We start from the raw sequence: 922,746 nt of genomic DNA, 5'->3' as shown, positions 1-922,746 counted from the left end.
ATCGGAACTGTTGAAGATGTGAAAGATGATTACTTTACAGCTATCTCTGCATTAACTGGCACAACCTATCATATTCAGCGTGAAAGCCACAAATCAATCCCTCTAGGAATGCGTGTGTTCGCCTTTTTATTACCGGATGGTTCAAACAAGGAAAACCACGTATTAGCTGTCTCTACACTAATCTTCTTCCATAAAGAACATGCGATTTCTTTTGAACAGTTTACAGAAGCTTACAAAGCAAGCCGTTTACCTGTTGAGCAGTTCACAAAAGAAAACCATTTATTATTATGGGAAGGCCTAGTTGAAAACGGCTATGAAGGGGAAGAGTTTACACCTTTCGAGCAGGAAGTCGTGGAACAGTTAAAAGCATTTATGGCGGAAAAAGCGATCAATAACGAGAGCTTCGTAGCAATGGTTGAAGACTACTTAGTCGAAAAACAGCCTACAGCACGTAAAGCAGGCGCTATTGCTGCAGGTGCAGTAAGATTCGGTCAGGATAATGATTTATTCGATCAAAAATTCACTGTAAAAGAAATCGGCGAAAGCTTCAGTGTTTCCCCATCTTCTTTAAATAAATATTATCAAGAATTAAATGCTTTCTATAATGAAAAGCAACTTGTTAATAGTTAACAAAAGAATAAAAGCTACTTTCGAGACGTCGAAAGTAGCTTTTTCATTTGTGCTGATTTTAAATAAGACCATAAAAAAACAACTTGTAATATAGTAGTTATGCGCTACACATAACAAGTTGTCTCTCCCTTTTCAGCTATAAAAAGGTTATAAAATGAAGAAATTTTTCAACGGTAACCACTCCGCTGAAGTCATTTACCTGTTAGAAATAAATCTGTACCAGAGATTTAAACTAGGTAAATAAGAAATACTTAATTATTATATCAAAAAAACATTATTATTCAATAGTAAGATGAATGTTCTAAAATTATTATTTTTCGGAAACTTTCATTATTTCTTTACCAAGAAACTGAAGCTGTTCCCCTACTGTACAAGATTCAATGCAGAAACGGTGTGCACCATGTTTACCGCGTTCTTTGCGAAGGTCCTGAATGACTAGACAATCAGCGCAGTACATATCCATTAATTCATCAATATCTTTCATAACATCTACTTTATTCAAGTCATGTACCTCCCGATAATTTGTTTTACTATTGTACGCTATTTTTTTATTTTCTCCAACTTACATGTATTTGTTATACTTAAACGAACAGAACATTAAAGGAGCGAAATTATGTTAGAAGTCTATATAGATGGCGCCAGTGCCGGCAATCCCGGTCCTAGCGGGATTGGCATATTTATTAAAGGTGAAGGACAGCATGTAAAAATCAGTGAACCAATCGGCATTACAAACAACCATCAGGCCGAATTTATTGCGCTTTTACGCGGTTTGGAAGAAGCTTTGAAAATCGGTTCATCGTTTGTTTCAATGCGCTCCGATTCAAAAATTGTCGTAAGCTCAATCGACAAAGCATATGTGAAAAACGAGGAATTCAAACCTTATTTAGAGCAGGCACTCTCTTTAATCGAACAATTTGACCTATTTTTCATAAAGTGGATTCCCGATAAAGAAAACAAAGCAGCGGATGTACTTGCCCGTGAGGCGATTTTAAAAAATAGTTAGATATTTGCACTTCACTGGAAAGACAGGAATAGCACCTTTCAACCCATTTCCCATACCGAAAACTCCTAAAACTAATTGTGGCAAAAAACGATCCATCTATCCCACTAATGGAACGATGAATCGTTTTTCTTATTGTTCTGTTTTATGTTTTTGACGATTGAGTAACAGCATATACAGTGCGAATACGACAACTATTATGAATGCCGCAATGTAATACACATATTCATAGCCAAGACTCACCGCTACCATCCCCAGTAAGTACGATCCAATAGCAATCCCTATGTCAAACAGCGTAAAATAAGTGGCCGTAGCGTATCCGCTGCGCTGGATTGTCGTTGCTTGGATACAAAGTGACTGGAAACTTGTTGTTAACGTACCGTACCCTGCACCAATAAAGATCGCCGATAATAAGAACGGAATTTCCTGATCTGCATTACCAAGAATAATCAATCCTAATGCAAAAATAAAGAACGACGGAATAATAACAAATTTTGCGCCCATTGTATCATAGATTTTCCCTGTGAATGGACGAACGAAAATCATCGCAACAGCAAATACCGCAAAGAAATAGCTGGCAACACTCAGTAAATCTTTCTGTTCCGCATAAAGTGATAAGAACGATAAAACACTCGCATAAGAAAATGCGACTAAGCTAGCGAGTGCAGCAAGCGGTAATGCACTTCGTTCAAATAAATCATTGAATGAAAATTTAAAGCTTCGGTCTGCCACGACTGGTTTTGGCAAATCATTCGTCTGAATAGTTAGTGCCAGCAAACTGCCTATTGCCACAAAGACAGATAAGGCGATAAACAACACATCAAAACCTGAATATTGAATAATAAGCAACCCGATAAAAGGACCGAATACAACAGCTAAATTTGTGGACATCGCAAAATAGCCCAATCCTGCTCCTTTACGTCTTTTCGGTACAATATCGGCCGCTAAAGAGCCTGATGCTGTTGTTGCAATACTAAACCAGATGCCTTGAAAAAAACGAAGTGCCAGTAAAAGCAGAAATGGTTTAAAAAATAAATATAATACCGTACATGCAAAATATAGTATAAGACTGATAATCAGCAAACGCTTCTTGCCAAAAAGATCCAACAGTTTTCCACTGAAAGGACGAACGATAATCGCCGAAATTAAAAATACAGTTACGAGCAGGCCCGAATCGTCATCCGATTTTCCTAATTCACCGATTGCATATAACGGCAACGTTGTGATCAACCCGTAAAACACAAGAAATATCGACATATTCGTAAAGAATAGACTTATAAATCGTTTTGTAAAAATTTTATTTGTTTGTTCTTGTAGCTCCATTTATTCTAACCTTCCATCTTTTTTAGTAATTGAATAAGGAGCACCTGTTCTTCCTCTGTTAGATGCTCAGCCATTTTTCGCTCAAATGAAACGACGGATACTTCTATTTGAGGAAATTGTTCCATTGCTTTGGTCGTTAAATCAATCATTTTTTCCCGTTTATCCGTTCCTTGAACCCTTTCCACCCAGCCTAGCGTCTCCAGACGAGTGACAGTTCGCGTAACAGTCGGCGCTTCAACATCCAGGTATTTCCATATCGCTGTAAGTGTCATCGGCCCGTTTTGATGCAATAAAAAAAGAACCGTCCATTGTGAGCTGAATAGTCCGTGTTGTTTTAAAACATCATTTAACTGTTTTACTAAATAACGATTTTGCTGAAAAAGTATATGAAATAACGGATTCATCGCAATCTCTCCTTATTTACCTAACTAAATAATTTACTTTCACTATTTTACGCCTCATAAAAATCTATGTAAAGTAATTGAGATAAAAAAGGCAAAAAAGAAGCATTTAAACTATGATGCTAGCCTAAATGCTGTCCTTTATCTTATGCTGTGCTCACGGATATTCAGCAATGCACCAATCGCACCGGAAAATCCGCAATCCTTTAAGAAAATAGGTTTATGTTTTTTCAATATAGTATAATGTTCAATCACCTTTACAAGCTGTTCATTGTCGATTAGCGTTGAGCCGATATATACGATATGATCTGTCTTATATTGTACGGCTAGCTGGATACTTAACGTGGATATTACTTCACCGATCAGCCCTTGTGTTGTGGCCAGTACATTATTCTGTTCAAATTCACGTTGATCGGTAATACCGACCTTCCCAAAATTACTTGCAGTTAAATTGCCGTCAATCGGCGTATCCATACCTTGATAAATATCTTTTACAAGCAAATCAATGCCTTCTCGCTTCCCTTTGAAAGCGTTTGCTTTAATTTCATCAAAATCTGAAATTCCGGTCATAATTGTCGAAAGTCCGATTAAAGTACCTCCGCCAACTCCTGTACCGCCAACTCTGGCATGTGTATAGCCATCCATATAGTGAATCGATGTGCCTGTACCGATATTAGTAATAATACTTTGATCAATTGTGTGGCCTTCTTTCTCCAGCAAATAGCGCACACCTTTTAATGTTGCTTCAAATTCAACAATATATTCAATCGACTTCATTGTTTTTAAGACGTCCAGTAATTGCTCTGTGCGTCCTCCAGTTAAGCCGATTTCTTCAACTTGAGGATGATTTTCCAACCATTCTTTTACTAAATGCATTTCGTTAGATGGAAAGACCGTTAATTTAAGCTCCTGATGTTCATCTAAATAGGCAAGCTTTGTTAACGTACCCCCTGTATCAATTCCAATCCATGCTGACATAAATTAATCTCCTTTATTATCCCACGAGTGATTCGTACCCCCCTATCATAACGTAATAGGAGTCGGCATTAAAGAAAAAATTCTCCTAAAAATGGAGAATTTATTATACTTGTATTATATTTTTCTCGATTAATGCACGTTTATAAAACTCAGCAACAAACATATGCTCATACTTATTAAGCAAACGCAAAACCCTTGCCTCATATGTATTGGTTGGTTCATCATCCAAATTAAATCTTGCAATAATCTCTTCTTTTTTCAATAAATTTACTAATGTCATTACTTCAGTTTTCGGTAAAGTTACTTGATGTAATTTCAATATTTTTGACATTGAACGTAATGCCGTGCGTGAAATTAAAATTTTACCGTGCATATTCTCGGAAATTTGCTGCAAGAACTGTTTCGCCTGCGCATTCGGTTTTATCGAAATCTTTTCCATTGTTGTTGTTTCCCCGTCTTCTCCTTGACGTTCAATCATTTGAACAGTAAAAGGAAGCTCCTCACGGAAAGTCTTCATTGATTCAATCGTTATCCGATCATCCTCGATTTTGCAATTCGTTGCTGAAATGACAAGTTCGTATGTCGTTTCCAGCATCCGGAAATTTGTCAGTAATAAAATAAAATCATTCGTTTGCTGCTGTTCAATTAACTGATCTCCATCAACTTTTACAAAGATTGAGAGCAGGCTTGCCGCATCGGCTAATGCACGGTGCTGTGTTTCGTTTTCCAATCCAAGCTGCGCCATTAACCCACCTAATGAAGGCTGCTCTTTTAACCCATTGGCAATCATATATTTTTGCTGAAAGTCGATCATCGGATATAAGCAATCATTTTTTATGTAATTGCGCGACAGCTCTTCTTCAAGCACTTTCCGATCAAATTCACCAAATGTCAAAAATACATAATCCTGCTTACACCAGCGTTTAAACTTATTAAAAGCTTCTTTAAAAGAAGGCGCATCAACCAGCTGTTCTGTAGTGATACCTGTCAGTTTTTGAATATGCGCATTCAGCTTTTTGAATTTATATGGCTGAATTAGCTGAGTAAACGTTTCTGTCGTACCATCCGGTAACCATTTAACCGCACCAATTTCAATAATATACTGCTTACCGCGTATAAGGGCGGCTTCTATATCTATACTTATATATGTTTTCGTTCGTCCCAAATTTTTCACCTACACCGAATCTATCTAAATTTAACAGGATATGATCTTCCTATTAAAGATTAACCTCTCTCATTGTATATGAAAATATGGGATATGACACGATAATGTTCGTTTATTCCACACAATTCGTGTTAAAAGGCTTGAAAAAATGTGATTTTCTTATAAATTCTTATCAATGCTATTAATTCACCTGCAAATTTTCAATAAATTAATAGACGATCGATGAACATAGCTTTAAGTTTTTCCCAATCTTCCAAAATTACACTATACATAACGGTATGACGAATGATTCCTTCTTTTCGAATCATATGATTACGCAAAATTCCTTCTTTCACTGCGCCAATACGTTCAATGGCTTTTTGTGAACGGTAGTTTTCGTGTCCTGTTTTAATTTGAATACGATTTAATTTAAGTACTTCAAAACAATATTGGAACAATAGAAACTTGCAATTTGTATTAATCGCAGAACGCCAAAGACTCGGATTATACCAAGTCGCCCCTATCTCAAGCCGTTTATGGGGAAACGAAATATCAAGAAAAGATGTACAGCCTACAATTTCATCTGTTTTTTTATCGACAATCGCAAACATATACGAAATACCTTTTTCACGCTCTTTAATCGCATTTTCGATATAGTTTTGTACCGCTTCTTGTGAAAGCAATGTTACCGACATATGCTCCCAAATCCGCTCATCATTCGCGGCATTTGTGATTGCTTCGATATCACTTAATTGGACTGGCCTTAGTTTGATGATTTCATTTTCTAATATTATTTCTTCCATATAATTCTCCCTTTTCACTAAATCAAATTGGATGTTTCCCTTATGAACGTAAAGAATGAACTTGAGACAGATTCCGCACAAATTCCGAGAATTTTTCTTCTTCCTCAATAACCGGATGATGATTACTTTCTGCAAATGTCGTCAATGTCGCATTCGCCAACAAATCCGCCGCTTCCACTGCAAATTCATACGGACATTGGGCATCGTATAACCCGCCATATATATAGGCTTTCGTTTTCACTGTTGGTAATTGCGGTCGCAAATCGAATTCTGGCAGCTCTTTATACGAAAAATAGTCCAGTCTTTTCGAAACGGTTTTCCCGCTGTTCGGACGGCTTATCATATTTTCATAGCTTTGTTCTTTATATAACGACATAAGCGCCCATTCTTTAGAGCCAGCTCTTCTTTGCTCGATTGTAGATGATGGATCAGCCAGCATCGCTAAAATCTCAAGAATCCTTTTATTGTTAGGATTTTCCTTGCAGTAAATGCTCGCAGGATGATGCATATATTCTGCAGAAGCACAGAGTCCGCCAGCTACGATAAACTCCACGCTTTCCGGATGCAAAATAGCATAATCTAATGCAAGCATCCCTCCTGTTGAATGCCCCGCAAAGCCCCATGCATCATAACCCAATGCTGTACGGAGGGCCTCCAGATCCGCTACACTATCCTTCATGCCATAATTAAAGACAGACACATCATCCGTTGAATTTCCACAGCCACGCAAATTCACTAAATGCACTTTATAATACGGGACAAACATTTCCGCAAATCGATTTCCATTTGCATTATATTCACTGTATAAATGCGTCACACAGAGCGGTTTCCCCTCCCCTTTTGTAAAAACTTCGAATATTCCTCGCGTTGTTTCAATTAGCTGCTGTTCCCACATAGTACCACTCCTTATTTTTCCAATATTCTAATAAATTTTCGCATAGTTAATGAGTGGACACAATGAGTATTTATATCTTTAGAGAACCTTTAAAGCATTCAAGTCACCACTAAGTTCGTTATAATTACATACTTTCAGGAGATTGGATTCCTAGTAACTTCAAACCATCCTTTAATACAGTTGCCACTGCAAAACATAGCTGTAAACGGCTTTCCCGCTGTTCATCTTCTACTAAAATTTTTGTATTTGCATAATATTTGTTGAACATCCGTGCTAATTGCAATACATATTTCGCAATTAAGGACGGATCCACTTGTTCAAAACTATCTGTGATCACTTGTGGATAATGTTGCAACAGCTGAATTACCGCCCAAGCCGATTCTTCTAATTCTTTTACGGGTATTTCCTTGTTAGCTTTAAATTTTGCCTTTTGTAAAATTGAATGGATACGGGCATGAGTGTATTGTACATATGGTCCTGTTTCACCTTCGAAATTCAACATTTGAGGTAATGAAAATTCAATATCGTTTAATCGGAAGTTTTTTAAATCATTAAATATAACCGCGCCAATTCCTACTTGCTCAGCAACAGTTTGTTTATTATTTAACGTTGGATTTTTCTCCTCTATATTTCTGGTTGCCGTTTCCACTGCTTCTTTTAATACGTCCTTCAATAAAATGACTCTACCTTTACGAGTCGACATCTTTTTCCCGTCTTTCAGCATCATTCCAAATGGTACATGCTTCAGATTTTCCGACCAAGGATACCCCATTTTCGAAATCACTTGAAACACTTGTTTAAAATGCAGTGTTTGCTCATTTCCTACTACATAGAAAACTTTAGAAGGTTCATAATGCTTCTGTCTGTAAAAAGCTGCGGCTAAATCACGGGTTGCATATAATGTTGCACCGTCCTGTTTTGTTATTAAACAAGGTGGCATGTCTTCAAGCTCCACAACATTTGCGCCATCCGACTCTGTAAGTATTTGCTTCTTATTTAATTCATCAACAACAGACTGCATTCTGTCATTATAAAAAGCTTCTCCCTCATACATATCAAACTCAATATGAAGCTGATCATAAATCTGATTAAATTCTTGTAAAGAGGCACTTTTAAACCAGGTCCATAATTCCATTGATTGAGGGTCCTTATCTTCGAGCGCTTTAAAAGCTGATCTAGCTTCCTCATTTAGTGTTTCATCTGTTTCTGCTTCATCATGGAACTTCACGTATAGCTTTAAAAGTTCTTCAATAGGTGCTTGTTCAACACGTTCTTTATCTCCCCACAATCGGAATGCGACAATCAATTTTCCAAATTGGGTGCCCCAGTCGCCAAGATGATTTACCCGAACGACACTGTATCCGTTTTTTTCTGCAATATTTGCAAGGGCATTGCCAATAACAGTAGAACGTAGATGTCCCATGGAGAATGGCTTTGCAATATTCGGTAATGAAAAATCGATTACGATGTTTTTCTGCTGGGTTTCTTGTTGACCGTATGCTTCTGGGGCTTTCATAATTTGAGTAATGACGTCTCTCGTTACTTGTAGCTTATTTAAAAATAAATTAATATAGCCTCCAACAACTTGTATTTCCTGAACGAGCTCACTTTTAATACTGTTGCTTATTTCCTGAGCGATAACGTTCGGGGCTTTCTTTAAAGTTTTAGCAAGCGTAAAGCATGGAAAAGCTACATCCCCTAAATGCTCATATTTCGGCTTCTCCAGTAGTCGTTCAATTTCATTATTAGTTATTATTTTTTGCGACAAAGCCTCATAAATAATTGATGCAATACTTTTATACATGTTATCCCCTCCCAAAATAAAAAAGCCCCCGTCTCAAATAATAGAGACGAGAGCTTTGAATTCCCGTGGTACCACTCTAGTTGCCACAAATCGTGACCACTTTCCATTAGTAACGGGGTGACTCCCCGGCAGATCCTACTCATGTTCAGACCGCTTCTCCAAAGTGCGCTTCATTTACATATTTTGCACCAGGCTTACACCAATCCCCGGCTCGCTTTCCAAAACATCTGTAAATTACTGTCTTTTTCATCGAATTTAAATTTATTGAATTATATCCATTAAAGGTGATTATTGTCAATGTTATTTCTGTAGTTATTAGATAATCTCGGACGGATATTAGACAATAGCGACTTAATTTTAGAAAATCACTTGATATAAATGCATGCTGCTCAGTTATTTCCTTACTAAGGGGGCTTTTAGAGACGTCGAATAGCCTTTATTAGAACATTTGATACGTTTATTAGATGATGCTTGTGACATATTAGAATAACCGGAAGCTTTATTAGAAAATCTCAACCACTTATTTGAACAACCGGCAAATATATTAGAAGATAAGGATTTTATTAGAACTTTTTAAAATATATTAGAACAATCTGCCAGTTTATTAGAAAATCCAATCCCCCCAGCACGCCCGAACGGCAAGCATAAAAAAACTACTGAAATCATCGTCTCAGTAGTTTTAATTCAGTAAGCCTTTAGCAGCGGCATAACTTGCATTTATTCATTTCCCTTAGTTTCAGGAACGTTTGAGAAAAATTTGCGTCCAATGAAGGTTTGGACAATTAAGAATAACCCTCCGACTGCCCAGTACAGTGGAAGTGCAGCCATCGAAGACAATGAAATAATGACAATCATAATTGGAGATACGTAAATCATCAGTTTCATTTGGTTCTTCTGAGCTTCTGGTACGGTTTGAAGCGATACTTTTGCTTGTACAAAATAAACGACACCTGCAATGGCAGTCATCCAAATATCTGTAGAGCCAAGGTCAAACCATAGGAATGAATGTGTTTTAATTTCAGTCGAATATAATATCGCATAGTATAAGCCCATAATAATCGGCATTTGTATAAGCGCTGGTAGGCAGCCCATATTTAACGGATTAATATTATGTTCTTTGTAAAGCGACATCATTTCCTGCTGAACCGTCATTCTTTCTTCCGGAGTTTTTGCTGCTTTTAAACGTGTCTGGATATCCTCCATTTGCGGACGGACTAAATCCATTTTCACTTTCATTGTAGCTTGACTGCGGTAAGTTTTAAGCATAAACGGCATTAGTACGAGACGAATAATTAAAATAATCGCAATAATAGCTAAACCATAGCTGCCGTTAAATAATTCACCAAATGTGTTTAACGTCCAATCCATCGGACGTACAAATGTTGAATAGAAGAAGCCTTCTTTGTTTTCAACACTTTCACAGCCTGCCAGTAAAAGTGGAACGGTTAGAAGGAAAACACTAAGTTTTAAGTTTTTCATAGTTCACCTGCTCAACAATCTTGTAATTCGTTTATATCTTAAAATATTTTTCAAAAAAAGAACAGTAATTACTCTTATAAATGTTAAGTTTTTTTAATATGAACGTAATAAAACTTAATATTTTTTATATATTTCAATCTATTTTCTGCTTCAGCAAGTTACCCTTCCCTATGATTTCTTTACCAGATCCCCCAATATTTCTTCATTATGTTTCCCTGCTTTAACCCCGATTGTCCCATAAGAAGCCTTGAAAAGATTGGACTTAATCGGACATGCAATCTGTTTTTGTGTAGTTCCGTCCGGCTTTGCTATTTCCACAAACATTTCCCTTTCCTTGAAAAGTGGATGTGCAACCGTTTCTTCAAAGGTCAATACCGGCTCCACACAAGCATCTACTTCGGAGAAAATAGATTGCCATTCTTCCAATGTCTTTTGCTTAAAAGTACTTTGCAGCTGTTCTTTCAGCAATGCTGTATCATCCGGTTTATTACTCATTGCTAATCGAAGTAAATCCGGGGATCCGATCGCCTGACATAAATGCTGCCTGAATTTCGGTTCCAGACTGCCGACAGAAAGGTACCGACCATTCAACGTTTCATAATAACCGTACAATGATCCCCCGTTTAAGACGAGCTCTTCACGCACAAGCGGTTTTCCTTCCGCTAAATAATCATGGGCAAATAAGGCGTTTAACGTTAAAGCACAATCCGTCATACTAATATCTAGATGCTGTCCTATCCCTGTCTTTTCACGATAAATGACTGCCGATAAAATACCGATTACCGCATGCATTGATCCTCCAACCAAATCAGCCACCTGAAACCCGATATTAGCCGGGCCATTTTCTTTTGTGCCTGAATAACCTTGCAGCCCGGACAAAGCTACATAGTTAATATCATGCCCGCCGCGTTCACTGTACGGGCCTGTCTGACCATAGCCAGTAATGGAACAGTAAATTAAGCCAGGATTGATCGCTCTTAATGTTTCATAATCGAGACCAAGCCGCGCCATCACGCCAGGGCGGAACTGTTCAACAACAATATCGTATTCCTGTTCCTTTAAGAGCTCCTTTAAAGATGCGACAACTTCCGGTGATTTCAAATCAACCGCCAGCGATTTTTTAGAGCGCTGCAAGTACTCGTCCGGTCCCCATTGCCTGCCTTCTTCTACCGGTTTTGTGACATGGACCACTTCCGCTCCGAGATCCGCCAGCATCATCGTCGCAAACGGACCTGGCAATAATGTAGAGAAATCCAATACTTTTAATCCTTTTAACAACATTACCTCTTCATCCTTTCATAATAAATTAAGGCCGTACTGAAAGCTGAACTTTCAACACGGCCCCCAATTGTCCTGTTTATTGATTTGTAACGGGCTTTAAAAAATTCGGAGGGCGTTTCTCAAAGAACGCGCGGATGCCTTCATTTACTTCCCCTGTAGTAAATGTTTTCGCAAAGGCTTCCCGTTCAACTAATAACCCTTGTTCTAACGGCAATTCTTCTGCGGCCAAAATACTCTCTTTAATAAGCCCGATTGCTCCTACCGCACTTTGGGCAAGCTTATTTGCGAATGCAATTGCTTTTTCTTCCAACTCTTCCGGAGCTACCGCTTCTGTAACTAAGCCGATTGCTGCCGCTTCTTCAGCTTTTAAACGTTTGCAAAAATACATCAATTCGCGTGCTTTTGCTCCGCCTACTAACCTTGTCATTCGCTGTGTGCCGCCAGCACCAGGCAATAAGCCCAATGATGCTTCCGTTAATCCAATTGTGCCGGCACCCATAATCCGGAAATCGCATGCAAGTACGAATTCACAACCGCCACCTAATGCATGGCCATTAATTGCAGCAATTGTAGGTACCCTTAATGCTTCCAGCCGATTGAAAATATCCTGCACATGTTTTGAGCTTTCGGCAAAATCCACGTTTTCATCAGAACTGCCCATTGCACCCAGGTCAGCACCTGCTATGAAGATTTTCGGGTTGGCCGATTTGAACACAATGGAACGGATTTCCGGAGTTTTCTCAACTTCTTCAATCAGCTGCAATAAGTCCTGTTGAATTCCCGCATTTAATGTATTGGCTGGCGGGTTATTAATTGTTACAACGTGTACTCCGTAATCTAATTTTTCTATCGTCATTGTTTCAAGATTCATCCGTTATCCTCCTTATCGTGGGGCCATGCGAATCGCACCATCGAGTCGAATTGTTTCACCGTTTAACATTGGATTTTCAAAAATGGCCTTTACTAAATGTGCATATTCATCCGCTTCACCTAAACGGGATGGGAATGGAATTTGTTTTCCTAACGCTTCCTTAAGCGCTTCAGGTGCACTGTTCATTAAAGGTGTATCAAAAATTCCCGGTGCAATCGTCATAACCCGGATGCCATAGCTTGCCAGGTCCCTTGCGATCGGCAATGTCATTCCTACAATTCCACTTTTAGATGCAGAATAGGCAGCCTGGCCGATTTGTCCATCGAATGCCGCTACAGAAGCTGTATTTACAATAACCCCGCGTTCCCCGTGTTCATTCGGTTCATTTGTCATCATGGCAGCTGCCGCTAAACGGATGACATTAAATGTACCGACTAAATTAACTTGAATAATAAAGTTAAATTCATCTAATGGAAATATACCTTTTCTGCCTACTACACGTGTAGAAGTACCAAGACCGGCACAGTTTACGACACCCTGGATCGAACCGTACTTTTCTACGGCACCGTTAATCGCTGCCTGTACATCTTCTTCCTTCACAACATTCGTTTTATAAAATAGGCCATTTATTTCTTCAGCAACCGCTTGACCCTTTTCTTCATTTAAATCCAAAATGATCGGATAGCCTCCAGCAGCTGCAATCTTTCTTGCAGTCGCTTCACCTAACCCTGATCCTCCACCCGTAACGATAATTGCCTTTTGGTCAAAATTCATTATTAATCCCTCCTTATTCGTGTTCAATCTTTAACCTATTTGCCATTTCTGGACATATACAATTCGCGACTCGTCCATAACCGCATGATCTGCGTTCTAGTTCATGTACTGAAGTTTAAGAACTCCGACCAACCGACCGCTTTTTATTTAGGCAGTGCATTCTTATCCAAGTTTTTCAGTGCTGTCTTTAAAATCTTACCTGTTCCCGACTTCGGAATTTCTTCGATAAAACTTACATAATCCGGTACTTTGTATTCGGCAAGTTTTACTTTGCAGTAGTCTCGAATATCTTCTTCTGTAAGATCGGTGTCTTTCGATACAACATACGCAACCGTCTTTTCACCAAAAAACGGGTCCGGCCTTCCGATCACAGAGCATTCTACGATAGCCGTATGCTGATACAGCAGTTCCTCTATTTCCCTTGGGTAAATATTAAATCCGCCCCGAATGATAATGTCTTTTTTACGGTCAACGATAAAGTGATAGCCTTCTTCATCGCGGTACGCCATGTCCCCTGTATACAACCAGCCATCCCTAATTGTATTTGCGGTTTCGTCCGGCTTTTTGTAGTAGCCTTTCATCATGTTCGGTCCTCTAAATAAAATCTCGCCTACTTCATGATTGGCCACTTCATTGCCTTCCGGATCGATTAGTTTCAAATCGATCCCCGGTAACGGCATGCCGACAGAATTGACTTTTTTCGGTAAACTTCGATGTGTTGTCAGCCACCAGAACCGGCTGTGCGTAATTTCGAGAAGTCCAGCTGTTCTACTAAATGAGGAACTTGGGCAAAAAAGGCATACATTGTCGGAACACCTAAAAATATTGTAATTTCATGTTCGGCAATCGCTTTTAATGTTTCTACCGGGTGGAACCGTTCCTCTAAATAAATCGCACAGCCGTGAGCAATCGGTGCAAGGAAGCCTTGAAGTTTTGCATAGGCATGGAACAATGGTAATACACATAGTACACGGTCACTCGGAACTAACTGATTGTAGACGGCTGCTGTAATCGCCATCCAGTTTAAATTTCCGTGTGTAATCATGGCGCCTTTCGGATTTCCGGTCGTTCCGGAAGTGTAGATAATTTGTGCGACGTCAGATTCATGTAGGGGGACAATTTCTGTAATAGAAGCGGATGTATCCAGTTGATGCCATGATAAAAATTGTTCATCAGGTGTATCACTGTAATTAATAATTGCTTTGACTGTTTTCATTTGAGCCATTGCGTTTTCAATAACCGGTTTACACGCATCTTCGATAATTAATAATTCAACTTCAGCATCGTTAACGATATACGTAACTTCCTGCTCTTTAAATGTCGGGTTGATCGGAACGACCGTACCTCCATTTGCTAAAACAGCAAAATACGTAATAATATATTCCGGACGATTGGTCATCATTAACGCCACATTTGTACCTTTTGTGACACCTTGTTCTTTTAATCCTGCAGCGATATTGTAAACTTTGTCTTGCAATTCTTTATAAGTAAGTTGAGCCCTTTTGAAGTGGATGACAGGTTGATCTGGCAAACGAGAAGTTGTTGAAGTAAGCAATTCAACAATGTTCATAATGTAACCTCCTACTATCAAATTATCGTCAAAGGAAAGGAGGATTCCCCCCTCCTCAAGAGCGCTTTCTTTAAATTAAATACTTACTTTAGAACTGATTACTTCTTTAGAAACGTTTACAATGATGTCATCCGGAATACGGAAACTTAAAGACGACGGATCGTTTTGAACAGCAGGCACAAGTTGCGGAATATCTGCCGCATCAATATTAAACTCGTCAAAGCTTGGCGGCAGATTTACTGCATTTCTCAAGTCAACTATTACATTGATGCACTCATCCAATGTTTCTTGCGGATTTTCTGCATTCGGAATGACCCCTAATGCAGAAGCAAATGCATTAACTTTCGGTAAATACATGTTGGGCATGTTTTTCATGACACTTGGCATGAGAACTGCATTTGCCAATCCATGCGGAATGCCGTATTTTGCACCATACGTATGGGCTATATTGTGGATTGGTATATTGGCCATCGCCGCCTGGAAGCTTGTGATAGCCATTGCACTCGCCTGAAGCATATTTGCACGCGCCGCAACATTCTTCCCATCATGCACTGCTGTAGTTAAATTTTCGACGATGATTTTTGCAGCATGCAGCGCAAATGCATCCGAGAAATTCGTGGATTTTGTTGAGAAAAATCCTTCTACAGCATGTGTCAGTGCATCCATACCGGTAAATGCTGTTACTCTTGGTGGTAAACCGACCGTTAAATCAGGATCTAAAACCGCAATGTCCGAACATAAATACGGATTCATTAAGTTGCATTTCAAATTCAGCATTTCATTGAACACAACGGAAATACTTGAAATTTCAGCACCTGTTCCAGCAGTTGTCGGTATCGAAATATGTGGAATACCGAATGGATTTGCATCCGGCCATACTTCCAAAACATTCCCGGTTAGGATATATTCAACTTGATTCACTCCATTATAAAGGGCCCATTTAATTGTTTTAGCCGTATCTAAAACACTGCCTCCGCCAATAGCAATAATGGAGTCGCCATTGCATTCTTTAAAATACTTCAGACCTCTGTTAATATTGCTTGATTTCGCATCTTGCTGAATATCATCAAATACACCAGCAAGCTTTATGCCGGGTACCATATCAAATAAGCTTTTGATTTTTTGCGTTAATCCGGCATCTGTTAGTCCTTTGTCCGAAAAAAGAACAGGGCGCTTTCCGCCTAACCCTTGAATTAAATCCGGCACTAAAATATGTGAACCTGCACCACTTCGGATTTCAGGGCGATGCGTGAATTCAAAATAGGAAGTCGTTTTCATCGTATCTCTCCATTCTTTTTTCGATTAAAAGATTAAACCTAATGCTGGGCGCTGCGCATTTTCCGTCGTTAAGGACGTGCAAATATTTTTAAGCTCTGTGTAGTCATCAAACACTTGAGCCCCCTGTTCACGACCTAAACCGCTTTGTTTATAGCCGCCGAATGGAGCATCTGTACGGAAAATGTGCCAGTCATTGATCCAAACTGTTCCTGCATTTATTTTCGTAGCAATTTCATTTGCTTTCGTCACATCACGACCCCAGACACCACCTGATAATCCGTATTCTGTATCATTTGCGATGGCGATAGCTTCTTCTTCTGTAGAATATTTAATGACGCATAATACCGGACCAAAGATTTCTTCTCTCGCAATCTTCATATCATTTGTTACATCTGCGAAGATTGTCGGCTCGATGAAATACCCGTAATCCAGCCCTGGACCTGTTGCCCGTTTACCACCGCATACTAGCCTTGCACCTTCATCAATGCCCGACTGAATATAATCGAGGATTTTATTCATCTGTGATTCAGAGATAACCGGCCCCATTCCAGTCGTCATATCAAGCGGCTGGCCTAGTTTAATTTTCTTCGTTGTTTCAACGAGTTGTTGCACGACGATATCATAAATGGATTCATGGACGATGAGACGTGTACTCGCTTCACATACTTGCCCGGAATGGAAAAATACACCGAGCAGAATTCCCGGAATCGCCACTTCGAGATCTACATCCGGAAGTACGATTGCAGGTGCTTTCCCTCCAAGCTCAAGCGTCACTTTCTTTACAGTACCTGCAGCTTGCGCCATAATTTTTCTGCCTACTTCGGTAGATCCAGTAAACGCCACTTTCGATACATCCGGATGTGTGACAAGTGCATCACCAACTTCAGCTCCAGGACCAGTAATGACATTGATTACCCCTGGTGGAATACCTGCTTCAACTGCTAATTGTGCAAGCTTCAATGTACCTAATGGTGTATTTGAAGCCGGCTTAATAATGATGGAGTTCCCCATCGCAATTGCCGGTGCGATTTTCCACATCGCTAAAACTAACGGGAAATTAAATGGTGTGATCGCAGCTACTACACCGAGTGGTTCGCGAACGAGTAAGCTTCGGTTGGGACCGAGCTGCTCATTAACAGGAAGCGCTGTCACGGCTTCATATTTCAACGATAAATCCGCTGTTTGAGTAAGAGAAAGTATTAACTGTCGGATATCCGCGCCACCCAGTTTACGAAGTGTCGCACCCGTACTAATACCCTCCAAAAATATTATCTCCTGGGCATGCTCTCTGATTTTCCCCGCAAATTGCAGCATGATTTGTGCACGCTCCGCCTGCGTTTTCCCTGACCAGACACCCGATTCAAAAACTTCTTTCGCATTTTGAACCGCCTTATTCACATCTTCCTGGTTTCCTTTTGATACTTTCGCCACGACTTCTGATGTAGCCGGATTGATTACATCAAAAAATTCACCTGAAGCTGGTGGTGTCCACTCCCCATTGATAAACTGCGGAAAGATTTTTACCTGTACGTCTGTCGTCATCTTTCATCCCCCTTTAAATAGCAAACCGTTTAGTTACAGCATCTGAATGTTTACTTCCTATACTTCCTCTAAAGCAATGTCCGTATTATAGATTTCTTCTAAAGTCTTTCCTTTTGCTCGGGAAAGAACTGTCAGACGTGCCTGCAATTGCTTCATTGCAAATTCCATCGATTTCCCTCGTTCGATGCCAAGGCTTGTTACTACTTCGCCTTCTTTTCTTTCCGTTAACATCATCGCAATTGGTAACAGCTCCTGCAGCCTTTGTTGTACGCGTTCAAACAGCTCCAGTTCCGGATTTTCACTAATTAAGCGCTGAATGAGGAATGTACCGAAACCAATATGACGTCCTTCGTCACGCTTTACGTTTCTAATTCCTGAAATAAACCCCGGGAACAGATTTGCTCTTGATAGAGCTTCATGGAAGAACCAGTAACCTGTTTCGGCCAAAACACCTTCCGCGAAAATGTTGTAAGTAACCGCAGCATCGATCATCGCTTCCGGTGATTGATCTTCAAGCAATCTGCCCATCACTGCCGGCAATGTTTCATCAAATAACTTCCGGTAGCCTGGTGAAAGTAAATGAGTCAAATCTTCCGTTACGCCGATTTCTTCCAGGAACAGACTGAAAAACTCCGCATGCTTCGCTTCTTCAAAAAGGAATGTTGTTAAATACGATTCCTCTTCGAACCATCCCTTTTTCGAAACCGCCATAATCATTGGCAGGATATCTTGCGTTACTGCTTCTTCGCCACCAATGAATTGAGCAAATTGAGTCAGTACCTCTAATTGTTGCTCCTCATTTAATTTCTTCCAGTCTTCTTTATCTTGGGTAAAGTCGATATCTACCGGATTCCAGATTCCGAATTTTTTCGCTTTCTGGTACAGATTATACGGTAGTGAATTTTTGTTGATTTCCTGTTTAGTCGTTACATATTCTCTCATTGCTAATTCCCCCTTTAATGTTGTACGGTTCATCCATAACTGCGTGATTATTAAAGAGATCCTCCTGTAAAATAGCAATCAACATCACAAATTTTACGTAGCGAGTCCTCTCTGTAGAACAACCGTAAAAGTAATTATTTTTTTATTTCAAAAAATGCTTTTACCTTTACTTCAGCAGCTTCATTAACTGCTTCCGCCTCACAAATCCAGCAAATTTCATTTTCATCGACAACCCGGCCTTGTACCGTTATTCTTTCTCCTGGCCTTGTCATAGCTTTAAATCTCGTTGTGAATCTCTTCAGATCCTTTACTTCGAACCATTGTCCAATTGCCTGACCGACAAATCCCATAACCAGCATGCCATGAGCAATGACCCCACCTAAACCTGCTGCTTCCGCGAATGGAACAACGGTGTGGATTGGGTTGAAATCTCCGGATGCACCTGCATAACGAACAAGCTGTGTATGCGTTATTTCTTCCTTCTGTAAAGGTTCCAGTGTCTGACCGATTTCCATAAAATGACCCCCTAATGCCTTTCGATAATCGTCGAACGACTGATTAAAACCGTTTCACCTTGTTTGTCCAAATAATCCTTGCGTATGACAAAAAAGTTCATCGCCGCTTTTGTATATGCTTTTTCAATGACACCATGCACTGTAATCTCTTCATCGGGAACAATCTCCCTGAAATATTCATACTCCTGCTCACCGTGGAGGACCTTTTTCATATTTAAATTCAATAACTCGGACGAGGAGGCGCCTCCACCCCAAAAGTCAATCACTGTCGGGAATGTAGGTGGAACCGCTTCTCCGTTTAAATACTCCTCCTTCAGATCGCCAATCGCTTGTGCCAATTCTTTGATTTTTACTTTTTCAACTCTAAAGGTATAGGATTCTAATTTCAGGCCAACTTTTTCCTTAAGCCCAGTATTCAAAAAATCACCTCCCTTAACTTCATTTATCATTATTTTCAGATTATTTAACTCAAATTACTTCGTTGTTGCCGGCGGTACTTTCCTCAAATAGTCTTTATGAATTTGAGCTGCAATAATGTTTTTTTGAATTTCGGACGTACCTTCATATATTTTTGTAATTCGGGCATCCCGGTAATATCTTTCCACAGGAAAATCCTTCATATAGCCGAGACCACCGTGAATTTGAACAGCTTTATCCGCTATGCGATTATAAATTTCCGAACCTAAAAGTTTTGCCATCGCGGCCTCTTTCATGACGTTCATCCCCTGGTCTACCATCCATGCTACTCTGTACGTAAAGGATCTCAACGTTTCGATATCCAACGCCATTTCCGCCAAGTAATGTTGAATGATTTGCTGTTCGAAAATTGGTTTACCGAACTGTTCACGCTCATGCGCATATTTCACGGATAGCTCAAAAAGCTTTTGCGATGAACCTAAATTTCTTGCTGCGAGCCCAGCACGCCCATTTGCCAAAATGGTTAAAGCATTGACATATCCTAACCCTTCTTCACCGAGCACATTTTCGGCCGGAACTTCACAATCCTCGAAAAAAATTTCGGACGAATGGGAACCGCGAAGCCCCATTTTTTCTTCTGTTTTCCCGACGATAAAACCTGGAGCGCTTTTATCTACGAGAAATGAAGTTATTCCTTTTGCCCCTTTAGTTGGATCGGTTGCAGCCATCACTGTAAAAACGCCTGCAATCGGGGCATTCGTAATGTATTGCTTTGCACCATTCAAAATATATTTGTCCCCTTTACAAATGGCAGTAGTTTTTAAACCAGCTGCATGGGAACCTGCAGTCGTTTCAGTTAAAGCAAACGCGCCAATAATGTCACCTGAAGCCATGCGTGGTAAATATTTTCGCTTTTGCTCTTCTGTCCCCAATTCCACAATCCCGACAGATCCAATTCCTGTGTGGGCACCGATTACCGTCATATATCCGTTCGATGTACGGCCGATTTCTTCAAAAAGACTACATTTCCCGACCATATCAATGCCTGTACCGCCATATTCTGCAGGGATGCTTAAACCGAATAAACCCATCTCTTTTGACATTCTCATAATATGTTCGGGTATTCGGTCTTCACGGTCAATCTGATCTGCAACTGGGTCCACTTCATTATCTATAAAATTCCGAATTGATTTTTTCATCTCAACTAAATCGGGTGGCAGCTAAAAGTCCATTTTTCTCTCCCTTCCATTTAGCAGTCCAAACAATTACACTAACGGAGCATACGGGAAGACTTGTGCACTACCTTCAAGCGGTGTAAAACTTGATTGAAGCGACCCTTTAATTGCACTTAAGCTATCAACTGACCAGCCTTTTGCATTGAATACAGAGCGAATCGGGCGCGGCTGAGAAAACACCATAATTTCCTTTCCGCGTACACCAAATATTTGACCGGAAATATCGGCAGCTTCATTCGATGCCAAAAAGGCAACTAATGGTGCAATATGAGCCGGTGAAAGCTGTTTCAATCTTTCTACGCGCTCTTTTTCATCCTCTGTTTCTGCAGGGATTGTCCCGATTAATCGACTCCATGCAAACGGGGCAATCGCATTCGATGTGACATTATACCTTGCCATATCCAATGCTGTACTTTTACTTAACCCGACAATTCCTAATTTGGCAGCGGAATAATTGGCTTGCCCAACATTACCGATTAACCCTGAAGTGGAAGTGAAATGAATAAAGCGCCCACTTTTTTGCTCCTTAAAAATCGTTGATGCTGCTCGCGTCATATTGAATGAACCCTTTAAATGAACCGCAATAACTGCATCCCATTCTTCCTCGCTCATTTTAAATAACATACGGTCACGTAAAATACCTGCATTATTCACGACGATATCCAGGCGTCCGAATCTTGATAATGCTGTGTCTACAATATTGGAAGCAGATTCATAGTCCGCAACGGAATCATAGTTGGCTACAGCTTCTCCGCCAAGTTCCTGTATTTCCCGCACTACTTCATCTGCAATTTTTGTATCATTTCCTTGCCCGTCAGATCCTCCTCCTAAATCATTGACAACAACTTTTGCTCCTTCTTTCGCTAGAAGTAAGGCAATATCTCGTCCAATGCCTCGACCGGAACCTGTAACGATTGCAACTTTATCTTTTAAATTCGACATAGTGAACACCCTTTCTTATTTGGCTAATTTTCTCTTTATACGAATTGTTTAAATTCATTTAGAGCAACACGGAATTTCGGATGTGGCTGGTTGACTTTTTGGTATCGTGGTTACCGGACGGTCGGACGGAACAAAACAGTCAATCAGTGATGCATGGACGAGTGTTTCACCGGATGTACATGGGAGATTGCTGTTTACTTCCGCGATTACGACCGTCGCTTCCTTTATCAATGTCTGTACAACATCTACCGAGAGACCGAGATTACAAAAACCATCTGCATTTGGCTTTGAAACCTGTATAAGTGCAACATCGATTCCCTCTTCTTTGATCCACCGGGGGATATCCGAGAAATTCAAAGGAACTTAATCACAATGATTATTTTTTTATGCTTTTTTCAATAAGAATGAATTTAAAAATGTTCGGATTATAAAGTGTGGTTGACATGATATATCCGCATATTTACACGGACTACCTAAAACGATGGTATATGATAAAATCTCTTGTAACCGTGACTTTTTCTTCTACAAGTACTTGAGGTTCATTACACATCGGTGCCAAAAATATTGTTTGAGAGGATTCAATAAGCTGGATTGCTTTTTCAGCAGTGGTACATTTTTTTGTATAGTGGGATCTGCTCCGGCCCGTATTTACAACTGCAGATTTTCAACAATCGTTGTAATACCAAGTCCGCCGCCGATACAGAAAGTAACTAAACCGTATTTTTCTCCGCGTCTTTCCATTTCATGAAGCAGCTTTGTCATTAGTACACCGCCTGTACCTCCAATTGGATGACCTAGCGCGATTGCACCACCATTGACATTGACTCGGTTTATGTCCATGCCGAGTTCTTTAATGACGGCTAAAGATTGAGCTGCAAAGGCTTCGTTTAGTTCAATTAACCCGATTTGATCGAGTGTTAAATTCGCCATTTTCAATGCTTTTCTAGTTGCCGGCGCAGGGCCAATTCCCATAATTTCAGGCGAAACCCCTGCAACAGCCTGCGCAATGATTTTCGCTTTAGGTTTTTTATCATACTGTGCAGCCGCTTCTTCCGACATTAGCATGATTACACCTGCCCCATCATTACGACCACTAGTATTTCCAGCAGTTACTGTGCCATTTTCTTTAAAAACAGGTTTTAGCTGTGATAGTTTTTCAAATGTTGTTTTCCTTGGATGCTCGTCTACTTTAAATTCGACGGTTCCCTTTTTCATCTTCACTTCAAATGGGACAATTTGATCCATGAACGATCCCAATTCGATCGCTCTTTTCGCATTTTCCTGGCTTCTTAAGGCGAACTCATCTTGTTCACTTCGGGAAATCGAATATTTCACAGCCAAGTTCTCAGCAGTCATCCCCATTGTTAATGCGCCATATGTTTCAATCGGCTGGGCACGGGGCTGACTTTCCGTATTAGAATCAAGAATTTCACCGTTTCCTGCTCCGTAACCGTAACGAACATTACGCAAATAATACGGTGCTGTGCTCATGCTTTCAGCTCCGCCAGCAATAATAATATCGGACAGTCCACACATAATTTGCTGGGCGCCGCTATTCATCGCCTGCAGACCTGATCCGCACTGTCGGTGAACGGTATAGCCAGTAATTTCAATCGGAAAACCTGCACGTAAAAGGGCTAAGCGGGCCAGATTAGGCGAATCTGTACTTTGCTTCGCTTGTCCAATAATGACTTCATCGATCTTACTCTTATCGATTCCGGTACGGACGGTAATTTCATCCAACACTTTTGCCGCAAGATAATCTACCTCCACATCTTTTAATGTCTCGCCCATGCGACCGACTGCTGTACGTACAGAGTCTATTATTACGGCATTTTTCATTTCATCTCACCTCATAAATTCATAGTACATATCATGTGCTTAAACTTGATGAAGTAGTTTCGGATCCATTACAGTCCTAAATTTTTGGCAATAATGACTTTCATAATTTCATTGGAGCCGGCGAAAATTGGTGTAACTGCAATATCGCGGAATCGTCTCGCAATCTTGTATTCTTCCATATAGCCGTAGCCGCCATGTAATTGCATACATTCTACCGAAATTTTCCGTGCCATATCCGTTATCCACCATTTGGCCATTGATACTTCCGTCACAATATCCTGTCCTTCTAAATGACGAATGATCAAATCATCGACAAATGTTTGGCCGATTTGTACTTGTGTGGCAATTTCAGCAAGTGTAAATTGTGTATTTTGGAATTTACCAATCGGTTTACCAAACGCTTCCCGCTCTTTAACATATTGCAGCGTTAAGTCGAGCATATCTTTTGCAGCGGTAATTGCCCCTACTGCTGTCAGAAGGCGTTCTTGCTGCAATTTTTGCATTAAATACAAGAAACCTTTTCCTTCTTCACCAAGGAGGTTTTCTGCCGGAACTCGTACATTTTCAAAAATAAGTTCTGCTGTATCTTGGCTATGCATGCCAACCTTGTCTAATTTTCTGCCGCGGGAGAAACCTTCCATCCCTCTTTCAATAATCAGTAAGCTTACCCCGTTATGTGCAGGTACAGCTTTAGGATCTGTTTTACAAGCAATGATAATGACATCGGAAAGAATCCCATTCGTAATGAAGGTTTTTTGACCGTTTACTATATAGTCGGAGCCATCTTTAATTGCAGTCGTCGTCATTTTCTGTAAATCAGACCCTGCACCCGGTTCTGTCATTGCAATGGCTGAAATCCATTCACCGCTTACAAACTTCGGAAGATACTTCATCTTCTGCTCTTCTGTTCCAAAAGAAGTGATATACGGCGTTACGACATTACTATGCAGTCCAATTCCACTTAAACCGCCACCGACTTTTGATAATTCTTCAGATAAAACAATATCAAAAATAAAGTCCAAGCCCATTCCGCCGTACTTTTCCTCTACACTCGGACATAAAAATCCCTGACTGCCTAACTTTGTCCATAATTCACGCGGAACGATGCGATCGTGCTCCCATTGTGTAAAATAAGGTTCAATCTCTTTTTCCACAAATTTTCTAAGAGATTCCCGGAACATAATATGATCATTATTAAAAAATGTACGAGACTCTTTTCTAGATTTCGCTAATGTTTTATTCATTTATTTCACTCTCTCTTCGTCATATTTTTAATACCTTACATATTGAAAGCGATTACATATCTTTTCGTAATTTTATAAAATATGAATAGAGTTTTATTTAAAGTCTCTCAATAATTGTTGCATTGGCCATGCCCATTCCTTCACAAATCGCAAGTAAGCCATAGCGTTGGTTATTACGCTCCATGCGGTAAAGCATCGTAGTTAATAATTTAGTTCCTGTTGCGCCAAGTGGATGACCTAACGCAATCGCACCACCGTCGGGATTCAGCTTTTCCAAATCTGCACCAAGCTCTTTTGCCCAAACAATCGGTACAGGTGCAAAAGCTTCGTTCACTTCATACGTATCCATATCATCAATTGTTAAGTTTGCTTTTTCAAGGACACGTTTTGTCGCTTCAATTGGACCTGTCAACATAAGTGTCGGGTCAGAACCTACGACAGTACGCGAGATGATTTTCGCCATCGGTTTCACACCGAGTTCCTGCGCTTTTTCACTCGACATAATGAGTACTGCAGATGCACCATCGCTCATTTGTGATGAAGTTCCTGCAGAAATAAATCCGTCTTCTTTAAACAACTTTCGTAAACCTTGCAAAACTTTGACGGTCGTTCCCGGTCTTGGACCTTCATCTGTCTCAACATCACCGATCGCTACAATCTCTTCATCAAAATAACCTGATTCAATTGCCTGAATGGCGCGCTGCTGGCTCAGCACAGAATATTCATTGATTTCCTGCTCTGTTAGCTGCCATTGTTCAGCAATACGCTCTGCGGATAATCCTTGGTGAATCAGTTCATATTTTTTGATACGGTCACTTTTGCGCGTGCCCTCCATATTTGATCCCATCGGTACACGGCTCATGCTTTCGATACCACCTGCGATTACAATATCCATATCGCCTGCAATAATCGCTTGTGCCGCAAAATGAACCGCCTGTAAACTTGAGCCGCATTGCCGGTCAATCGTTACACCGGGCACTTCGATCGGAAAGCCTGCCATCAATGCAGCAATTCTTGCGATATTTCCGCCTTGCTCCAATGTTTGGGTAACACAGCCAAAAATAACATCCTCCACAAGGGCCTTTTCTATTCCCGCACGTTTTACTACATCCTCCAGTACATCTGCAGCTAAATCATCTGCCCGTACTTCTGCTAATACACCATTTCTTCTTCCTACCGGTGTTCGTGTAGCAGCGACGATTACGGCTTCTCTCATTCACTCATTCCCCCTTAATATATTGGGTGTTGGCGAATCATTTAGATCGCCTTCTAAAATCTCTAAACCATTTCGCTTTCCCAAAAAACACTATATGTTGCTTATACAAAAAGATTACAACCTATTAAGCATTTAATGATCTGTCTCTTAATTTATATAAATTGTGCATTGAAAATATTCTCACCAAATTAGTACTTTTAAATAGTAAAATTCACACTTACTACGTTAATTGTTATTGCTTTAATAACAATTTACGATTTCATTTAAAATTTCAGAATAAGTTAATACTTCATCTCAGAAGGTAATTAACAGAAGAAAAGCATGGTTTTATATGTAAATCGAACTTCATACCTGATAGTGACTTATTATGAAAGTGATAGAGTTTCATGACTATTTCAATGTATTTTGAAAAGTATTTTTTTCAATAGAATCTTTGTTAATTATTTTTTAAGTCATAATAAAAAGGCATCATCCATTTGAATTAATCAAATTAGATGATGCCTGAGAAAAATTTTAAACTGTTCTACTTACTCTTTTATGCTTCCGTCTTTGGAATGGAAGCGCAATAAATCTCCATTTACAACTTTATCGGAATAGTGAAGTTTTTCTTCTACCATCGCTTTTAATTTATCTGCTGTTTCCACTTTTGATTCATCGAGCTCTTCGCCTGTTTTTGAATCATAGTATTTGCCATCCAATGAATAGATCGTAGGGCTGACAAAATTACCGTTTCTAAACGGAACAATTTCGCTATGCTCTTCAGAAAGTAGGTCTGTCCCAAAATGGATGTTGTTTTTCGTTTCAACACCTAGTAAATGCAGTACTGTCGGAAGAAGGTCTATTTGTCCACCATACGTATGGTTAACGCCGCCTTCCATTCCCGGCACATGAATAAATAACGGTACACGCTGTAAATCTGCATTTACAACAGGTGTAACTTCTTCACCAATAATTTGTTCCATCGCTTTATTGTGGTTATCGGAAATTCCGTAATGGTCTCCGTACATTACAATCATTGTATTTTCATAAAGACCGGATTCTTTTAAATACGCAAAGAACTGTTCAATCGCTTCGTCGGCATAACGAGCTGTCTGGAAATAATTATCGACACTCGCATCACCTGTTGTCGCCTTACCGATCGTCGCTAAATCCTGGTCGATCTTGTAGGGGAAGTGATGGGCAACCGTAATGAATTTTGTATAGAATGGCTGCGGCAATGTTTCAAGCATGCTTTCCGACTGCTCGAAAAATGGTTTATCCATTAAGCCGTACTCGGCCATGTTTTTCGGATCGGAAGTATCATATGAACTTTCGTCAAAAAATTCGTCATAGCCAAATTGGTTGTAAATAATATTTCTGTTCCAGAAGCTGCCGTTATTTCCGTGGAACACGGCTGATGTATAGCCATAGTCTTTCAATAACGATGGTGCGGCTTCAAACGTATTTTGACCTTTCGTAATAAAGGCTGAACCTTGTGGCAATCCGAATAATGAATTCTCTAACATAAATTCAGCATCGGAAGTTTTCCCCTGCGCTGTTTGATGATAAAAGTTATCGAAATACATTGTGTTTTCATTTTTAACTAATGAATTTAAAAACGGTGTTACTTGTTCGCCCTCAAGCTCATAATCGATTAAAAATGACTGCATGGATTCCAGATGCAAATAAATCACATTCATATCTTTCGCTTTACCAAAGTACTTCTCGTTTGGCTGGGCTGAAAATGAATTTGTAAAGTTAATAATTTCCGCAATATCACTGCTGTCTGCTGAAGCACGTTCTGAAGATGCTTCAAATGTTTTAACAGAATCATAAATTGTATAATTGTACATACCTAAATATTTCACGATATAACTGCGGTCAAAGCCACGGCTCAATAAATCCGGGCGGTCAGCTTCCGCTAATTGCAAGTTGACAATTGATAATACGATTGCCGCTGCTATAACAGCTGCAGGCATTTTGAATCCGACTTTGCCGGATTGGAAATTAATTCTCTTTGAAAAACGAATATATATCAATACGAAAATATCCACAAAAAATAATAAATCAGTCGGTTTTAATAATGTTAAAACACTGCCGCCTAAATCTCCGAAATTTTGTGTTTGTGAGATTGTTGGAAGCGTAATAAAATCGCTGAAGAAACGATAATATACAGCATTTGCAAATAATAAAAATGTCATCAATGAATAAATGATGATCAATGCAGTCAATCTTCTTTTTCTTTTAAACAGAAAAGCAACTGCTAAAAATAGTACCGCAGAGCCTAATGGGTTAATTAATAAAAGAAACTGTTGAAGTGGTCCCTCTACACCCAATTTAAACTGGGACACTTGTGTAATATAAGTTTTCGCCCAGAGCATTAAAACAGCAAGAACGAAAATCCCTGGAAAATTGTTTAATAAGCTTTTATTTTTTACTAAGTTTTTCACCTTGTAATCACTCTTTCTATTCAAGACGTTTTCCTTTTTTTATTTAGAAAAACAAGAATCAATATATCAAAAAAACATTAACCTATGCAACTATTATGTAACGATTTTTGATAGCAATTGTTGCCAAGAAGTATTGATTTTGAACGAAAGCAGTGAAAAAATGGAGGATTGCGTAAGCAAATTCCTCCATTTTGTATAAGTTTAGCTATTAATATTGCAGCTTTCTAATCTTTATTTAGGAAAAACTTTTTTAAAGCGATCACAAACTGTCAGCATTTCTTCGGTAAATGCCAGGCCCTGTTTGGAAAGTTCTCTGCTGAAAAACGCGACATGCGCTTCCTTCCATTCCTCATAGGTACCTTCTCCTTCTGCCAAGGCAAAATCAACCGGTACTTCATGGAATGGGTAAATTTCAATAGAATAAGATTGTATGATCGCAACCGGTTCATCCAGACTGTTTAAAACAATCTGGTAATCCCCCACTTCAGGCAAACTTTCCCCTTCTAGTTCATACAACGGAAAGCTTGAACAAGTTGCTGCTTTAATGCCATCCACTACAAGTCCTGCAAGCAAATCTGCTTTTTCACCAAATTGAAATGCTTCTTTATAATGAATATTTTGTATACCTTCCGAATCACAAAAATGCCCCCAATATGCTTCGATTTGATTCATTTGCCTAACCCCCTTTGTTTCGACTGTGCCCATTCAAATGGACCTTCATGAACGGTAAGCTGCTGATTTTCCAGCCATGCCGTTCTCGTAAATAGCTTTTGCAGAAAATAACGGTCATGGCTAATCGCGAGAATAGTTCCTTCAAAGTTCTCCAATGCTTCTTCAAGCGCTTCTCTCGATTCAATATCAAGATGGTTCGTCGGTTCATCCAACACGAGAACATTGCATTTTTGAACCATTAATTGAGCTAGTCGGAGTCTCATTTTTTCTCCGCCGCTTAGTTGATCCACTTTTTTAAATACATCATGACCATAGAATAAAAATTTGGCGAGCATATGCCGCGCATCATTTTCCGTTAATGACACCTGCTCCCGGAATGCATCAATAAGACGCTGCTTGCCGTTAAATTGATCAAACTGCTGTGCCAGATAACCAATTTTTAAATTGCTTCCTTGCTTTGCATCCCCATCAACCGGCGTCATTTCCCCTAGTAGAATTTTTAATAACGTGGATTTTCCCGTTCCGTTATTCCCAACAATCGCTATCCGATCTTGATAATGTACCGATAACTGAACATCCATAAATAAAAAGTCCTGGTCATACCCGTGGGAAATGTTTTTCAGCATAAATACTTCTTTTCCGGTCCGGTCTTCAGCCTTGAGCTGTAAATTCATCTGACGCTCGGTTTTTGGCTTTTTGACAACTTCCATTCGAGCGAGCATTTTCTCCATTACTTTCGCTTTGCGGTATAGATCGGGATTCGGAGGAGATGCCTCATTCGCCCATTGTCGTAATCGACGAATTGCCTCTTTCATCTTCTGAATCTTTTTTTGCTGTTCTTCATATGCCGCAAACTGCTGCGCTATTTTTGCTTCTTTGTTTTTAATGTACTGATCATAGTTCCCCTTGCTCATCCAAATCTGCCCGTCTTCAATTTCTGCCACATACTGAACAATTTTATTTAAAAACATCCGGTCATGCGAGATTACAACAACAGTACCTTTAAAGTATTGCAAATAATCTTCAAGCCATTGTGTTGCAGCAAGATCCAAATGATTTGTCGGTTCATCCAACAGCAAAATATCCGGCTGCTGCAGTAATATTTGAGCGAGCATTACCTTTGTTTTTTCCCCGCCGCTGAGCGCATGAAAAGATTGTTCCAATAGTTTTGTAATCGCGAGTCCATTGGCAATCGATGCAATTTTTGCTTCAATTTCGTAGCCACCCTTTGCTAAATAGTGCTCTTGCAGCTTTCCATACTGATTTAAAATCTTCTCGGATAAATCAGTTGCCATCCTCATTTCCAACTGAGACAGACGATCTTTAATATCATGTAATTCAGCAAATGCTTTTGACAATACATCAAAAACTGATAGATCCGTGTATTGAGGAATTTGATGCAAGTAGCCGATTGTTTGACCTTTCGATTTTATGATCCGCCCTTCATCCGGCTGTTCAATACTTGCCAGCACTTTAAATAATGTTGTTTTCCCGCTGCCGTTTCGACCGACGATTGCGATACGTTCACCGGCATTCACCTCAAAAGAAAGTTCCTTAAAAATAGTGTTGCCACCGATAATTTTCGTTATGTTTTCTGCTTTCAACTGCATATTTCTACGCCTCCACTGGCGCAGCTAAAAAAAACAAAAAGACTGCTCATTAACAAGAGCAGCCTTTTCAGTATTGGTGAAAAGAATGAAGTTAATTAGCTACGCATTATTTTTAAATTGTCTAAAAAAGGGCACACCTATCCCGTCAGACCCAAATTTAAAAGTAATGACACGTGCAAAATACATAGCTGTATCCACTTTCACACCTGTCTCGATCGCTAACTTCTTCATTCCGTTCACCTCCGTCCATTTGAATTGTTCTAATATTACCATATTTCAATTAATATGTACATACTGGAAATGCGTATGTTTTTTGGGTGGCGTTCTGCTTTTCGCATTGTTCCACTTTTGATACTCGATGCTCTATTTCTCCACGCACTTTCTACTTTATTATGAATTCGTTCTACTTTCCGGGTGCAATATTCCACTTTCACACTCGAACATTCTACTTTTCGTTCCACCTGTTCCACTTTTTAGCCCAGGTATTCTAATACCCCTCTCTTCCTGCTTTTCATTCCCCACCTCAAATCCTCAAAAGCCGGAACTTTTATTTTCCCTTTTTACAAATTTGCGTTACGATAAGAGGTGGATGCAATTTAGAATGGAGGAAGTTTTCCTTATGTCGAATAAAGCTTTACAAAAAGATGCGATGCGCGTTTTAAAAGAGACGAGCCGTACATTTTATATCCCCATTACTTTTTTAGATAAAGAATTAAAATTAACGGTTGCTGCTGCATATTTAGCGATGCGGGCAATTGATGAAATTGAAGATCATGAAGATGTTTCCAATGAAATGAAAAATGCGACATTATTAAAAGTGGCGGACTTATTGAAAGCCCCTACCTTTGATAATGATGCTTATCTTGATGCACTGGCTCCTGTAAAGAATAAAATGCCTGAAGTGACACTGCGTCTTGCTGATTGGCTGGAAGTTTGTCCTCAAGGAGCATTCCCGATTGTCACTTCTGCTACGAGCGAAATGGCAGAAGGAATGGCAAAATGGGCACTTGCAAACTGGCAGGTGCATACGAAAGAAGACTTGGACGACTATACATATTATGTGGCTGGTTTAGTCGGTGTCATGCTTTCGGAGCTTTGGGAATGGAGCGCCGGTACGAAAACGGACCGCGAGCTGGCAATTGGCTATGGTCGAGGCTTACAGGCAGTAAACATTTTACGAAATGAGCAGGAAGATTTGGATGAGCGCGGTGTAAGCTTCGTTCCGGATGGCTGGACGCGGGCTGAACTATTTGCTTATGCCGAGGAAAACTTGGCTAAGGCTGACCTTTACATGAAGGATTTAGATAAGCGTTCAATCAAACTGTTCTGCAGACTGCCTTTAGCATTGGCTCATAAAACATTACAGGCGATGAGAGAAGGACGAGAAAAAATGTCCCGCTCAGAAGTTGAAGCAACAGTAGAAGAAATCCAGGTAGACTAAAAAGAAGTGTGTTGAGGGATACCCCACAACACACTTCTTTCTTACATAATAATGGCAATTGCGATACTGCAAATTGCACAAAGCACTACATAAGTAAATGAAATTATATGACGACGCTTTTCTTTTCTAAACCAAAACTCCAATAGCCCACGGATTATAAATAAAATCATAATGAACGCAAACAATACTGAATATAATGTTTTTTCGTCAAATTGATTAATAGTTACATACGATAAAAACATGAGGCATAGGAGGACTTCCAAGACGAAATGCCAAATCCCCACATACTGATCCATAAATTTCTCGTTTTTTGGGATGTTATATTTTTTGCGTAAGTTTAAATCGAGTAAACCTGCTCCAAAAAATGCAATGATGACTACTACAATTAACACAAGCGACTTCCCTTCTATATCTCTGATTGTAAATATTGCTGTCTTAATTCTTCAGGCACTAGATCGCCGCCTGTTGACCAAATAATATGTGTGGCGTTTTCCATTTTGTCTGTAAGCCCATGCTTTTGAATGTACGAAGTCCCCTGCATCATTAATTCAATCGGACCATACACACCTGCATGTGCTGAAGGTTCCATAAAAATGTTTTCCGTCTCAAACATACCTTTTAAACTTCTAAATAAAAAGCTGTCATCCACAGTATAACATCCGCTAATTACGGATTCCATCAATGTTCCGACAAATCTTGAAGGACGCCCTACCGCCAATCCGTCAGCTTCTGTCTTGTTGGACAAACCAATATCATTCACACTGATTTTGTCATGCATGCCTGTCATCAAGCCTAGAAGCATACATGGTGATGCAAATGGTTCTGCAAAGAAAATATGAATATGTTCGCCGTATATTTGTTTTAATGAGTAGGCAATTCCTCCGGGCGCTCCCCCAACCCCACAAGGCAAATAAACAAATAACGGGTGTTTCGCATCGACTTTAATTTTCGCTTGCTGAAGCTGGTCTTTCAGGCGAGATCCCGCTACCGAGTATCCCAGAAACAGATCGATTGAATTCTCATCATCAACGAAGTGACAAGCAGGATCTTCTTCTGCTACTTGGCGGCCGTTTTCCACGGCAGAAGTGTAATCGGATTCGTATTCGATTACTTCCACCCCTTTTTCACGCAACAGTTCTTTTTTCCACTCTTTTGCCTCAATCGACATATGCACAGTCACCTGGAAACCGAGCTGTGCGCTAATAATACCGATACTCAGACCCAAATTCCCCGTTGACCCGACGGCTATTTTATACTTGCTAAAAAACTCCCTGAATTCTTCACTATGGAATTTTGCATAATCATCTTGTTCTGTTATCAAACCTGCATCGATTGCCAGCTTTTCAGCATGGCTTAACACTTCGTATATACCGCCACGCGCTTTAATCGAACCGGCGATCGGTAATGCATGATCACATTTAAGCATTAATTTGCCGGGAATATTAAAACCGCGACGCCCTTCTATAAGTTTTTTCATCGCAGCAATTTCTCTTAATTCCGATTCAATAATGCCGTCTGAAAATTTCGTGATTGGAAATGCGACCTTTATATAAGAAGAAAAACGCTTCAATCTATTTTCTGCGTCTTGAATCATATCAGGTGTCACTCGGTCAGATACTTGCCTTTCTTTAGCTATATTTTCATTTTCCCAAAATACATATTGTTCAGAGTGCAGCTTTTCAATTAACGGAAAGCGCTCTTTTAATTCATCTAAATTTAAGATTTGCTGATTCATTTATGATTCCTCCTTCTCAAAAATCGCACGTTCACAAATTTGTCGAAATTTCGTTTCAAAAGCCAAATTATTTTCTTCCGTGCGCTTTTTGGGACCTTTCGTACGACCCCCTGCACGTCTTATTTTCGCACTTTCAAATCGAAAAGCCAACAGTTGATCTATGTTGTCAGACGTCAGTTCTTTCCCGTTATGATTGACCACAATTCCACCTTTTGCTATACACATTGCGGCAAGGCCATAATCACCTGTTATGACAATATCTCCTCGCTTTAAGACACTTAGAAGCTTAAAATCAACTGAATCTGGTCCCTTGTCGACAATAATTGTTTTTGCACCTTCTCGTTCGATTCGATGTGATGTATCGCAGAACAAGATTGGTCTTATCTCATAACGAGATGAAATAAACAGCGCTAAATCAACAACCGGGCATGCATCTGCATCAATTAATAGTTGTAAAATAGTTCATCATCCTTTCCAAAAGCAACTCCAAATTATTATATCGATATAATACTTGAAAACGTTTTCTCTTTTTTAACATCGATTTCACACAGTGGTGTTACATAAAATATAATTGAATTGTTAGATAATTCATACTAATGTATACGTATTAATCCATTTGGGGGTATTAACATGACGACAATGACAACAACGAGCAACGCACAGCAATATGTTGATGGAGTGTTTGAAAAATTAAAAACTAAGAACGTACATCAGTCAGAATTCTTACAAGCAGCGGAAGAAATTTTCATTTCTTTAGTGCCTGTATTCGAACAACATCCTGAATACATTCAACATAATATTTTAGAACGTATCGTTGAGCCGGACAGAATCATCTCTTTCCGTGTAGCTTGGCAAGATGATCAAAACCAAGTTCAAGTAAACCGTGGGTACCGTGTTCAATATAATAACGTTATCGGGCCATATAAAGGTGGTTTACGCTTCCATCCTACTGTAAACGAATCAATTATGAAATTTTTAGCCTTTGAACAAATTTTCAAAAACGCTTTAACTGGTCAACCGATCGGCGGCGGTAAAGGCGGTTCCGACTTTAATCCAAAAGGTAAATCAAATGCAGAAATTATGCGCTTCTGCCAAGCATTCATGACAGAATTATACCGTTATGTCGGTCCGGATGTCGATGTTCCGGCCGGAGATATTGGTGTAGGTTCACGTGAAGTCGGCTTTTTATGGGGTCAATATAAGCGAATCCGAGGTGCATATGAAGCAGGTGTATTAACAGGTAAAAAACCTGGCTACGGCGGTTCACTGGCGCGTACAGAAGCAACAGGATACGGTTTAGTATACTTTGTAGAAGAAATGTTGCGTGACGCAAAACTTTCAATTAACGAAAAAACGGTAGTCGTTTCAGGATCTGGTAATGTAGCAATTTATGCAATTGAAAAAGCTCAGCATTTTGGAGCAAAAGTAGTTGCCTGCTCCGATTCTGCAGGTTACATTTACGATCCGGAAGGCATTGATTTAAAGATTGTTAAACAGTTAAAAGAAGTTGAAGGGAAGCGTATTAAAGAATATGTAAATTATCGTCCAAATGCGCTTTATACAGAAGGCTGTGACGGTATCTGGACAATTCCATGTGATATCGCTCTTCCATGTGCAACTCAAAATGAAATTAACGGTGAACAGGCCCGGACTTTAATTGCTAATGGCGTAAAAGTTGTTGCAGAGGGTGCAAATATGCCATCGAATTTAGATGCAATCAATGAGTTTTTAGCAAGCGATGTATTATTTGGCCCTGGTAAAGCAGCAAATGCAGGCGGTGTTGCCGTATCTGCACTTGAAATGGCTCAAAATTCCGGCCGTAACTACTGGTCTTTCCAAGAAGTTGATGAAAAACTTCACGGTATTATGAAATCAATTTTCAAAGAAAGTTCGGATGCAGCGAAGAAATATGGCTATGAAGGCAATTTAGTTGTCGGCTCTAACATTGCCGGTTTCATTAAAGTTGCGAACGGTATGCTTGTAGAAGGCGTATATTAATTAACAAAACCCGCAATTTCCTTCGAATAAGGAGCATTGCGGGTTTATTTTTTTAACGTACTACGAGAACATCACAATTGGCGCTGCGAACAACATTCTCCGATACTGAACCGAGCAGGAAGCGTTCCGCACGGTTTAAACCAGTTGCTCCGATAATGATTAAATCGGCTTCTGTCAAGTTCGTCAATACTGCTTTCGGCGACCCTTCTTCTACGGATACTTGTACATTTTTAACGCCGGCCTGTTCAGCGATAACCTTGTATTCCTTTAACTGATCGTAAGTTTTTTCCTTTAGAGCTTTTGCATACTTTAAATCATATGCTTCCACTGATCCGAATGAATGTGTATCAATTACACTCACTAAATTCAATGTCGCATCCGTCAATCGAGCAACGTTCATACCGCGTTCAAAAGCAATTTTTGCTTTTTCTGAAAAGTCTATTGCTACAACAATATTATTATACGTTTTTAGCATCTAAATCACTCCTTGTCTAAAATTAGTATAACAAATGTTACCATTACACTGGTAACAAAGGGCATAACATATTAAAGGTTAGACGTCTTTCTTCAAAATACGAACATTTTTATATTATTATCATAAAATTATTCGTGTTATAATAAATTTGAAATTACTTTTGGAGGTATCTCACATGGAATTAATGTATACAGGTAAAACAAAAGATGTATTTAAACTTGAAAACGAACTATATTTACTGAAATTTAAAGATGACGTAACTGGAGAAAACGGGGTTTTTGATCCAGGTGCAAACACAGTCGGTTTAACAATTGATGGTGCTGGCCTTGCCGGATTGAAACTAACTTCTTTCTTTTATTCTAAATTAAACGCATTAAATGTACCGACACATTATGTTGAGGCAAATTTTGATGAAGCGACAATGACGGTTAAACCAGCAACTGTTTTCGGTAAAGGTTTGGAAGTTATTTGCCGTTTTAAAGCAGTCGGATCTTTTTTACGCCGCTATGGTGCTTATGCAACAGAAGGTCAGGATTTGGATTCATTTGTTGAAGTAACGATTAAGGATGATGAACGCCTGGATCCTCCTATTTCAGAAGATGCGCTTTCAATGCTTGGTATTTTAACTCATGAGGAATATGCAATTTTGAAACAACGCACAATCGAAATTTCAAAGTTCGTTGCCGCAGAGTTAGAGAAAAAAGGATTAACGCTTTATGATATTAAATTGGAATTTGGCCGCGATGCAAAAACAGGCGAAATTTTACTCATTGATGAAATTTCAGGCGGTAATATGCGTGCATACAAAGGCGATACATATATTGAACCATTACATTTAGAAAAGATTATGCTTGCTGAATAATTTCAATTTCTAAATGCCTTTCATCAACTATTACAGGGACATTCCGGACTATCCGGTATGTCCTTTTATTTTACCCCCTTCCCTTTTTTTAAATAAAATGCTACACTTACTTTTGTACTTCAACGCGTTGAAGCGTGAAACTAAATAGCGAGGTCTAGTCATCATGAATGCAAAACAACATTTAAAACCACATTTTATTGAAGCTCTTATTTTAATTTTATTTATTATTGCACTTATCTCCTATAGCATTATGAAACTAGGCAGTGTGCCACATATTCCGATTTTCATAGCTATAATTGTCCTGTTCATGTATGGTGTTCTGCGAAAAGTACCGTACCGAATCATGGAGCAAAGTATGATCGCTTCTGTTTCAACAAGTATCGGCGCAGTTTATATTTTTCTGTTGATCGGTGTTTTAATCAGCAGTTGGTTAATAAGCGGGACAATACCTACACTACTGTATATAGGTCTCTCAATCATTACTGCGAGCTTTTTTTATGCGGTTGTCTTCCTTATTACAAGCATTATCGGCACAGCGATCGGCAGCTCGCTTACTACCGTTGCAACAGTTGGTGTTGCGATGCTGGGGGTTGCGAGTTCTATAGATGCTTCACTTGCAATTACAGCAGGAGCAATTGTTTCCGGTGCCTTTTTTGGGGATAAAATGTCCCCGTTGTCCGATACGACAAACTTGGCTGCGACCGTTGCCGGCATCGATTTATTTACGCATATTAGAAATATGATGTACACTACAATACCTGCATTCATCATTTCACTCATTGTCTATGCTATAATTTCTCCAAGCAGTCAGAAAATGGACACGGAGCTTATTACAAGCTTTAAAGAAACACTGCTTGCGACGAATTTAATTCATTGGTATGCGGTTATTCCACTCATCGTTCTGATTGTCTGCACGATTTTTAAATTGCCAAGCCTTGCTACATTGGCGATTAGTGCTATTTCAGGTATTGTGCTATCGTACTTCCACAGCTCAATTCCATTGAACGAACTGTTCAGTATTTTATATAACGGCTATTCAATGGAGACCGGAGTCGAAGCAATTGATTCATTGCTGTCACGAGGTGGAATGAACAGTATGCTGTTTACGATTATTTTGATTGTCCTGTCCCTTTCAATGGGCGGATTGCTCTTTACACTCGGCATTATCCAGACATTGCTGCAGGCGCTTCAAAACCAGCTGAAATCAATCGGTTCGGTAATTACGGGAACCGCTTTTACCGCAATCGGTATTAATGTAACGATTGGTGAGCAGTATTTATCGCTGTTATTAACAGGAGAAGCGTTTAAAGAAAAATTCAAAGCATTACAACTTCATCCGAAAAATTTGGCCCGTACAATTGAAGATGCAGGTACTGTCATCAACCCGATCGTTCCTTGGAGTGTATGCGGTCTGTTCATTGCTTCAACATTGAATGTTCCTGTCATTGACTATTTACCATTCGCTTTCTTTTGTCTGTTAAGTCCTGTCATCACAATTATTTTTGGGTGGTTGAATATTACAATTACAAAACTTAACAATAAATAGAATTATTCGCCTGCTCAGTTTTAAATTGAGCAGGTTTTTTATTTTCGCGTCTTATTTTCCTCGCTGAATTATTCGATAATTCAGTTTACATGTATATCACAAAGTGATATATTGTTTTTAGACATATATATCACTTAATGATATATCAGGAGGTGACATAGTGAAAAACAATGAACAATTGACCGATTCCATGTTTCATATTATGGCAGCATTAACGACGCCTCAACACGGATACGCCATTATGAATTTAATTGAAGAAACATCAAACGGCATTATTTCAATCGGTCCGGCTTCCATGTATACGATTATAAAAAAGCTTTTACAAAACGAATGGATTTATTTATACGACGATTCCGATTCAAGGCGCAAAGTGTACTTACTGACGCAAAAAGGCAAAAATGTTTTAGCAGAAGATTTAAAAATTCGAAAGCTGATGATTCAGTTAGCTGAAAAAGGACTGGGGGAAAAAGGATGAGTAAAACGAAGTATATGATGTCTGGTGGATTAGCCTTTTCAGAACAAAGAGATATGGAGAAACTGCGAAAACTTTCATCTGAAGGTTGGCACGTCCGTAAATTTTCATTTTTAGGCTATACGCTCGAGCAAGGCGAAAGTGCCGATTATATATACAGTATTGATTATCGTACACTGGATAATGATTCTGAAGAATACTTTGAGCTCTTTAAAGATGTCGGCTGGTCACTTGTGGATTCCTCAGGTGATATCCATCTTTTTCGTGCTGCATCCGATACGAAGCCAATTTACACGGATCGCCATACAACAATTGAAAAATATAAAAACCAAACAAAGCCACTGAAACTTGCTATGATGGCACTTGTTCCAGGTACAATCATTTCTTGGTTGATTTCAGTACAAACAACTGGCAGCATACACACACTCTTCTTTAGTTTAGCCCTTTTACTGACAGTACTTACGATACCGTTACTGTGGACTGCACTGACTTCATACGGGAACCAATGGAAAGCCGAAAATAAAAATGGGCTTGTAATACTTACAAAGCTGCTGCCCGCTGTTGCAGTCGTTGTCGCATTTTTCGCAATAATGGAATCCGATTTAAAAGCAGTACAAATTGCAGCCGCTGCAGTTATTGGTGCAACCGTCTTTGTAACTTTCATTACATTGTTTATGTCTCTATACCATCGGATTAAAGTAAAAAAAGCGTAAGAAAAGATAGGCTCATGAAAATGCGCCTATCTTTTCTAATCTAAATCATTCAATTTAAACGACTATTCTCTTCCCGAAAATTGCTTTTAACAGAGGCGGTGTCACAATTGTTGTTACAATAATTACGATAATAATCGACGTATAATAATTACCCGGAAGAAGCCCTCCTTCAAGTCCCATTGCAGCTAATATTAGTGCAACCTCGCCTCGGGAGACCATTCCAGCACCGACGCCCATTGATGATTTCGTATTGAAACCAGCTAATTTCGCACCTAACCCTGAACCAATGAATTTGGATACAACCGCAATAATTGAAAATACGATTATAAACCCAATTTGATCTCCAATTCCATCGAATGAAACGGCTAATCCGATACTGACAAAGAAGAATGGAACAAAAATCCCATATGCAATCGGCTCAACCTTATGCTCAATTTCATCTTTAAATTCTGTTTGTGCAATCGCAATCCCGGCAAAGAAAGCACCAATAATACCGGCGATACCTAGAAATTCCGCAAAATATGATAAACCAAAACAAATAATCAAGCCCGCACTCAATATTGATTCAGTAACTCTAAATTTCTTAAATATTCTTATAAAGTGTGGAATAAACCATTTAGCAAGCACAATCAGTATAGCGAAGAATAATACTTTCTTACCGATTAATACTCCGATATTCGTGTCTGAACCGGCAAAGAAACTCATCGCAATCGCGATTAAAATTACTACTACAATATCATCCAATACCGCAGCTCCAAGTAATGTTGACCCTTCTTTACTATTCAGCCAACCAAGCTCCCTTAATGCCTGTACCGAAATACTGACAGATGTAGCAGAAAGTAATAATCCAATAAAAATGGATTCCCCTACAGATAATCCGTAATATTGCGACCCTGCATAACCTAAAATAATAGGCAGGAGAATACCACCTAACGCAACATAGATTGCCGCTTTTTTGTTTCTATTCATTTCCTGCAGGTCGGTTTCAAGACCCGCTAAAAACATTAACAGTAAAACACCTATTTGACTGAATACGGTTAAAAGTTCAGTATCGTGAACCCAACCGAGCAGCGCAGGCCCTAGAATAATACCTACGATTATTTTTCCAAGTACAGATGGTTGCCCAATTCTCGCAGCAAGATGTCCGGCGAGTTTTGTTGCAAATAATACTAGCACAATTTGTAAAATAAACATAAATTTCCCCTTTCAATGCAAAAAAGACAAGGCGGTGCCATAGTTGACTATGGCTCCACCTTGTCTTGCACTTTTTATTTAATTTAATGTTCTTAGCTTTATTTTAATATAATTCCACTCGTTTTTGCAAGTATATTCTATATTAAACTATCGCAGTATTATGCTTTATCTTTATATAATGCCCAAAAATGCCTTCAACTCAGGCATTTGCTTTTGTGCCTGTTCATAGCCGACCTCATAATTGGCTTTCATTTGATCGACTTTGCTTTCAAAACTTTTTATTGCACGGTCCGGTTTAAAAATAAACGCTTCCTGATCTATCTCTTTTTGAGCAATATATTGCATTGTTTCATTATACATATCCGCACGATGTCTCATTGCAGCCGCGAGTCTTGGATAGCGTTTTTGAAAAAGCTTCGTCGCCCACTGATTCGTTTTTGAGGCACTTTTTATATAGCCCGGTTCCCTCGTCAAAATCAGTAAATGCTTATTATATCCTTTTTCAATCGCACGTTTAATTGGAATCGAATCGGATAATCCCCCATCATAATATGGAACATTGTCAATTTTAATCTCAGGGAACAGTACAGGAATTGCACATGTTGCCTGCAAAATATCACATGTTTTTGTCATCGTATGCGCACTTTTATACTCCACTTTTCCGGTATATGCATTCGTTAACCCGAACTCCACCTCACCCGGGTAATTATAATACGCATCCCAATCAAATAAATCCAGCTGATTTGGCACAATATTATAGGCAAAATCCAATCCGAACAGGCTTTTTTCCTTTAAAAAATTCCGCATTCCCATATAGCGCGGATCATTGCGGTATGTCGTTAAAACACGCATCGTTCGTTCAGGCTGATTTGACATATAGGATACCGCGTTGATGGCACCTGCCGAAATCGCCGCAATATACGGCATCTTTATTTGTTCTTCCATTAGAGCATCCAAAACTCCAGCTGTAAAAACTGTTCGAAATGTCCCGCCTTCAAGTATTAGACTACAATCCTTAACTTCTTGCATATCATCACACTCTTTCTCTATTTCCATCGCTTCTCTATTTTACTATATGTCTTCTATATAATATTAAAAATATTTGTCAACCAAATTTTCACTACTTCCTAAATTTTCAGAAATATGGTATTATTTATTTCGAATATCGTAATATTAGGAGGCTACTTATGTCAATGTTGAATCGTAGTGATGTACCGGTTGAAGAAACTTGGAATTTGGAAGATTTATTTGCTACAGAACAAGCCTACACAGCTGCAATCGAAGAAGTAAGACAACTTGTAGAGGAAACTGCAGAGGGGCTTGCGGGGACAATTACTGATGTACAAGGCGCGATTAATGCAATTGAAGCAACGGAAAAGATTCAGGAGAAAATGGTTGTAATCGGCACATATGCGAGCCTTTCACATAGCGTTGACCAAACGAGCACTGAAAATCAGATGCGTGCCGCAAGCTTTGGTTCATTTGCAGCAAAACTTGCTACAAAGCTATCCTTTGTTAAAAGTGATTTACTAGCATTGGACGAAGCTGTTTTAAAAGAAGCACAAAAAGCTAAACCGGAATACGCTAATTTTATTGATAAACTGCTTGTACAAAAACCGCATCAATTACATCCTGAGGCGGAAAAAGCGCTGGCAGCATTCGGTGCAACATTTAACGCGCCATATGAACTGTACAATACGACAAAATTGGTAGATATGCAGTTCCCTAACTTTGAAGTAGATGGTGAATCATTCCCGCTTAGCTACAACTTGTTTGAAGGCGATTGGGAGCTTGAAACGGACACGAATAAACGTCGCGCTGCATTTGAAGCTTTTTCAAAAAAACTACGTGACTATCAGCATACGACTGCCAAAACATATAATTCACACTTGGCGATTGAAAAAACGGATGCAGACCTTCGCGGCTACGACAATATCTTCGATTCATTATTAGAATCACAGCAAGTTGACCGCTCAATGTATAACCGCCAAATTGATTTAATTATGAATGAACTTGCACCACATATGCGTCGCTATGCAAAACTGCTGCAAAAAACACATCAGTTAGACAAAATGACGTTTGCGGACCTTAAAATTTCGCTGGACCCTTCATATGAGCCAACTATTACGGTGGAAGAATCTCGCCAATATATGAAAGACGGATTATCTATTATGGGCGAGCATTATACGAATATGATCGATCGTTCTTTTGACGAGCGATGGATTGATTTTGCACAAAATGCAGGAAAATCAACTGGCGCATTCTGTTCAAGCCCATATGGTGTGCACCCGTATGTATTGATTTCATGGACGAGCCGAATGAATGAAGTATTCGTTTTAGCCCATGAACTTGGCCATGCAGGTCATTTCTATTTGGCAAATGATGAGCAAAACATTTTCAACGCTAGACCATCACTTTACTTCATTGAAGCTCCATCGACAATGAATGAAATGCTTATGGCAAACCACTTATTAAAAAATTCTACGGATGCGCGCTTTAAACGTTGGGTCATCTCAACTATCATTAGCCGTACGTACTACCATAATTTTGTAACACATTTACTTGAGGCAGCTTACCAACGCAAAGTGTACGAAATTATCGATGCAGGCGGAAGCGTCAACGCACCGAAACTGAATGAGTTAAAACGTGAAGTGCTTGAGCAATTCTGGGGAGATGCAGTTGAAGTAACTGAAGGTGCAGAATTGACTTGGATGCGTCAGCCGCATTACTATATGGGCTTATATCCATATACGTACTCTGCAGGTTTAACTATTTCAACACAAGTTTCACAACGTATTTTAAACGGTGACGAAGCAGCTGTTGAACAATGGATCGATGTATTAAAAGCAGGCGGTACGAAAACACCTGTAGAACTTGCACAAATGGCAGGTGTCGACATTACGACTGAACAGCCATTGCGTGACACAATCGCATTTATCGGTGATTTAATTACACAATTGGAGCAACTGACTGCAGAGCTTCAAACAGTTTAAGTGACACTGCAATCAGTGGAGGTTTTTGATTCCCACTGATTGGTTGTCTTCACTCTTTTTAGAGGATGTGCTGAATTTACTTTCAGGCACATCCTTTTTAAATGGCTACCGAAGTATTAATTAGATCTACTTGCTGGAACAATTCAGAAACTCCTGATGCGATGGCTGCGGATCCGACTGCTTTCGCAACTACACCTGCAACACGTTCATCCATCGAGCTTGGTATAATAAAATCTTCATTCAGCTCTTCTTCTGTTACAAGCGATGCAATAGCTTCAACCGCTGCCAGCTTCATCGATTCGTTGATATCTGTCGCTCTTACATCAAGTGCACCACGGAAAATTCCAGGGAAGGCAAGCATATTATTCACTTGATTCTTATAGTCTGAACGACCGGTACCAATAATTTTTACGCCCCACTTTTTTGCATTTTCCGGCGTTATTTCAGGATCTGGATTTGCCAAAGCAAAGACAATTGGATCTATAGCCATTGATTTAATATGTTTTTCCATTAAAATATTTGCTGCAGACACCCCGATAAACACATCTGCCCCTACTAATGCATCATCCAAAGTACCGCGTAATTGCTCCGGATTCGATAAATGAGCAACCTGTTCTTTTACCGGATTCATCCCTTCAGGACGCCCTTCATAAATAATGCCCTTCGTGTCACACATTACGACATTTGTGTAACCCATTTGAACTAAAATACGGAGAATTGCAATACCTGCAGCCCCAGCTCCGTTAATAACAACCTTCATTTTCGCCACATCTTTTTTCACCAGTTTCACCGCATTGATTAAACCTGCTCCAACGACAATTGCCGTCCCATGCTGGTCATCATGAAATACCGGGATTGAACATTCAGCACGCAGTCGATCTTCAATTTCAAAACAGCGCGGCGCTGAAATATCTTCCAAATTGATTGCCCCATAGGTTGGTGAAATTGCTTTTACGATGTTGACAATTTCATCAACGTCTTTAGTGTTTAAGCATACAGGTACGGCGTCGACATTTGCAAAGCGCTTTAATAATAAAGCTTTCCCTTCCATTACCGGTAAGGCAGCTTCCGGACCAATATCCCCTAACCCTAAAACCGCGGTTCCGTCTGTAATAACCGCTACTAGATTCCCTTTCATCGTATAGTCATAAACTGTTGAAGGATTCTGTTCAATTGCAAGACAAGGGGCAGCAACACCCGGAGAATAAGCTAAACTTAAATCATATTTATCCTGTACCGGAACCTTTGCACGAATTTCCATTTTCCCGCCAAAGTGTTCGTGCATTTCAAACGACTTTTTCATCAAATCCATAATTACCATCCCCTTCTAATTTTTCAATTACTTTGTAATTACGAATGTTAACCGTTAACTTTTACTTTGTCAACGATAGCATTAAAAAAACATTTAAATCGCTCGATATAAGACAAAAACGTTGATATAACAATGTTCATAGCATTTACCTACCGCTTGTTCCTTTTGTGATTTTAAACACAATCTATTATTTTTAGATAATAAATGTAAGGGCTGTCATTTTTAAAACCCCACTTTATCAAGGTAAAGTATGTGATGGATTGCACGAAGTATTTTCAATTTAGTAATATGAAACATTTCACAAACTTCCAAAAAAAATTTTGAACTAGCACTTTTTGTCTCAAATTTCGTGTACTTTTGTTACACTTATACTTATCGGAGGGAACACAATGACAGAGAAAACGAATACTGAGGAACTGACAGAAGAAGAATTTTTGGAACTTGTTTTGGAAGAACAGGAAAAGGCGCTTGCAAAAGAGCGAGAAGAACGTTTAAATCCACAGCCGAAAAAAACGAAAAAGCAAAAACCATTTGTTCGAATAGTAGTATGGCTGATGGCATTAACATTAGCTTTTAGCACGTTTGCCGTAATTTTCAATGTGTATTCCATTCCTGCCATCGAATTTTTAAAAGTATCGACACAACTATCAAATCAGGAAAATATTCAAACATATAAACAATCTGTTGTCACAATTAATACTGACTCAGGAAAAGGGACAGGATTTGCAGTATCAGAAAATGGCTACATAATAACCAATGATCATGTAATTGAGGATGCGTTAACAATTACCGTTGTTTTTCCGGATGACACGCTTTATAAAGCAGAGGTTATGGAATCATATGAGGAATATGATTTGGCACTGTTAAAAGTGGATGTGGAAAACTTGCCGTTCCTGCCACTTGCCCGGGCGAGCGATTTCCGTAAAAACGAGCCCGTCTATTTTATCGGAAATCCGCTTGCATTTAGCGGAATTGCCAATAAAGGAACGATTATCGGCTATACGACTGCCGCTGACATTCAGCCGGATATCATTATGATGGATGCACCTGTTTATCGCGGGAATAGTGGTAGCCCGGTCATTAATGAAAATGGACATGTAATCGGTGTTGTGTTTGCAACAGGAACTCGTGAGGGGCACGGGAAAGTCGGATTATTTATCCCTGTAGAAAATGTGCATGAGCTGTTCCAGACTTATTTGAATTGATCTGGAGAGTGTAAAACTCGTGTTACGGTTTTTGTGGCGACTGTGCGGCGTAGTATATTAGAACATTTATGACTGATATTAGAAGAGTTGAATGCTATTTTAGAACTTTCATACAGTTTATTTGAAGATCGGGCGCTCATATTAGAACAATCGTGCACTTTATTAGAAGTTCCGCGATATATTAGAAATTTTCAAGTTATATTAGAACTTCCCAAGTTTTATTAGAACAACCCGTAACTTTATTAGAAAGTCCCATCCTATCCCACCCCGCCCCATCTCAAACAACAAAAAAACGGCTGCTCAATATTAATTATTGAGCGCCGTTTTAAAATTAGAAAATAAGGCTAATTAAGAAGTAGAATAATCCGGCCATTAATGCGGAAATTGGCAATGTGATAAACCACGTAATCACAATTTTACGCGCCATGCCCCATTTAACACCTTTGACACGTTGTGCTGCACCAACACCCATAATTGCAGAAGAAATTACATGTGTTGTCGAAACCGGTAGTGCGATGACTGTTGCGCCAAAAATGATTGAAGCTGAAGTTAAGTCAGCCGCTACCCCGTTGACCGGACGGATTTTCATGATTTTACCGCCGACTGTTTTAATGATTTTATATCCGCCTACTGATGTCCCAAGACCCATCGCCAGCGCACACGCAAAACGTACCCAATCTTGTACTTCATCCGTTGATTGCCAGTTTGCTGCGATTAAAGCCATTGTTATAATACCCATCGCTTTTTGGGCATCGTTCGTACCATGTGTAAACGATTGTAATGCCGCTGTACCGATTTGCGTCAAACGGAACGCTTTCGTTGTTCCATACAATGGTGAGCGGTGGAAAATAAATTTGAATAATTTCATTACGATAAAACCAAGAGTTAATGCTAAGATCGGCGAAATAATTAACGCCTGTAAAATTTTAAAGAAACCTTCATAGTTTAAAATATTCATACCTGCAGATGCAACTGCTGCACCAGCAATTGAACCGATTAATGTATGTGAAGAACTTGATGGAATACCGAAATACCAAGTTAATAAGTTCCATGTGATGGCAGAACATAATGCCGCCAAAATTACTACAGATCCTGTTGTATCCCCTTCAAATGCGTTTAAAGAGAACGGATCCACAATTCCAGATGCTACAGCTTTTGCTACACCGACGAACGTCATTGCACCTATAAAGTTCATAAATGCCGCTAACAGAACAGCAACTCGAGGTTTTAATGCACGCGTCGAAACAGATGTGGCGATCGCATTCGCTGTATCATGGAAACCGTTAATAAAATCGAATGCCAGCGCAAAGATGACAACGAGTACGGTAATGATTAATAACGTATCCATAATTTACTCCTTCTTCATTATGCATTTCGCATAATAATTGATTCAATTGTATTCGCTACATTTTGGCAGTAGTCCGCAATTTCTTCTAACTGCTCATATAAATCTTTAAAGATGATTAAGCGAATTGGATCTTTTTCAGTCTGGAATAGTTCAGTAATGGATTTACGGAAAATTTCATCACATTCACGCTCATAATCTTTGATCAGAATCGCATGTTGACGCATTCCGATTAAATCTTTTTTATTCAATAACTCCATTGCCTTTACTGCTTCATCAGATGATTTGGCAATATAGTCTACGAAGTCACGCATGTACTGATTTACTTCTGTAAATGAATACATTTCAAAGTGGGCAATTGTATTTTCAATGCCATCCAGAATATCGTCCAGTTTGATGGCTAATGATAGAATATCTTCACGTTCAATTGGGGTCATAAATGAATCGTTTAATTTCACGATTAATTCATGGATCAGCTTGTCCCCTGCTGTTTCATAGGATTTCATTTTAATTTGAATTTGTTTTAGTTCTGATACTGTAGTAATTGTCGATTCTTTTGCATAGTTGGCACCTTGTTGTACATTTTTTGCAATATTTAATAATCCTTCAAAAAATGGATCCGGTTTTTTAGAGTTAAACATCGAATAAAATCCTCCTAAAAATGAAGTTTGTAAATTAAAACCTAGGTAATCATAACACCGATTTTTCAATATCTTCAACATTAATTTATGTTATTTACAAAAGCTTTACAATTGTGAAACATAGCTTTATGAACATATCCTGTTAATTTTAGCCGTTTTTTGATGAAATATTCTGAAATCAACCGATATTTGTTGATTTCATGCTTTTAATCAGCCTTTTTGTCAGCATTCCCTACAAATATTAACTTTTCTTCTTCCATACCCATTATTAAGCAATGTTAATTGTAAAGCTAATGTAAATTTTAAGTTTCGTAATAGTTATTTTTTCTGTTTCAATTTTAAATAAAAAAAGACTAGTAAGTTCCTACTTACTAGACGGAAAATATATTAGTTACTTGTTTAAGACAGAAGATACGATATGCGCTGCATCCCATTCACCTAAAGACAGTTTTGTAATCGGATACTTTTTATTAAAAAGCTGCGCTGTAATTTCGTCAGTTGTTAAACCCTCTTCGTTCATCATTTCTATTTTATAGCTAAGCTCTTTTAAGTAATGAAGTTTTCGCATTAAAGCTTCTCTACCGTTTTCGATATATCCCGCATGATTACAATATATTTCAAGAAAATCATACGTTAATACTTTCTCCAGCGATCGGATAATTTGAGGAATACTTTCTTCACGCAAGACGACCTTTGTTTTCGGTGTCACGTAAAGATCACCTGTAAAAAGCTGACCTGTCGATTCATTTAAATACGCTACATGGTCTTCCGTATGTCCGGGCGTTTCAATTACTTTCCAGTCAGCTGTTCTTGATGAAAAAGCATCTCCGACTGGCTGTGCAAGAAACGGCAGCCTTGCTCCCCAGAACAGTTTGCGATATAAAGGATAGCTTGCCTTCTTAGCACATTCTTCAATGTTGATCGGGTGCATAAATATCGGCAAGTTATATGTTTTCTGCAAAAAATGCGCTCCTCCGGAGTGATCTTCATGATAATGGGTCAACATAATCTGATCAACGTCCATCTGTTCAAAAAAAGGCTTAAACTGCTTAAGAAGTGAGGCAGAACCTGTATCAATTAGTATACCGTCCACTTCAAAACAATGAACATTTAAATAAACGGCTTGAAATTGAACAGATCCATTAATCATTTTCACTCCATTCTTTTCACTCAGCTCTATTTTTTTCTTAAATAACACATTTCTCACTCCTTTGGCCGTTATTTTTCTACAATACCACTTTATCACAAATATTGGAAATCAGATCTATACTTACGTTAAATTTCTGTACGAAAAAAGCCGCTATGTAAAATTAATTTTACATAACGGCCTGTTCAGCAGTTCCAATCTATTTTTCGACAGAGTGATGATTTACCCAATCACTATAGCCTGCCATATAGATTTTTATATTTTGATAGCCTGCTTCTTTTAATACTGTATAGACCGGTGTAGCAGTAACACCTGATCCGCAATAGACAACTACTTCCTCGTCTTTTGGAACTTGCTCGAGAAGAGAAGACGTAATCACCAGTTCTGAGCCATTACGCAACTGCTCCCAATCATAGTTTTTAGCTGTCGGAATATGTCCTGCCACTTTATCAAACGGTTCCGTTTCACCACGGTAACGTTCCGGTGCGCGGGCATCAATTATTGTCGCTTTTCGCTTACCTTCAATAATATGCATAATATCCTGACGTTTTATTAAAATATCATCATTCCACTGTAAATCAAGCTTGCTCTCCTTAAATACAGGTAATTCTGTCGTTACAGGGAAACCAGCTTCCTTAAGTGCCTCAAAACCGCCATTTACAACATAGGCATGCTTGAAGCCAGCATAATGCAATATCCACCATGCACGAGTTGCGAAAGCTGCAGCACCTTGATCATAAATATAGATGGCATCATTGTAATTTAAACCATGCTTTTCAAACAAAGCCTGAAGCTGCTTCTTTTCCGGAAGCGGATGTCTGCCCTCTTCTTTCGTTAAATCCGACAGGTCGGTATTTAAATCCCAGTATACGGCTCCTTCAATATGGCCCTCTTCATACATCTTTCTGCCTGACTCTAAATTGTTCATATCAAATCTTGTATCGATCAAACGACCTGTTCTTTCCATTCGATTTGCGGTCACAAAAATATTCGTCATTAAAAAGATCCTCCTTACGCTTGTAGTTGCGCGTAAATATCTTTCCAAACAGCTAAGCGACTTTCTTCTTGAAGTAATAAACGTTCTGTTTCAATCTGCTCGACTGCCTGTTCAAGCATATGCTGGCGCAATCCTTCTGCCTCAATGGCGATGTAGCTTCCCGCCCACTCCATAATTTTGGCTTTTTCCGCATCCAGATAGTTTTGTGCATTTGGTTTTGTTAATTGCTCCAATGCATCGCGCAATTGCTCTTTTTCATTCTTTTCAAAGAATGCTTTCACATTTTTAAAGTAGGATTTCACCCCTTCATATGGCGCCGAATCTGTAAATGGACCTGTAAAATCTAAAATTTCCGGCTCTTTTGATTCATAGCTTAAAAATGCAAAGCTTGGGTTCAGTTCTTTTAATTCACGTGACTCATCTTTAAACAGTTCCTTCATTTTCTTCTCAACAAATTGCGCTAAACGGAAATTCGTTACACGCAATTCCTGGGCGAAGTCAAAGCTTAACGCCTGCAGCACTTCTTTTAATGCTGTTTGCAATGCTTGCTGTGCAGGCATTTGCGCGAATGTGGACGGATTATAGCTTTCACGGTAGAAGTCCGGATAGCGGTAGTACACACGTTGCAGTACATAGTATAACAGCTCATCCAGTTCTTGCTTTGTTTCACTTTCAAGCATGGCTGTCTGAGTTGTCTGGAACTTGGAACGCACTAGCTTTTCCAAATGAGCCAATTCTTCAAGACGCTCATCTTTACGTTTCAGGTTTTCTTCAGTTTGTATAATTAAATCATTCAGACGTGCTTCTGTTTTATCCACTTCTTCTTGCAGTGCCTGTACCGCAATTCCCATCAGTTCATCATTCAGGAAGTGATGGAACGCATCTTCGAATGGTGCCATACCTGACTGATGCTCAAGCTGATCCTGCTTTTCTTTTAAGGCCAGTAAACTCGATACTCCGTACAGTCTTGGGAAACGGATACCGAAGCGTTGTAGCTCTGAACGAACATAGCCTTTTACCTCTTCCTCTTCTTCCATTGTAGAAGCCAAGTCAATCGCATTTACGATAAAGAACATTTTATCCAGTTCAAACGCATCTTTTACACGTCCTAGCTGGATTAAGAACTCACGGTCCGCTTTTGCAAATGCATGGTTGAAGTACGTAATGAAAAGAATGGCATCAGCATTACGAATGTAATCGAACGCTACACCAGTATGACGTGCGTTGATCGAATCGGCACCCGGCGTATCTACTAATGTTACACCCATACGCGTTAGTGGTGAATCAAAGTAGAAATCGATATTGTCCACGAAACAAGAACGGTTTTCCTGCGCTACGTATTTTTCAAAATCATGGCGGTTAACACGTAATGTCGTTCCCAGTTTTGTGATGAATGTTTCATAACCTTCCGAATACGCACGGATAAATGATTTATGAACATTCAGGCGCTCATCTGTTAATGGAACAGCCAGCCCTTCCTCTGCACGATCATACGCTTCTTTTAGTGATGATACTTGAAGGCCAATCGCTGCATACGAACCTTGAATATCTTCAAGTAGCTGCGCTTCATTTTTCAGGTGAACATCGGCTGTTTCATGCGGATGTTCCGGTGTGACAGGACGGATTTTATTGATCGCTGCTGTCGTAGGGTTTGGTGATACCGGTAATACGCGCTCACCCATCAATGCATTTGAAAAACTTGATTTACCCGCACTGAATGCACCGAATAAGGCAATCGTAAAGTCGCGCTTTTGCAGACGTTCCACTTTTTTCGTCAAGAAGCTGGACACTTCTTTGAAGCCTTGAACATCTTTAATAATATGCGCCGTCTTCAATGCTTTTTCAGTTACTTTATCAACATTCAAACCTGAACCCACTTTTTCTTGCGTTTGTTCAGCAGCAATTTCTGTTTCTTGATCCTTTAACTGAAGCATCGATTCATCAAATGGACGAATATCTTTCAATGCCTGCTCATGTTCACGCTTCCAGTTTTCCAAATAAATTTTGGATTCCGCGCGAATTTCATTGGAAACTTGTTTCATTAATGTATTGCTGAAAGCCTGGAATTTCTCAATTTGCAGTATATGCTGAAGCGCATGCACTTTTTCGGACATTGCATTAATTTTAAGCTTAACAGGTGCTGCCGCTTCACTCGCAACCTGTTCCAATGTATCTTTTTGCTCTAGCTTCCATGCATCCGTAGTTTGAATAAAGTAACGTTTTGTCGCATCCGAAACACGATTCGCAAAGTTTAATACCGCATCTCCTGTTATTAACGCGCTCTTTTGCACCTGATCTTCAATAATCGAGAACGGGAAATTAAATTCCTTCTTGTCGATGCTTGCGGCACGTTCGTCATTCAATGCACCGACATCTTTTAACGCTTGCTTCATCAATGCTTTTATATGACCGGTAATTTGAGATTGGACAACATGGTTAAAGCTTGCATATGCTTCTTCCTGACGTCGCGCTTTCTCTTCTGCAGTTTTCTTTTTCGCAGTAAACAGTCCGCCAACTTTAAAGTCCTCTTGCTGACTTTCTAAATAGGCACGTAGTTTATCACGAACATCCGCCGGCATAATCGCAGCATTTGCAAGTAAGTCTTTACGTTTTTCATCGAACTGCTTATCAAATACATCAAATGAGAATAATTCTGTTTGACGCGTCAGTTTTTCATATTGTTCTAAAATATCATCACGATGCTGCCAGTCATCTTCAGAAACGAGTTCAGCATACGTATTAAAGCGATCTTGCTTCTCTTCCTCCAAATACGCTTCATGCTCATGCTGAAGCTTCGTCAATGTATTTTCTGCTGTTGAAATCAATTGTTCCTGCCAGTCGTTCATCGAATCCATAACGATTTTCTTCACTTGATCAAAATCGTTGTTCGGAAGCTCTTTTTCACGTAATGATGTGAAGAAAATATTTTTCGGGTAAACACCCCAAGCCGCAAATGAGTTATGAACTGATTGCTTAAAATCTTCAAATGACAGTTCAGCTTCACGGTGCTTGTCGATTTGATTGACGATTAAATATACATTCGGATTGTATTTCATCAATTGCTTCGTAAATTGGAAATTCAGTTCTGACTGTACATGGTTGTAGTCCATTGTGTAGAACACCATATCGGCAATATGCAGCGCTGATTCCGTACTCATCGCATGCGCATCGTCTGTTGAGTCAACACCCGGAGTATCCATCACCGTTACCCCTTCAGGTAAGCTTGATGTACTATGTCCAATTTCAATTTGTGATACCAATTCACCGTTCTTACTCAATTCTTTTACTTGTTTAATATCATAGCCAGCTTCAAATTTTACCGGCTTTTCATTGTGCAAATATAGAATGGCAAAATCTTCATCCGATTTATGCACCTTAACAATGTTCGCACTTGTCGGAATTGGACTTGTCGCTAAAATGTTTTCCCCCGACAGTGCATTGATCATACTCGATTTACCTGCAGAAAAGTGACCGGCAAACCCGATAACAAATTCCTTTTGCAAAAGCTTGCGTGCAAATAAATGGAGCTTTTCAATTCGTTCTGTATCTTCATTTTCTTTATAAATTATGTATTGTAATGCCGATTGCTGTAACAATCCCTGAATTTTCTCGTCAAACATCGTCATATTACTACCCCTTTATATCAATTTATATCTTTTCGCCTTAAATTCGTCACATTTCTATAGTACCATGCTTAGTCCAGAAAATCGGCTAGTATTTTTTTAAAATTATTGTTTTCCGCATATTGCCATTAAAGATCAACTTTTTTCTTATGAAATTGCTATTTCGGAATAACCAGGTTATTATGCGCATTTAAAAGCATTTTTATGTTTCCAGTGTAAAAATTTATAAAATCTCATCATTACCCAACATAATATCAGTATAATGAGAAAATAAAAAGATTGGAGCAGCAAATGGACAATTTAATTAAAAGATTGAATAGAAAAAACATGAAATTTACAGAGAATCTTCACTGGGGTATATATTTTAGAAAGCGTTGGGAAAACGCGTTCGCCTACCATTTACATCAGGAAGAAAAAGAAAGAATTTCCCTTATTGGAGACCGTCATTTTCGCGGATACTTATGGCATCTGTTCAGCTACAAAAAGATTTCCCATCTGAGCCAGATTGAAGCCGAAGAAGCATTTAATTCACTAAAAAAAACCGAGTGCTATATTTTTTATGAACATTTGCCTAGAGTAGTTTATGTTGAACACGCAGAATCATTAAAAGCTGATCATTTATTAGAGGAAGAAGATATTTATATAGTAGATAAAAACTTCACATGGACATATGTCGTTACTCATGAGGAAAGCTACGGTCCTTATTTTACAAGTAAAGTACTGGAGGAGTGGGTGAAGCGATGAGAGGGTTATCCTTTGAAATACCGAACGAATACGGCCGTTATTTATATGACATTTTAGAAGATATCAACATTAAAAAATACTTTTGGAAATCAGGTGACGGAGAGGCATATTATATTGAAAATAACGAGCTAGGAGCAGCATTGTTCCCGCAACCTTATACATGTACAGGTGAAGATCTCTACAACCAAATCGCTGCAAATGACTACTATGTTATTTTTGCAGACTTAAAAGCATTTAAAGAAAAAACGCATGTGCAGGACATTGCTACATATGATGATTTCCTTAATAGCCAGTGTGAAATCGCCCTTTTGATTGTTGATAGCACCTATGTAACGATTTATATAAAAGATCAACATGTAACTGAACGTCTTTATAGAAAAGCAGTTCACATTGGGTACGAAAATATAGCTTTTATTACGGATGAGAATGACCTTCGTACAGCAGTGTCTTTATTTGAATAAAAAAGTGAAGCAATAATGTGTTTGCTTCACCTCTAATAAGTTAACTATGCTCCCCCTTTGCTCAATTATCTATTGAGTGTTTCGGATGAAACTTGTCAAAGGAATAATTTTAGTAGAATTTCTTAAGTGGCTCATATAAAGATCAACTGGATTAATAGTCCCAATCGGACCTATATCCACCACCCTTAATAGACCCGCTTCAATTTCCTGTGAAATCAAACTTTCAGGCAATAGCCCGATACCTAACCCTTCCTTAATCAATTTTATAGCAAAAATAACATCATTTATTTTGTTGAATTTCTTTATATTGTACTCATTATTTAACCATTCAACTACCGGGGTATGTTCATTTAAATAACCTATATAAAGCGGATGCTCATTAAATAGCGCCTTAAGCTGTAAATCCAGCTCCTTTTCCGCAAGCTGAAATTTAGAAGAATATACTAGTCTCAACGGAGAACGGTCAATTTGCTCCGAATGAAATTCTTTAGAAATGAATTTATGCAAACCTAGTGCCAAATCTATTCGCTGTTCTTTTATTGCACTCTCTAACTGCATCTGATCTTCCATTACAATTTCCACATTGTATTGTTGATGTACTTCAATAAAATTATGTATTCGCTCTAATAGATTCGTATAAAGCAAAGCGGGTGAAACTGAAATTATTAATGGAACAGCCGGATGTAGAGATTCCAGGTGAATTTCTTTCGTACTTGCTTCTATTTCAGCCACAAGTTTTTTGGCCATAGGATAATATTTTTCACCTATTGCAGATACCTTCACCTTTGTATGTTCCCGGTCAAACAATTGAACCTGTAAATGTTCCTCTAATAACTTCATATGTACAGTAATACTCGGCTGGGAAATATACAGTTTTTCTGCCGCCGCTCGAAAGCTCCCTTCTTCAACAACCGCTATAAATGATTTCAGCCATTTTATATCCATGTTCATCACCTTCTTATTAATATTATTAATCAATTATATTAAAATTCATTAATTTAATTAATATTAAATCCATTATACACTGAAAGTAATACAAGAAATGAGGTGTTTCAAATGGAACAACTAGTCGCAGCTTTTAGACGTTTTGCCAAACAGGAAGCGAAAAACAATAGTCCGCTTTACGAATATTGGTGTGAAAAGATTATGACGAATGACCAGCTATTAAATCTCATTATGCATATTCCGGAGATTCAGCCAAAGCCTAATTTATTTTTTGGATCTGTGCAGTATTTAGCAGCCAAAAAAGAAACCCCTCTCCAACAAATATTCGAAAATCCTTTTGAAATAAATCTGGAAGAAAGCTTTCAATTACTCATCGGCTTCTGTACACAGCATTCCGATGAACTGTTGCCGTTGTTTCAGACAAAATCCGTTCAAACAAATGAAGTACAGCGGGCCAGCTATCTTTACCCGATATTCTCGATCATCGCCGAAGAAGCGAAACTTCCATTAACCTTATTGGAAATCGGTACAAGTGCAGGACTTTTGCTTAATTTGGACGGGTATCGATATGAAATTGAACAAGAACCGCCGATTTCATTTGGCACTGAAATTAGCCCCCTCACTCTTATTGCGAAAAACTATGGTACTCCTATAACTTCTGTGAAAAGGTTGAACATTTTACACCGCATTGGAATTGATCTAAATATCATTGATTTACAAGATTCGGATGAATATTTATGGCTGAAAAGTTTAATTTGGCCTGAACAAATTATACGGAAAGAAAATTTAGAGAAAGCAATGGCGATTCACCGGCAATATTCAAAGCTTTTACTGACCGGGGATTTCAGAAGTCTTATTCCCCCTCTATTTGAAACTCATGAACTTAAAAATAGCCAGATTATTATTTTCCACACACATGTCGCAAATCAGTTTTCCGCTACATTAAAAAAGGACTTATTGGAAATGCTTCAGCAACTAAGCCATATTCAAAGCATTTATCATGTCTACAACAATATGTATGATAAGAATTTGCATGTGGATTGCATTGATACTGGTATAACTAAGACCATTAAAATACTAGAAAATACTGACGGGCACGGGAAGTTTTTCAGTTGGAATTAACTCTACAAATAGTAATAATTACGATTTGTGTTGACAAGCAATGCTCAACTATATAATATTATAAATCGTAACAGTTACTATTTAGGAGGTAAGTTATGAAAAGGAAATTAAATTGGATAAGTATGTTAGCATTTGGCTTTATCCTCGTTGGTTGTGCTGAAAATTCTAAAGAAGAGGTCAATGCAACTGCGGATGATGTAACAGAAGAAAAGGCTCATGAGCATGATCATCAACATGAACCTAATGAGAAACAGGAAAAAATTTATAACGGTTATTTTGAAGACGAAGAAGTACAGGACAGACCATTAAGCGATTGGAGCGGCGACTGGCAATCGGTCTACCCTTATTTGCAAGATGGTACTTTGGATGAAGTATTTGAACATAAGGCTTCCCAAGATGATAGCCAAACATCTGAGGATATTAGATCTTATTATGAGACTGGCTATAAGACAACTACGGACCGTATTGTCATTGAAGATCGCTTTATTACATTTTATGATCATGGTCACGCGCATAAAGGAGAATACGCATATGATGGTTATGAAATTTTAACCTACGAAAAAGGTAATCGTGGGGTCCGGTTTATTTTCAAACATATCGGCGATGAAACAGGCGTCCCGGCTTATGTTCAGTTCAGTGACCATATTATCGCACCTCAAAAATCAGGGCATTACCACATCTACTGGGGGGATGATCGTGAAGCCTTATTAAAAGAAGTATCGAATTGGCCAACCTATTACCCTTCAAATATGGATGGCCATGAGATTGCACACGAGATGATAGCACATTAAAAAATGTACAAAAAAACAACCATTTGCTCTTGAGGAAATGGTTGTTCTTCAACAATTTTGATATTATTTTTCTAAATAAAGGTGAATAGTACCATCTAATTCTAATACACTTTCCGGCTCCGGCAACTGCGCTTTTACTGTCTCGCCTTCTCCATGAACTTCAATTTGATAAGGATATTCCATCTCCATAATTTCATTAACAGATACACCTACTAAATCAGGTACGCGCTCCGTCAATTCATCACCCCAGCGATATTGCTTTTCCAGTTGGCCTTCACGATCTTTTTCAAACCCCAAAATAGGTGCAATATCTTCAATAATCTGCCCAACAATCGGCGCTACAATTGTACTGCCGAACACTGTTTCCCCTTTTGGACTGTCAACCGCTACATATACGACAACTTCAGGATCATTTGCTGGTGCAAAACCTATAAATGATACGATATAGTCCCCATCCTTATAGCGTCCGTTTTCTACTTTTTGGGCAGTACCCGTTTTCCCGCCAATGCGAAGTCCATCCCGATATGCAGCCCGCCCAGACCCATTTGCTACAACAGACTCCAGCGCATCTCTTACTATCTTAGAAGTTTCCTCACTGATTACATTGCGTTTTAATGTTGGCTTATTTTCTATAACCACTTCTCCACTTTCCGGGTTGTATACTTTTGAAACAACATATGGCGTATAAAGTTTTCCACCATTTACAGCTGCAGAAACTGCTTGAACTTGTTGAATAGGCGTCACAGATATACCTTGCCCAAAAGATGTGGTGGCATGTTCGACCGGTCCAAATGCCTCTTCGGAAAATAAAATACCTGACGCTTCTCCGGCAATATTAGAACCGGTTGTTTTACCAAATCCAAAATCCTTAATGTACTTCATTAACTTTTCAGCACCTACTCGCTGTCCTAGTTCGATAAATCCTGGGTTACAGGAATTTTCCACCACTTGTAAAAACGTTTCCTCTCCATGACCCTCACGTTTCCAACAGCGAAGTCTTACTCCTTCCACCATCGTATAACCTTTATCAAAAAAAGTATCTTTTTCCAGATCCACTACCTTTTCTTCAACGGCAGCACTCAGTGTAATAATTTTAAAGGTTGACCCCGGCTCATATGTCATCCACACCGGCAAGTTCCGGTTATAAATAGATGATTCTACTTCTTCAAACTTAGAAGGATCGTATGTAGGATATGAAGAAAGAGCTAAAATCTCCCCTGTTTTAGGATTCATCGCAATTGCCAGTGCCTGTTTAGCATTATATTTTGTCATAGCTTGAGACAGTTCTCGTTCAATTACTTTCTGTACTTCCACATCAATTGTTAAGCCTACCGTTGCTCCTTGCTTCCCTTCACGCCATTCATCATTCACATGAGGTAATGCCTTCCCCTTTGCATCAGTAAACAACTTGATCGCTGCATCTTTAGAAGTCAAAAGTTTATCATATTGATATTCAATTCCTGCAAGGCCCTGCGAATCATACCCTGTAAATCCGACTAGTCGAGATAGCAAATTTCCGTACGGATAACTCCTGTCATAGTCCACACCACTATATAGTCCGTCAATTTTCAATTCCTGAATTTTAACGGCTTGTTCGTATGAAATATTTTTCGCTTCCGGTGCAAGTTTGACGAGATAACTTTTTGAATTCATTTTTTCGTATAATTTTTTCGCATCCAAATTAAGTACCGCTGCAATCTGATTGGCAGCATCTTCAATATTATCATTCTGTGTTGGCATAAAATAAAGTGTTGGCGCTAATTCATTCGTAACAATAAGTTTACCGTTTCGATCCGTAATTTCTCCGCGCTCTGAAGTAAACGGAATTTCCCGATCCCAATTCGTTTTGGCAAGTTCCGTGAGTTTATCATGCTGAATAATTTGCACATAAAACAGTCTTAAAAAAACAATGACTCCGAAAAGAATAAAAGCAGTAAAGATTAGCCTCAATCTTTTTTTGGAAATAGTTGAAATCCACTTCAAAAAATTCACCTCAATATTCACGTTATGAATAAAAGGGAATTTCTATTCGAGCAGCTGTGAGTCGAACAGAGAAATTACACCCCCTTTCTATTTATATTGTTCTACCTTACAATAGATATTAATTATATAAACAGTACATATAATAGTTTATAACTATAAAAGTGAGGCGTTTTCTATGGAGTTACGACAGTTAGAATACTTTTTAATGTTATGTGAGGAAATGCAATTTACTCGAGCGGCTGAACGACTTAATATTGCACAGCCAACTTTAAGCCAGCAAATAAAAGTGCTTGAAAATGAAGTGAATACTCCTTTGTTTAACCGGATTGGTAAGAAAATCACCCTTACGGAAGCCGGTCAAATCCTCTATCGCCAAGCACAAACGATATTTCAAACATTGCATACAACTAAAATGCAAATGCAGCAATTGGCTTCACTTGAAAAAGGGATTCTCCGTGTCGGCGCATTGCCTGGTGAACTGACTAATATTGTGTCAGATTTAGTATTAAAGTTCATGCATAAATATCCGCATATACAAGTAACGGTTACTTCCGGTGAAGATATTCATTCATTATTAAAGAACAATTCAATCGATTTCGGTTTTTCGTTTTCACCACTGATCGAAAACTACGATGAACAGTTTGTTGAGATTCCTTTATATACTGAAAAGTTCTGTTATGTAGAAAGAAAAGATACTACTACTCATTTTGAAGAGCCTGTCCAATTGCGCCACATTTTAAATGAACCACTTGTTTTGTTTTCAAATGCTCATCTTTGCCGGCGGATATTAAATGCAGCAGCAAAATTGGATAAGTTAACGGTCGAACCTAAGTTTGAAACATCAAGCATTCCTGCTATTTTTCAGTTTGTCGAGCAAGGCCTTGGCGGAACGATAGTAGCAAAAACATTGTTTGATTTACATGCGTCCGACAAACTGCAGGCTCATATCATTCAGCACCCTATTCTTGAAAGAGAAACGTTGCTGATCTATCAGAAGGAGCGCCAGCAATCACCTGCTTTTAAAGCGTTTCTTGATTTATTAAAGCCTGCGCTGACAAATTATCAGTTGGCTTTGTCTGCTAATTCATTGTAAGGGGCTATCCATTAGTCCCTTTTGTCTTTTATTAAGAGATGAAGGGTTGTGTCGTGGGGAGATTTTCTAATATAATTGGAAATCTTCTAATATAATTTTATTTGTTCAAATAAAATTGCGATTTTCTAATATATCTCCCAGTTCTTCCAATAAGTAGGGGGAATGTTCTAATATCATCGCGGGATCTTCTAATATTACTCTGACTTTTTCTAATAAACCACTGAATTGTTCTAATAAATGCCGAAGCTAAGTACTTCCCTAACAATTCCTTAGTCATCGGCACGCTATATTCTAATTTCTTTGTTCAATCTTCTAATATCCTTCCGAGCTTTCTAATAACTCCCTCGAATATTCTAATAAAAGCCCTGGCATTTTCTATAAAATCTTAATTTGCCTTAATAGCTTATTAAAATAAGATCTCACAATCAATAGTGTCGGGTAATATGTAACGCTCCTATCTAGCCTATCACCCCAATAAAAAAACAGCACCTCAAAAATCGAGATGCTGTCTGTAACTCAGAAATTATTTTTTCTTGATTGTAATTGTCCAAGAAGCTTCGCCTAATTGCTCATAGTTCGTTACTTCATGGCCGTCTTCTGCTGCCCAGCGTGGAATTGATTCCGTACCTTGAGTACAGTCGAATTGTACTTCCAGCTCATCGCCTGTGTTTAACTCTTTAATTGCTTCTTTTGCTTCGATTAACGGAAACGGACAAACCATACCTAATACTTCTAATGTTTTTTTCATTTAAATTCTCTCCTTAAGCACGCGCTGTTGCACGTTTTTTTGATGGACGCACAAATACGAAATACGATGCTGTCCAAGTACCCAAAATCATAAATAGTAAAGCTACCCAACCTGACCAAGTCATCATTGATGTCATTACAAGACCGTTCCCGATTGAACAGCCGCCTGCAAGACTTGCGCCGAATCCCATTAAGATACCGCCTGCAGAGCTTCTTACAACTGTTTTTGTATCTGGTGTACGTAAACGGAATTCACCGCTCATTTTAGCAGCGAAGTAAGAACCGAATAAAATACCCATTACAAGGAATACACCCCAGTTAATGATATCTAAATCCCCAGTTACTAAAAACTGAAGAATATTTGCTGAAGGAGTTGTAATCCCTAAACCGAAAATACGTCCTGATGCAGCACTTAACGGCCAAGCCAATGTTGCGATTAAACCGATTAAAGTTGCTGTCACATATGGATTCCAGCGTTTTTCGAATAAAATATGTGCCAAGCCTGTTTTCTTAGGTTTCAAGCCTGGAATTTTCACACGTGGTTTGCGTAATTCACGGTAAACAATGAATGCCACCAATGCTACAAACGGAATGACTAAAAACCAAACATTAATGCCAAATGTATCGGCAATTGAATCAGTACCTACTACCGGTGTACGTGCATCAACTGTAAATTGTGCTAATGGACCTGATTTCATAACAGCTGCCATTAACATGTAAAATGCCAATGCGATCCAGCTACCGATTAAGCCTTCACCTGCACGATACCAAGTACCTGTCGCACAGCCACCTGCAAAAATAATCCCGATACCGAAAATAAATGCGCCTGCAATCGTTGCCCATAATGGGAACTGACCTGCTGTATATTCAAACGCCCCTGCCTCAATTAGTAGGAATACACCTACCGCTTGAACTGCAATGGCTACTAGTAAAGCATAAAACATACGATTATCTTTTGCGATGTACATATCACGGAAACCGCCTGTTAAACAGAAACGTCCACGTTGCATCACAAAACCTAAAAGAGCACCACAAAGGATACCCGTAATTGCCATTTGCAACAAAATAATTCCTCCTATTATTAAAACCAAGTTTATCAATAGGGATATAATATAATATTTTAGTACTATAATACAAGTATTTTGTTTAAGATTAAGATAATCGTATAAATTTAGTTGGTTTTCTCGTTTAAAGGACGAAAATGAATGTATTTTATTAAATACTATCAAAATAGAATATAGTTTTCAGAAAATTAATTTTCCTAACATTACGGTTTCATTAATAATTCATACTCGCCCGCACTTTTTCAGGAATCATTACAGCTTCTGTTTTCAGATCAATGGAACTAAAACTTTCATCGATGCATTCATCCCAGTATTCCAGATGTTTTTTATCAATCCAATGGGTAGAATCATCTACATCCACCCCACCGTTTCCTTGCACCGAATACCAGTATAAATATTCTTCACCATTCAAATTTTCGTGAAAAATCGTTTCCACATACATCTTCTCTCCCTCAAGTGTTACGAGAACTTCTTCCATATAATCATTTAAAAATTCCATCCACTCTTTTACTTTAGAAGTTTTCCCGGCTTTTACACGATATCTTGTCAGCTCCACCTTCATTGAATGACCTACTTATCATTTCACCCAGTACTCGGAACCATCGTCGCTCCGCTCCATAAAGCCGTACTCAATCAGATGACGGCGCAGTGATACAAAATCATCATGGACAGTCTTTAAAATTTCATTTACTTCTTTTTCATGGTAGTGCTTCCCTGCTTCAAAACGTTTTAAAATATGCTGAAGGATAATAAGCTTTTTCTTTTCCTTACTTGGAATCGTTTCAATCCCCGCATCCAACCCGTTTTTAAAATAGGTAGTCAGAACTTTTTCCCGTTCGTTCTGTTCAATACTATAACGTTCGTCCACTTGTCTCGCCCCTTTATGTATTTGATAGTGTTCAGGGTTTTTCATTAGCTGCATAAGAGCAACAAAAATTTTCGCCTGTTTTTCCTTTTCGCGAAGTTTAAAGCGATGCTGGCGAACTGTTGATACACTCGACACATTGCTGTCATTTACAATTTCCTGGTCGGTTTTGCCTTCGAAAAAATGCTGCATCATTTCAATTTGAACATCTGATAATCCGCTTACTTTTTTATCTAAAGCAAGCAAAGCGTGAAATGGTGAAATATGTGCAAGCTCAATATGTTTTTTAATCATGCCTTCTGCTGTCAGAAAACGATTGTCATATGGAAAGACTTCATCTAAATGATAGGACTGTTTACAAAACAAACATTGATAACATTCCTGTTTCATTTCATAACCTTTTATAATTACTTCCGTTGAAATATTTTGAATTTCCAAAAATATCACCTCCATAACATTTATAATATATGTTATGTTATTTGTAAACATTTTTATTATTTGTTTATTAAAATGAGATGTACTCATTTTACGATTTCCTTTACGAGATGTTTGATCAATTAAGAAAAGGTTGAATTCCCAAAAAATCTATGGCATACTACTAGTAATTTACTGGAAAGGAAGATGAATGGCTGATGGATAAATAATTCTATTTTACACGTAAAAATGTATACGCATTTTCACATAAAATAGGATTAGTCTGCCCATTTATACTCCTTTAGCGAACTTAAAGGCTTATTTACGTATGATTACTAATCCTTCTGACTTTTTCAGAAGGATTTTTTATATATAAATATTCTTTGTGAATGCGTATACTTTCAAATCGAAATTTGGAGGTATGCATTATGCCAATAGAAATGAAAAATGTATCATTTAGCTATGATTTACTCGAAGAACCATTATTTAAAAACATTAACATGACGATCGATAATACTTGGAAACTTGGTCTAATCGGCCGTAATGGTCGTGGAAAAACAACTTTGCTTCATTTGCTGCAAAACAAATTACCATATAACGGAACAGTAACAAGTGATGAAGGATTTCATTATTTCCCCCTTGCTATTCGTGAACCGAAAGTTAGTACGTATTATGCGATTGACGAAGTAATGCCAGTTGAGTTATGGAAGCTCGAGCGGGAATGCCAGCTTTTGTCGCTCGATCCATCGTTGATATGGATGCCCTTTGAGCAATTGTCAGGCGGCGAACAAACAAAAGTAATGCTTGCTGCTGTCTTCTGTGAGGATAACCGTTTTCTGCTTCTCGACGAACCGACGAATCACCTCGATATGAAAGGCCGATCCATCGTTGCGAACTATTTGAAAAAGAAAAAAGGCTTTATCGTCGTCAGTCATGACCGACAATTTATCGATGAAGTGGTTACACATATTTTGGCGATTGAAAAAAGCCAGCTTAGCCTATACAAAGGAAATTTTTCAATCTATGAACAGCAGAAGAAGCTGCAGGACGAATTTGAACTCGAACAAAATCGCTCATTAAACACTGAAATCAACCGACTGCAAAAAACGGCTCGCGAAAAGTCTAACTGGGCCGCGCAGCGTGAAAAGCCTTCAGGTAATGATCCGTTCGGAAATGCCATTGCAAAGCGTATGAATAAACGTGCAAAAGCAATCGAAAAACGCACACAGGAAAAAATTGAGGATAAAACGAAGTTGCTGAAAAATATTGAAACAATAAACGATTTGACGATTAACTGTCATTTTAAACATCGGAACCCTGTACTTCGCGTGAAAAACCTTACGTTGAGCTACAATGATCAACCGCTGTTCCAACCCATTTCATTTGAAATTTTTCAAGGGGAGCAAGTTGCCATTGTCGGACCGAATGGCAGTGGTAAATCATCACTTCTTCAATATTTACAAGGTACATTTCCCGGTACTGTAGACGGCGAAATGATTATGCCACAAGGGTTGACCACAAGTGTTATCCGCCAAAATTATGAGGATAATCGGGGGATGTTAAAAGACTTTGCCTTTGAGCAGCAAATCAACTACACATTGTTTTTGAACAATTTACGTATTTTAGGATTTAACCGTGATGTTTTTCAAGTACCAATCGAAAAGATGAGCATGGGTCAGCAAAAGAAAGTCGAATTTTCAAAGTCGCTCGGACTCGAAGCAGAATTTTATATTTGGGATGAACCGCTCAACTATTTGGATGTTTTTAACCAGCAACAGATCGAAAAAATGATCGCTCAATTTAAACCAACTTTGTTATTTGTGGAGCATGACGCAACATTCGTAAAAAACACAGCAACGAAAGTTATTAAGCTTCTTCCTTATCGTTAAACATCTGAAAAAGGAACATTCCTTAATTTTTTTGAGAGAATGCTCCTTTTTCCTATTTATAAACAAAACAAATCATATTCCTTTGACAGGTGCATCAAAAAATCGATGCCTGCTACACTATTGCCGACTTGATCAATTGCTGGTCCATAAATGCCGATTCCAATCGGACCTTGCAGTTGTTCAATTTCACCATTCCGTACAACGGCAATGATTGCACCGGATACACCGCTTTTTGCCGGCAACCCTACAAACGCTGCAAACTTTCCGGATGCATTGTACATTCCGCATGTGAGCATTAAAGCTTTTGCAATATTAATTACCTCTTTATTGCAGCAAGCTTCACTATCTTTTCCATTAGTCGCAAAATAATAGGCCATTTTTGCTAAATCGGACACGTCTACTGAAATCGAGCAAAGCTGTAAATAGACTTGAAGTGCTTCCTCTACATCAGATTTCAGGAAACCGTTTGCCTGTAATATATAGGCAATTGCACGGTTATAATCAGCTGACTGGTATTCCGAAAAATAGATTTCATTATTAATATGCACTTTCTTTCCGATCATCCGTTCTAAATAAGTTGTTACAGATTTTACTTTTTCGAACATTGTCTCACCCGGAAGTAACGAAGCAATCGTTATCGCCCCTGCATTGATCATCGGATTGAATGGCTTATTATTATGGCTTTCCAATCGGACAATGGAGTTAAATGAGTCTCCTGTCGGCTCCACATCAACATAATGCATGATCTCCTCGATACCATGATGATTTGCAGCAACCATAAAACTGATTACTTTCACGACACTTTGAAGCGTAAAAGTTTCTGTACAATCTCCTAATTCGATTTCCTGATCTGCGCTCAGTAAACTTACCGCAAACAAATCACTATTTGCTGCAGCAAGTGCTGGTATATATGAGGCGACCTGACCATTTGCTGTCATTTGTTTCGCCTGTTCATAAATTTTTTGTAATTTGTTCATTGGACACTAGTTGCCGTAACTAGCTGCTCACCTCCTTATTTTCTATCATGTACCCTACTCCGCATTTATTATTTCCTTTTTTCCGCTTGAATATATTGTATAATTTTAACATATAGCCAAAACTATAAATTAGCAAAGATAGGTGATTATATGTTTCATCCATTGCAACGTGGAGATAAGATCGGCATTTTTTCATCTTCTGCACCGGCAACTGCTACCGCAAAGTTGCGCTACAGTCGCGGTAAGGAATTTTTGGAAGGGAAAGGGTTTCAAATTATCGAGGGAAATCTTACTGGTAAACAGGATGGCTATCGGTCAGGAACCCCAAAAGAACGCGCTGAAGAATTCAACCAGCTACTAAGAGATCCATTGATTAAAATGATTATGTCCACAATTGGGGGGACGAATTCGAATAGCCTGCTCCCCTATTTAGATTACGAAGCATTTAAAAGTAACCCGAAAATTGTGATCGGCTATTCTGATACTACTGCAATATTACTGGCTCTTTTTGCCAAGACTAATATTCCTACATATTACGGTCCGGCACTTATCCCCTCGTTCGGCGAATTTGAGCCGCTTGTCCACGAAACCTACAATTATTTCGAACGCTATTTTTGTCAACCAAGCGTTCCGTACTCGATTCCAATGCCACATGTTTGGTCAGATGAAATGATTAACTGGCTAAATTATGAAAAGCCAAAAACACTGTATTCAAATAAATGGATTGGTGTTCATAAAGGTGTAGTTGAGGGGCGTTTAATTGGCGGTAATAATAATACAATGTATGGCTTCATCGGAACACCATATTTTCCTGTTATTAATACGGGAGATATTTTACTGATTGAGGATTCATTAAAGAGCGCAGCAACCGTAGAAAAGAATTTTGCGATGTTGAAATTGCACGGGATTTTCGACAAAGTTGACGGTATTCTCCTTGGGAAACATGAGCTCTTTGATGATGAAGGGACAGGCAAGCAACCGCTTGATCTGTTGTTGGAACAGCTGGATGGAAAAAACATTCCTATACTTGCCAATGTCGACTGTGCCCACACCCACCCGATGTTCCCTTTGGCAATCGGCAAAAAAATCCGTTTGGACACGATCAATCAGTCGATTACGTGTATTGAACATTGGCTTTAACAGATATTCTAAAGGCTATTGAACTCGTTAATTCAATAGCCTTTTCATTGTTTAAAAATAAAAATCGCATTGTCAATGTGACAATGCGATGAATAATCTTCAATATTTTATTTTCTAATTTGCTACATTTTTTAACACATAGTTTCCAATTGCCACATAAACGATCACTGTTGCCCCAATAAAAGCATACAACATTTTAAACACCGCCCCATTTACTGATAATAATTATCATTTTCATTATATATGCTCCTAAATTTTCTGTCAATACAGTCTCTTTTAATTTTCTTCTATACATATACCGAAGTAACATGTTAATATGAATTAAAAGTCTAGGAAGGAGAAATTATTATTGAGTAATTCGACGCATATTCAAACTATTTTAAACGGGACAATCCATTCACTAAAAACTATACTACCTATGATTATAGATGTGAAATCTCCTTCCATTATAAATGAACCGTATGAACAATGTGAGATGGGTGTGCTTATAGGATTAGTTGGTGATATTAAAGGACGCATTATCATTGATGGCACACCGGAAAGTTTTAGTGCAATCGGCTCTGCAATGTTCGGAATGCCTTTAGAAGGTGCTATGCTTGAGTCCTTTACAGGCGAACTCGGGAATATGATTGCCTGTAATTTATGTACATACACGGTACAACATGATTTGGAGCTTGATATTACGCCACCTACCGTAATGGTTGGCCATACGAAGTTATACGGCTTTAAGCAAGCATTTAAAATACCAGCTACATTAGAAGGTATCGGGGATTTAATTATTTTATATACAATTGATATGGAAGAAGACGAGTAATTTATTATTGCCTTTTATTGATTATTTCAATGAAAGGTTTTTTTATTTGAAGAAATTTACGGATATTAGAGTAACCCTATTCATTATTAGAATAATTCACTCCAATATTTGAACTTCTCAACTCCATTTTAGAAGAATTGATTCACTTATTAGAAGATCAGCATTTTATTAGACAATTTTTTATTATATTAGAACACCCCCTACTACATATTAGAATATCCGGCCGCCCGACGAAATAAATCCCAAATAAAAACCCCGTTCGATACTCTCGAACGGGGTTGAACATTATTGCGGGTTCACTGCTAAAATATCTGTGAAGTACGATTTCACGCTTGCTTCTTCATTATTTAATAAAATATGAATGTCACCATGGTCATTCGATGTACGAATTAAACGGCCCATTCCTTGTTGAAGACGAAGCTGCATGAATGGTAACTCAACTTCTTCAAACGGATTTTGTGCAAATGAACGTTTTGCATCGAACAATGGATCATGTGGCGGGAATGGCAAGTCGAAAATAATGACGCGCGTTAACGCTTCTTCCGGTAAATCCAAGCCTTCCCATAAGTGATACGAACATAATGTCTTCACTTCACCGTTTTGGAACTCACGGACAATTGCCGAAAGCTCACGGTCGCCTTCAAATGCGATATTCAAGCGTTCCATTAAACCTACATTTGATTTAAAGTGATTCATTGCCTGTTTTGATTTAAATAAAATCAACGTTTGTTTACCATCTTTCAAAAGCTGCTCAACTTTTGCAGTTTTTTCGGATTGCGATAGTTCATGTAAATAAATTTTCATTACTTCTTCATAATCAAACGGTGATGGTACACTGAAGCTTTGGTATTGTTCAATGCCTAAACTTGATGCGATATAGCTGAAATCCTTATTTACCGAAAGTGTAGCTGATGAGAACACGATTGGCATTTTTTTCGAGAATAACGTTTCGGAAAGAACATCTGTAATCAGGCGCGGCATAATTACGAGCGTCTCTTCTCCATCTGTATCTTCGAGCCAATCAACAGCATCGCCTTGTGCAACAAAAATACGCATTGCCGCAACATAATGTTCTAAAAACTCTTCTGCCATATTCAGCTCATATTCCGGAATCATGTAAAGCTCCGATTCGAAAACGAATTCTTCCAGCAACTGATCGACATATGCAATGACGCGCTCGCCTAATTGGATCAGTCGCTCTGATTTTACAATACGTTTACGGTCTTCTTCTGACTGAATGACATCTTCACGCAACTGGTCAAAAAACAGTTCATGGTGATCTTGTAAATGTTCCATTGCGTATAAAGTACGCTCACGGACACCGTCTACCATTAGTCGTTCCAATAACTCTACAATTGTATAAGCCTGAACTTTGTATGTTAATGCTTTTTGGGCTGCATATTCAAGTAAATGTCCTTCATCAAGGACCATCATTGAAACTTCCGGTAATAGCGGTAATTGCCCTTCACGTTCACGTGATTCCTTTGTCGCCAAATGCTCCATTAAAAAGTCTTGTGAACAAATGATCAGGTCCGTCGATTTACGATAATGTGCACGGTGTAATGTTTGGCCGCAACGATTACGTAAATCGCAAACCGCACATTGCATGATTGAATTGTAGTTTACTTTCTCCCAGTCTTCATCCGTCACTAACGAATAATCCGAGCGCTCCCCATATGGTTGCACGGCAATCATACTGCCCTGTGCATATACGCCATCCGGAATTGAAAATGCAATATCATCAATCCACTCTTCTGTTTCCGTTTTTTCCGCTTCTTCAAAACGTTTTAAACATAAATATTGGTCACGTGATTTTGCAAGGCGGACATCAATATCCAGACCTAATACATCACGAAGTTTATGAATATCGCCGCCCTCTTTTACGAGCTGATCGATTAAAGTTTCATCTGCACAGGCAATAAGTGCCGGTTTTCCTGTATAACGTGCATAGGATACAGCCGGTAATAAGTAGGCGATCGTTTTTCCTGTTCCTACCCCAGCTTCCGCAAATAACACGTTCTTTTCTTTTAAAGCTTGCTCTATTTGGTAAGCCATGAAAATTTGTTCGTCACGGCATTCAAATCCTCGTTCTGGTAGCTCATCATATAATACGTCACCGAGCCAATCACCTAACGAATCAAAGAAAGTTTTTTCTCTTGAAAGTTCAAAAGGTAAAGATTTTCTCAAATGGATGTTCCCCCTCAATATGAGGCGGAAGGAATTGTTGTTTACAATCCCTTCCGCAAATACTAACTATTTACAAATTTAAATAAAAAATTCCGTACTCATCATTATACAACGATTTACATAAAAAAGACTAATAATATGCAACAAAAAGAGCGTTCTCCGGAATGTCTTCTCGGTCACGCTCTTCATTATTAATTTTCGCGCTTAGATTTTTGTCCCCAATACTGGTAAAAGTCTGTGCGGATGAATCCGTTGAATAATTTACGCTTTTTCGTCGCTTTTTTACCGTAATGCACTTCTAAGTCTTCCATTGAAGACAGCATGTACACTGACCAAGTCGGATAGTTTTGCATTACTTGACCAAACTGGCGCAGCATTTTCTCGATTTCTTCCACTTCACCAATACGCTCACCATATGGCGGGTTTGTAACAATAACTCCGTCTGTCAGCTTTGATGTGAAATCCGTTGCCTGCATTTGCTTGAATGTCAATAGATCGCCAAAGCCTGCTTCAAGTGCATTTTCTTGCGCGATAGCAACCATTTTATGATCGATATCCGAACCGATGATCGTTAATTCCTGATCATAATTTGCTAAAGAATCTGCCTCGTCACGCGCTTTATCCCAAATATCCTGCTTCATCCATGGCCATGATTCGGAAATAAATTCGCGGTTATAGCCTGGTGCGATATTTTGACCAATCATTGCCGCTTCCAATGCAATCGTTCCCGAACCACAGAAAGGATCTACGAACGGACGGCTTGGTGACCATTTTGAAATTTTCACTAATGCTGCTGCAAGTGTTTCTTTTAATGGTGCTTCACCTTGTGTCGTGCGGTATCCACGTTTATGCAAGCCTACGCCCGATGTATCGATCGTTAATGTTGCCATATCTTTTAAAATCGAAATTTCAATTTTAAATGTAGGACCTGACTCATCTAAAAATCCTAAACGTTTATATGCAAGTTTCATTCGTTCAACAATAGCTTTTTTTGTGATTGCCTGACAATCCGGTACACTGAATAAAGTCGATTTGACCGATTTACCTGACACAGGGAAATTTGCATCCACCGGTAAGTATTTTTCCCATTGAACTGCCTTTACGCCTTCAAATAGCTGATCAAATGTTCTGGCAGGGAATTGGGCAACGACGATTTTCACCCGGTCCGCTACACGTAACCAAAGATTTGTGCGAGCAATCGCCATCTCATCGCCTTCAAAATATACTTTGCCGTTATCTACACGTGTTTCGTATCCTAGATCACGTACTTCTTCTGCTACAATTGCCTCTAGGCCCATCGCAGCTGTTGCTACTAAATTAAATTTTGTCATGCGTTTAAATCCTTCCTTGATGCTCGACTTCCCAAAATTGGATGAAGTCGATTAATTCTTCCATAGGCAAAGGTTTACTGTAGTAATACCCTTGTATATAATCACAGCCCATCGATTTAAGCAAATCGACTTGCTGGCTTGTTTCCACACCTTCAGCTACTACTTTCATTTGCAGGCGATGTGCCATTTGAATAATCGCATCGACAATTGCCTGCTTATCATCAAGCGAGCAAATATGCTGAATGAAGCTGCGGTCAATTTTGAGCACATCGAGCGGGAATCGCACTAAGTAACTTAACGAAGAATACCCTGTCCCGAAGTCGTCGATTGAAAGTTTAAAACCTAATTGCCTCAGTTTTACTAGTTTACTCACTGTTTCTTGCGCGCTGTTCATCACTGTCCGCTCTGTTACTTCGATTTCAAAACTTTGAGCAGAAGCATTATTCCGCTCTAAAATTTTCTGAACCGAATCCAGGAAGCTTTGCTGTTGGAAGTGAATGCTCGATACATTTACTGCGATCGGTACATTCGGATACCCGGCAGAAACAAGCTGATGGTAGCCTTCACATGCAAGCTCGAAAATCATCTCGCTCAGCGGGATAATTAAACCTGATTCTTCGGCATGTTCGACAAATTCAGCAGGTGATACAAAGCCAAGTTTCTCACTGTTCCAACGTACTAATGCTTCGATACCGACAATTTCGTTGTTTTCGGTACTAATTTTCGGCTGATAGGCCAGCGTAAATTCCATATTTTCAATTGCTTTACGAAGCTCACTATCAAGTGTCAGCACTCGATTCGAATCAGTTTCCAACTCGTCAAAGTAGAACGAGTAGCAATTACGCCCATTATCTTTCGAAAATGACATGGCACGATCGGCACGATTCAATAGATGTTCTGTTGTCGTACCGTCCGCCGGGTAAATACTGATTCCCATACTTGTTGATATATAGACATCCTGATCATGAACTTTAATCGGCGCTTCAAAAACCCGGAGCACCTGCTCAGCAAATTTTGCAGCTTCTCTTGGATGTTGGATATTTGCTAATGTAATGACAAATTCATCCCCACCAAAGCGCGCTAAAATATCCTTGTTTCTCACTAAAGTTTTGACACGTTTTGAGACTTCAACCAATAACTGATCACCAATGGCATGTCCGAGCAGATCATTCACTTGCTTAAAGCGGTCTAAATCCATAAAAATAACGGCATGCTGTATCGGCATTACCTTGTTTTCTGTTACTTCCAAAAGTGCATTCATACGTTCAATATAGGCAAAACGATTGCACACTTCTGTTAATGAATCATGAAGAGCCCTTTTTTCAAGTTCGTCTTCCACGATTTTACGTTCAGACAAATCTGTAAAAATGCCGCAGTAATTTGTAATTTTACCTGCTTCATCTTTAATTGCTAGTATTGTCAGCCATTCGGGGTATAATTCACCCGTCTTGCGTCTATTCCAAATTTCGCCTTGCCACATGCCTGCCTTGCCAATTTGTTTCCACATATCAATATAAAAAGCTCTGTCATGCACGCCAGACTGCAAAATAGACGGTTTTTTTCCTTGTACCTCTTCTAATTTAAAGCCTGTTACAAACTCAAAAGCAACATTAATCGATAAAATTCTTCTATATCGGTCGGTAATCATAATACCTTCCGCAATATTTTCAAAAACTCTTTCGATTAATTCTTTTGGAAACTGAGACAATGCCAGTTCTTGCATGATGGATTTATTAGACTTCAATTCGCTCAAGACTTATCACCCTTATATAAAGAACAGTTTTTATATATTCACTCCGACAGAAGCAGGTGTCGTTTTATTGATTTAGTTCCCTAATTCCCCGTCATGAACCTTTATTTTTATATTTAAAATAATTTTTTCTACTAAGAAAGGCTCTCCACAAAAGAATGGAGAGCCCTTTTATTTGTTCAAAAAAGCATCAATAATCAATAAGCCATGTTTTGTTCCTAAGTACTCAAGCAGCTTGCGCCTCGTACGACTAGGTAGTAATCATCTATCTACGGCCAAACTGACCGTCCCTCCATCCGTTCAATTCCTTCAGGAGAGTGCCCCTACCATAATTTGGGTTTCTCACTCATGGGGTTTACCTCGTTCCACCTCATAGTTTTCACTATAAGCTCCGTCACTGTGGCACTTTCAGGAAGTTTCGTCCATATCTAAAAGACTTAGGAGTTCCTTCCGCCGTCAAGAGAAATTCTCTTGCCTTACCTTATTTTTTCAGTAAGCACGAACACTACGGGCATCGCAGCACCGTGTGAGCATGGACTTTCCTCTACGACCTTAAAGTCGCAGCGATTACTCGAATATTGATGTATGAATAAAGTATACTGCAATAATAGAAAAAAAACAATATTCCTATGAATAGTTTAACTATTCGTAAAGCTTACTCCCGAAAACATGCTTCTCCAAGTTTGAAAGTCGCTTTAAAATATCGAAGTTTGTACTATTTGCTGTTGGAGCAGGAGCAACCGCCGATTTGCGGCTTGAGTTTGCCAGCTCCTGCTTTAAGCGCTCGTTTTCCTCTTCCAAGGAAGCAATTTTTGCAGTAAATGTGTCATAATCTTCACGAATCAGATCCAAAAATTGATCCACTTCGTCAATGTTATAACCTTTCATGCTCTTTTTAAATTCTTTTTCCAATATATGATCAGCTGTTAATTTAATATCCATTATTCCTCGTCCTTCCATCACGCTACTTCTTTGATTTATTATAGCATAGGTCAGACAAATGAAACGACTACATATCTTCTAGATGTCGAAAAATTTTTCATTATTTGTCGAAAAAATTTTTATTTCTTTTATTGTCTAAACGACTAAGTCTTTTCTGCCAACTTATTTGCTGATTTTGAAGCTGTGTTTCTTTTTGAAACGGTATTTCAGGAAGTAAATTATTCCCTATTTTCGTATAAATGTATGCCTGCTCGTAGTCCTTTACTTTATGTTCATATAGCATGGCCAGTTGTTCGTATGCCTGCAGCTGTTTTCTTACAGGAATAGCTGGTAGCGCTGTTTGGAATGATTGGATCGCTAAATCCGTTTCTCCAATTCGCTTTAATTCATATGCTAAATAAAAATGTGCATAACCGGTATCTTTTGTTTCGAAATGTGCCGTCACTGCCTGCAGTATTTCCGTACTTGTTTGCCGCTTTTTCAAATCGCCAAACCATTTACCGATATTTGTATACGTTGTCGCGGATTCCGTTGATATATCATCGAACAATAAATTCGTTGAATGAATATACAATGTGATCAGCGACAGTAAATCCCATTCATTATGCAATAGTACTTTCATCAGCGTTTCCGCATTTCCGCTCTTAACCGCATCAAAGTATATAATCGGTGCTAAATGACCAGGTATATCCCCGATTCGGTAAAAGCCAAGCTTATCCTGTTCTACTTGGGTAAGCTTCATGCGCGATAAATCATCTTTCCAAAGTCGTTTCGTACTATGCAGCAAATCGATTTGCCGCTGTGATTTCAGCGGCGGCAAAAATTGCTGGTTTAATGTCCATCGCACTTGAAGCTGCGGCCAGTCGAAACTTTTTCCGTTATAGGAAACAATCGTTACATTTCGCTGCCATAGCTTTGATTCGAAAAGAAGGGCCGCTTCATTAGAAGGGTCCGCCAATACATATTGTGTAAGCGTAAAACCTTCATCATCCGCTTCCAAAAAACCGAGTAAAAAAATATGGGTACCCGCGCCTTTTAAACCGGTTGTTTCTGTATCAAAAAACACGATCGTTTCATCACCGCTAATGGCAAACGGATGATCTTCGGCTTGGGACTTCCAGCGCTTTAAGGAAGGAAACAATTCCCCGAGCTTGTAGTCACCATGCTGATAATCAAATGGATAATGCACTTCCCGTTTAAAAAGTATGCCGAATTCATTTTCTACCAGTTCAAGCCCTGCCTGTTGCCATTGTTCGCTATATAAAGGCGGTTCAGGTTTAAGGAATTTCGGTTTTTCTTTTTTTTGCTCCGTTTTTTTGCCGAGCAATTTTTTCATTTGCAATAGCTTATTTTCATACGACATGTTCTCACATCATTTCGTTAATTAAAATATTTAACACTTTCATAACTTGTTTTTTGTTTTCTCCTAAACTATCCTGCGCACCAATGCATGAGGGACAACCTTGCTGACATGGACAGTTCTCCACATGCTGTGCTGTTCTTTCAAGCAGCGACAGTAATACATCGTACACACGTTCACTCAAACCGATACCACCAGGATAACTGTCATAAATAAACAATGTCGGTTTTTCATTATGAACCGCTTTTACTTGTGGGACAACCGACACATCCGACCGGTCACAGTGAATGAATAATGGGATAAAGCTTCCCATTGCATAGGCAGCCCCTGTCAGCGCATCGGTCAGTTGTTCTTCCGTCCAGTTATTCGGCAACTCAAAGCTCATCCATGTCGCATTTGTATGCATTTCCATTGGAGGAATCGAAATCGGACCAGAACCGATATTATCATGTGTATTAAAACGGATCTTCTTAAAGATGGTCGGAATAGCCAAAATGCTTACATCTCCGTAACTTACTGTCGAGTTTTTAAATGGTGCCGATTTATCTTCACTTAGCACTTTCAGCTCGACCGCCAAATTCGCATCTGTAAAGTAGTCGACATCCACTTCCCGAACGAATGCCTTTTTCTCTTCCCAATCGAGCTTTTCAACCTGGAACTGAATACCTTGATGCAAATAGATGGCTTCTTCATGTAAAAGAGTCATCGCACTGTAAGTATCCATTTCACCGATTACTTTCGTATTGGCAGGTGTTGAAATATCGATAATGACAACATTTTCCTGTGCAGCTGAGCGCAAGGAAATTTCATGCGCCGGGAATCTGTCGCTCATCCAATGCCATTTCGTACTTGTTCGGACAAGCACACCCTCTTCTTCTAAATAGGCTAATAGTTCCTGAACTTCATATTCCCCATACGTATCTTCCATCGAAAATGGCAGTTCAAATGCCGCGCATTTTAAATGCTCCATTAAAATTAACAGGTTTTCCGGATTAATACGCGCTTCTTCTGGTGAACTTCCTAATAGATAACTAGGATTTTGGACAACATATTGATCCAACGCCGTCGATTGCGCAACATATACAATGAGCGCCTCATCCTGACGTCTTCCTGCCCTTCCTGCCTGCTGCCACGCACTCGCGATATTCCCTGGGTAGCCGGTCATAATACATGCCTGTAATTGGCCGATATCAACACCCAATTCAAGTGCATTCGTACTGACGACCATCTGTATCGAGCCTGTTCGTAAACCTTTTTCGATTTCTCGCCGTTCACTCGGCAAATACCCGCCACGATAGCCTTGAATCGATTCGTCCATAATTTTTTTCGCTGTTAACGACTTTAAATACGTCACGAGCATTTCCACACGAACTCTTGATTTTGCAAAAATAATTGTTTGAATGCCTGCTTCAAACAAACGCTTCGAAATATCTCGTACTTCGAGCACGGCGCTCCGTCTTACACCAAATGTCGGGTGGACAATCGGCGGGTTGTAAAAAATAAATGTCTTCTTCCCGACAGGCGCACCTGATTGCTCGATCAGCTCATGCTTACTATTTGTCAGGCTTTCCGCCAGTTCTTTAGGGTTTTTGATTGTGGCACTCGTACAAATAAAAATCGGATTGCTTCCATAAAATTCGCAAATACGCTGAAGTCTTCTTATAACATGTGCGACATGTGAACCGAACACGCCTTTATACGTATGTAACTCATCAATGACAATGTACTTCAAGTTTTCAAAAAGGGATACCCATTTCGTATGGTGCGGTAAAATGCCTGAATGCAGCATATCGGGATTTGTCATGACGATATGACCGGCTTTCCGGATTTTTTGGCGAATACCTGGTGCAGTATCTCCATCATATGTGTAACTCAAAATATCCTCATCCATCAGTTCAATCAATTCATTAAGATCTGATTTCTGGTCCTGTGCAAGCGCCTTTGTAGGAAACAAATAAATAGCGCGACTTGAGCGGTCTTCTAAAATTTGCTGTAAAACCGGCAAATGGTAGCAATACGATTTTCCCGAAGCAGTCGGTGTAATCGCAGTAAAATGCTTTTTCTGTTGTGCATAGTCAAACGCTTGGCGCTGATGGATATAAAGCTGTTCAATACCGCGTCCATGCAATGCTTTAATGATCGATGGGTGTAAATTAGAAGGAAAATCTGCGTACTGGGCCTGCTTTTCATCGATCGTATGCATGGCGACAATATTTTGCTTCATTTCCTCATCATATTGCCACTCGTCGACAAGCTGCGAAATGGTTCTTTTCTTGCTAAGCATCGTCTTCACCTTCCTCAATCTTTGTTGCGAGTAGCTTCAATGTGTATTGGGCAGATTGGATCGATTGAATAAACCGTTTTTTGCTCGTTCCTTTAAAGAAAGACTGTACAACAAATTGCTCCATTGCATCGGCTGCGTGGTCAATTTGTTGTACGTATAAATTTTTGGGGTGCTGGCTTTTTATCCAATTTGTCGCATGCTGCTGCCATTCGTGAATACGTGTATGGACTTCATCGACATGTGGCTTGACCTCATTAAAGAAATCCGGCTCCTTGTCTAAACGTCGCATTTCCTGAAAACGGTGTAAACACGCATCACATTCTTCTATTAATTGGTATGTTTCATCTATTAATTGCATAAAGAGCACCTCGAGTAATTTCATCTTTATTAACGTTGTAGCGTAAATTATCGTAGTTCGCTGCAACAGCTACTTTTTTATTAATCTTTGCCCATTCAGGCTAAAGTATATTTGTTCTTAAGTGTATCAAATTCTCTTCGTTTGTACTACTCATATGCGAACAGGCATTCTTTACTTGACTCTTTGTTTCTGCTAAGCTAACTTTTTGATAAACAGTGAGTAGATTGGTTAAATGCTCCACTTTCATTCTTAATTGCTCACGTTCCATTTGCAATGATAATAATGTTTGTGCCATTTCAACTTGTTCGATTAAGCGTGATAATTTCGACATATAATGCCCCCTTTTCACAATGATTCTTTCTTTTTCCACGGAATCCTTGTCATGTGGCAAAAATAGTGTCCATTCGCTAAAAGAAGTTATATTTTGCATAGCTTTTACAAAATTATTAACGGGTACATTGTTTGTGATACACTATTAAAGTATTATTTCTTCCAGGAAAGAAGGTGATTCCATGGTGATTCGGTATCCAAACGGTAAACTCTATGAAAATGCGCCAAAGATTGAGAAAAAAAAGGAAGCCGCTAAATCTCAATCAGTTGCTAAAGAAAAAAATAAAAGAGCCGTCAATTACAGTAACCGTGGAAAAAGCTTAGAAGATGACCTAAATGAAACAAATATGTTTTATTTGCATAGGAATATGGCAAATATACACAAGAAACCTGTTCCTATACAAATCGTCAAAGTAGATTATCCGGCTAGAAGTGCTGCTGTTATTAAAGAGGCTTATTTCCGCACACCTTCAACGACGGATTATAATGGCGTATGGAATGGATATTACATTGACTTTGAAGCAAAAGAAACGGATAGTAAAACATCCTTTCCATTAAAAAACATTCACTCTCACCAAATGGATCATATGCATTCCGTGACAAATCAACGAGGAGTTGCGTTTTTCATTGTACGATTCAGCACGTTAAACCGTAATTTTGTCATTTCGTATCATGTTGTGGCAAAATGGTTTTCAGCAATGGATGAAGGGGGAAGAAAATCTATACCAATCGCTGTTTTTGAGCAGGATGCCATCGAAATTTCCGAAGGCTATTTACCAAGGCTCGACTATTTGCAGGCGGTAAAAAAGTTAATCGCAAACAATAATGTTTGTGAAAGTGAGGAGAAACATCGTGACGGAAAATAGAAAAACACGCGAACAGATTAAGCGCGAACGTCAACAAAAGAACAAAAAATCCAGAAAACCGAAAACTTCTGCAGGGAAATGGATTAAGCGCATTGTTTTAGCAATCGTTTTAATTGGGGTAATTGGTTTCTTAAGTGGTGCCGCATTATTTGGCTACTATGTAAGCAAAGCACCTGAACTGGATGAGGATGCATTAAAGGATCCGATCTCATCGGAGTTTTATGATATAAATGGAGAACTATTTGCAACAATCGGTGCAGAAAAACGAAATTATGTAAAATATGAAGATATACCTCAGCAAATGATTGACGCAATTATCGCAACAGAAGATGCTCGATTCTTTGATCACTTCGGTGTTGACCTGTGGCGTCTTGGCGGTGCTGTACTGGCCAACTTCCGTGATGGATTTGGTGCACAAGGTGCGAGTACAATTACACAGCAGGTTGTAAAAAACTCATTCTTTACTAATGAGAAAAAGCTGGAGCGTAAAGCGCAGGAAGCTTGGCTCGCTATTAAGCTGGAACGCCAATATAGTAAAGAAGAAATTTTCGAAATGTACTTTAATAAAATCCTAATGTCAGGTAGAATCCATGGCTTTGGTACAGCAGCAAAAGAATTTTATGGAAAAGAATTGAGCGAACTGTCATTGGCAGAATATGCTCAATTAGCAGGGATGCCGCAAAGTCCGAACAATTATAACCCATATAAAAAGCCGGACCGTGCAAAAAAACGTCGTAATATCGTTTTAGGCTTAATGGTTCAGCACGGAAAAATTACCGAAGCTGAAGCGGAAAAAGCGAAAAAGGAACCTATTACAGGCGGGCTTATTCCTGAAGAAGAGCGTGTAGCAAACAGTACAACGAAATATCCAGCCTTTTTGGATGTCGTTTTAGCTGAACTCGAAAAAAATGGTGATAGCGAACTGACTTCCGAAGGGATCAAAGTTTATACAACGCTAGATCCGAAAGCACAGACGATTGTAGAAGATTTAATGAACAATGACAGCAACTTCCCTACTGAAGAAATTCAGGCTGGTGTTGCGGTTATCGATACACCAACAGGTGAAATTCGTGCGATTGGCGGCGGACGAAACTATACAGGTGAATTTAACTATAACTTCGCCTACGATATGACAACACGCCAGCCTGGTTCGACATTAAAACCTTTAATCGATTATGGTCCAGCATTTGAATATTTAAAATGGTCGACTGGTCAAACTACAGTCGATGAAAAAATTACGTATTCTGGTTCAGATCAAGTTATCGGAAACTGGGACGGCCGCTATTTAGGTACGATGACAGTGCGTGAAGCGCTTTATACATCACGAAATATTCCGGCTGTGAAAACTTTCCGTGAAGTTGGTCCGGAACGCGCTAAAGAGTTTTTAGGAAACTTAGGTATTGAATCAAGCGGATTAACAGAATCTGAAGCACTCGGCGGAGGACGCGTCAATATTTCTCCTGTCCAAATGGCTGCTTCATATGCAGCATTCGGCAACAACGGTACTTATAATAGTCCGCATGCCATTACTAAAATTGTTTTCCGTGACGGTAAAACTTCGAAATCGTTTAAACCGGAATCCAAAAAAGCGATGAGTGATTATACTGCTTATATGGTAACGGATATTTTACGTGATGTAGTTAGTAACAAACGCAATGCCTCTGCGCCACGAGCTGCTGTTGCAGGCGTTGATATCGCAGGGAAAACAGGTACAACAAACTATGGATCTGATGAATTTGAAAAGTTCAATTTAAAGAGCGGCTCAGTACCAGATACTTGGTTTACCGGCTATACAACAAACTACTCAATCGCTATTTGGGGCGGATATTCACAGCGAAAAGATCCCATTACAACATGGGAAGAGCGCTGGTTGCCACAAACATTGTTCAAATCGATCATGACGGATTTAAATCAGCATAACCCGTCGTCATCATTTAAACAGCCAAGCAGCGTTGTATCGGCTTCGATTGTAGTCGGATCGAATCCATTAAAACTGGCTAATGAATATACACCAGCTACACAAAAGGCAACTGAGCTGTTCGTTAAAGGAACAGAGCCAACTGAGTATACACAGGAATTTGTCCCTCAAAATCTAGATTCGCCTACTAGTTTACAAGCGTCTTACAATGAGGCAGCACAACTAGCAGATGTTTCCTGGTCACATTCTTCACTTGACGGTTCCGGTGAAGATACCGATCCTGTTACATTTGAAGTTTCGATGAAAGTAGACGGCGGTCCGGCAACGGTCATTTCTACGACAAGCGCTACCGCAATTCAAGTACCTAACATCGAACGAGGAAGAGAATATACATTTACAGTTACAGCCATTTCAGGTGATTTAAGAAGTGATCCGGCAAGTGTTGCATTATTCGTCGAAGGAGATGCGGCAACAGAGCCTGAAGATCCGAATGATTCCATTGAAGATCCGAATGAAGCAGAACAACCGGAACAGCCGGGTAACGGGAACAACAATGGGAATAACGGAAATGGCAATGGCAACAACGGTAACGGGAATGGTAACAATGGAAACGGCAATGGGAATGGAAATAACGGGAATGGCAATGGCAACGGTAATACTGTAGAGCCGGATGAGCCCGACCCTGATCCATCAGCACCGAACCAGCCAAGCCCACCGACTTCAGGAGGCGAAACAAGGCCTGAAGACTCAGAAGAAGATTAAACTAAAAAACATCAAGCTTCCCACAAAGGGAAACTTGATGTTTTTTCTTTTTGATTGTTTGGATTTTACTTTTTCATTCTTAGTCTTGCACAGCGCTTTTTCGTCTCTTTATAAAGTTCATCCAATTGACGATAGCATGCATATTGCCCTGGACGCGCTTTTATGAACTGCAGACGTTCCATTCCATTGATCGGCATGAGTTCATAGTCGCTTTGCACCGAAAACGGTGTATCTGTAATAGAACCGCTGACAATAAACTGTTCAAAATGTTCGATTCCTTCTACCATGAATTGCTCTGCTGATCCGTCACGTCTTTCATGGGCTGCATGAATTGCTTCACGCATTATTTCCCATTTACCGTACCAAACGTCCACCACTTCTTTTGAAATTGCCTGTTGTTGAACTGAAATCATCATATTTTTACCAAACCTTTTTTCAAACGTTTTTGCCCTTCCCGACAGTCATCCAATAACGGACATGACCCGCAGCCGGGATTTTGCGCTTTACAATGATAACGACCAAAGAAAATAATTTGATGGTGTGCACGGCTCCATCGTTCAATCGGCGTTTTTTTCATGATTGTTTCTTCTACTTCCAGCACACTGTCTTTCCAACGACAAAGCCCTAATCGCTTCGAGACACGCTCTACATGCGTATCGACAGCCATCGCAGGAATATTAAATGCAACCGACAAGACAACATTTGCTGTTTTACGGCCGACACCAGGCAATGTGACAAGCTCTTCACGAGATGCCGGAACTTCCCCGCCATATTCATTTAACAGACGTGCACATAATAATTGAATATTTTTCGCTTTGTTTCGGTAAAGCCCAATTGAACGAATATCATTTTGCAGTTCCTCAAGGGAAACGTTTAAATAGTCCTGCGGTGTTTTATATTTTTGAAATAATTGTTTCGTCACTTTGTTGACGAGGACATCCGTACATTGCGCAGATAATAATGTCGCAATCGTCAACTCAAACGGATTGTCATGCACTAATTCACAATGTGCATCCGGAAACATGCGATCCATCTCATCTAAAAAGTGATTCCATTTTGCTTTTGTTAACATAAAAGTTTTGGTGTCCTCCTATTCTCGCTCCTCTAACCAATTATAGAAAGAAACTTTTTCCGTTTTCTGAACGGTTTCTTGCTGTTGTACCGGTTGAATCGGTGCTGCGGCCATCGTATTTTTCCGGTATTGCTCACTATGTTTTTCAATTTGTGCGAGTGTTTTTATGTTGCGTTTCTTCCACTCGATCAAAATCCGGTCGATGTAGCGTAAATTTACTTTATCAGCTAGTACCGCTTCTTTTAATGCAGCTTTTATAATTTCAGGACTATGCTGATCCAAGTCCATCCACATACCGATTGTTTCAATTTCCATTGGGGAAAGCAGGCGTCCCAGCTCCTGTTCAAACAGCTGGAAAATTTTCGCCTCGTCCAATTTGTTCGCAGTTGAAACTTGTTGTTGGGCTTTTGATTGCAGCAGATCCAGCAGTCTTTCCCATAACGGATAGATCGAATATTTCTCGGCAAGGCGTCCAGTCTCATCAGTGCTTTGAGAAATTTCGACAAATCCTTTTTGCATTAAGCGTTGTATTATTTGAGAAATAGCCGTCAATTGGAAATTTGTCCGCTGCATTAAATCATTTGGTGTCGGAAAGTCGATTCCTTCCTGTTCGAACGTTAATAAATGTAGAATGATTAAAGCTTCGTCATCTTGTATGTTCAGTTCGCTATAATGTTTAAAAAATAATTGTGGAATAGTAATTTGTAATTGCTCCGTCCAAACGCGGATTCGATTAAAATTTTTAGACATAGTTGAATCCCCCTTTGTGCGCTCGTAACGAGAAAACGCCCGGCAAAATTCCGGACGTTTTCTCGTTGTATAAATTAAGTTCTTCATCGTAGTATTATGTTGATTTCCATTACGGGTCGGACGCTTTCCAGGGGCACGAGGCCAACAGGATGTTGGTCACAAAAGCATTGCCACAGGACGTGGCGTTTTTAGCTTTTGTTCCTAGTCTCAGGCAACGTGCTTGTCCCTTAGGAGTCGCCTCCCCTTCATTCCAATCAACGTTTGATGAATAGCCATAAATTATGGATATAAACGGTTTAATAAACGTGGGAATGGGATGGATTCGCGGATATGTTCTGTTCCGGAAATCCATGCAACTGTACGCTCTAATCCTAAGCCGAAGCCTGAGTGAGGTACTGCACCTTGTTTACATAAATCTAAATACCATGCATATGCATCCATCGATAAGTTATGTTGCTCTAAACGAGATTTCATTAATTCATAATCGTAAATACGTTCAGAACCACCGATAATTTCACCATAGCCTTCAGGAGCGATTAAGTCTGCACATAAAACAACATCATCGCGCTCTGGGTGTGGCTGCATGTAGAACGGCTTAATACCGATCGGGTAGCATGTGATAAATACTGGTTTGTCGAAATGGTTGGCAATTGCCGTTTCGTGTGGTGCACCGAAATCATCACCCCACTGAATATCATCAAAGCCTTGCTCATGTAAAAACTCGATCGCTTCATCATATGAAATACGTGGGAATGGTGCTTTCACATTTTCAAGTTTTGATGTATCACGGCCTAGACGCTCTAGATCAAGCTTACAGTTTTTCAGAACAGATTGTACGATATGTGATACGTATTGTTCCTGTACTTCCAAGCTTTCATCATGCTCAACAAATGCCATTTCAGGCTCGATCATCCAGAATTCGATTAAGTGACGACGTGTTTTAGATTTTTCAGCTCGGAATGTAGGACCGAATGAGAATACTTTTCCTAATGCCATTGCAGCAGCTTCCATGTAAAGCTGACCTGATTGAGATAGGAATGCGTCTTCATCGAAATATTTTGTATGGAAAAGCTCTGACGTACCTTCAGGTGAAGAACCTGTTAAGATTGGCGGATCCATTTTTGTAAAACCATTTTCATTGAAGAATTCATATGTTGCACGAATAATTTCATTACGTACTTTCATGATTGCATGTTGTTTACGAGAACGTAACCATAAGTGACGGTTATCCATTAAAAATTCTGTACCATGCTCTTTTGGTGTAATTGGATAGTCTTTAGCAGGACTGATTACTTCGATACCTGTAACATTTAACTCAGCACCGAAAGAAGAACGCTCGTCCGCTTTAACTTCACCAATAACATACATCGATGTTTCCTGTGTCATGCCTTTAGCTACTGCGAATAGTTCTTCGCCCACTTCTGCTTTCACGACAACACCTTGCGCGAAGCCTGAGCCATCACGTAACTGAAGGAAAGCTAATTTACCGCTAGAACGTTTGTTAGCTAACCATGTACCAATTTTTACTGTTTCGCCAATATGATTTGGCATATCTTTAATCATAATTTTTTTCATAAAGTCCTCCAAAGCTTATGTTGCAAGGACGCTTAATCTTGCCATTTTGCTTTAACAAAGGCATCGATTCGGCGAACTGCTTCTTCTAATAATTCTAAAGATGTCGCATACGATAAACGTATAGTCGCTGGTGCACCAAATCCTGAACCTGGAATGACCGCAACATTTGCTTCTGTTAATAGTGCAGATACAAAATCATCCACTGAAGTATAGCCTGTTTTCTCGGCTGTTTCCGAAACATCCGGTAATAAGTAGAAAGCACCTTGTGGTTTTAATACTTTTACACCGGGGATTGCTGCTAATTTCGGGAAAATCGCTTCTAAACGTGATTCAAACGCTTGCCTCATCTTTTCTACTGTATCCTGTGAGCCGTTATATGCTTCAATCGTTGCATATTGCGCTGTTGTTGTTGCATTTGAAGTAGAGTGAGAAGCTAAATCCGTCATCGCTTTAATGATTGTCGCGTCACCAGCTGCATAGCCAATGCGCCATCCTGTCATAGAGTGAGATTTTGCAACACCGTTCACAACAATTGTACGTGCTTTCACTGCGTCTGAAACTTCCGCAATTGAATAATGCTCTATTCCATTGTAAACAAGCTTTTCATAAATTTCATCTGAAACGATTAAAATATCCTTTTCTTCTGCCACTTGTGCAAGCTCAGCCAATTCTTCCTTCGAATAAATCATACCAGAAGGGTTGGACGGCGAGTTAATAATCACCGCTTTTGTTTTCTCTGTAATGGCATTACGTAATTGCTGTGCTGTAATTTTAAAGTTCTGTTCTTGTGTTCCTTCCACATATACTGGAACACCGCCAGCAAGCTTCACTTGTTCAGGGTAAGATACCCAGTAAGGAATTGGGATAATTACTTCATCGCCCTCATTTAAAATAACTTGGAACAATGTATACAGAACGTGTTTTGCTCCGACACCAACGATTATCTCATTTGCTTTGTATGTAAGATTATTGTCACGAGCCAATTTATCAATAATTGCTTTCTTTAAAGCAGGTAAACCCCCAGCCGGCGTATATTTTGTCAGACCAGCATCCATCGATTGTTTTGCTGCATTTAAAATATTGTCCGGTGTATTAAAGTCCGGCTCCCCTGCACCTAAACCAATTACATCAATACCTTGCTCCTTTAACTCTTTCGCTTTAGCTGTGATTGCTAAAGTTGAAGATGGTGTTAAAGTCTTTACACGATTTGCCAACAATTGTTTCATGTTGCTCTCTCCTCTACAAATTCAATATGCGTTTCCACCATTGCCCGTCTTCAAATAGAAGATAGACATAATTCAAGCTGCCGGATTCACTTTTATAGGTAATTTCCCATACCGGACCCGGCTCCTCGAATCCTAACTTCATATGAAGAATCTCTTTCGCAGCAGTATCTTCCTGAAAAACAGACAACGCCTGATCTTCGGTGATGCCATCTGCTAAAAATACTTCCTGCATTGAATTCTCATCTAAACTCATCGGGACGAAGACTGCCTTTTCCTTCCCATATTCATCCACTCCGAAAACAGTGACATATGGCTTATTCCCATTGTAAACATAGGAATCATCAACAACAGCAAGTGCTTTCGTATCAAGCGCAAAACTTTCCGCCTTTTGTTCTATTTCACTAAACGGTGCATTGGCCTTCCAAAATACGAACACTGAAATAACAAGCGACAAAGATAAAATAAAGACAACCGAAAAGATAATCCAGTTTTTCATAACTGCACCTTACAATTCGATGTATTTGATTGTTGTTTAAAGTATTGTTTCATTTTTGTCAACCTGCTTTCCTTCCTCATCGTTTTTCATTATACCAATTTCCTAAGCTTTGCACCATACTGTGTAGAGGCAGTTTTTGTATAGAAATTGGCGGTAATGACTCGATAAACTGCTGTCCGTATGATTTCGTTTCAATCCGTCGATCCAAAACGATAAATACCCCTTTATCATGGCTCGAACGGATCAATCGGCCGAATCCTTGTTTGAACCGGATAATGGCATCCGGCAGCGCGAGTTCCGTAAAGGAATTGCGCCCTTGCTGAGTTATATAATTGGCCCGCGCTTTAAACGCAGGTTCTTCCGGTGAAGAAAACGGCAACCGCACAACAATGACCGCAGACAGACCGTCTCCCGGTACATCGACCCCTTCCCAGAAACTGTTCGTTCCGAATAATACGGAATGATTAAACTTCTGGAAAGACTTTAATAATCGCATACGGCTTCCGGAAGTCACACCTTGTGCAAAAATCATATAGTCACTTAACAGTTCACTTTCTTGTATAAGGTTGACTGTTTTACGCAGCATGTCCTGCGATGTGAATAAAACAAAACATCTCCCATTCGTCATGCGCACCGTATTTGTAACGGCATGTGCGACCTCTTCAATATATTCGGACTGTGAAACGGCCTGAATATCAGGCATGTCATTGACAATATACACTTCTGCTCCATCATAATAACTCGGGTCCGCATGCAGCTTTTCAATTGGAATCGACGGATTGATCCCAAGCTGGTTTGTAATAAAACGCTCATTACTTGGCACTGTTAACGTTCCCGATGTCCAGACAATGCCGCTTTTTTCACGAATCGGATCAAAAAGCTTCCTGATCGTTGATGTCACTTCAATCGGTTTTTTATACAGCTGAATACTGCCTGGAACACTGCGCTGGTCCAACTCAAGCCAGCATGAATAGTCAGGATTTTCACTTAGAAACACATCATCCCACTCTGCCAGTTTTATCGTAAACTCATTGACGATATACTGCCATTGCTCAATTAAATATTCATGCTCCGGTGCAAGCTCTTCCACACTAGAAGTGAACTTCCGGATTAGCTCGGTCGCCTCATCCACCCATTGCTGAACAGTAAGCGAAACTTTCGATAAAACTTCACGGCCTAATTGCAATTCAGAAATGAAGACTTCGATTTTCTGAAGTTGCTTTGTCTGGTGATGCTGCGCTGCTTTCACTCCTCGAAGCAATGCCGCCATTGCCGTATCAAATGCATTGACCATTTGAATATAACGCTTTTCCAGCTGATCGAGTGTTTGATAATTCAACAGCTGTTTTTTAATTGCTACCCGACGAATTTTATAAAACAGCTGTTCATCTTCCTGTATACCAATTTGTCCAAATAAATATTTCCAATTCATATAAGTGAATATTTTTTCGTGCTGATTTATTGCAGCCTGAATAAACTGATGGGCCTCATCAATTACCCAGCCGCCTAATGAATTAAAAATCTGTTCATTGCGTACGAGATCACTTAGCAGCATCGCATGGTTCGTCACAATAATGTCTGCCTGGCGACTATTTTGAATGGCACGTGAATAAAAATCATAAAGTGGCATTGTCGTTTTCGGCAATGCGGTCTTTCGGAATTTATCAATGAGCAGCTGGCCTCCGCCCGATACATTCAGTTCACTTAAATCACCCGTCTCCGTTTTCGCAAGCCAAATAAGTGTTTGCAGAACTGTAAATGTCTGATCATAGGAAACATCCTGTGTCTTTAGCTCTTTCTCGAATTTTTCAACGTCGATATAATGATTCATCCCTTTTAATAAAGCCATTTTGATCGGCTGGCCAAGCGCCTGTTCCAATATAGGAATGTCATTTTGCATTAGCTGATCCAGCAAATGGGACGTATACGTACTAATTCCTATTTTCTGATTCGTTTTCTTAGCATAATAAATCGAGGGCACTAAATAACCCATCGTTTTACCGATTCCCGTTGATGCTTCAATGACATGTTCCGCCTTGGCGTTGAATGCATGCCATATGCTGTCCATCATTTGAAACTGCTGCGGGCGCTCTTCAAAATCGGGTATCCCTTTTAATAATAAGGCCATTTTTTCATCTTTCGTTTGCGGGTAAACAAGTTTATCCCCATCACTTTTTGGTGTCGGTGCCATTTTGCGAATGGCGATTTTGCGGTAAAAGACATGCCCTTCATCCGTTAATGCTTTATTGCGTTTTATGACAAGCGCATCAAAAAACAGCTGGGACAAGTCTGTTCTCAAACGGAAAGAACGTTTATGCAATTGTTCCAAAGTTACAAGTGGCAATGTTAACAGTTCTTCCCAACAATGTTTAAGCAAGTACGCTGTCGCGAGTGCATCATCATCCGCTCGGTGTGCACTTTGCAGCTCAATATGAAATTCATTCGCTAAATCCGCTAATTTGTAGCTTAACGACATCGGGAACAATATTTTCGTCAGTTCAACCGTGTCGATTTTCTTTCCGTGCCATTTCGATATGCCGGCACGGTTAAACTCCGCCTGTAAAAAGTTCAAGTCAAAATCTGTATTATGGGCAACGAATACGGCTCCTTCCAGCAGCTCATAAATATAATCCGCATGCGCTTCAAATGGCAACGCATCTTTTACATCTTCATCTGTAATATTAGTTAAATCCTGTATAAATAACGGAATCGGTTTTCCCGGATTAATAAATGTAGAATATTTTTTAACGATTTCCCAGCCCTGCATAATGACAATGGCGATTTGAATCATGCGGTCACCGCTTGCAGGAGAATGTCCTGTTGTTTCTATGTCGACAATCGCATATTTTTGAGTTTCCTTCATTTTTCTTCAACTCACAGTTCAAGTAATATAACGGCATTTTATCATACTGGAGGTAATGAGGTCATGTAATTGGATAGAACTGCTTAAACGTGGCGTTGGAATGATGAGTTCGCATATATAGAGTCATAGCCGGTATGTAAGCGTTCTTAAAGTTCTAATATATTTTCATATCATCTAATAAAATTTTATTTGTTCTAATAAAATCCCGATTTTCCAATATAACCGCTAACTGTTCTAATATAAGTCTAAATTGTTCTAATATCCTATCCAGTTCTTCAAATATCCACCACAAGTTTTCTAATATAATCCTAAATGTTCTAATAAAATTTAAGCGCAAATTTGACGACAAAAAAACCTAGTGCCGCCTCAAGGACAACACTAGGTTAATATACTATGTATAGGTGTGCAGGGGCTCATCTCCCTGCACAATTCAAAAGCTTCCCAGCAAATCCGTGCTGTTGGTGGAGGCTTTTGTTGTGAAGACTAAATCTTCACCGAGGTTTTGGCACCTAAAACATAGAATACAACAATTTAAGGAATCATTCAACTAGATTAATCGATTAAATTTGAACGATTTCCGAAAATTCCTTTTAACATTGGTGGTGTAACCAACGTTGTAATTATAATCACGATTACCATTGGTGTATAATCTTCCGCCGGCAGCAAACCGCTTGATAATCCCATTGCTGCAAGAATCAGTGCTACTTCACCACGAGATACCATTCCTGCACCAATCCCTGTAGAAGATCTCCAGCTGAAGCCTGCCAATTTCGCACCAAGACCAGATCCGATAAGTTTCGATAAAATTGCCACGATCGAGAAGATTACTAAGAACCAAATATTTTCTGTAATTCCCGCAAATGTAACGGACAATCCGATACTAACGAAGAAGAAAGGAACGAAAATCCCGTTCGCTATTGGTTCAACTTTATGCTCGACAGTCTCTTTAAACGGTGTTTGTCCAATCGCAATACCGATAAAGAATGCACCAATAATTGTAGCGATGCCAAAGTAATGTTCACCTATGTATGCTAATGCAAAACATGCAATAAGTGCACCGCTTAATATTGCTTCCGTAACTTTCAAGCGACTAAACAAGCGCAAGAACGGTGGAATTACCCATTTCATTACAACGAATAATATAACGAAGAATAATACTTTACCGCCAATTAATACAGGAATCGATACATCGTCCCCTACTAGGAAACTCATAGCTATTGCAAGTAATACAACGACGATAATGTCATCCAATACTGCAGCACCTAATAATGTAGAACCTTCCTTACTTTTCAGCCAGCCAATCTCGCTTAATGTCTGAACTGAAATACTAACGGATGTAGCGGCTAATGTAAGTCCGACAAAAATTGCCTGACCTTGCGTTAAACCAAATGCCAATGCTAACGGATAACTCATTGCAATCGGTAAAATAACACCGCCAATTGCAACAAAAACGGCCCCCTTCATATTGGCATTCAAGTCTTCTAAATCGGTTTCTAAACCGGCTAAAAACATTAATAAAATAACCCCTATTTGACTGAATGTTTGCATAACTTCACTGTCAGTAATCCAGCCAAGCATTGCAGGTCCGATAATAATACCGATCAGGATTTTCCCAAGTACTGAAGGTTGACCTAAACGTACCGTTAAATGCCCTGCTATTTTTGTTGCCAATAGTACGATAACTATTTGAAAAATAAACATAATATCCCCCTTTTACTATACAAAAAGGCATGGTGACGCCAGTTTGACTGACTCCACCATGCCTACTACGTATTGGACTATTTTTATTTTAAGTCTAAAAAAATAAAAATGCAATGATATTCTAATATTATCTGAATATTTTTCTTTCATTGCTAGAAAAACCCCGGCAAAACTTCTCGCTGAAAATACTGATTTTTTCTCAGCCATACATTTAAAATGTGCCGATGTGTCAGCAGTTTTCTCCGTGAAGCATGCCTTCTTTGGGCTTCTTGCAGACTTTCGAGCAATATCCTCGTTTCTGTCAGACACTGTTCCGGGTCAGTAATCACTTTTAAAGCCGGACTAATAAGACCGTGTTCCTGCAGTAGTGCGAGCACTTTAGCAAACTCTTGTCCCATCGCAATATAGTTTTCTTCTATATTAAAATCAATACATTGATATAACGTGTTTTCCACTTCTTTTTCTACAAGCTCCATTGACTGATTTTCCATATGTCACCTCATGTTGGAATTGTATACAACAAGTATAGTAGAATTCAGCACAATAAAAAAGAAATTGGATTGAAAAAAAGCTACGGAGCATCTCATCTGCACCGTAGCAACAAGGTTATTTTGCATGGATCGCTTTTCCGAAAACAGAACGTGCAGCATCGCCAACGTGCTCGCTGACTGTCGGATGCGGGAAAATGAGCCTTGCCAAATCTTTTACTGATCCGCCTAATACTTTTGCTGTCAGCATGGAGTTAATCATTTCCGTCGCCCCGTCACCAACGACACATGCCCCGTAAATATCGCCTTCAGGACTCGCTACAAACTTCATAAAGCCTTGTGTATTTCCTTCAAGCAAAGCTTTAGGGTTCGTAGGTAAGTACATCTTCGTTACAATACTATCTGCAGGTGCTTCGTGTTCCAGCATGCCAAATGTCGCAATTTCAGGATGTGTATATACACATCGCGGGATTTCCTGCTGATTGATTACTTTCGGGTGCTTCCCTAAAATATAGTCGACTGCATGTACTCCTTCTGCACTTGCAGAGTGGGCAAGCTGGAATCCGCCGACTAAATCACCTATCGCATAAATGCCGGGTATACTCGTTTCATAGTGGTTATTTACCTTGATTAAACGGCCATCCATCTGCATCTCCAGCGCTTCCGCAATTTCAGTATTCGGACGGCGCCCTGTCGCAAACAGTAAACTTTCAAACGGGAAGTTGCCGATTGAAGTTTGTACATGGTCGGCATGGATTTCTTCGAACGTAAAGTCTGTCACAAGGTCGATTCCCAGTTGTTTCATTTTCTCTTTAATAATCGGTCGTGCATCCGGTTCTTCTGTTTGTAGTATATCTTTACTATGGTTTAATACGGTTACTTTTGTTCCCATTGGCGCTAAAGCAAATGCCATTTCAATTGCAATTACCCCGCCTCCAATAATCGTTAATTGTTTCGGCAGCTCCTGTATCGAAAAAAATGTATCCGTTGTATGATAATTTGCGTTTTCAAGCCCTTTAAATGGCGGTACGAACGGACGGCTGCCTGTTGCTAAAATGACATGACCTGCTGTAAACGCCTCATTACCGATGATCACTTTTCGTTCTGCGGTTACTGTCGCCTTTCCCCGAAACATTGTAATCTGTGCATTTTCGATAAATGTTTCAATATTTGATAACAGTTCATCAACCACTTGATCTTTACGCTGCATTAACTTCGGAAAATCAATATTAATCGTCGGTACCGTTACACCCCAATCAGTTCCGCGCCGAATTTCCTGTACCAGCTTACTATGCTCAAGCATAATTTTTGAAGGAATACAGCCGACATTATAGCAGGCACCACCAACTTTATTTTTTTCGACAAGCGCTACTTTCAACCCGCTTTTTGCTGCATGGATTGCCGCTACATATCCTCCAGGTCCTGCACCAATGACGGCTAAATCAAATTTTTCCATATATACCACCTCATTTTTCACATTAGCATTACAGGGTGGTGAATGCAACAAATCGGGCATCAATTATCTATTAATTCTTAATATTTAATCAAATAAAAAAGCAGCGAAATGCCAATCGCATTCGCCGCCCACTTACTGATTACTTTAATACTTTAATTTCTACATTTTTACGTCCCCAATTGAGTGCGGTTTTTTTTGTTTTAACAAAAACATCAATCCGGTTTCCTTTAATCGAACCGCCTGTATCACCGGCAACCGCAATTCCGTAACCTTCCACCCATACTTTCGTTCCAAGCGGAATAATCTTTGGGTCAACCGCAATTAGTTTAATATCCGGATTTTTCTTTAAGTCTATTCCGGAAGCCGTTTTTCCCGAACACCCTTTACAGTATGCTGTAAAAGCGCTTGCTTCAACTGTTAAAGTTTTGACAACTTCAAAGTCATCAATTGTTTCCTTTTTCTCCTTTTTTTCAACCGGTGCTTTCTTATTCTTAATATGATCCGGTAATTTCAGTACAAAGCCTTCCGTTACTTCTTCTATGTCGTTAACTTCATTTAATTCAAGCAATGTATATACTGATGTGTCATAACGTTCTGCAATTTCATCTAACTCTTCACCTTTCTTCACAGTGTGCGTCGCTGCAATTGTCGCGTTTGCGAAGAATAAGGTAGTGACCACAAAGAAGGCAAAGCTAAATAATAGTTTATTTTGAAACATATTAATTATTTCCCCCTGTATCTTTTGTCTATTTTGTAAAATAAAGCTAAATCCAAGTCTACACATTTAATATTTCAAAAAGATTACAAGGAGATGATATAAAAATTACAAAATTATCCTTTAGTAACCAAAAATGTAATATAAAAAAAGCTGTCATATAGGAATAATCCTGAATGACAGCTTTTCATATTTACTTTTACATAATTGTTGCTTCCGGTTCGTATGCGATTATTTCTTTAATTGTATTGTTTTCCCCCATAATCGCCACAGTCGGAGTATGTTCGGCAACTTCTTTATTATCCACATACACGTAAGAAATAATGATGACAATATCACCTTTTTGAACAAGGCGTGCCGCTGCTCCATTTACGCAAATAACTCCCGAACCGCGCTCCCCGGCAATAATATAAGTTTCAAAGCGTGCTCCGTTGTTGTTGTTGACTATGTGAACTTTTTCATTCGGCAGCATTCCAACCGCATCCAATATATCTTCATCAATTGTAATGGAACCTACATAATTCAAATCTGCCTGTGTTACTTGGGCACGGTGGATTTTACTGTTCATCATCATTCTAAACATGGATTACTTCCCCTTTTAATGAAAAAATTAAATTATCGATTAAACGTGTTTTACCAATTTGAACGGCAGCTGCAACAACGATTTGCTCTGTCCGATCATCGACTTCCTGTAAATCCGGGTAAGATAAAATCATTAAATATTCAACGTGGCCATCTGTATTGTCACGGATGATTTTTTTTGCAAGTGCAATTGCCGATTCCACACTTCCTGATTCCAACAGCTCTCTTTTCGCCAATTGAAGCCCTTGCTGAATTGCTGGTGCCTGTGAACGTTCTTCAGAAGACAAATAAACGTTGCGGCTTGATTTTGCCAAACCATCCTCTTCGCGTACAACCGGAACAACACGGATTGTCACCGGGAAATTGTAATCGCGTACCATTGTCTGAATGATCGCCACTTGCTGGGCATCCTTTTGTCCGAAATAAGCACGATCCGGCTGCACTAAATTAAATAGCTTCGCCACGACTTGCAAAACCCCGTCAAAATGACCAGGTCGGCTCGCCCCGCATAAAATATGCGCCTGTCGCCCTGCACGAATGGAAATCCCTCCATTGTGCGGATACATTTCCTCTACAGATGGTGCAAATATATAATCTACCCCTACCGATTTTGCCAATTCTGTATCACGTGGTAAATCTCTTGGGTATGATTCGAAATCTTCATTTGGACCAAATTGTGTTGGGTTGACGAATATACTCATGATCACAAGTTCATTTTCGCTGCGTGCGTTTGCAGCCAATGTTAAATGCCCTTCATGTAAATAGCCCATTGTCGGGACAAGACCGATTGACTGCCGGTTGTATTTTGCCATTTGAACTACTTCACGCAACTCGGCTATAGTTGTTAATACGTTCATTATTTTACGCCTCCGTAGAGCTCGATTAGCTCTGTCTCTTTCATTGTAAAACTTTGTTGTAATGTCGGGAATGTACCTAATTTTACAGCATTTGTATAATTCGTAATCCCCTTCTCTACCTCTTCACCGACTTGTGCGAATGCTTCAACAAATTTTGGTATATGATGCTTTCCGTATTGTAATAAGTCGTGGTATACGAGCACTTGCCCATCCGCTTTTACACCAGCACCGATACCAATTGTCGGAATCGTCAAGTTATGCGAGACAACTTCCGTCAACTGATGTGGAATACATTCCAGCACAACGGCACATGCACCTGCTTGTTCAACAAGTAGGGCATCTTTTATTAATTTTTCCGCTTGCTCGGCTGTTTTTCCTTGCACTTTATAGCCTCCAAGTACTCCTGCCGATTGAGGCAGCAATCCTAAATGTGCCACTACCGGAATACCGGCATCGGTTAACTTCTTAATTACAGGTACAATATCATCTGCCCCTTCTACTTTTACGGCATTTGCATTCGTTTCCTGCATCATTTTCACAGCGATTTTCAATGTTTCGTTCACATCTCCGTGATAGGAACCAAATGGCATATCGACAACAATGAACGTATCCGGTGCACCTCGGCGCACCGCTTTACTATGGTGAATCATATCTTCCACCGTTACACGCATTGTCGATTCATAGCCCAGTACGACCATCCCGAGGGAATCCCCAACAAGTATCATATCAACACCTGCCGCTTCGGAAAATTTCGCTGCCGGATAATCATAAGCGGTAATCATGACAATTTTTTCGCCTTGCTCTTTCATTTTTAAAAACTGTGCAGTTGTTTTCATATTCTTCCTCCTTAAGTGGAAAGAAAACAAAAATACCCTTCTATCTAAAATTAGACAGAAGGGTAGTACCATACGTAAATTCAACACATTTCATACTTTTAGTGGAAATAGAATCGAATTACAAGTATAAAATGAATTAATTTATGCGCGTTTTCTTCCGTCTCTGTCTTGTGTAGATCAAAGCAGATTTTTTTAATGTTGACTAGCAGTTGCAGGTACAGTTCTATTAAGATACTGTCCTAGAGCTACTATAACAAGTTTGGAAGAAAACGTACAGAATAAATAATTACTGTAAAAACTTTTTTTAACGAGGCCTTTACGCTTTATGATAAAAGTTCAATATCAGCAGAATAAATGCCAACAATTTCCCCGTTCGCTTGACGAATTTCCAGGACTCCACTCTCAGTAATACTGACAGCTTCCCCTTCAACGACTTCACGGAGTGTTGTTGCTTTGACCTGTTTTCCGATCGTCCCCGAAGACTGTTCCCATAGTTGTTTAATTTGTCCGAAACCGTTTTTTACGTATTCGTCACTGTATTTCTCCAATGATTCAAGCACATTGGCGACGAAATGCACACGTTCAATCGGTTCTCCTTCTTCAATCGCAAGCGAAGTTGCAATCGATTGCAACTGTTCAGGAAAATCACCCTTCTGCTGATTGACATTAATCCCTATACCAATCAGCAATGCCTGGATGCGATCAGCCTCAGCAACCATTTCAGTCAAAATTCCTGTTGTTTTTTTGCCGTTGATTAATATATCATTCGGCCATTTGATTTCAGGTGTGAAATTTTTAAAACTCGACTTCATCGCTTCAACAATGGCCACAGCAGTAACTAAAGTAAATTGAGGGGCCTGATGCGGGGCAACAGCCGGGCGTATGATGACAGTCATCCAAATCCCTTGTCCTTCTGTCGATTCCCATTCACGCATCATGCGCCCTCGCCCTGCCGTCTGATGCTCAGCGATAACAACCGTGCCATCCGGTGCACCAGCTCTTACAAGTTCATGCGCAACAAGCTGTGTCGACTCAACCGTTTCATAATAATGAACTTGTCGGCCATAGCGTTCCGTCGTCAAAAATTGCTGCAATTGACCCATATCCACTTTATCCGGTACAGATAACAGTTTATAGCCGCGTTTTTTTACTGTTTCAAACTCATAGCCTTCCTGCTTCAATGTTTGCATATGCTTCCATATTGCTGTCCGGGAGACGTTGAGCTCATCCGCCAGCACTTGGCCGGAAATCGGTTCTCCATCCGCAGTCAAAAACCGTTTCAAAATTTCATCCTTCATCGTGAAATGCATAAAACCATTCCTTTAATTGTTGTTTATCATTTTGTACTTTCCCGTTTAAGACCGCTTCTACTGCTGCATCAAGTGTCTGTTTAATCCAGCTGCCGCGTTTTTTGGGGGACCATTCCAACAAGTCTTTTCCTGTAATCGCAAGCTCATTCAAATGCTGAATCGGTAATGTGTTTTTTCGTGCCACTAATTGTTCATAGCTCGATTCAAGTTTATGATTTTGCCAAATAGAAAATTGGTATGCTGTTTTAAGAATCATTGGATCAAAGCGCATTAAATCAGCAAGGCTTATCCCGCTGAGTAGGCTTTCATAAGCATCCAACACCGTTTTTACGAAGAGCTTCTCCTTATTCGAACAGCGATACTTCGTAAGGAGCGTCAAATCACTGCCGTTTACTAAACAGAAATATGCCCAGCCAACTTGGCGGTCTTCTGAATAAAACCGCGTCCAATCAGAAGAAGTAAAATCGCCATTCAGAAAATTACTCAATGTCGTTTTTTCCATATATTCAATGCCGAATGCAGCATGAGCAGAAATAAAAATTTTTGATAATTCTACTTGAATGCGCTCGATTGCAACATATTCAATCGACGCTGCTTTTTGCCTGATTGCATCGAAAGTGTTTTCCTCGATGGAGAAGTGAAGCTGTGCAGCAAATCGAACAGCCCGCAGCATTCGGAGCGCATCTTCTTCAAAACGCTGATCCGGCTCCCCTACAGCACAAATAACTTTGCTGTCGATATGTTGGCGGCCATCGTAATAATCGATGTACTCTCCCGTTTGACTAAGCGCCATCGCATTCATTGTAAAATCCCGGCGTTTTAAATCCTCTTGTAAATTTCGAACGAATTCGACTGTATCCGGACGACGATGATCACTGTATGTAGACTCTGTCCGGTAAGTTGTTACTTCGATTGGTTCTCCACAGTCCAGAACAATGACCGTCCCGTGAGCGATACCTACATCAATTGTTTGGGAAAAAATTGTTTGAATTTCTTCTGGCAATGCACTCGTTGCGATATCGACATCATTATTTTCTTTTTGCAAATAATGATCCCGCACCGCTCCTCCTACAATAAAAGCTTCAAAACCGGCATGTTCAATCTTTTTAATGACTTCCTTTGCCGCTTGCCATTGTTGCGGAATCATTCTTTTTTTCAACCACACTTTCATATATACGTTCATATTGTTCAACCATTTTTGATTCATGGAACTGTTCGCGTACCGATTTTAGTGCAGCTTCTTTGAAAGCTTGATGTTTTTCCTCATCCTGCAGCAGTTCGACCGCATAATCCGCGACAGCTTGCGTATCTCCAAGCGGAACCAAATAGCCGTTCACCCCATGATCAATCACTTCAGGAATCCCGCCGATCGCTGAACCGATACCAGGTACTCCGCATGCCATAGCTTCCAGTAATACAAGTCCGAACGATTCTTTTTCTGAAAGCAATAACTTTAAATCACTGATAGCAAAAAGTTCTGTAATGTTTTCCTGCTTACCTAAAAACAATACATCATCCGTATACGGTGAATCTTTAACGATATCTGTGACACGATGCTTTTCCGGTCCGTCGCCGACTAATAATAATTTGGCCGGCATACGCTCACGGATCTTCAGGAATGAATCGACCACGTCCGGCAGATTTTTTATTTTACGGAAATTCGAGACATGGATAATTACTTTTTCATGCGGCAAAATACCAAATTGCTCTTTTAAATTGCCGGGATCCACAGGCTTAAATACATCCTCATCAACGAAATTATAAATAGTCTCAATCGGTTTTTTCGTATCGATTAAAGCATATGTCTGCTGTTTTAACGATTCCGAAACAGTCGTTACTGCATCGGAACAATCAATGCCATATTTGATTGCCTGCGCCAGCGTAGAATCTTCGCCTAAAACAGAAATATCTGTTCCGTGAAGTGTTGTGACAATGCCAAAGTTCTCGCCGCTCATATGGCGGGCCAAAACCGCACAAACCGCATGAGGAATCGCATAATGAACATGTAATAAATCAAGTTTCTCCTCTTTAATAACATCAGCCATTTTACTTGCTAATGCAATATCGTATGGTGGGTATTGAAATACCGAATAATTATTCACTTCCACCTCGTGGAAAAAAACGTTTGAATAAATTTTATTAAGTCGAAATGGCACACTTGAAGTAATAAAGTGAATTTCATGTCCTCGTTCTGCCAACATTTTACCTAACTCTGTTGCAATTACACCCGAACCTCCTACTGTCGGGTAACATGTTATACCAATTTTTAATTTTTTCATTCGGCTCCCCATCCTTTCAACAATACGATTTTAACTTTCTTTAAAATGATCAAACACATTTATAAAGTAAAATTGACTGACTTTTTATTTTCTGCGCTCTTCTAAAATGCGCCAGTCAACAAAACCTTCCTGAAGCCCTTTTAATAATATTTCCGCTGTTCCCATATTTGTCGCAAGCGGTATATGATACAAGTCGCATAACCGCACTAATGCCATGACATCCGGCTCATGAGGCTGTGCAGTCAATGGATCCCGGAAGAAAAATACCATATCCATATCATTATTGGCGATCATCGCACCGATTTGCTGGTCTCCCCCTAATGGACCCGAGCGAAACTTCGTGATAGGAAGTCCTGTTTCCGCTTCGATCATCGTGCCCGTAGTGCCTGTTGCATATAGATCATGCTCTTTTAAAATATCGCGATACGCAATCGCAAATTGAATTAAATTATCTTTTTTCCGGTCATGTGCTATTAAAGCTATTTTCATAATTATCAACCCATTTCTAAATGATGTTCTCTAATCCGTAGATTAATGTATTGGTTTTCATTACTTCTTCAATACTAAATGTAACACCGCTCATAAAGCTTCCGCGATTTAATGAATCATGACGAATCGTTAATAATTCACCTGTGCTGCCAAACAGTACTTGCTGATGCGCAACTAAACCTGGAAGTCTTACTGAATGGATATGCATGCCGTCAAAGTTTGCGCCTCTTGCACCAGTATGTGTTTCTTTTTCCTCCGGATGCCCCTGCTTTTTCGCTTTTCGAACTTCACTGATCATTTGTGCTGTTTTAATACCGGTACCAGATGGCGCATCAAGCTTTTGATCATGATGCATTTCGATAATTTCCACATCCGGGAAATATTTTGCGGCATCTTTGGCGAACTTCATCATTAGTATTGCACCAATCGCGAAGTTTGGCGCAATAATACAGCCTAATTGTTTTTCTGTTGCCAATTGCTGCAGTTCTTCAAGTTGTTCGTCGGTAAAACCGGTCGTCCCAACAACTGGACGTATGTTATGTATTAATGCCTGTTTTGTTCGTTCATAAACACAAAGCGGATTTGTTAAATCTAATAGTACATCCGGCTTTGTCTCACGTACAAGCTCAACAAAATTTGTATAAATCGGAACTTCATAAGATTTTGGAAACTCTTCAAGCAAGGCTAGTGATGTACCGACTTCTTTATAATCAAGTGCTGATACAAGTTCCATTCCGTCATTATTCATGATTGTATGTACTGCTTCTGTTCCCATTTTGCCTCGTGCACCGGCAATTGCTACTCTGATTGTCATACTAAAAAAACTCCTTTTTACTGTTAGTTGCTTTTTATCCTTGTTTAATTAATTTTGAGTAATAAGATGCGACATTTTTGCGTTCATCCATATTGTTGTCAAATACGACAAAATCAAACATAATAAACAATGTAACCTTTTTTCTGCTCCAACACATATATTTTTACTCAACCGATTTTAGGAGGTTTACTATGCAAGGAATAAAAATACAGAATATCATCGGAATTCTTATCGGTTCCGCAATATTCAGTTTCGGTTTTGTCCACTTCAATATGCAAAACCAACTGGGTGAAGGTGGATTTAGTGGTATTACACTTATTTTATATTTTACACTAAATTGGGACCCAGCATTAATGAATTTGTTATTAAATATTCCAATGTTTATTCTAGGATGGCGTTTACTAGGGAAAAAATCATTTATCTACACAATCATCGGTACACTCAGCGTATCGGTATTTTTAAAAATCTTCCAAATTTACGAAGTCGATATGAACTTGCAGGATGATCTATTCCTTGTATCATTATTTGCAGGGGTATTTGTCGGGATTGGTTTAGGGATTGTGTTCCGATTCGGTGGGACAACCGGCGGGGTCGATATTTTAGCCCGACTTGGAAATAAATATCTTGGTTGGAGTATGGGTAAAACGATGTTCGGCTTTGATTTCTTTGTCATTATCCTTTCCTGGATGACGTTTTTGGATGCCCGTTCGATGATGTATACATTAGTAGCCGTTTATGTTGGCGGCCGTGTCATCGATTTAGTGCAGGAAGGCGCCTATTCAGCAAAAGGTGCATTTATAATTTCAGTGAAGTCCGATGAAATCGCAAACTTAATTACGAATAACATGGACCGTGGCGTAACCGTTTTTGATGGTCATGGTCATTTTACAAAAGAACACCGGGATGTTCTGTACTGTGTAATCGGACGAAACGAACTTGTCCGTCTAAAAAATATTGTCCATGGCATCGATCCGCATGCATTCGTATCCGTCATGGATGTCCGCGATGTAACGGGAGAAGGCTTCACACTCGACGATAAAAAACAGCCTCTTCATTAGGATAAATAAGTTCTAATCAAAGCGGACACAACTTAATAAGATCGATAAATGCTTAAATAATGTTCAAAACAAAAAAGTCATTTTCCCTAATGAGAAAATGACTTTTTAAATTTCTATTAGTTTAAAAATTAATCTTCCGAAGACATGCCTGTGTAAATCAGGATTAAACGTAATAGTTCCATTATTGCTACAGCTGCTGCTGCCACGTATGTCATTGCCGCTGCATTTAATACTTTACGCGCTGAGCGTTCTTCAGTATTGTTGATAATCCCTAAAGATACGACTTCATTCATCGCACGTTTGGATGCATCGAACTCTACCGGTAATGTTACAACTTGGAACACCACACCCGCTAATAATAAAGCAATACCTAGCAACAGGAAACCTGAAGATGAAGCTAAAATACCGATTATTACAAAAATCCAAGACATATTCGATGAAATATTAGCTACCGGCACTAATTTCGAACGTAATGTTAAGAACGAATAAGCCTCCGCATGCTGTATCGCATGACCGACTTCGTGCGCTGCTACAGATGTACCGGCGATTGAAGAATTGTAGTAGTTGTCTTCAGACAAAGCAACCGTTTTAGTTGCAGGATTATAGTGGTCAGCTAAAAAACCTTGAGTCGGTACAACACGAACATCTGTTAAACCATGTTGGTCTAAAATATAACGTGCTACTTGAGCACCTGTCATTCCTTTTTCAGCTGGAACTTTAGCAAACTTTTTGTAAGTACTCTTTACCTTCATTTGTGCATATATAGGTAACAGTAAAATGATGATAAAGTAAATAATATACATCACTATTATCAAACTCCCTTTCTATCTCTTTCTATGCTTTAATTTTAAAGGCTTTCTAGTCTTGTTGCAAATATTCACGCTTACGACTTTCAAGAAAAGCAAAGACTATACATGCCACCGAAAGCCAAAAAGTGAAGTAGCCAATCTCGCTTGGATACTGGTAAATGACTCTGTAAAATGGCATTTGTCCAAATAAATAGTCGATTATATCGTTATGCAATGTCCAAATAGCCGCAACCATCACGTGCCACATTTTAAATCGGTAATTCGGTAAATACAGAACAGCCTGTACTGCCATTAAAAAATGTGAAGCAACGAGCATCCACCCGTCCGCTCCCAACTCTCCATTCTCCACAAATGTTAGAAGATTCATCGCAACTGCCCATAATCCATATTTAATTAACGTGATAAAGGCAAGCACTTCCATTAATTTGAAGTTTCTGCCGATCAGCCAACCAATAATGGCAAAACAGAAAAATAAGCTTGCAGTGGGCGAATCCGGTACGAATATATAGTAAATCGGGTCTGTTACTGCCAACTGCCCTCGATACCAGTAATAGCCGTAAACTGTACCAAGCAAGTTAATAATAAGCAGTAATGTTAAAAAGGCACGATGGTTTAATACGTACCATAATTGCATCATATATGCTTTCATTTGTTCACCTTTTTCTTCCTCATTCTTCATTATTCCGTATTATGTAGTGTGTGCAACTAAACCAAATATTGTACGTCTTTAATTATATATGTTCTTATTTGTTACGCAAGCTTTCGTTAAAAAATACAAATAAATGAAAATTAAAAAGAGAGTCAATATTCTGACTCTCCAGTGTAAAAAATTATTCAGCTTCTTTTAATCCTGCGATAAATTCAGCTAAAACTTGAAGTTCTTCCTCTGTACCTGTAAATGCTCCAGCTGGCATACCGCCTCGGCCATTCACAATTACTTCTTGAACTTCTTCAGCTGATAACTCATTGCCAAGAAGCATTGGTCCTGATACCCCAGCTAAGTCTCCACCATGACAGCCGATACATGAAGCTTGGGCCTGATAGATTTCATAACCTTCGGACGTTTCATCTACTTCAACATCCGGAAGTAAACCTAAATGTTTATCCGTAATTTCACCTTGAGCATGAACTGCTTCCCAGTTAGTAGCCTGAACAGATTCCCATGTTGTATAAATAAGTGCTGCTATTGCCAACAACATAAATGCTGTAGGTAATGGTCGTTTAAATGGTCGACGTTCAGGTGTTCTATCTAAAAATGGTACCAATGCTAATGAACCAAATGCAATACCTGGAATAACCATTGCGCCAATAACGTTATATGGACCAGACGCATAAGAGTATTTTAATAGTTGGTACATTGATAGGAAGTACCAGTCCGGTAACGGTATATACGATGCATTTGTTGGATCTGCCGGGCCTTCAAGTGGTGAAGGATGTGCGACAGTTAATAATAAATAACCGATTAAGAAAACTGCACCAACCATCCATTCTTTTAATAAGAAGTCAGGCCAGAAAGCTTCTGTTTTCCCTGGATACTCGGAATAATCTTTTGGCACGTTCGGCATACGGTTACTCGCTTTTACACGTGAATCACCTACGAACTTCATACCTTTTCCGCGTTGCATAGTGTCCCCTCCTTAAAAAATAGTACAATTAGTTTCGGATCATAGAGGTCCTGAAATACCTTGGCGGCGGATCATAATAAAGTGAACTGCCAATAAAGCAAATAGTGCTGCTGGTAAGAAGAATACATGAATAGCAAAGAAACGAGTTAAAGTTTGCGCCCCGATAATCGTAGAATCCCCAGCTAATAATATTTTTATCGTTTCACCTAAAAACGGAACAGATGCAGCAATCTCGATACCTACTTTAGTCGCGAATAACGCTTTCATATCCCATGGTAATAAATAACCTGTGAAACCTAAACCTAACATAATGGCAAAGATACCTACACCAACTAACCAGTTTAATTCACGCGGTTTTTTATATGAACCTGTGAAGAATACACGAAGTGTATGTAAGAACATCATAACAATTACTAAAGATGCCCCCCAATGGTGCATACCACGAACGATTTCACCGAATGCTACTTCGTTTTGTAAATAGTAAACTGATTTCCAAGCATTCTCTACATCTGGTACGTAGTACATCGTTAAGAACATACCTGATAGAATTTGAATTACTGTAATAAAGAATGTTAATCCCCCGAAACAGTAAACGAATGCTGAAAAGTGATGGGCAGGGTTAACGTGCTCTGGCACTTCATGGTCGGCAATATCACGCCAAATAGGAGTAATATCTAAACGTTCATCGACCCAATCATAAATTTTATTTAGCACTGTGTCGTACCCCCTAACTTATTTAGTTACTGTGTGTGTTAGCGATTTTTTTTCCAAGCAATAAGAAACCATCATTTTCTGACACTTCATACATATCCAGTGGTCCAAGAGGCGGTGTACCTTTTACGTTTACACCTGTTTTTTCATAACGTCCCGCATGACATGCACAGAAGAATTGATTTGCGTGTTCTGGATTACCTTCCCAGTTTACAGTACACCCTAAATGCTTACATACAGGTGAGATTGCGATGATTTCGTCACCTTCTTTGTAAACCCAAGCAGCATCAGCTACTTCTGATTTGTACCAACCATCCGTCTGTTCATACGAGAAGTCCACTTTTACTGGAACTTCTGTAATTTCGGCAATTTTTTTGCTAGTTTGTACAAAATCACCATCTTCTTTTGACTGAAGAATTGGGTCAATAGCAAAACGTACCATTGGCATTAACATTCCTGCCGCCATAAATCCACCTACACCAGTAATTGTATAAGTTAAAAATTGACGTCTTGTAACTCGATTCCTACTCATCCTTTTCCCCCCTCTTACTAAAAGGTCAGTCCAACGGACATATACTTTTAAAAATAGTAAATAACTAGGACATATCTATGATATATCAACTGAATAAGTTGGTCAATATAGCATTCATTTCCAAAAGTGTAGTTTGTGAACATTTAATGAAACAAATGTCGCACATATATGCTCGTTAAACCCAAATTTTCGTAAAAGTTGGGATGACTTGTTTTAACTGGTCTTCCAAAATTCTCTGTTTTACACCCTGGTCCATAGACTCAAGCGGGATAGCCGGAAGCCAAATAATATTTAAATATTCTTTAAATTCAGTCCATGAATGGTCACAGGTAATAAAGACCACTGCTTTAAAACCTGCTTCCTTCAATTCTTTTTCCATTGTTGCTGGCATATTATCTGACTTGGTTCCCGTCGTATATGAAAAGGGGGGCAATAATAAAAGACGACCTTTAAACTGCTGTTCTATAAAATTGGTCAACGTCATTAAATATTCAGAAGCAGAACTGCTCTGCTTTATTCCTTGATCAGAAAAATCCAATTGCACGAGCGGGACAATTGCCGTATCTATAAACTGCTTTTGTGCCTGGAACTGGTCTACATCTTTTACAACAAAGTTCATATTCTTTCCTCCTAGTACCTTTAAACTTCTGAAAATAGGAAAGAAGTAATTTTTTTAATAAAGTTCAAAATTACTTCGTATGCTTTAATGCTTGCAATAAATTAGATAACTCGAAAAAACGATCTTTATCTCCACTATCCAGCGCTTCATCTATTTCTTTTAACAGTTGCTGTTCCTGGAATTCTAGTACACTATTTTCCAGTAATCGCTCTGCTGCTAGACGGTCTTTTTCACTAATAAAGATATCAGCAGGTACATAAGGGTTTTCCTCCAGTACCGCCAAATACAGAGGATCAGGCGGTACACTCGGGAAATTCAGCTGAAAGTAAATTGCTTCATGTGCATTGATTCGCAAATCATGAAATGCTTTTTCAGCATCGGATGTCATAATATTTTCTTTATAAAATCGGAATGGGATACTCGTTGTCTCAATTGTCGACATTACAATGGAACGCGGGCAATAATGTGCTTCATCAACGAAATGAACGTTTTGCAACAAGTCGTCATTACTTAATAAGTAATTTAAAATCCATACACCTTCACGTCTTTTTAACTGGAAATTTTTTAAAAACCACCTGATAAACAACTTTTTGTCATTCAGTGGTACGGAATATGTCAACATGCAATCCTCCCTTTACTCAAAGCGTTCTAATAAATCAGTCCATTGCTGTTCAGAAGGCTGTAATTGGACAAGTCGCTCGGCAATTTGTTTTGCTTCATCACGCTTGCCGTCCTCAACTAAAAACAGGAAATATTTCTCTAAAAACTCAACATCATCGTTAAATTCATTATATGCCTCTTTATAAATTTCGTATGCTTTTTCGAACAGTTCTTCTTCATTATAAGCATTGGCTACAAATGGATATAATGCGACCCATTCGAATTCATTTTGATGCAATTGTTCATATAGTGAAATAATTTCTTCATAACGTTGTTCCGTATTGTAGACAGACATCAATACTAAAATTGCTTCCATATATTCCGGATCCAACGCAATGGCTTCACTCAAAAATTCTATCGCTTCCTGTTGCTTGCCATTTTTTATCGCCATTTTCCCCGCAAATAAATAGAGGGATTTATCGTATTCGTCTCGTTTAAGACCTTCTTTAATAACTTTTAAAGCACGCTCATTATCCTCGAGCATTGCATAACTTTCAGCCAGCAGTAAATAAGCTGAGAAATAATCAGGGTCCAACTCTTTTAAATCTTCCAACTGTTTTATAGCTAGTTCATATTTTTCCGTCTGGAATGCAGCATAGGCCGAGCCAAACAGCAAGTCTGCTGTAACTTCTTCTTCAAGTGCTTCCATATAATAATCCAGGGCAGTTTCATAGCCTGCACCTGCACGGTAAACTTCCGCAAGACGTTGGGCTAAAATTATACCAGCAAACTTTTTATCGATTGCATAAAGCTCTTCATAAATTCGAACAGCCTCTGTAAAACGTCCTGTTTCAAATAATAATTCTGCTTTGGCAAATTGTAGTAAAGGCTCATGCGGTAAAATTTGCAATGCATCATTAATTCGTTGTTCCGCCACTTCAAATAATCCTTGCATTTGATAATAGTCCGCCAATACTAACAGTGCTTGAGGATATTCTGGTGCATCATCGGCAATCCCCATTAAGAAATCAAGGGCATTATCCTCTTCACCTAGCTCAATTAATACACTTGCACGATCAATTGAAATTTGTGCTTCCTCAGGAAATAAAAATTGCAGATGTTCAAATACACGGTCTGCTTCATTTAAAAATCCGTAATGCATAAGTGCTTCAGCTACTTCATATTGTGCTGCGGGTTCAGCATCCATTAAAAAAGATTCAAGAAGTCGGTTAATCTCCTCTAAGTTTCCTTCTTGAATCGCTTGTAGTAATAGTTCCATGTGTATTTCACCTTTTTCTTTTGTTCTCAATATTATGCTACATGACGAAGCAATGCATCACAAGAAAAAGAATCCGGATGTTTTATAAAAATCATCCGGCAAAGTAAAAAAGAGATATAAAAAGTAAATTCTTTTTACATCTCCGTAAATCATTATTTCATTATACTATTAACATGTTCAAAAAAAGTTGGGTAGGAAACGGCGATGCAATCCGGATCATCCAATTCCACTTCCCCATCCGCAACAAGAGCAGCGATCGCACCCATCATTCCAATACGGTGATCACCATATGTTTTCAAGCTTCCACCATGTAAAGATGTCGGACCTTCGATCACCATACCGTCATCTGTTGCTTCAATTTTTGCACCTAGCTTCTTTAACTCATTTACAACCGCATCGATACGGTTTGTTTCTTTCACTTTAAGTTCTTCCGCATCTTTAATGACTGTTTTACCAGCTGCCTGTGTAGCAAGCAGCGCAATAATCGGAATTTCATCGATTAGGCGAGGAATTATAGCGCCCTCCACTGTCGTTCCTTTTAGTTCGGAAGTTTCAATTGTAATAGTAGCAGTTGGTTCTGCCGCATTCTCGTCATCGATTGCAACCGACATTTTCGCACCCATGTTTTGAAGCACTTCCAAAATGCCGTCACGCGTCTCATTGACCCCCACGTTTTTAAGAACAATTTTGCTGTTTTTCGCAATGGCACCAGCAACAAGGAAAAATGCAGCCGAGGAAATATCACCGGGTACATTTACATGTGTTCCTGTCAGTGTTTGGCCGCCTTCCAATGACACGACACCATCTTCAACAGTTACCGTTGCCCCGAACTGTCGCAGCATACGTTCTGTATGATCACGTGAAATCTCTCCCTCACGCACAACCGTTGTACCTTCCGCACGTATACCGGCAAGTAGAATAGCTGATTTCACTTGTGCACTTGCTACAGGCATTTTGTAGTCGATCGATTTTAACGGTCCACCTTGAATCGCGAGCGGCGTATATTGTCCATTGTCTCGTCCGGCTATTTGCGCACCCATTAAACGTAAAGGATCTGCAACACGACGCATTGGACGCTTACCAATCGATGCGTCACCTGTCATGATTGTATGTAGTTTCGTGCCGGATAATAGCCCTAGCATTAAACGCGTTGTCGTACCCGAATTTCCTGTGTATAGCACTTCTTTCGGTTCTGTCCAACCGTCGATTCCTGGGCTGTTTATTGTTACATCTGTCCCGTCAACTTCTATGTCTACCCCCAGCTTTTGGAAGCAGTCAATTGTACGCAGACAGTCTTCCCCTAATAAGAAGCCGCTGACAGTCGTTCTTCCTTTTGCAATGGAGCCGAACATCACCGAGCGATGCGATACCGATTTGTCACCTGGTACCGTAATATCTCCTTGTAATGACGGTTGACTGTATTGCAATGTTGTACTCATATATGAACCCCCTTTTAAGAAAATACCATTGCCTTTATGAAATATAAGTATCAAACTTTGCCTTGTGTGCAATGCATTGCGCGGCACGTTCACGGTCTTCGTTTGTCTGGAAACTAATGACCAAAATACCGAATACATCGACACGTGTTTCAACGATACGTATATTTGTAATACTTATATTATTTTCCGCCAATAAGCCTGTTACTTCTGAAATGACCCCTGGATAATCCGGTATATCGACATAAAGATCATACGGTATATACAAGGCACCATTTGCAACCGGCAAACTGTCCCGGACATCCCGCGCTTCACTGAAGTAGTTCTCGATTGCCTTCGCATCACCTTCAGCCAATAGATTACGGACACGCTGCATTTCTGTAAGCCAGTTATCAAGCTGTCCGACTAATTCCTGCTTGTTTTGCATAGTAATATCACGCCATAAAGCAGGGTTTGAGGAAGCAATACGTGTGATATCACGGAAACCGCCGGCAGCTAATGAGGAGGTCATTGGATATGTCTGTTTTTCACTATTAAGCTGATGTACTAAAGATGCCGCAATAATATGCGGGAAATGGCTGACAACAGCTGTCATATGATCGTGTACCTTTGCATCGACAACGACCATTTTCCCGAGCGTAAATTTCAGCAGATCGTCCAGTGCAGCAAGTTTTTCTAGTTCTTCCCCTTCATGGGGTGTCAGCATATAGTAGGCATTTTCCAGTAAATATGGCTTTGCTGCTGTAATACCGCTTTTATGGGAACCCGCCATTGGGTGCCCGCCGATAAATGTAATACCCAGTTGCCGCAGCTCTAATGCTTTTTCCATTATTTTCGCTTTTGTACTGCCTGTATCTGTAATAATGACATTGCGTTTTAATTCCCACGACTTCAACTGTTCCATAAAGTCGAGTGTGACATTTACCGGTGTACCAAAAATAATTACGTCCGCCTCTTTTGCAAACTCAGCAGGATTCTTAACTACTTCATGAACGACTTGTAATGTGTCCGCTAATTGTCGCGTATGTTCATGAGCATCATAGCCGAACACTTTTGTATGTGGTGCCTTCTGCAAAGCCATCGCTACAGAGCCACCAATTAACCCTAGTCCGATTACGAAGACATTTCTTGTCATGCAAGTACTCCTTGCTCATTTAAGACTTCTGCAAGTAGTTGTAAAAATCTCGCATTTTGAGCTTCTGTACCGATCGTCACCCGAATATAGCCTTCCAATCCTAATGCTGCTCCGCTTCGGATAATAAATCCGCGCTTCATCATTTCTTCAAATACAACATTACTTGGAGCTTTCACTTCAAACATGACAAAGTTCGTTTGTGAAGGGAAATAATTTAAACCATGCTGCTCGCAAAATTCTACAAATTGCTTTTTGCCGATTTCATTTGCTTCACGGCAGCTCGCAATGTATTCCTGGTCCTGTAGAGCGACCTGCGCAACTTGTTGGCTTAGGATCGTATTGTTGAATGGTGCACGTACTGGGTCAAGCTTCGCAATAACGTCTGCTTGGGCAATTCCGTAGCCGACACGGAAAGAAGCCAGTCCATACGCTTTTGAGAATGTACGCAATAAAATTAAGTTCGGGTAGTCACGGAAATAATGCAATGTATCTTTATAAGAGGCATCGTTAATGTATTCCACATATGCTTCATCCAATACAACGAAAACATCTTTAGGCACTTTAGCCAAGAAAGCACTCAATGTTTCATCGGATACGATCGTACCTGTCGGATTGTTCGGATTACATACCCAAACAACCGATGTATTTTCATCAATTGCCTCCAACATTGCTTCTAAATCATGGACACCATTTTTCAATGACACTTTACGCACTTCTGCTCCTTCAATCTCTGCATTATGCCAGTATTGAGAAAATGACAAATCTGCCATGACTGTGTTCACACCTGGATATAATAATGCACGGGTAATGATTGCGATTAAATCATCCGAACCATTCCCTAAAATAAGTTCATTCTCGGCAACACCGTAGAAATTCGCCAATGATGTTCGTAAGCTTTGAGCATAACCGTCCGGATATATTGCATGATTGGATTCATCTTTTTGTAAAAATTGTTTTACTTTTGGTGAGCTGCCAAAGGGATTTTCATTTGAAGCAAGCTTCACGACTTCATCTAATCCGAAAAGCTTCTTAACTTCTTCGATTGGTTTTCCCGGTTGGTAAGCTTTCATTCCAAATAACTGTTGTTTCCACTTCATCCTCAACGTCTCCTCTAACTCGCAATTATTTCACTAAATCTGGTCTTAATTTTACCGCATCTTCTAAATATACATGTTGGATTTCATGCTGGGGTGTATCCGTATTTACATGTAATAATACGCGGATACATAATGGCAGTGCACCAGGCACATCCATCTCATGCATGCACATAATCGGCACATACTGCCATCCTGGCATCGACCGTACCGATTTGGCAGGAAAGGCGGAATGAATATCCGGTGTTGTAGAAATTGTCACAGAGGCAATATCTTCCGGATCAATTTTATTTTGTTTCGCAACTTCTTTCACTAGTCTTGCCGTTTCACCCCATACGTACTCGGCTTTATCTTCAGCAATCGTAATTGCACCGCGAATTCCACGAATCATTGCTACACCTCCGCTAATAATGCTCTAAGTTGACGATCAATTTCTCTGCATTGTTCAAGTTCAACTTTTTGGACAAATGGTTGTCCGATCGTTTCAAGCAGAACGAACTGCAATTGTCCGTAGTCGGCTTTTTTATCTTTAAGTAAATATTCAATCAGTTGATCAAATGTAAACTCATGAACCGCTTTAAACGGATAGCCGTTTTCCATTGCAAAATGTAAAAAGCGCTTTGTAAACTGGTGATTAACTTTACCGTACTTTTCGCTTAACAGAAGTGAATAAATAAGGCCAATCATCACTGCTTCACCATGTGCTACACGTCCATACCCTGCAGCTGCTTCAATCGCATGCCCGTATGTATGGCCTAAGTTAAGATACTTTCTGACGGACTGTTCTGTTTCATCCTTCTCAACAATCGTTGCTTTTACTTGAATGCCATGCGCCAAATAATTTGCCAACAGATCTTCCGGAAGTTCCGTTACATGATCTCCTTCGAGCAGTTCTTCCACCCATTGTGCATCGGAAATTAAAGCATGCTTAATCACTTCCGCCATCCCTGAACGCACTTCTTTTTCGGATAAACTATGTAAAAATGCTGTATCGAAAATTACGGCTTCCGGCTGGTAAAAAGCACCAATCATATTTTTTCCTAGTTCATGATTGATGGCCGTCTTTCCGCCAACAGCTGAATCATGCGCCAAAATTGTTGTCGGCACTTGAATGAACGGAATGCCCCGCATATAAGTGGCAGCAACAAAACCGGCCAAATCACCGACTGCACCACCGCCAAATGCGATAATGAGCGATTTTCTTGTACACTTTTGCTTAAGTAAATATGTTTGCACGTCATTATAGTTTTCAAAGCTTTTGCACTTTTCCCCTGCCGGCATAACATGTACTTCGAATGTATATGGGAAGTTCGCTTCAAAATAGCTTTGCTGTGCTGTCCAAACATTTTCATCTGTCAATACGATGATTTTATCTGCTTTTGTAAGCAAGTCATTCTGTGCTGTTAATGCATCACGTAATATACCTTTCCCAATCGTTACAGCATACGAGTGTGAAGGAGTTCGAACCGGAATCTCCATATTAATACTCCTTCGTGTACTGACGCATTTCATCTAACTGCGCCTTTAATTGTGGTAATTGATCACTATGGAACTGCTCAACAATTGCGTTTGCGATTTCCCAGGCAATAACATGTTCGGCAACGATTGATGCTGCAGGTACTGCACAGCTGTCAGAACGCTCCACGCTTGCTTTAAACGGCTCCTTTGTTTCAATGTCAACACTTTGTAACGGTTTATATAATGTTGGAATTGGCTTCATCACACCGCGAACGACAATTGGCATTCCTGTCGTCATACCGCCTTCCAAACCGCCTAAACGATTTGTTGCGCGCGTATAGCCCTTTTCTTCATCCCATAAAATTTCGTCATGTACTTCTGAACCTTTTTTGCGTGCCATTTCAAAACCGATTCCAAACTCAACGCCTTTAAATGCATTGATGCTCAGCATTGCAGATGCCAGTTTCGCATCCAGTTTGCGGTCGTAATGCACATAAGATCCGATACCCGCTGGCAAACCTTCTACGATGACTTCTACGACACCGCCGATTGAGTCCCCAGCTTGCTTTGCTTCATCAATTGCTGTAACCATTTTTGCCGAAGCTTCAGGATCGATACAGTAACATGGATCGTTTTCAATAATTGCACGGATTTCATCTGCTGTTTTACCTTCCAACAAACTGCTGTCTGCTTTGATCCCTACAATTTCCGTAACATGGGAAACAATCGAAATTCCAAGCTCGTTTAACAATGCTTTTGCAACAGATCCAACTGCCACACGCACTGTAGTTTCACGTGCACTTGAACGTTCCAGTACGTTACGCAAATCACGGTGACCGTATTTCATCCCTCCGACTAAATCGGCATGACCTGGACGTGGACGCGAGATTTGACGTTTAATTTCAGATGGATCGATATCTTCCGGCAACTCTGCCGCACCCATAATTTTTGTCCAATGTTTCCAGTCATCATTTGTAACGACTAATGCGACCGGTGAGCCTAATGTTTTCCCGTGACGAACTCCTGATACAATTTCCACTGTATCTGTTTCGATCTGCATGCGACGACCACGACCGTGACCACCTTGACGACGTTTTAAATCATAATTTATTTTTTCTGCTGTTACTGGAAGTAATGAAGGCAACCCCTCGATAATTGTTGTTAATTGTGGTCCGTGTGACTCACCTGCTGTTAAATAACGCATTAAACACTTTCTCCCTTCAACTCGCTAAAGTATGTATTTTTCACTATAACATATTTCAAATTAAATAACAGTACTGTTTCCGCCATCTGATAATCTATTTTAGAATATTCTGAACGTTCCAACTAGAAAACGACACATTTATCAGCAAAAAGAAACAAAAATACGCTTTTCGCTCTATTATCCGAAAAGCGCATTCATATATAGCTTTTTAAAGTATATCTCAACTTAAGCTTCTACGTTCTACAGAGCATCTAATATTGTACTATTATTTTTTACGGTAAAAAAATGTATCTTCGACTTCAAAATCATATTTTGCAGGATTAAATATCTGCTCAGTTGATCCTACGAACAAAATGCCGCCTGGACGCAATGCTTTACTGAAATTTGCATAGATCTGATCTTTCGCTTCTTCGGTAAAATAAATCATGACATTCCGGCAAACAATCAGATCAAAATTCGATTCATAAGGATCCCTTAGTAAATTATGTTTTTTAAAATTAACCGTGCGCTTAATCTCATCTTTTACTTTATAAAATTGGCCTTCTTGAACGAAGTACTTTGACTGAACTGGTTTTGGCACTTCTGCAAGAGACCGTTCCGGATATAGGCCCAACTTCGCTTTTTGGAGAACATTTTCATCCAAATCTGTTGCCAGTATATTTACTTGAGATAAAGGTAAATGATGGGACAATACCATTGCTAAACTGTAAGGCTCTTCTCCAGTTGAACAAGCCGCACTCCATATTTTCGGGCGTTTGTTAGATTGAAGGAGCAGAGGGAAAATTTTATTTTGTAATACTTCCCACCGTTTTCCGTTCCGGTAAAACTCAGAAACGTTTATCGTCATGCGATCCAAAAATTCATTCATCAGTTCTCGGTCTTTCTCCAATGCACTATAAAAATCTACAAAGTTCCGATATCCCTTTTTCTCATATAATGATGTTAACCGACGTTTCATTTGCGCTTCTTTATATAGAGCTAAATCAATGCCCGTTTTGCGCTTAATGCCATCAATAAATTGTACATAATCTGACATTATTCATCTTTCCCCTCATCTAACGTATGCCTATTATAGCTGAAAATTTCAGAACCCGAAACAGATTTCGTCCATAAACGTTAATCAATGTGTCTTTCCAACAAAAGTTGTTTCGATTGTTCAAGTTCAAGCTTCATCTTTTCCGTTTCGGAATTGTAGCTCTGCAAGCGAATCTGTTCTAGCTCGGCCTCTTTCTCCAACATTCTGATTTGCAGCTTCATACTCGATCTTCTGTGTGCTGTCAGTATTGCGGTTAATGCGATCGTAGCACCTGAACCAAAAATAATGCACAAAATAATAATATCTTCCATACGTTTCATTACGCTCCTCTAATTATTATTTTACTTGTCTGATCGATCTGTTAATTGTGTTTCAAGCAGTAATTGCTTTGTCTGTTCCAATTCAAGCTGCATCTTCGCTGTTTCTTTATCATAAGTTTCGAGTCTTAGTTTTTCCAGTTTGATTTCTTTATCAAGACGTTTTAGTTCAATATTTTTATTTTTCGTGTACGTATCCGTTAAAATCCCTACTACAGCGACTATTGTAATCATTACCCAGAACATGGATGTCACCCTTTCTACTAGTTTCAATCGTTACTTTTAATACGTATGTATTCTAAAAATAGTTTCATTATTCCGATTTATTATACCATTAATAGTCCATGTTTTTCCTGTTCCATATAAAAAAAGCTACCACTTAAAAGTGATAGCTTTTCTGTAAGTTTAATTATTCAGCGATTCCTTCTGGGAACCATAAACCGATTTCACGCTCAGCAGAAGCTAAAGAGTCAGAACCGTGGATTACGTTGTGTGATAAAGTTACAGCGTAGTCACCGCGGATTGTACCAGGAGCTGATTCTTCTGGCTTTGTAGCACCCATCATGATACGAGATAATTGGATAACGTTTTCGCCTTCCCAAACCATACCGAATACTGGGCCTGAAGTGATGAAGTCTACTAATTCACCGAAGAAAGGACGCTCAGCGTGTTCTGCATAGTGTTTTTCAGCTAAATCACGAGTTGGTACCATTAATTTTGCTCCGCGCATTACGAAACCGCGACGCTCAAAACGATCAACGATATCTCCGATTACTTGACGTTCTACGCCATCTGGTTTAACCATTAAAAATGTTTTTTCGATTGCCATTATAAACACTCCTTAAATTTGAGTAAAAGGTTTTACACCTACCGATAAATATTACCAAAATCCTACTCATACTGCAACAAATATTAGATTTGCCCATAAATTGGCTAGATTATTTTAAGATTTTCTCTTACCCATAAACAGCGCAATATCACGCAGTTTTTTCTTCATTGGGTGCTTTGGCAATGCTTCGATCTCTTTTAATGCTTTTTTTAAATACAAATTACTAATATGGGTTGCTTCTTTTATTGCTTCCGAATTCCGAACTAGTGCCAGCATACTTTGACGCTCTTCTTCCGTTAATCCTGCTTCTGCCACTTTCGTCAAATAAGGGGCAAGCTGCGGATCATCTTTCATCAACAATATCGGCAATGTGACATTACCGTTCATTAAATCACTGCCAGCCGGTTTCCCGAGCTGTTTGTCTGTCGCTGTAAAATCTAATATATCATCTACTATTTGAAAGCTCATCCCAACAAAATAACCGTAGCGCTTTAAGTGCCTTGCTGTTTTTTCATCGGCACCACTTACGACTGCTCCAAGTTCACAACTCGATTCAATCAGTAAAGCTGTTTTACGTTTAATACGTCGGAAGTAATCTTTCAAACTTTGATCTAAACGAAACTTATCCTCAATTTGAATGACTTCACCATTTACTAGCTCAACCATTGTTTTCGCTAATATTTGATGGGCTCTTGGATTTTCTATGCTTGTTACATATTGTAATGCACGTGCAAATATAAAATTACCTGTATACATTGCCACACGGTTGTTCCACTGTGCTTTCACTGTCTCCCGTCCACGGCGCATATCCGAATTGTCAATTACATCATCATGCACCAATGAACCCATATGAATTAATTCCAGGGGGACGGCAATGTTTTTCATTCGGTCAATATTATAGTCACCAAACTTGGCACTTAGTAACGTAAATACTGGTCGAATACGTTTTCCACCAGCTTGCAGTAAATGGACTGAGGCATCATTCAATAAGTGTGAAGATGAATTCAACGCTTGTTCCAATTCGTTTTCGATGACTTCTATATCTGATTTAATATCGGCATATAGCATTTTGATTTTCATCTTTTCCACGCGTCAAAACCTACTCCCACTTTTATTTCTTCTTAAAACCCATGTGCATAGCTGCTGCCCCACCGCTATATGGTTTATATGTGACATTCTCATATCCGGCTTCCCGGAACATTTGCGCTAATTTTTTCATGCCAGGAAAATCATTCGCGGACTTTTGCAGCCAAGAATACTCTTTATAGCTTTTCGCAAAAATCTTTCCGAACAGCGGCATAATATGATTAAAGTAAAAACGGAAAAGTTGGCGGTATACCGGAATTTCGGACTGAGAAGTTTCCAGACATACAACCATTCCGCCTGGTTTAACGACACGATTCATTTCGCGCAAAACTTGCATATAATCCGGTACATTTCGTAAGCCAAAGCCAATTGTTACATAATCAAATGTATTATCTTCAAATGGTAGTTCCATTGCATTTCCGTGAATCAGTTCAACATTCGGGATATTCTCGGTTTTCTGCTTACCTACTTTCAGCATATTTTCACTGAAATCTAGCCCTTTTACTTCCCCTTCTTCACCGACTGCCTTCGATAAAGCGATCGTCCAATCAGCTGTACCGCAGCATACGTCAAGGCATTTCGAACCTTTTTTTACTGCCATACGTTTCATCGTATCTTCACGCCATCCAACATGCATTTGGAAACTAATGACCGAGTTCATTTTATCGTAGCTCTCTGAAATGCTTTCAAACACTTCATGAACATGTTGTTCTTTCGATTTCGCCATTTTTTTCAAGACCTTTCTAAATTCACTAAAGAGTGATGTATTGCTCAATGGAATGTTTTAATTCATCTGTTAAATCAATATTCGTCAAGTTCTCTTTCAATTGTCGCTCCATGTCATATAAATGATCCTGGAAGGCTTCAATAATAGAATCCAGCATAGTCTCAGCCGCAAACGCCTTATTTAAAAAACTTGGCTGCCCCTTTTTCAATAAATCCAGCTCTTTTTTCAAACGAATATATGTTAACGTTTGCTGCATCAGTTCTGTATAGGATGTGAAACCGTATACATCATAATATTGGGCAATCAATTCACTTTCAATCGTCATTAAACTCTCAATCCACTGTTCAAGTGACCGTTTTTGATCCTCGTAAATACGGATTTGATGCTCACAGCGCTTTACGATTCCTTCCGATAACTTATGGATTAAGAAAATATTGCCCGTTTTTGCGAGTAACTGATAATACCGACCACTGTAATAATCACCGGAAAGGACAAGCAGCTGCTGTTCTTTACTCGTCGCTTCCACTTCCTTCACTTTTTCGTGCTCTGTCAGTGAAGCATGTACAATCCCGACTGTGACCGCACTTATTTGATGTTCATCAGTCATAAGAGCGCCATTTAAAAAAGGGAGCTGAATAAAAAACAGCTGTTCTTCCTGTAAGGTCGGTTGTCCAACATTTTGAAGTAATGCTCTATGATGAACATGCTGAAGAATATTAGATTTTAGCGTCTGAACCGATTGTGTAATAGATGTTGCATTCATAGAAATTACTCCATTTCAATGTTATAAAGCATAAGTACGATTTTATATTTATGTGAGAATTACGATATACTACTTTTTACTTTGTACCGTACCATGTGCAGAATGAATTTTAGCTTTTCCGCGAATTTTCATTGCCGAAGTATGTTCAGTAAATTGGGCGATCATAACTTCACCAGCATCCAGCTTTTCTGAATGGTGAAATTTTGTATCTGTCCCGCGTGTTAAACCAATAACATGTACACCATCTTCTTCTGCTTCGATAATAATATACTCTGATTGTCCCATTATACAATCTCCCCACGTGTTAATTTCTTTGTCTATAATACCATAATTGTTATTATTATTTCATTTGGATGAATGTATTCACTTCATTGCGCTTTACATCATCCTGTTCATAAATACCGCGCGCAACAGCTGTAACTGTTTTAGAACCCGGTTTTTTTAATCCGCGCATTGTCATACACATATGTTCCGCCTCCACGACAACATATACTCCTTTAGGATTCAGCATTTCCATAATTGTATCCGCTACAGTTGATGTAATGCGTTCCTGAAGTTGAGGGCGGCGTGCTACTGATTCGAGGCAGCGTCCAAGTTTGCTTAATCCGGCAACTTTTCCGTCTTTAGGTATGTAGGCGATATGGGCTGTTCCGTAAAAAGGAACTAAGTGATGTTCACACATTGAATAAAATGGAATATCTTTCACTAAAACTAGTTCTTCGTGATCTTCATGGAATACCGTACTGAAATAATCACGCGGATCTTCTTGTAAGCCGCTGAACATTTCCGCATACATTTTTGAAACACGTTTTGGTGTATCCAGTAATCCTTCACGCTCAACATCTTCCCCAACTGCTTCCAAAATCATCTTTACTGCTTCTTCTATCTTTTTTAAATCGACATTTGACATGAAACAAATTCCTCCTACAAACCAAAACGTTTATTATATATAAATCTATATCTAATTAATTTTTATTCTATATTAAATTTTTCGCTAGTTGATAATACCTTAGCAAAAAAGGTTAAATACACTCTTGAATCGTAGCACATAAAGCTCATAAGTTCAAAACAGTTATACTATTTTCAGCATAGTTGGGTAAAAACAACTGAAATGAACAAAAGCGCATAAGCGCCCGTTCAGCTCCGAGTGGGCAAAACGCCACTTCCTTGTGGCATGCCCCCAATGACTCACTTCGTGTGAGCCGCAAAACTAGGAAGGCCCGACGCAAAAGTAAACGCTTCACCACTTTGCACGAGGGACCTAATGGTGCGGAGGAGCTTGCGCTTGAGCATAGACGTAAAAAAGAGCAGCTCTCAGTTAAACTGAGAGCTGCTCTATGTACCTCGAGAAACTGAATTATTTTACAGCGTCCTTAAGTGCTTTACCTGGCTTGAAAGCAGGTACTTTAGAAGCAGCAATTTCGATTTCCTTACCCGTTTGTGGGTTACGACCTTTACGTGCTGCACGCTCACGAACTTCAAAGTTACCAAAACCGATTAATTGTACTTTGTCACCCTTTGCAAGAGCATCTTGAATTGTATCAAATACAGCTTCAACTGCTTTAGAAGCGTCTTTTTTAGAAAGACCTGCAGCTTCAGCAACAGAGTTTACTAATTCTGTTTTATTCACACCATTCACCTCCTCTCAAAGGGTCATGAATCTAAATCCTGTAAAAAGATTAACATACAGAAAACCGCGACGCAACTGAATTCCTTCATGTTTTGTATATATTTCAACATTTTTTGAAAAAAACCTAAAATAACAGGACAATTCACCTATAAAAGTGAACAGCCCTGTAATCGTAGGTACTTCCTATTCAATTAGTATGTTAGATAATAAACGTGATTAAACCTCTTTCGCCTTCGTTTATTAATCTTTCAAGCATAAGGCGCATTCTGTTTTTCGCATGTGTCGGAACACTTTTCATTTTGAAACGGATACTTTCCGTCAGCACTTCATGAAGCGGTGTTCCAAACAATTGCGTTTGCCATAATGCCTGCCGGTCAAATTCATACGCATGCTGTAAGTCTTTCAGCAAGTGCTGACTATGGAATTCAGATCCGATCAATGGCGAGAATTCCGCTTCCATATCAATTCGGATAATATGATAAGAAGGGGCTTTCGCCTTCATACGCACACCATAGAAATTGTTTTGCTCGATCAGCTCCGGCTCGCTCGGATCAAATTCATCCATCGCAGGCAGTGTGACGCCATAGCCGTGTTCCTTCGCTTGTTCAATCGCATCGCGGAATCTTCGCTGTGCCGCTTTTGCCTCTGAAGCTTCCTTAATAAATAGGAGCCACTCTTTTTTTGTATCGATTGGTTTTTCAAGAAACTCGGTACACGTTTCCTTATAGTAATCGTTGTGAATGTTGACACGTAATGTCGCAATCCCCTGTCCAGCATCAATATTTTCAACGGTGCAACTTTCTACAAAATCTATTTCGCGAAGCAGTTGACTTGCTGCTTCCACATCACGGATTTTCATTGCATCATCTTGTAATTGCGCCGTCGCAAATGCCAATGTTTCATTTAAATGGTGAGTATCATCTAAAACATCCAACCATTCCGGTTTTTCCACTTGAATTTCATTTACATTAAATTCAAATAACGCTTCTTGCAAAATAAGCATCACATCATTCAACTGCATATGTTGAATGGCTGTCGGAATAACAGGAACATCATATTTTTGTGCCAAGGCATTCTGTAAATGCAATGTTTCAGCTGAATGCGGTGTCGTACTATTGAGCACAATGACGAAAGGCTTTCCAATCTCTGTAAGCTGATCAATAATTTGCTGTTCCGCTTTTTCTACCGCTGCTCGCGACATACCATTTACTGTCCCGTCTGTTGTTACAACGATTCCGATATTGGCATGGTCCCGAATTACTTTGTCGGTACCGATTTTAGCAGCCTCCTGAAAAGCTATCGCTTCATTATGCCAAGGTGTTTGCACAAACTTCGGTCCTGACTCATCCTCATAGCCTTTTGCACCATCAATCACATAGCCTACACAATCTACTAATCTAACTCGAAACGGTATTGCACTTTCCCCAAAGGCAACCGTAGTTCCCTGTGCTGGGACAAACTTTGGCTCAGCCGTCATAATTGTAGGTCCAGGTGAGCTTTGTGGAAGTTCATCCATCGCCCGCATACGGTCCTCGGCATTTTCGATATTAGGTAAAATCACGCCTTCCATTACCTTCTTAACAAACGTGGATTTCCCTACCCTAACAGGTCCTACAACGCCGATATAAAGATCACCATTCGTACGTTCTGCCAATTGCTGAAAAATATGCTCGCTAATTGTATTGCCTCCTTTATATACCGTAATCTTCTCCAATTAGAAGTATTCATTATCAAAACACTATATGTACTGACATTTTTAAATATGAAAAAGGTGTGCAGAAAGATTTAACTTTTTACACACCTTTTTAATTTAATTTTCTTTTTTGGTTGGATCATACATAATGACAGGCTCATTGTTTTCATCTACCGTGTACGGCAATGAGTAAGCAGGAACAACCGGGAAGTTCTCCACCAAAATTTCTCGAATGTCATCACCCGGTTTTGCTGTAATATTATTGTCTTTCATATACGTATATAAATCGATTGAATAATCGACATACAGATCCCCTTCAGCAGATACGATAATCGGCAGCTGATTGTTCGAATAAGGACTTTGTACAGTTAAATCTTCCTTATAGCCAATATTCTCAAAATTTATCGTGTAAACATGCTCAACTATTTTATCTTTGAATTGCGGATATGTTGTTCCTTTGAAGCGGATATTAATTTCGCGAATACGCTCCGGTGTTCGTAAATCGACGAGCTTTACAGTTGGATTTTCTTCCGGATCCCAAATAATATATTGGAAAATGCCGCCCTTCTCATAGGAATTTGCCGGCGGTGAGCCGATATATTTCGGGACAAGCTTTTCAAAATCGATTAAGTATTTAATGAAGATATCTGTATCCTGGTCACGTGTTTTAATCGGAAGGACCCCTGTATCTTCACGAAATTCATTGACCGCACGCTGTACACCGGCAAGCATATCGACATCCGGCCTTAAACTGGACTGGTCAAAATTTGTTGTTGATCCGCAGCCGGTCAGCACTAAAACGACCAACGATAAAAGAACAAACCACTTTGATGATGATTTCATGCTATGTATTTCCCCCTATATTAGTTCGGCCATGTAAGTACGACAAGCACCATTAACAATGTGCCGATAAAAAACATGACATAAGCTACTAATTTTAATATAAATGACAAAAACATATTATGTACCCACTTACGGACCGCTGTAATAATGAGAATTGATACTAACAGTAAACCAATCGAATAAAAAGAAATCCACATAACATCTAACGCATGCATGCTCGCTAATGGGCCACGTGCAGAATTTAAGAGTAAATTTGATAGTGGATGCATGAGCTGCAAAGTAAGTTGCACTATTAAAACCGCCTTTCTATTTATTGTTGATACCGCTAATAATTATAGCCTTTTCAGGTAAAAAAAAACAGGAGGCATACAAGTATCCCTCCTTATTTGTGACAAATTATTAAATTAATTGGAAATCCCGCAAAATATACTAGTTCAGCTCATCTCATCAATTTCGCTCTTTTTCGTACGCAGCATTAATGATTCGACTAACGCTCTCGGTTCCATATTATTAAACAGCACATCATACAACGCTGATGTTATCGGCATCGAAACATCGTATTTTTTTGAGAGCTGGTATGTAGCCTTTGTTGTACGTACACCTTCGACAACCATTCCCATCTCATCCAATACTTGTTCAAGCTTCATTCCTTTGCCGAGCAAATTGCCTGCTCGCCAGTTTCGGGAATGGACACTCGTACATGTAACGATTAAATCACCCATACCTGTCAGTCCCGCAAATGTAAATGGATTCCCACCCATTTTTACACCGAGACGTGTAATTTCAGCGAGACCGCGTGTTATCAAGGCAGCCTTTGCATTATCACCGAAATCCAGACCATCCGTCATCCCTGCAGCAAGCGCGATGACGTTTTTAAGTGCCCCGCCAATTTCAACGCCAATTACATCATCATTCGTGTAAACACGCAAATACTGATTCATAAATAAATCCTGCACTTTTTCCGCAGCCTCTAAATTTTCGCAAGCAGCCGTTACGGTTGTCGGATGTTTTAAAACAACTTCTTCCGCGTGAGAAGGACCTGATAAAACTACGATATCACTTACTGCATTGTCAGCAAGGCTTTCTTTCATCAGCTCTGAAATACGCATTAATGTATCCGGTTCAATTCCTTTAGAAACATGGACAAATAATGCTTTTTCAGTTAAATAGTCCGAAATCTTGCCGCAAACTTCCCGAATCCCTTTTGTCGGAACTGCCATAACAATAGTAGAACCGTGTTTTGCAGCCTCTTCCAAATTTGAAGTCGCTTTTAAATTGCTTGGCAAAATCGTATTCGGCAAATATTTTTTATTTGTATGCTGTTCATTAATTTCAGCTGCCTGATCTTCGCGATGCGACCAAATAAGCGTATTATGACCATTTTCAGCCAAAACAATGGCAAGTGCCGTTCCCCAGGAACCTGCTCCTAAAACTACTACATTTTCCATTAAAAAACCCCCAATTTCACTTAAAGTCTGTTGAAAATTTATCCTTCAAGTCAAATCCTATTATGAACAAAAACGCTAGTTCATTTGCATAAACTAGCGCTCTTTTTATTGATTTAGTCACGAGCACGTGTAATTAGGCGTATTGGAGTTCCTTCAAAGTCGAAAGTCTCTCGAATACGGTTTTCTAAAAAGCGCTCGTATGAGAAGTGCATCATTTCTGGTTCGTTTACGAATACAACAAATGTCGGCGGTTTAATCGCCACTTGTGTTGCATAGTAAATACGTAATCGCTTGCCTTTATCTGTTGGTGCCGGATTACGTGCGATTGAATCTTCAATTACTTCATTTAAAATTGATGATTGAATACGCATCGCGTGGTTTTCACTAACACGCTTAATAACCGGTAAAATATTGTGGACACGCTGTTTCGTTTTTGCTGAAACGAAAATGATCGGTGCGTAATCTAAAAACAGGAAATGTTCACGAATTTGTTCTGTAAAGATATTCATCGTTTTCTCGTCTTTTTCAATCGCATCCCATTTGTTTACAACAATAATGACAGCTTTACCCGCTTCATGTGCGTAGCCAGCGATTTTTTTATCCTGTTCCTGGATGCCTTCATCAGCATTCAGAACGACTAAAACAACGTCTGAGCGTTCAATTGCGCGCAGTGCACGGAGTACCGAATACTTTTCTGTTGATTCATATACTTTCCCTTTTTTACGCATACCCGCAGTATCAATGATGACATAATCTTGTCCATCATATGAGTACGGAGAGTCAATTGCATCACGTGTCGTCCCTTGGATTTCACTAACAATAACCCGTTCCTGACCTAAAAAGGCATTCACAAGTGAAGATTTCCCAACATTCGGACGCCCGATTAACGAGAATTTAATCGTATCATCATCATATTGTTCTTCATCCGGCTGCGGGAAATGTTTGGCACATTCATCCAATAAATCCCCTAAACCTAAACCGTGTGAACCTGAAATCGGCCAAGGCTCACCGAAACCTAATGAATAGAAGTCATAAATCATATGACGCATATCCGGGTTATCGATTTTATTAATTGCTAAGACAACCGGTTTTTTTGTTTTATATAAAATTCTTGCTACTTGCTCATCTGCAGCTGTAACACCTTCACGTCCATTAGTCATGAAAATAATAACGTCCGCCTCATCAATTGCGATTTCCGCTTGCTGGCGAATCTGTTCTAAAAACGGCTCGTCCCCAATTTCAATACCACCAGTGTCGATAATATTAAATTCATGTGCTAGCCAATCAGCCGAACTATAAATACGGTCACGTGTTACACCTGGGATATCTTCCACGATCGATACACGCTCTCCAACAATTCGGTTAAAAATTGTCGATTTACCTACGTTCGGACGTCCTACGATGGCGATTACTGGTTTTGTCATCTGTACTTCATCCTTCCAAACTCTTGTCTTTCCGTATTATACACGAATTTGACTATTATATCATTTTTTCACAACATTCAAAATCGATTTCGTTTTTTATCGGCAAGGATTTTCAATTTTGCTGGTGAATAGTCGCTGTTTGGCTAAATTTAAGTCGGCGCTGACTAAAAACCCCTGATTATTGACTAAATTCCAATTAACTTTGACTAAATCCCAACCAAATTTGACTAAATCCGTCCGGTCTACTCCAAAAGCAAAAAATTGCCCATATAAGCAATGCTTACATGGGCGGTTTTCGTACTATTATTTTTTGAATCCTTTTAGCTGATCACCGATAACATCGCTGAATGAGAAGCCTTTATTTTCTTCAGGCAGCTCATAATCGAAATCCTCGTCGCTCGCTGAATCTTCCTGCAATGCTTTAATGCTTAGTGCAAGGCGTTTTTCCGCTTCATTCACCTCAAGTACTTTTACTTCCACCTCTTGTCCGTCTTTTAAGACTTCATGCGGTGTGGTAATATGCTTGTGGGAAATTTGAGAAATATGGACAAGACCTTCTACACCAGGGAATACTTCTACAAACGCACCGAATGTAACAAGACGTTTTACAGTACCCGTTAAAATTGCGCCTTTAGAAGCCTTTTCTTCGATGTCTGTCCACGGACCAGGCAGCGTATCTTTGATCGATAATGAAACACGCTCATTCGGAATATCGACTGAAAGCACTTTTACAGTTACAGATTGTCCTTCCTGTAATACCGTTGAAATATCTTCAACATGTTCATGCGCTACTTGTGAAATGTGGACTAATCCATCGATGCCGCCCAAATCAATGAACGCACCGAATTTCGCCAAGCGCTGAACAGTACCTTCCAGCATATCACCCTGATGGATGTTTTGAATCACTTGTTGCTTTTTCGACGCCTTTTCTTCATCTAGTACTGCACGATGAGATAAAATAAGTCGGCCTTTTTCTTTATCTAACTCTGTAATTTTTAAACGTAAAGTTTTGCCTTTGTAATCCTCAAAATCTTCAACAAAATAATCTTCAACGAGTGAAGCCGGAACGAAACCGCGCACGCCTAAATCGACGACAAGTCCGCCTTTCACAACATCTTTCACTTCTGCTTCGAATACTTCACCAGATTCGAATTTTGCTTTTAATTCATCCCACGCGTGCAGTGCATCTACTTTGCGTTTTGATAATACAAAATTCTCTTCTTCAACTTTCGTAATCATAAGCTCTAGCTGATCGCCAACTGAAACTATATCAGAAGCTTTTTCAATGTGTAAGCTTGAAAGTTCGCTAATAGGTATAATCCCGTCGAAAGGTGCCCCCTCGATCGAAACCGTTACTGACTTCTCTTCAACCTGTTCAGCAACACCTTTCACAATATCTCCTTCTTGAAATTTTTGGTTTGACCCTAAATTCATTTCCTCAGACATATGTAGCCCTCCTTCGCGTATTCCACTTTTATTTTATTCGATAAGTTCTACAAAGACAAAAAATAACCCTTTATTTTCAGAAATTTCGTACGTTAGCTTCATTTTTTAATAGCGTTTACTGCATTTTTTGCTGCGCTAATTTCAAAATTTCCTGCGCTGCTTCATCAATTGATAAATGCGTCGTATCTAAAAATAAAGCATCTTCTGCTTGGATGAGCGGTGAAGCTTCACGTTCACTATCAAGCTTGTCCCGCAGTGCAATTTCCTTCTGTAATGATTCGATTGTTGAAGGAATACCGCGGCGTTCATTATCCAGGAAGCGTCGATGTGCACGTTCTTCAACTGTTGCAGACATGTAGATTTTAAGCTCTGCATCTTTTAATACATGTGTTGCAATATCACGTCCATCCATGACAACCCCGCCGTCCGCAGCCAGCTTTTGCTGCATCGCTACTAGGATTTCACGAATATTTGCATGTGCTGCAACTTCTGAAACATTTGCCGTAACTTCATTTGAACGTATAGCCTGTGACACATCTTGTCCATCCACAAAAACGAGTTGTCCCTGCTCCGACGGTTTTAATGTAATCGCCGTTTCTTGCAGCATTTTTTCAATCGCTTCTGCGTCATGTAATTGTATGTTTTCTTTCATCGCTTTATACGTCACTGCCCGATACATTGCACCTGTGTCGATATATGTAAATCGAAGTGCTTCGGCTACAATTTTTGCAATGGTACTTTTCCCCGCACCTGCAGGACCATCAATTGCAATTTGAATTTTTTTCATCATAATTAACTCCCTACTTTCCGTTGCTATTGTATCATAACCGAAAAAAATATTACCTTCTTTACGCTATATTTTTTTGAAAAAAAGCTGCCCCTCCATACAATCCGGACCGTCTTCCAACACATTCGTATTAGTTATTTAAAACAGGCTGGCACATAATGCAAAAATGCCATTTTTCTCGGGGAAAAATGGCATTTTTTTCTGTGTGTAAAAATATCCGTTTTCTATTTAAGCATTCTTTCTAATCAAAGTTCTAGCCAATCTCGCTTATAATTCATTCATTTCTTTTTTGCGGATCATTACTTGTCGTTCGAAGCAGAAACGGACAATTTGCTGCTTATCATAATCATCCGTATCCGTGAAGTTCAATGATGCCATCGTCATTTCATTACGTTCGAACATGTTCACGACTCTCGCATCTGTTTCGACATAGCGAATTTCACCATTTACAAATGGCAGGACGACAAAAGCCTTAACAGTATCACCGTCAGTAAAATTGACGGGTGACTTGATATGAATTAATGTTCCCCCAGCGCTAATGTCTTCGGCCGCAAACTGAAATTTCCGTCCGTCATGTTCAATGGCAATATCTACAGGTGTTTCTACACGAACATATTCGCGTCGCTGGATTTTAATAAATTCTACAGCAGGTGGACACGCAAGCAGTATCATCTGAACATTGCCGCCTTTACGTCCTAAAACTTCTGTATTAAAGCAGAAACTTTCTCTTTTTTCCGTACTGAATGTTGCACGGAATTGTGCGCCATCTATTAAAAAAGCGATTTTTTTAGTTGCCGTATTAATTGGATAATCGATAAAAATCATATTGTCTTGTCGATCGACAACACGACATTTAAATTTTTCGACCCTTTCCGTATAGGTTGGCTCCAGCGTTAGTTGCGTTCCAATTTTTAGTTCCATTTGCCTCTCCCCATAAGAAATTATTGATACTTTATTATCTCATAGGAATGTGAATATAGCTATATTTTTACAATTAATTTTGCTGGACGTTGTACCTGATACATGGCACTAAAACACTTTTTCGTTTTTAATTACTTCATGTGTTTCTGCATCAATTACAACACGATACGTATCCTGCGTCTTATTGTCGAGCCTTGCAATAACTTCATAGCATTTACGAAGTTCCAGATTTCCATTGCCCGTATAAATTTTTTGCACTTGTTCAACACCTACATGATCAGCAAAAAATTTATCCCAATCGATCGGCACTTCGCTTTGCTCTTTAATTTTTTCTTCCTGAATATATTCCATTGCGTTGACACCTAAAATCTCCGCATTATCCTTCGCAATTTTCACTTGAATACTATCCGGGTAAATTAAAGCTTCATCATCTCCATGCACTCTCGTAAACACAAGATGCCATGCTTCGTGATTTTCTCGTGATTCTGAAAGCTTCACATCCGTGTATCCCACTTTATTCATAAAGCTTTTTGCAGTGTTTAAAATTTCTTCATGTGAACGAGCATCTTTTTTAACCGGCCGTTCTAACAGGAACGAAAGAAGATGACCGCCATTTTCTGTTATGTCGGCATAACCGATTTTTGAACCGTGGATAAATTGAATATGATAGAACGGATATGGTGCATCATCACTGCTTTTCGTAACCGTTACAATCGAATCATCAATATTCGGGAAAAAGTTTTTAAATTTTTGAATGGCTTCGTTCTTCGTAATTTTTTTATCTTTTAAATGCTGTAATTCCCGCTTTTTCTCATAGTCCGATTCACTCGCTGTTAATGGAAAATCGGTTTCGTTATATGTTTTTAATTGTTTCGATACGTTCATAAATGGCGAATCTTTAAGATTTGTCGTATGATTCGTTGACCATTTTTTTAAATTGCCATCGTTTTCATAAAATGCAACAGTCGCAATATTCCATTCCTCAGCGAATGCATGTAAATTGGAAGCAACCGTTCCCATTTTATTTTGCCAATTTTCATAGTCTCCTGTAGCGGCCGCTTGTTTTGCATTATCACCGATTTTTCCTAAATAACGCATCCATTCATTTTGTACTTCTGCCTGGATCGGTAAATTCGCGACAGTTTTTCTTAAATCACTGCTCATCCTCCAGATTGAGTCCAATTCATTATTTAAAGCTTTTTCATCCTGAAAAAGTAAAGATTGTTCCACCGCTGTATGCAATGTCGATAATTTTTCAGTCGCTGCCGAAAGGTCCCTTGACTGGGTAGCATATACAGCTCGCTCCAAATCCTTATTTTGTGTAAATAGATCAAAGGAAACAAAGGCTAATATGACGACAAATAAACCTAATAAATATGCAAATTTTTTCATGTTTTACCCCCGCCTATAAGCAGAAAATATGCTCACCAATTTGTTTGATTTGAGGTCTAGACCAAATCCAATCACTTGTCGCTGTAACAGGATTAAAATAATACAAAGCATTCTCGGATGGGTCCCAGCCGTTAATCGCATCTAATACAGCCTGTTTGGCACGTTCATTTGGTGTAAGCCAAATCTGGCCGTCCGCAACCGCTGTGAAAGCTAATGGCTGGAAAATAATTTCCGAAATCGTATCCGGAAATTCCGGGGATTCCAGACGATTCAAAATTACTGCTGCAACAGCAACTTGTCCTTCATACGGCTCGCCTCGTGCTTCCCCGTATACTGCATTCGCTAAAATTTGCAAGTCCTGATCTGTGTAGCCTGGCGGAAGCTGCATGGAGGTTGTATCATTTGCACTTTTACCGCCATTCCCGCTTTTTTTCACCTGATTTTCCAACGCTATTCCGCCATAATACGTAAAGCTGTTCCCTGCATTGATTTGTTTATGAACCCATGCTTTATCAAAATCCGAATTATTCTCTAGCTTTTCCTTTGTCGACCTTCCGGCAATCCCGTCTACAGGTAGTCCGTACTGCTCCTGGAAATTACGAAGTGCCCAATACGTTCCGTAACCAAATTTCCCGTCAATTTTTCCATTATAGAAACTTAAATATTGAAGTCGTGCCTGTAACTCAATTACATCGTCACCAAATGCACCTCGCTGCACATCCTGACCTGAAAATGCAAATGTATGACTTACAAAACTACTTGATATAATGAATACGAACAAGACGATTTTTTTCACTGCCATTTCCACTCCTTTTTCAGTAGGATGGAGAAAATTGAAAAGTTTATACATTGTAAAGTTGCTTTTTTATGTCTATAGAAAATATTTTCTTCACTTATTTTGAGTTTGCTAATCCGTTTTTTACATAGAAAAAGGTTTGCTACAAAAATATTTGTAACAAACCTTTTATAAATGATTGCTGCGGGATAAATGTTCAATTAGATGTTCGTGTGCCTGCTTTACTTTGCGCAATGCAAAAGTCCATAAAAACAACATAAACGGCAGCATCGCATACATAAAGTATTCTTCTAACATTAAAATTGAATTATACATAATATGAAGTCCTATAGGAGCAAAGAGGGCAAGCGCAATGTATTTCTTCTGTATTTCGTCACTTGAAAACTTCCCTTTTCCGTAATAGTAACCCATTACTACACCGAACAGTGCATGACTCGATACCGGCAATAACGCTCGCATAAAAGCTTGATCAATTCCGAATGATAATAAATAGAGGACGTTTTCCACAGTAGCAAAGCCCAATGAAACTGCTGCACCATACAAAATACCGTCATACGGATCGTCAAACTCAAAATGACGTAAAATTACCGCTAAAATAATGAGCCATTTTACGAATTCTTCTATCGAACTGGTAAATACAGCATTGATAAAAAAGGGATTCGAAAATGTCTGTTCTTCTTTAATTACGAACTGTATAAATAAAACGGGGAATGTAATAACCCCGCCATATATGAAAGAATGCATAAGTGTACGCCGTGGCTCGGTATCCATCTCATTGCGTAAATAAAAGTAGCTTAAAAGGGCTAAACCCGGCGCAATCGCTGCTGATAAAAGTATAAACATCATGCCGGCTCCTTTCGATTCTCGACTCTTAATTAGTATAGCACTATTTTTTTCATAGCAGTGTAGCATACCCAATATTTGTCTAGAAAATATAAAAACTCGGCTAATTTACTGCCGAGTTTTTATAATTAATGCATAAATGTATCAAAATCCGTATTACCGTTTGCAATCATCAACAGGAGCTTCAGACGTGCTTTCTTCGGATCAAAGTCCCCGCCCATAATGACACCGGTATCTTTCAAGTAATTTGCACTACTGTAATAATCGTATGTCGGGAAAACACGTCCCTCTTCAGTCGAAGTGGTTAATACAACTTTCGTTCCTTTTTGACAAAGCTTTTCGATCGCATCCATCATTTTCGGGGCAACTTGTCCTCGGCCGGCACCGACTAGCACCACACCTTCAACATTTGCTTCGTAGAGGGCGTCCAAAATAATAGAGCTTGCCCCTAAATAGGCAAATACAATTTCAACAGCAGGATAGCTTTCTTTTTTTTCGTATACTTCTTTATGGGTTGGCTTCTGATAAATGATGACCTCATCATTATCGATAAAACCCAGCATCCCGTAGCCGATTGAACCAAAACCGTTAATGCTTGATGAGTGCATTTTTTTTACGTATTTGGAATGAATGATTTTTTCATTAAAGACAACGCACACCCCAATATTTTTTGCCTCTTCATTTGAAGCAACCAATAAGGAGTTACGCAGATTGGAATAAACATCTGTACCAATATCGCCAGGTGATTTTTGTGAACCTGTTACAATTACCGGACGTTCGTCATGAATTGTCAGCTCTAAAAAGTAGGCCGTCTCCTCTAAACTGTCCGTACCATGTGTAATGACAATTCCGCTCACCGTTTGATCTTTAAATACATTTTTGACCGTTTGATTCAGTAGATTTAAATTTTCGAATGTCATATGCATCGATGGAATCTGATATAAATCAATCAATTCAATATCCATCTCATTTTCAAGCTGGCACATCGATAAAATGGCTTGGCCATCGAGCTTACCGGACTCCAGTTTGTTTTTCTTATTGCGTGTACTCGCAATCGTTCCACCTGTCGTAATCAGCACTACTTTTTTCTTCACAACATTCACCCCTTATGTAGTTTGACGAGATATTTTTTGAGCGATCATATTCCCATGAAAGCGGCCGTTTTCTATAAAGATTTCATTAGCATTATTTCCTGCAGCAATGACACCGGCAATAAATAAATTTTCTACATTTGTTTCCATAGTTTCAGGATCAAATGTCGGTCTTCCTGTCTGTTCATCAATCTCGACGCCCATTTCACGGATAAAGCGATGATCAGGATGATAACCGGTCATTGCAAATACGACATCATTAGCGATTGTTTGTGTTTGTCCCTCAATTTCGACAATGACTTCGTTTTCTTTAATTTCTTTTACTTCTGTATTAAAGTGCATTGTAATTTCGCCTTCTCGGACAAGACCTAAAAATTCCGGCAATACCCAAGGCTTAATGCTTGGGGAATAATCATTGCCCCGATAAATGACTGTCACATGTGCACCTGCCTTATTGAGCTCCAATGCTGCATCGATTGCAGAGTTTTTACCGCCGATTACAAGCACATTCAAATCGAAAAACGGGTGTCCTTCTTTAAAATAATGATGGACTTTAGGCAAGTTTTCCCCCGGTATATTCAAATAGTTCGGATGATCGTAATAGCCGGTTGCAATGACTACGTACGGTGTTTCATAGCTTTCTTTATCTGTCTGCACATGAAATAAACCGTCCGTCTTTTTAACACTTTTTACTGATTCAAAACGATTAACATGAAGTTTTTTTGCCTTCACCACTTCGCGATAATAGACAAGTGCCTGATTGCGTTTCGGTTTTCGTTGCTCAATAATAAATGGCACATCACCGATTGCCAGCTTTTCACTCGTACTAAAAAAAGTCTGATGTGTCGGATAATTGTAAATCGCATTGACAATATTACCTTTTTCGATAATGATTGGCGACAATCCGATATTTTGTAGTTCAATCGCTGCAGCTAATCCACAAGGACCTCCACCAACAATGATTGCTTCTACCTTTTGCATACTAACATCTCCTTATTCCAATTCCTATAAATCCTATTTCCTCATTTCAATACATCTTGCTCAAATTTTATTGTAATAATATGACTTTCAGGCTTAGCGCAGAGGCGCAACGGGACAAGAGTCGTACCATACCCGTTACTGACAAGTTCATAGCGGTTTTTGATTTTTTTAAAATATCCGTGTGGCTGCAGTCCAAATTTCCCAAGGCGAATTTGTCCGCCATGTAAATGTGCCCCAATACTGAGCAGTGGCTGAAACTCCCTATGCACTTTGCCGAACAACTCCGGATTGTGTGCAATGAAAACTGTGTTCTTTTCTTCGCATTGCACGATTGCACGCTGGATATTCTGATCCCCGGGACGATATGAAACCGCGCTGACTGACATATTATTTTTGCCTTCGAGCTTGATTGACCCATTCTCTATAATTTGAATATGATGGTCTTCCAGCAGTTGACGCAGCTTTCGTTCACCGAATTCAATATCATTATTCCCCCATATAAAATAGGTAGGACCAAGTTTTTTGAGCATACGTATATTATGAAGCAATGTTTCTTCAGAAGTCCGACAATCGACAAAATCTCCCCCTATGAGGACAGCCTGTATATTTTGATCAATCGAATCAATCATCGCCTCATTAATTTTGCGCGCATGCGTATCCGATATAAAAAATAGTCGGATTGTTTCACTATCGCCATTTGCTTTCACTTCATGTGACCGGATATTATTTTCATGGGCTTCTTTATACATATAGAGAAGCACTGAAATACAGGCGATTCCGATAATACTTATTATGACCATACACGGTCCTCCAATTCAAAAAAGACTAATTATACAATAGCCTGAATTAATGTTTTGATAACCACTATTTTACGCAGTATTATTAAGTTTGCTAAAATAATAAATTTCTTTCATAAAGAAAAAGACGAGAGCCGGAACGGTTCGTCTTTTTACTAGTCGTTATACAAGTTAGAAAAAATTATGGAACAATTACTAAAACCTGCCCTGTTGAAATACTGTCGGATGATAAATTGTTGGCAGCTTTTATTTTATTAACATATTCAGGACTACCATTACCGTAGTACTTTAATGCAATGCGGTATAAATTGTCAGTCGATTGTACAGTATGTGTTTTTTGCTGTGCTTTAGCCGCTTCCTGAGCAGCTTTTTTCTTCGCTTCCTGCTCTTTAGCTTTAGCCGCTGCTGCCTTCTGTGCTTCTTCCGCCTTTTTTATTTCCGCTGCTTCTTTTTCAGCTTTTTCTTTTGCGATTCGTGCTTCCGCTTTTTTCGCTTCTTCAGCAGCTAGTTTTTCTTTTTCTGCTTTAGCTTTAGCCTCATCCACTTCGTCCGTATTGTCATCATTTGTTTCTTCTTTTTCTTCGTCATCGTCAGTAGCAGATGGCTGTGTTTTTGGATCCTGTTTTTGAATCTCCACTACTAAGTCGTCCTTCTTATCCACATTTACGTTTTCACTTGCAGATGTGTTCGGTTCATAGATCAGCCACACATAAGCTAAAATAACTAATGGAATAAAAATTAAGACAACTGTTAAAACCGTCATAATTGGACTTGTTTGTTTTTTTCCGTTTTTCTTTCGATGTCGGCTAACACGTGACATTTTTGTACCTGACTCGTTATGTAGGTCAATCTCTTGACGATGCTCCTCTACCTTCTCCCGGTAATCTTCTTTTGTCATGGCCTGCACCCCTCCAACTACTAAAAATTATAACTTTATTATGACCAATTTCTACATAAAAGTAAACGGTTCGATAGTAGATTAAGAGTTTATTAACAATATTTTCTTGAGACGGTGTTGCCAATTTGTCATTTTAATCATAGTTTTTGAAAGATCTCTCTCTTCAACAAGCTGAGACAGGTCGATTCCACAGTTGGAACAGCAATTTTCCTGCTGCTTCGTTAATTGCTGACCAAAGTACCGAACGACTTGTTTTCGCATACAATCCGAATGTTCAATAAGCTTTAATACAAGCTGAACTTCTTCAAATTTCTTAATCTGTAAATTCAGCATCCGGTTCTTTACTTCCTCGGCTGATTCGCGCGCCAGCCAATAACTTAAAACACGGAAAACCACTTCCGACATTTCACCGTTTGCAAGTAATGACTGCGGCTGTTCCCCGGCAGCTATCACTTCTGTGAAGCGGTCCACATGTATATTTTTAGGCAAATCTTCTGACGCGATAAATTTTGCAAATTGCTCATCACCATCACAATATAACAAAAACGCAACTGCTTTTTTGCCATCGCGACCTGCCCGCCCAATTTCCTGCATATAATTAGACAACGTTGCAGGCATTGTTTCATGAATGACTTGACGGACGTTCTCTTTGTGGACACCCATACCAAATGCATTTGTCGCAACAATCCATTCAAGCTGACCGGCTAAAAATTGCTGCTGTATAAACTGACGGTCCTGCGCTTCCTTCCCTGCATGATAAGCTGCCGCCGAAATATTTTGCTGTAGAAGCTGTAAACTGATCGTCTCTGCTTTTGACCGGGATTGCGTATAAATTATGCCCGGGCCGGCAGTATTTTTAACATGCTCAATAATCCATTCAATCTTTTCCTCACGCTCTGAGAACAGCTTTTTAACTAGATGAATATTTCCCCTGTTTACAGCGTGCATATAGTGAAAAGGTGAATTCATTTTTAAATAGGATTGGATATCCGCCAAAACCGTATCTGTTGCTGTCGCTGATAACGCAAGTATAGGCGGACGCTTCGATTCCGATAATATTTCGCCAATCCTTAAATAGTCCGGACGAAAATCAAATCCCCACTGTGAAATACAATGTGCTTCATCCGCAACAATTAACGAAAGTTCCATTCCCTGGATTCTCGCCTTTACTTGAGGCTGCAACAGCATTTCAGGAGATACGAAAATAAACCGGTACTCTTCCAAATAGTGAAGGGCATATCTTTTCTGGTCTGGAGTTAAAAAGGAATTCAATGCCACAACCCGTTTTTCTCCCATTTGCTTTAATTGATCGACCTGGTCTTGCATAAGCGATAAAAGCGGCGACACAATAAGAACCGGTTTTTGAAATAAATAGCCCGGCAGCTGGTAACAAAGGGATTTCCCCATGCCGGTCGGTAAAATGGCAACAACATCCTTGCCAGCCATTATATTTTTAATGATCTCTTCTTGCCCTGGCCGGAATGCATCATATCCAAAATGTTGCTTTAAGGCACTTTGTAAATTCATGTAGGGGTCGCTCCTTTCGCCAACGTTAGCCGAAGTTGGAAATAGCTTAGCTGCGGCATTAATTCCTTCAATGTTTTTAATCGTTTTGTATCATAGTCTTCAACTGCATCCAGAATTTGTTTTTGTTCTTCACTTGTTACAAATGGCTCAATCGAAAAGTTTGGTTCATTCATAGCCAGTTCGACAATATGATCTTCAATCGTACTCATTTTCAATCGACGAATATGGCTGATTTCTTCCAATGTTCTCCCCGCTCTGTATAACTGGGCGGTTGAGTTTGCCGAAGCAGTCAACACTACTTCCACACGAATATTTTGCATAATTTCATTTAATATCGGGTATTTTGTTTTTTCACGGTACAATTCGTTCAACCAAGTATGCAATGCGCTTATATAGTGCAGTTGAACATCCATTTCCTGCATATTATAGCCAAATGCAAGTTGCTGCCACGTAAATCCCGGTTCATTATAGCCGGTTAATCGATACATGAGTATATCTTTCATGTTTTCTTCGATTGCAATTTCGGATAAACTTGCCGTCATTTCAGTGTAAATTGCTTGTTGCAGCAAGCCGTTCTGATAATGGTGACGCACTAAAAATTGACGTACCCATTGCTGTGTCTGTTCATTTTTTTCAATCGGTATAAACGCTTTTTTATGATGGAGCTGATGTGACAGACTTTGGATAATAAGCGAAAGCCTGCCGTAAAACACGTGCTCATTGCCACGGTAATGCCAGCCATCAAAAGAAAGAGGCACAGGTTGTGAAGCAAGTTGTTTTCCTTGTTCGGTCATTGTATAAAAACCGTTTTCCTCTATTATAATAATATTCTTGGCAAACATGAGATCAATTTGCTCATCAAATTTATGACGAGCTAGTTTTGGGAGCAGCCCAAAGTAGGAATATAAATTAAAGAGTCCCACATCATGAATTGTCTGCCCTGACCGCTTTCCTTTCAATAAATGATAGGCGGCTGAAACTGTCCGTTCCTGCTGAAAAGTATGTAAAATTTTTAAAAGAATTTGTTGGATTAGCATATCAAATCCCTCATTTTCGTAGTATTAGGTTGAAAAGTGCCGAAAACACCATTAGAATAAGTAAGAGCTTTATGGAAACGAACGGATAAAGGAGAGGTAACAATGCCAAAATATACTATCGTAGATAAAGATACTTGTATCGCTTGTGGCGCTTGTGGCGCTGCTGCACCGGATATTTATGATTATGATGATGAAGGAATCGCTTTCGTTATTTTAGATGATAACATGGGTACTGCTGAAGTTCCAGAAGATCTACTAGAAGATATGCAAGATGCATTTGAAGGCTGTCCAACAGACTCTATTAAAGTTGCAGATGAAACATTTGACGGCGACTCATTAAAATTCGAATAGTATACAAACATACGAAACGATTCCTTTCAAAGGGTCGTTTTTTATTTTGCTCTTTTTTCTCATTGCGAATCTATAATCGAGATGTTATAGTTAATATTAGTAGTAGGTACTAATATTAACTAATCATTTTAGGGGTGTCGTTATGGATTTATTGCAATTAAAAGGGAAAAATATTGTCGTAATGGGTGTTGCCAATGAGCGCAGTATTGCTTGGGGCATCGCAAAACGACTATTTGATGTCGGAGCAAATGTTATTTTCACATATCGCAAAGAACGTTCAAAAGGGAAAATCGAAAAGCTTTTAACAAATTACGAAGAGCACAATGCAACAGTTATTGAATGTGACGTAAACAGTGACGAAAGCATTGAAAAAGCCTTCAATCAAATCGGTGAGCAATTTAAAGTAATTCATGGCATTATCCACTCTGTTGCCTTCGCACATGCCGAAGACCTGCACAATCGATTCGTCGAAACAACACGCGATGGCTATGCCTTTGCACAAGATACAAGTGCCTATTCGCTGATTGCTGTAACAAAAGCTGCAAAACCTTATATGACTGAAGGTGGTTCTATCGTTACGATGTCTTATTTAGGTGCACAGCGTGTTCTTGATGGTTACAATGTAATGGGCGTTGCGAAAGCCGCATTGGAAGCATCAATGCGCTATTTAGCAGCAGATGTCGGTGCGGATAATATTCGTGTAAATGCCATTTCTGCTGGTGCGATCCGTACATTGGCAGCAAAAGGTGTTCCAAGCTTCAACCAGATCCTGCATAAAATCGAAGAAACTTCTCCGTTAAAACGCAACACAAATCAGGAAGAAGTAGCTGACATGACAATTGTGATGTTAAGCCATCTATCCCGCGGTGTGACAGGCGAAACGATTTATATCGATAGCGGTTATAATATTATGGGTTAGTCCAAAGCGAATTCACTACCTCCCTTGTGAATTCGCTTTTTTTTATGGTAAAATACTGGAAAATACTGTTTGTGGAGGTTTTTTTCAGTGAAAAAGTATATTTCGGGATTATTAATGGGAGCTGTTTTAATTAGCGGTTTCTCGTTTACGGCAATAGAAGCAGAGGCAGCTACAAAAACAAAAGCAGTCGCTTATAAAAACTGCACAGAATTAAATAAGAATTATAAGGGCGGCGTTGCGAAAGACGCAAAAACAACGAATAAAGGCGGCAAAACAAAATTTAAACCTTTTGTATCAGCAGAGCTTTACAAATTAAATGAAAAAAGTGATCGCGATAAAGGCGGGATTGCTTGCGAAAAATAGGAGAAGTGAATGAAATGAAGATTCTCGCTCACCGTGGTTACAGTGCCAAGTACCCCGAAAATACGATGATCGCTTTTCAGGAAGCTGCAAAGATGGATATTTGGGGAGTTGAATTTGATGTCCATTTAACAAAGGACAACCAGTTAGTCGTTATTCATGATGAATCGATTGACCGTACATCTACAGGTAAAGGCTATGTGAAGGATATGACACTGGAAGAGCTGCGAGCATTCGATTATGGCTCCTGGTTTACTCCGGAGTTTGCAGGTCAAAAAATACCTACATTGGCGGAAACTTTGGCTGTTTTTAAATCAACCCCCTTTCAAATTAATATCGAGATAAAGTCTGATATTTTTGAATACCCCGGGATTGAACCACTCATTGCAAATGAAATTCATGCTTTTAATTTAGAAGACCGTGTTATTATTTCTTCATTCAATCATGAAAGCATTGCGCGTTTCCAGCAAATCATGCCAAATGTGAAAACCGCACTGCTATTCGCTTCGCTTATCGTAAATTTAGAAGAATATGTAGAGAAGCTAGGTGCTGATGCGATACATATCCCCTATTACTACGGGATGCGCTCAATTGTTCAGCAAGCAATTAAAAACGGAATGGTCGTCAGAACTTATACAGTAAATGATGCAGCAATAGCCCGGCAAATGGAATCACTTGGTATGGATGCCGTGTTTTCCGATGTAATAAACCTATAGATGTTAAAAAACTGTTTCAGAAGAACTCTTTTGAAACAGTTTTTTATGTAATATTTAGATAATTATTAGAAAAACGCTTTCAAAGAGCTAAAATTTGTTGAGTTCATTTTATCGTCAAACTTTAAAAGTTTTACCCTTTTTCACCCCCATCCCCTTTGAAGTCAGACGTCTGTTTACTGTATATTAAGAGTAACAACAAACAGATTCGGAGATGAAATGATGAATACAGAAATTTTATCATATGTAGAAAAAATGGAAGCTGCAGTACTAAACGATTTAGTTACAACAGACTCCTCTGACTTATATGAAATTGCAGTTGAAATGATTGCTGAGCATAAAGATGCTTACAAAAATATTTGCCAAGCTTATGAAGTAGTCAAACATAACTTAGTCGGCTAAACTTTAAAAAATAAGCAAAATTAATAGCAGTTCAAATTTTACTTCCCCATAAATTTGAACTGCTTTATTTTTTGTCTAAAATATAATTAAAAAAGAGGGATCCTAATGAAAGGATCCCTCTTATATCGTTACATCATTAAAATTAAAGTTTTACGATGTTTGTAGCTTGTGGTCCACGTTGACCGTCTTCTACTGAAAACTCAACTTTTTGACCTTCTTCAAGAGTTTTGAAACCTTCACCTTGAATAGCTGAGAAGTGAGCGAATACGTCAGAACCGCCTTCAACTTCGATGAAACCGAAACCTTTTTCTGAGTTAAACCATTTTACTGTACCTTGTGTCATTTAAATGACCTCCAATTAATTAAATTTAATAAGATCGCAATTCTTCAAAAAGAAAAAAATTCACATATTACAAAAAGTACCAACTAAACCACGAAATACTTTTTGTAATAGGTGAATTTAATGTCTTATAACTATCTCATTGACCTTAGTATATAGCAAAAAAACGTATTTGTCTACTATAAACTCAATTTTATCTGCTTCATCAATTATTTATGGATAGACGCATATTTTTGCTATTTATCCACATTAACTAACCAAAAATCATTTACTTACTTTTTGTAAGCATTTTGTTTGCAATTATATTTTAGTGTTGGTTAATATAGGAGATGTATTACATAGAACTAGGAGGATTTATTTCATGGTATTACAAGCAAAAGAATTTCGAACAGCGGAACACGACATTTCTGAAGTATTTTTAAATCGTTGGTCACCACGCGCCTATGCAGACACACCTGTTGCCGAAGATGTATTAAACCGTCTATTCGAAGCAGCGCGATGGGCCCCTTCAGCAGGCAACAACCAACCTTGGCGTTTTATCGTAGCGAAAACAGAAGAGGATTTAGCAAAATTCCATCCCGTATTAGTGGAAGGTAACTTAGTATGGGCAAAACGTGCACCTGTTTTAGTATTAGTCGTTTCTGACAATACAAAGGGCTCACATGAGTTTGATGCAGGGACAGCATGGGGCTTCCTGTCACTTCAGGCAGCGAAGGAAGGTTTAATCACACACCCAATGAGCGGTATTCATAAAGATGTAGCAAAAGAAGCATTTAACATTCCGGATACGTTTGATGTGCATTTAGCAATAGCAATTGGCTACAAAGGTGATAAAGAAATGCTGTCTCCTGAATTACAGGCACGTGAAACACCATCAGGTCGACGTCCCTTAAACGAAATTGTATTTGAAGGTTCTTTTAAATAAGATTTAAAACATATTAAAGTAACCGCATGAAGGAAATATTCTTTCGTGCGGTTTTTCAGTTGTCTTCAGTTTGAAATAATCGGAATTAAACTTTAAGGAGCGGCTTTTTGAGCATTTCCAGCAGCAGTTCATATTCTTTATCCCCGATCGTATTCCTTACCATCTTTTCTATTTCAAGCTCCATCTTTTTACTTTCATTAAAAATAACGACACCCTTTTCGGTCAAATGAGCCATCTTTTGTACTTTCGAGCCTTTTATTAATTCGGTCGTAATTAATTCTTTTTCTTGTAAGGAAGTCACAAATTTATGAACCCCTTGCTTTGAAATGTCTAACTGTTTCACTAATTCGGGTACCGTTACATAGCCCTCATATATGTTTTTCAGTACAAACCATTCCGAACTCGTTATATGAAGGTCATTATTTTCATTCCACATAATTTCTGCCTTTTGGCGTAACTGTTTATGTTGGCGATACAATAATTCTATAAAGTCAATCATTGCTTCTCCCCCTTCTTTCTATCAACATAATTCTTAAATAGTCTCAAGCATCATACTAAAGCTAATATATTAATTCAAGTTCATGATACTAATAGGGCATTTAAGTCAACTTAGTTGACTTAAATGGTAGAATACTTTATTATAAAAAGTATAACTTTGTCCGGAGGCGTATATATGTATAAAATTGGTGACTTAACGTTTTATAAATCCCATGGAATTTGCCAGATTGATGGTATTGTAGAACAAAACTTCACAGGTGAACCTATGCTTTACTATGTTATGCAATCTAAAATTAGACCTGGAGTAACACTGTATCATCCTGTTGAGAGTAAAAACTCACAACTTGAAAAAATATTGAGCTATGATGAAGCTGTTCAAATTATGGATTGTTTTTCGAATGAACCAAGCGAATGGAATGACCGTAGTACAAACCGTCAAAGAAATCACGCAGAAATCTTAAGTGCGAATAATCATCTAGAAGCTGCCCAGTTAATGAATACACTCCTACGAAAAGATTTGGAATTACAAAAAGACGAGAAAAAAATTACATCTCAAGACTCCCAAATTTTACAGCAACTCTCAACTATTATATTAGATGTGTTGGAAATTGCGCTTAAAAAGCCAAAAGAAGAGATCGAAAAAGATATTTTTAAACGAGTTCAAGGTCCTACTAACTGATTTATAAAATTAGCTTTATATCATTAACGAGTTGAAGTAAATCCTGTTTACTTCAACACTATTCGTTACTGATTGAATTACCACTTTATACATAAAAATCAATTCAAGTAAGGCGTTTGCTATTTTATTCATTAGCAAGCGTCTTACTTTTTTGTCATTTATAAATTAAGCGGATCTATTCAATCTATTAGTGAATTGTTCGCTTCACCATTCAAAATCAGGTAACGTGCATTATTTTTTTCTCATTTATTAATGAATTAAAACACTTTAATTGCTCATACTACCGTTGTATGAAATCCACCTAATTTTGAAAGGAAGTGTAATGATGGGAATTTTAACGGGTAACCCAAAAGATGAACCGTTACATTATGGAGAAGTTTTTAACATTTGGTCAAGTTTAGCAGCAGGTTACAGTATGATTGCCGGGTATCAGACTTTTTATAATCATGCCGGTGACCACGACTTGAAAAAAATAATTGAAGACTTTGTTCAATTTGCTCGAGAAGAAGTTAAACAATTAGAAAAAATCCTTAAATTAAATGGAGTTGGACTTCCTCCTGCACCACCAGAACGTCCTGAAGCACGAATTGAAAACATCCCGCCAGGAGCAAGATTCAATGATCCTGAAATAAGTGCAGCATTATCTGTAGATGTCGCTGCCGGTTTAGTTGCTTGCAGTCAGGCTATGGGTATGACAATGCGAGAAGATATCGGAATGATGTATGGTCAATTCCATACAGCTAAGGCACAGCTTGGGGCAAAATTATTACGCCTAAACAAATCAAAAGGCTGGCTCATCCCTCCACCATTGCATCTGCACCACCCATTGCATTAATAAAAGTATCAAATACACTTTACTTTGATACAAAATCCCCTTATTCATACGATAAAAACGCCATTCCCTAAATAAGAATGGCGTTTTCGTTAGTTTTCTATACAACTTCATGATAGTAAAGGGCATACAAATCATTCAATGTCACTTTACCAAACGCAAAATCCATTACATTGTTATCCACCAAAAATTCAGTTAGATCGCTTAACAGCATCGGTTCCGAACTAGGAAGATGCAGCAGTGTCATATCTGTAACGAGTGTTTGCTGCTCAATTAGCGGATATTTCTCCTTAAGCAGCGCTTTAACGGATTCTTCCATATTTTTTACCCGTACTGTTTTGATCTTCGCCTGGCTGAACCCTTCAATAATTTCATTCGTATCGACCAGTTTGCCTCCATTGAACAGGAAAATACGGTCGGCGTACTTTTCCAGATTATCGAGCAAGTGCGATGCGATAATGATCATTTTTCCCTCGGCTTTTTTCTTCATTAAAATCTTTGAAATGATTTCAATATTATTCGGGTCGAGCCCGTTCATTACTTCGTCCATCATCATTATTTCTGTGTTCGCTACAATCTGCATTGCAAAACATAGACGCTGACGCATGCCGAGTGAGTATGTACCGGTTTTTTTATTTACATAATGGCCCATATTCAGCGCTTCAATTGTTTCGTCGATCAGTTTCGGATCGGACTTCCACATCGTTGCGAACATTTTTAAATGGGCACGACCGCTTAAATGGTTATATAAATCACTTTGATCCGGCATCATCGACACAAACTCGTGAATTTTCACCTCGTTTGATTTACTCGAATAGCTAAGATTGCCGTTAAACGAAACTTTCCCGCTTGTTGGCGGCAAATAGTTCATAATGACATTCATCAAAGTAGATTTCCCGGTTCCATTTGGTGCCACTAGACCGATCATTTCGCCTTGTTCAAACTTGATCGAAATATCGTTGAGCACTTTTTTATCTGCAAACTGAACGGTAATATTTTCAATAGCAATCATTCGTTATCCCCCCTATTTTATAAGCTTGAAACGTTTAATAAGTGAAATGAGCAGCGTAATCACCAATATTACGGCAGCGCATAATGACAATAACAGCAGACCAAGTTGATAATCTACATTCTCACTTCCTAAATAATAGTTCTGATAACTGGACACAACTTTTCCGACATGGATATACGTCGCAGGAACTTTTTCCACTTCCCAAAAATATCCGATACCGCGGTTCATATAAAACTTTTCGCCAAAAATGACGAATAGTCCCGCCGCCAAGTTCACCATTTCTTGTCGGAACAGTACACTGCTTAAAACCATAACATTGATAATGACGATGAACCATAAAATCAGCAACGATAAAGAGCGGCCCAAAAACATGCCCAATGTCATCATATTAGCTAAACTCTCATTCCCCCATTGCAAGAAATTAAAAGCATACTCGGGTGATGGCAGTTTAAGATGGCCGAAACCTGATTGAACTCCGATTATCATAAAACCAATAAGTAAAGGAACGAATAAAGTGATACTGCCGATAAAAGCAACACCTGTTTTCACGAGCAGCTTCTTCCAGTCGGCAATCGGAAAACCTTTCAGCAAAGAAGGGTGACGACGATCCTTTGTCACAATATCGATCGCCAGTAATAAGGTACAAATAATTAATATTAAAGGAAGCGGGCCTTTCAGAAGTCGCTCAAGCGTCTGCAATGCCGTACGTTGTTCAAAAACACCAATCGACAACTCGTAATTCGCCTTATTAAAAGCACCGTACCGGTAATGTTGATCCATCGCATTTAAAGCACCTTCAACATTTGCAAATTCCCTGTCTGCCACATAATATCGGTCATTATAGAAAAGGTGTTCATTATAAAAAGTCAAATAGTTCATTTGAACATACCAGGCGCTTGTTACTTCCGCATACTTTTTCAGATCATTTGCATCAAGAGCATCCATTCTTGCCTTATCCAGCGGGTTGATATCAGCAAAATCATAATATGCTCTAACTGATGTCGGATGTATTTCCCTTAAATCCCTCTGACTCAAATCATCAATAAATTCCTGACGCGTTAAATAGCGGGCTTCAATTTCCTCCCGATCGACCTTTTCAATAGGATCATAGGCAGGTGCAATCTTAAACGCATAAAATATTGCAGCAAATGCCAAGAGAAAATAGATCGCCAAGTTTTTCTTATTCGTAAAAAACTGTTTCAGTTCAAATTTAAAATATCCGTACATTTCTTTCCCCCCTAGGCCCTTTTAATTTTTCCTGTAGAGAAGAATGTTTTAATGACGAATAACATGATTAAAATACACATACTCATAATCAGTAAACCGATATTCATCGTTACATCCACAGGACGCACTAAATCCAACGGCATTCCATTTAAAATTTCATTGAAGTTCATGAAATGGAACGGATTGTACGGGAACACACTAATAATTGAAGGGAAAATAATAGGTAAAAAGAATAGAATAAAATGGACGAACAATGTCAAATACATATTTTTCAGCAGTACATTTAAAATAATCGATAAGAGCATGACAAATATCGAAATGACCAGCATGTAGACAATACATAGCACAATATAGTGCATACTTGAAATTAATGCCGGCTCCCCCAAGTAAACGGCCACTTTTTCGGAACTATCTCCTAACCCATTGAATAACAAAGGTGCCGCACTGATAAAGATGAGCACAATAAACGCGATAACATACAAAAAGGCGATGATACATTTGGATATCACATATTGGTCAAATCTCACCGGGTAGCCTTTAATAATGCTTGAATGCTCAAAATCATCCAGTAAAATCGAACTCGTATAGAAACTCATAAATATGTACCAGCCAACACCTACTAAACTAAAGAAATACAACAAAAACGGTATGTAATGGGAGATATCGCTAATCGTATTTTTGCCCGATTCGTGCATCGTTTTAAAATATAAGTAATTCATTGAATTTTGAAACTTGGTAGGCAGCAAGTCCTTCACTTTTTCGTACTCATCCATATCAAATGCTTGTTGCCGCAGCTCAGCAATTCGATAGGAAGCCTCATAATACATCGGATAGTTTTCTACCGTTAGCGAGGCAATTTGTAAAGCAACAGCACTTTTCTGCTGGGTCAGATTTTTAAATAAATCACTGCCATCCCCGTCCCTTGAGGCATCCTGAACTTGGAACTTGGATAATACAGCACGCGAACTGTAGTAGTCACCCTTTTTTTCATTGAGCTGATCACCTACTGACTGCGCCTTAATAAAAAACATACATCCGAATACAATAACAATCACTGCTAGTAACGCAACAATATTTTTTAGATTGGAGCGTTCGATTAGCAATCCAACCTTTAATGCCTGCAACATGTGTAATCCCCTCCCCCTTCTATATATCGACATTGAAAACGGTTACAAACCTAAATTTCGATTTATCGGGTACTTTATTAGAATAATCTATCAATTAATAATTTACAAACTAAAAGGTAATTTTTCAAAAAACAGGAAAATAATCATTTCTAAATCAATATCTTTTTTAACTATTTCGTTTCATAATTGAAGTCAATATGAGATGAAATTATTTTTGTATAATACCCCTATTTTTTACAAATTTATGAACTTTTTATTTTTACCACGATTCGACACTTAATTATTTTTTAATAAGTTACGATGAATTAACGTTGTTTTATTTAACTAAGAAATAATAAAACATCGTAATACTTCAGAAAGGAACATAAATTTAGCAATGAAATTTTTATTTTTCAAAAAAATATTTAGGCTAAGATTGAGAATAAGAATTGAATCTAAAAGAAAAGACATGTACAAAAAAGCAAATGATCTAGGATACACACACCCTGAAGTAGTACATTGCAGCCAAGAATTAGATGAATTACTTAATAAGTATTCGGATACTGCTGCGTAAAACAGAGAGAATACATAAATAATGTTGTCCAGGTTCGTAACATGGAACTGCCATATTTATGTTTTATTAATGAAAAGCGTTGGAGCATACAGCCCCAACGCTTTCTTTTTTATACATTTTCATTTATTGGCGCGTCCTCGCTATGTAACGATAGTGCTGGTTTTGTTTCTATATATACTGTTTACCATATATTAAATTCCCTCTGTGTTCATCAATACTATACGCCAGCCATCCGGGTCCTCAATCGTCACACCTTTTTCTTTCCAATATGGATTTTCAGGCGGAACCTCGGGGTATCCCATACTAGCAAGTCGAGACTGTACTGCTTGAATTTGTTCAGCATCAGGCATATAAAATACGAGCAAATTATCTTCCGTTGGTGCAGGACATGGACTTCCGTCAATATGTTCAGTAAACTCCAGGTGATATGATGCATCCGGTAAGCCAATCATAATACCAGTGTATCCACGATGCCCTTTAAATCCGCCAAGTCTTTTAAGACCAAGACCTTACCAAACATTGCTGAAAAAAGTAGCCAATTTGCGGACATCGTTTCTTTGAATGAAACCCAGCCATGTAGAGCAATCGAAAAAGCTACAAAAATGCTGCCTGTTTCAAGTATTCCATGGATAGCTCCATGGTTGGCTCGAAACGGCTCATATAGAGCTGAAAAGAAATCGTATTGAAAGTTCAACAAAACGAAAAAGACGATGGAAGCAAGCGCAAGCAACCTTGAAGGCAGTGCTATCCGTCGAATAAAAGCAATCATTGCTATCCTCCCCATTTCCACCTTAGGCAAACCTTTATGTCCAGCAATTTCAACTGTGAATGTAGTAATTTTTCTTTTTACGTTTTATGTATTTAAAAAAGTTGAATGGCGTTCTTTTCCATTTCAATAATTATACAATGTTTTCTGCATAATATCGAATTAATAAAAAATATAATCGACTTTCTATCTTTCTAGCTGATTCTAGAAGTTCCATTTTATTTATGATTCATTATCTGGAGAAATTGGGGCAATAAAAAAGTTTATAGGCAAAATGTGGACAAGAAAAAATCAGCTTGTGGAAAGTAAAAATGAAAAAGCGTCGGAACGCCCCAACGCTTTCTTTTTTATACATTTTCATTTATCGAGGCATTCCCATAGCTTACCTAATGCATCTTCCATTCATATGTATTACATAAAAATGGGCAAATCAGACTTTCTCTTTTAGCCCTAAAAAATTGCAGTACCCGTACGGAGACCCTATTCTTTTTTCGAAGGTTATAACGGGTCATCTCCTTACTAGGATATTTTATTGCATAATCAGCAGTTATTCTTTAAAACTTTTTTTCCCCGTACAATGTAGTTTGCACGAAGAATTTTTTCCTTTACCATATTAATAAAACGCTCGATAAGTTGCGTCGTTGGCTATAATACTTATTATTTATAAACTTATTTTCCGGTAGTACAATAATCAATAAGCCCTTCTTCTTTTAATATCTCTTCTAGAGCGAGTACAACCTCTTGATCATAATGAGTACCTGCCAGATTCTTAAGTTCATCTATCGCAAATTGTGCTCCAAACGCTTTTCTATAAGCTCGGTCTTCTGTCATCGCATCAAATGTATCACTTACAGCTATAATCCTCGCTTCCAACAGAATTTCATCTCCCCTTAAACCGTTCGGGTAGCCGGTGCCATTCAGCCTTTCATGATGCTGTTCAATTATAGGAACAAGTTCCTTATAGTAGGATTCCTTAATCATGGCTGCACCGTCAGCAGGGTGTTTCTTGATAATGTCAAATTCTTCATCCGTTAATTTACCTGGTTTATTTAAGATCTCAGATGGCACATGAATTTTGCCTATATCATGCAATACAGATGCTATTGCCAGATTTTCTAGCTTCTCTTTATTTAGCTTTAGTTTTTTAGCAATTTTAACGGAATAATTCGCAACTCGATCACTGTGTTTTTGAGTATAGATATCTTTCAGTTCCACTTGTTTTTTAATTTCAATAAGAGAGGATATGTCCTTACTGATATGAACGAATGTTTGTTCGGTAAATACACATAATAAGGATACCTTGGATAAAGCAGTAAAGTGTATCGGATCACTGAGCTCTCTTGCAATAAAATAGTCTTTTGGACTTAATATATATTTTTTATTTTCCACTTCACATTCAACTTCACCTGATACTATAAAATAAAATTCTAAGGCATTAACATTTCCACTCGGATATACATAGAATAATTTGCCTTCTCCAATAGTCTGCTGGATAATTTCTACACCATCTCCACGGGTAAATAAACTGATTTCTAAGTTATCGTCAAAATGAACCGTCTCAAGAAAAGTGCCTTGCTTACCGATTGTAAAACCTGCCATGCTATCCCCCCTACATAAACAAAAACGAGCTCTATTAGAACTCGTTTAAATTATACTACAGCTATGTTCAGAAATGTTAGATAATATTACATTACCAACCAACTACTCTGATCGGATCTATCCAAACCCACTGATCAGCAAATCGGACAAGCTTCCAGCTGCATTCAGCCTGAACCCCTTTTTCAGCTGCTTTTTTAATTGTTTCTTCTGACATTTTCAGAGTTTTGTTAAAAATGTCTGTAATAACCTGATTCAATTCTTTTGTATATTTTTCTGTTTTTTCTTCAGCCTTCAATGATTTTTTATCCAATTTTTCCTCTAATTTATCAATCTTACCTTGTATCTTGCTTGCTTCTTTACCATCCGCTATTTCCAGCTGTCCTGTAGCTTCCTCTATGTCCTGATGAATTTCTGCGATTTTTTGATTAATTTTCTTTTGTTCTATTTCAATTTTCTCATTAATTTCCAATAATTTTTTCGCAAGTTTTTCCTGTTTTTCTATATCTTTTTGAGATTCTGCCAAATCAGATAATACCTTTTCTCTTTCATCTTTCAATTTTACTACAGAATCTTCTTCTTCTATTTTACGAATATCTAAAAGGTATTTCGCTTGTAACTCGTCGGCTTTTTTTACAGCCTTCCCGATTTCCTCATCAATTTCCTTATTCTTCTTTTCAATTAACTCAAGTGCGCTTTGAACATCCTTATTTACGGAGGCAAAAGCAGCTGGTGATCCTGCACCTAAAAATAACCCAACCGAAAACAAAATTAAGAATAGCTTTTTCATATAATTCTCCTCCTAACCTTATTCATAATTGAGACAATAAAAAAGGCCCTTTTTGTCCGGGGCCCTTTCATTCCGCAACTGGCTGGCGTTGTATTTTCATCTACTTTAGCCCCTATAGTTTTGCGTCCATATCTTTTCAGATAGGTTGCCCTTAAGTCTTTATTATGTTCAACCTCTATTATAATAGATATACATAGCTAAATCTATATCAAATTGTATGATTTTTCGGCATTTTCAATATATTTAAATTTATAGCGGAAAGTAAAAATGAAAAAGCGTTGGAACCATAGCCCCAACGTTTTCCTCTTAGTACATCTTCATATATTGATCGCGTTCCCACTGTGTAACGGTAGTGCGGAACATATCAAACTCCACTTCTTTCGCTTCTTTGAAGTTTGCATAAATATGGTCGCCTAAAGCATCAATGATTACTTCATCTTTCGCTAAAGTAGCCAATGCTGCATCCAATGAACCTGGTAAACTTGCAATACCATACGCTGCACGCTCTTCCGCATTCATCACATAAATGTTACGGTCAACCGGTGCTGGTGGCTCGATTTCATTTTTCACGCCATCCAATCCTGCTGCCAAAATAACAGCCATTGCTAAGTAAGGGTTTGCAGATGGGTCAACTGAGCGTAATTCAATACGAGTGGATAGACCACGTGATTCCGGAATACGTACTAATGGCGAACGGTTTTTAGGTGACCATGCCACATAACAAGGTGCTTCATAGCCCGGTACTAAACGTTTGTATGAGTTGACAGTCGGATTTGTCACCGCTGTAAATCCTTGCACATGCTTTAAAACACCTGCTAAGAAATGTTTCGCTGTTTTTGATAACTGCAAGTCTTCCCCTTCATCCCAAAACGCATTTTTGCTGCCTTGGAATAATGATAAGTTGAAGTGCATTCCTGAACCGTTCACACCGAATAAAGGTTTTGGCATAAATGTCGCATGTAAGCCATGTTTTCGCGCAATTGTTTTTACTACCAATTTAAACGTTTGAATGTTATCGCACGCTTCCACCGCGTTGGCATATTTGAAGTCAATTTCGTGTTGACCCGGAGCTACTTCATGGTGTGATGCTTCAATTTCAAAGCCCATTTCCTCAAGTTCCAATACGATATCACGGCGGCAGTTTTCCCCTAAATCTGTCGGTGCCAAGTCGAAGTAGCCACCATCATCATTTAATTCTAATGTTGGATTGCCTTTTTCATCTAATTTAAATAAGAAGAATTCTGGTTCAGGTCCTAAGTTAAAGCTTGTAAAACCTAAGTCTTCCATTTCTTTTAACATTCTTTTTAAGTTTGAGCGCGGATCCCCTTCAAAAGGAGAGCCGTCCGGACGTGCGATGTCACAAATCAGCCGCGCAACTTTCCCTTTTTCTGCAGTCCATGGGAAAATCATGAAAGTATCTAAATCCGGACGCAAATACATGTCAGATTCTTCTATACGCACGAAACCTTCAATTGAAGAACCGTCAAACATCATTTTGTTATCCAGCGCTTTATCTAACTGACTTACCGGAATTTCAACGTTTTTGATTGTTCCTAAAATATCGGTAAATTGCAGACGAATAAACTTTACATTTTTATCTGCTACAATTTTTTTAATGCTTTCTTTCGTCGCTTTGCTTGTTCCATTCACCATTACATTTGCCATACTTCAACACTCTCCTTTTTAGTTGGTCCTACTCAGTTTTATATTGAAAGAAACGCGATAAATCGCCTTGACGTAGTGATGTCTTTTGCATGCGCTGTGCTTGCTGCATTTCTTCACGCAATATTGCCCGCAATTCTGTATCTGTCACGCGTACTACGTCAGGTTTCTTTACATACTATTTCGATCTTATTGCAAATACCTTTTTGACACCCGCCATATTAATGCCCTGGTCGAGCAGCTCTCTTATTTCCAGCAATGCATCAATATCATCAAGGGAAAACATCCTTCGATTCCCTTCTGATCTGGCAGGGACGATTAATTCATGTTCTTCATAATAACGAATTTGTCTAGCCGTTAACTCCGTCAATTGCATAACCATGCTAATCGGCAGTAACGGCATCGCTCTTCGAAACTCTCGACTCATTATCTCGCCTCCCTCTTCTTACCATTTACTTTAAACTAATGTAACATCCGTTGTCAATCTAATGTAATAAAAACTAACATACGTTTTTTAGAACGATTTTATCGCATAATTCGAACATTCTCTTAAATGGTTTTTTAATCCATGTAATCTTTCTGGACATATTTCATAATGAAATGACGTAAAATTTCCTTATCAAAAAAATCACTACACTACCTATTTATTTTTTTGCAAGAAAATTGGTTAATTTACTCGTTGAAAAGTCATCAAGCCAAAATTCATGTATAATTATTACCATGCAAGTTGAGGGGGAATTTTATGACGAAGCAATACATCGCAAAGTCAATCGGACAAAAAATAATCGTTATTATTGGCGGTTTAATCGCCGCTTACGGATTAGAAGCAGTATTAATACCAAATAATGTATCGGATGGTGGAATCACGGGGATTAGTATCGTAATTTCTCAGCTAACGCCAATATCATTAGGCCTGCTGATTGCCTTGCTAAACATCCCGTTTATTTATTTAGGATATAAACAAATCGGAAAAACCTTCGCAATCAACTCCGTTATTGGTATTGCATCATTAGCAATCGGTACTTCGCTTATGCACCATGTTCCAACAATCATTACTGGCGACGCATTGCTTATTACCGTTGTAGGCGGGATTATTTTAGGTATTGGTATGGGGTTAGCACTTCGTAATGGTGGTGCTCTTGACGGGATAGACATGCTTGCAGTATTACTATCTAGAAAATTGCCCTTTGGTACAAGTGATCTCATTCTATTTTTAAACTTTTTTGTTTTCATCGTCGTATCGTTTGTATTCGGCTTTAAGGGTGCTTTGTTATCAGCAATTGCTTATTACATCGCATCAAAAGTTATCTTAATTGTTGAAGAAGGACTTAGTGGTTCTAAAACATATAAAATTATTACTAAAGAACCGATTAAAATGGTTGAAACAATACGGGATCGTCTAGGTCGAAGCGCGACTTTCAGCACAGTATACGGTGCCTACTCCCATCAGGAATTCCAGGAAATCACATGTGTAATCAACCGGATGGAAGAAAGTAAAATAAAGGGAATTATTCGTGAAATCGATCCGAATGCCTTTGTGACAGTATACGAAGTGGTCGAAGTTAAAGGTGGAAGCTTCAAAAAGCAAGATATCCACTAAAAAAGAAAATGGTTGTGTAAAAGGACATTTTTCCTTTTACACAACCATTTTTAATTTGAATTGATCTCATTCCTGCGATTCGGAATACATACTCCAATAACCGCTCCTGCTATCGCCGGTACTATCCAGCCTAGACCAATGGAGTAAAGCGGCAGGTAATCCGCATAGACAGCTGAAATAGAAGACAGCACACCCACTTCAAATGCCGGTACACTTCCGATCAACGCATTATACCCATCAATAATACTAATAAAGAAGACGAGTAAAATTGACCCTGCAAATACAGGTTTTTTATAATGAAATAGCGGACCTAAAAGTGCCAGTATAATTAATACAATTGCCAGCGGGTAAAGGAACATCAATACTGGAATTGCATATGTAATAATATTCGTCAACCCAAAGTTCGCAATGATAAATGAAACTGCACATAGCATTACTACAAATGTTTTATAACTGATTTTCGGAAACACTTCATGGAAAAACTCACTGCACGAAGTAATTAGCCCAATACTCGTTTTTAAGCATGCAAGTACAATAATAATCGCCAGCAGAATTGCGCCGTATGAGCCGAAGTAATGATCGGCAACCGCAGCAAAAATTTGCCCGCCATTATCAAAAGTACCAATTGCCGTTATACTTGATGCCCCCATATAAGCAATCAGACCGTAAATTAGCATCATTAATGCCATTGCAAAAATACCTGATTTCCAAGTCGCTTTTGCAATCTCTTTCTTATCTGTAATACCTGTCCGCTTTATAGCATTGATGACAACAATACCGAATGCAAGCGAAGCAAGCGCATCCATCGTATTATAACCTTCTTTAAAACCTGTCATAAACGCCTCGTTAATATAGGTTCCCGCAGGCTCAACAAATTTCCCCATTGGAGAAAACAGACTAATTCCGATTAATACAAATAAAAAGATTAAAAACGCCGGCGTTAAGTACTTCCCTATAATGTCCATTATCTTTGCCGGATTTAATGAAAAATAAAAAACGATCGCGAAGAAAATAAAACTGAATACCGCAAGCCACAATGCCGCCTGTGAAGGATCGATAAACGGTTCAAATCCAACGACAAACGGTACTGTTGCTGTACGCGGAATTGCAAAAAACGGCCCGATCGTTAAGTATAAAGCCAATGCAAAAAACAATCCAAACATCGGATGTACTTTGCTTGCCAAATCACGCAACCCATTACTTCCCGACAATCCGATTGCCAAAATTCCTAAAAACGGCAAACCAATTGCCGTAATTAAAAAGCCAATTAGCGCAAACCAATAGTTCGTCCCTGCCAATTGCCCCATTTGAATCGGAAATATTAAATTTCCTGCTCCAAAAAACATCCCAAACAGCATCGTTCCGATCACTGCATAGGTTGAAAATGGTATTTTCTTGTCCATCATATTCTCTCCTAAGATGTCATTTCATGGTGTTATAATGAAACGTCCAAATTTTCTTTACAATGTACAATATCATATCAGCACAATAACCGAATGACAATAGTAATAGTAAATATAAAAGGAGCGATGTCATAAAGTTAACACTTTTATGACATCGCTCCATAATTTATTATTTAATTAAGCTAAATATTGTCTGCGCTGATTTTCAATCCATACACGCATTGTACGGTAAAGCATTGTCACAACCACAAACATCATAATCCCTTTAACAATATTAAACGGTAAAATACCTAACACGATCGTTTCGTACATATTATATTCGAAGCCTAGTAAATACGTATAAAGCGGTAAGAACGCCACGTAGTTTAATGCCGCCATTCCAAGTGACATTACAACTGTAGAAACAACTAAGCCTGTCATTAACCCTTTTGCAGAAGGGAATTTTTTATAAATATAGTAAGCTGGTAAAATGAATAATACACCTGTAGCGAAGTTAGCCATATGACCTACCGGAATTCCTTCAGGAGCCCCTGTGTAAATCCAGTCAAGCACATTTTTAACAAGTTCTACTAGGATACCTGCAACAGGTCCCATCGTAATTGCCGCAATCAATGCTGGCACATCACTGAAATCAATTTGTAAGAAAACCGGGAACCATGGTAGTGGGAAATTTAACAACATAAGTACAAATGAAACCCCACTCAGCATTGCAATTGTTACGAATGATCGTAACTTTAAACTTCTTTTTTGCATATAAATCTCTCCTCTTTGCTGATTCCATCCCGCAAGAAGAAAGGACGTATCAAATCATTTCATGAAAAAACCCTTATGCTATACTAGAGCATAAGGGAGAAATAGGCACACTTAAATAAAGGGTCTATCTGTGCATTTGCAGCTATTCCTGTTTTTTGTATACGAAAAGTATTCCGTTAACAAATAAGGAATTAGAAATCAGTACTGCAAAGCACGGCATTTTCAAAAAATGACGACCGTACCTTCACCTTCTCCCATCCAGACTATACTGTCGGCTTTGGAATTGCACCAAATCCTGCACACAAAAAGTGGCTCGCGGGCTCGAAAAGTTCGACATAACATCCTCCAAGTAAATGGTCAGAAGTTATAACTTTTATTACCGCCGGTCGGGAGTTACACCCTGCCCCGAAGATGAATCAATATGAAATTATGTAGCAATTACCTTGCTATAACTATTATTATATATAAAAAAAAGGAATTGTAAAGCCCATTGCTTACAATTCCTAGTAAAATTATTTGAATTATTGAAATTCATAATAGATACGGTTCGCCGCAACCGGCTTCTCTATTGGTTTTGTGAAATCAAAACCGCCCCATTGTTCCTGTACGATATTTTCAAATTTAACCTGTTTATCAAAACTTGCAGCTGTCATTATTAACCCTTCGATCATGCGCATCGCTTGAGCAGGTTCATAATTCTCCAAGTTCAAAGGTTCTTCAAACGTAATCGTAACGACGGACTCAGCGTCTTCAACTTTCAAATAGACGCCCGGCAATATTACCGTTCTGTATATATCATTCGCTTCCACCGTCATATTTTTGATTGCTTCTTGCACATCTTTAAAGCTCATTCGGAAATTCGGACTTAAATATACCGCCCCATTGCGCATCTGATACATAAAATAATTATATTGAGAGTTCTCATCATTTAATAAAAACGGCTCATTTACATCGCCAACGTGGTCAAAATAAATTGGTTTTCCGGCCGTATTTTCTATTTCTACTTCCATATATGCCTCACTGAAAGTATCAACAAGGGAGCCGAGATAATTCGATAAGGAAGCTGTTCCCGCATCGTATTGGTGATCTTCCGGCAGCGTATGGACAAGCCTGTTCCCTTCCTCACGCAATTCACCCTTGTAAGGATGGTATTCATTAAAACCTAGCGACTGTTCGTCAAGCAGCGGACTAAATGTGTTATAAAGTTCCAGCTTCGTCGGATTTTCTGTACCCGTTTTTTCGGCAACAATTTCATTTGGAATCAATATACTCACAGGTACACTTTCTGCATCATCACCTGCAAGACCAATTGCAAATAATGTATTGTCCTCTAGCTCGTTTTCATAAACCAATGTTTGCTCAGGTTGCGCTTCCGTCGAGAAACTATTAATCATGGAGCGTTGTGTTGATGCATCTTCTTTCGCACTCATAGTCGCATTTTCTTCCGACTCCGGAGTGGCAAGATCGAATGCTTCATTCTGCAAAGTAACCGACTCATTATTGCCTATAAATTGCGCACTGATTAAAACTATAATAAATATTGATGCAATCGAAACGAATAATGGTGCCCAGCGTATGCCTTTTTGATTGTTTTGCTGTATGGTAGGCGGATCTTCATTAAATGCTCCTTCATCCATTAAACGATTAAATACCTCATCTTTTGAACGATGATCGGTTACTTTCGGTGCTTTTTTCAGAAAAAGTTCAATCTCTTTTTCATCCCAATGCTCCTTTTTCATAATGGATTCGCCTCCCTTCCTTCTTGCGCTTCCAATAGCAGCCGCAGATTCTTTAAAGCACGGTGCTGTGTCGTTTTAACCTTTCCGGTCGTCCATCCTAATATTTCCGCTGTTTCCTGAATTGAAAGTTCTTGAATAAACCGCATAATAATAACCATTTTCTGATCACCTGAACATTCCTCCAATGCAACGAGTAATTGATGGAGCTGATCATTTAATTCGGTAAATTGTTCAGGTGAAGGGACTGGGCTTACAAGTTGCTCTGTCTCCCAATCAAAAGCTGTAAATGCATGTTTATCTCGAACTTGTTTTTTTCTAAAATAGTCAATCGCCACATTTTTTGCTATAGAGAACAGCCAAGTTTTTTCTGAACTTTTCCCTTCGAATCGGTCGTATGATTTTAATACACGAACGTATACTTCATGGGCAAGATCCTCAGCTGCGGTACGATTTTTCACTAAGTAAAATAAGAAATTAAAAACATCCTGATGATACGTATCGTATAATCGATGGAAAATGGATTGTTGCACCCATCCCACCTCCATTCACGTAATTTGTCGTTTTCGAAACAAAAAAGTTACACTAATCATCCGTTACGAACGAACTGGTTCATTAAAAAGAAAAGTTTATCACTTTGAACGATTCAAAATGATAAACTTTTTCAAACTCATAATTCCATTACCCCACTATATTAAGACAATGGCAAGTAAAATGTAAAGGTTGTTCCTTGCTGTTCCACACTATCAACAGAGATTCTGCCGTTATGTGCTTCCACAATGTTTTTCGTAATGGCCAAGCCTAAGCCCGTTCCGCCTTTCGAACGTGTACGTGCTTTATCTGCTTTGTAGAACCGTTCAAATACATATGGCAAATCATCTTGAGGAATGCCTTGCCCTGTATCCCTAACTTGAATTTTTGCATAGTTTTGCTCATTTGCCATTGAAACAGTTACCGATCCATCTGCTGGTGTATGGCGAATCGCATTGTCAATCAAGTTTGTTAATACTTGTTCGATACGGTCTTCATCAATCGAAATAAGCGTTTCATCTGAAAAGTCGGTTTCAATCAGCAATTGCACATGCTTTTCTTTCGCTGTTTGGTCAAATTTATGTGTCATTCGTTCAATAACCGCAACTAATGGCACGTCTTCCTTATACAGACTCATATGTCCTGATTCCATCCGCGCCAAGTCAAGTAAATCTGTTACGAGACGACTCATACGCTGCGATTCATCGTATATTACCCGGATCATATCAATACGTTCTTCCTCAGTTGTGACAACTCCATCAATAATCGCTTCAGAATAGCCTTGGAGCATCGCGATTGGCGTGCGCAGTTCATGTGATACATTGGCGATGAAATCCGATTTCAGTTTTTCCAGTTTCGTTTCTTCCGTTTTATCACGTATAACAGCAACTGCACCACGAATGGAATCTCTGCTGTACAGAGGACTAATCGTAATACTGTAATAGGATTTACCCATTTCAAACTCTTCGTCCAGCTGATCCTCAAAATTCAACACATGATCAAGCATGTGATAAAGTTCATCCGGTATCGGCTTTGAGCTATCCAATCCTTTTTCGACGAACCATTTTTGCAGTAGTCGCTCTGCTGGAGGATTGCTCACTAAAATCGTTTTATCGCGATTAAATGTAATAACGGAATCGGTCATCGATGTTAAAATGCTCGATAATTGTTCTTTTTCTTGGTTAATCACTTCCAAATGATGCTTCAATTGACGGCCCATCTGGTTAAAGGCAACGGCAAGCTGACCAATTTCATCATTTTGCTTCGTTTCAATTTTCGAATCGAAACGTCCCTTTGCCAATTCAAATGCATGCTCTCTCATTTTACGCAATGGAAGCGTTATTTTAGAAGATAGGAAAAATGCAAAAATTGTCGTCAATATAAATGCAATAGCTGCAGCTAATACAACAATTTTCGTTGTTTCACTACTTGTCTGGTGTAAAGCATCGGGATTTTTGTAAATAAAGACCGCCCCATGTAAATCTTCAACACTTTTCAGCGGGAAACCTAATACAATATAATTGGAATTGCTCGCTTCTTCCCGATTTGAAGGCAGCGTCAGTTCCTTTACTATCGGCTCTGATGATGCATATACTTCTTCAAATGCTTTACTGCTTATTATTTTTTGCTGAATTTCTTCTTTATTGATGCCTTCTTGTCTTGCATACAATATTTCATCTGAACTTTTGGCGATAAGTACGTTTGTCGTTTCCGTCAATAACTCCGAAATGATCGCAAACTGCTTATCATCGATCTCTTCCTCATCGATAATACTCGCAATGGCTGCGGCCGTTTGCCTTAATGAAGCCTCGGATTGCTCGTTATGATAATTTTCAAGAAACTCCAACATGAAAATTGTGAAAATAAACAGGACAAATGAAACGAGAAGCAAAATGGTTACCCATAGCTTCCCGACAATACTTGTTGCTATTCTAATCATTTACGACCTCGAACTTATAGCCTACTCCCCAAACCGTAACGATCATTTTCGCTGCATTTTCAGAGACACGGTTCAGCTTTTCACGCAGGCGCTTAACATGTGTATCAACTGTGCGCAGATCGCCAAAGAAATCATAATGCCAAACTTCTTTTAATAATTGCTCACGGTCGAATACTTTATCGGGTGCCTTCGCCAAAAAGTATAATAATTCGTATTCTTTCGGTGTTAAATTTACTTCCGTTCCATCCGCTGTCACACGATGTGCATCATGGTCGATCGTTAAATGCGGGAACACAACTAAATCTTTAGAAGATGAAGCATTTGAAACAGGTGAAAATACTGCTGAACGTCTTAATATTGCTTTAACACGCAATACAACTTCTCGCGGACTAAATGGTTTCACAATATAATCATCCGCACCAAGCTCAAATCCTTGTACACGGTTTGCTTCTTCACCTTTTGCCGTCAACAATATAATAGGCGTTGTTTTCTTTTCGCGCAGTTCAGCACAAACTTCCAAACCATCTTTTTCAGGCATCATAATATCCAACAAAATACAATGATAATCTTTCTCAAGTGCCATCGAAAGTGCTTGTTCTCCATTTTCCGCTTCTTCTACTGTATAGCCCTCACGCTCTAAATACATTTTTAACAAACGACGAATTCGATCCTCGTCATCCACTATCAACACAGAAATATTTTCAGACACTGGTGTTGCCCCTTTCAAAAACTCTATTTCTCTTCTCTATTGTACCTTTTTAACGAACGATTGAAAAGAAAAGCCCAATCATTCAGATTGAACTTTTCTAACTTTATGACAGTTTATTAATTATTTTGCATAGAATTGGAAACTATCAAAATAGCTTTAATAATAGTGTGAAAAGGAACTTCTTGTCACATTATGCATAAGAGTGTAATCCAGCGATAACTAGATTAACTACGACTAAATTGAATAAAATAATAAGGAAACCAATTACCGTTAGCCATGCACTCTTTCTTCCTTCCCAACCTTTTGACAGGCGAAGGTGTAAAAATGCTGCATAAAACAGCCATGTAATAAGTGCCCATACTTCTTTTGGGTCCCAGCCCCAGAATCGGCCCCATGCTTCCTGTGCCCAGATCATCGCAAAAATAAGCGCGCCTAATGTAAAGATCGGGAAAGCAATCAAAATTGAACGGTAGGCGATTTCGTCCATCAGCGTCGAGTTCACCCGTTTCACTAATGGCTGGAACATTTTCGCTATCTTTCTTCTAAAGATGAGTCGAATCAGTATATAAATGATTGTACCGAATAGAACAGACCAGAAAACAGTTGTAAGTTTCCGCGCATCGATCAATGCCGGCAACTCAAATAATGGTGTCATACGGTCTTCAGTCAGTTCCACATATTCATTCATACCGAATACAGCCGGCATCAAATACGTAGATGTATTGACTTGATCCAATGTATCAACGTATTCATACTTCGCTTCATAACCCACCGCGTTGAAAGTAACTGTTGCCGCAACAAATCCTACAACTAGTACACAGCAGAACATGACTGTTTCCAGCCAAAAACTTTCTTTTGAGCGCTCATCCATATTCACATTTCTCAGCAAGTATATAAGTCCGGCTACCGCACTAATCCCAAAAATCGATTGCCCTAATGCTGCAGTCGTAACATGAATTGTCAGCCAATGACTTTGCAGTGAAGGTACTAAAGGACTTACTTCTGTCGGGAACATAGAGGCATAGGCAATGATCAATAATGCAATTGGTAATGCAACAACGCCTAATGCCGCAACTTTATACGTAAAGTAAATGACGATAAATGATAGTACGATGAACATACCGAATGCTGTCGTAAATTCAAACATATTACTAACCGGTGCATGTCCTGTATACACCCAACGCGTAATGAAATAACCTAACTGTGCAACAAAACCGATAATTGTAACAACAAGGGCAATTTTACCGTATTTATCTGCCCGTGCTGCTGCCGTGTCATTTTTCACTTTTATTGCGCCTGCAAATAAAAATGTACCAACTAAGTAAGAAATGAATGCAGCATACAGTAAATAACCGCTTAAATCGATTAAACTCATAAGGTTTTACCATCCTTTTCTGTTTCAACATGTTCATTGTTTTCTATTTCCTGTTGATCTACGTATTGCGGTAAATGAGCATTCTTCGTTAATGCATCTAAATCTTTTTTCATACTAAACCAGTTTTTATTCGTATGTGCTGCCAGACGTATTGTTCCATCCGCCATCTGTTCAATCCATATACGGCGATGATTCCAGTAGGAACCGATCGCAACACCAATCATAAAGATAATCCCCCCTACGATTAGAATAGGGATTGTCCGATCATAACGGATTGTTAAACCCGACATATGGCGTGTTTCCACATTCGAAAACTTCATTTTGTAAATGTTGTCACCTTCAGGCTCCAGTGTTTGCTGGATCGCAACAAAGCTTGTCTCTCCTTCCGGTGTTTCAGGAGTAATCATTTTAAAAATAAATGCCGGATTATTCGGTGTTTGGGTCGCAGTTTGCGGTACACCTTCTTTAAAACCTGAAAAGTCCGGATAAAAACCCATTAATTCGACTTGTGCGCCATTTTCGAGCATATACACTTCCTGCGGGTTAGTTAAATCAATGCTAATTTGACCAAGCGATTCTTCCGTTTCCTTATTCGTCAAATCAAATACCATTGTTTTAATCTCATTTAAACGGAAATCCATCTGATAAAATGCATAGCCTTCATGCTTGAGCGGATGGTTTACCTGAATTCCGTATTTCTTTACTTCTTCCAGGTTTTCAGCCTGTCCCGGCACACTGTTTTCTTTCTGTTTATACAATGTCACGTCCGTCTGGAAATTTTTCGCGACTACATTGACCCCTTGCTTGATCTGCTCACCTTGAGGAACATTGTCGTATGTTTCAAGAATAAATTTGTCATTCTTCAGGAAGTACCCGTCCATTCCCGGTACAGCTCGTGTTTCGCCTTCTCGGAGCCACATCGATTCATCCACGTACATGCCCGGTACTAAATGGAGCATGACCCCAATTAAAAAGACGATTAATCCAACATGGTTTATGTAGGCACCGTAGCGTGAAAAACGCCCGCGTTCCGCTAAAATGGAATCATCTTCACGTCGGATATTGTATTTTAAATTTTTTAAAGATTGTTCAACGAGCTGGAGCGTTTGTTCAGGCGTTTCAGTTGGTTTCCCTTCACCAATAATTCGCTGACGCTTCATAAAGTTTGTATGTCGTTTAACTCGTTGATTTTTTAAAGATTTATGTAATGGAATACCTCTATCTATACTTGCAATAATAATGGACACACCTAACATTAATACAAGTAATTGGAACCATAGGGATGAATAAAGATCCGATAAACCTAACGCGTAGTATATTTCACCGAACCATCCATAAACATCTGAATAGTACTTTTCCTTCTCCGCGTCTGTCGCTACACTTATGTAAAACTCCTGAGGCAGGATTGTACCAATTGATGCTGCTATTAAATTGATAATAATGAGCGTAATTCCGACTTTCACACTTGAGAAAAAATTCCAAACCTTATCAATAATTGACTTGTTATAAGTTTTTGAACGTATGGCTGTCCCTTCGTACCGCATATCTGCAATTTTTTTGCTTTTTTCCTCTGCGGATAATGGAGAACCGCATTTTTGGCAGAGTGTTGTACCTTCAGGATTTTCATGCCCGCATTCACAAAGTAGTTTATTCATTGCGTAAAAACTCCTATTCCGGCTTTATTGACTCCATATATTGCACAATTTCTCCTTCGGTCATTTCTCCAGTAATAATACGGTCTATTGTACCGTCGGGTTTAATGAAAATTGATGTAGGCAGGGGTCCAATATTATAGGCAGTGAAAACACTTTTCGTTTTATCGATCGCAACAGGGAATGTCATCCCCATATTCGCCACATATTTTTTTACTTCGAATTCAGACTGTGCAAAGTTAACGGCAATAATTTGAACATTCTGGTTCTTAAATTCCGCATATTGACGAGTCATTGCAGGGAATTCGCGTTCACACGGTTCACACCATGTACCCCAAAAATTCAGAACGACACCCTTTCCCTCGTAGTCTTTCAATCTATGCTTTTCACCATGCAAATCTACTACTTCAAAATCAGGCGCCTGTGCCCCGGCCTGTACAATATTAATTTTATCTTTCGTTACGGCAGCGTAAACTGTATATCCGATTGCGATTGCTAAAATGGTTAAAATGATACCGCGAGTCACAGAACGTTGTTTCTTTTTTTCCAAATAAAAAACCCCCTTCCACTTCAGCAACTACTGTTGCCTATTATAGCAAATTATTACAAAATTTAAATTCTTTTCTTTCAGAATGATTTATGAATATCTTAAACTACTAATTGTTATAATCAATTTTTCCTGTTTCAGCTAATACACGTAGTAGCTTTACTTCATGTTTTGTCAGCTGACGGTATTCGCCCGGGCTAAGTCCTGTTAAATCCAGAAATGCAAAGCGCTCACGTTTTAATTTCACGACAGGTGTACCGATTGCTTCAAACATACGGCGGACTTGACGATTTCGCCCTTCATGGATTGTAATCTCACAAATCGCTTTACCAGCCTTTTCATCAAAGCTGGTCATGCTTACTTTTGCTGGAGCCGTTTTTCCGTCTTCCAGCTTAATACCGCTTTGAAGCTTCATTAAACCTTGTTTTGTTGGGATCCCTTTAACACGCGCAATATATGTTTTGTCGATTTTGAATTTCGGATGTGTCATTAAGTTTGAAAACTCTCCGTCATTCGTTAAAAGCAATAACCCAGTCGTATCATAATCTAAACGTCCTACAGGGAAAATACGCTGGTGAACATGCTTTTTAAAAATATCAGTTACTGTTTTTCGCCCTTTATCATCAGTTACTGCTGAAATATAGCCGCGTGGTTTATATAGCAGGAAATACACTTTATCTTCTTTTTCAAGTTTTACGCCTTCTACTTCAATCGTGTCCGAGTTGGATACTTTTGTACCAAGCTCTTTAACTACGACTCCATTCACTTTTACTTTACCTTCTACGATTAATTGCTCTGCTTTACGTCGTGATGCAACGCCTGCATAGGCAATCACTTTTTGTAATCTTTCCATAAGTTCACCTCATTGATTGATAAACTGCAAAGACGCATACTTCTTCAGCATTCGTCCCTGCACTTTTCATTTACTGCTCTGTTAATTATTAAATATTATTGCTGTAATCCACAAATACGAGCGAAAATAAATCCTTAACGAATAAAAATTATGTCATACTTTTAGAACTTAATCAATTACGCCAGGGCGTAATTGCGTCTGGATTCGGCTTTGAGGCCCACAGGATGTGGGTAAGTCAGCTGTTGTCGCATGATGCGACGTATTTAAGCTGACTACCTTGTTTAGTACTCCCTTTCGAATCCATGACATCCCCGGGGCCTTACCTTCAATCCGGAAGTTAAAGATATTTCACATTTTGGATTATTTTACTGTCACAAGCTTTGAGGATACGAGCGCTTCATCTGCATATAAAAGCCAAACCCCTCGATCCGAGCCTTTCAGCCGTGACACTTTAACAATATGCTCAAAATTCGGTCGTTCTTTTTTATGGAGCAGCATTTGGAACGGTTCATCCAACTCGATTGCCAGTCCGTTCGCATTATATTTCCCTTTTTTCACAATCGTTTGTTTTTCAAAATTGTTGTCGATAAAATTCGCCAAGTTACGGTGGATATTCCAATCATTTCCTTCGTTAATAGTAACGACAACAAATGATTTTTGTTCCCGTTCAAAATACGTTGCCAATGTTCGTCCAGCCACTTTTGTATAACCTGTTTTTCCTGCAATGGCCCCTATCTTCTCATGCATAAGTCGGTGCTTATTTCTCCACTGCCTGCCATCCGAAAAATTTTGTGTCGAAGCAATTTTTCTGAATTCGGGATTCATCATCGCTATTTGCAGCATTTTTGCCGTATCGTAGGCAGAGGATAGATGGGCTTCATTGTGCAGCCCTGTAGGATTTGTAAAAGTTGTTTCATTTAATTGATAAAGCTCTGCCTTTTCGTTCATTAGCTGAACAAAACCTTCTACAGATCCTCCAACATGCTCTGCCAGCGCAGTAGCGGCATCATTTCCTGATTGCATCATTAAACCATGAAGCAAGTAATCAATCGTATACGTCTCGTTTTCCAGTAAATAAATTGATGAGCCTTCAACAAGCGAGGCTTCCCTCGAAATGACAACTTCATCGGTAAGCTCACTATTTTCCAAAACAACCAGTGCCGTCCAGATTTTTGTCAGGCTGGCGATCGGAAGACGTGCATGTTCATTCACACCCATTAATGTCCGCCCATTTTCGGCATCAATAACAACATAGCTATTATAAGCCGCCTGAATTTGTGACGAACTACTCAAAAATACGAACAATACAACAATAGAAACAAACCACTTTTTCAACAGGCCACTCCTTTAATTTTGGTTAAATGTTTCCTGGAACTTCGTTAAAAATAAATCAGTCGGCTGATCATCTTCCTGATCGACTTCTTCCGGTAACGGCGGCAATTCTTTAATATTTTTTAAGCCAAAATAATTTAGGAACTCTTTTGTCGTCCCATATAAAATTGCCCGTCCTGTTCCTTCCGCCCTGCCAACTTCCTGTACAAGCGCCCTTGAAACGAGTGTCGCAATCGGGCGTTCGCTTTTCACCCCTCGCAGATCTTCCACTTCCGCGCGCGTGATCGGCTGCTTATACGCTATAATTGCCAGAACCTCTAATGAAGCTGCGGTTAATACTTGGTTTGTCGGGTTTTCAATTAATTTTTTCAATGTGTCGGTCACTTCCGGTTTTGTTGTTAATTGATATGTACCGGCAAGCTGTTTTAATGTAATTCCCCGCATTTCCTCCTCATTGTAATGAGACAGGAGTTCGCTTAATCCCGCTTCAATATCCATAGGTTCTACTTCTATATATTGTGCAAGTTGTTTAATAGTCATACCTTCATCACCAGCTACGAATAATAGTGCCTCAATTCGGCTCAGTAAGTTGTTCGAATTCATCATTGATCTCCTCTTTTGTCAATAATACAGATAAATCATCGAAGTTATTTTGCTGTTCCACAAAAATCACTTGGCGCTTCATTAATTCCAGTAATGTTAAAAACGTCAATACAAGCATTGGCTTATCCTCTGCTTCAAACAATTGCGAGAACATAACTCTTCCGCCTGCATTTTTTAGAATGTTTACAACGGAGCGCATTTGTTCCTTCACTGAAATTTCCTGTCTTGCGATGCGCGTTGACAATGGTTTTTTCAACTGTTTACGACGCATTAGTTTTTGGAACGCACTTAACATATCGTAAACATTTACATTTTGATCAAAAAGCGCTAATTGTTCTTCCGGCATAAATTCCGACAAGTCTGCCGGTGCTTTCGTGAACACTTGCCCACGCTCTGTTTCCAATTCCTGAAGTTGGACAGCTGCTTCTTTATACTTTTTATATTCGATTAAACGTGCAACAAGCTCTTCCCGTGGATCGACTTCATCTACTTCGAGTTCCTCTGCATCGATTTCGTTTTCATTAATCGGAATGAGCATACGGCTTTTAATCGCTAATAATGTTGCGGCCATTACTAAATATTCGCTTGCTTCATTCAATTCCAATGTTTGCATCGCATGGATGTGATCAATATACTGTTCCGTTAATTCCGCCATTGGAATATCATATATATCAATTTCCAAACGATGAATTAAATGCAATAATAAATCTAGCGGCCCGCTAAAGGCGTCTAGTTTCACTTCGTAAGACATAAAATACCACCTATCGTTATTCGGAAATTATCATTAGCATCTAATTCACGCTATGATTAATTTTACGTTTTGCTAGTTAGTTTATTCGTCAAAATTCAACCAAATATAGCAGAACCTATCTAATTAGTATAGAGGAAAGGAGAAAACAATGCATCCTTTGTTTCATCCACTATTTATCGATTATTGCGCTTATTTTAATGGCAATAATGACTATTTTGAATGCCATGAAGTTTTAGAAGAATATTGGAAGGAAATCGCACCAAGAGAAAAGTTTCATCCGTTAGTAGGCTATGTCCAGCTTGCGACAGGTATGTACCACTTTCGGCGGGCAAATATTACTGGTGCTGCACGCATAATGGAAAAAGCCATTGTTAACTTTGAGCTGAATCACAATAGTGAATTTTTCGAGTATATAGATGTAAGACAATTGCTTCTCCTGATGAAAAACCAGCTTCGAAAAATACAGGAAAATCAACCATTCGCACACTTTACACTGCCTATTACAGATCGACAGCTGCAAGAATTGGTACATGAAAGAATAAAGTCGATTCCTCCTATGGATTCACACTTTATTTTCAATAAACATATGCTTCGGGACCGGTCAGAAATACTGGAAGCTAGAGAATTTAAAAAAAGAAGTCGACAATAAGTTAGTCGACTTCTTTTAATATAGGTATACATTTTTGGACAAATGCACTTGTATCTTCATTCGCTTGAATATGTTCATAGCCCATATTCCGCAGTTCATGTAACATTTCTAATGCGACACCTTCACCACGATACGACGGGATGACTGTAATATGTTGAACGACTGCAGCATCATTTTCTTCTGCAATCCCTATAGCCCCTACATATTCTTCGCCATTTTTCCATAAGAAGAGTGTCCAATTTTCATTTTGTTCATATTGTTGAATGGTTTCCATTAAGCGTTTAATGTCTTTTTCTTGTGGCATTAACGAAATTAATCCCATTGCAATTTTTTCAAGTGCTTTTTTATATCGAACTAACATTTTACATTCCCTCAATTCTACCATTGCACATCCTATCAAAAGATCGACCGAAATGCAATAACACAATTTTCCAACGTTCAGTTTGAAAATTTGTAAATTAGCGGACTAATAATGTAAATGAACAAGAGCGACCAAATCACAATTCCAATTAATAGACCGATACCCCATTTAGCTTGCTTGGATAATTTCAACGGCTATTCACCCTTTGTAAATGTTAACGGCAAATCATTTGCCACTAAATCTTCATAGCTTTCACGTTTAATCGCTAATTGGTGCTCTCCGTTTTCAACGAATACAACTGCCGGTCTTGGTACACGGTTATAGTTTGATGCCATTGAATAACCGTATGCCCCTGTACAGAACATCGCTAAAATATCACCGGTATGTGCATTTTGTAATGACGCATCAATAATTAACTTATCTCCTGACTCACATAGCTTACCTGCAACAGTGTATGTACTTGTTTTTGGATCATTTGCTTTATTGGCAATAATCGCTTCATATTTTGCATCGTAAAGTGCTGGACGGATATTATCGCTCATCCCGCCATCAACAGCAATATATTCACGCACATTTGGTACTGTTTTCTGAGAACCGATTGTGTACAGTGATGTACCTGCATCACCAACTAAAGAACGGCCTGGCTCAATCCAAATTTCAGGCATTGTCAAATTAAGTTTTTTACTTTCATCCTGCACTGTTCGAATCATGTCCGCAACATATTCATGAGGTTCTAAAGGCTTGTCCTCTTCTGTATAACGGATACCGAAGCCACCGCCAAGATTCAGCACTTGTGCAACAAAACCGTGCTGTTCTTTCCATGCACCCATTTTTTGCATTACTTTACCTGCTGCCAAACTAAAGCCTTCTGTTTCAAAAATTTGAGAGCCGATGTGGCAATGTAAACCTAATAGTTCGATATGTTGATCGTTCACTACTTGCTTAAATGCCTCATCAGCTTGTCCATTATTTAAGTCAAAGCCAAATTTAGAATCTGCTTGACCTGTTGTAATAAAATCATGAGTATGTGCTTCAACACCTGGTGTCACACGTAATAAAATTTTCATTTGCTGATTTTTCTGCTGTGCGATTTCTTTAATTAACGAAATCTCGTAAAAGTTATCGACTACAATACAACCGATTCCCGTTTCAAATGCCAATTCAAGTTCGGCAACCGATTTATTATTGCCATGGAAATGAATGCGATCTGCCGGGAATCCAGCTTTAATCGCTGTATAAAGTTCTCCGCCTGATACAACATCCAGCGACAGGTTTTCCTGCGCAGCTAACTGATATGCCGCAACACAGGCGAATGCTTTAGATGCATAAGCAACTTGCGCTTTTACACCTAATTGTTCAAATGTATCGATAAAGCCGCGTGAACGTTTACGAATTAACGCTGTATCATAAACGAATAACGGTGTCCCGTATTGTTTTGCCAATTCAATTGTATCTACCCCGCCAATTGTTAAATGACCGAGCTCATTAATTTGCTGTGTTCCATATAAATGCATCGTATTCTCCCCTGACTTAGCTAATCCTCGCTAATATTCTCAAAAATCACAAAATATTATATGAGAACTTTAACATAGGTGTCAAAGTGATGCAATTCATGTTTATACACGTTTTCGCTTTTTTGCGTTCACGATAAATGGCCTCGGTGCATCTTCCGACATCGGTGTTCGAATAACAACACGAGCGAATGCCTTCGGGAAAAACGGCACAAGCGGCCATAAATACGGCACATTCATCGGTTTCAATGAACATAAATAAGTGAAAATCAAGAACGCCCCAATAAAGAATCCGTTAATGCCAAATAACGCGGTCGCGCTTAATAGAATCAAACGGAACACTTTCACCGAAATACTCAATTCGTAGTTCGGAATCGCAAATGTAAAAATGGCGGTAATCGCAGTATATAGTACAATTTCACTTGAAAATAGTCCAACGTCGATCGCAATTTGCCCGATGATAATACCGGCGATTAATCCCATTGCGGTCGATAACGGTGTTGGTGTATGAATCGCTGCAATTCGCAAATATTCAATCCCGATATCCGCAATTAATATTTGCAGGAATATAGGAATTTCACCTTTTTCATTTATCCCGATAAATGCTAACTTATCGGGGAGTAACTCGGGATGTGTAACGAGTAAATACCAGTAAGGAAGTAAAAGAAAGCTTAAAATAACCGCTCCAAAACGAAGGAACCGCATCATCGTACCGACTAACGGCGCCTGGCGATATTCTTCCGCATGCTGCAGCAAATGGAACATGGTGACAGGGATAAGCATTACAGAAGGCGATGTATCGACCATAATCGCAATATGCCCCTCTAAAATATGGGCAGCTACAATATCTGGCCGCTCCGTATAGCGCACAAATGGCAAAGGGTGATATTTTTGCTTAAACAGCCATTCCTCCAACGATTTGTCACTCATCGTTAACCCATCATGTTTAATTTGCCCAAGCCGTTCAATGATCCATTGTAAATGGTTCTCATTTACTAGATCATCCATATACGAAAGAACGATATCCGTTTGGCTATAGGTCGTTACGTGATGCATATGAAATCGCAGCTTTTCACTTCGTATGCGTCGACGAATCAATGCCGTATTCAAAATAATATTTTCGGCAAAACCGTCTCTTGAACCACGAATAACTTTTTCATTGTCAGGTTCTTCTGGATTACGTCCCGGATAATTCCGGAATTCCGCCAAATAGCAGTAACCGCTTTTCGTAACAAACCCTACTCGCCCACTTAAAACTCCGAGCATAAAGTCATCAATCGACGACGCTAAATCTACCCCGAAGAAGTTGAAGTGGGCGTGAAAATAGTCCTGTTCATCCAGTATTTCTTCATCATCGTTGTCCCGCTGTAGATCAGACAGTATTTCCGTCAAGCTGTCTCCATTGATGAGACCGCTCACATATACCGTTAATGTCGGTAAATTTTTGATCGTAATTTCTTTAATACATAAATCAAAGTTCTTCTCTGGCTCAAATTTTGAATTGAAGAAGCCTTCTGCAATTTTCATTGATGTAAAAAGCTGATTTGTCATTTTTTCACCGCTTATTCATATTTAGTCTAATACACCATGGAGTAATTGCGGGTCACTTAACTTATCTGCTTAATGTAGACTGATCCATCCATGATTTCAACTGGGCTAGTATTTTCTTTTCCAATCGTGATACTTGTACTTGTGAGATACCGAGACGATCGGCAATTTCCGTCTGGGTTAAATCCAGATAATAGCGGAAATAAATGATCGATTGTTCCCGTTTCCCTAGTCTCTTCAACATGTCTTTTAATGGAACGTAGTCAAATGCAAGCTCAGACTTATCGTCCCGCATCTGATCCATTAATGTAATGGAATCTCCATCATTTTCAAAGAGCTGATCATGCAAACTAGCCGGATCACGCATCGCATCAGTTGCCAATAAAATATCTTCTTGTGAAACTTGCAATATTTCAGCCAGCTCTGCAACAGATGGAGGTTTTTCATTCGTTTTTAAATAGTCATCAGTCGCATGACGAATTTTGTAATTCAATTCCCGAATAGAACGACTTACCTTTACCATACCGTCATCTCTTAAAAAACGTTGAATCTCCCCAATAATCATCGGCACTGCATATGTGGAAAATTTCACTTCATAGGACAAGTCGAATTTATCAACCGATTTCATTAAGCCAATACAGCCAATTTGAAACAAATCTTCCAGTTCAACACCCCTTGATGCGAAGCGTTGAACGATAGACCAAACAAGTCTAGTATTTCCTTCAATCATCGTTTTTCTCGCAACTTGATCGCCTTGTTGTGACTTTGCGATTAGTTCACGCATATAAGCTTGCGTTAATAACGTTTCAGATGACTGCTCGATGTTCCCCATCCCCTTATTTCGTTATGTCACGAGTGTCCCTATTGGCAAAATTTGTTTTGTGAATGTTACGACTGTGCCTTTTCCTAGTACGGATTCTACTTGCAGGAAATCCGAAAAACTTTCCATAATTGTAAAGCCCATTCCGGAACGTTCAAGCTCCGGCTTCGTTGTAAATAATGGCTCACGTGCTTGTTCGATATCTTCAATTCCGCAACCTTCATCTTTAATTGTCACACTTACTTCCGAACCGTAACGAACCGCATAAACCGTAATAATGCCATGCGGATTATCGGCATAACCATGGATAATGGCGTTCGATACAGCCTCTGATACGATTGTTTTACATTCCGATAGCTCTTCAATTGTCGGATCGAGTTGTGCCATAAAGCTTGTAACGGCAATACGTGCCAACCCTTCATTTTCACTGCGCGCCAAAAAAGTTAGCGTCATTTCGTTATCCATTGACAATCCCCCTCGCTGTGTGAAATAACTTGCTGTTCAGATGCAAATTGTATTAGATTTCCTAAACCGGAATACTGGAATATTTTCTGCATCGTTTTTGACGGATTTAACAAGATTGTTTGTCCATCGACAGCTCGGAGTTCTCGCATCCTGCCAAGCACTAATCCAATTCCGGAACTGTCCATAAAATGCAAATGCTCTAAATTCCAAACGAGTAATTTTACATTTCCTTGTAAAATAGCTTTCGATATATGTGTTCTCACTTTTTCTGTCTCATGATGATCCAGTTCGCCAAATAGTTGGACAATCAATACATCATTTGGATACATCGTTAAATTAAAGTTCACCTACATCGCCTCCTTCTTGCATGCAAATTCGGCAAGTTCAGGAATAATCCTATCTAGCTGACAAAACTAGTGTTCATTCGTTAAAAGTAGTGCTCCTGCGACAACTAAAATCAGTATAGGTAACGCGGTCTATTTTTAATCATCCTTAACATGAAAAAAGAGACTGAACAGAAAGTTTTACCTTTCCATTCAGTCTCTTATTCTTTGTTCTTTTTCAGAATTTTATACATGTTATATTGTTGCTTCGGTCAATTTATTCTGTGCCTGCACTTCATGCTCTGATAGCGGGATGCCATTTGCTAGCAATTGGCATTCTTTAAACGCATAATGTGTGCATCCAATACAATTATTTACCTCGATATACTGGCATGCCGCTGATATGGCGTCACTTGTCGTATTATAAAAATGTTCCGCTTCCATTAAATCATACAACCCGCTTCGCTTTAGCATTTGCTCTAATCCAGGCTGTACATTTGTTACGAAAACTTTACCACCATAAGAGTTTATATTTTGAAGGATATTGCGGAAATATTCTTCCCCTGTCGAATCGATATACGGCACTTTACGCATACGAAGGATAAACACTTTCGGACGTTCCTGTATTGTCAGCATTGTCTGTTCAAACTTTTCAGCAGCACCAAAAAATAGAGGACCTTCTATTGTATAAATACTGATTTGCGGACAATCATGAAAATCTGATACAATCTGAGGCTGCAACTTTCCGTTCTCCCTGTCCAAATTCGGCAGTACTTTGGAAACAGTAAGGCTATCGCCCATGCTTTTCGCAAATAGGATCACCGCTAAAATGAGTCCCGCCATTACAGCAACCGTTAAGCTCATAAATACTGTCAGTAAAAATGTAATACATAGAACAAGCGAATCTCCGGATTTCAATTTTAGAATGTGCGCGAAATGGTGACGTTCGCTCATATTCCATGCGACCATCATGAGTACAGGTGCTAAACTCGCAAGTGGTATATGTACCGCTAATGGCGCGAGCAATAATAGCGTGACTAAAACGAAGATTCCATGGATTACCCCTGACATTGGCGAAACAGCACCGGATTTAATATTAGTAGCCGTTCGTGCAATTGCCCCGGTAGCAGGTATTCCTCCAAAAAACGGTGTCACAATATTGGCAACCCCTTGCCCGATCAGTTCCCGGTTACTGTTATGTTTGCTGTTCGTCATGCCGTCTGCAACAACCGCCGATAGCAGCGATTCAATCCCGCCGAGCATCGCAATGACAAACGCTGGACCGATGAGCATGTAAATACGTTCAAATGTTATTTCCGGTATGTGGAACTGAGGAAGTGTATTCGGTATTGCACCATATGTGGAGCCAATTGTGGCAACATGCCCCTGTAAAAAAAGTACCGTTACAAAAGAGGACACAATTATGCCAATTAGGGCACCCGGCACTTTCGGTAAAACTTTTGGGGCCATAAGTATTAATGCGAAGCTTATAATTGCAACGAGTAAACTATAAAAATTAACGGTTTCAATATTGGAAGCAATTTCAAGAACATTCATATGAAACTTCTCATGCTGCTCCATATTTGTTAACCCTAAAAAATTTCCTATTTGTCCGGTAAAAATAATGACGGCAATTCCTGCTGTAAAGCCTACTGTAACGGGCCTCGGGATAAATTTGATCAGTGACCCCAGCCTGAAAATTCCCATCAGCAGCAGCATAATTCCCGCCATTAAACCTGCGATGAGCAAGTTTTCATACCCGTAAACGAGCACAACTCCAAGCAAAATCGGAACGAAAGCACCTGTCGGACCGCCGATTTGGAATTTTGAACCTCCTAATAAGGAAATTAAAATACCTGCGATAATTGCTGTGTAAATTCCGTATTCCGGTTTGACCCCTGAGGCAATGGCAAAACTCATCGCCAACGGTACAGCAATAATCCCGACAATCGTCCCGGATAACAAATCCTTTTTGAAATGGGCGAATGAATAGCCTTCAAATCTTCCCGACCACTTAACTTTCATAGTATCCCTTCTTCTTATAAATATTCATAAAACAGAATTTTTATTACTTTAAGCAGTAATATACTTCTTAGTTTAACATATTTGTAAAATATTTAAAGCACAAAAAAAGTCTTCCGCAACCCATTCCAGATTGCGAAAGACTTCTAATTTTATTATTGTGTAATAATTGCTTCGATTAATTTTGGTGATTCGACTTTTTCTGCAGAAATGTATACATGTGCATAAATCTTTTCTAATACTGCGTCGATATTTTCCGTATTAGCATGGATTGTCATAAGCGATTCGCCTACTTCGACTTGATCGCCTACTTTTTTATGAAGGACAAGCCCTACCGCTAAGTCAATTTCAGATTCCTTCGTTGCACGACCTGCACCAAGAAGCATTGCAGCTGTTCCGATATCATCCGCTTCAATTTTTGAGACATAGCCTGACTGTTTTGCAGGAACATCAAATTTGAATTTAGCCTGAGGTAAACGAGATGGGTCATCAACGACTGAAGCATCTCCGCCTTGTGCAGCGATGAATTTTTTCAGTACTTCCAATGCTGCCCCGTTAGCTACAACTTCCTCCAGCATTTTTCGAGCTTCTTCGATTGTTTTTGCTTTGCCGCCAACAACAACCATTTGTGATCCTAATGTATAGCAAAGTTCATTTAAATCAGCCGGACCTTTACCTTTTAATGTATCGATCGCTTCTTGTACTTCAAGAGCATTGCCGATTGCATATCCTAAAGGCTGACTCATATCCGAAATAATCGCCATTGTTTTACGGCCAACGTTATTTCCGATTTTCACCATAGCTTCAGCAAGTTTAATTGAATCTTCAACCGTTTTCATAAATGCGCCGTCACCTGTTTTAACATCAAGAACAATTGCATCTGCACCTGCAGCAATTTTCTTCGACATAATTGAGCCGGCAATTAGAGGAATGCTTGAAACCGTTCCTGTAACATCACGTAGCGCATACAGCTTCTTATCCGCTGGTGTTAAGTTGCCTGATTGACCGATAACAGCCATGCCGATTTCATTTACTTGTTTTGAAAACTCTTCACTTGTTAATTCAACGTGGAAACCTTCAATCGCTTCAAGCTTGTCGATCGTACCGCCTGTGTGACCTAATCCACGACCACTCATTTTTGCTACCGGAACACCGACAGCAGCTACCATTGCAGCTAATGGCAATGTCGTTGTATCGCCAACTCCGCCTGTTGAGTGTTTGTCTACTTTTACGCCTGCAATTGAAGAAAGGTCGATTTGGTCACCTGACTCCACCATTGCCATTGTTAAATCCGCGCGTTCGCGATCTGTCATATCCTGAAAGTAAATTGCCATACATAACGCACTTGCCTGATAATCAGGAATCGTGCCATCTGTATATCCTTCAACAAAGAAACGAATTTCAGCTGTTGTCAATTCTTCGCCGTTACGTTTTTTTTCAATAATATCTACCATTCTCATGTGGAAAATCCCCCTTATTTCAGCTCTGATAAAAAGCTTTTTCCGAACTGCGGTGCTGCAATGTTAAAATTATCTGCAATTGTTGCTGCAATATCCGCAAATGTCTCACGTAACTCCAATTCTGCACCAGCTGTAAAGCGCGGTGAGTAAACAATTAACGGTACATATTCACGTGTATGGTCTGTACCAGGGAATGTCGGGTCGTTTCCGTGGTCTGCCGTAATAATCAGCAGATCATCCGCTGATAACGCTTCCATAACTTCCGGTAAACGACGGTCAAATTCTTCCAATGCCTGACCATAGCCGATCGGATCGCGTCGGTGTCCAAAGTTCGCATCAAAGTCCACTAAGTTCAGGAAGCTGATACCATGGAAATCACGACGAACAACTTCCGCCATTTTGTCCATTCCATCCGTGTTGTCTTTCGTACGAATTGCTTCTGTTACCCCGTCACCATTAAAGATGTCGGAAATTTTACCGATTGCAATGACATCAAGTTTCGCGTCCTTCATTTCAGCCATTGTCGTGCGTCCAAATGGCGTCAATGCATAGTCATGACGGTTTGATGTACGTGTAAAGTTACCTGGTTCGCCAACGAACGGACGGGCAATTACACGACCTACTAAAAATTCAGCATCCAATGTTAATTCACGTGCAATTTCACAAATTTTATAAAGTTCTTCTACTGGAATAACTTCTTCATGTGCTGCGATTTGCATAACCGGGTCTGCCGATGTATACACAATAATTGCACCTGTTTCCATATGTTCCGGACCGTAATCGTCAATGACAGCGGTTCCACTGTAAGGTAAATTACAAAGTACTTTGCGGCCAGTTGCTTCTTCCAGCTTAGAAATCAGTTCCGCGGGAAAGCCTTCTGGATATACTTTAAACGGAGTATCGATGTTCAGACCCATGATCTCCCAGTGACCTGTCATTGTATCTTTACCAACAGATGCTTCTTGCATCATGCCGTAAAATGCAGCAGGTTTTTCAGTTTTATTAATGCCTTTAAGTTCACGAATATTCGATAAACCCAACTTCTCCATATTCGGCATATTTAAGCCATTCATTTTTTCTGCGATATGTCCTAATGTATTTGAGCCAGCATCGCCAAATTTATCGGCATCCGGTGCTTCACCGATACCAACAGAATCCATTACAATTACATGTACTTTCTTAAACGGTTGCATAATGCTTTCAACTCCTCTTCTTCCATTCTATTTTACATAAAACGTCTAAACAAAGTAAAGGTCAGACATCCGATTTCAAAAAGATTTATTTTTAATAGAAAAAAGCTAAGCTCCCCATTAGTCTAACGCGATTATGCCGTTTTTAAGCACGAGGATGGAATTGTTTATATACTTCCGATAAACGGGTTTTACTTACATGTGTATAAATTTGTGTCGTTGATATATCTGCATGGCCTAAAAGCTCCTGTACCGCACGCAAATCGGCACCATTTTCAATGAGATGTGTCGCAAAGGAATGGCGCAGAACATGCGGTGTAATTTCTTTGGAAATACCTGCTGCTGACGCATGTTCCTTAATGATTTTCCAGCAGCCTTGTCTCGTGAATCTTTTCCCTCTCTGCGTAATGAAAAACGCATCATTTTTAGGTGCATCACCTAAAAGCTGAGGTCTCGCCTGCTCCAAATAATTTACACACGCAGAAATCGCACTTCGCCCAAGCGGTATAATACGTTCTTTTCCACCCTTACCAAATACACGGACGAAGCCCATTGTCATATGAACATCTTCCAAGTTCAGTTCAATCAGTTCACTGATACGCATTCCGGAACCGTACATCATTTCCAAAATGGCAATATCCCGAGTGCCCTGTGGTTTTTCAACGGACGGTGCTGTCAAAAGTGCATCAATTTCTTCTATTGATAATACTTTTGGTAAAGACAGTTCTTTTTTAGGCATTTCCAAATGAACGGTAGGATCTTGATTCGTCACCTTTTCCCTCAATAAAAACTGATGAAAAGAACGAATCGATGAAATTTGTCTCGATATCGTCTTCGATGATTTTCCTACAGACCGTAAGCTGTCCAAATAAAGCAAAATATGTTCGCGCATAACTTTATCAAATTCCATGATCTGCTGTTCATGATGGATGTGACGGGCATATGCGACTAAATCACGCTTATAGGATTGTAATGTATTATCAGATAGCTGACGTTCGACTTTAATAAAATGTAGATAATCTTCTATTGAATCTTTTAAAGCTTGCATATTCATCGCCCCTCTTGCATTCTATACATTTATATTACCATTTTCGTACAATTGAAGTGACGTTTTATCCTTCATTCATCCATTTTTTCAGTGCATCACAGTATTCCAGTAAGATAGCATCCCATTTACAAAATGTACTATTTACGGTATTCTTGAAAGTAAAACGTGACAGATTGAGGTGATAATTTGGGATCGACAAACTAAAAATCGGAGAGCTTGCAGCAGCAACTGGCGTGACAAAACGAACTATTGATTATTATACGAATTTGGGCCTTCTAAAAGTTGAACGTTCGGCATCCAATTATCGCTATTATGATAAAGAGATGATTGAACGTATACACTGGATTGAAGAGCAGAAGAAGCTTGGCAAGTGCCTCGAAGAAATTCACCGCTCACTTGGCCCTTCAAAAGAAGAACCCGAAGAAATCGATGTTCAGGATATTCGACTGCAAATGCGCAAGCTAGAACATGATGTAACGGTATTAATGGAGCATTTAGATGACAAAGAGCGGCAGAAACTCCGTAAAAAAGTTTCGCCTGAAAGTGTTGCACTCATGCAATCACTATTATTAATTTTAAATAACTAGGAGGTGAACGTTCTACTTCGTGAGTAGAACGCTCGTTTGACCACAATCATTAACTTAATTATTTTCGCGGTTTTAATCGCTTTTACGGCCTTTTTCGTTGCAACGGAATTTGCGATCGTAAAAGTACGTCAATCTCGTATTGACCAACTTGTAGCTGAGGGTAAAGCCGGTTCCATTTCAGCTAAAAATGTAACATCCCACCTTGATGAATATTTATCGGCATGTCAATTAGGTATTACGGTTACTGCGCTAGGAATCGGTATGGTCGGTGAATCCACATTTGAGTTTATACTTCACCCATTCTTTGAATCGATTGGAATTGACACAGAATATATTCATTGGTTTACATTAGGTGGCGCATTCTTTTTAGCGACATTCTTCCACGTAGTAGTAGGTGAACTTGCACCTAAAACGATTGCCATCCAAAAAGCGGAAGCGATTACACTGGCATTCGCAAAGCCTATACAATTATTCTATAAACTTATGTTCCCGTTAATCTGGCTTTTAAATGGTTCAGCACGTTTATTATTAAAATTGTTCGGGATGCGACCAGCGAGCGAACATGAACTCTCTCATACGGAAGAGGAATTGCGCCTGCTTCTATCGGAGAGCTATAAATCCGGCGAGATCAATGTAAACGAATTAAAATATGTAAACAATGTATTTGAATTCGATGATAAAATCGCACGTGAAATTATGGTTCCCCGTACTGATATTGTCGGCTTTGATGTAACTGCAACGTTCGAAGAAGTTTTAACACAAGTTTCAGAGGAACGCTATACACGCTACCCGGTTTATGATGGGGACCGCGACAATATATTAGGTTTTTTAAACATTAAAGACTTTTTAACACTCGGTATGAATAATCGGATCAATCCGGCGACATTTAAATTGGAAGACTATATTAATCCGGTCGTTCGCACAATTGAAACAACACCGATTCAAAGTTTGCTTCAGATAATGCAGAAAAAGCGTATTCACATTGCGATCCTGCTTGATGAATATGGCGGAACGAGCGGTATGATTACCGTTGAAGACATTTTGGAAGAGCTTGTCGGTGAAATTCGCGATGAGTTTGATGATGATGAAGTTTCAGATATTCGTAAAATTGGTGATGATCATTATTTAGTCTATTCTAAGGTATTGCTTGAAGATATTTCTAAACTGCTGTTTCTTGATATTGAAGACCCGAATGTTGATACAATCGGGGGCTGGTACTTCACAAACATGCCAGATTTAAATATTGAAGATACATTTATTTTCGAAAACTATGCATTTAAAATCCATGAAATTGATGGCCATCAGCTGCAGTTTTTAGAAATAAAGAAAATGCATGATCTCATAGAACAGTAGCCGTTTAAACAAGATGATTTCCAGCTGTATGCATGTTCTCCCGAAAGTTAAAATACGACTTTATGAATCTTAACGTTTTAATTGTAAGAGTTCGGGAATAACATAAGTATTCATACAAAGGAGAGTGTATATATATGGCAATTATCAAATCAGTAGAAAACGGTGTGCAAGCAAAATCAGTAATCGAATCATTTATTACAGAGGGCTATGATCGCGATCATATTCATGTTTTCGCAAACAGTAATAAACGTGCGGAAGATATTGCCGACTTTTTCGATGTTGATGCAAACAAAACTCCAGGAACAACGGAAAATGAAAAAGGCTTCTTGGCATCGATTAAAAACTTCTTCCAAAGTACTCCGGAAGATCTGCACCATCAGCTTGCTGATATCGGTGTAGGCGAAAATGAACATGCTTCTGCAAAGAATGATCTGGATGCAGGTAAGATTCTAATTGTTGCCCATCATCCGGGGAAATAGATAAAAATAATAAAACTCTATTTCTCTCATTTGAGGGAAATAGAGTTTTTTTTTGCGGCAATAGCAAAATCGCGCACAAAAAAAGAACAGCAAAATATGCTGCCCCTTCTTTGATTATAGATTATGCATTGCTGTCTCCAGAGTTGTCATTATTATCATGACAACGCCAGCAGATGCCATGGAATGTCAGACGGTGATCTTTGATTATAAAGTTCCAACGTTTCTCCACAATTTCTTCTACATCTTCTAGTAAATCTTCTTGAATTTCATCTACTGCGCCACATTCGATACAAACTAGATGATGATGGAAATGCTTTGCGCCCTCTTGACGTAAATCATAACGGGACACTCCATCACCAAAATTAATTTTATCGACAATTTTCAGCTCTGTTAAAAGCTCCAATGTACGGTATACAGTAGCTAGTCCAATCTCTGGTGCTTTTTCTTTTACTAATAAGTAAACATCTTCAGCACTTAAATGATCTTCCTCATGCTCCAGTAAAACCGCTACTGTTGCTTCTCGCTGTGGCGTCAGCTTATAGCTCGCACTATGCAGTTGCTTTTTAATTCGATCAATACGGCTCTCCATATGTGACGCCCTCCTAAACTCTTTTCATTATACCAAATGAGTAAATCTCATTACAAGACAATGATTATTTAAATAAATAAGTAATTGCTAAAATTTCGACTGCAAAAACAATTAACATCACGACTATCAGGAAAATGATCTTATTCCATGGCATTACCGTTTTCAAGGCTCGTCTACTCGTAGTTTTAGTAGTTATTTGATAGAGCATAATTAAAAGTACACAATATATTAACTGAAATGGAAACCACCAAAATGCATAGAGTTTAATAGATTCATGCTGTACAAGTAAATACACCGAGCTAAAGCCTAAAAACGTTACTTTTATGGCAATAAAAATAAGGCCTATACGCGGCAAATATTTATGTGTCGAAAAGAATAATACAATACTTAAGGCAACTATGAAAGGAACTACACTCCAAAGCAATTCAGGTTTTTCCATTTGGAGCAGTCTACGATCACTATATTTAATAATTTGCTGCACTTGTCCAATATCGAATAACTGATAACAAACTACACCACAAATGAAACATACGACGATCATCGAAGTATATTGAATATATAGATATTTACGCATTTGGACGCCTCCTTGTCCATACAACTTATGCACATAAATTGTCCTTATGCGTAAACAATTATTGATTTAATTTCATTTTTAATTTCAGCCATAAAATCGCAAAAGCCGTTTTGGCATCGTAAATACGGCCGTCCGCAACCATCGCTTCAGCTTCTTCCAGTGATACTTCCATTAACTCTACAAATTCATCTTCGTCTAATTCAGCGGGAATGTCTAATTTTTTCAACTTTTCTGCTACGTAAATATGAATAATTTCATCCGCAAACCCGGGTGAAGTAGCGAAAGCCTGAATAAATTCGAAATGATCAGACGTATACCCTGTCTCTTCCTCCAATTCGCGGCGGGCCGTTACAATAGGCTCCTCCCCTTTTTCCAGCTTACCGGCAGGAATTTCCACAATGGAACGTTCAAGAGCTTTACGGTATTGCTCAACAAGTAAAATTTTATTGTTTTCCGTGATGGCAATTACTGCAACTGCTCCTGGATGATTAATAATTTCACGCTTCCCTGTTTCACCATTCGGAAGCGATACATCGTCTACTTTTAATGAAATAACCTTCCCGGAATAGATTGGTTGGGATTGAATTGTTTTTTCTTCAAATTTTTTCATGACCATGCCTCCACTTGTTCTCTTGCTTATATTCATTGTACCATTAGTAAGAGCTTTTCTAAAATATTGAACCAGGGAGGAATTAACATGAAAAAACGACAATTAGGTACAAGCAATCTTCGTATTTCTGAAATTAGTTTAGGCTGTATGTCATTACCTCCAAATCCAGCAGAAGCAGAAGAGGTCATTCATGCTGCAATTGATGCAGGCATTAATTACTTTGATACCGCCGATCTGTATAATCAGGGAGAAAACGAAAAAGTTGTTGGGGCGGCACTGAAGCCTCACCGCCAAAATATTTACCTGGCATCTAAAGTCGGAAATCGTTGGGAAGAAGGCAAGGAAGGTTGGAGCTGGGATACATCCGCAAATTATATTAATAAAGCGGTACGTGACAGCCTACAACGACTACAGACAGATTACTTGGACCTTTACCAGTTACATGGCGGTACGACCGAAGATAATTGGGAAGAAATTACCGACACATTTGAAAATTTGAAAAAAGAAGGACTTATTCGCGAATACGGCATTTCCTCCATCAGACCGAATGTTTTCATGCCATTTCTGCAAAACAGTGATGCCATCAGCAATATGATGCAGTTTAATATTTTTGATGAACGTGCAAGCGAATTTTTCGATCAGATTCAACAGACAGGTGCTTCTGTCGTAACACGCGGATCGATTGCAAAAGGGTTGCTGACGAACGAATGGCGCACACGCTTAAAGTCTTATATGAGCTATGATGAAGCGGCAGCAAAAGATGTGCTGCAAAAAATTGAACAGCAATGCGATGATGTACATGCAGCTGCCCTCGCTTTCAATTTACAATACCCAACGGTTGCTTCTACAGTAATTGGAGCGCGTACACTCACACAACTGCAGCAAAATCTGCATGCTTATGAAAAAGCGCAAATAATGCAAAATATTTCGGAGATCGACAGCTGGACAAAAACCGACCGTTACACTGAGCATAGATGAAAAAATGGATTGTTCTCGTCATCATCGGAGTAATCGTTGTCATGGTAATGTCCAATATGAGCTATGAACAGCAAACGATAGTTCCGGCGTTAAAAGATCTATTAAAAGACAAACCTTTTGAAGCATGGTTAAGTCAGTTTGAAATTCCATATTGGGGACAAATTATATCGGTTGAAACACGAGGGTATTTTCAATTTCTTGAGTTTCTGATCCGGAAAGCTACCCATTTCTTCGGATACGGTTTATTAGCGGTTATATTCTATACTTTATACCGTAAGCTAAAATGGCGCTTTCCGATCGTTCTTGCCTTTTTTACAGTCGTAGTAATCGCAAGCCTCGATGAATACCGCCAAAGTATGATTCCGGGTCGCAGCGGCCTCGTAGAAGATGTCGTGCTCGATGCATGTGGTGCGTTTACATTGTTAGTGCTCGCAAAACTTATTATTGTTGTATTTAAAAAAGATAGCACACAAAAATAGTGTGCTATCTTTTCATATTTAGAAAGCTTCTTTATAAATTATTCTGGGTTACCGTTAAAATTTCGAACCTTTGTCGCCGTATTGATTTAACAGTTCTTCAAAGCTCATATTTTTTTCGCGTTGTTTGCGTTCGAATGCCGCTTTTGCCAGACGCTCTTCTTCTTTCGCCTTTTCGTCTGCCACCATTTCCTGCTTCGCTGCCTTCAGCTTGGCTAATACATCGCCGCCTAACTGATCGGCCAATGTTGCTGCCTTATCTTTTGGAAGCTCGAATTCATTCGTCGTTCTTTGCTGTTTCTTTTTTGCCATCATTTTCACCTACAATTAATTTTAGCGTTGTACAATTGTTGCAACACCTTGTCCGCCACCAATACATAATGTTGCAAGACCTAATTTTGCATCCCGTTTTTGCATTTCATGTAATAATGTAACCAAAATTCGTGTTCCGCTTGCCCCGATTGGGTGACCAAGTGCAATTGCCCCGCCATTTACATTTAGTTTATCATGATTGAACGCCAATTCGCGATCAACTGCAATCGCCTGAGCGGCAAATGCTTCATTCGCTTCGATTAAGTCCATATCATCCAATGTTACATTCGCTTTCGACAAAGCTTTTTTCACCGCAGTTACCGGTCCGATTCCCATTACAGAAGGATCAACCCCTGCGCTCGCATTTGCGACGATCGTAGCAAGTGGTGTAAGGCCTAATTCAAAAGCGCGCTGCTTTGACATCACGACAACTGCTGCAGCTCCGTCATTAATGCCGGAAGCGTTCCCTGCAGTAACCGAACCGTCTTTCTTGAAAGCAGGACGTAACCCGTTCAATTTTTCTGCCGTTGTTCCATGTTTTACATATTCATCTTGTGAAAAAATAACCGGCTCCCCTTTACGCTGAGGAATTTCTACAGGGACAATTTCTTCAGCGAATTTATTTGCGGAAATTGCTTCAGAAGCACGGGCTTGAGAGCGCGCTGCAAATTCATCCTGCTCCTGACGTGAAATGTCATATTGATCACATAAGTTTTCAGCAGTTACCCCCATATGATAGTCATTAAATGCACACCATAAGCCATCCTGAATTAATGTATCGATAATTTTTTGATCTCCCATGCGGAAACCTTCTCTTGCATTTCGCATAATATATGGTGCTTGACTCATATTTTCAAAGCCTCCAGCGACAACAACTTCCGCATCCCCGGCAATGATTGCCTGTGCTGCTAAATGAACGGCCTTTAAGCCTGAACCACATACTTTATTAATTGTCATCGCTGGAACTGTGTATGGTAAACCAGCTTGAATACTTGCCTGTCTTGCCGGGTTTTGACCTAAACCTGCTGCAAGAACATTCCCCATAATAACTTCATCAACTGTTGATGGATCTAATTGAACACGATTCAATGCTTCTTTTATTACGATACTCCCTAAAGTCGGAGCCGAAATATCTTTTAATGCCCCCTGAAAAGCACCAATTGGCGTACGTACTGCACTTACTATTACAACTTCTGTCATGAATATATCCCCCTTTATTGTGAATGGTCCCTTTGTGAGCAAATTTGAACTTGCTTAACTAAATTTTATCAAATATTTCGCATTTTTCACACAAAAGTTTCCAATAATAAATAGATACATATTAGTTGATTTATCCCAATAACTCATCGAATATTAAATTAATTAAGGAGTGATTTTCATGAAAAAACGTACACTGTTTTTATCTGGCAGTATTGTAACAACGCTGCTGGCAGCTGCTACAACAATCACTGGTGTCGTGATGACAAATCACATTATGTATATAAAGAAAAAGGACGATGCTTTCATCCGCGAACGCGAAATTGCGGCAAAACGCTTTGATGAAGCATGGTATGAAGGCTGTCCGAAAGAAATATTATTGATCGATTCTCCAAATGGCTATAAAATAAGCGGCATCTATTTAAAACCTTTGGAAACGAAAAATACAGTCATCATCTGTCATGGCGTCACTGAAAATAAAATTAACTCGATGCGCTATGCCCGAATGTTTGAACGGCTTGGTTTTAATGCTTTTGTATACGATCATCGCCGTCACGGAGAATCTCAAGGAAAAACAACAAGTTACGGCCATTATGAAAAATACGATTTACAGGCAGTAGTTGATACGATCCGAGCTATTACCGGGGAAGATGCCCTGCTCGGTATTCACGGTGAATCAATGGGCGCGGCAACAACACTGCTCTATGCAGGCACGTTATCAGATAATGCGGATTTCTATGTTTCCGACTGCGCTTTTTCAAACTTCCCTGAGCTTCTAAAACGAATTTTTGAAAGTGTTGTACCGATCGATTCGAAATATACCCTCCCTTTCGCAGACTTTTTCATGCGAATCCGCGATGGCTATTCCGTAAAAGAAGTAATGCCGATTGTTGCTGTAAAACAAATTCAAAAGCCCGTCCTCTTTATTCACAGTACGCCGGATGATTTCATTCCTTCCACAATGGCCGAAGAACTGTTCGAACAAAAACCCGAACCTAAAATGCTGAAACTGTTTGAAAAAGGAGAGCATGCGAAATCATTCAACGATAACCCGGGTGACTATGAGCAAACGGTAGCCAAGTTCCTGCATGACTATGTACCGGCATACCGCAATACAACGGATTCTTTAATCTAAAAGAAATAAGCACTTTCTGTTCGTTTCATTGAACAGGAAGTGCTTTTTGGTTTGGAGGCGGGAACAAAAAAAGCCCCCAATTAAATGGAGGCACTATACATTTCCTATTAATCATTAAAAACGATATGCCATTCACCGCGCTTGGCTAAAAATTCTTTTGCCATCTGTTGCGCACCTTCTAAACTATGGCTTGCCGCCCAACCACATTGAACTTCATTGCAGGCAGGAACAGAAGTCGCCGCCAAAACATCCTGAACGGTCTTTTCTAAAATCGCCAACACGCCTTCGTAGTCATCATAGTTCATAAATGAGACATAAAAGCCTGTTTGACAGCCCATTGGCGAGATATCGACAACCGCGTCACTATGATTGCGGATACGGTCTGCCATTAAATGTTCCAGTGAATGAAGTGCCGGCATTTCCATATGCTCTTTGTTCGGCTGCTTAAAGCGGATATCAAATTTTGTCACGACATCGCCCTTCGCCCCTTCTTTTGTGCCCGCTAAACGTACATACGGTGCGACCACTATCGTATGGTCTAAATCAAAGCTCTCTACATTCGTTTTCTCTGTTGCCATTTTCTCTTCCCTCCAATACTTACAATCTATATAAGGATAGACTAGATTATTGTTCTTTTCAACGAAATATTCTGAATTTTGTTTTGCAGAAAATAAAAACTACCTTCTTCACTCAATAGAATGCGAAAGGTAGTCCAACTTTTCATTATTTATCTTGGAATTTGTTCATTTGTGCCATCATTTGACGCACTTGTTTTTCAGACGGTTTACGTCCCATTTGTGCCATCATCACGCGAATCATTTGTTCATTAATTGGCGGGTTTTCTTTTAAATACTTCATCATATATTGACGAGCTGCGTAGAACCCAATTGCCACGCCCCCGATTAAAGCTACGACGATAAGTGTAATTCCTAACCATAAAGCCATTTTGTCCAACCTCCTCCACTACTTATGTACCGAGAAAAACTCTCCAACAAGCATTATACAATAAAAGTTATTACGTTTCTATATATTTTAACTCTCCCGGCAGAAGTTAACTCATGCAAATAACTGTCTGAGTCCGTCTCAGTCTCGAGACCTAGATGAAAATACGGTAACAGGTCGTTATCGGTTTTTTGAATTCACGGTAACATGAATATATCAACGACAAGGAGGAACACATAATGAAAAAGTTTTTCTTATATTCAGTGGCTTTTATCACAGCGATCATTGCACTTTGCCTGCTCGCACCGGTAGCCGGCTTATTAATCTCAGGAGCACTTCTGGCAGCAGGTCTGCACTATTACACAGAAAGTAAATCTACTTTCGGAAAAGTAATGAGCCTAGTTGTCGCTTTAGCCGGTTTAGTAAGTGCATTATCAAACATCCCAGGCTTTATCGGTTTAGCTGCAATCGGTGTATTGTTTTATCTTTATAAAGCACGTAAAAATGAAAAGATTGAATTTTTACCAGGCAAAAAAGAGGAAGAAGATCCATTTACAAACTTTGAACGCGAATGGGCAAATTTAAACAAATAGGAGCGATGGACAATGAGAAATTTATTTACAAAATTTAAATATTCAATTCAGGCGGATTTACATGATATGTTTGATAAGAAGGTCGATAAAAACCCAATTAAAATGCTGAACCACTATATTCGTGAAGCAGAAAAACAAACTGAAGAAACAGGAAAATTGCTTGCACGTCAAGCACAGCTGAAAAAAGAGCTGGAAGTCCAACTTTCACAAACAATCGAAATGCTTGAGAAGCGTGAAAAACAGCTTTTATTGGCTCAGTCAACTGAAGAAGCTGAACTGATTGCGTTTGCACAGGAAGAAATAACGGCTTACACTGCCAGAAAACATGCTCTTCTTTCAAGCATTGATGCTGCGAATACAGAATACTTTGCACTGGAACGCAAATTCGAAACGATGAAACATAAAATTAAAGATATGAAAGTGCGCCAACTACAGCTGATGGGCAAAGAAAATGTCGTGCGTGCCAACCACCAGATGGATAAAGTTCTAACTTCGGACAATGCTGATAATTTCGATGAACTATCAACGTATATTGATGAATTATCTCAAAATATCGAGCGTAAATATGAAGTAACCTCTTTTGAAGCTCGATTGGCACAGCTTGAAAAAGAACAAAAGCTCATAGAACAACCAAAATAATGATATAATGCGTAAAAGGAGAAGGCAAAGTGCTTTCTCCATTTTGCACGTTATAGGGGGAGGCACTATGCCGAAAATTACATCTGATCAGCTTGCAATTATAGCGATTAGTATGGCTCTTGTCGTATTAATCGAACTGACACTTTTCAATAATGGCACCGTGTTTTTGCTGATTTTGGGTGCACTGTTTCTATTTTTCAGCTTTAAAAAGAAGAAGCGTTACTTATTATGGACGGGACTCGTTCTATTATTCTTTGCTATTATTAATATTTGGACACTGCGCCTTTTAATCATTGGTGTGCTTGTCTTTCTTTTATACCAATACTTAACGAAAAAAGAGCAAGTGATGGAAATCAAAAGCCACTTTGCCAATACATCAAATCAGAATCAATTAATCGGAACAACAGGTGCTCCGACAGAAAGCTATCATTGGAAAGATGTTCATATTCAACGCTTTATCGGCGATATTACGATTGATACGACCGAAACCATTTTACCAAACGGGAAATCGATTATCGTGATCCATCAATCTCTTGGAAAAGTACGGGTTATTGTGCCTTATGAAGTGACGATTCAGCTTCATTACTCCACTTTATACGGTGAAGCAACATACCTGAACTATGCGCCAAAGCAGTGTATTAATGAACAGCTCCATTTTGAAGATGGAGAAATGGATGCAAAACGTGTCCTTGTCGTTTATGTAACATCTTGGATTGGCGATGTGGAGGTGCAGCGCGGATGATTGCATTTATTATACGCTTTTTTATACTCATGATGGTTTTTGCGACATTTGTTATGAATATTTTCGTTTTCCTGCTCGGCCAGCCTGAGGAAGAGACTTGGCGTTTTTTATGGGAAAACGATGATTACTCAATTCCGCTTGTCGCTGTTATCGCCATTATCGCAACAACGACGAGCTTCTTTATTTCATTATGGATTTCAATTGCACTGAAAATGAAAGAAAATCAGATGACACGCATTGTGAAAAAAGTTGCGGAGCCTGATTTTGCACAAAAATTCAAGAAAGCGAATGGCTCTTTGAAAAAGGCATTGCGTGAGACAAATGAATTAATTGAAACACAGCGAACATCTTTACAGCGACTTTCCAATGAAAAAGTTGAAACAAATGACGCCATCGTCCAGGAGCGGCTCCTCGCTGAACGTCAGCGGCTTGCTCGCGAACTGCATGATTCTGTATCCCAGCAGCTGTTTGCAGCATCCATGCTTCTCTCCGCGCTTACAGAACAGCGTCAAGATGATACTGCACAAAAACAGCTTAAACAGGTGGAGAAAATCGTCCAGCAGGCACAGCTTGAAATGCGTGCACTTCTCCTTCACTTGCGCCCTGTTGCCCTGCACAATAAAAGCTTGGCGGAAGGTTTAGAAGATCTAATTGTAGAATTACAGGAAAAAGTATATTTCAATATTGATTACCAAATCGAAGAAATCGGATTATCCAAAGCAGAGGAGGATCATTTATTCCGTATTGCTCAGGAAGCTTTATCGAATACATTACGGCATGCAAAAGCAACAGAAGTCGAACTGTTATTAATTGCTCGCGACCATCTGGCGATTTTGCGCATTCAGGATAACGGCCTCGGATTTAATATGGAGGGCGATAAAACGACTTCTTACGGGCTGCGCAATATTGCCGAACGCGCTGTCGAGATTGGCTGCACGTATAAAATTGTCTCTGTACCGGATGAAGGAACGATTGTAGAAGTAAAAGTTTCGCTAAAAAAGGAGGGGCAAATGAATGATTAAAGTTGTTATAGTAGATGATCACGAGATGGTTCGAATCGGGGTTTCTGCCTATTTATCGGCACAGCCCGATATCGAAGTCATCGGTGAAGCGACAAACGGTGAGGAAGCAATTGAAACAGTACTGTCGCTAAAGCCGGATATTGTGCTGATGGATAATGTAATGCCGATCAAGACAGGTGCTGAAGCGACTGCCGAAATTCTGGCACAATGGCCGCAAGCAAAAGTAATGATTGTCACAAGCTTTATCGATGACGATAAATTGTACCCGGCACTTGAAGCAGGTGCTGTCAGCTATATACTGAAAACGAGCAATGCCAAACAAATTGCCGACGCGATCCGGAAAACGATGGCCGGGGAAACCGTACTTGAGCCGGAAGCAACAACACGGGTAATGGCCCGTATGCGCGGAACAGCCCCCGCCCTGCATAACCATTTAACAGACCGGGAATTGGAAGTACTGTTATGTATGGCTCGCGGCCTTGCCAATCAGGAAATAGCAGAAGAACTGTTTATCGCATTAAAAACGGTGAAAACCCATGTCAGCAATATTTTAAGTAAACTCGAAGTGCAGGACCGCACACAGGCTGTCGTCTATGCATTTCAAAATGGCTTAGTAAAGTAAGGAGAATTTTTCATGACATTTACGTACGAAAACTTTGCAAAGGACGGGACACTCACATTACTGGATCCCCTCTTCACCCTGTTGCTGATTTTCTCAGCTTTATTCATTATAGTGCTGCTGCGCTTTAATATTGATTCTAAGATCATGTTATTTATTGGTGCATTGATTATTTTATTAAGTGCACAATTGCAGTCGATATCAGGGATTTTAGCGGATGAGTTGAGTTTATCCAGCTCATCTAAAAACTTTTATATTTTTATAGCGATCGTTGTGATTTGGGTTGCGATGATTGTGTTTGCGTTTGTGAAGGATAAAAAGAAGAAAAAGTAATGAATGTGAGTGGCTGAGGCTGTCCTGAAGTTGGTAGAGAACTTTGGGATGGCTTTTTTTGGGGTTGGGGTGTGTTTGGCTTGAATATGTATATATAATTATGTAAAAGTGAAAAGTCATATTAATTCCTGGGTAAATGTATTGTGCGACCAAAACATTAGGAGGAATTAATATGACTCAATTTAATCTTAACCTAAACTTAGAAGAAATTGAAGCAGCGTACTTTGATTTATTAGAACTTTTTTCTGTTTATTAGAAGATCTGAGGGGCTTATTAGAACTTTTGGCAGGGATATTAGAAGTTCGGGCGTTTTTGGCCGAAGAAATTGGCTTAATAAGGTTTCAAGGTGGCTATCGTGTCCACCTAAATTGTTTTATTAGAACTTTTTCTAGTTTATTAGAAAACCTGAGAGACTTATTAGAACTTCTGACAGCGATATTCGAAAGTCGGAGCTACTTATTAGAAGATCCGCGAAATATATTAGAAGACCAGTGATATATTAGAACTTTTTCGGTTTTATTAGAACTTCCGGCACGGATATTAGAACATCTCCACCCGCAGCGGCTCCACCCCACAAAAAAGCCCACGCCCCGCTTCCACCAAAGCGTTCGTGAGCCCACATGCTATTTCAGGTCATGCAATATCGTAAACAGCGATTGTTTTGCATCGAGCAACTGCTCATGTGCCTGCCCTTGCTGTTCCGCACTTTCTGCTTCGTAAAATGCTGCCAATGCCTCATCGATTTGTTTATAGGAGTCAAATAGGTTCTCTTCTCCCACTTTTTTATTGCCGAAAATATCAATGAACATGCTTAGCTGATATTGAAAGTTTTTTTCGTACATCGTCAGCACATGCTTATTCTCGTCGATCTGCACTTCATCGTTCAAAATATATGTTTGAAAATCAACCAGATCCGTATACGCTTTTTCCAGCTCTACTGCATATTGACCCTCTTTGTCTTTCCCTTTATTCCAGTCCAGAATCTGAATAAAAATAAGTAAAAATAAAATGATCGTTAAGTATATTGAAATACCTTTCCAAGATAAAAACTTCATGCTTGTTCCTCCATCTACCGGTGCTTCGTTAATTGAAAAGATATTCTTTCAAATTTTCCAATGTTGAATCAATGCCTGAACGCAGTGATACTTGATCTTCGCGGCTCGTCTCGATTGCTTTTTCAATTGAAATTAAAGCATTTTCCAAAAACGGCTCGGCATTTAAATCTTTGTACAACTGTGTTAAAACGAGCGCCTTATTCCAGTACCATCTTGCGTTTTCCGGATCCAGATCGATGGCCCGCTCAATATAGACCATCACATCAAACGGCGACCAGTTAAAGCGGTTCATCGTCTGCCCTGCAATCCCGTAATACAATGCCTTATTCGGATGATGTTTCACCGCTTCCATAAAGCAGTGCACACTTTCATCATAATGATGCGCCATTAAAAAAAGATGGCCCTGTACATAAAACGACTGAGCTTTCCGTTCAGCATCCGCTGTCCGTGCATCGTGTTCAAGCTGTTTCACTTTTTCCGAAAACTGCTGCTCATCTTTTATTGCCCGCAGTTGTTCAACCTCATCATTTTCAGGATAGCTTTCATTGGCACGTTCAACACTTTGCGCAATCTTCTGTGCTGCTGGCTTCGGAAATTTTTCATACTCGTATTTTTCAAAGATTTTTAAAAATTGCGTTGCCTGTTCTTCATTTTCGCCGCCTTGTAATTGGCGTTTTGCTTCTTCATAGCATTTCAAAAACTGTCCGTCATAAAAATACTGCACCATGTTCGACATTAAAAACACCTTTCTGTTTCCATTCACTATTTGTTAAAGCATAAGCTCTATGTAATTCAATAAATAGTATGTATAGCATAAAGGTGTCCTAATAAAACATTAGGACACCCCTTAACATTATTTTGAGATTGTGCCTGCTACTTCAGCGATTACGATTTGTGAACCTAGCATTGGTGATTCACCTTGGTGACCTTCGCCTTGGCCTTCAGATGGACGTTTGTGAGATTGTTTGAATGCATCACTTTCACGCCATACAGCAAAACTCTCTTTTGAATCCCAGTACATAACAACGCTCATTTCATCATATTCTTCAAACTGCGTTGAAACTAATACTTCTACTTTTTGGAAACCTTCAAATTCTTGTAATGGTCCTGGTTGTACAAATTTTGGCGCCATTTTTTCGGCAAAGCCTTTTTTTACTTGGATACGGTTCGTTACTGTAATCATGATTACCAACTCCTAATATTTAACGTAAACTGCTTCATCTATTTATTTAATCATTTTCAGAACAGTTGCGCAATAATTCGCGCTATAATAAGGAAAAATGAAATATTAAAGGAAGTTTTCTCAATGAAATTTACTATTATTGCGACGAGCGATATTCATGGACATACCGAACGTTTTTCACAGCTTGCTCAAATGATTTCCGCTATACAGCCCGCCCTGTTAATTGATAACGGCGATTTTTTGCAGGGCAGTCATTTAAGTTATTATTACGATTATATTATCCAAGAACAGCATCCGCAAATTGTACTTGCGAACACAATTGGCTATGATGTTGCAGTTTTCGGAAATCATGAATTCAATTATTTTCCCGAAAAAATTCAAGCGATCCGCAACACCTCCAATTTCCCTTGGATCGCTGCCAATATTCCAGGGTTTGCCGAACCATATTTTATTAAAGAAATAAACGGGTTGCGCATTGCTGTTATAGGGGTCGTGACACATTTCACAAAAAACTGGGATGAATGTGAGTCGACAAAGCATCTGTATTTCGAAAACGCATTTGAAAGTGCAAAAAATACTGTAAAGCATGTCCGCGATGTTGAACAGGCACAGCTTGTCATTTTAAGCTACCACGGCGGTTTTGAAAGGGATCTTGATAGCGGTCACCTAATAGATCTGGAACAAGGCGAAAATGAAGGCTATCGTATGCTTCATGAAATAGATGGCATTGACATATTCATTACCGGGCATCAGCATTTGGAAATTGCCACAGTACAAAACGGTGTTGCTGTCGTGCAACCCGGGGCAAATGCTCATTGCTTTGCGCAAATTGATGTCACAGTGGAACACAATACATTTTCTTTTGAACCATCTATCGTCCAGGTGGATTCCAAATTAAAAATGCAGTCTTTCCCCGAATTTAATGCGTGGAAAAAACAACAAATTGGAACAGCGGATGAAGTACTGACTTATACAGACTTTTTTACGCCCCGGACAAAAATGACACCCTATACACAGTTGCTTCATGATATGCAGCTCCATTACACGGGTGCCCAAATTTCGGTCATTGAACTGCCCTACCATGAACAAGGCGGTTTTCAAAAAAAAATAACCCGTGAACAAGTTTTACATAATCTTCCGCGATCTAACCGACTGCTCGTCGTTCAAATGACCGGAAAGGAAATCCGACGTGCGATTGAACAAAGTGCAGCTGTCTTTGCGCTAAATGATAAAGGAGAAATCGATTTTAGTATGGCAGTATACTATCCGGAACCTCAGCCGTATATTTATGATTTGTGGGGCGGCATTGATTACGGAATTGATTTGCGTCAACAAACTGGGCAACGTGTCACGAAGCTAACTTTTGAAGGAAAACCCATTCAGGATAAAGAGATTTTTGAAGTTGCCGTCAATAGCTACCGTGCAACAGGTGCGCACCAAATGCAGATGTTTAAAAAATTGCCTGTTCGTGAAGCAGATAAATTCATCCCCGACTTAATGATGGAATACATAGAACAAAATAGTCCGCTTACTGTTCAAGTTAAAAATAATTTCCAAATGAAATAAGCTCCCTCTCTCCCTTGATGTATGTCATTCACTAGAATTGGCATACATTTTATGTTTTTTCGGAAAATAATAATTTTTTTGAAACTTTTTACCATTTCATCCGTAAATTTATTAAATAGCATTAAGGAGGTGGCAACTTGTTTGGTTATTCCATTGAAACCATTTATTTAATCATCTTAATCGTTATTGGGTGTTGCACTGTTCTTTACTTATTTTTTGCAGATGTTGCGGATGTGTCCGTCGATGGAACACCATTTTTTGACCCAGCTGTAATCCTTTCGTTTATTACGTTCACTTCGGCTGCGGGTTATTTGCTGGAACAGTTTACCGGCTTAACAAGTTTCATCATATTCATCATTGCTCTTATAATTGCGAGTTTATTGACAGCACTTCTCTATTTTTTCCTGCTCGTTCCTTTACGATCAGCGGAAGTATCGCTTGCCTATACAGAAGAATCGCTTGAAGGTCAGGTCGGAAAAGTGATTGTACCCGTTCCTCTTGAAGGTTTTGGGGAAATGGTGATTGAAACGGCAAACGGCATTATATCTAAGCGTGCAGCAAGTTTTCATAAAGTAGAGATTCCATATGACACGCAAGTTTTAATTATTGAGATGCGTAATGGTACAGCAATGGTCGCGATTTATGAGAAAGAAGAACTTCAATTTTAGAAACAGGGAGGAATTTGTATGTCAGGTTTGGAAGGTATATCAGGAATTTTATTAACAGTCGGAGTAGTCGTATTTCTAATTGTCGCTCTTGTAGCCGTCTATATTATGAAATATCGCACAGCCGGTCCGGATGAAGCATTAATCGTAACAGGTAGTTATTTAGGAAGCAAAAATGTACATACCGATGATTCAGGAAACCGCATTAAAATTATTCGCGGTGGTGGTACATTTGTATTCCCGGTTTTTCAACAGGCAAAACCACTTAGTCTACTTTCAAGCAAACTGGAAGTAACAACTCCGGAAGTTTATACAGAGCAAGGTGTTCCAGTTATGGCTGACGGAACAGCAATCATCAAAATCGGCGGTTCAATTTCAGAAATTGCAACTGCTGCCGAGCAATTCTTAGGGAAAGATAAACAGGAACGCGAAAGTGAAGCACGCGAAGTACTGGAAGGTCACTTACGTTCGATTTTAGGATCGATGACAGTAGAAGAAATTTATAAAAACCGTGATAAGTTCTCACAGGAAGTACAACGTGTCGCATCCCAGGATTTAGCGAAAATGGGCTTGATCATTGTATCATTTACAATTAAAGATGTTCGTGATAAAAACGGCTATTTGGATTCTCTAGGTAAGCCACGAATCGCTCAAGTGAAACGTGATGCCGATATCGCAACTGCTGAAGCAGATAAAGAAACACGTATTAAACGTGCTCAAGCAGCTCAGGAAGCGCAACAGGCTGAATTAGAGCGTGCTACTGAAATTGCGGAAGCCGAGAAAAATAATCAGTTAAAAGTGGCTGAATACCGCCGTGAGCAGGACATCGCAAAAGCCCGTGCCGACCAGGCGTACGAATTGGAATCTGCACGTGCTAAACAGGAAGTAACTGAACAGGAAATGCAAGTACGAATCATTGAACGTCAAAAGCAAATCGAGTTAGAAGAAAAAGAAATTCTACGTCGTGAAAAGCAATATGATTCAGAAGTAAAGAAAAAGGCAGATGCGGATCGTTATGCGATCGAACAAAACGCAGAAGCGCAAAAACGTAAAGAGCTTGCACAGGCAGATGCGGAGAAATACCGTATTGAAGCACAGGCACAAGCTGAAGCAGAACGCATTCGTTTAGATGGTCTTGCAAAAGCAGATGCAGAGCGTGCACAAGGTACAGCTGAGGCAGAAATTATCCGTCTGCGCGGTCTTGCAGAAGCAGAAGCGAAAGAGAAAATTGCAGAAGCGTTTGAACAATACGGTCAGGCTGCTGTCCTTGATATGATTGTTAAAATGTTACCGGAATACGCAAAACAAGTTGCCAGCCCACTTTCAAATATCGACAAGATTACAGTTGTTGATACAGGTGGCGGTGCAAACGGCGGTGCTGGTAAAGTAACGGGTTATGCGACTGATTTAATGGCCGGCTTACAAGAAACATTAAAAGCCTCTTCCGGTATTGATGTTAAAGAATTAATTGAAACATATGTCGGAAAAAATACATTTGAAAAATCAGCAATACTCCCTCGCGAAGACTTTTCACGAGTTGAAGAAGTCCTTGAAAAATAATTAGGAAAATAAAAAATACAGCATCTTCCATAACGGAAAATGCTGTATTTTCTTTTTATTAAATTATAACTGTCCAACCGAATGGATCTTCAACTTTACCGTATTGGATGCCTGTTAATGTATCGTAAAGCATTTGCGTTACTTCACCGATTTGGCCGTTGTTGACAGAAATGACTTCATCCAGCCATTTCAGCTCCCCTACCGGCGAAATGACAGCTGCAGTTCCTGTACCGAATGCCTCTTCCAATGTGCCGTTTTTAGCCGCTTCTATAACTTCCTCAAAAGCAACTGCACGCTCTTCAATCGGAATATTTTTTGATTTTAATACTTGAATCATCGAATCACGGGTAATCCCCGGTAAAATACTGCCGTTTAATGCAGGTGTAATTACTTTTCCTGAAATTTTAAAGAAGATGTTCATACTGCCGACTTCTTCTACGTATTTATTTTCCTTACCATCCAGCCATAATGTTTGAGAATAGCCTTGTTGCGCAGCAATTTCTGAACCTTTTAAGCTCGACGCATAGTTGCCGGCTGTTTTCGCTTCACCTGTACCGCCAACTACGGCACGCACATATTGCTGTTCTACTAAAATTTTGACCGGGTTAATGCCTTCTTTATAATAAGAGCCAACCGGTGACATAATAATCATAAATTTATAGCTTTTCGCAGGATTTACACCTAAATAGCTTTCGGTCGCAATAATAAATGGTCGAATATAAAGTGACGTACCTGGAGCTGTCGGAACCCATTCGCGGTCTACTCGAAGTAATTCTTTTAATGCTTCCAATGCAAAATCCTCATCAATCGGCGGAATGCAAAGGCGTGCATTGGAAGAATTTAATCGCTGGAAGTTACGGTCCGGGCGGAATAGCTGGACTTCACCATCTTCTGTCATATATGCTTTCAGACCTTCAAATACTGCTTGTCCATAGTGGAATACCATCGCAGCAGGACTTAATGTAATTGGAGCATATGGTGTAATTGTCGCATTATGCCATCCTTTTCCATCTTCATAATCCATAACAAACATATGGTCAGTAAAAATCTTACCAAAACCAAGCTGTTCTGCAGGTGTTTTTTGTTTTCTATTTGTTGATAACTCAGTTGTAATTTGGTATGTTGTCATAATTTCAGGCTCCTTAACTAATTTAAGTTGATACACTCTATCATACCACTTTATTTTTAGAAAATTTAGTATTTTTTAATTTCCGTCAAAAAATATTTTTTTCTAGAAGTTCCATTAGTTTTCGAGCAAATTTCTTAATAATCATTCTTTAACTTTACAAGTTTTCTAACCGGTGCTGTCATTTTAGTTTTGAATATTTCTTCAAGCTCTCTTTTTACAGCAACTAACACCGCACATGATGGACCTGCCGAACCGGTTAAATCAACATCTGCTGTATATTTTTCTCCGACAAAACGTATTATTTCTGTGCCAATTCCTTTAGAACCTGTTGGCCATACTGCTTGGATCATTCCGTTGACCAGCCCTTCATACAGCTCATTTAACCGGGCTATTTTGTGGGGATTTTCTATCACATCATTTCCGACAAGCGGTTCGCCGACAACATAAAACTCGCAATGGTTCGTATTTCGTCCGAATTGCTTTTTCCCTAGCATAGTGAGAGAGACAGCCGACTGAAGCGACTGGAAATTCGTTTCACTCGAGCCCATTAAAGGAGGCATCTCCATTCCCATTTCGGAAAATGCCTTTTTAAAACCTTGTTCATATTCAGCCCACACATCATCGCCCGAAAAATTGGCCATTAATAACTGAACCGGTACGGCACCCGCGCAAAGTTGCTCTAAAATAGCGGTACGAGCTGTAAAATAAGCGGTAACTTCATTTGGTACGTGTACAATATCATGCTCTTTTGTGCCGATACAACCCGAATTATCAATTGATACGACTAACCCGTTAACTTCTATCGCATTTCTCATACATTAACCCCTACTCGCTGCACGACCGTCTTCAATACAGGCATGACAAGTATTGCGATAAGACAGTTCACAGCTGTCGCAATTGTTAAAGAGGCAATTGAGCCGATGTAAAATGCCTGAGAAATAATGAAATAAAACGGAATCGGTGCAATAACACCATTAGCGATAATTACAAATATCCATTTAAAAATATGAAGTCCTTTTTGATGCATAATTGCAAAAACCACAACGATAATAAACATTTCCGTTGCAATTAGAAGATGTAAAATGCCTAGCGGAAAACCGGATGTAAGACCTGTTGCGATATGACCGAGTGCCCCAGCAGCCCCTGCAAAAACTGGCGGTAGAAATATTGTGCTAATAAGAGCCGGGGCAGAATCGAGTGCTGCTGTTCCGACGATCCCTACCGGCACTTTAATAAAACTCCCAATCACACAAATTGCCGCAATTAATGCTGTTAAAATAATTAAACGTAATTTAGTTTTGTCCATGAGAATCTCCTTTTAAAATTTGTGGAATACCGTACCATACACGAACAACTGTCTGTGCTTCATTACAAAGCTTCTGATATAGCCGGCCGCACGTATCTCTTAATTGCCGTGCTTCTTTTTCAAGCGGTACAACGCCGCGGCTTGTATCTGTACAAATACAAAACAGTTCTGCCCGCTCGGCAATTTGTAAAATATGTTCGAAAATTTGCTGTGCAGCCTTTTCTTCCGGTTCATGAAGATACGGTAAAATCATTTGTTCAAAATTACTTATTATGTAGCGCTCATTTTCATTTATATTTTCTACTTTTGGCAAGTGCCCATCACAAACAATCAGTTCTTTTGCCGGTAACTGTGCAATCAGTTTTTTTGCATGTTTTCGTTTACCGTTATGTGCGCCTCCGAGTATAATGTACATCTTGCACCTCCTATGAGTTCATCTACCGAATCCCAGCCAAGTGTATAAATCGTACGATGATTGGCCACTGTTTGCTGAAAGGTTTGCTCCTTCTTTCCGTATATGGCAAGTAATAATCGAATTACTCCTCCATGAACGATGAATGTATATTCCTTCTTTTCATTTGCAATCCTATGAAAGCCATCCAATACGCGCTGCTTGAATCGGGTAAAGGTTTCTCCGTTTGGAATCGGATTTCCAAGTGGGTCGGCAATCCAAGCCCGGTATGTTTCACTATGCTGTAATTGTTCATATGTACACATTTCAAAATCCCCAAAATGCAGTTCACGCAATTCCCGCGAAGCGATAAATTCGGCATTTGGAAAATAACATTGTGCAGTTTCGCGGCATCTGCGCAAATCGCTTCCATAAACGATGCTAGGCTTTAGATTGATCTCGGCTTCCACTTTTTTCAGTATCGGTTCATCTGTCCAGCCAATATATTTGCGCTCCACATTTGCTTTCGTTTTTTCGTGCCTGATTAAATGCACAGTAATATCGTTAGCCATAGCACCACCTCCAACCCTTCACCAAGTGCACCGAGTAAATCACCTGTTACACCGCCAAAATGTTTCTTTGACCAATTCCGGTAAATAACAACAGCGATCAGCATTACTACGACCAAAATAAATAAGCTGAAAACGCCCATATAAAGCCAGAATACAAATGCCAGGATACTTTGAACGCCGATTAAAACAGCAAGCTTATTTTGAATGACAATCCCTTTAAAATAGGCAGCGAGTCCCTTTTCCTTTGCAGGCTGCATCGTTACAAAATATAGCAGCATCCCCATTCTCGCTATAAAAGGAATGAAGATTAAAAACGGCACAATCGCCAATTGACCAAAGAGCAGCATTTCATAAATTACGCCGATTTTTAATACGAGTAAACAAAAAACACTTATTACCCCAAAAGCGCCTGTACGCGGATCATCCAATATCTCCAACCGTTTCTCCTTTTCTCCATAGGAAAAGAACGCATCGCTCATATCGATCCATCCGTCTAAATGCAGACCCCCTGTCAGGACGATCATCCCGATCACAATCAAAATCGCCAACAACAGGTCCGAAATGTCACTATAGCGAGAAAGTATAAATACGCCACTACTAATTATGGATCCCATCAGCAATCCGACAATTGGCAAAAAGCCATACATCCATGTAACCGACTTGGCATTCATATCCAGTTGTTTTTTAATCGGTACTGCAGAAAAGAATTGCCACGCTAATAAAAAACCGCTCCAACTATTTTTCAACTTGTTTCCCCCTTATTTCCACCGCTGTACAAGCTGAAATTGTACTTCATATGCTTCATCACTGTTTTGGACAATCCATTGATGAAGCTCTCCCAACAATTTACGATATAAATTTACTTCCTCATATTGTGAAGGCAGTTCATCCAGCACTTCATTTGATACTACTATTATTGTAGCACCTTGCTTCCGCCAAGTTAGCAATTGCTTGTGCATCGATTCGATACAATTATCGATATATTCGCTATTTTCATTTTTTTGTTCATATGTATACAGTACATTCGAAAGCCATGTTGTCACACATTCAAAAAGCACAACTGCCTCGTTAGAAAGCTGCCTGATTGCTAACGGAACTTCGACTTGCATTTCCACTGTGTTCCAGTTGGCATTCTGATTTTCACGGTCCTGCTGATGGCGGATAATCCTTTTTTTCATTTCATCATCAAAGGATACGCCTGTCGCGACATAGTAGAGCGTCTTCTCTTCCCCTAATTGCCTCGCGTACTTCTCTGCAAAAGCACTTTTGCCGCTCCTTACACCACCCGTTATAAAAATCATTCGTATCCCCTCCTCATTCATTATAAAAGAAGAACATACCTAAACAAGGCATGTCCTTCTATTTTATACTTATTTAAATAGTTCCGGGTATACTGATTGTGCCATAATTTCAACGGCTTCACCAATACGCGGTCCAGGACGTGACATAATATCCCCATCCACTAAATAAACTGCCTTTTCTGTGACTGCCTGTATTTTGTCCCAGCCTGTGCGTCCCAGAATTTCTTCAACTGCATTTTCCATATACGTTGCCGGTGTAATAATAATTTCAGGATTACGAGTAATGACATCTTCTTCCGTCACACTAATCCAGCTCGTCTGATCAGCAAAAATATTTTCAACATTGGCGTGATTCATTATTTCCTGCTGGAACGTACTGCTGCCGGTAGTCCAAAGATCCGGAGCTGGTGATACTTCATAATAGGCTTTTTTCTTCGTATCAATTGTCGCTGTTTTTTCCTGTACTGTTTCGATTTGCGCCTTAATGTCGGCTACAACTTCTTCCCCTTTATGTTCGACACCCATTACTTCAGAAAGCTGGATAATATCCGAATAAACATCATCAAATGTCGCCGCCGAAGCAATTACAAACACTTTCAAACCTGCATCTTCCAATTGGGCAATTTGTGCTTCCTCCCCAATTGTATAGGCAACAACGACATCCGGATCCAATTCCAGAATTCGCTCTGCATTGATGACAGTAGAAGTCGACACACGTTCAATTTCTTGTGCGGCTTCCGGATATGTATCAAAGTCTGTTGCACCGATAATTTGCTCACCGACACCCAATTCAAACAAAATTTCTGTATTGCTTGGCTGCAGAGAAACAATCGTCTCCGGTACTTCATCGAATGTTACTTCAACACCACGGTCATCTACAACTGTATACGGTGCACCATCATTTTTCGATGTAGCCTGCTCTTCTTTTTCTGCTTTGCCACCTGTTTTTTCCTCATCTGAACTACATGCTGCCAGTAATAATGTTGCCGCCAAAGCAACCATCCATTTGTTATTAAATTTCATTTGTTGCAACCCCTTTTTTCTTTTTCGTCGGATAAGATTTTGAGATAAATGGAATTTCCTCTTGTTGATGCTGCTGATTCATATAGACCGCCATGACAAAAAACACATTGGCAAGCAGCCCGAGAAAATCAAACAAAATTTCATCCACTTCTCTTTCCTCGCTCACTTTATGTAATGCCCTGTAAGACTTTTTCGCCTCACTGCGGCAAATATGCAGTCTTGCTGCACTTTCGATTCCTTGTGGCAGTACAAACTGCTGAATCGCTTCTCCAACTTCACTTACATAAAAATCGTATCGATCGCTTAGCCATTGCAAATCCTCAGATGTAATGGCCAATTTGCCGCGTACCGAACCATTGGCATGATAGGCTAACGGTTGAATCGCTCTTAAGTCCTCCAAAACGACTTGACCGGCCGCATCATCGACTAACGTCGGAAACACCGTACCGATTCGTGTTGTTAAAGAATCGGTGCGGATTTCATAATCAACACAGCTTGATTTTTCCCGCATAAACGGATAGCAGGAAAAACGGATATCCTTTTTCATAAAATTCTCCTCACTTCAAGTAGTGCCTCACGAAATTACGAGTGTACGAAAAAAAGCCACCCAAGAAAATGGATGGCTTCAAAAATCAAAAAAGTGTGCTGCAAAAGGATGCTCATTCGATCAGTGACTGCCGTACATTCTCTTTAATTCCGAAGAGGGATGTTACGATAAGAAAAAGATTGGTCTCCTGGCTCTGCGTTTCACTTTACTCATAAGTACCTTCCCGCTATATTAGCAGTGGTCTCACACTTATTTTCATCAACGCTTACAGTTACGGAAATAGCTTCGGATTTACACCGAATTCCCATTTATGCATAATGCATCTTTTTCCTGCAAATTTATTCAATTTGTCTTAATCACTTTAGCATATTAACAGAAATATGCAATGGAAATTTACAAACAATCCGGACATTTGCCATAAATCTCAAATTTGTGTGCTTCTACAGCATAACCCGGCAGCTTTTCACCGAGCATTTCCATCGGACAAACAGACAGTTCCTTAACATTCCCGCAATCACGGCAAATAAAATGGTGGTGATGGTGATCCGACTCACAATGCATACGGAAATTACGCTCACCGTTTAATTCTGTCTCTTCTAAAATATCAAGCTCCACAAAAGTAGCCAAGTTACGGTAAATTGTATCAAAACTCATCCCAGGGAAATCTTTTTTCAATACTGATAACAAATCACGGGCAGTCAAATATTTGTCTGTAGCTGCAAACATACCCAAAATCAACTCTCGTTTATCCGTCTTTTTATAGCCATTATCCTTTAATATTTCCCACGCGCGCGCTGCATTCACAGTACTTCTTCCCCTTCCGATTTAATTGTGAATTTCAAAACAAGTTTTTTAATTAAAATTACTAATAGCAAGATCAAAATCGAAGTTACAACAATTGTTCCACCCGGTGCCAAGTTCAGGTAAAATGCAGAAACGAGTCCAATTACTACGGCCAGCTCTCCAAATACAATCGCTAAAATGATCGCTTCTTTAAAGCCGCGAGCTAATCGCATCGCTGCAGCTACCGGTAATGTCATTAAGCTTGAAACAAGCAAAATTCCGACAATACGCATACTTGCTGCGATTACAAGTGCGACAACAATCATAAAGATTAAATGAATCCATTTCGCGGGTAAACCGCTCGCTTTCGCATATTCTTCATCAAACGACAATACGAAAAGCTCTTTAAAAAACAGAATTAAAAATAAAACAACTACGACTGCAATCGCCAGTACAACATATAAATCCTGACGCGATACAGCAGATACAGAGCCGAATAAATAACTCATTAAATCCGCATTAAATCCGCTTGCAAGTGAAATTAAAATGGCACTTACACCGATACCGCCCGACATAATAATCGGAATCGCAAGTTCTTCATAATGTTTATACAGTCTGCGTAATCGTTCAATTAAAATCGACCCACTTACAGATGCGAAAATCCCCAGATAAATCGGGTTCAGCAATGCCAGCGCTGCAAATGATTGGCTCAGATACAAGCTTCCCGCAATCCCCGCAAGAGTGACATGCGACAGTGCATCTGCAATAAGCGATAATCGTCTCACTACGATAAATACACCAAGTAATGGCGCTATTACTCCAATAATAAGCCCTGAGAAAAAGGCATTTTGTAAAAATTCATAGTTTAATATAGCTTCAATCATAACGGCCTGCTCCTCTTAATGAATCTTTCGAACAGAGTGGCCGTTCCAGCTAGCAATCTGTTCTTCCGAAATCGTATCAAAATCATTTTTGTATCCGTGGAAATGGATCGACTGATTTAAGCATGCGACATGACTGACACGATCCGAAACCGTATCCACATCGTGTGTAACTAAAATCATTGTCATATTGTGATGCTTATTCAAATGTGCGAGCATATCATAGAATGCCTGCACATTTTCGCGGTCAATTCCGACTGTCGGTTCATCCAAAATAAGGAGCTTCGGATCGGACACTAATGCACGTGCGATGAACACACGCTGCTGCTGCCCACCTGAAAGCTGACCAATATTCCGATTTAGAAATTTCTCCATGCCGACATCTTTTAGAGCACCTTTTACTAAAAAGTCCGCATCTTTTGGATAGCGTTTAAAGAGTCCGACTTTTTGCGATAAACCGCTTTTCACGACTTCTTCGACCGTTGCAGGAAACCCCGAGTTAAAGGCATTGGATTTTTGCGAAACATAGCCAATCCACTCACGGTGTTTAAAATGGTTTGCTTGTTCGCCAAATAATTTAATTTCCCCTGACATAGGCTTTAACAGTCCTAAAATTAATTTCAAAAGTGTCGATTTTCCGGAACCGTTTTGGCCGATTAACGCCAAAAAGTCGCCTTCATTGACACGTAGCGAAATATTTTTCAATGCTTGTGTGTATTCATATTGAAAGGAAACATCCTTCAATTCAATCAATGGTTTTTTCATTTCGTTCGCTTCTTTCTAATTCAAAATCATTACGATTTACATCATGTTAGTATAATGCAGTTTTTTGTTCATGTAAAGGGAATAAACTTGAAAGGATGAAGACAATTCAAATGCTACAATGGTTAGATAACTTAAAAGGAATGAATGACAGGCAATTGCAGGATTTTGCAAAACAGCAGGGACTTGAATTGAGCATTGAAGAAGTTCAGAAGCTGCAAAAAATCTTGAAGCATGCCAATATAAGCTGGGCACTTACCGGCGTTCCAAAAGAGGTTTTACAAAAAATCCATAAGCTGCTCGGGGATAAACGCTATAAAAAATTGATGAAGCTAGTGGGATTGTAAAATTTATATAATGTGAAAAGAGATTGGGACATAACCCAAAAATGCTATTTTTCTCTGAGAGAAAAATAGCATTCTTTTGCTGAGCAGCCTCAATATTTGATAATGAATTTAACTTAAAGCACTTTGCCCGCCAACTCCACGTTTTCAACACATACTTCGAGTGCCAGTTCAATGGCGGCTGTCAAATCGCGCATTGACCAGCCGGGAATTCGACCGTGCTTGATCGCCAGTTCGAATGATGCAGGGATGTGGATAAAACCTGCAGCTCGAATCTCTTCATTCTTAGCAGCATAGTACAAGCCTTCATACATAATATTATTGCATAAGTACGTTCCTGCTGAATTCGATATTGCTGTCGGATAACCTGCAAAATTTAAGCGGTTGACAATTTTACGAATCGGCAATGTCGACAAATACGCTACATCCCCGTCTTCTTTTATCGGTGCATCTTCAAGTGCATTTCCCGCATTGTCCTTTTCCCCATCTTTTACATTCAATGCAACTCGTTCCGGAGAAATTTTCGTAATGCCTGCAGCTAATCCCAATGAAACAATGATCGTCGGCTTTACTTCTTCAACCAGTGCCATAAACTGTTCTGGTGCTTTTGCAAAGTCCACAGATAATACATGGCCAACAATTTCAAACTGACCTATAGACTTTCCGTTCAGTGCCTGCACGACTTCCATTGTAGGGTTGATCGGATTTGATAAAAATGGTTCAAATCCTGTTAATAGTAATTTTTCCATCTGTTTTGCCCCTCTATAAGTTTTTTACAAGCGCTGCCATTGTACGGTCAATATATACAGTGCCATTCGATTTGTTTTCCAGTAAAATTGAGAAAATATATTGTTTGCCGCTTTGGCCTTTCATATATCCAGATAAAGTATATACATTCGGGATATAGCCCGTTTTTGCGTAAATTCTATTTTTCAACGCACTGCTTGTTAAACGACTTTTTAATGTCCCGCCTACCATGCGATCTTTATTGCCGGCGATTGGCAACGAATCAAAAAATGTATTGAAATACGGTTCTTTTTGAACTTTGTAAAGTAGCTGTGAAAGACCGTTTGATGTTACACGGTTTGAATTAGATAGCCCCGAACCATCTGCAAAACGCCAGTTGTTCACAGGAATATTCAATGATGCACTGTATTTCTTCAGTAACGTGATACCTTTATTTGTACTGCCTTCCCCTAGCTGCTGCTTGCCCACCGCTTTGACAAGAATATCGGCAATACTGTTATTGCTCAGCTTCATAAATGCCGGAAAAATGGCTGCCAATGTACGTGATTCATTTGTATGGAGCAACGTAGCTTTTTTCGGAACTTTCCCTAATTCCACTTTCGAACTCTTCACAAATTTTAAACCTGTTCCTTGCAGCGTTTGCTTAATTGCCTGCATCGTATTTTTCGACGGGTCCTGCAATGTTACCCATTCCTTCTTGCTGCTCCCTTGTGGAAGATTCCCGGAAATAATGATGCGGTTCGTGTTGTAGGCACGCTTGATTGCAATCGTATTTCGACTTCCTTTACTCACTGTTTTCGCCTGATTGGAAATGACCATACCGCTTAAATTCGGTTCAATCGAATAGCTCGGTTTGGCCCCGACTTTACCAGGCTTTGCAGTAATGATTACTGTACTCGCATCAAAGTCATTGTTTTGTGACATTGTGATTGCGGAAGTACGTGCCCCGAAGTAATACGTCTCATCTGATTTCAAGACACCCGGTGGTAATGTACTGCCGGAAAATGCGGTATCATCCCCGATTAAGTGACCATTTATTGTACGAATGCCATTGCGCTTCAATACTTTGGCAAACTCCAGAAAGTCATCTTTTTTCAATGTTGGATCGCCACTGCCCTTTATGTACACATTTCCATTTAACGTATCGTTGACAATAATGCCGTCGATATATAAATTTGTTTTAAAACGATAGTCTTCACCTAAAATCGACAATGCGGCAGCACCTGACACTAATTTCATATTCGATGCCGGTCGCATCAGCTTGTCCCCGTTTTGCGAATAAACGATTTTTCCGCTCTCCGCATCACGGATTGTCACCGCTGCATTACTTTTCCCTAAATGCGTTGTAACCGCACCATTGACCGATGCGAAACTTTGAATAGGCAATGAAAAGAATAATGCGAATAAAATGACGAGCTGAAATATTTTTTTCATCAACTGGTTCCTCCTTTTGAATATTGCTAATTTACAGTTAACTTATTATAACAAATTATGTCATAAAAAACGCAAAAAAACATACTTTGCATCAAATTTGTGCCAAGTATGTTTTTCTTATTCTTATTATTCACGCATTGCATCAATCAATGCTGGTTGGAATTCACTATTGCGAAGCATCGCAATTTCGTGTAAATACGGCGCTTTTTTGTTTTTAGAATCCGGACCGACAAATGGTGTTTCCAATATTTTCGGTAAGTGCATTAACTGTGGGTGATGTACAATATAGTGCATTGCCTCAAAACCGATTTCGCCAAAACCGATATTTTCATGACGGTCTTTTGCAGCACCGCGCACATTTTTCGAATCATTGATGTGCAATACTTTTAAACGGTCCAACCCGATAATTTTGTCGAATTCATCTAATACACCGTCAAAGTCATTAATAACGTCGTAGCCCGCATCATGAATATGGCAAGTGTCCATACAAATTGACAGGCGCTCATTATTTGTCACGCCATCGATAATCCGTGCCAACTCTTCAAATGTACGGCCGATTTCCGTACCTTTGCCCGCCATTGTTTCGAGTGCGATCTGTACCGGGTAATCCTGTGTCAGCACTTCATTTAGACCTTCTACAATGCGCTCAATCCCCGCATCAACGCCAGCACCGACATGGGCACCCGGATGCAGCACAATTTGTGTTGCTTCCAATGCAGCGGTACGTTTAATTTCTTCCTGCAAAAAGTTTACGCCAAGCTCAAAAGTTTCCGGCTTTGTCGTATTCCCTAAATTAATAATATAAGGTGCATGAACAACAATATTTGAAAGGCCATTTTCTTTCATATGGAGAAGACCCTTCATAATATTCAGCTCTTCAATCGGCTTTCTGCGCGTATTTTGAGGTGCGCCTGTATAGATCATAAAAGTATTGGCACCATAGCTTAATGCTTCTTCACTGGCACCTAGCAGCATTTTCTTTCCGCTCATTGAAACATGTGAACCTAATAACATTTTACTTTCCTCCATTTAACGAACAAACAGGCTGCGTAGAAATATCTTCCTAGCAGCCCCTTGCAAAATTATCTATTGTTGCGGCGCGCTTTAATACGGCGCTCGCGTTTTTTCACTTTTTCCATTTCCCACTTCATATTACGTTTATAGCCTGGTTTTACTTTCTTCGGCTTACGTACTAGGGCTTTGGCTTTTGCATCGATTTCATCTTCTTTACGTTCACCTTTACGGCTTGCACGCTGATGACGGTCTTTTAAATCAGACCATTCGCCATTTTTAATATCTTTTTGCACAAATGGAATTCCCATTTTTTCGATGCGTACAACTGCATCCTCATCTTCCGGCTGGTATAACGTAATCGCTGTACCTTTTGTACCGGCACGTGCTGTACGACCAACACGATGAATGAAGAACTCAAGATCTTCCGGGATTTCGTAGTTGATGACATGCGAAATTCCTTGAATATCAATACCACGCGCAGCTAAATCTGTTGCTACGATATATTGGAACTCAAGATCACGTACTTGCTTCATCATTTTTTTACGGTCACGAGGACTTAAATCACCGTGGATTTGTCCTGCACGGACACCTTGTTCTGCTAAAAAGCTTGCTACAGCTTCTGCATTTTTACGTGTGTTACAGAAAATAACAGCAAGGAATGGATTGATTCCTTTAATTACTTCAAGTAAACGTGTATTGCGCGATTTCGAACGAACAGGCACTAATACAAAATCAATACCTTCCGCTACCGGTCGTTTGTCATTCATATGAATATGGACCGGTGAATCCATGTATTTCTTTAAGAATGGTTTTAATTTTTCTGGAATTGTTGCTGAGAACACGAACATTTCAAGTTTTTCAGGCATATGCGATGCAAAGCCGTCGATATCTTCAATGAAGCCCATGTCAAATGCCAGGTCGGCTTCATCGACAACTAAAATCGGTGCCGTATGAACAAGCAATGCATTTTCTTTTACTAAATCTTTAATACGACCAGGCGTACCTACAACGATTTGCGGCTGTGTTTTTAAACGGTCGATTGTACGTTGTTTGTCCGTACCACCGATAAATAGTTTAGTTGAAATTTCTGTTCCTTCAACTAGCTGGTTTAATGCATCAAAAATCTGTTGTGCCAGCTCACGTGTCGGCGAAGTAATTACCGCCTGTACTTCTTGTTTTTCTTCTACGATACGCTCCACGATAGGCAATAAAAAACTATGTGTTTTCCCTGTACCTGTATGAGCTTGTCCGATTGCACTCTTTCCTTTTAATACGAGTGGAATCATTTCTTTTTGAATGGGTGTCGGTTCTGTAAATCCAAGCTTTGCAATGGCGTCCTGCAAAAATGGCTTGAATTGATAATCAGTATATTTTGACATTCACGTACCTCCTTACATCTTTCCTATTGTACTATAATTCGTACATTTAAGTGACCATCTGCATATCATAACGGTAAATAGTTTCAACGTCAAACAGTTGGGACGAATTTATGAAAGAAAATTGTAATATCATGTCGATTTTTAGAAAGGAGTTTAATATGCGCCAACCTTATTACTTTCAACCTCAAGGAATGATGAATCAAATGCCGGTTGCACCACGCTTTCCAATGTATGCACCATACATGATGCGAGGTCCGGCACCAGGGGCAGGTCAATTTCCTGGAGCAGGTTCGTTTTCTGGTGCTGGCCAGTTTATGAACCAAATGCCAATTCCGCCTCAAGCACCTATTCCAGGAGCGGGGGCCGGAAACGTACCAAAACTTGAAGGTTTTTTATCAGGAGCAAACTCTTTATTTAATAATGCCCAAAAATTCACGCCTTATATTCAGCAGGCAGCCCCAATGTTTAAAAATCTGCCCGCTTTATGGCGTTTATACAAAGGATTTAAAGATACATCGGACCCGCTAGAGTCTTCTACTGTTTCGATGCCGCAACAACAAGAGCGACCAAGGGAAAGAATGAGAGAAAGAATGAATCCGCGAGGCAACCGGCGAGAACAAGAGCCAGTTGAAGAGAAAATTACAACAAAACCGTCTTTACCGAAAATATTTCAGCCGCCTTTTGAATAATAACACCATAAAAAGCTACCCCATGCAAATGAGTGCAGATTCGTCATTTCTTATACGAATCTTCTCTTATGCATAATGGAGTAGCTTTCTATTTATTGACCTTTTATGCTTTACCGGTCAGATCAATTCATTTCATAACGCTCTTTTAAGAACTCATAATGCTGCCGCCATTTACATGGATGCATTGGCCGGTAATATATGTTCCGTCCTGGGAAGCCAACAGCACATATGCCCCTGCAAGCTCACTTGGCTGACCTGGACGTTTTAATGGTGTTTCTGTACCGAATTCCGCTACTTGATCCGCATCAAATGTAGAAGGAATTAACGGTGTCCAAATCGGTCCTGGTGCGACCATATTCACACGGATACCTTTATCGGCTACGTTTTGCGCTAAACTTCTGACAAAGCCTACAATGGCCCCTTTCGTTGATGTATAGTCAATTAAAATCGAATGGCCGCGGTAGGCATTGACAGATGTTGTACATATAATGGAATCTCCTTGTCCCAAATGCGGAACGGCTTCCTTACATAAATAGAAAATACCGTCCATATTTGTACGGAATGTTTTGTCCCATTGTTCGACCGTAATATCTAAAAATGAATCGACAGGATATTGGACCGCTGCATTATTAACGACAATATTAATTTGCTGGAAATGGTCAAGTGCTGTCTTTACAAGTTTTTTACTTGTTTCATAATCACCGATATCCCCTTCAACCAGAACCGCCTGAACACCCTCTTTTTCAACCAGTTGTTTCGTTTCTTCTGCATCCGATTGCTCTTTTTCCAAATAGTTTATGACAAGATTTGCCCCTTCTTTTGCGTAGGCAATGGCAACGGCTCGGCCAATTCCCGAATCGCCACCTGTAATAATTGCTACTTTACCTTTTAACTTACCGCTTCCCGTATATTCATAAGGCTGTGTTGGTAATGGATTCATTTTACTTTCGATTCCGGGTTGTGATGGCTGAGTTTGTGCGGGTGTACCACCAACTTGTTTATTTTCAACGTTTGTCATGAAAGAACACTCCTCTATTGAAATATTGTTATAAAGTTTTAGTGAAAAGTTTTCAATTGTCCGTTCACGTAAAACTATTTTTCAACGTATGTAATGTTTTTCCCCGGAAAGTCTTTTTAAAACAAGACTGAATTTTCTTCCAGCTCAGTTTCAACATATTGTAATAGTTTTTCCGAATTTTCCGCTTTGATAAGTTCACCATTTACAATCGCAAATAAATGACATTCGCAAATCTCACAGTTTGAAGTACAGCCGGATTCCGTTATTTCTATATCTTCGCGCTCTAACAGCACATCATACACATCCGCTGCGCCGAGCGATAAATTCGTCATACAAAACTCCACCTGATTTTTTAACGCTACCGTTTTATTCCTCTTGAAAAAAGAAAACGCCATCCCATTTCCCCACTTTACGTTTTATTTATTTCTGCTATTATAGCAAACGTTCGCAAAATTCTGTACTTGGGCTATCATTTCGCTATATACTGCCATTTCCGTCGAATTTAATAGAGATTTCAGTAAGCGAACTTTGAATAAAGCATACACGTCCTATATAATGAAATTACAGGGCTTTGAAAGGAGTTACGTATAAATGAAAGTTGTAAAAATTAATCCGCGTGGATACTGCTATGGGGTAGTAGACGCGATGGTCATTGCACGCAATGCCGCACTTGATCCGACTTTACCAAGACCAATCTACATTTTAGGTATGATTGTACACAATAAACATGTTACAGATGCTTTTGAACAAGATGGCATCATTACGCTTGATGGCGAAAACCGCAAAGAAATAATCGAACAGGTAGAGCAAGGCACAGTGATTTTCACAGCACACGGTGTATCGCCTGAAATTCGTGAAATCGCAAAACGTAAAGGACTTGTATCAATTGATGCGACTTGTCCAGACGTTACGGTAACACATGACTTAATCCGCGAAAAAACAGCAGAAGGCTACGATATTATTTATATCGGTAAAAAAGGACATCCTGAACCAGAAGGCGCAATCGGTGTTGCACCGGATCACGTTCACTTAGTTCAATCGATGAAAGATATTGATAATCTTTCTTTTGAAAACGAAAAAATTCTCGTAACTAACCAAACGACGATGAGCCAATGGGATGTTGCTTTCCTGATGGATAGTTTAAAAGAAAAATTCCCGCATGTCGAAGTGCATAAAGAAATTTGCCTTGCGACACAAGTTCGTCAAGAAGCCGTTGCTGAACAGGCCGGTGCTTCCGACTTATTAATCGTAGTCGGCGATCCAAAATCGAATAACTCGAACCGTTTAACACAAGTATCGGTAGAAATTGCCGGAACACCATCTTACCGCATCTCGGATATTTCAGAGCTGCAAATTGAATGGCTTGAAAACGTTGAAACAGTAGCAGTAACTGCAGGTGCTTCAACACCGACACCAATCGTTAAGGAAGTCATTTCATTTTTAGAGAAGTTTGATAAAAACGATCCAGCAACACATGAAATCGTACGTTCCGTAACATTGGATAAAATTTTACCGAAAATTAAAGCACCAAAACCTGTTGAAAAAATTATGCCTTACTAACCGAAAAAATCATCATTTCCACTAGGGGAATGATGATTTTTTTAATAAATTCCGGGCTGGGCTTACCTATTCCTTAATAAAATATTGATTGATCGGCCTCCCGACACTGCCATATTGGATATCTACCCGGATTAAATGATTTTTCTCCATAAAATCTAAATAGCGCCTTGCTGTTACACGAGCTACACCGATACCTGTTGCAACATCATCTGCTGAGGCACCGCCTGAAGACTGTTTTAAATAAACCAACACTTTATCCATTGTGGCGCGATTAAAGCCTTTAGGGAGCTCTTGTGCTATCATGTAATTTGGATTATGCTCTTCCTTTTGGACTTTAACTTGACCGATTATTTCATCTAACTCCGCCTGCGTTACATCGCCCGCTGCATGCATTTTTTCTTTAAATTGACGATAATGAATTAACGTTTGCTCAATCCGTTCAAATGTAAAAGGCTTCATAATATAATCAAAAACGCCTAAATGCAATATTTGCTGAATTGTTTGAACATCATTTGCCGCAGTTACCGAAATACAATCTACATTTATATTTTGCTGACGAATTTGGCGCAATGTTTCAATGCCATCTTGTTCCGGCATAAATATATCCATTACAACTAAATCCGGCATAAGTTCCAATATTTTTTCGATTCCTTTGATCCCGTTTGATGCCATATCGATGACTTTAAATCCTTCCACCCGTTCGATAAATTGCCGATTTACTTCACGCACCATTGGGTCATCTTCTACTAATAATACTTGAATGGTCTTCACTAGAAAGCCCCTTTCTTAATACTCGAATGTCAGGATGAATGTTGTGCCTTTATTTACTTCACTCGATATTTCAATTGTGCCATTCCCTTTTTTCACAATTTCATTGACCAAATATAAACCAATGCCCCTGTTTTCATTGTCCTTCGTTGAAAATCCACTTTCGAAAATCTGTTCTAAATTTTCTTCTGAAATTCCGATTCCATTATCTGTAACCATAATCGCCAGTATACCATCGTTATCATCAATGGAAATTAATACCTCTTTATGACTTCGTTCTACCACCGTAAGCGCATCAAAAGCATTCTCGATTAAATTACCGAATAACAATACAAAATCATGATGGTCCAACAGTTCCGGAAACCTTGTCAGCTGGCTCTCCTCATCAATCGTCACTTCAATCCCGAGTTCATTTCCCCGACTTATTTTACTAAGCAATAAACCTGAAATATTTTCATTATAAATTCGCTCATTCAAAAATTTCGTCACTTGATCATGCTGCATTTTCACCTGAGATAAGTAATCGAGCGCCTGCTTATTATGACCAAGCTGCAAAAGTCCTGCGATTGTATGTAGCTTATTTTTATACTCATGCGTCTGAATACGTAAAGCTTGTACAAATGCTTTAACGCCTGTTAATTCTTCAGCAAGTTGTTTAAACTCCGTTAAATCCTTAAAAACGGCTACCGCCCCGACTGTTTTTCCTTTTACAAAAATTGGGATACGATTACTTAATATACTATGATTGTTCACGTAAATTTCCTGATTGTATACAGCAAGCCCACTTTCGACAATTTCAGGTAACCTTGTATCGGGCAGTACATCAAAAATATTTTTTCCAATATATTTTTCAGGATTACCACCTACACCTAAGATACTGCCTGCCTTTTGATTGAAAATCGTAATCACCATATTGTTATCTACGGCAATAATTCCTTCATGCATGGCATTAAACGTTTCAGTCCGTTCGACATACACTTTTGCAATTTCAATAGGTTCCAGTCCGAACATTTGACGCTTAATATGCCGCCCTAATAAATGTGCACCCCAAATACTAAAAAGGAATGATAGCAGCACAGCCAAAATAATTTCATTTGTATTTTCGGCAAGAATATTCCAAAATGTCGGCAATGCAAATCCTACGACGACAACTCCAAACTGTTTTTTCTGCTCGTTTAAAATTGGTACAAATGCCCGAATTGTCTTACCTTGTTCTCCAATTGCTTTTGAAATATAATAATTTTCATTAAATGCAGCATGCATATCCGATGAGTTACTTTTTTTGCCTAGTTGGTTTGGAGATGGATGCGATAATTTTATACGATCCATATTCATAACAACAATATATTCCGCTTTATTAATAATTTTGATGTCGTGAACAATTTGGGTAATCTTCGTTTGTGCCAATTGTATATCCTGCTCTTCAAGCTGCTTTTGAATTTCCGGCAAATCGGAAACGGTCCGGGCAATCAACATAGCTCGGCTACCTACCGTTTCTTCATGTTCCCGTGTTAGATTGCTTAACAATAATATTCCTGCTACGAAAAAGGAGAAAGCAATAATGAAAAAGGTAAGCAGTACAATCTTTCCGTTCATTGTTAATTGTTTAATTTTCATTTTGTCCCTCCTTTTTTGCTATATAATATAACAAACTTCGAAGTGTGTGGAGATTTTCTACAACATTCAAAAAATTTCAATGTAAATGAGGGAATCCTATTGCGCCTTTATATCATAACTGCTATTGTCGTTGCTTTACTGTTAATCGTTACTATCTCTTACCGTTTCGACGTGTGGAATACAAAAGACCTGCCTTACGACGACGAGCAAGTTGGGCTAGATGACCAAATTGTAATTAACTTTAGTCACGTTGTAGCTGAAAATACTCCAAAAGGGCTTGCAGTTAATAAGTTTGCCGAACTAGTTAAAGAAAAATCAGATGGCGAAATCATTGTGCAAACTTATCCTAACGGCATTTTATACAATGATGAAAACGAATTAGCCGCATTACAAAAAGGTGATATTCAAATGATTGCACCTTCCGTTTCCAAAATGTCAGAAGCACTCCCTTCTTGGCAAGTTCTTGACCTGCCGTTTATTTTTGAAAACGACGAACAGGTATATGAAATACTGCACGGCGATCTTAGTGATTCCTTACTGCAAGAGCTGGACAGCATTAATGTACATGGTTTGACATTCTGGCATAACGGCTTTAAACAGATGGCTTCCAATACTACACCACTCCTTGAGATTGATCAGTTTAAAGATCTAAAAATCCGTATCATGCCGAGTGATATACTAAAAGAACAGTTTTTATTATTAAAAGCAAAGCCGATTTTAAAAACTTTCAATGATTTATACATTGCGATTCAAAATAACGAAATCATTGCCCAAGAAAATACACTTTCAAATTTATATTCAAAGGGCTATTATTCAATGCAACCGAATATTACGTTATCAAATCACGGCATACTCGCCTACAGTGTAATGATGAACGCCGACTTTTGGAAATCGCTTTCTGACGGCCAGCAAAAAATAATTCAAGATTCACTTGATGAAATGCAGCGCTGGCAACATGATCAAGCAGTCGCATTGAATGCAGAAAACTACCAGCAGCTTCAAGCAGACGAGAATGTTCAGTTTTACACTATTTCAGATCAGCAACGTAAACAATGGTTGGAAGCATTACAGCCCATATATAACTCCTATGAAAAAATAAGTAATAAAGATTTCTTAACACAGCTTCGTAAAGAAATTCAAGATAATAATTGACCAAAATAAACAATATTCGACTACTTATGAAAATAAGTAGTTTTTCTTTTTGTTATAGTACAAAAACTCTAATTATTACAACAGTATTATAACAAAGCAACCCCTTGCTATATCAAGGTTTCATATCATTGCCGTAAAAAAAAGACCAAAATGAACGATATGTTTTTTATCAACAAAATAAATATTCCGAATAATCCTACGTTATTATTGCAAATGTAAACGTTACCAAAGATAAATCAGAGGGGGAAGCAAAATTGAAATTACTAAAAAATCTAACAGTCCAAGTAATTATCGCCATCATTCTTGGCGTTATCGTCGGTGCATTTTGGCCAGAGTTCGGCGCAAGCCTTAAAATTTTAGCTGACTTATTTATTAAATTAATTAAAATGTTAATCGCTCCAATTATCTTCTTAACGGTTGTTATTGGTATTGGTGGCATGGGTGATATGAAAAAGGTTGGTAAAATCGGCGGTAAGGCATTACTTTACTTCGAAATTGTATCTACAATCGCTCTTGCAATTGGTATTATGGTAGCTGTTGTCATAAATGCAGGTGCTGGAATCGATACGTCTAAAGCTGGAGAAACGGATATTTCGAAATATACAACTGCTGCTGAAGAAAATAGTGAAGCTGGTTTAAGCGGGTTCATTTACGATATTATTCCTGAAAACTTTGTCGGTGCATTAGCTGAAGGTGCTTTACTTCCTACTTTATTTGCTGCTGTACTATTCGGTATTGCTACGGCATCTTTAGGCGAAAAAACGCGTCCTGTCATAACATTTTTTGAACAAGTATCTGAAATTTTCTTCAAAATCGTTGGGATTGTAATGAAATTCTCGCCTATCGGTGCGTTCGGTGCAATGGCTTACACAATTGGTAATTTCGGTTTAGGTTCTTTAAAATCCCTTGGTCTTTTAATGGCCGCAGTATATATTACAATGTTTCTGTTTGTTATAGTCGTGCTAGGCTTAATTGCGAAATACTTTAACTTCAACATTTTCCGCTTCATTGCCTATATTAAAGAAGAAATTTTTATCGTAATCGGTACATCTTCTTCTGAATCGGCTTTACCGGCGATGATGCGAAAGTTAGAAAACTACGGTTGCGGAAAGCAAGTAGTAGGTTTAGTAGTACCTACCGGGTATTCCTTTAACTTGGACGGAACATCTATTTACTTATCGATGGCAGCATTATTTATCGCACAAGCATATGGTGTTGATTTATCTTGGTTGGAAATTATCACACTTCTTGGGGTATTAATGATTACTTCAAAAGGGGCTGCCGGTGTAACGGGTTCAGGATTCATTACATTAGCTGCAACATTAGCTGCATTCCCGATGGTACCACTTGAAGGAATTGCATTATTAATCGGGGTTGACCGTTTTATGTCTGAAGCTCGTGCTGTAACAAACATTATTGGTAATGGTGTAGCATGTGTCGTAGTGGCAAAATCGGAAAATGACTTTGACGAGGAAATGGCTGCAAAGGCGATTCCTGTACGTAATTAGAAATTTCAATTATAAGGCGAAAACTCTTAAGTAAAAGCCCATTTCTCACTCGAGAAAAATGGGCTTTTTGTTGTTCATATTAAATAAACTTGAAAGGTTCTGTATTGATTTTTGACTGTATAAATTCAACAGGTAATTTTTGATCTGCACATAAAGAAGTCATTTTTTCTGCCACGCCTTTAATCATGACCTTTTCAACATGATGACCCGGATCAATAATGCTTAAGCCATCCACTTCTGCATCCTGTGCCATATGGAAGCCGATATCTCCTGTTACAAATACATCTGCCCCTGCATATTTTGCAGTGCGAATATATTTATTGCCGTCTCCCCCGACAACTGCAACCTTCTGGACAATACGATCCAAAGGTCCAACTGCGCGCAGACAAGGCACATCCAGCTGCACTTTCACAAACCCGGCAAATTCCTGTAATGTCATCGGCTCTTTTAGCTTACCGATTCGGCCAAGTCCTTGTGCATTCGTATCAACATCCATCGTAAACAGATCATAGGCAGGCTCTTCATACGGATGATTGTTTAGCATAGCCTTTAATATTTTATTTTTCATCGATTGCGGGAATACGACTTCCACCTTTTCCTCTTCTTCGATGTGAAGCTCACCGATTTCCCCTACAGCCGGATCTGCTCCTTCTGTGGCGCGGAAACGACCTTTACCTTGCAATGTATAGCTGCACGCCTCATAGTGGCCTAAACGACCTGCTCCGGCTTTAGCCAGCACATCACGTAACGCATCTGCGTCATCGACAGGAACGAATACGGCTAGCTTCATCATTTTTTCTTCGAAGGTAACCTCCAGAATTTTGCGATCTTCCAGTTTTAGTGCATCTGCCAATAAATCATTGACTCCGCCCGGTGCTACATCGAGATTCGTGTGCGCTGCATACACTGCAATATCATTTTTCAGGCACTTTTCATACAGTGCCCCTTTTGGATTATCTGTACGCAAGTTTGAAAGCTTCATGAAGATCGGCGGATGGTGTGCAATAATAAGCTCACAGCCGTTCTCAATTGCCTCATCAACGACTTCATTTGTCACGTCCAGTGTGACAAGCACTTTTGTTACTGTCTTATTTAATGTACCAATGGCCAATCCGATCGGGTCATTCGGCATGCATGCATATTTTTTAGGTGACCATGATTCAAATAGTTGGATAATCTCATTGCCATTTACGGATTTCACGCAATCGCCTCCTGTACCATTTTAATGTAATGTGTCAGTTGTTCATACTTTTCCTGATTTTCAGGTGTTTTTTCCGCTTCTGAAATCGCTTGCTGAACACGCTGCCAATTTGCGATTTCACGTGACCATTTTTCAATGAAAACAGGTACTTTCGTTTCCATCAGCTTTGGCCCAAGCAGAGTTTGCGCTTCATTTAATTTCATTTCTCCACGCTGTAATACAAGGACCTCATAAATTTTTCCGTCCTCTTCTAAAATGACCTCATCCTGGATTGCCCAGCCATTTGCCATTGCCCATTCACGGATCGCTTTTGCATGAATATTCGGCTGCAAAATTAAACGGGTTACCGTTTTTAAAGCTTGTGGATGCTTTTCCAAAATGGACACGATCAATGGTCCGCCCATCCCTGCAATTGTAACAGCTGTAATTTCATCCGCTTCTTCAACAGCAGCCAGTCCATCTGCCATGCGTACTGTAATTTTATCTGTTAAGCCTTCAGTGCGAACTTGTTTTACGGCTGATTCATAAGGTCCTTTTACAACCTCGCCCGCTACTGCACGCGCAGCAATTCCTTTATGCACTAAATAACATGGTAAATAGGCATGGTCACTTCCGATGTCCGCTACAATTGCTCCTGTCGGGACAAATGAAGCGACCGTTTCAAGTCGTTTTGAAAGTTTTTGTGCGTTCATATTTATATATCCTCTTTTCTATATCACAAACTACCCCTATTATATAGAACTTTTACATAAACGTCTCTTTCCAGAATACAAAAAAGTGCAGAACAGGATCACTCCGTTTCTGCACTTGGCTATTCATTATAAACCTGAAATATATTCAGCTACAGCATCTGCTTCCGCTTCATTTTTAAGAATTGGTGGCATAGCGCCGTTTTCCGAACCATTTAATGCGTAATCTTTAATATGCTCAGCATCTAATCCAACGATTGAAGGACCTCCACCACCAGTTAAATCACCACCGTGGCACGAAATACAGTTCTTTTGAGCAATATCTTCACCATTTAATTCAGCAGTTTCCCCTGAATGTTCGCCGTCCGCACTGTTTTTATCAGCTGCACCCTCAAATGACATGAAGAAAATTAGTCCGATACCGAATGCCATGATAAGTACGTAAGGAATAAGTGGATTGTTTCTCATTGCGTTCCCCTCCCTCATTAAATATTCTATTTCATGCTAGACTTTTGCCTAGTAAACAATTTAATTGTACTTGATTCTATAGAAAACTGAAAGAGTTTATGAACAAGTTTTACTAGCTTTGTAACAATTTTACCAATTTGCAATTTCTATCATAATATATGTCTTGCAATTACCATTTTCTGTACTTCTGATGTGCCTTCACCGATTTCCAAAAGTTTTGCATCACGTAAAAAGCGCTCTACTTCATACTCTTTCATATAGCCGTAGCCGCCATGAATTTGAATTGCTTCATCACAAACTTCCATTGCCATCTCAGAAGCATAGTATTTTGCGATAGCAGCTTCTTTTCCAAATGGACGTCCCTGATCTTTCAGCCACGCCGCTTTATAGACAAATGTCCGTGCTAATTGTATTTTTACCTCCATATCAGCCAGTTTAAACTGAGTTGCCTGAAACTCCGCCAGCGCCTTTCCGAATTGCTTGCGTTCTTTTGCATATTGAACGGCTTTATTTAATGCGCCCTGTGCGATACCAACAGCCATTGCCGCAATACCGATCCGGCCGCCGTCCAGTGTTGTTAAAAACTGTTTGAAGCCATTCCCCCGTACCCCAAGCAAGTTCTCTTCCGGGACCTGGACATTTTCTAAAATCAATTCTGTTGTATTCGAAGCATTTAAGCCCATCTTTTCGTATTCCGACTTGATCGTAAATCCTTTTGCATCTGTCGGGACAATAATGGCGCTAATTTCTTTTTTGTTTCCATCCCGATTTGTAATTGCTGTTAATGCTAAATGTTTGGCATAACTTGCATTTGTAATAAAAACTTTCGACCCGTTAATGACAAATTCCCCATTATTCAACACAGCGGTAGTTTCTGTGCCGCCTGCATCAGAACCGGCATTAGGCTCTGTTAGACCGAATGCACCGAATGATTCACCCGTACAGATTGGCGTTAAGTATTTTTCCTTCTGCGCTTCCGTACCGAATAAATAGAGTGGCGCACCGCCTAATGAAATATGAGCCGAATATGTAATACCTGTCGAAGCACATGTACGGCTCAACTCTTCTGTAACGATGGCAAAGCTGATTGTATCTGCACCTGCCCCGCCATATTGTTCAGGAAACGGCAGACCCATAATTCCCATATTGGAAAGTTCTTTAAAAATTTCTACTGGGAAGGCTTTCGTTTTATCACGCTCGACTGCTCCTGGTGCCACTACTTCATCCGAAAACTCACGTATCATCTTTTGTAACATCGCTTGCTCTGTTGTTAAATCAAAATGCATACCATTCATCCTCTCAGCCTATTTCATTTCAACTCTATTGTAATCTAAAAATATGTATTTTTACAGAAAATATATGCATTTTACAGAGTATTTTGTAAAACAGATACAAAAAAGCTATGCATAAAAGTTCCGAGACTTCCGCATAGCTTCAAAGAATAGTATAAGGTATATGTATTATTTTGAACTTCCTATAGAAAATAAATCCATGCACTAATGATGGCAATTAACCCAAGAATGCCTGAAATCGTAAAATAAATAATCTTCAGCATGATGCCGCTTAACAGCCAAAATACACAGTTTACAATAAGGATGATATAAAGCATTTCATTGTTGCCGCCGAAATAGGTTGTACTCACTTTCAAAGTAACACCTAAAATGGATAAAGCAGTCGCCAGCTGCAGCATTACTGCCATCAGATGATTTCTTTTTGCAAAATAGATAGCCCCGATCAGAGAGCCTGCTGAGAATACAGCGGCAACTGCAATGACAACCCATTCGAACTGCATTGTAAACAGCAGCAGCAAAATAACAATTGCACTAATCGGGAAGAACAATGATACATTGCGATTTCTGCGTTTTTCGACATTAATGACGGCATTTTTTGATTTTCCTGCAATTTCTTCCTGTTGGTTTCCTTCCGAATAGAGGGTCATCAAAAAATCGCAATAATGCTCCGGCAACATTTTGTTTTGTTTCCAGAACGTAATTTCATTCATAATAATTTGTTTTTTAGGATTTGACATCGTTTCGCTCCAAATCTGATTTATATGCTCTATCATATTGTAAATAATTCCTGAATGAACAACATCGGTAAAAAGCAATACCATTATTCTCGGAAAATAGTAATTACCTGCTATAGTTACACAAAAAAAGATGAAGAGTAAAATACTCCTTCATCTTTTCTCTGTTTAGCTTATTCTAAGAAATCTTTTAAGCGTTTTGAGCGAGATGGATGACGCAGTTTACGTAATGCTTTCGCCTCAATTTGACGAATACGTTCACGTGTAACGCCAAACACTTTACCTACTTCTTCCAAAGTGCGCGTACGGCCATCATCTAAACCGAAACGTAAACGCAATACGTTTTCTTCACGGTCTGTTAATGTATCCAGCACGTCTTCTAACTGCTCCTTCAATAACTCATATGCTGCGTGATCAGAAGGAGATTGTGCTTCCGAGTCTTCAATGAAGTCACCTAAATGTGAATCGTCTTCTTCACCAATTGGTGTTTCCAATGATACTGGCTCTTGGGCAATTTTAAGAATTTCACGAACTTTTTCAGGTGTTAAATCCATTTCCTCCCCGATTTCCTCCGGAGAAGGTTCACGGCCTAAATCCTGAAGAAGCTGACGTTGTACACGGATTAATTTGTTGATTGTTTCAACCATGTGTACCGGAATTCGGATTGTACGAGCCTGGTCGGCAATCGCACGTGTAATCGCTTGACGAATCCACCAAGTAGCATAAGTCGAGAACTTGAACCCTTTACGGTGGTCAAATTTTTCAACTGCTTTAATCAGACCCATGTTTCCTTCCTGAATAAGATCCAGGAACAGCATCCCACGGCCTACATAGCGTTTCGCAATCGAAACTACAAGACGTAAATTCGCTTCTGCCAGACGTTTACGTGCTTCTTCATCACCTTGTTCGATACGTTCCGCTAAACGGATTTCCTGATCAGCAGAAAGTAAATCCACACGTCCGATTTCTTTTAAATACATACGTACCGGGTCATTAATTTTAACGCCAGGAGGAACACTTAAATCATTTAAGTCGAAAGCTTCTTCGCTTGATTCTTGCTTAGATAGCGCTTCTTCTTCAAATTCTTCTTTTCCTTCAACTGTTATATCATTTTTTTCGATTTCATCGGCAAAGTTGAAAATCTCTTCATTCTCCAGTTCAAAAAATGCTAATGTTTCAGAGATTTCCTTCATTGACATTTCGCCAACCTGTTTTGCTTTAGCTAAAAGTTGCTTTTTTACCTGCTCTAATGAAACCCCGTTTACTACCGTATCTTTTGAATGTTTTGACTTGTCCGCCATAAACCTTCCTCCTTCTAAAAACAAATCGCGTTAAACGCCCATTTTTATCTTTCTATTTAATGCAATTATCTGTTGGGCAATCTCAAGTGCTCGTCTATGCTCATGCATTTTTTCTGCTTCTTTTTGATCGTGCTTTAATTGTTCAATCTTTAGTTCTAATCGGCGTTTTTCGATTTGCTTTAAACAATCAATTATTTCCGCTTCACCATTATCAGGGTCACGTTCAAGTAACGCAGCATCCATCACGATTTTTCTTAAATCATGATCATCCAACACTTCGACGAATCGATGGAAATCAGCCATTTCATATTCTTCGTAAAAACCAATTAAACGTACAAATACGGATAAATATTCCTCATGGATGAAAGGTTCGTTATTTCCCTCTCTGAGAACTTTATTCACAATATTTACATCATGCAACATATGCGCTAAAAGTATACTTTCCGCACGGTCTGTTGCATCTTTTTTACGCTCCCTTTGGAGAAGAGGCGTTGGTTCTTCCACCATTTTTTGATCGCGTTTCTGCTCTTTTACATTATCCGCGACCATTTTTCTTAATTGGGTACTAATCGCCTCTTGGGAAATATTTGTTTCATTTGCCAATTGACGAATGTATAAATCACGTTCAGTTGGAGAAGTATTATTTTTTAATGTTTCCAGAACTTCTTGAATGTATTGAAGTGTGTCATTTTCAAATTGAAAATTTTTGCCGCGTTTCGCATGCATCATCATAAATGCAATATAAGCGTGCGGCTTTTCTATTATTTGATTTTTAAATGCCTCTTGTCCGTGTGTACGAATGTATTCGTCCGGATCAAGTTTATCTGGTAAAACAGCGACCTCAACTTTAATCTGTTCTTGATGAAGCATTTGTGCAGCACGCTTGGCGGCCTCAAAACCAGCATTATCACCATCATAGCAAATCGTAATTTGCTGAACTAAGCGTTTGAGCTTTGTAATATGCTGGGGCGTAAGAGACGTACCCATCGTTGCTACAGCATTGTATATACCTGCTTGGTTTGCTGCTAAAACATCAATAAAGCCTTCCATTAAAATTACTTGTCTTGATTTACGGATAGATGCCCGCGCCTTATCCAAATTATAAAGTACTTGACTTTTATGGAAGATCGGCGTTTCAGGACTATTTAAGTACTTAGCATCTTCGCCATCGGAATTTAAAATCCTGCCTGAAAAAGCAATCGTTTTTCCATTTTCATCTCGGATCGGAAACATAATCCGTCCTCGGAAACGGTCAAAGTAGCTGTCTTCACTTTCTTTACGAATGATCAGACCGCTTTCGGCCATTTCTTCAAGATCATATCCTTTGCGCTCCAGTAAGATTGACAGCGTGTCCCAATTCGGCAACGCCCATCCTATCTGATGTGTTTCGATTTGCTCACGTGTAAATCCTCTTTCAAGCAAATAATTTAATGCAGGTTCGCCATCTTCTGTATTCATTAAAATATGATGATAAAACTCCACTGCAAACGTATGAGCCTCTCGCATTTGCTGCTCTTTTTTTGAAATGGGCGAATTCGACATCGATTGCTCAGTCGACAATTCCATTTCAAGCGGGATTCCCGCACGTTGACTTAGTTTAATGAGTGCATCCGGAAACGACAGATGTTCCATATCCATTACAAAAGTAATGGCGTTTCCTCCTGCCCCACAGCCAAAACAGTGAAATATCTGTTTATCGCTGGATACTGAAAAAGAGGGTGTTTGCTCACCATGGAATGGACATAATCCAAAATAGTTGCGCCCTCTTTTCGTTAACTGCATATAATCGCTAATGACATCGACTATATCGGACTGCGAGCGAATTTGTTCAATCACATGTTCGGGTATTTTTCCAGCCACATTATCACCATCTACAGTATTCGAGATAAATTACAAATATCCTCTAAAATACGACAAAATTTCTTATACAAATTTGTAATTACCCTATAATAATTATTTTTACCACAATTTTATTATTATAAAACAAAAAGACTATAGTTGCTATATAATTTCAAAAAAATAATCAGAATATAACTAAAAATGTCGAAATTCAGCGATATATGCAAGATTATTCTGTAACAAAAGTATCGTTCACTTAGTTTCTTAAAAATCTTAAATATTATTCCACCAAAAAAACCTCCTCTTCCTTTTTGAAGAGGCGGCTATGGTTGCTATCTACAATCAAGCTCTAGCATATCAATAATTTTGTGCGCTGTTTCTTCGACAGCACGATTTGTAACATCTATCGTTCGACAACCTATTTTATCAACAATACTATAAAAATAGCTAATTTCCTGCTCAATTCTAGTATGTTGTGCATAAAATGCATTTTCCGTTAAACCCAATGTTATTAAACGCTCTTTTCGAATATTGTTGAGCTTTTCCGGTGTAATGACCAATCCAAAACATTTTTTCGGATCGATTTGCATTAATTCCACTGGGGGTTCCACTTCCGGAACGAGCGGCACATTCGCCACTTTATACCGTTTATGAGCTAAATATTGCGATAATGGGGTTTTAGACGTTCTTGATACACCGACTAAAACAATGTCGGCCAGCAAAATACCGCGCGGGTCCTGCCCGTCATCATATTTAACAGCAAATTCGATCGCTTCAATTTTTTTGAAATAATCATCATCCAATTGATGGACAAGCCCCGGCTTTTGCAACGGCATTTCATCAAATGAAGTTTCGATCAAGTCAAGCATCGATCCCAATAAGTCGATTGCATGAACCTTATATTCACTTGCGATTTTTTGAAGTGCTTGTCTCATCTGCTTTTCAACAAGTGTAAAGACAATCGTTGCCTCATTTGCGATAGCAATTTGGACAATTTTCTCCAACACATCCACATTGGCAATATGCGGAAACTTTCGAATCCTTACTTTTTCGAAATTTGGCCGAAACTGGCTTACTACCGCTTTCACAGCCGCTTCTCCAGTTTCACCGACCGAATCTGACACAACAAATATAGTCAATTTTTTCATGAGATCACCTATAAATCATGCGTTTCTGCTAACGAAATAAACGCACGTGTAATATTCGTCTTCGTTAACCGTCCGGTAATGACCAATCCCCGCTCTGTTTCTTCAACAACCGGCATTGAATCGATCTCTCGTTCTATTAACTTTTTGGCCGCCACGATTAATGAATCCGAATTAACACAATAGGCAATATTCGGCATTCTCGTCATAATTATATGCACAGGCATCTTATTTAAATCCTGTGTTCCTATACTCGAACGCAGTAAATCTTTTCGAGACAGCACACCTTGTAATATTTCATCTTTATCAATAACGAAAAGTGTTCCGACATCCTCGGAAAACATATGGATAATCGCATCATAGACTGTCATATCATCCGGAACGACTACCGGGATCGACTGAAAATCCTTTACTTTTAAATTCAGCATTGATTCCGTAAAGGCAGCCGTTGTTTTTTTACCTGCATAGAAGTAGCCGACACGTGGGCGCGCATCTAAAAATCCAGCCATTGTTAGTATAGCTAGATCAGGTCTCAATGTAGCGCGCGTTAATCCAAGGCGCTCAGCGATATGTTCGCCCGTAATAGGGCCATTTTCTTTTACAATTTGCAAGATTACATCTTGACGTTTATTGAGTTCGATTGGACTCACCCGCTTCAAATAATGTTATACTTTATCCTTAATTATTATATACTATTCCCTTCTATATTGCGAAGAAAACAAACCCATGCTACAATATTAGCGAACAACTCACTTGTTGTTTTGATTATTAATATGTAAGCGATGAAGGGATTAATAAGTATCAATTCTAACATAAGCGAGTAGGGATAGTGCAAGCCTACAATGAATTGAGAAACGGCGCCCCTGAGCTATTTTTATAAAAGAGGTTTTTATTTATTTAAAAACAAGCGGGGTGGAACCGCGGGTACATCGTCTTGATGCACTCGTCCCCGGGCAGAGCTTTTGTGCCCGGAGACGGGTGCTTTTATTTTTTTCATTAACGAACAGGAGGTTTTTTTCATGGCAGAAAAATCAATGGAGACAATTGTATCATTAGCAAAACACCGCGGATTCGTATTTCCTGGATCTGATATTTACGGTGGTTTAGCAAACACTTGGGATTACGGTCCACTTGGTGTAGAACTTAAAAACAACGTAAAAAAAGCTTGGTGGCTGAAATTCGTTCAGGAATCTGAACACAACGTAGGTTTGGATGCTGCGATTTTAATGAATCCAAAAGCATGGGTTGCATCTGGTCACGTAGGTAACTTTAATGACCCGATGATCGACTGTAAATCATGTAAAGCGCGTCACCGTGCAGATAAATTGATTGAAGATGCTTCTTTAACAAAAACAGGCAAAGAAATTATCGTTGACGGTATGACTTTCGATCAAATGAAAGAAAAAATGGAAGAGCTTGAAGTAGCTTGTCCAGACTGCGGAAAAATCGATTTCACAGATATCCGCCAGTTCAACTTAATGTTCAAAACGCACCAAGGTGTAACTGAATCTTCATCAAATGAAATTTACCTGCGCCCAGAAACTGCACAAGGTATTTTCGTAAACTTTAAAAATGTTCAGCGTTCAATGCGTAAAAAGACACCATTCGGTATCGCACAGATCGGTAAATCTTTCCGTAACGAAATCACACCTGGTAACTTTACATTCCGTACACGTGAATTCGAACAAATGGAACTAGAATTCTTCTGTAAACCAGGTGAAGACCTTGAGTGGCACTCATACTGGAAAGAGTTCTGCAAAAACTGGCTTCTTGCATTAGGTATGAAAGAAGATTCAATGCGTTTACGCGACCATGAAGATGATGAGCTTTCACACTATTCAAATGCGACAACGGATATCGAATTCCGCTTCCCATTCGGCTGGGGCGAACTATGGGGTATCGCAGACCGTACAGATTATGACTTAAAGCAGCATATGGAACATTCAGGTGAAGATTTCACTTACATCGATCCTGTCTCAAATGAGCGCTATGTACCATACTGCATCGAGCCATCATTAGGTGCAGACCGTGTAACATTGGCATTCTTATGCGATGCTTATGAAGAAGAGCAATTAGAAGGCGACGATACTCGTACAGTATTACGCTTCCACCCTGCTCTAGCTCCATTCAAAGCAGCTGTATTGCCACTATCTAAAAAATTATCAGAAGAAGCTGGCGACGTATGGGCTGATTTACGTAAAGCATTCCCGGTTGATTACGATGAGTCACAATCTATCGGTAAACGTTACCGCCGCCAGGACGAAATCGGTACACCATTCTGTATCACGTACGATTTCGATTCAAAAGAAGACGGTCAAGTAACAGTACGTCACCGTGATTCAATGGAACAGATCCGTATGCCAATCGCGGAAGTAAAAGCTTACATCGAGAAGCATTTACAATTCTAAAATCTGTAAGACACTTTCTGTTCGATTTGAGCAGAAAGTGTTTTTTCTTTTTACAGGATGAAATATAAAATCTTATCTACAGTTATTTATCCGCTAGCCCCCTCTCTCAAGCATTGAATAATCCAAAGATTCATTCACTAAAGTTTACGCACCTTTTTTCACATTACCTTGTATTAAAAAAAGCCCTATAATTTTTAGATTATTCAAATAATTAAATTAAAATAAGTTATAATCAAAGATAGTAATAGATGGAGGGGATTTTATGTTTTTTCAGGTAAAGGACAAAACCGAAACACCTTTAGACACATTTGATAAAATTTCACATCTTGTAAAAGCTATACTTCAATTTGAATGCCCGGAACACCGCGCACAACACCACATCCTCTACACGGCGAATATGAAACTTGAAACTTACCGTGAAGCACAGTTATTTTACAGAAAGTTTGACGATCCGAGCAACGCGCTTGGTCGTTTAAGCCGTGAAGCTTATGAGCTGGCAAATAAAAAATACAATCAATTGTTTACAATCATCCGTGGCTATATGCATTTAAGCGACGATAATAAACGTAGCCATTTTAATCATCACTTCCGCTTTTCCAAAGAAAAAATAGAGAATATGTTCACTCTTTTTGAACACATGCACCATCATCAATACTTAAAGCTTGAAGAAGAGTTTTATGAACGGTTAAAAGAAGATATCATCCCATTACTGACACAATTCGAGTGACTTGCTGAAACCTTTTCCGTTATGAAACGTAAAATAAGGAGCTTGTCCATTGGGAGGATGATTTATGGAAACTCAACAGCAGCTAGAAAATCATTTATTAACAATCCAGCTTTGGGAAAAAGATCAAAGCGGTTTATGGTTTTGGGAAAAAATCGGCCGCATCCCTTTTAAAATACTCGATAAATTAACACCGAAATTCATTCAAGAGAAAATTTCCGTCTTGATCGACGAATTGGTAAGCTATGTCCAAACAGGCGGAAAATATTTAGTAAGCGAAAAATCGATGATGCGTCATATTCAAAAGCATACGCTGCATTCAGTTTCCACCTTGGAGGATATTGGACAAATGCCGATTGAAGATATGGTGGAACTGAGTGAAAAACTACAGAAAAACCGTGCAAAGGTTGCAACCGTACAAGGGGCATCTACCGGCTTTGGCGGTGTTTTTACATTGGCACTCGATATCCCCGTCATTCTAGGAATTGCGCTAAAAACATTGCAGGAAATCGCAATGATCCATGGCTATGATCCAAATGAAAAAGTCGAGCGTATATTCATCGTAAAATGTCTGCAGTTTGCTTCTTCAGATGTTGTCGGCAAAGAAGCGATATTAAATGAACTGGCACAACATTATGAAAAGCCGAACGCTGCAGAAAATATGGTGTCCCAGTTACAGGGCTGGCAGGAAGTCTTCTTTACGTACCGCGATAACTTCGGTATGAAAAAGCTCTTTCAAATGATTCCTGTAGCAGGTATGATTTTCGGTGCCTTTATTAATAAATCGATGATTGAAGATATTGCCGAGGCAGGTATGATGCTATATCGCAAGCGAAGAGTGCTGGAACGGATGAATGAACTAGCAAACAGCTAAATGCACAAAAATAGCCCAGGATTTTAGTATTACCTAAATCCTGCGGCTATTTTTATTTGTGTACGGCTTTTTTATTTAATTCGTGCATTTCTTGTAAACCTTTATAAAACGGATAAAGCTTTCGCAATTGTGATTCGTCAATACTATCGTTCGCTAAATTATTTAAATATAATAATGACTCGTCAATTCGTTTTTGAATTTCATCGAGGTTATTCGTCGTTGTCCCATGTCCTGGCACCATAACTTCAATTTCTTTATCCGATATAATCGTTTGCACTTTTTGGATCGTTGCAAAATATGCTTCATAATCCTCAATAAAAGGAAACTCAACATTCGATAAATAATCCCCCGCCAGTAAAATACCGAACGGCTCCACCACTGTAAATAACCCATCTCCCGTATGCCCTGGCGATAAGTAAAAGCTACACGTTATATCCTGCAGCTCAAGTGTTTGGCCATCTTCTTTAATAATAATGTCTATGTGAGGATAAATAATAGGATAACCTCTTTCAATATAGTACTGAGCATCAAACTGACGGATTTGCTCCAATACCTCTTCTTTATTTATTCGCTTAACAAAAGCTTCACTGGCAATTGTTGTAGCATTCGGAAAAGCACCTGCAGCAATAATATGATCATAATCACTATGTGTATAAATAATATATAATCTCCGATCTTCAATAATCGACTCGATATAGCCTTTTATTTCAGCAATTTCGTTCGGCAGCCAGTTAGGGTCGGTTACGATTAAGGCCTCTTTTGTTTTGATTACCGCTGATGTTGTTTGATACAACACACTTTGAAAAACGGTCAGTTGCTCATTTTCAAATTGGCGCACTATTTCCCCTCCTCAATAAAAGAAAGCGAGTCTGCGCGATTCTACGCAATTTCAACTCGCTTTATTTCCTAGGCAATAATTTTATTCTTCTTCCTTCTTTTCACGCTGCAGTAACGGTGTACGCTCCAGCTGTTCGATGAAGTTGCGTGATTTCAGACGGATCCCTGTTTGCTCTTCATAAATTGTCGTCACAATCTTTTTAATAAATTGCTTCGTTTGCGGTTTTAATTCCAGCTTGCCGACCTGCTCAATCGGCACCGTATAAAACATGCGAATCAGCTTGAGCTGCGTTGGTGACAACCGAATAATATACGGGTCCAAATGGAAGCATCGATGACATATAAATCCGCCTTGTGTAAATGAAAATGCAAATTCCCCATCAACAGCCCCACACCCTGCACATGCATGCAAAATCGGCTGGATACCTGCAAACGGGAGCATTTTCCAATCCACAAACAATGTAATTGCTTCAGGGTCATACCCTTCTTCAATTGCATTCAATGCCTGAATTAATATATCAAAAGCATATGGTTCCGGTCTGCCTTCTTCAACAAGGCGATCCACAATTTCCACGATGTAGCTTGCATAAGCAGTCGCCATAATATCTGTTTGAATATGACGCATCGAATTGAAATGTTCCCCTTGCTGCAATGTACCCATACCCGATGTTCGCTGGACTAAAAACGAGCCATGCATAAATGTTTGTGTTACACCTGCTAAACGACTCGTCGGTTTTTTCGCTCCACGTGCCATACACGCGACTTTACCGGCTTCACGTGTCATAAGTGTCACGATTTTATTGGATTCACCATAAGCACGCGCCTTTAAAACGATGCCTTCCCATTTATGTAGCATCTGTTGCACATCCTCCTATTTCTTTCGTAACTCTATTATACCGCACTATTGCTAGAAAAGTTTAATAAACGGTTACAGATTGTCCCATGATTTTCTTTACCCATTGCAGATTTTTTACAGAGCGCTGTTCCACATCTTTTAATGGATAGACCCGATAAATCCCGTCTGCATCTTTTAATACAGAAATGGCATAAAGCTCAGGTTCATCTATAGTAATCCGGTCGCCTTCCTTTGTAATTTCAAGGCTCGCAATTCCGCCAATCATCGTATTCGGTACCGTTATAATTGTCGATAAGAAATTACCGAGCGAATAAAAAATATGCGTCTCCTGACCCTGTTCATTGATCAGTTTGTCATATGGCTGCAGTACATGCGGATGGGTCCCGAAAATAATATCGACTCCCGCTTTATTTAGTATATCAACATAATGTTTTTGATTATCATTCGCTTCATAAACATATTCAGATCCCCAATGCATCGAAACAGCTACTACATCGACCGATTGTTTTAATTCCTCGACATCCGCTTTTATTTTCGCTTCCTCGATATAATTAATAATAAACGGTGATTCCTTTGGTAAATAAAGTCCATTCGTACCATACGTATAGGCAAGCAGTCCAATTTTTATCGATCCGATTTCCATAATGCGTTGTGCAGACTTGTCCTCTTCATTTTTATAAGCTCCCACATATGGCATGTGATAGTCTTCCAGATTATTAAAAACCGTACGCATACCATTTTCTCCTTGATCGACTATATGGTTATTGGCAATCGTCACCAAATCAACGCCTGCATGCTGGATATCCCGAATAATATGGGGTGGACTCGAAAATAGCGGATAGCCGCTTAATGGATACTCGTTGCCGACAGGCGGAGATTCCTGATTGGCGATCAGAAAGTCATAGCTTTGCATCTTCGGCATCACCGCTGCAAAAGATGAAGTATAATCATCATATTTCGCAAGTCTTAAATGCAGCAAAATATCCCCCGTCATTGCTAAACGAATTGATTCTTTAGTGATTTGTTGTTTTGGTTCACTAATCGGTTCGTTTTTTTCATTTATATCATTCTCTATTTTTATTTGTGATGGGTTTGGCTCTTCGTTATTCATTTGACCTTCTGCAACCAAAATTGTTTGATTCCGGTCGACGGTCGCAATGACAATAAATAATAAAGCGAGCGATATCGCCCAAAGTGCCAGTAAAAATTTATTTAAATTATTCAATATGTTCACCTTCTAACTCCTGTTAAATATTCCCTTACTAAATGGTAGCAGAACCTTGGCCATAATCAAGAATAAAATCATTTTCGTCCTGAGAGGCGGGATTTATTCGCCAGGTTTTGGGGAAATGTAGAACATTTTGAGGGGAAAGTAGAAAGTTTTAGGCCGAATACGAACATTTTTAATGAAATGTGGAACAAAGCTGTTGTAATGTAGAACCTATTTATTTTATTCGCCAATTTAGGTGAGTATGTAGAAAGTTTCGTCGGAAAAGTAGAATACTTCCAGATGAATGTAGAACTTTTCATCGATAATGTGGAACAAAGCTGCGAAAATGTAGAATCCATTCACTTTATTCGCCAATTCATCAGAGTATTCAGAACGTTTTGAGGGCAAAGTAGAAAGTTTTGGCCCGAATGTAGAACTTTTCACCGTCAATGAGAACAAAACGCCTGAAAAGTAGAATTCCATATAAAAACACACCGATTTTTCATCGGTGTGTCTGCTGCTATCTATTAATATTCGTCTTCTCTAAATCCGAAATCGCGTAAATGTGTTTGCTTGTTACGCCAATCTTTTTGAACTTTTACCCAAAGTTCTAAGTATACTTTTGAACCTAATAGCATTTCAATATCCTGGCGGGCACGAGAGCCGACTTCTTTTAAAAGGGCGCCGCGTTTACCGATAACAATTCCTTTTTGTGAATCGCGTTCTACCATGATAGTCGCCTGAACATGAATCATGTTCTCTTTTTCTTCATGTGGCTTAATTCGCTCAATAACAACCGCAATGGAATGAGGAATTTCTTCACGTGTTAAGTGCAATACTTTTTCACGGATTAATTCAGAAATAATGAAGCGTTCCGGGTGGTCCGTTACTTGATCTGCCGGGTAATATTGAGGCCCCTCAGGTAAATACTTTTCGATTGTTGTTAATAAGTTTTCTACGTTGTTGCCTTGTAATGCTGAAATTGGAATAATTTCCGCAAAGTCGAACTTATCTTTATACGAATCAATGATCTTTACCAGTTCATCCGGATGTACTAAATCGATTTTATTAATGATTAAAAATACCGGTGTTTGATTACCTTGCAACAACTCGATGATGAATTCGTCACCTTTGCCGATCGCTTGTTCAGCGTTAACCATAAACATGATTACATCGACTTCGCGCAATGCGTTGCGTGAAGTTTTCAGCATAAATTCGCCTAATTTATGTTTCGGCTTATGAATACCCGGTGTATCGATGAAAATCGTTTGAGAGTTTGGTTGTGTTAAAACACCTTGTACTTTATTACGTGTCGTTTGTGGTTTGTCAGACATAATCGCAATTTTCTGACCGATCACTCGGTTTAAAAATGTTGATTTGCCCACATTAGGACGACCTACAATCGAGACGAAGCCCGATTTGTATCCTTTATTTTCCTGCATTTTTCATATCCTCCGTATTAAATGCACCCGGGATCAGCTCACCTACTGTTGTTTGTTGAACGTCACCATTCATATTTGTTAAGTAGACGGGCATATCCGGAGCACAAAATTCACTCATTACTTGTCGACAAGCTCCGCATGGGGAACATGGACCCGGTGTGTCTGCTACGACCGCCAGCGCTTTAAACTTCATATTGCCTTCTGACACTGCTTTGAAAAACGCCGTACGTTCAGCGCAGTTTGTCATGCTGTAACCTGCATTCTCGATATTGCAGCCATTGTACACTGTACCATCCTCAGCTAATAAAGCCGCACCTACTTTAAATTTCGAATAAGGTACATAAGCAAATTCACGTGCAATTTTAGATTGTTCCATTAATTGTTCCATGTTCATCTTTGGTTCCCCCAAAACATTATTTTTAAAACCATTTTGGTAAAAATATGAGTAGTCCGATTATAACACTTGCGAGCGCAAAAACAAGTACGGCACCTGCCGCAACATCCTTAGCCTGCTTGGCGAGCGGATGAATTTCCGGTGATGCCAAATCCACTACACGCTCGATTGCCGTGTTGATCAGCTCGGTTCCTATGACAAAAGCTATGACTAAAATGATGATACACCATTCGACGATCGATAGCCCCGTCAAGAAGCCTGCCATAATGACAACGATGGCACTCACTAAGTGAAATCTGAAATTTTGTTCATGTACAGCCGTAACGATTCCTTCCATTGCATAACGAAAAGAACGAAAAAATTTACGGACGTTCATTCATATCACGACCTAGGCCGTATGACTGTAAAATCTCATCTTGTTTCCCGAACATCACTTTTTCATCTTCCGGTGTCATATGATCATAGCCTAGCAAGTGCAAAAACCCATGGACAGCCAAGAAGCCAAGCTCACGTTCAAACGTATGGCCATATTCAGCTGCCTGTTCACGTGTACGGTCTGTCGAGATGATAATATCTCCTAAAACGCGCGGAATCCCTTCACCGATAATTTGCAGTTCCCCTTCACCCATTTCTTCCAATGCAAAAGAAATAACATCAGTAGGCTGGTCCTTATCACGGTATTCACGGTTAATTTCATGGATCGCTTCATTAGTCACAAACGTAACTGACACTTCCGAGCCATCCTCGATACCTTCCTGCTCCGCTGCATGCTGGAGTAATTTTTCCACTAATTCTAAGTGGGATTGTTGCACTTCATTTGTTTCATCTAAAAAATCAATTAATAACATGTTGTTCCCTCCTACTATTCCTTTGGATATTCAATACGCGAGTGGAACGTTCCATTCAATGTTTCACATAATACGTCTTCTATCTTTTTCAGTTCTTTTAGCGAAATATCACATTCATCAAACTGGTCATCCTGTACACGATCCTGGATAATCGATTGTACAAGCTTCTGTATTTTCTCTGCATTTGGCTGCTGCATCGAACGGACTGCCGCTTCCACACTGTCCGCAATACTGATTATCGCGGCCTCTTTCGTCTGTGGCTTTGGACCCGGGTATCTGAATATACTTTCGTCCAATTCTTTCCCTTCTTCCTTAGCCTTAAACAAAAAGTATTTCAATGTGCTTGTCCCGTGATGCTGTAGACAAATATCTATGATTTCCTGAGGCATTTTATGCTTTCGCAAGAGCTCTGCCCCATCTGTAGTATGCGCAATAATTATTTCCGCACTACTTTCGGGTGCCATCGTATCATGAGGATTTGTCCCCATTTGGTTTTCAATGAAAAATAAAGGTCTTCGTGTTTTCCCTACATCATGATAATAGCAACCGACTCTTGCCAGCAAGCCATCAGCACCGATTGCTTCACATGCCGCTTCAGCCAGATTCGCAACCATTATACTATGGTGATACGTACCAGGTGTTTCCGTCAAAATTTTCTTTAACAGCGGGTGATTCGGATTCGATAATTCAATTAGACGCACAACTGATAAAAGGCCGAAAGCCGATTCGAAATACGGTAGAAGCCCCATCATTAAAGCACCGGATAATAATCCCGAAATAATGGCTGCAGCAACGTAAAATGCAACTTCCTTCATTCCGTAACCTGACTGTCCCATTAGTATATAAAATGCGATAAATACAATGTTGACAAGCGTTACGATACCAACCGCCTGCAAAATGTCTGTCCGTTTTTCCAGGCTGCGCATGAAGATAATTGATGCGAACCCCCCAAATAAAATGTAAAGCGCTGTATCCATCTGTAAAATACCTGATAATCCTTCATGAAAGATGATCCCTGCAGATGCAGCCGTAATGATTGTCACAATACTTGCAGTGCGGTCATTAGCCAACACGCGGACAAGCATTGTCGCTAACGCTGACGGGAAAATAAAGGCAATCATCAGATCGAAATTCGTAGAAATGAGCGCGATCAGTTTCATCATAATTAACGCAATTGCATAAACGATGATCGTAACGAGCAGTTCATTACGTTTTGAAGCAATGTCTTTTTCCGACCGATCAAACAGGACGAAAAGGAAAGACATTTGCAGTAATATCATAATAATCAGCCCGGCAATCGGTTTAATCGATTCCTCACTGTCCAGCATCCCTAACAATTCAAGCTGGCGGTAAATTTCGCGTGTAATGACTTCGCCTTCCTGGACAATAATCTGTCCTTGCAAAATACGTGTCGGCTCAACCGCTTCCTTTGCCTGCTGTTTGGCAATCTCCGTTTTTTCATCATCGAGTACTTCAGTTTCAACGATCGCTGCACGACCAATAACGATTGCCAAACTCATTAACCCTTCAGAAATTGAAGGCTGCTGACGAATCTTACTTTCCAGTTCATTTCGGTATGGCAGCAAGCTATCTTTACGAAGCGGATAATTTAAGTTCACTTCGACCAATGTCGCTAATGCATCACGTGTAGATTCAAGATTTGCTTGTGATGCACTCAATACATTAAGCAACTGTGCATCTGATAAAATCAGGTTTTGCTGGTTCTCAAAAATATCTTTTAACGCTGAACGCAGCATTTTTATTTGTTCAGCCTGAGGTATTTCTTCCTCTGCCTTTGCAATATCTTTCTTCACTTCTAATGCAATATCAAAAATGGTTGTCACAAAAGTTGCACGCTGACTTGGTACCTCATCTTTATATATGTATACAGGATCTACGGCTTTCTCCGCATTTCCCCTTTCTATTTCTGTCTTTACCGTATCTTCCACTGTCTTAGATGAACGAATGGTTTCCGGTGATAATTCAGTTAGCTGGATATCATATGTAACGCCACGAACATTATCAATCATCAGGAAAAACTGCAGAAGTGCAGTAGCCGCGAGTACGATGATTAACAGTGCGCGAAAGCTGATTAGTTGGATGAGCTTGTTAAATCTTTCTATGATCATGCACCTCCCTTTGTTTCTATGTTCATTTTATCAAATTTATATGTTTGGTGTTATGAAAAGTACGTATGTTTTTCAAATAAATGTCTTTCTACCGATTAACGATGACATCAATTCCTCCTTTTAGTTTATATACGTAAATTTTTCCAATAAGTTTCATGCTATTATTCCCAATAAAAAAACTTTCAACCTTACAATAAAAGTTGAAAGTTTCTATTTTATAATTCCTGCTCTGTGTAAGCCTGGATGACTCTCGCTACTAATGGGTGACGGACTACATCACCTTGTGCCTGACGCTTCGCTTTCGGCACAGAGGATTACTACCCTTTATAATTCCTGCTCCGTGTAAGCCTGTATTACTCTCGCTACTAATGGGTGACGGACTACATCGCCTTGCTCAAGTATTTGGAAGTGGATGTCTTTTACATAGCGTAATGTACGCTCTGCAATAATTAGACCGGATTCCGTGTTTTTAGGTAAATCAATCTGTGTTTTATCGCCTGTAATGACCATTTTCGAGCCAAAACCTAAACGCGTTAAAAACATTTTCATTTGCTGATGTGTTGTATTTTGAGCTTCGTCTAAAATGACGAACGCATCATCCAATGTACGGCCACGCATATATGCTAACGGCGCGATTTCAATCGTCCCACGCTCAATTAGGCGCTGCGTCTGTTCCTGTCCATAAATATCATGTAAGGCGTCATAAAGCGGACGTAAATACGGATCGACTTTTTCCTTCAAATCCCCCGGTAAAAATCCTAATGACTCTCCCGCTTCAACGGCAGGACGTGTTAAGATTATACGTTTTACATGACCATTTTTTAATGCCTGTGTGGCCATCACAACCGCTAAATACGTTTTACCGGTTCCGGCTGGTCCAATTCCGAAAATCAGGTCTTTATGACGGATTGCACGGATGTATTCGCGCTGTCCGATAGTTTTTGCACGTATCGGCTTGCCTTTTGTATTACGCGCAATTTCTTCATCATATAACTCCGCATAATATTCAATTGTGCCTTTACTGGCCATTTCAATTGCTGTTGATACATCACGCTGATCGATATTAATATTTTTTCGAATAACTTTCAATAACGCTTCCAAAACTGCATATGCTTGATTTTTCTTTTCTAAATCATCGCCTGCAATTTGTATGACTTCCCCACGCGTAATAATTTGTACGCTATAAGTTTCTTCAATCAATGTTATATTTGCATCTGACATTCCTAAAAGCATTACAGCTTCATTCGGATTGTCGATTTGGAGCTCAACATATTTTTCTGACATACTCATTCTCCTTGGTGAATTGGATGTGGTTGTGCGATATTTTCATTAATTAAATACAAGACTTTCCCCTTAACTGTATCATCATCACTGTTGACGTGCAAAAGTTTTTCTGCTTTTATAGCGGTTTCAAGCGGTAATGAAGAAATCATCTTTTCATGCAATAATGGCAAGATAATTGTTTCTACATCCTTTTCACTTATCTTTTCCTTTTTTTTATGAAACATTCGATAAGGCTTATACGTCACAACAGACTTCAACGGTTCAATAGACATCTGTTCGATCGCTGTCCCGATTTTCTCCCAGTTCACGTCATACTTCCAGCCATGGTCATCCAATACTTCAATTTCGATTGTTTTAGGAACGGTAAACGATGTTTCAAGCCAGTAATCAACAAACACTTCGCCTTCAGCACCAATAACGATTTCTTTTTCACCATGCTGCAGCACACCTGAAACGAGAATATCGCCCTTGTGTACTGTCATATTTTGTTCAACTTGACGAACACCGCGTTCAATTTGGAAATGAGTGACGACCCCGCTGTTGTTCGCAACTAAATGCTGGTTCTTGTTCACTTTTGGAACCGGCTCAATCTTTGGCGCCAATTGCGGATTAATCGTAATTTTACTTCCATTTTTCATAATATGTACCCATGAAAACTCCCGAAACTCCTTCATCATCGTCTGTCGGATTTCATTATCGGATAAAAACGTTTTTTTCGGTACAGGAAACTTCACACCCATTTCCTTTTGCAAATAGAGTGCCACTTCATCTTCCAGTTCGATCGTGGCGGCATCAACTTCGACTTGCCATACAAACCGGGATAGTATAATCGGCAGGATGATTAACATGATGATACCAATATACGTAACCATATCTTTTTGCAGAATTCTTTCCGGCTCGCTGTAACGGATTGTAATTTTTACTTTCGCTTTTTTTCTTAGTTTGCGCAGTAAAGACAAATTACTATGCGCTACTTGGAAAGTTATTTCGCTCTGTTTAAAAGTTAAATGAAAAACTCGGATTTTATGCTCTTTCAGCAGCATAATAAAAGTGCTTGCTTCTTTAGATTGCTTTAGTTTAATCGTTATTAGCTTTTTATAGGATTTACTCATTTTGCATTCCGCTCAATCGTAAGCTTCTGCAGGTTTTTGCATTGAATTAAAAAACCTTCTTCGAATAAATGCTGGACTTCCACTTCCCCCGCATGAACGTACATCGTAAAATCTTTCGTCGTACAGTTATACTCGGTCGGGGTTACATCACCTATCGTATAGGAACCATCATAGCGGATATCCATAAAAGAGGTGATTTGCAATTTATTGTTTTTAGGAAATAAATTTTTCAATAAAAGCCTCCTTTTTACGTCACTATATGCTTAGAAAAAAGAAGGCATGTATAGATTATTTAATTGGTATTTCCCAGTTCGCAAAGTCGCCTAAAGCATCACCGGAACTTTCGCTTTTCGGCTCCTTAAATGCAGCAGGAACTTTTAAATTCAGAGATTTATTTTCATCGTATACATTCTGAGGAATTAAATAAGTCACTTTAAAAGTCGTTTCCATTTGAGGGTTCACCATAATTTGTTCGTTCTCAACAGAAGACGACAGCTGCTCTATATCTTCCTGCTCTGGTGTTTGAATTGTAAAATCTGGCGTGTAGTAAACGATTTGGCTGTATTCATTTTCAATATTGCCGTTAATTTCAAGCATTAATTCTCCTGGCTCTGCGGAAACCTTTTGAATTTTATAGTCAAGCTTTAAAGTGACACCTTCCATATAATGTGTCAATGACTCCTCGCTCTCGTATACAGTTGCGGTTTCATTTGCCTCCGAAGTTGATTCTTCCACTTCCTTACCGCATGCAGCCAGTACTAAAATAAGCATAAAAAATAACATCCATCTTTTTTTCATGTCTGTTTCCCCCTCTCATAATAGATATACCCGTTTCCGCAAAGATTTAGTTAAAAAAATACCCATCGAATAAATCCGTTATTCCTACTACTTTATTTTATATCCTATGTAAAAAAACTACCTATTCCCACATTACGTTGAAATAGGTAGTCTCGTATTATTTTCTTCTTGCCTTAGGTGGGCCCAGAACTTCTGTCATAATAATGGCCTGCATTAAATCGCGTTTGTTCGATGGAACGACCTGGAAGGCTTCTGCTTCTTTTTTGGCCATTGCAACAATTGGACGCTCCTTTAAAGAACGAGCATTATTGATCTTGTCAGTTACTGGTTCCACTATAGAGCGAGCAGCTTCAACAGGTTTTTCAACTTGTTTAGGAAGCTCTCGTTCTACTTTTTGACTGAATGGTTTTGCTTTTTCATTCAGCTGGCCGAATACTTCATTCGCAAAGTCCTCCAATGATTTTGGTCGTCTTTGCTCTGTTCGGCGCTCAACTTCCTGTTTTCGAGGAGCAGGTTGACTGCTAAATGGCGGCATCTGTTTTGATTCTTTTTTTTGCTGTTGTTCTTTACCTTTACCGAATAAAGAACTGACAATAAAGACAATCACCATAATGATAAGTCCTTCCATTTAGTGCTCACTCCTTTCCTCGATTATTTGTTTTTCGGATCTTTGTTGTTGTCGTCATTCGAAACTTTTGAGATCGAATCACGCATTGATGTATCCGCCTGAATATTTTTGTAGTTCATGTAATCCATAATACCGAAGTTGCCAGAACGTAGCGCTTCTGCAAGAGCCATTGGAACTTCTGCCTCTGCTTCTACTACTTTCGCTTTCATTTCCTGAACTTTTGCAATCATCTCTTGCTCGCTTGCTACGGCCATTGCACGACGCTCTTCGGCTTTAGCCTGAGCGATGTTTTTATCAGCCTGTGCTTGCTCGATTTGAAGCTCAGCACCGATGTTTTTACCGATATCAACGTCCGCAATATCAATCGATAGAATTTCAAATGCTGTACCAGAGTCTAAACCTTTAGATAAAACCGTTTGAGAAATTAAGTCCGGATTTTCCAGTACTTTTGAATGTGATTCACTAGAACCTAGTGTCGATACGATACCTTCACCTACACGGGCAACGATTGTTTCTTCACCAGCACCACCGACTAAGCGGTCCAGGTTTGCACGTACTGTAATACGCGCTTTCGCTTTTACTTCAATCCCGTTCATCGCAACACCGGCAATAAATGGTGTTTCGATAACTTTCGGGTTAACCGACATTTGTACCGCTTCTAATACGTCACGACCAGCTAAATCGATTGCTGCTGCACGTTCGAATGTTAACTCGATATTTGCTCGGTGTGCCGCGATTAATGCGTTGACAACGCGGTCTACGTTACCACCTGCTAAATAGTGTGATTCCAATTGGTTAATTGATACTTCTAAACCGGCTTTATGAGCCTTAATTAACGGATTCACGATACGTGACGGAATTACTCGACGTAAACGCATTCCGACTAATGTGAAAATACTTACTCTTACACCTGCTGCTAGTGCACTAATCCATAGTGCAACCGGAACAAATGTGAAAAATACTGCCAGGATAATAAATGCAATGACTAATCCGACAATTAATGTAATTGTTCCTGCATCTGCCAACATATTCATACTTATTCTCCACCTCTTCCAATAAATTCTCTTACGACAATACGAGAGCCTTCTACTTTGACTACTTCAACTGTTTTACCAGCATCAATATAGCCGCCTTGTGTTACAACATCCAGACGGTCCTGATCAACAATAACAGTCCCCGATGGTCGCAACGGCGTAATAGCCTGCCCTGTTTTGCCTATTAATTCAATTCGGTTTTTGTTTGAAACATAGCCTTCTTCCGTCGTCGTTGCATCTCTCAGCACGAGACGGTTGAACATATGCAACTTTTTCCCGAAGAATTTCATAAGTATCACCATTCCTATACCCGCAATTATCATTGCAATTAAAATCGAATAAGCCATATGAACAAAGCTTTCCCCTGCAAAAAGCAAACTTCCAATCATTAATGCTCCGCCGATAATACCTATTATGCCACCTGGTACAAATAGCTCGGCAATGAGTAAAATAAGTCCGATTACAAAAATGATGACTGTTTCATATCCGGCAAAACCTGCAATCGTATGTCCAAAGAAGAACATACCTAACGAAGCAAGCCCCATTGTCCCTGCAACACCAAAGCCTGGTGAATACAGCTCAACAACCAATCCGATACTTGCAATCGACAGTAAAATCGGAACGATAATCGGATTTGTAATAAATCGCGCCAGCTTTTCAGCAAATGTTTGCTCAATTTTTACTACATCACTGCCGTCAAGGTTGGTAATTTTCAGCAGTTCCGTTATCGAAGCAACAGTGCCTTCCGAGTACTTAACTTTTTCCGCATCTTTCGCAGTTAGTGTTAGGAGCTTTCCTTTCGGGGCTCTTAGCTCAGGCAGATCATAATCGTTTCTGACCATTGCCCGCGCATACTTAGAATTCCTGCCGGAGTTTTCTGCTGCAGATGTCATTTTAGCAAGCCAGTCACTTTCCGCCTTTTCTCCTGCTGTGTTACCGGAAGAATCGATGACCGCCGCAGCACCCATTGTTGCATTCGGTGTCATATAAATTTCATCTGCATGTAAAGCGATGTATGCACCAGCAGACAGCGCATCCGAATTGATGAATGCAATAATCGGTATATCAATCTCATCCATCAGCTTGCCGATTTCCGAAGCAGCAGTAACAAATCCGCCCGGTGTATGCATATTTAAAATAATCGCTTCTGCATTATTGCTTTTCGCTTCATCGAATCCACGCTTTAGATGCTCCACCAAACCTTTTTCAATTTCATTATTGATGGATATTTCATACACTTTACCATCTGCAAATGCCGTTAAAGAAGGAAACATTAATACGAATGACATGACCATCAGAAAAATCCAACTAATCCCTTTCGTTCGTCTCAATTTTATCACCCCTTTAGCTAAGTTATGTACAGTTAATTCTACGGATGAGATGAAGAAAAGTTTCAAATTTTTTTAAAAACCTTTAAAAACTTACTTCACTATTATTTGCTAACATATACCAAGTATACGGTACTAGTTGCAGATTATTAAAACTTTCTCGAAAACGCTTTCTTTTACTTCTCTATTATGGTTGATTTTGAGAATAAATACAAATACCCCGCAGTTATATAAATAACAGCGGGGTATATCATTTGTCTGCTCAGTTAAATCTGAAAATTGCGTGTTATGAACGTAGGGTTTTTACAGGGAAAATTACCACTTACGTTTACGTGCAGCTTCTGATTTCTTTTTACGTTTAACGCTAGGTTTTTCGTAGAACTCGCGCTTTCTAACTTCCTGAATTGTACCTGATTTTGATACAGTACGTTTGAAGCGACGAAGAGCATCTTCAAGCGATTCGTTTTTGCGAACGACAGTTTTTGACATCTCTCTTTCCCTCCCTCCGAACACACGTCATACATGCATTAACTGTTAGTTAATGTGTACTAAAGTAGTATAGCGTATCATTAAAAAAGAGTCAACAAAAACTATCGAATTAGTAATTAGAATCTGATTTTAGACCATTCATGATAGCAACACCTGAAGAAGCACCAATTCGAGTAGCGCCATTTTCGATCATACGTTGCATATCTTCTAAGCTACGAACACCGCCAGAAGCTTTTACGCCAAGATCAGGACCGACTGTTTTACGCATTAATGCGATATCTTCCGCTGTCGCTCCGCCTGTCGAAAATCCAGTAGAAGTTTTAACGAAATCTGCACCTGCTTCAACAGAAAGTTCACAAGCTTTTACTTTTTCTTCATCCGTTAACAGGCAAGTTTCAATAATTACTTTAACTAATGTACCATTTGCAGCATCTACTACTGCCTTGATGTCATCACGAACTAAATCGTAATTACCGTCTTTTAGAGCACCAATATTAATCACCATATCAATTTCGCCGGCACCGTTTGCAATCGCGTCTTTTGTTTCGAATGCTTTTACGGCAGATGTTGTAGCACCTAACGGGAAGCCGATTACTGTACATACTTTTACGTCTGTACCAGCCAATTGCTCTGCACTGAACTTCACCCATGTAGGGTTTACACATACTGAAGCAAATCCGTATTGCTTCGCTTCTGCACAAATTTTTTCTACTTGATCTTTTGTAGATTCAGCTTTTAATAAAGTATGATCAATCATTACTGCATAATTTTGAGTCATTTCTCATTACTCCTTTTACTAAACATTAGTTGTCCGTACATCTATAGTTTAGCATGTATTTTCATTGTCGCAAATTATCAGACAACTTAAATTATTCGTCTGAATAGGCGAATTTTGTACGAATAATTTTTCTGTCCAAAGGTTCACCGGCATCTGTGACATACTGAATATTTAACTCAGGGTCATGACGATGGACTAACTGGTACGTTAAAATATTTTTAATTAAATGCTCCTGTGCCAAATCAAACGCTTCTTGTCCTAAAAGAGAATCGTCCGATAACACAATTTTCCAATTCGAATAGTTTTCATTTGCATCGATATGCGTAATTCCATCTTCTGTACTTTTCTCACTCGTTACTTTGTACTGCTCCAGGAATTGTTCTGTTTGTTGCGCAATTTCAGTTAGCTGTTGCTTGTTCATTTCCAAAGAAACGACACCATTTGGCTGAATTGTTTTATATACATCCGATGCTTTGTACTCGATATTAAGCGAGCCGTAATGTCTAGCTACTTCTGTAGGGATATTGACTTCCACCATTGCCGATTCACTTTCTACTGTTGGTTCTTCTTTTTTCTCCGTGCAACCATATAAAATAAATAGAATTGCAGCAAACATCCATATTTTCTTCATATAAATTGCTCACCTTCTTTGCTTGTAATCGGGTTAAACACAATGTTTCCGAATAATAGTGTTGGCTTGTCTTCCTCATAATATACTTAAACTTCCATTAGTTTACGACTAACTTTTTGTAAATTAATATGCTGCATAAAAGTACATGATGTTTAGCCCGATTATTAAAACTTGCGCACACTATTTTCTCTACCCCATTTTATTGGAAGTAAAAAAGAGCCGGCTAATTTAGTGCCCGCTTCTTAGCCGTTGTTCTTCGTTACGGCGGACGCTTTCCTGGGGCACGAGGCTAACACGAAGTTGGTCACAAAAGCGTTGCCACAGGTCGTGGCGTTCTTAGCATTTGTTCCTTTTCTCAGGCGTCGTGCTTATCCCCAAGGAGTTGCCTTCATTCCGAACAACTAGTTAACCTTTTATATCAAGTAAATTCGTCTAAAAAAAAAGAAGGATTGCAAAGTGCAATCCCTCTTTTTTTTGTAAAACATACTATTAAATTGCCTGACCTTCCAATACGCGAACGAATTGTCCTTCGTTGTAAGGATAACCTGCTTTCGTAATTTTAACTTTTACAAGTTGGCCGACCATTTCTTCTGTACCTTCAAAAATTACTTTCAAGTAGTTCGTAGTATAGCCGACATATAGGTTTTCATTGTCGCCATCCTTAAAGCGTTCTTCTGGAATAACTTCCAGTACTTCTCCTTCAAAACGGGAAGCATATTCTTTTGCAAGCTGATCATTCAGTGCAATTAGACGGTGAACGCGTTCATTTTTAATTTCTTCATCAATTTGATCTTCCATTCTCGCTGCAGGTGTACCTGTACGTTGAGAGTACGGGAATACATGAAGCTCAGAGAATTTGTGGTCGCGGATAAAGTTGTATGTTTCCATAAACTCTTCTTCCGTTTCACCCGGGAAACCTACAATTACGTCAGAAGTTACCGCCAAGTCAGGTAAAGCGATTTTCAGCTTTTCCAGACGCTCTGCGAAAAACTCCATCGTATATTTACGACGCATACGTTTTAAAACCGTATCTGAACCCGATTGAATCGGAATGTGTAAGTGGTTTACTACAATTTCAGAGTTTTGCAGTACTTCAATCACTTCATCTGTTAATTGAGATGCTTCGATTGAAGAAATACGTAAACGTTTCAAGCCTTTAACCTGCGCTTCCAAGTCACGTAACAGCTGCGCTAAGTTATAGTCTTTGAAGTCTTGTCCGTATCCGCCTGTGTGAATACCTGTTAGGACGATTTCCAAATAACCCGCATCAACAAGTTGCTGAGCCTGACGAATAACTTCTTCCGGATCACGTGAACGCATTAAGCCGCGCGCCCAAGGAATGATACAGAACGTACAGAAGTTATTACAGCCTTCCTGAATTTTCAATGAGGCACGAGTACGGTCTGTAAATGCCGGTACATCCAATTCTTCATAAACACGGTTTTTCATAATGTTACGTACCGCATTGATCGGCTGGCGCTCATTGCGGTATTGATCGATATATCCAAGCATTTTCTCGCGGTCCTGAGTACCAACAACGATATCTACACCTGGAATTGCCATAATTTCAGCCGGTGATGTTTGTGCATAACAGCCCGTTACACAAATAACCGCATCCGGATTTTGACGGATAGCACGGCGAATCACTTGGCGTGATTTTTTATCACCTGTGTTCGTTACTGTACAAGTATTAATAACATAAACATCCGCTTGATGATCGAACTCAGTACGCTCGTATCCTTGCTCTTTAAATAGCTGCCAAATTGCTTCTGTTTCATAGTGGTTTACTTTACACCCTAATGTATGTAGAGATACGGTTTTCGTACGTTCGTAGCTCATAATTTATATCATCCTTTCAAGGTTAGCACTTATCTACTTCGCTCCGGTGAAATTGCCTCTTTTAAATCGGCCGGTAGCATGCTCTTCATTCACATAATGAAGAAAAATATCAACGTGTTTTATAATAGCATAAATCGCTATACAAAGCCTATACTTTTGATTTTCTAAATATTCCACGTATTGTTTAATATGTTTTCTCGTCCATTACACCTATTCATGAAAATAATCCCCTGTAAATAAATTTACAAGTGCACGTTTTTTAATTCCATCAGTATAATAGTTGTATAGATAACTGGAAACGGAAATCCATCAACTCATTATAGGTATAATGATTCATATTTTTTCTGAACGAGGAATGAATAGGAAATTAAAATCATTTATTTTACTATGTACTTCTATTTTCGCTTTATCAATTTCCCAAAATTTACCTAAATATCTCCCTATTAATTGGAGACACCATTTTTGTTTATGAAGGAACTTCGTCATCAACTGCTGCAACCGCATTAAGCCTCCAAGGAGAGGAGTTTCTATAATATGATGGTTCTTATTACTGGCGGGTATGGTTTTATCGGTTCTCATGTAGCGGAACAGTTCTATAAAGAAGGCTATGAGGTATACATTTTAGATGATTTGTCGACAGGTAAAGTCGGCAATATTTCTTTTAAGCATAAATCCGCAATTTTATCGATCGACGATGTGAAATGCAAAGAAATATTTAAATCCTACAATTTTGATATTGTCGTTCATCTCGCTGCTCAAGTAAACGTTACAAAATCTATCATAAATCCAGTACAGGATGCGCAATCCAATATTGTCGGTCTATTAAACATCCTACAATTATCGATCGAAAATAAGGTGAAAAAATTTATCTTTGCTTCTTCAGCTGCTGTATATGGCGACAATCCGAATATACCTCTTTCTGAAAATGAACTGCCGGACCCGATTTCGCCATACGGTATGAGCAAATGGATGGGTGAACAATATTGCACTGCATGGGGAAAACAACACGATATAGAGATCATCTGTTTTCGCTTTTCCAACGTGTATGGTCCTAGGCAAACAAATGAAGGCGAAGGTGGCGTCGTGTCAATCTTCACTTCGAACATCTTAAACAATATACCGTTGGAAATACATGGTGACGGCAACCAAACAAGAGATTTTATCTACGTAAAGGACGTCGCATTTGCTATTTACAGAGCCTCCCAGTCATTCATATCAGGGATCTATAACCTATCTACGAACAGCAAAACGAGCATTAATCAGCTGATCGGCATATTAAAGGATATCAACCCGCATGTTGAAGTGACCAAAACCGCACCAAGAGATGGCGATATTTACCACTCTTCACTAAACAATGCAAAAGTAACCGAAATGCTTGACTGGACACCATTCTATTCAATCGAGGACGGATTAAGAAAAACGTATGAATGGGCAACCAATGCGTTTCATCAACAAATCGAACACCAGATAAAAGAAAAAAGAAAGAACGTATTTAAATTTCCCGAACACCTTAATGTGATCAGGCCCTATACCGAAAATATTATCCTCTTCACCATTTTAAGCATGATATTATTACAATTTAATCTATCTATTATCCCCGTATTTTTCTTTGGTGTATTTTATATCATGACGATTGGCGCAATCTATGGCAATACGCAGGCTTTCACAGGAGTCGTTCTCACATTCCTCCTGCTAGTATACACTTATTCCTCGCTCGGCCGTGATTTAGTATCGCTATTATATGACACTACATTTTTATTTCAAATTGTAACTATTTTATTCATTGGTCTTGTAATCGGATACTCTACACAACGCAAAAACATCAAAATTCAGGAACAAAAAGAGCAGCTGGAAGACTTAGAAAAACGGTATCATTACTTACAGGAAATCTATACAGAAGTTCGAAATGTAAAAAACGAGCTACAGTTCCGGGTAAAAAATAACGAACACAGCTTCGGTAAAATTTATTCAATTATTAAAGAGTTAGATTATTTAGAGCCTGAAAAAATTTTTACAAACAGTGTAAAAGTGACCGAAAAGATTATGCATTGTAATGGAGTAGCCGTTTATCAATTGAATACATCTCAAACATTTTTACGCCTTGTTGCACATTCGGACTTTACGAACAATAATACTGTTCCTGCTTCATTAAAAGTTGAGGATACAGCGTATATTCAACAAATGATGAATACAGGCAAGCCATTTATTAACCGGTCCTTGTCGCTGAATACTCCGCTCATGGCGGCTCCGATCTATTATAACGGACAGATGTGTGCCGTCATTGCGATCAATAACCTGCCGTTTGAAAGTTTCTCACGCTATCATGAGAACCTGTTTACAATAGTGAAAGAGCTCATCCAAAGATCTTTGTCCCGTGCTTATGATTTCATCGAGCTTTCCGAAGACCAGCGTTATATAAAAAATACAACCGTATTATATATGGAGAAATTTAAAGAAATTGTGCAGGCAAAAGAAGATGCCAGAACGAAATACAACATCCCCTACAAAGTATTAACACTCACTGTACCACTTGAACAACTAATAGAAACTTCAACTAACTTCCGAAAAATTTTAAGAGAAACAGATTATCTCGGCTATGAAAATAATCTGCTTTATATTTTGCTTCCCTATACTCAAAACCGTGATTTACCGATGATCTTAAAACGATTTGAAACTGCCGGCTATGCCAACGATTTCGATGAAAAGGTGTTTTAATGATGAGTTATTATTTTGTTTACGTTGTTTTTTCAGGGGTTTTGCTTCTTATCATTACGAAAGGAAATTGGAGTGAATGGCGCTTTAAAATGTGCGTTGTTACATTCATTCCAGTAATCGGCTGGCTCACCCCTTCCATCTGGCCAAAAAAATGGATAAAAAAAGACGAACTTTTTTTATCTACCTATTTAGCTGATCAATCCAGTGATATTCGAATTGAACTGCTGGCATCGCAAAGTAAAGTATTACGCGATCAGGAACTGAATATTATTTCGATTGAAGAAGCCTTAATAGTGAATGACTATTCGACAAGAAGAAAAATTCTGATTGACATGCTAAAGGAAGATGATCCGCAGTTTATTGATGTTTTAAAAATAGCTGTCCTAAATGAAGATTCTGAAACATCACATTATGCAGTTACCGCTGTTATCGAGATGAAGCGTAAACTTACGAATTTAATGCAGAAATTTGCAGCGGAGTACAGTAAACATCCGCAAAATATAGAAGTAGCAAAAGCTTACAAGGCGGTTATTAAAGAATATTTGCGAAGCGGCTTTTTAGACTATCAATCGACGAAAAAATACCAGTTCATGTATATAGAACTATTGCAGCGATTGATAGAAAGTAAACAAGCATCAGAAGAAAACTATATAGAAAAAATTCATCTGGAACTCGCTATTAAAGATACCGTTGCAGCAGAGAAAACAGTCATTTTATACAAGGAACGCTTTCCCCTCAGTGAACAGGCTTATATTTGCGCAATGAAAATTTATTTTGAGGAATATGCAATCAATAAATTAAAGCAGGAATTACTATTATTAAAATCGGCTCCTATTACACTGTCAAAAGAAGCATTGAATTACGTACGTTACTGGTCTGGAGAGATAACTTAAATGAAGGAGATTTTTCAAAACCGGAAAACACTTTCCATCATGGCCCTTATTTTCATAAGCGGCGTCCTGTTACATTTCTCACGTTCCGAGACCGTTTTAAATACAGTTACAAATGAAGTAGAGTTAACTGTCAAACAGCAATCGATTCAGCCAACCCCTAAAAAAACGCCCACAATTCACAATCCTGACTATTGTATTGTTTATACTGAAGAAACCGTTAAGCTAAAGGAAAATATCGAAATGACCTTGCATTATTTACAAAAAACTTATAAAAGTTTTGATGCCGATTTAGGCAAAGTCGATTTATACAATTGCCCAAATCTATTATTGGCTTCACCGTATTTGAATCATATCGGGACCGTAGAGGAAATTGAACTGTTTGTTGCTGACGGGGGCAATTTATTTTTAATGCAAACGCTAGAACCGAACAGTCATTTCAACTCCCTGTATCGGCACTTCGGGATTATCGAATACTACGACTTCACAAATACAAGCAAAATAGTAATGATGTCAAACGTATTAATCGGTGCTAAGCAGCAAACCTTCTGGGAATCGGATCTCTTAGACAGCAGTTTGAATATTACGATCGAAAAATCAATCCAACCCGACATCGTCAATCAAAACAACATCCCTTTACTTTGGAAAAGCGATTACGGGGAAGGTTCATTTATTATACTGAATTGCAATATGGCTACAGAAAAATATTCTCGCGGACTGATTGCCGGAATGTTGAGTCTGCAAGACGAACCTTTCATCTACCCGATTTTCAATGCTAAAACATTTTTTATCGATGATTTTCCTGCACCGATCGCCAAAGAAAGAAATGACATTATTTATAAGGAGTTTAAACAAGATTTACCATCCTTTTATCGAAATATTTGGTGGCCAAATATGATTCGAGCGGCTAATAAGTACAACATTGTTTACACAGGCGCTCTCATTGAATCGTATGAAAATAATGTTACCCCGCCATTCGATAACTCGTCAGATATCGAATTAACCTTTCTGATCGGGTTTGGACGCGAGTTAATTAACGGTGGCGGTGAACTTGGCTACCATGGCTATAATCATCAATCCTTAACAATGGATGAAAGCATCTCAAACTTTTTCGGTTATCATTCATGGAAATCGATTGAACATATGAAAAAATCTTTATTGGAGCTAAAAAGCTATACAAGTAAAGCATTCCCGAAATATACCGTGACAACTTATGTACCTCCATCCAATGTTCTGTCCCAGGATGGGCGTTCCGTTTTAAAAGATACACTTCCAGAACTACTGACAATTAGTTCCCTTTATTCAGAAGACTTGACACAGCATGCGTACGTTCAAGAATTTGAAGTGGCACAAGATTCAATCGTCGAAATGCCGCGAATTTCTTCAGGTTACTTCCCTTCTGTTTCAAGTAAATGGGAAATTGCCAATGCGATTACAAGTCACGGTTATTTCTCACATTTTATCCATCCGGATGATGTCATTAGTGAAGATCGCAGTAAAGGTGGCTGGACAAATATGTATGAAGAGTTCCAGCAGTTTATAGGGGATGTGCATACACGCTACCCTTGGCTTGAGGCGTTAACCGCTACCGATTCAGCACTTAAAGTAGCCAATACACTGAACTCAGCGACTCAATTCGAACAAACAGATCAAAAAATAACAGGCACAATAGAACACTTCAACAAGAAACTTGAGTTTTTCTTGCGCACCGAAAAAAAAGTGAAACAAGTAAAAAATTGTTCCTATGAAGAAATCGATGAAAATACGTATATCATTTATGCACATCAGGCTAATTTTGAAATTTTGTTTAAATGAGGGAATCGAAATGAGAGTTTGTTTAATAGCAGAAGGCGCGTACCCTTATGTTACAGGAGGTGTATCCAGTTGGATTCATTCTTTGATCACCTCTATGCCTGAGACCGAATTTATAATTTTCGCAATCGCTGCCGAGCGGAAACAGCAAGGAAAATTTAATTATAAGCTGCCTTCGAATTTACTTGCTGTACACGAAGTTTTTTTGGATACACATTTGGAAAAGCAGGCAAAATGGGGGAAACGTTTTCATCTTACCCCATCTCAAAAACAGGATTTATTTGCTTTAGTCAGCGATGATGAACCCGTCAATTGGGAAAGCTTATTCAATTTAATCCGCAGTAAACAGTTTCAAAATGTGGACGAATTTTTATCCAGTAAGGATTATTACGATATCGTGCAGCACTTGGCTATAACGAAGTATCGAAATGTGCCGTATACGGAGCTTTTTTGGACAGTGAACTCGATGATTTTACCATTGTTCACGATTATTCGAGAAGATATTCCTAAAGCCGATGTCTATCACGCCGTTTCCACCGGGTATGCCGGGATCGTCGGGACTCTCGCTAAAATCATCCATCAAAAACCACTCTTATTGACCGAACACGGCATCTATTCTCGTGAACGTGAAGAAGAAATCATTAAAGCTAACTGGGTAAAAGGCTGTTTTAAAGATTTGTGGATCAATTACTTCTATACTTTATCCAGCTCCATTTACAGCTTAGCGGATGAAGTGATTACATTATTCAGGAAAAACAAAGAAATTCAAATAGAACTTGGCTGCCGTGAAGAAAAAATCCGCATCATCCCAAATGGCATTGAGGTCAGCGATTATCAGAATGTAATACGCACATTACCGGAGGACCGGATACGTATCGGTGCTATTGTCCGGGTTGTACCGATCAAAGATATAAAGATGATGATACAAATGTTCGCTTTAGTTGAGCAAAAGCTCCCTACCGCCGAACTATTTATCATGGGACCGGCAGAAGAAGACTCCGATTACTATGATGAATGCATTCAACTTGTAGAGGTATTAGGTATTCAGAACATTCACTTTACCGGTATGGTCCAAATTAAAGACTATATCGGGAATCTCGATTTTTTAATATTGACCAGCATTAGCGAAGGTCAGCCTTTAGCCATATTAGAGGGATTTGCCTGCTCCAAACCTTACGTATGTACCAATGTCGGTGGATGCCAAGAGCTGATTGCGGGTAACGAAGATCCATACGGCCCGGCTGGATATATCGTTCCCGTCCTGGATTATGAAGAAATGGCGAGTTATGTGCTAAAACTATGTGAAAATGAACAATTGCGAAAACAGCTGGGACAAAACGGTTTTAACCGTGTTAACGAACTATACAAACGTTCTGCATTCATAAAAAGCTATAAACAGATTTATGCGAGATTGGGAGGTGAGACAATTGGCAGGAATCGGATTCGAACTACGTAAACTGTACCGTAAAGAAGGATTAGCAAATAATATTCAAGCTTATGCTTATTCCACCATGACGACGATTGGTCCGGTCATTTTATGTTTAGTACTCCTTTTCACCCAACAATATTTAATGGCACAAAATAATATTTCCTATTTGCAAAAAGAGCTGTTTATCGCCACTCTTGCCTATTGTTTTGTTTTCTCGATCATTCTGACTTCCGGTTTGTCGATTGTTGTGACCCGATATATTGCCGACCGGATTTATGAAAAGCAGTACAGTGAAGTCATCAGTGCCTATTATGGAAGTTTAATCGTAGTCCTTCCTATTGGAGCAATTATTGCATTTAGTTTCTTATATTTTGTAGAAGCAAGTTTCCTCTATAAAGCTCTAGCCTACTTTTACTTTATTGAGCTGACTGTTATTTGGCTGCAAAATGTGTTTATGTCTGCGTTAAAAGATTACAAACGTATTTTCCGCAGCTTTGTCATGGCTGTTTTTATATCTATAATCGCCAGCTTTTTATTATTTCAATACACGCTACTTGAACCTGTCATTATAGCGTTGCTCGGAATGACGATCGGTTTTGCCAGTATTTTAATCTCATCATCCTATCATTTCGAAAAAGTTTTTCCCTATAACTCGAAAAAGAATCATTATGCATTTATTACCATCGTAAAACAATTTCCAGCAATTCTTTTTAACGGGGTTTTTGTCTATTCAGGTGTCTATATTCATAATCTAGTCTATTGGTTCTTTTCAAATGAAAATATAGAGATTTCCGGCTACTATTTGTTAGCTTCATTTTATGATGTCCCTGTATTTTTTGCCTATCTGTCCGTAATGCCTTCATTAATCTTTTTTGTAGTCATTATTGAAACCGATTTTTATGAACGTTATTTAAACTACTACAGAAATGTTACGGAAGGCGGTACATACGAAAGCCTTCAGTTCGCAAAAAAGAAAATGCAGAATACACTCATTTATCGCATCGGATTTTTAGCAGAAATTCAACTTCTATTTTCCACATTAGCCATCGCGCTGGGTATATTACTCTTACCGAAAATCGGCTTCACAATGGATCAGATTGACCTTTTTATCACATTATGCCTCGCTTACTTTTTCTTTATATTAATGTTTGTCCTACTTCATATACTAATGTACTTTGATGACCGAAAGGGGATTTTACTTTTGTCGGGGGCTTTCACGGTGCTGAGCATTATTTTAACTTTCGTCACAATGAAGCTGAATTTACACGGAATGGGTATGTTTATCGCTTCATTTACCGGTTTAGTTTGCGTGTTTATGCGCTTATTGTATATTTTAAAAAATATCGATTACTATACGTATTGCCCTCAAGTTCTCGTTACAATTAAAGCGATCAGGAAGAAGAAAAAGAAACCGTTAAAGAGATCCGGTATTTTTACAATATTATTATTATCGATCTTTCTAGTCGGCTGTACAGATTCCTCCAACTTAACTGATGATATTATCGAACCCGGTCCGCAGCCTGCTACGGGAATTGCCACTTTGATGACGATTGATGATAAACGAATTTACGAACGCGATGAAGACGGTTCCATTACAACGTTTTACGTAACGATTTTACCGGATGCAAATAAACCTGAACTCGACTGGTATGGCCTTAACCGCATTGTTGAACGGTACAGTGAGGAAAATTTATCAGTTATTTTAGCTGAAGGTTCGGATGATGGTACAGGACCTAAAAAAGGAATGTTTGGTTCAGATACAACCATCGCAAATGCAAAAATAAGTTTACGCGGAAACTCATCACGAAACCAAGCGCAGAAATCATATAAAATTAATCTTCTTGAAAGTGCCGGGACATGGAATGAGCAAACAACCATCAATTTAAATAAACATACAGCTGATGGCATTCGACTACGGAATAAACTAAGCTTCGATTTAATGGAGCAAATCCCGAATATATCGAGCTTAAGAACACAATTTGTACACCTTTATGTCAAAGACTTAACGAGCGGCTCGACCACCTATGAAGATTACGGTTTTTATACACATGTCGAGCAACCGAACAAAAAGTTCCTCCGCAATCATTTATTCGACCCGAACGGCTATTTGTATAAAGTAACGTTTTTCGAATTTTTCCGTTACCCGGAACAAATTAAATCCCATACAGACCCGACTTATGATAAAAAGACGTTCGAAACAATATTGGAAATAAAAGGACGTGAAGAACATGATAAACTCATCCAAATGCTGAATGATATTAATACAAACGAGATTCCCATTAACGATATAGTTGATCATTATTTTGTTGAAGACAACTTGCTTACATGGGTAGCTGTCAATATTTTAATGGATAATATGGATACCGATGCAAATAACTTTTTCATCTATTCCCCACTCAATATCGATAAATGGCTCATCCTCCCGTGGGACTATGATGATGGTTGGAACGTCGGTCGCAAATCGGTCAATTTCCATCCATATCGTTCAGGCATCAGTAACTTCTGGGGCAATAAATTATTAAATCGATATTTTAAATACCAGGAAAATGTAGATAAACTGACTGCGAAAATAGAAGAGTTATATGAAAACTATATCAATGAGCAAAAGGTAGCGGCACAAATCGAAAAATATAATGAATTACCGAAACAATTTATCACACGCTTCCCCGATATTCAGTATTTGCCTTCCCATTATTCAGGGTTTGATCAAGAAATACAGGAAATTATCGATACCCCGCGACTAGCATTGGAACGATATTATGCAGATTTAGAAAAACCAAAGCCATTTTATCAATCCGATATTGCACTATTCGATAATGGGGAGCACGTCTTTTCATGGAATCCATCATTCGATTTACAAGGAGACAACATTTACTATACAGCGGTCGTTGCAAAAGATCCGGATATGAAACAAGTGATTAAAAAAGCCGAAAAAATCCGCGAAACAGAAATACGTACCGAAAAATTACCGGCAGGAACTTATTATTTTAAAGTGACTGTGGAAGATGAACACGGGCATACAAATGGCTCGTTTGATTTATATCAGGATGATGAAAAGGATATCAATTATTTTGGCGTAATCGAAGTTGAGGTGACAGAATGAATTTTTCGAATAAAGTATTCCGGCATGAACTAAAATATTATATTAACTATTTAGAAATGCCCCCTCTTCTTTCCCGCATTTCGACCATTATGGAATTGGATAAGAACTCTTTAGACAATGCAGGCTATAATATTCGAAGTCTTTATTTTGACGGAGTACATGATCATGCTATTCATGATAAAAACGATGGAATTTTCGGACGGGAAAAATACAGAATCCGCATCTATAATAGATCGGATAATATCATGAACTTGGAAAGAAAAAGTAAATACGGCGATTTTATCTCTAAAGAGTCGGCCCGTATTTCGAGGAATGAATATGAAGCGATTCTTCTGGGACAGTACACCTGTCTGCTCCACCGCCATGAGCCATTAATACGGGATTTTTACAGGGCGCTGCAATACCGGCTTTTCAAACCGCGTGTAATCGTGGATTATATCCGCGCCGCCTATACGTACAAATCAGGGAATGTGCGTGTGACATTTGATAAAGAGTTAAAAGCAGGCATTAACGGAATCGATTTATTTGATAACCGTAATATTTATGAAAATATCCTATACCCGGAACAACTGATACTTGAAGTTAAATTCGATAAGTTCCTGCCAGATCCTATACGTCAGCTCGTTCAACCTGAAAGACTGGTTCGCTCAACGATTTCAAAATATGTTTTATGCAGGGAACGGACAATCAAATATTTTAAGTAAGGGGAAATGAATATGGACGGGTCGTTAGGTTTTCAGGATATTATTAAAAAAAGCGCACTCTCTTTAGAATCTTTTACTACCGTATCCTATTTTGAAATATTATTAGGATTGTTCTGTTCCTTTGCTGTTGGCATGTTCATTTATACGGTTTACAGAACGTGTTTTCGCGGTGTTGTTTACAGCTATAACTACAACGTTTCTTTTGTTTTGATGACGATGATCACGACCGTCATCATTATGACAATCAGTACAAATATCGTCCTGTCACTGGGGATGGTAGGAGCACTCAGTATTGTCCGTTTTCGTACGGCTGTTAAAGACCCGCTTGATATTGTCTATATGTTCTGGGCAATTTCTGCGGGGATAGCGATTGGAGCGGGTATGTATCCACTCGCTCTAATCGGGTCTGCTGCTTTCGGAGCAACGTTGGCCTGGCTATCGAAAAAGAAAATTCGGGGAGAAACCTATTTGCTTGTCGTACATTATCAGCATGAGGCACACGAGCAAGTGAAAAAAGTGCTGAATAAAAAAAACTCGAAATTAAAATCGAAATCTGTACGTAATGGACTCATCGAAATGACCGTAGAAATACGTTTAGTTGATGACAATACATATTTCGTTAATTTAATCGAAAGTATTGAGGGTGTCCATGCTTGTTCACTCGTGAATTATACAGGAGATTATGCTCAGTAGAATGTTAATAGCCGGTATGAGTTCAGTTTTTTACCAAGCTCATACCGGCTAAATTTTTATACTGGATTAGTTAACTTTTACATTTCTGATTTCCTCAGCTCACCTTACTTTTTCATTCTAGCCGGAAAATTACCATTAAAGGACGGAACCAGAATCTATTATTCCTTGTAAAATTGCTTTTCCATTTGGTACATCCATCAGTGATAATGCCGCCTGCTTCCGGACATTGCTGTTTGAATCTTGCAATAACTTTTCAAGATACAGATAAGATTCCTCTTCTGTAACGAACCTCAATATTTCCGCTACTAAAAGACGTTCCTCCCAATGCGAGGAATGAACAAAGTTTTCATAATGCTTTAGATGTGATATTTCCCCAAACGAAGAAACAGCTCTTAATGCCCGGAGACGAATTTCATTACACTCGGATACCAATAAACCTTCAAAGAAAGTAAGGTAGGTAGCATGTAAGTTTTCCTTTAGACATAACGTTTCCAAAAACGCTAATTTCAGCTGAATCGGCAACTCTTCAAAATGATCTTTAAAGTAGTCACAATAACTGTCCTCAATATTCGACAGCAACAAATGGTACTCATTATCATAAAAAGTCAATCTAGGCTTATACATATGCGCCAAGAATAAATTTCTATTATATTTCGCTGCAACCTTTAACATTAACAAATATTCTTCCATTGACCCGGTACGATTCTCTTTTAGCCGGCGTTCGATTAACGGCACTAAAAATTCCAAATCCAAAATCAATGTGCGCTGCAAAGCATGAAGACGGACAGCTTCATCACGACTTGTCAATTGCTTTACATAATAGTTTTTCATATTTAACGCAGCATATGTTGAAGCTCTCTCCAGGATCTCCTCTTTATTCATCGTTGTTACATATGAAACAAAAATAGTATCAATTGCCTCCAGCTCATCCTTTGTAGTTGAATGATTCCGAAGTGGCTTGTTTAAAACTAAATAGTTATACCAATCCCGATCATTTTGCTGGATATAGTGATTTATTTTATTGAAAGAACGAGTCTTCCTGTGCTTTCGATAAATTGCAAAAAAATAAATACACAATAGAATAAATAGCATTACACTACAGATAATTAAGATCCCTGTTAAAATTTCTTCAATTTTCATTATTATCGCGACCCTTTCAATCTGTTTTCCATGTTAGTAACTAATATATCACCTTTTTCCTTTCGGTTTACACACCCAATTTATTATCATGTCACCATAATGTCCCAGTTTCATCTTTCACAGAAAATAAACAGACAAGTATGGTCTCCATATAAATAAAAATATTGTCTCTCTCTTATTATGTACAAAAATAAAGCATACGACAAATATCGCATGCTTCATCTATTAATTATTAATATATTTCTCAAACACATCGCCGAAATCTTTTTTCACAAACGCTTTCTTCTGCTCGAGCAGCCAGCTATGTGAAAATGCTGTGATTTCCTTAAATGCATCAGCTGGTGATACCCCTTCATTGCCGGCACGGCCGATTGCAGATGCAGCCAAATTCAGACTTTGTTTTGCAGCATCCATGCTGAATGTATTGGCTTTTTGTTCAAGTGAAATCGCATGAAGTGCTTTGTATAAATCTTTAATTTCCGTTAAGTGTTTTTTATGAATATCAATACTTAACGGCACATTTCCGATCACAAATTTGATCTCTACATCCAGATCGATTGTTCCGGCAGTTTCCAGCAGTACTTCTTCAATCGCAAAATGTTCGTAGTCATAGCGGCGCAGCATACGTTTTTTACTGATGGCATTTGCGCCATCTACATGGATTAATGCGTAGTTTGTGAAGCAATACTCATCCGCTTTTGTTTTGATCAGGAAATAAATTTTTTCATCCACTTCATTAAAAATAAAATCATCGGAATCTGTTTTGTCAAAGTCCTGTCTTGAAATCACTACCCCAATATCTGATAGACCTAATGCATCTGATGCTAGTTTTTTGAACATTGTATTGCCTCCTTTAATTGAATAGTTATTATACGTTTCCATTCAGATAAAAGTTTCATACAATGAAACCACTCTTTAAGCATTTGTTTGAATGGCTGCAGGCTGATGCTGTAATTGTCGTTGTTTCTTTTTATACAGTTCCACTTTCGGCAATGGTTGAACAGGAAGCAATGTCTGTTTATCCTGCTGTAAGATGCCGTTTGCTGTAATTCGGGCGGATTCCAGAATAATCGGCAAGCCACTGCCCGGGTGTGTACCACCACCGACCAGCCAGCAATGATCGAGCTCTTCAAATTTGTTGCGCGGACGGAATACAAGCATTTGCGATAATTGGTGACCTAAGTTGAACGTCGCACCCTTATATACATGAATATCGCGCTCCCAGTCAGCAGGTGTAATCATTCGCTCTTCTTCGATATATTCCCAAATGTCCTTAACACCAAGTTTATCCGCTACCATATTTAAAACCATATCCCGGAAAGGTCCTGCCTTTTCCGACCAGTCAATTCCGCTCATATTATTCGGTACCGGTACTAAAATGTATAAGGTCGATTTTCCTTTCGGTGCAACCGTTTCATCCGTTACGACGGCATTTTGAATGTAAATCGATGGATCTTCGGACATCAGTTTTGTCTTTGTGATTTCCTCTACATTTTTCCGGTAATCTTTCGCAAACCAGATCGTATGGTGCGGTAAATCAAATCGTTTATTGACACCTAAATACAGCATGAACGTTGAACATGAGTACTGCTTTTTCTCGAGTTTTTCCGGTGTATATTTTTTTAATAGTACCGGCTCAACAAGATTTGTCATCGCATGTGCAAAATCTCCGTTAATGATTACTTCATCCGCTTCGATTTCCTGACCATCTTCCAGCAGTAGACCCATCACTTTTCTGCCGTTCGTTTTCAATTTTTTTACGCCGTTATTAAGAAGGATTTTCCCGCCCGATTCCAGCACAACTCTGCCCATTGCTTCCGTCAGCTTATTGATACCGCCTTTAATGTGATAGACACCGTACGCATGTTCAATATACGAAAGAATCGAAAACGCGCCAGGACTTTCCCATGGAGACATCCCTAAATATTTTGCCTGGAATGTGAAAGCGAGCTGTAATTCCTCTTCGTTATAAAACTTCGACAGTGTGTCAATAAGTGAATTTCCTACTTCCAGTTCTTTAAACGCTTTCATTACTTTCGGGTTGAATAAATCTGTCAGCTTATTCATCGGAGCCTGCAGCACCGGAGCAAGCACTTCAAGTTTCTTTTGCGTCTGCTCCATATAACGCTCATAGCTTCCCTCATTCCCAGGGAAAAGCTCATTGATTTGACGGATCATCTCATCTGCATCACGTGTCATATTCATCTTTTTATTATGATAGATTAATTGATACATCGGATTTAAATCGATCAGATCCACATAATCGTGAATATCGCGACCTGTTAATTCAAAAATTTCTTCTGCAATGTACAACATATTAAAAAAAGTCGGACCCATATCAAATTTATAGTCACCAAGCTTAATTTCGCTTGTTCGCCCGCCAACATAAGCCTGCTTTTCATAAATCGTTACTTCATAACCTTTATGCGCCAATAACATGGCGACTGCTAATCCGCCAGGTCCTGCCCCTACCACTGCAATTTTTTTCATGTATTGTTCCTCCCTGTTTCGATTGGATATTGTACAATGTTTCACTTGTAAAGTTTAATTTGTATAATGTTTAGAGGTTTTCTTTATTCTTTTCACCGTTAATATTAATAAAACTTCATAATATAGCTGTTTTCAATAATAATTTGTTCTGAGACACTGTCATATGTTATACAAACATTATACTTATGTATTTTTCATTATACAAGGAGGAAATACATTAAATAATTTGAGATTTTTTTAAAAACAAAAAGCCTTAATTTCTCACATGAAGAGAAATTAAGGCTTTCTGCTTTTTATAGGTCTGTTAATTCAAACGCATTTAATTATTCGAATTCATAAGAAATCGCAGCCAGCGCATACAATGGTGCTGTCTCTGCTCGTAAAATACGCGGCCCAAGTGACATTGTCTGTGCACCGGCTTCAAGCAAGACGGCTGATTCATTGCGGGAAATTCCGCCTTCAGGACCGAAAATGCATAAGATGCGCGGCGTTTTATCAGCATTTAACGATTGCAGCTTTTGTTTAAATGTCGTACGTGTCGCCAACTTCGCATCTTCTTCATCCGCAATATAGACCGCATCATAGTTAGAGAATGTTTGTACAAGCTGTTTGAAACTGATTGGTTGTACAACATTCGGCACATATGTACGATGCGATTGCTCAGCTGCTTCCTGAGCGATTTTCTGCAGGCGTTCCTGGTTTTTCTTCGCCTTTTTATCATCCCATTTTACAATCGAACGTTCTGCAGCAAACGGGATTAATGCGTGCATACCGAGCTCTGTCGCTTTTTGTGCAATCAGTTCCAGTTTATCGCCTTTTGGCAGGCCACATGCAATATCTACTTTAACCGGCATTTCCGGCGAAGGGATTGTCGTACCAGTTTTCTTCGCATGTACATCCTGGTCCAGCTCGGTAATTTCACAAACATATGCTACATTGTCATGTACAACAATGATTTCTTCCCCAACCGTCATACGCATTACTTTTGAAATATGGCGCGCGTTTTCTCCGGCAATAATAAAGAGATCCAAATCATTTTCCACTGTATCTACAAAATATCTCTGCATTGTCTTCACTCCTTGTTGATAACGTAAAAATCGAACATTTTGCACAATAGCAAAATGTTCGATTTTCGATTAAACGATTTAATTAAGGACGACGTGAAATAATCGCTACCCAGTCTTCCATCATCAATACTTCTTCAATAACAAATCCGGCTGTTTCCAGCGCTGCTTTTACATCATCTTTCTTCGCTCCGATTATGCCCGATGTAACATACATACCGCCTGGTTTTACAATTGAAAATGCATCATCCGTAAATGACATAATGATTTCCGCTAAAATATTCGCTACGACAATATCAGCCGGTTCTTTTACTGTGTCCAATAAATTGCCGTGGAATACTTCAACAATATCATTCATTTTATTCAATTCAACATTTTCACGCGCTGCATTTACTGCCACTTCATCCAGGTCCAGTGCATGAACGCTTTTCGCGCCAAGCATGGCAGCACCAATTGACAGTACGCCAGATCCTGTACCAACATCAACTACTGTGTGGTCATGTTGTACAACTTTTTCAAGTGCCTGTAAACACATAACTGTTGTAGGGTGTGTCCCTGTTCCGAACGCCATTCCCGGATCCAACTCAATGATCAGCTCATCCGTTGATACTGGTTTGTAGTCTTCCCAAGTCGGTACAATTGTGAAGCGTTCCGAAATTTTTACCGGATGGTAGTACTGCTTCCACGCCGTTGACCAATCTTCTTCATCAACTTCACAAAGTGTTAATACATTTTCGCCAATATTAATATCAAAGTTTACAAGGTTTGCGATTGCAAGCTTAATTTCTTCGATTGTTTCCGCTAAAAAACTTGAAGCCGATAAATATGCTTTTACAATGACACCTGTTTTCGGAAAATCTTCAGGATTCAGTGCGTAAATTTCACCAAATTTATCGATTCTCTCTTTGTCTAATTCCTTTGAATCTTCAATTACTACACCGCTTGCCCCAGCTTCGTGTAAAATGTTCGTCACTGCATCAACAGCTTCATGCGTTGTTAAAATCGAAAGTTCTGTCCATTTCACTTGCAATACACTCCTTAGTCGCCTTTAATTTTTTTCTTAATTTTGTCGAACAGGGAGCTTCCGTGTTCTTCCGGAATGTCTCCGCTAATTTCTGCAAATTCACGTAACAATTGCTTTTGCTTTTCTGTTAATTTCGTCGGTGTTACGACGTTTACGATGACATACTGGTTCCCCATGCCATAACCGTGTACATTTTTTACGCCTTTATCTTTCAGGCGGAATTGTGCACCGGATTGTGTGCCTGCAGGAATTTTCAGCTTCACTTTCCCGTGAATTGTCGGTACTTCGATTTCATCACCTAACGCCGCTTGCGGGAATGTTAGTTTTAATTCATATAAAATATCGTCGCCGTCACGTTCGAAATACTCGTGCTTGCGAACATTGAAGATAATGTATAGATCGCCTGCCGGACCATTGTTGAATCCTGCTTCACCTTGACCAGCTACGCGTAGTTGTTGACCATCATCCACACCTGCTGGGATTGTGATCTTGATTTTTTTCTTTTTCGTAATCGTACCAGTACCGCGACATGGTGTACATTTTTCCACAATGATTTTACCTTGACCACGACATGATGGACAAGAACGTTTGTTTACCATACGGCCAAACGGTGTGTCGACTGCCTGGTTAATTTGGCCCGCGCCATTACATTGTGAACATGTTTGTGGGTGCGTACCTGGTTTTGCGCCAGAGCCGTGACATGTATCACATGTTTCTTCTTTTGGAATTTCGATTTCTGTTTCTTTCCCGAATACTGCTTCTTCAAAAGAAATGTTCATACGGAACTGAAGATCGTCGCCTTTACGTGGGGCGTTTGGATCTTGGCGTCGGCCGCCACCGAAGAACGAACTGAAGATGTCCTCGAAACCGCCGAAGCCAGCGCCGCCTCCGAAGCCGCCGCCACCAAAGCCGGCATTTGGATCTTCATGGCCGAACTGGTCATAGCGTGCACGTTTTTGGTCGTCTGACAGCACTTCATAGGCTTCTGCGACTTCTTTGAACTTTTCGTCCGCGCCCTCTTCTTTGTTTAAATCCGGGTGATACTGTTTTGATAATTTACGATACGCTTTTTTTATTTCGTCTTTGCTTGCACCTTTGCTCAGGCCAAGTATTTCATAGTAATCGCGCTTACTCATTGTTCACTCTCCGCTCTTTTTACATAACGTCTATTTTAACATGTTGAAAAATTGATGTATAGCTTTTGCTTTGGTACTTTTTTATAGGAATATAAAGTGGGGGCCATCTAATATAGTCCCGTTCTTTTTATTACGTGAAAGTTATAAGATGCCTTTTCCTTCATAAGCCCGTTGTGCTGCATTACGGGGCACGCTTTCCTGGGGGCGTGGCTCCAACTAACTTGATGTATGCCTCTACGGCGGCATACATCAAGTGGATTTTCCGCGCACGCTTAATCCCCAAGGAGTCGGCCCCTTCACTCCGCACAACTAAGGTTTTGATATGGGTTTTGGACTACTTATTTAATTTAAGTCAAGGTTCGCTGTATTTTATTATCCGTTTTTTCATTAAGTACTTCCTTATGGGCGAGACTTCAACTTTTCTATGAATAGCTTCCACATTAGCCCCTGAACTTTCTACTTTCACTTCCAAAAGTTCTGCTTTCTCAAGCGAATCTTCTAATAAAATTCGAAGTTCTACTTTCAAGGTGAAATGTTCTACTTTTAATCGAAAACTTCCACTTTAGTCGCTGAACTTTCTACTTTCGCTTCCGTAAGTTCTACTTTTCCAGCTAAATCTTCTAATAAAATTTAAAGTTCTACTTTCCGGGTGAATTGTTCTACTTTTCATCGAAGAACTTCTACTTTAGCCCCTGAACTTTCTACTTTCGCTTCAGTAAGTTCTACTTCTTCAGCTGAATCTTCTAATAAATTTCAAACTTCTACTTTCCGGGTGAATTGTTCTACTTTTCATTGAAGAACTTCCACTTTAGCCCCTGAACTTTCTACTTTCGCTTCAGTAAGTTCTACTTTCTCAGCTGAATCTTCTACTTTCTCACCTAAATCTTCTAATAAAACCCAACTTCCGCGAACCATGGGCGATACTTCCTAAAACGGATTAAAATCGCCGCTTTACTTCGCCTTCCCTCGCCCACTCTCCTGAATAAAATGGGGCTTATGACAAGCATAAAAGCCAAAGCCGCAAGCGGTCTTTGGCTTTTATGTGGAAATCAGAAAGAATTATTTATTGTCTTTGTCGTCTTTTACTTCTTCAAAGTCAGCGTCTACGATACCGTCGTCTTTTTGACCAGCGTCTGCTGCGCCTTCGAAACCTTCAGCGCCGCCTTGTGCTGCTTGAGCTGCTGCTGCCGCTTGCTCGTAAACTTTCATTACTAATGGCTGTAGTACGCCTTCTAATTTTTCTTTAGAAGCTTTGATGCCTTCAAGCTCGCCTTTTTCTAAAGCTGCTTTTAACTCGTCGCGTGCATCTTCAACAGATTTCTTTTCGTCTTCTGTGATTTGCTCACCTAAGTCTGTGATTGTTTTATCCACTTGGAATACTAATTGGTCTGCTTCGTTGCGAAGATCTGCTTCTTCTTTACGTTTCGCATCTGCTTCAGCGTTTGCTTCTGCATCTTTCACCATACGCTCGATTTCTTCTTCTGATAAACCTGAATCAGATTGGATCACGATTGTTTGTTCTTTTTGTGTTCCTAAGTCTTTCGCTTTAACTGATACGATACCGTTCGCATCAATATCGAATGTTACTTCGATTTGTGGAATACCACGTGGTGCTGGCGGAATATCAGATAATTGGAAGCGGCCCAATGTTTTGTTGTCTGCTGCCATTGAACGTTCACCTTGTAATACGTGAATGTCTACTGCTGGCTGGTTGTCTGCAGCTGTTGAGAACACTTGAGATTTAGATGTTGGGATTGTTGTGTTACGATCGATTAGTTTCGTCATAACACCACCCATTGTTTCGATACCTAATGATAATGGTGTTACGTCTAATAATAATACGCCTTGTACGTCACCAGCTAATACGCCGCCTTGTACAGCAGCACCCATTGCTACTACTTCATCCGGGTTTACGCCTTTGTGTGGCTCATGACCAGTTGCTTTTTTGATTGCTTCTACAACTGCAGGAATACGAGTAGAACCACCAACTAAGATGACTTTATCTAATTCTGAAGCAGAAAGACCTGCATCTGATAATGCTTGACGAGTTGGAACGATTGTACGCTCAACTAAATCTTTTGTTAAATCATCGAATTTCGCACGTGATAATGACATTTCCAAGTGAAGCGGGCCATCAGCACCTGCTGTGATGAATGGTAATGAAATTTGAGTAGAAGTTACACCTGATAAGTCTTTTTTCGCTTTTTCAGCTGCATCTTTTAAACGTTGCATTGCCATTTTGTCTTTTGATAAATCTACTGAGTTTTCTTTTTTGAACTCTTCTACTAAATAAGCGATGATTTTGTCGTCGAAGTCGTCACCACCAAGTTTGTTGTCACCCGCTGTTGCTAATACTTCAAATACGCCGTCAGCTAATTCAAGGATTGATACGTCGAATGTACCGCCACCTAAGTCGAATACTAGAATTTTTTGGTCAACGTCTTGTTGATCTAAACCGTAAGCTAAAGCTGCAGCTGTTGGTTCGTTGATGATACGCTCTACTTCTAAACCAGCGATTTTACCAGCGTCTTTAGTTGCTTGACGTTGAGCATCGTTGAAGTAAGCAGGAACTGTAATAACAGCTTTTGTTACTTTTTCGCCTAAGTAGTCTTCAGCATAGCCTTTTAAGTATTGTAAAATCATTGCAGATACTTCTTGTGGAGTGTACTCTGTATCTTCCACTTTCACTTTTTCGTTCGTACCCATTTTTGATTTAATTGAAATAATTGTGTTCGGGTTTGTTACAGCTTGGCGTTTTGCTACTTCACCAACTTGTTTTTCTCCATTTTTGAATGCTACTACAGATGGAGATGTACGGTTACCTTCTGGGTTTGGAATTACTTTTGGTTCTCCGCCTTCTAATACAGATACACAAGAGTTTGTTGTTCCTAAGTCAATACCGATAATTTTACTCATAATTTAATTTTCCTCCTAATAGTAAAAAACAAAATGTGTTTGATATGAAAATCTAAATTTTAAATATATAGATAGCACCGAAAAGCACTAAATTACTCGTTTACAGATACCATTGATGGACGCAGTACACGGTCCTTTAGCTGATACCCTTTTTGCAGTTCGCGTAAAATGATGCCTGTTTCCTTTTCACTGTCCTGCTCTTGCATTACAGCTTGGTGGAAGTTCGGATCAAAGCTTTCGCCTTCTGCAGGAATGATTGTAAGACCTTCTTTTTGCGTTGCAGCAAGTAACTGGTCATATACCATTTGTACACCTTTGTATAATGAAGCCGCTTCTTCTGTCGTCACTTCTACTTGCAGTGCGCGGTCTAAATTGTCCAGCACCGGTAAAAGTTCTGTTAATAAGCTTTGTGCACGGTATTTCTCAGCCGCTTCACGATCTAAACGGTTGCGGCGAGTTAAGTTATCGTAGTCAGCACGTAAACGCAGGTAACGTGCATCCTCTTCAGCAAGTTTCGCTTCAAGTTCAGCGATTTTCTGATCTTTTTCATCTACTGCATTTTCTTCTGTTTCAGTAGTTTCAGCTGTTTCAGCTGTTTCCACTACTTCTTCCGTAGTTTCTTCTTGCTGCAATTCTTCATTGTTTTTTGATTCTGACACTTCTTTTCCTCCTCGAGTATCAATCATTTATGAATTCAGCGGCTATGTATAACATTACGACCGCTGAATCAATGGCCTTTACTGCTTTTTATCGAAAAACGCTCTGGACAGACTGTTTGTCATGACATCCAATAATGTAACAACACGTCGGTAATCCATGCGCGTCGGACCGATAATGGCGATCGCCCCCTGCTGTTCTTCCCCTACAAGGAAGGAAGCGGTGATGACACTGCAGTTTTCCATTGCTAAATGATTGTTTTCTGAACCTATTCGTATTTGAATACCATTTTTCTGTTCATTGAATAAAGTTTGAACTTGGCTTTCCTTGTCGATCAGATCCATCAGCATTCGCATTTTTTCTAAATCATGGAACTCCGGCTGATTCAACATGTTGGATTTACCACCGTAATAAACTTTATTTTCGTGATGGTTTGAAGTAATGGATAACAATGACCGGATAATCGAATCGGATGCATGAATATGAGACTTCAATACCGATATCGCCTCAGTTTGAAGCTTTATCGGAAGTTCATATAGCGGCACACCGACTAGGCGGTCATTCAAAATATTAACCATTTTTTCAATATCATGCGGGTTAAAACCCGGTGGTAACGTTAGTGTGCGATTTTCTACATGACCGTTATCTGTGATGATAATAGCCACCGCTGTCTGTTCTGTTAACGGTACAATCTGGAATTTCTTGACACGATGTTTTTGAACATCCGGACCGAGTAAAATCGTCGTGTATGTCGTCAATTCAGATAATATATTTGCGGATTCTTTTATAATTTGTTCTGCTTCAACAATCTGCTTTTTAAAGAGCGACTGGATTTGCGCTACTTCGCCACTCGAAATGATTTGAGGCTGAAGTAAATGGTCGACATAAAAGCGATACCCTTTTTCAGAAGGGACCCTTCCTGAAGAAGTATGCGTTTTTTCTAAAAAACCCAGCTCCTCCAAATCTGCCATTTCATTACGTATTGTAGCAGCACTATACGTAATACCTTCTTTTTTGGATAGTTGACGCGAACCAACAGGCTGTGCTGACATCACAAATTCGTCTACGATTACTTGCAATAGTTGTAACTGCCGATTTGTTAACATCTTTCTCACCTCTGTTAGCACTCGATTAAGAGGAGTGCTAATATATTTATAAATTAGCAAATCTCTAAATTGATGTCAATGAATTCGTCCGTTTTTTTTAACTTTTTTCAAGTACCGCTGCAAAAAGATTATTCCCCTACTAAAAACCGCTGAAATACTTCATTGCCGATAAAACGGCCTTTTCTAGTTAAACGAATCCCTTCAGAGTCAATTTCAATCAGTTGCTCTTCCTGTAATTGATCGATTATTTCCTTATATATAGAAAGCATCGGCTGACCGAATTTCTTCTCAAATTCTTCATGTGTCACGCCGGCAGATTTTCTTAACCCTAAAAACATCTGCTCTTCCAGCTTCTCATCACCTGTCACTTCATGCTCATGCAATAAAGGACGCTCTCCTGCCATCACTGTTTCAATATACTTTTTGATCGGTGCGACATTGGAATAGCGTATTCCTTCCAAGTAACCGTGAGCACCAGCGCCAAATCCTGCGTATTCGTCATTATCCCAATAGATTTTATTATGTGTTGACTCATAGCCTTCATTCGCAAAATTACTAATTTCGTACTGCCGGAGTCCGTGTGCTTCCATCGTGTCCATCAAAACACCATACATGTCCGCTTCAAGATCCTCTGTCGGCAAATGGAGCTTCCCTTTTGCATACTGGATATAAAAGATCGTTTTAGGCTCTACGATAAGCGAGTACGCCGAATAATGCGGCAGATTCAATGCTAAAGCCTTTTCTAGCGTTTCTTGCCATTGTTCCATCGTCTGGCCAGGCAGACCATACATTAAATCAATGCTTATATTTTTAAATCCAACATTTTTTGCGTTTTGGATTGTTTCATATACATGTTCATTCGAATGAGTACGTCCGATTTTCTTTAAGAGTGACTGGTCGAATGATTGGACGCCCATACTTAAACGATTAACGCCGCCATTGTAAAGTGCCTGCAATTTATCGATAGTCAGTTCATCCGGATTTGCTTCACTACTAAACTCTTTTACGGATGACATCGGAATATGTTTCGTAATGAGCGATAATAATTTTTCGATTTGCTCTGCAGATAATGCAGTCGGGGTACCGCCACCAAGGAAAATCGTTTCGATATTTATGAACGCTTCCGGCATCCCGGCAACCGTCATTTCCATTTCCCGTCCAAGCGCTTCTATATATTCATCAACTGGCTGATTTTTAAAAAATACTTTATTAAAATCGCAGTAGTTACAAATTTGATGACAAAAAGGAATGTGAATATATACACCTCTAGCCATTTAAATCACTTCCTTATTCTAGTTGTTCTCCTTTTATTGTAGCCTTTCTCCACTAAAATACAAATACGGACCCTCAGAAAGAGAACAACAAAAAAAGCTTTGCTAAATGAAGATTCATTCAACAAAGCTGGATTCATCTATTAAATAGAAAATACAGGCTCTTCCTTATTCATTAACATAACCAAATCAATCGCCGTCATTTCAGGCAGCTTTGCGCAAAATTGTTTAGCTTCTTCAGCAGTATCGAACTGGAAGGCATCCAATTCTTTTGTGATTTCATATTGATCATCCAATAGTTGGATCATATAAAGGCGTACAGTTGGATGGCATCGTTTTGTTGCATCAAAGTTTTCTCCGGCAATGACAATACCAGTATCCGCTGACGTTTTGCTAACGATCGTTTCGATAATATGTAGCTCATCCTGGACAAACCACTTCGGTACGATTAGTTGAATTTGACTGTTCATAAAAAATACATCCCCTTATTTAATATATTTATCTAATGACAATACTAATTGATCACAGCAATTATTAAGTATTTGCCAAGTTGAACATAACACTCTGCCCTTTTACAAACATTCAGAAAATTGAAGTCCGCATGAAATGAAATGGTACGATACAAATATTTTCTACTAACTATTCTCTCTATATAATTTCATATTAACCAATAAAATACGCTATTTTTATACCACTATTCTACTACAGTCAAGAATTTATTAAAAGCTACATTATTAAAAATATTCTTAATATTAAATTAATGACTTTAGGTGTATTGCATTATGGAATAATTTTACATATCATTCATTAATATGACTTCTTGATTAAAGATACCAGTTTTCATGATAAATTTCATCAGTTTTCAGAAAATAATTACAAATTTTATCGTATTTTTATCTTTTCTTGTAAATTACTTATAAATATTACAGTAATATAACAAAAATTAAAATGCTTTCGACAAAAACTGTCAAAATCAGCGTAATCAGATTTGAAACCGTTTGACTGCATGTGTTAACGAACGCATATTTTTTGCGATGCTTTGAATTTCTTCATAAATTTCTGACGTTGAATTTTTCTGTATGTCAATTTGCTCCTGAATCAGGTGCATCGAGACGAGATTTCCTTCGGAGCGGTTGCTTAACTCCATCGAACTTTGCGCAACATCATGGGTATGACTGGAAATTTCATTCATAATAGTAGAAACTTGCTCCATTTGCGGACCGATCTGTTGTACTTGCATCGTAATTTCCCTGAATTTGGCCGCACTTTGTTCCGTTGTCGTGACCCCCGTATCAACACTTCTCATCGCATTTTCCATATTGTTCGTCGCTTCCAAAGTTCCTTGCTGAATTTTTGTGACGATTGTTGCAATGGATTTTGTGAACTCCTGCGATTGTTCCGCAAGTTTACGCACTTCCTGGGCCACAACGGCAAAACCTCGTCCATGTTCCCCTGCTCTTGCTGCTTCAATGGAGGCATTCAGCGCAAGCAGATTCGTCTGGTCGGCAATCGAGTGAATCATCGTCACTGCTCTTGAAACATGCTGTGTCTGTTCATTCAGCTGGGTAATTGTATTGTTCGCTGTTTGCATCGCACGTTCCACATCATGCATTTGTGCTATATTTTGCCCGACGATCGCTGCACCGTCTTCAGCCTGTGCAATTGTTTCTTTTATATAATGGTCAACATGATGCATGCGCTCGGTTATTTCATCAATCCCGGCTGCCACCTGCTGTACCGATGCTGCGTTATCCGCTAATCGGGTTGCTGCATATTGAAGTGAACCGGTCATGTCATCCGAGCTTGAGGCAATACGCACTGCCCCAGTTGTAATCTGCTCGGCATTTGTTTGAAGCTCGTTATTCGCTTCTGACGCCGATTCTGTATTTTTCCGGACTGTTTTTAAAAGCTCCTTCATATCACCAATCATTAAATTGTAGTATTTCGTTGTTTCCCCTAGCTCATCGCGCGCAGAGTATGTCGCGTACTTCGTTAAATCCCCTTGCTGCACGAGTTTAAATAGCTGTTTCAACTCGCGGGTCGGCTTATTGATCGAGCGAATTGCCTGAATACCAAAAAACAGTACAAGCAGCATTAAAAGGATGGAAATCGATAATAGAAGACTGTATCCGAATTTTATATCATTTTCATGACTGGCTAATTGTGCGGATGCCCGCTCGATTATGTATGCATCGATTTCCTCAAATAGTGTGGCGGAGGGGTTGCTCGCGAGCTGCTTCATATAAAACTCCATTTTGGAATCGAAAGCAACTAATTGCCCCATGGATTGCGCTGGGATTTCTTTTGTCTTGAGATACTGCTGTTCAATATCCTGCACTGTATGAAGTGTCATGAGTTTTTCTTCATATAAAGCCTGCGCTTCCCTTTCCATTTTTCGCAAATAATCCATACTGAATACGGTTAAAATGATGTTTGAACAGATACATATGATCATTAATACTGCAAGCCGGTCTTTAAATTTAATCGCATTACGAAAGCGCATGTTACACTACCTCATTTATCTATGTATTTTGGTTTAGTATAAAGGGCCTGTGTAAATAGATTTATGTAAATATGTTAATTTGTTGTAAAGGTGGGGGTTTTCATTTCTGTTACCTTAGAAAACTTAATGAAATTCATTGGAAGAATGGTAATTTGAGTCGGATAATCTGTTAGGGAATTATAATTGCTGCCGTCATAGCAGACAAGTCAGCGATTAAGACGAAATTTGAACCAATTAGTGTCCCCACTAGATTTCATTTTGTCGAGTAAGGTCTAGTTCATTTTTTAATTAGGAAGGTTGGAGATGTTTCTAATATATTTATAAATGTTCTAATATAATTTTATTTGTTCTAATAAAATGCGGATTTGCTAATATAGTCCCCTGTTGTGCTAATAAGTCTTCGGGATGTTCTAATATCACCTCTTGATTTGCTAATATCACGGTGACTTTTTCTAATAAACCTTTGAATTGTTCTAATAAAAACCCAATCCAAGTCCTTCCCTATCGCATCTGCATTCAAAAATAGCTCTAAAGAAGCTTTATTCAAATTTTGTTGTTCGATTTTCTAATAAGACACCAACTTTTTCTAATAAACTAATATTATTGTCTAATAAACCACTACGATGGTCTAATAAAAATGCTACTTCAACGGTGCATCTGCCATCTATAATTTCAGTAACAACAAAAAAACTATACAAGCCGGAAACCCCAGCCTGTATAGCCCTATAAACTAATTACATAAATTCCTTCGTCAGCTGATCAAATTGTTCTTCTGACAAGCTAATATCGATATCTGTTAATGGCAGCTCTGAATAGCCTTTGATTTTCTCCTGATACGAAGTTGTTTCAGTATCCTGATAAATAATGCCTGTTACAAGACCTTCATGGCGCATTACTGTTTGCATCGCCTCTTCGCGGTTAGATGAATCATAGCCTTCGATGTCAGCAAGCTTTGTTAAGTTCTCTTTGAACCAGTCGTACGTATTTACTTTGTTGTACGTTACACATGGTGAGAATACGTTGATGAACGAGAAGCCTTTATGGTTTAGGCCGGCTTCGATCATTGCTGTCAGTTCTTTAATGTCCGTTGAGAAGCCTTGTGCTACAAATGTCGCACCTGCTGTTAATGCAACTTCCAATGGTTTTAATGATGGCTCGATTGCTCCGCCTGGTGTTGATTTCGTAATGAAACCAGCAGCAGAACGTGGAGATGTTTGCCCTTTTGTTAATCCGTAAATTTGGTTATCCATTACTACATACGTAATGTCGATGTTACGGCGGATCGCATGGATTGTGTGACCCATACCGATCGCGAAGCCGTCACCGTCACCGCCTGAAGCGATAACTTTCAGGTCTTTGTTCGCCATTTTAAGGCCTTGTGCGATCGGTAATGCACGACCGTGAATACCGTGGAAACCGTATGAATTAATATAGCCTGAAATACGACCAGAACAGCCGATTCCTGAAATAACTGCCAATTCGCTTGGTTCATAGCCTACGTTTGCTGCTGCACGTTGAATCGCCGCTTGTACGGAGAAGTCACCACAGCCTGGACACCAGTTAGGTTTTACGGAATTTCGGAAATCTTTAAATGTTGCCATGATTAAATTTCCTCCTTCACTAAGTTTGTTAATTCACGTGGTAGGAATGGTGTACCATCGTATTTTAAAATCGATTTAGTCTTCGCGTGACCACCGATATTCATTTTCATAATATTTGCTAGCTGACCTGTCGCATTGTTTTCAACGACAATCACTTTTTTCGCTTTATCCATTAATGCACTCATTTCTTCTGCAGGGAATGGATGGATCAGCTTAATATGTGCGTGGTTTACTTTTACGCCTTCAGAGTTCAGCTTTTCCTGAACTTCTTCTATTGCTCCGCGCGTTGAGTTAAAGCCTACAAGCAATACGTCCGCATCTTCATGAGGTGCGTTCACGTATACCGGATTTTCAAAGCGGACATGCTGTAATTTACGCATACGCTTATCCATTTGCGTGCGACGGTTGCCCGTTGCTTCAGATGGCTTACCTGTTTCATCGTGCTCTACACCTGTTACGTGGTGAATACCGCCTTTTGTACCTGGCAGCACACGTGGAGAAACGCCGTCTTCTGTATTTTCATAACGCTTGAAGTAGTCTTTCGTTTCTTCGTCTTCAACCGCTTCGATAATTTTACCGCGGCGAATTTCTATTTTGCTGTAATCAAACGGATCAACCGACTGTTTACCTAATGATAACTGCAAATCTGTCATAACGATTACAGGTAATTGTAATTCTTCGGCAATGTTAAACGCCTGGATCGTATCGTAAAACGCTTCTTCCATTGTAGAAGGCGCAATAACTACTTTCGGGATTTCACCATGTGTACCGTAAAGCATTGCCATTAAATCCGATTGCTCCTGCTTTGTCGGTAAACCTGTTGATGGACCACCACGCTGTGTATCAAAAATTACAAGTGGCTGCTCCGTCATACCTGAAAGACCAATTGCTTCCATCATTAATGAAAGACCAGGACCAGCTGATGCCGTGAATGCACGCACACCGCCGTAGTTTGCACCGATCGCCATTGTTGCCGCAGCAATTTCGTCTTCTGTTTGAATAACCGCTCCACCTACTAATGGAAGCTTTTTAATCATGTATTCCATAATTTCAGATGCCGGTGTAATCGGATATGCTGCCATGAAACGAGAGCCGGCTGCCAAGGCACCTAATGCCGCTGCATCGTTACCGATCATGAACATACGGCGTTTTCCGTCTGCAGGCGCAATTTCCCATGTACCTACACGGTCACCGATCTGCTCTGAAATTGCCTGACGTCCGCGTTCAATCGCTTCAATGTTTTTCGCTACGACTTCTTCACCTTTACGTCCGAAAATTTCATTAACAACACTTTGGAAAACCGATTCATCCAAGTTTAAAAGTGCTGCCGTTGCACCAATCGCAACCATGTTTTTCATTAGAGACGTACCAAGTTCAGCCGCAATTTCCGTAAACGGTACCGCGTATAATGGCGCGACACTGTCTTCCGGATTTTTCGGATCAAATTTCGCATCCGCTAAAATGATACTGCTTGGTGTTAATTCTTTATAGTTCACGTCGATCGTTTCCTGGTCAAACGCCACTAGTATATCTAAGTCGTCCGCAATTGCGCGTACTTCTGTCGGACGAACCGTAATTTTATTATTCGTATGGCCACCTTTAATACGAGAAGAGAAATGACGGTAACCGTATAGGAAATACCCTAGACGATTCATTGCCATTGAGAAAATTTCACCTGTACTCTCAATCCCTTCACCTTGCTGCCCACCGACTTTCCATGAAAGCTGATGTAACATTTCAACATCTCCTTAAGATTTCTGTATTATTTAAAATAAAGCGATTAGGATGCTTTATCGAGCAGCTGCCGTATTGTGCAGCCGAATATAGTTTTTTCCTACATTAGTTTAACATGAAGTTTTCGTCTCTTCTATTGCAAATGTCATATCGAGTCAAAAAATCAGACCTTTGACGGAAAGTTCTGTACATAATTTGTTTTGAATTAAAACAAGATTTCTATTCCCTCAAATTTATATGGGAAATCTTTTATTGGAGGACGATTGATTATGTAAAAGAGTTGCAAGTGAATTGCGGATTTCAGTTTACGGAGTGATAATTTCATTTCCCTGCAAAAGTGGCGAATATAAAATAAAATTGACGATTAAAAACTAAAGTGGCGATTATCCGGTCTTGATTGACGATTATCTCTTGCAAAGTGGCGATTAAGTAAGCGAAACTGACGATTAAATGAACAGAATTGACGATTATTCTTCCAAAAGTGGCGGAGAATATTTTACCCGTTAATAATTGGCGAATATATAAATTCTATTGACGATTAACCCATCATAAGTGACGAATAACTGAACGAAATTGGCGATTAATTTAAACCGTTCTACTTTTGCCCTAAAAGTGGCGATAAAGTTCGGACAATTTATTCCCTATTTAAATTCCTTCTATTTAAATATACCCGCAAAACAAAAATACACCCGCTTAGCCCAGTTTGGGTGCTAAGCAGGTGTATGGGTCTTCATGGATTAACGATTTCTTTTTTCAACGAGTAGTTTTAATGCCGTACGATCTTCTCCTGCAATGATGATGTCCGCGAAAGCTGGCGCACAAATTAAATCTGTGCCGCTTGGGGCTACAAACCCTCGAGCGATTGCTACTGCTTTAATTGCCTGGTTTAACGCACCTGCACCTACCGCCTGCATTTCAGCAAACCCTTGCTCTCGTATAACCGCAACGAGTGCTCCTGCAACAGAATTAGGATTAGAACGAGATGATACTTTTAATGAATCCACAGCTATTTCCTCCTCATCTAGTACTGCTTTATCTTTTTTTAGGCAATTTTTATTGCCTGTACGTCATTGTATGCGCCTTCTGAAGCAATTAGAATCCGTTTTTTGCAACTACTGTAAGAAATTATTCAGATTATTCAGCATAACGGTAACCATCATAATAATTATAATGATTCTTTGTTTTGTAGTTGTTCAACACAACACCCAAAATCTTTGTGTGGGAAGCCGCCAACAGCATCTGTGCTTTTTTCGCGGCACGTTTGTCGATCACGCCCGTATTTAAAATCATGATCGCCCCGTCACATTTATTCGCCAGGATCTGCGCGTCAGTCACCGATAATAATGGCGGAGAATCAATAATAATGATGTCATATTGATTTTTCACTTCCTGAAATAAAGCTTCCAACCCTTGGGATGAAAGCAGTTCGGCAGGATTCGGCGGAATCGGACCGCTTGTAATGACATCGAGCCCCACGATAAAAGTCTCCTGGATCGCCTCATGCAACGCGGATCTTCTTGCAAGAATGTTAGACAAGCCAACTTTATTAAACGTTTTAAATGTATGATGCAGCGTCGGTTTCCGCATATCCGCATCAATAAGGAGCACCTTTTTGTCTTCCTGTGCAAACACGACACCGAGATTCGCCACGTTCGTCGATTTCCCTTCACCCGGTGTGGAAGAAGTAATTAAAATCGTCTTTAACGGCTCATCCGGCATGGAAAACTTAATATTTGTACGGATAGTGCGAAACTGCTCGATAATATGGGATTTCGTTTCAGTAAATGTCACGAGTTTCCTTGCGACATTCGAATTTTGCAACATATTTTTCTTTTTTCTCAGACTCAGCCTCACCATTTAACTTCTCCCCACTTTCTGCGCACGAAAAGAAAATCTTTTTTCCTTTTCTTCTTTAATCAAATCAACCATGCCGATCACCGGTAATTCCAGATAATCTTCCACATCGCGCTCGCTCTTAATCGACATATCCAAAAACTCAATGAGGAATGTCACTCCTAATCCGAGCATGACCCCAATGACAGCACCAATTGCGATGTTCATCATCTTATTCGGTTTTACCGGTGACGGATTTTCGCTCAATTTAGCAGCGGACAAAATCGAAATATTATCGATACTCATTAACTGTGGAATGTTCTCCTTAAATACTTCCGCTACCATATTCGATATGTCCACAGCTACTGCCGGATTCGGGTCCTCCACACGGATATTGACCACTTTGGAATCCGTTTTACTGAACACCGATATTTGCTGTGCCAGCTGTCCTGCCGTTTTATCCAAATCAAGACTTTCCAGTACCGGATTCAAGATGACCGGGCTTGTAATAATGACCTGATACGTATTAATTAAACTTAAATCGGTATTGGTACTTTGCAAAGAATACACTTGATCGGCATTGCCTTTTTGATTCACCAGAATTTGTGTTTGTGCCTCATAAATCGGGGTAATCGCATAAAAACTGATGCCTGCTGCTACTGCACAGCCGATTACTGTAAAAGCGATAATGAGTACGAGCCGTTTTTTTATGATTTTTATAAGTTCCTGTAGACTGATTGTTTCTCCCAATTGGATTCCCCCTATACTGCTTCTTTTTATATTTCAGGCAATCGTTTCATGCACACTGATTTCATCCCGATTCCAATTCGCATTTGAAATTTTAATCAGTTTCGCTTTTAAATCAGACGAATGACACGCATCGATATCTCTTAGTAAATCGGACAGCAGCTGCCCTTCAATCCGGCTCGCTTTCCCGACATGAATTTTCGGGTAAATATGCTCTTCCTGAATTTCTTCCGCATTCAATAATTCCTCGAACATCTTTTCACCCGGACGAATACCCGTAAATTCAATCTCGATTTCCTCTTCCGAAAAACCGGATAGACGAATAAGATTTTTGGCAAGGTCGACTATTTTCATCGGTTCTCCCATATCAAGGACGAATACTTCCCCACCTCGGGCAAGTGCTCCTGCCTGTAGTACAAGTCTGGATGCTTCGGGAATCGTCATAAAATAGCGGGTCATATCAGGATGTGTCACTGTTACAGGTCCGCCTGCCGCAATTTGCGCTTTAAATCTTGGAATAACACTGCCTCTTGATCCAAGTACATTTCCAAAACGAACAGCAGCAAAGTTTGTCCCGCTGTACGTGGCAAGGTTTTGAATGATCATTTCGGCGATCCGCTTTGTCGCACCCATCACATTCGGAGGGTTGACCGCTTTATCGGTTGAAATCATAACAAAATTTGAAACACCAAATGTATGTGCCGCCTCCGCAATATTTTTAGTGCCGAAAACATTGTTTTTTACCGATTCCCGTGGGTTGCTTTCCATCATCGGTACATGCTTATGTGCTGCCGCATGGTAAATGACATCCGGCTCAAACTGCTGGACGACTTCAAAAATCCGTTCCCTGTCCTGCACATCCGCAATGACCGGAACAAATTCGATATCCTTGTATTCAGTCTTTTCAGATAATTCTAGGTGGATTTTATAAATCGAGTTTTCGCCATGCCCAAGCATGATAATCTGTTTCGGATGAAACTGGGCGGTTTGCCGGCAAATTTCCGAACCAATCGATCCCCCGGCACCTGTGATGAGAATCTTTTTATTCGCTAACTTTTTCGAGAGGGCCACCATATCCAGTTTGACTTCTTCCCGTCCAAGCAAGTCTTCGATTTTGATTTCCTGCATATCATTCACGGAAACTTTCCCGGTCATCACATCTTCAATTTTCGGCATGATTTTGATCGTTGCTTTCGTTTCACCTAAGCGGTTATAAATTTCGCGTATTTCTTTTTTGCTCAAAGAAGGAATGGCTAAAATAATTTCCTGGATTCCCTTTGTCTGTACAAGATGCGGAATGTCCTTCGTTGTTCCGCATACATTGACGTCCAGCAGTTTTAAATGCTGTTTGTTCAGGTCATCGTCGACAATGGCGACTACCTGATATTCTGACGGATTCCGTTTCAGACTACGGAGCAGCATTGTTCCCGCCTCACCGGCACCGACAATCAATACACGGTTTCCATCAGCAACCGGTTTGCGGGAAGACCAGTCATGCGCAACCCTAAGAAAGAAACGCGATCCCCCGATCAATAAAATATGCAGCAGCCATGTCACTGCCATTAGACGAAAATAAATATCCTGCTTGATAACAAACTGGATGGCACTTGCTGCTAAAACAGATGTCGTCACCGCATAGCCGATAATGAGCAGCTCTTTAACAGATGCCAGACTCCACAGCCGGTTGTACAGGTGGAAAAAGTGCGCTGATATATGATGACTGACGAGCAGTGTAACAGCACTTAAAAAAATGACTGTATCCGAATAGACTGTTAACGACGGATGCAGTAAAAAATAACTGATAAAAATGGCTGACACGACAATCATTGAATCCAAAATAGAAAATGTCGTGTATCTAGCGGTATAACTCAATCAAAATCCTCCCCCGACTTGACAATACAAAGTTTGATAATTTCGTCCGGAACGCCAGGTATCTTTTGACGTTACATATGAAAACCTACATATATTTCAGAAATTCCTACAAACGCTCTCTTATGCTCTTAAATCCTTACATTATCCCCTTCCCCGTTTAAATTACGTAAAAAAGAACCATATAAACTCTATTATATTTTCATTTTTTACAGCATTACCCAAATGTATAGTTATTTTATCACAAATTATTCCAATCTATTCATTTTCTCCAAAAAAAGAGAGTAAAACCTTGTATTCGACAAAGTTTTACTCTCTTATATTGTTATACTGGCAACTAGGCCCAGTATAGATTGTTTTTAGCTATGCCTATTAACTATTCAGCGAGATGATCAGCGATACAATGCAAAACATAATCACGATGCTAATCCCCCATTTCCATCGCTCTTTCATCATGGGCTCCCTTCGTTCTATTGTTCATGTACGTTTATACATATTCATAAAATCAGGGAGCTATTCATGTTTCTAGTATCTAACTGTCAATAGTTACAAAGTAGTTAACGTTCGCTTACTTTGTAACCAGCGTTGGATTTTCTGTTTTCTGAACGAGCCTTGCCGGATTTTCCGATTAAACCAAGAAGTGTCGCCACAGTAATTCCCGTTGCAGCCCCAGCCCAATCAATAAAAATATCCTTTATTTGAGCCCCTCTGCCTTCAACAAACAGCTGATGATATTCATCGGTAACCGCGTAGATCATACATAGTACTAAGGCAATGATCGCACTAAGAGCATGCTTTAATCCAGTTAGTTTTAATGCCAGCAGTGCAAAAATGCCGAGGAAAAAGTAAATCGTGAAATGTGCGTTTTTTCGGACGAGGTGATGCACCTGGCTTTCCTGCACATTTTCAAGCGGTGTCACCTTTTCGGCAATCTCTATGAGTTGTTTTGTAATGTTTGAACTTAAATCTCTTGAATCGAATACTGGTTGTTGTGAAAAGTAAAAAATGAGCATCATCCACAATACAACAATCAGCCAAGCAAGTATTTTTCTCATTTTTGTTTTTCCACCTCTTATGGGAAGTCGGTTTTGGTTCGACGTTTCATCGCTACAATTATTTCCATATGTTTTCCATTTTATTCTATTTTCAATTTGATTGCCATTGTCTATTGTTGAATATTCAACCGATTTTACAGGTTTGTGAAATGGGATGCAAATATAATCCTTACTACGTGGGATTTTATCCTCAATCTGCACCCGCTAATCCTCAATTTCAAAAAAGCTGCGGTCAATTTGCGCTAATGAAAATATATTCCTCAGTTCTCACCGGATAATCCTCAATCTGAGCTTATATTCCTCAATTACCCTTACTTAATCCTCACTTCATCTTTGATAATCCTCAACAGCAAGCATATAATCCTCAACTCTTATTTTTAATCCTCACTTCTTATAAACTCCGTTGATTTCCATTGCGGGCGGACGCTTTCCGCGGGCACGGCTCCAACTAACTTTTATCGGGACTCATCCCGATAAAAGTGGATTTTCCGCTCGATGCTCCTGTCGCTTCGCTTTCGTCGCAAAATAAATTTTGCTGTTCCCGCAGGAGTCTGCCGCCCTCCATTCCAATCAACTCCCGTTTAGTAAAAGTAAAGTTCATCAAATTTTTATCGATATGAAATTTAAAGGACAAAAAACACCTATCACAAAATAAAAAAGGCAACTGCCTCTCCTGTTCAGTAATAGGTGTCATTATTTACTTATGCTTGAAACGGGTTGTCCTCATTAATAAGTACACGTTCCTGGCGAATGGCTTTCCCTGTTTTATCCTCAATTTCAACGAAGAAGGCACTTAATACAGCGCGGCCTTTTTTTGGTACTTCATAGCGTGCTGGCATATTTGTCAGGAATTTATAAATGACATTATCTTTCCCCATACCTAACACTTCATCATAAGGACCTGTCATGCCAACGTCTGTAATATATGCTGTGCCGCCCGGATAAATGCGGTTGTCCGCTGTTTGGACATGTGTATGTGTTCCGACAACAACGGATGCTTTGCCGTCCAGATGCCAACTTAATGCAATTTTTTCGCTCGTTGCTTCAGCGTGGAAATCAACAAAAACGATTGGTGATGTTTTTTTCGCTTCTTCGACCATTTCGACTGCCATCGCAAATGGATCTTCGTGCGGCGGTAAAAATACGCGTCCGTGCAGATTGATGACTGAAATTGTCACACCGTTTTTCGATACTTGTGTCATGCCGCGTCCTGGTGCATCTTTCGAAAAGTTTGCCGGACGTACTAAGTAATCGGCATCATCGATAAAATCAAAAATATCTTTGTTATCCCACGTATGGTTACCCATCGTAATGACATCTACACCCATTTGCAGTAAATCATTATAAATCGCACGTGTAATACCGCGTCCTGCTGCAGCATTTTCACCATTTGCAATAACAACATCTAAATTATATTTTTTCTTTAAGCGAGGCAAATACTGCTCTACTGCATCGCGACCAATAGAACCAACAATATCGCCAATAAATAATACTTTCATTTTTAAAAACCACTCTTTCTGTTCTTCAACATCTAATTATTCTATCACTTTTTCCACACATGACGCAAAAAAACTGCTACAAAATGAATTGTAACAGAGTAAGTCGCTAACATTTTGAGTTTTCATGCCAATTCCAGGCATCTTCAATCATTTCATGTACATTTCGTTCTGCCTGCCAGTCAAGCTCCTGTTGTGTATTTTTTGAGCTAACCGCCGATAAATCGTACATTTTAAAAGCCAATTCGCCCCGCTCCAACGCTTCAAGTGCCGATACATGGGCATTTGCTACTTCGGCTACATTTTTCAAACCCTGGTTGCCTGTACTTTCAGAAACCACAGCTTCCGGATTTCCACTAACCGAAGCTTGTACACAGGTGCTCTTACAATAACGGAGAACGGTTCCATTCATATCATAGGCTTTCGTATAAGCTTCAAGCATCTGTTCGATCATACACTTCTGCCCTTGTAATAGCTCATTCTTTTCCGAACTTGCCATAACGGCGGAAGAGAGCATGATATTTTTCACTCTGCATGCCCGCATGACTTTCAATAATGCCAATGTGCCGCCGACATTATTTTCATAGTAATATTCAGGATTCCCCATTGCCTCGTTCACTGAGTCCGATGCTGCAAAATGAATGACAGCATGAACCGGAAACAATGTAAATATTTGCGTTAACCGTTGCTGGTCCGATAATTCGCCTTCAATAAAAATAGCACGCTCATCGACTGCTCCGCGGTGTCCTGTGGATAAATTATCATACACAACGACCGGCCCTTTTTCCAGTAATAAATTTACGACATGGCTTCCAACAAAGCCTGCTCCACCAACGACTAATATCACGAATATTCCCCCTTATCGAGCTTCGAATTTTACTTTTACAGTAGCAAGTTTGTTTTAAGCCTTTACTTTATGAACCAAACGGAAAAATGTCGGATAGACCCTCATTTTCACTAACGGTTTCATCATGCGCAGATTCCAAGGGAGCTGAGAAAAGTTTTTGCTTTCCCGGATAATTTGACGCTCCAGCGATTTCACTTGTCGTGTGTTTGACGTCGTTAACAACACATGATGATAACGATGAATATATAGACGTAAATTTAATCCCTCAATCACATTGCGGTACTGCCTTTTATCAAAAAACTGTTTTAATTGGGCATACGTTTGTGCATGTGAATGGGCAATCGACGGACTATAGTTTTTCATCAGCATATCCTCATATTGCACAAAGTTGTACTGCGGTTCATTTACAATGGCAATCTTTTTCGCAAAAGATAAGTACTGCGCGATAAACCCGACGTCCTCAAAAAACGGATGATTATCAAAATATAATCGCTCCCCCATAATGATGGAACGTAAAAAAAGTTTATTCCACGGCACGATATACGCTTCATTGTGCTTTGTCAGATAATAATTAACAGGGTTCGGTTTTGTTAGTAAGGCTTCATTCACTTTCACCTGTTTTTTGCGCTCGGTTTCCGGCCAGTATTTCGTATACCCGCACAGTACGAGATCCGCATGCTTCTGCTCAGCACGCTGCACGAGCTTCTCATACATCGTGCTTTCCACAAAATCATGCCCATCAACAAAGGCAATATACTTCCCTGTTGCTTCCTGCATACCATAATTGCGCGCTTCGCTTAATGTCAGGTTTTGTGCATTAAATATACTAAAACGGTCATCCTCACTGACGTATTCCTCACAAATAAGAGCCGTTCCTTTAGAAGAACCATTGTTCATAATCAGTACTTCAATCGCTTGCAATGTTTGCTGCTGCAGGCTTTTCAGACATTCTCTTATCGAATATTCAACATTATGTGTTGCCACAATAATAGACACAATGTATATCATGTTAAGTCCTCCTAAACGATTAAGGTGATTAATATTTTGAACGGGCTACAGAAACCGGATGCCTCGACTTTTCAATATCCAAATCAAGCCATTGCCCAAGCTTCAGACTGTCATCTTCTTGAATCTGGCTATTTAAACAAGCGTCCGGCGTGAATGTAAAGTTGTTAAAGTAAACTTTTTCATCTGCTACCTTTAAATCGATCCGTACATACGTAAACGGCTTGCTCAACTTTTTCGCAATGGCGAGCAGTTCGTCAAGCTGCGCAGGCCTAGCTTTTCCCTCATCAAACGGATACTTTTTCTTTATATAATTCGAATTAAACCAATCCGGTGTTAACATGAGTGTTTGCTCTTTCGGTGTAAAACGGTGGAAAGTCGTTTCGATAATCTTCGGCACCCCATGAAAACAATGGATATTGTATTCTTGTACATCATTGCCATCTGATGATTCAATTAACCGTTCGATAATAATTCGAGGCTGAAGGAATGCATAGTGTGGCTCCGCATATTTTAGCGAGTAATCCGTTGCCATCATTTCCGCTAACTGGTGCCTTGTTTCATGGTAATCCATTTCACGTTTGTTCTCGCAAACAATCGTCATGCCGGAGCCGTGCGAGCATTTCAACACAAATTTTCTCGGCAGCTGCTCGAAAATAATATCCTCCACTTCATCAAAAATACCGATCAGCGGCGGCAGCAAATAGTTGTAGCCGACTGTGATCATATATTCGCGCGCCTTTACTTTATCTGTAAATCTTCTTTTAAATTCAACATCTTCGAATAGTTTGAGCCACATTAGTTTTTCATTGAAGGTTTTTGGGTTTTCCAGGTTTAAACGAGTTTTGAATCTGTTCCAATACAATAATTTGCTTGCGGCAATCGGGGATAGCTTTACGACTTGTGTGAATGCATAGCGCTTTGCATGTAAAGGGATTTGCATAAATGAATCACAGCTCCTTCTATTTATTTTTTCACATTACTAACTTGTTATGGGTAAGGTAAATTAGTGAAGTTTGCTGTGATTAATAGAGTGGAGTTTGTATTAGATATGCTATTTGTAGGGTCGTTAATTTTAAATGCATTAAAATAGAATCTATAAATATCTTTCTAATAGTATAGTCTCGAAACTTCTAATATATACCTACTATTCGAGTTTTTGTTCTATTAAAATGCAAAAAGGCATTTAGATTATTTGCATTCTAAATACCTTTTCATTGACTATATAAAACTCAGCTTTAATTGTTCCAATTGTTCTAAAGCTTGACTAGCACTTTCACCCTTTACACCAAAATAGTATTTACATTTCGGCTCTGTTCCTGATGGTCGGATGGCGATCCATGATTCGTCTTCCAGTATAAACTTCAATACATTTTCTTTCGGTAAATCGATCGGTAGCTTGTCACCCGTAATCGCAGTTGCCGTTGCTGTTAAATAATCCTCGTATAGAACAACTTTTTTGCCTGCAATTTCAGCTGGCGGATTTTGGCGAACTGTGTCTAACAGTGCAGCCATTTCTTCTTGACCAGATTTACCTTCAAAAACTTTTGAAATGAGTGCTTCTTTGTAATAACCAAATTTCTTGTACACATCTTCCAAAGCATCAAGCAATGTCTTACCTTGTGACTCATAGAAGCTTGCCATTTCCGCTACTTTTAACGCCACTTGTACTGCGTCTTTATCGCGTACGAATGGTTCGATTAAATAGCCGTAGCTTTCCTCATAGCCGAACAAATATTTATACGCACCTGACTGTTCATATTCTGCGATTTTTTCAGCGATGTATTTGAATCCTGTTAATGTATTAACTGTCTCCACACCGTAACGAGCAGCAATCTTGGCACCTAATTCCGATGTGACAATCGTTTTAATCATGACGCCATTTCCAGGGAGTGTTCCGTTTCTTTGCTTTGTCTGTAAAATATAGTTTAACAGTAATGCCCCTAACTGATTACCAGTTAAAAGTTCATAAGATTGCCCGTTTCTAACGGCAACGCCTAGACGGTCTGCATCCGGGTCCGTTGCGAGCAGTAAGTCCGCGCCTACTTGATGACCTAGCTCCATCGCCAGTTCAAAAGCAGCTGCTTCTTCCGGATTCGGATAAGGAACTGTCGGAAACGCTCCGTCCTGAATAGCCTGTGCTTCAACGACATGCACTTCATCAAAACCAAACGCTTTCAATCCTTCAATTACAGGCACTAATCCCGCTCCGTGAAGTGGTGTGTAAACAAGCTTCATATTGCTTTTCACAGGCTGTTCTTTTAACTGAAGCAGACTGGACTGATAAGCCTGATCAATCTTTTCTAAAATATATTGACCATACTGTTCTAATTCCACTGTTTCAATCGCAAAAATATCTTGAATTTTATCCATATAAGAAACAATCGTATCTGCTCCAGCAGGTACAAGCTGTGCTCCATCTGCACCGTATACTTTAAAACCATTATACTGTTTCGGATTATGGCTTGCCGTAATGACAACACCCGCGTAGGCGTATAAATAACGTACTGCAAACGAAAGCTCCGGTGTAGGGCGCGATTCACTAAACACATAGCTATGCACACCATATGCTCCTAAAACTTTTGCAGTTTCAACAGCGAATTCTTTTGAAAAATGACGTGTATCATAAGCGATTACTACACCTCGTATTTTCGCTTCTTCGCCGCCTTCACAAACATACTGTGCAAGACCTGCCGCTGCACGGCGCACTGTATAGATGTTCATACGGTTCGTACCAACACCTAGTATACCGCGCATACCGCCCGTACCGAACTTTACATTTTGATAAAAATGATCTTCTACTAAACGTTTATCAGCACGAATCTCATCTAATTCTTTTTTTAAATAATCTGGTAGATTGGCTGCTGCCCATTGTTCAAACTGAGTTTTTACTGTGATCACTTCGACACCTTCTCTTGCTTTAAAAGTTCCATTATTTTTTTCTTATAAGCTTCTACACCTGGCTGGTCAAATGGATTGACCTCCAGTAAAAGCGCACTCATCGCACAGGCTTTCATAAAGAAATATATTAAATAGCCAAGATGGTACTCATCTAATCTATCAAGTTCCAACTGTATTACAGGCACGCCACCTTCTGAGTGGGCAAGCGCAGTCCCTTGCTTGGAAATGGCATTGATTTCATTAAATGTACGACCGGCTAAATAATTCAGTCCATCTTCATCACGTGGATCAAACGGAACTTTATAATCGACATTAATTTCTTTAAAATGAAGCAATGTCTCGAATAAAATCGGACTTCCTTCTTGAATAAACTGACCAATCGAATGCAAATCAGTCGAAAAATTAGCTGATGTCGGGAAAAGCCCCTTCGCCTCTTTCCCTTCACTTTCACCAAAAAGCTGCATCCACCATTCATGGAAACGTTTCAAGGCAGGCTCAAATGAAGCAAGCAATTCGATTTTATAGCCTTGTGTGTGCAACGCATGACGTAACACGGCATAACGATACGCCTCATTATCCTCTAAATGAGACTCCGAAAATTCTGTTGCAGCAGATTTTGCGCCTAGCATCAACGCGTCAATATCAATTCCCGCAACTGCAAGCGGCAATAACCCAACAGGCGTTAATACCGAGTAGCGTCCACCGACATTTGAAGGGATTTCAAACTGACGGTAACCTGAGATAGACGCAATCTCACGTAATATACCAGTCTCTGCATCCGTTGTGACAATAATTCTATTTTTTGCATCTACACCATACTTGTCCTCCATGTACTGACGGAAAACACGGAAAGCTAGCGCAGGCTCCATCGTGCCGCCTGATTTTGAAATCACATTTACATAGACACGCTTATCCTTTATATAATCGATTAGCCCTTGTACATACGCACCACTTATATTTTGTCCTACATAGACCACTTCAATGCCGGATTTCCGTTCAATAAAATGGGGAGTTAATGCATTCTGCACTGCACGCGCACCAAGATATGATCCGCCAATCCCTACGACTATAAGCACGTCCGCCTTCAACTTAATTTCTGTTGCCACTTCATGAATTTGTTTAAACAGTGCGGACTGATCTTCAAGCGGTGATTGCATCCAGCCGGTTGTATGATGAATTGGTTGTTGTAAGTACTCATGAAGCAATTCCACTCTTTTTGTATAGTGCTGCCAGTCAATATTTGTTAAATCATAATTTAAGATATGCGTTTTCAGCAACTGTAGCTGCAATAAAATTCCTCCATTCTATTTTATTGGTACTTGTTATATAAATTATTTATTCTCTACTAATATCAATCTATTATACGGTAAATAGTACTCGCTTACTAGGGAAAACGCAGTTATGCTAGAGAATCATTTCGACAATTTACTACATTTTTTTACTTTATACATTTTTTTGACCTGGTGGTGTAAAAAAATTATTTAAACCTTCTTTCCTGCAAAATGGCCATTTTCGGGACACAGGGACAGGCACACTGTCCCCCTTTCTTTATAAAAACAGTGACAGGTTCCGTTCACTTACCTGATCCGACCAATCACACTCTTGGATATTCCAGTAATTCTAGACAACTGTCGAATGCTAACACCGTTTAGCGATTTGACTTTTGCTAATATTTCGTCTCGATGACTCCTGTTCAATTGTTGCAGTTGACTTGTATTCGCTATGCCTAATGTATTTAAATATTTCCTTATTTCTTGGTCCGTTTTTTTCACGTTCATGGAGACTTCTAAACATTGATCATCATTTTGCTGTTGCATGTATTCCATATATAATTTAATGGCTTTTCTGCGTTCTGATGAAAACAAATCAAGTCCATAGTCAATATCCACAATGGTTCTTCTTTGAATATATTCATTTATACTTGACCACTGACTTTCAAACACATTGTTTACTAACCCTGCTTTCAAAGGGTTTTGATGGATATAACGAAGTACGGTTAAAAAATAAACTGTATTCTCCACATTTTCACTTTTAAATCGTTCCTGAAATAAATGCCCAACCCGTCCATATTTCCAATTATACCAATAAACATAGCTTGAACTAATTCGCTTGATGATAATGGAGATTTCTTCTTGAGTTACCTTTAATAATAAGTGAATATGATTGTCCATCAAACAGTAGCTATACAGTTCATATTGGCTAATCCCTTTATACTTTTTTAATATCTCTAAAAATCTCTTTTTGTCTTCATCTTCTTCAAAGATGGTTTGTCTATTAACACCTCTCATGATGATATGGTAAATTCCGGTGCGACTTAGTTTCCTCGCTTCCCTTGGCATATAGAATCACCTCAAGAAAAATTTAGTTATGTCTAACTATTAATACGGAAGTCTGGATTCCCTATCACGACATGTCATTTACATACAGTTCTAGTCCTTACCTACTTAATCAACATATCTTTTTGCAAATGGAGATTTTGTGTACGTCTCATCGTAACGGCTTCCCAAATAGCCTCATTTGTAATGTGTTCACTGCCATTTAAGTCACAAATTGTTCGAGCAAGCCTTCTGATTTTCATTTGTACCCGCGTACTCCAGTTGTATTTACTTCCCCACATGCGCAACATGTTTTCCTGTTCATCGCTCAGCCTCGACTATTCCATTAACAGCTCATTTGAAGCGTGAGCATTTAATAGTTGCCCGCCATATCTTGCATTTTGTCGATCATGAGCTTGAACAACTCTCGCCCGGATTATTTCCGATGTTTCATTATCTATGGAAGATTCCTTGTCGAGTGAAACCGTTTCCAATTTTAATAAAATGTCCATTCGGTCATGAATGGGACCAGAAATTCGATTATTGTAGGCGGTAATTTGTTTGGGGGTACATGTACAATAGCGCGTTCTCGATCCAAAATAGCCGCAAGGGTAAGGATTCATCGCACCTAACAGTATAAATTGGGCCGGATACGTCACTGTGGAAGCAGCTCGACTAATGGTAACGACGCCTGTTTCCATCGGCTGACGCAACATATCTAACGTTCGTTTGGGGAATTCAGCCATTTCATCTAAGAAAAGTACCCCTCTATGCGCTAAAGACGCCGTGAGGCTGGATGGATAAAAATACGCAAAATATAGATTAAAATATCCGAGTTTCTACTATTATATAGAGATAATATTTTCACTCCTTTTCCTTACTAGCTTCTAATTTCATTTGAATTACTACTTTCACTCCATAAAACAAAAAAATGGCCCACCCCCATAATGGAGATGAGCCTGATTGATCGTTATTCTTCTTAATGATTACGATGGTTATATCTATGCACAGGAACCACCCTATTTAAATCTGTTTTCTTTTTCTAATATGTCATAAATTTCTTCACCTATATAAATAATTTCATTTATAAATTTTTTCTTTATCTTTTCTATTTCATCTGGAACCTTTACATATTTTATTTTGCTAAGGTCATTTACGGTTGAATTAATCATTCTATTTGAGGCATTAAAACCGTTAGCCTCTAAAAAGCTTTTTACTTCTTCACGATCAACTTCAGTCTTACCAAAGTGCTTACTTACATTAATTAAACAATAATTTTCACCATTAAGGTCAAAATCAAAACAGTAATTATGCTTCTCTCTATTTGTAATAAAACTTACCTGTTTCCACTCAATTGAATTGGTAAGATCCTTTAATTTGTCTATTAGCCCACTATACTTTTCTTTATCTACTTCTTCCAATTTACCCAGTATGGTACCAAGGTAGCAATTATCACCAAAGCTATAACCTAAACCTAGGCTTACATTTATCATCTTCCCTAAAATATCACCTAAGAAATGAATATTTTGAAATGCAGATATGGCATCAGCTTGAAGTGCCTTTTCTGTTGATGATTCTACATCACGTTCCTTAGCAACTTCAATCACTTTATCAATATTCTGACTAACTTGCCTTTGATAGTAATTAACTCTCTCTACTTTCTTTTCTAATGAACTAGAATAAATTTCTATATGTTCTGGATTAATAAAATCCGTTATTGAAGTAGTCCATGAAAAATCCACTAAATCTTCCCCTTTTCTAGATAATGATATAAAAATAAATACCCCGTTATATTTTACCATTTTTTTATCAAACAAAAGAATATATAGTCTATTAATCTGTTAGAACCATAATTTAACGCAAAAAAACGGCCCACCTCCCTAAATGGAAATGAGCCTTAATCTATTACTCTATTAATTTATATTTTTCCAAACCCAGTATCTTTGATAACCTGATAATGAAACACTTCTCTTGTTCCACCCTTTTCCGGTGCCTTGAATCTTTCCATTTTTCCTAGCTTCATTAATGGTCTTAAAATAACCTGGAAGATGTGCGAATCAGAAATGACCATCCTCTCATTCATAAAACTTACAATCTCTTTTAGATCCTTTGGCTCCTCGCAAAATACTAACAGCTCTTCCACCTCAGGCCCTTTGAGTAATGCCTCATGCTTTTCCTTCGTTTTCTGTTTCTTTTGCTGACTTTTTAACTCTACATAATCAGCATAGGTTTCTGGCATTTCTTGTTTTAGTTCAAATATTAAATGGTAGGTGACCTTTCCATCTTTACACACCTCTGCACTACTAATAAATTCTTGAAACAATTCTTCAGGAAAGTCCTCGCTTGCTCCTTCCACATACTTTTTCACCTTTTTCATGATTTCCTTAAACAGTTTTCTTTCATGTTCTACACGTCTTTCTCGTTCATTAAAGTGTTTCAGTCGGTTATGCAACTCCACCAATTCTTCCGTCAGCTTATCCACCAGCTGAGTGTTTTGGCCGTTTTCATGGATACCCTCTTCTACAGCTTTATACAAAGCTTGATTTTGCGTTTCCACTTTGTCCTGCAAATCTATTTTTTCCTGCTTCTCTTCCTCTGTTAATTCCAATCTATTAATCCAATGCAAGACGTCATTTTTAAAATTAGGATCCGTATGAATTTGTTTCAAAAAGTGAATGAAGTTCCACTCTAAATAATCCTGGCGAATACGCTTTGTATCGCATCGTTCAGTTCTATATCTCTGATCATGGCGACAGCACACCCAGAAGTGCGTTTCAGAAGGGGTTTTCCATCGTCTCTCTACATGCCGTCTATGCCCCATCAAATATCCACATTCACCACAATACAGTTTTTCAATAAAAGCTTCATTTTTCAGTTCGTCTTTTTCATACTTCCGGTGTCCATCTTTGATAAATCCCTTTTTCCGTTCTTCTAAAATATCCTGAACCCGGTCCCAGTCCTTTGGCTTAATGATTGGTTCATGGTGATTTTCAATATAATACTGTGGTTCCTCTCCTTGATTACGAATGACCTTGGATTGTAGTGTATCAACGGTCACGTGTTTTTGAAATAAATAATCACCCTTATACACTTCATTTGTTAACATTGCCATCACTGATTTTGGGTTCCAATAGTCTTTTCCTGTAGCTGTTTTAATACCATCACTGGCTAAGTCTTCACAAATTTTATTTACTGTCTTACCTTTTATCACTTCCCTAAAAATACGCTTGATGATTTTGGCTTGCTCTGGCTGGATATGCCACCGATATTCATCGTCCACCCAATAACCATACGTAGCCTTTTTCCACCGGATAATTCCTCGCTTGGCCTGACTACGATGTCCCCAAGCAATGCTCCTCCCAACATTCATGACTTCTTCTTGTGCGATGGCACCGTAGATGGACATCATCAACTCTGATTGGGGGTCTGACGTCCAGATATTCTCCTTCTCAAAATAAATATACACAGGGGTTGGGAGTTGTTTCAGGTGTCGTGCAATGGAAAGGGTATCTAATGCATTTCGGCTAAAGCGAGAAATGGACTTTGTGATGATGACCGCCGTGAGGCTGGATGGATAAAAATACGCAAAATATAGATTAAAATATCCGAGTTTCTACTATATAATAGACGGTTAATTTCACTCCTCTTTCCTTCTAATTCCTCAGTTCATTTTTAATGCGAATTTCACCCCATAAAACGCAAAAAAATGGCCCACCTCCCTTAATGGAGATGAGCCTGATTGTCGCTTTTTTTCTATATAAAGTGCAGTTGTGCCCCAGATTTGCAATGCATTCTTTCTAATCATCAAATCCCATTTCTGGCTTGCTTTTAATTTTAGAAGCTGGTTTAAGCATGCCAGATGCATTAACTCTTTCAAACCTAATATCCTTATCATATTCTTTGCTAAGGTCAGCGGCAGTTTCATATAATATATTGGGCTTTTCATATTGTTCCTCTGTATAACAAATAAGCACAAACACTCCGAAGTCAGCATCTTCTGCTTTTAGGTAAGTAGGTAATTGATAGTTAATTCCATCAGTATATCTTTTGTGGTTGCCAAGCTTTAATTCAATTAATGCCCTATGCCCTTTTCCTATAGAAAAGTAAAAATCAACACTTCCCCTTCCTGTATCGACCTCCGAATTTACTAATACATTAGTATTTTTAAGATATAAATTTGCAATGATATTAAATAGGGCCTGTACACCTTTCTCATTAACAGTACCATCTGGTGTATTAAGAATTGCATGTCCTTTTTTATGCTCAATTGCATTTTTAAACTCTTGTACCATATCAATTACTACTCTTTTGAATTTGCTTGCTGTTGAGTCTTCTTCATTTTGAACAACCTTAGAAGCACTACTAATACTTTGTTTTATATACTCATATTCCTCACTTATATCATCAGGCATAAGTTCTTTGTAATAATCTAAGTCAACATGGAAAAAATCAGTAACTACACCAGGATGATTCCTATAAATACCAAATAACTTTCCTACTTCAAGGAAATCAACATCTTCAAAAATAATACCTATTACATCATAGGGTGTATGAGTATTTCTGAGAAGTTTCACAGCGTCAGGGTCAACGTGCTCTATCTTTTTCACAACTTCGTCAGTTAACTGTTTTGAAATAATGTCATCTAAATTAAAACCATCGTCCGATGAATCATACACAAAATAAAGAACGTGATATAAAACATATTCATCTAATGGAGTTAATTGATGTGGAAAATCATCACGTATATTCCTATGTAAGGTTTTAAGCTTATTCATCCCATAAACATGATCATCCTGTTTATGTATTGGAAAAACAGTTGCATATATTTCGTCATAGTGAAGATTGCTACCAACTTCCATAAAAAAGTCGAAAATTTCATCTAGGATGTTATTAATTATTATTTTAAATTCTTTTGAATACCCATCACTAAAATCTATCATTCGGACGCCCCCAATAAACATTTGTTTCGATTATCTAAAAGAATAAATAGACCCACCAAGTCTAGTATAGCAAAATACATTAACTCGGTGGGTTGCTTTAAACTTCTATTTATCTTTATCAGCTTACAGATTGATAGATTAATAGATTGCTAAATTATTTTCCCTTTACTCGATACACATACTCCCTAATATTCTTCCGTCGTTCCTGCACTTTGAAGCGTTCAAACGTACCTTCTTTAAACAAAGGCATAACCACTCGATCGACAAGGGTTGTTTTACCCATTTGTTTTCTTTCCAGCATAAATGCCAACATCTCTTTCACCGTTCTCGGTTCATGGCAATACTCAATGAGCGCAGCCACTTCTGGCCCTCTCAAAAATGCTTCGTGTTTTGCTTTTACCTTCGCCCACCGCTCCCTTTCACATTGTTCCTGAAAAGTAGAATACACCTCGTCAGTTGCCCATTCCAATCCAAAGCGTAATTGATACACAATGCTGCCATCTTTATATACAGCGGCATGGTCTACAACATCTGTATAAATCTCGTCAGGAAAGGCTTTTGATTCACTTTTTATATAAGCCTTCAAGTTTTTCATAAAACGCTTAAGTGCCTTTCGTTCCTCTTCCGCTTTTTCTTTCCGGTCTCGGAAGGACGCAAGTCTCTCATACATAGCACATAGCTTTTCAGTCATTTGGTCAACTCGTTCTGTATCTCTCCCCTGACCATGAAGGCTTTCATCGACCACCTCGTAAAGTTCTTGGTTTAATAGTTTTACTTCCCATTCTAACTGCTCTTCCTTAATTTTCTCTTCAGGGGACAAGTCCATCTGTTCAATCGCCTGCTCCGCCTTCTGATAGAATGTACAATCCTCATAAATATTCATTAACAGGTGACGAAAATGTTGTTCATAATACCCCTGTTTAAAGGCCATGGAGTCGCAAGTATCATGAACATGGTAGTGTGGATAGCCTGCGCGATAACAGACCCAATAGTGTGAATAATAGTCACCATCTTTTCGTGGTCTTTTATTCACATAATGAACCACTTGTTTGGAACATTCCCCACAAATCATCTTTTCTAAGAATACTTCGTTTTTATTTTCATTGATTTCTGGTAAGGGAGCTGAACGTTTCTTCTTTACCTCTTCCGCTCGCTCATCTAATATCTTCTGTACTTCCTCCCATTTTTTCTTTGGTATGATCGGTTCATGATGTTGTTCAATATAATACTGTGGTTCTTGACCTTCATTGGGAACGTTTTTCTTTTGACCGTTTTGAAGGGCTATTGTTTGCTGGAATAAAATATCCCCTTTATAAACCACATTTCTTAAGATGTTTGTAACCGTTCTGGCTCCCCAGGTTAAATTACCAGTCGGACTGGGAATCTTTTTCTCACTAAGATCAACTGCGATTTGAGCCACAGTGACTCCTTTTCGTACCTCTCTAAAGATACGCCTGACCACGCTCGCTTCTTCTTTCACTATATGCCAACGGTAGTTATCATCAATGGTATAACCATAGTTCGGTCTTTTCCGATGGATAATTCCACGCTTGGCCATGCTGCGGATGCCCCATGACATGGACCTACCCATACCGATACTTTCCTCTTGTGCAATGCTTCCGAAAATGGATAACATAAGGTCTGCTTGAGGGTCCGAAGTCCATATATTTTCACGTTCAAAGTAAATGTAGGTTGGATTTGGAAGCTGACGAAGATATCTCGTGATTTCCAGTGTGTCTTGGATATCCCTACTTAGTCTGGAAACGGACTTGACCAAGATGACATCAATTCGTCCTCGTTCGCACTCTCGAATGAGCCGATTCAATTCATCTCGATTTTTCATGGAACGCCCCGATATCCCTTCGTCCGCATAGATGCCTGCAAATTGATAGTTTTGATTTTTCCAAATCAAATAAGTATAGTATGCAACCTGTGTTTTCAGGCTCGCCGTGAGGACGTATGGATAAAAATACGCAAAATATAGATTAAAATATCCGAGTTCCTACTTTATAATAGGCGGTTATTTTCACTCCTCTTCTCTTCAAAATCCTCGGTTCATTTTTACTTAGAATTTCACCCAATAAAACGCAAAAAATGGCCCACCTCCTTGTTTGGAGATGAGCCTGATTTGTCGTGTTTCTACTATATAAACCAAGTTTTAATTATTGAGATACGGCATTTGCTCTTTGATTTTTTCCTCTGCTAATTTCTTAGCTTCTTTAATATCTTTAAACCTTCCGTAATATGTTCCTTTTACATTTACAATCCAATCCTGATTGGTTTCGTCCCAAGAAACTCCTCTGATGCCACTTTTACTTCCTTTTCTTGCTCCTTGCCTATTTTGCTGATTTTCACTTATAGTAGCATTCACTAGGTTCCTCTTTCTATTGTCCAGCGTATTATGATTTCGGTGGTCTGTAACCATATCCTCAGGAGTATCCATTATAAATCTGTGTAAATATATTCGGCCTTCCGGAGTATTGGCAACTGCATAAGGATCCCCATTCCCTTTGAAATAGAACCATGTATATCCATTAGCTTTTACCCGCTCCAGGTCTTCTCTATCAATAAATGTTCTAGCTTTTTCTTTGCCATGCTTATCCCTTAGAATAATAGCAACCGCATCATCTTCTACCTCTTCATAATCATTAATCATTTCTTTACTGTAGACCTTCAAGTTTGATTTACAATTATTCAAAGTGTCTTTATCCGCGTGCCTAATTGGCTCCTTGTTATCCACTCCCATGATAAAGGAATGTAACGTGATTTTCTTCCGGTTCTTCTTACCCTCAACATAATAATAACTAGCATTATGAACAAGATAGTTTTCAAAGTCAGAATGCCACTCTGCAAACCAAGTTCCTTTCTCTAATACTCTTTGGAGATCCTCAGCATCAATTTGAGTAGTTAATAAAGTGCCATCCCGTCTCTTTAACTTAAGATAAGCCTTATCATCCATTACCTCATACTCATTACCTTTTACAATTTGAACCTCTTCGTATCCAACAGTTAAATTACTTTTCCTATGATCTAGCTGGTCACCATTTATAAATCTTACTGGAGAATTATCAATAGCATCTAAAACAAAACGGCTTAACGTAATATTTTTCTTAACTTTATTTTCACGATATGTACCCTTTATAACCCATCTCTTTCCTTGTACTTTAGTCGCTCCCCAAGAGTTAGGAAAGCTATTTACTTTTTCTAAATCTTCTGTATCAATGATAACTTCTAGTATTTCTCCATCTGGTCTATTAATAAAAACAATCGTTTGATCACCTTGTATTTCATAATTGTTTTTCATATAATCACCACCCGTTATATTTTACCATTTTATCAAAGTACAGAATATAATCTATTAAACTAAAAAATGGCCCACCCCCAAACTGGGGATGAGCCTAGTAAATCGTATTCTTCTATAGTAATGCTGCTTAAATTTCCCCGTCCTTTTTCATCCGATAATGATTTTGTTCTAAATGATAATCGTCCCGCTTTGCTTTGAACGTTTCCATTCTACCTGACTCCAGTAAAGGCTTGATAACCACATCCATTAAATGAGGTTTTGAAATAAACATCCTTTCATTTATAAATGCCAACATTTCTTTCATGACACGTGGTTCTTCGCAATACTTGAGCAACTCCGCTATCTCGGGCCTGTTTCGTAAAGCTTCGTGTCGTTGTCTGGATTTCTCCTTTCTCTCTTCTGCCATTTGCTCTAGGAATGAATCATACCTTTCATCAGTCGTCCATGCGAACCCGAAGTTAAAATGATAAATGACTTTTCCGCTTTTATACACGGTTGCCTTCTCAATAAATTCTTTGTGTAGCTCCTCTGAAAATGTTGTTTGTTTTTCGATCATGTGTAGTTTCAAGTTTTTCATAAATTGCTTTAAATTCTTTCTGTACTGTATTGCACTTTCTCTTCGATTGCTATAAATCTTTAGCTGGTCATACATTCCACACAACTCTTCTGTTATTCGGTCTACCTTCCTGGAATCCTGCCCCTGCTCTTTTAAGCCTTCACTCACCGCATCATATAAGACTTGGTTTAATTCATGCAGTTCATTTTGTACCCTTTTCTCTGCATCTAAATCTTCATTAGTTAGTTCAACTTGTGAAATGGCATCGAGAGCATCTTGATAGAACGTGGGGGATGTACTTATTGCTTCTAACAAATGAATAAAATGCTGTTCAATATATCTTTGTCGAAAATACCTTGTATCACATGGATCATTCACATATTGATGGGGTCTATTAAAATGGCGACATGACCAATATTGATTATGATAATAATTTTTTGAGTTCTTCACTTGTGTTCTCGAATGAACCAATGCTTGACCACATTCCCCACAATACATTTTATTCGTTAGTATCTCATTTTTATATTCACCCACATCTTCATGCGGTGCACTTTTTTCCATAGCTACTCTTGCCCGTTCATCTAGAATCCCTTGGACTTCTTCCCATTCTTTCGGTTTAATAATCGCTTCGTGGTGTCCTTCAATATAATATTGAGGCGCTTCCCCCTGATTTAGAATAGGCCGCTTATCTGCAGTATTTACGGTTACATATTGTTGAAAAAGATAATCACCACGATATTTTTCGCTTCTCAAAATTCTATCGACGGTGGATTTATTCCAATTATCCTTCCCTGTCGGTGATTTAATATCTTCTTTACTCAAATCCTGTGAAATCTGATAAACTGTTTTTCCCTTTCGAATATCTTTGTAAATCCGTCGAATCACTTTAGCTTCTTCTTCAACAATGTGCCATCGAAAATGCTTATCTGCTCTGTAGCCATAATTTGTTTGCTTTCGGTGAATCACACCTCTTTTAGCTTGCGTTCTTAGGCCCCAAGAAATACTGCTACCCAAATTCACACTTTCCTCTTGAGCAATACCTCCGAAAATGGAAAGGATGAGATCGGACTGAGGATCGTTTGTCCATAGGTTCTCTTTTTCAAAATATACATACACCGGATTCGGTAATGTTTTCAATTTTCTTGTGATATTCAATGTGTCGAGAACGTTTCTGCTAAAGCGTGAAATACTTTTCGTCACAATTAAATCGATACGCGATTTTTCACATTCTCGAAGAAGCTTATGAAACTCTGTACGGTCTTTCATCGATAGCCCAGAGATACCTTCATCTGCAAATATTCCTGCAAATTCAAATTTGGGGTCCTTTAAAATGAAATACGTATAGTATGCAATTTGATTCTTAATGCTGCCAGTCTGCTCTAAATGGTCCGATGAAACCCGGCAGTAGGCTGCTGTTCTAAGACGCTTCGTTTCTAGCATTCCAGGTTTTTGATAGTCCATTTTGGATTTTTCAATGGATTCTAGAATACTTTGTCCTTTATTTGGTTCAATCACTTCAACTTCTCTTGTTATTGTTTTTCCAGCCATTTCACCCTCATCCTTATCTTTAAAATCACCGTTTTCATTGAGGAGGGTCAGTTCTTGCTTCACCTCCTCTCCTGTTACATTTTCTTTCGTTTTATTAATTTTTGTATGTTCGTACTGTGTAGGATTCCCTATTGTCGTAGTGGTTTTATCTAGCCATACCACCTCATAATCCTTTTCAGATGCTACAGTTATATCTAAAACCCAACCTCTTAGTTCATCCAATGTGACCTTTCCACAGAAGTCCTCCAACGACTTTACACTTTCAAGCCATTGGAGGGTTTTCATCCGGAATGGTCGATCTTCTTCAATTTTTCCAATCTCTTTTTCAAATTCTCGATAATCTTTTTCTAACTGCATGATTTCCTTATCGGATAGGGTTTCTCTTGCGATTTCCATCTCAGATAACCATTTCAATCTATGAAACTCAAAATGATCTTGTTGGTTAGTTTTCTGGAGTATTCTTTTTAAGGTTAATAGAGTGCTAGAGTCATCCATATTAAATCTCATATTTAGTGCCTTCAAAATAATTTCATATAGGCGATCATCTGTAAGCATTGGATTTTCACATTCACCCACCCTACTTGCGTGACACTGCCAGTAACTCGCTGAAACTCTCCTGGTATAAGTTAATCGGTAATTACAGCGGTAACAACAGATTCGATTTCTGAATGATGGCGGTTCCTTCTTTTTTGGCTTTTTTGCTTTTTGAATATTTTGGTTCAAGCGCTCTTGAGCCTGTTCAAAAACTTCAAGACTAATAATGGGTGGGTGAGTATTTTTTATCATGACTTGATCCTGAGTTCCTTGCGAATATTTATTCGTAAACAACTCTTTTGAATGAATTCTTGATACCTTATTTCCTGTATAGGTAGGTCTTTTCAACATCCCTTTCACTGTTTGGGATTGCCATACATCTTTCCCTTTAGCTGTTTTGATTCCTCGTTTCGTCAGCTCTTTTGCAATTCCTGTTAGGGTCCACCCTTGTAAATACCAATCAAATATCTGTTGAACCACCTTTGCTTCTTCTTGATGAACTTCTAATGTGGCCTGTCCATTTTTGGTAGCCTTTCTATATCCAAAGATGTGATTGAATGGAGGCTTACCCTTTTGCAATCGCTTTTCATACCCCCATTTCACAGAGTTCGAAACTGCCTGAACTTCTTCCTGAGCAAGAGCTGCATACGTGCTCAAAAGAAATTGATTATATTCTATAGAAGTGTCTAGTTTCTGCTCTTCAAAATAGATGCCTACGCCTCTTTCTTTTAATTGTTCGACTATAGTGATAAGGTGTTCCGCATTCCTACTTAGCCTTGATACATTCTTGGTCAGAATAAACGCCGTGAGGACGTGTGGATAAAAATACGCAAAATATAGATTAAAATATCCGAGTTTCTACTATTATATAGACCAGTTATTCTTCCTCCTTTCCCTGTTATTTTCTCGTTTCATTTTTAGAGCGATTTTCACCCCATAAAACGAAAAAAAATGGCCCACCTCCCTGAATGGAGATGAGCCTGATTGGTCGTTTTTCTTCTATTGTAATACAACGTTTTTAACCATAATAATTAATCTTACTTAATCTGGACTGATCGTTAGTGAGCTGCAACGGTTCCTCATTATGAAAATTCACTTCATCATCAAACATCCAAAATAGCATTTTATATTTGTCTGGTAGAATATCGTCTATTTGACGAATAAAATCATAACAGTACTGAAGAAACTCAATGGTTTTATTTTTCGTCACCTGTAGCAAAGGCTGCAGCTGAGATATATGTTTCGATTCATCCATAAAGGGCGATGCATGAACATACCTATCTCTGTAATTTAAAACTTCCTTGTAATTGGCATAATGTGGCTTTACCTTTTCCACTTCTTCCGGATATAGTTTATAAATGATATTTTCAACAATTTGTTTATCATTTATTTTCTTTTCTTTTAATACATCTTTCACTGCTTCCGTTTCCTCATGGTTTCCTAGTTTTATATTATAGAAGAAATCGTATAAACACGCTTCAACAAAGGTTACAGCCAAGAAGACTAAGTTCCTTTGCATGCCTCCAATTTTGTTTCGTAATTCTCTAGATTTTACATCTGTTATCATTTCAAATCGTTCTTGATGGCTTAGCTGTTTATTTTTCTCATCTTGTTCTGCTAAAAGCTCCAGGTATAAATTCCAATGAACTTTTAAGTCATTAAAAATAATCATTTCTGGTATAGTTGGATACACACCTTTATAAATATTTAATTCAAACCAATGATTATCATTAAACGCAGGCTGTCCGGTGAATTTTTTATAGTCTAAAATATCTTTGATTTGCTTTGTTTGAAAAAGGCTAACTTCCTCTTTTTCTATATCACTTAGCCTTTCTCGTGTAAAAGCAATGATTCGATTTACCAACTCATTATCGTATGGCTTTTTGAAATTGCTTTTATGTAAACTATCCTGTACCGTTTTCCAAATATTGTTTCCCCAAATTACATATTGCTCTTTTTTTAATCTAGATTCTTTTATTTCATAAGCTAATTGAATATTCCCCACTTGTCCTTGTGTGGCTTGTCGACCACTAATTAAATTTATGAATATAGCAGTTAAGGTGTATTGAAATGCTTTTTTCTTTGCTCCAGACATTGTATTTAAAGTGGCCCGAGAAAAGAGTTCCTTTAATACCATTAAATCATCCACTAATGATTCCTCCCCCTTTAATGAAATGAAATTCAAATTCTATTATAACACGCAGCATGTCCCTCTCTCTTTCTTCCTTCTAAAACAAAAAAACGGCCCATCCCCTGAATGGAGATGAGCCCAAATGGTCGTGAATTTTTTATAATAAACTATTTTGGTAGATTAATAGTTTGCCAGATTACACTTATTTCTCCGCTTCTTTTACATAATACAAATACTCCCTAAAGTTCTCTCTTTTTCTCAAGAAGCGCTCAAACGTCCCTTCCTTCCACAATGGCATAACTACTCGATCAACAAGTTTTGTTTTTCCGATTTTTACCCTTTGCTGCATAAATGCCAACATCTCTTTCACCGTTCTCGGTTCCCGGCAGTAGTCAATAAGGGCAGCCACTTCTGGCCCTCTAAGAAATGCTTCGTGTTTTGCTTTTACCTTCGCCCACCGTTGTGCTTCACATTGTTCCTTAAAAGTAGAATACACCTCGTTGGTCGTCCATTCCAATCCGAAGCGCAAATGATACACAACGCTGCCATCTTTATATACAGCCGCATGTTTCAAAACGTCTGTGTAGATTTCACTTGGGAAGGCTTTTGATTCATTTTTTATATAAGCTTTCAAATTTTTCATAAAACGCTTGAGTGCCTTTCGTTCCTCTTCCACTTTCTCCTTCCGATCTCGAAAAGCCGCAAGTCTCTCATACATGGCACAAAGCTTTTCAGTCATTTGGTCAACTCGTTCTGTATCTCTCCCCTGACCATGAAGGCTTTCATCGACCACCTCATAAAGTTCTTGATTTAATAGTTTCACTTCCCTTTCTAACTGCTCTTCCTCAATTTTCTCTTCTGGTGTCAAGTCCATCTGTTCAATCGCCCGCTCTGCCTTCTGATAGAATGTAGAATCCTCATAAATGTTAGTTAATAGGTGTTTAAAATCTTGTTCAAAATAGTCCTGTTTAAAACCCTTAGAATCACATGGGTCATGAACATGATAATGCGGAAAGCCTGCTCGATAACAGACCCAAAAATGTTGATAATAGTCACCATTTTTTTTCGGCCTCTTATTCACATAATGGACTACTTGTTTTGAACATTCCCCACAAATCATCTTCTCTAAGAATGTTTCATTTTTATTTTCATTGATTTCTGGCAAGGGAGCTGAACGTTTCTTCTTTACCTCTTCCGCTCGCTCATCTAATATCTTCTGTACTTCATCCCATTTTTTCTTTGGTATGATCGGTTCGTGATGCGCCTCTATATAATACTGAGGTTCTTGACCTTCATTAGGAATGTTTTTCTTTCGACCATTTTGCACCGCTATCGTTTGTTGGAATAAAATATCGCCTTTATAAACCACATTTCTTAAGATGTTTTTGATAGTACCCGTTCCCCAGTTTGTTGAATTACCGGTTGGAGTGGAAATCTTTTTTTCACTTAGATCCACTGCGATTTGAGCCACAGTGACTCCTTTTCGTACTTCTCTAAAGATGCGCCGGACCACGCTCGCTTCTTCTTTCACTATATGCCAACGGTAGTTATCATCAATGGTATAACCATAGTTCGGTCTTTTCCGATGGATAATGCCCCGCTTGGCCATGCTGCGGATACCCCATGCCATGGACCTACCCATACCGATACTTTCCTCTTGTGCAATGCTTCCGAAAATGGATAACATAAGGTCTGCTTGAGGGTCCGAAGTCCATATATTTTCACGTTCAAAGTAAATGTAGGTTGGATTTGGAAGCTGACGAAGATATCTCGTTATTTCCAGTGTGTCTTGAATATCCCGGCTAAGTCTGGAAACGGACTTGACCAAGATGACGTCAATTCGTCCTCGTTCACACTCTCGAATGAGCCGATTCAATTCATCTCGATTTTTCATGGAACGCCCCGATATCCCTTCGTCTGCATAGATGCCTGCAAATTGATAGTTTTGGTTTTTCAAAATCAAATAAGTATAGTATGCTACCTGTGTTTTCAGGCTTGATTGCTGCTCTAAACGGTCCGTTGAAACACGGCAATAAGCAGCTGTTTGCAGGGCGGTTTTAGTATTTAAATGGGAAGAAGGTTGTTTATTCACCCCCTCCATCGAGGCTTCAATCGTCTGCAAGATCGCTTTACTGTTGTTTGGTTCAATCTTCTGCACTTCTCTTTTAGGAATGGATGATTTCTTAATTTCCTTTTCCTCTATCATTAATTCGCCTTTGACATTCAGTAATTTCAATTCAGAAGTCACCTCCTTTGTTGTCTGGCTTTTTTCTGCTGATGGTGAATCTATTTCCTTTATTAAAGGAGTTCCAATGGTCGTCACCGTTCCATCCAACCATTTCACCTCATAGTCTCTTTCAGTCGTTACCGATGTGCTTAAAACCCATGCCCTGAAATGTTCTAGAGTGACTTGTTCATAAAAAGTTTCCATATCCTCAATGGAATCCAACCATTGAATCGTATTTGTGCGATAAGGTCGTCCATCTTCTACACCTTCAATATGTTCTTCAAATGCTCGATACGCTTCTTCTTTTTTCTTCAGCTCTTCATCGGTATCCGTAGTTCGAGCCATCTCCATTTCTGTCAGCCACTTTAACCGATGGAATTCGAAATGGTCTTGTTGATTGGCAACGGTCAGTATTTTCTTCAAAGTACCGATTTGAACATTTTCATCTTCTAAGAACTTTTTCTCGAACGCCTCTAGTATCATGGTTCGTAATTGATGTTCTTGTAATTCTGGTCCCTCACAAACACCCGCATTTCTTGCATTACACCGCCAGATATTACCGCTCTTCCTTTTATGAATTCTTATGAGTTTTCCACAATGCTGGCAGATGATTTGTTTCTGAAAAGCATGTGGTTCTGCGGGAGTGGTTCGCTTACGTGGAGATTTATTATCCAAACTAAACTTCTCTTGAGCCCGATCAAAAACATCAATACTGATAATGGCTGGATGGGTATTTTCAATCGTAATGTGGTCATCCTTGTTAATCGTTTTTTGCTTGGTAAACAAATCAGTAGAATGAAGTCTGGCCACTTTATTACCGGTATAGGTAGGATTCTGCAACATATATTTAATGTTTTTTGTCCCCCATACTTTCCCGCCTTTCATGGTTGGAATCTCTTTGCGTATGAGTTCTCGTTTGATATCTGGGATGGACCAATCTTGTAGAAACCAATCGTATATCAAGCGAACTACCCTTGCTTGTTCCTCATTGATTTCAAGGGTGGGCTGTCCATCTTTTGTGATTTTTCGATAGCCGTAGGTCGCTACAAACTTTGGCTTTCCTTTTTGCAAACTTTTTTCATAACCCCATTTGGTAGAGGCCGAGATTGTTTCAATTTCTTCTTGTGCCAAAGCTGCATAGGTACTTAACAGAAATTGATTGTATTCTACCGAGGTATCTACCTTCTGCTCTTCAAAATACACGCCAACCCCAATCCCTTTTAACTCCACCACAATCTTAATCAGGTGCTCGGCATTCCGGGTAAAGCGAGATACATTTTTAGTCAAGATAAAATCGACACGCCCTTCATGGCAATGGCGGATTAGACGTTGTAACCCTTTCTGTTTGGTGGCATTCCTTCCACTCGTGCCGTTATCAAAATACACACCAACGAACTTCCAGTTTGGTTTACTTCGAATCAGATGGGTATAATGTTGCACTTGGTTCTCAAGCGAATGCAATTGCTTTTCTATATCTGTACTCACTCGACAATAAGCAGCTACCTTCACTTCATGGTTTCCGATTAACGGACTTTCTTCTCTTGCCTTGACTGGATCCCACAACGTACGGACCCACATCCCTTTTTGAATTTCATCCAATACAAAAACCCCTTTCCTATAAGTGATAATGGTTCGTGTCCATCTATCACTCACATCCCGAGAACTTTCAAGTTCTTTTTCCGGGTGGAAAGAGGTTCATATTTATTAAATTTGTTTAAGCTTATTTCTTCTTAGGAGTCTTACGTTCTCTTACACAGAGTGTCCGTTTCACCCCGCATTTAAATTGAAATTCAACTATTCGTTCCTTATAAATAATGCCCCGTTCGATTGTCTTTTTGAAAAGCGTTACATCAAAGTCCTCTAGTTTCTCAGTTTCTTCTAATAAGACTAGGAGCGATTGGAATTGCTTTTCTAAATAAAGTTGCTCTTGCATGTTTTCCTCTAGGCTGTCCCGCTCCTGTTGAAGAATCTCTTGTTCATAAATCAGATGCCTTAATGTCGCATCGTAAATGGCATCGCTGGTGGCTGACTCTCTTGCAGCCAATTCACTAATGCGGTCGGTTATCGCTTCAATTTGCGTGTTCAACTCCTCCAGCCGTTGTTGTTCCGGTGGCGAGAGGGATGATTTTGCAATGGCTTGTTTCGCTTCTTCTATTACTTCATCGAGGTTTTCTTTCATTTCCCTCATAATTTTCATAAAGGCATTTTCAAGGTCTGTCTCATGAACATAGCTTGTTTTACAATCTTTATAGTCTGGATCTCGTCCTGCGGTCACTCGGCATTGCCATGCAGAAATGTAATACTTCTCCCCCTTTCTGCTTGAAGTCATCCGTCTGCGTATCACCGGCCTTCCACATTCTCCGCAATAGTACTGATTGGAAAATGGGCTGTGCCCACTAAAGTGCTGCCGGTATTTGTTATCCGGGTCCCGCATCATCAAACTTCGTCTTTTCATTTCTTGTTGAACGGCTTCAAAGGTTTCTTCGCTGATAATGGCTGGGTGGGTATTCTTCACAAAATATTGTGGCTGAATATCTCTGTTGCGAACGCGTTTATGCGATAAAAAATCAATCGTAACGGTCTTCTGCGCTAAGCAGTGTCCTTGGTACTTCTCTTGTTTCAAGATTTTATAAACCGCATCTGACGTCCACGTTTTGTTCCCTTTCCCTGTCTTTAATCCGTCTCTTGTTAAGCCTTTTGCAATTCTTGGACACCCTTTACCTTCTAGGAATTCTCGAAATATTCTCCTTACCACTTCTGCCTGTTCTTCGTTGATGACTATTTCCCCATCTTCAGTTGTGTCATAACCCAGGAAAAACGTGGTCGGCATATGAACTATTCCTTGCTGGAATCTCTTCTGCACTCCCCATTTCGTGTTTTCACTTACGCTACGGCTTTCTTCCTGTGCCATCGAGGATAAAATCGTTAGGAAAAGCTCTGACTTCGAATCCAATGTGTCAATATTTTCCTTTTCGAAGAAAACCCCATGATACTAGTTAGATAAGAAAACTAAATATAGAATTATATCTAACCTAAAACACTATATATTGTATCTAAACCCTCTTTTTTATCTTTATATAATGATGTTTTTGCAAAAATAGATACTATGCGGTTTAGATAGTAATGAGCAAATAAAAAAAGCCCATCCCCCCAATATGGAGATGAGCTCTAAAGTTATATTAGGAAGCATGAACAGTAAACGAGTTTCTGAGTTCACTATTAATGGTTCCATTATCTAATTCGATTTTAAAGTTTTGCTGCCCAACATTATTAATTTGGATAAAAAAACTATATTTAATAAATTTATCATCAATCTGTGTTATAAGTGGATTATTTAATATATATTCAATTTTACCAGCATAGTTTCTCTTCTGTTGAACTTGATTAGAAATCTTTATATCCCATTCAATATCTGTAACTATTTTTAAATCTGGCACATTACTTACTGGAGTAGCAAATGTAGCATAGACATCTACTTTTGTTTCCCTACCCGCAATAATTTTACCATTGGGAATTACAGACATTTGAACTATGTTACCGCCATTTCCTTTTAGCATAGTTAATGTTGAAACTTTATCTTTATATGTGCCTAACTGATCTCTTGTGTTATTAAGAGTGGTTGTAATAAATTCAGAATAAATAATTAAAAATGCAGAAGAAGATAACCACAGTAAATAGAGATTATTTTTATATCCATCCCCTAGGATTGAACCAATAACTAATAATATTACTGATAAAATTATTCTAATTAATCGCATTCAATATCCTCTTTGTAAAAGTCACAAGAAATTGCTCTTCACTGTTGTCAACAGAGACTCTGCCATTTTTATTAATAGTAATAAATTGATTTTCCACTAGCACTGTTAATTCTTCAATAATATTTGAGTTAATTATCCCTAGGAATTTTTCGTTTGTGACGAAATCTAAATCAAAGAACTCATCTTCTTCATTTGTATATTTCAACTTTTTTATCGTCCCGTTTAAATCATTATAAATTAATTTAAAAAGACTATTATTAATTTCAATTTTACTAAGAGAAGCTTTTGTTCTTTTATTTACATCTGTTAATACTTCTTCTAAATATTCTTTATTTATATATTCCATAAAAGCATATTTATTTTCAGGTAAAAAGAAAAAATTGATTAATGATGAATATATGTAGTTATGTTGATTCCCCAATTTTTTAGTGCTAACCTGATATTCATCACTAATGTTGAATACCGCATGATATAAGTCATTATCAATTTTATTAAAGTGAAACAAAGAAACGTCTTCTTGTTTTTTAAAGAAGTTAATTTTGTTTCTTGATAAAGATTTTAATTTATTGGGATTATCAACTTTAAGTAATGAGAAATTCATAGTTAGCACTCCTTTCTAAAGGGATTTCAACCTATTCATTAAGTAAACAACGAAATCATTGGCTTGAGCACCGCCAAGTTCATCTTCCTCAAAAAAAGCTCTATGCCCGTTGTTGTATAAACTTACTGTAACTTTATTTGGGGCTCCTGTAGCATCGTAAGGAATTTGAAATTTAATATGAGACATTTGCCCATGTTCTCTATAAGCATCATCAACTTGCGAGGGATGAACATCGTTTGCAAGATCAATCTCATAAGAAACCTTTGTGGTTTTATCGCCTTCCTTGTCGATACGATCAATTTTTGCAGCAGACCATACAAAGGATTCTTCAGCCTGAATTTTTCTTAACAAAGCATCATCTAATTTAAAAAGTGTTGTCTCAAACCCCAAACCTTCAATTAATGCTTTTACTTTACCTTTTGCTTTTTCTTCAGTGCTATTATCAAACTTTAAAATTAAATCACTATCTTCCGTAATAATAATTCGTGTCTTTGAATAAAAAGTGTATTGAGTTTCTGTGGTGGTTACACTTCCATTATGGAAAGTGGTAGCAAAGTAATTACCTAGGTTAACAAGATCTGTACCGTAGGCTTCAAGTACATTTACACCGTTGCGATTTTCAAATCTGGGGTGTAGGAAACCTTCTCCTGTTATCTTACCCTCAGTATCAAGTGTTGCAACCTTTTGTCCCATTGCTCTTCTTATTTCTTCTAAATTCAATTTACCTTCTTGGTTATAAAATAGGTCCAATTGTTCCGCTGTGTTTAATTTATAATAAGTAAATGACGACACGATTAAAAACCTCTCATAATTATAATTACCTTTAATTATGAATTAATTTTTTTGTTTGTCAATTAATATCCTTAATCCTCTATTCTATGCATAAAAAGTATTATTGATACATAAAAATGCCCTACATTGGTTACTAATAATTAAATAAACCCACCAAGTAACCGCATCACTAGAATACGCTAACTCAGTGGGTTGCTTATTTTCGCATATTCACTTTTTCTTTTTACGAGGCTTGCCTTTCTTCCTCAACCGCCATGCCATCTTTTCATTTCCAGTAGCGGTCATCTGCATGCCAAACTTCAAATCGTAGACAATCCTTCCGTCAGGATGAATTACCCCTTTTTCAACAATTCGGCTGAAAATATCTGGCCGGAATTCAATCTGCTCCTTATCTGGCTTAAAATCCTGAATGCCTTCTAATTCCTCCAGAAACCACGCTAGGTCTTTTTCCGCTTCATGCCCCTTTTGTTCTCTGTCCTCAAATTCATAAATCTGATTTTGCAACTCCACAATCTGGTCCGTTATAGCCTTTATCTGGTTTGGATCGCCACCATGCTTTTCACCTTCCTCTACCGTATCATAGAGCTGATAATATAATTGCTGCATCTCTTCCTTAACTTGTTCTATCCTATTGCGTTCGTTGTCATCAGGGGCATGGTCTTTGAGAGCTTGCCTAATTTCATCCTTAATCCCTTCATCCTTTTTCATTTCTTGTAACAGTGCCATGAAAGTATGTTCTATTGATATTTCTCTAAATCCTCGGACCTCACAGGTTTCTTCGACGTACTTTTTCTCGGCAGTTCTGCACCGCCAATAATGAACCCCACCTCTTGAACTTCTTACATGAATTACCGGTGCACCACATTCTGAGCAATGAAATATGTTAAAGAACTCTTGGCGGTCGTGAGGCCTTTTTTTACTTCCTCTTCTATTCTCACTCCGATTGTTCATAATTTGTTGAGCCGCTTCCCAATCTGCCCTACTTACGATTGCGGGGTGGTGATCCCTTATTGTGTATTGAGGAAGTTCACCTCTGTTTTCAGCCTGTTTTCCCGCTAATGTGTCTGTTACGTAATATCGTTGGTACACAAAGTCCCCACAGTATATCGGGTTAGTAATCATGCTATCCATCGAGGTACTATGCCACTTCTTTCTTCCTCTGGCTGTTTCAATACCGTCTTCAGTCAATTCAATACATATTTGATTTGTCGTTTTCCCTGCTAAAAGCTCACGATAAATGCGGCGAATCACCTCAGCCTGTTCTGGATTGATTACCAGGTTCTCATCTTCATCATAATCATATCCGTACCTTGCATACTTTGTTTTAAACTGCCCTCGCTCTGCTAACCTGCGCTTTCCCCAAGCTACTGACTCTGCAAGGCTTCTACTTTCTTCCTGGGCCAGTCCACTATAAACCGTCAGCATCACTTCGCCGTCTTCATCTAAAGTTCGTATGTTCTCTTTTTGAAACACCACCTCGACTGGAGGCTTCAGTGCCTTTAACATACGCACCGTCTCAAGAACCGCCGTGAGGACGTATGGATAAAAATACGCAAAATATATCCCCCCTATAACAAATAAAAAAATGCCCACCACGTATAGTGATGAGCAAAATTTGCCGAGTTCTTACTATTATATATAAATAATTTTAAAGGCCTATTCCTGAATGGTAAGTTCGATTTTTTTCTTTAGTTCTGCTTTTACCGTCTTCCCATAAAACGCGAGAAATTCTTTTATTGGGTACTTAGCCAGTTTATCATTTTGATTAAAGGAAATCCCTGAACTTCTCATATGACCGATAACCTTCTCTAATGAAACAACTAGCGAATCACCTGATTGATTTTCGTTAATCCACTTCAATATTACAATCCGCCAAGCTCTTTTATCCCCATCAATATAGAGTTCACCTTTAATAGGTTGCGATAGCAGTATATCTCTAACCTTCTCTTTTTTCTTTTTATCTGCAGGATCCTCTGTTTTCGTATAACTAGATTCCGGTGGACTTTGTTGATAGGTATAGTTTCCATATCGGTTTGGTCTTTTGGACCTTTGATCCCAACCGTCCGGATGAACCTCGATTGGCCTTAAAGCCGCTCTTCTCATCCTTTCTTGCATTTCTCTTTCGGCTTCTTCATCTTCTAGCTCTTTGGCTTTTTGTCTTTGTTTTTGCCATTCCAATTCTCGAGCCCTTAATCGTGCCCTTTGCTTTTCTTCCTCTTGTTTAATTCTCTCTTCTTCTGCTCTAATTCTTTCTTGTTCTTCTCTTAACCTTTGTTGTTCTAACTCAAATTGTTGTTTCCTTTCAATTAGTTCCTTTAGAAAACCATTTCTCCTCTCATCCTCATTTTCCTTTGAAAGTACAAAATGATTTTGATCAGCATTCACTGACAACGCTCGTGCCAGGGGTACTTCAGAAGATGATAGTTTATAAAAAGTTATATTCCGATCCTGTTGTGATATTGGTATGAAACGAAAGATTGTACATAGCCGATTAAATACATCTACATACGCGATGTTTCTAGTATTAAATTCGTCTATGGTCGCTACTGTATCTTTCATAAAAAAGTCTAATAATTCACCTTGTAAATTTCCCTCAAGAAATGTATCCCACAGACTATCTTCATGAGTTTTACTAGTTACATAAGTTTCAGCAGTAAGTAAGGTTCCTTTATTCGTCTCTTCTAAAAAAGAAAGCCAACTATAGTCCACGAATGAAAAGGGCCTAAAACCTTCTTCTTTATAGGTTTTCATTCGCTTGGATAAATGGCGAGCATAGCTACCTGAGGTTAACCCCTGATCGATTGCCGTAAAATAATCAATCGCCCATCGTTCCTCGGAGTTCGGAAACTTAATGATAAAATCCGGAATAAATGAAAGTTTCTTTTTGTAATGATACCCTCGCTCAATCTCAACGTCATAGGGTTTCAGCTCACCTTCTAATATCTCTTTAAAAATGGTGAGACCAATATCTTTCTTAGATTTAACCTCATGTTTAGAAACATGCTTATCATACGTTGTGGTATTTTCAGAGTAAGAACATTCACTTTCATCATTATGGCGAAAATAAAAAGGTCTTCCCTCATCCTTGGTTAAATTCATATTTACTGGTTTGTTGCAGCATAAACAAGTAAACGCACTCTTCTTTGAAAAAACACGATAATTATCTTCGAACCAACGTTTAACCTCAGATCGTGATAAGTTTTGTTGTTCTAACTCTCTTCTTTTCAGTTCAATGTTAAAAACAGAATTATGTAGGTAGGCTGAATCCAAGCTGTACACCATCCCTTCTAATCCAAAAGTTTCTAAGACTATTATACCATCATGTGAAATTATGGAAATGTAAGAATTTAAAAGAGTTATTCTCATATACGATTTTTATAGGTGCTATAATTGATTAAAAAGGTGTTAGTAGGAGGAACCGTAAATGGGGATTGCAATTCTATTTAGAAAGAATCTTGAAGGTACTAGCCCTTTCTATCGTGAATTAAATAAGTTAGTATCCAGTTCTGGAGAGGGGCTAATACTAAGTAGCGGCTACACAGGAGCCCAGGATTTTGATTTACGTAATAATATTAACCTAGGTTTCCAAGGTTATAATAATTCGCAACTCATTACGCTTTCAGGAAACTTTGGATCACGTTGCACTTGTAAAAGCAATAACTCTAAATGTCACTACGATCGTTATATTGATTTTGTTCATTATATGAATCGAGGTTGTCACTGTAATCAAAAACGATTCTTAATCGATACTTACGGAAACTGGCATGCAAAAATTTCTATGAAAACACGTGATAATGTTCCATTTGCAATGATTGTTGGTAGTAGTAATTTAAGTAACTCAGCTCTAGGCTTAAACGGTTCTGGAAAACACGAATCTGACGTTCTAATATGGAGAGATGATTATTTTCCAAATCCAAACTTTCTTGAGGGATTAGATAAGCATGAATACTGGAGGCTATCACCATATTATCAAGGACAGGAAGCCGATCTCCTAAACAGACAACATATTGATTTACTAGAATACATAAACAACTATAATAAAGTACAGAATGTTCTATTATAATAAAAAAGAACCCACCAAGCAGCTGCATCAGCCTACTCAGTGGGTTCTCATTACTTCTTCACCATATAATATTTTCGCTTACTTTGACTGCCTGGTATAAAATCCTTGTGTAACTTCCCTTTCTCCATCAATGGCAGTACAATGCTCTTCCTGAAATAGGATTCTGAGATCGTCATCATCGTGTTCATAAAGGCCAGGATTTCCCCCCATCTCCGTGGCTCCTCACAATATTCCAGTAAGGCAGTAACCTCTGGCCCTCTTAAAAATGCTGCCTGTTTTTCTTTTCGTTTGGCGAGCCTTTCAGCTTTTCTTTCCATGGCAATCTGCTGTTTGTAATCTTCATATCTTTCATCCGTTGACCACTCTAGGCCCAGGCTTAGTTGGTACACAATCCTACCATCTTTATAGACCTTAGCCTGTTCCACGAACTGTTCAAAAAGGTCCGCAGGGAATGCCAGATTCTTTTCATCCCCCAGCTTTTTGATTCCCTTCTTCAGCTCTTTGAATTCATTTCTATAATGCTCTGCTAGCTTTTTACGGTCAGAGAAGTCTTTCAACTGCTGGTGCAGTTTTACTATCTTTTCACTTAGGGCATCCACCCTTTGATGATCTTGTCCGTCTTTATGCAGTTCTTCATCTACTGCCTCATATAGCTCTTGATTCAAGTGTTCCATCCTTCTTTGAGCCTCTTCCTCTTGCTTCAGCTCCTGAGCACTTAACACTGTTTGAGCAATGACTCTTTCTACTTCTTGTTGAAATGTCTCGTCTTGTTCAAACTCTTTTAATAGATTAATAAAGTGCTTTTCAAGATAGTCTTGATGAAATCGTTGGGATGAACAGCCGTTCACAGCGTAATATTTCTCTGCCAGCCTACAAACCCAACGATTGATTTCTTTGGTTCCGTTGGATCCTCGTCTCTCCAAGCTTCGTTCATACCCTAGTACATTACCGCATTCTCCGCAATACAAGTTCTCTGTAAAAGAAGAATTTTTATGCTGGTCTTTAGAATACTTTTGGTAGTTCAGCTGCTTGAAGGCTTCGCTGCGTTTTTGGATAATGCTTTGTACCTTCTCCCATTCTTCCGGAGCAATAATAGGCTCATGGTGGCCCTCAATATAATACTGGGGTAACTCCCCTTCATTAGGAGCAGTCTTTTCTTCTAATGTATCCACGGTGATATATTTTTGATAAAGATAATCTCCTTTATAGACCACATTCTGCAGGATACCCTTCACCGTGCTAAGACTCCAGACATCTTTTCCTTTTGGGCTTGGAATGCGATCTTTAGTTAATCCGGTTATGATTTGGGTGTAATTTTTCCCTGCTTGCAATTCCGCATAAATACGACGAACAACTTTAGCTTCTTCTTCATGGATAATCCATTGATGCTTCTCTCCAATCCGATAACCATAGTTGGCGTTTCCTACTTTAATTATGCCGCGCTTGGCCATACTTCTTTTTCCCCATGCGATGGAGTTTCCGATATTTATACTTTCCTCCTGAGCAATGCTACCGAAAATTGTAATTAGCAATTCGCTATCAGCATCTTCTGTATGAATGTTCTCTTTCTCGAAATATATGTGCACCGGTCGAGGGAGAGACTTCAATAACCGGACAGCTTTTAACGTTTCTAATGTATTCCGACTAAATCTTGAAATGCTCTTACAAAGGATTAAATCGATATTCCCACGAGTACATTCATCCATCAGCTTTTTGAAATCTGTTCGATTTTTAAGGGATTTTCCGGATATCCCCTCATCCGCAAATATCCCGGCAAATTTGTATCGAGGATCTTTGAGGATTAAATACGTATAGTAAGCTACCTGTGTTTTATAACTGGTTAGCTGCTCTTCACGGTCCGTTGATACCCTACAATAGGCAGCAGTTCTAAGTGGTTTTGTAACCGGCTGGTTTGTTGTTGAGGAGGGATGGTCACGCAAGTTCATTTCTATCGTCTTCAACATGCTTTGCCCTTTTTTCGGTTCAATTTTGATGATTTCTCGTTCCATATGTGCTTGCATGCTTTCCTCACTCCTTTCTTTCAAATGTCCTTCTGCATCAATGATCTGATACAGTGGTTCATGCTCTTGTTGTTTTTGAAACTTCTTGTTTGATTGACTTTCAAGAATCTCTTCTTTCTGTAGACTATCAGGCATCTCCCCTACGATGGTTTCTGTCCCATCGACCCACTCAATGCGATAATCATCGGGAGAATAAATGACCGCTCCCATCAACCAAGCCCTAAGCTGTTCAATCGTAATGGTTTCTAGAAACTCCTCTATATTTTGGACCGTCTCAAGCCAGCTCAATGTTTGGTTCCGAAAGATTCGATCATCTTCAATCCTGGCGATGTGTTGTTCAAACTCTTTATAGGCTTGTTCTACTTTAGCCAGCTCACCCTTCCCTTCTTTTGCTAACTCCAGTTCAGCCATCCACCTTAATCGGTGAAACTCGAAATGGTCCTTCTGATTAATCTCTAAAAGCACCTTCTTGGCCGTATCGAAAACGGAATCACTCGTCATATCAAATTTCTGTTTGAAGCCCTCAAGCAAAATCTCTCTCAAACGATCTTCTCTAATCGATGTAAAATCACATGCGCCGATATCACTCGCTTGGCACTTCCAATAGTTCACCCTTCTCGTGGGATAGTTGTTCAACCGATAGCCACAGCGGTGACAGGTCATTCTTCCTGAAAGAGAATGTTTATTCCCTTTTGGTCCTGTGGACTTCCTCTTAGGTTTAATTTCTTCTAAGCGTTTCTGTGTTTGTTCAAATACTTGCATACTAATGATTGGAGGGTGGCAATTTTCAATCGCAATTTCATCTCTCATATGTTTGGTGGTTTTATTGGTGAAAAGGTCTTTTGTTCGAACCCTCGTCAGTTTGTTACCGGTATAGGTCACGTTCGTTAGAATATGTTTTACAGTTGATCCTCTCCACAGGTCTTTGCCTACTGATGTTTTTATCCCTTGGTTTATTAGTTCTCGTGCTATTTCAGCCATGGTCATCCCCTGTAAAAACCAGTCAAAGATACGGCGAACAATTACTGCCCCTTCTTCGCTAATTTGAAGGGTATTTCGTCCATCTACTTTCACCACATCATAACCAAGCATCTTATTGTACCGAGGGATGCCTTTCTTGAAGTTCTTTTCAAATCCCCACCTGGTTGATGTTGAAATGGTCTCGATTTCTTCTTGAGCAAGGGCTGCATACGTACTTAGAAGAAATTTATTATATTGGACGGATGTATCAATATGCTCTTTTTCAAAGAAAATCCCAACTTTCATTGCATTTAGCTTTTCAACGATGGTCAGCAATTCTTCTGCATTTCGTGACAGACGAGATACATTTTTGGTCAAGATAAAATCGACTCTTCCTTCTTCGCAGTGGCGAAGCAGCCGTTGTAGTCCCCGCTGTCCCTTGGCGCTGGTTCCACTCGTTCCGTTATCGACATACACTCCAACAAACTTCCAATTTGGCTTTTCGCGAATCAGATGGGTATAGTGGCTCACCTGATTTTCAAGAGAGCGCAATTGTACGTCTAAAGAAGAACTGACCCGGCAATAAGCAGCGACTTTTACTTGTTTTTCTCCTATTAACGGACTTTCTTCCCTCGCTTTGACTGGGTTCCAAAGTGTGCGGACCCACAATCCTTTCTGTAATTCATCCAATACAAAAACCCCTTTCCTATAAGTGATAATGGTTCGTGTCCATCTATCACTCACATCCCGAGAACATTCAAGTTCTTTTTCCGGGTGGAAAGAGGTTTATGTTTATTCAATTAGATTTAGCTTATTTTTTCTTAGGAGTCTTACGTTCTCTTACACAGAGGGTCCGTTTCACCCCGCATTTAAATTGAAATTCAACTATTCGCTCCTTATAAATAATGCCCCGTTCGATAGTGTTTTTGAAAAGCGTCACATCAAAGTCCTCTAGTTCTTCCGTAGTTTCTAGTAAGTCTAGGAGGAATCGAAACTGCTTTTCTAGGTAGAGTTGCTCTTGCATGTTTTCCTCTAGGCTGTCCCGCTCCTGTTGAAGGATTTCTTGTTCATAAATCAAGTGCCTTAATGTCGCATCGTAGATAGCATCTCTTGTAGCCGATTCCTTGGCAGCCAAGTCACTGATGCGATCTGTTATGGTTTCAATTTGCTTGTTTAACTCTTCCAGTCGCTGTTGTTCCGGTGGTGAGAGGGATACCTTTTCGATAGCTTGGTTAGCTTCTTCTATTACTTCATCGGGGTTTTCTTTCATTTCCCTCATAATTTTCATAAATGCATTTTCAAGGTCTGTCTCATGAACATAGCTTGTTTTACAATCTTTATAGTCTGGATCTCGTCCTGCGGTCACTCTGCATTGCCAAGCAGAAATGTAATACTTCTCCCCCTTCCTGCTTGAAGTCATCCGCCTTCGTATAACGGGCCTTCCGCATTCTCCACAAAAGTATTGGTTAGAAAATGGACTGTGTCCACTAAAGTGTTGTCGATATTTTTTATCCGGGTCCCTCATCATCAAGCTTCGCCTTTTCATTTCTTGTTGAACAGCCTCAAAGGTTTCTTCGCTAATAATTGCTGGATGGGTGTTCTTCACATAATATTGTGGCTGAATATCATGGTTGCGAACGCGTTTATGAGTTAAAAAATCGATCGTAACGGTTTTCTGTGCTAAACAGTGGCCTTGGTACTTCTCTTGTTTCAAGATTTTATAAACTGCATCTGACGTCCATGTTTTATTCCCTTTTCCTGTCTTTAATCCGTCTCTTGTTAAGCCTTTTGCAATTCTTGGGCACCCTTTACCTTCTAAGAATTCTCGAAAAATACGCCTTACCACCGTTGCTTGTTCTTCGTTAATCACTATTTCTCCATCTTCAGTTGTGTCGTAACCCAGGAAAAACGTGGTCGGCATATGGACTATTCCTTGTTGGAATCTCTTCTGCACTCCCCATTTTGTGTTTTCACTTACGCTCCGACTTTCTTCCTGTGCCATCGAGGATAAAATGGTTAGGAAAAGCTCTGACTTCGAATCTAATGTGTCAATATTTTCCTTTTCGAAGAAAACGCCCACGGCAGGTCGTAGATTCTTGAGCATCCTTATTCGGGATATGCAATCAAGAGTGTTACGTGCGAAGCGACTGATTGACTTGGTCAAAATATAGTCAATCCGCCCTTCTTCACAGTCTTGAATCATTCTATTAAATTCTGTACGGTTCTTTGTTGAGGTTCCTGATATCCCTTCATCTGCATACACATCAACCAGAGTCCAAGCAGGGTTTTTACTTACATAATCTTTGTAATGTGCCACTTGGAGTTCATAACTGCTTGCCTGCATTTCTGAGTCAGTGGATACTCGGGCATACACTGCAATCCGTTTCTTTTGTCCACCAGGATTTGCTTCCGTTCGGCCCGTTCTAGCTTTTGCAGGAATTATCCGAACCCTTGATGAACTTTGATGGCTACTCATTTTTTCCTACTCCTTTCTTAAATCAACTATTGTTTCCTTATCGTCAATCCAATGCATACAGAAGGACATTGGTGTTATCGCTTTTACACGTACTACCCATGCCCTTAAGAATGAAATATTTTGAAGTTCTTTTTGTAATTGTTTAGATGGATCCCTTACTGCATCTAGTTCCTTGAGCTTTGTATTGGCTTCTTCTCTAAAAGCAAAATCTTGATCCAGAAGCTCCCACCAATCCTCTCTTATCTTTAGTTCTTTTTCAACAGATGCTCTTTTCGATGCCAGCTCCTCAAGTTTCTCATCTGTACTATCCGCTTCAGACCGATTGGCATTAATAAGTGCAATATTCTCTTCTAATAAAATTTGTTCTAAATCCAAGCGAAGTCTGTTGTAAGAAAAGTCCCTTGCAGCAACAGCTCTTGTAAGATCCTTTTTCATTCTCTCCATGTCATACATGAACCGTGCCAGCCTGTATTGCTCGAGAAATGCATCTTGCATGGCTTCCCTAATCACTTCTTCCTTAATGCTTCCCATGGTACACAGCTCTTTACTTCTTACGTTATTCTCACAGCGCCATCTAACAACCCCTTTGCAAATGAATCGATGTAGATTTCCTCCGCATTTCCCACATTGAATCCGGCTGGAAAGCGGGTAGCGATTTACCTTTTTATTTTTATTTGGCTTTTTACGCCTCTCTAGTTCCCGCTGGACTGCTTCAAATGTTTCTCGGCTCACAATCGGTTCATGGTGGTTCTCGATAAAATACTGATTTCGTTCTCCATTATTAGCCACTCTCTTATGGGAAAGGTAACTTTCCGTATAATATTTCTGGCAAATGACATCTCCTGTGTAGTCCCGATTGAGTAGCATCAATCGAACTGTGGTGGAAGTCCAATCTGTTCGTCCGTTAATTTTCTTATATCTCTTTTTTATGAATTGTTTAGCAATTTGAGCAGGTGTCTTTCCATTAAATGCTTCTTCAAATGCTTCTCGAACAATGTGCGCTTCTTCTTCTATGATGATCCATTCTTTTTGTTCGTTCTTTTGGTAGCCCAGCTTTCTAACAAAGACTGGTTCGCCTCTTTCATACCGCTTTTCTAATGCCCAATTTATATTCTCTGAAATACTTCGGCTCTCTTCCTGTGCTGTCGCAGATAGCATGGTGAGGATAAACTCACTTGCCATATCACCTGTATCTATATTTTCTTTGTCAAAAATAATTCGAACTCCCAACTCAGTCAGTTCTCGAATCGTGTTAATAGCGTCAAGTACATTCCTCGCAAATCTGGACACCGACTTGCAAAGGATGATATCAATTTTCTTTTCATAAGCGTGTCGAATCATTCGATTAAAGCCTGGTCGCTTCGCCATCGAAGTCCCAGACCTTCCTTGGTCTGTATAAATGTCAACCATCTTCCAACCCGGTGTGGAGCGAATTAATTGAGTGTAATGTGTCTTTTGGTTATCAAAAGATCCTTCTTGTTCATCTAAGAGGCTGCTGACTCGTACATATGCAGCCACTCTTAATTTCTTAGGTTGTTCTGCTGGTGGATCCATTAATGAAGGGCCACCTGCACTTTGCCCAAATGAACCAAATAATGCTTCTGCCATGTTTTTGCCTCCTTTCAATTTTTAGCCCTATTCCTTAACACCTGGCTCCGTCTATTCAATCATGGCTCCCCAAAAGAAACTGCTGAATCCGCTCTGTATCAAGGTTCATCAGCTTTTTTGGTTATTGTATATATCACTTAATTCCATCCTAATAGCAAGTAATTAAATGGATAAAAAGCAGAAAAAAGAGCTGACATCCTGAGAATTATCAGCCCTTGTAATCCCGCTTTAACCCTTCTTAATAAAGCCATCAAACCCAGCTTTCTTTATTTTTTCTAGCAATACTTCTGCATTTTTCTTATTTGAAAATGCGCCAACTTGTACTCGATATAAAGTCTTTCCATCAGGCGGCTTTTTGGTTGGACTAGAAGATTTCAATACAATCAAGGAACCTGTCTCGATCCAGCTCATAATCCCTTCCGATTCTTTTCCTGTCTTCTTATCTACTTTTTTGCCAAGTAACACACATTGTCTACCGCCTTTTACGACTGCCTTTCCACTGGATACAATCTGTGTAACTTTATGATAAGAGCCTGTCTTTACCCATTCTGGAATCCCAGGCCCACCAGGATAATACCTAAGAGCAGAATCTTTTATAGCAACCACATCGCCTACCTGAATACCCGGCGCTCCTGCTGCATGACTATTTTCTTTATTTAATGCTACTCTAACTGCCGTCCGGAAGGAGTTCATACTTTCACCATGCTTCGGAAACCAATGCATCACATCTGCATGATTGCTTGCGATTCTTTTATTGGCTCCTTCAGAGTGGCAAATGATATCCTCTTCTGTTAAATCATATTGTCGGCACAGCATCACACAAAGCTCCACCGCATTCTGCCAAGCCTTTCTAAAGTAAGCTTCATTCTTTGAAACGTTATAGCCTACCATCGCCGATCCTTTCCCATAAGAAAACCCACCGGGCTCACAAATCTCAAAACCAATGTGCGTATTATTCGCCGCTCCACCAGCATGCCAACCACGGTGATTCCAAGGCAAGTACTGCCACACCCCTCTATCATCAACAAACGCATGAACAGCAACCTGTCGATTGGTTTCACCCGCTTTGTAGGATTTATTCCAACGACTAAACCAATCTGCTGCCATGACACCCGGTGTTGCAGTGGAATGGACCATGATCCCTTTAGGAGTAATCTTCCTTCCAGCAGTAAAACAATCATTTCTGGTTATATACTTAACGTTTAGTTCCATTCTCATCTTCTCCCTTCGATTTTCCATGCAACTGAGCTAAAACATCTTTCAGTTTTTGTGGTACCGGAAGTCCAATTCTTGTGGAATTTTCGATAATGCTAATTCCTTCATTAGAAAGATAAAAAAAGATGACGGCTGTGCGGATGACACTTCCCTCACCAATCAGTCGGCTGTCAATGATATGAGCAATCCCGACAAGTATAAAAATAAGGATCTTTTTGAAAATCCCTCGTGCACCAATTTCACTTGAAAGCTCTTTATTGATGATCGCCACCATAATGCCGGTAATGTAATCCACAATGATAAAAATAATGAGTGCATATAAAAATCCATCAAGTCCCCCAAGGAACCAGCCCAACCAACCTCCCATTGCAGCAATTACTGTTTGTACAACTATCCAAAACTCTTTTATTGCCATGTTTCTCCCCTCGCTCTCCAACCTGTTTTAATCTATATAAAAAGACGCCTGTGACAAGAGAGCCACAAAGCGCCTGTATTTTCGTTATTTAATAGGGTGCATAATACACATAACCACTAGCTTTCACATAAAACCCGTCACCTGGTACATAGATAGCCCCGCCAAACGTATCAGAATTGGTGGTAGTAAATCCCGGTTGTTCGACTCCTTCCCAAGTCAATCCATCCGCTGATACATAAAGCATGCTCTCATTAAATAAAGCATATTTTCCCCAATCTTCCATCCAGATAATGTTTTCGGGATTCGGAATGTTATTATTGGCGAGATCCCCGACATGTGATAGATTGGTCTCCGTAAGCTCGGTTGCACTGTCATTCATTACACAAAGGTTCACATGAAAGATTCCGCTAACATAGCGATATTTCATTACAAAAAGCTTATCGTTTACCGAACGGATATACATATAATATGTATTTAAATCCTCTGGAATGGTAGTGGACCAAGAACCAGGGCTTGAGGTGCTTGCTATTGCAATAGAACGATCTCCACCTACAACTCCAACGAATCTTCCTTTATGAGTGGTCATGTAACTAAAAATAGGAACCGATGAACCATCCGCTCCTACCAATGTCCAAGCCGTTCTTTCTGTTAACGAATCAAAACTGTAATACACCGGCGACTTATAATACCACCAGCTAACGACTCCAGAACCAATACTAGAATCATAGGCCCCTGTGGTCATGGAGTTTTGTGCCCCTTGGCAGTACCCAGCGTTATGCCAAGTGATGCCATCAAAAGAAGCAATGATATTAGCAAGCCCTACGATCTTTGCTAAAAACACTCCACCACCAGCATACAAAATTTCTGGTTGACCATAACTCCACCAAGGAACATCGACTACTGTCCATTCTCCAGTACTTTTATTGAAATAAGACATGTACGGTGTTTTAGCATAATACACCGCAACCTGTGCATTTCCATTATCGTACACATTAATTTGTCTTTCACTTCCATACTGGGTGTAACCAAAGTCGTTATAATACTTTCTTTGCCAACTTAATGTGGGAATTGGAAGAATGAGTTCACCTCTACCACCGAAAGCGGCCCAAATCGCTAATGTATTGTTAAAATTCCTGTGATAACTCATCCTTCCACCACCTTTTCAATTCCGGTAATTCTTCCACTGCTATCTGTTGAATAGTTGTAGCTTGCCGTCTCTCCATCAGCATAGACAATATCAAATCTCGCAGCATCCACTGTCAAGGTCGATACTTCTTTTAACAACAACTCTGAAAAAATATCTTGTAAAGTAATGCTTGTGATTCGTCCGCTACTATCAGATGTATAACTATAATCAGCAAAGTATTGATGTGTATCCCCTTTTTCAACTTCATAGGTTACATGAATCATAGTTTCATCAATCGTCAAATTCTTTACTATCGTGTAAGAAACGCCAAGCTGATCCATTTGGTACTGTAGTCCATTCACAGAACTGCCCACATCATTCAGCGAACTTTCCACCTTATTCATTGAGTTTTCAATGCGGTAGAAGGTATCAGAAATACTTGGTTTATACCTTCCTACTTCCACTCGAATGTCATAGCGATAAAAAGGATTGTACTCCAAAGATATAATCCTTGTTTTCACATCAATGCCGAGTGGTTTGAACACAATATGCACATTATCTCCAACAGCTAGATTTAGTAATTTAAAGAAAGAAATATTGTAGGATGAGGCATTTTCCCTTGAATCATGGGAAACAGATACATCGGTGACGTTTTTCGAACCCATAACCGGCTGATACTCGCTACTTCCTCGATGCTGTCGAATATTAATGAAATAACTATTGTATTCAATTTCGCCACCCAAGATGGCAATGTACTGCATAAGAGCAGCCCTTCTGGTTACTTCCTGATTGATTTTCATTGTACAGCTTTCAGTAAAATCTACCGTTCCTGCTGAAAAAGGAGTTCCTGATAATAGCTGATTCAATCCAGCTGCAGGATTTCCCGTAAAGTCAAAAACATCTATATTAAAAATCTCATCGTTTAAAATGTAGGATACATGTTCACACGTGACAGAACAAACTGGCAAACTACCTTGTAATGACTTGGTAATCTGCACAATCTCAAAATACTGATCATTTAACTTGGCCAGCTGTTTCGTTTTTAAAGCAAGGGCAGACTTGGCTAGGACGGTAAACGATAAAGTAAATTCTCCTTCAAGTGTTTCTCTTATATTTGCCGACATCACTTTTCGGATCGTCTGTATTAATGTGCTTCCTGCATAGATTTCAATCACCAATCTGCCCTCCTTTTATGAACCAGCGACTCCTAGGTTTCTAACGGTTACTGTATTTTGGTTCCACTGAAGTTGAGCAATGACCCGAGTTAATACATTCCCGTCAATCGTTAGCGGAATCGTGACATCAAATGATGCACCACTCTTTCCACCTTCCACTCCAGTAACCACACTATCCATATTTAAATCAAAATCAGTAGGAATAGCGCCTTCCATTACTTTTTCTACGTTGCCCATGGCATCAGAGAATCCTACCCCAATCCCTTCACCCATGTTCTCCCCAATCCCAGCAAATACTTTCGAAGGAGAGCGGATTCCGAGAACCCCTTTTACACTACTAACAATGCCACCTACAAAATTACTAACCTTGCTTTTGATCCATCCAATCATGGAAGAAATCCCGTTCCAAAGCCCACGAACGATATTCACCCCAACTTCTCCAATGGAGAGTGCCGCTTTTCCTATTCCAACTATGATTGCAGAAACAATCTGTGGTAACTGGCCCACAAGTTGAGGAATCGCTCTGATTAGCCCCGCTGCTAATTGAATGATTAAGGTAATTCCCATCTCGACTATTTTTGGTAGATTTCCAGTTATAAAATTAATGATGGATGTAATAATTGCTGGCAGTGCTTCGATTAATCTAGGTAAAGCATTGATAATTCCTACAGCTAAACCTTCGATAATTTTAAAAGCAGCTTCCAAAATCATGTCGAGATTATTTATGATTGTTTCAACGATTAAAAGAATTGCAGAGACAATAGAGGGAATAAGGTTAGGTAAAGCCTCGCCTATTCCGGTTGCAAGCGTGACAATCATTGTTAAAGCCGCTTCGATTAAGGCAGGAAGATTAGCAATGATGCCATCTACCAAACTGAGAACCAGGTAGAGCGCTCCTTCTGTGATTTGAGGTAGAGCCTCGATAAGTCCCTGAAGTAGAGTCGTCACAATTTGCATGGCTGAATCAATAATCATTGGGAGGTTTTCTACGATCGCACCAACAAGTGACATAATGATTTGAAGCCCTAACGTAACGAATTGAGGCAACTGCTCTGTGATTAATTCGGTGATTCCAGCAACAGTCTCCCCGATTACTTCTGCAATTTTTTCAAAATCCCCGTCCGCTTCATTAATCCCATTGGATAAACCCGAGAATAAGTCTGTGATACCACCCGACACTTCACTTACTGCAGGCAAGAACACACCTTGCAGTGACCGCTTTACTCCCTCAATTCCATCAGTTAAGTTGTCGTATTTTACTTCGGTTATTTGGGATAAAGCATCTCCGCTAGCAACGGTACTGTCTTTTATTCCAGCAAGAACCGGCAATACACTGGCTTCCAAATCCTCAAACTGTGTACCAAATAACTGCACACCTATCGTATTTTTAAGAAGCGGATCTTCTATCTCCTGTAACTTTTGAACGACACTAAAAAAGGCTTCATTGGCTGTTTCGCCACCTTGAGCAAACTTATTCATCATTTCTTCTGCATTCAGACCCAAAGCAGTAAAAGCTTCTATACTCGTATTACTGCCGTCTTTTGCTCGGATATTGAATTCCTTAACGGCATCCCCAACCTTATCAATACTAAAGGCTCCACTTTCTGCACCTGCTATTAAACTAGCAATAAACTCATCTGCGCTAAGACCAAGGGAAGCATATTGAACAGAGTATTCATTAAGGGTATCTAATAGGTCACCATTCTGGTCCGCTCCATTTTGTGCACCTGTAGCGATAATGTTATAGGCTTCATCTGCGGAAATGCCGAAGTTTTTCATAAGGGCACTTGCTGCTCTGGTAGACTCTTGCATATCCATTCCAAAAGTATCCCTCAAAGCAAAACCAGACTCAGTGGCTTTTTCTAGTTCTTCGCCCATGAGTCCGGTCATTTTTTGGACTTCTGAAATTCCTGTTGCTACATCTTCTAAGCTGTCACCAAAATTATGCTTGTACACATTTTGAGCAACTTCACCTAATTCCTCAAGCTCCGCACCTGTTGCACCAGTGGAGGCAGAAATCTGATTAACGGCCATATTGTACTCATCGCCAAGTTTAATCAGGCTGGCCCCTGTAGCGACTGCAGCGGTTCCAATCGCAGCTACTGCTGCCCCGATGGTTGCTCCGATTCCTTTTAAGACACCACCCAATTTTTCAAAGCGACCAGAAGCATCTTCAGTTTGATCCGCTGCATTCTGTACTTCATCAGCAAACTCCTCAACTTCTCCCTCAGCATCATTGAATCCCTCGTTTAAATCTTGAATGGCTTGATTGTTATTATCAAGTTCCCGCTCCATCATCATCAGTTCAGACTTGGCGTTATTCAGCTGAATTTGCCAATTTTGCGTTCGTCTGTCAGTTTCACCAAATGATTCAGCGGCATTTCTGAGGGCAGCTTCTAATGTACTGATTTTATCCTTTTGGGCATCTACTGACTTAGTGAGTGTTCCATTTCTAGCAGTTAGTGCTTCAATCGATTGATCCTGTCGATCAAATTGGGCAGTAACGAGTTTCATTTCACTACCTAGCACCTTGAAATTTCGATTAATATCTCTCAAGGCATTTTTGAAATCCTTTTCGCCTTCCACACCGATTCGAAGCCCAAAGTTATCAGCCACGACTCCACCTCCCCTCTATTTGTGCATAAAAAAATACACCCGTTTTTGAGTGCATTAAATCCCCACAGGAATCACATCATCAATCGATACTTCCATCAACGGCTTAGCAATTCCGGTAAACTGCTTATGGCATTCCCATAAATCCATTAAATAGCCCATTGGCATCAACCATACTTCTTCTTCAATTCGATTTAACTGAGCGGTGCCATAATAAATAAGTCGGATAAACAACTCTTCATCGCTTACCCGACTTCCACGTTTTTTGTTGGTTCACTCTGTATATGTCGCTTTGTACCTTTCATCATGCTGGCCATGATGGCATTTTTGTACTCTGCTAGTTCAAAAGGAGTTGTCAATAATTCAACTTCATCCTCAGCCAGCAGCTCTTTCTTATCCTGTTTATTTTTCAGATTGTGAATTAAGATCGACTGATTTGCCAACAAAGTAATCAGCCAAACAATCTCATCCAGCGCCAGTTCAAAGTCCTTTGTGTTCATTAACTTAGCACCAAGGTTTTCAAGGCCACCATATCGTTTTGCAATTTCTTTTGTCGCCTTGGTTGTTAAAATCAACTTGTATTCCACATCTCCAATTTCAATCACAGCACTTCTTTCCTCAGCTGCAAAATCAACATCTACAGTTGAAGATTCCACTTTGTCATTCGCCAATGTACCTCATCCTCCTTTACGATACGGTTACTGTAGCCACATTCGTTTTTACATCACTTGCCCCAACAGAGCTTAATACACAGTAGTAATAATAGGATCCTGCAAGTAAATCTGTTGGTATGTCAAAGCTAGCAGAAGTTTCACCATTAATGACCGTACCACCTGTTGTGCTGTCGATTGTATTTTCATACCACTGATAAGTGACTGGGTAGCTTGTATTCGTGCTCGCAACCACTGATAAACTACCAGAAATGCTACCTTCCACTACTTCTGTTAAATCAGCGGGCTGGGTAGTAACCGTAATAGTTGGAGTTACTGGTGTAAAGTCAGGCTCATATACAGAACTAAACCAATTCGTTATAGTCTCCTGGGCCACACCATTGTCCCCTTCTGTTACTTCTGCCTTCCATGGATGTTTATTTTCTCCGTCCAGCTTATTTCGTCTAAAAACGGTACCTTCTATGGTGGGACTACTAAACGTAATCGATTCACCTTTTGTCGTAAGATTGGTTGTAGGTATGCTAAAAATAACCCGATAGAGCCAAAAGTATCGATACTTTCCATTTGCCTTCTTAGCACGAAACCCAACTGCGACAGGGCTCCCTCCATCCTCACTTCTCGACACCACGACATTGTTGCTATCAATTTTACTTCCTGTTAAATCTTGCGCTGCGATGGAACCAATATCATCAATTCCAAGGGTTAATGTACCACTGTTAAATTCCTTTACAATTTCTGATGCTCCATCATCCGCATAAAGAATGGCTTCAATGAGCTCAACACTGAGTTCTGCGGTCATGGCTTTTGCTAGTATTTTGGGAGTTTCGTATGTTTCTATACCATTTTCATCTTCATTAATTTTGGCATAGAATAAACGGTCCAATCCGATCGTTGCCATTTAACTTTCCTCCATTTCATATTCTTTCATAACATCAATGGCGTAATGATGATATTTCGTGTCATCCTCAAACCCGATATATTGCCTGTCCGTAATGGTTATATCCGCTTTTAGCAGGATCTTTGTAAGCTGTTTTTTAATTGGCTGGTAATTCTTTTTCGTAAAAAGCGATAGCCGTGCTTCCTCGATAACAGAGTGGGCTTGATTATCAGCAAAGAAGTCCAACCTGTCTGACATCGGTGTAATGACGATATACTCATTAGGTGGTTTTCCTGAGAAAATACCGGTTTCAATGGGAATGCCTATAGGTTCAAGTAGGCTATTCAAGTCTTTTAATAGACTCATAGTTTTTCAATCTCCCTATCCAGCGCTTTCTCCATCGCATCCGTACAGGCTTTTCTTGTAGCAGACTTTGTAGGTTTTAGCCAAGGTCTAGGAGGTTGGCCAGATTTCCCATACTCCAATACAGCTGCCTTCAAAGCGTTCGAAACCCCTTTGCTGTCCCTGGTTGTAGGAACGCCTACTCTTAAGTTCCAGTCACCTTTTGCATCTTGGACCGCCTTTGTCGTTTCAAGTGATGCTAATAATTCACCAGAAGATTGAGAAGGTACTTTTGTTTCCTGCCCAATTCTGGCAGCTAGATTACTTTTTGCTTTCTGAATAACTGGTTCGGCTCCCTTTTCTAATACTCTCGGAACAATGTCATCAAAGTGACTGTTTAATTTAGCGATTCTTTCTAGAAAGTCATCCGGCATTTTTACTGCTGCTCTTGCCATAACCTCACCCCTTTGAGCCTGTTATTTTTTCAGCTAACACTTCTACATACATGCCTCGCTCTTTGATATCTTCTACACTTAATATGTTGTAACGTTCACCCTTACAGCCAATGACTAAATCCGTGGTTAGCTCGAATCCCCGAGGTCTTCTAAAACGAAAAAGAGAGCTAGCCTCAGAGAAACTAGCTCGGTTTTTCCAAGCTTCACTCCCATGACGATTTTCTTTATAGGCCCTCATGGAAGCTAAAAGTTGTTCCTCCTCGGCGGCAAACCCCTCGTCATCTTTAACAGATACAGTGCTGAAGATTTCAATCAGGACATTCATTTTTCCCAAACTCATATGATCACGTCCTTATTCAATCGAAGGAGCATATTGACCACATTCCAAACCTGTTTACTCGCCTCTACATTGTCAGAAAAAAAGCCACCAGTACTACCATCTCGACTTTCATAAAAGTGAGACGACAGCATGATGACAGCTTGTTCAGTAGTTGGATGCATGGGATTTTCATTGTAAAAGCCATCGGGTTTCTTTTGATAGCTTTCTGCATAGGAAACAGCAGCAGTGATGAATCCAGAAAGCAGAACATCGTCTTCATCATGGTTTAGAATTAGGTTTTGTTTTACCTTTGATAACAATTTATCCATCACTGCTTCCTCCCTTTATTATTCAGCATCCATCAGACCAGCTGCTTTTAGTTTTGCTAACAGAGCGTTAAAATCGGTAACCAGGCTGGCTACATCTGCAGCTGTACTATCAGCTTGATTCACGACTGGCTTTGCTTCTGCGCCATTAAACAACAACTTACCGCCCTCAACAATATCTAGTGAACCGCCAATGACTGTTTTTTCTCCGCCTTGCTCGGTATAGTTCTTAACATTACTCATTCACTATCACCTACGCTTTCTGTTGAAGTACTTTGATTGCTTCAGGAAGAATTAACTTTCCGTCCACCCGTTGTGTTGCCTTAAAACCAACTTGGCCTGTTGCCGCATACAGTTCATTTAATCGCTGGAAAGAACGCCCCTGGCGATCAGCAACCCAGTAGTATCCAAAGTCGCCGAAAGCAATTGTCTTCGCACCAGCTTCAACCGTTGGTACATAGGCTGAGGTTTTTACTGGACGATTTAGGATTGTATCAGGTTGACCTGCTTGGATGGAAGGCTGCCATAGGTACTGACCATTCCCATCTTTCAACTTTCGCATCAATTTAACAGTCGCATCATTCATGACAAAAATGGCCTTTTTGCGATAAGGCGATTTTAAGGAATAGAATAGGTCCATAATCTCATCCACTGAAACAGCGGTTGCTGAAGTTCCAGTCACGCCAAGTTCTGCTCCACCAGTGGCATTAAAAATGCCAGTCGGTTTTCCGGTACCATCTCCAACAAAGAAAGCTTCTTCTTCTTTGGCACCAATCCGTCTGGCAAATTCTTTTGCAATATACGCTTCAAGATTAAACACACTATCATTTAAAAGTTCCTCGGACACCTTAATCATGGTGGCTAATTTATAAGCTCCAATTGAAACTTGTCCAAAGCTATCATCTGATTCAGGAATCAATCCTTCTTCATCTACCCATGAAGCGGTTCCTTTTGAAGCAACCACCGGGATTTTACGATCTCCTGAGGAAGTAGTAATGACCTTGGCTAATGACCGGAAGATATTTTCCTCTTCCAACGATTCAATGAGAGTTCTTTCAAACTCATCTGGAGCAAGATATCCACCCTCAGAATCCGTTCCAACCTTTAGGGCATTCTGTACTTCATAATTACTTTTGTTTCTCATTGATTTCCAGAACGCTTCCCTGTACTCATCTGTAGCTCGCCCTGTTTTTTGACCTTCAGCACCCGTTGGCTTTGAAGTAATCGGCTGAGTAATCGGCTTGGAAAGTTCTATATCGATGGCTTGCTGTCTTTCCAAGCGGTCAATCTCCTTCCCAAGATTTACAACTTCTGCCTCCATCTTTTCATATGTAGAAGTATCCTCGGCAGAAAGGATCCCATCTTCTCCACGTTTTGAATCAAGGAATGCTTTTGTTTGTTCCCATGCTTTTGCTCGCTTTTCACGCAGTTCTAATACTTTACTCATCCAAATCTCCTCCTTAATATTTCAAGAGGTCTAGCCTCTTGTCTAATACGGTGATATCAGTTCCTGTTTTCTTCTGTGGCAGTTTGTGTAAAAAGGAATTCACAACCGCCATTTTGTTATAAATAATCCCTTCATCCGATGAGTCTTGATTACTTTCTTCTTGGAACATAATCGCATCTGCAAAACCAAGCTCCACCGCCTTTTTGGAATTAAACCAACTTTCATCATCCATCATGTGCGAGAGCTTAGTCCTTGAAAGACCTGTCTTCAGTTCGTAAGCATTGATAATGCTTTCTTTGACCTCACTCAGCATCTGAATCGCTTTTTTCATTTCAGCTGTATCTCCAAATGCGATGGTCATTGGATTATGAATCATCATCATGGAGACGGGTGACATGTAAACCTCCCCGCCCGCCATCGCGATGACCGAGGCAGCACTAGCGGCAATTCCGTCAATCTTTACTGTTACGTCCCCTTTGTAATCCATGAGCATGTTGTAAATTTGACTCGCTGCAAAAACATCGCCACCTGGTGAATTGATCCAAACAGTGATATTCCCACCATCATTGTTTAGTTCTGATTTAAACTGCTTCGGAGTTACTTCATCCCCAAACCATGATTCTTCAGCAATGACTCCATCCAGATGAAGTGTCCTACCGTCTTCATTCTTGACCCAATTCCAAAACTTCTTCATGGCTTATCCCTCCTCATACTTTTCTGTCCATGCTCCCGCTTTTGACATATCAACAAAATTCCCGTTCACTAAATATTTCGATCCACCCTGCTCTTCAGGGATTAAGTTCATCTCTTCTAGCTCACGGATGTCATTCGCCGACATTACCCCATTTTGCCGCATGATCTGATAGAATTGAGCTCTTGAACCTGCATCTCCTCGGAGCCGTCCATTCAGATTAAACTTAATAAAGAATTCTTTTTTATCGGTTTCACTTAACAAAGCCTTCTTCATGGACTGTTCAATTCTTGTCACCCAGGGCATGATGGTGTTATCAATGAAACTAATAGACTGGTGTTCTATATTACTGAAAGTTGCTTTATCTAAATTGGCGACAAGGTGCGGCGGGACCCGAAAGATTCTACAAATCTCTTCCGTTTGGAATTTTCTTGTTTCCAAGAACTGTGCTTGTTCTGGCGGAATGCCGATGCTTTGAAATTTCATCCCTTCTTCAAGGACTGCAATCCGATGTGCATTGCTACTACCTTGATAAACCGCATTCCAGCTTTCTCGGATTTTTGAAGGATCCTTTACAACTCCCGGATGCTCTAATACACCACCTGGGTTTGCTCCATTAGCGAAGAACTTTGCTCCATATTCTTCAGTGGCTAGGGCCATTCCAATTGCATTTTTAGCCATTGCAATCGGTGAATAACCAACCAGCCCATCAAAGCCAAGCCCAGGAATATGAAGCACTTCTTCCCTTCGAAGGATGACCGAACCCGTGTCTTTCCGATATTCATAGAAAAGTTCCCCGGTAGAAGTTCTGTCCACTACCATCCTGTCTGGAAGTAGAGGATAGAGCGAAAGTACATTGCCCCTGCCATCTCGAATGATCTGTGCATAGGCATTTCCCCATAATAAAAGATGACTCATCAGTGTTTCCCTAAACACAAACGAAGTCATCTCGGCATTCGGCTCATCGTGGAGCTTGTAATATAAACTGTTTTCTACTGCTTTTTCTTTCCCATTGTCAGTGTACCTGTATAGATGTAGCGGAAGACTTGCGATGGTCTCCGCTAGAATCCGCACACAAGCATAAACGGCAGTAGTCTGCATCGCAGTTCTTTCATTAACTGTTTTTCCACTTGTGGTACCACCAAAGAAAAAGCTGTAAGTACTTCCTAAAAAGTTATTTTTTGGACCATCTCTTGATTGAAATAGTCTAGATAAAAGTGGTATTTTCATTCACAAACCTCCTCAAATGGCTGTGATTTATAAGATTAAAATCCCTCGACCATCATAAACACTTTCTCTATTTTCATTCCTAATCGCTCGGTCCAGTGCCATAATCAAAGCAACAGCACCATCAATACGTTCTGTACTTTTCTCTTTATCGGGCTTTATGTTTCCTGCAGGATCGGTTTTAACAAAGATGTTATCCATCATCCATCTTAAGACTGGATTTCCACCGTGGACGATTCTTTTCTCAAGGGTTATTTTCATCAATTCTTTTGATGCCGGGGACATATCTTTATAACCTTGTCCAAATGGAACAACAGTAAAGCCCATGCCTTCAAGGTTCTGTACCATCTGTACAGCGCCCCATCTGTCAAAGGCAATTTCTTTAATGTTGTACTTCATTCCTAGTTCTTCAATGAAAGCCTCAATGAATCCGTAATGAACAACATTTCCTTCTGTCGTCTTGATATATCCTTGCTGTTCCCAAATGTCATAAGGGACATGGTCACGCCTTACCCTTACTTTCAAGTTTTCATCTGGTATCCAAAAGTAAGGCAGAACAATGAATTTTTCATCATCTGTCCTTGGTGGAAAAACCAACACAAAAGCCGTAATATCAGTTGTGCTTGAAAGGTCCAGACCAGCAAAACATTCTCTTCCACGGAGACTATCAAGATCGACTGAATCATCACAAGCATCCCATTTCTCCATTTGCATCCAGCGGGTGGATTGCTTCACCCATTGATTCAACCGCAGTTGCCTGAAGATGTTTTCTTCCGCTGGATTTTCTTTTGCACTAATAAACGCATTTCTTACTTTCTCTATATCAATGGTATGGTCCAATGATGGATTGGCCTTATACCAGTTCTTTTCATTAGTCCAATCATCGTCGTCTTTGATACCGTAAATAACTGGATAAAAAGTAGGATCAATCTTTCTTCCCTCAATGATGTCTACCGCTTTTTGATGGACTTCATAACAAATAGAATTTCGATCAGTACCTGCAGTCGTGATTAAAAAGAACAGCGGCTGCAGTCGAGCATCCCCAGAACCTTTTGTCATAACATCAAACAACTCTCGGTTTGGCTGAGCATGCAATTCGTCAAAGACAACCGAGTGAACATTCAGACCATGTTTTGTATAAGCTTCAGCCGATAACACCTGATAGAAACTATTCGTAGGTTTATAGACTAGCCGTTTCATTGACATAACAGGCTTAAATCTTTTCCTAAGAGCTGGTGACTGATCCACCATCTCTACTGCAACATCAAAAACAATTGAGGCCTGTTGCCGGTCAGAAGCACATCCATAAACCTCCGCACCCCACTCATTGTCAGCACAAGTCATTAATAAAGCTACGGCAGCAGCAATTTCACTTTTTCCATTTTTCTTGGGTATCTCGATATAAGCGGTATTATATTGGCGGTAGCCATTCTCCTTAACTGTTCCAAATACATCTCGGATGATTTTGTCCTGCCAAGGTAGGAGGTCAAAAGGAACCCCACGCCACTGACCTTTCGTATGTTTTAAGCAGTTGATAAAGTTAACGGCATGCTTTGCCTTTTCCTCGTCATACACCCTTACCACCACCTTGAAAGAGCATAAATTCCATTGGGTCTTCTGCATCGCTTGGTTTATCCGCCACAATTCTAGTACGTGATGAAGGAGTTAATCCAAACTGCTCACAGAACCTATTCATGATTTTTAAATAGCTCTGGGCAATGGAAACCTGCGGCACCTGTTGCCAATATCCTGAAGGGGTTTTGACAATGGTTCCATGCTTGGTGATAAACTCTTCTGCCTCTTTCCACCTTGCATAAGCTTGACAATATCCCGCAAAGGCAGCCATATCCACTTCAGTCAGGATCCCTAATTGCTCTAGTTGTTTGACCATTCTTCGCCACTCTTTCTTGGCTTCTGGTTCCAGCCAAGATGGGCATCTTGGTGCTTTCTTTTCAGGTTTCGGTTCTTTCTGATTCAGGTCACGCTTCCCTGGGTTGCCTTCTAATGCTTTCAGTGCAGTAGGCTTTGGTTTCCTTCCACGTTGAGCCACAGGCGCCACCTCCTTTCAAATTTGGCATAAGAAAAGAGCCTACCTCCTGATAGACTCCGATTGATACATCCCCTTATTTCTTCCATACTTCCATCTTGAATTCTCCTTCAAAAGCCTTCCAACGTACTTCTCCATCTTCAAGTTGTAGGACTAGCATTCCCGGCAAAAGATACATTTCATTTTCTTGATACCCCGCTGCTTCTAGATCCCGCTTTTGCTGAAGTAAAAGTTCCATCCCTTTCACTGCATCAACGTTCCCTTGCAACATCTGAACCATATCTCTGGTCATTCAAACAACCTCCCTGTGTTTTTGTATGTCTATACATCACTCTAAACACAGGGATTATCAAGTTAATTCTCGCCTTTAATGCCCTTATAATTGTAGTTGCCCTTCTTAATCTCATTATGTTCGGCTTCGACCGCCTTACCATAATCAGTCCGCCTGGATTCCTTATCTTTGCAGTTTAAGCAAATGCAATCGGTATTGTACATGGACATAATCCGTCCACTTTTTAAGCTGCCGCCACAGCGATCACAATGTGTTTGTGAGAAAAATTTATCCATCTTGCTTCACCTCAGAACTGTACTTCTTTCTAGTTTCCTGAATGAATATTTCAAGAGCCCTTGCGTTTGGATCCAAATCCTCTTCACTGTTCCAAAACTGGTCCAGATCCTCTAGCAAGTCGAGAATGGTAAGGACTCCTTCTTTAGCATCCGCTTCGCCAAGGACGACCTCTTTTTCAATGATGGTTGCCTTAAGTCCCTGAATCATTGCTTGGTAGATTTGCTCATTCATTCGGTTCACTCACCTTTCTAAAGGCTCCGCTTCCTTCAAGGTTTTGTAGTAGCACCTTTCTAGTTGTTTTGTACTCGGGGCCATTCATTCCGAGTCTTATCAGCCAAGTCCTAAAGGCATATTTCGGATTGTCATCCTGAGCTCGTTTGAAAGTCGCTCGCTTTTGCTTCTTGGCATTTTTGTTGATGAATGCGGTGAGGTCTTGAAAGGCTGCAATTTTCTCTGAATCCAAGTTTTGCGCTGCTAGTTTGATAGTGAATGTTTCTTTTTCAAAATCAAAAGCTACGCCTGGGACCCTCTCAACTCCAAGTTCATCAAGTGCCTTCTTAAACTCCTCAAATGTACTCATTTCTTTTCCACTCAAATCCTCTGGGAAGGTTTCATCCATCAGCTGCTGGGTTGTTTCAAATGCTTTCAAGATTAGGTGCTGTTTGCTATAAAGCATGTTTACTAGATTTCTTAATGTGTTTCCGGTGTGACCCTCAAGCGGGAGCGTTACATCAATCCCATCCAAATCAAGAACCGCTGGCTGTTCCTCACCTGTTTCTTCTTCAGGCTCTGGCGGATTAGTTATTTCTTCAAAGGTTTTTACTTCTCCAGCTGAGTTTGTAATCGTGCCCTGCCTATCGATATTGTAGGTTTCATCCTCAGTTACAATTTCATAGGCAAAGGTTGGAACGTTTAGGTACTTGGGTTTCACTCCTAAGAATTCTCCTAGCTTTTTGACCATTACTTTTCGATCCATCTTTACTACCTCCTGTGTTTTGGTGTAGTACATATATCACTCTAAACACAAGTAATAGCAAGTCATTCCTGATCAAAATGCGTATATTTATAGACCAATAGAAAAAGGCCCAAGAAGGCCCCAGTCTAATCGTTTTCAATTGCTGTGTATCTTGGATAACTATAACCTTCGCTGTTCACTAAAACTTTTTCACCCGTATCTTTATTCACTACTCTAATGCAGCAGGCCTCTCGATTCTGATTCACTCCACCGTCTTCCTCAGTGATCCAAGGCTGATCGTCAAAGAAGTCGTTTGCAAAGTTATGAAAATCCTTATCCTCTAACTCCACTTCTTTGGTTACGATGTATGTTTGACCTCGTTGTCCTTGCTTAATGGCTTCTTCCGTGATTTCCTTCAACTCCGCTAGATTACTAACTTTCCTTCCAAACAATGCTTTCATTCCTCATCACTCCACCTCAACATATTCCATGATGATTTGGAGGGCTTCACCGTAGGAGCTGGATGCCATCACCCGCTCACTGACTTCTTTAACTTGTTCTTCTTTTCCAGCTTCTTTTAGCGCCCTACTCACTCGCCCAAGGATGGAAAAGATATTGCCGTCCTCACCAATAAGTTTGACTGATGGTTTATGGTTTACTTCCATCACTCTGCCTCCAATCTCTTCAAGGTAGTTGCATATTGCCATACATGACTGAGGTATAGCAACTTTGTTCGTCTATAATATTTCGTCAAATACAGGTTTAGGAACATCCTGATATGATAGCTTCTCTCCATCCCTTTCCAGGAAAACATTCGCATCCGTTCCCATGTGTTCGATATACCTTTTGACAATCGCATCTGCGTATTTTTCATCCAATTCGATCGTATAGCAAATCCGATTAGTCTGTTCACAAGCCATGAGAGTAGAACCACTCCCGCCAAAAGGATCCAGGACGATGCAATTGCTCATGCTACTGTTTTGAATCGGATAGGCACACAAGTTAACCGGCTTCATCGTTGGATGAAGAGCATTCTTCGACGGTCTATCGAAGTTCCAGATAGTGCTCTGCTTTCGATCGGCATACCAGTTATGCTTACCATCCTTTAACCAGCCAAATAAAATCGGTTCATGTTTCCATTGGTATGGACTTCTTCCAAGAACCAGACTCTGCTTGGCCCAGATGCAAACACCTGATAAGTAAAAGCCTGCATCCTTGAAAGCCTTTCTAAAGTTGTAACCTTCCGTATCCGCATGGAACACATAGATGGATGCATCCTTTTCCATACTAGCAGCCATATTTTTATAGGCTTTGAGTAAGAAGTTATAAAACTCTTCATCTTTCATGTTATCGTTCTGGATACTGCCTGCTTGTGAAGAGTAATTTACGTTGTACGGTGGGTCCGTTACTACAAGATTTGCCTTCTGACCATTCATAAGAACTTGATAAACCTCTAGATCAGTACTGTCTCCACAAACTAAACGATGCCTACCAAGTAACCACACGTCACCTTTTTGGGTAATAGCTGGTTCAGCTAATTCCTTTTCGACATCAAAATCATCTTCCGTAATATCTTTATCATGTACCTCATTAAAAAGCTGATCGATTTCTGGTGGGTCAAAACCCGTAAATGAAACATCGTAATCCAAGGACTGCAAATCCTGAATAAGGTCTGCTAACAATTCTTTGTTCCATTCACCGCTGATTTTATTTAAAGCAATATTCAGCGCTTTTTCTTTTGTCTTATCAACATCGATAACGACACAATCGATTTCTGTAAAACCTAATGTCTTTAAAACTGTGATTCTTTGATGCCCGCCAATCACTGTCATATCCTGATTGACAATGACAGGCTCTACATAACCAAACTGTTCAATACTATTTTTAATCTTTTCAAATTCACTGTCACCCGGTTTCAATTTCTTCCTGGGGTTATAGCTTGCAGGAATTAAATTATCAATTGGCAGTTTTTTAAACTCCATCTTCTTCCCTCCAAAATCTATATTTGATATAGCAATCATGGCTACAGAACTTCCGTTTCTTGTTCCCGTAGCAACTGTACGTTTTCCCGCATTGTGGACAGGTATAGTTATAAATGGCTTTTTCTCTTTTCTTTCTTGCTTGGGGATTTTCATTCCACCATTTCCGGCGGCATTCATCAGAACAAAACTTCCGAATCCTCCCTCGTCCCTTTTGTTTAAGGAGTTTACCGCAGGAGGAGCAGAGTACATGGTTCTTCATTTGTTCCTTAACATTTAATGCAACAACTTTTGCATCCCCATCTAGACCATTTTGTTTACAAAAGATACGTACAGTATCACGGGATTTTCCCAATACCGCAGCGATTGCTTTATAGCCAACTCCTTTAAGCCGCAAGTTATAAATTTGTTGCCTCTCGGATTCGGTCATCACTCCTACTCCTTTCTGCGTAAACAGTATTTAAAAGGGCAATAAAAAAACGCATTAATCAGCTATTAAGCAAGCTAAAATATGCGTTTCATCCGCTTTTTTTGTTTTTTGGTTAAAACTGTTGAAACCCAGTCCTATCAAGGGCTGGACACCACCTTTATCATTTCCTCAATCGAACCTTTTTGCAAAATCTAAAAGTGCCTAAACCCTTATCGCTATTGGGGTTGGACTCATATTCAAGCCCGCCAGAGTAACCCCCCTTGCTTAATTCCGCGAAAATTCGCGTGAAGGGGGCGCGCGGTCGCCATATAAAAGGTTGTAGAGATTTAATACCCCCTAGGGGGTCGGTTAGAAATTGTAAACTGGATACTGATCTTCTGTTCTTGTCTTTCGATCGTGACACCTCTTACACAAAGGTTGCCAGTTGCTTTCATCCCAGAACAGTTTCTGGTCTCCTCGGTGAGGTTTGATGTGGTCCACCACTGTTGCTTGGGTAAGCTTCCCTTTCTGCTCACAGTGTTTACAAAGAGGATGGGCGTTTAAGAAACGTTTGCTCGCTTTCTTCCAACGGTTATCATACCCACGTTCGCTTGCGTTTGCTCTATCATCTACATGAAGCTTTGCATGGAACTCACAGTACTTGTCGTCCGTTAACAAAGGACAACCGTTGTGTTTGCATGGCTTCTTTGGTTTCATTGGCATTGCTCTCAACTCCGTTTAATCCTATTAAAAAAGCCCCGAAGGTTTGTCCTTCAAGGGCTGTTGTTTCTATTCTATTTCTACAGCTTATACTCTATCACATGGTGAGGGTGGCTTATAATGGCTTTTAATGGCGTGTTTCTAAATCCCAACAAAACACCCTTAAAGGAACGTTATCCTCTAAGGGTGTTGTAGGTATTCTATCTTATTCATATGCATTCAACCGAGTTGTTTTCTAACCGTTCCGTCGCTTCTTTCAACGCTTTCCGATGCAAGCGATAAACCCATCGTACATCATACCCCATGATGGCAGCGACTTCTTCCCATGTACTACCACTAAGATAACGAAGCTCAAGAAGCAATCGGTAGGAGGGATTCTGTATTTCAGAAACGAGGGTAGCCAACTCACGTTTTAAATCAATCAATTGATCAATGTCGTCATTGATTTCCTCCTCAAGGCTCATTAACTTAACGAGGGCACTCTCCATCGGTGATTGCTGTTTCGTACTTTGGACTTTATCATCCTGAAGGACGGACGTTGTTTTTAAAGCAAGGTCTCGTAACATCGAAACTTGTACAAGTTTACTGTTTATTCTTTGATCAAGCAGAAGAGCCTGGGATAAATATTCTTTTGCGTTCACCGGCAATTCCTCCCGTCTTTACAATCCATGTGGCATACCCTCTTTGTATTCGTTCATTCTTGCCTTGACTGCTTCAATCAGTGCAGCTTGGCTCACATCTTTATCTTCTAATGCTTTCATCACTCGTTCATCAATCGTGTCTTTTGCAATGATGTGATGAATCACGACCGTTTGTTTCTGACCTTGTCGCCAAAGTCTAGCGTTTGCTTGCTGGTAAAGTTCTAAGCTCCAAGTTAAGCCAAACCAAATGATAATATTTCCACCTGTTTGAAGGTTCAGCCCATGACCAGCTGATGCTGGGTGGGCTAGAAGAACCTGAACCTTTCCTTGATTCCAGTCCTTAATGTCTTGGTCTGTTTGAATGAGCCTCGGCTTTAGTTTCTTTAAATGATGTAAAAGCCTGTCCTTATCGTGTTGGTACCCATAAAACACAAGTACTGGTTTTCCACTTGCAGCTTCTATCAATTCATCCAATGCTTTTAGCTTTTCATCATGAACATGCTTTACTTCTCCATCTTCATCGTACACAGCACCGTTAGCTACTTGTAATAACTTATTCGCCAGTACTGCTGCGGATCCAGCTAAGACATCGGCTTCTTCAATCGATAAAATCAATTCTTTTTCTAATCGATCATATTGATCTTTCACCTTTTTCGGTAATTCCACTGGTATCACATTGTCGATTCTTTCAGGTAATTCAAGGTAATCTTTGGCCTTCATACTCACGCAGATATCGGAGAGCTTTTCATAAATGGCATCTTCCGCTCCATCTTTTAACTTCCATGTGTAGACGATCATTTGATTTCGTTTATCCGGAAGAAAATACTTCTCTCGGTAACCAGTGACTGTTTTGCCTAATCGCTCTCCACCGTCGAGTAAATAAATCTGTGGCCACAAATCAATCAAACCGTTTGGTGCTGGGGTTCCTGTTAGTCCAACCAATCTTTTAATAAAAGGCCTCACCTTTTTTAAGGATTTAAATCGCTGAGCCTTTGATGATTTAAAGCTGGATAACTCATCAATCACAACCATGTCAAATGGCCAATCGGCATCAAACCAATCCACGAGCCAAGTGACATTTTCTCTATTGATGATGTAGACATCTGCTTTTTTATATAAAGCGGCTACCCTTTGCTTTTCACTACCAAGCACTTTTGAAATTCGAAGCTCTTTTAGATGATCCCACTTTTCCACTTCTTCTTCCCAAGTCGTACTTGCTACTCGAAGCGGTGCAATAACGAGAACCTTAGCAACATCGAAGTAGTCATACATCAATTCCAAAATGGCGGTTAATGTCGCTATCGATTTCCCCATTCCCATTTCAAGAAAAAGAGCTGATTTCTTTCTATCGATAATCCACTGGGTGGCGTAAGCCTGGTAATGATATGGTTTATATTTCAAAGGATCATCTCCTCTAGCATTCGATCAACCGCTTCATAGCTATCAATCTTAAAAACTTTAAAGCCTAGAGCTTCTAGTTGCTTTTTCCTTTTTCGTTGCAAGGCCCGTAGCTTCTTAGCCGGTGCCTTTAATTCCACAAAGGCAACCTTCGAACCATGAAAGAGCACCAACCGGTCCGGCACCCCAGCAAAACCGGGCGACACAAGTTTTAATGCCAACCCACCATTTTCGTTTACTTTCTTTCTTAACCTTTTCTCAACACTCACTTCATTCATCTATCGGTCACCCCTAAAATAAATGTTTACAGTCAAAACTCAGTATTCATAAGGATTTCAACCTTCTCGTAAACAAGTAAACAAAAAAATAGTTAATCTATACATATAAGGCTATTAGGGTGTATAAGGTATATATGTTATTCTCTATTTCTTCTTATATAGATATAGTTGTTTATCATGTTTACAAAGTATATAGATAGAGGATATAAGGAGTTGGTTGTAAACAATAAAATGATTTCAAAGTTTACGTGTTTACAATTCTTCTCTTCGAAATCCCCGTTGTGTCCCATAACTATTGTCAAAACGAATCGTACTAACCCTTTTCCAGCCAGGTGTATGTTGGATGATCATATTAATTTCTTTGGCATCATATCTGGTCATGATGGATACATCCTTTTGGAAAAGTTCTTCCCAAACCATTTGAGCACACACCTTAGTTAGCTTCATTTTCTTACCTTGTTCATCACCCTGCTGGTCCATATGCAAATAAGCTCTTCTTGAACCAATATCTAGTTCATACCAGTTCGTTGGCACCATTGTTTCTAGATAAGTTCGAATGCTTTCTGCAATCGGATTTTCCTGAGTATGTGCAGCCTGAAGTTCATAGGCCTTTTCTTCAATTTCTTTACTTAAAGCTAAGGTCTCTCCCTTTTCATACAGAACCTTTGCCTCCGCCCAAATCTGATCGACTTCCTCTTCCGTTAAATCATCCCACATGTTTTTCCGACCACCACCATTAACCGTTATGGGTAAAAAGCGACGGTTTCCTGTTGGATCATTCAAAAAATCATAATCATTGGTTGTCCCAAAAAACACGCACTGCCGTTTAAACGTTTCATTATGTCTACCATAAGCAACTCGAAAGGTATCCTCGGACTTGGAAATAAAATGCTTTACTGCTTCCGTGTCTGCTTTCTTTGTTGCAGTCAGCTCAGCCATTTCTAAAATCCATGCACCCTGAAGCTGTTCATAGGCTTCTTTGCCCTTTACAGTAATCAAGGAATCCGAGTGCCATTCCTTACCTATAAGCTTAATAATGTAACTCTTCCCCACACCTTGAGGGCCAACAATGACAACACAGTAATCAAACTTGGCACCCGGTCTATAAATCCTTGTAACTGCTGCAAGCATAATTTTTCGAGTAAATGTTCTGACGCATTCATTATCCTCGGCACCAAGATAATCAACCAATAAGGATTCAATCCGCTCCTGGCCATCCCAAACAAGGTCGTTTAAATAATCTTTTATCGGATGAAAGGCATACTTCACCGCCACTTCACTCCAAGCGTCAGCAATAACCCCCGCTCCTTTAATGCCATAGATTGAGTAAAGGTAATTTCTTAAACTAGCATCATCCGTATCGGACCAATATTCGCCACGGTCGACACTCCTCCATGGCAATTCATCTTTAATGACCACCCGATGGACAAAGTCGTTCATTGCGATTCGATTTCTTAGGGATGGATCATGCTCAAGAATAAGGATGACATTTGGTGCACTGGAAACAATATTTCCTTTTTGATCCCTAGTTAGTTCTGTAAGCCACTCCATCTCTTCGTCTTCAAAATCATCCGCAACAAGACTCAACTGTTCTTTACCTAAAGTGAGTTTGACCTGCTTGTCCTTTAGTGCTTCTTCCACCATGGCCTTATAGGAAGGCAACCGATTGATCGGTGTTCCCTCTTTTACTGACTCATCAAGGTCTCCAAATAAATGAAAACGAACCAAATCAAATGCATTACAAAGCCGTCCACCAATAGGGTCAGTAGAATGGTGAGAGTAGGCAAAGTCGCCATCTTCGTAAATCACCAACCCGCCTGCTGCGGAACCAGCTGAATAAGTGTAACGATTTGGATCCTCGCAAGGGATATAAATATCATTTAAGTATTTCTCAATCACATCTATGACAGAGTACGTTCGGCAAAAAGCACCGACGACCCCTTCTTTAGCTTTCGGATCTCCTTGCTTATCTGCTAACTTTTTTCTTTCAGAAACCGTTCTAGAACTTTCTGGCCAATAGGAGGAATCTCGCCAATCTGGATATCTCGCCAAAACAGCATCGGGATCGATCCATGGCTCGTCCAACACTTTAAAGACAAATTCCCCATCCGATGATGTCGATGGCCAATACATCAGCCGGTGTACTTGATAGGTGGTATCATCGAAAAAGTCAATTCCAAGGTCAGCTGCAATCCTTCTTGCTATTGGTACATATTCATCGGCGGTAACCGGCCTTGATAAAGGAATGACCAGCCTTAACCTTGGATTCTTCAGATGGTGTTTATGAGTAGAGTACATGGCGCATCCGTAACCAAACATGGTCTCAACAGATGCCCATAAGTCCCCTTTCACGAAGTCAGCATCGAGGGAAACAATCTGCCGCCAAACCACACTGTCCTGTTTTCTTCGTCCACCTTTTAAGGTGCCACCGACAAATCCACCAACATCTTTAATCTCATCTTGTTTTGTTTTGGAAAGCTTTTTATATTCCTCATACGTTTCGTGGGTTCGAATCGTGCTACTTAGCTTCTGAACAACCTCAGACCAGAGCATTTCACGATTTTTCCAGTTCAGTTCTTTTCTATTTCTTCCGGTTGCAATCGTAAGATTTGCATCATGTCTTAAACTATTGTTCCTTCTTTCACTGAACTCTTTCACATCTACCAGCCCTCCTACGTAACACAGTACCTAGGCCTTTTTTGGCTCCTTCCAAATCACCGGAAAGAGCCTGACCTTTCAATGTTTTCATTACCTGTTTCGGTATTACACTTTTGAACTGCCTTAATTTCACTATGAATTCCACTGTGTCTATATTGGCCATGTTAGACACTTCCCAACTATGCCGATTTAGTAGAGCGCTCAATCAACGGTACTAATCCTTTTTCTCTCTTAAGTAGCTCGTAAAGAAATAATCGACCCTTTTGCGTCCAATACGTATGCATCACACTTCTATCTGCATCAATGGCATGGGTTTTTGATTGGGTATAGCCCATTTCCGCATATTTTTGATAGAGAAGCCACGTTTTTCCCATTTTGTTTTTGTATTGCACACCTAGCTCATGTAGGGTGGCGTTCAGTTTTCTTGCGGATAATCCGTAATCCTTCGCAATAAGGCTAATCGGTACAACAGATTTATTTTGAAGAACCAAATCATAATAGGAAGCTTTCGGTTTCAGCTCTCCGATAATCTGTTTGTTTTGGGCATTTTCCAGTTCAAGTATTTTTGCTTTTTCTTTTGCCTCTTTATACTCAGTAAAGAGCTTAATCCCCAATTCAGGATTTTTAAGAATGTCATTCAGAAGTGACTCTGAAGCATACAACCCATGTTTTCTGATATCCGGTAGCACTTCATCGAAAATCCAATGTTCGAATTGCTCCGCTTTTTTCTTTACTTCTTTATTTTTCCCTTGGGATGCAGCCCCGATGATTAAACGGTAAACATCACCTTCAGGAATAAAATTCTTTTCGATTGTTTTCCCTTCACTCTGTGGATGAGGTACCTCTCTTTTTGTTAGGTACCGGCAGTTTTTGATGATGGCCTGATGAGGATTACTATAGGAGAGCATTTTTGCCACATCTGTTGCAGGAAAGTATTCTTTTCCATCAATCACCATTACTTCTAACTGACCAAACTCTGAAGATCTGAACACTCGTAAACTATTCATCTTTATTTTCCTCCTATTCGATTTAATCTTTTTTGTAATAATAGGTTTCAAAGCTATCTGCTCCCAAGGGGAGTCCTGGAGCCCAATCAATCGATTGACCCATTATGATTTCTACTTCTTCCATTGACCCCTTTCCGACAGGAACATCAAGGATAACTTCATCATGAACATGAAAGTTAATTCGGTATCCCGCTTCATCCAACCGCAGCATAGAGACAGCTAGACAATCCCTAGCAACGGCTTGAATAATATTCTCCGTTAACTTCCCACCGTAAGTAGGAATCCTGCCCCACTGCTTGGAGCCTTGCTCCGTTCCTTCATACGTGAGTTGTTCTTTTCCAAAACGCTCATCTATCCCGATTCTTGGCCTAACATAAGCAAGTGAACGACCAGATGGCAGTGTAATAAATAGAATGCCTTTGGTGTAATGAAAGGTAAGTCCATACTGCATTTTCACCACCGCTTTTTCTTTTACTGCTTTGATAGCTGCCGCTTCGATTCCCCACCAAAGTTTCACGATATTCGGATTAGCCTCTCGCCAAGCGGAAACTAACTCCGGAAGTTCATCCTCGGTTAGGCCCATTTCTAAAGCTCCCATTTGCATCAACGCACCTTTAGAGCCACCGTAGCCAAGAGCCAATTCAGCAATTTTTCCTTTCTGCCTTAGCGGACTACCCTTATCAATCGTTTCAATTGGTACCTTGAACATTTGTGCAGCAGAAGCTTCATAAATCTTCCCATGTGATTGAAACACATCCATTCGCCAACGCTCTCCCCCAAGCCAAGCAATTACTCTTGCTTCAATCGCCGAGAAGTCAGCTACAATAAAACGGTTGCCCTGTGAAGGAATAAACGCCGTTCGAATTAATTGAGATAATACGTCCGATACACTACTAAAAAGAAGTTCCAAAGCTTCATAGTTCCCTGACTTCAAAAGACCTTTTGCAATCTGTAAATCTTTCAAACTGTTTCTTGGCAGGTTTTGAATTTGAACAAGTCTACCCGCCCAGCGGCCTGTACGGTTTGCCCCGTAGAATTGCAACAAACCCCTAATTCTTTGGTCAGGACAGATAGACCGATCCATTGCTTCATACTTTTTCACTGATGTTTTTGACATTGCCTGTCTTAATTCCAACAGCCGTTTCACTTCAAGATTTTCCACTTCACCCATTAGTGTTTCAACATTTTTCTTGGTAAGGCTGCTTACTTCAATCCCTTGCTTTAATAACCAACCTTTTAACTGTGTTGGACTATTTGGATTCTCTAGCCCTGTTAAGCACACTGCTTCTTTAAAGAGATCATTCTGAAAAGATTCATCTGCCTGAATGGCATTTATGACTAGACTCTTGTCGATGAGAACACCTACATCGTTTATTTTCTGATCTAACTCCCAAAGCTGCTGTTCCACTTTAGGTATGGAAAATACCTCTAACTTCTTCCGGATTTGCCTTTCTACCTCAACGTCCTGTTTGCAGTAATCCTTAAAAGTACCCCACTTTTCCAAGTCATGTTCTGGAAGATTGCGAGTTCTTCCCCCATTCACTTTTGTAGGTTTACAAGGAACAGAAAAGTATCGAATTAAGGCTTTCCCTTCCTTCATTTTCTGTTCCTTCAACTTGAGGCATTTCGCCACTCCATCGAGATATCCAGGTAAGCCAAGCATTAATGCATGAACCGATGAACACCGCCATTGGTCCGGCGGCATAGGCTGGTGAAAGTGCTTAGCCAAACATGTTCGTTCAAAATTGGCATTGTAAGCTGTCTTTATCACTGCTGGATCCAGTATTGCACTTACAATGTCATCTGGTATCTTCTCGCCAGAAGCTAAATCGACAATTTCCACATCATCATCATCAACAGCAAAAGCAAAGAGGAGAATTTCAAAATCAGCTGATTCACAGTAGGCGTAGACCCCAGATTTAATGAGGTCTACACTACTGTAAGTTTCTATATCAATGGATAATAGATTCATGGACTTCAACCTAAAAGATCGTCATCATCATCGTCACTATCATCAGCAAAATCAGCTTCAGCACTGCTTCTGCCACCTAGCGGATCTCCATCACCCGTCTTCATAATGTTTTGAAGCCCTGCTGCGATTCCCTTATTTCCATTTACGTTGTATGCGTAAAAGGTCAAACTGACTCTCCCATAACACCCTGAGTAAAACTCGCCTTGATCCATGATTGGATTTAAGTCTGCATCCACAATGCCTGGTTTAATCTTGCTGTTTGCATTAATGAAATAGGAATCCGCATAAGCCTCGTCATCTTCACGGTCCACATCTCCATCCCGCAATGGGCTTTTCAAATTCGACGGCGCTTTTCCACCAAACTTATCCTTATTTTCTTGTTTTGCTTTTTGAATGGCATCATTGACTTTCTTAATGGCCTTTTTGTCCGTTTTCGGGATAATAATACTCACAGAATACTTTGGATCACTACCATTCACACTTACCGCTTGGTGCACATTTGCATAACTGAAACGTACTGGATTTTCCTTTGTTCCAATCGTAATTTTTACCATAATTTATTTCCTCCTCATTATTGAAAGTCTACTTCTGGTGAAGCCTTTATTTCTGGTCGCTTGTCCTCTTCTGGCACGAGCTTTACCTTACCCGGCGCCCTGGTAACCAATGAGCCTAGCAACTCTTCAAAGGCTTTTTTGCCGAGTTCTTTTTCAAGTGTTGTAATCGTATTCAGGGTTTTCCTGTAGATCACATCACTGTCATACCCTGCAGCTGTGAGTGCTTCAACTATTGTATTTTCATCTGTATATTTGCGGCTGCCTCTACCTTCCACAAGTTTCATACCTGGCCACTGCTTGTTTTCATCCATGGCCTTAGCTAAAGCAAATTCCTGAACATCTTTTGCCCAACTGATCAAATCATCAATTGAAGCGAGCACTTCCACCACTTCTTCATCTGCCAGTAGCGGTGGTTGCTGAAAATCCAAAGTTGCTAGTTTCATATTTTCTTCCGCTCTCGCTCTGCAAGTCGCTTTCACCTTGCACCATCTACAGTGGGATCCGGCAACAAAGCTCCCCAATCCAGCAAATGCTAATTCAGCTCTTGTTTTAACCTCAGTTTCTGCCCAAGTAAGAAGATCATCGACCGACATCTCAAAAGAAGAAATGCTATCCAGCCTTGGCTGGCTAATAGTCATTTGAATTGTTTCAAGGTCATATAAGAAACCAAACTGATTGATAGCTCCAAGTGCGTAAAGCTTCATTTGTGTATTCTCATACGCACTAACAGCAATTCCTTTTCCATATTTAAGATCGATAATTTCTAACGTCTTCTCACTTATAATCGTCGTATCAGATGTACCAAAACCTTCTGGAACCCACGGACTGTAATCCAATCGTTGCTCGAGCATAATCACTGCATCCTTTGTGACTGCTTTTGCTTCATTAAACCGCTCGATGCAAAAATCCTTGTGTAAGTCAGTTGCCTTGTCCATTTCTTCCGTATAAAGTGGATCCGAGCGAATCTGTTTTAATTTCTTTGTGTACTTTTGCTTTGAAATGAGCCCTACTTCCTTAGCAATCTTAAGTTCTGCTAGCTCGTGGGCAAGAGTTCCTTCCTCGGCATAGACTGAAGTTTCCTCTTCCATAGACTCCTCCAATCTCGAAGACTTGGTACAAACCATCCATCTATGTGCACCAGATGCGGAAAGTAATGCGTGCTGTGCCATTACAATTCCTCCGCCTTCTTAAGTAATTCGGCATATTTTCCAGCAGGAATATCACTAAGTTTTTTCGCACCAAATACCGTGATAAGGGCCTTCACTTGGGCTTGTTTGCCATCTTGTGATAATGCGGCGAGTTTTGCCCTTACCTTTTCAAGAGTGGTAACGTTTTGGGTTGCCTTAGGCTTGGTGTTTTCCTTTTCATCTTGTTTGACAGGTGCTACTTCCTTCACAGAATTAATTTCTGTTGGTAGACTTGTATTGCTTAATACATTTGCCAAGTTGTTGATGGCTGATACAATATTATCTAAGCCCTTAACATCGATTTCAATTTTCATTACCGTAACCACCTTTTGTTTTTATTGACTATATTCAACAGGTAACATTCAATTGACTATAAACTGTTACATTCGGTAACACTCAATCCAAAAAAAATAACTTATCCAGTGATTCCTCAGGCAAAGCTTTGCGAATTGCACCGATCGCTTTTGCTCCTGCACCTCTTTTTTTACTTAGTATGCGTGAAACTGTTGCAGGAGATAAGCCAGTTTTTAAAGCAAATTGCCGCTCAGACCACTGTTTTTGCTTCAAAATCGCTTGAAGATACTCAACATTAAGTCGCATGGTTGTTTCACCTCTTTTTGATTTACATTTGGTAACATAGGCCAATTCTAACACCATCTTTTACCACACGTCAATCGATATTGCTAATAAGTGTTGCCATTTGGTAGCATTTTATGTATAATGAATTTGAAATGGAGGGTTATTATGAGCTTTGGTGAGTATTTAAAACAATTAAGAAAAGACAAGTCAATTTCCCAAAGAGAGCTTGCTGAAAAGTCAGGAGTAAGTAATGCGGAAATTAGCAGAATTGAAACTGGCGGAAGGCAAAAAATCTCACCCGACGTATTAAGAGCCATTGCTCCGATCCTAGAAGTTCCTTATGAAGAACTTATGGATAAAGCGGGATATATTAGTACAAACGCAAGTTTTATGATTGAACATAAAGAGGCGGAAGAAAGATTTATTGAAATTGTTACACCTAAGTTAATTATGGACGGTTGGGGTGTTGAGTACACTAGAAGAGGTCGTTCCATCGGAGACATTGTAGCTAAAAAAAGTAAAGAAGAGTGGCATATTGATTATAGATACTTTCGGACACGAGAAGATAATGACAAACATTTTAGAGATGATATGCGTGCAAGAGATATTTTATGGAGAACATATGGTAGACTAGCTATATACGATAAAGATGATATTACTAAATATACAATAGCAGTAAGCAATGAAAAAATATATGAAATTATACTCAAGTATCCTCCAAGATTGTTACGGTTAAAAGTAACTGCCATGTTTATTAATTTAGAAGAGGGTAAGATAATTGATGAACAGTTTCTGAATGGATAAAAAATAAACCCGCCAAGCCCTTTTTAGGCCCAGCGGGTAAATTGCGTTATATTTTTTTAATTTTCTTTCAAAGCGCTGCGCTTCCCAGCACATGTCGATAATATCACTTTAGCTGTCCAGCCACACTCTCTCTTAGTTATTGATGCTCTATCATAGTTTAATGATAATAAATAACATTCACTGATAGTAGATAAACACTTTGTTCTAGAAATTTTTAATTTATTGTAGATTTTCTAGAAATTTTATTAGATATCTTCATTATAATCTTTTTAGGTCCTAGTTCAAAAATAGATTTAACATGATAAAGTCTATTATATCTCTTAACATACTTTTCCATATGATTAATAAAGTAATTCAAATCTCCTAATTCTACTGCTTTCTTAAAACTTAAATGACTTTCTTTTGAAATCTGCATACGCTTATCTTGAATACGTTTCCTAATAAAGGGTATATCGTTAGAAGCCGAAATTCTTTTTTGGGGACGCCACTGTCCTAGTTGGTCCTTTTTATACAATCTATAACCAAGTTCTTCCCTTGTGTGTTGAAAGTGACTAGCTTGTGACTTTACAATAGTTTCTACACTTATTTTATCTAATTTTACTTTTTTATTTTTAATACCTTCTTCAAGAATACTTGCTATTACTTCATTACGAACAAGAATTACATTATTACCTTTACTATCCGAAGAATATTCAGGTAACCAGGCATCCCCAAGTGTTACATCAGCTGTTTCGTTCATAACATCATCAGTGAAATCCGAAGCTTTGCTCTTGAAAAACCCTTGCCCCCAATTATGACCTAGAAGTTCACTCATACTTTTGGTAATTGTAACCTCTTTACCATTTATAACACCAGTCATTTCTACACCATATCGATTCGCAGGAGAATTTGGTATTTTTTTTCTAAAATTAATTGACCTTAATGCTCCGGGCTCTATTCCCACTTGCCAGGCTAAACAATCAGCAAATTTAGCACTTTTTTGATGTCCACAAATTAGACCTATTGTATATTTTATCCTATCGTTCACTATGGGATCCTGTAGGGCCAATAGTCTGATAGCCATTATGAAACTTGGTATTCCTATTATTGCGTATCTACCAGGTATCTCTTTAATTTTATTAATTACTTGTGAAAATTCTACAGGATAATATCTTGTCTTTGCACCAGCTTTTATTTCTTCGACCGATCTAGAAATATCATATTTAAAAAGTATTGGATTTTCCTTATCGTTATTTTCCTTTACATGTATCACACCATCGATCAGGTTTCTATCAAATAATTCCTTGAAAATCCAAGTACCGAATCCTCCGGAACTTGCATTTTTACGATAATCACCTTCTACAACATGGCCAGCATAGAGTTCCTTATAATAACCAATTCTTTTATCATATTCAATACCCGGAACTTTTGCATATAAAGTTTTACTTATTTCATCCTCATTTGGACTAGTATCTGAATTAGGACAGACCATTTGTAACGGTAATTCCTCACTGTCGTCTGTTAATGCGTGTTTGAAATTGGGCTTGTATTCTCCGTATTCATTCAATTCCATTTTTATTTTTTTATTTAAAACAGCACAAGCTCCTGTACCATAGGAGTAATCATTCTTAATTACCGTATTATATAATTCCTCAATGTCCTTCATTTTATAAACTACACCTACTTTATTAAATGACTTTATATTACATTTCTAGGTTTTATTTCTAAACCTGAATTTAACTGTTGTTTTTTTAATTGCTCTAGCAAATGATATAAATAATTCTTTTTCAAATTCATTTAAACCGTAAAACCATAATAATAGAATATAACTAATGGAGAACAACACTATCTTAAAGATTAAGAATAATAGACTATTCTGTGGTATTATAAAGTTTATTCCATAACCCACAACTAGTGAAATCACAACTGGCATGGTCATATATAGAATATTCTTCCAAAAAATTGGTATATTAATACCAATTCTACGATGATAATAAATATTCATTATAATACTGTTTCCTATTGTAAGAGAAAATCCAGTACCAATTGCAGCTCCAATTCCTCCAAAGTGCTTAACTAAAGGAATAGAAATTAGTATATTTAACACTGCAATCAACATTAAAACAATGGATCTAAATCCTTGTAGATTTTTAGCCCTTAAAATAGATAAACCTGTGTTTTGTATTAAAGGTATAGTCAATGGAATCAGAATAATCAACACAATGTAATAAGCACTGTCGTAATTACTTCCAGCCCATATATTTATAAAAGGTTGTCCAAATAAAATAAAACCAATTAGTATATAAGCCATAATTATATATTGTACTCTTCCATACTTAATCATTAATCCTGTTAATTTTTCGTTATTAGCATTATTTGCGACCATCATAGAAACCATTGGCAATAACAATCCACTTATAGAAGTAGAAAACTGTAAATAAAGTTTAATAAATAGCATACCAATTGCATATACTGCAACAGCTGCTGTATCAGTAAATATACCTAATATAAACTGATCTGTATTCCAATTTATCTGGTCAACGACAACTCCTAAAAATACAAAAAAGGAATACCCTAATATTTCCTTTAATAATTTTAAGTCTATCTTTCCGAAATAGAAGTTTATCTTTAGATGTTTAAAGCAATAATAAACATTGAATAATAGACAGGAAATGTTCACTATTGTGGTAACAACAACCATTGATACAGATCCATAGCCTAAGAAAAGAATAGGTAAAGTTAGAAAAGGAATCATTATCGAGCGAATAATTCCAACAGTTTTAACAGTTATAAATCTTTCGTATGCCTGCATAATAGAACCAAAAACAGCTAATGGAAATGATAAAGCAAAGTTAATAATTAATATAATCACCATTACTTTTGCCTTTTCTAATTCTAAGGTTGTCAGACTCTTCCCAAACAGACCTTCTATAGTATTAAACAGAATAATACCTACTAAAATAGTTAATACACCAATAAGAGAATATAGAATTAAAAACATTCCATTTAACTTTGATTCAAATTGTTTGTCACCTATAGCTCTGTTTCTAGCAGTGTACCTTACTATGGCATTTCCCAGCCCAAGATCTAAGATACTAAAATAAGCTGCAACAGAACCTATAAGTGCATATAGTCCATACTCTGTTTGCCCCAGTAATCTAATCATTATTGGAGTATATAACAAAGCAATTAAAATAGTTACAAATATGGACAAGTATGATAAAATTGCTCCTGCTTTCAATTGACTCATTTGCAAAAACTTCTTTCTTTGGTTTTCATTTTAGAATTCATCAACACTCAATGCTGTTTTCAGATAATTCATTGCTTTGTTACGTTCTGCCTCTAATATTGGTCCTACGTGGGAATAATCCACTTCAAAGATTTGTTCATTTGTTTTTATATTTTTTGCTAATCTTGATTCCAATTTAAACGTTGATAATAAAGTATCAATACGCGAGTTCATGGAGGGTAATTTGCCATCTCTATCGAATACAATAAATGGTGTATTAAACAAAATAGAGAACACACATCCATGGAAGGAGTCTGTTAGAAACACATTTGCAGAGTTAATATAATTTATAAATTCCCCAGGTCCTGCCTGATATGCAACTTGATTAGATAATTGTCCTAGATTAACGATTTCTAAATCATTTTTCTTTGCAATTTCTAAGATGATTTTCTTTTTATCTTTTGAAATTCCACCTAAAAAGTATGTCAGTAAATATTTCTTAGGCTTATTTGTCGGTATTTTAGATACAGATAGCCATTTTTCTTCTGTTAACATCAATGTAGGATCAACTAAAACAGCGGCATCTCTGCCTGTTAAGTCTTTAATGATTTTAGCACCAGCTACTTCTCTTACAGATACATGCTCCATTTCTGACAACCATATCTTATAGTTTCTAACATAATCCGCAGGGATTTCAGATATTCCGAAACTTGGGGCATAAGCAATTCTCTTCTCCTTTGGAGCAAATGTTAAAAAGTCAATTGAGGATCCTTTTCTAAAGTTCGGATTCCATACTTGGTCGCTTCCTGTAATAAAATAATCATACTCATTTGCTAAATCAACCGGGACATTATCTTCAAAAATTTTAAAATCTGTTTCTTTTATATATGACTTGGTAAAACCTTTAAAGGCCTTTAATCTACCTAAATAAATTCTTTTATAAAAAGTACTTTTTATTTTTAAATTTACACTTTTATTTAAATGCATGAAAAACTCATTAAATGACTTATTCTTTATTATACTGATTTTACTTACTGCTTTGCTTAGTTTATTTTTTTCATTCTCTTTAATATTACTGGTATTTACTATTGTTTCCACACTATATCCAAAAGACTTAAGTACTTCTTGGCTTGCATAATTTTGCAATCTATTCCCATAATTATTATAATCATTTATTGTTAAAATCCCTATTTTTTTCATGCTTACCTTCCTTAACACCTTTTTATATCAATCTTCTTTCGATACACCATAGTTATAATTGAGATAAGATTTTTCTAGAATTTATTTTTGCTTATTATATCCCACATACCAATCAGCAAATTTCTGGAGTCCTTCTTCAATCGAAGTCTCCGGTTTAAAGCCCACAGCTTTCTGCAATTGATCTGTCGAAGCATAAGTTGCCGGTACATCACCTGGCTTAATTTGTTCAAAGATCTTCTCAAATTGTACTTCTCTACCTAAAGCCTTACTTAAAGCTTTTTCTAAAGTTTCAATAAACACCATCAGTTTCTCAGGGCTGTTGTTTCCAATGTTGAAGACTTTATGTTGAACATCACCTTCAGGTGGATTGCTTAATAAGCGTTCAATCCCCTCCACGATGTCATCAATATAAGTAAAGTCCCGATAAAGGTCATTTTCAAAATCACCATTATTGAAAATCTTAATTGGCTCACCATTAAAATACTTATCTGCAAATCCAAAGTAAGCCATATCTGGTCTACCCATAGGACCGTAAACAGTAAAGAACCGAAGTCCCGTAGCTGGAATCTTGTAAAGGTGGCTATAAGTATGTGCCATTAATTCATTTGATTTCTTAGTCGATGCATAAAGTGATACTGGATTATCTACAAAATCTGTTTCCTCAAAAGGAACCTTTTTATTAGCACCATAAACTGAACTAGATGATGCATATACAAGATGGTCCACTGGATTGTATCTGCAGGCCTCAAGGATGTTATAAAAGCCAATGATATTACTCTGAATATAGACATCCGGATTCTCTATTGAATACCTTACTCCCGCTTGAGCTGCTAGGTTAACTACAACATTAGGCTTGTACTCTTCAAAGGTTCTCATTACCATATTCTTGTCTGATATGTCGCCTTTAATAAAGGTGAACTTCGCATAAGGTTCCAAATTTCCTAAACGAGTATGTTTAAGATTCACATCATAGTAGTCATTGACGTTATCAATACCAATCACCTGGCAACCCTGTTCTAGTAGTTTTCTAGACAAGTAGTATCCGATAAAACCAGCTGCTCCAGTGATTAGATATGTTTTACTAGGATCAAGAGTTTTGTAATTCAAGATTCTTCGACTCCTTAACAGCTGTTCTAATTGTAGGTTTTCTTCCAATTGAGTGATACTCTACCCCTGCTTCTTGCATCTCTTCAACACGATAAATATTTCTACCATCGTATACTAGAGGTGTTTTCATCAGTTTCTTATACGTTTCAGGTGATAAAGCTTTTACTTCTCCCCATTCAGTAAAGATAAAGCAAACATTGGCACCTTCTAAAGCATGCTCGATATTGGAAACATAAGTAATGCTACCTTTCCCGCTCTTACCTTCTGGGTGAACTTTAGCAAAATTATCTGATCCAACAGGATCAAATGCAAAAATGTCTGCACCTTGTTCTAATAATAAAGGTACATTTTCAAGAGACGCAGCTTCTCTCAAATCGTCCGTTCCTGGTTTAAATGTTAAACCTAGCACAGCTACTTTAAGACCATTAAAGGTAATAAGCCTTTTACTAGCTTTCTTATATAGCATTGTTTTTTGCTCTTTATTTACATCAATAGCTGCTTTAACAGTTTTAAGTTCATATCCGTTTTGTTTAGCAATATACTCAAGTGCTTTAGTATCTTTAGGGAAGCATGAACCTCCAAAGCCAATACCAGCATTTAAGAACTTACTTCCGATACGCTCATCAAAACTCATCCCTTTTGCTACATCTTGAATATCCGCTCCAACAAGTTCACATAGATTTGCAATATCATTCATATAAGAAATTTTAAGGGCAAGGAAGTCATTTGAAGCATATTTAATCATCTCAGCAGATCTTCTATTCACTGAAACAATCGGTAAGTGAAACGGTTCATAAATTTTTGTTAATAATTCTTCAGCCCATTTACTTTCTGTTCCAATAATGATTCTCTCAGCATGAAGAGTATCATGAACGGCAGATCCTTGCGCTAAGAATTCAGGATTTGACGCTACTTCTACTTTCACATCATTGACTAAAAAGTCCTGAATAAACTGATCCACTTTATCATTCGTTCCAACTGGAACTGTCGATTTAACTACTACTAGACAATCTTTTTCAACCGATTCAGCAATTTGTCTAGCAACTGTAGCAATGTATGATAAATTTGCAGAACCATCAGGTTGTTCAGGTGTTCCAACACCAATAAAAATTGCATCTGCATCCCTATAAGCCTTTTTATAATCAGTGGTATAATCAATTCTGCCTTCTTCGTAATTTTTCTGCATTAACTCTTCCAGACCTGTTTCATAGATAGGAGAAATACCTGACTTCATTAAGTTTACTTTATTAACATCTATATCAACACAGGTTACTTCATGACCAACTTCAGCAAAACAAACACCTGCGACTAAGCCAACATAACCTGTCCCCGCTACCGCTATTTTGTACATAGCTACACCTTCCTCTACTCTTTGGTTCTTTTCATTTATCCCTATCGTTTCTACAATTTTAGAATTAAATTCACTTAATAAAAATGGTATGTTTTAAAAATCTTTAAACATTGGCACTTTAATAACCAGCTTTAATAACTCTAATTTTTCAGTAATAATCCAAATGTTTCATCACTCTATTTTTAAATTTTAAATTTTAATTCTTCTATAAAAGACTTTTTCAACCGTTAAGATAATAACAATAGGTATTATGGAACCTAAAATTTCTTGATTAGAAAATCCAAATTTAAATATTATAAACTGATATAAAATTATTCGATAAATGCTGTAGTTGTGCTTAACCATATTAATATATATTTTTTGATAAATATAACCTAATAATATTGAGCCAATAATTAAACCTATAACTCCAAAATTTGCATACATTATTCCCGAAGAGGAAAATGGAACTGAAGATTGGTATGGAATTAGTTTGTATGGAATTGATGGTTCTACATCGTACCCGTGCATTAAGTTTGCTAAATACACTCCATCATCAGAGGGTGGTTTAGCAGGGAATAGTGTTCTTGGGATTGGTGTATATAATAAGTCAATATAGTTGCTACCTAACCATTTTTCACTTTCAATAAAATAGCTATAAGTAAAAACATCCTTATCAACACTGCTTATTTCTTCAAATATAGCATCAACATCTTCAGCAGCAGATTTAATCCATTCTATTGGATTACTATATAAATTCTTATTATCTTCAAATCTTAGCATTGGCATCATAACAATAAAAAGAACGCAGAGTAATATAACCCCAAATATCTTTGGTTTTAATATAGTTGATAGAGAAATTTTATTTGATCTATAATTGATAATAAATAACAATGTTATGATAGCTTCTAAAAGAGGAGCTCTTGCACCAAAAGCAATCAATAGAACAGCTCCAATTAAAAACATAGAAATTGTCATAATCAAATACTTTCTTTTATTACTTTCAAAATAGCAATCAAGCATCAATGATATCCCTATAACCATCAGTATTTCCAAACTGTCTATATATGAACTCCCACTTAACATAAAAGACCTTTTATCTAAATTACTCCAAATATAAGCTAAGCCGCCATTAACATTTATTAAATATAGTTTTGATAATGCCCCAACACTGAATAGCAATATTGCTATTGTTTTTTTATAGGATTGACCACTGGCATTATTGCCATTATTGCTATCTTTTCTAGAGATAATTTGTCCGGAATTAATATTATTAAAGATTATCATTGAAACATTTATAGTTAATACTGCTATTATAGTAAACACCAAATACAAAAAAATACCAGAATCCGTTACTGGTTGACCATTATAAATAATTTCATCGATAGTTATTAACCTTGGAACGGTTATTAAAAACATCCAAAGATTAAAAAAGCATAGAGGTGTTAAAAGATCTTTCTTTTTCAAATATCCTATTAAAAAGCCAATAATATATATATTTGATAAAATAAGAGCAGCTAATATTTGCACAGTTTAAAATACTCCTTTATATGACTACAATATTGCTTTAAAGTAGTAAATCCCTTCTTATCAAGGGACAGAAATAATATTGTTATAGTTTATAGATTTTTTCAATTTAAGCGTCGCTTGTTTATATAAAGGAAAAACTTCTTAGAGATATTAAATGTTTTATAAGAAAAACATAAAACATTAATTTGTGCCATTCTTTTATTCCCAATATATTTACTTTTTCTAAGTAACCAATGGTTTCGTTTTAATGTTTTAATCCATATTTTCATTGTTTTTTTTATCATCGTATCCGTATTTATGTTATCTGATCCAAACATTACGTATTTATTAATTAGGTTAAAATAGGATATATATAGTCTTATCTTTGCATTTTCTATTAATGCTGGATAATAATCCTTTACATCCTCAATTACTTTTTCCCATTCACTTATCATATTAAAATCCTTCATATTCAATGGACTACGTGTGGTACTTATCTCACCTAAAAAGTAACAATATTTTTGGGAATCCGATACAACCATTCTTGTTGTTTTCTTAAGAATGCTATACATCAGAAAAATTTCTTCATGTATTTTTCCTTCTGGAAACCATATATCGTTAAATAAAGTCCTTTTATAAAGCTTATTCCAAACGGACAACATATCAGTTGTTAGGTATAAATCCATTATTTGGTCACCTTTATAGACCATAAATTCATTTTTATTCAATGCTTTATTCGCTTCGTCTTTGTTTCTAACATTTATTCTTTGGCACATTGAAATATCACAACTCGTGTTTTTTAAATTACCATATAAAGATTCGTACATATCAGGTAGAATCCAATCATCACTGTCCACAAAGCCAACATAATCTCCTGTCGCAGCCCTTAACCCTATGTTTCTTGCCGATGATTGACCTCCATTTTCTTTATGGATTACTTTAATATTGCTATATTTCTTTGCATAAGTGTCACATATTTCCCCAGATTTATCCGGTGATCCATCATCAACAAGAATAATTTCAATATTAGAATAGGTTTGGTTAATTAAGCTATTAATGCAACGATCAATATATTTTTCAACTTTATAAACAGGTACAATAATACTAATTTTATCCATAAACCTTTGAACCCACCCTCATTCAAACTTAATATTATTTGATTGATAGTTTTTTTAACTTCACGTAAAACTCTGTTCGTCGAAGTTCTAATTTATCAATTGTGTACATTTTGGCTTTTTTTATATTCTTTTTGCTCATCTCTTCTAGTTCGTCAGGTGAGTCAATCAAATGAATAATCTTACTTGTAAAACCCTCTACATCAAGTGGATTGAATAAGTATTCTTCATCCAATAGTTCTGGGATTCCGTTTACCGGGGTTGATAAACATGGTAAACCAACTGCCATTGCTTCTATTACAGCTCTCGGTAAGCCTTCTGCTTTTGTTGGAAAAACAAATATATCAGACTGTAAAAGAATATCTCTTACTTCTTGCTGGGTCGAAAGTAATCCTGTAAATGTTACATACTCCTCTATCCCCATATTTTTTGACATTTGCTCATAAAATTTTCGTTTACTACCATCACCTATGAATATTATATTTATATCATAATGCTTTTCTCTTAAATTTTTTAATACCTTTAATAAAGTTTCATGTCCCTTAATATCATTGTTGATACTATTAGCGGTATGAACTATTGTAAAATGCTTTTTGGTATTACCATAGATTCTAGGTTTGGTTAAATAGGAAGATGGCAAATTTATTGTAGAATAATAACTTTCAAAGTGTTCTATTGTTTCACCATATTTACTAGCAAAAGAAGGGTATTTGCTTTGTAAGTAGAACTGAGTCACGTATGAAACTCCATTTGCACTAATAGCTGATTCCTTAAGTTTTTTAGTATACATTAACTGGGCAATTTTATTTGAACTGTAAGCATCAAATGGATCGGCAACTATTTCTAGAGCATACGGCTTCTTTTTTCGTGCATAGTATTTTAGCACCATAGATGCAGCAACAGATGGCAATCTGAATAGTGCACAATCTGCATTTTCTACTGCTTCTTTAGCTGCTTTACTAAACAAATAATAATTCAAGATATATTGTTTCATTCCACTCATAGATGGCAATTCCACTACTCGTAAGTTTGGGCCATCAACTCGAAGATACCCGTCTACTTCACTTAACTCTGCAGACTTTACTCTTGAAACAACCGCTACCTTTTCGAACACTTTTAAATAACGTAGCCAAAAGTCATATTCATAAATTGTTTTACACCAATATTTACCATCCGGTGTCTTTAGAAATAGTGAATCAGCCGCAACCAATAGTTCCATTTTATTTCCCCCAAACAACTCTATTCACATAATCTGTATATGATAAAATAATTCTCAATACTTTATCAGAAACATTAGGCATACTGTAATCCCCAACAAATCTTAATGTATCATTTTCTTGTAAATCTAATACTTCAAGTCCTTGTAAGATCCTTTCTTTCGTTAAACCTACCATCATAACTGATGCTTCTTCCATTGCCTCAGGTCTTTCATGGGCTTGTCTGATATTAAGCGCTCTAAATCCAAGAATAGAAGATTCTTCACTAATTGTTCCACTATCACTTAGCACCGCTTTGGCTTTAATTTGAAGTTTCACATAATCATTAAACCCTAAAGGCTTCATAGTCTTCACTAATGGGTTAAACTCTACTTCTTTAGCTTCTATCATTTTTCTAGTTCTAGGATGTGTACTCACAATCACTGGCATTTTAAATTTTTCAGCAATCGCATTTAAACTTTCAACTAAATCTAAGAAATTAGTTTCTGAATTAATGTTTTCTTCTCTATGAGCTGATACTACAAAATAATTTTCTTCTTCTAGATTCAATCTTTCTAATACGTCTGAGTCCTCAATATCACCTTTTCTAGAGTTAAGAACTTCAAACATTGGGCTACCTGTTTTAATAATTCTATCTGATGGGAATCCTTCTTTTAGTAAATATTCTCTTGCAATATCACTATAAGTTAAATTAATATCAGCTGTATGATCTACAATTTTTCTATTCGTTTCTTCAGGCACTCTTTGGTCAAAGCATCTATTTCCTGCTTCCATATGGAAAATAGGTATGTGTCTTCTCTTTGCAGCAATTGCAGTTAAGCAGCTATTTGTATCACCAAGTATTAAGAATGCATCTGGTTTCACTTCTTCCATAATAGGATCTATTTTAACTAATATATTTCCTATAGTTTCTACCGCTGTTCCAGTAGCTGCATTGAGAAAATAGTCAGGTTTTTTCATTTTAAAATCTTTAAAAAAGACTTCATTTAATTCATAATCATAATTTTGTCCCGTATGGACAAGAGTATGTTCAATCGCATTTGACTCTTCTAATTTATTTATAACAGCCGACAATCTTATTATCTCAGGTCTAGTTCCAACGACTGTCATTACTTTTAACTTCTTCATTAAATCATACCTCCACAAAATAAGTGTCTGGGTTGTCTGGGTCAAAACATTCATTTGCCCACATTACTGTTATGAGATCACTTTCTCCTACATTTACAATTGAGTGTGTATATCCGGTCGGTATATCTACTACTTGTAGTTTTTCTCCACTCACACTATACTCAATAACTTCCTCAGAATCTATCCTTCTAAAACGAATTAAACCTTCTCCACTAACAACTAAAAATTTTTCATTTTTAGTATGATGCCAATGGTTCCCTTTAGTAATACCAGGTTTTGATATATTTACGGAAACTTGCCCTCTTTCAGGTGTTCTCAGAAATTCTGTAAAAGAACCTCTATGATCAGAATTCATTTTTAGATTATAAGAAAACTGATCTTCTGGTAAAAAGCTTAAATAAGTACTATAAAGTTTTTTTGTTAATGAATCTTCCATATTAGGAATACTTAAGTTTGTTCTGCTTTCTTTAAAGCTCTTTATAAGGTCAGCTAATTCTCCAAGTTTTATATTATGTGTTACAGGTACAACACAGTAATCATCATGCATAGTTGGCTTTCCCTCAAGAGCTCGGAAAAACTCTTCCAATACATCATCTATATAACAAAGATTAAGCTCTGCATCGGGATTGTTTATCTGTATATCTAAGCCCCTTGCTATATTATGACAAAATGTAGCTACAACGGTATTGTAGTTAGGTTTACTCCACTTTCCAAATAGATTAGATAATCGGTACACATATACTTTTGCATCAGTTTCAAAGTAGTAATTAAAAAGTAATTCCTCCCCAGCTTTCTTGCTTCTTCCATAAGGATTATCCTTTTCTGCTTGAATAGAAGAAGTAAGAAGAACTGGAGCTTTATTGTCATATTTCTTTAGTAGATCTAGTAATTGAGAAGTTGAACCAAAGTTACCTTCCATAAATTCAACTTCATCTTTTGGTCTATTAACTCCAGCTAAATGAAAGACAAAATCACATTCTTTTGTATATATTTCAAGTAGTGAAGGTTCACTTTCTCTGGTAAACTCAAATATATCGTTAAATCCCCTATTTTTAAGCTCTGCAATAAGGTTTTTTCCAACAAAGCCCTTTGCACCTGTTACGAGAATCTTCATAAGTAAAACCACCTTTAGTTCATTACATGAACCTTTTTATTCCATTCTTTTAATGCACTTTGTACATAATCCAACTCTAATAACTTCTTCTTAATTTCTTCCACAGTTAATATTTCTGTATTAGAAGAATGGTACTCTTCTAATGTCGACAATCTACTGTCACCATCTTCAAAGTATTTATCATAATTCAAGTCCCTTTGGTCAGCCGGAACACGGTAGAAACCACCCAAATCTTCCGCTACAACATACTCTTCCTTTGTGAGTAGAGTTTCATAATGTTTTTCTCCATGTCGAGTACCAATTACTTTTATTTCATTATCTACATCAAATAATTCCTTAATAGCTTGTGCTAAATCACCAATTGTACTTGCTGGTGATTTCTGAACCATAATATCTCCAGCCTGTGCATTTTGAAAAGCAAACACAACTAGTTCTACTGCTTCTTCAAGACTCATTAAAAACCTTGTCATTGAGGGGTCTGTAACTGTTAATGGTTGTCCATTTTTAATTTGTTCAATAAATAATGGAATAACCGAACCACGTGATGCCATTACATTTCCATATCTCGTTCCACAAATTAGGGTTCTATCTGGTGATACAGTCTTTGATTTTGCAACGAATACCTTTTCCATCATTGCTTTAGAAATGCCCATTGCATTGATCGGGTATGCTGCCTTATCAGTTGAAAGACATATAACCTTTTGAACTCCATATTCAATAGCAGCGGTTAAAACATTATCCGTACCAATTATATTAGTTTTAACCGCTTCTAATGGGAAGAACTCACAGGAAGGAACTTGCTTCAATGCTGCAGCATGGAAAATATAGTCAACACCATGCATAGCATTTTTTACACTAGCCAAGTCCCTTACATCACCAAGATAAAATTTCAACTTGTCATTTTTATAGAGTTTTCGCATATCGTCCTGTTTCTTCTCATCACGAGAAAAGATGCGTATTTCCTTCAAATCCGTATCTAAAAATCTTTTCATTACCGCATTACCAAATGATCCAGTACCACCAGTTATTAGTAAAGTTTTATCCTTAAACATGTGTGTACCTCTCTTTTCGTTTTATTTAAAATGACTCATAATAATTTCATACGATTCTCTGCTTGTATAGTGGGTTTCCAAATAATTTCTAGCATTAACGCCCATTTCTTTTCTTAATGCCCTATTACATAATTGCTGTAATTTATAATTAAATTGTTCAACACTACTACTCTCACACCAAAGACCAAATTTTCCTTTTTCAATAACTTGACCGATATCTGTGTTCACATCTGTTGCTGCTAACACAGGCATTGACGCTTGCATATATGAAAGTAGTCTTGATGGGAAATTCGGTATTGTAAAGCGCTTATCTAAGAAAATTAGTCCAACATCACATGAGTTTGCAAGAATTTCATAATCCTCTTTGGGAAGTTGAGCAAATAACTGAGCATTCTTGATCTTTTCACAATCAAAAAACTCTTTAAGTTTATTAAACTCAGTTCCTGAACCAGCTATTACAAAATAAACCTGTTCATTATCTTTATTTGCCTTTAAACACTCTATTAAAAAATCAATACCTTGTGGTTTACCAAGGTTTCCACCGTAGATGAACACAGTACGGTCAAACGGAATCCTATATTTTTCCTTAATTATTTTTACCTTTTGTTGATCTTTCTTAATTGCTTTAGGTTCAATACTATTAGGACATACTTCAACTATGTCAGGAGAGATTTCAGGATTTTGTTTTAATAAAAACTTCACATTTGCTTGAGACATACACCCAATATAATCAGAGAGTTCATAAAGCCTTTTTTCCTTGGATTTAAAATATTTATATAATAAACCGCCGACCCCAGTTTTTTGTATCATCCCAAGGTCTACAGCATTTTGTGGGAATATATCCTTTAATAATAGATAGGTTATAGCATTATCTCTCTTTTTCACATAATCGATTGCCTTTTGCAATGTTATTGGAGGGGTTGTATAAATAACTAAATCAAATTTAACATCTGAAAAGTAATCTCTAATTCCCCTCTGAAATTTAGACTCAAGAGTAAGAGTTGAAATCCCTTTTTCTATTACATTAGTTTTTTGTGTGTTACCTATTTGTAATTTCAATAACTTATAGTTGTCATTTGCGATTAATCTCGTAGATTGTTGTTTTCTCTTTTCAGTTGGCGAAATAATATATACTTTATGGTTGTCTTTTATAAACTCTCTCATTAGGTCTGTATATATACCACTTTCATCAAGTGTTGAAAAATCTAATAGTGTTAAAAATAAGATATTCATTTCCTAAACTCTCCTAACTGGAACACCAACATAAACACCAGGTTCGGTTATATCCTTAACCACAACAGAACCAGCACCTACCTTGCATCCGTTAGTGATGGTTATATTATTACTTACTACACTGCCGATACCTAACCAAGATCCTTTTCCAACTTTGACCGTGCCAGCTAAATGTGACCCTGGTGATATATGAACAAAATCATCAATACAGTTATCATGGTCTATTGTAGAACCAGTGTTGATAATGCAACCTCTACCTATTTTAGTACAGCAGTTAATGACTACTCCTGCCATTACAGCTGTCCCTGTACCTATATCCACTTGATTTCCGATTACTGCTTTAGGGTGAATTAAATTAGGAATATTGGCACCAAATGTTTCAAGCATTTCGTGAATCCTTTGTCTTGTAGTATTATTACCAATACCTACAAATATTTCGTACTCATCTATATGTGTAAAAACATCTTCTGAAGTCCCAATGACTTCTAAACCCATTGATGATTTGATGCTCTTGTCGTCATCTAAAAAAGCAATACTCTGCCATTTATTCATTTTTATTGCAATTTCCGCAACAACTTTTCCGTGGCCGCTAGCACCAATTATTAAAAGTTTGTTTTTCATATTTCCATTCTTTCCTTTTCGGTTCCCTTAAAAGGCTCAATTGTTGAAGCAGTTTCTGAATTAATACCCTCTCTAACGAAAACCTTTTTTATGGTCAAAAATATTATCTTCCAATCCTCAATGAAACTTACATTGTCCACATACTCAACATCGAGATTAAATTTATCTTCCCAACTAATCGCATTTCTACCACTAACCTGCGCCAAACCAGATAGCCCAGGTCTTACTTCATGACGTCTTTTTTGATGATTGTTATACAACGGTAAATACTGCACCAATAATGGCCTAGGGCCAATAATGGACATATCACCCCTCAAAATATTAAAAAGTTCCGGTAGTTCATCAAGAGATGTAGAACGTAGCAACCTACCAAACTTCGTCAACCTAATACTATCAGGTAATAACTCCCCTTTATCATCTTTCTCATCAGTCATAGTCCTAAACTTATACATCATAAAAATCTCTTCATTAAGCCCAGGTCTCTTTTGCTTGAAAAGAACAGGGCTACCTAATTTCATTCTCACAAGAATTGCAACTACTAGAAGTACCGGACTCAGAACAATAATAGCTATTAAAGAAAGTATAAAATCCATCGGTCTTTTTACAAACCTTCTATAAATACCACCTTTGGAATTATTCATTACTTAAACCACAACCCCTTAATAGTCTCCACAACTCTTTCTAAGTCCTCATCCGTCATCTTCGTATCAGACGGCAAACAAACCCCATTCTCAAACAACTTTTCCGATATACCTTCACCCACAAAATCATACTTTTCAAAGTATGGTTGCAGATGCATAGGTTTCCAAACCGGCCTTGACTCAATATTCTCTGCTTCCAATGCATTAAATATATCAATTGGTCGTACTTTACCAGTCAACGTAATCGAACTTAGCCAGTAATTTGGTTCATCCCATTCATTATTAGGCATAAACTCAACGCCTTCGAGTCCACCAAGCTCTCTCTTATAAAACTCTAAGATATAATTCTTCTTCGCTACTCTTTGATCTAAAACCTTGAGCTGTCCTCTACCAATACCAGCAACCACATTACTCATCCGATAATTAAAACCTAATTCGCTATGTTGATAATGCCTTGCTTGATCTCGGGATTGAGTGGCCCAAAATCTTGCCTTAGCAATTCTCTCTTCATTGTTAGAAACAAGCATTCCACCCCCAGAAGTTGTGATAATCTTGTTTCCATTAAAAGAGAAGATACCATAATCACCAAATGTCCCAGTATGCTTACCTTTATAGTAAGTACCCAAAGACTCAGCAGCATCTTCTATTACCGCTACATTATATTTCTTGCAAATCGCCATAATCTTATCCATATCAGCGGATAAACCATATAGGTGAACAACAATAACTGCCTTTACTTCTGGATACTTCTCAAATGCCTCTTCTAATGCCTTAGGGCTCATATTCCAAGTTTCATAATCGCTATCTATGAATACAGGAACTGCATTTTGATAGATGATTGGATTTGCAGTAGCAGAGAAAGTAAGTGTTGGACAGAATACAATATCTCCTTCTCCGACTCCTGCTGCTTTAAGAGCTAAATGAATAGCAGCTGTTCCTGAAGACAGTGCTGCTGCAGCTTTAGAACCAACCTTCTCTGCAAGCTCTCTTTCAAATCCATTTACGTTTTCACCAAGGGGAGCAATCCAGTTTGTATCAAAAGCTTCCTTAACATATTGCATTTCATAACCTTCATCACTCATATGTGGTGAAGAGAGGAATATTCTTTCTTTCACTTTTGTCGATTCCATTTTCTAGACTTCCTTCCCTAGTTAAGTTAATATTTTAGTAGATTAGGACTTAATTAGAAGATCTACCCTCCAACCAACTACTAAACCACTAAAATTGTTATCTACTACTGATAGCCACCTCGTTACCTCTATGCAACACATTTACGCAAAATTGCACCCTCAGGTGATTATACTAAATAGATAAAATCAATATATTGTGTTCATTTTATACTTTTTCACGAAATTTAATACTACATATTGTGTTTTATCTATATCCGATACACACCTCGCATTTAATATCCAATATGCGAAATGGATAAAAAAATCAACATATAGTATGTTTCGGAATTTTAAAACACACTTTAATACTACATATTGTGTTTTGTTATCTGATTACGATACTCACCTCGCATTGAATATGCAATATGAGAAATAGATAAAAATATCAACATATAGTATGTTTTTCCGTTAAATACCTAATTTAAATACTACATATTGTGTTTTGTTATCGATTTCCGATACTCACCTCGTAATATCTATTCAATCTACCAAGCAAATACGAAATAGATATTCACTCCATAATCACTTCAAACCGAGTTTCTTCCTATTATATATACCATTCAATCAATCTATAAATCTCACTAAAAACGCCTCTAACCCTTATCCCACAAGGCTTCCAGCATCTTATCTGATTACGATACTCAGTTCCGAGGTTTTATTCAATCTTTTTTCCAATTTCAGGAATTCGAAAAGCCCGTCAAATCAACGTTTTCAAATTCAGAGTTTCCAAAAACTAGGTAAAAAGTGACCGTTTTATCTTTTTATACTAACAAAATGGTACTATGTTATATAGATAAAATCCATATATTGTATATTTAACGGATTTTTCGTTAAAAAACATACTATATATTGTGGTTATCTAATAACAATAGTGACTTCCGCAACACCATTCAATAATTACAGTTCCCATACTTTAATTTCCGTTATGTCAAGTTACCTCATATATTTACCGATTAACACCTATATTGTCCATATTTCATAACCGCCTCTAATACTATCAGTTTTAACCCATCAAAAGAAGAGCCATATCGATTTTTCTGTTGCTTTTTATTACTGAAAGACTGCCCTCACAACCAAGGCACTTCATCTTCAGGTTTATCATTCACATCATCATGACTATGAATATCACAAACAACTTCGGCATTTAAATATGTATACTTGCCACCAGCAGGGCAATACATGTCATGGTTTAAACTACTAAACTCCGCAAACAAAACATCAGAAGTCTCAACACTTTTCAGTACAAGTTCCATTTTATAAAGTCGCTGTACTTCTAACCGATTCGATTCGCAAACCGATTTTTCGGCATTTTCAATTCTCTCTAAATACGCCGGTATGGCAATGCTGGCAAGAATACCAAGTATGATAATTACGGCAAGGACCTCCACTAATGAAAAACCTCTTGTACAACATCGTAATCGTCTCTTAATTTCTCCCATAACTTTGCCTCCCCTTTCAATTTGCATTTTACATTAAAATACATACAGGGCATCTAACCCATCCTCACACCATACCCCTGATGACAACAAGCATCTAAGGTGGCGCATGACACGCCACCCACAGCATAACCGAGTGCCTTCATTGATAAAGGTAAGAAGACATCACCCAAAATAAATCATTCACTATATTATAGCACTCTTTCTCACTTTATCTTCCAAATATACCAGCAATTGTTCGCGTATTTCTTCGTTCTGTAAAGCAAACTCAATCGTCGTCGTAATAAAGCCTAACTTCTCCCCAACATCATAGCGCACACCTTCAAAATCATACGCATATACTTTCTGAGTTTCATTCAGCTTTTGAATCGCATCCGTCAGCTGGATCTCTCCACCTGCACCTGTCTCCTGCGTTTCTAAAAAATCAAAAATTTCCGGTGTTAAAATATAGCGGCCCATAATCGCCAAGTTCGATGGCGCTTTTCCTGGTGCCGGTTTTTCAACAAAATTACTCACTTCATAACTTCTGCCTTCTGAAGAAATTGGATCAATTATGCCGTAACGGTGTGTTTCGTCATCTGGTACTGTTTGAACACCGATTACTGAAGAACCTGTTGCATTGTACTGTTCCATTAATTGCTTTGTACACGGTTCTTCCGCACGCACAATATCGTCACCTAAGAGAACAGCGAACGGCTCGTCCCCAATAAAGTTTCGCGCACACCATACGGCATGTCCCAATCCTTTTGGTTCTTTTTGGCGGATATAATGTATCTCGACTTTTGAAGATTGATTAATCTTATCTAAAATTTCGAATTTCCCTTTATTCATTAAGTTATCTTCTAATTCAAAATTGCGGTCAAAATGATCTTCAATCGCTCGTTTCCCTTTACCTGTAACAATAATAATATCTTCAATACCCGATGCAATTGCCTCTTCCACGATATATTCAATTGTTGGTCTGTCGACAATCGGCAGCATTTCTTTCGGCATCGCTTTTGTCGCTGGTAAGAATCGCGTGCCAAGTCCAGCTGCTGGTATAATGGCTTTTTTAACTTTTTTCATTTACTACACCCTTTCCGAATGCGAATATAATCTATGTTCTAACTAGGTTTTAATTTATTCAGTTGCTGCTACATCCATATGCATATCGGTAATCACTTCCCACCGACCATTTGCTACAGCAATGACTTTTTCTTTCGTATTAGAAGTATCTTGATGTTCAAGATCTGCTAAAAACAGCTCAAGTTGATTTGACGACATACAGTTCGCTTTTCCGACATGAATTTTCGGATACACATGTTCTTCCTGTATTTCATCCGGACTTAATAATTCTTCATACATTTTCTCGCCTGGTCGGATACCTGAATACTCAATTCCGATTTCATCTTCCTTATATCCAGATAAGCGGATCAGGTTTTTCGCCAAGTCCGTAATATACACCGGTTCACCCATATCAAGCACAAATACTTCCCCGCCGCGTGCAAGTGCACCTGCCTGCAATACAAGACGGCTTGCTTCCGGAATCGTCATGAAATAGCGCGTCATTTCCGGATGGGTTACAGTAACCGGTCCTCCTGCAGCAATCTGTGCTTTAAAGCGAGGCACGACTGACCCTCGAGATCCTAAAACATTTCCGAACCTTACTGCCGCAAATGTCGTCTTACTTTGTGTAGCCAAGTTTTGGACAACCATTTCCGCAATCCGTTTTGTTGAACCCATCACGTTCGGCGGATTGACGGCTTTGTCTGTTGACACCAGTACAAAGCGGTCGACACCGGCTTTATTTGCCGCATCTGCAACATTTTTAGTACCAAAAACGTTATTTTTAATAGCTTCTAATGGATTTGCCTCCATGAGCGGTACATGCTTATGTGCTGCCGCATGATAAATGGCATTCGGTTTATACGTTTGGATCACTTCAAAAATGCGCTCGCGGTCTTGTACATCCGCAATAACAGGGATAATTTCAATACCCAAATCTTTATATTGTTCCGTCAGCTCCATATGGATTAAATAAATCGAATTTTCTCCATGTCCTAGTAATAATAGTTTTTTCGGCTGGAATCTCATCACCTGCCGGCAAATTTCCGAGCCGATCGAACCACCGGCACCTGTTACTAAAATCACTTTATCCGTAATGCCTTCAGAGATTGCCAGCATATCAAGTTTTACTTCGTCACGGCCAAGTAAGTCTTCGATATTGACTTCCTGCATATCGTTTACCGTTACTTTACCTGTCAGTACATCTTCAATCTTTGGCATAATTTTAACGGTTGCGTTTGTAGTTGAACAGCGCTCAAATAATGCTTTCATCTCGCTTTTTGCAAGTGATGGGACAGCTAAAATAATTTCCTGGACATCTTTTTTTTCAACAATTTTTTCAATTTCACTTGTTGTGCCTAGAACACGGTAATCCACCAATGTTAAATATTTTTTATTCGGATCATCATCCACATAGCCGACAATTTTATATTCTGAGTACTCATTGCGGCTAATATTGCGTGCGAGAATCGTACCTGCCTGACCGGCACCGACAATTAACACACGAATTGCTTCACCATCAAATTTTATTTTTCTTTTTTCATGTAAAAGCCTTAACAAAAAGCGGGAGCCGCCGATCATAATAATATGGAGCAGCCATGTAATTGCGAGTACGCGGAAATAAATGTCTCCGTTAATGACCTGCTGCATGATCATCGCCATCACTACGGAGATTGTTACAGCAAATCCGATAATGAGGAGTTCTTTCACCGATGCAACAGACCACATACGGCTGTACAGTTTATAAATGTTCGCGACAATATGATGGGCGATCAATAGCGTAATCGCACTGATGAATAATGTTTTGTTCGTATACATATCAACTGTCGGGTGCAGCAGCCAGTAACTAATATAAATGGCCGTTAATACAATGACAGAGTCGAGTATAAAAAATACTGCGTATCTTCTTCGATAGTTCAATTTTCCCATAACCTTTCTATATGCTATTTCTTCAGAAAATAGACCACCATTTTTTAGAACTAATTTCCTGAGGTTCATATAAGATAAAATTCTTATTTTCAATGATTCTTGCGTTATTTTCCAAAAGCATATCTACTGCATCTAACTGTTTCTTTTTTTCTAAATATATAAGCCCTTCATCAAATAGAAATGGGCGAGTTGTCAAGTTATGAACATCTGAACCATACGTATGGACCAGATTTGCTTTCACTAAATCGAGTGAAAGTTTTTGAATATTTTTCCCGAAATGCCCCGCAAGGCTTCCGGCTGTAATTTGCGCCATCGCGCCTTCCCTTACAAGCTCTTCCAGCTTGCTCGGTCGTTCGGCGATTGCTTTATTGCGCTCTGGATGAGCGATAATTGGGATGATTCCATTTGACTGAAGTTTAATCACGATATCTTTCGTAAATCTCGGTACGGTACTGGACGGTAATTCCAGTAGGATATAGTTGGAGTTTGCCAGAGTCAAAGCTTCCTTTGTCTCTGTTAATGTGACAATATTTTCTGCTAAACGGACTTCCTGACCTGCATGAATTTTTAATGGAATACTGTTGATTTCGACCTGTTCTTGGATGGCCGTAATCTGCTCGAATACTTGTTTAGCTGAAACATTGTATTGTGGATGAAAACTGTGTGAAGTTGCAATGATTTCTGTAATCCCTTCGTCTACGGCTTTCTGAAGCATAGTCAGTGTTTCATATAAATCTTCGGGTCCGTCATCGACACCAAACAATATATGACTATGTATATCGATCAAATGTAATGCCCCTCTTCTTGATGTTGATTTCGAGGGGCTATGTCTCTTATTCTACAGCCCCGTAATACTGATAATAGTAATGATTTTTGTCGATCGCATAATTATTCAATACCGCTCCGATGATATTTGCTTTTGAAGCGATCAGCATTTCTTTTGCTTTTATGACATTTTCCTTCTCTGCTTTTCCTGAATTGATCACTAAAATCGTACCTTCGCATTTATTCGATAAAATTTGTGCATCGGTTACCGATAAGACAGGTGGTGCATCAAAAATGACCATGTCAAATTGACCTTTCACTGTTTCAATAAATTGATCCATCGTTTTGGATGCGATCAGTTCAGCAGGGTTTGGCGGAATCGGACCACTTGTAATGATTGACAATCCTTCAATGTCTGTCTTATGTGCCACTTCATCCAACGTATGCTGTCGTATTAAAACCGTTGAAAGTCCTTTCGTATTCATTATATTAAATGTGTGGTGGGTTGTTGGCTTTCGCATATCCCCATCAACTAGGAGTACCTTTTTTCCTGACTGGGCATAAACAACGGCGATATTGGAAGCGTTTGTCGATTTGCCTTCACCAGGTGTGGATGAAGTAACGACAATTGTTTTTAAATCTTTGTCAGGCATTGAGAAATTGATATTTGTCCGAACCGTTTTAAACTGCTCGGATATCATCGATTTTGGATTGGTATGGGCGATGAGTTTCCTTGCTAATGTTTGTGGCTGTGATTTTTTGCGCTTCATTTTTTTGAACATACACTCACACCCTCACTTTATCTTCATTCAATTTTGTTTTTGTTTTTGATTTTGTTTGTACCCGGCGTCTTGAAGCTCTTCTCGCCTGCTCTTTCCGCATTTCTTCCGGATTTATTATACCAATAACACCAATAATTGGCAAATCGATAATTTCTTCTACGTCTTGTTCTGTTTTTACTGTCGTATCAAGATATTCTAGTAAAAAGGCGATTCCTACGCCAAGCATTAAACCGATGACTAATGCAATGGCCACATTCAGCATTTTATTCGGCTTAATCGGATTCGGATTATCCAAATAGACAGCCGGTGATAATACATTGACATTATTCACATTCATCAGCTCGGGTACTTCTTCTCTAAACACTTCTACCACTTGGTTTGCTATATCAACAGCTACGTTATAGGTTTCATCTGTTACACTTACATTTAAAACTTGAGAATTATTTGCATTTGAAACCGTAATTTTCGAAGCAAGCTGGCCGGGTGATAACGGTAACGCTAAATTTTCTGCTACAATCGATAATATCGCAGGACTTTTAATGATCTCATTATATGTATTAATCAATTGTAAATCAGATTGAATATCGGCTGATGTCACTTGTTGGGCAATATCTTCTTTTTTCTGGTTTACCAGTACTTGTGTCGTTGCCTGATAAACAGGTGTTAACACATAAAAGCTGATGATTGCTGCAATGATACCGGCAAGTACTGTAAGTGAGATAATTAATGCGGCTCGCTTTTTTAATGTTTTGAATATATCCTGTAAGCTAATCGTTTCTTCCAAAAGTGTCCGCTCCTTTGATTTTAGTAGTCCTATTATATAATAATAGACGGAACAGTTACATAATCAAACTGTTAAGAATCGTGTATTTCTTATGATTTTCTTATAAAATAAGCCAAATTTTTGCCTTCTTTTTAAAAAAGTTTGCAATACAGGAATCGTATTACAAACCTTTATGACTATCTAAAGCTCATTGCTTTATCCATTAAATCATCACGTAAAGCTTTTTTTGTCGCTTTGTATTCTTCCATAAATGTTTGGGCATAGGATTTGTCAAAGCCATTCGCCTGCAAATCTTTCTCCACAAGACCGACTACTGTCTTCACAGTTGCATCAGTAGACGACTCAAGTGCATTTGCGGCACCCATATATTTTCTGTAAAAATACCCGTACTTGATCGATTCGCCATTTTTCTTTTTTGTTGAGTATTCATTGTAAGCCTGGCTGATTAATCCGTTAATACGGTCACGTGCCTGGTTCTCAATCATTGAGAATGTCGGTGTATACTGGGCTTTTATCGTCGATACCATTACTTTTTCTTTTGGAGACGTAGAGCTACCCGGTTTTGTTTGCTGATTAGTCGACGCTGTAGTACTGCCTACAGTATTGGTGTTCGTACCGCTAGTTGCAGTTGTACTGTTTTTTGCGTTCGAACTTGTAACAGTTTTCGAGCCCGTAGTTACTTCTGTTGTTTCATCCGATTCGTTCGTTGTGCCCGTAGAATCTGATGGTTCTTCGCTTCCAGCAACTTTATCCGCTGAATTATCTGCTTTATTATCGACAATATTACCATCTTTGTCGACAAGTATGACACTGCCATCCGGTAGTGCTACCTCAAACGTTTCTTCTAATAAAGCATCTACCTCAGTATCTGCTGTATCGTAGGATTTAAATTTTAATTCGTATACTAGGTAGCCAGCAACGCCCAACACAATCACTGCTAGAGCAATTAAAACATATTTAAGTTTTTTCATCTGCGATAGCCCCTCCACAGTTTTTATATCCAATGTTTGAATTTTTTTACATAATCCAGTTATCAGTTAAATTCCCCAGAGCATTCGCCCTAGGGAATTTGAAAGTATGGTGATTATTGATCTTTATTTAATTAAGTTAACCGTAAATTGTCGGCTTGGACTGTTTGTAAAGTTCAATGTGACCGTTCCAGCACCAAAGTTAGCGTTATCTAGTACAGTCCAAACAGATTGTCCTGCATCAAGGGCAGCGATTGCACTGATTTGGTCATCAGAAAGCCCCATAGATTCTAATAAATCTCTAGCTACCGCTCTAGGGTTGTCATCTAGAGTATAAGTAACTCCATTAATTGTTACATCTCTTAATACACCAGTAGTACCAGTTTCCTTCAGGCTATCTAAAAATTCAAGAGCTACTGCTTCTAAATCAAACAATGTAACATTTGAAGTAGTTGTAAATGTTACTGCTGCTGTAGTCGCAGTCACGTCTTGGATTCCAGAAGCACTTTCTATATTATTTAAATTCGTCACTAATTGTGATAAGAATGTCTCTACTGGTGTCGGTGCTGGCGGTGTACCCGGATCTGTCGGTGGTGTTACCGGTGGCGTTACCGGCGGTGTCACAGGTGGCGTTACAACTGTGCCTTCCGGATCTTTTACAGTAACCTTCTCCAATTGTGTTTTTACTGCTTCATAGTTTGTTACTACATCTGCTAAAGTTTTGCCTTTTTCAAGAACTACAGTAGTAAGGGTTGTACCTTCACCGATTGTAATTTTCGCATCACCTTTAACTTCAACTGTAGTAACAGCCGTATTAGTTAATGTTACAGCTGCATCTGCTGCTACTTCTAAGCTAGCAATCTCAGAACCTGTAATTGTTGCTGAGCTGCCTGCTGGAATTTCCAGGCTATCCGCTTTTACATTTACTAATGTAAGACCTTCTGCAGCTGCTTCCACTTCAGAAATATTAAAACCACTTGGATTGAAAGTTGTATTGTCTTGTACTAATTTTAACGTTTTGATGCCTACGATTTGGCCTTCACCTTGTGCAAATATCGGTGTTGTTGAAGCTACTGTTTCAGGAGCATATTCCACAACAAGTGTTACAACAGAATCTTTTAATGCTGCTGCGTTTTCTGAATTAAATACAGCTGCTAATTCTGATGATACTTTGAAATCTTGGCCACCAATTTTAACTGTGTTGCCAACTACTGAACCTACAGTAAATACGCCTTCTTCAACTGTTGGTGTTCCTGGCGCTGGTGTTGCTGCCGCTTTTTCAGCACGCACAACGAATGATGATAATTGAGCACGTGTTACATTTGATTTCGCATCAAAGAACGTAGCTGTTTTACCTGTTGTTACGTTATTTGCATATAAGTCGGCAATATGTGCTTTATATTGGGAGTTTTGAACATCCGTAAATGGAAGTTCGTCGCCATTTGAAGTTAATTTAAATGCAAGGTCAATGATTTTAGCCATTTGACCGCGTGTCAGCATATCGTTCGCACGGTATGTACCGTCTTCGAAACCGTTAATAATGCCTGCATTTGCTAATGCCGCAATCGCACCGTAGTTAGAGTTTTTCGTAGAAATGTCTTTGAAGTTAGGGTTTTTAACATTTTTCGTATCAAGACCGATGATTTCTGCAATAATATGAGCTGCATTTCCTCGTTTGATAGAATCTCCCGGACGGAATTTGCCGTCTTCGTAACCGCGGATAATACCGCGCTCCGCTAGATTCATAATGTTTTCATAGTGTGAGTTTGTTTCTTTAACGTCTGGGAAGCTGACCGCTGCATGCGCATTTGGTGCTACTGCTACAACTGCACCAGCTGCTAGAGTGGTAGTTAATGCTACATTGAACATTTTTTTATACGTTTGTTTTTTCATGTATAAACCTCCATTTTTTTATCAAGATATGCCGATTATAGCATAGCGATTTGAAAGGTGGAAATATTTGCACAATTTTCTTTTTAAATAATAATATAATACTATTTATAATACTTCATATTAATTTAATTTCAATATAAATTTAGCAATTAAATAGCATTAAGAATTATTTTATAAGAATAAATCACTATGTTACGAACTGATTAATTGTACAATTAGAATGAAGAAATTGGACGCATTTTACATATCTAAGGAAAATCTTCGCTTAAATAACCAACTCTTCGTCTAAAGTGGGCACCTAACCATTCTTATATTACCTAAGTTTACCACAATGAAACATTTTTCTTGAAACCCTCTAATAGAAACACAAAAAGACACCCCTTTCCCTCACAGAGAAAATGGATGTCTTTTATTCTATATCCTAAGCTTACGGATTTTCAATTGTTAGTAAGTAATTACTTCGCATACTCCACTGAACGTGTTTCACGAATAACCGTCACTTTGATGTGACCTGGATAATCGAGTTCTTCTTCAATACGTTTGCGGATATCTCGCGCTAAACGATGTGATGCCAGATCATCGATTTTTTCAGGTTGAACGATAATACGTACTTCACGGCCTGCTTGGATCGCGAATGATTTTTCAACACCGTCATAGCTTTCCGAAATTTCTTCCAGCTTTTCAAGGCGGCGAATATAGTTTTCCAGTGTTTCACTGCGGGCACCTGGACGAGCTGCTGATAATGCATCGGCTGCTGCTACAAGTACGGCGATAACTGAAGTTGCTTCTGTGTCACCGTGGTGGGATGCAATTGAGTTAATCACAACTGGGTGTTCTTTATACTTCGTTGCCAGTTCCACACCGATTTCAACGTGGCTTCCTTCGACTTCGTGGTCTATTGCTTTACCGATATCATGCAGTAACCCTGCACGACGCGCTAATGTCACATCTTCGCCTAGTTCAGCAGCTAGTAATCCTGCTAAGTGGGCTACTTCGATTGAGTGTTTCAATACATTTTGACCATAGCTTGTACGGTATTTCATACGACCAAGAATTTTCATTAAATCCGGATGCAGGTTATGAATACCTACTTCAAATGTTGTTTGCTCCCCTGTTTCGCGGATTTGCTCATCCACTTCACGGCGAGATTTTTCAACCATTTCTTCGATACGTGCCGGGTGAATACGACCATCTTGAACTAGTTTTTCCAATGCAAGACGAGCTGTTTCACGGCGGATCGGATCAAAGCCGGATAAAATAACTGCTTCAGGTGTATCATCAATAATCAGATCGATACCTGTAAGTGTTTCTAATGTACGGATGTTACGGCCTTCACGACCAATGATACGGCCTTTCATCTCATCATTCGGCAGATTTACAACGGACACTGTTGTTTCTGCAACATGGTCAGCTGCAAAGCGTTGTAATGCAAGTGATAAAATTTCTCGAGCCTTTTTGTCCGATTCTTCTTTTGCACGCAATTCCGATTCTTTTGTCATTACAGCGATATCTGTAGAAAGTTCGTTTTCAACTTCCTTCAAGATAACCTCTTTCGCTTCCTCGCGCGTCAGAGCTGCAATGCGCTCAAGCTCAGTCTTTTGACTTGCAACAAGTTGTTCTACTTTGCTTTCCATCTGTTCAATATGCTGTTGTCTGCTAGCCAGAGCTTCTTCTTTACGCTCTAAGCTTATCTCTCTTTTGTTCAGAGTATCATCTTTGCGGTCAAGGTTTTCTTCTCTTTGCAATAAACGGTTCTCTTGTTTCTGAAGCTCTCCACGACGGTCACGAATGTCATTTTCCGCTTCAGTTCGAAATTTGTGAGTTTCATCCTTTGCTTCAAGCAGTGCTTCTTTTTTAAGTGCATCTGCTTCACGTTTCGCGTCTTCCACGATTTGCTCGGCAACATGCTTTGCACCAGTCACTTTTGATTCATTCACGTTTTTCATGTAGAAATAGATAACAGCGACACCGACAGCGAATCCTAGCAAAGCAGGGAGTATCATTTCCATAATATCGTTTCCCTCCTATGCCTATATATGTCTGATGTTCTCTTAGTCGGCTAAATATATCTGAATTGTTCAAACATACCGCCTATTCATTTCAAAATTTAGAAATTATACATTTTAATTGTATAGTTCAAAATAAGGTATGTCAAGAATAGCCATGGTTTAAGGGTTTTTTTATATTTTTTGGTTGAGTTGGTTTGGTGGTGGTGATAGGGATTAGTGTATCCTAAAATTTGTGTATTGACATCGTAGAGAGCTTGCGGGCCCTGTGGTTTTAGTATACCCTAATTTTACCAATATATACCTATCGAAGTAGCAGGTGGCGGTTGGAAGTTCTAATAAATCTCGAAAAGTTCTAATATATTTTTATTTGTTCTAATAAACTTTCGAACTTCCAATATATCTCTCACTTCTGCTAATAAGTGTTCCCGATTTTCTAATATCGCTTTCTGATCTTCTAATATCGAGGCGAGATTTTCTAATAAACCAAAATTTGTTCTAATAAAAAGTTCCCTCTGTACTTTTTCCACGATGTTCTCTATCAACATTCATTCAAAATCGGCCATGTCAGTCCGATTTTCTAATATCTCCACCTAATCTTCTAATATCACTCAAAGTTCTTCTAATAAACCTCAATTTTGTTCTAATAAAATTACAAGTGCACACCCACCCGCAGGTACTTTGACCAAAGTCCCTCCCCCTCAAAACAAACAAAACCCAAGCAAACTTCTTCGCTTGGGTCTGTAACATTCATTATTCTTTTTCGTCTTCGAATAATTCCAGTTCGTCCAGTTCTTCTTCGTCAGTTGTATCGTTGGCGCCGATTGTGTAGCCTAGTTCGCCGATACCGAAGTGTTGACGGATTTTTTCTGTTACTTCTTCTTTCATTGCAGGGTTTTCTTTGAAGAATTGTTTTACATTTTCACGACCTTGGCCGATTCGTTCGCTGTTGTAAGAATACCAAGAACCGCTCTTTTGGATGATATCCAGTTCTGCACCGATGTCGACGATTTCGCCTTCTTTTGAAATCCCTTCACCGTACATAATATCAACTTCCGCTGTACGGAATGGTGGTGCTACTTTATTTTTTACAACTTTGATTTTCGTTTTGTTACCGATAATTTCTGTACCTTGCTTAATCGCTTCACCGCGACGTACTTCTAAACGGATAGAAGAGTAGAATTTAAGGGCACGTCCACCTGTTGTTGTTTCCGGGTTACCGAACATAACACCGATTTTTTCACGAACTTGGTTGATGAAAATAGCAAGCGTATTCGATTTGTTAATAACACCTGATAATTTACGTAATGCTTGAGACATTAAACGCGCTTGGAGACCCATGTGCGAGTCACCCATTTCGCCTTCGATCTCTGCTTTTGGTACTAATGCTGCTACTGAGTCGATTACGATAATATCGATCGCACCAGAACGTACTAATGCTTCCGCGATTTCAAGTGCTTGTTCACCTGTATCCGGCTGTGATAATAATAATTCGTCAATGTTAACGCCTAATTTTTGTGCATATACAGGGTCAAGTGCGTGCTCAGCATCGATAAATGCTGCTGTACCGCCGTTAGCCTGTACTTCTGCGATGGCATGTAATGTAACTGTTGTTTTACCAGATGATTCTGGTCCGTAAACTTCTACAATACGTCCGCGCGGGTAACCGCCTATACCTAATGCTGCATCAATTGCGATAGAGCCTGATGAAGTTGTATCGATTTTGTTGTTCGAGTTTTCACCTAACTTCATAACAGAACCTTTACCGAATTGTTTTTCTATTTGTTTTAACGCCATATCTAATGCTGCTTTACGATCGCTCAAACTATTTCCTCCTTAAGAAAAAGCTTTATTTAACTTATGTCTCTATTATACTTGCTAATGAGATAACATTCAAGAAAAAAGCGAACATATTTTCGCTTTTTCTTTGAATGTTTCTAAATGCCTTTAAATCAAGATTCAAACTGTCTTTTTCATAAGAAACCGACAACTAAATCAGCTTTTTGTATCCTTGATTCGCCAATTCCCTCATTAAATAGCTGAACGTAAACTTCACGGCGCGGATCCGGTTTGTATTTCTTGAGCCGGTTAATTGCAGTCGATACGTTAATGGCTCTGTGTCACCAATCTTAATACCAACCCAGATTGATCCTGCAGGCTGTCCGTCATGATCCCCCGGTCCTGCTGCACCCGTCAGCCCGACACCGATATCTGTTCCGAACTTCTCTCGGACTTGTGTCGCCATTGCCGCAGCACATTCACTACTGACGATGCCCTTTTCGTCAAGAAGTTCACCTGAAATATCAAGGTGTTTGATTTTCGCTTCTTTCGTATACGTTACAACACCACCGATTAATGCAGATCCGACACCCGGAACTTCAGCCAGCTCCGATTGGAATAGACCAGCCGTTAAACTTTCGGCAGCGGAAACCGTCAATTCATTTTCCAGAAGCATTTGCACAAGCTTAAATCCTAATGACTCATCATTTACACCGTAATAGTATTCTCCGACAATATCGAGAATTTCACGTTTCTTTAATTCAATCAAACGGAATGCTTGTGGTTCGTTTTGCGCTTTTGCTGTAATGCGCAATGTTACTTCACCGTCTGAAGCAAGAGGGGCAACCGTTGGATTTGTCTGTTCATCCAAAATGTTCTGTATACGGGTTTCCAGATCTGCTTCGCCAATACCGTAAAAGCGCAGTACATGCGATAAAATAACCCCGCCGTCATGTAGAAGTGCGGCAAGTTTCGGCTTCGTTTCATATTGGAACATCGGCTCAAGTTCTTTTGGCGGACCCGGCAGTAAAATATAAATACGGTCATTTTCTTTTAAAAACATCCCCGGTGCCATACCGTGCTGGTTTAATAATACATCGCAGCCATCCAGTACAAGCGCCTGTTTCCGGTTATTTTCCGTCATTGGTCGTCTTTGCTTTGAGAAGAACTCTTCAATTGCAAACAACGCCGTTTCATCAAACACTAATGTACGATTCAAATGCTTCGCAATCGCTTCCTTCGTCAAATCATCCTTTGTCGGACCTAAACCACCTGAGAAGATAATTACATCCGCGCGCTGTTCCGCAATTTTGATCGCCTCTAAAAGCCGAGCCTCGTTATCCCCCACAACTGTATGATAATAAACATTAATGCCAAGTTCCGAAAGCTGGCTCGAAATAAATTTCGCATTCGTGTTGGCGATTTGTCCTAATAATAATTCCGATCCTACCGCTATGATTTCTGCATTCATTCCTAAAACCCCCTATAGATCAATTTCGCCTTGGCGTAATTGAGTCCAGATTTTTTGAGTATACGCTATAGCGTATACTCAAAAGTACCTTTAGAAAATCTGTGACATCTGCCAGAGGCTTTTTTTACAGCAGTTGTTTTGGCAACTGCTGTAAAAATAAAGAAAAACTAGATTAGAAAAACATTCCTCGCATACGCAAGTCTTGTTCTATCTTTTATGGATACTTATTACTATTACCTATCCTAAAAGAAATTCTAACCTAGTTTTAGAAATTTTATTTATTTTGAATCCAATAATGCACGACGGTTTAAATAGAAATAATCCCATCCAGACCATACTGTAAAGAATAATGCTACATAAAGCATAATCATATCAAAAGGTATGCCAACTAATGTAAAAATCGTATTGTGTAAAATTAATGCAGAAATCGCCACGATTTGGGCCCAAGTTTTAATTTTACCAAGCTGGTTCGCCGCTACGACTTCCCCTTGCCCTGCTAAAATCAATCGAAGTCCCGTTACCGCGAACTCACGCGAAATAATGATAATGACAATCCATGCAGGTGCCAGGTCGATTTCCACCAATAAAATAAAGGCAGCAGAAACGAGCAGCTTGTCTGCAAGCGGGTCCAAAAACTTCCCTAAGTTCGTCACTAAATTATATTTGCGGGCATAGTAGCCATCTACCCAGTCCGTTGCCGATGCGAAAATAAAAATCAGTGCCCCAACAAAGTAGTTCACTTGCATTTCCGCGCCAAACAGCGTCATATTTCCCCAACCGAAATCAAACATCATTACAATCACAAATATTGGGATTAATAAAATGCGTGAGACTGTAATCTTATTTGGAATGTTCATTTGTTAACACCTTTCGTCTAAAGAAAAGAGCCATCTTTTAAGATGACTACTCTCCTTGTCCTTCATTCACTAATTTTAAAATCACGTTTTGAGAAACCATATCTTGTGCGTAAGTTAATTCTACATCATTTACGTAAACTTTTGCCACTTTTGAGTTTCCTAAGCGAATACGTGCATAACCGTTTGCCGTTGAATCATGTTCTACTACTTCTCCAGCTTTGTAGACACGTGCATTTACTTGCTCCTGGCGGCTTTCATTACGAATACCAACCCATGTATCTCCTGCTACTTCAACACGAATCTTCAAGCTGTCTGTTCCTGATACTTCAAACGTTGAATCTTCGCCTTGTACAACACCTTCACTGATTGTTTGAGCTACTTCAGGCTCGTCTGTGACAGGTTCTTCAGGCTCAACGTTTTCTTCAGTGTCATCTTCTGTAGTTTCTTCGTTGTCTTCAACAGGTTTTGTTGGTGTTGAATTCGGATTTTGTTCGTATTCAATCGGTTTATTATCTTCTTCTGCTACATCCGGCACACTGCCCGTTTTTTGGATGTATAGAGTTGTAATTACAATAATAATGACAATCGCAAACAATGCAACGATCAATTTCGGCATTGCTTCCATCATCTTATTGCTCGATGTCGCTTTCATATTGCGGCGACTCGGACTTTGCGTGAATGATTGGGCGACCTCTTCTTTTTGCATTTCCGGAATATCTTTTCGATACTCAGTTAATACTTCATCCGCATCTAATCCAACTGCTTCAGCATACTGCTTGATGAAGGCACGTACATAGAAAGAGCCAGGCATAATAGTATAGTTGCCTTCTTCGATTCCTATTAGATAACGTTTTTGGATTTTAGTGATATTTTGTAAATCATCTAAACTATAACCTCTAGCTAATCTCGCTTCCTTCAAGCGAGCTCCTAGTTCCGTCAAAAAAAACACCTACTTTTAATATATTCAAATAAAGTTGGCACTAAGCCCTCTTATTTACTAAAAATCAAACCCGCCAAAATGGTCTGTACTCGATAACATATTATTCTTTTCGATAATTTCATATGTTATTTCTTCATCCGGCTCATGGCGCAATTCGATAATATAGTCAAAATCTTCTATTTTATATGATGAATGCTGTACGAACAGATCTGGATGCTCTATGACTTTAATCGTCGGCATACCCATGATTTCCCGAACTAACTGCTGGTGGCGTTCATCCGTCGAGCGACGTGTCACGGCACCATCCAATATAAAAATATTATTCCCATTAAACTCATCGCCCATTAACGTATTCCGGACGGTTTGTTTAATCATAGTAGAAGAGATGAAAATCCATTTTTTATTCGCGCACACACTTGCAGCAACGATTGATTCTGTTTTTCCTACACGCGGCATTCCACGGATCCCAATTAATTTATGCCCTTCCTTTTTAAATAATTCGGCCATAAAATCAACTAAAATTCCTAATTCGTCACGTACGAACCGGAATGTATTTTTTTCATCCGCATCTTTCGGAATATAATGCCCGTGCCGAACAGCCAATCGATCACGAAGCTTTGGCTCACGAAATCTTGTTACATTAATATTTTCCATTGTTGAGACGATTGAAATAAAACGCTGGATAGATTCTTCGTTCTCTGTAGATAACAGCATTCCTCGATGCTCCTCATCCACACCGTTAATCGAGACAATATTAACGCGAAGCATTCCTAACAGCGATGCAATATCTCCTAATAAACCTGGTCGATTCACTTGAATTTCATATTCAAAATACCATTCGCCCATTTTGTATCTGTCCCCTCATAATAGAAACGTATTTATTTCTTACAAGTTCCATCATAGCGGATTTTCTACCTATTGAAAAGTTAGAAAGCCACGTTTTTGTTAGTTTTCTTGAAATAATTTTTGAAAAAACACGTTCTAGAAGTATCAATGTTGGACAATCGTGCATTTACAGTTGGAGATTGGTACTACTAGAAAATGATGCAAGGAAAATTTGTTTATAAGAAGGGGGATTTATTAGACCTTCTTATTAAGTTAATCCCCAATATGTATGGAATAATCCCCACTTTTTATGTAGGTTAATTTATTCTCCAATTCTATAGAGATATTCGTCAGTTTTGACCATTTAATCGTCAACTTAAGGGGCTTATTCGCCACTTTATAGTGATTAATCGTCAATAACAAGTAGTTAATCGCCATTTCAGAGAGCTTATTCGCCACTTTCGCCTCCATAAAAAAATGCCGCTCACTTATACAGTGAGTGACATTTTTTTCGTAAAACTAATTAGTGTGTTGTTTTGTTTTGAACGAGCTTCATGATACAGCTTGCAATTGCTTGCTTTTCGTCCTTTTCGGCAACAGACCATAAGTCAGATAATACGCGCTCTTGCTCATTTTGTGGGTCAACGTTTTTCGCAAGATACTCGCCAATCTGAACTGCGGCTTTCTCAATCATTTTATTAGGCATGCCGCTTTCTTTTGCATCAGATACTTGTTTACCTAAGAAGCTTGTCCATTGTTCCCAGTTTTGTAATAGTCCCATTTGCTTTCCCTCCTCTCGCACAAATAGTATGTGCGGATATCGGGAAATTATATGTACCAGCCGCCATTAACTCGAATTATTTGCCCTGTTACATAATCGGCGCGTCCGCTCAAATAAAAAGCCGCCATATTGGCGATATCGAGCGCTTCACCAAATGACTGCAATGGAATTTGGCTTTGAATCATTTCGCGCTCCTCGGCATCAAACATTGCGTTCATCTTCGTATTGATAATTCCGGGTGCAATCGCATTAACGCGAATACCGCTAAACGCCGCTTCCTGCGAGTATGCTTTCACGAAGCTGTGCTGGGCGCCTTTTACAGCTGAGTACGCTACTTCGCCTGCGGCACCGACATCTCCCCAGATCGAACCAATGACAAGCACATAGCTGACTTTGTTCGCTCGCAATTTGCCCGCAAGCAGTGCCGTCGTTCGCATCGGATTTTGTACATGGACATGCCAAAGTTTGGTCATTTCCTCGGCTGGTGTGTTTTCCAGTAAATCATAAAATGCATGGCCGTTCGCATAAACGATCGCCTGCAATGAAAAAATTTGGGCGGCAATCTGCTCCGCTCCGGTGTCACTGCTGAAATCGGCTTTTACCGGGATAAACTCCTGATCCGGAAAGTTCTCGGTAAACACTTGAAGCATACTGTCAATGACAGTATGCCCAGTATGATAATGCAGATAGAGTGACCAGCGATCCTGTGCTAATTGCTGGCAAATCGCCTGCCCAATCGCGCCGGATGCACCGCAAACTAATGCAAACTTCTTCATTTTTGATCGCGCCCGCTAACTGGCATGATAGTAAACACCGTTTGTTGCTCTTCACCTTGAATTGTTTTAAATGCTTTTTCGATATCTTCCACTGTAATTGTCTCCAGTACCGGTACAACATCGAATAAATTCATGTCATTGAATTTGTAACGTGTAAACTGGTTGGCGATAAATTCGATTGAATTCAGTGCACGCAGGAAGAAACCGATTTTTTTACGTTTAATACGCTCTACATCTTCAGAAGTGAATAAGTTTTTTTGCTCTGTTTCTGCCAGTTTATCTTTAATCAATTTGGCAAGCTGTTCCGGCTGTTCTGAATCCGAGCCGATCAGTGCAAATCCATAGCCATTTTCCAATGAGAAATCATAACCGTATGACTCATCGATTAAGCCGTTTTCATATACATCTGTATAGAACGATGAAGCGCGGCCGAATAAACATTCAACACCGATTTGTACAGCAAGCTCATGCTTCAGCATTTCTTCGCCGCTTAAATCAACTTGTTTCGCTTTTAAACCAACATATACTTTTGGCTTTTGTACATCCATATGAAGCACGCGCTCTTTTTCAGCTACATTTGTAGGTTCTTCATCAAATAAGCGTTTTAAGTCTGTCGGCTCCTGGAATGTCTTTTTGTTTTGGTTATCTTCAATAAATGCCATCATTTCAACAGGGTCTACTGCACCGATTACGAACAATAGCATGTTTGACGGATGGTAGAACGTGTTGTAGCACGTATATAAATGCTCGGCTGTAATTCCATCAATTGAATCGATTGTGCCGGCAATATCAATTTTCACCGGGTGGTTGTGGTACATATTTTCAATCGCACCAAAATATAAACGCCAATCCGGCTGATCATCGTACATCGTAATTTCCTGCCCGATAATGCCTTTTTCTTTATTTACCGTTTCTTCCGTGAAATACGGCTCCTGTACAAAATTCAATAATGTTTCCGTACTTTTATAAATATGGTCCGTTGCAGAGAACAGGTACGCTGTGCGGGTAAATGATGTGAACGCATTCGCCTGCGCGCCTACTTCACTGAACTGTTGGAATACATCCCCGTCTTCTTTTTCGAACATTTTATGCTCTAAAAAGTGGGCAATCCCGTCCGGAACAGTAATCGGCTCTGTTTCTCCGATCGGTACGAATGTACGGTCAATCGAACCGTACTTCGTAGTGAATGTCACAAATGTCTTTGAAAAGCCTTTTTTCGGCAAAATGTATACGTCTAATCCATTGTTTAGCTGCTTGTAATATAATGTTTCATCTAATTGCTGGAATTCAATTGTTTCCATGGATTACTCCCCCTTACCGCATAAGAAATACGTTGCTTCTAATTTAATATCCTGTGCCACTTTCTGCACATCTTCTTTTGACACAGATTGCCAGCGTGCAGTCCACGTATCCATAGTAAACGGTTCGTCTAATACTTTGTATTGGTCAAAAATTTCGATTTGGCCACGAGGGGAATCCAATGCTTCTTTTAATTGGTTAATGAGCATCGCCTTCGTTTGCGCCAATTCCAAATCAGTAATTTCACCATTTTGCATCACTTTTAACTGTTCAGCAATTAATTTGCGTGCCTTTTCTTCATTTGCCGGCTCAATACCTGACACGACAAACAGTAATCCGTATTGTGAAGAATAAGAGCTTGATGCATAATAAGCTAAACTTTCTTTTTCACGGACATTCATAAACAGTTTTGAATGGGCATATCCGCCAAAAATACCGTTGAAAATTTGCATGATTGGGAAATCTTTATCGCCAAATCGTACTGGTGTCGAGTAGCCGATATGCAGTTTCCCTTGTTTCATTTCCTGCGTTTCTTTCGTATAAGGTTCTACGTTTGCAGGATTTGTATCTTCTTGTGTTTTAGGCAGCGCATTGCGGTCAGCAAATTGGAATGCTGCTTTTAACTTTTCCGTCATTTCTTCCACATTAATATCACCGACAACGTAAATATCAATGACATCATTTGCTAGCATATCTTCATATGTTTTTGTCAATGATTGTGGTGTAATGGCTTTTACGGCTTCGATATTCCCGTTTGCAGAAAATGATGCTGCACTGTTTGGACGGATGATTTCTGTTAAACGTTTTTGTGCGTAGCGCGACTTGTCATCGAAAATTGATTGAATTCGTTGGATGACCATTTCTTTTTCACGGTTGACAATGGATTCTTTAAATACACCGTTTTCGTAGTTCGGTTTGAAGATCGCTTCCTGGATCAGGTCGATTGCTTCATTTAATACATTGCCATGCGATAAATATTGGTCGTTTACTGTTTCGACATTTAATAGTACGGTATGTTCCTGACCGCGCTTGGCTGTGTCAAAATACAATACTGTGCCGAATAGGTCATCTAAATAGCTGCGGTAACTTGCCGATGTTGGAAATTTTTCGTTACTGTGCTGCAGGACATTCGATAATACTGTACGCTGTGCCGCTGTTTCTTCATTTAATGGCGTTCTCCATTTTATCGAAAAGTTCACCGTTTTGAATTGGGCGGTTTGTCGTATATGAAGCGAAACACCTTTCGCAATTTCGGTTGTTAAAAACAAAAAAACTCCTCCTGACTACCTCGTGAATATAAATATAAATGCTTCTTCTCTACTATACATGTGTTGCCTTGATTTGTGCAAAGTTATTATCCGTACTAAGTGTTCCCTAATTCGTGACATTTATGAATGAAAAGTGTGAAGGTGTAAAAAAATAAAAAAACTTCTTTTTAATAAAGGTTTTATACGCTTTCTGTGTTTCTTCATGTGGCTCGTTGTGCTGCGTGGCGGGAGGCCAACACGATGTTGGTCACGAATGCGTTGTCACACGATGTGACGCTCTTAGCATTCGTTCCTTTATTCTTTTAAGGGCGTGGCTCCAACTAACTGGATGTATGCCTCTACGGCGGCATACATCAAGTGGATTTTCCGCGCACGCTTAATAATCCCCAAGGAGTCGGCCCCTCCACTCCGCGCAACTATGGTTTTGTATGAAGTTTGGGCTACTTATTTAATTTGAGACAAGTTACGGTGAATTTTATTCCCTTTAAATTTAAAGTTCACGCTTTAACACAACTTGGTTATCAAAAACGGGTTTTCTACTTTACGTTCTACCTATTCTATTTTTCCTTGAATAGTTTCTACCTTTAAACGTTAAATTTTCTACTTCTCCCTCTATACGTTACACTTTTTCCAGCTAATAAGCTAATAAGTTCAACACTTTCTACTTTCCTGGAGATTTGTTCTATTTCACCCTAAATAATTTCTACTTTAGCCGCAAAACTTTCTACCTTATCTTAAATAAATTCTACTTTCTCTCTCAACTTGGCTAATAAATTTTGTGTTTCTACTTTACCGACGATTAATTCTACTTTTCATTGAATAGCTTCTACTTAGCAGTAAAACTTTCTACTTTCTCTTCAAAAGGTTCTACTTTCACCCGTAACTTGGCTAATAATTTCCACGCTTTTTACTTTACCGGCGAATCGTTCTACTTTTACATAAATAGTTTCCACTTTAGCCTGAAAACTTTCTACTTTCTCTTCAAAAGGTTCTACTTTCACCCGTAACTTGGCTAATAATTTTCACGCTTTTTACTTTACCGGCGAATCGTTCTACTTTTACATAAACAGTTTCCACTTTAGCCTAAAAAATTTCTACTTCCCCTTCAAAAGGTTCTACTTCCCCCTACAACTCGGCTAAAAAATCAAACCCCCCGCCCACTCAATCAACAAAAAAAAACCGCCTGTACAAATCCACTTTGTACAGGCGGTTGGTTTTATAATTAGCGTTTTCCTTTGATATATGGAACGCCTGATGCTTTTGGTGCTACTGCTTTTCCTACGAAGCCTGCTAATGCCAGGATTGTCAGGACATATGGTAGTACTTGCAGGATTACCGGTGGGATATCTTGAATGAACGGGATGTTCCCGCCACCGATACTTAATGTTTGTGCCAAGCCAAAGAATAGTGCGGCACCTAATGTTCCGATTGGATGCCATTTACCGAAAATCATTGCAGCAATAGCGATGAATCCTTGTCCGGCTACTGTAGAGCCAGAGAAATCACCAGATGCTGTCATAGCCAATGAAGCACCACCGACACCTGCTAATGCACCGGAAATCATTACACCGATATAACGCATTTTCGCTACATTAATACCCATCGTATCTGCTGCCATTGGATGTTCTCCCACAGAGCGAATACGTAAACCGAATGGCATTTTGTAAAGAACAAACCATGCTCCTACCGCAACAACCAATGCGATAATTGTTGTGGAGTATACATTTTGGAACAGGAGCGGTCCCAAGAACGGTATATCTGATAAAAATGGTATTTCAAAACGTTGTAATGGTGCAGAAACCATGTCCGTTTGACCTTTACCGTAAATTAATTTAACCAAGAATACTGTAATCGCTGCAGCAAGCATGTTTGCTGCTACACCTGTAACAGTTTGGTCTGCACGGAACGTTACAGCTGCAACGGCAATAATTAACGAGAAAATTGCCCCTGCCAACAATGCTGCCAATAAAGCCAGCCAAATGACGTTTTTCCCAAAGTCAGCATAGTATTCAAGGTTAATATAAATACCTGTAAATGCACCGACAATCATTAACCCTTCAACACCAAGACCGATTACCCCTGCACGCTCCGAGAATAGAGCCCCGATACCTGTTAAAATAAGCGGTGTTGCGTATAAAAGGGCAGAAGGGACGATAAAGTATAACACTTCTAAAAAGCTCATGTTACTTGCCCTCCTTTTTCTTTCCGAATTTCTGTAAACCGACACGTAAAATATAGCCTGAAGCTACGAATAAAATAATTACCGCAATAATGATCGATACGATTTCTTCCGGAATACCTGCTTCATTTGGCATGTTTAATGAACCGTATTTCAGGGAACCGAATAATGAAGCTCCGAAGAATACACCGATCGGATTGTTCGCACCAAGTAATGCTACGGCGATCCCGTCAAATCCGATACCTGAAGCTGCTGCTTTAATCGATGCGTTCTGGTATGTTCCCAATGCTTCCATCGCACCGCCAAGACCGGCGAACACACCGGAAATTGTCATTGCTAAAATGATGTTGCGGTTTACGTTCATACCTGCATATTCAGCAGCGTTTTTGTTGAACCCTACTGCTTTCAACTCATACCCGCGAGTTGTTTTTTCTAAAATAAACCACATGACAACTACCATGATCAGTGCCACGATAATCCCTAAGTGAAGACTTGAATTGTCCGTAATTTCACGTAACCACTGATTACGTAATGTCGCTGACTCCAATACCGTCGGCGTTTTGAATCCGCCGTCTGATAATGATTTAATCGCAGCATTTGTTAAATATAATGCTGTGTAGTTTAACATGATCGAAGCAATTACTTCGTGTACTTGAAGTTTTGCTTTCAGGAAACCTACGATAAATGCCCAGAATGCCCCAGCTGCCGCAGCCGCAAGTAATGCTAATGGCAAGTGGATAATACGTGGCAATCCATCAATTGCATAACCGACATATGCCGCTGCAAGCCAACCCATTAATAGCTGACCTTCAACACCTATGTTGAATAATCCCGTACGGAAGGCAAATGCTACCGCAAGACCTGCTAAAATATACGGTGTAATTTGACGGATCGTATTACCGATAGAATAGGAATCTCCGAAAATACCATTCCATAGTGCTGTATATCCATCGATTGCATCATAGCCGCTGACAACCATGATGATCCCGCCAACGAGTAATCCTAAAACTACCGAGATGAGTGGAACGAGCAGATTCACAACTCGATTTGACATTATTCGTTCCCCTCCTTAACTGCCTTTGCTTTACGTTTTTCACCGGCCATTAATAAGCCCAGCTCTTGTTCAGATGTTTCTTTCGGATAAACCGTATCAACAATTGTCCCATCATAAATAACGGCAATGCGGTCAGAAACGTTCATAACTTCATCTAATTCAAACGAAATCAATAATACGGCTTTTCCTTTATCACGTTGCTCGATTAAACGAGAGTGAATAAATTCAATTGCCCCTACGTCCAATCCACGAGTAGGAAGTGCTGCAATAAGCAGATCCGGATCACGGTCGACTTCACGTCCGATAATCGCCTTTTGCTGGTTACCGCCTGAAAGCGCACGTGCTGGCGTCATTTCGCCTTGACCTGAACGAACATCATACTCTTCAATGATTTTGCGAGCTTTTTCATTAATTTTCTTATAGTCCATAATAACGCCCTTTGAAATTGGCGATTTGTAGTAAGTTTGTAGTGCGATATTGTGCCCAATAGGGAAATCCAGGACAAGCCCGTGTTTGTGACGGTCCTGAGGAATATGTCCTACACCTGTTTCCGTAATTTCACGCGGTTTTAAGCCTGTAATATCTTTGCCGCCTAAAGTCACTTTACCGCTCTTAATTTTGCGCAGTCCTGTAATGGCTTCAATTAATTCTGATTGACCATTTCCGTCAATCCCTGCAATACCAACGATTTCACCACGGCGAATCGATAAATTCAGACCTTTTACTTTTTCGACATCCCGGTAATCCGTGACAACAAGGTTTTCGACTTTGAAGATTTCTTCAGTAGGGTTTGCTTCCCCTTTTTCTGTTTTGAATTCTACTTGTCGGCCTACCATTAATTCCGCCAGCTGATCCGGGTTTGTTTCGTTCGTTACGACCGTTCCAACCCCTTCACCTTTACGGATAATTGTTACACGGTCAGATACTTCCATAATTTCTTTCAGCTTATGCGTAATGATGATGATCGACTTGCCTTCTTTGATCAGAAGTTTTAAGATCGCCATTAATTCTGTAATCTCTTGCGGTGTTAATGAAGCAGTCGGCTCGTCAAAAATAAGAATTTCCGCACCGCGGTATAATGTTTTTAAAATTTCTACACGTTGTTGCATTCCGACAGAAATATCTTCAATTTTCGCATATGGATCCACATCCAAGTTGTATTTCTTCGATAATGCAGCGATATCGTTTGCGGCATCTTTAATGTTGATAGCTCCCATTTTCGTAGGTTCGCTGCCTAAAATGATGTTTTCCGTAACCGTAAAGTTTTCCACAAGCATAAAGTGCTGGTGCACCATTCCGATTCCTAAATCATTCGCTTTATTTGGATCTGTAATTTTTACTGATTCTCCGCGTACTTTAATTTCTCCGGCTTCTGGTTGATATAGACCGAAAAGTACATTCATTAAAGTCGACTTACCTGCACCGTTTTCTCCTAGTAGTGCATGAATTTCGCCTTTTTTTAACTGGAGGGTGATATTATTGTTTGCTACGAAATTACCGAACTCTTTGCGAATCCCTAGCATTTCAATCACGTATTCCACTAGACTCACTCCCTTAGGCTATTTATCTTTTAAAGTATTTTTATAAAATTAACACATGAAAGATTTTTGTAAAAATCTTTCATCTATTAATTTTTGAAGACGAATTCTACACTAAATAAGTCCCTTGTCTTACAATTCTATGAAAATATAACGCTTACATTTCACTCAATACTAAATTTACTGAATTTTTAAAACAAGCCCTTACATTAGAAAATCATCATAGGGGAATAATTCCCCTATGATGACTACCATTAAGAATTATTATTTATCTTTAGGTTTTTCTTCTGAAACTTTAATTTCGCCAGAAGCAATCTTCTCTTTATATTCTTCTACTTTATCCATTACTTCTTGAGGAATTGCACCACGAGAATCTGCTAAGCCAACACCATCTTCAGCTAAACCGTAAACAGTAGTTGTACCACCTGGGAACTCACCGTTTTTCGCTTTAGTAGCGATATCCACTACCGCGTTGTTAACACCTTTTAACATAGAAGTTAAAGTGATGTTTGTAGAGTCATCAACTTGGCCTTCTGCATATTGGTCAGCGTCAACACCGATTACCCATACGTTAGCATCTTTATCTTTTGCTTTACGCTCTTTAGCTTCTGAGAATACACCGTTACCAGTACCACCAGCAGCGTGGAAAATAATATCTACGCCAGAAGAGTACATTGAGTTCGCAGCGATTTTACCTTTAGATGCATCGTCGAATACACCTGTGTAGTTTACTTGGATTTCGATATCCGGGTTAACAGCTTTTGCACCCTCGATGAAACCAGCGTGGAAGCGGTTAATTACTGGGATATCTGTACCACCTACGAAACCAATTTTGCCTGATTCAGACATTGAAGCTGCAACAACACCAGCTAAGAAAGCACCTTCTTGCTCTTTGAACAGGATGTTTGCTACGTTATCCGCTTCTACTTCAGCATCGATTAATGCTAACTGTGCATCTGGATTGTCATTAGCGATCTCTTCAATTGCATCACCCATCATGAAACCAACACCGAATACTAAATCGAAGTCACGACGTAATAAGTTGTTTAAGTTTGTGTTGTAGTCAGCATCTGATTGAGATTGTAAGTAATCGAAACCACCGTCACCTTTAGATAGGCCGTTGTCAGCACCGAATTGTTGAACACCTTCCCAAGCTGATTGGTTAAATGATTTGTCGTCTACGCCACCAACGTCTGTAACCATTGCGATTGAGAAATCGCCAGAACCTGCGTCAGTGCTTGTTTCAGAACCAGAATTAGAATCATTGTTTGAAGTGTCTTTTGAATCAGTTGACTCTTCGTCAGTTCCACATGCCGCCAAAATTGCACCAGTTGCTACTACAGAAGAAATTAATAAACCAAATTTACGCTTTTTCATTAATGAGTCCCCCTCAAAGGTAATTGATATTAGCAGGAATTAAATAATAGAAATTATTGTTCTACACCCGTTTACGTACTACATGGAAGCTGAATTTGTCAGCTCTAAAATAATTTTTTGAATAAAGAACAACACGATCATTTTCATCATAGTGAAGTTGCTTTAATACAAGCAATGCTGTTTCCGGCCCACATTTCAATATCGGTGATACTTCATCGTGGAAGCCTACTGGATCAATATATGTCACTGCATATGCGACACGGATAGATCCGGTTTGCTCTAAAGCCGAGAAAATCGAAACGTTTTGATTACTTATAAATTCATTTGGCAGTAAATTGGCCGGTACTTTGTCTACACAGTAAACAACCGGTTCATTGTCTGCCGTTCTTACACGTTCAATCGTGATAACATTGTCATCAATGTCAGCTTGGAAACGTTCCACATCATCTTCCGTGGCTTTTTCTTCCTTCGCACTGATGAAGATTGTGCCTGGATTCATACCAGCGTTTTCAATCATAGAAGATACACTCGATAAATGCTCAATGCCTGACGTAAAGACCGGCTTTGGATTGACGAATGTACCTACACCATGACGACGGATAATAACGTTTTCTTCTTCCAAAAGTCGCAGTGCTTCACGAAGCGTTGCACGACTTACACCCAATGTTTTTGAAAGTTCGAATTCTGAGGGTAATTTTTCGTTCTCACGATAGGTCCCTTTATCTATATCTGACTTCAAACGATCAATAACTTGTAAGTATAAATGACGATGATCTGCTTTAATTGTCAATTAGTATCACCACCATAACATAGAGATCAGACATCTGATGTACAACATTCCTACTAATTCGTGAATAATATAACACTTTAAACGAAAAAAGAAAACATATTTCTTTAAATGTGTCACGTTAATGTGAAAAATTAGCGAATTTATTTCAAAACTTATAGAAAAGAATATATTCCGAAAAGTGCGACAATGTCAAGGTTTTCTAGTATCTATTTCCTAGCACTTGACGCGGTTTACTTCCTTCTGGTGGTCCGACAACTCCGCGCTGCTCCATCTGATCGACAATTCGGGCTGCACGTGAATACCCGATTCTGAATCGGCGCTGCAGTAAAGATACGGAAGCTGTTTGCATTTCCAGCACGAGTTGTACGGCTTCGTCATACAAGTCGTCCGTCTCGTCCATTACGTCAACAATCGGTTCATCGGTCGGAATCATCGCCTCCTCATATTGAGCTTTTTGCTGCTCAATGACACTGTTAATAATTCTTTCCACTTCATGATCACTTACAAATGCACCTTGCACACGGACTGGTTTGGATGCCCCTGCCGGTAAATAAAGCATATCACCGCGGCCAAGTAATCTTTCGGCACCGCCCATATCCAAGATTGTGCGGGAATCGACAGCCGACGAAACGGCAAATGCAATACGTGAAGGAATATTCGCTTTGATGATGCCGGTAATAACATCAACGGACGGTCTTTGTGTTGCGATAATGAGGTGAATCCCTGCTGCACGCGCCATTTGGGCAAGTCGTGTAATCGCATCTTCCACTTCACTCGAGGCAACCATCATTAAGTCCGCCAACTCGTCGACAATTACGACAATATACGGAAGCTTCGGCTGTTTTTCCATTGCACCTTCATTGCTTATATCGATATATTCGTTATATCCTTCAATATTCCTTGTACCGGAGTGTGAAAACAGATCATAGCGTCGTTCCATTTCCGACACAACTTTCTGTAATGCCTGTGCCGCTTTACGCGGATCTGTTACAACTGGCGCCAATAAATGTGGAATACCGTTATACACACTTAGCTCTACCATTTTTGGATCGATCATCATCATTTTCACTTCACTTGGTTTTGCGCGCATCAATAGTGACACAATAATGCCATTGATACATACACTTTTACCGCTCCCTGTTGAACCGGCAACTAATAAGTGTGGCATTTTGTTAAGTTCTGCCGCAATCGCCTGGCCTGTTACATCGCGACCCAAACTTACTAACAATTTGGCCCCGACTTTCACCTGTTCATTTGCTTCAAGCACTTCACGTAATGTAACGACGGCCACTTCACTGTTCGGCACTTCGATTCCGACAGCAGATTTACCTGGAATCGGTGCTTCAATACGAATATCTTTTGCTGCAAGGGCAAGTGCCAAGTCATCTTGAAGGCTGACAATTTTACTTACTTTTACACCTGTGTCCGGCATTACTTCATATTTTGTAACTGCTGGACCTAAATGAACTTGTGTCACTTTCGCTTTTACACCAAAGCTTAAAAATGTTTGTTCCAGTTTCTTTGCATTTGTTTGAATGACCGAATATTCACCGCTCTGATCATGTTCCGGTGGCGGGTTCAGCTGCTGCATGGACGGCAAAATGTAAGTTTGATCCGTTTCGGATGTTACGGCCATAATCGGCTCACTTATTTTTTCCTCTACTTCGATTTCGATACCTTTTTGCTGTTCCTGCTTTACTTGCTCCACAAAATTCGAAATGATCGGCTCATGATGTGTTGGCGTTGCTGTCGTAATAATCAGGTCTTCCAAATCAGCCGCTTCCTCTTCCATAATTGGTTCTGTTTTAGAACGACGCTGCTTCTCTTTAACTTCCGGTTTTGGTTTACTTCTTGTGCTGCGTTTCGTTCTTTTGAACTTTCCCTTAAGTGTAGGGGCTTTCTCCACTAATATTGGCACGAGCGCTTTTCCGGTAATTAAAATGATCCCGATTGCCAATAATACAAATGCGGCAATTTTTGCACCGGATGCATCGAATAAAACATGGAACAGGCTGAATAATAATCCGCCGATCATACCGCCGCCGAGCGCATTGCTGCGGTTTACGATTCCATCTGTGCTGATGAGTATTCTCCACGTTTCCTTTAATACGGAATTTGACAACAGTGTGTTCGTTGCATGCATTTGCTCGAATAACAAGCTATGACTGAAAATCGTCAAGCTTGCCCCGACAAACAGCACACCGTATACGACACGGGTATTAAATGCAACACCCCGGCGTTTGACCATTAACATCCCTGCAACTAAAAAGCATAGTAATGGGATGATAAAATGCAAATTGCCGAAGAAAAACATCGCGATAGAATGGAGCATTCTTCCCACGAGTCCGAACTCCAGAAATTCGATAATGGCTAATGCGATGAGCAGCAATCCGATGATTTCATATGCGAGCGGATGGAGTTCTTCTTTCGTTTTTGGCTTTAGCGTCGGCTTTGCTTTTGCTTTTGTTTTAGTACTTTTCTTTTTATCCAATCTTTGTTCACCTACTTAAAAATTGTTCCTTAATGTTAGACGCCAAAGTTGCTGTATAGGCTTCCGGGTGATGGTGAGGCGTTATATTTAATCAATTAACTTAGCTTGTGCTGAATAGAATAATTTTTACTGCTATGTACCGAAAAATCAGTTTTTTTCAGATAGTATTTACCGCATTTATCCAGCATTCTCTAATACTAGTAACAAGGGACATCTCCACTCCGGAAATTCAGTTAGAAAAAGGGCTTTCTCACGCTTAATGTAAGAAAACCCTTTTTGATTATTAGATAAAGGTGCAACTATAGTTGCCTCTCCCTCAAATTAGTACTCCATAATGATTGGAATGATCATTGGACGACGTTTTGTTTTTTGGAATAAATACTGATTTAATGTGTCGCGAATTTCTTGCTTAATGTTTGTCCATTCGAACGTTTCTTTGCCGACATACTTCTCGATCACTTCGCGTGCGATTTCAGAAGCTTCCTCCATTAATTGCTCAGATTCACGTACGTAAACGAATCCGCGCGATAAAATTTCGGGACCTGAAGCAATTTTTTTCTGTGCACGGTTCAGTGTCACAACGACAATGAAAATCCCATCTTGTGAAAGCAGTTTACGGTCGCGTAAAACGATATTACCTACATCGCCTACACCGATTCCGTCGATTAATACATTCCCTGCCTGTACACGTCCTGTCATGCGCATTTTGCCGTTTTTGTACTCGACAATATCACCTTTATCTGCGATGAAGATTTGTGATTTTTGCAAGCCTACTTGTTGTGCAAGTTTCGAGTGCGCAATTAACATGCGGTACTCCCCTTGAACCGGGATAAAGTATTTCGGCTTCATGAAGTTCAGCATCAATTTTAAATCTTCCGCGCTGCCGTGGCCGGAAACATGGACTTTTTTGTTTGAAGTCATAACATGTGCGCCAGCTTTAGCCAATTGATTCATCGTGTTATACATTTGCACTTCCATGCTTGGTGATGGAGTGAATGTAATTAAAACTGTATCTGTATTTCTGATTTTAATGTCACGGTGGTGTTTACGCACAATTTTATCTAGTGCATCAAGTGGTTCACCTTTGTTGCCCGTTGCCATAATAATAATTTCGTCATCATGATATTTATGAATTTCGTTTACTGGTACAAGTGTTGATTCATCGATTTCCAAATAGCCTAGGTTTACACCGATATCGACCATTTTCTCTAATGATTTCCCGACTACCGCGACTTTACGGTACGATGCGGCAGCTTGTCTAAACACTTGCTGAATACGAATAAAGTTTGATGCATATAATGCTACGATAATTCGACCTGGTGCCGAATGGAACGTTTTTTGCAATTCTTCCGCAATAACTGCTTCACTTGTTGTATAGCCAGGACGTTCTGCTTCCATTGATTCTGATAAAAGCATGAATACGCCTTCTTCACCGAGCATCGCCATTTTTGCCAAATCCGGCTTGAATTTACCTGTTGCCGACTGGTCAAATTTGAATTCGCCTGTGTGAACGATAGCGCCTTCAGAAGTATGGAACACGATACCTAATGAATCTGGAATACTATGTGTTGTATGGAAGAATGTCACATAAGTAGAATTGAAGTTCATGCGACTGTTGCTCGATACTTCAAAGAATTTCACTTGGTAAGGTGCAGGTAATTCTTTTAAATGCTCCTTCGCCAATGCGATCGTTAACTTTGAACCGTATACCGGTGCTTTAATTTTCTTTAATACATACGCAATCGATCCAATTGCATCTTCATGTCCATGAGTAAGGAAAATACCTTTTACGCGCTCTTTATTTTCCTCTAAATACGTGATATCTGGAATAACGATATCAATTCCAAGCATTTCGTCTTCTGGGAACATGAGCCCACTGTCTACTACGAAAAGCTCTTCATCGATTTCTATTACATACATTGATTTTCCGATTTCGCCAACTCCACCTAATGGAATGACACGGATTAGTTCATTTTTTGATTTTGTCACTTTATTTCCTCCTAAATTGTTCCGAACAGCAACCACTTAAAGTTCATTATACGGTGAGAATGACGTTAGTACAAATAAAAAAGTGATTTTCTTTTTTTACGGAACTGCGGGCAAATTAAAATCACAACTGTTTTACAGAATGTCGAAATTTTAATCCTCACTTTTAACTGGATAATCCTCAGTTGGCAGCCGATAATCCTCAAAATTCTTCTTTTAATCCTCAGTTTCTGACCATTAATCCTCACTTCATCCGCAATAATCCTCAAACTGACTAAAAATAAAAAAACAGTCACCCGCTTCACATCGGAAGGCGTGACTGTTTATGTGTTAGTTCACTTGTAATGCGCGGAAACTTTTTGCTTTTTCCTGATACGTATCCCAAATTTCATCAAATGCTGCCTTTTCTTCCGGTAGCATTTCCATCATCGGCATCCGTACATCAAGTGTATCAAAGCCTAATTTTGTCATCGCGTATTTAATTGGAGATGGATTCGGTTGTGCAAATAAGGCACGAACGAGCGGCAATAATGCTCGGTGAATTTGTGCAGCCTCCTGATGACGGCCTTCTTCAAATGCACGAACCATTTGCTGCATATCTTTCCCTACTACATGTGAAGCGACAGAAATAATGCCGCGTCCGCCGATTGCAAGCAGTGGCAACGTTAACCCGTCATCCCCTGAGTATACATAGAAATCAGGATCGACATTTTCAATGATGTCACCCATTTGATCTAAGTTACCGCTTGCTTCTTTTATGCATGTAATATTCGGTACGTCTTTGCTGATCGCAATCGTTGTTTCCGCTGAAATATTGGCACCTGTACGACCAGGTACATTATACAGCATGACAGGAAGCTTCGTTTCTTTTGCGATCGTTTTAAAGTGGGCATACATGCCGCGCTGGTTTGGCTTATTATAATATGGAGTTACGAGCATGATTCCGTTTGCCCCATTTTCCTCTGCTTTATGAGTCATCATAATCGAGTAGGCTGTTTCGTTATCCCCTGTACCGGCAATAACAGGTATGCGTCCTGCCACTTTTTCAACTGTAAAGCGCACGACCTCGATTTTTTCCTCAGTTGACATTGTCGGGTTTTCCGAAGTTGTTCCACAAGCAATAATTGAATCTGTACCATTTTCAATTAAATGATTAATAATTCGTTCTAACTCAGGATAATTAATCGTACCGTCCTTTTTAAACGGCGTAATCATCGCTGTACCAATACGTCCGAAATCCATAACTAATAATCCTCCCCTTATAGTAAGTGATCCTCTAGCATAGCTTCTGCAATTTGAATAGAGTTGAGTGCAGCCCCTTTTAATAAATTATCTGACACAATCCATAAGTGGAATCCTTTTTTGTTGTCTAAATCTTGGCGAATACGTCCAACATATGTCGGTTCTTCATTTTCCGCAAAAATCGGCATCGGGTAAAGCTGTTCGCGAATGTCATCTTGCAGAACAATGCCCGGTGCTCCAGTTAATGCGTCAAAAATTTGCTGTACTGTTGCTTCTTGCTCCAGTTCGATATAAACCGATTCTGAGTGGCCTGAAACAACCGGAACACGTACACATGTTGCAGCAACTTTCAGCTCAGGTGCTTCCATAATTTTTTTCGTTTCGTTGATCATTTTCATTTCTTCATATGTAAAGCCATTGTCCGTAAATTTATCAATTTGCGGAATGACATTACGTGCGATAGGATAATGTTTTTTATCTGATTTAACCGGTAAAACTTTCGCTTCAACATTTTTCCCTGCATCCCACTGTGCACTTTGCTCACGCAGCTCTTCAATTGCTGCCACACCAGAACCGGATACCGCTTGATATGTCGATACAACAACTTTTGTTAAACCGAACTTTTCACGGATCGGCTGTAATGCTGCAACCATTTGAATTGTCGAACAGTTTGGATTTGCGATAATCCCTTTTGGAATCGTTTTTAATGCATGGCGATTTACTTCCGGTACAACAAGCGGTACCTCTGGATCCATACGGAAATGGCTTGTGTTATCAATAACAATCGCTCCACGCTTTGCTGCTTCAGGTGCCAGCACTTCAGATACAGCTCCGCCTGCTGAAAATAATGCAAGATCGATCCCTTCAAAGCTTTCCGGTTTCGCTTCTTCTATCGTATAGTTTTCACCATTAAATTCGATTTGTTTTCCCGCTGAACGAGCAGAAGCTAAAAACTTGATAGATGCAATTGGAAATTTGCGCTCAATCAGCTTCTCCATCATTTTTGTACCTACAGCTCCTGTTGCCCCAACTACGGCAACATTCAATTTCTTTGTCATGTCTCATCTCTCCTAAAAATATCGGTATGTATATAATGTTGGATATTGTATCATATATTATTAGAATTGTGTGAGATAATTTGATTATTTAAAATATTGTATAAATATTGGCTGAATCTGTTTTTTATGAGCGAGCGTATATGCTACAGTATCGAGCATTTTTGTGAAATCCGCTATGAGCGATGTCGGTTTTTTAATTGGATCATCCTGACCGAATGGAATGAAGTAAATGTTTTTTGCATTCATTAATTTCATTAAATTCATCCCGTTTAACCCAAGCGCATCATTCGTTGAAATACCAAGTACTACAGGTGACCCATTTCGAAGTGTCGCCTTAGCTGCCATCAGTACGGCACTGTCTGTTGCGGCATTGGCAAATTTACTGATCGAGTTCCCTGTCATCGGTGCGATTACCATACAGTCTAACGGATTACTCGGTCCAAACGGCTCCGCTTCCGCAATGGAACTGACAACCTTTTCTCCGGAGTACTCTTCGATTTTCGCAATCCATTCTTCACCTGTTCCAAATCGTGTAGCAGCGTGTAATACAGAAGGCGTTATAATCGGTACAACGGTTGCACCGGCTTCACGAAATTGGGTAATTTTCGGTACGACATCTTCATACGTACAATGTGATGCTGTAATTCCTAAACCAATGCGTTTTCCCTCAAGCATTTGCTTCCTCCTTTCGTAATTCTAGTATCGTTTCGTATAATAAGTTTGCTGCAGCTTGCGGAAAGTATTTCCCAGGTAATGCAGGTAGCAGCTCATATTGAGATAATTTGATATCGTTCAAACATCCCGGGCTTGATGCGACATCATAAATCGGACGGATCATCCATGATTCAAAATCCTTCGTCAGCCATTTTGTCGGGATCGTATTAATCAGGAAATCCGCTTCCATACTATTTTTCTCATTTAATTCAATACCTTGATAGCCATATGCAAGGGCCTCGGCTTTTTGCGTTTCCGAACGTACGGCGATGATGACCTTTGCATTGAGACGTGTTAAAAACAGGGCAAGCATTTTTGCTACACGTCCAAACCCTGTAATCATAATTGTTTTATACTGTACATTTAACTTTTCTTTATACAAATGCGCTAGAAAGCCTTCTGCAGTAAGTGCAGCATTTTTCCAGATGAATGTTTCATCTTCCAAATAGTACTGCACTTGCTTGTTTTCAAGAATTTGTTTCCATTGATCTGTCAATTTCCCCGCAAAAAATCGTGCCTGACGAATACCTAAAAGCTCCTCCACTTGAATCGATAAAGGGTGGATCGGCAACACAATTTCTGTCGGGTGCAGCTCCAACGCCACTTTGTTCAGTGCTTCATCCCAAACAGTCGTGTTTTTGTAATACACCGTGCGATCATTTGTAGATAATTGCTTCGCCAAAAACTTCATTCGCTCATCTGTACCGATCACAAGCCAGCGTTCAGTCATCATTGGCATGCTTTAATGTCGATGTTGTTTTTTGAAATAATACCCGGTCTTCCCCAATTAAAATAATTTCACTCCAAGGAATATATTTTACCATCCCTGCCTTTTTCTTTTGGAACGGCATTTTCACCATTTGCGCCGGCATTTCAAATCCGGCAATCTTTCCTGTTTTGGCATCAAAAATACATTCCGTCTCAGCTAAAAATCCATATCGAACACCGTTTTCCATTTCGATCAGTTCTTTTTCAGCGAGCTCTGATAAAAGCATTGCATCCCTCCTCTTGTAAGAGCCTACATTACTATATGCATCAACTTTGGCAGAAGTGAAATGGTTCATCATTTAAGTTTGAAGGTCCTATTCGTGGGTAACGAGTCACACGGTAAACTCGTTCAGAAAAATAAATGCAGCAATTAACCTAATTTAAAATTTCAGCACGTAAAAATTAAGATTTTTGAATTTTCAATAGACAAAATCTGCCACATCCGTATATACTGTATATACACAGTTTGAACATGTGAGGTGAAACGATTGATTATCAAATTGAGCAATAACAGTGAAAAGCCTATTTATGAGCAAATTACCGACCAGTTAAAACAGGCCATTTTGACAGGTACACTGTTAACAGGTGATTCCCTACCTTCTATAAGGGCATTGGCGAAAGAACTGAAGATCAGTGTTATGACAACGAAGCGGGCGTATGCAGATTTGGAACGGGATGGCTTTATCGTCACGATTGCCGGTAAAGGAAGTTATGTATCGGAACGCAATCAGGATTTCCTGCGGGAAGAGCTGATCCGCCAAATTGAAATGTATTTCACAAAAGCGGTATCCATCGCGAAAACTGCCAATGTGCCGAAAGAGGAACTGCATGACTTACTCGATTTACTATTGGAGGAATGATGATGAACGCAATTGAAGTAAAAAACGTTTCGAAGCAATTCAAAAAATTCCGGTTAAATAATATTTCATTCACGGTTGAGAGCGGAACGATTGCTGGCTTTATCGGGCAAAACGGTGCCGGAAAATCAACGACGATCAAACTCATTTTAAATTTGCTGAAAAAAATTGATGGCAACATTCTTTTATTCGAAAAAGACCATATCGAACATGAAGTGGAGCTAAAGGCACAAATCGGGGTTGTATTTGATGAACTGCATGTACCGGAAAGTTTTACACCAAAGGAGCTCGATGTCCTGTACGGAAATGTGTATCCTACTTGGGACCGTCCTTATTTTTATCAATTGCTGGAGCAGCTGGATGTGCCGAAGTATGACAAAATCAAAACGATGTCTAAAGGAGCGAAAATGAAGCTCGCCCTTTCACTTGCATTAGGACACCGGCCGAAACTTTTGCTGCTTGATGAACCAACGAGCGGTCTTGATCCGATCGTACGCGATGAAGTGCTCGGTATGCTGCAAAACTTTATGGAACAGGAAGATCATGCCATTCTCTTCTCTTCACATATTACATCGGATTTGGAGAAAATCGCCGATACGATAACATTTATCCATGACGGGGAAATTTTGTTCAGTGAAAATAAAGATGACCTGCTGTACGGTTACGGAATTTGGAAAGGATCGCATGAAGAAGCGAAAGTTATACCGAACCATTCGATAATCGGCAAACGGGATTATGTGTTTGGGATTGAGTACTTGGTTATGCGTGAATTCGTGAATCCAGTCATTGAACTGCAAAAACCGACGATTGATGATCTGATGCTGTTTTTCGTAAAGGGGCGGAAATAATGAAGCAGATGCTTTATCGTTTTTATGGTCAGCAATTATCTGCATGGATTTTGTTTACACCACTTGTGGCATCAATTTTAGCTCTTCCTTTATTTTTTGAAGGTACCGAAGTCGCCGCATACTTTATACTGTCCATTAGTATAACAGCGCTCTGTGCCGTTTATTTGGATCAACGGGAAAGCCAGCTCCTCATGACAAGTTTGTTTCCAATTTCCAAAAAGACCTTTTTCATTGTGGATCTCTCTTTTTTAGGACGTTACACTCTGTACTATATCCTTTATACAATTGTAGCAACGACCGCGATTCAAACATTGCTTGAACAGCAGCTTGTTTTGCCATCCGTCAAACAGCTATTCGTAAGCTTTGGCATCAGTTTTTTTATTATCGCTTTTTTCCTGCTCTTTCGCCGCAGCAAGTTTGGTCGGTTTATGAACTTTTTTGTATTTCTTATTCCATTAGGATTTTCTCAATTACTCATATTTTTAGGAAATTTATCTACTTTTCAGAGTTTCATTTTATTTGTGAGTTTATTGATCCTACTCATCATCGCTGCAAGCATCAATTACTTTCGTGAATACAGGAGGGATGTCTTATGATTGCACTGCTTAAAATGCATTTTTATCTTTCGCGAAAACTATTTATCACTGTTTTTTTATTTATTGCCGCGATGATCGCGATTCAGTGGATCATTTTGAAAGAAGTTAATTTTGGTTTTATAGTTTTCTATTTTCTGTTGCTCTTGCCGTCATTAGGTATTAGCTACTTGATTGAAAACCACTTTATGAAACGATTCCGGGTAATGCCGATTGACCCAAAGGACTTTGTAAAAAGCTTATTTATTTTCAGTTTACTGCTCTTGCTTATCATAACGATTCCTATCGGGATTTATCAAACATATTTATATCTGGATCATCAAATCGAAGACATTGAATTGTCATTAATTTCAATCGCTTTTGCTGCAGGAATTGCTTCGGTCGGCTCGATGCTGAAAAACTATTTAAGCAATCCGACAAAAGGTACGAAAAGCATATCAATCGGAACAATGCTAGGCTACTTTTTTCTCTTTGCGTTTGTTCATTTAATGATCATGCTAATATTTAGTATTATGGACATTGCACTAATGGGTGCACCGATTGTTCCGATAATTGGTTTCATTATTTACTATCAATATTTTAAATCGGCTGCAATAAAATTTCCGGCGGCTGAATTTTAAAAGAACAGCGTATGCTAACTGCTAGCACGCGCTGTCCTTTTTGTTATTCGTTTTCCGGTCCGATAATCGCAATTGCCGGTTCGGATAATAAAATTTGTGTAATTAACTCATCGATCGTTTCCATTGATATCGCATCGATTTTTGCCAGCACTTCATCGACTGAACGGTGATTTTGGTGGATCAGTTCATTGACTCCATTACGGTTCATAAAGTCTTCCGTTCCTTCAAGACCTAACACGAAGCCGCCCTTTAATTGCTCCTTCGCATTTTCAAGCTCGGTTTCCGTTACCCCGCCTGCAACTAGGTCAAATAACGTCTGGTCGATCTGCTGCTTTAATGCATCCAGATTTTGTTTCGATGCCGATGCATAAATCGTAAATGTCCCTACATCTTCATAGCTCGACTGGTAGCTGAATACAGAATACGCCAAGCCGCGCTCTTCACGCACTTCCTGGAACAGGCGTGAACTCATATTGCCGCCGATAATATTATTCAATGCAATAAAGCTGTACATTTTCGGATCTTTTACCGCAATCGCCGGGAATGAAATTGCGATATGCGCCTGTTCAGTGTCGCGTAATTTTTCAACTTCACCTGGTGTAAATGTCGGGTAAGACGGTTTGGAAACTACCGATTCTTCACTTGCTTCGTAGTTTCCGAATAACGCTTCCACTTTTTCCATTAAACTCTCTTCAATATTCCCTGCAATCGAAATGACAACATTTTGAGGGCCGTAATGTTTCGCCATATACGCGCGGATCATCTCTTCATCAAATGTTGCCAGCGTTTCCGGTGTTCCTAAAATCGGACGACCCAGCGCATCTTCCGAGAACATGACACCCCATAATTTTTCATGGACATCGTCTGCCGGATCATCTTCGCTCATATAAATTTCTTCAAGGACGACTTGGCGTTCGCGTTCAATTTCTTCTTTTGCAAATAAAGAGTTAAAGAACATATCGGACAGAATATCGATTGCGAGCTCCCCATGATGGTCCAGCACTTTTGCGTAATAGCATGTATGTTCCTTCGATGTGAAGGCATTAATTTCTCCGCCGATGCGGTCGAACTCTTCCGCGATTTGGCGGGCTGTACGGTTTTTCGTTCCTTTGAAAAGCATATGCTCGATGAAATGGGTAATCCCATTTTCTTCTTTTGTTTCGAAGCGTGAGCCTGCATTGACCCAAATGCCGACCGATAATGACCGGACATGCGGCATTTGCTCAGTGACAATGCGCACGCCATTTTTTGCTGTAATTACTTGTACCATAAATTTCTCCTTTATTTCGGCTAATAAATTATAAGTATGACTTAAAAATCATTAGTATTCCAATTTGAAGTTCCACAGGATATTTGGACAAGAATGCGTTGTCAAATGATGTGACGCTCTTAGCACTCTTCCATAAGTTATTTAAAAAAGAGGCTGTACAATAGTGTACAACCTCCCTTTTTATCTTGTTTTTATGCGCTTGGAATCAATTATTTCCCTTGTTCTGCGCGCTCTTTTTCTTCTTTGATAACTACTTTACGTGATAAGTTTACGCGACCTTGTTTATCGATCTCGATACATTTCACTAGTAATTCATCGCCTAGTTTTAATACGTCTTCTACTTCTTTCGTACGTTCTTCCTGAATTTCAGAAATATGCAGTAAGCCGTCTTTACCTGGGAAGATTTCACAGAATGCACCGAATTTTTCAATGCGTTTTACTGTTGCCATGTAGTACTCGCCTACTTTAGCTTCGCGTACGATTGATTCGATCATTTCTTTAGCACGGTTAATCATTGCTTCATCAGCTGAAGCGATGTAAATTGTACCATCTTGTTCTGTATCAATTTTAACGCCTGTTTCATCAATAATTTTATTGATTACTTTACCACCCGGTCCGATTACGTCGCGGATTTTGTCAGGATTAATTTTGATTGAAACGATTTTTGGTGCGTATTGTGATAATGAAGTGCGAGACTCTGAAATCGTTGACATCATATGCTCTAAAATGTGCATACGGCCGATTTTCGCTTGAGTTAATGCTTCTTCTAAAATATCACGAGACAGACCATCGATTTTAATGTCCATTTGAAGTGCTGTTACACCTTTAGCTGTACCTGCCACTTTAAAGTCCATGTCGCCAAGGTGGTCTTCCATACCTTGGATATCTGATAATACTGTATAGTGCTCGCCTTTTTTAACAAGACCCATTGCTATACCTGCAACCGGTGCTTTAATTGGCACACCTGCAGCCATAAGAGCCATTGTTGATGCACAGATTGATGCTTGAGAAGTAGAACCGTTTGATTCCAATACTTCCGATACGCAACGGATTGCATACGGGAATTCCTCTTCAGATGGCATTACTGCTAAAATTGCACGCTCACCTAATGCACCGTGACCGATTTCACGACGGCCTGGGCTACCGTAACGACCTGTTTCCCCAACTGAGAATTGTGGGAAGTTGTAGTGGTGCATCCAGCGTTTTGACTCTTCAATACCTAAGCCGTCAATAATTTGAACGTCACCTAAAGCACCTAAAGTACAAATTGATAATGCTTGCGTTTGTCCACGTGTGAATAATGCTGAACCGTGTGCACGTGGTAATAGGTCTACTTCAGAAGAAAGCGGGCGGATTTCATCTTGCTTACGACCATCCGGACGAACTTTATCTTCTGTAATTAAACGACGCACTTCGTCTTTTACCATTTTATCTAAAATAGCATTCACTTGTTTCATCGTATCTTCGTCAGCTTCCTGCGCTTCATAAGATTCGATAACACGTGTTTTTACTGCTGTAATATTTTCTTGACGTAATTGCTTGTCCACTGTTTGGATCGCAGTATTCATATCAGCTTCACATTCAGCTTTGATCGCTGCTGTTAAGTCTGCATCTAATTCATATAATGTTACTTCTAGTTTTTCTTTACCAACTTCAGCAACAATTTTCTCTTGGAAAGCAATTAACTTTTTAATTTCTTCATGACCGAACATGATCGCTTCAAGCATGATTTCTTCAGGTACTTCTAAAGCGCCTGCTTCTACCATGTTAATCGCGTCTTTGTTACCTGCTACTGTTAAGTGAACTGTCGATTTTGCAGATTGTTCTACAGTCGGATTCACAACGAATTCACCGTCGATATATCCTACATGTACACCTGCAATCGGTCCGTCGAATGGGATATCAGAAATTGCTAATGATAATGAAGAACCAAACATTGCCGCTACATCAGCAGGGCAGTCTGAATCATTTGACATAACCATTAAAATTGATTGTACTTCATTACGGAAACCATCCGGGAACATTGGACGGATTGGACGGTCGATTAAGCGAGAAGTTAATACTGCCGCTTCTGATGGACGTCCTTCACGTTTAATGAAACCACCTGGGATTTTACCTGCTGCATAAAGACGTTCTTCAAAGTTAACTGTTAACGGGAAGAAATCTAATGCTTTAGGCTGTTTTGACATTGTAGCCGTAGCTAAAACTGCTGTTTCGCCGTAGCGGATCATCGCAGCACCATTTGCTTGTTTTGCTAGCTGTCCTACTTCTACTACAAGTGGACGGCCTGCCCATTCATACGAAAAGACCTTTTTTTCGTTCATTAAATGAACCCCTTTCTTATTGAAACACTCTACGTATCAAATTATGTACCATAGTTAGTGTATCAAAAAAGCGTTTTCTATGCTAAATTTTTTGATTAAAATATCGATAAATTTAATAAAATATTTTTGCTCTCCAGCAATGGTTTAACTTCTTTCAAAAGGCGTGTTGACACCTGCTCAAAGAAGTTAAACATCGCACCATTGATTCGGAAAGCTAAATCTTTTCAAACATAATAAAAAGCGGGAAAAATCCCGCTTTTTATTGTCAGATTAACGACGTATTAGCGACGTAATCCAAGTTTAGTAATTAATTCACGGTAACGAGCTACGTCGTTTTCACGTAAATATTTTAATAAATGACGACGTTTACCTACCATTTTAAGAAGACCACGTTGAGAGTGGAAATCTTTCTTGTGAGTAGCTAAGTGAGCGTTTAAAGCGTTGATTTCTGCAGTTAATACAGCGATTTGTACTTCTGGAGAACCAGTGTCTGTTTCGTGTACGCGGTACTCAGCGATAATTTCGTTTTTACGTTGTTGTGTAATTGCCATTTTAAATGACCTCCTGATAAATAAGATATCCCCAATAGCACAGCAGTCGCTGGAGTTGCGAAAAGCCGAGCTAAGGTTCATACGAGAATTTCGTACTAGTGAATAGTACCATAATTGTTTATAGATGCGCAACTATTTAGCGTAGTTGTTCAAAATAGGCGATCGCTTGCTGCTTATCTAATTCAATTTGCTCAATTAGAGCTTCGATTCCGTTAAATTTACGTTCGCTGCGGATGCGTTTATACCAGCCGACAACGACCGCTTCACCGTATATGTTTTTATTGAAATTTAGAATATGCACTTCAATCGACAGCTGCTTTTCATCCGGGTTGTTGAATGTCGGTTTATAGCCAACATTACAAACTCCGTCATACCATTTATTTTGTACTAAAATTTTCACAGCATACACACCTGTTGCCGGTATATAGCAGCCTTCCATCGCCTGGACATTTGCTGTCGGGAAGCCCATTGTCCGTCCGCGTTTATCGCCGTGCACGACGATTCCCGGTACTTCGAATGCGCGGCCTAATAGATTACGAGCCTGCTCCATTTCTCCGTCCTGCAATGCTTTGCGAATGCGTGTTGAGCTGATTTTTTCAACGACATCCTGCTGCTTTTCGATTGCTGTCACACCATAGCGGCCGTTTGACAGTTGCTCCATCAGCTCCATATTGCCTTTGCCGTATGAGCCAAATGAGAAATCAAAACCAGCAGTTACATGCTGAACATTTAAATCTACGATAAAATACTTAATGAATTCTTCAGGTGTAAGCTTCGCAAAATCTGATGTAAAGTTTACAACAAATACTGTATCGATATTCAATTTTTTTAATGTATCTAATTTTTGTGATAGTGGCGTAATGTAAAATACTTTTTCATTACGTCTACCTAATACAATCGATGGATGCGGATCAAAAGTCATCACGGCACTTTTAATATTAAGCTGCTCGGCTTTTTGCTTTGCCGCTTCAATGACCGCCTGATGTCCTTTATGTACCCCATCAAAAAATCCGATTGCTAATGAGTATGCCTCTTTTTCTATTTCCTGTGCTAATTGATGGGGGTATTTCAAATGAATAACGTTCATCTCGTGCCTCCTAATTAATTTCGGGAAACATCTTGTCCGGCTTCATTTGCCCGCTCTTTGTCGGATGGGCGATGTAAACCGCAAATGCTCGTCCCTCTACACCATATACAATTTTATCATGTTCCGTTAATAAAGTATGCATCGGGAGAACTTGCCCATTGAAAATTTGCTTTTCAATGTCTTCCGTAATTTCAACATATGGATAGTCGGATAATGCATATTCAACCGGCAACAGAAACTTCTCCTGCTCCCCTGCTTCCATCATTTCCGCGATTTCGGCCAATGTAAAGCAATTGTCTTTTGTGAATGTGCCTGATGCTGTTCGTACAAGTTCATGCATATGTGCAGGATAGCCTAACGCTTCACCGATCTGAACAGCTAATGTACGGATATACGTCCCTTTCGAACATTTGATGCGGATCGAGAATTTCACTTCTTCCCCTTCGAACGTTTGTGCATCATCCAGTAATTCCAGCTCGTAAATTGTAATTTTACGTGTTGGGCGCTCGACTGTTTGGCCGGCTCTTGCATACTCATACAGCTTTTTCCCGTTCACTTTTACAGCAGAAAACATCGGAGGGGTTTGTTCAATTTCGCCAGTCAGCGTTTGGAGTGCGCGTAAAATTTCTTCACGTGTAAACGATTTGAAATCTGTATTTTGCTCGACTGTTTCGCCTTCCGCATCTTCTGTTGTTGTCGTGCGTCCGATTGATACGACTGCTTCATACGTTTTGCCGGCATCTGTTAAATATTCGGCAATGCGTGTTGCCTGGCCGATACAGATTGGCAGAACGCCTTCTACACCCGGATCAAGTGTCCCTGTATGCCCTACTTTTTTCGTCTTCAATATTTTTCGTAATTTAAATACACAGTCATGACTTGTCATGCCGCGCTCTTTCCATAATGGCAAAATACCGTTCATTGTTTTGCTCCTTTATTCGAAATGAGGATTTCATATATAATTGATTCTTTACTTTAAGTTCGTTCTATAGTCGGTACTTTTCACATCATCCGTTTTGCTTCGCTACGGGAGGCCAACAGGACGTTGGTCACGAATGCGTTGTTACCCGACGTAACGGTTTTAGCATTCGTTCAAATATTCCTGGGGGCGTGGCTCCAACTAACTTTATCGCTGCCTCTTACGGCGGCAGCGATAAAGTGGATTTTCCGCGCACGCTTAATCCCCTGGGAGTCGCCCCCCTTCGCTACGCGTCACTCCAACCTAACATAGAGTTTACTCCTTTAACAAAACTTCTGTACTCAATTTCTTAAAAAAATTCAGTGAAGAACTCTAAAAATCAAAAAAGTCTGCCCGCATAGTTATGCAGTGCAGACTTCTTGGTTTTATTTATCTTCGTGTAGGCCACGTAGTAATGCATCGATTTTGTTTCCGTATTCGATTGCTGTATCGAATTCGAATGCAAGTTCAGGTGTACGGCGTAAGCGGATACGTGAACCAACTTCCGAACGGATGAAACCGGATGCTTTTTCTAACGCTTGCAATGTTTCCGCACGTTCGCGGTCATTGCCTAACGATGTGATATAAACAGTTGCTTGCTGTAAGTCTCCTGTTACTGCTACATCTGTAACCGTAACGAAGCCTACACGCGGATCTTTGATTTTGCGCGCAATGATTTCAGTAATTTCTTTTTTCATTTGCTCAGCAACTCGATTAGAACGTAGAGACATAAATGTCACCTCATTTAAATTGCGTAATTAATAGTACAGTTTGCCACGATAAATGGACTTTATAAATATTCACGATAAAAATCCAGCTGCTCCCATTGCGGATTTGACTGCAGGTAATGGACAGCCCGCATAAGCTCGCGTTCAGCAGCTTCTTTGGAAGAAGCCACTGCGACAAGCGCAAGCTTTGTACGCTGCCATACATCCTGATGGTCAATTTCAGCAACGGAAACGTTAAATTTTTGTTTCGTACGCGTCACCATCCGTTGAAGGACGGCGCGCTTTTCTTTTAATGAGTGGGCAGTCTGAATCATGAATTCAACTTCTGCGTATACAATCATTATTTACGAACGATTTCTTCCATTACGAAGGCTTCGATAATGTCGCCTTCTTTAATGTCGTTGTAGTTTTTAATTGTAATACCACACTCATACCCTTTTGCAACTTCTTTAGCATCATCTTTGAAACGTTTTAGTGAATCAAGCTCACCTTCAAACACAACAACGTTTTCACGGATTACACGTACACCAGCATCGCGAACGATTTTACCTTCGATAACGTATGAACCAGCGATTGTACCCACTTTAGATACTTTAATTGTTTGACGAACTTCCGCTTGACCAACGATTTTCTCTTCGAACTCTGGATCAAGCATCCCTTTCATCGCGTGTTCGATTTCTTCGATTACTTTGTAGATGATACGGTGTAGACGAATATCTACGCCTTCTTCATCAGCAGCACGTTTTGCATTTGTATCAGGACGAACGTTGAATCCGATCACGATTGCATTTGATGCAGCAGCAAGAGAGATATCCGATTCTGTAATTGCACCCGCACCAGTGTGGATGATTTTAACGTTAACGCCTTCAACATCAATTTTCATTAATGAAGAAGCCATTGCTTCCACTGTACCTTGTACGTCTGCTTTTACGATTAAGTTTAGCTCTTTCATTTCGCCTTGGCTCATTTGTTCGAATAAGTTATCAAGTGTTACACGTTGTTTTTCTGAACGTGACGCTTGGATAGCTGTCATTGAACGAGACTCACCAACTTGACGAGCTGTTTTTTCGTCTTCGAATACTACGAAACGGTCACCCGCTTGTGGTACTTCGTTTAAGCCTGTAATTTCAACTGGCATAGAAGGACCAGCTGTTTTAATACGACGGCCAAGATCGTTTACCATTGCACGTACACGACCATATGCATGACCGACTACGATTGGATCACCAACACGTAATGTACCATCTTGAACTAAAAGTGTTGCAACTGCACCACGGCCTTTATCAAGCTGTGCTTCAATTACTGTACCGATTGCTGAACGAGTCGGGTTCGCTTTTAATTCACCTACTTCAGAAACTAATAAAATCATTTCTAGAAGCTGGTCAATACCTTCACCATTTAGTGCTGAAATTGGTACGAAGATTGTATCTCCACCCCATGCTTCAGGAACTAATCCGTGCTCAGTTAATTCTTGTTGTACACGGTCCGGGTTGGCAGTTGGTTTATCCATTTTGTTGATTGCAACGATAATTGGTACTTCTGCAGCTTTTGCGTGGTTGATCGCTTCAACTGTTTGAGGCATTACACCGTCATCTGCTGCAACTACGATAATTGCGATATCTGTAATTGATGCACCACGCGCACGCATTGTTGTGAATGCCGCGTGACCAGGAGTATCAAGGAATGAAATTTTCTTCCCGTTAACTTCTACTTGGTATGCACCGATATGCTGAGTAATACCGCCTGCTTCACCCGCTGTAACTTTCGTTTTACGGATTGAGTCAAGCAATGATGTTTTACCGTGGTCAACGTGTCCCATGATTGTAACAACTGGTGGGCGCTCTTCTAATGCATTTTCGTCAACTTCCACGATAGTATCATCGAAGTACGTATCTAAATCTGTTTTGTCGATACGGATTTCTTCTTCTACTTCTACCCCGTAGTCTGCACAGATTAACTCAATTGCATCCTTATCAAGCTCTTGGTTAATTGTTGCCATTACGCCAAGCATGAATAATTTTTTAATAATTTCTGATGGCTCACGGTGTAATTTTTTTGCAAGTTCTGCAACTGATAAACTTTCATAGAAAGTAATTTTTTCCGGTAATTCCTTTTGCACCATTGGTTGTGGTGCAGGGCGATGCGTACGACGTTTACCACCATTGATACCTGGTTTTCTACGTTGTTGATAGCCGCCTTTATTTTGCGTGTTACCGCCTTTATTATTACTGTTATTTGGGTTAGATCCGCCTTTGCGGTTATTATTGTTATTTTGTGTCATATTTCGATTTTGGTTACCTTTTTCATTTCTTATTTTTTCGCCTTGTTGCGATTTTGGTTGCCCTTGGGCGTTTGAAGCTTTGTTCGGTTGTTGGTTATTTGAAGCAGATTGTGGACGATCCTGCTTTTGACCTTGCTGCGCTTTCTTCTGCCCTTGTTCACCGCGTTTTGGTGTTACATTTAAAGCTTTGGCAGGTGTCTTTGCAGGAGAATCTTTCGTTGGTTCCACTGCTTGCTTAAAGACAGAATTTAGTTTTGAGACCGCCTGCTCATCGATGACCGCCATGTGATTTTTCACCGGCAGATTATGTTTTGCAAGCACCTCAATAACTTCCTTACTTGTTTTATTTACCTTTTTCGCATATTCATGAACTCTTACTTTGCTCATCTGCTCACCCCCGATTAATTTTCGTTGAGTAGACTAGACATTTTTTTAGCAAATCCGCTATCTGTAATAGCAATCGCTACACGGGCTTCCTTCCCGGTAGCATGTCCAAGATCATATCGATCTCCGAAAACATAATACTCAACATTATAAAACGTACATTTATCCTGAATCTTTTTGCTCGTGTTTGCCGAAGCATCCGAAGCTAAAAAGACAAGTTTTGCATTGCCGTTGCGAATTTCTTTTACGACAAGCTCTTCTCCGGATATTGTTTTTCGTGCACGTGCTGCTAAACCTAATAGCTGTAGCAATGCCGGGTTTGTCATAAAATCGACTCCCGGCGGATTAGCGTTAGCAACTCCTCATACACCTCATCCGGCACTTTTGCATCAAGCTGGCGATCTAAAATATTCTTTTTACGCGCCATTTCAACAGCATCTTCCGTTTTAGAAACATATGCTCCACGACCGGATTTTTTTCCTGTAATATCAACAGTCACTTCGCCCTCTTTCGAACGAACGACGCGAATCATTGATTTTTTCGGAAGCATCTCGCCTGTTGCAACACATTTGCGTAAAGGAATTTTTTTATTAACGGCCATATTGCTTACCCTCCTTGCAAAATCATTCCAAATGATGGCTTACTCTTCGTCATCACCATATAAATCAAATTGTACTTCTTCTGCATCTTCACGTGGAACGAATGTGCTCGTTTCAGAAGGATAAATTCCTAATTCGCGTGCATCTGTTTCACTCTTGATGTCGATTTTCCAGCCCGTTAATTTTGCTGCTAAACGAGCATTTTGTCCGCGCTTACCAATCGCAAGTGATAATTGGTAATCCGGTACGACAACTGTTGTTGACTTTTCTTCTTCATTTACTTGAACGTCCAGAACTTTTGAAGGGCTTAGTGCGTTTGCAACGAATACAACCGGATCTTCTGACCATTCTACGATATCGATTTTCTCACCGTTTAATTCGTTTACAATTGTTTGCACACGTGCACCTTTAGCTCCAACACATGAACCTACAGGATCTACTTCTTCATTATGTGCATATACAGAGATTTTTGAACGGTCTCCCGCTTCACGCGCGATTGATTTGATTTCAACAGTGCCATCATAAATTTCTGGAACTTCCATTTCAAACAGACGGCGCAATAATCCAGGATGTGTACGAGATACGATTACTTGTGGACCACGTGTTGTGCGTTCAACTTTTGTAATGTAAACACGGATGCGTGATGTTGGCTTATAAACTTCACCTTGAATTTGTTCGTTAACAGGTAATGCCGCTTCCACTTTACCGATTGACACATAAATATTACGTGCATCTTGACGCTCGATTACACCTGTTACGATGTCATCTTCACGGTCTACATACTCTTCATAAATTAAACCGCGCTCTGCCTCACGAACACGTTGCGTCACAACTTGCTTTGCAGTCTGTGCCGCGATACGTCCGAAGTTACGTGGTGTTACTTCTTCTTCTACGACGTCACCAATTTCATAAGCTGCATTAATGAATTTCGCGTCTTCCAATGCGATTTCCAGACGATCGTCTTCTACTTCTTCTACTACGTCTTTACGAGAATAAACAACCATTGAACCTGTTTCTAGGTTAAGATCCACGCGAACGTTTTGCGCTTGGTTGAAGTTACGTTTGTACGCCGTTACTAAAGCCGCCTCAATCGCCTCAATTAATACATCTCTTGAAATACCTTTCTGCTCTTCAAGGGCAGTTAGGGCATCTAGTAATTCACTACTCATTTTTGTTTTCACTCCTAAATTTGCTTATCTGAAAAATCGATAGCAAGACGCGCTTGCGCAATTTTTTCTTTTTCAATTTGTACTGTAACTTTACGTGTTTTAATACGGAATTCGATTTCTAAAAATTCATCTGTATATGCGCGTAAATAACCATAGAATTCTTTTAAATCCTTAACAGGTTCATAAGTTTTTACATAAATATATTTGCCGATTGCTTTTTCAAAGTCCTGTTGTTTCTTTAACGGACGTTCCGCTCCTGGTGAAGAAACCTCTAAGTAATAGTTTTGCTCGATTGGATCATTTTCATCCAACTTCTCGCTTAAACGTTCACTCACTTGTGCACATTGTAAAATATCAATGCCGCCTTCTGGTGTGTCAACATAAATACGAAGGAACCAGTCGCGTCCTTCTTTCACGAACTCGATATCAACTAATTCCAAATCAAGCTCTTCCACGATCGGTGTCACTAGCTCTTCAATGATCGACGTAACTTTGCTCATCGTATCCTCCCTAACGTCTTTGTTTGTTTTAAATCTTCTTAGTATTGGTTAAACAAAAGACGAGTTTTCATTGAAAAAAATGGAGACATTTACATCTACATGCAATTGCGTCCAGATTTCTTTTGAGGCCCACAGGACGTGGGTCAGCCTGTAATTGCCGTAACATACGGCGTTTTAGACGGACTTCATTTTTTTCATTATAAAATTTGTGATATTCGCCAAAGGCCCAATTCCATTGAACTAATAATCAAATCACTTGCTCTTCGGAATTAAATAGTTGTGTAAACAACAGAAAAGAGCGGGAAACCCCACTCTTTTGCTGGTGAACTATCAACAAATTATTACATTCAGCATAGCACAAAGGCTATCCTAATGCAAATTTTGCCTATTAACACATAGAATTAACAACAATTAAGAGAATATGCATCCGTAAACACAAAATCCTCTCTTTTGGCCAATCCGAACATTAGAATAAGGACAGCTGGTTGGCATCCGGCATTCCTTCCAGACATCCAAGCTCATCCATATACTCGATTAATGTCTTCGATACACGGCCGCGCTGCTGTAAATCTTCCTTCGATAAAAACTCTCCGTTTTTACGCGCTTCAACAATTTGTTTCGCTACGTTTGTACCAAGGCCTGGAATGGCATCAAATGGCGGAATCAATGAGTTTCCTTCGATGATGAACTCACTTGCCTGTGAACGGTATAAATCAACCTTTTTGAAGCTCATGCCGCGTTCACACATTTCAAGTGCCAGCTCCATAACCGTAAGTAAACTTTTCTCTTTCGGCGCTGCATCAAGCCCCTTCATGTTGATCTCATCGATTTTTTTACGGATCATGACAGATCCTTGAGTCATCGCAATCAAATCAAAGTCCGACGCACGCACCGTGAAGTACGCTGCATAGTAAAGAATCGGATGATGCACCTTGAACCAGGCAATACGCACGGCCATTAATACATACGCTGCGGCGTGGGCTTTCGGGAACATGTACTTAATCTTTTTACAAGAATCGATATACCATTCCGGCACTTTCTTCGCACGCATTTCCGCTTCCATTTCATCTGTTAAACCTTTACCTTTACGAACAGACTCCATAATTTTAAAGGCAAACGATGGTTCCAAATCCTGATAAATTAAATAAACCATAATATCATCACGACAGCCGATTACTTCTTTTAATACACAAGTGCCGTCTTTAATCAGTTCCTGTGCATTTCCAAGCCATACGTCTGTACCATGTGATAGTCCTGAAATTTGAACAAGTTCACTGAATGTGGATGGTTTCGTTTCTTCAAGCATTTGGCGTACGAATTTTGTCCCGAACTCCGGAATTCCGAGCGTTCCGGTTTTCGTGCCAATTTGCTTTTCCGTTACACCGAGCGATTCTGTTGAACTGAAAATCTTCATAACAATCGGATCGTCGGTCGGGATTGTTTTCGGATCGATTCCGGATAAATCCTGAAGCATACGAATTACGGTCGGATCATCGTGTCCAAGTATATCGAGCTTTAAAATATTATCGTGAATCGAGTGGAAGTCGAAATGAGTTGTTTTCCATTCCGAATCCTGTGCATCCGCCGGGAACTGTACTGGCGAGAAGTCGTAAATATCCATATAATCCGGTACTACGATAATGCCCCCCGGATGTTGTCCTGTTGTACGTTTTACCCCTGTACATCCTTGCACAAGGCGGTCCACTTCCGCATTTCGGTAAGTGATGCCATTGTCGCTTCCGTATCCTTTTACATAACCATATGCCGTCTTTTCAGCAACCGTACCAATCGTTCCGGCACGGAATACATAATCTTCACCGAACAGCACTTTCGTATAGTTATGCGCCTGTGGCTGGTATTCACCGGAGAAATATGACGATAGGTAAGCCTTTGAAGTTATCACCAGCTTTTCCCCCGTCCCACACCGTGCATGAGGCTTTCACACTCACACGGCGTTCCATCGTTAGTTTTGTTGAATTGATAATTAAAATAAAATAAATGCACCTTGCTATTTCAACACTAACGACTTGTGCCCTTCCCTCAGAAATGTTTTTTCCTCCGACCTATTTGTTATTCAGTCATCACTGGCATTTCATCAACGGTACTACGGCACTACTGCCACTCCGTTTAAGTAAGTTATAGCTCTTCAGCCTTTCCTTACACCGTCGTCATCGACATGCAACTGTCTCTTACGTTCGGAGCTTCACACGTTCCACTATTTCTATCTGTACATCTTTCCTTAGGTTCCCCCTAAATTCCGCTAGGCTTGCATGTGCCTGTAACACAAGATGGATTTTCATAACCAAACGCTTACTCATCCACACCTAGAAGTCCTATTTTGGACCCCGCAGCATTTCTACTGCGTGACATTCACGAAAAGTCAGTCGAGGGTTCGTCCCAGTGATTCTACTGATTCTAACCTTAGAAAGTTTATAGACGCCAGGCCTATCATCCACAAGATTCCTCTCTTTCCACAGCCGTACTGTTTGGGTGAACTTCAGCCTACTTTAACGAGCTTCATACAAGTTTCAGTTTTGCAGTCATCCGCTTGCATGTCGTAGCTTCAGCGAGTATGTTTCAGGAAGTTACTCCTTCATTCCATACTTCGAAATAGCAGTTCTACCTATAATGGTGGCTAGTCTTTTCAACTAGCAACGTGTCGCACTCAAATCGATATCGGGTACCTTGTCACCTTTGAATCCTAGGAACGTTTCGAACGGGATATCCTGGCCGTCTTTTTTATACGGCGCACCGCATTCCGGACATTGTTTGTTCGGTAAGTCATAGCCTGAGGCAACCGAACCGTCCGCGATAAACTCGGAATGCTTGCACTTTGGACAAACATAATGCGGAGGCAATGGATTTACTTCGGTAATTTCCATAAATGTCGCGACGAGGGATGATCCTACAGAACCACGAGAACCTACTAAGTAACCGTCAGCAAGCGATTTTTTTACGAGCTTGGCGGAAATCAGGTAAATTACCCCGAACCCGTGCCCTAAAATCGATTTCAGTTCCTTATCAATACGCGCCTGAACAATTTCCGGTAAATTTTCACCGTAAATGCTATGTGCCATTTCATAAGTCAGGTTCGTTACTTCATCATCCGAGCCTTCAATCTTTGGCGTATATAAATCGTCTTTAATCGGTTTTACATCGCCAATCATATCGGCAACAAGCTGCGTATTTGTCACAACGATTTCCTTTGCCAAATCCGGGCCTAAAAAGTCGAATTCCTTCAGCATTTCATCTGTTGTACGGAAATGGACTTTCGGTAACGGATTACGATTTAACGGGTTTGCCCCACCCATTGATCCAACAAGGATTTGACGGAACTTTGCATCGGTTTCATGCAGATAATGAACATTTCCCGTTGCTACAACCGGTAAGTTCAGCTTTTTACCTAGCTTGACGATACGGCGGATAATGTCTTCCAATGCCCATTCATCATGAACCGTACCGCCATCCACTAATGGCGAATAGACCGGTTTCGGCATTACTTCCAAGTAATCATAAAATTTTGCGATTCGCTCGGCTTCTTCCTGCGTTTTATTCATCATTGTTTCAAATAGCTCACCATTCGAGCAGCCTGAACCAACGATTAAACCTTGTCGTAGTTTCTGTAAATCGGAGCGTCGAATACGTGGTACACGGTAAAATGTTTCCGTATGCGAAATCGAAATTAACTTAAACAGATTTTTCAGCCCGGCATCATCTACCGCCAAAATTGTACAGTGACTTGGACGGGACTGTTTATATCCTTCTTCACCGCCGACATGGTCATTCATTTCAATCAGGTTTTTAATGCCTAAATCGGCAGCCTGTTTCAATAAATGCAGGAATAGCTCTCCTGTTGCTTCGGTATCATAAATTGCCCGGTGATGCTGGGTAAGTTCGATATTGTATTTTTTCGTTAATGTTTTCAAGTTATGCGATTTTTGCCCTGGGTTTACAAGACGGGAAAGCTCGACCGTATCGATCCCCGGGTGGCGGACTTCTATGCCGGCATTTTTGTATGCAACATATAAGAAACCTAAGTCAAACGCTGCATTATGCGCAACAACAACCCCATCGCCGATAAAGTCATGGAATTCACGAATGACATCACTCAGTTCTGGTGCATTGACAAGCATATCATCGGTAATATGTGTCAGCTCGATAATTTTCGCCGTTAATTTACGGTGCGGGTTTGAGAATCGTTCAAATGTATCAATAACTTGACCATTTTTTATTTTGACGGCCGCCAGCTCGATAATCGTGTCATACACGTTCGAGAAACCGGTCGTCTCTACGTCAAATACGATATACGTTGCATCTTCAAGGTCCACATCAATCGGATCGTAAACAATTGGTTTACCGTCATCAACTAAGTTTGCTTCCACGCCGTAAATGACTTTAATGCCATTTTTCTTACCGGCAGCATACGCTTCAGGGAATGCCTGAACAACAGCATGGTCGGTTACCGCAATCGCAGGATGTCCCCATTTTGCTGCTTGTGCTACTAGTTTATCGACAGATGTCATCGCATCCATTTGACTCATTGGTGTATGCAAGTGGAGCTCAACACGCTTTTCGCCTTCCGGAGCATGGTCTTTTTTAGGTTCGTGCTTGATTTCATTGATGTCTTTTACCATCATGACTAAATCGCGGGCAAATGTATCAAGCTGGATCGATCCGCGTACACGAACCCACATTCCTTTGCTCATCTGCTTCATCTTCACGACATCCTCGTCCCCGTTTGAGAACATTTTGACCATTAGTGAGTCGGTGTAGTCGGAAATTTTAAACTCAAGCAATGAACGACCACTTCGAAGTTCTTTAATATCACATGCAAAAATAAACCCTTCCAGTACAATCGAACGTTCTTCTTCCAGTACTGTGCGGATTTCAACCGGATCCGGATTTTTAATGAGTGCACCAATCTGGAACGGTGTATCTCCATTGGAAACAGCACTAGGATTGGCCGCCTTCTCTTTTTCACGCGTCGCAAAATCGGCCATCGCCTGTTTGGACAGACGCTCTTCCTCTTCCTGTCGCTGTTGGTAAAACGCTTCTTGCTGTGCGATAAATTCCTCATTTTCCTCTACAAGCTGGAACTCAAGCGGAATATGAGGGAAACCGAATGTTTTGTACGACTCGGCAATTTTATCTGTATATTTCGCTTTTAATGATAAGTACTCGACTTCGAGCATCGATGTCACGACAAGCTTATGACCTGTCCATTTCGGTGTTTGCTTCGATAAATTTGCACGCAATAGCGGCGACATTTCATCTAATTGCTCAACTACTACTTGCCAATAATCCAAAATATGCTGCTCATTAACTACCGGATTATGCGATTCAATCGTCAGTAACACATTGGCTATAGGAGAAAACTTCTCGACCATCCGCATTCGTAGCAATTGATACACTTGGTAAGGTAATATATTTTCAATTTTTATTTTAAAGTCCCATATACGTTTCTTTTTATGAACCGTTACACGTTCGAGTGTTCCATTTTCAAAAAAGGACATATAGACATCATCAGTCAATTCAAGCTGCTGTAACAATAGTAGGAATTTTTGTCTTCCTTCCTGTTTTGACAATTGTTTCACCCTTTCATCTTGCTTTTCCATTGTAAGGCGAAGAGATTCGATGGGCATAGAAAAATGCTCCACTTTATTTAAAATAAGCGGAATGAATCCCGTTATTCATCCAAACCAACCCTATCGATAAAAAATAGCCCCTACACTTCCAATGAAAAAGAAAAGAAAGTACATAAAAGATTGTACTTTCCCGTTCTCTCTATCTTAATCGTTACTAGTTTTGGCGGAAATATTCGTTTAAGCGATCGACTACTTCTTCTTTCGCCCATTCTGCAGATTCGCCTGTTGAACGGAATTTCACTTCCACAAGACCTTCTGAAGCTTTTTTACCTACTGTAATACGAACAGGTAAACCGATTAAATCTGCATCCGCAAATTTTACGCCGGCACGTTCTGCACGGTCATCATATAACACTTCGTAGCGGTATGATTTCAATACACCATAAAGCTCGTCCGCTAATTGAACTTGTGCTTCGTCTTTTGCATTGACTGGCACTAGTTGTAAGTCATATGGCGCTAATTGTGCAGGCCATACAAATCCGTTTTCATCTTGGAAATGTTCTGCAACTGCAGCAAGTATACGAGAAACCCCGATACCGTAGCATCCCATAATATATGGTTGTGCTTTACCTTGCTCATCAAGGAATGTTGCATTTAGTTTTTCTGAATAAGTTGTACCTAATTTGAAAATATGTCCAACTTCAATACCTTCAGCAAACTTAATGATACCTTGACCGTCCGGAGATGGGTCACCTTGTTGGATGAAACGGATGTCTTCATAAGAGCTGATCGCGAAGTCGCGCTCAGGGTTAACATTTAATAAGTGGAAGCCATCTTCGTTTGCACCTGCAACACCGTTACGGATTGATTTGATTGCATTATCCGCAATAACTTTTACATTCACCGGCAATTTCACAGGGCCGATTGAACCTGGTGTACAGCCTAGTAATTCTTTAATTGCTGCGTCTTCTGCCAATTCTACAGATGTAGCACCTAATGCATTCTTCAGTTTAATATCGTTAATTTCGTGGTCACCGCGCGCTAAAACAACAACCAGCTCACCATCAATATCAAAAACTAGTGATTTGATCACATTTGAAGGTTCCACATTTAAAAATGCCGATACTTCTTCAATTGTTTTTTGATCTGGTGTTTCAATCTTTTCAATGTCTTTCATCGGTGTTGTCGGTGCTGTATATTCTACAACAACTTCAGCCATTTCGATGTTTGCCGCATAATCCGATGTATCCGAATAAGCGATTGTATCTTCCCCGATTTCAGAAAGGACCATGAATTCGTGTGTACCTTTACCGCCAATTGTACCTGCATCCGCAATTACGGCACGGAAGTTCAGGCCAAGACGCGTGAAGATGTTTGAATATGCTTGGTACATATCATCGTATGTTGCATCAAGTGATTCACGTGATGAGTGGAAAGAATAAGCATCTTTCATAATGAATTCGCGACCGCGCAGTAAGCCGAAGCGTGGGCGTTTTTCATCACGGAATTTACTTTGGATTTGATAAAGTGTTAACGGTAATTTTTTGTATGATTTAATTTCATCACGCACTAAAGTTGTAATCACTTCTTCATGAGTAGCACCTAAAGCGAAGTCACGGTCATGACGGTCTTTTAAACGCATAAGTTCTGGACCGTATGCTTCCCAGCGACCTGATTCCTGCCATAGCTCTGCTGGTTGTAATGCAGGCATTAATAGCTCGATTGAATTGATTGCTTCCATTTCTTCACGGATGATTTGTTCGATTTTTGCTAATACTTTGCGCGCTAATGGTAAGTATGAATATACTCCGGCTGCATTTTGACGGATAAATCCTGCACGCAATAGCATGCGATGCGATTTCACGTCGGCATCGGATGGATTTTCCCTTAAAGTAGGGATAAACGTTTTGGTCTGTTTCATAAATAGTGCCACCTTTTTTATTTAAATTGCTACTTCTATAATACTAATCAAATTTAGCTTTGAACGCTAGTATTATTCATACAAAACGCTCAAAGCTGCCATTTTAAAACGTATTTTGTTTAAAAGAGATTCTACATCTGACATGGTGTTGATTTCCATTACGGGTCGGACGCTTTCCGCGGGCGTGGCCTGAGCCTGTAGTCTCAGGCGTCACGCTATTCCCGCAGGAGTCGCCTCCCCTTCATTCCAATCAACGTGCTTACCATTTAGTAAAATCATCTTAATAAATATTTAGAAGAAGAATCGCTGGATATCGTTCCATGTTACGACGACCATTAAGATCATCAGGAGGAGTATTCCGACGAAGTGAACCATACCTTCTTTTTGGCGGTCGATCGGTTTTCCTCTTACTGCTTCCACAGCGAAGAAAAGTAAACGGCCACCATCAAGTGCTGGTAATGGTAACAAGTTCATAATCCCTAAGTTGACGCTCAGCATTGCCGCAAAGTATAGAATATTATATAAACCGAAAGTGACAACTGTTTCAGTTGTTTTATAAATTCCTACCGGGCCTGATAATGCATCAATCGAGAATTGGCCGGTAACCAGTTTTCCGACAAGTGTTCCGATCGTAATAATCATGTTATACGTTTCTTCCACACCATACACTACGGCTTGTATTGGATTTTTTTCAATGGAGCGCATAACACCGATTTGTCCGTACGGTTGGCCACCTTCTTGTTCCACAGCTTTCGGTGTAAGTTCAATTATTTCATTGCCCGTTTCACGTTCAACTTCGAATGTTACGGCTTTGTTCGGGTTATTGAAAATTTGTTCTGATAATTGCTCCCAAGTTGAAATCGACTGTCCGTTCACCTTGACAACTTTATCGCCATCGACCAATCCAGCACTGCTCGCAACAGAATCGTCCACAACTTCGGCAATAATCGGTTCATCTGAAGGAATCCCTTGAATAAGCCCGATTATCAGGAAGATGAAAAACGCTAAAATAAAGTTGAATAATGGACCTGCGAAAATCGCCATCGCACGAGCGCCAACAGATTTCGAATTAAATTGGCGATCAAGCGGCGCAATCATCTGCTCCGTACCATTTTCAACGATGCTTGCTGTACGTGATACATTGTAGCGAATGAACTGGTCATCCTCATCGTAACCTTCAATCCAAAGTTCACGTTCTAAATCCGCACGCTCTACTTCTAAAAAGATGACGTTTTGGTAATGTGTTTTTTGGTTGAGAATGATTTTTTCTACAATATTTTCTTCGTTCGTTATTAAAGCTACGCGGTAACCAGGCTGCAGTTCTACCGTATCGGTATCTTCGCCGGCCATTCTTACATAACCGCCAATCGGTAATAATCGTAGCGTATAGACTGTTTCACCTTTCGTCATCCCAAAAATCTTCGGTCCCATACCAATCGCAAATTCACGCACCATAATGCCTGCTTTCTTTGCAAATAAGAAGTGACCTAGCTCATGGAAAAAAACGAGTGAGCCAAAAATTAAAATAAAGGCTATAACTGTTTGCATAATCTCCCACCTTCATTGGAACTGAGCCGAATATTATTTCGCTCAATCTTTTCTAGCAATCAAGCTCTTGAAAAAAGGCACTGCTTGTACAAAAAGGGATGTCCTCCTTTTCGTTCTTCACGTCCGTTTTTCACACTTTACTATTTTACCATGCTTGCGACTGTTTTTCTCGTTTCACTGTCTACATGTAAAATAGTTGCTAAATCTGGCAAAGCGATATTGTTATGACTATTCATAATTCGCTCAATACATTCTTCAATTTCTAAAAAAGTAATTTTTTCTTGTAAAAACAATGCAACGGCTGCTTCGTTTGCCGCGTTCATTGCCGTTAAGATTGTCCCGCCCATACGTCCTGCATCATAAGCAAGCTTTAATGCGCGGAAACGGTCAAAATCCACTTCCTTAAAATGAAGCTGTCCAATTTGGGCCAAATTTAAACGTTGGCCATTTGCTAGCGGTAAACGGTCCGGGTAGCTAAGTGCATATTGAATCGGTACACGCATATCCGGCGTACCGAGCTGTGCGATGACACTTGTATCTTCATATTCCACCATCGAGTGAATGATGCTTTCACGGTGCAGCAATACGTCGATGTTGTCATAAGGCATATCAAACAGTACATGTGCCTCAATAACTTCAAGCCCTTTATTCATCATGGTTGCTGAGTCAATCGTAATTTTGGCTCCCATTGACCAGTTCGGATGATTTAGAGCGTCTTTAACTGTTACACCTACTAGCTCATCCCTTGTTCTATCGCGGAATGAACCACCGGATGCCGTTAAAATAATGCGCTCGATACGCTTTTTGTTTTCGCCATTCATCGATTGGAAAATAGCTGAATGCTCACTGTCCACCGGTAAGATCGGGGCATTGTATTTTTTCGCTTCTGCCATTACAAGATGGCCTGCTGTTACAAGTGTTTCTTTGTTAGCAATGGCAATCGTTTTTCCCATACGGATCGCAGCAAGTGTCGACTCCAGTCCAACGCTGCCTAATACTGCATTGATAAGCACTGTCGAATCCGGATGTGTCGCTACATCGACCAATCCCTTTTCGCCATATGTAAAGGAAACATGCGGGAATTCTTTTTGTAAAGCGCCTGCCGCTTCCTCTGTTTGCATTGAAACTAATTCTGGTTGAAGTTTTTTTATAATTTCGCGGGACTTTTCAATATTTTGTCCGGCTGAAAATGCAACAAGCTTAAATTCATTCGGATTCGCAAGTAAAATATCAAAGGTTTGCCATCCGATGGAACCTGTTGCACCTAATAAACTAATTTTTTTCACAATGATACGTCCCTTCTATGTCCTAGGAAAAGAAATGTAAAAAATGCAGTAATGGTACGACAAATAATAAACTGTCAAAACGGTCCAATATGCCGCCGTGTCCCGGAAGAATATTGCCTGAATCTTTTACACCATAATGACGTTTAATAGCCGATTCGACTAAATCACCCATTTGTCCAATGATCGATGCAATTATTGTCACAACGATTAATTGCAGCCAGCTTGATGCAAAAGGATAGATGAGCTGCATGGCAATTGCGAAAATAACTGCAATAACAATCCCGCCAACAAAGCCTTCCACTGTTTTCTTCGGCGAAATTTCCGGCCATAATTTATTTTTCCCTAATTTACGTCCTACAAAATAGGCACCGGAATCTGTAGTCCATACGACTAACAATACAAAGACGACATATTCCAGTCCGATAAAACGTGTTTCGATAAAATAATGGAATCCAAGCCCAACATAAAGTGCCCCTAACAATATAAAACCAATTTCATCAAACGTCATTTTATTTTTTACAAGTACAATATAAATCAATAACAGTATCGCGATTCCGTACACGATCATCAATATTGAATCATATTGAAAAAACTCAGCGATATTCAGTGACCAATCATTTGGTACAACCAATACTAATAATGCAAGTGTACCAATAATACCTGGAACAGATGCAATTGAAATTCCTTTCATTTTCAGCAATTCATAGAAACCAATGATTGCGATGATACTCATTAAAATCGCAAATGGTGTTCCTCCATAAATTACGAATGGAATAAATAATGCTGCAGCAATTACTCCGGTAATGATGCGTTGTTTCAATTTGTTCCTTCTCCTTTCAGCCCTCCATAACGGCGGTTACGGTTTTGATACACAGAGATTGCCTCTTTTAAACATGCTTCATCAAAATCTGGCCAATGCGTATCAGTGAACCAAAATTCCGTATAGGCAAGCTGCCATAGCATAAAGTTACTTATGCGCACTTCACCACTCGTACGAATTAATAAATCGGGTTCAGGTAAATGAGCCGTCATTACATACTGGGAAATATGTTGTTCATTTAATTCATCAATTGTAAGATTTCCTGCTTCTACCTCTTTCAGAAGCTGTTGCATCGCCATTACAATTTCAGCACGCCCACCGTAATTCATCGCAAAGTTTAATACTAATCCTGTATTCCCTGCAGTCGCTTCCATCGCCTTTCTTAAAGCAGATTGTGTATAGTCTGGCAATGAATCCATCACACCAATCATTTCTACTTTAATATTTCGCTCCATCAGCTCCGGTAAAAAGGAATTTAAAAATTGCTCTGGTAAACGCATTAAAAATTCTACTTCTGATTTAGGACGCTTCCAGTTTTCCGTTGAAAACGCATAGAGCGTCAATACTTCTACTCCTAAATCACAAGCGCAACGTGTTATTTTTCGAACGTTTTTCATTCCTTCATGATGCCCTGCAACTCGTGGCATTGAACGCTTTTTCGCCCAACGTCCATTTCCGTCCATAATAATTGCAATATGGGTAGGGATATCCTCTCCCTTAACTAAGTCCACATTTTCACTACCGAATGACTGTTCTTTATTTGTATTTTTCCCAAAAAGTTTTTTAAACATAGTTAATACCCCCAACTGCACAGATCGGACTGCTTCCCTTTTTATCATATCAAAAAAGGGATAGCCTGTCCTTTTTATATAATGAACTTCTTTAGTATCTTAAAGAATAATTGTGCTTCTTTTAATCTTTCATATGTATTTTTTCCACAATTTATACTTTCAATTAGGGGGAACGGGTTCATGTGCATGTTTTTTTGCTACAGCTATATTTCCCTAACAAATTTAAAATTTATCTATTATTGTAAAAAAAACGTCCTTATTAGCAGGACGTTTTAATCCATGTAAAGTTCATACATCGTCAGAAAAAGATTTCGCGCTAATGTGATCCACCAGCGCGAAACAAAATTATAAAAAATCAAGTATTATCTTATTAACTTCCGTGTTGATATCCATTGCGGGTCGGACGCTTTCCGCGGGCACGGCTCGAGCCTGTAGTCTCTCGCTCGTGCTGTTCCCGCTGGAGTCGCCTCCCCTTCATTCCAATCGACCCGTTTCATAAAATATCCTTAAAATTAAACTGTTAAAATTTCTTTTTCTTTTTCTTTCACTAACTCCTCGATTTTAACGATTGAGCTGTCAGTTAGTTTTTGGATGTCATCGTTGAAGCCGCGTAATTCGTCTTCTGTGATTTCACCGTTCTTTTCTAATTTTTTCAGGTCATCGTTTGCATCACGGCGCACGTTACGTACAGCTACTTTTGCGTCTTCTGATTCTTTTTTCACCTGTTTTACTAATTCTTTACGGCGCTCTTCAGTTAATGCCGGTACAGCTAAACGAATGACATTTCCGTCATTTGTCGGTGTGATGCCGATATCTGAACGCATAATTGCTTTTTCGATTTCGCCTAAGATTGATTTATCATAAGGCTGGATAACTAAAAGGCGTGCTTCCGGTACTGAAATACCTGCCATTTGGTTGATCGGCGTTGGAGAACCGTAGTAGTCCACCGTAATACGATCCAATAGTGAAGCATTTGCTACACCTGCACGAATTGAAGCTAATTCACGTGAGAAAGCATTAATTGATTTTGTCATTTTTTCTTTTGCTTGATTTAATACTTGTTGTGTCATTACGCATCTCTCCTAACAACTGTTCCAATTTTTTCGCCTAATGCGGCACGTTTAATATTACCTGGTTCTGATAAGTTGAAAACGACAAGCTTAATATCATTATCCATACATAATGTCGAAGCTGTAGAATCCATTACTTGTAAACCTTGTTGAATAACGTCTAAATACGTAAGTGTGTCATACTTAACTGCTTCAGAATCTAATTTTGGATCTGCCGAATAAACGCCATCCACATTATTTTTCGCCATTAAAATTGCATCTGCATTAATTTCTGCGGCACGTAAAGCTGCTGTCGTATCCGTCGAGAAGTATGGGTTACCTGTTCCCGCAGCAAAGATTACGACACGTGCTTTTTCCAAATGACGAACTGCTTTACGTCGAATATATGGCTCTGCCACTTGTGTCATAACGATCGATGATTGAACACGTGTAGGAACACCCAGATTTTCCAGTGAGTCTTGTAATGCAAGTGCATTCATCACTGTTCCTAACATACCCATATAATCTGCATTGGCACGTTCCATTCCCATTTCAGCGCCGATTTTTCCGCGCCAAATGTTGCCTCCGCCGACAACTAATGCGACCTCTACACCTAAGTCGATTACTTCTTTAATTTCTGCAGCGATCGATTTAATAACATCCGGTGAGAAACCGAAGCCTAATTCTCCAGCTAATGCTTCCCCGCTAAGTTTAATAACTACTCGTTTGTACTCTGACACACCCATAGTAGACCTCCGTTACTCATTTATTTAAAAGGAAATACGATTGTGTTTTTATGTATCGTACTTCGCTTCATTCAAAAATAGATTTCTTTAAAAATAGGGAACACGCAAATGGTGCTCCCTACTGTTTGCTTAAATTAATGTTAATTTAAGTTGTAATTTAATTAGTTACCTTTAACTTGGCTCATTACTTCTTCAGCGAAGTTATCTTCACGCTTCTCGATACCTTCACCAACAGCATAACGAGTGAAGCTTGTTACAGTAGCATTTAATGAGTTTACGAAGTCGCGTACTTTTTGATCTGAGTTCTTAACGAAAGCTTGGTCTAATAAGCATACGTCTTCGAAGTATTTACCAAGACGGCCTTCTACCATTTTCGCTACGATGTTTTCTGGTTTACCTTCGTTTAACGCTTGCTCAGTTAATACTTTGCGCTCACGTTCAACTTCGTCAGCAGAAACTTCGTCACGAGAAATGTAAGTTGGGTTGATTGCAGCGATATGCATAGCGATATCTTTTGCAGCAGCAGCGTCAGTAGAACCTTCAAGAACTACTAATACACCAATACGTCCGCCCATGTGTAAGTAAGAACCGAATGCATCTGCATCAGTTTTTGTTTTGATTTCGAAACGACGTAATGAGATTTTTTCACCGATTGTAGCTGTAGCTGTAGAAATTTGGTCAGCGATTTTCACGCCGTCTTTTTCTAATTCTAAAGCAGCTTCTACTGATTCTGGTTTAGCAGATAATAATTGCTCTGCTAAAGAAGAAACTAAAATTTGGAACTTGTCGTTTTTCGCAACGAAGTCTGTTTCAGCGTTTACTTCTAAAAGAATCGCTTCATTACCGTTTTCTAAAATGTAAGTTGTACCTTCAGCAGCGATACGGTCAGCTTTTTTGCCAGCAGCAGCTAAACCTTTTTCACGTAGGAAATCGATTGCAGCATCGATGTCACCTTCTGTTGATACTAATGCTTTTTTACAGTCCATCATACCTGCGCCTGTTTTTTCGCGTAATTCTTTTACTAATTGTGCAGTAATGTTTGCCATGTTGAGTTTCCTCCTAAATATAATGAAAAATTTATTTACACTATTTCATACTTTAAGCGATAAACCGCTATTTTTCAACGATTCATACATCTTCAAATTCATTTCTCAAAAAAAGGTGATAAGGGGTTCATCCACTTATCACCTTTTCTAACAGTGAATTACTCAGCTGTAGCTTCTTCTACTGCAGGAGCTTCTTCTTCACCTTGTTTAGCTTCTAATAAAGCGTCAGCCATTTTAGCAGTTAATAATTTAACCGCGCGGATAGCATCGTCGTTTGCAGGGATTACGTAATCAATTTCATCTGGATCACAGTTAGTGTCTACGATACCAACTAGAGGGATGTTTAATTTGATTGCTTCTGCAACTGCGATACGCTCTTTACGAGGGTCTACAACGAACATTACGTCCGGAATAGCTTTCATATCACGGATACCGCCTAAGAATTTAACTAAGCGCTCGTGCTCTTTTTTAAGTTGGATTACTTCTTTTTTAGGAAGTACAGCGAAAGTACCGTCTTCTTCCATTTTTTCGATATCTTTCATACGTTGTACACGTTTTTGAATAGTACCGAAGTTTGTTAAAGTACCACCTAACCAACGTTGGTTGATGTAGTAGTTACCAGAACGTTCAGCTTCTTCTTTGATCGCTTCTTGTGCTTGTTTTTTCGTACCTACGAATAAAACTTTACCACCGTCTTGACCAACTTGACGCATAAAATCGTATGCTTCTTCTAATTTTTTAACTGTTTTTTGTAAATCGATAATGTAGATACCGTTACGCTCTACGAAGATATATTTCTTCATTTTTGGGTTCCAACGGCGAGTTTGGTGACCGAAATGTACACCAGCTTCTAGTAATTGTTTCATTGAAATTACTGACATGAGTGTTTCCTCCTAATATGTTTGGTTTTTTTCCTCCGTATTTTTCATCTGCAACAAGCTACCCGTAGACTTACGAGCACCACTTACTACATCAAAATACGTGTGTATTGTTAACACCGTTTGTAAATATATCATAATAGACTTTCAAGTGCAACTACTTTACGCATGAAACTTTACGAGTAATTCTATTTCTGTTTTCCCGCGTTCCATCATTTTTGCAATTTCTTCAATTGTTTTTCCATTGCGGTAATGATGGATTACTTGCTGCTCAAACGTCATTTTTTGTTCCTGGACATCATTTACATCAGAAAGTGGTTCCGCTTTTACGATTGCTTCATCGTTTTTTTCTTCGGCATGCTGCTGTGTTTTTTGCTTTTGATAGGCACTTGCTGCTTGCTTGACCGGTACGAATTTGCGCGGTTCCATTTCCTGTTCTTTTACCGGCTGCTCTTTTAAGGTCAGCGAAGGCTCCTCTTTACGGGATGTTGCCGTCTTTTGAGCAACATTCGGTTTTTTCAGTTCACTGATTAACCGGTCGTTCTCTTCTTTCATCTCCATTAAATATACACTAATCGCATTGTCCATTTCATTAATCAGTTCATTTTGGCGCTTTTCTAAATTCTGAAACTTAGAAAGCTTACTATATAAAAGAACAATTACAAAAATCGTAATCATCTGGATAAGAAATAAGGTAATTATAACTGCGATCATAGATGACTGCTCCTAGCCACTAAAATCAAAAAGATTCCCTTTAAACGGGTGCTGCACTTTCTGATCTAGCTGTTCCTTATTTTTCTTGTGTTCCTGCATTGGCTCTTCCCCGTTTTGGGAAGCTTTTTCCTGATCCTTATCATTGACTGCGTTCAGATGCTCTGTTTCATTGACGGATAATTGTTTGCGTTCCAGTTCCCTGTTCAATGCTTCGTTTGCATGCATTTGCTGCAGGATTGTATTTTGTTGACGCTGATCCGCAATTTTGCCTGCCTCAAATGTTTTTGGAATCGCAATCTGCAATTCCAGTCCCTTTAAGCTCATAACGCCGCCTCCTTACGTATTGATCATTTCCGAAGACAATAATTTACGTAATTTAAACAATGCTTTAGAGTGGATTTGCGAAATTCTTGATGTCGACAGTTCCAGTATTTCGCCGATTTCTGTTAATGTTAATTCTTCCGAGTAAAATAAACTGATGACAAGCTGTTCTTTTTCATTCAGCTTTTTAATATTTTCAGCCAGATCGCCTAATAGCTCTACATGAACGGTTTGCTGCTCGGGTGTTTTCGTATTGTCATCACGGATAACAAAGGACTTGCCTTCCGATTCTTCCTGATCCAGCTGTTCATTGATGGACAGCACATTCGAGAAAAAATGCTCCTGGAAAGTTTGGTACACTTCTTCGACCGGCAAATTCATATGTGCCGCAACTTCTTCCGGTGTCGCATGGCGCATCAGCTTTTGCTCAAGTGATTCGATTTGCGATTCCAGCTTCTTTGCTTTTTCACGCGCCGATCTCGGGAGCCAGTCCTCTTTACGTAAACCATCAAGAATAGCGCCACGCACACGGAATGAAGCATACGTATCAAATTTTAAATCTCGGTTTATATCAAATTTATTTAACGCATCAAACAGCCCCATCATCCCAAGACTCATCAGGTCGTCTCTGGAAATATTTTTCGGAAGCCCTACAGCAATACGCTGTACATGATACGATACGAGTGGTTTAAACTTTTTTATTAATAAATCGCCTGCTTCGGGATCACGGTTCTTTGTCCAACGAACCCATAATGATTGTTCGTCTCTATGCCTTTGTTCTGTCAAACATACCCACCCCTTTATTAGAAAAGTAACATTATTTGTGTTTATTATACCAAAAAGCCTTTTAATATACATTTAATCCAGCATTTCGACACAGTATTTCCTTATATTCTGCTAAATAAAAAAGAGCCGGATATACGACTCTTTTACCGTGTAAGGGATTCATCGCTTTGAAGCATCGAACGAACGACTTGCGCAATTTCTTCCGTATTCTCATCTTCAACTTCCATTGTTGTATGATCGCCTTGCGGTACAGTCTTTGTTTTATCCGTCTTTTCCGCCACTACAGGAAGTTCCTCTTCGGATTGTGACAAAACAGGTGCTTCCGGTGTATAAAATACATATCCAAGGAAGTAACGGATAAGAAACATTAAACCAAATGCAATGACAGCAATGACCAAAGCTATGCCGATCGTCGGCAGCGGCATCGCATAAGGATTTTGAATTGCAGCGATAAAATAAACAGCGAATGAAAGTAGTGCTGCCCAAAAATTATAAAATATTGAACCAAACATTAAATTTCACTCACTCCTTTATTGACGGTCCGTACTTGAAGCATGCATGTTTCAGGGTTAAACTCGATAGTCCGACCGCTGTTGCCGCCAGTATCTTCAGCAATAAGCGGTATACCCAGTTCTTTTAACTGCGCTTTTACAGCTTCCACATTTCTGGGCCCAATTCTCATGGAATCTTTATCTGCTGTAAATTGGAACATTTGCGCCCCGCCCGCAATTTTCGCCTTCAGCTTAAAGCGTTGTGCTCCTTCTTGTTTTAAAAGATCAACTAAAGCAGCAATTCCTGTATCGGCAAATTTTGCGGCATTCATTGTTGCCGTCCGATTTAAACTAGAATCCGGCAGCATGACATGGACCATACCGGCAACTTTTTTGGAATCGTCGTAAATGACTGCACCAACACAAGAACCTAAACCCGACGTACGGATTGTTTTAGGAACTTTTACGATATCCATTTGCGCAATACCTACTTTAATCACTTCGCTTGAATGTGTAACTATCATGTCGTAGGCACTCCTAATGCTTTAAAAATCGCTTCAAATGAATCAGGTTCAGGTAACAGGAAGAACTGCCCCTTTACTGCATCATCATCAGACATGACTTCTTCATATATGGACGTGTTAATGACGATGACTGTATCGCTAACTTGTGATAGTTCAATAAGTCCGATACTAATAATTGCGCCAAACATATCGACACTTAATCCAGGTACCGTCGGATAGATTTTAAGACCTGTAAAGTCGGATAAAGCGGATAAATAAGAGCCGGATAAAATATTGCCCATTTCCTGCATTGCCGATAAGCCAATTTCCGAATATGGCGGTGTGTGAAAATCAAAAGATTCATCATGAATGAGACTTCGAATAAATCGGTTTGCCTGCTCAATCGGCAAAATGAAAAACATGCTTCCTTGTGCATCCCCTTCAATACGAAGATAAATGCCGACGACAGCATTTTCCGAGCCGCCAGCGAGCTCCATCATTTCATTAAACGAGGCCATCTTCACGTCGGGTACACGCATATCGATCTTTTTTCCCAATAAATTCGATAATGCCGTAGCCGCATGTGCAGCACCAATATTTCCGATTTCCTTTAAAACATCTAAATGCAGCAACGTAATTTTTTCACTAAAGTTCATTTTCAATACCTACTTTAATAGATTCCAGGCAAGCGAGGCTTACCCGGAAAATTATTCATTGAAATTAATCGATCGGATTTAATACTTTATCTAAGTGAAGTAAAATTAATAAACGGTTTTCCAATTTTGCGACACCTGCGATAAAATCTTCTTCTAATGAGCCGACCACTTCAGGCTGCTGTTCAATGGAAGATGCATCAATGTCCAAAACATCATTTGCTGAATCGACAATAAAACCGACTTCCATCGTTTCCAGTGTAATAATAATAATTCGAGTTGTTTCTTCGTTACCTGAAACCGGCAAGTCAAAACGTTCACGTAAATCGATGACAGGTGTTACAACACCCCGAAGGTTAATAACACCTTTTACATATCGTTCTGTTTTCGGTACACGAGTAATATGCATTAATTTTTCGATTCCCTTTACGTGCGAAACAGGAATGGCATATTCTTTATCTGCTAATTGAAATACAATTACTTTCAAGTTTTTTTGCTCTGTTGCATTCGTCATTCTTCACACCTCTTATCCTTTTACTTCATCAGTGCGTTACAGTCTACAATTAACGCCACTTTTCCGTTTCCTAATATCGTTGCACCTGAAATCGCAAAAATATTCGTTAAGTAGTTACCTAATGATTTCAACACAATTTCCTGCTGACCGATAAATGAATCGACTACTAAACCAGCTAATTTATCGCCTTTGCGGACGATTACGACTGAATGGAAGCCATCATCTTTTTGTTCGGCACGCGGTACTTCAAAAATTTCCTCCAGGAATACAAGCGGCACAACTTTACCACGGAAATCGATTACTTTTTGATTATGTGCGTTTAATATGTCTGATTGACGGATAATCGATGTTTCAATAATAGATGATAACGGAATTGCATATATTTCATTTTCAATTTCTACGAGCATGACTGAAATAATCGACAATGTCAGCGGTAATTGAATTGAGAAGACCGACCCGACATTTTGAGTTGATTCAATCGAAATGTTGCCGCCTAATGATTCAATCGTTGTTTTAACAACATCTAAACCGACACCTCGGCCAGATACATCCGAAATGACATCAGCTGTTGAGAAACCGGATGCCATAATTAACTCGTTGATCTGCTTGTCTGTCATTGTTAATGATTGTTCATGTGTAACAATTCCTTTAGACAGCGCTTTTGCCAATACCTTATCGCGGTTAATCCCTGCTCCATCATCTTCAATCTCGATGAATACATAGTTCCCGCTATGATAAGCACGAAGTTCCACCGTTCCTTCTTCAGGTTTCCCTTTTGCACGGCGTACTTCCGGACTTTCAATTCCATGATCGACAGAGTTGCGGATCAGGTGAACTAACGGATCTCCAATTTCATCAATTACTGTACGGTCAAGCTCTGTTTCTGCTCCGACAATATTAAGCTCGATTTTTTTGTTTAAATCACGCGACAATTGACGAACCATTTTCGGGAAACGGTTAAATACTGTGTCTACAGGAACCATGCGCATTGTTAAGACGATATTTTGCAGATCCCCCATTGTACGGCTCATACGTTCTACTGTCTCATTTAGTTCTCCGTGATTCACTTCACCTGCGATTGATAAAAGTCGACCGCGATCAATTGCAAGCTCTTCAAACAAGTTCATCAATATATCCAAACGTTCAATATTTACACGAATCGTCTTACTCGATGCATGCCCAGATTTACTAGTATTGTTTTTAGCCACTGCTGTTTTTGGCTGTTCTTCAGCTACGGCAGTTACCGTTTCCTGTACTGCAGGCTGTGGCTGTACTTCCTCTGCAGGCACTTCGATTGCCGTAGTTTTTGTAACAAACACATCCCGGTCTATTTTATTGACCACTACACGATCAACTTCCGAGACTTTCATCAGCATTTTTTGCAAATCTTCAGCTGGCTCTTTCGAAATAAAGGCAACGTGGAATTCACTATCAAACTGTTCTTCTTCCAATTTGTCTACTGTCGGCGAAGATTTGATGACATCCCCGTTTTTCTCCAGTATTTCGAATACCATGAATACACGAGCTGCTTTTAATAAACAGTCTTCACGCAAAGCTACTGTAATTTCGTATGCATTGAATTCTTGTTCTGATGATTGCAGAATGACCGTTTTTTCAAAATCATCATACGATAATTTTATTTCCAATGCTTCAGCTGGCTGTTCAAATTCATTTGCTACCATTGCAGCAGCAATTTCCTGACCAGGAATTGGCTCTTCCGAAGCGGCAGTTGCCGGTTCACCTGCTTCTATGCGCTTAAGCTTTTCCACTGTCGCTTGCACATTGCGTTTACCGTCACCACCATCTGCAATGTCGTATACCATTTCTTCTAAATGATCCACCGATTCGAAAACGACATCCAAAATTTCTGCGTTCACTTTAATTTTACTGTTGCGGATCGCATCTAAAATGTTTTCCATTTTATGTGTTAAGTCGGCTAAATCTTCAAAGCCCATTGTTGCTGCCATACCTTTTAAAGTATGTGCCGAACGGAAAATCTCTCCGACAATCGTTAAATCTTCCGGATTTTTTTCCAATTCCAATAAGTGTTCACTGCATGCTTGTAAATGCTCTTTACTTTCTTCAATGAACATTTCCAAATATTGATTTAATTCCATTTAGAGGGCACCCCTTTTTAAGGCATATATTTCATAATTGTTTGGGCAATATCATCAACATCCGCCACTTCATCTACAAGCTGCGTTTCCACGGCAGCTTTTGGCATTCCATATACGATACATGTTTCTGCTGACTCGGCAATAGCCATAACATTCCCTGTTTTTTTGAGTGAGACTAGTCCTTTTGATCCGTCATAGCCCATTCCCGTCATAATAACGGCAATTTTATCGAACTCCGAATACTGGCTGACATCTTCAAACATGACATCAACAGACGGGCGATGGCCTGCTCTTGGCGGTTCCTGATTGTCGAGTACGACAGCAAATGATGACCCGACTTTTCTTAATTTAAGATGATAGCCACCCGGTGCAATATAAGCCGTTCCTTTTTGCAACAGGTCACCTTGTTCTGCTTCTTTCACATGAATTTCACTCAACTGATCAAGTCTTGCTGCCAACGATTTTGTAAAACCTGCAGGCATATGCTGCACGATTAAAATCGGAGCACCCACATTTGCGGGAATTTTCGTAATGACTTCCTGTAAAGCCCTCGGACCACCAGTTGAAGTCCCGATTAAAATAATTTTCTTTGAAGTTTTGCTCCACTCCGTCTTTTTTATCGGTATATCGATGTTGACGGTTGGCTTTAGCAAACTTTTTACTTTAGATTCTTGATTGTTGAAAGGATGACGGATCGCTTGATTTGCGACTGTCGATTTACGGAAAGGTTTTTTCAATTTTGAAACCGTTACTTTAGATGCCCCTTCCACTTTTCGTACAAGTTCATCCTTAATTTTATGTAAATCCAATGAAATGGAACCGCTTGGTTTAGCAACAAAATCGACTGCTCCGTACTCCATTGCCATTAATGTATTTTCTGCTCCGCGCTTTGTCGTACTTGAGAGCATAATGACAGGCAATGGATACTTTTGCATAATTTCTTTTAACGCTTCCATCCCATTCATTTCCGGCATTTCCACATCCATTGTTACGACATCGGGTTTAAGCTGCTCAATCTTTTTAATGGCGTCTTTCCCATTACGTGCAGACCCGATGACTTCAATATGCCGATGATCCGAAAAAAAATCGCTTATTAGCTTCCGCATAAAGGCGGAATCATCAACAACTAGCAGTTTGGTTTTCTGTAAGTTGCTCATTTACTCACGCCCTCTCGAAAAGATGCTTTTTAATTTAGATATAAATTTCATAGACTCGTTTGTTGCATGAACTTCTTTCATTACAGCCTGCGTTGTTAAAAATTGCTCAACAATTTTCCCCATCGTTTTTGTAATGGGGGCATCAGGATACAGCACTGTAAATAATGCTTGCTGAAGTACTGATTGACGCACTACAGGATCTTCCGGCAACGAGCCTAAAATCGATACTTCCTTCTCTAAAAAACGGTGCATGACTGTTTTTAGACGCTGTGTCGTATCTTGCCCTTCCTCAACTGTAAATGCACGATTGCCTAACAGATAAAATTTCTTCATCGGGTCTTTTAGATGGATAAATTTCATCATAGAATAAGCATCCATAATGGATGTCGGTTCCGCTGTAGAAATAACAATAATTTCTTCAATGGATGTTAATAGATCGAGCGACCAATTAACAACACCCGCTCCCATATCAAATAAGACAAAATCATAATTTTTCTGCAATGTTTCGAAAGCCGTGATTAGACGAGCAAAAACATCAGGAGACCACTCCATTAACGACGACATACCTGAACCGCCGGAAATATAGCTTACCCCTTCGTTCGTTTCGCACAAAACATCTTCAAGTGCCACTTGACCATCGAGGTAATCTTTTAAACTGTATTTCACGGAACTTCCTATGAGAATGTGTACATTGCCCATGCCAATATCCATATCTAAAATGACTACCTTTTTCCCTCTTTTTGATAAAAGGGTAGCGAAGTTTGTCGTAAAGTTACTTTTACCTACTCCGCCTTTTCCACTAACAACTGCAATTGATCGCCCAGGCTTATGTTCACTTTCCAGCATTTTCTGGCGCAGTTTTTCAGCTTGATCTTTCATCCGAATTCTCCTTGAAGAAAAGTTCTAGTAAATTATCACTATTTGGTTGTTCGATATCTTCTGGTACTTCTTGACCATTTGTATAATAAGCTAGTCCTTTATTATATTTAATCATTAAATTAAACATAGTGCCAATAGAATTTGTTTCATCAAGCTTCGTAAAGATAAATTTTTCAATGTGCAAGTTCGTAAATTGTTCAATAATTGCCTCTAAGTCTTTTTGCTTAGACGTTAAAGATAAAACTAAGTAGGATTCTACTTGTTCGCTAAATTGTATTAAGGATTTTAAATCATCTACATATTTCGCTTCTTTGTAGTTTCTTCCGGCCGTATCAATAAAAATTAAATCCAAATGATCAAACTTTTTAATCGCCTCAGCATAATCTGTTGCATTATAAACAATTTGTACAGGTGCCTGCAGCAATGCAGCATACGTTTTCAATTGTTCGATTGCTGCGATACGATACGTGTCTGTCGTAATAAAGCCGATTTTCTTTTTCTTTTCTAGGACTGCGCGTGCTGCCATTTTCGCAATCGTTGTCGTTTTTCCAACACCTGTTGGACCTAACACATTAATGTATTTTTTCTCATATGAAATTCCGCTGATCGGCAAGTCATACAATTCTTTTCTTAAATAGTCTTTGGCAACTTCCTGCATATCGTTCCATGTGATTTGCTTGCCATGCTCGTTATAATACATAAAAAGCTCATCACTGATTTTTGTGATAAGCTCCTCTCCAAGTTCCTGCTCACGTAGAAAGTCGATAAATGGTAAGAGTTCATCAGGATATTGAGATTGTACCGACATACGTTGCATCGATTGCATCATCGATTTTAAATCGGCAATTTCTTTTATCAGGTTTTCAGGCATGCTGGCAGAATCGCCTTGCGGAACTTTTTTATGCTGTTCCACAGACGAAGCTGCTTCGCGGATTCCTTCCTCCTTCACTTGCGGCGCAAATGTCGGAATGTCTTCTAAAGACGGCAATGAAGGTTTCTTTTCCAATTGGTCATATCCTGCCACGACTTCATAGCTTTTATTTTTTACTAATCCGAAAAACTTTTTCGTCACGACGACTTTCGAATTCAGAATAACCGCATCTTCCCCTAAATCGGCGCGAATTTGTTTCATTGCCTCAGCAATGGAAGGTGCATTGTATTTTTTCATCTTCATTCAACATTCACCACCCCTACACTTTGAATTTCAACGGCTGCATCCAATTCGTTATATGAAAGAATCGGTACTTGCGGGAAATAACGTTCTGTTAACTGTCTTATATAAAGTCGCACAGCTGGCGAACATAAAATAATTGGCGACTGTTCTGTATAGGAAACACGCTCCACTTCTTTTGCAATAGCTTCCAATACGAATTGCGACTGCTGCGGATCCATTGCTAAATAGTTTCCGTGGTCTGTTTGCTGTATGCTGTCAGCTACAAGTTTTTCTACTTTTGCAGATACTGTGATAACTTTCAATGCTTGTTGACCATTAATAAATTGAGATGTGATTTGTCTAGCCAACGCCTGTCTCACATACTCTGTTAAAATATCAGGATCACTAGTAAGCTTTGCGTAATCTGCCAATGTTTCAAAAATGATTGGCAAGTTTCGTATAGAAACATTTTCACGCAATAGTTTTGCCAATACTTTTTGTACTTCCCCTATTGATAATGGTGTTGGAATTAAATCGTCCACTAAAATCGCATGGGTTTCGCGTAAGTGATCGATCAGCTGCTTCGTCTCTTGACGGCCAAGCAGATCGTGCGCATTTGCACGGATAATTTCGGTTAAATGTGTCGAAACAACACTTGGCGGATCGACAACTGTATAGCCGAACATTTCGGCATCCTCTTTTACTGCTTCTGTAATCCACTTAGCAGGTAATCCAAATGATGGCTCGATTGTATCAATACCATCGATCGAATTATCATCCCCTGGACTCATTGCTAAATAATGATCCAGCAATAATTCACCTCGTGCCATTTCATTTCCCTTTATTTTAATCCGGTACTCATTTGGCTGCAGCTGGATATTGTCACGGATACGGACAATCGGTATTACAATCCCTAGCTCCAAAGCAAGCTGACGACGGATCATAACTACTCGGTCCAGTAAATCCCCACCTTGCGCGGCATCCACTAACGGAATTAATCCGTAGCCAAATTCGAACTCTATCGGATCGACATTCAATAAATTAATAACATTTTCCGGACTTTTCATCGTATCAGAAGCAACTTCCTCTTCGAACTCCATAATCTCTTCCGGCGTTTCTTCCTTTTTACGATCCATTAAGAATGCGCCTGCCGCTAATGCGATCGCAATTGGAATTGTAATCCAGTCCGGAATCGGTGTGAATAACCCGAGCAGAAGGATTGTACCTGCAGCTACATACAGAAGCTTGGATTGTGCAAATAACTGAGCTGTAATATCTGAACCTAGATTTCCTTTTGAAGCAGCACGTGTTACAACAATACCTGTTGCAGTGGAAATTAATAATGCCGGAATTTGCGATACAAGTCCGTCACCGACTGTCAGCATCGAATATTTCGATGCGGCTTCACCGAAGCTTAGCTCCATCTGTAGCATACCGATGATCATACCGAACAGTAAGTTAATGCCAACCATAATGATTGAGGCGATTGCATCACCCTTAACGAATTTCGTTGCACCATCCATCGCTCCGTAGAAGTCCGCCTCTCCGGATACTTTTTCACGGCGTTCGCGCGCTTCCTTTTCCGAAATCATTCCGGCGTTTAAATCTGCATCAATACTCATTTGCTTACCAGGCATCGCATCCAAAGTAAAACGCGCAGCAACTTCCGCAACACGTTCCGAACCTTTAGTAATAACGATGAACTGGATAATAACTAGTAATAAGAAAATAACTAAACCTACTAAAATATTACCGCCTGTTACGAAATTACCAAATGTCTCTACTACTTTACCTGCGTCACCTTCCGCTAAAATAGCACGTGTCGTAGATACAGACAATGCCAGACGGAACAGCGTTAATAATAGAATAACAGTAGGGAAAATCGAGAAATCGAGTGCTTCTTTCATATTCATCGAAGTTAGTAAAACGAGAAGAGCAAATGTAATATTAATAATAATTAAAAAACTGAGTAGCCAATGTGGAAGAGGGATAATGAGCATCGCTACAACCATAATCACTGCAGCTAAAACCCCTATGTCGCGTATTTGCATTGTTGCCCCTCCTGAATTCTATGTCAAATTTTGCGTTTGATGCGGTATACATATGCAAGAACTTCGGCAACTGCTTTGAAAAACTCTTCCGGTACAGCCTGGCCGATTTCAACCTGGTCATACATCGCACGGGCAAGCGGACGATTTTCTACCATAATGACATCATGTTCTTTTGCAATAAGTTTAATTTTCTGTGCAACAAAATCGGTTCCTTTTGCTACAACTTTCGGTGCATCCATCATATCTTCATCGTATTTTAGTGCAATGGCAAAATGGGTCGGGTTTGTAATGACAACATCTGCAGCTGGTACATCCTGCATCATTCTGCGCATTGCCATTTCCCGTTGACGCTGTTTAATTTTCGACTTGATCAGCGGGTCGCCTTCTGCATTTTTATGCTCATCTTTAACATCCTGTTTTGACATCTTCAATTGCTTTTCATATTCATACCGTTCATAAATATAGTCAAACAATGCAATGAATACGAGCATAATTGAAGCGGCAATTCCCATGATTGCCGACATGTATGCTACAGTGGCCAAAATTTGTGCCGGACTATGTAAAGCAAGCGATAATACATCTTCCAAATAGATAATAATGACAACGGTTGTTACGGTCCCGATTAATGTTACTTTCAATAATGATTTAATTAAATTGACGATCGCTCGTACAGAAATAATCTTTTTAATCCCTTTAATCGGATCCATTTTTTTTAAATCTATTTTTAATGTCTCTGTTGTAAAAAGTAAGCCAAACTGAAAAAAGTTAGCTCCAATACCTGCAATGATGGCAATGACCATAATCGGCAGAACGATAATTGCCATCTCTTTAATGGATTCAACATACATGTCCATTACGGTTTCAGCGTTCAGCGTTTCAATTAACATATTGCGGTTAAGTGCTTGCAGTAAAAAATCTCTCATTCCTTCGTACATAAATGGTGCAAAGAAAAGTAAGAAGAAAAATGACAATAGCAGTAATACGGCGGCTGTGACATCCTGACTTTTTAATACTTGTCCTTTTTTTCGTGAATCCTGCCGCTTTTTCGGTGTTGCTTTTTCCGTTTTTTCACCTGCAAAAAACTGAAGGTCAACGTTGATCAATAGCTTTTTGTCCATGTTAGCCACCACCTAAAATAACCATTAAGTCACGTAAAGAAATAATCATAAATTCAATTAGCTCCTTCATAACTCCTACTAATACACCCATTGTCACCATCAATACTAGAAACCCTACTGCAATTTTAATCGGGAATCCGATTACAAATATATTCATTTGCGGTACCGTTTTCCCTGTAATCCCTAACGCTAACGTTACTAAAAATAATGTTGCAACTATTGGAGCTGACATTTGAAATGCTATGGCAAAAACAGAAACAAATATTTTTATAATAAACAGTGCGGTCCCTTCTTCACCGAACTTCGGGAAAAACTGATCCATCGGCATAAACTGATAACTATAAAAAATCCCGTCTAAAATAAGATGATGACCATTTATTGAAAGCAATACTAAAAGCATTAAAAAGTTTAAAAACTGCCCCATTAACGGAGACTGGGCACCTGTTTGCGGGTCGATAATATTCGCCATCGCAAACCCCATCTGGAAATCGATAAATCCGCCGGCTATTTGAACAGCGGAAACGATAATCATCGCGGCCAATCCCAGCATAAGCCCGATAATTGCCTCTTTTAAAACGAGCAGCAAATAGAAAGCATTAATTTCAAACGGCTCAATATTAAACGTATAATACATCATCCACGCTAAAGCGACAGCCAATATAATGCGCACTTGCGGTGGTATTGTACGATATGAAAATAAAGGGACGGAGACGAAAAATGCAGAAACACGTACTAAAATTAATAGCAATATTGATAAATTCGGTAGTAATTCCGTCATTTTCTCACCCAATATACCGAACTAGGTTATTTAAAATGTCGTGAAAGTAGTCCGTCATCTTGCTGATCATAAACGGACCAAAAAAAATAATCGCCACTAATACCGCTACGATTTTAGGTACGAACGCCAATGTTTGTTCTTGAATGGAAGTTGTTGCCTGAAATATACTCACTATTAAACCGCTGACAAGTGCGATTAATAGTAAAGGTCCCGAAACTATCAATATCGTGAATACTGCATTTTCTGCAATTGCAATGACCATTTCCTGTGTCACTTTATATCATCCCCTAAAAACTTTGAAGTAAAGATTTCATCACTAAATACCAACCATCGACGAGTACAAATAATAAGATTTTAAATGGCAGTGAAATCATTACTGGAGGCAGCATCATCATCCCCATTGACATCAGTGTACTTGCGACTACCATATCAATAACTAAAAACGGAATGAAGATCATAAAGCCCATTTGAAAAGCTGTTTTAATTTCACTTAACGCAAATGCGGGTACGAGCAGCGTCATCGGAATTTCCTCGATGGAATCCGGATATTCTGCCTGATTATATTCGATAAAGAGTTCTAAATCTTTTTGTCTTGTATGCTGAGCCATAAAATGTTTAAACGGAATCGTCGCCCGTTCATAGGCCTCTTCCAAATTAATTTCTTCATCGAAGAGCGGCTGTAATGCCTGCTCGTTTACTTGCTGGAATGTCGGAGCCATAATAAAAAATGTTAAAAATAATGCCAACCCGATAATTACCTGGTTAGGCGGCATTTGGTTCGTGGCAAGGGCTGTCCTGGTAAACGACAGAACAATGACGATACGCGCAAAGGAAGTCATTAATATTAATAGACTAGGCGCTAAAGATAATACAGTTAACAGGAATAACAGCGTAACCGATGTGGATACATTTCCCGGATCACTTTCTGAAAACACGGAAAGTATTTCGTTCATCGATCATCACGCTCCTGTTCTTTCCAACGCTCAAGCTCGTCACTTCGTTGCTGCTTGATTTTCCCGATTTTTTCATTGAACAAATCATTGAATTTAGGGCTTTCCGAAATATCCTGAGGGCGCTTTTTTTGTGAAAATTTATTAATTAACTGAGCTATATATGGTGAAGTATTCACCATGCTCTGCTTAGTTTCAATTTGATTTAGTAAATGGTCGATTTCTTCTTCGGATTCAATTTCCTTTAGAAGCTGAATGTTATCGCCGACACCAACTACATAAACTCGTTTACCAATTAGTAATAATTGTACAGACTTTTGCTGTCCTACAGACAAGCCACCGATATTTTTAATAACGGCATTTTGTTGATAGTTGAAGTTACGCTTGTTTAAATACTTTAAAATGAACAATAATAGCCCTATAACAAACACAAGTGCTATTAAAACTTTAAGATAATCCAAAAATCCAATACTAACGGATGCCGAGTCAGTTTGTTCTGCGTCGGCATCCGGAGTACTCTCATCTGAATTTTTTTCTTCTGAACATACTTCAGGGTTTTCATTACAGTTTTCGTATACGTTACTTACCATCGCAAAAGTTCCATTTGAGATTGGTGTAAATAATGCCGTCATCAATACAATTCCAACAGCGATCCAAAATCGAAATGATTTTTTTGCTTTCATCAGATCAACCTAAAGCTTTTTGAATCGCTTCGATTACGCGATCTGCTTGGAAAGGCTTTACGATAAAGTCTTTTGCACCAGCTTGAATCGCATCGATAACCATAGCTTGTTGGCCCATTGCTGAACACATAATAACTACCGCGCTTGGATCCGTGCCTTTAATTTCTTTTAATGCTGCAATACCATCCATTTCAGGCATTGTAATATCCATAGTTACTAAATCCGGACGCAATTCATTGTACTTTTCAACTGCTTGAATTCCGTCAGCTGCTTCTCCTACTACTTCATAACCATTCTTCGTTAAAATATCCTTGATCATCATGCGCATGAATGCTGCATCGTCAACAATTAAAATCCTTTTAGACATAATCTAATTCCTCCAATTAAAACTATCTAATATTGTTCAAGCGATCTGCCTGACTTAAAATATCTGTGATGCGAACACCGAAGTTCTCATCAATTACTACAACTTCACCTTTTGCAATTAACCGACTGTTTACTAAAATATCTACAGGTTCACCTGCTAGTTTATCTAATTCAATAATCGATCCGCTCGATAATTCGAGGATTTCTTTTACTGAACGTTTAGTACGTCCCAGCTCAACTGTTACTTGCAATGGAATATCAAGCAGCATATTTAAATTGCGTGCTTCCGCCTGTGTAATACTTGGCGAATCAAAGCTTGCAAATTGTGCTTGCTGTACATTTGCCGGTGGTGCTGTATAAGCAGGCTGCTGGTAAACTGGCTGTTCATATACAGGTTGCTGTTGCTGATACACTTGTTGCTGCACCGGTTGCTCATACATTGGCTGCTGATAGGCTGGCTGTTGTACTGGCTGCTCATAAACTGGCTGCTGAACCGGTTGTTGTGCAGTCGGTTGTTGTGCCTGCTGCATTGGTTGCTGTTGTGTCGGCTGAACTGGTGTAGGCTCCACTGTTGTTGTTGCAGTAAGAGGCTCATCAGTTTCTCCCATTAATGACTTTACTATCTTTTTACTAAACTTTAAAGGTAGTAATTGCATTAAATTCGAATCGATCAATTCACCGATACGCAATCTGAAGGAAATTTTCACTAATAACTCATCTGTAGGGATCGTATCAGTGCCTTCATTTTGTGAAATGTTCAGTAGATCAATTGTCGGCGGTGAAATATCAACCTTTTGGTTAAATACTGTTGACATGGATGTGGCAGCTGAGCCCATCATTTGATTCATCGCTTCTTGAACTGCACTTAACTGGATTTCACTTAATTCCGGTCTTGGATTAACACCATCGCCACCCAGCATTAAATCTGCAATAATTGCAGCATCCGATTGTTTGATTACGAGAAGATTCATTCCTGAAAGACCAGTTGTATACTCTACTTGTACAGCAACATATGGATGCGGGAATTCCTGTTCTAAACGGTTACGATTAATCATTGTAATACTAGGTGTTGTAATATCTACTTTTTGACCTAGTAATGAAGATAAAGCAGTTGCAGAACTACCGAACGAGATATTACCTACCTCACCTAATGCATCAATTTCTATCGGAGTTAAGTGATCCTCAACTTTAATTTCTTCTTCCGGACTTGCTGTATTTGCAGAAAAATCCTCCAGTGTTTCGCCCCTTAATAGAGCCTCAATTTCTTCTTGGGAGAGCATTTCATCACTCATCTTCGTCTCCTCCTTTCAAAGGGTCGATAATTTGAACAGCCATTTTATTATTCAATTTGCCTGGCTGAACAGTAAATTTCGGTAAACTGCCGACTTTCAGTGTTAACGGATTTTCAATTTTTTGATTTAACGGAATGACATCACCGACAGTCATTGTCAGGAAATCTTCAATTGTAATATCTGCCGTACCTAACTCTGCAATAACCGGTAATTTTGCTTGTTTCACACGAGTTTCAAGCATTTTTGTTTGTTCCGGTGAAATTTCTTTCGTATTTGTCTGCATCCAGTAGCGAACAGATAAATTGGGAACGATCGGCTCCAGTACAACATGCGGGATACAAATATTAATCATCCCTGTCGTTTCCCCGATAATTGTATTAAACGAAATGACAACTACAGTTTCATTTGGCGAAATCATTTGTAAAAACTGCGGATTTACTTCCAATTCCACAAGCATCGGATCGATTTCAGCAACGTTCTCCCATGCTTCACGTAAATTATCAAAAGAACGTTCAAATAAATTCGTCATAATCTTCGTTTCGATTTCAGTTAAATTGTCAACATTGCTATGACTTCCCCCTGCTCCGCCCATCAATCGATCGAGCATCGAATAGGCAATATTCGGGTTAATCTCCATTAAAATATTGCCATCTAAAGGCGGAACCTCAAATACATTGATCAATGTCATGTTTGGGATTGAACGCACAAATTCTTCAAACGGAATTTGGTCCACAGATGCAACTGTTATTTGGACATAGCTTCTTAACTGTGCAGAAAAGAATGTTGTCAGCAGTCGCGCAAAGTTTTCATGTATACGGGTCAAACTTCGGATTTGGTCTTTTGAGAAGCGCAGTGCCCGCTTAAAGTCATATACTTTAACTTTTCGTGTCTCATCTTCTTTTTTTATGTCTTCTGCAGACATCTCTCCGGTCGATATCGCCGATAAAAGCGCATCAATTTCGGATTGCGACATGATATCTCCTGCCATTTGCCCCACCTCCATTTCAAAAATTAAAATTGTTAGTACTGATGATTACTGAAGTACGTATGAAGTAATATACACTTGCGTAACTTCCCCTTCTTGCATTAGCTCATTTACTTGATATTTAATTGTATCCTGGAATGTAATTTTCCCTTGCTTGCCTTCTAAAGCTTTCTCTTCCATTTCAGAAAGTTCCTGAATCACGATGTTTTTTACTTGGAAGTCTCGTTTAAACAACTCTTGACCGGCTTTTTTATCTGATGCCTGGATTTTTAATGTAATGCGAACAAAACTACCATCTGCCAAGTTCGTCGTAATCTCAGGAATGTCTACCGATGACTCGATGATTTCATCAATCGTTGGGCCATCTGGCTTCTCTTTGTCGAGCTGTGTCAATAACACAACTATAATCACACCGAATAATGTAATCGTTACTAATATAATTAGCATAATTGTTAATAGTTTATTATTCTTCATCTTCTTCACCTTTAAGGTGCGGGTTAGATAAAACTTGGACATTCTGATAAAATGTTCTCACTTTTTGCCGCACCTGTTCTTCAGTCTCTAACACAATGTATTTACGTCCAGTCGTCAGCGTAATTTGGGTGTCCGGAAATGCTTCAACTGTTTCTATGTATAAAGCATTTAAAGTAAGTGCTTTACCATTAAGGCGAGTCACCTCAATCATTGCAATAGGGCCGGACCTGCACTTGAGAGCCGGCCCGGCCCCCCTTCTATTATCAATTTAAACTATCGTTTTAAGTTAACAAGCTCTTGTAAAATTTCATCCGACGTTGTAATTATACGAGAGTTCGCCTGGAACCCGCGCTGTGCAACAATCATCTCTGTGAATTCTTCCGAAAGGTCTACGTTGGACATTTCCATGAAGCCTGAGTTAATTGAGCCAATACCATCCTGTGTACCTAATTGAGCATAAGTTACTCCTGAGTTCGGCGTTGTACGGAAATAGTTGCTTCCCGTTTTTTCAAGACCGCTCGCATTTGCGAACTTCGCTAAAACTACTGTACCAGCATATTGAAGATCTCCAGCTGAATCGACAAATGAAATTGTTCCGTCCTGAGATATACTCATTGATTGGGCAGTTGTCGGAATACGAATCGGAGTTGCAGTTGCAGCTCCTTGTTCTAGTAATTCTCCAGTATCAGGATCAATTAAGTTGGCTCCTGCAGCAACCTGCAGTCTATTTTCATCAAATCCTGAACCAGGTGCAGCTGTAGGGTCTATTGCATCATAGTCGGTAACATCTGCCGCAAAACCAACTAAGTATTTACCGTCCCCGTTTACTAAGAAACCATTTCGATCCATATAGAAATTGCCTGCACGAGTATAAAGCGTATTTGTGAATCCTTCTGCTGTAGCCGGAACACCATTAGCTGCATCGCCTTGATCAAAATCCACTGCATCAGCAACCATAAAGAATCCATCTCCTGAAATAGCTAAATCCAATGTACGTCCTGTCGTCTGCATTGAACCGGCATTGTGCATCGTGTCAATGGCAGCAAGCTGTGAACCTAATCCTACTTGAATCATGTTTACTCCACCGCGAGTTGCTGAAGGTGCAGATGCGCCTGCCTGTGTTTGTGAAATTAAATCTTTAAAAATAGTACGTTCTTTCTTAAAGCCGTACGTATTAACATTTGAAATATTATTCCCAATCACGTCTAATTTTGTCTGAAAGTTTTTTAAGCCTGAAATACCTGAATACATTGAACGTAACATAAAATGTCGTTCTCCCTTCGATTTTCAAATCTGTTATTTTAGTTCAGTCGTATCTATCATTCAACGACTGTAGGCTTCCTTACTTCTGAAGGTCCGGCCTATAAAAGGATTGTTCCATCAATATTGGTAAATAGTTGCTGTTTCGCTTCATTACGATCCAATGCCGTAATAACCGTCGCATTTTTTGCACTTACAATTAAGGCTGCCTGATCTAACAGGACTAACGGCTGCTTCACACCTTTATTTTTTGCCTCAAATACTTTTTCGGAGATTTGCTGCCATTCACGATCTGTTATAGAAATATTTCTTTCATTCAACCGTTCTGAAGCATGCTTGCTTATTTTTAATTCATCACCGGTCGCCTGTTTTAAATGGTCCATAAAGGACTGCTTTGAAACTTGCTCAGTATTTTGCTTTACTATCGGCTTTATCGGTGGATGGTAAGGGATATGTTGAATATTGACTCTGTTCATCAGCCCCACCTCTTATTCTGTTACATTTTCATTTTGGGTTGTTTGAGAACTCACTGTAAATTGGTCTTTTGTTAAACGAGAACCATCATTTAAAATGTATTCGATATTCACATTATTTGTTTTAATCGCTTCAATCATTGCCTCAATGACTTGGTCACCATTTGTATATTGAACCGTCTGTCCGATCAGCCGGCTCGCTTCTGCCAATGGATTTCCGACTGGAACTGTCGGCTCTGTTGCACTCATACTGCCAAGAATCGATGAAATATTGCCTGGTTTAATTTCCTTGCCGTCAGCCAGTACTAACACGGCCTCACCATCAACAAACTTTAATTCCTGAATAGCGCCTGTTCCTTCGTTGTAGATCGGCTTGTTGTCTGCGTCCACTTTGTCTGTAATTTCATGCCATTTCACTTCTTTGCCGACAAATGTCGAATAGTTCATTAACTGTGATTGCTGCTGTGATTCAAGTAAATTTTCCATCGCTTTGGTCATGTTTTGCATTTGCTCAAGTGAAGAAAATTGTGCCATCTGTGAAATAAATTCCTTATCATCCATCGGGCTTGTCGGATCCTGGTTTTGCAATTGTGTAATTAATATTTTTAGAAACGCATCTTTTCCGAGCGCCCCGTTATCTTGTTTATCTGTTACTTTGAAATTCGCATTATTCGCCGGTAAATAATAATCATTTGAAATTGATTTTGCCACTTATTCTACCTCCTCACTTAATAGATCTTTAAACGAAACATTTTCTTCTTCCAGCGTATCTTCGTTATTGTCCTGTTCTTCTTCTCCATCTTTTTGGCGGAAGAAGTTATTAAAGAAGTTTTGATCACGCGCATTTCGATCGGCATCCTGTAAAGACTGTGCAACATCGATTCGTTCCATTTGAATATTTTGAGAGACGAAACCGGCTTTTAACTGGTTAATATTATTTTCCAGTAACTCTTTTCCCATTGCTGTCGTTGCCAATAATCGGGCAGTCATGATTCCGTCTTTTTGAACTAATTCAATTCGTATTTGACCGAGGTTTTCCGGAAACAGTTTCAGGAATAATTTCATATTACCTGGCTGTCCTGAAAGCTGGCTGCGATTGATCAAGTTTTGAATTTCTTTTATTAATGCATCCGACTGTGCCGGCTTTTCAGCAGGTAATGTAACGGTCACTGTTTTTGTATGTGTCACTTGCTGCTGTAAATGACCTGCTGTTTGTGTATCCGTTTCAACTTTAACGGTCGTCTGTTGACCTTGCTGTACTACTTGTTGGAAAGTCGTATTTTTTGTAGTACTCTGCTCTGATCCCGCTAATTTCTGAGCTTCATTTGCCATTGCCAGCAATGCATCTTTTAAACTGGCTAATTGGAGTTCCTGTTGATAGACCGTATCAACTTTACTTCCGGCCAGTTGAGCTAACTTTAACAGCTGGACAAGTTGCTGCAAATCTTTTGGTTGCACATTGTTTTGCTCAGGCTTCAGCACAGCTGCCATTACTTCATTTAAAATATGCGGTGCCTGTTCGATAAGAGACCAAACATCCGTAATTTCCTGCTTTGTGTCGCCTAATAACTGTTCAATAATTTGACTCAGCTCCGTTTTTGTCATTCCTAAAAGCTCCGTCAAGTTATCTAAATTCATTAGTTCGTCTATCGCAACCGGTGTACTTTCTTCACCTACTAATGCGAATAGCCCCGACTCATCCATTTCCACACCTAATTGTTCGAGTAGATTTTCCAGTGAGTCCTCTTCTAAAAGCCCGGAAATACTTTCAGCTAGCGGCTGTTCTGAAACTTCCGTTTGCTTAGGAGTTGAAGCAGACGACTTGGAAATCATCGAATTGAACACACTTCCAAATGCTTTTGAATCCGGTTTTGCTGTTTTTACTGTGTTTGGCTGGAAATCTTGCTTCGGCATTTTTACTTTTTGTAACATTGCTATATTCATTTACTACACTTCCCTCCATTCAACGACTATTGCTGTGATAAAAGCTCTGTATAGCGGGCAGCATCTGCCGGCGCCATTTTTGCGAAAATAGCCGATAATGTATCGGGTTTCATCTCCGACATAATACGCACGCTTTCCGTGTCACTCATTTCAACTAATATAGGTGCTGCTTTTCTTGCAGACATTTTTTCGAAAGTAGACAGAATTTCTTTGAACTCTTTTTTCGTCTCTTCCTGATCGCGCTGCAATTTTTCAATTTCAAACTGCAATCGTTCCTGTTCGATTAAAAGCTCTTCCTTTTCAGTCGCTGAGGCGTCAATTTGTGATTGTAGCTGGGAAATTTGTGCTTCCTTTTCTTGAATTTCCGCTTGCAGCTCCACTACCTTTTGTTCATTTAATGAGCTGTTTTCTACTGCTCCCTCTTTTTCATCCGAGCTGATAAACGGGATTTTATCAATTGCTTCATCCGCCATTTTAAACACGTTATATTCCGTCATAGATGTAATAATCAATAAAATTGCGATGAGAAACATGAACGGGATTAAAAATAGGTAGAAAAACTTTTTGAAAAAACCTGGAGATTGGCTTTCCAATTCCATTTCTTCCACTTGTTCCATCGTATTTTTTATTCTTTTTGCCACGGAATCACCTGATTTCCTTCTTGTAATACGCAATTGTCGAAAGCTCATCTAACTGAATTGCTTCTATATGAAGTTGATCTTCTATGAATCTTTCATGATCTCTTTCACGCATTTTTTCATATTTACGTACTTCCAAACTTTTTTCCAATAATTTCTGCTCATGCCAATTCATTTTTGCTCGTGCCTGCATTACTTTTTGCTGTGCATCCTCGATTGTTTTTTCCATACTATCGATAAATTTCGAATAATGGTTGATTTCATCGATGGAAGACCCTATTTTTAACCGTTCCTGCTGATACTCGATTAAATCTTCTTTTTTCTTTAACAGGTCATACAGCTTTGTAGCAATTTCCTCAAACACTTGCACCGATTCTTTAAAAGCCAGTTCCGATTCCGTTTTTTCCTGATCTTTAACGACAAGAATTTTTTCAAAACGATAATTGTATTTCATCATTAACGGGCACCACCATTCGATAAAGCGATAATTTCATTGACAGTTTGTTCGATCGAAATTTTATCTTTATACCCTTGCTTTAAAAATTGTGTAATTAGCGGCTCATACATAATCGCCTCATCAATTTCCTTTGATGTCCCGCGCTTATATACCCCGATATTGATCAGATCCTCTGATTTTGAATAGCTGTAGTATAATTCCCGCAAACGGCTTGCTGCACGGACATGCTCAGGCTGTGCAATATGGTTCATCAAACGACTTACACTTTTCAACACATTAATCGCCGGATACTGTCCTTTGTTGGCAAGATTCCGGTCCAGTACAATATGACCGTCCAAAATCCCCCGTACCGCATCTGCAATCGGTTCATTCATATCATCACCATCTACAAGCACTGTATAAAATGCGGTAATTGTCCCATTTATGTTTGTACCTGACCGTTCCAACAATGTTGGTAATATTGCAAAAACGGATGGTGTGTAACCTCTTGTTGCAGGCGGTTCACCGATTGCCAGTCCTATTTCGCGCTGTGCCATCGCAACACGTGTTACGGAATCCATCATTAACATGACGTTCTTGCCGCGGTCCCTGAAATATTCTGCAATAGCTGTTGCGGTAAATGCTGCTTTAATTCGCATTAGTGCAGGCTGATCACTAGTAGCCGCTACGACAACCGACCGTTGTAAACCTTCCGGACCTAAATCCCGTTCGATAAACTCCCTTACTTCACGTCCACGTTCTCCTACAAGGGCAATAACATTAATATCTGCTTCCGTGTTTCTTGCAATCATACCAAGCAATGTACTTTTTCCGACACCCGATCCAGCAAATATACCTACACGCTGACCGCTGCCAACTGTAAGCATACCGTCAATCGCTTTTACTCCGACCTCTAACTGTTCGTTAATCGGCGGACGACTTAAAGGATTAGGCGGCTCTTTTTCTGTTGGGACTGTCGTTAATCCTTTTGGCAAGGGTTGACCATCAAAAGGATTGCCCATTGCATCAAGTACTTTCCCAATCAGCTCAGGGCCAACTTTCACTTCCAGCGGTGAGCCTGTCCCCTCTACAAGACAGCCAATCGAAATTTCTTTCAACGAAGAGTATGGCATTAAAATCACGATTTCATCTTTAAACCCTACAACTTCTGCCAGCATTACTTGCGGACCGTTTTTTGATGTTTGGATATGGATTTTACATACGTCACCGATGGAACTTTCAGGACCTTGGGACTCAATCATCAAGCCGACAACTCTCGTCACTCTACCATACTTTTTAAATGTATTAAGATTAGGAATTTGTTCAACTAATTGAGCCATTTTCATCCATATCATTCCTTACTTTCGATTAGTTCGTATAACTGTCTGCGGAGCTCTTGCAATTGTTCGTCAATTGAAACAACAATGCGTCCATGATTTGTTTCGATATAACTTTCCGAATCTAGTAAATCTTCATTGACAAATACCATAAACGGAACATTTACCGGGAACATTTCCGCTAATTCCTTTAACTGTTCTGTCACAATCGGATGATATTTCGGTGAAACATATAATTTAATTTCTTTCATTTCCCGTGCTTCTTTTAAACCACGTCTTACAATTGAAACGAATATTTCATCGTCCCGGTCGAGTGTTGTATGAATGATGCGTTCAGCAGCTGTTAATGCAAGATCCAAAAGAACGGACTCCTGAGACTCAATATAAGATGCTGCATTTTTTTGTGCATTATTCATCGTCTCATTTGCCGCTTGCAATGCCTGCTGCATCGCTGCATTGGCCTTTTGTACGCCATCCTCATACCCTTGTGCAAAACCGCCATCATAAGCTTCCTGTTGAAGAATAATTTTTTCTTCTTCCCATGATTGCTTTAACGCTTCTATTGCCGCAAGCTGCTCTGATCGATACTGTTCGAATTGGGTTTTTTGCTGTTCGATTTCATAATTTGCCTGTTCCAGCATTTGCTGACGTTCAGCTTCAATATCTATTGTTTTTTGTTGTGACAATTCCTCTATACGTTCATCTTCCGTTTTCCCATAATGAATCGGCTCGAAGAAATTTTGAAGTTTAATTTCTACAATTGATGACTCTTCGGGTTGCTGTGCATTTGTTGAACGGATGATTTTAGACAATTACATCATCTCCTCCGCCACGTGCAATAATAATTTCACCTGCATCTTCTAAACGTCGGATAACTGCTACGATTCGAGACTGCGCTTCTTCTACATCTCGTAAGCGCACAGGGCCCATAATATCCATTTCTTCACGGAATGTATCTGCCATACGTTGTGACATATTGCGGAAAATAATTTCTTTTACCTCTTCTGAAGAGACTTTCATCGATAATAGTAAGTCTTCGTTTTCACAGTCACGAATAACACGCTGGATTGAACGATTATCGAGTGTAACGATATCTTCAAATACAAACATGCGCTTTTTAATTTCTTCGGCAAGTTCAGGATCTTGAATTTCAAGTGCATCCAGAATCGTTTTCTCTGTTTGACGGTCAACACCATTCAATACTTCCACGACTGCATCTACGCCGCCTGTTTCTGTGTAATCCTGTGTCACAGTAGATGATAGTTTTCGCTCTAATACTGATTCAATTTCACTGATAACTTCCGGAGACGTTGATTCCATAATTGCAATACGCTTCGCAATATCCGCCTGTACTTCCTGTGGTAACGAAGATAGAATAACCCCTGCTTGCCCTGGTTCTAAGTAAGATAGAATAAGGGCAATTGTTTGAGGATGTTCATTTTGGATAAAATTGAAAATTTGTGCCGGATCTGCTTTTCTAGCAAAATCAAATGGTCTTACTTGTAATGAAGAAGTTAAACGATTTAATATCGCCTGTGCCTGTTCAGCACCTAATGCTTTTTCCAGTACCGTCTTCGCATATCCTATACCGCCTTGCGTAATATAGTCCTGCGCAAGTGCAATCTGATGAAATTCTTCTATAATTTCTTCTTTGACTGTCGATTCCACCCTTTTCACACTCGAAATTTCCAGTGTAAGACGTTCAATTTCCTCTTCACTTAAATGCTTATATACAGAAGCCGAAACTTCCGGTCCTAGAGAAATTAACAGTAAAGCAGCCTTTTGCTTTCCTGATAGGTCTTTATCTTTCTTGGACACAGCGGAACCTCCTATTAGTCTTCAGCAATCCAGCTACGCAATAATTTCGCAAAATCTTCAGGCTTATCTTTGGCCATTTTCTCTAATTGCTTACGGCGTACAGTCGCTTCAGTTTCTTTTTCTTCAGAAATATCTTCTATTTCAATTAACTGCTGTTGTTGTTCTAAAATCTCCAGCTCTTCTTCATCTTGCTTACGTCGACGTGCACGGAGCACATTAATGACAAGTAATATAATTGCAACAACTAATATACCGCCAATTACCCATACCCACCAAGGAATAACCGATTGCGGCTGATCTTCCGCTGTATCATTTCCTTGAAATTGCTGTACAGACACGACAATACGATTTGCAATATCTTCGTCTGTCAGGTTACCGGCAGCTTCTTGATCAATAGATGTACGGACAATTGTCGATAAAATTTGTTCAATATCGGTACGAACACCTTGATCGAATCCTTCTTCTGCATTTGGAGGATCTACCATTACTTGAATACCTAAATTACGAATCTTGTATGGACTTTCCTGAATTTCACGGCGAATACGGTTAACATCATTGTTAATCGTCTCTTCTACTCTTTCATAATCGCCGTCACCATTTGTTCCTTCAACATAATCTACAAAGTTATCAGTTACACTTCCGGCTTCAGTAGTACCTTCTGCCGCTCCTGCAGCACCGCCTGAGTATGTTTCCGTAATACGTTGGGCACTTATTTCTATACCCTCCATATTTTCCTCATCAACAGGTCGAATTAAATTTTCTTCGCGGTTTTCTTTTTTAAAGTCAATATCAGCCGATACATTTACTACGACTTTATCCTGACCGATTAATGTACCGAGCATTTGCTGCACTTGGCGCTGCAAATCACGCTCAATCGTTTTCTTCACTTCCATTTGTCCAGTAACTGAATCGATTCCGTCGCCACCGCTTTCCGCTGAAGCCAGATCATAATATTCAGAATACTGATTCATGATAGTGATATTTTCTTTAGGTAAATTCGGAATACTCATTGATACTAAATTAAATAAGCCTTTAATTTGATCGTCCGAGAATTTATGTCCAGGTCCTGTATCTAACACAATTGCAGCCTGTGCTTCACCTTTAGCATCTTTAAGGAAGACACCCTCTTCAGGTAAAGTTATCATGACACTTGCATCTTTGACTCCTTCGAACTTACGAACTAAATTCGCCAGATCCGTTTCGATCGTCGCTTGCTTAATTACGTTAAATTCATTGTCGGTCATACCAAAGCCTGCGTTAGATGTAAAAAAAGACGTGTCAATTTCCCCAGAATCAGGATAACCCTGGGCTGCTAATGACACTTGTAAGTCCTGTACTTGATTTTCCGGCACTAATATTACTGTCCCGCCGTTTGTCACTTCGTACGTTACTCCTTGTGAAGTAAGTACTTCCGTAATTCTCCCTACTTCAGCCTGTGACATCTCCGGAAATAAAGGAGCCATTGTCGTACGCGTTGAGAAATACGTAATTACCGCTGCAATTGCAATGACCGCAGCAATTGCGCCGATTAATGCACCTTTTTGGTTTTTAGTGCGACTTTTCCAGAAACCGGTTGAGTCGCTTTTAATTTTTGTAAGTCGTTCATTCATTATGAATCCTCCGCTTAAAGTGAATGCCCAACAATTCGTCAGTCGTTTTTCAAATCATTACACACTCATACGCATAATTTCTTGATAAGCTTCCACAGCTTTATTACGAACTTCAATTGTTGTGTTTAAAGTAACACTTGCTTTTTGTGCAGCAATCATCACTTCAAATAAATCAACATCTCCACCGTTAATTAATTTTTGTGTCATTGTATCTGATGTTTTTTGGTGTTCATTGACACTTGCAATCGCTTCTTTTAATGTATCTGCAAATTGCTGCTGCGCATTTGCAGGAGTCAGTTGATTCTGAACATTTACTTCATTCACAGATTGTGCAGGAGACATGAATGTTATTGGATTAATCGCCATTTAAATATCACCCTTTCCCGATTTCTAATGCTTTTGTTAACATGTTCTTGTTTGCATTAAAAGCAGTAATATTTGCTTCATAAGAGCGGCTCGCCGAAATGAGATCAACCATTTCCTTTAATACGTCAACATTCGACATTTGAACATACCCTTCTGCATTCGCATCGGGATGGGATGGATCATAAACTAATTTAAAAGGGGTTTCCGTATCTTCTTTAATAGAACTTACTTTAACACCGTTCCCAGCACCGGCTTTTTCCGTTTTTCCAATCGCCATATTTAAAAAGTTGGAAAATTGACCTTGCTGCTCTTTTAGTGTGACAGATTTTTTTCGGTATGGCTCCCATTCACCATTTACCTGCTTCGCTCGCGTTGTATCGACATTGGCAATGTTAGAGGAAATTACATCCATTCTTAATCGCTGTGATGTTAATGCAGAAGCTGTCGTATTCATGCTATGAAAAATGGACATTACTATCTTCCTCCTTTTACTACATTATTCAACGTTGAAAATTTACTGCTGACACGATCTATCAGCGCATTATAATATATTGTATTTTCAGCCAGCTTTGCTTGTTCAGCATCCATATTTACAGCATTTCCATTTGCTCTGCTGCGGAAGTTTTCATTCGAATACACACCGCTGCTACCAATATTAATTTTAAAATCATAATGCCTCGCATCTGTGCGATACGCAGGAATCGTTGCTTGCTTTGCATCATTTAATACGTCTTTGAAGCTTACTTCTTTAGTTTTATAATTCGGTGTATCAACATTCGCTATGTTTTGTGTAATTGCTTTATTTTTTAAAGTTGCATAGGAAAGTCCCTTTTCCAGGCTACTTATTGTCCCGCCAAATAAATCCAAATTTCTCACCTCATTCATATTTCGCTAAAATTTGCGCACAAAAACTCAATAATACAATTGTAATTATATTAAACCTTAGTGTCTATCGACTTTTGACTCTTTCGAATAGTCATAAGGAACTATTTTCATCTATAAAATATAACATTTAACAATATATTAGTCCGAACATTTTTCGACATTCCATTTCATCAGACTATTTAGACCTACATATACCCTTTCGCTAACAGAAAGTTATTATATTAGTCTTAAATCGAGATTTTCAGTTTATCGAAATACTATTTATTTCCTTAAACATCATACAATAAATCCCTTTGTATTAGTATTTATATAATTACATTTCATAATTTTGTAACAAATCGTTTGTCACATAAATTTTACCACGGTTTAGGTATTAAAGATATTTATTTATCTTAAACATCAGTGACCTTATACCCAATAACACTCCAAATCCGTAAAAATTCCCGTTTAGAGATTCGACATTTTTCAACATTCTCTTAATAAAAACAAAAATAAAAAAACAGCAAAGAGATAAATTCTCCTTGCTGTGCATGACTATGTCTTATTTCATTTTAATTTCTGCTAATGCGTTCAGGAACTTATCGTTTAATACTTTAATATATGTTCCTTTCATACCTAATGAACGTGATTCAATAACACCAGCAGATTCTAGTTTACGTAATGCATTTACGATAACTGAACGTGTAATACCTACGCGGTCAGCAATTTTTGAAGCAACTAGTAAACCTTCATTGCCATCCAATTCTTCAAAAATATGCTCGATTGCTTCAAGCTCAGAATAAGATAATGAATTGATCGCCATTTGAACTACTGCTTTAGAACGTGCTTCTTCTTCAATCTCTTCAGATTTTTCACGTAAAATTTCCATCCCTACTACTGTAGCACCGTATTCAGCTAAAATAAGATCATCATCTTCAAACTGATCGCTAATACGCGCTAACATTAACGTACCTAAACGCTCACCGCCACCGATAATGGGTACAATTGTCGTTAAACCAGATGCAAACAGGTCTTTATTTTCCACCGGGAATGCAGTGTGCTCATTGTTAACATCCAAGTTTGAAGAAGTTTCTGTAATATTGAATAAGTTTTGTGTATATTCTTCAGGGAATTGGCGCTCTTCGAACATTTTCTTAACACGCTCATTCTCGATTTGTTGGTGAATTGAAATGCCAAGCAACTTCCCTTTACGGCTTACGATAAATACGTTACTTTCGATAATATCACCTAAAGTATTGGCCATTTCTTTAAAGTTAACTGGTTTACCAGCAGATGCTTGTAACATTGCATTAATTTTTCGTGTTTTTGTTAATAAATTCATTTCTGTTTCCTCCTACGGAACGTTTTAATTCACTTAATATTCTAAAGGTTTTTACAATTTAAAGATACTAATTCAACTTGTACTTAAAGAATAAATTGCGATAAATCTTTGTTTTTTACTATATTCGCCAATTTTTGATCGACATAGTTCGGTGTAATGTCGATATGTGCCGGCGCAATTTCCGATGCTTCATAGGAAAGTTCCTCAAGCAAGCGTTCTAAAATTGTATGCAGACGGCGTGCACCGATGTTATCTGTCTCCTGATTTACTTCTGTAGCAATTTCCGCAATGCGTTCAATTGCTTCGTCCGTAAAGTTCAGCGTAACACCTTCTGTTTCAAGCAATGCTTTATATTGCAATATTAACGATTGATCCGGTTCTTTTAAAATACGAACAAAATCATCCTTCGTTAATTTTTCAAGTTCAACACGAATCGGGAATCGTCCCTGCAATTCCGGAATAAGATCGCTCGGTTTTGATATATGGAAAGCACCTGCTGCAATAAAGAGCATATAGTCCGTTTTTACAGTGCCGTATTTTGTCGTAACTGTGGATCCTTCCACAATCGGTAATATGTCACGCTGAACGCCTTCGCGGGATACTTCTGCCGATGAAGAACCTTTGCTTGCAATTTTATCGATTTCATCAATAAAAATAATGCCGGCCTGTTCTGCACGTTGAATTGCTTCACTGGACAACGCATCCGTATCGATCAGCTTATTTGCTTCTTCTTGTGTTAATAAACGACGCGCATCCTTTACTTGGACTTTGCGTTTTTTTGTCTTTTTCGGCATTAAATTTGAAAGCATATCTTGCATACCGTTTGCATTATCCATATTCATACCGGGCATTGCATCAAAAAGAGATGGGGCATTTTCCGTTACTTCTATTGTTACCCATTGTTCTTCTAATTTTCCGTCTTTTAAATCTTGGGCAATTTGCGCACGTCGTGTACGAATTTCCGGTTCATCCTGGTTTGTAGTTTCGTCTTGAGACGACTCTTTTTGACCGAATAGCATTTCAAAAGGATTTTGCGTGAGCTTTTCTTTCACTTTTGAAGGTACAAGTAATTTAACAAGTGCATCATTCGCATTGCGCTCTGCCTGATCCTTCACTCTTTCGAACAGTTCATCCTTCACAAGGCGACGAGAAGCTTCTACCAAATCACGTACCATTGACTCGACATCACGTCCAACATAACCAACTTCCGTAAACTTTGTCGCTTCCACTTTAATAAACGGAGCATTCGTCAGTTTTGCGATTCTGCGTGCAATTTCTGTTTTACCTACTCCAGTAGGCCCAATCATTAAAATATTTTTCGGAATTACTTCTGTTTTTAATTCTTCGCTTAATAAAGAGCGGCGGTACCGGTTACGCAGCGCAACTGCAACTGCACGTTTTGCTGTTTCCTGACCAACAATATGACGGTTTAATTGTTCCGTAATCTGTCTTGGTGTTAAATTGATCGCAGTCATTATAATACCTCCAAGATAATATTATGGTTTGTAAACACACAAATATCCGCAGCGGTCGTAAGCGCAGCCTCTGCGATTTCTTTTGCCGATAAATGATCGCCCGCATGTTTTTTTAATGCTCTGCCAGCTGATAATGCATAGTTTCCACCTGAACCAATTGCTAAAATGCCATCGTCCGGTTCAATTACTTCACCAGTCCCTGAAACAAGAAGCAATGTTGATTTATCCATTACAAGCAGCATCGCTTCCAATTGACGGAGCATTTTATCCCCACGCCATTGCTTTGCTACTTCTACTGCAGCCCTTTGCAGGTTACCATTATATTCATTCAGTTTTGCCTCAAACATTTCGAATAATGTAAAAGCGTCCGCAACAGAACCTGCGAAACCGGCTAATACTTTCCCATTAAACAGACGTCTGACCTTACGTGCCGTATGCTTCATTACAACTGCATTTCCCAATGTTACTTGACCATCCCCGGCCATTGCACATTCACCGTTGTGGTGAATAGCGAAAATCGTTGTCGCATGAATTTGACCCATTCTTTATTTCCTCCTTAACTATGCTCTCGGATGACTATTCATATATGTCTTTCTTAAAGCTTCCTTCGTTACATGAGTATAAATTTGAGTTGAAGATAAATTGGCGTGCCCAAGCAGTTCCTGGACTGTACGCATATCTGCCCCATTATTCAATAAATGCGTAGCAAATGTGTGTCGCAACATATGTGGATAAATTTTCGTATGCATACTGGCATTGTCTATCATCTCACTTAATATATAACGCACACCACGGGCAGTAAGTTCGCCACCGCGCATATTGACAAAAACTTTCTGATGATTTTCCTTCTTCATTAATGTCGGACGTACTTGATCTATATAACGTATAAGTGCATCATGCGCATATTGACCGAACGGAATAATCCGCTCTTTTCGGCCTTTCCCCATTACACGGACGATATTGTAATGAAAATCGATATCTGTCAGTTCCAGACTGACACACTCGCTTACACGCATTCCAGTCGCATAAAGAAGTTCCAACAGCGCCATATTACGAATTTGAATCGGCTCATCGCCTTCATTTTTCTCGAATAGTTCCTTCAATTCTTCCTCATAAAAAAAGCTCGGTAATCGCTCTTCCTTTTTCGGATGATAAAGTGAACGAAACGGAGCATCATCAATATTCTGTTCTCGATTTAAAAAACGGAAAAAAGAACGGATCGATGAGATTTTCCTGGAAATTGAAGTTCTTGCTTTTTGTTCATCATAAAGCTTTGTTACATATAGACGTGCATGGATATACTCAACTTCTGTAATTTTTTGTATACCTTCAGCATGCAAAAATGCAAAAAATTCTTCTAAGTCAGAAGTATATTCGCGAACAGTATGTAGGGAAAAGTTTTTTTCTAGTTGCACGTAGCGAATAAATTGGTCAAGCTGGTTTTGCAAATTTTCATCCATCGTGTATACCCCCTGTTATTACAAAAGAGAAATGATGTTGTATGAATAAATATGTTTATTTTCCTACTAAAAAAACACACATATTGACACTATACCTATTGTGAATACTTTTCAAGTAAAATTTGCTGGAGTTATTCAACTTCTTTGTATTATTCGACAAATTTCGCAATATGATGTCAAGCAATTCTTATTTTTTAGCCATTTATAAATAATCACCTCAAAATTAAAAGCCCCTAAAGTATAACAGTCTTTAAGGGCTTTTCGCAATTAAATTGCCTGATTATTGATAAAATTCTGAATCGATTCTAATGCGCGGTTAGCATGGCGCTCAGCACGCTCCGGCTTTGATTTGATACGCTCGCCAAGTTCCGGGAAAATCCCGAAATTCACGTTCATCGGCTGGAAGTTTTTCGCATCTGTATGTGTAATGTATCGAGCCATTGCACCTAATGCTGTTTCATGCGGGAAGTAAAGCAACTCTTGGCCTAAAGCCATACGTGCTGCATTAATCCCTGCAATCAGACCACTGCCGGCTGATTCTACATAACCTTCAACACCTGTCATTTGACCAGCGAAGAAAAGGTTTGGACGTGCTTTCAACTGATATGTTTGTGTCAGCACTTTTGGTGAATTGATGAACGTATTACGGTGCATTACGCCGTAGCGTACAATTTCCAGGTTCTCTAAGCCAGGAATCATCGAGAAGACACGCTTCTGTTCCGGCCATTTTAAATGTGTTTGGAAACCTACTAAATTGTAAAGTGTCCCCGCTGCATCATCTTGTCGTAACTGAACAACAGCATATGGGCGTTTATCCGTTTTCGGATCTTCCAGACCAACCGGTTTCATCGGTCCGAATGTCATTGTCTTTTCGCCGCGTGCTGCCATTACTTCAATCGGCATACATCCTTCGAAATACTTTTCTTTTTCGAATTCTTTTAAAGGTGCACATTCCGCTGTAATAAGCGCTTCACGGAAAGCATCGAATTCTTCTTTTGTCATCGGACAGTTCAAGTATGCTGCTTCGCCTTTATCATAGCGTGATTTCAAGTATACTTTATCCATATTGATCGAATCTTTTTCGATGATCGGTGCTGCTGCATCATAGAAGTACAAATAGTCTTCCCCTGTAAGGCCCTGAATTTGTTTTGCCAATGCTTCTGAAGTTAATGGACCGGTTGCGATTACTGTAATGCCTTCCGGAATTTCAGTTACCTCTTCATTAATTACCTCGATTAACGGGTGGTTTTTCACTTTTTCTGTTACGATACCGGCAAATTCATGACGGTCTACTGCTAAAGCACCGCCTGCAGGTACAGAGCTATTGTCTGCCGCTGCAATAATAACAGAATCCAATTTACGCATTTCCTCTTTAATTACACCAACGGCATTTGTCAGTCCGTTTGCACGTAATGAGTTGGAGCATACAAGCTCAGCGAATTTATCTGTATGATGTGCTGGTGTTTGTTTTACTGGGCGCATTTCATATAAACGTACGTTCACACCGCGCTTCGCAATTTGCCAAGCTGCTTCTGAACCGGCTAAACCTGCACCAATTACATTTACTACTTGTTGTGTCATTTTTGTTACCTCTTCATTTTATTGTGACGGTGTTTCTTCATAATCACATTCACTGTTAGTACACTGAATTTGAACACCTTTTTTCAATTTCTTCTCTACTAATAATGCACTACATTTCGGACAAGGTCTACTAATCGGCTTATCCCATGATACGAAGTCACATTCCGGATACTGATTGCATCCGTAAAAAATGCGCTTTGTTTTGGACTTACGCTCAACAATTTCACCTGTCTCACATGAAGGACATTTAACATCGATCGGTTTTACGATCGCTTTTGTGTTGCGGCAATCCGGGAAGTTTGAACAAGCCATAAATTTCCCGTAACGTCCAAGCTTGAATACCATCGGCGAACCGCATTTTTCGCAGTCTTCTCCAGCAGGCTCATCTTTAATTTCGATTTTTTCCATTACTTCATCCGCATATTTCACCCGCGGTTCAAAGTCTTTGTAAAATTCATCGATGACATTTACCCATTGTGTTATGCCTTCTTCGATTTCATCAAGATTATGTTCCATTTGTGCGGTAAATTCAATGTTGATGATTTCCGGGAAAAATTCCAATGTTGCCTGATGAACGATTTCTCCAAGTTCAGTCGGCACAAAGCGCTTCGCATCAAGCTGCACATAACCGCGCTTTTGGATAGTATCCAGTGTAGGGGCATATGTCGATGGACGGCCTATACCTAGCTCTTCCAATGTCTTTACTAGACGCGCCTCTGAATAGCGAGGAGGTGGCTGAGTGAAGTGCTGCTTCGGTTCGATTTCAAGCGATTTTACTTTATCGCCGATTTCCATTTCAGGTAAAAGCTTATTTGTTTCTTCTTCCTGATCGTCTGTGCCTTCAATATAAAGCTTCATAAACCCGGCAAATTTCACCTGGGACCCGTTCGCACGGAATAATACGTCATTGTTTTGCAAATCAACTGTCACGGTATCCAGTACAGCTGGTGCCATTTGACTGGCGATAAAGCGCTCCCATATTAAACGGTACAAGCGCAGCTGGTCACGGCTTAAAATAGCTTTAAGCTCCTCTGGTGTTCGCATTGCACTCGTTGGACGAATCGCTTCATGGGCATCCTGTGCATTTGCCTTCGCTTTCGCCTGTTTTTGCTCTCCGGCAATGAAATCTTTGCCGTATTTTGTTTCAATATATGACTTCGCCTCTGTTTTCGCTGTATCAGAAATACGTGTTGAGTCGGTACGCATATACGTAATTAATCCGACAGCACCTTCTTTTTTGCTTAGCTCAATACCTTCATAAAGCTGCTGTGCAAGCATCATTGTCTTCTTGGCGCGGAAGTTTAACTTACGTGCGGCTTCCTGTTGAAGTGAAGAAGTCGTAAAGGCCGGAGACGCATTGCGCTTCCGCTCTTTTTTTACAACATTCATCACTTCAAACTCTGAGCCTTTTACACCTTTTAATATATCTTTTACTTGTTGTTCATTTGTTAATTTAATTTTTTCTTTGCCGTTTCCGTAATAAAAGGCATCGAATTGCTTTTTGTTTTTTTCAAAGCTTGCTTCGATCGACCAGTATTCTTCCGGCTCGAAGTTTTTAATTTCATTTTCACGGTCAATAATCAGACGCAATGAAACAGATTGTACACGTCCTGCCGATAAGCCCTTCTTAACCTTTTTCCAAAGGATCGGACTGATATTGTAGCCTACTAGACGGTCTAAAATACGGCGTGCTTGCTGTGCATCGACTAAATCCATATTAATTGGTCGCGGGTGCTTGAAGCTCTCTAAAATTGCTTCCTTCGTAATCTCGTTAAATACGACGCGGCAATCTGAATTAATATCAACGTTTAAAGCAGTGGCTAAATGCCAGGCAATTGCTTCCCCTTCACGGTCTGGATCGGCTGCGAGATAAATCTTTTTCACTTTTTTTGCCGCTGTTTTCAGTTCCTGAAGTACCGGACCTTTACCGCGAATCGTAATATATTTTGGATCATAGTTATTTTCGGTATCGATTCCCATTTGACTACGTGGTAAATCACGTACATGTCCAATCGAAGCTTTTACTTTATATTTTTTTCCTAAATATCGTTCAATTGTTTTCGCCTTTGCAGGTGATTCAACAATTACTAAATAATCTGCCATCTGTTGTCCTCCTTATAGAGGTATAGTTATTTTTCTTATATTCACTCACATGAAGCTGTCCATGTATGTCAAAGCTTTTCCTGTTGCAAAATGTATAACAGATTGGCTAATATTGCAACTTTTTTTCAACGTGATTTTGAAAACAATCGGATTTCCTCTAAGATTTGAAAGCCATCCCACACTGGAATTGCCCCTTCTTTTATTAATTTATTTGTCCCTCGTGACTGCTCGCTAAAAATATTTCCCGGCACCGCAAAAACATCTTTTCCTTGTTCAAGAGCAAGCTCTGTTGTTATTAGTGTTCCGCTTTTCAGTGCGGCTTCCGTAACGACCAGCGCTTCGCTCAATCCGCTAATAATACGGTTTCGTGCAGGAAAATGCCATTTTTGCACACCGACATAAGGAGGATATTCTGTTACAAGTAGATGCTCACATGCCATAAATGCATTCAGCTCTTTATTTTGAGGCGGATAACTATGGAAAAAGCCATGGCCTAAAACACCTATTGTCTTCCCACCATATCGGATTGTTGCTTCATGTGCAAGTCGGTCTGCCCCTTTTGCAAGACCGCTAACTATGACATATTGCTCACGAATTAACGGAGGCAAAATGAAATTCAATACATCTTCACTATAGCTTGTCGCTGCCCTTGAACCAATGACCGCAATCACTTTCGGTCTGTTCAGTAATTGAATATCACCTTTTGCATATATGACAGCAGGTGCATCGTACAGCTGTTTTAAGCGTTCCGGATATAAAGGATTCGTATAGGGAATTGCCGTTATATTATGTTGGCCATAATAAATTGCCATCGATCTTGGTATGAGCTCTTTATAATGTTTTATAAGCTGTGAGGCTTTTTCTTCTTTTATATTTAGCTGGACCGCTAAAAATTTTGGCGAAATATGCAATATTTCGTCGAAATCATCTGTAATTTTCAATAAATTCAGGACTTTATTCCAGGAGAGAGGAAGAATATAATGCAGTTTCAATAATTGCTCATTTATTGGGTTGGTCATTTCAACACTCCTTTTTAATAGAAGAAATTCAGATGACCGCAGTTTTAAAGTGTGAGGTAAGCATTGTGCAAAACATAGTGTTGCCAATGAATTCGGGATCATAACCCGTTCACGGAACCTCGTATATGGAAACATACGAAAAAGATGTAGCGAGGCGACCGCTACATCTTTCATTTTAATGTGTTTTACAAGCTTCGTACAAGCCTTTTTCTTTGATTACTTTAATCAGTGTTTCACCGATTACAGAAGGCGTCGGAGCTACTTCAATACCCGCTGCATTCATTGCTTTGATTTTCTCTGCAGCTGTTCCTTTACCGCCGGAAATAATGGCACCTGCGTGACCCATACGCTTTCCTGGAGGAGCTGTTTGGCCACCGATAAAGCCTACTACCGGTTTGTTCATGTTTTCCTGGATCCATTCAGCAGCTTCTTCTTCCGCTGTACCACCGATTTCACCAATCATGACTACTGCATAAGTTTCAGGATCTTCGTTGAATGCTTTTAAGCAGTCGATGAAGTTTGTCCCATTAACTGGGTCGCCCCCGATTCCAACAGCTGTAGTTTGACCGATTCCTGCTTGAGACAGCTGGTGTACCGCTTCATAAGTTAATGTACCAGAACGTGAAACTACGCCTACATGTCCTTTTGTATGAATGTAGCCTGGCATGATACCGATTTTACACTCATCAGCAGTAATAACACCTGGACAGTTTGGACCAACTAAACGTGTTTTCTTGCCTTCCATATAGCGCTTTACTTTAACCATATCAAGTACCGGAATATGTTCTGTAATACAAATCGTCATATCCAGATCCGCATCAACTGCTTCAATAATAGCATCAGCTGCAAATGGTGCCGGTACGTAAATAACCGATACATTTGCACCTGTCGCATCGACTGCTTCTTGTACCGTATTAAATACAGGAACACCTTCGATTTCAAGGCCACCTTTACCTGGTGTTACCCCTGCAACGATTTTTGTTCCGTATTCAAGCATTTGTTTTGTATGGAAAAGGGCTGTTTCCCCAGTAATCCCTTGTACGATTACTTTTGTCTCTTGATTAATGAACACACTCATGCCTTTACCCCGCCTTCAGCTTCAACTAATTTCACGATTTTTTGTGCGCCGTCCGCCATTGAGTCAGCTGCCACAATGTTTAAACCAGATTCATTTAACAATTTTTTACCTAGCTCTACGTTAGTCCCTTCTAAACGTACTACTAATGGAACTTCTAAACCGACTTCTTTTGCAGCCGTAATAACACCGCTCGCAATGATGTCGCACTTCATGATTCCACCAAAAATGTTTACGAAAATTCCTTTTACATTTTTGTCTGATAAAATAATTTTAAAAGCTTCTGTTACTTTTTCAGCTGTTGCACCGCCCCCAACGTCAAGGAAGTTTGCGGGTGATCCGCCGTAGTAACTAATCGTATCCATCGTCGCCATGGCAAGACCTGCACCATTTACCATACAGCCGATATTGCCGTCTAACGAAATATAACTTAAATCATATTTAGATGCTTCAATTTCTTTTGGATCTTCTTCATCGAAATCGCGTAACTCTACGATATCTTTGTGACGATATAAAGCGTTTGCATCAAAGTTGAATTTTGCATCAAGCGCCACTACCTGGTCATCACCAGTTACAACTAATGGGTTGATTTCTACTGTCGATGCATCTTTATCGATAAATGCTTTATAAATACCAAGCATTAACCCTACTGCTTTATTTACTAGTTTAGCGGGGATATTCATATTGAATGCCATACGACGCGCCTGGAAAGCATTTAAACCTGTAACAGGGTCAATTACTTCTTTGAAGATTTTTTCCGGATTAGTCTCGGCTACCTCTTCGATATCCATACCGCCTTCTTCAGAACCCATCATTACTACTCTAGAAGTTGCACGGTCTAATACTAAACTTAAGTAATACTCTTTTTTAATGTCCGAACCTTCTTCTATATAAAGACGCTTTACTTCTTTACCGTCTGGACCTGTTTGGTGAGTTACTAAAATTTTGCCTAATAATTCTTTAGAGAAAGAGCGAACTTCATCCAGGTTTTTAGCGATTTTAACGCCTCCCGCTTTACCGCGGCCCCCTGCATGAATTTGTGCTTTTACTACAGTTACGTTTGCACCTAGCTCTTTTGCTGCTTTTACTGCTTCGTCTGGTGAAAAAGCGACACTTCCTCTTGGAACCGCTACACCGTATTGTCTTAATATCTCTTTCCCTTGATACTCATGGATATTCATGATACATCCTCCCATCGGACATTTGGAAATTATTCTACTAACATAATCTATTTTATACAATTATTCAGACAATGTCTATATTTGTCACACAAGCATTTTTTAGTTTACTTTATGTCAAAATATTCTTTGTATAGATATTTTCTAATTTTCCGAAAGATATACTCCGCATAAAGTTATAAAAATACATATTATTTATTTTTAAAAGTTAACTTCTGCTTTTCGTCCAAATGATATATAAAAGCAAAAACTTCGGCAACTGCCTGGTAAAGTTCTTCAGGGATCGAGGTGTTCAAATCAAGCTGGCCCAACAGCTCAACCAAGTTCGGGTCTTCATAAACAGGTACTTCATGCATTGCTGCTTTTTCCAATATATTTTCCGCAATTTTCCCTTTTCCTTTTGCGACGATTGTCGGACCACTGCTTTTTTGCGGATCATAGGAAAGGGCGATCGCTTCTTTTCGGATAAATTTTTTTTCGGTCATACGCGGATATCTACCCCTCCTTGCTCGTCTTCTTGCTTATTTGACAGTTTTGTGACAGTTTTTCCTGTTTGTTCTCCAAAAGGTTTGATAAACAGTCCGGATAATGCATAGTCTTTTTCCAGCAATCCTGCCTTTAATGTTCCTTTTAGTGAAGTCGCCAATGAATCTAAATTCGGCATATCATTATAAATATTAATTGTGACAACACGGTTTTGTACTTGCATATCGATTACAGTCTGCTGCAATGTTTCCATATTTAAATAGAATAGAATACGGGCAAAATTGGCATCAATTTTACCATCTTCTTTCATACGACCATTCCATTGCAATGTCGCATCCATTTTCTTGCCGAAGAAATCCAACGGCACTTGCATGACAAGCTGATGCTGATGTCCGTTTTCCCCTGAATTGAGCTGCATTCCATTTAGTCTGGCCATCACCATTTCAGCGGCATCTTTTATTGCAATAGGTGTTTGGACATCTTGAAGAAGCGCTAATAGTTGCGGCTTCATTTGCTGGGCAATTGCCTGTATATCGCCTGCCTTATTTGCCAGCGCCGCTTCATAGCTGACCCCAAGCCCTTTTAAGACAGTTTTTATCGCCTGTTCCATTGCACGACTATCAACCGCAGCTTGTACTTGACCTTCTGCTTGAGTGAAGGCACTTTGCATCACCGGCTGCGGACTATCAGCCGTCACTTTCACTAAATTGCGCAACAGCTGATCGGCAATCGGTAAATTCACATCCGGCTTCAGTAACGTAAGCAATTGATCCTTCGCGGACAGTCCTTGATCATTTTGCATAAACAATCGCGTTGTCACATTTTCACTGTATGCGTTTGTCAGCTGCTGCCGCAGTTGATTTACCAATGCTTCCACAGCTGGCTTTGAAGCCGGGAGCTGTTCAAAACGCGACAGTAATTGTTGTAGTTGCTGCTTCTGTGCTGAAGATAATAAGCTTTCATTATTAATCCATGCTTTTACTTGCTCTATCGTCGGTTTTATTTGTTCAGGGCTCGTTTGCCCAATCTGCTGCAGCATTTGCCCCGTCTCTTTTAATAGCGGTGTTGCAGCAGCCTGTACTGGATTCATCGTCTGTTGGTTTCCTTGATGATTTACCGTTTGCCAGTTTTGTAATGTTGCATTTTGCGGTAAAATTCCCGCTTCTTTAAATAACGTCAGCGATTGAAGTTTCGATGCAATCGGTGAATTATTATCCAGTAAATTTTGGGTCGCTCTTGCAAGGAGTATACCTCCTGTTTCATTGTTCAACGGCTTAGCCAGCAGGTCAATTTGCTGTAAGAGCGATGATTTGATCGCTTCATTTCCTCCAGCCTGAGTTGCCAAAAGCTGGGCTAAATTTGCTAAATTTGCCGACATGCCATCTGTTTTGATTCCTTGAGTCAATGCTTGAAATACGGTGTTTGTAAAAGGCATTTTCAGCTCCACCATACGCTGCAGTGCGTGAAGTGCATTATTCTTATCTACTCCTGCGGGCAAGTTTTTCATCCAGCTTTCCGCGGCAATGAGTTGTTCTTTCGCAAGGGGTAACTGAGCTTTCATAAAATGCGAGAGTACTTGCTGCATTTCATTCGATTTCGGCAAATTCATTGTTTCAAGCAGCTGGGACATTTGCTGGCCGGCTGTCATTGATTGTGACATCGGTCCGGTTACGACTTTTAATTCTGTTTGCGGATTTGTCGCTGTCACCTGAAAAAAGTGAGCATCGCCTAGCTTTAAAGGTACTTCCAGCTTTGCCATGAGCTTTTGATTGCCCACTTGGACTTCTGCCATCTGATTTGGGTAGAGCTGCTTGATCGTTCCGTGAAATACTTGATCCTGCCTTAACGATAATGGCTGATTTGCTGTTACTTGCTGCGAAGTATTAGTTTGGATTGCATTAAACGATGAGAAGTTCATGCCGTTACTCCCTTCTTTGAAGCATTGATTTAATAGGTTCAAATGTTTTTCGATGATGTTCTGTCGGTCCATATTGGGCGATTGCTTCCAAGTGCTGCTTTGTTCCGTATCCGGCATGCTGCGCAAAACCGTATTGCGGATATTCACAATCCAGCTTTTCCATATAGTCATCACGTGCTGTTTTCGCTAAAATGGACGCTGCTGCGATTGCCAGGCTGCGTGCATCCCCCTTTATGATGGATGCTTGCGGAATCGAAGTCGAAAGTGTCATCGCATCGGCCAATATGAAGTTCGGTGCTACTTCAAGTATTTCGATACTTTTCAACATCGACTGGCGTGTTGCTTCATATATGTTGAGGCGGTCAATTTCTTCGGCACTTTGAAAATGAACAGAATAATATAATGCATGTTTTTTAATTCGTTCAGCAAACTGATTGCGTTTTTTTTTTGATAATTGTTTGGAATCGTTTACGCCAAGCAGTTCCTGGCAATGATTCGGCAGTATAACGGCCGCGGTTACGACAGGTCCTGCGAGTGGTCCGCGGCCTGCTTCGTCTGTGCCTGCGATATAGGCATTTTCATATGGTAAATAGCTTGCGTCAAATTGCAGTTTTTCATTATGCGCTTGTTGGAGTGCCTCTATCTTTTCCAGACGCTTTTGAAATTGCATCCATGCTTTTTGGACGCCTGCCCGTTCATCCTTTACTATATAATCCATCCAAGGCTCGATTTGTGCTGCTGTTTTTAATGCTTCTGTAATCTCTTTAATTGTTTTCATATAAAGTCCTCAAATCTATTACTTCCGTTTTCTTAATATAGAGTTGATTTCCATTCCGGGGTGGACGCTTTCCGCGGGCACGGCTCGAGCCTGTAGTCTCTCCCTCGGTGCTCCTGTCGCTTCGCTTTCGTCGCAAAATAAATTTTGCTGTTCCCGCAGGAGTCGCCACCCCTCCATTCCAATCAACTTGGCTTTTTATCTAACTTTACTTTCTCTCAATCTTACTGTTATATCGTCTACTTTTCTTATTATAAAAGAAAAAACCTTTCTCAAATAAATGAAAAAGGTTTTGCCTGTCTGTTATTCCACTTTATTCGTTGCTTTCTTGCTTTTTCTGGCGATTTAGCGCGGCAGTTTTTTTCCGGCGCTCTTCGTTTTCCAGTGCAATCGCTTCTTCCAATTGCTCTTTTTCAAGTTGCTCGGAAACAAAGTCAAATGTGAGTTTCCCAAGATTCTGTTCACGAATGTCGCGCACAACTAATACGGACACTTGATCATAGTCAATTTCTCCACCTTGTCCAAATACACGGCGCAACTTTCCAATTGCATCAAATGTTTCGACAAGTTCTTCGGATACGGATGAAATTTTATAGCGTTCTTCCATGCGTGTTGGATAGTGCTTTTCTAAAAAACGTAAGCCGTATACAGCCAAGTCTTCCATATTCGTAATTGTATCTTTAATCGCACCAGTTAAAGCAAGCTTATAGCCGACTTCCTGATCTTCAAATTTCGGCCATAAAATACCCGGCGTATCGAGAAGTTCAATTTCCTTACCGACTTTAATCCATTGCTGTGCTTTCGTAACACCTGGCATATTTCCTGTTTTCGCAAGGTTTTTCTTCGCTAAACGGTTGATTAAAGTTGATTTTCCGACGTTCGGAATACCTACGATCATCGCACGGATAGCGCGCGGTTTCATTCCTTTTGATTTCATGCGCTCCCATTTATCCGCTAAAATCTCCTGAGCAGCCTTTGTGACCGCCTGCAAGCCTTTACCTTCCAATGAGTTGATCGCTACTGCTTTAAAGCCTCTGTCGGCGAAATATTGAATCCAGCGGCGTGTTTCCTGCTCATCGGCCATATCTTGTTTATTTAAAATAAGCAGGCGCGGTTTTTGATGGATGACTTCATCGATCATCGGATTACGTGAAGATAATGGTAAACGTGCATCGACTAGCTCAAAAACGATATCGACAAGCTTTAGACTTTCCGATACTTGACGGCGCGCCTTTGCCATATGTCCTGGAAACCATTGAATTGTCATAATGTATAACCTCCTGTAAATTACGTACTTCTATTCTCAACAAAAAAATGAGGAGTTTAAACTGCCCCCTCATTTTAGACAATATTTAATATTTATTGCGATAAAGATCCATCATCAAATATGAGGTTGATTTCCATTACGGGTCGGACGCTTTCCGCGGGCAAGAATTAGAGTCAAACTTGTTTGTCTCTAATTCTTTGCGCCGAGGATGGCTGCAATTTATTGCGGCCACCGCAGAAGCAACGACTTGATAAATGAGAAGGCGAAATCAACTCGCCTCCCCTACATTCCAATCCACTGTTATGACATTTAAATATGTCATCCTCATCTATTGATATAACGATAAATATTACTTAACGATCTCAATTTCGTTTAACGGCCAGAAAATGATGTTCGTATTGCCGATAATTTCTTTCTGGTCGACGATTCCAATATGGCGGCTGTCTTTACTGAAGCGACGGTTATCACCCATTACGAATACGTAGCCTTCAGGAATTACGTCCAGCGACGGATCGATATCTTTCAGCGAGAAGTCGCCTGTTAAGTTGCCTTCGCTAATTTCAGCTTTATATGCGTCCAAATACGGTTCGTCGATCGGTTCACCATTAATATATAATTGGTCATCCTTATATTCTACAAAGTCCCCTGGAAGACCAATGACACGTTTAATATAGTCCTTTTGTTCAGGTGCGTGGAATACGACGATGTCAAAACGGTCGGGTTCGCCGATTTTATAGCTGAATTTGTTGACGATCATGCGATCACCATTTTCAAGGGTAGGCATCATTGAATCCCCGTCTACTACAATCGGTGTAAATAAAAAGTAACGAATAAATGCGGCAATCGCAAACGCAATCAGTAGAGCTTTCGTCCATTCCCAAAGCTCATTTTTTTCTTTTTCAGTTTTTTCCACGTAGCTATCCCCCTTGCTCATCACATTTATTGTATACGAAATATGTATATCAAGCAAAAATCTAATCTAAATTATTACATCATATTATCTATAGTTTATTGTCAAAATCAAATGTTAATACACATTTTTTTCTTAAAGAAAGAAAGGGACTTGTATATACAAGCCCCCTTCTAAAAAGTTCTTATCGAATTTCTTTAATACGAGCAGCTTTACCACGTAAGTTACGTAGGTAGTAAAGTTTAGCACGACGTACTTTACCTTTACGTACTACTTCTAACTTAGCGATTTTTGGAGTGTGTACTGGGAAAGTACGCTCTACACCAACACCGTAAGAAATTTTACGTACTGTGAAAGTTTCGCTAATTCCGCCACCACGACGTTTAATAACTACACCTTCGAATAATTGGATACGCTCACGAGTACCCTCAACGATTTTAACGTGTACCTTAACTGTGTCACCTGGTTTGAATGTAGGTAAGTCTGAACGTAATTGATCTTTAGTGATCTCTGTAATAATGTTTGACATTGTTTTCTCTCCTTAGACAGATGCTCATGCACGCTAATTTAAGCCACAGCGGAACACCGTAATTCAGTGCTTACATTGAAGCACAAAATGAATCTTACCATAATTATTTTAGGCTTGCAAGTAGTTTTGCTTTACATTTCATTCTTAATTTTTTCGATTATTTTCATTTGCTTGTCCGTTAATTCAAGTGCTTCCAATAAATCCGGTCTGCGCTCTAGCGTACGCTTGAATGACTGCTCCTCACGCCACGCATCGATTTTCGCGTGATTACCTGATAATAGTATATCCGGCACTTTCATCCCTCTAAAATCAGCTGGACGCGTATAATGAGGATGCTCTAATAATCCTGTAGAAAATGAATCCTGAATATGTGAATCTTCCTGCCCAAGTACCCCCGGCAACAAACGTACAACCGCGTCGATTACCGTCATCGCAGGCAGCTCGCCGCCCGTTAAAACAAAGTCGCCGATTGAAATCTCATCTGTTACTAGATGCTCCCGAATCCGTTCATCATATCCTTCATAATGTCCGCAAAGGAATACTAAATCTTCTTCCTTTGCAAGCTCCTCTGCCTTCTTCTGCGTAAAGCGCTCGCCTTGCGGGCACATAAGAATAACACGTGGCTTGCGGCCTTCTGTAATGGCTTCCACCGCATTGAACATTGGTTCCGGCTTTAATACCATTCCCGCTCCGCCTCCATATGGGTAATCGTCCACTTGTTTGTGCTTGTTTTCACTGTACTCCCGGATATCGGTTACCGCCAGCTCAACAGCACCTTTTTCCTGAGCTTTTTTTAAAATTGATGACCCAAACACACCTGTGAACATATCGGGAAATAAACTTAATACGTGAATCTTCATTCCAACAAACCTTCCATTACGTGAATAACGATTTTCTTCTCATCGACATCAATATCTTTTACGATATCCTCAATGTATGGAATGTAATGCTTCTTACCATTTTGCGCTTTAATTTCCCATACATCGTTTGCGCCTGTTTCTAAAATATCGGTAACAACCCCGATCAATTCGCCCTCTTCTGAAAACACTTCACAATCTTTAATTTCAAAGTGATAGTATTCATTATCTTCAAGCTCATCTTCCGCTAATTGATCCATCGACACTTTTAATAGACCTTCTTTAAATGGTTCCACTAAATTAATGTTTTCCATTCCTTCAAATGTCACCAATATAAAGTTTTTATGGCGTCTAGAAGAACTGATCGTTACCCAAGTCGGTTTTTTATCATCTTTTTTGAACGCCGCTAGTTTCGAACCTACCGCAAAACGTTCTTCTTCAAAGTCCGTTGTCGATAAAATTCGCAGCTCTCCACGAATACCATGTGTATTTACAATACGTCCTACATTAAACCATTCCATGTATATTCCACCTCTAATATCCCGTTGATTTCCATTCCAATCAACTAGTTGTTTTATTTAATAAAATACCGCTGATTGAATTATCATAACAAAAAAAGAAGGGTTAGCAAAATGCCACCCTTCTTTTACTAATCCAATATATCGACATACGTCTTTTTCTTCTGGTGGCCGCCCGCTGCTGAGTACACAATCGTACGAATTGCCTTCGCAACACGTCCTTGCTTGCCTATTACTTTCCCTCGATCCTCTGGATGAACAAAAAGCTTATAAACAACTCGATTTGAAGTTTCGTCCGTCTCAATACGAACGTCTTCCGGATAATCGACTAACGGTTTCACAATTGCTTCAATCAGCTGCTGCATAATGCCACCTCCGAATTAATCATTGAATTATTTGCTGTATTTAGCGTTATGGAATTTTTCCATGATACCTTGTTCTGAGAACAGGTTACGTACAGTATCAGATGGTTTTGCACCATCAGTTAACCATTTAAGAGCTTTCTCTTCATCGATTTGTACTGTAGCTGGAACTGTAAGTGGGTTGTAAGTACCTACTGTTTCGATTTGACGGCCATCACGTGGTGAACGAGCGTCTGCAACTACGATACGATAGAAAGGAGATTTTTTAGCTCCCATACGTTTTAAGCGAATTTTAACTGCCATTTTAATAGCACCTCCGAATAAGTTTCACACAAGATATTATATTAGCAATGTCTTGATGGTTTGTAAAGTGTTTTTTCTTAACACCTTATTTTTTATTTAAATAATGAATCAAAACCAGGCATTTTCATCTTCTTTTTACCTTTACCTTGAGCCATACCTGTCATCTGTTTCATCATTTTTTTCATTTCTTCAAACTGCTTCAATAAGCGGTTTACTTCCTGAATTGACGTCCCTGAACCTGTAGCGATACGCTTTTTGCGGCTCGCCGAAATGATTTCCGGGTTCGTCTTTTCATTTGGTGTCATCGAATAGATAATCGCTTCGATGCGTCCCATCTGCTTTTCATCGACTTTGACATTGTCAAGGCCCTTCATTTTGTTTGCACCTGGAATCATTTTCAATAATTCATCAAGTGGTCCCATTTTCTTCACGGCTTGAAGTTGTTCGATAAAGTCATCAAACGTAAAGCTCTGTGTCATGAACTTTTCTTCCAGCTCTTTCGCCTTTTCCATATCAACGTTGGCCTGTGCTTTTTCGATCAGTGACAGTACATCACCCATCCCTAAAATACGTGAAGCCATACGCTCTGGATGGAATGGTTCCAGCGCATCCATCTTTTCGCCCATACCGACAAATTTAATCGGTTTCTCTGTAACGGAGCGAATCGACAGTGCCGCACCACCACGAGTATCACCGTCTAATTTTGTTAAGACAACGCCCGTAATGCCGACTGTTTCGTTAAAGCTTTGTGCAACATTTACAGCATCTTGACCTGTCATTGCATCAACAACTAAAAATACTTCGTCAGGCTCTTTTAAACCGCGAATATCTTTCAGTTCCTGCATCAGCTCTTCATCAATATGAAGACGACCGGCTGTATCGATTAATACAACGTCCAAATGCTCTTCTTTTGCATGCTCGATTGCCTGACGTGCAATTTCAACAGGTGAAACGTCCGTACCTACCGAGAATACTGGCAGAGATAACTGTTTCCCTAATGTCTGCAATTGCTGAACAGCGGCTGGACGGTAAATATCTGCTGCTACTAGTAATGGTTTTTTATTATATTTTTTACGTAATACATTCGCCAACTTACCTGTAGTCGTCGTTTTACCTGCACCTTGTAAACCAACCATCATAATGACAGTCGGAGGACGGTTGCTGAATTTAATCGGGCTTTGTTCGCCACCCATTAAGTTCTTCAATTCATCCTGTACAATTTTAATGACTTGCTGACCAGGTGTTAATGATTTCATGACGTCGACACCGACTGCACGCTCACTAACTTTTTTAACGAATTCTTTTACTACCTTTAAGTTTACGTCCGCTTCGATTAAGGCAAATCGGACTTCACGCATCATTTCTTTAACGTCTTGTTCCGTAACTTTCCCTTTACCTTTAATCTTTTGGATCGTACCTTGGAGTCGCTCTGCTAAACCTTCAAAAGCCAACTCGTTCGCCCCCTAATCCGATTCCTTCAGTTGTTCAACCAATGCCAGTTTCGCTTCAGTCGTAGAAGCCTCATCCTCAATCGCATCCGCCAATTGTTTTAACACTATTTGACGTTGTTGAAACTTTTCGAATAAATTTAGTTTTTCTTCATATTCTTCAAGCATCGCCTCAGTACGGCGAATATTATCGTAAACAGCCTGGCGTGAAATATTATAACTTTCGGCAATTTCTCCTAATGAGTGATCGTCCAAGTAATACAGTTCCATATAGCTGCGCTGTTTATCAGTTAATAACGCTTGATAAAAGTCGAAGAGAAAGTTCATGCGTGTTGTTTTTTCAAGTAGCATTTTTATCTCTCCAATCATAATTTGTCTATCTTATCATAATCTTGTGGGCAGTTACTGTCAAGGCGATTCCCTTGTCCGTATGGATAACCTTTTTCTTTCTATTAATAAACGATTTTAAAAAATGACGACACGCCCTCATGAAAAAGGGAGTATCGCCATTTCTTATATAATAGGAAGATTACTATAAAGCGAAGATATTTTTACAACGTTACACCTGTTTTAAAAATAGCCATTTCTTTAAAGTTCATACGTTCATGATTTAATTGCTCGCCACTTGCAACAGCAATAATGTATTGAATAAATTCTTCCAGTACCGCATCTTCATCAACGTCATCTTCTAGTATTTGCCCTGCATTAAAATCAATCCAATGCTTTTTCTGTTCATAAATCGCACTGTTTGTGGAAATTTTCATAGTAGGTACGAATGATCCGAATGGCGTACCACGACCTGTCGTAAACAGCACTAATTGACAGCCGGCAGATGCAAGTGCTGTACATGCTACAAGATCATTACCCGGCGCACTTAATAAATTCAACCCGCGTTTTTTTAAGCGTTCTCCGTATTTCAACACGTCGACAATCTCAGCACTGCCCGCTTTTTGTGTACAACCTAACGACTTGTCTTCCAGCGTTGTAATCCCGCCTGCTTTATTGCCTGGTGAAGGATTTTCATAAATCGGCTGATTGTAGTCGATAAAGTATTGTTTAAAGTCATTAATAAGCGAAACAATTTTTTCAAATGTTTCCTCATCTTGTGCACGGTTCATTAAAATCGTTTCCGCTCCGAACATTTCCGGAACTTCCGTCAGCACCGTTGTGCCGCCCTGTGATACTAAAAAATCGGAGAAACGGCCTAGAAGCGGATTCGCCGTGATGCCCGATAAGCCGTCTGAACCGCCACATTTTAGTCCGATACGCAATTCACTAATCGGAATATCTTCTCGGCGGTCATTGCGTACTGCTTCATGAAGTTCCACGAGTGCTTCCACACTTGCTTCGACTTCATCATCAACTTGCTGCGACACGACAAATTTTACACGTGAAGTATTGTAATCACCAAGCTCCTGCTTCATCTCTTCAATTGTATTATTCTCGCACCCAAGTCCTAATACAAGCACCGCTGCAGCATTCGGATGATTAATTGCATCAAGTAAAATAGTACGTGTATTTTCATGGTCGTCGCCTAATTGTGAACAGCCAAAATTATGCTTTAATACGAGTGTCGATTCAAAAGGCGCAATACTTCCTACGCGTTGCTCAAACTCCCGAATAATCATATCCGCAATACCATTCACACATCCGACTGAAGGAATGATCCACAGTTCATTCCGTATACCGACTTCACCATTGCTGCGTCGGTACCCTTTAAATGTTAAGTTGCGCTGCGGGTAGTTTAATGTAATATCTTTCTTGTCGTAATTGTAGTTAATGATGTCCTGCAAATTTGTTTTCACATTATGCGTGTGGATAACCGTACCTTTTGCAATATCTTCAATAGCATGTCCAATCGGATAGCCGTATTTTATAATATGTTCCCCTTTTTGAATGTTACGTGTGGCAATTTTATGGCCTCTAGCAACTTCCTGGTCCAGATTAATCTGCTCTTGGCCGATGGAAAACGGCTCTCCCGCTTCAAACGCACGTAAAGCGACCGCAACATTATCAGATGGATGAATTACAATCGTTTCTTTCATAATTCCATTACCTCCTCTTCCAATTCCGCAATAAACTGTGCTGTCTGTTGTTCTTTAAATGCCGCAATTGCATGACGGACAAATTGTTCAAGTTGTGGAATCGTTGTTAAATCAATTCCCCAAAGATTTTCATTACTCAATATAGACTCTAGTGTCTTTGCCGTAATTTGCTCAATCGCCTCCGGAGCATCTTGCGGAGAAAATACTGCCGGTGTTTGATATAGGTAAATCCAGGCAGCCAATGCTGTTGTTAAATGTTTTGGAAGTGTTTCATATTGCTTATAATACGCCAGTAATGATGGGATATTTCTAGTTTTAAACTTGGCGATCGCATTGAGTGCAATACTTTTTACGTAATGTGCAATAAACGGATTTTCAAAACGCTCTAAAACCGCCTGTTGATATGTGATTAATTGTTCTTTGTCACCATTAATGGTAGGAATCACTTCTTTTACAAGCAAACGTTGAACAAACGGTCTTAACGTTTGGTGTTTCATCACTTGCCCGACTGTATCTATATTCAACAAAATAGCAAGCGGTGTTAACGCGGAGTGCGCACCATTGAGCATTTTCACTTTACGCTCCCGGTAATAACTCAAGTCTTCTACAAGCTTTACTTCAAATTTATTATTAACTAACGGGAAAGAATGCAATGCTTCCTCATTTTCTATTACCCAAATATAATACGGTTCTGCCGAGACAAGTAATTTGTCATCATACCCAAGCTTCAACGTTAATTCTTCATGCTGGCTTTTCGGAAAGCCCGGTACGATGCGATCAACAAGGGTGTTGCAAAACGTATTGGCACTTGTTATCCAATCGATGAAGTTCTGCCCCAAGTTCCATGCATTTGCATAGCTTACAATTCCATTTTTTAAAGTGGTACCGTTCTGTTCAATTAATTCACACGGCAGGAAAATAAGACCTTTTGAAGGATCCCCGCCAAATGTTTCATAGCGTTTCCATAAAAAATGAGTCACATTCGCCACAAAATTAGTTGATGGCTGTTGATCAAATGGGAGCTCTTCATAAACAATCCCCGCTTCAGTTGTATTGGATACAACATATTGGAGGTCTTCCGAAACTGCAAGCTTCATATATTCTACATATTGCTTTTGCAGTGAAATACTGCGTGTTACACTTTCAATCACTTGTTCATAGTTGACTTGCTTACCATTTTGAATCCCTTGCGTAACAAGTGTGTACAGGCCGTCTTGCGCATTGATCACTTCTGACGTACTTCCTGATGTTGACTGGACAATAACAATTCCTAAATCCTGTTGCTGCTGTAAATTCGCTTCATGTATGAGCCAATCAACAAAAGCACGGAGAAAATTCCCCGTGCCGAATTGGACAATACGCTCTACGACAGCTGTTTTTCGAGTATACACTTCGTTTGATAACTGTTGCATGCTTCATCCACCCCATTTAAAAGTTAAAGTAATTTTTTGCATTGTAATAGCAAATATCCTGTACAACTGTTCCAAGAAGCTCATAATCCTCAGGGAATTCTCCATTTTCAACCCACTCACCAATAAGATCACATACTAAACGTCTAAAATATTCGTGGCGTGTATAAGACAGGAAACTGCGTGAATCCGTCAGCATACCGATAAAGCGGCTTAATACCCCGATGCTCGCAAGTGCTTTCATCTGATCAAGCATTCCTTCTTTTTGGTCATTAAACCACCAAGCTGTACCGAATTGAATTTTCCCCGGCACTTTTTCCTGGAAGCTTCCGATTATACTGGCAATAACGTAATAGTCTTTCGGATTTAATGAATAAATAATCGTTTTCGGCAATGCATCTTCAAGTGCAAGCGCATCCAGTAAACGTGTTAGCGGTACTGCGATTGGACCATCATTAATGCTGTCATAGCCTGTATCCGGTCCTAATTCATTAAATTGACGTGTATTGTTGTTTCGGTGTGCGGAAATATGATACTGCATTGCCCAATTATATGAAGCGTATTGCTTCCCTAAAAAGATAAGCAATGCTGTTTTGTATTTCGCTTCATCTTCCAGCGAAACTTGTCCACCCGCAAGTCCCTTTTCAAAAATAGCACTCACTTCTTGTTCAGTCGCTTCTGCGTAATAAATCGTATCCAATGCATGATCTGATACTTTACCGCCGACTTCATCAAAAAACTGAATACGTTTTGCAAGAGCTTCTTTCAATTGTTCATAAGACTCAATTGTTTCACCGACTACTTCCGATAATGACCCAATCCAGGCCGCGAATGTCGGCTTATTGATTTCCAATGCTTTATCCGGTCTAAAACTTGGCAGTACTTTCACGTTAAACTGCTCATCTTTTTGAAGCGCAATATGATATTCTAGCGAGTCAATCGGATCATCTGTTGTACAGATTACTTCCACTTTTGAATCTAAAATTAACTGACGTGCTGTTTTTTGAGGTAGCTGTTTATTTACATTATCCCAAATAGCGCGTGCTGTTTTTTCATTTAATAAAGTTTCTTCATTAAAAAATCGGCGCAGTTCTAAATGTGTCCACTGATATAAAGGGTTTCCAATCGTATACGGAACTGTTTTTGCCCATGCTTCGAAGCGCTCATAATCATCGGCATCACCCGTTACAAGATGCTCCGGAACTCCATTTGCCCGCATCGCACGCCATTTATAATGGTCACCGTACAACCAAGCCTCTGTTATATTTTTGAATTGCTTATCCTCATAAATTTCCTGAGGACTTAAATGACAGTGGTAATCGATAATTGGTAAATCTTTTGCATAGTCGAAATACAGCTTCTCAGCTACTTTATTATTCAATAAAAATGAATCACCCAAAAATGTTTTTGTCATATTCTAGTCCCCTTACTTCAATAGTAGTTCCGGAAGTTTTAACGTAATGTCTGGAACAAACGTTATTAATAGTAGTATAACAATCATTGCACCATAAAACGGAAGCATTCCCTTTGTCGCTTTTTCGATCGGTATTTTTCCGATGGCACATCCGACAAACAGACATGTACCAACTGGCGGAGTTACAAGACCAACCGCCAAGTTCAGAATTAATACAACCCCGAATTGAACCGGATCCATACCCGCTTCGATTGCTACCGGCAATAAAATTGGTGTCGCAATTAAAATTAATGGCGCCATGTCCATGAACATCCCTAATACAAGTAAAACAACATTAATGATCAGCAATGTCACAAAATCATTCGGTGAGATAGCCAATAATGTGTCCGTTACCTTTGAAGGTACCTTTAAGAATGCAAGCAGCCAGCCGAATGCTGAAGAAGCTGCAATTAAAAACAGTACCATTGATAATGTTTTTACAGTACGTTTCAGAATGTTCCCCATCGCCGAAATCGGTACATCTTTATAAACGAAAAATGAAATGATAAACGCATATAATGCACCGATAGCAGCAGATTCAGTCGCTGTAAAAATACCGGATAAAATTCCCCCGATAATAATGATTGCTGTAAACAATCCTAATAAACCTTCACGTACTATTTTCGGAACTTCTTCACGTTTAATTGGTTCGCCTTTAGGATAATTACGCTTTACCGCAATCGCGTAAGCAAAGATCATTAAAATTAAGCCTAAAGCAATACCCGGAACAATTCCTCCCATAAATAAAGCACCGACCGATACACCACCGGCTGCAGTAGAATAAATAATCATATTATGACTTGGTGGAATTAAAACGCCTTGTGCAGCACTTGAAATAGTAACCGCAACAGAATATTCCGCATCATATTTTTGCTTTTTCATCATCGGGATTAATACAGAACCAATTGATGAAACGTCCGCTACAGCAGAACCCGAAATACCGCCAAAAAATGTTGAAGATAAAACGTTTACCATCGCCAAGCCGCCTCGCACTTTTCCGACAATAACGTTTGCCAAATTAATTAAACGGCGTGAAATACCGCCTTCATTCATAATTTCCCCTGCTAAAATGAAAAACGGAATCGCAATAAGTGAAAAACTGTTCAATCCGCTTACCATTCGCTGTACAATTGCCGCTAAATCAATCCCTAAATAAATTGTAGTAATAAATGACGAAGCCGCCAGACATAGTGCAACCGGTACACGTAAAAGTAATAACACTACAAATACTGCAAGTAATATCGCAATCCCCATTATTTAGCCGCCTCCATCGCTTCTTTGGCATCATCATCAAAATCCTCATGAATCGCATCTTTAAAGAACATTTCAATCCCGTAAATGAATGTTAAAATACCACTGACAGGAATCGCCCCGTATAGAAAACTTTGCGGTAACCCTGTACCAGCCATTAGCGATCCGTGCATTAAAAATGTAAAACGGAAGCCGTAATAGATAAAAATGATACTCATGGCAACGACTAACACTTTAGTGATCAGATCAATTTTCTTTTGAATACTCTTTGGCATCAAGCCTACAAAAACCCCTACCCCAATATGTAAGTTGTCTCTAAATCCAATCGCAATTCCAATAAAGGCAATCCAAATTAATAAAAGCAATGCTAATTCTTCCGTCCATCTCGGTGTGAAGTCTAAAAAGTTACGTGTGAATATTTGATAGATGATGATCAGTGTCATCGCAATGATCATTGTACCTAGCAGATAATTCAGGCTGCGGTCTAAAACACTTTTTGCTTTTTTTATAGTAGCCACTCGTTCGCCCTCCCCTTTGTTTACTTAACCAATGATTGAATCTTCTCTAAATTCTCTTTAAATTGTTCCCCGTATTTTGTGTAAATTGGTTCAACTGCTTCTTGCCAAGGCGTCACATCATCGATGACTGTAACTGTATTACCGGCATTTTGCGCTTCAAGTAAAGATTTTTCTTCCAGTTCTGCCCACGCTTCTCGTTGCACGACTTGTGATTCCAGCGCCGCTTCCTTAAAGATTTCCTTATCTTCCTCGGATAACGTATCCCAGAATGCTTTCGAAGCTGTCAAAACTTCCGGTACGCCAGAATGTCCGTCCATCGTTACATATTTAGCCACTTCGAAATGGTTCGTCGTGTAATAACTCGGGAAGTTGTTTTCAGCTCCATCAATTACACCTGTTTGAATAGCCGAATATACCTCACCATAGGACATTGCTGTGGCAGAAGCACCTAATGCTTCAACCATGTCAATATTTAAACTTGATTGCTGTACTCTTATTTTTAGCCCTTCTAAATCTTCCGGTGTTTTTACCTCGCGAACCGCATTATAGAAGTGACGGTTGCCTGAATCGTAAAAAGCCAAACCTTGTAAATTCGATTCGCTTAATCCATTTAATAATGTCTCGCCGATTTCACCATTCAATACTTCCCACTTATGTTCATCATCTGTAAATAAGTATGGTAACGATAAAACACCTAATGAGTCCGAGAATTCCATTAAAGGACTGCCATTAATCCGTGCCAGTTCAATTGCCCCTACCTGCATTAATTCGATGGCACTCTTTTCGTCACCAAGCTGACCTCCTGTGTAAACTTCCACTTTGTAACGTCCATCTGTTTTTTCTTCTATCAATCTCGCAAATTCATAATCGCCGACTGAAGTAGGATAATCATCTACCTGGTTCTCGGCTAAAATGATTGTTTGAGCTTCATCGGAAGAATTACAAGCAGTTAAAAATATTGTTAATGCAAGTAATAGCATTAAAACCCCTTTTGTTTTCATCATTTCTCCCCCTTGTATGCGGTTACATTTAGCTAAAACGATTTAGTAAAACGTTTTATTAAAAAATAATAAATTATCTTTAAAACATTTGCAAGGATAATTCTTAATTTTTAGAATATTATTCTCAAAAAATACTTTTTATAATTTAAGAGGACCTGTTCTTAATACAGTTCCTCAATCGTTATAAATCCTATACTAAAATCGGTTCAAAACGGTATGCAGGTAATAATTCCTCTGTGTAGCCGCTTTTTTTGATTTGCAGGAACAAATGAACCGCTTGTTTTGCCATTTCTTCTGTTGGTTGTTCAATCGTTGTCAATTTTGTAGACATAAATTTAGCTAATGGCATTTCGTCAATTACAGCAATACCGATCTTGCCCAAAAAGTCTGGAGCATGTTCTTTCAAATAGTGTAAAATCGCGAGCAGCATACGGTCATTTCCGGCAATGATTCCATCGAGGTTGACTTCTGTAAGCAACTGATTGAACTTTTCCGGAAGATTTTCCGTTGAAGTGGCGATTACTTGATGTTCTCCGTATGCTACCCCCCTTTTTTTCATCGCCTGGCGGAAACCTTCCAGCCTTTCGAGACGAGGCGTAATATTTTGTTCAATCGAGCCTGCCACAATAGCTAAATTTTCATAGCCTTTACTCATCAGTTCCCCAACTGCCAATTCGATTGCGTTTTCATTATTCAATAGAACACTTGGTATTTTCACGTCGGCAATCATACGATCTAAAAAAACTACCGGTATATTACTGTTATATAAATAGTCATACAAGTCTTTGTTATTGCCTGTAGGGAAAAGAATAAAACCTTCTACCTGCTTTGCGAGGAGCAAGTCAATATGTTCACGTTCCAATTTCGGGTTATCATTTGCATTGCACACAATGACCTGGAAGCCGTGCTGCTGAAAGTGTCGCTCTAAATGATGGACGATATGTGTAGTAAACGTGTACATAATATTGGCGACAATAATCCCAATTGTTTGAGTCCCTTTGTTTTTCAGGCTTCGCGCTAAAATATTTGGCCTGTAGCGCAGTTTTTCAACGGCTAACTGGATTTTTGCCCGTGTTTCAACACTCATATACTCGTAACGCTGATTCATAAATTGTGAAACGGTACTGACCGAAACATTTGCTTCCTTAGCAACGTCGGCTATTGTTACTTTTTTCATTTTTATCTCCTTTTAGTTAATAAATGTTTACTAAAACGTTTTGGTAAAGTTTATCATGTCAAAATATAACATGAAAAGCAACCCCTCAATTCAGAATTAAAAGAAAAATCAGTCGATTGAATCATTCCCACAATCGAGTAGGAGGGAGTGATTAACTCCCGACCTCTCACACCACCGTACGTACGGTTCCGTATACGGCGGTTCAACTAAGATGAATAACGTAAAGTTTCATAACGAACTTGCAGACTTTTCAGCCCTTGGCTCTCCCAATAGGAATTGCCGAGGGTTCTGTGTAATATGGGGCTATTTGAAATGCGCCAGTACCCTTTTCGGGTATTTCCCCATTCATATGCTTTCCCATAAGGTACTTTTAGGCGAATGAGATTTCTGACTCTTGTTCGAGGTTTCTTCCAATTCTTCCACAGACACATACGTAGTCTTCGTTTTATCCAACTATCTAATGTTTTAAAGATAGAGTGTGTATCCGCTAAAGCAAAATATCCACACCATCCTATTAAATATTGGTTTAACTTTTCGATTCGGTATTCCATGGAATATGGCATCTTACGTGAGGTAATTTCTCGTATTTTCTTCTTCATTCGGACGAGACTTGATTTCGCAATGCGAACCTTAGGTTCTTTATGAAATGTGAAACTAAACCCTAAGAATTTGCGTTTCCATGGGCGGTCTACGGCTGATTTCTTTTCATTAACTTTTAAACGAAGTTTTCCTTCGATAAATCGTTGTACGTTCTTCATTACTCGTAATCCTGCACGTTCTGTTCTCACATAAATATTGCAATCATCTGCGTATCGAACAAATTTAAGTCCACGTTTCTCTAATTCTTTATCTAATTCATCTAACACAATGTTTGAAAGTAATGGACTTAAAGGGCCACCTTGTGGTGTTCCTTCTTCTGTACTTGAAACTACTCCATTTATCATGACACCGGCTTGGAGATATTTGCGAATAAGTTTTAATAATGGTTTATCTGAAATTCGTTTCGCTAATGTTGCCATTAAACGGTCATGGTTGACCTTGTCAAAGAATTTCTCTAAGTCCATATCAACGACCCATCGGTGTCCCTCTTTTAGATAGCTTTTCGCTTTTCGGATAGCGTCATGAGCGCTTCGATTTGGGCGAAACCCATAGCTATGATCCGAGAATGTTTGGTCATATTCCTTTGATAAAATCTGCGAGATGGCTTGTTGAATCAAACGGTCTGTTACGGTTGGAATCCCTAATAAACGCACGCCACCGTCTGGTTTCGGGATTTCGACTCGACGTACTGGTTGCGGTTCATAGGTTCCATCCAAAATCTTCGATTTAATGGTATCCCAATTTTCGAGGATGTGCTGTCGTAAGGTTTGTACGGGCATCATATCTACTCCATGGCTCCCTTTATTCGCTTCAACTCGCTTTAATGCTTGTATCATGTTTTGCCGTTCCAAAATTTGATTCAACATCACCATTTCGTTCCTTTCCGTGAATAGCTGTTCTTCTTTTGCCCAACTGGACTACACCCTCCGCAAATACCCTCGTGGGATTCACCACTACTTTCTAAGCGTGAGGTTTCCTCTGTTTTCTGTGTTCATACATCCAGTTGGAAAGCCAAGGGCTATTCTCTCTTAATCGTTCGGTCCTTCCAAGTAATTCTAGACTTACTTGTACTATGACCTCTGCTGACTTCTGACAGTTCAGCTACTTGTCACCAAGTAGGTTATGAAGGGTACTTCGCATTTCTGTCAGACCTCCCCGGGTAAGCGCATGCACTTTCACACCGTCTATCCGCCTCATTTACTCGATATGACCTTCGACAGAAGGAGCTTTGTTTTGTTCAGCAAACTCGCTCAGCCATACCTAGCCTTATATGAGATTCGTGTTCCTCGGACCGGTGTTTTGCCGCCAGCTTCCTTCAGATTCCGCGTCACCACGGACACCCTTGCTCTTGGCTAACCTCTACTTCTGTCTTCGGGGCTCGGGACTTGCACCCTATAGTTCATGCGCATGCCGGGCACACTAAAAAAGCAATTCGTAAAAATTATACGAATTGCTTTTTGAATATAATGATAAAGCGAAAATAATTGTTATTCTTCTGCTTTTTCCAGTTCTTTTTCCAGTCCTTCGGCAAATAAACCATATACATAACGTTCTGCATCGAATGGCTGCAGATCGTCCATTTTTTCACCAAGTCCTACAAATTTCACAGGGATATGCAGTTTATTGCGAATAGCTAAAACGATACCGCCTTTTGCAGTACCATCCAGTTTTGTTAAAACAATACCTGTTACATTTGTTGCCTCTTTGAACATTTGTGCCTGAACAAGTGCATTTTGGCCTGTTGTCGCATCCAATGCAAGCAGTACTTCATGTGGTGCATTCGGAATTTCACGAGAAATTACACGATGCACTTTTTCAAGTTCGTTCATTAAGTTGACTTTGTTTTGCAGACGGCCGGCTGTATCGCAAATTAAAATATCAACACCGCGGTTTTTCGCTGCACGAATAGCATCATACATTACTGCTGCAGGGTCGGAACCTTCTGACTGTGCGATAACTTCTACACCGACACGGTCGCCCCATACTTGCAGCTGCTCAATGGCACCAGCACGGAATGTGTCTCCCGCTGCCAGCATCACAGATTTCCCTTCCGATTTTAAACGGTGTGCCAATTTACCGATTGTCGTAGTCTTTCCGACACCATTAACACCAACAAATAAAATAACCGTTAATTCGCCGCTTTGCTGAATATTTAATTCTGTTAAATTTTCTTCACCAGATTCATAAATTTCAACAAGCTTTTCGGAAATGATCGCTTGAATTCCATTCGTATCTTTAATGTTTTGACGCTGTACTTCAAAACGTAATTTATCCATTAATTCCATCACTGTTTCAAAGCCGACATCCGCTTGCAGCAGTACATCTTCCAGCTCTTCAAAGAAATCTTCATCCACTTTACGATAACGTGCAACTAAATCATTTACTTTAGAAGTGAAAGAATTACGTGTTTTTTCCAATCCCGCTTTAAACTTCTGGGTAATCGACCATGCAGACTGCTTTTGAGGTTGCTCTTCAACTTCTGCGTCCGAGTGATTAGAAATCTCCTCTTCCTCTTCAACAGGTTGTACTTCTTCAATTACCGGCTGCTCAACCATTTCTTCCTGTTCTTTTTCAACAGTATGTTCAGCTACAGTAATTTCTTCCTCTACCGTTTCAATTAATTGATTTTCTTCCTGTACTTGTTCGTCAAGCGGTAAATCTACCTGTTGATCTTGTTGTTCTTGCAGTTCTTGTTCTTTTTGTTCACTGCTACCTGCCAGTTTTTCTTTCAGTCGCTTAAAAAAACTCATCTTCCGCCACTCCCTTGCGCTACTAATTCAGCATGTTCTTCCAGTTTTACCGATACAAGTTTCGATACACCCGACTCCTGCATTGTAATACCGTACAGAACATCTGCCCCTTCCATCGTGCCTTTACGGTGCGTAATAACGATGAATTGAGTATGCTCACTAAATTTACGTAAATATTCACTATAACGCACAACATTCGATTCATCCAATGCTGCTTCAACCTCATCCAAAATACAGAATGGTACAGGTCGTGTATTTAAAATCGCAAACAATAAAGCAATAGCCGTTAATGCACGTTCTCCGCCAGAAAGCAGACTTAAGCTTTGCAGTTTTTTTCCTGGTGGCTGGGCAATAATTTCAATGCCCGTCTCTAACATATTATTAGGATCCAACAGCACCAGGTCAGCCGTACCGCCACCAAACAGCTCTCTGAACGAAATGACAAATTGCTTGCGGATCTGCTTAAATGTTTCACTGAAGCGTTCAGTCATTTCTTCATCCATCTCGCCGATTGCTTTGTGCAGCGTATCTTTGGCAGCAACTAAATCTTCTCGCTGTTCACTTAAAAATGTATAACGTTCCTGAACACGCTCGTATTCCTCAATCGAAGTTAAATTGACTGGACCAAGTTCTTCGATCGATTGCTTCAACAGCTTCACTTTCCGTCGAACTTGTTCTTCGTCTTCAATGCTGATCGCTTCTTCCTGAGCAGATAAAACATCTAATTCATATTGCTCAAGTAACTGCTCTTGCAAACTATTCATTTCAAATTCTATTCGGCTGCATTTCAGCTCGAGTGCACGCAATGCATCAACATAGCTTTTGTGTACTCGCTGTATTTCCTGCAGGTAAATTTCATTTTCCGTAACTTGCTCATGCAAAGTAGAACGCAGTGTACGGTTCTTTTGAATAATTTCTGTCAGGACGTCCTTTTTCTCCGTCCATTCGACAATTGTTTTGGCTAATTCTTCTGCTGATGGCCCGTTTAAGCCATCTTCAGATTCTACCCAGTCGATTTCCCGGGAAATTTTTTCGACATTTGCCTGTGCTTTAGACAAATTCAGTTCAATTCCTGCAATTGATGCCTGTACTTGTGTCAATTGCTCTTGGGCAACAGCAAGCTCAGATCGTTGTTGGGCTAACTGCTCACGCAACACATCTTTTTGTGTTTCACTCTGTGCCTTAGCGAGTGTCAGTTCATCAACCGTTTGCTGAATTTCCTGTAATTCTTTACTTAATTCAGCCAATCGTGATTGTGCAGCTGACTGCTGTTCGTTCAATGACTCTTTACGTGTCGATAATGAAGTTTGCTCCGACTGCGTAATCGTTACCGTCGTCTGTAAGTTCTTCACAATCATATCGAGTTCCATAAGCTTCGCACGGTGAATCTGCTCTTGCTCACGCAATGATTCACCTTGCAGTTTCATCTCTTCCAATGAGTGACGTAATAAGGCAATCTGTTCTTTCTTTGTCGCTACCGTTTGCTCGGCAGAATGGATTGTTGACTCCATTTCTCCCAATGTCGTTACGAGTTTGTCGAGTTCCGCTTTACGCGAGAACAATGAACTTTGCTGCTTTACGGCACCACCAGTTAAGGAACCACCAGCATTCACGATGTCCCCTTCAAGGGTAACAACGCGGTACTTAAATCCGCATAAACGGGCAATTTGACTTGCACCTTCCAAAGAAGATGCAACTAATACATTACCTAAAAGGTTTTCAATAATTGTCGTATTTTCTTGTGCATAATTTACTAGTTCATATGCCAATGCAACATATGCAGGATGAGATTGAATATCGCTTAATTGCTGTGCATGAATTTTCCGTGAACGCATTACTGTTTTCGGTAAAAATGTTGCACGGCCTGCACGTTTTTGCTTCAACCAGCCAATTGCTTTTTGGGCATGTTGTTCATTTTCAGTCACAATATGCTGTGAAGCTGCGCCTAATGCAGTTTCAATTGCCTGTGAGTATTTTGCCTCGACTTGAATCAGCTCGGCTACCGCACCTTCGATTCCTTGCAGTTCTTTACGATCCCGCGCTAAAAGGACTTCCTTAACACCATGGAAGAAGCCTGAGAAATCAGCCTCAAGTTCAGCCAATGTCTCTTTACGCGCTTTTAATTGCTGATGATGCTGATAAGCTTTATACAATAATGCCTGCTTTTCATCTAAATCGGCAGTCGCTGATTTTAATTGATGCTGCATTATATCAAAATGATTAAGTTGCTCTTTTACAGACAGTTCCGCCTGTTCAAGTGCACGTTCTGTCACTTCTTTTGCAATGAGTGCTTCAGTCAGTTCTTTTTGAATTTCAGATGAACGACCTGTCATTCGCTCAACAGATGCCTGTTCCTGCGAAAGCTGCTGATCGATATGCTTTAATTCATTTTTTACTGTCGCTTCTTCGTTAAGCAAGTTGATGTAAGTATTTTTCGCATCTTCAATTTCTTGTTCGATTTCCGAAGCAGAGCGTGTTAAAGCTTGCTCGACCTGCTTTAGCGTCGAACGAATTTCAGTAACGATTTTTTGCTTTTCCGTAAACTGACCGCGTTTTTCACGTTCAGCCTCTTGCAGATCTTTTACCGTATTGGATGCTTCCGTTAAGCTTTCACGTAGTTGCTGAATTTGTTTTTCGGCATTAGAACGTTTTTCGTTAAATAGCGCTTTGCGGCCTTCCCATCGTTCTACTTCCGCGCTCGCCTCGACAAGCTGTTCTTGAGAACTGTCCAGGACTTCGTCAATCGCTTTTAACTCCGTACGCATTTTGCGCAACTGTTGTTCAACTGTCGCAATTTCAGTTGCATGTTCTTTTTCGGTTGCTGTTAATTTTCGCTGCTCTTCAGTATAGCCTTGCAATACTTTGCCGTTTGCACGGATATCATGAACCATTAATGCTATATCAAAATCTTTCAGTTCTTCGGTCATTCTCACGTAATCTTTCGCGCTGGATGCCTGAATTTTCAATGGCTCAAGACGCTGATCAATTTCATGTAAAATATCGAGAACCCGATTTAGATTTTCATCTGTTTCAACAAGCTTATGCTCCGCTTTTTTCTTACGCTGTTTATATTTTAAAACGCCTGCAGCCTCTTCAAAAATACTGCGGCGGTCATCTGGACGGCTGTTTAGAATTTCATCAACTCGCCCTTGTGAAATAATGGAAAAGGCTTCTTTCCCAAGCCCCGAATCCATGAACAAGTCTGTAATATCTTTCAGACGACATTGCTGGTTATTCAGTAAATATTCACTTTCGCCTGAGCGATAAACACGTCTTGTCACACTTACCTCTGTATAAGGTATTGCTACTTGTTCATCTGTATTATCTAAAACGAGTGTAACTTCCGCAAAGTTCAGTGCTCTTCTTGATTCACTTCCTGCAAAAATAACGTCTTCCATTTTGGCTCCACGCAGACTTTTGGCAGACTGCTCTCCTAATACCCACCGGATTGCATCTGTTACATTACTTTTCCCACTACCATTAGGTCCTACAACTGCTGTAACACCAGGTACAAAATCAATCCCGATACGTTCGGCAAATGATTTAAAGCCTACTACTTCGAGTCTTTTAAGGAACATGTTATTCCTCCTCTTGCTTTGACTGCTTAAGCATCAGCATGGCACTTTGTGCTGCTTGCTGCTCAGCCTCTTTCTTTGATTTTCCACGGCCAATACCTAATTCCTGGCTGTTTAACAATACGCGTGAAACGAATGTTCGATTATGTGCTGGACCTTTTTCATCAACTATTTCATAATTTAAAAGGCCGTTATTTGTTTGTTGAATAATTTCTTGTAATTGACTTTTAAAATCCATCACATGCGAAAAAGCACCGACTTCAACTTTAGGGAATACGACACGTTCTAAAAATGCGACAACTACTTCTAGACCTTGATCTAAATAAAGGGCTCCGACAAATGATTCAAATACGTCAGCAAGTAATGCCGGACGTTCGCGACCACCTGTTAATTCTTCACCTTTACCTAATAAAACGAATTGTCCGAAGTTTAGTTCATTCGCAAAAACAACTAGTGATGGCTCACAAACGATTGATGCACGTAATTTCGTAAGTTCCCCTTCGCTCATATTCGGAAATTTTTCAAATAAATATTTTGATACAGATAACTCTAATACAGCGTCCCCTAAAAATTCTAATCGCTCGTTGTCCGTAAATAATTTGCGGCGATGCTCATTCACATAAGATGAATGTGTAAATGCTTGATATAATAAATCTTTATTCTGGAAATGAATGTTCATTTCGTTTTCTAAAACTTGAAATTGTTCTTTTACTTTTTCAGGGAGTACACCGGGTTTCTGGTTGTTCCCTTTTTTTCTATAGGTCATGTACTTTCTGCCTTCCTTCTAGTTTCTATCGTTTAGTTTACCTTGTTCTATAGCATTGTGCAAAGGGTATCAGTCAAATTCCTATCAAATTTCGTTTTATTTGTTCGGCGAACTAGAAACAGCTATTTAACGCAATTTTCAGACGCAAAAAAGGCTGTACAAAAGTCGTTGTGACTTCGTACAGCCCTGTGTTTTATAAATGAATTAGCTGATTTTGCTTTCGATGTATGAAATTGCATTACCAACTGTTGCAATTTTTTCTGCATCTTCATCAGAAATTTCCATATCGAACTCATCTTCAAGTTCCATTACTAACTCAACAACATCTAATGAATCTGCACCTAAATCCTCACGGAATGATGCTTCTAATTTCACTTCGCTTTCGTCAACGCCTAAACGGTCAACGACTACTTTTGAAACACGCTCAAATACTGTAGACAAATCAGTCACCTCCCCTCAATGAATCTAATCTGTTGATTTCCGTTCTGGGCACGCTTTCCGCGGGCACTTCACTCCAATCAACTAAATTACTTATATTTCAATCATATTAAGCCATTACCATGCCGCCGTCTATTTGGAGGGTTTGGCCTGTAATGTAGTTGGCGCTGTCTGATGCGAAAAATACGACAGCTTTTGCGATATCTTCCGGTTGACCTAGTTTTGCCAATGGAATTTGTTTCAGCATACCTTCTTTTAAATCTTCAGGTAAGCCTTCTGTCATTTCCGTTGTAATAAATCCTGGTGCAATTGCATTGACTAAAATATTACGTGAAGCAAGTTCCTGCGCAGTTGTTTTCGTAAGACCGATCACACCCGCTTTTGCTGCTACGTAGTTTGCCTGTCCGGCATTTCCTGCAACCCCAACGATTGAAGAAATATTAATAATGCGTCCTGCACGCTGTTTCATCATTTGACGCGTTACAGCTTTTGTACAAAGGAAAACACCTTTTAAATTTGTATTGATGACATCATCCCATTCGTCATCTTTCATACGCATTAATAGATTGTCACGCGTAATGCCCGCATTGTTTACTAAAATATCAATCGAACCGTACGTATCAAGCGCTGATTTCATTAAATTCTGTACAGAATCCGCGTCTGCCACATTCGCCTGTACGGCAATTGCTTCGCCGCCGTTTGCTTTAATTTCTTCTACAACTTCCTGTGCCTTTTGTTCGCTTCCGCTATAATTGACAACGACTTTTGCACCTTCACTTGCCAATTGTAATGCGATTGCGCGACCAATGCCACGAGATGCCCCTGTTACGACAGCACATTTCCCTGTTAAACCCATTGTTTCCACTCCTTTGATGCCTCAACAACTTGTGTCAAACTCGCCTCATCATATACACAGTATGTTTGTACATTGCGGTCGATTTTTTTCACTAAGCCTGATAATACTTTTCCAGGTCCGCATTCGATAAAGACTGTTACCCCTTCAGCAATAAGCTTTTCAATGTTTTGCTGCCATTGTACAGAGCTTGTTACTTGGGCAACCATTTCTTCTTTAATTGCTTCAACCGTCGTTAAAAGCTCTGAAGTTACATTGCTCACTACCGGAATTTTTGGTTCCTGTAATGGTAAATTTGCTACCGTATCTTTTAAATTATGTGCTGCTTTCTGCATTAATGAACTATGGAAAGGACCGCTTACGACTAAAGGTAAAGCTCGTTTTGCTCCTGCTTCCTTCGCTCTTTTACATGCTTCGTCAACACCCTGTTTCGTCCCTGAAATCACAATTTGGCCCGGACAGTTGAAGTTCGCTACTTGAACGACTTCTCCTTCAGCGGATACTTGTTGGCAAATGGCGTCTAGTTTTTCTCCGTCTAACGCCAATATAGCTGCCATTGCTCCTTGACCTGCAGGTACTGCCTCGTCCATAAATACACCCCGTCTATGAACTGTTTGAACTGCATCTTCAAAATCAATTACTCCTGAAATGACAAATGCACTGTATTCTCCTAATGAATGTCCCGCAGTATATTGCGGTGCAATACCGGCTTTAATCAGCTTATTTGCGATCATCACCCCTGATGTCAACAAAGCTGGCTGAGCATGGTATGTCAGTGTTAATGTTTCTTGTGGACCGTTTAACATATAGTCCGACAATGGAAGGTTCAACACTTCGTTTGCTCGTTCATAATACTGTTTGCTTACTTCATCATTCGCAACAAACTCCGCACCCATCCCTACAGTTTGTGAACCTTGTCCTGGAAAAATAAAAGCAATTTTTGTCATTTGATAATCCCCTTTGTGAAAAAGCTTATTCTGGCTTTGGCAATTGCTCAATTTTTTTGGTAATTGTTTCGCATACTTTATGCTCTACCATAATTGTCGCTTGGCGAATTGCACTGTAAATCGCACGTGCATTCGAAGAACCATGTGCTTTAATAACAGGTGCTTTCAGGCCGAATAAAGCCGCCCCACCGTATTCTGTATAATCCATTTTATCTTTTAACTGTTTTAGATCATTTTTAACTAATGCTGCAGCAATTTTCGTTTTTGTCGTGGCAAATAACGCATCCTTCAACATTTTGAAAACCGTGCCTGCCGTACCTTCAATTGTTTTCAGCACCATATTGCCTGTAAACCCATCCGTTACAACAACATCAGCGACCCCATTCAGTAATTCGCGCGCTTCTACATTGCCTTCAAAGTTAAAATCCGCTTCTTTCAACAATGTGAATGCCGCTTTAGTTAATTCATTACCTTTTTTATCTTCTGTTCCGATATTTAATAATCCAATACGAGGTGCATTTTGACCGCGTACTTGCTTCACATAAATATCACCCATAATTGCGTACTGTAATAAGTTTTCAGGTTTTGCATCTGCATTCGCCCCTAAATCAAGCATAAGGAAGCCATCACCATTCATCGTCGGTAATGTTGTTGCTAATGCAGGACGGGCTACCCCATCAATACGCCCTACTTTGAAAAGTCCGCCTGCCATTAAAGCACCAGTATTCCCGGCCGATAAACAAGCGTCCGCCTTTCCTTCAGCAACCGCATCAAGCATACGGGCCATTGAAGAATCTTTTTTGCGGCGTACTGCTCGTGCCGGGTCGTCCTCCGCTTCTACAACTTCACTACAATGAACAACCGTTAGGCGATCGTGATTTTTTAAAAATGGTGCCATTTTTTGTTCATCGCCATATAAATCAATCGTTAATTTCGGAAAATCTTCTAGCGCCATGAAGACACCTTCCACGATTGCCTGTGGTGCGTTATCTCCGCCCATACCATCTACTGCTATTTTCATGTTGTTTCTTCACCTTTCATCCGATACATTTCAAACTCTCCCTTGAAAACTATTTCATTATCAACAGAAGAAGTCACTTCGATAAATGTACGGTTTTTATCAGGGTTTTTCCCTTTTACAACTGCCTTCGTTACGACACGATTACCTGCTCGAACCGGCTTCACGAAAGCTACATTTGATTTTACAGTAAGGGCAAGCTCATCATCAATTACTGCAACCGCCAAAGAATTGGCCTGTGCAAATAAATGGTGACCGCGCGCTATGCCGTTGCGCTGGAAAACATGTTCTTCTCCAACATCAAATATTGAAATTGCCCGGTTATCCAGCTCTATATCAATAATTTCACCGATGACTTCATCAAGTGGCAACGATTTTACTTCATCATATTTTTTAGCAGCAACATCTTTAATACGTTCACGCAATTCCGGAATAGCGAGTTCCATGCGATCCAATCGAATTGTTTGAACGCTCACATTAAATTCAGCTGCTAATTGTTCATCTGTCACGAAAGGATTGTCTGCGATCTGTTCAGTCAATAACGACTGTCGCTCTTTTTTGGAACGCTTCATCGTATTTGTTACCTACCTTTAATTTTCTAAAAGATTAGTATTAGCACTTGGTACTAATATCAATATACATGTATAAAAAAAAGAACGCAACAACTTTTTGTCGCGTCCCCAAATTCTTATGCTTCAAGGCTTAGCTGCCACAGCACACCAAACTTATCTTTTACTTGCCCATAGCACTTGCTCCAAAAGGTCTCCTGTAACTCCATTACGACCTTTCCGCCTTCTCTTAATCCATCGAAAATAAATCGGATTTCCTGCTCGTCTTTTGACGTATAGGCAATGCTGATATTGTCCCCTACCGTCACTTGCGGAGAGCCAGGATAAGTATCGGAAAACATCATTTGACCTTCCTGCAGTTCAATTTGTGCATTCATGACCAAATCTTTTGCTTCTGGTGGAATAGGGTGCTCGGGATTTGGCGGTAATTCTCCAAATGTTGAAATCGTTACACTTTTGGCATTAAACAGTTCTGCATATAACACCACTGCCTCTTTTGCTTGTCCATTTAACACGAAATACGGATACATGTTTCCCATCTTATAACCTCTTTTCAGCATTTTTAAGTAGCTTAAATAGTTTTCCACCAATTACAGGTTCTAATCGTTTAATCGATGCGTTCTCCTTGCAGAACGCCAGAAGCCGTTAAATTTTCTCGTAAAAATTCATATTCCGGATCTTGCCAGAATGCTTCATCATAGAGCATTTTCTCGGCATCCTGTCTTGCTGTTTCAAGTGCCCGGTAATCATGGACAAGATCGGCCAATTTGAATTCCGGCAATCCGCTTTGTCGTTTCCCGAAGAAATCCCCTGATCCGCGCAGCTCCAAATCTTTTTCAGCCAGGCGGAAACCGTCATTCGTCTCGGTCATACTCATCATACGTTCTTTTCCTTCATCTGTTTTCGGGTCGGCAATCAGCACACAATACGATTGATGTTCTCCACGACCGACACGTCCTCGCAACTGGTGTAGCTGCGCTAAACCAAAGCGCTCGGCATCATAAATTGTCATGAATGTCGCGTTCGGTACGTTTACTCCAACTTCGACAACAGTTGTCGACACAAGTACATGAATCTCCCCATCACTAAATGCTCGCATGACCGCATCTTTTTCGTCCGAATGCAGTCTACCATGCATTAGGCCGATTTCAAAACGGTTGCCGAAATACGCCTTCAATTGTTCGTAAGCTTCCACTGCATTTTGCACATCCAGTTTATCGGACTCTTCGATTAACGGAGCAATGACATACGCTTGGCGGCCTGCTTCAAGTTCTTGGGTCATGCGCATCAGCACACTGTTCAGCTGTTCTTTTTTCAGCCAATGTGTTTCAATCTCTTTCCTTCCTGCAGGCAATTCATCAATAATCGAAACATCCATTTCACCAAAAGCTGTAATGGCTAATGTACGCGGGATAGGTGTTGCAGTCATGAACAGTACATCCGGATTTTCGCCTTTCTCACGCAGTACACGACGTTGTTCAACACCAAAACGATGCTGTTCATCCGTAATGACAAATCCTAACTTCTTGAACTCAACATCGGGCTGAATGAGCGCATGTGTCCCAATAAGAATATCGATTTCTCCTGCTGCAAGCTGTGCCAATAATTCACGGCGCGCCTTTGTTTTTGTAGAGCCCGATAATAAAGCGATCTTGACACCGATCGGATCAAACCACATATGCAAATTTTCCGCATGCTGTTCTGCTAAAATTTCGGTCGGTGCCATTAAAGCCCCTTGATACCCGGCCGTTACAGCTGCATATAGGCCGATTGCAGCTACGACCGTCTTCCCAGAACCAACATCCCCCTGAAGTAAACGGTTCATACGTTGCGGCAGCAATAAATCTTTACAAATTTCATTGACAACCCGCTTTTGGGCACCTGTTAACTCATACGGCAGAGTCGCAATAAATTCCTTTAATTTTTCCAGATCAAAGCGGACCGAAATTCCCTTTTCATTTTCCTTATTCGCTTTTCTCAATGCTTGAATACGCAGCTGGAACTGCAGTAATTCCTCATATACGAAGCGGCGTCGCGCCTGTTTTGCGTGGTCTGCATTTTGCGGGAAATGCACACCTTCTAGCGCTTCTTGAATATTAACTAACTGATAGCTCTCACGCAGATAATTCGGCAATGTTTCAGGCAGTTGTTCCTTCACGGTATCCAACGCTTGGCGCATATATTTACGGAAGCGCTTTTGCTGTATATTCCCTTTTAAACTATAAACAGGCTCAAAATCGACTTGTTCTGTTTTCGGTCCGAATGTCACGGACGATCCGACAATAACTTGACGTCCACGATCCCATTTTCCGGTAACCGTAATGATGCCGCCAGTTGAAATTTTTTGCCGCAAATAATTTTGATTGAAAAACACAACTTTAATTAAATGTCTTCCTGCAAGAGCCGTAAATTGTAATCGGGATTTATTTTCCCCTAAAAATAATACGGTCGGTTCACTTTCGACACGTGCTTCAATCGTCACACGTTCATTATGCGGTGTTTCGGTTAGATCTTTTAATCGAAAATCTTCATGGCGGTATGGAAATGTCCAAATCAAGTCATGGATTGTCTCGATGCCAATTTTCATTAAATTTTCGGCTGTTTCTTTTCCGATTCCCTTTAATTGTGAAACTGGCTCATGAATCATTGTCGACACTTCCTTTACTAGTTTTTTTATAGTTTAACAATATCATAAAATGGGTGCATATGTTCCCTCGTAAACTAAAAAAAAACTAGGGCAAATCCAAAAATAACATTTTCCTCTATGAGAAAAATGTTATTTTTTCGCTGTGCGTAAAAATTGATTTCCATTCCGGGGACGCTTTCCGGGGGCGTGAGGCCAACACGATGTTGGTCACAAAAGCGTTGCCACAGGACGTGGCGGTCTTAGCTTTTGTTCCTTGTCTCAGGCGTCACGCTATTCCCCCAGGAGTCGCCCCTCCATTCCAATCAATTTTATAAATTATCTGTTTCTAAATAAGGATTTGCACCTTGTTCTATGAAATTTCTACTTCTGCCGCCCGATTTTTAAGTATTTCATTAGATTAATTAGTTACTGCTTACACGTGATTTTAGTAGGCTTTTCAGGTCTCCGCCTTCAAAGATTGCATGAGTAATGGCTTTGCCTGTTGGTGTTGCGGCTAAACCGCCCCGTGCTGTTTCTTTCAAGTTCGGGCTCATTGCCTGACCGATTCGGTACATTGCGCCGATTACCTCATCACATGGAATACGGCTTGTCACACCTGCCAATGCCATATCCGCTGCAACTAATGAGTTGGATGCACCCATGGCATTACGTTTCACACATGGTACTTCCACTAAGCCCGCAACCGGGTCACATACTAATCCGAGCATATTTTTAAGCGTGATTGCAAATGCTTCCGAACTTTGCTGTGCTGTTCCGCCAGCCATTTCTACAATCGCTGCTGCCGCCATTGCCGATGCACTACCGACTTCCGCCTGACAGCCACCTTCCGCACCTGAAATTGAAGCATTGTTCGCAACGATAAATCCAAACGCTCCCGATGTGAATAAATAGCGAATCATTTGTTCACGTGTCGGATTTAATTTATTCTGAACTGCAAACAATGTCCCCGGAACAACTCCCGCTGAACCTGCAGTTGGAGTCGCACAAATTGTACCCATTGCCGCATTCACTTCATTTGTTGCAACAGCTTTGCTGACAGCATCAAGTAAAAGGTCTCCGGCTAATGTATTGCCTTTTTTAATATAATTTTGAATGAGTACAGCATCGCCACCAGTTAAACCTGTTACGGACTGTACACCTTTTAAGCCGCGTTCTACTGCTTCTTCCATAATCGTTAAGTTGCGGTCCATCTGTGTAAAAATCTCTTCACGCGAGCGACCTGTAATTAACATTTCCTGCTCGATCATCAAATCGGAAATCAGCTTTCCTTCTCTTTCGGCCAACTCCACCAGCTCACGAACACTGCGGAATAAAACATCCATATTTGCCACCCCTTAGTTATTAATTTTCGATACTTTCGTAATATGCGGAATGTAGGAAATCTGCTCTAACAGACGCTGATCAATGTTTTGATCGACTTCAATTACCATTAAAGCGGTTAAACCTCGTTCAATACGCGATACTTCCATATGCCCAATGTTGACATCATGCATGGCTAAACAGTTCGCCACGTTTGCGATACAGCCTGCACGGTCATCATGCACAACTAAAATTGCCGGCATCCCGCCTGTCAGACGCAGCTTAAATCCATTCACTTCACTAATTTCAATTTTACCGCCGCCGATCGAAATGCCTTCAACACTCATTTCAGATTCGTCATCACCCATTAAAATGCGCGCAGTATTCGGATGCTCTTTATTAGCTGTTTCCGGAATAAACTCAAATTGCAATCCTGCTTTTTCCGCTTCTGCAAAAGAAGTTTTAATCCGTTCATCATCCGTATCATAATCTAGTAATCCACCGACAATCGCCACGTCTGTACCATGGCCGCGGTATGTTTCGGCAAAGGAACCGTATAAATAAATTTTCGCCCATTTCGGCTGACGTCCAAACAAATCGCGTGCAACACGTCCAATTCGTGCTGCCCCTGCTGTATGTGAAGAGGATGGACCAATCATAACAGGTCCAATAATATCAAAAACCGATGTAAATTTCATAATGTTATCCCCCCATATTCTTTCATACTTTCATTTACTCTTAGTGTACTCATTTTCTCTGCAATTAACAAACTTCTTGTTGTAAAAAAAGAATAATAACCAAATTAAGGATTATACTCCATAATTTTACGCTGACGTGTAAGCGGCAGGATGGATAAACAGGTGAAATTATTACCCTTTAATTATACATAAACAGGCGCACTACCGAATAATGGGGATATATCTGCTTAATTATCAACAGATTCGCCCGTGTCACGCCACTTAAACATAACGAAAGAGGTTGGGACAAAACCCTCCTCAATAAAAAGCCGTTCAAATTTTACGATGAGTAAAATTGAACGGCTTTATTATTTTGTGTCTACTATGTAGCCGTTGTTCTCCGTTACGGCGGACGCTTTCCTGGGGGCACGGATCGAGCCTTTAGTCTCTCCCACGTGCTTGTCCCCTGGGAGTCGCCGCCTTCACTCCGAACAACTAATTTTTCTTCTATATCAAGTAAATCTCTGCATAATTTCGAGCATAAAAAAAGGACATTCTCTGTTAAAATTTAAGTATCCTACAACCAAATTTCAAACGAAAGAAGTGTCCTTATGTTTAAAGATTATAACATGAATCAACTTATTTTACCGCTAGATTTAGAAGTAAAGTTACATAAAAATGATATTGCCTTTTCAATCCATAATTTGGTCGAAAGCATTCCAAACGAAGCTTTCGCTCCTTTCATTCACCATACGGGTTGCCCATCGTATCATCCACGTATGATGCTAAAGCTGATTCTATGTGGTTACACACAATCCACTTTTTCAGGAAGAAAAATTGAAGATCTGACTAGAGACAGTATCCGTATGATGTGGCTTGCCCAAGGATATGAACCAAGTTATCGCACTATTAATCGTTTTCGTGTACATCCAAATATGAAAGAACTCATTCGCCAATGTTTTGTACAATTCCGTTGTCAGTTAGTTGAAGAAAAACTCATCGATCAGGAAGCGATTTTTATCGATGGCACAAAGATTGAGGCAAATGCCAATAAGTTCACATTTGTTTGGAAAAAATCAGTGGAAAAACATCACACCAACCTCGTAGAAAAATCAAATAAACTTTACGATGAGTTACTTGAACATCAAATTATTCCTGAAATCAAACGTGAAAATGATGAACAGTTATCATTAGAAGAGTTAACTCAAGTAGCACATCACCTAGAAGAAGTAGTCGACGACTATACGAGCAAAATAGAGCATTCTGACGATGTCATTGAGCGAAAAAGATTACGTAGCGAACGAAAAACACCGAAGCAAATACTTAAACAAGTACACGATTGGATCATAAGAAAGCAGAAATACCAAAAAGATTTTGATGTGTTTGGCACACGTAACAGTTATTCAAAGACGGATCATGAAGCAACATTTATGCGGATGAAAGATGACTATATGCAAAACGGCCAATTGAAGCCAGGATATAATGTACAAATCGCTACTGAAGGTCAATATACACTCGCGTACGATGTATTTCCAAATCCAACAGACACGAAAACGCTTATTCCATTTCTTAATCAAATTGAAGAAAATTATTTCGAGTTACCAAAGCATATTGTAGCGGATGCCGGATACGGCAGTGAACAGAATTACCAGGATATTCTTAACAATCGAAAACGAACAGCACTCATTACATTCAATCATTACTTGAACGAACAGAAGCGAAAATACAAAAATGATCCTTTTAAGACAAGCAATTGGGTGTATGAGAAAGAAAACGATGCATACATATGTCCAAATGAAAAGAGATTACGATTCCAATACAATTCTGTTCGTACGGATAAATCAGGTTTCCAAAGAGAATTTAAAATCTATGAATGTGAAGAATGTACAGGGTGTCCTTTCCGTACAAAGTGTACCAAAGCAGCGGAAGGGAAAAATCGTAGACTCATGATTAATGAGAATTGGGAACAACAAAAAGAAGAAGTAAGAGCGAAGCTTTCAGAAGAAAAAACGGCTGCCATTTATCGTCAACGTAAAATTGACGTGGAACCAGTTTTTGGATTCTTGAAGGCTAATTTGTGTTTCCGTCGATTTTCTGTTCGGGGAAAATCAAAGGTTACTAACGAAATAGGTTTGGCACTAATGGCCACAAATTTAAGGAAGTATGCGGTAAGAGGTTAATACCTCTTCCAATATTTTCTTAATAAAGCGCAAAAAAGAGAAATTGCATTGTGCAATTTCTCTTTTTTGCGTGAACTGGAACTAATTCTGTCCCAGCCCCTTTCACTATTGTTTTTATTCTACAGATAAAATGAACGGATACAGGGATTGCTTACCTTCAACAATTTCCACTTCCGCATCCGGATAGTTTTCTTCAATAAAGTTTTGTAATGCATCGGCTTGTTCTGCTGTCGCATCTTCACCATAAATGATTGTAATGATTTCTGAATCTTCATCCATTAATCCTTCAAGCACTTTTTTCGCTGCATCCATCATTTCAGGAGTCGATAAAATAATTTTACCTTCAGCTAATGCCATATAATCATCTTTGCGGATTTCAATACCGTCGATCGATGTATCACGTACAGCAAATGTTACTTGACCAGTCTTCACATGTGCAAAGCCTTGTGTCATGTTTGCCTTATTCGTTTCTACCGACTCAGCTGGATTGAATGCTAAAATAGCTGCCATTCCTTGAGGGATCGTTTTTGTCGGCACAACCGCTGCTTCAATTTCCAGAAGTTCAGCTGCTTGCTCTGCCGCCATAATGATATTTTTGTTGTTTGGTAAAATTAGTACACGCTCTGCACCAATTTCTTTAACCGCCTTTACGATATCTTCTGTAGAAGGGTTCATCGTCTGTCCGCCTTCAATTACATAAGAAGCACCGATCGAGCGTAGAAGATTGGATACACCTTCACCCATTGCAATTGTTACAATTGCATATGGTACTTTTGTTTTTTGCTGTTTCGCAGGTGCTTGTGGTGCATCGTTGACAATCGCGGAATGCTGTTCACGCATATTGTCTACTTTAATTTTAATTAAGCTACCATATTTTTGACCCGCTGCAAGTACGGCACCTGGAGTTTCCGAGTGTATATGTACTTTTGCAATTTCATCGTCCGAGATCACGAGTAATGAATCGCCCATCGGATTCAATTCTTGGCGGAACTGCTCTTCATCAAATGGTGATTTGTCTTCTTCGAAACGCACCATGATTTCTGTACAGTAACCAAATTCAATGTCAGATGTGTCCATGAAGTCTTGTACACGGTGATGTTCTGCATTAATTAAATCGTCCAGTGAAGATTCATTTTTTTCCGGTAGTGGCTCGCCTTTCATAGAAGCAAGGAATCCTTCATAAACGAACAGCAATCCTTGGCCGCCGCTATCAACAACGCCCACTTCTTTTAATACAGGTAAAAGATCCGGCGTGCGGTTTAATGATTGTTTTGCTTCCTCGATAAACGCTTCCATCAAGACAATCATATCTTCTTCTGTTTCAGCAACTTCCACACCTTTTGCTGCCGCTTCACGAGCAACCGTTAAGATTGTCCCTTCCACTGGTTTCATAACGGCTTTATAGGCAGTATCTACACCAGCCTGAAATGCATTCGCTAAGCCTTTCGCATCGATCTCAGCTTCTTTTTCAATCGCTTTACCGAACCCGCGGAATAACTGCGATAAAATTACGCCTGAATTTCCGCGTGCACCCATTAGTAAGCCTTTTGATAAAGCCTGAGCTGTTTTACCGATATGTGCACTTACATTGGCTTCTGTTTCATCTGCACCAGATGTCATTGATAAATTCATATTTGTCCCTGTATCACCATCCGGCACAGGGAATACATTTAGCGAATCTACATAAGCTGCGTTTTGGTATAGGTGATGTGCACCCATTTGTACCATTTCAGCAAATTTAATTCCGTCTAAAGACTTCATTCGATTCATTTCCTCCTCTTACACATTCGCAACACGAACGCCTTGAACAAAAATATTAACTGATTTAACGCTCATACCTAATGTTTTATTTACTGTATATTTTACTTTGGATTGTACTTGATAAGCGATTTCAGAAATTTTCGTACCATAGCTTACAATAATGTACATATCAATATGTAAGTCATCACCTTCTTGGCGAATGAGCACACCTTTTGCAAAATTCTCTTTTCGTAAAATATCTGTTAAACCATCACGAATTTGATGTTTTGATGCCATGCCTACAATGCCATAGCATTCAATCGCTGCTCCACCAGCAATCTGAGCAATAACATCATTGGATATATCAATATGACCGAATTCGTTATTTAATTCTACTGACATAGTGAATGCCCCCTTGGCTCTATTTGACTAATTTATATTGTACTACACAAAAGTCGATTATAAAAGAAAACGTTCATCTACGTCTAGCCTGAAGTCGTTTTTTTGAATTTCTCTTTATTGAGCTTCTCTTTATTTTTAATCTTTCAATAACAAAACAACATCATACTATAATAATTTTTTAGCACAATCTAATTAGAGTATTCGACAATTTTCGGTTGTTATACAAAGACGTTTTTTTAAAACATATCACTGACTATTTTGCTTCATATCAAAATAAATGCCTATCCGCACATTCCACTACAGGCGGACGCTTTCCGCGGACGTTGACCAATCCTCCTCATCGCTACGCTCTTGCGGTGTATCGGCCGTCACGCTTATCCCGCAGGAGTCGCCGCCCTCCGTTCCATGTGCTTTAATGCAAACCGACTATTTTATAGGCATCTATTTTGGTCGAGTCCCACTATTTATTCGAGAAAAATTCGATATGATTATGCAAAATGGAGATTTTTGCCGGAAGTTGGCTGATTAAATCACCATCAACATTCAGCTGAAGTGCTTCATTCGCGTTAATATGCATTTCACGTGCATTGAATTTAATAATATTGTCGTCGTCCTCATAATTGCCTGTCAGCAGGTTTTTAGCTGTGCCTACTACTTGTAGTGTGTTCGTGCTTTTAATAATAAATCCGTGCAAGAGGCCGTCCGATTTATCGGCATCTTCATTCAGGTGGCGGAAGCTTCCTACTGAATCGGTCAATACACAGATGAAGAGCATCATATTTTCTTTATATGTTTGTCCATCTGCCTTAACTTCCATTTCGTAAGAGTCATTTTGAATAGCCGCTTTCACACCTTCAAATAAATAAGCGAGTGAACCTAGAGACGTTTTTTGTTCCACCGTCACTTCGCCGACCGCTTCTGCCAGCAATCCGATTGCAATGACATTTGTGAAGTAATGATCGTTCACTTTCCCGATATCGGCTTTTGTAGTTTTTCCGCCAAGAAACGCAATTGCCTCATCCGGATCAAGCGAGATGTCCAATGCACGGGCAAAATCATTGACTGTACCCAATGGGACTATTCCTACAACAGGGCGGTGAGGCTGTTCTGCAATGCCATTGATTCCTTCATTTAATGTGCCGTCTCCGCCGACTAAAACGACCGTATCATATTTTTCATCGCATGCCATTTTAGCGAAGCGGGTTGCATCCATTTTCCCTGCTGTCTCTTTCACAACAACCTCATAATTATGTAATTGTGCGATAATTTTCTTTTCATACTCACTTGCCTTTTCTTTTCCTGAAGAAGGATTGATGATGACCATACATTTTTTCATAACTGCTTCCCCCAAATAATTAGTTTATATAGTACGTTACCTTTAACAGGAAGTTTTTAATCCCGTTTAAGCAAAATGGGGTGTAAAGGTTTTTTTCTTGAAAGGTTATGGAAAATGTCTTGCACTCATTGCCTCTGTATGTTAAATTATTATGGTATGTGAAATAACGAACTGAAATAAAGATTTCAGATTCAGCTGTAAGGAGGAATTTTACAATGCCAAAACAATGCGTAATTACTGGCCGTAAAGCTCGTACAGGCAACAACCGTTCACACGCTATGAACGCTAACAAACGTACTTGGGGTGCTAACCTTCAAAAAGTTCGTATCTTAGTTGACGGTAAGCCAAAACGTGTATGGGTTTCTGCTCGTGCTTTAAAATCAGGTAAAATCGAGCGCGTATAATCGCGTATAGAGTATCAGCAATTGCTGGTACTCTATTTTTTTGTGATAAAACATAAAAAATACAGCCCATAATCTCTATGAGCTGTAGCCAGGATCTTTATTTTTCTTTTTTATCTCTACGAAACAACTTCACGCAGCCTCTTGCCACACCGCTTAACCACTTAGGCATTTGGAATGTATATACTTTCAGCGTTGTTCCTCCTTAATCTTTACTCTTTATCATTAAACATATGCCTTCCTTAAATGAAATAGACCCTGTACCTTTTATTTCATTGCTTGTGAAACGCGTTGTCCCCTGCTCAATCACTTCATCTGTCGTTTCATATTTAACCCCACGCAACGTAACGTTCTGAAGAGTTTTTCCATAGGCAAAAAACGATACATAAGTATAATGATCTTCTGTCAAAGTATGTGTACCCGGCAGTAAAAATTGAATGACATTATGAGAATTAATGATTTTAAAAGTAATATGAGGATATTGCTGCTGCATAAGAAAAACAGATCTTAAAGTCGCTTCGTAATGATCCAAGCGCCCGCCTGTAACACCCGTCAAAAAGACTTCCTGCGGCTCATATGTAAGTGCCTTCAGCAAGGCTAAGTCTGTATCCGTCTCATCTTTTTCAGCCTGAAACTGTTCAACATGGTCTACAACTTCGGAAATCCGCGCAAATTCCTCCGCTGTAATAGAATCAAAATCGCCGACGATGCTGTGGGGCAGTATACCTTTGTCCACTAAATATAATGCACCCCGGTCGACTCCAATCCATATATCCGGTGTTAAAGAAAAGGCGACCTCATGAACGGGGCCGCCTGAGCAGATTGCTACAATCACTGAATTGCCGCTAATCCTGCTTGTTTAATTTCCTGTAAAGCTTGTGCGCGATTTTCTTTACTGTAAATAGCTGAACCAGCAACAAAAACCGTTGCACCTGCTTTTGCACAAGGTACGATTGTTTCTGCGTTAATTCCGCCATCAATTTCAATTTCTATATTCAGGCCACGTTCTTTAATGATTTTCGATAATGCTTCAACTTTAGGCACAACCGATTCAATGAACTTTTGCCCGCCAAAGCCAGGGTTAACCGTCATAAACAGCACCATATCAACATCCTCTAAAATATGCTGAATCGTTTCAATCGGCGTATGCGGATTTAATACAACACCTGGTTTAACACCATATGAACGAATTAACTGAATCGTACGGTGCAAATGGCGGCATGCTTCAACATGTACTGTAATGTAGTCTGCACCTGCTTTCGCAAATTGTTCAATATACTGATCCGGATTTTCAATCATTAAATGTACGTCCATCGGTAATGTAGAAAGAGGACGAATTGCTTCTAATGCAATCGCACCAAATGAAATATTCGGTACGAAATGGCCGTCCATTACATCGATATGAATTAATTCCGCTCCTGCTGCTTCTACTTCTTTTACCTCTTGTCCCAGCTTTGCAAAGTCTGCTGCTAAAATTGATGGTGCAATTTTAATCATGTCTAATACCTCGGCTTTCGGTCAATAATTTCTTGTAAAATTTGTTCATAATGCTCATAGCGGTACGAACGGATTTCACCGGTTTCTACCGCTTGTTTTACTGCACATTTAGGTTCCTTTATATGCAGGCAGCCACGGAATTTACAATTCTCGCTAATCCTCTCGAACTCTGGTAAACAAGATGTCAGCTCTTCTTTTTCTATCATTTCAAAATCGAAAGAACTGAAGCCTGGCGTATCTGCCAATAGCCCGCCGCATACTTCAATAAGCTCTACATGACGTGTTGTATGTTTCCCGCGCCCTAAACTTTTTGAAATAATACCTGTTTTTAAATCCAGTTCAGGAAGCAATGTATTTAACAAAGTAGACTTCCCGACACCTGACTGTCCGGCAAGCACTGATGTTTTTTCCTGCAAGTATGGTTCGATTTTCTCCAGCAATGTTGGATCATCGATATAAGTTTCGATAATGTCGTAGCCGATTTCCTTATAGTCGTCGATATATGTTTGTAAATGTGCACGTTCGGCATCATTCAATAGATCCATCTTCGTCAAAATAATAATTGGCTGCACATGGAATGACTCGAGCACGACTAAAAAACGGTCGAGCAGTACTGTATTAAAATCCGGTTCTTTTGCGGAAAACACTAGTAAGGCCTGATCCACATTCGCAATCGGTGGTCGAACGAGCTCATTGTGGCGTTCCAGAATTTTATCAATTGAACCATCTGATTCGCCGTCATAGGAATATTCCACAAAATCGCCGACAAGTGGAGATTCTCCGCGATTACGGAAAATCCCACGAGCACGACATTGAATTAAATCGCCGTCTTTTTCAACATAATAATAACCGCTTAATGCTTTTCGAATTTGGGCTTGTGCCATCCAATTCCTCCTTATTCTGCCAATTCTTCATAAGTAATTGTTTTATTTTCGATTACATTGTTATCCCGTACAATCTGGTAGGCTGCTTTGTCCCCTTCAACAATAACCAGCTTAATTGTATATAAAGTATCTTCAGTAATTGTTATTGTTTCTACAGGCTCTGCCATTGTACGTGTTTTGTCCTGAATGTAAATGGAGACTTCCTGTTCCATTCCTTCTTCTAAAGGCTCGTACGGAATTTCTATTGTATTTGTATAGAACTTTTCCTGTTTTGCTTTTGGCCCCTTAGAAATGACGACATTGATTGTGCCGCCTTTTTCAAGCTTCGTACCTGCTTTTGGTGTTTGGCTGATTACTTCACCGGCCGGTTTATCCGAATATTCTTCACCTGTTACATTTACTTTAAAGCCTGAGCTTTTTTCATATTCTGAACGGTTTGCTTCATTAAATGCCATCAAGTCACGCACCGTTACTTGCTCTTGTCCTCTGCTAACTGTTAATACAACATCCGTCTCATTGACGTGAATTTCCTCTCCGGCTTCAGGTGTTTGAGCGATAATCTCGCCTGCTGGACGATCAGAAGAATATTCCTCTTTGAACTCATAGTCGTTAAATTCTTCTAACGCATCCTTTACTTCATCACGCTGCTTGCCGATGAAATCTTCCATCTTTGTCATTTCCTTACCAATGCTGACAATTAAATCAACCGTAGTGCCTTTTTCACGTTCCCGACCTGCCTGAGGATTCGTTTCAATGATATTTCCGGACTCAATCTCTTCATTATTGCGTTCTTCTTGCTCTCCAATAACGAAGCCTTGCTCTTCTAAAATTCGAATTGCTTCTTCAACCGTCATATCCGTCACATCTTCTACTACTACCCTATTTGGAGTCAGGAGAACAGCAGCTACTACTGCACCAATTGTTAAAAGAACTAATAGCCCGACAATTAGCGGCCATTTTCTCTTTTTCTTTTTTTGTTTAGGCAGTTTTGACAGCTTCGGTTCTTCCTCTGCCGGCGGTTTTGAATCAATCCGGACTGTTTGTTCCGTTATACCTGTAGATGGCTCTTGAACCGGGACAGGAACGGGCTTAGGATCTTTTATAATCGGGATCAGCTTTGTTGCCCCGTCATCTACTGGCGGCATAAATTTAGGTTCATTCACCCGTTGTAATGATAAACATGTATTTAAATCTTCTTCCATCTCTTCTGCATTGCTGTAGCGGTGGTTTTGATCTTTTGCTGTTGCCTTTAATACGATATTTTCCACACTTTGCGGAATGCTTGCATCAAATTCACGTACTGAAGGTGTTTCTGCCTGCAAATGCTTTAACGCAATGGATACAGCAGATTCCCCGGAAAATGGCAATTCACCTGTTAAAAGCTCATAAAAGACAATCCCAAGTGCATATATATCGGACTTCATCGTCGCTACACCGCCGCGTGCCTGCTCCGGCGACAAATAATGGACAGTTCCGATGACTGAGTTCGTTTGGGTGAAGCTTGTTGCTCCAAGCGATGTTGCAATCCCGAAATCAGTAATTTTCACATTGCCTTCTTCGTCCATTAATATATTTTGTGGCTTTATATCTCGATGGATTATGCCATTTTCATGTGCATGGGCAATCGCCGATGTTAGCTGCTTCATAATATGGACACTTCGCGCTGCAGATAAAGGTGAAAACTCTTGTATGTATTGTTTTAATGTTTTCCCTTTAATGTATTCCATGACAATATAGTGCATATCCCCATCTTCGCCTACATCATAGATGCTTACGATATTAGGATTAGTCAAACTTGTTGCAGACAATGCTTCACGCTGGAAACGACGGTGCAATTCTTCTTCATTTGATAAATCATAACGCAATATTTTGATTGCGACGTCACGACTTAAAATAATGTCGTGTGCCAAATAAACATTTGACATCCCGCCTCCGCCAATTAATTTTAAAATTTTATAACGGCCACTTATATGTTTTCCTACTAGCATTGTTACACCTCCTGCACCGTTGTCATTAAGATAAGGGAAATATTATCTTCTCCACCACGATCATTTGCAATTTGAACTAATTTTTTTCCTTTTTCCTGAATGGAAATCGGCTTTGTAATAATTTTGCCCATTTCCTCTGTAGACAGTTTATTACTTAACCCGTCGGAACAAATGAGTAAAAAGGCCTCATTTGATAAAGTGATTTCATAAAAATCAGGTTCAATCGAAATTTCTGTACCGAGTGCTTTTAAAATAAAGTTCCGTTGAGGATGATTTTGTGCCTCTTCTTCACTAATTTCTCCATTTTCCAATAAAATATTTACATAAGAATGATCTCTCGTTACTAACTTTACTGTTTCGTTTGTAATATGGTATACACGACTATCGCCGACATGACTTATCGTGCAATCATTCTTGTCAAGCAACACAGCAATCATTGTCGTTCCCATACCTTGACAATTTTCATGTGTTAATGAGTAATGATATATTTTTTGATTAATATGTGACACCGCATTACGCAACCATTCCAGCTTTAACTGTTTTGTTGCAAAACTTTCTGCATTTTCCTGCTTAAAGAGTTCATGCATTTCGGTAATAACCATTTCACTCGCTACATCACCAGCATTATGACCACCCATACCATCTGCTAAAATCGCAAGCTTAAAATGATCGGGGCGCTCAAAAAACGCGGCCCGATCTTCATTTATTTTTCGCTTTAACCCAATATCACTTTCCACTGTAAAGTTCACTATAGTCCACCTACTTTGTTTCGTGTGATCGTTCCTGTGCACGTAACTGGCCACATGCAGCTGCAATATCTGCACCTTGCTCACGGCGGATCGTTACGTTAATCCCCTGCTCTTTAAGCGTTCTTTCAAAAGCAAAAATTTTACTGCGTGATGTACGAATATAATCACGTTCCGGCACGTAGTTAATCGGAATTAAGTTAACATGACATTTAATATTTTTGATCAGCTTCGCCAGTTCCATTGCTACTTCTTCTGTATCATTTTGCCCTGACATTAAACCGTATTCAAATGTAACACGACGTCCTGTTTTCTTCGTATAGTATTTTACTGCTTCCATCAATTCTTCTAATTTATATGCTTTTGCAATCGGCATTAATTTCTGACGGGCCTCTTGGTTTGGCGCGTGTAGAGAAACCGCAAAGTTGATTTGCATACCTTCATCTGCGAATTCGTAAATTTTCGGTACAATTCCCGAAGTCGAAACCGTAATATGACGGGCACCGATATTTAATCCTTTGTCATCGTTCATAATTTTAAGGAAGTTCATCATTGCATCGTAGTTATCAAACGGCTCACCGATACCCATAATAACGATTGATGATACACGCTCTTCTGTTTCATCAAGCTGTTGTTGTACTTTTACGACCTGCTCAACAATTTCTCCTGCCATTAAATGACGCTTCAAGCCGCCTAACGTAGATGCACAGAATGTACAACCGATACGGCAGCCTACTTGTGTCGTTACACAAATTGAATTTCCGTAATCATGACGCATCAATACTGTTTCAATTGAATAGCCGTCCTGCAACTGGAATAAAAACTTGATTGTACCGTCTTTTGATTCCTGCTTAATAATTGTTGAAAGTGTCGTTAATGCAAACTCGGCTTCCAGCTTTTCACGTAATGCTTTCGGTAAGTTGGACATTTCTTCAAACGTTTGGACACGTTTTTCATAAAGCCATTCGTAAATCTGCGCTGCACGGAAAGCCTTTTCTCCATTTGCTGTCAGCCATTCCTTCATTTCATCTAGACGTAATGAATAGATTGAAGGTTTTAACTGAGGCTTTTCTTTTTTCGCACGACGTACCGGCTTATCTGCTGTTTCTTCCACTAAATCCTGAATTCGTTCATCAAATTTTTTTAATTGTTCTTGCTCCATTAGTTAATTGGACGCTCCTTTTTTTACGAATGCAGCTACGAAAAATCCGTCACTGCCTATATCTTGCGGGAATACTTGCAGCATCCCGTCCTGTTGCTTCGCTTCTAGTTGTGTTGGTAAATTTTCAATTGGCACCAAGTTCATTTCAGGGTGCTCTTTTAAGAAGGCTTGTACCGTACCTTCGTTTTCACTGCGGTCTACTGTGCATGTTGAATACACTAGTCGTCCGTCTTCTTTCAATAGCTGTACTGCATTATCTAAAATCGAAAGCTGAATTGTTTGCAGGCTCTCTAAATCTTCTTCACGCTTCGTATATTTAATATCCGGCTTGCGTCGCATTACGCCCAACCCTGAGCATGGTGCATCGACCAAAATCGCATCATAGCCTTCCTTTTGTAAAAAGCTTGCTGCTTTTCTTCCGTCAAGAGGCGCTGTTTCGATAATATTCAATCCAAGACGCGCGACATTCTCCTCGATTAAATCCAATTTTTTCGGATGTAGATCGGTTGCTAAAATCGAGCCTTCATTTTTCATAACTTCTGCAAGATGTGTTGTTTTTCCGCCTGGTGCTGCACACATATCAAGTACTTTCATACCTGGCTGCGGATTCAGCACTTTTGCCGGCAGCATCGAGCTTTCATCCTGAATTGTAATAAGCCCGTTTCGGAACGCTCCTGTACGTGCAGCCTGCCCGTTTTCAAGATGCAGACATTCGAGTATATATTCACTGCGGCGCGCTTTTACACCTTCACGTTCAAGCGTAGTCAATACTTGCTCGACAGTCGCTTTTGTCGTGTTGACACGAACTGTCTGCAGTGGTGCAATATTATTTTCAAGAAGCATTTCACGTGTATTCTCATAGCCGTAGCTTTCAACCCAGCGATCGACGAGCCACTGTGGATGACTTGTTTCGACTGCCAGACGCTCATTTGCATCTTCTATTAAATCGGTCGAACGAACACCTTCACGTAAAATCGAACGTAAAATACCGTTCACCATTGAGGCAATCCCTTTATGGCCGCGGCGCTTTGCAATTTCCACTGCTTCATTTACAGCAGCATGCGCAGGAATACGCGTTAAATACTGCATTTGATAGAGTGACATACGCAACAGCCAACGCACCCAAATATCCACTTTACCGCGGATAAATGGCTCCAGATAATAATCCAGTGTCAGTTTATGCTGCAATGTTCCATATGTGAGCTCTGTTAACAGGCCACGGTCTTTTGCATCGATTTTATATTTCTCAATTGTTTGGTGTAATAATAAATTACTGTACGCCTGGCTTTTATCGACCGTCAATAATATCGTTAAAGCGGCATCCCGAACATTACCATCCCAAATCACTTGTTTCTTTTTACTCATTCAAAACGGTCCCCAATCTGTAATTTCGAGCCCGTACCACGTAAAAACTCTTCTGCTGTCATGCGTTTCTTCCCTGCAGGTTGTACATCATACAGCGCTAATGTACCGCCATCGCCTGTCGCTACTTCAAAATGGTCTTTTCCAATTTTCACGACTTCTCCCGGTGCAGCATTTGTTGCAGTCTCGCCAACCTTTGCCGCCCAGACTTTAAAGTTAGCCCCTTCAAATGTCGTATAGGCAACAGGCCAAGGGGATAATCCGCGCACTTGATTATACAATGCACGCGCTTCATTATTCCAATCAATCAACTCCTGTTCGCGGCTAATATTGCGCGCAAATGTTACGAGTGATTCATCCTGTGGAACGCGGGCATTTGTCCCGTCGATAATCGATGGCATTGTTTCTTTTAATAGTTCGCGACCAACAGCACTTAATTTATCAAACATTATGCCCGTATTGTCCGTATCTTCAATAGCAATTTCCCGTTGTGAAATAATATCCCCGGCATCCAGTTTTTCCGCCATATACATAATCGTTACACCTGTTGTTGCCTGTCCATCAATAATTGCCTGATGAATTGGTGCACCGCCTCGATATGCAGGCAATAATGACGCATGGACATTGATGCAACCTAATCGCGGTGCATCAAGCAGTTCTTTCGGCAAAATCTGTCCAAATGCCGCAGTTACGACAAGGTCTGCATTTAACGCCAAGATTTCTTCCAGCTCCTGTGAACCGCGCAGCTTTTCCGGCTGAATAACCGGTAAACCTAGTTGTAATGCTTCCTCTTTCACAGGTGGCGGCGTTAATACTTTTTTACGACCAACTGGACGGTCCGGCTGTGTCACAACTGCTGCGATGTCATAGCCTTCTTCATGAAGCATACGCAAAATTGGCGCTGAAAAGGCAGGTGTTCCCATAAATACGATTTTTATCATCGATTATTCCTCCTCAGCGTCCGCGTATAGCTCTTCTAATTCTTTCTCTGTTAATACACGCGTCATTTTCGAATCAAATAATACACCTTCTAAATGATCGATTTCATGCAAAATACAGCGTGCTTCAAAGTCTTCTGCTTCAAGTTCATAAATACGCCCTTCACGGTCAGATGCTTCGATTTTTACGTATGTTGGACGCTTGACCATTCCAAACAGGTCCGGGAAACTTAAACAGCCTTCTACGTCTTCTTCTTCACCACGTGTTTCAATTACGATCGGGTTGATCATTTCTAAAATATCTTCGCCTAATTCTACGATTGCTACACGTAAATCAACATTAATTTGAGGTGCAGCAATGCCTACACCATCATTTTCTACCATCGTGTCATATAAATCATCTAAAAGCTGAATGATATTTTCATCGATTACTTCAACTTCTCTCGTTTTTTGTGATAATACATTCGCTGGGTTTTTCACAACTTCTTTAATTGCCATTTTAATACCTCTTTCTATATGCATTAGATCATTGTCGGATCTAAATCAACTGTTAGCACAATGCCTTTTTTAATCCATTCCGATCGATACAGTTTTATAAGCTGTAAAAGAACCGGAATCAAATTTGGCTCTACTTTATATTTTATCAAACATTGATAACGATATCTATTTTGGAGACGAGCGATACTGGCTGTTGTCGGTCCAATAACGGAAACATTAAATGATAAATTGGAACGCAAATACTCCGCTACACGTCCTGCATATTCTGCAGCAAACATGACATCTTCATGCGAAACTTGAATAAGCGCAATATAATAATAAGGCGGATATCCTGCAATATGCCTTGCATGCATTTCGCGTTCATAAAATGGTGTATAATGCTGATCTTTAGACAGCTGGATCGCATAATGCTCCGGTGTGTACGTCTGGATATATACTTCCCCAAGCTTATTATGTCGTCCTGCCCGTCCACTAACTTGCGTCATAAGCTGGAATGTTTTTTCTGCAGCCCGGTAATCCGGTAAATGAAGCGATGTATCGGCACTCAATACGCCGACTAATGTAATATTCGGGAAATCAAGTCCTTTTGCGATCATTTGCGTACCGAGCAGAATATCCGCTTCCCCTCGACCGAACGCATCGAGCATTTTTTCATGTGCCCCTTTTTGTTTGGTCGTATCGACATCCATCCGCATGACACGCGCTTCCGGAAACAGCTTGTATATTTCTTCTTCCACCTTTTGCGTTCCGGTACCGAAATAACGGATGTTTTCACTTAGGCATTCCGGACATGTTTCCGGAATATATTCATCGTGACCGCAATAATGGCATTTCAGCTTTTCCTGATAGCGGTGATACGTTAACGAAATATCACAGTTCGGACATTGCACTGTTGTTCCGCAATCCCTGCATAATACAAACGATGAATAGCCGCGGCGATTTAAAAACAGCACGGTCTGCTCTTTTTTATCGAGACGGTCCCTTAATGCCTCCATAAGCGGCTCAGAAAACATCGAGCGGTTTCCTGCCTGAAGCTGTTCCCGCATATCGATAATCTGAACAGACGGCAATGCCTGATTTTTTGCCCGCTGCGATAATGTCAGCAATGTATATACACCTTTTTTCGCACGTGCAAAAGATTCTAATGCAGGTGTCGCACTCCCTAAAATAACAGGGCAATTATAATAATTTCCGCGCCATATCGCGACATCCCGTGCATGATAGCGGGGTGAATCTTCCTGCTTATATGTTGACTCATGTTCTTCATCCAATATAAGCAGCCCGAGATTTTTAAACGGTGCAAAAATAGCTGACCGCGCACCTACTACTACCTTAACTTTCCCTTGCTGCACTTTCCGCCACTCATCATATTTTTCACCGACAGACAATCCGCTATGCATAACCGCTACTTCATTGCCGAAACGCGATTTGAAACGCTCTGTCATTTGCGGTGTTAAGGATATTTCAGGTACGAGTACAATCGCTTCTTTTCCGTCTGCGATTGTACGCTGGATCGCCTGCAAATACACTTCTGTTTTCCCGCTGCCTGTAATGCCGTGAAGTAGAAAAGTCTCTTGACGCTTATCATCTATCGCTTCCGTAATTTTTTTCAGTGCCACGTCTTGCTCATCTGTCATTTGTAAGAAGTCTGTTTTCACGACTTCTTTTGTAAATGGATCGCGGTAAACTTCTTCTTGTATATACGCTGCTGCCCCTTTATCAATGACACTGTTTAATACACTGCTTGTCACTTGAACGGCTTCATAAATTTGTTCCGGTAAAACGACGGCTCCCGCATGCTCCTGCATCCATTCCATTAATGCCAGCTGCTTCGGTGCCCGTTTCCCCATTTGTCCCATAACTTCTTCTATTTGTTCACGGGAATATATTTGGACCTTACGTACTTGTTTTACTTGGCCTTTTTGTTTTACTTCATTTTCAATATTGAGAAGTCCGTCTTTTACTGCGCGTTTTACTGGATTTAATAAATTTGCCTTTTCAAATTGGACTAAATTCACTTTTTCAGTTTTCTCAAAGTACGATTGCAGCATTTGCGGTAATTGTGACACTTCACCTTGTAAGACTGCATACTTTTCATACTTCGCGCGCAACGCACCAGGCAGCATTACTTGTAATGCATCAATTTCGTAGCAGATTGTTTGGTGCTTCAGCCATTTTGCCAGGCTCAGCATTTCCTCAGTTAAAATAGCTTCCAAATCAAGTATTTCCGAAATCGGCTTTATTTTTTCTGCCGGTACGTCTGATTCAGTTGTAATGCCGACGACAAATCCAAGGACATTACGCGGTCCGAACGGCACTTTGACACGGCAGCCTATGTCAACCAGCTCTTCCCAATCTTCCGGTATTAAATAATCGAAAGGACGGTCAACCGGATATGCGGAAACATCAACGATTACTTGTGCAAATCTCATTGTCCATCGCTTCCCGATTGTTCACGGAAATACTTTTCTACAATTGCCGTAATTTTTTCCGGCTCTTCCAGACGCCCTTTCCCTACATAGCCGCATGCCAAAAATCCTTCAGACGGTTCGATAAAGCGGATGCCATCTTCATGAAGTTGTGTAATATTCCGTAAAACGGCCGGATGTTCATACATATGTACATTCATCGCCGGTGCCACCCATACAGGTGCAGTTGTTGCAAGTAAGGTTGTTGACACCATATCATCGGCCATACCATGTGCCATTTTCGCAATCATATTGGCTGTTGCAGGAGCTACGATAACTAAATCCGCCCAATCTGCCAAATCAATATGGGCAATGACATTGGAATCTTTTTCATCGAAAGTATCAAAAAACACGTCGTTTTTAGACATCACTTGGAAGCTTAAAGGGGTAACGAACTTTTGTGCAGAAGCTGTCATAATCACTTTTACGTTAAAGCCTGCCTGAGACAGTTTGCTCACTAACGCAACCGCTTTATATACTGCTATCCCGCCCGAAACACACAATAGTATATTGTTTTTTTTCATCATTTTACCGTCCTTTCAAAGGATAAGCTCCCAAAGAAAAATTCTTAGGGAGCTTCTACTCAGGGAGTATTCTTTTTACATTACCAACTAGATTTCGTCTTCGTAAACAGTTGAAGCGTCTTGTTGAACTTTGCGAAGCTTTCCGGCAGCTACTTCTTCCAATGCTTTTCCTACTGGTTTGTAAGAAATGTATGAGTTTAAGTGCTCGCCGCCCTCTTCTTGCATTTGGCGCGCGCGTTTTGATGCTAAGCTCACTAAAGAATACTTAGAATCGATTTGTTTTTTTAAATTATCTACTGATGGATATAACATGGTTTCATTCTCCTCTCAACATTGACAAATAGCGTTTTTCCACACGTTCACGACGGCAGTGTTCTGCTACTATGATAGCATTTATTTTATCACATGCATTTTGAACTTGGTCGTTTTCTACAACATAATCATATAAACTCATCATTTCGACTTCTTCACGAGCAGTAGCAATACGACGAGCGATTACATCTTCTGTTTCCGTACCACGACCAACTAAACGTTGTTCCAATTCGGAAATGCTTGGTGGTGCTAAAAAGATAAACAACGCATCTGGTGCTTTTTCACGAATTTGTGCTGCTCCTTGTACTTCAATTTCCAAAAATACATCGCGTCCTGCTTCTAGCGTTTCGTGTACATATGCAAGTGGCGTACCGTAATAATTGCCGACAAATTCTGCATGTTCCAGTAAGCCTCCTTGCTCGATCAACGCTTCAAATTCCTCACGTGTTCTAAAGAAATAGTCTACACCATCTTCTTCTCCTTCGCGAGGATTACGTGTTGTCATTGAAATCGAATATTCGTAATTCGTATCCGGCTGTGAAAAGAGCTCTTTGCGAACTGTCCCTTTACCAACACCTGATGGACCAGATAAAACAATTAATAATCCACGTTGTTTTTTCATAAGTAACTCCTTTATATCATTCAATATTTTGAACTTGTTCACGCATTTTTTCTAAAATCGTCTTCGCCTGCACAACTGCAGCTGAACATTGGGTAGACTGATTTTTTGAACCGATTGTATTAATTTCCCGGTTCATTTCCTGCATAATGAAGTCAAGCTTGCGTCCAATTGCAATGTTTTCAGTTAAAGTTTCGGATAACTGATTAAAATGGCTCTCTAAACGGTCCAGCTCTTCTGTAATATCAATTCGCTCTGCAAAAATCGCAACTTCTGTAAGTAAACGATCGTCCAATGATTGACCGCTTGCTACTTCTTCTAGGCGGCTCATTAAACGTTCACGATATTTTTCAACTGCGAGCGGTGCATATTGCCGTATTTGAGCAATTTGCGCTTCCAGGTCTGCTTTATACTGCAGCATCACTTGCTGCAATCCTTGCCCTTCACGATCACGCATCGCAATGAGGTTTTGGATTGCTTCTGCCAAAGCATTTTTTACAGCATCGATAATCTCATCCTGCATGAACTCAATTTTTTCAACTTGCAACACTTGGTCCAAACTCACAATTTCCTGCATTGTCCACTTTTCCTCCATCGGAACTGTTTGTGACAACTCCTTTTTTGCCTGGAGAAAAGCATTGAGCAGTGACCAATTGATTTGAATCGTCTGTTCAGTGTCATGGAGCTCCTTCAGAAAAATGATAACATCTATTTTCCCACGAGAAACTGCATCCGACAACATTTTTTTTGCTACTACTTCAGATTCCATCCATTCTTTTGGAAACTTAGTATTAATTTCTAAAAAACGATGATTCACAGCACGAATTTCAACAGTGAGTTGAAAGTGTTTCGTTGTTGTGACCCCCCTGCCGAATCCGGTCATACTACGTACCAAGGTTCGTCACATCCTTCTTTACTTAATTGTTTCAATTATAGCATATGTGTTATCAATTTTGCGTTAACGTCTATTATCCAAATATATATTTTATCATAGATAGGATGTAATAAAATACTTTTTATTTTTGCAAGAAGGAAAGAATTGGCTTTCTATAATTAGAGAGTTATTTTTCATTCCGGGGCGGACGCTTTCGTCGCAAAATAAATTTCGCTGTTCCCGCAGGAAGCTTGCTTGTGACTGTCGCTTACGCTTTCGTCACAGAGAAAATCTTGTAGCGAAAGGCGCTAGCCGTCAGCTGGTGTTTTAACAGTGCGAAAGGTGAAACCGTCAGCACGAACACTCGCCTCCCCTCCATTGCAGTCAACAGGCTTTAATCATACTTCCTCATATAAATAATACGTTTCCTTAATATATAGTATTTTGGGATAACTACAGGTTTGAACGAAAAAATGGTATGATTAAACAATCAAAAAGACTTATTTAATGAAAGAGGCATAAAGATGGCATTTGACGGACTATTTACTCGTTCGATGAGCAAGGAACTACAAAGCCTGACTTCCGGACGTATTACAAAAATTTATCAGCCGAATGCACTTGAAGTTGTATTGCAAATTCGTGCAGCAGGCCAAAACAGTAAACTATTATTTTCTATCCACCCTTCCTATTCCCGCGTTCACATAACAGATCAATCGATCGAAAATCCGGCAGATCCGCCTATGTTTTGTATGCTGTTACGCAAACATATTGAAGGGGGCTTTATTTCATCTGTTGTTCAGGACGGCTTTGAACGGGTGATCACATTTGAAATCGACAGTAAAAATGAAATCGGCGATGCTGTAAAACGTAAGCTTGTCATCGAAATTATGGGGCGTCATAGCAACTTGCTATTAATCGATGCCCAAAATGACGTCATTATTGATAGCATCAAACACCTGCCGCCATCGATGAACAGCTACCGGACTGTTTTACCAGGTCAGCAATATATCGCACCGCCACAACAACAGAAAATTGCACTGACAAGTTTATCCGACGTAGAGTTAAAAGAGGTTTTCTCTAAACAACCGACTACTAAAGACATCGTCGAACAGTTTGCCGGTTTCTCTCCACTGCATGCAAACGAATTACTGCACCGCATCACGACAAATGATGCTGTAACTGCTTGCAGACAGCTGATGAACGAAATCGCAACGAGTGCAAACCCGACCTATGTTGAGCAGGAAGGAAAAATCTATTTCTCACCGACAGCGCTAACACATTTATCAGGTGCTGTTACGAATTATAAAACACTTGGTGAACTGCTTGACCGTGTATTTTTCGCCCGTGCAAAACGGGATCGGGTTAAACAGCAAGCCGGGGATCTCGAACGCTGGCTGCAAAATGAACTGAATAAATTAAAGCTGAAACAAAAAAAGCTGCAAAAAGATTATGAACGTGCTCAAAATCTGGAGCAGTTCCAACTTTACGGTGAGCTATTAATGGCTAATCTTTATAATTTCGAAAAAGGTGCAGAATACGTCGACGTTGAAAACTATTACAGCGAAAACGCCGAAACAGTTAGAATACCGATTAGCCCGAGAAAAACGCCTATTGAAAATGCGCAAAGCTATTATACAAAGTACAATAAAGCGAAGACAGCGTTAGTTATGATTGAGGAACAGAAGCAAAAAGCAACAGAAGATATTAACTATTTGGAAATGCTTACACAGCAAGTGCAGCAAGCTTCAACTAAAGATATTGAAGAAATCCGTGAAGAGCTGGCAGAACAAGGTTTACTTCGAATCCGCCAGGCAAAGCGTAAAAAGAAACCGACAAAACCAGAACCGGAAAAATTCGTATCTTCTTCTGGTATTTCAATTTCGGTCGGCAAAAATAATAAGCAAAATGATTATTTGACATTCAAGATTGGAAAACGCAACGAAGTATGGTTGCATACGAAAGATATTCCTGGGTCACATGTTGTTATCCATTCGGAAAACCCGGATGAACAGACATTAACGGAAGCCGCTGTATTAAGTGCTTATTTTTCTAAAGCACGCGACTCTTCGTCTGTGCCGGTAGACTATACGGAAATCCGCCATGTGAAAAAACCGAATGGCGCAAAACCTGGGTTTGTTATTTATTTTGAACAAAAAACACTTTATGTAACACCGGATGAAGCGATTGTTATGCAGCTGAAAAAGTAAAACAATGAAAAAAGCCGCTTAGAAATTTTCTAAGCGGCTTTTTGCTGTTAATAATTATTTAATTGGTGAATCTGCTACTAACTCAATTTCGTGGTATTGAGTAGCATTTGAATAGTCAACATTGTAGTTTTTCACACGTTTGTTAACTGGTACGATTTCTGTACGGAAGTATGTTGGAATTGTTGTTGCTTGTTCGAACATGTACTCTTCCCATTTACGGAATGCATCCGCACGGTAATCTGCATCAACCGCTTCTTTAGAATCGATGTCAGCTAATAAAGTTTGTAATTCCGGTGTTACGAAACGGCTGTAGTTGAATGAAGAAGCTTCGCCGTATAGACCCATTGGTGATGGGTTTGTACCAGTACCCCATGCAGCCATGAACATATCGATTTCTGGATCATCCGCTTGTACTTTATCGTAGAAGCTGTTGAACTCGATTAAACGGCCAGTCGTTAACTGTACATCCAAACCAACATCTTTCCAGTTTTGACGGTAGTATTCAACGATTGCTTCGTCAGTATCAGAACCTGACATACCTGCCATACGGATTTCTAATTTTTCACCGTTTTTATCTTCACGGATGCCGTCGCCATCAACGTCTTTGTATCCAGCTTCATCTAATAATGCTTTTGCTTTTTCCGGATCATAGTTGAATCCTTCTAAAGTGTTGTCATGGAATGAAGCGAACGCTGGCGGAATTAATGATGTTGCACGAGATCGTAAACCTTGGTAGAAGCGCTCAGTTACTTGCTCAATATCCATTGCGTAGGCAACTGCCTGACGTAATTTCACATCATTCATTTTTGCGTTTTCATCTGTAATATTTAATCCTGCTGTACCTGCCGCAGCATCCCATTTACCAAGCTTGAAGCCAAGGTAAGAGTATGCTAACTCTGGACGAGCTAAGATTGTTAAGTTTTCAAGATCTTTTACGCCGTCATACTGGTTTGTAGGGAAAGAAGACGCCATGTCATACTTACCTGTACGTAATGCTTCACCGATAGAAGATGAAGGTACTACTTGTAATACGATTTTGTCTAGCTTCGGTTTACCTTTCCAGTAGTGCTCGTTCGCTGCGTACTGAACAGATTCACCGTCAACTAATTTATCTAATTTGAACGGTCCTAATGTTACAGGCGATTTACGTACTGCTTCAGAAGAAATTAGGTCCTTAACAGGAATATCTTTTAACTGATGCTTCGGTACTGCGTATGCCCATAGACCATCACCTAGAGAGTAGATTGCAGGTGATACTTTCGTCATAGAAATTTCAACTGTTTTATCATCGATCTTTTTAATACCAGAGATTGTATCTGCAGTACCTGCTTTATATTCAGCAGCACCGATGATGTTTTCGAAATCAGCGTCATAACGGATACCTGTATAATCAGGGTGACCGATAATTTCATAAGCATAAATGATGTCTTCAACAGTCAATGGCTGACCATCAGACCATTTCACATCATCATGTTGAATAGTGATTGTAACTTTATTGTTATCAGCATCTACATCTAATTTTGCGATTCCTTCATCTGTAACTAGGAAGTCGCCATCAGTTTCGAAAATTTCGTTTGTCATGAAGCCTAAAATATCAGCATCATAACCATCTTCATATAATTCCCAAGATAAAACGCCTTGGAAAGGAGAGTCTGTTACTAATGCAAAGTTTAAAGTACCGCCTTCAATTGCTTCTCCATCATTTGTAACTTCTGATGGTAATGTTGGAGATTCTGCAGTAGAACCGCCGTCATTTGTATTTTCTTCTGTCTTTGTGCCGTCTGTATTTTCAGCTGGTTTCTCAGTCGTTGTTTCGTCGTCTCCTCCACAAGCTGCTAATACTAATGCCGTAGCAAATACTGATGACAGCATTAAACCTTTCTTTTTCTTCATTTGTTTTTCCTCCCTTATTATCCTAAACGTTGTTTTGCGTCAGCTGCGCGTCGTAACGCTTGACCAACGTAATTTATACCAAGCATCATTACTAAGATTAATATTGATGCAGGCAACCATACCCACCATTTACTCGATAAAATTATCGGGTTCATAGCATAACTTACTAAAGTCCCTAAACTTGGTGTTGACGGTGGTAAACCGAAACCTAAGAATGAAAGACCTGTTTCGATCCCTACATTTCCCGCAAAACTTAATGTCACTTCGACAATAAGCAGCGAGCTTAAGTTTGGCAATAATCCTTTAAACATGATCGCGAAATCACTCGTACCCATTGTTTTAGAGGCACTTATGTAATCGCGTCGTGCTTCAGAAAGTGCTTTGGATCGCACAAGTCTGGCCGTCGACATCCACTGAAATGCTGCAAGAATTAAAATTAAATCAAATATTCCGTACGATGGAATGATTGTTACGACTACGATGATAATCATTGTAGTTGGTAGAGTGATAAAGAAATCAATAATACGCATGAAGAAATTATCGATGAAACCACCGTAATATCCCATAATAATACCAAGCACAATCCCTACTACATTGGCAATAACAGTAACCGCAATTGCGATTAAAATTGAGTTCTTAGCCCCGATAATTAGCTGGCCAAGCATGTCCCGACCGGCTTCATCGGCCCCAAGAATATACCCTCGGACACCTGGTTCAGTAAAACGCTCCAATAATTGAATTTTCATTACTTCAGTCTGATCTATAGTGAAGAATGCCATGATCATGATCGCAATCACCAGCAGGATACTTCCTATTAATGAGAACATTGCTAATTTATCTTTTTTAAACTCTCGCCATATTACTTGAATACCAGTTGGTGGAGAGCTTTGAGATTCTAATTTTTCTACTGTCTGTTCATTTTTGTTTTCCATGATTAAAATCACCTCTCCTTAGTCATTATTAATTGATTAGTCTATGCGAATTCGCGGATCCACTATACTTAAGATAATATCGGATAATAGACTACCTAATAATGCTAAGAAGCCATATAACATTACTAATGCCGTTATTACACTGTAGTCACGACTTGAAATGGATTCGACAAATAATTTACCCATTCCAGGATAAGCGAATACAGTTTCAATGAAAATCGATCCACCGAGTAAACCGGTAATCGTGAATCCTAAGAACGCTGCAATCGGTAACAGAGAGTTACGGAAAATATGACGTGAGTATACTTTCTTCATCGGTATACCTTTACTGCGTGCTGTTTTAACATAATCCATTGTTTTTGCATCAATAATTTCCGAACGTAAATATTGAATGACACCCGTCGTACCTAGCAGTGCATAGCTGGCTGCCGGTAATAATAAATGATAGAATTTACTCCAGTAATAACTCCAGGTTCCGGGATCTAGTCCTATTTCCACCGTACCACTTGTCGGGAACCACATCAGTCGGTAACCGAACAGGTAAACGAAAATTAAATACAGTACGAATGCTGGTATTGCATAAGAGATAAAGCTGTAAAGTACAATCGATTTATCCAAGAATGAATCGTGATAACGTCCAGCAAGTACTCCTAGCGGAATCGCCAGCACATAAAGGAAAACTACACTAAGCAATGAGAGTAATAATGTATTCATTGCACGGTCGCCAATAATATCAGCAACAGGCTTTTTAAATGTATAACTCTGACCGAAGTCACCTTGTGCTGCATTTGTGATCCAGTTGTAGTACTGTACATACCAAGGATCATAGAAGCCTGATTTAACACGTAATTCTTCAATAACATTCGGATCTGTTTCCGGTGTAATTAATCCTGTAAATGGATCACCAGGCATTTGTTTCGCTAATAAGAAAATTAGGAGACTTAAAATAAATAGCTGCGGAATCATTATTAACACACGGCGAACTATCGTTTTCCACATACTATACACGCTCCTTTTCATCTTCAGACATTGCTACTTTATGTGAGTCTGAAATCGATTTTAAAGGATATACTTTTCCATCCTTATCGTAATATTTATGTTGTTCTTGGCGATATGCCGCTTCAACTTTCTGACGTTCAACCTTACGTTCAATTCGAGTTTCAGGCTCGATATCAGGAATTGCAGAAAGCAGGCGATTTGTATAAATATGCTGCGGATTTGTGTAAATATCTTCACGCTTCCCTGTTTCTACGAATCTGCCTTTATACATGATTGAGATATGGTCACACATATGGCGAACAACACCTAAATCGTGAGAGATGAATAAATAACTAATTCCATATTGTTCCTGAATATCCTTCATAAAGTTTAAAACTTGTGCCTGAACGGATAAATCAAGTGCCGAAACCGGCTCATCCGCAATAATCATTTTTGGGTTACATGCAACAGCACGGGCAATCCCTAGACGTTGCTTTTGACCACCAGAGAATTCGTGCGGATATTTAAGAAGTACGTCCTCTGACATCCCTACAATTGCGAGTAGCTCATTAATGCGTTTCCGCTCTTCTTGCGGAGACAACTTAAGGAAATTACGAATTGGCTCTGCTAAAATATCCAATACACGTTTACGCGGATTCATACTGGAATGTGAATCCTGGAAGATCATCTGAATATCACGGTTATATGCTGAATCACGTTTACGGCGTGCATTTGTAACATCTTCACCTTCGTAAAGAATACGACCTGATGTGATTTTCTCCAATCCAATAATCGCTTTACCGGTTGTTGATTTACCTGAGCCGGATTCACCTACAAGACCGTAAGTTTTTCCTCGGTCAAATTCCATCGTTACGCCATCTACTGCATAAACATGATCAACTACTGTGTTAAAAAATCCACCTCGGATCGGATAGTGAACTTTTAAATCTTCTACTTGCATGAAACTCATTGATTTACGCTCCCTTCCTCATCCTCAAAATGGAATTCTTTCCAGCAAGTACAGCGTACAAGATGGCCAGGAGCAACTTCATGAAGCTGTGGATTTGCTTCATGTGCTGATTGCGGAACCCAAGGAATACGCGATGAGAAACGGCAGCCTTGGCGAGGTAACTTCATTAAAGAAGGAACCATCCCTTGAATTATTTCTAATTTTTCATCCTCACTGTTTGTTTGAGGAATTGATTTCAATAATGATCTTGTGTACGGGTGCTTCGGATTTCTGAATAATTCTACAACCGGCGCTTCTTCTATTACTTCACCGGCATACATTACAGCTACGCGGTCTGCTACTTCAGCAACAACCCCTAAGTCATGTGTAATTAAAATGATGCCTGATTGAATTTCATCTTGCAGTGATTTTAATAAATCTAAAATTTGCGCTTGGATTGTTACATCAAGTGCTGTTGTCGGTTCGTCCGCAATAATGATTGCAGGCTTACCTGATAATGCGATCGCGATCATAACACGCTGACGCATACCGCCCGATAACTGATGCGGGAATTGTTTTGCAACACGTTGCATATTCGGAATTCCTACTTGATCTAATAACTCAATAACACGTTTTTCACGTTGTTCTTTAGTTAATTTCGTATGATAAATTAACCCTTCCTCAATTTGCTCTCCGATACGCATTAATGGGTTTAATGCAGAAAGTGGATCCTGGAAAATGAAGCCGATGTCATTTCCTCTTAACTTATTAAACTGTTCATCTGTCAATTTAACTAAGTTTTGATTGTTGTAAAGTATTTCTCCTTCAACTTTTGTAGTAATAGAATTGTGCAATCCAACTACTGATGTTGCCAAAGTACTTTTCCCGCAACCTGATTCACCAACAATTGCTAAAATCTCATTTTTGCGAAGCGTTAACGAAACATTGTCTACAGCTGGGTAGTATGTATCTTTAATTCGGAAACTCGTACGTAAATTTCGGATTTCTAATAATTCATTCGTAGACATTAAATAACCGCTCCTTTCTCCTTAAACATACAATCGACTCTGCTAAACTCGCTCTATATTAAATTTTTCCAAATAGATTAAAATACCCTTATCAAAAAAATTTAAACCTTGCTAATACTCAGTCTTTTTAAAATATTAATAATTTGTTAATTTTTTGTACCACTTCGTAAATTATCCATAAAATATATTTACATGTCAATTATTAAACTTTCTAACTATTCTAATTTAACATTTTAAATTTATCAATAGCAAACTATTCTTTTAAGTTTAAATTTTCCGATAATTTACTATAAAAATTAACTCTTAATGATTATAATTATGTCTTTTCAACATAAAAACATCTAGAAATACTTTTTTGTGTAGTTTAATAAAATTTAAACCCATTAAACTTCATTATTAAAAAAACTGATAATTTGCATAATGGAATTATATAACTATAACAAAAACGTGTAAAGTATATTTTTGATAACTTCACACGTTTTTGAATATTTTTAATATTTTTTTATCTCGGATAAGTCGGGAATCATACTATCAGCAGTAGCCCGATTAGTTTAACAAACAATCCGTGGGGGCTGATACCCCCACGGATTGAATTTTTTATTTTATTTTAAATTTCCTGTTTTTAAGTCTTGATGCCACTTTTTCAAGAATGGAATGTCATCTTCCTGAATAGCAGCTGCTTCTTTTGCCGCATCGATTAAGTAATCGAAATTTGTTAATGAAACAAATTTTACGCCAGCTTCTTCAAATACCTGATCCGCTTTTGGCAGATTATATGTATATACACATACGACCCCTAACACTTCGCAACCTGCATTACGTAACGCTTCAACAGCAGTAATAGATGAACCTCCTGTTGAGATGATATCCTCAATTACAACGACCTTTTGACCTTTTGCATATTTTCCTTCAATCTGGTTTCCTCGCCCGTGCTCTTTTGCTTTCGAACGCACATACACCATCGGCAATTGCATAATATCCGCAACCCAAGCAGCATGTGGAATCCCCGCAGTAGCAGTACCCGCAACTACTTCACAGTCAGAAAAATGCTCATCGATTAATGAGGACAGTCCATTGGCAAGCTGTTTGCGAATAACAGGATCTGAAATTGTTAAACGTGTATCGCAATAAATCGGCGACTGAATTCCTGAAGCCCATGTAAATAAATCGGTTGGATTTAATTCCACCGCTCCTACTTTTAGCATTGCATGTGCAATTTCGTTTTGTAATGACATTTTAGTTAGCCTCCCATAAGTTACAAACTTCTTGATACGCTTTTACCGGATTGACAGCTCCAGTAATGGCACGACCTACAACAATTAATGAAGAACCATCCTTTTTAGCTCCATCAGGGGTTGCAATACGCTGCTGATCATGTGAATCCCCGCCAAGCATACGAATACCCGGTGTCACCCGTAAAAAGTCATCACCGCATGCTTCACGGATTGCCTGTGCCTCATGAACTGAACAGACTACACCCTGAAGACCAGCTTGTTTTGTCAGCTGTGCATATTGTAAAACGGATTCTTTTAAAGATAGGGCTATTTTTTGCTCTTCTTGCATTTGCTGTTCTGTCGTAGACGTCAGTTGTGTAACGGCAATTAATGCTGCTCTTTTAGCTCCGGCTGGTGTACCGGCCTCCAAACCTTCCAATGCACCTTCCAGCATTGCACGTCCACCTGCAGCATGGACATTCACTAAATCCACACCAAGCCCCGCTAAGCCCTTCATCGCTGATTTCACAGTGTTCGGGATGTCATGAAGCTTTAAATCTAAAAATATATCGTGTCCTTGTTCTTTTACTTTTCTCACAATATTGGGACCTTCCTGCATATACAGTTCCATCCCGATTTTAACGAAAAGTTTCTCTTCGAATTGCCCTAAAAAGCTCATCACTTCTTTTTCACCGGGAAAATCTAAAGCAATAATAGGTTTTGTCTTCATATTAACGGTGGCTCCTTCCGATAATTTCTGAAATATGGTTCACATTCAACGTGTCAAGCAAGTCAGGTAATTCCTCAATAATTGTCGGGCATACGAAATGATCAACAAAGTTTGCTGTACCAACTGCCACAGCTGATGCACCGGCAGACATAAAATCGATTACATCCTGTGCACAAGTTACCCCGCCCATCCCGATAATCGGAATGTTCACTGCTTTATAAACGTCATACACCATGCGTATCGCTACCGGTTTAATTGCCGGACCTGATAAGCCACCTGTCCCGTTTGCAATGACAGGTTTCCCTGTACGCTCGTCCAAACGCATTCCCACGAGTGTGTTAATCATCGTTATACCGTCCGCTCCGCCTGCTTCAACCGCTTTTGCAATGTCTACGATATTTGTCACGTTCGGAGATAGTTTTACATATACAGGTACACTTGAAACCGCCTTTACAGCAGCAGTTAACTGCTTAGCTGTTTCCGGATCCGTCCCGAACTGTATCCCGCCGCATTTGACATTCGGACAAGAAATATTCAATTCTAACGCCTTTACGTTAGATGCCTTTGAAATACGCTCTGCTACTTCCACATAATCCGCAACTTCTGTGCCGGCAACATTGGCAATAACCGGGACATCATAGCTTTCCAAAAACTTCAGCTCTTCTGCCATTACCTTTTCAATCCCTGGATTTTGCAGACCGATTGCATTAAGCATACCAGCTGATGTTTCTGCTACACGCGGTGTCGGATTTCCTTTACGCGTTTCAACAGTTGTTGCTTTAATCATGATGGCTCCTAGCTTTGACAAGTTATAAAGCTGAGCATATTCGCGCCCAAAGCCAAAGCAGCCTGACGCGGGCATAATTGGATTTTTTAAGTCCAAACCTGGCAATTGTAAGTTTAAACGGCTCATAATGCCACAACTCCTTTCGGGAATACTGGCCCGTCCGAGCACACTTTTACATAGTCTTTTCCGTGACCTTCAGTTGTATCACATACACATGCAAAGCACGCACCGATACCGCAGCCCATCCGTTCCTCAAAGGATAGGTATCCCTCTTTTTCAGGGTAATAGCCTTCTAAAGCGCGAAGCATCGGCAATGGACCACATGAATAAAACAGATCAAACTCGGGCTTTACTTCATCAAATACAGTTGTAACAAACCCTTTAATTCCCTTCGTCCCGTCTACAGTTGCATAGTACGTATCGCCTAAAGCATTGAATTGTTCCTCGTAGAAGCATACATCCTCTGATTGGAAACCTAGTACATGGATCGTTTTCACGCCGCGCGCATTCAGTTGTTTCGCTAATTCATGGAGTGGCGGGACACCTATTCCCCCACCGACTAAAAGCGCTGTTTGGCCGGGTTTTGCCGCTTCAACAGGGAACCCGTTCCCTAACGGACCTAAAACATCCACGATTTCATTTTCGCGGTTTGTTGCCAGAAATTTTGTGCCACGACCTTCAGCACGGTAAATCATCGTAAATTCATTTTTTTCTTTATCGACATTGGCAATACTGATTGGTCGACGCAACAAGGGCTCGAATGTGTTTGACACCTTTACATGAACAAACTGGCCAGGCGACATGTCCTGAACCAGTTGTCCTTGCAGTGTCAATTCGAAAATGTTCGTCGCAATTTGCTCTTGTGCCACAACTGTCATTTTCTCTTGACGAATCATTTTAGTGTACAACCTCCGCTTTCGGCATTTCTTCTGCTGTAAATGTCATTGATTCTATTACGCGCAGCATTGCTTCTGCTGTGTCTAATGAAGTCAGACATGGTACGCCGTTTTCTACCGATTCACGGCGAATACGGAAGCCATCGCGTGCCGGCTGTTTCCCTTTTGTTAATGTATTGACTACTAATTGAGCTTCACCGTTTTGAATCATATCGATTAATGTTTTGCCTTTACCGCCGATTTTTTCAACGATATCTGTTTTAATACCATTTGCTTCAAATGTTTTCGCTGTACCTTCTGTTGCTACGATGCGGTATCCGACTGTTGAGAAGCGTTTCGCCAGGCTGATTGCTTCCTGTTTGTCTTTATCCGATACAGTGAACAGGATCGTACCATGTGTTTTAATTTCCATGCCTGCTGCTACGAAACCTTTATATAATGCTTTTTCGTATGTTGCATCTTTCCCCATTACTTCCCCTGTTGATTTCATTTCAGGCCCTAATGTAATGTCGACACGGCGTAATTTCGCGAATGAGAATACCGGTACTTTTACGAATACGCCTTGCTGTTCTTTTGCCAGTCCTGTTGGGTAGCCTTGTTCAATAATCGATTGACCAAGAATCGCTTTTGTCGCGATATTTGCCATTGGGATGTTTGTAATTTTACTTAAGAACGGTACAGTACGGCTTGAGCGAGGATTTACTTCGATTACGTAAATTTCGCCTTCGCTCATTACATATTGGATATTCATTAAACCGACAATGCCAAGACCTTTTGCAAGGCGAGTTGTATAGTCTACTAATGTTTCTTTCTGAGCATCTGTTAATTTTTGTGGTGGATATACACTGATTGAGTCACCTGAGTGTACCCCTGCGCGTTCAATATGCTCCATGATTCCCGGAATTAACACATTCTCCCCGTCACAGATGGCATCGACTTCAATTTCCTGTCCTGTTAAGTAGCGGTCTACCAATACAGGGTGATCCGGTGATGCTTCAACCGCGTTTGTCATATAGTGAGCAAGCTCTTCCATGTTATAAACGATTTCCATTGCACGACCGCCTAGTACATATGATGGGCGAACTAATACAGGGAAACCTAAACCTTCCGCAATTTTCATCGCACCTTCAGCGGATGTTGCTGTATCGCCAGGTGGCTGCGGAATTTTCAGTTTTTGTAATGCCGCTTCGAATTTATTACGGTTTTCCGCACGGTCGATATCTTCAAGTGTCGTTCCTAAAATTTTCACACCGTTCGCTTCCAGCTTATCCGCTAAATTGATCGCTGTTTGCCCGCCGAACTGTACAACTACACCGATTGGCTGCTCCAGATCGATAATGTGCATCACATCTTCAATTGTTAATGGCTCGAAGTATAATTTATCTGAAATCGAGAAGTCGGTCGAAACCGTTTCTGGATTTGAGTTAATGATGATTGCTTCATAGCCTGCTTCTTGAATCGCCCATACAGAGTGAACTGTTGCATAGTCGAACTCTACCCCTTGACCGATACGGATCGGACCTGAGCCAAGTACTACAACAGAAGGTTTGTCAGTACGGATGGACTCATTTTCATCCTCGTATGTGCCGTAGAAGTATGGTGTATTCGATTCGAATTCTGCCGCACATGTATCAACCATTTTATATACCGGAATAATTCCATGCTCTTTACGGAATTCATAAACCGCTCGCTCTTCCATTTCCCAAAGCTGTGCAATTTTTTTATCCGCAAAGCCTAAACGTTTCGCAGTTCTTAAAATTTCCTTATTGCCAATGTTTTCTGCCAATGTTGTTTCCATATCTACAATCTTCTTCAGCTTCGTTAAGAAGAACATATCAATTGCAGACCATTCATGGATTTTTTCCGCTGTTACACCACGGCGCATTGCTTCACCGATAAAGAATAGACGTTCATCCCCTGCTTTTTTAATACGCTTTTCAATCCATGCATCTGTTAAATCATCCGCATTTTTCATTTCAATATGAACATGGCCAGTTTCCAATGAACGAACAGCCTTTAAAATCGCTTCTTCAAATGTACGACCAAGTGCCATTACTTCCCCAGTCGCTTTCATTTGTGTACCAAGGTTACGTTTTGCCGATTCAAACTTATCGAATGGCCAACGTGGAATTTTTGCGACAATGTAGTCAAGTGCCGGCTCGAAGCAAGCGAATGTTGATCCTGTAACAGGGTTTTTAATTTCATCCAGTGTAAGTCCTACTGCGATTTTTGCTGCAAGCTTTGCAATCGGATAACCTGTCGCTTTTGATGCTAACGCAGATGAACGCGATACACGCGGGTTTACTTCGATTACATAGTACTGGAATGAGTAAGGATCTAATGCCAGCTGAACGTTACAGCCACCTTCGATTTTTAATGCGCGAATAATATCGAGTGAAATGTTTCGCAGCATTTGGTTTTCGCGATCCGATAATGTTTGTGTTGGTGCTACAACAATTGAGTCACCTGTATGGATACCTACCGGGTCAAAGTTCTCCATATTACATACAACAATTGCATTATCCGCCGCATCACGCATTACTTCATATTCAATCTCTTTAAAGCCTGCGATTGATTTTTCCAGTAAACATTGTGTTACAGGAGAGTATTTTAAACCAGACGTTACAATTTCCTGTAAGTCCTGATCGTTATAGCAAATTCCGCCGCCTGTTCCGCCAAGTGTAAATGCCGGACGGACGATTACCGGATAACCGATTTTTGCAACGAATGCTTTAGCTTCTTCCATGTTATGGATAATATCTGACTCCGGAACCGGTGCACCAAGTTCATACATTAAGTTACGGAACAAGTCACGGTCTTCAGCTTTATGAATGGCATCCAGTTTCGTACCTAGAATTTCAATTCCTAGTTCATCTAAAATGCCAGACTCATCAAGCTCGATTGCCATATTTAATCCTGTTTGACCACCTAATGTAGAAAGAATGGCATCCGGACGCTCTTTACGTAAAATGCGCGATACAAATTCAAGGCTGATTGGCTCGATGTATACTTTGTCTGCGATCTCAGTATCTGTCATAATTGTCGCCGGGTTCGAGTTAATTAAGATTACTTTATAGCCCTCTTCTTTTAATGAAAGACATGCTTGTGTTCCTGCATAATCAAATTCCGCTGCTTGACCGATTACGATCGGACCTGAGCCGATTACTAAAATTGTATTTATATCTGTACGTTTAGGCATATTGGTTCTCCTTTGCTGCTTCGATTTCCATCATTTCGATAAATTCGTCAAATAGGTAGTTTGAATCTTCCGGACCTGGTGATGCTTCCGGGTGATACTGCACAGTGAAGATCGGATATTCCTTATGGCGTACCCCTTCACAAGTTCCATCATTTAAAGCGACATGCGTTAACTCTAAATCAGTATCTTTTAATGATTCGATATCAATTGCATAGCCATGGTTTTGACTCGTTAAATCCGTGCGGCCAGTACGCAGATTTTTTACCGGGTGATTTCCGCCTCGGTGACCGAATGGCAGTTTGAACGATTTTGCGCCACATGCTAGTGAAAACAGCTGGTGCCCTAGGCAAATACCGAAGATTGGCACTTTTCCGATTAGTCCTTTAATTGTTTCGATTCCTTCTGTTACATCTTCCGGGTTCCCTGGTCCATTTGAAAGCATGATGCCATCCGGATGCATTGCTAAAATTTGTTCGGCTGTCGTATTGTATGGTACGACAAGTACATCACAGTCACGCTTGTTCAGTTCACGTAAAATTCCGTGCTTCATTCCAAAGTCGATCAGCACAACACGTTTTCCGCGTCCTGGTGACGGATATGCCGCTTTTGGCGATACTTCGCGGACATGGTGTGTAATATACGGTGTTTCTTGTAATTGAGCGACGATCTGTGCGATATCCACTTCGGCGTCTGCTTCAGTTAAAATCGCTCGTACAGCTCCTTTTGTACGAATAATGCGCGTTAATTTTCTTGTATCGATTCCTTCTATGCCAGGAATATTTTGTGATGCCAAGTAATCTCCTAAAGACATATCCGAGCGCCAGTTTGATGGTTGCTCTGCCAATTCACGTACTACAAAACCGCGGATCGCAGGAGTGATTGCTTCAAAGTCATCACGGTTGATGCCGTAATTTCCGACTAACGGGTATGTTAATGTAACAATTTGCCCGTAAAATGACGGGTCAGAAATTGTTTCCTGGTAGCCTGTCATCCCTGTTGTAAATACAACTTCTCCTTGACTTGCTTTATCGCTTCCAAATGCAGTACCTGTAAATACAGTGCCATCTTCTAAAATTAATAAACGCTTTTTCATTATTCTGCCTCCTGATATACAATATTGCCTTCAAACATCGTTACTACCGGCCATCCTTTTGCTGTCCATCCGTTAAATGGTGTATTGCGTCCTTTAGAAACAAACCCTTCTGCATCGATTGCCTGTTCCTTATCCAAATCGATCAGTACAAGATCCGCTGAAGCTCCTACTTCCAATGTTCCGTATGGAAGATCAAAAATTTGGGCTGCTTTTACACTCATCCAGTCGACTAATTGCTTTAATGTCCATTTCCCTGTCGCTACAAAATTTGTATACAATAATGGGAATGCTGTCTCAAATCCAACAATTCCAAATGGTGCACCTACCATACCGCAGCATTTTTCCTCTTCTGTATGCGGTGCATGGTCTGTCGCGATACAGTCGATCGTACCATCCAGCAATGCTGCATGCAGTGAGTCTTTATCGTCCGCAGCACGTAATGGCGGGTTCATCTTCCAGTTCGCATCATCTGATGGGATATCCATTTCTTCTAATAATAAGTGGTGTGGACAAACTTCCGCAGTCACTTTAATTCCTGCTGCTTTTGCATCTCTTACTGCACGTACGGATTCTTTCGTCGATACGTGACATACATGGTAACGTGCACCAGCCGCTTCAGCCAGCAGTACATCTCGTGCAATTTGTACTGACTCGCAAATAGAAGGTATCCCTGGTAATCCAAGTTCTTTATTGCGTTTTCCTTCATGCATAACCCCATCGTATATAAGGGAATTATCTTCACAGTGTGCAACAACAACCGCATCGATTTTTGCTGCCTGCTGCATTTGCTCATACATAGTCGACGCTAGCTGAATACCGATCCCGTCATCCGAGAAAGCGACTGCACCTTGTTCTTTTAACTCTTGCATATTTGTTCGTACTTCACCTGAAATGTCTTTTGTTAATGAACCATATGGTAGTACTCTGATCACTGCACTTTCTTTGATCAATCCGTTAATGAGCTGCATATTTTCTACCGAATCCGGTACCGGCTTCGTATTTGGCATCGCACAAATTGTTGTAAAACCGCCTTTTGCTGCAGATGCCGAACCTGTTGCGATCGTTTCTTTATGTTCAAAACCAGGCTCACGTAAATGTGTATGTACATCGACAAAACCCGGTGATGCGAAATGGCCTTTACCGTCAATCAGCTTAGCGCCAGCTGGAATGTCTCCATTAATCGAAGCGATTTTGCCGTTTTCTATTACAATAGTAGATACTACTAATTCGCCTTCCTCATTGAGTAGCTTCACATTTTGTATAACTGTAGTCATATTGATCTCTTCCTTTCAAAATCGTTTCTAAAATGGCCATTCGTGTAAATACACCGTTTCGCACTTGTTCAAATATGCGTGAACGACTGCATTCAACAAGAGCATCCGCAATTTCCACATCGCGGTTTACCGGTGCCGGGTGCATAATGATAGCCCGCTCTTTCATCCGCTGTTCACGTTCAATTGTTAAGCCATACTCTGCATGGTAGCTTTCTTTCGAAAAGTTTTTACTTACTGAATGACGTTCATGCTGGATACGCAGCAGCATGATGACATCGCTGTCTTCCAGTACTTCATCCCAGCTATGTGCCGCCTCGAAATTGCCTGCCCATGCTGGCGGACATAGGAACCGAACATTTGCCCCTAAACGAGTAAGTGCAGTCGCATTTGATTTTGCAACACGGCTATGTGAAATATCACCGACGATCGTAATATTCAGATCTTCAAATCGCCCGAATTCTTTCTGAATCGTGTATAAATCCAGCAGTGACTGTGAAGGATGCTGGCCTGCGCCGTCTCCTGCATTAATGACCGCACACCCGATTCCTTCCAAAAGCTCGTTGTAATATTCATCTTCCTTATCCCGAATAACGACTGCATCGATTCCGATCATTTCCAATGTTTTGACTGTATCGTACAGCGTTTCTCCCTTTGTTGTGCTTGAGAACTCCGCATCAAATGGAATAACTGTACATCCTAGTCGACGCTCCGCCATTTCAAAGCTCGTTTTTGTACGTGTACTTGGCTCAAAGAAAAGGTTTGCTACATGAAATTCACGTTGTAACACAGGTTTTTCACCATCTTCGAAATGCTGTGCTCGATTTAAAATCATCATTATTTCTTCATTTGACAAATGTTCCATCGATAATAAGTTTTTCATGTGAGTACCTCCGCTTATATCAATTACGCCCCGGCGTAAATGCTAGCTTGATATTATTTTATTACATTATGAATATTTAATCTACTTTTTGTTTAAATATACAATATCTCGTCATAAATAAGCCTCGCTATCATCATTAGCGAGGCTTGTAGGGTGTGACAAGGTAGAGCATCATCCTGTTGATGATCCTTTCATGCATGTCATACCCTTCCTTGCCTCTCAGGACAATCTTTAAAAGGTATATTTTTTTATTCTTCTGTTTCGTAAATATCTTTTTCTGTTACTTCACGACCTGGCAATACAAGATTCAAGATGACACCGATAATCGATGCTAATGCCATTCCTTCAATCGCAAAGCTTTCTGTAAAGCGCATTGCTGCTCCGCCAATTCCGACTACCAGTATTACGGATGCAATGACCATGTTTCGGTTATTTCCGAAGTCCACTTTGCTTTCCACTAACATACGTAAACCGCTTGCTGCAATGATCCCGAATAACAAAATTGAAATACCGCCAAGCACTGCTGTCGGAATCGTTTCAATCAGTGCCATCAGCTGACCTGAGAATGATACGACGATGGCAACAACTGCTGCCCCTAAAATTACATACACTGAATATACACGTGTGATTGCAAGAACCCCGATGTTTTCGCCGTATGTTGTTTTTGGCGGACCACCGATCAGTGCTGAAGCAAATGTTCCAAGACCGTCCCCTAACAGCGAACGATGTAAGCCTGGGTCTTTAATATAGTTACGGTTTACAACTTTCCCCAATACCAGCTGGTGACCGATATGTTCTGAAATCGTTACAATGACGATCGGCACCATTCCGATAAAGATTGCTCCTGTAAGTTGGAACTCGTAGTGTACACCAGGGATTAAAAAGTCCGGCAATGTGAAGAACTTCGCATTTTTTACTGCCGTGAAATCAACGATGCCAATGATGACTGAATATATATAGCCGACTACAATTCCCATAAGAATCGGCATCGCGCTTAAAATATTTTTAAAGAATACGTTGAAAATAATGGCCGTAGCTAATGTTACTAATGCTGCCGAGAAGTGAAGACCGCTGTATTTGCCGTCCACATTCATCGCCATATCTACTGCCGTGCCTGATAACCCTAATCCGATTACGATGATTACCGGTGCAACGACGATCGGCGGTAAAATGTTCATCAGCCATTTGTAGCCTGTTTTCCAAATTAATAATGATACGACTGCGTATACAACCCCGACCATCATTGCCCCGATCATTGCATTTCCAGGGTTGATGGAAACTCCTGCTTCTGTTAAGCCTGCTACTAATATAATCGGAGAGATAAAGGCAAATGATGAACCTAAGTAAGCCGGTACTTTAAACTGTGTAATAATCAAAAAGATAATTGTCGCAATTCCGCTTGTTAAAAGCGCAATGGATGGGCTTAACCCGACTAATTTTGGTACTAAAATTGTTGATCCGAACATGGCAAACATGTGCTGGAAACTAAATGTAATCAGCTGCCCTACTGTAGGTTTTTCATGAATATCCAATACTGCTTTCGTCATGATGTTCTCTCCCTGTATTCACTTATTCCTCAAATTTATGAATTGTTACAATATCTTCTTTGTCTGTTTCTACGAGATTAACGACAATGCGTTCAACGCTTGATGTCGGGATATTTTTCCCTACATAATCAGCACGTATCGGCAATTCACGGTGGCCCCGGTCAACGAGAACCCCAAGCTGGATTTGCGCCGGTCTGCCTAAATCCATAATGGCATCCAATGCTGCACGAACTGTTCTTCCTGTATAAAGAACATCATCGATCAGCACGACTTTCTGATCCTTTACTTGGTGCTCAATATCGACTTGCTTAACTTGCGCCTGATCGTGCTTAGGTGATAAATCATCACGGTACAATGTGATATCAAGCTCTCCTGTCCGAATCGCTTTCCCTTCGATCGTTTCGATTCTTTCTGCAAGGCGTCTTGCCAAATATGCGCCGCGTGTTTTAATCCCGACTAAAATTACTTCGTCAATGCCTTTGTTGCGTTCAATAATTTCGTGTGCGATTCGCGTTATCGCGCGGTTCATCGATGGTCCATCAAGTAATACTGTAAAATTATCCATGTTTTTTGCTCCTTTCGTTTTTTCCGTGTTCACAGGGTATGATCAATGTAAGTTTCAAACAAAAAACCCTCTAGAAAGTTCTAGAGGGTTTGAAAAGTCATGTTGAAAAACTGCACACGGGTATTTTTGCGCACAAAAATTCCGTTGCTTCACATTATCCCTTCTCAGCCTCTCTGGACTGCCATTAAAGGTGAACAATATTCAATATTCAGATTGATTTGATTTGATTTGCTGTGACTACCTGCCTGCTCTCGTCAAGTTCTGTAGTTCACTGTTGTCAGTATAGGCCTGATTATTTAATAAGTCAATAAACTTTATGAAGGTCAGACAACTGAAAATCAATGTTTGAAGAGTCTGAATTTTATTTCTGTTATTGGATTTGCGTGTATTTTCTAATAAGTGTGGCGTATGTTCTAATATACTTCAAAATCTTCTAATAAAAGTGTGATGTTCTAATATAATGGTCAATTGTTCAAATAAGTATCCGAGATTTTCTAATAAAGTTTCCCCATGTGCTAATATGTCCTAAGCTTTTTCTAATATCCGTAAAAATGTTCTAATAAATTCACTCTAGTCTACCTGAACGCCTCTACATGCAGATAATAGCACCTTAAATCGAACCCATTTCCTGCCGTTTTCTAATAAAAGCTCTACATCTTCTAATATCGCCGCAATAATTTCTAATATCTGTTTCAACAGTTCTAATAAAAGCCGGAGCAAGCTTCCAAAATTAAAAAACCGCCCCCAATAAGGAGACGGCCCAACGCGATTACCCGCGTAATTCTTCTAATAATTTTTTGAAATCTTCCGGTAGCGGTGATTCAAACTCTAAATATTCTTTCGTTACAGGGTGGATAAATCCTAATACACCTGCATGTAATACTTGGCCGCCGAAATCGATTGTTTTTCTTGGACCGTATTTCGGATCGCCTGCTAACGGGAAACCGATATAGTTCATGTGCACACGAATTTGGTGAGTACGGCCTGTTTCAAGACGGCACTCTACTAAAGTAAACTCACCGAAACGCTCGATTACTTGGAAATGTGTAACCGCATGCTTGCCTTTATCGACTACTGCCTGCTTTTGACGGTCTTTTTGGTCACGGCCGATCGGTGCATCAATTGTTCCTTTTTCATGCGCAATATGACCATGTACTAAAGCCGTATACTTACGTGTTACCGACTTTTCAACAAGCTGATTAACAAGACTTTCATGGGCAACATCATTTTTGGCAACCATTAATAGACCTGACGTATCTTTATCAATACGGTGTACGATACCTGGACGTGCTACACCGTTAATGCCTGATAAGTCTTTGCAATGATGCATTAAACCATTTACTAATGTGCCTGAAGTATGGCCTGGTGCCGGGTGAACTACCATTCCACGCGGTTTATTCACAACTAATACGTCGGCATCTTCATAAACAATTTCCAAATTTAAATCTTCTGGAACGATTTCCAGATCTTCTACTTCAGGAACCGTTACTTCAATAACGTCCCCTTGCTTTACTTTATATTTTGCTTTTACGGCTGCACCATTTACTAAAATACGCTCTTCATCCAGCCAGTTACTAATTTGCGAACGTGACCAAGATTCTTCCATTTGTGAAAGCGCCTTATCGATACGTTCCCCTGCAAATTCTTCTATTGTTAATGTGACTACTGTCATTATTTCACCTTTTTCTTATCCTTTTTTTCTTCTAGTATGATCGTAATGAAAAGCATTACAACAGCAATTGTTAAAGCTGCGTCCGCTATATTGAAGATTGGGAAATGATAATTGATTACCGGTATAAAAACATCGACAAAATCAACTACTTCTCCTCGGAATAGACGGTCAATAAAGTTACCGACCGCACCACCTAATAACAGCATTAAGCTTACATGAAATAGTGGCTTACCCTTTGCTTCTGTATGATTAAAATAAATAATTGCGATAATGACAGCAACTGTTACGAGTGAGAACAACCACATTTGTCCTTCTAACATGCCCCATGCCGCACCACGGTTACGATGTGATAAGATGCCAAACCAAGGATCCCATACACTGATGCGTTCCCCTAATTCCATATTTTTAACAATGAGCCACTTTGTCCATTGATCCAAAATGACTGCAATTATTGCGATTCCGTAATATTTATACACAGCAAATCCTCCGTTTACGATATATCTTTCCTATTTTAACATAAATACCAGACCATCTGATATTTTTAATACATGAAAAGTGACAAGAAAGGAAAATAAAGCACTAAAGGGGCTATACTAAAATGGTTATAATAGGTAGTAGATGCAGCGGCTTCTACTTTTTAAGTCGATTGTTCTACTTTCAACGTGAAAAGTTCTACATTTCGTAATAAAAGTTCTACTTACCTCAAGGAAGTTTCTACTTTCGTATCGACATTAGCTAATGAAAGTGGCGGCTTCTACTTTCCACGTGAAAGGTTCTACATTTCAATACAAAAGTTCTACTTACAGAATGAAAAGTTCTACATTCCCTAATAAAGATTCTACTTTCGACGAGCAACTTTCCACTTCAGAATCTTCATTAGCTAATATAAACATCGCTTTCTACTTTCAATAAAAGTACCTACTTCCCCCATACATAGTGTTCTACTTACCCCAAAGAAATTTCCACATTTCATCAAACCCAAAAAAGCTTGTTCAGTCAAATTTAACTAAACAAGCTCTGTAACCTTCACCCGACAATCAATCGCAGTCCCGCCATTGTTACGACACCGGCAATTACTGTTTTTGATAAACTTTTTGTGATTAATGCAACAAATAATGTTGGAATAAATGCCATCACGTTTAGCCATTGAACCGTAACGATTGCTTCTTCTTTCTCAAAGAAACCTTCAATTACAAGGGCGGACAATATACAAACCGGTATGTAGGCAAGCCATCGCAAAACGATTTTCGGCATCTTCATATTTTTCACTAATATAAACGGCAATATTCTAGGAATCCATGTTACTAAAGCACAACCTAAAATTAATAAAACCATCGCTACTGAGGTTGTCATTTTTCCAATAACACCCCAATCGTTGCAACGATCATTGTCGATAACAGTACAGCTAAGTGCCCCGGCATAAAGTAAAGCATCCCGTACATGCTGATGACCATAATGACAATCAGTTTTATGTAATGCATTAATTTTTCTTTTGGAATGCTCCCAAGCGTCAGAACAAGCAGCGCGACAAACATTGCCACTAAAGCATAGTCCAGTCCCCATTTTTCCGGATCAGGCAGCCATTGCCCGATAATGCCACCTATCGTACATGCGGCAATCCAAGTTGTATAGGCCGTTATGTTTAACCCATCCATCCATTTCCCGCCAAGACGTCCCTCTTTTCCGGCAGCAACAACGGAAACGCCGAATGTTTCATCGGTCAGCAATGTCCCAAAACCGATATTACGCAGCGTAGAATACTTTGTGAAGTACGGTGCAATTGTCAGTGACATCAGCAAGTGCCGTAAATTGACGATGAAAATCGTGACTATGACTGCTGTTACAGGGGCACCGGCTAAATACAATCCGCAAAATATAAACTGGGCAGAACCTGCATATACAAGCACCGACAGTAAAAATACTTCCAATACCGATATCCCTGATGCAATTCCTACAACACCAAATGCAAGACCGATGCTAATATACCCTAGCAATGTTGGTACACAATCTTTTATCCCCTGTATAAATGTATCAGGAGTTAATGGCTTTTGTTCGATTTGTTCCAAAATGTACAACCCCTAAATATTTTATTTTTCGGAAAAGTAAAAAAGGTATAAAGGAACGCCATTACCAAAATGGCAACAGCGTTCCGAATTTTTATACGTAATAGTTTTCTACAACATCCGCACAACGTTTACATAGTGTTGGATGGTTTTCGCTTGCGCCGACTGTCTCTGAAATTGTCCAGCAACGCTCACATTTTTCACCGTCTGCTTTTTCAACAACTAATGCTGTTTTATCAAGTACTAAGCTTTTGGCAGGTGCATTTTCCTTACTGCCTGCGATGAAGAATTGAGATACAATTGAAAGCTGTGCAAAATCGATGTTGGCATCATTTAATAACTCGACTGTTTCACTGTCTGCATAAACCGAAATTTTCGCTTCCAGAGATTTACCGATTGTTTTTGCATTACGCGCTTCTTCCAATGCTTTTAACACTTCATTGCGTACTGCGATTACTTTTACCCATTTCGTACGTAGTTCTGCAAAGTTTGCTTGTTCTACAACTTCAGGGAAATCTGTTAATTGTACAGATTGTGGCTTGCCATCGAATTCGATGTAGCTCCATAACTCTTCAGTCGTATGTGGAATAATTGGCGTTAATAATTTAACTAATGCCATTAATGTATCATACATAACCGTTTGCATTGCACGACGGTTTTTGTTGTCAGTTCCTTCAATATACACAACATCTTTTGCGATATCCAAGTAGAATGAAGAAAGCTCGATGGCTACGAAGTTATTCACAGTTGTGTATACAGTTGAGAAGTCATAACGGTCATATGCTTCACGGATTGTTTTTACAACATCCTGTAAGCGCATGTACATATACTGATCCATTTCACGTAATTCTTCGTAAGCGACACGGTCAGTCGTTTCATTGAAGTCTGTCACATTTCCGTGCAGGAAGCGCAATGTATTACGCACTTTACGGTATGTTTCAGAAACTTGCTTCAACATATCCATCGAAATACGAACATCCCCTGTATAGTCAACAGATGCTACCCACATACGAATAATATCGGCGCCGTACTGGTTCATCACTTTGATCGGGTCAATCGTGTTGCCAAGCGATTTAGACATTTTGCGTCCTTCGCCGTCCAATACGAAACCATGTGTTAATAAACCTTTATATGGTGCATGCCCATTGATCGCAACAGACGTGATTAATGATGAGTTGAACCAGCCGCGGTGCTGGTCAGAACCTTCAAGATAAAGGTCTGCAGGATATTTCAGTCCGCGCTCTACAAGCACACCTTGGTGAGATGATCCTGAGTCGAACCATACGTCCATAATGTCATTTTCTTTTGTAAACTTGCCGTTTGGGCTGCCTTCATGTGTAAAGCCTTCAGGTAACAAGTCTTTTGCTTCACGCTGGAACCAAATATTCGAACCGTGTTCACGGAATAATTTTGAGATATGCGCGATTGTTTCTGGTGTGATGATCGGTGTTTCATCTTCCGCATAGAAAATCGGAATTGGTACACCCCATGCACGCTGACGGGAAATTACCCAGTCACCGCGGTCGCGAATCATATTGTAAAGACGTGTTTCGCCCCATGCCGGTGTAAATTCTGTCGCTGTTACAGCATCCAATAATTCACCACGGAACATTTCAACAGATGCGAACCATTGTGGTGTTGCACGGTAAATTACCGGTTTTTTCGTACGCCAGTCATGCGGGTATGAGTGTGTAAATTTAGAAACATGCAATACTGCATTTTCTTCTTTTAATTTTTCAATGACAACCGGATTTGCTTTTTCATAGAATAATCCTTCAAAGCCAGGTGCTTCATTTGTATAGCAGCCACCGTTATCTACCGGTGATAAAATGTCCAGACCATAGCGTTTACCGATCTGATAGTCGTCTTCACCGTGACCTGGTGCTGTGTGTACACATCCCGTACCTGCATCAGCAGTTACGTGGTCGCCAACCATCACTAATGAATCACGTTTGTAAATTGGGTGTTCTGCAACGATCATATCAAGCTGTTCGCCTTGTACTTCCTGAACAATTTGAACATCTTCCCAGCCAAATGTCGTTGACAATTTTTCCAGTAAATCTTTAGCAACAATATATTTGCTGCCGTTTGTTTCTACGACAACATATGTGAATTCAGGGTTAACCGAAATCCCTAAGTTTGCCGGAATTGTCCAAGGAGTTGTTGTCCAGATAACAAATTTAGCATCTGCCGGTACTACGCCTTTGCTGTCTTTAATGCCGAATGCTACATAAATTGAATACGATTCAACATCTTTATATTCGATTTCTGCTTCTGCCAATGCAGATTCAGAAGATGGAGACCAATAAACTGGTTTTAAGCCTTTATAAATATAGCCTTTCTCCGCCATTTTCCCGAACACTTCAATTTGGCGTGCTTCGAATTCAGGCTTTAATGTGATATACGGATTTTCCCAGTCACCGCGTACACCTAGGCGACGGAATTGGCTTTTTTGGTTTTCGATTTGTTCATAAGCGTATTTCTCACATAGTTCACGGAATTCCGCAACCGACATTTCTTTACGCTTAACACCTTTATTTGTTAATGCCTGCTCAATTGGTAAACCGTGTGTATCCCAACCTGGAATATATGGAACATGGAAACCTGACATTGATTTTTGGCGGTTAATCATATCTTTGATAACTTTGTTTAATGCGTGACCGATATGGATGTCTCCGTTTGCATATGGAGGGCCATCATGCAGTAAATAGTGAGGACGATCTTTTGTACGCTCCAGCACTAATTTGTTAATATCCATTTCATCCCATTGTGCCTGAACTTGCGGTTCTTTTGTTGGTAAACCGCCGCGCATAGGGAAGTCGGTTTTCGGCATTAATAATGTGTCTTTATACTCTAGCATTGTAAATTCCTCCTAGTGATCTTATCGAGTGTTGATTATTGTTGATTTCCATTCCGGGTCAGACGCTTACCAGAAAGTGTCTTAAATGAATCATGATTTTTAAATGCTCTAAAGGATTGATAGCTTTTTTAACAACAAAAAAGCCCCTCCATCCCTGTAAAAAGGGACGAGGAGCATTAGTCTCGTGGTACCACCCTAAATTCGCTAAATAAAATTAGCCTCATTAGACACTGTAACGTCGTGTGCTACGAAATAACTTACTCGAATTTCAGTTATTTAGCTCAGGAGTGATTTTCGATTTAACTTGCTTTGTTCGAGCTCCCACCGTCCTCGAATCGCTAAACCACAATGTTAAATTTACTGTCTCCGTCAAAGCCTGATGCAAGTGCATCCTATTCATTATTTTTCAGTATATGAAAAGGCTGTATAAAATGTCAAGTACCGTTGACTAATACACGGCATTTTCGTCATTTTGGTTCTCTTCATTGATTTCTTTACGATTGTTTTCTTGAATTTCCGTTAAGTCTACGTCATATTCCAGTAATTGATCCCAATCGCCTGTATTCAGTAAATCAAGTTGTGCTTCCACTAACATTTTAAATCTGTTGCGGAATACTTTTGACTGTTTTTTCAATTCGTCAATCTCGATCGTCACTTTTCTCGCTTTTGCCAGTGCGTCATTTACAATACGGTCAGCATTCTTTTCAGCTTCTTTAACGATGAGCTTTGCTTCTTTTTCGGAATTGCGACGAACTTCGCCAGCTGCCTCTTGAGCAACAACAATTGATTTCTGTAATGTGTCTTCCAATGAATTGTAATGATTCATTTGTTCCGACATCATCTTAATCTTTTCTTCGAGCTCTTTTTTCTCGCGTAAAACAATCTCATAATCTTTTATAATCTGATCTAAAAATTCATTTACTTCGTCTTCTGCATATCCACGGAATCCACGTGTAAACTCCTTATTATGTATATCAAGAGGTGATAATGGCATATCGTTCTACTCTCCTTTTTTACGTACATTCTTACAAGTATTATAAACGTTTCTTTAGGGAATAACATCATGTTTTCCTAAAAAACAGTTGAAAATTATACTTTTTGCTCTAAACGTCCTACTTGTAATCGAATCTTATCTTTTTTTGTCCGTCCTTCTGTCAGGATGACTTTTAACCGTCCATATCCTCGTGCTGAAATAATGTCGCCTTCCTGCAATTCGAAAGCCACAGCTTCCCTTACAGTCCAGTTAACTTTTACTTTTCCGGCATTGATCAGGCTTTGTGATTTTTGACGGGAGATATTAACGATTGTTGCTAAAACCACATCAAGACGCATCGAAGAAACCGTATGCGAGCTTTCGACCCATTGTTCCTCGTTTTGGATATACGGTGTAGTTGCATCCATTTCCTCAGCGCTTACTTTTACTTTACCGATACTCGTTAAATGCGCACGCACGTAATCCGCAATTTCCGATGCGATTGCAAATTGGACCGTATTATCGGCAAGTCTAATATCCCCAAACTTGCTGCGATCAAGCCCGATTGATAATAAGGCACCTAAAACATCAGGATGGCGCAGCTGTACAAATTTTGTCGGGTAATTCAGTGAGTACACAGCAATTTGAAAATCGGTTTCTGCCGGCTCGTAATACGAAGGGGCAATCAGCATTCGTTTACGCTCCGCTTCTTCAAAAATCCCTTTTGTGAATACACGGAGATCATCTGATTGCTGAACGATGGACTCTACGATAAAACGCTGTCTCGGATCTAAAAAATCGGTCAATTTTGGAGCATAGCGATCTTCTACTTCACGCTGCCATCCAATAACTTGCTCAATGAAAGGTTGTTCATCTTTACGAAAATGTTGGATTAAATGCTCCATCATAATTCCTACTTTCTTTTAAACTGTGTTACTAATTTTTCCACTTTCTGATTAAATTAAACTTTTATTTTATGTATAGGGCATTCAGCCAATTTAAAACCCTTTTCCTATTGATTGTTACCCTTCATTCCGATTTCCGTGAAACAACCGGAAATAAAGAAAACTCCTACAATGGCAGGAGTTCAATTAGATTATAAGAAAAATGCTAGGACGCCATAGACGCCTCGCTCGATAAATACTAACGCAAATAAACCGACAATTGGTGAAATATCAATCATGCCAATCGGTGGAATAAATTTGCGGAAGAATCCTAAATACGGTTCACATACTGTTTCCAGGAAACGACCCACAGCCGATTCTTGCAGTGCCGGAACCCAAGACATTAATATGTATCCAATCAGCATAAAACGGTAAACAAGAAATGCTGTTGATACAATTGAAAATATAATCATGTTTTTACCTCACAAAATTTAATTACTCGAACGTTAAATTAGAAATTTCTCCTGATACTTCTACATTTTCCGGTGTACATAAGAAAATATCATTTCCAATACGCTGAATATCTCCACCTAAAGCATACACTGTTCCGCTAAGAAAATCGATTATTCGCTTCCCTTGATCTCGGTCGATGCGCTGTAAATTGACAACGGTAGCACGTTTATTTTTTAAATGTTCTGCGATATCCTGCGCCTCTGCGTACACGCGTGGTTCTAATAAAACTAACTTTGAATTCTTTGATGAAGACGCAGCTTGAAGGCTCACAACATTATTATGATTTTGCATCACGACTTCATTACGTGGTGGTTGCTGTTGCATTTTTCGCTCCTTCTTCATTCGGTTTTGAATGAGTTGTGGTTGCTGCTTTTGTCCATAATCCTGGTAAAATTGCTGTGATTCATTTTGAACTGCTTTTGGTGCTTGTTTTTGCACTGTTTGCGTTTGGGCAGGAGCATAATCTTCTTCTATTTCTTCTAAATAAAAGAACTTGTCAAAAATATTTTTAATGCTCATATTAATCCTCCTTAGCCAACAAGAGCTGTTCCAATTCTAACAAATGTTGCCCCTTCTTCAACTGCAATTTCGTAGTCATTTGACATGCCCATCGATAATTCAGTACAAGGTACATTTGGAATGTTCAATTGTGACACTTCTTGTTGCAATTGTTTTAACTGTTTAAACACTTGTCTAATCATCGTTTCATCTTCAGTAAAAGGAGCCATTGTCATTAAACCTACTACTTCAATTTTTGAAAATTGCTCAAGCTGCTTTACAAAAGCTAGTGCTTGTTCTTTTGTTAAGCCATGTTTCGATTCTTCACCGGAAACATTTACTTGCAAGAAACATTTCACTCGTTTTGTTGCTCTTTTTTCAATCTCTTCTGCCAGGCTTAATCGATCAAGAGAATGTAAATAGTCAATTTGATCAATTACTTGCTTTACTTTTCTCGTCTGTAATGAACCTATATAATGCCAGGAAACAGCTGAGTCAATTGAATCCAGCTTATTTAATAAGCCTTCAGGACGGTTTTCTCCTAAATGGACAAGACCCGCTTCAATTGCCTCTTCTGTCCGGTTGACATCTACTTCTTTCGTCACAGCAATAATCTGGACTACCTGTTCGGCATTGACACGTTGTTTTGCAATTTCTATTTGATGTTGAATCTGTTTTAAGTTTTCTATGATTTTCGTCACTTTTTTCCCAACTTTACAACAATAGTTTCTCTCATTGTATCAAGTGCTAGTTTAATTTTCAATGAATAGCGTGAACTATTCATCCGGTGATTTCACTAAGATGACATCTTTTCCGACTGTGAGTATATTACTAAAGAGAATTTTCTTAACTAACTCTTCCCCTTGAAATAAATGGTAAAACTTTTTCGGAGGGGAAATTATAAATGCCGTAATGGCACCTTCTTTTTCGTCCACTTCCGCATCAACAATATAACCGATAAACTTTCCGCTTGTTGCCTCAATGATTTCCTTTTCCTGAACGGATGAAAATCGCATTCCTCCATCCTCTCTGTATCATTAATTTATTTTTACCTCATTATAAGTATTCAAACATCGTGAAATTATGATGAAAGGGACAGCCCTACGTGTTGGACAGTCCCTCAGAATTTCTATCTATTTAACGGAAATCCCGCTTCATCAATTCTACCGCACTCTTTTCCAATCTTGATATTTGCGCTTGTGAAATACCTAAAGATTGGGCAATTTCCGTTTGAGTTTCTCCTAGGAAAAAGCGCTTTTCTATAATCATTTTTTGTCTGCTATTTAGCTTTTTCATACTTTCTTGCAATGAAATCGAGCCGACCCAATGCTCTTCTGTCACTTTATCTTTAATTTGGTCAATCATAAAGATTGCATCGCCACCATCGGAATAAATCGGTTCCTGCAGTGACATCGGGTCTTGAATCGCATCAAGAGCAAACAATACATCTTCTTTTTTCATCTCAATTGCCTGTGCCAATTGCTCGATTGTGGGTTCTGTTAAATGTTCCGCAATAAATTGTTCCTTTGCTTTCATCGCTTTATACGCAATATCGCGCAATGAACGAGACACACGCAGTGCATGATGATCGCGCAGGTGTCTGCGGATTTCTCCCATAATCATCGGTACAGCATATGTTGAAAATCGAACATTATGCTTTAAATCAAAATTATCAATCGCTTTTAATAAACCAATACATCCTACTTGGAATAAATCATCTGCCTGTTCGCCACGATAGGCATAACGGCCGACAATGCTGAGCACTAATCGTAAATTGCAGAAAACTAGCTGCTCACGAACAATCCATTCTCCTTGCTGTAATCGTATAAATAAATCTTTCATTTCATCTGGCTTCAGTACTGGTAATGTAGATGTATCCACACCACATAATTCCACTTTTGTACGCATCCAACTTCACCTTCCGAACTAGATTGTCTTTTGTCTTTTCAATCATTTTGTCCGAAATGGTCATCGCTATGCGCGCCAAATTTAACCATCTTATGCAATTGGTTCGTTCAAGAATTCACGTAAGTCCATAATAATTTTTTTCTCCAACCTTGAAATATAAGATTGTGAAATACCTAAATGGTCCGCAACTTCCTTTTGCGTCATTTCTTCTTTACCATTTAGGCCAAAACGACATTCCATAATATATTTTTCACGAGGTGTCAGCTGATTAATGGCATTAAACATATGCTGACGCTCAATTTTACGTTCTACGTCAAGTGTTATAATATGCTCTTCTGTCCCTAATATATCTGAAAGTAGTAGTTCATTACCATCTGCATCCGCATTTAACGGTTCATCAAAGGAAACTTCGCCTTTCATGCGGCTCGTCTTTCGTAAATGCATCAATATTTCATTTTCGATACAGCGCGATGCATACGTCGCTAATTTAATGTTTTTGTCCAAATTAAATGTTTCAATCGCTTTAATAAGGCCAATGGAACCGATGCTGATTAAATCCTCAATCGGCGTGCTCGTATTATCAAAACGTCTTGCAATATAAACGACTAATCGTAAATTTCTTTCAATTAACATATCTCTGGCATGCAAGTCACCATTCATAAATGCTTCGACTACGACAACTTCTTCTTCTCTAGTTAATGGAATAGGCAATGAATCATGTCCCCCTATATAGTATGTCCCTTTTTTTCTTCTAAAGTAGCTTAGTATGTTTAAAATTATCGATTGAATTTTTTTAAGCAATATCGATCCTCCCTTATGAATTCGTTAGGACAAACACATGTGCAATCATTTGTGCATTTTGCGGAAAGCGCGCATCATTTTTCGTAAATACAACATAGTGATTTGGATACGTCTTGTTCTGAATGACAATTGTGGCACGAAAGGCCGGTACGAGTAATGTGCCTTTTTGAACCGTTGTAATAGGAACTATACGTATTCTTTTCTGTATTTCCTTTGAAAACATTGTCAGTGAGTAAGGCTCCTGCTCATTCCATTTGAGCAGGCATTCACTAAATTCATCCGGTAACATCGATTGAACTGATTTAAACGAAATAAAATGGACCGGTGCCTGACTTAAAGGTTCAGTGCATTCATTTCCGGTATCGATATATGTTACGAGCTCCATTTGCTGTTCAAACAGTTCTACTTTGCTTGTCGTTACATACCGACTTTGTGCAACATTCTGCAGTTTTTGAAACCAGCCTTGTTTCATCACTGTCAAACTAATACATACTATGCCGAAACATAAAAAAATATAAACGAAAAATGGAGATGCAAGCAAAAATGGTTGTAACGCTGTTATTAATCCACCTGCGAGCAAAGTAGCGACAACAATCCACTTCCCTTGCTCGTAAAATATTTTCCATTTAAATGAAAAGGCAATGCCTAATAGTACGATGAAACTTACAAGCAACATAAATATGTTTCCCATAAATAACACAGCGATCAGCGCACTACAAAAGGCCCCTAATAGTAATCTCCAAATTGGAATGATGGTATATGTTATGGTTGCGGTAAATTTTAGTAGTACGAGATTCATTAAAAAATTCATTAAAAGAATCCACTCTGCATACATGTATTGTCCTCCTGTAAATAAGATTATCAAACACCCTCAGAGTATTTTGTCTAACTGTTGCATAAATTTGGAAGAATCGTATGACATATTGTTACGACATTCAAATCCAATCGACAAAAAGTTGGTAGTAGGAAAGTTAAAGAATCATAGGGGCAAAGGGGGAGGTGTTAATGTGATGTCGGGAATCAGTCTATCTACTTTTCCTTGCCTATACATGCATAGGCAAGCTACTTTTCATAACAACTCTTAAACTAAAAAAAAAACGATTATTCACATATAAATGTAAATAATCGTTTTTCATATTATGAAAGTTTATATTAATTAGCGATTGCGACGATTGCGTAAAAATGTCGGAATATCCAATGCATCGTCTTGCTGATAGTTTGTTTGTTGTGTTTGACGTGGCGCTTCTTGCTGCACCGGATCTTGCTGACGTACAGGCTGCTGTTGTTGCGGTTGATTTGTGCTTGTTGCAGCTTGTTGACGAACACCGATTGACGGACGCACAGGCTGTGGCTTTTGAATAATAAAGTCATCAGAGAAACCTGTTGCAATTACCGTTACGATAATTTCATCATTTAAGTTATCGTTAATTACAGAACCGAAGATCATATTTACTTCTTCATCTGAAGCGAGCTGTACAATATCGGCAGCTTCCTGAACTTCAAATAAACTTAAGTTCGTTCCGCCAGTAATATTCATAATGACACCTTTTGCTCCATCGATTGATGTTTCAAGTAATGGAGAAGAAATTGCTTTTTTAGCAGCTTCTACTGCACGGTTTTCACCAGCAGCAATACCGATACCCATTAATGCAGAACCTTTATCGGACATAATTGTTTTTACATCGGCAAAGTCCAAGTTAATTAAACCAGGTGTTGCGATTAAATCTGAAATACCTTGTACACCTTGACGTAATACATTGTCCGCTTCACGGAACGCTTCCAGCATTGGAGTTGATTTATCAACAATTTGCAGTAATTTATCGTTTGGAATTACGATTAATGTATCAACTGCTTCTTTCATTGAAGTAATACCGCCGATTGCCTGAGTTTGGCGTTTACGGCCTTCAAATGTAAACGGACGTGTTACAACACCTACTGTCAATGCACCTAGATCACGTGCGATTGATGCAATTACCGGTGCTGCACCCGTACCAGTACCACCGCCCATACCGGCAGTTACGAATACCATATCGGCACCACGTAATACTTCTTCCAATTGTTCGCGGCTTTCTTCAGCAGCTTTTTTTCCTACTTCAGGGTTTGCTCCTGCACCTAGTCCACGTGTTAATTTACCGCCAATTTGTAGTTTATATTCAGCTTTTGACAGATTTAAAGCTTGCGCATCTGTATTTACAGCGATAAAGTCTACACCTTGTACACCATGTTCAATCATGCGGTTTACGGCATTGTTACCGCCTCCGCCAACGCCGATTACTTTAATAACGGCTAATTGTTCAACATCCGTTTCAAATTCTAACATACTCTTCTCCTCCTAATTGTTCACGTCATTCATTTTCGTATTAATCGAAAAATTTGTTTAATAAGTTTTTCGCGCGATCAATCACACTTACTTTACTTGCGCTATCTACTCTCTCCGGCACATTTGATTGTTTTTTAGAAGGAGTTGGTTGAGTAGGATAAGGTGCTGCATATGAAGAAGCTGGTACCGGCTCGCTTCTTCCGTAAAATTCGTCTTCTGCATGTGCATAACGAATTAAACCTACTGACGTTGTAAAGGCCGGTTCGCGTACACCGATGTAATCCGGTGTATAAATGCGAACACGCGTTAACATTACTTGTCGCGCCAGCTGAGCAATTCCTTCAAGCTGTGCTACTCCGCCAGAAATGACAACACCACCCGGTAAATCCTGTACCCCCATACGTGCTAATTCATCCAATACTAATTCAAATAACTCTTCTAAACGTACTCCGATAATTTCTGAGATGAATCGTTGGCTGTATTGATCTGTTGTATCAGTACCAACAACAGGAACATCAAACGTTTGTTCATCGGAAGCATCATCGTAAAAGGCATGTCCATACTGCTTTTTGATTTTTTCGGCTTGTTCTGTCGGTGTTTTTAATACGATCGATAAATCTTTCGTAATATGATCTCCGCCTACCGGGATAACAGCTGTGTTTGTCAGCAGTCCGTCTTGGAATACCGCAACAGTTGTCGATCCGCCGCCTAAATCGATATAAGCAGTTCCTTGATTTTTCTCATCTTCCGTCAGCGCAAAATTTCCTGCTGCTAATGGTTGTAGATAAATTTCGCGAATTTGCAAGCCTGCACGTTCTACACATCTTAAAACATTATGTACAAGCGTCTTGGATGTCGTAATCATTGTCGCATCCATCTCTAAACGAATGCCAATCATACCACGCGGGTCTTTAATCTCATCTAGGTTGTCTACGATAAATTGTTTCGGAATCAAATTTACTAACTCTCGCTCTGGTGGAATCGACATTACCTGTGCAGAGTCTATTACTCTAGCTAAATCATCGTCCGTGATTTCCCGGTCTTCACCGTTTACCGCTACAACCCCTTTAACAGGCTGTAAAACTGTCTGGTTTGCAGGAACTCCAAGCACCACTTCCTCTATATTAATACCAGTCATTCGCTCTGCTTGATCTACAGCTTTTTTTATGGACTGTACAGTTGCATCTATATCAACTATTGCACCTTTTCTTATACCTGTTGATTTCACATGACCTACACCAATTACGTGCAATTGATCACCGTTCATCTCTCCGATCAGGACCTTTATAGAAGAAGATCCAATATCGAGTGAGACATAAATTTCTTGATGATTCAACTTTCTGCACCTCCTTCGATTACTCCTATAGTTCATTCTATTGTAAATTTCGTTGATTGTCTAAGTAAAACAATAAATTGTAATGATATTTTAACGTGATTGTTAAGAGTTTTCCTCCTTTTTCAACCTTCTGTTCTCATATTTTGTCAATAATAACCGACGAATGACTGCGATATTCTGAAACAGTCGAACTCCGAATGCAAAAATAGCGGCTAAATAAAGATCGACACCTATATGAACACCGAGAAAAGCCAATCCTGCTGCTAAAATTATATTAAAGAAAAACCCGGAAATAAATACTTTGTCATCGTAAACTTGTTGCAATAATGCACGGATACCGCCGACCATAGTATCGAGAGCCGCCAGTACAGCAATGGATAAATAGTTTTCATAAACAGATGGAATTTGAATATCTGTTAAAATCCCTAATACCACACCTAATATAAGACCTAAAAGTGGTAACCACATATTCGCATCCCCTTCTACTTTTCTGATAAATACTTAATTCTTTGTACAGGCGCAACTGAATCGATTTGTATATTCTGCTCTGCTTCATGAATCGTCAATACTAGATTATCAATATAAAACTCATCCTGGAACGTAGATGCCAGCAAATGGTTTTTCATTTTTTCAGCTTGCTCATACGTAAATGTAATGATGTTTATTTCGATATCCGTATTTTGAATCGGCTCACTATTGATTGTCGTTTTCCCATTAATATCGCGAATGGCCGAATTGTAGCTTAAACGTTTGCCATCCACTTCAATTGCCCGGGCATTATAGCGATTTAAATCATTTATAAGCCGAATTAACAGTTCAGGAGATACAGGCTTTATTTCATAGCCTAATTCAACCAATTCAGGTGAAGGGCCAACCGCTAATGTTAACCCCGGTCCTTCAACCGGCAGGATCCCTGCACGTTCTTTAAGTTGATCAACAGTTTGCTGCAATAGCACTTCCGGATTATCAAACTCTGCATCCTCGTATTTATTTACAGTTTCGGTTAATTCGCTTATTCCGCTCAACAGTTCGGAATGCCGCTCCTGTTCTGCAAATAATTGCTGGCGAATTTCCCAAATATCGACTGTTGTTCTTTCGGTCGGACTTTGAACAGTGTTGTACTGCACTGCGAGCATAAAGCCGATGATGAACGAGATAATAGTAATATTACGGTACATTTTTTTCGTCATCATCTTCCCTCCGATCTTATGCCTTATTCATCGCTGACTGTATGCATTTCTATTAGGTCGTCTGTTTCTAAAGTAACGACGATTTGTTCATTCAATAACTGGTCAAATACTCCTCCTGCCAATTCTAACGAAGAAATAAGTACATCCTGATTACCTACCGCCTCGATTACAAATGGTGCTGGGTACTGTTGTCCATCAATTGTAATGACAGGACCGTTGCAGGCAATGTAAGAATTCGGTTTCAAACGTTGCCCGTTAATCGAAATTGCCTCGGCACCAGCAATTTTTAATTCATTTAATACTTTAAATATGTGACTTTCGTGCACAATATACTCATTTGGGTTGGTAGTATTCGGATTATAATCACCATCTTGCAGTGTTATTTTGATCCCTTGTCCCATTCCATCTGTTAGTCCAAGTAACAGCCGCAATTGCTCAGCATCCTGCCGATTCTGTTCGTATTGCGTTTCATTCGAAGAAAACTGCTTTTCATACGTTCGAATTTTCTCCTCTAATTGGGCCAACTCATCTGCAAGCTCTTTGTTTCTTTCCTGTTTTTCAATCAACTCTTCCATGTACTGGTTTTCCTGCTCAAACTGGGGAGAGGCAGAACTTAATGTACGCTTGTCCTTTGATAAATTATAGGAAAAACCGATAATAAATCCTGTAATCACGCATACAATGAGTATGGCGCCATACTTTTTTGAAAATAAAGTTGAATTTTTCTTCGGCTGCCTGCTGTTATCATTCTGACTCTTCTTCATTTTGTTCTTCCAGTTGCCCCCCTTCATCAGTTTCCGCATTTTCTGTTTCATCTGTAGTTTCTTCTGCAGTTTCTTCTGTAGTTTCTTCTGTAGTTTCTTCAGTTTTTTCAGTGTCTTCTTTTATTAATGAATATTCACCTGAAAAAGGTCGGTAATATGAACCAACTTCAATATCTACAATCCCTTTTTCAGAAACGTCCTCGCTTTCAATTTGCGCGATGATCGATGGATAGTAATTTAACTTTTCTGCTAAAGTATTCGCATCTGCGCGTACTTCATAGCCATCATTCATGAAAAGCGTAATTGAATACGGGTCCGCTTCTGTAGGATTTGCATTAATTTGGGAAATGAGCGACAGTACTTCCGGTTTTAGATTCGCAAGTTCCTTTAACAGCTTTTTCCGAAGATTCTCATTTTCAAAGTCCCGAAAAATCGGGGCATCGATAGGAACAATTTCATTGGATTCTTCAAAGACAATGCCATTATCGAGCATAGGGTAAAATTCCCCGTCTTGTGAAATATAGGCTACTTTTTGCCATTCCTCGATTGTAATTTGAACTTCATTCAGGAATTTCCTTTCGACATTTACGGATTTTACCCATTCATGCTGAGCAATTGCCTGCTCTACTTCCGAAATTTTAAAGCCCCATAACGAATCATCAATTTTCAAATTTGACTGTTCGATATAGTACGTATCTTCCTTTAGGGCTGCCCCTTTAATATCAATCTTTTTTATATCACTATAAGGTAATTGAAAATAAAGAAGGATGATAATGATAAAAAGAAAAATCGTCACTAGTGCTAAAAATTTAAAATTTGTACGGCGTCTTCTGCGTTTTTTCATAGCTGGTACTCGTTCTGTAATATCGATTACTTTTTCCATTATCCCTACTCCTTCCTTCTTTCATAAGAAAAATTTAATATAAGCGCTACTGTTACCCAGACAACAACAAGCGATGTTCCGCCATAGCTTATAAATGGCAGTGTTACACCGGTTACAGGCAGTAAATTAATAACTACACCTATGTTCAGCGCTGCCTGTACAGCAATCATCGTTGTAAGTCCACATATCGCATAAAAATGAAATACATGCTTACATTGTAATGCCAGGCGATATCCAAGAATTAAAAAGCACGCAAAAATAAGCAGCAGTCCCATTCCACCGACAAGTCCGATTTCTTCTAAAATTATCGCAAATATAAAATCGTTCTGCGGTTCCGGTAAGTATAAATACTTTTGTCTACTTTTTAATAATCCATGTCCAAACAAGCCTGCTGGACCTATCGCAAATAAAGATTGTACAGCTTGGAAGCCGCTTCCTAACGGGTCTGCCCAAGGATTGATAAACGCTTCGATCCGTTTAAGACGATATGGAGCCGCGATAATTAACCCGGCAAGGCCCCCTATACCTAAAGTGATGAGGACAACATATAGGCGCAGCGGATATTGTGCAATAAAAAATATAATTAAAACAACTACAACTAAAATAAAGACAGCACCGAAATCAGGCTGTAGCATAATTAAGGCTGCCGGAAGAATCAATATGAGAAAATGCTTCAATTGAACAATGCGCTCATACGATTTCCGCTGTGTTAATAATGCACTAATATAAATAATTGTCGTTACTTTCGCAATTTCAGCCGGTTGGACCGTTAAAGGACCGATTCCAATCCAACTTTGCGAACCATTACGGACTATTCCGATACCTGGAATAAGAACAGCAACAAGTAAGCCAAGCGAAATGATATAAAAAATCTTCCACACTTTCGGTTGCTGTAAAAACTCCCAGTTCATAATGGCTGCACAGATGATAAGTGCAACGATGAAATAGATTGACTGCTTCAGGTAAAACGGGGTTTGTCCATCATAGTGAACATTCCCCCAATATGTACCTGCAGAAAAAATAAAGAGAATGCCAACCAGCGACAATACAATCGCACTGATCATAAAATACTGTTGATTTTTTTGCGACAGTGTAACTATCCTTTCTTATGAAAGTTTCATAACACGATCAATAAATAAGTCGCCCCGAATTTCAAAGCTCGCATGTTGATCCCAGCTTGCACATGCCGGTGACAGTAAAATGATGTCACCTTCTTCAGACATTTTTGCTCCATAACCGACTGCATCTTCTACATCAATTGCACGCACAATATTCGTAATGCCACATGATTTTGCAAATTCGATAAAGCGAAGTGCAGTTTCGCCAAACGCGACAACTGCTTTTACACGTGTCATTTCTTTACGAAGCTCTTCAAATGAATGCCCGCGATCTAATCCGCCGGCCAATAATACAATCGGTTGCTCAAATGCAGCCAAGGCGCTTTTCGTTGCCAGTACATTTGTAGCTTTTGAATCATTGTAAATTTTACGTCCTTGCCATTCACGGACAAACTGCGTACGGTGACGCACCCCTGCAAATGTTGATAAAACCTCTTCAATCGCTTCGACAGGACATTGCTGCAGTAGCGCTGCAGCTACTGCACATAAAATATTCTCTAAATTATGCTCACCCGGCAATACAATATTATCACGTTTTAGGATCGCATCGCCTTGCCAATAAATGTTTTCTTTATCAGCACTGATCCCTTGTTCTGCATGACCTTTTGTCGTAAATGGAATGAGTTGGGCATTTGATTTTTGAGCATATTTCGCCACAACTTCCTGGTCGGCATTATAAATAAAATAATCTTCAGCTGTCTGATTGCGTGTGACACCAAATTTAGCCTCAGCATATTCTTCAAATGTCCCATGGTAATCTAAATGAGCTTCATACAGATTTGTCAAAATTGCAATATGTGGTCTGAATTGACGTGTCCCCATTAACTGAAATGATGATAACTCAGTAACGATGACTTCATCTGCCTTTGCTTCTTCTGCTACACCACAAGCAACGGTTCCAATATTCCCGGCGATTAATGGTTTTAAACGGCCTACTTTAAGCATTTCGTAAAGTAAAGTTGTCGTTGTTGTTTTACCATTCGAACCAGTAATACCGATAAATGTCGCTTCACTTACTAAATAGGCAAGTTCCATTTCTGTAATAACAGGCAAACCTTTTGTTATCGCATCGGCAACGATCGGATTTGTGTATGGAATCCCAGGGTTTTTTACGACAAGCTCAAAACCTTCATCAAGCAAATCTTCTGGATGTCGTCCACAAATTACGGTAATTCCTTTTGATAAAAGCTCCTGCGCTTCAGGATTTGCATCAAATGGCTTTGCATCGTTGACTGTTACAAATGCACCTAACCGATGCAAAAGCTCAGCAGCCGCAACACCACTTTTCGCCAATCCTAAAACGAGTACTTTTTTAGCTTGTAATCCTTCATATTCAATCATAATAACGCCTCCGCTAATACTGCTATAAGTGCTACGATACAACCTGTTGACCAAAATACTAGTACGACTTTCCATTCTGACCAGCCAGATAATTCAAAATGGTGGTGAATCGGACTCATTTTGAATATACGCTTTTTACGCAGTTTATAGCTTCCTACTTGTAAAATAACGGATAATGTTTCAATAACGAATACGAGACCGATTAATAGTAACAGCAATTCTTGTTTTACCAGTACCGAAATCATTGCCAATGCACCGCCAAGCGCAAGGGAACCTGTATCTCCCATAAACACTTTTGCCGGGTTTGCATTAAAAATCAGAAATCCAAGTAATGCACCCGTTACAGCAAATGCAAATAATGCGATATCGGCTTGCTCGTTAAATAATGCAATGACACCGAATGCAGCAAATGCAATTGAAGCCGTTCCTGATACGAGTCCATCTAAACCATCTGTTAAATTGACTGCATTTGAAAAACCTACTAGCCAGAAAATTAAAAACCCAACATATAAAATTCCTAAATCAATCGATAAATCTGTATATGGTATTCCTACAGATGTATCAAATGAACCTAAACGCAATAGTAAGAATGCTGCAATCGCAATTGCGATTTGACCTATTAATTTTTGAAGGGAAGTCAATCCTAAATTACGTTTGAAAATAACTTTTAGCCCATCATCTAAAAAGCCAATTACGCCAAATCCAACTAAAACAAGTAATAATACAATCGTTTGTGTTGTAAACAAGTCGAAAATCATTGCGACTACAATTGTCGAAATAATAATGGCTAACAAGAAAATTAAACCACCCATTGTAGGTGTACCCGCTTTTTTCATATGTGATTGAGGGCCTTCTTCACGTATGCTTTGCCCGAATTTTAATCGGCGTAAAAGAGGGATTCCTACTGGTGCTAAAATGACCGTTACTAAAAATGATGAAAAGAGTATGGTCAATGTTGTTGATAATGTCATAATATATCTCCTTTAAAACTTCTGTCTGAATATGGTGGAACGTTTGATTTTCAACGATTACGATTTCTAAATATTATTGTGAAAAAACGTCCTTCACTATAATAGTTGTTTTAGTTGCATTTTGAAAGATGGAAATTCAATTTAATTTCCTAAATATAAATGAACACTATCACTCTGAAGAATGAGGCTATCAGCTGACGGGACTTGCTGAATTACTTTTTCGCCTTCTCCGTGCCATTCAATCTTATAAGGATATAAATGTGGAATTACTTCTTCTTTTGTCATTCCAATAAAGTTTGGTGTACGCTCAGTCAATTCATCGCCCCAAACGTAATTCCGTTCGATTTGATCTTTTTGCTTTTCAATATTGTACAGCGGTGCTGCATCTTCTATAATTCGGCCTACAATCGGTGCAGCGATAACACTTCCGAATTGCAACGAACTTTTCGGATTGTCAATCGCAACATAAACGATTATTTCCGGATCATTGGCCGGCGCAAAACCGATGAACGATACAATATAGTCCCCGTCCTTATAGCGGCCGTTTTCCACCTTTTGCGCTGTCCCTGTTTTGCCTCCAATGCGTAAGCCATCACGAAATGCCTGGCGACCAGAACCTTTTGCAACTACAAGTTCCAAAGCATGACGCACTTTTTCCGATGTCTCTTCACTGACGACCTGCGCTTTCGCTTCCGGATTTTGCTCCATAATGACTTCGTTTGTTTTGGAGTCCAGTATTTTCGAAACCGTGTACGGCGTATATAATGTACCGCCATTAATTGCGGCAGAGACCGCCTGCATCTGCTGAATCGGCGTAACGGAAACACCCTGACCAAAAGAGGTCGTAGCATGCTCTACCGGACCAAATGCTTCTTTTGAAAATAATATGCCTGTTGATTCACCGGAAATATTCGAACCCGTTTTTTTCCCGAATCCGAATTTGTGAATATACTCAAGCAACTTTGTTGAACCAACTCGTTGCCCTAGTTCTACAAATCCAGGGTTACAGGAATTTTGTACAACTTCGTAAAAAGTCTGGTCTTTATGTCCTTCTCGTTTCCAACAGCGCAATCGTGCCCCCTCGACCATTGTATAGCCATGATCATGAAAATGTTCTTCCTCCATGTTGACTACACCTTCTTCAATTGCGGCACTGAGCGTAATAATTTTGAATGTGGAACCCGGCTCATAAGACATAAATACAGGAAGGTTGCGGTTATATATACTTGGCTCTACTTCCGAAAATTTCGTCGGATCGTATGTTGGGAATGATGCTAGTGCCAGTATTTCACCACTATTGGGATTCATGGCAATGGCCAATGCCTGATCTGCATCATACTCCAGCATTGCCTGCGATAATTCACGTTCGACAATTTCCTGAAGCTTTAAATCAATTGTCAGCTGAATTGTCGCACCGTCTTTTCCTTCTTTCCATTCATCATCCACATGCTCCAATGCATTCCCTTTTGCATCAGTAAATAGCCGAATGGCTGCATCCGAGCTTTTTAATAATTCATCATACTCGTATTCGATTCCTGCCAAACCTTGGTTATCTGCACCTGTAAACCCTAAAAAGCGTGCGAGCAAATTACCGTGCGGATAAGATCTTACATAATCGACACCACTGTATAAACCCGGAATTTGGAGCTGCTGAATTTTTTCCGCTTGCTCATAAGTGATGTTTTTAGCTTCTGGAGCAATTTTTACTAGGGATACTCGTTGCTGCAGTCTTTCCAATATTTTGGCTCGATCTTTATTGAGCACGTTTGCAATGGCATCTGCTGCTTGTTCTTTATCTTCGTTTTGTGAAGGCATGAAGTACAAAGTCGGGGCAAGTTTATTCGTTACAATTACTTCATTGTTTCGGTCAGTAATTTCGCCTCGCTGTGTATGGAACGGAATTTCCCTGTCCCAGTTTTCTTTTGCCTTTGTCGAAAGCTCATCATACTGAATAATTTGAACGGATACTAATTTAACAAAAATCGCCACGCCGTATAGTACAAGTGCGATGGCGATCCATGTTAAACGTTTTTTAGATTTTGTAGTTACCCATTTCATAATATGACACCTCACCTAAAACAACGTATGTTAAAGATGAAGTTTGTATTCAAATCTCTCTAATCTTGTAGAAGTTCTTCAGTAAATTCTTCGTCTTCCTCTTCTTCCAGCTCCATATCCTCTGCCGGAGGGGTCAAATGCTTCTCCTCAGGGGTTTTCAGCTTGACGACGATCGGTGAATCATCTGTTATCGGCGTCCCTTGGGAAACACTTTGGCTTTCAACATAGCCTTCGCCGACAATTTCAATCGGCAGTTTGGATAGTGATTTATAGACAAGTAAATTACGTAGTGACCAATCACTAAACGACGGTAATGTAATTTCTCCATCTGTCTTTAAGAAAACAATGCTCCCACTTGTTAATGATGCATCTGCTGCAGGGAACTGTTCTGTAATTTCTCCGTCTTGACCAATTATTACCGGTACCAGTCCTTCCGCTTCCAGTTGAGTCATGACCGTATCTGTCTGCTTCCCTACATAATCGTCAATCTTTGTTGTCTCTACTTCCGCTACGTCCGACGGATTGATATTCATGTACTTCAAACTGTTCAGTACAACTGAATTGAAAACTTGTGAAACTGGGTCAGAACCTATTTCGGTTGCACCTAGTTTTGGTTTTGCAACTGAAATAAATACAGCCAGCTGCGGATCTTCTGCTGGAGCCATTCCTAAAAATGAATAAAGGAATTCATTTTTCCCCCAGTCATAACCGATACCATTTGCTTTCGGCATTTGGGCAGTACCTGTTTTCCCGGCTACTTTATAGCCGTCAATCTGGAAACGTTTCGCATTCCCGGCTTCTCCGTATATAGTAGAAGCTAAAACCTCACGTGTTTGCTGTGCTGTCTCTGCCGAAATCGGTTCACCTTTTATAGTAGGCTCTGAATCTACTAAAATCTCACCAGTGTTCGGATTAACAATTTTATCGATTACATATGGCTGCATCATTTTCCCGTCATTTGCAACGGCCGTTACCCCTTGAATTAACTGAATCGGAGTAACAGTCGAACCTTGACCGAATGTTGTCGTATACTTTTCTAAAGGATAGCGTGAGTTAATAATACCGCTCGCTTCATTTGGTAGGTCAATGCCTGTTTTTTGACCGAAACCAAACTCCTTTAAATAGCTTTCATACGTTTCCCAGCCCATAACATCAAGCAAGTTCGTCATCGCCGTATTTGAAGAGCGTTGGATACCTACTAAATAGGAGATTGTACCCCAACCGTATCTATTATGGTCACGTATTGTATCGTTATAAACTTTATACTGCCCTGACTGGTACGTGGCATTCGGATGCCAATTCCCTGAATCGATTGCGGCTGCAACCGTAAATGTTTTAAATGTGGAACCCGGTTCAATTGTATTTTCCACAACATCATTCAGCCAGTTGCCATCTAATCCTTCACGTGTGTCAGGGTTGAACGTTGGTCGTTGTGACATCGCCAAGATTTCCCCCGTTTTCGGATTCGCTACGACAGCAACCATAGACTGCGGCTTATATTGATCGTTGACACGCGTCATTGCTTCTTCCAGGAAGTTTTGGATTGTTTTATCGATTGTTAAATAAATATCGTTTCCATCCTGTGCTTCCTGTATCACTTTATCGCTGCTTGGCAATAAGTAGTTACGAGCATCGCGCTGGTAAGTTAACTTACCGTCAGTTCCTGTTAATTGCTTATCATAAATATATTCAAGCCCCATTTTCCCGACAACCGACGAATTTCCGTCATCATCGGTTTCACGCAATGCAAATCCTATAAGGTGAGAGGCAAAGGCGCCGTTAGGATAATAGCGTTTTTTGTCGCTATATAATAGAATGCCAGGCAGATTAAGCTCTTCAATTTTCTTTTTCACTTCATGACTGATGCCGCGCCCTGCCAGTCCAAACTCGACTTGATATAAATCTTTGGAAGGGTTTAGCCGTTCATAAATCTTCTCTTCATCCATCGGAATGTATTGTGCCAATAATTTCGCTGTTTCAGCTTTATCGACAACATGCCTTGGATTTTTTTTATTTTCTGTTGCCGATTCTTTAATTACCGCTACAAGACGGTAGCTTAATGTATCTTCGGCAATCACATTTTCATTGCGGTCCAAAATCTTCCCACGGTCTGCAGATAACACATATCCAGTTTCGTACCTTGATAATGCTTCTTCTTCCAATTCATGCCCTTTTACCATTCCTGTCGCCTGGATTGATGCAAAACGCCAATATAATAGTAAAAAGAGCCCTCCAAAGAATATAAACATTAGAAAGGCTCCTATCTGGTAACGAAATCTTCTCTTTTTCATTCTCCCGGCACTACTTTCACATTTTTCTCATTTAGTGTTAATCCGAGTTCTTTCGCTTTTTCCCAAATACGTTGGTGAGTGGAGCGTTCACTTACTTGTACTTTTAAATCTGTATTATTATTATTGACTTCAGTTATGTCGCGTTCGATTTTTTGGATTTCCATACTGAGCGTTTGGATTTCTCCTTGAGTATGTAATATGGAAATAGCGAAAGATGCTACTACGATTGCAAATACTAGGAACAAAAACTTTTCCTGTGCCGAAAAATACTTTGGTTTGCGTTTTTTCGGCTGGACCGGTAGTCTTTGTTCCTGCTGCTGATGTTGAGGTAGTTCTGGCTGCTGTTGTATATAAGTTTGTCTTGCTCTTACTGCCATTTTTTACCCACGTCCTTTATCGTTAATTTTTTCAGCGATGCGCAATTTTGCTGAACGTGAACGATTATTCGCAGCTAACTCCTCGTCTGATGGTAAAATCGGTTTTCTTGTCACTAATTTAAGTACTGGTTTCATATGCTCTGGAATAACCGGTAATCCTGGCGGTAAATCCGGCAATGATGAAGCCTCTTTAAATAGTGTTTTTGTTAAGCGGTCTTCTAATGAGTGGAATGTAATCACACTTATACGACCACCAATTTTCAATAAATCGATTGCATCTACTAAAGAATCTTCCGCTGCACCTAATTCATCATTTACAGCAATTCGAATAGCCTGGAAGATTCGCTTTGCAGGATGTCCACCTTTGCGACGTGCTGGGGCTGGAATACCATCTTTTATAAGCTCTACTAATTGACCCGTCGTTTCAACAGGAGCAATTTCACGGGCTTGTTCAATTTTGCGCGCAACTTGTTTAGAAAATTTTTCTTCTCCGTAACGGAAGAAAATACGAACAAGATTTTCGTATGACCATTCATTCACAACATGATATGCGCTCAGTTCAGCAGTCTGATCCATTCGCATATCGAGCGGTGCATCATGATGGTAACTAAATCCGCGTTCAGGTGTATCAAGTTGTGGTGATGAAACACCTAAATCATATAAAATTCCATCTATTTGATGAATGTTCAGTTTGTGTAATTCTTCTTTTAAATAGCGGAAATTTGAGTGTACGAATATAACACGATCTAAATAATCGGCTAATCGTACTTTTGCGTTTTCAATAGCCGTTGTATCCTGGTCAAAGCAAATTAAACGGCCTTTTTCTGATAATTGTTGTACAAGGTACTCACTATGACCTGCACCACCTAATGTGCAGTCAACATAAATACCATCCGGATTGATGTTCAACCCATCAACAGTTTCTTTCAATAATACGGTTGTATGATCGAACATTGTTTGAAGCACCTCTTAATATTAATTCAATTACGTGTCGGCACTATTACACCCGGATTAAAAGTTCATGTCGGTTCTGTAATAGTGACTATGGTTTAAATTTTTCAACTTCTACTTTTTAAAAATCAAAGCCAATCAGATTTTCTGCGATTTCATCAAATGATTCTGCCGATTGCTCGAAGTATTGCTGCCAAGATTCTTTCGCCCAAATTTCAATTTTGCTCGATACACCTAATATCACGCATTCTTTTTCAAGATTAGCGTATCCAATCAGTGTAGATGGAATATTAATTCGGCCCTGCTTGTCCACTTCTACTTCTGTAGCACCAGAAAAGAAGAATCGCGCAAATGCACGTGCATCTTTTTTGGTCATCGGTAAATCCTTTAATTTATCTTCGAGTTTTCGCCATTCATCCATAGGATATCCAAAAATGCATTGATCTAGCCCGCGAGTTATTACAAAGTGTTCTCCAAGTGATTCTCGAAACTTTGCAGGGACAATCATGCGGCCTTTTGCATCAATAGAATGTTGATATTCTCCCATGAACATGCTACTCACCCCACTTTAATAAATAATGTACCACATCCCCCCACTTTCTACCACCAAATTCCTTGCTTCTCATAACAATAAATCGAAATTACGTAAATGAGCATATTCTCACACATACGTTCGGTGCCAAAAGACACAAAAAAGAGTTATCTGCGTATGAGATAACTCTTGTTTTTTATAAGGTAATAAGTTGGTGTTTCATGGAAATACTCATAGGTAACTCCAATAAATCATCAATCAGCTTTCCCCCATAGGTATTTAGAAATAAATAAGGGTTGTACAAGCGCTCCTGGTAACTATCATTTGGATATAATAGCGACTGGATCGTTTTGTATTGGCGAATTGCAACTTCATGCTTTTCTATATTTTGCTGTTCCAGTTTCGAGCGTAAATATTGGAATTGACGTTCATGGTAATTTTTATTCTTCTCCAATAAATCTTCTACATGATAGTTACCATGCTGCAGATAGCTCGTCAGTTGTTCATACTGCTCTTCCATCTGTTTTTGCATCTGCTCAATTGCGCGCGTTACTTGTTCATCTTTCACACTTTCCACAAATTGCGCTAAATGTTCATCGACCTTACCTGTCAGCACATCCGTTACAGACAGCTCTTTTTGTTCCAGTAATGCATCAACTTGACGCGTAACAAGCGTAATGCTGAGCCTTGGCGCAAATATCGGCATTTGCAGCTGCAGCGTATCAAATGCAGGCTTTAAAGTTGCCCAATAAGCAAGTTCACCGGGCCCCCCTACAAATGCTAGTACCGGGAGTGCCATTTCCTGCATTAACGGTCGGGTAACAACATTATTGCTTAAACTTTCAGGAGACTCATTCGCAATAGCAACTAATTCCTCTTTTGAAAAATTTGCATGTGCTGACCCATTTTTAAATTGGCCCCCACTGCGCTCTAGCAGAAAACGTTCGCCTTCTTTAATATAAAATAAATTCGCATTTTGCTCCGTAGCTTCGATCGGCATTGCATAACCTTTTTCTGCAAGCTTTCTTTCCTGCGCTACAACACCTGTTGCGATCGATTCGTTCTTTTCAATCAATTGGACAAAATAGTTTTTTTCATATTGTCTGAACGGCCCATAAGTTGCATCCAACATTAATAAACCGTGCTTTTTAAATAAATCATTCATCAGCAGCGTAAAGAAATCAGTAAATGTTTCACTATTTTCTGCATGATTTAAAACACTATTCAGTAAGTCTGCTGTATGTTCGGTTTCCCCAAAATCTTTAAATACATTTAAAATAAACTGCTGTAGTGCTTCTTTATTTAATTCTGTAGTCGAGGCCATTTTCTTCAGCTTAGAACGTTCACTGTAACCACGTTTTTTCACTTCGCCGTTTGCCATTGTATACGTATGATTAATCTCTTCTATATCGTGATCTTCACCCGCGATCCAAAACATTGGTACGACCGGTGCATTTAATATTTTTCTTTGTTGTTCTGCCAGCAGAATAACCGTAATCGCTTTATGAACAGAATAGAGAGGACCTGTCAGCAAACCAGCTTGCTGACCACCTACTACAACTACAGCACCTTGCTCAAGCTCATCTATATGATGCGCCGTTTTTTCCGAGATGCCATACTGTTCCATATAACTGCGTATAACTTGAGCCAGCTCTTTTGAACGATACGTACGATTTTTTAAATACGCAAATCGTTGATCAAAAGCTCCCTCATTATATTTATATTCAAAAAACGAATGGATATCGGCATTCCCCGACCAATAGTCCGCTAATAGCTTATTCGTTACTGGTGAATTTATTTGTTCTAGCTCCATGAAAATTCTCCTCTACTTCTCTTTACTCAATTTTGAAAATTACTTTTATCACTGCGTTGCTTTATTTTTCTCCGGATACTAGTTTACAGTAAAAGAAAAGTTTAGCCACCTAATCAACCATCATAAACATCATAACTGAATGGGTAATTCCAACAATCCAAATTATAAAATAAGTGATGCTGAACAATAAAAAGTAAAAGCGCCAAACTTTTTTCAGTAGTGGCTTTACTTCAATTTCTTTTTTCGTTCGCCAATCAAAATATGTAAAAACAATCGCAATTACGAGTACGACAATTAGCATCGGCATTAATATACCAATATTCCATAGTCCTTGTAACGCAATTGGTATCGAAAAAAACAAAAGAAATGTTGTAATATCCGCTGCCAAGCCAATCGCTTTATGTTTTTTTATTCGAAGCTTACGGCATAGGAGCAGCACAGTGATAAAAGCAATAATCGGACATACAATAATTGTTGCCACTAAATATTGAAAAAATAATATCACAGTTGTTCACCGCTCTCTTCAAATGCTTTCACTAGATGATAAAGTGTTTGTAACACAGGTAATTCTTTCTCATTTTGCTCCGCTTTTTTCAAAATCGTTCCAGCTATAGTATCAATTTCGGTTTTGCGGTTTGCGAGACGATCCGCCAGCATAGAAGATGTATTTTCTGCTGTCCTTTCACAAAGTGCAACAACTTGTTCAAAGTGGAACGATTCTTTAAATTGCGGAAATGCCGTCATGAGTTCGTTATATAAATTATTCAATAATTGCAAAGTATAGCTCTGTGTAATTAGCTGCCCATTTTTCACTTGCAAAATCGCGGTTAACGGATTGATAAAACAATTCAGCAGCGCTTTCTCCATCAGCATCGTTTCGGCATTCTGTTCAAATACAATCGGCAGTCCTGACGATGAAAGTTCGTTCAGGAAATCAAACTTGCTGCGATCTCCCTTTGCTACAGCAACTTTCATCACACCTTCCCCTTTATGGGCGACATGATACTGCGACAGTTTAAGAGCCCCGAATTGAATCGAACTAAATGCAATATGGGCTTTATTTAATGCAAGTGCTTCCTCATAATGTGCTAAGCCATTTTGCAAAAATAATAATGGAATAGATTCCTTTACACGCTCCATACTTGCATACACTTCATGAAGTTGTCCATATTTTACAGCTACAATGATTAAATTCGCTTCATTTGAAAGTGCCGAAATATATTTAACGTTGACGGTCGTAACAGATTGATTCAAGTTTGTCCTAGCAATATGGATGTTTTTAAATACTGTTTTTTCTGCAGGTTTCCCGACAATATACACATCCATATTCTTTTCAGCAAAATAGCTTGCTACTAATAAACCAACTGCACCTGCCCCAATGATTTCAATTCGCATTATATTATACCTCAAATTTATTTCGAATTAAAAAGGTCTGCCTTCAAGACAGACCTTTAGCTAAATTTATTATACTGGATATACCGGATGTTTTCGATATGGTAAGACAATTTGTTTCGAATTATAGTAATTAAAGCGTTGAATTAATGTATGTCGCAGTTGATTTGGTGCGACAATATCATCAATTACCATTTCAGAAGCCAATTTGTATAAATCGATCTCTTCCTTATATTCTTCGATTTTTTGTTTGACAAACTGCATTCGCTCTTTCGGATCTTCAATCGCCTCGATTTTATTTGAATAAACAGCATTTACAGCCGCTTCAGGACCCATAACCGCAATTTGGGCAGTTGGCAATGCAATGACTGCATCCGGTTCAAATGCCGGTCCGCACATCGCATAAAGACCAGCTCCATAAGCTTTACGAACGATAACCGAAATTTTCGGCACTGTCGCTGAACTCATCGCCGATATAAATTTTGCCCCATGTCGTATAATGCCCGCCTTCTCTACTTTTGTACCGATCATAAAGCCCGGTACATCCGCTAAAAATAACAGCGGAATCGAGAATGCATCACAAAGCGTTATGAACTTCGCTGCTTTGTCGGCAGAATCGATAAACAATACGCCGCCTTTTACTTTCGGCTGATTGGCGATAATCCCTACTACTTGCCCATCGATGCGGGCTAGCCCTGTTATCAGTTCAGAAGCGAAAAGCTTTTTAATTTCAAAGAAGCTGTCTTCATCAATCAGCTGTTCGATACATTCATACATATCAAATGGCGCATTTTGATTTTCCGGAATAATCTCTTCCAGTGTTCTCCCGCTTTTCGGTGCTTTTATTTCATCAATCGGCGGGAATTCCGCAAAGTTTGCAGGGAAATAACTGATATAACGCCTCGCTTCGCGAATTGCCTCTTCCTCGTTTGCAGCCAATACATCTCCGCAGCCGCTAACGGTACAGTGCATACGCGCTCCGCCCATTTCTTCGAGTGAAACCTTTTCACCAATTACTTTTTCAGCCATTCTCGGTGATCCTAAGTACATTGAAGCATTTCCGTCCACCATTATAACGATGTCACAAAAGGCCGGAATATAGGCTCCTCCTGCAGCAGATGGACCGAATAAAATACATATTTGAGGAATCATTCCGCTCATACGTACTTGATTATGAAAAATACGGCCTGCCCCGCGTCGCCCAGGGAACATTTCGAGCTGATCTGTAATGCGTGCCCCTGCAGAATCGACTAAGTATAGCATTGGCACTTGCATCTTCTCCGCAGTTTCTTGAATACGGATTATTTTTTCAACTGTTCGCGAACCCCATGATCCAGCCTTGATAGTAGAGTCATTTGCCATAACGCAAACGGTTTGCCCATCAATTTGCCCAATAGCTGTTACAACTCCATCTGCAGGCAAATCTCCGGCCTCACAATTTGCAAAACGGGCATCTTCCTCATAAACTCCATCATCAAATAATTGTTTCAAGCGATCACGGACAAAAAGTTTATTCGTTTCTTTTAACTTTTCGTGATATTTTGGTTGCCCGCCTGCGTATATTTCTTCTATTTTCTGCTGTAAGTGTTCGTTATAAGTAGGCTGTGTCATTATCTTTCCTCCATCACTTAAGCTAATTCTACTAAAATATCATTCTCTTCAACAAAATCTCCTTCAGCAACAGTAATTTTTGCTACTGTTCCATCCGCTTCTGCCTCATGTGGAATTTCCATTTTCATCGATTCCAAAATGATGAGTGTTTGCCCTTTTGTCACACTGTCCCCTTCTTTAACACTTACCTCGAATACTGTCCCTGCCATCTGTGCTTTTACTTCTGCCATGCAAAAGGCCCCCTTGTTAGAAGATATTTGCGCTACTCGCGCTATGTTTCTACTTCTATTGTAAGTAGCCTTAAAATTAATTACAATTATTTTCTCGAAAAATTATTTTATTTCTATTTATAGTTCGTTTTTCTTTAACTCGGTTTCCCTTTTGTTAAGGCAACACCTTGATGTAACCACTTCGTAATTTTGTCGTACTCTGATTGCAATTCCGAATATTTCATTTCTAGTTCGTTATATGCTTCTGTCAATTCTTCAAAACTAGATAACGCCAACTTTAAGTGACTGCGCATTAACTGTTTCGGGCGCTTTCTGACGCTGTTCAAAACCTGTCCATACTGCGCTCGCAATGTTTTATTCCAGCGAAAGCCGCAAGCTTGCTTCGTCCGGTTTAATTCTTGTGCTGCCTGCTCAAAAGCTTCTAGTTGTGTACGTCCGTTTTGAACTGTTTGAATCACAATTTCAGCTAACTTTTCATCGTCTGCAATTGTCCATTGATCTTTCCTTCTTTTTTGCTCCACAGTTGCACCACCTCATATTTTTTACTACTATATGCCATGATGAACAAAATAGACTTAAAAACAAAAAAAGTTACGAGAAAAATAGTTTTCATCGTAACTAGGGGAATTAATTTTTATTGCGGGTCAGAGGCCAACATGATGTTTGTCACGAATGCATTATCACAGGACGTGACAATTTTAGCATTCACTCCATCTTCCGCCATTCCAAACAACGGACTTCATATAAATTATTAACCAAGCAATCTGTTAACGGATTACTTTTTCTTCTCGAGGAAGTTCTGTACTGCTTTATGGTGAGCTTCGGATTCCCACAGCTTTGCACATAGTCGGATTTCTTCCATCACTCGCTCGTGCATATTGCGCTCACGCCATTTTCTTAATTCAATTTCTTTATATGCCTGGTGGACAGAAGGATGGATCTTTGCCATATGCTCAATAAATTCTGCAAGAGCCTGCTCTTTCGTCCCTTCAATATACACACGCATCGCCCAACCGATCTCATATAACGTTTGCGCGTCATATGGCTTTGCGTCTACGAGCATTTTTAATGCACGGTCATGGCGCAGCCCACGCTCAAACAAATAAGTTCCTCCACCCCATCCAGACGTAATCGCCAGCGTTCCTTGGATGAAGCCGGCTTTTGCATGTGAGGAAATCAGCCGGAAATCGCAAGCTGTCGCAATTTCACAACCTCCTCCTACAGCCGTTCCATTTATTAAAGCAATTGTCGGTACAGGCAATGTCGCTAAATCATATAGAATATTCCCCATTTTACTCAGCATACCAAACGCTTCTTCTTCCGTTTCCAAACTATGAAACTCTGACAAGTCCCCGCCCGAACAAAATGATTTTTCACCGGCACCTGTAATAACTAAGAAACGCACATCATTATGTTCTTTTATGTATGTAATAACTTCCTTTAAACCATCCATCACCGCATAGTTTATAGCATTTCTTTTTTCTTCGCGATTAATCGTAAATGTTAGAATCCCATTTTCATTCTGAATTAAGTAATCCATTTGCCCATCCCCTTTAGTAATTATTTCGATATATCAAACTATTCTAATAATAGTTGAGTGCTATTGTTTTGACAATGCTTCTAGGTAAAAACAGAAAAAAGACTAGTTAAGAGCCATGGTCTCTTAACTAGTCTTTATATAGCGTAAATACTGAATTATTTCGCTACTACTTCTTTACCTTTGTATTGTCCGCAAGCTTTGCAAACACGGTGAGATAGTTTAGCTTCTCCACAGTTTGGGCAAGCTACCATACCAGGTACAGATAGTTTGAAATGCGTACGACGCTTTCTTTTTGCAGTTTTAGAAGTTCTTCTAAATGGTACAGCCATTGATGGCACCTCCTTACAGATATTTATTCATCTGTTTGATCAAAATACTTAGCTAAAGCAGCCAGTCTTGGATCCAATTTTGGTTCGTCAACTTCCTTAGCTTTTTCTACATCTTCATCCGTTGAATAGTTCCAGCCTTTACCGCCTTGCACTTGTCCTTCGGTATTCTCTTTGAATACTTGCATCGGCACTTCAAGAAGAATTAATTCCTCCAGGACTGGTTTCATATCAACAACGTCTCCATCAACATAATGGATATCGCCCTCAACATCCCCGCGATTTTCTTCATCGACCCAACTGAAAACTTCTACTGTTTCGATGTTCACAGGATATTCAACATCTTCCCACGTGCGTGCACATGGAAGCGTTAATGTAGTGCTAATCGTTAATTGACAAGTCATTTGCGATGCACCAAAAGTACAAAGCCCTTTTACATGAACGGGTGAAACGTTACGTATATCGGTGTTACGATTTTTTACTTCATCCAATTGAACAACTGTATCAATCGGCATTCCGTCTTTTCGAAACTTTGATAATTGATGAATTGACCATTTCATTCGTTAATCACCTCGAGACAACACTGTTTATTATATAGCCCATAAAAAAAGATGTCAAGATAATTTCTTGTCACTATTACAAAACGTGCTTATAATCAAATTAATTCTAACATATTGCAAAGATACATTCATTTCGAACGTATTGATGCGAACAAAAAACTATTTTAGCGTAAGGGGGAAGTTTATGCAAGCCGTCGGTATAGTTGTTGAATATAATCCATTTCACAATGGCCATCTGCATCACGTAAACGAAGCAAAACGCACTACGAACAGTGATGTTGCGGTTGCTGTTATGAGCGGTCAATTTTTACAGCGAGGAGAGCCAGCACTCGTCGACAAATGGCACCGGACAAAGATGGCACTCGCAAGCGGAGTTGACGTCGTAATCGAACTTCCTTATATTTTCAGCACTGCTCAGGCAACTAGTTTTGCTTCAGGTGCTGTCCAACTATTGGAAGCAATGCAATGTACTACATTAGCATTTGGGAGCGAACAAGGAACCATCACGCCGTTTCTCAACACTTATCACTTAATAGAAAGCAACCGTACACTCTACAACTCCATTATTAAAGAAACAATTCAGCAAGGCAAAAGCTATCCGCAAGCTCTTTTTACGGCATATGAACAGCTTAAACAACTTTCCCCGAATGCATACATTGATTTAGGGCAACCAAATAATATACTAGGCTTCCATTACGTCGAAGCAATTGAGAAGCTACAGACAGTTATGAGACCAGCTACCATTCAGCGAATTGCTGCAGGATATCATGATGCGATAGATACAGACAGCGAAATTGCCAGTGCTACCGGGATCCGCCAGGCATTATTCAGCGGTAAGTCTCTCGAGCAGGTTACACAATTTTTACCCGAGCCGAGTATTGATCAACTTGGACACTGGCAGGAAGAACATGGTCGTTTTGCAAGCTGGGAAGGCTTTTGGCCACTTTTACAGTATGCTATTTCAAGACATACCCCACAGCAGTTAAAACAGTATGCAGACGTATCAGAAGGGCTTGAAAACTCACTTATTAAATATGCGAGAACGAGCTTGGACTTTGAGGAGTTTATGAATGCGTTGAAATCGAAACGCTATACATGGACAAGACTCCAGCGAATGCTGACACATATTTATACTGGAGTCACGAAAGAACAGTTACATGCCTATTCAAGCCCTACATATATTCGGATATTGGGCATGACATCAGCTGGTCAGCAATATATTTCAAGTATTAAAAAGTCCCTTTCAATGCCGCTCATCAGCCGGGTTGCAGCTGTCAGTGATCCTATATTGGCCATCGATTTGCACGCAACTCAAATGTACCAATTAGGCATACAGCAATTTTCAAATAAAAAAATAGACGAAGATTATAAAACTCCGCCTATTCGCTATTAATTTTTCGGTTGTAGTTGATTTAAATAATTCAGAGCATCATCAATTGTTTTAACAGGAATAACTTTCATGTCGGAATCAATGGCTTTTGCTGTTTGGGCTGCCACCTCATAATTTGAAGTAATGCTTGGGTTATACTCAAGCATTTCTTTTGTTATTTCGTCATCAGGTGCAAAGAAAATATCGACGCCTTCTTTATCCGCAGAAACAACTTTTTTCTCTATACCGCCAATTCGACCTACCGTTCCATCCTCCAACATTTCACCGGTACCTGCAATTTCATAGCCTTTTGTTAAATCTTCATCGATCAGCTGATTTAACAGCTCTAATGTAAACATTAACCCGGCAGAAGGTCCGCCAATATCTTCTGTTTTGACAGTCACTTTCGGATCGGTTTTGATTGATTTGCTTTCTGAATAAGTGATACCGATACCAATACGTCCTTCAGAACCTGGTATTTCTTTAATCTCCAACGTTTCGTCAATAAGTTTTCCATCACGTTTTACAACTAGATTAATTTTATCTCCCTTTACTTTCGGCGTAATGAGAGTAAGAAACGTGTCCAAACTATCAATACGTTCATTATCCACTTCCACAATTTCATCTCCCGGCTTTAACTGTCCGTCTGCGGCGCCATCTGCAAGCACATTCAATACATAGAGTCCTTTGTACGTCACTTGATATTCAAGCCCTGCACGGTTGAACGCTACATACGTTGCATTAAATTGGGAGTCCGTCATATATTTCAATTGGCGAACATTATATTCTTCGTCATCTTCTTCCTCTTGGCGTACATCTGTTAATTTTACAATATCATAATAATCCGCGACGGCTGCCATTGCATAAGTTAACGGAGTTGCCTGCCCCATCGCAACGGTCGTCATATAAAATGAACCTTCATCGTCCTGGTCCCCATTTTGAATCGCCAAAAATTCGCTTACATTATATGTACCACCTGGTTTTGTAATATAATAATCCAACCTATAGAAAGACAAACCCATTAATATAATTAGAAACAGGCCAAATGCTATTTTCCCTTTATTCCCCATTTATTTAGACTCCTCTATAATTAATCGATTTCGCATTGGCGTAATTGTATCAGGACTAATTTTTGTCAGCTACCAACAAATTATAAGACGGTTTTATGTCAAAATTCGTTCCTTAAAAATTACTTGCCGATTAGTTGAAATACTAATTTAAACTTTAATTGCATACAATTAGTGTAGCATTTGAACGAGCGAATGACAAAATATTGAAAAGGATGAAAAATATTTGGACAATCCTTTTATGTATTACATTAATTAGTTTATTATTATTTTTTCCGGAAATGACACATGTAGGTGCAGACATTGGTGTATCGCTATTTATGGAAGCTTTATTTCCATATTTACTGCCGTATTTAGTATTGACGACATGGCTTTTAAAATTGACGCATTCTTATAATAATTCACCCTTTATCGTTTTTTTACAAACTTACGGAATTAGTGCCATCGGGGGGTATCCGACAGGTGCTGCTACAATTACGCAACTCGTGAAACGTAATTCGATTACAAAGCAGCAAGCCGCCTATTTGCTCGGCATTTGCCATTGTCCAAGCCCGCTTTTTTTATTCGGCTTTGTCGGAAGCGATTTATTAAATTCCACAACATTCAGCTGGCAATATTTAATTTTATTACATAGCTTTTCATTCATTTTACTGATTGCCGTATATAAATTTTCTCCTCCGCTGTCAAAAGAAGTCCATAAAGCACCTAAAGACCCGACACCATTTACGTCAAGCATTAAGGAAAGTGCCCCTACAATATTGATTGTAGCAACAACGATCATTTTTTTTACGACGATTTACCAAGTGTTTCTACATAGTGTCGAAGTGGTTTTCAAATCAATTCCTACCTATTTAGAAATTGGAATTGCCAGCTTTCTTGAGGTGACGAACGGGTTACATTTGCTACATCAGCAACTATATGGCGACATGCTCATATTTTTCACTGTCGTATTTTTGACAACTCAGAGTTTAAGTATTCACCTGCAAGTAATTGTAATTGCCCGATCAGCCAATATTGCGATTCGTCCGTATATTTTCACACGTGTTGTTTACAGCATTGTCATCCCAATATTATTTTTCCTGTTGTTTTTATAAGTTTTTTAAATGAAGTCCGTTGATTTCTGCGGATACGGCTCCATTGTGAATACAAAAAGAGCTTCTGTGTGGGGACGTTATCCTTCACAGAAGCTCTTTTACTATTTAGCGAATTTTTCGTTTAGTGCTTGTTCAACAAGAGATGGTACGAGTTCACTTACTTTTCCGCCGTATTTGGCTACTTCCTTAACAATGCTTGAACTTAAGAATGAATACTGATTTTTTGACATAATGAAAAATGTTTCAATATTTTCATCAAGCACTCGGTTCATCGAAGTAATCTGCATTTCATATTCAAAGTCGGAAACTGCGCGTAAACCACGTACAATGGCTTTCGCTTTCTTTTCACGGGCATAATCGATCAGCAGTCCCGAAGAAGTTTCGATTCGAATATTCGGTAAATCTTTTGTCACTTCTTTAATTAAGGCTGTGCGCTCTTCAATTGTAAACAATGGTTTTTTAGCTGAGTTATTTAATACTGCGACATATACTGTGTCAAAAACATCGGCTGCCCGACGAATGATATCAATATGACCATTCGTAATCGGGTCAAAACTTCCAGGTACTACTGCGATTTTTTCTGTCAAACGATTTCTCCCTCTTCCTCTTCATGACGATAAATAGAAATGATCGTACTGCCGTATTCTTCTTGTCTCACTAGGTTAAAGCGGCCGTAGTTTTCCGGCAATGTGACTTCAGTTGAGTGTTCGCACATAATGATTGCATCATGCGCCAACTTCCCGCCTTCAACAAGCGTTTCCACTAAATCATAATATTCTTTTTTGTGATAAGGCGGATCTAAAAATAGATAGTCAATGACAATATCTCTTTTCAATAATGCCTTCACCGCACGCGTCGCGTCTGTCCGGAAAAGTTCAGATGCATCCTCATAACGGCATTTTTTTATATTTTCCTGAAGCACTTGGAAAGCACGGGCATCTTTCTCGATAAACAGCGCATGATCTGCACCGCGACTTAATGTTTCGATACCTAGCCCGCCACTCCCGGCAAATAAATCAACAGCCAACCCGCCATTAAAGAATGGCCCAATCATATTAAAAATGGATTCCTTTACTTTATCTGTTGTCGGCCGTGTTGTATTTCCTGTAATCGCCTTTAAAGGCATCCCTTTTCTGTCTCCTGCAACAACGCGCATGATTTTCACCAAACTTTCCTACTAAATCGTGTCCGTAATTTTTTTAAGGAGCCGAAATATTAATTCGGTCTTCCGTCTTCTCAATTTCAACTATAAACAAACGCTGTAACCACGATTCCTCAATGAAATATTGGCCCGCAACTTGTTTAACCGGTAATGATACCGTGTCATAGCGTCTCTGATTAAATACATAAAAACCAGGTTCATGCGGGAATCTGAATTCACGCGTTTCACTTACTACATAATACCCATGTTCTCCTATACTTACATCATAACCGATCGATTCCAGAAGCAAATCTGCCCCGTACAATACTTCGCCATCTTTTAATACCACTTGAACGGCAGTCTGCTTTTCCGAATTGACGTAAAGATCTCGCGGGTCATTATATAAAAACGGATAGGACTTTTCTGATTGTGCATTCATTGAAATATATTTTGTAGAAGCTCCCAATACTTCAGACAGCTCCCTGTCGAGCAGTTCTCCACTAATCTTTTTACCTTCCAATGCCTGTAGTCGTTCTCGCCACTCTGTCAGTTGTGAGTCCGTTAATTGGGCGGTAATTGTTGCAGCGACTTCTTTTGTTTTCTCTCCACCAAATACAGTACCCGTCAAAAATGATGCCATTAATTCTTTCAGCCAATGCGGGCTGTCACCAAAATCATAGACTGCTTCCAGTTGTGTAATCAGGACATTCTGCTGCACCTTTGCCACTGTTACATTCGGCACAAATAGCATACGGAACCCATCGACACCATCTATATTTGTACCGTTAATAATTGCAAGATGTTCATCGCTTAAGAAGTTGACTTTTTCAAGCTTTTCATAAAATGCAGCTTTTAATGGAGTTCTTGAATAAATGGAGACAACGCCCACTTCATTTTGCAGCGCAAAGTCCCCATCTTGCCAAAACAGATCTTTTACCGGGCCTTCCCCACTAAACATCGAATAGTTGACGAGTGACAATTTTTGCTCACCGATTAACGGCAAACCTGTTACCCACTGCCCTTTTACTTCTTTTTCAGTGGAAATATGCACCGTTGAGAACTGAACATCCCCATTTTTTAATGTAGCAAAGACATTTTTCATAAGCTTACGGGATTGTAAGCCGTCCTTTAAAGGAATGACATAGGAAATCGATTGTGCCCTTGTTTCTCCGGCTTTAAACTTATTGGAGTCTTCACTTAAACGTGCACAGCTATGTTCATTTTCTATAAAACAATCAGGATTAATGGAAGCTTTCGGCCATTCAATCGTCAGTTCTTCATTCGGCAAATTTTTAAAGTGCTGGCGAATATCCAAACTTTCGCCCCGGTACATAATTTCAATTTCCTGAGAATAACGATAGCCTTTTTCAGTCGAGTCCACTTTATCCGAATAAACTTGGAACTGCATAAAAAGTATAGTTCCGATTAGTATCGTTAAAAATGAAAAAATACTAACGGCAATTTTCAAGTGCCTGACCTCCTGCATCATGTTACTATTATAAAGAAAGGATGTGCTAAAAAAAAAATGATTCAACAATTTATCGAACTCGGTCAAGGCTATGGCGATATATATGAGCTTTGCGAACTGGTCAAAACAAATGAGCATCGATTCCATAACGCATTTATTTTCACTGCAACTCATGATGGCAATTCAGTCGCTTCACTAGCCGTGGCTTTTAAACCATCAGGTGAAAGCAAATTCATGCCAATATATATTTGCCGCGAAGGGATTCCATATAGCGAGGAAAAACTGTCAAAGCGAATTGAGATATTTAAACAAACGATTCAAGATGTTAAGCAGCAAGAAAACATTCTTGAAATTAAACACTCATCTGTTTTTTCGGAAAAAAATCAATATTATCAATACTTAATTGGTATTTTGAGATTAAATCGTTACATACCACCGATGCAATAAGTAAAAATTATAAACCTATTTTATAATCATACTCTTTTGCTTTATCCGGCTTTGCATTTTCAAATTCATTTTTAACAAATGGACGGTATGATTCTACAACGTCTTTCACAAATGGAAGGCGTTGTATTTTATTTTTCAACGTTTCGATTTCGTCTCGATTACAATAAATCACAACATATTTTAATCTCCTGGAGATGAAATTTACGTGACCATACTTTCTTAACGACTTCGCATGTTTTAATTGATGAACGTATATAATTAAACCTTGTCTTTCATTCATGGAAAACTCCCCGTTTCTTCATAAAAAAATTTATATTCAGCTAAATCATGCAACAAATTCCTGTAAATTCCCTCAGTTTCAAGCCGTCTTTTTCACTAAAAGCATACCAAATGTGCAAATTGTTAGCAACAGAGTTTAGACAGTTACACTTCTTTTCCGTTATAATGAAAAATAGTAGAGTGAGATATACACTTCATACTATTTTAAGCTTTTTAAACTCATTTATTGCACATAGCTTTCAACGAAACAATGTACGGTTAGAGGAGGACGAATTTAATGGGTAAGAAAACAAAAGTAGCTTTAGCAATCGCGGCGGCTAGTGCGGCGGCATGGGCAGGAACAAAAGCGATTTCAAAGCCGCAAAAACGTGAATCAAAAGAAGCATTACAATTTGAACGTCCAATTATTATCGCACAACATGGAGGCGCGGGTCTGGCACCTGAACATTCGTTACTTGCTTTTGAACGAGCAGCGGAAATCGGTGTGGATGGCTTTACAGTAAGTGTCCGCCTTTCAAAAGATGAAGAAATTATCGCTTTTCATGATGCAACGGTAGACCGCACAACAAATGGCTCTGGCTTTATTAAAGACTTTACATTTGAACAATTAAAAGAACTCAATATCGGCTATAACTTTGAAGATTTAGAAGGTGCTTTCCCTTACAGAGAACAGCATATACTGGCCGTGACATTACGCCAATTAATCGAAACTTATCCGGATAAACTATTTATCGTAAACATTCAAGATAGCCCAGACACATATGAAGGTAGTTTAATGCCTTCTAAACTATGGCGTTTAATCGAAGAATTGAATATTCAATACCAGGTAATCGTTACAAGTCCGTATAGCGAACAAATCGACCGCTTCAACTTATATGCACAAAACCGCATCGCTCTTGGTGCCGGTGAAGGCGATATTAAAAAGGCAATGACTTCATTTACAAGTCAATTCGGTCATTTGTACCACCCAAAAGTGGACTTGTTTATCGTTCCATTAAAACAAGGTGTTTTCAATTATGATTCACCGCGCTTTGTTAAGTTTTTATCGGAACTTAATGTACCGACAATTTACAGCGACATTGATGATCTCGTAACAATGAACCGTGTCATCCGACAAGGGGCAATGGGAATCGTGACAAACCGTCCCGATGTCGCAGAAGTACTCATCCAAAAAGTATCGCAATAACAAATAAAGCTCCCGAAATTTTCGGGAGCTTTTTTATTACATTAAGCTGAACACGAACAACCGCCGCCTGTACCGCATCCGCCGCCACAAGAAGAACTGCTTGCAAAAAACGGATTGCTTACCGGAACTTTTACAGCTTCCGAAACGGAATGGCCGATAAGCAGGCTGATTTCATCAAGTAAATCCTGAAAATCATTTTCCGCAACTTTAAGTGCCGCAATTTGTTCATTCATATCGATCAGACGCTTTTCTGTTCGAATTTTTTTCATAATTATATTGTAATCAGGATGATATTTGCCAAAGCGTTGTACATCCTCATATTGGTCTTTTAATCGTTGAAAGGCCATAATTTGTGCGCTTAATTCCGCATCCTCGTAGACTGCCTTTTTCGCAAGACGAAGGTTTTCGGCTTGCTCAGAGGAAAGGATCATCGCATTTAATTCATCGACCTCGTCTAAAATAAAAACCCAATCAGAAGTCATGAGCATTGTTTATTCCTCCAATCTCACTTTATCATAACAGAATTGAAGGGAAAATCAATGATTGTTCAACCGACGTTTTTCCAATTGTCTTACCATTTCCCGAACAAATACTAAATCGGAAAAGTATTTTTGTTTATCTCCAATTTGCTGTGTTTTTTCATGACCTTTTCCTAGCAGTACAATTGTATCGCCTTCTTCCGCATAATTAAGCGCATGCTCAATCGCTTCTTTTCGGTTGAGACACTCAATATACTCCTGTGAAGAAGAAAAGCCTTCCCGAATCTGTTTATTGATCTGCTGCGGACTTTCATTGCGCGCATTATCTGTCGTTAAAATAATATAATCCGCATAAATTGATGCGATCATTCCCATTTTCGGTCGTTTTGCCTTGTCTCGATTCCCACCGCAGCTAAACATTACAATTAACCGGCGCTTTGTATGTTTTTTTAATGTTTGCAAAATCATTTTCATCGCATCCGGCGTATGCGCATAATCGACGACGATCGATAAGCCTAACTGGTTTTTCACATGCTCAAACCGACCTTCAGGCAATACTAAATTTCCGATTGTATTGCATATATCACTTAACGGAAAATCAAGCTGTGCAACACAGCTTATCGCTGCAAGCACGTTGCTGCATTGATAGTCACCCACTAACGGGATGTTCACTATATGCTTCTCTTTTTTATGCTGAATACAACAAGTCGTTGATGCTGGTCCGTCAACTAGCGTTTGGAAAAAGTAGTCGACATGGCTCCCCTTGCCGAAAAAAATACGCTTGCCTTTTGTCGCTAAACCAATTGAACGACAAACACTGTCATCACTGTTTATAATATTTTTTTTCGCCAAGGTCGATAAAATCTGTTTGGATAGTTTGTAGCGTTCAAAACTACCATGGTCTTCAATGTGATCTTCTGTCACATTCAAGAAAATACCGATATCAATATCACAATGATCCAGACGGTGCTTTTCCAGACCAATGGACGAAGCTTCCAGTACAACGTAAGGTACATCAAGACGGATTGCTTCTTTAAACAAAAATTGAATATTTTTCGCCTGTAATGTTGTCAATGCTTCCATTTCCGGATAGCATTTTTCCTGGTCGATAAAAACACCGTTCGTACCGATTACCATAGTGCGCTTATCCAACTGGTTTAAAATTTGTCCGATAAAATGCGTAACAGTTGTTTTACCGTTTGTGCCTGTTACCGCAATCACGGTTAATGCTTCTGCGGGGAAATTATAGATTTTTGCACTCGCATAAGCAATAAAACTCAAACAATTCGGTACCCAAATAATCGGTACAGGTAAATCGGCTTCATTAAAGTAATTTTCATCATCTACTACAATGGCTGCTGCGCCCTTCTCCAAAGCGCTATCAATATACGAAATACCACTCGACTTATTTCCCTTCCTGGCGATAAAAGCATCTCCAGGTAAAATAAGATTCGCATCGTCTTCCACTCGTTTTATTTCCACTCTAATGGAGCCCTTCATAGTGCACGGCCAATCTTTAATCAATTCTCCAATTTGCACGGTTTCACTCCTTACCATACTTTATGAAGACAAAAAAAAAACGCTACATATCGCAGCGTTTAATTTTTAATTTATTTTTACTTTTGTTTCACATACAGCTGTGTATAGTAATTCATAAATGCTCCTGAACCGATATGCGTAAATTCCTCATCCGTTAACAATGTGCGATGTTCTTTCGAGTTCATCCAGCCATGGATTACCTCAATGGCATCTTTATAATTTGTTGCCACATTGACACCGTGCTGCTCATACCCCTGCTGCACTTCATTCAACTGGTCTTCAATTTTATATTCATCATCTGTCACTTGTGAATCCATCATTCCTAAAAACATATGTTCACTATTATAATCCGCCAAAGAAGCGAGCGTATCTAAAGGGAGTAAAGCAGGCAATCCATATTGCACACGCAAGGAATTCGCCAAATCCGTCAATTGTCTCCGGTTCGCCAAATTAATATCAATTTGCATATAGCTTGACGGGGTACTTGCTTCAAAGAGCTCCCCTATAAACTGCATTTCATACGGCTTATGTAATACGAGTGTTTCCCCATCTAGAAAACGGACACTGTATAATTGATTCGTTTCTTGATCTATGTATAATTGCGCATACAGATTATCATATTTTACTAGAATGCGATCATGTAAATCTTGTTCATTCATTGCAAATATATAAATATTCTCCTTAAGTTCAACTGTTATTTCCTGCCCCAATACTGTCGTACGATAAATATCGTCCAATGGCTCTCCAATTACAAACGGTGCTATATCAAATTTGCTATTATTTGTATAAATCTGATTTACCCGATTTTCCTTCATACTGATCATTAACAGTCCATTGTCTGTATCGTAAATCCACCATTCATACCCATATTCCGATGGATCAATTCGTTTCGGAGTACTGTATGTTTCCAATACTTCCTTCGATGTTTTTCCTATTAATGTAGAAATACCTGTAGCTGGACGCGGAAGATACTGTTCGGCCGGCATGGAATGTTCCGGTTCGACTACCGGTTTTGTAATGCTCGGCGGCCCTTCCAATAATTCTGTTTGAGAGGATTCCTCATTTGAATAATAAATGACAATCCCGATACAAGTTGCAATAATTAATATGCGAAATAAAACTTTCATTAAAATCCTCCACCATTATTTTAGGTAGTATAATTATACCAATTTTGGACACTATGACACAATGTTGTCATTGCATCAATTACCATTTTGTTCTATTATTAGAATTGACCGTAAACTTATGTACGATAGGCAAAGGGAGGATATAGAAATGTATTTTGAAAACACACAACTCGAACATGTTAAAGTTGATCAAGAAGTTTTAACGACAGTAATGGGCAAATTCGGTTTAGAGTGCCATGGTGCATGGGACTATGACCGAATGACATTTGACCGCTGCTATGATGTACGTGAAGGTCGTTTTTATTTACGTGTTTTTTGTAATGCAGTATCAGGTGATGTAGGTGCACATAATGCAACTTTAAATATCAACAAACCTGCAATTGGAAAATACTATTATCCACACGGTGTTGAATACACAGATGAGGTATTCCCGGGACATCTTGTAAAAGAGTGTGAAAAAGTACTGGCAGATGTCCGCAGAGAGCTATCAGCATACGGTATTTAATCCCTTTAAAAGCTGGCAACCCAACCCAGCTTTTTTTATTTGCCAAAAAAGCTCCCTATATCAAAGTATAGGAAGCCTTCAAATTTAAAATCCTAAAATTGCTTTAAAGACAGACGTCGTTTCGCCGCCTTCATAAATAACATAAAGCAGTGAATATACAATAACCCCTGTAATCGCTACGAAGAACCAAATAATACTTGTAATCGCACCGATTTTGCGGTGTAATTTCAGATTGGATTTAAGACCTGAAATTATACTTGTCAAACCGAATACTGCCCCAACTGTCGCTAACGTAATATGGAAAACTAAAAAGATTGTGTAATATATTTTCAGTTCATCCGGTCCACCGAAGGCCGTATTACCAATAAACACAGTACGTGATACATAAATGATAAAGAATGCCAATGCTGAAACACCAGCTGCCAACATTACTTTTCTATGTGCTTCCACATTTTTCTTTGCGATCAATACCCAGCCAATTGCTACGAGCACTGCACTAAGGACAATAAAGGTCGTGCTTATTGTGGGTAATATAGGTAAATTCATTTTAAAATCTCCATTCTTACTTAATCTATCAATATGAACAACATTATTATGTTGATTGTTCCATTTGTACACAGTTTAACATCTTATTAGTACTGTGTTCTATTTTGAAACTCTTTTAAAGCATTATCTGTAATTTCCTGCTGATTCGAACGCTCTGTACTCCACCACTTACGGAAAATTTTAAATAAAATAACGCCAAATATAATTTCCTGAATTATTTTCATCAATACGCCGCCAACTTGCTGATCGCTCAATAAATCCATACTTGAAAACAATTCCGGACCAGATAATGTAAGTCCTGATAGTGTAGAGGAAGGAACACATAATTCCATCGCCTTCAGCCACATGTCACTATCACTGTATGTACCGTACATCGGGCTCGAAGCAAAAATAATAAGCGCACAGGCTGGTGTTATTAACACTGCATTCGAGGCAATATACGCCAATTTCGTCATATTCTTCATTTCATGCTGTCCATCAACATTATTCAATAATGGCCAGTACATAAAAATAGCAGAGATAAACAAAATCGCTGTATAAGCCAGGTGATATGTTTCGTTTAATTTAATCGTGTCAAATACAGATGGTAGATGGTATACCGAAAATAAGCCAATAAAGACGATAATAGAAACGAGAGGTTTTGTGAAAATTTTAAAAATCGTTCGCATAACCGGCGCTTCCACAACCACTTTCCAAACCCACCATGGAATTCCTTTAATAAAGAATATCGGCACTAATAATAATAAAAATGCCATTTGCGTCATATGCATCGTAAACATAATATGACCAAGCAAATCAATTGGAGATCCTTTAATTATATAAAAAGAAATGATTCCTAGTACAAAATAAGCTGCTTCACTCTTCTTTAACGGTTCACTCAATTTAAACTTTTCTCGCCATGTAACAGTCATTAAAAAATAGAAAGCTGTTACAAGTAGTAAACACCCGAATAAATATGGGCTCCATAATGCTTGAAAACCAAATATACTTATTGGCATATGACCATGCTCCTTTAAACATCAGTAATTTTATCCCGCATTAACGGGTAGTAAAAGCCAGATTGGTTCGGGTCAACACGATGTTGGTCACACAAACGTTTTCACTGTACGAGACGGTTTTAGCTTGTGCTTCTTCTAATTAATGGGAAATGAAGAAAAGCCACACTAATTTTACTTTCACTTTATTATAGATGGCAATTTCACCAACATCAATGAAAGAACTATGACAATTGCTTGAATCAAACATGTATTTTCTATATAGGTTAGACTGTACATTATTTATATGAAGCTAAGTCAACCTTCCTATCTAATTAAGACGCATACCTCAAAACAAAAAACGTCCCCAGCATTTGCTAAGGACGTCGATTGTTATGCGATTAATTACCCCACCAAATAATTGTCGTAAACGCCAGGAAGAACGTGAACGCGATGAAGGCTGCACTCCAGATGAAGAACTCAATTATACCAACCATATGTGTTGTGCGATCTTCCAAGTGCATAAAAGCATAAAGTTGCAGTACTACTTGTACTCCAGCCAATAATAAAATAATCGGAATGATAAATGTTGGAGCAAAGTCAGCCAGTACAGCGGCAAATGCGATAAAAGTCAGGAAAATCATGATCGCAAAGTTTACTACTTGTTTACGCATATGCGCTTTGGCATGTTCTCTGTCATATTCGAATTGTGCCTGAGTACGTACTTCTACATGAGTATCGTGTCCCATTTTATCCAACCACTCCCATCAGATAGACTACTGTGAAAATGAATACCCATACAACGTCAATGAAGTGCCAGTAAAGTGAAGCTGCAAAGAACTTCGGTGCGTTGTATAAATTCAATCCACGGCTACTATTGCGGATGATTAATCCCGTAATCCAGACTAAACCGATAATAACGTGTAAACCATGCATCCCTACGAGCGTAAAGAACGCAGAAGAGAATGCCGATTGTGTATAACCAAACCCGATGTGTACATAGTGCTGGAATTCATAGATTTCCAATGCAAGGAAGCCTAAGCCTAATAAAACTGTAATCCCCATCCAAGTACGAACACCGGAATAGTTAAAGTTTCTCATATGGTACATTGCATATACAGAAGTTAATGAAGATGTCAATAATAACATTGTCATCACAAACGCCAACGGTAATTCATAAAGATCCTTTGCCGCGAATTCCATCCCTGCCGGACCGCTATCTTTAAGCGCGATATATGTAGCAAATACACTCGCGAATAATACTGTATCCGATGCCAGGAAAATCCAAAGTCCAACTAACTTGTTTTTCCCTTCCATAGTAGCTTGTTCAGGGTGTTTCGGCCAAGTTTGTGGAGTAAATTTTTGATTAATATCCATTACTTGATACCCCCTTTATTACCTGTTGCACGGTAGTGAGCTAAATCCGCTTCTACTTGTTCAATTTCAGAAACCGTTACGTGGAATCCTAAATCGTCTTTGAACGAACGAATGATCATACATGCGATTGTTAACCCTAGACCACCAATAATCAATGCTAAAGAAATTGCAGGTGTTGTACCTGTAGCTGTACCAGCCTGAACTTGATCTCCCCAAGGGCTGTATAGAGCACCAAATGCAGCAATCATCATTCCGATTGACATAATAAACGGCAGGATTGAATTGTTTGGCATATGGATTTCACCTAATGGCTCGGCATAGACCATACCTTCTTTGTTGCCTTCTTCTTTTTCAATCCAATAAGGATCATAACCACGAATAAGTGGTGTTTGTTTAAAGTTATAAAATGGAAGCGGTGTTTCAAGCGCCCACTCAAGTGAACGACCATCGCCCCAGTAATCACGACGGTTAACCGGTTCCGATTTAATCGATAATATTGCATCGATTACTAATAATACTACCCCGATTCCCATCATAATAGCACCGATTGACGAGATAAAGTTGAATAAATCCCAACCTTGACCTTCCATGTAAGTGAATACACGACGTGGCATACCCATTAATCCTAAGAAATGCTGGATGAAGAACGTTAAGTGGAATCCGATAAAGAACATCCAGAAAGTAATCATTCCCAGTTTAGGATTTAATGCACGGTTAAACATAATTGGCCAGTAGAAATGAGCTGAACCGAATAAACCTGTTACGATACCACCTACGATTACGTAGTGGAAGTGAGCAACGATAAAGTAAGAATCATGCAGCTGATAGTCAAGTGGTGCAGTTGCCTGCATTACCCCTGTAACCCCACCAGCAACGAATGATGGGATAAATCCAAGTGCATAAAGCATCGGCACTGTTACTTTAATCGAACCGCCCCAAATTGTAAGGATCCAGTTGAAAACTTTCATCCCTGTCGGAACAGCGATCGCCATTGTAGCAACAGCGAAAATTGCGTTCGCAGTTGCACCTAAACCAACTGTGAACATGTGGTGGGCCCATACCATGAACCCTAAGAAACCGATTAAAATTGTAGCGAATACCATTGATGAGTATCCGAATAAACGCTTACGAGCAAAAACCGGAATAATTTCCGAGAATAAACCGAATGCCGGCAGTACTAAGATGTATACTTCAGGGTGACCGAAAATCCAGAATAAGTGCTCCCAAATAATTGTATTACCACCCATTGTATGATCGAAGAAGTTTGCCCCAAACATACGGTCAACTAGCATTAAGAACAATCCACCAGTAAGCGGAGGGAATGCGAATAGAATTAGTGAACTTGCTACTAAAGTCGTCCAAGTGAATAAAGGCATACGCATGAACGTCATACCCGGTGCACGCATCGTAATAATTGTTACGATGAAGTTAATACCTGAAATTAACGTACCTGCACCCGAGATTTGCAGACCAAGAATATAGAAGTCAATACCATGGCCCGGTGAATATAAAGATAATGATGCATAAGAAGTCCAACCTGCATCAGGCGCTCCACCTAAAAAGAATGAAAGGTGTAGGAATACTGCACCAATAAAGAATAGCCAAAATCCTAATGAGTTTAAGAACGGGAATGCAACGTCACGTGCACCAATTTGAAGTGGTACGACCGCATTCATAAAGGCAAATATTATTGGTGTTGCTGCTAAGAATAGCATCGTTGTGCCGTGCATTGTTAATAGTTCGTTAAATAGGCCTGCAGAAATGAATGTACTTTCAGGGAACATTAATTGAATACGCATCAGTAACGCTTCAAATCCTGCAATTGCGAAGAACAGAGTACCGGCCGCTAAATACATGATTGCGATCTTTTTATGATCGACCGTTGTTAAATAGTCCCATACATGTGCTCCAAAGCCCTTTTTCTGTGTAACAGAGCTCACACCTTTAACCTCCTTCAATGTTTCTCTCTAATGTGTAAATATTACTTTTCAACTGATAATGACATTAAATAGTCTGCAATTGCCTGTGCTTCTTCTTCTGTCACAAGTTTATCCGGCATCGTATTTCCTGGTTTGTATTTAGAAGGTTCATAAATCCAGTCTGCCGTGTTTTCTACTGTATGTTCCATGAAACCAGCAACACGGTTACGGTCACCGAAAGTTGTTAAGTTAGGACCCAATCCATTGCCTGCAACTCCAGATACTGCGTGACATCCTAAGCAAGAGTTGGCAAATGTCGCTTCACCTAAATTAGATGACTCTTTATCTGCTGTGGCACCTTCAGTAGCCTGCATTGCTGTAACCCATGCGTCAAACGCTTCCGGCTCAAGTGCTTTTACTTTGAAGTCCATTAAAGCATGTGAAGGACCACATAACTCCGCACATTTACCATAGAATACGCCTTCACCATCGTTTAAACCGGCTGATTCTCTATCAAACTGTAAATAGAATTTGTTAATACCATCAACGTTTGTATCCATCTTTCCGCCAATAGCCGGAATCCAGAATGAGTGCTTTACATCAGATGCGATTAAGTTGAAGTATACTTTTTCTCCAGTAGGAACAACCAGTTCCTGTGCAGTAATAATTCCTTGGTTTGGATACTCAAATTCCCACCAGTATAATTTTGCTGTAACATTTACTGTAAGTGCTGTATTGTTACCGCTTTCGTCTACTTCGTCCATTGCAGCAACATTCGAAAATTTATACGTATAGTGCAAAGTTGGAACAGCTAAGACTAGTAATAAAATGATTGGAATAACTGTCCAAACTACCTCTAAAGTATGGCTGCCTTCCACTTGCTTCGGCATATGGTCTTCGCCAACTTTTGAACGGCGGAATTTAAAGAAAGCAACTAAATAAATTGTCGATACGACAATAACGACTAATGCCATAATAGCTATGGATAAATATAAGATGTTTAATTGCTCTTTACCGACTTGACCAGATGGACGAAGCGTCGAGATATACTCTTCACCACATGCTGAAAGGAATACTGTCATTACTGTTAATAACGAGAATAAACGCCATTTTTTAAGCCCTTTCATCATAGCTTAATAAACCCCTCTTTCTTTGTTGTATTTTCATGTGTAACCATGACTGCGGTTATGTCTATGTGAATTCTTGTACAGTGCAATACTGTACTGGAAAGAATCCCGATTTTTTAGCCGCCCACTACTTGCTGCTTCCCTTTATATTCAAATATTGATTAGTCTCCTGTTCTTCTAATCGAGTTGAGTCAAATACAGATCGATTGGAAAAATTCTAATATATTTGAGTAAAGTTTCACTTAAATGATATGGCTCAGAAAAATATAAGTCCTCACATGCTGACAGCAGTCACTGCTATCGGTTACAAAAATCCGCTTACTCAATTAGTAGGATTTTGAATTTACTGAGACATTTTTACTGATATCCCATTTTACTACTAAATTCTAGTTTATACTATTTTGCTAGAAAAATAAGCAAAATATCTAGAAAACTTCAATTCTTCTTTAAGTCCTCATTAATGTGAAGTACCGATTTCTATCTTTATAAGTGCAAGAAAATTTAAAGAATAATTGTGCTAAAAATTCCTATAGTTCGACGGGGTTTTGGTAAAAGGGTCCAATAACTTACTTCTCCTTTCAAATTTGTAAGCATATTCCGTTACCATAACTATATCTAAATTTGGATAGGATTTCTAGACGTTTCATGAAATTTCAAACTACTTCACGTCAAACCTGACGAAACATGCAGAAATCTCTATCAACAACTATATAGTAATGTATTTTTTGCCAATATTTGTGAATGCAAGGAGAATAATTTATGAACAATTTGTGAAAATATGGTTGCGTTTACAGTGGAATCCTGAATATGGTTGTATTTTTCAGATATTTTCGCTATTATCTAGAATTAGAGACGCTCTTTGTAGCGAAGGAAAATTAAAGTAGGTGAGCTCATTTTATGCATCAAAAATATTACAAATTTCTAAAATGGTTTGCTGTTTTGTCTACCCTTGGCATGTTGCTCATCCTTCAAGGTGGAGCACTAGTTACAAAGACTGATAGCGGTTTAGGCTGTGGAAGAAACTGGCCGGACTGCAACGGTTCATTAATACCGAAAGAAATTACAACCGAAGTATTAATTGAATTTTCTCACCGCCTTGTAACAGGATCAGTATCCATTTTTATCCTCATTCTTGTTATTTGGACATGGCGTGCACTTGGCCATATTCGTGAAGTTAAGCTTTTAGGGTTTTTGGCACTGTTCTTCCTTGCTCTTCAGGCACTCATTGGAGCTGCCCAAGTTTTATGGGGACAAGGTGACTTTATTTTAGCGTTACATTTCGGGATTTCATTAATCTCATTTGCGGCTGTACTGCTGCTTACCTTGATTGTATTTGAAGTCGACAAAAAGTTTGATGCCGATCAATTGTACATGAGCAGGAAATTAAAAATACATACTATTTGCGTTACTTTATATTCATATATAGTTGTTTATACCGGGGCTCTTGTACGTCATACCGACGCTAGTCTAGTCTGTCCGGACTGGCCGTTTTGCCGTAACGATCAGCCAATGACGATGCCGTACAATATGTATGAGTGGGTTCAGATGGGGCACCGTTTTGCAGTGTTGATCTTCGTAATTTGGATTGCCTATATTGCTATCCATGTTATCAGAAACTACAAGAATCAGCGGATTAATTTCTGGGGTTGGACAATCGCTCTTTCACTTGTAATTTTACAAGTGATTGCCGGCATGCTTGTAGTCCTGTTAAAACTTCACTTATTCGTTTCATTAATGCACTCGTTATTAATAACACTTCTATTCGGTTTATTGTGTTATTTAATCATGCTAGTTTCAAGATCGAAAATAAATTAAATAGGTTGATAGTTACTAGAAAAGGGAGAATGCATTTTGCACTCTCCCTTTCGTTGTACTATTGTAGTAAATATAAATGAAGCGCCGCAAATTTTAATTCAAAATTTGCGGCACTTTTCATTTTAAGCTAGATAGACATGCCCTATTCTAATTCAATTAGCAAATCGCCTGTTGAAATGGCGTCTCCTGCTTTTGCATAAATATCTTTTACAATACCGTCTTTTGGTGCTTGGACTGTTGTTTCCATTTTCATCGCTTCAGTAATTAATAAGTGTTCGCCACGTTTTACTGTGCTTCCTTTATTAACAACGACTTTTAGAACAGTACCCGGCATTGTTGCACCGATTTGGTTCGGGTTGGACGGATCGGCTTTCAATGCAATGCTGCCGTCTACTTCAACCGTTAAGTCTTGAATTACCAGTTCACGAGATTGGCCATTCAGTTCAAAATAAATAATGCGTGTTCCGTCATGCTGCGGTTCACCAATTGATACAAGCTTAACAATCAGTGTTTTTCCTTTTTCGATCTCCACTTCAATTTCTTCACCAATTTTCAACCCGTAGAAGAATGTAGGCGTATCGAGTACAGAAACATCGCCGAATGCATTCACAGCATCAATATATTGCTCAAATACTTTCGGGTAAAGCGCATATGCCAGTACGTCTTGTTTAGAAGGTGCTCGTCCACACTTTTCAGTCAATTCTGCTGTCAGCTGATCGAAATCAACCGGCGGCAATAATTCTCCCGGACGCACTGTAATAGGTGTACGTTCCTTTAATACTACTTTCTGAATTTCCACCGGGAATCCGCCATGCGGCTGTCCTAAATAACCTTGGAAAAACTCAATAACAGATTCAGGGAAATCAATCGTTTGTCCACGCTCAACAATATTGTCTTCCGTTAAATCATTCTGTACCATGAATAACGCCATATCCCCTACTACCTTTGATGACGGTGTTACTTTTACAATATCACCAAACATTAGATTTACACGGGAATACATTTTCTTCACTTCATCCCAACGGTCGCCTAAACCAACTGCTTTTGCTTGTTGCTGCAGGTTACTGTATTGTCCGCCCGGCATTTCGTGTACATAAATTTCGGAATGTGGCGCATTCATGCCACTTTCGAAATCAACATAATATTTGCGAACATCTTCCCAGTAATAAGACAATTTTTCCAGGCTATCGATATCTGCCCGCACATTACGCTCAGATCCTTTCATTGCATAGTACAATGAGTTGGCGCTTGGCTGTGATGTTAAACCAGCCATTGAACCTAGTGCTGTATCGATAATATCAACACCTGCTTCAATTGCCTTCGCATATAAGTAAATGCCGTTTCCGCTCGTATCATGTGTATGCAAGTGAATTGGCAGACTAGTCGCATCTTTCAGCTCGGAAATAAGTCGATATGCAGCCTGTGGTTTAAGCAGTCCTGCCATATCTTTGATTGCCAGAATATGCGCGCCTGTTGCCTCCAGTTCACGTGCCATATCTTTGTAGTACTGAACCGTATATTTTGCACGGCTGTCATCTAAAATATCGCCTGTGTAACAGATTGCCGCTTCCGCTACTTTACCGCTATTACGTACTTCATCGATTGCTACTTCCATTCCTTTAATCCAGTTAAGAGAATCGAAAATACGGAAAACGTCAACCCCTGAAGAAGCGGATTCCTGAATGAACTCACGGATCAGATTATCCGGATAGTTCGTATAACCTACCGCATTTGCTCCGCGTAGCAACATTTGAAACAGAACATTCGGAATTTTCTTTCTAAGTTTTTCCAAACGGTCCCAAGGATTTTCGCTTAAGAAACGGTATGCAACATCGAATGTTGCCCCACCCCACATTTCAAGTGAGAAATAGTCATGCATTAGACGAGATGTTTCGTCTGCAATTTCAAGCATATCCTGTGTACGCACACGTGTTGCAAGCAATGATTGATGGGCATCGCGGAATGTCGTGTCTGTCAATAATACATCTTCTTGCTCCTTAATCCATTTCACAAGTCCGTCTGCACCCTGCGCATCAAGAATTTGCTTTGTGCCTTCTGGAGAAGGAATAAGAATATCTACTTTTGGCTTATCAGGTTGTACAAAAATCGGCTTTGTACGTTTTTCAACACCTGGGAATCCATTTAATGTGACATTTCCGATATAGTTTAATAGTTTTGTTCCACGGTCTTTACGTTCCGGGAATTCAAACAATTCCGGTGTCGTATCAATAAAGCTCGTATCAAACTCGCCTTTTATAAATTTTTCATGTAATACAACATTACCTAAAAACGGGATATTCGTTTTTACACCACGAATACGGAACTCGCGTAAGTTACGGTCCATTTTTGCCGCGGCTTCTTCAAACGTCATTCCCCATGTCGAAATTTTTACAAGCAAGGAATCATAGTATGGTGTTACAACAGCGCCCTGGAAGCCATTTCCTGCATCCAAACGAACACCAAAACCGCCACTTGAACGATATACCATCAATTTCCCTGTATCCGGCATAAAGTCGTTTGCAGGATCTTCCGTTGTTACTCGGGACTGAATCGCGTAACCGAATAGCGGAATTTTGTCCTGTGCAGGGATTCCTACTTCTTTCGAATGAAGGTCAAGCCCTTCTGCCACTTTAATTTGTGCATGCACAATATCAAGGCCGGTAATCATTTCAGTAATTGTATGTTCAACTTGAATACGCGGATTTACTTCAATGAAATAAAACTGATTGTCTGCAACTAAAAATTCTACAGTACCAGCATTAATATAGCCGACGTTTTTCATCAACTTAACAGCCGCATCACAAATATCATTGCGGAGCTGCTCAGAAATGGAGTTCGACGGTGCAATTTCCACTACCTTTTGGTGACGTCGTTGAATTGAACAGTCACGTTCATATAGATGCACAATATTGCCGTGTGTATCCCCAATAATTTGTACTTCAATATGCTTCGGCTTAATAATCGCCTTCTCCACATATACTTCATCCGAGCCAAATGCAGCTTTTGCTTCAGATTTTGCGCGCTCATAAGCTGATTGCAGTTCTTCTTTGGAATTTACTAAACGCATTCCACGTCCGCCACCGCCAAGAGCCGCTTTAATCATGATCGGGAATCCGTGAGTTTCACTGAACTGTTCTACTTCCTGCAAGTTTGCTACAGGGCCGTCTGTACCTGGAATAACCGGGATTTCCGCAGAAACCGCCTGTTCACGCGCTTTAACTTTATCGCCAAACATATCAAGATGCTTAGAAGTCGGTCCAATAAATTGAATACCTTCTTCTTCACAACGGCGCGCGAAATCAACATTTTCCGATAAAAAACCGTAACCAGGATGAATCGCATCCACGTTGGCCTCTTTTGCAATCTTAATGATGCCTTCAATATCCAAATAAGCATCAATCGGTTTTTTGCCTACGCCTACGATATATGCCTCGTCTGCTTTATAGCGGTGATAAGATCCGCTATCTTCACGAGAATAAATTGCAACTGTTTTAATATGTAACTCATTACAGGCGCGTAAAATACGGATGGCGATTTCGCCTCGGTTTGCAACTAAAATCTTTTGAATCGACTTCATTTCTCCTTAACCCCCAATTACTTTCTTTTTTCCAATTTGTGATGTGTGGATACATTAATAAGTATCCCCATTGCTACTGAGAGCAATAATATAGAAGTACCGCCATAGCTAATAAAAGGTAACGTTACTCCGGTTAACGGGATAAGTCCCGATAATCCACCTAAATTAATAAAAGTCTGTAATCCTATCCATGTAGAAATGCCCGCCGCTAACATTCGTGCAAGCGGATCTTTTGTTGACATCGCGATATAATAACCGCGCATCACAATAAAGCCTAAACCAAGAATAACAATTGATACACCAAAAATCCCTAACTCTTCGGCGATGATTGCCATAATGAAATCGGTTTGCGGTTCAGGTACATACCCCAGCTTTTGAATCGACTGCCCGAGCCCTCGACCTTCCAAACCCCCTGCTCCGATTGCATAATATCCGTTGACTACATGATAACCGGAATTAAGCGGATCACTGAAAGGGTCTATAAAGGAAGTAATACGGCCTCTTCGACTTGCGTTAAAAACCGTGTCCCATTTAAAGATTAAAATCCCGATCATTCCGACAACCCCTAGAGCCGAAAGCAGTCCAAAAATTCTGCCGAGCGTCTTACCTCTAAGTCCGCTCGTAATAACAACAACAAGTGCGATGGCTACAATGATAACAAGCGCACCCAAATCGGTTTCAAAACCGACAACAAGTACGATAAACAGCCACATGCCCAGAGGATACGACACATCATCAAATGTTAACAACTGCATCGAACCACGGTTCACACTTTTACGGTAAAAAGTTCCCGCAAAGAAAATAATAATAAAGAGTTTGGCAAATTCGGAAGGCTGGAAATTCATAAGGCCGAACAGGCTGATCCAACTTCTTGAACCATTAACACTATTGCCGGCTATTAAAAGCCATAACTCTAGTATAAACATAACTGCCAGCAAAAGACCTAATATAGACTTATTGGATAATCTTTTATATGGCGTAATGACAGCGACCGTAAACAAAATTAACGCTAAAATTATATTAACGAGCTGGCGATTGTAATAAAAGTTCGGATTTGCATCATATTGAATAATAGAGACCCAAATACTGGAACTGTAGATCATGACAAGTCCAAATAACATTAACAAAATGTAAACGAACAACAACCCATAATCAAAATTGCGGAAATAATTTTTAAAATATTGTTTCATGTTATAAACCTCATCTTTGAAAAAAAAACTCAAACCGCAATGTAGCGTTTGAGTTTTCTTTTATTTGTCTGTATACGCATCATGTAATAAAGAAAGCTCTTTCTCTAACGAATCGAGAATTTGCTTACCTTGTTCACGTTCGATCAGCCCGAGTTTCGCGGCAAATTCAATTTCACGCGATAAACCAAACATTTGTGTATCTAAAACTTCTTCATATAACGGACAAGATGGCATTGTCAGATTATCCATTTGTACGCGAATTAATCGAGCAATTTTATCTGCATCCGCAGTTAACAGCTCTAATGCTTTTTCCTGAAAGGAAGCTTGTGCTTTCGTATCCATGAGGACGCCCCCATCTATGATATTTCTTCGATTCTATCTTAGTAAAGTGTATCTTTTTACATTCAAAAATGCAAGTGTCTTTGTATGTTTTGCATTCAATTCAATTATATTTCTTTCTATGAGGAATCGCGTTATAATTATGAAGGAACTTAGTGAAGGGGGACTTACAAATGACCGAAACAATCATTCCAATTAAAGGCGCGGTTAAATTTGAACTAACATTAGATCCTACTGTATGGATTTTTGATGATCGTAAACTAGATCTGAATACATATTTTGTTTCAGAAAAAGTTGAAGAAAATAACGAAAAATATTTACGTGATATGGGTGCACACTGGTCGCGTGAAATTATGGAAGGTGCAGTATTTCCGCCTACATTGAAAACTGAACGTAAATTTGACCGTAAAGGCATGATGACAGGCACATTCGGAATGGAAATCAAACCATTTTTGAAAAATGCCGAACTTGCTGATGGTGCAAATGAAGTTGTTTTTGAATGTACAACAGACGAGGAATTTGCATTTCCATTAGAGCAGGCTGAAAGTTTCATTTTTAAATTCAGCCAAGATGGAAAGCCACTTTTAGAAGATGGACCAGTACATGTGTTATTTGCCGATGGTTCAAATGTTGAAAATCCAATAAAAAATGTGCGTGCGATTCGTATTCAATAGGAGGATTTCGTCATGCGTGTAAAATGTGTCATTTGCGATACACTACATGAACTACCAAACGATTTACCTTTAGCGAAAAAATTACGCAATCGTCCCATCCATACGTTTATGTGCACAACATGTTCGGAACGTATTTCCGATAACACACATAAACGAATAGCAACAGGAAAATTTCGCTTTTTCCGTACATCATCGAAATTTGATGAAGAGTTTTAAAATATGATTTGAAAACCAAAAACCATTTTTCTCAATGAGAAAAATGGTTTTTTGAGTTTCTTTATATGTTTTTCTTATTAAACGTAATTATTAAAATTCAAAAGACTGTTCATGGAATTTAAAGTCGACGAAGCTTTTTCCGTTAATTTTGCTTAACTGGAAGAAGTTCAATACTTCTGTTTTTACCCCTTCAAAAACACGTTCTTCATCAACTACATACGCTTCAACAGTCACTGGAATTTCGCCGAATTGTGCTTTTAAAGCATCTGCAATTTGCTGTGCTGTTTCTTCTGAAACTTCAGCGTCCACTAATAAGTGCACAGTAGCTTTGTCCGCTTTCACATTTTCAAGTGCTGTCTCTTCTTCCAGACCTTTCTGGAAGACATTCGACATAACTAATATTTCTTCTCCAACGATTGGTTGAATCAGTTCATTCACTTGCATGTTTACATTTTCACCATAATATTCGCCAAAATATTTACCGTCTTTTACTTCAAAATCATACACTGTTTTTGATGTTTCCGATTGGACCGTCACTTCAAAATCATCACCGATTGCAGGTGCCGTAGATTTAGTAACGACAAATTGATCGTTATAAATTTCACTTAGTTCCGCTGCTGCATTATCTTCATTTTTCGCCGATAATACTGCAGGTATAAAAATAACGCAAGATATAATAATTAGCGCTAATCCAACAATGATAAAGATTTGCTTTTTAGTAAGATTCATTATTCACTACTCCATTTTAGTTATTATCCCCAGTTATGAATTATAACGCTCCGAATAAAGCGTTTTCAATCAAACCGCCTTAAAAAAAGAAGGGAATGTGTCCAAATTAACACACCCCCCTCTCTATTAACTTAGCTGTTTCGCTTCTTCACGTTTTTCACGCCATAAACGTGATTTATAAATGATCAGAATTAACGCAGCTACAATTAAACCTTCAATCATCGGTAAAAATAGAGCTAAAAATGTTAACACTATACACCCTATAAACAGGAAAGTATAGATGATGACATTTCTGCCGAACGAAAGTTTTTTTGCAAAACCAAGTTTGTATACAATTGCCGACATAAGGAATACAAGAACGAATGTTGCATAGCCAGCTATTTCGTAGCTCGGTAAATTTTCGTATAAATATCTTGTAATTCCAGACATACGATTAAACACGTAATCACTTTCATTTGTAGATACAGTTGCCAGTAATACTAAATTTAAATAGCTACCAAACACAGCCATAATATTCAACATCATTCAACCTTTCCTTAATGACGCCAATTAAGCTTCTAACTCAGCGTTCTTTTTCTTTTTAGCAACACGTTCACGTTCACCTTTGTCAAGGATCTGTTTACGTAAACGGATTGATTCTGGAGTTACTTCCAGGTACTCATCATCACCTAAATATTCCAATGCTTCTTCAAGCGTTAAAATACGAGGCTTTTTAATAACATTCGTTTGGTCTTTATTTGCTGAACGGATGTTTGTTTTTTGTTTTTGTTTTGTAATGTTTACAGTAATATCGCCGTCACGGTTGTTTTCACCAACTACCATTCCTTCGTATACTTCTGTACCCGGCTCAATGAATAATGTACCACGGTCTTCAATACCCATCATACCATAAGTTGTTGATTTACCATTTTCCATAGAAACTAATACGCCTTGGTGACGTCCGCCTACTTTACCAGGTACTACTGGTGCATAGTGATCAAATGTATGGTTAATAATACCGAAACCTTTTGTGATCGACATGAATTCAGTTGTATAACCGATTAAACCACGTGCTGGTACGTTAAAGATTAAACGTACTTGTCCAGAACCGTTGTTTACCATATCAAGCATTTCACCTTTACGAGTACCGATTGATTCAATGATAGATCCTACTGAATCTTCAGGAACGTCGATTTGAACGCGCTCGATCGGCTCAGATTTAACGCCGTCGATATCACGGATGATTACTTGTGGTTTAGAAACTTGTAGTTCATAGCCTTCACGACGCATGTTTTCAATTAAGATCGATAAGTGAAGCTCACCACGACCTGAAACTGTCCAAGCATCTGGAGATTCTGTATCTTCTACGCGTAGAGATACATCTGTTTGTAATTGTGCACGTAAACGCTCTTCAATTTTACGAGAAGTTACCCATTTCCCTTCGCGACCTGCGAATGGTGAGTTGTTTACTAAGAATGTCATTTGTAATGTTGGCTCATCGATGCGTAATGGTGTTAATGCTTCTTGATGCTCGATTGGACAAACTGTCTCACCAACGTTAATATCTTCCATTCCTGATACTGCGATTAAATCACCAGCAATTGCTGTTTCAATTTCTTCACGTTTTAAACCGAAGAAACCAAAGATTTTTGTTACACGGAAGTTTTTCACTGTGCCATCTAATTTCATAAGAGAAACTTGTTGACCTACAGAAATTTTACCGCGGAATACGCGACCGATACCAATACGGCCAACGAAGTCATTATAATCAAGTAATGCTACTTGGAATTGTAAAGGCTCGTCCGAGTTATCTACTGGAGCTGGGATTGCTTCAATAATTTTCTCGAATAGGCATTTCATGTCTTCTTCTTGGTTTGCTGGGTCTGGATCTAAAGATGCCGTTCCGTTTACACCTGAAGCATAAACAACCGGGAAGTCTAATTGATCATCATCTGCACCAAGTTCGATTAATAATTCTAATACTTCATCTACTACTTCTAGTGGACGAGCTGAATCTTTATCTACTTTGTTAACTACAACGATTGGTGTTAAACGTTGCTCTAACGCTTTCTTTAATACAAAGCGTGTTTGCGGCATACAACCCTCATACGCATCGACAACTAAACAAACGCCATCTACCATTTTTAAGATACGTTCTACTTCTCCACCGAAGTCTGCGTGTCCAGGCGTATCAAGGATGTTGATACGAGTCCCATTGTAATTTACTGCAGTATTTTTAGCTAAAATCGTAATTCCACGTTCACGCTCTATATCACCAGAGTCCATTGCACGTTCTTCAACACGTTCGTTTGAACGGAAAGTCCCTGATTGTTTTAATAATTGGTCTACTAACGTTGTTTTACCATGGTCAACGTGAGCAATAATTGCGATATTACGAATATCTTGACGTAAATTTGTCATTATTCCACTCCATATTCTTTTTTCAATTGTTTAACTGTGATATTATAGCACATGAAAGATTAAATGTCTTTTCACAATAATTAATTACATTTATTGTCACATATAAAAAGTATATGGAGGTATGAACGATGAATAAAGCAAAATTTGTGATGTTTATTTACGCATTAGCTGCGATTCTTTCAATGATCAGCATTGGATTTGCATTTTCACTTGTTTTCATGACAGGTCCAAAATATGAAACAACCGGTTGGATCGGTGTTATTTTAGGTGTTATCGTAATGTGCGGAATTTTCGGTATGGCATTTAAGACAAAACGTAAATTCAGAGATCAAGGTTTACTATAGAAATAAAAAACTTCGGTGCAACGATGCACCGAAGTTTTTTATTTTTTTACTTCAATATATTTATCCAAAATTAACTGATGAATAGATGGGTTCGCGATTAGGAATGTATCTTTCGATAAATAATCGAAATCTTTGCCTTTTAAGTTTGTGGCAATTGCCCCTACTTCTTTTGCAATGATAACTCCCCCGCCAATATCCCAAGGTGCAAGGCGCATGGACATATAGGCATCCAGCTTTCCGCTTACAACAAATGCGATTTCCATTGCAGCCGAACCGTAAGAACGTGTACCGCGCACCGTGCGGACAAGTTCGATAATTTTTTCATGATTGATGCGGTTATTCGGCGTAACCCAGTTTGCATTGATGCCGATTACCGCCTCTTCGATCTTCACCGGCTGCAGCTTGCGCAGAGGAGAATTATTATACCATGCCCCTTCACCTGCAATTGCATTAAATAAATCTTCCCGCATTACATCAAATATGTAACCTAATACCCCGACACCATCAACATAAATACCGATTGTAATCATGAAATGACGATGCTGCTTCACAAAATTCATCGTGCCGTCGATTGGATCAATAATCCACACAACACCTTCCAGATCTTCAACTTTTTCGCCCATTCCTTCTTCACCTAAAATACGATGGTCCGGATTAAATGCCTTTATTTTTTCGATAAAAAATAATTCCGTTTCCCGGTCTATATTCGTAACTAAATCATTGGGATTCGACTTTGTTTCGATTTCAATATTATAGGAAAATGCTGCTCGAATATTTTTTCCTGCTTCAAAAATTATTTCTTTTGCAAATTCATCCAGTTTTCTTATATCCATCGTTCATCCACCTTCCGACAACAATCGCTAGTTTATATATGTAAATATGTTGAGCGTTTTTAAAGTATCCTTATTATAACAAAAAATCACTTGCTTTCTTACGTCGGCAAGTGATTTTTTATTTTGGAAAGGTTTTTTTGTTACGCATATGCATGTAGACCTTTTAATTCCTCTTGAATTTCTGTTAATCGTTTTTTAGATTTATCAATTTCAGACTGATTTTTGTCATTCATCGCCGCATAGAGTGTTGCTAGTTCATAATCCATTTCCAACATTAAAATCTCTTCGTATTGCTTTTCAATATCAACTTTGCGTATAATCTTAATCATCTGTTTCATAATAAATCACTTCCTTATCATAATTTTTCAGACTTTAACCAAACTGGATAATATGAGTAATTCCTTAAGACTTATAGCCTCACCTTTGATATTTTCCATTGGTATAAAGTTTCTATTACAAGATTTTTTCCCAAAAAATTAATAAAATAAACATTAAAACGAAAGGAATTATAAAAATGAGTATTGTCAAATGGACTAAAGAAGACTTCCAAGTATTTGATATTGACGGTCTAGATGAACGTATGGAAGCTTTAACAACAATTATCCGCCCGAAGTTTAATGAGCTATCAGAAACGTTTACAGGGTATTTCAGTGCACAAACAGGAGAAGAGTTTTTCGGTCATGTTGCGAAACATGCCCGCCGTACTGTAAACCCGCCGAAAGATTCCTGGGTTGCATTTGCTCCTTATAAGCGTGGTTATAAAGCTTTGCCGCATTTCCAGATTGGGTTATGGGGTACGCACCTTTTCATCGTTGTTGCAGTGATTTATGAAGCGCCGCAGAAAGAGGAAATGGCACAGCGCTTATTGAAAAATATGCAAGTGATTAAAGATTTATCCGATGATTACGTACTTTCCGGCGATCATATGCAACCAGATACGATCTCTTTAAAAGAGGCGCGCACCGAAAAGCTTGAACAGCTCCTTATACGCCTGCGTGATGTAAAAAAAGGAGAATTTCTTGTTGGGCGTCGTATACCTGCAGATGAGGCAATTAAAATGTCTGCAGAACAATTTTTACAATTGGCTGAACAAACGTTTGATGAGCTTCTCCCTGTTTATGAAATCATCAAAGGTTAATTGCAACCATTTATTATTAATATGTACAAAAGACTGCTAAACATTCCAACAATTTAAAAATAATTTAAAAAATTCTTAAAATTGAAATTAAAAGCAGCATTTTCCTTGTTGAAGAAAATGCTGCTTTTTGCTGTACAGAAAATCCGTTTCTTTTATAAGTGCTTCACCTTATACATTGAACATCCACTTCCGTCACAGCATTTTAATTACATTCTTACAATTTGCCCGTCCGCTAATTCTTTTGCTAACTTCACGACGCGGTATGGCACATAAGAGCTTGCCTGCTCAAATTCACGGCAGATTGTTTTTTCTTCCGCCTGGGAAGGTACAATCTCTTTAAAACGTTTGTAGCGTGCCATGACTAGTTCACGCTTTGCCCCTTTTTCGTATGCCATTTCCACCACTTCAAAAAAGCGTACGACATCAACCATTTCGTCTGTTGTCCAGTCCGTCGATAATGGGTATGAATATTCCATAGTTATTACCTGCCTTTAATTATTACTGACCCCATTTTAAACGGATTTTTTCCGCTTGTACAACCATACGCTGAATTAATTCTTCGGCTGACGGTACATCTTGAATTAATCCTGTTACTTGGCCTGCCCAGCCGAAACCTTTTGTCTCATCGCCACCATAAATGAAATTTTTGTTTGCTTCACCGCTAATATATGATTTCAGCGCTTCATATGTAGGCGTTTTTTGCTCCACTTCTAAAATCTCATCTGTAAATGCATTGCGGATCACTCGGGCAGGTGCACCAATCGAGCGTTTAATAATCGTCGTATCTGTTTCTTCACTGTCAATCAGTGCCTGTTTATACGCTAAAGAAGCGTGTACACATTCTTTTGTCGCAATAAAGCGTGTCCCCATTTCAATTCCTTCCGCCCCTAATGCATGTGCTGCCATCCATCCTCGGCCGTCTCCGATTCCCCCTGAAGCGATAACCGGAATTGATACACTATCGACTACTTGCGGTACGAGCACCATTGTTCCTACATCATCTCGCCCTAAATGGCCGCCGCCTTCTTGTCCTACTACCATTACTGCATCCGCTCCCAGCTGTTCTGCTTTCTGCGCTTGTCGTTTTGCGGCAACGAGTACAAGTTTTTTACATGATGCATCTTTTAATATGTCGAATATCGGTGCAGGATTTCCCCCAGTAATTGTTACTACAGGTACATCCATATCACCAGCCACTTCGATCATCTTTTCGTATCCTTTTCCATGCATTCCTATCGCAAAGTTTACACCAAACGGCCGATCTGTCATTTCTCTCACTTTTTTTATTTCTTCTTTTAACGCTTCCGGTGACGGCAAGCTCATTGCGGTAATCTGTCCTAATGCACCTGCATTTGAAACCGCTGCAGCAAGCTCAGAGTAGGCCAGGTATGCTAATCCCCCCTGAATAATCGGGTATTGAATTTGTAATAAATCAGTTACTTTTGTTTGCCATTTCATTGTTATTCCTCCTAAAATAATAACTGTCAAATCAGTTGATTAAAATATTTATATAGTCAGCAACTTTAATAGGTGCTATAATTCATTTGTTTTTAAAAAATACTATATAGTGAGGTGGTACCTGCGTTGTCACAGTTAGAGACTCCTTTGTTTGATGCATTACTTAAGCATCGCAACAGACACCCTATCCAGTTCCATATCCCAGGCCATAAAAAAGGGCAAGGTATGGATCCAGCTTACAGAGAATTTGTAGGCGACAACGTTTTATCAATTGATTTAATTAATATTGCTCCACTAGATGATTTACACGCTCCTAAAGGTGTGATTATGCAAGCACAAAACCTTGCTGCTGAAGCCTTTGGTGCTGACCATACATTTTTTTCCGTGCAAGGTACTAGTGGCGCCATTATGACGATGATTATGACTGTCGTTGGCCCAGGTGATAAAATTATAGTACCGCGGAATGTACATAAATCGATTATGTCAGCGATTGTTTTTGCAGGTGCTATTCCTATTTTTATTCATCCGGAAGTTGACAGCGAACTCGGCATTTCTCATGGTATTTCACCAGAGTCCGTTGAGCGCGCATTGACGACATATCCAGATGCGAAAGCCGTACTTGTCATCAACCCGACATATTTCGGTTTTGTAGCAGATTTAAAACGCATTGTCGAAATTGTACATGCACGTAATATTCCAGTAATTGTGGATGAAGCACATGGCGTTCATATTAAATTCCATGATGAGTTGCCGTTATCCGCAATGCAGGCCGGCGCAGATATGGCCGCTACGAGCACACATAAGCTTGGTGGCTCCATGACAGGCAGCTCTGTCTTAAACGTCAGAGAAGGCCTTGTAACAGCTAAAAGAGTGCAGGCTGTATTCTCTATGCTGACAACGACATCGACTTCCTATCCATTACTGGCGTCTTTAGATACGGCACGTCGCCAGCTTGCTGTCCATGGACATGATTTATTGGATGAAGCAATCCGTTTGGCAAAAGATGCCCGTAAACGCATTAATGCAATTCCGCATCTACATTGTGTAGGACGTGAAAAACTCGGAACTTCGGCTACATTTGATATGGATCCATTAAAACTGTTAATATGTGTTAAAGATTTAGGCATTACCGGACATGTTGCAGAAGAATGGTTACGTCAAAACGCCAACTTGGAAGTAGAGTTGTCCGATCTATACAATATTTTATGCTTAGTAACAATTGGAGATTCGAAAAAAGAAATTAATTTACTTGTTAATGCTTTGACACGTATGTCGAAAAACTTCGAATCGGAAGCATCGATTACTGAAACAAATGTACAAATACCTGAAATTCCTGCTCTTGCTATGACACCGCGTGATGCATTTTATGCACAAACAGAGAGTATTCCTCTTGCACAGGCAGAAGGATATATTTGTGCAGAATTTATAATGGTGTACCCACCGGGCATTCCAATATTTATTCCCGGGGAAATAATTACGCAAAGCAATATTGATTTTATTAAGATGAATATTGAAGCGGGTCTTCCTGTTCAAGGGCCTGAAGACAGTACATTACAAAATATTCGTGTTATTAAAGAGCGGAAAGCGATTTATTAATATTTCAGACAGACAGCTAAATGCATGCTGTCTGTCTTTTTTAAAATAAATAAATCGAAATAAGTGGAATAATGAAGGCCCCTACAACCGCACTAAGCCCCATAGACAGTGACCCAATCGATAAATCTTCTTCACTATACTCCTTTAATTTTGTCAATCCGACACCATGAGAAGCACTTCCCATAGCGACTCCTCTACTGATCGCCGTATCAATTTTAAATAATTTAAATAGTACCGGACCTAAAATAGCACCAGTAAATCCTGCTACCATTACCATTACAGCAGTCAGCGGAGGTATCCCGCCAACAATATCACTTACTTGCATTGCAACAGGTGTCGTTAATGATTTTGGTAATGAAGTAAGGATAAAGTCTTTGCTTGAACCGAAAAGTAAAAGTAATGCTACAACGCTAATCAGACCTGCGAGCATTGCGACAATGATACTCGTAATAATCGAGTATTTGTATTTAAATATAAGCTCCCGCTGGTTGTATAAAGGAAATGCCAACGCTACGACTGCAGGACCGAGCATTTTGGATATCCACTGCCCCCCTTCCATGTACGTTTCATATGGAATATTAAAAACTAGTAAAATAATGACTGTAATACAAGTCGCCGTTAAAATAGGCAATAATAATGGGTGGCTAAATTTCAGGTACAGCCTGTTCAGTAAAATAAATAGAAGAACAGTGCTACTTATGATGAATAGAATTAGCAGTAGATGCAGCAATATTCTCTCCCTCCTTCATTTTGCATTCCTTTCTTTCTATAAATTTACTTATTTTCCCGGTAATGACCAGCGCAAAAATTGTACTCATAATAACAGCTAAAACAAAAAGCCCTCCTGATAGCGTGAGCAATTCAGGATAATTGATGACTCCTACTGTTGAAGGAATAAAAAACAATGTTAAAAATGCTAGCATAAAACTGGCACCGTTTTGTATGTATTTCACATTTAAAATTTTAAAGTAAAGAGCAAGCCATAATATAACTAACCCGATAATACTTCCAGGTATAATAATACCGGTAACCGAAACGATAAATTCTCCTGTGAGATAAAACAAAATGATAATACCAATTTGAGCAATAGTACGAATAATCTCCACCAGCTAACCCCCTTTACACAGTTTTTCCTCCGCATTAACAGGTAGTAACTCTCCGCCCCTAAACGTAAACAGGACGAAAAGGATGGGTGGGAGATCAACTACCCGTAATAGTTCGGTTGATTCTGACCAACACAATTTTGGTCGCACAAGCGTTGTCACAGGACGTGACGGTTTTAGCTTGCGTTCCTTCAAATCAGTTGAGATGCCCCGACTGAGTGAAGTTTTACTTTATTGTACGTCCATTAGAAATTTCTGTCTATTTTATTTTCCTACTATAATTTGGGTCATTACTTCGTATTTAAAGTAAAATGAAAGCTACCTTGTTTAAATTATACAAGATAGCTTCCGGTCGTTATATTCATTTAAAATGTTAGTAGTCATCAAGCTGCTCAGAATAATTGAAAGTTCGTTATCATTAATTTTTCATTTCATTTTTTAGTTTTAGTTGTACATCCGTAAGAGCTCCTAAAACACTTCTTAAAGCAAAAATCAGTTCATGTACCGATGCATTTTCATCAATAACCTCTTTTGCAAATTGCATTGACTGATTTATTTGTTCGACAGATTGATCTGTCATTTCATTGAACGGAAATTGATTTATATTAAATAAAATAGCCTGCAATGTATTCCGTAAAACGGATTCGGCATTTTGGATCGGCTTTTCCCTATTTATATATTTATATGGATATTGTGATTGGGCTTGTTTGAAGTTTCCCTGCCGCTGTAATCAGCCCGTCATAAGCTTGTGCTATATCAGTAGACTTCATATTGATAGCATCGAATATAGCGCGCTGTAACAACTCATAAGAGTCTATTGTAAAATCTTCTTTTTGCACTTCAAGCAGCTTCCTTACCAATACATCAAGTGCAATTGTTGCAAAACGCTCCGTCTGGCCCTCGTGCTTTTCTTCTTTTAAATCCATTAATAATACAACTGTCGATGATATCCATTCACTTTGCAGTTTCTTTTTTTCACTTGAATAATTCATACCGTGACAACTCCCTTAATCAATGAAATCCTACAAGCAGTCTATCTTCTATAATTAGAGCTTATTTCACAATTTAGCCGAATGGTATTTAGTTTGTTTGCTCTACTTTTTTATTTTTAAAATGAATCTTTCAGTTATATATAACCATTTTTTACAATTTAAAAACCTTCTTTATAATGGATGGAAAAATTTTTCTGCTCCCATTATAAAGAAGAGTTTTATCGCTGTATGCTCCCCTGTTATTCATACACGTAAAAAACACTGCCCATTTAATAATGGGCAGTGTAAATTTATATAAGATTATTTAGATACAATATGGATTGGGTTGCCTAGTAAAACTTCAGCAGCTTCCATTGTAATTTCACCTAAAGTTGGGTGTGCGTGGATAGTTAATGCGATATCTTCTGCAGTCATACCGCCTTCAATAGCAGTTGCCATTTCAGCGATCATATCAGAAGCACCAACACCAACGATTTGAGCACCAACTAATAAGCCGTCTTCTTTACGCGCTACTAGTTTCACGAAACCTTCTGTTTCGTTTAATGCTAATGCACGACCGTTTGCAGCGAATGGGAATTTAGCAGCTTTCACTTCTAAACCTTCCGCTTTTGCTTGCTCTTCAGAGTAACCTACAGTTGCCATTTCTGGATCTGTGAAGCATACTGCTGGAATTGCTAAGTAGTCAACTACTGATGGTTCACCAGCGATTGCTTCTGCAGCAACTTTACCTTCATAAGAAGCTTTGTGAGCTAGTTGTGGACCTGCAACGATATCACCGATTGCATAGATGTTCGATACTGAAGTACGACCTTGTTTGTCTACTTCCAATAATCCGCGTTCTGCAAATTTAATACCTACTTCTTCTAAGCCCATTTCATCCGTATTCGGACGACGACCTACAGTTACTAATACGTAATCTGCTTCAACAGTTTTTTCTTCGCCGCCTACTTCATAAGTAACAACTACGCCATTATCGCTTTCTTCTACGCCTTTAGCAGATGCGTTTACTACAACTTCAACGCCCTTTTTCTTAAGACCTTTTTTAACGATTTGCGTCATTTGTTTTTCGAAACCAGCTAAAATATCTTTACCGCCTTCGATAATTGTTACTTGAGAACCTAAGTTAGCATAAGCTGAACCAAGCTCTGTACCGATGTAACCGCCACCGATAACAACTAATTTACCTGGTACTTCAGGGAAAGATAATGCACCAGTAGAGCTTACTACACGCTTAGTAAATTTAAATGTTGGGATTTCGATTGGACGAGATCCTGTTGCTAAAATAGCATTTTTGAATGTATAAGTTTGAGCATTATCGCCGTCGATAACACGTACAGTGTTTGCATCCACGAAGTATGCTTCACCTTTTACGATATCTACTTTGTTTCCTTTTAATAAACCTTCAACGCCGCCTACTAATTTTTTAACAACGCCGTCTTTAAATGCTTGTGCTTTAGACCAGTCTAATTTCACTTCAGATGCAGTAACACCCATATCATCTGAATGTTGAGCATTTTCAAAGCGGTGACCTACAGAAATTAAAGCTTTTGAAGGGATACAACCTACGTTTAAACATACCCCACCTAATGCTCCACGTTCAACGATCGTTACTTTTTGACCTGTTTGTGCTGCACGAATTGCTGCTACATAGCCACCAGGGCCAGAACCTACTACAAGAGTATCTAGTTCAATTGGAAAATCTCCTACTACCATTTTTTTACGCCTCCATTAATAATAGTTGCGGCTCACTTAATAAACGTTTTAAATGATTTAAAGCGTTTTGTGCAGTCGCTCCATCGATCATTCGATGATCAAAGCTCAATGATAATGCTAACACATGTGCTGCTACAATTTCACCATTTTTTATTACTGGTTTCTCTGAAATACGCCCAATTCCTAAGATTGCCACTTCAGGATGGTTAATTACTGGTGTGAACCATTGTCCTCCAGCTGAACCGATGTTTGTAATCGACATTGACGCACCTTTCATTTCATGCGTTGCTAGCTTACCATCACGTGCTTTTACAGCCAATTCATTAATTTCTTGAGATAAGCCAAATACTGACTTACGATCAGCATGCTTAATTACAGGAACTAATAAACCTTTTTCTGTATCAGCAGCAATACCAATATTATAGTAATGTTTTTGAATAATTTCTTGTGTCGCATCATCCAGTGAACGGTTGAAATCAGGATATTTACGTAAAGTCGAGATTAAAGCCTTCACAACGTACGGTAAATACGTTAATTTAACACCTTGTTCTGCTGCAATATCCTTGAATTGTTTACGGTGTGCAACAAGTTCTGTCACGTCCACTTCATCCATTAACGTTACGTGCGGAGCCGTATGTTTTGAATGTACCATCGCTTTTGCGATCGCTTTGCGGATACCGCTCATTTTTTCGCGTGTTTCAGGGAACTCGCCTTCAAGTGCTACAGGAGCAGCTTGCTTTGTTTCTGCATGTTTCTCATCTGCTTGTGGCTGTTGTGCTTCTTTTACTTCTTCTGTTTCAGAAGCAGACTGTTGACCACCGTTTAGGAAGCTCTCAATATCTTCTTTTAACACACGGCCGTTTTTGCCTGTGCCTGAAACTTGCTGAATCTCGACACCTTTTTCACGAGCATACTTACGAACAGAAGGCATTGCGATAATGCGTTTGCCAGAAGTTTCTGTTTCAGATGGCGATGCAGCTTTTTCTGTTTCAGCAGGAGTTCCCGGCTGAGCAGCATCTGCATTTTTATCCGTTTTAGTTTCTTCTTTTTTCACATCTTGGCCAGCCTCGGCAGTAGACTGTACTTGTGCTTCTGTTTTGTTTGATTCATTTGATTCGTGGTGGTCATCACCTTTTAGTTTTAAATCTTCATAGCCTGGTGCATCAAAGCGGATTAAGGCATCCCCGACAATCGCAACCGTTCCTTCTTCTACATAGATTTCTTCTACTGTACCATCAACTGGTGACGGAATTTCAACGACTGCTTTATCATTTTGAACTTCAGCTAAAATATCGTCTTCTTTTACTTGATCGCCAGGTTTAACGAACCACTTGACGATTTCACCTTCATGAATACCTTCTCCGATATCTGGTAAACGAAACGTAAATGCCATTTATCTCACCCTCAATTCTTAGAATGTTAAGACTTTCTTTGCAGTTTCCATTACATCTTTATACGTAGGTAGCCATACACCTTCCGCTTGTGGGAATGAATAGATTGTATCTGGTGCAGCAACACGTAATACTGGCGCTTCCAATGATAGAATTGCACGTTCTGTAATTTCTGCGACTACATTTGCCGCAATACCTGCTTGCTTTTGCGCTTCCTGAACAACAATTGCGCGACCTGTTTTTTCAACAGATGCGATAATCGTTTCGACATCTAACGGCTGAATTGTACGTAAATCGATTACTTCTACTGAGTAGCCTTCTTTCTCCAATTCTTCTGCCGCTTTTAGACTCTCGTGAACCATTAAGCCGTAAGCAATGATCGAAAGGTCTTTTCCTTCACGCTTCACATCTGCTTTACCCAATTCAATCGTATATGACTCTTCCGGAACTTCTTCACGGAATGAACGGTAAAGTTTTAAATGCTCTAAGAAAATAACCGGATTATCATCACGAATCGAAGCAATCATTAAACCTTTTGCATCATATGGTGTTGACGGAACAACTACTTTTAATCCTGGTGATTGAGCCATCAACCCTTCTAATGAATCCGAGTGCATTTCAGGCGTATGAACACCACCGCCAAATGGAGAACGGATTGTTACTGGTGCATTATACGTACCGCCTGAACGGTATCTCATACGAGCTAATTGCCCGCTGATAGAATCCATTACTTCGAATACGAAGCCGAAAAATTGAATTTCAGGCACTGGACGGTATCCAGTTAACGCTAAACCAATTGCTAAACCACCGATTCCTGATTCTGCAAGTGGCGTATCAAATACACGATCAACGCCGAATTCTTTTTGAAGACCTTCTGTTGCACGGAATACCCCACCGTTTACACCAACGTCTTCACCGAATACTAAAACGTTCTCGTCATTTTTTAATTCGCAACGTAATGCATCTGTAATTGCTTGAATCATTGTCATTTGTGCCATGGCTTATTTCGACTCCTTCTCTTTATAAATCGCATACTGTTCTTTTAAGTTCGCCGGCATTTCTCCAGCGTACATATTTTCCATTAATTCCGTAACTTTTTGTTTTGGTGCTTGGTCTGCTTGTTTAATAGCATCTTTAATTTCTTCTTTAGCACGCTCAATTACTGCTTCTTCTTTTTGCTCATCCCATAAACCTTTACCTTCAAGGAATGTGCGGAAGCGTACTAATGGATCTTTCGCAGCCCATTCATTGTCGATATCCGTTGTACGGTAACGTGTAGGGTCATCCCCTGCCATCGTATGTGGCCCATAACGATAACACATTGTTTCGATTAATGTTGGCCCTTCACCACGAACAGCACGGTCACGCGCATCCTTTGTCGCTGCATATACTGCTAATGGGTCCATTCCGTCTACTAATACACATGGAATACCTGCCGCTACACCTTTTTGTGCAATTGTTTTAGCAGATGTCTGTAATTCACGCGGTGTTGAAATTGCATATTGGTTGTTTTGTACAATGAAAATCGCCGGTGATTTGAATGCACCTGCAAAGTTAATTCCTTCGTAGAAATCACCTTGTGATGAACCACCATCACCTGTGTAAGTAATCGCAACTGTTTTTGAACCACGTTTTTGTAAACCAAGTGCTACACCAGCAGTTTGGATATATTGTGCACCGATAATAATTTGTGGTGCCAATACATTAACGCCTTCCGGTACTTGGTTACCAATGAAGTGACCACGGCTGAATAAAAATGCCTTCCATAGAGGTAAACCGTGCATAACGATTTGCGGAACATCACGATAACCCGGTAAAATCCAGTCTTCTTTTTCCAAAGCATAGTGCGATGCAAGTTGTGAAGCTTCTTGACCCGCAGTCGGTGCATAGAAACCAAGACGTCCTTGGCGGTTTAACGAAATCGAACGTTGATCTAAAATACGTACGTAAACCATACGTTCCATCAATTCAACTAATTGCTCGTCTGTTAAGTCCGGCATTGCCGCTTCATTTACTATTTCACCCTGCTCGTTTAAAATTTGGAACATCTCAAACTTACTTTCAATTTCCTGTAACGTTCCAGCTGGGTCCAATTGATTCTTCATTTTTTCTGCCATTGTTTACATCCCCTTTGAACTGTATTAAAAAATTTTCGTTTTTTACTAGTACAACGTTTCTATACACCGAGTATAAAGAATAAAATTCTATCGGTCAATCATTGTTTATCATCTTAATTAAAGATTTTTCCTCACATTTGTTAAAACTAATACAGTTACATTACCTGTATTACAGTGGAATCACCTCTGTACTATAATAGAAAAAACACCAATAAATTTTATTATTTAATTTATAACACCACACGATTTATTCATTCCCTTATAATGAATTGTTAAATCTAAATTTATGATAAATTTCTTTTGGAGAAGCATTTTTCTTACTTCGATTCCGGAGAGTCGTGTATACTTACACATATAAGTTTGAACTGAAAGGAAGTTTCACATGATTTTAATGGAACATATTATCCGTGAAGGACACCCTACTTTACGTACCCGCGCGGAAGAAGTTACTTTTCCGTTATCTGCAGAAGATCGAAAACTCGCAGATGATATGCTGCAATATTTAATTAATAGCCAAGATCCTGAAATTGCTGAAAAATATAATTTACGCGGCGGCATCGGCTTAGCTGCAAACCAGGTAAACAGTTTAAAACGTATGTTTGCACTGCATTTGGAAGATGATAACGGCGAACAGATTAGCTTTGTCGCGATTAACCCTAAAATTGTAAGCCATTCTGTTGAACAGACTTATATAACAAGCGGTGAAGGCTGCTTATCTGTAGACCGTGCTGTGCCTGGCTATGTTTATCGCTATGCACGTATCACTGTGAAGTTTATGACAGTGGACGGAGAAGAAAAGAAAATGCGTTTATCAGGACTTCCTGCAATCGCATTCCAACACGAGCTTGATCATTTAAATGGTGTTATGTTTTACGATCGCATCGATGAAAAAGACCCGTTTGTCCAATTAGAAAACAGCATTCCATTCGGAAGAGATTAACTTCAGCAGAACCCATTTTCGTTAGGAGCGAAAATGGGTTCTTTTTTTAATCAGTTATTATAGAAGAAAGTCAATTTAGCTTGTGAAAGTTCTAATAAATTCATAAATGTTCCAATATCTTATTAAATGTTCTAATAAAAATGAGATTTTCTAATATAACTGTCCATTGTTCTAAAATACCAGCGCGATGTTCTAATATCCTTTCCATTCTTTCTAATATCGATATCCGATTTTCTAATAAATATTAACCTTGTTCCAATAAAACCCAGATCAGACTTCTCAAACAAAAAAACGCTGTGAAAAATTCTTTCACAACGCTTTTCCCTAACCTGACTAAATTAACTTCAATTTCTTCATCGCGTCAGCCAAGCCGTCATTGTCCACATGCCCCGTAATCATTGAAGCTACTTCCTTTGCACGGTCATGACCATTTTCCATCGCAACACTATAGCCAAACTCTGACAGCATCTCAATGTCATTTAATCCATCGCCAAATGTTATAACATCCTCTATCGGAAAATTAATATGTTCCAGCAATTTTCGAATGCCATTTGCCTTTGAACCACCATCCGGAAGCACATCACAAGAGAAAGGATGCCAACGGATAAATTGTACTTGAGGGAATTGCTGTTCATAAATCGGCTGGTCTTTTTCTTCTATAAATACAAGTGTTTGATAAACCGGCGTATGCAAATAGTATTGCGGATCGATTTGCGGATATGGATATTGAAGTGTCGATAAACTGCTTTCCACACTTTCATAGTCGCTTTCTGAAGCAATCATTTCCTTTTCATTCAGGAAAACTAACGGATGATTTCGCTGTGCGCCAAATTCGAGAATTTCTGTTAAAGTTTCGTTGGCGATTTGATCTGTATAAACGACTTCGCCTTGATAAACTACATATTGCCCGTTAAATGTCACATATGTATCGATTTCAAGCTCTTCCAGTATATCTTTTATCATAAATGGCGCACGGCCTGTTGCAATCGCAATTTCATGACCGTTTTCACGTGCCTTGAATATCGCTTCCTTTGCTGAAGCAGGTAATTTTTTATCTGAATTATATAGAGTACCGTCTACATCAAAAAATAATATTTTCTTCAATTTATAACGCTCCTTTATTTTTATAGACCCTTTACAAAAATCTGAATATTTAGTATAATGAGTGTGAGGAGTGATGACCTATGTTAAAACGTCTCAAAAAGAAATGGCGAAAACGATTAAATGGCATCCTCGGAAAAAAATTAATTGCCTAACACTTCATTTAGAGTGGCACGCCCGATTACAGGACGTGCCATTTTTTTCATTCGTGGCCACTTTGATGTTCACGAAATTTGAAGGGCTTTTCTTTATTTTAAAGGAGTCCCGTGATAATATAAAGGAAATGCATTTTTCTACAAGTTAGAAGTGCAGTAATAATGTTCGTACTTAAAGGAGAGTAACTATGATTTACAAAGTCTATTATCAAGAAAACATTTCTGAGATTCCAGTTCGCGAAAACACAAAAACACTTTATTTAGAGGCGTCGTCTGAACGTGAAGTACGTCACTATTTAAAAGACCGTAACTACAATATCGAACTTGTTCAACTTCTAGAAGGCAACTATTTAGAATATGAACAAAATAGCCCGAATTTCCGTCTGGAGAACGCTTAATTGTTATGAAATTCGTTAAGAATGATCAAGCGGCTGTATTCGCACTCGGCGGACTGGGCGAAATCGGCAAAAACACATATGCAGTACAATTCCAAGATGAAATCATACTAATAGATGCAGGTATTAAATTCCCTGAAGACGATTTGCTTGGCATTGACTATGTAATTCCAGACTATACGTATTTAGTTCGAAACGTAGACAAAATCAAAGGCTTATTTATAACACACGGTCACGAAGATCATATCGGTGGTATTCCATATTTATTACGTCAAGTTAATGTTCCTGTATACGGCGGAAAACTTGCACTAGGTCTACTTCGCAACAAATTAGAAGAGCACGGCTTATTACGCACAACAAAACTGATTGAATTTAAAGAGAATGATGTCATTAAATTCCGTAAAACAGCTGTTAGCTTCTTCCGTACAACACATAGTATTCCAGATGCATATGGTATTGTCATCAAGACACCACCGGGTAATATTGTGCATACTGGTGACTTTAAGTTTGACTTTACTCCAGTAGGCGAGCCTGCTAACTTGACGAAAATGGCAGAAATTGGCCGTGATGGCGTTCTTTGTTTACTATCGGATAGTACAAACGCCGAAAAGCCAGATTTTACAATGTCTGAGCGTACAGTCGGGAAAAGCATTGACGAAATTTTCCGTAAAGTTGATGGTCGGATTATTTTTGCAACATTTGCTTCAAATATCCACCGATTACAACAGGCAACAGATGCAGCCGTGAAATATGGCCGTAAAGTTGCTGTGTTCGGTCGATCAATGGATAATGCGATTACAATCGGCCGTGAATTAGGCTATATTACAGCACCTAAAGAAACATTTGTCGATATACAAAGCTTAAACCGTTTACCTGCAAATGAAGTGATGATTTTATGTACCGGTTCTCAAGGTGAACCGATGGCTGCATTATCACGTATTGCTAACGGTACACACCGTCAAATTCAAATCCAGCCTGGTGATACAGTTGTATTCTCATCTTCTCCGGTTCCTGGTAACACGATGAGCGTAAACAAAATCATTAACCTATTATTCCGCGCTGGTGCAGAAGTTATCCATGGCGCATTAAATAATATCCATACTTCAGGTCACGGTTCTCAACAAGAACAAAAGCTTATGCTTCGTTTAATGAAACCAAAATTCTTTATGCCGATTCATGGTGAATATCGTATGTTGAAAATTCATACGGAATTAGCTGAAGCTTGTGAAGTTCCATTGGAAAACTCATTCGTTATGGAAAACGGTGATGTTCTTGCATTAAGTGCAAATGAAGCACATGTTGCAGGACGCATTCCTTCAGGCGATGTGTATATCGATGGTAATGGAATCGGGGATATCGGCAATATCGTATTACGCGACCGCCGAATTCTTTCAGAAGAAGGTTTAGTCATCGTAGTCGTAAGTGTCGATATGGCTAAAAACAAAATTGTTTCCGGTCCGGATATTATTTCTCGCGGATTTGTGTATATGCGTGAATCAGGCATGATGATCAATGAAGCACAAAAAATGCTGAACCATCATTTAAACAGCACGATTCAGGAAAAAGATACACAATGGAATGATTTGAAAAATGAAATTACCGATGTATTAGGCCCATATTTATATGAGAAAACGAAACGTCGTCCAATGATTTTACCGATCATTATGGAAGTATAAAAAGGGACTAGTCCTCAATATAAAAAATCCATCATTTTGCTTTCGCAAGATGATGGATTTTTAATTATATCCGAATATATTTTCGTTAATAACAGTCTACCTTACTTCTGAATAACCTTCTTCACAAATCGGTTAATATCGACATCTGCTCCGATTATAAGCAGAACATCCCCTACTTCAATGCGTTCTGTTGCATTTGGGGAAATCATGATTTCATCACCGCGTGTAATGCCGACGATGTTCAAGCCGTATTTTGCCCGTACATCCAGCTCGATTAACGATTGGCCGGCAATACTTTCGTTTGCTTTAATTTCCATGATGGAATGTTCACCGGAAATCTCCAAGTAATCAAGGACACTGTTTGACATCATGTTATTGGCGATCCGGATACCCATATCACGTTCAGGGTGAACGACAAAATCTGCCCCGATTTTCAGCAATACTTTTTCATGGTAGTCGTTTTGCGCCTTTACGGTAATTTGCGGAACGCCGAGCTCTTTCAAAATAAGCGTTGTCAAAATACTCGATTGGATATCTTCACCAATCGCTACAATGACATGTTCGAAATTCCATAAACCAAGTGATTTGATTGTTTCCTCTTCTGTCGTATCCGCTACTACAGCCTGTGTTGCAATACGGGCAAATTCATCGACACGTTCACTGTCTGTATCGATAGCCATTACATTGGCCCCCTGTTTAACGAGTTCACGTACGATACTTCCTCCAAAACGTCCCAGCCCTATTACTACGAATTCTTTTTTCATTCTTTTCTCCTCCGAACATCCAGTTGCCACTAGTTTAACGCATTGAAACAGCTGTTGTCATTAAATAATACGTTCTATTTTCTGTTGCAGTAATTTCAATGCAAAATAGCCGGCCTTAAAAAAGCGCAGTTGCTGCTGTTGATCAAATATATAGTAGGCAGGTACGAATTTGTTCCCAAACCGGTCGCTTATTTTTAGTTCATTATCAAGGTAAACAGGGTATATTATTTCCAATTGCTTTATTTTCTCTTTAACAAGTGCTTCAGAATAATCCGATTCTTCTCTTGGCATATGAATCGCATGAACCGTTAACCGATCCCCAAATATACGTTCCAGTTCCTTCAGGTTTTTGATGGAATGGGCACATTCCGAACAGCTCATTGACCAGAAATAAACCAATGTCGCTTTAGCAGTTTCTTCGTAGGTATTCTTCCGATTTAATATTTTCGTCGCGCCACTTAACGATGGCATTATTGTTCGAATCCTCATTTATATTCACCTCGTTGTAACATATGTAATGACGGTTTTTTCGGTACCATTCAAATGTCCCAAGACATATATCAATATATATTTGGACAAGACCCTTGAAAATACATATTAATTATGTATAATTATTAGTGCTTTCGTAAACTTAAAGTAATGTAAAAGTAAACTTCCTTACTCAAGGTTTATAAACAGTAAACTATTGAGCGAAAAATATAAGGGGTGTGACTATATGCAAATTGGTTCAAAAATTAAAGCCCTTCGCATAAAAAAAGGGCTTACCCAGGAAGAGCTCGGGGAACGTACCGATTTAACAAAAGGTTATATTTCCCAATTAGAGCGAGACTTAAATTCCCCTTCCATTGAAACATTGTTTAACTTACTGGAAGTTCTCGGGTGTACGCCACGAGACTTTTTTGATGACACGGAAAAAAATGAAAAAATTGTCTTCACGAAAAATGAACAAACATGCTTCATTGATCAAGATAAAAAATATGAAATCGAGTGGCTTATTCCTACCTCAAATGAAAAGGAAATGGAGCCAGTTTTCATTACATTGCAAAAAGATGCAGAATTTAAAGCATTTGAGCCGTCACTGGCAGAAACGTTCATCTATGTTCAAAACGGGCGAATTCGAGTCGTTCTTGGCAGTGAAGAATATATCGCTAGTGAAGGTGATGCCGTATATTACGAAGCATCTTCCAACCATCAAATTTTCAATGCGCACAGTGGCATAACAAAATTGCTCCTTGTCGCGACACAATCATATTTATAAATTAGGAGGATGCATAATGGATAACACGATTATTCGCTTTGAAAATGTCACAAAATCATATGATGACGGAACAGTAGTTTTAAAAAATATTAACTTTGAATTGGAACGAGGTAAGTTCTATACACTACTTGGACCATCCGGATGCGGGAAAACAACGATTTTACGTATTATCGCCGGGTTTACCGACGCCTCTACAGGGGATGTTTTCTTCAATGGAAAACGAATTAATAATGTTCCTGCAAATGAACGCCAAGTAAATACAGTATTCCAGGATTATGCACTCTTCCCTCATTTGAATGTTTTTGAAAACGTGGCATTTGGCTTACGAATCAAAAAAGTAAAAGAAGCCGAAGTGAAAGAACGTGTGCAGGAAGCGTTGAAGTTCGTAAACTTGGCGGGCTATGGTAGCCGTGAAATTTCGGAAATGTCTGGTGGGCAGCGTCAGCGTGTTGCGATTGCCCGTGCGATCGTCAATGATCCGGACGTGATTTTACTTGATGAGCCTTTATCTGCACTTGATCTAAAATTGCGTACAGAAATGCAGTACGAGCTTCGCGAACTGCAGCAGCGTCTTGGTAAGACATTTATATTTGTTACACATGACCAGGAAGAAGCACTTGCAATGAGTGATGAAATTTTTGTCCTTTCCCAAGGTGAAATTAAGCAATCCGGTACACCTGTAGATATTTACGATGAGCCGATCAACCGTTTTGTTGCAGACTTTATCGGTGAATCCAATATTGTGGACGGTATCATGATTGAAGATTACCGTGTAAAATTTGCCGGAAAAGAGTTCGAATGTGTCGATGCCGGGATGAAGCGGAATGAAAAAATTGATATTGTCATTCGTCCGGAAGACTTGGAAATTACAACACCTGAAAAAGGCAAGCTGATCGTAACAGTAGATACACAGCTGTTCCGCGGTGTGCACTACGAATTATCGACATATGATAAAGACGGCAATGAATGGCTTGTCCACTCATTGAAGAAAGCGGAAGTTGGCGCGGAAATCGGATTGGACTTTGATCCGGAAGCAATTCACGTAATGCGTTTAAACGAAACGGAAGAAGATTTCGATAAACGTTTAGAAGCGTATGGGGATGAAGAGCATGAATAAAACAGCTAAAGGACCGTTAATCCCCTACGTATTTTGGATAATTTTATTCGTTATCGCACCAATTGCGTTAATCGTCTATTATTCAGTTCTTGATTTAAACGGGAACTTTACATTGGCCAACTATGCGAAGTTCTTTACACCGGTTTATTTGAAAATGACATTGAGCAGTTTCTGGTATGCATTTTTAATTACATTGTTTACATTATTATTTGCCTATCCTACTGCTTACTTATTGACTAAAACGAAGCATAAACAATTATGGCTTATGCTCATTATTATTCCTTCTTGGATTAACCTGCTGTTAAAAACATATGCATTTATCGGCATTTTCGGTTTATACGGTCCAATCAATGCAATGATTGAAGTATTTGGTTTTGATCCAAAGCAAATTTTATTTACGGACTTTAGTTTTGTATTTGTATCGGTTTATATTTTCATTCCATTTATGATTATTCCGATTTTCAACTCATTGGACAAAATGAATCCTTCACTTATTTACGCATCACGAGATTTAGGGGCAAATGCATGGACAACTTTCCGACGTGTCATTTTCCCACTGACAATCGACGGCGTAAAATCAGGTATTCAAGTAACGTTCATTCCTGCATTGTCGCTGTTCATGATTACACGTTTAATCGCCGGAAACCAGGTTATAACTTTAGGTACGGCGATTGAGCAGCAATTCCTTGTTTCCCAAAACTGGGGTATGGGTTCGACAATTGCCGTGTTCTTAATTTTATTCATGGTGCTTACAATGCTGTTTACTAGACAAAAATCTAAAGGAGGACGTGTCTGATGAAAAAGTTGTCCGCTATGTCGAAAGTATATTTACTTTTCGTATTCGCGATCCTTTACGCACCAATATTTTATTTAATTTTCTACTCCTTTAACAGTGGCGGCAACATGAATAATTTCGAGTCATTCACACTTGAGCACTATGCGGCTGTATTTGAAGATTCAAGATTAATTATCATTTTGCTGAACACAGTACTCGTTGCCTTATTATCAGGTTTAATCGCAACGATTATCGGAACACTCGGGGCAATCGGTATTGTTTCATTGAAAGACAAAAAAATGCGCAATACATTGCTTTCGTTAAATAATGTTCTGATTGTTTCACCTGATGTTGTTATCGGTGCAAGCTTCTTAATTTTATTTACGATGATCGGTGTAAAACTAGGGTTCGCTTCAGTACTTGTATCGCATGTTGCGTTCAGTGTACCGATCGTTGTACTTATGGTTTTACCGAAATTACTTGAAATGAACACTTCCCTGATTGATGCTGCACGTGACTTAGGTGCAACGAAACGCGATGTATTGACACGTGTTATTTTACCGTATATTTCACCAGGAATTTTCGCCGGTTTCTTCATGGCATTAACGTATTCATTGGATGACTTTGCGGTTACATTTTTCGTAACAGGAAATGGCTTCAGTACATTATCTGTTGAAATTTACTCAATGGCCCGTGCCGGCATTTCGTTAACAATCAATGCTATTTCAGGGTTAGTATTTGCTGTAACGGTATTAATCGTTATCGGATACTACTTTATTAACAAACGTTCAAAATCTGTAGCAACGGGGGGACAACGATGAGAGAATTAGTTCAAGCAACGACTGCCATTGTCATTGTATGTGCCCTGCTGTTTTTCACAGTTGACCGTATGCAATCAGCCGGTTCTGCAGGAAGCAAAGATACATTAACGGTTTATAACTGGGGTGAATATATCGACCCGGAATTAATCGATAAGTTTGAAGAAGAAACTGGAATTAAAGTAACGTATGAAACATTTGATTCAAATGAAGCAATGTTGACGAAAGTACAGCAAGGCGGCTCTGCCTATGATATTGCGGTTCCTTCCGAATATACGATTGAATCAATGAAGGAAGATGACCTGCTCATTCCGATTGATCATAACTTAGTTCCGAATCTGCAAAATATTAATGAAGATTTTCTGGATTTGCCATTCGACCCTGGTAATGAATACTCCATCCCTTATTTCTGGGGAACAGTTGGAATTGTCTATAATCCGAATTTAATCGATGACCATTTAACGTTCGAAACTTGGGAAGACTTATGGGATCCATCATTAAAACGGAAAGTCTTTCTGGTGGATGGCTCACGTGAAGTAGTCGGAATGGGACTGAACTCAATCGGTGAGTCACTTAATGTGAAAGATGATGACTTATTGCGTAAAGCGACAGATCACCTAATTGAGCTTTCACCAAATATTAAAGCAATTATTGGTGATGAAATAACACCGCTTATGATAAATAATGAAGCATCTGTAGCATTAACATTCTCCGGTCAGGCCGCAGATATGATGTGGGAAAATGAAGAGTTAGAGTTTGCCGTACCGCAAGAAGGTTCTAACTTGTGGTTCGATAATATGGTTATTCCAAAAACTTCACAAAATATTAAAGGTGCCCATAAATTTATCAACTTCATGCTTGATCCTGAAAATGCTGCACAAAATGCAGACTATGTCGGCTATTCAACACCTAATGAAGCCGCTTGGGAACTGATGGATGAGGAAGTTATTAACGATGAACGTTTCTACCCGCCACATGACCAGCGTGAAAAATTGGAAGTTTACGAAAACCTTGGCCTTGAATGGCTAGGAAAATACAATGAATACTTCCTTGAATTTAAAATGAGCTTGAAATAAAACGAAAGCGTGGCCAACAAATTTGGTCACGCTTTTTTTATAGCTTATGTATGATACGCTTGTCGATTTGATTATTTTGTTCATCCCACATTGTATGGATTTCAAATGTTCCTGGCTCGAAGAACAAATCGAAACGAACTTGAATGTCTTCCTGCATCGGGTAATATTTAGCCTCGCTAATCTTAACCCACTCCAGCTCCCCTTCTGTGCAGGAGTCTAAAACTTCCCCCGTAAAATCATCCGTCCAATAATTATAAATAATAAAATGATCGTGCAATTCCGGATTCGTGTAATGGGAGATTCCTTTAAACACCAAAGATTGTACTTCCAACCCGGTCTCTTCTTTTACTTCCCGGATTGCACCTTCAGCAAAGCCTTCAGGAAAATCCACTTTACCACCCGGTGGAATATATCCTTTGAAATGATCATGCTGACGGTTGAGCAACAATACTTTATCCTCTTTTTGTATCATGACAACAGTCCAAAATTTATAATTCATCCACAATTCCCCTTTCACATGCCGCTTACTCCGGACATGATAAATGGTAAAACTGATTTAATATAGGATTCCGGTTCAACTTCTTTAATGCTTCTTTTCCATTCCACAGAAGCTCCGTATAATCCCCAGCTCAGCATGACTGCCATTAGCTTTATTGTTTGTTCATCATCATTTGATCGCTGTTTAAGGAGCATATGATAAAAAATGATTTCAAGCTGTTCCCTGATAATTCGAGCAATCGTATCTTCATAGCCTCGATGACAACGAGTAGACAGTGACATTTGGAAATCTGTAATAGCTATGAAAATGCTGCTTATCACTTCTTCATTTAATTCACTGCTTTTGTACGTCTCACAGTTTAAATTAACTAATAATACTTCCGATAATGATTTATCCAAAAGATCGTAAATATCTTCGAAATGATAATAGAAAGTTGCACGGTTAATCATCGCCTCAGCTGTAATATCCTTCACCGTTATATCCTTAAATTCCTTCTGACTTGAAAGATCTATAAAAGCATCCATTATTAGTTTACGTGTCCGACGTATTCTAGGGTCTACTTTTACTTCCTTCATTTTTATCCCTCCTACTTTTTATACAGATTTTCGAATGTGTTGAATATACAACACATCGCCCGAACTATCGGTACGCAATGTATTTAACTTATTTTACAATTCAATTATAGAACAAAGATATCACTTAAGGGAGGAGTAGACATTGAAAAATAATAATATGGTTTGTGATTTAGTAACTGGGGTTTGTGGTGTGGCTGAGGAAAATGAATTGGAACTAATTGATTTTAACAAACAGGAAAAATCAGTGGATCTTTATTACGTAACCGATCCTATTTGTTCACATTGTTGGGCAATTGAACCTGTAATTGGCCGTTTTGTAAAACAGTATGGAAAGCATTTCAACTTCCATACAGTAATGGGCGGTCTGCTGGAAAAATGGCATGACGGACCGATTGATCCTGCAAACGGAATATATAAGCCAGCTGACGTTGCTGGCCATTGGCGAGAAGTAGGCGAGTATTCAAGAATGCCGATTGATGGATCACTAATGGTGGATAATCCTGTTCAATCATCCTATCCGCCATCTCATGTTTTTAAAGTTCTCCAAAAAAATTATAGCGAAGAAATTGCATCCGAATATTTACGTCGTGCTAGAGAAGCCCTTTTTGTTTTCAATGAGAATATTTCTGATCGGTCTGTTTTAGTGGAACTTGTCAATCAGCTTGGACTTGATGGAGAATCAATTGTAAGTAAAGCAGAGCAACCAATCGGACAACAATTATTAAATGAAGATTTTGACCTTGTAAAAACTCTCGGAGTTAGAGGTTTCCCATCGATCATCATAGTGAACAAGGAAAATAAGGGTGTCAAAATTGTTGGTGGTCAGCCGTTACAGGCCTATATTGACGGCTTAAAACAAGTTATGAATGCAGAGGAACTTCAACCAACAGAACAGCCTTCATTACCTACACTTTTAAAAACGGAAAAACTAATTTTTTCTAAAGAAATTGAAGTGATGTATGATCTGGAAAAATCCGATGTTCAATCTTTTATTAATCAAAAACTTTCACCAGACGAATACAAGTTGCATGAAATTCTTGGTGAACCATATATAGTATCGAAATAGCGTTTTTAAACTACTAATTTTTAATTACCCCCTACACAAAAGATGAAGTGTAGGGGGTATACTTGTTAGTATAAATACCGGATAGTTTATGACTTGTATCAGCTGCATACAAATGTTTCCTACTAACGATTTCTTTATGAAGATTCGACATGATTAAATGCAATTTTGAAAATTTTAGAGTATGATATTTAATATAAATATATATTTCTAGTATCGAAATACCTAAACAGGAAGGCTGGCATTCTATGACAGAAAAATCCAATAAGTTAGCGCTTTATTTATTAATGTTTAATATGTTCATTACAATGGGCGGTATCGGGATTATTGTTCCTGTTATGCCTGCCTATTTGCAAGTGTTCGGTGTCGGAGGACAAGTGCTCGGCTTTTTAATTGCAGGCTTTGCTCTTGCTCAATTTCTGTTCTCTCCGGTTGCCGGAGATTTGTCGGACCGCCATGGCCGGAAAATGTTCATTATTGGCGGGCTTATCGTATACGGTTCTTCACAAATTTTATTCGGTCTCGCTTCAGAAGTATGGGTATTATTTTTAGCACGTTTTTTAAGCGGGACAGGCGCAGCATTTATTATGGCGCCAATTATGGCATTTGTAGCCGATATTACGACATTTGAAGAGCGCGGGAAAGGGATGGGTATGATCGGTGCCGCAATGTCTTTAGGCTTTATGGTCGGTCCGGGTGTAGGCGGGTTCTTATCTGAAGTAAATTTGACATTCCCTTTCTTTTTAGCCGGAACTGTAGCATATATGGCTGCAATCTTGTCCGCTATATATTTACCTAATATTAAAAATATTCGACAGACAATTGCGCCACGTGAAAAACTGTTTAGACAAATGGTCAAATCTGTGAAGACCTCCTATTTCATCTTTTTAATCATTGTCTTCACGTTCAGTTTTGGTATTTCCAATTTCCAAGCAACTTTAACGCTTTATTTAGACCATAAATTTGGTTATACCCCATCAGAAATCGCCATTATTTTAACAGTCGGCGGTTTTGCGGGTGTAGTACTTCAAATGTTCGTCGTGAATAAATTGTTTAAACGTTTCGGGGAAATGAAAGTTATTTTAGTCAACTTGCTGTTGGCGGCCGCAATGATGCTGCTCGTTATTTACATTAGTGGCTTCTTCATCATTTTAGTTGTCGCTACCCTGTTCTCGATTGCCACAACGTTCATTCGTCCTGCAGTAAATACACTTATTTCAAAGCTTGCTGGTAATGAACAAGGCTTTGCTGCCGGTATGAACAATGCTTATATGAGCCTCGGCAATATGTTCGGTCCAGCACTTGCAGGTGTCCTGTTCGATTGGAACCCGAATTCGCCATATATTTTGGGAACTTTTGTGCTCGTCGGCTGTTTCACGCTTGCCTATTTATGGACAAACAAAAAAGCGCCTCATTTAATGAAAGCAACTTCATAATAATTAAAAAAGGCTATCCAAAATTTATTGGATAGCCTTTTTCGTATGTTATACCAGCTGGCGGATAAATTGTTCGACGAAGCGGCAATTTAGAGGAATAAGTGATTCGTCCGGTGCCATTTTAGCATGGTGGAGGCCGTAGTTTGAATTGGCTCCTGTCCAGAACATCGCGCCTGGCAAATCCTTGATGAAATAACCGAAGTCTTCACCTGTCATTGCAGCAGGACATTCATAAGCGGTTGTCCCTTCAAACTGTTCAGCAAACTCCAGTAAAGCATTGGCACAATTAGGATCATTATTTACCTCATAATACATTGAGCCGTAATCAATAGCGATAGAGCATTCAAATGCGGCTTCAATTCCTTTGCATATTGCTTCAATACGACGTTTTACTTCTGCCATTGCCTGTGCATTCAATGTTCGAATTGTTCCTTCAAGACGCGCATTTTCTGCAATGACATTCTGAACTGTACCAGAAGTCATTTTTCCGATCGTAATGACTGCACTATCCATTGGATTGACATTCCGGCTTATAATTGTTTGCAGCTGCATCACTAAATTGGATGCCGCAACCGTCATATCCCTTGTTTTATGAGGGTAGGCTGCATGACCGCCAATCCCTTTCAAATCAATAAACAGCTCGGAAGTATTGGCAAACAGAAGCCCTGGTCTTGTTGCAATCGTACCTACCGGATATTCCGGAGCGATATGTAGTGCATAGAGTTCATCTGCAACAAGATGAGGCTGTTCTGCTTTTAGCCACTCCAGCATCGGTTCTGCACCACCTGGACCTTCCTCCGCAGGTTGGAAATAAACAACGACATTTTGAACAGGCGGCTGTTTTGAAAACGCCTCTACAAGTCCAAGCGCAATCGACATATGACAATCATGACCGCAAGCATGCATAAAACCGGCATACTCCGATTCAAACGGGAGTCCTGTCTCTTCTTGTACAGGAAGTGCATCTATATCTGTACGCCAACCAATCAGCTTTGACGGGCTTATCCCTTGTATAAATACAACAATTCCTGTTTTCCAAGTCGTTATTTGCAAATGCTGCTGATTCAGATTTGAAATAAAATGGAGTAAATAGCTCTGTGTTTTAAATTCATTAAAGCCTACTTCAGGAATTTTATGTAGGTCTCTTCTTACTTCAATAAGATGCCTCATGTCGTTCCCGCCTTTTTATAAGTTACGCAGTGAATCGATAATTTCTGTTTTCGATTTTGTTTTTTCGTCCAATACTTTGATTTGACGAGCTGGTACTCCTGCAACGACTGTGTATGGCTCAACGTCTTTAATAACGATTGCTCCTGCTGCTACTACTGCACCTTTACCGATGCGAACACCTTCCAATACTACGGCATTTGCACCGATGACAACATCATCTTCTACAACAACCGGTAAAGCACTCGGTGGTTCTACTACGCCTGCAAGAACAGTTCCTGCACCGATATGGCAGTTTGCTCCTACTGTTGCACGACCACCTAGTACCGCGCCCATATCAATCATTGATTTTGCACCAATTTCTGCGCCAATATTAATGATGGCACCCATCATAATGACTGCATTGTCACCGATTGTAACTTGATCACGGATAATTGCACCTGGTTCAATTCGTGCATTTATTTTTTTCGTATCTAAAAGTGGTACACCCGAATTACGACGATCACTTTCTACTACATAGTCTTCGATAAGATCTGCATATTTTTTTAATGATGCTTCAATTTCAGTCCATTCACCAAAAACTACCGCATTATTACCTTCACCAAACACTTTGCTTTCGGTACCAAATGATAAATCCGCAACACCAATTCCCTTTACATAAACCTTTACTGGTGTTACCTTTTTTGCTTCTGAAATAAAATCAATAATTTGTTGTGCATTTAATTTTTCCATATGACACCTCGCTGCGTGTTAGATTTTTTAACATGAATAATTGTACTAAATTTTCAGTAATATTAAAACTATTTTTTTAGTTGGTTTCACTTGAGTAATCATACAGGCAGCGTGCATGATCTTGTACTAAATCGACAAAAGCTTCCACTTGGCGTAATTCGAATGTCGATTCATATCCGATCAGCCATGTATCCCGTGTTAGCCCGTCATCATTGCCATTATTGGCTAAAGGGATTTTATGAACATTTTCTTCACCGTTCAACGTAATTGAAGGTAAAATAGCATAACCGATACCATTTACAGCCATTTGCTTACAAGTTTCAATCTGATCTACAATGATTTGATGTTTTGGATTGTAGTTGAAATGACGTTGCCACCATTGCTGAATTTCCTGGTAATAATTCGAATCGCTTTTAAATTGGATAAACGGGCGGTCGGATGTCAATATATCTTCCATATCCTGGATTTCCTTATCCACTAAGTACATCGTATCGCGGAACAAATGAATTTTCTTCCCTTTCCATTCTGCCTGTCCGCGGACAATGCCGATATGTGCTTCGCCGTCATAAAGAGCTTTTATGATTTCAGAGCTCCATCCAGTAATTAATGAAATTTTCGTATCCGGATATTTTGTTACATAGTCTTTTAATACTTTTGGCAGCCAATTTTGACCGACAATCGAAGCACAGGCAATTTTTAATGTACCGTGCACTTTTGTGTTCAACGAGTGGATCGTTTCAAAAATTTCCTCCCGCTTTACAATCAAATCATTTGAATATTGAATAACCAGTTCTCCCGCAGGCGTTGGTGTTAATCCTTTTTGGGAACGAATAAATATTTGTACGCCCCATTCTTTTTCAATTGATTGAAGTCGCTGTGACAGTGCTGGTTGCGTTAAAAAAAGGCGTTCTGCCGCTTTTCGCATATTTCTCTCTTCTGCCAACACTTTAATGATCTCTGCTTCTGTTGCTGTCACTGACAACCCTTCCTTTCCGAACAAACGGTTAAAAAAACGACAAAATCCCATTAGGACTTTGTCGACATATTTTAAGCGTTTTGCTGGTAAATATATTTCTTTAATTGTTTTAAAATAATTCTTCGCGTCATAATACCGACAAATGTGCCCTCTTCATCGACTACACATAAAAAGGCGTGGTTAATTACTAGATCGAGTGCACGTTGGAATGTATCCGTAATTTTTAAATACACAACTTCCTGGTTCATGACCTCATCCACACGAATGTCTGCTAATCTATCATATTCAATTCGCTCTAAGCCTAAAATAGACTCCGTTATCATTTTGGTACTTAATAATCCTTTTAACCGATACTTTACATCCAGAACCGGAATAGAAGAATACCCCGTTTTTGTTAAAACTAATAATGCATGTTCAGCGTTGTTTCCACTTTGTACATGGGCGACCTTCTCAGATGAAATAATAAAATCTTTTATAGGCATATCTAGTAAAGCTCTGTTGTTCGTTGAAATCATGACATTCTACTCCTTTATCCCGCTAATAACGGGCAGCACCATACTAAGATAAACTGAAAACTTACTGCCGTTATTCTTTGCCCCGTCTTTCGACAAAACAGTTTCTCTAATCTCTATCATACCATACAGATCATTTTTATGACTATGAAAGGCGCCTATGATTGCAAAAGAAAAAGCATAATAAGACGAGAAGATTCGTCCCATTATGCATTATTTTCAGTAACCCCTTGCCCAATAATAAAAAATAATAATACCTGTAAATGTGCCAAAAACTGCATACGATAAAATAATCGGGTTGAGCAGGAATGGATGCTCCTGAATTTCTTCAGGCACTTCCGAATCACGTTCCTGACCGCTGCCTTCTATATTATGTCCAACACGTACCGTTAAATAATAGCCTATAAAACATAGTATGATGACAACAAAAATCGTTGGATAAAGCCATATTCCGATTGTGATCGCCTCCTTTTAACAGTTAGCGATAGTATACAGCAATAATTTGGAATTTATTCTTTTATGATATCATTTAAAAAAGTTAAAACGGGTGCTGATTCAGCCATTGTCCGCCATCTAAAGTAATGCATTCTCCGTTTAAATAGCTTGCCTTATCTGATAGCATAAATACCGCTAGATCGGCTATTTCCTCAGGTGTGCCAAGACGCCTTAATGGAACAGAATTCAATGTACGTTTTGCTTGTTCTTCCGATTCCCATAATTTATCGGCCCCGCCTGTACGCTCAATTGGCCCTGGTGCAATGGCATTTACGCGAATCCCATATTGGCCGCCCCATTCAACCGCAAGCGAACGTGTCAACGAGAGCACCCCGGCTTTTGCGGCAGCTGAATGAATAACGCCAGCTCCAGCCTTGCCTTGTAACATTTTATCCATCCCCTTCGCCTATAAAATGAACAGTCATTCATAAATAGAGTTTACTATAATAGAGGAGAAATAAATACTAAAATATTAAAATTTCTCTGTTCTATGTAGGATTTTACTGTTTATATAGTAGGTTTTCTTTTTTAGAGGAATGGAGTGAGTAATGAGTTTGGATTTTCTAATATACCGTCAAATCGTCTAATATAAATTTATTTGTTCCAATAAAATTGCGATGTGCTAATATATCATCAACATGTTCTAAAATTTATGTGCTTTGATCTAATATCACCTTCAGATGTTCTAATATCGCGGTTCTTTATTCTAATAACTTTTATAGTTGTTCTAATAAATCCCCAGTCCCGGCACCAGATAAAACCAAAAAGCTATGAACATTTTGTCCATAGCTTAATCTCTTCTACTATTCTTCCATAATCGAACCGAGTGACTCGGCTAGAAAGATTTCCTGACTGTTAATTCGGACATCACTATGATGGCCTTCTTTATAATGGTACTTCCCATTTGAATCCTGGATGCGTACTTTTTGATTATCTTTAATTTGTAGCAGCATAATGCGCTGGATCCGATATTTTATTTCCGGTGAATAGATCGGAAACAGTATTTCCACACGTTTAATCATATTCCGGGTCATCATGTCCGCAGAAGATAAATATAGATTATCCTCCCCGTTATGATGGAACCAGAAAATCCGGGAGTGCTCAAGGAAACGGCCAACAATGCTTAATACGGTTATATTTTCCGAAATTCCCGGAATGCCCGGACGCAGACAGCAAATGCCACGGATAATCAGCTCGATTTTTACTCCTGCAATCGACGCCTCATAAAGTTTCATCATTAAATCCTTGTCGGTTAAAGAATTCATTTTTGCCCGGATAAACCCGTTTCCATATTGCTTATGTAATGCAATTTCCTTATCGATTAAATCAAGGAATTCATCACGAATATCAAATGGTGCGACGACAATATGATGGAATTCAGGTTTATCCGTATAGCCGCTTAAATAATTAAAGAAGTTTGTCGCATCAATACCAAATTCTTTATGCGATGTAATGATCCCCATATCCGTATAGATTTTTGCAGTAGCATCATTGTAATTGCCGGTTCCTAGATGAACAAAGCGTTCAATTTTCCCATTGCGTCGACGGACGACAAGTGTAATCTTTGAATGTGTTTTTAAATTATTCATTCCATAAATGACAAGGCATCCTGCTTGTTCAAGCTGTTTGGCCCAATGCACATTATTTTCCTCATCAAATCGTGCTTTTAATTCTACTAAAACAGTCACCTGTTTACCGTTTTCCGCCGCCTGCTTTAAAGCTTGAATAATCGGCGAATTGCCACTTACCCTGTACAGCGTTTGCTTAATTGCCAAAACGCTCGGATCTTCCGCTGCTTCCGCGATAAAATCAACAATCGGTCCAAATGATTCGTATGGATGATGGAAGAATATATCTTGGGTTAACGCTTTTTCAAATATATTTTCGTCCGACTGTAAATCATGGGGAGGCTGTGGAATAAAACTTTCATACTCCAGATGCTCCCGTCCTACCGAAATCTCTTTAACAAAACCGAACATTGCCGTTAAGTCGAGCGGGCCATCAATTTTGAAAACATCGGATTCTCCCAGTTCAAATTCATCCAGTAAATAATCCAGCACATCATCATTCATCTCACCGTCACGTACTTCCAAACGTGAACCGACGCCCCATTTGCGCTTTTTCAATTCCTTTTCGATTTCCACTAACAGGTCCTGTGCACCTTCCTCATGGATAGTCAAATCTGCATTTCGCGTTAACCGAAATGCTTGGGTCGATTTCACTTTATAACCTAAAAATAAACGGTCGATATTACTTGAAATAACATCTTCCAATAACACGAACAACGTCTTTTTGCCATTTGACGGAATTTTAATAAAACGGTTCAATACGGAGGGTACTTGAACAATTGCTACTTTATCCATGTTGTTTTCCAAATCCCCACTGCTGTTTTCCAGCATGACAAACAAGTTGAGTGTACGTCCCAACAATGTGGGAAACGGACGGTAGGCGTCGACCGCAACAGGTGTTAGGACAGGAAATATCGTTTCTTCAAAAAATTCATTAACATAACTTTTCTCTTGCTCATTCAGCATTTTCAAATCAAGAATATGCACATGTTCTTTCGGTAAAAGTTCATGCACTAAATGGCGGTACACTTCCGTTTGGCGTCTTACTAATGCTTGAGTACGTTCAGCAATTTTAGCAAGCTGCTCTTTCGGTGTTAATCCGGACTTATTTTCGGGCTTATGATAACCTGCACGAATTTGGTCTTGCAAACCCGCAACTCGGACCATGAAAAATTCATCCAAATTAGAACTGAATATTGCCAAAAACTTCATCCGTTCCAACAACGGGTTATTAGTATCTTCCGCTTCTTCCAAAACTCGTTCATTAAAAGCGAGCCAGCTCAATTCACGGTTGTTGTAATACTGCGGCTTAGCAATTTCCTCAAGCAGCTCGATACTGAAATCCGGACTATTTTCAAAGTCCCCATGCTCCGGATCAAAAAGCGGATCCTTTTCCATATTCATTGTCATATCAACCCTGCCTTTCTTCCTTGAACTTAAGTTTTACATCGCCTTTGAAAACACGCTCAATATGCTTTTTCTGTTTTTCTGCCTGAGCCATTTCAGCTATTGCACGCTCAGAAGTCAGTACTTCTATGTGAAATTGGTTGCTTACTTTTTGGATCGCGATATTTTTAACGACATTACGCTTCGTCATGTTCAGGGCATATACAAATTTTAAAATTGCGCCAAAATCGCGCAGCTTTTTAAATTCTTCTTTTGAAATCCAGGAATCAAATGGTCGTGCAAAACGCAAAAAGTAATCACGGTTTTTATACGATGCCAGCAAGGCCAGTTTAACCCGATTAATATGCGACATCCCTGGTATTGATTGATTGGAGATTAAATAAAATGTATGCTGGCTGGAGGAGTCCAGCTCGATATATTCTCCGATTCCATAAACTTTTGCGGCTTTCTTTAATAGCTGTATATCTACTTCACTATATTCAAATAGCTTTAAATTAATACAGCCCCGGTATAATTGCTCTGTCAATGATTCCAGTGTTTGTACTTCCTCTTCTGTACGCCCATAGGCTAATGCAAGCTGCCGGCCACTTTCTTCAAAAACATTGTATTTATCATAGGCTTGAGGATTCCCTTGCAAAACTCGGCTAATAATGAGCCCTTCCCGCAAGCCTTTTTTACTGACCTGGAAAGAGTTCGAATTTACAGTAGATAGGAGCGCCATAAAAACTTCCAATGCTGGAACAATAATATCGGCCCGGTCTGAAGAAAGGCCATCCAGCTGTCTTAGACTATCGTACGAAAATTCTGTCAAATAGTCGCGCAGTTGTTGTAAGTCGCTGATATTCATCTCATATTGATGAACACCAGACAGTGGATAGCCTATTTTTTGTTGATGAACTTGAGCAATATTACGTGCACTTCCCCCGATTGCAATAACCGGTAATCCTACATCAACTATCCATTTCAATGAGCTGAATTGTTCCATTACAAACGCACGCAGCTTCTCACGCTCGCTTTTATTAATAATCGTACCGCTTACAAACTTTTGCTTTAAGGAAACCGTACCAAATGGAAAGCTGATCGTTTTTTGGAGCTTTTTATTGATGAATAACGTAATTTCAGTCGAACCACCGCCAATATCAATCGTCACTGCAGATGGGGTATCCATTGAATGGGCAACGGCAACAAATCCGTAATACGCTTCTTCTTCTTCCGTTAAAATATCAATCAGAATACCTGTTTCTTCTTTCATACGGGTAATAATTACATCATTATTGATCGCTTGACGTACTGCAGCAGTAGCTGCCGCTTTTATGTCTGTTACATGATAATCGGCCAATATTAAGCGGAATGATTTTAACGTCTCACCCAACAGCTGAATGCCCTCTTCGGACATTTCTCCGTTTGGCAATAAATAGGTGCGCAGGCGGGCTACTGTTTTAATATTTCCGAATTCCTTTAGACCTTCGTTTTTATTATAGGAGTATAGTACAAGTCGAATCGTGTTAGAACCGATATCAATGATGGCTGTCTTAATGTTTTTCATAATACGCTTCACTTCCTTCTGAATACCTTTGTATTCTTTTACCCTCTTTTTAGCGTCTTCAAGAAAAGTTGTTACACAATATTTCAAATTAATTTCCTTTTTAGTTTACAAAAAAGCCGGAATAACTTTTTCAAGTATCCGGCTTTCTCATTATTCTATACATTTTAAAACAATGCATCAATTATTAGATAAATTTTTTACAGAATTAACTTATCCATACGTAATATCAGCTCTGCAATTTCCGGTTTCGAAATTTGCTCTTCCGCTCCTACCTGTTCGCCTTTATGGCGTAAATCATCGGTAATCAGACTTGAGAAAATAATGACTGGAAGCTTTTTCAGATCAGGATGTGATTTAATTTTCTTAGTTAAATGGTGTCCGTCCATTTGTGGCATTTCAATATCTGTAACAACGAGCTGTACATGGTTTTCAATTTGTTTATCTGCCTTCGCCAACGCTTCCAAATATTCGTATGCATCACGGCCATTTTCGAAAAACTCCGTATTCACATAGCCTGCTTCATTCATCGTATCGAATAATAGTTTACGCAATAACGGTGAGTCTTCTGCAATAATGACTTTCTTTTCAGTGCGTTCACGCTTGCCAAGTTTCTTAACAGCATCCACACTAATACTAGATTCGGGATTAATGTCAACCATGATTCGTTCAAAGTCCAGTAGTAAAATCATTTCTTCTTGAGACTTGATTACGCCAATCACCTGAGATGATCCACCTTGATACATATCCGAAGGTTTTTCAATCTGATCCCAGGAAATACGGTGAATTTGTGTAACGTTATCCACGTGGAATACAACACGTTGTTTATTAAATTCTGCCACAATATATTTTTGCTGTGGGTTTCGGTTTTCAGTAGGTATGCCTAATACTTTTAACATATCTACAACCGGTAATACTTCCCCACGCAATTGAATTATGCCTTCAACATGTGGATGTACATGTGGAATAAATGTCACTGGTATTGGCTGAATAATCTCTTTTACTTTAATTACATTAATACCGAACTTATTATTCGCCACCTCAAATTCAACAATTTCAAGCTCATTTGTTCCACTTTCTAGCAAAATCCCTTTATGATTTTCCACTACATGTCTCTCCTTCCAAACTGCCACGTTTACAATAATCCCATTGTATCATAAGAACTATTTAACTACTATCTATTATTATGCCTTTTGTACTCATTCATAATACTTGATTAATGCTTGTGTCCCATTGTCCCCATAGCCTTCTTCAAGTAACTGATCGTACATAGATTTCGCCAACGATAAGCCTGGTAATTGGAGATTCATGCGCTCCGCTTCATCAAGCGCAATCTTCATATCTTTAATAATATGCTTAATGTAAAAGCCCGGCTCTAGATTCCCCTTTAACATACGTGGAGCAAGATTGGATAGCGACCATGAACCTGCTGCACCTGCTGTTATCGAACATAGAACTTCATCCATCGTTAATCCTGCTTTTAAACCGTATGCCATCGACTCGCAAACACCAATCATCCCTGATGCGATTGCAATCTGATTGCACATTTTCGTATGTTGCCCGCTGCCTGCAACACCTTGGTAAATAATATTTTGTCCAAACAGTTCAAAAATCGGTTGCATTTTTTCAAATACATCTCTGTCGCCCCCAACCATAAGCGATAATGTACCATTTTTTGCACCGATGTCTCCACCTGATACTGGTGCGTCAAGACTATGCAATCCACGTTCGCTTGCCTCGTGATAAAGCTTTTTCGCAAGTGTCGGTTCGGATGTCGTCATATCTATGACAATCGCACCTTGTTTCGCTGCCGAGAAAATACCGTTCTCACCAATATAAACTTCTTCGACATCTTTTGGGTAACCAACCATCGTAAAGATAATATCCTGCTCTATACTTGCTTGTGCCGGTGTTTCCGCCCACTTCGCGCCTGCAGAAATAAGATCTGCCGCTTTGCTTTTAGTTCTTGTATAAATTGTTACATCATGTCCGGCATTCAGCAAATGCATAACAATGCTTGCTCCCATTACGCCCGTACCGATAAACCCTATTTTTTTTGATTCCATATGTATGCCCCTTTAGTATTTTCTTTTATTTTAACAAAAACAGTGAGAACTTCAATGTCAGTGTATTTCAATAATTCGTAATAAAATATATTCACTACTATTAATCAGGATAATTTCATACAAGGATGTGTTCGTCAATCGGAGGATTTTTGTTAGGAGTATTTATAGGAATTGAATGAATAAATTGGATTTTCGTGCATATATAAAAAAAGAGAGCAGTAGCGTTGGACCGCTTCTACTCTAAAGGGGGAAATGAGAATGTTGCTGTGTTCAAAATTACTCTTCCCTTCTCATAACTGTTTTAAACATAAAATTTATAAATATTTTTATTTTAATGTTTATAAAACAGATGTGCACTTCTCGATTGATTAAAAGCATTCATTAGATTGTCTACTTGGACGCTTAGCTGGAGCGTTTTATCACTTCGTAAACCATTTTCTAAACCTGATTGAATCATTTGTTTACGCTTTTCTTCAATTTCCAAAAGTAGTGCCTCATTCGAGATAGGTCTACCCACTTTATTTCCTCCTTTTTTTAGTCCATTACCATTATTATACCCATATTGTAATCTTTTTACAAAATAATCATTATTCAAAATTCGACACTTATTATGCTCTGGAATTTTCGGAAAATGTATAAACTACATCCCCACCTTGTTTCGCTTCACCACGGAAATTTTTAAATTGTTCATCTTTAATAAGGTGTTCTCGAAACTGAAGAAATTCTTCTTTTTTTATAACTACAGATTGTAATTCGCCATTACGCAACTGATCGAGAATATTTTTATAGTCTGTCATATGGACCCCTCTTTCCATTTTTTTATATGTATAAATCCAATATATCAAACTCTTAATCGAAAATATATTCCAAATAAACCCTAGTAAATTAATAAAATTATTCAAACTAATTGAATTTTGTAGTATAATTTCAAGCAAACTGTTAATTAGTAGTCGATGAAGGGACTGACTGTGTATGAAAATTGCGGAAGTTGGAAATATAATCGAGTTTAAAGACGGCTTAAAAGGAGTCGTTGAAAAGGTGAATGAAAATTCCGTTATCGTAGATATAACGATTATGGATAATTTTCATGATTTAGAAATGGAAGAAAAAACAGTTGTTAATCACAAACGGTATAAAATATTAGCTAATAACGAATAATTTAATGCAAATTACCCTTTTTAACATTGATTTGATGATAAAAAGGGTAATTTTTGTTACGATACGTAAGGGGAGGTTGAAGCTATTGAAAAACAGAAAACAAATCATTACACTCCTTCTGGCATTAGTTTTTATTTTCAGCATGATGTTTTTTACATTTTATGAAAAAACGATTTTTTGGTATTTATATGCCTTTACATTACTAGTTGGAATTGCAATCAGTTTAGTGGCTGGTAAATTTGAAGACCATATCCCAACATGGCAATATTTGATTTACGGTATTGGGTACGGGACAATTACGTATGGTATTGTAAAACTCGGTTATATGTTAATGCCTTATCTCGATAAAAACGCAGCAAAGGATATAACAAAGTTTTTGGATGTATATGGTCCTCAAAATATTTTCCATTACTTAATGCTCATTTTTATCGTAGCCGTAGGGGAAGAAATGTTTTGGCGAGGATATGTTCAGCAGCAATTAAAACAATTCACAACGCCTTTCTGGGCTGTCATAATTACTTCAATGTTATTTTCACTGTCTCTAGCCATTAGCGGGTTTCTTCCAGGTGCTCTTGCAGCTATTATCGCTGGTATTCTTTGGGGAGCGTTATATGAATGGAAAAAAAGTTTACCGTTAATTATCGTTACCCATATTGTCTTTGTTTTACTATTATTTTTAGTTTTACCATTATTCTGATACAATTAAAGCAGAAACTTATCTTTCTAAATTCCGTCTAAACATGTAAAAGGGGGATCCATATGAAGAAAACAATTTATCAAGTCGGTGCCGTAGTTATTTTATCTGCATTTTTGGCAGCTTGTAATACGGATACAGACGAGCCTACAACAACAAATGCAGCAAAAGAAGAACCTACCGAAACAGAACAAGTGCAAAACGAAGAACAACAAGAAACAAACGAGACGACTGAAACTAGTGAATCGGATGACTCTCCTTCAGATGAACAAGTAGAAGCTACTGAACCATCAGAAGAAACAAAAGCTGAACAAGAAGATAAAGCTGATAATTCTACATTGACGTACATTTCAAATGGCCAGCCGTTTGAAGAAAAAGTAGTAACTTCAACAAGTGATGAAATGAATTACACAATTCAGCATTTAGAAAACTATACACTTACTTCAGAAGAACCAGGTGTCGACAGTTTATTAAATAATGCTGATGAAGCTACTTCAATGCAGATTGAGGTTGTAAAAAAAGAAGATGTAACTTTTGATCAGTTAAAAGAGTCTGCAAAGGAAACAATTTCTGCTATTGCACCTGAAAACACGAAAGATCTGGATTTAGCTTCAACTTTGTCAGAACGTAAGGATATTTTAAATATTGTTGGATATGAAGCTTTATTAGAGGATGAGAAGGTTGTAAAAGTTGTTATTGAACGTGAAAACCTATTTGTTACGTTAACAATTTACGATAATGTCCAAGCGGACTTAACAGACGCCTTTTTACAAATGGGCTTAACAATTCAATAAACACCAAAAAGGACGCCCGTAAATTAGGGGCGTCCTTTTCTTTGTTTAATAGGATAAATCTTTAATAGATAATCCTAATTTTTTTAATAATTCAATTGCCGTCTGTTTTTCTTCAACCGATAATGCTCCTAAAAGTTCATGAATTTTCTGCTCATGCTCAGGAAACAGCTTGTCCATAAACTCGGAACCAAGATCAGTTATTTCCGCGTAAGTGACGCGACGATCTGTTGGGCACGAAACACGCGCTAAAAAATTCCGTTTCTCCAACTTATCAACAACGTACGTAATCGAGCCGCTCGCTAATAAAATTTTGTTTCCGATTTGCTGCAGGGGCTGACGACCTTTATGATATAAAAGTTCTAAAACCGCGAATTCTGTGGGATTCAAACCATTTGCTTGTATAAATTGATTTGTAGCTTCACTTATCGCTTTATGCGCTCTTGATAAAACGATAAATAATTTTAACGATTGTTTTACTTCCTCTGAAGCCATAAAAACCATCCTCTATTTTAAATAATCAATTACGCTGTGCGCAATTGCGTAGGATTTAAGGAGCCCACTGGATGGGACTGTCAGCTATTGTCCGTAAATGCGACATTTTTAGGCTAACTTCCTCTCTAAATTCCCTTTAATAATCTGTGACATCTGCAAGAAGCTTGTCCAACGTGAGATAGGTACTCAGCCGGAAGCAGTGCTCTTACACTGTATTCTTCAGATTTCAGCTATTGTTTGCGAAATCTGCTTATTGAAGATGTACATATTATAGCGATGGATTGGAAGTTTTGTCAAAATCACTTCGAAATTGCCGCCATTCTAGCCACTCTCATTGAATAAGAAGGAGAAGAATTTAAATATTCAATTTCATTCCGTAAATCAAAATCAATTAAAAACTTAGATCCTGCACCTTGCTCACTTTCAATGTGAAGAGTCCCATTATGCTCTTTAATGACAGATTGTACAAGCATTAACCCCAGTCCAGATCCTGTTTCTTTTGTTGTGTAAAAAGGATTTAAAGCATTTTCAATATCGACCGCATTCATCCCTTTGCCACTATCCTCAACTGAAAGCTGAAGCGTATTTTTGCCTCGGTTAAGTAAACGGACGACAATATAATTATTCGTATCCATAGCTTCGATGGCATTTTTCAGCAAGTTCATGATCATTTGCATCAGGCGATTAAAGTCCCCGTTAATCCGGTATTCTACTTTTTCGTCATATTCAAATAAAATCATAGCATTTGTTTTCATTGCTAGAGGCTGCATACGCTGGATTGACTGGTCTACAACTTCCTTCATATCAACCATTTGAAATATTTGTTTCTTTGGTTTAGAAATATTCAGAAGATCTCCAAGTAAATCATCCATACGCTTCAATTCAGATTCCAAAATTTTGAAGTAAGGATATTCCTGCTCATTTAAGCTGCTTTTTATCATCTGAATAAAACCTTGAATCGATGTCATCGGATTACGTATTTCATGGGCAATCGATGCGATATTTTGACCAATAAAAGATAAAGATTGCTGATGCTCAATTCTTTTCAGCAACATCATCTCTTCTGTTTGATCAATAATTGTTGTAACTAATATTCCTAAATTTTCATCTACTTTGCTAATAAAATTCAAATAGACTGTATTTCCATCTTCAGTTTTTCTCATAACAAAAATACTGGCCATTTCCCTGTTGGAAATTTTCTTATAATATTGAGTAATGACCTGGGAATCGTACTGGCAATCTTCAAATAGATAATCATAGCTTCTATTTTCTATTTGAGCTGCTTTTCGATCAAGTAAATGTAATGCCATAGCATTACCTGATATAATCTTTCCGTTCAACATCGTTAATATTACACCTTGTGCCATTCCGTCTATTAAATTTTGAAACATTAGTGTTTTACTTTTTTCTTCAAATGAAATGACATTGGAAGGGTTTACTTGTATTCGAGTAAAAATCAGTTGTTTATGTTCTAAATAGTGACCCCAAACTTGAACCGGTATTTTTTGATGGTATTTATTTATTAATGTAAAAGTAGCAGTAGATGTTGATTTTTCATTTACAGAACTTATAAATCGCTCCCACTCACCACTAATTTTATCCGCACTTTCCCAAAAACACTTTGGTAAGTGAACTGATTGCAATATTTCTTCTGCCTTACTATTCATAAATTCAATTTTACCTTGGCGGTTCAATATAATGATTTGTTCATTGGATTGCTGAAAAAGCTCTTCTAACATATAATTCAATTGGCCTTCCACTACACCTATTACCCCCAATTTCAAATATTATAGAATTTTCAGAATTGTATACTTACCGTATATTATTTCACATTACTATTTGGAATAAAATGGGTATATTCTCCCATATTGTTTGTATCTGTTTACACTGCTACAATAGACTTTATGAAGAGGAGAATAAAATTATGAAAATTATATTAAGTACACTCAACGCAAAATATATTCATACTAACTTAGCGATTCGCTATTTAAAAGCAGCAGCACTGCCTGAATTCGACTGTGAGCTTGCTGAATATACAATTAAAGACCCTGCTTTCAACATCGTATCCGACCTTTTCCAAAAGAAACCGGATGTCGTCGGATTCAGCTGTTATATTTGGAATATTAATGAAACGATTGCGGTAATCCGTATGCTAAAAACGGTATTGCCGAATGTTAAAATTATTTTAGGCGGTCCGGAAGTTTCCTATGATGTCCATGAATGGATTCGTAAACATGAAGAAATTGACTTCATTATTATGGGTGAAGGTGAAGTTTCATTTAAAGAAATGCTTCGCCACTTCAATGGTGAGATTCCACTCGAAAAAGTGCCGGGCATTTGCTATTTGGAAGAAGGCAAATTAAAAATCCATGCACAGCCACCTAAAATCGATTTGCGGGAAATTGCTTCCCCTTTCCGATTTGAAGAAGATTTACCTCACTTAGGTAAACGGATTCAATATATTGAAACGAGCCGCGGCTGTCCATTTAGCTGTCAATTCTGCCTATCTTCTATTGAAGTAGGGGTTCGTTATTTTAACCGCGAGAAGATTAAAGAAGATATTCGCTACTTAATGAATAACGGTGCAAAAACGATTAAATTCGTTGACCGTACATTTAATATTAGTCGTAGTTATGCGATGGAAATGTTCCAGTTTTTAATTGATGAACATCAGCCGGGTGTCGTATTCCAGTTCGAAATTACGGCAGACATTATGCGTCCTGAAGTCATCCAATTCTTAAATGACAATGCTCCGAAAGGGCTGTTTCGTTTTGAGATTGGTGTCCAGTCAACGAATGACTTAACAAACGACCTTGTAAAACGTCGTCAAAACTTCGAGAAACTTACTCGTACTGTCACGATGGTAAAAGAAGGCGGCAAAATCGATCAGCATCTGGATTTAATTGCCGGATTGCCTGAAGAGGATTATGCATCATTCCGTAAAACATTTAATGATGTCTTTGCGATGCGCCCAGAAGAGCTGCAACTTGGCTTCCTGAAATTGCTACGTGGGACAGGCTTACGATTGGAAGCCGAAAAGTACGGCTACACATATGTTGATATTTCTCCATATGAAATTTTCTCAAATAATGTATTAACTTTTGATGATATTGTCCGTATTAAACATGCGGAAGACGTACTGGAAAAGTATTGGAATGCACATCGTATGGACAATACAATTGAATATTTAGTAACAAAAGTATTTGAAACGCCATTCGACTTCTTCCAAAGCTTCGGCACATACTGGGAAACAAAAGGCTGGTCACGTATTGGACACCAGCTTGAAGATTTATTCCGTCGTTTACTTGAGTTCCTTCAAACGGTCGAGCATGCTGACTTAGAAGTGACTACAAGCTTGATGAAATACGACTTCCTGCAAGGTCAGCAGTTCCAGCCGCGTAAACTGTGGTGGAATGATCGTCTTTCTGAAGCTGATATGAAAGATGTCTATGCACGTATTAAAGAAAACCCATCTCTTGTAGGCGAGGAATTTGCAGCTATGCAGATAACTGAACGCGAATTATTCAAACATTCTTTAATTATTCCGTTCCACATCGATTTGCAAAATTATGAAGTCGGTGCACCACAAAAGGAAACGGGCTATTTATTCACATACTTCCGCAATGGACAACAGCCTTACTTCAGCACATTCAATTAATTTAAAAACGCTGCAAACTCTTACTATAGAGTGTGCAGCGTTTTTGAACTGAAAACTTATTTTGTTTTAGAATCCGTTTGCTTTTTTTCCGGACTATTTTTAGATTGTTCTTCTGTTAAATCATTGTCTTCACGAAGATCCAAATCATCAGGGTTTAATTCTGGTCCAACTTCTTCTTTCATGTTTTGTCGGTCATTCCCTTTCTTTTTCTCCATATATATCACCTCCATTTTATAAATTAACCATTCGGCTATTATCTATTCCGCCGATATGATTAAACAAAGCTGCAGTCAGCCTACTCGTTTTATACCCAAAAAAAGAGGGCATAATTCAAATAAGAAGAAAGGAGTGCTATTTTTGAAAATATTTTTAGTTATTTCAAGCATTGTTGTTCCGCTTATTATGGTTCTTTTAAGAAAGAAAATTAGCAAGTCCGCTCTTGTTTTCAATATACTTGCTGTTATTTTTGTCATCATTTTCGGCAGTATTGCATCTACCTCCATTTATCAGATCATTATTGATGATGCAGTATTTATGACAAAAATCCATGGTCTGTTTTTAAATGAACTCTTTTTGATTTCCGGTGCATATATCGGAGTTTTTACTATTTACAGACTGATGATTCTCACATTGCATGAAAAATAACTGTGCTTCAATAAATTAAAGAACGCCCATTCCTTAAAAAGGAAATGGACGTTTTTACGTTTTTTTTAAAATACTTACCCGATGATGATCCGTTCCTTCGGGTAATGGTACTTCTTCTTCTGGGCAGACCCGCCGATTGAATACAGGAAAGAAATGAGTCCTACACGCCCTACAAACATGAGCACCATAATGACCATCTTCCCGAATGCTGTTAAGTCCCCTGTTATGCCAAGCGACATCCCGCAAGTTCCGAACGCTGAAGTAATTTCAAATATGACTTCCATCATCGTTGCGCGGGACTCTGTAATAAACAATACCATCGCAGCGCCGAGCACCATAATAATAGCAAAAATCAGTACCGCAAACGAACGGAATACATCGATTACATGAATTTCCCGGTTAAAAATTTGAATTTCCGACTGCCCGCGGGAAAATGCGATTAAAAACAAAATAACTATTGCAAATGTCGTTGTACGGATTCCGCCCCCAACAGAACTTGGTGACGCCCCGATAAACATTAGCGCACTCATAAAGAGCTGTGTCGCCTCGTTAAACGATGTTACGTCAAAGGTCGTTAAACCGGCCGATCTGGTGGAAACCGATTGGAACATGGCCGTAAACGCCGCCTCATGCCATCGCATCCCTTTAAATGACTGGAAAGATTCAATAATAAAAATTACAACTGAACCAAAAATAAATAAAGCTACATACGTGAATGTCGTAACCTTTGTAAATAAGCTAAAGCGAAATGCCGGATCCTTTTTCGTTAAATAGGCCTTCACTTCAATTAATACAGGAAAACCGATTGCTCCCAGGAAGATTAAAATCATACAAACAAATTGGATGAAATAGTCGTGGTGAAACGGCTGCAAACTCATTCCTGTAATATCAAAGCCTCCATTTGTTGTCGCAGAAATGGCCGCAAACAATCCATTAATCGCCGACTCTTCCCATGTCGCAAAATAACGCTTAAAATGAACCGTTAATATAAAGGCACCGGTAAGTTCAATCATAAACAGCAGCTTGGCAATTTGACGAATTAATGCAACAACACCTGATAAATTATACTGATTATGGTCAATCATGATGAGCTGACGTTCACGCATACCAATTTTCTTACCAAACAGCAGCCATAAAAACGTACCGATGGACATTATCCCGATCGCGCCAAATTGCAGGATCAGCAAAATCATTGCAAGCCCAAAGCTACTGTAGGTCTCTGCTACAGTAACGGTTGTTAAACCCGTTACACTAACCGCACTAACTGCCGTAAATAGACTATCCAGAAACGATACGTGGACGCCTTCCAAATGTACCCCTGGAAGGCGCAGCAATAGAAACGAAATTAAAATGGCTACAGAATAATAAGTGATTAAAATTTGGAAAGGAGTGATTTTCCGCTTTTCGAACTTTTTAAAAGGCATATGATGGCCTCCGATAATTAATTACATTTTTTCTAGTATAAAGAATACTATAGAAAATGAAAAGAAGATACTTCTAATAGTTGAAGTATCTCCTAAATCATTTATTATTCTGCTTTAGCTTTTTTGTTTTTGTACACACTTACTAAATAGCCGCCTACTGCAAGTCCAAGGAGCACGACCCAGAAGATTGCTTTCCATGTTGTAGAATGAGGGAAATGCGGGTCGATAATTGCCAAGTTCTCATGTCCTAATGCTAATACAGCCAATTTGACACCTACCCAACCTACAATTAAAAAGGCCGCAGTTTCCAATGTCGGATAGTCGTTTAACAGTTTAACAAACATTTGTGCCGCGAAACGCATAATGACAAGCCCAATAAAACCACCAAGGAACATAACAGCAAATGGACCGGCATTAATTCCGCCAATATGGTAATCACTAATATGCGGTAAAGTCATAGCAATAGCTACTGCTGCAAGCATTGAGTCAATCGCAAATGCAATATCCGCAAGCTCTACTTTTAATACTGTCATCCAGAAACCAGAGCCTTTACCTTCTTTGATTTCCGAATCCTCATCCTGCTTTTTAAAGTGATTATCGTATAGATGTTTTATGGATATGAATAATAGATAAGCCGCACCAAGCGCCTGAATTTCCCAGTATTTCGCTAAGAACGTAATAAGGAACAGTGCGATGAAACGGAATACGAACGCACCGAATAATCCGTAAAATAATGCCTTTTTCTGTTGTTCTTTCGGTAAATGTTTAACCATTACTGCCATTACAACTGCATTATCTGCAGCTAACAGTCCTTCAAGGAATACTAATACAAGTAAGACCCATGCGTATTCTAATAAAATTGCTTCCATGAAATTTCTCCTCCTTATTATTTACTTGTACCCAATAAATTAGGCGTTAATAATGTAAATTTGAAAAAATACCCTTTTTGGTCAAAAAAGAAAAGACCTCTGCCTATGTAATATAGGCAAAGGTCTTGCTAAGCACATAATGCTATCACACCCGATGGCTCCTAACCATGTAATGACGAATGTGAAGTAAGTACATTTAAATATAGCGCTTATCTAAAACGACAGGCTGCTACTTAAATCTCTTATAGCTACTCCCCTTTGACAAATGTCAATTGGATATTCAATTCAATTATTATATTGCTATTTTACCGATAACGTCACGAAAAATCAAACCATTCTTTTAGAATTCATCAAAATTTTACATAACGATCTATTGTTTTGCTTCCCTTTCAATCAAGCTGTAGATAATCGGTACGATAAATAACGTCAGAATTGTTGAACTGATCAGCCCTCCAATAACGACAACTGCCATTGGCTGATTCATTTCTGTCCCTTCGCCAATTCCCAATGCTAATGGTACCAACCCTAAAATAGTCGTCAGGGCCGTCATTAAAATAGGTCTCATACGATCCTGCGCGCCAGTAATAATGGCATCTTGTATATTTAATCCGAGCTGTCTTTTTTGATTAATATAATCAATGAGAACAATACCGTTATTCACGACAATCCCTACTAATATAAGGATTCCGATAATGGCTGTGACACCGAGCAATGTATTTGTTACAAATAATGAAACAGCGACACCGATAATCATTAACGGAACACTGAACATCATAACAAACGGTAGCTTAAATGATTCGAATTGAGCGCCCATTACTAGATAAATTAAAATGACCGCCAGCAGAATGGCTAAAATCATATCTTGTTTTGCACTGTCGAACAGTTCACGGTCACCGCCAAAAACAACTTTCGATGTTGCAGGAATGCCGTCTTCTTCAATTGCTTCATCCACTTTTCGGGAAATGCCGCTAAGTGATTCGGACGTATTGTATTTTACAAATACCGCAACAGCCGATGCCTGATCCGATCTTCGAATAGCCGTTTGGGTTTCTTTTATTTCAACCGATGCCAGCTGCTGGAGTTCGACAAACACCCCGGCATTTGTTCGAAGCTTCATCGTTTTAAGTGCTTCTACATCTTCGCGATACGCTTTTCCGAAACCAGTGTATACTCCAAGTACTTCACCATCTTCGGCTATAATCTGTGTTGTAAATGCACCTCGTGTCATCATATTGACGGTTTGCGCGATTTGTGCGGGCATTAGCCCATATTGTAGTGCATCATCACGATTTACTTCAATTTGAATTTCCTCTTTCACTTCATCCAAATCAGTCGTTACCTCAATAACAGAGTCAATCTTTGCAACACGTTGCTGGATGGAAGCGACCGTTTTTTTCAGCTGAGGCTCATTGCTGTCTGTCACACGGAATGTTAAGGAGTTCGGTGTTGATCCGGAAGAAGATGACAGTGAAAACGTCACTTCTGCTCGCTCTCCAATTTCCTGCTGTACTTGTTTTTCAAACTGCTCAACAAACTCAAAAATGGAGCGATCTCGTTCTGCTAATTCAACAAGTTTGACTGAAATTTCCCCTTCATTTTGTTCACTAGTACCTCGCGATAAAGATTGCTGATTTCCACCAATTAAACTAACCACTACATCAACTTCTTCATAATCCTTCGCCATATCCTCGATCTCCGAAACAATTTGTTCTGTTTTTTCAACAGTCGCACTATTTGGAAGCTCGACGGATAAGGACACAAACCCTTCATCTGTCGGTGGTAAAAACTCTGTACCTGTTTTATATAATGTAAATCCGGATATACCTACCAAGACGATTGTGATTGATAAAATAAGAGCCCGTCTCTTTAAACTCCATTTTAGTGCTTTTGAATAATTTCGATATAGCCAAGATTCCTGGCGCTTCTTCACTACAGTCGAAGGTTTTGTACGTAAGAAACGGCTGGCCAGCATCGGAACAACTGTTAGTGCCACCAATAGCGAAGCAATCAAACTAAATGAAATCGTTAACGCAAACTCTACAAATATTTGTCCGATTAACCCGCTTATAAAAATAACCGGCACAAAGACCGCAATCGTCGTGACAGTAGAAGCGGTAATTGCTAAAGCTACTTCTTTAGCTCCATTTAGTGCCGCTTCTTTCGGATTCTCCCCGAGCTCTAGATGGCGCTCAATATTTTCTATTACAACGATGGCATTATCCACTAACATCCCGATTCCTAGTGCAAGGGCACCCAGTGTCATAATGTTCAAAGAAAAGTCCGCAAAGAACATCAGCACAAACGTTACGATGACTGAAAAAGGGATCGCAATTCCGATAATAAGCGGGCTTTTTATTCCGGATAAAAAGATGAAAAGCACAAGCATCGCAAACAGCCCGCCAAAAATTAGTGAGGAGCTAATATTACCGATCGCCAAGCGTACATAGTCCCCCTGGTCAAATAAAATAGTCGCTTCAATTCCATCATATTGGGGCTCATCTAATAATTGTCCAAGCTCCTTCTGAAAAGTTTCAGAAACGCTTTCGGTATTTGCACCAGACTCCTGCAAAACCGATATTAATACAGCCTGCTGGTCATTGGCCCTTGTAATGGTTTTCGTTTCCTGCTCTTTTCGTTCTACGTTTGCTATATCCTGTACTTTTATTGCTTCACCTGTTAATGGATTGACCGAAAGTACAACATTCGCTATTTCTTCCGGACTTGTAAACAAGCTGACTACTCGAGTCGTTAACAACTGATTGTCTTTTGTACTTAGCTCTGCACCCGGCATTGAAATATTACTCGACTGGATAATTTGCATTACATCATTTTGCGTTAAATTATTTTGCTCGAGCTTCTGCGCATCAAGCTCAATCTGTACTTCTTCTACTATTTCACCGGAGACAGTTACACTTGCTACCCCTTCAGTTCGTTGCAATTCCTGCTCAAGAGATTCGGCAATTTGTCGGATATCGACTTCTTCACTTTCTGCTGACAGTGCCAATTGTATGATCGGAAATTGCGATGGATCAAACTTCAAAAAGCTCGGCCTTCCAGCATCTTCAGGAAGTGGGACAAGGTCAATACGTTGTAAGATGTCCGTTTGAACATCATCCATCTTCGTTGACCAGTCAAATTCCAATATAATCAAGTTTGAGCTTTCCAGCGATGTCGACTGCACTCGTTTAATCCCCGGCAATGTCGCCAAGGAGGCTTCAAGCGGCTTTGTCACTTTTTCGTTTACTTCTATTGGACTTGCTCCCGGATAGCTTGTCACAACAACCCCAATCGGCGGATTTAAATCGGGTATTAACGTAACTGGTATTTTAAATAATGAAACTGCGCCGAGTATTAACACGAAAATCATTGAAACAATTGTAAAAACCGGGCGTTTTATAGAAAACTTGCTTATATTCATCGGTGGAAAGTCCTTTCAATTTATCTTTATATTATTTAAAATTCGTGTAGAGCTATCTTTTTCCCTTTTATCATTCGACAAAAACTTATATTACTACAGCAAAATGCTACAAAAAATCATACAAAGTAGGCAATGTTTTAGCAGTTTATATCGTGAAATCCAGTGAAATATTTGAGGCTGGATTGCCTTGCCTACCACTCAAACTACGGAGGTCCATTTATGTGTTTAATTGCATTTTCCTATAAAGTTCATCCATCCTATCCGCTCATCATCGTTGCAAATCGTGACGAATTTTATGACCGTCCGACAGCAGCCGCCCATTTTTGGGAAGATGAACCTGAAATATTAGCCGGACGAGATTTACGTCAGCAAGGAAGCTGGATGGGCGTGTCGAAAAATGGGCGTTTTGCCGCCATCACAAATTACCGTGATCCGCGCCTTCCTGAAACCGGCCAATTGTCACGTGGAGAAATTGTACGGTTGTTTTTAACTTCGACGGAACCGACAGACTCGTTTATCCAGTCACTGCGTGCAAAAAGAGATTTGTACGGCGGCTTCAATGTTTTGCTTTATGACGGCGAAGATATGCATCATTACAATAATATTTACGATGAACACCGCATTGTAGAAAGCGGTATCCACGGTGTAAGTAACGCTACTTTCAATACACCATGGCCAAAAGTAAATTCAGCGAAGACTGTACTGGAAAATACAGTCGATAACGAGGCAATCGAAATGAACACCTTAATTTCGCTATTGGCAAATGACGAAATCGCACAAGATGAAGTATTGCCAAATACTGGCGTAGGTATCCATCTGGAACGGTCCTTATCAGCTCAATTTGTAAAAATTCCTAATTACGGCACTCGCTGCTCCACAGCGATTGTTTTCCACAATAATGAGGAGATTGATTTTCTTGAGCGGACATATGAGAACGGGAAATTTAAATTTGACCGGTCTTACCGTATTGATACAGAGGAATGAGCAAATGGAGAGGAGTTTGGGGATGGCGATAAGTTCTACTTTTTTGTGCTTTCTTTCAACATTCCGGGTGATTCTTTCTACTTTCTCCCGGAAATGTTCTACTTTTCTCGTTCTAATTTCTACATTTTAGCACGAAAGTTCTAATTAATTTCTGGGTTCTACTTTCTCGCGCTTTTGTTCTACCTTCCGGGTGAATCGCTCTACTTTCTCCCGGAAATATTCTACTTTTCTCGTTCTAATTTCTACATTTCAACCTGAAACTTCTAATTAATTTCCGGGTTCTACTTTCTCGCGCTTTTGTTCTACATTCAGGGTGAATCGCTCTACTTTCTCCCGGAAATATTCTACTTTTCCCGTTCTAATTTCTACATTTCAACCTGAAACTTCTAATTAATTTCCGGTTCTACTTTCTCGAGCTTTATTTCCACTTCCCCAATAAATCACTCTACTTTCTCCCGGATATGTTCTACTTCCCCCGTCCACCGTTCTACATTTCAGCTCTAAACTTCTAATAAACGCCACGCCCAGCCCAACTCAGCACCCCCGCATCACATCATAGCTCCAAACGCAAAAAACCCCGGCAATTTTCTTTCAAAGAAAATCACCGGGGCTTTAATATTAGATTATAACAAGCTGTATAATTGAATATTTTCGTTTTTCTCAGAGAACCAACGCATCGCAAATTCGTTTTCGAATAAGAATACTTTATTATCGAAACGGTCTTTAACAAGCATTGAACGTTGAGAATGCATAGAATCTTTCACGTCTTCTTCGTTTTCAATCCAACGTGCAATCTTGCTGCCAATCGGCTGCATGATTACTTCTACATTGTATTCATTAATCATTCGATGCTGGAATACTTCAAACTGTAATTGACCAACCGCACCAAGGATTACTTCTTCAGTATGCATTGTTTTGAAATACTGAATTGCGCCTTCTTGTACTAGTTGCAGAACACCTTTTTGGAATTGCTTCCCTTTCATTACGTTTTTCGCCGAAACTTTCATGAAAATTTCAGGTGTGAATTGAGGTAATTTTTCAAAGTTGAATGTTTTCTTACCGCCGACTACTGTATCTCCAATTTGATACGTACCTGTATCATAAAGACCGATAATGTCACCGGCAACAGCTTCATTTACTGTTTCACGATCATCTGCAAGGAACTGTGTTGACTGTGTCACTTTGAAAGACTTACCTGTACGTGAAAGTGTCATGTTCATTCCGCGCTCAAATTTACCCGATACGATACGCACGAATGCAATACGGTCACGGTGTGCAGGGTTCATATTCGCTTGAATTTTGAAAATGAATCCAGAAAACTCGCCATGATCTACAGGATCAATAAATTGCTCATCTTCCGTAATACGAGGCTGAGGAATCGGTGCAAATTTTAAATACGTATCAAGGAATGTTTGAACACCGAAGTTCGTTAATGCCGAACCGAAGAATACTGGTGTCAATTCACCACGTGCAATTTTATCTTCTGAATACTCATTTCCAGCTTCATTCAGAAGTTCGATATCGTCGATAGCCTGTGAATAGTACGATGTTTTTTTCATATCATTATCTATAGCTAAATGCCCTTCTTCATCAAGTGGTAAGTAGCGGTCACCTTCTTCTACACGGAACTGCTCAATACGTTTGTTGTAACGGTCGTAAATTCCTAGGAACTCTTTCCCCATACCGATCGGCCAGTTCATTGGATATGCATTAATGCCAAGCACTTCTTCCAATTCTTCAATAAGCTCTAGTGGCTCTTTCCCTTGACGGTCCAATTTGTTGATAAATGTAAAAATCGGAATACCGCGCATTTTACAAACTTTGAATAGCTTTAATGTTTGGGCCTCAATCCCTTTAGCCGCATCGACTACCATGACAGCCGAGTCAACAGCCATTAACGTACGGTACGTATCTTCCGAGAAGTCTTGGTGTCCAGGTGTATCCAGAATGTTTACACGGCAGCCTGAATAATCGAATTGCATAACAGAAGAAGTAACCGAGATCCCACGTTGTTTCTCGATTTCCATCCAGTCAGATGTCGCAAACTTTCCTGACTTCTTTCCTTTTACTGTTCCTGCATCACGAATCGCTCCACCGAATAATAGTAATTTTTCTGTAATCGTCGTTTTACCAGCATCCGGGTGACTGATGATGGCGAATGTACGACGCGATAATATATCTTGTTCTAAAGTCATTAATTTCGTCTCCTTTTTTCATACTTTCTTATTTTAAAAGACAACAGTCATTTGTTACAACCTTTTTTACTTTGACGTGCTCATTTTACGTAATCTCCGGAATATTTTGAAGAGCATAAAGCCGATTACAATGGCAATTGCATTTAATAATACATCATCGACATCAATACTACGACCAATAAAATATTGTGTTCCTTCAATAAATAACGGGATGATGAATGCAACAATATGCATGATGCGCCATCCTCTGAATTTTTTCCATAACAGTGGAATAAAGAAACCAAAAGGAATAAACAGAACAATATTGCCTGCCAAATTGTAAAATGCGATATTTGCCAATGGACCATTCAATTGGTCATAATACAACATAATTGTTTGTAATGGGGTAAAATTGCTGCGCACATATGCAGTCGAAGTATCAAAAATGATCTGTCCATTCGAGAATTGGAAGTTTGGGATAATCGTTTGTGAAAAAATACTGACACTGTAAAAGAAAAATACGAGCATCACCAATTCGCGCCGCACATTTCTTGTTTTATTTTTCATATAGAACATTCGCAATATGCAATAAATTGGGAAGCTCACAGTGCAATACGCAATCATACTAAGTAAAAATGAATGGATCATTTTTGTCACCTCCAAAAAAATCCACCGTTAACGCCATTACGTTAACACGGTGGATTTGAAAAAATTATAGCATAATCTATACAAATTTTAACTTTCCAGCTTCAATCGCAATTTTCGCATCACTATGCGGATATTTTGTATTTTCGATAATTTGGTAGTCCTCATGACCTTTACCTGCGAAAATAATAATATCACCAGGATTTGCTACGCTTACTGCATGTCTAACAGCTTCCGCACGGTCACCGATACAGGCATAATTTTTATGTTTCATGCCTTTTGCCAAATCACCCGTAATACTGTCAAATTCCTCATAGCGCGGATCATCCGTCGTCAAGACAACATAATCAGCAACAGATGCTTTTTCTGCCATTGTCGGACGTTTCGTTTTATCGCGTCCGCCACCTGTACCAACAAGGAAAATCAATTTATTTTCCGGTTTTTTATATGGCATTGCCGCATTGATCGCTTTTTCAATTGCATCCGGTGTATGTGCATAGTCGATAAACATTTGAATCGGTAAATCCGTATCTACTTTTTCCATACGCCCTTTCACCGGCGGCAGCATTTCAATTTGTTCAATAATGACATCAATCGGGAAACCGCGAGCATAGAACACGGCTGTTGCTGCAAGGACGTTGTAAATATTAAATTCACCTAGTAAATGCATCGATACCGGGAATGTACCCTCCGGTGTTTCCATATCAAATTGCGTCATTCCATTTTCATAATTGCAGTTTACCGCACGGAAAATCGCATTATTATGCAATCCGTAAGTCCAAATTGGATATGGTGTCATTTCCGCATAGCGCTCAGACCATGGATCATCCGCATTTAAAACGACATGCTTGTTTTTCTCCAAATCTTGTCCAAGCTGAGAAAACAGTAAACCTTTTGTGTTTCCGTAGTTTTCCATCGTACCGTGGAAATCTAGATGGTCATGCGTTAAATTTGTAAATACCGCCACATCATAGTCAACACCGGCTAAACGGCCTAATGCTAAACCGTGTGATGAAACTTCCATAACCATTGCACGACAGCCTTCGCTTTTCGCACGGAAAATCATCTGTTGTGTATTTAATGAATCACTTGTCGTATTTGCCGATTCATATAGCACTCCATTTAAATTAAAACCGATTGTTCCTGACAATGCCGATTTTTCACCAAGTCCGATTAATATATTGTGAATAATTCCAGATACACTTGTTTTCCCATTTGTACCGGTTACCCCGACCATCATAATATCCTTCGATGGATAATCAAAAAACTTTGCCGCTAAAATGCCAAGTGTACGTGTCGTATTTTTTACGATTACTTGTGCAATTTCTCCCTCTAATTGTAATAGACGTTCTGTAACGATTACAGTTGCACCTGCATCAACTGCCTTTTGAGCATAATCATGCCCGTCCACCGTAAAACCTTTTATACAAATAAATAAACTGTTTGGCTGTACACTGCGCGAGTCAATCGCAATATCGGTAATCAGTTTCGGTAATTGACCTACAACTTTTTTTTGCATCAGTGTACTTAAAAGTTCTTCTGCATACATAATTCTTTCCCCCACAATTGCAATATAATTGCGAATGATAATTTTCTTCTATGTACTAATCATCATACTGTGCATAGATTGAAATTTCCACGCTTTTCATTAACTGTAATGTTTCCGCATAAAATAAACATGTTTGCAGTATAAGGACTTTGGACATATAATACATAAGTTCATTTTTCTCATTATTGACTCAATATACAGAATTTAAGAACTGTAATTATATTAAAATAGAGACTCCACTTTATTTCCTTATTTAATTTATTTATACGTTATATCTATCATATCAAAATTCGCCATTTATCGACATCATGAATTACTGTATCATTATAGTTAATATTACTTATCCGAGGTGTTTTATGCAGCAACATGAAATTTTGAATAAGCGAAATTTGCTTATGATAATCACCTATATTTTTTCCGCTATTGTATTTGCTGTTGTAATTACTTCTCAGCTTTTGAAGCATCATCCTACTTTTTTGATTGTATGTGTTGTAAGCAGTCTTCTGCTCGTGGCATTTTATTATGTTAAATTGCCGCCAAAAACCCTTCAAATAATTATAATCGTCTGTTGGCATTTACTTGCTTTTCTTTTTAATTTTCAAAGTGTTAGTATTATTACCTTTTATGCATTTCTTTATATTATCGCAATTTTAACAATTTACCGTTCATCATTAATCTTAGCTATTAATATATTATTAATACTTTTGGAGATTTTTATTTTATATAAGTTATCATTTTTCTCGTTTTCATTATTTAATTCAAAGGATCATTTCCTGTTTTTCAGCTTTTTAATAGTAATTTGTATTGTTAGTATTGGTCAAAGCTTTTTCATTAAGCACATCTGGATGAAGCTAGAGAAGAATGCGATTGATCGTGAAAATTATTTGAATTCCAAACATGCCTATTTAAACTTATTTTTTGAACAGGCAAATGATGCAATTGCAGTATTTGATTTGGAAGATCGTGTCATTGCGGTCAATCCTGCATTTGAAAAATTGTATGGCTGGTCCAAGGAGGAAGCTATCGGGCGTATTTTACCGCTCATTCCCCCGGAAAACGAGGAAGAGTCAAAGCAAAGAAAAGTAGATCTGATGCTCGGCAAGAAATATCATCTGCATGAAACGACCGATATGAGAAAAGACGGCACTTTTTTTGATGCTCAAATTTCGTTGTCGCCTATTTTGAGTCCACATGGTGAGATTATCGGATCGTCTGTAATTTCGCGTGATATTTCTTATATTAAAGAAAATGAAAATCTGATTTTACAATCGGAAAAATTAAAGCTTGTCGGAGAACTAGCTGCGGGTGTTGCCCATGAAATACGCAATCCGATGACGGTCATTTCCGGCTATGTTCAAATGATGAATGAAGATTCTGATTCACCTTACTATGAGTATACAAAGCTCATTCAAAATGAAACAGAGCGGATCGAATTAATTTTATCGGAGTTTCTTGTATTATCTAAACCTCAAGCAAACCAGTATGCCCCAATTAATTTGGCGGAAGCTTTATCGGAAGTCGTCCAGTTTCTTCAATATGAGTTCCAGTCAAAAGCGATTTCCTTGAAAATTATTAATGAATTTTTAAACATTACAATTTTAGGAAATAAAAATCAATTGAAGCAAGTATTTATAAATTTATTTAAAAATGCGATTGAAGCGATTAATGAAGATGGTTCCATTACATTGCAAGTATGCAAAAGTAAAGATGAGAAGGAAATTTATATCCAAATTATTGACACTGGATGCGGTATTCCGCCAAATGTACTTGATCGGATATTTGAACCTTTCTATACGACGAAAACAAATGGAACTGGGCTTGGCATGATGATTATTAATAAAATTGTACAAGATCATCAAGGGTCCATCAAAATTAAAAGCAAGCAGCATGTCGGGACTGAAATATTATTAACATTCCCGATAATGACACAATAATAGAAGAAGGCTTTCCTGAGTTCACTTTCGGGAAAGCCTTCTTTTTTCTTATTTCATAATTGTTCGAACAAGCTTTACTTTTTGTTTATATGGAGGATATAGCAAACTATTTGCCAGTTTATTAGAACGGTGCATAATCGATTTCGGGTGTGTGAAGTTTTCGAAACTTGCTTTCCCGTGGTATGCTTTCACTCCTGAAGGCCCTACTCCGCCAAACGGTAAATGAGTATTGCCGACATGTGTAATAACATCATTTATACAGCCCCCGCCAAACGGAAGCTCTTCTAAAAAGTACGCGATGGCTTTTTCATTTTCCGAGAACAAATAAGCACTTAATGGTTTTGGCAATTGACGAATTTCATGAATCGCTTTTGGTAAATTCTCATATGTCATAACTGGTAAAATCGGTCCGAAGAGTTCATCTTCCATCGAAGGTCGATCCCACGTAATATTTTCCAGCACTGTCGGTTCCATATATAAATCTTCTCGGTCTGTACGGCCACCAAATGTGACAGTATCCCGTTCATTCTCTAAAATTTTCTGCAGACGGTCGAATTGGCGTTCATTAATAATACGCCCGTAGTCCGCACTTTGCTGTGGATCATTACCGTAAAATTCTTTAATTGCTTTCTTAAGGAGTCGCGTAAATTTTTTTGCAACGCTTGTATGGACAAGAACATAATCAGGCGCCACACATGTTTGTCCTGTATTATTAAATTTCCCCCATGCAATCCGCTTCGCAGCAACATCCAAATCTGCTGTTTGGTCGACAATTGCAGGACTCTTTCCGCCCAATTCCAATGCAATCGGTGTAAGACGCTCTGCTGCTGCTTTTGCAACAACCTTTCCAACCGCTACACTTCCCGTAAAGAAAATATAATCAAATGATGCGTGGATTAATGCCGTTACTTCATCCTTTTCTCCTTCTACAACACGTACATATTCAGGAGAGAATACTTCTCCCAGAATTTTTTTCACAATAAATGCTGTATTTTCAGCAGATTCCGATGGTTTTACAATCGCGGTATTTCCCCCGATAATTGCCCCAATCAATGGCTCCATAATCAACTGGAATGGATAGTTGAAGGGTCCAATAATTAATGCCACTCCATATGGTTCACGTACAACATAGCTTTTTGCTGGCTGGAAATGAAGCGGAGTTTTGACAAGCTGCGGTTCCATCCAGCTATTTATATTTTTTAAAAAGTAGGAAATACTATCATAAACAATACCAATTTCAGTTGTGAATGCTTCAAACTCGCTTTTTCTTAAGTCCAGTGCTAAAGCTTCTATTACTTGTTCTTCGTATTTTTTTATTGTTTCTTTTAATTTTACGAGCTGTTCTTTACGAAATTCTACATTTTTTGTAGCGCCAGTAAAATAAAAAGCGCGTTGATTCTCAATCATTTGTTCAACATCATTTGCAGTAAAATTCATTTTTCTCATCCTTCCCGAAATTAATATCCGTGACCTATACAGAAATCCAGCTTCATTCATCAACGGCTAAAGAAAATAATCATTTTTATTGAATGAAGATAAATGTATGCATAAATTATAGCTGTTCACACATATTAACTATAGTAATAACTACTACAAAGTTTAAAAAATATCCTGCTATAAAAAGGAGGCTTCATGATTAAATTGTCTTAATTTTTAATGAAATGTTTATAAATTAAGGCATATGGGAATTTCATAATTAAATTAATAATCGAACATAATAAGTAATGTAAAACAATCGTACAAGGAGGCTATATAAAATGATTATTACTGAAACTTGGTGGGGCGAGATTTTTTCCGGGCCATTATCTATTGGATTAAACGAACAGAAAGTTAAACAACTTGAGGATGAATCATTTTTATACTTTGACGAATTTGTTGCTACTATTCCTAATGAAGAACAAAATACTTAACTTTTAAAAGGACTGTCACAATTGACAGTCCTTTTTAGTATTTTTTTGTGGCATAATGACTATATAATAGTGATTATTACGCTAAGTTCATAGGAGGTTATCCTTATTTTAAATAAATTACTGAAATCTATGTTAATCGCCTTACTTATTTTTGTTTGCGCCGTTTCAGTACAATATATTATAAAAATGAAGAATTCCGATCAGGAAGAAACAATCATTGAAGCAAAAGCATCGATGACTCAGGAGCAATTAAAAACTCATACTATGCTGATGTTGACTGAAATCGTGCTGAAACAGTTTGTCGAAAATATAATGCTGAATATCGAAATTATACCCGTTGATGAGAAACAAAATGTAATCGTCTCACTTAGGGCATCAGAATTTCTTAGTGAAACTACATTGCTGAAAGATAGTTATAACTTACTTAACGAAATCCAGCACGTGGAAGAGATAAATAATATTACATTAAAATGGTTTATGCCTGTAAAAAATAAAAATACGGAAATTTTAAATGTCACTTTTGATGAAGATGCATTAGTTGCTTTCAATGAAATTTCGTATAAAGACATTCCTCAATCAGCTACTCAATATATAAAACATGAGCATTTGGATTAAAAAAATCCTTTATATAAAAAGCGGTTCAAACTTTACGTGTCTTAAAATTTGAACCGCTTTATTTTTATACCTTAAAGAATGCATACCCAAATTTTATTCCTGTATGTTATAGCATTACTGACAATTCAATATTTTCATAAATAATTATTTGTTGATTGCTTGTACTGCTGCTCGAATGCCCAGCAAATAGCTTTCTTTGCCAAAACCAGAGATTTGACCTGTCACAATATCCGCAAACACAGATTTTTCACGGAAACTTTCACGTGCATGAATATTGGACATATGTATTTCAACGGTTGGACCTGTAAAAATATCTAAAGCATCTCGAATTGCATAACTGTAGTGGGTCCAGGCACCAGCATTTAGAACAATTGCGTCAACGCCGGAAAGGTACGCTTCATGAATTTTCTCCACAAATTCACCTTCGTGGTTTGTCTGGAAATTTTCCACTTCAACATTCAGCTCGTTTGCCAGTTCCTGAATCGTTTGATTAATTTCCTCTAAAGTGATCGTTCCATAATGTTCAGGATCACGTTTTCCGAACATGTTGTGGTTAACACCATGCAACATTAAAATTTTTGTCATCATTCTTTCCCCCTTAAAATAAATATAGATCCGAAAAATATAAGTAATTTTAATCCTAAAGATACTTGCCATACCATCATACCAATCCAGTTGATTTATATACAACTTGCTTCTTCAACATGAGCTAAACGGGAAACAAAATCTTCCTTTATGAGGCAAAACGCAAAAAAACGGACTTGAAAAGTTATCTTCAAGTCCGGCTTCATTATTAATAAATTTTTAGTTGCATCAGAATTACTTGGTTACTTCTTCCGGATGGAAACCATCACGCTGCAAATAGTTGTCATGAGCCCAAATGTTCACTTCTTCTTGTTCAGCTTGTTGTTGAATTTCCAAAAGCTCATCTTCCAGAGTATCATTCGGTTTATTGACATACCGCACTGCTGCCAGACCTTCACTTAGTAAAATTTCATGTAAACTAACACCGTCTACAAAAGCATAGGCCAATAATCGATCATATTTATCTGTCTCAGGGCCTTTATCAAACAAAAGTTGAACTGATTCCGCCTGTTCCAGCAGTTCGATCGTACGCTCCTTTGCCTTTTCTGCGTATGGCATAGGTTCGCCTTTGTTATAGTTCATTTCAGGTGTGTCAATCATAAGAAGACGTACACGCTCTTTTTTACCGTCCATTTCGACATTGAATGTATCGCCATCATTGGCATTCAAATATTTCACATCGATTAACTGATTGCCTGTTTTGTCCATCGCAATATCAGTTGTAAGTTTGTATTCTATATTTTGGTCCGTAATTTCAGGAGATGTTGTTTGCTCCGTATCTTTTTTAGGTTCACTAAATGCTAGGTATAAACCTACTGCAATTATAATAGTACCACTCGTAATTAGCGTTTTTACATCTTTTAATTTCATCGTTAATATTTAAACCCTTTCTAAATGTCCGTGTTTGTCTTAGGATTTGGTCCTAATTCTACTGGTGGAATATCCGCGAATGTACCGCCTTCTTCTTCTAAATCGCGCATACGGTGTGCCAATCGTGAAGCTGCACAAGCTGCTATGCTTCCAACTAGATCGTCTAAAAATGTATTTACTGATTCGCCCGCTTTTGTATCAAGCTTTTCAATAATCCCGATTTTTTGCTTATCCAAATGGCCGAAAGTTGTTACGGCAATACTTCCATACGTAAATACTGAGCCTAGTGCCAGCGTTTCATCAACACCAAACAGCCCTTCATCTGCCTCGATAATTGCTTGAAGCGGTGCCGACAATAATCTTTTTTCAGCCAGTTCATCCAGCTCAATTCCGACTAGTACAGCATGTTGCACTTCACGTTTATTTAAAACACGAACAACCGATTGAATACAGTGTTCGATCGTTAATCCTTCATTATATGGTGATTGCATCGTAAACACGATTTCAGCAATATCTTCAATTGTTACATGACGACGTTCCAACGCGTCATACGTAGCTTTTGTTACTTCGTCTGAGTGTACACGAATATTTTTATTATGCATAAGAAATCCTCACTTCTGTTTATTTTAAGCACTCATTTTTCCCGCATTAACAGTTAGTATGACTCCAGCATTTATCGGTAAGTCAACTACCCTTGTTTTAAGTTTCACTTAATGGCTTTCTTTATATATTACACCTTTATTTTACTATATGATACAATTTTAGATACATCAAAATACAGGGGTGACAACATTGGAGAGAGGCACAGTAAAAGATGTTACTTTTTTTAGCAATGCATTAAATGAAGAGTTAGAATTACTAATTTATATTCCAGCGAATTATTCTCCATTATATGAATATAACATTTTAATCGCATCCGATGGTAAAGATTATTTTCAGCTAGGGGGCATTCCGCGTCTAGCAGATGAACTGATCGATGGCTATTTAATTGAAAATACAATTATTGTTGGTGTGCCATACAAAAACTATGAAGATCGAAAGAGAAAATATACACCAGCAGGAGATCAATTTGAAGCGTATATGCGGTTTTTGGCACATGAGCTCGTGCCTTATTTAGATGATGAATTTTCAACTACACAAGTCGGCGGTGGGCGTGCATTAATAGGTGATTCTATGGCTGCAACCATTTCATTAATGACTGCATTCCATTATCCAAATATTTTCGGTAAAGCTATTTTACAATCACCTTATGTAGATGAGCTTGTATTGCAGGGTGTTAAGGATGCGAAAAATGTCAATATTCTTTCGTTGTACCATATTATCGGCCTCCAGGAAGATCAAGTGGCATTAAAGGATGGTACGGTAAAAGATCTGTTAACACCGAACCGTGAGCTGCATCAACTGTTCGTTCAACATGGTATTGATACATTCTATGAAGAATTCAATGGAAATCATACATGGACTTATTGGAAACCTGATCTAAAACGTGCACTAATTGAAATTTTCGGATAATACGGTATGCTGAAATGTTTATTCACAAATTTTTCTGTTATAATTAAAACAATTACGCCTTGGTGTGGCTGTATCTAGATTTTCGTTATCATTTATGTTTGTATAAATCTATGCCATTTACAGGACGTCTCACAATCATTTAGCACGGTGCTATATGAAATTATTTATAATATTTTTAGGGGGTAATGAATTTGAAATACGGTATTGTTGCTTTTCCATCTAAAAAATTACAAGATTTAGCGAACACTTATCGCAAACGCTATGACCCGCATTATGCTTTAATCACACCTCATATTACGCTCAAAGATGCGTTTGACGCGAATGAATCTGAAATCGGGGAAATCTCCAAGCATTTGCAGGAAGTGGCATCAAGGTTTGCACCTTTACAAATTCACGCCTCTCGAATCAGTTCATTTTATCCGACGACGAATGCCATTTACTTCCGAGTTGAGCCAACACCGCAGTTGGAAAATATTCAAAAAGTAATTCAGGAAAAAATCAATTTTGGTGCGCCAAAGCACGTATTTGTGCCGCATATTACAATTGCACAAAAAATGAGCGCTTCCGAGCATGATGATATTCACGGTCAATTGCGTATGGTTGGAGTAGATGAAAAAGATTCAATCGATCGTTTCCACTTGCTTTACCAATTGGAAGACGGCTCATGGACAACTTATGAAACATACAAATTGACTGGAGCTGAGTAATACGTGTTTGAAGTAAAACTAGTTACAACTGACGAAGACCGCGAACATGCATTTGCGCTACGTAAAGAAGTGTTCGTCAAAGAGCAAGGAGTTCCACTAAGTCTGGAATTAGATGAGTACGATGAGACAGCCGTTCATTTCTTAGTAAATGAAGGTGAAAATTCAATTGCTACAGCACGGCTTCGGGAAGTTGAACCGAAAGTCGGAAAAGTTGAACGTGTTTGTGTATTGAACAACTATCGCGGTAAACGACTTGGCGCATTAATTATGGAAGCTGTTGAACAATACGCAAAGAATGCAGCTTTTGAAAAGCTTAAGTTGAATGCCCAAAGTTATGCAGTTCCTTTCTATGAGAAACTGGAATACGCTGTTACTTCCCCGGAATTTATGGATGCCGGCATTCCGCATCGCGCTATGGAGAAGAAAATCTAATTCTTTTAAACTTATAAAAGTAGAAAAACATCCATTTTCCGCAGGAGAAAATGGATGTTTTTCGTATTGTTACGCCACTTTTTAAGTTCCGACTTACCTCATCATTTTCTCGATTTTCGAAAAATCCAAAGATTTACCGTCTTGAATGATTGATTGGACAATTTTGTCTTCAAGTTCACTCGTAATCGGTTTATTTGCGAGACGGCTCACTTTTTTCACGATTTTTCGAACTTGTTTTTCATCCGAGAAATCTGCATATGTTAATGCATTTGCAAGCGTCATAATTTCATCGAAATCAACGCCGGTTTTGCGCTCCACTTTTTTAAAAAACGAACGATCCATATTGTTTACTTACCTCCCTTAAATAAATGCGCTACCTACGATAATAAGTAAAATAAATAGTACAACGATCAATACGAATGTCATACTGTTATTACCGCCATAGCCTGGGGAACAACCATAATCACAACCACCCTGTTGCCAACCTTGCTGCTGCCAACCATATCCAGACATACTTATACCCCCCTTTCTATTTTGTAGTGTATGCAAACACTCAAAAAAAAGGAGGGTATTCGTCTAATCTACTTTTCCTTTAGGCTTAAATATTAATGCCGCGATAAAACCAAACAATATCGCAGCGCTAATTCCGGAGCTCGTCACCTCGAACATACCTGTCAGCAGGCCAATCCAGCCGTGTTTTTCAGCTTCAGCCATCGCTCCATGTGTCAATGAGTTCCCGAACGAAGTAATCGGAATTGTCGCACCGGCACCTGCAAAATTTATTAAGGCCTCATATAAATTAAGTCCATCTAAAATTGCTCCTACTACTACTAAAATGGATAATGTATGACCAGGTGTCAGCTTTCCTACATCCATTAATAACTGACCAATTACACAAATTAAACCACCAACGACAAATGCCACTAAAAATGTAAAGCCGATTGTACTCACCCCATCCCGATTTCAATTGCATGTGCTGTGCACGGAATTGACTCGCCTTGTTGAAATGAAAGCGGCGATAATAGTGCTCCTGTTGCCACTAATAATACGCGCTTGTAACGCCCACTTTTAAACTGTTCCATCATATAGCCGCTGTAGACTGCAGCAGAACAGCCCGCACCACTCGCGCCTGCCAAAAATGCTGTATCTTCACCGTAAAATTCTGCACCGGCATCACGAAATCTTGATAAATCTTCTTTTTTTACACCGCTTTGGGCAAACATTGCAATTAAAATTTTCAAACCGATTTTTCCTAAATCACCCGTCATAATGACATCGTAATCCTGCACTGTCTGCGAACGCTTTTTTAAATGTGCCTGAATCGTATCAAATGCTGCCGGCGCCATTGCGCCACCCATATGAAATGGATCTGTTGCTCCGTAATCAATCACTTTTCCGATTGTTGCGGCTTCTACATACGGAAGCTTCGGCTGATGCTTACCAACTAGTACAAAACCAGCTGCAGTTACAGTCCACTGAGCAGTTGCAGGCTTTTGACCTCCATAATCAACCGGATAGCGAAACTGGCGTTCAACCGAGTTATGCTGGCTTGAAGCACCGGCAATAGAAAAATCACTGGCACCCAGTTCCGTCAATAATGAAGCAATAACTATAGAAGAGACAGATGTTGCACAGGCAGAAAAAAGACCGATGAACGAAACAGCCAGTTCCCGAGCTGCAAAGTTCGTAGGTGTCATTTGATTAACTAAATCCCCGCCCAATAAATAATTAATATCCAAATTATTCAAGTTTGATTTTTTTAAAATAGTCTGACATGCTTCAGAAATAAGCATAGCATTCCCTTTTTCGTTCGAAGCTTCTTGCAAACGTTCGTCGGTCGAAATTTTGTCAAAATACGTTTGGAATACACTTCGCTTTTCCAAAGGTCCCACTACAACACCAGAGGAAAGAATGGATGGCTTTGATTTAAAAACAATTACCACGCGGCGACACCTACCGATACTAGTATTAATTTAATCAAGGTTACAAAAAAGGCCGATACAACTCCAAATAAAATAACCGAACCGGCAAGCTTGAACATGTTACTGCCGACACCTAATACAAGTCCTTCTGATTTCCCTTCAATTGCTGCAGAAACAACAGCATTACCGAACCCAGTTACCGGAACTGCACTTCCAGCTCCCGCAAATTGGCCTAGTTTACGATATTGTCCAAATCCTGTCAGAAGCATGGCGATAAACACCATTGTTGCCACTGTTGGGTTACCTACAGTTTTTTCCGTAAAATCAAAAAACATCATATAAAAAAAGGAAATCGCTTGTCCTACACAACAAATGACACCGCCAACTGCGAAAGCTTTTAAACAATTGATGGCAAGAGGTGTTTTCGGTGTAATTTGATCTTTTAATGTATTGTATTGTTGCTCTTTCAAGTTACGTTTCCTCCTTAGCAAGCTTTTTTAATGCGTGCAATTCTTTCAGCATTTTTTTCTGGTCTTTTTCTTCCATCAATTTAGTCGATTCCCAAAACATTTTAAAATCCGCGGAAACATTGACTTTACTATCGGAAAATTTATCTTCCAACTTCTTTTTCCAATCTTGTTCAATTTTTTCGCGGTTCCATTTTTCAAACGGTTTTAATTGCATTGCCACAAATAATTCATCTTCAATTACTAATAGATTCGCCTGTTCAATTGCATCATCTTCCTTTAAAAGCTTTTCTATTTCCTGCTGATTCTGTACATTGTCTGTCAGCTCATACGTGACAACTTTCTCTCGGTCATTGCAGCCTGCAAGAATTAAAAGCAAGCTCAATGTCATAAGTGCTTTCCACATAGCAGTCCCCCCTTTTGTCCATTTTTCTCCAAGTATAACCTGTCGCATTTTGAATTATTCATCTTGCATAGAAGTTTAGGGAAACCTGTTCATTCGCCCGATTCCTTTGATAGCCGATTCATATTATTAGTAAGAGTTAAGAATACCGGAGGTGAAAAATTATGGGTTGTGGAAGAGGTAATAATGATGTAGGTGAACATCACAAATCACATGGTTGTGTTTGTGAGGTTGTCCGTGCGATTTTAGAAATTCAAAATGCAGCAGTAGAGGATGAATGTACTCGTTGTACAACAAACTGTTTCTTAGAGCCGCTTGGTGGAATTGTTAGCCCATCACGTAACAATGTGGACACACGCGTTTTTACTTTACTAAACAAGGATGGATCTCCATTCTTCGCTACATTTAAAACAGCAACACCTGGACCTTGTGTTTCTATCTATTTCCGTGTAGAGGACGTATTTGATGGTTGCTGTGCTACATTGCGTGTCCTAATACCACGAGATGCAGCTGGAAATACAGTTAATTTAATTTGCGACGGAAAAATTGATTTCAATGAAGTATGTAGAGTGTCACGATTCTTGGCTTCAGACAGCTGTGTCACAGTTGATTTAGATTGCTTCTGTGCTGTTCAATGTATCGATGATGTGGACCTTGGCATCTGTGACTAATTCATAAGAAAAACACATCTCGCGCATATAGCGCGGGATGGTGTATTTTTCATGGAATGAACTAAAAAAAGAGGAGCCATTAACTTGGCTCCTCCTTTTTATAAAGTATGATGAATTAACGCAATCTCATTAGCCTTAATCCAGCGTTTTGTATCATGACAATTCAGCAATACTTGACTACCACTTATTTTATCGATTGACCCGTGTATTTTTTCACCTGATTGCAAAATAAATAACAATACCCTTGGCTCTTTTGTCGGCTTTGAAAAATAATGGAGCTGTCGGGCAATAAGGGTATTTTCAATTTTTTCAGTAGTAGGTCGTACATAGATTGATGTACTTTCTTCCTCTATTTCGACTCGTTTTTCTTGTATATAAACCGGACTTGCAATAAAAAGTAATGGGTGAATTTCCACATTCCACATCCTTTTTCATACAATATGCAAAGTCTTTTCAAATCGTTCCTTACAGAATCCGGCTAATAAATGTCGATGCAAGGCCAAGATAAATAATAATACTTGTGACGTCATTCAACGTTGTAATAAAAGGTCCTGATGCAACGGCAGGGTCAACACCCAGCTTATGCATTAAAATCGGAATAAACGATCCAGCCAGTGTCGCGACGATAATCGAGCAGCAAATCGATGCCCCGACAAGCAAACCGATCATTAATGTACCTTTCCAGAAGAAAATGATTCCGACAACAATGGCACCGCTAACTACCCCCATAATAAGCCCTGTACTTAATTCCCGCACAATCAGCCTGAATTTACTTTTCCCGCCAATATCCCCAGTTGCAATTCCTCGCACCGCTACAGCCAATGCCTGTGTTCCACTATTACCGGATGTACCGGAAATGAGCGGAATAAATGTTGCAAGCAAGGCTACTTTATCGAGCGTTGCTTCAAATATTCCCATAAGTCCAGATGTCAGCATACCTAAAAACAGTAAAATAATGAGCCATGGCAAACGCTTGCCTGCCGCGCGTAAAGGACCCGCATCATTATCATCCATATCCGCAATACCGGCCAGTTTGGAATAGTCGTCCTCTGCTTCTTCTTCAATTACGTCGATAATATCATCGACCGTAATAATCCCTTGAAGCTCACGGCTCTCGTTGACAACTGGAATTGCCAATAAGTCGTAGTCCTTTATCAAGTTCGCGACATTTTCCTGGTCATCTGTTACTTTGACCGAGACGACACGTTCGCTCATAATGTCCCGAATATATAGATCACCTTCAGCGACAATCAGTTCCCTTAACGACATGACTCCAAGCAATCGATGTTCCTGATCCACTACAAAAATATAATAAATCGTTTCGGCGGTTTGGGCTTCCTGACGCAGCACTCGCATTGCCTCACGAACCGTTGCGCTTTCAACGACCGATACATACTCTGTTGTCATAATGGCCCCGGCTGTATATTCTTCATAGCCTAAAAGCTCATTAATTTCATCGACGGTTTCTTCATCCATCATGTCCAAGTAATTTTCCCGTTGCTCGGTATCCAATTCATTGAGGATATCTACCGCATTATCGGTATACATGAAGCCGAACATGGCCGCACCGTATGATGGATCCATCTCATCTAAGTATGTTTTATATTCATCGTCCTCAATTTCAGTTGTTTCAAAAATGATGGCCATTTCTTGAGGAGACAAGTAACGATAAATAATTTGCCGTATGTCCGGGCCCACCTCTTCGTAAAACTGTGCTTGATCATATGGATGGAGTACTAGGAAATGTTCGCGGAACGACTCGATATTTTCTTCATCAAGCAGCATTCGCAAAAACGCTTCATCGTACTGGACTTCATCATTTTTTTCCTCTATCATGCTTGCCCCCTCCTTTCGACTTTTCATAACGAGTTATTTTATGATTAATTACCGTATCTCGTCAAGGTTAATTACGTTTTATCATTATTTTTTTCGTCGTTCAATAATTTGACTAATGACTTCCGTAAATTCCTTCTCAACAGTATATTCCCAATTTCCCCAAAAATAAAAGATGCCAATGAAATCTTGGCATCTTGCATTAGTTAATCAATGTAGAAATCTTTTCCGGCAGCTTGCTTTCAAAGTGTACTCTTTCTTTCGTTAACGGATGTTCAAATTCAATGTAGCGGCAATGGAGTGCCTGGCGGTCAATTAATGTATGATTGCCTCCATATAATTCATCCCCTACTAATGGGTGGCCGATATAAGCCATATGAACACGTATTTGATGAGTTCTTCCCGTATGAAGTTTCAGGCGAATATGTGTCATATTATTTTTACGGGTCAGCACAGTTACATCCGTATGGGCAAATTGGCCGTCCGGACGTACTTCCCGTTCAATAATGCTCGTATCCTTCCGTCCGATCGGAGCGATGATGGATTGCTGAGCTTGTTCAATTATACCTTCTGCAACTGCTTCATATTCACGGTGAATTTGTCCCTTTTTTTGCTGTTCACTCATTAAATGATGAATATGACGATGTTTCGCTATAAGCATCAGCCCGGATGTATCGCGGTCAAGTCTTGTCACGATATGAACAGTAGAAGCAAGCTGCTGCTGTTCGAAATAGCCATATACAAAGTTTGCAAGCGAATTATTCGGGTGTTCCCGAGAAGGGATCGAGCTCATGAAGGCCGGTTTGTCGACTAGGAGTACTGCCTCGTCTTCATAAATAACAGCTAATTCTCCTTGTACCGGAATCAGTCCTTCACTTGCTTCTTCTACCGGGAAAATAATCGATACAACATCGCCTTTTGCCAAACGATATCGTACATTTCTTTCTTCTCCGTTAACCAAAAGTGCCCCACCACCAAATTTAATGGCGGTCAATGCACGCTTTGAAATGCCCCAGTGAGCAATTGCATCACGCAACAGCTCCTGATCGACTGTATTGATAAATTGTAATTGAAATCGTTTATCCATATACCCTCATTCTATTCATTCGAGATAAATGAATCGTGCACACGTTCCCAAAACGGGAATGGTCTGAAACGTGCAAAACGCACTTTTTCATTTGCCACATTAAAAGTAATCGATTTTACATCGGTTTCCGTCATGCTAATATGATCGACCGTCATATTAAATTGCTGCTCATGTACAGGTTTTAGTACACAGTTATGATGTGCCGGCAATACTAAAGATGATCCGACCGTCCGGAACACACGGTTATTGATCGATGCCATTTCTGTTATTTGCAAAGCCTGCAATGTCGGGTGAATAATCGCTCCGCCAAGTGCTTTATTGTATGCTGTACTGCCAGACGGTGTCGAAATACATAAACCGTCACCACGGAAGCGCTCAAAATGCTCGCCGTTTAGCTCCACATCCATTACAAGCGTTACGTCCGGCGATTTAATCGTTGCTTCATTCAATGCCAGAAACGTACTGGATTCGGAATGCTGGCGATGAACCTGCACTTCCAATAACGGGTATTCCACGACATTGTATTCCTTTTTGGCAATCGACAATACTAACTTTTCTAGCTCTGAAGGTTTCCAATCGGCATAAAAACCTAAATGGCCTGTATGGATTCCGACAAAAGCTGTTTTATCCAAACGGTGCAAATAGCGGTGGAAAGCATGCAATAATGTTCCATCGCCGCCAATCGAAAGAACAATTTCCGGCTCTTGTTCATCAAATTGTAAACCGAAATCAATTAAATAAGATTTTGCGAGCTCCATCAATTCGTTTGATTGGTCATCTCTGCGTGATTGAATTGAAAACTTCATTATTTGTCACGCTCCTCTTTGTCAGTTGACTTATGGATAGCTGTATTCGTTGCTTCTTTTACTTCACTGAAATATGCCTGTGCCTCTTGAATTTCACTTCTAATTGAGGACATTTCTTCATCTAATCGGAATGCTGCTTCGGCGGCGCTTTGCAATCGATTTTTTATTTCTTCAGGGAAAATCCCTTTATACTTGTAGTTCATGGAATGCTCAATTGATGCCCAGAAGTTCATCGCCAATGTACGAATTTGAATTTCTGCCACGACAACGATGCGACCTTGAATCGTTTCAACCGGATACTCAATAATCATATGGTGTGAACGATAGCCACTCGGTTTACTATGTGTAATATAATCTTTTTCCTCGATAACTTTCAAATCATTACGTTGACGGATCAGCTCGGTTACTGTTGCAATATCATCAACGAACTGACACATAATCCGTACACCAGCGATATCTTGCAATTCATTTCCTAAACGCGCAGTCGGTTCGAATGGTATCCCTTTATCAAGCGATTTGTCATATATACTAGCAAGTGGTTTTACACGACCTGTAACAAATTCAATTGGCGAATTGGCACTCATAATACCAAATTGCGAACGCATCCCTTTTAATTTTATTTTAAGTTCATCCACAGCTTGTCGATATGGACTCAAAAATACTTCCCACTGCCCCAATTTAAAAACCCCCCAACTAGAAATAGTTCATACCTGTCACACTATTTCATCAACACGTTGTTTCAAACAATTATACTTCTTGTAGACGAGAAATACACATTTCACACCTAAATCAAGTGAAATGACTGTTTTTCTTGTAATAATTAAGTTTAATGCTATTTATTCAAGAATTCGGCAAATGCCTTTTCGATATTATCAACAAATTGCTCTCCATAGTTGCTGTTGCCTTCAATATTATAAAGCAATCCTTGTAATTCATCAGCAAATTGTTGAAGCGGCAGCAGCCCATCTTCCACTTTCAAGTATGCTTTTTGCTCTGCCAATAACATTTGTAATAGTTGCGGCCATACATTTTTTGAAAAGCTTATATAACTGTATGCCTCATTTTCTTCTATGATATAAAGAAACGCCTCATTATCCGAGTCGACGATAACTTGCCCTGTCGATTGCAATTGGCTAAGTTGTTTCTTTTCATTTAAAATAAAATAGATTTCATTATGTACTACTTCAACATGATCAATTAAATATACGTTTCGCAATGAATTAATCTCCTTTTTCTTTTCATCACCGGAAATTGTCGGATGATAAAATTGATGATTCATCTACCCTTCACATTTTACCATAGGACACTCATTTGGTGCAGAAACGTTTAACTTCTTTCAGCCAATGGATTTAATTGAAAACTATTATTAAAAAGGACGATGAAAATGACACAGCAAATTGAAATAGAATTTAAGAATATACTAACAAAATTACAGTATGAACAGCTTCTTGAAACATTCTCCATTAAAAGCGAACAAATCATTCGCCAAGTGAACCACTACTTTGATACAAAAGAAAACCATTTAAAACAAATTCACAGTGCCCTTCGAATTCGTGTCGTGGAAGATTCGATTGAATTTACGTTAAAAGAGAAAGCTTCCAAACACCAGCATCTAGAAACGACAGATTATTTAACACGTGAGGAAGCAGATCGTATGCTGGCCGGTGATGGAGTGCCCCCATATTCTGTAAGCGAAAGGCTGGAGCTATTTAATATTCCCGTTGACGATTTACACTTATATGGAACATTGACGACCGACCGTGTGGAACTCCCATACAAAGGCGGTTTGCTCGTGTTTGACCATTCTTTCTATTTGCACTGCGACGATTATGAGGTAGAATATGAGACACATGATGAAGCAGTCGGAAAAGAAATTTTCTCCGAATTTTTGGCACATCATGAAATTAAGCCACAGCCTGCGCAAAAGAAAATTGTGCGCTTTATGACGGCTTTAAACAATCAGAAAGGCTAGGTGCTGTGATGGATATTTCATCAATGAAAACATTGCTTGAACTTCAGGCAATGCAGAATTTAAATACATCCAATCAGTCAAGCTCAAGTGTATTATCATCATCCACGTCGACTCTGTTTTCCGACTTAATGAGCGACATTTTAAACGGACAATCTTTATCAAGTTCGCTAAATGGACTTGGTGATGTGAACACTTTCCAGCAGTTAATGGATTCCGAACAAACTTCTAATTCGCAGCAGCAAAACTCGGCTGCTCAAAACTATATCGCATCATTTTTGTTGAATAATTCATCGAACTTAACGAATTTACCGGGTACATTCAATGGCCTATCAGCAAATAATGAAACATCCACAATTGAACAGTATATGACGGATTTTACTAGAAAGACCGATGTAGAAAATTTCTTTGCCGGTGCTGAGACTTATCAGGCAGAAATTACCGCTGCCGCTAAGAAATACAATTTGCCCGAAAAACTGATTACTTCTGTTATTAAACAGGAGTCGAACTTTAATGCGTCTGCTACTAGCGCTGCCGGTGCATCCGGGTTAATGCAGCTCATGCCAGCAACTGCGCGCTATTTAGGGGTGTCTGACCGCTTTGACCCTGCACAAAATATTATGGGCGGTGCAAAATATTTACGCCAAATGCTCGACCAGTTTGACAATAATGTGGAAACAGCGCTTGCTGCGTACAATGCAGGTCCTGGAAATGTAAGAAAATATGGGGGTATCCCACCTTTCCAGGAAACTCAAAACTATGTCAAAAAAATAATGAACTTTATGAATGTGTAAATTTTTAATAAATACCGGTGAACGTACAGTGGAAATTTGAAGACGAAAGCCAAAAGGAATTTAAGATTTAATTTTTTATGCTCCTGAAATGCTCTAATTTGGATTAGTTGGAAATTCGATGTGAACACCTATTACATCAACATTTCCACCGTGATGTTAATAGGTGTGAAATGCCCTTCAACTTTTTTGGCGGGGCACTTTATTTGTTAAAATGGCCCTACGTTGCTAGAATGATTGTATCGCCTAAATGAAATTTACATTACTTACATGACATTCATATTTCATATACTGGCAAAGAAAGACACAAAGGAGTATAACTAATGAATCGAAAATATACGATTCCTTATGAGGAACTCGGTGCTGAAAAGCTTTCTGAATTAATTAACGCGTTCTACTCTCGAGTGGCGAAGCATCCTTTATTAATTCCTATTTTTCCTGAAGATCTGACGGAAACAATTCGTAAACAAATACAATTCCAAACGCAGTATCTTGGGGGGCCTAACCTTTTCTCGGAAGAACATGGCCATCCGATGATGCGTGCGAGACATATGCATTTTAAAATTACACCCGATCGTGCCCAGGCATGGCTTGAATGTATGGCAGAGGCGATGGACGAAGTGGGCTTGGACGGTAAATTCCGTGAAGTTTACTATAAGCGTCTCGTTATGACTGCTCACCATATGGTCAACGCCCCAAATGATGAGGAGGGATTTGAGTGAATAATGTCCAACTTTTACAGCAACCTGTAGCACCATCTACATGTAATAAACCGATTGAGCTTTATATTTTTATTGACCCTCTTTGCGAAAAAGCATTATCCCTACAAACGACAATGCGTAAACTGCAAGTAGAATACGGTCATTACTTTACATGTCGATATGTCCTTAGTACGGAACTCGCTGCTCTAAACAGCATGACGAGCCGGATGAAAGGCTGTGTTTCCGGAGCGGAATTGGATATTACACATCCAGCATTACCTTCAATTGCAATTAAAGCGGCCGAACTTCAAGGAAAGCGTGCAGGTTTCCGCTATTTAAACAAAGTTCAGGAAGTAGCAACACTAAATACACGCAACATCAATTCACACGCGACATTAATTGAAATCGCACAGCAAGTCAATCTCGATATGGATGAGTTCGTGTCCGACTTTGGTTCAAAAGAAGCAGCTCGTGCTTTCCAATGCGATTTATACTTAACTCGTGAAATGGAAGTTGAAGAAATTCCAAGCATCGTATTTTTCAATGAATGCATTGAAGATGAAGGCCTGAAAGTAAGCGGTTCTTATAATTATGAAGTTTACGAGCATATTTTAGCAGAATTGCTAGGAGAAGAATTAATTCGCCAACCAGTTCCCGCATTAGACGAGTTATTCGATCGATTCAGCACCCTTACAACAGCTGAAGTAGCCGAGATCTATTCGATCAATGAACAACTGGCAGAACGCGAATTAAAGAAACGTATGCTACAGCAAAAAGTAGAACGTATCATGACTGATGAAATTACACTTTGGCGTGCAAAAGAACGTACGACCTACTAAATAATTTATAAAACGCACTTATACAATATTTTCACCAGCTATGCATTCATGCAGGCTGGTTTTTTTAATGTTTTCTGTAGGAATTTGGAATTCAATAAGTATAATAGAGTTTTTAGATGATATGAGGATAGACATAGGTAAATTTGCCCCTGTGTTCGTTCAGGCGGTCGTGAAAGGAGAACTTGCTAGCCTAAGTCAGATGGAATGCGGAAGCTATTGTGAGGGATTTAGAGGCGTTTTGGATGAAGTGCAGTAATCTTTATTTTATTCGCCGTTTGGATTAGAAAAGTAGAAGTTTTTAGGGGAAAAGTAGAACCTTTTGAGGTGAAAGTAGAACGTTTTTTCTAGTATGTAGAAACTTTTCATCGGAATGTAGAACACTTCCCTGATTAAGTAGAACGCCCTCCCCCATTAAACCAGAATACACGAATAATGGAGAACAAAAACAAAAGAGGCGCCTTATTCTCGAGAAATAAGACGCCTCTTTTTCACAAAGGGGATGGGAGAAATGTTCACGTTCAAACAAAGGGGTGTATGTTTGTTATGTGATTTATTTCACGAGTATTACTCTATCATGGAATAATATTTCTTGCAATGAATCTTTCACAATTTCACAAATTCGTCATATAGTAAGCGTTTCCATTTGAAGAAAAGAGGTTTAAAATAAAATGTCATAAATTTGTGTTTAATTCCCCAACTCAAACGCCGATATATCAACATTCTTTAAGTTTTCACTTCTAACAGCTTCTCCTAAAACCTTATCTTCATCCACAACAAAATCGAAGTAAATTTCCATTTTTCAAGCAAAAAACGCACCTGAAACAGATGCGTTTTCACAAACCATTAATTATTTAATAATAATTTTTCCAGCTCTTCTAACTTCTCTTCGAATACTTTACATGCCAATGCGATCGGTTCCGGAGACTCCATATCTACACCTGCAGCTTTTAATACTTCGATTGGGAAGTCCGAGCAGCCTGCTTTTAGGAAGTTGTTAATATAACGCTCAACTGCCGGTTCGCCTTCTTCTAGAATTTGTTTAGATAATGCTGTCGCCGCTGATTGACCTGTTGCGTACTGATATACGTAATAGTTGTAGTAGAAGTGTGGAATACGTGCCCATTCCAGACCGATTTCCTCGTCTACTGTCATTGCATCACCAAAGTATTGTTTGTTTAGATCGTAATAAATTGATGTTAATTTTTCCGATGTGATCGATTCGCCTTTTGCATCTAATTCGTGAATCATATGCTCAAACTCAGCGAACATTGTTTGACGGAATACTGTACCGCGGAAACCGTCCAACCATTGATTTAATAAATAGATTTTTTGCTTATCATCATCTAATGTTTTCATTAAGTGATCAAATAATAGTTCTTCGTTACACGTTGAAGCCACTTCTGCAACGAAAATTGAGTAATCCGCATATTGATACGGCTGGTTCGCACGTGAATAATAACTGTGCATCGAGTGACCGAATTCATGTGCCAGTGTATAAAGGTTATTTACATTATTTTGCCAGTTCATTAACACATACGGATTTGTACCGAACGTTCCAGAAGAGTATGCACCACTGCGTTTCCCTTTGTTTTCAAGCACGTCTACCCAACGGCTTTCCAGACCTTTTTGAACGATTTCCTGATATTCTTTACCAAGTGGTGCAAAGCTTTCTACCATCGTTTTCTTCGCTTCGTCATATGTTACTTCCATTTTCACTTCTTTAACAAGCGGCGTAAACAGATCGTACATATGCAGTTCATCGACACCTAGCACTTTTTTGCGAAGCTCTACATAACGGTGCAATGCCGGTAAATAGTCATGGATTGTTGAAACAAGCTGGTCATACACTTTTTCAGGAATGAAGTTATTGCTAAGTGCAGCATGGCGCGCTGAATCGTAATTACGAACTTTTGCATTAGCATTATGCGCTTTTACATTCCCGGCTAAAGTTGTCGCAAATGTATTTTTATATTGGCCGTAAGTTTTGTAAACGGCTTTAAATGCTGCCTCACGTACTTCGCGATTGTCGCTTTCAAGCATTGTAATATAGTTACCGTGTGTAATTTGTACTTCTTCTCCATCTTCCCCTATAATTTTCGGGAATTCCAAATCTGCGTTGTTTAAAGCGCTGAATGTTTTACCAGCTGTCGATGTCACTTCAGAAAATTGTGCCAGCAACTCTTCTTTTTCAGCAGATAAAATATGAGGACGGCCCAAATTCAGTTCTTTTAGGCTTTGTTCATATAATGAAAGTGGTTCATAGCTTTCCACATAGCTATTTAATGTCGCTTCATCCAACGCTAAAATTTCAGGCGTAATAAATGACCATGCTGCTCCTGCATTTGTAAGAACAGAGCGAATACGACCATCAAGATCCTGATATTTGCTATTCGTAGTATCCTGATCATGCTTCAAATGAGAATATACGTATAACTTGCTCAGACGTTCGTATAATGCATCGCTGAACTGCAAAGTATTGTATAAGCTCTCTGCACTATCCGCTACTTTCCCTTTATAATCCGAAGCTTTTTTTGATAATTGTTCTACTTCTTTAAGCTCAGCTTCCCAAGCTTCATCGGATTCAAAAATTGTTGTTAAATCCCATGTTAATTGCTCAGGTACTTCTTCACGCGTTAAAATTTGCTTTGCCATTTATTTGCCTCCTACTATTCCGAAATTCGAAATTATAAATCTATTTAAACAATTTCAACATCCAAATGCAACCAATTCGTCGTACAGAACATTAAAAAGTTGTTCCTCGGTTATATTTTCACCCAGTTGCTCAATATTGAGATGTCTTAAAATTGCTAAATAATGTTCCACCGCTGCTTTCCGCTCATCCGTCAGCTCCAATTTACTCCATTTAAAAAAATAGGGAATTGCACGTTCATTCATCGTTTTAGGAGTGAGCGCATGGTAGTCCATAAAATGAAAAAACCCTACTTGCCATTCTATACAAAACTGATTAAAAGCATGCGTATTGCACACAGGAATCCCTAAAAAAATCGGTAAATCCGTCATCGTTAGCCTTAATTCATAAATTGAACGGAAAAATTGATCGTTAACCCCTTTTTTGCTTAATAGGAGACGGGGATGGATATAGTATTCCCGATATTTCCTATAGTTTTTCAGGAGCAGATGAAATTGGGATTTTGATATTTTTTCTGGAACTAAGAGCGGAAAACGTTGTTGACTGAGAGGCAATTTTTTAACAACAGCAAAATACTGCAATTTATGAAGATGGATTAAATTGCTAATATAGTAGAAGGTTTTGCTTTTTACATCATAGGTGATGAGGAATTTCTGTTTTTTATACTGTTGTATAAATTGAGTGTTTGTATGATTGATTGAAACTTTTAAGATACCGGTACCTTTGAATTTATCGGGAGTATGCAAAATCCATATCGGCGTTATATTTGCATGCAAATATCCGCTTGTACGCTGTTGAAAAGATGGTTTCGCGATTGGACTGCACTGAAATTCGACTGCATATTGACGATTTTTAAATGTGAGGAGAAGATCCGGTCGCTGTTGAAGCTGCGGTAAATACGGTTCAAGTACTGTACGTAGCTGAAGGTTCGAAAAATGGTGGAAGAGTTGTTGTTTCCCAAGGAGATGTGCAGCAGATTCCCCTTCCGAAAACAAAGAATCGCATTCACTATTTTTTTGATGTGCAAAGTGAGGAATTTTTATTTGTCCAGCCTTTAATAAAAGCTGTTCTTTACATTGGGGGCAGAAAAAGGATTGCTGTTTTTTTAATTTTTGCAGTTCATCCAAGGGATATTTCGATGTTAAATGGAATAATTGCTGTTGTTCGGTCATTGCGACCAGCATTTGCTTCCACTCCTTTTTATCCATCTTAATGAAATACATATACATTTTTCAACTTATAAATAGTAACTATTGGAAACTGGTTTTTTCAATGGATTTCTACTTTTATCAAGTGCCGTTCTACTTTTAGGAATGAACTTTCTACTTTTCCGTCAGCTTGTTCTACTTTCGCCATGCTATGTTTTACTTTCCACGTACTATGTTCCACTTCCCCCATGCAATTTTCTACTTTTTCACTTCCAAGTTCTACTATTCCTCCTTCAGAATCGGCTTCTCCCCACCCAACATAAAAAAGCCACCTATAATCAGGTGGCTTTCGTAAACTGCTTTCCTACTCAAAATACGTAATGATTGTTTCGAAGCAGTCTTCAGCAATGATTTTCTCCGCATACTCTTCAAGGCGGTGCGCTGTAATTTTGGAAGCCGCTAAATATTCAGTACATAAAGCGATGATATTTCTCGCTTCCTGGCTTTCCAAATCTTTTAAATCTACATATAAATAGTAGTAATCCTCCCATTTATACAACACGGACTCTATTCCTAATGGTGCTGCGCGTTTTGCAAGAGGTATTAGTTCGTCAATATCTTTAAATCGGAATCGGGCGTTTTCAAGCGATTGTTCTTCTTCCTTTGCTGCTTTGCCAATCGCATTGAAGATCGATTCTTCCATTTCATTTAATTGATCTGATATATGAAGGTCATCTTCAAAGTTGCCAGCCATTGAAGAAGTTTCGGAGTCATTACCTACAGACGCGCGTGTAACAACGACTTCCAATCCACTTTCTGAAGCGTTAATATGAATCCAAATTGGACCATCTAAATCGAAATAATCATCTGTATTTATTTCACCAATGATATCCCAGAAAAGCTCTTCACCTTTTGCGCGATTGTACCAAATTTCTTCGCGTGTATAACCGCGGTCCTCGATATCACTATACGTAATAAATAATTTTAGCGTATTTTCGTTAATGCGTTCGATGTCCATTAGACCTCAACTCCCTTCACAGTCATTGTATAGAACGTCGCTTTATTTCCAAGTGGCATACAATATGGCGTTCTATTGCATCGGAACTCAGATACTTTTAAATATTAGAAGTATCTATAACTCTATTGTATGATGGATTGGATTAAAATGAAAAGGAAAAACATTATTCAGCGTAAATTATTTGAATAATTGAAATTGTATTGTACGAAACAATTTAAATCAAGTCCTTAAGGTCTCTTTCTAATATGTTCTAAAATAAAAAAAAGATGCTACAATTGCACAATATGCATCCGTAACATCATGAGCGGTATATTTAGTTAACCATGCGTTGGGCTTCTTGCAACTGGTATGCTCGTACTTTACGAGGCAGGAATCGACGAATCTCATCTTCGTTATAACCAACTTGCAGACGTTTTTCATCTAAAATAATCGGACGACGTAATAGTCCCGGATATTCCTGAATAAGCTCATATAATCGTTGTAACGGCAATGTTTCAACATCGACATTCAACTTTTGGAAAATTTTCGAACGCGTTGAGATAATTTCATCTGTACCATCTTCTGTCATTCGTAAAATCTCTTTGATTTCACTAATTGTAAGTGGCTCGGAAAAAATGTTGCGTTCTGTATATGGGATATCATGTTCCTCTAACCATGCTTTTGCTTTTCGACATGAAGTACAACTTGGTGAAGTAAATAATGTTACTAACATTGGCTCACTCCCTCTCTAATTGATTTCAATTCAATTGCTAGATGTTGCTTCCTGTTAATGTAGAAGCACAAATGTATAAGTAAAACTCAATTTAGAATTAATTTAATTTAAGATTCTGTTCCCATTATACATGAATAACCCATGTTTGAATATACAATGTCAACAAATAATTCAACTTACGTAATAAATTTTATTACGCATTTCTCTCTAATAAGCACTCTTTTTATAATTTTGTGCCATAACAAATTTTACCCGTAAAATAGCAAAATAAAACGTACTGATTTTTGATGTTTTTTCTCATTTAACAAAATGTAATTGAGAAAAAAATCAGATAATATGATGCCATTTCATATAATTTAATTATCTATTTACTACTATTTCCATTTTTTCTTCGTTTTATTCCTGTTTCTTTAAAATAAAACGATTGCTTTCTTTTCATTAGTTACGTTATAATCCTTTCAAGATTATGAAAAACAATGACGAAGAGTAGTACATTTAATAAGAATGCCTAGAGAGTCTGTGGTTGGTGCAAACAGATCATTCGTTAAATGGAATGGACTTCCGAGTTAGCTTGATGAACGTTTCTATTAGTAGTCCAGCTCGTCGCCTTCACGTTACGAAGAAAAGTGGCCAATTAAGGCAAGCTGGGTGGTACCGCGGATTTTAACATCATTCGTCCCTTCTATTTTCGAATAGAGGACGCATGATGTTTTTTTATTTTCATTTGATTTTAAGGAGGAACACCCAATGAAAACAATCTTTTCAGGTGTACAACCAACAGGAACTATTACTTTAGGGAACTATATCGGAGCGATTAAACAATTCCCTGCTCTACAGGAAAACAACAACGCCATTTATTGCATCGTGGATCAGCATGCAATTACGGTGCCGCAGGATCGCCTGGAACTGCGTAAAAATATCCGCTCATTGGCAGCGATGTATATTGCATGTGGCATTGACCCGAAAAAATCGATTTTATTTATTCAGTCGGAAGTCCCTGCCCACGCACAAGCCGGCTGGATGCTGCAATGTGTCGCTTCAATCGGTGAATTAGAGCGTATGACACAGTTCAAAGACAAATCAACAGGTAAAGAATCTGTTTCTGCGGCACTATTAACATACCCGCCTTTAATGGCTGCCGATATTCTTCTTTACAATACAGACATCGTACCGGTTGGCGAAGACCAAAAGCAGCATATCGAATTAACACGCGATTTAGCTGAGCGTTTTAATAAGCGCTACAATGACGTATTAACGATTCCTGATATTAAACTGCCGAAAGAAGGCGCTCGTATCAAGTCATTGCAAGAGCCTACGAAAAAAATGTCAAAATCAGATACGAACACAAAAGCGACAATCCGCCTGCTTGATACAGCAAAAGAAATTGAGAAGAAAATCAAATCTGCTGTAACTGATTCTGAGGGGATCGTTAAATTTGATATTGAAAACAAACCAGGAGTATCAAACTTGCTTATTATTGAATCTGCCTTATCCGGAACAGCAATTGCAGATTTAGAAGCAAAGTATGAAGGCAAAGGCTATGGTGATTTTAAAGCTGGAGTAGCACAGGCTGTTATTGACCACTTAACACCAATTCAAGAACGCTATTATGCACTTATTGACTCACCGGAACTTGATGAAATTTTGGATGAGGGTGCAGTAAAAGCGAATGCCATTGCCTCTAAAACACTTAAGAAAATGGAGAACGCGATGGGCTTAGGCCGTAAACGACGCTAATCATCCCGCCAATAGCAACAAGCAGCATATACAACTCTGCTCCATGTACAATGTACATTAATACAGCATGCCATGAATAACCGAGTGTGCGGTAATTCAAGTATAAAATCATGTTACTGATCGACATGACACTGAGCCCATAAAAAAATAAAAAAAGTACGAAACGTGTCACAAAACACCATCCTTCGTACAACTATACGAAAAACGAACGTGCGATAGAAGAAGCACGTTCGTTTTTTGTCATTTTATTAATCTGTAATTTTTTTAAACAATAAACAAGCATTATGTCCACCGAAGCCAAGTGAATTGCTTAATGCATATTCAACTTCCGCTTTGCGTGCGGCATTTGGTACATAATCCAAATCACATTCCGGATCCGGATCGTGTAAATTCATTGTCGGAGGCAAAATACCTTCCTTCAATGCAAGTACTGTAAAGATAGCCTCAATACCGCCTGCAGCACCTAATAAATGGCCTGTCATACTCTTCGTTGAGCTCATCGCCAATTTATAAGCATGGTCACCAAAAACAGTCTTAACTGCCAGTGTTTCAAATAAATCGTTATATGGTGTACTCGTACCGTGTGCATTAATGTAACCAACTCGGTCAGGCGATACTTGTGCATCATCGATTGCCATTTGCATCGCACGTGCTGCACCTTCACCGTTTGGAGCCGGTGCTGTAATATGATGGGCATCCCCAGTTGAGCCATATCCAACAACTTCACCGTAAATTTTCGCACCGCGTGCTTTTGCATGTTCATACTCTTCCAAAATTAAAATTCCTGCGCCTTCGCCAATAACGAAGCCGTCACGGTTTTTATCGAATGGACGTGATGCAGTTGCCGTGTCCGGATTTAACGATAACGCTGTGTTTGCACAGAAGCCTGCTACCGCCATAGTTACGATTGGCGCCTCTGCTCCACCTGTAATCATCACATCCGCGTCTCCACGTTCAATTACTTTAAATGCGTCACCAATCGAGTTAGTTCCCGATGCACAAGCCGTTACGGAACAAGAGTTTACCCCTTTTGCCCCCAGATAAATCGATACTTGTCCAGAAGCCATATCCGGAATCATCATCGGTACGAAGAATGGGCTAACACGGCGAACACCGCGTTCCTGGAATGTTAGAAACTGCTGTTCATGCGTTTCCATTCCGCCGATTCCAGAACCGATCCAAACACCTACGCGCGGTGCCATTTCTTCGGTAATTGTTAAGTTGGCATCTTTTGCAGCCATCATTGAAGCAGCTAATGCATAATGTGTAAAACGGTCCATCTTCCGAGCTTCTTTTCGGTCGATATAATCTTCTATATTAAAATCTCTTACTTCAGCAGCTACAGATACCGGAAACTTGCTTACATCTACACGTGTTAATGGTCCAATACCAGACTTGCCTGCAATTACATTTTCCCATGCTTGCTCTGCACTGTTTCCTACTGGCGTTACTGCACCGATTCCTGTAACAACAACTCTTCTTTTCTCCATTATTTAACACCCTTTTCTAAGTTAAGTTCTTTTCCTATTTAAAGGTTGATTTTCATTTCTGATTTGGGGCCAATACGATGTTGATCACGAATGCTTTGTCACAGGCAGTGACGATTTTAGCATTCGTTCCATCTTTCCCCACATCAACGATCTTATTTACCCCACTTTAATGCGAGCGCTCCCCATGTAAGGCCACCGCCAAAACCTACTAAAACAACGATATCATCATCTTGAATTTTCCCTGATTCCAAATCTTCAACGATTGAAATACCGATTGAAGCGGCAGATGTATTGCCGTATTTCTGGATTGTTTTCGACATTTTTTCCTCTGGTAAGTCAAGACGTTCTCTTGCAGCTTCCATAATGCGGATGTTAGCCTGATGCGGTACTAAATAATCGACATCTTCTTTCGTAAGTCCTGCTTTTTCAAGTACATTTACTGCTGATTCGCCCATTTGACGCACCGCAAATTTAAATACTTCACGACCATTCATCGCAATATGGTTTTCAGGATTTAAATAAAGATGCTTTCCGCCTGTTCCGTCAGCTCCAAGTTCGAACGCAAGAATTCCGCGCCCTTCCGAAACTTTACCTAGAACAGCCGCACTTGCACCATCCCCAAATAGGACAGCTGTGTTGCGGTCATCCCAATCCACAATTTTCGACAGTTTTTCAACACCTACTACTAATACATATTCATAATTATTGCTCTCAATAAATTGTTTTGCAATAGCCGTTCCATAAATAAATCCTGAGCATGCAGCGGAAACATCCATTGCGCCACATCCCGATATTCCAAGTCGTTCTTGAATTTGACACGCTACACTAGGAAAATTCTGATCCTGTGTAACCGTTGCAACAACGATTAGACCAATTTGATCTGGTGTTATACCTGCATTTTCAATAGCTTGCACTGCTGCTTTATATGCTAAATCCGATGTTTCTTCATTCTCAGCGATAAAACGGTTTTCAATACCTGTCCGAGAACGAATCCACTCATCTGATGTATCCAAAACTTTTTCAAAATCCTTATTTGCTATAGCTTTTTCCGGAACATATTTCCCCATCCCTATAATACCGGCATTCATATAATAGCCCCCTTGTTTTCTCATCAATCAAAAATATAACTAATTATTAGTAGTTGGTACTAATTATAGAGCATAATTATTTTTAACACAATTAAAATTTCTGGAAAAAGAGGGATTGGGGATTTATTCTTATTTTTCTCCCGATTAAAATGGCTATACTAATATGTAAAACATCGTTATAAAATTAAATGGTTGTCAGAAGTATTCGTTCGTTTCTAACGTGAACGTACAAAAACGTTCCATTTTTAGACAAACATCTTCGAGCTAATCTTCTCCTTTTCTGTCGTAATTCCTACTTAAAAAAGCAATAAATACAAGCATTTATGACAACTTGAAGAATAATTTGATTCACCCTTTTAATTTCATGAATGCTTGTGGTATGATATTGAAGATGTAATTTCACAATAACGTTATAAATAAGTTCAATGAGGTGAATTTGATGCAATATATCATTACGTTCTTTTGGTCATTCTTATTAGTTTCAATGCTAAACTATGTAGTAAGTTCTGTATTAAGTGTAGATTTTAACTTCATGAATGGCGTAATCGTATCATTAGTATTCAGCGTATTAGTTATTATTATCGCTGCAATCATTCCAAACGAATCAACTCCAGAAGCTGAAGCAGAGCATCACTAATAGATAACAAGGGGCTGTCCGGTAAAACTACTGGACAGCCCCTTGTTATTTTCGCGTATTTTTGCGGTGGCGCTGATTTTATTAGAAAACTTCCATGCAATATTAGAAGTTTTGCCCTTGATATTAGAAAAGTCGGCCCGTTTATTTGAACAGTTGCACCTCTTATTAGAACAACTGACATTTATATTAGAACTTCCGGCTTTTATTAGAACTTTTTCAATTATATTAGAACTTTAACCATCCTTATTAGAACATTTAAAAAAGCTTGTACGCATTCACGCACAAGCTTTTTTCACACTTAATTTGATTTTATAACTAACTCTTCATTTTCCAATGCGATCGATAAACTTCCACCTGCTGTAACTTCACCTTTTAACAGCTCACGGGCAACAATCGTCTCCAAATGGCGTTGGACGAAGCGTTTGAGCGGACGTGCACCAAATTGCGGGTCAATTCCGTGCTTCACAATCCAGTCTACAACTTCCGCGTCAACATATAGCATAATTTCCTGTTCTGCGACCCGATCCTGAAGCTGTTTTACATATTTCCAGGCAATTTTATGGAAGTGCTCGTTCGATAAGGCATGGAACATAATAATATCATCCATACGGTTTAACAGCTCCGGCTTAAAGTGCTGGCGTAATGCCGTTTGGACAAGCTGCTCCGCTTCTTCTGATGCTTCCAGTAAAAATTGTGAACCGATATTCGATGTCAAGATGATGACGGTATTCGTAAAGTTGACGATCCGTCCTTGGCTATCGGTAATGCGGCCATCATCGAGTACTTGCAGTAAAATATTCGCGACATCCGGATGCGCCTTTTCGATTTCATCCAGCAGCACAACGGAATATGGATTACGGCGTACCGCTTCTGTCAGCTGACCGCCTTCTTCATAGCCAATATAGCCTGGAGGAGCTCCGACTAGCCGTGATACAGAATGTTTCTCCATATACTCGCTCATATCGATACGGATAAAATGGTCTTCTGAATCGAATAGTTGCGCGGCCAACGCTTTTGCCAATTCCGTTTTTCCGACACCGGTTGGACCGAGGAACAAGAAGCTTCCGATCGGCTTATTCGGATCTTTAATACCGGAACGCGCACGCCAAACTGCTTCCGTTACATACGTTACCGCATCGTCCTGGCCGACTACCCGTTCATGCAGTGTTTCTTTTAAACGGAGCAGTTTTTCGCGTTCACCTTCAACAAGCTTAGTTACCGGAATACCTGTCCAGCGTGAAATTATTTTAGCGATTTCTTCTTCAGTCACTTCTTCACGTAGCATCCTGTTACCTTCCGACTGTTTCAACTGCAGTTCCAGTTCAGCGATTTCCTTTTCAAGCTGAGGGATTTTACTATATTGGAGCTCACTTGCCCGCGCTAAATTACTGCCTGAAATAAATAAGTCATCGCGCTCGGCTTCCATTTTTTTCAGTTCATCTTTTTTATCACGCACAATTTGCAAGCCGTTTTTCTCAAGTTCCCACTGTTCCTTCATTGATTTTATCGAAACTTCCAATGTATCAATTTCATCTGTAATAATTTCAAGACGCTTTTTGCTCGCATCATCTTTTTCTTTTTTTAGTGCCTGCTGTTCAATTTTCAGCTGAGTGAGGCGGCGTGTTAACTGATCCAGTTCCTGTGGCATTGAATCGATTTCGATGCGGATCATTGCACATGCTTCATCAACCAGATCAATTGCTTTATCCGGTAAAAAGCGGTCTGTAATATAACGGTTTGCTAATTGGGCCGCTGCAATAATCGCGCGGTCATGAATGCGTACACCACGATGATGTTCTTCAAAACGATCTTTTATTCCGCGTAAAATGGAGACCGTATCTTCAATAGAAGGTTCTCGCACCATTACTTGCTGGAAGCGGCGTTCCAATGCAGGATCTTTCTCGATATACATACGGTATTCATCCAATGTTGTTGCTCCAATACAATGCAGTTCACCGCGTGCAAGCATTGGTTTCAGCATATTTCCCGCATCCATTGCTCCGTCTGTTTTTCCTGCACCGACAATTGTATGGATCTCATCGATGAATAAAATAATACGCCCTTCTGATTCTTTCACTTGCTTTAATACGGATTTCAGCCGCTCTTCAAACTGCCCGCGATATGATGCACCGGCAATCAGTGCACTCATATCCAGTTCATAAAGCTCCGCATCTTTTAATCCTTCAGGAACATCTTGTCTTACAATCCGCTGTGCCAGCCCTTCGACAATCGCTGTTTTACCAACACCTGGCTCACCGATGAGGACCGGATTGTTTTTTGTTTTACGTGACAGAATACGAATGACGTTCCGGATTTCCTCATCTCGTCCAATAACCGGATCCATCTTACCGTTTTTTACTTGTTCAATTAAGTTACGTCCAAATTGTTCTAATGGCGGACGATTATCTTGTGTTTGGTTAAATTGCATAGAATGCACCCTTTCATTTAGTTTGACCTTTTTTGATTAATTTTATTATAAGTCAAAGTTGGTCAAACAACAAATAATTACGTCCTGTTTCCTGCACAAAGTTTCTAATAAAAAACGATCACTTTGCCTATACGCAAAATGACCGAATTTCAATTCATTTATTCACTTATTAATTAACGAATGCCTAATGCCATTTTTGCATAGCGCGACATATTGTCTTTAGACCATGCCGGTTGCCATACGATATCTACTTTTACTTCTTTTACTTCCGGTAATTCGCTAAGTGCAGTTGTTACTTGGTCAACGATAACCGGTGCAAGTGGACAGCCCATTGATGTTAATGTCATTGTAACAGTTGCTAAGCCCTCGTCTGTTAAATCCACTTCATATACTAAGCCTAAGTTGACGATATCAATCCCTAACTCAGGGTCAATTACGTTTTCCAATGCACCTAACATACTTTCTTTCATATCGTGATCAATTGCCATATTAAATTTCCCCTTTCGCCATGGTGTTATTGTTTATCATAGCAGAACGCAAGATTTATGCCAAACATTGCGCCATAAATTGCGTGACTTGCAAAATTCCGTTTCTCGAAACCGCATGCCCTGCTTTTCGTTCTGCCAAATAAGTAATATGTTCTGCTTTTTTTTCTTTTTCCAGTTGTTCAACATAATCTCGGCTCATATGATAAGGAACGACCGTATCGCGCTCACCATGCCAGAAAATAATCGGTTTGTTTGCCCATAATTCCTCATGCTGCTCCATATCGAATTTTTGCAGCATTTGAAGCAAGCCTGTCTGCTGTTCTTCAGACAACGGAAATGTTACGCCTTTTTGCTTTAAATCCTCTACTTGATGGAGAGCCAGTTTTGTATAGCTTGTCGTTCCCATGCAAATACCTGCCGTTTCAATCCATGGATAGATCGCTAAACATCCTGAAGTGACGATTCCGCCCATTGAAGTACCGGCAATTCCAACCTTGTTTCCTGCCAAGTTTTTCAGCTTCAATTCTTCATAAATAGTATGTACTTCTTCCACTGACTTTAATACAATTTTCCAGAAGTTAAAGTTCATCTGGTCTTCCGTCAATTGATTCGAGCGCTCACCATGCATTAAAGCATCCGGTAGTATAACGCGTACACCTTGTTGCACAAACTGATAAGCGTAATGTAAATTATGTTCCTTTGCGCTTAAAAAACCATGAAGAAAAATAACGACCGGTGTTTGCTCATCCATCGTTTCATCGTATACATGCAGTAATGGAATGGACTTCCATTGTTCTTTATCAACTATCAAATTTCTCACCTCTTTGTTTACATTAGCAAAAATTGGTCGATGTTTCAAAACTTTGACGAATGCTATTTTTGCACGTTACAATTATACCCAGGCTAAAGGAGGCTTACTCTTATGAACGAACATTTAATTGTATTAGATTTAGACGGCACTTTATTGACGGACGAGAAAAAGATTTCTGCGCTGACAAAGGAAACTTTGTTGAAAGCAAAAGAAGCAGGTCATCAGGTGATGATCGCGACAGGACGTCCGTATCGTGCGAGTCAGCTTTATTATCAGGAGCTGAGTTTAACAACTCCGATTGTCAATTTCAACGGAGCCCTCATCCACCACCCTAAAAATCCGATGTGGCAAACGATTCATACAACAGTCGATTTAAGTGTAGTCCATGATGTTGTAGAATCGGTTCATAAATACGAATACGACAACTTAATCGCCGAAGTATTGGATGATGTGTACCTTCACCGTGAAGATGAAGGTGTGCTTCAGTTGCTGCATATGGGTAATCCCAATATTTTAACTGGCGATCTGAAAAATACATTAAAGGAAAATCCGACAAGTTTGCTTATTCAAGCCGATGATGTCAATACACCGATTATCCGCAAGCATTTACAGGATGTTCACGCTGAACTGATCGAGCATCGTCGTTGGGGAGCTCCCTTCCCGATTATCGAAATTGTCCATAAAGGTTTAAGTAAAGCAGTAGGTATCGACTATATTGCAAAAGAAATGGGCATTCCTCGTGATCGCATTATTGCATTTGGCGATGAGGACAATGACTTGGAAATGATTGAATACGCAGGCGTTGGCGTTGCGATGAGTAACGGTATTGACGACTTGAAAACAATTGCCAATGAAATTACGCTATCGAACAACGAAGACGGCATCGGGAAATTTCTGCAGGACCGATTAAAACTGTAATAAACTATAAACAGCCTGGAAAAGCATGTTGTCTGCTTCTCCAGGCTGTTTCACTATTGAACTGAATTTTCGGCACGGCGTTTTTTTCCGCGCTTCATAATTACAATCATAAATGCTGTGTATAACACAACGACCAATCCAAGTGCCACAATATAGGAAGTGTTAATGCCACGCGCTTCAATCACTTGGTACACTTCCACCATTTCTCGGTCTAAAATAATCGCATAGTTGCCGTCCTTATTTTCACGGATGATTTCACTGTTGAACATTCCGCGAATTTCTTTTCCTTCACCTAGCTCAGCTACCGGAATATGCACACGTTTTGTTTTACTACTATTATTAATGACTACAATCCATGTTTCTTCATCGGATTTGCGTTCAAATACAACATAGCCGTCTTTATTTTCAAGCCATTTAAATTCCCCGTTTCGCAAAGTATCGGAATCATTTCGTAATGACTGGAGCTTTCCGACATAATCTGCTAATTCCGAGTCTGTTTTAAAATTGTAGTATTGGTGCGCTTCAACACCCGCTTCCCCATTCATCGCAATTTCAGATCCATATTGTACGATCGGCACACCAGGAAGTAAAAGCGTGCTCGCAATGGAAATTTTACTGCGTGTCGGCGGATACATGCCTTCCTCTGTTGCCGCCAATGTGAAGCGATCCGACCATATTGTATCGGTCATCGATAAGACCGGAGTTCCTGAAAGCATTTCCTCGATATGAGGCTCCAGTACTGTTGTATTTAAATCGACATTTTTAAATGCATTTGTGAAGTTGGCTGCAGTATCACTGTAAAATTTCGCGTCAAAATTTGCATCACTTTCTGCATTCGCAATAACATAGGCACCTGCTGCTTTTAACTGCTCGATAAAGCGATTTAAAAAAGCAGTATCCGCTTGTTCAATATTCGTCAAACGAACCCCGTCTAGTTTATATGTATTTACAAATTGTACTGCACTGTTAATCAGTTCATTCTGTACTTCTTCATTCGTTAAGTCCCACTGTATTTTCCCATCATTTTCAGATGCTACAAATCCTTGTCTTTCTGCAAGTTCATGGTTTGGACTAACATTGGAAATCGGGAAATCAACCATCATTTTGATTTCACGTTTTTGGTAAGCCTCGACCATCTTTTTAAATTCGTCTGCTGTACCAAAACGGTGGTCAAACATTGTATAGCTCGTTGGCATCGAACCATCATATTTTTCAGTTTCAAATACAGAGCCAATAGACAGAATCGTATAGCCCATATTTGCTACATAATCGATTTTCTTCAGCAGTCCACTGAAATCCCCGCCCGCAAACATCGACGGGTCTTGCGCATTTACTGTATCATCATCATTTTTACCGGTACCATTAAAGAAACGGTCCACTAAAACATCATATATACTTTCATCTGCGATCGTACGCTCTTCCGCATTTGCAACAGCAGCAACTGACAATGAAGTCGAAAGCAGCACACCCGCAGCTAATGTACGAAACCATTTATTAAATCCCATTCATTTCCCTCTCTTTCATATACAGTCCATCGTCATTTTACCAAAAAAGATATAAATGTAGCTAGCTTTAATAGTTATTTATAGGAAATTCAACAAATACGTGTCAGAAATGTGTATAGAGGGTTTGATATGATTAGGAATTGATTGCTCGGTGTGTTTTATTAGAAGGTTTCAGAGATAGAAGGTCGAGCAGGAGACTTAAAACTACCTGTATAAAATGTGGAACAATCTCTAAAAAGGTAGAACAAATTGCAGCTAAAGTTGAAAGTTCCGGGTTATTAGAACTTTCCGGATGAAATGTTGAACGATGAACAAGAAAAGTGGAACATCTTTGATATAAAGGAGAACTTCCCTTCCCTAATGTAGAACAAAACACTACAAAAGTAGAACAAAACACTACAAAAGTAGAACAAATCCCCGTAAAAGTAGAATTCCTCCTCCCCCCATACAAAAAAGCGTGTAAAAAGCCACCTCCACTTTTTACACGCTTCACTCTTTAATTAGAAGTTTACACCGATACCCATGCTTAAGCCTAAGTATAATGTAATTAATAGAACGATACCGAACAGTACCCAGAACATATTGACAGATTTGCCTTTGTTTTTACGTACTAATACCATTTCCATAAAGCCGATTACTAAAATACCAAATAACACTTTCATATCATAGTTCATGCCGCTCTCAGAAATTTTGTCGCGCCATTCAAGGAATAAAGACAGCCCTGTAACGATTACTAAAATATACATTAAACGTAAGATCATGTGTACTGCTTTCAACTTTTTGCCGGATAATGCTGCGATAAAAAATAATACTAATGCAAGTACCCAAGTCGTAATGTGCATATGTGTCGTACTAGTTAAGAAATCCACGAATTTTCCACCTCTTCTATTTATTCTCTACAGGCAATATCCTACCATGTGAAGCCATATAAATTCAATTGAATCTTCCAAGTTCAATGAGTTGTCATAAAAAAGCTATATTTTTCTGCAAAAAAGGCAGTAGATTTCCCCTGACACTGGAAATCTACTACCTATTAATATCGGAAACTAGCAATCCGCAGCTATAAAAATATTAAGCAAATCGGTTTGCTAAAGTTCCAATTCCTTCGATTGCGATTTTCACTTCATCGCCTGCTTTTAAAAATTGCGGCGGGTTCATCCCTTTTCCAACTCCGGCCGGCGTACCTGTTAAAATAACATCGCCTGGCTCTAACGTTACATATTTTGAAACTGTCTCAATAATTTCAGAAACAGTGAACAACATATCTTTCGTTGATCCATTTTGGCGTACTTCACCATTTACTTTTGTCACAATTGATAATGCATGCGGATCAGGAATTTCATCTTTCGTTACTAAATACGGTCCCATTGGACAGCTGCCTTCCAAGCTTTTGCCTAAGAAGAACTGTTTATGCTTCTCCTGTGCGTCACGGGCTGTAAGATCATTGGCAATTGTATAACCGAACACATAGTCAAATGCCATTGCTTTCGGAACATTTTTTCCGCGCTTGCCGATTACGACAGCTAACTCCCCTTCATAATCAAGGGAATCCGTCACATCTGCATGCACAGGTAATGTCGATTCATCCGGAGCAATTGCAGTTGGTGACTTCGTGAAAACAACGATATGTTCCGGAGCCTTTTCTGCACCCATTTCACGGGCATGATCACTGTAATTTTTACCAACACATAAAATATTTTTCGGTGTACGAGGAACTGGCGACAGCCATTCAATATCAGAATAAGCCAGTTTAAACTGAGCTCCATCTTCATGATTTTGAGCTGCCTCTACTAATTTACGAACCTGTTCAACAAATTCGTAGCCATGTGCAATCCCGTCGATAATTGTTTTCGGAAAGTCTTTTAGTACATTAAGTTGTTTTTGGATTTCGACTACATCCCAAACTGCCTCTTCTTTTTTCACTTTTGGGCCAAACTTTACTTGTTCGTTTACTTTAAATGATAACAATTTCATAACGTGGAGCACTCCTTCTGTTTTTTTACATCATACATTAAAACATGAACAATTGCCTTACTTTTCTGACAAAAAGGAACTTAATTCGTAAAACTAAGCTTTCGGTGCATAAAACTTTATACAATACTACATTCTTTGTTCACGCTTTACGGTCCGTAGGTTTGCCGTAAGTAAATCTTTTCAGCAATGCTTCAATCGGTCCTTGTTTATATTTTGAAAAATAGATTTCCGCAAATAGTACTTGGATGACGAAAATTCCTACCGCCATATAAATTCCCATTTGCACATCCACTTTTCCGTATAAACCGAAGCCCCAATTGTAGAACAGCACTGTACAAATAACGGACTGCATCAGGTAGAGCGTGAGAGACATGCGACCAGCCTTTGCAATTGGTGACAGCAGTTTTACTATGACCGGCAATTGTGTCAGCAATGTGATGACTGCCATATAGCCAATCGCAAGCAGCGGTCCGCCGATATAAACTTGCAAGTACTCATTGCCGAATGTTTGGTTACCGGCTATCGGCAGGCTCTTCATATAAAGTCCGCCGCCAATACCAGCTACAGCCAAAATGATCCAGACAGCGATTTTTTCATTTGCCCGCTCGATCAGACGCCATTTCGCAAGTGCTGCGCCAAACAGCATATAAGGTAATATCGTAAATAAAGACGAGATCCACATCATGACACCCATCTGAATCGATAAATCATCAAGACGCTGCATAAATGCATCCGTCCAGTTCCCGATACCGTATGCTGTTAAGGCACTTTGAATCGCTTCAATATCGACAGAGAAACTATCCGTTGACGCCGTAAAGAAACCTGCCGCGACATATAAACTTAAATTAAAACCGTGATACAAAGCATTCACCGCAACCGCCACAAGCACGAGCCATTTTGCCTTCAAACGAATTAGCGCGATTAAAAATATTCCGCAAAATGCGTACGTGGCCAAAATATCGCCCCACCAAATGACAATCGCATGAAACATCCCAATGCAAAATAATAAAATTAGACGCTTCGGCGCAAACCGGTAAAAATCTGCGCCCGTCTCATTTGCTTTTACATATTGCATCGCTAATCCATACCCGAACAGCATAGAAAATAACGGATAGAAGCTGCTTTGCACATAAATATCCAAAAGCTGCTGAAGTATTATATCCTGAACTTCATTAAACCAGCTGCTCAAATCCGCTATATGCGGCATCGGTAAATAAAACCCAAACATATTTACTAATAAAATGCCGAGTAAACTTACTCCGCGCAATATATCCAGTGTTGCAACACGCTCGTTCGTACCTACTGGGCGAAAATCCACCGTCCATCCCCCTAATCTATTTTCACTTCTTGTCCAATACTGTATAAATATAAAATGCGTTCATTTATTTCAATACGCTTAATTGATTGGACAGCATGCTGATAATAGTTTAATTGAATTTGGTACGACTTTGTCATTTTTTGTTTAATTTTCTCAAAATCGCCTAATAAATACTGTTCGATATAGTCTGTTTTATAATCGAGAAGCACCCAGTTTCCATGTTCATCTTCAAAAATGCAGTCGATGACACCCTGTACAATCTGGGCATCCCCTTCCTGATCTTTCAAACTAAGTGTAAATGGTTCTTCTCTTAGTACTTGCTTCGCTTTTTTTAAACGCTCGCCGACCTCTGTTTTGAAAAAGGCAAATACTTTTTCCGCTGAAACTGCATCCGCTTCAATTTGCTGCAACAGCTTACGATCTACAAGCGACTGGATATAACTTTCCGTTTCTTCAATCGACGAAAACCCTTGCTGCGGGATATGCTGCATAACGGCATGAACAGCTGTACCGACTTCTGTTGCCGAAAGCTTCCGTTCTTTTTTCCCTTTTAGCATAAAGCTCGGTACATCAGTTTTTACGTAGCGCTTCGCTTCCATATTGTAAAGCTGCTCTTCTTCCATTCGCTGCAAACTTTCAAGACGCTTTTGCTCCGATACCGAAGTTTTTGATTTCTTCGTCACCGCATTTGCATATGGATACGGTGTCGTGAAACGTTTCGCCAGCAGCTGAACCAAATCTTCATTCACTGCCTGTTCAATCACTTCATGCTCCACCGTTTCCGCTTCATTGGCAAGTAAGTAGTCACGATTTGGAATGATGCGTACCGTCCATTTTTCCGTTGTTGCCGCTTCATTCGAGTATCCGTAATTGGCAAACAGGAAATCATTATGACGTGCAACAGCCGGACCGACCCAGCTTAAATAACTGTTCGCTTTTGAACGAATGTATGCAGGGAGCACCGTATCCTCCAGTTCCTGATAAAATGCCCATTCTTCCTTCTGCTTTTCCCAATCTTTAATCGAGCCGACTAAAATGAGGCGTTCTTTTGCACGGGTCATCGCTACATATAAGACACGCATTTCCTCCGCCTTCATTTTCGCGAGCTTTTTCTCCTTCACATATAAATGCGGTAAAGAAGTCGAAATGATATTTAAATCCGGATTCACCGATTTAATCGCCAGACCGAAATCCTGATCGAAAATATAGCGGCTGCCTAAGTCTTTCGTATTGAATGTACGGCTCATTCCCGCTACAAATACGACTGGATATTCCAACCCTTTTGATTTGTGGATTGTGAGCAATGTGACGACATCGTCCGCTTCACTCGTCGATTTTGCAATTCCTAAATCATCTCCGCGCGAACTCATCCGGTCGATAAATCGCAGGAAGCGGAACAATCCGCGGAATGATGATTTTTCATAGCTTAATGCACGGTCATGCAGTGCCCGTAAGTTCGCCTGGCGCTGCTTGCCGTTCGCCATCGCACCGACCATTTCGTAATAATTCGTATCTAAATACACTTGCCAAATTAAATCGGCCAATGCCCCGTGACGGGAAAACTGACGCCATTTCTGATGCATCGAAAAGAACTTCTCAAGCTTAGCCTCTGTTGCGATTGGCATGTCACCCGCTGCTTCTTCTTTATACTGCTTTAATGCCTCATAAAAAGGGACTTTCCCGTTAATTAAACGGATTTTCGCCAATTCGTTTTCCGTTAAACCGATAAACGGTGCACGCAGTACGGAAGCGAGCGGAATATCCTGATACGGATTGTCGATGACTTTTAATGTGTTGATCATAATCATTACTTCAAGCGATTCAAAATAACCGCCATCCGTTTCGGCGTAAAGCGGCAGGCCGGCCAACTTGAATTCCTCCGCAAACGTCGTATACCATGTGCGGGAACGCATCAATACGACAATATCGCGGTAGCTGACCGGACGCATCGATTTCGTTTTCGGATTGTACACTTGTCCACCATGATCGACTAAATCACGTATACGCTGAATAATATAACGGGCTTCCTGCTGTGCCGCGCTGATGCTCTCTTCCTCGGATCCTTCTTCACTTCCCGGAATGATTTGCGCTTTCGAATCGCCTTCCAGTAAAACTAATTCTATCGGTACTTGCTGCTCATCATAACTCGCCCCGAATTTAAGTTTTGCCTGTTCATCGTACGCAATTTCGCCGACTTCTTCGTCCATTATTTGCTCAAATACATAGTTCGTACCTTCCAGCACTTCCGAACGACTGCGGAAATTGGCATTCAGGTCAATCTTCATTCCCGTACCGGACGGGTCCTCTTCAAATCGCTTATATTTATCAAGGAAAAGGCGCGGTTCTGCAAGACGGAAGGCGTAGATGCTTTGTTTCACATCGCCGACCATAAACATATTCCCGTCCTGCTCACCGCCGTTTTTCACAAGCTGCAAAATTGTTTCCTGCAAGAAATTGACATCCTGATACTCATCAACAAGCACTTCTTTGAAACGCTTCTGGAAATTCAATGCTACATCGGATGGCTGTGGTGGATTTGACGTGCTTTCTTCATCTGTCAAAATTTCCAATGCATAATGCTCTAAATCCGAAAAATCTAGCAGGCCGCGCTCTTGCTTCGCCTTTTTAAACGCTTCACTGTATTCAATCGTCAGTTTTACGAGCGTTTCCATAATAGGCTTCGTCGCCGCCATTTCCTGAACATACAACTTTGGATGACGCGCAAAAAACGTTTCCTTCAAATCTGTCAGCATTTCTTTTGCCGTATCACGATGATTTTTCGCTACCGCATAATATTGCTTATCTACTTCCGTATCCTTTTTCGTCAACGGTTTAATCCGTCCGAACTCAACAGCGGGGATTAGCTCATATGCTTGTTCCCATGAGCCTTCTTCCATCGCTTCAAGTACATGCTTAACCCCTGTATATTCTGCTTCAAACAACGGCTTGTTTTTCTCTAAAGCAGGTGTAACGGACACAATTTGCAAGCCTTTTTCAAGCCGTGTGGCAATTTCTTTCAGGCTTCCGATAATAAACGGGCGCACTTCTTTCGCGATAACCAACTCATCAATCGGACTTTCCGGATTAATATCGTATTTCTCCGGCAATGCGCGCAGCCATTCATACGGGTTTGGCTGAACACGGGATACTTTATACATTTCCTGCAGCAACAGTTCGATCGCCTGGTCACTGCGGTCAGATGCAAAGCTGTCAACTAAAGTGTAAAGCTCCTCTTTCGTGAACAAAGTTTCCATATCCCCCCGGTATGCCTTTTCAAGCACATCCATCAGCACATCATCTTGCAATAATGAAGCTTCCTCTGTACTTGCCAGACGGAAACCCGGGTCCAGATCAATCGTGTATGCATATTCACGACAAATCGATAAACAGAATGAATGCAGCGTGGAAATTTGCGCTTTGTTCAATAAACTTAGCTGACGGCGCAGAAATTGGTTGCTCGGATTTTGGGCAAGTTCCTTTTCAAGCGCTTCTGCCATACGGTTGCGCATTTCTGCTGCCGAGGCATTTGTAAACGTTACGACGAGCAGCTCATCCACATCAATGCGCTTGTCTTCTGGCGCTAAAATCTTTTGGATAAGTCGCTCGATCAATACCGCTGTTTTTCCTGAACCGGCCGCAGCCGATACTAATATGTCATGACCTGATGCGTAGATGGCTTTCCACTGAACATCTGTCCATTGAACATCACTCGGCTTCGCTGGAATTGTCATCTGCACATACCACCTTTTTAATGTTTTCAAATACTTCCTGTTCCGGCTGTTTCTTGATTTCGTTGAAGCTGTTTCCTGTTTCCGACTGATCGAACTGGCAAACCGATTTAAAACTGCAATACGTACAAGCCTTTTGATTGCCTAAGCTGTACGGCTTAATTTCCGTATTTCCTCGGTAAATTTCATTGCCCGCCTGACGGAATTTATAGTGTACAAATTCCTGCAAGTTTTCCATCTGTTCCTGTTCAATCACTTTTGAGGAACGGCTGTTGAATTCCGGATTCTCTCCGCTTTTAAACGCCGCTGGTACGATAATGGATGTTTTACTCGGCTCAAGTGACTTGTCCATCAGTTGCGCCACTTCCACATCTTTCACCATATAGCCGCTTAACTTGAACTTCTCCTGACGCATACTTTCCACACGATCATACTGCTCATAATCCTCTGTCGGAATTAGCGGATTGTGCACATGCAGATAGAACATCCCGGCAGCCTGGACAATAATATTCTCCAGTTCCGATAAATCCTGAATGAACTTCCCTTCACGTGCGATGATCGGAATATTTTTCATCGCTACATCTAAATACGTCAACAGCTGCAGTGAAATCCCGTTATATACTTCGGTAAAATCAAGCTTGCGGCCGCTTGATTTATAATCAATAACACGCAAATACAGATTTTCCGCATCTTTATATGCATCGATCCGGTCGATTTGCCCGCGCACATACATTTTCCGGTTATGTTCCAAATCGATTTTCAGTGCTTCAAGCGGATTGCGGTCATCCTGTTCCGTATTTTTATCGTCGCGCTTTCCGAACGGCTTTTCATGGGCAATTGCTTTAAACTTGGACAGCTCACTTTGATTAATGAGTGCATAAATTGTACGTGCCACAATTTTCACAAGTTTCGTTTTAATATATTCAAAGCGGTGACTGCTTTTTAAAATACTGTACGAGAAATAATCCGCCAGTTTTGAAATGGTTTCATCCGCCTTTTTATAGCACGCTACATATGTCGTAAGCGGGATCGATGGCTCTTTCTCGGATAAAATTGTCCGGATTGCCTCATGGAAAAGATCGCCCATTGCGAATGTTTCCAGTTTGAATTCTGTACGCTCCTGCAGTTTCAACCCATAGGATGCAAAATGTGAATACGGACAGCTGTAAAAGCGTTCAATACGCGATACACTTGCCAAAAAGTCTTCCCCATACAATGCTGTCGCTATGTCTTCCGTTAGCGGTTCTGCTTCATTCGTCGTATATAAAGGTTTTTCCACGACATTCAGCACATCTTTCCAGCGCTGTTCCCGTTCATAAAATGCTTTTAATGCCGCCCATTCTTCAGTAAGAGGACGTCGTTCGTGCTGTGCCTGCTTCAGCTGGGTCATTAAGAAGCCGATTGCCGGTGACGGATGCTGTAAATAATTGAGCACATTGTCTTTTTGAAGTTCATCAAGCGGGTCCATCGCAATTTGACGATGCTGCAGTGTACGAACTGTTTTCTCATCTGGCGTGCCACGGTTTTCGGTAATCTCAAACATGCTGTGCAGGCGGTTAATATAAAGTGATGGAAGCTTACTTTTACTTTCCTCGTCCGCATTTGCATACGTAATATATAAATATTGCGTCGATGAAGAAATCGCACGGTAAAACAGGAAACTTTCCTGAAGAAGCCTGCTTTTTATACCCGGTGCCAATTCCACATCGATTTTATCAAATGTTTCACGCTCGTCATCAGAAAGCAGTCCTCCTGCTTCCATACGCATCGGGTATACCCCGTCGTTAACACCGATGACGAAAATGGCCTTTTTATTGTCAAAACGCGCAAACTCGACAGTCGAAACGGTCACTTCATCCAATGTAGGCGGCACACTTGCAAATTCAAGTGTTTCAAAGCCTTCATCCAAAATTTGTGCAACTTCTTCCAACGGCATAATTTTATCGCCGAACATAAGGTCAAACTGCTCCAAAATATGAATCCAGCCGTTCCAAGCCTGTTCATGCTCCAATGACTGATGGAGTGAATCGGCCTGCTCTTCCTGCTCCTGCATTTTCAGCAGTTTCTTATAAATATCGAGCTGCTCCATAAACTCATACAGTGCCACTACAATTTCACGGCCAGTTTTTTTACCTTTCAACCGGTTCTGCAATACCAGTACCGGCTCCCGAATTAAGTCACGTACCGATTTTAAAAGTTGCTCATGCTCCAGCTCGTCTTCTGTCTGAACCGCATTTACTTTTTCCAGTGATTTAAAACGGCGATAATGCCATACTTCATCTTTCATCCAGCGGTCATGGACAATTCCTTTGGCGATGACGAAGTTTTCCAAAATATCCGCTCTGTCCCGCATTGCGACTAAATTGGCTCCATAAGGGAAAAACAGATCGGTTTTAATACTTCTGAAAACCGGCTCATATTTCCAGTTTGTCGTAATAATCTCCAGTACGGATCGACTGAATTCGATAAGCGGATGGTAAAGCATTGCCCGCTTCTCATTTGAGAAAAATGGAATTTCGTATTGGGTAAAGGTCGTTCCGATAATCGCATCATATACATCCGCCTGGCGGTACATTATCCCGATATCTTTATATCGAAGCCCCTTATCCAGAACGAGCTGTTTAATTTCCTGGGCAATACCTTGCACTTCTGCGCGCGGGTTTACACCTTCCAATATTTTCGTATGTCCCGTTGATTCGACGGGTGTATCCGTAATTTTGTCGAAGCAATGTTCAATATGCAGCAAGTCCCGATTTGTCGCACGGTAGTTCACTTCTAAATGAACGCGCGGCTCCTCTTCAATATCAATTCCTCGTTCGAATCGTAATTTTTGCAGCTCATTCTTTATTTTGTCGTATGTCATCGCAGCTCTGTAAAACACGGAGCCTTCCAGTAAATCCATTTGCGGGTCTTCCATCGGGAGAACAATTGTGACACGTTTTGCATAAATAAGAAGCTCTTTTAAAATGGCAAATTCCTGTCCATTAAATGAAACAAACCCATCCAAATAGATGTGGGTATCGCGCAAGCTTTCCATTTTCGGAATACGCTCAATTAACAGCGGGAAATAGCCATCGCCATTAATATATTCCGTCCCGATCCGCTCATACAGCTGCTTTAAAATAATGTTCAGATCATGCAATTTATGCAGCAGTACTTCACTTGCACCGTTTGATTTTAATGATTCGATCAGCGGGTCGATTGTTTCCACATCGATATGATATTGACTGAATTCCTTTAAAATCTGCTCGACTTCTTTCGTAAAACCGGGTTTACCTGCCGCTCGTTTAAATAGTAGAAACTCTTCCTGATGTTCTTCCAAAATACGTCGCAACAGCATGCGGTACCCTGTGCCGTCAATACGTTCGTGGGCGATGCCGCCTTCATTTTGCAGCACAAACCAGGCCAGCCGTTTGAATGTCATAACTTGTGCACGCATCATTCCTTCAATGTCATAATTCGTTGTCAGCTCATACTCCGTTGTAAACGACATTTGGTCTGGAACTAATATAAAAATTGGATGTCCAAATAGGTTTGTTTTTAAATCATCGACAATTTCACGGTGAATCAATGTTGTTTTTCCCGTGCCTGCCCGTCCTGATATAACTCGTAACGTCACAATTCCCACCTCACTTCTATTTCTTTCTTCTATTATAATATAAGAATACATGTTCGCGCATTAATTGGAATCATACAAAAAAGCCCTGCCTTTTCACTATTTGTAAAAAGCCAAGACTTATAGTTTTTTATTTATGTTTACGTAACTTACCTATCTCTCGCAAATCTCTTTCCACGCGCTTATTTAAAATGTTTTCAATCAATTTGCCGATTCCCCAAATGATTAAAATAATGACAGCTGAAATAATAAGTTTTGTAGGAGAGGTTAAGATATCACGCAGATCACTGCCTAAATAGCTAATTAAAAAGATTAAAATGGGTTTTGATATAAGGAGTGTCAAAAAGTAATATTTCTTTTTAATATTGGATAAACCAGCAACCGTATTGACAACAACAACAGGTGTGAACGGCAGGCATAGCAGAACAAACAGTGGTGTGAATCCTCTAATATCTACCCAGTTGATCAGTTTTTTTACTTGTTTCTGTTCTTTAATCCGACGGAAGAGACGATACTTTCCGAACATGCGAATCATGAGGAAGAACATGTATGATCCTGCTACCGTTCCAAGCCAGGACAGTAAAAAACCCCAAAACAACCCGTATGCTGCGGCATTGGCAATGATTATTACGAACAGCGGCAATATCGGGATAAATGATTCTAAAAACGTTAATAAAATCCCGAAAAACGGGCCTAATAACTTATATTTTTCTACAATTGTTTCTATATTATCGATTGTCATCCAATCCAACATAACCACTCACCCCTACCAAAAACGATAAAAATTTCTGAAGTTATACAATGCTGTCTAGTACAATTTAATCTTAACATAATTTGTTTATACCCGTTTTAACCCAAAAAAAGAACCTCGAATTACCGAGATTCTTTTGAAATTAACTAACAACTAATAACCCGATTTTATGATTGTCATCACGATGGACTACATGCTGGGCAAGACGCAATTCACCTGAATGATCAAGCACTTCCAAACGACAATGGGCAGCATTGATCTGCAATGCCTTATACAAATCTTCTTCTGTAAAAACATCTTGTCCATTTACACGCTTAATAATTTCACCTGCGACAAGTCCCATTTTCTCTGCAGGGGAATCCGGTAAAATGCCGGCAATCATAACCCCTTTATCACTGCGTACAACGGCATAACTGTTGCGGTCCTCAGAACGACTATAATGAATGCCGATAATTGTACGGGAAATTGCCCCTAATGCTAATGCTGCAGCACCTAATACCGGCAGGAGATAAGCGGCCAATCCGATAATCAGCACAAATTGCCCTATCATAATAATTGAACGTCCCATTTGAGGATATACATTCATCGGCAGCTTTTGGCGCACCATTTGCTGGAATCCGATAATAAACGGGAAAACAATGATCGAAAACTGTTCCGCTCCGATCGTAAATTGTGGCCAATAAGGCGCAAAATTTTGAATGCCTTCACCCGGAATAATAGTAAAGACAGGTAAAATCCAAAGCTGTTTACTAAAATAGCCTATCCCATTTAATCCGCGCTTTGTTTTCTCAACAATCGGTGAAGCAAAACGGGCACCATAACGGCGAATTAAAATTCCTTCTGCCATCAGCAAGAGCCCTGTCATAATTGGAACGGTCATAACAAGATCGTCCGTAACATTTCTCCCTGCCAATTCAATAGTTCCGATTGTATATGACCAATCCTGCCATTGCATCCAAACGATTCCGCAAAAAGCAATCGCCATTACAATCGCCGGAGATAATAATTGATACATATAAATGATTAAACCTGCGAAACTCACAATAAATACAATTGTCAATAATTCGAGCGATACTGTTAAGCCTATTACAAGACTAAATAAGGAAATAATAACGGACAGCATAAAACCCATCGCAAGCATATTTTTCAGCTCGGACCAGCCACCTAGTATCCGTCGGTTAAAATACCTTCGTTCGCGCTTCACTCGGCGATATCCTAAATAAACTGCGGAAATGATGGCGATATAAAACAAAGGATTTATAAAAAATCGGCCAATCCCTTTTAAAATTTCAATCAAAATTGTTCCATCCATATTCTCACCTACCGTACGAATAATTGTACCAAATCCTTTACGGAATGCGTAGTCCCATTTGTACCGGAAATGAAATAAAGGCATGGTGGGAGATTCGGAAATCTAAGGAGGAGGTAAATAAGATGGAGTTTTTTCAGATCGTTCTTAAATAAAATGGTAATCAAATAAAAAAGCCCATTTCGTTAAGAAACGAGCTTTTAATATCTTTTACACTATCCTTCACTCAAACTGATGCATAATATAACTAATCGCCATCTGCAGCTGCATGTCGTTTACTTTCGACTGTTTGAATGTTTGCAGTTCTTTCGTTAATTCATGGAAAAATACTTCATCCATATATTTTCCTTCTGCAATATCATGCTTTTTTCTGAAGCTTTCTACTTCCTGTGCTGTATCCTCATCAAAGAATCCGTCTGTCCGGCTGATAGCATAGCCCAGTTCACTTAAAATACGCTGGCTGTAGGCAACTTCTTCACTGTATTCTCCCTCTTCATAACGCCCTTTCAGTATTTTTGTTTCTACACTGTAAAGAGGATGCTGCGTCACTTCTACATCCGGTTCAATCCCGACATCATGGATCCACTTTTTAGAAGGTGTAAGCCATTTATTCGTCGATAATTTTACTTCTCCGCCATTTTGAAGGTCCCATGTTTGTTGAACCGTTCCTTTACCGAAGCTCGTCACCCCAATAATGACCGAACGTTTCCAGTCCTGCAGGGCACCCGCAAACACTTCACTAGCTGATGCGCTACCTTCATTTTGGATAAGTGTTAAAGGCGTGTCACGCAGCCAATTTACATAAGGCTGGAACTGTTCCACTTCCTTTGTTTTCAGTGGCTCTGTTACACCATCATGATTTTGCATATACGCAAAGATTTTTTCCTTTTGCTCGAACATGCTCATCATTTGGGCCACACTATGTAAATAGCCACCTGGATTGTCCCTCACATCAATGATTAACCCTTCCACTTCCTCTTTAATTACCCCATCAAGAGCCTCTTTCCATTCTTCTGCTGTTTTTTCACCAAAAAGATTGATCGTTATATAGCCGAGTTTTCTACCCTCTACTTCAAGAACTTCAGCTTCCACCGTATCATTTTTCAAACGTTCTCTTTTCATGACCAACTTTAAATGCTGGTCCAGTTCCGGTCGGTAAATGACAAGTTCAACTGCTTCCCCTTCCTTGCCATACATCAACTTACGAACTTCCCCCATAGATTTTCCGTCAAGTCGTACTTCATTAATTTGTATAATCTCATCCAATGGTCGAATACCCGCTTTTTCTGCAGGCGATGCTTTAATAGGAGCCACGACAATAATCTTGCCATTTGCTTCTGCCAACTCAACACCAATTCCGATTCGTTCACTTGCGAGCGTTTGTTTATGTAATGCTGCTTCTTGTTCCGAATAATACGTACTGTAGGGGTCATTTATTGCATTTGCCATCCCTCGCAGTGCACCTTCCACCAATTTTTCCGAGTTGATATCATAAACTGATTCGCTCGTAATTAACTCATGCAGTTCATTGACTACCGCAAAATCTGCCTGTTCCTCTTGTGGCTGTGCCTTGATTTTCATAACACCATAAACAATTATACCGATACATACCATCACAACTACTAATAAAAAAATCCGACTTTTCCGCACGAATTCTCCTCCGTTCCATAAAATTTATGAAGCGAATGAAAGTTTCATACTTATAAAGTCGAATTTATACGTCACAATTTAAGATGCAGGTCTGTGCTTTCCTCAAGCTTAATCAAGTTGTATCACATTTTCCCGCAATGCATTCAAATCCAGCGGGCCAATTATTTGTTTTTGTATTTTCCCCGCCGAATCAATCATATACGTTGTAGGCATTGTCAAAATTTCATATTGAAAGGCGACAGCTTCTGATTGTTCCAGTAAGATTGGAAAGGTAATATCATAGCTTTTTAAAAACTGCTCCACACGCTCCAGCTTTTCGTTTGCATACGTCATATTGACACCGACAATTTCCACATTGTCTTCTTCACGGTATTTTTCGTAATATTTTTGCATATGCGGCATTTCCGCTTCACAAGGCGGACACCACGTTGCCCAGAAATTCAGTACGACCCGCTTCCCTCTCAACTCCGAAAGTGTCAGTGGCTCGCCTTTTAAATTATATAATGTAAAATCCGGCGCAAACTGACCTTTTTCAAGGCCCACCTCTTCGCCCAATTCAACTTCTTTTCCTATTGCATGTTCGTTGATTGTCGTACTTTGATTGATTTCAGCTTTTATGTAAGTACCAAGCATTGTGATGACAAGCACTAAAATAATACCGGTTCCAATATTTTTTTTCATCAACATCACCCCACAATTTCTTCCTACTAGTACATTATCATAACTTTCAGGTAATTATTCAAACTGGAAAAATTTCTTTTGAATTGTCATTGATTTAATGATGTATTGTCTCATTTTGATAATAATTTAAATTTAATTTCATCAAATGTGATTACTTATTAAAAAAAACGGGTATTTAAAATATACATATTTTGTTCTAAATACATAATCTTAATACAATAGTCCTGTTTTTTTCAATAAAAACATATTAGACAATTGAATTTTTATATGTACATATATTTAACAAAATAAAAGGCATATTATCTCGTTTTATCGCAGAGTTTTTATAACTACTATTTGTATACAGGCGTATTGTTAAATCAAGTATTTATAGGGGGGATTTTATGAATAAAGATAATAAAATAAATAAATTTAAACAGTTTTTTTCTAAGAATGAGTCTTCCCAAAATTATGCTAATACCAAAATCGAAAATAATGAGCTGTTAAATTACTATACATCCATTGTAAATAATCATCCTGACTTTATTTTTATCTTTTCAAATAATGCAGAAATAATCACTTCAGATAATAAAAGAGTAAGTTTATTTTTCGGAAAAACAATAAATAAATTAAAGGATTTTCAAACTGTTTTAACTGAACCTACATATAAAATTTTATCAGATGTTTTCAAACAAACACTAAGCGGAAAATCCGAAAAGTGCATGATTGAGACAAAAAATAAAAACAATCAAAAATCAACGCTTGCCCTAACTTTAATCCCTATAACAATCGATCATGTAGTAGAAGGAGTTTTTTTAAGCGCTATCGATGTTTCGGATCAAATTATTTTAACTGAACAGCTGGAATCGCATAAAAACCATTTAAAACATGCCCAGCAAATTGCAAAAATCGGAAGCTGGGAGTACTTGATTGAAAACGATCATTTATTTTGTTCAGAAAACTTTTATCGAATCTTTGGTTTAGAACCTGATCTGTATATGCATATGGGCGATCCTTATAAGTTAGTTCATCCGGAAGATTACGAACATGCCTATCAAAAGATTAATGAAGCAATTAAATTTGGGAAAAACTATACAAATCAATTTAGGATTTATCACGGGAAAACTAACGAGATAAAGTATATTAAAGTTCATGCTGAAGTGTTATTTGAGAATCAGAAACCTCATAAAATTATCGGTGTTATTCGTGATGTAACTCAGCAAATTGAACTGGAGAATCAAATAATTGAACAAAATGAAAACTACAAAAAAATCTTTAATAATCTTTCCTCGGGTATTTGGGTTCGCGATGCAAGTGACGCGAGTTTTGTATTTGCCTCTAAAGGATTGGAAAATATAGTCGATATTCCTATCTCTAAATTGTACGATAATCCGGATACTTGGTATGAAATGGTCCATCCAAATTCTGTTTCCCAACTAGATAGTGCGATAAAAAAAGTAGAGGCTGGAGAAAGTTTACAAACTATTTATCAATTTATAAGCGGAAGCGGAAAAATCAAATGGCTTTTGGAAGAAGTTGTACCGGAAATCAATATAAACGGGGAAATTTCATATATTTTTGGACTCGTTACGGATATTACGCAAGAAATGGAACTGAAAGCACAGCTAGATTATTTAGCAAATTACGAGACACTAACAGGACTTCCCAATCAAAAATCGCTCTTTGAACAACTGGATCATATGTGTAAATATGATGAAAGTTTTGCAGTCCTCTGTCTAGATTTAGATCGCTTTAATATTATTAACGATTCATTAGGCTATTCAATCGGTGACCTAGCATTGAAGTTCATTGCCGATAACTTTGGCAAACTGATGCCACATACCGGATATTTAGCACGTTTAAGCAGTAACGATTTCATAATGATTTATAAGAATTATAACGATAAAAATAACGTGTATCAGTTAGCGCAAAATATAATTAATAAAATTAGTGAGCCTTTTATCATTCAAGGCTATGAAATAAATATTTCTACGAGTATCGGCATTACTTTTTTCCCTGAGGAAGGTAAAGAGAAAAATATTTTATTGGAAAATGCACATACAGCCCTCTATCAAGCCAAAAAAGAAGGCAGAAACACCTATCAATTATCCTCTCATTTAGCGGACATTTCTTCTTATAAAAAATATGTTTTAGATCGAGACATGCGAAAAGCAATTATTAATGAAGAGTTTGAATTGTACTTTCAGCCGCAAGTTGAACCAAAACATGGAAAACTATGCGGAGCTGAAGCATTAATACGCTGGAATCATAAAGAGTGGGTTATGATTTCTCCTGGAGAATTTATTCCACTTGCGGAAGAAAATCATATGATTAATACAATTACTGATTGGGTCATTGAAAAAGTCTGTCAATATTTATATGAATGGAAAGAAAAGGGATTGCCCCTTAAACCGATTGCGATAAATATTCCACCAATTCGATTTATGAAGACTGATTTATTTGATTTTGTTAAAGCTCAAATTGAGAAGTATCAAATTGATCCACAATTTCTTGAGTTCGAAATTACTGAAAATACGATAGTAAATTCCGAAATAGGAACTTATTCCATTATTCAACGGCTAAAGGAAATGGGGATACGTATTGCCATTGACGATTTTGGTACAGGCTATGCCTCGCTTGCTTCGATACGTCAATTTAAACCGGATACAATCAAAATAGATAAATTATTTATTCAAAACATCAATTACAAAAACGAAATTGATAATGCCATCATATCGGCTACTTTACACTTAGGAAAATTATTGGGATTAAATATCGTTGCTGAAGGTGTAGAAGAACTTGAGCAATTAAATTTTCTGAAACAAATAGATTGTGACATTATTCAAGGTTACCTTTTTTCAAAACCTGTAAAAATTGATCAATTTGAAAAAATTCTAGTAATTGGCTACTTAAAACCGCAAAAATCAAATACTAAGCAAATTATTGAAGAACGAAGAAAGTTTTTCCGACTGGAATTCCCGTTTCCTATACCGGGTAACTTATCTATTGTCGAGCTGAATGGTAAACCGGTCCAATTAGGTAAAACTCCTATTTTAATTAGAAATATAAGTCTTGGCGGTTTGAACGTCTTATCAAATTTGAAACTTCCCATCAATATGGATATGAAATTTCATATTAGTTTCACCCTTCTGGATGAAGAATTTGAATTAAATGGCGAGTTAAGATGGATAAATGAAGAGTTTGCGGAAGTCTATTCTTACGGAGTGCCCATTAAAGTGAATCAATTGACGGAAAATCGATTAGCTTCTATTATTAATAAATTAAGTACAATAATTAGGAATAATGAAAAAATTCCAAACACTGACTTTATCTATGAAGATGCCCATACTTACTTCAGAAGAAATAAATTTTAGTCCAGTTAAAACAAGGGGAACTTTTATGGAGAAATTTTATAAAGAAGTTTTAATGAACGGTATTAAAGATATGGTCTTTATTTTTGAAGTTGTAAACTATGATTTTCGTTTTCAGTTCATTAATACCGCTGCAATGGAGCGTTTAAATTTGTCTAACCAGATTATTGGCTCAAGCATTATGGAGATTGAACCAAAGGAAAAAGCAAAATTTTTATATAAGCAATACAGCAAAGTTGTTGAAAGTCAAAAAAGCTATACTTATGAAGAGGTTTACGAAGAGAATGGTATAAAATATTATGCTGAAACCGATTTAAGCCCTTACTTTGATGAAAAAGGTACAGTTGATCGAATCATAGCGGTTGTACGAGATATTACAAATGAAAGAAATGCGCTCTCAAATGCAATGGAAATGATAAGTGGACTGGCTGAAAGTAATGAGCGTTACCACTCTTTATTTTTCCATAATACAGACGGCATTTTTATATTAAATAAAAAGGGTTATATAACTGATGGAAATGAAGCGAGTGAACATATTACCGGGTATAAAATAAAAGAGTTATTTGGAAAACCGCTTAAAGAGTTATTAGACAAAGAAGATACAGGCAATTTTGATAATCTGATAAACGAAGCACTTAAAGGAACTAATCAAAGTGGAGATTTAATCTTTAAAAATAAAAATGGCGAGCAAGTTAACATCATTTTTAAAATTATTCCACTTATCATCGATGAGAAAATCATTGGATTATACGGAATTTTGAAAGATTTCACTGAACAGTTACAGAGCATGAACAAGCTGGAAGAAAGTGAAAAACGCTTTCGAATTATCGCAGAGAATGCCCATGACTTAATTACACTTGTTAATAAAGACGGAGAAATCACATATGTTTCCCCATCTTATAAAAATATATTAGGTTACTACCATCAGGAGTATCTTAAGAAAAGTTTTCTTCATAATGTTCATGCAGATGATCAGGAACATTTAGTGGAAATTGTCCGTAACTCGATCAGTTCAGGTGAACCCTTTACAATTCAGTTTAGACAAAAAAATGCTGAAGGAGATATGATTTGGTGTGAATCGATCGGAAATCCGGTGTTCAACCATAATAATACTTTTCAGCATCTGGTTGTGCTCACTAGAGACATAACCTTAAGAAGAGAATATGAATCCAAATTGAAATATTTTGCTTATCACGATAGTTTAACAGATCTTCCAAATCGATTATTTTTTAAAGAACAATTTGCCTTTGCAAAGGAACAGTTTCTAACAAATAATACACCTCTCGCTCTAATACTTTTAGATATTGACCATTTTAAACTGATTAACGATACTTATGGCCATGATACAGGAGATGCGGTTATTAAAGAATTTGGTTCTCGTATTAAATCAACCATCCGTAATCATGACATGGTGGCAAGATTAGGCGGAGATGAATTTGTTATTCTACTCTCTAACATTCAAAGCTCTAATAATGCGATAGAAATTGCAGAAAGAATCAACCACGCTATCCGGCAGCCATGGAAACTGAACGGTCATACCTTAACGGTTACAACGAGCATGGGCATCGCATTGGCATCTAGTCAACGAACTATTACTGAATCCAGTTTAATGAAAAAAGCTGATATTGCTCTATACGAGGCTAAAGAAAGCGGGAAAAATTGCTATAAATTATATAACGTTAACTCTTCCAACCTTCCTTCATACACACATAAAAAGACCAAACTTTAATTAAAGTTTGGTCTTTTCTCTATGTTTACAGTGAAATATAATTTAATGGGTTTACGGCGTTTGAACGACTGCCGTTCCATTCACCGACATGGATCTCAAAGTGTACATGAGGTCCTGTTGAGTTACCTGAATTCCCAAGTCGTGCAATTTGCTGACCTTTTGAAACAGATGCCCCGACACTCGTGTTAAATCCGCTTAAATGGGCATACGTTGTAGTGAATAATTGTCCTTCAATCGAGTGAGTAACCATTACAACATTACCGTAACCATTCATCGATCCAACATACGAAACAACACCATCCGCTGCTGCAACAACCGGTGTACCGATTGAGTTGGCAATGTCAATTCCTAAGTGATTTTTACTTCCGATTGGTCCAATATCACGTCGTCCGAACCCTGATGTAAAACGGCCAGCTGCAGGTCTTGTCCAATTTCCTGCCGAAACAACCGGCAAGTTTCCGGAACTTACAGAACTATTGCTACTGCTGTTTTGTTTTTTCTTTTTAGCAGCCGCAGCTTCCAATGCCTTTTGACGGGCAACTTCCGCTAATCGGCGCTGTTCTTTAAGAAACTTCTCTTCCAGCTCTTTACTTAATTCTACTTTATCATCGTATTCAGCTTTAAGTTCTGTTTTCTCAGATCGTAGTTTTGCTTCTTCTTTTTCAAGCTCTGCTACTAATTTTTTCTTTTCTTTCTTTTGTTGATTTAATGAAGCCATCAAACTTTTCAATTTCGCTTTATTCGCTTCAAGGTCTTCTTTTTTCTTCACAAGCTCCAGCTTTTGGACTTCAAGCTTTTCCTGGTCTTCTTTTTGCTCACGCATAATTTGACGGTCAGCGTCCATAAGTGTGCTTACAGCAGAAAAACGATCGATAAAATCTACGAAACTATTTGCTCCAAGCAGGACGTCAAGGTAACTTACTGTACCAGATGACTGAATTGCCCGGGCACGTTCACGCAATAGCTCATTTCGCTGTTCGATCTTCTCTTTTAATTCTGCGATTTGATCTTCTAAAATAGAAATTTCTTCGTTTGCAATTTCAATATCCAATTCGACAACGGCAATTTTATGGTTCGTTTCATTAATTTCTGCACCAAGTTGCTCCAGCTGTGAAATGATTTTCTGCTGTCTATTTTGATTTGTTTGAATTTCATTTGTTTTTTGTTCAAGAGATTTATTGATTGATTTCTTTTCTGCTTCGAGTTGACTGCGCTCTTTTTTAAGTTCATCTAATGTTGCTGCAGATGCTGCCGGTATTTGAACAAATAGCACTAGCGCAAGTGTTGCTGCAATGGTTTTAAATGAACGCGTCGTTAGCTTCTTCAAAAACTTTTCCCCCTAAATGCATGGGTAATAGTGGCTCTTTTTGTCTTGACAAACAAGCCACTTCCCACTTTTTTCGTCATTGTCAATTTTGCCTTGGCAATGTGTGACAGTCGCTGAAAGAAGTTATACTTTTAAAAACTTACGAACTGACATGAAACTACCCCATATACCGATGAACATCCCGATGAAGATAATTAATCCGTTCACCTGGTACATAAGTGGTATTACTTCTAACATTTGGAATAATTCCCCTTTTAATCGAGGTGCCAATAAATCGTAAATATTGTAATAAGCAATTGTAACGGCTGCAACTGGAATAATAGATCCAATCAAACCAAGCCACATTCCTTCCAGTACAAATGGAATGCGGACGAAAGAATTTGTAGCCCCTACAAGCTTCATAATTTCAATTTCATCTTTACGTGCAATAATCGTAATGCGTATTGTATTAGAGATTAAGAACATCGCTGTAAACAGCAGTCCTAAAATCAATACGAGTCCAACATTACGAGCGATTTCCAAGAAGTTAAATAGTTTTTCTACTTTACCTTCGCCATATTTCACTTCAAAAGTATTGTCTAAGCTATCAATTTTTTTTGCGACATCAGCTGTTTTCAAAGGATCGACAGCTTTTACGTACAGCACATTGTATAACGGGTTGTTCTGTTCGAATAAACTTAATTCATCACCAAAATCTTTGATTAACTTACTTAATTCTTGTTCTTTAGAAGAATATGTAACTTCCTCGACATCCGGCATATTATGAATCTCGTCAAGAAGCTGTTCTTCTGCGAGTTTTGCTTCTTCCGCTTCCGGAATAATATCGATCATGACACGAATTTCAACATCGTTTTCCAAATCGGAAGCGACTTTGTTTAAATTCATCATAATCGCAGCAAATACACCGACCAATAATAATGTGACCGTTACAGCACTGATTGAAGCGAGTGTCATCCAGCTGTTACGGCCCAATGATTTAAAACTCTCACGGAAATGACGGGCAATCGTTCTAGTTTTCATAGCCGTAGTCACCTCCGTACTCGTCACGGACGATCATTCCGCCTTCAATGGCAATAACTCTTTTACGCACAGTATTTACGATTTCACGGTTATGTGTTGCCATCAAAATCGTTGTACCTTGGCGATTGATTTCCTCAAAAATATTCATAATTTCCCACGAAGTTTCCGGGTCTAAATTTCCTGTAGGTTCATCCGCAATCATAACTTTCGGACGGTTGACAATCGAGCGGGCAATTGCAACGCGCTGCTGTTCCCCACCTGACAGCTCATTCGGCAGCATTCGCACTTTATGCTTTAATCCCACCAGTTCGAGTACTTCCATTACCCTTTTACGAATGACACTTGGCTGTTCTTCAATTACTTCCATCGCGAACGCTACATTTTCATATACAGTTAAGCGCGGCAATAATTTAAAGTCCTGGAAGACGACACCAAGATGACGGCGTAAATGAGGTACGCGATTATTTTTTAGCGTTCTCAAATTTATGCCATTAATGATGACATCGCCGGAAGTCGGTTTTTCTTCACGGTACATCAACTTAATGAATGTCGATTTACCTGCTCCACTCGGGCCAACTATATACACAAATTCACCCTTTTTTATATGAACCGTAATCCCGTTTGCGGCGACGACCCCATTAGGATACTTCTTCACTACATTATTCATTTCAATCATTCACGAAACCACCTAAGCTCAATATCTAGTTTTTTAAATTTTAGTCTTACCCATTATAGCATTTTCAGGCTCAAATTTTATTACATTTTCTTTTCAATGTAAGCCCCGCCTTGTTTTCAGGCTTTCTGGACTGCCATGACAACATTACAAAAAATCATTTGTTACTAAATTTTCATAGAAATACACCTATTTTTTTGGTTTTCGTAATGTATTTGTTAAAGTATGAAATGTTTTTAATATAATAAAATACTCTACACTATTTTTAATTATTCGACGTTTTCACTGAAAACCCTTCTCAGTATTTGGATTATTGTGGTATTTTGAGGGGTTATTTTAGAAAAGGTATTTTTCCATGTAGGAACGGGGCAGTTTCTGACTTTTAATTGGAGATTTGGCGAAAAACAAAATAAAAGGCATCCAAATTCTTTATGAGAAGATGGATGCCTGATTTTATAGAAGAGTTTTTTGTGCTTTGAAATTACGAATCCTGGTAAATCCTGCGCCTATTGCAGTGTATAACGTACTAGTACTGTTCCTGTGCGAGATTCCCCTACTAATTTCAGGAGTTTAGCACCTTCCAGTTCTTTTGTGAAACGGACTGATTTTGACAGGAATTGCTCCTCTTCTTCTGTAACAAGGACATCACTTAAACCGATATCTGCTTTTCCGAAGTTTGAGAAAACCTGGCCGTCTAGTGCGACTGTTTTCGGTACATAGATTTCTACTGAACCTGCTAGTGCACGTGCCTTGATTTTATGCGCTTCCGCACTTGTTGTTGTAATGACAACATGTCCATTCATCGATTCAGCTTCAACTTCATTTAATTCGCCGTCAACGTAAATACGGCCATTTGCTGTGCCGATTTCCAAATCTTCACCTTTAATATGACGGGCTTCTACTGCACCATTGCTCGTTTGCAGTTCCGCATGATCAAATGTCGCATTTTCCAGATGGATTACGCCGTTATGTGTACGCGCTTTTACTAACTTTGCATCAACCTGCTCGATTGAAACACTGCCTGTTAATAATTTTGCGATTATTACGTCATAATGTTTTTCTGGAATAGCTACTTGTACTTTCACTTGCGCAAATTTATTTGTTGATTGGATAAATAATTTATCATTTGTCAGCTTCGACATGTTTTCCGTTGCCTGTGCAATCGTTTCTTCCTCAGTACCTTTTAGCGGTGTTTTCCCTGTCACATTTACAGTAACTAAATCATCCGTTGCACGTACGATATCGACTTTACCATTGGCAATTTCAAGCTCTACCCCTTTAACATCAGCTACAGGGTAAGCATACGTTTTAGTGAATTCCACTTTTTCTCCGAACGGTGTATCAATATCAAGCTCTTTAAATTTCGATAAAGCTGCACCGACTAATCCTGTCATGCGTGTGCTGAATTGCGATAAATCCTGCTTAATATCGCCCATAAACTCGTCCATTTTTTTATTGAATTCTTTATCGTTAAATGACTTGCCGAAAATATCTTCAAATCCTGTTGTTTTACGTTTTTCTTTTTGCTCTTCAAAAATTGGTTCTGCCTTATGCGGCTCTTCCTCAAACTTTTCTTCAAAAACCGGTTGCTCGATTGGTGCTGCTTGTGATGGAGTGGATTCCTTTTCCGACGACAATTTTTCGAGTAATACAATCGCCTCTTCTGCCGTAATTGTACCGCTTTCAACTAATTTCAAAATGCGTTTACGTTCTTCTTGCATAAAAAAATTCCTCCCTCTGCTTCGTATATAGTTATTATACGAGGAGGGAGGACGAAAAGTTTCGTTTGCGCTCTTAGTTTTTCAATCTATTTATTTTGCGCTTCTTTAATTCTTGATTCCATACGCTCACGATCACGTTCCAGAATCGGTTTTAAGTAACGTCCAGTATAGCTTTCTTCCACTTCGGCAATTTTCTCCGGTGTACCTGTCGCTAAAATTGTACCGCCACCTTCGCCGCCTTCAGGACCTAAATCAATAATATGGTCGGCTGTTTTGATTACATCGAGATTATGCTCAATAACAAGCACGGTCTCTCCGTTTTCAACTAAGCGCTGCAGTACAATCAATAAACGGGAAATATCATCCGCATGCAAACCGGTCGTTGGCTCATCCAAAATATAAAATGATTTGCCGGTTGAACGACGATGCAATTCCGACGCCAATTTTACACGTTGTGCTTCACCGCCAGATAATGTTGTCGCAGGCTGACCAAGCTTCACATAGCCAAGACCGACATCGACAATCGTTTGCAGTTTACGCTGAATTTTTGGCAAGTTCCCGAAAAACTCCAACGCATCTTCTACTGTCATCTCCAAAATATCGGAAATATTTTTATCTTTATATTTTACTTCAAGTGTTTCACGGTTATATCGCTTCCCGTGACAAACTTCACACGGTACGTATACATCAGGCAAGAAGTGCATCTCGATTTTAATAATGCCGTCTCCGCGGCATGCTTCACAACGTCCGCCTTTTACGTTGAACGAGAAACGTCCTTTTTTATAGCCGCGCACTTTCGCTTCATTCGTCATCGCAAAAACATCGCGAATATCATCGAATACGCCAATATATGTTGCAGGGTTTGAACGCGGTGTACGGCCGATTGGCGATTGGTCCACATCGATTACTTTTTCCAGTTGTTCTAAACCTTCTATTGTTTTATGCTTGCCCGGTTTGACTTTTGCCCGGTTCAGTTTTGATGCGAGCGACTTATATAAAATTTCATTGACCAATGTCGATTTACCGGAACCTGATACACCTGTAACGGCGATGAACTGCCCTAATGGAATATCGACACTGACATTTTTCAAGTTATTTTCAGAAGCGCCTTTAATTTTTATTTTTCGGCCATCTGATTTACGACGTTCAAGCGGTAGCGGAATAAATTTCTTCCCACTTAAATATTGACCGGTAATCGACTCTTTGTTTTTCATTACTTGCTTTGGTGTCCCTTGCGCAATGACTTGACCGCCATGTACACCGGCACCCGGTCCGATATCGATTAAATGGTCCGCTGCCATCATCGTATCTTCATCATGCTCTACGATAATTAATGTATTACCGAGATCACGCATATTTACAAGTGTATTAATTAACCGGTCGTTATCACGCTGATGCAGCCCGATTGACGGCTCGTCCAAAATATAAAGGACACCTGTTAAGCGGGAACCGATCTGTGTTGCCAGTCGAATACGCTGTGCTTCCCCGCCGGATAATGTTCCAGCAGACCGTGCAAGTGTTAAGTAGTTCAAACCAACGTCCAATAAGAACTTCAGTCGTTCAATAACTTCACGAATAATTAAATTCGCAATCTGGCGTTCTTTTTCCGTTAATTCTACTGAACTAAAGAACTCATACATTTCCTGAATGGAGTGGCGTGTCGCTTCCGAAATGTTTTGGTCTTTAATTTTTACTGCTAGCGTTTCCTTTTTCAGACGGTGCCCTTTACAAGTAGCACACGGCTGTTCAGTCATGTATTTTTGCATCGATTCACGCACATAGTCCGAAGTAGAATCTGTAAAGCGGCGCTCGATATTCGCGATAACACCTTCAAACTCCATATTCTTTTTATGCATTCGGCCATAATCATTCGTATATTCGAATAAAATTTTCTCTTTTCCTGACCCGTATAAAATTTTGTCCATTTTCTCTTTAGGAATATCCTTTACCGGCACATCCATTGGAATATTGTAATGTTTACACACAGATGCCAACAGCTGCGGGTAATAGTTGGATGATACGGATTCCCATGGTGCAATCGCATTTTCAAGCAAGGTTAAATCCCAGTTGTGAATAACTAAATCGATATCGGCCTTCGCCTTGCTTCCAAGCCCGTCACATGTAGGGCAAGCCCCGAATGGACTGTTGAATGAAAACATGCGCGGCTCAAGTTCACCAATCGAAAAGCCGCATAGCGGACATGCATGATGCTCACTGAATAACAGTTCCTCATGATCGATGACATCGACTAGAACGCGGCCATCCGCAATTCTGAGCGCTGCTTCAAGGGAATCACTTAAACGTGTTTCATTGCCCTCTTTTACGACAACACGGTCCACAACTACTTCAATTGTGTGCTTTTTATTTTTATCCAGCTCGATATTGTCATCGAGATCACGCAGTTCCCCGTTTACACGAATACGCACAAAGCCTTGTTTTTTCAAGTCTTCAAGCAGTTTTACATGCGTTCCTTTTTTCCCTTCAATTACAGGGGCAAGAAGCTGCATTTTCGTACGCTCCGGATATTCCATCAGGCGGTCGACCATTTGCTCAACCGTTTGGGAAGTAATTTCAATTCCATGTGTCGGGCAATAAGGTTTTCCGATACGAGCAAAAAGCAGTCGCAAATAATCGTAAATTTCCGTTACTGTTCCGACAGTCGAGCGCGGGTTACGGCTCGTCGTCTTTTGGTCAATCGAAATGGCCGGTGATAAACCTTCAATTGTATCGACATCCGGCTTGTCCATCTGTCCTAAAAATTGTCGTGCATATGCAGACAATGATTCGACATAACGACGCTGCCCCTCCGCATAAATCGTATCGAATGCCAGTGAAGATTTACCGGAACCTGAAAGCCCTGTCACAACGACAATTTTATCGCGAGGAATTGTGACATCAATATTTTTTAAATTATGCGCTCGTGCACCTTGTACGACAATTTCTGTATTTTTCACATTGTTCACCCTTCTGATTTCAATTCAAATATCATGTCACGTAATTCAGCCGCGCGTTCAAAGTCCAGCGCTTTTGCGGCTTCTTTCATTTCAACTTGCAATGTCGCAACAAGCTTCTCCAGCTCTTTTTTCGTCAGCTTTTTGCCGCCTGTCACTTTTGTAATATATGTTTCTTCCACTTCCGCAGCTTGTGTTGCGCGGATAATATCAGGAATCTTTTTAATAATCGTTTTCGGTGTAATACCATGTTCTTCATTGTAGGCAATTTGAATTTCACGACGGCGCTTCGTTTCACCGATCGCCTTTGTCATTGAATCCGTCATATTATTGGCATACATAATGACATGACCGTTCGAGTTACGTGCAGCACGTCCAATTGTTTGAATGAGTGAACGTTCCGAACGCAGGAACCCTTCCTTGTCCGCATCCAAAATCGCGACAAGTGATACTTCGGGAATATCAAGACCTTCCCTTAATAAGTTAATGCCGATCAGTACATCATAGGTTCCTTTACGAAGCTCCCGGATAATTTCGATCCGTTCCAGCGTTTTGATTTCCGAGTGCAAGTATTCGACTTTCAAGCCCATTTCCTTTAAATAGCTCGATAAATCTTCGGACATTTTCTTCGTTAATGTCGTGACTAATGTCCGTTCATTACGACGGATGCGCTCATGGATTTCATCGATCAAGTCATCAATCTGTCCTTCAATCGGACGGATATCAATTGTCGGATCAAGCAGCCCTGTCGGACGAATAATCTGCTCTACCATATCCGGTGTGTGCTCCAATTCGTATGGGCCCGGTGTTGCCGACACATAAATCGCCTGGTTTACTTTTGACTGGAATTCGTCAAACATTAGCGGGCGGTTATCCAATGCGGACGGCAGACGGAAACCATGTTCGACCAATACCCCTTTACGAGCCTGGTCTCCATTATACATACCACGTACTTGCGGTAATGTAACATGGCTTTCATCAACAACAAGCAAAAAGTCTTCTGGGAAGTAATCGAGTAATGTATACGGTGTCGCCCCCGCTTCACGCAATGTTAAATGGCGCGAATAGTTTTCGATACCTGAGCAAAAGCCCATTTCCTTCATCATTTCCAAATCGTAGTTTGTCCGTTGCTCCAGGCGCTGCGCTTCCAGTAAACGGTCTTCCGAACGAAGGACAGCAAGACGCTCCTCCAGCTCTTTTTCGATATTTTCAATAGCAATTTTCATCTTTTCTTCGCGGGTTACGAAGTGGGATGCCGGGAAAATCGCTACGTGCTGACGATCCCCTAAAATTTCGCCCGTTAGTGCATCCACTTCACGGATCCGGTCTACTTCATCACCGAAAAATTCGATACGGATACAGTGTTCATCGCGTGACGCCGGGAAAATCTCGACAACATCCCCGCGCACTCGGAACGTACCGCGTGTAAAGTTAATATCATTACGTTCATATTGAATGTCGACTAATTTACGCAATAGCTGATTGCGCTCGATTTCCATTCCTGTACGAATGGAAACTACCATTTCACGATATTCTTCCGGATTACCGAGACCGTAAATACACGATACGGACGCGATAATAATGACGTCTTTCCGTTCAAATAACGCTGTCGTTGCCGAGTGGCGCAATTTATCGATTTCTTCATTTATACTTGAATCCTTTTCAATATACGTATCGGTTTGCGGTACATACGCTTCCGGCTGGAAATAGTCATAGTAGCTGACGAAATACTCAACCGCATTGTCCGGGAAAAATTCTTTAAACTCACTATATAACTGGCCGGCCAGTGTTTTATTGTGTGCCATCACCAGCGTCGGCTTATTTACTTCTTTAATTACATTGGAAATCGTAAATGTTTTACCTGTACCTGTCGCCCCAAGTAATGTCTGGTGACGCTTGCCTTCTTTAACCCCTTGTATGAGCTGTTTAATCGCTTCCGGCTGATCCCCGGCAGGCTGATAGGCGGACTGTATTGTAAATGTTTCTGTCATATTCAGATTGTCCTTTCTGTCACTTATATTATCTTCTATTTTAACATACCCGTTTTTAATTTACGATAAAATTGCGAACGTACATTCGAATTTTGTATTGTTGTGTGTTTTTGGTGGGCTGGGTTTATTAGAACCTTGGTTGCGGATATTAGAAAAGTTCGGTGACTTATTAGAAGTTCGGGACCGGTTATTTGAAAATCTCGAGCATTTATTAGAAGAATTATCCTTTTTATTAGAAACTAACCAATTTATTAGAACTATTTTAGTTTTATTAGAAACTTTCTATTACTTATTAGAAAACAACCGGAACCAACTGCTTGCCCATAAAAAAAAGCCACCTGAATAGGATGGCCTCTAAGAAACAGTTTCCAATAACTCTTTTAACTCTGTAGTATAGCTGTGAAATGCTTGTTCGTTCTTTTGATCTAACGATGTATCGATAAGTAACTTTAATTGTTCAATACGTTGCATCCGCTGCAACCGACTAATAAATAAATCTAAATAAATTTCATTCAATAGCTTCTCTGCATGATGTTCAGTGGACTGCTGACTAACCGCTTTTAAAAAGTCTGTATACGAATAATATTTATCCATCGATATCACCTCGACCTCTTTTAACCATTATAAATTAAAAGTCATTTAATTTGCAATATATTCTGAAAAATTATCATATGACAGAATTTTCTAAATATAATGTTGATTTTTAGCAAAATATGCAGTAGTTTAGATGTATAGTGAAAATTTAAGCGATTAAAAAAGTAGGAAAGATAGGGGATACAAAATGATTAGTAATTTAACACAAAAATCCAATTACATTATTTCTAACTCTACCTTCTGTTTGAGGTCCTATCAGCATCGAGATAAAATTCACACTGCTATTTTGGACAAGTACGGCCAATCTACATCTCCGTATAAACCTTTAAAAATTATTCGCGATACGTGTCGTCTGCATGGAAGTTCCTATGACGCAAGCAAATATCAGGCGAGACGATTTTTCGGAGAGAACAAACATAAATTACCGATAATGGTGGCCTATGATTTCGGGGATCCGTGCATTTTATTCCCGCTATTTTCGCCTTTTTCACCTCAAAATATTTGGTTATCCTTGAACCCTATTATTAATATTAGTGAAGACGGTGATAATACACTCGTAACTTTTGTGGATAATACTGAGATTAGTCTGGATATCAATATGAAATCTTTCAACCAGCAATATGTACGCGCTGCGATGTACTATAAATATCTGCTTTTACAGCGCAATGCCATCTTATAAGAGCATCAGCTTTTTTTAAAATATTCAGCAAGAAGTAACTCACTCTGATTACGAAGGCGAATATTCGAATATCTTCTACACTCCATGATTCCCCCAAAGTAAAAATGATACTCGGTAAACAAATCATCCGTCTTGCCTCTCACTAAGCGCATCTGATGAAGTTTAAAATAGTCCTTCGTTTCTTTTAAGTCATGCTCTATTTTGATACGTACAGCATCGATTAATTGCAAATAGGGATTTTTAAATTTGAATGGACTTTGCTCCACTATTGTGTAATCTTTTCCAAGAATAATTAACAGCAACGGCAAATAAATCCCAGCCTCATAATACGGAATCGTTTTAGAAGGAATTTGCAGCATACGAATACCTCCAATTAATAAGAACGTTTGTTCGTATATGTATTTTCACATATTTTTTACAATCTGACAAGAGGAAAATTATTACTTAGCTTAAATTTCACTAAAAAAACCGTGCCTTAGCTTTTTACTAAGGCACGGCTTTCTATTTTTCAAACGGATGACCGCTGAAAGATTTTAATATGAGATTTTTGAACGTAAATAGGCAGTAATGAATATATCAAGATCGCCATCCATTACAGCGCCTACATTCCCTGTTTCTGCACTTGTTCGATGATCTTTTACCATTGAATACGGATGGAACACATATGAACGAATTTGCGAGCCCCAGCCGATTTCCTTCTGTTCTCCACGAATTTCATCCAGCTGTGCCTGCTGCTTTTCAATTTCCAGCTGATACAGCTTCGACTTCAGCATTTTCATTGCTGCATCACGGTTTTTAATTTGTGAACGCTCAGACTGACATTGTACAACGACACCTGTTGGAAGATGGGTAATACGTACAGCCGAGTCGGTCGTGTTAATATGCTGACCACCGGCACCAGTTGCGCGGTACGTATCGACTTTCAGATCTTCTGTTCGAATATCGATTTCGATTTCGTCATTGAATTCCGGCATAACATCACATGAAACGAACGATGTATGACGGCGACCTGATGAATCGAACGGTGAAATACGTACTAGACGGTGTACGCCTTTTTCTGCTTTCAAATAGCCGTACGCATTATGGCCTGAAATTTGAAGTGTAACCGATTTAATGCCGGCTTCATCACCAGGTAAATAGTCGATTGTCGTTACTTTAAAGCCGCGCTTCTCTGCCCAGCGTGTGTACATACGTAATAGCATCGAGCCCCAGTCCTGTGACTCTGTACCACCAGCACCTGGATGCAGTTCTAGAATGGCATTGTTTTTATCGTATGGTTCTGATAACAGCATTTGCAGTTCAAAGTCTTCCATTTTTGATTGGAACTCGGCTAGTTCTTTGCCTAGTTCTTCCTGCAATTCTGCATCTGGTTCTTCGCGTAAAAGCTCGAGCGTCATTTCGAGATTTTCCTGTGTGTCGACTAATTCTTTGTATTCGTTGACAACTGCTTTAATGCCGTTGCTTTCGTTAATAATTGCCTGTGCGCCGTTCTGGTTGTTCCAGAATTCTGGTTCAAGCATAAGTTCATCTAGTTCCTGGATACGAGCCTCTTTGTTTTCTAAGTCAAAGAGACCCCCTGAAGTCCGCTAGTTTTGTAGCTGTATTTTCGAGTGCATTACGCACATCTGCTAATTCCATCATATAATTTCCTCCGTAGTTGGGTGTTAAAGTTTCCGGTTTCTATCATTGTTGATTTCCGCTTCGGCGGACGCTTTCCGGGGGCGTGGCCTGAGCCTGTAGTCTCAGGCGTCACGCTATTCCCCCAGGAGTCGCCGCCTTCGCTTCAATCAACTTGGTGCCGTTTATAAATAAATTTAAGCACCTTATATTATTGAGTTATTTAAGTTTTTGCTAATGTTAGATGATTGAGTAAAATTCACTTAGTCGGTAAAAAATTGAACTACTCACCACCAAATAGCAGCACTTCCTCATTTCAACCTTTATGAAAAAACAAACCGGGTCATTGAGCATAGTTTCAATGACCTCGGTTTTATTGCTTTTATTGGCCTACGCCGTGGCATGATTTGTATTTCTTGCCGCTGCCGCATGGGCATGGGTCGTTGCGTCCGATGTTTTCTGCTTTGCGTGTTGGTAGTTTTTTGGGTTTCGCTGCACCTTCTTCTTTCGGGTTAACAGCTTGGCCTTTTGCTACTTCTTCGCGTTGCAGGTTGCTGCGGATTTCCGCTTTTAATGCGTACTTCGCTACATCTTCACGCACAGCTGCGACCATATCTTCGAACATTGCGAAACCTTCTTGCTGGTATTCGCGTAATGGATCGTTTTGACCGTAAGCTCGTAAGTGAATCCCTTGACGTAACTGGTCCATTGCATCGATATGGTCAATCCATTTCGAGTCGATTGAACGCAGTAAAATAACCTTTTCGAATTCACGCATACGCTCTGGTGTCATCGCTTCTTCTTTTTCATCATAGCGCGCTGTCACTTTTTCAGAGATGAACGCAATCATTTCTTCTGGTGATTTATTTTCAAGCTGCTCTTTCGTAATATCGCCTTCATCTAAAAGATTTGCTGCGATGTAGTCTTCAAGTGCATCCAGTGTCCAGTTTTCCTTCTCGCCTTGCGTATGAAGGGCTACTTGATTTTCGATTGCCTGAGAAATCATAGATTCTACTAGTGCACGCATATTTTCCGAATCCAATACTTCTTCACGCTCTTTGTAAATCACTTCACGTTGCTGACGAAGTACATCGTCATATTGTAATAGACGTTTACGTGCATCGAAGTTATTTCCTTCAACACGTTTTTGTGCTGATTCTACTGCTTTTGATACCATACCTGATTGGATCGGCTGTGTATCGTCCATACCAAGTCTTGTCATCATCGTCTTCATTTTATCTGAACCGAAGCGACGCATTAATTCATCTTCTAAAGAAAGATAGAATTGCGTTACCCCCGGGTTCCCTTGACGACCAGAACGACCACGAAGCTGATTATCGATACGGCGTGATTCATGACGCTCTGTACCAATTACCGCTAAACCGCCGATTTCCAGTACACCTTCACCCGGTTTAATATCCGTACCACGACCGGCCATGTTTGTTGCAATCGTAACGGCACCTTTTTGACCGGCATTTAAAATAATTTCCGCTTCACGTTCATGGTTTTTCGCGTTTAAAACGTTATGTGGAATTTTAAATTTCGTTAAATATTTTGAAATGATTTCCGATGTTTCGATTGCAACCGTACCAACCAGTACCGGTTGACCTAAACGGTGACGCTCTGCGATATCTTCCGCAACCGCTTTGAATTTGCCTTCCATCGTTGCAAAGATAAGGTCAGGACGGTCATCACGCGCAATCGGTTTGTTCGTAGGAATCGCTACAACCTGCATATTGTAGATGTTGCGGAATTCCTCTTCCTCTGTTTTCGCTGTACCTGTCATACCAGACAGTTTCTCGTACATACGGAAATAGTTTTGGAATGTAACGGTCGCCATTGTCATCGATTCATTTTGAATCTCAAGACCTTCTTTCGCTTCAATCGCCTGGTGTAAACCATCTGAATAGCGTCGGCCTTTCATTAAACGACCAGTAAAGCCGTCAACGATTACAACTTCCCCGTCCTGCACAACATAGTCGACATCTTTATGCATCGATGCATGTGCTTTTAAGCTTTGGTTGATCGCATGGTTTAAACGAACATGTGTTAAATCGAATAAGTTATCGATGCCAAACGCACGCTCCGCCTTTTCGATCCCTTGCTCTGTCAACGTTACGCCTTTTGTTGATTCTTCATAGTTATAGTCTTCATCCTGCTTTAACATACGGGCAAATGCATTTGACTGTACGTATAGCTGTGCAGACTTTCCTGCTTGTCCGGAAATGATTAACGGTGTACGCGCTTCATCGATTAAGATCGAGTCAACCTCATCGATTACCGCATAATAAAGCGGACGCTGTACACGGTCTTCTTTGTAAAGCACCATGTTGTCACGTAAATAGTCAAAACCAAGTTCATTGTTCGTCGAATAGGTAATATCCGCAGCATAAGCTTCGCGCTTCTCATCTTTTGACAGGCTATTGAGGTTCAGACCGACCGTTAAGCCTAACCAATTATATAACTCTCCCATTTCAGTCGCGTCACGGCTTGCTAAATATTCGTTGACTGTTACGACATGAACACCCTTACCAGTAAGCGCATTTAAATAAACGGACATTGTCGACGTTAACGTTTTACCTTCACCGGTTTTCATCTCCGCGATATTTCCTTCATTTAATGCAGCCGCCCCCATAATCTGAACGCGGAACGGGAACATGCCAAGAACACGGCGAGATGCTTCACGAATTGTCGCAAATGCTTCAGGCAACAATGCGTCGACTGTTTCCCCGTTTTGGAAACGGTTTTTAAATTCTTCTGTTTTCGCTTTTAATGCATCATCAGAAAGGCTTTCAAACTGCCCTGCCAATGCTTCTACTTTATCTGCAATCTTTTCTAAACGCTTTACTTCTTTTTTATTGAAATCAAATAATTTATTTAATATGTTTGCCATCGAATTGGTCACTTCCCAATAAATAGTCTCAAAGTATATTTTAGCATTATATATACCGGTGGTGCAAATGGACTGATATGAAATGGTAATTTTAGGAACAGTTCAATGCAAAAAACGGATTGCCCATTTTCAGGCAATCCGCTTGTAAGTCAATCATTTAGTTTGTTTCAATTAAACCGTACTTACCGTCTTTACGTTTGTAAACGATGTTTGTGCCGTCTGTTTCTGCATCTGTGAAGATATAGAAATCATGGCCCAGCATGTTCATTTGTAGAACGGCCTCTTCCTGATCCATTGGTTTCAGATCAAATTGCTTCGTACGAACGATTGTATATTCATCCTCTGAAGACTCTGCGTTCGCTTCCATTTGGGATGTCACATTGGCAAAGTAAATACCTGTACCTTCGCGATCACGGAATTTACGGTTTACTTTTGTTTTATGTTTACGGATTTGGCGTTCCAGCTTATCGACAATTAAGTCAACAGCCGCATACATGTCGTTATGACGCTCTTCGGCACGCAGCGTTAAGTTTTTCATCGGAATCGTCACTTCTACTTTTGTTTGTTTATCATTATAAACCTTCAAGTTGACGTTAGCGTTCGCGTTAAGATCCTCATTGAAATAGCGTTCTACCTTTTCAATTTTGTTCTCCACGTAATCACGAATCGCTGGAGTTACCTCAATATTTTCACCACGAATGTTAAACTTTAGCATGTGAACTCCTCCTTCATTACTGCTCTTACTAAACTAATTCTACATACATAAATAAAATCCTGTTACGACTTGAAACTTTTTTCATTTTTCGACAAGTTGTCCTACATATTGATAAGAAAGACACCGTATCGTTATATCGTTATATAAATTCAATGGTAACCAACCAATTTAATTACGTCCGACTTCTTTTTTGCGACGAACTTTTAACTCACTGACGATTAATTCTTCAATACCTGGCTGATTTTCGAAGATCAAACCATATTGAAACTTACCGCCGTACTTCTTCTTCCATACGATGTCTCCAATGGCCTTAATCAATACTTCGTCTAAAATGAATTCCAGTTCCAACTGCACCAGGTTATTATTATTTTCACCAATTTCCCGAGAAGAAAACATTTTCATGCCATGTGGGCTCACATCAATGATTTCACAAGGGTATTTTATCACCTCTAATTGTTCCTGTTTTCCATTGATCAATTCGGTAAAATTTGCTTCGATCGGGACCCCAAAAGTAAAGCGAAATCCTTCTGTGCGTTTAAACGCCATAACCGTTCCCCCTAGCCATTCATTGCTACAATTTATATACCCACATTATGATGTAATATACGATTAAATGTCTATGTGCTTAATTGCTATTTTAAGGAGAAATCGTGACTTCAAACTCATGACAATTGACCTGGAATTTTTTCCGTTTGCAATAAAATAATGTGCAATCGATAAAAAATTGAGAAACAAAAAGAGTTTCACACATTGGGATGCTCCTTTGCGTAAAACTCTATGCTTATTAGTGGATTACATACTCTTCATATATTTCTGCACATTTTAACATAATTTGTTGCTCGGCATTTGAAGATACAGGATCCCTGTAAAATTGCTTTATTAAGGTTGTCGAACAATAATCTTTTGCCTTCATCCACTGCTTATTCAGTTTACTGTACGATACAGGCACTATAATTCTTTCATTATTTGTTAAAATGACAACTGAATGATTTTCCAAATGCGGCTTGATATCATCGACATGATGCAATGCAAAGTACATACAATCTTCGATATTACGCATCGCCTCTGTCGGAAACCAAAAATGAGATAGCCGAGACCTCGGAATCATGATCGGGTTAACAGAATTGGAGGTAATGACCGCTTTTGCCGCTTCCTTAGCGCCTTTTAAGCTGGAACCATGTTGTTTCAGCTCCATATCCAGCAATTGCATCGGTGTGAACGGCACTTTTTTATAACCAGCCGGAGTGACTATAAGCGTATAAAGATTATTGAACTGATCGAATTTAGGCTTTAATACACAGGCATCATACAAGGAATTTCTATACATTTTCCATACTCCTTCCAATTTATTGTTATCATTTTCAGTAAAAAGGAGTATACTTACTATATGTCGGTATACTCCGGCGTCCAAACCTCAGGTGATGTCTATGCAGGACCTTCACTTGGGGTTTTTTAATTTGCCATTTCACATACTCACTCACCCCCTTTGCCGGTTAACCTGGTATGATAACCGCTTTCTTTTGATGAATTAAAGTAATGGAATGTTTCCAGCCAAAAACAATACCGCAATCGAACAGAATTGTGATAGATGACTAACCGATTTATTATGTATTGGGAAAACGGATAAAATTTTTAGTTTCATGGGATGCAGTGACATTTAGGGGTTTAATATTACCGTTTTCTATTTATTAAAAGGCAAATATTAAATTATGGATGCTGATGATCGTAGGATGTGTTAATTGTACATCTATTTAAAACTAGATGTTATTGAGTTAAATTTGCTAATTATTTACATTATACAAAATAGTACAATATAATCAATACTATTTTGATTATTTTAAATTTTATAAATAAAGAAGTCGAAATATAGAGAAAAGTTATATATGAAAAAGCCGTTGTGAAAAGATTTCAGTCTTCTCACAACGGCTTCGAAATTTTAAACTTGTCCAGCTGTACCGTATTGCTGCTGGCGTGTAATTTTGATAACTTCTTTCCAGGTGTCGCGGAATTCTGTTACGAGGCCTTCGACTTCTACGATAATCGTAGAGTCGTTGTTAATATTCGCTTCCATTAAGCGGCGGTTCATATAGTCGTACAATGGAATCATTTGCTTGGATACTTCCAAATCTGTATTTAAAGTTGACATCAGCTCCGAAATAATCGCCTGTGCCTTTTGGATGTTTGTGTTTTTTTCTTCGATATTTTTTTCGTCAATCGCTTTTTTTGCTCTCGTTAAAAATTTCAGGCAGCCATTGTATAGCATTAATGTAAGCTCCCCCGGTGACGCCGTTGTCACACTGTTTTGTTTATATGCATTAAAAGCAGCTGCTGTTTGAACTGTCATCATACACACTCCTCTATAGTTAAAACGCGCCTGGCACGTTGTTATTTCTTTTGATCGTAGTACTTCCCGTCCATGACACGAACGGACGCATACGGGTTATTATACTGCACTTCACTTTTCTTTGCTGTCTGAACATTTTTCATATCCTGTCTAATTTCGCCCATGATTGCTGCTAGGCGTTCTTGAATTCCTTTGTCGAGCTCTTGCAACAATGCATGCTGCGGATTCGTTTTGGACAGCTGAATATTTTCCTGCTGAAGGGAGGCAATGAGCTGGCCGCGCTCTTCCAACAGCTCATCAACCATTTTTAATAACGTATCGCGGTCTTCTGTTTGTGCCACTTCCCCAAGCTTCTTAAACAGCTTTGCGGAAACTTGAAGTAATTGTTGTTCCACCGCCATCATTTCGCCTCCGCCCTTTTAATAATACTGACTCATCAATGACGCTGATTGACTGTTCGCTTTGTTAATCATCGATTCCATCGCACCGAATTGCTTCCAGTAGCGATCTTCAATCTTCGTCAACTTGTCTTTCCACGAATCGAGACTCTGATTAACATTACGTAAATATTTTCCTAACGTATACTGCGTTTCCGTCATTGAGCCACGACCTGCACGTTCATCAATTTTCTTTTCGATAACGTCCATCTCATCTCGGATTTTCCGCATAAATCCGCGTGTATCGCCAGTTCCTGTGGACCCATCAGCTTTTGTAATTGATGCAGATTTCTCGCCGCTCATCGTCAGTAATTGCACCACTGCATCTGGATCTTCCTCTAATGCTTTACGCAGTTTCGTTTCATCGATTTCAAGCGTACCACCACTGTTGTAATCTTTTGAAGTACCGATTCCGATTGTGTACAGAGCATTGTACTTTTGGTTGGTAACAGCATGGTTTGTCTGGTATACAAGACCACGAAGTGATGAAAGACCGCTTGTAAGAATGGAGTCATTGCGCAATAAACCACTTTTCGCGCGTGTTTCCCAATTTTCAATATCTTTTGCTTCCATCTCTTTTTTTTGCAGCTCTGTCAATGGCTGATAATCGCGGTATTTCGGCTGTTTTGTTTGAGCAGTCAAATCAGTAATGAAGCCATTATATGTTGCGACGAATTCTTTTACTTTGGTCATGATTTCGTCGACGTTTGTAGACGAAGTCATTGTTACAGGGTTTGCTGTTATAGTTGTTGTGCTTTCTAAGTTAGTCAGCGCAGCCACAGAGTCATTGTATTCTCCATCTTTTGTGTTAAGGAGATTTGCAGCCGACTCTGCCTCAATTCGCTTATTTTCAGCAGCTGCCCTTTCTTCGGGACTTTTAGTTGTATCTTCACTATTTTGACGGTGCTCATTAATTTTACTTTCGATTTTCTTTTGAACAGCATCCAGTTGTTCTTTTAGAATAGTTGGATTATCTGGTGAACCGGATAATGTAACATTATAGGTTTTCGCTAATGAGTTTATTGTTTCCTTTAAGCTTTGTGTTGCCAGAGTTAACGTTTCTTTTGCTTCCTTAATGAGTTTATCTTGTGTATCTTTATTTTTAAAAGTAGATTTCAATGTAATATTGTAACCGTTTATCGAAAAAGCATTTGTTGTACGTTCTGTTGCGATTCCGTTTACTTGAAACTCTGCATTTTGGCCTTCTTCCGTAACTAAATTATTAAGGCCTAATTTTGCAAATAACTTCAAACCATTTGTATCTGTTGTCATCGCATCTGTTAGCGTCACACCGTCCTCTTCAACTGCCTTACCTGTGTTTTTAGCAGTAATCGATAACTGTCCATTTTCGAATAAAGCAGAAACACCTGCATTACTACCATTTATTTTTGTAATAAATTCACTTAAAGTTATATTCTCATCAATTACGATTGATATTTCTTCGCCCAATTTCCCTTGAGTATTAATTGCACTTAGAGTAAAATTCGTTGGCATCGTTTCCCCGGGCCCATTAAATAATTCTTTTAACTTTGTACTGCTCGTTTGATTAATTGGCGTACCAATCCCCCTTGCAGCTTTAGCTAGTTGGGATACACTTTCAATTGTTAACGATCCTGAAGCCGAACCAGTAGCAACCGCCGAAACCAAATCCGAATTCGAGCTTGTCGCCGTTTTTGTATTTAAACTTTTTAAAATAAAATTATCGGCAATATACGTATCCAATGTCGTCATCTTTTTATTGACGTCACGGTAGGCATCGCGCTGCCATTCATAAATTTGCTTTTGCTGCTCAAGCTTGTCCATCGGCATTCGCTCAGCAACCATTAATTTTTCTACAATACTATCTATATCCATACCTGATGCCAGACCGCCAATACGCATCGTTGACATATAATCTCCTCCAAACTACTTATCCAATATATTTTAGCTCAGCTACAATTGCGACCGGCCTTATATTTTTTTATCGACAATCATCCCAACGAGCTTTTGCATTTCATAAAACACATCAAGCACTTTTTTCGAAGGAATTTCGCGGATAACCTCTTCAGTTTCCGAGTTTATAAGCTGTGCGTAATAAGTATCTAGCCCTTCATGGAATACAAACTTCAATTCACTATTATTAATTGTGAAAAACTCATTCAATGAATCAATCGCCTGTTCCAGTTTTTCTTTCGTATCTTTTTTTTCTACTGTTGGTTGACTTTGTTGGGTAATGATATCTGTCTGTGCAGGACGCGGTGGTTGTCCTTCTCCCGATTTTTGTGTCATGCTAGGCATTGAAATACTTGTTCCGTCAATTCGCATTTTTACCCCTCCGATATCATATCTTCTTATGTATTTTATCGGCTTCATTTTTAAATGTTTTATCGTTGTTTGAAAGATGGAGAAATAATTCATCAACATTTCATCAATTATAGTAAATTTGAAGCCTGCTTTCTAATTCTGCTATATCAGATTTCAGCTGCAGAAACCGTTCATTCAATTGATGCTTTTCATTCAATTGATGCTTTTCATTCACCGATATAAAATCTCCGTTTGCTGCTATTTTTTCGGCAATTTGTTTCATTTCGTATAATCTATTTTCGATTTGCTTAAGCAGTGCATCTCTTTGTTTTATCCACTCCAGCTGCGCCTCCAGAAATGCGCGTTCTTCATTTTCTTTTGTCATAGGAATCTCCATTCTAATTAGTTTTATTTACTATAACGGAACTAACAGTAAATCTCATTATTATCTGTTTTTAATTTTTTCATATGTAAAGATGTTTATAGAATCTGCTTGGTAAATTTTAATATATTAGTTGAGTGAATATTAAGTGCAGGAAATTATACAACCATGCTAAAATAGGAATATACGTTCTTATTTGTAAAGGGTGAAAACTATGTATGAGGAAAATGAATTCTTTCATTTTATTTGCGGAAAATTGTTAGGAGACGGTTCTATGACTAAACAAGGAAGCAGAAAAGCAAGATTCCAATTTATGCACACAGCTGATGATTTCGAATGGACAAATCATTGCTATGAACTGCTAAAGCCTTTCTTACCGCTTAATCCGCCCGTCTACAAAAAAGTAAATGATTCACGACTTAAAAAAGGGTATTCTGAAAGCTTCTTTGTGCAGTCCAGAACGAGTCCTGTGATTTCAGAATTATACGAGCACTGGTACCCTAACGAAAAAAAGAAGTTGCCTCTCAATTTTCTCGAACACTATCTGAACGAACAGGCGCTTGCCTGGTGGTATCAGGATGATGGCCATTTGAAAATCGTGAACAATGTTGCCCAGAAAATTATTTTGTCCACAGAAAGTTTTTCGGAAGAGGAAAATACATGGCTTTTACACTATCTGTTTAGAAAGTTCCACTTACGGTTTCTTAGAGACGGCCAAAACCGCCTTATTCTGTATGATCAATTTCAAATTATTTATTTTCTGCATCTTATTTCCCCCTGGCTACATGAATCCATGAACAGAAAAGCAATGGCGGCACAACCCATTAAAGCAATTGCAAAAAGAACCTCTATTTACTTGCCTGAAGAGATAAAACTTAATAATCCTACTTATGAAATTAATGAGCAGCTCCATAAATTGAATACCTTACTAATTGATGAAACGGGCAGCATTTGCAAAGATTTTATTTTTGATACCTTTAAAACTTTTCGGAGTACTGAACAACCTATGAAGAGCTATCAGATTATCATTCAAGAAAATCATAGATACACGCTTGCCACGATACGCCAGCAAACCGGGCTGACTGTTAGTAAGTTGGTGGAATATTGTTTTAGTGAATAGAGATGGGACTTCCTTCGTATGTAGGGACATAGACCCCCCAAGAACATGGGCAAAACCGAGCAGACTGTAGTGAAAAACTCATCGGCATATCGTTGTATTACAATTACAAATTGGCTATTATGCAACTTCACCTTAAATGTATGTACACCCGGTGCAGAAAATTGTCATACACAAAAGGTCGCGACTACTGCAAAACCGCATTGGAAATTTTCCTATCGCCATTTCAAATCGGAAAATCTGCAAATCCAGAAAAACGATATACAACATATTTTCTAATAAGCGCCAACTCCTGACACAAGACCTAAGGGACACTTATTTAAAAATAAGCACTATATCAATTTCGCCAAATTCAATTTCGAGCCAAAGACATGCGTTGGTTCTGAGCACGGAGATAAATAAAAAATATGGAGGCTAATGAAAAGCAGAGGCTTTGTTTGTGTACCCAGTGCAGTATATTTTCAAAAAAGGAACCTACAAAAGTAAATAACTAATGAATTCAACTTAATCTATGTGGTGATCGCTAAGTAGAAAACAAGCGTATTCTAAATTTTTAATATCTATTTATAAATTGTGCACCAAATCCTGCACAAGCATGCGCTATAAACTGGAATGGAAATGGCGGTTGCAGCAGGGAAAAACAAAATATGCACTTTCCCACCCAGGTTATGAAGTTCTTACAGCAAACCGCCAACGCCAAAAGCCTTATACAGAAGAAGAGATGAACTGGATTATTTCTGCACTAAAAGAAGGAAAAAATCAGCAGCAAATTGCCGACGAGCTTAACCGCTCCTATTGGGGTGTTGTGGCGAAAATTGCTGCAAGAGTGAGGGTTTTTAAATTGTAGTGAATAGTTTGTGCACCCGGTGCAGAAAATTCAAAAGCTTGTATGCATCATCTGGGGAAGTAATTCTCCTTTGCTTGTACAAAATACTAGATTCCTTTACCAACTTTAGGCTTACGATGTTCTCTCGTTTAGCAGGCTGTTTCTTCATGATCTCAATTCCTCCTTCTAACAGTTCCAATTGCTTTGATTCTGATGCTTTGTAATGATTAGCCATAACTCAATTCCTCCTAAGAATAGAAATAGCCCCTACCCCGAAGATCGAGGTAGAGGCTTGGATTATTTGTTTCTTGAACATCTGATGTTCATGGAACAAAATGTACATTCTATGATTATAATATATATCTGAACATTGAGTTATTACTAGTTACACGTTAGCGGGATTTTTGCGTTACTTTACCATTTCTGAGTACATTTGCCCCTAACAAGGTGGACTTTCGGGGCACAATCGACTTTTCCCCATTTGCCCCAAAAAAGAAAAAGAGCGACCTTCCATTCAGGCTACTCTCCAAATTCCCTTCACGCTTTTAAATCAATGTTTCCACCCAAATGCGGCTGAGCTGCTTGTTGAATAGCCGCTGCGTTAGTCGTACTCATTAATTCCTGAATCGCTGCACCTTGCTGCTCAGCATTTCTCATTGCCATTTTCATGACTGACATCGAAGCTTGTTGCTGAACGTGACTTTGACCTAACGCCATTGATAGTAATGCGATACCCACGACAACACCACCTTTTTTCCTTCTAATGGACAATAGAGTGTAACTGTTTTTCTAAGAAATGAACTTCACTTTTCAATTCATTCATTTGGGCATTCAACTGATCAATTTCTAGCGGAGCGAGTTCATGATCGAGAGCAAATTGAGCTATCTTTTTCATTTCATGAAGCTTAATTTCTATCTCCTCTAAAATACGATCTTGTTCTTTACACCACTCAAGCTGTTGTTCGAGAAACTGTTTATGTTCCTGCTCATCTTTTTCCATCTGTTCCTCCAATCAGACTGTTTTGAAATAGTTGGTAAAAGTTAGGGAGACAAAAGAACCGTTCAGCGGTTCTCCCTCATTCTTCTCTCAAGCTATACTATGATAGCAAATCTGTTACCTCTTGAATTGCATATTTTACTTTTTTCAGCATATCTTCATTTAATTCTCCAATTTCGAGATGTTTCCTGTATTTATTGGTTATAACATACTCCAAATCCTGTTTTCGACCATTTTTAATAAAATCGTTTTTATTCTGTGTTAAGAAAAAGGCATAGCTATTTGAGTCTTCAATGCATGACTTGATAATTCTAAAATCATTTCTATCGTTTTCTTTCAAATCTAGAAAGCATTGATAAATGTTTCCGCTAAACACATTCTCACTAGGGAACATAATGTTAAAAAGTTCGATATCATCGTCAGAAAAGTCTTCATTTGATTCTAGGATAGTTTCAGCAACAGGCTCAGTTAACTGCATTTGCTTATATCTTTCCTCTGCTTGACTGTTAACTCTTTCATTATTAGCACCAAAAATATCATCAAGTGAACCTTGAGTGCTTCTTAATGTTATTTTACCTTCATTACTAAGATTAAATAATTCTTTCAAAAGAAATTCAATCTCTTTTTTTGGTTTTTCAATGCCCTTTGGTCTAGGTATTAATCCCGTGTCTAAATAAACTATTATATAATTTTTTACAGACCACATTATTAGTTTTCAATCCTTTCTCTTTAAATCATTCTTCTAACAAATTAACTATAAAAATTATATAAAAGAGACCCTAGCAAAACTAGGGTCCCTTCAAATAATCTAAAATTAACGAAGAAGTTGTAATACTCCTTGTGGTTGTTGGTTCGCTTGCTTTGCCACTGTATCTTTCGATTACAGAATAGACTATATCTTCATCCATGTTTTTCATGGAGCTGGGCACTTCGAACAGCTTTGGCTGCCCTACGAGATTCATAGTCATAGCTTTTCACCTTAGACCGTATTCTCTAGTCGTTGAACCTTCTCCAGAGTTTCCTCACAGGAGCTTGGCTGCTGATTATCCATTGGTTCATCCTCATCATTTTCAAACCTTCACGCTGACCGTTTCCAGTTACGTTGTGGTTGATGAAGCTTTAGGAAGTTCCAGCAATTCACCCAGTTATTCTCTTATCCGTTACCAGATAAGACGCCCTTCAATCATTATCTCAGGAGTTGTAGCACTCCTTGAGGCAGTTGATTCGATTGAGCCAACATTGCTTGTGCTGCTTGAGAAAGAATAGAATTCTTAGTTTGGTTCATCATTTCTTTCGCCATCGTGCGAACATTTACTTTCATAAATGACTAGACTATATCTTCACCCTCTAGCAAGCTAGTAGGGGTCGGGCACTTCGGATTCACAATGTTGATGGACATTATTTCACCTATGGATTTCATCATCATAGCTTTCACCTTAAATGGTTTATCCTAGTCGTTGAACCTTCTCCACTCTTTCGAGACAGGAGCTTGGCTGCTGATTGCCCAATCTTTTCTTTTTTCCACACCATCACGCTTGTCGTTTCCAACTACGTTGTGGTAAGAAAAGCTCTAAGGGTTTTCCAGCAATTCACCCGATAATATTCACTAGCCGTTACCAGCCAGGACGACTGTGCTTGTCGCGGCTCTAGGCCACTAAAGCATAATCTACGTCACGGATACGAGATTCCGCAGCTGTTAGGTTTTCAGAAGCTGTGTTTAAGTTATTGATTGTATGTTCTAAACGATTTTGGTATGCCCCAAGTTTAGAACGTTCTTCTGAAACTGCTTTAATAGCTTTATCAATTGCAGTAATTGCACCTTGAGCTTTAGTAGTAGAAGAACTTACATCTATTCCAGCAATTGCATTTGTTCCTGCAGTAGGAATCGCTGTTGAGCGGTCAGCATTAAAAGCTAATCTTAATGATGCTGAATCCATTACTCCAAATTCCACTTCCATTTTTTCAGATTCATTTGAACCAATTTGCATATCAAGTTTTAAACTTTGTCCGGCATTTGCTTCAAAGTCTCCATCCATTATTTGAATATCTAGACCATTTGTATTTGAATCTCCAAATGATTGACCGTCATCAGTTTTAGTTGTTGATAGGACTAAAGTATTTCCTACAACAGAATGAGACGATAAAGCACTTAGAGCGTCTTCAGTAGGATTACTATCATGATGAGTATTTGCATCATCTAACACACTTTCAATTTGTTCCAATACCTCTGAGATACTCCGGTTGGAAACATCAATACTTGCAGTTGAACCTCCACCACTATAATTAAAACCAACATCCCCATTATCTACAAAAGAGATTGTTAAATCATCTATCTTAATTGTATCACCAGCTTTTGGAACAGAACTAAAAGTTATTCCAAATTCTTCTGAAGTTCCATCAGTAGAAGCAACTAAGCTACCACTATTTCCTATTGAGCTAGAATCTGTAGGGTTTTTCAAGTCAATTCCCGAAATACCTGCATCTGAATCAGCTGTTGTACCAATTTCTACAGTTATACTGTCAGCGTCTGGTTGTGCCATATTTTCAGCAGAAGAAATTGTAAGAATACCTGCAGTAACACCTGTACCATTATCGGTAGTGTCACTGTCTGCTGCTGGTGTTGATTTTGTTGCAACAACAGTCGAATCATTAGCTGTTATAGCATTTACTAATTGGTCTATCACATAGTTCATATTTGTAGCTGCATTTGCATCATTAGTTCCTGACCCATCGGTCCAAGAATCATTTATGTTAACTGCAATATTACCACTAGAAACAGAGTCATTAGTACCATCATTAAACGTTAGCTCATATGTTTTATTATTTATAGTAAATGTTTTACCATCTAATGCTGTTATTGCATCCGTTTTATCAGTTGCTCCTATTGCCGATGATAATTCTATATCAATTGATGCTTTTGAATTTGGGCTAGCATTAACAATCCCTTCCCATTCATTCCCATTAACATTATCATAGGTAATTGCAGAACTATCTACCTTTGCAAAGGCTCTACCTTCTGGAGTACCTCGTAATAGTTTTTTCTGATTAAATTGAGTTGTTTCAGCAATTCTGTCAATTTCTTTGGTCAACTGATCGACTTCCGCTTGAATCGCTTCTCTATCTTGGTCTTCCAATGTACCATTTGAACTTTGTACTGCTAGCTCTCTCATCCTTTGTAAAATTGAGTGGGTTTCATTCAGTGCTCCTTCAGCGGTTTGCAACATCGATATTCCATCCTGAGCGTTGCTAGAAGCTTGGTCTAAACCACGAATCTGCCCACGCATTTTTTCAGAGATTGCAAGACCTGCTGCATCATCTCCAGCCCGATTAATACGAAGACCAGAAGATAATTTTTCCATTGATTTGCCTTGTGCATTATTCGCACTACCTAACTGACGATGTGTGTTTAGTGCCGCAATATTGTGATTGATTCTCATTATAATTTCCTCCCTGGAATGTTTGACCCACGTCCTTGTAGGCAAATTGTGTTTTATGTAGAAGAGTAGTTAGCCGGCCGGTCGTGCTTCTCTTGCTGACACTATTAATATCGGACGAACTAATTTTTGTTTAATAGTTTTCTAATCTTTTTTTACGTATCTTACTTCAATCTATCAAACAGCGATAAATCTTTCACTGCCGCCTCTGTATTAGAATCGGAAATATCCTTCCTCAACTCACCGCGGATGATGTCCACATGCCTTGGTGCCCGGATGCCTACTTTTATCTGGTCGCCTTTGACTTCTGTGATGACGATTTCAATCTCCTCATCGATCCAGATCGTTTCGCCTACTTTCCGTGTTAATACCAGCATGTGTTCATACCTCCTTCTTTTCTGCAATTAATTTGTGGCGAATGGCGTAGTCTTCCTGCAGAATAATCTGCTTTGCTTTTTGGTTTTCCGTATTCAAAATAATCGGTGCCTTTAAATTCACCGTTGAGGCTTCCAGTGTGTCCTTTAAAGAGACAATCGCAAAAACCGCGACCTCTTTATTGCTGTTAATAGCCAGCGCTTTCGTAACAGACTCATCCAGCTCAAAGCTGTAATCGGCCACTGCAGCGTACGGTGTTGTAATAATAAATGCCAATTCCGGGGTATTCACGGACTGCAATGCCTGGAATGCGCTTCCCTCCGACAATGGCAGCTGAATAAATTCTTTTTCACCTTCAAACCCGGGCAGACCGTGCTCGAATTTTATAATTTGCGACGGATTGAGTTCGACTTCGCCCATATAGGCAGTTGTAATGTTCATCATATTCTCCTTTATATATGCCAATCGATTTTCAGAGACGGGTGCTGCAGCATTTCCACATTCACTTTCCCCGGTGTATAGGTATGGATTGGCTTGTTTGTTTTCGTATTGTTGATCACCTTTTGCGACTCCACTTGAGTATCTGCTGAACCCGGTGTGAAACTTATTTTGACACTACCGGCCTGCGGGATAAATTTAATTCCTAAGCTGGAATATGGTTGTTTTCCTGTTCTTTTCGCCTGTTCTGCCAACGGATTGCCGCCGTTTTCAATCTTCATGAGCTCGCCGCCTTCCTGAACGCGTCTTGCTAGTCCTTCCATTGCGGTTTGCGCACTGTACTGGGCAACTTCTGCTGTCCGGCTAGCCGAGCTTTTTAAATCGAGGCTTTCGCGCATTTCCACTGTATCACTGGTCAGTTTCGACTTAGTTGTGCGGATTGACATCTCGGCTTTTGGCTGCTGCAGATACAACTCGGCTTTTGGCTGCTCAATTTGCTGGACCGGTTTTTTTGTTGTCAGTCCGATTTGCCCTCTTGTTGTCTGTAGTTGTATTTGCGGGATATTCATGTTGTCCCTCCCTTTAAAGAAAGCGCTTGGCACAATGTGTCCAAACGCTTTTTCATTATCTTAAAAAGTCTGCTAATGATGGCTGAATGATTTTTGCCCCTACCGATAAAGCGGCACGGTGAATTGATTCCTGTGTAATCATTTGTGTAATCGTTTTTTCGTAGTCGATGTCTTCGTTTTCAGACATGCGCTTAGTCGCAATCAATTCCTGTGACTGCAATCTTGTATCCATTAATTCTATACGGTTTTGACGTGCACCGACACCTGCTCTTGCTTCAAGGAGTTTATTCATGTTTTTGTCAATTGTTGAAAGGTGTTTCGATAAATCACTGCCTGGAGCATTTCCTTCAATCGCAGTACTGATATCCGCAAACATCGTATCGATCTCTTTAAACATATCGATTGGTGTTACATTGATCGGCAGCATAATCCCGGTAAACACTTCAATTTCAATCGTATTTTTAAACGATTTATCATTGGCATACTTTTCTCCATCGAAAGGAGCCGTTGTTGTTTTAGTCCCGCTGAAAATATAGCGGTCTCCGATTTTCGTGTTGGCCAAGTTTTGTACATGCTCACGTAATTGTTGAAGCTCGTTGTCTATTTTTTTGCGGTCGTCAGCATTGGCTGAATCCGATGAAGCCTGTACCATCAATTCGTTCGCGCGCTGCAGAGCAGAACCGATTTTATCATATGTGTCGTCTGTCGTATCAAGCCAGTTATACGCTTCACCGATATTGCGGGAAAATTGCTCAACATTGTTCAGCTCGGCACGGTAGTTGATTCCTTTCATCGCAGTTACAGGATCATCTGATGGACGGTTCACTTTTTTCCCTGTGTTGACCTGCTCCTGAAGTTTGCCCATTGCTGAATAGCTGTTTGATAAATTACGCAGCATATTGCCTGAAAGCATTGATTGTGTCACACGCATTTTGGTCTACCTCCTATAATCCGGCGCGGCCCATACCGTTGATGATTTTATCGAGTGTTTCATCGATTACGGTAATCATACGGGCATTGGCATTGTACGCCTGCTGGAATGTAATCATATTTGTCATTTCTTCATCAATTGATACAGAACTTACCGAGTCACGGCGTTCTTTCACCGCCTGCTGAAGTGTCTCTGCATTGTATTCAAGTCGTGTCGCCTGCTGACCATCTACACCGAGCTGGCCGATCAGCCCTTCGAAGTAGGTTTGGACACTCAGATGATCCAGCTCTTCCAGCGAATTAAATTTCATGTTGGCCAGAAGAAGCGCATTATTACCGTTTCCTGCTTCTGGATTGCCGACATCTGAATCTGAAGCCGCGATTTTGTTCGGATCTTTTATGATTGTGTCAGACACAGAGATGTTTTCTGCTGTAATGCCCGGTACTAGCGGATCATTTGATATGAAGAAGTCTACACCTTGGTTGCCCTCTAAACCCGTTCCGCTTTTGTGGATTTCATTGAACTTTTCAGAAAAAGCTTTGGCCATGTCATTCAATTTATTAATCATTTCCGGAAAAAGACCTGTTGTCTCACTGTTATTGTTTGTATAACCGTAGGAATTGACTAATGATTTAAATTTCCCGAGATCGCTAAAGTCGTTAATATCGACAGTAGTGCCTGTTTGAGACCAATCAGCCGGGAGTGCAGTATCATTTCCGTCTTTGTCCATTTTCACAAGGGAAATTCCTGTCATATCGCCAGTTGGTGTGACGCCATCATCCGCTCCATCTGTACGGAACTGTGCATAATCTTTCCCGTCTACCAGTTTAAGCTTTGAGCCGTCTTTTAAAATAAGTGAAACGGTAACAGGTCCTTCTGCAATCGCTAAAGAATTTCCGCCTGAACCCTTTTCCGAACGCTTCACTTCAATCGGGAAGTGAGTCGCCAGCTCATCTATTAAATTATCACGCGCATCATATAAATCGTTCGGCATATAGCCATTCGGTTCGATTGTCTGGATTTGTGCATTTAAATCACCAATTTGCTTCAAAATCGAGTTCGCATCTCTTAACTGAATACCGATTTCCGCACCTGCATTGTCCTGGATTTTTTTAATCGAGTTATACATGTAGTGGAAAGAATCCGCCACGGCAATCCCGCGCTGTACGACAACCGCACGCGATCCGCCGTTTTCCGGATGGACATTTAAATCCTGCAGCGAATTCCATAGCTCATTCAATGATTCTGACAACCCGTAGTCAGATGGCTCATTTAGCACATCTTCCAGTTGACTGATAGAATGCGATCTTGTCTGCCAGTAACCAAGTTTATGCGTTTCCTGTCTGTATTGCTGATCAACGAAACTATCACGAATCCGCTGTACAGAATGCGCCTGTACCCCTGTTCCGATATGTCCTGCTGATTTACCTGTATTTAAACCCGGACTCGGGAATCCCGGTGTTGTTTCCATATTTACGCGCTGACGCGAATAGCCATCTGTATTGGCATTTGAAATATTATGTCCTGTTGTGTAAAGCGCTGATTGCTGCGTGAATAGACCGCGCTTGCTTGCTTCAAGTCCCATAAATGTTGAACGCATTGCAGGACCTCCCTTTTAAGTGTGTTTATATATAAATTCCAATATTCTTTCCATAAAAAAACGCATGTATCGCCCCCGCAGCATGCGGAAGCTTACATGCGATTAGGCTTTAAATTCATTGAACGAACGTTTTGCAACTTCAGCATTTCCGCGGACTTCCGCACCGGAATAATTGAACTGCTCGGTACGTTGCTGCGGACGCATGGCATCCAATGTAATGTTAATAAACTGCAATGAGTTCATCACCAGTTTCTGGTTCAAATCATTTTGCATCTTCAACTGATCAAGCAACGCAATTAATCGTTCGCGCACACTGACCAGTTCTTTTGTGGATTCGCCGTTTTCAGCGGCCTTTATCACATCGGCAACAGACGGTGTGTCAGTGAGAGCAATTCCTTTTGCTCGGAGGTAATCCGTTACCATCGCCTGACGCTGTTGTTCAAGTGTGTTAATTGCCGCTACATGTGCCTGCTCACTTTTGATGAGCTGATCCAACTTTTCCATATCACCTTGCTTAATGTATTCCGTTTTCGCAAGCGCTAGTTCCAGCAGACTTTTATGCATTTTCTCTAGCTTCCCCAGCGTGACGACAATTGTGGCAATTGACATGTATTTAGCGCTCCCTTGCTTGTAGAATTTCCGTTATTTGCCGCGGTAGAATTTGAGCATGTCTTCAGCAACCTGCTTTGCGTCTACCTTGTAGTTTCCAGAATCAATATCTTCTTTAATTTTTTTCACACGTTCTGCACGCTCATTTGCATAGGTCGAATTCGCCTGCATCTCTTTTGCTTTTGTTGAAATTTCGATCTGGTCTGCAAATGATTTTTGAGTTTCAGTAGTTTTCACAGGACGTGCCTGCTTGTTGTACAGATTGATTCCTTGCAAACCGATTGGATTAATCTTCATCTTTATGGACCTCCTCTCAAATATAAGCTGTATAGTTTATATTTCGACTGCTTCATCCAATTGTTTATGCTTTATCGCAAAAAACTGGACTTATGTAGTATTTTATTATGTTCATTTTACGAAAAATAAAAACGAAGTCCTATTCAAACGACTTCGTTTTACGAAAATTATTTTTTTATAGAGAGATAAGTTGCACGTTTTTGACGCTTCATCTCTTCTCGGAATTCCTGTGCTGCTTCCAATGTACGCAATTCTGATTTTAATTCATTTTGGCATTTCTCGCATAGTTTCCCTGTAGTGGTTAAACGACCGCAGTTGTCACACGGGTAGCCAAGGTTCGGAAACATCGCCGTGTGCAGCCGCCCTTTTCGCACCCATTTATAGAGCAAGTCCCGCTCAACCCCTGTTGCCTCGACAATTCGGTCGACATTCGCTGCACGGTTTTCACGCTTACGCAGGAAACGATACACCTCCTGATATTGGTCCTCTTCTTTTTGCGCGCAGTTATGGCAAACATCCCTCAAGCCCGTGTAGTTAAAAAAACCGTTACAGCCTGGGCAATTTCTTAATTCAGCCATTTTTAGCCCTCCTCACTCGTTCACTTATAAATAATAGGTTCGATTTTTTACCCATGGATTAATGTGAATCCGTCCACTGTTTTCGCACCGGCTTCGAGCAGTGCCTTTTTCGCATGGTTTAATGTTGTCCCTGTAGTATAAATATCGTCAACTACAAGTAAATTTTTATCTTTTATTGCAGTTGGATTGATGACTTCAAAAAGTTGTGGGGTTTTTAGTCGTTCTTCTCTACTTTTAAGTGATTGCTGTTCGTTCGATATCTTTGTTAAATGGTGGACAAACGGGATATTCGCCGCTTTCAGCAATTCATCGATATGTGCAAACGTTCTTAGTTTCAAATTTTCGGGGTGCATCGGAATCGGGATAATGAGGCGGGTTTCGTCTTTGAGCTGCTCATGGATGATTTTATTGAATACTTTTGCAAGGAGTAAATCGTGAAGGAACTTATAGCGGTGCAAATAATCTTTCATTGCTTCATTATAGTGAAATAAAGATATGACTCCCTCTTCCTGTTGCATCTCGATTCGTTGAAAGCGTTGTTCACAGCGAGGGCAAATTGTTTGAGGCAGTGTTTTAAGAAGCAGTTCCTTCCAACCAATGCTTTGATGAAGCTCGCGATCACATAAGAGGCAATTCAGGATTTGCTTATTCATGGCGGTTCATCTCCAATATATTATTGCGTGCCCGGTCCATTTCCATCGTGATTCCATGGTGGAAAAATACAATATCACCAGTAGGGTACTTCACATTTCGACCAACTCTTCCGCTAATTTGAATAAGTGCACTTGATGTGAAAACAGGATTTTCCGCACCGACTACGGCAACCTGGACATTTTTAATTGTGATTCCGCGCTCCAGAATAGTAGTCGTCAGTAAACCTTTTCGTTGTTCATTGCGCAATTGCAATACTTTTTCTTTCCGATCAGGGTCTTCGGAATGGACACTTTCAATAGTAGATTCTATTTTTTGAAAGAGGGGTGTTGCCTGTTCCATTAGTTCGATTGTCGGGAAGAAAATGAGGAAAGGTTCGTTCTTCTGAAGTCTGTGTTCGAGCCAACTTTTGAGCTTTTGTGGGATTTTGTTTTTCTTTAATAATTTCTCGTAATTCCATAGCGTTTGGAACCTCGGAACTGGTAAAGGATGACCATGGAATCTTCTTGCGATAAATGAGTAGCCCCAGTTTTCTGTTTTTTGCTGCAGGAGCAATTTGTTCGACGGAGTGGCTGTAACGAATGCAATAGGGGCATCCGTTTTTTTCGCTTTCAGTACTGCACGCTGCAATGCTTCATCATACGTGTACGGGAAGGCATCCGCTTCATCGACAATCATGACATCAAATGCATGCTCAAACCGGTAAAGCTGATGTGTTGTCGCCAGAACAAGCTGCGCAAACTCGGTGTTATTTTCCGCGCCGCCGTATAGCGCATGAATCGTAATCTTTTGGAACACCTGTTGAAAACGCGGATACAATTCTAAGACGACATCGGTTCTAGGTGTTGCCACACAAACTCTTTTTCCTGCTTTCAGTGAATCGTAAATTGCTGCAAAAAGGATCTCCGTTTTTCCAGCACCGCAAACTGCATGCGTAAGACGATTTCTGTTCTGCGAAATACTTTGCGCGAGTTCATCCGCCGCTTTTTGCTGATGAGGGGTGAGATTGCCGGTCCATGCAAACTGAACTTGCGATTTCTGTTTCCGTGTTTCCGTGACTTTCCAGAGAATCAATTCATCACAGCTGCACATTCTCCCCATCGTAATACAGTGCCGGCAATAGTGACAGACTTTTTGACACTTCGCACAGTGAAATGAAACAAATTTATACGATTGTTCATTTAGACAACGACGACAAATAAGCTTTGGGGTTGTGCTGACAGCGGGGGTTGTTTCAAAATAGCCGCGGTTGATATAGGTGTCGATTTTTTGCTGAGGAAATGGTGTGTGGTTGCGCGACCATATTCGACCGGTGAAGAAATTTACGATTGCGGGTTCAGGGATGAGTCCGGTGTAGCGGGTGTGGATTGGAGGAATCGGGTTGCTTGAAACACTGGAGAGGGTTGGTGTTGAGGGTTTGAGAAGTCGATAACATTTTTTAAATGAAGTTGTTGTTGTGGACATAATTATTGCTCCTTTATTTGTATTTCGTTTATTTGATAAATGATTTTCAGACTTAAGTGGGCAAGAAGCGGATCTGTATTTGATTCGTGTAGGATTTTCAGTGACACTTCTACTTTTCTCGCTTCATGTTCCACTTTCGGCTCAAAACATTCTACTTTCAGGGGCGGACGTTCTACTTTTCAACTGAGATCTTCTAATACTGAAAGCCTCTTCTACTTTTCACCCGAAAGTTTCTACTTTTCCCGCTTTGCGTTCCACTTTCACTTTTTAACTTTCTACTTTCGAGGGCAGACGTTCTACTTTCCAGCCACAACCTTCTAAAACCGGCAGCCGCTTCTACTTCTCAATCAATAGTTTCTACTTTTCCTAATTCACGTTCTACTTTGAGCCCAGAACTTTCTACTTTCCACGGCTCGAGTTCTACTTTCCGCCCATGAACTTCTAATACCGGCAGCCTCTTCTTCTCACCCGATAATTTCTACTTTTCCCCGTTCACGTTCCACTTTAAGCCCGGAACTTTCTACTTTTCACGTCCAGAGTTCTACATTCTACTCACAAACTTCTAATATCACCCGACATAGCCGTTCACCCACCACATATTAAAAAACAGCCACCCTCCCTAAGAAGTAGTGACTGATAAACCTAAAACAAAATTATTTCTTAATCCATCCAATCGCCATTGCGCCTTCACCTAGGTGTGTGCCGACAACCGGTCCGAAGTAGCTGAGCGTGAAATCTACTGTTGGATACTCGGCAGCTAATGCATTCATCCATTCGCGTGCCTCATCCTCACAGTTGGCGTGAATCACTGTGGCTTGAAGGGCGCCATGCTTTTGGACTGCAGATGCTAATTGCTCTTCCACTCGGCGTAGTGCTTTTTTGCGTGTACGGATTTTTTCGAACGGGACGATTACTTTGTTCTCGAATGTTAAAATCGGTTTTACCTGAAGTAACCCGCCGATCAATGCCGCCGCTGCAGATAAGCGACCGCCGCGCTGCAGATGCTGTAGATCGTCTACAATAATGTAATCATCCATTGTATCTTTCAAATCATTCAAGTGTGCCATAATCTGCTCGCCTGAAGCGCCTTCCAATGCCAGTTTAGCAGCCTCTTTTACATAAAATCCTTGCAAATAGGCGGCAACTTCCGAATCAAATGCGTGAACGTTTACACCTTCCACCATTGCGCCCGCTTGGACAGCGCCTTGGTAAGTTCCGCTGATTCCGCTTGATAAGTGAATCGTTACAATTTCATCATAATCTTTTCCTAAAGTTTCATAAAGCTCGACAAATTTTCCGACAGACGGTTGCGTTGTTTTCGGAAACTCCGCTGCACCGCGCACACGGTCATAAAATTCTGAAGCTGTAATATCGATTTCTTCATCGTAAAATGTTCCTTCAATGTTTACACTTAGAGGAATCATATGGACATTGTACGAATTTCGTTCTTCAAGTGTTAAATAGGCTGTACTATCTGTAACAATTGCTGTTTTCATCGCTCTCCCACTCTCCTATGTTCACTAGTTTACATGAACTCACTATAATTGTGAACGGTAATTTGCCTTTCTAATAGGGAACTCCCCGCTTTCACACCTTCATCACTATATGAAAAAAACATCTTGGCATCGATTTGTGCAAGATGTTTTTACTATATATTATAGAAGATAAGTTTTTATTCGCTGCCGATATAATAGATGCTCGAAACTTTCCAACCGTCTTCCTTCTTCAATACTGTTACTTGGCGGCCGACACCGGATAGTTCTGCACCTGTATCGATTTCTTTCGTTTCTGTCTTTAAATTGGAAAATACTTGGGCTTCATCCCCACTATACTTTACAATCGTAATATCTTCGGCCGTACGTTTCACATCATATTGATTAAACACATCGGAAACCGCTTCGATATCTTCATCATAATTAAAACCTGTCGCATTTTTTGAAATTATATTTTTATAACGTTCTAAATCTTTTTCATTAAAGGCTGCAATATATTCATTAAATGCAGATATAATATTATTTTTTTCTTCCTCCGGGACATCTGCCTCTTCCTGAATTGAATCACCCATCATTTCAAAACCTACCGTACCTTCGTCGATCGTTTTCTGCAGATTTTCAGGTGAAGCTTCCTGTTTATCCCCGCAAGCCGCCAGTACAAAAACCGCGAGTACAGCTACCAACCATTTTTTCATAATTTTACAACCTCCCGCAAAACATTTTAGCACACAATATTGGAAAAACCCATCTTGTACAAAATAGCATGTGATGATGTTTTTTATACAAATATTATTGAAGACAGATAATATTTTTACTCAACGTAAAATTTCGACATACGAATTATTTGCTATCGCCTTCAAAACATTAGGACGAAACTCGTTCACAGATGTTTCATAGAATTCATGACTAAAACTATTTATTAATCGGCAATAATATGCAAAAATAAAAACAAGGATACAAAATCTGATCCTTGTTTTTACGTTTAATTATGTAATTAACGTACTTCTACCCAGCCGTTTTTGATAGCTGTTACAACTGCTTGAGTACGGTCATTAACATTCATTTTCTGTAAAATACTTGATACATGGTTTTTAACCGTTTTTTCCGAAATGAATAATGTCTCGCCGATTGTACGGTTTGATTGGCCATCTGTTAATAATTGAAGCACTTCACATTCACGCTTCGTTAATAAGTGGAATGGACGGCGAATTTCTGTTTGATGGAAATTCCCTTTGTTTTCATGCTCTGAAAGACGACGGAATTCCGCGACCAGATTTTTCGTTACTTTCGGGTGCAGGTAAGAACCACCGTTTGAAACAACTTTGATTGCTTCAACGATTTCATCGGCATCCATTTCTTTCAGCATATAGCCAAGTGCACCTGATTTCAGTGCGTGTGTTACATATGATTCGTCATCATGAATCGATAAAACCATTACTTTTGCGTCCGGATATACAGCGATTAAATCAGCTGTCGCCTCGACACCGTTTTTGACCGGCATATTAATATCCATTAATACGACATCCGGTTCGTTTTGTTCATATAAGTTTACGATATCTGTGCCGTCATCACCTTCTGCAACAACCTCAAATGTGTCTTCAAAATCTAAAATACGTTTTACCCCTTCTCGGAATAATTGATGATCATCTACAATAATAATTTTTGTCATTTCGAAACCCCCTGGAATTCAGCTATCTTATCTCTTCATCTTCTGTCGGCAATGGAATTTTCATTAAAATTGTTGTTCCTTTACCGATGCTGCTGCTAATTTTCAAAGAACCTTTCAGCAGATCAATTCTTTCTCTCATTCCTATAATACCGAAAGATCCTTCACGAACGCTTTCTGTATCAAAACCAACCCCATTATCTTTTACTACAACATTAATTTCGTCACATAACCACTCAAGTTTAACAATAATCAGGTTCGGTTTTCCGTGTTTCAATGCATTGTTTACACTTTCCTGCACTAAACGGAAAACGGCCACCTCATAATCTGAAGGGATTCTTCGCTCGTTATTGTATGAAAGGAACTGAATCTCAACACCTGGATTGTATTCCATAATCGTAGATAAATACTTTTTCAATGTCGGGTCAATGCCCAAGTCATCGAGTGCCATTGGTCGTAAATCGTAAATAATGCGGCGTACTTCGGATAAGGCGTTGCGAACGCTTATTTTCAAATCATGAATCTCTTTTAAAGCGGCGTCGGCTCCCTTTTCCCGGAAAGTGCGGTCAATTAAATTCGAACGCATCAGCACATTCGCCATCATTTGTGCAGGCCCATCATGAATTTCACGCGATAAACGTTTTCGTTCTTCTTCCTGGGCTGCGATAATACGTATGCCAAAGTCTTGTTTGATCTTCGCCTGTTCCAGTGCTGCCCCGACATTTTTCAGGTCGGTCGTCAAAAAATTGATAACAACATTCACTTGGTTCACGATATGATCCGCTCTTTCAATCGTATCATAAAGTGTGCGCAGGCGTCTTTCCAAATCGTCACGCTTATCTCTTAGCTGCTTTTCACGCTCCCGGCAAAGGGAGACCTTTAATTGTAAATTACTCGTATTTTCATAAGCAGCCCGTATTTGCTCTTCTGAATGATTATTGAAACTTTTACTTACAACGACTAATCGCTGTCTAGATAATTGCAGCAACTTTTCCAAGTTATCACTTTCATCTATTATAATCTTAATTTCATGACGCACAACTTCCAGCTCTTGTTGCATCTCTTCAAAATTTCTGCGGCTTTGTTCGCTTATAATAAATACATCATCTTTCGAACTTGTAATAGTTTCCAACATTCGATTAAATATAACATCAAGCGAGGCGATATCTATTTGGTTGTTTTCTAGCACTTTTTCCCCACCTTACTTAGTCAGAATGCGAACTACTCTATCTTTTTACTTTGCAACCTACTAATATAGTACATACATATTATATCATTAGTAAATCATTTTTTAAGTTAAATTATAACCACAAATTTGAAATCAAATTGTAATATTAAGGAGAATTGATAATGAGAAATAACTACATTACGGTAAAAGGTTACGGAGAATCAGAAATCATCATATCCAAATCGCGTTTTTTAACTTATGTAGAACGCGTTGAGACAGAAGAAGAAGCGATTCTCTTTATTGATAAAATAAAAAAGATGCATGCATCAGCAACCCATAACTGCTCCTGCTATATGATCGGTGAGCATGATCATATCCAGAAAGCAAATGATGACGGGGAACCAAGTGGCACTGCAGGCGTCCCTATGTTAGAAGTTCTAAAAAAACAAGGTTTAAAAGATACGGTTGTTGTCGTCACTCGCTATTTCGGCGGAATTAAGCTTGGCGGAGGCGGTTTAATCCGCGCCTATAGTAAAGCAACAACAGAAGGAATCGCAGCTGCTCAAGTTGTTGAGCGAAAATTGCATTATTTAATGAAAATCGAGATTGATTATGTGTGGTTGGGGAAAATAGAAAATGAGATACGCGGTTCCCACTACCCTCTTCATGATATTCAGTATGCAGAAAATGTAGAAATTTATGTACACGTTTTAAAAGAGGAAGAGCAAACTTTTATTGACTGGATTACCGAACTGACAAATGGGCAGGCGGTTATTACAAACGAAGATGCGCTTTTTATCGAATTCCCGAAGTAACCGTGTCGAAATATTTGTCATCAGAATGCATGATATCGTTACTTTACGACAAAAGTAGATTGTAGTATATTAGATAAGATTACAAAGTAGCTATAATATACCAGTTTAATATAGTAACCTATCCCTAACCTAGAGGAGAATCTTTATGAAAACAAGGCAAAATAAAAAGAAAGGCTCATCGAAATTCAGATTGTTTCTTAAAGTTTCGATGCTTCTGACTCTTTCGCTCGTAATTTGCGCAACAGCATACGGTGTTTATTTGACGAAGCAGGCCGAACATGCTGCAGATAATGCATATGAAGTAATCGAGGACCGCGAAATGTCGGACCAGCGAGAAGTAAAGGTTGAGCCGGCCCAAGACAATGTTTCTATTTTAATTTTAGGTGTCGATGATAGTGAAAAGCGCGGACAAGGTGCAGACAATTCCCGCACAGATGCCCTCATGCTTGCCACTTTAAACAATAAAACAAAAACAGTTAAACTAGTAAGTATCCCACGTGATTCATATGTTTACATCCCTCATATCGGATATAACGATAAAATCAACCATGCGCATGCGCGTGGTGGCACACTTGCTTCAATTGAAACTGTAGAAGAATTATTTGATATTCCAATTGATTACTATTTACGTGTAAACTTTAATGCCTTTATCGATATTGTCGATGCATTAGGCGGCATTGAAGCAGAAGTACCTTACGCGATGCTCGAAAAAGACGAGTTCGACCGCAACACTGTCAACTTGCAGCCAGGTTTGCAAAGATTGGGTGGCCGTGAAGCATTGGCACTTGCCCGTACACGTAAACAGGACAATGACATTGAACGCGGTAAACGCCAGCAAGAAATCATTCAGGCAATCGCTTCAAAAGCATCATCATTTACATCTATCTCAAAATATGATGATATTCTAGCCGCTGTCGGTAACAATATGAAGACAGATATGACATTTACGGAAATGAAATCTTTCTTCAGCTACTTATCAAACGGTATGCCTCGTATTGATACATTGACGTTGGAAGGCTATGACGACATGTCGACAGGCGTCTATTATTACAAATTGGATGAAGAAGCACTCGAAGAAACGAGCCATATTTTAAAAAGTCATTTAGGACTCACTCCGGAATCGACAAATATTTCGGGCACAAGCTCTCAATCCAACTCAGCCTACACAACAAGAACGAATACCGATACCCAATAATGTGAACCAACCTCCGCGGGTGACGCGGGGGTTGTTTTTTATTTGGCGTTTCTACCTATATTATAGGGATATTGTATTTTACAAGCGTTCTGTTCTATATTCCTCTGAGAAGTTTCCACTTTAGTCTTAAAACTTCTACTTTCACTTTGATACTTTCCACTTTCGCCTCATAACTTTCTACTTTCATTTCATTCTGTTCTACTTTCCCCTGCGACTATTCTAATAAAGTTCGCGCGTTCTACTTTTTCGACATTTCATTTACTTTTACTTCCAAACTTTCTACTTATAAGTCATTCCTTTCCTCTTTTCCTCGCAACACTACTAATAAAATTGCGTTTTTCACTTTTCAGTTGATTGTTCTACATTTCCATGAAAAGTTTCTACTTTAGCCACTGTACCTTCTACTTTCACTTCATTCCGTTCCACATTAGCCGCAAAACTTTTTACATCCCTCCTAAATCCGGTCAATAATTCCCCCAAAAAAAAAGGTTCTAAATCAAATGTTGGGGTGAAATTATTCTAAACAGATTTCATCCCACATGACCACCCAAATTTTTATACTTCAAATTTAATAAAATCTTTGCCTTAAAGTGATCGAAACGTCTGAATCCATATGCATTCCGTTTCATCACTTTTGTTTTATTATTAATGCCTTCTAAGAAGCCATTTGAATAACCAAATGTAAAGCTATTTAAGATTTCTGTCTGCCAATTTTTAAATGTCTGAATCGCACGTTTAAATGCAGGAATCCCTGATTCTTCAACTTGTTTGTAGAACTGAAATAGTCCCTCTTTAATCTTTGATACATCGGTTTCTTTTTTTGCCTGATCAAACCATTCACAGTAGCTTTGTTTTAGATGATACGCTGCTTTTAAAATAGGAGACATCTCTGTATAGCGGGTTAAATAAAATTGATCCGTTTCTTTCAGCTTTTCTGGACGTTTATAGAGCACATGCCGCATTCTTTTACACTTTTTCCGGTCGTATTCGTGCCAGTCCTTTTGAACTTCTCGACGAACCGAATCTAGTGCCCAATAAATATAACGACAGTAATGAAAGCGATCTGCCACAATGACCGGTCTACCTAAAGACTGGCGGACCGCTGATTTAAAGGAAGGGCTCATATCCATCACCACGATTTCCACTTCACTTCCGTAACGCTTCAAATAATCTTTAATCGTTTCTTTTCGGCGGTTTGGCAAAATATCGATCGGTTCTTTGGTTTCGGCATTCGCTATAATTAATTGATATTTTCCTGCGTCGGTATCGCCTTTATATTCATCAATCGCAATCGCTTTCGGCAATTGAACACCTTGGACCATTTCTTTATGCACCATTTTCTTAAAGCGACGAATTACGGTTGTGCTAGAGGTACCCGTAACCTCCGCTGCTTCTTTAAATGTCTTCGCTTTAATTGCGCGAATGCTTAACGCTTGATTCGCTTCTTTTGTAAAACGCTGATACCGCTCAATAAAGGATGCTTTTTCAGCGAAGCGCTTTCCACAACCGCATGCATAACGACGGCGCTTATAAAAGATTACGGTCATTCGCTCAAACCATTTTAAGTGCTTAATTTTTTGAATCCGGTAATCATGTACTTTCGTAGTCCATTGTTGGCAGGCTGGGCATTGATGTGCCTGACGGGGAAGTTCAATCGAAATTGCCATACCCATCTCTAACTCTTCAATTTTTGTAATTTCTACATCTTTTAATCCTGGGATATTCATGTTAAAATTCATACAGCACAAATCACCTTTCTATTGCTTGTTTCTCGACAATTCAAGTATATAAAAAAGTGTGATTTTGTGCTTTTTTTAGTTGTGAAATTGTTTGAATACCCCAACAAATATTATAGAACCAAAAAAAAACAAGCAAACAGCACAATGCCATTTACTTGTTTCGATCTTTTCACTTATTAAATATTCTTACGAGGTTGAGCAGCGGTTTATAGTTTTTACCGGCAAGACCGATAATTTCTACAAACAGCTCAATCGCGACTAATATAACGGCAATTAGTAAAATTGCGCCCCATACTTTTGCCATCGAGAAGATGACAGCAGCGAGACCGAACATTGCAGCCATCGCATAAATAATCGTCACGGTTTGACGATGTGAGAACCCTAAATCCAATAAACGGTGGTGTAAATGCGATTTATCTGGATCTGACCACTTTTTACCGCTACGCAAACGACGCACAATTGCGAAGAATGTATCGGAAATTGGAACTCCTAACATAATAACCGGGATAACGAACGAAATAACCGTTACGTTTTTAAATCCTAATAGTGCGAGCACCGAAATCATAAATCCTAAAAACAGTGCACCTGTGTCCCCCATGAAAATTTTCGCAGGGTGGAAGTTGAAAAACAGGAAACCGATTGTTGCAGCAGCCAAAATTGCAGCCATTGCGATAACAATACCATTCCCCATAATCATTGCCATTACGGCTAATGTCATTAAAGCAATTGTTGATACACCTGCAGCTAGTCCATCAAGACCATCAATTAAGTTAATTGCATTTGTAATACCTACAATCCAAATAATTGTGAACGGAATTCCTAACCAGCCGAATTCCAATTCCCCACCAAACGGTAAGTTAATATTATCAATTTGAATACCGCCGACAAATACAACAATACAGGCAGCGATCACTTGGCCAAGCAATTTAGCTTTAGCGGAAATTTCACGCATATCATCAACGATACCTGTTGCTACGATAATTGTCGCGGCAATTAAAATCGCGTATAAGTAGTCACTTTCGAAGTTCGTGACAAATTTTAAAAGTAATATCCCGATCATAAACGCACCAAAAATTGCTAAACCGCCTAATCGTGGCATAATGCGAGCATGCACTTTACGATAGTTCGGGGCATCTACAGCTCCAAGGCGAAAAGCCAATCGCTTCACAAGCGGAGTTAGTATAATTGCAGCAATAAAAGCTACGATTAAAGACACGTAAATCATGTCTCTCCTCCTTAATTTTTGTAGTATTAAGCATTACAATAAATCGCCTTTTGGAGATTCATTAAAAACTCTACATTTTTATTCACTATAAGTATAGCATGAACAAATCATAAAATATAGCTTAAATTCCTTCCACTATTTATTCAGCTCACATAAATTTTACATCTATCATTCTTCTAGTATATTTCAAACCTATCAAATAATTATTAATATAATAGAAAGGCTCATCCAATTTATTTATATTGCTCCTATGAATTCCCTTTTGGTCAGTAGTCTTTTTGTGCATTATTTGATAAAATAACGGAGTGTCTACTATATTAAAGTAGCCAATTTCAAAGGAGAGTAAAATAATGTTCTCAATTTTCAAACGTAATAAAGAGCAAACAAGTGCTCGAGAGCTAAAAAGATACTACAAAACGGTAGAGCAAATAAACAGCCTCGAAGCAACATATAGTCCTATGTCTGACGAAGAACTTCGAAATATGACATTTACATTTAAAGAGCGTTTAGAACACGGAACTCAGCTAGTTGATATTATCCCTGATGCATTTGCTGTTGTCCGTGAAGCTTCTAAACGTGTATTAAACATGCGCCACTTTGATGTGCAGTTAATCGGCGGTCTAGTACTGACTGAAGGTAATATTGCCGAAATGCCAACTGGTGAAGGTAAAACACTTGTTGCCTCACTTCCTTCTTACGTTCGTGCATTGGAAGGCAAAGGTGTACACGTTATTACGGTAAACGATTACCTTGCAAAACGTGACTTCGAATTAATCGGGCAAATCCATCGTTTCCTTGGGTTAACAGTTGGACTGAATGTTCCGATGATGGAGCCTGCAGATAAAAAAGAAGCGTACAATGCGGATATTACATACGGTGTTGGTACGGAATTCGGTTTCGACTATTTACGTGATAATATGGCACATACAATCGGTGATAAAGTACAGCGTCCATACCACTTTGCGATTATCGATGAAGTAGATTCGGTCTTAATCGACGAAGCGAAAACACCGTTAATCATTGCTGGTAAAATGGGAGCAAACGAAGAACTGCACCGTATTGCTGCAATGCTTGCGAAGCGTTTCAAAGCTGAAGAAGATTATGATTTCGACGATGAAACAAAAGCCACTTCGTTAACAGATCAAGGTATCGAGAAAGTTGAAGCGGCATTCGGTGTCGACAACTTATACGATTTGGAACATCAAACATTGTACCACTATGTAATTCAGGCAGTACGTGCACACGTTATGTTTGAGCGTGATGTTGATTACATCGTTCGTGATGACAAAATCGAACTGGTCGATATGTTTACAGGCCGTATTATGGAAGGTCGTTCACTTTCCGATGGTTTACACCAGGCGATTGAAGCGAAAGAAGGCGTAACAATCACTGAGGAAAACAAAGCACAGGCACAAGTTACAATTCAGAACTACTTCCGTATGTATCCAACATTATCAGGGATGACAGGTACTGCGAAAACTCAGGAAAAAGAAATTTTGGAAGTTTACGGTATGCGTGTAATTCAAATACCGACAAACCGTCCACGTCGACGTCTGGACCAGCCGGATATCGTATTCGAAAACATCGAGCAAAAATACGAATATGTGGCACAGGAAGCAGTGCGCCGTCACGAAAAAGGACAGCCGGTATTAATCGGGACAACTTCTATTTTACAATCAGAAAAAGTAGCGAGTTACTTGAAAAAACACGGCTTACAGTTCCAATTATTAAATGCGAAAACAGTCGAGCAAGAGGTTGAATTAATCTCGGAAGCCGGACAAAAAAATCGTATTACAGTCGCAACAAACATGGCTGGTCGTGGTACGGATATCGTCTTAGGTGAAGGTGTTGAAGATCTTGGCGGTTTATTTGTAATCGGTACTGAAAAGCATGAAAGCCGTCGTGTCGATAACCAGTTACGCGGACGTTCAGGTCGTCAAGGTGACGTAGGTGAAACTCGATTTATTCTTTCAATCGAAGATGATATGTTCAAGCGTTTTGCAAAAGATGATGTCGAGAAATTCCGCAAGAAAATGACAACTGACGAAATCGGTCTTATTCAAAACAAAGAAGTTACTGAGCTGATTGAACGTACACAGCGTATTGTTGAAGGCGCACACTTCTCTATGCGTGAATACAATTTAAAACTGGACGATGTAATTAATGATCAACGCCGTGTAGTTTATGATTTACGCGATAAAGTATTACGCAATGAAAATATTCTGGAACATTTAGTGACGATGATGAAGGAAACTGTAGATTTTGCTGTTCGTGAAAATGCCCCTGAAGATAAAGATGTACTTGAGTGGGATTTCGATAAAATGGAACGCACAGTGAACTCTTTATTCTTAACACCTGTTACTGTGAACCGAGAAGAAACAAAAGTGAAGAAAATGCTCGATGCAATGGATCCTTCTGTAAAAGAGTTAACAGAAGTTATCGAAGGCTTTGCAGAAAACGAAAAAATTATGGCGGTTATTCCGCAAGTTATGTTGAGCTTCATCGATCAAATGTGGGTAAAACATTTGGAACAAATGGCTCACTTAAAAGAAGGTATTGGCTTACGTCATTACCAACAGGAAGATCCAATGCGTATTTACCAACGTGAAGGACTAGAATTATTCGGTAAAAACTATCAGGAACTTCGCCGCAAAATAGTAGAAGAACTTGTAACATTTATGAAAAACATTACGATGAATGTGGAGGAATAGCAGATGGGTTTATTCGATTTATTTAAAAAAGGTGACAAAGTAGGTAAAGACAGTGCTGTTGATTCTTCATCAGTCGTAAAAACATCTGGTGATAGTTCTAAAAAAGGTGCAAATCGTGACGTAATTACTAAATTATCGTTCCATCCTGAATGGGATGTACCACAGGAACAAAAATATGTTTTTAATTTCCTGGCGAATGATCTGGCACCATTGAAACCGAATCAATTATCATTGTCAGCAATTAATATCGAGCCTTCAATGGCGAACGGTTCTTGGAATGTAAAAGCATTTTTCCGTTCTTCATTATCAGAAGCAATTGAATTAGGCGAAATCGAACTATTAATTTTAGATAAAGATGATAACCGCATTGCTTCACATTACTTTGATTTTAAAGAGCTAGGAGTGATCCCTGCTGAAAGTGCACGACCATGGATTTTCACATTCCCTGCTTCTTCAATTACAGCAGACGAAGTGCCTGAAGAAGGCTGGAAAATTTCATTCAACTTACTTTCTTTACGCGGTCACCAATTAGACTTGGATGATACATGGAAGAAACAATTACCGAAGGATCAGCAAGAAAAGTTAGCTGAAATTGTGAAAACTTTACCGAAGTTAGGTAAAACAGAAGTAAACTTCACAGGACTACAAGCAAAATTAAACGATGACGGCAGCTTCCACGCATCAATTTTCATCCGTAACGGACATGAAAAAGCGATTAACTTGGAACAGTTACCACTTGAAATTATGGATGCACGCAATGTCTTAGTTGCAAAAGGATCGTTCAAATTAGACCCTGTATTAACAGTACAGCCTAATACAACAAAACCTTGGACATTCATCTTCCCTAAAGAATTAGTAACGGCTGATGGCGCTGATTTATCTCGCTGGACAGCTCGTGTACCACAATAGTTTTAATATGCAGCAACCGGAAATCAGTTACTAAATTCCGGTTGCTGTTTTTTGTTTGTGAAACATGTTTTTTGGAGCATCCTGTTTTTATTTGCCACTTTTACGAGAAAAGTAGAACATTTCTTTGTTTATATAGAACGAAGCGGTAGTAATGTGGAAATCTCAGAGATTATGTAGAATGTTTCGAGGCTAATGTGGAAACTTCACCAACTAATGTAGAATTGTTTACTAAACAAGTCCCCTCTTAATCTACCACCCCTTGACTCAAAAGCAGAACTCAAACTCACAATCAACACCCACTCCCCGTTTCAAAACAAACTAAAAAATCCCCCACCTTATAAAAGGTGAGAGATTGTAATTACGAATTATGCAGTATGTAGTAGTGTGTATAAGCTATGTATTATTCTGCTTCTGGTGTGTTGTCTACATCTGAATCGTCTGCGTCTGCAACTAGGGCTTCTGCCGTTGAGAAGTTAGCGATGCGTTTAGCACCTACGTACTTTTTACCCCAGTAATATTTATCGTTAATGCTTGTTTTAATAACACCCTTGCTTGTAGAAGCGTGGATGAATTTTCCTGAACCAATGTAAATCCCTACATGAGAGATGCGTTTGCCTGATGTGTTGAAAAATACTAAATCGCCTGGCTCAAGGTCGCTTTTCTTAACTTTCGTACCTTGCGTATACATTTCTGAAGATGTGCGATTCAGTGATGTGATGCCTAGTTCTTTAAATACATGACGTACATAGCCTGAGCAGTCAAAGCCTTTTGCTGATGTACCGCCGTATGAATAGCGAACTCCTAAATACTTTGAAGAGACTTCTTTTAACTCATCAATTGAGTAAGCTGATTCTGCAGAAGCTTCCTTTTCATTCACCGGTGCGAAGAAAATTACGAAGGCAGCTGCCAAAGTTAATACGGTATTGCGTAATAATTTCAAGTAATCCATCGTGTTCCTCCAACCAATCAATAAATTTTCTGAAAACTTAACTGATATTAGGTTAACACGAGATTATATTTAATAACATTACAGTTATGTAACAACAAAGTTACATTTACCCGCTTTCAAATAACTTCAAACATTGCCAAAGAACCTATTTTAAATAGGGATTTTAAACTATCAACTAAACAATTACCGCTATTAATTGTAATATTAACCAATAATCGAGCCTTTTCTTGTAACATTTGTAACATTATCGCGAATCTGTGTAACAAAAAAGAACTAATAAGCGTATTTTCAACAAAGCTTATTAGTTCTTCAATATTTTATTTTAAATTATTCAGGCGTTTATACGCGACAAAGCGCTCCGACCAATACTTTTCCCCAATGTTTGAAATTGTAATCCCTTTTGAGCCAGCATGGATAAATTCATTGTTTCCTAAATAGATGCCCATATGTGAAATTGTAGGGATAAATGTATTTTTGAAAAATACTAAATCTCCCGGTACAGGTTGCGTTACTTTCGTCGTATCTTGTTCGAAATACATAAGACTGCTTTTACGATCCATTTGGACACCAACAGAATTAAATATGTAGTTTACAAAGCCGCTGCAGTCAAATCCATCTACTGTTGTTCCGCCATATTTATAAGGTGTACCTAATACTGCGTTAGCCGCTTGGATAGCTTGTCCATAAAGGCGCTCTGTTTGTTGCGAAACTTTCCCAGGCAGTGCAACTTCCTTCTTTAACTGTTTTTCAATCGCTTCGTCAGCTGTTTGATTAAAATTAATTTCTGCTTCCACTGTTTTCGCAGAAGGAGCTTCAATAGCTAAGTCTTCAGTTGATTGCTGGCTAATTGTCAGCTTTTGACCAACTTTAATCGCATCAGATTTTAAATTGTTCAACTGTTTAATACTCGCTACCGAAATACTATACTTTTTAGCGATCTTTGTTAAATTATCCCCTTTCATAACGGTATGGGATAATGCATTTTGCGGGCTTTCGACTTTTTCCTCTACAACTGAAACAGCAGTTGTTTTCGTTTTAGTCGTTGCTGTTGCCGCTTTAGTTACTGCCGGCGATTTGCTCACTGTACTTACTGCACTTTTTGCTGGCGCAACAACCAGTTTTTGTGCGATAAAAATGCGATCTTGAGATAATTTGTTCCATTGTTTAAGCTGATTGATCGTTGTGTTGTGGGCTTTCGCAATTTTTGTTAACGTATCGCCATGTTTCACCGTATAAGTGGATGCTTGTGCATCAGGTGCGATGAATAGTGCAAGTGAAAATGTTACACCTGTCAGCACTATCTTCCATTTATTATTCAATATGAAAACTCCCCCCAATGAAACTATTTTTTAACTCTATTTTACTTAATTTTCAATAGAGTATACAACCCTCTTTTTTTGAGAAAATTCTACAGACTTTCCCTATTATTATACTCACATATTAATATCATGTAATAGAAATTGATTAACATTTCATAGGTATTGATTTAGTGCAAATTGTTTTCTGAAAATATGCTTGTATTTTAATAATTTTATGATAGAATTAGTTTTTGTTAAAAGATTTAAATTTTTAGAAAACTTTGTATTTTCAAATTAAAGGAGTTTAGACAACATGAATAGCAAGTCAAGTTTTTTCCGTGAGAATATCGCGGTAGGTTTTATGTTATTTGCATTATTCCTAGGTGCAGGTAATATCATATTCCCACCACAATTAGGTCAAATGGCCGGGGAAAATATTATAATATCAATGATCGGATTTTTAATAACAGGAGTCGGTTTGCCTCTACTAGGTATTATTGCCGTTGCAAAGAATGGCGGAGACTTAGAAATATTAGCTGGCCGCATTAATCCATATTTCGGTATAATTTTCACTTCGATTATTTACTTGTCGATCGGACCATTCTTCGCGATTCCGCGTACTGGTGCTGTATCTTATTCAATCGGTGTGGAACCGTTTTTAACAGAAGCAATGAAAGGTAGCTGGATTCCATTATTCGTTACAACACTTATCTTCTTCGGAATCACATTCTACTTAGCATATAACCCGACAAAAATCGTCGACCGTGTCGGAAAAATTTTAACACCTGCTCTTTTAATCGTTATTTGTTTACTTGCGATTAAAGCTGTGGTTACTCCGTTAGGTGAACCTGGTGAAGCGCAGGGACCATATATTAATAACGCATTTGGTGAATCATTCATTCAAGGTTACTTGACGATGGACGTTCTTGCATCATTAGTATTCGGGATCGTTATCGTACAATCATTAGTTGGTCGTGGCATTACTGATAGAGTAAAACAAGTAAAAATTACAATTTTCGCGGGTATTGTCGCTGCAATCGGTTTAGCATTTGTTTATGTATCATTAGGTTATATTGGGGTAACAAGTACATCAGCTATCGGCTTCCATGAAGATGGCGGTACCATTATTTCTTTAGCAGCACAGAAACTATATGGACAAGCCGGTAAAATCATTTTATCAGCCGTTATCATTTTAGCTTGTTTAACAACATCTGTAGGTCTTTTATCTGCAAACGCAACATTTTTCCATAAGATTTTCCCGAAAGTTTCTTACCAAGTATACTTAGTAATTTTTGCACTATTTAGCTTCGGTGTTTCTAACTTTGGACTATCAGATTTAATTAATCTATCATTACCTGTTTTAGTTGCAATTTATCCGTTCGCAATCGTGCTTATGATTTTTGCACTATTCGGAAATTTATTCAATCATGCACCAAGTGTATATGGAATGGCTTTAATTTTCACAGGTGTTGTTGCAATATATGATGGAATTAAACAAGCCGGCTTTGAAATTGCAGCATACGATAAATTTTTATCAATCTTCCCATTTTATGAGCAAGGCATCGCATGGGTTGTACCAGCACTAGTCGGTGGTGTCATCGGCTACATCATGTATTTAGCAAAACGAAAATAAGTTTACTAATATAAATTACGCCTTGGCGTAATTGCGTCCAGATTTTTTTGAGTTTACTCAAAAATCTCCTTTAAAAAATCTGTGACATCCGCCAGGGGCTCATCTTCATTCAGCGGGGCTATGGAAATCTTGCTGTAATGAACAACTGAATGAAGATAGATAGGGTAAGTTATAAGTGTAAAAACTTGTAACTTACCCTCTTTTATTGACTAAAAGTAGCTTAAAATATTTTTTACCCTTACCATAAATTCGGGAAGCTTTCATGATAAAATATGGTAATATCCCTATCATGGCATTACGCATTACATTATAGAAAAATAAAATTGATGAGGTGGACTCATGCTAAGAAAACATTTATCAGCAATGCTGTTTTTCATCATGTGCCTGGCTGTTCCTTTGACGGTACTAGGTGCTCCTTTAGATGAAGCAAAACAGATTGTTAAGGAAAACTATGTAGGCAATGTTAACGGTGACATCAACCGGGCCACAAGCCTCGAGCAACTGGCAGAAATGCTTGATCCGTATTCGGCTTACTTTACGCCGGAAGAATTCGATGAGTTTATTAATGGCGTGGACCTTACTACTGTAGGTATCGGTGTAGTCATTGAGAAGGTAGAAAACGGTATTCAAATTTCCGAACTTATCGATGGCGGCAGTGCAAAAAATGCAGGCTTAAAAGTTGGTGATATCATCACTGAGATTGATGAAAAACCGGTTGCAGGGCTGACAATCGATCAGGCTTCTTCCCGTATAAAAGGAGCAGCAAATACAACGGTTTCTATAACGGTTTCACGTGAAGACGGCACAATATTGACGAAGAAATTAACACGTAAAGCTTTCTCACTTCCTAATGTGGAAACTAAGCTTTTATACGGTAATACGGGCTATATTTCATTGAATTCATTTTCAAATGACACGGCAAGCCTCGTATCAAAAGCCATCCGTGATTTGAAAAATAAAGGGGCAAAATCATTTATTTTCGATTTGCAAAATAACGGAGGCGGCTATGTAACAGCAGCAGAACAGCTCATCGGTATGTTCCCTAATGCCACCTATGCCTACAAGCTGAAGGAAGCTTCGGGGACATCTATTGTTCGCTCAATGAAGCAATCGACAACATTCCCTGAAAATACGAAAATGCTAGTAAATAGATATAGTGCAAGTTCATCTGAAATGACTGCAGCAGCACTTGCCGATCAAAAAGCAGTTACGTTATACGGGGAAACAACTTATGGTAAAGGTTCTATGCAGGCATTTTACGAGCTTGAAGATGGCAGCTTCTTAAAATTAACAGTTGGTCATTTTTATGGTCCAAACGGCACAAAAATAAATGAAGTCGGGGTTAAACCTCATATTAAAACAGCGAGTGAACCGCTCTTTAAAGCACATTACGACACAATCGCTTCAAACTTAAAAAACTATAAAGAACTTGCTGCATTAAAAAATGTTCCATTAAACAAAACATTTACGATCAAGTTTTCTGCTAAACTGGCGAAAGACCTTGCTTCTTCTTCCGTTGAACTAGTCGAGCTAGGTGCAGATACTGTCAAAACAACGTATAAATTATCGGGTCAACAGCTAGTTGTTACCCCTACAAAAGAGTTAACTGCCGGTAAGGAGTATGCACTGATCGTTCATCCTAAAGTAAAAAATGAAAAAGGCAAAAATTTAAAAGCCGGTATTTATTTACATGTAACAACAAAACAGTAAACTAAAAAATGAGACGATTTGCGCAATGGCAATCGTCTCATTTCATTTTTATGAATGTACTAAACTTAGCTCCGTTGCAAAATAAATCATGCAAATCTCTTTAGCTAACTGTTCCGGATTTGTTTTATTCGTCAGTAAGTTTGTCAATGTTAGTCGTTCCACCGAACCAACAAGACTTTCTGCAAGAATATTAGCATCCACCAGCTTTACAACGTTGGAATCTTTTAATTGCGTGTTTAGGATATGTATTAATTTAGAAACGAGCATTTCCTTTACGGCAGTTGATTGCTCCGCTTCATAAAAACCGATTTTCGTTAGGTTAGGGTTTTCGATAAAATAATCGAAAATATGTGTTAAACTTCCCTGAATTAAATCGATTCCAAATTTCCCGTCATTTATGTTATCTGCTGAACTAGAAAAAATATCAGTTAATTCATTGTGGAATTTCTCATTTAAATCGTTAAATAATGTTTCTTTACTTTGAAAATATAAATAAAATGTCGGCTGTGTTAAATTTGCCGATTTTACAATATCACTGATTTTTGTTTGATGATAACCATATGTAGAAAATAGCTCAATTGCTTTTTCCAATAATAATTTTTTACTTTTTTCACCGCATGAATTTACACGTCTTCCTCTTGCCATACTTCTCCACCCTTATCTCTATTTTAGATGTTTAGTAAATTATATATTAAATTCCAATTATTCCACTTATGATTATATAGTAAAGTTTTTTTAAAATAAAGTTTTCTGTCATATAACTAATATTTCTTATTAATATCAGCAACCAATTGACATAACTTAGCAATAATTAAAAATACATCCCCGTTAAATTGTCCTGTTATAAGGATAAAGGACATAAGCGAAAAGGGAAAACTTCTTTTTTTAATATTATGCTTAAATAGTATGTACTAAAAAAGGCGTATCCAATTTTAAATCCGGATACGCACTTTATCATATTATTTTTTTCGTAAAATCTTTCCTTTTACTTTACCTGTAATTTGCTGCAGCTCATCCATTTTGAAAGCAAACAGCAATACAAGGTAGCTGCTCGATGCAATTATAAATGTAACAATTACATGAATCCATTTTTGATCAATTACAATCCATTGTGAAATTGCCCAGTTAATTGCGACAAAAATTATCCCAATAATGACTAACTTAAATAGCTGACCAACATTTTTGTCCAAAAGTTTTAACTGATATTTGCTTTGTAGCACAATGACAAGCAACAGGAAGTTTACGATGGCACTTATTAACGTCCCCAAGGCTACCGCATTTGCACCCATTCCATCGATTGTCGCCATTACGACCGCTATATTTACACCGAAGACCGTTAAAATACTGAAAATCATCGGTAATACGGAATTGCCCTTCGCATAGTAGAAACGCGTAATATATGTGTTCGCAGCAAGGAAGAACATCGTCGTACTGAATACTTGCAGCAATGGTGCTGTAATCGCTGTTGACTCGGCATCGAATTCTTTATATTCAAAAACGATGCGGACAACACCTTCTGCCTGGAAGTAGAAGAACACCGAAACAGGCAATACGAGTAAATATAATAAACGCATCCCGCGAACATAAAGTTGTTTTACCGACTCTGTGTCCCCTTCTCCCTCTTTTTTGCTAAGTAACGGGAAAATAACGGTCGTTACAGCTGTCATTAAAATTGCCTGCGGGAACTGGGACATTTTTGTCGCATAGTTCATCGCTGACGGTACACCGGCTTCCAGCATATTCGTGAAGAATCGTTGAATTAAAATATAAAGCTGTGCAGTCGCACCGCCAAGCATAATCGGCAATGCAACTTTCCAAAGCATTTTCTGATCTTCAGCCTGTTTAAAATTTGGCTTGAAGGACATTTCCTTCACATTCCGAACCCCGAATACAAGGAACAGGAACATACAGATTGCCCCGACTAATGCCCCGATTCCCATTCCAATCGGTCCCATTGTAATGGACAATATCACGGAGACGATTAAAAATGATCCGTTATAAATAAGCACCGAAAATGCTGATAAATGATAACGGCCTTGGACATTTAAAATACCGCTCATCCAAGTCGATAAAACAAGCATAATCGTCGATGGCATCATCCAGTAGTAAAGCGAGCGCAGTATTTCATATTCCGCCTGGTTATCAACTTGGAAGAATTGCATTAATATCGGATCTGCCAACACCATAAATAAAATGACAATGAGCGTGATCGAAACAACAATTGTTGTAAATGTTCGCTGTATATATTCAGTAATGCTCGATGAAGTCTTATGGTAAATGGATATAAACGCCGTTGTAAACGCTCCGCCAATGACTAAATATAAAAAGTTAGGAATTGTATAAGCATTAACAATACTATCTGAATATAAAGTTGTACCAAATTCAATCCCGATATATGTTTCACGGGCAAAGCCGACTAGACGCGCTAAAATATTAATAACCGCGACGGCTCCTACTATTTTTAAAATTCCTTTCAACGCTTATCACATTCCTTTAATTACAATTACTTTATTTCGCGTATGTTGTGTAGAGCTCTTTTAAACGTGCAATAATATTTTTTGCATCATGCGTATGAAGCAATTCGGCCACTCGTTCTTCATTCACTGGGATTCCGTCTTTCACTGCATTTTCAAGTGCCAGCTGAAGTAAAATCTCGTCTTTAGGAGGGACTAATACCCCTGCTCCATCCGCCAGCATATAATGAAGTCCTCCAACGTCCGATGCAATGACCGGTGTGCCGCAGCTCATTGCCTCTAAAGCTACTAATCCCAGACCTTCAATATAAGAAGGCAGTACAAAAACATCTGCCGCTTGGAAATACCTAGCCAACTCCTGCTGCGGCATCGGTTCGATAAAGTGAATCGCTTTATTGTCCTTAGCCAGCTCTTTTACTTTACTAGTAAAATTGCTATCTTTTGTCGAACCAACACAATAAAGAGCGGCTTGCTCCGGAAGAGATTCCGTTACTTTATTAAATGCACGCACAAGTTCTGTAACGCCTTTTTCCCGTATGATGTTGCCTACGAATAAAAAGTTTGTTTTATCAGGATCCATCCCTAACTCTTTTGCACGTTGTTTTTTATCTTCCGCTTCTTTGAAAACCGTACGATCAATCCCCATGCTCATCACTGAAATTTTCTTTTTTTCAACATGGAAAGTTGTTTCAATCGTTGCAGCAAGCTCTTCCCCAACTGCAATAACATGATCAGCAGACTGTAAAATTTTCTCCGTAAACTCACGGATTTGCCCGCCTTTTTTGGCCATTTTATTAATATCGCCACCATGTGCTGTCACAATATATGGGATATTGTGACGCTTTTTTATATAGTAGCTGAACATCCCGCTCGGAAAAACGTAATGGCTATGTGTTAGTGAAATATTCCGCTTGTTTGCTCGGAAAACACGCATAAACTGCTGCGCCCACTTTAAATATTTCAAAATAACATTTTTCTTTCCTGTCGCGGGATTGGTATTTACCGCGAGCACTGTTTCGATTCCTTCTCGTTCCAGTTGCTCGACCTGATTTTTAACAAAAATGCCGTAAGCTAAATGTTCCTTTGAAGGGTACATATTGCTAATGACGAATACTTTTTTCATTACTTTTTCGCACCTTCTTTTAAAAGCTGCTCTCCTAATGCAGATTTTTCTTTAAATGACGCATTTGTACGAGCCGCTAAGTTTTGTGCACCGTTCCAATCTACTGCCATATCGTTAAAGAGCATTGCAAACTTCTCGTCTGATTCATGAAGCGAATCAATCGGTAATGAATAGTTGCCAAGCCCTGCCATTTGTAAAAAGTCATTAACCTTTACATGATAAGATACACCAATAATCGGTGTTTTCGCATCTGTTGCCAATATTAATGAATGAAGTCTTGTACCAATTAACACGTCAAACGTAGACGTAATTTGTAAAATACGTTGCGGCGGCAAGTTTTCATCAATAATTTTTGTATTTTCCGGATGCTTCATTTTAGCTTGAATGTCCTTTGTCACATCAGCATCTTGCGGATATTTAGTCGCAAAAAATGTTACATCGACATTGTGCTCTTCAATTAAACGGTCCAGGTTTTTCGCCATGCCATCAATATAGTTTTCGTATTTTGCTTCATCGCCTGTTGGCCAATATGAAGCATTATAGTAAGGAACTGCTGTAACCCCAACTGATTTTGGTTTATCACTATAATCTGAACGTTCTACTTCTAAACTAAATGCCGGGTCTCCAATAACATGAACATCGCGTTTTACACCAATTGTTTTTAGCAGCTGTTCTGATTGCGGATCACGCACTGAAATATTTTGTGCATGCTTGGCCATATAGCGGATAAACCATTTCCCTAAACCTGTGTTAAGCGGACCCGCTCCACAGCCGTAGACAACATACGGCACATTATTATTTTTGGCCATCATCGCATATGAACCATATAGTGGTGCTTCACGCTTATAAAGGTCCATTAAAATACCGCCGCCGCCAATTACGACAAAATCAAGATTTTTCACGATATTGGAATTCTCTTTGTATGTCTTCATGAACGTTTTCACGGCATTACCATTTTTGTAATATAAAGGGTAACTTTGTACAGAATAACGTTCGGCAGTTTGTTTTGGATTATTACTAAATACTGTGATATTTTTAGTATCTATTTGAAATACCTTTTGCAGCTGGCGAATAATACTTAATAAAATCGCCTCGTCTCCGTTATTATCATTTCCGTAATTTCCTACAATACCAATTTTCATTTATTCATTCATCCTTTGAATCAAGCGTTTTGAGTATGCTTGGCTTATTTCATTTTTCATTTGAAAAACACATCCGAAGTAGATGTGTTCTGCGTTATGATTCGTATTTTCAGTATAGCATAATGTCAGTTTGAAACGATATTCCCGAGGGCAAAGTCGCACTATTTCCCAACAAGAAAATTAAAATAAATTTATAGTTTTTCGTTAATGAGACGGTTTGTATATAAGATTAGTTTCACATTTACTTTTTGATAAGGAATTTATGCTGAAAATGACTTTTCGAGGTCATTTGCATGCTCTGAAATTTTCGTATACATTGCTGTCATAGAGATTTTGTCTCAATGCCCGAGTAGAGGTGGTTTATTGTATAGGACTGAAAAGCTTGTCTATTTGGAAGCCCTTATTTCTAGATTAAAAGCTGAGGATGAAGAATTTACTTCTTATCAACAGGCTTATTATCGCGTCCAAGCTGGAATTGCAGGCGAATTAAAAATGCAGAGAACATTAGCAGATTATCATTTTCCTGGTCCCTATAAAATTTTCTATAACTTTGAGTGTATAAATGAAAAGGGTTTTTCTCATCAAATCGACGCCCTTATCATTACGACAAGATTTCTTCTCGTTGTCGAGGTTAAACAAATTTCCGGTACATTATTTTATAAACCCGCATTTCATGAATTTGCGCGTCAAACTGAGGAAGGGATTATAGAAAATTTTCCAAATCCGTTTGATCAGGCTTATCGTCACCAGTTATATATATCGTATTTATTATCAAACTGGGGAATCCAATTGCCCGTTTTGTATATTGTGGTCAATGCTAATATAAGAACAAAATTGGATTCGTCCTTAAACGGTTCTCCAATTATTCATTTAAGCGGCTTGCCAAAATTTTTAGAGGAGTTATATCAAAACTATGCTGAAACGACAGTTAATTTAATGGATTTGGAAAGAAAATTAGTGGCTATCTCATGCCGGCTTCCTATTAGCAAGAACGTGGAAAGAGATCGTATAAGAAATGGCGTTCTTTGCAAAAAGTGTGAATTTCAGCATGTCATGTATTATCATCACGGATTGTGGATTTGCCCACACTGTGGCGTGAAAAGTAAAGAAGCAATTTTTTTAGCGTTACATCAATATCGCCTATTAATCGGAGACCGTATTACAAATCGCGAATTGAGGGAATTTGTTGGGATCGACTGTAAAGCAGTTACTTCAAAACTGCTGAAGCGCTTAAAATTTGATCAATTTGGCAAAGGACGTGGTGTATATTACTTAATTCCTGAAGATATTTTAGAAAGAAAAAATGAATAGGTTATTTTCTTATATGATTTCTACTTTAAGGAGGTGATGAGTTACTTACAAAGTATATTCTTTTCGTTTTTCGGGGTAGAGTTCAACTTTTTTGGAGCGGGGTTCTACATTAACGTTGATACACTCTATTTTCTCAGAGAAATCAGCGAATACTCACAACGTGTTCTACTTTTCGAGTGAAACTTTCTACTTTATTCGTAAATCGTTCTACTTTCTTGGTGCGAAATTCTACTTATTTTCTTAAACATTCTACTTTCGTGCCACAATATTCTACTTTCAGCGACAACTTGTGAATACTCGCAATCCGTTCTACTTCACCCGTAAAACATTCTACTTACTTAGTGCGAAGTTCTACTTAATTACGTAAGCATTCTACTTCCGCACCCCAATATTCTACTTTCAGCGACAACTCGGCTATTACTCGCAACCCGTTCTACTTTTCGAGTAAAACTTTCTACTTTACCCGTAAAACGTTCTACTTTCCTGATGCTAGGTTCTACATTCTCATCTAAGCATTCTACTTCCGCGCAAAAACACCCTATATTTTCAACAACAGCGCAACTATTACTTACACCTCCCCATCAAAACTCATTCCACGCACTAAAACTCTCCGTACCAACCTCACTTCATCACCCTTCCCCCCTCTCTTCCCCATAGCCCTCTTTTCTCCATAAAAAAACCTTTGTAAAAGTTGCGATTCCTCGCTGCAACTTTACAAAGGTTCTCTCTCTTATTTATTTTGTGTTATTGTGCGGTATAAGAATAAGCTGAAGTGCACACGTGATACTTCTTGACTTGGTTTGTAAGTATTATCTTCATAACCTGTCGTAATTTCATTTGCTGCTAGCGTATGAATATAATCGTATGCCCAGTGCTTAGTACTTACATCTTTAAATTTCGTTGAAGTAGTACCAGTTAACTTATATGCTTCAACTAAGATTTTCGCCATTTGAGCACGAGTTAATGGTTTGCCTGGTTCGTACTTGCCATCACCAGTACCGCTCATGATGCCTGCTTGTACAATCGCAGCAACTGCACCATAATATGTGCTCTTTGTTGATAAATCGCTAAATCCAGGGTTTGGCACATCTTTTGTCGATAAGCCTAATGCACGAGTTAGCAATACAGCCGCTTGACCACGGTTTAATGCTAAATCCGGTTTGAATGTACCATCCGGATACCCGTTGATTAAGTTATTATCAACTAAATATTGAATTTCTGTTTTATAAACATTGTTTACAGAAATATCTTTGAATAATGGTTTTTCAACAGCCTTTACAACGATTTCCTTAGAAACAGATTTTGTTCCTAATGTCGCCGTTACACGGGCAGTGCCTTCTTTACCATTTGATTTGAAAAGACCTGAGCTGGATACTGTACCGATGTTTCCATCAACAGACCATTTAATTTGTGAATCGTTATAAATTAGCGTTTCATTATTTGATCCTGTTACATTTGCTTTTAATTGAAGTGATGCATTTGGTTCAATTGGACCTGATACTCCTGAAATAGAGAGTCCAGCAGGTGCATCCACTACATTGAAGCTAATTGTCTGTGTTGCGCCTTTATTTGAAACTGTAATACGTTCAGAGCCAGGCGCTACAGCTGTATAGCTTAAGCCGTTAACTGTCACTGTATTATTTTGCGGTGTTATTACAAAGTCGTTTGCATTTACTGCCAGTGGATTGTAATACTCGTCCAACACGTAGTTTGGTGTAAGTTTCACTGTTGCACCGACTAATAAGGTACCTACTTTATCACGATTAACTTGAATATATTTAGGTGCATTTGTTGTTGGTGCAGTACTGATTGCTTCAATAATTGCAGAAACGCGACGTTGCGTACCACCAGATGGTGTATTGGCTAAAACGACTGTGTTGCTGCCGTATTTACGAATACCCATTGTTGTTGAACCGCCGCCATCTAAATTAATCGCGCGGTCAAAGCCAAGGCTTACTAGATAATCTGCAAATTGTGGTAACGTCATACCAGCACTTGAGTTAATACGTCCGTCCACTGTAATTAAGTGTACTTTCTTCTTATCTTTGCTGATTGCAATCGCTGTACGTGGTGCAACTTCTCTAGCACGTGAGCTTGATTCATTGATTGTCAGATTTTTTTTGCCGTCCAACACTAGTAATGGACCACTTGCCATCATAAACTGTGCATCCATCCAACGATCATCTATAGCAAAGTTTACTGAAATTTCTTCGCCGACTTTGATTCCACGGTATTTATCGCCCCATGCCGATCCGTTAAAAGATAGCACGAAACCGTTACGCGGAATTTTCGTTTTTGTTTCATCATCATAACCGCGGATTGCAGTTACTTTACCCGTTAAAGTTTGTCCGAATTTCGTTGCACCGATTGTGTTGCCAGTTTCTACGATAAACTCCATACCTTTTCCGTTGTTCGGCGTCATAGAACTATGGTTTTGCGGTGTATAAACAACCGCCTCATCTGTTCCGCGCTTTACATTAAGACCATTTACTTCATTCGTTTGACCGTTATATGTAACGTTAATCTTACTATTGTAGTAAGCGATCTCTCCAAATCCGTCCTTTGTAATACCGAATGCGATCGGTTGGCTGACATAGTTCGAGCTTGAGTCTGAAATAACGCTTGGTGTAACGATTGTATTATATTGAGAAATTAAATATAAAGGATAGCCATCCCCCATATTGTAGAAGTTAGAGTTGATTGCCCCAACTACTCGATTTCCTTCCTTCGTATGACTGTTCGCATGTTGCGTCGTTGTCATTAACGTATTAACCGGAGATGGTAAGCCTAACCCGATCTTTGTGAAAGAGTCTGTTAAATCTACTTCTAAATGATTAACTATACTTGTTTTAGAACCTTTATGAGTATAGTTCGAATATGTTACCCCTGTCGAAAGCGGGTATGAGTCATTTGTCGATTGTGCTGCACTTGCAAATTGCGGTGTACTGAAAATAAGTGCAAACACCATTAGCACTGCAATAAATAGTGATTTATTTGTTTTCATAATTTGTGCTTCCTTGTTAACTTGAAGCAAGTCACCTTCCTCTCTTAATGTCCTATCTCTAACCTTAACAAATTTTCGCGTGTGAGACTATTAATCTTTTGTTACATTTTACAAATTATCGATTTTTCCAACAAAATATTACATATTGTATTTTGCTGAATAAATATATTCCAGCAACCTTTTAATATAAAAAAAGAACTACCCTCCTAAGAAGATAGTTCCTTGATCTATTCTGCTTTTTGTTTTTCGTAATCGCTGAGCTTGAGCATTGGATACATTGTGCGCATACTCGCAAATATTCCAAAAAGAATAAAGTAGAACAGTACATATACTTTTAATTCCCAAATATTATAGAAGAAGCCTGCTACACCTGTTGCAAACCATAGCCCGAATAAATATTGTCCGAAGACTGTTTTACGTTCTTTCCAGTACATCCATACCATCGCAAGTAAGAAGCCAGCAAATAATAGAACGCCGACTGCTCCTGTCTCAGCAATAACCTGGATATATTGGTTATCAGAATAGAAGTTTTTACCTCCGTAAATATCAGAACGGATACCGTACTCCTCATAAATTGGTGAGTCATATGATAAAGTCGCTGAACCACCGAATGTACCAAAGCCGGCACCTGTAATCGGATAATCTTTCAGCACTTCAAATCCTTTTTTAATATAGAACATACGACCACTTTCCTGCATAAGCTCTAAAGTGTCGTCCGAGAATGTTTCCGTGAAGCGATTGCTGATACCACCTGAAATTTCCTCAGGCGCTACCGTATTTTCCACACCTAAGTTTTGTAAAAACGATACTCCCCAGTTTACAGGGAAATAAATAAGCGCGATTGCTACAACAAATGAAATGCCAATTCTCTTCAATAACTGCCAATTACGTGATAGCAGCATAAAGAATAAGACTAGCACGAACGCGGAAATCCATGTCCCCCGTGAAAGTGTCAATAACAGCATTCCAAAGAAAGCGACCTGAGCAATGCGGAACGTCCATTTAAATTCATTGTTTTTATATGCCCATCGCAGGAAAAATACTGCGGCAATGGCAAAGAACATGACTAATGCCAATGAGTTTGGATTGTTCAGCATACCGTAGACACGCACGAAGTTTGTTGAAGAAAGTATTTTTTCCGTCCATACTTCCGGCATTAATAACTGGCGCATCGACAGTTTTTCGACAATCCCCTGAATGAAAATAACGGCACCTGAAAATACCGTAACCCATGCCAATTTCACAAGGAAGTTTTTCGGCAATTCACTGCGGCTTAAGATGTAATACAGTAAATACATAACGCCGAATGTACGCAATTGGAAGACGATGGCACCAAGTGATACACCGTTTTTGTATCCAATGATTGCACCGAAGATTAAAAAGGCGAAGAAGAAGTATTCAAATGGTTTGAAATGAAACCAAGTTTTAAATTTCTTCGTATTTAATAAAAATAAACGCAGCAATACGACGATCGTAATTAAATCGCCGATGAGTTTAAGACCAGGGTTCAGTTCAATAAAGAATGTACGGAAAATAACGTACGGTACTAAAATTACTAAACTTTGAAATGGCTTAAAAAATGCGAAGAGTACAAAGAAAATAGCTGTACTAATTTGCGCTATCGAAGGCGGAAGCAGTATGGCCGCCACAAGTACAAGAATTGCCCCAAATATTTCGAGCCACTCTTTTTTATTCATTTTGACAGAAATGTCATTCATAGATGTCCCAAACCCTTTCCTATATGTAGTTCTCTATTTTTAGATGAGTTTTGCTCATGTGGATTAAGACGAACTTAAGTATAATATGGTTACAATTATAATTCAATGAGAGTATAAAACACACCCTAAATTACTAGAATAATTGTCAGATCAATGGTTTTTCGGTCCTAAAAAAATAGGAACCATATTTGGACATAAAAAAAGAGACAAAATTTTTGCCTCTCTTCAAATCTTTATATTCGGGAATCTCTTAACTTTCCATATCATCTGAATGGATCTAAATTTTACCATTAAATAGACTAAAGAGATTTAAAACTTCCCGAAACAAATTCCACCTAGCCATTCATAATTACTCCTCAAAACCATAAAATATATACATCACTATTTTGGAGGTCGTAGTATTGCAAAATAACCGTAAAAAAAATAATGAACCGCCAATCGATAACAATCCAATAATTCAAGCCGCTTCACTCGAGGTGTTGGCCGGTTTATTAGCTACGTTAGCGGAAGGGATTTCAACATTTGCGTCCGCTCTTGCACTGCAGGAAGCACAACAGCAGGCCAGTAACTACAGCCAAAATAACGTGGATCTCCAGGAAGTTCATGAACAGCTTCATTACTTAACGAAAGAAATAAAAAAAATATCGAAAGCATTAAATTTATAATTCTTATTCGATTTCCTATTTAATAGATAGATAAAATACGACTCTTTTTAAAGTGTGCCCTTCTCATTCATCTCTTCCTTCAATCGCAAGACCCCCCCACTTATTTTCACATTAAGTTTTATATGAGCTTTAACCCGGCTCACTCTTTTTTATATCTTCAACTCTTATATTGCAGAGCTCTTTTTTCCCTATCTTTAAACTAGTTTTTAAAGGACTTTTTAATTACATTTATATTACAAACATCTAAAGTATTAGGATTCATCTATGATTCTCGCTCATATATTGGTAAAATATCATCATATAGGAAAGGAGCGTGAATCTGTGTTAAAAAAAATAGTTGGACTAGCATTCGCATTAGTCGTTGCTCTGTCTTTCACAACACAATCAACATCTCATGCAAATGATATAAAAGGCCATCAAATGGTAAATGAACTAACATATTGGTCTAATCAAAATGTCATCCGACCAGACAGCAAAGGAAATTTCAATCCTAACCGTGCCGTTACGCGTGGAGAATTTGCTTCTTATATTACCCGCGCACTTAAATTACCAGATTCGTCTACATACACTTTTAAAGATTTAAAAGCTGGTAACGAACTGACACGTGAAATCCAGGCAGCTGCCGGATCAAACATTTTAAGCGGTTATCCTGATGGCACATTCCGTCCGAACGAAAAAATAACGCGCCAGCATATGGCAGCACTTTTGGAAAAAGCATTGCGTTATTCAAACGTGCCGTTGGAAGGACAGCCGCTAACGTTTAAGGATAACAGCAAAATTAGCGATCAGTTCAAACCGGCTGTAGCTACAAACGTTTACTACAATATTATCCGTGGATCACATACGAAAAATGGGGTATTCTTTGAACCTCAAGGCAATGCGACAATCGCTCATGCCGCAGCATTTTTATTCCGTATGCAAACGACAATCGAAACATTTGCTGTAAAAGAAGGTGAAGAACCGACGGAAACGCCTGCTCCAAACCCTAATATTTATTATGTAGGTAAAATTTCAAATGGAGTAATAACGAAAAACTCAACTGTTTATTTTAACTACGAACAAGCAGAGTCAGCGTTAAAAAGTACTGGTTCAAACTTAATTATTAAAGGCGACAAAATCATTAAAATGTCTTCAGGTATCGCTTCAGCAGCTGATACGAAAGCAAACACTGTAACAATCTATTCAGATAAAAACTTCACGAAATCGTTATCGTATGCTGTAGAAGGCTCTCAGTTTAAATACATCGGAAGTAATGATCAGTATGCAATCGTTCAATTAGCTGATACAAAAGGCTATGCAAAAATTGATGAAGTAACATTAACACCAACAAGCTTAATTAAAGGACAAGACTACTATTTTGCTGAAGGTGGTTACTTAACACATCGTACGTATAACCATATTACACAAAAGTATTACGGGAATTATGTAGTGAGTGAAGCACCTGCATTTATAAAACCAGGCGCACAATATTACAGCCAAGATGGTGTAAATTTCTACTCTGACGTTCTATTAACGAAAAAAGTAGGGACACATTATCCGTATTTCCAATTCCAGTCGATTCGTCAGCCATCTAACTATACAGCTGAAGAACTGGACAATATAATTATGACATTATTAACAGAGCGCCAGGCACTAAAAAATTCACCACAATATGCCAAAGCAACGGTAGAATCTCGTTTAATCGGGATGGGGAAATTTTTAAAGCAGGTAGAATCACAATATCATGTCAATGCCCTATTCATTTTAGCTGCAGCAATGCATGAAGGTGATTACGGAGTAAGTAAAAATGCACTGACGAAAAACAACATTTTTGGTATTGAAGTTTTCGACACTGATCCAACATTAGGTCAAGTATATAAAAACCGTGACGATAGTGTTCTAGCGTTTATTAACCGCTATGTCAATCTGAAGTACGTGCCTCAATCAGGTGGTTATGCAAAAGGTGCAGTACCGGGGAATAAAACATCCGGCATGAATGTTCACTATGCATCTGATCCATTCTGGGGCAGTAAAATTGCCGGTCATATGTACCGCATGGACAACCGCTTCGGTAAAAAAGATTACAAACAAGCGAAATTGGCATTCGTATCATATGAAAATGGCCATTTAGTAAATGTGCGTAATGAACCAACAACATCATCGCCAATCCACTTCACTTATAAAGCGAAATACGTAGGTGAAACAGGCGTGTTCGGCTATCCTGTCGCAATCGTTGAAGAAACGAAAGGTACAGACGGCTATGTTTGGTACAAAATTTTGTCAGACAATAACCCTCCAGCAAAATACGGTTGGGTACGCTCTGATTTAGTTCAATTAATTCCAGGAAATTAATTTTTAATCCAGTACTTTTACGGAAGTGCTGGATTTTTTTGTAGTTGGGACTAGAATATTGAGATTGACAATTTATTAGAAAAGTTGGGAAGGTTATTAGAAAATTGGGTTAGGATATTTGAAGTTCTGGGTATGATATTAGAACATCCGGATGACATTTTAGAAGAAATGCCTATTATATTAGAACTTGGCACTTTTATTAGAACATTTTCCAGGATATTAGAGCTTCTGGGGAACATATTAGAACATCATACATAAATAAAAACTGAGCAGCCCCCTCTCAATCAGGAAGCTGCTCATTCAATCATTTCGTATAATACTGCACAATACCGTTGTAAATAGACTGGGCAAAAATCTCGACATACTCGTCAGATATAAGCTTTTCTCTATCTGCATTGTTAGTAATGAAACCGAGCTCCACTAAAACAGCAGGCATCACGTTTCCTTTAATAACTACATAGTCTGCGCGTTTTACACCACGGTTGTACATTTTTGCGTTTTTAACGATTTCATTATTAATGGCTGTTGCCAACGCTAAATCTTCTTTTTCATTTGCATTGGAAGTAACACTGTAGAATGTTTCCGTTCCATTTGCCGCTTCCTTTGCTGCTGCATTTGCATGAAGACTGATAAAAATTTCACCGTTCTCATTTTTAGCGTATCGAACACGATCCTCTAAGCTAGGATATGTATCACCTGAACGCGTCATTTTTACTATCGCACCATCTTTTTCAAGCTTCTGCTTTACTAGATTCGCAACTTTTAGAACGATTTCCTTTTCACGTGCATTACTTTTAACAGCACCTGGGTCTTTACCGCCATGACCTGGATCAAGAACAATAATACGATCCTTTACAGCAGGTCCTTTTTGATTAAGAAGTTGTAAATATGTTTTATTAATATAACCGTTAATACCGTTATACGTTATTTTAGCCCAGCTACCTGATACCGAATGGACTTCCACTAATGTTCCTCGCTTAATTTGACCAAGTGAACGTGAAGTACCTGAAGCCGACTCACGAATCTGCAAAGCATCAACTGTCGCTTTGCCTACCGTATTCGTCAATAGCTGTTGCGGCGGCGTAACTGGTTGTTCATTTTCTCCACTATTTTCAGCAGGAGGGTTCGGTACATTATTTTCCTCTTCCACTACCGGTTTTTCCGGTTCCACTGCTGGAGGGGTAACAGGTTCTGTCTGTAATGAATCCTCTGTTTGAGAAACTCGTACATAGGCAGGTAAACCATTTACTAACGTGACATACCAATTGCCAATCGTATTATAAACAGCAATTTTCTCTTTCGCCGCAATCGAGCTTACACTATTTGAAGCGACATCACGCTTTTCATATGCTTGAATGTTGCCCGATGCGTAAACATGCTTTTGGACTTTGTTAAGGAGCTTGCCGGATTCATCTATAAAATCTACATAGTCCTTATAAACATAGGCATAGCGTCCCTCATGTGAAACCTTCAGCCAACCGTCTTTCTGGATTTCAAATACGGAAAATGCTGCTCCTGTATTTACTTTCGCCAAAATATTTGATGCATTTGAAGAAGATGCAGATGTGCGGACATTTAAATTATTAACATTTGCTTTAACAGAAGCAATTGCTGTCGAAACGTCCGGTACGTTCACCCCTTGTACTGGCAATGGTAAACGATATTTTTCAGAAGATGCACGAGCGATAAATGAAGCGAACTGCGCACGTGTTACTGAATTTTTTGGATTATATTTATCGGCCTCCATTGTAATTCCGTTAAAGTAAATCGCTGCGATGTATGGATAGTAGCCATACGTCGGTTTAATATCTTTAAATGGAATTTCCAGCTTTTCTGTTTGAGCCGTGTTTAATTTAAATGCAATGGCCAGCACTTTACTCATTTCTTCTCGTGTTAAAGGTGTGTTCGGTCCAAATTTCCCTTTAGATTGCTCAGAGAAAAATCCTAATTCCAACGCACTTTCTACATAGCCCGAAAGTTCTGTTCCTAATGTAACATCAGAAAAAGAAGAATTTTTTACAGTTAAAGGCTTGTTATTTGTTGCCACAACGACCATTTTAGCAGCTTGTCCACGGGTTACATGGGCGTTCGGTTTATAAAGAGTTTTACCATTTTCCGTATACCCTTTTATGACACCCGCATTTACTAAATAGTTAATTTCATTATACGCCCCGTTTGAAGAAGGGACATCGGCAAAGCTTGTACTAGCATATGCCGTATTCAATTGGAACATTGCCATGAAGATGATTGTCACCGTCACGACAAGATTGCGCAAAGACAATGTTAAAATCCTCCCCTCTATTAGATAGTTCCCATTTTACCAAATTATTCATAAAATTAATATGTAACTGACTTAGAAAGTTAATATTTTTCTAGTTTGTAGGAAGTAGAATGTGATATTTTTCCTGTAAGAGATGAGAGATTCTCTTTAGGTGAAAGGGGTTCTACTTTTAGTCCAAAATTGGCAAATATAGTTTCACTTTCTACTTTAGGTATGAAATGTTCTATTTTCTTAGCTGCAGCTTCGACTTCTCTTGGCAAACGTTCTACTTTTGATGGGAAAGTTTCTACCTTTATTTAGAGAATTTCTAATAAAGTTACCGCTTTCTATTTCAGCTGGGAACTGTTCCACATTAGCAGCGAAATTTTCTACTTTCTCCTGCAAACGTTCTACTTTCGATAGAAAAGCACCTACTTTCAATCAGAGATTTTCTAATAAAATTAGACTTTCTACTTTATCTTAAAACTCTTCCACATTGTCAGCCAAACTTTCCACTTTCTCTCACAAACATTCTATTTTAGAATGAAAAGTTTCTACTTTCACTCAGAGATTTTCTAATAAGGTTACCGCTTTCTACTTTCGATCTGAATTGTTCCACATTATGAACTGCAGCTTTCACTTTCCCTGGCAACCGTTCTACTTTTGATGCAAAAGCTTCTACTTTCATTCTGAGATCTTCTAATAAAGTTACAACTTTCTACTTCAGCAGTAAATTCTTCCACATTAGCAACGAAACTCTCCACTTTCACTCGCATACGTTCTACTACAGTCGAAATTATTTTCACTTTTTCTCCGCAATTGGCTAATAAAGCAGCACACAGCCTAAGCCCCAACCACAAAAAAAAGAAACACAGACAAATTTGTCTGTGTTTCAACAACTATTAGTAAGTACTTCCCTGCAAGGTGGATATCTATTGAGATATGTAGAAGTTACTAATTTTTATTCATTAAGTATTGGTATTGCCAATCTTATTATTGTAGACGGTTAATGAAAGCTGTTAAATGTTTTAACATAACGTTATCGTTTGTACCGAATGTGCCGTCACCTTTACCTACTGTGATGCCGTTCGATGCTAAGATTGAGATGTCGTTATGTGCCCAGTGAGATGTTGGTACATCTGTGAAGTTTAAAGTATCTTGTTTCATTTTTAAGTCAAATGCTTTTACTAACACTTTTGCCATTTGAGCACGTGTTAATGGTGAAGCTGGATTAAATTTACCTTCGTCACCAGTGAAAACGCCTAATTTATATAGTGCAGTTGCTGCACCTGCATATTTTGATGATGATTTAATATCTGTAAATGGTGAATTTGTATCAGATGTATCTAAACCTAATGTTTTTGCTAATTGAATTGCTACTTCACCACGTGATGCATAAACCGTGAAATCGATTGCTGAATCTTTTACTTCTTCTTTTTCAACTGAAGACACTGCTGCAACTACTTTTTGACTTTCTCCAAAGCTTGCTACGCGTTTTGCTCCGTTATAACGCTTCGCCCAGTAAGAAGAAGTTAAACTTGCTTCAGTAACGCCTGTGCTTGTACCAGCGTGAACGAATTTATTACCTCCTAATGAGATACCAACGTGAGAAGCTGTTTTACCAGTTGTATTAAAGAATACTAAATCGCCTGGTTGTAAATCTGATTTTGAAACGGCACTACCTTGTTTATATTGAGCAGCTGCTGTACGGTTTAAGTCAAAACCTAATTGCTTGAATACTAATTGAGTAAATCCAGAGCAATCTAACCCGCGTGCTGTTGTTCCTCCATAAACGTATGGTACACCGATATATTTAGAAGCTGTTGCTGTTAATTCTGAAACTGATGCTGCTTGTGCTGTATTATTTGAACCCATCCCTACACCTGAAAAAATCATGAAAGTTGCAAAGATCGGTAATAAGATTTTCTTTTTCACTTTAAAATGGAACTCCCTTCAAAATAGGCCTCGTGATGAATATTCGAGGTATAACATAACGTAAAACTTGTTTGTTCATGTTTATTTAACCTAATAACAGGGTAACATATATATTTGTGATATTATTTTTCACTTGTGTAACAGTTTCTAGTATTTTGATATAAAAACAAAAAACACCGAATCTCAGTATTTACGCAGAGATTTGGTGTTTTTTTGTAGAATATTTATATTAATGGAATAAAATTTGTAACATTACTGTAATGTAAGGTACTAGTATTTACCATTTCATTTACTAGAAAAGTGTTGAACTACATAATATTTTCCATTTTTCGACTGTTCAATACCGATGCCCATATGTGTATATACTTCTTTTAAAATATTATCACGATGTTTCGGTGAAGCCATCCAAGCCTTTACCGTTGTTTCCGGTGACTCGAAGTTTCGGGCCAGATTTTCTCCATAGCTTGTATACTCATAATCGAATAACGTCGCTAAATCCCACGGGTTGCCGTAAAAAGGTGAATTATGTTCGAAGTAATTGCGTTTCAGCATATCCTTCACTTTAATGATGGCGATCTGTGTTAACTTCTTGTCTTGCATAAGCGGTGAAAGTTCTTTAGCAGCCCGTTCCTTGTTAACAAGCTCCAATATTTTTTTCTCCCACTGTTTATGATGATTCACTGTATCAATATAATCCTTTTGCAAAAAGTCATATACTACATCCAAATTTTTAACCTTATCCTTAAACTCCATACCGCGCATTGTGAGTGCAGCTACATGAGCACGAGTAACAAATTCATTCGGTTCAAAAGTTTTTGCAGTCTTTCCTTTTACAATTTCCACATCTGCCAGGGATTCAATATAATCTTTTGCCCAATAGCTTTTAGGCAAATCCTTAAAAGATGTCTTGTTTTTCTGATCGACTTCAACCGCATAGGCGAGGGCGATCATTTTTGAAATATGTGCACGCTTTAAAGGGGCTTCAGGATGAAACTCACTAGCGTTTTGAATAATCCCCAATTCTGCTAGTTTACAAATCTCTTTATAATAACGGTGATCTGCAGGAACATCCGTAAAATCCGGAACAAAATCACTCGTCAGTTGTACGCCCATCGTTCTTGCAATAATACTTGCCGCCTCAGCCCGAGTGGTCGTACTGTTCGGTTTGAATGTACCATCTGTATAGCCTTCCATAAATCCTTTTTCAACTAGCTCATATATTACTGGTGCTGCCCAATACGTACTTTTCACATCGGTGAAAGTTGGAGACGTTTTTGCATATGCCTCAGAAGATGGTGCATGTAATAAACACGCAATGATAGACCCCATAATTAAAACCCGTTTCATCAAACCCCCCCTATCAGTCCATAACTATTATTATACAATGTATTAATTACTTTTCTCTTAACAGTAAACTTTACAACTAACTTAAAAGCCACGAAATAGAAATTTCATGCCAAATTCGACAGAAATCTTTCTTATTTTCTATAAATATGCGTCTTGCTTTAATCTAAGTTTACACTAAAAAATACCCCAAAAGGCAGATTTTCCATTCTACCTTTTGGGGTACAGTAATTAAATTATAGTATTTTCAATAAAATTACAAGCCTAATTCAAAAATAGCAGCCTGCAGTTTATTGTAATTTTCCACTAAAGATTTTTGGTTGATAGTCAGGCGATCATAAGCTGTTTTCGCAGACTTCGCTCTTGAAGCATACGTTCTTAAAGATGAATCCAGATCCTCAATTTGCTTCATAACACGTTCCGCCGCTTTTAAATCTTTTTCAGCTTGCTGAAGTACAGAGTAGTTCAGTACTTGGCGCTTAGACCCGGAAGGAAGTGCTTTATATGCCGTTACTGCATTCATAACATCTGTATCAAAACTGCTTGAAGAAGAATTCAATGAGGCAATGATTGACGTTACCTTTTGGACTTCCGTTACATCGAGTACAGCTTTCTGTAATTTGTAATAGTTTGTAACCTTCAGTTTTTCTTCCTCAGACAACTTGTCATATGCCAGCTTTGCGGCTTCCATATTCCCTTGATAATACTTGTCGCTTGGCTTTAATCCGGCAATCAGTGTATAGACATGGATTACATTGGACAAGTTTGAATATTGGTCCATATTCGTTACATACTCTTTTTGTTTATCATCCAACTTTTTTAAAGCATTATTGACTGTACTGAATTGACGGCTCAAATCATTTCTTGGATCACTTAAGCCATCTATTGCTTTAATTGCCGCTTCGATTGGTTTAATGTACTTTTCCTGCTCTTTTAATTCGAATTCGAGTGTTACGCCTTTTTTGTTGGCCGAGCTTAACGATTTATAGGCTTCACGCGCTTCTTTTATTTTTGCGATAAATTCATTCGCCGGTGCTGCATTTAATGCACGAATCATTGCATCTACCTTTGCGCCGCCTTCCACATTCAATTCATGTTCCTGCAATGTCGATAAATTCGACACTTGTGCGGCTAACTCAGCCGGCAATTCGTTATATAACGCTCTTGCTGCTGCCGTCTCTTCTACAAACATTTTGCTCGATGGCTTAATCGAATTGATCGCATTTACTACATTATAAATTGTCGTAAGATCTCCTAATAGCTTATCGCTGTTGATGAGCAGTGAGCGTTCAGACATTGTTAGTTTTTCATATGCTTTCTCAGCTGATTTATATTTAGAAATAAATGTACGTGCATTCGACGGATCCAATGCTAAAATATCGTTATCCAATTTTAAAACCGGTTTTACACCGCGCTCGCGAGTCGTTAAGTCTTTATAGTTCGTTACTAAACGCTGATCTGATTTAGCCAGACTATCATAGCTGTTTCGCGCATCGACTAGTTTTTGAATATAATTCTCTGTCATAGGGACCGCTGCATCAATGAGTGCAATTACTTGTTTGGCGTCGGAAACACCTTGTTCTGCAGCTGCAAGTTTCGTAATATTATGCACAAGCTCTTGCTCCGCAGCAGTCAACGCTAGATATTCCGCACGTATTGCCGCGACATCGGCTTCATATGTTTTTGAGCCGACACGCAGTTTTTCAATACGGTTAATTAAATCCGCAACGTTTATAATATTGCCCAGCTTCGTGCCATAATTATAAACATCTTGCTTTTGCTTATCTGTCAGCCGGTCATACGCTTTTTGGGCTGCCGCTACCTTTGATGAATAATTTCGGTCTGTATGAACCGGCAATTTTTCAATAAGATCGATTACTTTCAATGATGCTTTGTAGTCGCGTTCTAGCTCCGTTAAAATTTTTGAGTTCCCGACATTGCGTTTCGTTGCAGAATCCAGTTTTTTGTATGCTGCCGATACTTCCGCTAAATCGGTGATGAATGCTTCACCGGATTTCGTTTGCAGTGCATCGATTCGGCTTTCCATTGAAAACGAATCTGAAACAATCACTTCATAGTCCGTTAACTTTTTACCGTATTCGGTAAAGAGCCTTAATTGAATATTTTCTATATCCGTAATTGGTTCTTCAGGAGCAGTATAGCCCTTTAATATATTTTCAAAATCATTTTGCACTTTAGATAGATTAACCTTAAATTCTGCTGCTGTCGGGCGGATTGCATCAATTTCCAGCATCAGCTTTGCGAACGGCAACAGCTCAACTAGTTTATCTCTATTGTAGACAAGCCCTTGCATAGGCTCTTCAAGTTTATTAAAAGAAGTATCAGCTGCAGTCATTTTACGTGTAAAGTCTTTTGCCATTACATCAATTTGACTGATTGCCTGAATTGTACTTAATACTGCCTTGTTCGCCTTTTCAATCTCTGTTAAAATTTTAATATTTTCTACTAAACGCTTGCCGTTTGCAGATAAAGAATTATATTTTTCACGAGCTGCATCGATTTGCTTCAAATCAACTAATTCAGCATTTTGGAAGACAAGAATATCAGCATCCAATTTTGCCGCGGTAGATTGTTCCTCTTTTTGTAATCGCAAATAGGACGTTAAAAATTGATGAAGCTTCTCGATATTTGCTGCTTCATTTGGAGGAATCGCTTCTTTTAATGAATTCCATTCGTTTAACTTATTTTCCGCTGATACTAAATCCTCTGCATAAGTAGTGCTCGTGACGTTCAAATTCACTACTTGATCAGCAATTTTTGTTATCGGGATTAAAGCTTCAAGACGATCACGATTTTGGACAAGCTCCCGCTCATTAATTTTGGCATACGAAGATTCCGCAGTACGCACCTTTGTGATAAATGAAGTGACAGTTGAGCGCTTTTTCGTGTCCGTCAGCTTTTCATCATCCAGATTCGCAAATACATCTGTCTTAATCGCAACGATTTGTTTATTGATCGTTGCAGCGGTTGCCGTTGATTTTTCCCATAATGTAAGGAGATCCAATAAATCTTTTAATACATATTTGCGCTCAGTTGTTGGTAATGCATTGTACGCTGCTCTTGCATCTGCAACGATTGAGCTTTTCTCTTCATATTTCGCTGAATCTATCTTTACTATTTCTGTTTCAACTTTTTTTGCATTTTCAATTGCCGCTTGCATTTCTAGTAATTTGTCATAGTTCACTACAAGACGTGTATCCAATGGATCGAGAGCATTATATAGAGTCTCTACATTTTCCGCCTCTTCACGGAATTCTTCAGTATTTGCTGGTAGCTTAGAAATTCTCGTAATTTCGTTTACTACGTTTAATACATTTTCATACGGTTTTAATTCATCCGCGTTTGGTACCAGTTTTTTTTGAACATCTGTTAATTGTCCATATTCTTTAACAAGAGCATTTACTTTTGAATTAAACGTTGTTGCAGTTGGCGGGTTTTCTACTAAATCTTTAATTTTATCTTCAACCGTTTGTGCCTTTTTAATATCAGCTTCTGCATTTTTTATAAATTGTTCAATTCCTGCATTACTTTCTACTAGTTGAACTTTCAATATATTTTTAAAAGTAAGATCTTTTATTTCATTAAATGCAGTACGGACGTTAGCTACAGCGCTAATAAAGCTTTCCTTACTAAATGACTCCTGAGCGGTAAATGTCGTGACCGGACTAATGTAACTTCCAATAAATTGCTCAATGGCTGTCGTTTGTTCTTCAAAAGATTGCAGATGACTTAAAGATGCCGCTGTAACATATTTATTAATGAAATCCGTTTGACCATTTTCATCGTAATACAGTAATGTTTCCAAAAACGTACCTGCATTACCGTTTACAGCATTGCTTAACTCACTGCCGACATTCTCCAAATTTACATTTAGATTTTCCAGTGCCTCTAGTGCTGCTTGTCTGTCGGAAACCAAGCTTTTATTTGTATTCGTTAACTTTGAAATTAAACTTTTTACTTGTGCTGCATCTTGCTTGAGTTGCGTGTATTTTTCTAAATATGTCAGTTTTGCATCGATCAGCGGCATGATATCCGCAAATGTTTCATCATCTTTATATGTATCGTAAATTGTTCTTTCTTGAGTTAATGTCGCACTTGTGGATTCTTCATTGGCTGCTTTAAAACTGTTCAATAATCCTTCTGCAGTAACTGAAGCTACGACATTAAAAGGAGTCGGTGTTTCACTCGCTTCTGCTTCTCCAGCTTGCGCGACGATTGCCGGAGTAATTAAAAGCCCCGCCATCAATCCAACCTTCAAGTTTTTCTTCATCGTTTTATCCCTTCCTTCATGGGTAGTGCTTCTGTTCATAATCCTAAGTTAATTATCGGCATATTTTCACAGGTTGTTAGTTAATGTATAAGGAAAAGGATTTAGGGATAGTGAGCTTTTGCAAAAGGGATGGATGTTCAATAAATCTTCGACAAAAGGACATCCTTATTCATCAATATGCATTGTAAAGTTAAAAAGCCCGTAACTCACCAAATTTATTGGCCAATTTACTAAACATATTAGTCAAAGCTGTGCACTTATTAGCCATTTTCATAAGTATTTTAGTCATTCGATATCAAGCATTCGACACTTTACAAGAGATAATCGACACTCCCGGATTTAATAGATACTTTTTATATTTATCCGCCACTTCCTCAAAGTAATCGACATTTTAAGCCACCCATTCAACAAAAAAATCACTCTATCCAATAAGGAATAGAGTGATTTTTTTATTATAATGCGTCTGTATATAATTTGCCTTCCGGTAAATACTCGGACATGCCGATTTCTTCCAGACCATTTTTAATTTTGTATGTGTGACCTAAACGGTTTTTCGATAAATAATTCGCCTTTGAAATCAGCATCTCTTCAAATACCGGTAATTGTGATGGATCTACATCTTTCCAGTATTTATAAGCGTTAATCAAATCTTCAAGCGTTAAGTGCTGATAATCATCACCGGCAAATTCACCTTTTGGATTCACGCGGTACCAAATATCTCCGTTTGAACGGATCCACTTGTTCTTCTCAATTTGTAACGCACGGCTAATCGATTTGGCCGCTTCTAAATATTTAGGATCCTGGAATTCTTTATATGCCAACAATAGTACATTCATGCCACCAAGTACATGGTTCATCGATGCATGTGTTGTCACCTGCTGATTCACAGGGAAATAATCCGAAATATAATAAGCGTCTTTAGCGACATTAATTACATGCCCAGCCTGTTTACGCGATGCTAAAAGATCCGCATAATTACGTAATGGCTCTTTATAGTTCGGCATATTAAACTCAGCTCCGGAATTATAGTAGAATAACGCGATTTGCTCATTGAAACGCGTATCGATGAATGGTGCTGTAATGCCAAATAAGTTTTTCAAATACGTACTCGTTACTTCAGTCTTCCAGTAAGTCGCATCGCCTTTGAACTTATTCAAGTTAATGAACGAGTTTTTCACTAAGTTTGCAAAATAACGGTCGCCCTGTTCCTTTAATAAAACAAGTGCGCGGTCTTCTTTTACTAACAATAGATTACGCCCGAATCCTTGGAAAGATTTCGGCATTGGCTCTGTAGTAGTTGCCATTTTATTGTATGGACCTTCAGCTGTGTACCAGTTGTTACGCTTTTTATAGTTAAGCGCCGTTTCAAGCATCCAGCCATTCATATTTTCGTCTGTCTTAAATAATCGCTCATTTGAATTCATATACCAAGTATCTACAATGTCGTTACCGTTAGAAACTAGTGTATAGTAGCTGAATAAATCTTCGCCAAGCCATGCTTGTGAATACGCTTCGTACTCAGACTCTAAATCACGCATATAACTTGTTCCGCCCGTATCTTTATAGCTTTGAGTTAATTGTTTTGAACGATATGCTTGTCCGACCATACGATCTGTCGCCAATTTTTCATTCTCCATAATGCGTAATAATCCTGTCGGGTATGATGACGAGTCAAAGCCAAATACATCCGCAGAATTTTTTTCGATTGGGAAACGATCATAACGATATAGACGGAAATTCGTTACATTCGTTGCTTTATGGAATAAATCCACAGTCAGCTTTGATTTCCCTTTGTTCGTCAATGTTGTAAATACAAAATCATCGCCGTTTTCCAATGAACGAACCGTTACTTTTACAGTTGCACCTTGGTTTCCGACTGCATAATTATAAACTGTATCTTTTGCAACGCCGTAAGTTTCAGTTGTTGTCCCTTTAAATACAATCGTTGCTGTTGAACGAAGATATAGCGGGTTTTCATCCGATGTTACTTGTGCAAAGTTCATTTCTTCACGATTGTTTTTAAAATTACTAGATACTTCTGCTGCTTGCACTTTATATTCATTTTTCGCAATTTTATTTGTTGCGACAAGCGCACGGTGAAGCATTACCGAGAACGTCACACGGTTAACCGTTGCTTTCGGATCAAAAGTGCCGTCTTCACGCCCTGTTGTAATACCATGCTGCGCTAAAATTTTAACATTTTCGCGGTGAGACTCACTGATTCTGTTCCAGTCTTTAAACGTCAGTTCTTTACCTGTGTCTTTCAAATCAAATGCACGCACTAAAGTCGTTGCCATCTGTTCACGTGTTAACGCATCCGCTACACCGAAACGTCCGTCTGGTTTACCACCAAAAATACCTGCTTCATATGTAGAAAATACACCTTGTAAAAAGCTTGATTTCGTACTTACGTCTGAAAACTTGTTCTGATATTTACCGTCCGGAAGCTTTAATGCACCTTTAAACAGGTTTGCTGCCTGTCCACGGTTAATATTTAAGTTTGGACGGAACTGTGCATCCGGATAACCACCGATAACGCCCATTTCTACAAGCTGCATCACTTCATTTTTAGCCCAGAAACTATCAGGTACATCCGCAAGCTTCTGCTTAACCGTTAATTTCTCACCTGTTAGCGGCTGCTTAGCTGGCTCCTCTGATGAATCATTCTGTTCCGTCTCAGTTGCAGGCTGTTCAGTATTTGCAGGAGAATCTTGCTCTTGTTCTACTGATTCCTCGTTTTCCGGAGATGCTTCTGTCTGTGTTTCTGGCTGAGCAGGTGTTGTTGTCTGTTCAGCATTTTCGTCAGCAGAAGTAGATTCCGCTTCCTTTTCATCTGTAACCGTTTCCTCTTGAACTACCGGATTATTACCGGAATCCGTAGTTTGAGTTGTAGTAGTGGTTGAATTTTGTACTGTTGGATTTTCAGCTTCAACTGTGCCTTGTACATTTGCATACGTTGCGGTTGGTAGCGCGGTGGATAAAAATAGTAGCGAGGCTAACAGTGCTGATTTTATTTTCAACATTCGACAGATTCCCTCCTTTTATTTCAATAACGTATAAATTATACCGAATATCGCCATATATTTCACTGAAATGTACAACTTTTAATAGAATAATAATATTCATTGTAAGTGTAGCACGCTAATTGTCGAGATACGATGGAAATTCTCTCTACCTTTGCTAGGGATTTCTTTATTGGAGTAGGGGGTTCTGTTAGCAATCGGGGCGGGTTCTACTTTCGGGCGGAGATTTTCTACTTTTCTCTTCTGAAGTTCTACTTTTAGGCAGAGGGTTTCTACCTTTCCATCTGAAGTTCTACTTTCCTCGTGATTCGTTCCACTTTTCGGGGTATAGATTCTACTTTCTAAAGGGAATCGGCTAATAAATTTCACGGGTTCTACTTTCGGGTGAGGAGTATCTACTTTTCCTTTTTGAAGTTCTACTTTCCTCGCGATTCGTTCCACTTTTCAGAGCAAAGGTTCTACTTTCTTCAGGTAAATGGCTAATAAAGTTTACGGGTTCTACTTTCGGGAGGAGAGCTTCTACTTTTCCTTTTTGAAGTTCTACTTTCCTCGCGATTCGTTCCACTTTTCAGAGCAAAGGTTCTACTTTCTTCAGGTAAATGGCTAATAAAGTTTATGGGTTCTACTTTCGGGCTGGGAGAATCTACTTTTCTCTTCTAAAGTTCTACTTTCCTCGCGATTCATTCTACATTCCCGAGCGAAGGTTCTACTTTCTGCCGCCAAACAGCTAATATCTAGCACCGATTCTTATTTCTAACCGAAACCTTATACTTCTCTCCTCTAAAGTTCTACTTCTCTAAATTCCCCCATAAAAAAACACTTGAGCTTAATTAAAACTCAAGTGCATTGCCAAAAAGCTTCCTTATTCTACACCAATAACGATAAAGTCATTTGAAGCTTCAATTGCATTAAATAAAAATGTCGCTAACTGGGCGCGTGTCAATTTCATATTCGGGCTGAATGTGGTAGCTGTCGTACCTTTTGTAATTCCGTAATCTACTAATGTTTGAATGTACTTCTTCGTTGCAGTATCCGTTAATTTATTGACATCAGTAAATTTCGTCTTTGTCGTAGTAGATTGCTGTAATTCAAAGCCGATCGTTACCATTTTCGCTAACTGGGAACGTGTCAATGTTGCGTTTGGACGGAATTCATCGCCATAACCGTTCACAATATCTGCTCTATGTAATGCAGCGATAGCTTTATAATATTTGCTTGATGTTGGAACGTCTTTAAAACCTGGATTTGGTGCAGTACTATTTTGCAGATTTAATGCATTCGCTAAATATAATGCTGCATCCCCACGTGTTGCCGATTTACCCGGCTCATAAGTTGTACTCGTTACGCCTGTAATAATTCCTTCATTATATAAAAAGACGATTGCATTTGTATGGGAATTCGTTTCTTTTACATCGGTAAATGGATTTGTAGATGCCTGTACTGAATGGCCACTTACTATAACACTTGAAATAATAACAAGTATCGCAGTAAGAATTAAGCCATAGAAAAACTTCTTCATTTATTTCAGTCCTTCCTCTTAAACTAGTTAGCATAATTATACAATAGTTTATAGTTTTATGTAGTTGATAACTTACAGCAAGAATCTTATTGAACTTAACCAATTTTATTAGAAAGATTGTTGAACATATTCGATGATTTCTACATTTTATTAGAACTTCCGCTACCGATATTAGCACTTTCATGTATTTCGGTTGTAAGTTCAACTATATCTAAGCCCATACTACGTCTATTTGTTCGCATTAAATAGTTTATTAGAACAATCAATACCTATATTAGAAGTTCCAACTGACTTATTAGAACTTCGAACAGCGATATTTGAAAATGAGGAGTACTTATTAGAAGAAACTAACTTTTTATTAGAAAACGGACAATTTATTAGAACTTTTACAAATTTATTAGAAAATCTACCTATTATATTAGAAGACTAAATCATCAATCGAGTAGGAGGGAGTGATTAACTCCCGACCTCTCACACCACCGTACGTACGGTTCCGTATACGGCGGTTCAACTAAGATGAATAACGTAAAGTTTCATAACGAACTTGCAGACTTTTCAGCCCTTGGCTCTCCCAATAGGAATTGCCGAGGGTTCTGTGTAATATGGGGCTATTTGAAATGCGCCAGTACCCTTTTCGGGTATTTCCCCATTCATATGCTTTCCCATAAGGTACTTTTAGGCGAATGAGATTTCTGACTCTTGTTCGAGGTTTCTTCCAATTCTTCCACAGACACATACGTAGTCTTCGTTTTATCCAACTATCTAATGTTTTAAAGATAGAGTGTGTATCCGCTAAAGCAAAATATCCACACCATCCTATTAAATATTGGTTTAACTTTTCGATTCGGTATTCCATGGAATATGGCATCTTACGTGAGGTAATTTCTCGTATTTTCTTCTTCATTCGGACGAGACTTGATTTCGCAATGCGAACCTTAGGTTCTTTATGAAATGTGAAACTAAACCCTAAGAATTTGCGTTTCCATGGGCGGTCTACGGCTGATTTCTTTTCATTAACTTTTAAACGAAGTTTTCCTTCGATAAATCGTTGTACGTTCTTCATTACTCGTAATCCTGCACGTTCTGTTCTCACATAAATATTGCAATCATCTGCGTATCGAACAAATTTAAGTCCACGTTTCTCTAATTCTTTATCTAATTCATCTAACACAATGTTTGAAAGTAATGGACTTAAAGGGCCACCTTGTGGTGTTCCTTCTTCTGTACTTGAAACTACTCCATTTATCATGACACCGGCTTGGAGATATTTGCGAATAAGTTTTAATAATGGTTTATCTGAAATTCGTTTCGCTAATGTTGCCATTAAACGGTCATGGTTGACCTTGTCAAAGAATTTCTCTAAGTCCATATCAACGACCCATCGGTGTCCCTCTTTTAGATAGCTTTTCGCTTTTCGGATAGCGTCATGAGCGCTTCGATTTGGGCGAAACCCATAGCTATGATCCGAGAATGTTTGGTCATATTCCTTTGATAAAATCTGCGAGATGGCTTGTTGAATCAAACGGTCTGTTACGGTTGGAATCCCTAATAAACGCACGCCACCGTCTGGTTTCGGGATTTCGACTCGACGTACTGGTTGCGGTTCATAGGTTCCATCCAAAATCTTCGATTTAATGGTATCCCAATTTTCGAGGATGTGCTGTCGTAAGGTTTGTACGGGCATCATATCTACTCCATGGCTCCCTTTATTCGCTTCAACTCGCTTTAATGCTTGTATCATGTTTTGCCGTTCCAAAATTTGATTCAACATCACCATTTCGTTCCTTTCCGTGAATAGCTGTTCTTCTTTTGCCCAACTGGACTACACCCTCCGCAAATACCCTCGTGGGATTCACCACTACTTTCTAAGCGTGAGGTTTCCTCTGTTTTCTGTGTTCATACATCCAGTTGGAAAGCCAAGGGCTATTCTCTCTTAATCGTTCGGTCCTTCCAAGTAATTCTAGACTTACTTGTACTATGACCTCTGCTGACTTCTGACAGTTCAGCTACTTGTCACCAAGTAGGTTATGAAGGGTACTTCGCATTTCTGTCAGACCTCCCCGGGTAAGCGCATGCACTTTCACACCGTCTATCCGCCTCATTTACTCGATATGACCTTCGACAGAAGGAGCTTTGTTTTGTTCAGCAAACTCGCTCAGCCATACCTAGCCTTATATGAGATTCGTGTTCCTCGGACCGGTGTTTTGCCGCCAGCTTCCTTCAGATTCCGCGTCACCACGGACACCCTTGCTCTTGGCTAACCTCTACTTCTGTCTTCGGGGCTCGGGACTTGCACCCTATAGTTCATGCGCATGCCGGGCACACTAAAAAGGCATACATGCAATCAAGCATGTATGCCCCCTCCAACCTTAGTTCGTACCTAAAATAATTTGCTTTTCAAAGGTATCAACTACAGCATTGCCTGCCGCATCCACTACTTTCGCTATACCTGTACCTTTTTTAACCGTAACGCTCGTACCTGATGTTTGGTTAGCTGATAATGTAATGACTGCTGTATTGCTGGTTGTTGAAGGTGTTACTGATGCAATTCCAACCGATGCTCCTGCAGAGTTTACAATATCAAAGGCATTTGCTGCAAGACCACTGACATTCTCGCTAAATGTAAGCTCGATCTGGTTTGCTGATATGAATTTAGCTGAATTTAGCTCAGGTCGGATATTTTCCTTTAAGTTGACTACGGCTGTTAAGTTATCTTGTGAGGCAACCGAATCTTTTGCTTTCACACCAGTAATAGTTAAGTTACGCTCACCGGATGCAGTTGTTTCATTTTGCGCTAATGTCAAAATAACCGTATCTAATGCATCACTTGGAACTTGGGCATTCGTAATTCTCGCATTTGGGATTGAATAATTGCTTGCAACGGATGCTGTTGTTGCATCCAACACATGGTTAAACTTCAATCGTACTTGGTTGTTTGTTAATGTTGAATCTGTCGCTGAAGTTGTAACCGTCGGCGTAGTCAGTACATTTTCATTATTAGAATAATCCGATGTACGCTCGAAAGTGACTGCTTTATTCGCTGTATTCACGCCATACGCACTGTCCACTTCTGTGAATGATAAAGTAACATTATACGTTGCATTATCCGTGTCTCCTGTACCTAATAAATTGTCCAGTTTCACGCGCACTACACTACGATTGCCGTTCTCTCGATACTCTAACGCTGTTGCCGCACCTTTGAATGAATGTGTTACGCCGCCTTTTACATAGTTGCCGGAAGCGGTTACACGTGATGCATTCACTAAATCCACTGGTTTGTTGAGTGTAATATTTAAATACTCAAAATTGCCTTCTCGTGTTACAGAAGTTGACGCTACTTCAGGTGCTGCTGTATCAAGTGTAAATGAATGAGTAGTCGTAAAGGTATTCGTTTCACCTGAAATATCGGTTATTGTTTTGCCAGAGGCTGTGCCAATATTATAAACACCTGTTAAATCATTTGTAGCGGTAACGGTAAATGAACGATCATCCCCAGCGACTGCATCAATTGCCGTAATCGCATTTGCCGAATTCCCTAAACGTAATTCCAGATCACCGATTGCAGGTTTTTGAATTCGTTCCGAGAATGTCAGTCTGAATGTTCTCGGACCAGTTTGCGAAATACTTGTTAGCGTTGGTTTAACTCCATCAGCCCCACCCATCGCAAAGCTAGTCGTTAACGGATTTGGTGTACTGAAGTTTCCGGCAATATCACGCAGTCCTGCAAATGTTGCGGTCACTTGTGTATTTGCCGCTAATGGCTGACCATTTACCATCGCATTTGATAAATCAAAGTCTGCATACGTAGCACCCGCTGCGATTTCTCCAGTAATACCTGTTACATTTGTACCGTTAGCGATTCTGAATGTAATACTGCTGTTACTAAATGCGCGCAAAGGTTCTGAGAACGTAACGCGAACTGTTTTTGCATCTCGGTTTACTGTACTGATTAACGTAGGTGCCACTGTATCCGTACCGAAATTGACGACATCATCATATGGAGTAACCGTTGTACCAGCTGTATTTTTCACATTATTAACTTTTACGAGATAGCGTCCTGATAAAGCTGCAGCCCCGTTTGTGGAGATTGTTAATGTACGTCCATCTTCGCTTAACTGCCCTCTCGAAAGAGTAACGGCACTATTGTCTACAGCCGAAACCGTTACATAGTTTGCCAATTGTGCAGAAGATAAGCTGGCAGGCAAGTCTACTCTTTGATTGAACTTCACTTCAATTTGTCCACCATTCAGTGCCTTGACAGTTGCGACTTTCACTTCTGTAACGACATACGTTACTTTCGCTGAATAATCTTTACCGTCAATCTTAAAATCTACCGTTGTTTCTTCATTTTCAGGAAGATTGTTTTCTAAAGTAACTTCGTGCTCGGAATTGTCGCTTAATGTGACTTTTAATTTATTCGCTCCCGTAGCTTCAGCTGCTTTTACTGTTAAAGGAACATTGTAAGTGACAGAAGTACCATACTCTTTACCGTTGATCGTAAATTTAACAGGCGTTTCTTTGCCGGCTTCCAACGGCGTATCTAAGTTCACCGTATGTTCAGTATTGTTTGTAAGTGTAACTTTTAATGTCGAAGCATTTATAACTTCGACCGCTTTCAATCCTTCTCCCGGCACTTCCACTTGAAGCATTTTATACAGGAATGAAGAGAACTGACCGCGCGTTGTGAAGCCTTTCGGGTTGAAGTTCGGCACGCCCGTTACATTATAGTAGTCCAATACTCTGATTGCGGAACGTGCTTCTGCTTTTGCTCTGTTATAATCGACTACATCCTCATTGAAATCCTGCCCGATTACATATCCTAGGAAGTCAAAATTATTAATATTCGTATAGGCACGCACTAGAACAACCGCCATATTTTCACGTGTAATCGGATCTGCCGGTAACAGGTTTCCGTTACTTCCGTTAAATACACCGTTGTCCTTTACTAATGCCGCATATTGCAACAGCTCGTCCTGCGAAGTGCTGCGCAAGTCTGAAAAGCGCATATTTGTTTTATAATCTGAAGGGATTTTGTAACCTTGTGACACTAAGTATTTACCTAATAGTTTTACAACATCCGAACGTGTCAATGTACGGTTCGGTTTAAATGTCCCATCCGGATATCCTGAAATGATGCCTTGGCTTACGAGTGAATCAATCGCCTTTTCATGTGTATTTCCTGCTGTGTCCGAAAAACTGGCCGCACTTGCTGCCGGGACAATTGCCGATGCCACTAATGTCGCAGTAGCCGCCGTCGTCAAAAACTTCTTGTACTTTTTCTGCATCTTTATTAACCTCCTAGTTTGTAAAACAATTAAATATGTTGCCTTCTTCAAACTTGCTTACAACCTATGCATTTCCACAAATTATTTGAATATAAACTCAATTTCGTTAAAATGACTAAAAAGTATTATTAAAATATAAAAAAGCATATCTATCGAAATAGATATGCTCCAAATATTAGTAATTAATATTCGTAGGAACGGTAAATTGAATCGGTGATAGGACTAGTTTATTATTTGCATAGTCACTTACCGTTGAAGTGGCCGTTTGTGTAATTGTAACAACTTGGTTTGATTTTAACGGTTGGGCTAATCGAATTGCCACCTGCTCGTTAGTAGTCGAATAAACTTGTGAAATCGGCACAGCTAAATCGCCCACTTTAACCTCAAACGAATGATTCAATGCATTTTTAACTGCTTCATTAAATGAAAGAGTAATCGTATCGGTATCTGTAATATTATGATACTGATATTTTGGGGCGATATTTTCATTTAAAAAGATCAGTTCCGTTTTAGGTTCCATTGTTACAATTGAATTCAAAGCCCGTAAATTGCTGATCGTTAAATTCGTACCGCGGGATTGGGCAATGTCTTCCTTAACCGTTAAATATACTTTGTATGGTTCATTATGTTTAACAACTGCTTGCTGTATTGTCAAACCGTCCAATGTATAGTTTTGCAGGTTCGATGCCGTAATACCGTCTACATGTGTAGAAAACGTAATGACAATAGTTTTATTATCAATATTTGTTCCCTGTCTAGCATTATAAGAAGTTTCCACGCTTAATACAGATAACTTCTCTTCATTTTGTGCAAAATCAGAGCCGCGTGCAAAATTAACCTGATAGGCTGGGTTCACCGCTTGTCCATACTCACTTGTAACTCCTGTGAATGTAGCACCAACTGAATATGTGTAACCTGCAGTAGTAGTCCCAGCCACACCAGAACTAGATAATTTACTTAAACGAACGCGGATTGTTTTGTCGTTCGTTGTTGATTTTTCGACCTGTCCGAACAAATTATTTGCTAACGGATACGTATATCCGTTTAAAATATAACTTCCTGCCAGCGTCACCTGCGCAAATGCCGCTGCTTCTACATTTCGGTCAAATGTAAACTCTAAATACTCGACTCCTTTATCCTTCACAACATTTGTACTGACAACAGACGGAATTGTTGTATCTGCTACAAAGTTATACGCTGTCGAAAATACATTCACTTCACCTGAAACATCGGTAATATAGCGTCCAGGCGTCGTCGATATTGTAGTGTAGCCATTTAACGAACCACTTGTCGTAACGATATAGGAATTTGCATCGTCTTTATCTTTCACAATACTCGTAATTGCTGGTGAATACGTATTTTGAGCAATCGTAATGTCTGCCGGCATAATTGTACGAATTTCCTCAGAGAATGTTAACTTAAATTTTTTCGCGCCCATTTGTGTAACATTCGTTAAAGTAGGTACAACGCCATCTTTATCCCCTTTGGTAACATATGTTGTTAATGGGTTTGACGAAGAAAGATTGTTTGAAATATCGATAATTGTTCCAAATGTAATCGCAATTGCTGTACCTGGTGCTAAAACTTGTCCTTTTGCTGTAGCTGCAGATAAATCGTAAATAACTTCTGTCGCATTTTTTTCAATTGTCCCTTGAATACCTGAAACAACTGAACCATCTGCTAGTTTAAATTGAGTTACTCCAATCGGATTTGTAACCGGTTCTGTAAAAATCACTTTTACTTTAGTAGCCGAAACATTTTCTACTTTCAAAACTCCCGGTGATGTTTTATCAGGGATGAAAGTTGCAATATCATCATACTTAACAAGCTTTTTCGATGTTGCGGATTCAATACCGTCAACTACGACACGGTAGCGTCCTTCAAGCCCGGCAGTTGCATTAATTGTCACCGTCAATGTGCGCTTATCTTCACTTAATTGTCCTTTTGACAATTGTACTTGTCCAAGACGATCGATACCTGTAACCGCAACAAGTTTATTAATGGCTGCCGTATTTAGATCTGCCCCCAGTTTCACAGGCTGATTAAATGTAATCGCAACTTGGCCGCCATTTGGATTTGTAATAGAAGAGATTTTCAAATCCGGTACTTCAAATTTTACTTTCGTTGTAAATGTTTGTTCGTTAACATCAAAAGTAACTTCAGTTTCCACATTTTCCACTAATGGTGTTTTTAATGTCACAATATACGACTTATCATCAGAAAGCGTAACACGCAGTTTATCAACTGCTTGTACTTCAACTTTTTTTACTGTTAAAACAGGCTTTTCAGGTTCAGGTTTAGGTACTTCAATTTGCAGCATATTATAAAGGAATGTTGCGAATTGACCACGCTTTGTCGGATCTTTCGGATTGAATGTTTTTTGCTTTGTTACCGCATAGTAAGCCAATGTTTCAATTGACTCCTGGTGCTCTGTAGATGTTCTGCTTAAATCACTAATATTCGATTTATAGTCTGTTTCCTTCATTGCTTCAACATAATCGAAATCATTGATGACCTTAAATGCGCGCACTAAAACAGTCGCCATCTGGTCGCGGCGTAACTGGTCACGGTGCATAAGTGCCCCGTTACTTCCTTGGAAAACCCCAACATCTTTTACTAATGCTGCGTACTGTAACAATTCATCCTGTGATTTCGCCGTTAAATCTGTAAAGCGCATTTTCGTTTTATAATCTTTCGGAACTTCATGACCTAATGAAACTAAATATTTCCCTAACAGTTTTACAACATCTGAACGAGTCAAGTTTTGATTCGGTTTAAACGTGCCATCGGGATAACCACCGATAATGCCCTGTTCTGATAAAATCGTAATCGCATTTTCGTGCCCGCTGCCTTTAATATCTGAAAACGATGCGGCACTAGCTGTTGGAACAATCGCCGTTGCTGCTAGAATAGCTGCTGTTGCAGATGCTAGAAATTTAGTATGAACTTTCATATGTAACTCCCCCAATTTATGATGATAGTTTTATATATGTAATAACTTGATTTGATTATGACAAACTTCTGCTATAACCAAAGGAGAGCTATCTGAATAAACCATTTGATCATTATCAATTAAAGCAAATTCTTCAACAAGCACTTCTTCATATTTCCAATTTCTAAACAACGGCAATACTTCTTTACACTGAATTTCCAGGACATTCATTTTAGACTGAAAATAACCTTGTACTTCTAGCAAACACCCATTCACTTTTAATTGGTTAAAAAAATGCATGTGCATCCCTCCATAGGGAATATTGTATAGAATATTATGGTAATTTACAAATTTTCTGACAAAAAAAGTGATTGCATGAACCTTGGGAGGTTATGCAATCACTAAAATTAAAAATCCCTTAAACCTCTTTAAAAGAAGTTTAAGGGGAAAATTAGTTAAATAATTATTTTGTTACAGTTACTTTCTTAGCAACAACTTTGTTAGCTGCTACTGAAGTATCTGTAATAGCGATAGCTGCGTTATCTTCACCTTCTGGAAGGATATCGATAGTTGTAGCTTGAGCGATGTTTAAAGCAGTTTGTAAAGATACGATTACTTCTTTACCGTTTACATCTAAATCATTTACTTGAATTTCGTTACCAGCCACTGTAACTACTAAATCATTAATTGCTGAAGCCATTGAATCATCTGCAATTGCAACATTTTCAGAGAATGTTAACTTGATTTGTTCAGTAGTAGTAGCCGTTTTATCAGCTAATTCAAATTCAGCAGATACTAATGTTGGTGCTACGTTATCTTGTAAAGTTATGTTTTTAACTGTGTTAGATGCGTTCGCAATTTTAGAAATTGTGTTACCAGAAGCATCTGTTAATGAAGCTACAACATAGTCTCCATCTTTAGAAGTTAAAGTTTTAACTACTTCAAATTTATAATCAGCATCAGCAACTACAGTGAATGTAGATGGTAAGCGTAATTCTAAAGCAGTTTTACCAGTGTTAGTGAATACCGCTTTAGTACCAGCTGGTAAAGCTGCGTTATCCAATTTGTAGTTAGCTAAATCTAATGCTGAATCAGTCATTTCTTCAGGGAATGTTACTTTAATAACGTTTCCTGCCTCTAAAGCGATGTTATCAACTGGTAGAGCCACAAAAGTATCTACAGCTTTTGAAGTCACTGTTGTTTGGAACTTAGCGTTACCTAAACCTTGTGCATCTTTAACTGCATCAGCTTCAAATACTAAAGTATAAGTACCTTGCTCTAAATCTTCAGTAGCTACAGTGATGTCTAATGCACTGTTTGCACCTTTAATACCAGCAACACGTGCAACAGATGTTGATAATTCAACACCAGATGGGCTGATTACTTTCACTTTAGAAGCAGTAACATCTTCAATAGCTTCAGTCATTTCAACTGAAAATACTAAGTCAGAACCTGAAACTGCAACTTTGTTAACTGAAGTTGTTAATAATGATGGAGCATCAGTATCTAAAGATAAAGTTACAGATTTAGTTGTAGCTTCACCTAATAACTCAGCGTTATCAGTATAACCTTTGAACTCGACATTTAATGCTACAGTTTTTTCTTTGTCAGCATATAACTTATTAGTACCGTTTTCTGGTTTAACAGTTACTAAATATGTGCTTACTGTGCCGTTTACTAATTTAGCCTCTTTTACTTCAAATTCAGTGTTACCTTTAGTTACTTTAATAGTCCCTAATGACTTAACTGCTTCTGAGAATTTCACTTCGAATGAAGTAGCAGAAACAGCTTTTACTGATTCTACAGTTGGAGCTACAGTATCATTGCTTACAGTGTAAGTGCCATTTAAAGTAGTTGATTCGTTACCTGCTAAGTCTTTAAGGCCTACAATTGTTACATTGTGAGATCCTAATTTAGATAAGTCTTCACCAACATTGATTGTGTAAGTATAGTCACCAGCAACAGTTGTAGCAGCTACTTCTGAAACAGTAACGTTTACACCATCAACACGTACTACAGCATCTTGGATAGCAACAGGTTCAGAGAAAGTAGCAGTGATATTATTACCACCAGCGTACTCTACAGATTTAAGAGTTGCAGCAGTTGTATCAGCTTTAACAGTTACTGTACCTTCGAACTCTACTAATTTATTGAATTTAGCAGCAACAATGTTTTGAGCAACTACTTCATAAGTAGTGTCATCAACTAATGTACCAGCAGCAAAACGAGCGATTACAGTTTTACCGTCTTCTTGTAATTCAATAGATTTTGGAGCGATTGCTTTTTGTTTAGAAGGAGCTTTAGCAGTAAACGTATAGTTACCTTTAGTTTCAGCACCGGCTTCTAATACTTCTTGGTTAAACACAAATTGTAACTCTGTTTCGTTAATTGCTTTTACTTCTTCTAAAAGTAAGTCTTCAACAACATAAGTTACAGTTGCTTTGTGTTCAATTTTGTCAATTGTGAAAGTTACTTCAGTAGCTTTGTTTGGCTCTAAAGCTTTTGTTAATCTTACAGCGTGTTTTGTACCATCAGTTAAAGTAACGTTTAAGTTTAAAGCGTCAACTACTTCAGCAGTTTTTACAGCTAAAACGAAAGTTGCTTTTGCAGTGTACTCTTTACCATCAATTGTGAAAGTTACTTCAGTTTCTTTGTTAGCTTCTAAAGCAGTTTCTAATTTTACTGTGTGTTTTTTATCATCTGATAAAGTAACTTCTAATGTGTTAGCATCTACAGCTACTACTTCTTTAACAGTTAATTCAAATTCAGTTTTGATTGTTTTGTTTAAGAATGAAGCGAATTGAGCACGAGTTACTGAATCTTTAGGCATGAAGTTTTCAACGCCAGAAATACCTAAGTTACGTAATGCTTGGATCGCTTCACGAGCTTCAGCTTTAGCTGTGTTTAAGTCAGCAACTGTAACGTCTTCGATTTCAGAAGCAACTTCTACTAATGTAGTGTCGTTGATTGCTTTGAAAGCGCGGTCTAATACTAGAGCCATGTTTTCACGAGTGATTTTTCCGCCAGCGTTTAATGCGCCGTTAGAACCATTGAATACACCAGTGTCAGCTACTAATGCAGCATATTTTACTAATTCTTGGTCTTTAGCGTCTGCAGCTAAGTCAGTGAAACGAGCTTTTGTTGCATAGTCAGCTGGGATTTCGAAACCTTGGTTTTCTACCCATTTACCTAACATTTTAACAACTTGACCACGAGTTAATTCTTGGTTTGGTTTGAAAGTGCCATCTGGATATCCTCCGATGATGCCAGCTTCTGCTAATGCGTTAATGTTAACAGCATGTGAGTTTTTTTCTGAAACGTCTGAAAATCCAGCAGCAGAAGCTACAGGAACGATTGCAGATGCTACAAGAGTAGCTGTAGCAGCAGTTGCTACGAATTTAGTATATTTCTTAGGTTGGTTAGCCATAGAATGATTTCCTCCAATAAAAACATTTTTTTATCATTATGTTAAATGTTGTCTCGTATATTACGATAACAATTACAAGTATATTAGTAAGATATTTTAATGTCAATGCTATTTTAGGAAATATAAAGTAAACCTCCATATACTTGTAATAGCAAGGCTTTAGTTATCAGAACTTTATGTATATTATTTGGTAATAATTAATTCACATGGTAATAATTAGTTTTATAATATAATTTTTATATTTTCAGAATTATATCTAATGGCATTAAAATGGTACTTTTATGATTTCCTTATTAGTATATTAATTACAAATATAGAACCTTGATACCAATTAAAATCTTACTTTCGTCTAGTTTTTTTTAGGAAGTAGAACTCGTGCCCCAATATGTAAAATATTAGTAGGAAAAAGTAGAACATAGTGAAAGAAATGTAGAACACTCAGCTCCAGAAGTAGAACATTTCCTAGGAAAAGTAGAACAAAAGACATAAAAAGTAGAAACTCCGCTAGATAAAGACGAAAAAAGCCCTCTCCAACGTTAGAGACAGCTTTTATTTTCTATAAAAACACCAATCCCGCTACAACCCCGGTCACTACGACAATCCACGGCGGCAGTTTCCAATATGCCAGCATACTGAATAAAATCACGGCTATAGCAAAATCCTTCGCCTCCAATATAGAACTTGTCCAGATTGGAGAATATAGTGCAGAAATTAAAATCCCAATAACAGCTGCATTCACGCCCATGACTGCGCCTGTAATTTTCGGATGGTGTCGTAGTTGATCCCAAAACGGCAGTGCACCGATCACTAATAGAAATGCCGGTAAAAAAATTGCTACTGTCGCGACTAGCCCTCCTTGCCAGCCATTCATTACTGTTCCTATATAAGCGGCAAATGTAAACAATGGACCTGGTACGGCTTGTGTGACACCATATCCTGCTAAAAATGCTTCTTCACTCATCCAGCCTGTTGGGACAAATTCTTTTTCAAGTAAAGGCAGCACGACATGTCCCCCGCCAAAAACAAAAGAACCTGAGCGGTAAAAACTATCAAACATCGCTAACCAATAAGAACCTGTTGCCTCTTTCAATAAAGGCAAAGCTACCAATAAACCAACAAACAAAAGAAGGCAAAACCCTCCAACCCGTTTAGAAACAGGAAAGCGCGACTGCCCCACTGCCCCATCATTCTTCTGTTTCAGCAAATAGTAACCTATACATGCGGCAATTAAAATAACCCCTACTTGACTAAAAGCGGTTTGCCATAGAACCGACACAATTAATGCCACTATCGCAATTGCCTTTCTTTTTAGATCAGGTGTCAAACTTTTAGCCATTCCGATAATGGCATGTGCAACGATCGCTACCGCCACAATTTTCAAGCCATGAATCCATCCGGCATTTCCAACATTAAATCCGGTCATAAGTAGTGCAAATGCGATAAGCGCTACTACCGAGGGAAATGTAAATCCAATAAATGATGTAATTCCCCCTAGTATTCCTGCACGCATAATTCCAATGCTAATCCCCACTTGGCTGCTTGAAGGGCCGGGTAGAAACTGGCAAAGTGCGACTAAATCTGCATAGCTTTTTTCATCCATCCACTTTCTTCTTCGTACATATTCTTCATGAAAATATCCTATATGAGCAGTCGGTCCGCCAAAGGATGTCAGCCCTAACCGTGTAGAAACTAAAAATATTTCAATAAGTGATCTGATTCTATTTTGCTTCGTTGAATTCATTGTCAGCTAACCCCTTAAGACTATTTTTAAATGTAATACTCCTATATTTGCCAACTACCTTAACTAAAAGTAGCACTTCTTTCTCGCTTAACCTAGACTATTCTTCATTATTTACATACTTTTTACATTTAATTTGCGATAAGGTTTATAATAAAATTATATTTTCTATTACACTGTTAATATATGTGTTATTTACTCCAAATTAGGGTATTAAGCATATGTTAATAAAAATATTGAGGTGAATTTATGTTCGAGTACAAGTTTTGGCATCATCTTTCACACCCATCGCAACTCATACATAATATTGAACGTAGCGAAGATCAAAGACTTATAGGGTATCGGAGAGTTTTGCTGGCTATTTTTGGTTTTACATTACTGTTTTTTATAGTCCGCAACTTCTGGGGGATGAATACAACCGATTTAACAGCATTGCTTGTGAATGGTGAAGGTGATTTGTATAGTTTCGCTCGACTGATGTCATTAATTGGTGCGATTCTAGCAGGTATTTTATTTTTTATCATTCATTATTATGTCATTACATATTTGATTCATTTATTGACAAATATCGATTATGGCTGGATTCGAAAGATACAGCTATATGTCATCTTTTTCATTGTTCTTGAAAAATTGCTGACGGTGATTATCTTTGCAATAGCAGGATATTCTACACAGTTCACAATGTTTTCACTGGCACCTATGATGGCATACGTATATTATCATGACTATTTATTGTTCTTCCTGAATCAACTAACAGTCGCATCGATAATTGCGGTATGGATTCAATACATATTTTTATCGAATTGGACAGATCGACCGAAAGCTTTGTTGTTTAAGTTAATACTTATTCAAATTGTATTGGCATCACTTGTTGCGCTGTATAGCATTCTTCCTGTTTTAACTTGGATTGAAGGGTGGCTTGGTCTGTAATGCGTATAACAAAAAAGGTAAAAGTTTTTAGCTTAGTAGCCCTATTATTTGTTTTAGTGAATGGTTATCTACTATTAAAAGACAACGATATTATCATGAAAAACTACTATATTAATAATGTGCAGTTTGCTGTAGCCGATTATCATGAAAAAATCCTTGAAACAGACGCGGTTGTCGCAGCGAAGCAGGAGCATTTCATCGCAGCACCTGTGCAATCGATTAGCGAAGTGCTCGTTACACAAGGACAAAGTGTCAGCCTATTAACAGAGCTGGCCATTTATAAACCCGAAGAAGCGGAACGTGAACTTACGCGTCTTGAGACGGATCGCGATGCATATGAAAACGAGCTGTCGGAATTAGAAAGAATCGTTTCGGACCTACAATATGAAAACAGCAATTCCTCACCGAGTACTGCAACCGATTCGACTACACTTGGTGACATTGAAAACTGGAATATTAATTTAACGCTGGAGCTTGGTATTGAACAAAATACGCCAACAGCAGAAGGTATTGCAATTATCGAACGTTCCATTGCGGAAACTGAACGCCAAATTACTATTGTGGACAGTATGATTTCCCAGTTAAGTAATAATAATTCCTTAACTACACCAGTTGAAGGGATTGTTAAAGAGATTGTTCTTGAAGGCGATTCGATCATTTTCCAGATTCAATCACTTGAAAAGAAATTTGTTGCCTATGTGGAACATGAAGACTGGAAGGAAATCGAAATCGGTCAAAAGGCCTCTGTTATATTGAATGAAGGCAAAGAAGACGAACTGATCATTGATGGAGATGTACTGGAAAAACAGCAAATACCTGCACGGGATTCCATTGCATTTAATGAAATGAAAAAGAACGATAAAGTAAAGCCGGATGATACAGTGTATGAAGTTAGCATCGAACCAGCTGACTTATTAACGGAAACACCGATTGGTATACTTGCAGATGCGACAATTACTACGTTTGAAGCAAATGAAAGCTTCCAAGTAAACGAGGGTTGGCTTGTAAAATATGAACAAGACAATTCAAGAAACCTTATTTATACAGTCGGAGAAGACGGGAAAACAAGATTAGAACCTGTTGACCTGCTATTCCAGCATAAAGCTGAAATTGAACAAGAAGAGTTCATGTACGGCGAACCGATTGAAGAAAATATCGAAGAAGAAGGCCTTGAAGAAGCCGTAGTTACCGAACCGCGCATCCAAACTGTCGAACTCGAAGATTCCAAAAAAGAGGACGCTGCGAAAGATGGAGATTTAGAGGACACGGCGGTATTTACTGCTCCAATCGCACCACAGCAAATCTTTATTGACGGCGACGAAAAAAATCTGTTCGCCCCTACATTCAGACCGTACCCATTACGTACGTTTGAATGGACATATGTTGATGCGACATGGAAAGATGCTTTATGGTATTTAATTAAATAAAATATAAACGGCGGGAACATGCTCTTTTTTCCCGCCGTTTTAATATGTATAGAGGACACCGTGTTTTGTTGCCTTTCTGTACGGGTAAAGACAAAAAATAATAGAAACGGAAAATAGAGTTTTAATAAAGGAGTCGAAACGAATGAAAAAAAGAATAACAAAAAGCTTTATAGCTACTACTCTGTTCGCATCCGCATTATTTGTGGCGAGTGATGACGTCTTTGCGAAAAAGACTTTTTATGATGTAGAAAACAGTCAGAATTCCCATACGGAAGCCATCCAATATTTAAATAACTTAAATGTGTATGATTATAAATCCGGCAGTCAATTTAATTTCAGCAAACCTGTTTCACGGGCAGAAGCATCAAAAATTCTCCAAACACTTCTTTCAAGTGATTCGGCTCTGGCCATTCCAAAAGTGCGTTCCTATAATGGAAAGTTTAAAGATGTAACGAATTCAGCTCCTTTTACACAGGAGATTATTTGGGCATATGAATCAGGTATTTTTGATGGAGACGAATACGGCAATTTCAATCCGGATCAGCCAGTAAAACGCTCACATCTATCAAAAATTCTAGTAGAAAGCCTGAAATTAAACGGCGGTACGACAGTCAGCTTTAAAGACGTTTCAAAATCCAGCTGGTACTATGACTATGTAAATATTTTGGCGAGCCACGGGATTACAACAGGCAATGAAAAAAATCAGTTCTTACCGAATAATAATGTCACAAGTGCACAAATGGCAACATTCCTTTATCGGGCACTCAGTTATAAAACGACCGGTGAAGTCATCAGCGAACCAACGCCTCCACCTGCCGAAAAACCTGATACTGCTCTAGCAACTTACAATAGTGAATATGACTTTGATTGGAAACAAACAGGCAAAAATCTGGATTTTGAATTAGAAGGTGTCGACAACAATAAAATCGTCGCACGGTATATGACGAAACAAGGCAAAAGCTTCTTCGGTGCGCAGGATCTGCAAATCGGCACACATAATGCGAGCGATGTAAAAGCGAAGTACGGAACGGAAAATGCAAATGTACATCGCGGAAATGTCGTTTACAATACGCAAGCTTCCAACGAATATAATTTCTATTTAATAGATGACTATTATGTAACGTTTTTCTATGATATTCATAAAAAGAATGTTATTCGCTCAATACTTTATGTCCATAAAGACTATGAAGTGAACAAAGCTGGCTATTACGGTGATATATCCGATACGCAAAAACATTCCGAACAACTTATGGTCGAGCTGATGAATCAGGCACGTGCTGCTGAAGGTGTTAATCCGCTTACACATTCACCGCAATGGGCATCGATAGCACGTAAACACAGTAAAGATATGATTGACAACAACTATTTCTCTCATACAAGTCTAACAGGAACAAAGCCAATAGACCGTATGCTCAGCGGCGGTATGAGCGAGTCCGAGCTCAAAACATGGGGCGAAAATATTTCGTATGGCCACTACAATGTGATTTATGCGCATGAAGGCTTTATGAATAGTAAAGGACATCGAGACAATTTATTACAGCCTGCCTATAAAAACGCAATTGTAGGCTTAGAGTACAGCAGCAAAAAGAGTCCTTACTTTACGATTAATTTCTATTAAACTAATATATCCAGTCACTCTTAATTAAAAAGAGAGACTGGATTTTTAAATTATGCATTTGTTATTTCCACACGGTTCCGCCCGTTCTTTTTCGCTTCATATAGCGCTGCGTCCGCTTTTTCCAATATGATTTTTGGCTGATCCCCGTGCAACGGATAATTTGCGATTCCGGCTGAGAATGTAATCCCTTCCCCCGTTGGACTGATAAGACGGGAAATTTCTTCACGGAATACTTCTAACCGGCTAAACGCATTACCTATCGTCTCTTCGGAAAGCAGGAGAATAAACTCTTCCCCGCCATAACGGCAAGCTAAATCTTCTTCACCAACAACTTCTTTTAATTTACTAGCTATAAATTGCAATACCTCGTCTCCTATAGTGTGACCATAGGAATCATTGACTTTTTTAAAGTAATCCACATCTAAAATGACTAATGTATATGGTTTTTGCTGTTCGGTCCATAAGTGAATTATTTTATCGAAAGTACGGCGATTTAACAGCTTTGTTAACGGATCTGTTGAGGATTCTTCTTTCAGTGTATTCACTTGTCCATGCAAAATTGAAAAGCTTTGAATAAGTGCTTCCCGAATTTTAAACACTTCAAAATACCATGCGCGAATATCTTTGAGTTTATTCATCTCCTGCTCCTGTGCACTGTTCCCTGCTATTTCCGCCATACTTTGAAGTGGACGTACAATACGTGTTGCAAGTATAAAGACAAAAATAGTTGAGAGAATTATAAAAGGCAAACCTCGTGCAAAGACTTCCGATACTTGTTTTCCAACGGCATTTATTGCTTCCTCATACGGTGTTTGAACAACAATTCCCCAGCGAGTTCTTTCAGTGGAGCTATACCCAGCAAGCATTGGCTGATCAAGAGAATTGACAACTTCCTTTGCTCCGCTTTTTTCCTTTATCAGATTTTCTACAACCTCATTTTGCGAGACATTTTCCCCTAGTCGTGCTTTATCCGGATGATAAATGATCTTTCCATTTGAATCCACAACATATACATAAGAACCATTTTCATAAGGATGCCGGCCTAAAACCATTTCAAAAATATCCGACTCATGCAAATAAATCGTACCGTTTACAACCCCTTTAAATATGCCTTCTTTATCATAGACAGGCATGGAAAGAAGAATAATTTCACGACCGGTCGGCGACATATAAGGATTGGTAATATAAGCAGTACGATTTTTTAGCACTTCTAGCCCTTCTTTTGATGTTATCTTACTTCCAGCCAGTCCAAGATCTTGTGGTGCATTGACTAAAATATTCGCATTCGCATCTACTACAACGACAGAACTAAATGTATTTTCCTGCGAATAAAGACGGTTAACCTCTTCTTGAAGGTTTTCCATATTGGTAAATTCTTCACCAATTTCTGCTGCACTATAACGCATAACCCGTTTTGTATCGCCGATAAACTGGTCAATAGTTTCAGATAGTTTTAAAGCATATATCCGGTTATTTTCCAAAGCCTGCTCTTCCATAAATTTCACATTTCCTTGATAGCTACTATATGTACTAACAATTACAGAAAGAAAAAAGGCAAGGGAAATAACTGCGACTATTAAGTATTTTAATTTCATATATTTTTTTAAAGAAATCATGCATTTCTCCTAAAGAATAGAATATTTTTAAGTTTGAAGCATCTATATTTTGATCAAAAATTATACCTAAGCAGAATAAAACTAATTAAAACATAAAAAATTGCTTAATTAACACTTAAAAAAATGTGTTTAATTTTAGCATACCATTCTTTAGTGATTTATCAATTAACTGGAACATCCTTTATAAATTTGAATAATTTTTACCATTCTTCTGTATAGATTTTTCAATCCCAACTAAAAAACTCCACACAGCAAAAGCCATGTAGAGTAACCAGTTCCTCAATTTTAAAGAAAGAATGAATTTTTAAATTATGCATTTGTGACTTCTACACGATTGCGCCCGTTATCTTTCGCTTTATATAACGCTTCATCCGCTTTTGCAATAATAGCCTTTAGCTCGCCACCATGTAGCGGATAATTTGCCATCCCAGCCGAAAATGTAAGGGGTTCTCCTTCAGGACTGATAATTTGCTGAACATTTGACCGAAGCAATTCAACGCGTTCATAAGCATCTTCAATTGTTGTTTCTGTAAAGACAAGAATAAATTCTTCTCCCCCATATCGACATGCTAAATCATCTTCTTGTAACGATTCTTTTAATTTATTTGCTAAAACTTGCAGTACTTCATCCCCTGCAATATGCCCATACGTATCATTAATAGATTTAAACCAGTCTAAGTCCAACATGACGAGCGTATAGTCTTTTTGCTGCTCTGTAATCACTTTAATTTTCTCTTCAAAAGTATGGCGGTTCAATAGCTTAGTTAATGAATCTGTTGATGTTTCTTCTTTCAGTGTATTCACTTTACCATGTAAAACAGAAAAACTATGGATGAGTGCTTCCTGTATTTTATACACTTCGTAATACCATGCACGGATTCCCTTGAGCTTTTTCATTTCCTGATCTTTCACACTGATTTCTGAGATCTCCGCTATTTTTTCAAGAGGACGGACAATATGGCTAGCCAATAAAAATACGACAACTGATGAGAATAAAATGAATGGTAAACCAATTTTAAACACACTTACCACTTGTTGCCCTACCATACTAAGCGCTTCATCATAAGGTGTTTGGACAATGATCCCCCACCTTGTTTTTTCACTTTGGCTATAACCCGTAAGCATCGGCTGGTCAAATGCGTTTACAGCTTCTAGAGCACCACGTTTTTCTTTTAATAATTGAACAACTACCTCGCTTTTGGAAGCATCTGCCCCTAAACTTGCTTTATTTGGATGATAAATAATTTTCCCTTTGTTATCGACTACATACACATAAGATCCATTTTCATAAGGATGCTCACCTAGAATCGATTCAAAAATATTGGAGTCGTATAAGTAGATACTGCCACTCACAAACCCTTTAAACGTTCCTTGTTCTTCATAAATCGGCATTGAAATAACAATCATTTTACGTCCTGTTGGCGAAATATATGGATCCGAAATGAACGGCTCATGTTTATCATAGTTTTCCATTCCATTTGTGGAGAGAACTTTCTTTCCTGCTTCTCCGAGAGATTGCGGTGCGTTTACTATAATATTGTCTTCCTCATCAACAATGAGTACAGAGCTAAACGTATCTCCTTGTAAGTAAAGACGATTTGCTACTTCCTGCAATTTATTTATATTTTCAAAGTCATAGGCAATCTCTGCTGCACTATAACGAATCGTATTAGTTGAATTAACAATAAATTTATCGACTGTTTCCGCTAATTTCAGCGCGTATACCCGATTATTTTCCAGTGTCTGTTCTTGCATTAATTTCATATTCCCTTTGTAGTTACTATAAACACTGATAAGCGTAGAAAGTACAAAGGCAAGGGCAATGACTGAAATGAACAAATATTTTAATTTAACGATATTTCGTAACGAAAACATTACAATCTCCTAGTCCAAATATAGGCAGGTATATTTGATTTAATATAATTGCTAGTATTATAACATAGCGTGATTGCATTCTTTTTAGCATATGCAATATTTTTATGACAATCTTGTTAGGAACTTATGTATTGAGCCAGTAAAAAAGCATCACCAAATCAATTTCCTGATTTGGTGATGCTACTTGTTATTATCTATTATTTAAACTCAATTGTTTCTGGTGATGCTCCTTTTGTATACGTAATATTCGCATCGGATGGCAGATTACGTATTTCTTTTACATTGTTGCCTTCAATGATTATTTTACCTATTTTTGTTCCTGCGAAATCAATAATCGCATTTCCTTTTTTCGGACTGATCGTTACAGTTTTGTCTGCAAACCCTGTTCCGTGGAATTCGGCATATTCACTGAATACCGCAATACCGTTTTTAATATTTGTATTTTCACCTAATGTAAGGGAAATACTTGGGCGGTTCATAATTAACTTGCCTGTTTTATAGTTACTATAATTGTACACATTTTCCGGAATAATCGGCTCCGGTGTTTCTTCTTTATCTGATTTCAAATCAATTTGGACTAGTACCGGATCATGGTCTGATGCGCGGCCCTGTGCTTCAGTAAAATTCGCATTAATATGAATCATATCAATCTCCGTTACTTCAGCAAGATTGTTAGAAACTAAAATATGATCCAGCACTTGGTTGTTACCTTGGAAGTAGTAGCTGAAACGATCTTCCACAGGAGCCTTGTCTACCATATTCGTTAAAACATCACCTTTTAATGCTTCAAGAGCCGGTGTAAATTCAAAGTCATTCATATCACCTGCTACGACAATGTTGATGTCCGGATCTTTGGCAAGTCCTTCATCGATAAAGTCGTTGATTACTTGTGCAAGCTCAATACGCTCTTTTTCAGATCCTAAAACCGGTGGCTGTGTTGGACCCCATAATGAATCATCTCCACCTTTAGAATTCAAATGTGCCCCAATAACAACAATGCGCTCCTCCTGGAATTCAAATTCTGCCGCAATCGGTTTACGTGTATCTTCAAATTTTGAAGGATTCACAAAACCTGGATTCAATGCAAGACTGCCTTCTTCTGTCCATGCATTCGCCTGCTCACCTGTTCCTTTTGCCCCTTCAACAAGTGAAACACGTGCAGGGTTGTACAAGTAACCTACTCGGATATTTCCGCCTGGTGCACCACCGCTTGTGTTATTAATCGGCGTAACATCAATCCAGTCATACTGAGGACCACCTGCTACTGTAATTTCGTTAATTAATCGCAAGTAGCTTTCTGATGCATCGGCATTTCCTGAATCTGTTTGACCGTCATTATCCTGTACTTCCACTAATGTAATAATATCCGGTGACTTCATATTATTCACAAATGTTGAAGCGATTTTTGCTGCTTTTTCATCGGATGTATTATCCGTATTATTCGAAAAGTTTTCGATATTGTAAGATGCAAAGTTCAGCTTGTCCGCTACGGGTTCAAGATGCGTTACTTCCTGCTGAATGTTCGCCTTTGTCACTTCCGGGAATACTTTATTCGTATTTAGTCTATAGCCGTCAGAGAAGTTCTCTACAAATCCGATCAATGCATCATTAAAGCGATCGCCTGATTCATAGTTTTTCGCTGATACACCTTCAAGCATAATTTTTTCAGGATTGTAATCATCGGCAGCAATATTTAGACCGCCATTATCGTTAAATGTATTGTTTGTTGTATTAGGAACGACGATTGGTGAATCATTGTTATACATCGGTCCTACTACTCTTGCATCTGGGAAAGACACAAGCATATATTCAATTGATTCCCAGAAATCGATTCCGTCTTCCTGCGGGTCAAAAGTTCCGAAACTGTCATTATCGATAATTTTGTTTGGCGGGAATAAATCTTCGCCGATAACAAGCGTTTTAGGAACAGCATCAGTACCTGTTTTTTCAACCGTTACGGCTGCAATCTGCGTATCTTTTAAACGCGTATTCCCGCCAACTTCATTTACAGTACCCGTTACTTTCACTGCATCTCCTACCGCGATACCATGCGATGATTTGTTCACTTTAATTGCAGTAGATTTCACACCATCGAACGGTGTATTTTCCTGCATAATGAAATTCGAACCGTCAATTACAAATGTAACGACTCCATCTACTTCATTTACTTGTAGCCCTGCATACGGCGAAGTATGACTTGCACCTTGAATGTCGCTGATCGTCGCATCATCCAGATTAATGATTTCATAAATGAATGTTGCAACCGCGCTGCTAGTTAAGCCTTCTTTAACTCCAATAGCTTTAATCGTCATCGCGTCATTGACAGTAATAGGTTCCGTATATTCTGCACTTGCTGTAGTTGGTAATGAACCATCCACTGTGTAATAAATTTTTGCACCTTCAGTAATTGTAGAAAGTGTTACACTCGTGCCGGCTGTTACGTAGCCTGAATGTGAAGCTTGGATATCCTGTACTTTAGTTGTATCTTCAATAATTCGGATTGGAAGAAGCTGATGGTTTGTAAACTGACCAACAATCCCTGTAATTTCTCCGTACGTTTTACCACTTTCTAAACCTGAATCTCTTAATTTATCATAAATTGCAAATGTACCGGCTGCATCTGTTCCCGTAAAGTTTTGGCCAGACCCGGTAATCTCTACATCTTTCAGTGTTACTAATCGTGATTCATTATCTTCTGCAATTCCTTCACTTGTTATAAATTGCGGCTCTGGTAAAGCCGCAGCTGCTGGTGTGCCAACAAGAGAAATATTCTTTAACTGTTTAAGCCCACTGTATTCATCGACTGTCCCTTGAACTGTAACAAGGTCTCCAACTTTTGCTGTAAGACTGTCCGCTGGGTAAATTGCAATTGCTGCACCCGTTTCGTCCTGAATATGCGCTGTCGCTGTTTCCAGTTTTGCTGTGACAATACCCGAAACAATTACTTCATCACCAATCGCTTTATTGCGTGCCGATTCAATTGAGATGGCTGTTGGTGCTGTTTTGATTGTGTAGGCAAATGTTGCAACTTCACTATTATCCAGTTCTGTTGCTGTTGCGAATGCTTTGATCGTCGTTGGTTCATTAATAACAATACTTGATGATGCATCATAAACTGTACTTTCTGTCGTCGGTTCAGAACCATCAGTTGTGTAATAAATCGTTGCATTTGGAGTAGCCGTTGTTAGTGTTACTTTTGTTCCTGCATAAACTTCGCCGGCTGTCGGGGAAGCTTTTACAGTTGCTACTTGTGTTGGTTCTTCTGGATCGGTTGCATCACCAACAAATTGAATGAGCGTAATAGGTGATTTCAACCCTGCATGGTTACCAAAGTACTTTTCCAGCGAACCTGTAATTACTACTTTTTTGCCAAGATTGCCAGGATTCGTTTTCAAACCAAATTCAGCTCTGATCGAAGCTGGTGAACTCGGTAATTGAATGTAGAGCATTTTCGTTACATCGGTTTCACCCGGAGTGTCCGCGATGGCAATGTTCGTATCGGTTTCAGCTTCTACTACATAAGAGGTTTCACTTTTCGCAAACCCTACTATATAACCCTCTACTGTTACATCAGGCTTAACTGAATCCGGATTAAACTGACTGATTGCATCTCCAACTCCAATAGCACCAGTTGTTTCTGCTTTCACAACTGAAAAGTGAGGTAAAATCATGGATAGTACTAGTAAAAATGATAAAACAATTTTGGAAACGTAATTGAGTCCATTATTATTCATTTGTTTAGCTCCTTATAATTTATTTTTTATATCTCAAAAAAAGCAAACCCTTCTTTATTTAGTTAAAGGGCTTGCTTTGGGAGATTAAATGAATTCTAACTTGCTCTAAAAAATTCTCTTTTAATTAGAACACCTACTTCAACATTAAATCACTTGAATATTAAAGTTATATTTATCCAATATTTAAATTTTATTAAATTTCAGAAATGTCTAATAGAGTAATTTCTCCTATTATATTAATTAGGGTCTTATTTCTCATTAATAATATCTGCTTCGTATATAGTTAATTCTACTTATTCCATAAAATTTCTACATTCATTACTTATCACAGCTGGCTAATCTAAATTCAGTTAGATTTGTCTACTTACCAAAGCAGCAAATAGAACTCACCAATAATTCATGCTAAAGTAAAATTTATACAGAGTAATTCAATAAGAATAATTTAAAAGGAGCTTGATAATGATGAGAAATATTCCTTATGTAGTGGACGGTGACTGGTTAGAGGCACGTCTGGAAGATCCAAATTTACGCTTAATTGATGCATCAACATTCTTAAAAATTCCTGAAGGTAAAGGGTTTCCAGAACTATGGTCCGGGTTCGAAGCTTATAAGGAAGAGCATATTCCCGGAGCGGCTTATGCTGATTTACTGAAAGACTTTACTAACCCTGAAGGAAAGGCACCATTCACAATTGCAACAAGAGAGCAATTTCTGAAAGCGGTGGAACCTTTAGGAATTACTGAGGAAACTTATGTAGTAATTTATGACCGCGGGCCATTAGTAAATGTAGATATATTAGCATCCGACTGGTCGGCGCGTTTACGCTGGCAATTAAAATATGAAGGCTTTGATAATGTAGCTGTACTGGACGGCGGATTCCGTAAGTGGAAGCTTGATGGTCGTCCAACAGAATCAGTAATCTCCCACTATGAGCCTGCGCCATTTCCAGGAGAACGCCGCGAGCATCTAATTGTATCAAAAGAAGATGTAAAAGCAGCTTTAGGTGATGAAAATATTGTATTAATCAACAGTTTGTCAGAGGCAGACTTCCGAGGTGAAACAACAACATACCCGCGCCCTGGTCATATCCCGGGAAGCAAGCATGCGTTCTTCGGATCCCATTCAAACCCGGAAACACGGTTACTGAAAGATGATGCCACATTACGTGCTACCTTTGAAAAATTAGGGGCACTTGATCCTTCTAAAAAAGTGATTACTTATTGTGGTGGCGGAATTGCTGCGACATGGAACGCGTTGTTGCTGAATAAATTAGGACAAGAAAATGTGGCATTATATGATGGATCGTTGAATGAGTGGGCTGCTGATGAGAGTTGTCCGCTGGTGACGGGGTAAATAAAACAAATTTTATTATAACAGTAGATGAAGTTGCTTTATAGCGATTTGTCTGTAACTGTACGTTATATCCCATACTTATCTACTTATAGAAATTATTAAATTATTTGATACTAAAAAAATATTTGGCAATTATTAAAAACCTCACCAATATGGCACTGACTGCCTTTTTTGAGACAGTAAGAAAACACCTTCTAAACAACCAGTTGACGGTATTGCACCGGCGACTGGTTGTTTAGTTTCATTTGAATACGGATATTGTTATAATAATTTATATACTCTTCGACGATTCGAATCACACATGCATTCGTTGTGCTGTGGATTCCGTCGAGATAGAACGTTTCGGACTTTAGCGAGGAGTGAAACGTTTCGATTGGGGAATTATCAGCTGGTGTGCCTTTACGGGACATACTCATGGTAATTCCTTTTTCTTTTACTTGTTTTTGATATTCGTAAGATGTATAGACCGACCCTTGATCGCTATGAAGAATCGCCTCACTTGAGATTCCTTCTACTTGACTCAGTGTGTCCAATACGAATTGTGTATCCTGTGTCGTTCCAATTGTGTACGCAATAATTTCGCCGTTGTATAAGTCCATAATACTTGAAAGATATAACATCGATTGGCCAAAAGGCAAGTAAGTAATATCGGTTACGAGCTTTTGAAATGGCTCAGTAGTGTGGAAATTACGTTCTAAATGATTAGGTGCTATACTCGTTGGTTGCCCCGTACGCTTACGTTTCTTTACTTTTACACGACATGACCAATTATATTTTTGCATGATTTTTTGAACCGTTTTCTCGGCTAAATTAGGAAAGAAACTTGCGATTTTACGATAACCATATCGGTATTTATGCGCTGCACATTTTTCACCAACATCTTGATCTCGTTTTTCTTTTGTCGTTTGTGTACCTTTCTGTTTTCTCCAACGATAATACGTGGCCCTTGCCACACCCATTAATTCACAGATTCTTTGTACAGAAATTTGGCCTCTAAGTGCCTCTACTACTTCTACAAATGCTTGTCCAACCACTTCCTTTCCAATTTCCTTGTACTTTTTTAGCACTTCCACTTGCTGTTTTAAATAACGATTTTCAGTCTGTAAACGGGATTCCTCTGAATCAAACTCAGGCCCTTTTCCGAAAGAATATTGTTTCCCCACTGGCTGATGAAGTCGATGTATTTCGCCAGTTTTATACCACTTCATCCATGTTTTTAATTGACTAACATTTTTAATATTCAATTCGTCCATTATTTGCTTTGCAGGAATGCCTGATAACTTCATTTCAATTGCTTTCATTTTCACTTCTGCTGGATAGCTTACTCTTGTACCCATAGAAAAAACACCTCCACGTTGATTTACTAGGTTTAATACCCGTTTTTCAACGAAAGGTGTTTTTATTTGTCTCATTAAATTAGGTCAGTGCCTATTGATATGGTGAGGTTTTTAAATCTTCATTTTTTAATTAATAGTAACTTTAAAAATATCTGAAACCCTTCCACCTTTTCCGTCATCGGCAGTTATCGTGAAAGTTACATCTACTGGATTAACTGGATTTAAGATTCTAGTAAATTGTACCATTCCGTTTCCTATGTCTTTAATAGTCACTATATCTGGATTTGATGAACTAAATGTAAAATTTAAGACATCCCCGCTATTTGGATCGCTAAATCTACCATTATAAATCATAACTGTTTGCCCATAATAACCATTCAATGCATTGCCTAAGTCTGAAATATGCTCATTAAATGATAATGTTACAGTAGGCGCTTGATTACTAATCTTAACCTTTAACGGAGAGATTAATGATTCTGCTCCATCAATGGATGTTATTCCGTTACCTAATGCAGTTACAGTCGCTGTATAATTTCCATCACCGTTTGCAGCTATTGCTGCCGATAGATCAAAGCTATTTGAATTTGCCAATATATCATCAAATGTACTGATCAGAATAGAATCTTTATAAAGCTTTACCATATATCCATTCTCATCTAATATATCAGTCCACTCGATTACATCATCATTCCATATAGGTTGATTTATTACTGCTAAAGTTATTGGTGCGCTATTCTCGCCTTATTACCTTCCTATTTCTTGGTTTTATAACGAGCCTTCACCATACAGGCGACTTTCATCGCATATGGCGATCCGTCAACAATAGTTCTTTCTATATAGAATTTATTTCCCCATTAGTATAATAATCCTTTTTATATTATTTGTCACTATTAATTTGAGTGAGTAAATAAAATTAGCTAAAGTACATCTTTATTATTTTGCATCTTTCTTTTTCTATGTTAAATTATTTTGGCATTTGTTAAAATGACCATACTGTCTTTTACATCAATATTCTCAATAAATTTATGCCAATAAAAAAACTCTACACAGCATCAGCTATGTAGAGATTGACTCTTACATTAATATAAAGAAGATTCTTCCTTTACTCCGCCCAAATCAATTCCACCCACTCCGGATGGTCAATAAAAGGATTTCGGTTCCCTTGCCATTCAAAAATCTTCTCGTTACGTTTTTTTTCAAATTCACTTACAGGGTCTTGTTTATGCCATTTTAAGAGAATCGACAATTTTCCGTGATAAGGATTACTTCCGTTATTCACCTTTTCATTTAACTCTAAATCTACTCGATCACCTTTTTCATAACGTGTTGCCATATAGAATAAAATACGTGCAACATCACCCTTTACCTCATTAGGCGGCTCAAAGGAATCCGAATCTTTAAAGCACCCTGAACAACCTGTTACAGCACTACCACCTTCATCAAAATCAAGATTGCCTCGTGAACTGTTAACTTGTACATCTGTCGGACGAAGATGATGAATGTCTGTTCCAGGACCGTTACTAGTCCCAAAATTACCATGGGACTTTGCCCATACATGCTCACGATTCCAGTTTCCTGTATTGCCACCATTGCTCGTTTTTGAAATGGATTTTGCTGAATAAAACAACAACACATTGTTCGGGTTATTTGGATCTTCATCCGTTTCGCGAAGTGCTTCCCAAGCTTTTGCATAAGAAAGAATTTTTTGATCATCTATAATTTCATGCAGCGCCTGTTTTAATGCCTGCCCTTCTTTTCCGTAAGCCGTTTTATAATAATCGTTTCCCTCAATTTCCTTAACGTTTAAAGTAAATTGCGCAGTAACACTCTCTTTTCCATCTGTCGCTGTTACACCAACAATATGGCTGCCTGCCTGTAAATTTAATGTTAATACATCCCCATCAACCATACCTTTTGTAGCAGAAAAACTGAGTTTATCTCCATCCGGATCAGAAAAGTGTTCACTTAGCGAAAGCTTTATTTCTTCGACTACGTTGACAGTTTTATTTTCAAAAGACTTTATAATGAGGGGCGCACGGTTCTCAGAAGGAAAAGAAGGACCCGTAATCGGATCCCCTTTACCATTCGTTATTTTAATATTTTCTGCTTTTGCACCATTAATATATTCAATTTCCTGAATATTTTCTGCACCTCTGATTTCACTAACATTTGTTCCATCAATAACAAGCTTTTTCAGTTCTGTGCCTTTTAAATCAACAATAGCTCCTGCATCTTGTGGCTTCACAGTGATAACTGTTGTTTTAAAACCGTCACCATGGAATTCACTAAAATTACTATTAACTGTAATCCCTTCATTAATCTGCGAATTTCCATCAAGGTGCATTTCCACACTCGGCTTTATGATTACTAATTTTTTTGTTTTAAATCCAGTAAATGTATAGACTTTTTCTGCTTTAATCGGTTCTTGCACTTCTCCTGAGGCATGTAAATCAATCTGTACCATTACCGGATCATGATCACTTGCACGGCCAGCCATATCTGTAAAGTCCGCATTGATGTGCAAAATATCAATTTCAGTATTTTTCGCTAAGTTGTTTGAAACTAAAATGTGATCCAATACTTGTGAGTTTCCTTGATATAAATATGTGTAACGATCCTTTTCTTCTACTTTGTTGATCATATTCGTCATTAACTGACCTTCATGAATCTTTAAAGCATCAGCAAACTGATAATCGTTAAAGTCTCCTACAGATACTATATTCGCATTCGGATTTTTAGATTTAATGTCTGCAACAAAATCATACACGATTTTTGCAATTTTTTTACGTTGTACTTCACTTTCATAAACAGGCGGTTGTATCGATCCGAATAAAGGTGTATCTCCTGACTTGGAATTCCAATGGTTGACAATAGCAATAACATCTTCACCGTTAAAAGTAAATTGTGCAGCTAATGGCTTACGGCTGCTGTTAAATGCTGAATTAGTAGGATCGATGCGCCCTGGATTTAATGTCAATTTCCCGTTCTCGTAACCAACAGCTGATGTCGCATCTCCTGCTTTAATATCTTCAGGCAGTCCAACACGCTCAGGATTATAAAGGAAACCTACACGGATATTCGCATTAGGCGCTCCACCGTCTTCATTATTAACAGGATCAATATTCAAATATTTATATTCCGGACCACCAGCAGCTTCAATTGCAGTAATTAAACGTTTATAACTTTCATCTGCGTTTGAATTTCCGGCACTTGAACCATTATTGTCCTGTACTTCCGTTACCCCGATAATATCTGGACTTTGCATATCATCAACGAATGCTCGAACCAGTCTACCTACCTTGGCATCAGATGTTTCTTTCTCGTTATTAGAGAAATTTTCCAGATTATAAGATGCCATCGTCAGCTTCTTGTCATCTTTTTCAATTGTTGTTTTTTCAGGAGTAGCCGACCCTTTTTTATGCTTGTCCTTCATCTCTTCTAATTCAGCATAAATTTTATAGTTTTGATAAGAATAGCCTACAATTCCTGTAATAGGACCTGCAAATTTATCACCTGTCGCTACCTCAAAATTACGTGCAGCACCATTTGGTTCTAGACGGAACTGTATACGATTAGGATTTGTCTTACCTTCCTCATATAAAACGCCGCCATGTAATGAGTTAGTCGGCTCACTCTCAAGCACTGTGATTAAGTCACCATGTTCCTGAGGAGATACTGCTTTTACATTACCAACACTCACACGCATCCCTTCAATGCTTTCCCAAAAATCGATTGCATCTTCTTCAGGGTCGAATTTAGTGAACTGGTCATTATCGATTGTAGTAAAACTAATATTAGTCTCATCTAATGGGATAGTTTCCGGAAGCAATACACCTCTTTTAATAAGTTCTACTTGCCCGCCTTGGTCATCTCGTACATTAATCTGTGTTGTCTTCAAATCGGTTGCCTGGCGGTCACTGTACCCGTCATATGCATACTCGCTAACTTTACCCGTTACTTTCACTAAATCCCCAATTTCAACCGGCCAAGCCTTCGTACCAGCATATAAGAAAATTGCTTCAGATGTATACGGATTTTTATCTGCTAACTCATCTGGCGTCTGGATTGTGTAATAATATGCGCCATTTAACATAAATTCATAGGTCACAATTCCTTCTACTTCCACGTTTTCATTATTAAATGATGTTGCATGACCAGCTCCCTGAATATCATGGATCTGCAGTCCATCCGTAATTTTATAGTCGAATGTTGCGACCTCACTCAAGACCCCATCTTTTACTACTATCGCTTTTAACGTAGTATCCTCTATGATTTCAATAGGTGACGAATACTCGGTACTTTCAGCTGTTGGCTCATAACCGTTCACTGTATAGTAAATTTTTGCGTCTGCCGTTGGAGTAGATAATATTACTGTTTGTTTTCCAACATAAGTTCCGGAACCAGGCGAAGCAACTGCCGGTTTTAATATTGTACTATCCTCAACAATATCAAGCGATGAACGCGGTATGATTTGATAGTCCTTATCATATTGCTGCACAATACCGGTAATGCTTTCATAATCGCCATCCGCCCGCAGTAAATCCAATTGGCCTGTTTCATCACGAATTAAAATATGATTCCCCAACTCGTCAACCGCTTTATAATTTACCCAGCCGCTTCCGGATGAATCAATCGTTAATGTTGTATTCTTTACTGTTACAAGCTGTGATTCAAGTGTTTCATTAATATCACCAACTGCTACAACTTTTGCTTCCGGCTCTTTACCACCTGTAGTTTTATCCACAATAGTGGCACCATCCAACTGCAAAAGTCCTCTGAAGTCCGCTAACTTACCAGTCAATATTACTTCATCGCCAACATTTACACCCAAGCCTGTAGGACGAACAGCAATCCCCCCTGTTTCATCCTGGATAGAGATTGTATTTTTCAGGTTAGCTGCAACTTTCCCTTTTACAGTTACAGTTGTTCCTGTAGCCTGACCACGCACCTCGGCAATCGTTGGAAGTTCCGCTTCATTGGTTACAGTATAAGTGAAAGTTGTTACCTCGCTGTTTTCCATTCCTTCCGCAATAGCTATCGCTTTAATCGTTGTTGTTTGATCAATCACTAATGGTTTACTATATTGAGTGCCCTTTTCAGCACTTGGCTCTGAACCATCTGTTGTGTAGTAAATCACCGCTCCATCAGTAGCAGTAGATAATGTGATTTCTGTCCCCTTTGAAACTGTGGATGAAGGATGGGAGGCTGATACCATTGCAACCTTTGATTCATCAGGTGGTGTTACAGCTCCACTATCCATGGTATGGGATCCAATATTACTGAAATTATCTTTCCCTAAATTAGTCCATTCTGAAGTGGGATCAAAAGAATCAGTAATATTTGTATCACCTCTAGTAATATTACTATTTCTTACTAATGTAACATCAGCCTTATTATTAATCCGCGCTCCAGCTTGGCCGATAGAATCTACTATGACTCCAGATTTTCTTAATACAACTGGATCATCTCCGTTAAAGTTAGCTACTACACTATTTTCCAAATCACCAACTGCTTTGATAGCAGGATTTGCATCTTTATGATATACAACATATACATCGCCATGCTCTAAAACACCTGACATTGGTACACTTTTATCTGCAGTATCAATACCATTTGTATGCAGTTCTAAAGTATATTCACTTAAATTAACTGATGCACCAGTACCATTGTAGATTTCTATTGCTTTGTTGTAACTACTTCCCTCAATATACTCCGAAATAATCAAATCTGTCGCCAACGTTTCTGCGTGCGTGACAACAGGTGCAGCAGGCACTACTACGCTTGCTACTAAGCTTGTTGCTAATAATGCGTTTAGTGATTTTTTCAACTTCCGATTATACATGTTTTTAGCTCCTTTTGGTTTTGGCAAAATAATGGCCTTCTTCATTTGAAGAAGGCTTTTCAGTTTAAAGAACCGTTTCTTCTGCTACTTCAATCCCGTCAAAATCAACTGCTTCTGTATTTAAATCACTTAATAAAAGGTTGCCCTCTACTTTAATGTTTGAAAGTAGTAATTTATCAGCAACAACCCCCAAAAGAATTAAATCCCCTTTAACTTCAGCATTTTTTAATTCAGAAATATTTGATACATCTACTTTTATACTTCCCGTAAATACTTTAGGTTCCTCTTCAGTTCCGTTGAAGTCAACAGGTGATACTTCATTTGGCTGTTGTACAAATACATCTACAATACGCCCTTCAGTAGAAGTAGGTAATGTATTTAAAGATTTTAAATGGTCCATGAAGTTTTCCCAGTCTGATAAGCCCAGATCTATTACACGCCCAGCGTCATAAGCTGCTCTAAACATTGTAAAGTCATCTCCGCCTTGAGCTGTAAATGCATTTGTAGCTACCGTGTATGTTACGTTGTCTTGAATATTCACATAGTTATCTGACTCATCTTTATACTTGATGGATACAACACGGCTGCCGGCTGGTTTTGAAGAATTATACTCTACTTTAGCGCCCGCTACATGCAGGAAACCACCATTTTCTACTGGATATAATTTCAAACTGTGCTCAAATGCCGCCTTTAGCTCAGCACCTGTTACATCCATTACGGCTAACGTATTCCCAAAAGGAAGCACTTCAATTACCTGACCTACTGTAATTTCTCCTGCCGGAATCGCTGCCCGAATACCTCCACCGTTTTGTAAAGCCATTACAACATTTTTACCAGTGAACTGCTTTGCTTTCACCAGCATACCATCAGTAATTAAATCCCCTAAAATTGTTTCATTTTTACGTACGCTTGGTTTAGTATTATCCCCACCTGTACGTGGATTTTCTAAAGCAATGTCTGCTTGAACGCCTATTTTTTCTGCTGCTACCTTATCTACCTGTTCTTTAAAAGGTTTTAATATATTTACAGCTTCTGTGTCTTCTGCAAGTTTACCAATCTCGATAAGTTGCCCATTGTTCTTTATAACTACACCGTTCTTATCAAACTCAACATCCACTACACCTAAGTATTCATTGTTGGCTTTTGCTTGAACAATGACTGTCGGTGTTTGATCATTCTTTACTACAAACGGATCCTTCAACTCTGTATGGGTATGACCGCCAACAATAATATCGATTCCCTCTACTTCTTTAGCTAGTTTCATATCATTATCGACTGCTGCATTGTCATCAAAACCGATATGAGTAAGAGCAATAATCTTATTTACACCCTTATCCTTGAAAGCTGCTACTGCTTTTTCAGCTTCTTTCAAATAATCTTCAAATTGAACAGCTCCAGGGCTTGAAATTCCCTTTGTTTCTGCAGTCGTTAGACCAAAAACCCCTACTTTTTCACCATTAATCTCTTTAATAATTCCGTTATAGATTTGTCCTTTTTCAGGATTACTTGAAATTAAATCAGAAAATAATCCTTTAAATTTATTATCATTGGAAAAATCTACATTTGAGCTGACAAACGGAAAGTCTGCTCCTTCAATGAAATCTACTAACGCCTGATGACCTTCATTACTATTACCCAAATCAAACTCATGGTTACCAAAAGTCATTGCATCATATTTCATTAAATTCATAACAGCCACATCTGCTTGCCCTTTAAATTCATTAAAGTATAATGTACCTGAGAATACATCTCCCGCATGTAATAATAAACTATCTGGTTTAGACCCCCTAACCTGTTTTACAGCTGTAACAGCTTTAGCTGCATTGGCTAAACTTGCATGGGTGTCATTCATATGCATAACTGATAAAATAAAATTGCTATTCCCGTCTTATACTGCATAAAAGGCAGCTTTCGTTTCGGGCCTACACCGTACAGGCGACTTTCATCGCATACGGCGTTCCGTCAGTACTCTTCTAAAAATTACTTCCCCATACATTATATGTAAACATACTAGTTTTAATGCTATGTTAATTCTATTTATTTTTTTGTAAATAAATAGTAAATATCTTATATAAAATCGTAACCATCTAAATTCGAATGACAAAAAATAACCTTATAAGATAGAATTTTTTCAAAATCTACCTTATAAGGTCCAGTTTAGTTATCCACTACAATTTATTTTATTCGACATTAATTCATTTGTTGTTAATATTGAATATTATGGACTTATCTGCTCTAGCCTCTTTAGAAGTAAAGATTACTTCCGCTGATCCATCTATATTTGTTACATCCCAATTATTTAAGTTGTTTAACCCACTTGCAACTTTTTTTGCAATTGTAGCAAATGAATCGTCTTGTAAAATAGTAACAGTTATTTCTGCTCTTTCTTCACCATCTTCAAAAGTAATAACTGTTTCTCCGTTAACTTTAATAGCACCGTTTAAAGTTACTTTGTTTACTTGTTTTACTCCCACATAATCCTCTATCCCTGTTTGCTGCTTAAGAAATTCACCTTTAATTTCTGCTCTATTTTCTTTTTCAGGAACTTCAAGTAAGATATTATAAGGTTTCTTTGCTTTCGAAGTAAAAATCAATTCACTACCTTCATTTTTTATATCCCACTTATTAGTTAATGGTTCGAATCGTTTTTTACTTGAAACATAAAAGTGTTCAACTATTGCTGCTGCTACTTCTTCTCCAGTTCTTGCTTTAGGAACACCACTAACAATTTTTTGAGTGGCACCAAAGAAATTATTGTTTGTAACAAATCCGTCACCATCGTTAATATTAAATACAAAGTTACTCATTTTAGGTGCATAACCCTCTTCAAATTTATAGCTTACAATAGTTTGTTGACCTTCCACTTCTGCCTCGCCTTTTGTTAATTGTTCAAGTACTGATTGAATTTCATTGCTATTCCCGTCTTATACCATTATTGTTATGGTTTTCGATTCGAGCCTTCACCGTACAGGCGACTTTCATCGCATACGGCGATCCGTCAATACCAATTTCAAAAACTAATCCCCCCAGTTTTAATGTAATATAATTCCAAATAAATGTAAATATGGAATTTAGTAAATTTGGAATTTATTTAATATCCTATATTTACATTCGTATTTAATCCATTAGAAATCTTTTCATTACCTAATATCTTCATTTCAATATTATCTTGAAACAAATGAAGACAATATTTTTTCAGTAACTTTTATTCTTGCCTAACCGTACCTAAAATGAAAAACATAAAAATCCCTACGATTCATAAAAATTATGATTCGAGGGTATTTTATAAGAAAATTGACAAAAGACTCATGGGTATATGAGTTTTGCAACAGAATGAAGAAATGAGTACGATTGTACTCATTCTCCGTTTTTCCTGTATTTACCTACCCATATTCGACATTCATAGAACAATAGTTAAATTTAGTTTTAGATGACAATGATGGAAGGCCTTGTAAAATGTCCTCTGGGATAAAATCTAATGTATTGCTATTCTCTACTTATACCGCACTACCGCGGCTTTCGAATCGAGCCTTCACCTTATAGGCGGCTTTCACCGCATACGGCTATCTATCAATAGTTGAAATTAAATGAATAAATGTAAAAAATATACATTTATATTTAAAAAGGTGACCAATCATGTCATACATGATTGGTCCTTTTAAACTTACTTTTGGGGAAATAAGTTTTATTAGAAATCTTCTACTGACTGGGTTCCTTCGCTTCTGCTAGTTTTATCCTCCCTGTATGTTACCATCCAGGTACAAACGGCTAGCGATCAACACTACTATGAACCCGCTGCCATCTTACTAGCTTCACCGGTGCTTACCCACCTCTCCTAGTAAGACTTCAAACGTTCCATTACTTCTATCCCTTCTTTTGATGACCTTAGGCTTCCACTTTTCAGGAATGAGAACGATTAGTTTAACAGTCAATTGTTCTAATCGCCATTAAATGATTTCACAAATAAGGGCAAATACTAAACTCCTAGCTTCTACGTAGTATTCACTTACTCATCCTGGATCAACATGGATTCGTCTCCTAGCCATAGCCACCTTTTAAGGAGCCCCGCCTCAATTCATTGAGTACGACTTCACCTGACTTCATCCTTTCAACTGATTAAGCGTTTCACTGGATGCAGGAGGATTAGGCACATGTAGAGTGACTGTTTACAAGGAAAGGGGTTTCACCCTTCATTTGGAAGTAGCAGTTAGAAAGAAAACCCTATGTATTGCTAAAAACAAGACACGGGGTTTTCATTTCCACTTATTTCACTAGCAAGCTAGCTTATAAAGTAACGTTTCGTTTTGTTTTATTTAGAAGTTTCATTTTGAGATTTAGTTAAAGTAACTGTATGTTCTCCAGCAGAGTTAATTAAAACCTCAACTGTGATTGTAGTTTTTGCATAACCTGTTGCGTTAACATCGATATCAAATTCTAAAAGTGTACTTTTTAAAGCTGTTGCATCTGTATCAGCATTTTCAGCTTTTGTAATTTTAATAACATTACCCTCTGCAGTTACATCTACTAAAGCTTCTGTTGCAGATGCAGCTGTAATAGATGTAGTATCTACATTAAATCCAGCTAATGCCGATGAGAATGTTAACTTTAAATCAGTTTCATCTACAGTTAGTGGTGCTTTAATTGCTGATGCAGCAATTTCACTAGTTACAAATGTTACTTCAACATCTTTAGTAGCTTTAGCATCACCTTTGCTTAGAGTTACTGTGTATTTACCTTCAGTAGCAGTTTCTTTTACATCTACTGTTACTGTTGAATCATTAACTTGTGATACAACATGCGCTTTTACTGCAGCTAATTTTTTAGCATCAGTAGCTTCACCCACAACTGAAACTGTTGAAGTAGCTGTAACTGCATCTTTAGCAGTATTAATAGCTTTTAAATCTGCTTCCTTCTTTTGATTTGCTGTATCAGTTGCTCCACCATCAGCAGTGTTATCAATGTTAATAATAGTAAATGTTACAGTATCACCATCAACTTTATAAGTAACTGTAACTTTAGCTTCTTTTACAATTTTAAGGAATGCATCTGCGTCTGTAATTGAAGTATTACCTTGTCCTTTAAACACATAAGTTTTACCAGTTTCACCAGCATATTTAACTGGATCTTGAGTATCTAATGTGATCGTTTTATTAGTAGTATCAAAAGCAGTAACTACTCCAGTATAACCAGCAGTTGGGATTTCTCCAACTTTAGTGAATGTAGCTGTTGCTTCCTTAGCTGTGAATGCAAATGTTTTATTTACTGCACCTTCTGTATACTTAGCATTACCAGTAGCAATTACTTTAACAGAAGTTGTTTTTTCATCACTTGATCTTACTAATAAATCTGTATTTTGAGCAACAGTGATGCTACGGTTTGGAGATACAGTTTTCCATTCTCCTTTATCATTTACTTCAACATCTTCTGCACCAGTATTTGTTACTGTATAAGATGCGCTTGTAATTTCATATGCTCCAGTGTATTCTAAACCACTTTGGTTAGTTACTGCTAGCTTGAACGTTGCAGTATCATTACCATTAAATTTAGATGTTGCTTTATTTCCGTTGTAAGCAGTTAAAGAAGCTCCATCAACATATTGATCTTGGAAATGAGTGATTGATCCGATAGCAGTTGGTTCACCGTTATCTAATTTAGCATCAGTTGCATTTGAAGTATTAATATCAATCCAAGCAATTGGAGTTACATAGTCATTTACTTTATCACTACCTACTACAAATGTTGCTTCACCTTTAGAGTTTGTTTTTACTGTGATTTGTTTTTCTTTATCACCAGTAAAGAATACTTGTGTACTGCCTGAATCATCAATGAATTTCGCAGATGTTTGAGTTGCAATTACTTTATCTACATCTTCATTTAATGCAACGTTTACGATTTCATTAGCTGCTAATTTACCGTCTTTATCCTTAACAACAACTTTGTATTCACGTCCACCATTTGAAGCACCGATGGCAGCAATTTCGCCACCTTCACGTGTCATTTCAATCGTGTAAGCAGCTTGTAATGCAGAAAATGTTACTTTTGGTGCTGTAGCCTGTAGTAATGATGGAGAATATGTTTGTGTATAAGAAGTAGTACCTGTTATTGAAGTAGCATCGAATACTACAGGTGTTACTGTTGCATGGTTACCTGATAATGTAAATGTTGCTTCACCTTTAGCATCAGTTGTAATTTGTGCAGCACGTGTAATTGTGTTGTTGCTAAATTGAGCAACTGGTACGCCATTTACTGTTACATTTTGAGCTTTATCAGCTGTTACATTGATGTTCTCTAATGCAGAAACATTTAATATTTTACCTTGTACTGGTTGACCAGTTGTCGGGTTCTTATAAGTAACTTTATAAGTTTTGTTTGCACCATTGTTAATTGTTGCGCCTGTAGTTACTTCTTCAATTGATACGATTGTATCAACACCCCAGAATACATAACCAGTTGCAAATTTAGAACGGTCACCGCTTGCATAAGCAGTTACTGTATCAGTAGTCGCTGCATAACGAGTGTAAGTATAAGTTGCAACACCCTCAGCATTTGTTACTGCTTCAACAGTTACAGGTGCTTTCAAGCCATCAGCTGAACCTGGTACGAATAAAGTTACAGGGATACCAGCTTTAGATTGACCTTCAGCTACAGTAACTTGAGCCTTAACAGTTACTTGTTGACCAAGCTTACCTTGTACTGATGGAGTTGTGATAGTTACAGCTGTTGGAATTACAGCAGAAACACCTTTGAATGTACCTGCTTTAGCAGCGTTAACATTTAAAGTATAAACTGTATCACCAGTTTGTGGAGCAGTAGTTAATACTACAGTTTTAGCGTCTGTTTGTTTAACAACAGCGTTTGTTACTTCTAGGCCATCGATTGTGAAGTCTAAAGCTTCGATGTTTTCTACTGTTTCTTTGAATGTTACTTCAACAGTTGTGTTGTTGATTGCTTTGATTTCAGATACTGCACTGTTAGCAACACCAGTTACAGCTGAGAAGTCAGCATTCATTGTGTTGTATAAGAATGTAGCAAAGTGACCACGAGTAGTTGAACCTTTAGGATTAAAGTTGGCTACTGCTGGGTTAGTGATGTCGAAGAAGTCAAGAACTTCGATTGCTGCACGAGCTTCTGATTTAGCAGTGAATAGATCTTTAACATCTTTTTTGTACTCTTGACCTTGTACATAAGAAACTAGGTCGATGTTGTTTAAAGTATCGAAAGCACGTACTAATACAACAGCCATGTTTTCACGAGTGATGTTGTCAGCAGCTAATAAGTTGCCGTTAGAACCGTTGAATACGCCTGCATCATATACTACAGCAGCATATTTTAATAACTCATCGTTAGAAGCTGAAGTTAAGTCGTTGAAGCGTACGTTTGTTTTGTAGTCAGCAGGTACTTCGTGACCTTTTGACACTAAGAATTTACCTAATAATTTAACAACGTCAGAACGTGTTAAAGTTTTGTTCGGTTGGAACGTTCCATCTGGGTAGCCGTTGATAACGCCAGCGTCTACTAATGCTGTGATCGCTTGTTCGTGTGTGTTACCTGCGATGTCCGATAATGATGCAGCAGATGCAACTGGTACGATTGCAGATGCTACTAATGTAGCTGTCGCAGCTGTTGCTACGAATTTTTTGTATTTCTTTGGTTGGTTAGCCATTGAAAAATTTCCTCCTCATAAGTGAAAATAATAATTTTAGTTACCCACACGAAATATGTGCAGAAAAACTAACTACACATAAATTCTAGTAGTATACATTTACTATGTCAATCTTTTTTTGCCAATAAACCCAAAAATATACTATTTTATTAGACTGCAAGATATGAATCCGTAAATATATTCAGATAACTTCAAATTTCTTTAATTATGACATACATCTACTAATAAAAACAACATTTTCTTTGACAATTAATTTCCAATACTATTTAAATATAACTAAATATCATGGAAATTATTGGTTAACCTAACATTGAAAAGTATTTAATTTGGATATATAATGCAGTTATACCAAGGATTTAACTGGAATTTGAGCATTACAATTATTACTAATATATTACTTTTGTAATATAGTTATTATTTATATGACCATATTTTTTCCTACCTGGTTAGTGTATGAAAGGTACGAATTAATAGAACCAGTTCGCTAAAATTCGACAAAAACAAAAAAAAGAAAAAGGCTTTAGCATCTAAATGCTAAAGCCTTTTTCTCGGGCTACCAACCGAGTTTTTCCTTGCAGGGAAAAGTTAAAATTTAATATATATCGTAGAGGAAATCTCACTACTGAATTTAGTGTATCATTAACATTACAAATAAACAATCAAATATTACAAAGATTACACTATTTTTTTTCTTTTACTTGTTGTTTTTCGTTCCACGTGCTACTTCTAGCAAGAATAAAGGTAATGCAATTTGGCGTTTAATCCGGTGCGGTTCCCTCATTAAGCGGTAAAACCACTCCATCCCTACTTTCTGGAAAGCTTCTGGTGCTCTTTTCACATTACCTGCTAATACGTCAAATGAACCACCAACACCTTGATAAATCGTTGGATGAAGCTGATCACGGTTTGCATTAATCCAGTTTTCCTGCTTTGGTGAACCCATTGCTACAAATAATAAATCCGGCTTCGCTTCATTAATTTTATCTACGACTTTTTGATTATCCTTTTCATATCCGTCCTGTGTGCCGGCAATTTGGATAGATGGGTAGAGTTCTTGTAATTTCTTAGCGGCCTGATCTGCAATTCCTGGTTTCCCACCATAAAGGAAAATAGGCTTGTTACGTTGAGCAGCTTCTTCACATAAACGCAGCATCATATCGACACCTGTTACACGTGATGTAATTTGACCCTTTTGAATTTTCGAAGCTAAAATAACGCCGATGCCATCTGGAATTTGAAACTCCGCGTTATTAAGGAGTGTTTTTAGTGCCGGGTCTTCCTTTGCTTTAATAATTTTTTCCGGGTTAATTGCTACAATTAACGATTTCTGTTGCTTCTCAATTTGATCAAATACTTTAGGAAGTAATTCATCATAGCTTTCGGTATTTACTTGAATGCCGAGTACGGTTTCTTTCATATAAAGTCTTCCCTTCTTATATTCCATCAATCAATTACGCCTTGGCGTAATTGCGTCCAGATTTTTTTGAGTTTACTCAAAAATTCCCTTTAAAAAATCTGTGACATCCGCCTGGGGCTTATCTTCATTCAGCAGGCGTTTTGAACGCCTGCTGAATGAAGATAAAAAACAGTAGGCAGTACGTTTAGACGCACTGCCAAGTTTACAATATTAGTTCTTCGCATCTCCAAGTAAGTGGAACTGGAAGCCTGCTTTTTCCCATGCTTCGCGGTTTAGGCAGTTTTTCGTATCGAATACGATTTTACTTTTTGCGTTCAACGTTGACGGATCTAGCTCTTTAAATTCTTTATGGTCTGTCAGGAACACTAAAATATCCGCTTGCTCCAACGCTTCTTGCATGCTTTGTGTTTGTGTTTTATGTTTGTTTTGCTTAATGTGTGGGTCATGTGAAACGACAGTTAAGCCTAATTTTTCCAACTCATCAATAACAATTGTCGATGGGCTTTCACGCATATCATCTACATTTCCTTTGAACGCTAAACCTAATGTAGCAACTGTTGCGCCTGCAATACCGTTTTTGTTTAAAATCGCCTGTGTTTTTTGTGCTGTGAAGCTTGGCATTGAGTCGTTCGTGTTACGTGATAAATGAATGATTTGGGCTTGCTCCCCGCCTAGCTCAACTAAGAACCAAGGATCAACCGCGATACAGTGACCGCCTACACCTGGTCCCGGGAAATGGACGTTTACACGTGGGTGATAGTTCGCAAATTTAATCGCTTCCCAAATGTTCACATCTAATTTTTCAGCCATTTTAGCTAATTCGTTCGCAAACGCAATGTTCACGTCACGGTACGTGTTTTCCATTACTTTTACTAACTCCGCTGTCGTTGCGTCTGTTAAATGGATCGTACCTTTAACAAATGTTTCGTACAGTTCTTTTGTAAGCTCTGCTGATTTTTGTGAAATCCCGCCAACAATACGGTCATTGTTAACAAGCTCTTCAAAAATACGTCCTGGAATAACACGTTCTGGAGAATGGGCTACAAATAGTTCTGTCCCGATTTCTAAACCAGATTTCACTAATTCAGGAAGCATTATATTTTCCACTGTTTTTGGTGGTACTGTTGATTCTAAAATAACTAAGTCGCCCTTTTTCACGTAAGGTACGATTGAAGCTGTTGCTTGACGAACATATTCTAAGTTCGCTGTATTGTCGGGATTGATCGGTGACGGTACCGCGACAATATACACATCCGAAGCGACAGGTGTTGTTGATGCCGTTAAAAAGCCTTCATCGACCGCTTTGTTCAAGCGTTCCTGTAAGCCGTTCTCCTCAATATGTAATTGTTTATCCTGAATACTTTTCACAGCTGCTGGATTCACATCAACACCATGTACCTTTACGCCGTGATTTGCGAACATTACCGCCGTTGGTAAACCGATGTATCCTAATCCAACGACACAGATTGATTTTGTCATGATCGTTTCTCCTTCACTTTCAAAAAAGCTATATCTCATTGTTTGATTATTGTATAATTGGTTTCACGCATTTTGCCTGCATTCGTTATCAATAAAATGATTAACTTCATTTAATACAGTTTCAAATTTCCGTTCCTTTATAAGACGGAATGGTTGTTCAAATGGTTGCCTGTAAATGCTTGAAAATTAGTCCTGCATTACAGTATACAACTTTCTGCTCGCTGTGTGAAATAGTTTTTCTTTTTCAAGCAGTTTGATGAAAGCTTTCCTATTAATTTTGCCTTTGAAAGGGATTGTTATACTAATTGGTGAGAAATGATCGGTAATAAACAAAAACCCCATTAGCTAAAATCAGCTAACGGGGTTTAGTTTAAATGGGCAATCACGATGCGTAGCCTCCAGTTAATCGTTCCTTTTCCGCAATTAAATTGTGGAATAATGCTTCATCACGTGATTCGAGCGCTTCATCGATTAGACGGGATAAGTTGTTTTCTTCTAAAGCCCGCACAATTCCTTCCACTTCCTCATCGAATACCGGTGACGTTTCATTTTTTAATGGTGTTACGTTACTTGATACATTTTCAATAATCGGCATTAAATACTCATGTACATTTGATACGAGTAAAAGCTGATACAGCGGAAGACGTACGAAACGATTGCCGCGCTGGAATACAAAAACTTCCGATAAGTTTTCGACTTGCAGTGAGTTTAAGTCAATGATCATTTCTTTCCCTTCAATCGGGATGAAATGAAAAACTTCCTCATCTTTTGTAATGGAAAAGTATTGATAAGCAAAGACTAAGCGTAATTTCGTGCCTGTCATTTTTGTATAAAAAGGCTTCATAAATTGTACTTGAATCATGGGAATTCCTCCTTCACTTATTTTTGTTGGCATTTATCCGAGTCATAAGACCTAATTTCATTTATCATATGGATGCAATCATTCAGGTGTTCTTGAATATTAAATCAATTTCTCTGTTGCTTATAGTTTCCCCACACTTTCCACATTTCAAACCTTTTAAAAAGTGCTATACGCTTAAAAAATTTATTCAATGTCTCTTCACATTACCGATTTATCCGGATTCGTATTATAATGGAAGGAACGACTTTTTTTCTTCCTTCATCTAGAATGGAGTTAAAATTTCCAATGTAATTAATTATTAGGGAGGGGAAACCCGTTTTGAGTTTATCTTTTTCCGAGATTGCCCATGCACATAAAGACTTTATTCAACATACATTACAATCCTTTGAAGAACAGCTTCTCCCTTCAGCAAATGAAGATGCAGAATTGGTGACACGCGCCATGTTCTCTGTCCGTAACCAGGCAATCAAGCCACCGCACTATTCAAGATTCAGCCAAATACTGGTATGCCAAATCCAGGATGTCAATACAGCGGAAGTGACGATTAATTTTCCGGAAAAGCAGATTAGCTGCAGCTGCCCTAAAAAGGAGCTGTGCCGACATCAACTTGCCATTATTTTAAAGCTGTCGCAGTATTTTATTTCACTGCAGCAATGGCTTTCTATTTGGCGTTCTAAAAGATCCGTTCCGCTCCAATCGTTAGCATCAGAGCGCAGTCCGGAAAACTGGCAGATGATGGCTGACGAAGTGCTTGATTATGCAATTAAAGGTCCGCAGCCATTGGAGCCTTATACTTTATCCGGCTTAATTGAAAATATTCGTACTAAGCTTCAGCGCCACCGCCCCTATGAGCAGGAATGGCAGGAGCTGTTTAACTTATTTATGGATATTGCCGTTTCGAAACACTTTCTGTTACATGCAGTCAAAACGAAAACAGATCTGAGTCATCATTATGTTCAGTTCTTTTTGGAAAATACGCTAAGCCGCATACAGCGATCGATTGATACATTAAGTAAAACGACAAGGCTGTTCGCAACTGAACCATTTTTTGATGCAATTCAGAAAAATGTCCATGAAATTCTTTTTATCGAAAAAGGAGCAACAGCGTTCCGGCTGTCATTGTATTTGCAATTTTGGACAAAGCTATTAAATGAACAAAAGCGCTTAAAAAATGAACTGGCTCTTTTGGAACAAAGCGATGATAGCAACACAGATATCGAATTGAATGTAGTAAAATCCATCTTTTATATTTTATTAAGTTCACCGTCACAACTGGAACAAGCAGTCGAAACAATGAGTGAACATAATGTGGAAGGATTTATCGATATAGCCCAATATGCATTACAGAAAAACTTCGCTGATGAGGCGACTGTTATTTTAAAAAGGGCCCTTCCTTTTTTACAAACGTTTGTGCAGGATAACTTATTGCCGATACGTCGCCAGAAATTTACGCGTAAGCTCGATCACTTATACGGTCAAATTCAATTAAGTGATAGTGAAGAGCTCGCACTGTACTCTTCTTTCGGCCGATACGGTATTGAGTCATTTTCAAACTATTTACTGCGCCACAATCGTTTGGACGAGTGGGTAGCACTTCATCAGCTATATCCTTCATCGATTCCTTATTTAGATCAATGCGGGTTAAAGGATGTTGTTGCACAGTCACCTGAAACTGCACTTCCTCTTTATCATTTTTATGCGATGGAAGAAATTCAGCAAAAATCGCGGCAAAATTATAAGCAGGCAGTCCGCATTTGGCGTGCCATGAAATCGGCTTCCAAAAAAGCCGGAAAACTCGACTATTTTACAGCTTATATTGAAGCTGTGCAGCAGCAGTATAAACGTTTGCGTGCACTGCAAGAAGAGATAAATAAAAGCAATTTACTCATCTAGATTATGTATTTTGCTAATAGGAGGTGACATTGCGTTTACCGCGCAACGATACAATGCAATATTTATTTAATACGAAGCTACCCTTTCTACAAGTCTTTCGCATAAAGCTTTCAGAGCTGCGTCCCGGTTACTTCCGCGCTACTGCGTACAATAAAAATGATTTAATTTTACCGACAGCCAATTGGATTCCTTCTCTCTTTTTTAAATTTGAGCAAAGCTTCTACGGGCTGCACACTTCATTGGAAGAGCGTGATTTAATCATATCGGCATCTCATTTACTTGATATTCTGTCACCTGCAAATCGTCACCCGTTTTTGGATTTCGCTGCATATGATGATGAAACCGTGAATCACTTTCAAACAATCCAAACGACTTTGCCGCTCTGGAATGACTCAAAGCTTTGGCAACAGGTAACTGTAACAGAAGAAGGCTTTTCATTTGCCAATGACCTTTTACAGCATGCAGTTGAACAAAAACTGATGGATGCTGGGCTTTCTAAAGATGATACGCTTACACTGATTCCATTTTTCCAAAATGGCGGCTGGCCTATGAAAACTTCCCATGTATTTGATGGTGTAAAAGTGGCACTTCGTTTAAGCGAACCAGAAGAAAATGAGGAAAACTGGCTGTTGGAAACGGTGCTTATTAGTCCAAATGCCGCAAAACATTGGACACCTGCTTCATCAAAACTGAAACTGCCGATATTGGATGCACTGCCGAAGAAATGGAGTGCGATTGCTAATGACATTGAAGAACTGCAAAATCAAATAGTTGATTTAATTCAATTAAATGCTGAAAGTGCGCAGTTTATTCATACACAATTCAATGATCAGGAAGTACGTGAATTTTTACGTCTTGAACTTACTAAGTTACAGGCATTAGGCTTTGATGTAATTTTACCGGCTTGGCTTAAAGAACTCCGCCAATCGAAAATGCGTGTACGTGTCAGTGCCAATAACCAGTCGGCTCGCAGTGTGGCAGGACTGGACGATATTTTAACATTCAAATGGCAGTTCTCGATGAATGGTGAGGAAATTTCCGCCGAAGCCTTCCAGAAACTCGTTGATGAAAAGCGTGAGTTTGTCCGTATTGGCACGGAATGGTTCCGTATTGATGCAGAATGGCTCAATGAAATGCGTGAACTGATGGAACAGGCAAAAGAAGAAAATTGGACAGTACGCGATTTACTATTCCGTGAGCTGCCTGAAACTTTAACAGCACCTATAGAAGACGATATGGAAGATGATGCCGAGCGCGATGATCCGTTATTTGCATTTGAGATGCAGCAATCACTAAAAACGTATATCGAGCAGCTACAAAATAAAAAAGGTCTGCCGAAAGTAGATGTACCGACCAAGCTTCATGCTGAGCTGCGTCCATACCAGAAGGAAGGTTTTGAATGGCTTGTTTTCATGCGTGACCAGAAATTCGGTGCTTGTCTGGCAGATGATATGGGACTTGGTAAAACTGTTCAGCTAATTACGTATATGCTCCATACCGTTTCAGTTCTGCAAATCGATAAACCGACCTTAATTGTGTGTCCGACATCGGTTGTCGGCAACTGGCAAAAGGAACTTACTCGTTTTGCTCCTGATCTGGAGGTTTATACGCATTACGGGCCTCGTCGTTTAAAAAGCGATGACTTGACGAGCTATATCGCAACACAGCGTCCGCATGTTATCCTTTCGACATACGGTACGGTTACTCAGGATGCCGATGACTTACAGCTTATCGACTGGGCAACAGTCGCTTTGGATGAGGCACAGAATATAAAAAATATGCAAACATTGCAATCCCGTGCAATTCGTAAATTAAAAGGTGAGCATCATATTGCATTAACAGGAACACCTGTTGAAAACCGTCTTTCAGAGTTGTGGGCCATTTTTGATTTTATTCATAAAGGCTATTTAGGAAGCTTTACTAGGTTTACCGAAAACTTTATTACACCAATTGAACGTGAAGAGTCGGAATCCCATAAACGAGTTTTACGTATGAAAATTCGTCCGTTCCTACTGCGCCGTTCAAAGCGCGATCCTGAGCTTCAACTGAATTTGCCTGATAAACAAGAATCCCTTGAATTTTGTGCTCTTACACCTGAGCAAGCAGCACATTATGAAGGCTATATTCAGGATACTTTAGCTACACTTGAAGAACTTACTGGCTTTGAGAAAAAGGGTCGTATCTTAAAAATGCTCAACAAATTAAAACAGCTGTGCAACCACCCTGCCCTGTTTTTAAAAGAACCTTTTGAAGATGCCAATGCAATGGTTTCCCGTTCTGTAAAACTAAAGCGCATTATTGAAATGACAAAGGAAATTATAGATAATGGCGAACAATGCTTAATTTTTACACAATATATCGGAATGGGTAATTTAATTCAGCATTGTTTAACAGAGCTTTATAACGTTGATGTTCCGTTTTTAACAGGAAGTATGCCAAAAAATCAGCGTGACAATTTAGTTGACCAATTCCAAGCAGGCGAGTTTCCTGTATTTTTACTGTCACTTAAAGCTGGCGGAACAGGTCTTAACTTAACAGCAGCTACACATGTACTTCATGCCGATCGCTGGTGGAATCCGGCAGTAGAAAATCAGGCGACAGACCGGGCATACCGTATCGGACAAACACAATTTGTGCAAGTGCATAAGTTTGTGACGATTGGGACGATTGAAGAAAAAATCGATAAAATGATTGCAATGAAATCCGCACTATCCGAAGAATTAATTCAATCAAGCAAATGGTTGACTGAACTTGATGATTCAGAATTGATGGATTTACTCGTTCTTGATACAGGCAATATAAAATAAGTTAGAAAGAGTCTACTTTTACGCCATGAAGTAGACTCTTTTTAATGCTTACTTCACTACTTTATTCAGTTGTTATAGGATTGTGAGAAAGAATGATTACTACTGCGCGGTCATACAGCAGATTTGGGCATTTCACCTCCTGAGGTATTTTTTGTTTTATCGGGAGGGAAAGTTTACGGTTGGTGGACGAGTGTGATTTCTTGTTCTGGAAGTACGAAATCTTCGGCAATCGGGGGCGTTGTCTGGAGCCTTCCTGCTTCACCAGGGGCTTTTAATGCATAAAACTGCACTTCCTCTGTTTGGACTTCCATCGTGTATACTTTCTGATTTTCACGATTTACATATGTCCTTGACTGCAAGCGTCCTTTAATGCCGACGAGCGAGCCTTTCCCGCAATATTTTGCCATCAACTCGGCAGTCCTCCCCCATGCGACACATTGCACAAAGTCAGCGTCAACCTTCCCTTCACTATTTTTGAAAGGACGGTTAGTAGCAATGCTAAAGTATGCCCGAACCCTTCCTTCAGATAAGTGCCTAAGCTCCAAATCTTTCGTCGTTCGCCCTACAAGCCCAACATGATTCATTCATTGACCTCCTTTCTTTCGGAAATTAACTAAAGCATAGCCGAACCCTGCTTTTTTTGGCAAAACACGAATTTGGATTTTTCGGCTAAAATATTGATTCAAAAATACTTTTTCGCCTATATGGTATTTCATTCATTTTAATGAGAATGCTGATGTAAATGGGCTTGTAGATAATATTACAATTTGCTTAAATTGGCAGTTTCACATTTTTTGTATGTTATACTTTTACATAAGAAAATTGAGGAGGGATTTAGAAGTGAAAACCTTTAAAATGCTTGCTTTTGATTTATTATTAAACGATGAAATAAAAGAAATTCCTTTAACAGACGGTATTATTATTAATCAGGAAAATAGCCATAAAATGTGGATTTTAGAATTGTTTACAGCAGATACATATTACGATTTCTTTCAAAACTTTGTTACATCCGGTGAAGTGCTGGATGCGCGTGCCATCATCTCACTACCGGACAATGAGCCTGCCCCATTTGCTGTTGTTGTACATTCTATTACAAAAGTAGGAGATAAAATTTCGGTACTTATAAAAGGCCGTTTAAAAGCCCAGCGCAAAAAATATGCGGAGCTATTATTGGCACAGCTGCTTGAAGATGGATTGAGAAATGATGAACTGCTAGAGGCATTTGATCAAGGGATGCGCAATCGTCCTTCATTACAGAAAAATAATGAAGAGGGTGGAAAGTAGTTTTTTGATATGTGTTTTAATTTGAAAAGCGTAATTTATTTTAGCATTCTTTATAAAATTAATGGTTTAGGAGCATTTGTTTTTCCTCAACTTGCATCGTATATTCAAGGTGGAGGTGAAGTTTATGCAGAAATCAAAGCATCATCTATATATAGAAGTATTAGCTAAAAGGATACTGCCTGATGATATAGAAGCAAGTGCGATCCAGCAAGAGTTTCATCGCTTGGAGGCTGGATTTGCAGGAGAAATGAAGTTGAAGCAGACTCTATCCGATTATTACTTCAAAACAGACCATCATATCTTTTACAATTTTGAATGTATGAATGATAATGGCTTTTCCCATCAGATGGACGCTGTTTTAGTGACTTCATATTTTATAGTAATTTTTGAAGTAAAACTGCTGTCCGGTGTTTTATTTTACAAACCCGCTCAGCATGAATTTTACCGCATCCACAATGAAAAACGTGAAAACTTCCGAAACCCCTTTGATCAAGTTTACAGGCATCAGCTATTTTTGGAACAATGTTTGCGAAAATGGCAGATCACTATCCCGGTGTACTTTGCCGTCGTCATCGCAAACCAACAAGCTATTTTAGATGAATCACTAGAGAAGTTTCCGATTTTTCATATTAGCGGTGTACCGAATTTTATTGAAAACCTATATCGTAATACTGCAAAATTCAGTGCAAATATAAGTATGATTGTTGCCAAATTGAATCAACTTTATCAGACCCTCCCCCCTCGGCGTTCCATTAGTTTGGATAGATTAAGGAAAGGCGTTCTTTGTCGACAGTGTAATTATAAAAATGTTATGGATTATCATTACGGAACATTTACATGCAATGTTTGTCGGGCTAAAAGTCGTGATGTTCTTTTTGAAACGCTTTATCATTACAGAATATTAATCGGCGAAAAAATTTCTAACCGACAATTCCGTGATTTTTTTGGAATGACGAATATTAGAACCTGTTCAAATATTTTATCAAGACTTGGTTTCGAAAAGTGTGGTTCTAAAAGAGGAACGTACTATATTATTCCGGAGAACATTTTATCTTGGTCGAAGAAAAAAACTTGATTGAGGATTAATTTACTTAAAATGAGGATTATCACATACTAAGTGAGGATTATCTGCTCTATTTTGAGGATTAACTATTCTTAATTGAGGATTATCCTGGCTCAATTGAGGAATAACTCCCCGCCCGCACACTAAAACAAAAAAACCAGTGCCCACAATTAAGTGAACACTGATTCCTTCTATAGACTAGTGGTTATCCACTTCGTCTTTATCATTTCGGTCTGCACGGTCTTCGATAATATCTTCCTGGTTTACCGATGGGGCACCTGGTGCAGTTGCGCCATTTTCACCATTTGGACCGCTTGAACCATTTGGCACATTTGAGTTTTGATTGTTGTCAATCGTGCTCTCATTTGTTTGACCGTTGTTGCCGTTTTGACCACTTTGGCCGTCTGGATCGACTGTATCTACCGTGTCATCAATAACGTCACGTGTGTCGTCCATTACATCGTTGGCACCGTTTTCGACATCGTTTCCTAAGTTGTCATCTCCAGCATTGTCATTTGTATTACACGCTGAGAGAAATAACAGTGAACCAAGCGAAAGTGCGACAAGTAGTGCTGATTTTCGCATAAAAAATTCCCTCCTTTCCCATATGCAATCATGAGTCAATCACTTCATGTGATCGTACATATAGTGCCCGGGAAAAGAAGGATCTATCCTACAAAAAATTATGGTTATTTCAATTTATCTTTTAAGAGCTGTTCAACATAAGCGGCTTCTGCTTTACAGTCGAATTTGTAATTTGTGCCTAATTGTTTCTGTAATTCAGCAATTTCCTTCTTTTGCTTTTCTGTTGGCTCTTCACTTAAAATTTTAGCAATGACTTCATCCATTTTCTTAGCAATTTCTTCATGAAATTCAGGGCTAAGTAAAATGTCTGCCGGTATTTTATCAATCCAAGCGGCATTTTCTTTAAAATACATTTGCCAGCTTGCCATATAGTCTTCCATCGAAAATTTTTCTTCATCCCAACCAATGCTTGCTAAATAAGCTTCAAACGACGTCGATATTGATCGTGTAATACTAATTTTTACGCCTGAAGACAGTTGTTTATACATCTATTTTAAAACCTCCTACGTTTAAAGCCAAACTTCGCTCATTGTTTACAGGCAAATGAAAACCCATAAAAGGTGAACACTGGCAATCGTCCCACACCTATCTTATCTCATTGGGAGACTTCTGCTTAAAGAAGTTAAAGATTTTCTTCAACCTTTATATTTTATAACCTTTGAGTTTCAATTGCAAATCGCCTTATTTTGGCTGTACAGGTCCAATTGCAAATAGAATCTCGCACTCACAAACTAGCTCGCCATCTACTGTTGCAGTACCGCGGCCTTTCCCCATTTGCCCGCGCAATTTCAAAAATTCCACTTCAAGCTTCAACTGATCGCCCGGTACGACTTGACGCTTGAAACGGCAACTATCAATCCCTGTTAAAAATACTAGACGCCCTTTATATTCTGGTGCATTTAATAATGCAACACCGCCTACTTGCGCAAGTGCCTCGACAATTAGGACACCAGGCATTACTGGATAGCCAGGGAAATGTCCGTTAAAAAATTCTTCGTTGATCGATACATTTTTCAATCCAAGTGCGCGCTTTCCTTCTTCGATTTCAAGAATGCGATCAACTAATAAAAATGGATAGCGATGTGGTAAAATATTTTGAATTTGCTCTGCGTTTAACATTAAAAAATCCCCCTTGTTTCCTCTATAATATTATGTAGATAATCGTTTATTTTTATGTATGTTCTGGTAAAGCGATGCAATTATTGGAGAAAGAACCTGGAATTTCAGCCGGCTTTTTGCTCCAATACAATTTAGTATACTAAATTTTTTGCTTATTCGCTGTAAAGGGATTGCTCGGAAATGGCTTTCCCGACAATCCCTCTACTCCTTACCATTTATAATATCGAGAAGATGCTGCCATGTTTCCCACTTTAAAACATCGGATGCTGCGCCGTCCCCTATAACGCTGTAACCAATAACCAGTCCTACAATTACTGCTACTAAAAATAATAGAATTACGATTATTATCCGTAGCCAGATAGGAATTAGTCGAAGCCGAACCTTACCAACAGGCTGATCCGTTGGCGGCTCTGAAACGTTCTTTACGCGACGTCTCGTCTTTTTGGCTGCTGGCTCTTTTTGCTCCATCTGTGTTTCTAACTCATTCGTCATAAAACTTCTCCTTAACAATGTCGCACGTTTAGCGAATACCGTTAATTAACCCAAGCATTTGGTCTGCAATTGTAATCGCACGTGTATTAAATTGATATGAACGCTGTGCTTGAATTAAATTTGTCATCTCTTTTGATACATCTACATTCGACATTTCAAGTGCACCTTTTTGAATGCCCACTTGACGATTGGCACCTTGCAGATCTGTCAGTACTTGAGCTTGCGTGAAGCCAAGTGCATCCAGATTTTCCGGTAAGCCAATATATGTCCCGCCTTGCAGTTTTTCCATTACATTTGGTTTTTGCAGTTCAGAAATTCCAAGCTGGAACTTTAGCGGTGTGCCATTTTCATAGCTTGCCACTAACGAACCGTCTGAATCCATCGTAAAGCCTGTTACATTATCCGGGAATGTAATTGGCTGTCCATTTGCACCTGCTACTTGGTATCCATCACTATTGACGAGTGAAAGAATGCCAGGTTCAGTCTGTGTTACATAAAAGCTACCGTTACGAGTGTATGCAGTTCGCACATCGCCTTCTTCATTTTGCATTAACACATTGAAATATTGATTCTTTGTTGTTAACGCAAAGTCTAAATCGCGATTTGTTTCCTGCAGTGAGCCTTGTGTCTGATTGGATTGGATTAACCCGATCTGTGCACCAACACCATAACGAATGCCTACAGGTGTATCACGGACAGTGCGGTCTAATTCGTCATTATTAAACTGCTGATACAGCATTTCCGTAAAATTTGCCTGCTGTGCTTTATAGCCTGTTGTATTACTGTTTGCGATGTTTGTACTGATTGTGTCTATCTGATGCTGTAGTTGAGATAATGTATTTGTCGCACTCACCATTGTACGTAACATTTCCCGCACCTCCTTAATTATACGAAAATTCGACAGCTAATGAAAATAATCGCTATTCCTTATTAATTAACTCGTCCAATTTCATTAACTGCTTTTTCCATGCTCTTATCGTAGGCCTGCAGCACTTTTTGGTTTGCTTCAAATGCACGGTATGCAGTTAATAAATCTGTCATTGCTTTAGAGGCATCGACATTGGAGCCTTCTAAATATTGCTGCTGCATTGAAAACTGTACATTTGCCTGTCCATAGGCAGATGGTAGATCAATACCATCCAATGTATTAAATAACCCATTATCACGCTTCACAAGTACGTCCGGGTTTTCAGAAAATGCGACACCCAATGTTCCGACCTGTACATCATTTTCGTCAAAAATCGCCCCGTCTGAACTGATGCGAATATTGTCGTTATCGAATTGCAGTCGTTCCCCATTCGCATCCAATACGAATAGTCCTTGAGGATTTACTAAGTTCCCCTGCCCGTCCAGCGTGAAATTCCCGTTACGTGTATAGCTCTCTGTCCCGGATTCATTTTCTAAGCGGAAGAAAATTTGTCCTGAATTTCCCGATGTTTCGTCAGTAGGCATCGAACTATTGATCAGTGCGATATCTGTATTTAAACCGGTTGAATAAATCTGACCTTGTGCTTGGTTTGGCATTGTTTCCTGTAAGTAAACACCTGCATTTACCGCACCAACCGTATTAAGGTTCTTTACTGTAAATCCGTTCTCAGTCGGAATTGTTGTCGAATTGACTGCCGACATCAACATATCCGGAAAAGAACGAATTGTCGTTTGATCTGATTTGAAACCAGGTGTATTGGCATTGGCCATATTATTCGTTAAAATTTCAGTTTTACGTTGTTGTGCAACCATTCCTGTAGCTACTGTATAAAAACCTTTAAACACTCAATTCACCTCTAATTATGCCGTATTTATCATTTATCGGCAAAAAACTGATAATTATAAGTAATATAATTTATTTATTTACCGCACGATCAATATTGTCCAGCATAATTCCAGTCCCGACTGCCACACAGTCCATTGGGTTTTCCGCAACAAATACAGGTACTTTCAGCTCTTCGATTAACAACTGATCAATACCATGCAGTAACGCACCGCCGCCTGTTAAAATAACGCCTCGGTCAATGATGTCTGCCGATAATTCAGGTGGTGTTTTTTCCAGGACGTCTTTTGCTGCCTGTACAATCATACTAACTGATTCACGTAATGCGTGCTCAATCTCTTCTGAATTGATTTCGATTGTTCTCGGTAAGCCAGTAACCATATCACGGCCGCGGATATCCATAGTATCATCGCGTCCACCAGGGAATACTGTACCGATTGTTGTTTTAATATTTTCTGCTGTACGTTCACCGATCAACAGCTTGTATTCTTTCTTTATGTATTGCAATATGTCATTATCGAATACATCTCCGGCAACTTTAATCGATTCGCTCGTTACGATATCGCCCATTGATAATACTGCTACATCCGTTGTACCTCCACCGATATCAACGACCATATTACCGCTTGGCTGGAAAATATCCATACCTGCGCCGATTGCTGCTACTTTAGGCTCTTCTTCCAAATAAACCTTTTTGCCGCCTGATTTTTCAGCAGCTTCACGAATTGCTTTTTGCTCTACCGATGTAATATTTGTCGGACAGCAAATTAAAATGCGTGGCTTTGATAAGAAGCCTTTAACGTCCAATTTATTGATAAAATGTTTCAACATCGCTTCTGTTACATCAAAATCTGCAATTACGCCATCCTTTAATGGACGAATTGCGATAATATTCCCCGGTGTACGTCCCACCATTTGACGTGCCTCTTCACCGACTGCCAATACTTTATTTGTCTTTTTATCGATTGCTACTACAGATGGCTCATTCAAAACAATCCCTTTGCCTTTTAAATGAATCAGCACGTTTGCAGTACCTAAATCAATCCCAATATCTTTAGAAAACATGTTTCATTATTCTCCTTCCGCCCATTTGAACATGTATACGATTCTATATATGTCTATCTTAGTTATTTTATCATATACAGTGTTGAATTACATCAATATTGTGGGAAGGATTTTCCTTTATAATGGTTTAAAATGGTAAAAATCTAAAGTAATAATCACTAAAAAAAGCATTTAGTTGTTATAAAAACAGACTAAATGCTTTTTTCTTGTTGCTTTGTAATCCACTTTTTACGTGTTGCTTCACCACCGCGTAAATGGCGAATCGATTTGTTATAGGTTAAAACTTGTTGTACTTGTAGCGCAAGTGGTTCATTCACTTGTTTTAGCCGCTCTGTCAAATCTTTGTGTACAGTACTTTTAGAGAATCCCGTCATTTTCGCGAGTGCACGCACGGTTTCACCTGTCTCTACCAACAGTTCACCCAAACGAACGCAGCGTTGCCGAATATGTTCGTGCACGTCCTCTCCCTCTCCACTTCAAATATCAATTACGCCTCGGCGTAATTGCGTCCAGATTTTTTTTGAGTTCACTCAAAAAGTTCCCTTTAAAAATCTGTGACATCCGCCAGAGGCTTATCTTCATCCATCAGGTGTCGTAGACAACTGTTGGATGAAGATTAGAGCCTTGCTTCTTAATATTTCACCTTATGTGAGTAGGCTCTTAATTATTCGAAGTAGATTGCAGGATTCGTTGTTAACTTACTAAAAATATATCCGAATTCATCCATTTAGCTAAATAATCAAAAGGATAAATATTTGTTCGGATCCACCAGTACACCATCTTCCATTACTTCAAAGTGTAAATGAACGCCAATGTTTGGATTCCATTCATTTTCTTGTGAAGTAGCAAGCTGGTCGCCTTGTGAAACTTGATCGCCTTGTTTTACAAGAATATCTGCTACGGAGTTATAACGTGTTTGCATACCATTTGGATGTGTAAGAGTAATGCTGTTGCCCGTAAATGCATCCATTTTTACTTCTGTCACTTCACCGCTCATTGCAGCTACAACTTCAAAAGGCTCGCTGTTAATTGCGATAGAGACCCCTGTAGATGTTGTGAACACTTGATTAAATACAAGCAATGAGTTTTCGCGTGTTGCTTCATCTTTTGAGACGTCATAAAAATCTTGCAAAACCGTGACTTCATTTAAGTATTCTTCTTTGAATGGATACTTCAAAGTTTCCGTAACAGTCGCTGTTGTTGGAACAATCGATTGATCGGATGGTGCAGAAACTTCTTCCATCAGTTCCTGCTCATTCTGACTTTCGTACAATGCATTAAAACTAAAAATAACTGCCACAATCATTACTGCCATACCACCGTATACAGCCGGCCAAAACCACCGTCTTTGCATAACTGGTTTCTGAGAAGGCTTTTGTTTAACTTCTCTCATATTCATCACCTCAAATGGAAGTGTGTACAAGAAATTGGAAAGTTAAACATTATTTTTTACAATAATTTATCGATTTTAATGTTGTCGATGGATAGTAGTGAGAAAGGATATTTTCCGCCGTTATTCCCCCCTGTGCCATCGCATTTGCCCCATACTGGCTCATCCCTACCCCATGCCCGTATCCATAGGTTTTAATCGTTATACCGGTCGCTGTCGGTTCCCATGTGAAATTCGTGGAGCGTAAGTTTAACAGAGTGCGCAGTTCTCTGCCCGACCATGTTTTTTTATGGATTGTAATTTGTTCGATGCGGTTCGTGTCGTTTCGCTGCAGCTTTGCATTTTGAAGCTGAGCCCTCGAGAAATTTTGTTTGAGTTTTTTATTTATTTCTTCAAATGTATACGTTGTCTGTTCTTGATTTAATTGTTCAGGCGAAGTGGTTGCTGTTAAGTAGGGAATCGGGTTTCCGCTGTAGTTTTCCGCGGACTCCGTATATTGATAGGATGATGCATGAAACATGGCTGTAATCAGTTCATCATTATAAGTAAGAATTTGATTGGCGGTTTGTTTGACGGCTTCTGTTATTTTTTCTTCATTTTCGGCAAAAGTAGTTTTCCATTTTTCTTCTCGCAATTCCTGATCATTGTAAACTTGATGTGCTGTCGTTGTGAGTATCGGCTTTTTCCCATAATCCGTCTGCTTCAATACATAAGTCCGGGATGCGATCGCCTGAGCTTTTAATGCTTCCACATGAAAACTTGCCGGCATTTCCCCTGCAATTACACCAATTAAATAATCTTCAATTGGAACGTCAGTATTATTCACTTTAATAAATAAGGGACAAGAAGTAGTTTCTGTTGGTTCAGTAATGGAGTTTTGTTTCTTAGACTTTAAGGTGAAAGGGACTAAAAACAATAGGACGCCAATGATAAAATAAATGATAATTTTTTTCATGAGACAGTATATGAGCTTGCAAGAAGATTATGAGTTCATTTTGTAGAGAGAATTTCTAGTATATGAGGAATGGAATTTGGGACCGGGTTCTAAGGTAAGAGATATACATTAATTCTACTTTTAAATGGGATTGTTCTACTTTAATAGCTGCTGGTTCTACTTTTGATGGGATTTGTTCTCCATTACTGCCGGAACTTTCTATTTATAGAGTAGTGTCAATCTACTTTAGTAGTAGCAGATTCTACTTCTCCATGTACCATTCTACATCTTCACCAAAACTTTCTAATATCCCTCCAAAACCAAAAAAGCATCCGGAAAGCCCAAATCTCGCTTCCTGAATGCTTTATATGTTTATATGAATCTAGCTATTAAACTGTTACAACGATTTCTTGTAACACTTCTTCTTCTGAATCGATGCGCTCGATCATTGCACCTAAAGAAGCTAGTTTTTTGTGGAAATCCACATAGCCGCGATCTAAATGGTGTAACTTTGTAACTCGTGTTACGCCTTCAGATACAAGACCAGTTAAAATTAGTGCTGCTGCTGCACGTAAATCTGTTGCTGATACTTCGGCACCTTGAAGTTTTTTGCCACCTTCAATGAATACAGAACGCCCTTCGATCTTTGCGTCTGCATTCATGCGACGGAATTCTTCAACATGCATAAAACGATTTTCGAAAACTGTTTCAGTGATGATACTTGTTCCGTTTGCCGTTAACATTAATGCCATCATTTGTGATTGCATATCTGTCGGGAAACCTGGGTGTGGCATCGTTTTAATATCAACCGCTTTTAACGGGTCATTTGCGCGCACACGGATGCCTTCATCTTCTTCGATAACTTCTACACCCATTTCACGCATTTTTGCAGTCAGTGCTGTCATATGCTCTGGTACAGCGTTTTCAATTAATACATCTCCGCGAGTAATTGCTGCCGCTACCATAAATGTTCCGGCTTCAATGCGGTCTGGAATAATATAATGTTCGCAACCTTTTAATTCTTTAACGCCTTCGATACGAATCGTATCAGTACCGGCACCGATGACACGGCCACCCATTGCGTTAATAAAGTTTGCCAAATCTACTATTTCAGGTTCTTTCGCTGCATTTTCAATAATAGTCGTCCCTTTTGCTAAAGAAGCTGCTGTCATAATGTTTTCAGTAGCCCCAACACTTGGGAAGTCTAAATAGATTTCTGCGCCTTTTAGTTCACCTTTTACTTTTGCTTCGACATAACCATGTCCAAAGGAAATCTCTGCACCCATAGCTTCGAAGCCTTTCAAATGAAGTTCGATTGGACGAGATCCAATTGCACAGCCGCCCGGTAATGCTACACGTGCATAGCCATTACGTGCTAATAATGAACCCATTACTAAAATGGATGCACGCATTTTACTTACAAACTCAAATTGCGCTTCACTAGATAGCTTCATAGAGGCATCAATCATCATTTCGTTTTTCTCGACATCATATTCGACAATCGCATTTAAACTTTTTAACACTTCACCAATCGTACCGACATCTGCTAAGTTTGGTACATCTTTAATCATATTTTTATCTTTAGAAGCTAATAGAGAAGCAGCCAAAATCGGTAATACAGCATTTTTTGCGCCTTCTACGCGTACTGTGCCTTTTAGTGTCTGACCTCCAGTAACAATAATTCTCTCCACAATTCGTCCCTCCGAATTCAATTCTCATATAATAAAGGAATAAGTTCAATTAAACTTAAATTATTTTAAACTTCATTTGACTCAATTTACACACAAAAATATACTACATTTATTAGGGCGCTAATTCAAGCACCCAAATTACTATTTTAAGCTAATTTGTTTAAAAAGGCTATTAAATTATAATACGCAGCGCAACTATTTAGTGTGAATAGACAAATTTTCACATAAAAGTATCTTCCTTAAATAACTACCCAAATCATGTAACTTTACAAACCTCTAATATTTCCTAGGAAATTTTTATTTCTTGTAGTGGAAAACAAACATTTATTCCCCTTTACAAGAAATAAAACCGCAGCTATTTCCTGTATTAACTAAAAATATAGGGAATCGTTTGCGACCAGCTTAAAAAGTTTAAAAAGAAATCCGCTACAATTGAACCAATAACAATACTCGACAAAATATAAAAGAGCTGAATTTGAAAAGTCTTTCCTTTTTTAAATAATTGTTCGATTCTTAGTCCTTGTAATGCATAAAGGGCAATTCCTATAAATATAATATATGCTAACACATTAACGATTGCTTGTTGGCCAGCCTCGACATATAAATCCATTTTCCCCGCTCCTTTTAAACACCTTACCCCAAATGATGGCGATTTGTGTTCCCAACTGTTTAACTTCTGATAACTTTTCCATGTCTATAAAAAAAGCAGGCAGAAAGAATCTGCCCGCTTGTTAAACATTAGATATTACCCTCATGAACATTGATACGATTCATCGCACGTTTTAAAGATAATTCCGCGCGTTGGAAATCGATGTCATCTTGTTTCTTTTGAAGGCGACCTTCAGCACGAGCTAAAGCTTCTTTAGCACGGGCAACATCGATCGTAGAAGCAACTTCTGCAGAAGGAGCTAAAATCGAAATTTTTTCAGGGCGAACTTCAATGAAACCACCGCTAACCGCTGCGACATCTGTAGTGCCGTCTGCTTTTTTAAGCTTCACAGAACCAATTGTAAGTGGAGCAACCATAGGAATATGGCCAGCTAAGACACCAATTTCACCTGAAGTCGTTTTAGCGATTACCATCGTTACTTCTGAATCGTATACTGAGCCGTCGGGAGTGACAATATTGACTGTAACTGTCTTCATATTTTTTCCTCCTCGTCAGCTAATTAGACTTGTACGCCCATTTCTTTAGCTTTCGCTACTACTTCATCAATCGAACCAACTAGACGGAAAGCATCTTCTGGTAAGTGATCCCATTTGCCATCAAGGATTTCCTTGAATGAACGAACAGTTTCTTTAACAGGTACATAAGAACCTTTTTGACCAGTGAATTGCTCCGCTACGTGGAAGTTTTGAGATAAGAAGAACTGGATACGACGAGCACGTTCTACAGTTTGTTTATCTTCATCAGATAACTCATCCATACCTAAGATAGCAATGATATCTTGTAACTCACGGTAACGTTGGATTGTACGTTGAACACCAGTTGCGATTGCATAGTGTTCTGGTCCAACGATTTCTGGTGATAATGCACGAGAAGTCGAAGCTAATGGGTCTACCGCTGGATAGATACCCATCTCAGATAATTTACGCTCAAGGTTAGTTGTTGCATCTAAGTGGGCGAAAGTTGTAGCCGGAGCCGGGTCAGTATAGTCATCGGCTGGTACGTAAATCGCTTGGATCGAAGTTACAGAACCTTTAGTAGTAGATGTGATACGCTCTTGTAATTTACCCATTTCTGTAGCAAGTGTTGGTTGGTAACCTACCGCTGAAGGCATACGACCTAATAGGGCAGAAACCTCAGAACCTGCTTGTGTGAAACGGAAAATGTTGTCGATGAATAAAAGTACGTCTGCACCTTGCTCATCACGGAAGAACTCAGCCATTGTTAAACCAGTTAAAGCTACGCGCATACGTGCTCCAGGTGGCTCATTCATTTGACCGAATACCATCGCAGTTTGTTTGATTACGCCTGAATCTGTCATCTCGAAGAATAAGTCGTTACCCTCACGAGTACGCTCACCTACACCTGCGAATACAGAAATACCTGCGTGCTCTTGTGCGATGTTGTTGATTAATTCTTGGATTAATACTGTTTTACCTACGCCGGCACCACCGAATAGACCGATTTTACCACCTTTGATGTATGGTGCTAATAAGTCTACTACTTTGATACCTGTTTCAAGGATTTCTACAGTAGTTGATAATTGATCGAATGTTGGAGCTTCGCGGTGAATAGAATCACGACGAACATCAGCAGGAATTTCTTCACCTAAGTCGATAACTTCACCAAGTACGTTAAATACGCGACCTAATGTAGCTTCACCAACTGGTACTGAGATTGGTGCTCCTGAGTTTGTTACTTCTGCTCCACGTTGTAAACCATCAGTAGATGACATGGCAATTGTACGAACAGAATCGTCACCTAAGTGAAGCGCTACTTCTAATGCAAGAGTAGTCGGTGCTTCGTTAGGACGTTCAATTGTAACTGTTAATGCGTTATAAATGTCTGGTAATTGACCATTAGCAAACTTTACGTCTACTACTGGACCCATTACTTGAAGAACGTGTCCTTTGTTCATTACTTTGTACCCTCCTATCGTATTCTTATACGACATTGGTGAGCGCGCCTATTCTAAGGCTGCAGCTCCACCAACGATTTCTGTAATTTCTTGTGTAATCGCCGCTTGACGTGCACGGTTATATTGTAGAGAAAGGTCTGCAATAAGATCGTTTGCATTGTCTGTAGCGTTTTTCATTGCTGTCATACGCGCTGAATGTTCACTCGCTTTTCCGTCTAATAAAGCGCCGTAAATTAAGCTTTCCGCATATTGTGGAAGTAATACTTCTAAAATAGCTTCGCCTGATGGCTCAAACTCATAAGAAGCATTGCTTGAAGAAGGTGCAATATCAGTTAAAGGAAGAACTTTTTTCACAGTCACTTCGTTTTGAATTGCAGATACGAAGTGATTGTAGTACATATAAAGTTCATCATACGTACCATCAATGAACATACCAACAGCATTACGAGCGATTTCTTTAATATCAGCAAATGATGGTTGGTCTGGTAGAGCAACTACATCTGCGATAACATTGTGTCCACGCTTTACAAAGTAATCACGAACAACACGACCTACTACTAAAACTACGTACTCATCTTTAGACTTGTGACGTTCGTTAATTGTGTTCTGAACTTCACGTAAAATGCTTGAGTTGTAAGCACCTGCTAAACCACGGTCAGAACCGATGACTAAGTAAGCTGTTTTCTTAACAGGACGAGTAGTTAACATTGGATGTCCGCTATCTTTAGTACCTGTTGCGATTGCGCCTACTACGTCCTGGATTTTTTCCATGTATGGAACGTAAGACTTAGCATTTTGCTCTGCACGACGTAACTTTGAAGAAGAAACCATCTGCATCGCTTTCGTAATTTGTTTTGTTGACTTTGTAGAGTTAATACGACCTTTAATTTCGCGTAAGTTTACCACTGGTATTTCACCACCTTTAGATTTTTATCAAGCTCTTATTAAAAAAGAGTTGTCCAGTTTTTCACGCTACAGTTATGTGCGTGAAAAACCGTTCAATTCTTACTCAGATTTAGCGAAAGTCTTTTTGAACGCATTAATAGCTTCAACATACTCTGCGTCTGGAGCAAGTTCTTTAGTTGTACGAACATGATCTAAAACATTTGTGTGGTTTGTATCTAACCAGCTTAAGAATTCGCGTTCGAAACGAACGATGTCTTGTACTGGAATATCATCTAAGTGACCTTTAGTTAATGCATAAAGGATCGCAACTTGTTTTTCAACTTTAAGTGGTTTGTTTAAGTCTTGTTTTAAAACTTCAACAGTACGTTTACCACGCTCTAATTTAGCAAGTGTGATTGCGTCTAAGTCAGAACCGAATTGAGCGAATGACTCTAACTCACGGAATGCTGCTAAGTCAAGACGTAATGTACCAGCTACTTTTTTCATCGCTTTGATTTGAGCAGAACCACCTACACGTGATACTGATAAACCAGCGTTGATCGCAGGACGTACACCTGAGTTGAATAAGTCTGATTGTAAGAAGATTTGACCATCTGTGATTGAGATTACGTTTGTTGGGATATATGCAGAGATATCGCCCGCTTGCGTTTCTACGAATGGAAGCGCTGTAATCGAACCGTTTTTGTATGTTTCGTTTAACTTCGCAGCACGCTCAAGTAGACGGCTGTGTAAGTAGAATACGTCACCAGGGTAAGCTTCACGACCTGGAGGACGGCGTAGAAGAAGTGAAAGTTCACGGTATGCTGATGCTTGTTTAGTTAAGTCATCATAAACGATCAATACGTGCTTACCATCTAACATGAATTCTTCTGCCATAGATACACCTGCGAAAGGAGCAAGGTATAGTAATGGAGCTGGTTGTGATGCAGAAGCAGTTACAACGATTGTGTAATCTAATGCACCGTGTTTACGTAAAGTTTCAACTACGTTACGTACAGTTGATTCTTTTTGACCAATTGCAACGTAGATACAGATCATATCTTCGCCTTGTTGGTTTAAGATTGTATCGATCGCTACAGATGTTTTACCAACTTGACGGTCACCGATGATTAACTCACGTTGACCACGACCGATTGGTACTAAAGCGTCGATCGCTTTGATACCTGTTTGTAATGGCTCATGTACTGATTTACGTGCCATTACACCGAAAGCTGGACTTTCGATTGGACGAGATTTTGTTGTGTTGATTGGACCTAATCCATCCACTGGCATACCAAGTGGGTTTACAACACGGCCAATTAGTTCTTCACCAACTGGTACTTCCATAATACGACCTGTACGACGAACCTCATCGCCTTCTTTGATGCCTAGGTAGTCTCCTAAAATTACGATACCAACGTTACCTTCTTCTAGGTTTTGTGCCATACCCATAACACCGTTTGAGAACTCTAAAAGCTCTCCAGCCATGGCGTTGTCGAGGCCATGAGCACGAGCGATACCGTCACCAACAGTGATAACTGTACCTACTTCGCTTACTTTTAATTCCGATTGATAACCTTCAATCTGCTGTTTAATCAGACTGCTGATTTCTTCAGCTTTGATGCCCATGTATGTTCACCTCTCACATTTCTTAAGATTTAGCCAACTAATACTCGTTTTAAGTCCTCTAGCTTAGACGCTACAGTGCTGTCGAAAATGTAGTTGCCGATTTGAACGCGTACGCCACCAATTAATGACGCATCGATAATATTTGTAATGTTAAGTTGCCCTTTGCCGACTAACTTGCCGAAAGCAGCAGAAATTTCTGCACGTTCGCCATCCGTTAATTCACGCGTTGAGTAAACTTTTGCATCTGCAGTGCCTTGAGCGGCAGCTGATAATGCTTGATACTGGTCTGCTACAGCTGTTAATTCGTTTAAACGTTTCTTTTCGATTAAGAATTGAACCATATTTACAACGATTGGCTGTGCACCCGTTAAAATTTGAGCGATAAGCTCTTTCTTTCGGTCAGTAGAAATTTTCGGAGCAGTAAGTAAAGCCATAAACTCTTCGTTTGTAGTTACTACTGTTTTGATCTCACGTAAATCTGCACCTACTTCAGCAAGAAGGTTTTTGCTTAATGCTAATTCGTAAATTGCTTGAGCATAGCGATTTGCTACAGTCGATTGACTCATTTCGCTTCGCCTGCCTTCGCAATCGTTTCTTTAATTAGTGCGCTATTGTCTGCTTCAGAAATTTCTTTCCCAAGAACTTTAGACGCAGCAAGTACTGATAATGAAACTACTTCTTCACGTACAGCAGCGATTGCTTTTTCTCTTTCTGCTTCGATATCACGAACAGCAGATTCTTTTAGACGGTTCGCTTCAGCGCGTGCAGTTACCACGATTTCTTCGCGAGTTGCTTCGCCTTGCTTTTTAGCGTTCTCAATAATTGATTGCGCTTCAGTGCGAGCTTCCTTAAGAAGGCTCTTTTGTTCTTCTAATAGTGCTTGTGTTTCTTTTTTAGCTTTTTCAGCTGCATCGATTCCGCTTGCAACCAGCTCTTCACGCTCGCGCATGATACCCATTAAAGGACCCCAAGCGAACTTTTTAAGAAGTGCCATTAAACCTAAGAAAATCACTAACGTCGCAATTGCATCACCTAAGTTGAGTCCAGTTGCGCCTGCACCTAGTGCAAGATAGTCTAAAAACACGATTGTTTCACTCCCTTCAAGAGCTTGAATTAAATCTATATTTTGTCATACTTTTTGTTCATATTTAATATTAAATAAAAAGGGTATATCTTTTATACACAAAACTAATGGCGAAGGGTTTCAAATGAAGTCTACTTCGCCACTGGATTTAAGAATCTTAATGATTTAATAATCTTAATGAAGACTATTGGTTCATTACGATGAATGCGATTACTACTGCGATGATCGGTAATGCTTCTACTAACGCTACCCCGATGAACATTGTAGTTTGAAGTGCGCCACGTGCTTCTGGTTGACGAGCGATACCTTCTACTGTTTTTGAAACGATTAAACCGTTACCAATACCTGCACCTAGTGCTGCTAAACCGATTGCGATTGCTGCTGCTAATAAACCTACTGAACCTACCATTTGATAATATCCTCCTTGGATGTTGTAATTTTTTTTGGTTCAAATTACCGCACTACATTGAATGCGGAAACTTATAATTAATGGTCTGTACTCACTTTGTGAGCCATGTAAACCATCGTTAACATAGTGAAAATGAAAGCTTGGATAAACCCGATGAAAATCGAGAATCCCATCCACGCCATCATAGGTACGATTGCACCGAAGAAACCAAACGCACTTGAAACTGCTAAACCAGTTAGTAACGTTAGTAAAATCTCACCGGCGTAAATGTTACCGTAAAGACGTAGACCAAGAGTTAACGTATTTGCAAACTCTTCAATAACTTTTAACGGGAACATAAATGACATTGGTTGGAAGAACGTTTTAGCATAACCGCCTGTACCTTGCATTTTCACGCCATAATACTGTGTTAATACTAGAACCATCGAAGCTAATGTCATTGTTACGACTGGATCGGCTGTTGGTGATTTCCACCATAAATCACTGCCGTAAGCAATACCACCCATTGGTAAACCAAGTAAGTTGGACACTGCAATGAACATGATTAATGTAATCCCTAGAATGTGGAAGCGCCCACCAGTTTTCCAGTCCATGTTACTCTTAATAATATTTTTCACGAAATCCATAACCCATTCCATGAAGTTCTGCATACCAGTCGGTTTTAACGCAAGAGTACGTGTTGAAACAAACGCGATAATAAATACGATGACTGCAGCTACTAAGAGAGTTAGTACTGTAGATAAGTTGAAAGTAAGCGTCATAAAGCCTAAATCCAAATCTAGCTCTGGAGCTGTATGATCCATTTTTGCATTCACCTCTCTTTCAAATGCACCTTAGTGGCTTTTTATATGATGTACTACTCTTTCTACTACTAAAAAGATGTACGGAATCATCAGCCCAATGACCGTGCTTATTAAGTGAAAATATTGTGGCAACGATATTGCGATTGCGACTGCGGCAACACCTGATCCAAAGCGAAGCGCTGTACCGATAGATGCTACTTTTGTCCCTTCACTAATGGAACGGTCAAATTTTTCCATACGTCGAAGTAAAATCCAAAAATTATACGTACCAAAGAACGCACCTAGGGCTATACCAGCAAATATAGAATCATATGGTGAAAATCCCCAGCCTAACGCACAAACAGCAAGCAAAAAAAAGAACGCTTTCTTCTGCATTGCAAAAACGTGATGCAAATTTAGCATTGGCAGTTAATCTCCTGAAACTTTTTTCGAGTAAAGAAAGTGTTCATCGACCATTAAATGAATTTAAAACGTAGTAAATGCACTACAAAATTAGAGGCCGTTACAAGTAGTAAATAATTTCCACCTCAGGAAAATTCCATAGTGAACATTCATTTCATACTTCTAATTGTCTCTTAATCTTAACGGACTTCATCCAGGCGCATAGAACGTTGCAAATTGACGAGTTTCGTTTCAACTGTCAATCTAGTAGAAACTTGATATAACAAGCGTTTCAACGTCTTTTGACTAGGCGAAACTCTTATCATTCTTACCCTTTGTAAGCATACAATAGGGGGTTTTTGATGTCAATTAGTAATGGTGAAAAACTTCACATAGATACATTCCTTGTCAAATTGTTGACAAATTTGTGTATAGTTATGCATAAATATTTTTTGCATTTTTTCACTAACGCTAAAATTCGCTATTTCATGCGTTTTTTCCATGTCGTTTCATTTTTTATATCCAAGAAAAAATTTTTCGGCAATAATAACGAATTTAACACTTGACAACGGGAGATAAATGCTATCTCCCGTTGTCAATTTCATTTTTAAGTAAATTTCAGTAATTTTTTGGTTATCGAGTCTCCGCTTTTTCGATAATTTCTTCTACTAACTGTTTTTGAGCAAATTTCAGTAATGCTTCCACAATACGCTCTGAAGCATATCCATCTCCATACGGATTCGATGCGTGTGCCATCGCTTCATAAGCTCCGTCATTAATTAATAATTCTTTTGCCATCTTGTAAATAACTTCTTCATCTGTTCCCGCTAGTTTCAATGTACCTGCCGCAATCCCTTCTGGACGCTCTGTCGTATCACGTAAAACCAGCACCGGTTTCCCTAACGATGGTGCTTCTTCTTGGACACCGCCAGAATCCGTTAAAATCATATAAGAACGGGCAGCGAAATTGTGGAAATCAAATACTTCCAACGGTTCAATTAAATGAACACGCGGGTTGTCCCCTAAAATTTCATTGGCTACTTCTCGAACTGCAGGATTCATATGCACCGGGTAAACAACTTGAACATCCTCATGCTCGTTCAACAGACGCATAATTGCACGGAACATATTACGCATTGGCTCACCTAGATTCTCACGACGGTGTGCTGTTAGTAAAATCATGCGGTCTGAACCGATTTTTTCAATAACCGGATGTGTGTAATGGTCACTTACTGTTGTTTTTAATGCGTCAATTGCCGTGTTACCTGTTACAAAAATTGCTTCTGCCGGTTTATTTTCCTTTAACAGGTTTGCACGAGATTGCTCAGTTGGTGCAAAATGCAGATCTGCCATTACACCTGTTAACTGACGGTTCATCTCTTCAGGATAAGGTGAATATTTTTGACCTGTACGAAGTCCGGCTTCAACATGGCCAATTGCAATTTGATTGTAGAAAGCCGCCAGACTACCAACAAAAGTTGTCGCCGTATCACCATGTACTAACACGATATCAGGCTTCGCTTCCTTCATTACTCGATCAAGTCCTAAAAGTGCATTCGTCGCAACATCTACTAATGTTTGACGGTCTTTCATAATATTTAAATCATAGTCCGGTGTAATTTCAAAAGTTTCCAACACTTGGTCAAGCATTTGACGGTGCTGGGCTGTTACAGTAACAATCGATTCAATTTGTTCCGGATGCTTTTCCAGTTCCAGCACAAGAGGTGCCATTTTAATTGCTTCCGGACGTGTTCCAAAAATCGTCATAACTTTAAACTTCTTCGTCATTATTCTTCTCCTTGTCTAATCTATAATTAATTTTCTCTGCAAGTGTTTAGTATACTTGCCGCATTAATAGAAAACGCCCGCAACTGCTTACGGACGTCTCGTTTATTTATTATTTTGTTCCGAACAAACGATCCCCGGCATCACCCAAGCCTGGTACGATATAGCCATGATCATTTAATTTTTCATCTAGAGATGCGATGTAAATATCTACGTCTGAGTGATTTTTTTGAATTTCTTCCACACCTTCTGGAGCTGCGATCAGACACATAAACTTAATGCTTTTTGCGCCGCGCTTTTTCAGTGAATTAATCGCTTCTACAGCTGAACCACCCGTTGCTAACATCGGGTCAACAATAATGAAGTCACGCTCTTCAACATCTGCTGGAAGTTTCGCATAATATTCTACCGGTTTTAATGTTTCCGGATCACGGTAAAGACCAATATGCCCTACTTTTGCAGCAGGAATTAATTTTAATACGCCATCTACCATTCCGATACCCGCACGTAAAATTGGGACAATCGCCATTTTCTTCCCTGATAATACTTTTGCTTTCGCCTTTGTAACAGGTGTGTCCACTTCAATTTCTTCAAGCGGTAAATCGCGAGTAATTTCAAAAGCCATTAATGTTGCTACTTCATCAACTAACTCCCTGAATTCTTTTGTACCTGTTTCTTTATCTCGAATATAAGTTAACTTATGTTGGATTAATGGGTGGTCAAATACGTATACTTTACTCACGTTGACATCTCCTAACTGTTGTTTATCTAAAACAGTATAACAGAAAATAAAGTTAACGAAAACTATGACGGAAATGTTTTAAAAATCGCCTTTTTTATAGAACAAATATATCTTCAATTAGGATTCGCTTGTAGTTGCCTATCTATTCGTTATTTCTTCCAATAAAAAAGCCTTCTATCTACATATTGTAAATAGAAGGCTTAAACTCAATTATGCGTATAAAGGATATTTTGCTGTAAGAGCTTCAACACGTTTGCGTGCTTCTTCTTTTACTGCTGCATCTTCATGGTTTTTAAGAACTGAAGCGATAATTTTACCTACTTCTATTACATCTTCTTCTTTGAAACCGCGAGAAGTTACAGCTGCTGTACCTACACGGATACCTGAAGTTACGAACGGTGATTCTGTGTCGAATGGAATTGTGTTTTTGTTTGTTGTAATCGCCACTTCATCCAATACGTGCTCAGCTACTTTACCTGTTAAACCTAAAGATTTTACATTTAATAGAAGTAAGTGGTTGTCTGTACCGCCTGATACGATTTCAACACCTTCATCCATTAAAGATTTTGCAAGCGCTGCTGCATTTGCTTTAATTTGTTTTGCGTATTCTTTAAATTCCGGTTGTAATGCTTCACCGAACGATACTGCTTTTGCAGCGATGACATGCATTAATGGACCGCCTTGAATACCAGGGAATACTGATTTATTTAATTCTTTTTCCCATTTTTCATCATTAGTTAAAATCATACCGCCACGAGGACCGCGTAAAGTTTTATGAGTTGTTGTCGTTACGAAATCTGCATACGGTACTGGATTTTGGTGCTCGCCTGCTGCTACTAAGCCGGCAATATGCGCCATATCAACCATGAAATATGCGCCAACTTCATCCGCGATTTCACGGAACTTTGCAAAGTCGATTGCACGAGGATAAGCTGATGCACCAGCAACGATTAATTTTGGCTTCGATTCTAATGCTTTTTGGCGAACATCTTCATAATCTATTAAGTTAGTATCTTCAGTTACACCGTACTCTACGAAATTATAAAGAATACCTGAGAAGTTTACTGGTGAACCATGTGTTAAGTGACCACCGTGTGATAAGTTCATACCAAGTACTGTATCACCCGGTTTTAAAATTGTATGGTAAACCGCCATGTTCGCTTGTGCACCTGAGTGCGGCTGTACGTTAACATATGCTGCACCGAATAATTCTTTTGCACGGTCACGCGCAATGTTTTCCACTACGTCCACGTGTTCACAACCGCCATAATAGCGTTTGCCAGGGTAACCTTCTGCATATTTATTTGTTAAATATGAACCTTGTGCTTCCATTACAGCTTCCGATACGAAGTTTTCTGATGCGATTAGTTCGATGTTTGTGTTTTGACGTTTTTTCTCTAATAAAATTGCGTCTAAAATTGCCTTGTCTTGTCCTGCTAATTTTTCAAATGCCATTTTCAAATCCCCCTAAATGTACTTCCGAATCGCTCGGAGTTTCCAAGTTAAATGATATATGTAACGTTAAGGTGTTACGGTATATTGCGCACGTTCTCCACCGATAAGTTTCGGACGTGTTGTCGCTAACGTAATAACTGCATTGCCTAATTGCTTAACAGATGTTCGTAAAGGTACAGCAACTGCTTTTAAATGCATGCCGATTAATGTTTGACCGATATCAATCCCGTAATGTGCTTGGATGGTTTCCACAACTACAGGTTCATCCATTTGTGTAAAAGCATATGCAGACATGGAGCCACCTGCTTTACGGACAGGAATGACCGAAACAGGTTCTAAATGGTATATTTTAGCGGCTGCAGCTTCTAGTGTTAAAGCTCGGTTAATATGCTCGCAGCCTTGGAAAACTAAGTGAATTTTATGTCTTTGCGCGAATATTGAAAATTCTTTGTATAGAACTTCCGCAACATCGAATGCACCAGCTGTTCCAATCTTCTCACCCATTACTTCCGATGTGGAACAGCCGATGACAAATAGCTGACCTTCAGAAAACTTCACTTGTTGCTCAAATTCGGATAATGCTTGCGCTAAATCTTTTTGCAAATCGTGTAAGTTTGTCATTGAATCACCATTTGTTACCCTTCTTCGATTTCAGTAATCTTTTCAACACGGCGAATATGACGACCGCCTTCAAACTGTGTATCCAGCCAAGTTGCAACAATCTCGCGTGCCAGCCCTGGACCGATTACGCGCTCACCCATTGCTAAAACGTTTGAGTCATTGTGACAACGTGTTGCTTTTGCCGAGAACACGTCATGTACAAGTGCACAGCGAATCCCTTTAAATTTGTTTGCAGCAATCGAAATCCCAATGCCTGTTCCGCAAATTAAAATCCCTCTGTCAAATTCCCCTGCAGCTACTCGCTCAGCTACTGGACGTGCATAGTCCGGGTAATCTACTGACTCGTCCGTTTGTGGACCAAAGTCTTCATAACTGATTGACATTTCATCAAGTAATGACATAATCTCTTTACGTAAATTATTCCCGCCGTGATCTGAAGAAATTGCAATTTTCATGAAGGTCCCTCCTGCCTCGATTTTGTTTACTTATTATATTCACCATCAGTGTACCATTTATTCCGGAAGAATAACACGACTTTTAAGAATAACTTTCAAAATATATGTATAAAGACGAATATTAAGTAAGTAAACGCACCTAATCGTTAACATTTTGGTGATATTCTCTTGTATTTCTATTATTAAATACGTGAATGTTCAGCTTTACATGACTTTGTTAAGTTAAATATGCTTTTTTCAATAAAAAAGACCGCTCAGATTAGGAGCAGGTCTTTAACAGTTATTGTAATGATAAAATATATTCGGCTACCGCTTCTTCTTCACCATCTGCCGTACCCGGTGGCATTGCGCCTTTACCATTGACTAGTACATCAACAATTTCTTCTTTTGATAAAGAAGTTGTCGTTAAGTCCGGTCCCATTGCTCCCGTTAAATCTCCACCATGACACCCTACACAGCTGGCATTTGCCACTTTTTCACCTGCAGAGACATCTGTCGTTTCCGCTGAGTCCGTTCCTCCTGATGATTCAGTGGATTCGGCTGGTGTTGAGTCAACAGAATCTGTCGTAGTTGCATCCTCTGCGTCTCCACATCCAGCCAGACCCGCTACGACTACACCCATCAGTAACCAGTACTTCATCTTGTTCAATATAAATCCCCCCAGGACTAATTATTGTAAACAATAGTGTACCATACCCAGTCTTATTGTTTTTGAAACGAGTTCGGGGGTGAAAGCTTAGCATGCTTATTAGAACATTTGCTTCGGATATTAGAAGATCAATTGCAGTTATTTGAGCTTTTATAACCTTTATTGGAAAATCTGAGATGGATTTTAGAACAATCACCCAATATATTAGAAGTTCGACATTTTATTAGAACTTTACCGCGGTTATTAGACAATCTCCCCTTTATATTAGAAAACTTTATTCAAATGTGCTCCTGTTCCCCCAAATAAAAAACACCCAACAGATAAACATGCCCGTTTATCCATCAGGTATTTAAAAACTACTGTGTGCGGTCGAATTGTTGAATCATTCGATAAAGCTCTGCAGACTGTTGTTTTAAATTGCTTGCCAGTTCTTCTACTTGCTTGATCGCTTCGGCCTGTTCCAGTGAAGCGGATGTTACTTCCTGTGCACTTGCAGAAGTTTGCTCGGCAATTGCCGCCACTTCCTGTGATTGATGTGACGTATGTTCAATATTCTTCATTTGCTGTGCGACTAATTCTGAAATTTGGACAACATCATCGGCCATTTCATAAACAGATTTTGTCATACCTTCAACTGCTGACGTTGTTTCAGAAACACGTGAAGATTCATTTACCGCAAATGATACTTGTTCTTTCATCTGTTTTACTACAACTGAAACATTTTGCTGCATTGTATGGATCAATGTTGTAATCCCCTGCACAGCGCTTGCACTTTCATCCGCCAAACCACGGACTTCCTCTGCAACAACCGCAAAGCCTTTCCCGTGCTCACCTGCTCGTGCAGCTTCAATTGATGCATTTAAAGCTAGCAAGTTTGTTTGTCCTGCGATATCGCCTACTAAGCTTATAATCCGTTCAATCTGCTCGGCATTTTTCTCCAGCTCACGAATATTTACTAATGAATTTTCATTGTCTGTTGCGATTTTTTTAATACTGTTGACAACACCATGAATCGAATCCGTTGTAGATGTTAAGTTTGTTAAAAGATTTTTTGAACGGCTTGCTGTATGTAATGCTTTATTATTCACTTCCGCGGCTAATGCACGAACTTCTTCAATTGCTTCAACTGTTTCTTGAATGGCAACTGCCGAAGATTCAGCCCCTAATGAAATTTGACTAATATTGCTTGTGATTTGCTCGGCGTTGTTCGTAACAGAAATACTTTCTTCCGATAGCTTCAAAATCGTTTCATCGGTTGACTTGTAATTGTCTTCAATACCGTTTACCATCTTGCGTAAATTCATCACCATTGTTTGGAATGCCTCTGCTACAGAACGGATTTCATCATTTGTTTTTGGCATTTCGACAACTTGTCCGATTTTACCTTCCGCTACATGGTTTGCACTGCGCTCCAGTTGCTGTAACGGGCGGACAATGACTAAACCAAATACAGCTGCTAATGCACATGACCAAAAGATACCTAATAAATAGGTAATAATCTGAAATGCGCTTGTGCTTGTCGTTTCAAAAAACATTGGGTGTAAGTATTCGATAAATACATAACTGCAAGTGTAGGTAATCAGCGCTAATATCCCGACGAACAATACGAGCTTCCGGCGCAAACTAAAGATCTTTTTCTGAGAGTCCATGTTAAATTTTATCCTCCAATTTCAATTTAGTTTCCAGCTTGTTAATTGCTTCGTTCAATTGCTCATATGTTTGTTCGTATACTTGCAGGTTTCCACCGAATGGATCTTGAATATCAAGCCCAGTTTCCATCGCTACATATTCATTTAACGTAAACGTTTTATGTGCCGCTTCTTCTACTAAACGGAGGACCATTTCTTTATGAGCGGTCGTCATCGTTAAAATCAAGTCCGCCCATTGTGCATCTTCAACCGTGAATTGGGATGAACGGTGCGATTGCGTAATATTTTTTCTGTGTAATATTTCCTTTGCGTTCAGGGACATGGCACTGCCTTCGTGCGCATAAATACCTGCTGAACGCACAGTAATATTCTCATAATTTTTTGCTTGTAAAATTGCTGCTGCCATAGGACTTCTACATGTATTGCCTGTACAAATAAAATAAATATTAATGTTCCTCACACCCTCTAATTTACCATTTTAGTAGCATTACACTCATAATAATCAGGAGGATTCCTGCTACTTTTTTTAATGCGTTATTTTTAAATATTGGTGATTTTTGTGCTATTACTAATGCAGCATATGACAATATAAATGTTGATAGGCCGGCACTAATAATAAAAACATATTTTTGTAAATTTAGCATACCAAAAGAAAGGCTAACTGAAAAGGTGTCAATACTTGCAAAAATCGCAATTATCGGCAGAGACATTGCCGGAAAACTTTCCTCTTTCTTCGAGAGCATTAATTGCAGTCCAACAAAAAACAATAACAGTGTAGAAAGGCCTGACGCCCAGTTTGTTAAATAGACGGCAAGCCATTCCCCAAAGCGGTAACCGAGTAACGGAAAAAGCATATGTAAAAATGCCGTCCATAAAGCTAATAACCATTTCGCCTTAACATTTGTAGCAATTAAATACAGTGCAACGACATCGAACGACATTAAGATCCCGGCAACTACTTCTTGCATCTATTCCCCTCTTCCACTAAGCACTGTTGTAATTTATGCTTTTAGGCCGGGAAATATCCTTTTGTTTATACACAAAAACCACATCCCATGTTGCAAGATGTGGTTTTATTTTTATAGTGAGTACCATTTGCCGCCTGCCGCCTTTTCCAGACGGTTCATAATAGCTGTACCAACACCAGTTTTTGATGTTGCCGTCGCTAAAATAATCGTGGCATCTGTTTTATCACATGCACGCAATGCATCATATAGCGAAGCACTCATTTGTTCAAGATCATGTGCATTACCGAATGAAAAATAATAATCGGCATTAATTTCTTTAAAGCTGTCCGGTGCCAATAAAGCCACTTTATGTTCCGGTTTTAATTCGGTAATAGCCTTTTCAATTGCTTTCTTATTTGCATCTATTAAATAGACGGGAGCATCCGGTGCATAGTGAGTATATTTCATACCAGGCGCTTTCGGTGTTGATTCAATTTTCTGCTGTTCCAGAGTTGGCTCAACAACTGGTCCGATTACCGCTTCAAGCATTTCTTTCGTCACCCCGCCCGGACGTAAAATAACCGGTGTATCCAGTGTGACATCCAAAACGGTCGATTCAAGTCCGATCCCCGTCATTCCTCCATCCAAAATACAAGGAATAATGTTTTGCAAATCTTCAAATACATGTTCGGCTTTTGTCGGACTAGGCTTGCCGCTGCGATTCGCACTTGGCGCGGCTAACGGTTTCTTTAATGTTTGAAGAAGTTCCAGTGCTACCGGATGATCGGGCATACGAATTCCAACCGAATCTAATCCTGCCGTAACACTTGGCGCTAAAACATTCGGCTTTGCATGCATGACAAGCGTCAATGGACCTGGCCAAAAAGCATTCATACATTTTTGGGCAACTTCCGAAATATTTGTTGTATACAGCGATACCTCTTCCACCGTTCCTATATGAACAATCAAAGGATTATCAGAAGGTCGTCCTTTTGCAGCAAATATTTTCTTCACAGCCTGCTCATTTGTCGCAACAGCACCTAAGCCGTAGACGGTTTCTGTCGGAAAAGCGACTATTTCGCCGTTATTTAATAAATCCACAGCCTGTGTATAATTTTCTGAATTATCCACAAATTCGTCCACATTTAATTGGAAAGTGTGCATTACTTTTTCCTCCTTTCTCTGAATGTTTCGTTTAACTATCCCCAAGTTGTTAGTAACTTAGTGCATTTTGCATGTCTTTCTCTGCTTTTTGTGGATTATTTTTTTGTTTATATTTGTTCCACCATTCCGCGACATAAAATGTCGGACGTTCTTTTTTCATTGGCTCATTATTTGTGCAAAGCGTTGGAAACACTGCACAGAACCAGTTTTCGCCTCGACCTTGTCCAATAATGAAATTCACTGAATAATATTCTTTTTGCGGATAAAACTGACCCGCTACCCATTTCGGCGGGATTAAGTTATCCCCAAACTTATAGGTAATTTTTAATTGTGGGTAAGTTTTCTGAATTTCCTGATACATGTTTTCCACACTGTGGATATCTTCTGAAAATTCAGGTGTATTTTGCAAATAGGTTTGAATTGTTTCCACAACCTCATACTTGATAAGCTGGTCGGCATTTGTCGAACTGTTGGCAATAACGCGGAATTTTAACTGGTCACTGCTTTCTCCCTGATCGATGCGTACTTCATCTACGAAAGTAGGTATAAACGTAGCAGCACAATATAAAAATAGAACACTTATTAGTAATTTAGCAATCGCTAAAAATAGATTGGATTCATTTTGAATATCGTAATCATGTAACATAAACATTCCCCCTTGCAAACATTGTTTACAAGGAATCTATTTTTTATTCACTAATCTCACAAAAAACAATACGATCTTTTTTATTTATATCTTGAACGACTGATACATAGGCATTTGGAAAGCTTTTTTTGAAAAAATTCGCTACGGCTTCACCTTGTGTATAACCGATTTCCAGACCAATTAATGCCGGCTTCTTCATAATGGCCGGTAAATTTTCTGCTAGTTTACGATAAAGCAAGAGTCCTTCTTCATCTGCAAACAATGCCTGATGCGGTTCGTGCGCAACAACAACATCGGACATTTCCTCCATTTCCTCATATGCGATATATGGAGGATTGGAAAGGACAACATCCCATTTTTCATTTGCAATCGGTTCTGTTAAGTCGCCGAGTTTAAATGCAATTTCCGCATGTTGCTGCTCAGCGTTTTTTTGTGCTGTTGCAAGTGCTGCAGGAGAAAGATCCGTTGCTGTTACAGCAAGCTGCGGACATTCCTTTTTCATTGTAATGGCAATGGCACCACTGCCTGTCCCGATGTCGGCAAACTTCAGATTCTGCTTATCTCCGAATAACTTGCGGATTCGCTCAATCGTTCCAACAATCAGTTCTTCCGTTTCAGGACGAGGAATAAGTACCGATTCATCCACAACAAATGAACGTCCGTAAAATTCTTCAACACCCGTTATATATTGCACAGGGCGCCCTTTTACATGCTCTTGAATAAACGCATCAAACTGCTGTTGCTGCTCTTCAGGTAGAATATCGTGCATCTTCATCATTAATCCTGAATAGCTTGTCTGTAAAATATGCTGCAATAAAATTCGTGCGGCATTTCCTTCGCGACCGTTTTCCTCTAAAAAAGAAGAAGCCCCATTCAGGGCCTCAAAAATGGTTTTATGCATCTTCATTTAAATTGGATAAGCGTGTTGCCTGCTCATCTAAAATAAGTGCATCGATGATTTCATCCAACTTACCTTCAACGATTTGGTCAAGTTTTTGAATCGTTAAACCAATTCGGTGATCAGTTACACGGTTTTGTGGATAGTTGTAAGTACGGATACGTTCAGAACGGTCGCCTGTTCCTACTGCTGTCTTACGTGTTGCATCGATTTCAGCCTGTGCTTCTTGACGGTGAAGGTCAGCTACACGCGCAACTAAAATTTTCATCGCTTTTTCACGGTTCTTAATTTGTGAACGTTCATCTTGCATCGAAACGACAACGCCTGTCGGTAAGTGGGTCATACGAACAGCAGACATCGTTGTATTTACTGACTGACCACCCGCACCAGATGAAGCGAATGTATCAACGCGAATATCTTTTTCATGAATTTCTACATCTTCTACATGTACTTCCGGTAAACATGCTACCGTAGCAGTTGATGTATGGATACGGCCTTGTGATTCTGTCGCTGGTACACGTTGAACACGGTGTGCACCGTTTTCATATTTGAATTTTGAATATGCACCTTGACCGTTAATCATGAAGATTACTTCTTTATAGCCGCCTGCCGGGTTTGGTGTAGCTTCCATTACATCTACTTTCCAGCCTTGCGTTTCCGCATAGCGTGTATACATACGGAATAGGTCACCAGCAAAAATGTTGGCCTCGTCACCACCAGCAGCTCCGCGGATCTCCATAATTACGTTTTTTGAATCGTTCGGGTCTTTAGGAATTAATAAAATACGCAGACGGTCTTCTAACTCCGGAACTTGTTTGTTTAAATCGTTAAACTCTTCCTTCATCATTTCCAGCATATCTGCATCTTTTTCAATTTCCATTAATTCGCGTGTATCCGCCAATTGTTCTTTAACCGATTTGTATTCACGGTATACTTCTACCATTTCCTGAATATCGGATTGCTCTTTCGAATATTCGCGAAGCTTATTGGAATCGCTGACGATATCCGGGTCGCTTAGTAATTCATTTAATCTTTCGTAACGGTCTTCAACCGCCTGTAAACGATCAAACATCTATATTTCACCTCTAAAAGTTATTTTATTATTAGTTGTATTTCACTCGCCTTATCACGAGTCACGTTAAAATGCACCTTTACTAGTATAAAGAAATTTTACGGTTGTTGCTACATCTATGTTGAACTTTCTTCATATCATTTACACATTGGCATTCATATATTTAAATTTTGGTGTGCCGTTTACTTTAAATTATAGTGGCGGATTGGAATGGCATTTGCGACAAACAGGGTAATAACTATCATTACCCCCAATTTGAATTTGATCACCTGTACGGACAGGTTTTTTATTTTCATCTACCCGTAAGTTCATCGTCGCTTTCTTATGACAGAACCAGCAAATTGTTTTCATTTCCTCGATTTTATCCGCGTAAATCGTCATATAACGGCTGCCTTCAAACAGTTCGTTCTGGAAGTCATTTTTTAAGCCAAAGCCCATAACAGGAATGTTCAGCTCATCGACAATTTTTGTCAGCTGCAAGACATGTTCTTTTGATAAAAATTGTACTTCGTCTACAAGTACACAATATAATTTTTCTTCGTGTTTTTCCACGATTTCGTATATGTTTGTATCTTCAAAAACCGCAATTGCCGGGCGTCTTAAACCAATTCGGCTTGAAACCGTTCCGACTTCATCGCGCGTATCAATTCCTGAAGTAAAAATCAGTACCGCTTTATTTTGTTCTTCATAATTGTGGGCAACTTTTAAAATTTCAATCGATTTCCCGCTGTTCATCGCCCCATGTTTATAAAATAATTGCGCCATTTCTTTTTCCTCGTTTCTAGTTAAAATTACAAGTTCGTTTTTCACCAATAAAAAACCTTGAGTATCAAACTCAAGGTCAACTTTTCACTTCTTTTATCTTAGCTAGTTTTTTGTCATTCGTCTATTGCAAAAGGTACTCTATTTATTAGAATCTTTCTCTTTGGAAATACATGTGCGAAAGATTTCTAATATCTTGTAATTTCTTCTAATATATTTTTATTTCTTCTAATAAAAGCCTGAACTTCTAATATAATATGTACATTTTCTAATATCGGGTTGCGGTTTTCAAATAAACGTTTCAGATTTTCTAATAACCTGCAAAAGTTTTCTAATAACTGCGCAATTCCTTCTAATTAAACAAATTAAAAACCCATTTCCAGCAATGTGGAAATGGGCAGAGGTATTACTTAATACCGTATTTTTTGTTGAAGCGATCAACACGTCCGTCAGCAGAAGCGAACTTTTGACGACCTGTATAGAATGGGTGACATTCGTTACAGAACTCGATTGAGATCTTTTCTTTAACTGAACCTGTTTCAAAAGTGTTACCACAAGAGCAAGTTACTGTTGCTACTTTGTAATCTGGGTGGATACCTTGTTTCATATTCGTTTTCTCCTCTCGCCCTGAACCATCCGGAACAGAGTATTTTCGAACTGCACCTTACATAGCCCGAATATGTCACTACATACGTAATGTGTTGAGGTCAGCTATATATGTGCACGTTTCATACTTAAAGAAGTATAGCAAGTTTTAAAAAAGGTTGCAACTATTTTATATTATTTTACGAAATTGAATGTATGTAGTTCCTCACTATATCAAGAACTTGTTTTCCATTCCGGCTCAATCTTCTAAAATCTATAACAACCCTTTACCGTTCGTCGCTTTCTTCATATCTGTATCAAGCTTTTCAAAGAATTCTTCGTTTGTTTTTGTTGTGCGTAGTTTACGTAAGAACTTTTCACCGAAGTCATGTGAATCGCTGAATGTTTTACGGATTGCCCATAGTTTATCAAGCTGGTCTTTCGGAATAAGAAGTTCTTCTTTACGTGTACCTGAACGTCGGATATCAATTGCAGGGAAAATACGGCGTTCTGCCAAGCTGCGATCTAAGTGCAATTCAAGGTTACCCGTTCCTTTAAATTCTTCATAAATTACTTCGTCCATACGGCTGCCTGTATCAACAAGAGCAGTCGCTAAAATTGTTAAACTGCCGCCCTCTTCAATATTGCGGGCAGAACCGAAGAAACGTTTCGGACGGTGGAATGCAGCAGGGTCAATACCACCTGAAAGTGTACGGCCGCTTGGCGGAATTACTAAGTTATAGGCACGTGCCAAACGTGTAATCGAATCCATTAAAATAATAACATCGCGTTTTTGTTCTACTAGACGTCGTGCACGTTCCAATACGATTTCCGCTACTTTTACATGGTTTTCAGGCACTTCATCAAACGTTGAAGACACAACGTCTGCATTAACTGAACGCTCGATATCCGTTACTTCTTCCGGACGCTCATCGATAAGTAGTACAATCAGTTCCGCTTCCGGATGGTTTGTTGTAATAGCATTGGCAATTTCCTTTAATAAAGATGTTTTACCGGCTTTTGGCGGTGCAACAATTAAACCACGCTGACCAAAACCGACTGGCGCTACTAAATCCATAATACGCGTCGAAAGTTTTGTAGGAACCGTTTCCAATTTAATGTGGCGATTCGGGTAAAGCGGTGTTAATGCAGGGAAATGCACACGTTCTTTTGCAACTTCAGGGTCTTCGCCATTTACAGCATCAACTTGCAATAAGCCATAGTAACGTTCATTTTCTTTTGGCGGACGAACTTTACCTGAAACTTTATCACCATTTCGTAAATCGAAGCGACGAATTTGGGAAGCAGAAATGTAAATATCCTCTTTTGAAGGAGAGTAGTTAATCGGGCGCAGGAATCCGAAGCCGTCTGTAGGAATAATCTCCAAAACACCTTCCATGAAGAAGAAGCCTTCTTGTTCAGAGCGGGTTTTTAAGATTGCAAAAATTAGTTCCTTTTTATTTAGCTTACTAGCATTTGATAATTTGTATTGCTTCGCTAAAGCATATAATTCTTTTAATGTCATGCTTTCTAATTGAGCAATTGTTAATGCTGTCATACGTTTTCTCCAGTCTATTAAAATTTAATTTTGAAAATTTAAGTTATTGAAAGATTGTTTAGGAATTTGTGTAAGAGAAGTATACTACACTTTATTTGAAAGATGCCCAGTTTTTACACTGGGCATTTATTATATTATAGTGCAAGTAATTTGAAAATGGGCATTTTCTATTTGAGGCTACTTACATTATATGGGAAGTTAAATTTGGTCATACTTTGGTTTTTTTTCAATGCTGTGGCGTCCTTCGATAAAACGTACTGTTCCTGTTTTTGCACGCATAACAACTGAATGTGTAAGTGCATAAGAACCTTTATATTGAACACCGCGTAAAAGCTCAGAATCTGTTACAGCAGTTGCTGCAAAAATCGCATCATCGCCTTTTACTAGATCTTCCATCATTAATACTTTATCTACGTCGACTCCCATTTTAACGCAACGCGCAAGCTGTTCTTCATCTTCAGGCACTAGTTTCGCTTGGAAATCGCCACCTAAACATTTTAATGCAACTGCTGCAATAACGCCTTCTGGGGCACCACCCATACCGAACATAATATCGATACCAGTCTCATCGAATGCTGTGTTGATCGCTGCACCTACATCACCGTCTTGAATGAATTTAATACGTGCACCGGCTTCACGAATTTCATCGACAATATGCTGATGGCGAGGTCGGTCTAAAAGTGTTGCTACTACATCGGAAATATCTTTATTTTTTGCTTTAGCCACTTGCAATAAGTTGTACGTAACAGAAGCGTTAATATCAACTTTCCCAGCAGCTTCCGGTCCTACAGCTATTTTATCCATATACATATCAGGCGCATTTAATAGATTGCCACGGTCTGCAATTGCCAGTACTGTCATCGCACCATTTGTACCTTTTGCTACGATATTTGTACCTTCTAATGGATCTACTGCAATATCAACTTCAGGTCCGCCATTTCGAAGCCCTAATTCTTCACCGATATAAAGCATCGGTGCTTCATCCATTTCTCCTTCACCAATTACAACTGTCGCATGCATTGGGATTGTATCAAACATAACACGCATTGCTGTTGTTGCTGCGTCGTCCGCTTCATTTTTAAGTCCGCGTCCCATCCATTTCGCTGATGCAATCGCTGCTGCTTCTGTTACACGTACTACTTCCATTGATAAACTACGTTCCATTTTGTGTTTGCCTCCTGTAATCGGTAAAAACCGATTTTAACAGCCTAAATTAACTGCTTTTTTGAATTGTATTATGAACTAACATATTTTTATTACCCTAATATATATTATCATACTCACATAATTACGCGGTTCTGATCACGAATTATAGCAAATTTATGCATTATTCTTTGTATTAATGACAATGGACTCTTTACGAATATTTGCACCGATTGCACACAGCTTTTCGATTAATGAACTATAGCCACGCTCAATATGGTAAATATCGTGAATTTCTGTTTCACCTTTTGCGATAAGTCCAGCCAATACTAATGCGGCACCCGCGCGTAAATCTGTTGCCGTTACCGTGGATCCTTCCAAAGATGCAGGTCCTTGAATGATGGCAGTATTGCCTTCAACACGAGCTTTTGCATTCATACGTCGCAGTTCATCTATATGCTTGAAACGGGCAGAATAAATCGTATCTGTAATCATCGATGTACCTTCCGCCTGTGTCATTAATACAGATAAAGGCTGTTGAACATCAGTCGGGAATCCTGGATAAACAAGTGTTTTTACATCAACTGCCTGCAGTTTCGTTTGCTTGGCAATGAAGATGCTTTCCTCATTCTCTTCCACACTTACACCCATTTCACGAAGTTTCGCTGTAACGGCTTCCATGTGAAGCGGAATAACATTATCGACAAGTACTCCATCACCAATTGCTGCAGCCATAATCATAAATGTAGCTGCTTCAATTCGGTCCGGTATAATGGTATGTTTTGTACCTTTTAACTCATCGACACCTTCAATACGAATAACGCTCGTTCCTGCCCCTTTAATGTTTGCACCCATATTAGTTAATAGTGTTGCAACATCAATAATTTCAGGCTCTTTCGCTGCATTTTCGATTGTAGTTTTCCCTTTTGCACGCACTGCCGCCAGCATAATGTTAATTGTGGCGCCGACACTTGCAACATCCAGATAAATCTTCGCACCGATTAGTTCTTCTGCGCGTAAATAGATTGCCCCATGCTCATTTGTTACTTTTGCTCCTAAAGCTTCAAAACCTTTAATATGCTGATCAATTGGACGCGGCCCTAAAAAACACCCGCCTGGCATGCCGATTACCGCTTGTTTAAAACGTCCCAGCATGGCACCCATCATATAATAGGAAGCACGTAATTTTTTAACATTGCCGTTTGGCAGCGGCATCGCAACCATTTTTGATGGATCAATCGTCATCTTGCCATTTTCAAATGTGACTTCGCCGCCAATTTCTTCTAGTAGTGCCTTTAACGTCCATGCATCTGAAATCTCTGGAATTCCTCCAATGGTAACGGAAGAATCAGCCAAAATTGATGCAGGAATTAAAGCAACTGCACTATTTTTTGCACCGCTAACGGTTATTTTACCTTTTAGACGATTTCCGCCTTGAATTTTATAAACATCCATTTTGTGTTCTCCCTTACATTGGACAAATTTCACAGTAAAGTAGACTGCTGTGAGGTATTCTTATTATTTCCCTTCACGCTTTGCCCAATCCGCTAAAAATCCTTCAATTCCTTTGTCTGTTAATGGATGATTAAACAGTTGCTGTAAAACTTTGTATGGAGTTGTTGCAATATGTGCGCCAGCTAATGCGGCTTGCGTAATATGTTGCGGGTGACGAATAGATGCGGCAATGATTTCCGTGTCAATTTCGTGGATAGCAAACATTTCAGCAATTTCACGGATCAATTCTACGCCATCTTGACCAATATCATCTAAACGTCCTAAGAATGGAGATACATAAGAAGCGCCTGCACGTGCTGCCATCAATGCTTGGTTAGCAGAGAAAATTAATGTGACGTTCGTTTTAATCCCTTTTTCAGAGAAATGTTTACAAGCTTTTAATCCTTCCGGTGTCATTGGAAGTTTTACTGTAATATTCGGGTGAATTGCTGCCAATTCTTCCCCTTCACGAATCATTCCTTCAGCGTCTAAAGAAATTACTTCACCAGAAACCGAGCCGTTTACTAACTCAGCAATTTCACGTAAGCGGTCGTGGAAATTCACGCCGGATTCTTTTGCAACTAATGATGGGTTTGTCGTTACACCTGAAAGAATTCCCCAAGAGTATGCTTCTTTAATTTCGTCAAAGTTTGCTGTATCGATAAAAAATTTCATTATAATAGCCTCCGATTTACATTTGATTATAAAAACACATCTCGCTCAATTTGTGAACGAGATGTCTTATGTTGAAAAACACGTGTTCACAAAGAAAAGTACGCTTATTTTGTGCACTTTTCTTTTGTGGATTCATTATTCCGCATTAATAGGTAATAATTTAGCTGCCTTAAAAGCGTATCGGCAGAGGAATGACTTCCGTAAAAGAAGTTTTACTCTATCAATTAAGCTTTTCCAGAGCTGCCGAATTCGCGCATTTTACCGATTACAGTAGCTTTAATCGCTTCACGAGCTGGACCTAAATATTTACGTGGATCATATGTTTTCTTATCATTTTCTAAAAATTCACGGATCACTTTCGTAGCCGAGATTTGGTTTTCAGTGTTGACATTAATTTTTGCTGTACCTAAAGAAATTGAACGTTGAATATCTTTTGTTGGAATACCAGTTCCACCATGTAATACTAACGGAACGTCTGTTAACGTTGAGATTTCTTCCATTTCAGCAAATCCTAAGTTTGGTTCGCCTTTGTAAGGACCGTGAACAGAACCTAATGCTGGAGCTAAACAGTCAATACCTGTAGCTTCAACTAGTGCTTTACATTCCTGCGGGTTTGCGTACATAATGCCGCCAATTACACCGTCTTCCTCGCCGCCTACAGTACCAAGTTCCGCTTCAACAGATACACCTTTTGCATGTGCATAGTCAACAACTTGTTTAGTTGTTTCAATATTTTCTTCGAATGGATGGTGTGAAGCGTCAATCATAACAGAAGAGAAACCAGCATCGATTGCTTCTTTACATTTATCGAAACTTGAACCATGATCTAAATGAATTGCTACTGGAACAGTTGTTTTGTAGCTTTCCATTAAGCCTTCAACCATTTTTACTACAGCAATGAAACCGCCCATATATTTTCCGGCACCTTCAGAAACACCTAGAATTACTGGTGATTTTTCTTCTTCTGCTGCTTGTAAAATGGCTTGTGTCCATTCTAGGTTGTTAATATTGAATTGACCTACTGCATAACCTTCCGCTTTTGCTTTAATTAACATTTCTTTCATTGAAACTAATGCCATTATTAAAATCCTCCTCGAAGATACATAAATAGTTTGCTGCTAGAAAAACATAGTTTGCGCAAAATGCTTTTTTTAAGTATTTTTTTCATCGTCTATTCTATGCAAAATCACATGAATTGACAAAAACATTTAGATTAATCATAACAAAAACAGACAGTATGCGCTACTGCCTGCTCGCCTGTTTCATTTATATTTTTTCAGTCTTTTCTACTAGTTTATTAACTTCATCACGTACTTCAAAAATATTAAAAGGTTTGGTAAAGTATTTCACCACACCTAATTCGTTCGCTCTGTCCATCATATGCTGTTCCACATAAGCAGTCATCATCATTACAGGCAGCTCCGGGTGATCTTCTTTCAAACGGGCTAAAATCTCCAATCCGTCCATTCCGGGTATTTTCATATCCAGCAGAACGCAATCGAGCGCATTTTCCTGTGCAATTTTTATTGCATCAAAACCATTTGCCGCTAAATATGTTGTGAATCCTTCTTTTTTAAATACTTCATTTAGAAGCATCCTTATCCCCTGCTGATCATCTACTATTAGTATCCCCTTCAATGTGATCCCCCATTATAATAATAATTTATCCCGCATTAACGGGTAGTAAGACTCCCGCCTCTAGACTTAACAAAGGCGAAATGGATAGGCGGGAGATCAACTACCCATAAATGCCCGATTGGTTCAACTAACAATCAGTGGGCAAGACCTCCCCACTGATTGAAGTTTCACTTTATATAGTTACATTCTATTACTAAATTGATTTCCCCTCTTTTATAGAGAGAGTTTGTGCTTTTGCTTTTTTATGTGCACAATTTTATAATAACTTTGAGGTGTAAATATGTCTAAAATTTTAACTACGCAATTAACAGGTCTTCTACAGCGCATTCAGCAAACTGAGGAAGAATCTATTGAAGAAACTGCACGATTATTGGCACAGGCGGCAATCGGACAAGGAACAATTTACTTTGCGGCATTTGGTGAAATGGAAGCTGTTGCAATAAATGCAGAGCTTGGTGAAGGTAAATTTGCTAAGTTTGCACGCTATACAGAAAGCGTTGAACTTTTGCCTGCTGACCGTGTCATTATTTTTACGCGTCACGCTAAAGATGAACAAGCATTAAAACTTGCACAGCAACTGCATGCAGAGTTCATCCCATTTGCGGCTGTCGCAAGTGAAGTGGCAGGCGACGATAATCCGTTATGCGATCTTGCTTATACGTATATTTCATTGAAAGTGCGCGGCGGCATTTTACCGCATCCTACAAAGCTCGGCGAACGTATCGTATTTCCGCATCTAATTGCAGCTTTATATATTTATGAAGCGATTAAGATGGAATTCGATGAAATGCTCGTGGACGATGATGAAGAGGATGACGAATTAATGGACAGCCACCCGTCACCATTCGCATAATTTATCGACGACTCTTATGACCTGTTGGCATAAGAGTCGTCTTTTTATGTAATGAAACAATTCTTAAGAAAAAAGCACGTCCCTTAAAACAGGACGTGCAAAATTAATTACTTTTTATTGTTAAACGCTGCGCCAATAAACTCACGGAATAATGGTTGTGGACGTTGTGGACGTGAAATTAATTCTGGGTGGAATTGACCAGCCACAAAGAATTTCTTCTCCGGTAACTCAACAATTTCTACTAATTTATTGTTAGGAGATAATCCTGAGAATACCATACCTTCCGCTTCCATTGCTTCACGGAATTCATTATTGAACTCGTAACGGTGACGGTGACGTTCGTATACTAGCTCTTCACCATTGTAAGCCGCGCGTGCACGAGATCCTTCTTTTAATTTACATGGATATAAACCAAGACGTAATGTTCCGCCGATATCTGTATCTTCTGTTTGATCTGGTAAGAAATCGATAATTGGGTATTTCGTATTTTTGTCCAGTTCTGTTGAATGTGCACCTTCCAAGCCCATAACATTACGTGCAAATTCTACAGTTGCCATCTGCATACCTAGGCAAATACCGAAGAATGGTACATCGTTTTCACGTGCATAACGGATCGATTCGATTTTCCCTTCAACACCACGGTCGCCGAAACCACCTGGCACTAAAATACCGTCTGCTTGTCCTAGCAATTCATCAACATTTTCCGCTGTAACGTGCTCAGCATTGATCCAGTCGATTTCGATATCTGAATTGTATACATAACCTGCATGTTTTAACGCTTCTACAACTGAAATATAAGCATCTTGCAATTCAACGTATTTACCTACTAAAGCGATACGTGTTTTGTGCTCCAAGTTTTTCACTAAATGTACAAGCTCTTTCCAATCTGTCATATCCGCTTTTGGCGCTGTAATGCCGAAATGATCAAGAACGATTTGGTCAAAGCCTTGTGCATGAAGGTTTAATGGCACTTCATATAAATGTTCTGCATCACGTGATTCGATAATATCAGAAGGTCTTACGTCACAGAATAACGCAATTTTTTCTTTCATATCTTGTGGCACTGGTTGTTCTGTACGTAAAACGATAATATTTGGCTGAATACCTAATGAACGTAACTCTTTTACAGAGTGTTGTGTCGGTTTCGTTTTCATTTCACCTGCTGCTGCGATATAAGGCATTAACGTACAGTGGATGTACATAACATTTTCATGACCTAAATCACGACGCATTTGACGAATCGCTTCAAGGAAAGAAAGTGATTCGAAGTCACCTACTGTACCGCCGATTTCCGTAATTACAACATCAGCAGAAGTTTCACGGCCAGCACGTTGAATACGGTCTTTAATTTCATTTGTTACGTGAGGAATTACTTGAACAGTACCACCATTGTAATCGCCGCGGCGTTCTTTATTCAGTACCGATTGATATACTTTACCAGAAGTAACAGTTGAGTGTTTACCAAGGTTAATATCGATGAAACGCTCATAGTGACCTAAGTCTAAGTCCGCTTCTGCACCATCATCTGTAACGAAAACTTCACCGTGTTGGTATGGGCTCATTGTACCTGGATCAATATTTAAATATGGATCAAATTTTTGAATTGTTACTTCCAATCCACGATTTTTTAATAGACGACCTAAAGATGCTGCTACTATCCCTTTACCAAGTGATGAAACTACCCCACCTGTTACGAAAATATACTTTGTCATACAAATTCCTCCTTCTTTTAAAACAAATTAGAAAAACACTCTATTGCTTCCTAAATGCAAGGGAATGTTTTTCTAACTAAAAACGCATGAAAAAATAAAAAACGCTCCTCCTGCACTATTTTGCAGGGGGAGCGTATAACTTATACGGTCAATCTCCTTTTTAAAGGAGCCCAAGTAAAAGATTATACGGAACTGAATTAGAAGTCAAGCACTTTCAATTTCCAAAGTAAAAATCTTATTTAAGATCTTCGTCTTCTTCTAGTTCCTCATCTAACTCTTCGTCTATTTCTTCTTCATCATCCTCGATAATAAATGTATCATCTTCATCGATTAATTCTTCATCGATGTCAGGATCGATTTCTTCAATGTCTTCTTCAACGAAGTCGATGTCCTCATCCACTTCTTCCTCTTCTTCTTCGTCGTCAACGAATTCATCGTAATCTTCCTCGAATAATACATCCTCTTCTTCAAGGTCGATGATTTCATCTTCATCTTCGTCGTCAACAGCTTTTGCTTTCTTCTTACGTGTCTTAATTGTTGGCGCTGTTTCTTCTTCGATTGTTTCTACTTTATACCACTCACGTAAACCCCAGCCATTTTCATGGTTTAATAAGAAACGGCCTTCTACATTTAAGTCTGTATAAAATTGCACTAAACGTGATTTTAGTTCTTCATCTGAAATACCATTTAATGCTTGAATTCCTTTTAATAATTCATTTAACGGCATTGCTTGTTTTTTATCTTCTAGTAGTGCGTATGCTAAGTCGATTAATGACTCTTCTGCTAATTGTTCATCTGTCATACCACGAAAGTTCAAATCGTGCACGTCCTTTCCATTCTTACATGTCTATTTATCAATTACGACTCGGCGTAATTGCGTTTGGATTCGTCTTCCAAATCCTTAACATCTGCCGAAGATCTTATACCCGTTCTTCCGTTGCTTGTACAACAACTGGATGGATATAAGCATAATACCCATTATATACAAACATGCTATCACTATGCTAGTTTCATTTCTTGTTTTTTAAATTTGTTACTTTTTTATAGGCAACATAAAATAAAATGAAGGATAAAAGCAGCAAAGGGATTGCTGCTAGTTGTCGGTTATATAAAAAGAAGGTTGCGATTAGGCATGCTAAAATTAAAATATAATGTACATACTGTTGCACTATTGCGCACCTTCCTTCATCAGATCGTCCATGTATTTACTAGTATAACGAAAATTCCCGCACTCGTGGTATTCTAAGTTCATTTTTTTGCATTTTTTTCTAATAACTAAGTAAATAAGGCTAGTTATTAAGTTGTTTTCTGTTATTCAACAATAATAAATCTGTCTTACCTTACATATTTCGGCGGTATTGGCCGCCTACTTCATATAGCGCCTGAGTAATTTGGCCAAGGCTTGCTACTTTAACCGTTTCCATTAATTCTTCAAAAATATTACCGCCTGTTTTAGCAACTTCTTTTAATCGATCAAGCGCTTTTTGGCTATTGTCCGCATTTGCTTCTTTAAAGCTTGCCAAGTTTGCAATTTGCAAATCTTTTTCTTCTTTGGAAGCACGGGCAATTTCCATATTATCGATTGCTTCTTCAGATGGCGGATTCGGGTTTAGATATGTGTTTACGCCAATAATCGGCAGTTGTCCTGAATGTTTTAAATGCTCATAGTGCATCGATTCTTCTTGAATTTTTCCGCGCTGATACTGTGTTTCCATCGCGCCAAGTACCCCGCCGCGATCATTCATTCGGTCAAACTCTTCCAGCACTTTCTCTTCCACCAGCTGTGTAAGCTCTTCAATAATGAATGCCCCTTGTAATGGGTTTTCGTTTTTCGATAAGCCGTGCTCTTTCGTAATAATCATTTGAATCGCCATCGCTCGTCGTACCGATTCTTCTGTAGGTGTAGTAATTGCCTCATCGTACGCATTTGTATGCAGTGAGTTACAGTTGTCCTGTAATGCCATTAATGCCTGCAATGTTGTACGAATATCATTGAAGTCAATTTCCTGTGCATGCAGACTGCGGCCCGATGTTTGAATATGATATTTCAGCTTTTGCGAGCGGTCATTTGCGCCGTATTTTTCACGCATCACAACAGCCCAGATGCGGCGGGCTACACGACCGATGACTGTATACTCAGGGTCAAGACCGTTCGAGAAGAAGAAACTTAAGTTCGGTGCAAAATCATCGATATTCATACCGCGGCTTAAATAATACTCAACATACGTAAAGCCGTTTGCCAATGTAAATGCAAGCTGTGAAATCGGATTTGCCCCGGCTTCGGCAATATGGTAGCCCGAAATGGATACCGAGTAATAGTTACGTACTTTATGATCGATGAAATATTGCTGGATATCGCCCATCATACGCAGCGCAAATTCAGTAGAGAAGATACATGTATTTTGCCCTTGATCTTCTTTTAATATGTCCGCCTGTACGGTACCGCGCACCACTTGCAATGTTTGTTCACGTGTTTCTGTAAATTCTTCCACCGTTAAAGTACGGCCCAGCTCCTGCTCACGCTTTTGCACTTGCTGATCGATTGCTGTATTCATAAACATTGCCAGAATAATCGGTGCAGGTCCATTAATCGTCATCGACACAGATGTAGAAGGCGCACATAGATCAAAGCCCGCATAAAGTTTTTTCATATCATCCAATGTACAGACACTCACACCAGACTCCCCGACTTTTCCGTAAATATCAGGACGTGTATGCGGATCTTCCCCGTATAACGTTACTGAATCAAATGCCGTCGATAAACGCTTTGCATCATCATCTTTTGATAAGTAATGGAATCGCTTATTCGTACGTTCCGGAGTTCCTTCACCCGCAAATTGACGCTTCGGATCTTCTCCTTCACGTTTGAACGGGAAAACACCTGCTGTATACGGGAATTCACCTGGTACATTTTCTTTATAAACCCAGCGTAAAATTTCGCCGTAATCTTTAAAGTTCGGCAGCGCGACTTTCGGAATCTTCAAGCCTGAAAGAGACTCTGTACGTAAAATTGTTTTAATCTCCTTATCACGCACTTTCGTAATAAGTTCGTCGCCTGCATAAGCTTCTTTTAATGCATTCCAATTTTTTAGTATACGCTTCGATTCCGCAGTTAATTCATTTTGAACGCCTTCCAGTAAAGAATCAATCGATGCAATTAATGCCGTTTCACTATCTGCAAGCAGTGCTTTTGTTCCTTCAAGCTGATACCATTTCGTCGCAAGTGCTGCCTGCTGTTCTGCATGCTTATGATAGTTTCTGACTGTTTCCGAGATTTCGCGTAAGTAGTAGCGACGATCATTCGGAATAACAATATTTTGCTTTTGTGTTTTGACAAATTGCTCATACGAAGTTTCCCAATCCAAGCCGAATTTCTCATTAATTTTTGCTACAAGTGCAGCAAATAATGAGTTCGTTCCTAAATCGTTGAACTGTGAAGCAATCGTCCCGAATACAGGCATATGATCAAGCGGTTCTTCCCATAGTTCACGTGAACGCTGGTATTGTTTCTGAACTTGACGCAATGCATCTTCAGAGCCTTTTCGTTCAAACTTGTTGATCGCAATCAAATCCGCAAAATCGATCATATCGATTTTTTCAAGCTGTGTCGGGGCACCGAATTCGCTCGTCATTACATACATTGATAGGTCTGTATATTTTGTAATCTCGGCATCGCCTTGCCCGATACCACTTGTTTCAACAAGGATCAGATCAAATCCTGCTGTGCGCACAACATCGAGTACATCCCCAATTGAACTTGATAATTCCGTATGGGAGCCGCGCGTTGCTAAACTGCGCATATAAACGCGGTTGTTAAAGATGGCGTTCATACGAATACGGTCACCTAATAAAGCCCCGCCAGTTTTTTGTTTTGTCGGATCGACTGAAATAATCGCAAGTTTCTTATCAGGGAATTCTTGCAGGAATCGGCGGATCAGTTCGTCTGTCAACGAAGATTTCCCTGCACCGCCTGTACCTGTAATCCCAACTACCGGTGTATTTAAACTTTTTGTTTTTGCAAGCTGCAGCATTTCTTCAATTTCCGCATCCCCGCCATTTTCGGCAGCTGTAATTAAATTCGCCAAAATTTCCGGTGTATCGGTTGTAAGCTTTTCTAAAAGTTCTTTGTAATTTCCTTTCAGTGTTGAAAAATCAGCACCTTCAAGCTTCTTGTTTATCATTCCTTGTAAACCTAAATGACGCCCATCTTCCGGTGAAAAAATACCGGAAATTCCGTAATCATGCAGTTCCTTGATTTCACGTGGCAATATTACACCACCACCGCCACCGTAAATTTTAATATGCGGCGCTCCTTTTTCGCGAAGCAGATCGTACATATATTTGAAATATTCAATATGACCGCCTTGATATGAAGATAGTGCCACCCCTTGCGCATCTTCCTGAATCGCAGCATTCACCACTTCCTCTACGGAACGGTTGTGTCCTAAGTGAATGACCTCTGCTCCGCTTGACTGTAAAATTCGACGCATAATATTAATCGAAGCATCATGCCCATCAAAAAGACTTGATGCCGTGACAAAGCGAATATGATTTTTTGGTTTGTATACTTCAGTTTTCCCCATTTTAATAACCCCTTTGTTATGCTGAAATAATGAAAAATCACCATGCGAAGCAAACTCTTTAAATAGTTGCTCTACATGGCGATTTTCCTTTCCTAATTTTCAAACTGCATAATGCCTTGTAAAAACATTGTTGTTTGCAATTTTATATATTGATCGATCGTATATCTTTTTTGCAGTGCCCACTTACGGAATGCCCAACTTTGCCCTTGTACGACGATGTGATTTGCCGCTAAATAGATTGCATCTTCAGACAGCGATAAATTGCCTGCTTCAACACAGTCTTTTAATATGCGTTCAAAAATTGCGACCATTTCAAGCTCTTTATCGAGAATGTAATGCATCGCAGCTTTTTGCAATGACTTCGTTTCCTGATACATAATCGTAAACTCCTCAGGCATTTGGTCAATAAGCAAATAATATTGACGGATTGCCTGTTTCAAGCCTTCGATTGTACCTGTATCGGAAGGAAAATCGGTTAAGCATTTCGTTACTTCATTGAAGATATTGTCACATACTAAAAATAAGACATCTTCTTTCGTACGAATATATTCATATAAAGTTCCGATAGAAAAACCGGCCGCTTTTGCAAGTTCCCTTGTCGTTGCACGATGGAATCCTTTTTCCTTAAAAAGCTTAACACCGGCATCAATAATTTGCTGACGGCGTGCAATTATTTTATTTTCATCTTTTATTGACGATTGGACGTGCAGCTTATCATTTTTCGCCATAGGCTATTTCGTAATCATACGCGAAATTACGAGGCGTTGGATTTCTTGTGTACCTTCATAAATTTGCGTAATTTTCGCATCGCGCATATAACGCTCTACCGGGTAATCTTTCGTATAGCCGTAGCCGCCGAATACTTGAACAGCTTCTGTTGTCACTTTCATCGCTGTATCACCTGCAAGCAGTTTTGCCATTGCCGATGCTTTTCCGTATGGTAAGTCGTTTGATTCCAACCATGCTGCCTGGTACGTCAATAAACGAGAAGCTTCAATTTCTGTCGCCATATCCGCTAACTTGAATGATACACCTTGGTTTGCTGTAATCGGCTTGCCGAATTGAACACGCTCTTTTGCATAATCAACCGCTGCATCCAATGCCCCTTGCGCGATACCTACCGCTTGTGCTGCAATTCCGTTGCGTCCGCCATCAAGTGTTTTCATTGCAATAATGAAACCTTGACCTTCTTCACCTAGTACGTTTTCTTTCGGTACACGACAGTTGTCAAAGATGATTTCTGTCGTCGGAGATGAACGAATTCCTAGTTTCTTCTCTTTTTTCCCTACAGAGAATCCTGGGAAGTCCGCTTCAACGATAAAGGCTGTCGTGCCATTTTTCGCTTCTGGATCAGTTACAGCAAATACTACATAAATATCTGCTACCCCACCATTTGTGATGAAGATTTTCGAACCGTTTAAAATATAGTCGTCGCCGTCTTTTACGGCATATGTTTTCATTCCGCCTGCATCACTGCCTGAACCTGGCTCTGTTAAGCCGTATGCACCGATTTTTTTACCTTCTGCCATTGGACGAAGGTATTTTTGCTTTTGCTCTTCGTTTCCGAATTTGAAAATCGGCCAGCCAGCAAGTGATGTATGTGCTGAAAGTGTTACCCCTGTCGATGCACAAACACGTGATAATTCTTCAACTGCGATACAGTATGCTAAGTAGTCAAAGCCTGCCCCGCCGTATTCTTCCGGCCAAGGAATACCTGTTAAACCAAGCTCAGCCATTTTATCGAAAATGCCGCGGTCAAATTCTTCATGCTCATCGCGGTGCTCAGCTGTTGGTGCTACTTCATTGATTGCAAAATCGCGAATCATTTCGCGTAATTGTTGGTGTTCTTCTGATAATTGAAAGTTCATTTCCCCATGTCCCCTTTTTTAAATATAGTAGAAAGGTTTACTTCACCCGATCACATGCTTACTAATAACGATGCGTTGGATTTCGCTTGTGCCTTCGTAAATTTGTGTTACTTTTGCGTCGCGGAAATAGCGTTCTACCGGATAGTCTTCGGTATAGCCGTAGCCGCCGAAAATTTGTACGGCTTCGATTGCTGTGTCCATAGCTGTTTGAGATGCGAACAGTTTTGCCATTGATGCCTCTTTTCCGCATGACAGCCCTTCACTGCGCATGTTTGCAGCCCGGTAAACGAGCAGTTTTGCAGCTTCCACCGCTGTTGCCATATCAGCAAGCTTAAAGCCGACCCCTTGCTGCTGGGCGATTGGTTTTCCGAACTGGATGCGCTCTTTTGCATAGGCAGTTGCCGCTTCCAATGCAGCTTCGGCAATTCCTAAACTTTGAGCTGCAATTCCGATTCTTCCTACATCCAAGTTGGCCAAGGCAATTTTAAAGCCGTCTCCTTCTTGCCCGAGCAGGTTCTCTGCAGACACTCGCATGTTTTCAAATGTAAGCTGAACCGTACGTGATCCGTGCAGCCCCATTTTCCGTTCATCTTTTCCGATTATTAAACCGGGTGTATTTTTTTCTACAATAAATGCTGAAATTCCGCGCGAACCGGCTTCCGGATTTGTAGATGCAAAAACGATATATACATCTGCTTCCCCGCCATTTGTAATGAACACTTTCGCACCGTCCAATACGTAATGATCGCCGTCTCGTACTGCCTTTGTTTTCAATGAACCAGCATCACTACCGGCACTAGGCTCCGTTAAACAAAATGCTCCGATCGATTCTCCGCTTGCCAGCTTCGGTACATATTTTTTCTTTTGGTCTTCATTGCCGAAATATAAAATCGGATTTGTGCCGACAGAAGTATGGACTGACAAAATAACGCCCATTACCGCGCTTACTTTCGACAGCTCATGGATCGCGATAATATAAGAAGTAAAATCCATTTCCGCCCCGCCATATTCAGCAGGTGCCGTAATTCCCATCAGCCCAAGCTCACCCATTTTCGTCAGCAAATGCCTCGGGAACTCGCCCGCTTCCATCTGCTCGATAAACGGCTCAATTTCAGTTTTGGCAAAATCACGGACCATGTTACGCATCATCAACTGCTCATCAGTAAATTGTAAATTCATAGAAGTCCCTCAGCTTTCGTATATGTAGAATCCTCGACCGCTCTTTTTGCCTAACCAGCCGGCTGCCACATATTTGCGTAATAACGGACATGGGCGATACTTACTGTCTCCAAGTCCTTCGTGTAAAATTTCCATAATCGACAAGCATGTATCCAATCCGATAAAATCAGCCAATGTTAATGGTCCCATCGGATGATTCATCCCCATTTTCATTACATCGTCAATTGCTTCTTTCGTCGCTACCCCTTCATACAACGCATAAATTGCTTCATTGATCATCGGCAGTAATATACGATTTGAAATAAAGCCAGGGAAGTCATTCACTTCCACACCCGTTTTCCCTAGCTGCTTTGTCATGTCAGCAACCGTTTCGTACACTTCATCAGATGTTGCTAAACCACGGATAATTTCCACAAGCTTCATGACCGGAACCGGATTCATAAAGTGCATGCCAATTACTTGCTCCGGTCGTTTTGTCACAGCCGCAATTTCAGTAATCGGTAAACTTGATGTATTCGTCGCTAAAATCGCACGCTTAGGTGCAATTTCATCCAGCTGCTTGAAAATTGATTGTTTAATATCCATGTTTTCGACTGCTGCTTCAATGATAATGTCCGCGTTTTTCGCGTCTTCAATCGTCAATGATTTAGTAATACGGGCTAATACACCCGATTTTTCTTCTTCTGTTTTACGCCCCTTTTCAACATCACGGGCCAAGTTTTTCGTAATTGTATTTAAACCGCGTTCGAAAAACTCATCTTTCATATCATTTAAAATGACTTCGTAGCCTGCCTGTGCACAAACTTGCGCGATCCCGGAACCCATTTGTCCTGCTCCGATGACCATTACTTTTTGAATCGCCATTTATTTCATCCCCTTAGTTTGTAACTTCGATTAATACCGCGTCCCCTTGACCGCCGCCTGAACAAATAGCCGCAATTCCCAAACCGCCCCCACGACGTTTCAATTCATAAGCGAGCGTTAAAATAATACGGGCACCACTTGCTCCAATTGGATGACCTAATGCTACGGCACCCCCGTTAACATTTACTTTACTCTCATCCAGTCCGCTAATTTGATTGCTTACTAGAGCAACGGCTGCGAACGCTTCATTAATTTCAATTAAATCAATGTCTGCCAATGTTTTACCTGACTTTTTAAGCAACTCAATTATTACAAGTCCTGGTGTTTGCGGGAAATCTTCCGGCGCTACCCCAACTTCCGCATGTGCAAGAATTGTTGCGAGCGGTTGACGATTTTCCTGCTGTGCTTTTTCTTCACTCATCAGTACAAGTGCACACGCCCCGTCATTCACTCCTGGAGCATTTCCGGCTGTAATTGTGCCATCACTGCTGAACGCCGATTTTAATTTTGTTAGCGTTTCCAAAGTTGTTCCTGCTCGTGGTGCTTCATCCGTTTCAATACGAAGTGGATCGCCTTTTCGCTGTGGAATTTCCACTGCTACGATTTCCTCTGCAAATTTACCTGTATCAATTGCTGCAAGTGCCTTTTCATGACTGCGAACTGCCCAAGCATCCTGTTGTTCACGGGAAACTTCAAACTTACTCGCTGTGTCATTGCCGTAAATGCCCATATGCACTTGTTTCGGATGGAAGGCACAAGACAAACCGTCATAAATCATGCCGTCTACTAAACTCGCATCTCCCATACGCAAACCAAATCTCCCTTTTGGCATATAGTACGGTGCGTTAGACATCGATTCCATTCCACCAGCCACGATCACCTCTTCGTCCCCTAATCGAATGAGTTGATCTGCAAGTGTTACACTGCGCATTCCTGAAGCACATACTTTGTTGATTGTTTCTGTTTTCACATTCCATGGAATTCCCGCTTTTGTTGCCGCTTGGCGAGAAGGGATTTGCCCCTGACCTGCCTGCAATACGGTTCCAATAATGACTTCATTTACTGCATCTGCTTCTACATTCGCCTTTGCCAATGCTTCTTTAATTGCAATTCCACCTAAATCACTTGCTGTTAATGAACTTAATGCGCCACCAAATTTACCGAATGGTGTTCGTGCGCCGTCTAAAATGACTGTTCTCGACAATCCATACACCCCTTTGTTTGAATTAATCCGAATTTTTACATCGCCATCCGTAATATGACTTTCTGCTGCAGGCTATTAATCTATTAATAACGATCCCCATCACTTACTAATAGAAACACCGCTTGCAGTCTGTAATTTGTAATTCGACTGAACGCTCGCTCAATCATTATTTAGAAAAAAATGAGAGTATTTACTACTCTCATTTCTTCGCTTACTTTCATTGTATTAAATCCTTTTTGAATTCGCAACAATTATTCAAATATACTGACTATAAATTTTATTCTCGTTAATTCCTAGATTATTTGTTTTGTTCGTTATTTTCATCTTCTGCCGGTGCTGCATCTGTTGCTACTTGCTGCTCTTCCGGAAGCGTTGAAGATTCATCAGGTGTTGCCTGTTTCTCAGCTTCAATCGGTTCTACAGGCGCTACAACCGTTTCTTCCACTACTTCTTCTTGCTCTTGTTGAACTTGTGCTTTTTCCGGTGTTCCGAATACCGCACGCTCTAAAATTTCCGCAATATCATAAGTACCGACTGTATCTTCCACTTCTTTTGCTTTCGTTCCATCAGAAAGCATTGTTAAGCAGTAAGGACAGCCTGAAGAAATTACAGATGCCTGTGTTGCGATTGCCTGCTCTGTACGGGCAACGTTAATACGGTTTCCGACATGCTCTTCCATCCACATTAAACCACCGCCGGCACCACAGCACATACCGTCTTCACGATTACGTGCCATTTCAACTAGCTTCACGCCTGCAATACCTTTTAAAATTTCGCGTGGTGGATCGAATACATCATTATATCGTCCTAAGTAACATGAATCATGGAATACAATTGTTTCATCAACACGGTGATCCATTGTTAAACGGCCTTCCTGAATCAGATCGTACAATAATTCTGTATGGTGAAGTACCTCACCGTTCCAGCCGAAATCCTGATACTCATTTTTGAAAATATTGTATGCGTGCGGGTCAATCGTTACAATTTTCGTCACACCATTTTTCTCAAATTCATCAATGTTGGCTGTAGCAAGCTCCTGGAACAGGAATTCGTTACCTAATCGGCGTGGTGTATCCCCTGAGTTCTTTTCTTTGTTACCTAAAATGGCAAACTTCACGCCCGCTTTGTTCATTAGTTTGGCGAATGCCAATGCAATTTTTTGTGAGCGGTTATCAAATGAACCCATTGAACCGACCCAGAATAAATATTCCATTTCTTCGCCTGATTTTTTCAATTCTTTAACTGTTGGAACGTGAACTGTTTCGTCAAGCTCTCTCCAGTTTTCTTTTTCTTTACGGTTTAAGCCCCATGGATTCCCTTGTCGCTCAATGTTCGTCATTGCGCGTTGAGCATCCGGATTCACTTTACCTTCTGTCATCGTTAAATAACGACGTAAATCGATAATTTTATCAACATGCTCGTTCATTACCGGACATTGATCTTCACAGTTACGGCAAGTTGTACAAGCCCAAATTTCTTCTTCTGTAATAACATCGCCGATTAATGACGGGCTGTAAATATCTTCGATTACCGCACCTTCAGCACCAGCAGCCATTGCCAATTGGTTACCTTGTGTATTATTGAAGAACGAGAATGGTACCCAAGGCTTTTTCTTTAACTCAACTGCACCAGTAAATGTTAGATGATCACGTAATTTTACGATCAGGTCCATCGGTGACAGCATTTTTCCTGTCCCTGTTGCCGGACACATATTCGTACAGCGTCCACACTCTACGCAAGCATACAGATCAAGCATTTGCTTTTGTGTGAAGTCGTGAATTTTTCCGACTCCAAGCGGCGGCATACTTTCCTCATCTTCCGCTTCTTCCAATGCGGCAAAATCGATTGGACGCAATGTTCCAATACGGTCTTGACGGTTGTAATAAACGTTGAAAATCGATGTGATTAAGTGGAAGTGCTTACCTTGCGGGATATAAACAAGGAATGCTAATAACGCCAACAAGTGTGCCCACCACATAACGAAGAACATGACTGCAGCAATCGTCGGATTCATCCATTGGAATACCCAGGCAACTGCAGACGCTACTGGTTCTGATCCTGTTAAACCGTGATCATGCCAAATTAAGTAAAAGCCATTGCCAAATAATGTAGCAAACATTAAAATAGCTAAAAACATATAAACTAAACCGTTTTTAAAACCTTGCTTTAAACGTGCAAGTTTCTCCATATAACGACGGTAAAATGCAACCGCAACCGCGATTAAAATCGTTAATACTACAATTTCCTGTGTAAATGTAAATACCGGGTACAGACCACCTAGCGGAAGATGTGATCCCGGTGCGAGCCCTTTCCAGATTAAATCGATAGCTCCAAATTGAACCATTAAAAATCCGTAGAAAAACAGAACGTGTACAAGTCCCATCTTCTTATCTTTTAATAGTTTTGATTGACCAAATACTTTCTCAACGATATCTTCTATACGTTCAGAAAATTTATGATTGAACTCTTCTTTACGACCAAGTTGAATATAGTCATAACGTGTTTTTAGTAAATATGCGAATAACCCCAGCGCATAAAGTAACACGGCGATGAATGCAATCCAGTTAATAATTAAAAATGTATTCATTGTTTTCCCCCCTGGAATACGAAGTTTTTACCCCTTTGTTTATCCAATTCACCCCGATAAACTATATGAATCTATAAACCCATTGTAGTTATGAATGAGCATTCAGTCAACAGATTTCGTCATTAATTCTGAAAATTAAATCAAAATATAAAAAATGCTAGTTAGACAATTTTATTGTCTTAACTAGCATTTTTCGTTTATTTGAATACGTCGGCACTACGGATGTATTCGACATCCTGGATTGATAATCGGTAGTTTACGACACGTGCTGCAGCAAATAAATAATCCGATAATCGGTTTAAATATTTCTGTACAACTGGTGATACATCTTCAATTTCTTTCATTAAAGATACAGTCTCCCGTTCCGCGCGACGGGCAACAGTGCGGGCGATATGCAGTGTAGCAGCTGCCGGCGCTCCCCCTGGTAAGATGAAACGTTTTAATGGCGGTGCTTCTTCGGAAAGTACATCGATACGTTTTTCCAAAACAGCAATCGGTTCTTCCGTAAGTTTGTAATGACGTTCTTTCATTACATTCGCCAAGTCCCCGCCTCCATCAAACAATTCATGTTGAACGGCAGTTAAATCTTCAATCAAATCTTTGAACTTTTCCTGGTCCAGTTCGCTGACAGCTTTACCGATAAATGAATTCAGCTCATCAATTGTGCCGTATGCTTCAACGCGCAGATGGTCTTTATCGACACGTCCTCCAATAATACTCGTTTTCCCTGTATCGCCTGTCTTTGTATATAATTTCATCCATAATCACCCTTTCGATTTAATATTATTTCTAGGCTTTTTGAAAATTCCCTTTAACTATAATGACACTCTTTTATTAAGCGGAAGTTTTATTCTTTTACTTATTATAATGGTGTTTATATTTCTTAATTGCTTCTATTGTAACTTCGAAAACAGCCCGACCGATTAGTTTGCCAATTTCCGTAATAGGTCCGGCATA

858 protein-coding genes, 1 other RNA gene, 8 pseudogenes, 3 riboswitches and 3 other annotated features (2 of these 873 running past the window's edge) are annotated in these 922,746 nt (G+C 39.1%); of the genes and pseudogenes, 136 read left to right on the top strand and 731 right to left on the bottom strand.

Annotation, left to right across the window (positions count from 1 at the left end):
* A protein-coding gene (locus tag B5473_RS13660; protein ID WP_079526058.1) for a YecA family protein crosses the window boundary here: on the top strand, positions 1 to 630 show its 3' portion. Its footprint begins 366 nt before the window's first position; the window shows 630 of its 996 coding nt (coding positions 367-996); its start codon lies beyond the left edge, outside the window; it ends in the stop codon at positions 628 to 630.
* A 310-nt stretch (positions 631 to 940) separates the two neighbouring features.
* Here the strand turns inward: B5473_RS13660 and B5473_RS13655 are convergent, their stop codons facing one another.
* Positions 941 to 1,132, bottom strand: a complete 192-nt coding sequence (locus B5473_RS13655) for a zinc-finger domain-containing protein (protein ID WP_008404740.1) — start codon at positions 1,130 to 1,132, stop codon at positions 941 to 943.
* A 111-nt stretch (positions 1,133 to 1,243) separates the two neighbouring features.
* On the opposite strand from B5473_RS13655, the gene B5473_RS13650 reads away from it, so the two are divergent.
* Positions 1,244 to 1,633 carry a reverse transcriptase-like protein gene (locus B5473_RS13650; protein WP_079526056.1) on the top strand — a complete coding sequence of 130 codons (390 nt, stop codon included), beginning with the start codon at positions 1,244 to 1,246 and terminating at the stop codon, positions 1,631 to 1,633.
* Between the two features lie 129 nt (positions 1,634 to 1,762).
* Here B5473_RS13650 and B5473_RS13645 read toward each other — a convergent pair whose 3' ends face one another.
* From B5473_RS13645 to B5473_RS21110, 28 genes are all read right to left on the bottom strand, one after another.
* Positions 1,763 to 2,953 (bottom strand): MFS transporter, encoded by a 1,191-nt coding sequence (locus tag B5473_RS13645; protein WP_079526054.1) that lies wholly within the window; start codon positions 2,951 to 2,953, stop codon positions 1,763 to 1,765.
* 5 nt (positions 2,954 to 2,958) lie between these two features.
* A complete protein-coding gene (locus B5473_RS13640; protein ID WP_079526052.1) occupies positions 2,959 to 3,357 on the bottom strand; it encodes a MarR family winged helix-turn-helix transcriptional regulator in 399 nt (132 codons plus the stop codon).
* A 138-nt stretch (positions 3,358 to 3,495) separates the two neighbouring features.
* Positions 3,496 to 4,332 carry a type II pantothenate kinase gene (gene coaW / locus B5473_RS13635; protein ID WP_079526050.1) on the bottom strand — a complete coding sequence of 279 codons (837 nt, stop codon included), beginning with the start codon at positions 4,330 to 4,332 and terminating at the stop codon, positions 3,496 to 3,498.
* A gap of 103 nt (positions 4,333 to 4,435) precedes the next feature.
* A complete protein-coding gene (locus B5473_RS13630; RefSeq protein ID WP_254865317.1) occupies positions 4,436 to 5,506 on the bottom strand; it encodes a 3'-5' exonuclease in 1,071 nt (356 codons plus the stop codon).
* Between the two features lie 191 nt (positions 5,507 to 5,697).
* Positions 5,698 to 6,279 carry a GNAT family N-acetyltransferase gene (locus B5473_RS13625; RefSeq protein ID WP_079526046.1) on the bottom strand — a complete coding sequence of 194 codons (582 nt, stop codon included), beginning with the start codon at positions 6,277 to 6,279 and terminating at the stop codon, positions 5,698 to 5,700.
* A gap of 40 nt (positions 6,280 to 6,319) precedes the next feature.
* Positions 6,320 to 7,174 carry an alpha/beta fold hydrolase gene (locus tag B5473_RS13620; protein ID WP_079526044.1) on the bottom strand — a complete coding sequence of 285 codons (855 nt, stop codon included), beginning with the start codon at positions 7,172 to 7,174 and terminating at the stop codon, positions 6,320 to 6,322.
* Between the two features lie 124 nt (positions 7,175 to 7,298).
* Positions 7,299 to 8,978, bottom strand: a complete 1,680-nt coding sequence (gene argS / locus B5473_RS13615) for an arginine--tRNA ligase (RefSeq protein ID WP_079526042.1) — start codon at positions 8,976 to 8,978, stop codon at positions 7,299 to 7,301.
* Between the two features lie 39 nt (positions 8,979 to 9,017).
* Positions 9,018 to 9,237 (bottom strand) — a binding site (T-box leader).
* 458 nt (positions 9,238 to 9,695) lie between these two features.
* Positions 9,696 to 10,457, bottom strand: coding sequence for a membrane protein insertase YidC (gene yidC / locus B5473_RS13610; RefSeq protein ID WP_079526040.1), 762 nt, complete (start codon positions 10,455 to 10,457; stop codon positions 9,696 to 9,698).
* A 168-nt stretch (positions 10,458 to 10,625) separates the two neighbouring features.
* Positions 10,626 to 11,738 (bottom strand): CaiB/BaiF CoA transferase family protein, encoded by a 1,113-nt coding sequence (locus tag B5473_RS13605; RefSeq protein ID WP_079526038.1) that lies wholly within the window; start codon positions 11,736 to 11,738, stop codon positions 10,626 to 10,628.
* A 76-nt stretch (positions 11,739 to 11,814) separates the two neighbouring features.
* On the bottom strand, positions 11,815 to 12,609 hold the full coding sequence (locus tag B5473_RS13600) for an enoyl-CoA hydratase/isomerase family protein (protein ID WP_079526036.1): 795 nt from the start codon (positions 12,607 to 12,609) through the stop codon (positions 11,815 to 11,817).
* Positions 12,610 to 12,621: 12 nt separating this feature from the next.
* On the bottom strand, positions 12,622 to 13,383 hold the full coding sequence (locus B5473_RS13595) for a 3-hydroxyacyl-CoA dehydrogenase (RefSeq protein WP_079526034.1): 762 nt from the start codon (positions 13,381 to 13,383) through the stop codon (positions 12,622 to 12,624).
* 143 nt (positions 13,384 to 13,526) lie between these two features.
* The gene (locus B5473_RS20935; RefSeq protein ID WP_254865316.1) at positions 13,527 to 14,063 is read right to left on the bottom strand and encodes a class I adenylate-forming enzyme family protein; all 537 of its coding nucleotides are present in this window, start codon (positions 14,061 to 14,063) and stop codon (positions 13,527 to 13,529) included.
* Positions 14,064 to 14,104: 41 nt separating this feature from the next.
* Positions 14,105 to 14,953, bottom strand: a complete 849-nt coding sequence (locus B5473_RS20930) for an AMP-binding protein (RefSeq protein WP_254865315.1) — start codon at positions 14,951 to 14,953, stop codon at positions 14,105 to 14,107.
* Between the two features lie 75 nt (positions 14,954 to 15,028).
* Positions 15,029 to 16,231, bottom strand: a complete 1,203-nt coding sequence (locus B5473_RS13585; protein ID WP_079526032.1) for an iron-containing alcohol dehydrogenase — start codon at positions 16,229 to 16,231, stop codon at positions 15,029 to 15,031.
* Positions 16,232 to 16,255: 24 nt separating this feature from the next.
* Positions 16,256 to 17,773: an aldehyde dehydrogenase family protein gene (locus tag B5473_RS13580; RefSeq protein ID WP_079526030.1), complete on the bottom strand. Its 1,518-nt coding sequence runs from the start codon at positions 17,771 to 17,773 to the stop codon at positions 16,256 to 16,258.
* A gap of 57 nt (positions 17,774 to 17,830) precedes the next feature.
* A complete protein-coding gene (locus tag B5473_RS13575) occupies positions 17,831 to 18,748 on the bottom strand; it encodes a R2-like ligand-binding oxidase (RefSeq protein WP_079526028.1) in 918 nt (305 codons plus the stop codon).
* A gap of 101 nt (positions 18,749 to 18,849) precedes the next feature.
* Positions 18,850 to 19,230, bottom strand: a complete 381-nt coding sequence (locus B5473_RS13570; RefSeq protein WP_079526026.1) for a MaoC/PaaZ C-terminal domain-containing protein — start codon at positions 19,228 to 19,230, stop codon at positions 18,850 to 18,852.
* Positions 19,231 to 19,241: 11 nt separating this feature from the next.
* Positions 19,242 to 19,649, bottom strand: a complete 408-nt coding sequence (locus B5473_RS13565) for an FAS1-like dehydratase domain-containing protein (protein ID WP_079526024.1) — start codon at positions 19,647 to 19,649, stop codon at positions 19,242 to 19,244.
* 54 nt (positions 19,650 to 19,703) lie between these two features.
* The gene (locus B5473_RS13560) at positions 19,704 to 20,846 is read right to left on the bottom strand and encodes an acyl-CoA dehydrogenase family protein (protein ID WP_079526021.1); all 1,143 of its coding nucleotides are present in this window, start codon (positions 20,844 to 20,846) and stop codon (positions 19,704 to 19,706) included.
* Positions 20,847 to 20,912: 66 nt separating this feature from the next.
* Complete coding sequence (locus B5473_RS13555) at positions 20,913 to 21,824, bottom strand: SDR family NAD(P)-dependent oxidoreductase (RefSeq protein WP_079526019.1); 912 nt, start codon at positions 21,822 to 21,824, stop codon at positions 20,913 to 20,915.
* A 54-nt stretch (positions 21,825 to 21,878) separates the two neighbouring features.
* Complete coding sequence (locus B5473_RS20925) at positions 21,879 to 22,181, bottom strand: hypothetical protein (RefSeq protein WP_254865313.1); 303 nt, start codon at positions 22,179 to 22,181, stop codon at positions 21,879 to 21,881.
* A 291-nt stretch (positions 22,182 to 22,472) separates the two neighbouring features.
* Positions 22,473 to 23,666, bottom strand: a complete 1,194-nt coding sequence (locus B5473_RS13545) for a thiolase family protein (protein ID WP_079526017.1) — start codon at positions 23,664 to 23,666, stop codon at positions 22,473 to 22,475.
* A gap of 68 nt (positions 23,667 to 23,734) precedes the next feature.
* Positions 23,735 to 24,910, bottom strand: coding sequence for an acyl-CoA dehydrogenase family protein (locus B5473_RS13540; RefSeq protein WP_079526015.1), 1,176 nt, complete (start codon positions 24,908 to 24,910; stop codon positions 23,735 to 23,737).
* Between the two features lie 97 nt (positions 24,911 to 25,007).
* A complete protein-coding gene (locus B5473_RS13535; RefSeq protein WP_079526013.1) occupies positions 25,008 to 26,126 on the bottom strand; it encodes a thiolase family protein in 1,119 nt (372 codons plus the stop codon).
* A 527-nt stretch (positions 26,127 to 26,653) separates the two neighbouring features.
* Entirely contained in the window at positions 26,654 to 28,555 is a 1,902-nt protein-coding gene (locus tag B5473_RS13530) for an LTA synthase family protein (RefSeq protein ID WP_079526011.1), read from the bottom strand.
* A gap of 231 nt (positions 28,556 to 28,786) precedes the next feature.
* Complete coding sequence (locus B5473_RS13525; protein WP_079526009.1) at positions 28,787 to 29,227, bottom strand: ASCH domain-containing protein; 441 nt, start codon at positions 29,225 to 29,227, stop codon at positions 28,787 to 28,789.
* Positions 29,224 to 30,837 (bottom strand): ribosomal protection-like ABC-F family protein, encoded by a 1,614-nt coding sequence (abc-f, locus tag B5473_RS13520; protein ID WP_079526007.1) that lies wholly within the window; start codon positions 30,835 to 30,837, stop codon positions 29,224 to 29,226. Before abc-f (B5473_RS13520) ends, B5473_RS13525 begins: the two co-directional genes overlap by 4 nt.
* A gap of 99 nt (positions 30,838 to 30,936) precedes the next feature.
* Positions 30,937 to 31,068 (bottom strand): RAxF-45 family protein, encoded by a 132-nt coding sequence (locus B5473_RS21110; protein ID WP_303047321.1) that lies wholly within the window; start codon positions 31,066 to 31,068, stop codon positions 30,937 to 30,939.
* Between the two features lie 388 nt (positions 31,069 to 31,456).
* On the opposite strand from B5473_RS21110, the gene B5473_RS13515 reads away from it, so the two are divergent.
* Positions 31,457 to 32,278: a squalene/phytoene synthase family protein gene (locus tag B5473_RS13515; RefSeq protein WP_079528715.1), complete on the top strand. Its 822-nt coding sequence runs from the start codon at positions 31,457 to 31,459 to the stop codon at positions 32,276 to 32,278.
* A 41-nt stretch (positions 32,279 to 32,319) separates the two neighbouring features.
* On the opposite strand, the gene B5473_RS13510 is transcribed toward B5473_RS13515, so the two are convergent.
* Genes B5473_RS13510 through B5473_RS13500 form a run of 3 tightly spaced genes read right to left on the bottom strand, consistent with a single transcriptional unit; the run spans position 32,320 to position 34,472 of the window.
* On the bottom strand, positions 32,320 to 32,670 hold the full coding sequence (locus B5473_RS13510; RefSeq protein ID WP_079526005.1) for a DUF4181 domain-containing protein: 351 nt from the start codon (positions 32,668 to 32,670) through the stop codon (positions 32,320 to 32,322).
* A gap of 14 nt (positions 32,671 to 32,684) precedes the next feature.
* Entirely contained in the window at positions 32,685 to 34,013 is a 1,329-nt protein-coding gene (locus tag B5473_RS13505) for a D-serine ammonia-lyase (protein ID WP_079526003.1), read from the bottom strand.
* Positions 34,014 to 34,472, bottom strand: coding sequence for a YaiI/YqxD family protein (locus B5473_RS13500; protein WP_079526001.1), 459 nt, complete (start codon positions 34,470 to 34,472; stop codon positions 34,014 to 34,016).
* A 171-nt stretch (positions 34,473 to 34,643) separates the two neighbouring features.
* Between B5473_RS13500 and gdhA the strand changes: the two genes are divergently transcribed.
* On the top strand, positions 34,644 to 36,011 hold the full coding sequence (gdhA, locus tag B5473_RS13495; protein WP_079525999.1) for an NADP-specific glutamate dehydrogenase: 1,368 nt from the start codon (positions 34,644 to 34,646) through the stop codon (positions 36,009 to 36,011).
* A 52-nt stretch (positions 36,012 to 36,063) separates the two neighbouring features.
* Here the strand turns inward: gdhA and B5473_RS13490 are convergent, their stop codons facing one another.
* Entirely contained in the window at positions 36,064 to 36,486 is a 423-nt protein-coding gene (locus tag B5473_RS13490; protein WP_079525997.1) for a universal stress protein, read from the bottom strand.
* A gap of 175 nt (positions 36,487 to 36,661) precedes the next feature.
* Here B5473_RS13490 and B5473_RS13485 point away from each other — a divergent pair, with 175 nt between their 5' ends.
* The 4 genes from B5473_RS13485 to B5473_RS13470 all read left to right on the top strand — a co-directional run bounded on the left by B5473_RS13485 (position 36,662) and on the right by B5473_RS13470 (position 40,079).
* On the top strand, positions 36,662 to 37,348 hold the full coding sequence (locus B5473_RS13485; RefSeq protein ID WP_079525995.1) for a phosphoribosylaminoimidazolesuccinocarboxamide synthase: 687 nt from the start codon (positions 36,662 to 36,664) through the stop codon (positions 37,346 to 37,348).
* A gap of 163 nt (positions 37,349 to 37,511) precedes the next feature.
* On the top strand, positions 37,512 to 38,894 hold the full coding sequence (gene nhaC, locus B5473_RS13480) for a Na+/H+ antiporter NhaC (protein ID WP_079525993.1): 1,383 nt from the start codon (positions 37,512 to 37,514) through the stop codon (positions 38,892 to 38,894).
* 160 nt (positions 38,895 to 39,054) lie between these two features.
* The gene (locus B5473_RS13475) at positions 39,055 to 39,369 is read left to right on the top strand and encodes a PadR family transcriptional regulator (protein ID WP_079525991.1); all 315 of its coding nucleotides are present in this window, start codon (positions 39,055 to 39,057) and stop codon (positions 39,367 to 39,369) included.
* Positions 39,366 to 40,079, top strand: coding sequence for a DUF2812 domain-containing protein (locus B5473_RS13470; RefSeq protein WP_079525989.1), 714 nt, complete (start codon positions 39,366 to 39,368; stop codon positions 40,077 to 40,079). The genes B5473_RS13475 and B5473_RS13470 overlap by 4 nt, the downstream gene beginning before the upstream one ends.
* Positions 40,080 to 40,133: 54 nt before the next feature.
* On the opposite strand, the gene B5473_RS13465 is transcribed toward B5473_RS13470, so the two are convergent.
* The gene (locus B5473_RS13465; protein WP_079525987.1) at positions 40,134 to 41,273 is read right to left on the bottom strand and encodes a cation:proton antiporter; all 1,140 of its coding nucleotides are present in this window, start codon (positions 41,271 to 41,273) and stop codon (positions 40,134 to 40,136) included.
* Between the two features lie 171 nt (positions 41,274 to 41,444).
* Positions 41,445 to 42,302 (bottom strand): patatin-like phospholipase family protein, encoded by an 858-nt coding sequence (locus B5473_RS13460; RefSeq protein WP_079525984.1) that lies wholly within the window; start codon positions 42,300 to 42,302, stop codon positions 41,445 to 41,447.
* Between the two features lie 158 nt (positions 42,303 to 42,460).
* On the opposite strand from B5473_RS13460, the gene pepF (B5473_RS13455) reads away from it, so the two are divergent.
* Positions 42,461 to 44,266, top strand: a complete 1,806-nt coding sequence (gene pepF, locus B5473_RS13455) for an oligoendopeptidase F (RefSeq protein ID WP_079525982.1) — start codon at positions 42,461 to 42,463, stop codon at positions 44,264 to 44,266.
* A gap of 97 nt (positions 44,267 to 44,363) precedes the next feature.
* Here pepF (B5473_RS13455) and B5473_RS13450 read toward each other — a convergent pair whose 3' ends face one another.
* Positions 44,364 to 45,578: an NAD(P)-dependent malic enzyme gene (locus tag B5473_RS13450; RefSeq protein ID WP_079525980.1), complete on the bottom strand. Its 1,215-nt coding sequence runs from the start codon at positions 45,576 to 45,578 to the stop codon at positions 44,364 to 44,366.
* Positions 45,579 to 45,967: 389 nt separating this feature from the next.
* Here B5473_RS13450 and B5473_RS13445 point away from each other — a divergent pair, with 389 nt between their 5' ends.
* Positions 45,968 to 46,783, top strand: a complete 816-nt coding sequence (locus tag B5473_RS13445) for a S1C family serine protease (protein WP_079525978.1) — start codon at positions 45,968 to 45,970, stop codon at positions 46,781 to 46,783.
* A 331-nt stretch (positions 46,784 to 47,114) separates the two neighbouring features.
* On the opposite strand, the gene B5473_RS13440 is transcribed toward B5473_RS13445, so the two are convergent.
* The 5 genes from B5473_RS13440 to B5473_RS13420 form a co-directional block, all read right to left on the bottom strand.
* Positions 47,115 to 48,131 (bottom strand): inorganic phosphate transporter, encoded by a 1,017-nt coding sequence (locus tag B5473_RS13440; RefSeq protein WP_079525976.1) that lies wholly within the window; start codon positions 48,129 to 48,131, stop codon positions 47,115 to 47,117.
* Between the two features lie 17 nt (positions 48,132 to 48,148).
* A complete protein-coding gene (locus tag B5473_RS13435; RefSeq protein ID WP_079525974.1) occupies positions 48,149 to 48,769 on the bottom strand; it encodes a DUF47 domain-containing protein in 621 nt (206 codons plus the stop codon).
* Positions 48,770 to 49,160: 391 nt separating this feature from the next.
* Positions 49,161 to 49,967 (bottom strand): MBL fold metallo-hydrolase, encoded by an 807-nt coding sequence (locus tag B5473_RS13430; protein WP_079525972.1) that lies wholly within the window; start codon positions 49,965 to 49,967, stop codon positions 49,161 to 49,163.
* 148 nt (positions 49,968 to 50,115) lie between these two features.
* Positions 50,116 to 50,913, bottom strand: a complete 798-nt coding sequence (locus B5473_RS13425) for a sulfurtransferase (protein ID WP_079525970.1) — start codon at positions 50,911 to 50,913, stop codon at positions 50,116 to 50,118.
* Between the two features lie 14 nt (positions 50,914 to 50,927).
* Positions 50,928 to 54,539, bottom strand: coding sequence for a dynamin family protein (locus tag B5473_RS13420; protein ID WP_079525968.1), 3,612 nt, complete (start codon positions 54,537 to 54,539; stop codon positions 50,928 to 50,930).
* 288 nt (positions 54,540 to 54,827) lie between these two features.
* Between B5473_RS13420 and B5473_RS13415 the strand changes: the two genes are divergently transcribed.
* Complete coding sequence (locus B5473_RS13415; protein ID WP_079525966.1) at positions 54,828 to 55,280, top strand: DUF4275 family protein; 453 nt, start codon at positions 54,828 to 54,830, stop codon at positions 55,278 to 55,280.
* Positions 55,277 to 55,741 carry a DUF2691 family protein gene (locus B5473_RS13410; RefSeq protein ID WP_079525964.1) on the top strand — a complete coding sequence of 155 codons (465 nt, stop codon included), beginning with the start codon at positions 55,277 to 55,279 and terminating at the stop codon, positions 55,739 to 55,741. The genes B5473_RS13415 and B5473_RS13410 overlap by 4 nt, the downstream gene beginning before the upstream one ends.
* 69 nt (positions 55,742 to 55,810) lie before the next feature.
* Here the strand turns inward: B5473_RS13410 and B5473_RS13405 are convergent, their stop codons facing one another.
* Positions 55,811 to 56,686 (bottom strand): LysR family transcriptional regulator, encoded by an 876-nt coding sequence (locus B5473_RS13405; protein ID WP_079525962.1) that lies wholly within the window; start codon positions 56,684 to 56,686, stop codon positions 55,811 to 55,813.
* Between the two features lie 111 nt (positions 56,687 to 56,797).
* On the opposite strand from B5473_RS13405, the gene B5473_RS13400 reads away from it, so the two are divergent.
* Together B5473_RS13400 and B5473_RS13395 are read left to right on the top strand one after the other, a co-directional pair.
* Positions 56,798 to 57,808, top strand: coding sequence for a DUF2332 domain-containing protein (locus B5473_RS13400; protein WP_079525960.1), 1,011 nt, complete (start codon positions 56,798 to 56,800; stop codon positions 57,806 to 57,808).
* Positions 57,809 to 57,930: 122 nt separating this feature from the next.
* A complete protein-coding gene (locus tag B5473_RS13395) occupies positions 57,931 to 58,599 on the top strand; it encodes a ZinT family metal-binding protein (protein ID WP_439848478.1) in 669 nt (222 codons plus the stop codon).
* A 63-nt stretch (positions 58,600 to 58,662) separates the two neighbouring features.
* On the opposite strand, the gene B5473_RS13390 is transcribed toward B5473_RS13395, so the two are convergent.
* Positions 58,663 to 60,582, bottom strand: coding sequence for a penicillin-binding transpeptidase domain-containing protein (locus tag B5473_RS13390; RefSeq protein WP_079525956.1), 1,920 nt, complete (start codon positions 60,580 to 60,582; stop codon positions 58,663 to 58,665).
* 175 nt (positions 60,583 to 60,757) lie between these two features.
* On the opposite strand from B5473_RS13390, the gene B5473_RS13385 reads away from it, so the two are divergent.
* Positions 60,758 to 61,675, top strand: a complete 918-nt coding sequence (locus B5473_RS13385) for a LysR family transcriptional regulator (RefSeq protein ID WP_079525954.1) — start codon at positions 60,758 to 60,760, stop codon at positions 61,673 to 61,675.
* A 523-nt stretch (positions 61,676 to 62,198) separates the two neighbouring features.
* On the opposite strand, the gene B5473_RS13380 is transcribed toward B5473_RS13385, so the two are convergent.
* The 4 genes from B5473_RS13380 to B5473_RS13365 form a co-directional block, all read right to left on the bottom strand.
* Positions 62,199 to 62,423, bottom strand: coding sequence for a sulfurtransferase TusA family protein (locus B5473_RS13380; protein ID WP_008404823.1), 225 nt, complete (start codon positions 62,421 to 62,423; stop codon positions 62,199 to 62,201).
* A 13-nt stretch (positions 62,424 to 62,436) separates the two neighbouring features.
* Positions 62,437 to 63,486, bottom strand: coding sequence for a YeeE/YedE thiosulfate transporter family protein (locus B5473_RS13375; protein ID WP_079525952.1), 1,050 nt, complete (start codon positions 63,484 to 63,486; stop codon positions 62,437 to 62,439).
* Between the two features lie 214 nt (positions 63,487 to 63,700).
* A complete protein-coding gene (locus B5473_RS13370; protein WP_079525950.1) occupies positions 63,701 to 64,048 on the bottom strand; it encodes a DUF6176 family protein in 348 nt (115 codons plus the stop codon).
* 15 nt (positions 64,049 to 64,063) lie between these two features.
* Complete coding sequence (locus B5473_RS13365; RefSeq protein ID WP_254865394.1) at positions 64,064 to 64,798, bottom strand: DUF2087 domain-containing protein; 735 nt, start codon at positions 64,796 to 64,798, stop codon at positions 64,064 to 64,066.
* A 392-nt stretch (positions 64,799 to 65,190) separates the two neighbouring features.
* Here B5473_RS13365 and abc-f (B5473_RS13360) point away from each other — a divergent pair, with 392 nt between their 5' ends.
* A complete protein-coding gene (gene abc-f, locus B5473_RS13360; protein ID WP_176142123.1) occupies positions 65,191 to 66,654 on the top strand; it encodes a ribosomal protection-like ABC-F family protein in 1,464 nt (487 codons plus the stop codon).
* Positions 66,655 to 66,710: 56 nt separating this feature from the next.
* Here abc-f (B5473_RS13360) and glsA read toward each other — a convergent pair whose 3' ends face one another.
* Positions 66,711 to 67,631 carry a glutaminase A gene (gene glsA / locus B5473_RS13355; protein ID WP_079525944.1) on the bottom strand — a complete coding sequence of 307 codons (921 nt, stop codon included), beginning with the start codon at positions 67,629 to 67,631 and terminating at the stop codon, positions 66,711 to 66,713.
* A 150-nt stretch (positions 67,632 to 67,781) separates the two neighbouring features.
* On the opposite strand from glsA, the gene B5473_RS13350 reads away from it, so the two are divergent.
* Together B5473_RS13350 and B5473_RS13345 are read left to right on the top strand one after the other, a co-directional pair.
* On the top strand, positions 67,782 to 68,771 hold the full coding sequence (locus B5473_RS13350; protein ID WP_079525942.1) for a S66 family peptidase: 990 nt from the start codon (positions 67,782 to 67,784) through the stop codon (positions 68,769 to 68,771).
* Between the two features lie 349 nt (positions 68,772 to 69,120).
* On the top strand, positions 69,121 to 69,585 hold the full coding sequence (locus tag B5473_RS13345) for a chemotaxis protein CheX (protein ID WP_079525940.1): 465 nt from the start codon (positions 69,121 to 69,123) through the stop codon (positions 69,583 to 69,585).
* A gap of 285 nt (positions 69,586 to 69,870) precedes the next feature.
* On the opposite strand, the gene B5473_RS13340 is transcribed toward B5473_RS13345, so the two are convergent.
* The 9 genes from B5473_RS13340 to B5473_RS13300 all read right to left on the bottom strand — a co-directional run bounded on the left by B5473_RS13340 (position 69,871) and on the right by B5473_RS13300 (position 80,128).
* Positions 69,871 to 71,772, bottom strand: a complete 1,902-nt coding sequence (locus B5473_RS13340) for an ATP-dependent DNA helicase (RefSeq protein ID WP_079525938.1) — start codon at positions 71,770 to 71,772, stop codon at positions 69,871 to 69,873.
* A gap of 191 nt (positions 71,773 to 71,963) precedes the next feature.
* A complete protein-coding gene (locus B5473_RS13335; protein WP_079525936.1) occupies positions 71,964 to 73,103 on the bottom strand; it encodes a THUMP domain-containing class I SAM-dependent RNA methyltransferase in 1,140 nt (379 codons plus the stop codon).
* Positions 73,104 to 73,107: 4 nt separating this feature from the next.
* Positions 73,108 to 74,856: a putative bifunctional diguanylate cyclase/phosphodiesterase gene (locus B5473_RS13330; protein WP_079525934.1), complete on the bottom strand. Its 1,749-nt coding sequence runs from the start codon at positions 74,854 to 74,856 to the stop codon at positions 73,108 to 73,110.
* 193 nt (positions 74,857 to 75,049) lie between these two features.
* Positions 75,050 to 75,432, bottom strand: an RNA gene (rnpB, locus tag B5473_RS13325) — RNase P RNA component class B.
* A gap of 63 nt (positions 75,433 to 75,495) precedes the next feature.
* Complete coding sequence (gene gpsB, locus B5473_RS13320) at positions 75,496 to 75,795, bottom strand: cell division regulator GpsB (protein WP_079528712.1); 300 nt, start codon at positions 75,793 to 75,795, stop codon at positions 75,496 to 75,498.
* Positions 75,796 to 75,895: 100 nt separating this feature from the next.
* On the bottom strand, positions 75,896 to 77,158 hold the full coding sequence (locus tag B5473_RS13315; protein WP_079525932.1) for a ribonuclease H-like domain-containing protein: 1,263 nt from the start codon (positions 77,156 to 77,158) through the stop codon (positions 75,896 to 75,898).
* A 4-nt stretch (positions 77,159 to 77,162) separates the two neighbouring features.
* Positions 77,163 to 79,439 carry a DEAD/DEAH box helicase gene (locus B5473_RS13310; RefSeq protein ID WP_079525930.1) on the bottom strand — a complete coding sequence of 759 codons (2,277 nt, stop codon included), beginning with the start codon at positions 79,437 to 79,439 and terminating at the stop codon, positions 77,163 to 77,165.
* A complete protein-coding gene (locus tag B5473_RS13305; protein WP_368483380.1) occupies positions 79,432 to 79,821 on the bottom strand; it encodes a YppE family protein in 390 nt (129 codons plus the stop codon). Before B5473_RS13305 ends, B5473_RS13310 begins: the two co-directional genes overlap by 8 nt.
* Before the next feature lie 76 nt (positions 79,822 to 79,897).
* Complete coding sequence (locus tag B5473_RS13300) at positions 79,898 to 80,128, bottom strand: molecular chaperone (protein WP_079525926.1); 231 nt, start codon at positions 80,126 to 80,128, stop codon at positions 79,898 to 79,900.
* A gap of 181 nt (positions 80,129 to 80,309) precedes the next feature.
* Between B5473_RS13300 and recU the strand changes: the two genes are divergently transcribed.
* Positions 80,310 to 80,993, top strand: a complete 684-nt coding sequence (gene recU / locus B5473_RS13295; RefSeq protein WP_079525924.1) for a Holliday junction resolvase RecU — start codon at positions 80,310 to 80,312, stop codon at positions 80,991 to 80,993.
* Positions 80,980 to 83,673: a penicillin-binding protein 1A gene (locus tag B5473_RS13290; RefSeq protein WP_079525922.1), complete on the top strand. Its 2,694-nt coding sequence runs from the start codon at positions 80,980 to 80,982 to the stop codon at positions 83,671 to 83,673. The genes recU and B5473_RS13290 overlap by 14 nt, the downstream gene beginning before the upstream one ends.
* A 65-nt stretch (positions 83,674 to 83,738) precedes the next feature.
* On the opposite strand, the gene B5473_RS13285 is transcribed toward B5473_RS13290, so the two are convergent.
* From B5473_RS13285 to dapB, 19 genes are all read right to left on the bottom strand, one after another.
* The gene (locus tag B5473_RS13285; RefSeq protein ID WP_079525920.1) at positions 83,739 to 84,089 is read right to left on the bottom strand and encodes a YpoC family protein; all 351 of its coding nucleotides are present in this window, start codon (positions 84,087 to 84,089) and stop codon (positions 83,739 to 83,741) included.
* Positions 84,086 to 84,745, bottom strand: a complete 660-nt coding sequence (gene nth, locus B5473_RS13280) for an endonuclease III (RefSeq protein ID WP_079525918.1) — start codon at positions 84,743 to 84,745, stop codon at positions 84,086 to 84,088. The genes B5473_RS13285 and nth overlap by 4 nt, the downstream gene beginning before the upstream one ends.
* 18 nt (positions 84,746 to 84,763) lie before the next feature.
* The gene (locus tag B5473_RS13275; RefSeq protein WP_079525916.1) at positions 84,764 to 85,495 is read right to left on the bottom strand and encodes a DnaD domain-containing protein; all 732 of its coding nucleotides are present in this window, start codon (positions 85,493 to 85,495) and stop codon (positions 84,764 to 84,766) included.
* A 279-nt stretch (positions 85,496 to 85,774) separates the two neighbouring features.
* Entirely contained in the window at positions 85,775 to 87,070 is a 1,296-nt protein-coding gene (gene asnS, locus B5473_RS13270) for an asparagine--tRNA ligase (RefSeq protein WP_079525914.1), read from the bottom strand.
* A 32-nt stretch (positions 87,071 to 87,102) separates the two neighbouring features.
* Complete coding sequence (locus B5473_RS13265; RefSeq protein WP_079525912.1) at positions 87,103 to 88,296, bottom strand: pyridoxal phosphate-dependent aminotransferase; 1,194 nt, start codon at positions 88,294 to 88,296, stop codon at positions 87,103 to 87,105.
* Positions 88,297 to 88,309: 13 nt separating this feature from the next.
* Positions 88,310 to 88,792, bottom strand: a complete 483-nt coding sequence (locus B5473_RS13260; RefSeq protein WP_079525910.1) for a cell wall elongation regulator TseB-like domain-containing protein — start codon at positions 88,790 to 88,792, stop codon at positions 88,310 to 88,312.
* A gap of 76 nt (positions 88,793 to 88,868) precedes the next feature.
* A complete protein-coding gene (gene dinG / locus B5473_RS13255; protein ID WP_079525908.1) occupies positions 88,869 to 91,655 on the bottom strand; it encodes an ATP-dependent DNA helicase DinG in 2,787 nt (928 codons plus the stop codon).
* A gap of 552 nt (positions 91,656 to 92,207) precedes the next feature.
* Entirely contained in the window at positions 92,208 to 93,356 is a 1,149-nt protein-coding gene (locus B5473_RS13250; protein WP_079525906.1) for a cation:proton antiporter, read from the bottom strand.
* 152 nt (positions 93,357 to 93,508) lie between these two features.
* Entirely contained in the window at positions 93,509 to 93,847 is a 339-nt protein-coding gene (locus B5473_RS13245; RefSeq protein WP_079525904.1) for a transketolase, read from the bottom strand.
* A gap of 115 nt (positions 93,848 to 93,962) precedes the next feature.
* Positions 93,963 to 95,300: a dihydrolipoyl dehydrogenase gene (lpdA, locus tag B5473_RS13240; protein ID WP_079525901.1), complete on the bottom strand. Its 1,338-nt coding sequence runs from the start codon at positions 95,298 to 95,300 to the stop codon at positions 93,963 to 93,965.
* 139 nt (positions 95,301 to 95,439) lie between these two features.
* Complete coding sequence (locus B5473_RS13235; RefSeq protein WP_079525899.1) at positions 95,440 to 96,018, bottom strand: 3D domain-containing protein; 579 nt, start codon at positions 96,016 to 96,018, stop codon at positions 95,440 to 95,442.
* A 196-nt stretch (positions 96,019 to 96,214) separates the two neighbouring features.
* The gene (panD, locus tag B5473_RS13230; RefSeq protein WP_079525897.1) at positions 96,215 to 96,598 is read right to left on the bottom strand and encodes an aspartate 1-decarboxylase; all 384 of its coding nucleotides are present in this window, start codon (positions 96,596 to 96,598) and stop codon (positions 96,215 to 96,217) included.
* The gene (panC, locus tag B5473_RS13225) at positions 96,591 to 97,454 is read right to left on the bottom strand and encodes a pantoate--beta-alanine ligase (RefSeq protein ID WP_079525895.1); all 864 of its coding nucleotides are present in this window, start codon (positions 97,452 to 97,454) and stop codon (positions 96,591 to 96,593) included. The genes panD and panC overlap by 8 nt, the downstream gene beginning before the upstream one ends.
* Positions 97,454 to 98,290, bottom strand: coding sequence for a 3-methyl-2-oxobutanoate hydroxymethyltransferase (gene panB / locus B5473_RS13220; protein WP_079525893.1), 837 nt, complete (start codon positions 98,288 to 98,290; stop codon positions 97,454 to 97,456). Before panB ends, panC begins: the two co-directional genes overlap by 1 nt.
* Positions 98,291 to 98,613: 323 nt before the next feature.
* Complete coding sequence (locus tag B5473_RS13215; RefSeq protein WP_079525891.1) at positions 98,614 to 99,600, bottom strand: biotin--[acetyl-CoA-carboxylase] ligase; 987 nt, start codon at positions 99,598 to 99,600, stop codon at positions 98,614 to 98,616.
* A complete protein-coding gene (locus tag B5473_RS13210; protein WP_079528709.1) occupies positions 99,578 to 100,765 on the bottom strand; it encodes a CCA tRNA nucleotidyltransferase in 1,188 nt (395 codons plus the stop codon). The genes B5473_RS13215 and B5473_RS13210 overlap by 23 nt, the downstream gene beginning before the upstream one ends.
* On the bottom strand, positions 100,707 to 101,879 hold the full coding sequence (bshA, locus tag B5473_RS13205) for an N-acetyl-alpha-D-glucosaminyl L-malate synthase BshA (protein ID WP_079525889.1): 1,173 nt from the start codon (positions 101,877 to 101,879) through the stop codon (positions 100,707 to 100,709). Before bshA ends, B5473_RS13210 begins: the two co-directional genes overlap by 59 nt.
* An 84-nt stretch (positions 101,880 to 101,963) precedes the next feature.
* Complete coding sequence (gene mgsA / locus B5473_RS13200; protein WP_079525887.1) at positions 101,964 to 102,368, bottom strand: methylglyoxal synthase; 405 nt, start codon at positions 102,366 to 102,368, stop codon at positions 101,964 to 101,966.
* A gap of 16 nt (positions 102,369 to 102,384) precedes the next feature.
* Positions 102,385 to 103,182: a 4-hydroxy-tetrahydrodipicolinate reductase gene (gene dapB, locus B5473_RS13195; RefSeq protein ID WP_079525885.1), complete on the bottom strand. Its 798-nt coding sequence runs from the start codon at positions 103,180 to 103,182 to the stop codon at positions 102,385 to 102,387.
* A 191-nt stretch (positions 103,183 to 103,373) separates the two neighbouring features.
* Between dapB and B5473_RS13190 the strand changes: the two genes are divergently transcribed.
* Positions 103,374 to 104,240: a YitT family protein gene (locus B5473_RS13190; RefSeq protein WP_079525883.1), complete on the top strand. Its 867-nt coding sequence runs from the start codon at positions 103,374 to 103,376 to the stop codon at positions 104,238 to 104,240.
* A 128-nt stretch (positions 104,241 to 104,368) separates the two neighbouring features.
* Here the strand turns inward: B5473_RS13190 and B5473_RS13185 are convergent, their stop codons facing one another.
* The 41 genes from B5473_RS13185 to B5473_RS12985 form a co-directional block, all read right to left on the bottom strand.
* A complete protein-coding gene (locus tag B5473_RS13185) occupies positions 104,369 to 105,043 on the bottom strand; it encodes a zinc metallopeptidase (RefSeq protein WP_176142122.1) in 675 nt (224 codons plus the stop codon).
* Between the two features lie 55 nt (positions 105,044 to 105,098).
* Complete coding sequence (locus B5473_RS13180) at positions 105,099 to 105,698, bottom strand: DUF1405 domain-containing protein (RefSeq protein WP_079528704.1); 600 nt, start codon at positions 105,696 to 105,698, stop codon at positions 105,099 to 105,101.
* 181 nt (positions 105,699 to 105,879) lie between these two features.
* Positions 105,880 to 106,674 carry a menaquinol-cytochrome c reductase cytochrome b/c subunit gene (locus B5473_RS13175; RefSeq protein WP_079525881.1) on the bottom strand — a complete coding sequence of 265 codons (795 nt, stop codon included), beginning with the start codon at positions 106,672 to 106,674 and terminating at the stop codon, positions 105,880 to 105,882.
* Positions 106,675 to 106,713: 39 nt separating this feature from the next.
* A complete protein-coding gene (gene qcrB, locus B5473_RS13170; RefSeq protein WP_008404891.1) occupies positions 106,714 to 107,388 on the bottom strand; it encodes a menaquinol-cytochrome c reductase cytochrome b subunit in 675 nt (224 codons plus the stop codon).
* A 22-nt stretch (positions 107,389 to 107,410) separates the two neighbouring features.
* The gene (locus tag B5473_RS13165) at positions 107,411 to 107,917 is read right to left on the bottom strand and encodes a QcrA and Rieske domain-containing protein (RefSeq protein WP_079525879.1); all 507 of its coding nucleotides are present in this window, start codon (positions 107,915 to 107,917) and stop codon (positions 107,411 to 107,413) included.
* Positions 107,918 to 108,092: 175 nt separating this feature from the next.
* Positions 108,093 to 108,536 (bottom strand): YpiF family protein, encoded by a 444-nt coding sequence (locus B5473_RS13160; RefSeq protein ID WP_079525877.1) that lies wholly within the window; start codon positions 108,534 to 108,536, stop codon positions 108,093 to 108,095.
* Positions 108,537 to 108,606: 70 nt separating this feature from the next.
* Entirely contained in the window at positions 108,607 to 109,155 is a 549-nt protein-coding gene (locus B5473_RS13155) for a ReoY family proteolytic degradation factor (RefSeq protein ID WP_079528701.1), read from the bottom strand.
* A gap of 15 nt (positions 109,156 to 109,170) precedes the next feature.
* Positions 109,171 to 110,415, bottom strand: coding sequence for a tetratricopeptide repeat protein (locus B5473_RS13150; RefSeq protein ID WP_079525875.1), 1,245 nt, complete (start codon positions 110,413 to 110,415; stop codon positions 109,171 to 109,173).
* Between the two features lie 152 nt (positions 110,416 to 110,567).
* Positions 110,568 to 111,854 carry a 3-phosphoshikimate 1-carboxyvinyltransferase gene (gene aroA, locus B5473_RS13145; protein ID WP_079525873.1) on the bottom strand — a complete coding sequence of 429 codons (1,287 nt, stop codon included), beginning with the start codon at positions 111,852 to 111,854 and terminating at the stop codon, positions 110,568 to 110,570.
* A 34-nt stretch (positions 111,855 to 111,888) separates the two neighbouring features.
* Positions 111,889 to 112,986, bottom strand: coding sequence for a prephenate dehydrogenase (locus B5473_RS13140; RefSeq protein ID WP_079525871.1), 1,098 nt, complete (start codon positions 112,984 to 112,986; stop codon positions 111,889 to 111,891).
* The gene (gene hisC, locus B5473_RS13135) at positions 112,983 to 114,083 is read right to left on the bottom strand and encodes a histidinol-phosphate transaminase (RefSeq protein WP_079525869.1); all 1,101 of its coding nucleotides are present in this window, start codon (positions 114,081 to 114,083) and stop codon (positions 112,983 to 112,985) included. Before hisC ends, B5473_RS13140 begins: the two co-directional genes overlap by 4 nt.
* Positions 114,084 to 114,108: 25 nt before the next feature.
* Positions 114,109 to 114,471, bottom strand: a complete 363-nt coding sequence (aroH, locus tag B5473_RS13130) for a chorismate mutase (RefSeq protein WP_079525867.1) — start codon at positions 114,469 to 114,471, stop codon at positions 114,109 to 114,111.
* A gap of 2 nt (positions 114,472 to 114,473) precedes the next feature.
* Entirely contained in the window at positions 114,474 to 115,559 is a 1,086-nt protein-coding gene (aroB, locus tag B5473_RS13125) for a 3-dehydroquinate synthase (protein WP_079525865.1), read from the bottom strand.
* Between the two features lies 1 nt (position 115,560).
* On the bottom strand, positions 115,561 to 116,742 hold the full coding sequence (aroC, locus tag B5473_RS13120) for a chorismate synthase (RefSeq protein WP_079525863.1): 1,182 nt from the start codon (positions 116,740 to 116,742) through the stop codon (positions 115,561 to 115,563).
* A 265-nt stretch (positions 116,743 to 117,007) separates the two neighbouring features.
* Entirely contained in the window at positions 117,008 to 117,778 is a 771-nt protein-coding gene (locus tag B5473_RS13115; protein WP_079525861.1) for a CheR family methyltransferase, read from the bottom strand.
* Positions 117,779 to 117,858: 80 nt separating this feature from the next.
* Entirely contained in the window at positions 117,859 to 118,098 is a 240-nt protein-coding gene (locus B5473_RS13110; RefSeq protein ID WP_079525859.1) for a hypothetical protein, read from the bottom strand.
* A gap of 21 nt (positions 118,099 to 118,119) precedes the next feature.
* A complete protein-coding gene (locus B5473_RS13105; protein ID WP_439848471.1) occupies positions 118,120 to 118,368 on the bottom strand; it encodes a hypothetical protein in 249 nt (82 codons plus the stop codon).
* Between the two features lie 136 nt (positions 118,369 to 118,504).
* Positions 118,505 to 118,924 carry a nucleoside-diphosphate kinase gene (ndk, locus tag B5473_RS13100; RefSeq protein ID WP_008404915.1) on the bottom strand — a complete coding sequence of 140 codons (420 nt, stop codon included), beginning with the start codon at positions 118,922 to 118,924 and terminating at the stop codon, positions 118,505 to 118,507.
* A gap of 114 nt (positions 118,925 to 119,038) precedes the next feature.
* Positions 119,039 to 120,013 (bottom strand): heptaprenyl diphosphate synthase component II, encoded by a 975-nt coding sequence (gene hepT, locus B5473_RS13095; protein WP_079525855.1) that lies wholly within the window; start codon positions 120,011 to 120,013, stop codon positions 119,039 to 119,041.
* 22 nt (positions 120,014 to 120,035) lie between these two features.
* Positions 120,036 to 120,737: a demethylmenaquinone methyltransferase gene (locus tag B5473_RS13090; RefSeq protein ID WP_079525853.1), complete on the bottom strand. Its 702-nt coding sequence runs from the start codon at positions 120,735 to 120,737 to the stop codon at positions 120,036 to 120,038.
* 25 nt (positions 120,738 to 120,762) lie between these two features.
* Positions 120,763 to 121,500 carry a heptaprenyl diphosphate synthase component 1 gene (locus B5473_RS13085; RefSeq protein WP_079525851.1) on the bottom strand — a complete coding sequence of 246 codons (738 nt, stop codon included), beginning with the start codon at positions 121,498 to 121,500 and terminating at the stop codon, positions 120,763 to 120,765.
* A gap of 69 nt (positions 121,501 to 121,569) precedes the next feature.
* Positions 121,570 to 121,785, bottom strand: a complete 216-nt coding sequence (mtrB, locus tag B5473_RS13080) for a trp RNA-binding attenuation protein MtrB (protein WP_008404919.1) — start codon at positions 121,783 to 121,785, stop codon at positions 121,570 to 121,572.
* A gap of 55 nt (positions 121,786 to 121,840) precedes the next feature.
* Positions 121,841 to 122,410: a GTP cyclohydrolase I FolE gene (gene folE / locus B5473_RS13075; protein ID WP_079525849.1), complete on the bottom strand. Its 570-nt coding sequence runs from the start codon at positions 122,408 to 122,410 to the stop codon at positions 121,841 to 121,843.
* A 447-nt stretch (positions 122,411 to 122,857) separates the two neighbouring features.
* A complete protein-coding gene (locus B5473_RS13070) occupies positions 122,858 to 123,130 on the bottom strand; it encodes an HU family DNA-binding protein (protein WP_004232618.1) in 273 nt (90 codons plus the stop codon).
* Positions 123,131 to 123,329: 199 nt separating this feature from the next.
* On the bottom strand, positions 123,330 to 124,844 hold the full coding sequence (gene spoIVA, locus B5473_RS13065) for a stage IV sporulation protein A (protein WP_368483379.1): 1,515 nt from the start codon (positions 124,842 to 124,844) through the stop codon (positions 123,330 to 123,332).
* 96 nt (positions 124,845 to 124,940) lie between these two features.
* A complete protein-coding gene (locus B5473_RS13060; RefSeq protein WP_079525847.1) occupies positions 124,941 to 125,666 on the bottom strand; it encodes a hypothetical protein in 726 nt (241 codons plus the stop codon).
* Positions 125,667 to 125,686: 20 nt separating this feature from the next.
* Complete coding sequence (locus B5473_RS13055; protein WP_079525845.1) at positions 125,687 to 125,956, bottom strand: DUF2768 domain-containing protein; 270 nt, start codon at positions 125,954 to 125,956, stop codon at positions 125,687 to 125,689.
* 144 nt (positions 125,957 to 126,100) lie between these two features.
* The gene (locus B5473_RS13050) at positions 126,101 to 127,114 is read right to left on the bottom strand and encodes an NAD(P)H-dependent glycerol-3-phosphate dehydrogenase (protein ID WP_079525843.1); all 1,014 of its coding nucleotides are present in this window, start codon (positions 127,112 to 127,114) and stop codon (positions 126,101 to 126,103) included.
* Positions 127,115 to 127,227: 113 nt separating this feature from the next.
* Positions 127,228 to 128,538 carry a ribosome biogenesis GTPase Der gene (gene der, locus B5473_RS13045; RefSeq protein WP_079525841.1) on the bottom strand — a complete coding sequence of 437 codons (1,311 nt, stop codon included), beginning with the start codon at positions 128,536 to 128,538 and terminating at the stop codon, positions 127,228 to 127,230.
* Between the two features lie 303 nt (positions 128,539 to 128,841).
* Positions 128,842 to 129,984 (bottom strand): 30S ribosomal protein S1, encoded by a 1,143-nt coding sequence (gene rpsA, locus B5473_RS13040; RefSeq protein WP_079525839.1) that lies wholly within the window; start codon positions 129,982 to 129,984, stop codon positions 128,842 to 128,844.
* A 115-nt stretch (positions 129,985 to 130,099) separates the two neighbouring features.
* Positions 130,100 to 130,774, bottom strand: a complete 675-nt coding sequence (cmk, locus tag B5473_RS13035; RefSeq protein ID WP_079525837.1) for a (d)CMP kinase — start codon at positions 130,772 to 130,774, stop codon at positions 130,100 to 130,102.
* Between the two features lie 264 nt (positions 130,775 to 131,038).
* Positions 131,039 to 131,692: a flagellar brake protein gene (locus tag B5473_RS13030; RefSeq protein WP_079525835.1), complete on the bottom strand. Its 654-nt coding sequence runs from the start codon at positions 131,690 to 131,692 to the stop codon at positions 131,039 to 131,041.
* Positions 131,693 to 131,800: 108 nt separating this feature from the next.
* Complete coding sequence (locus tag B5473_RS13025) at positions 131,801 to 133,084, bottom strand: PepSY1/2 domain-containing protein (protein ID WP_079525833.1); 1,284 nt, start codon at positions 133,082 to 133,084, stop codon at positions 131,801 to 131,803.
* Between the two features lie 13 nt (positions 133,085 to 133,097).
* The gene (sleB, locus tag B5473_RS13020; RefSeq protein ID WP_139377739.1) at positions 133,098 to 133,886 is read right to left on the bottom strand and encodes a spore cortex-lytic enzyme; all 789 of its coding nucleotides are present in this window, start codon (positions 133,884 to 133,886) and stop codon (positions 133,098 to 133,100) included.
* Positions 133,887 to 134,048: 162 nt separating this feature from the next.
* Positions 134,049 to 134,723 (bottom strand): glutamic-type intramembrane protease PrsW, encoded by a 675-nt coding sequence (gene prsW, locus B5473_RS13015; protein ID WP_079525830.1) that lies wholly within the window; start codon positions 134,721 to 134,723, stop codon positions 134,049 to 134,051.
* A gap of 128 nt (positions 134,724 to 134,851) precedes the next feature.
* The gene (locus B5473_RS13010) at positions 134,852 to 135,817 is read right to left on the bottom strand and encodes an asparaginase (protein WP_079525828.1); all 966 of its coding nucleotides are present in this window, start codon (positions 135,815 to 135,817) and stop codon (positions 134,852 to 134,854) included.
* Positions 135,818 to 135,829: 12 nt separating this feature from the next.
* The gene (locus B5473_RS13005) at positions 135,830 to 136,795 is read right to left on the bottom strand and encodes a YpdA family putative bacillithiol disulfide reductase (protein ID WP_079525826.1); all 966 of its coding nucleotides are present in this window, start codon (positions 136,793 to 136,795) and stop codon (positions 135,830 to 135,832) included.
* Positions 136,796 to 136,836: 41 nt separating this feature from the next.
* Complete coding sequence (locus tag B5473_RS13000; RefSeq protein WP_079525824.1) at positions 136,837 to 137,595, bottom strand: metallophosphoesterase; 759 nt, start codon at positions 137,593 to 137,595, stop codon at positions 136,837 to 136,839.
* A 178-nt stretch (positions 137,596 to 137,773) separates the two neighbouring features.
* Positions 137,774 to 138,490: a LysM peptidoglycan-binding domain-containing protein gene (locus tag B5473_RS12995; RefSeq protein WP_079525822.1), complete on the bottom strand. Its 717-nt coding sequence runs from the start codon at positions 138,488 to 138,490 to the stop codon at positions 137,774 to 137,776.
* Between the two features lie 81 nt (positions 138,491 to 138,571).
* Positions 138,572 to 140,017 (bottom strand): RecQ family ATP-dependent DNA helicase, encoded by a 1,446-nt coding sequence (locus B5473_RS12990; protein WP_079525820.1) that lies wholly within the window; start codon positions 140,015 to 140,017, stop codon positions 138,572 to 138,574.
* Positions 140,014 to 141,054 (bottom strand): helix-turn-helix domain-containing protein, encoded by a 1,041-nt coding sequence (locus tag B5473_RS12985; RefSeq protein ID WP_079525818.1) that lies wholly within the window; start codon positions 141,052 to 141,054, stop codon positions 140,014 to 140,016. Before B5473_RS12985 ends, B5473_RS12990 begins: the two co-directional genes overlap by 4 nt.
* Positions 141,055 to 141,156: 102 nt before the next feature.
* Between B5473_RS12985 and B5473_RS12980 the strand changes: the two genes are divergently transcribed.
* The 5 genes from B5473_RS12980 (at position 141,157) to B5473_RS12960 (ending at position 143,799) form a co-directional block, all read left to right on the top strand.
* On the top strand, positions 141,157 to 141,405 hold the full coding sequence (locus B5473_RS12980; RefSeq protein WP_008404945.1) for a ferredoxin: 249 nt from the start codon (positions 141,157 to 141,159) through the stop codon (positions 141,403 to 141,405).
* A gap of 142 nt (positions 141,406 to 141,547) precedes the next feature.
* Positions 141,548 to 142,324, top strand: a complete 777-nt coding sequence (locus B5473_RS12975; protein WP_079525816.1) for an enoyl-ACP reductase FabI — start codon at positions 141,548 to 141,550, stop codon at positions 142,322 to 142,324.
* Between the two features lie 114 nt (positions 142,325 to 142,438).
* Positions 142,439 to 142,687 carry an excalibur calcium-binding domain-containing protein gene (locus tag B5473_RS12970; protein ID WP_254865393.1) on the top strand — a complete coding sequence of 83 codons (249 nt, stop codon included), beginning with the start codon at positions 142,439 to 142,441 and terminating at the stop codon, positions 142,685 to 142,687.
* A gap of 14 nt (positions 142,688 to 142,701) precedes the next feature.
* The gene (locus tag B5473_RS12965; RefSeq protein ID WP_079528695.1) at positions 142,702 to 143,400 is read left to right on the top strand and encodes a glycerophosphodiester phosphodiesterase; all 699 of its coding nucleotides are present in this window, start codon (positions 142,702 to 142,704) and stop codon (positions 143,398 to 143,400) included.
* Between the two features lie 216 nt (positions 143,401 to 143,616).
* Positions 143,617 to 143,799, top strand: a complete 183-nt coding sequence (locus B5473_RS12960; RefSeq protein ID WP_254865311.1) for a hypothetical protein — start codon at positions 143,617 to 143,619, stop codon at positions 143,797 to 143,799.
* A 142-nt stretch (positions 143,800 to 143,941) separates the two neighbouring features.
* Here B5473_RS12960 and B5473_RS12955 read toward each other — a convergent pair whose 3' ends face one another.
* Positions 143,942 to 144,142 carry a cold-shock protein gene (locus B5473_RS12955; RefSeq protein ID WP_079525806.1) on the bottom strand — a complete coding sequence of 67 codons (201 nt, stop codon included), beginning with the start codon at positions 144,140 to 144,142 and terminating at the stop codon, positions 143,942 to 143,944.
* Positions 144,143 to 144,500: 358 nt separating this feature from the next.
* Between B5473_RS12955 and B5473_RS12950 the strand changes: the two genes are divergently transcribed.
* On the top strand, positions 144,501 to 145,064 hold the full coding sequence (locus B5473_RS12950) for a nitroreductase family protein (protein ID WP_079525801.1): 564 nt from the start codon (positions 144,501 to 144,503) through the stop codon (positions 145,062 to 145,064).
* Positions 145,065 to 145,149: 85 nt separating this feature from the next.
* Here B5473_RS12950 and B5473_RS12945 read toward each other — a convergent pair whose 3' ends face one another.
* Positions 145,150 to 145,563, bottom strand: coding sequence for a MarR family winged helix-turn-helix transcriptional regulator (locus tag B5473_RS12945; protein ID WP_079525799.1), 414 nt, complete (start codon positions 145,561 to 145,563; stop codon positions 145,150 to 145,152).
* 174 nt (positions 145,564 to 145,737) lie between these two features.
* On the opposite strand from B5473_RS12945, the gene B5473_RS12940 reads away from it, so the two are divergent.
* Together B5473_RS12940 and B5473_RS12935 are read left to right on the top strand one after the other, a co-directional pair.
* Positions 145,738 to 146,241 carry a CarD family transcriptional regulator gene (locus B5473_RS12940; protein ID WP_079525797.1) on the top strand — a complete coding sequence of 168 codons (504 nt, stop codon included), beginning with the start codon at positions 145,738 to 145,740 and terminating at the stop codon, positions 146,239 to 146,241.
* 325 nt (positions 146,242 to 146,566) lie between these two features.
* The gene (locus B5473_RS12935) at positions 146,567 to 147,076 is read left to right on the top strand and encodes a DUF3231 family protein (RefSeq protein WP_079525795.1); all 510 of its coding nucleotides are present in this window, start codon (positions 146,567 to 146,569) and stop codon (positions 147,074 to 147,076) included.
* 97 nt (positions 147,077 to 147,173) lie between these two features.
* Here the strand turns inward: B5473_RS12935 and B5473_RS12930 are convergent, their stop codons facing one another.
* From B5473_RS12930 to B5473_RS12920, 3 genes are read right to left on the bottom strand one after another with little or no spacing between them, the layout of a single operon-like run.
* Positions 147,174 to 148,085: an ABC transporter ATP-binding protein gene (locus B5473_RS12930; RefSeq protein WP_079525793.1), complete on the bottom strand. Its 912-nt coding sequence runs from the start codon at positions 148,083 to 148,085 to the stop codon at positions 147,174 to 147,176.
* A 12-nt stretch (positions 148,086 to 148,097) separates the two neighbouring features.
* Positions 148,098 to 149,312, bottom strand: coding sequence for an ABC transporter permease (locus B5473_RS12925; RefSeq protein ID WP_079525791.1), 1,215 nt, complete (start codon positions 149,310 to 149,312; stop codon positions 148,098 to 148,100).
* An 11-nt stretch (positions 149,313 to 149,323) separates the two neighbouring features.
* Positions 149,324 to 150,439, bottom strand: coding sequence for an ABC transporter (locus B5473_RS12920; RefSeq protein ID WP_079525789.1), 1,116 nt, complete (start codon positions 150,437 to 150,439; stop codon positions 149,324 to 149,326).
* Positions 150,440 to 150,815: 376 nt separating this feature from the next.
* Here B5473_RS12920 and B5473_RS12915 point away from each other — a divergent pair, with 376 nt between their 5' ends.
* Positions 150,816 to 150,992, top strand: coding sequence for an aspartyl-phosphate phosphatase Spo0E family protein (locus tag B5473_RS12915; protein WP_079525787.1), 177 nt, complete (start codon positions 150,816 to 150,818; stop codon positions 150,990 to 150,992).
* A 191-nt stretch (positions 150,993 to 151,183) separates the two neighbouring features.
* Here the strand turns inward: B5473_RS12915 and B5473_RS12910 are convergent.
* The 6 genes and pseudogenes from B5473_RS12910 to B5473_RS12890 all read right to left on the bottom strand — a co-directional run.
* Positions 151,184 to 151,501 (bottom strand): annotated as a pseudogene (locus B5473_RS12910) (VOC family protein); the annotation flags it as partial.
* Positions 151,441 to 151,761: a hypothetical protein gene (locus tag B5473_RS20500; RefSeq protein WP_139377738.1), complete on the bottom strand. Its 321-nt coding sequence runs from the start codon at positions 151,759 to 151,761 to the stop codon at positions 151,441 to 151,443. The gene B5473_RS20500 and the pseudogene B5473_RS12910, both read right to left, overlap by 61 nt.
* Positions 151,762 to 152,427: 666 nt before the next feature.
* The gene (locus B5473_RS12905) at positions 152,428 to 153,357 is read right to left on the bottom strand and encodes an HD-GYP domain-containing protein (RefSeq protein ID WP_079525785.1); all 930 of its coding nucleotides are present in this window, start codon (positions 153,355 to 153,357) and stop codon (positions 152,428 to 152,430) included.
* A gap of 91 nt (positions 153,358 to 153,448) precedes the next feature.
* On the bottom strand, positions 153,449 to 154,144 hold the full coding sequence (locus B5473_RS12900; protein WP_079525783.1) for a hypothetical protein: 696 nt from the start codon (positions 154,142 to 154,144) through the stop codon (positions 153,449 to 153,451).
* Positions 154,145 to 154,214: 70 nt separating this feature from the next.
* A riboswitch (cyclic di-GMP riboswitch) is annotated at positions 154,215 to 154,304 on the bottom strand.
* Positions 154,305 to 154,450: 146 nt separating this feature from the next.
* Positions 154,451 to 155,797 carry a type I glutamate--ammonia ligase gene (gene glnA, locus B5473_RS12895; RefSeq protein WP_176142121.1) on the bottom strand — a complete coding sequence of 449 codons (1,347 nt, stop codon included), beginning with the start codon at positions 155,795 to 155,797 and terminating at the stop codon, positions 154,451 to 154,453.
* A gap of 40 nt (positions 155,798 to 155,837) precedes the next feature.
* Positions 155,838 to 156,233, bottom strand: a pseudogene (locus tag B5473_RS12890) (MerR family transcriptional regulator).
* Positions 156,234 to 156,548: 315 nt separating this feature from the next.
* Between B5473_RS12890 and B5473_RS12885 the strand changes: the two are divergent.
* The gene (locus B5473_RS12885; protein WP_079525779.1) at positions 156,549 to 157,406 is read left to right on the top strand and encodes a YitT family protein; all 858 of its coding nucleotides are present in this window, start codon (positions 156,549 to 156,551) and stop codon (positions 157,404 to 157,406) included.
* Between the two features lie 50 nt (positions 157,407 to 157,456).
* On the opposite strand, the gene brnQ (B5473_RS12880) is transcribed toward B5473_RS12885, so the two are convergent.
* From brnQ (B5473_RS12880) to B5473_RS12820, 13 genes are all read right to left on the bottom strand, one after another.
* Positions 157,457 to 158,809: a branched-chain amino acid transport system II carrier protein gene (brnQ, locus tag B5473_RS12880; RefSeq protein WP_079525777.1), complete on the bottom strand. Its 1,353-nt coding sequence runs from the start codon at positions 158,807 to 158,809 to the stop codon at positions 157,457 to 157,459.
* A 177-nt stretch (positions 158,810 to 158,986) separates the two neighbouring features.
* Entirely contained in the window at positions 158,987 to 159,562 is a 576-nt protein-coding gene (locus B5473_RS12875) for an ECF transporter S component (RefSeq protein WP_079525774.1), read from the bottom strand.
* Positions 159,563 to 159,804: 242 nt separating this feature from the next.
* Positions 159,805 to 159,979, bottom strand: a riboswitch (FMN riboswitch).
* Between the two features lie 104 nt (positions 159,980 to 160,083).
* Positions 160,084 to 161,301, bottom strand: a complete 1,218-nt coding sequence (locus tag B5473_RS12870) for a hypothetical protein (RefSeq protein ID WP_079525772.1) — start codon at positions 161,299 to 161,301, stop codon at positions 160,084 to 160,086.
* A complete protein-coding gene (locus tag B5473_RS12865; RefSeq protein ID WP_079525770.1) occupies positions 161,298 to 161,831 on the bottom strand; it encodes an RNA polymerase sigma factor SigX in 534 nt (177 codons plus the stop codon). The genes B5473_RS12870 and B5473_RS12865 overlap by 4 nt, the downstream gene beginning before the upstream one ends.
* A gap of 161 nt (positions 161,832 to 161,992) precedes the next feature.
* Positions 161,993 to 163,768, bottom strand: a complete 1,776-nt coding sequence (locus tag B5473_RS12860; protein WP_079525767.1) for an ATP-binding protein — start codon at positions 163,766 to 163,768, stop codon at positions 161,993 to 161,995.
* Positions 163,761 to 164,477: a response regulator transcription factor gene (locus tag B5473_RS12855; RefSeq protein ID WP_079528693.1), complete on the bottom strand. Its 717-nt coding sequence runs from the start codon at positions 164,475 to 164,477 to the stop codon at positions 163,761 to 163,763. Before B5473_RS12855 ends, B5473_RS12860 begins: the two co-directional genes overlap by 8 nt.
* A 190-nt stretch (positions 164,478 to 164,667) precedes the next feature.
* Entirely contained in the window at positions 164,668 to 165,852 is a 1,185-nt protein-coding gene (gene ccsB, locus B5473_RS12850; RefSeq protein WP_079525765.1) for a c-type cytochrome biogenesis protein CcsB, read from the bottom strand.
* Positions 165,849 to 167,507 carry a cytochrome c biogenesis protein ResB gene (locus B5473_RS12845; RefSeq protein WP_079525763.1) on the bottom strand — a complete coding sequence of 553 codons (1,659 nt, stop codon included), beginning with the start codon at positions 167,505 to 167,507 and terminating at the stop codon, positions 165,849 to 165,851. The genes ccsB and B5473_RS12845 overlap by 4 nt, the downstream gene beginning before the upstream one ends.
* Before the next feature lie 13 nt (positions 167,508 to 167,520).
* A complete protein-coding gene (gene resA / locus B5473_RS12840; RefSeq protein WP_079525761.1) occupies positions 167,521 to 168,054 on the bottom strand; it encodes a thiol-disulfide oxidoreductase ResA in 534 nt (177 codons plus the stop codon).
* Between the two features lie 106 nt (positions 168,055 to 168,160).
* Positions 168,161 to 168,904 carry a pseudouridine synthase gene (locus B5473_RS12835; RefSeq protein WP_079525759.1) on the bottom strand — a complete coding sequence of 248 codons (744 nt, stop codon included), beginning with the start codon at positions 168,902 to 168,904 and terminating at the stop codon, positions 168,161 to 168,163.
* Positions 168,905 to 169,264: 360 nt separating this feature from the next.
* Positions 169,265 to 170,239, bottom strand: a complete 975-nt coding sequence (locus B5473_RS12830) for a D-alanyl-D-alanine carboxypeptidase family protein (protein ID WP_079525757.1) — start codon at positions 170,237 to 170,239, stop codon at positions 169,265 to 169,267.
* A gap of 12 nt (positions 170,240 to 170,251) precedes the next feature.
* Complete coding sequence (gene scpB, locus B5473_RS12825) at positions 170,252 to 170,842, bottom strand: SMC-Scp complex subunit ScpB (protein ID WP_079525755.1); 591 nt, start codon at positions 170,840 to 170,842, stop codon at positions 170,252 to 170,254.
* On the bottom strand, positions 170,808 to 171,590 hold the full coding sequence (locus B5473_RS12820) for a segregation/condensation protein A (protein WP_079525753.1): 783 nt from the start codon (positions 171,588 to 171,590) through the stop codon (positions 170,808 to 170,810). The genes scpB and B5473_RS12820 overlap by 35 nt, the downstream gene beginning before the upstream one ends.
* Before the next feature lie 148 nt (positions 171,591 to 171,738).
* Between B5473_RS12820 and B5473_RS12815 the strand changes: the two genes are divergently transcribed.
* Complete coding sequence (locus tag B5473_RS12815) at positions 171,739 to 172,239, top strand: DUF309 domain-containing protein (RefSeq protein WP_079525750.1); 501 nt, start codon at positions 171,739 to 171,741, stop codon at positions 172,237 to 172,239.
* A 1-nt stretch (position 172,240) separates the two neighbouring features.
* Here B5473_RS12815 and B5473_RS12810 read toward each other — a convergent pair whose 3' ends face one another.
* The 10 genes from B5473_RS12810 to xerD all read right to left on the bottom strand — a co-directional run bounded on the left by B5473_RS12810 (position 172,241) and on the right by xerD (position 182,987).
* A complete protein-coding gene (locus tag B5473_RS12810; RefSeq protein WP_079525748.1) occupies positions 172,241 to 172,600 on the bottom strand; it encodes a GNAT family N-acetyltransferase in 360 nt (119 codons plus the stop codon).
* Between the two features lie 194 nt (positions 172,601 to 172,794).
* Positions 172,795 to 174,114 (bottom strand): diaminopimelate decarboxylase, encoded by a 1,320-nt coding sequence (gene lysA, locus B5473_RS12805; protein ID WP_079525745.1) that lies wholly within the window; start codon positions 174,112 to 174,114, stop codon positions 172,795 to 172,797.
* Between the two features lie 102 nt (positions 174,115 to 174,216).
* Positions 174,217 to 175,662 (bottom strand): spore germination protein, encoded by a 1,446-nt coding sequence (locus tag B5473_RS12800; RefSeq protein ID WP_079525743.1) that lies wholly within the window; start codon positions 175,660 to 175,662, stop codon positions 174,217 to 174,219.
* 61 nt (positions 175,663 to 175,723) lie between these two features.
* The gene (locus B5473_RS12795; protein ID WP_079525741.1) at positions 175,724 to 176,491 is read right to left on the bottom strand and encodes a SigF/SigG family RNA polymerase sporulation sigma factor; all 768 of its coding nucleotides are present in this window, start codon (positions 176,489 to 176,491) and stop codon (positions 175,724 to 175,726) included.
* Between the two features lie 12 nt (positions 176,492 to 176,503).
* Positions 176,504 to 176,944, bottom strand: coding sequence for an anti-sigma F factor (gene spoIIAB, locus B5473_RS12790; protein ID WP_079525739.1), 441 nt, complete (start codon positions 176,942 to 176,944; stop codon positions 176,504 to 176,506).
* Positions 176,929 to 177,291, bottom strand: a complete 363-nt coding sequence (spoIIAA, locus tag B5473_RS12785; RefSeq protein ID WP_008408083.1) for an anti-sigma F factor antagonist — start codon at positions 177,289 to 177,291, stop codon at positions 176,929 to 176,931. The genes spoIIAB and spoIIAA overlap by 16 nt, the downstream gene beginning before the upstream one ends.
* Positions 177,292 to 177,522: 231 nt before the next feature.
* On the bottom strand, positions 177,523 to 179,292 hold the full coding sequence (locus tag B5473_RS12780; protein ID WP_079525737.1) for a SulP family inorganic anion transporter: 1,770 nt from the start codon (positions 179,290 to 179,292) through the stop codon (positions 177,523 to 177,525).
* 152 nt (positions 179,293 to 179,444) lie between these two features.
* Complete coding sequence (locus B5473_RS12775) at positions 179,445 to 180,749, bottom strand: pyrimidine-nucleoside phosphorylase (RefSeq protein ID WP_079525734.1); 1,305 nt, start codon at positions 180,747 to 180,749, stop codon at positions 179,445 to 179,447.
* A gap of 14 nt (positions 180,750 to 180,763) precedes the next feature.
* Positions 180,764 to 181,942: a phosphopentomutase gene (gene deoB / locus B5473_RS12770; RefSeq protein WP_079525732.1), complete on the bottom strand. Its 1,179-nt coding sequence runs from the start codon at positions 181,940 to 181,942 to the stop codon at positions 180,764 to 180,766.
* A 142-nt stretch (positions 181,943 to 182,084) separates the two neighbouring features.
* On the bottom strand, positions 182,085 to 182,987 hold the full coding sequence (gene xerD, locus B5473_RS12765; protein ID WP_079525730.1) for a site-specific tyrosine recombinase XerD: 903 nt from the start codon (positions 182,985 to 182,987) through the stop codon (positions 182,085 to 182,087).
* Between the two features lie 233 nt (positions 182,988 to 183,220).
* Between xerD and B5473_RS12760 the strand changes: the two genes are divergently transcribed.
* The 3 genes from B5473_RS12760 (at position 183,221) to B5473_RS12750 (ending at position 185,406) form a co-directional block, all read left to right on the top strand.
* Positions 183,221 to 183,574 (top strand): MerR family transcriptional regulator, encoded by a 354-nt coding sequence (locus B5473_RS12760; protein WP_254865310.1) that lies wholly within the window; start codon positions 183,221 to 183,223, stop codon positions 183,572 to 183,574.
* A 36-nt stretch (positions 183,575 to 183,610) separates the two neighbouring features.
* Positions 183,611 to 184,927: a hemolysin family protein gene (locus tag B5473_RS12755; protein ID WP_079525726.1), complete on the top strand. Its 1,317-nt coding sequence runs from the start codon at positions 183,611 to 183,613 to the stop codon at positions 184,925 to 184,927.
* Positions 184,928 to 185,061: 134 nt separating this feature from the next.
* Positions 185,062 to 185,406: a general stress protein gene (locus B5473_RS12750; RefSeq protein WP_079525724.1), complete on the top strand. Its 345-nt coding sequence runs from the start codon at positions 185,062 to 185,064 to the stop codon at positions 185,404 to 185,406.
* Positions 185,407 to 185,527: 121 nt separating this feature from the next.
* Here the strand turns inward: B5473_RS12750 and fur are convergent, their stop codons facing one another.
* The 3 genes from fur to B5473_RS12735 all read right to left on the bottom strand — a co-directional run bounded on the left by fur (position 185,528) and on the right by B5473_RS12735 (position 187,179).
* A complete protein-coding gene (gene fur / locus B5473_RS12745) occupies positions 185,528 to 185,995 on the bottom strand; it encodes a ferric iron uptake transcriptional regulator (RefSeq protein WP_079525722.1) in 468 nt (155 codons plus the stop codon).
* Positions 185,996 to 186,059: 64 nt separating this feature from the next.
* Entirely contained in the window at positions 186,060 to 186,569 is a 510-nt protein-coding gene (locus tag B5473_RS12740) for a hypothetical protein (protein WP_079525720.1), read from the bottom strand.
* A gap of 58 nt (positions 186,570 to 186,627) precedes the next feature.
* On the bottom strand, positions 186,628 to 187,179 hold the full coding sequence (locus B5473_RS12735) for an NUDIX domain-containing protein (RefSeq protein WP_079525718.1): 552 nt from the start codon (positions 187,177 to 187,179) through the stop codon (positions 186,628 to 186,630).
* A gap of 87 nt (positions 187,180 to 187,266) precedes the next feature.
* Here B5473_RS12735 and B5473_RS12730 point away from each other — a divergent pair, with 87 nt between their 5' ends.
* On the top strand, positions 187,267 to 188,157 hold the full coding sequence (locus B5473_RS12730) for an aldo/keto reductase (protein WP_079525716.1): 891 nt from the start codon (positions 187,267 to 187,269) through the stop codon (positions 188,155 to 188,157).
* The gene (locus B5473_RS12725) at positions 188,154 to 188,636 is read left to right on the top strand and encodes a VanZ family protein (protein WP_079525714.1); all 483 of its coding nucleotides are present in this window, start codon (positions 188,154 to 188,156) and stop codon (positions 188,634 to 188,636) included. Before B5473_RS12730 ends, B5473_RS12725 begins: the two co-directional genes overlap by 4 nt.
* Positions 188,637 to 188,690: 54 nt before the next feature.
* On the opposite strand, the gene B5473_RS12720 is transcribed toward B5473_RS12725, so the two are convergent.
* A complete protein-coding gene (locus B5473_RS12720; protein WP_008408065.1) occupies positions 188,691 to 188,945 on the bottom strand; it encodes a YqkE family protein in 255 nt (84 codons plus the stop codon).
* 21 nt (positions 188,946 to 188,966) lie between these two features.
* A complete protein-coding gene (locus tag B5473_RS12715) occupies positions 188,967 to 190,145 on the bottom strand; it encodes an acetyl-CoA C-acetyltransferase (protein WP_079525712.1) in 1,179 nt (392 codons plus the stop codon).
* A gap of 178 nt (positions 190,146 to 190,323) precedes the next feature.
* Here B5473_RS12715 and B5473_RS12710 point away from each other — a divergent pair, with 178 nt between their 5' ends.
* Entirely contained in the window at positions 190,324 to 191,277 is a 954-nt protein-coding gene (locus B5473_RS12710; RefSeq protein ID WP_079525710.1) for an alpha/beta hydrolase, read from the top strand.
* A 107-nt stretch (positions 191,278 to 191,384) separates the two neighbouring features.
* Here the strand turns inward: B5473_RS12710 and B5473_RS12705 are convergent, their stop codons facing one another.
* Positions 191,385 to 191,855 carry an S-ribosylhomocysteine lyase gene (locus B5473_RS12705; RefSeq protein ID WP_079525708.1) on the bottom strand — a complete coding sequence of 157 codons (471 nt, stop codon included), beginning with the start codon at positions 191,853 to 191,855 and terminating at the stop codon, positions 191,385 to 191,387.
* A gap of 145 nt (positions 191,856 to 192,000) precedes the next feature.
* A complete protein-coding gene (locus B5473_RS12700) occupies positions 192,001 to 192,222 on the bottom strand; it encodes a YneF family protein (protein WP_008408061.1) in 222 nt (73 codons plus the stop codon).
* Positions 192,223 to 192,458: 236 nt separating this feature from the next.
* Here B5473_RS12700 and B5473_RS12695 point away from each other — a divergent pair, with 236 nt between their 5' ends.
* The 6 genes from B5473_RS12695 (at position 192,459) to B5473_RS12670 (ending at position 196,167) form a co-directional block, all read left to right on the top strand.
* Positions 192,459 to 192,812: a lmo0954 family membrane protein gene (locus B5473_RS12695; RefSeq protein WP_079525706.1), complete on the top strand. Its 354-nt coding sequence runs from the start codon at positions 192,459 to 192,461 to the stop codon at positions 192,810 to 192,812.
* A gap of 12 nt (positions 192,813 to 192,824) precedes the next feature.
* Positions 192,825 to 193,451, top strand: coding sequence for a PspA/IM30 family protein (locus B5473_RS12690; protein WP_079525704.1), 627 nt, complete (start codon positions 192,825 to 192,827; stop codon positions 193,449 to 193,451).
* Between the two features lie 67 nt (positions 193,452 to 193,518).
* Positions 193,519 to 194,193, top strand: coding sequence for a cell wall-active antibiotics response protein LiaF (liaF, locus tag B5473_RS12685; RefSeq protein WP_079525702.1), 675 nt, complete (start codon positions 193,519 to 193,521; stop codon positions 194,191 to 194,193).
* Positions 194,190 to 195,215: a sensor histidine kinase gene (locus B5473_RS12680; RefSeq protein ID WP_079525700.1), complete on the top strand. Its 1,026-nt coding sequence runs from the start codon at positions 194,190 to 194,192 to the stop codon at positions 195,213 to 195,215. The genes liaF and B5473_RS12680 overlap by 4 nt, the downstream gene beginning before the upstream one ends.
* The gene (locus tag B5473_RS12675) at positions 195,208 to 195,837 is read left to right on the top strand and encodes a response regulator transcription factor (RefSeq protein WP_079525698.1); all 630 of its coding nucleotides are present in this window, start codon (positions 195,208 to 195,210) and stop codon (positions 195,835 to 195,837) included. Before B5473_RS12680 ends, B5473_RS12675 begins: the two co-directional genes overlap by 8 nt.
* Positions 195,838 to 195,849: 12 nt before the next feature.
* Complete coding sequence (locus B5473_RS12670; protein WP_079525696.1) at positions 195,850 to 196,167, top strand: acyl-CoA dehydrogenase; 318 nt, start codon at positions 195,850 to 195,852, stop codon at positions 196,165 to 196,167.
* A gap of 623 nt (positions 196,168 to 196,790) precedes the next feature.
* Here the strand turns inward: B5473_RS12670 and B5473_RS12665 are convergent.
* The 3 genes from B5473_RS12665 to B5473_RS12655 form a co-directional block, all read right to left on the bottom strand.
* Positions 196,791 to 197,222 carry an iron ABC transporter substrate-binding protein gene (locus B5473_RS12665; protein WP_079525694.1) on the bottom strand — a complete coding sequence of 144 codons (432 nt, stop codon included), beginning with the start codon at positions 197,220 to 197,222 and terminating at the stop codon, positions 196,791 to 196,793.
* A 28-nt stretch (positions 197,223 to 197,250) separates the two neighbouring features.
* Positions 197,251 to 197,958 carry an O-linked GlcNAc transferase gene (locus tag B5473_RS12660; RefSeq protein ID WP_079525692.1) on the bottom strand — a complete coding sequence of 236 codons (708 nt, stop codon included), beginning with the start codon at positions 197,956 to 197,958 and terminating at the stop codon, positions 197,251 to 197,253.
* A gap of 117 nt (positions 197,959 to 198,075) precedes the next feature.
* Entirely contained in the window at positions 198,076 to 198,405 is a 330-nt protein-coding gene (locus tag B5473_RS12655; protein WP_079525690.1) for a heme oxygenase, read from the bottom strand.
* 123 nt (positions 198,406 to 198,528) lie between these two features.
* Here B5473_RS12655 and B5473_RS12650 point away from each other — a divergent pair, with 123 nt between their 5' ends.
* The 3 genes from B5473_RS12650 to B5473_RS12640 all read left to right on the top strand — a co-directional run bounded on the left by B5473_RS12650 (position 198,529) and on the right by B5473_RS12640 (position 202,196).
* On the top strand, positions 198,529 to 199,971 hold the full coding sequence (locus tag B5473_RS12650) for a bifunctional metallophosphatase/5'-nucleotidase (RefSeq protein WP_079525688.1): 1,443 nt from the start codon (positions 198,529 to 198,531) through the stop codon (positions 199,969 to 199,971).
* 137 nt (positions 199,972 to 200,108) lie between these two features.
* A complete protein-coding gene (locus B5473_RS12645; protein ID WP_079525686.1) occupies positions 200,109 to 200,639 on the top strand; it encodes a hypothetical protein in 531 nt (176 codons plus the stop codon).
* An 18-nt stretch (positions 200,640 to 200,657) separates the two neighbouring features.
* Entirely contained in the window at positions 200,658 to 202,196 is a 1,539-nt protein-coding gene (locus B5473_RS12640; protein ID WP_079525684.1) for a flotillin family protein, read from the top strand.
* Between the two features lie 58 nt (positions 202,197 to 202,254).
* Here the strand turns inward: B5473_RS12640 and B5473_RS12635 are convergent, their stop codons facing one another.
* The 12 genes from B5473_RS12635 to B5473_RS12580 all read right to left on the bottom strand — a co-directional run bounded on the left by B5473_RS12635 (position 202,255) and on the right by B5473_RS12580 (position 210,894).
* Positions 202,255 to 203,325 (bottom strand): branched-chain amino acid aminotransferase, encoded by a 1,071-nt coding sequence (locus B5473_RS12635; RefSeq protein ID WP_079525682.1) that lies wholly within the window; start codon positions 203,323 to 203,325, stop codon positions 202,255 to 202,257.
* 134 nt (positions 203,326 to 203,459) lie between these two features.
* A complete protein-coding gene (locus B5473_RS12630) occupies positions 203,460 to 204,140 on the bottom strand; it encodes a hypothetical protein (RefSeq protein WP_079525680.1) in 681 nt (226 codons plus the stop codon).
* Positions 204,137 to 204,631, bottom strand: a complete 495-nt coding sequence (locus B5473_RS12625) for an ECF transporter S component (protein WP_079525678.1) — start codon at positions 204,629 to 204,631, stop codon at positions 204,137 to 204,139. Before B5473_RS12625 ends, B5473_RS12630 begins: the two co-directional genes overlap by 4 nt.
* Positions 204,618 to 205,046, bottom strand: a complete 429-nt coding sequence (locus tag B5473_RS12620) for a bifunctional adenosylcobinamide kinase/adenosylcobinamide-phosphate guanylyltransferase (protein WP_079525676.1) — start codon at positions 205,044 to 205,046, stop codon at positions 204,618 to 204,620. The genes B5473_RS12625 and B5473_RS12620 overlap by 14 nt, the downstream gene beginning before the upstream one ends.
* Positions 204,989 to 205,594 (bottom strand): histidine phosphatase family protein, encoded by a 606-nt coding sequence (locus tag B5473_RS12615; RefSeq protein WP_079525674.1) that lies wholly within the window; start codon positions 205,592 to 205,594, stop codon positions 204,989 to 204,991. Before B5473_RS12615 ends, B5473_RS12620 begins: the two co-directional genes overlap by 58 nt.
* A complete protein-coding gene (gene cobS, locus B5473_RS12610; protein WP_079525672.1) occupies positions 205,567 to 206,340 on the bottom strand; it encodes an adenosylcobinamide-GDP ribazoletransferase in 774 nt (257 codons plus the stop codon). Before cobS ends, B5473_RS12615 begins: the two co-directional genes overlap by 28 nt.
* Positions 206,341 to 206,352: 12 nt before the next feature.
* A complete protein-coding gene (locus B5473_RS12605; RefSeq protein ID WP_079525670.1) occupies positions 206,353 to 206,895 on the bottom strand; it encodes a bifunctional adenosylcobinamide kinase/adenosylcobinamide-phosphate guanylyltransferase in 543 nt (180 codons plus the stop codon).
* A gap of 69 nt (positions 206,896 to 206,964) precedes the next feature.
* Positions 206,965 to 207,918 (bottom strand): ABC transporter substrate-binding protein, encoded by a 954-nt coding sequence (locus tag B5473_RS12600; protein ID WP_079525668.1) that lies wholly within the window; start codon positions 207,916 to 207,918, stop codon positions 206,965 to 206,967.
* Positions 207,908 to 208,465 carry a hypothetical protein gene (locus tag B5473_RS12595; protein ID WP_079525666.1) on the bottom strand — a complete coding sequence of 186 codons (558 nt, stop codon included), beginning with the start codon at positions 208,463 to 208,465 and terminating at the stop codon, positions 207,908 to 207,910. Before B5473_RS12595 ends, B5473_RS12600 begins: the two co-directional genes overlap by 11 nt.
* 160 nt (positions 208,466 to 208,625) lie before the next feature.
* Positions 208,626 to 208,807, bottom strand: a riboswitch (cobalamin riboswitch).
* 51 nt (positions 208,808 to 208,858) lie between these two features.
* Positions 208,859 to 209,269: a Fur family transcriptional regulator gene (locus B5473_RS12590; protein ID WP_014824390.1), complete on the bottom strand. Its 411-nt coding sequence runs from the start codon at positions 209,267 to 209,269 to the stop codon at positions 208,859 to 208,861.
* Entirely contained in the window at positions 209,266 to 210,132 is an 867-nt protein-coding gene (locus tag B5473_RS12585) for a metal ABC transporter permease (RefSeq protein WP_079525664.1), read from the bottom strand. The genes B5473_RS12590 and B5473_RS12585 overlap by 4 nt, the downstream gene beginning before the upstream one ends.
* 15 nt (positions 210,133 to 210,147) lie before the next feature.
* The gene (locus tag B5473_RS12580; RefSeq protein WP_079525662.1) at positions 210,148 to 210,894 is read right to left on the bottom strand and encodes a metal ABC transporter ATP-binding protein; all 747 of its coding nucleotides are present in this window, start codon (positions 210,892 to 210,894) and stop codon (positions 210,148 to 210,150) included.
* Between the two features lie 95 nt (positions 210,895 to 210,989).
* On the opposite strand from B5473_RS12580, the gene B5473_RS12575 reads away from it, so the two are divergent.
* A complete protein-coding gene (locus B5473_RS12575; protein ID WP_254865309.1) occupies positions 210,990 to 211,238 on the top strand; it encodes an isopropylmalate synthase in 249 nt (82 codons plus the stop codon).
* 113 nt (positions 211,239 to 211,351) lie between these two features.
* On the opposite strand, the gene B5473_RS12570 is transcribed toward B5473_RS12575, so the two are convergent.
* The 4 genes from B5473_RS12570 to B5473_RS12555 all read right to left on the bottom strand — a co-directional run bounded on the left by B5473_RS12570 (position 211,352) and on the right by B5473_RS12555 (position 215,809).
* Entirely contained in the window at positions 211,352 to 211,984 is a 633-nt protein-coding gene (locus B5473_RS12570; RefSeq protein WP_079525658.1) for a pyroglutamyl-peptidase I, read from the bottom strand.
* 13 nt (positions 211,985 to 211,997) lie between these two features.
* A complete protein-coding gene (gene dacB, locus B5473_RS12565; protein WP_079525656.1) occupies positions 211,998 to 213,416 on the bottom strand; it encodes a D-alanyl-D-alanine carboxypeptidase/D-alanyl-D-alanine endopeptidase in 1,419 nt (472 codons plus the stop codon).
* A gap of 126 nt (positions 213,417 to 213,542) precedes the next feature.
* Positions 213,543 to 214,430, bottom strand: a complete 888-nt coding sequence (locus tag B5473_RS12560; RefSeq protein ID WP_079525654.1) for a deoxyribonuclease IV — start codon at positions 214,428 to 214,430, stop codon at positions 213,543 to 213,545.
* Between the two features lie 68 nt (positions 214,431 to 214,498).
* The gene (locus B5473_RS12555; RefSeq protein WP_079525652.1) at positions 214,499 to 215,809 is read right to left on the bottom strand and encodes a DEAD/DEAH box helicase; all 1,311 of its coding nucleotides are present in this window, start codon (positions 215,807 to 215,809) and stop codon (positions 214,499 to 214,501) included.
* Between the two features lie 131 nt (positions 215,810 to 215,940).
* On the opposite strand from B5473_RS12555, the gene B5473_RS12550 reads away from it, so the two are divergent.
* Positions 215,941 to 216,498: a YqfQ family protein gene (locus B5473_RS12550; protein WP_254865308.1), complete on the top strand. Its 558-nt coding sequence runs from the start codon at positions 215,941 to 215,943 to the stop codon at positions 216,496 to 216,498.
* A 145-nt stretch (positions 216,499 to 216,643) separates the two neighbouring features.
* Here the strand turns inward: B5473_RS12550 and B5473_RS12545 are convergent, their stop codons facing one another.
* Positions 216,644 to 217,516: an SDR family oxidoreductase gene (locus B5473_RS12545; RefSeq protein ID WP_079525648.1), complete on the bottom strand. Its 873-nt coding sequence runs from the start codon at positions 217,514 to 217,516 to the stop codon at positions 216,644 to 216,646.
* 116 nt (positions 217,517 to 217,632) lie between these two features.
* On the bottom strand, positions 217,633 to 217,911 hold the full coding sequence (locus B5473_RS12540) for a DUF1450 domain-containing protein (RefSeq protein WP_079525646.1): 279 nt from the start codon (positions 217,909 to 217,911) through the stop codon (positions 217,633 to 217,635).
* Between the two features lie 196 nt (positions 217,912 to 218,107).
* On the opposite strand from B5473_RS12540, the gene B5473_RS12535 reads away from it, so the two are divergent.
* Entirely contained in the window at positions 218,108 to 219,076 is a 969-nt protein-coding gene (locus tag B5473_RS12535; protein WP_079525644.1) for a 4-hydroxy-3-methylbut-2-enyl diphosphate reductase, read from the top strand.
* Between the two features lie 66 nt (positions 219,077 to 219,142).
* Here B5473_RS12535 and B5473_RS12530 read toward each other — a convergent pair whose 3' ends face one another.
* Positions 219,143 to 219,847 carry a response regulator gene (locus B5473_RS12530; RefSeq protein ID WP_079525642.1) on the bottom strand — a complete coding sequence of 235 codons (705 nt, stop codon included), beginning with the start codon at positions 219,845 to 219,847 and terminating at the stop codon, positions 219,143 to 219,145.
* 15 nt (positions 219,848 to 219,862) lie between these two features.
* Complete coding sequence (locus B5473_RS12525) at positions 219,863 to 221,455, bottom strand: ATP-binding protein (protein ID WP_079528690.1); 1,593 nt, start codon at positions 221,453 to 221,455, stop codon at positions 219,863 to 219,865.
* A 105-nt stretch (positions 221,456 to 221,560) separates the two neighbouring features.
* Between B5473_RS12525 and B5473_RS12520 the strand changes: the two genes are divergently transcribed.
* Together B5473_RS12520 and dctA are read left to right on the top strand one after the other, a co-directional pair.
* On the top strand, positions 221,561 to 222,613 hold the full coding sequence (locus B5473_RS12520) for a DctP family TRAP transporter solute-binding subunit (RefSeq protein ID WP_176142075.1): 1,053 nt from the start codon (positions 221,561 to 221,563) through the stop codon (positions 222,611 to 222,613).
* Between the two features lie 254 nt (positions 222,614 to 222,867).
* On the top strand, positions 222,868 to 224,121 hold the full coding sequence (gene dctA, locus B5473_RS12515; protein WP_079525640.1) for a C4-dicarboxylate transporter DctA: 1,254 nt from the start codon (positions 222,868 to 222,870) through the stop codon (positions 224,119 to 224,121).
* 79 nt (positions 224,122 to 224,200) lie between these two features.
* Here dctA and B5473_RS12510 read toward each other — a convergent pair whose 3' ends face one another.
* From B5473_RS12510 to B5473_RS12470, 9 genes are all read right to left on the bottom strand, one after another.
* Complete coding sequence (locus B5473_RS12510) at positions 224,201 to 225,322, bottom strand: Nif3-like dinuclear metal center hexameric protein (protein WP_079525638.1); 1,122 nt, start codon at positions 225,320 to 225,322, stop codon at positions 224,201 to 224,203.
* A complete protein-coding gene (locus tag B5473_RS12505; RefSeq protein WP_079525636.1) occupies positions 225,319 to 226,014 on the bottom strand; it encodes a tRNA (adenine(22)-N(1))-methyltransferase in 696 nt (231 codons plus the stop codon). Before B5473_RS12505 ends, B5473_RS12510 begins: the two co-directional genes overlap by 4 nt.
* Before the next feature lie 126 nt (positions 226,015 to 226,140).
* Entirely contained in the window at positions 226,141 to 226,479 is a 339-nt protein-coding gene (locus B5473_RS12500) for a c-type cytochrome (protein WP_079525633.1), read from the bottom strand.
* A 149-nt stretch (positions 226,480 to 226,628) separates the two neighbouring features.
* A complete protein-coding gene (locus B5473_RS12495; protein ID WP_079525631.1) occupies positions 226,629 to 227,765 on the bottom strand; it encodes an acyl-CoA dehydrogenase family protein in 1,137 nt (378 codons plus the stop codon).
* Positions 227,766 to 227,953: 188 nt separating this feature from the next.
* Positions 227,954 to 228,508, bottom strand: coding sequence for a hypothetical protein (locus tag B5473_RS12490; protein WP_079525628.1), 555 nt, complete (start codon positions 228,506 to 228,508; stop codon positions 227,954 to 227,956).
* A gap of 170 nt (positions 228,509 to 228,678) precedes the next feature.
* The gene (rpoD, locus tag B5473_RS12485; RefSeq protein ID WP_079525625.1) at positions 228,679 to 229,806 is read right to left on the bottom strand and encodes an RNA polymerase sigma factor RpoD; all 1,128 of its coding nucleotides are present in this window, start codon (positions 229,804 to 229,806) and stop codon (positions 228,679 to 228,681) included.
* 30 nt (positions 229,807 to 229,836) lie between these two features.
* Positions 229,837 to 231,666, bottom strand: a complete 1,830-nt coding sequence (gene dnaG, locus B5473_RS12480) for a DNA primase (protein ID WP_079525623.1) — start codon at positions 231,664 to 231,666, stop codon at positions 229,837 to 229,839.
* A gap of 311 nt (positions 231,667 to 231,977) precedes the next feature.
* Positions 231,978 to 232,793, bottom strand: a complete 816-nt coding sequence (locus tag B5473_RS12475) for a pyruvate, water dikinase regulatory protein (RefSeq protein WP_079525621.1) — start codon at positions 232,791 to 232,793, stop codon at positions 231,978 to 231,980.
* 8 nt (positions 232,794 to 232,801) lie between these two features.
* Positions 232,802 to 233,440, bottom strand: coding sequence for a helix-turn-helix transcriptional regulator (locus B5473_RS12470; RefSeq protein WP_008403112.1), 639 nt, complete (start codon positions 233,438 to 233,440; stop codon positions 232,802 to 232,804).
* Between the two features lie 369 nt (positions 233,441 to 233,809).
* On the opposite strand from B5473_RS12470, the gene B5473_RS12465 reads away from it, so the two are divergent.
* From B5473_RS12465 to B5473_RS12455, 3 genes are all read left to right on the top strand, one after another.
* Positions 233,810 to 235,198 carry a glycine--tRNA ligase gene (locus B5473_RS12465; protein ID WP_079525619.1) on the top strand — a complete coding sequence of 463 codons (1,389 nt, stop codon included), beginning with the start codon at positions 233,810 to 233,812 and terminating at the stop codon, positions 235,196 to 235,198.
* Positions 235,199 to 235,460: 262 nt separating this feature from the next.
* Entirely contained in the window at positions 235,461 to 235,925 is a 465-nt protein-coding gene (locus B5473_RS12460; RefSeq protein ID WP_079525617.1) for a hypothetical protein, read from the top strand.
* Positions 235,926 to 235,989: 64 nt separating this feature from the next.
* Complete coding sequence (locus tag B5473_RS12455; protein WP_079525615.1) at positions 235,990 to 236,796, top strand: EcsC family protein; 807 nt, start codon at positions 235,990 to 235,992, stop codon at positions 236,794 to 236,796.
* A gap of 52 nt (positions 236,797 to 236,848) precedes the next feature.
* Here the strand turns inward: B5473_RS12455 and B5473_RS12450 are convergent, their stop codons facing one another.
* The 21 genes from B5473_RS12450 to mtaB all read right to left on the bottom strand — a co-directional run bounded on the left by B5473_RS12450 (position 236,849) and on the right by mtaB (position 254,433).
* On the bottom strand, positions 236,849 to 237,634 hold the full coding sequence (locus tag B5473_RS12450; protein ID WP_139377737.1) for an MBL fold metallo-hydrolase: 786 nt from the start codon (positions 237,632 to 237,634) through the stop codon (positions 236,849 to 236,851).
* Between the two features lie 81 nt (positions 237,635 to 237,715).
* Positions 237,716 to 238,489: a DNA repair protein RecO gene (gene recO, locus B5473_RS12445; protein WP_079525613.1), complete on the bottom strand. Its 774-nt coding sequence runs from the start codon at positions 238,487 to 238,489 to the stop codon at positions 237,716 to 237,718.
* Between the two features lie 61 nt (positions 238,490 to 238,550).
* On the bottom strand, positions 238,551 to 239,723 hold the full coding sequence (locus tag B5473_RS12440; protein WP_254865306.1) for a CapA family protein: 1,173 nt from the start codon (positions 239,721 to 239,723) through the stop codon (positions 238,551 to 238,553).
* A 228-nt stretch (positions 239,724 to 239,951) separates the two neighbouring features.
* Positions 239,952 to 240,182 (bottom strand): hypothetical protein, encoded by a 231-nt coding sequence (locus B5473_RS20490; protein WP_139377736.1) that lies wholly within the window; start codon positions 240,180 to 240,182, stop codon positions 239,952 to 239,954.
* Positions 240,183 to 240,226: 44 nt separating this feature from the next.
* Positions 240,227 to 241,141, bottom strand: a complete 915-nt coding sequence (gene era, locus B5473_RS12435) for a GTPase Era (protein WP_079525609.1) — start codon at positions 241,139 to 241,141, stop codon at positions 240,227 to 240,229.
* The gene (locus tag B5473_RS12430; RefSeq protein ID WP_079525607.1) at positions 241,128 to 241,535 is read right to left on the bottom strand and encodes a cytidine deaminase; all 408 of its coding nucleotides are present in this window, start codon (positions 241,533 to 241,535) and stop codon (positions 241,128 to 241,130) included. The genes era and B5473_RS12430 overlap by 14 nt, the downstream gene beginning before the upstream one ends.
* Before the next feature lie 25 nt (positions 241,536 to 241,560).
* Positions 241,561 to 241,911 (bottom strand): diacylglycerol kinase family protein, encoded by a 351-nt coding sequence (locus B5473_RS12425; protein ID WP_079525605.1) that lies wholly within the window; start codon positions 241,909 to 241,911, stop codon positions 241,561 to 241,563.
* Entirely contained in the window at positions 241,898 to 242,383 is a 486-nt protein-coding gene (ybeY, locus tag B5473_RS12420) for an rRNA maturation RNase YbeY (RefSeq protein WP_079525603.1), read from the bottom strand. Before ybeY ends, B5473_RS12425 begins: the two co-directional genes overlap by 14 nt.
* 14 nt (positions 242,384 to 242,397) lie before the next feature.
* Positions 242,398 to 244,512: an HD family phosphohydrolase gene (locus B5473_RS12415; protein ID WP_079525600.1), complete on the bottom strand. Its 2,115-nt coding sequence runs from the start codon at positions 244,510 to 244,512 to the stop codon at positions 242,398 to 242,400.
* 215 nt (positions 244,513 to 244,727) lie between these two features.
* Positions 244,728 to 244,820, bottom strand: a complete 93-nt coding sequence (locus tag B5473_RS20805; protein WP_139377735.1) for a PhoH family protein — start codon at positions 244,818 to 244,820, stop codon at positions 244,728 to 244,730.
* A gap of 16 nt (positions 244,821 to 244,836) precedes the next feature.
* Positions 244,837 to 245,796: a PhoH family protein gene (locus B5473_RS12410; protein ID WP_008403135.1), complete on the bottom strand. Its 960-nt coding sequence runs from the start codon at positions 245,794 to 245,796 to the stop codon at positions 244,837 to 244,839.
* Between the two features lie 2 nt (positions 245,797 to 245,798).
* A complete protein-coding gene (locus tag B5473_RS12405; protein ID WP_079525598.1) occupies positions 245,799 to 246,908 on the bottom strand; it encodes a sporulation protein YqfD in 1,110 nt (369 codons plus the stop codon).
* Entirely contained in the window at positions 246,905 to 247,141 is a 237-nt protein-coding gene (locus tag B5473_RS12400; RefSeq protein ID WP_008403137.1) for a hypothetical protein, read from the bottom strand. The genes B5473_RS12405 and B5473_RS12400 overlap by 4 nt, the downstream gene beginning before the upstream one ends.
* 55 nt (positions 247,142 to 247,196) lie before the next feature.
* Positions 247,197 to 247,706, bottom strand: a complete 510-nt coding sequence (locus tag B5473_RS12395) for a hypothetical protein (RefSeq protein ID WP_079525596.1) — start codon at positions 247,704 to 247,706, stop codon at positions 247,197 to 247,199.
* Positions 247,707 to 247,863: 157 nt separating this feature from the next.
* Positions 247,864 to 248,334: a hypothetical protein gene (locus B5473_RS12390; RefSeq protein WP_079525594.1), complete on the bottom strand. Its 471-nt coding sequence runs from the start codon at positions 248,332 to 248,334 to the stop codon at positions 247,864 to 247,866.
* Between the two features lie 23 nt (positions 248,335 to 248,357).
* Positions 248,358 to 249,368 (bottom strand): flotillin-like protein FloA, encoded by a 1,011-nt coding sequence (gene floA, locus B5473_RS12385; protein WP_079525592.1) that lies wholly within the window; start codon positions 249,366 to 249,368, stop codon positions 248,358 to 248,360.
* A 2-nt stretch (positions 249,369 to 249,370) separates the two neighbouring features.
* Positions 249,371 to 250,699 (bottom strand): NfeD family protein, encoded by a 1,329-nt coding sequence (locus B5473_RS12380; protein ID WP_079525590.1) that lies wholly within the window; start codon positions 250,697 to 250,699, stop codon positions 249,371 to 249,373.
* Positions 250,700 to 251,011: 312 nt separating this feature from the next.
* Complete coding sequence (gene rpsU / locus B5473_RS12375) at positions 251,012 to 251,185, bottom strand: 30S ribosomal protein S21 (RefSeq protein ID WP_004227078.1); 174 nt, start codon at positions 251,183 to 251,185, stop codon at positions 251,012 to 251,014.
* Positions 251,186 to 251,294: 109 nt separating this feature from the next.
* Complete coding sequence (deoC, locus tag B5473_RS12370; RefSeq protein ID WP_079525588.1) at positions 251,295 to 251,963, bottom strand: deoxyribose-phosphate aldolase; 669 nt, start codon at positions 251,961 to 251,963, stop codon at positions 251,295 to 251,297.
* Between the two features lie 91 nt (positions 251,964 to 252,054).
* Positions 252,055 to 252,594, bottom strand: a complete 540-nt coding sequence (locus B5473_RS12365) for an adenylate cyclase (protein WP_079525586.1) — start codon at positions 252,592 to 252,594, stop codon at positions 252,055 to 252,057.
* A 489-nt stretch (positions 252,595 to 253,083) separates the two neighbouring features.
* A complete protein-coding gene (gene mtaB, locus B5473_RS12360) occupies positions 253,084 to 254,433 on the bottom strand; it encodes a tRNA (N(6)-L-threonylcarbamoyladenosine(37)-C(2))-methylthiotransferase MtaB (protein ID WP_079525584.1) in 1,350 nt (449 codons plus the stop codon).
* Positions 254,434 to 254,967: 534 nt separating this feature from the next.
* Between mtaB and B5473_RS12355 the strand changes: the two genes are divergently transcribed.
* The 7 genes from B5473_RS12355 to B5473_RS12325 are packed head-to-tail and all read left to right on the top strand — an operon-like array spanning position 254,968 to position 265,779.
* Positions 254,968 to 257,148, top strand: coding sequence for an NAD-dependent epimerase/dehydratase family protein (locus B5473_RS12355; RefSeq protein ID WP_079525582.1), 2,181 nt, complete (start codon positions 254,968 to 254,970; stop codon positions 257,146 to 257,148).
* Positions 257,149 to 257,150: 2 nt separating this feature from the next.
* Positions 257,151 to 258,041: a hypothetical protein gene (locus B5473_RS12350; RefSeq protein ID WP_079525580.1), complete on the top strand. Its 891-nt coding sequence runs from the start codon at positions 257,151 to 257,153 to the stop codon at positions 258,039 to 258,041.
* Positions 258,042 to 259,853, top strand: coding sequence for a DUF2194 domain-containing protein (locus B5473_RS12345; protein ID WP_079525578.1), 1,812 nt, complete (start codon positions 258,042 to 258,044; stop codon positions 259,851 to 259,853).
* Positions 259,816 to 261,306 carry a GT4 family glycosyltransferase PelF gene (gene pelF / locus B5473_RS12340; RefSeq protein WP_368483387.1) on the top strand — a complete coding sequence of 497 codons (1,491 nt, stop codon included), beginning with the start codon at positions 259,816 to 259,818 and terminating at the stop codon, positions 261,304 to 261,306. Before B5473_RS12345 ends, pelF begins: the two co-directional genes overlap by 38 nt.
* Positions 261,278 to 264,382, top strand: coding sequence for an exopolysaccharide Pel transporter PelG (pelG, locus tag B5473_RS12335; RefSeq protein WP_176142074.1), 3,105 nt, complete (start codon positions 261,278 to 261,280; stop codon positions 264,380 to 264,382). The genes pelF and pelG overlap by 29 nt, the downstream gene beginning before the upstream one ends.
* Positions 264,379 to 265,086, top strand: coding sequence for a polyphosphate polymerase domain-containing protein (locus tag B5473_RS12330; protein WP_079525572.1), 708 nt, complete (start codon positions 264,379 to 264,381; stop codon positions 265,084 to 265,086). Before pelG ends, B5473_RS12330 begins: the two co-directional genes overlap by 4 nt.
* A 12-nt stretch (positions 265,087 to 265,098) precedes the next feature.
* Positions 265,099 to 265,779 carry a DUF4956 domain-containing protein gene (locus B5473_RS12325; RefSeq protein ID WP_368483378.1) on the top strand — a complete coding sequence of 227 codons (681 nt, stop codon included), beginning with the start codon at positions 265,099 to 265,101 and terminating at the stop codon, positions 265,777 to 265,779.
* 135 nt (positions 265,780 to 265,914) lie between these two features.
* On the opposite strand, the gene B5473_RS12320 is transcribed toward B5473_RS12325, so the two are convergent.
* From B5473_RS12320 to B5473_RS12110, 43 genes and pseudogenes are all read right to left on the bottom strand, one after another.
* On the bottom strand, positions 265,915 to 266,661 hold the full coding sequence (locus B5473_RS12320) for a HEAT repeat domain-containing protein (RefSeq protein ID WP_254865305.1): 747 nt from the start codon (positions 266,659 to 266,661) through the stop codon (positions 265,915 to 265,917).
* A gap of 483 nt (positions 266,662 to 267,144) precedes the next feature.
* The gene (locus B5473_RS12315; RefSeq protein WP_079525568.1) at positions 267,145 to 267,759 is read right to left on the bottom strand and encodes a PH domain-containing protein; all 615 of its coding nucleotides are present in this window, start codon (positions 267,757 to 267,759) and stop codon (positions 267,145 to 267,147) included.
* Between the two features lie 75 nt (positions 267,760 to 267,834).
* Entirely contained in the window at positions 267,835 to 269,409 is a 1,575-nt protein-coding gene (locus tag B5473_RS12310; protein ID WP_079525566.1) for a phytoene desaturase family protein, read from the bottom strand.
* 323 nt (positions 269,410 to 269,732) lie between these two features.
* Positions 269,733 to 270,476 (bottom strand): 16S rRNA (uracil(1498)-N(3))-methyltransferase, encoded by a 744-nt coding sequence (locus tag B5473_RS12305; protein WP_079525564.1) that lies wholly within the window; start codon positions 270,474 to 270,476, stop codon positions 269,733 to 269,735.
* 82 nt (positions 270,477 to 270,558) lie between these two features.
* A complete protein-coding gene (gene prmA / locus B5473_RS12300) occupies positions 270,559 to 271,497 on the bottom strand; it encodes a 50S ribosomal protein L11 methyltransferase (protein WP_079525562.1) in 939 nt (312 codons plus the stop codon).
* A 14-nt stretch (positions 271,498 to 271,511) separates the two neighbouring features.
* On the bottom strand, positions 271,512 to 272,633 hold the full coding sequence (gene dnaJ / locus B5473_RS12295; RefSeq protein WP_079525560.1) for a molecular chaperone DnaJ: 1,122 nt from the start codon (positions 272,631 to 272,633) through the stop codon (positions 271,512 to 271,514).
* Between the two features lie 789 nt (positions 272,634 to 273,422).
* Positions 273,423 to 273,548: a hypothetical protein gene (locus tag B5473_RS21105; protein ID WP_303047318.1), complete on the bottom strand. Its 126-nt coding sequence runs from the start codon at positions 273,546 to 273,548 to the stop codon at positions 273,423 to 273,425.
* 144 nt (positions 273,549 to 273,692) lie between these two features.
* Complete coding sequence (dnaK, locus tag B5473_RS12290) at positions 273,693 to 275,549, bottom strand: molecular chaperone DnaK (RefSeq protein ID WP_079525558.1); 1,857 nt, start codon at positions 275,547 to 275,549, stop codon at positions 273,693 to 273,695.
* A 92-nt stretch (positions 275,550 to 275,641) separates the two neighbouring features.
* Entirely contained in the window at positions 275,642 to 276,208 is a 567-nt protein-coding gene (grpE, locus tag B5473_RS12285) for a nucleotide exchange factor GrpE (protein ID WP_079525556.1), read from the bottom strand.
* 78 nt (positions 276,209 to 276,286) lie between these two features.
* Complete coding sequence (gene hrcA / locus B5473_RS12280; RefSeq protein WP_079525554.1) at positions 276,287 to 277,312, bottom strand: heat-inducible transcriptional repressor HrcA; 1,026 nt, start codon at positions 277,310 to 277,312, stop codon at positions 276,287 to 276,289.
* Positions 277,313 to 277,440: 128 nt separating this feature from the next.
* On the bottom strand, positions 277,441 to 278,586 hold the full coding sequence (gene hemW, locus B5473_RS12275) for a radical SAM family heme chaperone HemW (RefSeq protein WP_079525552.1): 1,146 nt from the start codon (positions 278,584 to 278,586) through the stop codon (positions 277,441 to 277,443).
* Positions 278,587 to 278,726: 140 nt separating this feature from the next.
* Entirely contained in the window at positions 278,727 to 279,053 is a 327-nt protein-coding gene (locus B5473_RS12270; protein ID WP_079525550.1) for a geranylgeranyl pyrophosphate synthase, read from the bottom strand.
* Positions 279,054 to 279,565: 512 nt separating this feature from the next.
* Positions 279,566 to 281,086 (bottom strand): methyl-accepting chemotaxis protein, encoded by a 1,521-nt coding sequence (locus B5473_RS12265; RefSeq protein WP_079525548.1) that lies wholly within the window; start codon positions 281,084 to 281,086, stop codon positions 279,566 to 279,568.
* A gap of 734 nt (positions 281,087 to 281,820) precedes the next feature.
* Positions 281,821 to 282,687, bottom strand: a complete 867-nt coding sequence (locus tag B5473_RS12255) for a 2-oxoacid:ferredoxin oxidoreductase subunit beta (RefSeq protein WP_079525544.1) — start codon at positions 282,685 to 282,687, stop codon at positions 281,821 to 281,823.
* A 2-nt stretch (positions 282,688 to 282,689) separates the two neighbouring features.
* Complete coding sequence (locus B5473_RS12250) at positions 282,690 to 284,423, bottom strand: 2-oxoacid:acceptor oxidoreductase subunit alpha (RefSeq protein WP_079525542.1); 1,734 nt, start codon at positions 284,421 to 284,423, stop codon at positions 282,690 to 282,692.
* Between the two features lie 735 nt (positions 284,424 to 285,158).
* Positions 285,159 to 285,425, bottom strand: coding sequence for a stage V sporulation protein S (locus B5473_RS12245; protein WP_079525540.1), 267 nt, complete (start codon positions 285,423 to 285,425; stop codon positions 285,159 to 285,161).
* Between the two features lie 130 nt (positions 285,426 to 285,555).
* Positions 285,556 to 286,278, bottom strand: coding sequence for a CpsD/CapB family tyrosine-protein kinase (locus B5473_RS12240; protein WP_079525538.1), 723 nt, complete (start codon positions 286,276 to 286,278; stop codon positions 285,556 to 285,558).
* Positions 286,279 to 287,004, bottom strand: a complete 726-nt coding sequence (locus B5473_RS12235; RefSeq protein ID WP_079525536.1) for a YveK family protein — start codon at positions 287,002 to 287,004, stop codon at positions 286,279 to 286,281.
* A gap of 33 nt (positions 287,005 to 287,037) precedes the next feature.
* Positions 287,038 to 288,873 (bottom strand): polysaccharide biosynthesis protein, encoded by a 1,836-nt coding sequence (locus B5473_RS12230; RefSeq protein ID WP_079525534.1) that lies wholly within the window; start codon positions 288,871 to 288,873, stop codon positions 287,038 to 287,040.
* Positions 288,874 to 289,427: 554 nt separating this feature from the next.
* Positions 289,428 to 289,925, bottom strand: coding sequence for a VanZ family protein (locus B5473_RS12225; protein ID WP_079525532.1), 498 nt, complete (start codon positions 289,923 to 289,925; stop codon positions 289,428 to 289,430).
* Positions 289,926 to 290,626: 701 nt separating this feature from the next.
* Positions 290,627 to 291,424, bottom strand: coding sequence for a TIGR00282 family metallophosphoesterase (locus tag B5473_RS12215; protein WP_079525528.1), 798 nt, complete (start codon positions 291,422 to 291,424; stop codon positions 290,627 to 290,629).
* Positions 291,425 to 291,530: 106 nt separating this feature from the next.
* Positions 291,531 to 292,268: an NAD-dependent epimerase/dehydratase family protein gene (locus tag B5473_RS12210; RefSeq protein ID WP_079525526.1), complete on the bottom strand. Its 738-nt coding sequence runs from the start codon at positions 292,266 to 292,268 to the stop codon at positions 291,531 to 291,533.
* Positions 292,269 to 292,322: 54 nt separating this feature from the next.
* On the bottom strand, positions 292,323 to 293,276 hold the full coding sequence (locus B5473_RS12205) for a glycosyltransferase family 2 protein (protein ID WP_079525524.1): 954 nt from the start codon (positions 293,274 to 293,276) through the stop codon (positions 292,323 to 292,325).
* A 28-nt stretch (positions 293,277 to 293,304) separates the two neighbouring features.
* The gene (locus B5473_RS12200) at positions 293,305 to 294,216 is read right to left on the bottom strand and encodes an ATP-grasp fold amidoligase family protein (RefSeq protein ID WP_079525522.1); all 912 of its coding nucleotides are present in this window, start codon (positions 294,214 to 294,216) and stop codon (positions 293,305 to 293,307) included.
* Positions 294,217 to 294,494: 278 nt separating this feature from the next.
* A complete protein-coding gene (locus B5473_RS12195; protein WP_079528685.1) occupies positions 294,495 to 296,171 on the bottom strand; it encodes a phospho-sugar mutase in 1,677 nt (558 codons plus the stop codon).
* A complete protein-coding gene (locus tag B5473_RS12190) occupies positions 296,171 to 297,463 on the bottom strand; it encodes a glucose-6-phosphate isomerase (RefSeq protein WP_254865304.1) in 1,293 nt (430 codons plus the stop codon). Before B5473_RS12190 ends, B5473_RS12195 begins: the two co-directional genes overlap by 1 nt.
* Before the next feature lie 288 nt (positions 297,464 to 297,751).
* Entirely contained in the window at positions 297,752 to 298,513 is a 762-nt protein-coding gene (locus B5473_RS12185) for a transposase (protein WP_079525520.1), read from the bottom strand.
* Positions 298,514 to 298,614: 101 nt separating this feature from the next.
* Positions 298,615 to 299,271, bottom strand: a pseudogene (locus B5473_RS12180) (ATP-binding protein); the annotation flags it as partial.
* A gap of 237 nt (positions 299,272 to 299,508) precedes the next feature.
* The gene (locus tag B5473_RS12175) at positions 299,509 to 300,231 is read right to left on the bottom strand and encodes a hypothetical protein (RefSeq protein ID WP_079525518.1); all 723 of its coding nucleotides are present in this window, start codon (positions 300,229 to 300,231) and stop codon (positions 299,509 to 299,511) included.
* 176 nt (positions 300,232 to 300,407) lie between these two features.
* Positions 300,408 to 302,039 carry a recombinase family protein gene (locus B5473_RS20800; protein WP_303047333.1) on the bottom strand — a complete coding sequence of 544 codons (1,632 nt, stop codon included), beginning with the start codon at positions 302,037 to 302,039 and terminating at the stop codon, positions 300,408 to 300,410.
* Positions 302,040 to 302,286: 247 nt separating this feature from the next.
* Positions 302,287 to 303,429: a hypothetical protein gene (locus B5473_RS12165; RefSeq protein ID WP_079525514.1), complete on the bottom strand. Its 1,143-nt coding sequence runs from the start codon at positions 303,427 to 303,429 to the stop codon at positions 302,287 to 302,289.
* 154 nt (positions 303,430 to 303,583) lie between these two features.
* Entirely contained in the window at positions 303,584 to 305,341 is a 1,758-nt protein-coding gene (locus tag B5473_RS12160; RefSeq protein ID WP_079525512.1) for a recombinase family protein, read from the bottom strand.
* 246 nt (positions 305,342 to 305,587) lie between these two features.
* A complete protein-coding gene (locus tag B5473_RS12155; protein ID WP_079525511.1) occupies positions 305,588 to 306,733 on the bottom strand; it encodes a hypothetical protein in 1,146 nt (381 codons plus the stop codon).
* A 127-nt stretch (positions 306,734 to 306,860) separates the two neighbouring features.
* The gene (locus tag B5473_RS20795; protein ID WP_303047332.1) at positions 306,861 to 310,166 is read right to left on the bottom strand and encodes a recombinase family protein; all 3,306 of its coding nucleotides are present in this window, start codon (positions 310,164 to 310,166) and stop codon (positions 306,861 to 306,863) included.
* A gap of 223 nt (positions 310,167 to 310,389) precedes the next feature.
* On the bottom strand, positions 310,390 to 311,520 hold the full coding sequence (locus B5473_RS12145) for a hypothetical protein (RefSeq protein ID WP_079525507.1): 1,131 nt from the start codon (positions 311,518 to 311,520) through the stop codon (positions 310,390 to 310,392).
* A gap of 184 nt (positions 311,521 to 311,704) precedes the next feature.
* Positions 311,705 to 315,328 (bottom strand): recombinase family protein, encoded by a 3,624-nt coding sequence (locus tag B5473_RS12140; protein ID WP_079525504.1) that lies wholly within the window; start codon positions 315,326 to 315,328, stop codon positions 311,705 to 311,707.
* A 121-nt stretch (positions 315,329 to 315,449) separates the two neighbouring features.
* Positions 315,450 to 316,559 (bottom strand): recombinase family protein, encoded by a 1,110-nt coding sequence (locus tag B5473_RS12135; RefSeq protein WP_368483386.1) that lies wholly within the window; start codon positions 316,557 to 316,559, stop codon positions 315,450 to 315,452.
* Between the two features lie 21 nt (positions 316,560 to 316,580).
* A pseudogene (locus B5473_RS21155) lies at positions 316,581 to 316,700 on the bottom strand (recombinase family protein); the annotation flags it as partial.
* A gap of 208 nt (positions 316,701 to 316,908) precedes the next feature.
* Complete coding sequence (locus B5473_RS12130; protein WP_079525500.1) at positions 316,909 to 317,487, bottom strand: hypothetical protein; 579 nt, start codon at positions 317,485 to 317,487, stop codon at positions 316,909 to 316,911.
* Positions 317,474 to 318,088 (bottom strand): hypothetical protein, encoded by a 615-nt coding sequence (locus B5473_RS12125; protein WP_079525498.1) that lies wholly within the window; start codon positions 318,086 to 318,088, stop codon positions 317,474 to 317,476. Before B5473_RS12125 ends, B5473_RS12130 begins: the two co-directional genes overlap by 14 nt.
* Positions 318,089 to 318,103: 15 nt before the next feature.
* Positions 318,104 to 318,808, bottom strand: coding sequence for a hypothetical protein (locus tag B5473_RS12120; protein WP_139377730.1), 705 nt, complete (start codon positions 318,806 to 318,808; stop codon positions 318,104 to 318,106).
* A 282-nt stretch (positions 318,809 to 319,090) separates the two neighbouring features.
* Positions 319,091 to 320,386: a recombinase family protein gene (locus B5473_RS20680; RefSeq protein ID WP_079525494.1), complete on the bottom strand. Its 1,296-nt coding sequence runs from the start codon at positions 320,384 to 320,386 to the stop codon at positions 319,091 to 319,093.
* A gap of 150 nt (positions 320,387 to 320,536) precedes the next feature.
* Positions 320,537 to 322,150 (bottom strand): hypothetical protein, encoded by a 1,614-nt coding sequence (locus tag B5473_RS12110; RefSeq protein WP_079525492.1) that lies wholly within the window; start codon positions 322,148 to 322,150, stop codon positions 320,537 to 320,539.
* A 154-nt stretch (positions 322,151 to 322,304) separates the two neighbouring features.
* Between B5473_RS12110 and B5473_RS12105 the strand changes: the two genes are divergently transcribed.
* Positions 322,305 to 322,943 (top strand): hypothetical protein, encoded by a 639-nt coding sequence (locus B5473_RS12105; RefSeq protein ID WP_079525490.1) that lies wholly within the window; start codon positions 322,305 to 322,307, stop codon positions 322,941 to 322,943.
* A gap of 50 nt (positions 322,944 to 322,993) precedes the next feature.
* On the opposite strand, the gene B5473_RS12100 is transcribed toward B5473_RS12105, so the two are convergent.
* The 39 genes from B5473_RS12100 to B5473_RS11905 all read right to left on the bottom strand — a co-directional run bounded on the left by B5473_RS12100 (position 322,994) and on the right by B5473_RS11905 (position 359,937).
* A complete protein-coding gene (locus tag B5473_RS12100) occupies positions 322,994 to 326,614 on the bottom strand; it encodes a recombinase family protein (RefSeq protein WP_176142073.1) in 3,621 nt (1,206 codons plus the stop codon).
* Between the two features lie 121 nt (positions 326,615 to 326,735).
* Complete coding sequence (locus tag B5473_RS12095; protein WP_079525486.1) at positions 326,736 to 328,400, bottom strand: recombinase family protein; 1,665 nt, start codon at positions 328,398 to 328,400, stop codon at positions 326,736 to 326,738.
* A gap of 6 nt (positions 328,401 to 328,406) precedes the next feature.
* A complete protein-coding gene (locus tag B5473_RS12090) occupies positions 328,407 to 330,008 on the bottom strand; it encodes a recombinase family protein (protein WP_079525484.1) in 1,602 nt (533 codons plus the stop codon).
* A 228-nt stretch (positions 330,009 to 330,236) separates the two neighbouring features.
* Positions 330,237 to 331,220, bottom strand: coding sequence for an N-acetylmuramoyl-L-alanine amidase (locus B5473_RS12085; RefSeq protein WP_079525481.1), 984 nt, complete (start codon positions 331,218 to 331,220; stop codon positions 330,237 to 330,239).
* Positions 331,204 to 331,638: a phage holin family protein gene (locus tag B5473_RS12080; protein WP_139377728.1), complete on the bottom strand. Its 435-nt coding sequence runs from the start codon at positions 331,636 to 331,638 to the stop codon at positions 331,204 to 331,206. Before B5473_RS12080 ends, B5473_RS12085 begins: the two co-directional genes overlap by 17 nt.
* A gap of 88 nt (positions 331,639 to 331,726) precedes the next feature.
* Positions 331,727 to 332,785 (bottom strand): hypothetical protein, encoded by a 1,059-nt coding sequence (locus B5473_RS12075; protein WP_079525478.1) that lies wholly within the window; start codon positions 332,783 to 332,785, stop codon positions 331,727 to 331,729.
* Entirely contained in the window at positions 332,782 to 333,939 is a 1,158-nt protein-coding gene (locus tag B5473_RS12070; RefSeq protein WP_079525476.1) for a prophage endopeptidase tail family protein, read from the bottom strand. Before B5473_RS12070 ends, B5473_RS12075 begins: the two co-directional genes overlap by 4 nt.
* Before the next feature lie 15 nt (positions 333,940 to 333,954).
* On the bottom strand, positions 333,955 to 336,555 hold the full coding sequence (locus B5473_RS12065; protein WP_079525474.1) for a phage tail tape measure protein: 2,601 nt from the start codon (positions 336,553 to 336,555) through the stop codon (positions 333,955 to 333,957).
* Between the two features lie 54 nt (positions 336,556 to 336,609).
* Positions 336,610 to 336,786 carry a hypothetical protein gene (locus B5473_RS20675; protein WP_176142072.1) on the bottom strand — a complete coding sequence of 59 codons (177 nt, stop codon included), beginning with the start codon at positions 336,784 to 336,786 and terminating at the stop codon, positions 336,610 to 336,612.
* 11 nt (positions 336,787 to 336,797) lie between these two features.
* Positions 336,798 to 337,223 (bottom strand): hypothetical protein, encoded by a 426-nt coding sequence (locus B5473_RS12060; RefSeq protein WP_176142071.1) that lies wholly within the window; start codon positions 337,221 to 337,223, stop codon positions 336,798 to 336,800.
* Between the two features lie 16 nt (positions 337,224 to 337,239).
* Positions 337,240 to 338,121 (bottom strand): major tail protein, encoded by an 882-nt coding sequence (locus B5473_RS12055; RefSeq protein ID WP_079525472.1) that lies wholly within the window; start codon positions 338,119 to 338,121, stop codon positions 337,240 to 337,242.
* Entirely contained in the window at positions 338,122 to 338,466 is a 345-nt protein-coding gene (locus B5473_RS12050; RefSeq protein WP_079525470.1) for a hypothetical protein, read from the bottom strand.
* Positions 338,463 to 338,897, bottom strand: a complete 435-nt coding sequence (locus B5473_RS12045) for an HK97 gp10 family phage protein (protein ID WP_079525468.1) — start codon at positions 338,895 to 338,897, stop codon at positions 338,463 to 338,465. Before B5473_RS12045 ends, B5473_RS12050 begins: the two co-directional genes overlap by 4 nt.
* 4 nt (positions 338,898 to 338,901) lie before the next feature.
* Positions 338,902 to 339,237, bottom strand: a complete 336-nt coding sequence (locus B5473_RS12040) for a head-tail adaptor protein (protein ID WP_079525466.1) — start codon at positions 339,235 to 339,237, stop codon at positions 338,902 to 338,904.
* Positions 339,234 to 339,545, bottom strand: a complete 312-nt coding sequence (locus tag B5473_RS12035) for a head-tail connector protein (RefSeq protein WP_079525464.1) — start codon at positions 339,543 to 339,545, stop codon at positions 339,234 to 339,236. The genes B5473_RS12040 and B5473_RS12035 overlap by 4 nt, the downstream gene beginning before the upstream one ends.
* Before the next feature lie 18 nt (positions 339,546 to 339,563).
* Entirely contained in the window at positions 339,564 to 339,785 is a 222-nt protein-coding gene (locus tag B5473_RS12030) for a head fiber protein (RefSeq protein WP_079525462.1), read from the bottom strand.
* Between the two features lie 10 nt (positions 339,786 to 339,795).
* Positions 339,796 to 340,989 carry a phage major capsid protein gene (locus B5473_RS12025; RefSeq protein ID WP_079525460.1) on the bottom strand — a complete coding sequence of 398 codons (1,194 nt, stop codon included), beginning with the start codon at positions 340,987 to 340,989 and terminating at the stop codon, positions 339,796 to 339,798.
* 13 nt (positions 340,990 to 341,002) lie between these two features.
* Positions 341,003 to 341,683 carry a head maturation protease, ClpP-related gene (locus B5473_RS12020; protein WP_079525458.1) on the bottom strand — a complete coding sequence of 227 codons (681 nt, stop codon included), beginning with the start codon at positions 341,681 to 341,683 and terminating at the stop codon, positions 341,003 to 341,005.
* Between the two features lie 3 nt (positions 341,684 to 341,686).
* Positions 341,687 to 342,910 carry a phage portal protein gene (locus tag B5473_RS12015; protein WP_217699920.1) on the bottom strand — a complete coding sequence of 408 codons (1,224 nt, stop codon included), beginning with the start codon at positions 342,908 to 342,910 and terminating at the stop codon, positions 341,687 to 341,689.
* Positions 342,911 to 342,937: 27 nt separating this feature from the next.
* Positions 342,938 to 344,530, bottom strand: a complete 1,593-nt coding sequence (locus B5473_RS12010) for a terminase large subunit (protein ID WP_217699919.1) — start codon at positions 344,528 to 344,530, stop codon at positions 342,938 to 342,940.
* Entirely contained in the window at positions 344,475 to 344,957 is a 483-nt protein-coding gene (locus tag B5473_RS12005) for a phage terminase small subunit P27 family (RefSeq protein ID WP_079525454.1), read from the bottom strand. The genes B5473_RS12010 and B5473_RS12005 overlap by 56 nt, the downstream gene beginning before the upstream one ends.
* 73 nt (positions 344,958 to 345,030) lie before the next feature.
* Entirely contained in the window at positions 345,031 to 345,246 is a 216-nt protein-coding gene (locus B5473_RS12000) for a hypothetical protein (protein ID WP_079525452.1), read from the bottom strand.
* A 267-nt stretch (positions 345,247 to 345,513) separates the two neighbouring features.
* Positions 345,514 to 345,753: a hypothetical protein gene (locus tag B5473_RS11990; RefSeq protein WP_079525447.1), complete on the bottom strand. Its 240-nt coding sequence runs from the start codon at positions 345,751 to 345,753 to the stop codon at positions 345,514 to 345,516.
* Positions 345,746 to 346,498, bottom strand: coding sequence for a hypothetical protein (locus B5473_RS11985; RefSeq protein WP_079525445.1), 753 nt, complete (start codon positions 346,496 to 346,498; stop codon positions 345,746 to 345,748). Before B5473_RS11985 ends, B5473_RS11990 begins: the two co-directional genes overlap by 8 nt.
* Before the next feature lie 125 nt (positions 346,499 to 346,623).
* On the bottom strand, positions 346,624 to 346,938 hold the full coding sequence (locus tag B5473_RS11980) for a DUF6329 domain-containing protein (RefSeq protein ID WP_079525443.1): 315 nt from the start codon (positions 346,936 to 346,938) through the stop codon (positions 346,624 to 346,626).
* A 6-nt stretch (positions 346,939 to 346,944) separates the two neighbouring features.
* Positions 346,945 to 347,142, bottom strand: coding sequence for a hypothetical protein (locus B5473_RS11975; protein ID WP_079525441.1), 198 nt, complete (start codon positions 347,140 to 347,142; stop codon positions 346,945 to 346,947).
* 72 nt (positions 347,143 to 347,214) lie between these two features.
* Positions 347,215 to 348,459 (bottom strand): site-specific DNA-methyltransferase, encoded by a 1,245-nt coding sequence (locus tag B5473_RS11970; protein ID WP_079525439.1) that lies wholly within the window; start codon positions 348,457 to 348,459, stop codon positions 347,215 to 347,217.
* Positions 348,449 to 348,886: a helix-turn-helix domain-containing protein gene (locus B5473_RS11965; RefSeq protein ID WP_079525437.1), complete on the bottom strand. Its 438-nt coding sequence runs from the start codon at positions 348,884 to 348,886 to the stop codon at positions 348,449 to 348,451. The genes B5473_RS11970 and B5473_RS11965 overlap by 11 nt, the downstream gene beginning before the upstream one ends.
* 348 nt (positions 348,887 to 349,234) lie before the next feature.
* Positions 349,235 to 349,582: an HNH endonuclease gene (locus B5473_RS11960; protein ID WP_439848477.1), complete on the bottom strand. Its 348-nt coding sequence runs from the start codon at positions 349,580 to 349,582 to the stop codon at positions 349,235 to 349,237.
* Between the two features lie 212 nt (positions 349,583 to 349,794).
* On the bottom strand, positions 349,795 to 350,226 hold the full coding sequence (locus tag B5473_RS11955) for a DUF1492 domain-containing protein (RefSeq protein ID WP_079525432.1): 432 nt from the start codon (positions 350,224 to 350,226) through the stop codon (positions 349,795 to 349,797).
* Positions 350,227 to 350,244: 18 nt separating this feature from the next.
* Entirely contained in the window at positions 350,245 to 351,627 is a 1,383-nt protein-coding gene (locus B5473_RS11950; RefSeq protein WP_079525430.1) for a DEAD/DEAH box helicase, read from the bottom strand.
* Positions 351,624 to 351,902 carry a VRR-NUC domain-containing protein gene (locus B5473_RS11945; RefSeq protein WP_079525428.1) on the bottom strand — a complete coding sequence of 93 codons (279 nt, stop codon included), beginning with the start codon at positions 351,900 to 351,902 and terminating at the stop codon, positions 351,624 to 351,626. Before B5473_RS11945 ends, B5473_RS11950 begins: the two co-directional genes overlap by 4 nt.
* 252 nt (positions 351,903 to 352,154) lie before the next feature.
* A complete protein-coding gene (locus B5473_RS11940) occupies positions 352,155 to 354,560 on the bottom strand; it encodes a virulence-associated E family protein (RefSeq protein WP_079525426.1) in 2,406 nt (801 codons plus the stop codon).
* Between the two features lie 179 nt (positions 354,561 to 354,739).
* Complete coding sequence (locus B5473_RS11930; protein WP_079525422.1) at positions 354,740 to 355,567, bottom strand: phage antirepressor KilAC domain-containing protein; 828 nt, start codon at positions 355,565 to 355,567, stop codon at positions 354,740 to 354,742.
* A gap of 22 nt (positions 355,568 to 355,589) precedes the next feature.
* A complete protein-coding gene (locus tag B5473_RS11925; RefSeq protein WP_079525420.1) occupies positions 355,590 to 357,539 on the bottom strand; it encodes a DNA polymerase in 1,950 nt (649 codons plus the stop codon).
* A gap of 5 nt (positions 357,540 to 357,544) precedes the next feature.
* Positions 357,545 to 358,093: a DUF2815 family protein gene (locus tag B5473_RS11920; protein WP_079525418.1), complete on the bottom strand. Its 549-nt coding sequence runs from the start codon at positions 358,091 to 358,093 to the stop codon at positions 357,545 to 357,547.
* 17 nt (positions 358,094 to 358,110) lie between these two features.
* Entirely contained in the window at positions 358,111 to 359,262 is a 1,152-nt protein-coding gene (locus B5473_RS11915; RefSeq protein ID WP_079525416.1) for a DUF2800 domain-containing protein, read from the bottom strand.
* Entirely contained in the window at positions 359,262 to 359,594 is a 333-nt protein-coding gene (locus B5473_RS11910; protein ID WP_254865302.1) for a hypothetical protein, read from the bottom strand. The genes B5473_RS11915 and B5473_RS11910 overlap by 1 nt, the downstream gene beginning before the upstream one ends.
* Positions 359,595 to 359,676: 82 nt before the next feature.
* Positions 359,677 to 359,937: a helix-turn-helix domain-containing protein gene (locus B5473_RS11905; RefSeq protein ID WP_254865301.1), complete on the bottom strand. Its 261-nt coding sequence runs from the start codon at positions 359,935 to 359,937 to the stop codon at positions 359,677 to 359,679.
* Between the two features lie 87 nt (positions 359,938 to 360,024).
* On the opposite strand from B5473_RS11905, the gene B5473_RS11900 reads away from it, so the two are divergent.
* Positions 360,025 to 360,663, top strand: a complete 639-nt coding sequence (locus B5473_RS11900) for a helix-turn-helix domain-containing protein (RefSeq protein ID WP_079525412.1) — start codon at positions 360,025 to 360,027, stop codon at positions 360,661 to 360,663.
* 214 nt (positions 360,664 to 360,877) lie between these two features.
* On the opposite strand, the gene B5473_RS11895 is transcribed toward B5473_RS11900, so the two are convergent.
* The 46 genes from B5473_RS11895 to B5473_RS11665 all read right to left on the bottom strand — a co-directional run bounded on the left by B5473_RS11895 (position 360,878) and on the right by B5473_RS11665 (position 415,334).
* The gene (locus B5473_RS11895; protein WP_079525409.1) at positions 360,878 to 362,308 is read right to left on the bottom strand and encodes a Coenzyme F420 hydrogenase/dehydrogenase, beta subunit C-terminal domain; all 1,431 of its coding nucleotides are present in this window, start codon (positions 362,306 to 362,308) and stop codon (positions 360,878 to 360,880) included.
* A gap of 45 nt (positions 362,309 to 362,353) precedes the next feature.
* The gene (locus tag B5473_RS11890; protein WP_079525407.1) at positions 362,354 to 363,892 is read right to left on the bottom strand and encodes an oligosaccharide flippase family protein; all 1,539 of its coding nucleotides are present in this window, start codon (positions 363,890 to 363,892) and stop codon (positions 362,354 to 362,356) included.
* 30 nt (positions 363,893 to 363,922) lie between these two features.
* Positions 363,923 to 365,071, bottom strand: a complete 1,149-nt coding sequence (locus B5473_RS11885) for a polysaccharide pyruvyl transferase family protein (RefSeq protein ID WP_079525405.1) — start codon at positions 365,069 to 365,071, stop codon at positions 363,923 to 363,925.
* Positions 365,072 to 365,152: 81 nt separating this feature from the next.
* The gene (locus B5473_RS11880; protein WP_079525402.1) at positions 365,153 to 366,178 is read right to left on the bottom strand and encodes a GDP-mannose 4,6-dehydratase; all 1,026 of its coding nucleotides are present in this window, start codon (positions 366,176 to 366,178) and stop codon (positions 365,153 to 365,155) included.
* On the bottom strand, positions 366,159 to 367,529 hold the full coding sequence (locus B5473_RS11875) for a UDP-glucose dehydrogenase family protein (RefSeq protein ID WP_079525400.1): 1,371 nt from the start codon (positions 367,527 to 367,529) through the stop codon (positions 366,159 to 366,161). Before B5473_RS11875 ends, B5473_RS11880 begins: the two co-directional genes overlap by 20 nt.
* A gap of 189 nt (positions 367,530 to 367,718) precedes the next feature.
* A complete protein-coding gene (locus B5473_RS11870; RefSeq protein WP_079525398.1) occupies positions 367,719 to 369,038 on the bottom strand; it encodes an O-antigen polymerase in 1,320 nt (439 codons plus the stop codon).
* Between the two features lie 101 nt (positions 369,039 to 369,139).
* Entirely contained in the window at positions 369,140 to 370,135 is a 996-nt protein-coding gene (locus B5473_RS11865; protein WP_079525396.1) for a glycosyltransferase family 2 protein, read from the bottom strand.
* Positions 370,136 to 370,169: 34 nt separating this feature from the next.
* Positions 370,170 to 371,351: a glycosyltransferase family 4 protein gene (locus B5473_RS11860; protein ID WP_079525394.1), complete on the bottom strand. Its 1,182-nt coding sequence runs from the start codon at positions 371,349 to 371,351 to the stop codon at positions 370,170 to 370,172.
* Position 371,352: 1 nt separating this feature from the next.
* Positions 371,353 to 372,477: a non-hydrolyzing UDP-N-acetylglucosamine 2-epimerase gene (gene wecB, locus B5473_RS11855; RefSeq protein ID WP_079525392.1), complete on the bottom strand. Its 1,125-nt coding sequence runs from the start codon at positions 372,475 to 372,477 to the stop codon at positions 371,353 to 371,355.
* Between the two features lie 4 nt (positions 372,478 to 372,481).
* The gene (locus B5473_RS11850) at positions 372,482 to 373,591 is read right to left on the bottom strand and encodes a capsular polysaccharide biosynthesis protein CapF (protein WP_079525390.1); all 1,110 of its coding nucleotides are present in this window, start codon (positions 373,589 to 373,591) and stop codon (positions 372,482 to 372,484) included.
* A gap of 14 nt (positions 373,592 to 373,605) precedes the next feature.
* The gene (locus tag B5473_RS11845) at positions 373,606 to 374,643 is read right to left on the bottom strand and encodes a polysaccharide biosynthesis protein (protein ID WP_079525388.1); all 1,038 of its coding nucleotides are present in this window, start codon (positions 374,641 to 374,643) and stop codon (positions 373,606 to 373,608) included.
* Positions 374,644 to 374,664: 21 nt separating this feature from the next.
* On the bottom strand, positions 374,665 to 375,876 hold the full coding sequence (locus B5473_RS11840) for a glycosyltransferase family 4 protein (protein ID WP_079525385.1): 1,212 nt from the start codon (positions 375,874 to 375,876) through the stop codon (positions 374,665 to 374,667).
* A gap of 3 nt (positions 375,877 to 375,879) precedes the next feature.
* On the bottom strand, positions 375,880 to 376,497 hold the full coding sequence (locus tag B5473_RS11835) for an acetyltransferase (protein WP_079525383.1): 618 nt from the start codon (positions 376,495 to 376,497) through the stop codon (positions 375,880 to 375,882).
* Complete coding sequence (locus B5473_RS11830; protein ID WP_079525381.1) at positions 376,494 to 377,138, bottom strand: sugar transferase; 645 nt, start codon at positions 377,136 to 377,138, stop codon at positions 376,494 to 376,496. Before B5473_RS11830 ends, B5473_RS11835 begins: the two co-directional genes overlap by 4 nt.
* Positions 377,138 to 378,253 carry a DegT/DnrJ/EryC1/StrS family aminotransferase gene (locus B5473_RS11825; protein WP_079528671.1) on the bottom strand — a complete coding sequence of 372 codons (1,116 nt, stop codon included), beginning with the start codon at positions 378,251 to 378,253 and terminating at the stop codon, positions 377,138 to 377,140. The genes B5473_RS11830 and B5473_RS11825 overlap by 1 nt, the downstream gene beginning before the upstream one ends.
* A 1,121-nt stretch (positions 378,254 to 379,374) precedes the next feature.
* Complete coding sequence (locus B5473_RS11820; protein ID WP_139377727.1) at positions 379,375 to 379,746, bottom strand: type IV pilin protein; 372 nt, start codon at positions 379,744 to 379,746, stop codon at positions 379,375 to 379,377.
* Positions 379,747 to 379,929: 183 nt separating this feature from the next.
* On the bottom strand, positions 379,930 to 380,808 hold the full coding sequence (gene galU, locus B5473_RS11815) for a UTP--glucose-1-phosphate uridylyltransferase GalU (protein WP_079525377.1): 879 nt from the start codon (positions 380,806 to 380,808) through the stop codon (positions 379,930 to 379,932).
* Positions 380,809 to 380,862: 54 nt separating this feature from the next.
* Positions 380,863 to 382,707 (bottom strand): polysaccharide biosynthesis protein, encoded by a 1,845-nt coding sequence (locus B5473_RS11810; protein ID WP_079528667.1) that lies wholly within the window; start codon positions 382,705 to 382,707, stop codon positions 380,863 to 380,865.
* Between the two features lie 31 nt (positions 382,708 to 382,738).
* Positions 382,739 to 383,503: a tyrosine-protein phosphatase gene (locus B5473_RS11805; protein WP_079525375.1), complete on the bottom strand. Its 765-nt coding sequence runs from the start codon at positions 383,501 to 383,503 to the stop codon at positions 382,739 to 382,741.
* 46 nt (positions 383,504 to 383,549) lie between these two features.
* On the bottom strand, positions 383,550 to 384,263 hold the full coding sequence (locus B5473_RS11800; RefSeq protein ID WP_079525373.1) for a CpsD/CapB family tyrosine-protein kinase: 714 nt from the start codon (positions 384,261 to 384,263) through the stop codon (positions 383,550 to 383,552).
* A 4-nt stretch (positions 384,264 to 384,267) separates the two neighbouring features.
* Complete coding sequence (locus B5473_RS11795; protein ID WP_079525371.1) at positions 384,268 to 385,047, bottom strand: YveK family protein; 780 nt, start codon at positions 385,045 to 385,047, stop codon at positions 384,268 to 384,270.
* Between the two features lie 176 nt (positions 385,048 to 385,223).
* Positions 385,224 to 386,018 (bottom strand): hypothetical protein, encoded by a 795-nt coding sequence (locus B5473_RS11790; RefSeq protein ID WP_079525368.1) that lies wholly within the window; start codon positions 386,016 to 386,018, stop codon positions 385,224 to 385,226.
* 123 nt (positions 386,019 to 386,141) lie between these two features.
* Complete coding sequence (locus B5473_RS11785; RefSeq protein WP_079525366.1) at positions 386,142 to 387,908, bottom strand: S-layer homology domain-containing protein; 1,767 nt, start codon at positions 387,906 to 387,908, stop codon at positions 386,142 to 386,144.
* Between the two features lie 455 nt (positions 387,909 to 388,363).
* A complete protein-coding gene (gene rny / locus B5473_RS11780) occupies positions 388,364 to 389,917 on the bottom strand; it encodes a ribonuclease Y (RefSeq protein WP_079525364.1) in 1,554 nt (517 codons plus the stop codon).
* 750 nt (positions 389,918 to 390,667) lie between these two features.
* Positions 390,668 to 391,738, bottom strand: a complete 1,071-nt coding sequence (gene recA, locus B5473_RS11770; RefSeq protein WP_079525360.1) for a recombinase RecA — start codon at positions 391,736 to 391,738, stop codon at positions 390,668 to 390,670.
* 166 nt (positions 391,739 to 391,904) lie between these two features.
* Entirely contained in the window at positions 391,905 to 393,164 is a 1,260-nt protein-coding gene (locus B5473_RS11765; RefSeq protein WP_079525358.1) for a competence/damage-inducible protein A, read from the bottom strand.
* A gap of 278 nt (positions 393,165 to 393,442) precedes the next feature.
* Positions 393,443 to 394,021: a CDP-diacylglycerol--glycerol-3-phosphate 3-phosphatidyltransferase gene (gene pgsA, locus B5473_RS11760; protein WP_079525356.1), complete on the bottom strand. Its 579-nt coding sequence runs from the start codon at positions 394,019 to 394,021 to the stop codon at positions 393,443 to 393,445.
* Positions 394,022 to 394,067: 46 nt separating this feature from the next.
* Positions 394,068 to 394,970 carry a helix-turn-helix domain-containing protein gene (locus tag B5473_RS11755; RefSeq protein ID WP_254865299.1) on the bottom strand — a complete coding sequence of 301 codons (903 nt, stop codon included), beginning with the start codon at positions 394,968 to 394,970 and terminating at the stop codon, positions 394,068 to 394,070.
* Between the two features lie 48 nt (positions 394,971 to 395,018).
* Positions 395,019 to 395,807, bottom strand: coding sequence for a DUF3388 domain-containing protein (locus B5473_RS11750; protein ID WP_079525352.1), 789 nt, complete (start codon positions 395,805 to 395,807; stop codon positions 395,019 to 395,021).
* 252 nt (positions 395,808 to 396,059) lie between these two features.
* Entirely contained in the window at positions 396,060 to 396,245 is a 186-nt protein-coding gene (locus B5473_RS11745; protein WP_079525350.1) for a hypothetical protein, read from the bottom strand.
* Positions 396,246 to 396,309: 64 nt separating this feature from the next.
* Positions 396,310 to 396,567, bottom strand: coding sequence for a DUF3243 domain-containing protein (locus B5473_RS11740; protein ID WP_079525348.1), 258 nt, complete (start codon positions 396,565 to 396,567; stop codon positions 396,310 to 396,312).
* Between the two features lie 47 nt (positions 396,568 to 396,614).
* On the bottom strand, positions 396,615 to 397,343 hold the full coding sequence (ymfI, locus tag B5473_RS11735) for an elongation factor P 5-aminopentanone reductase (protein ID WP_079525346.1): 729 nt from the start codon (positions 397,341 to 397,343) through the stop codon (positions 396,615 to 396,617).
* Complete coding sequence (gene yfmH / locus B5473_RS11730) at positions 397,340 to 398,644, bottom strand: EF-P 5-aminopentanol modification-associated protein YfmH (protein ID WP_079525344.1); 1,305 nt, start codon at positions 398,642 to 398,644, stop codon at positions 397,340 to 397,342. Before yfmH ends, ymfI begins: the two co-directional genes overlap by 4 nt.
* Before the next feature lie 3 nt (positions 398,645 to 398,647).
* Positions 398,648 to 399,910, bottom strand: a complete 1,263-nt coding sequence (gene yfmF / locus B5473_RS11725; RefSeq protein ID WP_079525342.1) for an EF-P 5-aminopentanol modification-associated protein YfmF — start codon at positions 399,908 to 399,910, stop codon at positions 398,648 to 398,650.
* Between the two features lie 1,222 nt (positions 399,911 to 401,132).
* Positions 401,133 to 402,092 (bottom strand): ABC transporter permease, encoded by a 960-nt coding sequence (locus B5473_RS11720; RefSeq protein ID WP_079525339.1) that lies wholly within the window; start codon positions 402,090 to 402,092, stop codon positions 401,133 to 401,135.
* Between the two features lies 1 nt (position 402,093).
* A complete protein-coding gene (locus B5473_RS11715; RefSeq protein ID WP_079525337.1) occupies positions 402,094 to 403,143 on the bottom strand; it encodes an ABC transporter permease in 1,050 nt (349 codons plus the stop codon).
* On the bottom strand, positions 403,143 to 404,684 hold the full coding sequence (locus B5473_RS11710) for an ABC transporter ATP-binding protein (protein WP_079525335.1): 1,542 nt from the start codon (positions 404,682 to 404,684) through the stop codon (positions 403,143 to 403,145). Before B5473_RS11710 ends, B5473_RS11715 begins: the two co-directional genes overlap by 1 nt.
* Before the next feature lie 261 nt (positions 404,685 to 404,945).
* Entirely contained in the window at positions 404,946 to 406,058 is a 1,113-nt protein-coding gene (locus B5473_RS11705) for a BMP family lipoprotein (protein ID WP_079525333.1), read from the bottom strand.
* A 61-nt stretch (positions 406,059 to 406,119) separates the two neighbouring features.
* A complete protein-coding gene (locus B5473_RS11700; protein ID WP_079525331.1) occupies positions 406,120 to 406,848 on the bottom strand; it encodes a GntR family transcriptional regulator in 729 nt (242 codons plus the stop codon).
* A gap of 199 nt (positions 406,849 to 407,047) precedes the next feature.
* Positions 407,048 to 409,339: an FtsK/SpoIIIE family DNA translocase gene (locus B5473_RS11695; RefSeq protein ID WP_079525329.1), complete on the bottom strand. Its 2,292-nt coding sequence runs from the start codon at positions 409,337 to 409,339 to the stop codon at positions 407,048 to 407,050.
* 321 nt (positions 409,340 to 409,660) lie between these two features.
* Positions 409,661 to 411,328, bottom strand: coding sequence for a ribonuclease J (locus B5473_RS11690; RefSeq protein ID WP_079525327.1), 1,668 nt, complete (start codon positions 411,326 to 411,328; stop codon positions 409,661 to 409,663).
* Between the two features lie 327 nt (positions 411,329 to 411,655).
* The gene (dapA, locus tag B5473_RS11685) at positions 411,656 to 412,567 is read right to left on the bottom strand and encodes a 4-hydroxy-tetrahydrodipicolinate synthase (protein ID WP_079525325.1); all 912 of its coding nucleotides are present in this window, start codon (positions 412,565 to 412,567) and stop codon (positions 411,656 to 411,658) included.
* 17 nt (positions 412,568 to 412,584) lie between these two features.
* Positions 412,585 to 413,625 (bottom strand): aspartate-semialdehyde dehydrogenase, encoded by a 1,041-nt coding sequence (locus tag B5473_RS11680; RefSeq protein WP_079525323.1) that lies wholly within the window; start codon positions 413,623 to 413,625, stop codon positions 412,585 to 412,587.
* Positions 413,626 to 413,709: 84 nt separating this feature from the next.
* Entirely contained in the window at positions 413,710 to 414,300 is a 591-nt protein-coding gene (locus tag B5473_RS11675) for a dipicolinate synthase subunit B (RefSeq protein ID WP_079525321.1), read from the bottom strand.
* On the bottom strand, positions 414,293 to 415,078 hold the full coding sequence (locus tag B5473_RS11670; protein ID WP_079525318.1) for an NAD(P)-dependent oxidoreductase: 786 nt from the start codon (positions 415,076 to 415,078) through the stop codon (positions 414,293 to 414,295). Before B5473_RS11670 ends, B5473_RS11675 begins: the two co-directional genes overlap by 8 nt.
* Positions 415,062 to 415,334 carry a YlmC/YmxH family sporulation protein gene (locus B5473_RS11665; RefSeq protein ID WP_079525316.1) on the bottom strand — a complete coding sequence of 91 codons (273 nt, stop codon included), beginning with the start codon at positions 415,332 to 415,334 and terminating at the stop codon, positions 415,062 to 415,064. Before B5473_RS11665 ends, B5473_RS11670 begins: the two co-directional genes overlap by 17 nt.
* A 261-nt stretch (positions 415,335 to 415,595) precedes the next feature.
* On the opposite strand from B5473_RS11665, the gene B5473_RS11660 reads away from it, so the two are divergent.
* Genes B5473_RS11660 through B5473_RS11645 form a run of 4 tightly spaced genes read left to right on the top strand, consistent with a single transcriptional unit; the run spans position 415,596 to position 418,025 of the window.
* Positions 415,596 to 415,967, top strand: a complete 372-nt coding sequence (locus B5473_RS11660) for a GntR family transcriptional regulator (protein WP_079525314.1) — start codon at positions 415,596 to 415,598, stop codon at positions 415,965 to 415,967.
* Between the two features lie 2 nt (positions 415,968 to 415,969).
* Positions 415,970 to 416,812 carry an ABC transporter ATP-binding protein gene (locus B5473_RS11655; RefSeq protein WP_079525312.1) on the top strand — a complete coding sequence of 281 codons (843 nt, stop codon included), beginning with the start codon at positions 415,970 to 415,972 and terminating at the stop codon, positions 416,810 to 416,812.
* Positions 416,812 to 417,408, top strand: a complete 597-nt coding sequence (locus tag B5473_RS11650) for an ATPase (protein ID WP_079525310.1) — start codon at positions 416,812 to 416,814, stop codon at positions 417,406 to 417,408. The genes B5473_RS11655 and B5473_RS11650 overlap by 1 nt, the downstream gene beginning before the upstream one ends.
* Positions 417,405 to 418,025, top strand: a complete 621-nt coding sequence (locus B5473_RS11645) for a hypothetical protein (protein WP_079525308.1) — start codon at positions 417,405 to 417,407, stop codon at positions 418,023 to 418,025. The genes B5473_RS11650 and B5473_RS11645 overlap by 4 nt, the downstream gene beginning before the upstream one ends.
* Positions 418,026 to 418,068: 43 nt before the next feature.
* Here the strand turns inward: B5473_RS11645 and B5473_RS11640 are convergent, their stop codons facing one another.
* The 99 genes and pseudogenes from B5473_RS11640 to sdaAB all read right to left on the bottom strand — a co-directional run bounded on the left by B5473_RS11640 (position 418,069) and on the right by sdaAB (position 519,897).
* Positions 418,069 to 419,295 carry a M16 family metallopeptidase gene (locus B5473_RS11640; RefSeq protein WP_079525306.1) on the bottom strand — a complete coding sequence of 409 codons (1,227 nt, stop codon included), beginning with the start codon at positions 419,293 to 419,295 and terminating at the stop codon, positions 418,069 to 418,071.
* A gap of 209 nt (positions 419,296 to 419,504) precedes the next feature.
* Complete coding sequence (gene pnp, locus B5473_RS11635; protein WP_079525304.1) at positions 419,505 to 421,619, bottom strand: polyribonucleotide nucleotidyltransferase; 2,115 nt, start codon at positions 421,617 to 421,619, stop codon at positions 419,505 to 419,507.
* 281 nt (positions 421,620 to 421,900) lie between these two features.
* Positions 421,901 to 422,170: a 30S ribosomal protein S15 gene (gene rpsO / locus B5473_RS11630; protein WP_079525302.1), complete on the bottom strand. Its 270-nt coding sequence runs from the start codon at positions 422,168 to 422,170 to the stop codon at positions 421,901 to 421,903.
* Positions 422,171 to 422,306: 136 nt separating this feature from the next.
* Positions 422,307 to 423,257, bottom strand: a complete 951-nt coding sequence (gene ribF / locus B5473_RS11625; protein ID WP_079525300.1) for a riboflavin biosynthesis protein RibF — start codon at positions 423,255 to 423,257, stop codon at positions 422,307 to 422,309.
* A 10-nt stretch (positions 423,258 to 423,267) separates the two neighbouring features.
* Positions 423,268 to 424,179: a tRNA pseudouridine(55) synthase TruB gene (gene truB / locus B5473_RS11620; RefSeq protein ID WP_079525298.1), complete on the bottom strand. Its 912-nt coding sequence runs from the start codon at positions 424,177 to 424,179 to the stop codon at positions 423,268 to 423,270.
* Between the two features lie 422 nt (positions 424,180 to 424,601).
* Positions 424,602 to 424,946, bottom strand: a complete 345-nt coding sequence (rbfA, locus tag B5473_RS11615; protein ID WP_079525296.1) for a 30S ribosome-binding factor RbfA — start codon at positions 424,944 to 424,946, stop codon at positions 424,602 to 424,604.
* A gap of 59 nt (positions 424,947 to 425,005) precedes the next feature.
* Positions 425,006 to 425,284: a DUF503 domain-containing protein gene (locus B5473_RS11610; RefSeq protein ID WP_079525294.1), complete on the bottom strand. Its 279-nt coding sequence runs from the start codon at positions 425,282 to 425,284 to the stop codon at positions 425,006 to 425,008.
* Positions 425,284 to 427,611, bottom strand: a complete 2,328-nt coding sequence (gene infB / locus B5473_RS11605; protein ID WP_079525292.1) for a translation initiation factor IF-2 — start codon at positions 427,609 to 427,611, stop codon at positions 425,284 to 425,286. Before infB ends, B5473_RS11610 begins: the two co-directional genes overlap by 1 nt.
* Before the next feature lie 14 nt (positions 427,612 to 427,625).
* Entirely contained in the window at positions 427,626 to 427,934 is a 309-nt protein-coding gene (locus B5473_RS11600) for a YlxQ family RNA-binding protein (protein ID WP_079525290.1), read from the bottom strand.
* Entirely contained in the window at positions 427,931 to 428,209 is a 279-nt protein-coding gene (gene rnpM, locus B5473_RS11595) for an RNase P modulator RnpM (protein ID WP_079525288.1), read from the bottom strand. The genes B5473_RS11600 and rnpM overlap by 4 nt, the downstream gene beginning before the upstream one ends.
* A 39-nt stretch (positions 428,210 to 428,248) precedes the next feature.
* Positions 428,249 to 429,376: a transcription termination factor NusA gene (gene nusA, locus B5473_RS11590; protein WP_079525286.1), complete on the bottom strand. Its 1,128-nt coding sequence runs from the start codon at positions 429,374 to 429,376 to the stop codon at positions 428,249 to 428,251.
* Between the two features lie 14 nt (positions 429,377 to 429,390).
* Entirely contained in the window at positions 429,391 to 429,876 is a 486-nt protein-coding gene (rimP, locus tag B5473_RS11585; RefSeq protein WP_079525284.1) for a ribosome maturation factor RimP, read from the bottom strand.
* Between the two features lie 466 nt (positions 429,877 to 430,342).
* Positions 430,343 to 431,746: pseudogene (locus B5473_RS11580) on the bottom strand (PolC-type DNA polymerase III); the annotation flags it as partial.
* Between the two features lie 778 nt (positions 431,747 to 432,524).
* Entirely contained in the window at positions 432,525 to 435,491 is a 2,967-nt protein-coding gene (locus tag B5473_RS11575; RefSeq protein ID WP_079528664.1) for a PolC-type DNA polymerase III, read from the bottom strand.
* A 184-nt stretch (positions 435,492 to 435,675) separates the two neighbouring features.
* Positions 435,676 to 437,382, bottom strand: a complete 1,707-nt coding sequence (locus B5473_RS11570) for a proline--tRNA ligase (RefSeq protein ID WP_079525280.1) — start codon at positions 437,380 to 437,382, stop codon at positions 435,676 to 435,678.
* 291 nt (positions 437,383 to 437,673) lie between these two features.
* Complete coding sequence (gene rseP, locus B5473_RS11565; protein ID WP_079525278.1) at positions 437,674 to 438,930, bottom strand: RIP metalloprotease RseP; 1,257 nt, start codon at positions 438,928 to 438,930, stop codon at positions 437,674 to 437,676.
* Positions 438,931 to 439,070: 140 nt separating this feature from the next.
* Positions 439,071 to 440,216: a 1-deoxy-D-xylulose-5-phosphate reductoisomerase gene (dxr, locus tag B5473_RS11560; RefSeq protein ID WP_079525276.1), complete on the bottom strand. Its 1,146-nt coding sequence runs from the start codon at positions 440,214 to 440,216 to the stop codon at positions 439,071 to 439,073.
* Positions 440,217 to 440,238: 22 nt separating this feature from the next.
* Positions 440,239 to 441,036 (bottom strand): phosphatidate cytidylyltransferase, encoded by a 798-nt coding sequence (locus B5473_RS11555; RefSeq protein ID WP_079525274.1) that lies wholly within the window; start codon positions 441,034 to 441,036, stop codon positions 440,239 to 440,241.
* Positions 441,033 to 441,827, bottom strand: a complete 795-nt coding sequence (locus B5473_RS11550; RefSeq protein ID WP_079525271.1) for an isoprenyl transferase — start codon at positions 441,825 to 441,827, stop codon at positions 441,033 to 441,035. The genes B5473_RS11555 and B5473_RS11550 overlap by 4 nt, the downstream gene beginning before the upstream one ends.
* A gap of 512 nt (positions 441,828 to 442,339) precedes the next feature.
* Positions 442,340 to 442,897 (bottom strand): ribosome recycling factor, encoded by a 558-nt coding sequence (gene frr, locus B5473_RS11545; protein WP_079525268.1) that lies wholly within the window; start codon positions 442,895 to 442,897, stop codon positions 442,340 to 442,342.
* Positions 442,897 to 443,622, bottom strand: a complete 726-nt coding sequence (gene pyrH, locus B5473_RS11540; protein WP_079525266.1) for a UMP kinase — start codon at positions 443,620 to 443,622, stop codon at positions 442,897 to 442,899. The genes frr and pyrH overlap by 1 nt, the downstream gene beginning before the upstream one ends.
* 161 nt (positions 443,623 to 443,783) lie before the next feature.
* Complete coding sequence (gene tsf / locus B5473_RS11535) at positions 443,784 to 444,668, bottom strand: translation elongation factor Ts (RefSeq protein ID WP_079525264.1); 885 nt, start codon at positions 444,666 to 444,668, stop codon at positions 443,784 to 443,786.
* Between the two features lie 158 nt (positions 444,669 to 444,826).
* Positions 444,827 to 445,549 (bottom strand): 30S ribosomal protein S2, encoded by a 723-nt coding sequence (gene rpsB, locus B5473_RS11530; protein ID WP_079525262.1) that lies wholly within the window; start codon positions 445,547 to 445,549, stop codon positions 444,827 to 444,829.
* Positions 445,550 to 445,708: 159 nt separating this feature from the next.
* Positions 445,709 to 446,260: a hypothetical protein gene (locus tag B5473_RS11525; protein WP_079525260.1), complete on the bottom strand. Its 552-nt coding sequence runs from the start codon at positions 446,258 to 446,260 to the stop codon at positions 445,709 to 445,711.
* Between the two features lie 12 nt (positions 446,261 to 446,272).
* Positions 446,273 to 446,584 (bottom strand): RNA polymerase subunit sigma, encoded by a 312-nt coding sequence (locus tag B5473_RS11520; protein WP_079525258.1) that lies wholly within the window; start codon positions 446,582 to 446,584, stop codon positions 446,273 to 446,275.
* Positions 446,585 to 446,596: 12 nt separating this feature from the next.
* The gene (locus B5473_RS11515; protein WP_079525256.1) at positions 446,597 to 447,367 is read right to left on the bottom strand and encodes a FliA/WhiG family RNA polymerase sigma factor; all 771 of its coding nucleotides are present in this window, start codon (positions 447,365 to 447,367) and stop codon (positions 446,597 to 446,599) included.
* Between the two features lie 143 nt (positions 447,368 to 447,510).
* On the bottom strand, positions 447,511 to 447,879 hold the full coding sequence (locus B5473_RS11510) for a multidrug transporter (RefSeq protein ID WP_079525254.1): 369 nt from the start codon (positions 447,877 to 447,879) through the stop codon (positions 447,511 to 447,513).
* Positions 447,879 to 448,382 carry a chemotaxis protein CheD gene (locus B5473_RS11505; protein ID WP_079525250.1) on the bottom strand — a complete coding sequence of 168 codons (504 nt, stop codon included), beginning with the start codon at positions 448,380 to 448,382 and terminating at the stop codon, positions 447,879 to 447,881. Before B5473_RS11505 ends, B5473_RS11510 begins: the two co-directional genes overlap by 1 nt.
* Positions 448,379 to 449,017: a chemotaxis protein CheC gene (locus B5473_RS11500; protein WP_079525248.1), complete on the bottom strand. Its 639-nt coding sequence runs from the start codon at positions 449,015 to 449,017 to the stop codon at positions 448,379 to 448,381. Before B5473_RS11500 ends, B5473_RS11505 begins: the two co-directional genes overlap by 4 nt.
* A gap of 64 nt (positions 449,018 to 449,081) precedes the next feature.
* Entirely contained in the window at positions 449,082 to 449,528 is a 447-nt protein-coding gene (locus tag B5473_RS11495) for a chemotaxis protein CheW (RefSeq protein WP_079525246.1), read from the bottom strand.
* Positions 449,529 to 449,548: 20 nt separating this feature from the next.
* The gene (locus tag B5473_RS11490) at positions 449,549 to 451,645 is read right to left on the bottom strand and encodes a chemotaxis protein CheA (protein WP_079525244.1); all 2,097 of its coding nucleotides are present in this window, start codon (positions 451,643 to 451,645) and stop codon (positions 449,549 to 449,551) included.
* Between the two features lie 17 nt (positions 451,646 to 451,662).
* Positions 451,663 to 452,802 (bottom strand): protein-glutamate methylesterase/protein-glutamine glutaminase, encoded by a 1,140-nt coding sequence (locus B5473_RS11485; protein ID WP_079525242.1) that lies wholly within the window; start codon positions 452,800 to 452,802, stop codon positions 451,663 to 451,665.
* Complete coding sequence (locus B5473_RS11480) at positions 452,803 to 453,681, bottom strand: MinD/ParA family protein (protein WP_079525240.1); 879 nt, start codon at positions 453,679 to 453,681, stop codon at positions 452,803 to 452,805.
* Positions 453,665 to 454,855, bottom strand: a complete 1,191-nt coding sequence (gene flhF, locus B5473_RS11475) for a flagellar biosynthesis protein FlhF (RefSeq protein ID WP_079525238.1) — start codon at positions 454,853 to 454,855, stop codon at positions 453,665 to 453,667. The genes B5473_RS11480 and flhF overlap by 17 nt, the downstream gene beginning before the upstream one ends.
* Positions 454,852 to 456,885 carry a flagellar biosynthesis protein FlhA gene (flhA, locus tag B5473_RS11470; protein ID WP_079525236.1) on the bottom strand — a complete coding sequence of 678 codons (2,034 nt, stop codon included), beginning with the start codon at positions 456,883 to 456,885 and terminating at the stop codon, positions 454,852 to 454,854. Before flhA ends, flhF begins: the two co-directional genes overlap by 4 nt.
* A gap of 23 nt (positions 456,886 to 456,908) precedes the next feature.
* The gene (gene flhB, locus B5473_RS11465; RefSeq protein ID WP_079525234.1) at positions 456,909 to 458,003 is read right to left on the bottom strand and encodes a flagellar biosynthesis protein FlhB; all 1,095 of its coding nucleotides are present in this window, start codon (positions 458,001 to 458,003) and stop codon (positions 456,909 to 456,911) included.
* Position 458,004: 1 nt separating this feature from the next.
* Positions 458,005 to 458,781 (bottom strand): flagellar biosynthetic protein FliR, encoded by a 777-nt coding sequence (gene fliR, locus B5473_RS11460; protein WP_079525232.1) that lies wholly within the window; start codon positions 458,779 to 458,781, stop codon positions 458,005 to 458,007.
* Between the two features lie 4 nt (positions 458,782 to 458,785).
* On the bottom strand, positions 458,786 to 459,055 hold the full coding sequence (gene fliQ / locus B5473_RS11455; protein WP_079525230.1) for a flagellar biosynthesis protein FliQ: 270 nt from the start codon (positions 459,053 to 459,055) through the stop codon (positions 458,786 to 458,788).
* Between the two features lie 13 nt (positions 459,056 to 459,068).
* Positions 459,069 to 459,734 (bottom strand): flagellar type III secretion system pore protein FliP, encoded by a 666-nt coding sequence (fliP, locus tag B5473_RS11450; protein WP_079525228.1) that lies wholly within the window; start codon positions 459,732 to 459,734, stop codon positions 459,069 to 459,071.
* The gene (locus B5473_RS11445) at positions 459,731 to 460,414 is read right to left on the bottom strand and encodes a flagellar biosynthetic protein FliO (protein WP_079525226.1); all 684 of its coding nucleotides are present in this window, start codon (positions 460,412 to 460,414) and stop codon (positions 459,731 to 459,733) included. Before B5473_RS11445 ends, fliP begins: the two co-directional genes overlap by 4 nt.
* A gap of 4 nt (positions 460,415 to 460,418) precedes the next feature.
* Positions 460,419 to 460,781, bottom strand: coding sequence for a response regulator (locus B5473_RS11440; RefSeq protein ID WP_014824480.1), 363 nt, complete (start codon positions 460,779 to 460,781; stop codon positions 460,419 to 460,421).
* Positions 460,782 to 460,803: 22 nt separating this feature from the next.
* The gene (gene fliY, locus B5473_RS11435; RefSeq protein WP_079525224.1) at positions 460,804 to 462,072 is read right to left on the bottom strand and encodes a flagellar motor switch phosphatase FliY; all 1,269 of its coding nucleotides are present in this window, start codon (positions 462,070 to 462,072) and stop codon (positions 460,804 to 460,806) included.
* Complete coding sequence (gene fliM / locus B5473_RS11430; protein ID WP_079525222.1) at positions 462,065 to 463,060, bottom strand: flagellar motor switch protein FliM; 996 nt, start codon at positions 463,058 to 463,060, stop codon at positions 462,065 to 462,067. Before fliM ends, fliY begins: the two co-directional genes overlap by 8 nt.
* A 45-nt stretch (positions 463,061 to 463,105) precedes the next feature.
* Entirely contained in the window at positions 463,106 to 463,531 is a 426-nt protein-coding gene (fliL, locus tag B5473_RS11425; protein ID WP_079525220.1) for a flagellar basal body-associated protein FliL, read from the bottom strand.
* Positions 463,521 to 463,742, bottom strand: coding sequence for a flagellar FlbD family protein (locus tag B5473_RS11420; RefSeq protein WP_079525218.1), 222 nt, complete (start codon positions 463,740 to 463,742; stop codon positions 463,521 to 463,523). The genes fliL and B5473_RS11420 overlap by 11 nt, the downstream gene beginning before the upstream one ends.
* Positions 463,743 to 463,804: 62 nt before the next feature.
* On the bottom strand, positions 463,805 to 464,794 hold the full coding sequence (locus B5473_RS11415) for a flagellar hook-basal body complex protein (protein ID WP_079525216.1): 990 nt from the start codon (positions 464,792 to 464,794) through the stop codon (positions 463,805 to 463,807).
* 98 nt (positions 464,795 to 464,892) lie between these two features.
* Positions 464,893 to 465,267 (bottom strand): TIGR02530 family flagellar biosynthesis protein, encoded by a 375-nt coding sequence (locus B5473_RS11410; RefSeq protein WP_079525214.1) that lies wholly within the window; start codon positions 465,265 to 465,267, stop codon positions 464,893 to 464,895.
* Between the two features lie 12 nt (positions 465,268 to 465,279).
* Positions 465,280 to 465,975, bottom strand: a complete 696-nt coding sequence (flgD, locus tag B5473_RS11405) for a flagellar hook assembly protein FlgD (protein WP_079525212.1) — start codon at positions 465,973 to 465,975, stop codon at positions 465,280 to 465,282.
* Complete coding sequence (locus B5473_RS11400; protein ID WP_079525210.1) at positions 465,976 to 467,208, bottom strand: flagellar hook-length control protein FliK; 1,233 nt, start codon at positions 467,206 to 467,208, stop codon at positions 465,976 to 465,978.
* A 26-nt stretch (positions 467,209 to 467,234) separates the two neighbouring features.
* Positions 467,235 to 467,897 (bottom strand): MotE family protein, encoded by a 663-nt coding sequence (locus B5473_RS11395; protein WP_079525208.1) that lies wholly within the window; start codon positions 467,895 to 467,897, stop codon positions 467,235 to 467,237.
* Positions 467,854 to 468,303, bottom strand: a complete 450-nt coding sequence (fliJ, locus tag B5473_RS11390; protein WP_176142070.1) for a flagellar export protein FliJ — start codon at positions 468,301 to 468,303, stop codon at positions 467,854 to 467,856. Before fliJ ends, B5473_RS11395 begins: the two co-directional genes overlap by 44 nt.
* Positions 468,303 to 469,628 carry a flagellar protein export ATPase FliI gene (gene fliI, locus B5473_RS11385; protein ID WP_079525206.1) on the bottom strand — a complete coding sequence of 442 codons (1,326 nt, stop codon included), beginning with the start codon at positions 469,626 to 469,628 and terminating at the stop codon, positions 468,303 to 468,305. The genes fliJ and fliI overlap by 1 nt, the downstream gene beginning before the upstream one ends.
* 5 nt (positions 469,629 to 469,633) lie before the next feature.
* Complete coding sequence (gene fliH, locus B5473_RS11380) at positions 469,634 to 470,431, bottom strand: flagellar assembly protein FliH (protein ID WP_079525204.1); 798 nt, start codon at positions 470,429 to 470,431, stop codon at positions 469,634 to 469,636.
* Positions 470,424 to 471,437, bottom strand: a complete 1,014-nt coding sequence (gene fliG / locus B5473_RS11375) for a flagellar motor switch protein FliG (protein WP_065216424.1) — start codon at positions 471,435 to 471,437, stop codon at positions 470,424 to 470,426. The genes fliH and fliG overlap by 8 nt, the downstream gene beginning before the upstream one ends.
* A 14-nt stretch (positions 471,438 to 471,451) precedes the next feature.
* The gene (gene fliF / locus B5473_RS11370; RefSeq protein WP_079525202.1) at positions 471,452 to 473,047 is read right to left on the bottom strand and encodes a flagellar basal-body MS-ring/collar protein FliF; all 1,596 of its coding nucleotides are present in this window, start codon (positions 473,045 to 473,047) and stop codon (positions 471,452 to 471,454) included.
* 57 nt (positions 473,048 to 473,104) lie between these two features.
* Entirely contained in the window at positions 473,105 to 473,413 is a 309-nt protein-coding gene (fliE, locus tag B5473_RS11365) for a flagellar hook-basal body complex protein FliE (protein WP_079525200.1), read from the bottom strand.
* Between the two features lie 7 nt (positions 473,414 to 473,420).
* Positions 473,421 to 473,885, bottom strand: a complete 465-nt coding sequence (gene flgC, locus B5473_RS11360; RefSeq protein WP_079525198.1) for a flagellar basal body rod protein FlgC — start codon at positions 473,883 to 473,885, stop codon at positions 473,421 to 473,423.
* Positions 473,886 to 473,887: 2 nt separating this feature from the next.
* Positions 473,888 to 474,280, bottom strand: coding sequence for a flagellar basal body rod protein FlgB (gene flgB / locus B5473_RS11355; RefSeq protein WP_079525197.1), 393 nt, complete (start codon positions 474,278 to 474,280; stop codon positions 473,888 to 473,890).
* A 559-nt stretch (positions 474,281 to 474,839) separates the two neighbouring features.
* The gene (gene codY, locus B5473_RS11350) at positions 474,840 to 475,619 is read right to left on the bottom strand and encodes a GTP-sensing pleiotropic transcriptional regulator CodY (RefSeq protein WP_079525195.1); all 780 of its coding nucleotides are present in this window, start codon (positions 475,617 to 475,619) and stop codon (positions 474,840 to 474,842) included.
* Between the two features lie 83 nt (positions 475,620 to 475,702).
* Positions 475,703 to 477,094, bottom strand: coding sequence for an ATP-dependent protease ATPase subunit HslU (gene hslU, locus B5473_RS11345; protein WP_079525193.1), 1,392 nt, complete (start codon positions 477,092 to 477,094; stop codon positions 475,703 to 475,705).
* Positions 477,094 to 477,636, bottom strand: a complete 543-nt coding sequence (gene hslV, locus B5473_RS11340; protein WP_079525191.1) for an ATP-dependent protease subunit HslV — start codon at positions 477,634 to 477,636, stop codon at positions 477,094 to 477,096. The genes hslU and hslV overlap by 1 nt, the downstream gene beginning before the upstream one ends.
* An 18-nt stretch (positions 477,637 to 477,654) precedes the next feature.
* The gene (xerC, locus tag B5473_RS11335) at positions 477,655 to 478,554 is read right to left on the bottom strand and encodes a tyrosine recombinase XerC (protein WP_079525189.1); all 900 of its coding nucleotides are present in this window, start codon (positions 478,552 to 478,554) and stop codon (positions 477,655 to 477,657) included.
* Positions 478,555 to 478,821: 267 nt separating this feature from the next.
* The gene (trmFO, locus tag B5473_RS11330; protein ID WP_079525187.1) at positions 478,822 to 480,135 is read right to left on the bottom strand and encodes an FADH(2)-oxidizing methylenetetrahydrofolate--tRNA-(uracil(54)-C(5))-methyltransferase TrmFO; all 1,314 of its coding nucleotides are present in this window, start codon (positions 480,133 to 480,135) and stop codon (positions 478,822 to 478,824) included.
* Between the two features lie 18 nt (positions 480,136 to 480,153).
* On the bottom strand, positions 480,154 to 482,238 hold the full coding sequence (gene topA / locus B5473_RS11325; protein ID WP_079525185.1) for a type I DNA topoisomerase: 2,085 nt from the start codon (positions 482,236 to 482,238) through the stop codon (positions 480,154 to 480,156).
* A 125-nt stretch (positions 482,239 to 482,363) separates the two neighbouring features.
* Positions 482,364 to 483,257, bottom strand: coding sequence for a DNA-processing protein DprA (gene dprA / locus B5473_RS11320; RefSeq protein WP_079525183.1), 894 nt, complete (start codon positions 483,255 to 483,257; stop codon positions 482,364 to 482,366).
* Between the two features lie 175 nt (positions 483,258 to 483,432).
* Positions 483,433 to 484,335, bottom strand: a complete 903-nt coding sequence (gene sucD, locus B5473_RS11315) for a succinate--CoA ligase subunit alpha (RefSeq protein ID WP_079525181.1) — start codon at positions 484,333 to 484,335, stop codon at positions 483,433 to 483,435.
* Positions 484,332 to 485,513, bottom strand: coding sequence for an ADP-forming succinate--CoA ligase subunit beta (gene sucC / locus B5473_RS11310; RefSeq protein ID WP_079525179.1), 1,182 nt, complete (start codon positions 485,511 to 485,513; stop codon positions 484,332 to 484,334). Before sucC ends, sucD begins: the two co-directional genes overlap by 4 nt.
* Before the next feature lie 188 nt (positions 485,514 to 485,701).
* Entirely contained in the window at positions 485,702 to 485,995 is a 294-nt protein-coding gene (locus B5473_RS11305) for an EscU/YscU/HrcU family type III secretion system export apparatus switch protein (RefSeq protein WP_079525177.1), read from the bottom strand.
* Complete coding sequence (locus tag B5473_RS11300; protein WP_079525174.1) at positions 485,992 to 487,914, bottom strand: hypothetical protein; 1,923 nt, start codon at positions 487,912 to 487,914, stop codon at positions 485,992 to 485,994. The genes B5473_RS11305 and B5473_RS11300 overlap by 4 nt, the downstream gene beginning before the upstream one ends.
* A 4-nt stretch (positions 487,915 to 487,918) precedes the next feature.
* A complete protein-coding gene (locus B5473_RS11295) occupies positions 487,919 to 488,692 on the bottom strand; it encodes a ribonuclease HII (RefSeq protein ID WP_079525172.1) in 774 nt (257 codons plus the stop codon).
* 310 nt (positions 488,693 to 489,002) lie between these two features.
* The gene (gene ylqF, locus B5473_RS11290; RefSeq protein ID WP_079525170.1) at positions 489,003 to 489,956 is read right to left on the bottom strand and encodes a ribosome biogenesis GTPase YlqF; all 954 of its coding nucleotides are present in this window, start codon (positions 489,954 to 489,956) and stop codon (positions 489,003 to 489,005) included.
* 349 nt (positions 489,957 to 490,305) lie between these two features.
* Positions 490,306 to 490,869, bottom strand: coding sequence for a signal peptidase I (gene lepB, locus B5473_RS11285; RefSeq protein ID WP_079525168.1), 564 nt, complete (start codon positions 490,867 to 490,869; stop codon positions 490,306 to 490,308).
* A 181-nt stretch (positions 490,870 to 491,050) separates the two neighbouring features.
* Positions 491,051 to 491,395 (bottom strand): 50S ribosomal protein L19, encoded by a 345-nt coding sequence (gene rplS, locus B5473_RS11280; RefSeq protein ID WP_008403308.1) that lies wholly within the window; start codon positions 491,393 to 491,395, stop codon positions 491,051 to 491,053.
* Positions 491,396 to 491,526: 131 nt separating this feature from the next.
* Complete coding sequence (gene trmD, locus B5473_RS11275) at positions 491,527 to 492,255, bottom strand: tRNA (guanosine(37)-N1)-methyltransferase TrmD (RefSeq protein ID WP_079525166.1); 729 nt, start codon at positions 492,253 to 492,255, stop codon at positions 491,527 to 491,529.
* Positions 492,252 to 492,773, bottom strand: coding sequence for a ribosome maturation factor RimM (rimM, locus tag B5473_RS11270; protein WP_079525164.1), 522 nt, complete (start codon positions 492,771 to 492,773; stop codon positions 492,252 to 492,254). Before rimM ends, trmD begins: the two co-directional genes overlap by 4 nt.
* Before the next feature lie 128 nt (positions 492,774 to 492,901).
* Positions 492,902 to 493,135, bottom strand: a complete 234-nt coding sequence (locus tag B5473_RS11265; RefSeq protein ID WP_008403311.1) for a KH domain-containing protein — start codon at positions 493,133 to 493,135, stop codon at positions 492,902 to 492,904.
* Between the two features lie 27 nt (positions 493,136 to 493,162).
* Positions 493,163 to 493,435, bottom strand: coding sequence for a 30S ribosomal protein S16 (gene rpsP, locus B5473_RS11260; protein ID WP_008403312.1), 273 nt, complete (start codon positions 493,433 to 493,435; stop codon positions 493,163 to 493,165).
* 92 nt (positions 493,436 to 493,527) lie between these two features.
* Positions 493,528 to 494,886 (bottom strand): signal recognition particle protein, encoded by a 1,359-nt coding sequence (ffh, locus tag B5473_RS11255; RefSeq protein WP_079525162.1) that lies wholly within the window; start codon positions 494,884 to 494,886, stop codon positions 493,528 to 493,530.
* Positions 494,887 to 494,898: 12 nt separating this feature from the next.
* Positions 494,899 to 495,234: a putative DNA-binding protein gene (locus B5473_RS11250; protein ID WP_079525160.1), complete on the bottom strand. Its 336-nt coding sequence runs from the start codon at positions 495,232 to 495,234 to the stop codon at positions 494,899 to 494,901.
* A gap of 200 nt (positions 495,235 to 495,434) precedes the next feature.
* Complete coding sequence (locus tag B5473_RS11245) at positions 495,435 to 496,928, bottom strand: UxaA family hydrolase (protein WP_079525158.1); 1,494 nt, start codon at positions 496,926 to 496,928, stop codon at positions 495,435 to 495,437.
* Positions 496,925 to 498,340, bottom strand: coding sequence for a tagaturonate reductase (locus B5473_RS11240; protein WP_079525156.1), 1,416 nt, complete (start codon positions 498,338 to 498,340; stop codon positions 496,925 to 496,927). The genes B5473_RS11245 and B5473_RS11240 overlap by 4 nt, the downstream gene beginning before the upstream one ends.
* 16 nt (positions 498,341 to 498,356) lie before the next feature.
* Entirely contained in the window at positions 498,357 to 499,751 is a 1,395-nt protein-coding gene (gene uxaC, locus B5473_RS11235; protein ID WP_079525154.1) for a glucuronate isomerase, read from the bottom strand.
* Between the two features lie 12 nt (positions 499,752 to 499,763).
* Positions 499,764 to 501,044, bottom strand: a complete 1,281-nt coding sequence (locus B5473_RS11230; RefSeq protein WP_079525152.1) for a TRAP transporter large permease — start codon at positions 501,042 to 501,044, stop codon at positions 499,764 to 499,766.
* Complete coding sequence (locus B5473_RS11225; protein WP_079525149.1) at positions 501,044 to 501,559, bottom strand: TRAP transporter small permease; 516 nt, start codon at positions 501,557 to 501,559, stop codon at positions 501,044 to 501,046. Before B5473_RS11225 ends, B5473_RS11230 begins: the two co-directional genes overlap by 1 nt.
* 20 nt (positions 501,560 to 501,579) lie before the next feature.
* Positions 501,580 to 502,560: a TRAP transporter substrate-binding protein gene (locus B5473_RS11220; RefSeq protein ID WP_079525147.1), complete on the bottom strand. Its 981-nt coding sequence runs from the start codon at positions 502,558 to 502,560 to the stop codon at positions 501,580 to 501,582.
* Positions 502,561 to 502,750: 190 nt separating this feature from the next.
* Positions 502,751 to 503,737, bottom strand: coding sequence for a LacI family DNA-binding transcriptional regulator (locus tag B5473_RS11215; RefSeq protein WP_079525145.1), 987 nt, complete (start codon positions 503,735 to 503,737; stop codon positions 502,751 to 502,753).
* A gap of 206 nt (positions 503,738 to 503,943) precedes the next feature.
* A complete protein-coding gene (gene ltrA / locus B5473_RS11210) occupies positions 503,944 to 505,206 on the bottom strand; it encodes a group II intron reverse transcriptase/maturase (protein ID WP_079523941.1) in 1,263 nt (420 codons plus the stop codon).
* A 618-nt stretch (positions 505,207 to 505,824) separates the two neighbouring features.
* Complete coding sequence (gene ftsY / locus B5473_RS11200; RefSeq protein ID WP_079525142.1) at positions 505,825 to 507,087, bottom strand: signal recognition particle-docking protein FtsY; 1,263 nt, start codon at positions 507,085 to 507,087, stop codon at positions 505,825 to 505,827.
* Positions 507,084 to 510,665, bottom strand: a complete 3,582-nt coding sequence (smc, locus tag B5473_RS11195; protein ID WP_079525140.1) for a chromosome segregation protein SMC — start codon at positions 510,663 to 510,665, stop codon at positions 507,084 to 507,086. The genes ftsY and smc overlap by 4 nt, the downstream gene beginning before the upstream one ends.
* Before the next feature lies 1 nt (position 510,666).
* Complete coding sequence (gene rnc / locus B5473_RS11190) at positions 510,667 to 511,428, bottom strand: ribonuclease III (protein WP_079525138.1); 762 nt, start codon at positions 511,426 to 511,428, stop codon at positions 510,667 to 510,669.
* A 204-nt stretch (positions 511,429 to 511,632) separates the two neighbouring features.
* Positions 511,633 to 511,869 (bottom strand): acyl carrier protein, encoded by a 237-nt coding sequence (gene acpP, locus B5473_RS11185; protein WP_008403327.1) that lies wholly within the window; start codon positions 511,867 to 511,869, stop codon positions 511,633 to 511,635.
* Positions 511,870 to 511,975: 106 nt separating this feature from the next.
* The gene (fabG, locus tag B5473_RS11180) at positions 511,976 to 512,722 is read right to left on the bottom strand and encodes a 3-oxoacyl-[acyl-carrier-protein] reductase (protein WP_079525136.1); all 747 of its coding nucleotides are present in this window, start codon (positions 512,720 to 512,722) and stop codon (positions 511,976 to 511,978) included.
* Positions 512,713 to 513,666 (bottom strand): ACP S-malonyltransferase, encoded by a 954-nt coding sequence (gene fabD / locus B5473_RS11175; RefSeq protein ID WP_079525134.1) that lies wholly within the window; start codon positions 513,664 to 513,666, stop codon positions 512,713 to 512,715. Before fabD ends, fabG begins: the two co-directional genes overlap by 10 nt.
* 25 nt (positions 513,667 to 513,691) lie before the next feature.
* Entirely contained in the window at positions 513,692 to 514,687 is a 996-nt protein-coding gene (gene plsX, locus B5473_RS11170; RefSeq protein WP_079525132.1) for a phosphate acyltransferase PlsX, read from the bottom strand.
* A complete protein-coding gene (gene fapR / locus B5473_RS11165; RefSeq protein ID WP_079525130.1) occupies positions 514,684 to 515,256 on the bottom strand; it encodes a transcription factor FapR in 573 nt (190 codons plus the stop codon). Before fapR ends, plsX begins: the two co-directional genes overlap by 4 nt.
* A gap of 116 nt (positions 515,257 to 515,372) precedes the next feature.
* On the bottom strand, positions 515,373 to 515,792 hold the full coding sequence (locus B5473_RS11160; protein ID WP_079525127.1) for a VOC family protein: 420 nt from the start codon (positions 515,790 to 515,792) through the stop codon (positions 515,373 to 515,375).
* Positions 515,793 to 515,860: 68 nt separating this feature from the next.
* The gene (gene recG, locus B5473_RS11155) at positions 515,861 to 517,900 is read right to left on the bottom strand and encodes an ATP-dependent DNA helicase RecG (RefSeq protein WP_079525125.1); all 2,040 of its coding nucleotides are present in this window, start codon (positions 517,898 to 517,900) and stop codon (positions 515,861 to 515,863) included.
* Between the two features lie 401 nt (positions 517,901 to 518,301).
* Entirely contained in the window at positions 518,302 to 519,222 is a 921-nt protein-coding gene (gene sdaAA, locus B5473_RS11150; RefSeq protein WP_079525123.1) for an L-serine ammonia-lyase, iron-sulfur-dependent, subunit alpha, read from the bottom strand.
* Between the two features lie 12 nt (positions 519,223 to 519,234).
* A complete protein-coding gene (gene sdaAB / locus B5473_RS11145) occupies positions 519,235 to 519,897 on the bottom strand; it encodes an L-serine ammonia-lyase, iron-sulfur-dependent subunit beta (protein WP_079525121.1) in 663 nt (220 codons plus the stop codon).
* A 590-nt stretch (positions 519,898 to 520,487) separates the two neighbouring features.
* On the opposite strand from sdaAB, the gene B5473_RS11140 reads away from it, so the two are divergent.
* Entirely contained in the window at positions 520,488 to 522,056 is a 1,569-nt protein-coding gene (locus tag B5473_RS11140; RefSeq protein WP_079523334.1) for an IS1182 family transposase, read from the top strand.
* Between the two features lie 114 nt (positions 522,057 to 522,170).
* On the opposite strand, the gene B5473_RS11135 is transcribed toward B5473_RS11140, so the two are convergent.
* From B5473_RS11135 to B5473_RS11125, 3 genes are all read right to left on the bottom strand, one after another.
* Positions 522,171 to 523,817 carry a DAK2 domain-containing protein gene (locus B5473_RS11135; RefSeq protein WP_079525119.1) on the bottom strand — a complete coding sequence of 549 codons (1,647 nt, stop codon included), beginning with the start codon at positions 523,815 to 523,817 and terminating at the stop codon, positions 522,171 to 522,173.
* 18 nt (positions 523,818 to 523,835) lie between these two features.
* Positions 523,836 to 524,198, bottom strand: coding sequence for an Asp23/Gls24 family envelope stress response protein (locus B5473_RS11130; RefSeq protein ID WP_008403339.1), 363 nt, complete (start codon positions 524,196 to 524,198; stop codon positions 523,836 to 523,838).
* A 460-nt stretch (positions 524,199 to 524,658) separates the two neighbouring features.
* Positions 524,659 to 525,534 carry a diacylglycerol/lipid kinase family protein gene (locus tag B5473_RS11125; protein ID WP_254865298.1) on the bottom strand — a complete coding sequence of 292 codons (876 nt, stop codon included), beginning with the start codon at positions 525,532 to 525,534 and terminating at the stop codon, positions 524,659 to 524,661.
* Positions 525,535 to 525,749: 215 nt separating this feature from the next.
* On the opposite strand from B5473_RS11125, the gene rpmB reads away from it, so the two are divergent.
* A complete protein-coding gene (gene rpmB, locus B5473_RS11120) occupies positions 525,750 to 525,938 on the top strand; it encodes a 50S ribosomal protein L28 (RefSeq protein ID WP_004227417.1) in 189 nt (62 codons plus the stop codon).
* A gap of 202 nt (positions 525,939 to 526,140) precedes the next feature.
* On the opposite strand, the gene B5473_RS11115 is transcribed toward rpmB, so the two are convergent.
* From B5473_RS11115 to B5473_RS11050, 14 genes and pseudogenes are all read right to left on the bottom strand, one after another.
* Positions 526,141 to 526,770, bottom strand: a complete 630-nt coding sequence (locus B5473_RS11115) for a thiamine diphosphokinase (RefSeq protein ID WP_079525117.1) — start codon at positions 526,768 to 526,770, stop codon at positions 526,141 to 526,143.
* Positions 526,767 to 527,432 (bottom strand): ribulose-phosphate 3-epimerase, encoded by a 666-nt coding sequence (gene rpe, locus B5473_RS11110; protein WP_079525115.1) that lies wholly within the window; start codon positions 527,430 to 527,432, stop codon positions 526,767 to 526,769. Before rpe ends, B5473_RS11115 begins: the two co-directional genes overlap by 4 nt.
* Positions 527,433 to 527,434: 2 nt before the next feature.
* Positions 527,435 to 528,316 (bottom strand): ribosome small subunit-dependent GTPase A, encoded by an 882-nt coding sequence (gene rsgA, locus B5473_RS11105; RefSeq protein WP_079525113.1) that lies wholly within the window; start codon positions 528,314 to 528,316, stop codon positions 527,435 to 527,437.
* An 11-nt stretch (positions 528,317 to 528,327) separates the two neighbouring features.
* Entirely contained in the window at positions 528,328 to 530,304 is a 1,977-nt protein-coding gene (gene pknB / locus B5473_RS11100; RefSeq protein ID WP_079525111.1) for a Stk1 family PASTA domain-containing Ser/Thr kinase, read from the bottom strand.
* A 2-nt stretch (positions 530,305 to 530,306) separates the two neighbouring features.
* Positions 530,307 to 531,053: a Stp1/IreP family PP2C-type Ser/Thr phosphatase gene (locus tag B5473_RS11095; protein ID WP_079525109.1), complete on the bottom strand. Its 747-nt coding sequence runs from the start codon at positions 531,051 to 531,053 to the stop codon at positions 530,307 to 530,309.
* A gap of 10 nt (positions 531,054 to 531,063) precedes the next feature.
* The gene (gene rlmN / locus B5473_RS11090; RefSeq protein ID WP_079525107.1) at positions 531,064 to 532,212 is read right to left on the bottom strand and encodes a 23S rRNA (adenine(2503)-C(2))-methyltransferase RlmN; all 1,149 of its coding nucleotides are present in this window, start codon (positions 532,210 to 532,212) and stop codon (positions 531,064 to 531,066) included.
* A gap of 3 nt (positions 532,213 to 532,215) precedes the next feature.
* Positions 532,216 to 533,577, bottom strand: a complete 1,362-nt coding sequence (gene rsmB / locus B5473_RS11085; RefSeq protein WP_079525105.1) for a 16S rRNA (cytosine(967)-C(5))-methyltransferase RsmB — start codon at positions 533,575 to 533,577, stop codon at positions 532,216 to 532,218.
* A complete protein-coding gene (gene fmt, locus B5473_RS11080; RefSeq protein ID WP_079525103.1) occupies positions 533,574 to 534,515 on the bottom strand; it encodes a methionyl-tRNA formyltransferase in 942 nt (313 codons plus the stop codon). The genes rsmB and fmt overlap by 4 nt, the downstream gene beginning before the upstream one ends.
* Positions 534,516 to 534,518: 3 nt before the next feature.
* Positions 534,519 to 535,010 carry a peptide deformylase gene (gene def, locus B5473_RS11075; protein ID WP_079525101.1) on the bottom strand — a complete coding sequence of 164 codons (492 nt, stop codon included), beginning with the start codon at positions 535,008 to 535,010 and terminating at the stop codon, positions 534,519 to 534,521.
* 23 nt (positions 535,011 to 535,033) lie between these two features.
* Positions 535,034 to 537,442 (bottom strand): primosomal protein N', encoded by a 2,409-nt coding sequence (gene priA, locus B5473_RS11070; protein ID WP_079525100.1) that lies wholly within the window; start codon positions 537,440 to 537,442, stop codon positions 535,034 to 535,036.
* A 14-nt stretch (positions 537,443 to 537,456) separates the two neighbouring features.
* Positions 537,457 to 538,005, bottom strand: a pseudogene (gene coaBC, locus B5473_RS11065) (bifunctional phosphopantothenoylcysteine decarboxylase/phosphopantothenate--cysteine ligase CoaBC); the annotation flags it as partial.
* A gap of 84 nt (positions 538,006 to 538,089) precedes the next feature.
* Positions 538,090 to 538,314, bottom strand: coding sequence for a DNA-directed RNA polymerase subunit omega (gene rpoZ / locus B5473_RS11060; RefSeq protein WP_079525096.1), 225 nt, complete (start codon positions 538,312 to 538,314; stop codon positions 538,090 to 538,092).
* A 4-nt stretch (positions 538,315 to 538,318) separates the two neighbouring features.
* Complete coding sequence (gene gmk / locus B5473_RS11055) at positions 538,319 to 538,936, bottom strand: guanylate kinase (RefSeq protein WP_079525094.1); 618 nt, start codon at positions 538,934 to 538,936, stop codon at positions 538,319 to 538,321.
* A 16-nt stretch (positions 538,937 to 538,952) separates the two neighbouring features.
* Complete coding sequence (locus B5473_RS11050; protein WP_079525092.1) at positions 538,953 to 539,828, bottom strand: YicC/YloC family endoribonuclease; 876 nt, start codon at positions 539,826 to 539,828, stop codon at positions 538,953 to 538,955.
* Positions 539,829 to 540,331: 503 nt separating this feature from the next.
* Between B5473_RS11050 and B5473_RS11045 the strand changes: the two genes are divergently transcribed.
* A complete protein-coding gene (locus B5473_RS11045) occupies positions 540,332 to 542,014 on the top strand; it encodes an Rqc2 family fibronectin-binding protein (RefSeq protein ID WP_079525090.1) in 1,683 nt (560 codons plus the stop codon).
* A gap of 54 nt (positions 542,015 to 542,068) precedes the next feature.
* Here the strand turns inward: B5473_RS11045 and opp4A are convergent, their stop codons facing one another.
* From opp4A to B5473_RS10785, 53 genes are all read right to left on the bottom strand, one after another.
* Positions 542,069 to 543,907, bottom strand: coding sequence for an oligopeptide ABC transporter substrate-binding protein (gene opp4A / locus B5473_RS11040; protein ID WP_079525088.1), 1,839 nt, complete (start codon positions 543,905 to 543,907; stop codon positions 542,069 to 542,071).
* Between the two features lie 17 nt (positions 543,908 to 543,924).
* On the bottom strand, positions 543,925 to 544,839 hold the full coding sequence (locus B5473_RS11035) for an ABC transporter permease (protein ID WP_079525086.1): 915 nt from the start codon (positions 544,837 to 544,839) through the stop codon (positions 543,925 to 543,927).
* A gap of 36 nt (positions 544,840 to 544,875) precedes the next feature.
* Positions 544,876 to 545,838, bottom strand: a complete 963-nt coding sequence (gene opp4B / locus B5473_RS11030; RefSeq protein ID WP_079525084.1) for an oligopeptide ABC transporter permease — start codon at positions 545,836 to 545,838, stop codon at positions 544,876 to 544,878.
* 1 nt (position 545,839) lies between these two features.
* Positions 545,840 to 546,787, bottom strand: coding sequence for an ATP-binding cassette domain-containing protein (locus tag B5473_RS11025; protein ID WP_079525082.1), 948 nt, complete (start codon positions 546,785 to 546,787; stop codon positions 545,840 to 545,842).
* Complete coding sequence (locus B5473_RS11020; protein WP_079525080.1) at positions 546,784 to 547,794, bottom strand: ABC transporter ATP-binding protein; 1,011 nt, start codon at positions 547,792 to 547,794, stop codon at positions 546,784 to 546,786. Before B5473_RS11020 ends, B5473_RS11025 begins: the two co-directional genes overlap by 4 nt.
* Positions 547,795 to 548,396: 602 nt before the next feature.
* Positions 548,397 to 549,029 carry an orotate phosphoribosyltransferase gene (pyrE, locus tag B5473_RS11015; protein WP_079525078.1) on the bottom strand — a complete coding sequence of 211 codons (633 nt, stop codon included), beginning with the start codon at positions 549,027 to 549,029 and terminating at the stop codon, positions 548,397 to 548,399.
* 1 nt (position 549,030) lies between these two features.
* Positions 549,031 to 549,738 carry an orotidine-5'-phosphate decarboxylase gene (gene pyrF, locus B5473_RS11010; RefSeq protein ID WP_079525076.1) on the bottom strand — a complete coding sequence of 236 codons (708 nt, stop codon included), beginning with the start codon at positions 549,736 to 549,738 and terminating at the stop codon, positions 549,031 to 549,033.
* A 1-nt stretch (position 549,739) separates the two neighbouring features.
* Positions 549,740 to 550,651 (bottom strand): dihydroorotate dehydrogenase, encoded by a 912-nt coding sequence (locus B5473_RS11005; protein ID WP_079525074.1) that lies wholly within the window; start codon positions 550,649 to 550,651, stop codon positions 549,740 to 549,742.
* Positions 550,648 to 551,421: a dihydroorotate dehydrogenase electron transfer subunit gene (locus B5473_RS11000; RefSeq protein ID WP_079525072.1), complete on the bottom strand. Its 774-nt coding sequence runs from the start codon at positions 551,419 to 551,421 to the stop codon at positions 550,648 to 550,650. Before B5473_RS11000 ends, B5473_RS11005 begins: the two co-directional genes overlap by 4 nt.
* Before the next feature lies 1 nt (position 551,422).
* On the bottom strand, positions 551,423 to 554,620 hold the full coding sequence (carB, locus tag B5473_RS10995) for a carbamoyl-phosphate synthase large subunit (RefSeq protein ID WP_079525070.1): 3,198 nt from the start codon (positions 554,618 to 554,620) through the stop codon (positions 551,423 to 551,425).
* Entirely contained in the window at positions 554,613 to 555,713 is a 1,101-nt protein-coding gene (locus B5473_RS10990; protein WP_079525068.1) for a carbamoyl phosphate synthase small subunit, read from the bottom strand. The genes carB and B5473_RS10990 overlap by 8 nt, the downstream gene beginning before the upstream one ends.
* Positions 555,713 to 556,987, bottom strand: coding sequence for a dihydroorotase (locus B5473_RS10985; protein ID WP_079525066.1), 1,275 nt, complete (start codon positions 556,985 to 556,987; stop codon positions 555,713 to 555,715). The genes B5473_RS10990 and B5473_RS10985 overlap by 1 nt, the downstream gene beginning before the upstream one ends.
* Positions 556,950 to 557,867 (bottom strand): aspartate carbamoyltransferase catalytic subunit, encoded by a 918-nt coding sequence (locus B5473_RS10980; protein ID WP_079525064.1) that lies wholly within the window; start codon positions 557,865 to 557,867, stop codon positions 556,950 to 556,952. The genes B5473_RS10985 and B5473_RS10980 overlap by 38 nt, the downstream gene beginning before the upstream one ends.
* A 248-nt stretch (positions 557,868 to 558,115) precedes the next feature.
* On the bottom strand, positions 558,116 to 559,414 hold the full coding sequence (locus B5473_RS10975) for a solute carrier family 23 protein (RefSeq protein ID WP_079525062.1): 1,299 nt from the start codon (positions 559,412 to 559,414) through the stop codon (positions 558,116 to 558,118).
* A 22-nt stretch (positions 559,415 to 559,436) separates the two neighbouring features.
* Positions 559,437 to 559,979 (bottom strand): bifunctional pyr operon transcriptional regulator/uracil phosphoribosyltransferase PyrR, encoded by a 543-nt coding sequence (gene pyrR, locus B5473_RS10970; protein WP_079525060.1) that lies wholly within the window; start codon positions 559,977 to 559,979, stop codon positions 559,437 to 559,439.
* 570 nt (positions 559,980 to 560,549) lie between these two features.
* Positions 560,550 to 560,675 (bottom strand): hypothetical protein, encoded by a 126-nt coding sequence (locus B5473_RS21100; RefSeq protein WP_303047317.1) that lies wholly within the window; start codon positions 560,673 to 560,675, stop codon positions 560,550 to 560,552.
* Positions 560,676 to 560,748: 73 nt separating this feature from the next.
* Positions 560,749 to 561,651, bottom strand: a complete 903-nt coding sequence (locus B5473_RS10965; RefSeq protein WP_079525058.1) for an RluA family pseudouridine synthase — start codon at positions 561,649 to 561,651, stop codon at positions 560,749 to 560,751.
* Positions 561,651 to 562,127: a signal peptidase II gene (gene lspA, locus B5473_RS10960; RefSeq protein ID WP_079525056.1), complete on the bottom strand. Its 477-nt coding sequence runs from the start codon at positions 562,125 to 562,127 to the stop codon at positions 561,651 to 561,653. Before lspA ends, B5473_RS10965 begins: the two co-directional genes overlap by 1 nt.
* A gap of 550 nt (positions 562,128 to 562,677) precedes the next feature.
* The gene (locus B5473_RS10955) at positions 562,678 to 563,004 is read right to left on the bottom strand and encodes an AzlD domain-containing protein (RefSeq protein WP_079525054.1); all 327 of its coding nucleotides are present in this window, start codon (positions 563,002 to 563,004) and stop codon (positions 562,678 to 562,680) included.
* Positions 563,001 to 563,717 (bottom strand): AzlC family ABC transporter permease, encoded by a 717-nt coding sequence (locus tag B5473_RS10950; RefSeq protein ID WP_079525052.1) that lies wholly within the window; start codon positions 563,715 to 563,717, stop codon positions 563,001 to 563,003. Before B5473_RS10950 ends, B5473_RS10955 begins: the two co-directional genes overlap by 4 nt.
* Before the next feature lie 91 nt (positions 563,718 to 563,808).
* A complete protein-coding gene (ileS, locus tag B5473_RS10945) occupies positions 563,809 to 566,574 on the bottom strand; it encodes an isoleucine--tRNA ligase (RefSeq protein WP_079525050.1) in 2,766 nt (921 codons plus the stop codon).
* Positions 566,575 to 566,733: 159 nt separating this feature from the next.
* Positions 566,734 to 566,956, bottom strand: a binding site (T-box leader).
* A 66-nt stretch (positions 566,957 to 567,022) separates the two neighbouring features.
* Entirely contained in the window at positions 567,023 to 567,568 is a 546-nt protein-coding gene (locus tag B5473_RS10940; RefSeq protein WP_079525048.1) for a DivIVA domain-containing protein, read from the bottom strand.
* A 95-nt stretch (positions 567,569 to 567,663) separates the two neighbouring features.
* Positions 567,664 to 568,452: a YlmH family RNA-binding protein gene (locus tag B5473_RS10935; RefSeq protein WP_079525046.1), complete on the bottom strand. Its 789-nt coding sequence runs from the start codon at positions 568,450 to 568,452 to the stop codon at positions 567,664 to 567,666.
* 191 nt (positions 568,453 to 568,643) lie between these two features.
* On the bottom strand, positions 568,644 to 568,904 hold the full coding sequence (locus B5473_RS10930; protein ID WP_079525044.1) for a YggT family protein: 261 nt from the start codon (positions 568,902 to 568,904) through the stop codon (positions 568,644 to 568,646).
* Positions 568,905 to 568,926: 22 nt separating this feature from the next.
* Positions 568,927 to 569,463 carry a cell division protein SepF gene (locus B5473_RS10925; RefSeq protein WP_079525042.1) on the bottom strand — a complete coding sequence of 179 codons (537 nt, stop codon included), beginning with the start codon at positions 569,461 to 569,463 and terminating at the stop codon, positions 568,927 to 568,929.
* 11 nt (positions 569,464 to 569,474) lie between these two features.
* A complete protein-coding gene (locus tag B5473_RS10920) occupies positions 569,475 to 570,143 on the bottom strand; it encodes a YggS family pyridoxal phosphate-dependent enzyme (RefSeq protein ID WP_079525040.1) in 669 nt (222 codons plus the stop codon).
* 75 nt (positions 570,144 to 570,218) lie between these two features.
* Positions 570,219 to 570,458 (bottom strand): PRC-barrel domain-containing protein, encoded by a 240-nt coding sequence (locus B5473_RS10915; RefSeq protein ID WP_079525038.1) that lies wholly within the window; start codon positions 570,456 to 570,458, stop codon positions 570,219 to 570,221.
* Positions 570,459 to 570,579: 121 nt separating this feature from the next.
* Entirely contained in the window at positions 570,580 to 571,350 is a 771-nt protein-coding gene (sigG, locus tag B5473_RS10910; RefSeq protein ID WP_008403388.1) for an RNA polymerase sporulation sigma factor SigG, read from the bottom strand.
* A gap of 90 nt (positions 571,351 to 571,440) precedes the next feature.
* Positions 571,441 to 572,151 (bottom strand): RNA polymerase sporulation sigma factor SigE, encoded by a 711-nt coding sequence (gene sigE, locus B5473_RS10905; RefSeq protein ID WP_079525036.1) that lies wholly within the window; start codon positions 572,149 to 572,151, stop codon positions 571,441 to 571,443.
* A gap of 13 nt (positions 572,152 to 572,164) precedes the next feature.
* Positions 572,165 to 572,986 (bottom strand): sigma-E processing peptidase SpoIIGA, encoded by an 822-nt coding sequence (locus tag B5473_RS10900; RefSeq protein ID WP_079525034.1) that lies wholly within the window; start codon positions 572,984 to 572,986, stop codon positions 572,165 to 572,167.
* Between the two features lie 321 nt (positions 572,987 to 573,307).
* Positions 573,308 to 574,471 (bottom strand): cell division protein FtsZ, encoded by a 1,164-nt coding sequence (ftsZ, locus tag B5473_RS10895; protein ID WP_079525032.1) that lies wholly within the window; start codon positions 574,469 to 574,471, stop codon positions 573,308 to 573,310.
* 40 nt (positions 574,472 to 574,511) lie between these two features.
* On the bottom strand, positions 574,512 to 575,807 hold the full coding sequence (ftsA, locus tag B5473_RS10890; protein WP_079525030.1) for a cell division protein FtsA: 1,296 nt from the start codon (positions 575,805 to 575,807) through the stop codon (positions 574,512 to 574,514).
* Positions 575,808 to 575,909: 102 nt separating this feature from the next.
* Positions 575,910 to 576,275 (bottom strand): small basic family protein, encoded by a 366-nt coding sequence (locus tag B5473_RS10885; RefSeq protein ID WP_008403393.1) that lies wholly within the window; start codon positions 576,273 to 576,275, stop codon positions 575,910 to 575,912.
* A gap of 14 nt (positions 576,276 to 576,289) precedes the next feature.
* Positions 576,290 to 576,997: a DUF881 domain-containing protein gene (locus tag B5473_RS10880; RefSeq protein ID WP_079525028.1), complete on the bottom strand. Its 708-nt coding sequence runs from the start codon at positions 576,995 to 576,997 to the stop codon at positions 576,290 to 576,292.
* Positions 576,998 to 577,020: 23 nt separating this feature from the next.
* A complete protein-coding gene (locus tag B5473_RS10875) occupies positions 577,021 to 577,761 on the bottom strand; it encodes a DUF881 domain-containing protein (RefSeq protein WP_079525026.1) in 741 nt (246 codons plus the stop codon).
* Positions 577,742 to 578,644, bottom strand: coding sequence for a cell division protein FtsQ/DivIB (locus tag B5473_RS10870; RefSeq protein WP_079525024.1), 903 nt, complete (start codon positions 578,642 to 578,644; stop codon positions 577,742 to 577,744). Before B5473_RS10870 ends, B5473_RS10875 begins: the two co-directional genes overlap by 20 nt.
* 5 nt (positions 578,645 to 578,649) lie before the next feature.
* The gene (locus tag B5473_RS10865) at positions 578,650 to 579,708 is read right to left on the bottom strand and encodes an FtsW/RodA/SpoVE family cell cycle protein (RefSeq protein WP_079525022.1); all 1,059 of its coding nucleotides are present in this window, start codon (positions 579,706 to 579,708) and stop codon (positions 578,650 to 578,652) included.
* 42 nt (positions 579,709 to 579,750) lie between these two features.
* Positions 579,751 to 581,103, bottom strand: coding sequence for a UDP-N-acetylmuramoyl-L-alanine--D-glutamate ligase (gene murD, locus B5473_RS10860; RefSeq protein ID WP_079525020.1), 1,353 nt, complete (start codon positions 581,101 to 581,103; stop codon positions 579,751 to 579,753).
* Entirely contained in the window at positions 581,100 to 582,074 is a 975-nt protein-coding gene (gene mraY, locus B5473_RS10855) for a phospho-N-acetylmuramoyl-pentapeptide-transferase (RefSeq protein ID WP_079525018.1), read from the bottom strand. The genes murD and mraY overlap by 4 nt, the downstream gene beginning before the upstream one ends.
* A gap of 141 nt (positions 582,075 to 582,215) precedes the next feature.
* The gene (locus tag B5473_RS10850; protein WP_079525016.1) at positions 582,216 to 584,132 is read right to left on the bottom strand and encodes a penicillin-binding transpeptidase domain-containing protein; all 1,917 of its coding nucleotides are present in this window, start codon (positions 584,130 to 584,132) and stop codon (positions 582,216 to 582,218) included.
* Positions 584,133 to 584,191: 59 nt separating this feature from the next.
* A complete protein-coding gene (locus B5473_RS10845; RefSeq protein ID WP_079525014.1) occupies positions 584,192 to 586,381 on the bottom strand; it encodes a penicillin-binding protein in 2,190 nt (729 codons plus the stop codon).
* A gap of 38 nt (positions 586,382 to 586,419) precedes the next feature.
* The gene (gene ftsL / locus B5473_RS10840; protein ID WP_079525012.1) at positions 586,420 to 586,800 is read right to left on the bottom strand and encodes a cell division protein FtsL; all 381 of its coding nucleotides are present in this window, start codon (positions 586,798 to 586,800) and stop codon (positions 586,420 to 586,422) included.
* Between the two features lie 3 nt (positions 586,801 to 586,803).
* Positions 586,804 to 587,754 carry a 16S rRNA (cytosine(1402)-N(4))-methyltransferase RsmH gene (gene rsmH, locus B5473_RS10835; RefSeq protein ID WP_079525010.1) on the bottom strand — a complete coding sequence of 317 codons (951 nt, stop codon included), beginning with the start codon at positions 587,752 to 587,754 and terminating at the stop codon, positions 586,804 to 586,806.
* A 118-nt stretch (positions 587,755 to 587,872) separates the two neighbouring features.
* On the bottom strand, positions 587,873 to 588,304 hold the full coding sequence (gene mraZ, locus B5473_RS10830) for a division/cell wall cluster transcriptional repressor MraZ (protein WP_014824545.1): 432 nt from the start codon (positions 588,302 to 588,304) through the stop codon (positions 587,873 to 587,875).
* A gap of 175 nt (positions 588,305 to 588,479) precedes the next feature.
* A complete protein-coding gene (gene bshC / locus B5473_RS10825; protein WP_079525008.1) occupies positions 588,480 to 590,096 on the bottom strand; it encodes a bacillithiol biosynthesis cysteine-adding enzyme BshC in 1,617 nt (538 codons plus the stop codon).
* A 109-nt stretch (positions 590,097 to 590,205) separates the two neighbouring features.
* The gene (locus tag B5473_RS10820; RefSeq protein ID WP_254865297.1) at positions 590,206 to 590,577 is read right to left on the bottom strand and encodes a DUF3397 domain-containing protein; all 372 of its coding nucleotides are present in this window, start codon (positions 590,575 to 590,577) and stop codon (positions 590,206 to 590,208) included.
* 20 nt (positions 590,578 to 590,597) lie between these two features.
* Entirely contained in the window at positions 590,598 to 591,491 is an 894-nt protein-coding gene (locus tag B5473_RS10815; RefSeq protein WP_079525004.1) for a ketopantoate reductase family protein, read from the bottom strand.
* 69 nt (positions 591,492 to 591,560) lie between these two features.
* The gene (locus B5473_RS10810) at positions 591,561 to 593,099 is read right to left on the bottom strand and encodes an acyl-CoA carboxylase subunit beta (RefSeq protein ID WP_079524999.1); all 1,539 of its coding nucleotides are present in this window, start codon (positions 593,097 to 593,099) and stop codon (positions 591,561 to 591,563) included.
* A 17-nt stretch (positions 593,100 to 593,116) separates the two neighbouring features.
* Positions 593,117 to 593,329: an acetyl-CoA carboxylase biotin carboxyl carrier protein subunit gene (locus B5473_RS10805; RefSeq protein ID WP_079524997.1), complete on the bottom strand. Its 213-nt coding sequence runs from the start codon at positions 593,327 to 593,329 to the stop codon at positions 593,117 to 593,119.
* 134 nt (positions 593,330 to 593,463) lie between these two features.
* A complete protein-coding gene (locus B5473_RS10800; RefSeq protein ID WP_079524995.1) occupies positions 593,464 to 593,850 on the bottom strand; it encodes a transcriptional regulator in 387 nt (128 codons plus the stop codon).
* A gap of 254 nt (positions 593,851 to 594,104) precedes the next feature.
* A complete protein-coding gene (locus B5473_RS10795) occupies positions 594,105 to 594,869 on the bottom strand; it encodes an enoyl-CoA hydratase/isomerase family protein (protein WP_079524993.1) in 765 nt (254 codons plus the stop codon).
* 155 nt (positions 594,870 to 595,024) lie between these two features.
* Complete coding sequence (gene rpmF, locus B5473_RS10790) at positions 595,025 to 595,198, bottom strand: 50S ribosomal protein L32 (protein WP_008403415.1); 174 nt, start codon at positions 595,196 to 595,198, stop codon at positions 595,025 to 595,027.
* A gap of 23 nt (positions 595,199 to 595,221) precedes the next feature.
* Positions 595,222 to 595,755, bottom strand: a complete 534-nt coding sequence (locus tag B5473_RS10785) for a YceD family protein (RefSeq protein WP_079524990.1) — start codon at positions 595,753 to 595,755, stop codon at positions 595,222 to 595,224.
* Between the two features lie 184 nt (positions 595,756 to 595,939).
* Between B5473_RS10785 and B5473_RS10780 the strand changes: the two genes are divergently transcribed.
* The gene (locus B5473_RS10780) at positions 595,940 to 597,148 is read left to right on the top strand and encodes a nucleotidyltransferase (RefSeq protein WP_079524988.1); all 1,209 of its coding nucleotides are present in this window, start codon (positions 595,940 to 595,942) and stop codon (positions 597,146 to 597,148) included.
* Here B5473_RS10780 and B5473_RS10775 read toward each other — a convergent pair.
* Positions 597,145 to 598,194 carry a SepM family pheromone-processing serine protease gene (locus B5473_RS10775; protein WP_079524986.1) on the bottom strand — a complete coding sequence of 350 codons (1,050 nt, stop codon included), beginning with the start codon at positions 598,192 to 598,194 and terminating at the stop codon, positions 597,145 to 597,147. The genes B5473_RS10780 and B5473_RS10775 overlap by 4 nt on opposite strands.
* 212 nt (positions 598,195 to 598,406) lie before the next feature.
* On the opposite strand from B5473_RS10775, the gene B5473_RS10770 reads away from it, so the two are divergent.
* A complete protein-coding gene (locus B5473_RS10770) occupies positions 598,407 to 599,285 on the top strand; it encodes a hypothetical protein (RefSeq protein ID WP_079524984.1) in 879 nt (292 codons plus the stop codon).
* Between the two features lie 101 nt (positions 599,286 to 599,386).
* Here the strand turns inward: B5473_RS10770 and coaD are convergent, their stop codons facing one another.
* Genes coaD through B5473_RS10755 form a run of 3 tightly spaced genes read right to left on the bottom strand, consistent with a single transcriptional unit; the run spans position 599,387 to position 601,894 of the window.
* Positions 599,387 to 599,872: a pantetheine-phosphate adenylyltransferase gene (gene coaD / locus B5473_RS10765; RefSeq protein WP_079524982.1), complete on the bottom strand. Its 486-nt coding sequence runs from the start codon at positions 599,870 to 599,872 to the stop codon at positions 599,387 to 599,389.
* Positions 599,869 to 600,441 carry a 16S rRNA (guanine(966)-N(2))-methyltransferase RsmD gene (gene rsmD / locus B5473_RS10760; RefSeq protein WP_079528660.1) on the bottom strand — a complete coding sequence of 191 codons (573 nt, stop codon included), beginning with the start codon at positions 600,439 to 600,441 and terminating at the stop codon, positions 599,869 to 599,871. Before rsmD ends, coaD begins: the two co-directional genes overlap by 4 nt.
* A gap of 43 nt (positions 600,442 to 600,484) precedes the next feature.
* Complete coding sequence (locus B5473_RS10755; RefSeq protein ID WP_079524979.1) at positions 600,485 to 601,894, bottom strand: RNA polymerase II; 1,410 nt, start codon at positions 601,892 to 601,894, stop codon at positions 600,485 to 600,487.
* Between the two features lie 57 nt (positions 601,895 to 601,951).
* Between B5473_RS10755 and B5473_RS10750 the strand changes: the two genes are divergently transcribed.
* Positions 601,952 to 602,341, top strand: a complete 390-nt coding sequence (locus B5473_RS10750) for a DUF7147 family protein (protein ID WP_079524977.1) — start codon at positions 601,952 to 601,954, stop codon at positions 602,339 to 602,341.
* Positions 602,342 to 602,348: 7 nt separating this feature from the next.
* On the opposite strand, the gene B5473_RS10745 is transcribed toward B5473_RS10750, so the two are convergent.
* On the bottom strand, positions 602,349 to 602,621 hold the full coding sequence (locus tag B5473_RS10745; protein ID WP_008403430.1) for a YlbG family protein: 273 nt from the start codon (positions 602,619 to 602,621) through the stop codon (positions 602,349 to 602,351).
* 276 nt (positions 602,622 to 602,897) lie between these two features.
* Here B5473_RS10745 and B5473_RS10740 point away from each other — a divergent pair, with 276 nt between their 5' ends.
* The gene (locus B5473_RS10740) at positions 602,898 to 603,806 is read left to right on the top strand and encodes a glycerophosphodiester phosphodiesterase family protein (protein WP_079524974.1); all 909 of its coding nucleotides are present in this window, start codon (positions 602,898 to 602,900) and stop codon (positions 603,804 to 603,806) included.
* Between the two features lie 41 nt (positions 603,807 to 603,847).
* Here the strand turns inward: B5473_RS10740 and B5473_RS10735 are convergent, their stop codons facing one another.
* From B5473_RS10735 to B5473_RS10725, 3 genes are read right to left on the bottom strand one after another with little or no spacing between them, the layout of a single operon-like run.
* Entirely contained in the window at positions 603,848 to 604,294 is a 447-nt protein-coding gene (locus B5473_RS10735; protein ID WP_079524972.1) for a YlbF family regulator, read from the bottom strand.
* A 48-nt stretch (positions 604,295 to 604,342) separates the two neighbouring features.
* The gene (locus B5473_RS10730; RefSeq protein ID WP_303047316.1) at positions 604,343 to 605,842 is read right to left on the bottom strand and encodes a UDP-N-acetylmuramoyl-L-alanyl-D-glutamate--2,6-diaminopimelate ligase; all 1,500 of its coding nucleotides are present in this window, start codon (positions 605,840 to 605,842) and stop codon (positions 604,343 to 604,345) included.
* 59 nt (positions 605,843 to 605,901) lie between these two features.
* The gene (locus tag B5473_RS10725; RefSeq protein ID WP_079524968.1) at positions 605,902 to 606,951 is read right to left on the bottom strand and encodes a CAP domain-containing protein; all 1,050 of its coding nucleotides are present in this window, start codon (positions 606,949 to 606,951) and stop codon (positions 605,902 to 605,904) included.
* A gap of 148 nt (positions 606,952 to 607,099) precedes the next feature.
* Here B5473_RS10725 and B5473_RS10720 point away from each other — a divergent pair, with 148 nt between their 5' ends.
* The gene (locus B5473_RS10720; RefSeq protein WP_008403436.1) at positions 607,100 to 607,456 is read left to right on the top strand and encodes a YugN family protein; all 357 of its coding nucleotides are present in this window, start codon (positions 607,100 to 607,102) and stop codon (positions 607,454 to 607,456) included.
* A gap of 84 nt (positions 607,457 to 607,540) precedes the next feature.
* On the opposite strand, the gene B5473_RS10715 is transcribed toward B5473_RS10720, so the two are convergent.
* The 6 genes from B5473_RS10715 to coxB all read right to left on the bottom strand — a co-directional run bounded on the left by B5473_RS10715 (position 607,541) and on the right by coxB (position 613,402).
* Entirely contained in the window at positions 607,541 to 608,002 is a 462-nt protein-coding gene (locus tag B5473_RS10715) for a DUF420 domain-containing protein (protein ID WP_079524966.1), read from the bottom strand.
* Between the two features lie 86 nt (positions 608,003 to 608,088).
* Entirely contained in the window at positions 608,089 to 609,000 is a 912-nt protein-coding gene (gene ctaG, locus B5473_RS10710) for a cytochrome c oxidase assembly factor CtaG (protein WP_079524964.1), read from the bottom strand.
* Positions 609,001 to 609,377: 377 nt separating this feature from the next.
* Complete coding sequence (locus tag B5473_RS10705) at positions 609,378 to 609,725, bottom strand: cytochrome C oxidase subunit IV family protein (protein WP_079524962.1); 348 nt, start codon at positions 609,723 to 609,725, stop codon at positions 609,378 to 609,380.
* 1 nt (position 609,726) lies between these two features.
* Positions 609,727 to 610,353: a cytochrome (ubi)quinol oxidase subunit III gene (locus B5473_RS10700; RefSeq protein WP_079524960.1), complete on the bottom strand. Its 627-nt coding sequence runs from the start codon at positions 610,351 to 610,353 to the stop codon at positions 609,727 to 609,729.
* Complete coding sequence (locus B5473_RS10695; RefSeq protein WP_079524957.1) at positions 610,353 to 612,293, bottom strand: cytochrome c oxidase subunit I; 1,941 nt, start codon at positions 612,291 to 612,293, stop codon at positions 610,353 to 610,355. The genes B5473_RS10700 and B5473_RS10695 overlap by 1 nt, the downstream gene beginning before the upstream one ends.
* 41 nt (positions 612,294 to 612,334) lie before the next feature.
* The gene (gene coxB, locus B5473_RS10690; RefSeq protein ID WP_079524955.1) at positions 612,335 to 613,402 is read right to left on the bottom strand and encodes a cytochrome c oxidase subunit II; all 1,068 of its coding nucleotides are present in this window, start codon (positions 613,400 to 613,402) and stop codon (positions 612,335 to 612,337) included.
* A gap of 894 nt (positions 613,403 to 614,296) precedes the next feature.
* On the opposite strand from coxB, the gene B5473_RS10685 reads away from it, so the two are divergent.
* Positions 614,297 to 615,214 carry a COX15/CtaA family protein gene (locus B5473_RS10685; RefSeq protein WP_079524953.1) on the top strand — a complete coding sequence of 306 codons (918 nt, stop codon included), beginning with the start codon at positions 614,297 to 614,299 and terminating at the stop codon, positions 615,212 to 615,214.
* Positions 615,215 to 615,356: 142 nt separating this feature from the next.
* Here B5473_RS10685 and pyc read toward each other — a convergent pair whose 3' ends face one another.
* From pyc to B5473_RS10670, 3 genes are read right to left on the bottom strand one after another with little or no spacing between them, the layout of a single operon-like run.
* A complete protein-coding gene (pyc, locus tag B5473_RS10680) occupies positions 615,357 to 618,791 on the bottom strand; it encodes a pyruvate carboxylase (protein ID WP_079524951.1) in 3,435 nt (1,144 codons plus the stop codon).
* Positions 618,792 to 618,808: 17 nt separating this feature from the next.
* Positions 618,809 to 619,981 (bottom strand): FtsW/RodA/SpoVE family cell cycle protein, encoded by a 1,173-nt coding sequence (locus tag B5473_RS10675; protein WP_079524949.1) that lies wholly within the window; start codon positions 619,979 to 619,981, stop codon positions 618,809 to 618,811.
* 60 nt (positions 619,982 to 620,041) lie between these two features.
* On the bottom strand, positions 620,042 to 620,323 hold the full coding sequence (locus B5473_RS10670; protein WP_008403446.1) for a YlaN family protein: 282 nt from the start codon (positions 620,321 to 620,323) through the stop codon (positions 620,042 to 620,044).
* A gap of 170 nt (positions 620,324 to 620,493) precedes the next feature.
* Between B5473_RS10670 and B5473_RS10665 the strand changes: the two genes are divergently transcribed.
* Both B5473_RS10665 and B5473_RS10660 read left to right on the top strand, forming a co-directional pair.
* On the top strand, positions 620,494 to 620,994 hold the full coding sequence (locus tag B5473_RS10665; RefSeq protein WP_079524947.1) for a hypothetical protein: 501 nt from the start codon (positions 620,494 to 620,496) through the stop codon (positions 620,992 to 620,994).
* Positions 620,995 to 621,006: 12 nt separating this feature from the next.
* Positions 621,007 to 621,210, top strand: coding sequence for a YlaI family protein (locus B5473_RS10660; RefSeq protein WP_079524945.1), 204 nt, complete (start codon positions 621,007 to 621,009; stop codon positions 621,208 to 621,210).
* 90 nt (positions 621,211 to 621,300) lie between these two features.
* Here B5473_RS10660 and B5473_RS10655 read toward each other — a convergent pair whose 3' ends face one another.
* The 3 genes from B5473_RS10655 to typA form a co-directional block, all read right to left on the bottom strand.
* Complete coding sequence (locus B5473_RS10655) at positions 621,301 to 621,939, bottom strand: fucose permease (protein WP_079524943.1); 639 nt, start codon at positions 621,937 to 621,939, stop codon at positions 621,301 to 621,303.
* 126 nt (positions 621,940 to 622,065) lie between these two features.
* Positions 622,066 to 622,464, bottom strand: a complete 399-nt coding sequence (locus B5473_RS10650) for a YlaH-like family protein (protein ID WP_079524941.1) — start codon at positions 622,462 to 622,464, stop codon at positions 622,066 to 622,068.
* 24 nt (positions 622,465 to 622,488) lie between these two features.
* Entirely contained in the window at positions 622,489 to 624,339 is a 1,851-nt protein-coding gene (gene typA, locus B5473_RS10645; protein WP_079524939.1) for a translational GTPase TypA, read from the bottom strand.
* A 128-nt stretch (positions 624,340 to 624,467) separates the two neighbouring features.
* Here typA and B5473_RS10640 point away from each other — a divergent pair, with 128 nt between their 5' ends.
* Positions 624,468 to 624,683, top strand: a complete 216-nt coding sequence (locus B5473_RS10640; RefSeq protein WP_008403452.1) for a DUF5325 family protein — start codon at positions 624,468 to 624,470, stop codon at positions 624,681 to 624,683.
* Between the two features lie 38 nt (positions 624,684 to 624,721).
* Here B5473_RS10640 and B5473_RS10635 read toward each other — a convergent pair whose 3' ends face one another.
* Together B5473_RS10635 and B5473_RS10630 are read right to left on the bottom strand one after the other, a co-directional pair.
* A complete protein-coding gene (locus B5473_RS10635; RefSeq protein ID WP_079524937.1) occupies positions 624,722 to 625,516 on the bottom strand; it encodes an inositol monophosphatase family protein in 795 nt (264 codons plus the stop codon).
* 140 nt (positions 625,517 to 625,656) lie between these two features.
* Positions 625,657 to 625,854 (bottom strand): hypothetical protein, encoded by a 198-nt coding sequence (locus B5473_RS10630; protein WP_008403454.1) that lies wholly within the window; start codon positions 625,852 to 625,854, stop codon positions 625,657 to 625,659.
* Positions 625,855 to 626,030: 176 nt separating this feature from the next.
* Between B5473_RS10630 and B5473_RS10625 the strand changes: the two genes are divergently transcribed.
* Complete coding sequence (locus B5473_RS10625) at positions 626,031 to 626,654, top strand: YktB family protein (RefSeq protein WP_079524935.1); 624 nt, start codon at positions 626,031 to 626,033, stop codon at positions 626,652 to 626,654.
* Between the two features lie 206 nt (positions 626,655 to 626,860).
* On the opposite strand, the gene B5473_RS10620 is transcribed toward B5473_RS10625, so the two are convergent.
* Positions 626,861 to 627,130: a UPF0223 family protein gene (locus tag B5473_RS10620; protein WP_079524933.1), complete on the bottom strand. Its 270-nt coding sequence runs from the start codon at positions 627,128 to 627,130 to the stop codon at positions 626,861 to 626,863.
* A 22-nt stretch (positions 627,131 to 627,152) separates the two neighbouring features.
* A complete protein-coding gene (locus tag B5473_RS10615; RefSeq protein WP_079524931.1) occupies positions 627,153 to 628,112 on the bottom strand; it encodes an NAD(P)H-dependent flavin oxidoreductase in 960 nt (319 codons plus the stop codon).
* A 126-nt stretch (positions 628,113 to 628,238) separates the two neighbouring features.
* On the opposite strand from B5473_RS10615, the gene B5473_RS10610 reads away from it, so the two are divergent.
* Complete coding sequence (locus B5473_RS10610; protein ID WP_079524929.1) at positions 628,239 to 629,708, top strand: aminotransferase class I/II-fold pyridoxal phosphate-dependent enzyme; 1,470 nt, start codon at positions 628,239 to 628,241, stop codon at positions 629,706 to 629,708.
* A gap of 40 nt (positions 629,709 to 629,748) precedes the next feature.
* Here B5473_RS10610 and B5473_RS10605 read toward each other — a convergent pair whose 3' ends face one another.
* The 8 genes from B5473_RS10605 to pdhA all read right to left on the bottom strand — a co-directional run bounded on the left by B5473_RS10605 (position 629,749) and on the right by pdhA (position 637,024).
* On the bottom strand, positions 629,749 to 630,438 hold the full coding sequence (locus B5473_RS10605; protein ID WP_079524927.1) for an LrgB family protein: 690 nt from the start codon (positions 630,436 to 630,438) through the stop codon (positions 629,749 to 629,751).
* Positions 630,401 to 630,814: a CidA/LrgA family protein gene (locus tag B5473_RS10600; protein ID WP_079524925.1), complete on the bottom strand. Its 414-nt coding sequence runs from the start codon at positions 630,812 to 630,814 to the stop codon at positions 630,401 to 630,403. The genes B5473_RS10605 and B5473_RS10600 overlap by 38 nt, the downstream gene beginning before the upstream one ends.
* A gap of 415 nt (positions 630,815 to 631,229) precedes the next feature.
* A complete protein-coding gene (locus B5473_RS20670; RefSeq protein ID WP_176142069.1) occupies positions 631,230 to 631,391 on the bottom strand; it encodes a hypothetical protein in 162 nt (53 codons plus the stop codon).
* A gap of 100 nt (positions 631,392 to 631,491) precedes the next feature.
* A complete protein-coding gene (locus B5473_RS10590) occupies positions 631,492 to 631,803 on the bottom strand; it encodes a hypothetical protein (RefSeq protein WP_079524921.1) in 312 nt (103 codons plus the stop codon).
* Between the two features lie 300 nt (positions 631,804 to 632,103).
* Positions 632,104 to 633,516, bottom strand: a complete 1,413-nt coding sequence (lpdA, locus tag B5473_RS10585) for a dihydrolipoyl dehydrogenase (RefSeq protein WP_079524919.1) — start codon at positions 633,514 to 633,516, stop codon at positions 632,104 to 632,106.
* Between the two features lie 4 nt (positions 633,517 to 633,520).
* Complete coding sequence (locus B5473_RS10580) at positions 633,521 to 634,909, bottom strand: dihydrolipoamide acetyltransferase family protein (protein WP_079524917.1); 1,389 nt, start codon at positions 634,907 to 634,909, stop codon at positions 633,521 to 633,523.
* 18 nt (positions 634,910 to 634,927) lie between these two features.
* Positions 634,928 to 635,905: an alpha-ketoacid dehydrogenase subunit beta gene (locus B5473_RS10575; protein ID WP_079524915.1), complete on the bottom strand. Its 978-nt coding sequence runs from the start codon at positions 635,903 to 635,905 to the stop codon at positions 634,928 to 634,930.
* Positions 635,906 to 635,908: 3 nt separating this feature from the next.
* Positions 635,909 to 637,024: a pyruvate dehydrogenase (acetyl-transferring) E1 component subunit alpha gene (gene pdhA / locus B5473_RS10570; protein WP_079524913.1), complete on the bottom strand. Its 1,116-nt coding sequence runs from the start codon at positions 637,022 to 637,024 to the stop codon at positions 635,909 to 635,911.
* A 382-nt stretch (positions 637,025 to 637,406) separates the two neighbouring features.
* Between pdhA and def (B5473_RS10565) the strand changes: the two genes are divergently transcribed.
* Entirely contained in the window at positions 637,407 to 637,964 is a 558-nt protein-coding gene (gene def / locus B5473_RS10565) for a peptide deformylase (protein WP_079524911.1), read from the top strand.
* Positions 637,965 to 638,297: 333 nt separating this feature from the next.
* Here def (B5473_RS10565) and B5473_RS10560 read toward each other — a convergent pair whose 3' ends face one another.
* The gene (locus B5473_RS10560; RefSeq protein ID WP_079524909.1) at positions 638,298 to 639,068 is read right to left on the bottom strand and encodes a Cof-type HAD-IIB family hydrolase; all 771 of its coding nucleotides are present in this window, start codon (positions 639,066 to 639,068) and stop codon (positions 638,298 to 638,300) included.
* Positions 639,069 to 639,408: 340 nt separating this feature from the next.
* On the opposite strand from B5473_RS10560, the gene B5473_RS10550 reads away from it, so the two are divergent.
* Positions 639,409 to 639,618 (top strand): DNA-dependent RNA polymerase subunit epsilon, encoded by a 210-nt coding sequence (locus B5473_RS10550; protein ID WP_008403475.1) that lies wholly within the window; start codon positions 639,409 to 639,411, stop codon positions 639,616 to 639,618.
* Between the two features lie 5 nt (positions 639,619 to 639,623).
* Positions 639,624 to 641,291: a ribonuclease J1 gene (gene rnjA / locus B5473_RS10545; RefSeq protein ID WP_079524905.1), complete on the top strand. Its 1,668-nt coding sequence runs from the start codon at positions 639,624 to 639,626 to the stop codon at positions 641,289 to 641,291.
* 101 nt (positions 641,292 to 641,392) lie between these two features.
* Here the strand turns inward: rnjA and B5473_RS10540 are convergent, their stop codons facing one another.
* Positions 641,393 to 642,055, bottom strand: coding sequence for a potassium channel family protein (locus tag B5473_RS10540; RefSeq protein WP_079524902.1), 663 nt, complete (start codon positions 642,053 to 642,055; stop codon positions 641,393 to 641,395).
* 60 nt (positions 642,056 to 642,115) lie between these two features.
* Positions 642,116 to 642,544 (bottom strand): redoxin domain-containing protein, encoded by a 429-nt coding sequence (locus B5473_RS10535; protein WP_079524900.1) that lies wholly within the window; start codon positions 642,542 to 642,544, stop codon positions 642,116 to 642,118.
* A gap of 226 nt (positions 642,545 to 642,770) precedes the next feature.
* Here B5473_RS10535 and B5473_RS10530 point away from each other — a divergent pair, with 226 nt between their 5' ends.
* The 5 genes from B5473_RS10530 to B5473_RS10510 are packed head-to-tail and all read left to right on the top strand — an operon-like array spanning position 642,771 to position 647,099.
* Positions 642,771 to 643,313: a helix-turn-helix domain-containing protein gene (locus B5473_RS10530; protein WP_079524898.1), complete on the top strand. Its 543-nt coding sequence runs from the start codon at positions 642,771 to 642,773 to the stop codon at positions 643,311 to 643,313.
* Between the two features lie 16 nt (positions 643,314 to 643,329).
* Positions 643,330 to 644,430 (top strand): ABC transporter ATP-binding protein, encoded by a 1,101-nt coding sequence (locus tag B5473_RS10525; protein WP_079524896.1) that lies wholly within the window; start codon positions 643,330 to 643,332, stop codon positions 644,428 to 644,430.
* Positions 644,423 to 645,226 (top strand): ABC transporter permease, encoded by an 804-nt coding sequence (locus tag B5473_RS10520; RefSeq protein WP_079524894.1) that lies wholly within the window; start codon positions 644,423 to 644,425, stop codon positions 645,224 to 645,226. Before B5473_RS10525 ends, B5473_RS10520 begins: the two co-directional genes overlap by 8 nt.
* Complete coding sequence (locus tag B5473_RS10515) at positions 645,226 to 646,026, top strand: ABC transporter permease (protein WP_079524891.1); 801 nt, start codon at positions 645,226 to 645,228, stop codon at positions 646,024 to 646,026. Before B5473_RS10520 ends, B5473_RS10515 begins: the two co-directional genes overlap by 1 nt.
* Positions 646,023 to 647,099: an ABC transporter substrate-binding protein gene (locus B5473_RS10510; protein WP_079524889.1), complete on the top strand. Its 1,077-nt coding sequence runs from the start codon at positions 646,023 to 646,025 to the stop codon at positions 647,097 to 647,099. The genes B5473_RS10515 and B5473_RS10510 overlap by 4 nt, the downstream gene beginning before the upstream one ends.
* A 37-nt stretch (positions 647,100 to 647,136) precedes the next feature.
* Here the strand turns inward: B5473_RS10510 and B5473_RS10505 are convergent, their stop codons facing one another.
* Together B5473_RS10505 and B5473_RS10500 are read right to left on the bottom strand one after the other, a co-directional pair.
* On the bottom strand, positions 647,137 to 647,598 hold the full coding sequence (locus tag B5473_RS10505) for an 8-oxo-dGTP diphosphatase (RefSeq protein ID WP_079524887.1): 462 nt from the start codon (positions 647,596 to 647,598) through the stop codon (positions 647,137 to 647,139).
* Between the two features lie 14 nt (positions 647,599 to 647,612).
* Positions 647,613 to 648,173 carry a TetR/AcrR family transcriptional regulator gene (locus B5473_RS10500; protein ID WP_079524884.1) on the bottom strand — a complete coding sequence of 187 codons (561 nt, stop codon included), beginning with the start codon at positions 648,171 to 648,173 and terminating at the stop codon, positions 647,613 to 647,615.
* Positions 648,174 to 648,315: 142 nt separating this feature from the next.
* Here B5473_RS10500 and B5473_RS10495 point away from each other — a divergent pair, with 142 nt between their 5' ends.
* Both B5473_RS10495 and B5473_RS10490 read left to right on the top strand, forming a co-directional pair.
* On the top strand, positions 648,316 to 649,239 hold the full coding sequence (locus tag B5473_RS10495) for a DsbA family protein (protein ID WP_079524881.1): 924 nt from the start codon (positions 648,316 to 648,318) through the stop codon (positions 649,237 to 649,239).
* Between the two features lie 245 nt (positions 649,240 to 649,484).
* Positions 649,485 to 650,672, top strand: a complete 1,188-nt coding sequence (locus tag B5473_RS10490; RefSeq protein WP_079524879.1) for an MFS transporter — start codon at positions 649,485 to 649,487, stop codon at positions 650,670 to 650,672.
* A 48-nt stretch (positions 650,673 to 650,720) separates the two neighbouring features.
* Here the strand turns inward: B5473_RS10490 and B5473_RS10485 are convergent, their stop codons facing one another.
* The 11 genes and pseudogenes from B5473_RS10485 to B5473_RS10430 form a co-directional block, all read right to left on the bottom strand.
* Entirely contained in the window at positions 650,721 to 651,842 is a 1,122-nt protein-coding gene (locus B5473_RS10485) for an N-acetyldiaminopimelate deacetylase (RefSeq protein ID WP_079524877.1), read from the bottom strand.
* Between the two features lie 15 nt (positions 651,843 to 651,857).
* Positions 651,858 to 652,571: a 2,3,4,5-tetrahydropyridine-2,6-dicarboxylate N-acetyltransferase gene (dapD, locus tag B5473_RS10480; protein WP_079524875.1), complete on the bottom strand. Its 714-nt coding sequence runs from the start codon at positions 652,569 to 652,571 to the stop codon at positions 651,858 to 651,860.
* A gap of 76 nt (positions 652,572 to 652,647) precedes the next feature.
* Positions 652,648 to 653,547 (bottom strand): LysR family transcriptional regulator, encoded by a 900-nt coding sequence (locus B5473_RS10475; RefSeq protein ID WP_079524873.1) that lies wholly within the window; start codon positions 653,545 to 653,547, stop codon positions 652,648 to 652,650.
* Between the two features lie 71 nt (positions 653,548 to 653,618).
* Complete coding sequence (cbpB, locus tag B5473_RS10470; protein ID WP_079524871.1) at positions 653,619 to 654,062, bottom strand: cyclic-di-AMP-binding protein CbpB; 444 nt, start codon at positions 654,060 to 654,062, stop codon at positions 653,619 to 653,621.
* 535 nt (positions 654,063 to 654,597) lie between these two features.
* Positions 654,598 to 654,927, bottom strand: a pseudogene (locus tag B5473_RS10460) (SDR family oxidoreductase); the annotation flags it as partial.
* Positions 654,928 to 655,357: 430 nt separating this feature from the next.
* Positions 655,358 to 657,532 carry an RNA degradosome polyphosphate kinase gene (locus tag B5473_RS10455; protein ID WP_079524867.1) on the bottom strand — a complete coding sequence of 725 codons (2,175 nt, stop codon included), beginning with the start codon at positions 657,530 to 657,532 and terminating at the stop codon, positions 655,358 to 655,360.
* 1 nt (position 657,533) lies between these two features.
* Positions 657,534 to 659,075 (bottom strand): Ppx/GppA family phosphatase, encoded by a 1,542-nt coding sequence (locus tag B5473_RS10450; protein WP_079528658.1) that lies wholly within the window; start codon positions 659,073 to 659,075, stop codon positions 657,534 to 657,536.
* 197 nt (positions 659,076 to 659,272) lie between these two features.
* Positions 659,273 to 660,178 carry a chemotaxis protein gene (locus B5473_RS10445; RefSeq protein ID WP_079524865.1) on the bottom strand — a complete coding sequence of 302 codons (906 nt, stop codon included), beginning with the start codon at positions 660,176 to 660,178 and terminating at the stop codon, positions 659,273 to 659,275.
* 93 nt (positions 660,179 to 660,271) lie between these two features.
* Entirely contained in the window at positions 660,272 to 661,138 is an 867-nt protein-coding gene (locus tag B5473_RS10440; protein ID WP_079524863.1) for an NAD(P)-dependent oxidoreductase, read from the bottom strand.
* A gap of 331 nt (positions 661,139 to 661,469) precedes the next feature.
* Positions 661,470 to 661,655: an aspartyl-phosphate phosphatase Spo0E family protein gene (locus B5473_RS10435; RefSeq protein ID WP_079524861.1), complete on the bottom strand. Its 186-nt coding sequence runs from the start codon at positions 661,653 to 661,655 to the stop codon at positions 661,470 to 661,472.
* 91 nt (positions 661,656 to 661,746) lie between these two features.
* Complete coding sequence (locus B5473_RS10430) at positions 661,747 to 661,935, bottom strand: hypothetical protein (RefSeq protein ID WP_079524859.1); 189 nt, start codon at positions 661,933 to 661,935, stop codon at positions 661,747 to 661,749.
* A gap of 175 nt (positions 661,936 to 662,110) precedes the next feature.
* On the opposite strand from B5473_RS10430, the gene B5473_RS10425 reads away from it, so the two are divergent.
* From B5473_RS10425 to B5473_RS10415, 3 genes are all read left to right on the top strand, one after another.
* Positions 662,111 to 662,296 (top strand): YkvS family protein, encoded by a 186-nt coding sequence (locus B5473_RS10425; RefSeq protein ID WP_008403508.1) that lies wholly within the window; start codon positions 662,111 to 662,113, stop codon positions 662,294 to 662,296.
* 85 nt (positions 662,297 to 662,381) lie between these two features.
* The gene (locus B5473_RS10420) at positions 662,382 to 662,993 is read left to right on the top strand and encodes a CPBP family intramembrane glutamic endopeptidase (RefSeq protein WP_079524856.1); all 612 of its coding nucleotides are present in this window, start codon (positions 662,382 to 662,384) and stop codon (positions 662,991 to 662,993) included.
* Positions 662,994 to 663,055: 62 nt separating this feature from the next.
* Entirely contained in the window at positions 663,056 to 663,784 is a 729-nt protein-coding gene (locus B5473_RS10415; protein WP_079524854.1) for a chemotaxis protein, read from the top strand.
* A 45-nt stretch (positions 663,785 to 663,829) separates the two neighbouring features.
* Here the strand turns inward: B5473_RS10415 and B5473_RS10410 are convergent, their stop codons facing one another.
* Together B5473_RS10410 and B5473_RS10405 are read right to left on the bottom strand one after the other, a co-directional pair.
* Positions 663,830 to 664,276: a MarR family winged helix-turn-helix transcriptional regulator gene (locus B5473_RS10410; RefSeq protein WP_079524851.1), complete on the bottom strand. Its 447-nt coding sequence runs from the start codon at positions 664,274 to 664,276 to the stop codon at positions 663,830 to 663,832.
* A gap of 299 nt (positions 664,277 to 664,575) precedes the next feature.
* Entirely contained in the window at positions 664,576 to 666,015 is a 1,440-nt protein-coding gene (locus tag B5473_RS10405) for an ATP-binding protein (RefSeq protein WP_254865295.1), read from the bottom strand.
* Between the two features lie 185 nt (positions 666,016 to 666,200).
* Between B5473_RS10405 and B5473_RS10400 the strand changes: the two genes are divergently transcribed.
* The gene (locus tag B5473_RS10400) at positions 666,201 to 667,934 is read left to right on the top strand and encodes a B12-binding domain-containing radical SAM protein (RefSeq protein WP_079524846.1); all 1,734 of its coding nucleotides are present in this window, start codon (positions 666,201 to 666,203) and stop codon (positions 667,932 to 667,934) included.
* A 56-nt stretch (positions 667,935 to 667,990) separates the two neighbouring features.
* Here B5473_RS10400 and B5473_RS20665 read toward each other — a convergent pair whose 3' ends face one another.
* Positions 667,991 to 668,149 (bottom strand): hypothetical protein, encoded by a 159-nt coding sequence (locus B5473_RS20665; protein ID WP_176142068.1) that lies wholly within the window; start codon positions 668,147 to 668,149, stop codon positions 667,991 to 667,993.
* 142 nt (positions 668,150 to 668,291) lie between these two features.
* On the opposite strand from B5473_RS20665, the gene B5473_RS10395 reads away from it, so the two are divergent.
* Entirely contained in the window at positions 668,292 to 668,579 is a 288-nt protein-coding gene (locus B5473_RS10395; RefSeq protein WP_079524844.1) for a transposase, read from the top strand.
* Positions 668,580 to 668,653: 74 nt separating this feature from the next.
* On the opposite strand, the gene B5473_RS10390 is transcribed toward B5473_RS10395, so the two are convergent.
* The 3 genes from B5473_RS10390 to B5473_RS10380 form a co-directional block, all read right to left on the bottom strand.
* Positions 668,654 to 670,003: a TrkH family potassium uptake protein gene (locus tag B5473_RS10390; protein WP_079524842.1), complete on the bottom strand. Its 1,350-nt coding sequence runs from the start codon at positions 670,001 to 670,003 to the stop codon at positions 668,654 to 668,656.
* 104 nt (positions 670,004 to 670,107) lie between these two features.
* On the bottom strand, positions 670,108 to 670,872 hold the full coding sequence (locus B5473_RS10385; RefSeq protein ID WP_079524840.1) for a TerC family protein: 765 nt from the start codon (positions 670,870 to 670,872) through the stop codon (positions 670,108 to 670,110).
* A 370-nt stretch (positions 670,873 to 671,242) separates the two neighbouring features.
* Positions 671,243 to 674,290 carry an efflux RND transporter permease subunit gene (locus tag B5473_RS10380; RefSeq protein ID WP_079524837.1) on the bottom strand — a complete coding sequence of 1,016 codons (3,048 nt, stop codon included), beginning with the start codon at positions 674,288 to 674,290 and terminating at the stop codon, positions 671,243 to 671,245.
* 219 nt (positions 674,291 to 674,509) lie between these two features.
* Between B5473_RS10380 and B5473_RS10375 the strand changes: the two are divergent.
* Positions 674,510 to 675,163: pseudogene (locus B5473_RS10375) on the top strand (NRDE family protein); the annotation flags it as partial.
* A 734-nt stretch (positions 675,164 to 675,897) separates the two neighbouring features.
* Here the strand turns inward: B5473_RS10375 and B5473_RS10370 are convergent.
* The 3 genes from B5473_RS10370 to B5473_RS10360 all read right to left on the bottom strand — a co-directional run bounded on the left by B5473_RS10370 (position 675,898) and on the right by B5473_RS10360 (position 679,642).
* A complete protein-coding gene (locus tag B5473_RS10370) occupies positions 675,898 to 677,469 on the bottom strand; it encodes a peptide chain release factor 3 (RefSeq protein ID WP_079524833.1) in 1,572 nt (523 codons plus the stop codon).
* 66 nt (positions 677,470 to 677,535) lie between these two features.
* Positions 677,536 to 678,096 (bottom strand): VanZ family protein, encoded by a 561-nt coding sequence (locus B5473_RS10365; RefSeq protein WP_254865294.1) that lies wholly within the window; start codon positions 678,094 to 678,096, stop codon positions 677,536 to 677,538.
* 76 nt (positions 678,097 to 678,172) lie between these two features.
* Positions 678,173 to 679,642 carry a UDP-N-acetylmuramoyl-L-alanyl-D-glutamate--2,6-diaminopimelate ligase gene (locus tag B5473_RS10360; protein WP_079524831.1) on the bottom strand — a complete coding sequence of 490 codons (1,470 nt, stop codon included), beginning with the start codon at positions 679,640 to 679,642 and terminating at the stop codon, positions 678,173 to 678,175.
* A gap of 845 nt (positions 679,643 to 680,487) precedes the next feature.
* On the opposite strand from B5473_RS10360, the gene B5473_RS10355 reads away from it, so the two are divergent.
* The gene (locus B5473_RS10355) at positions 680,488 to 681,576 is read left to right on the top strand and encodes a two-component system sensor histidine kinase NtrB (protein WP_254865293.1); all 1,089 of its coding nucleotides are present in this window, start codon (positions 680,488 to 680,490) and stop codon (positions 681,574 to 681,576) included.
* A 48-nt stretch (positions 681,577 to 681,624) separates the two neighbouring features.
* On the opposite strand, the gene B5473_RS10350 is transcribed toward B5473_RS10355, so the two are convergent.
* Complete coding sequence (locus B5473_RS10350; protein WP_079524827.1) at positions 681,625 to 683,013, bottom strand: aldehyde dehydrogenase; 1,389 nt, start codon at positions 683,011 to 683,013, stop codon at positions 681,625 to 681,627.
* A gap of 320 nt (positions 683,014 to 683,333) precedes the next feature.
* Here B5473_RS10350 and B5473_RS20660 point away from each other — a divergent pair, with 320 nt between their 5' ends.
* Together B5473_RS20660 and B5473_RS10345 are read left to right on the top strand one after the other, a co-directional pair.
* Positions 683,334 to 683,486, top strand: coding sequence for a hypothetical protein (locus tag B5473_RS20660; RefSeq protein WP_008403534.1), 153 nt, complete (start codon positions 683,334 to 683,336; stop codon positions 683,484 to 683,486).
* A 129-nt stretch (positions 683,487 to 683,615) separates the two neighbouring features.
* A complete protein-coding gene (locus tag B5473_RS10345) occupies positions 683,616 to 684,101 on the top strand; it encodes a hypothetical protein (RefSeq protein ID WP_079524825.1) in 486 nt (161 codons plus the stop codon).
* Between the two features lie 144 nt (positions 684,102 to 684,245).
* On the opposite strand, the gene aroQ is transcribed toward B5473_RS10345, so the two are convergent.
* From aroQ to B5473_RS10330, 3 genes are all read right to left on the bottom strand, one after another.
* Entirely contained in the window at positions 684,246 to 684,686 is a 441-nt protein-coding gene (gene aroQ / locus B5473_RS10340) for a type II 3-dehydroquinate dehydratase (RefSeq protein WP_079524824.1), read from the bottom strand.
* Positions 684,687 to 684,920: 234 nt separating this feature from the next.
* Complete coding sequence (locus tag B5473_RS10335; protein ID WP_079524822.1) at positions 684,921 to 685,556, bottom strand: thermonuclease family protein; 636 nt, start codon at positions 685,554 to 685,556, stop codon at positions 684,921 to 684,923.
* A gap of 20 nt (positions 685,557 to 685,576) precedes the next feature.
* Entirely contained in the window at positions 685,577 to 686,158 is a 582-nt protein-coding gene (locus tag B5473_RS10330; protein ID WP_079524820.1) for a phosphatidylglycerophosphatase A family protein, read from the bottom strand.
* Between the two features lie 190 nt (positions 686,159 to 686,348).
* On the opposite strand from B5473_RS10330, the gene B5473_RS10325 reads away from it, so the two are divergent.
* From B5473_RS10325 to B5473_RS10315, 3 genes are all read left to right on the top strand, one after another.
* Positions 686,349 to 687,068, top strand: coding sequence for an alpha/beta hydrolase (locus tag B5473_RS10325; protein WP_079524808.1), 720 nt, complete (start codon positions 686,349 to 686,351; stop codon positions 687,066 to 687,068).
* Positions 687,069 to 687,259: 191 nt separating this feature from the next.
* Entirely contained in the window at positions 687,260 to 687,775 is a 516-nt protein-coding gene (locus tag B5473_RS10320; protein WP_079524806.1) for a YjcG family protein, read from the top strand.
* Between the two features lie 3 nt (positions 687,776 to 687,778).
* Positions 687,779 to 688,207 (top strand): GNAT family N-acetyltransferase, encoded by a 429-nt coding sequence (locus tag B5473_RS10315; RefSeq protein WP_079524804.1) that lies wholly within the window; start codon positions 687,779 to 687,781, stop codon positions 688,205 to 688,207.
* Between the two features lie 93 nt (positions 688,208 to 688,300).
* Here B5473_RS10315 and B5473_RS10310 read toward each other — a convergent pair whose 3' ends face one another.
* From B5473_RS10310 to B5473_RS10285, 6 genes are all read right to left on the bottom strand, one after another.
* Positions 688,301 to 688,549 carry a stage VI sporulation protein F gene (locus B5473_RS10310; protein ID WP_079524802.1) on the bottom strand — a complete coding sequence of 83 codons (249 nt, stop codon included), beginning with the start codon at positions 688,547 to 688,549 and terminating at the stop codon, positions 688,301 to 688,303.
* A gap of 18 nt (positions 688,550 to 688,567) precedes the next feature.
* A complete protein-coding gene (locus tag B5473_RS10305; RefSeq protein WP_079524800.1) occupies positions 688,568 to 688,720 on the bottom strand; it encodes a YjcZ family sporulation protein in 153 nt (50 codons plus the stop codon).
* A gap of 63 nt (positions 688,721 to 688,783) precedes the next feature.
* Positions 688,784 to 689,158, bottom strand: a complete 375-nt coding sequence (gene spoVAE / locus B5473_RS10300) for a stage V sporulation protein AE (protein ID WP_079524798.1) — start codon at positions 689,156 to 689,158, stop codon at positions 688,784 to 688,786.
* Positions 689,155 to 690,150 (bottom strand): stage V sporulation protein AD, encoded by a 996-nt coding sequence (locus B5473_RS10295; RefSeq protein WP_079524796.1) that lies wholly within the window; start codon positions 690,148 to 690,150, stop codon positions 689,155 to 689,157. Before B5473_RS10295 ends, spoVAE begins: the two co-directional genes overlap by 4 nt.
* Positions 690,144 to 690,599: a stage V sporulation protein AC gene (spoVAC, locus tag B5473_RS10290; protein WP_079524794.1), complete on the bottom strand. Its 456-nt coding sequence runs from the start codon at positions 690,597 to 690,599 to the stop codon at positions 690,144 to 690,146. The genes B5473_RS10295 and spoVAC overlap by 7 nt, the downstream gene beginning before the upstream one ends.
* A gap of 1 nt (position 690,600) precedes the next feature.
* Positions 690,601 to 691,002, bottom strand: coding sequence for a YhcN/YlaJ family sporulation lipoprotein (locus B5473_RS10285; protein ID WP_079524791.1), 402 nt, complete (start codon positions 691,000 to 691,002; stop codon positions 690,601 to 690,603).
* A gap of 161 nt (positions 691,003 to 691,163) precedes the next feature.
* On the opposite strand from B5473_RS10285, the gene B5473_RS10280 reads away from it, so the two are divergent.
* On the top strand, positions 691,164 to 691,670 hold the full coding sequence (locus B5473_RS10280; RefSeq protein ID WP_079524789.1) for a CotY/CotZ family spore coat protein: 507 nt from the start codon (positions 691,164 to 691,166) through the stop codon (positions 691,668 to 691,670).
* A 98-nt stretch (positions 691,671 to 691,768) separates the two neighbouring features.
* Here B5473_RS10280 and B5473_RS10275 read toward each other — a convergent pair whose 3' ends face one another.
* The 6 genes from B5473_RS10275 to B5473_RS10250 form a co-directional block, all read right to left on the bottom strand.
* Entirely contained in the window at positions 691,769 to 692,095 is a 327-nt protein-coding gene (locus tag B5473_RS10275; protein WP_254865292.1) for a 4-diphosphocytidyl-2C-methyl-D-erythritol kinase, read from the bottom strand.
* Positions 692,096 to 692,135: 40 nt separating this feature from the next.
* A complete protein-coding gene (mgtE, locus tag B5473_RS10270) occupies positions 692,136 to 693,506 on the bottom strand; it encodes a magnesium transporter (protein ID WP_079524784.1) in 1,371 nt (456 codons plus the stop codon).
* Positions 693,507 to 693,705: 199 nt separating this feature from the next.
* Positions 693,706 to 694,590 carry an RluA family pseudouridine synthase gene (locus B5473_RS10265; RefSeq protein ID WP_079524782.1) on the bottom strand — a complete coding sequence of 295 codons (885 nt, stop codon included), beginning with the start codon at positions 694,588 to 694,590 and terminating at the stop codon, positions 693,706 to 693,708.
* Between the two features lie 11 nt (positions 694,591 to 694,601).
* Positions 694,602 to 695,396 carry an NAD kinase gene (locus B5473_RS10260; protein ID WP_079524781.1) on the bottom strand — a complete coding sequence of 265 codons (795 nt, stop codon included), beginning with the start codon at positions 695,394 to 695,396 and terminating at the stop codon, positions 694,602 to 694,604.
* Entirely contained in the window at positions 695,396 to 696,073 is a 678-nt protein-coding gene (locus B5473_RS10255) for a GTP pyrophosphokinase (protein ID WP_079524780.1), read from the bottom strand. Before B5473_RS10255 ends, B5473_RS10260 begins: the two co-directional genes overlap by 1 nt.
* 155 nt (positions 696,074 to 696,228) lie before the next feature.
* Entirely contained in the window at positions 696,229 to 696,675 is a 447-nt protein-coding gene (locus tag B5473_RS10250) for a UPF0738 family protein (RefSeq protein WP_254865291.1), read from the bottom strand.
* Between the two features lie 105 nt (positions 696,676 to 696,780).
* Here B5473_RS10250 and B5473_RS10245 point away from each other — a divergent pair, with 105 nt between their 5' ends.
* The 4 genes from B5473_RS10245 to B5473_RS10230 all read left to right on the top strand — a co-directional run bounded on the left by B5473_RS10245 (position 696,781) and on the right by B5473_RS10230 (position 699,696).
* On the top strand, positions 696,781 to 697,368 hold the full coding sequence (locus B5473_RS10245; RefSeq protein ID WP_079524779.1) for a CYTH domain-containing protein: 588 nt from the start codon (positions 696,781 to 696,783) through the stop codon (positions 697,366 to 697,368).
* A gap of 8 nt (positions 697,369 to 697,376) precedes the next feature.
* Complete coding sequence (locus B5473_RS21095) at positions 697,377 to 698,159, top strand: lytic transglycosylase domain-containing protein (RefSeq protein WP_079524778.1); 783 nt, start codon at positions 697,377 to 697,379, stop codon at positions 698,157 to 698,159.
* Between the two features lie 320 nt (positions 698,160 to 698,479).
* On the top strand, positions 698,480 to 698,878 hold the full coding sequence (locus B5473_RS10235; RefSeq protein ID WP_008403570.1) for a globin domain-containing protein: 399 nt from the start codon (positions 698,480 to 698,482) through the stop codon (positions 698,876 to 698,878).
* Positions 698,875 to 699,696: a DsbA family protein gene (locus B5473_RS10230; protein ID WP_079524777.1), complete on the top strand. Its 822-nt coding sequence runs from the start codon at positions 698,875 to 698,877 to the stop codon at positions 699,694 to 699,696. The genes B5473_RS10235 and B5473_RS10230 overlap by 4 nt, the downstream gene beginning before the upstream one ends.
* An 843-nt stretch (positions 699,697 to 700,539) precedes the next feature.
* Here B5473_RS10230 and pepF (B5473_RS10220) read toward each other — a convergent pair.
* The 5 genes from pepF (B5473_RS10220) to spxA form a co-directional block, all read right to left on the bottom strand.
* Entirely contained in the window at positions 700,540 to 702,348 is a 1,809-nt protein-coding gene (pepF, locus tag B5473_RS10220) for an oligoendopeptidase F (protein WP_079524775.1), read from the bottom strand.
* A 54-nt stretch (positions 702,349 to 702,402) separates the two neighbouring features.
* The gene (locus B5473_RS10215; protein WP_176142067.1) at positions 702,403 to 703,530 is read right to left on the bottom strand and encodes a competence protein CoiA; all 1,128 of its coding nucleotides are present in this window, start codon (positions 703,528 to 703,530) and stop codon (positions 702,403 to 702,405) included.
* A gap of 85 nt (positions 703,531 to 703,615) precedes the next feature.
* Entirely contained in the window at positions 703,616 to 703,744 is a 129-nt protein-coding gene (locus B5473_RS21090; protein WP_303047315.1) for a hypothetical protein, read from the bottom strand.
* A gap of 114 nt (positions 703,745 to 703,858) precedes the next feature.
* Positions 703,859 to 704,512: an adaptor protein MecA gene (gene mecA, locus B5473_RS10210; RefSeq protein ID WP_079524773.1), complete on the bottom strand. Its 654-nt coding sequence runs from the start codon at positions 704,510 to 704,512 to the stop codon at positions 703,859 to 703,861.
* A gap of 313 nt (positions 704,513 to 704,825) precedes the next feature.
* Entirely contained in the window at positions 704,826 to 705,224 is a 399-nt protein-coding gene (gene spxA, locus B5473_RS10205; RefSeq protein WP_008403575.1) for a transcriptional regulator SpxA, read from the bottom strand.
* A 467-nt stretch (positions 705,225 to 705,691) separates the two neighbouring features.
* Positions 705,692 to 705,908: a binding site (T-box leader), on the top strand.
* 63 nt (positions 705,909 to 705,971) lie between these two features.
* Here spxA and trpS point away from each other — a divergent pair.
* Positions 705,972 to 706,961, top strand: coding sequence for a tryptophan--tRNA ligase (gene trpS / locus B5473_RS10200; protein WP_079524772.1), 990 nt, complete (start codon positions 705,972 to 705,974; stop codon positions 706,959 to 706,961).
* Here trpS and B5473_RS10195 read toward each other — a convergent pair.
* The 3 genes from B5473_RS10195 to B5473_RS10185 all read right to left on the bottom strand — a co-directional run bounded on the left by B5473_RS10195 (position 706,915) and on the right by B5473_RS10185 (position 709,539).
* Positions 706,915 to 707,133, bottom strand: coding sequence for a hypothetical protein (locus B5473_RS10195; protein ID WP_079524771.1), 219 nt, complete (start codon positions 707,131 to 707,133; stop codon positions 706,915 to 706,917). The two genes, trpS and B5473_RS10195, sit on opposite strands and share 47 nt — an antisense overlap.
* Before the next feature lie 76 nt (positions 707,134 to 707,209).
* Positions 707,210 to 708,451, bottom strand: a complete 1,242-nt coding sequence (gene fabF / locus B5473_RS10190) for a beta-ketoacyl-ACP synthase II (RefSeq protein WP_079524770.1) — start codon at positions 708,449 to 708,451, stop codon at positions 707,210 to 707,212.
* A 152-nt stretch (positions 708,452 to 708,603) separates the two neighbouring features.
* On the bottom strand, positions 708,604 to 709,539 hold the full coding sequence (locus tag B5473_RS10185) for a beta-ketoacyl-ACP synthase III (RefSeq protein ID WP_079524769.1): 936 nt from the start codon (positions 709,537 to 709,539) through the stop codon (positions 708,604 to 708,606).
* A 439-nt stretch (positions 709,540 to 709,978) separates the two neighbouring features.
* Here B5473_RS10185 and B5473_RS10180 point away from each other — a divergent pair, with 439 nt between their 5' ends.
* A complete protein-coding gene (locus B5473_RS10180) occupies positions 709,979 to 710,176 on the top strand; it encodes a YjzD family protein (protein ID WP_008403579.1) in 198 nt (65 codons plus the stop codon).
* 298 nt (positions 710,177 to 710,474) lie between these two features.
* Here the strand turns inward: B5473_RS10180 and B5473_RS10170 are convergent, their stop codons facing one another.
* From B5473_RS10170 to B5473_RS10160, 3 genes are all read right to left on the bottom strand, one after another.
* Positions 710,475 to 712,604: an ATP-dependent Clp protease ATP-binding subunit gene (locus B5473_RS10170; protein ID WP_079524767.1), complete on the bottom strand. Its 2,130-nt coding sequence runs from the start codon at positions 712,602 to 712,604 to the stop codon at positions 710,475 to 710,477.
* A gap of 173 nt (positions 712,605 to 712,777) precedes the next feature.
* The gene (locus B5473_RS10165; protein WP_303047331.1) at positions 712,778 to 713,086 is read right to left on the bottom strand and encodes a metal-sulfur cluster assembly factor; all 309 of its coding nucleotides are present in this window, start codon (positions 713,084 to 713,086) and stop codon (positions 712,778 to 712,780) included.
* A 61-nt stretch (positions 713,087 to 713,147) separates the two neighbouring features.
* Positions 713,148 to 713,912 carry a dienelactone hydrolase family protein gene (locus B5473_RS10160; protein WP_254865290.1) on the bottom strand — a complete coding sequence of 255 codons (765 nt, stop codon included), beginning with the start codon at positions 713,910 to 713,912 and terminating at the stop codon, positions 713,148 to 713,150.
* A 102-nt stretch (positions 713,913 to 714,014) separates the two neighbouring features.
* Here B5473_RS10160 and B5473_RS10155 point away from each other — a divergent pair, with 102 nt between their 5' ends.
* Positions 714,015 to 714,821 (top strand): Cof-type HAD-IIB family hydrolase, encoded by an 807-nt coding sequence (locus B5473_RS10155; RefSeq protein WP_079524764.1) that lies wholly within the window; start codon positions 714,015 to 714,017, stop codon positions 714,819 to 714,821.
* Between the two features lie 53 nt (positions 714,822 to 714,874).
* On the opposite strand, the gene B5473_RS10150 is transcribed toward B5473_RS10155, so the two are convergent.
* The 10 genes from B5473_RS10150 to B5473_RS10105 all read right to left on the bottom strand — a co-directional run bounded on the left by B5473_RS10150 (position 714,875) and on the right by B5473_RS10105 (position 731,353).
* Positions 714,875 to 716,326, bottom strand: a complete 1,452-nt coding sequence (locus B5473_RS10150; RefSeq protein WP_079524763.1) for an alpha-amylase family glycosyl hydrolase — start codon at positions 716,324 to 716,326, stop codon at positions 714,875 to 714,877.
* Between the two features lie 500 nt (positions 716,327 to 716,826).
* Complete coding sequence (locus B5473_RS10145) at positions 716,827 to 717,195, bottom strand: YisL family protein (RefSeq protein ID WP_079524762.1); 369 nt, start codon at positions 717,193 to 717,195, stop codon at positions 716,827 to 716,829.
* A 202-nt stretch (positions 717,196 to 717,397) separates the two neighbouring features.
* A complete protein-coding gene (locus B5473_RS10140) occupies positions 717,398 to 718,300 on the bottom strand; it encodes a fumarylacetoacetate hydrolase family protein (protein ID WP_079524761.1) in 903 nt (300 codons plus the stop codon).
* A 139-nt stretch (positions 718,301 to 718,439) separates the two neighbouring features.
* Positions 718,440 to 719,618, bottom strand: a complete 1,179-nt coding sequence (locus B5473_RS10135; protein WP_079524760.1) for a DUF418 domain-containing protein — start codon at positions 719,616 to 719,618, stop codon at positions 718,440 to 718,442.
* A gap of 11 nt (positions 719,619 to 719,629) precedes the next feature.
* A complete protein-coding gene (gene addA, locus B5473_RS10130) occupies positions 719,630 to 723,349 on the bottom strand; it encodes a helicase-exonuclease AddAB subunit AddA (protein WP_079524759.1) in 3,720 nt (1,239 codons plus the stop codon).
* Positions 723,324 to 726,965, bottom strand: a complete 3,642-nt coding sequence (gene addB, locus B5473_RS10125; RefSeq protein WP_079524758.1) for a helicase-exonuclease AddAB subunit AddB — start codon at positions 726,963 to 726,965, stop codon at positions 723,324 to 723,326. The genes addA and addB overlap by 26 nt, the downstream gene beginning before the upstream one ends.
* Before the next feature lie 127 nt (positions 726,966 to 727,092).
* Entirely contained in the window at positions 727,093 to 727,716 is a 624-nt protein-coding gene (locus B5473_RS10120; RefSeq protein ID WP_079524757.1) for a TVP38/TMEM64 family protein, read from the bottom strand.
* 139 nt (positions 727,717 to 727,855) lie between these two features.
* Complete coding sequence (locus tag B5473_RS10115; RefSeq protein WP_079524756.1) at positions 727,856 to 729,025, bottom strand: PDZ domain-containing protein; 1,170 nt, start codon at positions 729,023 to 729,025, stop codon at positions 727,856 to 727,858.
* A 219-nt stretch (positions 729,026 to 729,244) separates the two neighbouring features.
* Positions 729,245 to 730,672: a S41 family peptidase gene (locus tag B5473_RS10110; protein ID WP_079524755.1), complete on the bottom strand. Its 1,428-nt coding sequence runs from the start codon at positions 730,670 to 730,672 to the stop codon at positions 729,245 to 729,247.
* 108 nt (positions 730,673 to 730,780) lie between these two features.
* The gene (locus B5473_RS10105; RefSeq protein ID WP_079524754.1) at positions 730,781 to 731,353 is read right to left on the bottom strand and encodes a peroxiredoxin family protein; all 573 of its coding nucleotides are present in this window, start codon (positions 731,351 to 731,353) and stop codon (positions 730,781 to 730,783) included.
* 383 nt (positions 731,354 to 731,736) lie between these two features.
* On the opposite strand from B5473_RS10105, the gene B5473_RS10100 reads away from it, so the two are divergent.
* Both B5473_RS10100 and B5473_RS10095 read left to right on the top strand, forming a co-directional pair.
* Positions 731,737 to 734,706, top strand: coding sequence for an EAL domain-containing protein (locus B5473_RS10100; RefSeq protein ID WP_079524753.1), 2,970 nt, complete (start codon positions 731,737 to 731,739; stop codon positions 734,704 to 734,706).
* Positions 734,707 to 734,731: 25 nt separating this feature from the next.
* Positions 734,732 to 736,432: a sensor domain-containing protein gene (locus B5473_RS10095; RefSeq protein WP_176142066.1), complete on the top strand. Its 1,701-nt coding sequence runs from the start codon at positions 734,732 to 734,734 to the stop codon at positions 736,430 to 736,432.
* 25 nt (positions 736,433 to 736,457) lie between these two features.
* Here B5473_RS10095 and B5473_RS10090 read toward each other — a convergent pair whose 3' ends face one another.
* From B5473_RS10090 to uvrB, 6 genes are all read right to left on the bottom strand, one after another.
* A complete protein-coding gene (locus tag B5473_RS10090) occupies positions 736,458 to 737,759 on the bottom strand; it encodes a murein hydrolase activator EnvC family protein (protein WP_079524751.1) in 1,302 nt (433 codons plus the stop codon).
* Positions 737,760 to 737,882: 123 nt separating this feature from the next.
* Entirely contained in the window at positions 737,883 to 738,779 is an 897-nt protein-coding gene (gene ftsX / locus B5473_RS10085) for a permease-like cell division protein FtsX (protein WP_079524750.1), read from the bottom strand.
* On the bottom strand, positions 738,769 to 739,455 hold the full coding sequence (gene ftsE, locus B5473_RS10080; RefSeq protein WP_008403596.1) for a cell division ATP-binding protein FtsE: 687 nt from the start codon (positions 739,453 to 739,455) through the stop codon (positions 738,769 to 738,771). The genes ftsX and ftsE overlap by 11 nt, the downstream gene beginning before the upstream one ends.
* A gap of 503 nt (positions 739,456 to 739,958) precedes the next feature.
* Positions 739,959 to 741,173, bottom strand: a complete 1,215-nt coding sequence (locus tag B5473_RS10075) for a DUF4097 family beta strand repeat-containing protein (protein WP_079524749.1) — start codon at positions 741,171 to 741,173, stop codon at positions 739,959 to 739,961.
* Positions 741,174 to 741,259: 86 nt separating this feature from the next.
* Positions 741,260 to 744,127, bottom strand: a complete 2,868-nt coding sequence (uvrA, locus tag B5473_RS10070; RefSeq protein ID WP_079524748.1) for an excinuclease ABC subunit UvrA — start codon at positions 744,125 to 744,127, stop codon at positions 741,260 to 741,262.
* Positions 744,128 to 744,132: 5 nt separating this feature from the next.
* On the bottom strand, positions 744,133 to 746,115 hold the full coding sequence (gene uvrB, locus B5473_RS10065) for an excinuclease ABC subunit UvrB (RefSeq protein WP_079524747.1): 1,983 nt from the start codon (positions 746,113 to 746,115) through the stop codon (positions 744,133 to 744,135).
* 139 nt (positions 746,116 to 746,254) lie between these two features.
* On the opposite strand from uvrB, the gene B5473_RS20655 reads away from it, so the two are divergent.
* Positions 746,255 to 746,461: a hypothetical protein gene (locus tag B5473_RS20655; RefSeq protein WP_176142065.1), complete on the top strand. Its 207-nt coding sequence runs from the start codon at positions 746,255 to 746,257 to the stop codon at positions 746,459 to 746,461.
* Positions 746,462 to 746,469: 8 nt separating this feature from the next.
* On the opposite strand, the gene B5473_RS10055 is transcribed toward B5473_RS20655, so the two are convergent.
* A complete protein-coding gene (locus B5473_RS10055; protein ID WP_079524745.1) occupies positions 746,470 to 746,709 on the bottom strand; it encodes an IDEAL domain-containing protein in 240 nt (79 codons plus the stop codon).
* 187 nt (positions 746,710 to 746,896) lie between these two features.
* Between B5473_RS10055 and B5473_RS10050 the strand changes: the two genes are divergently transcribed.
* Positions 746,897 to 747,388 carry a competence protein ComK gene (locus tag B5473_RS10050; RefSeq protein WP_079524744.1) on the top strand — a complete coding sequence of 164 codons (492 nt, stop codon included), beginning with the start codon at positions 746,897 to 746,899 and terminating at the stop codon, positions 747,386 to 747,388.
* 5 nt (positions 747,389 to 747,393) lie between these two features.
* Here B5473_RS10050 and B5473_RS10045 read toward each other — a convergent pair whose 3' ends face one another.
* The 11 genes from B5473_RS10045 to B5473_RS09995 form a co-directional block, all read right to left on the bottom strand.
* Positions 747,394 to 747,747: a hypothetical protein gene (locus B5473_RS10045; protein WP_079524743.1), complete on the bottom strand. Its 354-nt coding sequence runs from the start codon at positions 747,745 to 747,747 to the stop codon at positions 747,394 to 747,396.
* 174 nt (positions 747,748 to 747,921) lie between these two features.
* A protein-coding gene (gene prfB / locus B5473_RS10040) for a peptide chain release factor 2 (RefSeq protein ID WP_139377771.1) occupies positions 747,922 to 749,026 on the bottom strand; the annotation gives its coding sequence in 2 pieces (ribosomal slippage) (positions 747,922 to 748,953 and positions 748,955 to 749,026; 1,104 coding nt in all).
* Between the two features lie 361 nt (positions 749,027 to 749,387).
* Positions 749,388 to 751,898, bottom strand: a complete 2,511-nt coding sequence (secA, locus tag B5473_RS10035; RefSeq protein ID WP_079524741.1) for a preprotein translocase subunit SecA — start codon at positions 751,896 to 751,898, stop codon at positions 749,388 to 749,390.
* A 157-nt stretch (positions 751,899 to 752,055) separates the two neighbouring features.
* Positions 752,056 to 752,613: a ribosome hibernation-promoting factor, HPF/YfiA family gene (gene hpf, locus B5473_RS10030; RefSeq protein ID WP_079524740.1), complete on the bottom strand. Its 558-nt coding sequence runs from the start codon at positions 752,611 to 752,613 to the stop codon at positions 752,056 to 752,058.
* A gap of 168 nt (positions 752,614 to 752,781) precedes the next feature.
* Positions 752,782 to 753,159, bottom strand: a complete 378-nt coding sequence (locus B5473_RS10025) for a PilZ domain-containing protein (protein WP_079524739.1) — start codon at positions 753,157 to 753,159, stop codon at positions 752,782 to 752,784.
* A 238-nt stretch (positions 753,160 to 753,397) separates the two neighbouring features.
* Positions 753,398 to 753,940, bottom strand: coding sequence for a competence protein ComK (locus B5473_RS10020; RefSeq protein WP_079524738.1), 543 nt, complete (start codon positions 753,938 to 753,940; stop codon positions 753,398 to 753,400).
* Positions 753,941 to 754,549: 609 nt separating this feature from the next.
* Positions 754,550 to 754,957, bottom strand: coding sequence for a flagellar export chaperone FliS (gene fliS, locus B5473_RS10015; RefSeq protein WP_079524737.1), 408 nt, complete (start codon positions 754,955 to 754,957; stop codon positions 754,550 to 754,552).
* A 41-nt stretch (positions 754,958 to 754,998) separates the two neighbouring features.
* The gene (locus B5473_RS10010; protein ID WP_079524736.1) at positions 754,999 to 755,358 is read right to left on the bottom strand and encodes a flagellar protein FliT; all 360 of its coding nucleotides are present in this window, start codon (positions 755,356 to 755,358) and stop codon (positions 754,999 to 755,001) included.
* An 18-nt stretch (positions 755,359 to 755,376) separates the two neighbouring features.
* Positions 755,377 to 757,284, bottom strand: coding sequence for a flagellar filament capping protein FliD (fliD, locus tag B5473_RS10005; RefSeq protein WP_079524735.1), 1,908 nt, complete (start codon positions 757,282 to 757,284; stop codon positions 755,377 to 755,379).
* A gap of 60 nt (positions 757,285 to 757,344) precedes the next feature.
* Positions 757,345 to 757,698: a flagellar protein FlaG gene (locus tag B5473_RS10000; RefSeq protein ID WP_079524734.1), complete on the bottom strand. Its 354-nt coding sequence runs from the start codon at positions 757,696 to 757,698 to the stop codon at positions 757,345 to 757,347.
* Between the two features lie 103 nt (positions 757,699 to 757,801).
* The gene (locus B5473_RS09995) at positions 757,802 to 758,062 is read right to left on the bottom strand and encodes a hypothetical protein (RefSeq protein WP_079524733.1); all 261 of its coding nucleotides are present in this window, start codon (positions 758,060 to 758,062) and stop codon (positions 757,802 to 757,804) included.
* Between the two features lie 211 nt (positions 758,063 to 758,273).
* Here B5473_RS09995 and B5473_RS09990 point away from each other — a divergent pair, with 211 nt between their 5' ends.
* Both B5473_RS09990 and B5473_RS09985 read left to right on the top strand, forming a co-directional pair.
* Complete coding sequence (locus B5473_RS09990) at positions 758,274 to 759,179, top strand: hypothetical protein (protein ID WP_079524732.1); 906 nt, start codon at positions 758,274 to 758,276, stop codon at positions 759,177 to 759,179.
* Between the two features lie 592 nt (positions 759,180 to 759,771).
* A complete protein-coding gene (locus B5473_RS09985; RefSeq protein WP_139377726.1) occupies positions 759,772 to 760,023 on the top strand; it encodes a hypothetical protein in 252 nt (83 codons plus the stop codon).
* Here B5473_RS09985 and B5473_RS20915 read toward each other — a convergent pair.
* The 20 genes from B5473_RS20915 to B5473_RS09880 form a co-directional block, all read right to left on the bottom strand.
* A complete protein-coding gene (locus B5473_RS20915; RefSeq protein WP_368483375.1) occupies positions 760,013 to 760,237 on the bottom strand; it encodes a hypothetical protein in 225 nt (74 codons plus the stop codon). The genes B5473_RS09985 and B5473_RS20915 overlap by 11 nt on opposite strands.
* A 302-nt stretch (positions 760,238 to 760,539) precedes the next feature.
* A complete protein-coding gene (locus tag B5473_RS09975; protein WP_079524730.1) occupies positions 760,540 to 760,740 on the bottom strand; it encodes a YjfB family protein in 201 nt (66 codons plus the stop codon).
* Positions 760,741 to 760,762: 22 nt separating this feature from the next.
* Positions 760,763 to 761,002 (bottom strand): hypothetical protein, encoded by a 240-nt coding sequence (locus B5473_RS09970; protein ID WP_079524729.1) that lies wholly within the window; start codon positions 761,000 to 761,002, stop codon positions 760,763 to 760,765.
* Positions 761,003 to 761,099: 97 nt separating this feature from the next.
* Positions 761,100 to 761,705, bottom strand: coding sequence for a hypothetical protein (locus tag B5473_RS09965; RefSeq protein ID WP_079524728.1), 606 nt, complete (start codon positions 761,703 to 761,705; stop codon positions 761,100 to 761,102).
* A gap of 480 nt (positions 761,706 to 762,185) precedes the next feature.
* On the bottom strand, positions 762,186 to 762,284 hold the full coding sequence (locus tag B5473_RS09955; protein WP_439848476.1) for a flagellin: 99 nt from the start codon (positions 762,282 to 762,284) through the stop codon (positions 762,186 to 762,188).
* Between the two features lie 361 nt (positions 762,285 to 762,645).
* Positions 762,646 to 764,436 carry a flagellin N-terminal helical domain-containing protein gene (locus B5473_RS21085; protein WP_079524726.1) on the bottom strand — a complete coding sequence of 597 codons (1,791 nt, stop codon included), beginning with the start codon at positions 764,434 to 764,436 and terminating at the stop codon, positions 762,646 to 762,648.
* Positions 764,437 to 764,597: 161 nt separating this feature from the next.
* Complete coding sequence (gene csrA, locus B5473_RS09945; RefSeq protein WP_079524725.1) at positions 764,598 to 764,810, bottom strand: carbon storage regulator CsrA; 213 nt, start codon at positions 764,808 to 764,810, stop codon at positions 764,598 to 764,600.
* Between the two features lie 4 nt (positions 764,811 to 764,814).
* Positions 764,815 to 765,249 carry a flagellar assembly protein FliW gene (fliW, locus tag B5473_RS09940; RefSeq protein ID WP_079524724.1) on the bottom strand — a complete coding sequence of 145 codons (435 nt, stop codon included), beginning with the start codon at positions 765,247 to 765,249 and terminating at the stop codon, positions 764,815 to 764,817.
* An 11-nt stretch (positions 765,250 to 765,260) separates the two neighbouring features.
* The gene (locus tag B5473_RS09935; RefSeq protein ID WP_079524723.1) at positions 765,261 to 765,815 is read right to left on the bottom strand and encodes a DUF6470 family protein; all 555 of its coding nucleotides are present in this window, start codon (positions 765,813 to 765,815) and stop codon (positions 765,261 to 765,263) included.
* Positions 765,816 to 765,870: 55 nt separating this feature from the next.
* Positions 765,871 to 766,746 carry a flagellar hook-associated protein FlgL gene (flgL, locus tag B5473_RS09930; protein WP_079524722.1) on the bottom strand — a complete coding sequence of 292 codons (876 nt, stop codon included), beginning with the start codon at positions 766,744 to 766,746 and terminating at the stop codon, positions 765,871 to 765,873.
* Between the two features lie 13 nt (positions 766,747 to 766,759).
* Complete coding sequence (gene flgK / locus B5473_RS09925) at positions 766,760 to 768,346, bottom strand: flagellar hook-associated protein FlgK (protein WP_079524721.1); 1,587 nt, start codon at positions 768,344 to 768,346, stop codon at positions 766,760 to 766,762.
* A 102-nt stretch (positions 768,347 to 768,448) separates the two neighbouring features.
* On the bottom strand, positions 768,449 to 768,955 hold the full coding sequence (locus B5473_RS09920) for a flagellar protein FlgN (RefSeq protein WP_079524720.1): 507 nt from the start codon (positions 768,953 to 768,955) through the stop codon (positions 768,449 to 768,451).
* 33 nt (positions 768,956 to 768,988) lie between these two features.
* Positions 768,989 to 769,252, bottom strand: a complete 264-nt coding sequence (gene flgM, locus B5473_RS09915) for a flagellar biosynthesis anti-sigma factor FlgM (RefSeq protein WP_079524719.1) — start codon at positions 769,250 to 769,252, stop codon at positions 768,989 to 768,991.
* A 167-nt stretch (positions 769,253 to 769,419) separates the two neighbouring features.
* Positions 769,420 to 769,830 carry a TIGR03826 family flagellar region protein gene (locus tag B5473_RS09910; RefSeq protein WP_079524718.1) on the bottom strand — a complete coding sequence of 137 codons (411 nt, stop codon included), beginning with the start codon at positions 769,828 to 769,830 and terminating at the stop codon, positions 769,420 to 769,422.
* Positions 769,831 to 769,877: 47 nt separating this feature from the next.
* Entirely contained in the window at positions 769,878 to 770,483 is a 606-nt protein-coding gene (locus B5473_RS09905) for a ComF family protein (protein WP_079524717.1), read from the bottom strand.
* A complete protein-coding gene (locus tag B5473_RS09900; RefSeq protein WP_368483374.1) occupies positions 770,476 to 771,582 on the bottom strand; it encodes a DEAD/DEAH box helicase in 1,107 nt (368 codons plus the stop codon). The genes B5473_RS09905 and B5473_RS09900 overlap by 8 nt, the downstream gene beginning before the upstream one ends.
* Before the next feature lie 1,016 nt (positions 771,583 to 772,598).
* Positions 772,599 to 773,441 (bottom strand): DegV family protein, encoded by an 843-nt coding sequence (locus B5473_RS09895; RefSeq protein ID WP_079524715.1) that lies wholly within the window; start codon positions 773,439 to 773,441, stop codon positions 772,599 to 772,601.
* A gap of 176 nt (positions 773,442 to 773,617) precedes the next feature.
* A complete protein-coding gene (locus tag B5473_RS09890; protein ID WP_079524714.1) occupies positions 773,618 to 774,133 on the bottom strand; it encodes a nuclear transport factor 2 family protein in 516 nt (171 codons plus the stop codon).
* A gap of 299 nt (positions 774,134 to 774,432) precedes the next feature.
* On the bottom strand, positions 774,433 to 775,107 hold the full coding sequence (locus B5473_RS09885) for a response regulator transcription factor (RefSeq protein ID WP_079524713.1): 675 nt from the start codon (positions 775,105 to 775,107) through the stop codon (positions 774,433 to 774,435).
* A gap of 22 nt (positions 775,108 to 775,129) precedes the next feature.
* Complete coding sequence (locus B5473_RS09880) at positions 775,130 to 776,293, bottom strand: sensor histidine kinase (RefSeq protein ID WP_079524712.1); 1,164 nt, start codon at positions 776,291 to 776,293, stop codon at positions 775,130 to 775,132.
* 161 nt (positions 776,294 to 776,454) lie between these two features.
* On the opposite strand from B5473_RS09880, the gene B5473_RS09875 reads away from it, so the two are divergent.
* Positions 776,455 to 777,087 (top strand): YigZ family protein, encoded by a 633-nt coding sequence (locus B5473_RS09875; protein WP_079524711.1) that lies wholly within the window; start codon positions 776,455 to 776,457, stop codon positions 777,085 to 777,087.
* Between the two features lie 145 nt (positions 777,088 to 777,232).
* Positions 777,233 to 778,282: an LCP family protein gene (locus B5473_RS09870; protein WP_079524710.1), complete on the top strand. Its 1,050-nt coding sequence runs from the start codon at positions 777,233 to 777,235 to the stop codon at positions 778,280 to 778,282.
* Positions 778,283 to 778,621: 339 nt separating this feature from the next.
* Here B5473_RS09870 and B5473_RS21080 read toward each other — a convergent pair whose 3' ends face one another.
* The 3 genes from B5473_RS21080 to B5473_RS09860 form a co-directional block, all read right to left on the bottom strand.
* Positions 778,622 to 778,750, bottom strand: a complete 129-nt coding sequence (locus tag B5473_RS21080; RefSeq protein WP_303047314.1) for a hypothetical protein — start codon at positions 778,748 to 778,750, stop codon at positions 778,622 to 778,624.
* Between the two features lie 62 nt (positions 778,751 to 778,812).
* Positions 778,813 to 780,021 carry an ISL3 family transposase gene (locus tag B5473_RS09865; RefSeq protein WP_079523641.1) on the bottom strand — a complete coding sequence of 403 codons (1,209 nt, stop codon included), beginning with the start codon at positions 780,019 to 780,021 and terminating at the stop codon, positions 778,813 to 778,815.
* 169 nt (positions 780,022 to 780,190) lie between these two features.
* Entirely contained in the window at positions 780,191 to 781,246 is a 1,056-nt protein-coding gene (locus B5473_RS09860; protein WP_079524709.1) for a glycosyltransferase family 4 protein, read from the bottom strand.
* A gap of 350 nt (positions 781,247 to 781,596) precedes the next feature.
* Between B5473_RS09860 and secA2 the strand changes: the two genes are divergently transcribed.
* Both secA2 and B5473_RS09850 read left to right on the top strand, forming a co-directional pair.
* Positions 781,597 to 783,957 (top strand): accessory Sec system translocase SecA2, encoded by a 2,361-nt coding sequence (secA2, locus tag B5473_RS09855; protein ID WP_079524708.1) that lies wholly within the window; start codon positions 781,597 to 781,599, stop codon positions 783,955 to 783,957.
* A 3-nt stretch (positions 783,958 to 783,960) separates the two neighbouring features.
* Positions 783,961 to 784,866, top strand: coding sequence for an accessory Sec system S-layer assembly protein (locus B5473_RS09850; protein WP_079524707.1), 906 nt, complete (start codon positions 783,961 to 783,963; stop codon positions 784,864 to 784,866).
* 400 nt (positions 784,867 to 785,266) lie between these two features.
* Here the strand turns inward: B5473_RS09850 and B5473_RS09845 are convergent, their stop codons facing one another.
* The gene (locus tag B5473_RS09845) at positions 785,267 to 785,815 is read right to left on the bottom strand and encodes a C40 family peptidase (protein ID WP_079524706.1); all 549 of its coding nucleotides are present in this window, start codon (positions 785,813 to 785,815) and stop codon (positions 785,267 to 785,269) included.
* Positions 785,816 to 786,132: 317 nt separating this feature from the next.
* The gene (locus B5473_RS09840; RefSeq protein ID WP_254865289.1) at positions 786,133 to 787,134 is read right to left on the bottom strand and encodes a C40 family peptidase; all 1,002 of its coding nucleotides are present in this window, start codon (positions 787,132 to 787,134) and stop codon (positions 786,133 to 786,135) included.
* Positions 787,135 to 787,426: 292 nt separating this feature from the next.
* Here B5473_RS09840 and brnQ (B5473_RS09835) point away from each other — a divergent pair, with 292 nt between their 5' ends.
* Both brnQ (B5473_RS09835) and B5473_RS09830 read left to right on the top strand, forming a co-directional pair.
* Positions 787,427 to 788,746, top strand: a complete 1,320-nt coding sequence (gene brnQ / locus B5473_RS09835; RefSeq protein WP_079524705.1) for a branched-chain amino acid transport system II carrier protein — start codon at positions 787,427 to 787,429, stop codon at positions 788,744 to 788,746.
* A gap of 339 nt (positions 788,747 to 789,085) precedes the next feature.
* The gene (locus B5473_RS09830; protein ID WP_079524704.1) at positions 789,086 to 790,456 is read left to right on the top strand and encodes a S41 family peptidase; all 1,371 of its coding nucleotides are present in this window, start codon (positions 789,086 to 789,088) and stop codon (positions 790,454 to 790,456) included.
* Between the two features lie 48 nt (positions 790,457 to 790,504).
* Here the strand turns inward: B5473_RS09830 and B5473_RS09825 are convergent, their stop codons facing one another.
* The 4 genes from B5473_RS09825 to B5473_RS09810 all read right to left on the bottom strand — a co-directional run bounded on the left by B5473_RS09825 (position 790,505) and on the right by B5473_RS09810 (position 795,195).
* Positions 790,505 to 791,101: a TetR/AcrR family transcriptional regulator gene (locus B5473_RS09825; RefSeq protein ID WP_079524703.1), complete on the bottom strand. Its 597-nt coding sequence runs from the start codon at positions 791,099 to 791,101 to the stop codon at positions 790,505 to 790,507.
* A 314-nt stretch (positions 791,102 to 791,415) separates the two neighbouring features.
* Positions 791,416 to 792,933 carry a murein biosynthesis integral membrane protein MurJ gene (murJ, locus tag B5473_RS09820; RefSeq protein WP_079524702.1) on the bottom strand — a complete coding sequence of 506 codons (1,518 nt, stop codon included), beginning with the start codon at positions 792,931 to 792,933 and terminating at the stop codon, positions 791,416 to 791,418.
* Between the two features lie 31 nt (positions 792,934 to 792,964).
* The gene (locus B5473_RS09815) at positions 792,965 to 794,053 is read right to left on the bottom strand and encodes a glycosyltransferase (protein WP_079524701.1); all 1,089 of its coding nucleotides are present in this window, start codon (positions 794,051 to 794,053) and stop codon (positions 792,965 to 792,967) included.
* Positions 794,053 to 795,195, bottom strand: a complete 1,143-nt coding sequence (locus B5473_RS09810) for a polysaccharide pyruvyl transferase family protein (RefSeq protein ID WP_079524700.1) — start codon at positions 795,193 to 795,195, stop codon at positions 794,053 to 794,055. The genes B5473_RS09815 and B5473_RS09810 overlap by 1 nt, the downstream gene beginning before the upstream one ends.
* Before the next feature lie 390 nt (positions 795,196 to 795,585).
* On the opposite strand from B5473_RS09810, the gene B5473_RS09805 reads away from it, so the two are divergent.
* Positions 795,586 to 796,506 carry a nuclease-related domain-containing protein gene (locus tag B5473_RS09805; protein ID WP_254865288.1) on the top strand — a complete coding sequence of 307 codons (921 nt, stop codon included), beginning with the start codon at positions 795,586 to 795,588 and terminating at the stop codon, positions 796,504 to 796,506.
* Positions 796,507 to 797,236: 730 nt separating this feature from the next.
* Here B5473_RS09805 and B5473_RS09800 read toward each other — a convergent pair.
* Entirely contained in the window at positions 797,237 to 799,510 is a 2,274-nt protein-coding gene (locus B5473_RS09800; RefSeq protein WP_079524698.1) for an S-layer homology domain-containing protein, read from the bottom strand.
* Positions 799,511 to 799,737: 227 nt separating this feature from the next.
* Positions 799,738 to 801,207, bottom strand: a complete 1,470-nt coding sequence (locus tag B5473_RS09795; protein ID WP_254865287.1) for an O-antigen ligase family protein — start codon at positions 801,205 to 801,207, stop codon at positions 799,738 to 799,740.
* Positions 801,208 to 801,629: 422 nt separating this feature from the next.
* On the opposite strand from B5473_RS09795, the gene B5473_RS09790 reads away from it, so the two are divergent.
* Both B5473_RS09790 and B5473_RS09785 read left to right on the top strand, forming a co-directional pair.
* Complete coding sequence (locus B5473_RS09790) at positions 801,630 to 801,893, top strand: multidrug ABC transporter ATPase (RefSeq protein WP_079524696.1); 264 nt, start codon at positions 801,630 to 801,632, stop codon at positions 801,891 to 801,893.
* A gap of 321 nt (positions 801,894 to 802,214) precedes the next feature.
* Complete coding sequence (locus tag B5473_RS09785) at positions 802,215 to 804,224, top strand: S-layer homology domain-containing protein (protein WP_254865286.1); 2,010 nt, start codon at positions 802,215 to 802,217, stop codon at positions 804,222 to 804,224.
* Between the two features lie 304 nt (positions 804,225 to 804,528).
* Here the strand turns inward: B5473_RS09785 and B5473_RS09780 are convergent, their stop codons facing one another.
* The 14 genes from B5473_RS09780 to B5473_RS09715 form a co-directional block, all read right to left on the bottom strand.
* A complete protein-coding gene (locus B5473_RS09780; RefSeq protein ID WP_079524694.1) occupies positions 804,529 to 806,505 on the bottom strand; it encodes an N-acetylmuramoyl-L-alanine amidase in 1,977 nt (658 codons plus the stop codon).
* A gap of 80 nt (positions 806,506 to 806,585) precedes the next feature.
* On the bottom strand, positions 806,586 to 806,765 hold the full coding sequence (locus B5473_RS20480) for a hypothetical protein (protein WP_139377724.1): 180 nt from the start codon (positions 806,763 to 806,765) through the stop codon (positions 806,586 to 806,588).
* Positions 806,766 to 807,022: 257 nt separating this feature from the next.
* On the bottom strand, positions 807,023 to 807,172 hold the full coding sequence (locus B5473_RS20650; protein ID WP_176142063.1) for a hypothetical protein: 150 nt from the start codon (positions 807,170 to 807,172) through the stop codon (positions 807,023 to 807,025).
* A gap of 305 nt (positions 807,173 to 807,477) precedes the next feature.
* A complete protein-coding gene (locus B5473_RS09775) occupies positions 807,478 to 808,419 on the bottom strand; it encodes a C40 family peptidase (protein ID WP_079524693.1) in 942 nt (313 codons plus the stop codon).
* Between the two features lie 285 nt (positions 808,420 to 808,704).
* Positions 808,705 to 809,766: a CAP and S-layer homology domain-containing protein gene (locus tag B5473_RS09770; RefSeq protein WP_079524692.1), complete on the bottom strand. Its 1,062-nt coding sequence runs from the start codon at positions 809,764 to 809,766 to the stop codon at positions 808,705 to 808,707.
* Positions 809,767 to 810,019: 253 nt separating this feature from the next.
* Positions 810,020 to 814,054: a hypothetical protein gene (locus tag B5473_RS09765; RefSeq protein WP_079524691.1), complete on the bottom strand. Its 4,035-nt coding sequence runs from the start codon at positions 814,052 to 814,054 to the stop codon at positions 810,020 to 810,022.
* 452 nt (positions 814,055 to 814,506) lie between these two features.
* Positions 814,507 to 817,077, bottom strand: a complete 2,571-nt coding sequence (locus B5473_RS09760) for an S-layer homology domain-containing protein (RefSeq protein ID WP_079524690.1) — start codon at positions 817,075 to 817,077, stop codon at positions 814,507 to 814,509.
* Between the two features lie 862 nt (positions 817,078 to 817,939).
* Positions 817,940 to 818,596 carry an S-layer homology domain-containing protein gene (locus B5473_RS09750; RefSeq protein WP_079524688.1) on the bottom strand — a complete coding sequence of 219 codons (657 nt, stop codon included), beginning with the start codon at positions 818,594 to 818,596 and terminating at the stop codon, positions 817,940 to 817,942.
* A gap of 511 nt (positions 818,597 to 819,107) precedes the next feature.
* Complete coding sequence (gene ltrA / locus B5473_RS09745; RefSeq protein ID WP_079523941.1) at positions 819,108 to 820,370, bottom strand: group II intron reverse transcriptase/maturase; 1,263 nt, start codon at positions 820,368 to 820,370, stop codon at positions 819,108 to 819,110.
* A gap of 595 nt (positions 820,371 to 820,965) precedes the next feature.
* The gene (locus B5473_RS09735) at positions 820,966 to 823,881 is read right to left on the bottom strand and encodes an S-layer homology domain-containing protein (protein ID WP_079524687.1); all 2,916 of its coding nucleotides are present in this window, start codon (positions 823,879 to 823,881) and stop codon (positions 820,966 to 820,968) included.
* A 175-nt stretch (positions 823,882 to 824,056) separates the two neighbouring features.
* On the bottom strand, positions 824,057 to 826,834 hold the full coding sequence (locus B5473_RS09730; protein WP_079524686.1) for an S-layer homology domain-containing protein: 2,778 nt from the start codon (positions 826,832 to 826,834) through the stop codon (positions 824,057 to 824,059).
* A gap of 30 nt (positions 826,835 to 826,864) precedes the next feature.
* Complete coding sequence (locus B5473_RS09725; protein WP_079524685.1) at positions 826,865 to 827,113, bottom strand: hypothetical protein; 249 nt, start codon at positions 827,111 to 827,113, stop codon at positions 826,865 to 826,867.
* 163 nt (positions 827,114 to 827,276) lie between these two features.
* A complete protein-coding gene (locus tag B5473_RS09720; RefSeq protein ID WP_079524684.1) occupies positions 827,277 to 830,240 on the bottom strand; it encodes an S-layer homology domain-containing protein in 2,964 nt (987 codons plus the stop codon).
* A 556-nt stretch (positions 830,241 to 830,796) separates the two neighbouring features.
* Positions 830,797 to 831,981: a chromate transporter gene (locus B5473_RS09715; protein ID WP_079524683.1), complete on the bottom strand. Its 1,185-nt coding sequence runs from the start codon at positions 831,979 to 831,981 to the stop codon at positions 830,797 to 830,799.
* Between the two features lie 246 nt (positions 831,982 to 832,227).
* Here B5473_RS09715 and B5473_RS09710 point away from each other — a divergent pair, with 246 nt between their 5' ends.
* From B5473_RS09710 to B5473_RS09700, 3 genes are all read left to right on the top strand, one after another.
* Entirely contained in the window at positions 832,228 to 832,908 is a 681-nt protein-coding gene (locus B5473_RS09710) for an amino acid transporter (protein WP_079524682.1), read from the top strand.
* A complete protein-coding gene (locus tag B5473_RS09705; RefSeq protein ID WP_079524681.1) occupies positions 832,908 to 834,335 on the top strand; it encodes a 6-phosphogluconate dehydrogenase in 1,428 nt (475 codons plus the stop codon). The genes B5473_RS09710 and B5473_RS09705 overlap by 1 nt, the downstream gene beginning before the upstream one ends.
* A gap of 142 nt (positions 834,336 to 834,477) precedes the next feature.
* Positions 834,478 to 835,953: an S-layer homology domain-containing protein gene (locus tag B5473_RS09700; RefSeq protein WP_079524680.1), complete on the top strand. Its 1,476-nt coding sequence runs from the start codon at positions 834,478 to 834,480 to the stop codon at positions 835,951 to 835,953.
* 50 nt (positions 835,954 to 836,003) lie between these two features.
* Here the strand turns inward: B5473_RS09700 and B5473_RS09695 are convergent, their stop codons facing one another.
* The 3 genes from B5473_RS09695 to B5473_RS09685 form a co-directional block, all read right to left on the bottom strand.
* Positions 836,004 to 837,569, bottom strand: a complete 1,566-nt coding sequence (locus B5473_RS09695) for a sensor domain-containing diguanylate cyclase (protein WP_079524679.1) — start codon at positions 837,567 to 837,569, stop codon at positions 836,004 to 836,006.
* 309 nt (positions 837,570 to 837,878) lie between these two features.
* Positions 837,879 to 839,444, bottom strand: a complete 1,566-nt coding sequence (locus tag B5473_RS09690; RefSeq protein ID WP_079524678.1) for a sensor domain-containing diguanylate cyclase — start codon at positions 839,442 to 839,444, stop codon at positions 837,879 to 837,881.
* Positions 839,445 to 839,641: 197 nt separating this feature from the next.
* Positions 839,642 to 843,178: a chitobiase/beta-hexosaminidase C-terminal domain-containing protein gene (locus B5473_RS09685; RefSeq protein WP_079524677.1), complete on the bottom strand. Its 3,537-nt coding sequence runs from the start codon at positions 843,176 to 843,178 to the stop codon at positions 839,642 to 839,644.
* 462 nt (positions 843,179 to 843,640) lie between these two features.
* Here B5473_RS09685 and B5473_RS09680 point away from each other — a divergent pair, with 462 nt between their 5' ends.
* The gene (locus tag B5473_RS09680) at positions 843,641 to 844,531 is read left to right on the top strand and encodes a sulfurtransferase (protein WP_079528648.1); all 891 of its coding nucleotides are present in this window, start codon (positions 843,641 to 843,643) and stop codon (positions 844,529 to 844,531) included.
* A gap of 194 nt (positions 844,532 to 844,725) precedes the next feature.
* On the opposite strand, the gene B5473_RS09675 is transcribed toward B5473_RS09680, so the two are convergent.
* The 9 genes from B5473_RS09675 to B5473_RS09635 all read right to left on the bottom strand — a co-directional run bounded on the left by B5473_RS09675 (position 844,726) and on the right by B5473_RS09635 (position 863,131).
* Complete coding sequence (locus tag B5473_RS09675) at positions 844,726 to 845,868, bottom strand: IS3 family transposase (protein ID WP_079524676.1); 1,143 nt, start codon at positions 845,866 to 845,868, stop codon at positions 844,726 to 844,728.
* 126 nt (positions 845,869 to 845,994) lie between these two features.
* A complete protein-coding gene (locus B5473_RS09670) occupies positions 845,995 to 846,510 on the bottom strand; it encodes a hypothetical protein (RefSeq protein ID WP_079524675.1) in 516 nt (171 codons plus the stop codon).
* A 460-nt stretch (positions 846,511 to 846,970) separates the two neighbouring features.
* Positions 846,971 to 851,710 (bottom strand): endonuclease, encoded by a 4,740-nt coding sequence (locus tag B5473_RS09665; RefSeq protein ID WP_176142062.1) that lies wholly within the window; start codon positions 851,708 to 851,710, stop codon positions 846,971 to 846,973.
* A 64-nt stretch (positions 851,711 to 851,774) separates the two neighbouring features.
* On the bottom strand, positions 851,775 to 853,568 hold the full coding sequence (locus B5473_RS09660) for a bifunctional metallophosphatase/5'-nucleotidase (protein ID WP_079524673.1): 1,794 nt from the start codon (positions 853,566 to 853,568) through the stop codon (positions 851,775 to 851,777).
* A 337-nt stretch (positions 853,569 to 853,905) separates the two neighbouring features.
* Positions 853,906 to 854,574, bottom strand: a complete 669-nt coding sequence (locus B5473_RS09655) for a hypothetical protein (RefSeq protein WP_079524672.1) — start codon at positions 854,572 to 854,574, stop codon at positions 853,906 to 853,908.
* 1,445 nt (positions 854,575 to 856,019) lie between these two features.
* Complete coding sequence (locus tag B5473_RS09650) at positions 856,020 to 859,373, bottom strand: S-layer homology domain-containing protein (RefSeq protein ID WP_079524671.1); 3,354 nt, start codon at positions 859,371 to 859,373, stop codon at positions 856,020 to 856,022.
* Between the two features lie 694 nt (positions 859,374 to 860,067).
* Positions 860,068 to 860,790, bottom strand: coding sequence for a WecB/TagA/CpsF family glycosyltransferase (locus tag B5473_RS09645; protein WP_079524670.1), 723 nt, complete (start codon positions 860,788 to 860,790; stop codon positions 860,068 to 860,070).
* Positions 860,791 to 861,000: 210 nt separating this feature from the next.
* A complete protein-coding gene (locus tag B5473_RS09640; RefSeq protein WP_079524669.1) occupies positions 861,001 to 862,269 on the bottom strand; it encodes a nucleotide sugar dehydrogenase in 1,269 nt (422 codons plus the stop codon).
* 382 nt (positions 862,270 to 862,651) lie between these two features.
* On the bottom strand, positions 862,652 to 863,131 hold the full coding sequence (locus B5473_RS09635) for an IDEAL domain-containing protein (protein WP_079524668.1): 480 nt from the start codon (positions 863,129 to 863,131) through the stop codon (positions 862,652 to 862,654).
* 318 nt (positions 863,132 to 863,449) lie between these two features.
* On the opposite strand from B5473_RS09635, the gene B5473_RS09630 reads away from it, so the two are divergent.
* Both B5473_RS09630 and B5473_RS09625 read left to right on the top strand, forming a co-directional pair.
* Positions 863,450 to 865,024: an SWIM zinc finger family protein gene (locus tag B5473_RS09630; RefSeq protein ID WP_079524667.1), complete on the top strand. Its 1,575-nt coding sequence runs from the start codon at positions 863,450 to 863,452 to the stop codon at positions 865,022 to 865,024.
* Positions 865,025 to 865,077: 53 nt separating this feature from the next.
* Entirely contained in the window at positions 865,078 to 867,831 is a 2,754-nt protein-coding gene (locus B5473_RS09625; protein ID WP_254865285.1) for a DEAD/DEAH box helicase, read from the top strand.
* Positions 867,832 to 868,004: 173 nt separating this feature from the next.
* On the opposite strand, the gene B5473_RS09620 is transcribed toward B5473_RS09625, so the two are convergent.
* The gene (locus tag B5473_RS09620; protein WP_079524665.1) at positions 868,005 to 868,415 is read right to left on the bottom strand and encodes a single-stranded DNA-binding protein; all 411 of its coding nucleotides are present in this window, start codon (positions 868,413 to 868,415) and stop codon (positions 868,005 to 868,007) included.
* Positions 868,416 to 868,671: 256 nt separating this feature from the next.
* Between B5473_RS09620 and B5473_RS09615 the strand changes: the two genes are divergently transcribed.
* Positions 868,672 to 869,115: a YwpF family protein gene (locus B5473_RS09615; RefSeq protein ID WP_079524664.1), complete on the top strand. Its 444-nt coding sequence runs from the start codon at positions 868,672 to 868,674 to the stop codon at positions 869,113 to 869,115.
* Between the two features lie 124 nt (positions 869,116 to 869,239).
* Positions 869,240 to 870,190: a nuclease-related domain-containing protein gene (locus B5473_RS09610; RefSeq protein WP_079524663.1), complete on the top strand. Its 951-nt coding sequence runs from the start codon at positions 869,240 to 869,242 to the stop codon at positions 870,188 to 870,190.
* Between the two features lie 186 nt (positions 870,191 to 870,376).
* On the opposite strand, the gene B5473_RS09605 is transcribed toward B5473_RS09610, so the two are convergent.
* The 42 genes from B5473_RS09605 to B5473_RS09395 all read right to left on the bottom strand — a co-directional run bounded on the left by B5473_RS09605 (position 870,377) and on the right by B5473_RS09395 (position 906,939).
* A complete protein-coding gene (locus B5473_RS09605; protein WP_079524662.1) occupies positions 870,377 to 870,763 on the bottom strand; it encodes a hypothetical protein in 387 nt (128 codons plus the stop codon).
* A gap of 104 nt (positions 870,764 to 870,867) precedes the next feature.
* Positions 870,868 to 871,251, bottom strand: a complete 384-nt coding sequence (locus B5473_RS09600; RefSeq protein WP_079524661.1) for a hypothetical protein — start codon at positions 871,249 to 871,251, stop codon at positions 870,868 to 870,870.
* 193 nt (positions 871,252 to 871,444) lie between these two features.
* Positions 871,445 to 871,882 (bottom strand): 3-hydroxyacyl-ACP dehydratase FabZ, encoded by a 438-nt coding sequence (gene fabZ / locus B5473_RS09595; protein WP_079524660.1) that lies wholly within the window; start codon positions 871,880 to 871,882, stop codon positions 871,445 to 871,447.
* A 201-nt stretch (positions 871,883 to 872,083) separates the two neighbouring features.
* Positions 872,084 to 872,374, bottom strand: a complete 291-nt coding sequence (locus B5473_RS09590) for a DNA-directed RNA polymerase subunit beta (RefSeq protein ID WP_079524659.1) — start codon at positions 872,372 to 872,374, stop codon at positions 872,084 to 872,086.
* A gap of 28 nt (positions 872,375 to 872,402) precedes the next feature.
* Complete coding sequence (locus tag B5473_RS09585) at positions 872,403 to 873,242, bottom strand: flagellar hook-basal body protein (protein ID WP_079524658.1); 840 nt, start codon at positions 873,240 to 873,242, stop codon at positions 872,403 to 872,405.
* A gap of 62 nt (positions 873,243 to 873,304) precedes the next feature.
* Positions 873,305 to 874,147, bottom strand: coding sequence for a flagellar hook-basal body protein (locus tag B5473_RS09580; RefSeq protein ID WP_079524657.1), 843 nt, complete (start codon positions 874,145 to 874,147; stop codon positions 873,305 to 873,307).
* A 70-nt stretch (positions 874,148 to 874,217) separates the two neighbouring features.
* Complete coding sequence (locus tag B5473_RS09575) at positions 874,218 to 875,210, bottom strand: rod shape-determining protein (protein ID WP_008404433.1); 993 nt, start codon at positions 875,208 to 875,210, stop codon at positions 874,218 to 874,220.
* Positions 875,211 to 875,401: 191 nt separating this feature from the next.
* A complete protein-coding gene (locus B5473_RS09570; RefSeq protein WP_008404436.1) occupies positions 875,402 to 875,668 on the bottom strand; it encodes a sporulation transcriptional regulator SpoIIID in 267 nt (88 codons plus the stop codon).
* Positions 875,669 to 875,949: 281 nt separating this feature from the next.
* Positions 875,950 to 876,603 carry a M23 family metallopeptidase gene (locus tag B5473_RS09565; RefSeq protein WP_079524656.1) on the bottom strand — a complete coding sequence of 218 codons (654 nt, stop codon included), beginning with the start codon at positions 876,601 to 876,603 and terminating at the stop codon, positions 875,950 to 875,952.
* Positions 876,604 to 876,652: 49 nt separating this feature from the next.
* Positions 876,653 to 877,555, bottom strand: a complete 903-nt coding sequence (gene spoIID / locus B5473_RS09560; protein ID WP_079524655.1) for a stage II sporulation protein D — start codon at positions 877,553 to 877,555, stop codon at positions 876,653 to 876,655.
* 368 nt (positions 877,556 to 877,923) lie between these two features.
* A complete protein-coding gene (murA, locus tag B5473_RS09555) occupies positions 877,924 to 879,225 on the bottom strand; it encodes a UDP-N-acetylglucosamine 1-carboxyvinyltransferase (RefSeq protein WP_008404441.1) in 1,302 nt (433 codons plus the stop codon).
* Positions 879,226 to 879,592: 367 nt separating this feature from the next.
* Complete coding sequence (locus B5473_RS09550; RefSeq protein WP_079524654.1) at positions 879,593 to 879,835, bottom strand: DUF1146 family protein; 243 nt, start codon at positions 879,833 to 879,835, stop codon at positions 879,593 to 879,595.
* Positions 879,836 to 879,963: 128 nt separating this feature from the next.
* The gene (locus tag B5473_RS09545) at positions 879,964 to 880,371 is read right to left on the bottom strand and encodes a F0F1 ATP synthase subunit epsilon (RefSeq protein ID WP_079524653.1); all 408 of its coding nucleotides are present in this window, start codon (positions 880,369 to 880,371) and stop codon (positions 879,964 to 879,966) included.
* Positions 880,372 to 880,394: 23 nt separating this feature from the next.
* Positions 880,395 to 881,810 (bottom strand): F0F1 ATP synthase subunit beta, encoded by a 1,416-nt coding sequence (gene atpD, locus B5473_RS09540; protein WP_079524652.1) that lies wholly within the window; start codon positions 881,808 to 881,810, stop codon positions 880,395 to 880,397.
* 48 nt (positions 881,811 to 881,858) lie between these two features.
* Positions 881,859 to 882,716: an ATP synthase F1 subunit gamma gene (atpG, locus tag B5473_RS09535; RefSeq protein WP_079524651.1), complete on the bottom strand. Its 858-nt coding sequence runs from the start codon at positions 882,714 to 882,716 to the stop codon at positions 881,859 to 881,861.
* A gap of 99 nt (positions 882,717 to 882,815) precedes the next feature.
* Positions 882,816 to 884,324: a F0F1 ATP synthase subunit alpha gene (gene atpA / locus B5473_RS09530; protein ID WP_079524650.1), complete on the bottom strand. Its 1,509-nt coding sequence runs from the start codon at positions 884,322 to 884,324 to the stop codon at positions 882,816 to 882,818.
* Positions 884,325 to 884,353: 29 nt separating this feature from the next.
* Positions 884,354 to 884,890 (bottom strand): F0F1 ATP synthase subunit delta, encoded by a 537-nt coding sequence (locus B5473_RS09525; protein WP_079524649.1) that lies wholly within the window; start codon positions 884,888 to 884,890, stop codon positions 884,354 to 884,356.
* Positions 884,887 to 885,408, bottom strand: coding sequence for a F0F1 ATP synthase subunit B (gene atpF / locus B5473_RS09520; RefSeq protein WP_008404450.1), 522 nt, complete (start codon positions 885,406 to 885,408; stop codon positions 884,887 to 884,889). The genes B5473_RS09525 and atpF overlap by 4 nt, the downstream gene beginning before the upstream one ends.
* Positions 885,409 to 885,592: 184 nt before the next feature.
* The gene (gene atpE / locus B5473_RS09515; RefSeq protein WP_008404451.1) at positions 885,593 to 885,817 is read right to left on the bottom strand and encodes a F0F1 ATP synthase subunit C; all 225 of its coding nucleotides are present in this window, start codon (positions 885,815 to 885,817) and stop codon (positions 885,593 to 885,595) included.
* Between the two features lie 77 nt (positions 885,818 to 885,894).
* Complete coding sequence (gene atpB / locus B5473_RS09510; RefSeq protein WP_079524648.1) at positions 885,895 to 886,620, bottom strand: F0F1 ATP synthase subunit A; 726 nt, start codon at positions 886,618 to 886,620, stop codon at positions 885,895 to 885,897.
* A 30-nt stretch (positions 886,621 to 886,650) separates the two neighbouring features.
* Positions 886,651 to 887,022 (bottom strand): ATP synthase subunit I, encoded by a 372-nt coding sequence (locus tag B5473_RS09505; RefSeq protein WP_079524647.1) that lies wholly within the window; start codon positions 887,020 to 887,022, stop codon positions 886,651 to 886,653.
* A 612-nt stretch (positions 887,023 to 887,634) separates the two neighbouring features.
* The gene (wecB, locus tag B5473_RS09495) at positions 887,635 to 888,789 is read right to left on the bottom strand and encodes a non-hydrolyzing UDP-N-acetylglucosamine 2-epimerase (RefSeq protein WP_079524645.1); all 1,155 of its coding nucleotides are present in this window, start codon (positions 888,787 to 888,789) and stop codon (positions 887,635 to 887,637) included.
* A gap of 109 nt (positions 888,790 to 888,898) precedes the next feature.
* Positions 888,899 to 889,528 carry a uracil phosphoribosyltransferase gene (gene upp, locus B5473_RS09490; RefSeq protein WP_079524644.1) on the bottom strand — a complete coding sequence of 210 codons (630 nt, stop codon included), beginning with the start codon at positions 889,526 to 889,528 and terminating at the stop codon, positions 888,899 to 888,901.
* Between the two features lie 210 nt (positions 889,529 to 889,738).
* Entirely contained in the window at positions 889,739 to 890,983 is a 1,245-nt protein-coding gene (glyA, locus tag B5473_RS09485; protein WP_079524643.1) for a serine hydroxymethyltransferase, read from the bottom strand.
* Between the two features lie 66 nt (positions 890,984 to 891,049).
* On the bottom strand, positions 891,050 to 891,604 hold the full coding sequence (locus B5473_RS09480; RefSeq protein WP_079524642.1) for a TIGR01440 family protein: 555 nt from the start codon (positions 891,602 to 891,604) through the stop codon (positions 891,050 to 891,052).
* Between the two features lie 14 nt (positions 891,605 to 891,618).
* Entirely contained in the window at positions 891,619 to 892,059 is a 441-nt protein-coding gene (rpiB, locus tag B5473_RS09475) for a ribose 5-phosphate isomerase B (protein ID WP_079524641.1), read from the bottom strand.
* 280 nt (positions 892,060 to 892,339) lie between these two features.
* Positions 892,340 to 892,699 carry a c-type cytochrome gene (locus B5473_RS09470; protein WP_254865380.1) on the bottom strand — a complete coding sequence of 120 codons (360 nt, stop codon included), beginning with the start codon at positions 892,697 to 892,699 and terminating at the stop codon, positions 892,340 to 892,342.
* 365 nt (positions 892,700 to 893,064) lie between these two features.
* Positions 893,065 to 894,357, bottom strand: a complete 1,293-nt coding sequence (locus tag B5473_RS09465) for a methyl-accepting chemotaxis protein (RefSeq protein ID WP_079524639.1) — start codon at positions 894,355 to 894,357, stop codon at positions 893,065 to 893,067.
* 1 nt (position 894,358) lies between these two features.
* Positions 894,359 to 894,817, bottom strand: a complete 459-nt coding sequence (locus B5473_RS09460) for a low molecular weight protein arginine phosphatase (protein WP_439848470.1) — start codon at positions 894,815 to 894,817, stop codon at positions 894,359 to 894,361.
* A gap of 10 nt (positions 894,818 to 894,827) precedes the next feature.
* A complete protein-coding gene (locus tag B5473_RS09455) occupies positions 894,828 to 895,325 on the bottom strand; it encodes a manganese efflux pump (RefSeq protein ID WP_079524638.1) in 498 nt (165 codons plus the stop codon).
* A gap of 111 nt (positions 895,326 to 895,436) precedes the next feature.
* Positions 895,437 to 896,468, bottom strand: a complete 1,032-nt coding sequence (locus B5473_RS09450) for an L-threonylcarbamoyladenylate synthase (RefSeq protein ID WP_079524637.1) — start codon at positions 896,466 to 896,468, stop codon at positions 895,437 to 895,439.
* 49 nt (positions 896,469 to 896,517) lie between these two features.
* A complete protein-coding gene (locus B5473_RS09445) occupies positions 896,518 to 897,114 on the bottom strand; it encodes a stage II sporulation protein R (protein WP_079524636.1) in 597 nt (198 codons plus the stop codon).
* A 43-nt stretch (positions 897,115 to 897,157) separates the two neighbouring features.
* Positions 897,158 to 898,021 (bottom strand): peptide chain release factor N(5)-glutamine methyltransferase, encoded by an 864-nt coding sequence (gene prmC / locus B5473_RS09440; RefSeq protein WP_079524635.1) that lies wholly within the window; start codon positions 898,019 to 898,021, stop codon positions 897,158 to 897,160.
* Positions 898,008 to 899,084, bottom strand: a complete 1,077-nt coding sequence (prfA, locus tag B5473_RS09435) for a peptide chain release factor 1 (RefSeq protein WP_079524634.1) — start codon at positions 899,082 to 899,084, stop codon at positions 898,008 to 898,010. Before prfA ends, prmC begins: the two co-directional genes overlap by 14 nt.
* A 192-nt stretch (positions 899,085 to 899,276) precedes the next feature.
* A complete protein-coding gene (locus B5473_RS09430; protein ID WP_079524633.1) occupies positions 899,277 to 899,849 on the bottom strand; it encodes a thymidine kinase in 573 nt (190 codons plus the stop codon).
* Between the two features lie 403 nt (positions 899,850 to 900,252).
* Positions 900,253 to 900,453 carry a 50S ribosomal protein L31 gene (gene rpmE / locus B5473_RS09425; RefSeq protein WP_079524632.1) on the bottom strand — a complete coding sequence of 67 codons (201 nt, stop codon included), beginning with the start codon at positions 900,451 to 900,453 and terminating at the stop codon, positions 900,253 to 900,255.
* 252 nt (positions 900,454 to 900,705) lie between these two features.
* Positions 900,706 to 901,989, bottom strand: coding sequence for a transcription termination factor Rho (gene rho / locus B5473_RS09420; RefSeq protein ID WP_079524631.1), 1,284 nt, complete (start codon positions 901,987 to 901,989; stop codon positions 900,706 to 900,708).
* 198 nt (positions 901,990 to 902,187) lie between these two features.
* On the bottom strand, positions 902,188 to 903,153 hold the full coding sequence (glpX, locus tag B5473_RS09415; RefSeq protein ID WP_079524630.1) for a class II fructose-bisphosphatase: 966 nt from the start codon (positions 903,151 to 903,153) through the stop codon (positions 902,188 to 902,190).
* Between the two features lie 156 nt (positions 903,154 to 903,309).
* The gene (locus B5473_RS09410) at positions 903,310 to 904,587 is read right to left on the bottom strand and encodes a UDP-N-acetylglucosamine 1-carboxyvinyltransferase (RefSeq protein ID WP_079524629.1); all 1,278 of its coding nucleotides are present in this window, start codon (positions 904,585 to 904,587) and stop codon (positions 903,310 to 903,312) included.
* Positions 904,588 to 904,650: 63 nt separating this feature from the next.
* Positions 904,651 to 905,301 (bottom strand): fructose-6-phosphate aldolase, encoded by a 651-nt coding sequence (fsa, locus tag B5473_RS09405; protein WP_079524628.1) that lies wholly within the window; start codon positions 905,299 to 905,301, stop codon positions 904,651 to 904,653.
* 224 nt (positions 905,302 to 905,525) lie between these two features.
* On the bottom strand, positions 905,526 to 906,380 hold the full coding sequence (locus B5473_RS09400) for a class II fructose-bisphosphate aldolase (protein ID WP_079524627.1): 855 nt from the start codon (positions 906,378 to 906,380) through the stop codon (positions 905,526 to 905,528).
* Positions 906,381 to 906,567: 187 nt separating this feature from the next.
* Positions 906,568 to 906,939, bottom strand: a complete 372-nt coding sequence (locus B5473_RS09395) for a response regulator (RefSeq protein ID WP_079524626.1) — start codon at positions 906,937 to 906,939, stop codon at positions 906,568 to 906,570.
* Positions 906,940 to 907,219: 280 nt separating this feature from the next.
* Here B5473_RS09395 and B5473_RS09390 point away from each other — a divergent pair, with 280 nt between their 5' ends.
* Positions 907,220 to 907,792, top strand: coding sequence for a DUF2529 domain-containing protein (locus B5473_RS09390; protein ID WP_079524625.1), 573 nt, complete (start codon positions 907,220 to 907,222; stop codon positions 907,790 to 907,792).
* A gap of 107 nt (positions 907,793 to 907,899) precedes the next feature.
* On the opposite strand, the gene B5473_RS09385 is transcribed toward B5473_RS09390, so the two are convergent.
* The 11 genes from B5473_RS09385 to B5473_RS09335 form a co-directional block, all read right to left on the bottom strand.
* The gene (locus tag B5473_RS09385) at positions 907,900 to 909,504 is read right to left on the bottom strand and encodes a CTP synthase (protein WP_079524624.1); all 1,605 of its coding nucleotides are present in this window, start codon (positions 909,502 to 909,504) and stop codon (positions 907,900 to 907,902) included.
* A gap of 235 nt (positions 909,505 to 909,739) precedes the next feature.
* On the bottom strand, positions 909,740 to 910,330 hold the full coding sequence (rpoE, locus tag B5473_RS09380) for a DNA-directed RNA polymerase subunit delta (RefSeq protein WP_079524623.1): 591 nt from the start codon (positions 910,328 to 910,330) through the stop codon (positions 909,740 to 909,742).
* Between the two features lie 514 nt (positions 910,331 to 910,844).
* Positions 910,845 to 914,087, bottom strand: coding sequence for a fused isobutyryl-CoA mutase/GTPase IcmF (gene icmF / locus B5473_RS09375; RefSeq protein WP_079524622.1), 3,243 nt, complete (start codon positions 914,085 to 914,087; stop codon positions 910,845 to 910,847).
* 92 nt (positions 914,088 to 914,179) lie between these two features.
* Complete coding sequence (locus B5473_RS09370) at positions 914,180 to 914,815, bottom strand: TetR/AcrR family transcriptional regulator (RefSeq protein ID WP_079524621.1); 636 nt, start codon at positions 914,813 to 914,815, stop codon at positions 914,180 to 914,182.
* 3 nt (positions 914,816 to 914,818) lie between these two features.
* Positions 914,819 to 915,955 carry an acyl-CoA dehydrogenase gene (locus tag B5473_RS09365; protein ID WP_079524620.1) on the bottom strand — a complete coding sequence of 379 codons (1,137 nt, stop codon included), beginning with the start codon at positions 915,953 to 915,955 and terminating at the stop codon, positions 914,819 to 914,821.
* A 42-nt stretch (positions 915,956 to 915,997) separates the two neighbouring features.
* Positions 915,998 to 917,134: an acyl-CoA dehydrogenase gene (locus B5473_RS09360; protein ID WP_079524619.1), complete on the bottom strand. Its 1,137-nt coding sequence runs from the start codon at positions 917,132 to 917,134 to the stop codon at positions 915,998 to 916,000.
* 9 nt (positions 917,135 to 917,143) lie between these two features.
* A complete protein-coding gene (locus tag B5473_RS09355; protein WP_079524618.1) occupies positions 917,144 to 917,998 on the bottom strand; it encodes a 3-hydroxybutyryl-CoA dehydrogenase in 855 nt (284 codons plus the stop codon).
* A gap of 13 nt (positions 917,999 to 918,011) precedes the next feature.
* Entirely contained in the window at positions 918,012 to 919,202 is a 1,191-nt protein-coding gene (locus B5473_RS09350; protein WP_079524617.1) for an acetyl-CoA C-acetyltransferase, read from the bottom strand.
* A gap of 298 nt (positions 919,203 to 919,500) precedes the next feature.
* Positions 919,501 to 921,789: a heterodisulfide reductase-related iron-sulfur binding cluster gene (locus B5473_RS09345; protein WP_079524616.1), complete on the bottom strand. Its 2,289-nt coding sequence runs from the start codon at positions 921,787 to 921,789 to the stop codon at positions 919,501 to 919,503.
* A 197-nt stretch (positions 921,790 to 921,986) separates the two neighbouring features.
* Positions 921,987 to 922,547, bottom strand: a complete 561-nt coding sequence (locus tag B5473_RS09340) for a cob(I)yrinic acid a,c-diamide adenosyltransferase (protein WP_079524615.1) — start codon at positions 922,545 to 922,547, stop codon at positions 921,987 to 921,989.
* Positions 922,548 to 922,644: 97 nt separating this feature from the next.
* A protein-coding gene (locus tag B5473_RS09335) for an adenosylcobinamide amidohydrolase (RefSeq protein WP_079524614.1) crosses the window boundary here: on the bottom strand, positions 922,645 to 922,746 show its end. 1,365 nt of this gene lie beyond the right edge of the window; only the last 102 of its 1,467 coding nucleotides appear in the window; its start codon lies off the right edge, out of view; the stop codon is at positions 922,645 to 922,647.

The organism is Solibacillus isronensis, assembly GCF_900168685.1.
Taxonomy (GTDB): domain Bacteria; phylum Bacillota; class Bacilli; order Bacillales_A; family Planococcaceae; genus Solibacillus; species Solibacillus isronensis_A.
This window is presented reverse-complemented; position numbering and strand designations above follow the sequence as displayed.

What these genes read in the sequence shown, in the direction of transcription:
- B5473_RS09865 (WP_079523641.1), bottom strand. Translation starts at nt 780,021, where the DNA reads ATGAATTTTAACATGAATATCCCAGGATTAAAAGATGTAGAAATTACA.
- B5473_RS13000 (WP_079525824.1), bottom strand. Translation starts at nt 137,595, where the DNA reads ATGGTCATAATAAGTATTATCGGAATCGCCTGTATTTCAGTGCTTCTC.
- B5473_RS11245 (WP_079525158.1), bottom strand. Translation starts at nt 496,928, where the DNA reads ATGAAAGAAACGATTGTAATTCATCCATCTGATAATGTTGCGGTCGCT.
- B5473_RS10530 (WP_079524898.1), top strand. Translation starts at nt 642,771, where the DNA reads ATGCAAATTGGTTCAAAAATTAAAGCCCTTCGCATAAAAAAAGGGCTT.
- B5473_RS12820 (WP_079525753.1), bottom strand. Translation starts at nt 171,590, where the DNA reads ATGTCTTACGAAGTGAAACTAGACGCCTTTAGCGGGCCGCTAGATTTA.
- sucC (WP_079525179.1), bottom strand. Translation starts at nt 485,513, where the DNA reads ATGAATATCCATGAGTATCAAGGGAAAGAGATATTAAGACAATACGGT.
- aroH (WP_079525867.1), bottom strand. Translation starts at nt 114,471, where the DNA reads ATGATTCGTGGAATTCGCGGTGCAATTACGATTGCTGAAGATAAAGCC.
- B5473_RS12045 (WP_079525468.1), bottom strand. Translation starts at nt 338,897, where the DNA reads ATGGCAAGAGCAGCAGTAAAAATGCCGGATGACTTTCTAGAAAGAATC.
- B5473_RS09590 (WP_079524659.1), bottom strand. Translation starts at nt 872,374, where the DNA reads ATGACGAATGAGTTAGAAACACAGATGGAGCAAAAAGAGCCAGCAGCC.
- B5473_RS12965 (WP_079528695.1), top strand. Translation starts at nt 142,702, where the DNA reads ATGAAGATTCTCGCTCACCGTGGTTACAGTGCCAAGTACCCCGAAAAT.
- B5473_RS12885 (WP_079525779.1), top strand. Translation starts at nt 156,549, where the DNA reads ATGACGAAGCAATACATCGCAAAGTCAATCGGACAAAAAATAATCGTT.
- B5473_RS10915 (WP_079525038.1), bottom strand. Translation starts at nt 570,458, where the DNA reads ATGCGATTTTCATCCGTTCAGGAAAAGGAAATCATTGAGGCAACAAGC.
- hrcA (WP_079525554.1), bottom strand. Translation starts at nt 277,312, where the DNA reads ATGTTAACAAATCGGCAGTTACAACTATTGCAAGTAATCGTAGACGAA.
- B5473_RS12430 (WP_079525607.1), bottom strand. Translation starts at nt 241,535, where the DNA reads ATGAACATGGAACAATTAATGGAACAATCTAAAATTGCACGTGAATTT.
- B5473_RS13405 (WP_079525962.1), bottom strand. Translation starts at nt 56,686, where the DNA reads ATGGATATAAAATGGCTGAAATCATTTATAGCGGTTGTTGAAGAAGGG.
- B5473_RS13395 (WP_439848478.1), top strand. Translation starts at nt 57,931, where the DNA reads ATGTTAGCATTTGGCTTTATCCTCGTTGGTTGTGCTGAAAATTCTAAA.
- B5473_RS11680 (WP_079525323.1), bottom strand. Translation starts at nt 413,625, where the DNA reads ATGACAAAGAAATTGAATGTTGCCGTAGTTGGGGCAACAGGAGCTGTA.
- B5473_RS09480 (WP_079524642.1), bottom strand. Translation starts at nt 891,604, where the DNA reads ATGACAAACTTACACGATTTGCAAAAAGATTTAGCGCAAGCATTATCC.
- B5473_RS11600 (WP_079525290.1), bottom strand. Translation starts at nt 427,934, where the DNA reads ATGACAAACCCGGCATTGCTACAGCTATTAGGTTTAGCAGCACGTGCA.
- icmF (WP_079524622.1), bottom strand. Translation starts at nt 914,087, where the DNA reads ATGGGGAAAACTGAAGTATACAAACCAAAAAATCATATTCGCTTTGTC.
- B5473_RS20670 (WP_176142069.1), bottom strand. Translation starts at nt 631,391, where the DNA reads ATGACAGATCAATCTGTCGAACAAATAAATCAGTCAATGCAATTTGCA.
- B5473_RS11215 (WP_079525145.1), bottom strand. Translation starts at nt 503,737, where the DNA reads ATGAAAAAAGTAACAATAGCCGACGTTGCTAAGGAAGCAAATGTTTCG.
- coaW (WP_079526050.1), bottom strand. Translation starts at nt 4,332, where the DNA reads ATGTCAGCATGGATTGGAATTGATACAGGGGGTACGTTAACAAAGCTT.
- typA (WP_079524939.1), bottom strand. Translation starts at nt 624,339, where the DNA reads ATGACAAATTTACGTCAAGATATTCGTAATATCGCAATTATTGCTCAC.
- B5473_RS20665 (WP_176142068.1), bottom strand. Translation starts at nt 668,149, where the DNA reads ATGGAGAAAAAGAAAGGGAATGACCGACAAAACATGAAAGAAGAAGTT.
- B5473_RS09750 (WP_079524688.1), bottom strand. Translation starts at nt 818,596, where the DNA reads ATGAAGAAGTTTTTCTATGGCTTAATTCTTACTGCGATACTTGTTATT.
- B5473_RS20915 (WP_368483375.1), bottom strand. Translation starts at nt 760,237, where the DNA reads ATGGCTAATCATTACAAAGCATCAGAATCAAAGCAATTGGAACTGTTA.
- sdaAB (WP_079525121.1), bottom strand. Translation starts at nt 519,897, where the DNA reads ATGAAATTTACATCGGTTTTTGATATTATTGGACCTGTTATGATTGGT.
- B5473_RS10485 (WP_079524877.1), bottom strand. Translation starts at nt 651,842, where the DNA reads ATGAGGCATCTTATTGAAGTAAGAAGAGACCTACATAAAATTCCTGAA.
- B5473_RS11985 (WP_079525445.1), bottom strand. Translation starts at nt 346,498, where the DNA reads ATGGATCGAAAAGTAATGGTCAAAAAGCTAGGAGAATTCTTAGGAGTG.
- B5473_RS10785 (WP_079524990.1), bottom strand. Translation starts at nt 595,755, where the DNA reads ATGAAATGGTCAATTCATCAATTATCAAAGTTTCGAAAAGACGGAATG.
- B5473_RS10745 (WP_008403430.1), bottom strand. Translation starts at nt 602,621, where the DNA reads ATGAATGAAAGACAAGGTTTAATTATATACGTTCATCAATTAAAACAT.
- dapA (WP_079525325.1), bottom strand. Translation starts at nt 412,567, where the DNA reads ATGGATTTCGGACGTATTGGTACAGCGATGATTACGCCGTTTAAAAAG.
- B5473_RS12675 (WP_079525698.1), top strand. Translation starts at nt 195,208, where the DNA reads ATGATTAAAGTTGTTATAGTAGATGATCACGAGATGGTTCGAATCGGG.
- B5473_RS09830 (WP_079524704.1), top strand. Translation starts at nt 789,086, where the DNA reads ATGCTAAGAAAACATTTATCAGCAATGCTGTTTTTCATCATGTGCCTG.
- B5473_RS10775 (WP_079524986.1), bottom strand. Translation starts at nt 598,194, where the DNA reads ATGGGGAATAAAGGGAAAATAGCATTTGGCCTGTTTCTAATTATATTA.
- B5473_RS11505 (WP_079525250.1), bottom strand. Translation starts at nt 448,382, where the DNA reads ATGATAGTTACACATTCAAGCGAAGTGATTAAAGTAGGTATTGCGCAA.
- B5473_RS10930 (WP_079525044.1), bottom strand. Translation starts at nt 568,904, where the DNA reads ATGATTATATTTTCAATTGTATCAACAGCATTTCTTGTTTACCGTTTT.
- B5473_RS12860 (WP_079525767.1), bottom strand. Translation starts at nt 163,768, where the DNA reads ATGATTAGAATAGCAACAAGTATTGTCGGGAAGCTATGGGTAACCATT.
- B5473_RS10365 (WP_254865294.1), bottom strand. Translation starts at nt 678,096, where the DNA reads ATGATCCATTCATTTTTACTTAGTATGATTGCGTATTGCACTGTGAGC.
- B5473_RS10400 (WP_079524846.1), top strand. Translation starts at nt 666,201, where the DNA reads ATGAAAATTATATTAAGTACACTCAACGCAAAATATATTCATACTAAC.
- pepF (WP_079525982.1), top strand. Translation starts at nt 42,461, where the DNA reads ATGTCAATGTTGAATCGTAGTGATGTACCGGTTGAAGAAACTTGGAAT.
- B5473_RS20490 (WP_139377736.1), bottom strand. Translation starts at nt 240,182, where the DNA reads ATGGAATTCTACTTTTCAGGCGTTTTGTTCTCATTGACGGTGAAAAGT.
- B5473_RS13600 (WP_079526036.1), bottom strand. Translation starts at nt 12,609, where the DNA reads ATGAATCTTGAAACAATGACGATAGAAAAATTAGATTACGGAGTACAC.
- B5473_RS12915 (WP_079525787.1), top strand. Translation starts at nt 150,816, where the DNA reads ATGAAATTTTTATTTTTCAAAAAAATATTTAGGCTAAGATTGAGAATA.
- pdhA (WP_079524913.1), bottom strand. Translation starts at nt 637,024, where the DNA reads ATGGCAGAAAAAATGAAGAATCAATTGGACCCAGCTGGAACGTTACAG.
- csrA (WP_079524725.1), bottom strand. Translation starts at nt 764,810, where the DNA reads ATGCTGGTATTAACACGGAAAGTAGGCGAAACGATCTGGATCGATGAG.
- B5473_RS10515 (WP_079524891.1), top strand. Translation starts at nt 645,226, where the DNA reads ATGAAAAAGTTGTCCGCTATGTCGAAAGTATATTTACTTTTCGTATTC.
- B5473_RS12055 (WP_079525472.1), bottom strand. Translation starts at nt 338,121, where the DNA reads ATGGCAACGATCGGATTGGACCGTTTATTCTATGCCAAAATTAATGAA.
- B5473_RS21090 (WP_303047315.1), bottom strand. Translation starts at nt 703,744, where the DNA reads ATGGGGGAAGTGGAACATAGTACGTGGAAAGTAAAACATAGCATGGCG.
- B5473_RS13650 (WP_079526056.1), top strand. Translation starts at nt 1,244, where the DNA reads ATGTTAGAAGTCTATATAGATGGCGCCAGTGCCGGCAATCCCGGTCCT.
- B5473_RS09410 (WP_079524629.1), bottom strand. Translation starts at nt 904,587, where the DNA reads ATGGATGTTTATAAAATTCAAGGCGGAAATCGTCTAAAAGGTAAAATA.
- fmt (WP_079525103.1), bottom strand. Translation starts at nt 534,515, where the DNA reads ATGATAAAAATCGTATTTATGGGAACACCTGCCTTTTCAGCGCCAATT.
- B5473_RS09970 (WP_079524729.1), bottom strand. Translation starts at nt 761,002, where the DNA reads ATGGAAAAAGATGAGCAGGAACATAAACAGTTTCTCGAACAACAGCTT.
- B5473_RS12635 (WP_079525682.1), bottom strand. Translation starts at nt 203,325, where the DNA reads ATGACAACATACCAAATTACAACTGAGTTATCAACAAATAGAAAACAA.
- asnS (WP_079525914.1), bottom strand. Translation starts at nt 87,070, where the DNA reads ATGAAAAAAATTATGATTAAAGATATGCCAAATCATATTGGCGAAACA.
- rpiB (WP_079524641.1), bottom strand. Translation starts at nt 892,059, where the DNA reads ATGAAAATTGCAATTTCTTCAGATCACGGCGGGAATAATTTACGTAAA.
- B5473_RS11250 (WP_079525160.1), bottom strand. Translation starts at nt 495,234, where the DNA reads ATGCTACTTGAAAAAACAACACGCATGAACTTTCTCTTCGACTTTTAT.
- B5473_RS10975 (WP_079525062.1), bottom strand. Translation starts at nt 559,414, where the DNA reads ATGACGAAAGCAGTATTGGATATTCATGAAAAACCTACAGTAGGGCAG.
- B5473_RS09645 (WP_079524670.1), bottom strand. Translation starts at nt 860,790, where the DNA reads ATGAAAGAAACCGTACTCGGCATTCAAGTAAATACCGAAAGCTATGAT.
- yfmH (WP_079525344.1), bottom strand. Translation starts at nt 398,644, where the DNA reads ATGGAAACAATTGAATTCCAGCAATTAGATGAAACATTATATTACAAG.
- B5473_RS09610 (WP_079524663.1), top strand. Translation starts at nt 869,240, where the DNA reads ATGCAGAAATCAAAGCATCATCTATATATAGAAGTATTAGCTAAAAGG.
- B5473_RS09665 (WP_176142062.1), bottom strand. Translation starts at nt 851,710, where the DNA reads ATGTATAATCGGAAGTTGAAAAAATCACTAAACGCATTATTAGCAACA.
- B5473_RS10310 (WP_079524802.1), bottom strand. Translation starts at nt 688,549, where the DNA reads ATGGATCGTTCGTTTTTTAAAAAAGTGGAGCGCAAAACCGGCGTTGAT.
- B5473_RS09450 (WP_079524637.1), bottom strand. Translation starts at nt 896,468, where the DNA reads ATGCACACTTTCCAATTAAATGTGGACGAATTTGTGGATAATTCAGAA.
- B5473_RS09900 (WP_368483374.1), bottom strand. Translation starts at nt 771,582, where the DNA reads ATGGGGAGAATGTGCAGCTGTGATGAATTGATTCTCTGGAAAGTCACG.
- B5473_RS12615 (WP_079525674.1), bottom strand. Translation starts at nt 205,594, where the DNA reads ATGGCTAACGATATTACTGTGCATTTAATCAGGCACGAAAAAACGAAA.
- B5473_RS11395 (WP_079525208.1), bottom strand. Translation starts at nt 467,897, where the DNA reads ATGAGCTTTCGACAATTGCGTATTACAAGAAGGAAATCAGGTGATTCC.
- B5473_RS13525 (WP_079526009.1), bottom strand. Translation starts at nt 29,227, where the DNA reads ATGAATCAAATCGAAGCATATTGGGGGCATTTTTGTGATTCGGAAGGT.
- B5473_RS11840 (WP_079525385.1), bottom strand. Translation starts at nt 375,876, where the DNA reads ATGAATATCTTATTTTTAACACTATTAGATTTTTCAACACTTGATGAA.
- B5473_RS09870 (WP_079524710.1), top strand. Translation starts at nt 777,233, where the DNA reads ATGAAAACAAGGCAAAATAAAAAGAAAGGCTCATCGAAATTCAGATTG.
- B5473_RS11905 (WP_254865301.1), bottom strand. Translation starts at nt 359,937, where the DNA reads ATGGTGTTAGAATTGGCCTATGTTACCAAATGTAAATCAAAAAGAGGT.
- B5473_RS13060 (WP_079525847.1), bottom strand. Translation starts at nt 125,666, where the DNA reads ATGAAATCATCATCAAAGTGGTTTGTTCTTTTATCGTTGGTCGTTTTA.
- B5473_RS11445 (WP_079525226.1), bottom strand. Translation starts at nt 460,414, where the DNA reads ATGAAAGCAAAAAAATCATTTCGATTTTGGATCGCTGTTGGAATTGTA.
- B5473_RS12585 (WP_079525664.1), bottom strand. Translation starts at nt 210,132, where the DNA reads ATGATTGAAGCTATATTAAACTATGAATTTTTACAAAATGCCTTTTTC.
- B5473_RS10620 (WP_079524933.1), bottom strand. Translation starts at nt 627,130, where the DNA reads ATGGAATATTCATACCCATTATCGACGGACTGGACAACAGACGAAATG.
- B5473_RS09910 (WP_079524718.1), bottom strand. Translation starts at nt 769,830, where the DNA reads ATGGCTGAATTAAGAAATTGCCCAGGCTGTAACGGTTTTTTTAACTAC.
- dnaJ (WP_079525560.1), bottom strand. Translation starts at nt 272,633, where the DNA reads ATGAGTAAGCGCGATTACTATGAAATACTTGGCCTGAGCAAAGGTGCA.
- B5473_RS13285 (WP_079525920.1), bottom strand. Translation starts at nt 84,089, where the DNA reads ATGATGATTTCAGTTCAACAACAGGCAATTTCAAAAGAAGTGGTGGAC.
- B5473_RS09995 (WP_079524733.1), bottom strand. Translation starts at nt 758,062, where the DNA reads ATGACAAAAGAAAATGAAGAACGCGCATTTCTGGAGGCGCAGCTGGAG.
- rlmN (WP_079525107.1), bottom strand. Translation starts at nt 532,212, where the DNA reads ATGGAGCAAGAACAATTAAAAAAATTTGATGAACGAATTCAGGATTTA.
- B5473_RS09340 (WP_079524615.1), bottom strand. Translation starts at nt 922,547, where the DNA reads ATGAAATTATATACAAAGACAGGCGATACAGGGAAAACGAGTATTATT.
- pyrF (WP_079525076.1), bottom strand. Translation starts at nt 549,738, where the DNA reads ATGAAGACAAAACCTATTATTGCTTTAGATTTTCCCGGTGAAAAAGAA.
- rnc (WP_079525138.1), bottom strand. Translation starts at nt 511,428, where the DNA reads ATGACCTATAGAAAAAAAGGGAACAACCAGAAACCCGGTGTACTCCCT.
- B5473_RS10870 (WP_079525024.1), bottom strand. Translation starts at nt 578,644, where the DNA reads ATGGAAAAAGTAATCGATATTACAGAACGAGTACCAGCTATGAAAAAA.
- B5473_RS09810 (WP_079524700.1), bottom strand. Translation starts at nt 795,195, where the DNA reads ATGAAAATTGGTATTGTAGGAAATTACGGAAATGATAATAACGGAGAC.
- B5473_RS13415 (WP_079525966.1), top strand. Translation starts at nt 54,828, where the DNA reads ATGGACAATTTAATTAAAAGATTGAATAGAAAAAACATGAAATTTACA.
- B5473_RS10115 (WP_079524756.1), bottom strand. Translation starts at nt 729,025, where the DNA reads ATGGATGGAACAATTTTGATTGAAATTTTAAAAGGGATTGGCCGATTT.
- B5473_RS10355 (WP_254865293.1), top strand. Translation starts at nt 680,488, where the DNA reads ATGAAGCTAGAGAAGAATGCGATTGATCGTGAAAATTATTTGAATTCC.
- secA2 (WP_079524708.1), top strand. Translation starts at nt 781,597, where the DNA reads ATGTTCTCAATTTTCAAACGTAATAAAGAGCAAACAAGTGCTCGAGAG.
- B5473_RS12550 (WP_254865308.1), top strand. Translation starts at nt 215,941, where the DNA reads ATGTCGATTTTTAGAAAGGAGTTTAATATGCGCCAACCTTATTACTTT.
- gdhA (WP_079525999.1), top strand. Translation starts at nt 34,644, where the DNA reads ATGACGACAATGACAACAACGAGCAACGCACAGCAATATGTTGATGGA.
- ftsZ (WP_079525032.1), bottom strand. Translation starts at nt 574,471, where the DNA reads ATGTTAGAATTTGAAACGGATGTTGAACAATTAGCCGTTATTAAAGTA.
- B5473_RS12000 (WP_079525452.1), bottom strand. Translation starts at nt 345,246, where the DNA reads ATGACCAGAGATATGGTTCAGATGTTGCAAGGGAACGTTGATGCAGTG.
- B5473_RS11610 (WP_079525294.1), bottom strand. Translation starts at nt 425,284, where the DNA reads ATGATTGTATACGCAGAAGTTGAATTCATGATTCAGACTGCCCACTCA.
- B5473_RS10550 (WP_008403475.1), top strand. Translation starts at nt 639,409, where the DNA reads ATGATTTACAAAGTCTATTATCAAGAAAACATTTCTGAGATTCCAGTT.
- flgK (WP_079524721.1), bottom strand. Translation starts at nt 768,346, where the DNA reads ATGCGTTCAACATTTATGGGACTTGAAGCAAGCAAGCGCGGTCTATTC.
- uxaC (WP_079525154.1), bottom strand. Translation starts at nt 499,751, where the DNA reads ATGACAAAAACATTTTTGGGTGATTCATTTTTATTGAATAATAAAGTA.
- fabZ (WP_079524660.1), bottom strand. Translation starts at nt 871,882, where the DNA reads ATGTTAAACGCAGAGCAAATTCAAAATATTTTACCACATCGCTATCCA.
- B5473_RS13570 (WP_079526026.1), bottom strand. Translation starts at nt 19,230, where the DNA reads ATGGAAATCGGTCAGACACTGGAACCTTTACAGAAGGAAGAAATAACG.
- B5473_RS12030 (WP_079525462.1), bottom strand. Translation starts at nt 339,785, where the DNA reads ATGAGTAATGTTAAGAACTATACCGAGCAAGGCGGAGAAAAAACAGTC.
- B5473_RS11865 (WP_079525396.1), bottom strand. Translation starts at nt 370,135, where the DNA reads ATGGATAAAATTAGTATTATTGTACCTGTTTATAAAGTTGAAAAATAT.
- B5473_RS13470 (WP_079525989.1), top strand. Translation starts at nt 39,366, where the DNA reads ATGAGTAAAACGAAGTATATGATGTCTGGTGGATTAGCCTTTTCAGAA.
- B5473_RS10715 (WP_079524966.1), bottom strand. Translation starts at nt 608,002, where the DNA reads ATGAATTTACCTATATTACCCACAATAAGCACGACCTTTATTGTCCTT.
- rpoD (WP_079525625.1), bottom strand. Translation starts at nt 229,806, where the DNA reads ATGGCGGACAAGTCAAAACATTCAAAAGATACGGTAGTAAACGGGGTT.
- B5473_RS11675 (WP_079525321.1), bottom strand. Translation starts at nt 414,300, where the DNA reads ATGCTTGAGGGAAAACGCATTGGTTTAGGAATTACAGCATCACATTGT.
- B5473_RS13545 (WP_079526017.1), bottom strand. Translation starts at nt 23,666, where the DNA reads ATGAAAAATGCCGTAATAATAGACTCTGTACGTACAGCAGTCGGTCGC.
- B5473_RS09965 (WP_079524728.1), bottom strand. Translation starts at nt 761,705, where the DNA reads ATGTGGTCTGTAAAAAATTATATAATAGTTTATTTAGACACGGGATTA.
- B5473_RS12920 (WP_079525789.1), bottom strand. Translation starts at nt 150,439, where the DNA reads ATGTTGCAGGCATTAAAGGTTGGATTGCTAATCGAACGCTCCAATCTA.
- B5473_RS11890 (WP_079525407.1), bottom strand. Translation starts at nt 363,892, where the DNA reads ATGAGTCAATTGAAAGCAGGAGCAATTTTATCATACTTGTCCATATTT.
- B5473_RS10265 (WP_079524782.1), bottom strand. Translation starts at nt 694,590, where the DNA reads ATGGATAAACGATTTCAATTACAATTTATCAATACAGTCGATCAGGAG.
- smc (WP_079525140.1), bottom strand. Translation starts at nt 510,665, where the DNA reads ATGTTCCTTAAAAGACTCGAAGTAGTAGGCTTTAAATCATTTGCCGAA.
- pelF (WP_368483387.1), top strand. Translation starts at nt 259,816, where the DNA reads ATGCACATCAGGCTAATTTTGAAATTTTGTTTAAATGAGGGAATCGAA.
- B5473_RS13450 (WP_079525980.1), bottom strand. Translation starts at nt 45,578, where the DNA reads ATGGATTTGATGAAAAAGTCGTTTGAAATGCACGAACACTTTGGCGGG.
- B5473_RS12660 (WP_079525692.1), bottom strand. Translation starts at nt 197,958, where the DNA reads ATGTCGAACATGGTGCAGTATTTTTATGACGGACAGTTTTTGAAATGC.
- rho (WP_079524631.1), bottom strand. Translation starts at nt 901,989, where the DNA reads ATGACAGCATTAACAATTGCTCAATTAGAAAGCATGACATTAAAAGAA.
- wecB (WP_079524645.1), bottom strand. Translation starts at nt 888,789, where the DNA reads ATGACGAAGAAGTTTAAAGTTATGACGATTTTTGGAACACGTCCGGAA.
- B5473_RS11705 (WP_079525333.1), bottom strand. Translation starts at nt 406,058, where the DNA reads ATGAAAAAGCGTAAATTTGGTTTATTAATTTCTTCTGTAGTAGCAACT.
- B5473_RS13115 (WP_079525861.1), bottom strand. Translation starts at nt 117,778, where the DNA reads ATGTCAGATTATGTACAATTTATTGATGGCATTAAGCGCAAAACGGGC.
- B5473_RS11570 (WP_079525280.1), bottom strand. Translation starts at nt 437,382, where the DNA reads ATGAAACAGACCAAAACGTTTATCCCTACTTTAAGGGAAAATCCATCC.
- B5473_RS12035 (WP_079525464.1), bottom strand. Translation starts at nt 339,545, where the DNA reads ATGGATAAATTGTTATCAAAGGTAAAACAAAACCTAATTCTAAACCAT.
- B5473_RS11835 (WP_079525383.1), bottom strand. Translation starts at nt 376,497, where the DNA reads ATGAAAAACAAACTTTTAATAATTGGTGCTAGCGGCCACGGAAAAGTT.
- B5473_RS12995 (WP_079525822.1), bottom strand. Translation starts at nt 138,490, where the DNA reads ATGACAAAAGAAGATTACCGGGAGAAGGTAGAGGAGCATCGTCAAGAG.
- B5473_RS12870 (WP_079525772.1), bottom strand. Translation starts at nt 161,301, where the DNA reads ATGAAAAAGGAGCATTGGGATGAAAAAGAGATTGAACTTTTTCTGAAA.
- B5473_RS13605 (WP_079526038.1), bottom strand. Translation starts at nt 11,738, where the DNA reads ATGTTGTTAAAAGGATTAAAAGTATTGGATTTCTCTACATTATTGCCA.
- B5473_RS10505 (WP_079524887.1), bottom strand. Translation starts at nt 647,598, where the DNA reads ATGAATTATAAATTTTGGACTGTTGTCATGATACAAAAAGAGGATAAA.
- B5473_RS21085 (WP_079524726.1), bottom strand. Translation starts at nt 764,436, where the DNA reads ATGAGAATCAATCACAATATTGCGGCACTAAACACACATCGTCAGTTA.
- B5473_RS09455 (WP_079524638.1), bottom strand. Translation starts at nt 895,325, where the DNA reads ATGCAAGAAGTAGTTGCCGGGATCTTAATGTCGTTCGATGTCGTTGCA.
- B5473_RS10815 (WP_079525004.1), bottom strand. Translation starts at nt 591,491, where the DNA reads ATGCGAATTGAAATCATTGGGGCAGGTGCAGTTGGTTTATTAGTAGCA.
- B5473_RS12165 (WP_079525514.1), bottom strand. Translation starts at nt 303,429, where the DNA reads ATGATAGATTTTAGTGATGGGTATTCAAAAGAATTTAAAATAATAATT.
- B5473_RS12740 (WP_079525720.1), bottom strand. Translation starts at nt 186,569, where the DNA reads ATGCGTAAATATCTATATATTCAATATACTTCGATGATCGTCGTATGT.
- B5473_RS13370 (WP_079525950.1), bottom strand. Translation starts at nt 64,048, where the DNA reads ATGAAGGTGGAGCTGACAAGATATCGTGTAAAAGCCGGGAAAACTTCT.
- B5473_RS12625 (WP_079525678.1), bottom strand. Translation starts at nt 204,631, where the DNA reads ATGGACAAAACTAAATTACGTTTAATTATTTTAACAGCATTAATTGCG.
- B5473_RS09355 (WP_079524618.1), bottom strand. Translation starts at nt 917,998, where the DNA reads ATGGCGATTCAAAAAGTAATGGTCATCGGAGCAGGACAAATGGGTTCC.
- panC (WP_079525895.1), bottom strand. Translation starts at nt 97,454, where the DNA reads ATGAACGTATTAACAACTATAGCCGAGTTGCGTGAAGTAGTTCAAATG.
- pyrE (WP_079525078.1), bottom strand. Translation starts at nt 549,029, where the DNA reads ATGTCATTACAAAACGAAATTGCACATGCAATGCTAAAAGTAGGAGCG.
- B5473_RS09575 (WP_008404433.1), bottom strand. Translation starts at nt 875,210, where the DNA reads ATGTTTTCTAAAGATATTGGGATTGATTTAGGTACTGCAAACGTGCTG.
- B5473_RS12310 (WP_079525566.1), bottom strand. Translation starts at nt 269,409, where the DNA reads ATGAAAAAAATTGCAGTGGTAGGGGCAGGACCTGGCGGATTAGCAGTC.
- B5473_RS13640 (WP_079526052.1), bottom strand. Translation starts at nt 3,357, where the DNA reads ATGAATCCGTTATTTCATATACTTTTTCAGCAAAATCGTTATTTAGTA.
- pknB (WP_079525111.1), bottom strand. Translation starts at nt 530,304, where the DNA reads ATGCTAGTAGGAAAACATATAAGTGGCCGTTATAAAATTTTAAAATTA.
- B5473_RS09635 (WP_079524668.1), bottom strand. Translation starts at nt 863,131, where the DNA reads ATGATTCAAGTACAATTTATGAAGCCTTTTTATACAAAAATGACAGGC.
- gpsB (WP_079528712.1), bottom strand. Translation starts at nt 75,795, where the DNA reads ATGGATATTAAATTAACAGCTGATCATATATTGGAAAAAGAATTTAAA.
- B5473_RS13025 (WP_079525833.1), bottom strand. Translation starts at nt 133,084, where the DNA reads ATGAAAAAATTTGCATATTTATTAGGTTTATTTGTCGTCATATTAGCC.
- B5473_RS12265 (WP_079525548.1), bottom strand. Translation starts at nt 281,086, where the DNA reads ATGCGCTTTCGTAATGCGATTAAATTTAAAGACCGGCTTGCAGTATTA.
- rnpM (WP_079525288.1), bottom strand. Translation starts at nt 428,209, where the DNA reads ATGGCCGTTAATAAAAAAATTCCTTTACGCAAATGTGTTGCAACAGGC.
- B5473_RS13305 (WP_368483380.1), bottom strand. Translation starts at nt 79,821, where the DNA reads ATGAAATTACTCGAGGTGCTCTTTATGCAATTAATAGATGAAACATAC.
- B5473_RS12540 (WP_079525646.1), bottom strand. Translation starts at nt 217,911, where the DNA reads ATGGCGTTTTCTTTTTTCAAGAGGAATAAAACGGTAGCGTTAAAAAAT.
- B5473_RS09445 (WP_079524636.1), bottom strand. Translation starts at nt 897,114, where the DNA reads ATGTTACATGATTACGATATTCAAAATGAATCCAATCTATTTTTAGCG.
- B5473_RS11490 (WP_079525244.1), bottom strand. Translation starts at nt 451,645, where the DNA reads ATGGAATTAAATCAATATTTGGAAATGTTCATTGAAGAAAGTAAAGAG.
- B5473_RS10425 (WP_008403508.1), top strand. Translation starts at nt 662,111, where the DNA reads ATGAAAATTGCGGAAGTTGGAAATATAATCGAGTTTAAAGACGGCTTA.
- B5473_RS11005 (WP_079525074.1), bottom strand. Translation starts at nt 550,651, where the DNA reads ATGAGCCGTTTAAACTTACAATTGCCAGGTTTGGACTTAAAAAATCCA.
- B5473_RS13515 (WP_079528715.1), top strand. Translation starts at nt 31,457, where the DNA reads ATGTCGAATAAAGCTTTACAAAAAGATGCGATGCGCGTTTTAAAAGAG.
- mgtE (WP_079524784.1), bottom strand. Translation starts at nt 693,506, where the DNA reads ATGATAGAGGAAAAAAATGATGAAGTCCAGTACGATGAAGCGTTTTTG.
- B5473_RS13425 (WP_079525970.1), bottom strand. Translation starts at nt 50,913, where the DNA reads ATGACGAATATTTTTGTGACCGCAAATCGAATGGAAAGAACAGGTCGT.
- B5473_RS13585 (WP_079526032.1), bottom strand. Translation starts at nt 16,231, where the DNA reads ATGAAAACGACTTCCTATTTTGAATTCACGCATCGCCCTGAAATCCGA.
- liaF (WP_079525702.1), top strand. Translation starts at nt 193,519, where the DNA reads ATGCCGAAAATTACATCTGATCAGCTTGCAATTATAGCGATTAGTATG.
- B5473_RS13485 (WP_079525995.1), top strand. Translation starts at nt 36,662, where the DNA reads ATGGAATTAATGTATACAGGTAAAACAAAAGATGTATTTAAACTTGAA.
- B5473_RS11650 (WP_079525310.1), top strand. Translation starts at nt 416,812, where the DNA reads ATGAAGCAGATGCTTTATCGTTTTTATGGTCAGCAATTATCTGCATGG.
- B5473_RS12020 (WP_079525458.1), bottom strand. Translation starts at nt 341,683, where the DNA reads ATGAAGAAGTTTTGGAATTGGGTCAAGAATGAAGACGGTAGGACACTT.
- B5473_RS10665 (WP_079524947.1), top strand. Translation starts at nt 620,494, where the DNA reads ATGACCGAAACAATCATTCCAATTAAAGGCGCGGTTAAATTTGAACTA.
- B5473_RS10580 (WP_079524917.1), bottom strand. Translation starts at nt 634,909, where the DNA reads ATGGCATTTACGTTTCGTTTACCAGATATCGGAGAAGGTATTCATGAA.
- rpmE (WP_079524632.1), bottom strand. Translation starts at nt 900,453, where the DNA reads ATGAAACAAGGTATCCACCCAGATTACAAAGTAGCAACAGTAACTTGC.
- B5473_RS10140 (WP_079524761.1), bottom strand. Translation starts at nt 718,300, where the DNA reads ATGAAATTGTTATCATTTAAAGTAAACGAACAAGTAAAGTTTGGCCCA.
- B5473_RS12475 (WP_079525621.1), bottom strand. Translation starts at nt 232,793, where the DNA reads ATGAAAAAATTGACTATATTTGTTGTGTCAGATTCGGTCGGTGAAACT.
- B5473_RS13165 (WP_079525879.1), bottom strand. Translation starts at nt 107,917, where the DNA reads ATGAGTAGGAATCGAGTTACAAGACGTCAATTTTTAACTTATACAATT.
- fliY (WP_079525224.1), bottom strand. Translation starts at nt 462,072, where the DNA reads ATGAGTGATGAAATGCTCTCCCAAGAAGAAATTGAGGCTCTATTAAGG.
- B5473_RS11300 (WP_079525174.1), bottom strand. Translation starts at nt 487,914, where the DNA reads ATGAACTTCTCATCGTTTAATGCAATCCAAACTAATACTTCGCAGCAA.
- B5473_RS11800 (WP_079525373.1), bottom strand. Translation starts at nt 384,263, where the DNA reads ATGTTCAAAAAAATGAAGCGCAAAAAATCACAGCCACAAACATTAGCA.
- B5473_RS11900 (WP_079525412.1), top strand. Translation starts at nt 360,025, where the DNA reads ATGAGCTTTGGTGAGTATTTAAAACAATTAAGAAAAGACAAGTCAATT.
- B5473_RS13540 (WP_079526015.1), bottom strand. Translation starts at nt 24,910, where the DNA reads ATGAATAAAACATTAGCGAAATCTAGAAAAGAGTCTCGTACATTTTTT.
- B5473_RS09990 (WP_079524732.1), top strand. Translation starts at nt 758,274, where the DNA reads ATGTATGAGGAAAATGAATTCTTTCATTTTATTTGCGGAAAATTGTTA.
- B5473_RS13620 (WP_079526044.1), bottom strand. Translation starts at nt 7,174, where the DNA reads ATGTGGGAACAGCAGCTAATTGAAACAACGCGAGGAATATTCGAAGTT.
- B5473_RS12655 (WP_079525690.1), bottom strand. Translation starts at nt 198,405, where the DNA reads ATGATTACAGTAACGAACCGTATCCAAGTAAAAAAAGGCTTTGCCGAA.
- B5473_RS10185 (WP_079524769.1), bottom strand. Translation starts at nt 709,539, where the DNA reads ATGAATGCCGGTATTATAGGGATGGGGAAATATGTTCCGGAAAAAGCT.
- B5473_RS11160 (WP_079525127.1), bottom strand. Translation starts at nt 515,792, where the DNA reads ATGGGAAACATGTATCCGTATTTCGTGTTAAATGGACAAGCAAAAGAG.
- B5473_RS12800 (WP_079525743.1), bottom strand. Translation starts at nt 175,662, where the DNA reads ATGACAAATCAGCTTTTTACATCAATGAAAATTGCAGAAGGCTTCTTC.
- B5473_RS11480 (WP_079525240.1), bottom strand. Translation starts at nt 453,681, where the DNA reads ATGAAAGATCAAGCTGAAAAACTGCGCCAGAAAATGCTGGAAAGTGAA.
- B5473_RS12425 (WP_079525605.1), bottom strand. Translation starts at nt 241,911, where the DNA reads ATGAACGTCCGTAAATTTTTTCGTTCTTTTCGTTATGCAATGGAAGGA.
- tsf (WP_079525264.1), bottom strand. Translation starts at nt 444,668, where the DNA reads ATGGCAAACATTACTGCACAATTAGTAAAAGAATTACGCGAAAAAACA.
- fliP (WP_079525228.1), bottom strand. Translation starts at nt 459,734, where the DNA reads ATGAACGAAATACTTTCCGTGTTTTCAGAAAGTGATCCGGGAAATGTA.
- uvrB (WP_079524747.1), bottom strand. Translation starts at nt 746,115, where the DNA reads ATGACAGAAACATTTACAATACAGTCCGCCTATCAGCCTGCCGGGGAT.
- spoIIAB (WP_079525739.1), bottom strand. Translation starts at nt 176,944, where the DNA reads ATGGATAACGAAATGACGCTAACTTTTTTGGCGCGCAGTGAAAATGAA.
- def (WP_079525101.1), bottom strand. Translation starts at nt 535,010, where the DNA reads ATGGCAATTAAAGAAGTTGTGAAAAACCCAGCGAATGTATTATCACAA.
- B5473_RS12665 (WP_079525694.1), bottom strand. Translation starts at nt 197,222, where the DNA reads ATGAAGTTTTTATCTTGGAAAGGTATTTCAATATACTTAACGATCATT.
- B5473_RS13400 (WP_079525960.1), top strand. Translation starts at nt 56,798, where the DNA reads ATGGAACAACTAGTCGCAGCTTTTAGACGTTTTGCCAAACAGGAAGCG.
- B5473_RS09640 (WP_079524669.1), bottom strand. Translation starts at nt 862,269, where the DNA reads ATGACAAAATCAATCTGTGTCGTTGGATTAGGATACATCGGTTTACCA.
- B5473_RS11750 (WP_079525352.1), bottom strand. Translation starts at nt 395,807, where the DNA reads ATGGGCGAATGGTATTTTGAATATGAAATTCAAGTGAATCGACCAGGT.
- rseP (WP_079525278.1), bottom strand. Translation starts at nt 438,930, where the DNA reads ATGCAAACAGTTATAGCCTTTATTTTAATTTTTGGCTCACTCGTTTTT.
- xerC (WP_079525189.1), bottom strand. Translation starts at nt 478,554, where the DNA reads ATGGATGAAAATTTGCAAAACCAGCTTGACCAATTTATTCGCTACGTG.
- yidC (WP_079526040.1), bottom strand. Translation starts at nt 10,457, where the DNA reads ATGAAAAACTTAAAACTTAGTGTTTTCCTTCTAACCGTTCCACTTTTA.
- B5473_RS10980 (WP_079525064.1), bottom strand. Translation starts at nt 557,867, where the DNA reads ATGAAAAACTTATTATCGATGGAACATTTGTCAAATGAAGAAATAATG.
- B5473_RS12225 (WP_079525532.1), bottom strand. Translation starts at nt 289,925, where the DNA reads ATGAGAAAAATACTTGCTTGGCTGATTGTTGTATTGTGGATGATGCTC.
- B5473_RS12955 (WP_079525806.1), bottom strand. Translation starts at nt 144,142, where the DNA reads ATGACACAAGGTACAGTAAAATGGTTTAACTCAGAAAAAGGTTTCGGT.
- B5473_RS09875 (WP_079524711.1), top strand. Translation starts at nt 776,455, where the DNA reads ATGAGAAATAACTACATTACGGTAAAAGGTTACGGAGAATCAGAAATC.
- aroQ (WP_079524824.1), bottom strand. Translation starts at nt 684,686, where the DNA reads ATGACAAAAATTTTAATGTTGCATGGTGTTAACCACAACATGTTCGGA.
- B5473_RS09620 (WP_079524665.1), bottom strand. Translation starts at nt 868,415, where the DNA reads ATGAATCATGTTGGGCTTGTAGGGCGAACGACGAAAGATTTGGAGCTT.
- pepF (WP_079524775.1), bottom strand. Translation starts at nt 702,348, where the DNA reads ATGGCAAAGCAAATTTTAACGCGTGAAGAAGTACCTGAGCAATTAACA.
- B5473_RS13005 (WP_079525826.1), bottom strand. Translation starts at nt 136,795, where the DNA reads ATGCAAAAGGTAGAAGCAATCATTGTTGGTGGAGGTCCTTGTGGATTA.
- B5473_RS12775 (WP_079525734.1), bottom strand. Translation starts at nt 180,749, where the DNA reads ATGAGAATGGTAGATATTATTGAAAAAAAACGTAACGGCGAAGAATTG.
- B5473_RS21105 (WP_303047318.1), bottom strand. Translation starts at nt 273,548, where the DNA reads ATGGTTCGCGGAAGTTGGGTTTTATTAGAAGATTTAGGTGAGAAAGTA.
- B5473_RS10390 (WP_079524842.1), bottom strand. Translation starts at nt 670,003, where the DNA reads ATGCCTTTTAAAAAGTTCGAAAAGCGGAAAATCACTCCTTTCCAAATT.
- glyA (WP_079524643.1), bottom strand. Translation starts at nt 890,983, where the DNA reads ATGGCATTTGAAAAATTAGCAGGACAAGACAAGGCAATTTTAGACGCA.
- B5473_RS21110 (WP_303047321.1), bottom strand. Translation starts at nt 31,068, where the DNA reads ATGAAGAAGTTAGCGATCGAGACAGGTGTGAAAGTGGATACAGCTATG.
- B5473_RS11305 (WP_079525177.1), bottom strand. Translation starts at nt 485,995, where the DNA reads ATGACCGAAAAAAAATTTATCCGAAAAGAAGCGATCGCCCTTTCCTAT.
- B5473_RS12935 (WP_079525795.1), top strand. Translation starts at nt 146,567, where the DNA reads ATGGGAATTTTAACGGGTAACCCAAAAGATGAACCGTTACATTATGGA.
- murD (WP_079525020.1), bottom strand. Translation starts at nt 581,103, where the DNA reads ATGATTGAATATGAAGGATTACAAGCTAAAAAAGTACTCGTTTTAGGA.
- gmk (WP_079525094.1), bottom strand. Translation starts at nt 538,936, where the DNA reads ATGAAAAAACAACGTGGATTATTAATTGTTTTATCTGGTCCATCAGGT.
- B5473_RS09625 (WP_254865285.1), top strand. Translation starts at nt 865,078, where the DNA reads ATGCAATATTTATTTAATACGAAGCTACCCTTTCTACAAGTCTTTCGC.
- pyrR (WP_079525060.1), bottom strand. Translation starts at nt 559,979, where the DNA reads ATGGATAATTTTACAGTATTACTTGATGGACCATCGATGAACCGCGCG.
- B5473_RS13030 (WP_079525835.1), bottom strand. Translation starts at nt 131,692, where the DNA reads ATGGAACTAAAAATTGGAACGCAACTAACGCTGGAGCCAACCTATACG.
- B5473_RS10350 (WP_079524827.1), bottom strand. Translation starts at nt 683,013, where the DNA reads ATGAATTTTACTGCAAATGATGTTGAACAAATGATTGAGAATCAACGC.
- B5473_RS11485 (WP_079525242.1), bottom strand. Translation starts at nt 452,802, where the DNA reads ATGAGCAACTTACAGAAAACCAAACTGCTAGTTGTTGATGATTCCGCC.
- B5473_RS09795 (WP_254865287.1), bottom strand. Translation starts at nt 801,207, where the DNA reads ATGAATAAAAAAGAGTGGCTCGAAATATTTGGGGCAATTCTTGTACTT.
- B5473_RS09360 (WP_079524619.1), bottom strand. Translation starts at nt 917,134, where the DNA reads ATGAATTTACAATTTACTGATGAGCAGTTGATGATGCGTAACATGGTC.
- rsmB (WP_079525105.1), bottom strand. Translation starts at nt 533,577, where the DNA reads ATGAGTAAAAAGAAACAAGTGATTTGGGATGGTAATGTTCGGGATGCC.
- B5473_RS11960 (WP_439848477.1), bottom strand. Translation starts at nt 349,582, where the DNA reads ATGAAACCAAAGAAGCCATGCAAACACAACGGTTGTCCTTTGTTAACG.
- B5473_RS13185 (WP_176142122.1), bottom strand. Translation starts at nt 105,043, where the DNA reads ATGTATATTATTTACTTTATCATCATTTTACTGTTACCTATATATGCA.
- B5473_RS11125 (WP_254865298.1), bottom strand. Translation starts at nt 525,534, where the DNA reads ATGAAAAAATGTATGGTCATCATCAATCCTTCTTCAGGAAAAGAAAAG.
- B5473_RS13465 (WP_079525987.1), bottom strand. Translation starts at nt 41,273, where the DNA reads ATGTTTATTTTACAAATTGTGCTAGTATTATTTGCAACAAAACTCGCC.
- fsa (WP_079524628.1), bottom strand. Translation starts at nt 905,301, where the DNA reads ATGAAATTTTTTATCGATACAGCAAACTTTGACGAAATTAAAGAAGCA.
- B5473_RS10500 (WP_079524884.1), bottom strand. Translation starts at nt 648,173, where the DNA reads ATGAAGGAAGTAAAAGTAGACCCTAGAATACGTCGGACACGTAAACTA.
- B5473_RS10730 (WP_303047316.1), bottom strand. Translation starts at nt 605,842, where the DNA reads ATGGTAAGGAGTGAAACCGTGCAAATTGGAGAATTGATTAAAGATTGG.
- B5473_RS13490 (WP_079525997.1), bottom strand. Translation starts at nt 36,486, where the DNA reads ATGCTAAAAACGTATAATAATATTGTTGTAGCAATAGACTTTTCAGAA.
- B5473_RS11575 (WP_079528664.1), bottom strand. Translation starts at nt 435,491, where the DNA reads ATGGAAAAGCAAGATGAAAGGGTGAAACAATTGTCAAAACAGGAAGGA.
- B5473_RS11990 (WP_079525447.1), bottom strand. Translation starts at nt 345,753, where the DNA reads ATGAATGAGCAAATCTACCAAGCAATGATTCAGGGACTTAAGGCAACC.
- B5473_RS12200 (WP_079525522.1), bottom strand. Translation starts at nt 294,216, where the DNA reads ATGCAAATCCCTTTACATGCAAAGCGCTATGCATTCACACAAGTCGTA.
- B5473_RS12500 (WP_079525633.1), bottom strand. Translation starts at nt 226,479, where the DNA reads ATGAGAAACAATCCACTTATTCCTTACGTACTTATCATGGCATTCGGT.
- B5473_RS11420 (WP_079525218.1), bottom strand. Translation starts at nt 463,742, where the DNA reads ATGATTGAGGTGACTCGCCTTAATGGTAAAGCACTTACTTTAAATGCT.
- B5473_RS11550 (WP_079525271.1), bottom strand. Translation starts at nt 441,827, where the DNA reads ATGTTTAAAAAACTTTTTGGGAAAAATACAAATAAAGAACAGTCATTC.
- B5473_RS10405 (WP_254865295.1), bottom strand. Translation starts at nt 666,015, where the DNA reads ATGTTAGAAGAGCTTTTTCAGCAATCCAATGAACAAATCATTATATTG.
- scpB (WP_079525755.1), bottom strand. Translation starts at nt 170,842, where the DNA reads ATGATGAATTCGAACAACTTACTGAGCCGAATTGAGGCACTATTATTC.
- B5473_RS13150 (WP_079525875.1), bottom strand. Translation starts at nt 110,415, where the DNA reads ATGGAACTATTACTACAAGCGATTCAAGAAGGAAACTTAGAGGAGATT.
- spoIID (WP_079524655.1), bottom strand. Translation starts at nt 877,555, where the DNA reads ATGAAAAAAATTATCATTTATTTTATCATTGGCGTCCTATTGTTTTTA.
- B5473_RS11265 (WP_008403311.1), bottom strand. Translation starts at nt 493,135, where the DNA reads ATGCAGCAGCTGATTGAAGCAATTGTGAAACCGTTAGTCGATTATCCG.
- B5473_RS13435 (WP_079525974.1), bottom strand. Translation starts at nt 48,769, where the DNA reads ATGTTTAACTCTAAAAAACCGGATCCATTTTTTGAAGGATTATTAAAT.
- B5473_RS10735 (WP_079524972.1), bottom strand. Translation starts at nt 604,294, where the DNA reads ATGCTCATGACTTCTGATTGGGTTTTTATTTTAGACGAGGTCGATGAA.
- B5473_RS10810 (WP_079524999.1), bottom strand. Translation starts at nt 593,099, where the DNA reads ATGACACAGCCTACTTATAACGAACACTTACAGCAGAAAATAGAAGAA.
- B5473_RS12980 (WP_008404945.1), top strand. Translation starts at nt 141,157, where the DNA reads ATGCCAAAATATACTATCGTAGATAAAGATACTTGTATCGCTTGTGGC.
- B5473_RS12410 (WP_008403135.1), bottom strand. Translation starts at nt 245,796, where the DNA reads ATGTCAGAAAAATATGTTGAGCTCCAAATCGACAATCCGAATGAAGCT.
- B5473_RS20935 (WP_254865316.1), bottom strand. Translation starts at nt 14,063, where the DNA reads ATGCCGTTACCGGGGATCGATTTGAAACTAATCGATCCGGAAGGCAAT.
- rimM (WP_079525164.1), bottom strand. Translation starts at nt 492,773, where the DNA reads ATGGAATGGTTTAATGTAGGACGTATTGTAAATACACATGGTATTCGT.
- B5473_RS12040 (WP_079525466.1), bottom strand. Translation starts at nt 339,237, where the DNA reads ATGAGTTTGGGAAAAATGAATGTCCTGATTGAAATCTTCAGCACTGTA.
- B5473_RS10330 (WP_079524820.1), bottom strand. Translation starts at nt 686,158, where the DNA reads ATGCATAATAAAAATATTCGTGTACACTCAGACGAAGTAACAAAAGCT.
- B5473_RS09565 (WP_079524656.1), bottom strand. Translation starts at nt 876,603, where the DNA reads ATGAGAGAAGTTAAACAAAAGCCTTCTCAGAAACCAGTTATGCAAAGA.
- rsmH (WP_079525010.1), bottom strand. Translation starts at nt 587,754, where the DNA reads ATGTTCGATCATACAACCGTATTATTGAAAGAAACTGTTGATGGGTTG.
- rpsB (WP_079525262.1), bottom strand. Translation starts at nt 445,549, where the DNA reads ATGTCAGTAATTTCAATGAAACAATTACTAGAAGCTGGTGTACATTTC.
- B5473_RS13335 (WP_079525936.1), bottom strand. Translation starts at nt 73,103, where the DNA reads ATGACAAAATTTAATTTAGTAGCAACAGCTGCGATGGGCCTAGAGGCA.
- B5473_RS11410 (WP_079525214.1), bottom strand. Translation starts at nt 465,267, where the DNA reads ATGAACAGAGTCAATATTCAACATATCCCTTACCATCCACCGATAAAG.
- B5473_RS10520 (WP_079524894.1), top strand. Translation starts at nt 644,423, where the DNA reads ATGAATAAAACAGCTAAAGGACCGTTAATCCCCTACGTATTTTGGATA.
- B5473_RS09545 (WP_079524653.1), bottom strand. Translation starts at nt 880,371, where the DNA reads ATGAAGACAGTTACAGTCAATATTGTCACTCCCGACGGCTCAGTATAC.
- B5473_RS13505 (WP_079526003.1), bottom strand. Translation starts at nt 34,013, where the DNA reads ATGAATCAGCAAATCTTAAATTTAGATGAATTAAAAGAGCGCTTTCCG.
- B5473_RS10260 (WP_079524781.1), bottom strand. Translation starts at nt 695,396, where the DNA reads ATGAAGTTTTCAATTCAATCACGCAGAGATGACCAATCAAACGAATTG.
- B5473_RS13215 (WP_079525891.1), bottom strand. Translation starts at nt 99,600, where the DNA reads ATGCATTTCACGATGAAGGATGAAATTTTGAAACGGTTTTTGACTGCG.
- B5473_RS11655 (WP_079525312.1), top strand. Translation starts at nt 415,970, where the DNA reads ATGAACGCAATTGAAGTAAAAAACGTTTCGAAGCAATTCAAAAAATTC.
- pyrH (WP_079525266.1), bottom strand. Translation starts at nt 443,622, where the DNA reads ATGGGTGTGTCAGAGTACAAACGAGTAGTTATTAAACTTAGCGGGGAA.
- B5473_RS13245 (WP_079525904.1), bottom strand. Translation starts at nt 93,847, where the DNA reads ATGGAAAATCAGTCAATGGAGCTTGTAGAAAAAGAAGTGGAAAACACG.
- B5473_RS12095 (WP_079525486.1), bottom strand. Translation starts at nt 328,400, where the DNA reads ATGAGTAGCCATCAAAGTTCATCAAGGGTTCGGATAATTCCTGCAAAA.
- B5473_RS10640 (WP_008403452.1), top strand. Translation starts at nt 624,468, where the DNA reads ATGAATAAAGCAAAATTTGTGATGTTTATTTACGCATTAGCTGCGATT.
- atpE (WP_008404451.1), bottom strand. Translation starts at nt 885,817, where the DNA reads ATGGTAGGTTCAGTAGGTTTATTAGCAGCAGCAATCGCAATCGGTTTA.
- B5473_RS10345 (WP_079524825.1), top strand. Translation starts at nt 683,616, where the DNA reads ATGTTAATCGCCTTACTTATTTTTGTTTGCGCCGTTTCAGTACAATAT.
- B5473_RS10380 (WP_079524837.1), bottom strand. Translation starts at nt 674,290, where the DNA reads ATGAATATAAGCAAGTTTTCTATAAAACGCCCGGTTTTTACAATTGTT.
- B5473_RS09920 (WP_079524720.1), bottom strand. Translation starts at nt 768,955, where the DNA reads ATGTCAATTGCCACAATTGTCGTCACGCTGGGGAAGCTAGAGAAAATG.
- B5473_RS10440 (WP_079524863.1), bottom strand. Translation starts at nt 661,138, where the DNA reads ATGGAATCAAAAAAAATAGGGTTTATCGGTACGGGCGTAATGGGAGCA.
- B5473_RS10660 (WP_079524945.1), top strand. Translation starts at nt 621,007, where the DNA reads ATGCGTGTAAAATGTGTCATTTGCGATACACTACATGAACTACCAAAC.
- B5473_RS11415 (WP_079525216.1), bottom strand. Translation starts at nt 464,794, where the DNA reads ATGTTACGTTCAATGTATTCAGGTATTTCAGGCTTAAAAAACTTTCAG.
- ccsB (WP_079525765.1), bottom strand. Translation starts at nt 165,852, where the DNA reads ATGAGTTTAATCGATTTAAGCGGTTATTTACTGTATGCTGCATTCATT.
- hslU (WP_079525193.1), bottom strand. Translation starts at nt 477,094, where the DNA reads ATGACTGCGATCAATTTAACACCAAGACAGATTACGGAACAATTAAAC.
- B5473_RS12710 (WP_079525710.1), top strand. Translation starts at nt 190,324, where the DNA reads ATGAAAAAACGTACACTGTTTTTATCTGGCAGTATTGTAACAACGCTG.
- recU (WP_079525924.1), top strand. Translation starts at nt 80,310, where the DNA reads ATGGTGATTCGGTATCCAAACGGTAAACTCTATGAAAATGCGCCAAAG.
- B5473_RS12350 (WP_079525580.1), top strand. Translation starts at nt 257,151, where the DNA reads ATGAGTTATTATTTTGTTTACGTTGTTTTTTCAGGGGTTTTGCTTCTT.
- B5473_RS12135 (WP_368483386.1), bottom strand. Translation starts at nt 316,559, where the DNA reads ATGCCGACCACGTTTTTCCTGGGTTATGACACAACTGAAGATGGGGAA.
- B5473_RS09730 (WP_079524686.1), bottom strand. Translation starts at nt 826,834, where the DNA reads ATGAAAGTTCATACTAAATTTCTAGCATCTGCAACAGCAGCTATTCTA.
- B5473_RS10615 (WP_079524931.1), bottom strand. Translation starts at nt 628,112, where the DNA reads ATGAAATGGCAAACAAAAGTAACTGATTTATTACAAATTCAATACCCG.
- infB (WP_079525292.1), bottom strand. Translation starts at nt 427,611, where the DNA reads ATGAGCAAAGTAAGAGTTCATGAATATGCGAAAAAGGTAAATAAAACA.
- B5473_RS09885 (WP_079524713.1), bottom strand. Translation starts at nt 775,107, where the DNA reads ATGACAAAAATTATTATTGTAGATGATCATCAATTATTCCGAGAAGGG.
- B5473_RS11925 (WP_079525420.1), bottom strand. Translation starts at nt 357,539, where the DNA reads ATGAATCTATTATCCATTGATATAGAAACTTACAGTAGTGTAGACCTC.
- B5473_RS09815 (WP_079524701.1), bottom strand. Translation starts at nt 794,053, where the DNA reads ATGAAAAAAGTATTCGTCATTAGCAATATGTACCCTTCAAAGGAACAT.
- mecA (WP_079524773.1), bottom strand. Translation starts at nt 704,512, where the DNA reads ATGGACATCGAACGCATTAACGAAAATACGCTAAAATTATTTATTACG.
- B5473_RS12185 (WP_079525520.1), bottom strand. Translation starts at nt 298,513, where the DNA reads ATGCCAAGGGAAGCGAGGAAACTAAGTCGCACCGGAATTTACCATATC.
- B5473_RS10020 (WP_079524738.1), bottom strand. Translation starts at nt 753,940, where the DNA reads ATGTATAGAAATTCCTTGTATGATGCCTGTGTATTAAAGCCTAAATTC.
- B5473_RS10305 (WP_079524800.1), bottom strand. Translation starts at nt 688,720, where the DNA reads ATGTCTGGATATGGTTGGCAGCAGCAAGGTTGGCAACAGGGTGGTTGT.
- ymfI (WP_079525346.1), bottom strand. Translation starts at nt 397,343, where the DNA reads ATGAAGAAGTTTGCATTAGTTTGCGGTGCATCCGGCGCGATTGGGCAG.
- B5473_RS12640 (WP_079525684.1), top strand. Translation starts at nt 200,658, where the DNA reads ATGTCAGGTTTGGAAGGTATATCAGGAATTTTATTAACAGTCGGAGTA.
- B5473_RS12795 (WP_079525741.1), bottom strand. Translation starts at nt 176,491, where the DNA reads ATGGGGAACATCGAGCAGTCATCTGAAACGTTATTAACGCAAGCTTAT.
- era (WP_079525609.1), bottom strand. Translation starts at nt 241,141, where the DNA reads ATGCAGGAAAATAAAGGATACAAATCGGGCTTCGTCTCGATTGTAGGT.
- dapD (WP_079524875.1), bottom strand. Translation starts at nt 652,571, where the DNA reads ATGGAAAAATTAAATGCACAACAAATTATTGATTTTATTTCAGAAGCA.
- B5473_RS12695 (WP_079525706.1), top strand. Translation starts at nt 192,459, where the DNA reads ATGAAAAAGTTTTTCTTATATTCAGTGGCTTTTATCACAGCGATCATT.
- B5473_RS13310 (WP_079525930.1), bottom strand. Translation starts at nt 79,439, where the DNA reads ATGCTTAGCAAGAAAAGAACCATTTCGCAGCTTGTCGACGAGTGGCAA.
- glpX (WP_079524630.1), bottom strand. Translation starts at nt 903,153, where the DNA reads ATGGAACGTAGTTTATCAATGGAAGTAGTACGTGTAACAGAAGCAGCA.
- lpdA (WP_079524919.1), bottom strand. Translation starts at nt 633,516, where the DNA reads ATGGTAGTAGGAGATTTTCCAATTGAACTAGATACTCTTGTAGTAGGT.
- B5473_RS09985 (WP_139377726.1), top strand. Translation starts at nt 759,772, where the DNA reads ATGCGCTATAAACTGGAATGGAAATGGCGGTTGCAGCAGGGAAAAACA.
- mtaB (WP_079525584.1), bottom strand. Translation starts at nt 254,433, where the DNA reads ATGAGCTACGAACGTACGAAAACCGTATCTCTACATACATTAGGGTGT.
- B5473_RS13265 (WP_079525912.1), bottom strand. Translation starts at nt 88,296, where the DNA reads ATGAAACAATTGTTGGCAAATCGTGTAAAGACTTTAACACCATCTTCA.
- aroA (WP_079525873.1), bottom strand. Translation starts at nt 111,854, where the DNA reads ATGAGTACAACATTGCAATACAGTCAACCGTCATTACAAGGAGATATT.
- mraZ (WP_014824545.1), bottom strand. Translation starts at nt 588,304, where the DNA reads ATGTTCATGGGAGAATATCAACATTCTATTGATGCAAAAGGCCGCATG.
- B5473_RS11850 (WP_079525390.1), bottom strand. Translation starts at nt 373,591, where the DNA reads ATGAAGATTCTCGTAACAGGTGCAAAGGGCTTTGTTGGAAAAAACCTT.
- B5473_RS12940 (WP_079525797.1), top strand. Translation starts at nt 145,738, where the DNA reads ATGTATAAAATTGGTGACTTAACGTTTTATAAATCCCATGGAATTTGC.
- ribF (WP_079525300.1), bottom strand. Translation starts at nt 423,257, where the DNA reads ATGAACGTTATTCATTTGAAATACCCCCATCAATTAGCACAGGAAATA.
- B5473_RS10630 (WP_008403454.1), bottom strand. Translation starts at nt 625,854, where the DNA reads ATGAAACAGATGATTAAGATTATACGCAAAGTTGATATTGAAAAGCAA.
- fliL (WP_079525220.1), bottom strand. Translation starts at nt 463,531, where the DNA reads ATGAAGAATAATAAACTATTAACAATTATGCTAATTATATTAGTAACG.
- coxB (WP_079524955.1), bottom strand. Translation starts at nt 613,402, where the DNA reads ATGATGAAAGGGCTTAAAAAATGGCGTTTATTCTCGTTATTAACAGTA.
- plsX (WP_079525132.1), bottom strand. Translation starts at nt 514,687, where the DNA reads ATGAAAATAGCAGTAGATGGTATGGGCGGAGATAACGCACCACAGGCA.
- fabF (WP_079524770.1), bottom strand. Translation starts at nt 708,451, where the DNA reads ATGGAGAAAAGAAGAGTTGTTGTTACAGGAATCGGTGCAGTAACGCCA.
- B5473_RS12255 (WP_079525544.1), bottom strand. Translation starts at nt 282,687, where the DNA reads ATGGCAACATTTAAAGATTTCCGAAATTCCGTAAAACCTAACTGGTGT.
- B5473_RS10985 (WP_079525066.1), bottom strand. Translation starts at nt 556,987, where the DNA reads ATGACTACAGTTATACAAAATGTGAAGCTACTCAATGAGGAAGGCGAA.
- brnQ (WP_079525777.1), bottom strand. Translation starts at nt 158,809, where the DNA reads ATGGACAAGAAAATACCATTTTCAACCTATGCAGTGATCGGAACGATG.
- B5473_RS12875 (WP_079525774.1), bottom strand. Translation starts at nt 159,562, where the DNA reads ATGCAAAAAAGAAGTTTAAAGTTACGATCATTCGTAACAATTGCAATG.
- B5473_RS09660 (WP_079524673.1), bottom strand. Translation starts at nt 853,568, where the DNA reads ATGCATATGAATGACACCCATGCAAGTTTAGCCAATGCAGCTAAAGCT.
- B5473_RS11135 (WP_079525119.1), bottom strand. Translation starts at nt 523,817, where the DNA reads ATGAAGTCTTTAGACGGAATTAAATTTGCTGAAATGGTACAAATGGGT.
- B5473_RS12465 (WP_079525619.1), top strand. Translation starts at nt 233,810, where the DNA reads ATGGCAGAAAAATCAATGGAGACAATTGTATCATTAGCAAAACACCGC.
- trpS (WP_079524772.1), top strand. Translation starts at nt 705,972, where the DNA reads ATGAAAACAATCTTTTCAGGTGTACAACCAACAGGAACTATTACTTTA.
- B5473_RS12690 (WP_079525704.1), top strand. Translation starts at nt 192,825, where the DNA reads ATGAGAAATTTATTTACAAAATTTAAATATTCAATTCAGGCGGATTTA.
- B5473_RS12050 (WP_079525470.1), bottom strand. Translation starts at nt 338,466, where the DNA reads ATGAGTCTATTAAAAGACTTGAATAGCCTACTTGAACCTATAGGCATT.
- ftsE (WP_008403596.1), bottom strand. Translation starts at nt 739,455, where the DNA reads ATGATTGAAATGAATAATGTAGTGAAGAAGTATCCTAATGGGGTCGTC.
- B5473_RS12605 (WP_079525670.1), bottom strand. Translation starts at nt 206,895, where the DNA reads ATGATTTTTATAACGGGTGGTGTAAGGAGCGGCAAAAGTGCTTTTGCA.
- hslV (WP_079525191.1), bottom strand. Translation starts at nt 477,636, where the DNA reads ATGGGTCAAATTCATGCGACAACGATTTTCGCTATTCACCACAACGGT.
- bshA (WP_079525889.1), bottom strand. Translation starts at nt 101,879, where the DNA reads ATGAAAAAATTAAAAATTGGTATAACATGTTACCCGACAGTAGGAGGT.
- flgC (WP_079525198.1), bottom strand. Translation starts at nt 473,885, where the DNA reads ATGTCCATTTTTCATAGCATGAATACGACAGCTTCTGCATTAACATCA.
- B5473_RS10430 (WP_079524859.1), bottom strand. Translation starts at nt 661,935, where the DNA reads ATGACAGACTATAAAAATATTCTCGATCAGTTGCGTAATGGCGAATTA.
- B5473_RS12990 (WP_079525820.1), bottom strand. Translation starts at nt 140,017, where the DNA reads ATGAATTTACAAAGTGCCTTAAAGCAACATTTTGGATATGATGCATTC.
- B5473_RS10865 (WP_079525022.1), bottom strand. Translation starts at nt 579,708, where the DNA reads ATGATCAGTGCGATTGTATTGTCGCTGGTTGGCATTCTCTTTATTTTT.
- fur (WP_079525722.1), bottom strand. Translation starts at nt 185,995, where the DNA reads ATGGAGAGCCGTATTGATCGAATTAAAAAGCAACTGCATAGTGCGAGC.
- ftsL (WP_079525012.1), bottom strand. Translation starts at nt 586,800, where the DNA reads ATGGCAGTAAGAGCAAGACAAACTTATATACAACAGCAGCCAGAACTA.
- B5473_RS09345 (WP_079524616.1), bottom strand. Translation starts at nt 921,789, where the DNA reads ATGAATACATTTTTAATTATTAACTGGATTGCATTCATCGCCGTGTTA.
- B5473_RS12495 (WP_079525631.1), bottom strand. Translation starts at nt 227,765, where the DNA reads ATGCATTTTGATTTAACAACAGAGCAAGCGATGTTACAAAAGATGATA.
- B5473_RS10635 (WP_079524937.1), bottom strand. Translation starts at nt 625,516, where the DNA reads ATGGATATAAGAAAACTGGATGAATTTGCAAAAGAAATAATTTTTGAA.
- xerD (WP_079525730.1), bottom strand. Translation starts at nt 182,987, where the DNA reads ATGCAAGCTTTAAAAGATTCAATAGAAGATTATCTACATTTTATTAAA.
- B5473_RS12010 (WP_217699919.1), bottom strand. Translation starts at nt 344,530, where the DNA reads ATGCAGAAGACCCAATGGAATTTATGCTCTTTCAAGGTGGTGGTAAGG.
- fliJ (WP_176142070.1), bottom strand. Translation starts at nt 468,303, where the DNA reads ATGATGAAATACAATTATCGTTTTGAAAAAATTCTTGTCGTTAAAGAT.
- B5473_RS13260 (WP_079525910.1), bottom strand. Translation starts at nt 88,792, where the DNA reads ATGAAAAACTGGATTATCTTTTCGGTTGTCTTTATTTTATCTTTGTCG.
- ctaG (WP_079524964.1), bottom strand. Translation starts at nt 609,000, where the DNA reads ATGCCAATAAGTATATTTGGTTTTCAAGCATTATGGAGCCCATATTTA.
- B5473_RS12970 (WP_254865393.1), top strand. Translation starts at nt 142,439, where the DNA reads ATGGGAGCTGTTTTAATTAGCGGTTTCTCGTTTACGGCAATAGAAGCA.
- B5473_RS10770 (WP_079524984.1), top strand. Translation starts at nt 598,407, where the DNA reads ATGAAAAATATTTGGACAATCCTTTTATGTATTACATTAATTAGTTTA.
- B5473_RS11230 (WP_079525152.1), bottom strand. Translation starts at nt 501,044, where the DNA reads ATGGGGATTGCGATATTACTTGCAGTATTTGTAGTGTTATTACTTTTA.
- B5473_RS10335 (WP_079524822.1), bottom strand. Translation starts at nt 685,556, where the DNA reads ATGAAATTAAAAGATGTAAAAACGCTAATTACGAGTGGTACTATTATA.
- B5473_RS09430 (WP_079524633.1), bottom strand. Translation starts at nt 899,849, where the DNA reads ATGGCGCAATTATTTTATAAACATGGGGCGATGAACAGCGGGAAATCG.
- B5473_RS12305 (WP_079525564.1), bottom strand. Translation starts at nt 270,476, where the DNA reads ATGCAGAGATATTTTGTAGATACAGTGGAAAATGATTTGGATCTCTTT.
- B5473_RS11400 (WP_079525210.1), bottom strand. Translation starts at nt 467,208, where the DNA reads ATGAATATAGCAATGTTACAAAAAGTAAAAATGCCGAAGCAAGATTTC.
- B5473_RS09400 (WP_079524627.1), bottom strand. Translation starts at nt 906,380, where the DNA reads ATGGCATTAGTTTCAATGAAAGAAATGTTAATTAAAGCAAAAGCGGAA.
- B5473_RS10120 (WP_079524757.1), bottom strand. Translation starts at nt 727,716, where the DNA reads ATGTTGGATTGGATGACAATCGATAATATAGAAACAATTGTAGAAAAA.
- B5473_RS10180 (WP_008403579.1), top strand. Translation starts at nt 709,979, where the DNA reads ATGCAATATATCATTACGTTCTTTTGGTCATTCTTATTAGTTTCAATG.
- B5473_RS10450 (WP_079528658.1), bottom strand. Translation starts at nt 659,075, where the DNA reads ATGAAAAACATTAAGACAGCCATCATTGATATCGGTTCTAACACGATT.
- B5473_RS10990 (WP_079525068.1), bottom strand. Translation starts at nt 555,713, where the DNA reads ATGAAAAAGCGTTTATTAATTTTAGAAGATGGCACTGTATTTACAGGT.
- recO (WP_079525613.1), bottom strand. Translation starts at nt 238,489, where the DNA reads ATGCTACATAAATGGGAAGGCATCGTTTTAAAGGCGCGTGCTTATGGT.
- mtrB (WP_008404919.1), bottom strand. Translation starts at nt 121,785, where the DNA reads ATGGGACAATCAGAGTATATTATTATCGAAGCAGAAGAAGATGGTGTA.
- rbfA (WP_079525296.1), bottom strand. Translation starts at nt 424,946, where the DNA reads ATGTCTCTACGTTCTAATCGAGTTGCTGAGCAAATGAAAAAAGAAATT.
- B5473_RS09695 (WP_079524679.1), bottom strand. Translation starts at nt 837,569, where the DNA reads ATGATTTCTTTAAAAAAATATATGAAATTAAAATACTTAATAGTCGCA.
- rpsP (WP_008403312.1), bottom strand. Translation starts at nt 493,435, where the DNA reads ATGGCAGTTAAAATTCGCTTAAAACGTATGGGAGCTAAAAAATCTCCT.
- B5473_RS12930 (WP_079525793.1), bottom strand. Translation starts at nt 148,085, where the DNA reads ATGATTGCTATTGAAAATATTACCGTTCAGTTTGCAGATAAAAAAGTG.
- B5473_RS11240 (WP_079525156.1), bottom strand. Translation starts at nt 498,340, where the DNA reads ATGCAACAGTTATCAAACGAAGTGTATACTCGAAAAACAGCTGTCGTA.
- hisC (WP_079525869.1), bottom strand. Translation starts at nt 114,083, where the DNA reads ATGAAGTGGAAACAACAGTTATTTGGAATGAAAGCTTACCAACCGGGA.
- B5473_RS09650 (WP_079524671.1), bottom strand. Translation starts at nt 859,373, where the DNA reads ATGGCTAACCAACCAAAGAAATACAAAAAATTCGTAGCAACAGCTGCG.
- spxA (WP_008403575.1), bottom strand. Translation starts at nt 705,224, where the DNA reads ATGTTAGTAACATTATTTACTTCACCAAGTTGTACTTCATGTCGAAAA.
- nhaC (WP_079525993.1), top strand. Translation starts at nt 37,512, where the DNA reads ATGAATGCAAAACAACATTTAAAACCACATTTTATTGAAGCTCTTATT.
- B5473_RS10490 (WP_079524879.1), top strand. Translation starts at nt 649,485, where the DNA reads ATGACAGAAAAATCCAATAAGTTAGCGCTTTATTTATTAATGTTTAAT.
- B5473_RS10170 (WP_079524767.1), bottom strand. Translation starts at nt 712,604, where the DNA reads ATGCAATTTAACCAAACACAAGATAATCGTCCGCCATTAGAACAATTT.
- sigG (WP_008403388.1), bottom strand. Translation starts at nt 571,350, where the DNA reads ATGCGTACAAAAGTGGAATTATGTGGTGTGGATACATCTACATTACCA.
- lpdA (WP_079525901.1), bottom strand. Translation starts at nt 95,300, where the DNA reads ATGGAAAAATTTGATTTAGCCGTCATTGGTGCAGGACCTGGAGGATAT.
- B5473_RS11440 (WP_014824480.1), bottom strand. Translation starts at nt 460,781, where the DNA reads ATGTCTAAAAGGATTTTAATTGTTGACGATGCAGCATTCATGCGCATG.
- B5473_RS12730 (WP_079525716.1), top strand. Translation starts at nt 187,267, where the DNA reads ATGAAAAAACGACAATTAGGTACAAGCAATCTTCGTATTTCTGAAATT.
- B5473_RS12960 (WP_254865311.1), top strand. Translation starts at nt 143,617, where the DNA reads ATGATGAATACAGAAATTTTATCATATGTAGAAAAAATGGAAGCTGCA.
- B5473_RS13625 (WP_079526046.1), bottom strand. Translation starts at nt 6,279, where the DNA reads ATGGAAGAAATAATATTAGAAAATGAAATCATCAAACTAAGGCCAGTC.
- B5473_RS13460 (WP_079525984.1), bottom strand. Translation starts at nt 42,302, where the DNA reads ATGCAAGAAGTTAAGGATTGTAGTCTAATACTTGAAGGCGGGACATTT.
- B5473_RS12810 (WP_079525748.1), bottom strand. Translation starts at nt 172,600, where the DNA reads ATGTTAGTTCGATATAAAAAAGCACTTGAAAAAATTGCAATGGGATTA.
- addA (WP_079524759.1), bottom strand. Translation starts at nt 723,349, where the DNA reads ATGACAATTCCAGCGAAGCCGAGTGATGTTCAATGGACAGATGTTCAG.
- sleB (WP_139377739.1), bottom strand. Translation starts at nt 133,886, where the DNA reads ATGGCAGTGAAAAAAATCGTCTTGTTCGTATTCATTATATCAAGTAGT.
- B5473_RS10650 (WP_079524941.1), bottom strand. Translation starts at nt 622,464, where the DNA reads ATGATGTTGAATATTATGGCTGTGTTTGGTAGCTATTTAAATTTAGTA.
- B5473_RS11525 (WP_079525260.1), bottom strand. Translation starts at nt 446,260, where the DNA reads ATGATCGCAGTTATAATTACCTTATTTCTTATCCAGATGATTACGATT.
- B5473_RS13235 (WP_079525899.1), bottom strand. Translation starts at nt 96,018, where the DNA reads ATGTTTCAAAATAAACTATTATTTAGCTTTGCCTTCTTTGTGGTCACT.
- rpsA (WP_079525839.1), bottom strand. Translation starts at nt 129,984, where the DNA reads ATGTCTGAGGAAATGAATTTAGGGTCAAACCAAAAATTTCAAGAAGGA.
- codY (WP_079525195.1), bottom strand. Translation starts at nt 475,619, where the DNA reads ATGAATTTATTAACAAAAACACGAAAAATTAATGCAATGTTACAAGCA.
- B5473_RS11510 (WP_079525254.1), bottom strand. Translation starts at nt 447,879, where the DNA reads ATGTTTGGTTCAATATTTTATAATTTTTGGGCAGCACTACTTTCATTC.
- B5473_RS13595 (WP_079526034.1), bottom strand. Translation starts at nt 13,383, where the DNA reads ATGAATTTTGACCAAAAGGCAATTATCGTTACGGGTGGAGGATCAGGG.
- B5473_RS10055 (WP_079524745.1), bottom strand. Translation starts at nt 746,709, where the DNA reads ATGGATAAATATTATTCGTATACAGACTTTTTAAAAGCGGTTAGTCAG.
- sdaAA (WP_079525123.1), bottom strand. Translation starts at nt 519,222, where the DNA reads ATGGATGTTTTATTCCGCAGTGTTCGTGAGCTGGTGGAGTTGGCCGAA.
- B5473_RS13300 (WP_079525926.1), bottom strand. Translation starts at nt 80,128, where the DNA reads ATGTCGAAATTATCACGCTTAATCGAACAAGTTGAAATGGCACAAACA.
- ylqF (WP_079525170.1), bottom strand. Translation starts at nt 489,956, where the DNA reads ATGACAATTCAATGGTTTCCAGGACATATGGCAAAGGCGCGCCGTCAA.
- B5473_RS13535 (WP_079526013.1), bottom strand. Translation starts at nt 26,126, where the DNA reads ATGAGAGAAGCCGTAATCGTCGCTGCTACACGAACACCGGTAGGAAGA.
- sucD (WP_079525181.1), bottom strand. Translation starts at nt 484,335, where the DNA reads ATGAGTGTGTTCATTAATCAAGAGACAAAAGTAATCGTACAAGGGATT.
- rimP (WP_079525284.1), bottom strand. Translation starts at nt 429,876, where the DNA reads ATGAGCAAAGTTACGTCGATCATTGAAGAGCTAGTGACACCGATCGTG.
- mgsA (WP_079525887.1), bottom strand. Translation starts at nt 102,368, where the DNA reads ATGAAAATAGCTTTAATAGCACATGACCGGAAAAAAGATAATTTAATT.
- B5473_RS12460 (WP_079525617.1), top strand. Translation starts at nt 235,461, where the DNA reads ATGTTTTTTCAGGTAAAGGACAAAACCGAAACACCTTTAGACACATTT.
- hpf (WP_079524740.1), bottom strand. Translation starts at nt 752,613, where the DNA reads ATGCTAAAGTTTAACATTCGTGGTGAAAATATTGAGGTAACTCCAGCG.
- B5473_RS11495 (WP_079525246.1), bottom strand. Translation starts at nt 449,528, where the DNA reads ATGACGAATGCAACAGAGCAAAAAAACTTGAAAGTAATTGTATTTCAA.
- folE (WP_079525849.1), bottom strand. Translation starts at nt 122,410, where the DNA reads ATGTCAAATGTCGATTTAAAAAAGATAGAAGAAGCAGTAAAGATGATT.
- ybeY (WP_079525603.1), bottom strand. Translation starts at nt 242,383, where the DNA reads ATGTTATTAATTGATTTTTTAGATGAAACAAATGAAGTGCAACAATCC.
- abc-f (WP_079526007.1), bottom strand. Translation starts at nt 30,837, where the DNA reads ATGCAGTTGAAAGCAGAAAACATAACGAAAATTATCGGTGGCAACACT.
- B5473_RS09470 (WP_254865380.1), bottom strand. Translation starts at nt 892,699, where the DNA reads ATGAAGTACTGGTTACTGATGGGTGTAGTCGTAGCGGGTCTGGCTGGA.
- B5473_RS09675 (WP_079524676.1), bottom strand. Translation starts at nt 845,868, where the DNA reads ATGGGTACAAGAGTAAGCTATCCAGCAGAAGTGAAAATGAAAGCAATT.
- B5473_RS13380 (WP_008404823.1), bottom strand. Translation starts at nt 62,423, where the DNA reads ATGAAAAAAACATTAGAAGTATTAGGTATGGTTTGTCCGTTTCCGTTA.
- fliM (WP_079525222.1), bottom strand. Translation starts at nt 463,060, where the DNA reads ATGGCAGGAGATATCATGTCGCAATCCGAAATTGATGCGCTTTTATCG.
- B5473_RS13140 (WP_079525871.1), bottom strand. Translation starts at nt 112,986, where the DNA reads ATGACAAGAAATGTCTTCGTAATCGGACTAGGGTTAATTGGTGGCTCT.
- B5473_RS11920 (WP_079525418.1), bottom strand. Translation starts at nt 358,093, where the DNA reads ATGGTAAAAATTACGATTGGAACAAAGGAAAATCCAGTACGTTTCAGT.
- B5473_RS11645 (WP_079525308.1), top strand. Translation starts at nt 417,405, where the DNA reads ATGATTGCACTGCTTAAAATGCATTTTTATCTTTCGCGAAAACTATTT.
- B5473_RS12630 (WP_079525680.1), bottom strand. Translation starts at nt 204,140, where the DNA reads ATGAGAAATGCGATAGAAGTTAACGGGTTAGTCGTATCAATTGATAAT.
- B5473_RS12205 (WP_079525524.1), bottom strand. Translation starts at nt 293,276, where the DNA reads ATGATATACATTGTGTCTATTATTGTGGCAACACATAATGTTGAATAT.
- B5473_RS10215 (WP_176142067.1), bottom strand. Translation starts at nt 703,530, where the DNA reads ATGCTGGTCGCAATGACCGAACAACAGCAATTATTCCATTTAACATCG.
- B5473_RS09890 (WP_079524714.1), bottom strand. Translation starts at nt 774,133, where the DNA reads ATGAAAAAATGGTTGGTAGCTGTACTCGCGGTTTTTGTACTGGCGGCT.
- B5473_RS13440 (WP_079525976.1), bottom strand. Translation starts at nt 48,131, where the DNA reads ATGGATACGTTATTAATCATTACCGTACTCGTTGTCATCTTTGCGCTG.
- B5473_RS11020 (WP_079525080.1), bottom strand. Translation starts at nt 547,794, where the DNA reads ATGTCTACGAATGAATTATTAGAAATCCGAAATTTACGTACGAGTTTC.
- B5473_RS13180 (WP_079528704.1), bottom strand. Translation starts at nt 105,698, where the DNA reads ATGAAAGCATATATGATGCAATTATGGTACGTATTAAACCATCGTGCC.
- B5473_RS10280 (WP_079524789.1), top strand. Translation starts at nt 691,164, where the DNA reads ATGGGTTGTGGAAGAGGTAATAATGATGTAGGTGAACATCACAAATCA.
- frr (WP_079525268.1), bottom strand. Translation starts at nt 442,897, where the DNA reads ATGACACAACAAGTATTAAATCAAGCAAAAGAAAAAATGACAAAATCA.
- fliF (WP_079525202.1), bottom strand. Translation starts at nt 473,047, where the DNA reads ATGAATGAACGACTTACAAAAATTAAAAGCGACTCAACCGGTTTCTGG.
- dinG (WP_079525908.1), bottom strand. Translation starts at nt 91,655, where the DNA reads ATGAAGGAAACTCAAAAATATGCGATTGTCGACATAGAAACAACAGGA.
- floA (WP_079525592.1), bottom strand. Translation starts at nt 249,368, where the DNA reads ATGAATATGTTGGCAGATGCAGGAACAATTACATTAATTGTCGGATTA.
- B5473_RS12415 (WP_079525600.1), bottom strand. Translation starts at nt 244,512, where the DNA reads ATGATCATAGAAAGATTTAACAAGCTCATCCAACTAATCAGCTTTCGC.
- B5473_RS13175 (WP_079525881.1), bottom strand. Translation starts at nt 106,674, where the DNA reads ATGCAACGCGGAAAAGGTATGAAGTTCGTAGGTGATTCACGTGTAAAA.
- fabG (WP_079525136.1), bottom strand. Translation starts at nt 512,722, where the DNA reads ATGGGTTTAACAGGGAAATGTGCTGTCGTAACAGGGGCATCTCGTGGC.
- ftsY (WP_079525142.1), bottom strand. Translation starts at nt 507,087, where the DNA reads ATGAGTTTTTTTAAGCGACTGAAAGAAAAACTGGCAGGTAGCAGTGAA.
- B5473_RS12650 (WP_079525688.1), top strand. Translation starts at nt 198,529, where the DNA reads ATGAAATTTACTATTATTGCGACGAGCGATATTCATGGACATACCGAA.
- mraY (WP_079525018.1), bottom strand. Translation starts at nt 582,074, where the DNA reads ATGACATTATCAACAACATTGACCATACTCTTTTCATCATTTTTAGTA.
- B5473_RS13560 (WP_079526021.1), bottom strand. Translation starts at nt 20,846, where the DNA reads ATGAAAAAATCAATTCGGAATTTTATAGATAATGAAGTGGACCCAGTT.
- B5473_RS09385 (WP_079524624.1), bottom strand. Translation starts at nt 909,504, where the DNA reads ATGACAAAGTATATTTTCGTAACAGGTGGGGTAGTTTCATCACTTGGT.
- B5473_RS10360 (WP_079524831.1), bottom strand. Translation starts at nt 679,642, where the DNA reads ATGTATGCAGAAGAACTTTTAAGTACACTGATGCAAAAAAAAGTTGTA.
- B5473_RS10510 (WP_079524889.1), top strand. Translation starts at nt 646,023, where the DNA reads ATGAGAGAATTAGTTCAAGCAACGACTGCCATTGTCATTGTATGTGCC.
- B5473_RS11830 (WP_079525381.1), bottom strand. Translation starts at nt 377,138, where the DNA reads ATGAATAATTCCAAAGGTGGTATTTATAGAAGGTTTGTAAAAAGACCG.
- B5473_RS20500 (WP_139377738.1), bottom strand. Translation starts at nt 151,761, where the DNA reads ATGATTGCTTTTATTCGACGGATAGCACTGCCTTCAAGGTTGCTTGCG.
- B5473_RS10235 (WP_008403570.1), top strand. Translation starts at nt 698,480, where the DNA reads ATGAATCGAAAATATACGATTCCTTATGAGGAACTCGGTGCTGAAAAG.
- glsA (WP_079525944.1), bottom strand. Translation starts at nt 67,631, where the DNA reads ATGAACAAATTACAAAAAATTTATGAACAGGCGAAACAAATGACAGCA.
- B5473_RS10685 (WP_079524953.1), top strand. Translation starts at nt 614,297, where the DNA reads ATGCATCAAAAATATTACAAATTTCTAAAATGGTTTGCTGTTTTGTCT.
- pnp (WP_079525304.1), bottom strand. Translation starts at nt 421,619, where the DNA reads ATGAACGAAAAAAAGGTCTTTTCGTATGAATGGGCAGGCCGTCCACTT.
- B5473_RS10285 (WP_079524791.1), bottom strand. Translation starts at nt 691,002, where the DNA reads ATGTGGAAAGCACTTATGACATTGAGCTTGCTTTTAATTCTTGCAGGC.
- fliI (WP_079525206.1), bottom strand. Translation starts at nt 469,628, where the DNA reads ATGAAAATGGCTCAATTAGTTGAACAAATTCCTAATCTTAATACATTT.
- B5473_RS09850 (WP_079524707.1), top strand. Translation starts at nt 783,961, where the DNA reads ATGGGTTTATTCGATTTATTTAAAAAAGGTGACAAAGTAGGTAAAGAC.
- fliS (WP_079524737.1), bottom strand. Translation starts at nt 754,957, where the DNA reads ATGACAGTTCAAACAGCAGCTGCTTTTAATGCATATAAACAAAACAGT.
- panD (WP_079525897.1), bottom strand. Translation starts at nt 96,598, where the DNA reads ATGTTTAGAATGATGATGAACAGTAAAATCCACCGTGCCCAAGTAACA.
- B5473_RS13445 (WP_079525978.1), top strand. Translation starts at nt 45,968, where the DNA reads ATGACAGAGAAAACGAATACTGAGGAACTGACAGAAGAAGAATTTTTG.
- B5473_RS09895 (WP_079524715.1), bottom strand. Translation starts at nt 773,441, where the DNA reads ATGAAAACAGCAATTGTTACAGATAGTACAGCCTATTTAACACTTGAA.
- flhA (WP_079525236.1), bottom strand. Translation starts at nt 456,885, where the DNA reads ATGCAAATACGCGACATAGGGGTTTTAGCTGCAGTGATTATGGTTGTA.
- opp4A (WP_079525088.1), bottom strand. Translation starts at nt 543,907, where the DNA reads ATGAAGAAAAAGAAAGGTTTAATGCTGTCATCAGTATTTGCTACGGCA.
- dacB (WP_079525656.1), bottom strand. Translation starts at nt 213,416, where the DNA reads ATGAAAAAAATATTTCAGCTCGTCATTTTATTCGCATTATTCTTTTCA.
- B5473_RS09390 (WP_079524625.1), top strand. Translation starts at nt 907,220, where the DNA reads ATGTCTAAAATTTTAACTACGCAATTAACAGGTCTTCTACAGCGCATT.
- B5473_RS12080 (WP_139377728.1), bottom strand. Translation starts at nt 331,638, where the DNA reads ATGGCAATAAAAGAGTTTTGGATAGTTGTACAAACAGTAATTGCTGCA.
- glnA (WP_176142121.1), bottom strand. Translation starts at nt 155,797, where the DNA reads ATGGTGAATGGAACAAGCAAAGCGACGAAAGAAAGCATTAAAAAAATT.
- B5473_RS13110 (WP_079525859.1), bottom strand. Translation starts at nt 118,098, where the DNA reads ATGAAACGTATGGAAGATATTATTATTTTGTGCATTATTTTTGGTTCA.
- hemW (WP_079525552.1), bottom strand. Translation starts at nt 278,586, where the DNA reads ATGGCTAGAGGTGTATATATTCACATTCCTTTTTGTCATCAAATTTGT.
- B5473_RS10700 (WP_079524960.1), bottom strand. Translation starts at nt 610,353, where the DNA reads ATGGATATTAATCAAAAATTTACTCCACAAACTTGGCCGAAACACCCT.
- B5473_RS09505 (WP_079524647.1), bottom strand. Translation starts at nt 887,022, where the DNA reads ATGCTAAATTTGCATCACGTTTTTGCAATGCAGAAGAAAGCGTTCTTT.
- B5473_RS10705 (WP_079524962.1), bottom strand. Translation starts at nt 609,725, where the DNA reads ATGGGACACGATACTCATGTAGAAGTACGTACTCAGGCACAATTCGAA.
- B5473_RS09825 (WP_079524703.1), bottom strand. Translation starts at nt 791,101, where the DNA reads ATGGCAAGAGGAAGACGTGTAAATTCATGCGGTGAAAAAAGTAAAAAA.
- truB (WP_079525298.1), bottom strand. Translation starts at nt 424,179, where the DNA reads ATGAACGGTATTTTGCCATTATGGAAAGAGCGCGGCATGACAAGTCAT.
- B5473_RS12575 (WP_254865309.1), top strand. Translation starts at nt 210,990, where the DNA reads ATGAAGACAATTCAAATGCTACAATGGTTAGATAACTTAAAAGGAATG.
- dprA (WP_079525183.1), bottom strand. Translation starts at nt 483,257, where the DNA reads ATGACCAACCCAATAAATGAGCAATTATTGAAACTGCATTATATTCTT.
- B5473_RS11820 (WP_139377727.1), bottom strand. Translation starts at nt 379,746, where the DNA reads ATGGGAGAAATTAAGAGACGATTACGATGTTGTACAAGAGGTTTTTCA.
- rpe (WP_079525115.1), bottom strand. Translation starts at nt 527,432, where the DNA reads ATGATTAAAATTGCACCATCAATTTTAGCAGCAGACTTTGCAAAGCTG.
- B5473_RS12355 (WP_079525582.1), top strand. Translation starts at nt 254,968, where the DNA reads ATGATGGTTCTTATTACTGGCGGGTATGGTTTTATCGGTTCTCATGTA.
- B5473_RS09770 (WP_079524692.1), bottom strand. Translation starts at nt 809,766, where the DNA reads ATGAAACGGGTTTTAATTATGGGGTCTATCATTGCGTGTTTATTACAT.
- B5473_RS13385 (WP_079525954.1), top strand. Translation starts at nt 60,758, where the DNA reads ATGGAGTTACGACAGTTAGAATACTTTTTAATGTTATGTGAGGAAATG.
- B5473_RS10415 (WP_079524854.1), top strand. Translation starts at nt 663,056, where the DNA reads ATGAAGAAAACAATTTATCAAGTCGGTGCCGTAGTTATTTTATCTGCA.
- B5473_RS12130 (WP_079525500.1), bottom strand. Translation starts at nt 317,487, where the DNA reads ATGCGATTAATTAGAATAATTTTATCAGTAATATTATTAGTTATTGGT.
- B5473_RS12905 (WP_079525785.1), bottom strand. Translation starts at nt 153,357, where the DNA reads ATGGCAGGTTTTACAATCGGTAAGCAAGGCACTTTTCTTGAGACGGTT.
- B5473_RS11640 (WP_079525306.1), bottom strand. Translation starts at nt 419,295, where the DNA reads ATGGTACAAGTAATTACAGCAAAAAATGGCGTGCGCATTGTCACTGAG.
- B5473_RS10100 (WP_079524753.1), top strand. Translation starts at nt 731,737, where the DNA reads ATGAATAAAGATAATAAAATAAATAAATTTAAACAGTTTTTTTCTAAG.
- B5473_RS20930 (WP_254865315.1), bottom strand. Translation starts at nt 14,953, where the DNA reads ATGAACATTGTTGAATTGCTTACTTCAACAACTTCTCGTTTGCCAGAT.
- fliD (WP_079524735.1), bottom strand. Translation starts at nt 757,284, where the DNA reads ATGTCAACGATGCGTATTGGCGGTCTGGCATCAGGTATGGATATAGAT.
- B5473_RS11790 (WP_079525368.1), bottom strand. Translation starts at nt 386,018, where the DNA reads ATGAAAAAACTTAAATATGTTTTAATTGCTCTAGCAGTGATTGTGTTG.
- B5473_RS11740 (WP_079525348.1), bottom strand. Translation starts at nt 396,567, where the DNA reads ATGGGACTATTACAAAACTGGGAACAATGGACAAGCTTCTTAGGTAAA.
- B5473_RS12600 (WP_079525668.1), bottom strand. Translation starts at nt 207,918, where the DNA reads ATGAAATTTAATAACAAATGGATGGTTGCTTTGGCGGCAACATTATTA.
- B5473_RS13275 (WP_079525916.1), bottom strand. Translation starts at nt 85,495, where the DNA reads ATGTCTAAAAATTTTAATCGAATCCGCGTTTGGACGGAGCAATTACAA.
- B5473_RS12455 (WP_079525615.1), top strand. Translation starts at nt 235,990, where the DNA reads ATGGAAACTCAACAGCAGCTAGAAAATCATTTATTAACAATCCAGCTT.
- B5473_RS09955 (WP_439848476.1), bottom strand. Translation starts at nt 762,284, where the DNA reads ATGAACCAAACTAAGAATTCTATTCTTTCTCAAGCAGCACAAGCAATG.
- topA (WP_079525185.1), bottom strand. Translation starts at nt 482,238, where the DNA reads ATGGCAGATTATTTAGTAATTGTTGAATCACCTGCAAAGGCGAAAACA.
- B5473_RS12715 (WP_079525712.1), bottom strand. Translation starts at nt 190,145, where the DNA reads ATGACAGAAGTTGTAATAGTAAGTGCAGTACGTACGCCAATTGGTGCT.
- fabD (WP_079525134.1), bottom strand. Translation starts at nt 513,666, where the DNA reads ATGACAAAAATTGCTTTTATTTTTCCAGGACAAGGTTCACAAACTGTA.
- B5473_RS12670 (WP_079525696.1), top strand. Translation starts at nt 195,850, where the DNA reads ATGACATTTACGTACGAAAACTTTGCAAAGGACGGGACACTCACATTA.
- B5473_RS09690 (WP_079524678.1), bottom strand. Translation starts at nt 839,444, where the DNA reads ATGTTTTCGTTACGAAATATCGTTAAATTAAAATATTTGTTCATTTCA.
- cbpB (WP_079524871.1), bottom strand. Translation starts at nt 654,062, where the DNA reads ATGATTTCAACGAACAACAGAGCTTTACTAGATATGCCTATAAAAGAT.
- B5473_RS12125 (WP_079525498.1), bottom strand. Translation starts at nt 318,088, where the DNA reads ATGAATTTCTCATTACTTAAAGTTGATAATCCCAATAAATTAAAATCT.
- B5473_RS09765 (WP_079524691.1), bottom strand. Translation starts at nt 814,054, where the DNA reads ATGAAGAAAAACTTGAAGGTTGGATTGATGGCGGGGCTTTTAATTACT.
- B5473_RS09670 (WP_079524675.1), bottom strand. Translation starts at nt 846,510, where the DNA reads ATGGTAAAGCTTTATAAAGATTCTATTCTGATCAGTACATTTGATGAT.
- argS (WP_079526042.1), bottom strand. Translation starts at nt 8,978, where the DNA reads ATGTATAAAAGTATTGCATCAATTATTTATGAGGCTTTGTCGCAAAAA.
- B5473_RS20680 (WP_079525494.1), bottom strand. Translation starts at nt 320,386, where the DNA reads ATGTTAAAGGCACTGAAGCCTCCAGTCGAGGTGGTGTTTCAAAAAGAG.
- B5473_RS09680 (WP_079528648.1), top strand. Translation starts at nt 843,641, where the DNA reads ATGAGAAATATTCCTTATGTAGTGGACGGTGACTGGTTAGAGGCACGT.
- B5473_RS11500 (WP_079525248.1), bottom strand. Translation starts at nt 449,017, where the DNA reads ATGAACTTTAGTGAAAAAATTACGTTGCTGCATTTAGATGTTTTAAAG.
- B5473_RS13190 (WP_079525883.1), top strand. Translation starts at nt 103,374, where the DNA reads ATGCAAGGAATAAAAATACAGAATATCATCGGAATTCTTATCGGTTCC.
- B5473_RS12680 (WP_079525700.1), top strand. Translation starts at nt 194,190, where the DNA reads ATGATTGCATTTATTATACGCTTTTTTATACTCATGATGGTTTTTGCG.
- B5473_RS09720 (WP_079524684.1), bottom strand. Translation starts at nt 830,240, where the DNA reads ATGGCTAACCAACCTAAGAAATATACTAAATTCGTAGCAACTGCTGCT.
- B5473_RS12315 (WP_079525568.1), bottom strand. Translation starts at nt 267,759, where the DNA reads ATGTTCAAAAAACTAGCATCAGATGCATTAGGTCTATCAGATATTGGG.
- B5473_RS12570 (WP_079525658.1), bottom strand. Translation starts at nt 211,984, where the DNA reads ATGGAAAAATTACTATTAACAGGATTTGAACCATTTTTATCAAATCCG.
- B5473_RS10805 (WP_079524997.1), bottom strand. Translation starts at nt 593,329, where the DNA reads ATGGCAGAAGTAAAAGCACAGATGGCAGGGACAGTATTCGAGGTAAGT.
- B5473_RS10010 (WP_079524736.1), bottom strand. Translation starts at nt 755,358, where the DNA reads ATGGCGGTGGAACAACAATTACTTCAAGTTTCCGCAAAGCTGTTTAAG.
- B5473_RS10935 (WP_079525046.1), bottom strand. Translation starts at nt 568,452, where the DNA reads ATGGAGCATTTAATCCAACATTTTCGTAAAGATGAACAACCTTTCATT.
- B5473_RS11845 (WP_079525388.1), bottom strand. Translation starts at nt 374,643, where the DNA reads ATGTTTAAGGATAAAACTTTACTAATAACTGGTGGTACTGGATCATTT.
- brnQ (WP_079524705.1), top strand. Translation starts at nt 787,427, where the DNA reads ATGAATAGCAAGTCAAGTTTTTTCCGTGAGAATATCGCGGTAGGTTTT.
- B5473_RS09370 (WP_079524621.1), bottom strand. Translation starts at nt 914,815, where the DNA reads ATGGCGAAAAATGATAAGCTGCACGTCCAATCGTCAATAAAAGATGAA.
- B5473_RS10050 (WP_079524744.1), top strand. Translation starts at nt 746,897, where the DNA reads ATGATTAGTAATTTAACACAAAAATCCAATTACATTATTTCTAACTCT.
- ileS (WP_079525050.1), bottom strand. Translation starts at nt 566,574, where the DNA reads ATGCTAGAGTATAAAGACACATTATTAATGCCGAAAACCGACTTCCCT.
- B5473_RS10720 (WP_008403436.1), top strand. Translation starts at nt 607,100, where the DNA reads ATGTATTTTGAAAACACACAACTCGAACATGTTAAAGTTGATCAAGAA.
- B5473_RS12345 (WP_079525578.1), top strand. Translation starts at nt 258,042, where the DNA reads ATGAAGGAGATTTTTCAAAACCGGAAAACACTTTCCATCATGGCCCTT.
- prfA (WP_079524634.1), bottom strand. Translation starts at nt 899,084, where the DNA reads ATGTTTGATCGTTTACAGGCGGTTGAAGACCGTTACGAAAGATTAAAT.
- B5473_RS09710 (WP_079524682.1), top strand. Translation starts at nt 832,228, where the DNA reads ATGTTCGAGTACAAGTTTTGGCATCATCTTTCACACCCATCGCAACTC.
- B5473_RS12490 (WP_079525628.1), bottom strand. Translation starts at nt 228,508, where the DNA reads ATGTCAAATCCTAAAAAACAAATTATTATGAATGAAATTACGTTCTGG.
- B5473_RS12735 (WP_079525718.1), bottom strand. Translation starts at nt 187,179, where the DNA reads ATGAAAAAATTTGAAGAAAAAACAATTCAATCCCAACCAATCTATTCC.
- B5473_RS13555 (WP_079526019.1), bottom strand. Translation starts at nt 21,824, where the DNA reads ATGTCGAATTTAAAAGATAAAGTTGCAATCGTTACAGGTTCCGGTCGA.
- flgL (WP_079524722.1), bottom strand. Translation starts at nt 766,746, where the DNA reads ATGCGTGTGACACAATCAATGCTTTCAGGCAATATGCTGCGTAATTTA.
- B5473_RS12155 (WP_079525511.1), bottom strand. Translation starts at nt 306,733, where the DNA reads ATGAAAAACAATTATGAAATACAAGGTGATCAAACGATTGTTTTTATT.
- pyc (WP_079524951.1), bottom strand. Translation starts at nt 618,791, where the DNA reads ATGAAGTCGATTCAAAAGATTTTAGTTGCAAACCGAGGCGAAATCGCC.
- B5473_RS12240 (WP_079525538.1), bottom strand. Translation starts at nt 286,278, where the DNA reads ATGGTGAGGCTGAGTCTGAGAAAAAAGAAAAATATGTTGCAAAATTCG.
- B5473_RS12975 (WP_079525816.1), top strand. Translation starts at nt 141,548, where the DNA reads ATGGATTTATTGCAATTAAAAGGGAAAAATATTGTCGTAATGGGTGTT.
- wecB (WP_079525392.1), bottom strand. Translation starts at nt 372,477, where the DNA reads ATGAAGAAGTTAAAAGTAATGACAGTCGTTGGAACTAGACCTGAGATA.
- atpA (WP_079524650.1), bottom strand. Translation starts at nt 884,324, where the DNA reads ATGGGCATCAAAGCTGAAGAAATCAGCAGTCTGATTAAACAGCAGATT.
- B5473_RS11130 (WP_008403339.1), bottom strand. Translation starts at nt 524,198, where the DNA reads ATGTCAGTAGAATTAAATAACGAATTCGGTCATATTGATATATCCAAT.
- B5473_RS09585 (WP_079524658.1), bottom strand. Translation starts at nt 873,242, where the DNA reads ATGTTACGTACAATGGTGAGTGCGACAAATACATTATCTCAACTACAG.
- B5473_RS12215 (WP_079525528.1), bottom strand. Translation starts at nt 291,424, where the DNA reads ATGAAAGTATTATTTATTGGCGATATTGTTGGTTCTATTGGTCGCGAT.
- B5473_RS10150 (WP_079524763.1), bottom strand. Translation starts at nt 716,326, where the DNA reads ATGGGATTTAATAAATGGTTTCGTACATTAGCTGCGGGTGTGCTGCTT.
- B5473_RS11980 (WP_079525443.1), bottom strand. Translation starts at nt 346,938, where the DNA reads ATGAAAGCATTGTTTGGAAGGAAAGTTAGTAATCTAGCGGAGTTGAAG.
- B5473_RS12900 (WP_079525783.1), bottom strand. Translation starts at nt 154,144, where the DNA reads ATGAAAAAGCTATTCTTAATTTTGTTTTCGGTTGGGTTATTTTTAGGT.
- B5473_RS10885 (WP_008403393.1), bottom strand. Translation starts at nt 576,275, where the DNA reads ATGTGGTTACCACTTTTAGGTCTTATATTAGGTGTGGTATTAGGGATT.
- B5473_RS20660 (WP_008403534.1), top strand. Translation starts at nt 683,334, where the DNA reads ATGATTATTACTGAAACTTGGTGGGGCGAGATTTTTTCCGGGCCATTA.
- B5473_RS11025 (WP_079525082.1), bottom strand. Translation starts at nt 546,787, where the DNA reads ATGAGTTTCATGCAAGTAGAAGATTTAAAAGTTCACTATCCGATCCGA.
- B5473_RS12620 (WP_079525676.1), bottom strand. Translation starts at nt 205,046, where the DNA reads ATGTACATTATACTCGGAGGCGCACATAACGGTAAACGAAAACATGCA.
- opp4B (WP_079525084.1), bottom strand. Translation starts at nt 545,838, where the DNA reads ATGTGGAAAACGATAGTTCGCCGTGTGTTAATAATGATTCCGCAGCTA.
- B5473_RS12845 (WP_079525763.1), bottom strand. Translation starts at nt 167,507, where the DNA reads ATGAATAAACTACTTTGTGAATGCGGGCATGAAAATCCTGAAGGTACA.
- B5473_RS12085 (WP_079525481.1), bottom strand. Translation starts at nt 331,220, where the DNA reads ATGGAACTAAACGTTAAGTATATAACCAGAAATGATTGTTTTACTGCT.
- secA (WP_079524741.1), bottom strand. Translation starts at nt 751,898, where the DNA reads ATGGCAAACATATTAAATAAATTATTTGATTTCAATAAAAAAGAAGTA.
- fliW (WP_079524724.1), bottom strand. Translation starts at nt 765,249, where the DNA reads ATGAACATTACAACTGCCTATATGGGCGAAGTCGAACTCAATCCGTCG.
- B5473_RS10925 (WP_079525042.1), bottom strand. Translation starts at nt 569,463, where the DNA reads ATGAGCATTAAAAATATTTTTGACAAGTTCTTTTATTTAGAAGAAATA.
- B5473_RS10880 (WP_079525028.1), bottom strand. Translation starts at nt 576,997, where the DNA reads ATGACGAAAAAAATGTACCGTAATATTACTATTATCTCGTTCATCATC.
- B5473_RS11965 (WP_079525437.1), bottom strand. Translation starts at nt 348,886, where the DNA reads ATGACCGAATCCGAGAGGCAACAAATTTATAACTTGCGGCTTAAAGGA.
- B5473_RS09905 (WP_079524717.1), bottom strand. Translation starts at nt 770,483, where the DNA reads ATGAATAAGCAAATCCTGAATTGCCTCTTATGTGATCGCGAGCTTCAT.
- B5473_RS12985 (WP_079525818.1), bottom strand. Translation starts at nt 141,054, where the DNA reads ATGCTAATCCAACAAATTCTTTTAAAAATTTTACATACTTTTCAGCAG.
- B5473_RS09705 (WP_079524681.1), top strand. Translation starts at nt 832,908, where the DNA reads ATGCGTATAACAAAAAAGGTAAAAGTTTTTAGCTTAGTAGCCCTATTA.
- B5473_RS11000 (WP_079525072.1), bottom strand. Translation starts at nt 551,421, where the DNA reads ATGATTCGTCAAGAGAAAATGACAGTTGTGGCACAAGAGCAAATTGCG.
- B5473_RS10850 (WP_079525016.1), bottom strand. Translation starts at nt 584,132, where the DNA reads ATGAAATGGGTAACTACAAAATCTAAAAAACGTTTAACATGGATCGCC.
- deoB (WP_079525732.1), bottom strand. Translation starts at nt 181,942, where the DNA reads ATGCAACCGTTTAAGAAAGTACATGTAATTGTAATGGATTCTGTTGGT.
- B5473_RS11885 (WP_079525405.1), bottom strand. Translation starts at nt 365,071, where the DNA reads ATGAAAAAAATAGGGATTTTAACAATAAATGATTATAATAATTATGGG.
- B5473_RS09715 (WP_079524683.1), bottom strand. Translation starts at nt 831,981, where the DNA reads ATGAATTCAACGAAGCAAAATAGAATCAGATCACTTATTGAAATATTT.
- B5473_RS10095 (WP_176142066.1), top strand. Translation starts at nt 734,732, where the DNA reads ATGGAGAAATTTTATAAAGAAGTTTTAATGAACGGTATTAAAGATATG.
- pgsA (WP_079525356.1), bottom strand. Translation starts at nt 394,021, where the DNA reads ATGAACATTCCAAATAAGATTACAGTCTCACGCATTTTATTAATCCCA.
- B5473_RS10965 (WP_079525058.1), bottom strand. Translation starts at nt 561,651, where the DNA reads ATGACAGTAGTCACATTAACAATAGAAGAATTTGCAGGGGAACGTATC.
- rpmB (WP_004227417.1), top strand. Translation starts at nt 525,750, where the DNA reads ATGCCAAAACAATGCGTAATTACTGGCCGTAAAGCTCGTACAGGCAAC.
- B5473_RS09550 (WP_079524654.1), bottom strand. Translation starts at nt 879,835, where the DNA reads ATGGATTTATATGTCGAGGCTGGCCAACAAGCAATCGTTAATGTGTTA.
- B5473_RS11785 (WP_079525366.1), bottom strand. Translation starts at nt 387,908, where the DNA reads ATGAAAAAACAAACGTATAAAAAAATGTTCAATGTAGCATTAACTACC.
- B5473_RS09735 (WP_079524687.1), bottom strand. Translation starts at nt 823,881, where the DNA reads ATGCAGAAAAAGTACAAGAAGTTTTTGACGACGGCGGCTACTGCGACA.
- B5473_RS10385 (WP_079524840.1), bottom strand. Translation starts at nt 670,872, where the DNA reads ATGGAAGCAATTTTATTAGAATACGCATGGGTCTTACTTGTATTAGTA.
- B5473_RS12535 (WP_079525644.1), top strand. Translation starts at nt 218,108, where the DNA reads ATGAAAGTTGTAAAAATTAATCCGCGTGGATACTGCTATGGGGTAGTA.
- carB (WP_079525070.1), bottom strand. Translation starts at nt 554,620, where the DNA reads ATGCCTAAACGTACAGATATAAATACAATTTTAGTAATCGGCTCAGGT.
- dapB (WP_079525885.1), bottom strand. Translation starts at nt 103,182, where the DNA reads ATGACAATCAGAGTAGCAATTGCCGGTGCACGAGGCAAAATGGGAACA.
- B5473_RS13250 (WP_079525906.1), bottom strand. Translation starts at nt 93,356, where the DNA reads ATGTTTATTTTTCAAATAGTTATCGTACTATTGGCAACAAAAATAGCA.
- B5473_RS09600 (WP_079524661.1), bottom strand. Translation starts at nt 871,251, where the DNA reads ATGTATAAACAACTGTCTTCAGGCGTAAAAATTAGTATTACACGATCA.
- B5473_RS10575 (WP_079524915.1), bottom strand. Translation starts at nt 635,905, where the DNA reads ATGGCACAAATGACAATGATTCAAGCAATTACAGATGCATTACGTTGC.
- prsW (WP_079525830.1), bottom strand. Translation starts at nt 134,723, where the DNA reads ATGTTTATACTTTTATCAGCAGCGATTGCGCCGGGTTTAGCCCTTTTA.
- B5473_RS10625 (WP_079524935.1), top strand. Translation starts at nt 626,031, where the DNA reads ATGAGTATTGTCAAATGGACTAAAGAAGACTTCCAAGTATTTGATATT.
- B5473_RS10740 (WP_079524974.1), top strand. Translation starts at nt 602,898, where the DNA reads ATGGGTAAGAAAACAAAAGTAGCTTTAGCAATCGCGGCGGCTAGTGCG.
- B5473_RS10025 (WP_079524739.1), bottom strand. Translation starts at nt 753,159, where the DNA reads ATGGCGTTTAAACGCACAGAAGGATTTCGCTTTACTTTTGGGGTCCCG.
- priA (WP_079525100.1), bottom strand. Translation starts at nt 537,442, where the DNA reads ATGAGATTTGCACAAGTAATCGTTGATGTTTCCGCATATCCGGTTGAC.
- B5473_RS09365 (WP_079524620.1), bottom strand. Translation starts at nt 915,955, where the DNA reads ATGAACTTTCAATTATCAGAAGAACACCAACAATTACGCGAAATGATT.
- B5473_RS10750 (WP_079524977.1), top strand. Translation starts at nt 601,952, where the DNA reads ATGATTCAACAATTTATCGAACTCGGTCAAGGCTATGGCGATATATAT.
- B5473_RS11875 (WP_079525400.1), bottom strand. Translation starts at nt 367,529, where the DNA reads ATGTACAAAATAGCGGTAGCGGGGACAGGTTATGTTGGCTTAGTCGCA.
- atpB (WP_079524648.1), bottom strand. Translation starts at nt 886,620, where the DNA reads ATGGATCATACAGCTCCAGAGCTAGATTTGGATTTAGGCTTTATGACG.
- B5473_RS10045 (WP_079524743.1), bottom strand. Translation starts at nt 747,747, where the DNA reads ATGCTGCAAATTCCTTCTAAAACGATTCCGTATTATGAGGCTGGGATT.
- B5473_RS20650 (WP_176142063.1), bottom strand. Translation starts at nt 807,172, where the DNA reads ATGAAAGTAGAAGCTTTTGCATCAAAAGTAGAACGGTTGCCAGGGAAA.
- rsgA (WP_079525113.1), bottom strand. Translation starts at nt 528,316, where the DNA reads ATGGCACAAGCCCAAATTCGAAAAGCATTAAGCGGTTATTATTATGTT.
- trmD (WP_079525166.1), bottom strand. Translation starts at nt 492,255, where the DNA reads ATGAAGATTCACGTATTAAGTTTATTTCCCGATATGTTCACAGGTGTG.
- B5473_RS13050 (WP_079525843.1), bottom strand. Translation starts at nt 127,114, where the DNA reads ATGGAAAATGTAGTAGTTTTAGGAGCAGGTTCCTGGGGAACGGCACTT.
- B5473_RS12555 (WP_079525652.1), bottom strand. Translation starts at nt 215,809, where the DNA reads ATGTCAAAATATACTGATTATCAATTCAAGCCATTTTTGCAGGACGCC.
- B5473_RS12405 (WP_079525598.1), bottom strand. Translation starts at nt 246,908, where the DNA reads ATGAGTAAATCCTATAAAAAGCTAATAACGATTAAACTAAAGCAATCT.
- def (WP_079524911.1), top strand. Translation starts at nt 637,407, where the DNA reads ATGATTTTAATGGAACATATTATCCGTGAAGGACACCCTACTTTACGT.
- B5473_RS10000 (WP_079524734.1), bottom strand. Translation starts at nt 757,698, where the DNA reads ATGCGAATTGACGGAACAAGTATTTCAATGCCTAGCATGACACAAAAA.
- B5473_RS10940 (WP_079525048.1), bottom strand. Translation starts at nt 567,568, where the DNA reads ATGCCATTATCACCTCTTGATATACATAATAAGGAGTTTACACGTGGA.
- galU (WP_079525377.1), bottom strand. Translation starts at nt 380,808, where the DNA reads ATGAAAAAAGTTAAAAAAGCCATTATACCAGCAGCTGGACTTGGCACG.
- B5473_RS10245 (WP_079524779.1), top strand. Translation starts at nt 696,781, where the DNA reads ATGACACAGCAAATTGAAATAGAATTTAAGAATATACTAACAAAATTA.
- B5473_RS09935 (WP_079524723.1), bottom strand. Translation starts at nt 765,815, where the DNA reads ATGAATATCCCGCAAATACAACTACAGACAACAAGAGGGCAAATCGGA.
- B5473_RS09605 (WP_079524662.1), bottom strand. Translation starts at nt 870,763, where the DNA reads ATGCGAAAATCAGCACTACTTGTCGCACTTTCGCTTGGTTCACTGTTA.
- B5473_RS10105 (WP_079524754.1), bottom strand. Translation starts at nt 731,353, where the DNA reads ATGAAAAAAAATATTGGAACCGGTATTATTTTAGTGCTTGTCATCACA.
- B5473_RS10275 (WP_254865292.1), bottom strand. Translation starts at nt 692,095, where the DNA reads ATGTGGAATGTGGAAATTCACCCATTACTTTTTATTGCAAGTCCGGTT.
- aroB (WP_079525865.1), bottom strand. Translation starts at nt 115,559, where the DNA reads ATGGAGATTCCGGTTCGAACTCCTTCACACTCGTATGCTGTAACGATT.
- B5473_RS12330 (WP_079525572.1), top strand. Translation starts at nt 264,379, where the DNA reads ATGAATTTTTCGAATAAAGTATTCCGGCATGAACTAAAATATTATATT.
- rnjA (WP_079524905.1), top strand. Translation starts at nt 639,624, where the DNA reads ATGAAATTCGTTAAGAATGATCAAGCGGCTGTATTCGCACTCGGCGGA.
- B5473_RS11670 (WP_079525318.1), bottom strand. Translation starts at nt 415,078, where the DNA reads ATGCCAATGATGACTGAACGCTGGCTTGTGATCGGTACAGATGAGCGA.
- B5473_RS12705 (WP_079525708.1), bottom strand. Translation starts at nt 191,855, where the DNA reads ATGGCAACAGAGAAAACGAATGTAGAGAGCTTTGATTTAGACCATACG.
- B5473_RS09800 (WP_079524698.1), bottom strand. Translation starts at nt 799,510, where the DNA reads ATGAAAACAAATAAATCACTATTTATTGCAGTGCTAATGGTGTTTGCA.
- B5473_RS12815 (WP_079525750.1), top strand. Translation starts at nt 171,739, where the DNA reads ATGCATCCTTTGTTTCATCCACTATTTATCGATTATTGCGCTTATTTT.
- recG (WP_079525125.1), bottom strand. Translation starts at nt 517,900, where the DNA reads ATGATTCATGAGCCAGTTTCACAATTAAAGGGAATCGGAAAAGAAACA.
- B5473_RS13085 (WP_079525851.1), bottom strand. Translation starts at nt 121,500, where the DNA reads ATGAATGCAACATCTATTACACAATCGGTTCAGACGCTAAAATCTAAT.
- B5473_RS12720 (WP_008408065.1), bottom strand. Translation starts at nt 188,945, where the DNA reads ATGGCAAAAAAGAAACAGCAAAGAACGACGAATGAATTCGAGCTTCCA.
- B5473_RS12505 (WP_079525636.1), bottom strand. Translation starts at nt 226,014, where the DNA reads ATGAACGCACAAAAACTTTCAAAACGACTTGAAACGGTCGCTTCATTT.
- prmC (WP_079524635.1), bottom strand. Translation starts at nt 898,021, where the DNA reads ATGAAGATGCATAAAACCATTTTTGAGGCCCTGAATGGGGCTTCTTCT.
- B5473_RS11220 (WP_079525147.1), bottom strand. Translation starts at nt 502,560, where the DNA reads ATGAAAACAAAAGGGGTTTTAATGCTATTACTTGCATTAACAATATTT.
- rsmD (WP_079528660.1), bottom strand. Translation starts at nt 600,441, where the DNA reads ATGCGCGTTGTTGCAGGAGACAGAAAAGGGATGCCTTTAAAGGCGATT.
- B5473_RS09860 (WP_079524709.1), bottom strand. Translation starts at nt 781,246, where the DNA reads ATGATTTACGTGTCTTTAATCGTAGCTTTTATTGCTGCAATTATACTA.
- B5473_RS11970 (WP_079525439.1), bottom strand. Translation starts at nt 348,459, where the DNA reads ATGGAGTTTAAAAAACTGCCAATTGATAATTTAATTCCTGCAAGCTAT.
- deoC (WP_079525588.1), bottom strand. Translation starts at nt 251,963, where the DNA reads ATGACTCAAAATTATGCAGTAATGATTGATCATACTTTATTAAAAGCT.
- B5473_RS12395 (WP_079525596.1), bottom strand. Translation starts at nt 247,706, where the DNA reads ATGAAAAAAAGATGGATGTTATTTTTTATGCTTATTTTAGTACTGGCT.
- B5473_RS12750 (WP_079525724.1), top strand. Translation starts at nt 185,062, where the DNA reads ATGGCAATTATCAAATCAGTAGAAAACGGTGTGCAAGCAAAATCAGTA.
- B5473_RS11520 (WP_079525258.1), bottom strand. Translation starts at nt 446,584, where the DNA reads ATGAGCTTAAAGGGACTGGAATTGCAGATTGCGATTCCAAAAACATTT.
- B5473_RS11140 (WP_079523334.1), top strand. Translation starts at nt 520,488, where the DNA reads ATGTTTAAAGATTATAACATGAATCAACTTATTTTACCGCTAGATTTA.
- B5473_RS13580 (WP_079526030.1), bottom strand. Translation starts at nt 17,773, where the DNA reads ATGACGACAGACGTACAGGTAAAAATCTTTCCGCAGTTTATCAATGGG.
- dnaK (WP_079525558.1), bottom strand. Translation starts at nt 275,549, where the DNA reads ATGAGTAAAATTATCGGTATTGACTTAGGAACAACAAACTCTTGTGTA.
- B5473_RS12270 (WP_079525550.1), bottom strand. Translation starts at nt 279,053, where the DNA reads ATGAACAGTCAAATTCAACTAATCGTACCGAAGTGGTTTGTCCAGGAT.
- B5473_RS11860 (WP_079525394.1), bottom strand. Translation starts at nt 371,351, where the DNA reads ATGGAACTATTGGTTGCGGCTGATTCACTATTTCTAAAGACACCGGAT.
- rpsU (WP_004227078.1), bottom strand. Translation starts at nt 251,185, where the DNA reads ATGTCAAAAACTGTCGTTCGCAAAAACGAATCGCTTGAAGATGCTCTT.
- bshC (WP_079525008.1), bottom strand. Translation starts at nt 590,096, where the DNA reads ATGGAGCTAGAACAAATAAATTCACCAGTAACGAATAAGCTATTAGCG.
- B5473_RS10655 (WP_079524943.1), bottom strand. Translation starts at nt 621,939, where the DNA reads ATGAATCTTACTAAAAAGCAAATCTTTATCATTGTTGGATTAGCGCTA.
- B5473_RS12325 (WP_368483378.1), top strand. Translation starts at nt 265,099, where the DNA reads ATGGACGGGTCGTTAGGTTTTCAGGATATTATTAAAAAAAGCGCACTC.
- B5473_RS12075 (WP_079525478.1), bottom strand. Translation starts at nt 332,785, where the DNA reads ATGAGTTATCACAGGAATTTTAACAATACATTAGCGATTTGGGCCGCT.
- B5473_RS09525 (WP_079524649.1), bottom strand. Translation starts at nt 884,890, where the DNA reads ATGAGTCAATCGACTGTAGCAAATCGCTATGCTCAAGCAATTTACGAA.
- nusA (WP_079525286.1), bottom strand. Translation starts at nt 429,376, where the DNA reads ATGAGTAGTGAATTACTAGATGCCCTAACTGCCCTTGAAGAGCAGAAA.
- B5473_RS10875 (WP_079525026.1), bottom strand. Translation starts at nt 577,761, where the DNA reads ATGAAGAAGAGTCAGAATGATAACAGCAGGCAGCCGAAGAAAAATTCA.
- B5473_RS13350 (WP_079525942.1), top strand. Translation starts at nt 67,782, where the DNA reads ATGTTTCATCCATTGCAACGTGGAGATAAGATCGGCATTTTTTCATCT.
- nth (WP_079525918.1), bottom strand. Translation starts at nt 84,745, where the DNA reads ATGTTAACAAAAGCAAAATGGAATCACTTTTTAGATGAGATGGATCGC.
- trmFO (WP_079525187.1), bottom strand. Translation starts at nt 480,135, where the DNA reads ATGACACAACAAGTAGTAAATGTAATTGGTGCAGGTTTAGCCGGTTCA.
- B5473_RS11035 (WP_079525086.1), bottom strand. Translation starts at nt 544,839, where the DNA reads ATGGAAAACAAAAATGAACAGACAGTAGAAAAATTAGAATCTCAAAGC.
- B5473_RS12090 (WP_079525484.1), bottom strand. Translation starts at nt 330,008, where the DNA reads ATGGCAGAAGCATTATTTGGTTCATTTGGGCAAAGTGCAGGTGGCCCT.
- der (WP_079525841.1), bottom strand. Translation starts at nt 128,538, where the DNA reads ATGACAAAACCAGTAATCGCCATCGTAGGACGTCCGAACGTAGGTAAA.
- B5473_RS10590 (WP_079524921.1), bottom strand. Translation starts at nt 631,803, where the DNA reads ATGAATTATTCAAGTGAAAAAAAGAAACTGCAAAGTGAATGGATATCA.
- B5473_RS11765 (WP_079525358.1), bottom strand. Translation starts at nt 393,164, where the DNA reads ATGAATGCAGAAATCATAGCGGTAGGATCGGAATTATTATTAGGACAA.
- B5473_RS12105 (WP_079525490.1), top strand. Translation starts at nt 322,305, where the DNA reads ATGGGGATTGCAATTCTATTTAGAAAGAATCTTGAAGGTACTAGCCCT.
- rpmF (WP_008403415.1), bottom strand. Translation starts at nt 595,198, where the DNA reads ATGGCTGTACCATTTAGAAGAACTTCTAAAACTGCAAAAAGAAAGCGT.
- B5473_RS11895 (WP_079525409.1), bottom strand. Translation starts at nt 362,308, where the DNA reads ATGAAGGACATTGAGGAATTATATAATACGGTAATTAAGAATGATTAC.
- B5473_RS12320 (WP_254865305.1), bottom strand. Translation starts at nt 266,661, where the DNA reads ATGAATAAAGAGGAGATCCTGGAGAGAGCTTCAACATATGCTGCGTTA.
- B5473_RS09700 (WP_079524680.1), top strand. Translation starts at nt 834,478, where the DNA reads ATGAAAAAAAGAATAACAAAAAGCTTTATAGCTACTACTCTGTTCGCA.
- B5473_RS10370 (WP_079524833.1), bottom strand. Translation starts at nt 677,469, where the DNA reads ATGACTTTAGAACAAGATATATTATCGCGTCGTACATTCGCCATCATC.
- ndk (WP_008404915.1), bottom strand. Translation starts at nt 118,924, where the DNA reads ATGGCAATCGAAAAAACATTTTTAATGGTTAAACCAGATGGCGTAGAA.
- B5473_RS11930 (WP_079525422.1), bottom strand. Translation starts at nt 355,567, where the DNA reads ATGAATAGTTTACGAGTGTTCAGATCTTCAGAGTTTGGTCAGTTAGAA.
- B5473_RS11975 (WP_079525441.1), bottom strand. Translation starts at nt 347,142, where the DNA reads ATGGAAGTAAACCATAAACCATCAGTCAAACTTATTGGTGAGGACGGC.
- B5473_RS10780 (WP_079524988.1), top strand. Translation starts at nt 595,940, where the DNA reads ATGCAAGCCGTCGGTATAGTTGTTGAATATAATCCATTTCACAATGGC.
- B5473_RS10795 (WP_079524993.1), bottom strand. Translation starts at nt 594,869, where the DNA reads ATGGATTACTTAATTCAGAATGAAAATGGGATTCTAACATTTACGATT.
- flhF (WP_079525238.1), bottom strand. Translation starts at nt 454,855, where the DNA reads ATGAAGATGAAAAAATACAATGCACCTTCCATTGCTGAGGCAATGAAA.
- B5473_RS13315 (WP_079525932.1), bottom strand. Translation starts at nt 77,158, where the DNA reads ATGTCGTATGAAAATAAGCTATTGCAAATGAAAAAATTGCTCGGCAAA.
- fliR (WP_079525232.1), bottom strand. Translation starts at nt 458,781, where the DNA reads ATGACGGAATTACTACCGAATTTATCAATATTGCTATTAATTTTAGTA.
- B5473_RS11720 (WP_079525339.1), bottom strand. Translation starts at nt 402,092, where the DNA reads ATGAGCTTTTTAGAAGTGTTATACTTTATCGTCCCTTCTGCCCTTTTA.
- aroC (WP_079525863.1), bottom strand. Translation starts at nt 116,742, where the DNA reads ATGCGTTATTTAACAGCAGGTGAGTCACACGGACCACAATTAACAACA.
- B5473_RS12950 (WP_079525801.1), top strand. Translation starts at nt 144,501, where the DNA reads ATGGTATTACAAGCAAAAGAATTTCGAACAGCGGAACACGACATTTCT.
- B5473_RS12835 (WP_079525759.1), bottom strand. Translation starts at nt 168,904, where the DNA reads ATGGAAAGATTACAAAAAGTGATTGCCTATGCAGGCGTTGCATCACGA.
- fapR (WP_079525130.1), bottom strand. Translation starts at nt 515,256, where the DNA reads ATGAAGCGTTCCAAAAAAGAGCGACAGTCGTTATTGACTGAACAGATC.
- B5473_RS10845 (WP_079525014.1), bottom strand. Translation starts at nt 586,381, where the DNA reads ATGTTTATATTCTTTGGAGGGCTCTTTTTACTATTATATTGGCGTTTT.
- B5473_RS09685 (WP_079524677.1), bottom strand. Translation starts at nt 843,178, where the DNA reads ATGAATAATAATGGACTCAATTACGTTTCCAAAATTGTTTTATCATTT.
- B5473_RS11295 (WP_079525172.1), bottom strand. Translation starts at nt 488,692, where the DNA reads ATGAAAACAATTAAAGAGATTACAGAAGCATTAAAAACAGCAGCACAA.
- B5473_RS10955 (WP_079525054.1), bottom strand. Translation starts at nt 563,004, where the DNA reads ATGACAACCTCAGTAGCGATGGTTTTATTAATTTTAGGTTGTGCTTTA.
- B5473_RS12560 (WP_079525654.1), bottom strand. Translation starts at nt 214,430, where the DNA reads ATGTTATTAGGTTCACATGTTTCAATGAGCGGAAAGAAAATGCTGCTA.
- B5473_RS10535 (WP_079524900.1), bottom strand. Translation starts at nt 642,544, where the DNA reads ATGAGGATTCGAACAATAATGCCATCGTTAAGTGGCGCGACGAAAATA.
- B5473_RS13420 (WP_079525968.1), bottom strand. Translation starts at nt 54,539, where the DNA reads ATGACGATGTTTGACGAGAAAATTCAGGGATTGTTACAGCAATCGGCA.
- B5473_RS10670 (WP_008403446.1), bottom strand. Translation starts at nt 620,323, where the DNA reads ATGGATACGAAAGCACAAGCTTCCTTTCAGGAAAAAGCATTAGAGCTG.
- B5473_RS13090 (WP_079525853.1), bottom strand. Translation starts at nt 120,737, where the DNA reads ATGGCGAAATCGAAAGAACAACATGTTCATGAAGTGTTTGAAAGCATT.
- panB (WP_079525893.1), bottom strand. Translation starts at nt 98,290, where the DNA reads ATGAAAACAACTGCACAGTTTTTAAAAATGAAAGAGCAAGGCGAAAAA.
- B5473_RS10075 (WP_079524749.1), bottom strand. Translation starts at nt 741,173, where the DNA reads ATGCAAGAAGAACGTAAACGCATTTTGAAATTAGTTGAAAGCGGTACA.
- B5473_RS09845 (WP_079524706.1), bottom strand. Translation starts at nt 785,815, where the DNA reads ATGGATTACTTGAAATTATTACGCAATACCGTATTAACTTTGGCAGCT.
- B5473_RS10540 (WP_079524902.1), bottom strand. Translation starts at nt 642,055, where the DNA reads ATGAAAAAAGAATTCGTAGTAATAGGGCTGGGACGTTTTGGAGGAAGT.
- B5473_RS12250 (WP_079525542.1), bottom strand. Translation starts at nt 284,423, where the DNA reads ATGTTACATCAGCTTTCATGGAAAGTCGGTGGGCAGCAAGGTGAAGGG.
- B5473_RS09465 (WP_079524639.1), bottom strand. Translation starts at nt 894,357, where the DNA reads ATGGACTCTCAGAAAAAGATCTTTAGTTTGCGCCGGAAGCTCGTATTG.
- B5473_RS12580 (WP_079525662.1), bottom strand. Translation starts at nt 210,894, where the DNA reads ATGAAAAAACCATTGATTGAATTGAAGGATGTTTCCTTTCAATATGAA.
- B5473_RS21095 (WP_079524778.1), top strand. Translation starts at nt 697,377, where the DNA reads ATGGATATTTCATCAATGAAAACATTGCTTGAACTTCAGGCAATGCAG.
- B5473_RS13645 (WP_079526054.1), bottom strand. Translation starts at nt 2,953, where the DNA reads ATGGAGCTACAAGAACAAACAAATAAAATTTTTACAAAACGATTTATA.
- B5473_RS11945 (WP_079525428.1), bottom strand. Translation starts at nt 351,902, where the DNA reads ATGAATGAAGTGAGTGTTGAGAAAAGGTTAAGAAAGAAAGTAAACGAA.
- B5473_RS12365 (WP_079525586.1), bottom strand. Translation starts at nt 252,594, where the DNA reads ATGAAGAAAATATGGATGTTTGCTGCAATTCTATTTATTTTATATGGT.
- B5473_RS13160 (WP_079525877.1), bottom strand. Translation starts at nt 108,536, where the DNA reads ATGAACTTTGTTGTAAAAGATGTAGACCAGTTCCAGGCACAAAAGCAG.
- B5473_RS13410 (WP_079525964.1), top strand. Translation starts at nt 55,277, where the DNA reads ATGAGAGGGTTATCCTTTGAAATACCGAACGAATACGGCCGTTATTTA.
- B5473_RS11910 (WP_254865302.1), bottom strand. Translation starts at nt 359,594, where the DNA reads ATGAAAATTGAAATCGATGTTAAGGGCTTAGATAATATTGTATCAGCC.
- rpoZ (WP_079525096.1), bottom strand. Translation starts at nt 538,314, where the DNA reads ATGTTATATCCATCAGTAGATAATTTAAAAAAACAAATCGATTCTAAG.
- flhB (WP_079525234.1), bottom strand. Translation starts at nt 458,003, where the DNA reads ATGGACAAAAAGCTATTGATCAACGTTGACCTTCAGTTTTTTGCAGGT.
- B5473_RS11665 (WP_079525316.1), bottom strand. Translation starts at nt 415,334, where the DNA reads ATGCTTTTATCAGAGCTCGCTGAAAAAGAACTGATCGAAATGGAAAAC.
- B5473_RS09760 (WP_079524690.1), bottom strand. Translation starts at nt 817,077, where the DNA reads ATGTTGAAAATAAAATCAGCACTGTTAGCCTCGCTACTATTTTTATCC.
- B5473_RS12390 (WP_079525594.1), bottom strand. Translation starts at nt 248,334, where the DNA reads ATGGAAGGACTTATCATTATGGTGATTGTCTTTATTGTCAGTTCTTTA.
- B5473_RS12015 (WP_217699920.1), bottom strand. Translation starts at nt 342,910, where the DNA reads ATGAAAATACCACTTTTATCTAGACTATTTCAATCAAGAGATGGTCCA.
- B5473_RS12545 (WP_079525648.1), bottom strand. Translation starts at nt 217,516, where the DNA reads ATGACAAACGTTGAAAATAAACAAGTTGGTGGTACACCCGCACAAACT.
- B5473_RS13575 (WP_079526028.1), bottom strand. Translation starts at nt 18,748, where the DNA reads ATGAACCGTACAACATTAAAGGGGGAATTAGCAATGAGAGAATATGTA.
- ftsX (WP_079524750.1), bottom strand. Translation starts at nt 738,779, where the DNA reads ATGAAAACTAGAACGATTGCCCGTCATTTCCGTGAGAGTTTTAAATCA.
- B5473_RS10525 (WP_079524896.1), top strand. Translation starts at nt 643,330, where the DNA reads ATGGATAACACGATTATTCGCTTTGAAAATGTCACAAAATCATATGAT.
- cmk (WP_079525837.1), bottom strand. Translation starts at nt 130,774, where the DNA reads ATGATGAAAAAAATTCAAATTGCAATTGATGGTCCTGCAGGTGCGGGG.
- B5473_RS10900 (WP_079525034.1), bottom strand. Translation starts at nt 572,986, where the DNA reads ATGTATGCAGAGTGGATTCTTTTAATGAATTTTTTAATGAATCTCGTA.
- atpD (WP_079524652.1), bottom strand. Translation starts at nt 881,810, where the DNA reads ATGAACAAAGGACACGTTCTTCAAGTAATGGGTCCAGTAGTAGACGTA.
- rpsO (WP_079525302.1), bottom strand. Translation starts at nt 422,170, where the DNA reads ATGGCAATTACACAACAACGTAAAAACGAAATTATCGCTGAGTACCGC.
- flgM (WP_079524719.1), bottom strand. Translation starts at nt 769,252, where the DNA reads ATGAAGATTAATCCAATCGGTTTGCAAGGAATCAATCTGTACAACAAG.
- B5473_RS10725 (WP_079524968.1), bottom strand. Translation starts at nt 606,951, where the DNA reads ATGAAAGTTTTATTTCGCATATTAATTATTGCAACTTGTATCGGGATT.
- fliE (WP_079525200.1), bottom strand. Translation starts at nt 473,413, where the DNA reads ATGGCGATTAATCCAATAACATTCATGTCTCCTGCACAATCTGTGAAT.
- B5473_RS10675 (WP_079524949.1), bottom strand. Translation starts at nt 619,981, where the DNA reads ATGAAACAATATTTTAAAAATTATTTCCGCAATTTTGATTATGGGTTG.
- B5473_RS10250 (WP_254865291.1), bottom strand. Translation starts at nt 696,675, where the DNA reads ATGAATCATCAATTTTATCATCCGACAATTTCCGGTGATGAAAAGAAA.
- B5473_RS11915 (WP_079525416.1), bottom strand. Translation starts at nt 359,262, where the DNA reads ATGGCACAGCACGCATTACTTTCCGCATCTGGTGCACATAGATGGATG.
- B5473_RS09725 (WP_079524685.1), bottom strand. Translation starts at nt 827,113, where the DNA reads ATGCATTTTTTTAACCAATTAAAAGTGAATGGGTGTTTGCTAGAAGTA.
- B5473_RS12780 (WP_079525737.1), bottom strand. Translation starts at nt 179,292, where the DNA reads ATGAAAGTTAAGTGGTCGGGAAGATTTGAAGGCTATTCATTCGCCCAT.
- B5473_RS12595 (WP_079525666.1), bottom strand. Translation starts at nt 208,465, where the DNA reads ATGAAAAAGGATATCCGTTTTTCCTGCTATCCGTTTATGCGGGAAAAA.
- B5473_RS10410 (WP_079524851.1), bottom strand. Translation starts at nt 664,276, where the DNA reads ATGGCTTCAGAGGAAGTAAAACAATCGTTAAAATTATTTATCGTTTTA.
- B5473_RS11715 (WP_079525337.1), bottom strand. Translation starts at nt 403,143, where the DNA reads ATGTCAAATCGAGTTGTGAATCTGCTCGTTCCACTCATCTCGGTAGTT.
- B5473_RS12725 (WP_079525714.1), top strand. Translation starts at nt 188,154, where the DNA reads ATGAAAAAATGGATTGTTCTCGTCATCATCGGAGTAATCGTTGTCATG.
- B5473_RS12945 (WP_079525799.1), bottom strand. Translation starts at nt 145,563, where the DNA reads ATGATTGACTTTATAGAATTATTGTATCGCCAACATAAACAGTTACGC.
- lysA (WP_079525745.1), bottom strand. Translation starts at nt 174,114, where the DNA reads ATGCATTTATATGGAACACAGCAAATTAATGAGCTCGGTCATTTAACA.
- B5473_RS12700 (WP_008408061.1), bottom strand. Translation starts at nt 192,222, where the DNA reads ATGGCTTTATGGTTAGGAATTACACTTATCGTCGTAGCTTTAATCGGG.
- B5473_RS10455 (WP_079524867.1), bottom strand. Translation starts at nt 657,532, where the DNA reads ATGACAATGAATATGGAAAAGGATCCGCTTTTTGATCCGGAGCATGGG.
- B5473_RS12925 (WP_079525791.1), bottom strand. Translation starts at nt 149,312, where the DNA reads ATGTACGGATATTTTAAATTTGAACTGAAACAGTTTTTTACGAATAAG.
- B5473_RS12025 (WP_079525460.1), bottom strand. Translation starts at nt 340,989, where the DNA reads ATGAGTAAAGTATTAGAACTGCGTGAAAAGCGAGCAAAAGCATGGGAA.
- rny (WP_079525364.1), bottom strand. Translation starts at nt 389,917, where the DNA reads ATGGAAATGATACTCCCTGCTTTGCTAGGATTCGCTGTCGGTGTCGCT.
- rplS (WP_008403308.1), bottom strand. Translation starts at nt 491,395, where the DNA reads ATGTCAAACATTATTACAGAGATCACTAAAGATCAATTACGTTCAGAC.
- B5473_RS11045 (WP_079525090.1), top strand. Translation starts at nt 540,332, where the DNA reads ATGGCATTTGACGGACTATTTACTCGTTCGATGAGCAAGGAACTACAA.
- B5473_RS10155 (WP_079524764.1), top strand. Translation starts at nt 714,015, where the DNA reads ATGAACGAACATTTAATTGTATTAGATTTAGACGGCACTTTATTGACG.